At 57.0% G+C, this 922,746-nt stretch carries 657 protein-coding genes, 6 tRNA genes and 9 pseudogenes (2 of these 672 only partly in view); 342 read left to right on the top strand and 330 right to left on the bottom strand.

The window, feature by feature from the left end:
• Nucleotides 1-644, top strand: partial view of a DNA primase family protein gene (locus UH5x_RS19940; protein WP_482633448.1) — the final stretch only. It extends 760 nt beyond the left edge of the window; 644 of the gene's 1,404 nt are visible here — the last part of the coding sequence; its start codon lies off the left edge, out of view; the stop codon is at nt 642-644.
• 271 nt (nt 645-915) lie between these two features.
• Nucleotides 916-1,620: pseudogene (locus UH5x_RS19935) on the top strand (hypothetical protein); the annotation flags it as partial.
• Between the two features lie 751 nt (nt 1,621-2,371).
• On the opposite strand, the gene UH5x_RS19930 reads toward UH5x_RS19935, so the two are convergent.
• The 3 genes from UH5x_RS19930 to UH5x_RS19920 form a co-directional block, all read right to left on the bottom strand.
• A tRNA-Lys gene (locus UH5x_RS19930) sits at nt 2,372-2,444 on the bottom strand.
• A gap of 106 nt (nt 2,445-2,550) precedes the next feature.
• Nucleotides 2,551-2,623 (bottom strand) — tRNA-Cys (locus UH5x_RS19925).
• A gap of 256 nt (nt 2,624-2,879) precedes the next feature.
• Nucleotides 2,880-4,391 (bottom strand): SHD1 domain-containing protein, encoded by a 1,512-nt coding sequence (locus UH5x_RS19920; RefSeq protein WP_482633447.1) that lies wholly within the window; start codon nt 4,389-4,391, stop codon nt 2,880-2,882.
• A gap of 325 nt (nt 4,392-4,716) precedes the next feature.
• On the opposite strand from UH5x_RS19920, the gene UH5x_RS19915 reads away from it, so the two are divergent.
• Together UH5x_RS19915 and UH5x_RS19910 are read left to right on the top strand one after the other, a co-directional pair.
• Nucleotides 4,717-6,522, top strand: coding sequence for a sensor histidine kinase (locus tag UH5x_RS19915; RefSeq protein ID WP_482633446.1), 1,806 nt, complete (start codon nt 4,717-4,719; stop codon nt 6,520-6,522).
• A 448-nt stretch (nt 6,523-6,970) separates the two neighbouring features.
• Nucleotides 6,971-7,720 (top strand): hypothetical protein, encoded by a 750-nt coding sequence (locus UH5x_RS19910; protein WP_047812216.1) that lies wholly within the window; start codon nt 6,971-6,973, stop codon nt 7,718-7,720.
• Here the strand turns inward: UH5x_RS19910 and UH5x_RS19905 are convergent, their stop codons facing one another.
• The 5 genes from UH5x_RS19905 to scpB all read right to left on the bottom strand — a co-directional run bounded on the left by UH5x_RS19905 (nt 7,721) and on the right by scpB (nt 14,006).
• On the bottom strand, nt 7,721-8,080 hold the full coding sequence (locus UH5x_RS19905; protein WP_047812215.1) for a competence type IV pilus major pilin ComGC: 360 nt from the start codon (nt 8,078-8,080) through the stop codon (nt 7,721-7,723).
• The gene (locus UH5x_RS19900; protein WP_047812214.1) at nt 8,077-9,240 is read right to left on the bottom strand and encodes a type II secretion system F family protein; all 1,164 of its coding nucleotides are present in this window, start codon (nt 9,238-9,240) and stop codon (nt 8,077-8,079) included. The genes UH5x_RS19905 and UH5x_RS19900 overlap by 4 nt, the downstream gene beginning before the upstream one ends.
• A gap of 71 nt (nt 9,241-9,311) precedes the next feature.
• Nucleotides 9,312-11,075: a GspE/PulE family protein gene (locus tag UH5x_RS19895; protein ID WP_047812213.1), complete on the bottom strand. Its 1,764-nt coding sequence runs from the start codon at nt 11,073-11,075 to the stop codon at nt 9,312-9,314.
• Nucleotides 11,076-11,130: 55 nt separating this feature from the next.
• Nucleotides 11,131-11,526 carry a response regulator gene (locus UH5x_RS19890; RefSeq protein ID WP_047812212.1) on the bottom strand — a complete coding sequence of 132 codons (396 nt, stop codon included), beginning with the start codon at nt 11,524-11,526 and terminating at the stop codon, nt 11,131-11,133.
• A 1,004-nt stretch (nt 11,527-12,530) separates the two neighbouring features.
• A complete protein-coding gene (gene scpB / locus UH5x_RS19885; protein ID WP_482633445.1) occupies nt 12,531-14,006 on the bottom strand; it encodes an SMC-Scp complex subunit ScpB in 1,476 nt (491 codons plus the stop codon).
• A gap of 95 nt (nt 14,007-14,101) precedes the next feature.
• On the opposite strand from scpB, the gene UH5x_RS19880 reads away from it, so the two are divergent.
• From UH5x_RS19880 to UH5x_RS19870, 3 genes are all read left to right on the top strand, one after another.
• Nucleotides 14,102-14,878 (top strand): hypothetical protein, encoded by a 777-nt coding sequence (locus UH5x_RS19880; RefSeq protein ID WP_482633444.1) that lies wholly within the window; start codon nt 14,102-14,104, stop codon nt 14,876-14,878.
• Nucleotides 14,875-16,071: a cysteine desulfurase family protein gene (locus tag UH5x_RS19875; protein ID WP_482633443.1), complete on the top strand. Its 1,197-nt coding sequence runs from the start codon at nt 14,875-14,877 to the stop codon at nt 16,069-16,071. The genes UH5x_RS19880 and UH5x_RS19875 overlap by 4 nt, the downstream gene beginning before the upstream one ends.
• Before the next feature lie 67 nt (nt 16,072-16,138).
• Nucleotides 16,139-17,392 carry a chromosomal replication initiator protein DnaA gene (locus UH5x_RS19870; RefSeq protein ID WP_482633442.1) on the top strand — a complete coding sequence of 418 codons (1,254 nt, stop codon included), beginning with the start codon at nt 16,139-16,141 and terminating at the stop codon, nt 17,390-17,392.
• A gap of 76 nt (nt 17,393-17,468) precedes the next feature.
• Here the strand turns inward: UH5x_RS19870 and UH5x_RS19865 are convergent, their stop codons facing one another.
• Together UH5x_RS19865 and UH5x_RS19860 are read right to left on the bottom strand one after the other, a co-directional pair.
• Nucleotides 17,469-18,275: a DUF1444 domain-containing protein gene (locus UH5x_RS19865; protein ID WP_482633441.1), complete on the bottom strand. Its 807-nt coding sequence runs from the start codon at nt 18,273-18,275 to the stop codon at nt 17,469-17,471.
• Nucleotides 18,276-18,283: 8 nt separating this feature from the next.
• On the bottom strand, nt 18,284-19,381 hold the full coding sequence (locus UH5x_RS19860; protein WP_390173908.1) for a prenyltransferase/squalene oxidase repeat-containing protein: 1,098 nt from the start codon (nt 19,379-19,381) through the stop codon (nt 18,284-18,286).
• Nucleotides 19,382-20,254: 873 nt separating this feature from the next.
• On the opposite strand from UH5x_RS19860, the gene UH5x_RS19855 reads away from it, so the two are divergent.
• Nucleotides 20,255-20,494, top strand: coding sequence for a hypothetical protein (locus tag UH5x_RS19855; protein ID WP_047812685.1), 240 nt, complete (start codon nt 20,255-20,257; stop codon nt 20,492-20,494).
• Between the two features lie 12 nt (nt 20,495-20,506).
• The gene (locus tag UH5x_RS19850; protein ID WP_047812684.1) at nt 20,507-20,764 is read left to right on the top strand and encodes a hypothetical protein; all 258 of its coding nucleotides are present in this window, start codon (nt 20,507-20,509) and stop codon (nt 20,762-20,764) included.
• 292 nt (nt 20,765-21,056) lie between these two features.
• Here UH5x_RS19850 and UH5x_RS19845 read toward each other — a convergent pair whose 3' ends face one another.
• The 5 genes and pseudogenes from UH5x_RS19845 to UH5x_RS19825 all read right to left on the bottom strand — a co-directional run bounded on the left by UH5x_RS19845 (nt 21,057) and on the right by UH5x_RS19825 (nt 26,210).
• A complete protein-coding gene (locus tag UH5x_RS19845; protein ID WP_482633440.1) occupies nt 21,057-21,506 on the bottom strand; it encodes a hypothetical protein in 450 nt (149 codons plus the stop codon).
• Between the two features lie 220 nt (nt 21,507-21,726).
• The gene (locus UH5x_RS19840) at nt 21,727-23,172 is read right to left on the bottom strand and encodes an ABC transporter permease (RefSeq protein ID WP_482633439.1); all 1,446 of its coding nucleotides are present in this window, start codon (nt 23,170-23,172) and stop codon (nt 21,727-21,729) included.
• Nucleotides 23,173-23,174: 2 nt separating this feature from the next.
• Nucleotides 23,175-23,702, bottom strand: a complete 528-nt coding sequence (locus UH5x_RS19835; RefSeq protein WP_482636030.1) for an AAA family ATPase — start codon at nt 23,700-23,702, stop codon at nt 23,175-23,177.
• Nucleotides 23,691-24,032 (bottom strand): annotated as a pseudogene (locus UH5x_RS19830) (ATP-binding cassette domain-containing protein); the annotation flags it as partial. The pseudogene UH5x_RS19830 and the gene UH5x_RS19835, both read right to left, overlap by 12 nt.
• Before the next feature lie 261 nt (nt 24,033-24,293).
• Nucleotides 24,294-26,210, bottom strand: coding sequence for a prenyltransferase/squalene oxidase repeat-containing protein (locus tag UH5x_RS19825; protein ID WP_482633438.1), 1,917 nt, complete (start codon nt 26,208-26,210; stop codon nt 24,294-24,296).
• 229 nt (nt 26,211-26,439) lie between these two features.
• Here UH5x_RS19825 and UH5x_RS19820 point away from each other — a divergent pair.
• A tRNA-Met gene (locus UH5x_RS19820) sits at nt 26,440-26,513 on the top strand.
• 848 nt (nt 26,514-27,361) lie between these two features.
• On the opposite strand, the gene UH5x_RS19815 is transcribed toward UH5x_RS19820, so the two are convergent.
• The 3 genes from UH5x_RS19815 to UH5x_RS19805 form a co-directional block, all read right to left on the bottom strand.
• Complete coding sequence (locus UH5x_RS19815) at nt 27,362-27,526, bottom strand: hypothetical protein (RefSeq protein ID WP_482633437.1); 165 nt, start codon at nt 27,524-27,526, stop codon at nt 27,362-27,364.
• A gap of 143 nt (nt 27,527-27,669) precedes the next feature.
• Nucleotides 27,670-29,382: an FAD-dependent oxidoreductase gene (locus UH5x_RS19810; RefSeq protein WP_482633436.1), complete on the bottom strand. Its 1,713-nt coding sequence runs from the start codon at nt 29,380-29,382 to the stop codon at nt 27,670-27,672.
• Between the two features lie 340 nt (nt 29,383-29,722).
• Nucleotides 29,723-29,854, bottom strand: coding sequence for a hypothetical protein (locus UH5x_RS19805; protein ID WP_482633435.1), 132 nt, complete (start codon nt 29,852-29,854; stop codon nt 29,723-29,725).
• Between the two features lie 186 nt (nt 29,855-30,040).
• Between UH5x_RS19805 and UH5x_RS19800 the strand changes: the two genes are divergently transcribed.
• Complete coding sequence (locus tag UH5x_RS19800; protein ID WP_047812763.1) at nt 30,041-30,334, top strand: hypothetical protein; 294 nt, start codon at nt 30,041-30,043, stop codon at nt 30,332-30,334.
• A 120-nt stretch (nt 30,335-30,454) separates the two neighbouring features.
• Here the strand turns inward: UH5x_RS19800 and UH5x_RS19795 are convergent, their stop codons facing one another.
• Nucleotides 30,455-31,147, bottom strand: a complete 693-nt coding sequence (locus tag UH5x_RS19795) for an alpha/beta fold hydrolase (RefSeq protein WP_482636029.1) — start codon at nt 31,145-31,147, stop codon at nt 30,455-30,457.
• Nucleotides 31,148-31,679: 532 nt separating this feature from the next.
• Between UH5x_RS19795 and UH5x_RS19790 the strand changes: the two genes are divergently transcribed.
• The gene (locus UH5x_RS19790) at nt 31,680-33,287 is read left to right on the top strand and encodes a sulfatase family protein (protein ID WP_482633434.1); all 1,608 of its coding nucleotides are present in this window, start codon (nt 31,680-31,682) and stop codon (nt 33,285-33,287) included.
• Between the two features lie 1,403 nt (nt 33,288-34,690).
• Here the strand turns inward: UH5x_RS19790 and UH5x_RS19785 are convergent.
• A complete protein-coding gene (locus tag UH5x_RS19785) occupies nt 34,691-35,086 on the bottom strand; it encodes a TspO/MBR family protein (RefSeq protein WP_482633433.1) in 396 nt (131 codons plus the stop codon).
• Between the two features lie 406 nt (nt 35,087-35,492).
• Here UH5x_RS19785 and UH5x_RS19780 point away from each other — a divergent pair, with 406 nt between their 5' ends.
• On the top strand, nt 35,493-36,494 hold the full coding sequence (locus UH5x_RS19780) for a DUF3179 domain-containing protein (RefSeq protein WP_482633432.1): 1,002 nt from the start codon (nt 35,493-35,495) through the stop codon (nt 36,492-36,494).
• 183 nt (nt 36,495-36,677) lie between these two features.
• A complete protein-coding gene (locus tag UH5x_RS19775; protein ID WP_236695970.1) occupies nt 36,678-37,292 on the top strand; it encodes a carboxymuconolactone decarboxylase family protein in 615 nt (204 codons plus the stop codon).
• Nucleotides 37,293-37,309: 17 nt separating this feature from the next.
• Here UH5x_RS19775 and UH5x_RS19770 read toward each other — a convergent pair whose 3' ends face one another.
• From UH5x_RS19770 to UH5x_RS19745, 6 genes are all read right to left on the bottom strand, one after another.
• Nucleotides 37,310-37,615 carry a hypothetical protein gene (locus tag UH5x_RS19770; protein ID WP_150122471.1) on the bottom strand — a complete coding sequence of 102 codons (306 nt, stop codon included), beginning with the start codon at nt 37,613-37,615 and terminating at the stop codon, nt 37,310-37,312.
• Nucleotides 37,612-38,166 carry a TIGR04282 family arsenosugar biosynthesis glycosyltransferase gene (locus UH5x_RS19765; RefSeq protein WP_482636028.1) on the bottom strand — a complete coding sequence of 185 codons (555 nt, stop codon included), beginning with the start codon at nt 38,164-38,166 and terminating at the stop codon, nt 37,612-37,614. The genes UH5x_RS19770 and UH5x_RS19765 overlap by 4 nt, the downstream gene beginning before the upstream one ends.
• Before the next feature lie 127 nt (nt 38,167-38,293).
• Nucleotides 38,294-39,172, bottom strand: coding sequence for a phosphate ABC transporter ATP-binding protein (locus UH5x_RS19760; protein WP_482633431.1), 879 nt, complete (start codon nt 39,170-39,172; stop codon nt 38,294-38,296).
• Entirely contained in the window at nt 39,169-40,047 is an 879-nt protein-coding gene (gene pstA, locus UH5x_RS19755) for a phosphate ABC transporter permease PstA (protein WP_047812675.1), read from the bottom strand. Before pstA ends, UH5x_RS19760 begins: the two co-directional genes overlap by 4 nt.
• A complete protein-coding gene (pstC, locus tag UH5x_RS19750) occupies nt 40,040-40,906 on the bottom strand; it encodes a phosphate ABC transporter permease subunit PstC (protein WP_482633430.1) in 867 nt (288 codons plus the stop codon). The genes pstA and pstC overlap by 8 nt, the downstream gene beginning before the upstream one ends.
• Nucleotides 40,887-41,732: a phosphate ABC transporter substrate-binding protein gene (locus tag UH5x_RS19745; protein WP_482633429.1), complete on the bottom strand. Its 846-nt coding sequence runs from the start codon at nt 41,730-41,732 to the stop codon at nt 40,887-40,889. The genes pstC and UH5x_RS19745 overlap by 20 nt, the downstream gene beginning before the upstream one ends.
• Nucleotides 41,733-41,806: 74 nt before the next feature.
• Here UH5x_RS19745 and UH5x_RS19740 point away from each other — a divergent pair, with 74 nt between their 5' ends.
• Both UH5x_RS19740 and UH5x_RS19735 read left to right on the top strand, forming a co-directional pair.
• On the top strand, nt 41,807-41,986 hold the full coding sequence (locus UH5x_RS19740) for a hypothetical protein (protein ID WP_482633428.1): 180 nt from the start codon (nt 41,807-41,809) through the stop codon (nt 41,984-41,986).
• Between the two features lie 1,059 nt (nt 41,987-43,045).
• Complete coding sequence (locus tag UH5x_RS19735; protein ID WP_047812671.1) at nt 43,046-43,363, top strand: cupin domain-containing protein; 318 nt, start codon at nt 43,046-43,048, stop codon at nt 43,361-43,363.
• Nucleotides 43,364-43,615: 252 nt separating this feature from the next.
• Here the strand turns inward: UH5x_RS19735 and dsrP are convergent, their stop codons facing one another.
• From dsrP to UH5x_RS19720, 3 genes are all read right to left on the bottom strand, one after another.
• A complete protein-coding gene (gene dsrP, locus UH5x_RS19730; protein WP_047812670.1) occupies nt 43,616-44,854 on the bottom strand; it encodes a sulfate reduction electron transfer complex DsrMKJOP subunit DsrP in 1,239 nt (412 codons plus the stop codon).
• 146 nt (nt 44,855-45,000) lie between these two features.
• Nucleotides 45,001-45,954 carry a 4Fe-4S dicluster domain-containing protein gene (locus tag UH5x_RS19725; protein WP_482633427.1) on the bottom strand — a complete coding sequence of 318 codons (954 nt, stop codon included), beginning with the start codon at nt 45,952-45,954 and terminating at the stop codon, nt 45,001-45,003.
• The gene (locus UH5x_RS19720; RefSeq protein ID WP_047812668.1) at nt 45,941-46,660 is read right to left on the bottom strand and encodes a cytochrome c3 family protein; all 720 of its coding nucleotides are present in this window, start codon (nt 46,658-46,660) and stop codon (nt 45,941-45,943) included. Before UH5x_RS19720 ends, UH5x_RS19725 begins: the two co-directional genes overlap by 14 nt.
• A gap of 114 nt (nt 46,661-46,774) precedes the next feature.
• On the opposite strand from UH5x_RS19720, the gene UH5x_RS19715 reads away from it, so the two are divergent.
• The 7 genes from UH5x_RS19715 (at nt 46,775) to UH5x_RS19685 (ending at nt 53,444) form a co-directional block, all read left to right on the top strand.
• On the top strand, nt 46,775-47,038 hold the full coding sequence (locus UH5x_RS19715; protein WP_047812757.1) for a hypothetical protein: 264 nt from the start codon (nt 46,775-46,777) through the stop codon (nt 47,036-47,038).
• A gap of 2 nt (nt 47,039-47,040) precedes the next feature.
• Nucleotides 47,041-49,464, top strand: coding sequence for a molybdopterin-dependent oxidoreductase (locus tag UH5x_RS19710; RefSeq protein ID WP_482633426.1), 2,424 nt, complete (start codon nt 47,041-47,043; stop codon nt 49,462-49,464).
• On the top strand, nt 49,461-50,249 hold the full coding sequence (locus tag UH5x_RS19705; RefSeq protein WP_482633425.1) for a diheme cytochrome c precursor: 789 nt from the start codon (nt 49,461-49,463) through the stop codon (nt 50,247-50,249). The genes UH5x_RS19710 and UH5x_RS19705 overlap by 4 nt, the downstream gene beginning before the upstream one ends.
• A gap of 193 nt (nt 50,250-50,442) precedes the next feature.
• Complete coding sequence (locus UH5x_RS19700; RefSeq protein ID WP_482633424.1) at nt 50,443-51,072, top strand: 4Fe-4S dicluster domain-containing protein; 630 nt, start codon at nt 50,443-50,445, stop codon at nt 51,070-51,072.
• The gene (locus UH5x_RS19695) at nt 51,069-51,389 is read left to right on the top strand and encodes a hypothetical protein (protein ID WP_482633423.1); all 321 of its coding nucleotides are present in this window, start codon (nt 51,069-51,071) and stop codon (nt 51,387-51,389) included. Before UH5x_RS19700 ends, UH5x_RS19695 begins: the two co-directional genes overlap by 4 nt.
• A gap of 441 nt (nt 51,390-51,830) precedes the next feature.
• Complete coding sequence (locus tag UH5x_RS19690) at nt 51,831-52,982, top strand: cytochrome P450 (protein WP_482633422.1); 1,152 nt, start codon at nt 51,831-51,833, stop codon at nt 52,980-52,982.
• 6 nt (nt 52,983-52,988) lie between these two features.
• Nucleotides 52,989-53,444 carry a YbaN family protein gene (locus tag UH5x_RS19685; RefSeq protein ID WP_236695968.1) on the top strand — a complete coding sequence of 152 codons (456 nt, stop codon included), beginning with the start codon at nt 52,989-52,991 and terminating at the stop codon, nt 53,442-53,444.
• 109 nt (nt 53,445-53,553) lie between these two features.
• Here UH5x_RS19685 and UH5x_RS19680 read toward each other — a convergent pair whose 3' ends face one another.
• Nucleotides 53,554-54,822 (bottom strand): sialidase family protein, encoded by a 1,269-nt coding sequence (locus UH5x_RS19680; protein ID WP_482633421.1) that lies wholly within the window; start codon nt 54,820-54,822, stop codon nt 53,554-53,556.
• A gap of 477 nt (nt 54,823-55,299) precedes the next feature.
• On the opposite strand from UH5x_RS19680, the gene UH5x_RS19675 reads away from it, so the two are divergent.
• The 3 genes from UH5x_RS19675 (at nt 55,300) to UH5x_RS19665 (ending at nt 61,036) form a co-directional block, all read left to right on the top strand.
• Nucleotides 55,300-58,458: a PVC-type heme-binding CxxCH protein gene (locus UH5x_RS19675; RefSeq protein ID WP_482633420.1), complete on the top strand. Its 3,159-nt coding sequence runs from the start codon at nt 55,300-55,302 to the stop codon at nt 58,456-58,458.
• Nucleotides 58,459-58,533: 75 nt separating this feature from the next.
• On the top strand, nt 58,534-59,472 hold the full coding sequence (locus UH5x_RS19670; RefSeq protein WP_482633419.1) for a glycerophosphodiester phosphodiesterase: 939 nt from the start codon (nt 58,534-58,536) through the stop codon (nt 59,470-59,472).
• A 217-nt stretch (nt 59,473-59,689) separates the two neighbouring features.
• Nucleotides 59,690-61,036, top strand: coding sequence for an SGNH/GDSL hydrolase family protein (locus UH5x_RS19665; protein ID WP_482633418.1), 1,347 nt, complete (start codon nt 59,690-59,692; stop codon nt 61,034-61,036).
• Between the two features lie 616 nt (nt 61,037-61,652).
• On the opposite strand, the gene UH5x_RS19660 is transcribed toward UH5x_RS19665, so the two are convergent.
• From UH5x_RS19660 to UH5x_RS19645, 4 genes are all read right to left on the bottom strand, one after another.
• Nucleotides 61,653-62,189, bottom strand: coding sequence for an REP-associated tyrosine transposase (locus UH5x_RS19660; RefSeq protein WP_482633417.1), 537 nt, complete (start codon nt 62,187-62,189; stop codon nt 61,653-61,655).
• 870 nt (nt 62,190-63,059) lie between these two features.
• Nucleotides 63,060-64,340: a DUF1501 domain-containing protein gene (locus UH5x_RS19655; RefSeq protein WP_482633416.1), complete on the bottom strand. Its 1,281-nt coding sequence runs from the start codon at nt 64,338-64,340 to the stop codon at nt 63,060-63,062.
• 34 nt (nt 64,341-64,374) lie between these two features.
• Entirely contained in the window at nt 64,375-68,031 is a 3,657-nt protein-coding gene (locus UH5x_RS19650; protein ID WP_482633415.1) for a DUF1553 domain-containing protein, read from the bottom strand.
• Nucleotides 68,032-68,402: 371 nt separating this feature from the next.
• The gene (locus tag UH5x_RS19645; protein ID WP_482633414.1) at nt 68,403-70,025 is read right to left on the bottom strand and encodes a sialidase family protein; all 1,623 of its coding nucleotides are present in this window, start codon (nt 70,023-70,025) and stop codon (nt 68,403-68,405) included.
• 581 nt (nt 70,026-70,606) lie between these two features.
• Between UH5x_RS19645 and UH5x_RS19640 the strand changes: the two genes are divergently transcribed.
• The 5 genes from UH5x_RS19640 to UH5x_RS19620 all read left to right on the top strand — a co-directional run bounded on the left by UH5x_RS19640 (nt 70,607) and on the right by UH5x_RS19620 (nt 75,582).
• Nucleotides 70,607-70,855 (top strand): DUF3565 domain-containing protein, encoded by a 249-nt coding sequence (locus tag UH5x_RS19640; RefSeq protein WP_482633413.1) that lies wholly within the window; start codon nt 70,607-70,609, stop codon nt 70,853-70,855.
• Between the two features lie 175 nt (nt 70,856-71,030).
• Nucleotides 71,031-72,569 (top strand): cardiolipin synthase, encoded by a 1,539-nt coding sequence (gene cls, locus UH5x_RS19635; protein WP_482633412.1) that lies wholly within the window; start codon nt 71,031-71,033, stop codon nt 72,567-72,569.
• Nucleotides 72,566-73,093 (top strand): PGPGW domain-containing protein, encoded by a 528-nt coding sequence (locus UH5x_RS19630; RefSeq protein WP_482633411.1) that lies wholly within the window; start codon nt 72,566-72,568, stop codon nt 73,091-73,093. Before cls ends, UH5x_RS19630 begins: the two co-directional genes overlap by 4 nt.
• 22 nt (nt 73,094-73,115) lie before the next feature.
• Entirely contained in the window at nt 73,116-74,699 is a 1,584-nt protein-coding gene (locus UH5x_RS19625) for a tryptophan halogenase family protein (RefSeq protein WP_482633410.1), read from the top strand.
• Nucleotides 74,700-74,958: 259 nt separating this feature from the next.
• Nucleotides 74,959-75,582 carry a transposase gene (locus tag UH5x_RS19620; protein WP_482633409.1) on the top strand — a complete coding sequence of 208 codons (624 nt, stop codon included), beginning with the start codon at nt 74,959-74,961 and terminating at the stop codon, nt 75,580-75,582.
• A gap of 151 nt (nt 75,583-75,733) precedes the next feature.
• Here the strand turns inward: UH5x_RS19620 and UH5x_RS19615 are convergent, their stop codons facing one another.
• The gene (locus UH5x_RS19615; RefSeq protein WP_150122469.1) at nt 75,734-76,981 is read right to left on the bottom strand and encodes an Lpg1974 family pore-forming outer membrane protein; all 1,248 of its coding nucleotides are present in this window, start codon (nt 76,979-76,981) and stop codon (nt 75,734-75,736) included.
• Between the two features lie 253 nt (nt 76,982-77,234).
• Here UH5x_RS19615 and UH5x_RS19610 point away from each other — a divergent pair, with 253 nt between their 5' ends.
• The gene (locus tag UH5x_RS19610) at nt 77,235-104,684 is read left to right on the top strand and encodes a PKD domain-containing protein (protein WP_482633408.1); all 27,450 of its coding nucleotides are present in this window, start codon (nt 77,235-77,237) and stop codon (nt 104,682-104,684) included.
• A gap of 139 nt (nt 104,685-104,823) precedes the next feature.
• On the opposite strand, the gene UH5x_RS19605 is transcribed toward UH5x_RS19610, so the two are convergent.
• Complete coding sequence (locus UH5x_RS19605) at nt 104,824-105,138, bottom strand: TMEM14 family protein (protein WP_482633407.1); 315 nt, start codon at nt 105,136-105,138, stop codon at nt 104,824-104,826.
• A 445-nt stretch (nt 105,139-105,583) separates the two neighbouring features.
• Here UH5x_RS19605 and UH5x_RS19600 point away from each other — a divergent pair, with 445 nt between their 5' ends.
• Entirely contained in the window at nt 105,584-106,201 is a 618-nt protein-coding gene (locus tag UH5x_RS19600; protein ID WP_482633406.1) for a nitroreductase family protein, read from the top strand.
• Here UH5x_RS19600 and UH5x_RS19595 read toward each other — a convergent pair.
• Nucleotides 106,152-107,393 carry a multidrug effflux MFS transporter gene (locus tag UH5x_RS19595; RefSeq protein WP_482633405.1) on the bottom strand — a complete coding sequence of 414 codons (1,242 nt, stop codon included), beginning with the start codon at nt 107,391-107,393 and terminating at the stop codon, nt 106,152-106,154. The genes UH5x_RS19600 and UH5x_RS19595 overlap by 50 nt on opposite strands.
• Before the next feature lie 199 nt (nt 107,394-107,592).
• On the opposite strand from UH5x_RS19595, the gene UH5x_RS19590 reads away from it, so the two are divergent.
• Complete coding sequence (locus tag UH5x_RS19590) at nt 107,593-107,943, top strand: ArsR/SmtB family transcription factor (RefSeq protein ID WP_047812743.1); 351 nt, start codon at nt 107,593-107,595, stop codon at nt 107,941-107,943.
• 76 nt (nt 107,944-108,019) lie between these two features.
• Nucleotides 108,020-109,108 carry an ACR3 family arsenite efflux transporter gene (gene arsB / locus UH5x_RS19585; protein ID WP_482633404.1) on the top strand — a complete coding sequence of 363 codons (1,089 nt, stop codon included), beginning with the start codon at nt 108,020-108,022 and terminating at the stop codon, nt 109,106-109,108.
• Here the strand turns inward: arsB and UH5x_RS19580 are convergent.
• The 24 genes from UH5x_RS19580 to UH5x_RS19465 all read right to left on the bottom strand — a co-directional run bounded on the left by UH5x_RS19580 (nt 109,096) and on the right by UH5x_RS19465 (nt 132,681).
• Entirely contained in the window at nt 109,096-109,782 is a 687-nt protein-coding gene (locus UH5x_RS19580; RefSeq protein ID WP_047812651.1) for an aromatic aminobenezylarsenical efflux permease ArsG family transporter, read from the bottom strand. The genes arsB and UH5x_RS19580 overlap by 13 nt on opposite strands.
• Nucleotides 109,783-109,798: 16 nt before the next feature.
• Nucleotides 109,799-110,293 carry a nitrophenyl compound nitroreductase subunit ArsF family protein gene (locus tag UH5x_RS19575; protein ID WP_482633403.1) on the bottom strand — a complete coding sequence of 165 codons (495 nt, stop codon included), beginning with the start codon at nt 110,291-110,293 and terminating at the stop codon, nt 109,799-109,801.
• Complete coding sequence (locus UH5x_RS19570; RefSeq protein ID WP_047812649.1) at nt 110,293-110,550, bottom strand: thioredoxin family protein; 258 nt, start codon at nt 110,548-110,550, stop codon at nt 110,293-110,295. The genes UH5x_RS19575 and UH5x_RS19570 overlap by 1 nt, the downstream gene beginning before the upstream one ends.
• Before the next feature lie 11 nt (nt 110,551-110,561).
• Nucleotides 110,562-112,343 carry an arsenical pump-driving ATPase gene (gene arsA / locus UH5x_RS19565; RefSeq protein WP_482633402.1) on the bottom strand — a complete coding sequence of 594 codons (1,782 nt, stop codon included), beginning with the start codon at nt 112,341-112,343 and terminating at the stop codon, nt 110,562-110,564.
• A gap of 35 nt (nt 112,344-112,378) precedes the next feature.
• A complete protein-coding gene (gene arsD / locus UH5x_RS19560; protein WP_047812742.1) occupies nt 112,379-112,750 on the bottom strand; it encodes an arsenite efflux transporter metallochaperone ArsD in 372 nt (123 codons plus the stop codon).
• A gap of 325 nt (nt 112,751-113,075) precedes the next feature.
• The gene (locus tag UH5x_RS19555; protein ID WP_482633401.1) at nt 113,076-113,915 is read right to left on the bottom strand and encodes a c-type cytochrome; all 840 of its coding nucleotides are present in this window, start codon (nt 113,913-113,915) and stop codon (nt 113,076-113,078) included.
• 202 nt (nt 113,916-114,117) lie between these two features.
• On the bottom strand, nt 114,118-114,867 hold the full coding sequence (locus UH5x_RS19550) for a class I SAM-dependent methyltransferase (RefSeq protein WP_482633400.1): 750 nt from the start codon (nt 114,865-114,867) through the stop codon (nt 114,118-114,120).
• Nucleotides 114,864-115,610 carry an ABC transporter ATP-binding protein gene (locus tag UH5x_RS19545; protein WP_083434730.1) on the bottom strand — a complete coding sequence of 249 codons (747 nt, stop codon included), beginning with the start codon at nt 115,608-115,610 and terminating at the stop codon, nt 114,864-114,866. The genes UH5x_RS19550 and UH5x_RS19545 overlap by 4 nt, the downstream gene beginning before the upstream one ends.
• The gene (locus UH5x_RS19540) at nt 115,607-116,818 is read right to left on the bottom strand and encodes an ABC transporter permease (RefSeq protein WP_482633399.1); all 1,212 of its coding nucleotides are present in this window, start codon (nt 116,816-116,818) and stop codon (nt 115,607-115,609) included. The genes UH5x_RS19545 and UH5x_RS19540 overlap by 4 nt, the downstream gene beginning before the upstream one ends.
• Nucleotides 116,815-117,960 (bottom strand): efflux RND transporter periplasmic adaptor subunit, encoded by a 1,146-nt coding sequence (locus UH5x_RS19535; protein WP_047812645.1) that lies wholly within the window; start codon nt 117,958-117,960, stop codon nt 116,815-116,817. The genes UH5x_RS19540 and UH5x_RS19535 overlap by 4 nt, the downstream gene beginning before the upstream one ends.
• Nucleotides 117,957-118,199 carry a hypothetical protein gene (locus tag UH5x_RS19530; RefSeq protein WP_482633398.1) on the bottom strand — a complete coding sequence of 81 codons (243 nt, stop codon included), beginning with the start codon at nt 118,197-118,199 and terminating at the stop codon, nt 117,957-117,959. Before UH5x_RS19530 ends, UH5x_RS19535 begins: the two co-directional genes overlap by 4 nt.
• 5 nt (nt 118,200-118,204) lie before the next feature.
• A complete protein-coding gene (locus UH5x_RS19525; protein WP_482633397.1) occupies nt 118,205-121,552 on the bottom strand; it encodes an efflux RND transporter permease subunit in 3,348 nt (1,115 codons plus the stop codon).
• Nucleotides 121,545-122,675: an efflux RND transporter periplasmic adaptor subunit gene (locus UH5x_RS19520; protein WP_482633396.1), complete on the bottom strand. Its 1,131-nt coding sequence runs from the start codon at nt 122,673-122,675 to the stop codon at nt 121,545-121,547. Before UH5x_RS19520 ends, UH5x_RS19525 begins: the two co-directional genes overlap by 8 nt.
• The gene (locus UH5x_RS19515; RefSeq protein WP_047812641.1) at nt 122,675-123,835 is read right to left on the bottom strand and encodes an FAD-dependent oxidoreductase; all 1,161 of its coding nucleotides are present in this window, start codon (nt 123,833-123,835) and stop codon (nt 122,675-122,677) included. The genes UH5x_RS19520 and UH5x_RS19515 overlap by 1 nt, the downstream gene beginning before the upstream one ends.
• The gene (locus UH5x_RS19510) at nt 123,835-124,377 is read right to left on the bottom strand and encodes a rhodanese-like domain-containing protein (protein ID WP_236695964.1); all 543 of its coding nucleotides are present in this window, start codon (nt 124,375-124,377) and stop codon (nt 123,835-123,837) included. Before UH5x_RS19510 ends, UH5x_RS19515 begins: the two co-directional genes overlap by 1 nt.
• A gap of 35 nt (nt 124,378-124,412) precedes the next feature.
• A complete protein-coding gene (locus tag UH5x_RS19505) occupies nt 124,413-125,036 on the bottom strand; it encodes a c-type heme family protein (protein ID WP_482633395.1) in 624 nt (207 codons plus the stop codon).
• A 1-nt stretch (nt 125,037) separates the two neighbouring features.
• Nucleotides 125,038-126,183, bottom strand: a complete 1,146-nt coding sequence (locus UH5x_RS19500) for a DsrE family protein (RefSeq protein WP_482633394.1) — start codon at nt 126,181-126,183, stop codon at nt 125,038-125,040.
• Between the two features lie 76 nt (nt 126,184-126,259).
• A complete protein-coding gene (locus tag UH5x_RS19495) occupies nt 126,260-127,333 on the bottom strand; it encodes a cytochrome-c peroxidase (RefSeq protein ID WP_482633393.1) in 1,074 nt (357 codons plus the stop codon).
• A gap of 58 nt (nt 127,334-127,391) precedes the next feature.
• Entirely contained in the window at nt 127,392-128,576 is a 1,185-nt protein-coding gene (locus UH5x_RS19490) for an NAD(P)/FAD-dependent oxidoreductase (RefSeq protein WP_047812639.1), read from the bottom strand.
• Between the two features lies 1 nt (nt 128,577).
• Entirely contained in the window at nt 128,578-129,351 is a 774-nt protein-coding gene (locus tag UH5x_RS19485) for a helical membrane plugin domain-containing protein (protein WP_482633392.1), read from the bottom strand.
• Nucleotides 129,352-129,403: 52 nt separating this feature from the next.
• Nucleotides 129,404-130,828, bottom strand: a complete 1,425-nt coding sequence (locus UH5x_RS19480) for an MBL fold metallo-hydrolase (protein WP_482633391.1) — start codon at nt 130,826-130,828, stop codon at nt 129,404-129,406.
• A 31-nt stretch (nt 130,829-130,859) separates the two neighbouring features.
• On the bottom strand, nt 130,860-131,684 hold the full coding sequence (locus UH5x_RS19475; RefSeq protein WP_047812636.1) for a sulfite exporter TauE/SafE family protein: 825 nt from the start codon (nt 131,682-131,684) through the stop codon (nt 130,860-130,862).
• Nucleotides 131,672-132,217, bottom strand: coding sequence for a rhodanese-like domain-containing protein (locus tag UH5x_RS19470; protein ID WP_047812635.1), 546 nt, complete (start codon nt 132,215-132,217; stop codon nt 131,672-131,674). Before UH5x_RS19470 ends, UH5x_RS19475 begins: the two co-directional genes overlap by 13 nt.
• Before the next feature lie 110 nt (nt 132,218-132,327).
• A complete protein-coding gene (locus tag UH5x_RS19465) occupies nt 132,328-132,681 on the bottom strand; it encodes an ArsR/SmtB family transcription factor (RefSeq protein ID WP_047812634.1) in 354 nt (117 codons plus the stop codon).
• 345 nt (nt 132,682-133,026) lie between these two features.
• Between UH5x_RS19465 and UH5x_RS19460 the strand changes: the two genes are divergently transcribed.
• Nucleotides 133,027-134,562, top strand: a complete 1,536-nt coding sequence (locus UH5x_RS19460) for an efflux RND transporter periplasmic adaptor subunit (protein WP_047812633.1) — start codon at nt 133,027-133,029, stop codon at nt 134,560-134,562.
• A 97-nt stretch (nt 134,563-134,659) separates the two neighbouring features.
• Nucleotides 134,660-137,749 carry an efflux RND transporter permease subunit gene (locus UH5x_RS19455; RefSeq protein WP_482633390.1) on the top strand — a complete coding sequence of 1,030 codons (3,090 nt, stop codon included), beginning with the start codon at nt 134,660-134,662 and terminating at the stop codon, nt 137,747-137,749.
• 127 nt (nt 137,750-137,876) lie between these two features.
• Here the strand turns inward: UH5x_RS19455 and UH5x_RS19450 are convergent, their stop codons facing one another.
• The 3 genes from UH5x_RS19450 to UH5x_RS19440 form a co-directional block, all read right to left on the bottom strand.
• Nucleotides 137,877-139,298 carry a sigma-54-dependent transcriptional regulator gene (locus UH5x_RS19450; protein ID WP_482633389.1) on the bottom strand — a complete coding sequence of 474 codons (1,422 nt, stop codon included), beginning with the start codon at nt 139,296-139,298 and terminating at the stop codon, nt 137,877-137,879.
• Entirely contained in the window at nt 139,283-140,611 is a 1,329-nt protein-coding gene (locus tag UH5x_RS19445) for a sensor histidine kinase (protein WP_482633388.1), read from the bottom strand. Before UH5x_RS19445 ends, UH5x_RS19450 begins: the two co-directional genes overlap by 16 nt.
• A gap of 544 nt (nt 140,612-141,155) precedes the next feature.
• Nucleotides 141,156-142,691 (bottom strand): TolC family protein, encoded by a 1,536-nt coding sequence (locus UH5x_RS19440; RefSeq protein WP_482633387.1) that lies wholly within the window; start codon nt 142,689-142,691, stop codon nt 141,156-141,158.
• 416 nt (nt 142,692-143,107) lie between these two features.
• On the opposite strand from UH5x_RS19440, the gene UH5x_RS19435 reads away from it, so the two are divergent.
• The 3 genes from UH5x_RS19435 (at nt 143,108) to UH5x_RS19425 (ending at nt 145,863) form a co-directional block, all read left to right on the top strand.
• Nucleotides 143,108-144,382 (top strand): SGNH/GDSL hydrolase family protein, encoded by a 1,275-nt coding sequence (locus UH5x_RS19435; protein ID WP_047812629.1) that lies wholly within the window; start codon nt 143,108-143,110, stop codon nt 144,380-144,382.
• A gap of 169 nt (nt 144,383-144,551) precedes the next feature.
• Nucleotides 144,552-145,028, top strand: coding sequence for a PepSY domain-containing protein (locus UH5x_RS19430; RefSeq protein WP_482633386.1), 477 nt, complete (start codon nt 144,552-144,554; stop codon nt 145,026-145,028).
• Between the two features lie 280 nt (nt 145,029-145,308).
• Nucleotides 145,309-145,863, top strand: a complete 555-nt coding sequence (locus tag UH5x_RS19425; protein ID WP_482633385.1) for a sugar O-acetyltransferase — start codon at nt 145,309-145,311, stop codon at nt 145,861-145,863.
• 109 nt (nt 145,864-145,972) lie between these two features.
• Here UH5x_RS19425 and UH5x_RS19420 read toward each other — a convergent pair whose 3' ends face one another.
• Nucleotides 145,973-146,647, bottom strand: a complete 675-nt coding sequence (locus UH5x_RS19420) for a hypothetical protein (protein WP_047812628.1) — start codon at nt 146,645-146,647, stop codon at nt 145,973-145,975.
• Between the two features lie 382 nt (nt 146,648-147,029).
• Here UH5x_RS19420 and UH5x_RS19415 point away from each other — a divergent pair, with 382 nt between their 5' ends.
• Nucleotides 147,030-147,509, top strand: a complete 480-nt coding sequence (locus UH5x_RS19415; protein ID WP_047812627.1) for a hypothetical protein — start codon at nt 147,030-147,032, stop codon at nt 147,507-147,509.
• 152 nt (nt 147,510-147,661) lie between these two features.
• On the opposite strand, the gene arsS is transcribed toward UH5x_RS19415, so the two are convergent.
• Together arsS and UH5x_RS19405 are read right to left on the bottom strand one after the other, a co-directional pair.
• Nucleotides 147,662-148,729, bottom strand: coding sequence for an arsenosugar biosynthesis radical SAM (seleno)protein ArsS (gene arsS / locus UH5x_RS19410; protein ID WP_482633384.1), 1,068 nt, complete (start codon nt 148,727-148,729; stop codon nt 147,662-147,664).
• A 66-nt stretch (nt 148,730-148,795) separates the two neighbouring features.
• The gene (locus tag UH5x_RS19405) at nt 148,796-149,971 is read right to left on the bottom strand and encodes a methyltransferase domain-containing protein (RefSeq protein WP_482633383.1); all 1,176 of its coding nucleotides are present in this window, start codon (nt 149,969-149,971) and stop codon (nt 148,796-148,798) included.
• A gap of 406 nt (nt 149,972-150,377) precedes the next feature.
• Here UH5x_RS19405 and UH5x_RS19400 point away from each other — a divergent pair, with 406 nt between their 5' ends.
• From UH5x_RS19400 to UH5x_RS19385, 4 genes are all read left to right on the top strand, one after another.
• Nucleotides 150,378-151,229 carry a DUF547 domain-containing protein gene (locus UH5x_RS19400; RefSeq protein ID WP_482633382.1) on the top strand — a complete coding sequence of 284 codons (852 nt, stop codon included), beginning with the start codon at nt 150,378-150,380 and terminating at the stop codon, nt 151,227-151,229.
• A 173-nt stretch (nt 151,230-151,402) separates the two neighbouring features.
• Nucleotides 151,403-153,130 (top strand): LTA synthase family protein, encoded by a 1,728-nt coding sequence (locus tag UH5x_RS19395; protein WP_053061024.1) that lies wholly within the window; start codon nt 151,403-151,405, stop codon nt 153,128-153,130.
• A 243-nt stretch (nt 153,131-153,373) separates the two neighbouring features.
• Nucleotides 153,374-154,051, top strand: coding sequence for an anti-sigma factor family protein (locus UH5x_RS19390; protein WP_482633381.1), 678 nt, complete (start codon nt 153,374-153,376; stop codon nt 154,049-154,051).
• A 44-nt stretch (nt 154,052-154,095) separates the two neighbouring features.
• Nucleotides 154,096-154,881, top strand: coding sequence for a glycosyltransferase family 2 protein (locus tag UH5x_RS19385; protein ID WP_047812624.1), 786 nt, complete (start codon nt 154,096-154,098; stop codon nt 154,879-154,881).
• Between the two features lie 25 nt (nt 154,882-154,906).
• Here the strand turns inward: UH5x_RS19385 and UH5x_RS19380 are convergent, their stop codons facing one another.
• From UH5x_RS19380 to UH5x_RS19370, 3 genes are all read right to left on the bottom strand, one after another.
• Nucleotides 154,907-155,620, bottom strand: a complete 714-nt coding sequence (locus UH5x_RS19380) for a Crp/Fnr family transcriptional regulator (protein ID WP_482633380.1) — start codon at nt 155,618-155,620, stop codon at nt 154,907-154,909.
• A gap of 128 nt (nt 155,621-155,748) precedes the next feature.
• The gene (locus UH5x_RS19375; protein WP_047812622.1) at nt 155,749-156,006 is read right to left on the bottom strand and encodes an anti-sigma factor family protein; all 258 of its coding nucleotides are present in this window, start codon (nt 156,004-156,006) and stop codon (nt 155,749-155,751) included.
• A gap of 15 nt (nt 156,007-156,021) precedes the next feature.
• Nucleotides 156,022-156,621 (bottom strand): sigma-70 family RNA polymerase sigma factor, encoded by a 600-nt coding sequence (locus tag UH5x_RS19370; protein WP_482633379.1) that lies wholly within the window; start codon nt 156,619-156,621, stop codon nt 156,022-156,024.
• 250 nt (nt 156,622-156,871) lie between these two features.
• Between UH5x_RS19370 and UH5x_RS19365 the strand changes: the two genes are divergently transcribed.
• Nucleotides 156,872-158,035, top strand: a complete 1,164-nt coding sequence (locus UH5x_RS19365; RefSeq protein WP_482633378.1) for an AAA family ATPase — start codon at nt 156,872-156,874, stop codon at nt 158,033-158,035.
• A gap of 150 nt (nt 158,036-158,185) precedes the next feature.
• Here the strand turns inward: UH5x_RS19365 and UH5x_RS19360 are convergent, their stop codons facing one another.
• Nucleotides 158,186-160,783, bottom strand: a complete 2,598-nt coding sequence (locus tag UH5x_RS19360) for a serine/threonine-protein kinase (RefSeq protein ID WP_482633377.1) — start codon at nt 160,781-160,783, stop codon at nt 158,186-158,188.
• A complete protein-coding gene (locus UH5x_RS19355; protein WP_482633376.1) occupies nt 160,780-161,385 on the bottom strand; it encodes an RNA polymerase sigma factor in 606 nt (201 codons plus the stop codon). Before UH5x_RS19355 ends, UH5x_RS19360 begins: the two co-directional genes overlap by 4 nt.
• Before the next feature lie 85 nt (nt 161,386-161,470).
• Between UH5x_RS19355 and UH5x_RS19350 the strand changes: the two genes are divergently transcribed.
• The 10 genes from UH5x_RS19350 (at nt 161,471) to UH5x_RS19305 (ending at nt 179,237) form a co-directional block, all read left to right on the top strand.
• Nucleotides 161,471-161,764 carry a hypothetical protein gene (locus UH5x_RS19350; protein ID WP_150122467.1) on the top strand — a complete coding sequence of 98 codons (294 nt, stop codon included), beginning with the start codon at nt 161,471-161,473 and terminating at the stop codon, nt 161,762-161,764.
• Nucleotides 161,765-161,850: 86 nt separating this feature from the next.
• Complete coding sequence (locus UH5x_RS19345; RefSeq protein WP_482633375.1) at nt 161,851-163,074, top strand: S8 family peptidase; 1,224 nt, start codon at nt 161,851-161,853, stop codon at nt 163,072-163,074.
• Between the two features lie 33 nt (nt 163,075-163,107).
• A complete protein-coding gene (locus tag UH5x_RS19340; protein WP_482633374.1) occupies nt 163,108-165,306 on the top strand; it encodes a C1 family peptidase in 2,199 nt (732 codons plus the stop codon).
• 27 nt (nt 165,307-165,333) lie between these two features.
• The gene (locus UH5x_RS19335; protein ID WP_482633373.1) at nt 165,334-168,402 is read left to right on the top strand and encodes a hypothetical protein; all 3,069 of its coding nucleotides are present in this window, start codon (nt 165,334-165,336) and stop codon (nt 168,400-168,402) included.
• A 14-nt stretch (nt 168,403-168,416) separates the two neighbouring features.
• Entirely contained in the window at nt 168,417-170,636 is a 2,220-nt protein-coding gene (locus UH5x_RS19330; RefSeq protein WP_482633372.1) for a GMC family oxidoreductase, read from the top strand.
• A complete protein-coding gene (locus tag UH5x_RS19325; protein WP_482633371.1) occupies nt 170,633-171,532 on the top strand; it encodes a hypothetical protein in 900 nt (299 codons plus the stop codon). Before UH5x_RS19330 ends, UH5x_RS19325 begins: the two co-directional genes overlap by 4 nt.
• Nucleotides 171,529-173,241, top strand: a complete 1,713-nt coding sequence (locus tag UH5x_RS19320; protein ID WP_482633370.1) for a hypothetical protein — start codon at nt 171,529-171,531, stop codon at nt 173,239-173,241. Before UH5x_RS19325 ends, UH5x_RS19320 begins: the two co-directional genes overlap by 4 nt.
• Nucleotides 173,238-174,353, top strand: a complete 1,116-nt coding sequence (locus tag UH5x_RS19315) for a hypothetical protein (RefSeq protein ID WP_482633369.1) — start codon at nt 173,238-173,240, stop codon at nt 174,351-174,353. Before UH5x_RS19320 ends, UH5x_RS19315 begins: the two co-directional genes overlap by 4 nt.
• Nucleotides 174,354-174,435: 82 nt before the next feature.
• Nucleotides 174,436-178,881: a patatin-like phospholipase domain-containing protein gene (locus UH5x_RS19310; RefSeq protein WP_482633368.1), complete on the top strand. Its 4,446-nt coding sequence runs from the start codon at nt 174,436-174,438 to the stop codon at nt 178,879-178,881.
• Nucleotides 178,882-178,973: 92 nt separating this feature from the next.
• A complete protein-coding gene (locus UH5x_RS19305) occupies nt 178,974-179,237 on the top strand; it encodes a hypothetical protein (protein WP_150122466.1) in 264 nt (87 codons plus the stop codon).
• On the opposite strand, the gene UH5x_RS19300 is transcribed toward UH5x_RS19305, so the two are convergent.
• A complete protein-coding gene (locus UH5x_RS19300; RefSeq protein WP_047812725.1) occupies nt 179,198-179,677 on the bottom strand; it encodes a bacterioferritin in 480 nt (159 codons plus the stop codon). The genes UH5x_RS19305 and UH5x_RS19300 overlap by 40 nt on opposite strands.
• A 149-nt stretch (nt 179,678-179,826) precedes the next feature.
• Here UH5x_RS19300 and UH5x_RS19295 point away from each other — a divergent pair, with 149 nt between their 5' ends.
• The 4 genes from UH5x_RS19295 to UH5x_RS19280 all read left to right on the top strand — a co-directional run bounded on the left by UH5x_RS19295 (nt 179,827) and on the right by UH5x_RS19280 (nt 183,123).
• Nucleotides 179,827-180,198, top strand: coding sequence for a hypothetical protein (locus tag UH5x_RS19295; protein WP_047812610.1), 372 nt, complete (start codon nt 179,827-179,829; stop codon nt 180,196-180,198).
• Nucleotides 180,199-180,260: 62 nt separating this feature from the next.
• A complete protein-coding gene (locus tag UH5x_RS19290) occupies nt 180,261-182,042 on the top strand; it encodes a sensor histidine kinase (protein ID WP_482633367.1) in 1,782 nt (593 codons plus the stop codon).
• A 135-nt stretch (nt 182,043-182,177) separates the two neighbouring features.
• Complete coding sequence (locus UH5x_RS19285; protein WP_083434743.1) at nt 182,178-182,618, top strand: response regulator; 441 nt, start codon at nt 182,178-182,180, stop codon at nt 182,616-182,618.
• Between the two features lie 166 nt (nt 182,619-182,784).
• Nucleotides 182,785-183,123: a zinc ribbon domain-containing protein YjdM gene (locus UH5x_RS19280; protein WP_047812609.1), complete on the top strand. Its 339-nt coding sequence runs from the start codon at nt 182,785-182,787 to the stop codon at nt 183,121-183,123.
• Nucleotides 183,124-183,286: 163 nt separating this feature from the next.
• Here the strand turns inward: UH5x_RS19280 and UH5x_RS19275 are convergent, their stop codons facing one another.
• The gene (locus UH5x_RS19275) at nt 183,287-184,759 is read right to left on the bottom strand and encodes an ATP-binding protein (RefSeq protein WP_047812722.1); all 1,473 of its coding nucleotides are present in this window, start codon (nt 184,757-184,759) and stop codon (nt 183,287-183,289) included.
• Nucleotides 184,760-184,777: 18 nt separating this feature from the next.
• Between UH5x_RS19275 and UH5x_RS19270 the strand changes: the two genes are divergently transcribed.
• The 7 genes from UH5x_RS19270 to UH5x_RS19240 all read left to right on the top strand — a co-directional run bounded on the left by UH5x_RS19270 (nt 184,778) and on the right by UH5x_RS19240 (nt 194,361).
• Nucleotides 184,778-184,981, top strand: a complete 204-nt coding sequence (locus tag UH5x_RS19270; RefSeq protein ID WP_482633366.1) for a hypothetical protein — start codon at nt 184,778-184,780, stop codon at nt 184,979-184,981.
• Nucleotides 184,982-185,219: 238 nt separating this feature from the next.
• Complete coding sequence (locus tag UH5x_RS19265) at nt 185,220-186,677, top strand: sigma-54-dependent transcriptional regulator (RefSeq protein WP_482633365.1); 1,458 nt, start codon at nt 185,220-185,222, stop codon at nt 186,675-186,677.
• Entirely contained in the window at nt 186,674-187,585 is a 912-nt protein-coding gene (locus UH5x_RS19260) for a universal stress protein (protein ID WP_482633364.1), read from the top strand. Before UH5x_RS19265 ends, UH5x_RS19260 begins: the two co-directional genes overlap by 4 nt.
• A 791-nt stretch (nt 187,586-188,376) precedes the next feature.
• Nucleotides 188,377-189,075 (top strand): hypothetical protein, encoded by a 699-nt coding sequence (locus UH5x_RS19255; RefSeq protein WP_482633363.1) that lies wholly within the window; start codon nt 188,377-188,379, stop codon nt 189,073-189,075.
• A 1,322-nt stretch (nt 189,076-190,397) separates the two neighbouring features.
• Entirely contained in the window at nt 190,398-191,486 is a 1,089-nt protein-coding gene (locus UH5x_RS19250; protein WP_482633362.1) for a transposase, read from the top strand.
• Nucleotides 191,487-191,975: 489 nt separating this feature from the next.
• Nucleotides 191,976-192,428, top strand: coding sequence for a DUF6714 family protein (locus UH5x_RS19245; RefSeq protein ID WP_150122465.1), 453 nt, complete (start codon nt 191,976-191,978; stop codon nt 192,426-192,428).
• Between the two features lie 985 nt (nt 192,429-193,413).
• Entirely contained in the window at nt 193,414-194,361 is a 948-nt protein-coding gene (locus UH5x_RS19240) for a universal stress protein (RefSeq protein WP_047812597.1), read from the top strand.
• A 178-nt stretch (nt 194,362-194,539) separates the two neighbouring features.
• Here UH5x_RS19240 and UH5x_RS19235 read toward each other — a convergent pair whose 3' ends face one another.
• On the bottom strand, nt 194,540-195,499 hold the full coding sequence (locus tag UH5x_RS19235; protein WP_236695959.1) for a universal stress protein: 960 nt from the start codon (nt 195,497-195,499) through the stop codon (nt 194,540-194,542).
• Nucleotides 195,500-195,804: 305 nt separating this feature from the next.
• Between UH5x_RS19235 and UH5x_RS19230 the strand changes: the two genes are divergently transcribed.
• Nucleotides 195,805-196,266 carry a protein tyrosine phosphatase family protein gene (locus UH5x_RS19230; protein WP_482633361.1) on the top strand — a complete coding sequence of 154 codons (462 nt, stop codon included), beginning with the start codon at nt 195,805-195,807 and terminating at the stop codon, nt 196,264-196,266.
• A gap of 122 nt (nt 196,267-196,388) precedes the next feature.
• Nucleotides 196,389-196,895: pseudogene (locus UH5x_RS19225) on the top strand (MBL fold metallo-hydrolase); the annotation flags it as partial.
• 355 nt (nt 196,896-197,250) lie between these two features.
• On the opposite strand, the gene UH5x_RS19220 reads toward UH5x_RS19225, so the two are convergent.
• A complete protein-coding gene (locus UH5x_RS19220) occupies nt 197,251-198,384 on the bottom strand; it encodes an IS110 family RNA-guided transposase (RefSeq protein ID WP_482633045.1) in 1,134 nt (377 codons plus the stop codon).
• A gap of 97 nt (nt 198,385-198,481) precedes the next feature.
• Here UH5x_RS19220 and UH5x_RS19215 point away from each other — a divergent pair.
• Nucleotides 198,482-199,372 (top strand): annotated as a pseudogene (locus UH5x_RS19215) (rhodanese-like domain-containing protein); the annotation flags it as partial.
• A 54-nt stretch (nt 199,373-199,426) separates the two neighbouring features.
• On the opposite strand, the gene UH5x_RS19210 reads toward UH5x_RS19215, so the two are convergent.
• Both UH5x_RS19210 and UH5x_RS19205 read right to left on the bottom strand, forming a co-directional pair.
• The gene (locus UH5x_RS19210; RefSeq protein ID WP_047812595.1) at nt 199,427-199,819 is read right to left on the bottom strand and encodes a CoA-binding protein; all 393 of its coding nucleotides are present in this window, start codon (nt 199,817-199,819) and stop codon (nt 199,427-199,429) included.
• A 44-nt stretch (nt 199,820-199,863) separates the two neighbouring features.
• Nucleotides 199,864-200,679 (bottom strand): MerR family transcriptional regulator, encoded by an 816-nt coding sequence (locus UH5x_RS19205; protein WP_482633360.1) that lies wholly within the window; start codon nt 200,677-200,679, stop codon nt 199,864-199,866.
• Between the two features lie 146 nt (nt 200,680-200,825).
• On the opposite strand from UH5x_RS19205, the gene UH5x_RS19200 reads away from it, so the two are divergent.
• The 9 genes from UH5x_RS19200 to UH5x_RS19160 all read left to right on the top strand — a co-directional run bounded on the left by UH5x_RS19200 (nt 200,826) and on the right by UH5x_RS19160 (nt 213,193).
• On the top strand, nt 200,826-201,308 hold the full coding sequence (locus UH5x_RS19200) for a rhodanese-like domain-containing protein (protein ID WP_482633359.1): 483 nt from the start codon (nt 200,826-200,828) through the stop codon (nt 201,306-201,308).
• 164 nt (nt 201,309-201,472) lie between these two features.
• Nucleotides 201,473-202,009 carry a cytochrome c nitrite reductase small subunit gene (gene nrfH, locus UH5x_RS19195; protein ID WP_482633358.1) on the top strand — a complete coding sequence of 179 codons (537 nt, stop codon included), beginning with the start codon at nt 201,473-201,475 and terminating at the stop codon, nt 202,007-202,009.
• An 82-nt stretch (nt 202,010-202,091) separates the two neighbouring features.
• Entirely contained in the window at nt 202,092-203,654 is a 1,563-nt protein-coding gene (locus UH5x_RS19190; protein ID WP_482633357.1) for an ammonia-forming cytochrome c nitrite reductase subunit c552, read from the top strand.
• 116 nt (nt 203,655-203,770) lie between these two features.
• Entirely contained in the window at nt 203,771-205,597 is a 1,827-nt protein-coding gene (locus UH5x_RS19185; protein ID WP_102017498.1) for an NPCBM/NEW2 domain-containing protein, read from the top strand.
• A 214-nt stretch (nt 205,598-205,811) separates the two neighbouring features.
• Nucleotides 205,812-206,162 (top strand): arsenate reductase (glutaredoxin), encoded by a 351-nt coding sequence (arsC, locus tag UH5x_RS19180; protein ID WP_482633356.1) that lies wholly within the window; start codon nt 205,812-205,814, stop codon nt 206,160-206,162.
• Between the two features lie 130 nt (nt 206,163-206,292).
• A complete protein-coding gene (locus tag UH5x_RS19175; protein WP_482633355.1) occupies nt 206,293-207,336 on the top strand; it encodes a prenyltransferase/squalene oxidase repeat-containing protein in 1,044 nt (347 codons plus the stop codon).
• Nucleotides 207,337-207,412: 76 nt separating this feature from the next.
• Nucleotides 207,413-208,840: a TolC family protein gene (locus tag UH5x_RS19170; protein ID WP_047812589.1), complete on the top strand. Its 1,428-nt coding sequence runs from the start codon at nt 207,413-207,415 to the stop codon at nt 208,838-208,840.
• Nucleotides 208,833-210,089, top strand: coding sequence for an efflux RND transporter periplasmic adaptor subunit (locus UH5x_RS19165; RefSeq protein ID WP_047812588.1), 1,257 nt, complete (start codon nt 208,833-208,835; stop codon nt 210,087-210,089). Before UH5x_RS19170 ends, UH5x_RS19165 begins: the two co-directional genes overlap by 8 nt.
• Nucleotides 210,086-213,193: an efflux RND transporter permease subunit gene (locus tag UH5x_RS19160; protein ID WP_482633354.1), complete on the top strand. Its 3,108-nt coding sequence runs from the start codon at nt 210,086-210,088 to the stop codon at nt 213,191-213,193. The genes UH5x_RS19165 and UH5x_RS19160 overlap by 4 nt, the downstream gene beginning before the upstream one ends.
• Nucleotides 213,194-213,355: 162 nt before the next feature.
• On the opposite strand, the gene UH5x_RS19155 is transcribed toward UH5x_RS19160, so the two are convergent.
• The 9 genes from UH5x_RS19155 to UH5x_RS19115 form a co-directional block, all read right to left on the bottom strand.
• Nucleotides 213,356-214,513: an alkene reductase gene (locus UH5x_RS19155; RefSeq protein ID WP_482633353.1), complete on the bottom strand. Its 1,158-nt coding sequence runs from the start codon at nt 214,511-214,513 to the stop codon at nt 213,356-213,358.
• 185 nt (nt 214,514-214,698) lie between these two features.
• Nucleotides 214,699-215,343 (bottom strand): low molecular weight phosphatase family protein, encoded by a 645-nt coding sequence (locus UH5x_RS19150; RefSeq protein WP_482633352.1) that lies wholly within the window; start codon nt 215,341-215,343, stop codon nt 214,699-214,701.
• Nucleotides 215,344-215,513: 170 nt separating this feature from the next.
• Entirely contained in the window at nt 215,514-216,362 is an 849-nt protein-coding gene (locus UH5x_RS19145; protein WP_482633351.1) for a dienelactone hydrolase family protein, read from the bottom strand.
• Nucleotides 216,363-216,477: 115 nt separating this feature from the next.
• Nucleotides 216,478-217,914 carry a PQQ-binding-like beta-propeller repeat protein gene (locus UH5x_RS19140; RefSeq protein WP_482633350.1) on the bottom strand — a complete coding sequence of 479 codons (1,437 nt, stop codon included), beginning with the start codon at nt 217,912-217,914 and terminating at the stop codon, nt 216,478-216,480.
• Nucleotides 217,915-218,061: 147 nt separating this feature from the next.
• Nucleotides 218,062-219,510 carry a hypothetical protein gene (locus tag UH5x_RS19135; RefSeq protein ID WP_482633349.1) on the bottom strand — a complete coding sequence of 483 codons (1,449 nt, stop codon included), beginning with the start codon at nt 219,508-219,510 and terminating at the stop codon, nt 218,062-218,064.
• Nucleotides 219,497-222,166 carry a protein kinase domain-containing protein gene (locus UH5x_RS19130; RefSeq protein ID WP_482636027.1) on the bottom strand — a complete coding sequence of 890 codons (2,670 nt, stop codon included), beginning with the start codon at nt 222,164-222,166 and terminating at the stop codon, nt 219,497-219,499. Before UH5x_RS19130 ends, UH5x_RS19135 begins: the two co-directional genes overlap by 14 nt.
• The gene (locus UH5x_RS19125) at nt 222,166-222,843 is read right to left on the bottom strand and encodes a sigma-70 family RNA polymerase sigma factor (protein WP_047812582.1); all 678 of its coding nucleotides are present in this window, start codon (nt 222,841-222,843) and stop codon (nt 222,166-222,168) included. Before UH5x_RS19125 ends, UH5x_RS19130 begins: the two co-directional genes overlap by 1 nt.
• Before the next feature lie 113 nt (nt 222,844-222,956).
• Nucleotides 222,957-224,657: a matrixin family metalloprotease gene (locus tag UH5x_RS19120; protein ID WP_482636026.1), complete on the bottom strand. Its 1,701-nt coding sequence runs from the start codon at nt 224,655-224,657 to the stop codon at nt 222,957-222,959.
• Nucleotides 224,658-225,122: 465 nt separating this feature from the next.
• Nucleotides 225,123-227,264, bottom strand: a complete 2,142-nt coding sequence (locus UH5x_RS19115; protein ID WP_482636025.1) for a peroxidase family protein — start codon at nt 227,262-227,264, stop codon at nt 225,123-225,125.
• A gap of 532 nt (nt 227,265-227,796) precedes the next feature.
• On the opposite strand from UH5x_RS19115, the gene UH5x_RS19110 reads away from it, so the two are divergent.
• The gene (locus UH5x_RS19110; RefSeq protein ID WP_482633348.1) at nt 227,797-229,308 is read left to right on the top strand and encodes a sulfatase; all 1,512 of its coding nucleotides are present in this window, start codon (nt 227,797-227,799) and stop codon (nt 229,306-229,308) included.
• Between the two features lie 166 nt (nt 229,309-229,474).
• Nucleotides 229,475-230,938, top strand: coding sequence for an arylsulfatase (locus tag UH5x_RS19105; RefSeq protein ID WP_482633347.1), 1,464 nt, complete (start codon nt 229,475-229,477; stop codon nt 230,936-230,938).
• A gap of 223 nt (nt 230,939-231,161) precedes the next feature.
• Here the strand turns inward: UH5x_RS19105 and UH5x_RS19100 are convergent, their stop codons facing one another.
• Entirely contained in the window at nt 231,162-231,623 is a 462-nt protein-coding gene (locus UH5x_RS19100; protein ID WP_047812579.1) for a DUF1569 domain-containing protein, read from the bottom strand.
• 397 nt (nt 231,624-232,020) lie between these two features.
• Here UH5x_RS19100 and UH5x_RS19095 point away from each other — a divergent pair, with 397 nt between their 5' ends.
• Genes UH5x_RS19095 through UH5x_RS19085 form a run of 3 tightly spaced genes read left to right on the top strand, consistent with a single transcriptional unit; the run spans nt 232,021 to nt 234,975 of the window.
• The gene (locus tag UH5x_RS19095) at nt 232,021-233,220 is read left to right on the top strand and encodes a C40 family peptidase (RefSeq protein ID WP_482633346.1); all 1,200 of its coding nucleotides are present in this window, start codon (nt 232,021-232,023) and stop codon (nt 233,218-233,220) included.
• A complete protein-coding gene (locus UH5x_RS19090; protein WP_047812577.1) occupies nt 233,217-234,374 on the top strand; it encodes a dipeptide epimerase in 1,158 nt (385 codons plus the stop codon). Before UH5x_RS19095 ends, UH5x_RS19090 begins: the two co-directional genes overlap by 4 nt.
• Nucleotides 234,375-234,417: 43 nt before the next feature.
• Nucleotides 234,418-234,975, top strand: coding sequence for a hypothetical protein (locus UH5x_RS19085; protein ID WP_482633345.1), 558 nt, complete (start codon nt 234,418-234,420; stop codon nt 234,973-234,975).
• Between the two features lie 206 nt (nt 234,976-235,181).
• Here the strand turns inward: UH5x_RS19085 and UH5x_RS19080 are convergent, their stop codons facing one another.
• Entirely contained in the window at nt 235,182-236,750 is a 1,569-nt protein-coding gene (locus tag UH5x_RS19080) for an arylsulfatase (protein WP_482633344.1), read from the bottom strand.
• A 568-nt stretch (nt 236,751-237,318) separates the two neighbouring features.
• On the opposite strand from UH5x_RS19080, the gene UH5x_RS19075 reads away from it, so the two are divergent.
• Nucleotides 237,319-237,657 (top strand): tRNA-binding protein, encoded by a 339-nt coding sequence (locus UH5x_RS19075; protein WP_047812576.1) that lies wholly within the window; start codon nt 237,319-237,321, stop codon nt 237,655-237,657.
• A gap of 404 nt (nt 237,658-238,061) precedes the next feature.
• Here the strand turns inward: UH5x_RS19075 and UH5x_RS19070 are convergent, their stop codons facing one another.
• The 3 genes from UH5x_RS19070 to UH5x_RS19060 all read right to left on the bottom strand — a co-directional run bounded on the left by UH5x_RS19070 (nt 238,062) and on the right by UH5x_RS19060 (nt 240,497).
• Entirely contained in the window at nt 238,062-238,739 is a 678-nt protein-coding gene (locus tag UH5x_RS19070; RefSeq protein ID WP_482633343.1) for a DUF4142 domain-containing protein, read from the bottom strand.
• A 325-nt stretch (nt 238,740-239,064) separates the two neighbouring features.
• Nucleotides 239,065-239,415, bottom strand: a complete 351-nt coding sequence (locus tag UH5x_RS19065; RefSeq protein WP_047812575.1) for a hypothetical protein — start codon at nt 239,413-239,415, stop codon at nt 239,065-239,067.
• Nucleotides 239,415-240,497: a DUF1559 family PulG-like putative transporter gene (locus tag UH5x_RS19060; protein WP_482636024.1), complete on the bottom strand. Its 1,083-nt coding sequence runs from the start codon at nt 240,495-240,497 to the stop codon at nt 239,415-239,417. Before UH5x_RS19060 ends, UH5x_RS19065 begins: the two co-directional genes overlap by 1 nt.
• Before the next feature lie 318 nt (nt 240,498-240,815).
• Here UH5x_RS19060 and mntR point away from each other — a divergent pair, with 318 nt between their 5' ends.
• Nucleotides 240,816-241,229, top strand: a complete 414-nt coding sequence (mntR, locus tag UH5x_RS19055; protein WP_047812573.1) for a manganese-binding transcriptional regulator MntR — start codon at nt 240,816-240,818, stop codon at nt 241,227-241,229.
• Nucleotides 241,230-241,377: 148 nt separating this feature from the next.
• Here the strand turns inward: mntR and UH5x_RS19050 are convergent, their stop codons facing one another.
• On the bottom strand, nt 241,378-242,580 hold the full coding sequence (locus UH5x_RS19050) for a threonine/serine exporter family protein (RefSeq protein ID WP_047812713.1): 1,203 nt from the start codon (nt 242,578-242,580) through the stop codon (nt 241,378-241,380).
• Nucleotides 242,581-242,933: 353 nt separating this feature from the next.
• On the opposite strand from UH5x_RS19050, the gene UH5x_RS19045 reads away from it, so the two are divergent.
• From UH5x_RS19045 to UH5x_RS19035, 3 genes are read left to right on the top strand one after another with little or no spacing between them, the layout of a single operon-like run.
• Nucleotides 242,934-243,590, top strand: coding sequence for a thioredoxin domain-containing protein (locus UH5x_RS19045; RefSeq protein ID WP_482633342.1), 657 nt, complete (start codon nt 242,934-242,936; stop codon nt 243,588-243,590).
• An 18-nt stretch (nt 243,591-243,608) separates the two neighbouring features.
• Entirely contained in the window at nt 243,609-245,918 is a 2,310-nt protein-coding gene (locus UH5x_RS19040; RefSeq protein WP_482633341.1) for a PAS domain-containing sensor histidine kinase, read from the top strand.
• Nucleotides 245,919-245,966: 48 nt separating this feature from the next.
• Nucleotides 245,967-247,103: a response regulator gene (locus UH5x_RS19035; RefSeq protein ID WP_047812712.1), complete on the top strand. Its 1,137-nt coding sequence runs from the start codon at nt 245,967-245,969 to the stop codon at nt 247,101-247,103.
• A 116-nt stretch (nt 247,104-247,219) separates the two neighbouring features.
• On the opposite strand, the gene UH5x_RS19030 is transcribed toward UH5x_RS19035, so the two are convergent.
• Both UH5x_RS19030 and UH5x_RS19025 read right to left on the bottom strand, forming a co-directional pair.
• Nucleotides 247,220-249,067: a CRTAC1 family protein gene (locus UH5x_RS19030; protein ID WP_047812711.1), complete on the bottom strand. Its 1,848-nt coding sequence runs from the start codon at nt 249,065-249,067 to the stop codon at nt 247,220-247,222.
• Nucleotides 249,057-251,966: a multiheme c-type cytochrome gene (locus tag UH5x_RS19025; RefSeq protein ID WP_047812571.1), complete on the bottom strand. Its 2,910-nt coding sequence runs from the start codon at nt 251,964-251,966 to the stop codon at nt 249,057-249,059. The genes UH5x_RS19030 and UH5x_RS19025 overlap by 11 nt, the downstream gene beginning before the upstream one ends.
• A 24-nt stretch (nt 251,967-251,990) precedes the next feature.
• On the opposite strand from UH5x_RS19025, the gene UH5x_RS19020 reads away from it, so the two are divergent.
• Complete coding sequence (locus UH5x_RS19020; protein WP_482633340.1) at nt 251,991-252,266, top strand: hypothetical protein; 276 nt, start codon at nt 251,991-251,993, stop codon at nt 252,264-252,266.
• Here UH5x_RS19020 and UH5x_RS19015 read toward each other — a convergent pair.
• Nucleotides 252,257-252,751, bottom strand: a complete 495-nt coding sequence (locus UH5x_RS19015; protein ID WP_047812569.1) for a hypothetical protein — start codon at nt 252,749-252,751, stop codon at nt 252,257-252,259. The two genes, UH5x_RS19020 and UH5x_RS19015, sit on opposite strands and share 10 nt — an antisense overlap.
• Nucleotides 252,752-253,054: 303 nt before the next feature.
• Between UH5x_RS19015 and UH5x_RS19010 the strand changes: the two genes are divergently transcribed.
• The 12 genes from UH5x_RS19010 to ppk2 all read left to right on the top strand — a co-directional run bounded on the left by UH5x_RS19010 (nt 253,055) and on the right by ppk2 (nt 268,531).
• Nucleotides 253,055-253,480, top strand: coding sequence for an RrF2 family transcriptional regulator (locus tag UH5x_RS19010; protein WP_047812568.1), 426 nt, complete (start codon nt 253,055-253,057; stop codon nt 253,478-253,480).
• 189 nt (nt 253,481-253,669) lie between these two features.
• A complete protein-coding gene (locus UH5x_RS19005) occupies nt 253,670-254,143 on the top strand; it encodes a MarR family winged helix-turn-helix transcriptional regulator (RefSeq protein ID WP_047812567.1) in 474 nt (157 codons plus the stop codon).
• A 106-nt stretch (nt 254,144-254,249) separates the two neighbouring features.
• Nucleotides 254,250-255,650, top strand: a complete 1,401-nt coding sequence (locus UH5x_RS19000) for an efflux RND transporter periplasmic adaptor subunit (RefSeq protein WP_047812566.1) — start codon at nt 254,250-254,252, stop codon at nt 255,648-255,650.
• Nucleotides 255,647-258,805 carry an efflux RND transporter permease subunit gene (locus UH5x_RS18995; RefSeq protein WP_047812565.1) on the top strand — a complete coding sequence of 1,053 codons (3,159 nt, stop codon included), beginning with the start codon at nt 255,647-255,649 and terminating at the stop codon, nt 258,803-258,805. Before UH5x_RS19000 ends, UH5x_RS18995 begins: the two co-directional genes overlap by 4 nt.
• Before the next feature lie 213 nt (nt 258,806-259,018).
• Nucleotides 259,019-260,743, top strand: a complete 1,725-nt coding sequence (locus tag UH5x_RS18990; protein ID WP_047812564.1) for a potassium/proton antiporter — start codon at nt 259,019-259,021, stop codon at nt 260,741-260,743.
• Nucleotides 260,744-260,853: 110 nt separating this feature from the next.
• The gene (locus UH5x_RS18985; protein ID WP_482633339.1) at nt 260,854-261,192 is read left to right on the top strand and encodes a hypothetical protein; all 339 of its coding nucleotides are present in this window, start codon (nt 260,854-260,856) and stop codon (nt 261,190-261,192) included.
• Between the two features lie 234 nt (nt 261,193-261,426).
• A complete protein-coding gene (locus UH5x_RS18980) occupies nt 261,427-263,733 on the top strand; it encodes a SulP family inorganic anion transporter (RefSeq protein ID WP_047812709.1) in 2,307 nt (768 codons plus the stop codon).
• Between the two features lie 96 nt (nt 263,734-263,829).
• Complete coding sequence (locus tag UH5x_RS18975) at nt 263,830-264,456, top strand: DUF3124 domain-containing protein (protein ID WP_047812708.1); 627 nt, start codon at nt 263,830-263,832, stop codon at nt 264,454-264,456.
• 234 nt (nt 264,457-264,690) lie between these two features.
• Complete coding sequence (locus UH5x_RS18970; protein WP_482633338.1) at nt 264,691-265,710, top strand: nucleoside hydrolase; 1,020 nt, start codon at nt 264,691-264,693, stop codon at nt 265,708-265,710.
• 509 nt (nt 265,711-266,219) lie between these two features.
• Nucleotides 266,220-267,380: a Na/Pi symporter gene (locus UH5x_RS18965; protein ID WP_047812707.1), complete on the top strand. Its 1,161-nt coding sequence runs from the start codon at nt 266,220-266,222 to the stop codon at nt 267,378-267,380.
• A gap of 10 nt (nt 267,381-267,390) precedes the next feature.
• Nucleotides 267,391-267,612, top strand: a complete 222-nt coding sequence (locus UH5x_RS18960; protein ID WP_047812562.1) for a hypothetical protein — start codon at nt 267,391-267,393, stop codon at nt 267,610-267,612.
• A gap of 7 nt (nt 267,613-267,619) precedes the next feature.
• Nucleotides 267,620-268,531 carry a polyphosphate kinase 2 gene (gene ppk2, locus UH5x_RS18955; RefSeq protein WP_047812561.1) on the top strand — a complete coding sequence of 304 codons (912 nt, stop codon included), beginning with the start codon at nt 267,620-267,622 and terminating at the stop codon, nt 268,529-268,531.
• Nucleotides 268,532-268,687: 156 nt separating this feature from the next.
• On the opposite strand, the gene UH5x_RS18950 is transcribed toward ppk2, so the two are convergent.
• The 3 genes from UH5x_RS18950 to UH5x_RS18940 form a co-directional block, all read right to left on the bottom strand.
• Nucleotides 268,688-268,927, bottom strand: a complete 240-nt coding sequence (locus UH5x_RS18950) for a hypothetical protein (protein WP_482633337.1) — start codon at nt 268,925-268,927, stop codon at nt 268,688-268,690.
• On the bottom strand, nt 268,918-269,280 hold the full coding sequence (locus UH5x_RS18945) for a hypothetical protein (RefSeq protein ID WP_482633336.1): 363 nt from the start codon (nt 269,278-269,280) through the stop codon (nt 268,918-268,920). The genes UH5x_RS18950 and UH5x_RS18945 overlap by 10 nt, the downstream gene beginning before the upstream one ends.
• Before the next feature lie 494 nt (nt 269,281-269,774).
• Nucleotides 269,775-270,794, bottom strand: a complete 1,020-nt coding sequence (locus UH5x_RS18940) for a DUF1559 family PulG-like putative transporter (RefSeq protein ID WP_047812559.1) — start codon at nt 270,792-270,794, stop codon at nt 269,775-269,777.
• Between the two features lie 224 nt (nt 270,795-271,018).
• On the opposite strand from UH5x_RS18940, the gene UH5x_RS18935 reads away from it, so the two are divergent.
• Complete coding sequence (locus tag UH5x_RS18935) at nt 271,019-272,428, top strand: sensor histidine kinase (protein WP_236695950.1); 1,410 nt, start codon at nt 271,019-271,021, stop codon at nt 272,426-272,428.
• Between the two features lie 5 nt (nt 272,429-272,433).
• On the top strand, nt 272,434-273,846 hold the full coding sequence (locus UH5x_RS18930) for a sigma-54-dependent transcriptional regulator (protein WP_047812557.1): 1,413 nt from the start codon (nt 272,434-272,436) through the stop codon (nt 273,844-273,846).
• A 44-nt stretch (nt 273,847-273,890) separates the two neighbouring features.
• On the opposite strand, the gene UH5x_RS18925 is transcribed toward UH5x_RS18930, so the two are convergent.
• Nucleotides 273,891-276,803, bottom strand: coding sequence for an ABC transporter permease (locus tag UH5x_RS18925; RefSeq protein WP_482633335.1), 2,913 nt, complete (start codon nt 276,801-276,803; stop codon nt 273,891-273,893).
• A gap of 280 nt (nt 276,804-277,083) precedes the next feature.
• Between UH5x_RS18925 and UH5x_RS18920 the strand changes: the two genes are divergently transcribed.
• From UH5x_RS18920 to UH5x_RS18905, 4 genes are read left to right on the top strand one after another with little or no spacing between them, the layout of a single operon-like run.
• A complete protein-coding gene (locus UH5x_RS18920; protein ID WP_482633334.1) occupies nt 277,084-277,842 on the top strand; it encodes an ABC transporter ATP-binding protein in 759 nt (252 codons plus the stop codon).
• Nucleotides 277,839-280,634 carry an ABC transporter permease gene (locus UH5x_RS18915; protein ID WP_482633333.1) on the top strand — a complete coding sequence of 932 codons (2,796 nt, stop codon included), beginning with the start codon at nt 277,839-277,841 and terminating at the stop codon, nt 280,632-280,634. The genes UH5x_RS18920 and UH5x_RS18915 overlap by 4 nt, the downstream gene beginning before the upstream one ends.
• A gap of 18 nt (nt 280,635-280,652) precedes the next feature.
• On the top strand, nt 280,653-280,928 hold the full coding sequence (locus UH5x_RS18910; RefSeq protein ID WP_482633332.1) for a hypothetical protein: 276 nt from the start codon (nt 280,653-280,655) through the stop codon (nt 280,926-280,928).
• Nucleotides 280,915-281,703 carry an ABC transporter ATP-binding protein gene (locus tag UH5x_RS18905; protein ID WP_482633331.1) on the top strand — a complete coding sequence of 263 codons (789 nt, stop codon included), beginning with the start codon at nt 280,915-280,917 and terminating at the stop codon, nt 281,701-281,703. Before UH5x_RS18910 ends, UH5x_RS18905 begins: the two co-directional genes overlap by 14 nt.
• 67 nt (nt 281,704-281,770) lie before the next feature.
• Here the strand turns inward: UH5x_RS18905 and UH5x_RS18900 are convergent, their stop codons facing one another.
• On the bottom strand, nt 281,771-281,965 hold the full coding sequence (locus UH5x_RS18900) for a hypothetical protein (RefSeq protein WP_482633330.1): 195 nt from the start codon (nt 281,963-281,965) through the stop codon (nt 281,771-281,773).
• Between the two features lie 55 nt (nt 281,966-282,020).
• Between UH5x_RS18900 and UH5x_RS18895 the strand changes: the two genes are divergently transcribed.
• The 5 genes from UH5x_RS18895 to UH5x_RS18875 are packed head-to-tail and all read left to right on the top strand — an operon-like array spanning nt 282,021 to nt 285,889.
• Nucleotides 282,021-283,097 (top strand): DUF1559 family PulG-like putative transporter, encoded by a 1,077-nt coding sequence (locus UH5x_RS18895; protein ID WP_482636023.1) that lies wholly within the window; start codon nt 282,021-282,023, stop codon nt 283,095-283,097.
• Nucleotides 283,098-283,122: 25 nt separating this feature from the next.
• Entirely contained in the window at nt 283,123-283,779 is a 657-nt protein-coding gene (locus UH5x_RS18890) for a PepSY-associated TM helix domain-containing protein (protein ID WP_047812550.1), read from the top strand.
• A 36-nt stretch (nt 283,780-283,815) separates the two neighbouring features.
• A complete protein-coding gene (locus tag UH5x_RS18885) occupies nt 283,816-284,343 on the top strand; it encodes a DUF2271 domain-containing protein (protein ID WP_047812549.1) in 528 nt (175 codons plus the stop codon).
• A 26-nt stretch (nt 284,344-284,369) separates the two neighbouring features.
• Entirely contained in the window at nt 284,370-285,176 is an 807-nt protein-coding gene (locus tag UH5x_RS18880; protein ID WP_047812548.1) for a DUF4198 domain-containing protein, read from the top strand.
• The gene (locus tag UH5x_RS18875; protein ID WP_482633329.1) at nt 285,173-285,889 is read left to right on the top strand and encodes a flavodoxin domain-containing protein; all 717 of its coding nucleotides are present in this window, start codon (nt 285,173-285,175) and stop codon (nt 285,887-285,889) included. The genes UH5x_RS18880 and UH5x_RS18875 overlap by 4 nt, the downstream gene beginning before the upstream one ends.
• Before the next feature lie 2 nt (nt 285,890-285,891).
• Here UH5x_RS18875 and UH5x_RS18870 read toward each other — a convergent pair whose 3' ends face one another.
• Entirely contained in the window at nt 285,892-286,548 is a 657-nt protein-coding gene (locus UH5x_RS18870) for a hypothetical protein (RefSeq protein ID WP_047812704.1), read from the bottom strand.
• Nucleotides 286,549-286,657: 109 nt separating this feature from the next.
• On the bottom strand, nt 286,658-287,842 hold the full coding sequence (locus UH5x_RS18865) for a prenyltransferase/squalene oxidase repeat-containing protein (RefSeq protein ID WP_482633328.1): 1,185 nt from the start codon (nt 287,840-287,842) through the stop codon (nt 286,658-286,660).
• Nucleotides 287,843-288,052: 210 nt separating this feature from the next.
• Between UH5x_RS18865 and UH5x_RS18860 the strand changes: the two genes are divergently transcribed.
• The 3 genes from UH5x_RS18860 to UH5x_RS18850 all read left to right on the top strand — a co-directional run bounded on the left by UH5x_RS18860 (nt 288,053) and on the right by UH5x_RS18850 (nt 291,552).
• A complete protein-coding gene (locus UH5x_RS18860; RefSeq protein ID WP_482633327.1) occupies nt 288,053-289,993 on the top strand; it encodes a CotH kinase family protein in 1,941 nt (646 codons plus the stop codon).
• Nucleotides 289,994-290,090: 97 nt separating this feature from the next.
• Complete coding sequence (locus UH5x_RS18855) at nt 290,091-290,885, top strand: polyphosphate polymerase domain-containing protein (RefSeq protein ID WP_047812545.1); 795 nt, start codon at nt 290,091-290,093, stop codon at nt 290,883-290,885.
• Complete coding sequence (locus UH5x_RS18850) at nt 290,878-291,552, top strand: DUF4956 domain-containing protein (protein WP_047812544.1); 675 nt, start codon at nt 290,878-290,880, stop codon at nt 291,550-291,552. The genes UH5x_RS18855 and UH5x_RS18850 overlap by 8 nt, the downstream gene beginning before the upstream one ends.
• A gap of 18 nt (nt 291,553-291,570) precedes the next feature.
• Here UH5x_RS18850 and UH5x_RS18845 read toward each other — a convergent pair whose 3' ends face one another.
• The 7 genes from UH5x_RS18845 to UH5x_RS18815 form a co-directional block, all read right to left on the bottom strand.
• Nucleotides 291,571-293,349 carry a LamG-like jellyroll fold domain-containing protein gene (locus tag UH5x_RS18845; protein WP_482633326.1) on the bottom strand — a complete coding sequence of 593 codons (1,779 nt, stop codon included), beginning with the start codon at nt 293,347-293,349 and terminating at the stop codon, nt 291,571-291,573.
• A 260-nt stretch (nt 293,350-293,609) separates the two neighbouring features.
• Nucleotides 293,610-294,884, bottom strand: coding sequence for a glycosyltransferase (locus UH5x_RS18840; RefSeq protein WP_482633325.1), 1,275 nt, complete (start codon nt 294,882-294,884; stop codon nt 293,610-293,612).
• Between the two features lie 103 nt (nt 294,885-294,987).
• A complete protein-coding gene (locus tag UH5x_RS18835) occupies nt 294,988-297,333 on the bottom strand; it encodes a protein kinase domain-containing protein (RefSeq protein WP_482636022.1) in 2,346 nt (781 codons plus the stop codon).
• 31 nt (nt 297,334-297,364) lie between these two features.
• On the bottom strand, nt 297,365-297,988 hold the full coding sequence (locus UH5x_RS18830; protein ID WP_236695947.1) for a sigma-70 family RNA polymerase sigma factor: 624 nt from the start codon (nt 297,986-297,988) through the stop codon (nt 297,365-297,367).
• 242 nt (nt 297,989-298,230) lie between these two features.
• Nucleotides 298,231-298,704 carry a MarR family winged helix-turn-helix transcriptional regulator gene (locus UH5x_RS18825; protein ID WP_047812699.1) on the bottom strand — a complete coding sequence of 158 codons (474 nt, stop codon included), beginning with the start codon at nt 298,702-298,704 and terminating at the stop codon, nt 298,231-298,233.
• A 241-nt stretch (nt 298,705-298,945) separates the two neighbouring features.
• Entirely contained in the window at nt 298,946-299,422 is a 477-nt protein-coding gene (locus UH5x_RS18820; RefSeq protein ID WP_482633324.1) for a GNAT family N-acetyltransferase, read from the bottom strand.
• Between the two features lie 11 nt (nt 299,423-299,433).
• Complete coding sequence (locus UH5x_RS18815) at nt 299,434-300,264, bottom strand: PhzF family phenazine biosynthesis protein (RefSeq protein WP_482633323.1); 831 nt, start codon at nt 300,262-300,264, stop codon at nt 299,434-299,436.
• A gap of 112 nt (nt 300,265-300,376) precedes the next feature.
• Here UH5x_RS18815 and UH5x_RS18810 point away from each other — a divergent pair, with 112 nt between their 5' ends.
• Nucleotides 300,377-301,000: an HD domain-containing protein gene (locus tag UH5x_RS18810; RefSeq protein WP_482633322.1), complete on the top strand. Its 624-nt coding sequence runs from the start codon at nt 300,377-300,379 to the stop codon at nt 300,998-301,000.
• A gap of 12 nt (nt 301,001-301,012) precedes the next feature.
• Here UH5x_RS18810 and UH5x_RS18805 read toward each other — a convergent pair whose 3' ends face one another.
• Nucleotides 301,013-304,360 (bottom strand): efflux RND transporter permease subunit, encoded by a 3,348-nt coding sequence (locus UH5x_RS18805; protein WP_482633321.1) that lies wholly within the window; start codon nt 304,358-304,360, stop codon nt 301,013-301,015.
• Complete coding sequence (locus UH5x_RS18800) at nt 304,357-306,159, bottom strand: efflux RND transporter periplasmic adaptor subunit (RefSeq protein WP_482636021.1); 1,803 nt, start codon at nt 306,157-306,159, stop codon at nt 304,357-304,359. The genes UH5x_RS18805 and UH5x_RS18800 overlap by 4 nt, the downstream gene beginning before the upstream one ends.
• Nucleotides 306,160-306,430: 271 nt before the next feature.
• Between UH5x_RS18800 and UH5x_RS18795 the strand changes: the two genes are divergently transcribed.
• Nucleotides 306,431-306,889, top strand: coding sequence for a DUF1569 domain-containing protein (locus tag UH5x_RS18795; protein WP_482633320.1), 459 nt, complete (start codon nt 306,431-306,433; stop codon nt 306,887-306,889).
• 41 nt (nt 306,890-306,930) lie between these two features.
• On the opposite strand, the gene sugE is transcribed toward UH5x_RS18795, so the two are convergent.
• Both sugE and UH5x_RS18785 read right to left on the bottom strand, forming a co-directional pair.
• Nucleotides 306,931-307,299 carry a quaternary ammonium compound efflux SMR transporter SugE gene (gene sugE, locus UH5x_RS18790; protein WP_482633319.1) on the bottom strand — a complete coding sequence of 123 codons (369 nt, stop codon included), beginning with the start codon at nt 307,297-307,299 and terminating at the stop codon, nt 306,931-306,933.
• Between the two features lie 124 nt (nt 307,300-307,423).
• Nucleotides 307,424-308,122 (bottom strand): hypothetical protein, encoded by a 699-nt coding sequence (locus tag UH5x_RS18785; protein WP_047812538.1) that lies wholly within the window; start codon nt 308,120-308,122, stop codon nt 307,424-307,426.
• 309 nt (nt 308,123-308,431) lie between these two features.
• Here UH5x_RS18785 and UH5x_RS18780 point away from each other — a divergent pair, with 309 nt between their 5' ends.
• The 4 genes from UH5x_RS18780 (at nt 308,432) to UH5x_RS18765 (ending at nt 311,952) form a co-directional block, all read left to right on the top strand.
• Nucleotides 308,432-309,211 carry an SDR family NAD(P)-dependent oxidoreductase gene (locus UH5x_RS18780; protein WP_482633318.1) on the top strand — a complete coding sequence of 260 codons (780 nt, stop codon included), beginning with the start codon at nt 308,432-308,434 and terminating at the stop codon, nt 309,209-309,211.
• 78 nt (nt 309,212-309,289) lie between these two features.
• Nucleotides 309,290-310,663 (top strand): NAD-dependent succinate-semialdehyde dehydrogenase, encoded by a 1,374-nt coding sequence (locus UH5x_RS18775; protein WP_047812536.1) that lies wholly within the window; start codon nt 309,290-309,292, stop codon nt 310,661-310,663.
• 3 nt (nt 310,664-310,666) lie between these two features.
• Entirely contained in the window at nt 310,667-311,692 is a 1,026-nt protein-coding gene (locus tag UH5x_RS18770) for an NADP-dependent oxidoreductase (RefSeq protein ID WP_482633317.1), read from the top strand.
• Nucleotides 311,693-311,769: 77 nt separating this feature from the next.
• Nucleotides 311,770-311,952, top strand: coding sequence for a YqaE/Pmp3 family membrane protein (locus tag UH5x_RS18765; RefSeq protein WP_482633316.1), 183 nt, complete (start codon nt 311,770-311,772; stop codon nt 311,950-311,952).
• A gap of 21 nt (nt 311,953-311,973) precedes the next feature.
• Here UH5x_RS18765 and UH5x_RS18760 read toward each other — a convergent pair whose 3' ends face one another.
• From UH5x_RS18760 to UH5x_RS18720, 9 genes are all read right to left on the bottom strand, one after another.
• Entirely contained in the window at nt 311,974-312,690 is a 717-nt protein-coding gene (locus UH5x_RS18760) for a ZIP family metal transporter (RefSeq protein WP_047812533.1), read from the bottom strand.
• Complete coding sequence (locus tag UH5x_RS18755) at nt 312,683-313,051, bottom strand: DoxX family protein (RefSeq protein WP_482633315.1); 369 nt, start codon at nt 313,049-313,051, stop codon at nt 312,683-312,685. The genes UH5x_RS18760 and UH5x_RS18755 overlap by 8 nt, the downstream gene beginning before the upstream one ends.
• 161 nt (nt 313,052-313,212) lie before the next feature.
• Nucleotides 313,213-313,650 (bottom strand): hypothetical protein, encoded by a 438-nt coding sequence (locus tag UH5x_RS18750; protein ID WP_047812531.1) that lies wholly within the window; start codon nt 313,648-313,650, stop codon nt 313,213-313,215.
• A 46-nt stretch (nt 313,651-313,696) separates the two neighbouring features.
• Nucleotides 313,697-313,996 (bottom strand): Rho termination factor N-terminal domain-containing protein, encoded by a 300-nt coding sequence (locus UH5x_RS18745; protein WP_482633314.1) that lies wholly within the window; start codon nt 313,994-313,996, stop codon nt 313,697-313,699.
• Nucleotides 313,997-314,014: 18 nt separating this feature from the next.
• On the bottom strand, nt 314,015-314,368 hold the full coding sequence (locus UH5x_RS18740) for a hypothetical protein (RefSeq protein WP_047812529.1): 354 nt from the start codon (nt 314,366-314,368) through the stop codon (nt 314,015-314,017).
• A 97-nt stretch (nt 314,369-314,465) separates the two neighbouring features.
• Nucleotides 314,466-314,633: a DUF1328 domain-containing protein gene (locus UH5x_RS18735; RefSeq protein WP_007327517.1), complete on the bottom strand. Its 168-nt coding sequence runs from the start codon at nt 314,631-314,633 to the stop codon at nt 314,466-314,468.
• 260 nt (nt 314,634-314,893) lie between these two features.
• Entirely contained in the window at nt 314,894-315,595 is a 702-nt protein-coding gene (locus tag UH5x_RS18730) for a hypothetical protein (protein WP_482633313.1), read from the bottom strand.
• Between the two features lie 88 nt (nt 315,596-315,683).
• Nucleotides 315,684-316,061 (bottom strand): hypothetical protein, encoded by a 378-nt coding sequence (locus UH5x_RS18725; protein ID WP_482633312.1) that lies wholly within the window; start codon nt 316,059-316,061, stop codon nt 315,684-315,686.
• 204 nt (nt 316,062-316,265) lie between these two features.
• The gene (locus UH5x_RS18720; RefSeq protein WP_482633311.1) at nt 316,266-317,435 is read right to left on the bottom strand and encodes a hypothetical protein; all 1,170 of its coding nucleotides are present in this window, start codon (nt 317,433-317,435) and stop codon (nt 316,266-316,268) included.
• A gap of 426 nt (nt 317,436-317,861) precedes the next feature.
• On the opposite strand from UH5x_RS18720, the gene UH5x_RS18715 reads away from it, so the two are divergent.
• On the top strand, nt 317,862-319,250 hold the full coding sequence (locus UH5x_RS18715; protein WP_482633310.1) for a tetratricopeptide repeat protein: 1,389 nt from the start codon (nt 317,862-317,864) through the stop codon (nt 319,248-319,250).
• Between the two features lie 120 nt (nt 319,251-319,370).
• On the opposite strand, the gene UH5x_RS18710 is transcribed toward UH5x_RS18715, so the two are convergent.
• The 4 genes from UH5x_RS18710 to UH5x_RS18695 form a co-directional block, all read right to left on the bottom strand.
• Complete coding sequence (locus UH5x_RS18710) at nt 319,371-319,814, bottom strand: GNAT family N-acetyltransferase (protein ID WP_047812524.1); 444 nt, start codon at nt 319,812-319,814, stop codon at nt 319,371-319,373.
• Nucleotides 319,815-319,966: 152 nt separating this feature from the next.
• Nucleotides 319,967-320,302: a cupin domain-containing protein gene (locus UH5x_RS18705; protein WP_047812523.1), complete on the bottom strand. Its 336-nt coding sequence runs from the start codon at nt 320,300-320,302 to the stop codon at nt 319,967-319,969.
• A 146-nt stretch (nt 320,303-320,448) separates the two neighbouring features.
• Entirely contained in the window at nt 320,449-320,652 is a 204-nt protein-coding gene (locus UH5x_RS18700; protein ID WP_053061019.1) for a CsbD family protein, read from the bottom strand.
• 70 nt (nt 320,653-320,722) lie between these two features.
• Complete coding sequence (locus tag UH5x_RS18695) at nt 320,723-320,902, bottom strand: hypothetical protein (protein ID WP_047812521.1); 180 nt, start codon at nt 320,900-320,902, stop codon at nt 320,723-320,725.
• A 552-nt stretch (nt 320,903-321,454) separates the two neighbouring features.
• Here UH5x_RS18695 and UH5x_RS18690 point away from each other — a divergent pair.
• The 5 genes from UH5x_RS18690 (at nt 321,455) to UH5x_RS18670 (ending at nt 333,424) form a co-directional block, all read left to right on the top strand.
• Complete coding sequence (locus UH5x_RS18690) at nt 321,455-326,281, top strand: CheR family methyltransferase (RefSeq protein ID WP_482633309.1); 4,827 nt, start codon at nt 321,455-321,457, stop codon at nt 326,279-326,281.
• Nucleotides 326,278-329,022: a PAS domain S-box protein gene (locus UH5x_RS18685; RefSeq protein WP_482633308.1), complete on the top strand. Its 2,745-nt coding sequence runs from the start codon at nt 326,278-326,280 to the stop codon at nt 329,020-329,022. Before UH5x_RS18690 ends, UH5x_RS18685 begins: the two co-directional genes overlap by 4 nt.
• Nucleotides 329,023-329,158: 136 nt before the next feature.
• The gene (locus tag UH5x_RS18680; protein ID WP_482633307.1) at nt 329,159-330,016 is read left to right on the top strand and encodes a hypothetical protein; all 858 of its coding nucleotides are present in this window, start codon (nt 329,159-329,161) and stop codon (nt 330,014-330,016) included.
• Nucleotides 330,017-330,290: 274 nt separating this feature from the next.
• Nucleotides 330,291-331,742: a BamA/OMP85 family outer membrane protein gene (locus tag UH5x_RS18675; RefSeq protein ID WP_047812517.1), complete on the top strand. Its 1,452-nt coding sequence runs from the start codon at nt 330,291-330,293 to the stop codon at nt 331,740-331,742.
• Complete coding sequence (locus UH5x_RS18670) at nt 331,739-333,424, top strand: BamA/OMP85 family outer membrane protein (protein WP_482633306.1); 1,686 nt, start codon at nt 331,739-331,741, stop codon at nt 333,422-333,424. Before UH5x_RS18675 ends, UH5x_RS18670 begins: the two co-directional genes overlap by 4 nt.
• 68 nt (nt 333,425-333,492) lie before the next feature.
• Here the strand turns inward: UH5x_RS18670 and tsaB are convergent, their stop codons facing one another.
• On the bottom strand, nt 333,493-334,311 hold the full coding sequence (tsaB, locus tag UH5x_RS18665) for a tRNA (adenosine(37)-N6)-threonylcarbamoyltransferase complex dimerization subunit type 1 TsaB (RefSeq protein WP_482633305.1): 819 nt from the start codon (nt 334,309-334,311) through the stop codon (nt 333,493-333,495).
• Between the two features lie 108 nt (nt 334,312-334,419).
• Here tsaB and UH5x_RS18660 point away from each other — a divergent pair, with 108 nt between their 5' ends.
• Both UH5x_RS18660 and UH5x_RS18655 read left to right on the top strand, forming a co-directional pair.
• Nucleotides 334,420-335,178 carry a metallophosphoesterase family protein gene (locus tag UH5x_RS18660; protein ID WP_047812514.1) on the top strand — a complete coding sequence of 253 codons (759 nt, stop codon included), beginning with the start codon at nt 334,420-334,422 and terminating at the stop codon, nt 335,176-335,178.
• 4 nt (nt 335,179-335,182) lie between these two features.
• A complete protein-coding gene (locus tag UH5x_RS18655; protein WP_047812513.1) occupies nt 335,183-335,941 on the top strand; it encodes a metallophosphoesterase family protein in 759 nt (252 codons plus the stop codon).
• 96 nt (nt 335,942-336,037) lie between these two features.
• Here the strand turns inward: UH5x_RS18655 and UH5x_RS18650 are convergent, their stop codons facing one another.
• The gene (locus UH5x_RS18650) at nt 336,038-336,235 is read right to left on the bottom strand and encodes a hypothetical protein (RefSeq protein ID WP_231845896.1); all 198 of its coding nucleotides are present in this window, start codon (nt 336,233-336,235) and stop codon (nt 336,038-336,040) included.
• A 212-nt stretch (nt 336,236-336,447) separates the two neighbouring features.
• Nucleotides 336,448-337,539 carry a substrate-binding domain-containing protein gene (locus UH5x_RS18645; RefSeq protein WP_047812511.1) on the bottom strand — a complete coding sequence of 364 codons (1,092 nt, stop codon included), beginning with the start codon at nt 337,537-337,539 and terminating at the stop codon, nt 336,448-336,450.
• A gap of 274 nt (nt 337,540-337,813) precedes the next feature.
• Here UH5x_RS18645 and UH5x_RS18640 point away from each other — a divergent pair, with 274 nt between their 5' ends.
• The 5 genes from UH5x_RS18640 (at nt 337,814) to UH5x_RS18620 (ending at nt 342,585) form a co-directional block, all read left to right on the top strand.
• Nucleotides 337,814-338,320 (top strand): hypothetical protein, encoded by a 507-nt coding sequence (locus tag UH5x_RS18640; RefSeq protein ID WP_482633304.1) that lies wholly within the window; start codon nt 337,814-337,816, stop codon nt 338,318-338,320.
• 161 nt (nt 338,321-338,481) lie between these two features.
• Entirely contained in the window at nt 338,482-339,852 is a 1,371-nt protein-coding gene (gene thrC, locus UH5x_RS18635; protein WP_047812509.1) for a threonine synthase, read from the top strand.
• 259 nt (nt 339,853-340,111) lie between these two features.
• Nucleotides 340,112-341,941, top strand: coding sequence for a carbamoyltransferase family protein (locus UH5x_RS18630; RefSeq protein ID WP_482633303.1), 1,830 nt, complete (start codon nt 340,112-340,114; stop codon nt 341,939-341,941).
• Nucleotides 341,942-341,951: 10 nt separating this feature from the next.
• Nucleotides 341,952-342,359, top strand: coding sequence for an SxtJ family membrane protein (locus UH5x_RS18625; protein ID WP_482633302.1), 408 nt, complete (start codon nt 341,952-341,954; stop codon nt 342,357-342,359).
• Nucleotides 342,360-342,366: 7 nt separating this feature from the next.
• The gene (locus UH5x_RS18620; protein WP_047812506.1) at nt 342,367-342,585 is read left to right on the top strand and encodes a DUF5989 family protein; all 219 of its coding nucleotides are present in this window, start codon (nt 342,367-342,369) and stop codon (nt 342,583-342,585) included.
• Between the two features lie 69 nt (nt 342,586-342,654).
• Here UH5x_RS18620 and lysS read toward each other — a convergent pair whose 3' ends face one another.
• Nucleotides 342,655-344,226, bottom strand: coding sequence for a lysine--tRNA ligase (lysS, locus tag UH5x_RS18615; protein WP_482633301.1), 1,572 nt, complete (start codon nt 344,224-344,226; stop codon nt 342,655-342,657).
• 335 nt (nt 344,227-344,561) lie between these two features.
• On the opposite strand from lysS, the gene rimO reads away from it, so the two are divergent.
• The 4 genes from rimO to uvrA all read left to right on the top strand — a co-directional run bounded on the left by rimO (nt 344,562) and on the right by uvrA (nt 350,672).
• Nucleotides 344,562-345,992, top strand: a complete 1,431-nt coding sequence (gene rimO, locus UH5x_RS18610; RefSeq protein ID WP_482633300.1) for a 30S ribosomal protein S12 methylthiotransferase RimO — start codon at nt 344,562-344,564, stop codon at nt 345,990-345,992.
• Between the two features lie 137 nt (nt 345,993-346,129).
• Nucleotides 346,130-346,864, top strand: a complete 735-nt coding sequence (pgsA, locus tag UH5x_RS18605; RefSeq protein ID WP_047812504.1) for a CDP-diacylglycerol--glycerol-3-phosphate 3-phosphatidyltransferase — start codon at nt 346,130-346,132, stop codon at nt 346,862-346,864.
• Nucleotides 346,861-348,156 carry a CPBP family intramembrane glutamic endopeptidase gene (locus UH5x_RS18600; protein ID WP_482633299.1) on the top strand — a complete coding sequence of 432 codons (1,296 nt, stop codon included), beginning with the start codon at nt 346,861-346,863 and terminating at the stop codon, nt 348,154-348,156. Before pgsA ends, UH5x_RS18600 begins: the two co-directional genes overlap by 4 nt.
• On the top strand, nt 348,153-350,672 hold the full coding sequence (gene uvrA / locus UH5x_RS18595; protein WP_047812503.1) for an excinuclease ABC subunit UvrA: 2,520 nt from the start codon (nt 348,153-348,155) through the stop codon (nt 350,670-350,672). Before UH5x_RS18600 ends, uvrA begins: the two co-directional genes overlap by 4 nt.
• A 358-nt stretch (nt 350,673-351,030) precedes the next feature.
• On the opposite strand, the gene UH5x_RS18590 is transcribed toward uvrA, so the two are convergent.
• The 4 genes from UH5x_RS18590 to UH5x_RS18575 form a co-directional block, all read right to left on the bottom strand.
• Nucleotides 351,031-351,216: a hypothetical protein gene (locus tag UH5x_RS18590; RefSeq protein WP_482633298.1), complete on the bottom strand. Its 186-nt coding sequence runs from the start codon at nt 351,214-351,216 to the stop codon at nt 351,031-351,033.
• Nucleotides 351,217-351,322: 106 nt separating this feature from the next.
• Nucleotides 351,323-352,003: a hypothetical protein gene (locus UH5x_RS18585; RefSeq protein WP_482633297.1), complete on the bottom strand. Its 681-nt coding sequence runs from the start codon at nt 352,001-352,003 to the stop codon at nt 351,323-351,325.
• Between the two features lie 282 nt (nt 352,004-352,285).
• Complete coding sequence (locus tag UH5x_RS18580; protein ID WP_482633296.1) at nt 352,286-352,906, bottom strand: DUF4304 domain-containing protein; 621 nt, start codon at nt 352,904-352,906, stop codon at nt 352,286-352,288.
• Nucleotides 352,907-353,000: 94 nt separating this feature from the next.
• Nucleotides 353,001-354,122 carry an RHS repeat domain-containing protein gene (locus tag UH5x_RS18575; RefSeq protein WP_482633295.1) on the bottom strand — a complete coding sequence of 374 codons (1,122 nt, stop codon included), beginning with the start codon at nt 354,120-354,122 and terminating at the stop codon, nt 353,001-353,003.
• 616 nt (nt 354,123-354,738) lie between these two features.
• On the opposite strand from UH5x_RS18575, the gene UH5x_RS18570 reads away from it, so the two are divergent.
• The 7 genes from UH5x_RS18570 (at nt 354,739) to UH5x_RS18540 (ending at nt 361,893) form a co-directional block, all read left to right on the top strand.
• On the top strand, nt 354,739-355,746 hold the full coding sequence (locus UH5x_RS18570; protein ID WP_482633294.1) for an NAD-dependent epimerase/dehydratase family protein: 1,008 nt from the start codon (nt 354,739-354,741) through the stop codon (nt 355,744-355,746).
• A complete protein-coding gene (locus UH5x_RS18565) occupies nt 355,733-356,920 on the top strand; it encodes a dipeptide epimerase (RefSeq protein WP_482633293.1) in 1,188 nt (395 codons plus the stop codon). The genes UH5x_RS18570 and UH5x_RS18565 overlap by 14 nt, the downstream gene beginning before the upstream one ends.
• Before the next feature lie 5 nt (nt 356,921-356,925).
• The gene (locus UH5x_RS18560; protein WP_482633292.1) at nt 356,926-357,783 is read left to right on the top strand and encodes a lysophospholipase; all 858 of its coding nucleotides are present in this window, start codon (nt 356,926-356,928) and stop codon (nt 357,781-357,783) included.
• Nucleotides 357,784-357,849: 66 nt separating this feature from the next.
• Nucleotides 357,850-359,343 carry an Asp-tRNA(Asn)/Glu-tRNA(Gln) amidotransferase subunit GatB gene (gatB, locus tag UH5x_RS18555; protein WP_047812495.1) on the top strand — a complete coding sequence of 498 codons (1,494 nt, stop codon included), beginning with the start codon at nt 357,850-357,852 and terminating at the stop codon, nt 359,341-359,343.
• A 215-nt stretch (nt 359,344-359,558) separates the two neighbouring features.
• Entirely contained in the window at nt 359,559-360,083 is a 525-nt protein-coding gene (locus UH5x_RS18550; RefSeq protein WP_236695939.1) for a hypothetical protein, read from the top strand.
• Nucleotides 360,080-360,958 carry a hypothetical protein gene (locus tag UH5x_RS18545; RefSeq protein ID WP_047812494.1) on the top strand — a complete coding sequence of 293 codons (879 nt, stop codon included), beginning with the start codon at nt 360,080-360,082 and terminating at the stop codon, nt 360,956-360,958. Before UH5x_RS18550 ends, UH5x_RS18545 begins: the two co-directional genes overlap by 4 nt.
• Before the next feature lie 5 nt (nt 360,959-360,963).
• A complete protein-coding gene (locus UH5x_RS18540; RefSeq protein WP_482633291.1) occupies nt 360,964-361,893 on the top strand; it encodes an alpha/beta hydrolase in 930 nt (309 codons plus the stop codon).
• Here the strand turns inward: UH5x_RS18540 and UH5x_RS18535 are convergent.
• From UH5x_RS18535 to UH5x_RS18525, 3 genes are read right to left on the bottom strand one after another with little or no spacing between them, the layout of a single operon-like run.
• Nucleotides 361,876-362,604, bottom strand: coding sequence for a GNAT family N-acetyltransferase (locus tag UH5x_RS18535; protein ID WP_047812492.1), 729 nt, complete (start codon nt 362,602-362,604; stop codon nt 361,876-361,878). The two genes, UH5x_RS18540 and UH5x_RS18535, sit on opposite strands and share 18 nt — an antisense overlap.
• Nucleotides 362,605-362,613: 9 nt before the next feature.
• Nucleotides 362,614-363,951 carry a GNAT family N-acetyltransferase gene (locus UH5x_RS18530; protein ID WP_482633290.1) on the bottom strand — a complete coding sequence of 446 codons (1,338 nt, stop codon included), beginning with the start codon at nt 363,949-363,951 and terminating at the stop codon, nt 362,614-362,616.
• Nucleotides 363,952-363,959: 8 nt separating this feature from the next.
• Complete coding sequence (locus tag UH5x_RS18525) at nt 363,960-364,142, bottom strand: hypothetical protein (protein ID WP_047812490.1); 183 nt, start codon at nt 364,140-364,142, stop codon at nt 363,960-363,962.
• Here UH5x_RS18525 and UH5x_RS18520 point away from each other — a divergent pair.
• Nucleotides 364,141-365,451, top strand: coding sequence for an outer membrane protein assembly factor BamB family protein (locus UH5x_RS18520; RefSeq protein ID WP_482633289.1), 1,311 nt, complete (start codon nt 364,141-364,143; stop codon nt 365,449-365,451). The genes UH5x_RS18525 and UH5x_RS18520 overlap by 2 nt on opposite strands.
• Nucleotides 365,452-365,809: 358 nt before the next feature.
• Here the strand turns inward: UH5x_RS18520 and UH5x_RS18515 are convergent, their stop codons facing one another.
• Nucleotides 365,810-368,764, bottom strand: coding sequence for a hypothetical protein (locus UH5x_RS18515; protein ID WP_482633288.1), 2,955 nt, complete (start codon nt 368,762-368,764; stop codon nt 365,810-365,812).
• Nucleotides 368,765-368,890: 126 nt separating this feature from the next.
• Here UH5x_RS18515 and argH point away from each other — a divergent pair, with 126 nt between their 5' ends.
• Nucleotides 368,891-370,273 carry an argininosuccinate lyase gene (gene argH / locus UH5x_RS18510; RefSeq protein WP_047812688.1) on the top strand — a complete coding sequence of 461 codons (1,383 nt, stop codon included), beginning with the start codon at nt 368,891-368,893 and terminating at the stop codon, nt 370,271-370,273.
• 369 nt (nt 370,274-370,642) lie between these two features.
• Here the strand turns inward: argH and UH5x_RS18505 are convergent.
• From UH5x_RS18505 to UH5x_RS18495, 3 genes are all read right to left on the bottom strand, one after another.
• Nucleotides 370,643-370,716 (bottom strand) — tRNA-OTHER (locus UH5x_RS18505).
• A 157-nt stretch (nt 370,717-370,873) separates the two neighbouring features.
• The gene (clpP, locus tag UH5x_RS18500; protein WP_007339633.1) at nt 370,874-371,461 is read right to left on the bottom strand and encodes an ATP-dependent Clp endopeptidase proteolytic subunit ClpP; all 588 of its coding nucleotides are present in this window, start codon (nt 371,459-371,461) and stop codon (nt 370,874-370,876) included.
• A 58-nt stretch (nt 371,462-371,519) separates the two neighbouring features.
• Nucleotides 371,520-372,137, bottom strand: coding sequence for a ClpP family protease (locus UH5x_RS18495; protein WP_047812687.1), 618 nt, complete (start codon nt 372,135-372,137; stop codon nt 371,520-371,522).
• A gap of 314 nt (nt 372,138-372,451) precedes the next feature.
• Between UH5x_RS18495 and UH5x_RS18490 the strand changes: the two genes are divergently transcribed.
• Entirely contained in the window at nt 372,452-373,276 is an 825-nt protein-coding gene (locus UH5x_RS18490) for a GDSL-type esterase/lipase family protein (RefSeq protein WP_482633287.1), read from the top strand.
• Nucleotides 373,277-373,580: 304 nt separating this feature from the next.
• Here UH5x_RS18490 and UH5x_RS18485 read toward each other — a convergent pair whose 3' ends face one another.
• Entirely contained in the window at nt 373,581-374,579 is a 999-nt protein-coding gene (locus UH5x_RS18485; RefSeq protein ID WP_482633286.1) for an NHL repeat-containing protein, read from the bottom strand.
• A gap of 299 nt (nt 374,580-374,878) precedes the next feature.
• On the opposite strand from UH5x_RS18485, the gene UH5x_RS18480 reads away from it, so the two are divergent.
• From UH5x_RS18480 to UH5x_RS18450, 7 genes and pseudogenes are all read left to right on the top strand, one after another.
• Nucleotides 374,879-376,150, top strand: coding sequence for an arsenate reductase/protein-tyrosine-phosphatase family protein (locus UH5x_RS18480; protein ID WP_482633285.1), 1,272 nt, complete (start codon nt 374,879-374,881; stop codon nt 376,148-376,150).
• Nucleotides 376,151-376,153: 3 nt separating this feature from the next.
• Complete coding sequence (rpiB, locus tag UH5x_RS18475; RefSeq protein WP_047816669.1) at nt 376,154-376,627, top strand: ribose 5-phosphate isomerase B; 474 nt, start codon at nt 376,154-376,156, stop codon at nt 376,625-376,627.
• Between the two features lie 3 nt (nt 376,628-376,630).
• On the top strand, nt 376,631-377,761 hold the full coding sequence (locus UH5x_RS18470; protein WP_047816668.1) for a DNA polymerase III subunit: 1,131 nt from the start codon (nt 376,631-376,633) through the stop codon (nt 377,759-377,761).
• A 44-nt stretch (nt 377,762-377,805) separates the two neighbouring features.
• Nucleotides 377,806-377,853 (top strand): annotated as a pseudogene (locus tag UH5x_RS18465) (hypothetical protein); the annotation flags it as partial.
• Nucleotides 377,832-378,083: pseudogene (locus UH5x_RS18460) on the top strand (hypothetical protein); the annotation flags it as partial. The pseudogenes UH5x_RS18465 and UH5x_RS18460, both read left to right, overlap by 22 nt.
• 45 nt (nt 378,084-378,128) lie before the next feature.
• On the top strand, nt 378,129-379,757 hold the full coding sequence (locus tag UH5x_RS18455) for a DUF1598 domain-containing protein (RefSeq protein ID WP_482633284.1): 1,629 nt from the start codon (nt 378,129-378,131) through the stop codon (nt 379,755-379,757).
• A 1,298-nt stretch (nt 379,758-381,055) separates the two neighbouring features.
• A complete protein-coding gene (locus UH5x_RS18450; protein ID WP_482632748.1) occupies nt 381,056-382,585 on the top strand; it encodes a transposase in 1,530 nt (509 codons plus the stop codon).
• Between the two features lie 211 nt (nt 382,586-382,796).
• On the opposite strand, the gene UH5x_RS18445 is transcribed toward UH5x_RS18450, so the two are convergent.
• The 5 genes from UH5x_RS18445 to UH5x_RS18425 all read right to left on the bottom strand — a co-directional run bounded on the left by UH5x_RS18445 (nt 382,797) and on the right by UH5x_RS18425 (nt 391,882).
• A complete protein-coding gene (locus UH5x_RS18445; protein WP_047816666.1) occupies nt 382,797-383,957 on the bottom strand; it encodes an iron-containing alcohol dehydrogenase in 1,161 nt (386 codons plus the stop codon).
• Nucleotides 383,958-384,034: 77 nt separating this feature from the next.
• Nucleotides 384,035-386,386: a glutamine amidotransferase gene (locus UH5x_RS18440; protein ID WP_482633283.1), complete on the bottom strand. Its 2,352-nt coding sequence runs from the start codon at nt 386,384-386,386 to the stop codon at nt 384,035-384,037.
• Nucleotides 386,383-388,941: a BatA domain-containing protein gene (locus UH5x_RS18435; protein WP_482633282.1), complete on the bottom strand. Its 2,559-nt coding sequence runs from the start codon at nt 388,939-388,941 to the stop codon at nt 386,383-386,385. Before UH5x_RS18435 ends, UH5x_RS18440 begins: the two co-directional genes overlap by 4 nt.
• Nucleotides 388,938-389,744 (bottom strand): alpha/beta hydrolase, encoded by an 807-nt coding sequence (locus UH5x_RS18430; RefSeq protein WP_482633281.1) that lies wholly within the window; start codon nt 389,742-389,744, stop codon nt 388,938-388,940. The genes UH5x_RS18435 and UH5x_RS18430 overlap by 4 nt, the downstream gene beginning before the upstream one ends.
• 191 nt (nt 389,745-389,935) lie before the next feature.
• Nucleotides 389,936-391,882 (bottom strand): sigma-54-dependent Fis family transcriptional regulator, encoded by a 1,947-nt coding sequence (locus UH5x_RS18425; RefSeq protein ID WP_482633280.1) that lies wholly within the window; start codon nt 391,880-391,882, stop codon nt 389,936-389,938.
• Between the two features lie 209 nt (nt 391,883-392,091).
• Between UH5x_RS18425 and UH5x_RS18420 the strand changes: the two genes are divergently transcribed.
• From UH5x_RS18420 to UH5x_RS18405, 4 genes are all read left to right on the top strand, one after another.
• Nucleotides 392,092-392,916: an enoyl-ACP reductase FabI gene (locus tag UH5x_RS18420; RefSeq protein WP_047816766.1), complete on the top strand. Its 825-nt coding sequence runs from the start codon at nt 392,092-392,094 to the stop codon at nt 392,914-392,916.
• A 47-nt stretch (nt 392,917-392,963) separates the two neighbouring features.
• The gene (locus UH5x_RS18415; RefSeq protein WP_482633279.1) at nt 392,964-393,557 is read left to right on the top strand and encodes a thioredoxin family protein; all 594 of its coding nucleotides are present in this window, start codon (nt 392,964-392,966) and stop codon (nt 393,555-393,557) included.
• A gap of 41 nt (nt 393,558-393,598) precedes the next feature.
• Nucleotides 393,599-394,969 (top strand): glycerate kinase type-2 family protein, encoded by a 1,371-nt coding sequence (locus UH5x_RS18410; protein ID WP_482633278.1) that lies wholly within the window; start codon nt 393,599-393,601, stop codon nt 394,967-394,969.
• A gap of 331 nt (nt 394,970-395,300) precedes the next feature.
• Nucleotides 395,301-395,374: transfer RNA gene (locus tag UH5x_RS18405), tRNA-Arg, on the top strand.
• A gap of 487 nt (nt 395,375-395,861) precedes the next feature.
• On the opposite strand, the gene UH5x_RS18400 is transcribed toward UH5x_RS18405, so the two are convergent.
• The 9 genes from UH5x_RS18400 to UH5x_RS18360 all read right to left on the bottom strand — a co-directional run bounded on the left by UH5x_RS18400 (nt 395,862) and on the right by UH5x_RS18360 (nt 403,310).
• A complete protein-coding gene (locus tag UH5x_RS18400) occupies nt 395,862-396,206 on the bottom strand; it encodes a helix-turn-helix domain-containing transcriptional regulator (protein ID WP_047816661.1) in 345 nt (114 codons plus the stop codon).
• Nucleotide 396,207: 1 nt separating this feature from the next.
• Entirely contained in the window at nt 396,208-396,594 is a 387-nt protein-coding gene (locus tag UH5x_RS18395) for a type II toxin-antitoxin system RelE/ParE family toxin (protein ID WP_047816660.1), read from the bottom strand.
• Nucleotides 396,595-397,024: 430 nt separating this feature from the next.
• Nucleotides 397,025-397,633, bottom strand: a complete 609-nt coding sequence (locus UH5x_RS18390; protein ID WP_482633277.1) for a hypothetical protein — start codon at nt 397,631-397,633, stop codon at nt 397,025-397,027.
• Between the two features lie 59 nt (nt 397,634-397,692).
• Nucleotides 397,693-397,983 (bottom strand): hypothetical protein, encoded by a 291-nt coding sequence (locus tag UH5x_RS18385; RefSeq protein WP_482633276.1) that lies wholly within the window; start codon nt 397,981-397,983, stop codon nt 397,693-397,695.
• 229 nt (nt 397,984-398,212) lie between these two features.
• Nucleotides 398,213-398,413 (bottom strand): hypothetical protein, encoded by a 201-nt coding sequence (locus UH5x_RS18380; protein WP_482633275.1) that lies wholly within the window; start codon nt 398,411-398,413, stop codon nt 398,213-398,215.
• A complete protein-coding gene (locus UH5x_RS18375) occupies nt 398,410-398,991 on the bottom strand; it encodes a zinc-binding dehydrogenase (protein WP_482633274.1) in 582 nt (193 codons plus the stop codon). Before UH5x_RS18375 ends, UH5x_RS18380 begins: the two co-directional genes overlap by 4 nt.
• A gap of 181 nt (nt 398,992-399,172) precedes the next feature.
• A complete protein-coding gene (locus tag UH5x_RS18370; RefSeq protein WP_482636020.1) occupies nt 399,173-399,559 on the bottom strand; it encodes a hypothetical protein in 387 nt (128 codons plus the stop codon).
• 54 nt (nt 399,560-399,613) lie between these two features.
• Nucleotides 399,614-400,444, bottom strand: coding sequence for a manganese catalase family protein (locus UH5x_RS18365; RefSeq protein ID WP_482633273.1), 831 nt, complete (start codon nt 400,442-400,444; stop codon nt 399,614-399,616).
• Between the two features lie 145 nt (nt 400,445-400,589).
• The gene (locus tag UH5x_RS18360) at nt 400,590-403,310 is read right to left on the bottom strand and encodes a mechanosensitive ion channel domain-containing protein (protein ID WP_482633272.1); all 2,721 of its coding nucleotides are present in this window, start codon (nt 403,308-403,310) and stop codon (nt 400,590-400,592) included.
• 172 nt (nt 403,311-403,482) lie between these two features.
• On the opposite strand from UH5x_RS18360, the gene UH5x_RS18355 reads away from it, so the two are divergent.
• The 3 genes from UH5x_RS18355 to ligA all read left to right on the top strand — a co-directional run bounded on the left by UH5x_RS18355 (nt 403,483) and on the right by ligA (nt 407,338).
• Nucleotides 403,483-403,683, top strand: a complete 201-nt coding sequence (locus tag UH5x_RS18355; RefSeq protein ID WP_482633271.1) for a hypothetical protein — start codon at nt 403,483-403,485, stop codon at nt 403,681-403,683.
• Between the two features lie 537 nt (nt 403,684-404,220).
• A complete protein-coding gene (locus tag UH5x_RS18350) occupies nt 404,221-404,478 on the top strand; it encodes a hypothetical protein (protein WP_047816763.1) in 258 nt (85 codons plus the stop codon).
• 712 nt (nt 404,479-405,190) lie between these two features.
• Nucleotides 405,191-407,338: an NAD-dependent DNA ligase LigA gene (gene ligA, locus UH5x_RS18345; RefSeq protein WP_482633270.1), complete on the top strand. Its 2,148-nt coding sequence runs from the start codon at nt 405,191-405,193 to the stop codon at nt 407,336-407,338.
• Between the two features lie 142 nt (nt 407,339-407,480).
• On the opposite strand, the gene UH5x_RS18340 is transcribed toward ligA, so the two are convergent.
• The 7 genes from UH5x_RS18340 to UH5x_RS18310 all read right to left on the bottom strand — a co-directional run bounded on the left by UH5x_RS18340 (nt 407,481) and on the right by UH5x_RS18310 (nt 418,443).
• On the bottom strand, nt 407,481-409,373 hold the full coding sequence (locus UH5x_RS18340; protein WP_482633269.1) for a hypothetical protein: 1,893 nt from the start codon (nt 409,371-409,373) through the stop codon (nt 407,481-407,483).
• Nucleotides 409,355-411,736: an ABC transporter substrate-binding protein gene (locus UH5x_RS18335; protein ID WP_482633268.1), complete on the bottom strand. Its 2,382-nt coding sequence runs from the start codon at nt 411,734-411,736 to the stop codon at nt 409,355-409,357. Before UH5x_RS18335 ends, UH5x_RS18340 begins: the two co-directional genes overlap by 19 nt.
• Nucleotides 411,737-411,739: 3 nt before the next feature.
• A complete protein-coding gene (locus UH5x_RS18330; protein ID WP_482633267.1) occupies nt 411,740-415,120 on the bottom strand; it encodes an outer membrane protein assembly factor BamB family protein in 3,381 nt (1,126 codons plus the stop codon).
• A gap of 113 nt (nt 415,121-415,233) precedes the next feature.
• A complete protein-coding gene (locus UH5x_RS18325) occupies nt 415,234-415,971 on the bottom strand; it encodes an ExbD/TolR family protein (protein ID WP_482636019.1) in 738 nt (245 codons plus the stop codon).
• A 70-nt stretch (nt 415,972-416,041) separates the two neighbouring features.
• Nucleotides 416,042-416,527 (bottom strand): ExbD/TolR family protein, encoded by a 486-nt coding sequence (locus UH5x_RS18320; protein WP_047816653.1) that lies wholly within the window; start codon nt 416,525-416,527, stop codon nt 416,042-416,044.
• Nucleotides 416,527-417,231 carry a MotA/TolQ/ExbB proton channel family protein gene (locus UH5x_RS18315; protein WP_047816652.1) on the bottom strand — a complete coding sequence of 235 codons (705 nt, stop codon included), beginning with the start codon at nt 417,229-417,231 and terminating at the stop codon, nt 416,527-416,529. Before UH5x_RS18315 ends, UH5x_RS18320 begins: the two co-directional genes overlap by 1 nt.
• A 213-nt stretch (nt 417,232-417,444) precedes the next feature.
• On the bottom strand, nt 417,445-418,443 hold the full coding sequence (locus UH5x_RS18310) for a hypothetical protein (protein WP_047816651.1): 999 nt from the start codon (nt 418,441-418,443) through the stop codon (nt 417,445-417,447).
• Between the two features lie 171 nt (nt 418,444-418,614).
• Here UH5x_RS18310 and UH5x_RS18305 point away from each other — a divergent pair.
• A tRNA-Phe gene (locus UH5x_RS18305) sits at nt 418,615-418,687 on the top strand.
• A gap of 206 nt (nt 418,688-418,893) precedes the next feature.
• Here UH5x_RS18305 and UH5x_RS18300 read toward each other — a convergent pair.
• Nucleotides 418,894-420,585 (bottom strand): alanine/glycine:cation symporter family protein, encoded by a 1,692-nt coding sequence (locus UH5x_RS18300; RefSeq protein WP_482633266.1) that lies wholly within the window; start codon nt 420,583-420,585, stop codon nt 418,894-418,896.
• 153 nt (nt 420,586-420,738) lie between these two features.
• Here UH5x_RS18300 and UH5x_RS18295 point away from each other — a divergent pair, with 153 nt between their 5' ends.
• The gene (locus UH5x_RS18295) at nt 420,739-422,073 is read left to right on the top strand and encodes an alkaline phosphatase family protein (RefSeq protein ID WP_047816649.1); all 1,335 of its coding nucleotides are present in this window, start codon (nt 420,739-420,741) and stop codon (nt 422,071-422,073) included.
• 25 nt (nt 422,074-422,098) lie between these two features.
• Here UH5x_RS18295 and dusB read toward each other — a convergent pair whose 3' ends face one another.
• On the bottom strand, nt 422,099-423,193 hold the full coding sequence (dusB, locus tag UH5x_RS18290; RefSeq protein WP_047816648.1) for a tRNA dihydrouridine synthase DusB: 1,095 nt from the start codon (nt 423,191-423,193) through the stop codon (nt 422,099-422,101).
• Between the two features lie 77 nt (nt 423,194-423,270).
• Here dusB and UH5x_RS18285 point away from each other — a divergent pair, with 77 nt between their 5' ends.
• A complete protein-coding gene (locus UH5x_RS18285; protein WP_482633265.1) occupies nt 423,271-424,626 on the top strand; it encodes a glycosyltransferase family 4 protein in 1,356 nt (451 codons plus the stop codon).
• Here the strand turns inward: UH5x_RS18285 and UH5x_RS18280 are convergent.
• On the bottom strand, nt 424,620-426,326 hold the full coding sequence (locus UH5x_RS18280; RefSeq protein WP_047816646.1) for a hypothetical protein: 1,707 nt from the start codon (nt 426,324-426,326) through the stop codon (nt 424,620-424,622). The two genes, UH5x_RS18285 and UH5x_RS18280, sit on opposite strands and share 7 nt — an antisense overlap.
• Nucleotides 426,327-426,428: 102 nt before the next feature.
• Between UH5x_RS18280 and UH5x_RS18275 the strand changes: the two genes are divergently transcribed.
• The 5 genes from UH5x_RS18275 (at nt 426,429) to UH5x_RS18255 (ending at nt 437,552) form a co-directional block, all read left to right on the top strand.
• A complete protein-coding gene (locus UH5x_RS18275; RefSeq protein WP_236696603.1) occupies nt 426,429-427,322 on the top strand; it encodes an FkbM family methyltransferase in 894 nt (297 codons plus the stop codon).
• On the top strand, nt 427,319-428,695 hold the full coding sequence (locus UH5x_RS18270) for a lipopolysaccharide biosynthesis protein (protein WP_482633264.1): 1,377 nt from the start codon (nt 427,319-427,321) through the stop codon (nt 428,693-428,695). The genes UH5x_RS18275 and UH5x_RS18270 overlap by 4 nt, the downstream gene beginning before the upstream one ends.
• Nucleotides 428,688-429,641, top strand: coding sequence for a glycosyltransferase family 2 protein (locus UH5x_RS18265; protein ID WP_482633263.1), 954 nt, complete (start codon nt 428,688-428,690; stop codon nt 429,639-429,641). The genes UH5x_RS18270 and UH5x_RS18265 overlap by 8 nt, the downstream gene beginning before the upstream one ends.
• A 10-nt stretch (nt 429,642-429,651) precedes the next feature.
• The gene (locus tag UH5x_RS18260) at nt 429,652-431,535 is read left to right on the top strand and encodes a sulfatase-like hydrolase/transferase (protein ID WP_482633262.1); all 1,884 of its coding nucleotides are present in this window, start codon (nt 429,652-429,654) and stop codon (nt 431,533-431,535) included.
• A 203-nt stretch (nt 431,536-431,738) separates the two neighbouring features.
• Entirely contained in the window at nt 431,739-437,552 is a 5,814-nt protein-coding gene (locus UH5x_RS18255; protein WP_482636018.1) for a DUF11 domain-containing protein, read from the top strand.
• On the opposite strand, the gene UH5x_RS18250 is transcribed toward UH5x_RS18255, so the two are convergent.
• Complete coding sequence (locus tag UH5x_RS18250) at nt 437,523-438,071, bottom strand: hypothetical protein (protein WP_047816642.1); 549 nt, start codon at nt 438,069-438,071, stop codon at nt 437,523-437,525. The genes UH5x_RS18255 and UH5x_RS18250 overlap by 30 nt on opposite strands.
• Before the next feature lie 77 nt (nt 438,072-438,148).
• On the opposite strand from UH5x_RS18250, the gene UH5x_RS18245 reads away from it, so the two are divergent.
• Together UH5x_RS18245 and UH5x_RS18240 are read left to right on the top strand one after the other, a co-directional pair.
• Complete coding sequence (locus UH5x_RS18245) at nt 438,149-439,444, top strand: metallophosphoesterase family protein (protein ID WP_482633261.1); 1,296 nt, start codon at nt 438,149-438,151, stop codon at nt 439,442-439,444.
• Entirely contained in the window at nt 439,441-443,223 is a 3,783-nt protein-coding gene (locus UH5x_RS18240) for an AAA family ATPase (RefSeq protein ID WP_482633260.1), read from the top strand. Before UH5x_RS18245 ends, UH5x_RS18240 begins: the two co-directional genes overlap by 4 nt.
• Nucleotides 443,224-443,367: 144 nt before the next feature.
• On the opposite strand, the gene UH5x_RS18235 is transcribed toward UH5x_RS18240, so the two are convergent.
• The 5 genes from UH5x_RS18235 to trpB form a co-directional block, all read right to left on the bottom strand.
• Nucleotides 443,368-444,276: a helix-turn-helix domain-containing protein gene (locus UH5x_RS18235; RefSeq protein ID WP_047816640.1), complete on the bottom strand. Its 909-nt coding sequence runs from the start codon at nt 444,274-444,276 to the stop codon at nt 443,368-443,370.
• A 21-nt stretch (nt 444,277-444,297) separates the two neighbouring features.
• A complete protein-coding gene (gene coaD / locus UH5x_RS18230) occupies nt 444,298-444,837 on the bottom strand; it encodes a pantetheine-phosphate adenylyltransferase (protein ID WP_173442718.1) in 540 nt (179 codons plus the stop codon).
• Between the two features lie 6 nt (nt 444,838-444,843).
• Nucleotides 444,844-446,082 carry an aminotransferase class V-fold PLP-dependent enzyme gene (locus UH5x_RS18225; RefSeq protein ID WP_482633259.1) on the bottom strand — a complete coding sequence of 413 codons (1,239 nt, stop codon included), beginning with the start codon at nt 446,080-446,082 and terminating at the stop codon, nt 444,844-444,846.
• Nucleotides 446,082-447,101 (bottom strand): class I SAM-dependent methyltransferase, encoded by a 1,020-nt coding sequence (locus tag UH5x_RS18220; RefSeq protein WP_482633258.1) that lies wholly within the window; start codon nt 447,099-447,101, stop codon nt 446,082-446,084. Before UH5x_RS18220 ends, UH5x_RS18225 begins: the two co-directional genes overlap by 1 nt.
• Nucleotides 447,102-447,497: 396 nt before the next feature.
• The gene (gene trpB / locus UH5x_RS18215) at nt 447,498-448,721 is read right to left on the bottom strand and encodes a tryptophan synthase subunit beta (RefSeq protein ID WP_047816637.1); all 1,224 of its coding nucleotides are present in this window, start codon (nt 448,719-448,721) and stop codon (nt 447,498-447,500) included.
• A gap of 649 nt (nt 448,722-449,370) precedes the next feature.
• On the opposite strand from trpB, the gene flgK reads away from it, so the two are divergent.
• Both flgK and UH5x_RS18205 read left to right on the top strand, forming a co-directional pair.
• The gene (gene flgK / locus UH5x_RS18210) at nt 449,371-451,104 is read left to right on the top strand and encodes a flagellar hook-associated protein FlgK (protein ID WP_236696601.1); all 1,734 of its coding nucleotides are present in this window, start codon (nt 449,371-449,373) and stop codon (nt 451,102-451,104) included.
• Between the two features lies 1 nt (nt 451,105).
• Entirely contained in the window at nt 451,106-452,035 is a 930-nt protein-coding gene (locus UH5x_RS18205; protein WP_482633257.1) for a prenyltransferase/squalene oxidase repeat-containing protein, read from the top strand.
• A 235-nt stretch (nt 452,036-452,270) separates the two neighbouring features.
• On the opposite strand, the gene tsf is transcribed toward UH5x_RS18205, so the two are convergent.
• The 3 genes from tsf to UH5x_RS18190 are packed head-to-tail and all read right to left on the bottom strand — an operon-like array spanning nt 452,271 to nt 454,382.
• Entirely contained in the window at nt 452,271-453,251 is a 981-nt protein-coding gene (gene tsf / locus UH5x_RS18200) for a translation elongation factor Ts (protein ID WP_047816634.1), read from the bottom strand.
• A gap of 50 nt (nt 453,252-453,301) precedes the next feature.
• A complete protein-coding gene (gene rpsB / locus UH5x_RS18195) occupies nt 453,302-454,075 on the bottom strand; it encodes a 30S ribosomal protein S2 (protein WP_047816633.1) in 774 nt (257 codons plus the stop codon).
• A complete protein-coding gene (locus tag UH5x_RS18190) occupies nt 454,044-454,382 on the bottom strand; it encodes a hypothetical protein (RefSeq protein WP_150122684.1) in 339 nt (112 codons plus the stop codon). The genes rpsB and UH5x_RS18190 overlap by 32 nt, the downstream gene beginning before the upstream one ends.
• A gap of 223 nt (nt 454,383-454,605) precedes the next feature.
• On the opposite strand from UH5x_RS18190, the gene UH5x_RS18185 reads away from it, so the two are divergent.
• The 3 genes from UH5x_RS18185 to phnZ1 are packed head-to-tail and all read left to right on the top strand — an operon-like array spanning nt 454,606 to nt 457,291.
• Complete coding sequence (locus UH5x_RS18185) at nt 454,606-455,901, top strand: DUF5690 family protein (RefSeq protein ID WP_482633256.1); 1,296 nt, start codon at nt 454,606-454,608, stop codon at nt 455,899-455,901.
• Nucleotides 455,898-456,680 (top strand): methylphosphonate hydroxylase, encoded by a 783-nt coding sequence (gene phnY / locus UH5x_RS18180; protein ID WP_482633255.1) that lies wholly within the window; start codon nt 455,898-455,900, stop codon nt 456,678-456,680. The genes UH5x_RS18185 and phnY overlap by 4 nt, the downstream gene beginning before the upstream one ends.
• The gene (phnZ1, locus tag UH5x_RS18175) at nt 456,677-457,291 is read left to right on the top strand and encodes a hydroxymethylphosphonate dioxygenase (protein WP_482633254.1); all 615 of its coding nucleotides are present in this window, start codon (nt 456,677-456,679) and stop codon (nt 457,289-457,291) included. The genes phnY and phnZ1 overlap by 4 nt, the downstream gene beginning before the upstream one ends.
• 338 nt (nt 457,292-457,629) lie before the next feature.
• On the opposite strand, the gene groL is transcribed toward phnZ1, so the two are convergent.
• The 4 genes from groL to sucC all read right to left on the bottom strand — a co-directional run bounded on the left by groL (nt 457,630) and on the right by sucC (nt 462,530).
• Nucleotides 457,630-459,249, bottom strand: a complete 1,620-nt coding sequence (gene groL, locus UH5x_RS18170; protein WP_047816630.1) for a chaperonin GroEL — start codon at nt 459,247-459,249, stop codon at nt 457,630-457,632.
• Nucleotides 459,250-459,320: 71 nt separating this feature from the next.
• Nucleotides 459,321-459,638 (bottom strand): co-chaperone GroES, encoded by a 318-nt coding sequence (locus UH5x_RS18165; protein ID WP_047816629.1) that lies wholly within the window; start codon nt 459,636-459,638, stop codon nt 459,321-459,323.
• A 687-nt stretch (nt 459,639-460,325) separates the two neighbouring features.
• The gene (gene sucD, locus UH5x_RS18160) at nt 460,326-461,198 is read right to left on the bottom strand and encodes a succinate--CoA ligase subunit alpha (RefSeq protein ID WP_007327387.1); all 873 of its coding nucleotides are present in this window, start codon (nt 461,196-461,198) and stop codon (nt 460,326-460,328) included.
• A gap of 147 nt (nt 461,199-461,345) precedes the next feature.
• Nucleotides 461,346-462,530, bottom strand: a complete 1,185-nt coding sequence (gene sucC / locus UH5x_RS18155; protein WP_047816628.1) for an ADP-forming succinate--CoA ligase subunit beta — start codon at nt 462,528-462,530, stop codon at nt 461,346-461,348.
• A gap of 143 nt (nt 462,531-462,673) precedes the next feature.
• Here sucC and UH5x_RS18150 point away from each other — a divergent pair, with 143 nt between their 5' ends.
• From UH5x_RS18150 to UH5x_RS18140, 3 genes are all read left to right on the top strand, one after another.
• Nucleotides 462,674-464,365: a UxaA family hydrolase gene (locus UH5x_RS18150; protein WP_482633253.1), complete on the top strand. Its 1,692-nt coding sequence runs from the start codon at nt 462,674-462,676 to the stop codon at nt 464,363-464,365.
• 32 nt (nt 464,366-464,397) lie between these two features.
• Nucleotides 464,398-465,507 carry a glycosyltransferase gene (locus UH5x_RS18145; protein ID WP_482633252.1) on the top strand — a complete coding sequence of 370 codons (1,110 nt, stop codon included), beginning with the start codon at nt 464,398-464,400 and terminating at the stop codon, nt 465,505-465,507.
• 375 nt (nt 465,508-465,882) lie between these two features.
• Complete coding sequence (locus UH5x_RS18140) at nt 465,883-466,959, top strand: hypothetical protein (protein ID WP_482633251.1); 1,077 nt, start codon at nt 465,883-465,885, stop codon at nt 466,957-466,959.
• 71 nt (nt 466,960-467,030) lie between these two features.
• On the opposite strand, the gene UH5x_RS18135 is transcribed toward UH5x_RS18140, so the two are convergent.
• The 6 genes from UH5x_RS18135 to UH5x_RS18110 form a co-directional block, all read right to left on the bottom strand.
• Complete coding sequence (locus UH5x_RS18135; RefSeq protein WP_482633250.1) at nt 467,031-468,509, bottom strand: sulfatase; 1,479 nt, start codon at nt 468,507-468,509, stop codon at nt 467,031-467,033.
• 155 nt (nt 468,510-468,664) lie between these two features.
• Nucleotides 468,665-469,171, bottom strand: a complete 507-nt coding sequence (locus UH5x_RS18130; protein ID WP_482636017.1) for a CinA family protein — start codon at nt 469,169-469,171, stop codon at nt 468,665-468,667.
• 2 nt (nt 469,172-469,173) lie between these two features.
• A complete protein-coding gene (gene cmk / locus UH5x_RS18125) occupies nt 469,174-469,863 on the bottom strand; it encodes a (d)CMP kinase (protein ID WP_482633249.1) in 690 nt (229 codons plus the stop codon).
• Entirely contained in the window at nt 469,860-472,523 is a 2,664-nt protein-coding gene (locus UH5x_RS18120; RefSeq protein WP_482633248.1) for a transglutaminase TgpA family protein, read from the bottom strand. Before UH5x_RS18120 ends, cmk begins: the two co-directional genes overlap by 4 nt.
• Complete coding sequence (locus tag UH5x_RS18115; RefSeq protein WP_482633247.1) at nt 472,516-473,784, bottom strand: DUF58 domain-containing protein; 1,269 nt, start codon at nt 473,782-473,784, stop codon at nt 472,516-472,518. Before UH5x_RS18115 ends, UH5x_RS18120 begins: the two co-directional genes overlap by 8 nt.
• A gap of 5 nt (nt 473,785-473,789) precedes the next feature.
• Nucleotides 473,790-474,686: an AAA family ATPase gene (locus tag UH5x_RS18110; protein WP_047816752.1), complete on the bottom strand. Its 897-nt coding sequence runs from the start codon at nt 474,684-474,686 to the stop codon at nt 473,790-473,792.
• A gap of 333 nt (nt 474,687-475,019) precedes the next feature.
• On the opposite strand from UH5x_RS18110, the gene dprA reads away from it, so the two are divergent.
• From dprA to UH5x_RS18095, 3 genes are all read left to right on the top strand, one after another.
• Nucleotides 475,020-476,177, top strand: coding sequence for a DNA-processing protein DprA (gene dprA, locus UH5x_RS18105; protein WP_236696618.1), 1,158 nt, complete (start codon nt 475,020-475,022; stop codon nt 476,175-476,177).
• A gap of 287 nt (nt 476,178-476,464) precedes the next feature.
• A complete protein-coding gene (locus tag UH5x_RS18100; RefSeq protein WP_482633246.1) occupies nt 476,465-480,343 on the top strand; it encodes a S1 RNA-binding domain-containing protein in 3,879 nt (1,292 codons plus the stop codon).
• A complete protein-coding gene (locus tag UH5x_RS18095) occupies nt 480,340-480,837 on the top strand; it encodes a hypothetical protein (protein WP_047816620.1) in 498 nt (165 codons plus the stop codon). Before UH5x_RS18100 ends, UH5x_RS18095 begins: the two co-directional genes overlap by 4 nt.
• A gap of 31 nt (nt 480,838-480,868) precedes the next feature.
• Here UH5x_RS18095 and UH5x_RS18090 read toward each other — a convergent pair whose 3' ends face one another.
• Genes UH5x_RS18090 through lpxD form a run of 6 tightly spaced genes read right to left on the bottom strand, consistent with a single transcriptional unit; the run spans nt 480,869 to nt 486,581 of the window.
• Entirely contained in the window at nt 480,869-482,377 is a 1,509-nt protein-coding gene (locus tag UH5x_RS18090) for a methyltransferase RsmF C-terminal domain-like protein (protein WP_482633245.1), read from the bottom strand.
• Nucleotides 482,374-482,691, bottom strand: a complete 318-nt coding sequence (locus tag UH5x_RS18085; protein ID WP_482633244.1) for a hypothetical protein — start codon at nt 482,689-482,691, stop codon at nt 482,374-482,376. Before UH5x_RS18085 ends, UH5x_RS18090 begins: the two co-directional genes overlap by 4 nt.
• On the bottom strand, nt 482,684-483,391 hold the full coding sequence (locus tag UH5x_RS18080; RefSeq protein ID WP_482633243.1) for a septation protein SpoVG family protein: 708 nt from the start codon (nt 483,389-483,391) through the stop codon (nt 482,684-482,686). Before UH5x_RS18080 ends, UH5x_RS18085 begins: the two co-directional genes overlap by 8 nt.
• A gap of 9 nt (nt 483,392-483,400) precedes the next feature.
• Complete coding sequence (locus UH5x_RS18075) at nt 483,401-484,408, bottom strand: 4-(cytidine 5'-diphospho)-2-C-methyl-D-erythritol kinase (protein WP_482633242.1); 1,008 nt, start codon at nt 484,406-484,408, stop codon at nt 483,401-483,403.
• A 4-nt stretch (nt 484,409-484,412) separates the two neighbouring features.
• A complete protein-coding gene (locus UH5x_RS18070; RefSeq protein ID WP_482633241.1) occupies nt 484,413-485,387 on the bottom strand; it encodes an LpxI family protein in 975 nt (324 codons plus the stop codon).
• A 51-nt stretch (nt 485,388-485,438) separates the two neighbouring features.
• Nucleotides 485,439-486,581, bottom strand: coding sequence for a UDP-3-O-(3-hydroxymyristoyl)glucosamine N-acyltransferase (gene lpxD, locus UH5x_RS18065; protein WP_047816615.1), 1,143 nt, complete (start codon nt 486,579-486,581; stop codon nt 485,439-485,441).
• Nucleotides 486,582-486,788: 207 nt separating this feature from the next.
• On the opposite strand from lpxD, the gene UH5x_RS18060 reads away from it, so the two are divergent.
• Together UH5x_RS18060 and UH5x_RS18055 are read left to right on the top strand one after the other, a co-directional pair.
• Nucleotides 486,789-487,715: a tetratricopeptide repeat protein gene (locus UH5x_RS18060; protein ID WP_482633240.1), complete on the top strand. Its 927-nt coding sequence runs from the start codon at nt 486,789-486,791 to the stop codon at nt 487,713-487,715.
• A 181-nt stretch (nt 487,716-487,896) separates the two neighbouring features.
• Nucleotides 487,897-489,507, top strand: a complete 1,611-nt coding sequence (locus UH5x_RS18055) for a glycine--tRNA ligase (RefSeq protein ID WP_047816748.1) — start codon at nt 487,897-487,899, stop codon at nt 489,505-489,507.
• A 191-nt stretch (nt 489,508-489,698) separates the two neighbouring features.
• Here the strand turns inward: UH5x_RS18055 and UH5x_RS18050 are convergent, their stop codons facing one another.
• Nucleotides 489,699-490,535 (bottom strand): glycosyltransferase family 2 protein, encoded by an 837-nt coding sequence (locus UH5x_RS18050; protein WP_482633239.1) that lies wholly within the window; start codon nt 490,533-490,535, stop codon nt 489,699-489,701.
• 371 nt (nt 490,536-490,906) lie between these two features.
• Between UH5x_RS18050 and UH5x_RS18045 the strand changes: the two genes are divergently transcribed.
• Nucleotides 490,907-491,875, top strand: coding sequence for a glycosyltransferase family 2 protein (locus UH5x_RS18045; RefSeq protein WP_482633238.1), 969 nt, complete (start codon nt 490,907-490,909; stop codon nt 491,873-491,875).
• 36 nt (nt 491,876-491,911) lie between these two features.
• Here the strand turns inward: UH5x_RS18045 and UH5x_RS18040 are convergent, their stop codons facing one another.
• Genes UH5x_RS18040 through UH5x_RS18020 form a run of 5 tightly spaced genes read right to left on the bottom strand, consistent with a single transcriptional unit; the run spans nt 491,912 to nt 496,931 of the window.
• A complete protein-coding gene (locus UH5x_RS18040) occupies nt 491,912-492,829 on the bottom strand; it encodes a glycosyltransferase family 2 protein (protein ID WP_482633237.1) in 918 nt (305 codons plus the stop codon).
• Nucleotides 492,826-494,166 carry a capsular polysaccharide export protein, LipB/KpsS family gene (locus UH5x_RS18035; RefSeq protein ID WP_482633236.1) on the bottom strand — a complete coding sequence of 447 codons (1,341 nt, stop codon included), beginning with the start codon at nt 494,164-494,166 and terminating at the stop codon, nt 492,826-492,828. The genes UH5x_RS18040 and UH5x_RS18035 overlap by 4 nt, the downstream gene beginning before the upstream one ends.
• Complete coding sequence (locus tag UH5x_RS18030; protein ID WP_482633235.1) at nt 494,121-495,353, bottom strand: polysaccharide pyruvyl transferase family protein; 1,233 nt, start codon at nt 495,351-495,353, stop codon at nt 494,121-494,123. The genes UH5x_RS18035 and UH5x_RS18030 overlap by 46 nt, the downstream gene beginning before the upstream one ends.
• Before the next feature lie 2 nt (nt 495,354-495,355).
• Nucleotides 495,356-496,276, bottom strand: a complete 921-nt coding sequence (locus UH5x_RS18025) for a nitroreductase family protein (RefSeq protein WP_482633234.1) — start codon at nt 496,274-496,276, stop codon at nt 495,356-495,358.
• Between the two features lie 25 nt (nt 496,277-496,301).
• Complete coding sequence (locus UH5x_RS18020; RefSeq protein WP_482633233.1) at nt 496,302-496,931, bottom strand: TylF/MycF/NovP-related O-methyltransferase; 630 nt, start codon at nt 496,929-496,931, stop codon at nt 496,302-496,304.
• Nucleotides 496,932-497,370: 439 nt separating this feature from the next.
• On the opposite strand from UH5x_RS18020, the gene UH5x_RS18015 reads away from it, so the two are divergent.
• Nucleotides 497,371-498,288: an O-fucosyltransferase family protein gene (locus tag UH5x_RS18015; protein WP_482633232.1), complete on the top strand. Its 918-nt coding sequence runs from the start codon at nt 497,371-497,373 to the stop codon at nt 498,286-498,288.
• 79 nt (nt 498,289-498,367) lie between these two features.
• Here the strand turns inward: UH5x_RS18015 and UH5x_RS18010 are convergent, their stop codons facing one another.
• Nucleotides 498,368-499,426 carry a UDP-2,3-diacylglucosamine diphosphatase gene (locus UH5x_RS18010; RefSeq protein WP_482633231.1) on the bottom strand — a complete coding sequence of 353 codons (1,059 nt, stop codon included), beginning with the start codon at nt 499,424-499,426 and terminating at the stop codon, nt 498,368-498,370.
• Nucleotides 499,427-499,864: 438 nt separating this feature from the next.
• On the opposite strand from UH5x_RS18010, the gene UH5x_RS18005 reads away from it, so the two are divergent.
• The 5 genes from UH5x_RS18005 (at nt 499,865) to UH5x_RS17985 (ending at nt 506,055) form a co-directional block, all read left to right on the top strand.
• Nucleotides 499,865-500,725 (top strand): succinate dehydrogenase cytochrome b558 subunit, encoded by an 861-nt coding sequence (locus UH5x_RS18005; RefSeq protein ID WP_047816606.1) that lies wholly within the window; start codon nt 499,865-499,867, stop codon nt 500,723-500,725.
• 41 nt (nt 500,726-500,766) lie between these two features.
• Nucleotides 500,767-502,776, top strand: coding sequence for a succinate dehydrogenase flavoprotein subunit (gene sdhA, locus UH5x_RS18000; RefSeq protein WP_047816605.1), 2,010 nt, complete (start codon nt 500,767-500,769; stop codon nt 502,774-502,776).
• Nucleotides 502,777-502,849: 73 nt separating this feature from the next.
• Nucleotides 502,850-503,704, top strand: coding sequence for a succinate dehydrogenase iron-sulfur subunit (sdhB, locus tag UH5x_RS17995; protein WP_482633230.1), 855 nt, complete (start codon nt 502,850-502,852; stop codon nt 503,702-503,704).
• Nucleotides 503,705-504,100, top strand: coding sequence for a hypothetical protein (locus UH5x_RS17990; RefSeq protein ID WP_047816603.1), 396 nt, complete (start codon nt 503,705-503,707; stop codon nt 504,098-504,100).
• An 821-nt stretch (nt 504,101-504,921) separates the two neighbouring features.
• Complete coding sequence (locus UH5x_RS17985; RefSeq protein ID WP_482633045.1) at nt 504,922-506,055, top strand: IS110 family RNA-guided transposase; 1,134 nt, start codon at nt 504,922-504,924, stop codon at nt 506,053-506,055.
• An 859-nt stretch (nt 506,056-506,914) separates the two neighbouring features.
• Here the strand turns inward: UH5x_RS17985 and UH5x_RS17980 are convergent.
• The 7 genes from UH5x_RS17980 to UH5x_RS17950 form a co-directional block, all read right to left on the bottom strand.
• Nucleotides 506,915-508,480, bottom strand: a complete 1,566-nt coding sequence (locus UH5x_RS17980) for a proprotein convertase P-domain-containing protein (protein WP_047816601.1) — start codon at nt 508,478-508,480, stop codon at nt 506,915-506,917.
• The gene (locus UH5x_RS17975) at nt 508,477-511,137 is read right to left on the bottom strand and encodes a secretin N-terminal domain-containing protein (RefSeq protein WP_482633229.1); all 2,661 of its coding nucleotides are present in this window, start codon (nt 511,135-511,137) and stop codon (nt 508,477-508,479) included. Before UH5x_RS17975 ends, UH5x_RS17980 begins: the two co-directional genes overlap by 4 nt.
• A gap of 346 nt (nt 511,138-511,483) precedes the next feature.
• Complete coding sequence (locus UH5x_RS17970; RefSeq protein WP_047816746.1) at nt 511,484-511,939, bottom strand: hypothetical protein; 456 nt, start codon at nt 511,937-511,939, stop codon at nt 511,484-511,486.
• Nucleotides 511,940-512,074: 135 nt separating this feature from the next.
• Nucleotides 512,075-513,526: a GntP family permease gene (locus tag UH5x_RS17965; RefSeq protein ID WP_047816599.1), complete on the bottom strand. Its 1,452-nt coding sequence runs from the start codon at nt 513,524-513,526 to the stop codon at nt 512,075-512,077.
• A gap of 44 nt (nt 513,527-513,570) precedes the next feature.
• Nucleotides 513,571-514,317 (bottom strand): arginyltransferase, encoded by a 747-nt coding sequence (locus UH5x_RS17960; RefSeq protein WP_047816598.1) that lies wholly within the window; start codon nt 514,315-514,317, stop codon nt 513,571-513,573.
• A gap of 70 nt (nt 514,318-514,387) precedes the next feature.
• Entirely contained in the window at nt 514,388-515,587 is a 1,200-nt protein-coding gene (locus UH5x_RS17955; RefSeq protein ID WP_482633228.1) for a DUF1559 family PulG-like putative transporter, read from the bottom strand.
• A 16-nt stretch (nt 515,588-515,603) separates the two neighbouring features.
• The gene (locus tag UH5x_RS17950; protein ID WP_482633227.1) at nt 515,604-516,362 is read right to left on the bottom strand and encodes a DUF2306 domain-containing protein; all 759 of its coding nucleotides are present in this window, start codon (nt 516,360-516,362) and stop codon (nt 515,604-515,606) included.
• Between the two features lie 60 nt (nt 516,363-516,422).
• Here UH5x_RS17950 and UH5x_RS17945 point away from each other — a divergent pair, with 60 nt between their 5' ends.
• Complete coding sequence (locus tag UH5x_RS17945) at nt 516,423-516,641, top strand: hypothetical protein (RefSeq protein ID WP_236696599.1); 219 nt, start codon at nt 516,423-516,425, stop codon at nt 516,639-516,641.
• Nucleotides 516,642-516,809: 168 nt separating this feature from the next.
• On the opposite strand, the gene UH5x_RS17940 is transcribed toward UH5x_RS17945, so the two are convergent.
• Nucleotides 516,810-518,117: a hypothetical protein gene (locus UH5x_RS17940; RefSeq protein ID WP_482633226.1), complete on the bottom strand. Its 1,308-nt coding sequence runs from the start codon at nt 518,115-518,117 to the stop codon at nt 516,810-516,812.
• Between the two features lie 407 nt (nt 518,118-518,524).
• Between UH5x_RS17940 and UH5x_RS17935 the strand changes: the two genes are divergently transcribed.
• Nucleotides 518,525-519,733 carry a M24 family metallopeptidase gene (locus UH5x_RS17935; RefSeq protein ID WP_482636016.1) on the top strand — a complete coding sequence of 403 codons (1,209 nt, stop codon included), beginning with the start codon at nt 518,525-518,527 and terminating at the stop codon, nt 519,731-519,733.
• 214 nt (nt 519,734-519,947) lie between these two features.
• Nucleotides 519,948-521,522 (top strand): acyltransferase family protein, encoded by a 1,575-nt coding sequence (locus UH5x_RS17930; RefSeq protein WP_482633225.1) that lies wholly within the window; start codon nt 519,948-519,950, stop codon nt 521,520-521,522.
• Here the strand turns inward: UH5x_RS17930 and UH5x_RS17925 are convergent.
• The 5 genes from UH5x_RS17925 to UH5x_RS17905 form a co-directional block, all read right to left on the bottom strand.
• The gene (locus tag UH5x_RS17925; RefSeq protein ID WP_482633224.1) at nt 521,516-522,742 is read right to left on the bottom strand and encodes a pyrophosphate--fructose-6-phosphate 1-phosphotransferase; all 1,227 of its coding nucleotides are present in this window, start codon (nt 522,740-522,742) and stop codon (nt 521,516-521,518) included. The two genes, UH5x_RS17930 and UH5x_RS17925, sit on opposite strands and share 7 nt — an antisense overlap.
• A 229-nt stretch (nt 522,743-522,971) precedes the next feature.
• Nucleotides 522,972-526,484: a pyruvate carboxylase gene (locus UH5x_RS17920; protein ID WP_482633223.1), complete on the bottom strand. Its 3,513-nt coding sequence runs from the start codon at nt 526,482-526,484 to the stop codon at nt 522,972-522,974.
• Nucleotides 526,485-526,609: 125 nt separating this feature from the next.
• On the bottom strand, nt 526,610-529,282 hold the full coding sequence (locus UH5x_RS17915; RefSeq protein WP_047816591.1) for an MGH1-like glycoside hydrolase domain-containing protein: 2,673 nt from the start codon (nt 529,280-529,282) through the stop codon (nt 526,610-526,612).
• Nucleotides 529,279-530,430 (bottom strand): hypothetical protein, encoded by a 1,152-nt coding sequence (locus UH5x_RS17910; RefSeq protein ID WP_482633222.1) that lies wholly within the window; start codon nt 530,428-530,430, stop codon nt 529,279-529,281. The genes UH5x_RS17915 and UH5x_RS17910 overlap by 4 nt, the downstream gene beginning before the upstream one ends.
• 52 nt (nt 530,431-530,482) lie before the next feature.
• Nucleotides 530,483-532,138 carry a sulfatase gene (locus UH5x_RS17905; RefSeq protein ID WP_482633221.1) on the bottom strand — a complete coding sequence of 552 codons (1,656 nt, stop codon included), beginning with the start codon at nt 532,136-532,138 and terminating at the stop codon, nt 530,483-530,485.
• Between the two features lie 353 nt (nt 532,139-532,491).
• Between UH5x_RS17905 and UH5x_RS17900 the strand changes: the two genes are divergently transcribed.
• On the top strand, nt 532,492-533,244 hold the full coding sequence (locus tag UH5x_RS17900) for a hypothetical protein (RefSeq protein WP_482633220.1): 753 nt from the start codon (nt 532,492-532,494) through the stop codon (nt 533,242-533,244).
• A gap of 125 nt (nt 533,245-533,369) precedes the next feature.
• Here UH5x_RS17900 and UH5x_RS17895 read toward each other — a convergent pair whose 3' ends face one another.
• Complete coding sequence (locus UH5x_RS17895; RefSeq protein ID WP_482636015.1) at nt 533,370-534,740, bottom strand: Gfo/Idh/MocA family protein; 1,371 nt, start codon at nt 534,738-534,740, stop codon at nt 533,370-533,372.
• 303 nt (nt 534,741-535,043) lie between these two features.
• On the bottom strand, nt 535,044-536,237 hold the full coding sequence (locus UH5x_RS17890) for a phosphoglycerate kinase (RefSeq protein WP_047816589.1): 1,194 nt from the start codon (nt 536,235-536,237) through the stop codon (nt 535,044-535,046).
• Nucleotides 536,238-536,635: 398 nt separating this feature from the next.
• Here UH5x_RS17890 and UH5x_RS17885 point away from each other — a divergent pair, with 398 nt between their 5' ends.
• On the top strand, nt 536,636-537,649 hold the full coding sequence (locus UH5x_RS17885) for a hypothetical protein (protein ID WP_482633219.1): 1,014 nt from the start codon (nt 536,636-536,638) through the stop codon (nt 537,647-537,649).
• 388 nt (nt 537,650-538,037) lie between these two features.
• Here the strand turns inward: UH5x_RS17885 and UH5x_RS17880 are convergent, their stop codons facing one another.
• The gene (locus UH5x_RS17880) at nt 538,038-539,306 is read right to left on the bottom strand and encodes a nickel-dependent putative hexonate epimerase (protein ID WP_482633218.1); all 1,269 of its coding nucleotides are present in this window, start codon (nt 539,304-539,306) and stop codon (nt 538,038-538,040) included.
• A 129-nt stretch (nt 539,307-539,435) separates the two neighbouring features.
• On the opposite strand from UH5x_RS17880, the gene UH5x_RS17875 reads away from it, so the two are divergent.
• Together UH5x_RS17875 and UH5x_RS17870 are read left to right on the top strand one after the other, a co-directional pair.
• Nucleotides 539,436-540,365 (top strand): ATP-binding response regulator, encoded by a 930-nt coding sequence (locus UH5x_RS17875; protein WP_236696597.1) that lies wholly within the window; start codon nt 539,436-539,438, stop codon nt 540,363-540,365.
• Nucleotides 540,366-540,369: 4 nt separating this feature from the next.
• Nucleotides 540,370-542,901 (top strand): PAS domain-containing hybrid sensor histidine kinase/response regulator, encoded by a 2,532-nt coding sequence (locus tag UH5x_RS17870; protein WP_482633217.1) that lies wholly within the window; start codon nt 540,370-540,372, stop codon nt 542,899-542,901.
• A gap of 49 nt (nt 542,902-542,950) precedes the next feature.
• Here the strand turns inward: UH5x_RS17870 and UH5x_RS17865 are convergent, their stop codons facing one another.
• From UH5x_RS17865 to UH5x_RS17845, 5 genes are all read right to left on the bottom strand, one after another.
• The gene (locus UH5x_RS17865) at nt 542,951-545,869 is read right to left on the bottom strand and encodes a RecQ family ATP-dependent DNA helicase (RefSeq protein WP_482633216.1); all 2,919 of its coding nucleotides are present in this window, start codon (nt 545,867-545,869) and stop codon (nt 542,951-542,953) included.
• A 241-nt stretch (nt 545,870-546,110) separates the two neighbouring features.
• Nucleotides 546,111-546,512 (bottom strand): DUF3467 domain-containing protein, encoded by a 402-nt coding sequence (locus tag UH5x_RS17860; RefSeq protein ID WP_173442716.1) that lies wholly within the window; start codon nt 546,510-546,512, stop codon nt 546,111-546,113.
• 181 nt (nt 546,513-546,693) lie between these two features.
• The gene (locus tag UH5x_RS17855; RefSeq protein ID WP_315852661.1) at nt 546,694-548,931 is read right to left on the bottom strand and encodes a hemolysin D; all 2,238 of its coding nucleotides are present in this window, start codon (nt 548,929-548,931) and stop codon (nt 546,694-546,696) included.
• A 77-nt stretch (nt 548,932-549,008) separates the two neighbouring features.
• Nucleotides 549,009-549,920 (bottom strand): efflux RND transporter periplasmic adaptor subunit, encoded by a 912-nt coding sequence (locus UH5x_RS17850; RefSeq protein ID WP_236696595.1) that lies wholly within the window; start codon nt 549,918-549,920, stop codon nt 549,009-549,011.
• Between the two features lie 63 nt (nt 549,921-549,983).
• Nucleotides 549,984-552,035 carry an efflux RND transporter periplasmic adaptor subunit gene (locus tag UH5x_RS17845; protein ID WP_047816583.1) on the bottom strand — a complete coding sequence of 684 codons (2,052 nt, stop codon included), beginning with the start codon at nt 552,033-552,035 and terminating at the stop codon, nt 549,984-549,986.
• A gap of 361 nt (nt 552,036-552,396) precedes the next feature.
• On the opposite strand from UH5x_RS17845, the gene UH5x_RS17840 reads away from it, so the two are divergent.
• From UH5x_RS17840 to UH5x_RS17815, 6 genes are all read left to right on the top strand, one after another.
• On the top strand, nt 552,397-552,930 hold the full coding sequence (locus tag UH5x_RS17840) for a hypothetical protein (RefSeq protein WP_482633215.1): 534 nt from the start codon (nt 552,397-552,399) through the stop codon (nt 552,928-552,930).
• A 148-nt stretch (nt 552,931-553,078) separates the two neighbouring features.
• Nucleotides 553,079-553,513 (top strand): 50S ribosomal protein L13, encoded by a 435-nt coding sequence (gene rplM, locus UH5x_RS17835; RefSeq protein WP_047816736.1) that lies wholly within the window; start codon nt 553,079-553,081, stop codon nt 553,511-553,513.
• 42 nt (nt 553,514-553,555) lie between these two features.
• A complete protein-coding gene (rpsI, locus tag UH5x_RS17830; RefSeq protein ID WP_047816582.1) occupies nt 553,556-553,969 on the top strand; it encodes a 30S ribosomal protein S9 in 414 nt (137 codons plus the stop codon).
• Between the two features lie 12 nt (nt 553,970-553,981).
• On the top strand, nt 553,982-554,203 hold the full coding sequence (gene infA, locus UH5x_RS17825) for a translation initiation factor IF-1 (RefSeq protein ID WP_007328023.1): 222 nt from the start codon (nt 553,982-553,984) through the stop codon (nt 554,201-554,203).
• An 86-nt stretch (nt 554,204-554,289) separates the two neighbouring features.
• A complete protein-coding gene (locus UH5x_RS17820) occupies nt 554,290-554,388 on the top strand; it encodes a 50S ribosomal protein bL37 (protein WP_390173962.1) in 99 nt (32 codons plus the stop codon).
• A gap of 2 nt (nt 554,389-554,390) precedes the next feature.
• Nucleotides 554,391-554,927: a 3-hydroxyacyl-ACP dehydratase FabZ family protein gene (locus UH5x_RS17815; protein ID WP_047816581.1), complete on the top strand. Its 537-nt coding sequence runs from the start codon at nt 554,391-554,393 to the stop codon at nt 554,925-554,927.
• A 499-nt stretch (nt 554,928-555,426) separates the two neighbouring features.
• On the opposite strand, the gene UH5x_RS17810 is transcribed toward UH5x_RS17815, so the two are convergent.
• Together UH5x_RS17810 and UH5x_RS17805 are read right to left on the bottom strand one after the other, a co-directional pair.
• Nucleotides 555,427-556,716 carry a glucose-1-phosphate adenylyltransferase gene (locus UH5x_RS17810; RefSeq protein WP_482633214.1) on the bottom strand — a complete coding sequence of 430 codons (1,290 nt, stop codon included), beginning with the start codon at nt 556,714-556,716 and terminating at the stop codon, nt 555,427-555,429.
• 71 nt (nt 556,717-556,787) lie between these two features.
• Nucleotides 556,788-557,762, bottom strand: a complete 975-nt coding sequence (locus tag UH5x_RS17805) for a ferredoxin--NADP reductase (protein ID WP_047816579.1) — start codon at nt 557,760-557,762, stop codon at nt 556,788-556,790.
• Between the two features lie 174 nt (nt 557,763-557,936).
• Here UH5x_RS17805 and UH5x_RS17800 point away from each other — a divergent pair, with 174 nt between their 5' ends.
• From UH5x_RS17800 to UH5x_RS17790, 3 genes are all read left to right on the top strand, one after another.
• Nucleotides 557,937-559,391 carry a hypothetical protein gene (locus tag UH5x_RS17800; protein ID WP_482633213.1) on the top strand — a complete coding sequence of 485 codons (1,455 nt, stop codon included), beginning with the start codon at nt 557,937-557,939 and terminating at the stop codon, nt 559,389-559,391.
• 13 nt (nt 559,392-559,404) lie between these two features.
• On the top strand, nt 559,405-560,862 hold the full coding sequence (gene hemG, locus UH5x_RS17795) for a protoporphyrinogen oxidase (RefSeq protein ID WP_482633212.1): 1,458 nt from the start codon (nt 559,405-559,407) through the stop codon (nt 560,860-560,862).
• Between the two features lie 287 nt (nt 560,863-561,149).
• Nucleotides 561,150-561,584, top strand: coding sequence for an RNA recognition motif domain-containing protein (locus UH5x_RS17790; protein ID WP_482633211.1), 435 nt, complete (start codon nt 561,150-561,152; stop codon nt 561,582-561,584).
• 135 nt (nt 561,585-561,719) lie between these two features.
• Here UH5x_RS17790 and UH5x_RS17785 read toward each other — a convergent pair whose 3' ends face one another.
• From UH5x_RS17785 to UH5x_RS17770, 4 genes are read right to left on the bottom strand one after another with little or no spacing between them, the layout of a single operon-like run.
• A complete protein-coding gene (locus UH5x_RS17785; protein WP_482633210.1) occupies nt 561,720-563,009 on the bottom strand; it encodes a hypothetical protein in 1,290 nt (429 codons plus the stop codon).
• Nucleotides 563,010-563,068: 59 nt separating this feature from the next.
• On the bottom strand, nt 563,069-563,842 hold the full coding sequence (locus UH5x_RS17780) for an SDR family oxidoreductase (RefSeq protein WP_482633209.1): 774 nt from the start codon (nt 563,840-563,842) through the stop codon (nt 563,069-563,071).
• Nucleotides 563,843-563,858: 16 nt separating this feature from the next.
• Nucleotides 563,859-565,046, bottom strand: a complete 1,188-nt coding sequence (locus UH5x_RS17775; RefSeq protein WP_482633208.1) for an aromatic ring-hydroxylating oxygenase subunit alpha — start codon at nt 565,044-565,046, stop codon at nt 563,859-563,861.
• A 3-nt stretch (nt 565,047-565,049) separates the two neighbouring features.
• On the bottom strand, nt 565,050-573,857 hold the full coding sequence (locus tag UH5x_RS17770; RefSeq protein WP_482633207.1) for a beta-ketoacyl synthase N-terminal-like domain-containing protein: 8,808 nt from the start codon (nt 573,855-573,857) through the stop codon (nt 565,050-565,052).
• A 592-nt stretch (nt 573,858-574,449) separates the two neighbouring features.
• On the opposite strand from UH5x_RS17770, the gene UH5x_RS17765 reads away from it, so the two are divergent.
• The 4 genes from UH5x_RS17765 to UH5x_RS17750 all read left to right on the top strand — a co-directional run bounded on the left by UH5x_RS17765 (nt 574,450) and on the right by UH5x_RS17750 (nt 580,445).
• Nucleotides 574,450-576,117, top strand: coding sequence for a B12-binding domain-containing radical SAM protein (locus tag UH5x_RS17765; RefSeq protein WP_482633206.1), 1,668 nt, complete (start codon nt 574,450-574,452; stop codon nt 576,115-576,117).
• 319 nt (nt 576,118-576,436) lie between these two features.
• On the top strand, nt 576,437-578,014 hold the full coding sequence (gene wbaP / locus UH5x_RS17760) for an undecaprenyl-phosphate galactose phosphotransferase WbaP (protein ID WP_482633205.1): 1,578 nt from the start codon (nt 576,437-576,439) through the stop codon (nt 578,012-578,014).
• 196 nt (nt 578,015-578,210) lie between these two features.
• Nucleotides 578,211-579,599 carry a lipopolysaccharide biosynthesis protein gene (locus UH5x_RS17755; protein WP_482633204.1) on the top strand — a complete coding sequence of 463 codons (1,389 nt, stop codon included), beginning with the start codon at nt 578,211-578,213 and terminating at the stop codon, nt 579,597-579,599.
• 15 nt (nt 579,600-579,614) lie between these two features.
• Complete coding sequence (locus UH5x_RS17750; protein ID WP_482633203.1) at nt 579,615-580,445, top strand: sulfotransferase domain-containing protein; 831 nt, start codon at nt 579,615-579,617, stop codon at nt 580,443-580,445.
• 12 nt (nt 580,446-580,457) lie between these two features.
• Here the strand turns inward: UH5x_RS17750 and UH5x_RS17745 are convergent, their stop codons facing one another.
• Both UH5x_RS17745 and UH5x_RS17740 read right to left on the bottom strand, forming a co-directional pair.
• Nucleotides 580,458-581,447: a hypothetical protein gene (locus tag UH5x_RS17745; protein WP_482633202.1), complete on the bottom strand. Its 990-nt coding sequence runs from the start codon at nt 581,445-581,447 to the stop codon at nt 580,458-580,460.
• A gap of 113 nt (nt 581,448-581,560) precedes the next feature.
• Entirely contained in the window at nt 581,561-582,667 is a 1,107-nt protein-coding gene (locus UH5x_RS17740) for an acyltransferase family protein (RefSeq protein WP_482633201.1), read from the bottom strand.
• A 428-nt stretch (nt 582,668-583,095) separates the two neighbouring features.
• Between UH5x_RS17740 and UH5x_RS17735 the strand changes: the two genes are divergently transcribed.
• Both UH5x_RS17735 and UH5x_RS17730 read left to right on the top strand, forming a co-directional pair.
• Nucleotides 583,096-584,310, top strand: coding sequence for a polysaccharide pyruvyl transferase family protein (locus UH5x_RS17735; protein ID WP_482633200.1), 1,215 nt, complete (start codon nt 583,096-583,098; stop codon nt 584,308-584,310).
• A gap of 27 nt (nt 584,311-584,337) precedes the next feature.
• Entirely contained in the window at nt 584,338-585,444 is a 1,107-nt protein-coding gene (locus tag UH5x_RS17730) for a glycosyltransferase (protein WP_482633199.1), read from the top strand.
• A gap of 102 nt (nt 585,445-585,546) precedes the next feature.
• On the opposite strand, the gene UH5x_RS17725 is transcribed toward UH5x_RS17730, so the two are convergent.
• On the bottom strand, nt 585,547-585,768 hold the full coding sequence (locus tag UH5x_RS17725; protein ID WP_482633198.1) for a hypothetical protein: 222 nt from the start codon (nt 585,766-585,768) through the stop codon (nt 585,547-585,549).
• A gap of 373 nt (nt 585,769-586,141) precedes the next feature.
• Here UH5x_RS17725 and UH5x_RS17720 point away from each other — a divergent pair, with 373 nt between their 5' ends.
• Nucleotides 586,142-589,702: a dockerin type I domain-containing protein gene (locus tag UH5x_RS17720; RefSeq protein WP_482633197.1), complete on the top strand. Its 3,561-nt coding sequence runs from the start codon at nt 586,142-586,144 to the stop codon at nt 589,700-589,702.
• Between the two features lie 220 nt (nt 589,703-589,922).
• Nucleotides 589,923-593,450: a dockerin type I domain-containing protein gene (locus tag UH5x_RS17715; protein WP_482633196.1), complete on the top strand. Its 3,528-nt coding sequence runs from the start codon at nt 589,923-589,925 to the stop codon at nt 593,448-593,450.
• Between the two features lie 318 nt (nt 593,451-593,768).
• Here the strand turns inward: UH5x_RS17715 and UH5x_RS17710 are convergent, their stop codons facing one another.
• Entirely contained in the window at nt 593,769-593,996 is a 228-nt protein-coding gene (locus tag UH5x_RS17710; RefSeq protein ID WP_482633195.1) for a hypothetical protein, read from the bottom strand.
• A 121-nt stretch (nt 593,997-594,117) separates the two neighbouring features.
• Here UH5x_RS17710 and UH5x_RS17705 point away from each other — a divergent pair.
• From UH5x_RS17705 to UH5x_RS17695, 3 genes and pseudogenes are all read left to right on the top strand, one after another.
• Nucleotides 594,118-594,315 (top strand): annotated as a pseudogene (locus UH5x_RS17705) (transposase); the annotation flags it as partial.
• A gap of 64 nt (nt 594,316-594,379) precedes the next feature.
• Nucleotides 594,380-595,741, top strand: coding sequence for a transposase (locus UH5x_RS17700; RefSeq protein WP_482633194.1), 1,362 nt, complete (start codon nt 594,380-594,382; stop codon nt 595,739-595,741).
• A gap of 56 nt (nt 595,742-595,797) precedes the next feature.
• Nucleotides 595,798-596,187 (top strand): annotated as a pseudogene (locus tag UH5x_RS17695) (transposase); the annotation flags it as partial.
• A gap of 22 nt (nt 596,188-596,209) precedes the next feature.
• On the opposite strand, the gene UH5x_RS17690 reads toward UH5x_RS17695, so the two are convergent.
• The 4 genes from UH5x_RS17690 to UH5x_RS17675 form a co-directional block, all read right to left on the bottom strand.
• A complete protein-coding gene (locus UH5x_RS17690; protein ID WP_482633193.1) occupies nt 596,210-597,799 on the bottom strand; it encodes a hypothetical protein in 1,590 nt (529 codons plus the stop codon).
• Nucleotides 597,800-597,954: 155 nt separating this feature from the next.
• Nucleotides 597,955-611,088 (bottom strand): dockerin type I domain-containing protein, encoded by a 13,134-nt coding sequence (locus UH5x_RS17685; protein WP_482633192.1) that lies wholly within the window; start codon nt 611,086-611,088, stop codon nt 597,955-597,957.
• Nucleotides 611,089-611,427: 339 nt separating this feature from the next.
• Nucleotides 611,428-616,944: a PA14 domain-containing protein gene (locus UH5x_RS17680; RefSeq protein ID WP_482633191.1), complete on the bottom strand. Its 5,517-nt coding sequence runs from the start codon at nt 616,942-616,944 to the stop codon at nt 611,428-611,430.
• A 429-nt stretch (nt 616,945-617,373) separates the two neighbouring features.
• Entirely contained in the window at nt 617,374-618,786 is a 1,413-nt protein-coding gene (locus tag UH5x_RS17675) for an O-antigen ligase family protein (protein WP_482633190.1), read from the bottom strand.
• Nucleotides 618,787-619,216: 430 nt separating this feature from the next.
• Between UH5x_RS17675 and UH5x_RS17670 the strand changes: the two genes are divergently transcribed.
• Together UH5x_RS17670 and UH5x_RS17665 are read left to right on the top strand one after the other, a co-directional pair.
• Nucleotides 619,217-620,098, top strand: coding sequence for a hypothetical protein (locus UH5x_RS17670; RefSeq protein WP_482633189.1), 882 nt, complete (start codon nt 619,217-619,219; stop codon nt 620,096-620,098).
• Between the two features lie 64 nt (nt 620,099-620,162).
• Nucleotides 620,163-621,488 carry a polysaccharide biosynthesis/export family protein gene (locus UH5x_RS17665; protein ID WP_482633188.1) on the top strand — a complete coding sequence of 442 codons (1,326 nt, stop codon included), beginning with the start codon at nt 620,163-620,165 and terminating at the stop codon, nt 621,486-621,488.
• 583 nt (nt 621,489-622,071) lie between these two features.
• Here the strand turns inward: UH5x_RS17665 and UH5x_RS17660 are convergent.
• Together UH5x_RS17660 and UH5x_RS17655 are read right to left on the bottom strand one after the other, a co-directional pair.
• The gene (locus UH5x_RS17660) at nt 622,072-624,432 is read right to left on the bottom strand and encodes a polysaccharide biosynthesis tyrosine autokinase (RefSeq protein ID WP_482633187.1); all 2,361 of its coding nucleotides are present in this window, start codon (nt 624,430-624,432) and stop codon (nt 622,072-622,074) included.
• 220 nt (nt 624,433-624,652) lie between these two features.
• Nucleotides 624,653-625,951: a phenylacetate--CoA ligase gene (locus UH5x_RS17655; protein ID WP_482633186.1), complete on the bottom strand. Its 1,299-nt coding sequence runs from the start codon at nt 625,949-625,951 to the stop codon at nt 624,653-624,655.
• 264 nt (nt 625,952-626,215) lie between these two features.
• On the opposite strand from UH5x_RS17655, the gene UH5x_RS17650 reads away from it, so the two are divergent.
• The 4 genes from UH5x_RS17650 to UH5x_RS17635 all read left to right on the top strand — a co-directional run bounded on the left by UH5x_RS17650 (nt 626,216) and on the right by UH5x_RS17635 (nt 631,797).
• Complete coding sequence (locus tag UH5x_RS17650; protein ID WP_482633185.1) at nt 626,216-627,160, top strand: shikimate dehydrogenase; 945 nt, start codon at nt 626,216-626,218, stop codon at nt 627,158-627,160.
• A gap of 8 nt (nt 627,161-627,168) precedes the next feature.
• Nucleotides 627,169-627,933, top strand: coding sequence for a hypothetical protein (locus tag UH5x_RS17645; RefSeq protein ID WP_047816555.1), 765 nt, complete (start codon nt 627,169-627,171; stop codon nt 627,931-627,933).
• Between the two features lie 2 nt (nt 627,934-627,935).
• Entirely contained in the window at nt 627,936-628,742 is an 807-nt protein-coding gene (locus UH5x_RS17640; protein WP_482633184.1) for a single-stranded DNA-binding protein, read from the top strand.
• Nucleotides 628,743-628,884: 142 nt separating this feature from the next.
• Nucleotides 628,885-631,797 carry a leucine-rich repeat domain-containing protein gene (locus UH5x_RS17635; RefSeq protein ID WP_482633183.1) on the top strand — a complete coding sequence of 971 codons (2,913 nt, stop codon included), beginning with the start codon at nt 628,885-628,887 and terminating at the stop codon, nt 631,795-631,797.
• Nucleotides 631,798-631,886: 89 nt separating this feature from the next.
• Here the strand turns inward: UH5x_RS17635 and UH5x_RS17630 are convergent, their stop codons facing one another.
• The 3 genes from UH5x_RS17630 to UH5x_RS17620 all read right to left on the bottom strand — a co-directional run bounded on the left by UH5x_RS17630 (nt 631,887) and on the right by UH5x_RS17620 (nt 635,518).
• The gene (locus UH5x_RS17630; RefSeq protein ID WP_482633182.1) at nt 631,887-632,555 is read right to left on the bottom strand and encodes a hypothetical protein; all 669 of its coding nucleotides are present in this window, start codon (nt 632,553-632,555) and stop codon (nt 631,887-631,889) included.
• Nucleotides 632,536-634,611: a serine/threonine-protein kinase gene (locus UH5x_RS17625; protein ID WP_482633181.1), complete on the bottom strand. Its 2,076-nt coding sequence runs from the start codon at nt 634,609-634,611 to the stop codon at nt 632,536-632,538. The genes UH5x_RS17630 and UH5x_RS17625 overlap by 20 nt, the downstream gene beginning before the upstream one ends.
• A gap of 73 nt (nt 634,612-634,684) precedes the next feature.
• Nucleotides 634,685-635,518: a hypothetical protein gene (locus tag UH5x_RS17620; RefSeq protein ID WP_047816731.1), complete on the bottom strand. Its 834-nt coding sequence runs from the start codon at nt 635,516-635,518 to the stop codon at nt 634,685-634,687.
• Between the two features lie 332 nt (nt 635,519-635,850).
• On the opposite strand from UH5x_RS17620, the gene UH5x_RS17615 reads away from it, so the two are divergent.
• The 6 genes from UH5x_RS17615 (at nt 635,851) to UH5x_RS17590 (ending at nt 641,815) form a co-directional block, all read left to right on the top strand.
• Nucleotides 635,851-636,087 carry a hypothetical protein gene (locus UH5x_RS17615; RefSeq protein ID WP_047816730.1) on the top strand — a complete coding sequence of 79 codons (237 nt, stop codon included), beginning with the start codon at nt 635,851-635,853 and terminating at the stop codon, nt 636,085-636,087.
• Between the two features lie 306 nt (nt 636,088-636,393).
• The gene (locus tag UH5x_RS17610) at nt 636,394-637,296 is read left to right on the top strand and encodes a DUF1571 domain-containing protein (RefSeq protein WP_047816551.1); all 903 of its coding nucleotides are present in this window, start codon (nt 636,394-636,396) and stop codon (nt 637,294-637,296) included.
• 191 nt (nt 637,297-637,487) lie between these two features.
• Nucleotides 637,488-637,922 (top strand): thioredoxin family protein, encoded by a 435-nt coding sequence (locus UH5x_RS17605; protein ID WP_083435124.1) that lies wholly within the window; start codon nt 637,488-637,490, stop codon nt 637,920-637,922.
• Nucleotides 637,923-638,124: 202 nt separating this feature from the next.
• A complete protein-coding gene (locus tag UH5x_RS17600) occupies nt 638,125-638,793 on the top strand; it encodes a signal peptidase II (protein WP_047816549.1) in 669 nt (222 codons plus the stop codon).
• A complete protein-coding gene (locus tag UH5x_RS17595; RefSeq protein WP_482633180.1) occupies nt 638,790-641,117 on the top strand; it encodes an efflux RND transporter permease subunit in 2,328 nt (775 codons plus the stop codon). Before UH5x_RS17600 ends, UH5x_RS17595 begins: the two co-directional genes overlap by 4 nt.
• 32 nt (nt 641,118-641,149) lie before the next feature.
• On the top strand, nt 641,150-641,815 hold the full coding sequence (locus tag UH5x_RS17590; RefSeq protein ID WP_047816729.1) for an HAD family hydrolase: 666 nt from the start codon (nt 641,150-641,152) through the stop codon (nt 641,813-641,815).
• Nucleotides 641,816-641,848: 33 nt separating this feature from the next.
• Here UH5x_RS17590 and UH5x_RS17585 read toward each other — a convergent pair whose 3' ends face one another.
• From UH5x_RS17585 to UH5x_RS17575, 3 genes are all read right to left on the bottom strand, one after another.
• Nucleotides 641,849-645,088: a serine/threonine protein kinase gene (locus UH5x_RS17585; RefSeq protein ID WP_482633179.1), complete on the bottom strand. Its 3,240-nt coding sequence runs from the start codon at nt 645,086-645,088 to the stop codon at nt 641,849-641,851.
• A 99-nt stretch (nt 645,089-645,187) separates the two neighbouring features.
• Complete coding sequence (locus UH5x_RS17580; RefSeq protein WP_390173959.1) at nt 645,188-646,513, bottom strand: ATP-binding protein; 1,326 nt, start codon at nt 646,511-646,513, stop codon at nt 645,188-645,190.
• Between the two features lie 135 nt (nt 646,514-646,648).
• Complete coding sequence (locus tag UH5x_RS17575; RefSeq protein WP_482633178.1) at nt 646,649-647,449, bottom strand: 16S rRNA (uracil(1498)-N(3))-methyltransferase; 801 nt, start codon at nt 647,447-647,449, stop codon at nt 646,649-646,651.
• 203 nt (nt 647,450-647,652) lie between these two features.
• Between UH5x_RS17575 and UH5x_RS17570 the strand changes: the two genes are divergently transcribed.
• Nucleotides 647,653-648,468: a hypothetical protein gene (locus UH5x_RS17570; RefSeq protein WP_482633177.1), complete on the top strand. Its 816-nt coding sequence runs from the start codon at nt 647,653-647,655 to the stop codon at nt 648,466-648,468.
• Here the strand turns inward: UH5x_RS17570 and UH5x_RS17565 are convergent.
• Together UH5x_RS17565 and UH5x_RS17560 are read right to left on the bottom strand one after the other, a co-directional pair.
• Nucleotides 648,444-649,055: a hypothetical protein gene (locus UH5x_RS17565; RefSeq protein WP_482633176.1), complete on the bottom strand. Its 612-nt coding sequence runs from the start codon at nt 649,053-649,055 to the stop codon at nt 648,444-648,446. The two genes, UH5x_RS17570 and UH5x_RS17565, sit on opposite strands and share 25 nt — an antisense overlap.
• The gene (locus UH5x_RS17560) at nt 649,052-650,800 is read right to left on the bottom strand and encodes a hypothetical protein (RefSeq protein WP_482633175.1); all 1,749 of its coding nucleotides are present in this window, start codon (nt 650,798-650,800) and stop codon (nt 649,052-649,054) included. The genes UH5x_RS17565 and UH5x_RS17560 overlap by 4 nt, the downstream gene beginning before the upstream one ends.
• A gap of 220 nt (nt 650,801-651,020) precedes the next feature.
• Here UH5x_RS17560 and UH5x_RS17555 point away from each other — a divergent pair, with 220 nt between their 5' ends.
• The 3 genes from UH5x_RS17555 (at nt 651,021) to UH5x_RS17545 (ending at nt 653,139) form a co-directional block, all read left to right on the top strand.
• Nucleotides 651,021-651,512 carry a thiol-disulfide oxidoreductase DCC family protein gene (locus UH5x_RS17555; RefSeq protein ID WP_047816728.1) on the top strand — a complete coding sequence of 164 codons (492 nt, stop codon included), beginning with the start codon at nt 651,021-651,023 and terminating at the stop codon, nt 651,510-651,512.
• A 94-nt stretch (nt 651,513-651,606) separates the two neighbouring features.
• Nucleotides 651,607-652,164, top strand: coding sequence for a DinB family protein (locus UH5x_RS17550; RefSeq protein WP_047816541.1), 558 nt, complete (start codon nt 651,607-651,609; stop codon nt 652,162-652,164).
• 147 nt (nt 652,165-652,311) lie between these two features.
• Nucleotides 652,312-653,139 carry a class I SAM-dependent methyltransferase gene (locus UH5x_RS17545; protein ID WP_047816540.1) on the top strand — a complete coding sequence of 276 codons (828 nt, stop codon included), beginning with the start codon at nt 652,312-652,314 and terminating at the stop codon, nt 653,137-653,139.
• 102 nt (nt 653,140-653,241) lie between these two features.
• On the opposite strand, the gene UH5x_RS17540 is transcribed toward UH5x_RS17545, so the two are convergent.
• On the bottom strand, nt 653,242-653,787 hold the full coding sequence (locus tag UH5x_RS17540) for a membrane protein (RefSeq protein WP_047816539.1): 546 nt from the start codon (nt 653,785-653,787) through the stop codon (nt 653,242-653,244).
• A gap of 808 nt (nt 653,788-654,595) precedes the next feature.
• Between UH5x_RS17540 and UH5x_RS17535 the strand changes: the two genes are divergently transcribed.
• From UH5x_RS17535 to UH5x_RS17500, 8 genes are all read left to right on the top strand, one after another.
• The gene (locus tag UH5x_RS17535; RefSeq protein WP_047816538.1) at nt 654,596-656,155 is read left to right on the top strand and encodes a sigma-70 family RNA polymerase sigma factor; all 1,560 of its coding nucleotides are present in this window, start codon (nt 654,596-654,598) and stop codon (nt 656,153-656,155) included.
• Nucleotides 656,155-657,615, top strand: coding sequence for a tetratricopeptide repeat protein (locus UH5x_RS17530; protein WP_482633174.1), 1,461 nt, complete (start codon nt 656,155-656,157; stop codon nt 657,613-657,615). The genes UH5x_RS17535 and UH5x_RS17530 overlap by 1 nt, the downstream gene beginning before the upstream one ends.
• Nucleotides 657,612-658,346 (top strand): polyprenyl diphosphate synthase, encoded by a 735-nt coding sequence (uppS, locus tag UH5x_RS17525; RefSeq protein WP_047816536.1) that lies wholly within the window; start codon nt 657,612-657,614, stop codon nt 658,344-658,346. The genes UH5x_RS17530 and uppS overlap by 4 nt, the downstream gene beginning before the upstream one ends.
• Nucleotides 658,347-658,426: 80 nt before the next feature.
• Entirely contained in the window at nt 658,427-660,088 is a 1,662-nt protein-coding gene (locus UH5x_RS17520; RefSeq protein ID WP_482633173.1) for a serine/threonine protein kinase, read from the top strand.
• 13 nt (nt 660,089-660,101) lie between these two features.
• A complete protein-coding gene (locus UH5x_RS17515; RefSeq protein WP_482633172.1) occupies nt 660,102-660,476 on the top strand; it encodes a hypothetical protein in 375 nt (124 codons plus the stop codon).
• Nucleotides 660,477-660,479: 3 nt separating this feature from the next.
• Nucleotides 660,480-663,065, top strand: coding sequence for a hybrid sensor histidine kinase/response regulator (locus UH5x_RS17510; RefSeq protein WP_482633171.1), 2,586 nt, complete (start codon nt 660,480-660,482; stop codon nt 663,063-663,065).
• The gene (locus tag UH5x_RS17505; protein ID WP_482633170.1) at nt 663,062-664,315 is read left to right on the top strand and encodes a protein kinase domain-containing protein; all 1,254 of its coding nucleotides are present in this window, start codon (nt 663,062-663,064) and stop codon (nt 664,313-664,315) included. Before UH5x_RS17510 ends, UH5x_RS17505 begins: the two co-directional genes overlap by 4 nt.
• Before the next feature lie 6 nt (nt 664,316-664,321).
• Nucleotides 664,322-665,005 (top strand): class I SAM-dependent methyltransferase, encoded by a 684-nt coding sequence (locus UH5x_RS17500; protein WP_047816531.1) that lies wholly within the window; start codon nt 664,322-664,324, stop codon nt 665,003-665,005.
• On the opposite strand, the gene UH5x_RS17495 is transcribed toward UH5x_RS17500, so the two are convergent.
• From UH5x_RS17495 to UH5x_RS17475, 5 genes are all read right to left on the bottom strand, one after another.
• The gene (locus UH5x_RS17495; protein WP_482633169.1) at nt 664,987-665,370 is read right to left on the bottom strand and encodes a translation initiation factor; all 384 of its coding nucleotides are present in this window, start codon (nt 665,368-665,370) and stop codon (nt 664,987-664,989) included. The genes UH5x_RS17500 and UH5x_RS17495 overlap by 19 nt on opposite strands.
• A 27-nt stretch (nt 665,371-665,397) precedes the next feature.
• Nucleotides 665,398-667,092: a SulP family inorganic anion transporter gene (locus UH5x_RS17490; RefSeq protein ID WP_047816529.1), complete on the bottom strand. Its 1,695-nt coding sequence runs from the start codon at nt 667,090-667,092 to the stop codon at nt 665,398-665,400.
• A gap of 249 nt (nt 667,093-667,341) precedes the next feature.
• On the bottom strand, nt 667,342-668,709 hold the full coding sequence (locus tag UH5x_RS17485; RefSeq protein ID WP_047816528.1) for a sigma-54-dependent transcriptional regulator: 1,368 nt from the start codon (nt 668,707-668,709) through the stop codon (nt 667,342-667,344).
• Nucleotides 668,706-670,085 carry a two-component system sensor histidine kinase NtrB gene (locus UH5x_RS17480; RefSeq protein WP_047816527.1) on the bottom strand — a complete coding sequence of 460 codons (1,380 nt, stop codon included), beginning with the start codon at nt 670,083-670,085 and terminating at the stop codon, nt 668,706-668,708. The genes UH5x_RS17485 and UH5x_RS17480 overlap by 4 nt, the downstream gene beginning before the upstream one ends.
• Entirely contained in the window at nt 670,078-670,254 is a 177-nt protein-coding gene (locus UH5x_RS17475) for a hypothetical protein (protein WP_160311488.1), read from the bottom strand. Before UH5x_RS17475 ends, UH5x_RS17480 begins: the two co-directional genes overlap by 8 nt.
• Nucleotides 670,255-670,471: 217 nt before the next feature.
• Here UH5x_RS17475 and UH5x_RS17470 point away from each other — a divergent pair, with 217 nt between their 5' ends.
• The 4 genes from UH5x_RS17470 (at nt 670,472) to UH5x_RS17455 (ending at nt 678,065) form a co-directional block, all read left to right on the top strand.
• Nucleotides 670,472-673,729 carry a DUF2309 domain-containing protein gene (locus UH5x_RS17470; RefSeq protein ID WP_482633168.1) on the top strand — a complete coding sequence of 1,086 codons (3,258 nt, stop codon included), beginning with the start codon at nt 670,472-670,474 and terminating at the stop codon, nt 673,727-673,729.
• On the top strand, nt 673,726-675,135 hold the full coding sequence (locus UH5x_RS17465) for a proton-conducting transporter transmembrane domain-containing protein (protein ID WP_482633167.1): 1,410 nt from the start codon (nt 673,726-673,728) through the stop codon (nt 675,133-675,135). Before UH5x_RS17470 ends, UH5x_RS17465 begins: the two co-directional genes overlap by 4 nt.
• A gap of 11 nt (nt 675,136-675,146) precedes the next feature.
• Nucleotides 675,147-676,604 (top strand): proton-conducting transporter transmembrane domain-containing protein, encoded by a 1,458-nt coding sequence (locus UH5x_RS17460; RefSeq protein WP_047816525.1) that lies wholly within the window; start codon nt 675,147-675,149, stop codon nt 676,602-676,604.
• A 120-nt stretch (nt 676,605-676,724) separates the two neighbouring features.
• Nucleotides 676,725-678,065 (top strand): sugar porter family MFS transporter, encoded by a 1,341-nt coding sequence (locus UH5x_RS17455; RefSeq protein ID WP_482636014.1) that lies wholly within the window; start codon nt 676,725-676,727, stop codon nt 678,063-678,065.
• A 6-nt stretch (nt 678,066-678,071) separates the two neighbouring features.
• Here UH5x_RS17455 and UH5x_RS17450 read toward each other — a convergent pair whose 3' ends face one another.
• The 3 genes from UH5x_RS17450 to UH5x_RS17440 all read right to left on the bottom strand — a co-directional run bounded on the left by UH5x_RS17450 (nt 678,072) and on the right by UH5x_RS17440 (nt 680,485).
• Nucleotides 678,072-678,998, bottom strand: a complete 927-nt coding sequence (locus UH5x_RS17450; RefSeq protein ID WP_047816524.1) for a GGDEF domain-containing protein — start codon at nt 678,996-678,998, stop codon at nt 678,072-678,074.
• An 82-nt stretch (nt 678,999-679,080) separates the two neighbouring features.
• Nucleotides 679,081-680,130, bottom strand: a complete 1,050-nt coding sequence (locus UH5x_RS17445) for a threonine aldolase family protein (RefSeq protein ID WP_482633166.1) — start codon at nt 680,128-680,130, stop codon at nt 679,081-679,083.
• A gap of 40 nt (nt 680,131-680,170) precedes the next feature.
• The gene (locus UH5x_RS17440) at nt 680,171-680,485 is read right to left on the bottom strand and encodes a DUF2853 family protein (protein ID WP_482633165.1); all 315 of its coding nucleotides are present in this window, start codon (nt 680,483-680,485) and stop codon (nt 680,171-680,173) included.
• A 265-nt stretch (nt 680,486-680,750) separates the two neighbouring features.
• On the opposite strand from UH5x_RS17440, the gene UH5x_RS17435 reads away from it, so the two are divergent.
• Entirely contained in the window at nt 680,751-683,744 is a 2,994-nt protein-coding gene (locus UH5x_RS17435) for a DUF5060 domain-containing protein (RefSeq protein WP_482636013.1), read from the top strand.
• Between the two features lies 1 nt (nt 683,745).
• Here UH5x_RS17435 and UH5x_RS17430 read toward each other — a convergent pair whose 3' ends face one another.
• On the bottom strand, nt 683,746-685,041 hold the full coding sequence (locus UH5x_RS17430; RefSeq protein WP_482633164.1) for an ATP-grasp domain-containing protein: 1,296 nt from the start codon (nt 685,039-685,041) through the stop codon (nt 683,746-683,748).
• 116 nt (nt 685,042-685,157) lie between these two features.
• Here UH5x_RS17430 and fae point away from each other — a divergent pair, with 116 nt between their 5' ends.
• Complete coding sequence (fae, locus tag UH5x_RS17425; protein WP_047816521.1) at nt 685,158-685,655, top strand: formaldehyde-activating enzyme; 498 nt, start codon at nt 685,158-685,160, stop codon at nt 685,653-685,655.
• Between the two features lie 105 nt (nt 685,656-685,760).
• Nucleotides 685,761-686,645, top strand: coding sequence for an NADP-dependent methylenetetrahydromethanopterin/methylenetetrahydrofolate dehydrogenase (locus UH5x_RS17420; protein ID WP_482633163.1), 885 nt, complete (start codon nt 685,761-685,763; stop codon nt 686,643-686,645).
• 156 nt (nt 686,646-686,801) lie between these two features.
• On the opposite strand, the gene UH5x_RS17415 is transcribed toward UH5x_RS17420, so the two are convergent.
• Nucleotides 686,802-688,550 carry a hypothetical protein gene (locus tag UH5x_RS17415; RefSeq protein ID WP_482633162.1) on the bottom strand — a complete coding sequence of 583 codons (1,749 nt, stop codon included), beginning with the start codon at nt 688,548-688,550 and terminating at the stop codon, nt 686,802-686,804.
• Between the two features lie 601 nt (nt 688,551-689,151).
• Here UH5x_RS17415 and UH5x_RS17410 point away from each other — a divergent pair.
• The gene (locus tag UH5x_RS17410; RefSeq protein WP_482633161.1) at nt 689,152-690,063 is read left to right on the top strand and encodes a dihydrodipicolinate synthase family protein; all 912 of its coding nucleotides are present in this window, start codon (nt 689,152-689,154) and stop codon (nt 690,061-690,063) included.
• A gap of 117 nt (nt 690,064-690,180) precedes the next feature.
• Here the strand turns inward: UH5x_RS17410 and UH5x_RS17405 are convergent, their stop codons facing one another.
• The 3 genes from UH5x_RS17405 to pyk form a co-directional block, all read right to left on the bottom strand.
• Nucleotides 690,181-690,561, bottom strand: coding sequence for an Hsp20/alpha crystallin family protein (locus tag UH5x_RS17405; protein ID WP_482636012.1), 381 nt, complete (start codon nt 690,559-690,561; stop codon nt 690,181-690,183).
• 106 nt (nt 690,562-690,667) lie between these two features.
• Entirely contained in the window at nt 690,668-691,093 is a 426-nt protein-coding gene (locus tag UH5x_RS17400; RefSeq protein ID WP_047816721.1) for an Hsp20/alpha crystallin family protein, read from the bottom strand.
• Between the two features lie 220 nt (nt 691,094-691,313).
• Nucleotides 691,314-692,744, bottom strand: a complete 1,431-nt coding sequence (gene pyk, locus UH5x_RS17395; protein WP_482633160.1) for a pyruvate kinase — start codon at nt 692,742-692,744, stop codon at nt 691,314-691,316.
• Nucleotides 692,745-692,849: 105 nt separating this feature from the next.
• Between pyk and UH5x_RS17390 the strand changes: the two genes are divergently transcribed.
• From UH5x_RS17390 to UH5x_RS17350, 9 genes are all read left to right on the top strand, one after another.
• Nucleotides 692,850-693,593 carry a hypothetical protein gene (locus tag UH5x_RS17390; RefSeq protein WP_047816517.1) on the top strand — a complete coding sequence of 248 codons (744 nt, stop codon included), beginning with the start codon at nt 692,850-692,852 and terminating at the stop codon, nt 693,591-693,593.
• A 38-nt stretch (nt 693,594-693,631) separates the two neighbouring features.
• The gene (gene bioB, locus UH5x_RS17385; RefSeq protein WP_047816516.1) at nt 693,632-694,711 is read left to right on the top strand and encodes a biotin synthase BioB; all 1,080 of its coding nucleotides are present in this window, start codon (nt 693,632-693,634) and stop codon (nt 694,709-694,711) included.
• Between the two features lies 1 nt (nt 694,712).
• Nucleotides 694,713-695,537 carry an SDR family NAD(P)-dependent oxidoreductase gene (locus UH5x_RS17380; protein ID WP_482633159.1) on the top strand — a complete coding sequence of 275 codons (825 nt, stop codon included), beginning with the start codon at nt 694,713-694,715 and terminating at the stop codon, nt 695,535-695,537.
• A 120-nt stretch (nt 695,538-695,657) separates the two neighbouring features.
• A complete protein-coding gene (rnhA, locus tag UH5x_RS17375) occupies nt 695,658-696,134 on the top strand; it encodes a ribonuclease HI (RefSeq protein WP_047816514.1) in 477 nt (158 codons plus the stop codon).
• A 107-nt stretch (nt 696,135-696,241) separates the two neighbouring features.
• Complete coding sequence (locus tag UH5x_RS17370; protein WP_047816513.1) at nt 696,242-697,810, top strand: phytoene desaturase; 1,569 nt, start codon at nt 696,242-696,244, stop codon at nt 697,808-697,810.
• Between the two features lie 266 nt (nt 697,811-698,076).
• The gene (locus UH5x_RS17365) at nt 698,077-698,871 is read left to right on the top strand and encodes a phosphatidylinositol-specific phospholipase C/glycerophosphodiester phosphodiesterase family protein (RefSeq protein WP_482633158.1); all 795 of its coding nucleotides are present in this window, start codon (nt 698,077-698,079) and stop codon (nt 698,869-698,871) included.
• Nucleotides 698,872-699,118: 247 nt separating this feature from the next.
• Nucleotides 699,119-700,681, top strand: coding sequence for a Gfo/Idh/MocA family protein (locus UH5x_RS17360; RefSeq protein ID WP_047816511.1), 1,563 nt, complete (start codon nt 699,119-699,121; stop codon nt 700,679-700,681).
• A gap of 30 nt (nt 700,682-700,711) precedes the next feature.
• Complete coding sequence (mtnA, locus tag UH5x_RS17355; protein WP_482633157.1) at nt 700,712-701,782, top strand: S-methyl-5-thioribose-1-phosphate isomerase; 1,071 nt, start codon at nt 700,712-700,714, stop codon at nt 701,780-701,782.
• 382 nt (nt 701,783-702,164) lie between these two features.
• Nucleotides 702,165-702,410, top strand: a complete 246-nt coding sequence (locus tag UH5x_RS17350) for a carbon storage regulator (RefSeq protein ID WP_047816720.1) — start codon at nt 702,165-702,167, stop codon at nt 702,408-702,410.
• Between the two features lie 338 nt (nt 702,411-702,748).
• Here UH5x_RS17350 and surE (UH5x_RS17345) read toward each other — a convergent pair whose 3' ends face one another.
• The 4 genes and pseudogenes from surE (UH5x_RS17345) to UH5x_RS17330 form a co-directional block, all read right to left on the bottom strand.
• Nucleotides 702,749-703,603, bottom strand: coding sequence for a 5'/3'-nucleotidase SurE (gene surE, locus UH5x_RS17345; RefSeq protein ID WP_482633156.1), 855 nt, complete (start codon nt 703,601-703,603; stop codon nt 702,749-702,751).
• A 61-nt stretch (nt 703,604-703,664) separates the two neighbouring features.
• The gene (locus tag UH5x_RS17340) at nt 703,665-704,387 is read right to left on the bottom strand and encodes a hypothetical protein (protein ID WP_047816509.1); all 723 of its coding nucleotides are present in this window, start codon (nt 704,385-704,387) and stop codon (nt 703,665-703,667) included.
• A 290-nt stretch (nt 704,388-704,677) separates the two neighbouring features.
• Nucleotides 704,678-705,690, bottom strand: a pseudogene (locus UH5x_RS17335) (mechanosensitive ion channel family protein).
• Nucleotides 705,691-705,799: 109 nt separating this feature from the next.
• Complete coding sequence (locus UH5x_RS17330) at nt 705,800-706,918, bottom strand: GNAT family N-acetyltransferase (RefSeq protein WP_482633155.1); 1,119 nt, start codon at nt 706,916-706,918, stop codon at nt 705,800-705,802.
• A gap of 190 nt (nt 706,919-707,108) precedes the next feature.
• Between UH5x_RS17330 and UH5x_RS17325 the strand changes: the two genes are divergently transcribed.
• Nucleotides 707,109-708,623, top strand: coding sequence for a PDZ domain-containing protein (locus UH5x_RS17325; protein ID WP_482633154.1), 1,515 nt, complete (start codon nt 707,109-707,111; stop codon nt 708,621-708,623).
• A 234-nt stretch (nt 708,624-708,857) separates the two neighbouring features.
• Here the strand turns inward: UH5x_RS17325 and UH5x_RS17320 are convergent, their stop codons facing one another.
• The 3 genes from UH5x_RS17320 to UH5x_RS17310 form a co-directional block, all read right to left on the bottom strand.
• On the bottom strand, nt 708,858-709,787 hold the full coding sequence (locus tag UH5x_RS17320; RefSeq protein ID WP_482633153.1) for a triphosphoribosyl-dephospho-CoA synthase: 930 nt from the start codon (nt 709,785-709,787) through the stop codon (nt 708,858-708,860).
• Nucleotides 709,777-710,733, bottom strand: coding sequence for an alpha/beta fold hydrolase (locus tag UH5x_RS17315; RefSeq protein WP_482633152.1), 957 nt, complete (start codon nt 710,731-710,733; stop codon nt 709,777-709,779). The genes UH5x_RS17320 and UH5x_RS17315 overlap by 11 nt, the downstream gene beginning before the upstream one ends.
• Nucleotides 710,734-710,832: 99 nt before the next feature.
• A complete protein-coding gene (locus tag UH5x_RS17310; protein WP_236696579.1) occupies nt 710,833-712,464 on the bottom strand; it encodes a CehA/McbA family metallohydrolase domain-containing protein in 1,632 nt (543 codons plus the stop codon).
• A gap of 124 nt (nt 712,465-712,588) precedes the next feature.
• On the opposite strand from UH5x_RS17310, the gene UH5x_RS17305 reads away from it, so the two are divergent.
• Nucleotides 712,589-713,605 (top strand): DnaJ C-terminal domain-containing protein, encoded by a 1,017-nt coding sequence (locus tag UH5x_RS17305; RefSeq protein WP_047816504.1) that lies wholly within the window; start codon nt 712,589-712,591, stop codon nt 713,603-713,605.
• A gap of 10 nt (nt 713,606-713,615) precedes the next feature.
• On the opposite strand, the gene UH5x_RS17300 is transcribed toward UH5x_RS17305, so the two are convergent.
• The 4 genes from UH5x_RS17300 to UH5x_RS17285 all read right to left on the bottom strand — a co-directional run bounded on the left by UH5x_RS17300 (nt 713,616) and on the right by UH5x_RS17285 (nt 719,135).
• Nucleotides 713,616-715,055 carry a DUF1559 domain-containing protein gene (locus tag UH5x_RS17300; RefSeq protein ID WP_482633151.1) on the bottom strand — a complete coding sequence of 480 codons (1,440 nt, stop codon included), beginning with the start codon at nt 715,053-715,055 and terminating at the stop codon, nt 713,616-713,618.
• Between the two features lie 95 nt (nt 715,056-715,150).
• Nucleotides 715,151-716,875: a DUF1559 domain-containing protein gene (locus UH5x_RS17295; protein ID WP_482633150.1), complete on the bottom strand. Its 1,725-nt coding sequence runs from the start codon at nt 716,873-716,875 to the stop codon at nt 715,151-715,153.
• A gap of 26 nt (nt 716,876-716,901) precedes the next feature.
• Nucleotides 716,902-717,447 (bottom strand): cysteine hydrolase family protein, encoded by a 546-nt coding sequence (locus tag UH5x_RS17290; protein ID WP_482633149.1) that lies wholly within the window; start codon nt 717,445-717,447, stop codon nt 716,902-716,904.
• Nucleotides 717,448-717,563: 116 nt separating this feature from the next.
• Nucleotides 717,564-719,135, bottom strand: a complete 1,572-nt coding sequence (locus UH5x_RS17285) for a sulfatase family protein (protein WP_047816500.1) — start codon at nt 719,133-719,135, stop codon at nt 717,564-717,566.
• Nucleotides 719,136-719,510: 375 nt separating this feature from the next.
• Between UH5x_RS17285 and UH5x_RS17280 the strand changes: the two genes are divergently transcribed.
• Both UH5x_RS17280 and UH5x_RS17275 read left to right on the top strand, forming a co-directional pair.
• Complete coding sequence (locus UH5x_RS17280) at nt 719,511-721,103, top strand: FG-GAP repeat domain-containing protein (RefSeq protein ID WP_482633148.1); 1,593 nt, start codon at nt 719,511-719,513, stop codon at nt 721,101-721,103.
• A complete protein-coding gene (locus UH5x_RS17275) occupies nt 721,100-722,422 on the top strand; it encodes a tetratricopeptide repeat protein (RefSeq protein ID WP_482633147.1) in 1,323 nt (440 codons plus the stop codon). The genes UH5x_RS17280 and UH5x_RS17275 overlap by 4 nt, the downstream gene beginning before the upstream one ends.
• A 15-nt stretch (nt 722,423-722,437) precedes the next feature.
• Here UH5x_RS17275 and UH5x_RS17270 read toward each other — a convergent pair whose 3' ends face one another.
• On the bottom strand, nt 722,438-723,709 hold the full coding sequence (locus tag UH5x_RS17270) for a thymidine phosphorylase (protein WP_482633146.1): 1,272 nt from the start codon (nt 723,707-723,709) through the stop codon (nt 722,438-722,440).
• 261 nt (nt 723,710-723,970) lie between these two features.
• Between UH5x_RS17270 and UH5x_RS17265 the strand changes: the two genes are divergently transcribed.
• Nucleotides 723,971-725,173 carry a type IV pilus twitching motility protein PilT gene (locus UH5x_RS17265; RefSeq protein WP_047816496.1) on the top strand — a complete coding sequence of 401 codons (1,203 nt, stop codon included), beginning with the start codon at nt 723,971-723,973 and terminating at the stop codon, nt 725,171-725,173.
• A complete protein-coding gene (locus UH5x_RS17260; protein ID WP_047816495.1) occupies nt 725,174-726,514 on the top strand; it encodes an ATPase, T2SS/T4P/T4SS family in 1,341 nt (446 codons plus the stop codon). It abuts the gene before it with no gap.
• 1,150 nt (nt 726,515-727,664) lie between these two features.
• Here UH5x_RS17260 and UH5x_RS17255 read toward each other — a convergent pair.
• The 10 genes from UH5x_RS17255 to UH5x_RS17210 all read right to left on the bottom strand — a co-directional run bounded on the left by UH5x_RS17255 (nt 727,665) and on the right by UH5x_RS17210 (nt 736,092).
• Nucleotides 727,665-728,051, bottom strand: coding sequence for a F0F1 ATP synthase subunit delta/epsilon (locus UH5x_RS17255; RefSeq protein ID WP_047816493.1), 387 nt, complete (start codon nt 728,049-728,051; stop codon nt 727,665-727,667).
• 3 nt (nt 728,052-728,054) lie between these two features.
• Nucleotides 728,055-729,494, bottom strand: a complete 1,440-nt coding sequence (gene atpD, locus UH5x_RS17250; RefSeq protein ID WP_482633145.1) for a F0F1 ATP synthase subunit beta — start codon at nt 729,492-729,494, stop codon at nt 728,055-728,057.
• A gap of 149 nt (nt 729,495-729,643) precedes the next feature.
• Nucleotides 729,644-730,534 (bottom strand): ATP synthase F1 subunit gamma, encoded by an 891-nt coding sequence (atpG, locus tag UH5x_RS17245; RefSeq protein WP_482633144.1) that lies wholly within the window; start codon nt 730,532-730,534, stop codon nt 729,644-729,646.
• 21 nt (nt 730,535-730,555) lie between these two features.
• Nucleotides 730,556-732,079: a F0F1 ATP synthase subunit alpha gene (atpA, locus tag UH5x_RS17240; protein WP_047816490.1), complete on the bottom strand. Its 1,524-nt coding sequence runs from the start codon at nt 732,077-732,079 to the stop codon at nt 730,556-730,558.
• A gap of 73 nt (nt 732,080-732,152) precedes the next feature.
• Entirely contained in the window at nt 732,153-732,836 is a 684-nt protein-coding gene (atpH, locus tag UH5x_RS17235) for an ATP synthase F1 subunit delta (protein ID WP_047816489.1), read from the bottom strand.
• Nucleotides 732,837-732,846: 10 nt separating this feature from the next.
• Nucleotides 732,847-733,575, bottom strand: a complete 729-nt coding sequence (atpF, locus tag UH5x_RS17230) for a F0F1 ATP synthase subunit B (protein ID WP_047816488.1) — start codon at nt 733,573-733,575, stop codon at nt 732,847-732,849.
• A gap of 10 nt (nt 733,576-733,585) precedes the next feature.
• Nucleotides 733,586-733,843, bottom strand: a complete 258-nt coding sequence (gene atpE / locus UH5x_RS17225) for an ATP synthase F0 subunit C (protein ID WP_007327179.1) — start codon at nt 733,841-733,843, stop codon at nt 733,586-733,588.
• Nucleotides 733,844-734,099: 256 nt separating this feature from the next.
• A complete protein-coding gene (gene atpB / locus UH5x_RS17220; protein ID WP_047816487.1) occupies nt 734,100-735,149 on the bottom strand; it encodes a F0F1 ATP synthase subunit A in 1,050 nt (349 codons plus the stop codon).
• Nucleotides 735,150-735,175: 26 nt separating this feature from the next.
• On the bottom strand, nt 735,176-735,622 hold the full coding sequence (locus UH5x_RS17215) for a hypothetical protein (RefSeq protein WP_047816486.1): 447 nt from the start codon (nt 735,620-735,622) through the stop codon (nt 735,176-735,178).
• A 233-nt stretch (nt 735,623-735,855) separates the two neighbouring features.
• Nucleotides 735,856-736,092, bottom strand: a complete 237-nt coding sequence (locus UH5x_RS17210; protein WP_047816485.1) for an AtpZ/AtpI family protein — start codon at nt 736,090-736,092, stop codon at nt 735,856-735,858.
• Nucleotides 736,093-736,485: 393 nt separating this feature from the next.
• Between UH5x_RS17210 and UH5x_RS17205 the strand changes: the two genes are divergently transcribed.
• The 4 genes from UH5x_RS17205 to upp all read left to right on the top strand — a co-directional run bounded on the left by UH5x_RS17205 (nt 736,486) and on the right by upp (nt 741,330).
• Nucleotides 736,486-737,796 (top strand): DUF4912 domain-containing protein, encoded by a 1,311-nt coding sequence (locus UH5x_RS17205; RefSeq protein ID WP_047816716.1) that lies wholly within the window; start codon nt 736,486-736,488, stop codon nt 737,794-737,796.
• Nucleotides 737,797-737,799: 3 nt separating this feature from the next.
• Nucleotides 737,800-738,594, top strand: coding sequence for a ThuA domain-containing protein (locus tag UH5x_RS17200; protein ID WP_482633143.1), 795 nt, complete (start codon nt 737,800-737,802; stop codon nt 738,592-738,594).
• A 417-nt stretch (nt 738,595-739,011) separates the two neighbouring features.
• Nucleotides 739,012-740,388 carry a dihydroorotase gene (locus UH5x_RS17195; RefSeq protein WP_047816483.1) on the top strand — a complete coding sequence of 459 codons (1,377 nt, stop codon included), beginning with the start codon at nt 739,012-739,014 and terminating at the stop codon, nt 740,386-740,388.
• Between the two features lie 306 nt (nt 740,389-740,694).
• Nucleotides 740,695-741,330 (top strand): uracil phosphoribosyltransferase, encoded by a 636-nt coding sequence (gene upp / locus UH5x_RS17190; RefSeq protein WP_047816715.1) that lies wholly within the window; start codon nt 740,695-740,697, stop codon nt 741,328-741,330.
• Nucleotides 741,331-741,754: 424 nt separating this feature from the next.
• Here upp and UH5x_RS17185 read toward each other — a convergent pair whose 3' ends face one another.
• The 6 genes from UH5x_RS17185 to larC all read right to left on the bottom strand — a co-directional run bounded on the left by UH5x_RS17185 (nt 741,755) and on the right by larC (nt 750,388).
• On the bottom strand, nt 741,755-742,213 hold the full coding sequence (locus UH5x_RS17185; protein ID WP_482633142.1) for a transposase: 459 nt from the start codon (nt 742,211-742,213) through the stop codon (nt 741,755-741,757).
• 195 nt (nt 742,214-742,408) lie between these two features.
• Entirely contained in the window at nt 742,409-743,938 is a 1,530-nt protein-coding gene (locus UH5x_RS17180) for a transposase (protein ID WP_482632748.1), read from the bottom strand.
• A gap of 387 nt (nt 743,939-744,325) precedes the next feature.
• A complete protein-coding gene (locus tag UH5x_RS17175; RefSeq protein ID WP_482633141.1) occupies nt 744,326-745,873 on the bottom strand; it encodes a sugar ABC transporter ATP-binding protein in 1,548 nt (515 codons plus the stop codon).
• The gene (gene pepF / locus UH5x_RS17170) at nt 745,870-747,678 is read right to left on the bottom strand and encodes an oligoendopeptidase F (protein WP_482633140.1); all 1,809 of its coding nucleotides are present in this window, start codon (nt 747,676-747,678) and stop codon (nt 745,870-745,872) included. The genes UH5x_RS17175 and pepF overlap by 4 nt, the downstream gene beginning before the upstream one ends.
• A gap of 82 nt (nt 747,679-747,760) precedes the next feature.
• Nucleotides 747,761-749,047, bottom strand: a complete 1,287-nt coding sequence (locus UH5x_RS17165; protein ID WP_482633139.1) for a hypothetical protein — start codon at nt 749,045-749,047, stop codon at nt 747,761-747,763.
• A gap of 117 nt (nt 749,048-749,164) precedes the next feature.
• Entirely contained in the window at nt 749,165-750,388 is a 1,224-nt protein-coding gene (larC, locus tag UH5x_RS17160; RefSeq protein ID WP_482633138.1) for a nickel pincer cofactor biosynthesis protein LarC, read from the bottom strand.
• Nucleotides 750,389-750,542: 154 nt separating this feature from the next.
• Between larC and UH5x_RS17155 the strand changes: the two genes are divergently transcribed.
• Both UH5x_RS17155 and UH5x_RS17150 read left to right on the top strand, forming a co-directional pair.
• Nucleotides 750,543-751,616 carry an LOG family protein gene (locus tag UH5x_RS17155; RefSeq protein WP_482633137.1) on the top strand — a complete coding sequence of 358 codons (1,074 nt, stop codon included), beginning with the start codon at nt 750,543-750,545 and terminating at the stop codon, nt 751,614-751,616.
• A gap of 315 nt (nt 751,617-751,931) precedes the next feature.
• On the top strand, nt 751,932-753,401 hold the full coding sequence (locus tag UH5x_RS17150; RefSeq protein WP_482633136.1) for an aldehyde dehydrogenase family protein: 1,470 nt from the start codon (nt 751,932-751,934) through the stop codon (nt 753,399-753,401).
• Between the two features lie 29 nt (nt 753,402-753,430).
• On the opposite strand, the gene UH5x_RS17145 is transcribed toward UH5x_RS17150, so the two are convergent.
• Nucleotides 753,431-754,402 carry a cysteine synthase family protein gene (locus UH5x_RS17145; protein WP_482633135.1) on the bottom strand — a complete coding sequence of 324 codons (972 nt, stop codon included), beginning with the start codon at nt 754,400-754,402 and terminating at the stop codon, nt 753,431-753,433.
• A gap of 434 nt (nt 754,403-754,836) precedes the next feature.
• Between UH5x_RS17145 and UH5x_RS17140 the strand changes: the two genes are divergently transcribed.
• The 3 genes from UH5x_RS17140 to UH5x_RS17130 all read left to right on the top strand — a co-directional run bounded on the left by UH5x_RS17140 (nt 754,837) and on the right by UH5x_RS17130 (nt 761,941).
• The gene (locus UH5x_RS17140) at nt 754,837-757,983 is read left to right on the top strand and encodes a transglutaminase domain-containing protein (RefSeq protein ID WP_482633134.1); all 3,147 of its coding nucleotides are present in this window, start codon (nt 754,837-754,839) and stop codon (nt 757,981-757,983) included.
• Nucleotides 757,984-758,076: 93 nt separating this feature from the next.
• Nucleotides 758,077-758,631 (top strand): ECF-type sigma factor, encoded by a 555-nt coding sequence (locus UH5x_RS17135; protein WP_482633133.1) that lies wholly within the window; start codon nt 758,077-758,079, stop codon nt 758,629-758,631.
• 10 nt (nt 758,632-758,641) lie between these two features.
• A complete protein-coding gene (locus UH5x_RS17130; protein WP_482633132.1) occupies nt 758,642-761,941 on the top strand; it encodes a WD40 repeat domain-containing serine/threonine-protein kinase in 3,300 nt (1,099 codons plus the stop codon).
• Between the two features lie 39 nt (nt 761,942-761,980).
• On the opposite strand, the gene UH5x_RS17125 is transcribed toward UH5x_RS17130, so the two are convergent.
• The gene (locus UH5x_RS17125; protein WP_482633131.1) at nt 761,981-762,310 is read right to left on the bottom strand and encodes a dockerin type I domain-containing protein; all 330 of its coding nucleotides are present in this window, start codon (nt 762,308-762,310) and stop codon (nt 761,981-761,983) included.
• A 322-nt stretch (nt 762,311-762,632) separates the two neighbouring features.
• Between UH5x_RS17125 and UH5x_RS17120 the strand changes: the two genes are divergently transcribed.
• A complete protein-coding gene (locus UH5x_RS17120) occupies nt 762,633-772,127 on the top strand; it encodes a PKD domain-containing protein (protein WP_482633130.1) in 9,495 nt (3,164 codons plus the stop codon).
• A 154-nt stretch (nt 772,128-772,281) separates the two neighbouring features.
• Nucleotides 772,282-773,013 (top strand): PEP-CTERM sorting domain-containing protein, encoded by a 732-nt coding sequence (locus UH5x_RS17115; RefSeq protein ID WP_482633129.1) that lies wholly within the window; start codon nt 772,282-772,284, stop codon nt 773,011-773,013.
• A 145-nt stretch (nt 773,014-773,158) separates the two neighbouring features.
• Here UH5x_RS17115 and UH5x_RS17110 read toward each other — a convergent pair whose 3' ends face one another.
• The 3 genes from UH5x_RS17110 to UH5x_RS17100 form a co-directional block, all read right to left on the bottom strand.
• Nucleotides 773,159-774,064: an alpha/beta hydrolase gene (locus UH5x_RS17110; protein WP_482633128.1), complete on the bottom strand. Its 906-nt coding sequence runs from the start codon at nt 774,062-774,064 to the stop codon at nt 773,159-773,161.
• Nucleotides 774,065-774,197: 133 nt separating this feature from the next.
• Nucleotides 774,198-775,229: a hypothetical protein gene (locus tag UH5x_RS17105; protein WP_482633127.1), complete on the bottom strand. Its 1,032-nt coding sequence runs from the start codon at nt 775,227-775,229 to the stop codon at nt 774,198-774,200.
• Between the two features lie 209 nt (nt 775,230-775,438).
• On the bottom strand, nt 775,439-777,259 hold the full coding sequence (locus UH5x_RS17100; protein WP_047816469.1) for a SulP family inorganic anion transporter: 1,821 nt from the start codon (nt 777,257-777,259) through the stop codon (nt 775,439-775,441).
• Nucleotides 777,260-777,686: 427 nt separating this feature from the next.
• On the opposite strand from UH5x_RS17100, the gene UH5x_RS17095 reads away from it, so the two are divergent.
• The 5 genes from UH5x_RS17095 to UH5x_RS17075 all read left to right on the top strand — a co-directional run bounded on the left by UH5x_RS17095 (nt 777,687) and on the right by UH5x_RS17075 (nt 782,600).
• Complete coding sequence (locus UH5x_RS17095; protein WP_482633126.1) at nt 777,687-778,490, top strand: 3-keto-disaccharide hydrolase; 804 nt, start codon at nt 777,687-777,689, stop codon at nt 778,488-778,490.
• A gap of 307 nt (nt 778,491-778,797) precedes the next feature.
• Complete coding sequence (gene rplU, locus UH5x_RS17090) at nt 778,798-779,112, top strand: 50S ribosomal protein L21 (protein WP_047816713.1); 315 nt, start codon at nt 778,798-778,800, stop codon at nt 779,110-779,112.
• A 71-nt stretch (nt 779,113-779,183) separates the two neighbouring features.
• On the top strand, nt 779,184-780,230 hold the full coding sequence (locus UH5x_RS17085) for a serine/threonine-protein kinase (RefSeq protein ID WP_047816712.1): 1,047 nt from the start codon (nt 779,184-779,186) through the stop codon (nt 780,228-780,230).
• A 311-nt stretch (nt 780,231-780,541) separates the two neighbouring features.
• On the top strand, nt 780,542-781,207 hold the full coding sequence (gene bamJ / locus UH5x_RS17080) for a BamJ family beta-barrel-assembly machinery protein (protein WP_047816711.1): 666 nt from the start codon (nt 780,542-780,544) through the stop codon (nt 781,205-781,207).
• A gap of 109 nt (nt 781,208-781,316) precedes the next feature.
• On the top strand, nt 781,317-782,600 hold the full coding sequence (locus UH5x_RS17075) for a PQQ-dependent sugar dehydrogenase (protein WP_047816710.1): 1,284 nt from the start codon (nt 781,317-781,319) through the stop codon (nt 782,598-782,600).
• Nucleotides 782,601-782,945: 345 nt separating this feature from the next.
• Here UH5x_RS17075 and UH5x_RS17070 read toward each other — a convergent pair whose 3' ends face one another.
• Nucleotides 782,946-784,292, bottom strand: coding sequence for an outer membrane protein assembly factor BamB family protein (locus UH5x_RS17070; RefSeq protein ID WP_482633125.1), 1,347 nt, complete (start codon nt 784,290-784,292; stop codon nt 782,946-782,948).
• Nucleotides 784,293-784,660: 368 nt separating this feature from the next.
• Here UH5x_RS17070 and UH5x_RS17065 point away from each other — a divergent pair, with 368 nt between their 5' ends.
• From UH5x_RS17065 to UH5x_RS17045, 5 genes are all read left to right on the top strand, one after another.
• Nucleotides 784,661-785,317 (top strand): sigma-70 family RNA polymerase sigma factor, encoded by a 657-nt coding sequence (locus UH5x_RS17065; RefSeq protein ID WP_047816466.1) that lies wholly within the window; start codon nt 784,661-784,663, stop codon nt 785,315-785,317.
• Entirely contained in the window at nt 785,302-787,602 is a 2,301-nt protein-coding gene (locus tag UH5x_RS17060) for a TAXI family TRAP transporter solute-binding subunit (protein WP_482633124.1), read from the top strand. The genes UH5x_RS17065 and UH5x_RS17060 overlap by 16 nt, the downstream gene beginning before the upstream one ends.
• Before the next feature lie 176 nt (nt 787,603-787,778).
• On the top strand, nt 787,779-787,961 hold the full coding sequence (locus UH5x_RS17055; RefSeq protein ID WP_274406434.1) for a hypothetical protein: 183 nt from the start codon (nt 787,779-787,781) through the stop codon (nt 787,959-787,961).
• Between the two features lie 22 nt (nt 787,962-787,983).
• Complete coding sequence (locus tag UH5x_RS17050) at nt 787,984-789,867, top strand: tetratricopeptide repeat protein (protein ID WP_482633123.1); 1,884 nt, start codon at nt 787,984-787,986, stop codon at nt 789,865-789,867.
• Between the two features lie 424 nt (nt 789,868-790,291).
• Nucleotides 790,292-791,524, top strand: coding sequence for a DUF1559 family PulG-like putative transporter (locus UH5x_RS17045; RefSeq protein ID WP_482633122.1), 1,233 nt, complete (start codon nt 790,292-790,294; stop codon nt 791,522-791,524).
• A 71-nt stretch (nt 791,525-791,595) separates the two neighbouring features.
• On the opposite strand, the gene UH5x_RS17040 is transcribed toward UH5x_RS17045, so the two are convergent.
• The 9 genes from UH5x_RS17040 to dnaN form a co-directional block, all read right to left on the bottom strand.
• On the bottom strand, nt 791,596-793,110 hold the full coding sequence (locus UH5x_RS17040) for a multiheme c-type cytochrome (protein ID WP_482633121.1): 1,515 nt from the start codon (nt 793,108-793,110) through the stop codon (nt 791,596-791,598).
• Nucleotides 793,107-794,510: a sulfatase family protein gene (locus UH5x_RS17035; RefSeq protein WP_482633120.1), complete on the bottom strand. Its 1,404-nt coding sequence runs from the start codon at nt 794,508-794,510 to the stop codon at nt 793,107-793,109. Before UH5x_RS17035 ends, UH5x_RS17040 begins: the two co-directional genes overlap by 4 nt.
• Nucleotides 794,507-795,961 (bottom strand): sulfatase family protein, encoded by a 1,455-nt coding sequence (locus UH5x_RS17030; RefSeq protein WP_482633119.1) that lies wholly within the window; start codon nt 795,959-795,961, stop codon nt 794,507-794,509. Before UH5x_RS17030 ends, UH5x_RS17035 begins: the two co-directional genes overlap by 4 nt.
• Before the next feature lie 435 nt (nt 795,962-796,396).
• Complete coding sequence (locus tag UH5x_RS17025; protein ID WP_482633118.1) at nt 796,397-796,741, bottom strand: hypothetical protein; 345 nt, start codon at nt 796,739-796,741, stop codon at nt 796,397-796,399.
• Nucleotides 796,742-797,229: 488 nt separating this feature from the next.
• The gene (gene trpC / locus UH5x_RS17020; protein ID WP_482633117.1) at nt 797,230-798,009 is read right to left on the bottom strand and encodes an indole-3-glycerol phosphate synthase TrpC; all 780 of its coding nucleotides are present in this window, start codon (nt 798,007-798,009) and stop codon (nt 797,230-797,232) included.
• 18 nt (nt 798,010-798,027) lie between these two features.
• Nucleotides 798,028-799,548, bottom strand: coding sequence for a bifunctional phosphoribosylaminoimidazolecarboxamide formyltransferase/IMP cyclohydrolase (purH, locus tag UH5x_RS17015; RefSeq protein WP_236696615.1), 1,521 nt, complete (start codon nt 799,546-799,548; stop codon nt 798,028-798,030).
• A 164-nt stretch (nt 799,549-799,712) separates the two neighbouring features.
• Nucleotides 799,713-800,501: an imidazole glycerol phosphate synthase subunit HisF gene (hisF, locus tag UH5x_RS17010; protein ID WP_482633116.1), complete on the bottom strand. Its 789-nt coding sequence runs from the start codon at nt 800,499-800,501 to the stop codon at nt 799,713-799,715.
• Nucleotides 800,502-800,719: 218 nt separating this feature from the next.
• Complete coding sequence (locus tag UH5x_RS17005; RefSeq protein WP_236696574.1) at nt 800,720-801,136, bottom strand: DciA family protein; 417 nt, start codon at nt 801,134-801,136, stop codon at nt 800,720-800,722.
• A gap of 5 nt (nt 801,137-801,141) precedes the next feature.
• Nucleotides 801,142-802,260 carry a DNA polymerase III subunit beta gene (gene dnaN / locus UH5x_RS17000; RefSeq protein WP_047816459.1) on the bottom strand — a complete coding sequence of 373 codons (1,119 nt, stop codon included), beginning with the start codon at nt 802,258-802,260 and terminating at the stop codon, nt 801,142-801,144.
• A 504-nt stretch (nt 802,261-802,764) separates the two neighbouring features.
• On the opposite strand from dnaN, the gene cutA reads away from it, so the two are divergent.
• Nucleotides 802,765-803,145, top strand: a complete 381-nt coding sequence (gene cutA / locus UH5x_RS16995; RefSeq protein WP_482633115.1) for a divalent-cation tolerance protein CutA — start codon at nt 802,765-802,767, stop codon at nt 803,143-803,145.
• A 410-nt stretch (nt 803,146-803,555) separates the two neighbouring features.
• Here the strand turns inward: cutA and UH5x_RS16990 are convergent, their stop codons facing one another.
• The 4 genes from UH5x_RS16990 to UH5x_RS16975 form a co-directional block, all read right to left on the bottom strand.
• A complete protein-coding gene (locus UH5x_RS16990; RefSeq protein ID WP_047816457.1) occupies nt 803,556-805,247 on the bottom strand; it encodes a Kelch repeat-containing protein in 1,692 nt (563 codons plus the stop codon).
• A 117-nt stretch (nt 805,248-805,364) separates the two neighbouring features.
• Nucleotides 805,365-805,811, bottom strand: coding sequence for a transthyretin-like family protein (locus tag UH5x_RS16985; protein WP_047816456.1), 447 nt, complete (start codon nt 805,809-805,811; stop codon nt 805,365-805,367).
• The gene (locus UH5x_RS16980) at nt 805,808-806,677 is read right to left on the bottom strand and encodes a DUF1559 family PulG-like putative transporter (RefSeq protein ID WP_482633114.1); all 870 of its coding nucleotides are present in this window, start codon (nt 806,675-806,677) and stop codon (nt 805,808-805,810) included. Before UH5x_RS16980 ends, UH5x_RS16985 begins: the two co-directional genes overlap by 4 nt.
• Before the next feature lie 720 nt (nt 806,678-807,397).
• On the bottom strand, nt 807,398-808,294 hold the full coding sequence (locus UH5x_RS16975; RefSeq protein WP_482633113.1) for a fumarylacetoacetate hydrolase family protein: 897 nt from the start codon (nt 808,292-808,294) through the stop codon (nt 807,398-807,400).
• 260 nt (nt 808,295-808,554) lie between these two features.
• On the opposite strand from UH5x_RS16975, the gene UH5x_RS16970 reads away from it, so the two are divergent.
• Nucleotides 808,555-809,373 carry a sugar phosphate isomerase/epimerase family protein gene (locus tag UH5x_RS16970; protein WP_047816454.1) on the top strand — a complete coding sequence of 273 codons (819 nt, stop codon included), beginning with the start codon at nt 808,555-808,557 and terminating at the stop codon, nt 809,371-809,373.
• Nucleotides 809,374-809,560: 187 nt separating this feature from the next.
• Here UH5x_RS16970 and hemQ read toward each other — a convergent pair whose 3' ends face one another.
• Nucleotides 809,561-810,454 (bottom strand): hydrogen peroxide-dependent heme synthase, encoded by an 894-nt coding sequence (gene hemQ, locus UH5x_RS16965; RefSeq protein WP_482633112.1) that lies wholly within the window; start codon nt 810,452-810,454, stop codon nt 809,561-809,563.
• Between the two features lie 119 nt (nt 810,455-810,573).
• The gene (locus tag UH5x_RS16960) at nt 810,574-811,305 is read right to left on the bottom strand and encodes a hypothetical protein (RefSeq protein ID WP_482633111.1); all 732 of its coding nucleotides are present in this window, start codon (nt 811,303-811,305) and stop codon (nt 810,574-810,576) included.
• Nucleotides 811,306-811,631: 326 nt separating this feature from the next.
• On the opposite strand from UH5x_RS16960, the gene UH5x_RS16955 reads away from it, so the two are divergent.
• The 11 genes from UH5x_RS16955 to UH5x_RS16905 all read left to right on the top strand — a co-directional run bounded on the left by UH5x_RS16955 (nt 811,632) and on the right by UH5x_RS16905 (nt 834,366).
• Entirely contained in the window at nt 811,632-813,674 is a 2,043-nt protein-coding gene (locus UH5x_RS16955; protein WP_482633110.1) for an ABC transporter ATP-binding protein, read from the top strand.
• 218 nt (nt 813,675-813,892) lie between these two features.
• A complete protein-coding gene (locus UH5x_RS16950) occupies nt 813,893-815,959 on the top strand; it encodes a S46 family peptidase (protein WP_482633109.1) in 2,067 nt (688 codons plus the stop codon).
• 384 nt (nt 815,960-816,343) lie between these two features.
• Nucleotides 816,344-816,931 carry a sigma-70 family RNA polymerase sigma factor gene (locus UH5x_RS16945; RefSeq protein WP_047816703.1) on the top strand — a complete coding sequence of 196 codons (588 nt, stop codon included), beginning with the start codon at nt 816,344-816,346 and terminating at the stop codon, nt 816,929-816,931.
• Nucleotides 816,928-818,643 (top strand): FecR domain-containing protein, encoded by a 1,716-nt coding sequence (locus UH5x_RS16940; RefSeq protein ID WP_482633108.1) that lies wholly within the window; start codon nt 816,928-816,930, stop codon nt 818,641-818,643. The genes UH5x_RS16945 and UH5x_RS16940 overlap by 4 nt, the downstream gene beginning before the upstream one ends.
• 1 nt (nt 818,644) lies before the next feature.
• Complete coding sequence (locus UH5x_RS16935; RefSeq protein ID WP_482633107.1) at nt 818,645-821,845, top strand: DUF1553 domain-containing protein; 3,201 nt, start codon at nt 818,645-818,647, stop codon at nt 821,843-821,845.
• Nucleotides 821,835-823,271 carry a DUF1501 domain-containing protein gene (locus UH5x_RS16930; RefSeq protein WP_482633106.1) on the top strand — a complete coding sequence of 479 codons (1,437 nt, stop codon included), beginning with the start codon at nt 821,835-821,837 and terminating at the stop codon, nt 823,269-823,271. Before UH5x_RS16935 ends, UH5x_RS16930 begins: the two co-directional genes overlap by 11 nt.
• 146 nt (nt 823,272-823,417) lie before the next feature.
• A complete protein-coding gene (locus UH5x_RS16925) occupies nt 823,418-826,954 on the top strand; it encodes a DUF1553 domain-containing protein (RefSeq protein WP_482633105.1) in 3,537 nt (1,178 codons plus the stop codon).
• 186 nt (nt 826,955-827,140) lie between these two features.
• A complete protein-coding gene (locus tag UH5x_RS16920; RefSeq protein WP_482633104.1) occupies nt 827,141-828,430 on the top strand; it encodes a DUF1501 domain-containing protein in 1,290 nt (429 codons plus the stop codon).
• Between the two features lie 154 nt (nt 828,431-828,584).
• Nucleotides 828,585-829,535: a dihydrodipicolinate synthase family protein gene (locus UH5x_RS16915; protein ID WP_482633103.1), complete on the top strand. Its 951-nt coding sequence runs from the start codon at nt 828,585-828,587 to the stop codon at nt 829,533-829,535.
• Between the two features lie 416 nt (nt 829,536-829,951).
• Nucleotides 829,952-832,915, top strand: a complete 2,964-nt coding sequence (locus UH5x_RS16910; RefSeq protein WP_482633102.1) for a DUF1553 domain-containing protein — start codon at nt 829,952-829,954, stop codon at nt 832,913-832,915.
• Nucleotides 832,916-832,923: 8 nt separating this feature from the next.
• Nucleotides 832,924-834,366, top strand: a complete 1,443-nt coding sequence (locus UH5x_RS16905) for a DUF1501 domain-containing protein (protein WP_482633101.1) — start codon at nt 832,924-832,926, stop codon at nt 834,364-834,366.
• Nucleotides 834,367-834,375: 9 nt separating this feature from the next.
• Here UH5x_RS16905 and UH5x_RS16900 read toward each other — a convergent pair whose 3' ends face one another.
• Nucleotides 834,376-835,698, bottom strand: coding sequence for an anti-sigma factor family protein (locus UH5x_RS16900; protein WP_482633100.1), 1,323 nt, complete (start codon nt 835,696-835,698; stop codon nt 834,376-834,378).
• Nucleotides 835,699-835,934: 236 nt separating this feature from the next.
• Here UH5x_RS16900 and UH5x_RS16895 point away from each other — a divergent pair, with 236 nt between their 5' ends.
• The 3 genes from UH5x_RS16895 (at nt 835,935) to UH5x_RS16885 (ending at nt 839,802) form a co-directional block, all read left to right on the top strand.
• Nucleotides 835,935-836,756, top strand: coding sequence for a class I SAM-dependent methyltransferase (locus tag UH5x_RS16895; RefSeq protein ID WP_482633099.1), 822 nt, complete (start codon nt 835,935-835,937; stop codon nt 836,754-836,756).
• Nucleotides 836,757-836,879: 123 nt separating this feature from the next.
• Nucleotides 836,880-837,350 (top strand): PEGA domain-containing protein, encoded by a 471-nt coding sequence (locus UH5x_RS16890; protein WP_482633098.1) that lies wholly within the window; start codon nt 836,880-836,882, stop codon nt 837,348-837,350.
• Nucleotides 837,298-839,802 carry a hypothetical protein gene (locus UH5x_RS16885; protein ID WP_482633097.1) on the top strand — a complete coding sequence of 835 codons (2,505 nt, stop codon included), beginning with the start codon at nt 837,298-837,300 and terminating at the stop codon, nt 839,800-839,802. Before UH5x_RS16890 ends, UH5x_RS16885 begins: the two co-directional genes overlap by 53 nt.
• 760 nt (nt 839,803-840,562) lie before the next feature.
• Here the strand turns inward: UH5x_RS16885 and UH5x_RS16880 are convergent.
• Entirely contained in the window at nt 840,563-841,876 is a 1,314-nt protein-coding gene (locus UH5x_RS16880) for an HD-GYP domain-containing protein (protein ID WP_047814737.1), read from the bottom strand.
• Nucleotides 841,877-842,021: 145 nt separating this feature from the next.
• Here UH5x_RS16880 and lhgO point away from each other — a divergent pair, with 145 nt between their 5' ends.
• Nucleotides 842,022-843,299 carry an L-2-hydroxyglutarate oxidase gene (lhgO, locus tag UH5x_RS16875; protein ID WP_482633096.1) on the top strand — a complete coding sequence of 426 codons (1,278 nt, stop codon included), beginning with the start codon at nt 842,022-842,024 and terminating at the stop codon, nt 843,297-843,299.
• Between the two features lie 40 nt (nt 843,300-843,339).
• Here lhgO and UH5x_RS16870 read toward each other — a convergent pair whose 3' ends face one another.
• Nucleotides 843,340-844,446, bottom strand: coding sequence for a GTP-binding protein (locus tag UH5x_RS16870; protein ID WP_482633095.1), 1,107 nt, complete (start codon nt 844,444-844,446; stop codon nt 843,340-843,342).
• 142 nt (nt 844,447-844,588) lie between these two features.
• Nucleotides 844,589-844,921 carry an ArsR/SmtB family transcription factor gene (locus tag UH5x_RS16865; protein ID WP_047814772.1) on the bottom strand — a complete coding sequence of 111 codons (333 nt, stop codon included), beginning with the start codon at nt 844,919-844,921 and terminating at the stop codon, nt 844,589-844,591.
• 141 nt (nt 844,922-845,062) lie between these two features.
• On the opposite strand from UH5x_RS16865, the gene UH5x_RS16860 reads away from it, so the two are divergent.
• On the top strand, nt 845,063-846,454 hold the full coding sequence (locus UH5x_RS16860; protein WP_236696262.1) for an O-antigen ligase family protein: 1,392 nt from the start codon (nt 845,063-845,065) through the stop codon (nt 846,452-846,454).
• On the opposite strand, the gene UH5x_RS16855 is transcribed toward UH5x_RS16860, so the two are convergent.
• The 3 genes from UH5x_RS16855 to UH5x_RS16845 form a co-directional block, all read right to left on the bottom strand.
• A complete protein-coding gene (locus tag UH5x_RS16855) occupies nt 846,444-847,934 on the bottom strand; it encodes a DUF1501 domain-containing protein (protein ID WP_482633094.1) in 1,491 nt (496 codons plus the stop codon). The two genes, UH5x_RS16860 and UH5x_RS16855, sit on opposite strands and share 11 nt — an antisense overlap.
• A gap of 66 nt (nt 847,935-848,000) precedes the next feature.
• Nucleotides 848,001-851,660, bottom strand: a complete 3,660-nt coding sequence (locus UH5x_RS16850) for a PSD1 and planctomycete cytochrome C domain-containing protein (RefSeq protein WP_482633093.1) — start codon at nt 851,658-851,660, stop codon at nt 848,001-848,003.
• Nucleotides 851,657-852,235 (bottom strand): sigma-70 family RNA polymerase sigma factor, encoded by a 579-nt coding sequence (locus UH5x_RS16845; RefSeq protein WP_482633092.1) that lies wholly within the window; start codon nt 852,233-852,235, stop codon nt 851,657-851,659. The genes UH5x_RS16850 and UH5x_RS16845 overlap by 4 nt, the downstream gene beginning before the upstream one ends.
• 160 nt (nt 852,236-852,395) lie before the next feature.
• Here UH5x_RS16845 and UH5x_RS16840 point away from each other — a divergent pair, with 160 nt between their 5' ends.
• Entirely contained in the window at nt 852,396-853,952 is a 1,557-nt protein-coding gene (locus UH5x_RS16840; protein WP_482633091.1) for a sialate O-acetylesterase, read from the top strand.
• A gap of 27 nt (nt 853,953-853,979) precedes the next feature.
• Here the strand turns inward: UH5x_RS16840 and UH5x_RS16835 are convergent, their stop codons facing one another.
• The 3 genes from UH5x_RS16835 to UH5x_RS16825 all read right to left on the bottom strand — a co-directional run bounded on the left by UH5x_RS16835 (nt 853,980) and on the right by UH5x_RS16825 (nt 858,035).
• Nucleotides 853,980-855,449 (bottom strand): hypothetical protein, encoded by a 1,470-nt coding sequence (locus tag UH5x_RS16835; RefSeq protein WP_482633090.1) that lies wholly within the window; start codon nt 855,447-855,449, stop codon nt 853,980-853,982.
• A 97-nt stretch (nt 855,450-855,546) separates the two neighbouring features.
• Nucleotides 855,547-856,302: a bacillithiol biosynthesis deacetylase BshB1 gene (bshB1, locus tag UH5x_RS16830; RefSeq protein ID WP_047814730.1), complete on the bottom strand. Its 756-nt coding sequence runs from the start codon at nt 856,300-856,302 to the stop codon at nt 855,547-855,549.
• On the bottom strand, nt 856,299-858,035 hold the full coding sequence (locus UH5x_RS16825) for an outer membrane protein assembly factor BamB family protein (protein WP_482633089.1): 1,737 nt from the start codon (nt 858,033-858,035) through the stop codon (nt 856,299-856,301). The genes bshB1 and UH5x_RS16825 overlap by 4 nt, the downstream gene beginning before the upstream one ends.
• A gap of 26 nt (nt 858,036-858,061) precedes the next feature.
• Here UH5x_RS16825 and UH5x_RS16820 point away from each other — a divergent pair, with 26 nt between their 5' ends.
• The 9 genes from UH5x_RS16820 (at nt 858,062) to UH5x_RS16780 (ending at nt 875,735) form a co-directional block, all read left to right on the top strand.
• A complete protein-coding gene (locus UH5x_RS16820) occupies nt 858,062-858,973 on the top strand; it encodes a metallophosphoesterase (protein WP_482633088.1) in 912 nt (303 codons plus the stop codon).
• Nucleotides 858,974-859,220: 247 nt separating this feature from the next.
• Nucleotides 859,221-860,780, top strand: a complete 1,560-nt coding sequence (locus tag UH5x_RS16815) for a circularly permuted type 2 ATP-grasp protein (RefSeq protein WP_482633087.1) — start codon at nt 859,221-859,223, stop codon at nt 860,778-860,780.
• 120 nt (nt 860,781-860,900) lie between these two features.
• Nucleotides 860,901-861,851, top strand: a complete 951-nt coding sequence (locus UH5x_RS16810) for an alpha-E domain-containing protein (RefSeq protein WP_047814728.1) — start codon at nt 860,901-860,903, stop codon at nt 861,849-861,851.
• A complete protein-coding gene (locus UH5x_RS16805) occupies nt 861,848-865,195 on the top strand; it encodes a transglutaminase family protein (RefSeq protein WP_047814727.1) in 3,348 nt (1,115 codons plus the stop codon). Before UH5x_RS16810 ends, UH5x_RS16805 begins: the two co-directional genes overlap by 4 nt.
• Nucleotides 865,196-865,497: 302 nt before the next feature.
• Nucleotides 865,498-868,155 carry a circularly permuted type 2 ATP-grasp protein gene (locus UH5x_RS16800; protein ID WP_482636011.1) on the top strand — a complete coding sequence of 886 codons (2,658 nt, stop codon included), beginning with the start codon at nt 865,498-865,500 and terminating at the stop codon, nt 868,153-868,155.
• A gap of 5 nt (nt 868,156-868,160) precedes the next feature.
• Complete coding sequence (locus tag UH5x_RS16795) at nt 868,161-869,081, top strand: transglutaminase family protein (protein ID WP_482633086.1); 921 nt, start codon at nt 868,161-868,163, stop codon at nt 869,079-869,081.
• Between the two features lie 616 nt (nt 869,082-869,697).
• Entirely contained in the window at nt 869,698-871,071 is a 1,374-nt protein-coding gene (locus UH5x_RS16790; protein WP_482633085.1) for an IS4 family transposase, read from the top strand.
• Between the two features lie 807 nt (nt 871,072-871,878).
• Nucleotides 871,879-873,222 carry a DUF1552 domain-containing protein gene (locus UH5x_RS16785; protein WP_482633084.1) on the top strand — a complete coding sequence of 448 codons (1,344 nt, stop codon included), beginning with the start codon at nt 871,879-871,881 and terminating at the stop codon, nt 873,220-873,222.
• A complete protein-coding gene (locus tag UH5x_RS16780; RefSeq protein ID WP_482636010.1) occupies nt 873,222-875,735 on the top strand; it encodes a DUF1592 domain-containing protein in 2,514 nt (837 codons plus the stop codon). The genes UH5x_RS16785 and UH5x_RS16780 overlap by 1 nt, the downstream gene beginning before the upstream one ends.
• On the opposite strand, the gene UH5x_RS16775 is transcribed toward UH5x_RS16780, so the two are convergent.
• Both UH5x_RS16775 and UH5x_RS16770 read right to left on the bottom strand, forming a co-directional pair.
• On the bottom strand, nt 875,736-876,119 hold the full coding sequence (locus UH5x_RS16775) for a cold shock domain-containing protein (protein ID WP_047814718.1): 384 nt from the start codon (nt 876,117-876,119) through the stop codon (nt 875,736-875,738).
• A gap of 4 nt (nt 876,120-876,123) precedes the next feature.
• Nucleotides 876,124-876,849, bottom strand: coding sequence for a YqgE/AlgH family protein (locus tag UH5x_RS16770; protein WP_482633083.1), 726 nt, complete (start codon nt 876,847-876,849; stop codon nt 876,124-876,126).
• Nucleotides 876,850-876,999: 150 nt separating this feature from the next.
• Here UH5x_RS16770 and pdxH point away from each other — a divergent pair, with 150 nt between their 5' ends.
• The gene (gene pdxH, locus UH5x_RS16765) at nt 877,000-877,671 is read left to right on the top strand and encodes a pyridoxamine 5'-phosphate oxidase (protein WP_047814716.1); all 672 of its coding nucleotides are present in this window, start codon (nt 877,000-877,002) and stop codon (nt 877,669-877,671) included.
• Between the two features lie 59 nt (nt 877,672-877,730).
• On the opposite strand, the gene UH5x_RS16760 is transcribed toward pdxH, so the two are convergent.
• Genes UH5x_RS16760 through UH5x_RS16750 form a run of 3 tightly spaced genes read right to left on the bottom strand, consistent with a single transcriptional unit; the run spans nt 877,731 to nt 880,139 of the window.
• Nucleotides 877,731-877,964: a hypothetical protein gene (locus tag UH5x_RS16760; protein ID WP_482633082.1), complete on the bottom strand. Its 234-nt coding sequence runs from the start codon at nt 877,962-877,964 to the stop codon at nt 877,731-877,733.
• Nucleotides 877,961-879,040, bottom strand: coding sequence for a D-2-hydroxyacid dehydrogenase (locus UH5x_RS16755; protein WP_482633081.1), 1,080 nt, complete (start codon nt 879,038-879,040; stop codon nt 877,961-877,963). Before UH5x_RS16755 ends, UH5x_RS16760 begins: the two co-directional genes overlap by 4 nt.
• Nucleotides 879,024-880,139, bottom strand: a complete 1,116-nt coding sequence (locus UH5x_RS16750; RefSeq protein WP_482633080.1) for a glucose 1-dehydrogenase — start codon at nt 880,137-880,139, stop codon at nt 879,024-879,026. The genes UH5x_RS16755 and UH5x_RS16750 overlap by 17 nt, the downstream gene beginning before the upstream one ends.
• 181 nt (nt 880,140-880,320) lie before the next feature.
• On the opposite strand from UH5x_RS16750, the gene UH5x_RS16745 reads away from it, so the two are divergent.
• The 6 genes from UH5x_RS16745 to UH5x_RS16720 all read left to right on the top strand — a co-directional run bounded on the left by UH5x_RS16745 (nt 880,321) and on the right by UH5x_RS16720 (nt 887,837).
• Nucleotides 880,321-881,166 (top strand): helix-turn-helix transcriptional regulator, encoded by an 846-nt coding sequence (locus UH5x_RS16745; protein ID WP_047814712.1) that lies wholly within the window; start codon nt 880,321-880,323, stop codon nt 881,164-881,166.
• Between the two features lie 64 nt (nt 881,167-881,230).
• The gene (sufC, locus tag UH5x_RS16740; RefSeq protein ID WP_047814711.1) at nt 881,231-882,046 is read left to right on the top strand and encodes a Fe-S cluster assembly ATPase SufC; all 816 of its coding nucleotides are present in this window, start codon (nt 881,231-881,233) and stop codon (nt 882,044-882,046) included.
• A gap of 58 nt (nt 882,047-882,104) precedes the next feature.
• Nucleotides 882,105-883,511, top strand: a complete 1,407-nt coding sequence (gene sufB, locus UH5x_RS16735; protein WP_047814710.1) for a Fe-S cluster assembly protein SufB — start codon at nt 882,105-882,107, stop codon at nt 883,509-883,511.
• 243 nt (nt 883,512-883,754) lie between these two features.
• Entirely contained in the window at nt 883,755-885,065 is a 1,311-nt protein-coding gene (gene sufD / locus UH5x_RS16730; RefSeq protein ID WP_482633079.1) for a Fe-S cluster assembly protein SufD, read from the top strand.
• Between the two features lie 180 nt (nt 885,066-885,245).
• On the top strand, nt 885,246-886,148 hold the full coding sequence (locus UH5x_RS16725) for a hypothetical protein (RefSeq protein ID WP_482633078.1): 903 nt from the start codon (nt 885,246-885,248) through the stop codon (nt 886,146-886,148).
• A 708-nt stretch (nt 886,149-886,856) separates the two neighbouring features.
• Nucleotides 886,857-887,837: a type I phosphomannose isomerase catalytic subunit gene (locus UH5x_RS16720; RefSeq protein WP_482633077.1), complete on the top strand. Its 981-nt coding sequence runs from the start codon at nt 886,857-886,859 to the stop codon at nt 887,835-887,837.
• A 127-nt stretch (nt 887,838-887,964) separates the two neighbouring features.
• Here UH5x_RS16720 and UH5x_RS16715 read toward each other — a convergent pair whose 3' ends face one another.
• The 3 genes from UH5x_RS16715 to UH5x_RS16705 all read right to left on the bottom strand — a co-directional run bounded on the left by UH5x_RS16715 (nt 887,965) and on the right by UH5x_RS16705 (nt 892,857).
• Complete coding sequence (locus UH5x_RS16715; protein ID WP_047814704.1) at nt 887,965-889,146, bottom strand: Gfo/Idh/MocA family protein; 1,182 nt, start codon at nt 889,144-889,146, stop codon at nt 887,965-887,967.
• 289 nt (nt 889,147-889,435) lie between these two features.
• Nucleotides 889,436-891,343, bottom strand: coding sequence for a MutS family DNA mismatch repair protein (locus UH5x_RS16710; protein ID WP_482633076.1), 1,908 nt, complete (start codon nt 891,341-891,343; stop codon nt 889,436-889,438).
• Nucleotides 891,344-891,348: 5 nt separating this feature from the next.
• Nucleotides 891,349-892,857, bottom strand: a complete 1,509-nt coding sequence (locus tag UH5x_RS16705; RefSeq protein WP_047814702.1) for a hypothetical protein — start codon at nt 892,855-892,857, stop codon at nt 891,349-891,351.
• 309 nt (nt 892,858-893,166) lie between these two features.
• Here UH5x_RS16705 and UH5x_RS16700 point away from each other — a divergent pair, with 309 nt between their 5' ends.
• Nucleotides 893,167-894,579, top strand: coding sequence for a polysaccharide lyase (locus UH5x_RS16700; protein ID WP_482633075.1), 1,413 nt, complete (start codon nt 893,167-893,169; stop codon nt 894,577-894,579).
• A gap of 7 nt (nt 894,580-894,586) precedes the next feature.
• Here the strand turns inward: UH5x_RS16700 and UH5x_RS16695 are convergent, their stop codons facing one another.
• Nucleotides 894,587-895,957, bottom strand: a complete 1,371-nt coding sequence (locus UH5x_RS16695; protein ID WP_047814701.1) for a Gfo/Idh/MocA family protein — start codon at nt 895,955-895,957, stop codon at nt 894,587-894,589.
• A gap of 547 nt (nt 895,958-896,504) precedes the next feature.
• Here UH5x_RS16695 and UH5x_RS16690 point away from each other — a divergent pair.
• Together UH5x_RS16690 and UH5x_RS16685 are read left to right on the top strand one after the other, a co-directional pair.
• Nucleotides 896,505-897,779: a radical SAM/SPASM domain-containing protein gene (locus tag UH5x_RS16690; RefSeq protein ID WP_047814763.1), complete on the top strand. Its 1,275-nt coding sequence runs from the start codon at nt 896,505-896,507 to the stop codon at nt 897,777-897,779.
• A 3-nt stretch (nt 897,780-897,782) separates the two neighbouring features.
• Nucleotides 897,783-898,760, top strand: a complete 978-nt coding sequence (locus tag UH5x_RS16685) for a hypothetical protein (protein ID WP_047814699.1) — start codon at nt 897,783-897,785, stop codon at nt 898,758-898,760.
• A 222-nt stretch (nt 898,761-898,982) separates the two neighbouring features.
• On the opposite strand, the gene UH5x_RS16680 is transcribed toward UH5x_RS16685, so the two are convergent.
• The gene (locus UH5x_RS16680; protein ID WP_482633074.1) at nt 898,983-899,960 is read right to left on the bottom strand and encodes a TIGR03009 domain-containing protein; all 978 of its coding nucleotides are present in this window, start codon (nt 899,958-899,960) and stop codon (nt 898,983-898,985) included.
• A 338-nt stretch (nt 899,961-900,298) separates the two neighbouring features.
• Here UH5x_RS16680 and UH5x_RS16675 point away from each other — a divergent pair, with 338 nt between their 5' ends.
• The 6 genes from UH5x_RS16675 (at nt 900,299) to UH5x_RS16650 (ending at nt 909,792) form a co-directional block, all read left to right on the top strand.
• Complete coding sequence (locus tag UH5x_RS16675; RefSeq protein WP_482633073.1) at nt 900,299-902,803, top strand: PA14 domain-containing protein; 2,505 nt, start codon at nt 900,299-900,301, stop codon at nt 902,801-902,803.
• 7 nt (nt 902,804-902,810) lie between these two features.
• Nucleotides 902,811-904,163: a DUF1552 domain-containing protein gene (locus UH5x_RS16670; RefSeq protein WP_482636009.1), complete on the top strand. Its 1,353-nt coding sequence runs from the start codon at nt 902,811-902,813 to the stop codon at nt 904,161-904,163.
• Between the two features lie 170 nt (nt 904,164-904,333).
• A complete protein-coding gene (locus UH5x_RS16665; protein ID WP_482633072.1) occupies nt 904,334-905,962 on the top strand; it encodes a protein adenylyltransferase SelO in 1,629 nt (542 codons plus the stop codon).
• Nucleotides 905,963-906,137: 175 nt separating this feature from the next.
• On the top strand, nt 906,138-906,899 hold the full coding sequence (surE, locus tag UH5x_RS16660; protein ID WP_047814694.1) for a 5'/3'-nucleotidase SurE: 762 nt from the start codon (nt 906,138-906,140) through the stop codon (nt 906,897-906,899).
• A gap of 113 nt (nt 906,900-907,012) precedes the next feature.
• Nucleotides 907,013-909,175: a dockerin type I domain-containing protein gene (locus UH5x_RS16655; protein ID WP_482633071.1), complete on the top strand. Its 2,163-nt coding sequence runs from the start codon at nt 907,013-907,015 to the stop codon at nt 909,173-909,175.
• Nucleotides 909,176-909,300: 125 nt separating this feature from the next.
• Nucleotides 909,301-909,792: a DinB family protein gene (locus UH5x_RS16650; protein ID WP_482633070.1), complete on the top strand. Its 492-nt coding sequence runs from the start codon at nt 909,301-909,303 to the stop codon at nt 909,790-909,792.
• A gap of 421 nt (nt 909,793-910,213) precedes the next feature.
• Here the strand turns inward: UH5x_RS16650 and UH5x_RS16645 are convergent, their stop codons facing one another.
• Nucleotides 910,214-911,167 (bottom strand): ThuA domain-containing protein, encoded by a 954-nt coding sequence (locus tag UH5x_RS16645; RefSeq protein WP_047814692.1) that lies wholly within the window; start codon nt 911,165-911,167, stop codon nt 910,214-910,216.
• Between the two features lie 86 nt (nt 911,168-911,253).
• Nucleotides 911,254-912,552, bottom strand: a complete 1,299-nt coding sequence (locus tag UH5x_RS16640; protein ID WP_236696257.1) for a NupC/NupG family nucleoside CNT transporter — start codon at nt 912,550-912,552, stop codon at nt 911,254-911,256.
• Nucleotides 912,553-912,695: 143 nt separating this feature from the next.
• Here UH5x_RS16640 and UH5x_RS16635 point away from each other — a divergent pair, with 143 nt between their 5' ends.
• Nucleotides 912,696-914,198, top strand: coding sequence for a methyltransferase regulatory domain-containing protein (locus tag UH5x_RS16635; RefSeq protein WP_482633069.1), 1,503 nt, complete (start codon nt 912,696-912,698; stop codon nt 914,196-914,198).
• A gap of 59 nt (nt 914,199-914,257) precedes the next feature.
• Here the strand turns inward: UH5x_RS16635 and UH5x_RS16630 are convergent, their stop codons facing one another.
• Nucleotides 914,258-915,697 carry an MFS transporter gene (locus UH5x_RS16630; RefSeq protein WP_482633068.1) on the bottom strand — a complete coding sequence of 480 codons (1,440 nt, stop codon included), beginning with the start codon at nt 915,695-915,697 and terminating at the stop codon, nt 914,258-914,260.
• Nucleotides 915,698-915,873: 176 nt separating this feature from the next.
• Between UH5x_RS16630 and UH5x_RS16625 the strand changes: the two genes are divergently transcribed.
• From UH5x_RS16625 to rplI, 9 genes are all read left to right on the top strand, one after another.
• Entirely contained in the window at nt 915,874-916,836 is a 963-nt protein-coding gene (locus tag UH5x_RS16625) for a sugar phosphate isomerase/epimerase family protein (protein WP_047814689.1), read from the top strand.
• A gap of 179 nt (nt 916,837-917,015) precedes the next feature.
• Nucleotides 917,016-917,372 (top strand): hypothetical protein, encoded by a 357-nt coding sequence (locus UH5x_RS16620; RefSeq protein ID WP_047814688.1) that lies wholly within the window; start codon nt 917,016-917,018, stop codon nt 917,370-917,372.
• Between the two features lie 441 nt (nt 917,373-917,813).
• Nucleotides 917,814-919,097: an ATP-dependent Clp protease ATP-binding subunit ClpX gene (gene clpX, locus UH5x_RS16615; RefSeq protein ID WP_047814686.1), complete on the top strand. Its 1,284-nt coding sequence runs from the start codon at nt 917,814-917,816 to the stop codon at nt 919,095-919,097.
• A gap of 16 nt (nt 919,098-919,113) precedes the next feature.
• The gene (locus tag UH5x_RS16610) at nt 919,114-920,097 is read left to right on the top strand and encodes a pyruvate kinase (protein ID WP_482633067.1); all 984 of its coding nucleotides are present in this window, start codon (nt 919,114-919,116) and stop codon (nt 920,095-920,097) included.
• 198 nt (nt 920,098-920,295) lie between these two features.
• Nucleotides 920,296-920,913 carry a 50S ribosomal protein L25 gene (locus UH5x_RS16605; protein ID WP_047814684.1) on the top strand — a complete coding sequence of 206 codons (618 nt, stop codon included), beginning with the start codon at nt 920,296-920,298 and terminating at the stop codon, nt 920,911-920,913.
• Nucleotides 920,910-921,482 (top strand): aminoacyl-tRNA hydrolase, encoded by a 573-nt coding sequence (gene pth / locus UH5x_RS16600; protein ID WP_047814683.1) that lies wholly within the window; start codon nt 920,910-920,912, stop codon nt 921,480-921,482. Before UH5x_RS16605 ends, pth begins: the two co-directional genes overlap by 4 nt.
• A gap of 41 nt (nt 921,483-921,523) precedes the next feature.
• Nucleotides 921,524-921,946, top strand: coding sequence for a 30S ribosomal protein S6 (gene rpsF, locus UH5x_RS16595; protein ID WP_047814682.1), 423 nt, complete (start codon nt 921,524-921,526; stop codon nt 921,944-921,946).
• 34 nt (nt 921,947-921,980) lie between these two features.
• Nucleotides 921,981-922,487 carry a single-stranded DNA-binding protein gene (locus tag UH5x_RS16590; protein ID WP_047814681.1) on the top strand — a complete coding sequence of 169 codons (507 nt, stop codon included), beginning with the start codon at nt 921,981-921,983 and terminating at the stop codon, nt 922,485-922,487.
• A gap of 78 nt (nt 922,488-922,565) precedes the next feature.
• Nucleotides 922,566-922,746 carry the 5' portion of a 50S ribosomal protein L9 gene (gene rplI / locus UH5x_RS16585; protein ID WP_047814680.1) on the top strand. It continues 365 nt past the right edge of the window, so only the first 181 of its 546 coding nucleotides appear in the window; it begins with the start codon at nt 922,566-922,568; its stop codon lies beyond the right edge, outside the window.

Below are 922,746 nucleotides of genomic sequence, written 5' to 3'. Positions count from 1 at the left end.
CGAGTTTGTACCAAAAGAGAATTGTGGCGATTAGTGAACCGGAGCATGGCTGCCGAATGCGTGAAAGCCGAGTGAAAGAGCTGACCGGCGATACCTTTGTAACCGCTCGACGGATGCGAGAGGACTACTGGACGTTCTCTCGCACTCACACGTTCTGGCTCTCAACAAATCACCTGCCCAAGGTGAGTGGAACCGACGACGGAATCTGGCGGCGGTTGAAGATCATTCCATTCACGATCGACCTGAGGAGGAAAGTGAAGCCGATTGCAGATTACCACCGGCAGTTGATTGATAGCGAGGGGTCAGGGATTCTCAATTGGCTTTTGGAAGGATACGCGGACTACCGCAGACATGGTTTCATTGAGCCCCAAGCCGTTCGCAAGCTGGGACAATCATATCGTGTCGAGCAAGATCGCCTCGGTCAGTTTATAAGCGATTGCTGCGTTCTTGACGCTTCGCATTTGACACGAGGGAGTGAGATTCATGCGGCTTACGTGCGATGGGGAGGCGACCTGAGCGCGACGGCATTCGGCATGGAGTTGTCTCGACGCTACGAAAAGTCGACTCCAAGATCAGGGCCCTACCGCGACAATGTTGTCTACCAAGGTATCGGGCTGGCACAATCCCGCCCTAATCAAAACTGAGCCAATGGGGTGACCTGGGGTGAGTCGATCTATTAGCGCTATAGAAACGTCCGGTTCTAAGAGGTAAACAGACTAACCCACCCCAACTCACCCCAAACTGAAAACTCGAAGGAAGATGGATGAGCCGGAAGCATCACGCAAACGACTGCACACCGATCAGATTGGCACCGCGAAGCACCTTCAAAGTACGTCATGTCTCTTCTCGCCCACATCCAATTGGCAACGTTAATTGCGTGGATATTGGGACTAAGGTGGCTATGCAGTCGCGACGATGATGTGCAAGCGAGGTAGTGCCTGCTTGGGTACTTCCCTCGAAAGGTTGTGCCTGACACAAATCGCTTGCCGAGATACGAACAGATTGAACATTGCAATCGTGTGCGACGTCTTTGAGAACGCCGCCTACCCGTCAGGACGGTTGAAGCTGCCAGTGGCAGTCTTGATTTCGCAACATTCTAAAACCCAAGGAGATTTCCCCGTGGCATCGCTTCGCAAAGAGACGGATCGGAACCGGACTGGTTGGAGGCTGCAGTTTCGACAGAGCAGGAATCGGCGTTCATTGTGGCTTGGCTCGATGTCCAAGCGTGCTGCGGATGGAGTTTGCCGACATGTCGAGGAACTGGTGCGGGCTGCAGGTGCGAACGTGCAGCCTGATGCAGAGGCGACGAAGTGGGCCAACGGTGTTGATGAGCGGATCCATCGTAGCTTGGTGAAATGGGGGCTCGTTGAGGCGCGTCAGCAGGTTCTTGCCGATCATCGATTGTGTGATGGGTGGTTTCGGTTTTGGATTGACGACCAGACCCACTTGGACGCATCGACTCGCGTGAAGTACCACCAGGCCAGAAAGTGGTTCGTTAAGCGGTTTGATGTGGATCGTTCGCTAGCGTCGATCACACCTGCGGAGTTTGAGTCGTGGCTGCGATGGATGGCAAATCCAGATCGGCTTGCCCAAGCAACCAGCAACAAGCACGCAAAACGCGTTCGCACGATGTTTGCGAAAGCGATCAAGGCTCGGATTATCTCGGAAAATCCCTGCAGCGAGACACGCATCGGCAACGAAGTGAACGAGGAGCGTGACTACATCGTGAGCGCAGAGGAGACTGCGGCCGCGCTTGCTGCTTGTCCTACCTCTGCATGGCGAGCGATCTTTGCACTTGCGAGGTTTGGAGGCTTGCGAGCTTGCGAAGTGGCCGTCCTGACTTGGGGCGATGTTTTGTGGGACGTTCAGAGGTTGCGGATCGATTCGCCCAAAACTGGCTTGCGGACGGCACCGATCGCACCCGAGCTCATGCCAGTGCTACGTGAGGCTTTTGACGCAGCGGTCGATGGCGAGATCCTGGTGGCTGGCCAGCGGTACAGCGATCCGTCGGGGATTGGGACGATCTTAACCGGCATCCTGGAGCGTGGCGGGATCACGCCGTGGCCGAAGCCAATGCAGAATTTGCGGCTGACTCGCCGTAACGAGTTGGAGGCGTTTCATCCGCACCACGTGGTCAACGCCTGGATGGGGCACTCTGCCAGCACCGCACACAAACACTACCTGCGGGTCACGGATGCAGACTGGGCAGCGGGTTCCTCGACATCCAGCGTGACCGAGCCAGCAATCGGCGGTGTCACCGGCGGTGTCATCTCTGCCGATCTGGACCGATCAGGAGCAGGTGACGACACAAAAAAACCCCGCAAAACACGTGGTTCTGAGGGGTCTGGATGCTTCAAGAGTGGTGGTATCATGCCCCCGCTAGGGCTCGAACCTAGGACCCACGGATTAAGAGTCCGTTGCTCTACCAACTGAGCTACAAGGGCGTGGGCGAGTTAGCGAATGCTGAATCTCACCCATTTGGACGATGATCGTAGCTCTGATTCGGTCCCCTGAAAAGGGTCGCGTCTCAAAAGCCTCTGCCATCATCAGAGGCGACGGTGGGATTCGAACCCACGAATAAAGGATTTGCAATCCTTCGCCTTAGCCACTTGGCCACGTCGCCTTCACGTGCAAGGAGCCGGTCAAAGACTGACTGTTGCACAAGCTGAGCAAGTTAGGAAACCCGTGCTTTTTCGTCAAGCCCGGCCATCCTCGAAGACTCTTCGTTGCTCAAAGCGATTCAATCGCTGATACCGTACTTTTCGGCTGAGTCCGGCCGAAGCTTGAGCCACAAAACAAAAAACGCCCGACAGCTTTGAAACTGCCGGGCGTTTGAAGTCTTTTCGTTCGATCATGCTCGAACCTGCGAGGGTGCCAGCTCAGTCAACCGAGGCCATTGCGAACAGCAATTCGCTGACTTGGGCACGGATCGATTCCACGTACGATTTGTCCGCGTCACTGAGTCGTTCCAACGGGACGGTGCAGGTCCGGCCATTGGATTTCAGAATCTGAACTTCGCTTTCACGGACTTCAACCAAGCGGCCATCGGTTCCCCAATTGCCAGTGTTGTCGATCCAGGTGCGAGTCTTGGTGCTGTCCAGCACGTCGATGGTCTTGGCGACGCTCTTTTCCGTCACAACTTGTGTGACTTCCGAATCAGCCAATGACTGTTTGGTTTGGCCAAACAAATCGTCGATCACAGCGTCGGAGCTGTCTTCGGCGGGTGGGTCACCGAACAAATCGTCCAAGCCACCGCCATCAGCCGGTGCTTCTTCGGCCGGTGCGGCGTCGTCGAACAATCCGTCCAGTCCACCTTCTTGTGGCATCGCTTCTTGAGCAGGAGCTTCCGCTTCACCACCAAACAAGTCACCAAAACCATCGTCGGCAGGTTGCTCAGCAGGCATGTCGGCGGGTGCTTCCGCTTCGCCACCGAACAGGTCGCCAAAGGCGTCGTCGGCAGGAGCTTCCGCAGGGGCCTGGGGCATGACGGGTTCATCTGGAATCACAGGATCGGCTGGTGCAGCGTCACCGCCAAACAGGTCTTCGACCGATTCGGTTTCAGGTGCGGCGACATCGGGAGTGGCCGGCTCGGCGGGCATTTCAGTGTCGCCACCAAACAGATCGCCAAAGGCATCGTCGGCAGGAGCTTCTTCCACCGGTGCTTCCTCGGCTGGCATTTCCAAACCGGGTGCTTCTTCAGCGGGTGCGTCTTGTGGGAATGGGTTGTCGTCAGCAGGGAACAAGTCAGCGGCTGGTTCTTCCATGGCGGGCTCTTCCTCAACGGGTTCCTCCACCATTGGCTCTTCGGCGGGTGGATCAACCACCGGAGCTTCTTCCACAGGCTCTTCGACCGGCATGGGGGTTTCGGGTTCCACGTCGGCAGCTGGATCGGCTTGCGGTTCGACGATGGGCTCTTCTGCGACTGGTTCAGCGGGAACTGGCGGAGCAACGTCCGTCGACTCTTGAGCCGGCACGGCGGGAGCTTCGATGATCTCGCCTTCGACCATTTCGCCTTCCGCCATGGGAACGATCGTCGATTCACCGTAGAAAGGTTGTTCAACGATGACACCTTCGCTCATTGGTTCGACCAGGGAACCGCAGCAGTCACTTGAAACAACAGGTGCAGGAACCATTTCAACGGTGCCACAGCAGCTGGGGACCGATTCGCAAGCGATCGGTTCGGGATCGCAACAAACGGGTTCCGGTGCTGGGACACAGCAAACAGGCTCTGGAGCAGTGCAGCAGGTGTCGGTTGCGATTTCACAGCAATCAGCGTTTTTGCCGTGAATTCGCTTCAGCAGCCATCCAGCCGAAGCGGGACTCACGCTCAAAATGGCGATCATGCAGACCACCAACGTCCACTGCAGTGCGAGGCGAAGGGAACGTTTCATCGTATTCTCAGAGTCAGAAGGCGGGAAATTTGGAGGCGTATTGTGATCGTACGAGATCGTGAACTAGTCTCGCATCCTAGTTGTGGCCAGGGGGGCAAACAAGCATTTCCGCGGTGATTTACGGACCATTCTCCTTGCCGCCGGAGGTAAAACATTCCAAAAAAACCGGTTGAAACGACTGGTCGCGGGCACGAAACGCTCGATTCGTCTCGTCGTGGCCGGCGGTATTCGTCAAAATGAAGTTTTCCGGCCCTCCTTTTTCCCGGTCCAGTTGAATGATTTCCCACGACCTTCTTGCCGCCCCCGGGCCTTCCCGCGGAAGCTCATGCTGAGGTTCATCCAAAGCCTGTTTTCATCGATGAGCTTGGAACGCAAGTGCTTGCTGTTCTTCGGCTCAGCACTGGTCGTGTTGATGTGCGGAGCCTTTTGCATGGTGTTTCTGCTGGCCGATCGCTGGGTCAGCAGCACGACTCAGCAGCAAGCCCGAGACGCCGCAGCAACCGAGATGATGCTGATCCATGCCGCCGCGACCTACACAGAACACTTGCCTGAAAACAAACTCGACATCACCCGGCAGAAGATCGCCGACCTCCGCTCTCAATTGCTCAGCCAAGACATTGAGTTCGACATCCTGGGCCTCGATGACCCGCAACCGTTTGAGAACCTGCCCGCTCCGATCCAGCCAACCGACCCAATCGAACTTCGGCTGCTGCAAGAACTCGAACCCCAATTCCGAGCCCGCCTGGAACGATTGCTGTCTGGAGATCCGATCGACCTGAGCAAAGCGGTGGACTTGGCCGATGACGCGGCGATGAGCCGAATCGGTCCCGCCAACCGTCCCGTGTTCCAAGAGCTTGGTCCCACCAACGGGCGTTACGTTTATTACGAACCGGTCTTCATGACCTACGACTGTGTTCCCTGCCATGTTCCAAGCGGCGAAATCATCTCGCTGTCCAAAGACGAAGACCCGGCCAAGCTCGCCTCGCAATTGCCTTACCGAGTCAAACGGGTCAGCATGCCGGATGACAAAATCGTCAAGGACATGACTGGCATTCGCGCAATCGTGGTTTCGATCGCGATGTTCATCGTCGCCGTGACTCTGTTTGTGTTGCACGCGATTGTTCGCTACCTGGTTTTGCAACCGCTGCTTCACCTGCGTGACGTCAGCGACGCGATCACGCATGGTGACACCAACCAACGAGCCAACATCTCCACCGATGACGAGTTCCGTGAACTGGCAGATGCGTTCAACCGGATGCTGCGTCACCTGACCGAGACGCAGACTCAATTGCAAAGCGTCAACCGGGAACTCGACGCCCGCGTTGACCAGTTCGCACAGTTGAACTTGCAACTCTACGAAGCCAACCGGTTGAAGACTGACTTCTTGGCCAACATGAGCCACGAACTTCGCACCCCGCTGAACAGCATCATCGGTTTCTCAGAAGTCCTGCAGGGCATCGATTCGCTGTCCGAAAAGCAACGTCGCTACGCTTCGAACATTCAAAAGAGCGGACGCCTGTTGCTGGAAATGATCAACGACATCCTGGACCTCGCGAAAGTCGAAGCGGGCAAGATGGAAGTTCGCCGCAGCGAGTTCCAACTGTCTCGATTGGTTGGCGCGCAGTGCGACATGATCCAGTCCCTGTCGGAGGACAAGAACATCTCGTTGTCAGTCGAAGTCCCCGATGATTTACCCGTCGCCTACCAAGACCCGAACAAGCTTGGGCAAATCCTCAACAATCTGCTCAGCAACGCGATCAAATTCACTCCCGAAGGCGGCATGATCACCGTTCGCGTGGTCGATTTGCACGACGATCGCTTCCGGCTTTCCGTGACCGACACCGGCGTGGGTGTGGCGGAAGAGGACCAGCCCATCATTTTCCAGAAATTTCGCCAGAGCAAAAAGGTGCTCGACGGCGACGGCCTGACACGCGAATTTGCGGGCACGGGTTTGGGGCTGTCGATTGTCAAAGAACTCGCGGTGCTGCTGGGCGGCGAAATTGACTTTCAAAGCGAATTGGGCCGGGGGAGTACGTTCTGGGTGATCTTACCGTACCGGCTCAGCGACCATGCGATGGAAGAAAACGAAGTTCCGATCAGCAAATTGACCGCCGTTCCCCACCCGGCATGAGGACCAGAGTGCGTGAACTCCGATTCCGTTCGTCGCGTCTGTTTCTTTGGAAGTGTCCCGGTGGTTTGAGCCCCGTTTCGGGGTCTCGCGTGGCCTCGTCCATCAAGCATTCCTGCAAAGCGGGCCGCAAACCGTCTCCTCACTGCCTTCCCAGTGATAAAATACGAGAGACCAAACTGCCGCGAGAGCGGTTCCCGGAGCAAATTCGTTTTGAGTGGAAGTGTGTTTCCTAACCCGATGCGTGAGCGAGGGATTCCCCGGTCCCTCGCTCACGCGTCAGGTTAGGATTTCTTGTGGCGGCCCAGTTTGACAAACTGAGATGCCATGGAGCGGATTCGCTATGACTGGATTCGCTGTGACTGGCCGAGGTCATCGGCAACGGCTACAACGGGGAGTCCTCTTTCCAGACGTTCATCCGTCAACCAGCTTTTCATTGAGTGAAAACGATATGAGTGATTACGGCATCTTCGGCGACGAATATTACGTGAACATGAATCTGTCCACCGAAATGGAGTTGCCGCAAGGTCGTGAATCCGTTCTGCACTACTTTGAACAGGTCCAGCGTCGTTACCCCAAGATGGCAAATTTCTACGCGCGCGAAAAAGACGAATACGTGCTGGAAGAAGAAAAGGAAAAAGAAAGCGGCTCTTATCGCTGGGTCTCCGTCGAGCCCAAACGAGTCAACAGCGGAGTGGTCAGCCCGACCAGCTACGAAGACGCCTGTGACCAGCACCGAGCGGTTCTGGAATTGGTGCCGTATGAATTGTCCGTCAGCCCGTTGGACTGCGAAGCGTTGACAGTGATGCTGGGGTTCGACTTTGTCTGCAAAGGCAACCACAACGAAATCGTGACCGAAGCCATCGGCATCGCGCCCGGGTTGGAAAAGTTCACCCAACTGCCTTATGGAAAATTGCTATCCAATGAACCCGTGGTGCAGTTCGCACTCGATGAAGATTGCAAGACTCAGTGTCGAATCAGTTTCGAATCACGAACCGGTGCCTTCCAGATCCGAACCGGCGAGTTCACCGAGGAACAACTCAGCGTTTACATGATGGTCCGGCGATACGATTCCCTGGGTGCCAAGGAGAACTACGCGGACGAGTTCACGCGATTGTCTCAGCTGTGCCGAGACTTGGTCGACGAGTACTTGATCGACAGCGTGCTGCATCCGCTGCAAACTGCAATCTCGATTCGCTGATCACTTGCCGTGAGTCGGGCAGGTCACTTCACCTTGATCCAGCCCGTACGCGTTGCCCGATGCGGGACACGTGGGCAAGTTCACCCCGCTGTAGTCTTCATCAGCCAATTCGCGAAGGGTTCGGCCGGGCAATCGCCCGGTCTCGTGCTCGTACAACTCCACGTCACGCTGCAACGTGGACCGGTTGCCTTCGCAGGCGCGCGATTTCGCGGTCTCGCCGTGCGTTTGCACAAACGCGAGCCCCGTCATCGCAAACATGGTGGCGATGGTCAGTGCAACAATGATCTCCAACATGCTGAACGCGGATCGTCGCTGGTGACAACAACGCGATGCTTTGACGATTAGTGATTCACGGATCATTCGAGGACTTCAAACATGTGGAACATCGGCGTGTAGATCGACAGCACCATGCCGCCGATCATGACGGCCAACGAGATCGTGAGGATGGGTTCGAGCATCGCAACGGACGCATCGATGCGAGACTCCAAGCGTTCTCGCAAGTGATTGCAGGTGCCTTGCAACGAACGAGCGAACTCGCCCGATTGCTCGCCGACACCGATGAGTTGGCACAGCGTCGGTGGAAAGAATCGTTCGTACCGGCCGAGCTCCACGCTCAGCTTCTCGCCGCGGCGGACGCCATGATTGATGTCTTCGATCGCACTTCGGACACAGCGGTTCTTCACGCAGGTCGCGGCAACCTCGATCGCTTCGATGGGTTTGTAACCGCACTGGACCATGGCCGAGGTGGACTCAATGAACTGCAGCACGGCGGCATCGCGAAGCCAGGGCCCGACCACGGGCAGTCGCAAGAACGCGGCGTCCATCTTGGCCGCCACGCGTGGTTTGCTACGTCCCCAAACCCACAGCACCGCCACCACCAACGCCAATGGAAACGCGAACAAACCTTTGGTCAGCATGAACCGACTCAACCCCGTGACGAACTTCGTCACCGGCGGCAGATCAACTCCGCTGGCCGTGTAAACCGTTTCAAATTCAGGCACGACAACGACGCACATGAACACCATCAACCCGAGACCGGCGACGCTGATCAAAACCGGGTAACTGACTTTTTTGAAGATCCGTTTCCGCAGAGCGACTTTGCGTTCGACTTGTTCACATACTCTCAGCAGAGCGGTCTCGAGAGAGCCACTTCGCTCACCCAACCGGACTTGTTGCACCTGCATCTTGTTGAAGGTTCGCGGGTAGCGAGCCATGGCATCGCTGATCGATCCGCCCGCCATGATGGTGCTTCGCATTCGCAACAGCACGCCACTGTACTTGCGACTGGAATTGTCCATCGCCAGCGACCCGAGTGCCTTGGGCAATGTCAGCCCGTTCTGAAGCAACATCAACATCATCCGCATCAACTGCGCCAGTGGCACTGGCGGGATGCGAGTGGATTCACAGCCTTTGGGAACACCGCGTTTCGGTCCGCCCACCTCGATCGAGTTGAGCTTTCGCAAAAATCCCATCAGACCACCGGTGGTGGTCGCGTTGGTCGTGCTAGCAGGGAAGGACATGGGATGGCACCGAGGCAAAAAACAAAAGCGATGTTGGAAAGATCCAACCCATCAGGCTGGAATGAAATGAATCAGGCGATGGCACTCGGCACCGGTTGGTCCTGGGATCGGCGACCGCCCACAATCGGAGTCGAACTCGTGCTGCGTCGATCGCCGCTGGTTTTGAAATACACTTCTTCCAGCGAGGTCTTTCCGGCGACGGCCGCTTCCAAACCGGCTTGGCGAAGTGGCACCATGCCGGCCGCATGAGCCATGACTTCCAATTGCGAGTTTGGAACACCGGCTTCGATTGCCGCGGTGATCTCCGCGTTGAGTGGCATGATTTCAAAGATCGGCATCCGCCCGGCAAACCCGGTTCCCAAGCAACGCTTGCAACCGGCACCACGGACAAACGTCGTGTCTCGCGGAACGTATTGTTCGGGATCCAGTGCTTCGAGCAAATTCAGGTTCGCCGGTGCGTCGACCTTGCAGTTTTCACACACGCATCGCAACAGGCGTTGAGCGACGCTGCCGAGCAACGACCCCGCGATTTTGAAGTTATCGACGCCCAAGTCAGCGAGGCGTTGAACGGCACCCACGGCATCGTTGGTGTGCAAGGTGCTGATCACCAAGTGGCCCGTCAAAGCCGCCTGAACCGCTGTCGACGCGGTTTCGCAATCGCGAATTTCTCCCAACATGATCACGTCGGGGTCTTGCCGCATGATGTATTTCAAAGCGTTGGCGAATCCCATTCCGAATTCGTTGTCACTCTGGACCTGGTTGATCCCGGCCAGTCGATATTCGACCGGATCCTCGACAGTGACAATGTTTCGGTCGTCATCATTGAGATGCTGAAGCGCGGCGTACAACGTCGTGCTCTTGCCACTTCCCGTTGGCCCTGTCACCACAAACATCCCGTGAGGTTTGTCGATCACACGGCGGACCGCGTCGTAGTCCCGCTGAGGCATCCCGATGCCGGCCAAGTCAAAGGTCTGGCCGCCTTCGTCGAGCAATCGCAGCACCAACTTTTGACCATCGACGGTGGGGATGCCGCTGATTCGAAAGCCAACACGTTTCCCGTTTTCGTAAACGGTGAGGTGACCGTCCTGAGGACGACGACTTTCGGTCGTGTCCATGTCCCCCATGACCTTGATGCGGCTGATGACCGAATCTTCAATGTGATTGGGGATGGTCATCACCACCTGCAGCTCACCATCGACGCGATACCGAACACGCATCTCGGGTTTGTGTGGTTCCAAGTGAATGTCGCTGGCACCCGCGGAAACGGCACCGGACAAAATCGCTTGGACCAGTTTGACCACGGGCGCGTCTTCTTGACTGACCGCTGACATCGCCAATTCATCTTCTTCGGTGACCTCGCCCGATTCCGCCATTTCGGCGAACTTCATGTCAACGATGGTTTGACGAGCGAAGGCCCGATCGTCGTAGATGCGGTTGAGCAAATCGCGAACGTCTTCTTCCAACGAAACGACGGGGCGAATTTTATAGCCGGTCATCAACTCGGCTTCGGCAATGGTTTCGATGTCGTCGGGTGCGACCATCGCAAGCGTCAGCATTCGATCGCTGACATCGATCGCCACCGATGCTTGCGAACGCGCAAAATCCTCTGGCAACAAACGGGCGACTTGCGGATTCACGCTGGAGAAATCGATGTCGACAAACGGCACCGAGAACTGCTCAGACAGCGCCGCACCCAACTGCGCGTTGCTGATCAAGGATTGCCGAACCAACCAGTCGCCGATCATCACACCACGCGGTTTCCCCGCGAAGGCAGCGTCCATTTGTTCGTTGGTCAGAATGTTCAGTTCGACCAAAATGTCGCCAATGCGTTTCATCGTGCGAGTCCGTCGTGAAGACTGGGAAGTGGATGGGAAGAGACATGCATCGCGATCAAACCGTCTCGGCGTGGGAGGGCAGCAGACGCTGCACCTTTTCCTCGAGCACGGTCGGATCAAACGGACTGATCAAGTAGTCTTGAGCACCAGCCAGGTAGGCTCGTCGAACCATTTCTAGACTGGGATCGAGCGAGAAAACCAAGGCGGGGACTTGCTCGGCTTTGAACTCCAGACGCAGTTCGGTCAGCCATTCCAATCCATCGCCTTCGGGCAACTTGGTGTCCAGGATCAGCAGGTCGATTGGTTCATGGCGGAGGCGATCGAGCGCTTCGGCACCACTGTGCACCACTTCCAACCGGTACCCCAACAGTTCCAAACGGAACGTCGCGAGTTCAGCCAAGACCAGCTCGGGCTCGACCATCAACAGTTGGGCTTGGGTGGTTTCAAACATGAATTCAGCATCAATTGCGATACAAAGGAACAGCTACCGTTTCAAAGGTAGGTCACCAATTGATCCATGTTGAAAAAACACCTCATCAAGGTGTGCGTGTGCCGCGTCCGAGCAACATGCGATGGTCACGACGCAGGCAGGAATGACGGGGTTTCATCCTGTGAGCCGTTTGGGCGTTGGCCCCGGTTGTACGTGGGAACCGGGGCTAACGCCCAAACGGCTCACATACCCGAAGACACGTGCGCACCCGCTGAGAGAGTCAAAACCACTGCAATCGCTGCAACCGAAACGGAGGCCGAGTCCGGTTGAATTCCCGCCCTCAGGCCGCGACGGGAGAGAGCCCGTGCAGGGCAACCAAATGCGTCGGGTTGCCATCCTTTGACACAACGATCTATCGCACGATTTGGTTGGCCACAGAACATCGATTGAATTGCTGACGTTTTTTCCTTGTTCCCAGGCTCTGCCTGGGAACACACTGTCTTGGAGGCTCTGCCTCCCGATTCTGTCTCAGCAGGCGGAGCCTGCAGTGCATTGCGTTCCCAGGCAGAGCCTGGGAACGAGAACAGCCTCTTCAATCAAATCGATGTCCCGAGGCCAACGAGAGCGGACGGGCTCAGCCAACAGCAATGGCCTCCGCGAAGCAGGCCGGCAGGAGTCTTTCGGCATTTGAAATATCGTGGCAAGCGTGGTTGTTTCCACGTCCAACCGGGTCTAACGCCCAAACGGCTCACATGATGATGCCCGATCATTCCTGCCGACCTGCTTAGCAGCATCGTCCTGACAGGCAACACGGCCCAGGGCTGGCAACGTCTGAATCGGTGCCAGAGAGGGGACCGGACAGGGAGCCCCTGGGTGAACTGGGGCCGTGAAAGGCAACTCGCGACAGAGAGTGGGTCACTGGAACACGATGGTTCGCCACTCACTCGCGGCCAGACCGTCCCATTCGAGATCAAACGGTGACGGGTTGAATTGCCTGAGGGATGGGAAAGCTGGAAAGCAGACGATCAGTCTTCCCACTCTTCTTCCTCTTCGTCCAGGCTGTCTTCTTCGTCCTCATCATCCCAATCTTCGTCGGCTTCATCGTCGTCGACTTCTTCCCAGTCGTCGGTGCCGTCGAGGTCATCTTCTTCGTCGTCGTCATCATCGTCGTCGAGGTCACCCGAGTCATCATCCTCGTCCTCGTCGTCATCATCCTCTTCGTCGTCATCTTCCTCATCGTCATCATCATCGTCGTCGCTGTCGTCGTCTTCATCATCCCAGTCATCGTCGTCGAGGTCGTCGTCTTCCTCATCGTCGTCGAGATCAAATCCGTTTTCATACAGATCGTCTTCTTCGTCTTCGATCACGGCCGACGAATCATTCGACAACGCAGCCTCCGGATTGGACGCAGGCGCATCCAAAACGGCCACCGCGCCGGATGGGTCGGCATCGAGGGAAACGGTGAATTCGGTGGCGAGAGTTTCGATCGCGGCGACACTCACGTCAGACTCCTTGGTGGGGTGTAAATGCTCGGGTTCTGAAGGATTCGTATCCGACAGTTCAGAGTCCGAAGATTCACGGCGAGGATGGGATTCAGGTTGAGAGGGATCTCTCGATTTCAGTTCTTCAGCAGTCTCTTCGTCGGCAACGTTTTCAACCTCGCCGTCGGCAGATTGAGAAACATCATCGCAGGATGCGTGCCAGTCAATCGGCGGCAGCGACTTTATTGATGCCAATCCGCAGATTTTTAAAAAACGTTTGGTGGTCCCGTAAAGGTAGGGACGCCCGAGCTCTTCACTGCGACCGCTGATCCGGACCAAATCCAGTTGCATCAACTGTCGCAGAATTTCTCCGCACGCGACACCACGCACGGCTTCAACATCCGCCCGCGTGACGTCTTGGCGGTAGGCCACCACGGCGAGCGTTTCCATCATCGGCCAACTCAACCGGACCGCTGGAGCCAAAAACCCAAGTCGGCGCAGCCAAGGTGCCACGACCGCCCTTGTCATCATTCGCTGGCCGCCAGCAACCTGTTCAATCCGGACCCCGCGTCCCAAACGTTCGTAAAGTTCGTTGAGTTCCCCCACCAGCGTCCGAGCGGAGGTGGCGTCCTCCACGTCGGCCAAAGCGGCCAAACGACGGTAGTTCAGCGGCGATTTGGCGATCAGCAGCACAGCCTCAATCCGTGCTCGGGCGGCAAGACGATCTTCCGGGTCGCCCCCGGCCGCGTCCGAGCCACTGCTCTGAGCATCTTCTTTTTCTCCCGCAACCGCCGCTCCGGCAGACACTGCGGGGGAATCCGTTGCCAGCGACCCCGTCTCGACGAATCTCCCTGCAGCGTCCGCAGACACCACCAGGGAGCGTTTCTGGGCGAGTGCCGCGCGTTGTTCGGGCGTCAGTTGTCCTTGCGTGGGGCTGCTCCATGACGCCGCCACGGGGGCCTGCCGCATCGCGTTGGCCCAGGCTCGACGGCCGGCCCAAGGTGTGGCGTACCCATTCATCTTTGCTACGCTTGGAAAATAAGGGGCTTCGGGACAAACAATGACGAGTCGCGAACCTACCAAACCGTTTGTTTGACGTCTGCCGGGATATTTCAATGATGTCAGCGACCTCCGCCTCGCCGTCCTCTGGCTCCACCGCCGCCCAAACCGCCACGCCATCGCGAACTCGAAAACGGGTCGCGACCGGCTATCGATTCCTGCTGATCACCGTGTCGTCGCTGATCATCGGCGGCTTGCTGTTTGTCATGATTCGGACATTTGGTTACGTGGAAGGAACCGAGTTCGCCCCCAATCATTTTCAGACCCGTCGATTTTCGTTCTACGAAATCCCGCTGGTTCACTGGCAAATCACGCCCATCCGCCGTGTCAGCACCACGCCCGAGACCGCTCGCTACCTGACCCAATCGAAAATCCTGACGATGCCGAATCAAATCCCAGACCGCTGGGATCTGGTGGAAATCCGACACGGTCTCCAGGACGCCGAACCACATGATCCCGCGCTGCTGCTGGATCATCTTCGACTGATGGACGAGGGAATCTCGGTTTGGAAGCAATGGAGCAAGAAGAACCCGAAGCAGGCCCAACAGCTCTGGCCCACCATCGCCAAACTGGCCGATCGCGAACTCTATATTCTGATCCCGCGATTGATGGAATTGACGCGTGATGTCGAGGACGTGGCGACCCTGAAAGCCACCGTCGCGGATTACTTGGCCGAGGAATACGTCAGCCTGATACGCGACATGCGCGACGCCCAACGTGATGAACTGGCCGACGCTCTGTTGGCCGAGGCCCTCGAGGAATCGCCCGACAACATGGAACTGCAATCCCTGAAGAAAGACCGGCAAACGGTCGATCCAGCTGAAAACACATGATCTATCTCGACAACAACGCGACGACCGCCATCGATCCCGCGGTCGCTCGTGTTTTGGCAGAGGCTTTCTCACAAACGCCGGCCAACGCGTCCAGCCAACACCGGCTGGGCCAACAGACTCGTTCCCGCTTGGAAGCCGCCACGGATTTGATCGGCCGTTGCTTGGGAAGCGACCTGACGCGGGTGCATGCACCTCGTTTGCTGATCACCAGCGGTGGCACCGAATCGAACAACCTGGCCATTTCTGGCATCGGGGAACCCGACGGCGCGATCGTGCTCAGTCGGATTGAGCACCCCAGCGTCCTGGCGGCCGCGGCCGCCGAAGAATCATCCGGTCGCAAAGTGAACTGGGTCAACGTCGACGCGAATGGCGTGATCCTGTTGGAATCGCTGCGAGACACACTGGGGCGACTGACTCAGTCGGGCGATGCCCCGGAAGCGGTCTCGGTCGTTTCCATCATGTCCGCCAACAACGAAACCGGCGTCGTCCAACCGATCGAAGACGCGGCGAAGATCTGCCGTGAATTTGGGGCTCCTCTGCACGTTGATGCGACCCAGTCGGTGGGCAAAGTCCCGGTCGATCTGACGAAATGGGGCGTCTCGGCCGCCACGATCACCCCTCACAAATTGCATGGCCCCACGGGAGTCGGCTTTTTGTGGCTGGACGCCGGCGTGGAAATCCGGGCGGCCCTGCGTGGCGGAGAGCAACAACTGGGCGCGCGGCCTGGCACCGAGCCGGTCGCTCTGGTCATCGCTGCCGCCGAGGCCATCCGAATCGCCTGTGAGCAACAACCCACCGCCGCGGAGGCCATGGCGGCCCTGCGAGACCACCTGGAATCCGAACTGCTTCGCCGTCACCCCAACTGCGTCATTCATGGACGCCAGGCCCCACGCCTGCCATCCACCACCTGCCTGTCGCTGCCCGGGGCCGACCGCCAGAGCCTGCTGATGTCGTTGGACATGGCCGGGGTGGCGTGCAGCAGTGGATCGGCGTGCAGCAGCGGCAGCAGTCCCCCCAGCCACGTGCTGCAGGCGATGGGCGCTTCCAAGTCGTTGGTGGATTCCGCTCTCCGCTTTAGCCTTTCGCGGTTTTCCACCAAGGCCGAAATTGACCGAGCGATCGAGCTGATTTCGCGACAATTTTCGAAGGCAGAAGGTTTTCCAACTGTGGATAACTCGGTGGAAAATGGATAGCGGTGAGCGGTTGTTCCATTTAGAGTGGAACTGAGTCAGAGGTTCCGACCAGACGAATTGCGCCTGATTGGTTCCGTTTGACCATCCCCACGCCTGTTTTGCCCGTCGCGATTTTCCCGTCACGCGGCACGAACTTTCGTGCTTCACCCGTTCACAGCTGTTCGCCGTGGTCGCTTCGCCTCCCAACGTCAATTCCTTCGCGCTGGAACGCCCGTCGCTTCGTCGACGCCGTCGCGACAGTGAAATCGTCCGTCCGATCATCCCGCTGTTTTATTGCGGCGATGAAAATCGGTTGGCGGGCTACGTTTGTGAAAACCCGATCGAGACGCTGCTCGAAATCTCCCGCCCCATGCTGCTGGTCGGCCAACCCGGCACCGGCAAAACCGCACTGGCGCTGCACTTGTCCAAACGGATGAGCATCAGCAACGTTTGGGAAGCGATGGAGTTGGACAAAGACACCGCCCAAGGAGGACCGACTGGCGTGACCTCGCGAGTCCTTTCCAGCCGCGTTCTGTACCAACCCGCGATCGACTTCGCCCGCGAATTTGCCTCTTCGATCGATTCCAAGGACATGCCACGTTTTCGCGAAAAACTGGACACGGTTCCGATCCTGGTGCTGGATGATTTGCACCTGATCGCGGACAAGGCACCAGCGCAAGAAGAACTGGCCCAACGCTTGGAAGCTCGCGACGCGGAAGGCCGCCTGACGATCGTCACCTGCCGAAGGTTGCCATCGGAAGTTCGCGGGCTGCGGCCCGCCTTGGTCAGCCGCACGCTGCCCGGATTGACGGTGACGCTGCATCCACCCGCCGGCGACACGCGTCGGACCATCCTGCGGGAATTGATGCTGGCGCATCTGCCCGAGATCGAATCCGAGGCGTTGTCGCTGCTGGACGCGGGCTTGCCAGCGGAATCGACTGTGCGAGCGTTTGAATCCGCGATCAAGCAAATCGCACTGTGGTGCCGGATGCATGAGCAACCAATCTGCGCCGAAGCGGTCCAGTCGGCGATTGAAGCCGCCGGCGGCACCCAGTCCATTTCCATCAAAGCGATCACCACCGCCGTGGCCCGCCAGCTGGGTGTTAAATCGGCTGACATGCGAAGCGGTTCCCGACGCCAAAACATCGTCCGAGCCCGTTCGCTGGCAATGTGGCTGGCACGCCGGATGACCGAGGACAGCCTGACTCAGATCGGCGATGCCTTCGGCGGTCGGGATCACTCGACCGTTTTGCACGCGATTCGCAAGATCGACGGCTCGCTCGACGACGACGTCCTGCTCCGACGCTCGGCCGACCAGATCATGGAAAAGCTTTCCAACTGATCGCGTTGCAGGACTCTCCCGAGTTCAGAAATCGCCGCGAAACCGAATTCTGGCGAATCCGGTGACCAACAGTTTTTTATTTGCGAATCGGCCAGATGGATTCGGCGGTGATGCGAAACGTTTGCTCCGACAACGGGTGCGATTGCCGCTGGGAATCATCCGCCACGGTCTGTGCCAATTGTTGCTGCAGATCGGCTGGCAACTGAGCCGACCACGCGATCAAGAAATCCCGGTTGGGCACACCGACTATCGCAGCCGGTTCCAGCTCCAAATCGTCTGATTCCTCGCTTAATTCCTGGATCAAACGTTCGCGAATTTGTGGCAACAGAACCCTGGCGGCGTCGTAACCGTCGCCGGACTGGATCGCAATGAATTTAGGGGGTCCTTCGACAACGCCCATCGGGCAAGCCAGCGAATCCGCCAGCAAATTCTGTTTCGCGACTTCGATCAAATCAACAACCGACTGCCCCCAGCGTTCCGCGTCTTCGGGCCGAATGTAGGCGTACCCGTGAGGCGAATCGACGACCACGCTGCTGGTCACGTCACTGGCAAACGGAAAGGTGATCGCTTTGCGGAGTGCGTCGATGTCGCTGCGGCACAACTGGACTCGCAATCGGGGCTTGGCTTCTTCCCATGTTTCGGGCAACACCTTGTCGGCAGTCCGCACCATCTCCAACATTCGCGAGAAGGTGACACGGACGGTTTCCTCCAATTCCTCGTCGGTGAACCCGGCCTGCTGAGACTGGGCCAACAAGTTCGACAGTCCGAATTGCAGCTCTCCGCATGTCAAAACGCCAAACTCATCCCCCAACTGAAAACCTTCGGTGGGGAAGTGACGCTCCAAGATTCCGAGCACGCGTTGACTGAACGATTCCAAATCCATCGTCGGCCTCAGCGTTGATAGATCGGCAGGAATCCGCGATCGATTTGCATCATGATCAGATTGCAAGCCGTCACGTAGACCGGGTGAATCTGGCCTTCCCACGATCCATCCGGTTTTTGTTCGGCCGCGATTCGATCGTACAATCGATCACGGAACGGCAACCACAACTCATCGCCTTGCCGATAAACGACTTGGCTGTAGTACAGATACGTGTAGTGCCAGTGACCGAACGCGCGGGCCCCGTTGTTGATGTCATGCAGCGTTTCTTTGCTGTACTTCAACATCTCCGGCACATGTTCGCCGTCGTAATCGCCGGCGTTGTAGAGCGCCGCGAGAGCCGCCGCGGTGATCGCCGGCCGACTGCTGCCCGTTTGCCGGCTGCTGTAACTGATGCCACCATCCGGATTTTTGCAGCGATAGATGTATTCCTTGGCTTTGTCGATCACTTCGCCGCTGACGGGAATCCCAGCGTTGCGACAACCACGCAAACCTTGAACCTGGGTGATCGTCGTGCTGCCTTCGTCGAAGTCGTTGCCTTCTTTGGCCGAGACATATCCCCAACCACCGGCCTCCGTCTGGGCATTGCCGCTGAACTCGACCGCTTTGGCCAACACGTCCACCAACTCTTCGCGGCGATCCAGCAGCCCTTCTTCGCCCAGCACCTGGGACAGGAACAGCATTGAAAAACCGTGCCCGTAGGTGTAACGAGAATCGGTTTGCGGGTCGCCGATCAGACCATTGCTGCGTGACTTGCTGATCAAAAAATCCGAGGCCCGAGCGATTTGCCGAGCGTAGGGGCCCTGGGTCGTGGTGCTGCCGCTGCCGATCAGAGCGGTGCCCGACAGAGCCGCCATGGCGGTGGGGTAGACCGTCGTGTTCCATTGTCCGCGAGACGATTGCTTGCTGCTGAGCCACTCCAGGCCACGCTGGATGGCTTCCTCCCACTTGGCTCGGCCGGCGGCGTGAGCGGGGCGTGCCGAGGCCGCTCCGGCAGCGATCGCGGCCCCTCCGGCCAATCCAGCTCGCAAGAACCGGCGTCGATCAATCGTGTTGGACAACAAAGTCTCACCCCTGTGTTTCGTGTGCATGTTCCCATTGTGCCCCATCGTCGCCTGGGAGTCACGCCGAATCGAGTCAGCGGCAGGGCAAATCAGGTTTTGAATGGAGGTGTTTTTCACCACCCGAGCAAGGCAAAGAGAGCCCAGAAGTGGATCTCGAAATCTCACACTCACAAAGACGAGAGAGCCGTGCCGTTTCGCAAGACACTGACCTCACCCTCCTCTGGGGAGGGTCGAGCGAAGCGAGGGGAGGGCTCAGCATCGGATCCAGCGCGTCACCTTCCCGGCCCGAAGCGGCCCGCCCCTCCCAAGAGAGGATGCCGTTTCCAAGTGCTCTGTTCGTGACGTCTTGCGAACCCCGCCCACGCAGGAGGCCGTGCAGTTTTGAAGTACCGTGTTGCCAAGCGTTTATGATCACCCTCCCTTGGGACGTTCGAAAAATAAATGGTGGCGGGCGTCTGGGTATCGCCCCGGATGGGGCCGTCATGCTTCGCTCGGGGCGGAAGCCCCGAGAGACCGATGCCGGAAAACAAACGGTCGCCCCGGATGGGGCCGTTGTGGGAGTTGAGGGCGTCCCTCGCTCACGCGTCGGGTTGTGATGGGTGGTTGCTGCAGAAACCCGCCAAAACCCAGCACCAGAAAACTGCACGACCACGCAGCGGGAGGGGTCGAAAAACGAGCGTTCCGCGAGCTTTCCGGGGGAGGGCAACACGAGACTTAACAACCACACGGCGTCCTCGAGCGGCCGCTGCGCCACCTGGTTTGTTTGCCAGCGGAAATCCTCCCGAACCTTTTTCTGGAATCATGTCAAGGTTTTCCGGTAATTCCGCCGATAACGATTCTGTCACCGATTTCAGGCAGACGGGCTCTCGTTGCGTGAGCCGTTCGGTCCGAAAACTTTACGCGTTGGGGCGTACAACGATGGAAAACAAGATGAACACGCAGTGGATCACCCGCGGGACGATCGGCACATTGGCTCTCGCTGCCCTGTTGGCGACCAACACCGGATGCCAGGTTTCGCTCAATGGCCAAACCCTTCCGAGCCCGCACTATTTGCAGGATGATGTGCAGTACTTCCCGGCTGGTCCGGAGTTCAAACTGTCCCGCGAAGCGGCTGCCTTGCAAGCCGCTCGTGCGGAAGAAAAACGAAACCAACGCTAAGTAGGATCGTCCATGACTGCCAATCGTACGTCGCATCAAGAAAAAATCATCCGGAACTATTACCAGAACCGGGATGCGATCGGTCTGCAGAAAGCTCAAGAAGCTGTCACCGAGCTTTACTTGAGCGAGGGCAAGAAACGGGCAACGGTCTGGAAGCGTCTGTGCAGCCACCTAGAAAAGGTTGGTGTCCCCGAAGCCCGCATCGAAGAACTGCGGGAATCGGACGACCCTGCCGCCGTGGCAGCGCTCCTCGAAAAGATCGCCAAGTAGCAGCGTCAGGGCTGACCGGATGGATGGTGCGGCTTTGCTGCACCCGCCCGGGGTCATGCCGTTGATCGACGCCGCTTTTCAGCGTGTTTTTACATGATGCCCTCTCCCGTAACGAGGTTTTGGGGGGAAGTCGATTTGTGAATTGCAGCACTTGGTAATGGATGAGGCAACGAGTCCCTTGCATGCGGAAGGACTCGCTGCCTCGTCCACTACGATTCACGTCCTCGGCGAAGGACGCGTCAAACAACGTCGGCAATGAATCGACGGCATGAGGGAGCCGGACGCCAGCTTCTCACGCGGCGTAGGTTGAGCTGCCCAGCTGGGATTCGATCGCCACAAATCGCTCGCGCCAACGCAGCCGAGCGAACCAGCTCGGATGAGTCAGGTTGGGATCGTCTGCCAACACGCGGTGTGTTTTGCCGCGAGTCGTCCGCATGGTCAACGTGCCGTCCGAGTTGACCTCGTCGACCATCCAAAACTTCTCGACGACGTAGTTGTAGGTCTCGCCCTTCAAGTTGGGTTTCACGCTCGATGCACGCGGCCCCGGCACCTTGCTGCGTTTGCTTTTGCGATAGATCGCCCAATCACCCGGCTTCCATTCGCGATCGGTGCGCCGCTGACTCTCACCCGGCTTGAACGAAATCGCTCCAGGGTGAACGAAACCGTTCCGACCAACCGCCGCAAGCGAACCAAATCCGTCGCGTCGCAGTGATCGTAAGTGGGCAAGGATTCTTTCGGTCATGATGGGGTCCCATCGCAACAAGACATTCGGAAATGGAAGGCGGCCGCAACTCAAACCCGATCGCGGTCGTGAGAATCACCCAGAGAGCAGACGCTGTTTGCAACTGTGCCATGCAGAGACAACAGCAAACAACGCGCCAAGCGACCACCCGAAAGTGGTCCAAAGAAGACTCACGATAAGCAAGAACCCCGGTTTCCCTGCATGCAAAACCGAGAAGTTCTCAAGAAGTTTCCCAGCGAATTGCTAGCAAACGAGCTAGAACCAGCAACCCAAATGCGGTCGCCATCAGCACGGCGAGTTGCGGCTGCAGCGCACTGGGTGGCAACTCACGCCAAAAGACTTTGTCGTACCCATCGAGCGCCCAAGCGTTGAAGGTCCACAGGCCGGCTTCTCGCAAACCTTCGCTCATCACGTAACGCGGAACCATCGATCCACCCAGCGCGCTCATCGTCAGCACCGCGACCACTGACAGCCCATTGAGCTGCCCGCGTGTCTTGCACAGCGTTGCCAAAAACAAACCAAACGAGGCTGCCGCGGCGGAAGTGACCAGCGTCATCATCACAAACCCATCCAGGTTGCCGATCAAGTCCAACCCAAACACCAGCTGAGCCCACACGAACATCACCGTGACCTGCACGCATCCCAGCAACGTCAAGTAAAACCACTTGCCGAGCAGCAAATGGTCCATCGTCATTTGGGTCGATAGCAATCGTTCCAACGTTTGATTCTCTCGTTCCTCCAACAGCACGCCACCACCACTGGTCGCGCCAAACAACAAGAACATCACCGCAATGCCCGCCGCGTAAACGCTGATCACGGGGTTGGTTTTGTCCTCGCCCATCACGTTGACCACGGTCACTTCTGGCGGTGCCATCAACACCTCGGCAGCAGGGCGATCCGGTTCAGCCAAAGAACGGTCCCCAATCTCGTTGGTAGCGGAAGGGCGCGAGCCCTCCGGTATCACGCCACCGGGCGGCTTGCGCCTCTCCGCTAAGGAATCCGGTTGTCTCGGAAAAGTTCCTAAGCTGGAATCGTCGCCGGCACTTTCAATCGCAGCAGTTTGCACGAACTGTTCAAACCGGGCTTGTTTCACACCAACTGTTTCACCGGTTGCGTTTTCATCCGCTGTTGTTGCCGCGGCAGTCGCCGGGCTGGTTCGCTGCAACCCATCCGGTCCGAAGTTGCCTTGGGTTGGTCCCGCTTTGGCCATCAACATCGCTCGCATCACCAACGCCGAAACCACTTGGCTGGCAACTTGATCGGAGGCGTCATTGAGCAATTCCGCAGACAACTCCTCGCCACCTTCGTTCAGCACGATCGCGATCGTTGCGGAACCTCGCCGCACCAAGTCTTCTCCCGCAGCTCGATCCAGCGCCGGGTTTTCGCCGCTGTCCTGAACCAGCCGCAGCCCTTCGCTTTCACGAAGCGTCTGAATCACTTGATCGCACTGCATCGAAGCCAGCGACGTGGAACCTGTTTCCACCTCCGAATTCGCACCCGCCTCGCGAATCAAAGCCACCTTCACACGAGGCGTGCCTCCCACACCGCGAGAGAAAATCAACGCAAAGATACTGAAGAACGCGATCGGCACCACAAACGTCAGCAACCACTCGATGCGGTTGTGACGCAAACGACGCAAATGAATTTCAATGACTTTCCAGACCATGTTCAATCCCGCAGTGCATGGCCGGTCAGATGCAAAAACACGTGATGCAGCGTCGGTGACTGGACCTCCACATCTTGCACGCCGTATTCCGCTTGGCTGAGTGCGTCGATCAATCGTGGCAATCCCATCGCGACCTCCGCCATCTTGGTGCTCACCACGTTTTCACCTGGCCGAGCGGTCACGCTCAAACCAGCCAAGGCCAACGGTTCGTTCCCATGTCCACGCAGTGGTTGATCCAAGCGAATGGTCACCTCGCGATCACCCCCAATGGTCTGGCGAACCAATTCTTCAAACGTGCCCGTCGCGACAACTTGGCCATGATCGACAATCACGATTCGGTCGCACTGACTTTCGGCTTCGTCCAAGTGATGGGTCGTCAACAAAACCGATGTGCCTTCCGCGTTCAGTTCCGCCAACATCGCGAAGATCCGCTGGCGGCTTTGTGGGTCCACCCCCACGGTGGGCTCATCCAGCAACAGCACTTCGGGTTCGTGCAACACGCCACAGGCCAAGTTCACACGTCGCTTCATCCCGCCCGAAAATGTGCCGACCAAATCATGGGCTCGATCCGCCAGCCCGGTCCACTGCAATCCCCACTGAATTTTGTCTCGTAGCACCCGACCACGCAGCCCGTGAAACCGCCCGAACGCAGCCAAGTTCTCAGTCGTTGTCAGGTCTTCATACAAAGCGATTTCTTGCGGCACCAAACCCAATGAATCGCGAACAAACGCGGCATCGATCGGTTCGCCCAGCATCGTGATGCTGCCCGAGTCCGGTTTGGCTCGCCCCGAAAGACAGCGAATCATGGTGGTCTTGCCGGCTCCATTGGGGCCCAGGTAAGCCAAGCGTTCGCCTCGCCGAAGCTGGAACGTCACCCCACTGAGCGCGGCGTGCACCTTGCCCCCACGACGATACGATTTTTTCAATCGATCAACGGAAATGGCCGCGTGATCGACGGCATCCATGGATTCAGGCGGGGCGGGAGCGGACAAGATTCCTGTGTCCCTGCGTGGGAGAACGACCAGTCACGATGCCCGAAAACAGGATCGCCGATGCATCCTAGCCAATCCGAGCAACGGCCCGAAACGCCAAACCCAGGCTCACTTTCCCTGTCGCCAGACTCACTTTCCCTGCTGATCGTACAGCGGCAGGTGCCGGTAATAGACTTCCAAGCAGTAGATCGACAGACAGGTCACGTACAGACGTCCTGCCCGGCGGCCCCATTCATCGGCTTGAGGCGACCAACTGCCCGCCTCGGCACCTCGTTTGAGCTGCAACCGCGGCAATTCCGTCCGCATCACGCTGTTCCACTTTCGCCAAGGCTGTCCCCCGTAGTGGTGGATCGCCTGAGTCGCGTAGTACCAGTAATAAACGTTGGGATTGTTCGGATCCAACATCCCGTCCTCGACCAAGTCGCCGATTCCCAGCTCCAACGCCTCTTCGTCATGCGGCCAGCCCAGGTACTGCCGGCACAGCAACCCTTCCGCCGTCATCGCGTAACTCCCCGGTCGATTGGGTTGGTAGCTGTACCACGAGCCAGCATTTGACTGGACCGAATCCAAGTACGTGTTGGCCATCTGCAAGGTCGACGAGGGAACTTCCAATCCGGCAGCATGAGCGCTGGTCAGCGCCATCACATACCACCCTGTCACCGACAAATCAGAATCCAGCCGCGGCCGATAACGCCAACCACCGGCGGCCGACTGAGCGTTCACGCAGTAGTCCACCGCCGCCTGAGCTGGCCCGCGAAGGGCGGAATCTTCCGTCATCGCAAACAATTCGCAGAGGGCGATTGTCGCTTGAGCGTGCCCGTAAGCCTGTTGGTCATCGCCACGAACTTCGGTCGCCAAAAAACCGTCCCGGCGTTGGCCTTTGAGCAAAGTCCGGAGGCCCCGCTCGACGTTCTTGGAGTAGGGCCCCTGGAGATGCGTGTTGCCGTCGCCTTGGAATGCCAGCATTGCCATTGCGGTGGCGGCACAGCGGTTTTCAGAAAACGGAGCGGCATCGGAGTAAGGCCCCGCCATGCTCCACGATCCCGCGCGTTCTTGGTTTTTCACCAACCACTGCAATCCACGCTCAACCGCGGTCACGGTTTGGTCATTGCCGCCATAAGCTGCGATCAAGGCACTCTTCATCGCACCCGACCGACCGCTGAACATGGGTTTGACCAGTTCACTCGCGGACCCAATGCCGTTCTCGACCTGCACCATCTCAAGTGTTTCGGTGGGTATCTCCATCGTGTCCATCAACGACTGGATGTCCGTGTCGACCACCATCTCGCTGTCCAGATCGCTGGTTGAATCCAGCATCGAATCCGAGCTCTGGATATTCACGCTCTCCAGTTCAAAGTTCTCCGACTCGGTCGCTTCGCCGAACTCCAACACGATGCTGCCGATGCCTTCGCCAATTGGAGTGGTCAACAGAGCCAGGACCAGCAACACGACCAAGTGAAAGACCATGCTGACCAACCACGCTGGCACCGATCGCCTGACGGGTGCCAGTTCGTCTTCTTGTTCGGCCCCGGTCTCTTCGTTGCTCTCAGGTTGGACTTCCGTCCGCCAGCGTGATTTCGGGGTCGCCGGCGGCACTTCTGCGGGGACCGCTTTCGCGACCTCGGGCTGAGCCACCGGAGCGACCTTGGCAGCGTGAGCCGCTCGCTTCGTCTTTCTTGCAGTTGCTGGAGAGGAGCTCGCTGGAGACGGGCTGGGCAGCGAATCGTCTGCAGAGCCAGCACCATTGCTGACGTTGGGTTCCCGCGTCAAAGGAGGCTCGACACCGGGCGGTTTGACCGGAGGCAAGGTCGCCCGCGGAGGAGCGGGCGGGGGTTTGGGAACACCGTTCGGCTGCGTGCGATCGGGTTGCGAACTTGCGTTCGCTTGCGGGCTGGGCGTGGACGCAGAATCCGCTGGGGGTGGCGGAGCGACGGGGGGCGGCGGAACCGGCGGCCCGGAAACATTGGCTGGGCCAGCCGAGAACGTCCCCGAGGAATCCATGGCATCCGACGAATCGGAAGCGGTCGTGTTGGGGGGAAGGTTCATACTCGAAAAGACTTGGCGGAGCCGGCGCACAACGTACTACTCTAGGCCAACATAGCGAATGGCTGGCCAAAAAACGAAAATCTCACCAACAATCCGAACAGCCGCTTGACGAATCCGCCATCGTGACCGATAGTTCCTCCATCGTTGCCACGAGGCCAAGAAAATGATGTTTACGCGAAATTTCGCTGTAGAAATCGAACCTTGGCGTCCGATTCAACGTCTCACATACCGCGGGATGGAGCAGCCCGGTAGCTCGCGAGGCTCATAACCTCGAGGTCGTCGGTTCGAATCCGGCTCCCGCAACTTGAGTGGGACAGGCACCTTGCCTGTCATTCACCACCGAATCAAAAAAGCCGACGTTGGTCACTGACCGACGCCGGCTTTTTTCGTGGCCCACCACAGCCGAGCGGCGGCAGATCGCTCCGAACTCGTTTCAACGGTTGTCGCTCCGCGACTTGGGTGTGCATTGGGTCACGGCCGGACCTTGGGTTGAAACCCAAGGCTGCCCCAATGCCGTCGCTCCGCGACTGTTCGGTCAAGATGTTGGCAACCAACCGCGGAGCGGTGTCATTCGATCGCGTCGGGTTTCAACCCGACGTCTCGGATGCCCCCGCCCAATTCCAAGCCGCGGAGCGGCGACAGATGGGTCCCCAATGATTGATGGATGGTGGGTGGCGCCAAACGGATGATCATGGAGACTCGGGAGCAGGGGTTTTGGTTAACAAACATGAGCACACAGTGACATCGGCAAATCGCCCGCACGCTCGCGACCATCCGGAGTCACCAGACGTCCGAGACGCTCCCGGCAGCGCGCGACGTCAGCGAGAGCATTCAACCAGCAACCAATGTCGCACCGCCGCCGTTGCTCTCACGCAACTAAGCAGGTACGCAGGTGTCATCGGGTATGTGAGCCGCTGGCGTTAGCCACGGTTTTCACGCACAACCGGGGCGAACGCCCAAACGGCTCACATGGTTGTGCTTGATCACTCCTGCCGACCTGCTTAGTAAGCTTGCGAGAGCCGACCGTCGATCTCATCACTGCTAGTGTCCCGATCGAACAGCACCTGCCAATCGACTTTCGCCCCCCCCTGGGCCGGCCTTGAAGCGTTTCCCGGACACCAGAGAGAAAACCACGCCATTCTCAGGTGCATCTAGCTGAAAAAATCGGCACCGGACACCTTTTCGAAACCCGGATTTGAAAAGCAGTGGATAAACCGCATGCCTTGATCGGCGAGCGTGTCGATGGGAGGAGCCTGAAGAGACCGCCCGCAATAGGCCGACAGACACTCGATGCCGGGATCATCGCCGAGGATCATGACGACGTTCGGCGGCCGGCTCTCGCGTTCATTCGCGTGTGAGATGGCGCCGGATTGAAGCAGAGAAACGCATCAACAGAGAGTCAGCGTTTTGAGCATATTCAAGCACATGGGGAGGCCTTCATTATCGCGCTCGAATGAAATTAGTTCTGCAACTTCTGCCCACTGGCAAGCAGTCGTTCTCGCAGTTTGTTGTACGGGATGTCCTGCACTGCTACCGCACTATCAATCGCGATGGATGCGGCGGCACCTGCGCTTTGCCCGAGAATCATGAAGACCGGTTCCATGCGAATCGACCCATAGGCGGCGTGGGTGGATGATAGGGTCACGGGCACCAGCAAGTTCTCGCACTCCCGTTTGCTGGGCACGATTGAACGGTACGCGACGGGATAGGGCCTTGGGCACCACTTGCCGAACCCGCCCTCGTTGCGAACGGTCGTCTTGCCGTCGCGGACGACAACCACACGTTGGCAGAAATGGGAATCCATTGCGTACGAAGCAAGGCCGACCGAGTCTTCCGCGATGCGTTTTCCCTCGCAGTTGGCTTGGTCCATGATGTAGCCCGAGACCATTCGCCTGCCTTCGCGGACATAGAGTTCGTGGGGCCAATGGCCAGTGTTTTTGAACTCACTTGGGTCCAGGCCGAATGAGTTGACGCGTTGTTGTAGCGGTTTGGGGACGCGTGGGTCGTTGGCCAGGAAGTACATCAGGCCGACTTGGTAGTTGATGTGATCTTGAAAGATCTTTTCGCGTAGTTCGTACAACTCGGCCATCGGCATCGGCAATCCTCGGCGTGGCTCGGGTAGTTCATCGAAGGAGCCTGGGGTGTAGGTGCCATCGGGCCACTTATAGTTCCCGCCGACGTAGTCGCTGGAAAAGCTGCCGGCGTTGTTGGAGTCGCCGCGACGCATCTGCACTGGCCCGTCGGTCATTGGCGTGGTCGTGTAATTCAGTCTCCATTGGATGTCAGCATCGAAGTCAAGAAATCGGGCAAGCAGTGCATAACGATCGGGGTCGTAGCCTTTGGGTTTGGGAAATGGGATCTTGTTGTCGCTGTTCGTTAAGATCATGCGAAAATTGTACGCCTGGACCTTGTAGTCGCCTTGGCCAGGATCGCCGGCGGGCTTGATCGCGATCTCCCGCAGTAGGCCCGCGTTTGGATCACCGGGTTTGATGAACGGGCTGATGGGAAGATCGCAGAACTGGTACACGCCTTTCCATGACTCCGCCTGCCATTGTCCGGCGAGCGACTCGTTAAACGCCGACCTTGGCTCGCGGCCGACTTGGTAGGACACGCCTGCAGCCGCGTACAAGTCCCCTTCGTAGGTCGCATCGACAAACATCTTCGCGACGATTGTCTCGCCGGTCATCAGCGAGATCGATTGGATCCGTTTTTCGCGGAGCTCGGCGGATTCCAAGGGGCGGTCTAACAGAACCGTGACGCCGGCATCGTTGAGCATTTCAAGAAACTCAGTCTCGGCCTCATACGAGCTGAAGTTACTAATCTTTCCAAGTCGGTTATAGAACTCGCGAGCCAAGCCGCCAACAGATGTGTTCGTGCCGATGTCGGTCGCTGTCAGGCCGCCTGTGGTCAAACCGCCGACATGAGGACCGAACGAAATGAGTGCGACGTTCTTGTCCATCCGAGCCGCTTGGACTGCGGCTGTGATTCCACCCGGCGTGCTGCCGTAGACAACGACATCGAATGTGAGGTTTTGGGTTTCTTTGCGTTCAATCGGCGTGTAGTAGCACGGCAGTGATTCTGCGAAGACTGTATCTGGCTCCGTCGCTGGGCATGTTCCCACGAATGAGACTGCGGAGAACGAGACAAGGAGGAAACATAGTCGCTTGATCATGGCGGAGCTTTTAAGGTACTGGACTCTATTTTCGCTGCTATCTTGGTCCGCCAGTTGTAGCGAGTCAATCAGACCGCGGCTTTCGATGTGGAGCTGTGAACACCATCACGGGCGCATCAAAGACCGGCAAAAGTGCCCTCATTACGATTGTGGACTATTGTTTGGGGCGGGGGGCATTGTTGGGTTCGGGGAGGGGGTCTGAACGAAAAAAAGTGGCATAAGCTTCCAGCCTGTGATTGCGCGGAACACAGGCAGGAAGCCTATGCCACCTTTTCAACCGTCGAGAGCGTTCCGGATTTCAGCATGCAGTGCTGACCGGGTTGGGTATCGGTTCTTCAGTTCATCGGCACTCGTTCGCAAAACGCCACTGGTCGACCTCGGCTCGCGAAGACAGGGCTTGCATGAACTCAATCGCGTCGGAATCCAACGGTGACTCAATCGCGAGGAATTCGATCCACTGATACTCTGACATAGGATCTCAATTTCAATCACTCAAGGTTCGAATCGAACCGAGGAAGCATCTTCCTGATTCACATCGCAATAGAATGCACCTCGCCTCGGCAGATTGCAACCGATCCAAAACTTGGACGAGTCAACCGATGGTGGAAAACGAACAACTGGTGACCCTGGTCGTCATCCGCGAACGAATGGAGCAAACGTGGCAAAACCGAAACGTAAACTGACGGCAGCCGAAAAACGAGCCAAAAAAGAACGCCAAAAAAAGTACCAGTGGATCTTCATCAACGGCAAACAAGTGCGTATCAAACGTCCGCCGACCATTGACGGCCTTCCCGTCGACGAATTCATCCTCCGAAATGCCGACCCGATATGGCTGCACCAAAACGAAATGTGGGAATACATTCAGCCAGAACCGATTCCGTTTCCTGATGAAGACGAAGTGAACGCGGCATTCGATGCCGCTCACCAACAAGACGCGATTGAAGAAGAGTGAACAGAACCTGTTGCATCGGGCGTTTCCACTCCACGTCCCAAAATGCGTTGCAAAGGAACCGAGCCAAACGAGCAAGACCTGAATCGCAAACGCAAAAGAAGGACGCCCCACTCCTCTCGTTCACTTGGACAAATTCTTGTGGAGGATTTCGTTGATGTATGCGTTGACTTCATCGGGGTGTGTCAGTGAAAGGACGTGCCCGCCGCCGGCGACGATCTTGTCGGGATCCGTGTAGCGCAGTGGGAGTGTCCAGTCGCGGTCGCCGTGCAGATGGAAGACCGGGCAGGAAACGGCCGGTGTGCTGGACCAATCCAAGAGACGGGACAAAGACCATTTAAAAACGACTGGGTTGGAGTCGCGGAACTGACAGGCAAGCCCGTACGCGAAGGGTGCATGCCGCTTGATCGCTCGCGTCGCGATCGGCCGAGCGAGGAGCTGAAGAAAGCGAATCGGAATGAAGGGAACCAAGGACCGAAGCGGCCGAGCACAGCGGGCATACAGCGGCAGTTGTGACGGTGACTTGATGCTTCCGATCAAAATCACAGCTTGGGCGTCGACATGTTCGGCCAGATGCAAAGCGACGATGCCGCCAAATGATGCGCCACCCACAATGCACGGACCTTCCTCGAGTGTGTCCGCTATCCGTTTGGCGTACTCGTCGATCGACTCTTGGCGGTGAGGAGGCAACCAGGCGGGACAATGCAGTTGCGGAAACGCAATCTTCTGCGGCGTGAAGACGCGAGCGTCCGCGGCAAGCCCTGAGAGCAGAACGAGCGGCGTCGTCGTATCAACTGGAGTCGTGATCATTGCGATGAATCAACTTGAAATGTTGCCGACGAGTTCCTGTTGGATGATATCGGCAATGGTCTTCCAATTCCCGCCGGCAAGTCCGGCACCGATCATTGGATAGCCGAGCAACGGCTGGCTGCATAACATGTTTGCCGACAAAACCTTACCAAGTTGCAGATCGCGGATACGCCCAAAGGAGTGTTTCTTTACAATTTACAATGACGGTCCCGGGGAGACGGTCAACTGCAATACCGAGCGCCCCGAGATCGCTGAAAGACGAAAGCAAAGTTCAAGAACGTGGCGAATGGAACACGGTCGCAATTCGAAAATAGAAAGATTTAGATCATTCAATTTCGATGTGTCATGTTCTGGGTCTGGCGACGGCACTCCTCTCCGATGCCGACAATGCCACGTCGCGACTGAAATTTCATCACGACAAAAGGACGCTGCGTTCATGTCGGCGATACGATGACGAATCGCGTTCATCTTTTGCAACATTTTTCTGCAAACGCCCTGATATCAAACAAGTGAATCGATCCCAAAAGAAAGCAGCACGATGAACGCACATCAAAAGACAATTCTATTGACGTTGTTCTGTCTTTGCGGAATTTTCCAGGCAGATGCGTATGGCGAGCATCCTCTTCAATCAGCGACTTCGACGGAGCCTCGTACTCGTCGGGACCGGCCTAACATCGTCCTCATTTTTGCGGATGACCTCGGCTACGGTGATCTTGGTTGCTATGGAGCGACCAAGCTGAAGACACCGAATATCGATCAGCTCGCAGCAGAGGGACGACGCTTTACCGACGCGCACTCGGCGTCTGCGGTGTGCACGCCGTCTCGCTATGCTCTGCTGACGGGAGAGTATCCGCACCGGAGAAACCTGAGCAGGCCCGTTTTTCTAAAGAGCGGTTTGGTTGTCGATCCGAAAAAGCAGACCTTGGCGGATGTGATGAAAAACGCGGGCTATGCCACCGCCTGTGTTGGTAAATGGCATTTGGGCTTCGGTGAGAAAACTCCCGATTGGAACGGCGACCTAAAGCCCGGCCCGCTGGAACTGGGCTTTGATCATTACTACGGCGTGCCAACTGTGAATAGCCATCCGCCATTTGTTTATGTCGAAAACCACCGCGTCGTAGGCTTGCTGCCGGATGATCCGTTTGTTCATGGCAAGAAGGCGAAGACCAAAGAGATCCACGAAAAGATGCACATCGGCGACATCGGTGGCGCGGATGCGGCCCATGCTCTCTACGACGACTATCATGTCGGTACCCACCTCACGGAGAAAGCGGTCGATTGGATCAAGCAACAAAAGGAAGATCCCTTCTTCCTCTACCTGGCGACTACCAATATCCACCATCCCTTCACACCGGCACCCCGCTTCCAAGGAACCAGTGAGTGCGGCCTCTATGGCGACTTTGTTCACGAACTCGACTGGATCGTAGGCGAGATCACCAAGACGCTCGAAGCGCAAGGCGTGGCCGATGATACGCTGATCATTTTCACCAGCGACAACGGCGGCATGTTCAATGTAACCGGGCAGGGTGCTTGGGATGCGGGACACCATTTGAACGGTGAATTGCTCGGCTTTAAGTTTGGCGCTTGGGAAGGCGGACACCGCGTTCCGTTTATCGCCAAATGGCCAGGCAAGATCGAAGCGGGTTCGGTTTCGGATCAGTTGATTTGCAACGTCGATATGGTCGCGACAATTTCCGCACTGACTGGTGTCGAGATTCGCGACGGTCAAGCGGTCGACAGTGTGAATGTGCTGCCCGCACTGACTGGGAACCCGCAGAACCCCATTCGTGATCACTTGGTTCTGGCAGCGAGTCGACGCGGCTTCCTCGCGATTCGCAGGGGCAAGTGGATGTATATCAGCGGCCAGGGAAGCGGCGGTTTTGGCGGAACCAAACGAGGTCGACACGACTTTGCCGGCCCTGCCGCCATTGCCTATGCGGGATACACGAACAGCGATATTGCAAGTGGAAAGATCAAGCCGAATTCACCACCCGCACAGCTCTACGATTTGGAAAAAGACCTGAAACAGACTCAAAATTTGTATCACGAATTTCCGGAAGTCGTGCAGGGAATGGAGACGCTACTCGAGACCTATCAGCCATCGAGTGCCCCCACCCCGAAGAAAAAGAAGGCGAAGAAGCAATGAGCCTTTTGTTGAAATGCATCTGTCTGTTCTTTGGTGCGCGTTGTCCCAACGCGTCACCCAGTTGCGCCATGAAATGGCCCAATTCGTCGGCACCTTGAAGCGATCGTTCTTTCCACTGGTCTTCGGTCAGCTCAAACCTTCGCGACCCTTCATGCATTGGAGCAGCGGGAGCTTGCCGAGCGGGAAACGACACCCACCGAAGCCAGGCCCAAACCAGGCCAAATCCCACTCGAAGCAGCCACGCCTGAGAACGGCTTTTCAAATCTTTTCAAACGCAACTTCTTTGTGTGCGTGCTCGTCCCCAGGCTCCCGCCTGGGAACGCACTGTCTTGCAGGCTCTGCCTGCCGGGTTGCAAGTTCGTGAGGCAGGAGCCTCGGGCGCAGGGTGTGCCCAGGCTGAGCCGGGGCACAAGATCGCACGGATCGTTCCCAGGCTCCCGCCTGGGGACGCACTGCCTTGCAGGCTCTGCCTGCCGAGTTGCAGGTTCGTGAGGCGGGAGCCTCGGGAGCAGGGTGTCCCCAGGCTGAGCCGGGGCACAAGATCGCACGGCTCGTTCCCAGGCTCCCGCCTGGGGACGCACTATCTTGCAGGCTCTGCCTGTCGGGTTGCAGGTTCGTGAGGCAGGAGCCTCGGGAGCAGGGTGTGCCCAGGCAGAGCCTGGGCACAAGATCGCGCGGCTCGTCCCCAGGCTCCCGCCTGGGGACGCACTGCCTTGCAGGCTCTGCCTGCCGAGTTGCAGGTTCGTGAGGCGGGAGCCTCGGGAGCAGGGTGTGCCCAGGCTGAGCCGGGGCACAAGATCGCACGGCTCGTTCCCAGGCTCCCGCCTGGGGACGCACTGTCTTGCGGGCTCTGCCTGCCGGGTTGCAGGATCGTGAGGCGGGAGCCTCGGGGCAGGGTGTGCCCAGGCTGAGCCGGGGCACAAGATCGCACGGCTCGTTCCCAGGCTCCCGCCTGGGGACGCACTGCCTTGCGGGCTCTGCCTGCCGGGTTGCAGGTTCGTGAGGCAGGAGCCTCGGGAGCAGGGTGTGCCCAGGCTGAGCCTGGGTACAAGATCGCACGGCTCGTTCCCAGGCTCCCGCCTGGGGACGCACTGTCTTGCTGGCTCTGCCTGCCGGGTTGCAAGTTCGTGAGGCAGGAGCCTCGGGCGCAGGGTGTGCCCAGGCAGAGCCGGGGCACAAGATCGCACAGCTCGTCCCCAGGCTCCCGCCTGGGGACGCACTGTCTTGCAGGCTCTGCCTGCCGGGTTGCTGGATCGTGAGGCAGGAGCCTCGGGAGCAGGGTGTGCCCAGGCAGAGCCGGGGGACAAGACGGCGATGTCGCCGTCGTCAACTCCGATCATTCGGGGCAGCCCACTTTGAACGGTCGTCTCATCGCATCAAACGGGGCCTGACCCACGAAAGAGTCAGCCGTTGTTCCAGGTGATCGTGAATTGCAACACGGTCGCGATCGTCACCCAGATCAGGTACGGGATTTGAGCCACAGCGATCCAGCGATGGTGCGGCCAAATGGCTTTCATCGCCCAGACAATCGTGATCCACACGATCGCGATGTCGATCGCGGCGAGGGGCAGGTTCCGCAGACCGAACTGGATTGGTGTGAAGGCGATGTTCGCGATCAGATTGATGGCGAAGGGGATCGCGACGGGCCATGGGATTTGCTTGCGGGCGACACAGTAGAAAACGTATCCGAACGTGAGCAGGATGATCGGGTAAAGAATTTGCCAGATCGTGCCAATCGTCGAAGGCTCAGGCGTCCAAGCCGGTTTGTCGAGCGCGTCGTACCAGTCTCGCCAACTCATCTTTGGAAGCTCAAAATTGAAGGGGTGAAGTTTAAAGAGTGAGTGATGAAGTCGTAGCAGGTCAGCTACCCCACCCCAACCCTCGCCCGCTCGAAACGCGAGGAAGAAGGAGCAAGAAACAATTCGCTGCGAGGCTTTCGTTCACTGGGGAACGATCCAGAGCTACACTGATCAAGAGGCTCCCTCGATGAAGATTGCTACGAAGTGTTTTGCGGATCTTTTGCAAACTGTGAGTTGCCTCACTGCCCAATGAGCTCCTCGCTGCGATCGTGACATTGGACCGATGGGAAAAACGCATGGCCACCCCATCGGTCGCTGCCGGAAATCATTCTGACGTCGCCTCGACACGTCATCGCCAGGCAGCACACTCAGGTCTCTTGATTCATCGAAAAGGAGTTGATCCGAAATGGGTATTCAGTCCGGACTGATCCGCCGTTGTCTGCTTTTCACTTCGTTCGCGATGGCAGTGTCATGGTCGCTGCAACGTCATGCGGATCATTTCCCCAGCAATCCGCCAATCGCCCAACCGGTGCAACTTCCAGGTCAAGGAGGTGTCGGATTTGACTTGAGGCACGCCACCATCCCCGCCCAGGAGATTCGCTCGGGTGGTCCTCCCAAAGACGGCATCCCCTCTCTGTCGAATCCAAAGATGGTATCGGCGGCGGAAGCGACTTACTTGCGGGCCAGCGACCGGGTGATCGGCGTTGCGTCGGGGGGTGAATCGCGTGCCTACCCGCTTGCGATTTTGAACTATCACGAGATCATCAATGATCGCATCGGAGAACGACCGATCGCGGTGACCTACTGTCCCCTGTGTGACTCCGCCGTCGTCTTTGATCGCCAGACTCCGCTCGGAGAACTGGCGTTCGGCGTCTCCGGTTTGCTCTACAACAGCAACGTGTTGATGTACGATCGATCCAACACGGAAAGTCTTTGGTCGCAGGTGAAAGGCGAAGGTGTTTCAGGACCCGGTGCCGGAATGAAGTTGGGAGTGTTGCCAATGGAACTCACCACGTGGGCTGCATGGCAAGCTCGCAACCCAAACACAACCGTCCTCTCATCGGAAACGGGGCACCGGCGAAACTATCAAGGCAGTCCGTACGCCCGCTATTTCAAACAGCCCCAGCTGATGTTCCCAGCAAAACCAATCAGCAACGCCTTGCCCTTGAAGGAAAGCGTGTTGGGGGTTTGGGACGATGCCAACTCAATGGCGATTCCGATTTCCGCGTTGGGAGAGAAGTCGAAGCAAATCGAAATGTCACTGGGCAACAGAAAGTTCACCGTGGCCTTCGACGCTGACGATCAAACGATTCGAGTCATCAAGGCTGAGGCTGAACTTCAGTGGATGAATACGTTTTGGTTTGCATGGCATGCATTTCGTCCTGAAAGTGAGATTGCGAGTCGCTGACGTTGCCCTCCGGATTGCCCCGCAGTATGGTCCGTCACTTCACATCCCAGCGTTCGACGACACTCGCGGATTGGCGACCTTGATCATCACGCTCGATCGTTTTGTTGGAGTTCAGCATTCATGCCATCCCATCTATCTCCGCGGAAGAAATCCGAAGCCCGCGAATGTGAACTGATCTTTCGCATGGCACGACAGCAACTCGGCGTGGTTCCAAACTCGATGTTGACGATGGCTCGTCAACCAGCAGTGCTCGGCAGCTTCGCAATGCTGGTTGGAAACATCCTGGGCCCGCCAACCGACCGTCGCATACCGATTTGGACGGGCGTCCGGTTGTTCTGGAAGAACATCGTCTGGACGATCCGTCATCAGCAATCCAAATCCCGGGTCCCTGCGCCGCTGAAAAGTTTGGTTGCCCATGTGAGCAGCAATGCATCAGGATGTCGGTACTGCCAAGCGCACACGATCGGAGAGGCCTTTCACCTGGGCGTATCCGTCGAAAAGCTCGAAGCGGTTTGGGACTTCGAGAACAGCGACCTTTTCGACGCTGCGGAAGTCGCTGCGTTACGCTTCGCACTTGCTGCTGGCAGCACGCCCAACACTGTGTCCAGCGAACACTTCGCCGCCCTGAAACTGCACTACAGCGACGAACAGATCGTTGAATTGGGAGCAACGATTGCGTTATTTGGATTCCTGAATCGCTGGAACGACACGTTCGCGACAACTCTTGAACCAGAATCCGCGGCTTTCGCCCAGAAGCATCTTGGCGGTAGCGGGTGGGAAATTGGCAAGCACGGGTAGTGCAAGACTTGCGAGACTCAACGCCGCGACCGATACCAGCGCTGCAACGTGTCCGGTGGAATGCCCAAGCCGAAACCGGCGATGCAAAGTTGGTTGATGAGGGTGGTTTTTAGAATCCCCAGTCGCAGCCACCGGCAGGCGGAAGTTGTGACGGCGGCTTCGACCAGCGAAATGGTTCCCTGCTTCCGCAAACGGCGGCATAGCTCAACGTCTTCCATGAGCGGCCAATTCGGAAAACCACCGATTTCGAAAAACCGACGGGCGGACACAAACAATCCCTGATCCCCGTAGGGTCGTCCGAGGAAACGCGATCTGAAGTTCACGCCGCGCTCGATCCACCGCAACCCCCAACGGTCGTCGTCGATTCGCAACGAAAAAGCGTTTGCAAACCATGAACTTGGAATCGCAACTGAATTGCCTTCCGGGCGGTTTGTCGGAACACACTTTCGCCACCCCAGTCAATCTCTTGAAAGAGGCCAGGCTGGTTCGCGTTCAACCCAATCAGGTCGTAACCACCATCGATCGCCGGCCCCAACACCACATCGGCACGCGACAGTGCCCTCATCGCCTCGTCAAGAATAGTGGGGTCCATTTCGGGACAGTCCGATCCGATCACGACGACGCGTGTTGCACCTTCGTTGAAGGCCACGGCGAATGCATCGATCAATCGCTCCCCCAAACTTTCACCTTGCTGGGAACGATACTCCTTGTCCGTTCCAAATGCGTTTCGCATTCGTGTTGAATCACCACCGGCGAATCGCACTTCCAAATCACATGAATGGCCGCTTCGATACTCACTCGCGACGCCCAACGTCCGTTTCGTCAGTGACTGCTGCAGCCGTGCCGCACACTCAGCCCCTCGCGCCGGAATCATCCGGGTCTTGGTCACACCAGGTTCTGGATAGCGTGAGAACACGATCACCCGATGGGGCTTCGCCGCCGACTTGCTTGATTCAGGCGGATGGTCCAGAAGCTTTCCGATTGGATTCGCACTCTATGCGTTAACCCGCCTTGCCGTTGACGTAGGCGACCGTCAACGGTTGTCGTGGTTCATCGAAGATGCGAGCACCGGTCCCGTGCTCGATCAACGTGCCAGTCCCGTCGGTCGCCCAGAAGAATGCCGCGTAATCGGCGACCCGCCGGGCTTGCTGCAAGTTGTGGGTCACGATGACAACAGTGTACCGACCTCGAAAACGGAGCAGCAACTCTTCCACCACACCACTGGCCAGCGGGTCCAGGGCGCTGCACGGCTCATCCATCAAGAGAACTTCGGGACGCAAAGCAAGCGCCCGTGCGATGCAAAGCCGCTGCTGCTGGCCACCCGAAAGGGACAAGGCAGACGAGCCAAGCCGATCCTTCACTTCCGCCCACAGGCCGACGTCTTCGAGAACGGTCTCGATGATTTCTGCACGCTCGCTCCGGTTCCGAATCCCGTGTTCTTTCAGTGGCATTTCGATGTTTTTGCGTATCGAAAGCGGAAATGGATTTGGCTTTTGAAAGATCATTCCGACGCGACGGCGGAGCGAGATCACATCCTTGGTCGCGCGGACGTCGAGCGCACCGAGCGCAACCTTCCCCTCCACTCGGCATCCAGGAATCATGTCCGTCATCCGGTTCAAGCTACTCAAGAAGCTCGTTTTCCCGCATCCCGATGGCCCGATCAACGCGGTCACACACCCTCGGTGGATCGTCAACGAAATCCCGCTCAAGACGCGAGCGTTGCCGTAGTGAACCGCAAGCCCGTCGACTTCAATCAGCGGTTGAGGAAGACAGCAAGGTGGCCCGGTGTCGACGGGACCAAGTGTGAACCCGTTGCTTTCGGGGCAAGACGCTCGTTGGCAACCATCTTGGTTGCGTGCTGCTCTGTCTTTTGCGTTCATGTCACCACGATCCTTTTTCTCAGCCAACGATTGGCAGTCCAGCTAGCACTCGCGTTGATGACCAACAACATCGCAATGAGAACCAACGCGGAGCCATACGCATGCCGATCACCGCCAGCGACATTCATCGACAGATCAAAAATGTGAACAGACAAGGCACGCCCGGAATCAAACAACGAATCGGGTGAGCGGTCGACGTATCCGCTGGTAAAAATCAACGCCGCGGTCTCAGCCAACGCTCGGCCGATACCAAGCACCAATCCGACAACGACACCTGGCACAGCGGCTGGCAATAGCAGTTGGACAAGCGTGGCTGTTCGCGACAATCCCAACGCCGCAGCCCCCATCCGATATTCATTCGGAACGGAACGAAACCCTTCTTCCGTCGCTCGAATCAGGATCGGCAGCACCATGCATGATAGTGTGAGACCGCCCGATAAGATGGAAAACCCCAGCCCCAAGTGGATGCAAAAAAATGCGTTGCCGAATAGCCCGAACACAATGGAGGGCACCCCTGCGAGTACATCCAAGCTTCTTCTCACCAGCTTTCCAAACAGACTTTCCGCCTGCGTCAACTCACTTAGCAGGATCGCAGTCCCGACTCCCAGCGGCACGGACACGACCATCGCAACGGCCAGAATGAGCAGCGTTGAAACAACGATGGGAAAGATCCCTCCATCACGTCCCGCGTTGCGAGGAGCTTCCGTCAGAAACGCCCAGGAGATCGAGGGCAGGCCGGCAATCACGATGTCCGCTAAGATCCAGACAAAAACAACACTGACCATCGCGGCGATGGACCACACGACACAGGTCGCCAGGGAATCAAGCAGCCTGCTGACAGTTGGACGCGAAGGCGTGGTGGTTGTGCTATCCATGAATGCGTCCTTGACTGACCCATTCTGCGAAGCCAACCAACACCATGACCATTCCCATCAAGAGCAGTCCGCACACAAACAGTGCCGAACGATGGCCCTCCATCGCGTAAGCCATCTCCAACGCAATGTTTGCCGTGATCGTACGGACCGGCTGAAAGATGCTGGTCGGGTTTTGGACGACATTGCCAGCAACCATCAGCACCGCCATGGTCTCGCCGATCGCCCGGCCTGTCCCCAACAACACGGCCGTGAACAGACCCGATCGAGAGGCCGGCAACACGACGCTCAAAACGGTTCGCCCGCGAGACAACCCGAGTGCCGCGGAAGCTCGCAGGTATTCGCTTGGCAAATTGTCGAACGCAGCACCGGCGAGCAACGCGATGGTTGGAAGAATCATGATCGTCAAGACGATGATCGCCGAGAACAGACTGGTGCCTGGCGGATGCCAGCGTGCAATCAGTGGGACGAGCACGACCAGGCCCCACAGACCGTAGACCACCGAAGGAATCCCGGCGAGCAGTTCGATCATTTTGCCGTGCGTGTGCCTCAATCGGCTCGGGGCATAGAAGTGTGCGAACACCGCCGAGCCAATGCCAAGTGGTGCTGCCAGGAGAACGGCGCCCGCGGTTGCCAGCGACGTCGCCACCATCATCGGAACAAGATTGAATTGCCCGCCGGCCGCCCCAGCGGACGGGTGCCAGGATTGGTCAGAAACGAATCGACGAACACCAACATCGCGAATCGCGGGCAGTGATTCCCAAAGCAGAAACCCCACAATCACCACCGTGATCGCTCCGGTCAGCAACCCGCATCCGCGAAGGATCCAAACGAGCGTGACATCACTGCGAGAGCGGGACAAAGTACTGCTCCAGAATGATCTGATTGACGTCGCGTGAGCGAGCAAAGTCGATGAACTCCGCCACGATTCCGGTTGGCGTGCCTTGCACGACCAGATTCAATGGACGCGACAAAGGAAAGTCACCCGCTCGTACATTTTCGATGGATGCCGCTATCCCCGCCAGCGGGAGCAGTTTGATCTCGACGTCGTGCTTGGCATCGTATTCAGCAGTCCCAATCGAAACATAACCAATCGCGTGACGGTTACCGGCGACTGTCTTGATCCCCTGTTCGTTGTCGCCGATCACCGCATCGGCTTTGATTTGTTCGTTGTTCAGTTGGAAATGCCCAACGAATAGCTCCAGTGTGGATCGACCTTCAGCTTTGTTGACGACGGCGATGGGAGCGTCTGCCCCGCCAACTTCCTTCCAGTTGTTGATGCGATCTGTGTAGATGGCCACAAGCTGATCGTCGGTGAGTGAGGCCACGGGATTGTCCCGATGGATGATGACGCAGACACCATCTCGAGCGAGCGGGAACGCCGTCAGGTCCTGTTCTTCTGCTTTGAGGTCTCGCGAGACCATCCCGATGTCAGCGAGGCCACGCCGTGCATCGGCAACGCCTCGTGAAGAGCCGCCGCTTTGCACATCAACACGCACTCCAGGGTGCAGCGATTCAAATTTCTTGGCGATCTCACTCATCAACGGGGCAACAGTGCTCGAGCCTGTCAAAACGATTTGGTTCTCGTTTTGATCGGCATCGTTTGAAGAGCAACCGGGGAACACGCAGAACAGCAGTCCCAGGACCAACAGGGCGATTGCCCTGACAAGATGTGGGCGTGGTATCACGATGACTCCTTCGACACACTCTCCACCACGGTTCCCTGACATTCCAAACCGCATCCGTCGGTGCAGCCGAAGCAATGCCAACCGGTCTGGACCGAGCCGCACATGACACCCTCAACGGTGAGCGAATGGAAGACGTCAATCAGTTTCTGCATGCACACATCAAGTGGATCGGCCCGGAGCAGATCATCGAGGAACCGGCTGATTGGAAGGATGATGATCGTGTGCCGTTCCCAAGAGACAATCTCGTCACGTGACTTCAGCTCGTCGCGGGAAGCCGAACCTTGGCCGCTCGCAAGTGAAGACGGTAGGCCGACACGATCCTTACACGACATCCGAATTTTTCTTGGCCGACGTTTGCTGTGTCGAAGCGTCAGCCATGCCGACGGATCAAGAATCGTTTCCTGCGTCTTGCCCTTCCGGAATGGCTTATCGTGTGCCTGAACCGCCAGATGGCGCAGAGCGTGTCCCAGAACCGCCAGGGGCTGAGTAGCTTTGTGCAGGGGCGGAATACGACGACGCAGGCACTGAGTTCGTCGAGCCAGAGCCCTGGTACGCGGGCTGGGAATACGAAGGCGACGCCGAGTAGGCAGACGAGCCATACCCTGCCGCAGGAACGGTGCAACTCCCGTTCTGGCGGCATCCGGCAAGCCACAGGCTTCCAAACGCAGCCACGCCGACGACTGATGCACGGGTGAGTAGTTTACGAGACATGGAGAGGCATCCTTGCAAAAATGGAGCTTTGATTGGTCTGGAACGAGAATTCCTGTCTGGTTCCTCTTCGGCTCGGCACGTCCGTTTGCAGTGTGAGCCGACACACGGGGCCGGGAATCGTTTTACAAGAAGCGGAGCCTTTGGTCTGTGAAGTGACTCACAGTTGATGCTGCCCAGTCTTGTCCCCAGGCTCCCGCCTGGGAACACACTGCCTGGGAGGCTCCCGCCTCCTACTAAGCAATCCCAAAGCAGGCTCTGCCTGCCGAGTTGCAGGATCGTGAGGCAGGAGCCTCGGGGCAGGGTGTGCCCAGGCAGAGCCGGGGTACAAGATCGCACAGCTCGTCCCCAGGCTCCCGCCTGGGGACGCACTGGTACGAGTTGTTGAGCCGCTCGCCTGTTCAGGAAAGCGTTTGCGACTGCAATCACTTCCGCATCGCTTACACTTCCAATCATCACATGGCCTCTGTTGGCCATGTCGTGACACTTGAAGTTCAACCCGCCTCACGCCAAGCAACTCAAACAAGTCGAATCGACGTTGGTCGTCGGCACCGTCGCCTCGGCCAGTTGAATGACATTCCCCCTTTCAAAAGAAAGCAGACCAAATGAGTGAAACCATGACCGCCGGAAAGCTGATCGACCTGCACGACATCGGCACCGATGCCGAACCCAAACCGAAACTGTTGATCAAAACCGAGCCGATGAACGTGATGCGTTTGGTCCTGCCCGCCGGCAAAGCCATCCCCGAACACAAAGCCGCGAAGGACATCACTGTTCAGTGCGTTGCCGGGAAGGTCGACTTCACGGCGATGGGCGAAACGATGACGATGACACCAGGCAAGATGTTGTTCCTGCCGCCCGGCGAACTTCACAGTCTGACCGCGATCGAAGACTCGATCATGCTAGTCACGAAAGCCAACTGACGCGGCCCAGGAGTCCGATGCGACTCTCTACGACCGTGCGACAGCTCACCGTGGGCCGTCTGCCAGATCGCAATCCCCCCTGAGGGCCAGGACGACGAATCCTTCACGATCCGCGCTGGACCGGGACTGATATCGAAGTGCATCCCATGCCCTCGGCCCGAAAAGGCTGAGGGCAATCGCAATCGGCCCAGCAAGATGGGCGATGAGCAAGACTCTTCCACCGAATCAGCAGATGCAAATTGCCCAGCGGCTTCAATGCTCGGCGGGGCGTTTCAGCGTTGGCAGGGCAGTTTTGATCGCGATGGTGAACACCATCAACCCGAACGCCCAAATCCCGACGGTGACTTTCCATTCGAGTTGGCTGGGGACGTATTCAACGACCTCGTGCAGTGTGCTGGGGATGAAACCGGGGACGATCAACCCCATGCCTTTTTCGATCCACGCGCCGACAAATGCCATGCAGCAAGCGGCCACGAGCAGTGGCCGCCAACGGAATCCGAGCAACCCCGGCCACAGGAAGAGTAGCGCCGCGGTAATGTTCAATCCGATCGCGGTCCAGGTCCATGGGACAAGTGCGGTTTTGCCGTGCAAGCCGAAGAACAAATACTTCGCTGCGCTCACGTGCGAACCACCGGTGTAGAACTCAGTGAATAGCTCGGACGCGACCATCAGCAGGTTGATCAGAATGGTGACTCGAATGATTCTGGTCAGCGTGGCGATCGGATGATCGAGTCCGCCGATGCCGGTCAGTCTTTTGATCAGCACCATCGCAACGATGATGAACGCGGGGCCGGAGACGAACGCGGACGCCAGGAAACGCGGGGTAAGCAGCGCGGTGTTCCAAAACGGTCGCCCACCGAGACCGCAGTACAGGAACGCGGTGACGGTGTGAATTGAAATCGCCCACACGATCGACAGCATCACGAACGGGATGTACCACGTCGGATTGGGTTTGCGGCCGAGGAAACGCATGTAAAGCAAGTAGCCGCAGATGTGCAGATTCAAGACGAGATAGCCGTTCAGCACGATCACGTCCCAGGTCAACATGGAGATGGGCCAGTTGAATTTTCCAATCCCTGGCAACATGTGCCAAAACCGATCCGGCCGGCCGAGGTCAGCGACAACGAACAGCAAGCACATCACGATCGCAGCAATGGCAAGCAACTCGCCGATGATGACAACATCATGCATCTTGCGGTCATGATACAGGTACGCCGGGATGACCATCATCACACCGCCCGCAGCCAACCCGACCATGAACGTGAAGTTGGCGATGTACAGTCCCCACGAAACCTGATCGGTCATGTTGGTGCCGATCATGCCGCCGGCAACTTGATTGGCCCACGCGTTCGCGCCGACCAAAAACAGCATGGTCAACATCGTCATCCACGCATAAAACGCGAATGACCCTTCCGTTGCCAGCCACAACGAACGTCCGATGAATTTCGGATAGCTCGTGACATGCGATTCTTTGGCGGGGATGCTGCTCATAATGAATTGCTTCTCAAGAAAAATGACGCAGAGGCGGCCAGACGGAGAGCCGCAAAGAAAGGAGAAAGAAGGTCAAAAGCTCCGCGTTGAAACTTCCCTCCGCGTCTCCCCATCACACGCGACTTTGCGTCAACTTCTTTCCCAGCTCAATCGAAGTAGTAAAAGAATGCCGGCTTGGTACCGAGTTCTTCTTTGAGGATGTAAACACGTTTGTTTTCCAGAATCCAGCGGATATTGGAATCCTTGTCGAGAATATTGCCGAACACGCGAGCGCCCGTCGGGCAGGCTTCCAGGCACGCGGGCAACTTGCCGCGGCGGGTTCGGTGCAAGCAATACGTGCATTTTTCAACGACACCGACCGGACGAATCCGATTGCTCAAGTAGCTTTGGTCTGGGTTGACCTCTGCGGCCGGCACCTCCGGTTTCTTCCAATTGAAACGCCGCGCGTGGTAAGGGCAGGCCGCTTCGCAATAGCGGCAACCGATGCACCAGTTGTAATCGACCACAACGATGCCATCTTCTTCCTTCCACGTCGCCTTGACCGGGCAGACGTCGACACATGGTGGTTCGTCGCACTGCTGGCACTGCACGGGCAAGTAGAATTTGTCGTCCTTGGGAACCACACCGGTGTACGTCGTCGAGCCTTGTTCCATGTCCATCGTGCCCTTTGGCATTTCGATGACGCGGATGTACGACTGGTTGGTGTCGCGGTCGTGATTGTTTTCTTTGTGGCAGGCTTCGACACATTTGCCGTTGCCATTGCACACGCTGAGGTTGATCGCGTAGACGAATTTTGTGCCAGGGATTGGGCGATCATCCCCGATCGTCACGTCCGCGCCGTACTTCTCTTTGGTCTCGGCTTCCAGGCGAGCAATCACATCGGCCTTTTGCTCGGGCGACAGTTCGGTGTAGTGCGTCTGCATGAACTCCGCCGCCGACGTGTTCTTGGCGGCTTGTCGCAGCGGCGAAATCGCGGCCACGAACGCTCCCGCACCCAGCGTTGCAAAACCGGCCTTCACGGCGGCGCGGCGGCTGAAGTTCTCAACGATGGGCAGGCTGGGCTTGGACGAGGGCGTTGAGTCGGTTTCAGTGCTCGTCATGGGATTCCGCTCCTTCGTGGTCGTGACTGTGATCGAGAGGGGCGTTGAAGCGGTCTTTCGGCTTGAAGCCGACAATCATCTTGGGGTAGGCCGGTGCGTGCGGATCGTGGCAGTCGATGCAGTTGTTCTTCATCTGGGGTCCGCGAGTCAAATCCCAGTGCCCGTTCATACCACCGTGGGCACCATGAGCGAAGGACTCCGCTTGTTTGCTGTGGCACTGAGAGCACAGCGTCATCACCTCCTGATAAGCCACCAAAGTTCCGTCGGCCAACCGCAACGAATCCGAGTCATCGGGATTGTGGCAGGAATAGCAAGCGATGCTGCCGTGACTGAATGTCATGCCTTGATGAAATTCGTCGAGCGTAGCGGCCGTTTTGTTGTCCAAGTTCGGCTGGCGAACGCGGTGGCAAGTGGAACAGGCAACGCTGCCGGTTCGTCCTTGCGGGTCCGTGCCGGCGAGTTCGATCCGCGGCGGACCAGATGGTTTACGGATGACCGTAGGGTAAGCCTCTTGCTCGCCATCGGACTTCGCTGCAGGCTCACTCGCAGACTGGAAGCTCACGTCACCAGACTGTGCAACCGAAGCCACAGCGTCCGGGGTGGCGTGCGAATCCTCTCGCAATGCCGTTCGACTGGTCGCGACGAAGAACATCGCGCCGATCAAGCACACCACGCCAGCGAAGAGCAGATTGGCGATTCGCGACATGAATTTCCATCCCAAATGAGGTTTCACTGACGACGCCCATGGTATACCTTGACGTGCAGGTTCGCGAAACCTCACTTCCGATCCTTTCTGCCACGTTTTCAAAAAGCAATCTCAGTGCCAATCAGTGGTCTCGTCGTCACGTTCGCTTCTTCCGTGGAAGAACATATCAGTGCGATCGAATCCATCACAAACATTCCCGAAATTGACTTGGGGCAAGCCTGTGGCAGCAAGCTTGCAATTGTCGTGGACAGCGAAACTAAAACACGCGACCAAGAGATCTGGAATGCAGTCCGAGACTTGCCGGGAGTGATCGACTTGGCCGTCGCCATGGTCGCGTTCGACGAAGACACCGAAGAAGAACCATCCACAAGGAACTGAAGATGAACAACGACCGACGTGCCTTGCTCAAGACAGCCGCGATGGCTGCCGCCGGTTCCATGGTCGCGGGCGCGACGCTGCCAGTTCTTCAGGCTGACCAAGCCGTCGATGGATTGCCCACAGGCGAAGGCTTGGAGTGGAACAAGGCACCTTGTCGTTTCTGCGGCACTGGATGCCACGTTCAAGTTGGTGTCGAAGATGGGCGTGTCGTCGCGGTTGCTGGCGACAAGGCCGCCGATGTCAACAAGGGTTTGCTGTGCGTCAAAGGCTATCACGTTGGCAGCATCCTCTACGGCAAGGACCGACTGACTCGGCCGCTGCTTCGCAAAGACGGCAAGCTGACCGAAATCAGCTGGGACGAAGCGATTGAAACCATCGCCCAACGAATCTTTGACTCGCCGGATACGTTTGCGTTTTACGGGTCCGGCCAATGGACGATCCCCGAAGGCTACGCCGCTCAGAAGTTCATGAAGGGCGGACTGAGCAACAACCACATCGACCCCAACGCGCGGTTGTGCATGGCTTCGGCGGTGACCGGTTTCCTGGCAACGTACGGTGTTGATGAACCGGCAGGTTGCTACCAAGATCTCGACGAATGCGACGTGCTGATCACCTGGGGCAACAACCCCGCCGAAATGCACCCGGTGCTGTTCTCGCGAGTCACCGATCGTCGTTCGCGTGGTGAACAGGTCCGCATCATCGACATCGGAACGCGTCGGACTCGAACCACCGATGCAGCGAACGACTACTTGGAAATGAAACCGCACGGCGACGTTGCGATTTCGCTGGGCATCCTGCACCTGCTCATCGAGAACGACAACTACGACAAATCGTTTGTTGAGAAACACTGCAACTTCCGAGGCGATGAAGCGGACACCCCGACGCTGCAAGGTGAGCCAATTAGCGAAGAGGAATTTCGCAAACGGATCGCCAAGTACACGCCAGAGCATGTCGAAGAATTGTCGGGGGTTCCGGCGGACAAGATTCGCATGCTTGCCGACTTGTTTGGGCAACACGACATTCGAATCACGTCGCTCTGGTGCATGGGCATGAACCAGCACACGATGGGCACGGCCATCAATTCGTTGGTCCACGGCGTTCACCTGTTGTCGGGGCACTTCGGTCGCCCCGGCGATGCCCCCACCAGCCTCACCGGACAGCCATCGGCGTGCGGCACGGTCCGCGAAGTTGGCACGCTGGCTCACGCGTTGCCAGGTGGCCGGGTCGTCACCAAGCCTGAACATCGCGAGCAAAGCGAAGGCTTCTGGAACGTTCGCGAGGGAAGCATCAGCGAAGTGCCGGGCTATCACACGGTGAAGATGTTCGAGCAGTTCACCAAACCCACGGCGGAAGGCGGTGACATCACAACGATGTTCGTGCAGGTCACCAACCCGGGCCAAACACTGCCGAATTTGAACGCACTCTTCAACGACAAACAGGGTCTCGAAGACAAATTCTTGATCGTCAGCGATGTGTACCCGACCGCGACCACGGCACTCGCTGATCTGATCTTGCCAGCCGCAATGTGGGTCGAGAAAAACGGCATGTTTGGCAACAGTGAGCGGCGAACACAACAGTGGTTCAAAATGGTCGATCCGCCGGGCGAAGCCCGTGACGATTGCTGGATGACCATCGCGATCGCGCACAAGCTGTTCGAGATGGGCCATGAGGGAATGAAGGACAAAGACGGTGCATTCATCTTCGCGGTGAAAGACGACGCTGGCCAAGAGATTCCCGTTTGGGAATTCGATCGCTACTACGACACCAACGTCGACAAGCATCTGTTCGAGGAGTACCGCCAGTTCACGACGATGAAACACAAGAACCTCGCCCCGTATGAGGAATACGTGAAAGCTCGCGGGTTGCGTTGGCCAGTGGTCGAGCAAGAAGACGGTTCATGGCGAGAAACCAAGTTTCGTTTCTCGGGATTCGACGACCCGTTTGTAAAAGCCGGCGAGGAATTCGAGTTTTATCATTCCTCATCTAGCGATGGTCGCGCGCAGATTTGGTTCCACGAGTATCAGCCGCCGCCGGAAATGCCTGACGAAGAATATCCGATGTGGCTTTGCACCGGCCGAGTGCTGGAACATTGGCACACGGGCACGATGACACGGCGGGTCTCGCAACTCAGCCGCGCGATGCCAACCGCGTATGTGGAAATGCACTTGGAAGACGCCCAAGCAGCCAACATTCGCCAGGGCGAAATGGTCACCATTGAATCTCGTCGTGGCGTTTGCGATTTGCCGGTGTGGATCGATGGCCGTGGCCGACCACCACGTGGCACGATCTTTGTTCCGTTCTTTGACGAAACCAAACTGATCAACAACTGCACACTGGAAGCTTACGATCCGTTTTCGAAACAACCGGACTACAAGAAGTGTGCGGCTCGTGTTGTCAAGAAAACGACTGCCAAGGTGCCTTCATGAACCGGCTGACAACGATCTTTCTCTCGGTGGTGATGGCCGTCGCGGTGATGGGATACTTCGTTGGTCTGGGTGATGGCGTGCCAAAACCCGATGGCATGCACGAATCACCGTTGACTGATCGCGAGATTTCAAGAACGAGGACGGAGACAAAGTTGATTCCTGCGGTCAGTTACGCTGAGATCGCCAGCACACCAATGGGACCGACGAAACCCTGGCAGTCGATGCCGCAGGCATTGCCAGCGCCGGAGTACGATCTCTACACCCAGATCGAACCGAGTGAATCGGAGAAGGAAGCGTCCAGCGGACTGCGGGCATCACGCCGTGCGTTCAACGGTGCTCCACCGATCATTCCGCACCCCGTTGAAAACACCACCGATGCGGCTTGTTATGCATGTCATTCCAGTGGCGTGCAAATGGCGAATTTGAAGGCCAGCGTGATGTCGCACGAATTCCTCGGCAACTGTGTCCAGTGTCACGCATCGATGGCACCGGCACCGTTCCAAGAAGTCGATGCCAGTGTCTCAACGAGCTTTGTCGGCTTGCCGGCACCGAAAGCGGGCAAGCGTGCCTACCAAGGCGCACCGCCGACAATCCCGCATTCGCAGTGGATGCGAGAAAACTGCAACGCTTGCCATGGCGGCCCGCATGGATGGGCTGGCATGGAATCAACGCACCCGTGGCGAACGAACTGCACGCAGTGCCACGCCCCCTCAGCTTCGCTCGATCAAATGCCAGAAGCCAATGCCGTCCCGATGCTGCCGCCGCTTGATGTGGTCGCAAAGTGAATCAGGGAAAGAAATGACGCCAAGTCACGAGGACCGGGGAGACGTTGACAAGCCAACGCAGAGAAAAAGCTCCGCTCTGCGGCGGTTCCTCTTTGCAACTCTCCGCCTCCCGCTTGTTGCGTTTTCATTTCTCTTCCAGCCGACTGCCGTCTCCCAAAGCCGCCGTGCATTGCTGCAAGGTCGACTCTGGAAATTGAGACCACCATCGCGATTTCCGGCGCTCGTCACACGATTGCCCAAACCAGAGGTGGAAGAACGACCGCTTGCACAGCCACGCAGCATTGGCGGCATCCATATCGATCCCGTTCCGCCAACCAATCTGACTGGCCAGCCTCTCGCTCGCACGATCCCTGTTCATCGACCACCCGGTGCGATCGACGAGTTTCAGTTCCTGGCGGGCTGCACCCGGTGCGGCGACTGCATCACCGCGTGCCCGCACAACGCGATCGTTCAAGCCCCCGATCGCCTGGGCGCGGTCGCCGGCACACCGGTCATCGACGCCGACACATCCGCCTGCTTGATGTGCGAAGACTTTCCGTGCATCGCATCGTGTGAACCGGGTGTGTTGGTCGACACGATCCCGCCGATCATGGGAACCGCCCGGATCACCGAACACCTGTGCCTGGCCCACCACAGCACGACTTGCACCGTTTGCAGTGAACGATGTCCTGTCGACGACGCAATCGCCGTCACCGATGGCAAGCCCGTGATCAAGGAAGACACCTGCACCGGGTGTGGCGTTTGCCGCTACGTTTGTCCGGCACCTGAAAACGCCATCTTACTGATGCCCGCCTTCTCGCGTCCCGGATTACCCAACGCATGACGTCGAAAAAACTCACACTGGCAGACCTCGAAAACAATGAACCGCTGCCGGAAATCCTGGAAGCAGAATGGGCCCAGGATCAAGTCCTGCAGTTGTTCGCCGACCTCTCCGAAGGCGCCGACGTGCAGCACGTTCAAATGAAATCCACCGCGACCGATGCGACAGTCTCGCTGGCCGAGGCCGCATCCGCATTCGCTGCCGATGAAGCCCAGGCCATTCAGGTTCGTTACGTCTTTGAGAACGAAATGTGGTGCGACACGATCATGCCCGGCAACCCCACGACCAAGATCATCCGGAACCGGTTGCCAACCGGCTAGCGTTGCCCAACCACGGACGGAGGTGACTGCAGGCTCAACGGGCAATTGCAAGTTCGGCACCTGATTCGGCGCCGTTGCCCGATCCAAGATCGTGATCGCGACTGCTGATCGCGGTGCGCAGACAGCCGCGAGAGCGCGCTCGGCTTTTTTGAGAGCACGCTTCTTATCAGGCCAACCCAACTCGGAACCGCCACCACGCCCACTGCCTCAACCTACACCTTGCTATACACATTCCAAAGTGCATACACTGATGCATGTTCACTCGTTGCGTGGAAGTCCCCCAGACGATCGGTTTCCAGTGCTCTGGAAGCCGTGCCGCTAACGTTGATTGGTATTGATGCGATGTGTTTCCACATCGCTCGCGTTTGCAGGCCACGTTCACTACGTCAACAAAGTCGGCGCGCTCTACTGCGTCCGTCAATGAACAGGAGCAACAACGATATGAAGTCCGACTGGAATCCCGAATCCGATCAAGTCATCCGCGATCAAGTGGCTGCGTACGATGAGATGCGTGAACGTTGTCCGGTGGCTCACAGCGAGTCACGCGGTTGGTCCGTGTTTCGTCACGCCGACGTCATGCAAATTTTGAATGACCATCCAACGTTCAGCAACCAAGTGTCGCGGCATCAATCCGTGCCCAATGGAATGGACCCGCCGGAACACACTCCTTTCCGGCAAATCATTGAACCGTATTTTTCCCCTGAACGAGTGGGCGCGTTTGAGCCGGTCTGCCGGGAGATCGCGTCCGACTTGTTGAGCGAATTGTCAGTCGGCGGCAGCGACGTGGAGGTGATGAGCGATCTGGCATCCCACTTCGCCGTTCGCATTCAATGTGCCTTTCTAGGGTGGCCAAGCAGCCTGCACGAACCGCTCCTCCGCTGGGCCGAACAAAATCAATCCGCGACTCGCGCCCGCGATCGTGTTGCCTTGTCGACGCTGGCGAGTGAACTTGATGCGATTGTCGATGACCTGATTCAGCAGCGTTCCCAATGCGGTGCCAAGAAGGACGACGACGTGACCGCTTCTCTGATGCACGAAACTGTCCATGGACGACGACTGAGCAACGAAGAAATCAGCAGCATTCTACGGAACTGGACGGTTGGCGAACTCGGAACCATCTCCGCTTCGATCGGAATTTTGATTCATCACCTGGCAGACAATGCGGAGCACCAAAGCACGTTGCGTCGTGACCGTTGCGTGCTGCTGGCCGCGATGGACGAAATCCTGCGAGTTCACAATCCATTGCATAGCAATCGGCGGACCACCACATGTCCTACCCAACTCGGTGGACGTGATCTCGACGCGGGAGAGCGTGTGGATATCAACTGGATCGCCGCCAATCGCGATCCATCCGCGTTCGAAGATGCTGGGATGGTCAAGTTCGATCGCAGTCCGAAAAACAACCTGCTGTACGGAGCTGGCATTCACGTTTGCCCGGGCGCACCACTTGCTCGGATGGAGATGCGTGTGTTCATGGAATCCCTCTTGGATCAAACACTCGGTTTTCATCTCCAGCCCGAATCCCCTCCGTCGTTGGAATCGTATCCTGCCAGCGGATACGCGACGGTCCCCATCCACGTCCAATGGAAGTGACTTTGCTTGGCCATCGCTCCCGCCCAATCCGAACAGATCGGCAGAAAGTTTTCGATGGTTGAGACCGCCTCGATGATCGAACCAGCCCGTGGCATCAAACGCTGGTTGTACTGGTTCCTGGCCGGGCTGTTCTTTGCGCTCGCCATGGTTGGTGTCGTGTTACCGGGTATCCCGACCACGCCATTCCTCCTGCTGATGTGCTACTTCCTCATCCGTGTGTCGCCAAGCTGGCACGCCAAAGCAATGGCGTGGCCAATCGTCGGCGGCCCACTGCGTGATTGGCACAACCAAGGCGGTGTTCGACCAGGAGTGAAAGTGGTTGCCATCACCATGGTCACGGTGCTGGTCGGATCAACGTTGATCCTTAGCAGTCTCCATGTCGCCGCCAAACTGGTCACCCTATCCGCCGCGGCCTACGGCATCTTTGTGGTGCTTCGACTACCGACAGTGCCCTCAAACTGATGCCCGTCCGGGTCATTTGTCTGGCCGGACACGCCGATCGGCCGACTCGCTGGCCAACCCGACTCAGGTTCCCAGGTGTCACCTGACCCGCGTCCTTCAGCCAGGGGCGCTATTGAGATTCATTGGGAGTGACAGGAATCACATTGTCGACCTCGCTTGACTGGTACAACCAACGGATCGGAAAGCGAGTGATTTGCAACGAATTCAGACCGGGGTACTCGCAATGGGCAAGCAGCACATGATCGTCGATGAACTCGATCGCCGTGTAGCAATACCACCCCTGTGGATCGGTGCCGATATTTCGGATGTGCTTCCAGGTGACGCCTTCGTCTTCGGAGAGCGCCGCTGTGAAAGGGCGCCGGCCGACTGGCTTGACGATTGCCAACGGGTCATCGCCGTTGTTCCAGACCAAGAGCAAGTCACCGGTTGACGGAATTCGCTCAATGGAAGCCGGCGAGGCACTCGGCTGAGCGATATTCGATCGCTGGAGCGGCGACCACGTCTCGCCACCGTCTTTGGAATGTGAGACCAGCTGACAATCACTGCTGCGAACAAACATCATCAGCTCACCGTTTTTGAGCTCCACCACGCCAGGTTCCTGAGCCAGCAGCTCGGATTCCAATGTGCTGGTGCTCGCACGCCATGTCTTCCCCAGGTCGTCCGACAAATAGCAAACGATCTGCGCCGAGTTCCGCCACCCTGCCCAGCCCGGTAAATAGTGAACGGCCAGCGGCACCACCAGCCGCCCCGACTTCAACTGAATCACGCGATCATTGTTGAGCACGCGGTAACCCGGTTGGTCTTTGGGCACGACAAAGGTCGGCTCCGACCACGTCGCTCCTTCGTCAGTGCTGGTGCGCATCAAGACATAGTCCAGTTGGGAATACTTTGTCCCCGGCGGACCAACATACTTCTGGATATAAAACAGGACGATCCGGTTGTCTTGCAGACGCAGGAGAGAAACCGACATCAAGTTCGTTTCACCAGGCCTTCGCTCCAGAACTGGCACATCCTCTTCGCTCCAAGTCTTGCCACCGTCAGCGGAATACCGAGCCATGAGCTCGGCGGGTGCGTGGTCACTCGTGCCGATGAACTTAGTGTAAATCAACTGAAGCCGTCCATTCTTGAGTTGGATGAAATCGCCTTCGCTGTTCCGGTCATTGTCAGGTCGGGGCGAAATCCGCAGTGGCTTCTCGACCCCTGGGGCGACCCCTTGAGGTTCTTGAGACTGCACAACAGTGGACGACACAGCGACGCAAGCCGCCACAATCAAAACGGGGGCCAAAGAACGGCAGTTTCGGATTCGCATGGTGCTGATCGCCTTCTGGAAGACGGATGGGACAGTGAAACAATTTTCAAACACGTGGTCAGGTCTCATGGGGCTGAATCAGCCACCGAGCATCAGTTCTCAGTTCACGAGACCCGAACGTGAACACGTTTCGGTGAATCGACTTTTGCCGAACGACTTCTGCTGACACGTTGAACACAGATAGCTTTCGCGACGACTTCCACTTTGGAAAGGAGGCATTCTATTCGATTCGATTCGAAGGGACGAAAAAGCAGCAGGCATCGAGTGGTCCATCCGAGACGGTGGTGAGCCTTCAGCCAAGCCACGCGGACATTGAGAGATGTCCGGAGAAACACTTTCTGAACGGGATGGCCACGATCAATCACGGCGAAGTCCGGACTGGATTACAATTGGCACCCCTGACTTGGACGCAGACGGAGGCATCGCCCTTGTGGTCGCCGGCATGGACGGCATTCAAATTCTGTTTCACCAACGGAAGCCTCCCTCGTCTCGCGCGTCCTGATTCCCTCCCCTCCCTCCTTCCATTTCATTGCTCGGACGCTGTTCATGTTGCGATCCATTTGGCGATCTGCCTGCCTGTCTTTTTTCGTTGTCAGCTGCGGCAGTGCGTCCGCCCAAATCTCACCCACCGACTCTCTCAAGTCGTTGCATCCGGCCGCAGGCATGGAAGTATCTCTTTGGGCCAGCGAGCCAATGGTGAGAAACCCAACGGCAATGGAGATCGATTCACGCGGACGTGTTTGGATTGCGGAAGGACTCAACTATCGAATGAAACAGAAAGAGTTCGATTCGATGAGCCGAGTCGCAGACGCGGATCAGATCAAGATCCTCAGCGACACCAATGGCGACGGAAAAGCCGACCAAGTCAACGTGTTCGCTGACAACATTTTCCCGGTGCCGTTGGGACTGGCCGTGGAAGAGATTTGGAAAGATGGCGTTCAAACCGGAACGCGGGTCTACACGGGCAATTCACCCAACCTCTTGGTTCTGGAAGACACCGATGGGGACGACATCGCGGATCGCCGACACACTCTGCTGACTGGATTTCGTGGTGTCGATAGCGACCATGGACTGCATGGGATGACTTTCGGTCCCGATGGGAAACTGTATTTCACCGTTGGCGACGCCCGCTACGGAGCAGACAAACTGAAACCCGGCGAACCGACGCTGGATGTCATGGACCAATCCGGCCAACGGGTGACGTCCTCGAATGTTGGCACAACGCTACGCGTGAACCGCGACGGAACCCAACTGAAGATTCTGTCGTCAGGTCATCGCAACAACTACGAGGCAGCGGTGGATTCCTTCGGAAACGTGTTTGGCAGCGACAACGATGATGACGGCGATCGTGGTTGCCGGATGTACTGGGTACTGGAAGGCGGCGAGTACGGTTACCAGCATCCTGATTCGCCTCGGCACTGGGCGGAAGAATTGCCCGGCATCATTCCGAAGTTGGTTGGAACCGGAAACGGGTCACCGAGTGGGCTGGTGGTCTACGAGGGAAGCCTGTTGCCCGAACAGTATCATGGCGCGGTGCTGCAGATCGATGCGGGGACACATCAAGTCAATTCGCACCCACTCGTTCGCCATGGGGCCGGCTTCCGATCGGACTACGATGTGCTGCTGAAAGGCGATGACGACTGGTTCCGCCCCGTCGATGTCTCCGTCGCCACCGATGGATCGCTGTTCGTCTGCGATTGGTACGATGCCGGAGTCGGTGGCAACCGGTTTTCCGATCAGACGACCGGGCGGATCTATCGCGTCAGCGCAGAAAATACCAAGCCGAACACGTTGACATTCCACGGGGACAACGCGGCCGAAGCGTTGCGGTCACCCAACGCAGTGGCACGACTGGCCGCACGTGACCAATTGGTGAGACAAGGTGCGGGAGCCCGCGATGAATTGCTGGAGTTGCTCCAGGACACAAACCCAGTCATCCGCGCGCGAGCACTTCATGTCCTGCATGGACTGCCAACCACCGGCCAAGCCGACGTGGCGGAAGCTATCCACGATCCCGATCCGCGAATCCGCGAAACGTCACTCAGCCTGCTCAGTGAATCGGACCGAGACAATGAATCGAACCAGAACCTTGATCGAATCCTAGCCCTCGTTGACGATCCGGACGCCGGCGTGCGCCGCGCATTGTTGCTCGCCATTTCGAACCAGCCAACCGAAGACATCGGCGCCGCGTTGCAATCGTTGACCGCTGCATGGGACGGTCGCGACCGGTTTTATCTGGAGGCTCTGCGAGTCGCCTTGATCCATCGCGAGCCAGAATTCATCACGCGTCTGTTCAGCACCTTGGCTGAAACAGCGATCCAAGCGGGGTGGGATGAGCAACCGATCGCCGTGCCTCCGTTTTACCCGGTTGGTTCCAACGATGCGTTCCTTCGGCCTCAGGATGCATTGCCGCCCTCGAATTCGGCGTCACGCGTAATTGGCTTGGCGTGGGTGCTTCAGCGCAGCGAAGCGTTGCCTGCGATGGAGCAACTGCTATCGCACAACCAATCCCCTTCGGTCGAACAAGCTGCTTCGCTTGCCCTGGCTGGAATTGCAGACCCGGCTGCTGGTCGTGTGCTCGTCCAACGATTCTTTGCAGATGGAGTCACCGCCGAAGGCAAACTCGAAATCATCAGGCAACTCGGTCGCAAACTTGCCACCGATTGGCGTGAACTTGCCAAAGACGATTCGCTAAGGCAGGTGTTCATGAATGCCTTGGACTCGCCCGCATTCCAGATCACCGCGATCGCGTCGATCGCAAACGCATCGTTGGTCGGATTCGAAGCCCCACTGATGAAACTTGCAGGCGACGACACACAACAGGATGTTGTTCGCGTGGCAGCCCTGACGTCCCTCGGAAAAATGAAGCACCAGCCTGTTCGTGCGTTAGCAGCCAAGTTGATCGACGATGCGCAAGGCAGTCCGAGCGGTGGACGACTTGCCTTGGCCGCGCTCGAAACGATCCACTCGATGGCAGACGACACGGCACAACCCCCCCTGCTGCATGCCCTCCTTGATGAAAACATGCCACTGGATGCAAGACGTCGATCTTTGCAGCTGATCGCGACGAGCTTCCAAGGAGCCAACACGGTCTTGTCGCTGCAAAAGCAGACGAAGATTGCTGCCGACTTGGAGAGCGAACTGTCGTTCCTGCTGCACAATCATTCCGATCGTCGAATTCGTCTCGCAGCTGAGGAGCAACTTCCAGTGAAGGCAGGCAGCGACAGCGCGAAGATTCACAACGTGCAAGCGGTGCTGGCGATGCAAGGCAACGTCGAACGAGGCCGCGAGCTGTTTGCCAATCACAAAGACGCCGCCTGCGCGCGATGCCACCGGGTCACCGGGGAAGGCGCGTTGGTCGGCCCCGATCTGGCGTCCGTGGGGATGAAGTACGGTGACCGAGAACTGCTGTATCACATCCAATACCCAAGCGGAGCGATCAACTACAACTTTGTCGCGACCACCTTTCTGCTGGAAGACGGCCGCGTCCAAAACGGATTGGTACTCGATCGCCGAGACGGAAAAATCACGCTCGGCATCGCCACCGGCCAACAGATCACGATCGACGAAGCAGACATCGAAGAGGAACGCCCCCAATCCGTCTCGCTGATGCCCGAAGGCCTCGTCGCCAACTTCACTGAGCAACAACTTTCCGACTTGATCGAATACTTGCTGACGCTCCGCCAAGGCGACGCAGTCCAATAGGGAAGTGGCATCGGCTTCCAGCCTGTGAAGGAACCAGTCCAACCAACAGCCCCCTGCACAATTAGAAACAAAACGATGAGCAACACCCCGCCTTCCTATCGGCTCGCCTTCACTGGGATGCGTTCACGACGCCAAAACGATAGACAACAACGAGGTGCTGTCAGTTGCCTGGTGCTCTGCACCGTGTTTGCAATCGCCACGTGCGGCAGGGCCGAGGCCCAAACGCATGCAGAGGATTTGGCGGCAGCGGCCGGATCCGTCCAGCGAATTTCGGCGCATCGTGGATCGAGCCATGATCGTCCCGAAAACACCATCGCAGCGATCGAAAGAGCGATGGAAGCCGGAGCAACGGCGGTCGAACTTGACGTCCGCACCTCGCGCGATGGCAAGTTGGTGATCATGCACGATGCGAAGGTGGACCGGACAACCAACGGCAGCGGGCGTGTCAACGATCTGACCTGGAACGAACTGGCGGCACTGGACGCCGGAACTTGGTTCGGAACGGAGTACCATGCCGAACGGGTGCCTTCACTGGAACAAGCACTGCAGGTCTGCCGTGGACGGATCGATGTCCAATTGGACCTGAAGGAAGAAGGCGCGACGTATGCGGATCGAATTGCCGCAGCCGTGAAAGTCCATGGCGAACCCGCGCGGACGATCGCGGCCGTGCGAACCGTGGAACAATCGCAGCAACTCAAAGAACGCTTGCCGGAACTCCAGACGCTGATCTTCCTGCGTCAGAAAAAGCAGATGGAGGCGTTTTTATCCGCGAACATGAATTACTTGCGACCTCAGATTGCTTGGATCGAAAACGACCCAACGCTACTGACAAAGATTCGCGAGGCGGGAGCGAAGATCCATTTCGACGCGACGACAGGGACACCCGAGAAAGTTCTGCCGCTGCTAAAATATCGTCCGGAATCTTTGCTGTGCGATGATCCCGGGAAACTGGTCCAAACGCTTGCCGAACTGCAGGCAAAGAACCCATCGCGGAAGCCAAGGACTCAGGACTGAATGGCACTGGAGCGGCGTCAGTCCCATGCCTCGCCAGCACCGTTCGTCGGCGTGAACGATGCCGCTCCCCGTGCACGATCCGGCGTGATCGCAAGCCCTCCCTTGGCCAGTCCAACAACGGAGGCGACGCGGAGCGAGTCGAAAAAGGTCGAGAACTCAGAACCATTTGCCGCCAAGAAATCGCGGTCATCCCAGTGGAAGCATTGAAGGTCACCCCATGAAACCTACCCTGACACTCACCCTCCTTCTCCTCATGGTGCAAGCGATCGCGATCTGCTGCGTCACATCGGTTGCGGCTGAATCCCCCGTCGCGACGCCCGCAGAGGTGCGGCTGACGGGAGCATGGACCATCTCGGTGACCGTGCCGGGACCTCAATCGGTTGCGGCTGAATTGAAACTCGCTGGTCCCGAAATCGTCACGGTCACCCACGAGAAACACGATCGTTTACCCGACTTCGACGCCAAGACAACAGCGGGCTGGCGAAAGGGTGTTCGGCTCAAAGGAGTCATCGCAGCGGAATGCACGGTCGAAGGTTTGCTCGACCCCACCAGCGTTGTCGTCCGAGCCGGTCTGGAGCCCGCGGCCAAGACCTTTCAAAGAGGGATCGACTACGAGGCTGACCTTGTCTCCGGCACGGTCGGTCGGTTGCCGCAGGGAGCCATCGCCCCCGACCAACCGGTGTACATCGACTACCAACACACCAAACAACGCATCGATTCAGTCGTGCTCGACGGCCATCATCGGATCGTGCTGAAGAAAGGAACGCCACATGCTTCCATGCCCGAACCGCCGGCTTTGGATGCGGGCCAGATCCGGCTGGCGAACATCTACCTTCCCACCCGCCTTGATGCGTTGAGCAAGGACCACGTCTTCCCAATCTTGGAAACCGCCTACCCCGAAACAACAGCCAACGGTTCTTCCGTTGCGGATACATTGCTGCCTGAGTCTTTGAAAAAGCTCCAGTCCGGAGAGCCCCTGAAAATCCTCGCTTGGGGTGACAGCGTGTCGACCTTCAATCGCTACCAATCGATGTTTGTGGAGCGTCTGAAATCGCGTTATCCAAACGCCAAAATCGAATTGGTCACGGAGGCGTGGGGCGGACGGAATACCGGTAGCTACCTGAGCGAGCCACCGGGCAGCGAACACAACTACCAGGAGAAGGTGTTGAACCGGCAGGCCGATCTGATCGTGTCGGAGTTCGTCAACGATGCCGGTCTTTCAGAAGTGCAAGTGGAGGAGCGTTACGGAAAGATCCTCGCTGACTTCCGCGAGAGAGATGCCGAGTGGATCATTCTGACACCGCACTATGTTCGCCCCAGCTGGATGGGGTTTTCGAGCCAGCAAAACATCGATGACGATCCCCGCGCCTACGTCCAAGGCGTTCGTGCTTTTGCGCAACAGAACCAGATCGCGGTCGCTGAAGGATCCCTTCGCTACGGTCGGCTCTGGCGACAGGGAATCCCTTACATCACCCTGATGGAAAACAACATCAACCATCCCAACGTCAACGGCCACCGGATTTTCGCCGACAGTCTGATGGCACTCTTCCCAAAGCCCGAATGATGAGGGGAAGCCGTTCGAAATCAACTCGAACCACCAGCTTTCTCGCGTCTGTTTTCGGCGTCTTTTGATTCGTTCTCTGTGACCGGTTCAAGCGACCTGTTGCCCTCCTCATTCCTCTCGTTCCCAGGCTCCCGCCTGGGAACGCCATGCACCGCAGGCTCTGCCTGCCGGGTTGGAGAGACAGGAGGCAGGAGCCTCCAAGACAGGGTGTGCCCAGGCGGAGCCTGGGTACAAGGGTGCCTCTCGTTCCCTGGCTCCCGCCTGGGAACGCCATGCGCCGCAGGCTCTGCCTGCCGGGTTGGAGAGACAGGAGGCGGGAGCCTCCAAGACAGAGTGTGCCCAGGCAGAGCCTGGGTACAAGGGTGCTGCTCGTTCCCAGGCTCCCGCCTGGGAACGCCATGCGCCGCAGGCTCTGCCTGCCGGTTTGGGAGACAGGAGGCAGGAGCCTCCAAGGCAGGGTGTGCCCAGGCGGAGCCTGGGTACAAGGGTGCCGCTCGTTCCCAGGCTCCCGCCTGGGTACGCCATGCGCCGCAGGCTCTGCCTGCCGGTTTGGAGAGACAGGAGGCAGGAGCCTCCAAGACAGGGTGTGCCCAGGCGGAGCCTGGGTACAAGGGTGCTACATCCAGTCGGTGCAAACGTTGATGAGACAAGGCTGGCGAGCGTAAGCTCTAGCACTGGAGAAACGCCAGTGCAGCGGATCGTCGACGTATCCACGCCGCAGCGGATTGTGGTGCATGTATTCAATCTTTTGCCACATCACTTCGTCCGACTCCATCACTTGCGGATGACTTCCTTCTTGCCATAGCTGGTGCGTTTGGTCGACCTTGTGACGCAGTTTGAAATACTCCAGTTCTTGAAGCAACGTTTCATATCCCATCCGCTTCATCTTGTGGAAGATGCTCGTCGCCGTGAATGACTTGAACTCTCCGACGCGTTTGCCAATTTGCGGGCCCACCGCAATCCAGTGAAGATGGTTTTCCATGACAACGAATCCGAGGATTCGGATGTCACGCTCGCCTTGAAGAAAACGCCAACTATCGAAAATGACGTCGGTGAATGCCGGGTAAGAAAAGACAGGCAACCAAGCCACGATGGTGTCGGTCATGAAGTACGGCCGGTAGTCTTCTCCGAACTTGTATCGAGAGCGAGACATGATTGCTTTCCTGGGCGAGAGGATGGACACCTTCCGTCAGCCTAGCATTTCGTCACGACTCGTTCCCAGGCTCCCGCCTGGGAACGCCATGCACCGCAGGCTCTGCCTGCCGGGTTGGGGACAGGAGGCGGGAGCCTCCAAGACAGAGTGTGCCCAGGCGGAGCCTGGGTACAAGCGTGCTGCTCGTTCCCAGGCTCGCGCTTGGGAACGCCATTCGTCGCAGGCTCTGCCTGCCGGGTTGGGGGACAGGAGGCAGGAGCCTCCAAGACAGGGTGTGCCCAGGCGGAGCCTGGGTACAAGGGTGCCGCTCGTTTGCTCGTTCCCTGGCTCCCGCCTGGGAACGTCATGCACCGCAGGCCCTGCCTGCCGGGTTGGGAGACAGGAGGCGGGAGCCTCCAAGACAGAGTGTGCCCAGGCGGAGCCTGGGTACAAGGGTGCCGCTCGTTCCCTGGCTCGCGCTTGGGAACGCCATTCGTCGCAGGCTCTGCCTGACGGTTTGGGAGACAGGAGGCGGGAGCCTCCAAGACAGGGTGTGCCCAGGCGGAGCCTGGGTACAAGCGTGCTGCTCGTTCCCTGGCTCCCGCCTGGGAACGTCATGCACCGCAGGCCCTGCCTGCCGGGTTGGGAGACAGGAGGCGGGAGCCTCCAAGACAGGGTGTGCCCAGGCGGAGCCTGGGTACAAGGGTGCCGCTCGTTCCCTGGCTCCCGCCTGGGAACGCCATGCGCCACAGGCTCTGCTTGCCGGTTTGGGAGACAGGAGGCAGGAGCCTCCAAGGCAGGCTGTGCCCAGGCGGAGCCTGGGTACAAGGGTGCGAGGTTTGGCGAGGAGGAGGCATCATTGGACGCATGACACTGCCCCCTGCTCATTGCTCAGCCAAACAACGCCGCGACAGGTTTCCCTTGATCGGTAATCGGAATCGGACGAGACCCATCGAATAGTTCGAGCCCTGGATTGATGCCAAGGGCAGCGTGGATCGTGGCATGGAAGTCGGGAACGGAAACAGGTTTTTCGACGATCTTTTTACTCAGCTCATCCGTGACGCCGTAGGCCCCTTGATGGTTGAGGCCCCCGCCAGCGAGAACCAAACTGAAACACGTCCCTTGGTGCCCGCGCCCGCCACGACCATCATATTCCGCTGGCCGGCCAAACTCGGTCCCGATCGCAATCAGTGTTTTGTCCAGGATGCCCTGTTGTTCCAGGTCCGTGATGAGTGCTGACAACGCGATGTCGAGTTCCTTGATCAGCACATGTTGATTCTGCTGGCCTTCGTTGTGAGTGTCCCAACCAGTTCCATTGATGAAATTCAGATTGTGCGACACTTCGATGAATCGTACCCCAGCCTGCACGAGGCGTCGGGCCAACAAACATCGTTGCCCGAACTCCCCCCCATACGCATTCCGCAGATCGTCGCTCTCATCCTGCAAGCGGAAATGACGCATGAAGTCTGGCCCAGCCAAACGCAGTGCTTCGGTCTGAGCAGTGCGGTACTCCGAGAGCAGGGAGTCGCTCGGGACGCGGTCGGTCAGTGGCTGGAGCAATTGACGGCGTCGATCGACTCGAAGCGCAGTCACGTCCGCCGGCCGTGAGAAACCAGCGGGCCCGCTTTCGGTATCGACCAGATAAACGTAGCCAGCCTTTGGCCCCAGGAAACCGGGACCACGGGCGACGTTGGGATAACCGATCAGCATGTAAGCGGGAACGTCGGGGTTCGCTGCACCACGCACATGACTGACAATGGAACCGATCGACGGATAGGTCGTGCTTCCACTGATGGGGCGCCCCGTGTGGACAAAGTTCGTGCCGAAAGCGTGTTCGTCGACCAGGTGATGATTCACGGTGCGAATGGCGGTCATGCGATCGGCGAGCTTCGCCGAACGAGGCAGGTGTTCGCAAAACTGAACTCCCGGCACGACGGTGTCGATGGCCTCGTATTCCGAGCCAGCGAGTTTCGGCGAGGCTTGGGAGTTACCACGACGCTTTGGATCGAAGGTGTCGATCTGAGACATGCCTCCGCCCAGCCATATGAACACAACGTGCTCGGCTTTGCCCTTCGGAAGATTGACCGCTGGCGGTGATGCGAGCACCGAGGGATTGGCCAAAGCGGCTCCAGCAATTGCGCCGGATTGAGCAATGAAGTTGCGGCGTTTCATCGTGGTACTCCAGTGTTGGACTGTTTCCATGGATCTACGGTGTGTAAACCCATTCCGGCGAATTCAGGACGGCCCACAGCATGTCTTCCATGCGGAGACGCCAGTCCTCGTTCAAAGCGTTGGTGGGTGGATCGCCACGGCGGGCGTCAGCTTCCTTTTGCACCGCCAACGTATTGGCCGGCCCATCGACATGGTTCGACCAGCTCACGTAACGGATGCGTTCGCGTTTGCCGGGTGTCGGTTGGATGCGTTTCGATTCCGGAATCACGCGTGTGTCGTAGCCATCGGACAGAAAGCGAACGTACCGTTCCTTCTCTTCCGCGGATGGTTTCCGTGTCAGCAGTCGAAGGAAAATGCGATCGACCAGTTGCTCAACGGGCTGGTCCTTCAGCACGAGTGATGTGATTCCGTGGCGGTCGCTCAGCCGAGTCAGCCAAGTGCTCATGACGCCGTTGGCCAAAATCGCTGGCTGAAGGATGTTGGAATCCGTGTCGCGAAGACTCTGCGGATCCTGGCGAGCACCTCGCCAACCGAAGGTCTTCAACACGCTCGTGACGGCCGTGATCCGTGGCAGAGACAAACTGGGACGATCCCGTTCGTTCGAGCTCGAGGTGAGCATCCAGCAACGACTCGCTGGTCCGAGCGAGATCGTCGTGTTCACTGCTCGCACACTGTCAATGTCCAAACTGACTTCCTCCACATCAAACGGGGTTCCGGTGGCGTGGAAAACAGAGTCGACGATCTGCTCGGCCGTCAATCGACGCGGTGCTGGCGAAATGAACAGCGGACTGGTTTCGATCAGCGACAAGTCCGTCGCACGCTGGTACGCATGCGAGTTGAGAATCAATCGATTGATGGCTTGGAGGTCATACCCGGTCGCGACGAACTGGTGCCCGAGCCACCGCAGCAGTGCCGGGTGCGTGGGACGATTTTTTTCCCAGTCGGACACTCCAGCAACCAGGCCACGCCCCATCAGTCGCTGCCAAACACGGTTGACCATCACCTGAGCAAAGCGTTCGTTCTGAGGAGCCGTGATCAACGCGGCGAGTCGATCTCGCGAATTCCCGGGACGTTCAGCCAATGCATCCGCAACCGATTCATCGCAGTAGCGTTCGAACGGCCAAGCGGGCGCGACGACGGTTCCAGGTTGCAGGGTCACCTGGATCAGCGGTTGGCGGCCCGCCTGACTCAGCCGATCCATCGGCACACTGCTGGATTCGGGCAACGTGATCGGCTTTTGCTTGAGCGATGCCGCAAGCTGCATCAAATCTTCCTGCAAGGAAACATGCGATGGGGAATCGTGACAGCGAGCACATTTCATTTCGACTCCCAGAAATGCAGAGCTGACAATGATTCCTTTGGCAGCCATCGGCAGGTCGTTCTGCGTCGCCGTGGCGAAACCAGCAGGACCACCAAAACGCTCGCTCCCTTCCATGCGAATCAGTTCGGTCACGAACAGGTCGGCAGGTTTGTTATCCAACAGCGACTCGTGGAGCCACCAGCGGAACGGCCCGGTGTTGTTCAATGTCGGGTTGAGCATGTTCGGGTTCTCAGCAAGAACATCCAGCCAGTAGCCCATCCAGTTGTCTGCCCAGCGAGGATCGTCCAACAACCGGTCAATCACCTGACTGCGGCGTGTCTCGGGGGCGTCATTGCAGAATGCGATGATCTCCGATTCCGTCGGGGGCACACCGACGATGTCCAGGGTTACCCGACGAAGAAATTGCAAGTCATCGGCCAACGGCGTCAACTCAAAACGGTCAACGTCGAACTGCGGCCAGACAGCCCCCTCCTCAATCCAGCGTTGAAGCAGCGAGACTTCCTCGTCCGTCAACGGATCGCCCTTGGGCGGCATCACGACATCCTCGTCCTCCGTTGTGACCCGATCAATCAACGCGCTGCTGTCGATGTCGCCGGGAACAATGGCTGGACCGTCCGATTCGCCACCGATCAACACAGACGGATGATCGTCCAGACGCAGATCCCCCTGAGCCTTTTCACCTTGATGGCAAGCGTAACAACGTGATTCCAACAGCGGGCGAATCTGCCTGAAGTAATCGATGCTGGTCGCATCACTCCGAACGGATTCCTGTTGGACGTCTGATATCCGTGCGGCAATGAAATGATCGATCGCATTCCGAGCGGGGTATCCGCTGGGCAGCTCCGGCACAGCAACCTTGTCGATGCTCGACAGCCACTCGGCGGCGATGGCACGGCGGCGTTTCCAGTAATCCTGGTTGGCCGCACGACGTTCCGATCGAGCCACAGCATTCCTCTTGGCGAGCACTGAGCGACGTTCCTCTTCGTATGCTTGCCATCCATCATCCGTGTAATGCACTTCGCGATTCCCGCCCGAAAGCAGCCACCATGATTCGCTTTTTTCCGGTGAGATGGCAACCACCGTCTCACCGACATCAGGCCGGAACGTGCTGCGTCCAGTGACACCACCCACCATTGTTTCGAGGATGACAAAATGCTCGCCACCTTTCGTTTCAAATTCACACCATGCCTCCCGATTGCCGGGGGGAGCAAAGCGGAAGTCTGGCCCGAGATCAAGGTACTCGTCCTGAACCGAGAGTGGCTCATAGCCTCCGGGGTCGTGCGGACGAGGCGAAGTCTCTAACAATTTCTTTCCGTCGACGAACAGACGACAGGCACCACGGCCTCGCAACAGAAGCCGATGTTTCCCCGGTGGGAACCCCACGACTGCCGAGGCTCGCAAATGCGATGGGTTGGACCGATCACCCCGAACGCCCGTCGCGACGTACTTGTGCGGCAGTTCGAACAGCCCGAAGACCTCTTCCAGGTAAGTCTCGGTGACGACCGGCTCTTCGGGCCAATGATTGGATTTCGGGACGCCCTCCTCGCTGATCTGAATCAACACCTTGCCCGGCGGAACCATCTCCCGCGTCACGGGTGGTGGTGGTGGGACAAACTGATAGCGTTGGCTCATCTCATCGGGATCCAACTCACCGCGATAGATTGCGAGGTGATCCAACCAGCCTTGAAAGGAGGAGCCTTCTTCTCGGGTAAAGCCCGTGCCGATGACAAGATCATCCGCATCCTGCACCGGCGGAAGATCGGTCGCACCGCTCTCATCCCATGCTCCCGTGACCGCTTTGCCGTCGATCCAAGCCAACAGGCTGTCACTTTTCCCGAACGTGAACTGCAATGCCACGTGATGCCAGCCCGTGCCAGGCACCGTGGACTCGCTCCACCACCGATGCCACAATCGATCCTTTGTCTCGGGATGCTCACTCGTGAACAGGATTCCAAAACGGGCTCCGCCCTTCACTCCCTGAAATCGAACGGAGTAATTCTGATTCTTCTCCGCGAAGTCCTCCCCGTGCTTTGGGTGCCGTCCCTTGCCCAGAAGATAGGCGGTTTGTCCTGCGCGGATGCCCTTGAACTTCACCCAGGTTTCAAAGGCAAATGTGTCCCCTTTGCCAAAACGAACATTGGTGAAACCACCTCGCTCGTGATCCTTCACCAAAATGGCTCCTTCATGCCCCGCGAAGGGCATCGCCATGTTGCCACGGTCAAATCCGGGATACTTCGGTGGTCTTGGACCACTTTCGAGCGTTCCATGTTGGCCCAGCCAACTCCCCGGTTGCGACGCACCATCAAACTGCCATTGCAAAACCGTTTCACCGGCCGAGGAAGCACCACCGCTCAACAGCGCGACCAACATGATCATTCGAAGTGACCAATTCACGAATCGCCTGGCTGGATTGTGACGAGTTCCGAAACCGCACTCAGAAACTCCGATTCCTCCGACAGGCTCGTCAATGCAAAGTGCAGGGAAAGCAGGGCTGTGCACGCCCTCTGGATCGGTGCAAAACGTGAGACAGAAAGCATGATCCGACATGGCAGATTTTCCTTGCTGGGGCGGGAACCGTCGGACTCGTCAGGAACGAGCGTACGACGGCCAAAGGAAAGGCAAGAATGAGAGTATAACCCATCGCCACGGCCTTCTGACTTGGATGCGCCCCGTCGACCACTGCTCATCGATCGGGCACCAATCAAGTTCGCGATGGTGGAGGATCGGCATGATCCGTTCCCCTATCTCTTGGGACCGTTGGTGCTGGGGTGGATCTTTCCTGCCGTGGGTTCGGGCAACTCCGAAACCATGACCGCTGTGTCAGGCGCCTTTCCAGAGTAAAAGGAGACGTGGTGGGTGTCCCCAATCACGGTGGCGTTGGCGTTGCCCGAATCCCACGGAAGCGGACTGCCGGTGGCGACTGCCTCCGAAGCGGGCCAATGCAGCGGATGGTCGAAGACAACGTCCGGATCAACGACTCGACGCCGGAGGATGCCGCGGCCACGTTCGTAATAATAGTTACTCAACCAACCGTTTTCGGCGTCGAGGATGAGGCTGGGTGTGGAGGCGTAAATGTCGCTGATGTTGGTTTGCTGGCGCGTCCACGTGGCACCGTTGTCCGTCGAGACCATCTGGAATTGAGCTGGCCCGCTTTCCGTTCGCGCAACAGCAAGGATCCTGCCATCGCCGAGGTAAACAGCGGAGGGTTCGGTGGGCCAGTCTGCTTTCAACAACCCGGACTCGATGGCAGTCTGCGTCCAGGTGGCACCGTCATCGCTGCTGGTCATCACACCCCAGGAGTGAACCGCTTTGTCGCTGTAGTTCCCCGCGAACCACAAGGCCATCAACCCCACCTCGGGGACCGCGAAGACATCCGTGATCTGCATCGGTTGTGTGGCGAGTTCAGGAGTCGCCACAAGCGTGAAGGTCACGCCATCGGTGGTGCGGTAGAGGTCGTGATGTCGCTGCTTGCCGACGCGGCGCACCCACAGCAGCATCGCCCCCGTGGAATCCAGGCCTTTCCCGACCGTGACTTCACCGAAGCCAGGCGTGTTCGCGACGACCGTTTCCGCCGTCCACGTTTTTCCGCCATCGGTCGAAGTCCGTGCATACACGGCGCGAGCGTCCTCTCCGATCGAATGCGCTGACCCCCGGCTATAGGTGCAGACCAGTATGTCGCCTATGGCCTGAGTCATCGGCCACGAGTTGTAGCCACGCACATCCTGCACGACATGAGCTTTCGCGAGAGCGTTCAAGGGCGTCACCTTCACAACCGCCAAACCAGTGGGGCGGGTGAACGTGTCGCCGGGCAAGCCAGGTTCCCGCTGAATCCGCACCGTCAGGGGCGCGTTGGGAACCACTTCGTAGTAGGACTCCAGAACGATGGTGCGGGAATGAAGCGGACCGGCGGGAAGCGGTGTTCGCACTGGTTTGCCCAAGGCGTATCGCGATGTGAACGGCGCATCGTCCACCATTTGCGACAAGTGAACCCGATAAACATCCTCCACGTCCGGGTTGGTTCCCGCGTCGGTGGAGGTCACCACGATCTCGACCTTCACCGCGCGGCACTCGTCGGGAAGCCCGTTGACGATGCCGGCAATCGATTGCCCCACGGTGCCGCCGGACAAAGACCACACGGGAACGTGCGTCGATCCACTCGACATCAGAACGAGCGAAGGCTTCCCCGTTGCGATCGACAGATCATTCGCGGTCAGATAGATCGGAGACCATCGATGGGAGCCCCGTTCTTCGAGTGCGCCTGCGTTATGCTCCATCGCAGACGCAGTGATTTCCCCGGGCAGAATCGCCAGAACCACAACCAGAGGGACGAGCGATAGGCGCAGAGCAGGCGGCAACGATTTCATGGCGTTCAAAACAGGCGGGGAAGGAACCTTCGACACATCGGCGACCAAGCGTTTCCTTGGCAGGCCAACCTTAGTCGAGAGAACCGGCCGACTCAATCTTCGGACATCGGAGCGACTCGCGTCGCTGATCCAATGCAAAACCTCTGCCGTGGAGCAATCGATCGCGAGCGTCTTTTGTTTTCGGTTAGAATCGTGCCATGAACAATGATCCATCGCTCGTTTCGACCAGCAAATTCCGGAGCTTGGTTCTGCGGCACCAACCCGAGGTCATTGGCCTGAAGCTGGACGCAGAGGGCTGGCTCGCCATGCCAATGCACCTGTTCAAGAGAGCGGAAGAAAAGAACGCTCCCGCTATGACAAGGAGTCCAACCACCTTTCGCGGATGCGGGCATCCACCCCATCGCCTACGAAGAAACGGAACATTACCGAGTGACTCGTTCCTTCCTTGAAAACCCTCGCCGGATGCTGTCCCACCTACTGGGCGATGGCAGAGAGATCGCGGAATGATCGAGCACACGCTCTTTCAGTTGCCACGCAGACAAACTCCTGTTTTAAACCGCCACGCGAGGCAAACACGTATCATGAAGAACCCTGATGAGGAAACCATTCCACAAGCCATCACTGGTTTCCACACCGACGATGAAGGCCACTGGGTAGCTCAACTTGCCTGCGGCCACAACCAGCACGTCCGCCACTCGCCGCCCTTGGTCAGCCGTCATTGGGTGCTCACGCAGAGGGGCCGCGACGCAATGATCGGGTATGAACTGGGATGCAAAAAGTGCATCGACCAATCCCCTCCCGACGATCGCCTTGGCCAACCATCGCGATGATGCGACGCGGTTCATGGCGTTGTGCCAACCAACGGTGGCAACGCCTCCTCTGATTTTGGCTCCGTGTCTGAGAGACTCGGCGCTACCGTGGCTACGTTTCCCACCGCGTCCGATACAATCGCTCCGTCACGACGGAACCACACCCTGGCTTCAGCGACGTTCGCGATGGCGAGTCATGTGGACGTCACCAAAACAAGTTGCCATCGCCATGTTCCAACGCAGCAAACCAACCTCTGAATCCGCGGACGCTCCCGCCAAAACCCCCGAGCCGAGGTCCAAAAAGAGGCGGGCCTTTGCCGCATTTGTCATGTTCATGCATGTGCTCGGCGCGCTGACATCGATTCAAGCCGTGATGTCGACACGCACCTCGCAGGGCGCTGTGGCCTGGGCGGTCAGTCTCAATACCCTGCCATACGTCGCCGTCCCAGCGTACTGGGCACTCGGGCAGTCAAAATTTGATGGATACGATCTGCTGCGACGCAGCGAACAACTCGCAAGCAGCGAGGTCGTCAAACTCACTCGAACGGAACTCGAGGAAGACGATCTCTTGCTGGTACCTCAAACACCCTCCGAAGAAAGCCAGTCGCGTCTTCTCAACCGCCTGAGCCGACTTCCCATCACCACCGGCAACTCCGCCAAACTGTTGATCGATGGGCAAGCAACATTTGATGCCATCCTGGACAGCATCGACCAAGCCGAAGAGTACGTGCTCTTTCAGTTCTACATTTTGCGAGACGACAACCTGGGGCAAAGATGCAAAGCCGCTTTTCTCAAAAAGGCCGCCGAAGGTGTCCGAGTGTTCGTGCTCTACGATGAACTGGGCAGCAAAGATTTGTCGCCTGAGTACATTCAGGAACTCCGCAGCGGCGGCGTCGAAATCTCTCCCTTCAACACAACACAGGGGAAAGGCAACCGGTTCCGACTGAATTTCAGAAACCACCGCAAGATTGTGGTGGTGGACGGCAAGGTGGCTTTTGTAGGAGGGCACAACGTCGGTGATGAATACCTCGGCGATCACCCGGTGCTCACTCCCTGGCGTGACACCCACGTCGAACTTCGCGGTCCGGTCGTGCTCTGCATTCAAGCCCCCTTCGTGGAAGACTGGAACTGGGCCACAGGATCGCTTCCCCAACTTCAATGGAATCCCGTCCGCGAGGTAGGAGGTGAAGTCGTCGCCGCGTGTTTGCCGACTGGACCGGCGGACATGCTTGAAACAGGAACGCTGTTCTTCCTGCACGCAATCAATTCTGCCAAGGACCGTTTGTGGATCGTCAGTCCGTACTTCATTCCTGACGAGCAATTGATGTCTGCGTTGCAACTGGCGGCCCTTCGCGGAGTCGATGTCCGGATTCTGATTCCGCAAAACCCTGATCACCTGCATGTCTATTGGTCAGGAATCTCTTACCTGGAAGAAGCCAAAGAAGCAGGCATCCAGATCTACCGCTACCAGCCTGGTTTCTTGCACCAAAAAGTCTGGTTGATCGATGACTCTACTTCGCTGATTGGGACGGCGAATCTCGACAACCGATCGATGCGATTGAACTTCGAAATCACGATGCTGATGATCAACCAAGAATTCGCGAAGGAAGTCGAAGCCATGCTGGAAGCGGATTTTGCCAAAAGCGAACTTGCGTCGGCGGCCGAGTACACCGAAAGTTCACTTCCCTATCGGTTCCTGGTTCGTGTCTGCCGTCTGCTCGCCCCCATCCAATGAACTTTTTGAACGACCTCTACGACCAGCTCCTGGAACACAAAGGTGCCATGCAGTGGGCCGCGGTCATCTCTGCCGTGGTTTTCGTTGGCAGTCTTCTCAGCGTGCCTTTTCTGGTGGTCCGTATCCCGGCTGACTACTTCGCCAAACCACACCGGCCCCGAACCCTGTTTGCGGATCAGCATCCGCTGCTACGATGGTCAGGGCTGATCCTCAAGAACTTGATGGGCGCCTCGTTGCTGCTTGCCGGAATTGCCATGCTGATCCTTCCCGGCCAGGGGTTGCTGACCGCCGCGATCGGTGTCCTGCTGCTGGACTTTCCGGGAAAGCATCAATTGGAAGCCAAACTCATTCGCTTTCCACCGGTCGGCAAATCCATCCATTGGCTTCGCAGGAAAGCGAACGCGCCACCGTTGGTGATCGAACCCCACTCGCCACCCGCCAGCGACCACCAGGAAGAACCTGCCAGATGCATGCCCAGCGACGCCCCATCCGCAACCGGCGACACGAACGCCAGCGATCAATGAACGAAATTGAGGAAATGGCGTGATGGAAACGGACGACACCACGGTGCTGCATCACGACCAACAGCTTGGTGGCAATCCACCGGGCAGCGATCGACACATCGTCGTCGTCGGTGGCGGGACGGCGGGGTGGATGAGTGCAGCGACGTTGAAACGACGACTCGGATGCCGCGTCACGGTGATTGAATCGGCTCGTGTCCCACCGATCGGTGTGGGCGAAGCGACGATCCCAGCGATCGTGGATTGGATCGAGAACATGGGCATCGACGAGGATGAGTTCATCCGCCGGACCGGTGCGACTTACAAACTGGCGATTCGGTTCGACAACTGGGTCGACCCCCAACACCGTTACTGGCACCCGTTTGGGATTTGCGGCAGCCCCATCGATGGCGTGGACCTGATTCACACCTGGCAACGGGGAGTTCGCCAGGGCTGGATCCCCGTCGAATCCAAGTACACCGACTACAGCTTCCAACGCGAACTGTGCGAACGAGGACGTGGTCCGCGTGCGCCTGGTCAACCGAGTCTCGCGCACAACTACGCGTTTCATCTCGACGCGGGAAAGCTGGCTGCCTTCCTGCAAGAGATTGCTATCAACGAAGGGGTCCAGCACGTTGTCGCGGACGTGCGCGGCGCGGCCCACGATGAGCAAGGCAACATCCAATCCCTTTCGCTGGATGGGCAAACCGCCGTGGCAGGGGACCTGTTCATTGACTGCAGCGGATTCGCGAGTGTGCTGATTGAACGAGAGATGCAATCGAAGTGGACCGACTGGTCCGGGCAATTGATCTGTGATCGCGCCATCACGATGCGTCGGCCTCGCAATGAATTGGGCGATGATGAAGAGTCTTCCGCTGAACTGCCGCCGTTCACGATCAGCACCGGAATGAACTCCGGTTGGTCCTGGCAAATCCCTCTGCACGAGAACACGGGTTGCGGCTATGTGTTTTCGTCGGCTCACATCAGCGACGAAGACGCCCGAAGCGAACTGATCGACTTGGTCGGTGGCGACGCGGAAACAATGGAGACCCGAGTTGTCCCGATGCGAGTGGGGATGCGACCGATGTCGTGGGTCGGCAACTGCGTCTCGATCGGATTGTCCGCTGGTTTTGTCGAACCGCTGGAGTCCACCGGGATCTTCTTGGTCCAGCGCGCCCTGGATGAATTGGTGGATTGTTTGCCGACGGCGATCTTGCCAGGTGTCTTTGACAAACGCTCCTGCGACACCCAATCATTCAACACACGGATGACGGAGGTTTACGCTCAGGTGCGTGACTTTGTGCTGATGCACTATGTCGTTTCACAGCGCCGCGACACCGCGTTTTGGAAAGACGCTGCGACGGTCGCGTTGCCTGACTCTCTAGCGAGGTTGCTGGAGGAATACACTCGCACAGGCCGAGTCCTGATGCCACAGCGTGACCCCACGTTCCTGGACGTGAACCACCACTACATTCTCAGTCCAGCAGGCGTTCAACCAGGTTGTTTGCCAGGAGCACGCGACTCCCAACCAGGGACCGTCGATTTCCTGGAACACATTCGCTCGACGCACACTGAGATCGCCATGCGACTTCCTTCCCACGCGTTGCTCATCGATACGATCCATCCGTAGCGAAACTCGTCAAGAGTTTCGATGTTTTGGAGAGGGAGTGGACGAAACTCTTGACGAGTTTCGCTACGATCGCTTCACGACGCTGCGACGGTCGCGTTGCCAGGCTCGCGCGACTCCCAACCAGGGACAGCCCAATTCCTGGAACACATTCGCTCGACGCACACTGAGATCGCCATGCGACTTCCTTCCCACGCGTTGCTCATCGATACGATCCACCCGTAGCGAAACTCGTCAAGAGTTTCGATGATTTGGAGAGGGAGTGGACGAAACTCTTGACGAGTTTCGCTACGATAAAGGGATGACTGTCGAGCGTCCGCAACGGCTAAAACGATTGCCGGCTGAGTATTACCGGGGCGAAGCATGGGTGCATTGGGTGTGCACGATTGACGGTCGTCGCACCGGTTGGCTCGACGCTCGATTTCTCTACAAGATGAGAGAATTGCTGACCCACGCCGCCTTTCGCTATCAGATCGCTTGTCCGATCTATTGTTTGATGCCCGACCACATCCACCTTCTGTGGGCAGGGCTCGCCGATGACTCGGATCAGTTGCCCGCCATGAAAGCGTTTCGCTTGAATTCAAACGACTGCTTGAAACGAGTCGGGCATCAATTCCAATTGCAACCGTACGATCATGTTCTGAAGGACCATGAACTAGATCGCGGTGCGATTGAATCCACCATGGAATACATCGCCAGAAACCCCGAACGGAAAGGCTTGGTCAAGACAGATCATTTCCAGACCTACCCGTACACCGGATGCCTATTGCCTGGCGCACCACGCATTCGGCTGTTTGGTGAAGCGGGCTGGGACGAAGTTTGGCAAACGCTTTCTTTTTTGAAAAGAACGGCCTGCTTCCGTCGCCCTGATCCCAAATACTTGTAACGAAAGCTCGTCGACTCGTAGCGAAACTCGTCAAGAGTTTCGATGATTCGGAGAGGGAATGGACGAAACTCTTGACGAGTTTCGCTACGAAAATGAGATTCGCGACGGGAATGAGTTTCGCGACGATGTTTTGCGACGGATGCGTCGTGGATCAGTATTGCAACTGGATGCCGGTGGTCAGCCCGACGAAGCTGAGGTCGTCGTCCAGGACACTGTCACCAGTCACGTCACCGTCGCGGCCCTCCATCGTGGCCGGTGGATTGACACCGCCGACGCTGGAATGATGCTGGCCTTCAAAGGCAACAAAGGTCGTGAAGTGATCCGTGATTGTGTATTCAACGCCGACTTGCATTTCGAGACTGCCGGCAAAGGAATTCACGCCTTCGTCATACGATCGCAAATCGATTCCGTTGACGTGTTGTGTGTTGCCAAAGTTGGACTCTCGTCCCAAAAAGTCTTTCTTGCCATACAACATCGCCCCACGCAACGTTCCGAACATCGCCAAGCGATCCAGCGGCAATGTCTGCCGCAGACGCAGAGCCATTGTAGGACCAAGCCCTCGGAATTCGGTGATTGCGTTGACGGACCCTTCATCGGTCACGGCGGAGTACGTTTGGCTGAACTTGCCGTATCGCATCCCGATGAATGCGTCGACGGGTTGGATCAAGTTGCGGGAGACCTCCAGGTCGATCACATCCGCTCGAACGCGGCTGGTGAAGGTGCCTTCTTCAAAGAGCTGCACGCCCAAAGCGACGTCACCGTCTTCGACGAGGTAGGGCACATCGGCTCGCCATCCCGGCTGGATGATGCCGTTGTCTTCACTGGCAACAAAGGACTGGCCGTGATCGAACTGCCAGTATCGAAGTTGCCATCCGACACCGTTGCTTGGTGGTTCGTAACCAAGCGTGACACGGGGACTGTGCTTCATTTCCCATGGAAACATGACCGTTGCGAACTCTTCGTCGCCTGTTTGGACGATCAAGGCGGTTTGATTGCTCTGCACGGGCTGCACAATCACGCTTTCATAGCGTGCAAACAGCTTGCCCGGCCGAGCAGGCCCATTCTGCAATCGAGCGAGTTGCGATTCCTGTTGGGCCAGCCGGCGTTCCAGATTCATCAATTGAATCGACGAATCGGCACCATTGTGAATGGTCACCCCGCCATCAGCGGCAGCTGCTTCCGTCCACTGAGCGTAAGACGCCTGGTCGATCAGGTCATCGATCTCGTTCGCCGGCAGATCCGTCACGCTATCGAATGAACTGGAATACCCACTCGCCGGCGAATCGTTCTGCGGTGACTGAGCCGACGCTTTGCCAGAAAACGACCATCCAATGACCAGCAGATTGGCCCCAACGAGGCATCGGGAAGTGATGCCAACCCAATCAATTTTTTGAGTCATCAGTTTCAAGAGATCGTTCAGAGTTGATGCGGTCGGGTGAACCATTGTTCACAGCGAGGGTTGAGCGGCACCAAGAAGATCCTGGCTGCTTGAGGCTTATCCAAACAAGAACGCCCGCGTCAAGATCAACCAGACATCAAAATGGTGACAGTTTCCTGCGTGAAACTCATCTAGCGATGCGCCTTCAATTTGAGTATTTCCTGCTGCAATGAATTCGCCGTTTTCTTGGGATTTCGCTCAAGAAACGGCGGTCATGTTTCGTTCCATGGATGGAAACAGGCTGACGATGAACATCGATGACTTACTGCGTGGACTTCAACTTCGCCGCGCAAACTGTTCCAGCGTGGAACAAAGCGGTCCCAACAGTCGATCCAAAACGAAGAAGAACCGTCGGCGTCATCGACGTTCGGCTCGATTCGAATCGCTCGAATCACGGCAACTGATGGCGGGCGACTACGAAGTACGCGGGTCGGCTCTGTACGATTCGATTCAGGTCTCGCAAGACTCGGGAAACTTGATCGTTGACGGCAACCATGACTTGACGGTGTACCTCGACGGCTTGGAAGTCGTCCCTCCCGTGAGTCAAACGGACCAAACACGATGGGAGATCCCCACGTCGGCCAATTCGATCAAGATCGATGCGTACCTCGGCGAAGACACGATCCACGTCAGCGGCACGATTGACCTCAGTCCTGCGATTGATTTCACGATCATCGGCGAGCAGATCACAGTTGATGCCAACGCCCAGATCACCGCGGGCGACCTCTCGCTGCACAGCGTTGGCGCGGAGTCCGGATTGTCGGTGGCGAGCAACTTACCGATTGATCTCACAGACGTCTTTTTGTCGGACCGGTTTGTCAAAATCGAAGATGGCGTCGCATTGATCGGCAAGGACATCACGCTCGATGCGCAGCGCATCTCTTCGCTGGTCAGCCCGATGCGTCCGGTCGGCGTGGGCAAGAAGAACACCAGCGTGAGCATTGGTTCTGCCATCATCACGGCCAGTGGTGATGTCGAAATCACGGCCGAGGCTCGCGACAAGAACATCGACACCGTCGTTCCTGAGGTGATCTCCGGCTACACCCACAAAGCACTGCACTCTCTGTTCCCTTTGGCACCGCTGCCGATGCCGGTGTCCGTCATGGTTCGCGAAAGCGAGTCAACCGTGACGCTCGATTCAGCGACGATCACAGCGGATGGGACCGTCAAAATCACATCCGACGCCACCGCTGATGCGACCACGTACGCGTTGGCCAACATGCAGTTTGGCACCGGGGCCGTCTCTCGCGGATTGGGGACGGTTGCGGTCGGTGTCAGCATTTCCGACGCTTCTGCCCAAACGTTCTTGCAAGGCAGCACGTCCATTCAGGCCGCCGGCACCATCACGATCGGTTCCAACGCCGACAGCATTGCCGATGTGCAAGCCTCGGCCACCAACGACAACGGCATCGAGAAGTCCGAATCCGTTGAAGGGCCGCTGTTGGAAAGCCAAGAAAGCTTGGAAGAAGTGAAGACCAAGACCTCTGATTCCAAAGCAGCCGGTGCGGCCGCCGCTGTCAGCGTCTCGGATTCGGTCAGCAACACTCAAATTGACTCTGGCGTCGTCGTGACCTCCACGGCCGGCAGCATCAACGTCAACGCAACGGGCGTCGGAACCAACAACGCCGCCGCCAGCGTCGGAATCAATGTCGACGCGACCGTGGCACTCGGGTTCGCTGTCGCGGTGGACACCGCTGACATCCAGGCCACCGTTGCCGGAAAGCTCACGGCCGCCGGCACCTTCCAAGGTGTCAATTTAAACAACGATTCAGTGCCGACCCAAAGCACCACGATCCACGCCGAAGATCATGGTTTCGAAACCGGCGACCCACTGAACTATGAAGCGATCCCGATTGGTGACAACGAGGCTTTCCCGTTGCCTGGTTTGACCAGTGGCGAATCGTTGTTCGTGGTCAAAATCGACGACGATCATTTCCAAGTCGTCCGCCAGCGTTCCATTGACCTGTCAACGGACACGCTGTCCGCGTACGACGCCAGCGATCATCCGACCCACTCGATCTACACCACGGAAGTTTCGCTGTTCGATCCGGCCACCTCGGTCAATCTCACAGACAACACGATCACGTTGACAAAGGACCAAGTCAACGATTTCGAAGCGATCCAAAACGGGTATGTGCTGTCGTACCAATCTGGCAGCGACGACGACAACGAACCGCAGGCAATCGGTGGCCTGGAAGACCGGAAAAACTACCTGGTTGTGAACCGAGGTTTTGTGCCTGGATCGAACTCCACCCAAATTCAATTTCAACTCGCCGGTTTGACTTCCGAGAATGATTCCACGCCACTGGACCTGACTGACGTTGGCGTCGGAAACTCGCACGGTTTTGTGTACGCAGGAGTGGCACAAACATTTGTTCCCAACGCGAGTGGCGTGGTGGATTCGACGACGGATCAAATCACCATTCCCGATCACGGGCTGCAAACCGGTGATGAGATCACCTACCGAACCGACGCGGATCGATCCAGCACTCAGCTGACGACCCAGCACGCTCGCTTTCACTCGGTTGACGTGGCGACGAAGACGCTCGCCATGCCGGGTCATGTGTTGTTCACCGGTCAAGCGATCACGTATCACGCGGGCGTCGATGCTGTCAGCGGCGATTCAGGAAGCTCGTCGGCCGGTCTCATTGACGGCACCACCTACTACGTCATCTCTGATGACGCCGAGTCGATCCAGTTAGCCAACACCCGCACCGAAGCATTCGCGGGAACGGCCAGAACTCTGTTGGCCACGTTCCACGACAATCAAAATCAATCCTTCTCGTTTGAAACCAAAGCGACCGAATTTGACGGCACTCGGGCAACTCCGCTTGTCGACCCGGTGGCCAATCAATTCGTCATCCCTGGTCACGGACTGACGACTGGCACCCTGGTGAACTATGAGGCTGGGGACAACAGCACACCGGGTGAGATTGTCAACAATCAGAACTACTACGTCGTCGTCGATTCCATCGACGACGACCGGTTTGGATTGTCCGCGAGCCCCGATTCGCTGGTCCTGGTTGACCTCGATGATTCCGCAACGATTCAGTTTGGTGAACACGTCTTGGCGGTGATCAGCGGCGACTTGGACGTCACCGACAATGAGATCGCCATCCCGAGTCATGAGTTGTTCGACGGCGTGATCGTCCGTTATCGCCATGATGCCGGTGACGTGGCGATCGGCGGATTGACCGATGGAACGGACTACGAGGTTTTGGCGACCAGCGGCGATTCATTGCAATTGCGCCCCGTCACTCCCGATGGCGGCACTCCTGCGGACGTCATTGACCTTTCCGCCGCCGGCATCGGCGATGAACACCACTTGGACGTTTACACGGACAACGATTCTTCCAAACCGGTTGCGCGAACACTGACATTCGTGCCGACTCGCGTGCAACCGCCGGTCAATCGTTTGCAATTCGACCCGACCGCTGGTCCGGTCATCAACTCGGATTCAGTCGACCCGACAACCAATCCATTTGGCGAGACGATCCGATTGGACTCGCATGGATTTGAGACCGGTGAAGTGGTCACATACCTTGCGGACGGCGGCGTGATCGGCGGACTCAACGCAGGAACCCAGTACACCATTGACGCTGTGGATGCGGATCACATCCGCTTGACCACGATTGCAACCGAGTCCACACCGGCGGCGATCGTTGATTTGACCGGTCCTGGTCCAGCTGGATCGCGGCATGCATTGGAGGTGGCTGCCGATGTCATCCTCCTTGACCCGGCCATCGACGGATTGGTCGATGGCGGCGTTTACTATGCAACGGTCATCGACGACAACTCCATTCGTTTGTCGGCGTCCAAAGGCGACGCGATCAACGCCGCACCCATCACGCTGATCGCCATCCCGGTTGCGACCGCCGCAACGACCACCACGCACCGATTGGTGGACCCGCTCGCGACAGAAGGCGTCTCGGTGAAGGCGTCTTTGACGGCGGCGAACTCGTCGACCGTCGGCGCCGCAACCGGGGGCGCACCGTTCCTCACCAAACTCAAAAATGGCCGCAACGAAGTAGGGAACTTGGTCGGCGGGCTGGCGGGATCGTTCGACAGCACCAAGGAATGGGGCCAATCGCAGCAAGGACCGACGGCAACCGATCTGCAGCGAGGCGAAGGCAAAGGCAACGATCTGTTCACCGTCTCAGGTGGCGTCGCCATCAATGTCGTCACTCACGATGTGGCCGCGACCATTGCGGCGACTGCAGTGCTGTCATCATCCGTGGACGTCTCGATCGATTCGGAAATCGAAAACCGTCTCAAGACGCAAACCTCGGGGAAGATCGTGACCGATGGTGGTGACAGCAGTGAAGTCGGCGGCACAGAAAAGAAAGTGGCTGCCGGAGTGGGGATCAGCATTGGCGTGTACCACAACTCATCTCAAGCCGTCATCGAAAGCGGATCGGACATCCTTTCTGGGGCGCAGCTGGATGCCAGCGGCCAACTCACTGTTCGCAGCCAACTCGCGCTGCCATTGTTTGCCGAGCCCGAGAATTGGACCGGCATTCACGATGCGTTCGAGACCGACGGGTTTTCACTCGACCGTGTGGAAAACATCACCAAAACCGTTGGGACGTTGCTGAGCAATCCCTCCGGCGGAGCGACCACGGCAATCGGCGGAGAAAACACAGGCACAGACGGTGCCGCAAAGTACACCGTTGCGGGCACACTGGTCGTTGCGGAATATCACACCGAATCCTTGGCCACGATCGGGGACTTCACCCGAATCAACCAAAACGCTGCGTGGCAGGCTGCGACGCAGACAGTGACCGTCGACGCCAATACAGAAACACGATTGGTTCACACCGCCGTCGAAGCACCGACTTCGTTGTCGCCTGGTGCGATCATCAGCAACAACACCTCTGGCAAAGGTGGCATCGGTGGTTCCGTGATTGTCAACGTGCTCGACACTGTGACCCAAGCCACGATTCAGCGGGGTGCCATGGTCCGCACCGGTGACGATCAAAAATTGAAAGTCAGTGCCACGGAAGATCACTTCGGCCTCAACATCGCCTTGGCAGGCGGCAAGTCCGGCGGGTTTGGTGTCTCGGGCAGCGTCAACACATTCGATGGCACACACAAAACCATCGCTCACGTCCACGACGGTGTCACGATTGACAGTGGCGTGATCGACGTGACCGCAGATTCCAACCAAATCCAAACCGGAATGGCCGGTGGCGTGATGCGAGCCAAATCGTCGGGCGCGGGGATCAGCGTCAACGTTCAACAGAGCACTCGGGATACCCGAGCGATCATCGGCGATGGCGAGGGAATCGACAACGACACGTTGGTTGGTCAAGACGCAGCGATCACCGCGACCCGTGTCCAAGTCAGTGCCGATTCCACGGGCTGGCAAATCGGTCTTGGGCTGGCCGGCGCCTCCGCATCGAACACCAAGGCTGGAGAAACCGAGGAAGAGGTCGATGGCGGCGGTGCTTCCTCGGAAGACGCATCCCCCACATCCAGCCGCACCGGCATTGGGATCGCTGGCGTCGCGTCGTGGAACGAAGTCACCCGAACGACACGCGCCAACATCAATACATCGGGCACCATCGGATTGTCCGGTGGCGACCTGCTTGTTTCCGCCGATGACTCCGGTTCCACCATTGGACTGTCGGGTGCTGGCGCGCTCGTGATCGCTGACGACAACGCCGTGGGGCTGGTGGGTTCCTTCAGTCGCGCGATCATCGACACCACCACCGAAGCGATCGTTCAAAACGCGACGATTCACAACGCTCACGATGTCAACGTCACCACCAATCAATCTGGTGAGATTGTGTCGGTGGCTGCCTCCGCCGCCATCAGTGCGGCTCCACCGGCCGCCAAAGAAGGTGGTGGATTAGGAGTCGGTTTGGCGGGCAGTGCGAGCTGGAACACGATCACGGCGAACACCGCCGCGAAGATCGAAGCAGCGGACATCATCGCCACGCAAGACGTCCACGTCACCGCCACAGACACGTCGAAGGTGTCGTCCGACGCGGGCGGGGTGGCGCTCGCATTGGGAGCCACTCCCGGCGAAGGATCGGGCGTCGGCGTGGCAATCGGTGCCTCGATTGCGGCGACCAAAATCAGTGGCGGGCTGATCGCTCAGATCAATGACTCAACCGTCAATGCGGGCGGCGATGTCAACGTTCAGACCGAGGTGAGCGATCAAATCGACACGGTTTCCATTGCGGGTGGGATCGCCGTGGGGAATTCGGAAGGTGGCAACGGCATCGCTGTCTCAGCAAGCGGTTCCTACGCCTCGGCCGACATCACTCGATCCGTCACCGCCGCCATCGAGGGGAATTCCCACGTCACCGCGGGAACAGACATTGTCGTGCAGGCAGATGATTCCGCTAGCATTCACACGCTGGCCATTGGGGCTTCGTTGGGACTGGGCGCGAGCTCGGATGCAGCCGGAGTTGCGATCGACATTTCCGCCTCGATCTCCAACAACTTCATCGAAACCACGCTCGGCTCGACGATCGATTCTTCCACTCTCGCCGCCGGTGGCAACGTGATGGTTGGCACGCATGTTCAGGGCAAACTGCGACAAACGCTTGACCAAACCGGTGACTACGCCGTCAATGCCGCTCGACTGGACGATGCCGCGAATGCCGAGGTCGATGGCGCGAGCAACGAAGAGCAGGCCGATCAGGCCGGAGACAATGCAATCAAGCTGCGCTTGTACAAGCAGATCTACGGCGAAGTCATCGCTGCTGACTTCGTCCCTGAAATGGACATCACTCAACAGTTCAGCAAGCAAGCGGTCAATGCAAACAATCCCACCGAAGCGATCAGTGTCGGCACGGGCTGGATGGTCGTGGACCGAGTCTCAGGCGACTCCTTTTCAATCGAAGAGATCGATGGCGAACTGAAAGTCTTTGAACTTTCCCTCTCTTCCATCGCCACCGCCACAGCCGTCTCATTGGGTGGCGGTGTCGAATCCGGTGTGGCCGTCTCAGGCGGCGGTGCGTTCTCTCACAACACGGTGACGAGCACCTCGGCCGCGAAGATTTCCGATTCGACGGTCCATTCGGGAACCGATACCGCAGGCACCGGTGCCGGGGACGTCAACGTCAATGCCGCCAACCAAGGCAGTGTTCTGTCAACCATCGTCGCGGTCAGCGCCTCAGTTGCAGCCGGTGGTGAAACCGGAGCCGCGTTTGCGCTCGGTGTTTCCGTCGCCACAAACTCCATCGGATACGACAACGACGGTCTGAGCAATGCCTCCACGACCGCGATCATCGATGGCGCGACCATTTCCGCAAACGGCGACGTGAACGTGATTGCGACCAGCGATCAGCGGATCAGCACCGTGGTGATCGCCGTCGCGGTGGCAGCCGCGGCCAGCGATGCGAATGGGGGCGGAGTCGCCGGTGTGGGATCCTCTGTGACCAACCACATCGCGGCAGACACCATCGCGGAAATCAAGAACATCGACTCGGGTGCATGGACCTCTCACGATGTAACCGTGGACGCCAGTGACACGTCTCTGATTCGCGCCTTCGCCGGTGCCGCTGCCTTGTCGGCGGCCTTCAGTGGTGAAACCGGAGTGGCCGTGTCCGTCGGGGTTGGGATTGCGCTGAACACCATCGAATCCAACGTCGATGCGAACATCAACAACGCGGTTTTCGAACAGATCGTGTCCTACGACGAAATCGATTCGCGAACCCACGAAACGCTCGACACGTTCAACATTCGCGACTTCGCCGTCGACAACGTGACGGTCACCGCAACCAGCAGCGGGCAAATCAGCGTCATCGCCGCCAGCGCCTCCATCGCCGCGGCACTCAGCGGTGAAACAGGCGTCGCGGTCAGCGGAGCAGGAGCCGGTGCAACGAACACCATCAACGGGAGCACGCTCGCGATCGTGACCGGTTCACGATTGCACGCGGAAGGGAACGTCCAAGTCGACGCAGAATCGTCCGCCGACATCGACGCGGTGATTGATTCCACATCGCTTGCCCTCGGCATCGGCGGTTCCGACGCAGTCGCGATTTCCTTCGGCGTGACCGTGGCTCAAAATGTCATCGGCTACGAAGCCGACAACAGCGTCACTGCCGATTTCGTCACCGAGCACACAGAAGGAAATTGGGTTGGCGATCAAACTCAAATGACCAACGGACAATCGCTGAAATTGTCTTACGGTCCCGCCAAAGGAAACATCTACGAATACGTTGGCGATGATCCCATTGCGATCGACTATGACGAAGACTCGGAGGGCAGTTCGCCCGACTGGATCGGCAAACTGGACCTGCACAACGTGCAGAAATGGAAACGGGTCGACGTGTCGCTGTCACACACTCAAACGTCGGCTCTGGTGGAAGATTCCAACGTGGTGGCGAACGGTCAGCTGATCGTGGATGCCAAATCCGATTCCAAGATTCACGCCGTCACGCTCGCCAACGGAGGCGCAGCCAGCATTGCCGGTTCTGCCGCCGTCAGTCTGGCAGGCATGGGCCTCGGCGTTGTCAACAGGATCGGCATGGATGTGTCCGCCCAGGTCTCCGGCAACGGCCCAACTCCCGCCACGATTGCCTATCGTGGCCCAGAAGATCGCGTGATCAAGGACGCGGACGATGATTTGCTGAGCGGTTTCTCGGGGGACGCTGTGCCCTCCATCCATGTCGTGTCGGCATCGATCACGGCAGACGACAATTCCGAAATCTCCACCGTCGCAAATGCCTCTGTGATCACGGTCGCCTTCAGCGCGGAAGCCTCCGGTGCGTTCAGCATCGGTGTTTCGGCAGCGATCAATTTGTCCCACAACCGAGTCAACGCCTCGATTCAAAACGTCCAAGGCGGGATTCTGGCTACCGGGCACGACACCGCAACGGCGACCAGCCTGCAAGGACAAACGCTGACTCCCGAGCAAAGCCTTGCCGGGGACATCATCGTCGAAGCCACTGCGAACGCGAAGATTGAGTCTCAATCCATCGCAGTTGGAGTGAGCGCCGCGGTCAGTGAGGCTTCCCTTGCTTTGGTAGGCGCGGGCGCGTATTCGTTCAACGGAATTGGCAACACGGTCCATGCGACCGTCGACAACAGCCTCGTGTCAACACAAGGTTCCTCGGTGTTGAGTTCCAGTGGCGACGTGGTGTCGTCCGCCGACTTGAACGTTCACGCAACCAACACCAGCACCGTCGACGCACTCGTCGTCAGCACCTCGGTCGCTGCGAGTGGTGGGATCGTCAGTGGCAGCGGTGCGATTGGAGCGGCCATCGCAATCAATCAACTCGACTCGGTGCATGACAACGCCGTTCCAGGAAGCTACGCGTCCATCACGGGCAGTGCAATCGATGTGGATGGGACGGTGGACGTCACCGCGACAAGCTCCGAAACGTTGCAAACAGCCAGCGCCGCTGGCGCAATCGCGGTGGCGGTTTCCATCGGCGGTGCGGTCTCCGCCACCGGAGCCACCTCGACCACGAAGGTCCATTCGCAAACTCACGCCTTCATCGAAGACAGCACGATTCACGCTGGACGAGATGTCAACGTTCACGCCACGGGGAGTGTGGCCGTGACCAAGGCGACTGGAGTGGGCGCTTCCATCGCCGATGCAGTCGGGGCACTCGCGGTTGCCGTGACCACCGTCACCAACACGGTAGGCAACGAAGTCCAATCGTGGATCTCCGGCGACACGGGCGCGACCACTCGCTTTGGAATCGTGGCCGGAGGCGACGTCAATGTGACAGCCGACGCCAGCGACATGAAGATCGACAACGTCACCGGCGTTTCGACGGCCATCAGTGCAGGTGGGTTCTCCGCCAGCGGTGGTGGACTGAATTTGCACAACAGCATCAACAACGATGTGACAGCAAAAATCCTTGGCCAAGTCAAACTGGATGTGCTTGGCAACGTGTCGGTTCAGGCCGACGAAGACGCCACCCTCGACGCGACGGCGGTGAACGTCGACTTGGCTCTGTCCTTCGGTGCCGCACTGGGAGTTGCCCTGGTCACGAACGAAGCCTTGTCAACGATCGACGCATCGATCACGGACGCGATTATCAACGCATCCGGCGTGACCGTGAATGGCAGCGGCACCGTTGACATCAAGCGAACGGAAAGCGTCGGCGTCTCTGCGTCGCTCTACCTCGGCGTGGCCGGAAACAACAGCACGGCAAAAATCGCTCAGGCGGTCAACGCCGACATCAGCGGTGGAACGATCAGTGCCTCGGGGGACGTCGAAATTGTTGCGACCACCGACATCACGTCGCGAAGCACGACCGGTGGTGGTGCCGCAGGTGCCGTGGCCATCGGTGCCATGGTTTCGGAAACTCACTTGGGCAAAGGCGAAAACGTCGATGAGGTCACCGCTCGAATCGGCGACGGGACCACCATCCTGGCCGGTGGCGTTCGCATCGCCGCAACCAACGCAAACGACGCCCTCGGAGAAGCGATTGCCAGCGGGGTTGGCATTGCTTCAGGAGTCGGTGCCAACACGATTTTGACCAGCGATCAACAAACCATCGCCTCGATCGGCGATGACGTCACCATTCAATCGGGACCGATGAGCGTCACGTCGACGTCGCTGCAGAAGCTCGACGGGGAAGCGGACGCCTACACCTTTGCGCTCGCCGCGGGCAGCGGTGCAGGGTTGCATCTCACGCTCACTGGCGACGCCAATGTTTCCATCGGCGACCGAGCGAACATCACCGCTTCCAACTTGAGCGTCGCGGCCAAGAACACGGTCACCAAGCAGAACGATGGCACTAATTTACGTTCTGGTTCAGCGGCCCTCGGCAACTTGGTGGTCTTGACCAGTCAAACGGACATCGGCACCGACGCCGATGGCCTGGATGCAACCGTGACCGTCGGCGACGACTCGAGCGTGATCGTCGACGGAGAGGAGATCGGTGACTTGAAGATCGATGTGGGTGTCGACGTCACGGCTTACGACAGCATCCACCTTGAAGCCATCGCGGGTCTGGCGGTGTCCACCGCGCTGAGCAACCTCGATTCCAACACGGACGCAGCGATCACACTTGGCGACTCATCGATCATCAACCGTCGCGGTGATATCACGATGTCTTCCCAAGGCGAAATTTTGCTGCGGCCCAGTGCCAGCCTGTTGTCTGCCTCGGTCGCCAGTGCGGGCGGTGTCAACGCAAGTTCCGCCAGTGACATTCAGAACCGCATCGACGTCAACGGCACCCTGATCCGAGGTTCCGAAGTCCGCCTGCAAACAGGCCGTGACAGCTTCCAAGTCCCCAACCTGATCGACCACCTCGCCGACGTGGAGGTCACCACGATCTCGTTGCGACCGAGCATCACCATCGGCGACCCAAGTGTCACCATTGATTGGCACAACACCGTCGATGTTTCCAGCGGATCCAGAATCGAAGGCTATCGCGATGTGTTGTTGATCGCCGATCGGGCGCAGGCCATTCCGGTGACGGGCAAGGCAGAAGGCATGGTCATGAGCCTGTCTCTGGTTCCCTATGGATACACGGTCGCCAACGACACCACGATCAACGGCACCAGCGAAGTCGATGTGGATGCCGGAGCGACGATCACGGCCGGCTTGTACAACCAAGCCGTTTTGGCCATCGGCAACGTCGAGTGGGATAAAACCAACCACGACGCCGGGACGCGATTGGATTTTGCCACGGATCAGACGCCCGTTCTGTCCGACACCGATCGGGATTGGGCAAAAACACGTTTCAGTTTCGAAGAGGACCTCGCTGAGGACGTTCCTTTTAAGTTCGCCAAACTGACCATCGATGCGATCCCGATTCTCTTGAACTATGGAACGATTGTTCGAGCCGTTGCCGATGCCAATGGTGGCGGCGTGGATGGCCAGTACTACCGCTACAGCCCTTCGGATTCCGCCGGCAACCGATTGGATCAGGCAACCAACATCCCCGTCATACTCGAAACGGCCAACTACTCGGACAATTTGACTTGGTTGCCAGTTAGCGCCCAAGAACAATCGGATTGGACCAATGACCCCTCGCTGCTTGATGAGGTCGACATGCCGTCCTACGACAGCGACCACACCCAAGAACTTCGCGACGATTTCTCAGGCAAGTTCTACGTCATCAAGAACGCTGAACTGCCACTGCCAACGTTGTCGTATGAAAACCTCGGCAACCTGTTGGTGAAGCAACGCGACACCGTCCTGAGTTGGATGCGGTCCCACAGCAACAACGCCGAAGCCATCGCGAGATACCAAGTTCAACTCGACCAAATCAACGATGAACTCGACGCGATGGGTCTGCTGCTGCCAGCGGAAGATTTGGGAGCGGGCTTCACCCAACAACCAGTCCAACAATCCGTCGACGCGATCTTTGTGGAAATGCCCAGCATCGTCGCGGCTCCCGGATCGATTTTCATCGAAGCCAACACCAACACGCAAGCCGGTGTCCTGACCGCCCGGGACAGTGCCAGCATCACGATCGCCAACGCGACGCCGCTGATGTCGATCATCAACGACACCACCGTGATGGACAACCGACGCACGGCGGTCGTCGATGGCGAACTGAAACAGTTCACCCCGGGACATGTTTACGTCAATTGGGTGTTGCCCGAGGGTTTGCCCGACGGTCAGGGCACCGGCGAAATCTCGATCACATTCACACCGCCGGATGCGACTGCTGCGGAACTTGGCTTGCAAAACCTGCCCGCTGGCTTGCAAAAGGACCTGTACGTCAATGGCGACATTGTCAATCAAAACGGCACCGTCCGAATCAGCAATCCGTCCGGCAGCATCAACGTGGCGGGCGAAATCCGCTCCGCTGAAACGATCATTCAGGCGGGAAATCAATTCACGCTCAACACACCCTCGTTCCTGCACACCAACGTTGACCCACGGCAATACATTGACTTCGCACCGCTGCGGGCCGCGGTGTTCAACACCGACGGCCATCTAAAACGCGACCTTTTCGCGACCACGTCGAACGTCAACGCCGACGGACACAACCTTGCCACCTCGATCAGCGAAAGCCGATCCGCGATTGTTGCCCAAGGGGACATTTCCGTCACGGCTCGCTACTTGAATATCAACGGGCTGATTCAATCCGGCGTCGACACCATCACGCTGAACATTGATTCTGATTTCAATCCAGGTCGGACCACCGAAGCCTTGATCGATGCCAGCGGCAATCCATTGGCAGGACTGTCATTCACATCCGACACGAGCCCCACCTCGATCCCGGTGAACGGCTACTTTGACGCGGCTAACAACTCGATCGTCATTCGCGAACTCGAACCCCAGGGCGGCCACATCACCCTGGCAGGTCAAATCCTGTCGACCGGCGGCGGCAAGATTGTTGTCGCGGACGGCTACGCGTCTCTGGACGTCGACAACCAATCACCGTTTGACATCGTGTTCGACAGTATCAACTTGACCCGAGACCGTGTCGGCGAAATTGTTCTGATCGATTCCGAACTGCTGCGTCGAACGACTTACAAAACCACCTCGGCAGGGATGACGGAACTGCACGAGATTGGCACGCTCAACAGCACACCTGGCGGCGGACTGCCACCGCAAATCGAATACACGCCCGCCCCTGGTACGCCGACCCCGACGGCCGCCAGCCAACTCTATTACCCCGGTTCGTCGGACCAGTATTCCAGCGCGACCAGCGGCCAAGTTTATCTGTGGATCGAAGGCCAGGAGAAAACGAAAACCGTCGTCCGTGTGTACGAGAAGAAGTCCTTCAATCTGTTCGGCGACAACTCGTTCGCCGACCTACTGGAAAAGGACAGCGGCTACTCCTACCAGTCGATCGAATTCCGCGATGCCCAACCCATCCTGCAATCCGAAGTCGTCGTTCGCCCCGACGAAGCGGACTTCCCCGACTATATCGGTAGCAACCAGTACACGCTGACTTACGAACAAAAAGTCGATCGCAACGTCAGCGTTTCGCCGGAACAAACCATCATTCGGGTGATCGCGGACCACAACGCGGGCGGCACCGTCGGAGACTACTACCGGTTCGCGGGAAGCGTCACCGAATCGATCGACCTGTCAAAAGAAAACTACGCCGACACCAATCGCTGGACAAGTGTCGCCAAACCGGCCAGCGGCACCACGGACGTTTACGACAGCGACTACATCAACCAGTCCCACCACGTCGAACAATGGACCACGGGCGGCGGATGGCTGCGTTCAAAGACAGTTCACTCGCGTGTCACCGTCATCAGTGGTTTGACGGACTACTACACACACACCCTGATCGCGGATCGTCCGATTGAGATCACCTCGGTCGGTCAAGCGGGAAAACCAAGCCTCTCCATTGTCAGTGTTGGCGACGTGATTTTCTCGGGCGACGTCGAAGTCCCCGCAGGTTCGGGAGTCGTGATCACGAGCACCCAGGGCAACATTCAAACCACGGGCACCTCGGGTTTCTACGGGGAAACACCAATCCTGACCGCAACCGTTGGCAATGTCTTTGCCCACATTGAAACCGGTCATTCACCACTCACCACGACCGCCGGCGGCGACATCACGATCCATGGGATTGGACAAACTTCCGCTGCAGCGGACGCATCGTTGATGACGATCCGCAACGTCACCGCGGGCGATGACGTGTACCTGAACGTTGCCGGTGGGCTGGTCGCGGAGAACGAATCCTCCATCGTGACCGGTGACCATGTGCAGTTTCGCACCCGAGATGGTTCGGTTGGCGGCGATTCCACGTTGAGAGTTGACACAACGTCTGGCTTGTCGGCCTACGCGAGCGACGACATCAACGTCATCGAAATCTCCGGCGGATTGAATCTGGTGTCGCCGACCGCCTACACCGATTCGGTCGTTGCGATCCTCAGCACATCCGGCGACGTGACCGTGACCGCCGCCTCAGGCGATGTTGTCGATGGAATCATTGAATCGGATAGGGCGCCGACTCCCGAGCAAATTGCCGCGATTGACGCACGTCAAAAACTGTTCGGAGACGCCGCCACCGCTGCCGCTCACGAACAAATCCGTCAAACCGAAGCGAGCAAGACTCGGGATTATCACAATCACTGGCAGACTCGTATCGAAACACAATCGGTTGTCCCGACGATTGCCTCAACCATCCATGTCGCAGCGATCGATTCGGCAACTGGAACCATCACCACCGTCGCACCGCACGGACTGGCCTCCGGCAGTCTGATTCGATTCAACAACGACGGAGCAACTGGTACCGGGATTGTCAGCGGTTCCCTGTTGTACGTCGTCGTGACCGGAGCGAACACGCTTCAATTGGCACCGACTCGTTACGATGCGGCCATTGCCCCCGATCCAGGATCCGGCCTCTCCCACGAAGGCATCCGGTTGCCGATTGCCGCTGGCACCGATCCAACCGCCATCCAACTCGAACGATTGGCGTACGCTGTCACCGCCGAAGCGGGCGAACCATACGGAGCTGTTTACAACCCCGACACAATCGTGCGTTTGGACTCCGACACCCAAGCGTCGATCATCGCCGATCGAGTTTTCCAAGCCACGACGACCGATTCCATCATCACCGCATCGCTGGCGCACTTCCTGTACCCCGAAGCCGCCTCGACGATCTCACCTGCCGCGCCGACCAACAACGAAACACTCAATGTTTCCGCCACCGATGTCAGCTTGACCGCGTCGGGACGAATCGGTGCGTTGCTGCAACCACAAACCATTCATCTGGCGAACGGTTTGGAGTCCTTGTCCGATTCAGAAAGGACTGCCATCCAAGCAGCCCGAGTCGGTGATGTTGTCGGTGTCCACTATCGCATCTACCGCTACACCGGCGCCGCCAGCGTGGACATGCAACTGGCCCCCGATCAGCTCGCCTCGCTCGTCAGCGACGACGCGAATTGGTCGGTTGTCACTCCTGATTTCAACACGACGGACAACACCGATCCGATCGCCATTCAAACCCACCAAACGGTGTTGGTCGAATCGCCTGACGACGAGTACGGATGGTACGAATTCATCGCTGCGGACCAAGACGTCACCCTGTCCGGAGAAGATTTCTCCGACTCGTCGCGTTGGCAGCTCGTCACGATCGCTCACAACACAAGCGAATCGTTTGACGCCGCGACCGGGACCAGCGGTGCGGGTGCATCGGTCACCGTTTCAATGGGCGATTTGATCGAAGACCGAACCATCATCGAGCGTTTGCGACTGCACCGAACCGATGACATTGATGTCGAAGTGACTGGTTCTCTGATCGCCAGTGCACCTCAAGGTGTGGCCATCGGCGGCCACGGCGATTTGGGAGTCGATTCGATTTCGTCGGTCAGCGACGTGCGTGTTTCCACGACGGGATCCCTGATCGATCAGGGAACCGGGTCATTCGCGATCAATGCGGGTGGTCACTTGGACATCAACGCCAGCACGATGGGTGGTGTGGACCTTGATTCCGACTTCCGAATCGTGACCCCGGGTCGAACACGACTGGAAGCCACCGGCGCGATGCGAGTGCGGGCGACGTCGGGCGACTTGAACCTGATCTCCGGGATCGCTGGCGGTGCGATGCGCATCAGCACCGACGCTGGAAACCTGACCATCAGCGAATTGACTTCCGACGATTCAATCACGCTGGACGCAAACGAAAACTTGATCGGCGCACCGATCACATCGCCCACGATGGTCCACTTGGATGCCCCCACCGCATCCATTGCGACGGGGGGTGATTTAGCGTCCAACACGCAAGCCTTGCGATCCAAGATCACCGGCAATTTCGATGCGAACATCGGTGGCAACGCATACGTCAACAACCTCGTTGATCTGCATCTGAATGACGTCACGGTTGCCGGCACGCTGGCGAGACTTCATTCCGACATGGACGTGATGTTGGGACGAGTCAACGCCTCCGCAGCAGCAGTGACCATCACGGCGACCGGTGACATTCTCGACGGCCGCGAAACCGGCACCGGCGGACTTCCCGATGCGGACGCAAACGTGGTTGCCAACACCCTGAACTTGACCGCCTCTGGCGGGACAGCAGAAATCGGTTCGTCCGACAATCCGTTGGAAATCGACGTGGCCGGGCAAGTCGACGCGACCGCGGACGTGACCATTCGCTTGGCCGAAGTCAGCGGTGACCTGAACATTGGGCGCATCACAGCGGACATCGCCGACGTGCTCCTGTGGGCCGACGCCAACTTGATCGACGCGATGAACGACACGGCAACCAATGTCGCCGGCCGGAGCATCATCTTGAACGCCGGGTCGGGCATCGGTTCGGACGCGAATGACTTGGAAATCGACACCCACCACAATGCCGCGACCACAGAGGGACGGTTGTCGATGGAAGCAGGTGCTCCGGTGTTCGTCACGGAAACCACCGGTGGATTGATCGTCGATTCAATCGCCACCACCGCCGGCAACACTCGCCTGACCGTGCGTGATTCCTCCGCGACCGGTGAAAACCTGTTGCTCGATTCGGCTTCGTCGATCGATGTCGCAAGCGGTTCGATCACCTTCCAGGTGGGTGACGACGTGACCGTTTCCGAGGGCGCAAGTGTCTTCGCTTCGGAGGAAGTCGTTTTTGAAGCGGATCATGGCAATGCTGATCTCGGCACCGGATCCACAATCGAGATCCGTCAAAACATTGACGCTCCTGTCACACGACTGCACGGCGGCTCGGATCAAGATTTCGTGTGGCTGAAAAACTTGAACGCCGACCGCTATCTCGTCGACATGCGTGGCGGCACCGACGCGATCGACATTCGCTTGGACCAAATCGGCAACGAACGTGTCAGCGTCACCGATTCGGGCAACCCCGATGACGGCGACGACACGCTGACGATCCACACGACATTGGAAGATGACACCGTGCTGCTGCGGCGAAACTTCATGGCATTGCTGCAATTGGACGGCGACGACAATCCGACCGCCAACTTTGAGCGAGTCGACATGGATGAAACCATCAATGGTCGCTTGCGAATCAATGCCTACGCTGGCAATGACTCGTTCTTCATTGATGACAACTCCACCGCCACCACGATCGATGGCGGTGAAGGCGAAGACGTGTTCCAGGTTGGCCAGGTCTTCGGCAGTGACCCAAACGCGGCGGGGTCAGCCGTCAATGGGGTCTACCCCAGTGGTGTGATGGTCGGTGACGAAATCGCAACCACCGAGATCACGCTGGGCTATTTGTCGCATGGCATTTCCAAGCCGATGGTGATCTTCGGCGGTGCGGGGGAAGATGAGTTTTCTGTCTACAGCAACAAGGCGTCGCTGCGGATGGAAGGCGAATCCGGCGATGACACGTTCGTGATTCGGGCCTTCATCATCGAAGGTGAAACCGTCGTTGAAGGCGGCGACGGCGACGACCTTGTTCACTACAACATCAACGCGCCCGTCAGCATCAACGGTGGCGAAGGCACCGACCGCGTCGTGGCGATCGGTTCCGAAGGCGACGACAGTTTTGTGATCACGGCCGATGGCATCTATGGTGCCGGCCTGAACATCAACCTCGATGGCGTTGAAGAAGCGTTCGAGATCGATGGCCTGGAAGGCGATGACTCGTTCTTCGTGCTCGGAACTCGCGCCGGTGCGACCTACACCATTGTTGGCGGACTGGGAAGCGATTTCATTTCCATCGGTGGCGATGTCACCGACACGATCGTGTCAGGATCCGACAGCGGTGCCTCGTCGATCATCAACCACGGCGTCGAATCGGATGACACCGACTACGCACAGGCACACATCGGTGGCGTCGGCGTGACCATCACGGGCGACTACACCGGGCAAGAGACCGGCATCGTGTCGATCGTTCACTCCGGTGGCGAATCATCCGTGATCGAAAACGCCTACGACACCTCCGCCGACTTCGCGACCAACTCGATCAACAATGCAACCCGTTTGGCTTTTGACAGCTACACCATCGGAATGGCCGTCGACCGTGCCAACCACGCCGGTACGAAAGCCTACCTGACTGTCTCCGCAGCGGGTGCGAGCAAGACCAAGGGCACTGAAAGTGATCCCGCCAAGGGAATTGAAGTTTCGCTCGACGGAGTGACTTGGCAAACCGCACTCACGTTGGTGTTTGATTCCGGATCCGACGCGAATTGGAAAACACCGCGGACGATCTACACCCGCGCGATCGGCGACGATGTGGCCGAAGGTGAAACCCGAGCGATCATCAACCACACTCTGATCGCACGCACGACCTCGACCAACAACACGGTTCAACAGCGGGTCGCCAACCTCAACACGTTGCCGATCGAGAACCTGTTCGTCACCGTGTACGACGATGACCTCGGCGGACTGATCCTTCGCGAAACCGAGGGTGGGACGACTGTTCTGGAAGGCGACCTGGCATCCGGTGCGGGGATCAACGATTCGTACACCGTTCAATTGACCAGCCGCCCGGCAGCCGATGTCACGGTCTTGCTTCATCACGATGGGCAAATCAGCACCAACGCGGCCGCTGACACGTTGACGTTCACGCCAGATAACTGGAACGTCCCGCAAACCGTCCTCATCACCGCCGTCGACGACGTTGATCTCCGAGAACGGGTCACCTCCACGATCACGCATGAATTCAGCAGCAGTGACCCGACGTTCAACCCTGCCCATGTGATTGGCTCGGACACCGCTCCGACCATCGACGTGACGGTGATCGACAATGCGACGGCCGACGCCCTGATCGTGGAATCGGATGGACGAACCGTGGTCTCTCGCGATGGTTTGACAATCGACAGCTACACCGTGCGGTTGACCAAGGCTCCCACGGCTGACGTGGAGTTGCCGCTGATTCTGTACGGGCAAACCGAAGTCTCCGTCGACGGTGGATCGAATTGGTTCGGCGCGGATCAACCGCCTCACCTGTTGTTCACCTCCGTGAACTGGATGGAAGAGCAAACCGTGCTCGTTCGTGGTGACGAATCCTTCACACCCGCTGCAGAATCTCAGCCGACAAAGTCGTTCACAGCGAGTCCCCACACGACCTCTCTGATGGCCGGTTCGATCATCGTCAACGGTGGCACATCAGGCAACTCCCATGATCTCACGCTCGCCGCGATGTTGCCAACCGAAACCGCAACGGAAGCGACCGGAACGAATGACTTCACCAACGAAGCGGTGCAGACCGACACACTGGCCGTGTTCAACGACGGATCGGCAGCGGACGACGAATTGAATGTCACGCCAACTCAGTTGACCGGCATCGGCATGTCCACGGCCGGAATCACCTACCAGGGTCTGGAAGTGGTCGAAATCTTAATGGGCAGCGGCAACGACACCATCAATGTGACGGGCACGGCAGTCGGCGTGACAACGGTCATCCATGGCGGCGGAAACCGAGAGACTTCTGGCGTGATGGGCGGCGATACGTTCACCGTCTCAGGCGCGAGCCCCGACGGTGATGCGCCGTTGATTCTGCTGGGCGATACTTTCCAAGACGGCACACGTTATTCGAGCACGTCCGGCATCAGCAACGGCAACGCTTACTCGTTCGCCGATCACGGGAACGATGTGTTCGACATCAGTGCGGCCAACTTCGGGGTCGTGGCGTACGGTGGGCGTGGTGACGACCAAATCAACGGCGGCAATGGCAACGACCTCTTGCTTGGTGGCTCGGGGAATGACGTCATCGTCGGCGGTGCGGGCGATGACCGGATGATCGGTGACACGGGTCTGAACGCAAACTTGAAAACCCGTTTCGATCTCGCGGGTTTGATGTTTGACGGTGTCTACGATCCGATCCTTGCCTTCGCGGTTGCAAACGCGACCAGCGATTTTTCGACGAGCGATGACATGACGTTGGCGGGCGCCGACCGCATGACTGGCGGTCTCGGCAACGACCTGATCTTTGGTGACCATGCCGACATCACGATGGGAATCGTCCCAGCCCAACCCGGCGACGAGACGTTCCAGAACCAAGATGGGATCGTCCCAGAGCGACGGGGTCTGGCATTGCTTGGCCTGACCAACATGCAGTCGATGCAAACTCGTTCGCCCATGATTGGCGGCGACGATGAAATCGCGGGTGAATCAGGGAACGACCGAATCTTCGGTGGAGCCGGCGATGACCAGATCAATCAAACCGGTGGCAGTTTCGTGTTCGATCCGGAAACCGGTGACGACGTGATCGTCGGTGACGGTGGACGTCTCGTCTACACGCGGCCCGATGGTCTGCTGACCTCTCCCATGGCTCTGACCACGATCGAAACGGTGGACTCCGGAATCGGTGGGATCGACATGATCACTGCGGGCGACGGAAGCAACCTGATTCTCGGCGGTGCCGGCGGCGATCAATTGCACGCCGGGAACGATTCGCTGATCGACGTGGTGCTCGGAGACGAAGGCCGCGTGACCTACGATCCGAACACCGGAACGATACTCTCTGTCGAATCAACCGCTCCATCCATGGGTGGTGCCGATTCGATCACCGGAGGGCAGGGCATGAACGTGCTGGTCGGCGGCGCGGACGCCGATATGATTCATGGCAATGCGGGCAACGACTTGATCTTGGGTGATTCAGGAATGATCACTTTCGAATCGGGATTGTTGATCAACATTCAAACCACGTCGCCGGATCTCGGTGGCTCCGACACAATCCTGGCTGGCGAAGGCAACAACATCGTCTTCGGTGGCGCCGGGTCTGACCAAATCACGACCGGTGATGACGCCGACACCGTGCTGGGCGACCACGGTTCCGCCACCTTCGACGCAGGATTGCTGACGCACATCCAAACCAGCGATCCAACCCTCGGCGGTGATGACACCATCCTGGCCGGAGCCGGTGACAACCTGGTCTTCGGTGGTGCCGCGAGTGACAATCTCACGACCGGCGACGATGACGACACCGTGTTGGGCGACCACGGTTCCGCCACCTTCGACGCAGGATTGCTGGCGCACATCCAAACCAACGACCCGACCCTCGGCGGTGACGACACCATTCTGGCCGGAGCCGGTGACAACCTGATCTTCGGCGGGGAAGGCGGCGATTCCATCACGACCACCGGCGGAGCGGACATTCTGCTCGGCGATGGCGGTGAAGCCACCTTCGTTGCTGGGGCACTCACCAGCATTGAAACCACTTCCCCCGAATCCGGCGGAAACGACACAATTCTCGCCGGCGAAGGCAGCAACATCGTCTTCGGTGGTGCCGCGAGTGACAACATCACGACCGGCGATGACGACGACACCGTGCTGGGCGATCACGGTTCCGCCACCTTCGACGCAGGATTGCTGACGCACATCCAAACCAACGACCCGACCCTCGGCGGTGACGACACCATCTTGGCCGGAGCCGGTGACAATCTGGTCTTTGGTGGTGAGGGCGGCGACTCCATCACGACCACTGCCGGAGCGGACATTCTGCTCGGCGATGGCGGTGAAGCCACCTTCGTTGCTGGAGCACTCAACTCTCTGCAAACTAATTCACCTGAGTCCGGTGGAGACGACACGATCCTGGCTGGCGAAGGCGAGAACATCGTCTTCGGTGGTGCAGCGAATGACGACATCACGACCGGCGATGACGACGACACTGTGTTGGGCGATCACGGATCCGCCACCTTCGACCCAGGTCTGCTGACGCACATCCAAAACAGCGATCCAACGTTCGGCGGTGACGACACCATCTTGGCCGGAGCCGGTGACAATCTGGTCTTTGGTGGTGAGGGCGGTGACTCCATCACGACCACCGGCGGAGCAGACATTCTGCTCGGCGATGGCGGTGAAGCCACCTTCGTTGCTGGAGCACTTGCCACTCTGCAAACCACTTCCCCTGAATCCGGCGGAGACGACACGATTCTCGCCGGCGAAGGCAGCAACATCGTCTTCGGTGGTGCCGCGAGTGACAACATCACGACCGGCGATGACGGCGACACCGTGCTGGGCGATCACGGTTCCGCCACCTTCAACGCAGGATTGCTGACGCACATCCAAACCAACGATCCGACCCTGGGCGGTGACGACACCATTTTGGCCGGAGCCGGTGACAACCTGGTCTTCGGCGGGGAAGGCGGCGATTCCATCACGACCACCGGCGGAGCGGACATTCTGCTCGGCGATGGCGGCGAAGCCACCTTCGTTGCTGGGGCACTCACTAGCATTGAAACCACTTCACCTGAGTCCGGTGGAGACGACACCATTCTGGCTGGCGAAGGCGAGAACATCGTCTTCGGTGGTGCCGCGAGTGACAACATCACGACCGGTGATGACGCCGACACCGTGCTGGGCGACCACGGTTCCGCCACCTTCGACGCAGGATTGCTGACGCACATCCAAACCAGCGATCTGACCCTGGGCGGTGATGACACCATCCTGGCCGGAGCCGGTGACAACGTGGTCTTTGGCGGTGCGGAAGACGACGCCATCACAACGGGAAGTGGAGTCGATGTGGTGATCGGCGACGGCGGTCAAATGACGTTGACCGCAACGGGATCACGAAACCAAATTCGCACCATCGATCCCATGCAAGGTGGCGATGACACGATCGATGTCGGCGATGGCGACGACATCGCTTTGGGTGGAAATGGAAACGATGTGATCGAAGGCCGCGCCGGTCACGATCTCCTGCTGGGCGACAACGGGCAGATGGACTACGAACTGGACACGACCTCCCCGACGTATGCTCCTGGGACCATCGATTTCGTCACCACAACGGACTCGGGTGTCGGCGGCGCGGATACGATTCACGGTGGCATCGGTGACGACATGATTCTTGGCGGGACCGCCGGCGATCAACTGTTCGGAGAAGCCGGGATGGACCTGATCCACGGCGACAACGCAGCGTTGGATTTCCAAATCACAGCGTCAGGGATCGTGGATGTCGCGACAGTCCTCGCCCCGACCGTTGGCGGAAGCGACACAATTTCCGGTGGCGATGATGATGACACATTGATCGGTGGAACCGATGGCGACACGATCCATGGCGGTGGCGGCTTCGATGTCATCTTCGGCGATCACGCAACGTTCACACGTGCCGAGGCCCTCGGTGCTCAACTCACCAGCACATTCGTTGCGGCGACCGATGGCGGTGGCAACGACATCATTTCTGGTGGCGATGACGATGACATCGTCTACGGCGGACAAGGTTCGGACACGATCGATGGCGATGCCGGCGACGATGACTTGGTCGGCGGACACAATGTTGCGGGCGGTGCCGACGCAGACGACCTGATTCACGGTGGCGATGACAACGATGTGATCCTGGGTGACAACGCAAGGATCCAACGAACCTATGGCGGTGTCACACGCGACTCCCGCCAAACCTACCTTGCCCCAATGCAGTCGATCGTGATGCGGGACGTGTTCGCATTCGATCAAGACGACCTGATTGGTGGAAATGATGAACTGCATGGAGACGCGGGCTTGGACCATCTCCGTGGCCAACGCGGCAACGATGTCATGCGTGGCGGCGAAGGGGATGACGAATTGATCGGCGGCTTGGGTGCCGACACGATCTCAGGTGACGCTGGTGTTGACTTGATCCTCGGTGATGAAGGTCAAATCCTGCGAGGATTCAACGACGACAGTACCCCGCGACTGAACACCGACGGATCCTGGCATCGAGATCTGCTGACCGAGCAAATCGCCCACGTCACAGACATCATTCCGATGGACCCGTCCACCCTGCAAAACCCTCCTGCGGAACTGGCGGCCAAATTGCTTGCGGCTGACCGGATTCTGTTCGGAGCACTGCGAACCTTCGACGACGTGCTTCTGACCGACCCATTGTCCGGATTGTCTCGCAACGTCGCGATCTTGATGGACATCGAGGCCGATTCCAACGACACCATTTTCGGCGGCGACGGAGACGACTTGGTGATTGGTGGTCGCGGCGACGACACGATCGATGGCGGTGGTGACAACGACACACTCATCGGTGATTTCGGTGTCAACACCACCTCGATCATCGGCGATCTTTCTATGATGGCAGACTCGCTGCGGTTGATCGCCACAGAATCGGCGACGCTTGCGGGAGTCACCTTGTCTTTGCCCAGCGGCGGACATGTGATTGTCCCGGACATGGTCGCTGTTCCCGGCGACTGGCTCGCGGAAGCCCCACGTTGGGACCGGATTTCAGGAGTCAACCCGACGCTTTCGGAGATCGCCAATTCGGATGCGATCCCAACCACAGACGACGTGTTCATCAACGCGTCAATCTTGGTCACGCCGACGCTGGTCGATCGCTCGGCGGTCAACGACGGGGCGGACACCATCTTCGGCGGAGACGGCCAGGACGTGATCGCAGGCGATTCAATGATCGTGCAAAGCGAGTTGCAATCGGACGTATCGGCATTGCAAGCCTCGATTGACGAGACTCAAAACTCGATCACCGGGTTGATGGTCGGACTCAACGACATGCTGCTCGATCAAGCCGTCGTGGACTACGAGATCCGAAACCTTCCTATCCCCAGTCGCAACACCGACATCGGCGGCGACACGATCGATGGCGGCGACGGCGACGACACGATCGTCGGCGACCAAATGGTGATGGAGATGCCCGAGACTCGCGTCATCCCCGGCGACAGTGAACTGTCGGACGCGGCGGCGATCGCCGAGAACGCGGCCTCCATGATGGACTACCTGGAGGGACTGCGAACGGTCGCCTCCGACGCTGGCACCCTGATCGGCGTCGCCCACATCGGTGTGATCGACACGTTGCTGGCCGATGCCGCCAGCCAACGCCCCAGCCTACCGGCAATCACCGGTCGCAATGTTGACTACGTCGACACGCTCGAAATCACCATCGGTGAAGACGACCTTCGCGGCGGCGACGGCAACGACATGCTCGTTGGTGGTGACGCTCGAGTGGTGGCACCGATGATCACGGGAGACCTGTCCGATTTGCCCGACACGATCGTGACCCCGGGCCTCACGACCGCAGAGTTGGCCGACCTCGAAGTCCAGCTTCAAACTCAAACAACGGCGGCTGAGACTCGTTTGACGCAGCGTCGATCCACCCGTGCCGTCGACATCAACGAGATGCTTGACAATCGCACTCCGCTGAACCGGATCGCGTACGTCGCCGAAATGGATCGAAACATCGACCAGGACGAAATCAGCGGCGGCATCGGCGATGACATGGTGATCGGTGACGATGGCGTGCTGGTGATGCCATTGGTGCTGAACTCACCCGCGGATGCGATCGCAACGTTGGAACTCGAAAAGCACGTGGAGAAGCTGCTCGATCAGTTAGCAATCCTGGACAACGCCCAAGTCCCGACCAACGTGCAAACGACCGAAGGACGTCTCGCCCGAGCTGCCGAAACCAGTGAACGGCTCTCGCAAGGTTCACGTCATGGTCACGTCGATGCCCGCTGGGAAATCGGGAACGATGACATCGGCGGTGACGCCGGCAACGACATCGTCATGGGCGACCATGCCGCGATCCTTGCCCCGCGTTTGATCGATGCCCCGTCGACATCCGTCGATCTTCGCTTGGCCGTCTATGCGATCGAAGGAAGCGACGTCAACGAAGACTTCTTGATGCGATCGCCAGAGCTCTCCGGGATCAGCCTCGATTTCCACGAGGACACCATTCAAGGCGACGAAGGCGACGACATTCTATTGGGCGGCATCGGCGACGACCGCGTCAACGGAAACGACGGCGACGACGTGGTCCTTGGCGGCACCGGTCGCAACCTGGTCAACGGCGGCGCCGGAATCAACCAAGTCAGCGAGGAGGGTCGCAACTATCCCAGCCTCGATGACGGCGACGAACTCGGTCAGCGATTGTTCACCACCACCTCGCCACAGATGACGCAGTGGTTGCTCGACGCAGCCACCTCTGCTGCAACGACCGAAACCTGGACGCCCGGCGGACTTCCCCCCAGTGACGAAGGCGGGACGCCCGTCGATCCGCCTGCGACTCGCACGGTTGCGATCACCGCTGGCTCCGCTGGCGTCGTCGGTCAAACGCTACAGTTCAGCGCCAATGTCACCGACGCTCCCGACGGTGCCACCACCGAGTACACCTGGGAAGTCAAAGACTCCGACGGCCGCGGCGTTCATGCCGGCACGGGCCAGTCCTTCACGTTTGTCGCCGATCAACCTGGCACCTACACCGTCATCGTCGAAACTCGCGATGACGTCAACGGAAGCGGAATCGCATCGACCACGACCGTCGTCGAACAAAACCAATTGATCCCCGACCCCGACAACCCGGGACTGTTCATTCTGGTGATCGGCGGCAGTGGAGGAGACGACCAAGTCCGACTGGACACGGTGAGAGACAAACCGAACAGCATCGAAGTCGATCTGCGTCTGGGGAAACGGACACGCGTCATCACAACCTACGACAACCTCAGCCGAATCGAGGTCTATGGCGGAAACGGCGAAGACGACCTCTACGGCGACCGTCGCTCAACCATCCCGGTCCGGTTCTTCGGCGGAGACGGTGACGACAAACTGTCCGGTGGCGGCGGAGACGACTACCTCGATGGCGGCCGCGGCAACGACCGTTTGTATGATCGCACTGGCAACGACATTTTGATCGGCGGCCTGGGCGCTGACCAACTCGACGGCGGTGACGGCGATGACCTGATCATCATGGATTGGCTGACCACCGTTCCAGGCAAGACCGATGCGGACAGGTTGATCGCCGTTTGGACCGACACCTCCCAAACTGTCATCAACCGAGTGGCCACCTTGGAGGACGATCTGATCGCCGCACTCAGCACAGACGGATCGGAAGATCGATCGCTGAGTGAGCGCGGCATCGACGCCTACTTCGCCTCTGCCGAAGACGACCTCCGCCTCCGCGAAGGAGAGGACATTGTGCGAATCATCTGATTTGGGTTTTACAACTCCGGTGCCCGCCACTGAAGCGTTCAGACGACTGCGGAAAAGGGGACGCTGCGGAAAAGGGGACGGGGGTCTTTTGGGGATTCAACGCATCGAACACGGGCTCGTCAGCTGTCATTCTCCGCACCTACCGGAAGAAACTGAAAACCAAGGTGCCGAGGGTGATCAGTCCAAGGATGACCACCAACAGGTTGGGCATCACTTTGAACTTCTTCGCAAGCGAAGGCCCAAACTGACCGATCAACAGGAGCGATACAACGATCCCTAAGATTGCCCCGGCTGTGATGCCTCGGGCCATCAGGAACGCTGACAGCAGGAGGAGCCCCCCCGTGATGCTGCCTGCGATCAACGAAGCTTTGCTTTTCGCTTTGACATAGCCCATCACTCCTCCAAAGACGACAAAAGCTCCGAAGATGGCTGTCACGATTGCAGGAAAGTCCACACAAGTCTCTTTGAGTTCAAAGGGCGAAGTTCGGCAGCCAGGATTCAGTGGTTTGGAAACGGATCCAACCATGCAAGCCGCTTTTTGCCGAATTGTAGTGTGCGATCCCCAAGGCACCAGCCACACACATACCTGGCTGAGTGGCTTCGTTCGAACTCCCGCCGGATTTCGTTTCGGGAGAGGCTCTTGTGATGCCCCCCAACCGAACGCGGCCCCGAACGAATCCCGAAAACGGCCGCCCTCGGATGGTCCCAACAGCGACAGCTTGTCGCGGCTCCACGACGTTTCGCAGAACTCGGATTCAGACGATCCTTGCGATGGTCAACGAGCATGCAGGTTCGCCGACATCCCAAGCAGACCTTCCGCATCCGTGTGGGCGGAAGGACGCCTCCAAAAGCCATCTCTTGGTCTCCCACGACCGACAACTCGATCTCAAGAAGCCCCCATGCAAGTCAAAGACGCCATCTACCAACGCCGATCCACCAAGGCATTCGATCCAGCCCACAAACTCACCGATGCGGAAGAGAAGGAGCTGCTCGAAGCCACAATCCAGTCCCCAACCAGTTTCAACATCCAGCACTGGCGGTTCGTGATCCTGCGCGATCCAGAACTGCGGGCGAAGATTCGCAAGGAACACGGGAACGACCAGTCACAAATCACGGACGCATCGTTGCTGGTGCTGTTCACCGGGGACACCAAAGCCTGGGAAAAAGCCCCTTCTCGCTACTGGGTGAATGTCCCCACTGACATCTCCGAGATGATCGTCAACTGGATGGGTGAATTCCATCAAGGCCGCGAGTGGCTTCAGCGTGACGAAGCCCAACGCTCGATCGGCATGGCAATGCAAACGATGATGCTGGCGGCCCAAGGCATGGGGTATCAATCATGCCCGATGATCGGCTTTGATATCGAAGCGGTCGCCAAACTGATCCACCTTCCCGACGATCACGTGATGGGCCCCATGGTCGCGATCGGCAAAGGCACCAAAGAACCTTGGCCGAAACCAGGACAACTCAGCCTGGAAGAGCTGGTCGTAGAAAACGGCTTTCCACCCACCGCATGACCAACAAGGACAGAGCCCCCAGGACTGCAAAGCCACTGACCAGTGGCACGATGGTCTCGTTGTAACTGTGTCCAATCAGGATGCCGAGCGGCACCGAAATCAAAGTCGAAACAGCGCCCACCAGAGCCGCGCCTATCCCGGCGACGTGCCCGAGTGGTTCCATGGCCATCGAATTCAGATTGCCAAACAGAATCCCGATGGCAAAGAAAATCACCAGCAGGTAGCCCATCGTGGTCCACAACGGGGGACTGCCTGCCTGCAGAACCGCGAATCCCAGGAAGACAACCGAGGTGGCGGTCAGCAAACGCATCGCATGTCCGATCAAGACGCTCATCCCAAATCGCATCACCAAGTTGGCATTCAAGAGCGACGCCACTCCCGCAGACGAAGCCAACACAGCGAAGTAGATCGGAAACAGCGACCCGAGCCCGTATTGCTGCTGGAAAATCTGGGGTGCCGAACTCAGGAAACCCAGAAACGCTCCCGACACCAAACCGGCGACCACCGTGTAACCCAAGGCGATCGGATTCGTGCCGATCTCACGGGTGACGTGCAGGATCCGTCGGGTTGAAAAGGGCACTCGCTGAGCCGACAACAAGGTTTCTGGCTGTCGCCATGCAAACCAGCCAAACAGCATCAGGGCGAGAATGGCCAGCACCCCAAAGATCGCACGCCAATCCGCCACCAACAGAATTCCCTGACCCAAGGTGGGTGCGATCACAGGCACCAGGATGAAGATCGTCATCACAAACGACATCACGCGTGCCATCGACCGGCCGTGATACTGATCGCGAATCAACGCCAGCGACACGCTTCGCGGGCCAGCCACGCCGAGCCCCTGCACAAAACGTCCAACCAACACCAGCGTGAAGCTTCCAGCGAACATCGAAATCAGCGAACCCACGATGAAGAGCCCCAACCCCGCGCTGAGCGCCGGTTTCCGGCCCACGCTGTCCGAGAGAGGGCCAAAGAACAATTGCCCCAGCGCCATGCCCAAGAACAGCAGGGACACGATGAGCTGACTGTCGTTGGCGTGCGTGGCCCCCAATTCCTCCCCAATGACGGGCAGGGCTGGCAACATCGCATCGATCGCCAGGGCGACCAAGGCCATCATCAACGCCATCAAGGTGACAAACTCGCCCAGTGGCAGGGCTTGCTTCCGCTCCAATTCCATCTGCGTTCTCGATCTCATTCATGTTCTCGATTGAATTCAGCATGGCAATGTCCGTTCCATGAACCCAGCCCGACAGTCATTTCGCATTCCCTGTCCTGATTCCTTGCATCATCGGCTGCTTTGCGAGGCCCGCCCAGAGGGAAGACTCACCTTGACACCCATTTTGCAATCCGCAATGCTTGCACACTGACGCAAACATGCATGCAAATGGTTGATCATGAATCCACAAGAAGCCTCTCAGTGCTGCGGGCCGATCGATGACTCGCTCGACGCGGAACTGTTCAAAGCGCTTGGTGAACCGACGCGGTTGAAACTGCTTTCGTGTTTGGCCAAGTGCGGAAGGCCATGCTCGGTCACCGAACTCGCGGAATGCTGCGTGGTGGACTTGTCCGTGGTTTCACGCCACTTGAGTGCACTGGAAAAAGCCGGCGTCCTCACCGCCACCAAAGAAGGCCGCACGGTTTTCTATGCCGTGCGTTACAAGCACCTCACCGACTCCTTTCGCACCCTCGCGAAGGCATTTGAGGGATGCCGCCCCAAACGAAACACGAAAAAAGCTTCGCCTTGACGCGGACGCAAAAAAGTTAAACCGAACCAACGTGGGACGAATGCTCCCAGCTCATGAAATCGGAAGGACAAACGACATGACCAAGGCTGAAAAGACTGCGATCAGCTTCTTTGAAAAGAACCTGACCTACTGGGTCGCTCTGTGCATGGTGATCGGGGTGCTGATCGGGAAGTTTCTGCCGGCGATCCCCGAGTTCCTCGCCAAGTTTGAATACGCCAACGTTTCGATTCCGATCGCCTTCCTGATCTGGTTGATGATCTACCCGATGATGATGAAGGTCGACTTCGCCAGCATCAAGAATGTGGGCAAGAACCCGAAAGGTTTGTTTGTCACTTGGATCGTCAACTGGCTGATCAAGCCGTTCACGATGTTCGGGATTGCGGCATTTTTCTTCTACGTGGTGTTCAAGCCCTGGATCTCACCCGAACTGGCCAAAGACTATCTGGCCGGTGCCGTCCTGTTGGGTTCCGCGCCGTGCACGGCGATGGTTTTTGTCTGGAGTCACCTGACTCGCGGCAACGCAGCTTACACCGTCGTTCAAGTCGCAACGAATGACTTGATCATCTTGGTTGCCTTCACCCCCATCGTGGCATTCTTGCTGGGCATCGGTGGGATCACGATTCCCTGGATGACGCTGATCATCTCGGTGGTTCTGTTTGTCGTTGTCCCATTGGCGGGCGGAGTCCTGACTCGTCATTTGGTGATTCGATCCAAAGGCGAGGAGTACTTCCAAAACGCTTTCCTGCCGAAATTCAACAACATCACCATTGCGGGTTTGCTGCTGACATTGGTGCTGATCTTTTCATTCCAAGGGGAAGTGATCCTCAACAATCCACTGCACATCCTGCTGATCGCCGTTCCGCTGATCATTCAAACGGTGCTGATTTTCTTCCTGGCCTATGGGGTCTGCTACAAACTCCACTGCCGACACAGCATCGCGGCGCCTGCGGGCATGATTGGTGCCTCCAACTTCTTTGAGCTTTCGGTTGCCGTGGCGATCACGCTGTTCGGGGCATCCTCGCCCGTGGTGCTGGCCACGATCGTGGGTGTCCTGGTGGAGGTGCCGGTGATGTTGGCGCTCGTCGCCTATGCCAATCGAACGCGCAAGTCGTTTGCTGAATTCGAAATGCCCAGCGAAGGCGAGGCTGCTCCTCAACTCAAGTAAACTTGCTGGATCGTGATGTAGATCCCGACCGCCAAGATGCTGCCACCAGTGATCCGGCGGAGCCAGGTTTCTGCATGGGTCACCTTGGTGAAGAACGCGGAAAACGACTGCTTGCCAAACACCAACAGGATCGCAAACACCAGGACGGGCAGACCGGTGCCAACACCGTACAGAGCCGGCAGGAAAGCAGAGGAATCATTCTTCACCGCCAAGGGAATCAGGCTGCCAAAGAACAAGGCGGCTGACACGGGGCAAAAGCTGAGCGCAAACAGAATCCCCAGCAACGCCGATCCAACGAACCCAAGCTTTTCAAACTTCTCGCGAAGACGCTGGATCCCTTGGCCAGAACCCGTTGGCAACTCGATCAGCCCCAACAAGATCATTCCGACAAGAATCAGCAGTGGGCCCAGAAACAGGTTGAGATACTTCTGCAGTCCAACCGCCAACCCCGGTGCCGACAACAAACTTGCAACAACCAGCGTCCCCAGAACCGTGTAGGCCAACACACGCCCGAAGGTGTACAGCAAACTGGAGACAACGGTTTTCCAGGACTGACCCAAGTTGCGACTGACATACGACACCGCCGCGATGTTCGTCGCGAGCGGGCAGGGACTGATGGAAGTCAAAATCCCCAACCACAATGCGGAACCAGCCGCGATCCAATAGCCATTCATGGCTGACAAGCTCCCATCAAGACGTTTTGAATTCGGACCAGGCTTCGTTGATGAACGCCGTGAAATCGGCTTGATCGCTGGTGTGATTCCAAACCTCTTCGAGGTTCTTCCAACGGACCACTTCTCCGTCTTTCATCTCAACCAACACGACTGTCGAAGTGAAGACCTTGAACTGATCGACGAACGATGAGTTCTCGTCAGACGTGTAGTCCGCGATCTGCCATGCGAGCTCGCCTGCTTCGATCTCCGGGGTGAGTGCTTCCTGAGAAAAGCTCTCGATCTTGCGGCAGGTCGGGCAGCGATGCGGCGCGTGGAAGTAAACCGCGTTGAACGATGACTCAGCGAGCTTGGATTGCAGGCCCACTGGCGTTGCCGCCGCGGTCGTGGTTTGTGCTGAAACGGCCTCCGCCGATCCAGAAGCGGTTGACGGTCCAACCTTGCGAATGGCCATGGCAATGCTGACGGCGACAAACGCCAGCAGCAACAGGCTGACCAGGGACTTGGTCTTCATCACAGATTCTCTCTTTGGTTTGATTGGTCAATGAGTTGATGAATCTCGGTTGGACTGGGCACCGTCCCCACCGAGACGACTTTGCCATCGATGGCGAGGGCAGGTAGCGCCGAAGGATTGAACTCGAGCACTTCCATGATGTCGTCAACTTTCTCGACGGTATCGCCCGCTTGCCGCTCCTCCACGACAGCTTCTGCGTTTTTCAACAGGTAGCCGCACTTGGAACAGCCCGTGCCGAGCACTTGAATCTTCGCCATGGTGGAATCTCCTAAGACGCTGAGGTACTGAGGTCCGAATGAGTCAGGCGACTGAGCCCCTGCAGTCCCGTTGGCGGTTCGAGTTGCCAGGGAATGATGGCGACTCGATTGGCCTGAACCTCGCTGACTTCCCGCAGGTATTGCTGCTCATGCGATTGCCGTTGTTTCATCAACGGATCGGTCAGGGGCAGCGGCGACAGCACTTGATTGATCACCCACGCGTATGGTTCGATCTCGGCGCGTCGCAGGTCTCGCTGCAGCGAAGCCGCTTCATGCACCGGCGTCGACTCCGGCAGCGTCACGATCAACACGCGGGTGAAGTCTGGATCGCGGAGTCGTGGAAGCAAGTTTTCCACGGCTTCTGGCATCTCGCTGGTTTGCCGTGTGACTTCGCGGTGATAGGCCAACGCGGAATCCAGCAACAACACCGTGTGCCCTGTGGGAGCCGTGTCGAGCACGACAAATTGGTTGGCACCACTGGCAACGGCGTCGGCAAACGCACGGAAGACAGCAATCTCTTCCGTGCAAGGCGATCGCAGATCTTCTTCGAGAAGTGCTTTACCTTGCTCGTCCAGGTCTTTGCCCGCTTTACCCAAGACTTCCGCTGAGTACTTGGCGGTTTCGACTTCCGGATCAATGCGACTGACCGACAGATTTGGCAAGCGTTCGTCGTTCATTGCCGCTGCGAGGTGAGCCGCTGGGTCGGTCGTGGAAAGGTGGACGTCATACCCACGTTCCGCAATGGCAACCGCAACCGCCGCAGCAACGGTGGTCTTGCCAACACCACCTTTGCCCATCGCCAAGATCACCCCGTGGCCGGGAGCCACCAAATCATCGATCAACTCAGACAGCATCGGCAACTCATTCGTCGGATCAGCCCCTTCGCCGATTGCATCGGTCACCGCAGCGGAATCGATCGTCCCGAGCAATCGCAGGGAATCGATCCCGAGCATGCCATTAGGGCTGAGTGGCACAATCGTTTGCGGCAGAGCATTGAGTCCCTCCGGCATCGCGTCCAGAGCCGTGGCACCTCGCTGTTGCAGAGCGACTGCATACGGGTCGCTTGAGTCGATGGCTTGGAAGACACCATTGACCACAAGATGCTGATTTTTCACTCCGAGTTCCGCCAGCTCGGCGCTGGTTCGATCGGCTTCCCGCAGAGCACTCGGTTCGGCGCGCGCGACCAACACCAGCGTGGTCGCCGAAGAATCGCCGAGCGCCTTCACCGACTCTTGATACAGCTTCTGCTGAGCCTGCAATCCAGCCAGCGGGCCCAGGCAACTGGTCCCCGTCGTGTTCTGTTCCATGAAACCATCCCACGCCGAAGGCAACGTGAGCAACCGCAACGTGTGGCCCGTTGGCGCGGTGTCGAAGATGACATGCTCAAACTCAGCCGTGGCAGAAGGATCCCCAAGCAAGCGTGAGAACTCATCAAAGGCCGCGATCTCAAGTGTGCACGATCCTGAGAACTGTTCTTCCATGCTTTTCACGGCTGCCTCCGGCAACAGACCGCGATACGGCCCGACCATTCGCTCCCGATACTCGGCTGCCGACTTCTCAGGGTCCAGGTTCATCGCAAACAGCGTTGGAACTTCCGGAACCGCCGTCGGATGGTTGCCGAGCGTGACGCCCAACACTTCATCCAGATTGGAGGCCGGATCCGTGGAAACCAGCAAGACCTTCTTGCCAGCATCCGCAAGCTTGACTGCCGTCGCACACGCCACGGAAGTTTTCCCGACCCCACCTTTTCCGGTGAAGAACAAATTGCGGGTGGGATGATCTAAGAATTTCATGATTCAGTTCCTTTGGAGACCAGACTTCGTTCGCTCTAGCAACAGCCACTCGATCCGCAACAACCACCATCGGAGCTCGCGACCGGCAAGCCTTGTTTGGCTGCACCACCTTCGACCCAGGCCGCAAGATCTTCCCGTGAGGGATAACCGGCTTGGCTGACGACTTCCCCGTCGACAAGGACCACTGGCAAGCAATCCGTTCCGGCGGTGCTCAACAGTTGATGAATCACCTTGTTCTCAATGAAGGCTTGAGGCTGTTGAGCCAGATTGAAGCGGTCCACCTGATGGCCTTGCTGCTTGAGCCAATCGAGATCCGCAGCGAACTTTGGCAGCACGGGATCGACATCGGGACCACACACCCCTGTTGAGCAACACATTGGCTTGTCATAGACCTGAACGTTTTTCATCGTTTTCTCGTCAAAAATGAGTTGGACTGTCAAATCGGAATGGGACTCAAACGACTTGGCCCTCTTCCGCTCACTGCGGTGTGCTCCCTCGCACACCATCGCACATCGTCGAAATACGATCATTCACTTCGAAATGCTCGCCAGCGCCCCGACTTTCGACACTCAAACGCCCTTTAAATTGCTTATCGGCGATACACGATAAAGAAATGCAGTTTATCTGTCAATTCCGCTCCTCCTGCACTCATGCAAATGAGGCACCAAAACCGCTTGCACGACTGAAATCCAGCCCCTTCCCCAATCCCTCATCGAACCCGCTGCCAGCCCCTTACTTCGGTTCGAACTTGGGTCGACCGTGCGAGTTCATGTAGGCGGCCACATCAAACGCTTCTTGGTCGGACAAATCCGTGTCGTCCAGCGGCATCGCGACTTTCAACCAGGACGCCAACTTGGGCACGCCCGCCAATCCCGCCCCATCGTTGAACGACTCGTCGCCCCAAACCGGTGGCCCTTCGTCCGTCCCCAAACCATCGTCCGAATGACAATCGGCACAGCGATCCATGTAGATCGATTCACCTCGTTCGATGCTGGGCGGTTCAGGAGAACCGCTCAGCAGCGTCATGTGGTTTGGACCAAGCGGTTTCTCCGGGTTCATCTTCAAGGGCGTGCCCTGGGACAACCACGTGATGTAAGCGGCGATCGCGACTGGGATTTCAGAACCATTCGCTGGTCGTGTGCCGTTTTGGCTGCGGATGAAACAATTCAAAATTCGATCCTCCAGCGTGATCACACTTTGCTCACGCGGGGAATAGGCCGGGTACGCAGCAGCGACTCCGATGAACGAACCCGCCTTCTCATGCCGCCCCCCATCGAGATGACACGAGGTGCACTTGAGCGAGTTGCCAATGAACGGCTTCGTCAGCGGGTGTTCGTTGGTTTCGTTCACCAACGTCTCCCCTATCCGAACGATTTCGCCAAGTTTTCCGGGCGGGTACGCCTGCGCAGAGTAGACAGCCTGATTGGCAACCCATGGAACGGGCGTGGATGGCGTTGCCGGCACGGCATGGTCCCAAGGCTGCCAAACCAGCCAAGCCGAAGCGATCATGAGCGAAACGACCGCCAATGCCATGGCGTCACGCGACAAACGAAGGTAGGTGAGTTTGATCATGATTCCATGTCTCTGAAAATACAGCCCAATCAAATGAAGCTCAGAAGGGTGGTCGCAACGGGACTCTGGAGTTGCCCGCAAACACTCCGCTCGACACGCCCAGGCCATCCCCATGAAGATGGCCTTGATCCGTGCTGAGCCGCCATTCTTTCGGAAGCCGTCGCCAGCAGGATGTGCCGGCTGGCTGACTCCACGACAGCGACTACTTGGCTGGCTTTGAAAACCGCAACAGATAGTTTTCTTCGAAGGCATCGACTTTGACTTCGTCAGTGAATTCAAAGCCTGCTTCGACGACTTCGCTTTGGAAGACTTCTTTTCCAGCTCGCACATGTCCCATCAAGAATTCTCGCGACACACCAGGGATTCGCTCGAAGTCGATCAGGACCAATCGCCCGCCAGGCTTCAAAGCTCGATAGATCGACGCGAGTGACTGCTGCGGGCTTTCAAAGTGATGGTAAGTGTCACAAATGAACACCAAGTCAACCGATTCGGGCGGGAGTCGAATCGACACGTCCGTCCCCAAAACCGTGGTGAGGTTCTCGATGCCATCGGCGGTCGCTCTGGCGGCGATGTGCTGCAAGAAATTGGGTGAAATGTCGACGCTATAAACCCACCCGTCCCAGCCAGTCGTCTTGGCGAATAAACGGCTGTAGAACCCTGTGCCAGCTCCCACGTCGGCGATGCGTTCACCGGGCTTGATCCCACACGCCTTCAACACTTGTTTGCGAGCTCCATAAACCTCGCGGCTTTCGACCTCGAAACGATCCAGCCACTCATCGACGTTCAGTTCCGGGTCTTTGAACTTGTCGTTGATGCCATCCGGAATGACCGATGCAGCTCCCGCCGCGTCGGCTGGGGACACGTCAACGGCAAGCCCCTTGTCCTGTGCCGTCGCGGTCCATGCCGAGACGATCATGAGGCTAAAAAGAACAACAGGTAACATTCGTTTCATGAGGAAATTCCCGAGAGAGAGTGGTGTGATTTGGCAATGACGCCATCTTCCATTTCGTAAGTCGTATCAAACACGTCGAGCGAACGATGGTCGTGAGTGACAACAATCACCGCTGAACCTTGTTCGTGAGCGACCTTGGCAAACAACTCCATGACCTGCCGGCCACGATGACCATCCAGCGCCGCAGTGGGTTCATCCGCCAGGATAACACTGGGGCGATTGGCCAGCGAACGGGCCACGGCAACCCGTTGTTGTTGCCCCCCGGACAACATCGAGGGCAAATTGTCGGCTCGATCCGCGACCCCAAGATAGTCCATCAGCTCGAACGCTCGCTTCCGCGAAGCTCGCTTGGATTCTCCATTGAGCAGCATCGCGATCTGAACATTTTCAATGGCAGACAGAAACGGAATCAAATTGGATTTTTGAAAAACGTACCCGATGTGTTCCCTGCGAAAAGCACGCAAATTGACGCGGGACAATTCGCCTTCCAAAACAACCGTCCCACGAATCGCGATCGTGCCGGAAGTCGGAGGATTGATCAGCCCAATGGCAGTCAAAAACGTCGACTTGCCGCTGCCGCTGGGGCCGAGCAAGGCAACGACTTCGCCTGCCTGAACCGTCATCGAGGCCTCTCGCATCGCCACCACTTCGGTGTTCCCGCTACCGTATCGCTTGGTCAAAACGGAAGCCACGATGGCGGGCTGAACCGAGGCGGCAGGTTCACTGGAAGACAGTCCGTTCATACCAAAGCCTCGTTGGGTGAGACTTGCAGGGCCTTCCAAATCCCCATCAGGCTGGAACCAATCGAAATCCCGATCACCACCATGGCAAGTTGAACCAGATCCGCGTCGGCAAGAATCACGCGACGTGGGAAGTGGGGAAACAACTGGCTGCCCAGCGTGTAAGCGATGAGGTATCCCACCGCACCGAGCACCAGGGCTTGCTGCAAAATCAATCCCAGAATGACAACGTTGGATGCACCGATCAGTTTCAACAAGGCGATCGAGTGAATCTTGTCCAAGGTCAGGGTGTACAGAATCAATGCCATGATGATCGCTGCGATCGCGGTCAACAAAACCCGGAACATCCCAATCTGACGTCGCGCTTTTTCGACCGTCCCACGCAACAACAATTCCTTTTGGCCATCGCTGGTGAAGACCGAAACATCCCCCCAACCTTCAATGCTCGATGCCACCTCATCCACCCGGGCTTCGGGCGACAATTTCACCATCACCGCACTCACCTGCGACCGCGCGACGCCGGGCAGTTCTGCCGTCGGCCTCGATGCATTCTCCAGCAGTGCAGGCTGGCCAACCACTGCCTCAAAGGCTTCGCCGCGGGCACGCCTGGCCGCTCGCTCCAAGCGAACCGCTTCGCCAGGATTGTCAAACTGAATCGCCTGCGAGTCGGCGATCGAAAAGAAGGCCAGCCCGTCACCGCTGGCACTGATCATGCTCTCAGTGACGCCAACCACCGTGTAGTCATCTTTCCCCAATCGGATCTTCTCACCCACCCCCATGCCCAGCGAACGATCCGCGACCATTTCATAGTGAGCTTGACGAAGCGAACGCCCCCCAGCCAGCGGCAACCACTCACCGCGATCGTTTGGCCAATCCAACCCGAGCACGGCGATTCGCAACGGTTTCCCCAATCGCTCCCGCTGAATGGTGTGATACACAAACTCACGAGACGACTCGACACCGGGCACGGACGCCACGCGATGCACCAGCGTGGGAGGCACGCGAGAGAGTTCGGCAAACGGCCCGCGAGTATCGCGTTGAACCACCCAGATGTCTGCGTCGACACGGTCCACCAACAGCGTGGCATCCTCAATGATGCCACGGTAGATCCCGCCCATCCCCATCACGACCATCAACAACATGCCAATCCCAATGGACGTCAGAACGAAACGCCCCAAGTTGTGCTGGATGTCTTTGAAGGCCAAATTCATTGGACACCAACCCTCCGACCATCCGCCAGTGATCCGCTGGGGGAAACGGGCCTCACGATCACTTCTCCCGACTCCAGTCCCTCGATGATCCCGATCGTGTCGGCCGTGTCTGATCCAAGCGTGACCGTTCGCCAAGTCGCCGTGCCGTTGTCGTTGACAAAGACACCATCCCGTCCGTCTCGCCGGACCAAAAATGACTTCGGAACCAGCGGGACTTCTTGCGGTTCGGCAACGGTGAGGAACGCTTCGGCGCGCTGGCCGACGGCCCAGTTTCTGGGAAGCTCCAGAACACGCACATCGACAATGAACTCACGTGTTTCGCGATCTGCCTCGCGTCCCAATCGAGCGACCTCGGCAGGATACGACTGTGCAGGCTCGGACCGAAAGACCACGCGTCCCGCTTGACCTGGATCCAACTTCGACATCTCCGTTTCATCCACCCAAGCGCGAATCCAAAGTTCTTGTGTTGAAATCAACGTCAAGATGGAACTGCCGGGAACCACGACATCGCCTGGTTCTCGATTTCGCTTGACGATCATTCCGTCAAAGGGTGCCACGATGACCGTGTCACTGAGTCGTGCTTGTTGATACTGCAAACTTTTTTGTGCGGAAATCAGACCTTTCTGCCCCTCGTTGATCCCAGCCTCCGCCCGCGCCACGTCCGCCACAGCGACCCCCAACGCCTCCGCGGATTGATCCAAGTCGCCTTGACTGGTCGCATCCCGCTTGGCGAGTTGCTCAATGCGTTGGTAGTTTTTCTCTGCCTGCGTCAGCACCACGGCTGCCCGTTCTTTGTCGGCTTTCAATCGTTCAATCGCAGCCTTGGCCGCCTCCACGTTGGCCACCGCGATCGCGACTTGTTGCTCCAGATCACGATTGTCCAACCGAACCAATTCGTCCCCCGCCGAAACAAGGTCCCCTTGATCAACCAACAAAGCTTCGATGCGGCCTGAGATTTTGGGGCTGATCGTGGTCGACACACGTGCCTCCAGCGTCCCGGTCCCCATCACCTCCTCGACCATGGTGCCTCGTTGCACGGGATGCGAAAGCACTGCAACGGGTTTGAATCGAAACCAGTAAACCGCTCCAGCAATGCCAACGATGACCACAGCCAGCTTCAAAAAGGGAAGGAACCTCCTCATGCGTCTTGCCTCTCCTCCGTGACAAATTTGACGGAGGAAACACCGGCCAAGAGACGAATCGCGGCGTTCACGATGCACCGATCGTTGCGATCCAAAATGGGACACGAAAGCTTCACCGTCTTGTCTTCCACGCTTACGAAACGAGCTTGGTCAAACCCCAGTCGCTTCAATGATTGGTTGACCCGTTCGCGGAGTCGGGAATCCGCTTCGCCGCATGGTTGAGAGGGAGTGTTTTGCATGTTGTTCATTTCGCAATGGCCTTCGGTTGGTAGAGCAACCAGTAGGCTGCGGGAATGACGATCAGCGTGAAGCCGGTCGATGTGAGGATGCCGAAAATGATGGCCCACGCGAGCCCCGAAAACACGGGATCGAGCGTGATCACCCAGTTGGCCAACAGCGTGGTGCCTGCGGTCAACAAAATGGGCCGCGTGCGAACTGCGACGCTGCGAATGATCGATTCACGCAGGTCATGGCCTTCGGCTTCGGCCAAGTGAATGAAGTCAATCAAAACCACCGAGTTGCGAACCACGATGCCAGCCAACGCGATCATCCCAATCATCGCCGTGGCGGTGAAGAACACCGGATTGGGGTGCCCACCGATGGGTTGGTCCATGATCAAATTCAACAACCAAAAACCAGGCAGGATCCCAATCATGGACAGCGGAATCGCGGTCATGATCAGCAACGGCAACAAACGCGAACCGGTCTGAAACATCAGGATCACGAAGATCCCTAACAACGCGGCGGCAAAGGCCAGACCAAGATCACGGAAAACATCCAACGTGATGTCCCACTCACCTTCCCCCGACCAGACCACGCTGTAACCGCTTGGAACGGACCAGGGCACACCACCCCCCATCGACAGCCAAGAACGTTGTTCAAGCGGAATGGGCGTGATGGCGGGAGCGGGCGTGCCCGCGTTCGCCAGATCACTTGCTTGTCCCACATCAGCCCGCTGATCGACACGGTCGAACTCAATGTCCATGATCGCATCCGCGGGTGGTCGACCAGCCACTTCGGCGTAGACATACACGACCCGCCGCAGGTTCTTGTGATAGATCGTTTTGTCTTCCACCGTTTCGCGAAACTTGCCCAACGATCCCAACTGCACGATTTGGCCACCGCTGCCTCGCACATAAATCTCTTCCAAATCATCCAGCGCTGAGCGACGTTCCCGAGGAAGTCTCAACTCCACCCACAACGGTTCGACCTCGTCAGGCAAGTGCAACACCGTGGCCTTGCTCCCACTCAACACCGCTTCGACGGTGTCAGCGATCGTTTGCGTGGAGATCCCTGAGAGCGCCGCCTTGGGTTTGTCAGTCTCAAACACAAACCGCACTTGATCGTCTTCCGCGCTGACGTCCAAGTCCACCAAGCCGGGCTCCAATCCCAGACGCGTTTTGACTTGCCGAGCAAGCGAGATCTGATGTGCGTAGTTGCCTTCCGGTGGCCCGTAGACCTCCGCCACAATCGACGACAAAACAGGCGGCCCCGGTGGCACCTCAACCAACTTCACATTCGCGTCCATCGAATCGGCCAAGCGATCGATGTCGTCACGAATCCGCAGGATCAATTCATGAGACTGTTGAATCCGATGATCTTTGTCGACCAAGTTGACACGGATGTCGGCGACATGGTTGCCCTGCCGAAGGAAATAGTGCCGCACCAGCCCGTTGAAATCGATCGGCGAACTGAGTCCGACAAACACCTCGTAGTCACGGACTTCTGACAACCCGCCGAGGTAACTTCCCAGCCGGCGAGCCACTGCGTCGGTGCGTTCCAGGGTCGTGCCTTCGGGCATGTCGATGACAAGTTGAAATTCATTCTTGTTGTCATACGGCAGCATCTTCACGGGGACCTTGCGGAACACCGGCAGCATCATCGCGGCGACCAACATCACGCCGATGGCCAGCAACACGCCGGTGGCCATCCAACGCCCTTTCAAGATCGGTGACAGAACCCATCGCGAAAGTCGGTAAAGAGGTGTGGTGGTGACGTCGTATTCATTCACGTGATGCGAGTCATCCAGCTGTTTCAACGAGACCATGGCCAACCAGGGCGTGATCACAAACGCCACCAACGTGGAGATCGTCACCGTCAGAGGCACATTCAACGCCATCGGACCCATGTACGGTCCCATCATGCCCGTGATGAATGCCAGCGGCAAAAAACTTGCAATGATCGCCAACGTGGAGAGCAGCAATGCGGGACGCACCTCCTGAACCGCTCGCAGAACCGATTGACGAGGCGGCAAGATCTTCATCGCGTAATACCTGGCGATGTTCTCGACATCGGTGATCGGGTCATCCACCAACAAACCCAGTGCCAGGATCAACGCAAACATCGTGACCCGGTTGATCGAGTATCCCACCATCAAGTTGATGAACAGGGTCAAGCTGTAACACACCGGGATTGCCAAGGCGATCACCAGCGCCGGACGCCACCCCATCGTCAGCCCAATCAATCCAATGACGGTCAACACCGCCACCACGAGACCTTCGACCAGTTCGTTGACCTTGTCGTTCGCTGTTTCACCGTAGTCACGGGTGATGCGATACTTCACACCGGCGGGAAGATGGGAATCGGCCAGTGCTTCCATCTTGGCGTGCACTGCATCGGCAACATGCACCGCATTGCTGCCTTTGCGTTTGGCAACCGAAAGATTGACGGCCGGAAACACCGATGCATCCGCATCAGCATGCTCTTGGTCCGCAGGACCAAAACCAATCCAGCTGTAGCTTTCGGACTCGGCGGGTCCATCGATCACCGTCGCCACGTTCTTCAAGTGCACCGGCCGGTTTCCGTTGACACCGACCACCATCTCGCTCAGTTCGTCGACGCTGCGGAAAAACGTGCCCGTTTCCACATGAAAGGACTGGTTCTGTTGTTCGAACTGACCATTGCGGCGAGTCACGTTACTGACTCGCATGGCCGCGGCAACGTCCAGCGGCGAGACCTGATGCGCCGCCAAACGTTGCGCGTCCAATTGCACATTGATGCGTCGAGGCCTTCCCCCGATCACGTCCACTCGGTTGGTATTCGGAATCGACTGCAACTCATGCTGCAGTTCCTCGGCAATCCGTCGCAGTTCATGATCGCCATAGCGTTCCGGTTGCTCGGACCACAACGTCGCGATCACAATCGGCACGTCATCGACTTCGATCGGTTTGATAACCCAAGCATCGACCGATGGTGGAATCAAATCCGTGGAAGAATTGATTTTGTTGTAAAGCTTGACCAGGGAATCTTCCCGATCTTCGCCGACGAAGAACCGCACCGTGACGATGCACGATCCAGGGCTGGACATCGAATAGACATACTCCACCCCATCGATTTGATACAGCAGTTTTTCGATACGATCGGTGACTTGGCGTTCCACCTCCGCGGCGGAAAGCCCCGGTGCGGAAACCATCACATCGGCCATCGGCACAACGATTTGAGGTTCTTCCTCACGAGGAGTCAGAATCAACGAAGCCGCCCCCAGCATCAACGACACCACGATCAACATGATCGCGACATCGCCACGCAGGAACACCTCAACAATCCGAGTCAGCAGGGGCGAACCATCCGGTTGAACGACGGGATCACTCATGATCGGGTGCTCCTTCCGTCTTCACCGTTCCGGCCTCGGGATGCAGCACCACTCGCTCGCCAACATCCACGCCGCTGAGCACCTCTTTCCGCCCGGGCATTCCCAGGCTGCCACTTTGAATCAAGCGACGCTCCACGACCCCGTCGGGCAGCACCACATCGACAAACTCCAGTTGCCCGATCCGGACCACGGCATCCGTGTTCAAACAGAGATGCCGGCGGGTTCCCGATGGAATCAACAATCGACCGAACATCCCTTCGTACAGATCCTCCGATTTCGGCAGGCTGGCTTTCACCAAGAAAGATCGACTGGGTGCGTCCGCCTGAGGAACAATCTCATCCACCGTTGCTCGAAAGACACGATTGAGAGCATCCACTTTGACGTCCAGTTCGTCACCCGCACGCAACTTCACTGCCAAATGCTCCATCACGGGAGCCTCCAGTCGCAATGAGGTCTCGTCATAGAGCGTCAGGATCGGCTGGCCAGGCTGGGCGATGTCGCCAGGCTCGGCACTGCGATCAACAATTCGCCCGCTCTTGGCTGCGGTCACGGTCGCGTACGAAAGCATCACCTCCGCCTCACGAACCGCTTGCATTGCTCTCGCCTCCTCGGCAATGGTCACCTGCACATCGCGACTGGCGTTGTCAAAGTCCGATCGCGAAGCGGCGTTCTGCTGCTGCAATAGCTTCACTCGGTTGAAATGCTTCTCCGCTTGCTCCCGGTTCGCCGTGGCAGCTTCCAATCCCCGTTTAGCTTGTGCCAAACGACTTTGGTATTCCTTGTCATCCAAGCGAATCAGCGTTTGCCCTTTTTCGACCTGATCACCGGCCACGACCGTGATCTCATCGATCGTTGCCATCAACTTGGCCGACACGATCGTTCGACTAGACGCCTTCAGGGTTCCGATGGCTTCCTCGATCGTTTGCTTCTCGACTTCGTGAACCGTGTCGGTTGGCTGGTCCCCGAGCTTCGCATCAGCAGGAGCCTTCCACCCCGGTTCGACCTTTTCCTCCAGCATGCCAGACAGCCACGCGATCGTGCCTAACAGAACGACCATTGCGACGCCTGCCACAATCAGCTTGGAAAGGCCCGAGAACACCTTCTTGAATGCTTGCCCGCTCATCAGTTTGCCTCCTGGTTGGATGAATCGACGCAACGGTCAACTTGAAATTCAGAAACGAATCGCTTGTCGATCCATGTTTTAAGCTGCCAACACCAACGACGATGGGCCGTGATGCAGCCGTACTGCAGAAGTGCTTTGCCGTCACCGGTGTTCAGCAACTTCAAGAAGTCACTTTGGGGGTCAAATGCATCCATCGAACCGCCCGACAAGAATGCTTGAAGGTTGTGCGATAACACTGGACACTGCCTGACGGCATAAACCCCTGCTTTGGGCACCGGGGATTCCAGGATCGTTCCCGAGTCGCCAACAGCGAAAACGCGCGGGTCGGTCAGCGACTGAAGCGTTTTCGATGTCGCGATGAAACCTCGATCGTCAGTCTGCAACCCCAACTTCGACAGCACCGGTGGCGCCGCGGCACCGGTGGCCCAAATAACGACCTCACTCTCGTGCCGGTCGCCATTTTCGGTTTCCAAGAACGTGTCCCCAACGTGGGTGACTCGTTGCCCGGCAATCACCTGGATCCCCCGTGACGCCAGGATCTGCTCAATGCGGCGGACACTGCGTGGTGTCATGCCCTCGGCAACGGTCTCACTGCTGGTGAAGATCTCAATCGAAACCTGGCGACTCAGCTTTTGTCGCTCACAATGCTGCAACAGACACAAGGCGATTTCGACACTGGCAACCCCACCACCAACAATCGCGACTTTCGACGGCCGCTTCCTATCCGCTTGCGCCGTTGCGAGGTGTTGATTCAACCGCGGCAAAAATGTCTGCATCGGTTTGATCGGAACCAGCGATGCTGCCTCCGCATGCGTTTCCCACCCGGCGGGCATCGATCCAACGCCAATCGACAACGCGTCAAAGGCAACGGCTTCATGGTCGGCAAACAACACCTTCCCCGTTTTCAAATCGAGGCCGCTTGTTTCTGCCAAAATCAACCGGGCACCGGCCCGTTTGCACAAGGCTTTCAAATCAATTCGCATCTCCCCGTCGGTGAACTGGTCACCCAGAGTTCCCGGCAACATCCCTGAGTAGGTCGCGGTTGCGAACTTGCTGATGCACGTCAGTTCACAGCCTTCGATGGGATTGGTTTCCCATTGCTGAACGATGTGAGCGTTCGTGTGACCGACACCCAATAGAACGAGGTTCTTGGCCATCATCACTCCGTCACTTGCTCATACTTCGACGGAATCTTGTACCGATCGCTGTAAGTGTGCACACGATTGGTCGACTCACCTTCGAGTGTGACCAGCGGCAATCCCGCATCCACCCATTTCAGAATGCTGCCTTTGTAGTTCTTGACCTTCACGCCCTTTCCCACCAACTGCTTGGCATACGCACCACTGCGACCGCCCACCGTGCAGTAGGGAATCACCAGTCGGCCACGGTACTTGGCAGCATCTTTCTCATACATCGCTTTCGTGATCGCACCGGGAATCACAGACACCTGGGTTTCCTTCTCCGAACGCACATCCACCACCACGAATCCCGGATCGGAAACCTCCGAACCGTTTTGTTTCGCTTGGTCGTCTTGCTTCTTCTGGTTGGCCAGTAACTGCCGCACCGTCTGCGTGTCGATGGTTTCCACTTTGGGGCCACCAAAGAGTCCGCCGAACTGAGCGGAGACCGTCTGACATTGAATCGACGTCGACACCAACACAGCCACGAAACCGAAGAGCAGTCGAAAGGGTGCAATCATCATGTGGAACCTTGTTTGAACGAGAACGGAATGGATCATCAAATGGCAGGCGTTTCGACCCAAAACCAACCTCGCAATTCACCTTCGCGAAATCCGGTGGCTTGGTCGTTGGGATAGAGTTTGGTGAGTTGGTCGCTGATCACAGGAGCAATCTGTTCCGTGGGTCCATGACACATCAAACATTGCGATTGCAATTGAATCGGCAACAACGCCGCCGCGTGGCCGTTGGTCAGCGACACAAACTGAGGCGTGCTGACCTTCGCTTCGGTCATGGATTTCGCCCACGACGGGGGCAGGTTGTCCGTATTCCTCAGCCGGACCCCGGTTCGTCCAATTTTCACGCCGTGTTGGACACCGACTTCCGTCGCGATTTGGTTGGCTTCCTTTTGGCACACAGCGATGGCACCCGCCGGCCCTTGGGAGCCCATGGCTTCCATCAATCGACCTGACAGTTTCTGAAACAACGCGTCCTTGGCCTGCAGCATCGCTTGCTTCTGTTCCTCGGAAGGTGTTTCGCCTTCCACGATCGACACAGCGGAAGCGTCTTGTTCGGAGACATCCTCTGTCACCGGTGGCGCACTCTTTTGACACCCCAGGTTCACCAGCAGAAACGTTCCTGCGATCGCCAGGATCCCGGCTGATGCGGTCCATTGAATTCTCATCTCAATTCCCCAGTGGTAGATAGGCGTGGCCGTCGGCTTGCAAATTGACAACAGCGGTCAGGGCGGAAACGGCCGTCTCCACGAACACCACCACATCCTTGGGATCGCCTCCCAGGGAAGTCAGTGACTGGCCGCAGACGTACATTTCCACGTCCGCTTCATGCAGTTGCTTCAGCAGATTCAGATTTGGATTCTCCGATGTCCCGAACCGTTTTGCATAGGCCTCGGGATTCAGCACTGCGAGCGTCGCACCTCCGTGAAAGACAATCGCAATCTTCGCGTCCGCGGGCTTGGCACCGCCGCCAGCGTAGATGTTCAAGTACTTGGCAACGTTTTCGATTGCAGTGTTCAGTTTCGCGGGGTCACCACCACGAGTGACATCGACCAACAACTTCGTGCCGCTTCGAGGCTGCATCGCAGCATTCGGCAACTGCACCACCGACCCATGCCCCTCGATCACGGGATAGGTTGGCGTGAGCTTCTTGGCTGGAGCATCCGTTGGCACCGCGTGGTTCTTCATCGCTTCCGCAAAGCCATGCTCGACAAATCCCGACACCGTTTTCGCGTGAGCCTGGATCAACTTCGCAACATAGGGGTCGTCCGACGTTTCGGTCACTTTCACTCCCTTTTCAGTGTCCTCGTGGACCATTTTGATCTTGTCGGTGTGTCGGAAGATCTCAGCAAACAACGGGTCCCGCATGCGAATCGGATTCGTGTTTTCGATCCGGTACTCCATCCACTCCACGTGTTCTTTGATTTTGTCCGCGATCTCCGGCACATTGGACTCAGTCAATGTTTCGACACCATTGGGCAGTTCTTTGACTGTCCGAGTGATCTGTTCGTGGTTTTGCAACAATGACTGAAAGACTTCACGATCCGCATCGTGTCGATCATCGTGCCCGTGCTGACCCCCGGCTTGTTCATCGTGCCCAGAAGCCGGCCCGTTTTCGCTCGCTTGCCGACCAGCCCCCAAGCCGCGGCCCATCCCTCGGCCCATCCCGCGACCGCGCCCCATTCCTTGGCCTTGACCTTGGCCGCGGCCCATCCCAGGACCGTTTCCGTTGCCGGGACCGTTTTGTGACCACACGGGCCCCGCCAACATGGCCCCCAGGCAACCAACGACGAACAGATGGATGAAGCGTTTCATAGGAGCACCGGGGCGAAAGGATTGGTATTCGTCGAGAAATTCAATGACACAAAACGTTTGCGTCCTTCAAGTCATCTCAGTTTTGATGAGGTTCGTTGTCTGGCGTGGGAATTGGATCAATCACCGATTCGCCGGAGCGGGAAGGAAGTCTCGGCAGCGTGATTTCGGGGAACCGACCTTCCAAGGTGGACAGGAATGCGATCAGTTCAGAAACCTCTTCATCTGCCAGGTCTTCATCCAGTTGGGTGCTCGCCATCACTCGGCAAGCTTCCGCCAGCGAGGGCACCTTTCCATTGTGCATGTAAGGAGCCGTCAACGTGATGTTTCGCAGCACTGGTACTTTAAAGAGATGAGCGTCGCTTTCATCGCCCGTCACCTGTTGTCGTCCCAGGTCGCTCACAAGATCATAGCGATCCACGAGTGGCGAATCGGCATCGCGAGGAAAATCGACGAACTCGGCAACATCGTCGGGTCCCGTCCAGTTGTTCAGCGCCGGTCCCGAATGGCACTCCGTGCAACCAATGGACTCAAACAATTCCATGCCGCGGATCGCTTTGGCACTGATCGCGGACTGATCTCCTGCCAGAAAGCGATCGAAATCGGAATCCGGCGTGATCAACGTGCGTTCAAACGCGGCGATGGCATCCACCGCATTTTCGATCGTGATTGCTCCGGTCTGGCCAAAGATTCTTTCGAACTCGTCGGCATAGTCAGGAATGTTCTTGATCCGACGGATCACTTGATCGTGACCCGTCATCCCCATTTCAACATCCGCGACCATCGGCCCCATGGCTTGTTCAGCCAGCGTTGCGGCGCGACCGTCCCAGAACTGGGACGATTGAAACACAGAGTTCCATACGGTCGGAGCGTTTCGCGGTCCGGTCAATCCATCGACGCCCATGGAAGTGGGACGCCCATCGTCGCCCCCCTCCATCAAGTTGTGGCAACTGTTGCACGACACGGTTCCCGTCGCGGATAGCCGCGGATCGAAGAACAACTTCTTTCCCAACTCGATTTTCTCAGGTGTGTCACCCGCTTGGGCAGTGGTCGTGGGCAGGGGGACAAAGTCCTGGGCATCCACCCGCGAGTTGCAGAGCAACAACGAGACGAGGATGCAGTGCCATAGTTTGAATCTTTGAGAGACGTTCATTGTTTGAGGCCGCACGTCACACGAGCGGATCGTTGACAAGAGGAAAACGGGTTGGGATTTAGACGCGGCCACGCAACATGCCGTGCCAGTAGAGTGCCGGCAGCCCAAACTTCTTGAGCATGAACATGCTGAATCTTTCTTTGGCCTGGTCAAACGGAAACGTTTCGGCAGGTTGCCCGCTGTAGTCAAACTCAGCCAGCACCAACGAGTCGTACCCGGTCACCACGGGGCACGAGGTGTAGCCGTCATAGCTCGCCGGTGCTGGCTGATGTTTCATCGCTGCCAGCAGATTGGCAACCAAGACCGGTGCCTGCTTGCGAATCGCCGCACCGGTTTTGGACGTTGGCAGACTGGACGCATCGCCCAACGCATAAACATTCGCGAAACGAGTGTGCTGAAGCGTGTGCTTGTCGACATCAACCCATCCGCCTTCGCCGGCCAGTTCGCTGCTGGAGACAAAATCCGGTGCGCTCATCGGGGGCGTCACATGGATCATGTCGTACTTGATGACAATTTCCTCGTCGGTATCCATGTGCCGATAGATGGCCTCCTTGGAAGCGGAGCGGATCTCGACCAAGTTATGACGAAAACGTGGTTCGACGCCTTTCCGCTGGGCAACCTTCTCAAGCACCTCGCGGTAGCGATCGACCGCAAACAGACGCGGTCCCGCCAAGGTGAAGATGACTTCGATCTGATCACGAACACCGCTGCGGCGAAAATGATCTTCGGCCAAGTAACAGATCTTTTGCGGTGCGCCGCCACACTTGACCGCACCGGCGGGCTGCGTGAACAGAGCCACGCCTTGTTTCAGTTCGCGTACGAACTTCCAAGTGCTGGCAACCGTGTCGATGGAATAGTTGCTGCAAACTCCATCTTTGCCAACCGACTCTTTCAACCCTTTCACTTGATCCCAGTTGATTTGGATGCCCGGTGCAACAATCAGGTAATCGTAGGTAATCGTCCCGCTCTCACGCGTCGTCAAGCTGTTTGTGTTTGGATCGAACGAATCGACGCGGTCCTTGATCCACTGAACCCCGTACGGGATCAAATCCGCTTCCTCCCGGCCTGATTCTTCCGGCTCAAAAACCCCGCCACCCACCAAAGTCCAAAGCGGTTGATAGTAGTGTTTGTCAGACGGTTCAATGATGGCGATGTCGAGCGATGAATCGGCGTTCCGCAATCGAGCGGCGACGGTGATACCAGCGGTTCCCCCGCCGACGATAAGAACTTGATGATGTGCCATTTCAATGACCTCTGTTTTGAGTGTTGGAAGTGATCTCAGGGGAAGGCGTTTCCTTGGCTTGGCTTGTTTCATCCAAGACACCGCCGAAGCACTTGGCAAATTGCAAACCGAACGACAATGCTCGCTGGGTATTGGGATCGCGAATCGAGTTCAGCAATCCAAACAGCCCGACTCGCTTGGGAACGGGATGCTCGCAACTTCCGCGTCGACAACTCGACAGGGCAGAACCAGCCATGCCGACGGTTTCGACCGAATGTTCGTTCAGGACATCGGACTTGAGCAAGAAACCGATTCGATCGAGTTCCTCTTCGTTGATCCGACTCCCCAAGTACAGTGCGGCGTGCAATCCCTGCCGAACGCTCTGTTCCAAATCGATGCCTTCCGACTTCAAATCGCTGGCGTATTCATCGAACACGTCCATGGCGGTCGCAATCAAATTCGGCACTTCATCCAGAAGAGCACTCCCCTCTTCCAACTTCGGTAGGCGGGCAACCAGTCGCTCGATCGCCTGCATGTTGCTCGGTTCAGTCACCTGAACGACCAACTTCACTAGCTGAGTCGCTCGGTGTTCGATGTCGATGCCTTCCTGCGACGCCTTGCGGCTGATCGCGTCGAAGAAATCCACCGCGATGGCCAGCAAGTTTGGAAGATCGCCCGCGACCTGCAGAACTTGATCCAACGATTCCGCGTGGTCGAGCAAACGGTGCAAAACTTCAGCGGTCGCAGGATCGTTCAATCGATCGACCAGAGAGGGGTGTTGAAGAGTTGTGTTCATTGGATGAAGTGGGGTGTTTCGGGGAACGTTTTCGGAAACTGGGATGGCTCGCTTACCCGGTCACCATTTCCTCCGATTTCACGCTCGGAAGATCAGCCGATTTCCAAGCCATGTAGCCGCCCGTCAGGTTGACCACGTTTTTGATTCCGGCGGCCTGCAAGACACTGACGCCGATGGCCGACCGAGCACCACTGCGGCACTGCACCACAATCTTTTGGTCCCCAGAAAGGTCACTGAGGTTGTCGGGCAACCGCCCAAGGAAACGATGCTCTGCTTGCTCAATATGCCCCTCGTTCCACTCGTCGTTGGAGCGAACGTCAATCAGTTTCACCTCGCCAGCCTCAATGGCCGTCGACAAATCCGCGGGAGTCCCCGTGGCATAAACTTCACTGGCCATTCCAGCGGCACGCACCTCATTCGCGCCAAAGCCACCGACGATCTCCTCGACACCGATCTTGTGCAGAACTCGAGCGGCTTCTTCGAGTTGATCAGGTTTGCAAATCAAATGAGTTGGCTTGTCGTAGTCGACCAACCACCCAGCCCATGCCGCTAACATGCCGAGTGGGATGTTGATCGAACCGGGAACGTGCCCCCGAGCAAAGTCGGCGGAGGGTGTCAGGTCGACAACGGTTCCGTCCTTGATCGCCGACGACAACTTGGCCACATCCAGCATCGCATGATGATGCCCGGCGCCCAAAACCCTGGGCCCTTCCTTGTTGACTCGTTTCATGACCGCGAAGTACTTCGGGGCCTCCGGTTGATCCGCCAAGATGTACCGGACAAATTCTTCCTCCTCCGTGAACTGCAATGCTGGATTGAACCGTTTTTCATAACCAACAGTCGATGACGGGATCGCCCCCAGGCCCTTGCCGCAGGCACTTCCCGCACCGTGAGCGGGCCAGACTTGCAAGTAGTCGGGCATGGATTTGAAACGCTCTGCCGAACGGAACAAATCACGAGCCCCTGGTTCGGCGGTGCCCGCGATTCCGGCGGCTTCTTCCAGCAAATCCGGACGCCCGATGGAACCAACGAAGACAAAGTCACCGGTGAAGATGCCCATGGGTTCGTCTGCCCCACCGCCTTCATCCGTCAGCACAAACGAAATGCTCTCAGGCGTGTGTCCCGGCGTGTGCAAGACATCGAATTTGATCTTGCCAAGCATGAAGTGATCACCGTCATGAAGGAGTTGGTGATCGTATGGTTCAAGATACAGGTACTTCCAATCGGCTGGTCCCTCATCCGAGACATACAGCTTGGCACCCACGCGGTCGGCCAGTTCCCGTGCCCCGGAAACATAGTCCGCATGAATGTGCGTCTCCGCGACGGCGGTGATTTTCAGCCCTTCGCGATCCGCCATTTCGAGGTACTGGTCAATGTCGCGTCCCGGATCGACGACGAGAGCTTCCTGGGCTCTCTGACACCCAACCAAGTAGGAAGCGTGGGCCAGCTTTTGATCGTAAAAGTATTTGAGCAACATGATTCGATTCCCCTGTGAAAGTGAACGAGCTTTATAAAACCAGTGACTTAAAAATGACAAACGTGGCGACCAGGACGACGGCCACAGCAAACGTTTTTTGTAGTGTGGGCCCCTTCAATCGCTTGGCGACAATCCCGCCCAACCACATCCCTGCAAAACCTCCCACCAGGAATTGCAGCGTTGTTTCCAAAGACAATTCATTTCCGTTGGCCAGATGCGACGCCACGCCACTGACACTGACCAACACGATCACAAACAAAGACGTCGCAACCGCTTGATGAATGGCCATCCCACTGAACAACACCAGTGCGGGAACGATGACGAAGCCACCTCCGACGCCGAACATGCCTGACAACACACCCGTCATCAGCCCGACCAAAATCAGCAACCTTGCACACTTGGAAGTCAAACGCAGCTTCCCGTCTTCGTCCCGCTGACAGGCGCTGCGATCACGGCCCGGCAGCGTCTCCGTGTTGCAAACACCACTCGGCAACCTGGGGTTCTTGGTCTTGGCCCACATCCGCTGAGCGACGACCAACATCAACACCGCAAACATCACCAGCAGCACTTGCTCGGGGATCAGCGTCGAGAGATAGGACCCCAACGGTGCGCCGATCATGCCAGCCACCGCGAAGAGCAACCCCGTTCGCAATTCCACTTCCCCTCGCACCAACCGCGGCACCGCACCGAACAAAGCCGTCCCGCCCACGGAAGCCAGGGAAATCCCGACGGCCTCTCGCGGGGCAACTGCCAATCCGTAGACCAGCAAGGGCACTGCAAAGACTCCGCCGCCCCCACCGGTCAACCCCAGTGCAAAGCCAACGATGCAGCCGAAAAGAATGGCTAGACCGAACATGACCCCGATACTCCACAACGATTCCAGGGCATCTTGGAAAGCATCATGCCCATGCCGCATGTGTCAGTGATCCCAGCAAACATCAGCCCAGCACCGATGAAGGCAGAAATCCCAACGAAGTACGGATGCACGAAGTAGCCGAGCACCGCCCCCAGCAGCGCCAGAAACCCGGCCAAGATACGGACTTGACGGTCCAGCGAGATCGCCTTTTTGCCACGCACCGCTGGCAATCCAGCTTGCACCCAAGCCGTCGTCCCGCCTTCCACGTTCACGATGTTTTCGATGCCAGCGTCCAAGAACTTCTGGACCGCTTTGCTGGATCGATTGCCACTGCGGCAAATGACATAGATCGCTTTTTCCGAGTCGCTTCTGAGTGACTCAGACACCGCCTTGGGGTCGAGTGAATCGAGCGGCACGTTGACCGCGCCTTCGACATGGACCTCGCGGTATTCGGTCGGCATCCGAACGTCGATCAGCTCAATGGCGCCGTTGGCCTGTTTGTCGGCGAGTTGTTTCACATCAATGGTTTGCATCAGAAACTCCTTCTGCTCGTTGCGTTGAAATGCTTGAAAGTTCTTTAGTTCGTAATGTCTCTATTCGACGAGGTATCGTCGCAAAAAAACGGTCTGGGACCGTGAATGGTTCACTGATCGGTCTCATCAGAAGGCAGGAAACGTCCCTCAATGCAAGCCATCAATTGCTCCAGGTGAGGCTCGGCGACGCTGTAGTAAACCCGTCGCCCTTCGCGTTGGCTGGTTAAAAAGCCACAGCGTTGCAACAACCGGAGATGCTCCGATCCCACGTTGTCTTGAATGCCACAATCCGCGGCCAATTCACCCACTGTGTAGCGACCGTGCTGCAAAAGCTGCACGATCCGCAGTCGGACAGGGTGAGCCAACGTCCTCAAGCATTCCGCCGCGTCCGCAAAATCCCCGACTTGGCCGGGCGGCTTGCTCAGCGTTTCGGAAGTCTTCGGCTTGGTTGTTTTGATTGCCATGGTTTCTCCATCAGGTGTTCAATCATCATATCGTCACCTCACGATGTGTCAACACATGTTTTCTTCCGATTTTCGCTGGAAGCGTTCGGCAGCCTCGTCATCGATGCCGGTCCAAGATCGTCTCTTCGGCCGCCGTTCCTGGGCAACGGGGAGTGGACAGAATCTGTCCACCGACGTGGTGAATGTCTTTCCGTTGCCAAGGTGTCGTCTCACCCACTCACCTCCAAAAATGGCTGCAACACTGGAAAAACGGCTCTTTTCAAGCGTTGGCACGGACCGTGCTAACCACTCGTACGAATCAGGACGGACGCCCATCGCTCCCCACCAACTTCCAATTGCAAACCGATGACAGTCACCAACACTTCGACGTCCCCTTCCTCGGCCGGAGAACCCGCTGCGGATCTCACCGGTACCAAGACAGGCATGGTCGCGTCGGCACTGAAGGGCCTGCCAACCCTGTTGGTTCTGGTGGTGATGGGTGGCGGTTGGATGGTGATGCACCAAATCAACTCGGGTGGCAGCAGCACCGAAGCGATGGTGGAGACCGCCCAAGAACCCGTGTCCAGTGACACCCTGAACTTGCCCGAGGGCAAACTCAAGGTCGCAAAGATCAAGAGCATCCCTGCACAGCCTCAGAACATCCAACATGTTCACACCGTGCCGGGTCGACTGCGGTACGACCAAACCAAGCATGTCGATGTGAAGGCACCGATGGACGGCATCTTGGCCGAGCTGGTCGTGACCCCCGGAGATCACGTGAATGCCGGCGATCTGATCGCGGTGCTTCGCAGCCCCGAAATCGGTCAGGCACGTGCCGAAATCTTGAAGCGGAAGAAAGAGCGTGACATCGCCGAGCAGATCCTGCAGCGTGAACTGACGCTGGCAAAGAATCTGCAACAAGTCTCCAACATGCTCGATCAAGGCCAGTCCGTCGATGCGATCGAGACGGCGTTCTCCAATCGTGCCCTCGGGGTGTATCGCCAAGACATCTTGTCGGCCTATTCCAAAATGTTGCTGGCCGACGAACTGCTCGCCAAACTTCGCCCGTTGGTCGCCTCGGGTTCTGTTTCCGGTCGGACGGTTCGAGAACGAGAGGGTGAACGCCAGCTTGCCGAGACCGCATTCCGAACCGCTCGCGATCAAGCCTCGTTCGAGATCGAGCAATCCCAAATGAAAGCGGAGGCCAATGTGGCCGAAGCGAATCGACAACTCAACCTGGCTTGGCAATCGTTGGAAACGCTGCTGGGATACAAGGAAGACAAAAACACAGTCAACCTCAGCAACGAAGAAGCCCTTTCGCGATTGGAAGTCCGAGCGCCATTCGGCGGCAGCGTCGAGTCACAAGGCTTTGCCAACAACGAACGCGTGATGCGAGGTGATGCCCTGATTGTGCTTGCCAACACCGACTCACTTTCCGTTGAAGCCAGCATCCGAGAAAGCGATTGGTCGGTTGTGAATTTGCAACCTGGTGCGGAAGTGTCGGTCATGGTGCCCGCGCTGGATCAACGCGTCTTCCCTGCCAAGGTGAGGTACTTCGGACGCGAAGTCCAAGCCGACACCAATTCCGTCCCACTGATCGCACGCATTGAAAACAACGAAGGCTTGTTGCGTCCGGGCATGTTCGTTCGAGTCACCGTCCCAATTGGCGAACTGCGTCAAGCGCTGTCAATCAAACCGGAATCGCTTCTCCAACACGAGAACGAACAGTTCGTCTTCCTTGATCTGGGCAACGGATCTTTCCAACGAGTAAACGTTTCCACGGGACAAGCTTCCGATGATTGGGTGGAGGTCACAGCAGGATTGTCGCGAGGCCAGTCGGTGGTCACCAAAGGCGCCTTTCTGTTGAAGTCGGAGTTGCTACTCCAAGGGGAAGGCGAATAGCGATTTTGCTCGCCCGCTCCTTTCCCTCACTCCCCGTCCTCTCACTCCACGGCGCTAAAAGTCCATTCAGCGTCTCAGCAACTCGAACGACTTCATCATGCTCACGAAGATCATTGAACTCTCGCTCCTCAATCGTGGGCTCGTCATCATCCTGACGATGCTGATGGCGGTCGCGGGTTTGTACTCGGCTTTGCATCTGCCAATCGATGCCGTCCCCGACATGACCAACGTGCAAGTTCAAGTCGTGACCGACGCAGGTTCCTTGTCTCCCGTCGAAGTGGAACGCTACGTCACTTATCCGGTTGAAAACACGATGGGCGGGCTGCCCGACGTGGAAGAACTCCGCAGCGTTTCCAAATTCGGAATTTCCGTCGTCACGATCGTGTTCCAAGAAGGAACCGATATCTACCACGCTCGCCAACTCGTGACAGAACGACTCGGCGATGCCGCCGCCGACATTCCGCCCGGGTACGGCACACCAACGGTTGGTCCCCTGACGACGGCGCTCGGCGAAATCTTGCAGTTTGAAGTTCGCAGCGACCGCCACTCACCGATGGAACTGCGGACGATGTTGGAATGGGAGATTTCCCCCAAACTGCGTCAGGTTCCCGGTGTCACGGAGATCAACACACACGGGGGTTACTACAAAACATTCGAAGTCCAGCCTGATCCCGATCGAATGACCAGCTATGGGATCCCGATGGAGTTGCTCTTCCAACGATTGCAAGCCAACAACAACACCTCGGGCGGCGGCTACGTCATCCATCACGGCGAACAACGCTTCATTCGCGGTGTCTCGCTGCTGGAAAACGAAGCTGACATTGAAAGCGTGGTCATTCGTCGGGAACCGGACGGGAACCCCATTCTGCTCGGTGACATCGCGAAAGTCAGCATCGAGCCGATGACGCGGCAAGGTGCCGTGACTCGCGATGGACGTGGCGAAGTGGTGACGGGTTTGGTGATGATGTTGATTGGCGAAAACTCACGCGAAGTGGTGGAACTCGCTAAAGAACGCCTGCAAGAGATCGAAGTCACATTGCCCCAGGGAGTGCGTCTCGAGGTCACCTATGACCGTGCCGCTCTGATCGGCCGCACGCTCAAAACGGTGCTGACCAACCTGACCGAAGGCGGCATGTTGGTGATTGTCGTGCTGCTGTTGATGCTCGGCAACCTGAGAGCCGGGATCATCGTGGCGCTCGCGATCCCCTTGTCCATGCTGTTCGCCACCAACGTCATGGCCTACACCGGCGTCACGGCCAGTTTGATGAGCCTGGGTGCGATCGACTTTGGACTGATCGTCGACAGCAGCGTGATCATGGTCGAGAACTGCATCCGCAAACTCTCCCACGACAACGGCGATGCCAAACACGAAGACGTGATTCGCGACGCAGCCGTCGAAGTTCGCAAGCCGACGATGTTTGGCGAACTGATCATTGCCGTGGTGTTCCTGCCGATCCTGTTGCTGGAGGGCACCGAGGGCAAACTGTTTCGCCCGATGGCTCTGACAGTGCTGTTCGCACTGGGCGGTTCGATGATCCTGTCTCTGTCATTCATGCCCGCCATGGCCTCCATCTTTTTGCCCAAGAAGATGAAGGAAGAAGATGTCCTGTTGGTGCGAATCGTCAAATTCTTTTACGAACCGTTGGTCACACGAGCGATCAAGCATCCTTTTGTGACCGTTTCCATCGCATTGACCGTGTTCGCACTCAGTCTGCCAATGGGTCGACACTTGGGGGCAGAATTCATGCCTCGATTGGAAGAGGGCGACCTGCTGGTCGAAGCCTTGCGGTTGCCAAGTGCGACACTGGAAGGTTCGATCGAAATGTCGACCCAAATTGAGAACATCCTCAAAGAGTATCCCGAAGTGGAAACGGTGTTTTCCAAAACGGGACGCCCCGAGATCGCCAACGATGTGATGGGTGTTCACCAAACCGATGTTTGGGTCCTGTTGAAACCGGTGCACGATTGGCCGGAACAAAAGACACGCGACGAACTGATTGAACAGATGTCCGAAGAACTCAATGCGAACGTTCCCGGCGTCGCCTTCGGGTTCACTCAACCGATCGAAATGCGAGTCGACGAACTGGTCGCTGGCGTCAAAGCCGATGTGGCTGTCTTGCTCTACGGCGATGACATGGAAGTGCTGGGTGAGAAAGGCAAGGAAATCGAAGCGGTGTTGCGTTCCATTCCCGGTGCGGTGGATGTCAAAGCAGACTACCAAGCCAACCTTTCCACCCTGACGATCAAAACCAAACCTCAGGCCCTGGCCCAATACGGCATTGATGCCCAAACCGTGTTGGACGTCGTCTCATCACTGGGGGGACATCAAGTCGGTCAAGTCTTCGAAGGACGTGCGCGGTACCCGATCATGGTTCGTGTTCCGCAGCGGTGGCGAGAAAACCTCGCCTTGCTCGAGCAAGTTCCCGTTGCGGACTCCAACGGAAAATCGGTCCCTCTGAAGGAACTGACCGACATTCGATTGGAAGAAACCCCGCCCACCATTGAACACGAAGGCAACCGTCGACGAACGTTCATCTCGGCCAATGTTCGGGGACGCGATGTCGCCACCTTCGTCACCGAAGCCCAAACCGCCGTGGCGGAACAAGTTGAATTCGCTCCAGGATACGAAGTGCGGTGGGGCGGTGACTTTGAAAACCTTCAATCCGCCAGCAAACGACTGGCGATCATCACGCCGATCGTGCTGATGATCATCATGCTGTTGTTGCACACCAGCCTTGGTTCGATGCGATTGGCGCTGCTGATCTTCCTGGCGGTTCCCATGGCGGCTTCCGGCGGAATCATTGCGTTGTATCTTCGCGAAATGCCGTTCAGCATTTCCGCCGGCGTCGGGTTCATCGCCTTGTTTGGCGTCGCGGTGCTCAATGGTTTGGTGTGGGTGAGTGCGGCGGAGCATTCCCGCCAATCAGGGATGCCACTGCAAAACGTCAGTCACGACACCGCGCTGGTTCGACTGCGTCCAGTCTTGATGACGGCACTCGTGGCCAGCCTTGGGTTCTTGCCGATGGCCCTTTCGACCAGTGATGGTGCCGAGATGCAGCGTCCTCTGGCGACCGTTGTGATCGGTGGTCTGATCACCTCAACGCTCCTGACCTCGCTCGTGATCCCCACGATCTACCCTTGGTTTGCCCGAGGCCTCGATGACAACAAGGTGGGCAGCGATCCCTGACTTCATTGATCGACGAACCTGTTTGTGAATGCCTTCTCAACAAGGTTCGTGGGCGAAAGCCCCTGCCCGCCACCTTTCACACAGCCGACGCCCGCCATCCCCCGCCCCGCTCAGACGGCGGCGGAGCTCAGTTGGCAAAGTCCGCGGCTTCGATCCCCAGCGACTTCAGCTTGCTCCGCAGGGTCACGCGGCTGATCCCGAGCAGAGTCGCCGCTTTGAGCTGGTTGCCGGCCGTGTGCGTGAGCACTTGACGCAACAGTTGACGCTCGGCGATGGAAATGGCTTCGGCGTACAAGTTGTCGGTGCCAGCCTCGAGCCGCTCAACAACAAATTTCTCCGAGAGAAACTCGGGCCCCGAGGAATCCCCGGCGTGTCCGCGAACGTCCCCCAGGGGCGGCAAGAAATCGGGCAACAGAACATTGCCGCGAGCGGTCAGCAACGATTGCTTCATCACGCTTTCGAGTTCACGCACATTCCCAGGCCAGTGATAGGCCCTCAGCGCTTCCAGTGTCTCTGGCGCGATCGTGCGAATGTCTTTTCCGAATTCATTGCTGTAGCGGCGCAGAAAGTACTCCGCCAACACTCGCAGGTCATCCTCGCGTTCTCGCAGCGGTGGTAACTGAATCGTGACCACACTCAGTCGAAAGTACAGATCCGATCGAAACAGGCCTTCGGAAACCAACTGCTTCAGATCATGATTGGTGGCCGCAATGATCCGGACATCGACCTGGATGGGTGTGTTGCCGCCAACACGTTCAAACGTTTGATCCTGCAGCACTCGCAGCAGCTTGGCCTGAGTCATCGGCGACATATCGCCGACCTCATCCAAGAACAAGGTGCCCCCATCTGCCTGCTGAAGTTTCCCGATGCGTTGCCGGTGTGCGTCGGTGAACGCGCCTTTTTCATGCCCGAAGATCTCGCTTTCCAGCAATGCGTCTGGGATCGCCGCACAATTGATCGCTTGAAACGGTCCGGTGGACCGAGCGCTGTGATGGTAGATCGCTTGGGCAACAACCTCTTTGCCGGTCCCGCTTTCGCCCAGCAACAACACCGTCAAGTTCTGCGACGCCACCCGGCCGATGGCCTTGTAGACCTCCTTCATCGCGTTGCAGCGACCGACGATCGCATCGCCCGTCGACTCTTTGTCAGCGTCCGATTCGGCGAGCACTGGTTGAACGCGGACCATCCGGCTGAGTTTGAACGCTTTGTCGAGCAGCGTCCGAATCTCGTCCAGTTCGAGTGGTTTGAACAGGTAGTCGTACGCTCCCAACTTGGTCGCTTCGATGGCGGACTGAACCGTTCCGTGCCCCGTGATGAAGATGAACGGAACTCGCGCGTCCAGTTCACGCAGACGCTTGAAGAGTTCCAACCCACTGACATCGGGCAAGCTCAAATCGATCACAACGACATCAGGTTTGGCATCCGTAAACAATCGCTCGCCTTCGGCACCGTCTTTCGCGGTCAACACCGAAATGGTATCGCTCGAGAAAGCTCGCTCGAACGCTTTGCAGATCGAGGGTTCATCATCAATGACTAAGAGACTTTGCATGAGACCTTGTCAATCGATGAGTCATTCGATCGGTTGGTGGATTGATCGGCCAACGGCAGCGTCAGCCGAAACTCCGCGCCCCCCTGAGCTCGGTTCTTCCCTGTCAGGTTCCCGTGGTGCGAGCTTGCGATTCGGCGGCAGATCCCCAACCCGAGACCAACGCCGGTCGGTTTGCTGGTCGAGAACGGGGTGAACAATTTATCCAGCATGTCATCCCGGATCCCAGCTCCCGTGTCGACCACCGACACTTCGAGTTCCCCGTTGCTGGCAACGGCACGAATGGTCACTTCGCCTCCGTCGGGCAGGGCATCCAGTGCATTGAGGGAAAGATTGAGCAACAGCTGCTGGAGCTGTGATGCGTCGCCTTCGATATGAAGAGGAGTTTCATCGCATTCGACCGTGAGCTTCACACCCTGCTGCCCACAACGGCCTTCGACCAACTGTGTGGTTTTCTGGATCACATTTTGAATTGGAAAGACCGACTGTTCGCCTTGTTCTGGACGTGCGAAATCCAACAGGCCGTTGACGCTGCGCTCCATCCGACGGATTTCCTGCTCCACCAATTCGAGGTCGTCGGTCGGCAACCCTTCCTCAGCAAATTTGCTGCGATTGACCTGGATGAGCATCTTGATCGACGTCAACGGGTTGCGGATCTCATGGGCAACCCCGGTGGCCAATTGAGCCAGCGTGGTCATTTGCTGTGCTCGCAACGCTTCGGTTTCGCGGGCCATCATCAACCGTTCCGATTCAGCCAACTCCGCCGCTGTCAGGTCACGAATGATCGCGATGCGAAGCCGTTTGGATTCCGACGGGTATTCGCTCACCGACACTTCGACTGGGAACGTGCTGCCATCAGGTCGCTTGGCACTGAGTCGGAAGGAGGCGGGCAAGGACTCGAACGACTGGGGCAAATCCTCCAGGAACGCGCTCGTCATCGTGCCCACCACCAGATCCATTTCGGTCGAAAACAACTCCGTTGCCGCACGATTACACGACAGGATCACTCCGTCATGGTCGAACGTCAGAATGCCCTCGCTGGCGTTGGCGACAATCGTTTCGCTGCGACCGTGTTCTTGAACCGCAATTCGCCGCAGTGGACCAATGATGACCCACCACAGGACAGGCGCGCACACCAGCGTCAACAACACGGCGTCCAGGACCGCGGTGCCGGTCTCGCCTAAGAAGTCCGGCATCACATGCGGTAACGCCAACATCACGCCGACCTCGGCAATGAACACCAGCATCAACACAATGCCCAGAATCCTCGCCGGCGAACGCAGGATGGAGGACAAAGCGGAAACACGGTCGGACATACGCCAAAACTGATCGAAGCGAGGAAAGCGGGCAGTCGCGTTGGATGAGTGACTCAGACGGGGCGGATGTTCGCCACAAACATCCGCTGGGATTGTCACCCCGCGGTCCAATGCCTGCTCCAATCGACTCGACGACTGCCATTCTACCAATGATTTCGACACTCAACATCTCGCCGATAGCGGCCAGCCAATCAGGATGCCGGCCGAGGTTGTGACAGCGAGACCCACGCACTCTCGCTTCGATGCCACCCTTCAAGCAAGCGATGTGCCGCTCCATGATGCCAGCCGCCGTTCAGCAGTGGACGGGCCGGCATGGCCCACTCAAACGGGCATCTGGCGCGCCGGCGCTGCAAAGGATCACGCCGTTGCCTTGGCTGTGAACCGACGAGCGTTGGAAAGTTTCTGTCCATGGGCGTGAACAGCTTTTGTCTCCCAACACTCCACGTCGGCTGAGCGCGATTCAGCCGACGTTCATGACTTGCCCGCCCCGGGTGACTCGCTGCAGGAGTCCTCCGAACACCGCGAAAGCAGACTTTGGTTTTGCCTACTGCCCGCCGAAGGATGCACCGCGGATGCCATCCCCGTCGGTGTAGTCGGTTGGCGAATCCAGTCCGCCGGTCAGCAACAGACCGTCCATTTTGGAGGCGGCTTGGGCCAGGTTCCCGCGGGCCTGAATCAAACGAATCGAAGACTCGTAATAACTGCGTCGAACAATCAGAACCTGCAAGAACTCCAGCTCGCCAGCACGATAGGCTTCCTCGGACAGTTCCAGACTCTTCTTCGCTTGCGGAATGATTTCATCTTCGTACTTGCGAACCGATTTCATCGCCGAGCCAAATTCCTGTGCCGCACGGGCCAAACGCGAGCGGATGGATTGTTCAATGCGTTGGACTTCTTGAGTCGCTCGAACATAGTCAGCGTACGCCGCGGAAATGTTCCCGGAGTTCTTGTTCCAAACCGGAATCGGAGCCGACAACTGCAGGTTGAGCATCCCGTGTTCGGTCGCCTCGTCGTAGCCTGCTCCCAGTTGAGCGGTCACATTGGAGATCGGCTGCGCCTTTTGACGCCGCACGAGGGCTTGCTTCTCGCACACGATCGCTTGGGCGGCGGTGAGCTCTGGACTCTGCGCCAAGATTTCCTGGTAGGTGGTTTCCCAGTCCGGAGTCGTCAGTGGAGTGTCCAGTTCGGCCACCAATCTGGCGGGCGTCGACATTTGCAGCCCAGCGATGGCGGCCAAGTCTTTCCACGCACCCTGGTATGCCACCTCAGCTTGTTCCGCCGCCAACGTGACTTCGCTCAGCAGCGTTCGTGCTTGCAGCGTTTCAATCAACGTGCCTTCTTCCGCATTCTGACGGTCTTCGGCGACCTGCACACCACGAAATGCCACACCAGCAAACTGCCGCGTCGCGTCGACTTGTTGTTGGGCGGCGATCGCTTCGAAAAAACGAACGCGGACATCCGTCAACACACGGTACCGCTGCGTCTCACCCTCAGCCGCTTGGGCGCGTTGGGTGTGACCGAGCACTTCTCGGTTGAGCCCCAGTTTGTTGCCACGCACAAATTCCTGTTCGACATAGATGCCGTGTTGGTCGGTGCCCCGGTCAGCAATCTGCTGCCCAAAGTATCCCAGCGTCGGGTTGGGGCGAGTCCCAACCTGCGAACGCAAACCAGCCGCTTTGCTGGTGGTTGCGTGGGCCGATTGAATGGCAGGGTTGTTGCCCAAGGCCATCGCTTCGATGTCAGCGAGTGTGTAGACCGCCGCATCGGAGACCTCGCCCTCGTTGGACATGCCCTCGGCTTCCCATGGCTCAGCCCGCTCAATGACAAATGTCGGGAACGATGGCGGATCGCCAGTGTGCGAGTTCGCGTCACCTTCGCCGCTGGCATCAACCTGTTCGTCGTCGAAGTACGCGACCGTCTCGACCGAGCGTGGTGCGGCATCATCCGCCGACACAACCTGCGAAGGCAGAGGCTCGATGTTCGCCTGACGGACCACATGCTTGGACGGGACGTTCACTCCCGCACAACCAGAAATCGCCAGCAGGCATGAGAGCGTGATTGGAAAGGTGAGCTTGGTCATGGCATCCGTGCACAGCAAGAGAGTGATTGAGAACCAGCGAAACGCCCCCGCTTCCATGCTGGTTGGATTTTCGTTGTGTTTGTTGTGAATGCCTTGTTGGGATCAATCGGTTGAACCGCTGCGAACCTTTGCAACAGGACGATCGAAACGATTGAAACACCCCTGAGAGGCCCGGCGAACCCATGCAGCTGAAGCAGCTGTTCCAGCTAGAAAAACCCTTGCAGCTAGAAAATTTTGCCAAGAGCTGCGTGAACACGGCCTCCTAAGCCTGCCCTGGCTGCTTCCCCATGTGGTTCCGGTGCGTTCCACCCGGCCGAGATGAGCGATCACCAGCGAGCAGAATTTCGTTCCAGTAAGATGTGCAACCTGCCTTTGACGCCCTCCAGTCATTCCTCCCTCCTGCCCCCACCTTGTCGATGCCCCCAATCATTCGCCTCCTCGGTCTCCTGACGTTTCTCTCTGTCCCCGCGGTCCAGGCCCACGGGGACTTCCCTCTTCGCGAAGCAGTCGAATGTCATCCACGGGCTGGGCTGCCAAACTTCATCGCCAAAGTCGAGGCAGGCGAGACCGTTCGCGTGGCCTACCTCGGTGGCAGCATCACAGCCGCTCCCGGTTGGCGGATTCAATCGCGTGAGTGGCTCCAAGAACAATTCCCCAACGCCACCGTGAATGAGATCCATGCCGCGATTGGTGGAACGGGATCGGACCTGGGTGTGTTTCGTCTGCAGCGGGATGCGTTGCAACACGACCCGGATTTACTGTTCGTGGAGTTCGCCGTCAACGATGGCGGAGCTGCGCCGGAGCGAATCCACCGTTCCATGGAAGGCATCATCCGGCAAACCTGGGCTGCCAACCCTTCGACGGACATCTGTTTTGTTTACACGCTCACGCAGCCCATGCTGCCTGATTTGAAAGCTGGCAAGATGCCTCGCGCAGCCAGTGCCATGGAAGATTTGGCCGATCACTATTCGATCCCATCCATTCACTTCGGCGTCGAAGTCGCGCGTTTGGAATCAGCGGGCAAACTCATTTTCAAAGCTCCGAAGCCTGCCGACATGGCCACGGAACCGATGGTCTTCTCGACCGATGGCGTCCACCCCCATGTCGAAACGGGGCATCGTCTCTACACCGAGGCAATCGCCCGCTGTTGGCCACAGATCACCGCAGCAAGCCAAGACGCAAAGCCTCATGCGATCGAAAACCCACTTCGCGAAGACAACTGGGAACAAGCCAAAATGGTGGCGATCCAACCCCAGATGTTGACCGGGAACTGGACCAAGCTCCCCTCGGATCACTCCTTGGCCCAACGCTTTCAACGAAACATGCCCGAGCTCTATCAAGCCAACGAACCCGGTGCCCGTTTGGAATTTGTGTTTGAGGGAACCAACGCGGGAGTGTTCGACCTCCTTGGTCCGGACGGCGGCGAAGTCCGCGTCTTTCTCGATGGCAAGGAAGTCACCCGCAATCGAATCGATGGCTATTGCACCTACCACCGCATGGCAACCCTGAACGTTGGCTCAGAATTGGAACCAGGCCAGCACACGGTCAAAATCGAACTGACACCGAAGCAACTCGACAAACGCGAAATCCTCTTTGAACGCAACCGAGGCGATTTCGATGCCAAGCCCGACAAGTACCAGGACCACACCTGGTATGCCTCCTCGGTGATGTTGATCGGCGACTTGAAGTGAGCCGCGATCGGCAGCTCAACCAGCCTGCCAAGGAAGCTGAAGCAAACTTTAACTTCGCTTCAGCCACACTTCATTCAGCTTGCATACCATTTTCTTCCGTCGACTGGAGAACCGGAATCCCCTGTTCTCGCAGTCGCTGGAATTCACTTCCCATTCAAGGAGTCAGAAAATGAAATTGCTACTGCTGAGTTCTCTCGTCGCCACAATGCTCGTCCCGCTCGGCTTGACCACCACCAACGTTGTCAACGGACAATTCGCTGGCAGCACGCGGCTCTCGGTGATCGAAATTGTCCAGAATCTAGAAAAAGACGGATACGGTCCATTCACGGAACTCTCGAGGGATGACGGCAATTGGGAAGTCGAAACGCACAAGGGTAACGAGTCCGTTGAATTGATGGTCGATCCCTACAGCGGCAAAGTGCTCTCTGAACATCACGACGATCCCGACACACCGCCACCCGCGGGCGCGATGCCGCTGTCGAAGTTGCTCAAAACGGTAAAAAAGAACAGCAACACTCAACCGATCCACGAAATCTCGTTCGAACGCCGCTACTGGGAAATCGAAGCGTTCCGAAATGGGCAAAAGCGAGAATTGCATGTTGATCCGATCACAGCCAAAATCATCGCGGATCGCATCGATGACTGACACGGCCTCTTTCGAAAGAGGCCACACACCTTCTTTCCCGGGAGATATCGATTTCATTACCAACGTTTTCGACGCGTCCTTCTCAGAGGACGCGAACCGTAGTGGACGAGGCAACGAGTCCTTCCCCACGCAAGGGACTCGTTGCCTCGTCCACTACCCAATGCTGTCATTGCGACTTCCCGGAGGGAATGCAGAGGGTAGCCGGCGGTCGAGCGAAGCGAACACCGCCGGGAAGGGATCCATCCCACCAAAAAACTCCCTCGAAAACAGACATGCCCCGATGAAATCCGAGAGAGAAAAAATGCTCGCCGGCGAGCTGTATGACCCGAACGACCCTGAGTTGGCGGAAGCCCGCATGGTCGCTCGCGAACGTTGCCATCAGCTCAACCACAGCTCGCCTCGCGAAGAAGCACTTCGCCGCAGCATTCTGAAGAAACTGTTCGCCAGCGGTGGCGATTCCGTCTGGTTGGAACCTCCGTTTCACTGCGACTACGGGACGAACATCCATCTCGGCAAGCAGGTCTACTTCAATTTCGATTGCCTGATCCTGGATGTCTGCGAAGTGCGGATCGGAGACTTTGTCTTCATTGCTCCTGGCGTCCACATCTACACGGCAACGCATCCTCTCGAATCACACCTGCGACGAACCCAAGAGTATGGCAAACCAATCACCATCGGGAACGACGTTTGGATCGGCGGGAAAGCAATCTTATGTCCGGGCGTCACCATCGGCGACCGCAGCGTGATCGGTGCCGGCAGCGTGGTGACCCAAGACGTGCCGGTTGGATCCCTGGTCGCTGGCAATCCAGCCAAGGTGATCCGACCAATCACTTAGCACGATCTTCTCTCTGCGTTGAATCGCGACGATCGACATCCACGCCTCCATCCATCCACCGTTCACTTAAACGATGAATGGATCCACCACCGATCAACCAGTGCGTCACCTATTTGGTCACGTCGTACTTGGCTGGGTTCTGGTTGAACATCTGCTGTTGTTTCTCGCCTGGGAATTGATAACGCATCCCACGATAGAAACTCGTGAAAGCTGGATTCCCTGCCATGTCCTGATTCATTTCCACTTTGCAAACGGAACATTTCCCGTCCAACGCAAGGTCCGCGTTCTCGTACTTGGCCTTGTCGGCCTCAAACATCGCCTTCGCTTTTTCATTGGCGAACAAGTAGAGGCGATCATTGTGCATGCTGGAGAACTGCACGTTGCCAGGAACCCGTTTGTGCATTTCGACCAAGGCCACCACACAATCGCCTCCCAGCGCAGGGGTGAACTGAGCTGGGTTGCTCAAGAACATTTTCTTTTGTTCTTCGCTTGGAAAGAGGTAGGTCTTTCCATCATGTTTGACCGAGAACTGCGGATCACCCTTGACCCACTGTTTCATCTTGATCACGCAAACAGGGCAGTAGCCTTGCAAACCAACCGCATTTCCTGCGGCGTGATTCCCGGCGACTTTTGTCCCGCTTCCCGCGGCGCGAGGCGGAGCGGTTCGGGTTCCGGACTGAGCTGCCGCGGTCTGAGCTGCCATCGTGGCTGGCAGCAACGCCAACGCTGCGATCAGGATGCCTCGGATCTGAATTCCGTTGCCGAGCGAGTGACTTGTGTTCATGGCTTTCTTTTTTGACTTGTGAAAGGAAGGGGTTTCTTGCCTGCGTCGATGACGAAGAGCCCGTGGATTCCTTACACGGAAATCCTGTTTTTTTTCGCACTCCGTCCTTCAGGATAGAAAAAGGTAGAAAGCGAGCGTTCAGAGGGGGGGAAGTACGTCGAGTCGTCGGCACATGCTTCCAGGACGCGTGAAAGCCTGCTTCCCCATCTTCTCCGGTGCATCAACGACCCACCCGAAAGAGAGGTTCTTTCGCTGAGAAAAGATTCAAGAACTGTGACATCACTCACATCCTCGCGGCGGATGGCGAACCAGAATCCGCATCAGTTAAGTCACGGGACATGGAGCTGTGTCCCAGAGGAACCCTTGTCGATAAGGAACGAAGATGAAATTTGGATGGAAGTACTCGATGGTCGCTTTGGCGGCTCTGTTGGTTTGTGCCATGAGCAGTGATGTCAGTGCACAAAGCGGGTCCTGTGGAGCCGCCTGTGCCGCGGCACGGACGGTGTCGCCCCAGGTGATGTATTCCACACCTTCGACGACGAGAATGTACACGTCGACTCAAGCAACACCGATTGCGGTTGGATCAGGTTGTGCATCGGGCAACTGCGGTGGCAACGTTGTCACATCCCACTCCATTGCCCAGCCAACGATCCACTACTCGACGCCCGTTTCGACGCCCATCTCGGCGACAGTCAACTCGGTTCACACCAGTTACGCCCCGAGCTATCAGGCCACCCAGGGTGTGCCTGTCTCGTCCGTGCCCGCCACTTCATGGCAAGGTGCCCGATACCAGACCTACTCGGCACCAACTTGTTCCGGTGGCAACTGCTCTGCGAATCGAGTTTATCGCCAACGCCGCTAAGTGCCGCACGCTTGCAATGGCCCCCTAAAACGCGATCGTCAGAGGCGATCGTGTGTTGGGTTGAACAGTGTCCCCGACGGTTTCTGAACCAGCGGGGACCGAGGTGTCCAAGCCTGCTTTGCAAATCCCCAGGACGCTCTGAAGTGAGTCAATCAAGAAGCAAACTCCGACTGCGGTTTCAACACCGCCCCCTGACAACTTGAGCCGCAACCCGCTGTGCACCCAAAGCAATGGCGCCCGGTCATGATCGTCCGACTCGTGAGCCGTTCGGCATCGAAATCGTGAATGGTCCCGGGCATCCCCGGTTCCAGTTCAATGTTCAACATCTGATTGAAATCACAATCAAACAGTCGACCTTGCCAATCCACGGACACCATCGATCGGCACATCACCCCATCAAGCGTCAACGGATTGAATTGATCGATCAGCATCTGCAAATACTCATCGAGCTTGCCTTGCTTCAGCAGGTCATCCAAGAATCGACTGATGGGCAAATTTGTGATCGTGTGCAACTCTGAAAAAACAATGTCGTAGCGTGACTTCAGTTCACGTCGATACGTTGCTTCCAATTCCTCTTGCTGCGGTGGCAAGGCGAGCCCAATGGGGTTGTAAACCAATGACAGTTTCCGGCGTGATCCGGGGATGCCATACCCCAATGAGTTCAAACGACGCAAAGCATCGATGGATCGCCGGAACACACCGTCGCCACGCTGACTGTCACAGTTCTCTTCCAGGTAACAGGGCAAAGAAGCCACCACCTCCACATCATGCTCAGCCAGAAACTCTGGCAAATCTTTGAATCCGTTGGCCATCAAGATGGTCAAGTTGCAACGGTCAATCACACGTCGCCCGAGCTTGTGAGCTTGCTCAACGATCCAACGAAAATGGGGATTCATTTCAGGAGCGCCACCGGTGATATCCAGCGTTGGGATGTCATGGTTGGCCAGCACGTCGATGATTTGCTCCGCTGTTTCTCGCGACATGCTTTCGCGGCGGTCGGGCCCGGCGTCCACGTGGCAATGAGTGCAAGTTTGGTTGCACAATTTCCCAACATTGATTTGCAGCACGTCGATGCTGGTGGCGCGAAGCTTCCCCAATCCGCTGGCCTGCATTTTCTGGTTGAAGGTGGGCTGCCGAGGCGTCCCCTCTCCCTCCAGAATTTCTCGCTGCATCGCTGCATTGGCGAGCTCGCTCTTGCTGCGTAAAAGTGACAACTGCATGGTATTTTCCTTGGTGAACGAGTCTTTTTTCTTTGGGAATCAGCGGGAGACGGCCATCGGCACAAATCAACAACAAGGCTCTTCGCCGCCGCAGTTGGACGTCGCATCCGTGGTGGCGTGATATTCGAGACCTTTCGTTTCACGCGGGTGACGGCGTGCATTGCGCCGGCAGTCGAACGGCGTCGCATCTTCCAAGGGCACCGCTTCGCGAGGTTCGATCGCGTCAAACAGATTGGCATACGGCGGTTGCTGAAGCAGGTGATAGGTTTTGTCGCACACAGCCATCCGCTCACCGCGAAAGTAGGTGTGACCATCATCATCCTGCACCTTCTTGAAAGGCCCCCGATACGAAACCGCTTGCCCACGTTCCAAACAAGGACCTTGCTTTCCCTTGTAGGCCACGACCGTCACCGAACGGAACTCGATTCCCTCCACCGTTCGCCACGGTTCACGTTGTCGTTTGACGATCTCGATGCCATGAAAGCCAGCTTCTTCAAACGCTTTCAGAAATTCGTCTTCTCGAAACGCTCCGGTGATGCAACCCGACCAAAGCTCTGGGTCTTGCTGCAATCGTTCGGGCACGGATTCGTCGCTGACGATGTCGCTGATGGCGGCCCGCCCACCGTTCCGCAAAACACGAAAGATCTCGCGGAACAATCCTCGACGATCTTGTTGCCGGACGAGATTCAAAACACAGTTGGAGAGCACACAGTCAACCGATTCATCAGCGACCAGTGGTCGTTCGCGACGCAAGCGTTCTTCCGTGTGACGAAGAGCGAGATAGCCCGCCGGATCGCTGACCGGGTTGCCTGACAATTCCTCGGCCAACAGATCCAAATCCAGTGCCAAGTCCTGAATCAAACCATAACGAAAGTCCACGTTGGCATACCCGAGTTTCTCCGCCACAGTTGGTGCATGCTTTCGAGCAAGCCCCAGCATTTCGCGGTTGCAATCCACCCCGATGACTTGTCCCCTAGCGCCCACGGCTTGAGCCGCGATGTAGCACAACTTGCCACCCCCGCTGCCCAAATCCAACACCGTTTCTCCTGACCGAACATACGGTGTCGGATCACCGCAACCATAATCTCGTTCGATAATTTCCTCAGGGATCACCTTCAGCAAATCAGCCGAGTAGGTCACCGGGCAGCAGAGCGCTGGCTCGACAGCCTGAGCAGCAGCGGCGTACCGCTCATACACCGATGACTCGGTGCCCTGGGTTGCGTCCAACAATGTCGCTTTCATCGTGCCGACTTCCTTTCGGATGCGAGTTGCAGTTGCCACGCTCAACAAGAGCAGGCCATTCGCCGAGGAAGACGGTGACGCCCGAACTTCCTTACACGATCCAGAAAAAGATTTCCTACGGTCGCTCAGGTTCATCGCAACCCCAGCCCATCGAGGACCTCCCAACTCACCCCGTCTTCGGTGGGTGCATCGTCTGGCCTGACAACAAAAGCCCCATCGGTCTCGGCGACGACATGCCATCCAAAGCATCCCCGACCGTCCTGTTGGATCGAAGTGTGGTGACTCTCACAGACACACGGGGATTCCGATGCCATTGTGGGGCGGACATTGGATTCCAGTCGTCATTCCACGGGACATGGCGATCTTGGAATTCGCCTCAGCCCCCTCAATGAATGGAGTCCTTCCGATGAAAAAGTCAGTGCTGTTGTTCGCCTTCTTCACCATGGCGACGATCTTGTCCACCGAAAACAGCTTGGCTGGAGCCAAGGTGAACGTCGGACAAAACGTTCCGGCACGGCAGCAGATCTCGATGGACGACATCACTCCCAGCCAATGGGATGCCTTGCTGAAGAAATACGTCAATGAGAAGGGCGAGGTCAACTACGCGGCCTGGAAACAATCTGCGGAGGACATGCAAACCCTGGATGCGTTCCTCTCTCATTTGTCATCCGCCAACCCCAACGCGCAGGCGAGTGTTCCCGCCAAGTTGGCATTCTGGATCAATGCCTACAACGCGGTGACCGTCCGAGGCATTCTCCGAGAATACCCCACCACCAGCATCAAAAATCACACCGCAAAACTGTTTGGCTACAACATTTGGGATGACCTGCTGTTGACGGTTGGAGGCCAGTCGTTTTCGCTGAACCAAATGGAGCACGAGGTGCTACGCAAAATGGGTGAACCGCGGATCCACTTTGCAATCGTCTGTGCATCTCGCGGTTGCCCGCGACTGCTGAACGAAGCGTACACCGCCACTCGCCTGGAAGCACAATTGACTACCAACACCAAAGTCTTCTTCGCCAACCCCAACAACTTTCAGTACGATCCGGCACAGCAACTGTTTCGGTTGTCTTCCATCCTCGACTGGTTCGGCAGCGACTTTGGCAGCGATCAAGCGGCCCAACTGCGCAGGATCTCTCCCTACCTTCCGTCTCAACAGGCAGCCACCGCGGCGGCGGCAGGCGTCGGGACCGTCCGGTACTTGGACTATGACTGGGGACTGAACGACCAAGCCTCCTCATCCAACGCACGCCGTTGACCATTTGGCTCGGGTGAATCCACTGATGCGTGTGGGGTCCGCTCGGGACCACAACGATCCTAGGATGCATCACGCCTTCCCACCTCCACTTGGTTTCTCGCCGCCTCGCCAATCCGACGAGGCGGGGCACGGACCTGGCACCGTTTCTCAGCGCAAGAACTCAGAGCACAAAATTGACGGGCGAATCAACACAAACGGAGGAGGCAACATCCAAGCAGGACTTTCGCCTGTTGGTCATCCTCGCAGGGTGGTCGACTTGCCTTTACGGAATCATCGCGATCCTGAGCTGGCAATTCGACTTTGACAGCATCCCGACCGATCGCCCGATCGTGGCCGTGCTTTGCCTGTTCGCGGTTGGGTTTGCGTGCTACCTCGGAGCGATTCGGATTGCGTGGCGCCCCCAGTCGGATCCACGGACCCTCCAACTCATCATCGGCTCCGCGATCGTGTTCCGTGTCGTGATGCTGTTCTCACTGCCAATTCAAGAAGTCGACATCTATCGCTACCTGTGGGACGGTGCGGTCAGCACTGCCGGTGTCAGTCCTTTTCGCTACAGCCCTCAACAAGTCCGGCTTACCGAATCTTCGCCCCAAGAGGAGAACGCTCTCCGGCGACTGGCCGAGATGCGAGAGGAAGATCCAGCAATAGCAGAAATTTTGCACCGAGTGCATTTCTCTGAACTGCCGACGATCTACCCTCCCACCAGTCAAGCGGTGTTTGCCGCGGCCAATCTCACGACGCCTTCCTCCTCGTCGCTGCTGACGCGATTGTTTGTCATGAAGGCATGGTTCATCGGATTCGACCTGGCAACCTTGCTGGTCGTGATAGCACTCCTGCGTCAACTAGCACTCCCCACCGGGCTGTGTGTGATCTATGCCTGGTGCCCGTTGCTTTTGAAGGAGGTGGCCAACAGTGGGCATTTGGATGCCATCGCAGTGTTCCTGACAACACTGAGCGTGTACATGTTCGTCCGCTGCCTCGGCTGCCAAGCGGTCCCTGAATCCGGCCGAAGATTGATCGATCCAGGACGGTTGAGTTACGCCGTGCTCGCGGGCGTTGTGTTGGCATTCGCGGTCGGTGCGAAATTGTACCCCATCGTTCTGGCACCCCTGATCCTGCTTGCCTTGGTCCGTCGACGAGGCTGGCGTTTCACGCTCGTTCCCGCAGCCACCTTCATCATCACAACCCTGGCCTTGCTTTCGCCAATCGTCCCCTCCCAACCAGCGACTGCCGGTGAATCACAAGCTCACGATCCCAGTCTCGGCGTCGTGACGTTTCTTCGGCGATGGGAAATGAACGACTTCCTGTTTTTAATCGTCATCGAGAACCTGAAACCAACGGCACAACGAGGGCCACATGAAACCGCATGGTTCACTGTGATCCCCGAATCGGCTCGCGAATCGATGGTGGACTCAGTCAGCGCACAACTCAACCTGGCTCCTGCCGAAGTCCCGTTCCTCATTTCTCGTGCCATCACGGCGACGATTTTCATGATCATCGCCGTCACGTTGGCATGGCGATCGACGCCCCAAAATCCCAAGAGTTTCTGTGAGTCCGCGTTCCTGACCATCGCTTGGTTTTGGTTGCTCTGCCCGACGCTGAACCCCTGGTATTGGACATGGGCTCTGCCCCTGCTGCCGTTCACCCGAAGCCGTGTGTGGCTCGCGCTCAGCGGCCTTGTGTTCCTCTACTACCTGAGATTCTGGCTGGACGCTCACTTCCCAACGACCGCGGTGCTTCGTTCCCCTTACACCGGAGCAGCCTTCTTTGATTTCGTCGTCACCTGGATCGAGTTTGGTCCCTGGTTTGTGGCCTTGGCCATGGGGTTTCTGATTCGGTTCCATCTGAAATCGACACGTGCTTCCATCCTCCCTCGGCGAACGCGTTGTCAATCGCACTGAAGCGACGGTTTCGGTCGGCCAACCCCACGCCCGGAATGCAAATCCTCGCCACCCAGCGAACGATGAGCAGCAGCTCTCCTGGCCATTCAGAAGGTTCCCTCATGACGAACCGTGGTCAGCAAACCACTTCCACCGCAATGCGGTCAGCAAACCACACACAGTGGAGACTCATTGTCGATGCTACGCAGCCACGCATGAACCAAGTCCCTCGCTCCTGTGAGATTCTGCACAGACGCCTGTTCGATGCGCGGCGAGGATTGCAACAGCCGCTGGAAGAGTGATCGCTCTCAGGAAGGCTCCCTGCCACACCCCACACCATTGAGGAATGAGTTCATGGTCCGCCAAGACAGAGCCCGCCCAAACGCCGAGTCGTCTTCCCAATGGGGCGTATGCGCAACAGGTACGCTCAGCGATTTGCAAAATCAACTCGAAGCCGCACGATGGCGCAAGACCCGAGTTGGCATTGGCATTCCAATCGCCACCGTGCTGCTGCTCGCGATCAGCGTTGGGACCGCCCGTGAATCCGTCCGTTCATTCCGGTCAGAAAAACCAATTCAAGAGTTTCATTTCGAAGGGATTCGATGCAGCGAATTCCAGGCTTCCATGACTCAGTTCGCTGCCAAACAACTTCCACCCGCCCGACACAACCAGCTCAACGCTCATCTCCAACAGTGTTCCGCTTGCCAAGCCGAACTGAATGCAATGCAAGCGACCAGCACGCCCATCGCAAAAAAAACAGAATCGAAACAATCCAGCCATCCGTTCCCAAACTCACAGATCCCTGCTTGCTTCCAACTTAGATTGACACTCGCAGACCACAAAGGTCAGTGGTCCAAAGGTTGCACACGTTCCTCGGTTCATGCCATTCAGCATGAGTGTGACGGACCTCACAGAACTCAACTTGCCCGCCTGCGAGGATGAAGCGATCTGCAATCAAACACATCCCCATCGCCTAAGCTGAGAAGATGAACGAGCTCGACCGCTACCTGCGAGAATCGGTTTGGGTCGTCATCCCAGCACTCAATGAAGAAGAATCCATTGGACTGGTCTTGCGTGACTTGCCCTGCGTCGCCGGCGTGATCGTGGTCGACAACGGTTGCACGGACCAAACGGCCGTCATTGCTGAGCAAGCCGGTGCGTTGGTGGTGCGGGAACCGCAACGCGGGTACGGCGCGGCCTGCCTCCAGGGTCTGGCAAAACTGGACGCCATGGTCCGTGAAGGCAAAGCGAACCCCCAATCGGTTGCCTTCGTCGACGCGGACTACAGCGACCACTCCGATCGCTTGCCGGAATTGGTCCGTCCGATCGCAGACGCGGACGCGGACTTCGTTCTTGGATCCCGACTGCTGGGCGAACGCGAACGAGGCGCCATGCCTCCCCAGAGTGTTTTCGGAAACAAACTCGCCTGTTTTTTGATGCGAGTGCTGTTTGGCATTCGGCACACCGATCTTGGCCCCTTTCGCGTGATCGACTACCGCCGTCTCGGTGAACTCCAGATGCAAGACCAAAACTTTGGCTGGACAATCGAAATGCAAATCAAAGCCTCGAGGCTTGGGCTGCGTTCGCTTGAAATCCCAGTGCCATATCGCACTCGAGTTGGCACCAGCAAAATCAGCGGCACTTGGAGCGGCACCTTCAAAGCGGGATACAAAATCCTGTTCACAATCGCGAAACATGGCTTCCTGCAGCGTTCGAGCTTCCCACGGGTGTCGCTCCCGAAATCCGCGATGCCCTGCTCAACCGAACGTTGAGACAGCTCGCATTTCGTCCCCGCGCTCAGCACGCCCCCATGTGCGTTGGCGTTTTGCGGTGCACGGACTCTGCCAATCGATCAGCTTGAATCAACGTGATGCGTTGCCGTCCCAAGTCGACCATCCCCTCCGACTTCAATTGACCGAGCAAGATGGTGACGGTTTCGCGAGTGCTGCCCATCAAATTCGCGATTTCTTGGTGAGCGAGTTTGATGCGAAGGTGAATGCCCTCTGAATTGCGGATCCCAAATTGCTCCGCCAGATCCAGCAACAGATGAACCAAGCGATCTCGATTGGAAAGAAACAACAGGTTCTTCAAACGCCGTTCAACGCGATGCCGACGCAATCCGATCATCTTTGTCAAAGCAATCGAAACATCGTGATTGGCGACCATCAACTCTTGAATCGCGGTGGCAGGGATCATCACCACCGTCGACTTCTCCACCGCTTCGACGTATTCCTCCCGCTGCTCCGCTTCGAAAAGAACCAGCTCACCAAACAGCTCACCCGGCTCAACGAACGCCAGAATGGACTGCTTTCCATCGCTGGTCAGGTTGCAAACCTTGACCAGCCCACTGGCCAGCAAGAATACGCAGTCCGCGGCCTGGCTCGGCAGATAGACAGGACTCCGAGCGCAAAATGCTCGCGACCGACATCGCGATTCGAGTTGCTCCAATTGGCTTGGTTTCAGCTTTGTGAACAGCTCATTCGTTTTCAAATGCCAGATTTGCTGCGGCACGCTGGTCCCCTCTCCACCAAGTTGCTTCGGCCGACCAAGTCACACGCTATGACCTGATGCTCGCGAAGTTCCTCGATAGACGAGCCAACGTGCGTTTCCTTACAGAAAAAAAATTCCCCGCTGAGTGCCTAACCTCGCGATTTCATGGCGTCCACGATTCGTTGTTTCGCGGCGGCGGACAACTCCACCGTTTTGGACATCTCTTGATCAGGCGAAGGCTCGGGTTGCTCGGAAAGTCGCTCTCGAAGGACCATCTGGTCACGGCGAAAGGCGGAACAAAGCCGGCACATGCGCAGATGAATCCAAACCGAAATCCGCTGCCCAATGGGCAAGGGACGGTCGAGCGATTCCGACACGAGTTGGGAGACTTCTTTGCACGACAACATGACGGCCCAGTTCGGCTAAACCTTTTCTTGAAGCCAACGCACTTTGATGCAATTGGCGAGACGAAGACGTGCGCGATGCAGCAACACCCATAGATTCGACGCACTGATCTCCAATTCCTTACAAATTTCTTCCGTCTCCAGTCCTTCCAGCTCTCGCAGCTCGAAAACCCGGGACTGACGGTCAGGCAGTGAGTGAAGACACGTTTGAAAAACAGGCCAAAACTCCTGCCGATCAACCGCATCAAGTGGCTCCAGCAAGGTTTCCCGGACATTTGGGTTCCACTTCCCACTGCGATCAAAGAACGTGTCCCGTTGATCGATCGTGCCCGGTGTATCTGCCTGCCCCTCTGACTGAGCGGACCGGTTCCGTTGCCGGACGAAGTCAATGATCTTGCGTTTCAGGATCCCCATCAGCCAACCCTGCTGCGAACCAACACCAGAAAACTGGTCCTGATGCTCCAACCCAGCCAGGAATGTTTGCTGCACAACCTCCTCAGCAAATTCCGGATTGCGCAGCCGCGACAGAGCATAGCGAAACAGAGCGTCGCCATACTCGTTCACCCAAGCCGACGGATCGCGACTGAGGTTGGGATCGGGCAATTCAGATTGTTCCATTCGATTCCAAACACGAGAAAAACACTTCGGACGATCCTAGCAGAAACGTCCCATGCTTCTGTGAGCAATTTCACAACTAAGCCTGATCAGGTCAACGCCTTCCAGTCATCGCCTACGCACTTTGCGGGGCAATGGTCTGGCACGTCTTTGTGCGTCCCGTCGAAGAACGCGATCTTCAGATTCGGTTCGGGGCAGACTATCATCGCTACCAGAAACACGTCCGACTCTGGATCCCCACGGTGCCTTTCTCTTGATCCACCGCATTGCAATCGCCGGCTACCGTTCGATCCGCTCGCTGACCGTGCGACTGGGTGAGTTGACGGTGGTCACCGGGCCAAACGGAAGCGGCAAAACCAATCTGTATCGTTCGCTGCGTTTGATCGCTTCCGCAGCCAATGGCAACCTCAATCAATCATTGGCGGAAGAAGGTGGGTTTGAATCGGTCCTTTGGGCTGGCCCAGAGACGATCCCCAACGAAATGAAACGGGGTGAGGTTCCCGTTCAAGGAACTCTGCGAAGAAAACCCATCGCATTGAAACTCGCCTTATCCGCCGATCCGATGAGCTACTGCATCGACCTTGGGATCCCGGTTCCCTCCCAGTCCATGTTCGATGGTGACCCTGAGATCAAACGCGAATGCATCTGGACGGGGCCGATGCCGGACGCCAGATCGCTATGCGTTGATCGCAAAGGAGCGAACTTGCGATGCCGATCGGGGAAAGGCAAATGGCAAGACATCGACTTGCACTTGTCTCGTGGGACAAGTCTGATGACCGAGTACGCTGATCCTTTCGCGGCTCCCGAGATCATCGTGATGAAGGAGCAGTTGCGAGGATGGAGATTCTACGACACATTCCGATGTGACTCGCACGCGCCCGCTCGACTGCCATCGCCTCAAACGTTCACTCCGGTGATGGCCAACGATGGATCCAACTTGGCCGCGGCACTGCAAACGATCCGCGAGATCGGCGACAGCCACATTGTCGAACAAGCGATTGAAGAAGCCTTCCCTGGTTCGGAACTCTACGTGCAATCCGGCGAGAGTGGCATGCAAGTCGTGCTGACTCAACCTGGCATGCTGCGTGGTCTCACGGCGAGAGAATTGTCTGATGGGACGCTTCGGTATCTGCTGTTGCTGGCCGCATTGTTCTCACCGCGACCGCCGGAGTTGTTGGTGTTGAACGAACCCGAAACCAGCTTGCACCCGGACCTGATCGGACCGCTGGCAAACATGATCTGCCGTGCCGCCGAGCGAAGCCAAGTCATCGTTGTCAGTCACAATCAACATCTCGTCGAACGACTGGAACGGGATGACATCTGTGTGCCGGTGCGTCTGAACAAGGAGACGGGTGAAACCATTGTCGAAGGAGCCGACTTGCTGAGCCAGCACGGATGGAAGTGGCCGGCGCGGTAGGCGTTGCCTTTGTGGGTGGATGACGCGGCAGAACGCTTTGTTGATTCGGTGAGATCGGGTGCGAATTGACGGGCGTCGTGGAACAATTGGGGACAATTGTTCTACATTTTTGCGGGAACTCGTAGGTCCGACGCTCAACTGAACCCAACATCACTTCGGTTCAAAATCTGCCCGAAAATCATTCTCTCCTGAAAAGACCTCCGACACTCGCTCGAAAACACTCTTCGTGCCGGATCGAATGAGGACCAAACCAACCCCCAACTCAAAATCAAGATTCAGCGGGCTTTCAGACAGCCCCTCAGCGACTTGAATTTCCTGTTTCTTCCCCTTCATTGGTGGCCGCGTGGGTTCAACATCCTGATCAACAACCGTGATCGACAAATCATCCACCCAAAGGCGACCAGCCCCAGAGAGAATCGCACCAAACGTCAGCACCGATGCATCCTTGGGAACGTCCAAAACGATTTGCACTTCCTGCCAGTCATTGGTTCCCTCGATTCGGCGAGACTGCATGTTGTCGAACGCGACTGTCCCACGCTCGGCAGAATCGACTCGCAACCACAAGCCGGCAGCCTCCGTCTTGTCTGTCTTGATGAAACCGCTGAAACGGATCCGCTTTCCGGTGTACTCGGAAGCTTGAATCGCTTGGACGATCGTCCCGAAACTTGGCTGCCACGATTGACTGGTGCTTTCCAACGACGCACTGAACTCACCAGAGTGTTTGACTGACTGATCAACTAGCACTTGGTACCCAGCAGGACCGCCTCCCCAGTGCATTGGGAACCGATTCTCGAGTGGGTCGGTTGACTTAACATCGCCGTCATTCTCCGGTTGATTGTGCTCGTTGTCCCGATACAGCTCACTTCGATTTTCCTCAGTCATTTTCGCATCTCCGATTGTCCTCCTTTCGCCTGTTTCTAGATCCTTCAGGTGAAGATCCACCGTGTCCCCAGGAAAGTGATTCATTTCCCAAAGCAACTCGACCAAGTCCTCACTCAATCGCTTTTTCCATTTACGACCGTAAAGTGCTCGCGATTGCAGAACAAGGTTTGCGATGGTGAACTGATCCACACCTGACAGCTGATAGGTCTTGGACTCAAATTCAACCAAGACTTTTCCGTGGTCATATTCCATCCGAGTGAACGGAGAGATCTTGGGCGGTTCTTTGCCTTCCATTCGCCAGTCGCCCGCGCTGGGTCGATCGGAGGCTTCTGATGCAAGCAACGCGATCCTTGCCACCTGTGTCTCGCCACGTTGAATGACGACGGACTGGTCCAACACCTCGAACCCGTCCGCTTCACCGGCGATCTCGATCACGTACTCGCCCGCCTTCACTTCGACGGATGCACCGTCGCTGGTCACGGTCAATTCCTCAACAACCTCGCCTCCTTTGCGAATCACAATCGGCACGTTTGCGTCTGCGGAGCTTTCGATCCGGAGTGTTCCCTGGTCGGTCTGCAGGATGATGACGGTCGCGGTCCAAGCGAAGAAACCAAACATCCCGGCGGCAAGAACCCAAGGCAGCTTGCCATTGAAACGCCCGCCGATGCCGGAACGACTTGCCAGCGTCTTGGCTTGTGGTGCGGACTCAGGTGCTCTGGCGTTGGCCGGATCCAGCAAATGAGCTTGCCAAGCTATCAACAACTTAGCGACTTCCGAAGAACTTTGGTAGCGTAGGTCGGGATCTTTGCTCAGCAATCTCGCCACAATCGTATCAAGCCACTCGGGAACATCCGAGTTGATTTGTCGAAGCGATCTTGGTTGGTCGTTGCCAATCCGGTTGAGAACTCCCATCGTCGTTTCCGCTCGAAACGGGCTGCGACCAGACAACATGAAGTGGATCACACTGCCCAACGAAAACAGGTCGCTGCGATGATCGATCGAATCCCCGTGGGCTTGTTCGGGAGACATGTACTGCGGCGTTCCCGCGATCACGCCACTGCGAGTCATGCTGGCGTCGTCTACCGCTCGAGCCAAACCGAAGTCCGTGATTTGGACTCGCTCGACGCCATTTTCCAGCAACACGTTGGCGGGTTTGATATCGCGATGCACCAAACCTTGCTCGTGTGCAGCGGCCAAGCCATCGGCGATCTGCGACGCGATGCGGACCGTTTCGATCAACGACAACGGCCCGTCGCGATCGACTCGTTGTTGCAGGCTCGGGCCATCCACAACCGGCATGACCAAGTAGGGCAGGCCATCGTGTTCGTCGACCGTTTGAATTGGAACCACATGCGGATGAACCACCGCCGCGGCACTTTTGGCTTCCCGCGAAAACCGTTTGCGGGCGGCGGCGGACGTGGCCAGTTCAGGTGCGAGAACCTTCACTGCGCAGCGACGGCCGAGTGACGTGTCCGTCGCTTCCATCACGATTCCCATCCCGCCGCGGCCAAGAATTTGATGAACCTCGAACCGTGCAAAACGGCCGATGGATCCGGGCGCGTCGGAAGGCTGAAGGAACTGAATCCAACTCGAGCGATCCTTGGCTTCGGGCTCGAATTCAAAGTCGTCCGAGCGGTGTTCGCCGCCGTTCGCAATCGGCTCCCGAAGCAACTCGCCGACTTCCTCCCACGTCACGTCATCGGTGACCAAACGCTCCACGTGAGCCTGACATTGCTCGCAGACCTCGATGTGCTGGGTGACCTCTTGCGTGTCCGCGTCCAAGCGGTCGTGGAGATAATCGTTGAGCGTTTCCCGATCGTAGTGAAGCCCACCGTCGTGCTTCTCATCTCGAATGCGTGCGATCATGCTTCCGTCTCCCACTGACCAGAAATTGCTTGAGCTTCTTGTTGCAAACGAGCCAACACGCGGCACTTTGCCATTCGCACGGATCCCTCGGACTTCCCGAGCGATTCCGCGACACAGGAGATGGATTTGCCCTCGACGGCCGTCATCCAAAAGGATTGCCACGTCGCGGGTGCCACATGCGGTTGCACACGATCGGCGGCGAGTTGGAATTGCTGACGACGCAGTTCGTGGTCGAACAAGGTGGCTGTTTCGTTCTCTCGTTCGGGTTGCTGCATCAACCACTGTTGAACATGACTGTCACCCGATCCGACCGGTCCCTTGGAACGCGTCAGATGATTGACGACCAAGTTGCGAGTGATTTGGAACAACCAAGCACGAAACGAACCGCTACCACGCGACTCGAACTTGGTCAGCGACCGTCGCACCGCCGCGAAAACGTCTTGCGTCAAATCTTCCGCATCCGCGTGCTGCAACCCTTTCGCCAAGGCGACCCGAACCACCAGCGGCCGATAGATCGTGACAAACTCCGTCCAAACTTCTTCCGAAGTCGGCTCATTCAGCTTGCCAATCAGCGACGCTCGTGTTTCCGGACCTTGCGACATTCGTTTCTCCTACCAGCCAAACACAGCGTTTCGAGATTTGTCACATGCAAATCCCGAAAGTTGACTCATCGACCAGTGAATGTTCGTGCAGCACATCGAACATTGGACCATCAAATCACTCCTGATTGGCGAGTTTGGATCGTTGAACTCGACGCTTTGCAGGAAGCGTTCCGAAGCGTTTTCTCGGACGAATCGTCGTTCGGTTCTCTCAACCACGGTTGAAATCGATTGGAACCTGCTGCATTTCCATGTTGATAACCAAGGCGTGAACCAGCAGCTTTTGCTTGCACATCGAAAAACGAATTTCGATCAGAAAAAGTTTGACCATCTCGTATCCCAAGCGTACAGTGAGTGGGTAGCAGACCCCTCTGCGGGGTGAACATCCGTCCGCTTCGGTCTTTCGATTGGGACGCGTGTCACTTGTGCCTGGGCTGCCTTTCAATCACGCAAACGGGAACAGGCAAAATGAACGGTGATCAGGGGCAAGCAGCAAGTTTCAAGGACGCTTACGTGGTGCTGAAAAACATGGCACCTCGCGTGGGTGATCCCTTTTCGGTGCCGGCAACAATCTCGGAAGCCTCGTTGGAAGATCGAATCTCGATCGACACGGACGAGATGACGATGCCAGAAGTGGTCCAACGAAGTCAGGAGCGAAACGTCCAAGCGATCGCTCCCGTGATGCCGATGCGGTTGATTGAACCAGTGGCATCGGTCGCCGTGAATGGACTCGATCCCCAAACATCCGCCTCGTCCGGCGGTGCGACCTGGGGCATCGAAGCCGTGCGGGCAACGTCCAGTGCCTTCACTGGTGAAGGAATCACCGTCGCGGTATTGGACACTGGCATCGATGCAGGGCACCCGGCATTCGCCGCCACGTCCATCACTCAACGTGACTTCACCGGAGAGGGCGACGGTGACAACCACGGTCACGGAACCCACTGTGCGGGGACCGTCTGTGGCAATCTTGTCAGCACACGCATTGGCGTTGCCCCGGGCGTGAGTCGGTTACTGGTTGGCAAAGTGCTTGGGCAATCCGGCGGAGCCACCAACTGGATCGTCAATGGCATCCTGTGGGCGATGGAAGAGGGTGCCAATGTGATCTCGATGTCGCTTGGCACGGACTTCCAACGATATCGCGAGAACCTTGTCGCTCGCGGGATCCCAACCTTGGCAGCGACCAGCATTGCCTTGCAGGGATACCGAGCCAACGTTCGGCTGTACGACAGTCTCGCCAACACCATCCGTGCTCAGCAATCCTTCCGTCCGTCGGGATGCATCGTTGTGGCGGCGTCCGGGAATGAAAGTGCTCGCGACGGCAATCCCGCCTATGAGATCGCAGCCGCACCGCCATCCAACGCGGATGGCTTCCTTTCCGTGGCCGCGATTGGACGCAATGCCAATCACTCGGGATTTGAAATTGCCAGCTTTTCCAACACGGGAGCCAATGTCGCGGCTCCTGGCGTGGAAGTGGTTTCGGCTTGGCCTGGTGGTGGACTTCAGTCGCTCAATGGAACCAGCATGGCGACACCGCATGTCGCTGGTGTGGCGGCGTTGTGGGCTCAAAAAGCTCTTCAACAAACCGGTCGCATCCATGCCGGCGATCTGATGGGAAAACTGGTCGGCAATGCCTCGATTCCGACTGGACTGACAGCTGCCGACGTTGGGACCGGATTGGTTGTCGCCCCTTGAACTCTCCCTTGATCTGCACGAGGGCTTCACGCCATGCCTCGCAATGAAATCTCCCTGGACTCCACCGACTATGTGCTCGATGCGCGCCCCGATCGCATCGATCATCGCGACCGCCCCTATCAGCCACCGCTGATATCGCTGCCGAGTCGTTGGCCAACCGAGCGTGACATTGCGTTGGCGCTGCCCTATTTCTCCGCCCTGGTCGACGACCAGGGAACCGAGGGTGCCTGCACAGGGTTCGGGCTCGCCGCCGTCATCAACTTTGTCATCTGGCGAGACACGGTCTTGCGACTCCCACGCAGCGATCGCGGTCTGTTGGCAATCGACCTAGACCAGGCCATCTCGCCAGCGGTCAGCCCTTACCAGCTCTACCACCTGGCGCGCACCTACGATGAGTGGGAAGGCGAAGACTATGAAGGCAGCAGTTGCCGGGGGGCGGTCAAAGGTTACCACAAACATGGTGCGTGCTTGAAATCGTTGTGGCCGGAGAAGAAGCCACCCACGGGAGAGGCGAGGAGCCTCTGGCAAGCTGACGCAGCTTCGCGTCCCTTGGGGGCTTACTACCGCATCGACCGTCTGTCGATCAATGATCTGCAAGCCGCGATCTACGAAGTCGGTGCCGTCTACGCTTCGGCAAGAGTGCATGAGGGATGGAAGCTCTCTTCTTCCCCCGAAAAGTTACCGGTCATTCGTCGATCACCAATGGCCCCCCACATCGGCGCTCATTCCTTCGCAATCATCGGCTACGAATCACGCGGGTTCATTGTCCAAAACTCATGGGGTGGAGACTGGGGCTATTACGGTTTCGCAATCTTGCCCTACGACGACTGGGCGAACTCAGCCCTTGATGCTTGGGTCGCGGTCATGGGAGCGCCGACATCTGTGGCGGCCAACCACGTCGACGATGAAACCACCAACACCGGTGTCATGCAAGCGATGACGCTGCATAGTTATCGCAAGGACTCGCTGTCGCTCGCCACCACTCGAAACCCAGGTTGGTTCTGGGGGCGAAGTGATTCCGGCGAACGCACGGTCTCACCACTCAGCCGGGAAGAAGCCTTCGGTCTCACGGTTGTCCTTGAGAACGATGGTCGCCCACTGCGAAGACGGGTGGGTTTTGAATCGGTCGGAGAAGCCCTCGAGGAAATCGTCCACCAACTGCCCAAGCGTTGGTTTCAAAACTTCGGCGAAGAATTTGGGGACACGCTCAAGCTGATGGTCTTCTTTCATGGCGGCCTGAACAGCGAAACCGATTCTCTGCGGCGGATCGAGAAGATGGCACCTTACTTCCTTGCCAATGGAATTTACCCCCTGTTCATCACCTGGCGGACCAGCTTTCGGGATTCCATCACCGGCATCTTGGAAGACAGCCTGCAACGATTCTTTCGTCCGCCCACCCGAGCGGATTCGTTGGGCTGGCGAGAGGCAATTCGCGAACAGGTCAGTGAAGCCACAGACCGCGCGATCGAAGTCGCGTGCCAACAGTTGCTCGTCAAGCCGATCTGGACGCAAATGAAGCAGAATGCCCAAGCGGCGATCGCACGTGATCGAGGAATGTACTTGGTTGCACAGTCCATCGAGAAACTGTTCGGAGAACTGGGCGGAGGAGAACTTCATTTGATCGGGCATTCAGCCGGATCACTTCCGATTGGCCATTTGTTGCGGCGATTGCAAACACGATCCATGTCGGTTCAATCCTGCCGACTCTTCGCTCCCGCCTGCACAACTGATTTCGCAAACGACCATTTCGGCCGCGCCTTTGAACGAGAGGTGCTGTCACCGGATGACTTCTACTTGCACGTGTTGTCGGACAAACTCGAACGGGACGACAACATCTCTCGCTATGGAAAGTCCTTGCTCTATCTCGTCTCTCGTGCGCTCGAGATCAACCACAAGGAACCATTGCTGGGTTTGGAATACCTCCACCAAACGGATCCCGCCCAGGTGCCAAACGACTTTTGGCACATTCCGATGTCGCGCCGAGATGGCGATCGAGTCAACCCAGATGTCCAGCGTTGGCAAGAAAACTTCCTGCCATTGATTCCGACCAAGAACATCACCGTGCACACCGAAACCGATGTGGTGACTCGCGTGGGTTCACACGGGACATCAGACACCATCCGACAGACCCACGGTTCCTTCGACAACAACATCGGTCTGCTGACGAAATGCATTTCTCAGATCAGGGGCAAGGAAGCCAATCCGAAGGTGACTGACTTACACGATCAATAACCAAAGATCCCCTGGAAGGTGACGTACATGACACCAATTGCATGCAAGGGTCAACGTGATCGAATGATCGCGACGACTTGGGTTCTGATCGCCTTGGCAAGCCTCACGTTCTCCACCGGATGCTCTCGCGAGGCTCCTCCAGACGAACCGAAACTCGAAGGGTATCCCGCTAACCGTCAAGGCGCACTGGACCGTTTCCCGCTCGCCGAACGCGACTACTTCCACGGCATGGACAAGCAGGAAGATGCTGACGGGAATGTGGTCGACCTCGATCTGTCACCAGAGGAGATCAAAGGACGCAACGCTTGGTTGTTGTGGACCGGTGGCAACGAAGCCTTCTGGGACTGGTTGGCTCGCAACGGCTATGCCACGATTGATTTCCTCAAGGTCATCGACAGCCGTCATCGAAGCGATCGCTTCGCTCGCGCCGGCATGGTCAACGAACCTGGGATGCGTTCCTCCACCGACCGCGAAGCCAAACTTGCTCACGGAATCTACTACGACCGGCATCTTGATCAAGCCATTGGTTACGCTGGCCCGTTCAAGCAGGAAACCGCCTCTGCAAGAACCTCCGACTCACCTGCCTCAACCGACGATCCGAAGCACGGGACCAAGTCGGGCTATGACCCAGCCGATGGACCTGATCCACGAGTCTATGGCTATTCCAGTGGGGTCGTTGGTCTCAGGCTCTTTCCGAACCCCGAGTTCGACGGTGCTGCTCGGCGGCGATGGGATGCGGAACGCTACTACACGGACCTCGAATACGCCGCTCACCCCAAGACGATCCGGCCCTTTCGAGTGGGCATGTCCTGCGCGTTTTGTCACGTCGCGCCGCACCCGTTGAACCCACCCAGCGACTTCGAATCCCCCGCTTGGGAAAACCTCTCCAGCACGATTGGAAACCAGTTCTTGCGGGTGCGCGAGACGTTCGGCAACACACTCGAACCGGACAACTATTTCTACCATGTCTTGGACTCGCAGCTTCCCGGAACGATCGACACCTCCCTGATCGCAGCGGACAACATCAACAACGCCAACACGATGAATGCCATTTACGGGCTGTCATGGCGTGTCCGGCGAGCACTTCACAACCCGTCCGAAACCATCGGCCCCGAGTCGGAGCATTACGCCGGGGTTTGGGGCGAACCGGAGTACCCGCCGTCCATCTTTTCAAAGGAGTTTCGCGACGCCAGCCCGCAATTCGAAGGCAATCCAAGATCGGTTCCAAGGGTCTTGGTGGACGGAAGCGACAGCGTCGGTTCGTGGGTTGCGTTGGCTCGCGTTTATTTCAACATCGGTTCCTACCATCAAAACTGGATTCGACGCCACAACACGATTCTCGGCTTTCGAAAACAAGAACCGTTCAAACTGGCCGACGCGGAAGCCAACTCCGTGAACTGGCATGGCACGTTGCTGCGTGTCGACCCGATGACCGCCTTCTTTCTCAAAAGCAGCGATCCCACCCGACTCCGAGCTGCCAAGGATGCCGAAACCGATGGGAAGGAATTGGTACTCGGCACAGGCGTCCCGAGTGACCCTGCGTTGGAATCCGGACGACAAGTCTTCGCACGAACTTGCATTGCGTGCCACTCCAGCATTCAACCGGGGAATGACCCGAGCCTGGAAGCATTGATCGACCAAGCGATCGCGGAGGCCGGGAACGCACCACTCGTCAGCGAAAGAGAGGTTCTCTCGCTGACCATGAACGATCGCTGGAGACTCACTCGGGGCGATGGAAAACTCCCGGTCCAGTATCAACGCTGGGCAGAACGAGCGGTCGAACAACCTGAGTTCTGGAGAGAAAACTATCTCTCCGCTGACATCCGCCTTCCCGTCACGATGCTTCGCACCAACTCGGCTCGCGCGGTGGCCACCAACGCGATCCACGGCAACATCTGGGAAGACTTCGCATCCGAGACCTACAAAGGTCTCGAGACCGTCGGCTTGGTCGACTACCGCGATCCGTTTGCACAAGTCGACAAGTCTTACCTTGCGCCGTCCGGTGGCCCCGGGTACTACCGAGTCCCCACACTGATTGGGGCATGGGCCACAGCCCCCTTCTTTCACAACAATGGACTGGGCGATTTCAACAACGACCCCTCGGTTGCCGGGAGGGTCGCCGCCTTTGACGATGCGATCGAAAAACTACTTTGGCCGCATCGCAGAGCAGACCACGACCGCAATGCGCTGCGTTCCGATCAGTCGGTTGCCGCCGCGGACTATGCCAATGACCAAGGTTTGATTTGGCGGACGTCAGCGGATTCCTATCTGCACATCCGAAACTTTCAGATTCCAACGACACTGGCGGGTTTCACCGGTTGGCCACCAACTGTGCTGGCGTGGATCCCTTGGGTTCCGGCACTCTTTGCAATCGCCATCGGCGTGCTGCTGATTCTGAATGATTCCATCCGCGCCTTCTTGCATCGTCTCAAACGAAAAAAGCAGTGGCTACAACCGGCAATCTCCGCGGTGCAGTGGATCGTCGCTGCCGCCTTGGCGTTCGCCTCCATCGGCGTCCTTGTTGGACTTGTCAAGTTCTTCTGGACGATCCGTCGATGGGAGCAGATTCTTGAATGGCGGTTCTACTGGGTCGAAAGCCAAGTGGTTTTGTTCGCAATGCTCTTGGCGTTCGCGTCTTACTGGGTGATACACAGCAAGCTCCCGCTTCGAAATCTACAGCGTCGCCAAGCAAATTACGCAGGTGTCGCCAGCCTTCTGATCGGCGTGGTGTTCATCTTCGGCGTTGGAACGTTTCTCTCCGGACGCGGCGGAGAAATTCGCGTGGGCCCTTTCCCGGCGGGGATGCCTGTCAACTTGATCGCAAACACGGATCCGGACGCTCCCCTGAAGAAAAAGCTTGCCGCAGGCAAGAAGCTTCAGAGCTATTTGCGGGAAGCTCGGCGGCGTCGGGATGCCTCAGCAGAGCAGTACGACACGGATCTCTTGACGCTCTTTGAACAAGAGGTCGCCCCAGAACTGATCGCAATCAGCAAGTGCCCCGACTACGTGATGGACCGTGGACATGACTTTGTCTTTCTTCGAGACCTGACGGACCAGGACAAAAACGACCTGATTGAGCTCATCAAAACCTTTTAGCGGAGCAACCAAGAATGAGTTCGATCAACGACCTGTGGCAAGACCCCAACGCGACTCCCTTGGACTTCATCGTCGTCGGAGGAGGCGCCGGTGGCGGTCCACTGGCAGCGAGATTGGCCGAGCGTGGGTACCAGGTCCTCGTGTTGGAAATGGGACCGGTCAAACCACCAATGCCTCCCGATGCCACAGTGGAAAACACCGAGGTTCCGCTGTTGCATCCGGAAACAACCGAGGACCCGCGGCATTCGCTGCGGTACTTCGTCAAACACCATGACCATGATCCGGAACACAGCCTCGACCCCAAGGTTCACCTGGGTGAACAAGCGGACGAACGTGGCATCTATTACCCTCGTGCCCAGGGCATTGGCGGGTGCACGATCCACCACGCCATGATCACCATCTGTGGGCCACCGAAAGACTGGGACGAAATCGCAGAACTCACGGGGGACCCGTCGTGGCGAGGCGAATCCATGCGTGCCTATTTTGAACGCATCGAATGCTGCCACTACGATCAACCAAGATCCTGGTGGGGAAAATTCAAATCCGCACTCGGTTTCCACGGGGGCTGGCGAGACGGACGTCATGGCCACTCCGGTTGGTTGAACACAACCATGGCCAGCACGCGGTTCTTGAAAAAAGAGAAACAGTTCTTTCGATCCGTGCTGTCTGCAGCAGCTCAAAGCGCCGACTCGAGCACCGATCAAATCGCGGAATGGATCCGGCCAGTCCTCAAGGGACGTGCGTTTCCCGGCCTCGACCCCAACCACTGGAAAACAATACGGCACAGCCAAGAGGGTTTGACTCAAATCCCAACCGCGATCGGATTGGACGGTCGACGCAGCGGCGTGCGAGAACGTCTTCTGGATGCCGCCAAGGAGCACCCCGACCGCCTTCACTTGGTAGGTGATGCGATGGTGTCCCGGTTGCTCTTCGATCGCACGGGTGATACCCCGAGAGCCATCGGCGTCGAGGTTGTTCTGAAAGCCCATGCCTACCAAGCGGATCCCAACCACTCCGAGATTCCGACAGACTCTTTCAGCCAGCCCCAAGCCATCTACTGCAACCGGGAAGTGATTCTCTCCGGTGGGACGTTCAACTCCCCGCAACTCCTGATGCTTTCAGGGATCGGCCCCCAGGATCACCTTCAAACGAATCAGATCGAAGTGATCCATGATTTGCCCGGCGTCGGCTGTCATCTTCAGGACCGCTATGAGGTCCCCATCGTCGCGACTCTGACCGATCGCTTCCGCACCTTGGATGAACTCTCGCTGACCTCCTTGGGCGAAGCGGCCAAGAACGACTCGGTGCTTCAAGCATGGAAACGTGGGGACCAACCGATCGAGGATAACTTTTATGCGACCAACGGTGGCGTGATCGGGTTGTTCAAACGGTCGCAGAAAGAAGATCACACCCCTGATCTGTTCATGTTTGCAATCGCGGGACGATTCCCTGGGTACCAGGTTGGTTGGTCAAAGCCCTCGGCGCTCGCACCGGCAATCGGCTCGTCCCGTGTTCCAGAGAAGGCACCCACCGACGCCGCCTCCAAGCACAAACGCTCGCTGACCTGGGTGGTACTGAAAGCCAGAACGCATCATCAGGACGGTTACGTCCGACTCCGCGATGGGAATCCCAGCCGTCGCCCAGAAATCAATTTCCGCTCCTTCCCGGGTCTCCATGACGATGCTCTGGACGGCACTGACGCGGACCTCGAAGCGATCGTCGAGGGAGTGCAAACGATTCAGGAAATCTTGCTGCACGGAAAAAAGAGCGGTGCCATCGAGTCCTACGAACTTCCCGGCCTCAGCAGTTTTGATGGCGATATTCGACGATGGATCCGCCACACGGCCTGGGGACACCACGCTGCCGGCACTTGCAAAATGGGCAGTCAGGATGAAACCGATGCGGTGGTCGACTCACGCCTGAAAGTCCGAGGGATTCAAGGCCTGCGGATCGTTGACGCCAGCGTGTTCCCCAAAATCCCAGGCTACTTCATTGTCACGAATATCTACATGCTCTCGGAAAAGGCAGCGGACATTTTGACCGAAGATCATCCGCTTCCAGACAAACTCGCCACCGATCCCAACGCTCCGCTGCTGGAATCCTCCACGGCCCATGCGACGCGCCGTGCCTACCCAATTGAATTCGAACGGGAGGAGGCTGAACTGATCCGTCGCAGACGCCAAGTCGCAGGGCTTGATTCCTCCGTTCCTCCAAACGATGGAGCCCAATCATGACTCATGACCACGTCCCAAATGACCTGCCTTGGTTGAAGCAATTGCCGGGCGTGGAACCGACCGGCGACACGTCCGATTCAGCCGCCCCCTCGTCGCTTCCAAGCGACACGCTTGGCGTTGCACTTTCAGGGGGCGGTATCCGCAGCGCCTCCTTGTGCTTGGGGCTCGTTCAGTCCATGGCGAGTTGCGGATGGCTCCGACATGTGGACATCCTTTCAACCGTCTCGGGAGGTGGATATGCAGGGACCTTTCTAGGCCGCTACTTCGATCAGTGCCGACGCTTTGCCGACCACCAGGTTCCCGGCGCAGCCCAACGACGAGTGGCCGCCGGGTTGTCCAATTGCCAATCACCGCCAATCAGTTGGCTACGACGCTACGCAAACTACCTGGCGCCGACGGGCTTCGGTGAAGCGATGTTCAACTTCGCCGCGTTCTGGCGAAACTTTTTGTCCTTGCACGTTGTCTTGGGACTTTTCCTGCTGGCGCTGTTTGGGATCTTCAACGCGATTGGGTACTGGTTTCTCGGCACCGCCCATGACATTGGTCTGCAACACTTCACCGCCCTTGCCACCCCGATCACGGACGTCATTCTGCCGTGGAAGACTTCGCTTTGGTGGGTGAGTGCCGAACTGACATTCTGGCTAGCGACACTGCCACTGGCGCTAGCTTATTGGCTGGTTTCCCAAGACCACCATGAACGTTTTGTCGGAACGGTGTTCGTCGCGTCGATTTTAGTGGGGGTCTCGGCACTGGTTGGAATGAGCCAACCGCTGCCGTTGATCGTTGTGATTGCCGCGATCGCATGGTCCGTTTTCACGTGGTTCGACATTCGTCGAAAAGAAGGTCACGGAGATCCGAACAGTCGCTTTCGACTTGCAATTGCGCCAATCGATTGACCTATCGACTTGCTTTCTGGACGACGACGCTGGTCGTGATTTTGGTCCTGGCCTTGATTGACTCCTTGGGGTTTTGGCTGGCCCACACCACGCTCCAGTCAGAGCAACCATGGGGTGTGATTCAGCTGCAACTTTCCAGTGTCACGGTCGCGTTGCTAGCCCTGGCGCCCATCCTACGCTGGTTGGCAAGTTTCGTCGTCACGAACAATCCCGACAGTGGCGGTCTCCTGCGGTCATTCCTCCAAATCCCTTACCTCTCCTCCGTTTTGATGATCTTGGTCGGCGTGGTGATTCCGCTGTCGATCATTTCATTGATTTCACACATCAGCTTCGAAGTCGGGTATTCGCTTTGGCAGGGAATCGCGGTGGCAGCCGGGGCTGTCTTTCTCAGTTGGTTGCTTGGCCGGCAAACATCCCTGCCGTTTGTCAATCGAAGTGGTCCGCTCACGATTTACGCTGCCCGGCTGGCCCGAGTCTTTTTGGGTGCGGTGAATCCCGAACGACATCGTCACTCCGCCGGCGGCAGCGTCACCGACGTGATTTCGGGCGATGACGGCCCCTTCATTGAATACGCGCCGCACGAAGCGGGTGGCCCACTGCATCTGATCAACGTGTCCGTCAATGAAACCGTTGACGTTGCCAGCCAGCGAGGAATGCGAGATCGCCAAGCTGAGAACATGGCGGTTGGTCCAGCGGGCACCAATCTGTCCCGGCACTGGCATTCACTCTGGACAACCGAAAACGGCTGCCGAACCAGCGAACTGCGACCGATTGGCAACGCCAATGAAATTCATCCGATGCGGAGCAAGGTCACAGAGGCAGCCAAAACAGAATCGCTGAACGTCCGCCAATGGATGGCAATCTCTGGGGCCGCGGTCAGCCCCGGAATGGGACGTCTGACTTCCCCGGCCCAGTCCTTGTTGTTGACCTTGACCAACCTTCGACTGGGGTACTGGTGGGACAGCGGGATCTGGTCGGGACACCGCGTCTTGGTCCCGTTTCCTGCTGGGATCTTCGCCTGGATCAAGAACCTCTTCTTACGAATCTTCGCGACCCAAGCCTTGCTGCTCGGCGAACTTCGGGGACGATTCGCAGGCCCTTGGCGGCGACATTTCTACTTGTCCGATGGGGGACACTTCGAGAACACCGGTGCCTACGAACTCATTCGTCGCCGAGTTCCCCTGATGATCGTTTGCGATGCGGGAAGAGACCATCGGCAAAACGCCAGTGGGCTCGCCGAATTGACCCGAATTGCGAGGATCGATTTCGCGGCAGAGATCGAAGAAATCTCCTCCGATCCCGCCCAACTTCAATCGGAACTGATTCAGGCCTTGGGCTTGCCAATGGAAACGGCCAGCATGCTCGGGACGCTCGACGAATTGCTCTCCGTGGATGGAAATCCATCCGGAAAACATGCTGCCTTGCTGAAGGTTCGGTATGGATCGCCCTCCATCGACCAACGTTCCTCCAAACAAGCAACGGATCGCGAAGCTTGGAATGGGCGAAATTGTTCGTGGATGCTGTACATCAAGTCGACCGTCACAGGCGACGAGCCGACGGATGTCCGCAACTACCGTGGCCAGCATCCGGATTTCCCAAACGAATCGACAGCCGATCAATTCTTTGATGAGCCCCAGTGGGAAAGCTATCGCAAGCTGGGCGAACACATTGGTGACAAACTTTTCCATTCGATGGATGATCGATCATGAGCCAGCACTTCAACCGGTTCATGTTTCTCGCTTTGTTCTGGGTCCTGTTTCCCCAGACGGTAACTGCGAGCGATCACGCCGATCCCATTCGGCTCGCTCACACAGAGGCCGGCATCACGGGGTTGTTCGTATTCCCTGATGAGGCCAATGCCCATTTGGTGATTGTGCTGTGCACTCATCCCAGCCTGGAATCACCCCAGACTCTTCCTCTGGAACCGCTTCGATACATCCTGCATCTCGATCTGGATCCCGCTCTGACGTTCACAGAGCAAGACGCTCTCAACCGATATGGCGGGACCGTCCTGAGCCCGACCGAAATCGAGGCCGACCTCGAAATCCGATATCAACTCTCCGATGACATCGAACTGCAAAATCGCAGATTGGTTGGCCAGCACGCTTCCATTGAACTGCCATCTGCCGAGGTTGGCATTCACGACGACCCCTTCGTTTTCCATCGATTTCGATCCACCAACGTGGTGGCGATCGTCCAACAGATCCCCTTCGATCAACTCCCCGGTGATCCGAAGCATTTTCTCGTCTGGGCGACCACCGAACGATTCGGCAAACAAGTGGATCATGCTGGCAGGGCATTGCGAACGATGTTGCCCCGATTCAATTTCCTCAACACGCTGCACCCCAGCCAACATGTCGCGGCGATTCGTCAACAGCATGAGGCCCCCGGTGTGCTTCAAGATGTCTTGTCGACATTCGCGTCGCCGTTTTTCGCCATTCGACACTACGACTTCGCACCCGATGTCGTGATCTACAGCCGATCGCGACCGGCGGGCTATCCCAACGGTCGCCTGCTCACGGATGACGTGGCCAAACTCTGCTGTGAACAGGGCGACTGCCTGCTGTACGAGGTCTCGTTGGCGGATGCCCATGCCGACCATCTCCCCCGGCCAACAACCAACCCACAAGGATTCCAACCGGACTTCCCTTACTTGGCATCCGCCAATGACCAATCGATGCCACCGGAAGAACCACACCTGCGGACTCGAACCATCGTTCTGCTGGCCTCGATCGGTGCCAGCGTCGCTGTGCTGTTTGTGCTGCCATGGATCCTGCTTTGGAAAAGCCATCGCCGTGGATCAAAGCCACCCCTCCTCTGACAACCTGTTCTCTCCCCATCCATTCTCGCCGACTGATTTCCCGCGGACATGAAATGCTTCCGTTCTGGGTTAGGAGTTTCCAATGAATCGCTCAAACGCGCACAAAGATCCAACAGACGCCGTTGCGTCGTTCAACGAAGAAGTCGCCAAGCCGAAACAATGGCAATTAGAGGAATGGGAATGCATCGCAACTCGCCGGCAAAAGGCTTATGCGTCCTTCTCCAGCAGGCAAGAGGCATCCCTCAAAGAAGAACCGAAGAACCTCACCGGATTGGCTCTTTCGGGCGGTGGGATTCGTTCGGCATTGTTCAACGATGGATTTTTGCAAGCGTTGTCTCATCGTGGATTGCTGAGATACGTCGACTATCTCGCCAGTGTGTCAGGCGGTGGCTACATCGCTGGCCACCTGATGGCTCAAAGTGACAAGACCTCTGAGAAGTGTTTTCACGACGACCCTGATCGAGCTGCCCTCGGACGCGATCCCGTCACCGGTAAAATCGCGAACGATCGACTTCCCGGCATCGGCGGGTACCTGAGTCGTCCCCTGGAATTCATCCCCGCCTACCTCTGGTCATTCTTCTTTTCGCTCGCTTTCTACCTGGGGATTGTCGGCGTCATTTCGACGGTCGCCGCACTCTTTTGGAGATCATTCGACAACATTCAGTTCCGTGAAATCTACTCCAGTTCACTCGGGCTGAACCAGTTTGGTGATGAACTGACGATTGCTTTTCTCCCCACTCTCTTCGTGCTCCTGTTGTTGGTGACGAGCGAACTCATCCTGACGGTCTGCCGCTTCTCTTCAAAGCTCAATGGGCAACGATTGATCAAGATCCATCGTTGGTTTCGTGCCACCACGCTACTCGCCGCAGTATTCGCCGCTTTGACATCCATCGCGATTTTCCTTGGCAATGGAAAGTCGTTTGTCGAATCTGGCACCAACACACTCTATCTCAATCGATACGTCCAGTACTTTGCCATCACCGCTGGCGTGATCCAGGTGCTCGTCTTCTTGGGCAGAGACCGTCTGTTTCGGTCCGAACGAGGCGAAGCCAAAGGTTGGCAACGGCATGTCCAGTACGCCGTGACCACGCTCGTGATCATCACCATGGTGTTCTCCATGGTGCACTGGATGGGCCGAGAAAACATCAGCAACTACACCGAGTACCGTGACCCGCATCTTGTTGTCGGTGACGTCCAGGACTGGAAACGACTGCAGGCCATTGGTGCGACCTATCCGAACGAATCAAACATCAATCTGCAGACCTTCGATTCCGAAAAAGTTGTCCTGCCGACCGTTCAACGCGAAGTCGTTTTCAAGTCCGGTCAGATTGCTCCCAAAGGTCGTTGGCATCTCGCCGTTGCCAAGTCCCGACTCAATCTTTTCGGCTACGACAAGGTCAAAGAAGCCGACTTATCGGAGCCTTCACCGCCCGACGTCCAAAGTCTGTTGAAACTGAGCCAAGAAGACCGCGATGAAAACAAAGTCGTGATCTATCAGTCACCTTCCGAAACCTGGTTGCTTCCCAAACGTTTGCTCGCCGCCGCCTATGGCTATTGGCAATGTGTTTTGGTCGGTCCAAAAACCGCGGATCGAGAAGGGTCAGAACCCATCGAACCCCTCATAGAGAATGTGACGCTTCAACAGGCTCAAGACATGAGCGTCTATGAAACGGTCGATGACATCATTGCGGCGTACAGGCTTAAACGCGTCCGGCAAGAAAAGTACTTGATTGGCTTCAATCAATTTTTGGACCAGCCCGAATTCACTCAGTTCCTACTGAGCCGAATTAATCTTCGCCTAGCACCCCCAACCGAATCCGGCCCTGACAACAATGCAGCAGCGGAAAATCCGTCCCTCAACCTCAACCAGTTCCTGACTTCGAGCGCACTCCAACTCACAGACAGCCAAAGAAAAAGCCTGACAACACATTTCCACAGTTTGAACCTTGACGCTCCCGACGCACCATCCGAGGAAGGCTCTCCCAACGAAGCCTTCCTTGAGCCCGCCGTGGTCAATCGAATTTTGCTGGAAGGACTCTATCCAGCGGTGATTCAGCGCAAGAATGTTCCAAGCACCCTCGTTGTTCCTCCGCACGATCAACGCACACGTCAACGTTGGTTGATCGGATGGACGTTGCTTTTGTTCGTCGGTTTGATCGGCGGACTCGGCCCTCACCGCGTTGCCACGGTGTTCCATTTCTACCGTCGGCAATTGACAGCAAACTTTCTCGTCCCCACCAACAACCCCGATCTTCAGTACGGTGAAAACCCACTCAAATCAGTGCAGCCCTACGAAGACGGGCTGCCCTACCCACTGGTCCTGGCTGGTGCACTCAAGCCTTCGTCTCGCAACGGCAGCTACCGGGTTGCGGCACGCCCCTTCGTCTTCAGCCCCCTTTACTCGGGTTCCTTCGAAGACGGGGAGGAGCCTTTCGACAGTGAGCAACTGAGTTTTGGCCGCAATCCCAAAACCCCACCACTCACTCTCGCCGATGCAGTGACCCTCTCGGGCGCTGCCATCACCCCGCTGATGTCTCAAAACCGATGGTTGACCATCATTCTGGACTTTTTCAACACCGGGATTGGGCAACGGGTTTGCCGCACCGATCGAACGAAGGCGAACACCAAACCCTCCTCAGATCGCTGGCCTCTTCAGACACTGATCGCGTGCTTGCTGATTGGCTTGGTTTACTGGCAGCACATCGGATTTGGTTGGTCTCTCGCCTTGGTGTTCGCCACGACCGCCCTCTTCTGTCAGTGCTGGAGTTTCTTCATCGGATCACCGGGATGGATTCGAGCACTCACCTTTCTTCCTGAAACCTATCACGAAGTCCAATTCAACCAGAACCAATCGTTTTACATCGCAGATGGAGGGTACGTCGACTATCTCGGGGTGAGCGAACTGCTGAGACGGCGTTGCGAATTGATCGTCGTCAGCGATGCCGGAGCCAATGTTGGTGGAGATTCCCTGGGGACTCTGGCGCGGATGTGCCAACGTGCTGAGAGCGAGCAGGGCATCCGGTTCCTGGACCTGGATCACGAAGCACCCATCGACTTTGGCCGCCTCGAAATTGATGACCAAAGTCGCTTGGTCCATCAACCATTCATCTGCATGCGAGTTCGGTACCCTGAGCCGAATCGAGAAGAAGGGATGTTGGTCTATTGCCAAATGTCGATCACCGCATCGGACCCCATTGAGATCAAGAACATCCGCAACTTGTTCCCCTCGTTCCCCGACGAACCAACGGTGAACCAGTTCTACAACGACAAACAAGTCGCCGCCTATCGTGCACTGGGTTATCACATCGGCAAACGTTTTTGCAGCGAACTGTACCCGTGGTTCGATGAACGTTCCAAGCTTCCCCCACAGGGAGCAACTGCCAGAAAATCCAGCCCACCGAAACAGGCCACGTCGCATCGCAAAAAAGACAAAGCCTCCAAGTATGAGAGCTTTGTCAAGACTTTGAAGAACGGGTTCCCCGACACGCAATTGGGAACGCAACTTCCATCCCAGCAGCCACTCTTTCGCATCGTCGGCGAACGTCTGCTGACCGCTTATCGCTTGGCCTGTTACCAGGAGATCACTTACAACAAGGACGACATCTTCGGGGAAGCCGTTTGGACGGGTGGAGAAATTGCTTTTCCCTCGTTGCCGTGGGAAATCCAGCAGTTTTCTGCCGAACAAGAATTGGAATACGACCTATCGAATCACTGGTTGAAGCGTTACGAACTCAACCCGGATCTGCGAAGCGCCTACCGGGCCGCCGTCATCGAAGACATCAATTCTCTCGGTGTGGAAGCGGATTCCTACTGCGGGGCACTTTGGACAGCCCTTCGGGAGCGACAAGGAAAAGGAACCGCTCTCGAGGCTCACTTGGCAGCCCACCTGACATGCATCGCGGTTGCCTGCCAGGAAATCCACCGCGGAAGACCCAATGCAGCATTTCAAGTCGGTGGACGAGACAAGCTGATCGACCTGTGTGATCGCATCGCAAATCAAATCGCCAAAGTCGCCCCTGTCCAATTCCGACACACCAGCATTGACCAGATCTTCAAGGACCTGGATGGCACGATCGCGGAACTGATCGAAATGGAGCGGTCCATCTTTCAAGGCGGCGAACACGTCGCGACCATCTCCTTTGCTCAGTGCATGAGTTCCGCGTGGGGGCGAATGGCTCGAGAGTTTGAAATGCAGTCCAAGCAAGCCGAGACGATCAGCGATTTCACCTTTGCACAACGACTCTTTCAAACCGATGGCCTGCTCGGAATGTTCGAGCAACGTGGAAATGAAACCCCACAATCCATTGAGACCTTTGATCTGATCACGGCTGAAATCCGTCACCAACTTGACATCGGCATGAAGGAAATCCGCTTGAAGGCCATCCGCAATGGTCTGGCCAAATCGTGGTACACAGGATTCTTCAACGCCAAACAATTGGAATCGTTCAAGACATCGTGGGGCGATTCTTCGGATGACAAAGCGCCCGAGACAAGCACTGCCAAGTCTCCCTCCCAAACCAAGAAATAGCCGCGACGACGAAGGCTTTCCAGCGATCGCAGCGAACTTTGGCGGAGCGACATTTGTCGCTTCCGCTTCCTCAACTCGTGATTGGAGCAGCCATGACCTACGACGACGATGTCATCGTTCGCTACCACGACGAGATGACGTTCGTCAACGCGACCGTCGAGGGTGAACTTCCCACAGCAACGATCCAATCACTCGCAGCAGATCGACGGTCCAAGTTGGCTCGCGTCGAAAATTGGCAGGACAACGCCTCGGTCATCGACGAGAGCGTCGCAACATTGCCGGCGGCCGACTCCCTGATCGATGCATGCAACCAACTCTATTCGTCCGAGTTCGCTGGCATGTGCTTGGCGATGTAGGATGGTTCCCCCATTCGCTCCAGCAGATCCAGTTGCAATTCCAACCAACCGGCGTGACCTTCTTCGTCCACGGCGATTCGTTCGAACAATTGGCGAGTCCCGATGTCACGGTCTTCGCTCGCTTGAATCGACGCCGTGGTGTAGAACTCGATCGCTTCCTTTTCGTCGGCCAAGTCGGATTCAAACATCTCTTTCAATGACTTTGCCTGCACAGGCGTTTTCTGCATCGCCACGTTGGGGCTTCCGTTCAGAAACAAAATCCGGTTCAGGAAGTCTTCCGAGTGCCCCAACTCCTCTTGCAATTCTTCCCGCATCTTGGACGCCAACAGGCCCATTCCCCAATCGTCCAGCACACAAGCATGCAACTGGTATTGGTGGGTCGCGGTCAGTTCCATGCCCAACGCTTTTTGCAGGTTCTCGATCGTTTGTGTTTTACTCATCATTCTTCTCAAATTGTGTTACGAAAAAACAAAATCAAGCGTCGTCGGAGACTCGATCCCCACCCATGTAATATGACCAAACGAGCGTCTCATCAACCAACCCAAACGTCTCGGTCCACCGAGATTCGTTTTTCCAGCAAGATCCCCGTATGGAACCACCGACATCCAAGAACGAACTGCCCGATCATCACTGCCCGGTGTGCGGAAAAAAACAGCGCGTCTTCCTTCGCTACCCGTGGCACATTTGCAACGAATGCCTGAGCCTCGCAGAAGATGGCGATGGGCGTCGCTTGGCATTTGGAAACACAAGTGCTTCTGGAGGCCTCTGTTACAACTACCCCGAAGAACCAGAACTGGCTGCTCAAATTTGTTACTCGGTCATTTGCCTGATTCACCGACGGCCCGTGCTTGTCACGGAAGCTCGCTTTGGCGGCGTGGTGGCACAACCGTTGCCATCATCGCATGTCGTGACCAAGGACAAACACGGCTGCGTCGAATTGACACGCCGCACCATCCATTGAGAAAGGTGGAGGGAATGAGCATCGCGGGAACCCTTCGGGGCGCCGATCAATGAACGAACAAGATGCACGACCAACGCCATCACTTGCGTTTGCTTGCGGCACGCAACAAAATGCAGAAGTTTCGGTACAAACAACCCGCGGCAATCCATCCAATGCGTACATCCACGCTCGTTCTATGCATTGGCCTCTGCATTGCTACCGTGTCGATCATCAGCTTTTACATGATCTCGGTTGAACAACAGCGTCATGCCGTCAACGAGCTGGCGGCGAAAGTGACTGACACCACCGAACGTCTTGAACATGAGATCGGTTACGGAGGCCTCATCCACAACTTCAAGAACTACGTGCTGCGCCCAGATGAGCCAGAGCACTACGAGAAAGCCCTCCAAAACGCGAGGAATGCAAACCGGCTGATTCGCGAATTGGAACGGATTGATCAAGGCCCGATTCAAGGTGCTCCGCTTCCACAAACCACACGCATGATCGCGCAATACGCGGGGCAGTTGATCGTCGTCCGCACCATGGCGGACAACAATGCCACGGCCCGTGAAATCGATGCTGCTGTTCGTTTCAACGACACTTCGACTCTCAACGAGTTGGAGGCGACCATGCATTCCCTTCATCAATCCTGTCGCGTCGAAGCCGAACGACTTGAAAAGCACACGCAAACGCTGATGCTTCTCAACATCCTTCTCGGAATCGGCACCGCGATCACCTTGTCGGCGGTGAGTATCCGCCAACATTTGAAAGACCTGCAGAATCAGGTGGTCTACATTCAGCTGTTGGGTGAAAGTGGGGGCATTTGGAATTGGAATCGACAAACCGACGAGGTCCAGTACGGACCCAAATTCCGTCAAATGCTCGGTTACGAGGGCACTGACCGGCAATCCTTCGCTGAGAATTTCCATGCAATCCGCGACCGTCTTCATCCAGACGACCTCGCCTTGTTCTTAGAGAATCTCACCACGCAACTCGATTCCCGCGTTCCCTTCAGCATCGATGTGCGGATTCGTCATCGAGACGGGCATTGTCAGTGGTATCGCGTGCATGCTCACACGCTGTTTGACCGATCAGGAAGCCCAATCCGGACCGCGGGTACCATCTTCAATGTGGAAGACAGAAAAAAGTACGAGCAGGAACTGCAAGAGAGCAATCGCGAACTTCAGCGGTTTGCGTCTGCCGCGTCGCATGATTTGCAGGAACCCCTGCGGGCGATCACCGGATTCAGCCAACTGTTGCAACAGCGGCACGCCGCTTCGCTCGATGAAAAAGGCCAGGGCTACCTCAAGCACATCATCGCCGGTGTGGGTCGCATGAAAGCACTGATCGACGACATTTTGAGTCTGTCTCGAGTCGGGCAATCGGAACTGGAATTCGCGGAAATCGAACTCAAACCCTGCGTCGACACCGCCCTTCAAAACCTTTCTCAATTGATCCAAGACACCTCTCCCGAAATCTTGGTCGCGGAACTGGGAACCGTGCACGGCCACGCAGGTTTCTTGGCAGAACTGTTTCAAAACTTGATTGGCAATGCGATCAAATTCCGCAAACCAGGCGAAACAGCAAAGATCGCGATCGACTGCCAGACCGATCAATCGCAGCACCTGATCACAGTCACTGACCAAGGGATCGGGATTGCAGAAAAGCACCACGACCAGGTTTTTGAACTTTTCAAACGCCTTCACCGCCGAGAACAAATTCCGGGCACAGGCATTGGCTTGGCCCTGTGCAAACGAATCGTCGAACGCCACCACGGCACCATCTCGCTGGTCTCCGAAGAGGGCGTAGGAACTTCCTTCCGAATTTCTCTTCCCAACAACATCCAAGCAGGTGGGCAGGAATGATTGGGTTGAATCCCGTGAGCCGTTTGGGCGTTCGCCCCGGTTGTGCGTGGGAACCGTGGCGAACGCCAGTCGGCTCACCTACCCGATGACACCTGCGTACCTGCTAGCACTCCACTTCCAATGCAAAACCTCCACATGTTGAATCAAGGAAAGCCCATCGACATCCTCTTGGCCGAAGACAGCGAAACCGATGCGGAACTGACCATCGATGCTCTGCAGCAAGGCGAACTCCGCAGCAACATTCACCACGTTTGGGATGGAGAAGAAGTCCTCCAGTTCCTTCGAAAGGAAGGCAAATACAAAGAGGCAGTGCGCCCTGATCTCATTCTGCTGGATCTCAATATGCCCCGCATGGACGGGAGAGCCGCACTGAAAGAAATCCGTTCCGACGACAAACTCAAATCCATCCCGGTCGTGGTCCTGACAACATCCAGCCATGATTGTGACATCGACGAATCGTACGGCTTGGCCGCCAACAATTACATCGTCAAACCGGTCGATCTGGTTCAGTTCTTTGACGTCATTCAGAGCGTCCAGCACTTCTGGGCGAACGTGGTCAAACTGCCGTCGAAGTAGAACAGGCGGGGTTACTCAGTGTCGGAAGTGCAGGTCAACGGATGACGCATCGAAGAGGATTTGAATGGCCAAGGTCACCTAAAAAGGGGGCCCACTACGCGCCACCGCTCATTTTGCAACAATGGGTCTTCGCCGTTGTCCGATCCTACAAACCCAATTCACAAAGATGAGTGACCTGCCGAACTGCCCTGAATGCGAGGGCACTTTCACCTACGAAGACGGCATTTTGCTGGTCTGCCCAAGCTGCGGCCATGAATGGTCGCAAGCGGATGCCGAGGCCGCTGCGGAAGCAGACATCGTTCGCGATGCCAACGGGAACGCACTCGAAAACGGCGACACCGTGGTTGTGATCAAAGACTTGAAAGTCAAAGGCGCTGGTCAGACCGTCAAAGTGGGCACCAAGGTCAAAAACATTCGCCTGGTCGATGGCGATCACGACATCGACTGCAAAATCGATGGGATCGGTGCCATGGGACTGAAGTCGGAATTTGTCCGCAAGGCCTGAGCGCGCCGCTCGGCATCTGCACCGTTTGAAACTCGGTGGCAGCGTTCCCTCCTTCAGCGAACGTGGGCAAGTCGCCCGCGAAAACCAGTTTGGATCCAAGGTCAGCTCGCAGCGCCGATCACCGTGCCCCCAAAAACACGTTCGCTGGAACGGAAGTCACCGTTCACGTGAGCGTGACTTCCCGGATCGCCGATGGGGTCTCTGCCGTTTCTCGCGGCATGCAAATTTGAATCCTGGTTCCTGACGCCTGAGTGAGCGCGGTGACCGTGCCCCCGTGAGCTTCGATGATGCGTTGGCAGATCGGCATCCCCAATCCAGTCCCGGTGGGTTTCGTTGTGTAGAAAGGTTCGAACAGGTGCGTGGCCTGCTCTTGATTGAGGCCCGGACCATTGTCCGAGACACTCAGGCAAACTTGATCGCTGGTGCACTCACAATGAATTTCAACCCGGACGGGGTCTTCCGTCGCCTCCAATGCGTTGAGAAACAGATTGCGAAAAACCTGCTCCATCCGACAGACATCCACGACCGCGAGGTGCTCGCAATTCGACATCTCCTCCATCAACTCTGCGTCCCGGTGCTCTCGCTTGGATTCCAGATCGCGCCAAGCCCGACGCCAAACATCTCTCAGATCAACACTCTCCAACTCAGTCTGAATGGGTGCCGCATACGCTCGTACACTTTCCAGCAGTGTTGCGAGATCTGATGCGGCTCGTTGGATCGCGGTCACTTCTTCTTCCGAGTCTGCGTTGCCGTGGACATTCATGGCCAAGACTTCGGAGGCCGCTTTGATCCGCTGAATCGCATTGCGACTTTCGTGAGCCAAAGCCGCGACGGTTTCTCCAATCGCTGCCAAACGCTCCGCACGAACGACTCGCTGATTCGCTTCGCTCAAATCGGAAACATCGATGCCGATCGACAAAATGAACTGAGCCCTTCCATCGTCATCCTGCAGCTTGGAATTCGACCAACGAATTTCACGAGCCTCGCCGTTCTTGCAGTGAATTCGATTGGTGAACCCGCGAGACGCCCCCAGTCTCACAGTCGTTTCAAAGAGTTGTCCGACCCGCTGAATGTCCTCGGGAAAAACACATTTCTCCAACCAGTTCTCGCCAATCAATTCCTCCTGAGACCAGCCCGTCAATTCGGTCAAAAAACGGTTGAAGTGAATCACCTGACCATCAAAATCCAGCACCAAAATGACAGCTTCGGCGGTCGCCTGAAGCCGCTCCGCAAAGGCATGCTCCTTTTGAAATTGTTGCTCCAAAATTCGTCGGTCAAGAATCCGCCGGGCTGTTGCAATGAGGTCCTCCGGAATGATCGGTTTGATCACGTAGTCCGAAATCCCCTGCCGAAAAGCATCGATTGCTGCCTGCAGATCACTGTACCCGGTCACCACAATGACAGGTGTCTTCGCACTCGCCACCAACAACTCCTGCAAACGATCTTCAATCAGCCCGTCGGGCAGTCGTCGGTCCGTCAAGATCAATCCGAACCGCTGTTTACCAAGAGCCTCCAAGGCCTCGTGGACGGATCCCGTGGTGGTGACGTCAAATCCGCCAACGGACAACACGTCGGACAGCGACTCTGCTGAGTCTGCATCGTCTTCGATAACAAGAATGTGATTGAGAACACGCATGTGAATCCTGGACCACGAATGGCAACGGTTCGCCCAGGAGGCGAAGTGGCTGCTGTTCGCTGGTCGGAAGTGAAAAGCGGAAGTGACGAGTGGGAGACTGAAGCAAGCAGCGAGGGTTGCCTGCTTGGGCACGAGCGGCATTTGGCCAAGGCGAAAGGCAACGCCCAGCAAAACGCGAATGACCAAACGCGAACGATGTGCCATGGCGAAGCAGCGATCTGAGCGACCGGAAAAAGCCACGCCTGCAGTGATCGCATCGCCCCATTTTCCATCACCGTATTCGCTGGCGTCCCTCCCTGAACACGTCGCTCGTGCCATACCGCACACCAAGTGCCCCCAGCCGCACACTCGCAACCCCTGGAGGGCTGATTCACCGTGATTCTGACACTGGAACAAAGATCGCAGAAGGAGGTGGTCCAGCCCAGATTCCCGACCAAAACTTGATTGCCTGAACCACGCCATGAGCCAAACCATTCAATTGCTACTCGTCGATGACGAAGATGACTATCGGCGCAGTTGTGGCAAGTTCATGGAGCGGATGGGGCACAGGGTCCGATTGGCGGCGAGCGGTGCCGAAGCGATGGCCTTGCTCGACCGCGAAGATTTTGACGTGGCTGTGTTTGACATCGACATGCCGGGGATGAGCGGATTGGAATTGATGCAGCGCGTCCAAGAGGAAGCCTTGGATGTCGAAGTCCTTTTCTTGACGGGCAAAGGAACCATCGAAGCCTGTGTGCAAGCGATGCAGATGGGCGCCTGCGACTTTTTGACCAAGCCATGCTCACTGGCTGATTTGGAACATCGCGTGCAACTTGCCCGCCAAAGAGGGCAACTCCGAAAAGAGAACCAACAACTCAAAGCCATCGTGACGCGAAGTCGTCCATCCCCCAGGTTGATTGGCAAGTCTGCGGCGATGAAGGAACTCACACGGATGATTTCGAAAGTTGCACCGACTCGCAAACCGGTGCTGATCGAGGGAGAAAGTGGAACAGGCAAAGAAGTGGTGGCTCGCGCCGTCCAACAACAAAGCGATCTATCGGACCAACCTTTTGTGACCGTCAACTGCGCCGCCTTGCCACAGCAGCTGGTCGAAAGTGAACTGTTTGGTCATCAAAAGGGATCCTTTACCGGAGCAACCGCCGACAAACCGGGGCTGTTCGAAATCGCCGATGGCGGGACGCTGTTCATCGACGAGGTCGGCGAATTGCCGCCCGAATTGCAACCCAAATTGCTGCGGGTGCTGGAAGACGGGTCCCTCCGCCGGATCGGCTGCCACCGCGAACGCAAGGTGAAGGTTCGCTTGATCGCCGCGACCAATCGAGACCTGACCGAAGAAGTCAAAGACGGACATTTTCGAGAAGACCTCTTCTACCGAATCAATGTTTTGACGCTGAGATTGCCTCCGCTGCGGGAGCGTGAAGGTGACATCGATCAACTCCTCCAGCACTTCCTACCGCCGGAATGGTCCGTGGACCCAGAAGCTCACAAAACGCTGATTCAGTACCACTGGCCTGGAAACGTTCGCCAGCTGATCAATGTCATTGAACGTGCGACGATTTTGGGCAACGATCAAAGGATCACGATGGAGGACTTGCCGCGGGAACTCCTTCACCCAATCGCCCGATCGACTGCCGCACACACCTCACCCAACCGGATCGTTCGAGAAACGAACCAATCGGGCGCGACTGCCAACGAGGCTTTCGCCAATGGCTTGCCAACCAAAACGGCCCCCCATCTCGCGCTCGGCGACAGCAACCTCAAAGTGGACGACCTTGTCAAAGCGCACGTGCTCAAGGTTCTCGAACAACTCGGTGGAAACAAAGCGAAAGCGGCTCGGCACTTAGGAATCCATCGCCGTAAACTGTATCGTTTGCTCGAACGCTTCGAACAAAACTTGCCCTCGGAAGAAATCCTATGAGTGAACCCAAACAGGCCCCCTTGAAAACGCTGGTCGGAATGGATTCTTCGCCGCCGGCCCGCAACGCATTGGAAGCTTTGGCACTGTCGCGAGTTTCGAAAGCATGCGAGGTTTCGCTGGCCACCGTTCTCCCAGAACCCTCGCTGTACCAAGTCGATGAAGCCGACCTGTCTTGGATCCCCCAAGAAGTCATCGATTCTCAAATCAAAGCCGAGCAGGCGCACCTGAACAAACTGATTCAAGAATTTGGCTCCCACTTCGCCTCTTGCCAGTCACTGGTCACGCAAGGAAACGCCGGCCGCGGATTGCTGGAATTGGCGGAAAAGATTTCGGCGGACTGGATCGTGCTGGCGTCGGTTGGGCACTCCGCGATTGCAAGAATCATGCTGGGAAGCACTTCCGACTATGTGGCCAACCGCGCCCAATGCACGTGCCTGATTCATCGCCCCGTTGATCCGCCGCTGGACACAACCGAAGGCATGTTTTCGCGCGTGGTGGTCGCCATCAGCAATGCCGCCCCCGACTCCAGTTTGCCTGGCTGGATCGAGTCGCTGCAATTGCAGCCTGGATGCGAGGTTCACCTGTTGCACGTGATCGAAACGCACCCGGAATACGAACTTCATTTGCTGAAGAAGGTCTCTGCCTACATGGAAGAGGTTCGCTCGGCCGCGTGGAAGCTGATGGAATCCACACGACCTCATTTGGAATCCTTGGGCATGAAAGTTCAACCGATGCTGGTGGAGTCCGCTCACGTGGGGCAAACCATCGTCGACTACGCCGACTCACACCAATGCGATTTGATCATCGTCGGCGACCAAGACGAATCCCTGATCGAGCGTGTCATGCTGGGAAGCGTCAGTCGCTTCGTCCTCCGACACGCCTCTCAATCAGTCCTCGTTGCTCGCTAAGGAACGGTCGGAAAACAACGGTTCACTTGCGAGAAGCTCCTTGCCACGCCCGCGGCATCCTTCCTTTGTCATGCCGTTTTGATCCCGGAAGGGGTTCAAGAGAGTCGGCGTCGGGAATCGATTGCTCCACTTCCCAACCCAACGGCGCCGCGCCAGCCAGCCGACGTCCCCTCTCCCCCGAAACGCGTTTCGGGGGAGAGGGCAAGGGTGAGGGGGCTTCCCCTGCGGACGGCGCGTCCGGCCTAAGAATGAATTCACCCTCCTGGCAGGAGGTTCGAGCGAAGCGAGGCGAGGTCGAGCGCGAACACGGTGCTCATTGAAAAGGTGAAACTGCAAACGGCCAATTGACTCGCCACTTCCCAACCCAACGGCGCCGCGCCAGCCAGCCGATGTCCCCTCTCCCCCGAAACGCGTTTCGGGGGAGAGGGCAAGGGTGAGGGGGCTTCCCCTGCGGATGGCCCCACGCTGATCTTCGTTCCGATCCACACCACTGCCGAGTCCGTCCGACCAACCGCGAAGCCAGCCTGGCTCACTGGCTTGTTCTCCCCAAGCGAATCCGCTGAATTGGATTGCATCACCCCGGCGAATCCGACAAACTGGACGCATCCCAACGGGGGGAGCCCCCGCTGAGAACAAGTCTCCGCGGAGTCAAAGCACCCGACTTGTTCTCACCGAAGAACCTGCCAAAACACTCCTGAAACACCTATTCTCAGTCGATCCGACGGCTGAGAAACAAGTTGAACGATTGAAATCTACCCTACGACAAACGCAACACATGGCGAGAATGCAACATGGCTGACCCTTGGGAGCGACTCCAAACTGCTGCTGGCTTAGCACTCAACTGGGCGTGGGACGACTTAGCGCAGCGCGGCGAAGAAACCGCCCTGTTTGCACCAATGGCCAAATACCCGCAAGCGTCTGGGTGGTTAGCCCGTAGCATGGCAATGAGCGATGATTCCGTAACACGAAAACTAGGCGCGATGCTGGGCGGATGGCTGGTTGATGGCGATTTCAACCGTGATTTGCTGGCTACGATGTTGGATAGCGAACGCGAAGTTGCCGTAAAGAACATGCTCGATGCCAACTCGGTAGTCGAGGACATTATGTTTGCTGCAACTCGATGGGCAAACTCGTCTTCTGATGTCACGCAGATTGCTGGCCGATCTGTACTCGCTAGTATCGTGCGTGATGCGATTTCCGGTATCAAATGGAACACGGCACACTGGGCATTCGCAAATTTGTACGCTGCCACGACCGGTTCTGATCCTGCAATTGCTGAAGCAATTGCAGCAACCGAAGACCAACTTGACGGTCAACAGTTTCTTGCGAACGCCATAACGACTGTCCGATCGAATGAGTCGGGCGCTATCGCACGCCTTGTTACGCCACCAAACCCGGCCGTTGACCTGGCTCCTGACGATGATGGGCGACCACTCGCAATCGAACTATGGAATGCAACGGCTGATGCCGAGATTGCCGCAAACGCCTGACTGGACCCAAACCCACGAATAACCATGCCGTGAACCGGAGCGGCGAAGTCGGGCGGATTTGAAATGGAAAATCTTTCGTCGCCGCCCGGTTACGGCGGTCGTTCTGCTACACAATGAAATTGCATCGGTTCCGATTCTCGATCGCTTCACTGCTGATTTTGACCGCAGTTGCTGCGTTTTACCTTGCAGACAATCCGTATCAACCATTCCACCCTCGGGACATCACAACGCGATCGACAAGCGATGCAAATGGGATTGCAATGATTCACACCGGGATTAGGCGACACAAGCATGACTCAACATTGGACACCGTAGACTTTGTCGTGATTGAACGACTTTCTGTACGACAGGAACTGAAGTCCCTTGTCACTGTCACTTCGTCTAGCAGTGACTACGAATCTTCCGCGACTATCGAACTGGAGGATCGCGTTATCGAGCTTCCCGCGTCACAAAAATTGATTCAAATTTCGGATGGCGATTACACTACAATTGACGCCGATGTTGCCCCGAAGGTATTGGACGAGTTTTTGGCCACGTTTTCATCTCGATCCACGATTGATCGACTTGCGATGCTCGTCCAGCCAGATGAACGAGCAGAACCATGACATGCACGGGAGGACGGCTTGCGGCATTTTTTGCAATGGATAGCTCACTCTCCGTCCCCCGTGATGTCCGCCGTTCTGCTACTCAATTATGAATCTGCATCGCGGTTTGATCTGTCTCGTTGCAACGGCTTTTTTGGCTGTAGCAACATCGTGCAATAAACGCAGGACACCGACGACACTCAGTAACAACAAGTTCCGGACGGGGGCAGTGACGACTGGAAACAGTCTCGACGGCGATGGATATTTTGTAACGACTGTTCATCGACCAGACGAACCGCCATGGCTTCTCGTGGCAAAGCCGATGCCATATGGAAGGGAGGACGGGTTCACGACCGAATCCTCAACCGATTCGAGTGCTGTCACAATCGACGGACGCCAATACACGCCGGAGCCCGGTGTGTGTTTCGTTGCTCTTGATACTGGCACCAAATACACTTCACAACGATTAACTGTTCCCGGAAACGCAACACTCGAAAAACTGAAACAGGTATCGCTGGCAATCGAATTGCCTCAGTTCAAACAGCTAATCGCTCCACTTGAAAGAGCAGAACCATCCGATTCACCGAAGGACCGGGGCACCGCTGAGGGACAGGCACCGCTGAGGGACAGCACCGCTGAGGGACAGAGCACCTTTTCGCGGGTTGACTTTCGGGATGGACACACAAATAACGATTGGATGGAGTTTGACGCTGGTTTCTGCTTTGTGAGGTTGCGTCGATGGTTCGTCTTGCCCGCTGTGAAGTGTTTGATCCCGATGAGGTGGCGGTGGCCCATGTTTGGAACCGCACCTGTCGCCGCTGTTTCCTGTTGGGCGATGATTCCGTCTCCGGCAAGAACTTCGATCATCGAAAGGTTTGGATCGAAGACTTGCTGCACCAATTCGCGGCTGAGTTTGGGATCGACTTGCTGGGCTTCGCGATCCTCTCAAATCACTTTCACCTGATTCTTCGGACTCGTCCCGATGTCGTGGCGTCCTGGAGTGACGAGGAAGTGGCCGCTCGCTGGTGCCGAATCTGCCACCACAACCGCAAGCCCGACGGCAGCCCGGCTGAGCCGACCAAGCCACAAATTCGTGCCATTGCCGGCTGCCCAGTGAAGCTGGCCGAGATTCGCCAGCGGCTGTCCAGCCTGAGTTGGTGGATGCGGTTGCTGTGCCAGCGGGTCTCGATGCGGGCCAACGCCGAGGAAGACGAGAGCGGCCGGTTCTTTCAAGATCGCTACAAAGCGACACGGTTGGTGGATGAAGCCAGTTTGCTGGCGTGCTCAGCCTACGTGGATTTGAACTTGATTCGGGCAGCCATGGCTCAGACGCTCGAAACCAGCGATCACACGTCGGTGCAGCGTCGGATCGAAGCAGCTCAGCAGGACGTTGCCCAGGCGCAGGAGGCCACTCAAGCAGTGGAAGAAGGGCTGGAGCGGCAAACCAAACGTCCCGATGCGTTCCTGTCTCCGCTCACCATCGACGAAGCGTCCGATCCAATCGGCCCTGACCCGTCGCCGCTTCGTGATCGCTGTAGCGAAAAGGGGTTCCTGGCAATGTCGTTGGTGGATTACCTGGAACTGCTGGACTGGACGGCCCGTCAGTCGATCCCAGGCAAAGGGGGCATCACTCCGGCTTCCGTTGCGGCGGTGTTGAAGCGTTTGGGTCTGGACGGGACGGTTTGGTGTGAACTGGCGGGCAACTTTGGCCAGCTGTTCGGCAATGTTGCCGGGCGTCCCGAGAGCGTTGATTCGATACGCAGTCACCGGACGCAGCGACGGTATCACTTGCGACGTCGCGCACGCGAGTTGATGACGACCGCTTAGCCGCCCCTCACGCTCGACTTTTGCCGTTCGGCCACCGATTGGCCTGATGGTCTAGTGGCGCTGCAGCCGAAACGGATCAGAGCGAACTGGCTCAACAGCTAGCGACGCTCCGGAACCGCTCTCCATGCAGGCAACCACAAGCCAACTTGAAACACGGTCTCTTCGAGGCACCCCGGAAAAGTGCTCTGTCCCCAGTTGGCTCTGTCCCGTTGGCTCCCGTCCCGTTGGCTCCCGTCCCGTTGGCTCCCCAGTTGGCTCAACTGTCCCTGCCCCGGCCTTGCCGCGTCCCGGGCATTCCAAGAATCGTATCTGGTAGACTCTTTCTAGCGAACCAGACGTCCTGATTCGCGTCCCCGACCAACCCAGTGCGGCGACAAAGTTCAACGCACGATCTATCCATGCACCTCCTGTGCCTCCATCGATCGCAATTCGTTATCGTCAGGCAGACGGATGAATTCTTCGACTGACCTAATACGCCGCACCGAAGAGATGTTTGACCGCACCTCTCTTCTTGAAGGCGGGATATCTCTTCGTGAGGCCATCGTCATGGACAACTATGGCACCATGACCGAACGCAAGGAAGCGCGAACCCAGGACGAACTCACCGATTGGCGTCGTCTTGTCGGTACGGACCATCTGAAGCGTCACGTCGATGCTGGCGCACTGTGCTTTGTGGATGCATTGGGAATGCGGTTCTATTTGCCTCCGTGCTTTGTCACAATCTTGCCATTGGATAATCCTGACGACTGTCCCGAGATCTCTCGTGCCGTGCTTTTCCATCTGTCGGGAGCAGACGAGCAGTTTGCACTACTGAACCAACGGCAAACGGTGTTGATTCGCGACATCCTGCTACACTGGGAGCAGAAAACGGACCGGTGGCATCGACGAAGTGTTGCAGAGGCAATTCGGTCGGTCGCTCGAAGACTAAGCACACAATACTGATGAACCAGCGGATGCACGTGAGTCGCCGAGCTGAGTTTATTGAAGTGGTCAGTCGTTCGCGGCGACGACGTGATCCATATCGTTCGATCCAAAAACCAAGACTCAGGCAACGATCGCCAGGCACAGGCATGGACATCACTCTGGAGGATTTGACCCGAGATCCCCTCTCAAATTACGTCATCGAGCACTATCACGGACTGCTAACGGAGGTCGAGCAGAACGCTGTCTCTGCGCTGAACCTGAAATTCAAATCCGATCATAGTTCGAGTCCAGGTCTTCGACTTCAATTGATTGAACGCAGAGGATTGCTGGCGGATCCTGAGGCGGAAAGAATTTTTGACTTAGGTTTCGTCAGGGGCAGGCAGGAGGTGCGTGAAAATGCATTGAAGCGTGAGCTGGATCAAATCTTCCTGAACTACTGTAGGAATTGCCAACGACTATGCCGTACGCCGTTGGCCCGGATGTGCGTTCATTGCGGCCACTCCTGGCACGACACTACGGTCGAATAGCCGATGGATTGCTCGGAAGTCGGGCATCACGCGTTTTGACAGATCAAACTTTTTACGGCCCGACCCCGTGAATCCAAACGTGGAGCCTTTTTCACGTCTGACCAGCGGATAGATCACAATTCGTCATCCGACTGGCATCTTCCAATATTCAAGACGACGTCATCGATCGGCTCTTGGGAAAGACCTCCGAGGTGCAACTGACCTCGTTCACTCGCAATCGTTTCTGCATCCGATCACGATGGTTGAGGCAGCCGTCCGTGGCGGAGCACGAGCTCTCGAGGTTGTGTGCGTTTGGACAGCCCGGGGACACAGCGATCGCCTGGCAAGCGTGCCATCCTGTCACACATTTCGTTCCGTTTCCTTGATTTTCCCGATGGCCTGAAGGTTGCAACTCTGACCCGAACATTGCGAGCCGGATCGTCCTGAACCCTCGCGATGTCATACCAACTGGACACTCTCTTTCTGGGAACTGAACGATGCGAATTCTACTGGCTGTTGATTCTTCGACTTACGCACAGCGGGCTGTCGAATTTGCATCTCACCTGCCGTTTCGAAAACCCGTTGATTTCGATTTGGTTTCGGTCGTCGCTCCGCCCATGATGGTTGACACTGGATCGATGGCGATGCCCTTGGACTTCGGCGCGTTCTTGGACATTGAAACCGACCGCAACCGAGAAGCGATTTCAATTCTGGCAAAGGACTTGGAGTCCCAAGATCACGTCCATTCGGTGCACACCCACGTGCCAATTGGGCCCCCGACCTCTTCCTTGCTGGACGTCGCCGAACAGTCCAACGCCGACCTGATCGTGCTGGGTGCCATTGGTCACTCGGCCATCGAACGAGTCTTGCTGGGCAGTGTTTCGGATTACGTGGCAACTCACGCCGACACCAGTGCCCTGGTCGTGCGTTCCCCCAAAGAAGCCAGCGTGGAACCAGGATTGCAGAAAATCATGCTGGCGCTTTCGGGACACCCGGAAGACGAACGCATGCTGTTGTGGCTGAAAGAACTCAAAGTCCGTCCCAACGTTGAGATCCACCTGGTTCGCATCTTGGATCGGTTCACGTTTTATCGACAGGACCTGCGTCGGCACGCTTCGGAAATTTGGGAGTCGCAGTACGAACAAGCTCAAACTCAGATCTTGAATTTTGAAACCAAACTGCAGGCCCTGAGCCTTAACACGGAGACACACTTGGTCGAAGCCGACCACGTTGGCGAAGCCTTGGTTGAATATTCGCGGCGGCATGGTTGCGACTTGGCCGTGACGGGCGACAGCGACAGTGGGTTGCTCACCCGCGTGTTTTTGGGCAGCACCTCACGTTACGTGCTTCGCCATGCAGACTGCAGCGTGCTGATCGTTCGCGACAAAGAAGATCGCGTCCAAGCTCACCGTCAGATTGCTGAGCAATCCATGACCGGCACCTGAGCCCGTCACTCAGCGAGATCCAACCATCGCCTGTTCGGTGTGCCATGCCTGGCCGCTGAGCAGGCTCGTTCACCGAGCCTGCAAAGGCCCATTTTCAGTCCACAAAGTTCAAACAAAAAGTGCCCGTCGAGTGAACGACAGGCACTTTCGCAGGAACGCTTCATCCATCCTCCGCCATTCAGCTGAGTGCTGTTTTGGAACTGGATTCCACACGTTTGTGCTTCAGACCTTCGATCATTCGATTCCGAGTGATCCACACACTGCAGGGCACATGACGCAGCACGTACTGCGAAGTGCTTCCTAACAAGAATCGGCTGAACTGCGAACGAGGCGTTTCACCCAAGACAACCAGATTGATCCCGTGTGTTTCCACGAATCGAGTGATGGCTTCGCCGTAGTGAACGTCTTCCAGGAAGTGGGTGGTCACATGATCCGACACCTCTTCCAGCTGTTCTTTCGCGCCGGCCAATTCCTTTTTGTAGTGCTCAACGCAGTTCGAGTCGGCGTACACTTCATTCAGACAAGCCGCCACCAGAACCACGTTCAATTCGGTCTGACCTCGCCAAGGGCTTTCCATCAGCTCTTCGAGCGCAGCTTGGCAGGGACCGGTGCCCTCGTATCCCAAGCAAACCTTCAGCGGCTCCCCATTGGCAGGCAACCCTTCTGGACGAACCACCAACACACTGCAAGGTGCGTGGGTTGCCACAAAGTCGCTGATACTTCCCAGCAACATGCGGCTGATCTGGGAGTGCCCCGTCGCTCCCACCACCACCAAATCGGCTTTGATCTCCTTGGCCTTTTCAACAATTGACTCACCGACCACCCCTTCGAGCAGTTCCGTCTTCACCTGCACGTTGGCACCCTCAAACAGGAGCGCCACTCGCTCCAGGCTCTTCATGGCGTTCGCACGGTCCTGTTCGTAGGCCTTTTCAATCAACTCGTTGGTTGAATAGCTGGCGTGAACAAACCGCCGGTGCACCACCGAAACCACGGTCAGATCAACAGGATCAAAATGGGGAAGGCGAGCAACAAATTTCGCCGTTTCTTCCGATGGCTTCGACCCATCAATGGCTAGCAAAACATTGCGCATGACTTCGACTCCTAGAAATGAAATGCGATCCCAATTGACCAATGGCATCGCCCGATCGCTGGTAGCGGTGACCCAGCCACCAAAATCGCAATCTTGGTGCCAAAGCGTTCAAACTGGAATTTCGCGAAACAATCGCCCCGATGTGCGCTGATGGTCACACAAGTGAGACAGCAAAAAGCACAGTCTCTCCATCACGCTCTGGCCCCGTTTCCCGCGGCCAAAGCTCATTCACCACGCATCCGAGGGCCTTTTCACGGCCGGATCTGGAATGCCAGTTGCGTCGACTCCAGGCAGAATCCGCGGCTCGTTTTTCGAGCTTGCACCCCACCCAATCCCCGCACAAGGAATCAACCATGTCGAATCGAATGAAATTCAACGATCAACTCACCGTTGGAGCCCAACCCAGCGAAAACGAATTGAAGCAATTGCCGGAGGAGGGCTTTCAATCCGTCATCAACTTCCGCACCGCCGGAGAAGAGGAACAGCCTTTGGCCCCGGACGCGGAAGGTGAAGTCGTACGATCGGCCGGATTGAAGTACCTGCACGTCCCAGTCTCGATGGATGGAATGGACGAACAGAAGGTGGACCAATTCCGAGAGCAGTACCAGTCGCTTCCCAAGCCGGTCTTGGCCCACTGCAAAAGCGGCAAGCGGGCCGGGGCGATGATGATGATGCACACCGCGGTGGAGCAGGGTTTCTCGGGCGACCAAGCACTCGAGCAAGCGAAGGAAATGGGATTCGAGTGTGACAAGCCCGAACTGGAGCAGTTCGTGAAGCAATACGTCGACTCCCGAACCCAAGCAACCGCGAACTGACCCTCTCGGAACTCCAGCGGTGGTTCATTGCTGCTGCCGAGTCCAGCGACGTTCAGAGACGAACCTCGCTGGGCCGCCTCCTCCGACAACCTTTCCCTGACATTCAGGTGTGTCTGATGACCATGATCTTTGAGACGATTCAAACCGAGGGAATTGCACAACTGTCCTACCTGGTCGGTGACGACAGCACGGGAATCGCCGCGGTCATCGACCCTCAACCCAACGTGGAATCCTACATCCGTCTCAGCCGCCAGCACGGCGTCGCGATCACGCATATCTACGAGACTCACATTCACGCGGACTTCATGAGTGGATCGCGTGAGCTTCAGTCCAGACTCGGCAACGCGAAAATTTTCGCGAGCGGTGAAGGCAATGCCAGCTATGAATTCGATGTTCAGAAAGTTCATGACGGAGATTCGTTTGGCTTTGGATCCACCACGCTCACGGCTCGGCATACCCCGGGGCACACTCCAGAACACCTCTCCTATGAGCTGGCTGATTCGGATTCACCGAGTGATCCATGGGGCGTGCTCAGCGGTGACTCGTTGTTTGTCGGATCCGCCGGTCGCCCCGATTTGTTGGGATCCGAGGAAACCGACAAACTCACCCAGCAACTGTTCTCGACGCTGCTATGTAGGTTTTTTCGTCAAGGGTGAATTTTGGATCTCGCTGGGAGATTCCGATCTGCATCGCAAGCTGCTATTCGATCGTGACAGGATTGCCGTCAGATCAGTAAACGAGTTCGCTTCGCAAAGCGGGTGATTCAAGTGAGAGCCGGATCATTCTCCGCGACGGGTAGGACCCAGCGACGATTCGATCGCGACTCTCGAAGGACTCTTGGCCAATGCGGGAATCTCTTCAAAAGACTTCAAGCATCAACCCTGTGACGAAAATTCCTCTCCTAGCAGGTGACGGTTCGGTTGTTGGATGTGGTTCAACTTCAATTGCGGATTCAGTGGCATCGCACGGTGGTCGTTCTCTCTTCTAGGCAGCTTGCATCCTCGAAGCCTCTTGAAGATCAACTGGGCCGCTCCGCCCGAGTAGTTCGCTCGACACACCGCACTCCAAGGCACGATGCCACATCACCACCCCGAGCTTCCGCATCATCGCCACGAGTGCTTTCTTGGTTCGTTTGCTTTGGCCCTGTTTGATGCGATGGTAGTCCTTCGCCGCTGACTCACTCCGCGAGATCGATACCCAAGCCGCTTGACAGAGCAATTTGCGAAGTCTGGCAGGCCCCTGACGCGTGATTCGGCCTTTGCGATTGTCACTCTCTCCACTTTCATGACTCGAAGGAACCAGCCCCAAATACGCACCAACTTGCCGGCGATTGCTGAACCGCGTCAGGTCACCCATCTCGGTCAGGAACGTCATCGCCGTCAACAGCCCAACACCAGGGATCTCACGCAGCCTTTTGTGAGCAGCGGCGTAACGCGATTCGCCCGATAGTTTTCGCAACGCGCTGTCGAGCTTGGTCTGTTCCTGACGGAAGGCTTCGTAACGATCCGCTAGTCGCTCGAACGTCGCGGCGACGACCGAGTCCATCTGAGCGATCACGTCTTCTCGCAGCCAGCGAACGAATCGCTTGGTCCAGTGGGTTTGATACCACGACGGCTTGGTGATGCCGCGTCGCTTCAGCCCCGAGAGGATTTTCAGTTTGACGCGAGTCAGCTCGTCGCCGACGTCGATCCGAGCCCGGACGAGCTCCCGGTCATCACGAAGTCGCTGGGGTGGCGTCCAGACGACCGGCAGCGAATTACCGGCTAAAACGTGACCACGGACTTGTTCCAATAGCATTTGAGCGTCCTTGGCATCCGTCTTGAGCTTGGCGGACTTCGGGGTGGTGGGCAACAGTGATGGCGAAAGGACGTAGCATTCGATGCCCGCTTCGTGCAGTTCGTCGGAGAGCCCGAACCCGAGCCCGGAGGCTTCGTATGCAAAGACAATTCGCTGGCACCGCTCTTTGTCAGCGAGCCGTTTGATCCGCGCGATCATGTTTCGGCGTCCCGATGGATTGTTTTCGTGGGCAAGTTGCTGGGGCACTTGCGTGCCGACGGCGTAGCGAAGGAGCATGCTGCGGTCGTGAAGGTCGCAGCCAATCATGATAGACTTGGACATGGATTTGGTACCTCGTTGTGGATTGTTTCAAAAGCTATTAAACGTCCCAACGAGTGTGCCAAATCTTTTCCACTCTGACCTGCCCCCTCCATAGTTTCTCCGCGACTACTACCTGAGTCTCGCCGATCACGTCATCGTTTACCCGTGCCATGGTGCGGGCTCCGCGTGTGGAGCCAACATCGGTGAGCGGCCGATGACGACCATCGGCCAGGAACGCAAACACAATGCGTTCTTGCAGCATCAGGACTTCGATGAATTCGCAGAGTTTGTCAGCGAGGGCGCCCCTCCGGTTCCTCATCACTATCCGATCCTCAAAAAAATCAATGCGAAGGGGCCCCAATTGATTGGCAGTGCCCCCGTTGTTCCAGGCCTGCCTCCCAAACAATTTCAACAGGCGATCCAGTCCGGTGAAGCACAACTGGTCGACACACGTCAAATGCTTGCGTTCGGAGGAGGCCACATTGACGGTGCGATGAACTTAGGTGATCGACCTGAATTGTCGGTCTGGGCCGGCGACATGCTCGACTACGATTGGCCGATCTTGCTGGTTGTTGAGGATGACACTCGATTGGACTGGGTCTCTTGGCACTTCGCAATCGTTGGGTTGCGTCGTTTCGCAGGCTATCTCGTCGGCGGCATGAAGGCCTGGGACAATGCTGGCCTCCCACTTTCGATGACTCCCCAGCTCACCGTTCACGATCTGAAGAAACGTCCGAGCGAATTTCAGATCCTGGACGTTCGTTCGCCTTCTGAATTCCAATCCAACCGAATCCCAGGAGCGAAGCACCACTACGTCGCCGAGATGAGAGACGGTGTCAACGGCGAGTTGGATTTGAACCGCGATGATCCAGTCGCGGTCTACTGCGGCAGTGGGTATCGGGCGAGCATTGCCGCGAGTGTTTTGGAACGGAACGGATTTCAGCGTGTCCACAACGTTCCCGGCAGCATGAGTGCCTGGAAAAACGCGGGCTACTCGATCGAGAACTAGCCTGCAACGTCGACCGTCCATGCTGCCCCCCCCCAAACCCCTGCGACGCGCACGTCATTCGCGAGCGAGCAGCACCAAGATGCAACTGCCGTCGTCGATCACGGTGAGCCCGGCTTCGCGAGCCGCGTGGCTGGCTTCGTCGTCCTCCGCACCGGGCTGCATCCACAGGTGACGCACCCCCGCTTCGATCGCGTCAGCGACCACTTTGCGAGTCACCTCCGGCGGAGTGATGATCGAAACGGCCTCCGGCACCGTCGGCAAATCCTGGATCCGCGGGTACGCCTGATGCCCCTCGATTTCCTCCGTGATCGGATTGAGAGGGTACGCGATCCGCCCCGATCCAATCAGAGCTCGGAAGACCTTGTTTCCGTACTTGTGCTGGCGAGCGGAAGCTCCCGCAACAGCAAAGGTTGGTACGGAAAGAAACGCAGCGATGGCATCGTTCATGGTTGGTCTTCGGGTGATAGGTCAGTGAGCTGATCGGACATCCATCAAGCGCCGCTCGAGATCAGGAACACAATCTCGGTGAGGTACTTCTTCGGATTCCCTTTGAAAATCATGCCGGGCCCTTTGTGATAGATCTCTCGCGTGGGAACGTGATAGTCCAACGACTGCGTTTTCGCGTGCTTCATGATCTTTTCGTAGGACCGACCGATCTCCTCATACGGTCCTAGATGCATCAACGACAGGGCTCGTCCGCCAGGCAGTTCTCGGACGATGATCTCGTCGCTTGATTCACCTTTCTTCACCGGCATGCAAGCCTCGAAGTCGGCGTCATCTTCTTTGTATTCGGTGTCGTGGTGCAACAACATGGGTTTGCCATGGATGAAACGTCCCATTCGACGTCCAATTTTCGCGAATCCTTTGCCGCATTCGCGGTAGGCCCCCTGCATGCGAATGCTCGCGATCAAACACGGGTCGACGTTCTTCTCCTCGACGGCGTAGCTGGTCTGGTTCATCGTTCGGGTTGCCTCGGTTTCATGGACAATGATTTGATCGAGCAACCCTGCAATGTCGCGATCCTTCTTGATCCGCTCTTTGATTGCATTTCGCTGCAATCTCAAACGTTCGACCATGTCGGCATCGTCACTGTGGTTGCTCAGTATTTCACGAACGTCAGCGACAGAGAATTCCAGTTCACGAAGCTGCGCAATCACCCGTGCCGTGTCGACCTGCGTTTCCGAGTAGTAGCGGTACCCGCTTCCCACTTCGACGCGACATGGCGTTAAAACGCCTTGCTCGTGATAAAACCGGAGGGACTTGATCGTCAGTCCGGTCATCTTCGAAAATTCGCCTATGCTGAACATTCCCGCCATCCTACGGCCTCCTCCAAAGGGAGAGTCAAACGCCAAATCCAGAGATTCTCTGGTTTCTCCAGATCCTCGATCAACCGACAATGTATCCCCTTGCCCACTCCCGTTTGGTTGGCGATTCGCCTCGTTAGGAATCATGCATGATTTGGTTGTCCCAACAGTTTGTCCTCTGGCTCAACCGGATCGCGCCCATCCTCGGTTGGAATCGCGTGGAAGACATTTCAACAGAGGAGCTAGCGAGACGATTGGAACAGAACGATCCAACGATCGTGCTCGTCGACGTTCGATCGGAACCCGAGAGGAGTGTGTCTCATATTCCTGGCTCCATCTCCGACGACGAATTCCGGTCACGGGAGAAAGAGTTCGAAAATCGAACCGTGGTTGCCTCGTGCACCATCGGCGGCCGCAGCTGGATCTTCGCTCAGCGTTGTTTGCGACGCGGGATGAAGGCACGCAACTACCGCTCGGGGATCTTGGGATGGTGCGAATCCGGCGGCGAACTCGTCGCAGCCGATGGCACGCCGACGCAACGTGTTCACACACACAATCGGTTCCTCAGTGCACCGTCTGGTTATGAAAGTGCGACGAGTCAGCACACCCCAGCATCCAAAGCGAGCGAATGAGCACACCAGGTGAACATCGCTCGAGAGGCTTGGTTCAAGTTGCGCGTTTGCACGCAAATATTGACTCATGAGCTGTTTCCCGCTCCCGCGAAACTGCTACATTTCGGCTCACCAAGCGAGTCAGCATCCGCCCTGCTTGGATCACGCAAAAGGAATGGATCATCATGCGATCTGCCACCGGCGATCCATCGGAACCGACGCCAAGCACGAATGCGGGAAAGAAACGGTTCCCCAGAATCGCGATGCTCTTCTGCGTCGCCCTGGGACTGCTCGCCGGAATCGGCACGTTCACTTTCGGTTACGGCAAAGGCGCCAGTTACCTGAGCAACAATCCTGAAACCTGCGTCAATTGTCACGTGATGCAATCGCACTTTGATTCCTGGCAGCAGAGTTCTCACCACCATGTTGCCGTTTGCAATGACTGCCACCTGCCGCATGACAAAATCGGCAAATGGATCGTCAAAGGTGACAACGGATTTTTCCACTCGTTGGCATTCACCATGGGTGGCTACTCCGATCCGATTGAAATCAAACCACGCAACCGCCGAGTCACTCAGAGCACCTGTGTGGACTGCCACCGTGATTTTGTGCATGCGTTGCTGCCAGCGACCCCGCAGGGTGACATGCAGAACTGCGTCCACTGTCATGCCGACGTCGGCCATGCCGCCCACGGCAAAGTGGACTGGATGCATCCGCGTTGACACCGCTTTCGGTATCAACCTCGTTCTTTGACGTTCTTTCTATTCGACCTCTTCTTTCAATCTTCGTTCGCAAAGGTTTGTCATGTCCGATCAGCAACCACGCAGCTTCGGATGGCTGATTCTATTGACCGCACTGACCGCTTTCGCAACGTTTGGCGTTGTCGCGTTGCTGGTCAACATTTTCGAACGCAAACAGGAAGCCCGGGTGCCCTTCACCCGAGTGGTGGAGGTCACAGAAATCAGCACGGACCCAGAACCTTGGGGTCTGAACTTCCCGCAGCAATACGAGGACTACCTGAAAACCGTTGACGACGACTACACCGACTTCGGCGGCAACCACGCTCTCCCACCCAGCAAACTGGAAGAGTCCCCCTGGCTGAAACGATTGTTCGCCGGCTATGCCTTCAGCATCGATTATCGCGAAGCACGCGGTCACGCTCACATGCTGGCCGACCAAGAAGTCACCAAGCGAGTGACCGACGTTCAGCAATCCGGTGCTTGCTTGCATTGCCACGCGTCCATCGCCGCCACGTACCGACGCATTGGACTGGAAGAACAAGGCAAACCGACGGACGCGAAATCCCTGGCCGATGGTTTTCAACAGGAAGCGGTCTTGGCCGGTTTCCGTGCGGTCAGCACCAAGAAGTACGAAGAAGTGCACGCTGAAATTGACCAAACACCCGATGGATTTGACGCCAGCGGCGATCCTCACATCGGCGGTGCCCATCCTGTTTCTTGCGTGGACTGCCACGAACCTGAAACCATGGCGATACGAGTCACTCGCCCCGGATTCATCTTGGGCATCGACAAACTCGCCAAAAGCGACGCCGAGGTCCCACACCTGCCCAGCGTCCAGGCCTGGCGAGATGGCGGCAAGCAAGGCGTCTACGATCCGAACACCATGGCGACTCGCCAAGAGATGCGATCATTCGTCTGCGGCCAGTGCCACGTGGAGTACTACTGTGCGAACAAGATGACGTTGACCTACCCCTGGAGCAACGGCCTGAAGATGGAGAACCTCGAGGCGGAATGGGACGCCACCACGTTCCCTGATGGCGGCGAGTTCTACGACTACGTCCACAAAACGACCGGCACAAAAGTCTACAAAGCCCAACACCCGGAGTTCGAACTCTGGAGCCAAGGCATTCACGCCCGAGCCGGTGTCAGCTGCAGTGATTGCCACATGCCCTACGAAAAGGTCGGCGCCACCAAGGTCAGCAGCCACTGGGTTCGCAGCCCCATGATGAACATCAACAAGGCTTGCCAAACCTGCCACAAGGTTCCCGAGGCTGAGATCAAAGCTCGTGTCGATGTGATCCAAGACCGAACAAGAGCCCTCATCGACCGCGCGGCCAGTGCGATGACAGAAATGCTGGACGCGATCATCGAAATCCAAGAAGCCGGCGCGACCGAAGAACAACTCAAACCCATTCGCGATTTGCAACGCAAAGCGATGTGGCGTCTGGACTACATCGCCAGCGAAAACAGCAAGGGATTCCACGCCAGCCAAGAGTCCGCACGAATCCTGGGCGAATCGATCGACTACAGCCGGCAAGCGATTGCGAAAGCGTATCGGCTCGGTTTGCCAGCTTCCGAGTCCTCCGATCCAGAACCGGAAGATTCAGAAACCCCTGATGGCGATTGATGCTCTTGGCGAGGCTTTCGCCCCTTGATGAGCCTGCCCTGCGTGGTAGATCATGGTCTTTCTTGATGCCAGCCGACCATTGATCTCCCTCCGGAAGCAGAGCGTAATCCTCGCCCATGAAGCCCTCCACGCTGTTCGTTTTGATTGGGATCGTGGCTGCGATCACAGGGGACATCCATGAATGTGCAGGCCAGTCGCCTGCCATCGTTCGGATGCAGGCCTCGGCACCGTCAATCACCATGGCTCGCAAACGGATCGGTCAGGCGGTCAAAGCGGATCCAATTGATTCGCCCGGCCGCGTCGTCGTCGTGTACTTCACCCCTCGCGACCGTCCTCCCGCGGCCAATCACAGCTCTCGCATCCGCCGAATCGTGGAGGAAACCGCCGGGTTCTACGAGCGTGAACTGAAACGGCATGGCTTTGCCAATCGGTCGATGCATGTGCTGCGGAACCAACGTGGACAAGTCGACATCATTGATGTGGTGGGCGAAGAGACCGACTACGACAAACCCGATGGTCGACGAATTCGGGAGGAAGTGATCCCGGTGTTGCGCCAACGCGGGATCGATGCCGACGCCTCGGTGTTGCTGCTGTTTTGCAACTTGATGGATTACGATCCGGTCGCCAGCAAGATCTCACATCACAGCCCTTACTACGGCGGTGGAAATCACTTGTCGGGAACCGCCTGGCAATGCGATTCTGAGATTCTCGATCCTCGTCGTTTTCGTGACCCAACCCCGATCCGAGATGGTGAGTACGGACGCATCACCATCGGTCGCCACAACTCCATCTTCATTGGAGGCGTGATCCATGAACTGGGTCACGCTCTTTCGCTGCCGCATTGTCGCCAACGTCCCGATGAAGCCGAACGCGGGACGGCACTGATGGGAGCGGGCAATCGAACCTATGCCCAACAATTGCGTGGCGAAGGCAAGGGGACGTTTCTAACGCAAACTCATGCGCTGCGATTGGCTGCTCATCCAGTCTTCAACCGACAGGTCCCCCGGTCCATCCACGACCGCCCAGCGACTGACTTCAAACACTTGCTCGTTTCGGCTGGACCTCGACGTTCGGTTCAAGTCGCCGGACAGGTCAGCGGCACCCTCCCAGCCCATGCAGTGGTTGCTTACTTCGATCCCGATGGAGGCGGTGACTACGACGCCACCACCGCGTCCGCGGTTCCCGATCCGAACGGAAAATTCGCACTGCACAGCGGCCCCCTTCGTCCCAAAACGTCCGGCGAACTGCGGCTTGTGTCGTGCCACATCAACGGGACGACAAGCACACGTTCCCTTCGGTACAGCGTCAACGCCGATGGCAGCCCCGATCTGTCCGTCGCAAGACTGGAGCTGGAACTGAAACCAGTGATGGATGAGTTGCAAACCGGAACGGTCGACAACGCCAAGGCGAGACTCAGTGAGATCGCTAGCTCGGATCCTGACCTCATGGAAATTGGCCAACGTGTGCTGGATCGTTTTCAGACGCTTGAACCAGCGATTTCAATCGATGCAAATCAGGTTCCTTCGGACACAAACTCCGTTTGGCTCTCAACGATTCGCCCACAAACCGCCGAGGTGGGTTGGCTGCGGCCAACTTACAATTCCGTCCCAGACAAACAGCGTTTGCTGTCGCTGGGTGGCGACTACTTTGCGCATGGAATCTACGCCCATGCACCCGCGAAACATGCCTATCCGATCGAAAAGAAGTGGAAACGCTTTCGCGGTCGCTGTGGAATTCAAGGCAACCTGTTTGGGCAAGTCGACTTTGAGATCCTTGGTGATGGAAAATCACTTTGGAAAGCCACTCGCGTGACCGCGGGCGAAGGCAAGACGTTTGACCTGGATGTAAGCCAAATCCAAACTCTCACGCTGAAAGTGACCGATGGAGGCAACGGCACCGGTGGCGATTGGGGCGTCTGGATCGAACCGCTGCTCACTCGATGATTCCCGATCGCGATTGTGAATTCTGTATGTCTGACAGTTCCCACAAGAGCTTGTGATCTCAAAAGCAGTGGTTGCCGGTGGGACTTGTGGCCAGGCAGAAGAAAGCCAGTGCTCGCCAACCGGGATTGAACGATCTCAACTCAGCGTTTCTGATATTCCTCCAGCTCGTTTCGATTTCACTGGCATCGCTTTCCACTCCTCTCTCGTCCACCGCATGACCACGATCTACCACAACCCACGTTGCACCAAGTCTCGTCAAGCTCTGCAGCTACTCAAAGAACGCGGCATCGAACCGGAAGTCATCCAATACTTGGACACACCGCCGAGCAAGAAGAAACTCACCGAGATCGTGAAGCTGCTGGGCATCCCAGCGGAAGCCTTGGTTCGCAAAAAGGAACCCCTCTTCAAAGAATTGAACCTGGGTGAACAAACGCTGACCGACCAACAATGGATCGCGACCATGGTGGAGCATCCCAAATTGATCGAGCGTCCGATCGTGATCCACAACGGCCAAGCAGCGATCGGTCGTCCCACTGAAAACATTGTTGAGATTCTCGACGCCTGATCGGGGTCCGATTGCAAACGAGTTGTCCGGTCAATCTCCACCGTGATCCGATGAACTTCTTCAGCGTGCCTCACTCGGTCGCGATAGGATGGTTGGCCCCCGCGTCCATTCCCATCTGCGAGTCGCTCCGATGAATCCTCTTTTCCGCGTTGCTGCGTTGGGTGTGTTGCTTGGGGCTGGTGGTGCGATCCAGAACGGCCAGTCTGCATACTCGCAAGACACGCCCCCCTTTCCGGACACCACGCGAACGATCCAAAAGGGATTGCAGCATGTCGAACAGGCCGGTGAACGCTGGATCGAAAAACGTGGCTGTGTTTCCTGCCACCAAGTCCCCACGCTGATCTGGAGTCACCAAGCTGCCCGACAATCAGGCGTCCCCGTTCGTCTCAGCAACCTTGCCCATTGGGGACGATGGTCGACCGATGTGGTCAACTTCGTCAAACCGGCACAGAAAGCCGACGCGGATCACTCCGCGACCATGGCGTCCAACATCGACACGATGACGCAGCTCTTGTTGGCGATGCCCCGGGCATCTGCCCCCCCAGGCCAATCAGCCCTCGGTGAGAAAGACTGGCGAGCACGCTTTGCCCAAAAGTTACTCAAGGAACAATCGGAAGACGGATCGTGGCGAGCCTGCGGGCAACTCCCCGCCCAGCGGCGACCGACCGATGAGACCACCGCGACAACGACCGCTTGGACCGCTCTCGCCTTGATGCGTGAACCGGTCGAGTTTGATCCTGCCACGGCGGTTCATTTCATCGATTCCATCGAACAGCCGAAGTCAGCGGAGTACTTGGCCACTCGACTGTTGATCGCTCATCAGATGGAACCTCATTTGATCGATCAGCCCCCGACTCAAACCGCGACGCAGCGATGGCAAGCGAAATTGCTGAAGCACCAAAACGACGATGGTGGCTGGGGCTGGAAGTTAAACGAGGGCAGTGATGCTCTGGGCACCGGATACGCCCTGCATGCCCTGGCAATCTCGGGCGCGGACTCAAACGCTCTGGAGCACGCCGCCAAGTACCTGGTCACAACACAGGAAGCCAACGGACGCTGGAAAGTGCCGGGCACCAAGGCTTCCGCGAAGGGTGCGACCACCCCAACGGCAGACGACTGGGGAAGTGCATGGGCGGTGATCGCCTTGTCGACCGTCGTGAAACAGGACAAATGAGGCTGGAGGCCTGTAACAAGACCTGGATTGGCCTGGATTTCGGAGCACCGAATCCGGTAGTTCCACTTTCATGTCTATGGTTCGATTAGCGAGGTTCCTACCCGCCCGGTGGCTGATTGCGTTGCTGCTGGTCGGTGCGGGCTGCGCCAACCCAGACAACACCTGGACGTTTCAATCTCAAACGCCGCCTCCGTTTTCCGCAGAAGGTGAAGTGGTTCAACCAGACCGCTGGTGGACCAGTTTCAACGACCCGACACTCAACGCCGAAATCGAAGTCGCGTTGCAGGGCAACTTCACTCTCGCGGCGGCACTGCAACGATTGCATGCGGCACGGGCTGTGACACGACGCGAAGCCTCGGATCTGTGGCCCGACTTGAATGGCATTGCGGACTATGGCAGCACCATGGGTCCGGGCAGTGATCGCTCCAGTTTCATCTGGGGATTGGACGCGGGGTACCAAGTCGACTTGTGGGGCGAAATCGAATCTCGTGTCGACGCGGAACGCTTGCGGACGTCTGCCACGCGAGAAGACTACCAAGCAATCGCGCTGACACTGTCGGCTGAGATCGCTCGGACGTGGTTCTCGCTGATCGAAGGCCACGCTCAGATCGAATTGCTCAACGAACAACTCGACAACAACGAAATGGGACTGGCACTGCAGGAAGCTCGTTTCGCCTCGGGACTGATTCGCAGCCCCGATGTGCTGCGGCAACGCCAACTGGTCGAAGCCACGCTGGAACAAACGGTAGTGGAAAAGGTCCGGATCGAAGTCCTGGAACATCAACTCGCTGTCCTGCTCGGCGAAATGCCTCAAGCCGCGGAATACGACCCCGGGTCCGATCTGCCGGCCCTGCCACCACTACCGTCCACGGGCCTGCCGTCGGAATTGCTGAAACGCCGTCCGGATGTTCGACGCGATTACCTGGCTTTCCGTGCCGCCGATCGAGACCTCGCATCCGCGATCAGTGCCCAGTACCCGCGGATCAACCTCACCGGCTCTCTGCTGAATGTGTCGGAATCCCCCGAGACGGTGTTCCGCGATTGGTTTGTTTCGATTGGTGCACAAATGATCGCCCCTCTGTTCGACGGTGGGCAACGTCGAGCCGAAGTCGACCGAAATGCGGCGGTGAAACGCGAACTATTCAATATTTATGGGCAAACCATGCTGAACGCTTTCAGCGAGGTGGAAGACGCACTGGCCCAGGAACGGTACCAACTCGAACGCATTGAACACCTGGTAAATCAGGTCGAACTGGCTCGCCAATCATCCGAGCAATTGCGTGAGCAGTACTTGATCAGCGACGCGACTTACCTGGATGTGCTCAGTGCGATCACCGCCCAGCAAAGATTGCAGCGCGAACTGCTTTCCGCTCAACTAGACTTGGTGCTCATTCGCGTCTCGCTGTACTTGGCGTTGGCCGGCGATTTTGACACCCGTTCGCAAGACTTTGAATTATTGGAATCCACCGTGGAAATCATTCCGGAGACCGTTGTCGATGAATGATGCGTCGAAACAGCGACCTCAGTGGCGCTGGCTTCGCATCCTAGGAACCATCATCACCTGCTTGGCCATTTTGGGAGCGTCCGCCGCTGCGGTGTTCGTGATCAACCGAACCGAACCCACCGCCCAGCAGATCAATGCCACCCGAAAATCGGCGGCTTTGGTGGAAACCATCCCAGCGGAACGAGGCAATTATTCACCTCAAGTGGTGGTGCTTGGAACGGTCGAACCCGCCCAGGACATCACCGTCAGCCCGCGCGTCAGCGGACAAGTCATCGAACTTTCCCCGGAATTCATTCCCGGCGGCATGGTTCGTCAAGGCGAGCGCCTGCTGCGGATCGATCCAGCCGATTTCGAAAATGCAATCTCGATCAGCAACAGTGAATTGCTGCAGAAAGATGCCTTGTGGGAAATCGAACAGGCTCGCCAGCGGTTGGCCGTGAAAGAGCTGGAAATGCTCGAGGGCACCATTGACGACACCAACCGAGGCTTGGTGTTGCGTGAGCCACAAATCGCTTCCATCAAAGCGGAGATGGCCGCAGCCAAGGCCGCGATGGAACGCGCCCAATTGGATCTTGATCGGACGGAGGTCACCGCTCCCTTCGACGCTCATGTTCTTTCCCGTTCGGTCAACATCGGTTCACAAGTTGGTCCCGGGGACGAACTCGGCCGCCTGATTGGTCTGGACGAATACTGGATCATGGCCGCTGTTCCGGTGCGGACTCTGCGCTGGGTTCAATTCCCCGAGACAGCGGAGGATGACGTTTCGATCGAAGGTTCCAAAGTTATCCTTCGACACCCAGATGCCTGGGGTCCAGGCGTCGAGCGAGAAGGGCGGGTCGCCCGGCTGATTGGCACTCTCGATCAACAAACACGCCTGGCCCGCGTTCTGATCACCGTGCCGGATCCACTCGGTCGTGAATCCAAGGCGCCGCCATTGATTCTCGACACGTTGATCGAAACCCAAATCGAAGGCCGCGAAATCCAAGACGTCGTGCGATTGCCACGCGACTACGTTCGCAATCAAGACACCGTCTGGGTCATGAAAGACGAACAACTCGAGATTCGGGAAACGCAGGTTGTCTTTCGGGATGCAGAGTACGCCTACATTCGCGACGGGATCGAAGCGGGCGAAGACATCGTGATCACGACCCTGGCAACCGTGGCCAATGGAGTTGGACTGCGGAAGATCACGACCGAGGAAGCCGACCCGAACGTGGACTCTGACGAAACTGAGAGGGCAACCGAGTGACCTCGTTGTCGAAAATGGTTCCGGAGGGTGGCCCGATCGCCTGGATGGCTCGCAATGCGATTGCAGCCAACCTGCTGATGCTGCTGTTGCTCGGTGGTGGGATCTGGTCTGCCTTCGCGATCCAGAAGGAGGTCTTCCCGCAGTTCCAACTCGACATCGTCGAAGTGACCGTCGGCTACCCAGGGGCCGCTCCCGAGGAAGTCGAGCAGGGGATTCTGCGTCCAATCGAAGAAGCCGTTCGCGGCGTCGAAGGAATTCGTGAACTCACCAGCGAAGCTCGGGAGGGACGGGGGGAAGTCCTGATCGAATTGGTCGCCGGCGAGAACCGCATGAAGGTTCTGCAGGATGTCGACCAAGCGGTCAGTCGAATCCGCACCTTCCCGGATCAAATCGAACAACCCGAGGTCCGCCTGCAATCACGCCAACAAGAAGTGATGCAGGTGGCGATCTATGGCCCCATCGATATTTGGGCCCTTCGAAAGCTGGCCGAACAACTTCGCGATCAACTGCAATCCAAAGAACAAATCACGCAAGTCGAACTGCGCCGCGTTCCGGCGTATGTGACCCATGTCGAAATCCCGCGGCAACGCCTGCGTGAATACGGACTGACGCTGCCTGACGTGGCTCAGGTCATTCGCGAATCCAGCCAAGACGTGGCGGCGGGATCAGTGCAGACCACCGCGGGTGAAATCCTGCTCCGCGTCAAAGCTCGCAAGCAATGGGCGGAAGAGTTCGCTGGCATTGAAATCGTCTCCGGACGCGATGGCCCGATGGTGACTCTGGGCGACATTGCCACAATTCGCGACGGATTCGAAGACGTTGGATTCCACTCTCAGTTCAGCCAAACGCCGTCGGTTGAACTCGATATCTTTCGTGTCGGTTCGCAGTCTCCCATCGATGTGGCGGAAGCGGTCCACGAGACGATGGCAGAATTTGAATCCGCGCTTCCACCTGGTGTGAAGTGGCGAATCGACAGCAACAACGCCGAAGAGTTCCGTCGGCGATTGATGCTGGTCGCAGAGAACGCTGCGATGGCGGTTGTGATTGTGCTGGTGATTCTGTCGCTGTTCCTAGAATTCCGTTTGGCATTCTGGGTGATGACAGGCATGGCCATCTCATTCATCGGCGGCGTGCTGCTACTGCCGGCCGCCGGTGTCAGCATCAACATGATTTCGCTGTTCGGTTTCCTGGTCGTCTTGGGCATCGTCGTCGATGATGCCGTGGTGGTGGGAGAAAACGTTTACGAAAAACGACAGACACTCCAGGATCACGAGGCGGCCGCCGTTCAAGGCACCCAAGAGGTCTCCGGCCCGGTCACTTTCAGCATCCTGACGAACATCGTCGCATTTGTCCCGCTGCTATTCATCCCCGGCGAGACGGGCAAGTTCTGGGGCCCACTGCCGGTCGTCGTGATCATCGTGCTGTCGCTGTCGTTGGTTGAATCCCTGTTCATTCTTCCTGCTCACTTGGCCCACGCTCGCGACGCAGATCGCAAACGCAACGGAATTGGCGGCCGATTGCATCATGCCCAACAGCGATTCAGCCAAGCGTTCAACCGGTTGGTTGAATTCTTTTATCGTCCCATCCTGGTCGTCAGCCTTCGGCATCGATACGTCACCGCTTCGCTTGCCTTGGCATTGTTTGTGGTCATCGGTGGCTATGCGACCAGCGCACACATGGGGTTGATTCTGATGCCCGAGGTGTCGGCCGATGAAATCGAAGCCGGCGTGCGAATGCCGGTTGGCACGACTCAGGCCCAGGCCGCGAAAATCGCTGACACGGTGACCCAGGCCAGCATCCGAATGTTTGATGAACACAACCTGTATGAGGTCGCCGAAGGCATCAAAACCAATGTCCGCGGGCAAAGTTTCATCGACGTGGAAATCGTGTTGAAGCCACCAGACCAGCGTGACATGACCGCCAACCAAGTCATCGAACTGTGGCGAGAACACATCGGTGATTTGCCCGGTGTGAACCAAGTCACGTTCGAAGCGGAGAGTGGCCCAGGTGGTCACCGCCGTGACATCAGCATTGACCTCAGTCACAGCGACATCGAAGTGCTGGAAAAAGCGGCCACGGCGTTCGTCGATCGAGTCCAACTGTACGCCAACGCCAAGGATGTCAGCGACAACTACAACAAGGGCAAAACCCAATACGATTTCCACTTGCGCCCTGAGGCGCGTTCACTCGGTCTGACCGACGAAGAACTTGGCGAACAATTGCGAGGTGCCTTCTTCGGATCATTGGCACTGCGCCTGATCCGAGGGACCAACGAAACCGAAGTTCGCGTCAAACTTCCCGAAGAACAACGCGAGGACGTTCACAACCTTGAAGATCTGATCATCCGCACTCCAAGCGGCGCTGAAGTTCCCTTGCTCGATGTGGCTGATGTCGAAGAGACACTCGCCTTTCGATCCATCAATCGTCGCGATGGGCGACGCGCCATCAATGTCTCGATGGATGTCGAACCCAAGCGTGCTGCCACCCAAGTCATCGAAGCCCTGCGAGCCTCAGAACTCCCCCGGCTCCGTGAAGACTTCCCTGGCATCACGTGGAGCTTTGAAGGCAGCGACGCCGAAATGCGGCAAGCCACGGCGTCATTGTGGGGATCGTTCGGATTGGCTCTCGCCGTGATCTATTCGTTGCTGGCGATTGCTTTCCGAGGTTATGTGCAACCGCTCATCGTCTTGGTCGCGATCCCGTTTGGTGTGGTGGGGGCGATCATCGGTCACATCATGCTGGGATATGACTTGTCACTGGTCAGTTTGATGGGCGTGATCGCCCTGTCGGGTGTGGTGATCAATGACTCACTGATCATGATCGACTACGCCAATCGACACCGAAAAGGCCAGTCCGCCTTCGACGCGATCTCACAAGCCGGACTGCGTCGTTTCCGCCCAATCATGCTGACCACGTTGACGACCTTCGGCGGACTGATGCCGTTGATCTTCGAGGACTCCCTGCAGGCCCAGTACATCATTCCCATGGCAATCTCTCTGGGCTTCGGAATCCTCTTCGCCACCGGAATCATTCTCGTGCTGGTACCGTGCCTGTATTTGATCCTGGAAGACATCCAGGAGATGTTCGTGTCGGAAACGGAATGACCGCCGTGATGTCCAGCAGGTAGGCCGGATCAAGCCGCTTCGGCGCTGCTCCGGCAGATCAAGCTGGACTTTCGAGGAAAAGTCATTGCCAGAGCGCGCCACAAAGCCACCTTCATTCGGCGAATGCCAAATGCCGCCCGGGGTTCCACCCAAATTTCCGGCTCATTCCGCGTTGCAGGCTGTCGGTACTTTGACAGCGTCCTCAGGCGCGGCAGCTTCATAGGTAGGGAAGTCCGTGTAGCCATGCGCGTCGTGCGAATACCAAACCGACATGTCGGCTGTTTCAGCCAAAGGCCAACCGTTGGCGAAACGTTCGACGAGGTCCGGATTGCTGATGAACGGCCGGCCGAACGCAATCAGATCCGCTGCTCCGTCCACGATGGCCTCTTCCGCGGACTCTCGGGTGTAGCCCACGTTGCCCATCAACGTACCGCTGAAGACCTTTCGAAAATCAGCCATCGTCATCGCGGGACCAAGTTCATGGAAACCAAATCCGGTGCCATCCATCACGTGCAAATAGGCCAGCCCATACCCGTCGAGTTGACGAGCCACATAGGTGAACTGCTCGACGTACTCTGGCGATCCCATGTCGTTGAATGACCCATTGGGTGCCAAGCGAACACCCACTCGATCGCTGGGCCATACACTGGTGACGGCATCAACCACTTCGCCAAGCAACCGATATCGATTCTCAATGCTTCCGCCGTACTGGTCGTCGCGTTGATTGGATTTTGACTGCAAAAACTCGTCCAACAGGTACCCATTGGCAGAGTGGACTTCGACGCCATCGAACCCAGCTGACTTCGCACGTTCGGCCGCTTGGCGATAGTCCTCCACAATGCCCGGCAATTCGCTGGTTTCGAGAGCACGCGGGACCTCGTACGGTTTCTTCCCTGAGGGAGTGTGCACGCCGTCGCCTTCGATCGCGATCGCCGAGGGTGCCACCGGCAACTCACCGTCATGGAAATCACTGTGCGAAGCGCGTCCAGTGTGCCACAACTGCAAGAAGATTCGGCCACCCGCACGATGAACCGAATCGACCACGAGCTTCCATCGTTCCGCCATTTCATCGGTGTAGATGCCCGGTGACTGAGGCCATCCAATGCCTTGCTCCGAAACCACGGTGGCTTCGCTGATGATCAAACCAGCCGACGCTCGCTGGGTGTAGTACTCAGCCATCATCTCGTTGGCCATCCGTTCCACCCCGGCGCGAGCTCGCGTCAGGGGTGCCATCACGATGCGATTGGGTAGCGTCAGCCCGCCCATTTCAAGGGGCTGAAACAAGGCGGACTGGGATGCGTTGGAACTGGGGGTGTTCATCTTCTGCGAGCCGTTGGGGTTGGTTTCAATCGAGCGGTTCGGTCCATCTGAATGGGTCGCCACCTCTCGGGGCGTCGCACTGTAGATGTCCGGCTACGGTGATGCCCCGCAAACCACATGCCTCCACCGACGCCACGCCAGCATCCCAAAGAACGACCGACACCAAGATCGGACGGTGCAACGACTCAAACCAACGACATGGCGTAAAGCATTTCCCGGGCGATCTGCTGAGAGCGTCCGTCGTAAATTTCAGCTTCTTCCCGCGTGTCATCGGAGACCTTGGGATCCTCGTAGCGGATCGGCAACCTCAGGTCGCATCCCGGGACGTACGGGCAAGCCTGATCCGCGCTCGAACACGTCATCACCGCCGCAAATTGAGCCGTCGGATTGGGCGACTCGTTGTAAACCTTCGAAAAGCACAGCAACGGTTCGCTGTGGTCTGCATAGCGAACGGCGTAAGTCGGATTGCTCTCATCCTCGGTTTGGACGTCCACCTGAAACCCCGTCCGTTTCAAAGACTCCACCACACGAGGATTCATCGCCGTCGCTTCGGTGCCGCCAGAGAATGTTTGAACGTTCTCCAGCCCGAACAGATCAGCGGCCACCTTGGCCCAAATTTGGGTCAAATGACTGCGGCGTGAATTGTGGGTGCAAATGAAGGTCAATTGCACCCGTTCCGACTTCTGAACTTCGTCGCGAATGTACCCAGCCAATTGCTTCAGATCGCCCTTGCGATCCTCGGGGATCTGGTCCGTCTCAGTGCGACGTTGTTGAACAAAGGCATCCAAGGATGGGAACAAACCAATGGTGCGCAGCTCACTCATGGACACTCTCAAGGGCAGGCGAAAACCGGTACACATTCAAAGGACGGTCGCCACAACCAAATCGTGACAGATGGCAATCGTCCAACGACGATCAACGATATTGCGTCCCAATCCTGACGTCAACCAGACCGTCGCCTCCCAGTTATCAAGCCCAGCCATTGCCTGCGAATGCTGCCTCAGGCCAAGGCCTTCTCGAACAACGCGAGCATCCGGCTCCAAGCTTTCTCAGCTTGCTCTGGATTGTGAACTCGCGTGTCGGGAGGGCACCAACCGTGCCCCGCAGGGTAGACTTCGATCTCAGCTGCGAGATTGGCCTCTTCAAACGATTCCTTCAGCACGGTCTTGGCTTCCGGATCGCGTTGGTCATCGTTTTCTGCAACCGCGATCAGGAAGTCCGCCTTCATCTTCGGAATCAATCGATGCGGGCTGTCCTCGCCACCTGAAACCAATCCGCCACCATGGAACGTCGCTGCCGCACCGATGCGATCGGGAACCGCAGCGGCGGTTCGAAAGACGATTGGCCCACCCATGCAATAGCCCGTTGTGCCAATCGGTTTGCCCGTGTCGACCTGGGCTTGCTTGTCCAACCAAGCCACAAACGCTTGCGCATCGGTGGTGTGCGTTTCCGGGGTCAGAGAGCGAGCCAAAGGCCGCACCTCTGCGATCGACGTGTTGGCCCCATTGGCGGCCGTCGGAGCTTTTTGTTGGCGATAAAACGGATTGACCACCAACACGCTGTACCCCGATTCGGCCAAGCGTTTTCCCATTTGACGAAAGGCAGGACGCAAACCAAAGATGTCCGGCCAGATCAAAACAGCCGCATGCGATCCCGAGGAAGGAGCCACGAAGTAAGCGTCACACTTGCCGTCCGGCGTTTCGATCTCAACGTCGCGTCCGCTGACTTCCGCCGCGTCGGCGACTTTGGGAAGCATCATGGCAGCACCAATTCCAGCCGCGGCCAAGGTTCCGATATCACGACGTGAATACTTCTTCAGATCTTCTTCGAAATGATCCTGGTCACACATTCTGAACTCAACCTTTTGAGGGGGTACGTGGAAGGGGCTTGAGAAACAAATCCGGAGTGACACTATCGTTCGCCAGCCACATCCAGACGACTCACGAACTGTGACACGTCAACTGCTACTCGCCAATGCAGTACAAATGTGACTTGCCACGCAGAAAGATCTGGTCGCCGACGATCGCTGCCGACGCATCGATTTCGTCATCCAACTTGTTGGTGGCAATGGCTTCCAACTCATTGCCATGGCGCAATACCAGCGTGGTTCCATCACGACCGGTGAAGTACACGCGATCCGCCGCGGCAACGGGCGAGGCATAAACCGATGCGATGTCTGGCAGTCGAGTTTGGTCGATCACCAATTCTCCCGTCTTCGCCTGGCGAGAAACCAAAACACCGTTGTTGGCCTTCACGAAGTACAGCTGACCTTTGTAAAGCACCGGCGAAGGCACATAGGGAGCCGCATCTTCTTCGATCCAAGTGATCACGTCGCTGTCGGTGATGTCGCCCTTGGCACTCAGTGGAATCGAATAAATCGCGTAACCACGAAAGCCGGTCATCACGATGACGTTGTCTTCAAAACGAACAGGGGAGGGGATCGGGTTGCCAGCCTGCCCGCCACATTCCCAAATCAGTTCTCCGGTCGCCAAGTCATAGCTGCGAACTCGCTTGGAACCATTGGTGATGACCTGTGTGCGGCCTTCGTACTCGGTGATCAGTGGCGTCGACCAAGTCGTTTGTTCATCGCGACTTTGACGCCATTTTTCGTCTCCGGTCGCGGCGTCCAAGGCGACGATGAAGGATTCGCCTTCATGATCCCAGGGCACAACCAAGGTGCCGTTGTGGACGGCAGGCGAACTGCCTTCGCCAAATTGATTGCGAGTTTGCATCTGGCCCAAGTCGACACTCCACAACTGCTTGCCATCGAGGTCCAAACAGAAAACACCTCGCGACCCAAACGACATGTACAATTTTTCGCCATCCGTGATGGGCGAAGCCGATGCCAGCGTGTTGGTGTTGTGACCGGCTTCGTGAGGCACCTCTTGCGTCAACGATGTCCGCCAGATTTCTTTGCCGTCGGTGCGGTCGTAAGCAATCACCATGAAATCGTGATAGTTCGTCGGCTTCGCCTCACCACCTCGGCCGCCGCGACCTCGCCCGCCGCGTTCCGGTCCCCCGCGTCCACCTTCCGGACGTCCGCCTCCAGCGCGTCGGTTCCCGCGTGGCGGAGCGGCTTCCTGGGACGCCTTGGCGGGTGCTTCGCTGGAACCAGCACCTTCCGCCATCCGCTCGGTTTTCACGGCCGTGCTGACGTACACCCGATCACCGAGAACGATTGGCGTGCTGCTTCCGACGCCAGGAACGTCAATTTTCCAGAGAATGTTTTCCGACTCACTCCAAGTCGTCGGCGGATTGGATTCCAGAGCGGCGCCCGACGAATCAGGACCGCGCCACTGAGGCCAATCGCGGTTCACATCATTGCCCGTCGCGGACGAAATGGCGTTTGGAGTACAGCATGCCAACAGTGCCAAACCACAAAAAAAGGTCGAGTGTCGCAAAATTCCAGCTCCAAAATGCCGGTGGGGAATCGCAGGGAACGTCCAGAACGCGCCCAATCAAGCATTCAACCCAGAAAGTCTGCCTGGGTTCCGTGCTCCCCCAAGATACACGACGACCACCACTCCCGGTCGCCACGTCACCATTCCTTAACGGCTGGTCAGCAACATTTCATCTCGGCGACGACGAGCATTCAACGCCAGAGCCCCCGCGACGATCGCCGCTCCTGGATACGCCAACCCAGACAAACGAAGCGGCCGAGAATCGAGTGCAGGCTGAGCCAAGACGTCGGTTTCAAACGCGATTGCCGCCAAGACCGCATCCCGGACTTCGTCCACCGCGACTGGCCTGGACACCGTTTCGGACGACGCCATCAACCCCACGGTTCGATGGACTCCGACCGTTGCGTCCAACGCAATGTCCACCATTCCCGGCGACAGCGTCGGAACGACGGTTGGCAACGTGCCTTGGAATCGAATTCCATCGACCAACCCGGTCGGTGAACCAAACCAAGTTGCCAGAGCATCATCGACGGAGTGACCTTCGAGCAGCGACGATGCCCCGTCATCACGAGCACTTGCCGCCTCCACGTCGCCGGCATCCTTGTCCGATGCGGCCCGAGCCACCTCACGCAGATGCTCGAGTGTTTCTTCGTCCAATTCCCACGAATCATCTGCTTGAGACGAATCCAACGACACATCATCGCTGGACACTCGCGGCAACCAATCGATCGTGCCACCATCCATCTCGCCCGCAACACTGGATGAAGAGGAGTCGACGAGATCGATTCGCGAACCTCCTGTGGTCGAGTTCATCCGTTCATACGACGTCGTCGCGGCAGCGACCGCTGACGCGTCGACGACGCCATCCACGGTCGATTGATTTTGTTGCACTGGACCACCGTCTGCCGTGACAGCATCCGATGCGGCCGCCTGCACCCCATCGCTTCCACCGGCAACGCTTTGCTCGGAAGGTGCTGCATTGGAGTTCGCGCGAACCAACACGGTCCCTTGCCCCACCGATGACCGCCCGCTTCCTCCACTGAGCACACTGTCAACACTCACACTGTTGTCAGGTCGTGGCGAAGGGGTCACGAACTGAACCACCCACACAAGGCTGTTGGACTCGATCGGCTGATCGCTATCACTGCCCGGCGAACGATCAGCGGAGGTCAGGGAACTCGACTGCAACGAACCGCTCCGGTTCAAATCACTCCGTGATTGGTTGTTTCGCGATTCATTCCCAAGACTTTGCAGTCCTGAATTGCTTTGTCGAGCATCACGCTGGCCCAAACCGCCACGTTGATCCGACGATGACCCGGGATGAGAGTTGGACGAAAAGCCTTCGATCGGTCGGACGGAACCCGAACCTTGTCCACGTGCATCGAGTGCCTGAATCCCCGAACCGTCACGTGAGCTACCGGCCTGAATCGATGCAACCGTTCGTTGCAATGCCGGAATGGCTCGATCGATTTGCGAGCGATCGAGTTCCTGCGAGCCAACCCCTGCATCTGAATGAGCAAGAATCCCACCCGCCAACAAAGAACGTGATTCCAGTTGTTCAAGCAGTAAAATTCGTGAGTCTTCAGTTGGCTTCATGGGTCAATCCTTGTGGCTCTTCTTGACGCCGCGAATTTCCATTGGATGCCATCACTTTTTGATGATTGGCCTGATGCTTTCGCAGGTAGTCATTGTAACGCGCAACTTCGGGAGCAACCGAAACGGCGACGGATTGAAGCTTGATTGCTTGAGAATACGCTCGGGCGGCGGATTCCGTCTCCCCCAGTTGCTGCTGCAAGAAACCGTAGTTATTCCAAACCCCGCCGAGCATGCTCTGAGTCTCAGCATCCTCCGGGAATTGGACCGCCAGCGACTGGCCTGTTTCCAATGCCTTTTCAAACGCTTTGCGAGCCTCTTGCAGCGTCCCCCTCTTCGACTGAGTCAAACCCAGGTGATTGAAACTCAAGGCGAGATCCCGTCGATAATTGGGATGATTCGGCCAACGAACAACCACTTGGCTGCCAATCTCAATCGCTTGTTCAAACGTCTTGATTGCCTGGGTGTGGCGTCCCGTTGCTGACTGAGCGGCCCCCAGTGTGTTCAGTGTCACGATGGTCTGCCCAGCAACCTTCGCATCTCCGGGATCTGCCTGCAAAAACTTGAATTGCGATTCGAGTGCCTGGCCCGCATGCTGAATTGCTCTTTCAGGATCCGATTCGGTTAACAAGCCGGCCAAGTTGGACTGCACCGCCGCCAGCTTCTGTGGAACGAGATCAGCCTTCGATCCCGGCAAACGTTCAGCTTCCGAGACCGACTCATTCAACAAAGGCTGAAGTCGCTCGATCGCTCTGACAAAATGCTTTTCGGCCTCGGACGTCGCGCCCGTTCGCATCAACAACAAACCCATGTTGTTCAAAGTGGTCGCGAGCGACACCTCCGCCTCTCGTTGCGAAGGAAACGAATCGCCTCGATCAGTCAGCGTCTGCTGGGTCGTCATCGCTCGCACGAAGTAGCGAGCAGCGTCTTCGAGTTTTCCTGCCCGAACCAAGGCCTGTGCCAAGTTGTTCTGACAAGTCGACCAGTGCAACCGCACGGGATCATTGAGCCCAGCGTCCTCCGCCAACTCCGCGTAAATCGATTCACTGCGTTTGAGCTCTTTGATCGCCTGCTCGCTGTCGCCAAGCTCCGACTGCAACCCCCCCGCTTTCGCGAGTGTCATCGCAAAATCCTCTCGAAGCGTTGGATCGTCTTTGACTTCCGCGGCGAACCGTTCGTAGTAGTCCAACATTTCCAACAACAACAAACGGCGTACCGAGTCCGCTGCGGGAATATCAACCAGCAACTCGGCGATGCGCGTCCCCATCCGATCCAAGGCCCCTCGCGCCAGCAACTCGCCCCGAGTGGCCCGCAATGCATTTTCGTCCGACGCCTGCTTTGCAGTCGCCAACTTGGCATTGGCAATGGCGGAACCGACCAAACCCAGCGTCACAATCAAAGCGGCTGCCAACGCAACACGACGATGTTTGGAGGCCAGCCGAACCAACCGATCCGCGATGGACGGTGGTCGGGCGATCGTGGGTTCGCCTCGCAGCACCCGCTTCATGTCATCGGCAAACTCATTCGCAGTTTCATATCGATCTTCGCGATTCTTCGACATGGCTTTCGCGATGACCGTCCCCAAATCACGAGGCAAATCGGGCCGCAACAGATGCAAGGGGATCACCTCCTCATTGTCGATTCGCTTCAGAATCGTTGCCGCGTCGTCTCCTTCATGAGCGTACCGCAGCGTCAGACATTCGTACAACGTCGCAGCCAAGGAGTACTCATCGGCACGTCCATCAATCAAAGCCGACTGGCCACGTGCTTGTTCTGGGCTCATGTACCGCATGGTCCCGATCACGTCACCCGAACGAGTCAGCGACATCTCCGTCTGACAACGAGCCAATCCAAAATCGGTGACCCAAATTTTGCCAGCGCGATCCAACATCAAGTTGGACGGCTTCACGTCGCGATGCACCACACCGTTTTCGTGAGCGACATGCAACGCATCGGCGATGTCGATTCCCCACTGAACCACTTGCTTCCATGCGTCGCGTTTTCGCTCCGTCGACTCCGCACGAGATTCCCCAGAAGAAGCACCCGATCCATTGCCGAGTTCTTCAGCCCGTTTTTCTTCACGGCGTTCTCGCACCCATGCATCCAAAGCAATTCCGTCAATGAACTGCATCGCGTAGTAATGGACGCCTTGATGACTACCGACACTGTGAATCGGAACAATGTGCGGGTGCTGCAACAGACCAGCCGCATGAGCTTCGTTCTTGAACCTTGCGATCTGGTGAGAGTCCAACATGGAAGCCAGCGGCAGCAACTTGATCGCGACGCGTCGATCAAGCGACTGCTGGCTGGCCTCGTAGACAACTCCCATCCCACCGCGACCAATTTCTTGGTGCAAAAGGAAGTCGCCAAGTTGCTTGTTCGTGGGAAGAGGAACAGACGGCGCATCGAGCGTGGCCTGCATGCCCGCCGCGACACCGTAGAGCGCACGCAGTTTTTCAAGGTACGCGTGAAAGACCGATCCTAAGTCGGGATTTTGCTGGACAATTTCATCCGCATCCAAACTCTCGCCGTTTTCCAACGCAACCAAATACTCATCCAGCAACTTGGTCAGCCGTGATTGTTGCTCTTCGTTCAACCCGCGCAGCAGCGAAGGATCCGCCGAAAGTGAATCCGCCTCCGAATGCTGGAAAGCGACCATCAAAGCTGCCCCTCGGACGCCTTGAAACTTTCCAATGCACGCAGCCAAAGCATCCGAACAGCCCCGCACTTGCGATCCATCCGCTCCGCAATCTCATCAAACGAAAGCCCTTGCAGCACGCGCAGAACGATCACTTCGCGGTAATGCGGTTTGAGCTTGCTGAGCTGATTGGACAATTCCACGGCTCCTTCTCGAGCACGCATGGGTGCACTCGGCGAGGGTTCATTGCCTGCTAAAATCCCCGCCCAATTGCAGGCGGATTCCTCCAATCGATTGCTGACCGCTTCCAAAGAGACTTCGCGACGAATGTCTCGCTTCTGAACTTGAACGTGACGCTTGAAACTGCGATGCAACGTGTGAATCAAGATCGTTCGCAACCAACACAGCAACTCGCCTTGGCTGGTCCCACGAAAATCGCCGAAGTCTTGGTGCGCTTCCAACATCGCCTCTTGAACGATATCCGACGGATTGACGCGTTTGCGCAACCGGCGATCCAACTGGGTGCTGGCTAGAATCGTCAGGTAATTCGCGTACCACTGAAGCAATCGCCCGAGAGCATCCCGGTCACCAGCCCGCGCATGATCCAGCAACTCAATGAACCCGAGGTCATTGCCCCAGCCTTCTCGGTCACTGGATTCATTTTCGCGTGCCGTCCAAGAGGAGTCTGTGGCGACCATCGCATTGCCTTCTGAAGAGTAGTCTGACTTCGCATCATCGTTCGCAAGGAACTAGTTGCGGGGCAAACTGAAAACCGCCAGTCCGTTTTGCAATTTCTTTGAGAATCACTTATTCAGCGACGAAAACCGGAAAAACGGGTGCGAGGGGTAGACCTCCCCACCTCCCTGAATGCGGCGTCGACACGAGCGAACTGCGACAGCCCGGATTCGTCCTCTGCGATCGCGGGTTCCTCTCGAGAGGCTTCCCACTCAGCGAACGAAACACCCCCATCCGCGTCCCCGTCGGCCACGGACAGTTTCGCCCAGAGTCGATCGCGAACCTCGGTCTCGGTGATCAAGCCATCGCCATCGGCGTCTTTGGACAGAAATCTTTCTTCTCGAACAGTCAAGAATGTTGCGGCGAGCTCTTCCGTCGTGAGCAAACCATCCGCATCCGCATCGGTGTCCAACTCGGCCCACTTTTCCCACAGTCGCTCAGGAACCTCTGCTTCCGACAACAACTGGTCACCGTCCGTGTCCCATCGCTCCATCAACGCCTCCACGTCTCCGTCAACCAAACCGACTGGGAACGAACCGTGAGGTCCATGCTGAAATTCATGCGAACCATGATTGCAATCTTCCTCCTCCATGGATGTCGGCTCGTCGACCAAACCACCCTCATCAATGGTCGAATCATCTTCTTCATCCACGATGACTTCCGTGTCATCCGAGGTATCCGATTCCACGTCGCCCTCTGATTCTTCCGCTTCCCCCGCCTCTGTTTCGGAGACCAAACTTTCAACGTCGGCGTCGTTCATCGCATTGATGACCAACAAAGCGTCCAAGGAAGTCACCGTTCCGTCGCCGTTGACATCACACAACCCGTCGGTCGCCACCTCGCTGGATTCGCCATCGGAAGTTTGATTGAGCTGGTTGATCACCATCAAAGCATCCAACGCAGTGGTGCTGTTGTCCTCGTTGACGTCCGTCGGATTGACGTAGTTGTAAGAATTCAGCTCCACCTCCAAACGTCCACTGAACCGTTGCCGAAAACTGTTTCGGTACCAACGATTCCAAGCAAACCACCGGCTCCGATGCTCGTCGGCCTCCGTCTCCGTTTCGCCGTTGTCATTGCTTCCAGGATCCTCCGTCGTGGGATCCTCCGAGACCGGATCGTCGTCGGCATCCATCGTTTCGGTGTCAGCGGGCACTTCAAAATCGTCCGCCGTTTCCGATTCCTCTTCGGTCTCGTCCGCCGCGGTATCCGCCGCCGCATACAACTGCGTGATCGCAATCGCGTCATCCTCATCCAGTTGGGTGAACGATTGATTGGCGGAAACGAACGGTGCCAAAACACTTCCAGAGGCATCGGTGTGATCCAGCCCCAACGAGTGACCAATTTCGTGCACCGCCACCCAAACCAAATCAAACGCGGCGTTTCCAAGTGAATTGCCAACTTCCCAGTTTTCCGACAGATCAAATTGGATGTCACCTGCCAACCGAGCCGGGTTCACGTCGTCGGGAAAATACGCCTGGGCGAGCGTGCCGGCTCCTCCGTCCAAGTTCTCGAACGAGATATCAATCGAATCACTCAGTCCCAGTTGGTCGACTTCCGTGAACTCGATGTCCGCCACGCTGGCCCAAGCATCGAATGCCGTTTCGATCGCTGCGTCGGTTTCTTCCTGCGTCAGGGAACTCGGCGATCCCGAAATCGTGTAGGTCAGGGCGGCACTGCCCAGTCCCGGACCATCCCAGCCCAAACTGGCGGCAAGCACTCGGCGTGTTTCCAGAGACTGGATCGCGAGACGACGTGTTTGTTTCTTCCGCTGAATCATATCGGACAAGCACTGCAAATAGAAAAGGGACAGGGGAGGCACCTGCGATCGTTCCAATCGCCAGCCCAACCCATCACGAACCGGGCTCCGACCACGCGTTCATCTGATGGGCCACAAAGAAAGGGCACCATCCTGCCCGCCACGTCACATCCCCACGCCATTTTTATGGAAACACCCGTTTTCCGCGGCCAATCCCACCACTCCGACATGTCCCAAATCAGCGTGACTAAAGTCGCAGAGCGACGGCAAGTGGTGCGTCGCTTTGCTCACCCGTCGCCGCTCCGCGGCTCTTGAGGCATGGAGTTGCAACCAAGACCTCGGGTTGAAAACCCGAGGCTGACAGATCTCACCACTCCGCGGTTGGGGGTACGGGAACGTTCACGGCAACAGTCGCAGAGCGACGGCAGTTGGTTCGTGGGTTCGCCGCGTCTGTCGCCGCTCAGCGGCATTTCCAGTGCCGAACTCTCAGGCGAGGACGATAAAATCCAGACCGCGAATTCTTTCGGCACCGTGAGCGACGAGAACGTCGATCGCGTCGCTGGAATCCGACAAACGAACCTGGTAATCACCTGTCTCGTCCAACGCTCGAAAGCGATAATTCCCGTATCGATCTGACACCGTGGAATCAACGAGTTCGCCGCTCGCGCCAATCAACTCGATCGCCACTCCCGGCACACCTCGAATCTCGTCCTCACGCAAATCGCCCGGCATGGTGGTCGGCGGAATGGAGCTGGCCAAAATGACTCGCCCGCGAAGTTCCACTTGCATGAAGAAGACGTTTTCTTGCAGCCCCTCCACACTCGTGTTGCGTTCGATCAGGTCTGCCAAAGTGGAACGCTCAATCGACTCAATCTCTGAATCGGTCAACACGTTTTGATAGAAGAATCGATCGCCGTTGCGAGCCCGCTGGAATTGATCGGCAATGACCTTGCCTGTCAGCTCGCCAACCGAGGCATCGCGTTGGTGATCTTCGGCCATCAAGCCAACCCAAAGATCGATGTTGTCAACATTGCCGTACAGCGAAGCCAACTTTTGCTGCAGTTCCACATCGCTGGTGATTTGCCCAAACGATTCCACTCGACTCAAACCGTATGCTTCCCGGGTCGCGTTGTAATCGCTCAAGCCATGGTCGCGGCCACGCTGGATGTTCATGGCAATGAGATCCAACCCGCCCGCACCCGGAGGCCCGAACAAGAAGTTCCGCAACGAATCGACCACGACCAAATCCACTTCCTGAGCCTGCACGGACGCGTCGAACTTCAACAGGGAATCGATTCCGGTCTCTTCCAACATCGACGCGTGAAAGAACGCGTCTTTCAAATCCATCTCGTCTTGGCTCTCACGTCCGTCATTGGACATGAATCCCACTTGATCACGGAGCGTGCTGTGACCGAGCCGAAACGCGGCGGTCGAAAACTCATTCGCGATCCCAGGATTCACCGACGCATCGTAGCCCTGATAAGCCGCAATCGCGTGCTCGCCCAAAAGTGCCGGCAGGAACTCGTTGTAAGTGATCGATTGAATCAAGCTGGTCACGACCAACCGGGCTCGCTGGTAAATTTCTTCATCGGCTGCTTCGGGGGCCGTGGCGAAGATTTCGTCGGCCAAGCGATTGTGTTCCCGGACAAACAGCGTCTGGATCGCCGTCAAGCCGACATTTTCACTGGCCCGAACATCGCCGGCGATCACCATTCCGCTCTCGTCCAAAGGAAGCAGTCCGTCGTCGGAGATCGCCATTCGACCACCCACAAACGTCCTCAGACCTTCTGCGGTTGCCGCATCACTCCCGTAAACCATCGAGCCATCGATGAAGGCCGTGATTTGATTGAACTGTTGAGCTGGATTGTCGACCGATGTTCCCGTTCCTTCCGCAATCGGCGTTCGCCTCATCGGAATCACCGCTTCACCAGAACCCGTCGGATCGAACCAGAGATCTCCTTCTGGCACAGCGATGTCGATGGCCTCTCCGTGCTCGTCGCTTTCGCTCAACCCTAAATCATGATCGATGAATTGCCCCCACACGTAAACAAAAGCAGAGAGCCCACGATCATTGAGCACCTGACTGGTGTTCATTGCCGACAACACATTGCTGACTTCGCGTGCGCTGGGTCGGTCCGCTCCCGCCAGCTTTGAAATCCCATCGCTATAAGCAGCCGGCGCCATGCGTATCAAACGTTGCCCAACGCTGCCCCAAAAGTGATCGATAGGATTGTTTCCGGTACCATCGATCGAACGAACCTCAGACGGCGTCTCCGGAAGCGGCGGGTTCAGTTCCTCGTCGGCATCGGTATCAACTGAAAATCCATCGCCGCGTTCAATTCGATTGATCACCCGCAGCGCGTCCAAAGCACTGCGTCGATCATCACCGTTGACATCGGTGAACATGTTTTCATCACGCGAGATCTCGTTGGTCATCGCATTGATGATCAACAACGCGTCGATGGCTGAAACACGACCGTCATCGTTGACGTCTTCCGCGTCATAGACGTTGTGACGGTACCCACCGAAATCAGCTGCCATCAGCTGTCGAGCTTCCAACGGTTCGCTTCGCAATCGACGCCGCTTGCGGCCAGGATGCTTCATCGTGCGTTTCAACCGGAACAACATGAGATGTGCGACAACGTTGGCGATGACAATCGAGACAACGCTTCCATCGGCGAAACGAAAGCCGACAATGAAGGTTGCTGTGAGAAAACTCGAAGCGATGGTGGGAGGCGAAACGTCCCAATCGTAGTCCAAGCAAGACGTCCCCACCTATTTGAACGACAAGCCACCGCGTTCTCTCGACAAAATTTCTAATCGACATCAATTCCCCATCCATCTCGTCAATTGGTTGCTGAGAACTTCTTGACGCTGTAGCAACCTCCGATTGATCTTTGGAAAGAAGTTGCCCGAAGACCGAAACCAACTCCAAAGTTGCCATTCGCGAAGATCTGGTGCAAAATGGCTCCACGAATGGCGTCAACGACCTATCGATCTCCTGTGAAACTTTGGTTCACAACTGAGATACGATGTCGCTTTCGCCGCGATGACAACCAATCGAAAGACCCCCCAAACCATCGATCGACAATCCGATCGTCTGAACCGTTCAATCAAGCGTTTCGCCCCTCCCCCTCCCCACGCGAATCCCCTCATCCCAATGCCGTCAAAAATCCAAACGATCGTCACGTTGCTGACGCTCACCGCCTGTTCTTTGCTCGCACCCAATTCCATTGCCCAGGCGAAAGAACGGCCCAACGTATTGCTGATCTTGGTCGATGACCTGAAGCCTGCCCTGGGATGCTACGGCGACACGATCGCGAAAACACCACACATCGATTCGCTGGCAGGTCGCGGGATGCGATTCGATATGGCGTACTGCAACCAAGCCGTCTGCGCACCATCGCGTTTCACCTTGATGCTGGGTTCACACTCCACCTCAACTGGCCTGTACGGCCTGGGCAGCCAACTGCGTCAGATCATCCCCGAGGCGGTCACGATGCCACAGCACTTTGCCAAACACGGTGGCTACCGGACCGAGTCTCTGGGCAAGATCTTTCACATTGGACACGGCAACCATGGCGACCCAGAGTCGTTCTCGGTTCCCCACTTCAAAGAAAAAGTCATCGAGTACCTGGAACCGGACAGCACCGATGGTGGGCAACTGACCCGCGAAGAGGCCTACTTCACCAATCAGATGCTGGATCAAATCAAATCACTTCCTCGCGGAGCCGCGTATGAATCGCCCGAAGCAAAGGACGAAGACTACGCCGACGGTCGCGTCGCAGCGGAAACGATTCAACGGCTGCAAGCGGCAAAGCAACGCCGACAAACCGAAGGCACGCCATTCTTCATCGCCGCCGGCTTCGCTCGTCCCCACCTGCCATTCAGCGCCCCTCAGAAGTACTGGGATCTCTACGACCCAGCTTCGCTGCCGATGCCTGAACACGAAGCGTTGCCCGTCGATGCACCGCAGGTCGCCGGTAAACGCGGCGGCGAAATCTCCAACTACAAACCTGTCCCCACACAACCCAAAGCAGAATTCAGCGACGATCTCAAACGCAATTTGATTCACGGCTACTACGCGAGCGTCAGTTACGTCGACGCCCAAATCGGCAAAGTGGTCTCCGAACTCGATCGCTTGGAACTTTCCGAGAACACGATCGTGGTGCTTTGGGGCGATCATGGCTTTCATCTCGGTGACCTCGGCATTTGGACCAAACACACCAACTACGAACAAGCCAACCGGATTCCGATCTTGATCACCGCGCCGGGTGTCACTCAGCCGGGCACCTCCACCAAGCAATTGACCGAAAGCGTGGATCTCTTTCCAACGTTGAGCGAACTCGCGGGCCTGCCTGCACCAACGGGCCCCCAACCGATCGACGGAGTCAGCTTGGTCCCGGTCCTCCAGAACCCTTCCGCACGAGTTCGTGAACACGCCTACCACGTTTTCCCCAAACGCAAACTGGGCCGAGCGATTCGGACCGAACGCCATCGCTTGGTGCAGTGGAAAACGATCGGTGGAGACGACGTCCCCGCCCTCGAACTCTATGACTACCAAACCGATCCACTCGAGACCAAGAATCTGGCCGCGGATCTCCCTGAAGTGGTCAAGCAATTGTCGATCGTCTTGGAGAACTACCCGGCCCCCGCGGCAAGAGATCGCTGAATCGGAACCGCTGAATTCGGGCGGTCCCTGCCGCCAAAATCAGTGTGTTTTCAAAAGTCGTCGGCGCAGATCGCTCTCACTGGCTCTGCGTGGCCGACTAGAATGCGAGCGGCTGATCTTCAGGATCGCTGCCCTCAACATCCCCCACCTCGCCCGAGAAACCTTCATGCGACTGGCTTCTGTCCTTCGACCTTCCTTCGCTGTTCTAACGTCGCTCTTCCTGCTTGGTTTGGCGACATCGCCGTCCAGTTCCTCGGCGGACGCCAAACGGCCCAACATTGTTTTCATTCTGGCCGATGATCTCGGCTACGGTGACCTGGGTTGCTACGGCCAAGAACTGATCCAAACGCCTCGCCTGGATCAGATGGCAGCCGAAGGCATGCGGTTCACGGACTTCTATGCCGGCAACACCGTCTGTGCACCTTCACGCAGCGTCCTGATGACCGGAATGCACATGGGACACACCCACGTTCGCGGCAACGCGGGCGGATCGGACATGTCCAAGCAATCGCTCCGCGACGAGGACGTGACCGTGGCGGAAGTGCTCCAGTCCGCCGGCTACTCCACCGCCCTGTGCGGAAAATGGGGACTCGGCGATGAAGCCCTGGGTGGTCGCCAAGGCTTGCCACGCAAACAAGGTTTCGATCACTTCTACGGCTACTTGAACCAAGTCCACGCACACAACTACTACCCCGAGTTCCTCTGGCGAAATGAAGCCAAAGTCGCTTTGCGAAACGAGGTCCAGCGACGTGACCGATCCTACGGTGGATTCACCGGCGGACGGGCGACCAAACGAGTCGATTACTCCCACGACCTGATCGCGAATGAAGCGATGGGTTTCATTCGTGAAAAAGCACAAGAACCGTTCTTCCTGTACCTGTCGCTCACGATCCCGCATGCGAACAACGAAGCAACGGGGATGACCGGCAACGGACAAGAAGTCCCTGACCTCGGCATCTACGCCGACAAAGACTGGAGCGACCAAGACAAGGGCCAAGCCGCGATGATCACTCGCATGGACTCGGACGTTGGTCGCATCCTCGATCTGCTCCAAGAACTGCAAATCGACGAGCAGACCGTCGTCATGTTCTCCAGCGACAACGGCCCGCACAATGAAGGCGGCCACGATCCAAAGCGATTCGATCCAAGTGGCCCTCTCCGGGGTATGAAGCGAGCCCTGACCGAAGGCGGCATTCGTGTCCCGCTGATCGTTCGCTGGCCTGGCACCACTCCACCGGGAACGGTCTCCGATCACGTCGGCTACTTCGGTGACTTGATGGCGACCACTGCGGAGCTCGCGGGGACGGATTTCCCCGAAGACACGGATTCCATCAGCTTCGCACCAACCATCGTTGGCCAACCGGAAGCCCAACAACCACACGAGTACCTGTACTGGGAATTCTACGAACAGGGTGGCCGACAAGCGGTTCGACGCGGAAACTGGAAAGCGATTCGCCAACCCTGGATGACCGGCCCGACCCAGCTATTTGATTTGAAAGCGGACATCGGCGAATCAACCAATTTGGCGAGCGACCATCCCGAAATCGTCAAGCAATTGGAAACGTTGATGGACGAAGCTCACGTGCCGCACCCCAACTGGCAAGTCAGCGGGAAAGCTCCTAAACGCTAAGCAACTTCTCGCTTCTTAGCGGAGCGACGCGAACGGGCGATTGATCCAGTCGGTCTTCGATTTTTCATGTGAACCGCTTGAGCGTTAGCCTGGGCTGCGAAATCTTTGGTTTTGACACCGCTTTGGGCTGCGCAGGTTTTGTTCCTCAACTTCGCCCCAACGGGGCAGCCCTGTGCCAGCCCAGGGCAACGCCCTGGGTTGTACTTGAGCCATCGACGAAGCTTCACTTGGGTTCCAGAAACCCAAGGTGATGCGCCGCGTGAATCCACATGAACTGACGCCACTGCTCGGGCGTCAGGCCATCCAGAAACGGGTACTCTTCCATCGACCCTTCAAACGCACTCGCCCGCCGAATGGTGGCGATGCATTCCTCGATCACCTTTGAGTCGTCCGGACCATCCGGCGACTTGGGTTTCAATCGATCCAGCGTTGGGGCACTGGCCATTCTTCGCTGCCGCAGGATTCGGCCGAAAATCCATTTGAGCACCGTGGCACGAAGAACCTTTGGCAGACGAAAGCCAAACCCTTCCATGCCACCAGTCATGATGACGTTCAGGTGCTCACAAATCTGGGTGAGGTTCCAGTTCTTGCTCTGCGTGTAACCCTCCGCTTGCAATCGATTGATTTCAGCGATGACTTCGTCACCCGTTTGGAAGTCCAGAGAACGCTTGGAGATCTTTGACATCGTTTCGCCGAGAGAAGAGCAGGGAGGAAGGCAGACGAGAATGGCTCGCCTTCCAATCTATCCATGCGACGAACCTCGCCGGTGACCCGCGACGTCAAAATGGCTCCACGCGACACTGGGCCGCAGCGAAACACTGGGCCGCAGCGAAATTCACCAAACAACCATGACGGAACAGGATCCTCCCAACCTCGTGCATTTAGAACGCCCACTCCCCCATTACGGATCCTTTCGATGAACGCGGCCTCTCGTTTTGCCGACTGAAGAACCGCTCCCCGAAAAACAAACACCGCTTTGACGTACAATCGCCGTGTTCCATCTGCCTTGCCGTCCCAAGAAGTGGACCAAGACTTCGACGTGATGTGAATTGCTCTGCCACTCAGCTCGCGGAAGAACTTCGATGACCCTGCTCCTGCCGCTTTTGCTTGCTTGCACGTTCGCCGTCCCGACGACGCCCACTCATTCGGAACTGAATGAGCTCCTGGATTCCCTGCGTCAGACGCATGCACCTGATTCGCGAATCCAACTGTGGGAGGTCCAGGTTCAAAAAGCTGAAGGCCATTGGCAGGTCCAAGGGAACCTGTCCAGCCAAAAAACTCATGCCGCGGTGCAGCAAGCCCTTGAGACACAGTTTCCCTCGGTGGACAACCAATTGGTGCTGCTCCCAAAGGATGGAACCGGAACGCTGGTCAACGCCTTGGTGAACAATTCCGTGATCCACTTGCGACGCGACCCCAGCAGCAAAACCGAACTGGTCACGCAGGCCCTGCTGGGAACTCCGATTCGAGTTCTCAAGACAGAGCGAGGAAAGTGTCTGATCCAAGTTCCCGATGGATACCTTGGCTGGGTCAATTCAGCCGAAGTGCATCGCATCGCTCCGAAAGAGCTGAAGACCTACCGGGACGCAGAAAAGGTCATCTACACCGCTCAGTCCGGACTGGCCTACAGCACCCCAGATGTGACCTCGATGCCGATGACTGATCTGGTGGTCGGAAACATCGTGCGGAAAGTCTCGGAGCAATCGGGGTTCACCCAGATCCGCTATCCCGATGGACGCCTCGGTTGGGTGGACAGTCGCCATCTGCGTCCGGCTGATGCGATCTTCTTTCAAGCAACCTTGCAAGAAAACCTGGTCCAAACAGCTCTCAAATTCCATGGCATTCCCTACCTATGGGGAGGCATGTCAGCGAAGAACATCGACTGCAGCGGACTGATCTGCAACGTGTACTTCATGAACGGAATCCAATTGCCCAGAGATTCCAACATGCAGGCCAACATTGGCAGGGAAGTGACAACCGACTTTGTCTCGGACAACTTGGAACCGGGGGACCTTCTGTTCTTTGGCAGAAAAGCAACGCCCGAAACGGAAGAGCGTGTCACCCATGTTGCCATGTACATCGGCGAAGGGGAATTCATCCATTCAGCGGGCTACCGAGAACGGGTGAGCATCAACAGCATGGACAGCGCCCAACCCAACTTCATCGAAAGCTATCCCGCGATCTTCGTCCGAGCGGTCAGGATCATCGGCGAAGATCCCAAGGGCTTCCTTCCCATCCCCAAGAACGACTTTTACAACGAAATCATCAGGAGCACGGAATGAATCGAGGAAGAAGAGCCCTTCTCAAAGGCTTGGGAGCCAGTGCCCTGGCGACCGCATTGCCAACCACCGTTGGCACAGCACAGGAAGCCTCCACAGCCCCCAGCTCGGCGACCGATTTAATTCGAAACGGGAAAATGAAGCTGAGCTTCCGCCCCTATGAACTGCAGCTCAAACACACCTTCACCGTCGCCGGAAACTCACGCGACACCACCCCCGTCGTCCTGACTGAAATCCAATACGAAGGGCACACCGCTTACGGAGAAGCCTCCCTGCCGCCTTACCTGGGTGAGTCACAGAAATCGGTGATGCAGTTCCTAAGCAAGGTCAAACTGGATCAGTTCAACGATCCGTTTCTGCTCGACGAAATCCTCCCCTACGTGGACTCCATCGACGAAGACAACCGCGCCGCGAAAGCCTGCGTCGACATCGCGCTGCACGACCTGATTGGGAAACTGGTCGACCAACCACTTCACAAGCTGTGGGGCATCAATCCCGCGAACACGCCCGTCACCTCGTTCACGATTGGCATCGACACACCCGAGGTGGTGAAGATGAAGACGGAAGAGGCCGCTCGCTTCAAGGTCTTGAAAGTCAAACTGGGCGGAGGCAACGATCGCGAAATGATCGAGACCGTGCGGTCGGTGACCGATGTGCCGATCTATGTCGACGTGAACCAAGGCTGGACCGACAAGCACCAGGCACTGGACATGACGCACTGGTTGGCCGAACAGGGTGTGGAGTTTGTGGAGCAACCGCTTCCGAAAACGGCGGTCGACGACTTGGCTTGGCTGACCGCCAAAAGCCCCCTTCCCATCATCGCCGACGAAGCCTTTCAACGGCTCGGCGACGTAGCCGATTTCCAAGGCGTGTACTCCGGGATCAACATCAAACTCATGAAGAGCACTGGTTTGCGGGAGGCCCAAAAGATGATCACCGTGGCCCGAGCGTTGGACATGAAGGTGATGATGGGATGCATGACCGAAACCTCGTGCGCCGTCTCCGCCGCCGCGCAACTGTCGCCGCTGGTCGACTGGGCCGATCTGGATGGCAACCTTCTGATCAGCAACGATCTCTACGAAGGAGTCCAAGTCATCAATGGCAAGTTGACGTTGAACGACTTGCCTGGAATTGGCATCCGAAAGAGAACGGCATGACACTGGGCTGCATTGACACTGGGCTGCATTGACAATGGAACAGATGGTGACAATTGACAAACAAATCCTCAGGCAGAAGTTCTGGAGGTACCTTCCATTTCTAGTTGGTCTTGGAGTCGCCGTTTCATTTTGGGGATTCCCAAGTTGGATTCGGCAAATCGCTTACGCAGCCAACAAGGACCTCTACGTGAAGCGAGTACTCAGGATCTCGTCTGTTGAAGAGAAAATCAGACAAGGCCCGAAGGGAAGAATACGAGAAGCCATCGTGGTTGGAACCATTTTGGACAAGCCTGTGAAAGTACAAGCCAGCTCTCTCCTCTCTCCCCGCACCTCGATTTCACGAACTAGAAAACACTACGCGGATATCACAACGCAATCCGTTCTGGTTGCATCCGAGCCAGTTCTCGTCCCGGTCAACGACATCGACATCACCGTATTGGATTTTGAGACCTATCACTCGCTCAGTTGGCCAAGCGTTGTAATTTGCTTCCTTCAATGGAATGCGATCCTGCTGGGATCATTGATCATCTGGGCCCAAAGGCGAATCAGGTACCTTGTCTTTCTTTTCCGTTTCCGGTCAATGGCTGATGATCGATCTTGAATAGATGAGGGCCTTCCCTCGCTCAGAAAAACGAGTGGGTCAGTCCACTGACTGATGTAGCGGGAAAATCCGAAGGACTTGTTCTTCGGTTCTCGCGCGGTCCACCGACTGGCGATAGTGGTTATGACAAGACAAACCTACGCATGCCAGCGAAGTCGAAACTCTTGACGAGTTTCGCTACCTTCAATACAAGCTTGAATACACCACTATTCCTTCTTTTTAGTCGGCTTGGGGAGCACTTGGTGGCTTTTTGCCCATTGACGCCATTGCTTTTGCAGGTCGGAAACTTCGTCTTGGTTTTCGGCGGCGAGATCGACTTGCTCGGTTCGATCGGAACCTAGATCGAACAACTCCCATTCTCCTCGCGCACCTTGCCGAACCAACTTGCGGTTGCCGACTCGGACGGCGGCATTGCCTTCGTGCTCCCAGTACAAGGCTCGTTCCGCGAATTCGCCCATGCCCGTCAGCAATGGCTGAAGACTTTGCCCTTCGAGCGGGTGAATCTCGTTGCCCTTGAACTGAGTCGGGTACTCCGCCTTCGCCAAATCAACACACGTCGCCATCAAGTCAATGACATGGGTGGGCGTTTTGATCCAAGCCTTTTGGTCGGTTGAAGGCTGAATTTTGGCTGGCCAATGCGCGATCAACGGCGTCGCGATGCCGCCTTCGTGGTTGTAATGCTTGTACTTGCGAAAAGGCGTGTTGTTCATGTGAGCCCAACAACGGCCGATGAACACGTCCGAGTGCGGGTCTCCTGGGGCGTCGCCTTCGTATCGGCCGCTGACGCCAGCCTCCGCATTGCCGCCGTTGTCAGACAAGAACAGAATCAACGTGTTGTCGAGTTTTCCTCGGCTCTCCAACGCAGACACCAACTTCCCGATGTTCTTGTCGATCTCTTCAATCATTGCCGCATAGATCGCCATCATTTCGTCGTAGCGTTCTTTCTCTTCTTGCGACAACGATTCCCACGCAGGGAGTTGTTCTGGCCGAGGTTCCAATCCCCAGCTCTCGTCAATCAACCCGGTTTGAATCTGGCGAGTGTATCGCTCCTCTCGCAATTTGTCCCAACCACGCATGTACTTGCCGCGATACTTCGCGATGGTTGCTTCCGGTGCCATGCACGGGAAATGGGGAGCGACATGGGCGAGGTACCAAAAAAACGGCTTGTCTTCCGCGATCGCTTCATCGATGAACTCAATCCCTTGCTCTGTCCATAGGTCGGATCCGTACCACGGTGGATCGAATTGCGTGTCATCCCTGGCAACCTCTTGTCCATTGAGGAAGAGCTTGGTTCCTCCCTTGGATCCCGTTTGATTCGAAAAGTGCAAACCACCGGCGGGCAAGTTCAAACTTCGATCAAAGCCTCGCCCCCAGGGCGTCACTCCCTGCTTGAAACCGACATGCCATTTTCCCGTCATCGCGGTGAAGTAGCCGGCTTGCCCAAGCACTTCGCCAATCGTGACGCACTGATCATTCAGTCGACCACGATAACCCTCCACTTTCTGGTCCGTTGTCATCCAACCAATTCCGGTTTGATGAGAGTAAAGTCCAGTGAGCAAGGCGGCTCGCGTCGGACAACAACGACCGGTGTTGTAAAACTGAGAGAACTTGGCACCGTTTGCGGCCAATGCATCCAAGTGCGGCGTGGGGATCTCACTGCCATACGGACCGATGTCCGAAAAGCCCATGTCATCCACCATGATCACCACGATGTTTGGACGATCTTCCGCAACGGACCATCCAGGCAGACCCCATGTCACGATCGTGAAAGTCATCCACCACGCCGCCCTGAAATGCAATTGGCAGACCGACTGAATGGGTAATTTCGAAGCAGAGTTGACGCGGTTCATGGTTGGCCTGAAAACGTTGCGAAGTTGGACGCGGCAGGAATGACAGGCAAGCGATTCAATGAGAGACCTCCTATCAAACCACCCGCCTCAATGGGCACAATCCTAACGGGTGGGAATCAAGGAACCTTGAGATCCCACGTCATTCAGATAACTTATTTCACCAAGGCTCGATGATCACCGAACCAGAGCGGAGAGCATTGCCAGCAGGGCGTTCGCCTGGACTGCTCGATGTTTGGGTTGTTGCGCAAGTTTTCATCCCGGCAGGGATATCAGAGAGTAGCCGTCGGTAAGTGATAGCGTCACCGACGGACATGTCATCCGCGTCGCCCCTCTCCATCCCGCCGTGGCCTATGGCCACGGCGGGATGGAGAGGTTTTTTGGGGCTCGTTTTCCGGGGGTATGCTGCTACACAGCAACCCCCGGCTACCATCTGACATCCCTCCCGGGATGAAGAAAGGACGTCGTCCGACCACACCATTCCAACAAACACACCATGTCTCTCATCACTTGGCAAGAATTTGAAAACGTTGACGTGCGAGTTGGCACGATCACGCTGGTCGAGGACTTTCCAGAGGCTCGCAAGCCCGCATACAAGATCACGGTCGACTTCGGCGAGGACTTGGGGCTAAAGCGAACCAGTGCCCAGATCACGGTGCACTACACCAAAGAAGAACTGATCGGTCGCCAGATCCTCGGCGTGGTCAATTTCCCGCCCAAGCAGATCGGGCCGATCATGTCTGAGTTTCTGCTCACGGGTCTGTACCGCGATGATGGATCCGTGATTCTCGCGGTCCCAGACAAACCAATGCCAAACGGCGTCAAACTCGGCTGAGCGTTCAACCCTTCGCAGGTCAGCAGGAGCCACGACTCTCACATACAACCGGGGCTAAGCAACGCGTGAACAACAAGTGACGATATTAGCGGTGTGGCGCAAGTCGCCCGGTGAGGAACCGGAGGGCTTGCGCCCTTCCGCTACGTCACTTGTTGTTCACGTGGTCCTAACGCTGGCCTGCTGAATGCTTGGCGTTGACACGGAAGCCGCAACCCAGGGCGTTGCCCTGGGCTGGCGTAGGGCTGCCCCGTTGGGGCGAAGTCGAGGAACAAAACCTGGGCAGCCCAAAACGCTGTCAAGACCGAACATTTCGCAGCCCAGGCTAACGTCCAAACCAGCGCCGCGACCATGTCCCGGCGCTAGTGCAAATGCATCGTTCCAAAACAAGCTTGGCAGCCCAACAACTATGAGCGTTGTTTTTCGTCGTCCTCCAGTTTCTTTGCCAATTGCTTGGCTTTCTCAAGATGCTTTTCGATCTTCGAAATGGCCTCTTGAGCGATTGGTTGCAATTCCTGCGGACCGGTGCTTTCAATCGCCTTCAGTTCCGCCAACATCATTGTGTGAGCCACGCATTGCTGCCCGAGGAACGCCATCTGAAAGTCCTGACCTTCGTAGTTGGTCAGCATGTCCTTGGTCATCTTCATCGCGTTGTCACAGGCTTGGTCCGCGATTTGGCAAAGCTGGGCGGGCACCCGCTGGCCCTGTGAATTGCCTTGATGCTGGCTGCTGAATTGCTGCAGCTTTTGATTGAGTGCTTCGTGATCGCGGACGATTGTTTGAGTCAACTGTTTCAGTTCGTCGTGATCCGTTTTCTGCATCGCCATCTTCGCCAACTCGATCTCATTCTCGTTGGCCTTTTGCAACTTCTGCACAATCGCTTGCGTGACGGTGGGCTGCTCTTGGCGACTGTCGGTGGTCGTTCGCCGTGCTTCATAGCGGCCCGAGTCGGCTTGGTTCTGCGGGGTTTGAAGTTGACCATCCAGAATCGAACCCCCATTGGCTCCTTGCTGGGCGTTGGCAACGGGCAGTCCGGTCAACACGGTGAGTGCAGCGGCAGCAACAGTGAATCGCAATTTCATCATCTGGATCTCCATACAAGTTTCGGGGAATGTCCTGAGCACAAAGGGGACTCAGGCTGTCGAAGATGTCTGCATCTTGTGTTCCAGTGCGTGGTCTCTGTTCCACCGTTTCGCCCAAATTTCGCTCCTCCTTCATCGAGCCAATCAATTCACTTCGAATCAGCAACAAAACACACCCGTGATCCAACGTTCTCTCCTCGACGTGTCGACACCGTCGGTCGAAAACCAGCCACCCCGGAACACATCGCCCGACCGCTTGGCGACCACTTCACGAAGATGCCATCTCGCCTTGGCAAGCTCGTGCAAGGATCCCACAACCTGGCTTGCATCACCTTTGCACCTGATCCTCCATCATTTGCCGGCACTCTCGACTGGCTTGCCTCCAGTCGCCCGCGCTGGCCAACTCGATGACCCGCTGAAGCGACGAGTGGGATTGCTCGGAAAGCGTTCCATCACTTCGCCACTGAACGATTTGATCGGCGACCTTCTGAAGAGATGTCCCATCTTTCTGATTGCAAATTCGATAGAGCGCCACCGAGGCGTCGTACCCCTGGTCGTTCAGTTCGACTTTCTCGCGAGGATAGAAGAACAACAACAGTCCGAGAACAACGACCGCCGAACACGCCCACTTGATCCATGCAGTTCGCTTTTCACTGGGAACCGCTTTCGCACTCGCCATTAGAGTTTCTCCCAATCGATGACTTCGCTCTCGTTCATGCTGGACATTTCAGCCCAGAGAAACAGATCCACAAAATCACTGATGAAGCGAACCGATCCGTCCCCGAAAGCGACCATGCCTCCACCGGGATGCTCGGACACCATTTGCCCCACGTGGTACGTCGGGAAATTCACGGGGTGAATGATCGGATACCCCGTGATGTCCAGTTCGCCGCCGGAAGGCCCGGCATGGACCAACGTGAGTGTCGCCGCGGCATCGGGACCGTTTTCGGGTGATTCATAACGAGGGTGCGTGAACGCCCCCGGCACAACGCCCACCCAAGTCTTGTCGCTCAGCGAGGAAGTGTGCTCGCCAAAGAAGATCGTGTTGCTGGTCCCATCCAAGACGTCTCGGAATCGAGTTCTCGAGTTGCGATAGAACGGACCATCGGCGACACGCCCTGCGTCTCCATCAATCACGATCGTCTTCGTTTCCGAAGTGTAAATGTTGGTGAAGACAATTCCCGTCGCGGCAGACCCACACTCGCCCCAGCAACTCTCTTGCCCGTGACTGGCAACGTAGTGACTGCGGCCGAGCTGGATGCCCCGACCGCCAATTTGCAACGGATTGCCAGCGCCGTCCTGCACATCAAACGCCGCGTCACCCCCTGCGGCACTGGGACACAAAAAGGTGGGAACCCGCGATCCGATGGCGGCCTCATTTGCCAACGACCAGATCGGTTCGTCCATTCGCAACTGATCTGACAAAGCCGTGGCTTCTAAGAATGGCAGCAACCCCGTTCCCCATCCCCAACCGGGCCCCGCGTCCCAAGTCACCGGATCCATCGCGACCGACGTGGGAGCCACACCAGAACTGGTTGAAAACGAAACGTAACCGGCCGGGAATCGCTGATACGCGGAATGGTAGTTCTGGGCCGCCAAGCCAACCTGACGAAGGTTGTTGCTGCACGACATCCGCCGCGCTGCTTCCCGAGCGGCTTGAACTGCCGGCAGCAACAGCCCCACCAAAACACCAATGATGGCGATCACGACCAACAGTTCCACCAGCGTGAACCCCGACCTCCATCGCGGCGTCCGAAACATCCCCTGCTCGCGAGCGTCACGACGATTCACTGCATTCCATCTCAACGAAACCCGTCTCATCCAATCTCTCCTAAACACAAACTTAGCCAACACTAAGTTTTAAGCCAAAAAAAACGACAAAAACCCCGGCAGAGAGCACCGCCGTTTCCGGCCGGATGCTCTTTCAGCCTGACTTCCCTTGTTAGCTCGTGCTAACATTCTTAGCAGAGGCTATCAACGGGCGATTGCGAAAGCAAGTGGGTTTCTGCCCCAGATTCCGATGCTAGAATGCGGACGAACTCCCCCCCATTGCAGCTGCACGGTCTCAAGAGGCCCAATTTGCCTTCTCAATCGCATCACCGCACTCGATCCGATCACGCCAGCGAAGTGGCGGAGGACTATGTCGAAGCCATCGCGGAAGCCATTTCGGAAAACGGAATCTGCCGCGCCGTCGATTTGGTGCGTCACTTCGACGTCACGCACGCGACGGTGAACAACACGATCAGTCGTCTGCAACGCGATGGGTTGGTCATGACCGAACCCTATCAACCCATCACGCTGACCCCGCAGGGCAAGCGGATGGCAACCAAGGCTCGCAACCGGCATGAAGTCGTTCGATCGTTTCTACTGCGCCTCGGCGTCAGTGAAGCGACCGCGACGGTGGACAGCGAAGGAATGGAGCACCACGTCAGCGACGAAACGCTCCGGGCAATGAAACGAATCCTGAAAGAAGGGCTTCCGGAGGCGAACTAAGCAGGTCGGCAGGAGTCTTTCGGCATTTGGACTGTTTCGGTAAGCGTCGTTGCTCCCACGTACAACCGGGGCGAACGCCCAAACGGCTCACATGATGATGCCCGATCATTCCTGCCGACCTGCTTAGGCACGTGCTGCACCCCTGCTCTCAGTTCTCCGAACTCTGCTCTGCCGACTCGGGCGATGGCTTTTCCGAACGCGAAACCACAACGTCGGTGAGCAGCAACCCGGCCACGATCGAGACGGCGGTCAACATCATCGTCGCGGTCAGTCGAATGCCGCTGGGCAGGTCCTCTTGGACCATGATCTGCGAGAAACCCGAGAATCCCAGACTACCGGGAACCAAAAGCAGCAGCGCTGGTAGCAACATCACCGCCGTGGGGATCCCCAATCGATTGGATGCAAAGTGGCTGGTCACACTGGCCACAAAGGAGGCAATCCCAACCGAAGCAAAGGGCCCAAAGGTGGTTCCCGCCAAACGCAATGCGCCATAACCCACCAAGGTCGATGCGAGCAACCAAGGGATGTCGCGATAACGCGCCCGAAACGTCACAGCAACGCACAACCCGATCGGCACCAGAACCAGCGCCGACGCCAACAAATCGGGTGAATGCAAAGGCAACGAAGAAGGCACCGGCCGAAATGCTTTGACCAGACCGTAGCCCATCGAGACGCCAAACACGATCGTCAGCAGCGTGGTCATCGCACCGGCAAACCGAGCCGACCCCGAAGCCAAGTTCTGCGTTGCCAATTCATTGATGCTGATCGTCAGATGCAATCCAGGAACGAGCAGAATCAAAGCGGCCAAAGACGTGATCTCAAAGTTGCCCGCGCCGGTGAAGGCCTGAATGCCACAGGCAATCGAACTGGCCACAAACCCCGCGACCACGTTGATCAAGTGCGCCTGATGTCGCACGTGATTCATCCACACCACCACGCACCCGACGATCAACCCAATGACGCCCGCAGCAAGCACGACTGTCTCGTCGCCTCCCACCAGAACGCTGATACACGCAGCGACTCCGCCTTGCGAGGCAATCTGAACCGCTGGTCCGTACCCATCCTGCATTTCGTTGATGAGAGCCAATTGATCCCAAGCTTCCGTGACCTCCAACTGGTCTTCCTGAATCGCACGTTGCAACTCAAACAGTGCGGCGTACCGCCCCAGATTGGTGTCGCTTGGATAGACACGCAACAACCGAGTCTCGCTGCCACCGAAGGTCACAAACAGGGCCGTTGGCGTCGAAAAGAAGCTCGCCTCATGCCCCAACGAGGCTGCCACCTGCTCCATTTCCAAGTCCAACTCGTACGCCGGTGAACCGCAGGCGTGCAAGCTCCTCGCAAGTTCCATGATGAGCTCGACGGAAGAAACTCGTGACAACGCTTCAGGCCTGAAAGAGGTGATTGGCAACGGAGCACCCCAAACAGGAAGAGGGCTTTGCAAGCACGGCATTAAAACAGGCCATCGGCGGTCTGAATAGGATCGAGCTTGCGAACCAGTCTCCCCGGCCCCTCCAATCCCGCACCGGCCGCACATTCGATTCAACCGCCAAGGTCATTGCTCCCCCAGGCGAGGCAGCGTCTTTCTCATCCCCGAATTCTCATTCTCCAGGTCTGCATCACGATTCCGATGTAGCGTTTGACAGCCTTGAGGAATCAAGGCAACAACACTACTAATCCAACATTGCTCGCGGGGCACGTGACATGTTACATCGAAAAACCCACTCTGGTTCCGTCCAGAGCGTGGACCTGCAAGCGGTCCATCCAACGACCAGAAAGATCCCGCCGTTCCTGATTCGAGTCGCAGTTCTTTGGGGCTGCCTTCTGGCGGGTCTCTTCTTCGCGTTGATTGCTTACGGCAACACGGCGGGTCCCTCCGAACCGCCGCCTGCCACCGGACCCGTCGAACATCCGACCAGCGTCTCGCGATCAACCAACTCTTCCGACTGGGAATTGGTGATGGCCGTTCATCCGAAATGCCCCTGCACGGTGGCATCGGTCAATGAACTGCAACGCCTGCTCCGTCAGGTTGACAACCAACTGACCTGCCGATTCCTGGTCTACCATCCCGCCGACACCAACAGCGATTGGATGGACGGAAAAATCACCTCCCGTCTCTCGCGCATCCCTCACGCTTCCATTCAAGCGGATGAGGCAGGGAAGGCGGCGATGGAGTTGGGCATGAAGACGTCGGGCGCGGTGGTCGTTTTCGACCCTCATGGCAAACCCCGTTTTCATGGCGGGATCACCGCTTCTCGGAATCACGAAGGTGACAACCTTGGCGTGCGCTCCATTTCCATGTTGCTTCGAGGCCAAACACCGCCTCTCACTTCGACACCGGTTTTCGGTTGTCGGCTGTAGTCCTCGAGCCGGATAGTCATGTCAGAAAACGAACTCGAAACGGCACCTCTTCCAAAGAGTGCGCAGATCCTCTTTGCGGAGCATTTGCAATCACGGCAAATCAATGCGGACCGCGCATTGGCTGTGGTTCTCGCTCTGCAATGGGCGTTTGCAATAGGCTGCGCCGTTTGGATTTCGCCGTACACCTGGATTGGGTCCCAACAACTCGTCCACGTGCATGTCTGGAGTTCCATCGTTGGCGGCGGACTGCTCACCATCTTCCCGGTGTTTCTCGCCATCAATTTCCCTGGCCAGCGCATGACGCGGATGATCATGGCCGTCGCGCAAATGCAATTCTCTGCCTTGCTGATCCACTTGATGGGCGGCCGGATCGAGTCCCATTTCCATATCTTTGGCTCACTCGCCTTCCTGGCGTTTTACAAAGATCCCTGGGTGTTCCTGCCGGCAGTCTCCGTGATCAGCCTGGACCATCTGGTCCGCAGCCTGTTCTGGCCTGAGTCCGTGTTTGGCGTTCTCTCGCCATCGCCCCTTCGTGCTTTGGAACACGCCGGTTGGATTGTCTTTGAGACGATTTTCTTGATCCTGGGAGTTCGTCAAAACAGGCTTTCTCTCTGGGAACTGGCCAAACTTCAGTCCTCGCTCACTCAACAACGTGACTTGCTGGAAGAACGCGTTCGCAGTCGGACGTCGGAGATCGAGCAACAACGCCACATTCAGGACACCATTCTGCAGCGCATTCCCGCCGCCGTCTTCTGGCGTGACATCAACGGAACCTTCTTGGGTTGCAACGAAATATTCAGCGAGTTCGTTGGACTGAAGTCGCCCCAAGACATCGTTGGCAAACGAATGAATGACATCATTCCTTCGAACGACCAAGCGCACAACCGATTGTCCAGCTTCTGCGATTCACCGGATGAGAATGTGGAACTTGTCAACATCGAAGAGATCCTGCAGAACTTTGCCGGGGAATCCAGAACGGTTCTAGCGGGCGCCACCTCGCTTCACGACCATCAAAACAACTGCTTTGGAACATTAGGAAGTTTCCTCGACATCACCGACCTGAAACATGCCGAGTCGCGTGGCAAATCGCTTGCCAATTTGATTCAAGAATCGCCCAATGAGCTCTACATTTTCGATGCGGAGACATTGCGCCTGGTGGAAGCCAACCGCGGATTCCTGCGGAGCATCGGCCTGGAACGCGACCAACTGGGCAACTGCTCCCCGCAGGACTTCCTCCAAGGCATCTCAAACCATGAACTGCGTCAACGGATCACCGTGGCCATGGCAGACCCAAGCGAACGATGCGCGTTCAACTCGGCTCACGTGAGGAAGGACGGCACCGCATTTCCAGTACACGTGGACATTCACCGGTCGACGTTTGAAACTCGGCCCGTGTTCGTTGCTTTCGCGACAGACCTGAGTGACACGCAAGCCATGGAACGCCAATTGGCGCAAGCCCAGAAACTGGAATCCATGGGGCAACTCGCCGCTGGGATCGCTCACGAAATCAACACCCCCATGCAATGTGTCAGCGGGAACGTGGAATTCCTGACCATGAGCTATGAGCGTCTCTTCCAGTTCACCGACGGATTGTTCGAACTGCTCAAAAGCCCTTCGTTGAATGCGGTCGATGCTCAATCACAACTCGAATCGTTGACCAAGCAGCATCGCTACGACGTGTTGCGAGAACAGACGCCGGATGCCATCGAAGAAGCATCACAAGCGGTGATTCGTGTGATCGAGATTGTCCGAGCGATGAAAGCCATGTCGCATCCAGGCCGGCAAGAGATGAACGACACCGATGTGAACACTCTGATTCAGCAAGCGGCAATCATCAGCCGCAACCGATACAAATATGTTGCTGAATTGGAACTGGATTTGTCACACGACCTACCGCCAATCCCTGCCTTCGGGGCAGAACTCAGCCAAGTCTTCATCAACTTGATCGTCAACGCGGCGGACGCCATCGCAGAACGCAAGGCAAGTGAGCCTGACCTCGAAGGCAAGATCCGAGTCAACTCAGTGCAAAAAGACAACCAAGTTGAAATTCGCGTGAGCGACAACGGAACCGGAATGTCAGCGGATGTCCGTTCCAAAGTTTTCAACCAGTTCTTCACCACCAAAGAGGTCGGCAAGGGCACCGGGATGGGACTCTCGCTGACATACAACATTGTCTCCTCGAAACACAATGGCACGGTTCGTGTGGAATCCGAACCCAACGTCGGAAGCTCCTTCATCGTGACGCTCCCAATGGACGCCAGCCAGTCCATTGCAGACGACTCCGACAAAGAACGCCCGGACACTTGTCGTGTTCCGGTTCTGACTTGATCTCCCTGACAACCACCTAAACACTTGATTCAACCGGCGAACAACCCGATGAATGAACGAATCCTACTCGTCGACGACGACTACAGCTTGCTGAACACACTCAAGCGAAACCTGTCCTTTGACTTCGAGGTCACCACCTGCGAATCCGGTCAAGAGGCTTTGGCCTGCATCAAGAATTCCGAAACCTTCTCCGTTGTCATGGTCGACATGCGGATGCCAGGAATGGAAGGCATCGAAGTCATCCAAAAGGCGCGTGAGATCTCGCCCAACAGCGTGTACCTGATGCTCACAGGAAACCAGGACCTCACCACCGCGATGGACGCGGTCAACGACGGGCAGGTCTTTCGGTTCCTGAACAAACCTTGCCAAATGAGCGACATCAAAGCGGCCATCAATGCCGGAATCAAACAACACGACTTAATTACGAGCAAAGAAGAATTGCTCAAGAAGACTTTTTCAGGTGCGATCAGTGTCCTGGTGGAAATCATTGAATACGTTGACGATCCGTTGGTCGACACCGACGACATCCTGAAATCAGCGAAAGAGATGCTCACCGAATGCAACGCGGACACCGATTGGCGTGTGCCGTTGACCTCTCGCTTGATGGTCGCAGGCATTCCACTGCTGAACCTCGACCAACGAGAAACCTTGGCCAAAGCGTCCATCACGTCGGACGAACATCGCAAGATCGTGAAAGAAGTCTTCTCCATTTCCAGCCAATTGATCAAACAAATCCCACGACTGGAACCGATCTCTGATTTGCTGGATCGAATGGGAAGCACCGAGATCACGACCAAGCAGTGCACCAATGACGACGACAAAATTGCTCAATCGATCTTACTCAGCTACTACCAAAGCATGCTGAAACGTCGAGGCGAAACCGGCGATGTCGCCTTAACTGAAATTGAAGATCGATTCCCAGACCTCGATCAAAACTTCAGTGAACATGTTCGTCATGCTACCGATGCACAGCCTAAACCGACGATCGAAAGCATTTCAACATCTGAACTGTTGACAGGCATGATGGTCGCAGAAGACGTTCGAATGCCGAACGGCCTGCTGCTCATTGCATCCGGACGCAAGCTATCGCCGCCGATGGTCACACGTCTCCGCAATCTGATCGGCCTGGAAACAGTCGCGGTCGAAATCCCAGCCAAACGATCGCCCGAAATGGCGGGGACCTAGATCACGAGGATCCAATTCTCTCACGCCCGATTCTTTCGACGTCTGTCCCGTCGCAATTCAAGTGTGTTTGACCGCTTCACTGGACCAGCACCACGCTCAACATTGGCTTGCAACCTTCACCGAGTGATCTCGTGCACCTGGTCGACCTTCATCGGCCCCAACTCAATCTTCTCGCCATCTGGCCACCGCACCGTCACGTTCTGAACAGCCTCGTGCTGCCCCAGCCCAAACGTCAACGGCAACTCCACCTGAGTGAGATAGCTTCGCGTCGGCATCACCTGTTTGGCCAGCACCTCGTCGCCGACCGTGACTTCCACCCAAGCCCCAATCGCATCGCGATTGCACTTCACCCCGTCGCCCACCAATTTCAGTCGCAGCCAATGGTGACCGGTTGCTTGATCGTTGCGCAACAACCGTGGTGAACGCCCCACCGACGTGATCAGCAAGTCCAAGTCGCCATCCAAATCAATGTCGGCATACGATGCGCCGCGACCAACCATCGGCACAACAAAATCGTTGCCCAACTGCTCCGCACCGACAGGAAGAAACTCCGTCTCATACTCGGGTCCCGCGTTCCAAAACATCTGCGGTGGCTGCTCGTAGTGCTGGCTCGGCTGCACCCGATTGATGTCTTCTTCCAAGTGGCCGTTGGCACAAAACAGATCCAAGCGACCGTCCAGGTCATAGTCGACATAGGCCAAACCAAACGTCAGCAACAACCGCGTGCTGGGCCCGAGTCCGGTCGAGACCGCTTCGTCGTAGAACTGCATTCGCCCGGCTTTGGTCACATACAACGCCGTCATTTCATTGGAAAAGTTCCCGATCGCAACCGCCATGCTGGATCGCTCACGAAAGGATGTCACATCGATCCCCATCGCCCCGCGAGCGTTGCCGGTGGAATCAAATGCGATCCCACAAATCGCGCCCATCTCCGAAAATTTCCCGTCACCACTGTTTCGAAGCAAACAGTTTTGGACCGTGTCGTTGGCGACCACCACATCCATGTAGCCGTCCTGGTCGAAATCACAAAGTGCCAAACCCAGCGACTTCGACTGTGGCACGTCGGTGGAAACATTTCGAACCTGAATGCCAGCCGCTTCGGAAACGTCCGTGAACTTCCCGTCCCCTTCGTTGCGATACAGGTATGAGAACGTGCCTTCGAAATTTTGCGGTCGACCATAGGCCCGTCCGCCACCGACGAGTTGAAACCCCTGCGACTCATCGTATTCGCGACTCCAAACGACGTAGTTGCACACAAACAGATCCAGATCGCCGTCGTTGTCATAGTCAAACCAGCCCGAACTGGTGCTCCAGCGATCTTCCGCGCCGCTCACACCCGCGGACTCGGTGAGGTCTTCGAATTTCCCCTCACCAAGGTTCCGAAACAAGCGATTCTTCCCGACCGCCGAAATGAACACATCCACCAACCCGTCTTGATCGAAGTCGCCAACGGCACACCCCATGCCATACATCTCGACATCCAATCCGGATCCCTGCGTCACATCCACAAAGGTGCCACCCTCATTTCGATACAGTCCCGATGTGTTCCCCCGACCACTCGGTTCATCCCAGGGCCAATCCATGGAGTTGATCAACAACAGATCCTGATCCCCGTCGTTGTCAAAATCGAGGAACGCGCTCCCTCCCCCCATCGTTTCAGGCAGCAACTTGTCTCCGGTCGCGCCGTTGTTGTGCACAAACGAAATCCCCGCCTCTTCGGTGATGTCTTTGAACGGGGTTTTTGGAAGCACCACCTTGGGTTGTTCTCGAATGGCAACGCTCGCCAACTGAGATTCGCGCACCGGCGGCGCCGGCTTGGGACGCGTCAGAAGATAGGCGGCGATGCCGCCGACCAGCACGATTGCCACCAACGCGATCAACGACCCCCGCATCGCGCGACCGATATCGGCTTCATCACGCAATTCACTTTCATCCACTTCGTTTGACTGCGGATCACTCGACATCATCATCTCCTTCGGGGGCAGGGCTGGTGACCGCAGCGGAATGGTCCGTTGGGGTTTCGGGCGGTGGGGTTTCCGTTGGCAATTCCCGATGCAAGGAATACTTCACGACCGCTTCGGCCGCGTGGTTGGCAGCGGGATACTTTTCTCGGGCCAGACGAATCGCACGCCCTTGGGCGTTGTCATCCGGCTTGTAGATTTGGTGCAGTTTCCGATGTTTCTCTGCCGACTCTTGATCGCCGAGACGCTCATAGAGCAATTGCAAATTGTGATGAGCGGAAACGTTTTCAGGATCGATCTGCAGCGTCTTTTGATACTGCCTGACCGACTCTTCGAAATAGGCCTGACTCTCGTCAGTCCGACGTTGACGTTCGCGAGTGTTGCCCAGATCGAACAAAGTGCGACCCAGTTGGTTGATCACTTCAATATCCAAACTGAAATCAAAGCCGCGACGCTGCATGTCTTCCGTGCTGTCTTCCAGCACGCTTCGAAGGTTTTGTTCGGCCTCTTCCAAGCGCCCCTGTTGCGAGTTGATGACGCCTGACAACCACGCCCACGTCCAGCGTGGAAAACCTTCGGTCTCGCGATACCCATCGGCGCGCTGCAAGGCCTCGACCGCTTCATCCAGCCGACCTTCCGTGTTCAGGACGCGAGCCAAGTTCAGCGGGCCGTCGTATCGATCCAACGCCTCCACTTCACGGAAAGCGCCTTCGGCCTGACGAAGTTCCGCCTTGCCCTTCAGTAGCAAACCGATGCCGTAGTCGTTCCAACGCTGCCAGGTTGGAATGTCCCGCGGTGAATTTTCAACGGCATCGTCCAACCCTTCGACAGGGAACACCATCGTGTCGACCGCCATCGTCGTGATCGGCAACTCATTGGTGTAGTGCTGACCGGGAATGTGCCCGCGAATTTGAATCCCATGTTCTTCATTGACCCTGGCCACGAAGTCCATGTACTCCGTGTCGAACTTTCGATACAGCAACTTCAACTCCACCTGAATCGGTTCGCTCACATCGTCGGGCACATTCAGTTCGTAGTGAACTGTCTGCCCAGCCCCCGGTGGGATTTGGTGATTGTAAAGCGGCGTGAAGATATCTTCGGCATTTCGCCGATTGATTCGGTTGCCATCCTTGTCCAGCATGAACACGTTGATGAAGTGCGACCACGGATCGACTTCATTGTGTCTGTTTTCATTGACCCAACCGCTGTGACCGATCAATCGATCGCCGCTGGTGACTTTGACTTCCAACCAAATTTCGTTGCTGTCCACGGTCCCCTGCGAAAACAGGTGCCCCATTTTCATCGTCCGAACCACCGTTTCCAGCAGATACTTTTCACCCCGTTTCAGTGCGGGCACCTCTGGACGCAGGGGCGCGATCAATTCGCCATCGATCTCACCACCTTCCCGAACACCAAAGATGTCGACACGCATCACGTCCTGCAAATACTCTTGATGCGCCTCAATAACGTCCTCTCGATCACGCAGCCAGGCGATCCCGGTGTTCGCCGAGGGGAACATGTGATCGTGCACACTCAGCTCCTCGGCGCCGTCAAACTTTTTCGCGCCAAAGTCATTGGATGCCACCAAGGGCATGTGACACTTGTTGCAGTTGTCGACCGCCTTGGGCGGGTAGTAAAAACTCCTTGCACCGTGCCCGGACACGCCACTGAACAAATACGGGTCGTAGTGGTTTTGGCCACGCAAAAATTCTTTGTAACCGGTCAACGCTTCTGGCAAGTGCACCTTGTGGCACGTCGAACAGAACTCCGCCGTTTTGTGAAACGGTTTCAAGAACGTTTTCTTGTGAAACGAAGGTTTCGCCTTCACCAATTGATTGTTGATCCACTGCAGCGCCGCGTTGTCGCTGTTGGCAAACGGATAGTGCAGTGGTTCTTCAATCGTGTAGTCGGCGTTGCCTCGCACACTGTTCACGTTTGTGATCGCATGACAAACCGTGCACGTGATCCCCGCTTTGGCAGTTGAGTGATTGGTCATGTCAAAGTTGGGATCGTCAAATGCCCCCGAAAAGAAGGGCACGGGATCGTGGCAACCCGCACACCATCGTGAGGCCTGAACCGATCCGTCCCGCTCGAGCGACTTCGCTCGTGTTTCGCTGACGCTGGCAAAGTAGGGTGCATTGTTGAAAGAACTGAACCGGTGAACGCTGTCCTGCCAATCTTTGTGAATGTCGGCATGACACTTCAAACAGTATTCATCGTTCATCAATGCATCGGAGGGAATGAAGTTACCGCTCGACGTCCGCGCCAAGGAAGGTTCGAAGTACTGCGTGCCTGAGTCGGGTCCCACCGCATTCCACTGCCGAGGATCCTGCATCTGCAAGATCACCATGGCGGCGATGGACGCCACCGCGACCCCGCCAAAGCTCATTCCGATTCGCCACTTGATGCGCGGTCCGGCTAAGCGGTGCAGCCAATACAGCCAAATCGAAGCGAGCGGAAACGCGACGTGCAACCAGTACACGGTGTTGCGTGCCAACGGTTGTTTCAAATCAAACCCACCGATCCGAACCAACAAAATTCCCGTCGCGAGGATCCCCAAGCTGACCGCGAACAGAGCGTACCCAATCCGGACCGCCCGCCGGTTGCGACGATCCTTGGTGTTCCACATGTGGATGAACCCAAAGATGACGACCGGCAGAACCAACAGCAGTCCCATCACCAAGTGAGCCAGGAACATGTATTGATAAAAGTAGTCCTGGTACGTCTGATCCCGAAACCACTCGAGGAACGTGAACGTCGCCAGATATCCCGAGTTGGCCAACAGCAATGCGAACAGAACGAAGATGGCGTAGAGCAGTTTTTTGAGCCGCGGACCAACCGCGCGAACATACTTTTTTCGCGGCTTCGGCACGGCCGCACCGGGTTGTGCAACAGATGACATGAGTCGATTCCAAGAAACGGTCAGATGACAGACGAGGTGCGCACCCGCCACCGAGAACATCGGATGGGGTGCATCAATCGAATGAAAGCGGAGCACTTTCAATCGGGACCCTTCGTTCGCCAGCGCAAACGAATTGGCGCAGGCGATGACTTCGAGCAAGACCTCTTCCGCAACGTTGACACAACGCCAGAGGCGAACTGTGTGATTGGTGCTGCGCCCGCATGTGGATCATCGACCAAGACGATGAATGACAATCGAGACGTGCAGACCAGGGTGTGGAAACGACTTGCTCAAGCCTGAGACAATGTCATCTGCGGCGGGCGATCGATCCCGAGCGAGAATCCCGGTTGGACATCCATCGAGTCTTCCTGCGATCGGCAAAGAAACTCGCCCAAGCGAACGCTCTCCGCCCCCGCCTTCCAAACCGCATCGTGATGCGGACGTTCAGCAACAGGAATCATCGGCGCAGGAATCGGAAGCACTGGTAGTTGGCCACACAACGGGCCATCACACGGTTTGGCTGGCACCGATTGGCTGGGCAGCCCTCGACTGGGCAGTCTCTGACTGGGCAAACCTTGTTGGGCCATCTCAAGATGGCGATTCTGCTGCGTTCCCGATTCGCTGTTTCCACCTTCGCTGATTCGCATCGATGACGGCTGAGCAGCGACGATGGAAGTGCTGCCGGAGTGCTGCAACCAATCCCCGCAACTCGCCTCGACTGAACGTGGCGTCGAAACGCCCGCCAGTAAAACGGCGACTACGAATGGAAAGAGAACACGCGACATCGATTCTTCAGTCGGTCCAACGGAGAGTCTGCCACCTCAAGAAAAGCAACGCTCGACCAAGAGCAGAGGCTGGCACCCCTACGAGCCTAGGCGGACTCACCCCCCAAGTCAATCAAACAAGGGGAGCTACTTTCCCCGCAGCGGTCTCGGGGGCACCTCGCCCCCTCCGAAACCCGCGAGCAGGAGGAGCGATTGCCGTCTCGGCGTCGCTCCTCCCAAGCCCGTCCAAGCTTGCTTCTGAAGGACGCAAAATCCCGAAGTTTGCTACGATGATTGCACCTGCGAGACTTACTCTGGATTGACATGAAACTGACGACCCAAACTGACTACGCGTTGCGAACGCTGATGTACTTGGCCACGAGAGACACTCGGGCCAACGTCGCGGGGGTGGCCTCGCTTTTTAATATCTCAGTCAACCATGTCGCCAAAGTGGTCAACTTGCTCGCGCGAGAAGGCTACGTCCGAAGCATCCGCGGAGTCGGCGGTGGGATTGAACTGGCCGTTCGACCGGAAGACGTTACCGTGGGCCAGATCATCGAAACGATTGAAAACGACACGCATCTCCTGCCCTGTGTTGGATCCGACCACAGTTGCGTGATCCATTCGTTCTGCAAACTCAGTGGCGTGCTGGCCAACGCCGAACGCATCCAAATGGACTATCTGAACAGCGTCACACTCGCGGACGTCGTCCCCACGCGTGGCCAATTGGATCAACTCAAGACCGAATGAGCCGGGTTGGTTGAGCAAACCCAGACCCATCGGAACACGCGCCCCCTGCTGCGGACGTCCACCGCCCGCAAACCGGACCTTTCGCGAACTTCCGCCCCCCTCGATTTTCTCGGCGGAAAATACTCGACAAAAGATATTTCACTAATAACCTATTCAGCAGTGAAACGAAGTCCGTTTGAGGAAGTCGCGATGAGCCTGCAGCACGAACTGAATCGCCCTCAACCGTTTCGCTGCTTGGACCAAGAGGTTTTGCTGAATTTCCTCCGTATCGGTGACCAACTTGAGAACCGATTTTCGCGACTGTTCCGCGAGCATGGATTGACGCTCTCACGCTTCAACATCCTACGCAGTCTCGCATTGGCAGAACGCCCGCTGACCTGCGGCGAGATTGGCGAACAAATGATCCAGGTTGTGCCCGCGGTCACGTCGCTGGTGGACCACCTTTGCTCACAAAAGCTGGTTGAGCGGAACCGCTGCACAGAAGATCGCCGGGTGGTGCATGTGACGATCACCCCGAAAGGCAAACAACTGGTGGACGACACCATGCAGCCCTTGAAAGAGATGGAAGATCGAATGCTGAAGCAGCTCAGCAAGGCGGACAAAAGCCAGCTTTTGCAATTGCTCAATCAAACTCGCGAATCGATCTCACACGTTGACGACTGACTTCGGTCGAACCTCCCCCCCCATTCACCTTGGTCGCTCCGCCCCGCCTGCGTGGAGACGCCACGCCCCCCCGAATCACCCTCCCGTTTCTGGACCCCTCTGAATCATGACTCCTCCTCATCACAACCTCAACTTCCTTGGGAAGCTTGCTCTGGGAGCTGGCATCGGTGGGATGTTGCTCGCTGTCACTGGGTGTGGCAATGCCCCGAGCGGCCCTCCCGCAATGCCCAAGCCGACCGTGACCGTGGCCCAACCGATCTCGAAGAAGATCGTTGAATGGGACGCCTACACCGGCCGGATGGAAGCGGTTGATTTGGTGGAGGTCCGCGCACGAGTGGACGGATACTTGCAATCGGTCCACTTTGACGAGGGACAAATCGTTGAGAAAAACGATCTCCTGTTCATCGTCGACCCACGCCCCTACGAAGCAGAATTGGCGGCGGCACAAGCCAAACTTCAACAATCGGAATCGCTACTGAAACAAGCCAAGGCGATGACGGAAGTCGCCCGCGCGAACCTGTTGCAATCCGAAGCTCAGCTGAACCTCGCTGATGTTCGTTACAAACGAACGCAGCGTTTGGTGGAACGCAACGCCTCTTCCCAAGACGAACTCGATGACCGTGAAGCAGAGTTCCTCAAAGCCAAGGCAGACATCGAAGGCGTCCGCGCCAGCCTCAACTCAAGCGAAGCCGCGATCGCCACCGCGCAAGCGGAAATCGAAGTCGCCAAGGCTGGCGTTGACACGGCTGAACTGAATCTTCAATACACTCGTATCCGTGCGCCGATCACTGGACGCATCAGTCGCAAGTACGTGACCGAAGGCAACTTGATCGCGGGTGGAACGGCGACCTCTTCGTTGCTGACGACCATCGCTTCGGTGCAGCCGATCTACTGTGTGTTTGACGCCACCGAACAAGACGTGCTGAAGTATTCCCGCCTGGCCAAATCGGGTGAACGCGAAAGCTCGCGTGTGGCCAAGAACCCCGTGTACCTCGGTTTGATGGATGAAGAGGGTTTCCTGCACCAAGGACACATGGACTTCGTTGACAACCGGTTTGATGTCGACACAGCCAGCATGCGTGCCCGAAGCGTGTTTGCCAACGAAGATGAACTGTTGCTGCCCGGCATGTTCGCTCGCATTCGGATCCCCGGCAGTGCTCCGCACGATGCGGTGTTGATCCCTGATTCGGCGATTGGCACCGATCAATCGTCTCAGTACGTGTACGTGGTCGTCGATGGTGTGATTCAGCGACGAACAATCACGAGCGGCCCCATCATCGATGGTCTGCGAGTCATTCGAGAGGGCTTGGACGGCACCGAATTGCTGGTGATCCAGGGCCTGATGCAGTCGCGTCCCGATGCCGAGGTGAACACCATCGACGGGACGATCGAGGTCGTCGAAGACGGATTGCCTGACGAGTATCTCCCCGTTCCCAAAGAAGAATGGATTTCGCCCGCCCCCACCGCCGTCCCCATCGCGGATCGCAAGACGGAGGTGACACGATGAAGTTCCCACACTTCTTCATTGAACGCCCGATTTTTGCCTCGGTGCTGTCATTCCTGATCGTGCTGGTCGGTGGGATCGTGTATTTCACGCTCCCGGTGTCGCAGTATCCCAGCGTCGCGCCGCCGACCATTTTGGTTCGAGCCAGTTATCCTGGGGCAACCCCGGAAGTCATCGCTGACACCGTGGCGACGCCGATCGAACAAGAGATGAACGGCGTCGATGACATGCTGTACATGGAATCGTCGTCCAGCTCGGACGGAACCATGCAGTTGACGGTGACGTTCAAATTGGGCACGGACCTCGATGATGCCCAGGTGTTGGTGCAGAACCGAGTCGCGATTGCAGAGTCTCGTTTGCCTGATCAAGTCCGCCAAATCGGTGTGACGACGACCAAACAAATCCCAGACATGCTGATGGTGGTTCACCTGAACTCGCCCGACGGCAGTCGCGATCAGCTGTACATCAGCAACTACGCGTTTCTACGAGTTCGCGATGCATTGATGCGATTGAATGGAGTCGGCGAAATCCGAATCGCCGGCGGCAACGAATACGCCATGCGCATTTGGCTGGACATCGAAAAGATGACCCACGTCGATTTGACCGCGGGTGAAATCGTCAATGCCATCCAAGCCCAGAACATTCAAGTCGCGGCCGGTGTGATCGGCCAACCACCGACCGATGACACCGGTGATTTTCAGCTCAACGTCACCACGCAAGGACGCCTGATTCGCGAAGATGAGTTTGGCGACATCATTGTCAAACGAGGCGACGACGGACGCATCACGCGACTTCGCGATGTGGCCCGCATTGAACTGGGAGCTCAAGACTATTCGCGATTGAGCTATCTCGATGGCAAACCCGCCGTCGCAGTGCTGGTCTATCAGCGTCCCGGCACCAACGCGGTTGAAACCGCGGCGGAAGTCAAACGCATCATGAACGAAATGAGCGAGGAATTCCCTCAGGGGATCGGGTTCGAGGTCGCCTACAACCCGACCGACTATGTCGAGGATTCGATTTCCGAAGTGTTTGAAACGCTCTTCATCACAACGATTTTCGTCGTCTTGACCGTGTTTCTATTCTTGCATGGCTGGCGTCCAACCATCATCCCCGTGATCGCGATTCCGATTTCTTTGATCGGCACCTTCGCCGTGATGCAGTTCCTGGGGGTGACGCTGAATACCTTGTCCCTGTTTGGATTGGTCCTGGCGATTGGGATTGTGGTCGATGACGCGATTGTGGTGGTCGAGAATGTCGAGCGATTGATTGCCGAGGGCATGACCGCACGGCAGGCCACTCACAAGGCAATGGACGAGGTCGGGTCCGCCCTGATTGCCACGACATTGGTGTTGATCGCGGTGTTTGTGCCCACGGTGTTTGTGCCCGGGATCAGTGGCAAGTTCTACCAACAATTCGCGTTGACGATCTCGATCTCCACCGCGATTTCCACCTTCGTTTCGTTGACGCTCAGCCCAGCGTTGTGTGCGTTGTTGCTTCGTCCGAAAGACGCGCCGAAGAATCGAATGGGAAAAATGATTGACTTCCTGTTCGGCTGGTTCTTTCGGTTGTTCAATCGAACGTTTGATGCGACCAGCAACATCTACGCATCGATCGTTGGCAGTTTGATCAAGAGGACCGGTTTCGCACTGGTGCTGTACGCGGGCCTGTTGGTTCTCACCGGGTTCAGTTTCAGCCTGGTACCGACTGGTTTCATTCCGGACCAGGACCAGGGCTACGTGATCGTTGCGATCAACTTGCCCGACGGTGCGTCGCTGGCCCGAACCGACCGGGTGACTCGGCGAGTGGCGGAGATTGGAAAGCAGATCGACGGGGTGAAGCATGCCGTCGGAATCGCCGGTCTTTCCGGGGCCACGTTCTCGATCAAACCCAACGCGGCGGTGACATTCTTGCCGTTGGAAGACGCCAAGGAACGAGCCAAACGAGGGCGTGGGGTCAATGCAATCGTGGCGGACATGCGGCGTGAAGTGGCGGCCATCAACGAAGCTCAGATCTTGATCATTCCGCCACCCCCGATTCGTGGGATTGGGCGTGGGGGAGGTTTCAAGATGTATGTCCAAGACCGCAGCGGTGCGGGACTGGATTCACTCAACCAAGTCGCCCAGACAATGCTTGCCGAAGCCAACCAACAACCTGGCGTCACGCAAGTGTTCTCGAACCTGCGAATGGATGTCCCACAAGTCTACGCGGACGTGGACCGGACCAAAGCACAGATGCTGGATATCCCCGTCAACCGAGTCTTCGAAGCGTTGCAGGTCTACTTGGGATCGGTGTACATCAACGATTTCAACTTCCTCGGCCGTACCTACCGGGTCACCGCGCAAGCGGAACCCAAGTTTCGCGATGAGGCGGCCGACATTTCCCGGATTCGGACTCGTAGCGATCGAGGAGCCTCCGTGGCACTGGGCTCGGTCGTCAACATCACCAAGACCGCTGGCCCGGACCGATTGGTCCGATTCAACCTGTTTCCTGCTGCCGACCTCAACGGAACCACCGTTCCTGGTTTCAGCACCGGGCAATCTCTGGCGACGATGGAACAATTGGCCGATCTGAATCTGCCACCCGGTTTTGGCTATGAATGGACCGAGATCGCCTTCCAGGAGAAACAAGCAGGCAACACGATTGTGTTCTTGTTCCCCTTGGCGGTCTTGTTCGTGTTCTTGGCTCTCGCCGCACAATACGAAAGTTGGTTGCTGCCGCTGGCCATCATCTTGATTGTGCCGTTGTGTCTGCTGTTCGCCCTGACCGGCGTTTGGTTCCGTGGGATGGACAACAACGTTCTGACACAGATCGGTTTCATCGTGTTGATCGGTCTGGCGTGTAAGAACGCGATTTTGATCGTCGAATTCGCCAAAGCAGAAGAGGACGCTGGCAAGAACCGATTTGATGCTGCCATCGCGGCTTGCCGGTTGCGGTTGCGTCCGATTCTGATGACGGCATTTTCGTTCATCCTGGGTGTGGTGCCGTTGTTGGTTGCCACGGGTGCAGGATTCGAAATGCGACGCGTGCTGGGAACCGCTGTGTTCGCAGGCATGTTGGGAGTCACGATCTTTGGTTTGTTTTTGACGCCTGTGTTCTATGTTTTGCTGCGACGTTTCGCGAAACGCACCGAGCCAGAAACAACACCGGAAGGCACTTGATCCGTTGGCATGAAGGAGCCAGATTTCTTCTCCAAGTGTCTGGTTTGCATCGGAAGTGAAAAAGAATCCGGACAGCTCGCGTCGACACTGCTAAGTTCCTTGGCAGTGCTCCGCGGGCTTTCCGGGTTTTCGTTTGGTTCCCTAGACTGAACGTCCGGTAGGAACCCAACCGACGACTTCCGATCATCCTTCCTTCCTCTTTCTGATCCAATCATGTTCAGCATTGAAACTCTCATCCTGCTCGCCGGGAGTTTGCTGTTACTAGGAATCGCGTCGAACAAATTTTCGGCGAGAATGGGTGTCCCCGTGCTGGTGGTTTTCTTAGCCATCGGAATGCTGGCGGGATCCGAAGGCATCGGGGGAATCGAATTTGAGAACTACACGCTGGCCCATGGTTTTGCCACCGCCGCGCTGTGCTTGATTCTGTTCAATGGCGGGATTGGAACGCCCTACGCGGCCTTTCAATCGGCTTGGAAGCCCGCCTCTTTGTTGGCCACGGTGGGGGTGGTGGTGACGGCCGGGATCACCGGATTGGCTGCGTCTTGGATCCTGGGCCTGAGTTGGACGCAGGGGTTGCTGCTCGGCAGCATTGTGGGCTCGACCGACGCTTCGGTCGTGTTTTCGGTGCTTCGCGGAGGTGGCGTTCATATCCGCCCCAGGTTGGCGAACACCTTGGAAGTCGAAAGCGGCTCCAACGACCCCATGGCGATCTTCTTGACCGTCGGTTTGATTGAGGTCCTGACCGGACAGACGCCGCTTGGGTTTGGCCTGGTCACGTTGTTCCTGAATCAAGCCGTCGTCGGCACCGGCATGGGGCTCGCGGTGGGCTGGGTCGGTGCCTGGTTGCTGCAGAACATCCGATTGGAAGCGGCGGGTTTGTATCCCGTGATGGCCACTGCATTGGGCCTGTTCTCATTCGGCATGGCCTCCGAACTGGGTGGCAGCGGGTTCTTGGCCGTTTACCTCACCGGCGTTGTGATTGGCAATCGAAGGCCTGTTTTCCTTCGAGGCATCGTCTTGTTCCACGACGCATTGGCGTGGATGTGCCAGATCCTGATGTTCACGGCTCTTGGCATTTTGTCCTTTCCCAGTCGCCTGTGGAACGTCACCGTCCCGGCGATTTTGATCGCCTCGGTGTTGATTTTTGTGGCCCGGCCCATCGCCGTGTTTTTGTGCGGGATGCCATTTCGATTCTCGACTCGCGAGTTGACGTTTCTGTCTTGGGTCGGACTTAAAGGCGCGGTGCCCATCACCCTGGCCACGTTCCCAATGATGGCGGGACTTCCTGCCGCCTCGATCATCTTCGACACCGTTTTCTTCGTCGTTTTGGTTTCGGCACTTGTGCAGGGCTGGACCCTCCCCGCGGTCGCGCGCGTTTTGAAATTGGAAGTGCCCAAGCATCAAAAGACGCCGGTGACGCTTGAGATCAGCTCGCTTCAAAACGTGGACGGGGACATTGTCGACTACTTCATCGAACAGGATTCACGGGCATCGGGTTGCTTGATCAAAGACTTGGCGCTGCCCGATGGAGTGGTCATTGCGTTGATTGTTCGCGACGAGCAAACGGTGCTGCCACAAGGTCGATCGCAGTTGAAACCGGGGGATCACGTGGTTGTCGTGCTACGGCCAAGCATTCGTGCGATGGTCGACCGTGTTTTTGCCCCCACGCGTGCCCACACCACCGACCTCCCGCCGGAACTCGAATTTCCGCTGCGAGGCTCGATCAAAGTTCGTGAATTGGAGCAGTTTTACGAGCTAAAACTGGCCGACGACGGGGACCTCACCATGGATGAGTTGGTCCGACTGCATCTTAAAAAAGACAAAATGAAGATTGGCGCCGCGGTCCAAATTGACAAAATTGTGCTTCATTTACGAGAATTATCGTCCGATGGAAAGGTTCAGTACGTAGGAATGTCGATCCTTCCAGAACCGGAGTGAACGACCGATTCGTCCTTGTCGGCATCCGCCTTGCCACTAGAATAAAACCACCTCTTGAGAGAGCCTCCAAGCTCCTCTCTCATTCGATCTCAACCAATCCGAACTGCAGTTTGAATATTTCTCCACGTCACTTCGATCTGGGTCGCGGCAGCCGCATGATGTCATTCATCATGCTGTTTTTGCTTGCATTCCCGACGCTGGGGATCTCCACCACCGTTTCCCGCTCGCTGCTGGGGAACGGTCGACAAACCGAAACGGAAGAAATCGAAGAACGCGTCCCGTGCTCTCCGCACCGACGTGTCCAACAACTTCGGTCGCCTCAGGGCGGATTTGTCCTCCCTCGAGAGCTCCTGTCGGGCCGGAACCTGGTTCCGCAAACGCGCCCCCTTCTTTCAGCAATTGACGGTCATCGAATCGCCAACGGACTGCTCGCACCGATGCGGTGCTAGGCCACCGGTACGTCCAACCGTTTCGTCTTTGAACTCTTGCGAAGCACCCTCCACCGGAACGATTGTTCCCAGGACGGTTCACTTGGCATGCCTGATCACAAACTGTTTGTCCGTGGATGCGTTCCGCACTGACTGAAGTGATCCAACGCTGCGCAGGTGCAGCGCTCGAGTTCGACAGTTTTGATCCCGCTCTTTCACTTGCATCACGACGTTTCGTTTTGCGAAGGATTCTCCATGTCGACATCCGAAGTTCCCAAACCGACCAGTCTGTATTCCCCCAGTTCCATTGCCCAAGACCTCGTCGCGGGTTTGGTGGTCTTTCTGGTTGCCCTCCCACTCTGCCTGGGAATCGCCCTGGCCTCCGGTGCAGACCTCTTTTCCGGATTGCTGTCAGGCATTGTCGGGGGCCTGGTGGTCGCCGTCATCAGTGGATCGCACACCAGCGTCAGTGGTCCCGCGGCGGGATTGACCGCCATCGTTGCTGCCCAAATCACCTTGCTGGGATCCTTCGAAGCCTTTCTGTTGGCCGTGCTGATTGCCGGCCTCATCCAGATCGGTTTTGGGATCGCTCGAGGCGGTGCCCTCTCGGCGTTTTTCCCCTCCAGCGTCATCAAAGGACTGTTGGTCGCAATTGGTGTGATTCTGATTCTGAAGCAGATCCCTCACATCTTCGGCCACGACACCGACCCAGAAGGGGACATGTCGTTCATCCAACCTGACCAGGAAAACACGTTCTCTGAGCTGCTGACCATCTTCGCTGGTGAAATTCACGTCGGGGCAATGGTGATCGGGCTTTTGTCGATTGCCATTCTGTTGATCTGGGAACGTATCCCTGCCCTCAAGAAGTCCCTGGTTCCCGCCCCGTTGATCGTGGTTGCCGTGGGAGTCCTGATCAACTTGGGATTCACCAACATCGGCCCAGACTGGTTGGTCAGCGGATCACACTTGGTACAGATCCCGATCGCACAAAGCTTTTCTGAGTTTGTCGGTTTCCTCCGGATGCCCGACTTCAGCCGAACGTTTGACCCAGCAATTTACATCGCCGCTGTCACGATCGCGGTGGTCGCGTCCCTGGAGACATTGCTGAACTTGGAAGCGGTCGACAAGCTCGACAAAGCGAAACGCAACTCACCACCAAGCCGCGAATTGATCGCACAGGGGTGCGGCAACATGGTCTGCGGTTTGATTGGTGGGCTTCCCGTCACCTCGGTCGTCGTTCGTGGTTCGGTCAACGTTGGTGCTGGTTCCAAAACGAAAATGTCGGCGATCTTCCACGGAGCGCTGATCTTGATCAGCGTTGCTTTCTTGCCGACTTTGATGAACAAAATCCCGCTGTCCGCATTGGCCGCGATTCTGTTGGTGACGGGTTTCAAATTGGCCAGCCCCACCATTTTCAAGCAGATGTGGAAGGAAGGTCGTTATCAATTCATACCGTTCATCGTCACCGTCGTTGCGATTGTCATGACGGACTTGTTGGTCGGAATTCTGATCGGCTTGGGAATCAGCATTTTGTTCATTCTCAACAGCAACCTGCGTCGACCAATTCGGCGCATTGTGGAAACGCAAGTCGATGGCGATGTCACTCACATTGAGCTCTCCAACCAAGTCAGCTTTCTCAACCGCGCCGCCTTGGACCGAGTCCTCAACGAAACGAGTCCCGGCAGCAAACTTGTGATCGACGCCTCTCGCTCCGATTACATCGATCCCGATGTGTTGAGCCTGATTCGAGACTTCAAAGACAACGTGGCCCCGCCCCGAGACATTTCGGTCAACCTGGCTGGCTTCCGGCAGAAGTATCAACTCAGTGACGTCAAAGAATTCGCCGAATTCACATCGCGTGAACTGCAAGAAAAAGTCACCTCCGACCAAGTCATCAAGATCCTCCGAAACGGAAACCGTCGCTTTGCCGACGGCACGCGATTGAACCGCGACTTAGGACGGCAGGTCAATGCGACCGCGGCGGGACAAAGCCCACTGGCGGCCGTCCTGAGCTGCATCGATTCGCGGGTGCCAACGGAGTTGGTCTTCGACCTCGGTGTGGGGGACATTTTCAGTGTGCGAGTGGCCGGGAATATCGTTGGCACCAAATCACTGGGCAGCCTCGAATACGCCGTCGGCGTTGCCGGAGTGAAGCTGGTCGCTGTCCTGGGACACACGCGTTGTGGAGCAGTGACTTCTTCCGTCGAACTGATCGCCGCCAACCAAGGCGCCGAAGCAGCGACGGGTTGCCAGCATTTGCAGTCAATCGTCGATGAGATCGCACCCTGCGTCCCCAGTGACTCCGCCGAAGCGGTCGAAAATCTATCCGCGGAAGCGATGGAGCAATACGTCGACAAGGTTGCCGAAGCCAACGTCATTCACACCGTCGAGGAAATTCTGAAAAGAAGCCGCATCATTCGCGAAGCAGTGCAAGACGGACGTGTGAAGGTGATCGGTGCGTTGTATGATGTGAAGACCGGCCACACCAAGTTCCTCGGGGACGGCGGTTCAGAACTTGCATCCGAGTCAGCGTCGGGTCCTCCGGCAGAAGTGGCTGGGTAACGTTTCTCGCGAAGGTCGTCACGCGACCTGCTCGTGAGAAGAATCTGGGCGTGAACTCCACGTTCACGCCCATTCATCCCACCCATGCGCCAACTCATGCCGACTCCCTTCAGTGAAGAACGCGCCGAACAGATCTCGCGGCACCTCAAGCTGCTCACGTTTCTGTTCGTGATTGTTCCGATTGTGTTGCTGGTGATTTTCATCGAGTTTCGCTTTCGCTCGATCGAAGAGAACCTGCCTCTTCAATCCCCCAGCGTTCGCGACGAAGCCAGACGCGAACTGGACACGATGCCGTGGCACCCTGTCACGGGCCAGCGGCTCTATGTTCCCGCGTACTCGCACGTTTATCACCAAAAGGGTGATCCGTATCTGCTGACGGTCACGCTGAACGTTCGCAACACCGACGTTGACAATGAGATCGTGATCACGTCCGTCCGGTACTACGACACCAGCGGAAAAGAGATTCGATCGTTGCTGCAGAAACCATTGCAGCTCGCCCCACTCGCAGCCACCGAATTTGTCATCCAACGCGATGACAAAACGGGAGGCAGCGGCGCCAGCTTCCTGGTTGAATGGCAGGCGGGGACCGAGGTCAACCAACCGATTGTGGAGACCGTGATGGTCGACACGAGCAACACACAAGGCATCTCATTCACCGCCTCGGCCGTCGCAATCAGCGGGAACTTGCCGGCCACTCAAGGGGCGACAGAATCGGAGGAATGACCTCCTTTGCTAGACGAAAAGATGGAAGCTGCCTGCCGTCTCGATCGTCTGGGCTTCTTCACTGAGTGGTTGCTTCGCCTAAGATGATGTCTCCCTTCCCACCACTCAACGAAACCAGTGATTCGGACAAGCACCGCCTCCGTGCTCACGTCTAATTCCACCGCGTTTCGTCCCACCTCCCCATCCACCACCCGAGCAGGTTGCTCGTGATGGGCCCAAACGTCGAGATCATCCATGAAGCTTCGCTTGCACAGATTGCTGTCCTTCTGCCTCGTCATGCTGGCGATTTCCGCCTCCCTTTCCCCCGTCTCCGCAACAGAGCCATCGGCGAATCAGACCCCCGTCAAGCTAATCCTGGACACAGACATGTCGGGCGACTGCGACGACGCAGGAGCACTCGCGCTGTTGCATGCCTTGGCTGATCGCGGCGAGTGCGAACTCCTGGCTGTGGTCACCAATCGTCGCGATCTGACAAACGCTTCCGCCGCTGCCGTCGACGCGATCAACACGTACTACGGCCGAGGTGATATCCCGATCGGCACCGACAAAACGGGGCCGACGGCATTTCAACGTACCAGCCCCTACACAACGGCGCTGCGAGACGACTTCGACCACGACATGCTCCCTGATTCGGAGGCTGCTGACGCGCTCGACGTGTATCGACAGGCCTTGAGAACGGCAGCGGATCGCAGCGTCACAATTTGCAGTGTTGGAGCGTTTTCCAATCTCGCTGTATTGATTCGCGAGGAACCCGAACTGATTCGCACCAAAGTCAAAAGCTTGGTCGTGATGGGAGGTCATTTCCCGCAATCCAACCGGCGCGAAGCCAACATTGCCACTCATGTCGAAGCAGCCCGACTGGTGGCGGAGCATTGGCCGGGCGAAATCATCTGGCACGGTTTCGAAGTGGGCAAACAGCTGGTGACCGGTGCCAGACTCAAATCCACTCCCCAAACCAACCCTGTTCGCCGCGCGTATGAACTGCGTCCGATGCCTGGCAACAAGATGTCAATCGACGCCGGCAAACCGAGCTACGATCAAGCGGCCGCACTCTTTGCCGTTCGTGGTGCGGAACCCAAGGTCTGGCAAATCATCCCAAATGGGCGAGTTGAGATTGACGATCGCGGCATCACCTCTTGGACACAAGAATCACCGGGCGCTCAATCAGCAACTCACTCCTACGTCAAAATCGCAACCTCGCCCAAGCAACTGGCTCGCACCATCGAAGACCTGATGGTGGTCGCACCGAAGTGACCAACCGAGTTTCGCCAAACTCCAACTGCCGCGATCTGATTCTCCGGTCTTTGGCTCCCACCAACGCTCCGATTGCGGAGAACCGCGGGGGCATTTCGCGGACGTGAGCCCCGTGCGAAGGGCCACACGCCGCTGGCAAACGTCAAAAACTCTCGCTCCGACAACGCCTGGGTTTGCTGCATCGCCGGCGCATTTCACAGCGCAGAATCACGAACTTGCCCATGAATTTTCCGTGAACTTCCGCCTGAAGTTTGGTGACGGAAGAGCGTGCAGGCTCATGATTGGCCGGCAAAACAGGCTCATACGCAATCGTTCACGAATTGTGTCGATACGGACACACTTGCCAGGGACGCTTGATCGATTTGAATGGGCCTCTCATAACCTACTCAGCCCTCAACCAACCGCATTCGACAGAGCGGATCCCGAATCAAAAAGGGGCTTTCTCTTCCTTCGAGCGATCGCTCCGCACACCACACGGTTCCCCCATGAGTCTATCCAACGAGAGCGTGTTGGAACACGCTTTGGAAGAAGCGGTGTCAGAGGAAATGCCCACGACGGGCAGCCACTCACCAATCCTTCAATGGATCTCCGTCGCAGTCCTGGTCTATTTTTTGATCTGCGCGGTGGGATTGATCGGCACCGGTTTCAAGACCGCGACTGGAGATGAAGCGGAAGAGATGTTCGGGTTTGCGACCAACCCCTTTGCTGGCCTGGTCGTTGGAACGGTCGCCACCGCGTTGATCCAATCCTCTTCCACAGTGACCTCCATCATCGTGGGTTTGGTTGCGGGCGGGTTACCGGTCTCCGTTGCGGTGCCGATGGTCATGGGGGCCAACATAGGCACCTCCATCACCAACACGATCGTGTCGCTCGGCCACGTTCGCCAGAAAAAGGAGTTTGCCCGGGCCTTCGCTGCGGCGACCGTGCACGACTTCTTCAACCTGCTCTCCGTGGTGATCTTCTTGCCGCTGGAGATGATGTTTGGCCTGCTCGAGAAAATTGGCAGCCTGCTGGCAGGGTTCTTTGTGGTCGAAGATGCGTCGATGAAGGGAATGAACTTTGTCAAAGCCTCCACCGCTCCGGTCGTGAACAGTGCCAAACACTTGGTTGAAAATCTTTCCGACGGACTGGGAGGATTGACCCTCATCTTCGCGGGCATCGTGCTGATTTTTCTAACCATTCACTATGTCGGCAAACTGCTCAAGCAATTGATGGTTGGCCGAGCCAAGGACATCATGCACGCTGCCATTGGCAAAGGCCCACTTTCAGGGATCGCATCGGGAACCCTGGTCACCGTTTTGGTTCAATCTTCTTCGACGACCACCTCGTTGATGGTACCGCTGGCTGGCTCGGGTGCGTTTGGGTTGAAACAGATCTACCCGTTCACGCTAGGAGCCAACATCGGCACCTGCATCACCGCCCTGCTTGCCGCCACCGCGGTCGATGGCAACCAAGCGGCCGCGTTGCAAATCGCGTTCATTCACTTGACGTACAACGTCCTCGGAGTCGTGGTGATCTATGGCATCCCGTTCCTGCGATTCCTGCCGGTCCGTGCGGCTGAATGGTTGGGGGCAACCGCGTCCGAAAACAAGTTGATCGCGCTGGCGTACATCGTTGGAGTGTTCTTCCTCATTCCCGGACTTTGCCTGGGCATCTCCAGCATTCTTTGAAAGGAACCCTGTGACTGAATTCAAACACTACTCGACACAAACCGTTCGCAACCTGATTGAGGACACCGAATCGACACTGGATCAACTCAAAGCAGAAATGCAGCGTCGTGAAGAGGCCGAACAAGAAATCGAAATCGAGGGCCTCGAAAAACACATGAAGAGTGCCGAGTTCTCCCTGCGATCGATTCGCGAATTCTTGGCGTTCTTGGTTGAAGAATATCGCAAGGAATAACAGCTCAGTGACCGAACAAAATCTCCCCACGGATTACGACCGAATTCGCGACGACATCCTGGATTCGATCGACGAAGAAATCGAAGCCGAGATCGGCGATGCGTTGATGGAACGCGCCACCGAACCGCGGCCTGATGGCAACGAGCAAATCGGGCGTCACGAGTACTTTCGCAACTTGCTTCAATTGCAACTGGAACTGGTCAAACTGCAGGAATGGGTGGTCGCCAACCAAGTCAAAATTGCGGTGCTGTTCGAAGGCCGCGACGCGGCCGGAAAAGGCGGGGCGATCAAACGCATCACCCAGCGTTTGAATCCACGAGTGTGCCGCGTCGTTGCCTTGCCAGCTCCCAACGAACGTGAAAAGACGCAGTGGTACTTTCAGCGTTACACACCGCACCTTCCCGCCGGCGGTGAAATCGTGCTGTTCGATCGCAGTTGGTACAACCGTGCGGGAGTCGAACGCGTGATGGGTTTTTGCACCGACCAAGAGTACGAGCAATTCTTCCAAACCGTCCCCGAATTCGAACGAATGATCGTCGCTTCCGGAACGATCCTGCTGAAATATTGGTTCTCGATCACCGACGATGAGCAAGAATTCCGTTTCCAATGCCGGATCAATGATCCTTTGAAGCAATGGAAGCTCAGTCCGATGGACCTGGAATCTCGTCGTCGATGGGAACAGTACACCAAGGCCAAGGAAGTGATGCTGGAACGATCCCATATCTCCGAAGCGCCATGGTGGGTCGTCGAAGGCAACGACAAAAAGCGAGCCAGGTTGAACTGCATCCATCACCTGCTGTCCCAGATTCCCTACGGCGAAGTGGCCCAAGACTCGGTGGAACTACCGGATCGATTGCACAGCGACGAATACAAACGCAACGAGATCCCTCAAGAAGTCATCGTGCCGATGGTTTATTGATCTGGCATGGCTGCTGGAGAGTTGAACCATCCGCGACCGTCAGAATGGCCTCTTCGATCACGTTGCATCAAACGAAGCCAGCTCGAACCGACTTCTGGTGAAATCGATTCGAGCAGATCGGAGATGAACTCCACCCCATGTCAGGTGCAGTGACGCTTAGCCTTCCGGTCGATCAGCACGTTCTGGGCGGTCAGCACGCTCGGGTCGGTCTGGGCGTGCAGGACGCTCGGCACCATCGGAATGATCGCCTCGATGATGCTCACGCCCTTCGGGCGATTGCTCGGGACCACGACGCATGGCTTCCAATTGCTCTTCGCTCAAAATTCCCTTGAGCTCCGCGTCCACCTTGGCTTGCAATTTGGCGATCGCTTCGCGTTGTTCGTCATTCAGGCCCATGTGATCTTGTACGAACGACGGCAACACTTTGCCGATTTCAGGAGGTCCGCCCGGTCCACGATGACCTTGCGTATCGCCGTCGCGCGGTGGTCCTCCGGCACCTTGTCCCGGTCCGTGTCCATGCTCTCCCTCGCCGCGGGGTCCACGATCGCCTCCTCCACGCGGGCCGCGATCGCCCTCACCACGAGGTCCGCGATCGCCATCAGCATCCATGGGGCCTCGTCGAGCACCGTCTTCCCGGCCACGACCTTCACCACGCGGTCCACGTTCTCCTTCACCACGCGGGCCGCGGTCACCTTCGCCCCGAGGGCCACGGTCACCTTCACCGCGGGGGCCACGATCACCATCGCCACGTTGACGACGACTCATCATCGACTCCAGTTCCTCACGAGTCACAACGCCGTCTTCGTCTTTGTCCGCTCGTGTGAACAGAGGTTTCAACTGCGAATCACCGACTTCTTCAATGGTCAGTTTGCCGTCTTCGTCTTTGTCCAATCGCATCACGCGATCAATTGGAGAGCGTCTCGATCGCTCAGCACCGGGACGTCCCGCATCACGGCCCTCCCGCTCACCAGGAGGCTGGGCGACCGCGGTACACATGCCAGCACACGTCAAAACAACAAACGAAAATTGGGTCAATGCCTTCATCGCAGAGGCCTCCAGTGGTGTGGGGTTAAGTCGCAGGACTGCGATCAAACTCTCGATCACATGCTGCTAAAGAGTCAGTTGCGACTCCTCTCAACAACCGCCAAACAAAACTTTGATTTTGAGACGAAACGCCGCGACTGGCTGGTTTGGCTGCCCGTCATTCCCCGGAAGATTTGAGCTCGAGCGTTCCAAAGCAATCTCAATACTCGCCCTGGATGACCTCGCGGCCGGCTCGAGTTCCCAATGCGTGCCAGATCGAGAGCTCCACCGACTCGGTGACGGAAGTGACACTCCCGTCAACCTTGGCGACATTCACCAATCCGACGTGATGACTGCGAGACGTGATCATGGCGTAGGTCGGACTTCCGCTTTGACCGTCCTTGCCCTCTTGCCACGAACTGAAATCCATCTGTTCGTACACTTGCCCGCCGGTCTCAAATTTCACGTCGCTGTTGGGCGGCAACGTCACCGTGAATCCAGTGTGATGACAGCGACCGTCAGGCCATTCGGTGTGACCAGTGTCCTTGAACTGGGCCCCGCTGGCGACGATCCATTCAGCTTGCTCTTGGTTGATCGGAATCGCCGTGTCCGAGGGACCACCGTTGCGTTGATAGGGCGTCCAAGCTTTCACTTCGCCGGTGAGCAACGTGTGACTGCTACCATCCAAGCAATCTCGAAAACTGTAAAACTGGTTGGGAGCGAACATCCCGTCACCAGCTTTCTGAGTCGTGGGGTCGAATACAAACCATCGGCCAAAATTGAATCCGTAGGTGGTTGGATACAGGGTCGGCCGGCCATCGCTGAACGTGCGTTCTTGATCCGTTCCCGGATCACTCGGACAGGCGTAGGTTGGAATCTTCAGACCGTCGATGGAAACTTGGTTGTCCCAAGCCAACGAGAGATCGATGTTCTCATAAACATTGCCCTGTTCCAGAAACGGCAAAATCCGCCCATGGACTCCCCAAGATCCATTGTTGCCGGTCGAAGTCACGCTCAAATCGACCAAAGCCGATGGAGGAAACCGCTTGTAGGCACTCTGGTAGTTGTGGACGGACAACGCGATCTGCTTCAGATTGTTGCTGCACTGCATCCGACGAGCCGCTTCCCGAGCGGATTGCACGGCTGGTAGCAACAACCCAACCAACACCCCGATGATCGCAATGACCACCAACAATTCCACCAATGTAAAAGCGGAGCGAGCTGCGGAACGATTTATCATCGAGCGATTCCTTCGTGGAGAGAGCCTCATCCCAGAGGCCCCCGAATGGCGAATATGTGCGGGTCAAGCAGGTTCAGAACTGAGTTTGCAAATGCACTCGCTGTGCCAATCACAAAAAGAGCTAAAAGCTTCCCCATGATGATCCGAATGCCTCGTTTCAGCCAATGCCGCGGCGGGTCTTTCGCCACTGGCGGCGAATTTTCCATCTCGGACATCCAGATAGAATGAGTCCTGTGACATCTCCTCCTCTCCGTTCGCTGCGACTTCGCCTGCTCACGCCGATCATCGCCACCGCGCTGATGGCCGCGGTGTTGGTGGCGATCGCCTCCTATTGGCTGGGCACCCAGCGAGCGATGAAAGATCTGGAGCAACGGTTTTCGGCGATTCAGTCGACGTTGTCGGATTCCAACTTCCCGCTCAACTCGATCGTCCTGGAATCTCTCGCGGATCTGACCCGGACACAATTGATTGGATTGAGTGCCAGTGGTCTGGTCACGTCCTCCACGCTGCAACTGGACGAAACCGCCAAAACGTCTTTTCGCGAACACCTTCAAAACCAGCGACCTCTGCCGGCCTCGATCATTCCCAACGACGATGGAATCGGCTTTCGATTGTTCGCCTTTCAGACCGTTGGCAGCCAGCTCCGCCAAGACCGAGTTGCTGCGGTTGCGGTTCTGTTTGAAGACGAACAGTTCAACGCCAATCGTCGACAAGCCGCGATCCTTCCGCTGGCAACTGGATTGTCAACGATTGTGGCCCTCAGTTCGTTGACGTTTTGGCTGACGTCACGATTGGTCCGCCGCATCAGCAAGCTGCAACGACGCGTCGAAGCGGTGGCCAACGGCGACTTTGACTCGACGGTTTCGGACGATGTCCCTGACGAGATTGGGCGACTCGGTGGCGCCGTTGATTCGATGGCCCAGCAACTCAAACAACTCTGGAACCAGATCAACCGCCAGCAAAGCCAAAAGCTGCTGCACCAAATCGCCGGCGGGATGGCGCATCAATTGAGAAACAGCTTGACCGGCGCCCGGATGGCGGTCGAACTGCACGCTCAAGAATGCCAAGCCACCGATGACGAAGGCATCCGAGTCGCCATCCATCAAATTGAGTTGTCCGAAGATTACGTTCGTCGGCTGCTCCTGGTTGCCTCCGGACGCCAGGACAAAGATCGGCCGACCGATGTGACTACCTGCTTCGACGATGTCCGTACCAGCCTTTCTCCCATTGCGAAACATTTGCGAGTGAATATGCGGTGGGATCTGGACGATGACCTTGGGCAACGGCGAATCCAAGACGGCCCGACCTGGGTGGCGGCCGTGACCAACCTGATCCACAACGCGATTCAGGCGGGTGACGAAGTGGACGTCTCGCTGCAACAACTGGGCGAGAACATCCTTCGAGTCACCGTCTCTGACAATGGTGCCGGAGTTCCCGAGCAAGTGGCTGGCACTCTCTTCGAGCCCTTCGTGACTTCCAAACCCGAAGGCATGGGATTGGGGCTTCCCGTTGTTCAACGTTCCGCCGAGTACTTGGGTGGATCGGTGCGATGGCGACGCGAGAACGAACGAACCATTTTCGAGCTGGACACGCAATTGCTTCGAACGCGCGCCCAACCAGACGAACCACAGTGATTGAAATGACCACAGCACAAACCATCCTCGTTGTCGATGACGAACCGTCCATTTGCTGGGCGTTGGAAAAGATGCTCACCAGCGAAGGGCATGAGGTCATCACCGGATCCAGCGCCGAAGAAGGCCTGCGGCTGGCAAGCCAGAACAATATCTCGATGGTGATCTTGGACGTGCGTCTCCCCAAGGAAGACGGCATCACGGCGTTGCCCAAGTTCCTGGAAGCGACCAACAATGCTCCCGTCATCATCATCACCGCCTTTGGTGACTTAGAAACCGCCGTGGCAGCGGTCAAGAATGGAGCCACGGACTACCTGACCAAACCATTCAAACTGGAGGACGCCCTGCGGACCTGCCGCACCGCACTGCAAAAATCGTCGCGCCGGACGGCCCCGGCCGCGACTCAGCCGATGGACATCGATCCGTCGGTGCTGGTCGGCACGTCGCCCGCGATGCAGCAAGTCTTTCGGCAGATTGCCTTGGTTGCCGACAGCGATCTGTCCGTGCTGATCACGGGCGAAACCGGCACAGGAAAGGAACTCGTCGCGGCCGCGATTCACCGTCACAGTCGCCGCGCCGACGGGCCCTACATTCCCATTGCCCCGGTTGCACTCAATCCCGATCTGATCGAAAGCGAACTGTTTGGCCACGTCAAAGGAGCGTTTACGGGCGCCAGCGACGACCGTGCCGGATTGTTCGAACGCGCGGAAGGCGGCACCGTGTTGCTCGACGAAATCGGTGACCTGCCACTGGGCACGCAAGTCAAATTGCTGCGAGTGCTCGAACAAGGCGAGTACTGCCGCGTTGGAGACGTGAAACCACGAACCGCCAACGTTCGCATTCTTGCTGCCACGAACAGCGACCTGCACGAAGACGTCGCCACCAACGCTTTTCGCGAAGACCTGTTTCATCGCCTGACCGGCGTGCAAATTCATCTTCCGCCGCTGCGAGATCGCGTGGAAGACATTGGCCCGCTTTGCCGCCATTTCCTCTCCGCGATGAAGTACGCGGACATCGATTCCGCGGTGGACGAGGAGCTGCTGGAACAACTTCATTCACGCCCTTGGCACGGCAACATCCGTGAACTGAAGAATGCGGTGGGACACGCCGCTGTGGTCAGCCGAGGCCGCAAACTCACGATTGATGATTTCCCTGCCCCCAAACCCGGACGGGAAACACAAACGACATCCCCCGTTCTCGCCATGGAAAAATCCATTCGAGTCTGGTCCGAGAACGCGATCGAGGCCAACCCTGACTCGGTGACGCTCCACAGCGATTTCCTGGCGGCAACGGAACCCACTTTGCTTCGAACGGTGATGCAGCACACAGGAGGCAACCGGGCCAAGGCCGCGGAGATGCTGGGCATCCACCGCGGCACGCTTCGCGATCGGATGAAGGCCTACGGCATCGACGACCAGTGAATGAACTCATTGATGCGAAACAACGACAGGGCGAAGCAACCCGTTCATCCTTGGCCGCCACGTCCGGCTTGTAGCAACCCGAGCGGTTCGGCTCGACCGATTCGCACGACAGGCCACAAACCGGCTAGCAAACACAGACCGATCGTCATCGCAAATCCAATTGACAAGTGTGCCCACGGGATGATGAAGTTTGGCGGTCCGGCAAACCAACCGACGTACTGAGCCATCCCGACACCGCACCAGCCCGCAATCAATCCAAAGATCAGACTCAGCACACAGGCACCGGCCGCAATCAAGATCGTTTCGGCAAGGACCAACCGCACAAGCTGCCCGCGAGTCACACCGATCGACCGCATGACGCCAAACTCCCACGTCCTCGACCGCTCCGACGCGATGACCGTGTTGGCGATGGCCAGCGACATGATCGCGAGCGTGATCAACGGCAGATAGCTCATTCCCCAAATCATGTCGTCGGCTCGAATTTTGATTGCTTTGCGGACATTCTCCGAGGCGGTCATTCGAGCAAACGGACGGTACGCCTTCACGCTTCCCAAACCGCTTGCCACAAAGGTCTCTCCTGATTTTTGTTCGGCGATCGATTGCAAATCCGCTTCCATCGTCGACAAGTCCGCATCGTCTTCCAAGTCCATCCAAACGAATTCCGTTCGATGAAGATGAAAGTCTCGCTGCACGTCATCGCGACCTGCGAACACCACCGTGGCGGTCCGGACAAAGTGTCGCCTCACACCCGAGAACTTCGTCACCCAGTGCCAACCGGGCAGCGACACAACACCAGCGATGCGATACGTCACTCGCTCACCTTCGGCGGTCGGCGGCGTGAAGCTCAACTCGTTACCGACGCTGAGTCCCGTGCTCATCTGAAAGTCTTCGGAGATCAAACACGAACCGCCGGATTGCAACGCATCGATCGCAGAAACTCGATCGCCCTCCACGAACCCAAAGGTTAAGAACGGATTCTCATCGGAAAACGCCATCGCCGGATCGATCCCAAACAAGACCGCATTGTCGCGTTGCACCCGGGAAGGTTGGTCGGCATCGCCCCAGTCAAACCGGGCTTGTTCAACCGCCATCGGCATCACGCGATCAGAGCGGACCCCGGAAACCTTTCGAACATCATCGATGCCTTCATCATCCAATCCGACCGGATGGAAGGCGACCAACGCATCGGGAAGCCAACTTCCCGGGGTGAACGGTTTCAACATGGAATATCCCCAGATCTGTGTCGAAGCAAAAAGCCCTAGCCCGATCGACAAGGCCAACGTGGCTCCCACCGTCCGCCACAGATTGGTCGACAATTGGGTTTTCATCATCCGGTTGTCCAGCCCCAACGAACGAGTCACCCAAGGACCGATCGCGAATTCAGTCCCCACGACAACCGCGGGTGCCAAACCAATCATGCCCAGCAACAACGTGGGATACGTCAAGAAGCCATACGACCAAGCTCGCCATCCATCCGACATCGGAATCGCGAAAACCAGCAGCGGTGTCAGTGCGGAAAAAAACAATCCGATCAATCCCAAGACCACCCAAGACCGAATGCCGGGTGTCGAAAGCTTGGATGTCATCGCTTCCAGCGGTTCAATGCGGGTGGCTCGCCAAGCGGGAACAATCGCAGCGCCCAGTGCACCGACCAACACCGTCATTCCCGACAACACGATGCAGCCCCAGCCCAAGACCGCATCCGTCCCAAACCATCCCGGCACGTAGTGACTGCCAACGACCAACATCGCGTATCCCGCTAGCAATCCACCGACCCAACCGACCACCGCAAGCAAGACGCTTTCGACCGCGATGATCGTGGCGATTTGCCCCCGAGTGAGCGCGACCGCTCGCAACATCGCGAATTCGCGAGTGCGTTCACTGACACCCATGCTGAGTGTTGAAAAGATGATGAAGATCGCCGCCAGCGTCGCCATCCCGGTCGCAGCCCAAGCTTGGGATCGCTGGCCTGACACGGATCGAGTCGACTCCATCCCCGCTCGCACGGCTTCGAAGTCGATCAACTGCATCGCGGGACGTCCGCTGGTCAGACGCTCTTCCCAGGCTTCGCGAAACTGCTGGATGGTGACCGTGTCACGAATCGCAATTTGTAACACCTGAGGTTTCGAAACGTAGCCGTTGATCCTCTCCGCCAACGTCGGACGAACATAGACTGCGTTGGCGGCAATGCCTTCCGTAAAATTCTTGGGCATTCCAAGCACCGCTTGATTCGTATCGCTCCTTGAGTCGTTGGATTCCGGCTTGGCTTGTTTCGGCCTCTCGTTTCGCTTCCCAGACGGTGGTCCCCCACGCCCTCGCGACGACAACGAGGGTGCCTGCGGGGCTTGCTCGACGATCCCCACGACTTTCAACGAAACCTCATTGGCCAACGAAATCAGCTTCAGGTCATCGCCGACCGACAGGGTTTTCTCTTCCGCAACCAACTCGCCAATGACAATTTCGTTGGCCTCGCTGTCCTCACTCAGCCAGCGTCCTTGCAACAATTCGTAAGGTGGTTCGATCGCGGGAGTGCTGACCAAGGTTGGATCCAGAGGTGGCGCACCGTTCACCGGTGGACGGGCCCCCACCACGAAGTCGAGCGATGACTTCTCGTCCTCCACAAATTTGCCGACGGGAATGACCGTGACCCTCGATTGGCTGACCGGATTGACTTCCAGCACTCCCGCGTCGTGCTTCAACTCATCGACCAAGGCAGACTGAATTGGTGGGGCCTCGGATCCGGGTGGCCCGGGCTTGGGCATGATGAGCAGGTCGTAGCGACCCAGGTACTTTTCGCTGTTCTCGTCAAACTGAGACACAAGTGCGTCGTAACCGCTGACCACCCAAACCACGGCACAGGTCGAAGCAATGATCCCCAACATGGTGATGAATGCACGCCCCGGATTCAGTCGCATCTGTGCACCAACGAACTGGATCAATAAGCGAAGTGAATTCATGAACGCGGCAGCAACAAGGGGAATGGACCAAGGTGGAAGGTCCGGCAATTGCAATCACCGGACCAATGTCGGTCCTCTCGCGAAACAGGAGTTTCCGAAGGCATTCGCTTCTTGAGACTGATGAAAATTTCGCCAACGGCGACGCATTCTCCATCGCCGCCTTGAGTCCCAACGCCACGTCCGTTCGCCTGGTCAATTCGACGTCGTCGATCCATGCGCTCGGTCCCAATTCTGTCGACGCAGAACTTCGTCATTCACGCCTTGAGGAGTCATCCTTCCCGTGCCTTCCATCACCTCTGCCACGCCGCTGCAAATCGATCAAGTTTGCAAGACTTATTGCCAAGGCACTTCCACGGTGCACGCGTTGGAGGGGGTGAACCTGACCGTCCAACCAGGCGAATTCGTGGCGATCATGGGTGCGTCGGGATCGGGTAAAAGCACGCTGCTGCATGCGATGGCGGGCCTGATCCAAGTCGACTCGGGACAGGTGGTTGTGTCCGGGCAAGATCTCTCGCAGTTGGGCGACGTCGCGCTCACCAAGTTCCGGCAAAAGAACTTGGGGATCGTCTTCCAAGCCTACAACTTGATCCCGGCTTTGACCGCGGAGGAGAACGTTCGCCTCCCAGCAACCGACTCTGGCAACTTGGACGATCGCGTCGAACGCCTGCTCGACCGGCTTGGGATGAGCGAGCGACGTTCGCATCGCCCCATGGCTCTTTCCGGCGGCGAGCAACAACGCATCGCGATTGCGAGAGCCCTGATTTGCGACCCAGCCATCCTGCTGGCCGACGAGCCCACCGGCAGTTTGGATTCGGTCACCGGCACTCAGATTTGTCAGCTTCTTCGCGGCCTCGTCGATGAAGAACAACGCAGCGTCGTGGTCGTGACCCACGAACCCCACGTCGCGATGTGGGCGGACCGCGTGGTGGTCATGAAGGACGGCACCAACCTGGCCGAGTTTGAAACGTTGGGCACACGAGACCCGCAGATCATCGCGAATCGCTACCAAGAATCACTCGGTGCGGAGGCGGTGCATTGAAAGTCATTCGGCTCGCCTTGGCGTTTCTTCGCGAACGCACCACTCGCACAGCACTGACCACGGTCGCCATCGCCGCTGCCGTTTGCATGGTGATCTGGGTTTCCAGCAGCTACGAAGCGCTGCACAAAACGTACGACGAGTTCAGCAACCTGGCTCTGGGCCGCTACGAACTGGCCATCGCTCCCATCAGCGGAGATGAAAACGATTTCGTGACGCCCGATGTCTTGCAACCACTACGCGAAGACCCCGCCGTCACCGCAGTCGATCCAATGTGGGCGAAACGCATCGCCATTGAAAACTCAAACCTGCCGCCCGCGGTTCAATCGACCTCCCCGGGCCCCGGAGACGGTCCACGCGGATTGCTGCCCAGCCTGATGTTCATGGCCACGGACGCGGCAGAAGCTCCCTTCGATCTGTCGAAAGGAACTTGGATCGCTTCTGACACCACCTCGCCACAAGTCGTCTTGCGAGCTGACGTGGCGGAACGTCGTCAGTTGCATCTCGGCGACTGGCTGACAGTCGAACGACCTCGCCCCGGATCCGACGGGCAAGACATGCTGGCGTTCGAGATCGTCGGCCTGCTCGATGCACCTCCCACTCCCAAGTTGGGCGTGGGATCGATCCCCATGCTGACGCCAAGCTTTGGGGAAGCGTTCATCAACGTCGAATCGGCGGAAGACATTCTCGGCGAGCCGTTTCAAATCAGCTTGCTCGGTGTCTCCGTCCAAGACCAAGCCGACATCACGAAGTTTCGATTCGGATGGGCGACGCGGTTGAGCCGTTATGAAACGCCCCTTCAGTTTCAAGAAGCCTACGAAATCGAAGAAGCACTCGACCAAGCGTCCGAGGCCGAGCACGTCAAACTGCAATCCTACGCCGCCACCGGCGTGGCCATGTTGGTTGCGATGCTGGTGACGTTTTGCTCGCTCAGCATGGGCGTGACCGAACGAACCCGGCAATACGCCGTCCTGCGAGCGATCGCTTTCACCAAATGGCAAATCCTTTCCCTGATCGTGGTCGAAGGGTTGGTGCTCGGTGCGCTGGGATTGGTCGCTGGCATCGTTGTCGGGTGGGGACTGCTGCAAATCGTGGAAGGTTTGTTTGGCGATTTGCTGCACCATGGCATCATGCTCGGCGGCCGCAACCTGAATCTCGCGGTGCTCGCGTCCTTGGGCGGGGCCTTCCTCGCGTCGCTGCTGCCTGCCTATCGAAGCACTCGCGTCAAACCGCTGGATGCCGTCGCCCCCCTTCATCAAACACAGATCTCGCAGCGTCCCGGTTGGCTGCGATTGGTGGCGGGAATCATGTTGATTGCAATCAATCCCGTGCTGACGTTTGTCTTCCCGCCCAGCGAAAGCAGCGTGGGTTTGGCGATGGGAATCGGTTTTCTCTGTTCCAGCATTGGCTTCTTCGTGATCGCTCCCTCGATTGTGATTTGGGTCGATCGTCACGTCGGCCCGACCTTCGCCCGATGGTTTCGGATCGATCCCAAGCTGCTGGCCAGCCAGATCACCAGCCACCTGTGGCGAACCGTCGGCGCCGCCATTGCCATGGCGTTTGGTCTGGGGTTGTTTGTCGGGATCCAGGTTTGGGGATTCACCATGTTGGAATCCTTCATCCCAGGAAAATGGACGCCCGACGCCATCGTGATGTTGAATCCGGGAATTGCTCCGGAGGAAGCACGAAAACTTGCCAACCATCCCGATGTGGATCCCCAGCGTTGCCTGCCGATGGTGGTGGAACAGCCTCGGTTGGTCGAAGATCTCACCGGGAGCGCCGAACGCCCCTCCGTCATTCGCCAGGACAACGTGGTGATGATCGGACTGGATCCCGAACGAGCCCTGGTTGGAGAGCATCCGCTGCTGCAATTGGAATGGGTTGCGGGCAACCCTCGCGACGCCGTGCAGCAAATGCAGCAAGGCGGTGCCTGCATCGTCCCCGATCATTTCGTCGATGAAACAGGACTCCAACTGGGCGATTCCATCTCCGTTTCTCCACCGCGGAACGCCGACAACCAAGTCCAATACATGATCGTAGGCGTCGTCCAACTTCCCGGATGGCATTGGCAAACGAAACTGACGGGCCTGCGAACTCGAACGCACCGCGCCGCCGCTCTGGTCATCGCGGATTACGAATCCGTGGCGTCCGACTTCAACTTGCCAACCGCGTCACACGTGTGGTTCTCCTACGCGAGTGAGAATGCCGATGTTGACAGCATCCAAGCCTTCGCGAGCAACCTGGTCCGGCAATCCATCGTCGATGAATCGTTTGATTCGGAAGCACCGCCCAGAGCCCCCACCGATCTCGACCTCGCCAAAGTGGTTCCCGTGCAGGGTATCCGAGATCACTTGGACATCACGGCGCGGCGATGGATTTGGGTCATCAGTTACATCCCATTGGTTTCGCTGCTGATCTCTTGCCTGGGTGTGCTGAACGTGATGCTGGCGTCCGTTCGATCGCGACGATGGGAATTTGGCGTGTTGCGATCAATCGGCTTCACCAGTTCGGACCTCACCCGCGCGATCTTGGTCGAAGGGTTGCTGATTGCGTTCGTTGCCGGCGTGCTCAGTCTTGGTTTTGGCGTCTTGAGCGGATGGTGCGGCAGTGGGATGGCTCAGTCCATGAGCTTTTTTGGCGGACTGCATCCACCGCTCGTGATCCCGTGGCTGCCGATCATGGGTGGCTTTTTGTTGGTGCTGCTACTCGGGATTGGCATCGCCGCTTGGCCCGCCATCTCGATCGGTAAATCGCGACCGATGGATCTGCTCCAATCCGGAAACGACTTCAGTTGAGCCGCTTGTGGACGCCCCATGATCATCGTCAAGCTCGATGGAATTTCGGTCACTGGCGACGGCAATTTCGCCGATGGCGTCTGCAACGCCTCGCGTGCGATCCCGATTGGATTGAGCCCCCGAAACGCAAAGCATCCCGTCAATCGTTGGTTTCAACGTGATCCCTCCCGTCGTCAATCAATGATCGCAATGAGTGTGGCACGGCCCGTGCTTATCGAAGTGGTGTTTCTCGTTTCAGCACCTCTTGCCGCCGTCCCTGATGCCACCGATCACGCCACTGATGTCTTTTTCTGAAACGGTTCGTCGGACCACCGCAACGGTCCAGTCCATCTCCAAAACGTATCGCCAGGGAAGTCGCTCTGTTGATGCGCTGCGTGATGTCAGCCTCAATGTCGAAGCGGGATCCTTCGTCGCCGTCATGGGAGCCAGTGGGTCGGGAAAGAGCACCTTGCTGCACTTGATGAGCGGGCTGACTCGCCCCACAACGGGCTCCGTTCTGATTGAAGGGCAAAACATCGCTGAGCTGTCGGACTATGAACTCACCTGCTTTCGTCGGCGGCGGATCGGATTGGTGTTTCAAGCGTTCAACCTCGTGCCATCGCTCTCAGCCAGGGACAACATTCTGTTCCCGCTCTACGCTGCAGGAGAGAGCTTGGCCAACGATTCCGATCTGCAGGAAGTTGCGCTGCAATTGGGAATCGAAGACCGCCTGCACCATCGTCCCGATGCACTCAGTGGTGGCGAGCAGCAACGTGTCGCGATCGCACGTTCGCTGATCACCAACCCGGCCATCGTTTTCGCTGACGAACCCACCGGGAGCCTGGATTCTGTGACCGGTGATTCGATCTGCAAGCTGCTGCGAAACCTCTGCGATCAACAACAACGGACCATTGTGATGGTCACGCACGAGCCCAGCGTTGCGATCTGGGCGGACAGCGTCGTCGTCCTGAAAGACGGCCAGATCGTGAACCAATTCCTGACAAAAGAGTGCACAAACGCTCAGTCGCTCGCCGCCAGGTACCAGCAAATCGTCTCAAGCGATGCCCAGGAAGTGCCCCTATCGACCTGATTCGAATTGCCGCGGCATCGCTTTTTCCCACTGTGGAACGCGTGCATTGCTTTGAAAAGCTCAAAACTCACCCCCGCTTCCCGTTTTCCCCCTTGTAACCACCCGGATCAACCAGCACCATATTGCGACTGACTCGCAATAGCAGATTCGTCGACGCAGCCAGCAACGGGTTCATGCCCTCCAGCCAGCCACGTTCGTTTCGCTTCTTGATCCATCTCACCACCGTGGTGAGCTGTGATCCGCTGAAGTAGATCCGTCCCATGTGTGCCTTTTGGCAGGAGTTTCCAATGTCCCGTTCGCATTTCGTTCCTTCTTCGATGCCCCTTGAACCGATCTCTAGCGAGACGAATCAAGCTGGCTCCTCGCGTCCCGCCGCTCGCCACAAAGGTTTCACCCTGGTGGAGTTGTTGGTGGTCATCGCGATCATCGGCGTCCTGGTTGGTTTGCTGTTGCCCGCGGTTCAAGCCGCTCGCGAAGCCGCCCGCTCGATGCAGTGCAGCAACAACCTCAAGCAGCTTGGGCTGGGCCTTCACAACTACGCATCGACGTACAACGGCGCCTTCCCCAACAACGGCTACAGTTGGACCGGCGGATACCCGAGTGACTACTCACCGTTTGCCAAGATCTTGCCATTCCTTGAGCAAGCTCAACTGCAAGATCTGATTGATTTCAACATCTACATGGGTCACCCCGCTCTCGCAGATTTGCCCGCAGGCTTGCAAGAAGCGGCTGGCACTCGGGTCCCAACCTACGAGTGCCCCAGCGATATCAATGGGGAAGTGCATATGCTGACAATGCCATCGGGCGCCAGCATTCCGATTGCAGGCACCAGCTACGCGATGAACCAAGGCAGTGGACTGGACGGGGTCTATCACCCCAGCGTCGGCGAACCCGACGGGCTGTGTTGGACCGATGCGAAGGTCAAGTTCCGCGACATCTTGGACGGCACCAGTCACACCATCGTGTTTGCAGAAACTCTGATCGGTGGCGGGCTGAACTCGGACACACCGACTCCCACCATGGACCCACAATTTTCCCGCGCGGGGTCATCCGAAGTCACCACCGCAGTCGCCAATCTCGCGGACACAGGCGACATCGCGAACGTTCAGCCTTACATCACCAGTTGGAATGGCGACCGCAATCACTATTGGTTGCGAGGCACCGTTCCCAACGGCCCGATCATCAACGGCCGCTTGTCACCCAACAGCAACATCCCCGACTTGGTTCGCGGTTCGTCCAAGATCACCGCCGCTCGCAGCAACCACACGGGATTGGTCAAAGTCGCTTTGGCCGACGGCAGTGTGCAAACCGTGACCGACTCGATCGACTTGCAAGTCTGGCACGCCAGCTGGACCCGAATGGGACGCGAGGTCGAGACCATTTCGTCCCACTGATTCCTCGACCGCATTCAACACCTTGATGAGCACCCCTCCCGCCGAAACGTCTGCGACGCCCACCATCCGAAAGCCCGGATTCTCATCCGCCGCTTTGCGGATGGTCGTGTTGTGGCACTGGACCAGCTCGGCCGTTTGCTTGATCGGGATGTTGGGGTTTGCGATCACCGGCATCACGCTGAACCATGCTTCCCAAATCGAAACTGACCCGCAACGCGAATCGGTCATCGATGATTTGCCGCCAGAGCTTGTGACCTTGCTCGCGAATTCGACAGAGGAAGAGTCAGCCGCCTTGCCGCCTGAATTGGCCGAGTGGTTGACCAAGCAAACCGGCAAATCAATCGGAAGCCGAGAAGCGGATTGGTCGGAAGAGGAAGTCTACCTTTCGATGCCCGGTCCCGGTTCCGACGCGTGGCTGGCCATCGATCGTGAAATCGGTGAGTTCGAATTTGAATCAACCAAGCGAGGTTGGATTTCTTACTTCAACGATTTGCACAAAGGGCGCAACACCGGGGCAGCCTGGAAATGGTTTTTGGATCTTTTCGCAATTGCCACCTTGGTGTTCTGTCTCACGGGTTTGCTGTTGTTGGTGGAACACGCTCGACGTCGAAAAATGACTTGGCCACTGGTTGGCCTGGGATTGTTCCTTCCCTTCCTGCTTGCTGTTTTGTTGATTCACTGAACACTTTCCTTCCCTTTGAAACACGACCTTCTTTCCATGCTGAACCGAATTGCGTTGATGCTCGGCATCACATTGCTCGGCGTTTGCCAAGCAACCGCTGAAGACTGGCAAGCCACCGTCGAAATCCCACGGTTGAACGTTTCGGAATACCACCGGCCTTACGTCGCGATCTGGATCCAAGACGAAAACCGAAAGTGCGTCGCAAACTTGGCCGTTTGGTACCAACTGACCAAATCGGGCGAAGGCGAAGGCACCAAGTGGCTGCCGGACCTGCGTCAATGGTGGCGTCGCTCCGGACGTTCCTTGCAAATGCCCGTGGACGGCGTCTCGAGCGCGACACGCCCAGCCGGCAAGCACGAGCTGATGTTCAACGATGCCAACCAACGTTTTTCAAAGTTGCCCGCGGGCAAGTACAGCCTGATGGTCGAGGCTTCACGCGAAGTCGGCGGCCGCGAAGTGTTGGAACTGCCGTTTGAATGGCCTTCCAAGACGACTCAAAAGCTGAAGGCCGCCGGCAAAGAAGAACTCGGCGAAATCACGTTTGTCATTCCCCCCACCAAGTAACCCTTCCTCGCTACACGAGATCAATCATGAACCGCTTGCTTCTTTCGTTTGTCTTTTTGCTCGCTGCCGTTCCAAGCGCATCCTACGCGCACAAGGTGTGGTTGCTGCCATCCCAAACCGTTTTCTCGGGCCCCGAGCCCTGGCTGACCGTCGACGCGGCTGTCTCCAATGACTTGTTCTACTTCAACCACTTTCCATTGCGACTGGACAATCTGGTCATCACCGCTCCTGATGGAACCGAAGCGGAAGCCCAGAACCAATCCACCGGAAAGTACCGCAGCGTGTTCGATCTGCCCCTGACCCAACGTGGCACCTATCGCGTTGCAGTCGTCAACGATGGGGCCTTTGCAAGCTGGGAGGAAAACGGCGAACGACGTCGTTGGCGTGGAAGCGCTGATGCCATCGCAAGTGAAGTTCCCGCCGACGCAGACAACCTTCGCATCACTGAAAGCTTCGGACGGGTCGAAACGTTCGTCACCAATGGTGCACCGTCACAAGAAGCGTTGCAGCCAGTTGGAAAAGGCATCGAGCTGATCCCTGTCACGCATCCCAACGACTTGTATGCGGGCGAAACGGCAACCTTCCGTTTCTTGGTCAACGGCCAACCTCAGAAGGACATGGAAATCGTTGTGATCCAAGGCGGAACCCGATACCGCAATTCGCAAGAGGAACTCAATGTCACGACCAACGAAGAGGGCGAGTTTCAAATCACTTGGGCCGAACCGGGCATGCACTGGATCGAAACCAGTCATCAAGACGACGAGACCAAGATCGAAAATGCTTCCGGTCGCCGGATGAGCTACGCGGGCACATTCGAAGTCCTGCCTCAATGATCTCGAAGGTCAACACCATTTTCCTCGCGGCACTTGTCTTCGCCGCCTGGGGTTTGGCACATTGGACGGAAGGCACTTGGTGGATCGCACCACCGAGTGCCTCTCGTTGGTGGGCGGCGGCAGGTTCGCTTGCCGCCTATGGCTTGCTGTGCATTTGGTCGTTTCGAGGGAGCTCAGCCCTCAAGACCATGCCAGTGAAAGCAACGCCGATGACTTGCAGTCAGGTGCTCCCTGAAGTTCCGTCCAGGAGCTTCGACGACGATCCCGTGCTGGTGATCTACGCCAGTGAAACCGGGTTTGCTGAGGAACTTGCTCAACAGACCTTGGAATTGCTTCGTGGGGCGGGCAAGTTCGCTGAACTGCTGCCGCTTGATTCGATTTCGGTGGAACGCTTGCAAACGACTCGACAAGCATTCCTTTTGGCAAGCACCGCAGGGGAGGGTGAACCGCCCGCTCACGCCTGCGAGTTCGCCGAAGACGTGATGTCCACTCAGCATGACTTGTCCACTCTGAGCTACGCGGTGCTGGCACTCGGTGACAGCAGCTACGACGAATACTGCGCCTTTGGCCGGCAAATCGACGCCTGGTTGCAACAATGCGGCGCAAAGGCCACCGGCGATCGGATCGACGTCGATGATGCCGATCCCATGGCATTGTCAGACTGGCAAGCTCTCGTCGAAGAGTTTGCCGGCAATCCTCAACCGAGTCTGTGAGTTCAGCTTCGGTAGCGAACCAAGTACCAACCGTGACCAATCGAAGTCGCATCCTCCAATTCGTGCGGGTCGGACAATCCCCCCACAAATGAACTCGGCCGACTCTGTCGCGGGTGCCACTCCGCCCAATCACCCCCGTCGGTTCCAGTCAGCTGCAGCTTGATCGCACCGTTCTGAGACTCGATCGCGCTGACATAGACCGACCGTTTGGCCACGGGAGGTGCTTGCAACAGAACCAATGTGGTCGGGCGTCCAAAGGGATACGCCATGAACGGTCCGATCGCAGGCAGTTCACCATCGCGCTGCGGCCACTGCTCACGTAGAGGCGCCGCGATGCGTTCGAGTTCCTGAACACGCCAGGCAAATCTCGCCCGTTTGCCTTGCCAAGCGATCGTATCCAGGTGGATCGCGAGTGCACACCAAAACGCGGCCAACGTTGCCACCGCCAACAACTGCGCCAAGGATCGACGATGAATCATCGACGACGACCTCGCAAAGAATTGCACCATCCACCCCAGCAGGCTTCCCACGGCCAGGATCGCAATCAGAACGATCCCCACACAGCGAATTGGATTGGCTGACATCCATCCGCTCGAAAACCAATTGCCGTGGACCAAGGGCTCAAACGAAGGATCCACGGCTGCCCAAATCACAAGCATGCTGAATGCCGCGACCTGGATCCCCCACAGCCATTGTGATGGTTTTCCCACGGGGACCGTCTCTTTCGATTGCAATCGATTCGTCAGTAAGCTTTGCTTCAACGGAAAGTCACTGGCAGTGCCCCAACGCCATCAACGCAAAGCTGGTCGCAAGGTTCTTGTCGTTTTCGAACCACCGCTGGTTGTCATTGCTCCACGACCCATCTTCGTTTTGACGTTCCGCTAGCTCAGCGACTAAATCGGCCTTCCAGTCATGTTCTACGCCATCGGAATCGGCAACGGTTTTTAGTCCTGCTGCATCGAGTGCGGCCGCGAAGGTGTGGTAGTAGTAATACAGACCGGCGGTTCCCATGCCGGGATTCTTTTCGACGCTGTAGTGATCCTGGATCCACTGTTGAGCCGCTTTGACACGAGGATCCTCCTTGGTCAGACCGGCGAAAATCATGCTCTTGAGCCCCGTGTATCCCATCGAGCCATAACTGCGAAGTCCGCCGTTGGGGGTGAAGCGTTCTTCCGACGTGCTCGGGTCAATCTTGGTCGTCGGGATTTCGTAGTAGAACCCGCCGTCATCAACCTTGTTGGCAAACTGCGTGTCGTTGAACTCGCTGTCCAAGTTCTGGCATCGCGAAATGAACACCAACGCACTTTGAATCGCAGGGTCACTGGCCGGAGTTTCCACGGCACGCAAGGCTTCGATCATGTACGCGGTGTTCGACAAATCAGGTCGTCCAGCACCGCTGTAGCCGACGCCGCCGTACCAGGGGTCGGATGGGTCACGGGCTCCAGAGCCATATTGGATTCCGGTCACGAACCCTTTGGCTCGCTTCAGAATCTCGTTGTACTTGCCGGTCTTGTTGGCTTCGGCGAAGCACACCATCGCGACACAAGTCTCGTAGTTTTTCAGACGCCCGTTGCCATAGATGCCGCCGTCTGGTTTGACGTAGCCTTCGAGTGCCTTCAATCCCTCGGCAACCATCGGGTCATCGATCGACTGGCCGTTCCGCAGCGCCGATGTGATCGCCAACGCCGTCACGCCTGGACCAACTTTGTCCGAGAAAGTCCCTTGCTCGGACTGCCCCTCTTTGGCGAGGAAGGCGAGTCCCTTGTCGACGATCTGCTGGCGAAGCTGCTCTGTTTTGCTGATCGGTTGATTCCCCGCCGTCGACTCGGCGTTTTGGCCGTAAGCGGGCAAACTGATGATCGCTGCCGCACAGGTTGTGACAAAAACCCGGCGACCGAGGCGAAATTTCCGGCGAGCGGAAGTGTGACGTGCTGGATTGGAATCCCAAAGCATTTGTGTTTCTCAGTGATCGAAGGGGAGGAAACGCTCTCTGTCTTGCCGGATGCCTTTCCAAAGCAAGGGATGTGCCAGCCACTTCGTGGCCGCTCGTTTCTCATTGGAAACTTTTTCGCGTTTTATGCGGCGGATTCGAATCCGGAACACAACTGGTCTGGTGAAGGCTTTCTGCCCGTGGTCTCCAGTCTTGTTCGCCAGGTATCTCGAATGCTCCGTTTCCCGCTCGTTCGCCCCGCAGCCTTGCTGTTCTCTGGAGTCGCCTTGATCGGCGGCCTCGGTTGTTCGCCCAACATCCAAGCTCAACCGCCTGGAATGGGTCCTGGTGGCCCCGGCGGTCCAGACCAACCCGACCAAGAACTCGTCGAGAAATTTGACGCGGACGGCAACGCTTGGTTGAACGATTCCGAGCGCAAGGAAGCTCGCGAATTTCTCGCCGCCAACCCCGTTCAGCAAGGTTTCGGTGGCCCTGGTGGACCTCGCGGCCCGGGGGAAGGACGTGGTCCCGGGGAAAGTCGCGGCCTCGAAGGAGGGCGTGAACGAGGCGAAGGTGGCCGTGGCGGATTCGGTCCGCCACAAGGCTTTGGTCCGGGCCCCGGATTTGGGCCTCCATCCGACTTCGGCCCCCCCCCAGGCGACGAAGCCCGTCGCGGTCGTGGCCAACGTGGCGGTGGACCTCCCGGAATGAATCGTGATCGTCCCGAGCCCACGCCCGGACAAACCATCACCAAAGAATCCGTCACCCCCGTGGACGGCGATCTTTACGATCCTCAGATCGTTCGCACCGTGTTCTTGGACTTCGGCACAGATGACTGGGAAGAAGAGATGGAGACCTTCCACAGCACCGACGTCGAAGTCCCCGCCACGATTACGATCGATGGCAGATCTTATCCCGACTGCGGCATCAGCTTCCGAGGTGCCTCGTCGTATGGCATGGTCCCACGAGGCTACAAACGATCGCTCAACATCTCGGTCGACATGGCCAACGAAGACCAACGGATCGGAGGCTACAAAACCCTGAACCTGCTCAACGGCGCGAGCGACGATTCCATGATGAGCACCGTGCTGTACTCGCACATTGCCAACCAACACATTCCTGCTCCCCGTGCCAACTTCGTTCGCGTTGTCATCAACGGCGAAGACTGGGGCGTGTACACCAACGTCGAGCAATTCAACAAAGACTTTGTCAAGCGAAACTTTGGCAGTGCCAAAGGGGCACGCTGGAAAGTCAGCGGTTCGCCTCGCGGTGGCGGTGGACTGGAATACCGCGGCGAAGACCTGGAAAACTACCGCCATCCTTTCGAACAAAAGTCCGGCAATGACAAAGACCTTCAGCGTCTGGTCGATCTGTGCCGTGTGCTCGAACAAACCCCAGCCAATGAACTCCCCGCGGCCTTGGAACCCATGGTCAACGTCGACGGATTGCTCTGGTTCCTCGCTCTGGACAATGCCTTGATCAACTCGGACGGCTACTGGATCCGAGCGAGTGACTACAGCATCGTGCTGGACAAAGACGACGTGTTCCACTTCATCCCACACGACATGAACGAAGCCTTCCGTGCTGCGGGCGGACCTGGTGGCCCCGGCGGACCTGGAGGTCGTGGTGGCCCGGGCGGGCGAGGTGATCGTGGACGCGGTGGACCAGGTGGCTTTGGTGGCCCCGGTGAGTTTGGCGGTCCCCGAGGACTCGATGGGCCTCGTGATGCAGATGGACCTCGTGATGCGGATCGACCTCGTGGATTTGCTGGCCCAAACCAGAACGGTCCCCGCGATGCAAACCGTCCCGGTCCCGAAACAACCACGTCTCCGCTTGGTTTGGATCCGCTGATTGGCCTGGAAGATCCGACCAAACCGCTTCGCAGCAAAGTGCTCGCAGTCCCACAGTATCGCGATGCCTACCTCGCGAAAGTTCGCCAACTCGCGGAAAACTCTTTGGACTGGAAGACCATCGGCCCGTTCGTTCAGGCACAAGCAGAATTGATCGAACCGCTGTTGGAAGTCGACACGCGAAAACTGGGAACGTTGGAATCATTCCAAGCGATGACCAGTGCCACCGATGTCTCCGGCCAATCGGAAGCACCGAGCCGCGGCCATGGTGCGATGAACTTGAAAGCCTTCGCCGATGGGCGTCGCGAATTCCTGCTGAAGTAGCGTCAAGACGTCATTGCAATCGACGCCTCGCGGAAGCCCCTGTTGTGACCGCGAGGCGTTGCGACCCAAAAATCATTTTCCAGCATTCAATCCAGTCATGAACGACAAGCGAATCGAACTGAAATATCAACTGGATCCCAGTTTGGCATCGGAAGTCAAACAGTGGGCCCGTCAACATCTCGCCGCGGACCCTCACTGCGAAACGGGGGACAGCTACGACGTCAACACGCTGTACCTGGACACTCAACAGCTGGATCTGTTTCATCAGACCGGAGTGATCGGGCGACGGAAGTATCGGGTTCGACGTTATGGCCGCGAAGCTCAGCTTTGGTTGGAAAGCAAATCCAAGAAAAAGAGCGAGGTCCAAAAGACTCGATCCGCTGGCCCCGAACAGGAAGTGTTGCAGGCCTTGATTGGCCTGGATGACATCCCAGAGCAGAAGGACGACGATTCCACCTCCACGCCTTGGTTCGGCGATTGGTTCTGCGACCAAGCCACTGAGCGTCAACTTCGCCCAACCATTCAAGTCCACTATCGACGATTCGCTCGAATGGGCACTGAACAAGGTCAAAACATGCGTTTGACCATCGACAGCCAACTGCACGCCAGCCCAGCGTCTGAGTGGGAAGTGGCATCCGAAGACGCCTCGTCAGATCGTTCGCAACGGGTGAAAGCGACGCCGCTCGAAATTCTCGAGCTGAAGTTCCATCGAATCATGCCGCATCGTTTCAAGGAACTGCTGCGTGAATTCCCAATTCCGGTGACAGGATTTTCCAAGTACCGTGCCGCCATCCGCTGTTGGAACCTGGATCAGGCTGTTCCAGTGTTTGACACTCCGAACACCGCACCTGCTGACTTGCATTCCCGAAACGAGACCCTGACGCATGCCTGAATGGCTTCCTTCTGTCTCCACCCAAGTGGATGCCAACTTGCCAACGCTGGCAACACGACTTGCGTTGGCTTGGTTGTGCGGCTGGGTGGTGGCTTTGATCGCGCGGATCAAATCGCCCCACGACTCGCCGAATCAGCTCACGCTCACCCTGGTGCTGATGAGCGTGTTGATCGCCATGGCGACCCAAATCATCGGCGACAACATCGCGCGTGCATTCAGTTTGGTAGGCGCTCTTTCGATCGTTCGATTTCGGGCCGCGGTGTCCTCCACACGAGACGTGGCCTTCGTCTTGGCAGCGGTGGTCGTCGGCATGGCGATCGGAGCCGGACAATACTGGGTCTCGTTCTTGGGTTTGATCACACTCGCTTGGGCGACACAGTTCAACGGCGGAAGCTCCGCATCCCTGCCCAAAAAACTGCCGTTGACAGATGGCCCCCAGTGGCGATTGACACTCAAGGTGGGCCTGCATTCCGTCGGCAGTTGGGACGCCGAACTGAAACGTCTGACCAAGAGCTACCAGCTCCTTTCTGCAGAAACAGCTCGCCGTGGTGGGTCGCTGGAACTCGTCTATCGCTATCAACCGCAAGATGACACCGATGCCAGCCAACTGATCGCTGCTCTGAACGCGATCCCAACTGTCGAATCGGTCGCCACCAAACCAATCTGACCACCGACTGGCCAAACTTCACGGGACCTGAAGTGACTCCAGTGGCAACACAGCCATCTCGGCGCTGTTCTGGTTGGCACGGCGACCACCGTTGTTGGAGTACCCAACATACAGTTTGCCGTCATGTTCCAGCGCACATGGATACGACAAACTCAAACTCGGGGCTGATTCACCGGGCGCGCCCCCGTTCATCGATCGTCGAATGACAAACACCTTGGAAAACACATTTTCGCCAGGACGCGAAACGGCAATGGTCAATGGCGACCGCTTGCCACCGTTCTTAGCAGCGGTTGTGCAGACCAAGTACCTTTGGCCGTTGCTCAGGACACCGGCCGCGGGTTTGGACGTTGCCATCGGCAGGTTGCTGATCGCCGAGGATGACCAAGTCCGACCATAGTCGTCGCTCTTGGCGACCAAAGCCTTGGCGTCACCACCGTAGCGGGCGACGTTGAAAACGGTTGGGCCGTCCACCCACAAACTGGATTCACCCCACATTCGATGAACGGAGGGCTCCACAGGAATCTTCACCAAATCCCACTGGGTGAAGTCAGCCCCGCGACTGATCGCAACCGCCGCCGGGAACACATCGTCCCCCGAATAACGCCTGCCAAGGAATCCCGGCATGATCCAATTGCCATCGCCCATCCGAACGGGTTGGTTCATGGGCCAAAACCCCTGTTCAATGATCACACCCAGTGACTTCCACTTCCCCGTGGAATCGTCCAACAGATAGGCTCGCGTGTGAATGTTGTCCATCCGCCCATAGTAAGCCCCCTGGAATGCCCACAAGGTTCGCCCGTGTGAGAGGAACACCCCGTGACTGACAGCGAGGTTGTCCTCGTCCCCTGCATCGATGATTTGCAGCGGCCCCCATGTCTTTCCTTCATCCTCGCTCACTCGGTACTGCGCCTCCTCGGTCACCGTGTTTTCGTCCCCTTGGTTGTGACCGATCGAAGCAAACAACTTCCCTTGATGCCAAGCAAACGCGACCCCGTGCAAGAACGTGTATCCATCGCGGGGCTTGTCCCATTTTTTGATCACATGGAAGTCGACGTTGGCAACTTCCAGCAGATCATTGGCCGGGGCCAACGGTGAGTTCTCATCCCACAGTGGGAACGGTGGAGGAGGGGTCGGAATATCATGAACCAAACCGACCGGATGATAGGACGCGGCCACTTCTTTGGACGACAACGCTCGGGGCATTAGCTGAACCTCATCGATCGCGCCATACCAGGTTTGCCGGGCAATCCCGTCGTCGTTCACTCCCCCCAACGTCAGCGGCGCATCGGTGGGTTGAACGGGCCGATCCAGCTTCACCGATCCCGAAAGTTCACCGTTGACATACAACTCAACCTGGTCAGGTTTCATCACCAAGCAGAGTTGGTACCAATGGCCGAGTTCAGGCACAGGACCAGAAATGGTTCGCCATCCATTTTGATGAACATAGAGGCTGAATCGGTGATTGCGATCCAGCATCAGCGACCACTCGCGTTCATCCAACGAATAACGATTCTTGGCCGCGATGATCTGTTGGCCAGAATCCAAGCGGTAGGGGTTCACCCAAACAACGAGCGAATATTCCCCCGATTTCAAAACGTCGCCTGCGTCTTGTGGCTCCAGCACCGTTGTCCCGTTGAACAACCAACTCTCACCCTCGATCCCGGCACACAATTCCGCTTTGCCGTGCGTTGCGACAACGTTCGCTCGCGCCGAATCAGCCGACCAGCGCACTGGTTCACTCGCGACTGTCAGGACAGGAACCGAGACAAACAGACTCAACAAAAGGGTTCGGATCATCAAAAGGGGATGCAGCAACGAGAGACTGAAATGATCAACCGCGAAAGCTCCAAAATGGACCGCGACAACGAGCGCACAATCATAACCCGAAGCGTCAGCGAGGAAGGGAGTAACGTCCATTCCCTCGCTCACCAGCCTCTTGATTTTGTTGTAGGTTGGCCACTCTTGGCCGACACCCACAACTCTGACGGGCAAGAGTGCCCATCCAACACGCGTTGGAACGATCGAGAGATCCATGCCACGTAAACGCTGTGAGCTGATTAAACACTCAGTTCATCGATGAATCGCACGGCGTTCTGCACGCCCGATTCCGATCGAATTTGTTTGCCAAGTTGGTCCGCCCTGACTTCCATCTCACGATCCTCCATCGTTTGAGAGATGGCATTGGCAAGCCGCTCGGGTGTCAGCTTTCGTTGTGGGATCGGTTGGGGGCCGACACCGAGATCCTGAACCACACGCCCCCAAAACGGTTGATCACCAAAGAATGGACAGATGATCGTGCGACGTCCGGCGCGGAGTCCGGCTGCGGTGGTCCCGCAGCCTCCATGGTGAACCACCGCGGAGACTCGGGGGAACAACCAATCATGTGGAACTGCATCGATGGAAAGCATCGTCTCCGGCAAATCGAACTTGTTCAGGTCCATGCCTCCCCAGCCCGCTGCCAACAGCGCACGTTGACCAGACAACCGAACCGCTTCGATGACACGCTCCGCAGTCGCTCGCGGATCGCGTCCGAAGATGCTGCCGAAGCCAACGTAAATCGGTGGTGGTCCTTGTTGAAGAAACTTCACCAGGGTTGGATCAGGTATGAATTCGGTCGATGCATCCAGGAACCAATAACCCGTCACTGTCGCGTGATCCGGCCAATCGCAGGGCCTTGGAATCACGGAGGGGCTGTAAGCATGCAAAGCGGCGACCGGGCTGCCATCCGCGCGACGAAAGTACGCTGGACGCTTCGCCGCCATTCCTTGAGATCGCCGCCATTTTCCCACGAACCGAGCGCCACTGCGACGCGAGATGAATTCGATGAGGCGATAGGTCGCGCGGTTGTACCAACGCCCGAGCGGCAAGCGTGGGAATCCAAACGCTGGCGACTCGCCCGTGGGCACATAGAGCGGCAAATAAAACGCCAGGGCACAACGACAACCGAGACGTTCGGCAAAATCTTCTGCGCCGATCGCCTTTTTGTGGAACAGAATCAAATCCGGCTCAAAGGCCTCCGCCGCCGTCCACATTTCGTTGACTTGGCGGTGCATCATGTCGGTGAGTTTCGGCATCAGCCGAATGCCAGCCCGAACCATCTGAAACAGGTTGGTGGTGGTTTCCATGGCCGATCGTCCCTCATCGGATTCCATGAAATCGCGGAGGTCATTGTTCAGTGGAGCGTAGTCGATCCCGTGCGAGCGAATGAACCCTTCGAACACCTGACAGGTACAAATTTGCACCACATGCCCCGCCTCCTTCAGCCCACCGGCCAACGCGACGTACGGCTGCACATCCCCTCGCGTCCCCACCGTCAGCACCAAAATCCGCATTCAACCTCCCAAAAAGGTGTCAGGTACCTTTTAGTCACTCCCAAAAAGGTGTCAGGTACCTTTTAGTCAAACTGGGCAATCTTCGATCCACTCAGCCGGGAAATCATTGCCAAAACGGGTCGCCGATCAAGGCGTCCCATTTCTCACGCTGTTCTGGTGTCAGGATCTCAAGGATCTGCCCCACGGTGACCCGAGTCGCCTCAGACCGCCACATATCACGAGGCGGCCCGTTGAATTCTGGGGGGCCGCTGAACTCGGGAGGTCCACCAAAACCAAAGCTAGGCGGTCCATTCATCTCAGGCGGACCACCAAATTCATCAGGGCGACCACCAGGGGACCGTGGATCATCGACAGCCGGCCCAATATCGGGACCACCTCGCATTCCATCTGATCCACGAGGCCCTTGCCCGCGACGTCCGTCGTTGTGATCCCGAGGTCCGCGGCCGTCGTCGAATCGACCTCCTCGTGGAGGTCGCGTTTCTTGGATGATTTGATTGATCTTGGCACGCTGCTCTCTTGTGAGGTTGAGCGCCGCGACGACCTCAGCGGATTTGAACGTGAATGGCAACCGTCGCTGACGAGCGATTTGTCGCAACCGCTCAAGTTGACTCGTGGTCAATCTCCCAGTCAGGAAAGTATTGAACGCGTTGAGCAACAACGTCATATCCTCGTTGCTTTCGGAAAGATTCCCAGGGTTCTGGTTGGCCAAGGACTGACGTTGCGTTTGCAAAGACCGGATGGCCTCCGTGATTGCATCCGCTTTCTCACGATCGATGCCCAACTCTTTCTGAACCGAGGTTTCTGCCAACTGCATCAGCGGTCCAATTTTCTCAAGAAGCTGCAGCTCTTCCACCATCGCTTCCACGCGATCCGACGTCAGTGCCAAATCGCTTTTGAGCGCAGGATCATCGGCACGGAGTTCCAAGAAATCTCGGTAGAACGACAGAGAGGTTTCGAGGAAGCTCCGGCGAAGGTCTTGGAGGTCACCACGATAAGCCAACTCGCTTTCACTCAAGGTGCTGAAAGCATCCACGGCGGCGCGTGCCTGCTGAAAACTCTCTTCGGCCAACTGGCGTTCTTTTGTCACACGATCGAGGGCGTGTTTCGTGTTCCTTTGTTCTTCCCAGACCAACAGCGTCGTCACCAGCAGCGCAACCGATGCAATGAACAACATTCCGAAGGCCGCAGTGACCAGTCCGCTGTTGCGGCGACGCCATTTCGCCAATCGCTCAAGTGCCGTCGGTGGTTTGGCTTGGATGGGTTTGTCGTCCAACCAACACTGCAGATCATCCGCGAGATCCTTCATCGTTGCGTAGCGTTCGGACGGTTGCTTGGCAATCGCTTTGCGAACAATCGTGTCCAGCTCTGTGGGCAGATTTGGTGCGATTGAGATCGGAGACGGTGGTTCCACCTCGATCACGGCATTGAGCAAATCGCGAAAACCTTCGCCCTGAATGGCGGGCTGTAACGTCAACAATTCGTATAGCGTGACACCAAACGAATACACGTCGGTGCGATGGTCCAAAATCATTCGGTTGCCAGACGCTTGTTCGGGCGAGGCATACCGCAACGTCCCCATCGGATCGCCGGTCCGAGTCAGATTGTTCGTGTCGGACTCAATGTGTGCCAAACCAAAATCGGTGACCCAGACCTTGCCGGCACCATCAATCAACAAGTTCCCCGGTTTGATGTCTCGGTGGATCACACCGTACTGGTGAGCGTGTTCGATTGCGATCGCAGCGTCATAGGCCATCCGCACCGCCGATTCGTAGTACCGCCGCCGTCCCAGCGAAGTGCCCAGCGAAGTGCCCATCGAAGTCGTGTTGTTCAGTCGAGTTGGAGCAGTTCCTACTTCTTCTCGGAACGGCACGGTGTCATCCGTTTTGCCTTGCTCTGACTTCTGCCGCATCTCGTCGATCACGTCGGCCAGTGTGCGTCCCTCAATCATCTGCATCGCGTAGTAGTGCACACCACGATCGCTGCCGACGGCGTAGACGGGCACGATGTTGGTGTGGTGCAGAGCCGCTGCCGCATGAGCTTCGTTGCGGAACCGCTGCAAACGCACTTCGTCCAGACCGCTGGCGAACGGCAGCACTTTGAGAGCCACCTTGCGACCGAGCGAGAGCTGGATGGCCTCGTAGACCACGCCCATCCCTCCGCGGCCAAGTTCACCGACGATTTGAAAATCACCGATCGGTTTGGCAGTGAATTCGGCATCGGGCCCCACCGCGTTCACGGGCGACTCAGACGGTGCCCCGACGCCATGGAGCATGGCCAGCCCTTCGAGTGCCGGACGCAACTCGACTTCGATGGTGGCATGATCAGCCACGAATGCGTCGATCGAAGGAGCCTTCCCGCTATCAAGCAATTGCATGTAATCCTTGACCGCAGCGACCACGCCGTTGTCATTGGTTTCATCGAAAGTGGCCATATTTCCCTCTTCGTTCAGTTGGTCGTCTGCAGCTCGGCCTCTCACACACTCACGTCATGATCGTTCGCAATTTCGCAAGTCCACGTACCCAGAGTTTTTCAACACTGTCCACACTCTTTCCCATTGTCTTCGCGACGTCTGCGAAAGACATCCCTTCAACATGACGCAGAACGATGACCTCGCGGTAGTGTTCAGGCAGCGTCTCAATCGCCTCCGCCAGTTGCAGGAAAGCTTCGTTGCGAGCGAAGTGTTGACTTGGTGAGGTCACATCCGCGGCGATCTTTGATTGCAAGAACCCGGAAGCGTTCGCCAAACTGGCATTCAAATTCTGCTCCAATCGTGGATCGCGTTTCTTTGTCCCCAAGTACTTTCGCAAGTGCATCGCCAAAATGTTCTGCAGGATGCCTCGCAACCAACCCGCGAATTCCTCCGGCGTTTGGCCGCGAAAATCGGCCATGTTCTCATGCGCCGCAATACAAACCTCCTGCGCCAAATCCGACGGATCGGCTTTGCCTTGCAAATGATGGTGCAAACCGGATCGCGCCAAAAACTTGACGAACTTTCGGTAACTGTCCAGCAATTCCCCCAACGCGTTTTGGTCCCCCGATCGCGCATCGGCAATCAGCTTGGCAATCCGAGTCTGAGTTTCGTCGGGGTCACGTTGTTCAGTCATGTTGTTCTAAATCAGCGGCACGATTGAATGGACGCCATTTCGTGGCACACCCTGCCGCACCTTGGAACCAGTTGCAGTTGAACCAAAAAACCGCCGTTCAAACAAGAAACTTTATCAGAGGTTGGATCGATTGGGAGTTTCAAACCACCCTCAACGCAAAATGAACCGTGCCGAGCGTCTTGAGCGTGCCTGATCGATCCGTCACAGAAAATCCCAACCGGTCGGCACACATCGAAGCAAGACTACTCCGACACACTTCCACGGGCGATATGCAGAATTCGATTCAGCGTTTGAAGATCCTCCGCACTGACATGCCCCAACAATTCGCGATGCAAATTCTGGATCGGCTCATCCAATTGTCGGAGCAAGGCGAGGCCCTCCTCCGTCACACCAACCAAAAAGACTCGGCGGTCCTGGCTGGATTGCGTTTTGTGGACCAACTCTCGATGGAGCAATTGATCGACCACACGGGTGATTGCGGGTGCCACCTGGATCATCCGATCGGCGACTTCCAAGCAAGGCATTGGTTCGCCTTCGCCACGCATGATGCGCATCGCGTTGTACTGTGACGGCGTCAGCCCATACTTTCGCAGCAGGCGAGCCAAGCGATTTTCAAGCAGATCGCTGGTACGGAGAATCCCCAGCATGGCCTCTTGCTCGAGGGATTGGAACGGCCCCTTTTTCTTGAGCTCTTCACGTAAAGAGGACGGCGTCATCAATGAATCCTTGGGGCAATCGTCAACAACTGCGCGTACCTTCACGTCCAAGCAGTTGAAATTGTTCTGGTGCCCCCAAATGCTTCGCTCGCAAACGACCGAAGCAACTTCAACAACATGGTTCATGAATCGGCGACTTGCATCCAAAATGCCAAGGAATCCTCCCCTCCTCCGGCAGAAATCCCCTCCCAAACCAGGTGAGGTTCCAATGGTACCGACAGTGAGGAAACGGCAGTCCAATTCACGTCGCCTCGTTGAATTGGTCCCCCCGCCATTGCATGCGGAAGTTGACCAGGCAGACGCCGCGACAAATCACTTCCTGACGCTGGCGCACCTGAAACCCAACCGATTCAAAAAAAGGTTTCGCGGTGACGCTGGCTTCGGTAGAAACAGTTTCACAGTTCAAACGTCGAACATGCTCGCGAAGTCCGGTCCAAATCAACTTTGCGACACCTTGTCGTTGATGATCTGCCGAGACAAACAGTCGGTCCAGGTGCCCGTCGCGGGTCATGTCTGCGAATCCAATCAGCTTCGAATCCAACTCCACCACCAAGGCCACGCGATTTTGAAACCGATCGGTCCAAGCTTCCAGGTCCACCTCCTCCGGCGCCCACGCGTTCAGCTGTTCCTGGGAATAATCCCGACCATTCACTCGATGCACGGTGTCATGAAAAAGATGCCAGCATCCGACAGCATCCTCGTTTCGAAATGAACGCAACTTCAATTCAATCACCTTCCAGAAATCTCGATTTTCAAACGACCTTCCAAAACAGTCACTGCCTTGCCAGTCAAACGCACACGATCATCGACAACCTCACATCGAACCCTTCCACCGCGTCGAGACGCTTGGTAACCGACCAAGGTGTTGGTCCCCAAACGCGGCGCCCAATACGGGGCCAAGCAACAGTGTGCGGATCCTGTCACGGGATCTTCCTCAATGCCACAGCCAGGGGCAAAGAACCGAGAGACGAAATCAAAATCAGCGTCACTCTCTGCTGCCGTCACAATCACACCACGAGTCGGAATGGCGGTCAACAATGAAAAATCGGGCTGCAACCCCATCACCGCCTCACGCGATTCCGCCACCATCAACAGATCAAACGGTGTCCTCCAAACCTCAGCCTGTTCGATCCCCATGGCCGCCTTCAGTTGTGATTCCAGTTTCGAATCGTCCAGTGCCGACAAGGGTGCGTGAGGAAAATCCAGCGTGATCCCCGATGCACTTCGTGAACAAGCAAGTTCACCGCTTCGGGTTTGAAAACGAATCACAACGCGTTCTTCCACGCGATTATGTTCCCACAGCACGTGCGCTGCCGCGAGTGTTGCGTGGCCACACAGATCCACTTCGACATTGGGAGTGAACCATCGCAACTGGTATTCGGCCGGATCGGCCAACGGAACCAGGAACGCTGTTTCCGATAAATTCATCTCGCTGGCAAGGTGCTGCATCCACTCGTCGCTCGGATACTCCTGCACGAGGCAAATGGCAGCTGGGTTCCCACCAAAAGGCACGTCGGTGAACGCGTCCACCTGCCAAATCAAAGGGTCGTTGTTCGACATGGGATTCATTTTTTGAAGGAGAGAATGTCGGGACACTTTGCACGAGACATTTGGTACCACCCAGGTTCGCCGTCACCTACGATCAGGCTTCGTATCCGGTTACGATTCGGTGATGAACCACTCTGAAACCATCCCCCGGCGAGTTGCCGAGATTGTGAGCCAGCGAATGGCCGACCAACAGGCCGGGCACGGATTCGATCACGTCCGGCGTGTCCATCGAACAGCCTGTGACATTCAAAAGCAAATTGGAAGCGACCTTTTCACCATCGAACTGGCGGCGCTGTTGCATGATGTCGGTGACGCGAAATTCCATGATGGAGTTGAGCGCAGCGCCGAGTTCTCTCGCGAAATCCTGGGGGACCTCAACGTGGATCCCATGACGATCGAGCACGTCGCCCACATCGTCGACAACCTTTCGTTTCGAAAACACGAAACCGCGGAAGAACTTTCCCTGGAAGGCAAAATCGTGCAGGACGCCGATCGGCTCGACGCACTGGGCGCGATCGGAATCGTGCGAACGATCGAGTACGGAGCAACCGTCGGCCAACCGTTTCACATCGCTGGCAATGACCCCAGTGATCTGAGCGGACCAAAGACCGGTGCTGGTCACTTTTATCAAAAGCTCTTTCGACTGCGTGACCTGCTGCACACCGATCCAGCCCGTCAAATCGCGACGGACCGGGAACAGTTCATGAAAACCTTCTTGGCTCAATTCATGAGCGAGATGGCCGACTGACCACCTCTTTCATCAGGCACGTTTGATCGGAACCACTCGGAACGTTTCGACCAGGATGGCGTAGAAAGCGGGCACGATGAGCAAAGTCAACATGGTCGTCAGCAACAGTCCCACGATCATGCACCACGCCAATCCTTCCCACAGCGGTCCGCCGCTGAGAGCCAAGGGCAAGAGGCCACCAACCGTTGTCGCGGTGGTGAGGAAGATCGGCAACATGCGCTGCTTGCCCGCGTCGATCAAGCAATCACGAAACTCGTCTTTGGTCAGACCAACAATCGGTCCCTCCTCTTCTCCGGAGGAGGCTTTGGCTCGCGATCGTTCTGAGATCAAGATGTCGGCGAATTCGACAAAAATGATCGCGGTGTTCAGCACGATGCCAAACAAAGCCAGGATTCCCAACTGCGGCATGAATCCCAGCGACTTATCAGACAGATACAACCCCAGCCAGGCTCCCACCAACGCCAGGGGCAACGTGGAAAGGATGAGCAGCGGTTTGGACCAACCGTTGTACTGAAAGATCAGACACAAAACGATCAGCAGGAACGAAATGGCAAAGGACATCATCATCTGCCCACCGGCTTCCGCACTCTCTTCGTACGACCCACCCGGTTCGATCCAATATCCCGTGGGCAGTTCGTCCTGAATCTGCCGCATCTCTTCTGACTTCAACACCCGAGCGACCACGTCGTTGCCGGTGACGCCCGGTTCCATTTGCGAACTGACCTCGATCGTTCGATTCATTTTCCGACGTTCAATCTTGGCAATTTCGAACGCCGGTTTCAAAACCGCCAAGGAAGCCAGTGGCACCTTCCCACGATCCCCTTCCACATATGACTCTTGCAGTCCGCGAACCGATTCGCGTTCGCTGGCTTTCAACCGAAAGTAAACCGGCACCTCGTGGTCGCCTTCGCGAAACGTGGTCAGTTGCAAACCGGAATAGTAGGAATTCAGCGTCCGAGCAATCTGCGAATTGGTGACCCCCACCAACGACGCACGATCCTGTTCCACCGCCACCTGAATTTGATACCCATCCACTCCCCAGGAATCCGACACGTCCCATGTTTCGTGCTGTGCCGTGACGAGCTGTTTCAGCTTGTCGGAGGCTTCCCGCAACACGGCAGGGTTCGCGAAACCATTCCCAGAAATCCGAAAGACCAGCGGATCAGCCGGTGGTCCCAACGCCAATCGAACCGGCACGATGCGAGCCCCGACGATCGGATCGATCCCCAAAGCCTCGTCGCCACGCTCCGCGATTTCTCGCACGCGTTGGGCGAACTGTTTCGTCACCGACGCATCCGTCGTCCGCACCAAAATCTCCGCGAAGGACCGTGTTTTCGGCTCCGGATTCCATCCCAAGTGCCAACGCGACCCGCCACCACCAACCAAAGATCGATACACGCGAAGTGGAGGTTGGGCAAATCCGTTGGCCGCGAGGTTTTCGGTTCCCAGACGCTGAAGAATCGTTTCAACCTGCTGGGTGACTTGATCGGTTTGTTCAATCGTTGCCGTTTCGGGCAAGATCACTTTGACCGCAAACTGAGTCCCATCTGCATCCGGGAAAAATTCCGAACTCACTGGCAATGCTAAGATTCCAATCATCAGTCCGAGGGTGGCAAACGCCGTCACCCATTTGAACTTGACCGCCAAACCGCCCAGCCATCCATACAACCGAAAGGGCAGGTTCTCTTGCTTGTCGTTGGAAAGGCTTCGTGAGGAGCTTTCGGGGGTTTGATCCGAACGACGTTTTCTTCGCGGCATCCAATGGGCCAGTCGATTCCATGTCGCCACCACCGGCGAACCCGTTTGATCTCCCTGCGGAGCCCGAATGAACATTCCAGCCAAGATCACACACAGAGACATCGCCAACACCCAACTGAGCGCAAGCGTGGTCGAAACCGTGACCGGTAGACTGTAGACGTATTCTTTTCCGCCACCTTCCAGGCTCACCAACATCGGCACAAACGCGGCCATCGTGGTGAGTGTGCCGACCAACATCGGAATCGCCAAGGTGTTGGCACCATCAATCGCCGCAGGGAACGGATCCATGCCCGCCATTTGATTGGACCTGGCTTGGTCACACACCTGCACGGCATTGTCGACCAACAGCCCCAACGAAATGATCATCGCAGCGAGCGAAATCTGTTCGAGTTGAACGCCAAACAAGGAGATCAGACCGACAGCGACGACCACCACGATCGGAATGTTCGCCGCCATCACAAACGAGGTGCGGAAACCGACGACCAAGTAGACCACCACCACCACGATCAAAACGGCTTCGACGACATTGATGATCACGTCGCGAATCTTCTTCGCAACGCTTTCGCTTTGATCTGAAACGGCGGTCACGCCAATGTCCGGAGGCAACAATTGCTCCACCTCCGACATCTCCCACACGCGGTGCTTCGCCGCTTCGCAGACGTCGATGATGTTCGAACCAGATTTCATGGTGATCCCCAGCATCACAGCGGGTGTGCTGCCTTTTGAATCGCCCACTCGGCAGATGTAGTTCGCCGGATCTTCGTAGTCACGCGTGACCGTCAGACCAAGTTCCGCCAAAGAAACGCTGTTGTCGCCTTGGCCGGTTCGAACCGTGCTCGCAATTTGGGTGATTTCATCGACCGCATTGAACTCACCTTCAGTCTTGACCGAAAAGTGCCCGGAATCGGTGTCCAGTTCTCCACCGGCTTGAATGATGTTGCGATCATCCGCCAACGATTCCAGTTGGTTGGTGGTGAGTTCCAACTGGGCCCAATTGGCGAGGTCTGTCTCAATGAAGATCGCCTCGGATCGTTGCCCGAACATGTCGACTTTCGCAACGCCCGGCAACAACCGCAAAGCGTCCTGCACCTCTTCGGCGTGCTTTTCCAATTGACGCAGTGTGTAACGATCCCCAGGACGGATTTCGGACCGTCCTTTGGAAGGTGTCTGATGGATCCCCAACAACAACACGGAGGTGTCACCGAACTCATCGTTGACAATGGGACTGACGTGGGCAGCAGGCATGGGAACCAGATCCACGCGCGCCCGAACCTTGTCCCAGACATTCTGAATGTCCGCGGGCGGGATGTTGTCTTCCAATTCCACAAACACAGTGGACTGGCCCGTCAACGTGGTCGACCGAGTCAGCTTGACCTCCTCGATGCCGGTCAAGTTCTGTTCGATCTTATCGGTGACCAGTTCCTCCACTGTCTCAGCAGGCGCTCCCGGCCAGGAGGTTGAGACCACACAAACACGAATCGTGAATTCGGGATCTTCCCGTCGGGGGATCGTGACATAGGTGACTGCTCCCCATGCCATGGCCAAAACCGCCAGTGAAAAAACGATGGGACGGTATTTGACCGCCAAGGTTGGCAAGTTCATTCTGCGGATCCCTCCACCACCATCGGTGGCACCGGGCTACCAATCAAATGCCCCTCTTCCAGTTCATCCAGTCGTCGAGGCGCTCCCACTTTTCGCACTCGTTCGCCGTCGGTCAGAAAGTGAACCCCACGAACGACGACTTGCAATCCTTCGCGAAGCTCCGGCGATTGCACTTCGATCATCGAACCGGTGTCCAGATTTTCCCGAGCGACCACTTCAACGCCAACTTTGGAAGCCAGTCCATCCATGATCTCATAGAGAAACGTTTGACCTGACTCCTCGTCAATCGCATCGAACGGCACGAAGAAACCTTTGCCTTCGTTTTGGTCCGCCAAGTCAACTGTCACCAATTCACCTGGACGCAACATCCATTCGGCCCCTGGGTCCAAGACCACCGACTCGCCGTCCCAATTCCGGGGCGGGTTTCCGCCTTGCTTCGCCTCCGCAGGATCCATATTGGGATCGCCTGCTAATTTCCCGACATACAAAGACTCCAAATCGATGTCGATCGGTTCCCCGTTCTCGCCCAGCATTTGAACGCTTCGAAAAACCCAGTTCCCCAAGAAGGGAATCCTGAGTTTGTTCTCCTGCAAACGCTGCTGGCGGACTTTCAAGACCTCTGGCAAGCGTTCTCGCAGCTTGCTGTTGGCGACGAGATAGATGAAGGAACCTTCGTCGTCGCGATGAATGGACTCTTCTTCCACCAAGACCACTTCCTCCGAAGTCCCCATCATGCGATTGAGTCGCAGGGGCCAAAGGTCTTCCGAGCGAGCCACTTTGTCATCGGGGAGATCTCCCGGCAATCGGTCTCGCATTCGCTCATTCAACAACAACATCGTCATCGTGAAGGTTCGAGTACCGGGATCCGCACTCGCGTCCACGTTGTAGACCAACCCGTTGGTATGACGCTGGGTTCCATCGGCCAGGGCGTATGAAATGGGCAACTGACGGCGACTCCGCATCGATCGCGATTGTTTGGCCGACAGCTCCACCTCGACCTTGATCGGGTTGGTCATCTGCAATGTCAGCACGGGATCCCCCGCGTTGACCACACTGCCAGGAACAACATTCACCGCCGAAATTTGCCCCTGATACGAACCAAACAAGGTGGTGTGTTCTAAATCGCGTTGAGCGTCGCGCAGCGTTTGTTCAGCGCGTCGAATTTGCGACTCGGCCGACTTCAGTTCCGCACGGGTCTGCTTTTCCGTGGCCTGCAATCCACTCAACGAAGCCAAACGGGTTTGGACGAGGTTTCGAGCTTGGTCGTATTCGCTTTTGGAGGCCGCGTTTTGCTGTTTCAAATTATCAATGCGTGAGAACTCCATCTCGGCGAGTGCCAAGTTCGCTCGGGCCGATTCCATCTCCGCCGGCAACGACTCGTCCAGCCGTATTTCGATGCTTTCCTTGTTCAACCGAGCGACTTCCAAATCCGCCACCGCAGACTCGACGGCGATTTCGTAGCGTTCCGGATCGATCCGCGCAAGCGGCGTTCCCTGCTGAACCACTTCGCCGCCCACGTCGATGACTCGTCCGTCGATGTTTTCTCCTGGTTCCAAAACCCACAAGACTTTTCCACTGACCTCAAAACCGATGTCCTCGGTCTTCCAAGACTGCACGCTGCCCGTCGCGGTATAGGACGAAACCGGAACGGTTCGCGTCAGCGTCATCACTTCGACAGGTCGCGGCGCCTTTTCGAACTGGCGTTCTTCCTTTGGTGCGCACCCCACCGTCACGATCAACCAAACAAGGGATGCCAAACGGGCTGCATGCCCCGTTGGTTTGAAAGAAGAAGCTGTCATCAAGAAGGCAATCAGAGAAGAGCGAAATTGCAGCATGATCTTCCAATCGGAAGAGCCACGCCCAAAGCACGTCGCGGTTTGTACCAAGTCTATTCCAACAGCAAAGCTACAACCGGGGAGATCCAAGGCAACATCACAAAAGGATTCGATACACGACGTGACAATTCGCCACCTGTTCGAGGAATGAAGTGGCGCCCCGTTTGGGTACGATGAATCCAATCATGACCACGCGCAGCATGGCGTTTGTTTTCCAACGAGAGCCTTTGAATCCATGACGAACCTGAGAACCTTGCAGTTCAACGACTTGAATGACGCGGCCGAAGAGGCTCGATCGCTCCTGCAAGCTGGATACACCCCCTGTGGCAATTGGTCGCTGGGCCAAATTTGCCGACACTTAAGCCTGGTCCAGAACCCAAGTGTCGATGGCTACCCCGCCTGGATGTCTTTGTTTGCATTCATGCGTCCGGCCATGCGACGCTGGTTGCTGCCCAAACTTCGTCGTCCTGATTCTCCACGCGGAATCCGAACCGCGTCGATATTCGTCCCACCTGATGACGTCATTGACCAAGAAGAAGTCGATGCATTCGCTCACAGTGTCAAACGATTTCATTCACACCTGGGCGAGTACGCACCTCACCCGGCCTTCGGGCGGATGAGCCGGACTGAAATCGAAGAAATTCACTCGCTGCATGCTGCCCATCACCTCCGTTTTCTCCAGCGAGATGGCTGAGTTTTTGCTGCGAAGTTCTGGCCGCCACATCTGACTGAACTTCAACGAGGCGGGGTCGAATCGGCATTTGCCTGAGCAGGCGGGGCAGGGCTGTTCGACGAAGCCAGTTTCAAACCAACGATCCCCGACACGATGACAGCGATGCACGCCAACCGAATCGCGTCGCGGGATTCACCAAACAGAATCATTCCGGCGATGGCGGTTCCAACGGCACCGATCCCGGTCCAAATCGCATAGCCCGTCCCAAGTGGAATCTCCCGAAGTGCCAACGAAAGCGTGAAGAAACTCGCGATCATGATCACGATGGTGATCAACGTCGGAACGGGGCGTGAGAATCCTTCGGTGTACTTCAATCCAACGGCCCATCCAATCTCAAGCAAACCGGCCAGCAACAAGTAACCCCAAGCCATTGTTCTTCTTTCAAACAATCGAAAACCGCCTGCCGCGACATACGATTCCAAGCAATTGAAACTCGCGGCGAATCGCTCAGTATCTCTGCACGCAATGGGATCGCAAGACCGGTCCTTGTGTTCGTCAGACGTTCGTTGACTTCATCGCGAACGCGTCATCAAAGCGATCATCGAACTCAATGAATGCTGCGACCAACTCCGGGCGTTCCAGAACCTCTTCCAATTGCTTGGCACCGGCTTCCATGTTCTCGTCGGCGCGGAGATCCCCCGCGGGCTGCGCTTCGTTTTCACGGCCAGCAACCTTCGCCGCCAAATCCATCGCGGACTCCTTCCATCCGGTCGCTCCGGCCAAGGCATCCGACATGCCTGCACGAACGACCCGAAAATCCATTCGGGCAAAGGCCTCTTCGAATGCTTCGCGCATCGCCACGACTTGCTGAGGTCTCACTGGTCCGGCCGCAATCACTTCTTCTTTGAGAAGTCGGTCGAGAGTCCGCCCCAACAAAACCATTCGGATGATCTCCATCGGAACCCCTCGCACCGAAGTCAGAATCGCAACGATCTTTCGAACGGGGAACAACAACAGCTTCAACGGTGCCTTGGCGAGCATTCCCAGGCAACCGGCAACGCAGCCTGAGTCCTCCGCGTAAAAAGCACGCAGTTCTTTCAGGGAGTCGGTTCGATTGTGTGCTTCCAGCGTTCGAGTCACGACAAACCGACGGCATTGGCCGCGGATCACGTCATCCACAAAAGGAATCGGGACGAATCTCGCAGCGGAAGAGACCATGCCCGCGAGAATCCACTGATGCGTCAACCAATTCATAGTCACAGATGTTTGCCAGAAGAGTGGGGAGCCCCATCGGCTCCAAATTCAGTTTGCCCCGGTTGCAGTTGCCCGAGGGCTCGTTTCATTGCCCTTCCTATTCATTGCACTTCCTATGCCATTTGGAACGCCAACCTCAGACGCCGGAACAACCGGGACTTCCGAACGACCGAATTCTTGGCATGGCATGTGCGTCCGTGTTTGCTACCTCGGCACACTTGGGTTGGGCGTCGACGCCGCACGGCGTCGGTTTCCGCGACTGACGGGTGTCGAGTTTACCTCTCTCGTTTCCTCCATGGACATCGACCGATGACTCAACACAACACCGCTCTCATCACCGGAGCTTCATCGGGGATTGGACGAGAACTGGCGATCCAATTCGCCATGGGTGGGGACGACGTCGTCTTGGTCGCTCGCAGCGAAGACAAACTTCGTGAATTGGCGACCGAAATCGAATCTCAGTCCGGCCGACGTGCCACCGTGATCCCTTGCGATCTGTCTCGTCCTGAGGCCGTGGATCAACTGTGCCATGAACTGACACAACGATCGATCCCAATCGACACGCTGGTCAACAACGCCGGATTTGGTGCCCTCGGAAAATTCTCGGAACTTTCGGCCGATCGTCAGACCGACATGGTGATGGTCAACGTGGTGGCGTTGACTCGTCTCACCCGTCAACTGCTTCCGAACATGCTGCAGAAGAACCGAGGCGGCATTCTCAACGTCGGATCGATTGCGGCTTACCAAGCGGGTCCCAACATGGCGGTTTATTACGCGACCAAGGCGTACGTGCTGTCCTTCACCGAAGGGCTGCGTGAGGAGCTTTCAGGCACTTCCTTGCACGTCACCTGCCTCGAACCCGGCCCGACCGAATCCGGATTTGGTGCCGACTCAGGGATGGGCAACCTGGACATGTTTTCCTCGACCACCATGACCGCCGATGCGGTGGCGCGTGCTGGATACGAAGGCTACATGAAAAACGAAGACGTTGTCATTCCCGGCTGGAAGAACCGTCTGATGGTGACTTCCGCAGGTTTCTTGCCGCGTTTCGCCACTCGGAAATTGGTCGGCAAGATGCAAAGTGCCTGACCTGCTTCCCATCCCGTGAATTCCCTGTCTGGCGATCACACATCGCTGCGATTCCACTCACTCCTCAAGGACTTTTTCATGTCGATTACCAGCGTCAATCCAGCCACCAACGAAACCATTCGCGAGTTTGAACCGCTTCACAAGCAGGATGCGATGCAGGCCATCGAAACCGCTCACAAAACGTTTCAAAACTGGCGATGCACGGCATTCGAGGAACGGAAAAAGTGTCTCCTCCAATTTGCCAACCTGTTGCGAGCGGACTCCGACGAATACGCCCGCATGATCACGCTGGAGATGGGCAAACGGATCTCGGAATCGCAATACGAAATCGAATACTGCGCAAACATCGCTGAGTTCTACGCCAACGGGGCGGAGGAATTCTTGGCGGATCAGCCAATCGAACGCGTCGAAGCCAACGCGTACCTGCACTACGAACCGATCGGGGTGCTGATGGGCGTGATGCCTTGGAACTTCCCGTTCTACCAAGTCGTTCGTTTCGCGACGCCCAACATCATGGCGGGCAACACTGTCATGGTGAAACACGCCAGCAACGTGCCGCAGTGCGCTGCCGCGATCGAAGAGCTTTACAACGATTGCGGGCTGCCAAAGGGTGTGTACCAAAACCTGTTCATCCCATCGGACTTCGTCGAATCGATCATTTCCGACTCGCGCGTCCAAGGGGTTTCGCTGACGGGCAGTGAGCCTGCTGGACGAGCGGTCGCGGCTCAGGCAGGCAAGAACCTCAAACGCAGCGTTCTCGAACTGGGCGGCAACGATCCATTCATCGTGCTTGACGATGCGGACCTGGATCTGACGATCGAACAAGCCGTGAAGGGCCGCATGGTCAATGCGGGTCAATCCTGCGTGGCCTCCAAACGCTTCATCGTCGTGGAGGAAGTCGCGGACCAGTTCATGAAAGGCTTCAAGGCCAAGCTTCAGGAACTGAAACTTGGCGATCCAATGGATGAGGAAACCACACTCTCCCCTCTTTCGACCGAGGACGCCGCGGTCAAATTACAAGAGCAAGTCCAATCATCAATCGATGCGGGTGCCACGGTCATGCTGGGCGGCGATCGCCCCGACCGGGATGGAGCGTTCTTCAACCCCACCATCTTGACCGATGTCACACCAGACAACCCGACATTCGATCAGGAACTGTTCGGCCCCGTCGCGACGATTTATGTCGTCGCTGATGAAGCCGCTGCCATTCAACTGGCGAACCGATCTTCGTACGGGTTGGGCGGATCGGTCTACACAAAAGACATCCTGCGAGGACGTCGTGTGGCAGAACAAATTGAAACGGGAATGATGTTCTTGAATCAGCCCACTCGCTCGCAATCCGAACTGCCATTCGGCGGCATCAAGAACTCCGGCTACGGTCGCGAACTTTCGCACCTGGGCATCTTGGAGTTCGTCAACAAGAAACTGATCCACTTAGGAGACCAGGAGTAATTCATGAGCACTGCAACAAGCAAAGCGATTCAATCCAAACAAATCGAGCTGGTATCGCGTCCGGAAGGGATGCCGCAAAAATCAAACTTTGAACTGCGGACAACAGAGGTCGGGCCGATCCAGGACGGCGAGATCCTCGTGAAGAACCGGTGGATGTCGGTGGATCCCTACATGCGAGGCCGCATGAAGGACAGCGACAGCTACGTGCCACCGTTTCAAATCGACCAACCGCTGGAGGGCGGATGCATCGGTGAAGTCATTCAATCGCAGAATGCCGACTTCGAGGAGGGCGACATGGTCCTCGGCAACCTTGGTTGGCGAGAGTACTGGACGTCCAACGGAGGTGGAATCACGAAGATCGATCCCACCATCGCACCGGCTCAAGCCTTCCTGGGTGCCCTCGGCATGACAGGCATGACCGCTTGGGTCGGGCTGCACAAGATCGCGCAGCTCAAAAAAGGGAGCACCGTCTTTGTCTCGGCAGCCTCCGGAGCAGTTGGCTCCATTGTTTGTCAGTTGGCCAAAGCCATGGAGTGCCGCGTGATCGGAAGTGCTGGCAAGCAGGAAAAGATCCAGTGGCTCCAGGACAAGACCGGCATCGATGCGGTCATCCATTACAAAGAAGTCGACAACCTCAGCCAGGAACTTGCCAAGCATGCTCCTGACGGAATCGATGTTTACTTCGACAATGTGGGCAGCGACCACCTCGAAGCAGCCATCGACAACATGAACGACTTCGGTTGCTGCGTCGAATGCGGCATGATCGCGACCTACAACGCCACCGAAGCCCCAGCGGCACCACGCAACCTGTTCAATGTGATCGCCAAACGCTTGCGAATCCAAGGATTCATCGTCCGAGACCACATGGATGCCAAGGACGAATTTGTGTCCGACATGGCGAAGCTCATTCAACAGGACAAGGTTGTCTGGGAAGAGTCGATCACAGATGGCATTGAAAATGCACCCAATGCCTTCATCGGGCTGTTTGAAGGCGACAATCTTGGAAAGCAACTGGTCCGTCTCAGCTGACTCCCATGTTCGACGATGCGACGAATGGGAGACCACTTCGCAGAGAAATTTCGAGCCCTCCATTGAGGAATGTCCCCATGAACTTCATTCGACTCCTACTGGTCTTTCTTCTTCCACCGGTCGCGGTTTACATGCAGTTCGGTGTGGGGCACTATTTTTGGATCAGCTTGATCCTGACGCTGCTCGGATTTGTGCCAGGCCTGGTGTACTCGCTCTACATCATGGCCTCTCGGCCGCCGGGGCTTTCGCGTCTTTCCTAAGTGCTGACAAATCAGCCAGGATCATCCCTCCAGCAGCACGTTTCCGATGAGGCCGAGGAGAAATCCCAGGACAGCCCCGATCGCGGGCGCTCGCTGATTTTCAGTCTTCGCTTGCGGCGCCAGATCTTGAAACGTGAGATACAGAATACCGCTGGCTGCAAACAACATGATGAAGTCCACGAGGCGAGGAAAACTGGAAAGGTGTTCATAGCCGATCCAACCCGCAAGTGGCCCGAGAGGAACACAGGCCGCCAAGCAGGCGATGAGTTTCCAGCCTCTCAGCTCGGACGAGGAGTCCAACTCGCGATACGCGTTGAAGCCTTCCGGAAGATTCTGTAGCCCAATCAACACGGCGAGCAACATTCCCGCTCCTTCCCCCGTCGCGAAGGCCGCTCCGAGTGCGACCGCTTCCGGCACAAAGTCCGACAGCATCGCGACCAACTGAGCCATCGAACTCTTTGAACGATCTAGGAGCGTCTCCAAGCCCCAGAATACGAGACCCCCTAACGCGAATGCCAGAATGATCCAAGGCAGGGACAGCTCTTTGATTCCCTCCGGGACCAACACCAAGGCGACCGCCGAAACCAACACCCCACCACCAAATGCGATGACGCTGTGCCGAAGTTCGGTCTCCAACCACTCCGGTGAGATCTTTTCGACCATCGCGACCAAAGCACCGATTGGAATCGCCAATCCGGCCATTGTGGTCAGCAACAAAACCTGAGCCAATTCATTCAACTTCGCGATTCCTTTTCGAACAAGCGACCCACCAAACCAAAGCGATCAACACCGCTTGCAAGGGCAGTCGAGCGATCAAGCCCGTCTGTGAAAACGCATCATAGCGATCAGCGTGCATCGCCATGTGCACATTGGCTGGAAAGACCGCGATTAACAACGCAATCAAACCGAAACCGGCAATCGTGCGAAGCCGTCGAAAAAGCAAACCGGTCCCGCCGAGAACCTCAAAGAACCCTGACACGAAAACCAGCAATCGGGGGCTGGGCCAACCATCCGGGATCATCTGAACATAGAAAGCAGGCGAGACGAAGTGGTTGATTCCCGCCAAAATGAATAGAGCGGCGACCAGCCACAAGCACACCGATCTCCCAACGAAAAGCAACCGACGCAACGAGGAAAGGACCATTGACCTCACTCGCTTCGTCGGTTGATGAAAAGATTCTTGCTACCAGCGTGGAACTGCAGAGAGACGATCGAACGTCGCTGCAACACCCGCTCAGTCAGTGGGTGAACCAAACCGGGTCAGCCCCAAGTTCGCGTCTTGAAGTGTTCCCATCGAGTTGGTTCGCGATGCTGCCGAAACCACAATGCCGTGACCGTGACACCAACGAGTGCTCCTGCCACAAAGCTTGCCAAAACCGATTGCGTTGGTCGTTCGGCGATGCACTCATCGGCTCGCATGACAGCGAAGCGCGCCGACTCGCTAGCCTTGCGGACGGAGTCTTCCGCGGAGTGGCTGATTCGATCCGCAATCGATTCCTGAGGCGCGAACTCGCGGACGACCGACTCGATTTCATCTTGCGATGCATCCACCCGGCTCTTGACAAATTCAATCATCCACTCCGCCTCGTCTGGGCACTTGGACAACTCTTCTTCTTTGATATGTGGCCAGCGATTGCACACCGCTGAGCGAACGCGGGTCCAATCCGCTTCGTGAGCCACGCTCGTTTCCGTCGACATTTCAAACTCCTTCTGGGATGACGTTGAAATAGATCCCAGCGAGCGTTTAAGACCGTTCGCTGCGAATCGCCTGAATCAAATCCGACTTGTTCATCTTGCTTCGTCCCTCGATCGCGAGTTCGGAAGCTAGGTTATGCAACTCTTTGACCGTTCGATCTTCCAAGGAAGCGTTTGGATTGCCTGTCCCTTGAGTTGTTCGATTCGGTGTTCGTCCCTCGTTTCGACGTTGTTTATTCACAGTGCGAGCCGCGATTTCCTCTGCCTCTTTTTCCGTCTGACCACGGTCCAGTTCACTTTCTTTGATGTGCTCGTACTGGCGACCGTCTTTTTCCGTCCACTTGGCCATTGTCACACCTCCAACGCGTCAAGCGTCTGTCGCAGAACTGATGTTCGCGGGTTTCGCGGGCGAATCCTCCGAGGGGGAATTCGATTCCCAACGAGCGAGCGACTGCAACTTCGTACCAAGCTTGCTAGTCAGCGACGTCAACGCGCCACCGCGGTGCATGGCGCATTCGCTGCATCGCTCTTTCACCCGACGTTCGACTTCTTCCATGACAGTCCTTTCGGACTTCCATGAGTGACCACTCATGACCAGCGTCTTCAGCAGGCCATCTTGCCGTTCCACGAACTGCTCGCCATCGCCTTCGAGCGATTGGCAAACCAGCGTGGCGAGTTCATCCAACGCTCGTTCCATTTGCGGGTTCAATTCTTGATCCATGTCTCTGATCCTGATGGATGAAGTGACGATCCGTGTCGATCGACGCATCGGAAGACACGCAGATCGTTTAGGTGTCACGATGAGTTCGCATCCTCAATCAGACGGTTGGTCCACGGCGGCCCATGACCAAACCAAGAACAAACAGAACCAAGAAGACAACGAACAAAACCTTTGCAACCATCGCAGCGGTTCCGGCCAGTCCACCAAAACCCAATGCGGCAGCGATCAAAGCGATTACCAAAAACGTCAAAGCCCAACCCAACATAATATTCTCCTTAGATTTTTGATTGTGTTTCGCCAACACGAACACCGTGTTCTCAGCGAACGAAGGTGAGGTAAAGCGATTCCCGTGCCGAACAAGATCCCGTTGATCCACAATTCCCTGAAAGTCTCAAAAGTGCCCGTCTTTCACCGTCAAGTCGCGTTTCACCAGAAGCAATTGATTGGGAATCATGCAGGCAGCGTTGAAACCGACCAGAGTCCATCGCGAATGCTCTGCAATGAACCAGAGTCAACCGAAGTGAATCAATCCGAGCCACCACCGAGTTCTGGAAGGATGAATCTCTCACCGGCGTGCTCGGCCACGAACCGCTGCAAACTGGTCGCTTGCTCACTCACCGCCTCCACCGCAGATTGCTGCACTTCGCGATCCGCGCGTCCAGTGAAGGCTTTTGGAACTGTCACCCGGACATCCAACGCCACCGTCAACGTGACCTCCGTTTGAGTGCCTTTGGGTCGTGCATCGAGCGTGGTTCGATACGAATCCAAATTCGCGGCTGCAGCGATCGATTCCGTGACCACGTCCATGCCATCGGGGTGGACATTGGCTCGCTGACGCAACGTCAATTCATCCGCGGCGATGTGCGGGTCGTTCAAACTCACACGCAATTTTTTGACCGCCTGAACGTCGGTTTTTGAACGACCTCGAATGGCATTGAGCAGCGGTCGATCATCCTGGCTGGTGTCGACCTGGAGATCTTCCACGCGTTCATCGATCAACGTCATGCCGGACTGACCCACGATCGCAGCGGTCGCGTTCTTCCGAACCATGATTTGGCGAAATTTCTCGAAGTCACATTCCACCACAATCGTTTTTTCAGCGGAACCGCTCGCCAAATGCTCCACCGAACTGAGCGAGAGGAAAGCCAAGGTCCCTCCTGCGACGAGCAACAAGACAACCATGGCCGTCACGACCATGCGAACGGGAGTCCCAAGCAGATGATTCATACCATTCCTCGATTCACAAAAAAAAATGCCTGGCGGCCAAACGACCACCAAGCATTCATAGGGTTCAATCCACCGGGGTGGTGGGCAATCACTCCACTTCAATTTCTTCGAGACGATCGGCCTTCTGTTCACCAGCCTCTTCCAATGTATCGGCTTTTTGCTCGCCGAGGTTTTCCTTCTGATCGGCCTTGGTTTCGCCTCGGTCTTCAATCATGTCAGCTCGTTCTTCAGCGGCATCTTCCATTGCATCCGGAGCGTTTTCCGCTTGATTCCGGACGTTTTCAGCCTGCTGTTGAGACTGATCACGAATCGTTTCAGCCGTTGACTGTGACGAATCACGAATGTCTTCGGCCTGTTGCTGGGTGGCATCGCGAATCGCATCGGCCTCTTGATCCAAGGCGGATTCGTCGCATCCAACGGCAACCATCATGCAGACGGCCATCAAAAATGTGGTGATCGATTTCATAGCACTGTTCCAAATGGGAAAGGGTTCTCGCCCTTGGGTAGGGCGGTTTCAACGATTCCCGCCAGTCGCGGGTGTTCCGCCCTACACACAGGCAACTCGCGTACCAACGACAGCAAATCGGATCGGCACAATAAAAAAGGCGGGAGCTGAACTCCCGCCTTTCAAAGCGATCACGATCCAAACCGGCGGACCGGTCGGAAATCACTAGCGAATCGAACCGTTCAGACGAGCGTTACTCGCGGCGGACGCTTCCGCTTGACCGACACCGTTTGCAGTGGCTTGTCCTTGGGCTGAACCATTGACGTTCAGGCTGGCAGCTGATCCCACTTGGTTAGCCGCCTTTGCTTGGAACGATTGAATCTTGGTTTGTGTCGACGCCATCGATTCTTGTTGAGCCGATGCAAACGCGTTCAAACGAGCCTCCATCGCGTCAGCTTGCGCCAACAATTCGGCATTGGCCGAGACCAAGGCTTGGTCACGCATTTCAGCGATCTCAGCTTGGCGCTGACGTGCCGCCACGGCGATCATCGACGAGAAGTCAATGTTCGACGCCAACACACCGGCGACGCCGAAGTCCCCGGCCGCTTGGCCCGTCCCACGAACCGATTGGCCATTGGACGCACCGGCTTGTCCCTGAGTGACTTGGCTGAACGCGCCGCCGAAGGTCGATCCAGCAACCCCAGATGCATCGGGGGCTTCTGGTGAACCTGCTTCCGGTGCGGAGGCGTTTTCCGAAGGCATGCTGGCCGTGCTTGGCGAACTTGATGGGGCGTCGCTCGAAGCGAAAGCGCCGGTGGCTTGGGCGGTCGCATTCTGACGAACTGCCGCGGCAGTGTTCAAAACGGCCGACGTGCGGAGAGGGTTGAACTGACCAAAGACAGAATCGTACGCCTGAATTTCAGCAACGCTGATTTGGATCGGGCTGGCAGAGACTCGCGTCGAAGAAGCAAACCCAGCCGAGGTGCGTGACTGCGATCCGGCAACGTTCGCATTTGCATTGACGTTGATTTGGACATCGGAGTTGGCACCGACGTTGCTTCGCGACGCACGGTCGGCAGTCGCATTGGCTTGTGCCTGAGCACGTGCAGCCAAGCCAGCGGCGGTTTGGGCAGCAGCTTCGATTTGGTTTCCGACGCGAGCTTGAACACCATTGGCAACGTTCGCTTGAATGCGTTGTTGCACTTGGCTTTGGACGTTCGCTTGCACTTGGCTCTGAACGCGAGCCTGGACTCGTTGCTGAACTTGGGTTTGCACATTCTGCTGAACCTGCCCGCGAACACGTGACAGGGCTCCATCCAATCCTTGAGCTTGAACGGTTCCACCGGTGCACAGCATGCAAGCGATCGCCAAGGCATTCTTTGAGTGACGTTTCATCCGTGAGTTCAACTCCATCTGAATTTCCAAACGCCTGCAAGCCATCGCCCCTTTCACTCGAGCTTCGTGAATCGGGGTGGCAACTGAAAAGCGCCGACTGATACCAACTGGGAGCGAACGGACGTCCGCCCTCAGACCGATCGCAAAGTAGGCGATCCTGGACGCGAATTTCCAGGGTGATTCCGACGCTCACTATGCAGTCATCCGTTTGACAACGTTGCAAAACAACTCTCGCTCGGCAATTGAATGATTGACTGGAACCGCCGATTACGAAGTTTCGCTTGGACCAGTTGGTTGGGCCTGATCGCTTTCAGTTCTATCACCTTGGCAGACGAGTTCGCAGGCGTTTCCCCCCCAACCAGTTCGACGAGTCCCGATCTGGAGACCGCTTCTGGCCCCAGTCCTGCTCAACAGCGGATGCTGGTCATGCTCCAGCAAAAGGTCGCCGAGAATCCGGAGCACTCTGATTCGTGGCGAACGTTGGGGCGACTGCAACGAACTCTCGGTGACCCAGACGCTGCCATCGCGTCGAATCGGAAGGCACTGGATCTCGATCCGTTCAATGCCGCCGCTCATTTTGATTTGGGGCAACTACTCAACGACCAAACGCGTCCAGATGCGGCCCGTTTTCATCTGCAGGAGGTGCTGAAAATCGCTCCTTCGAGCAACTACGCCGACCAAGTCCGTGCACTGGGTATCGAGGCCCCAGCCCCCGCGATCGCACAACTCATCGCACCCACCACGAGCCCAGACTTCGCCGACCAACCATCGGCGAAGACCGGGATGACTTCCGAACCCTTCGAACTGGCGCACCCAAACGATCTTCCCGCGCCGCCCAATCTTGCGGGTGCGCCAACTCAAACAGTCGGCTACGAAATCCAAACCTTCGATGGTTCCGATGACCTCGAGAACCGCTTGCGACAACTCGAAAGCGAAGCGGTAAATCCGACCAGTCCGTTCCGAATTTTTTTGGAAACGGGACTGCTCTACAACACCAACGTCACGCTCACGCCGATCAGCCGTGAACTCGCACAAGACGAGCAAGCCAGCTTTCAGTGGTTCGCCAGTCCCGACCTGGACTGGAAACTGATCCGCCGCGAAAGCTCTCGTGCAGGGGTTTTGTTTCGCGGGTATTTCACCGCCAACGAAAGCCAATTTCAGGAATTCAACCTGGCTAGTTTCCAACCCGGTGCGTTTGCGGAAAGAGACTTTTTATTCGGCGGGAACGAAGTGATTGGGCGAATGGAGTACGTGTTCTCCAATGACTTCTTCGATGGGAATCAAGTGGGCGATCGGCATGCAGGAACAGCGTCGGTCACCGTGATCCGACCTGACTTGAACGCTTGGTATGGGTACACCACGGTCGCGCAATCCAACTTTGAAGACGACGGTGCCGTCCCAGCACAAACCTCACTTGACGGAACAACGCTGACGTTCGGTGCCAGCCACTTCAAACGAACGCGTTGGGAAGCCCTGCCAATGGTCGCCTTGGGAACCGACCTGGAATACGCCAACACCAAAGGCGACGATTATCGATATCTCTCCATCAACCTGCATGGTTCAACGGACTGGCAAATCAGCGACCGCTGGAAGTTCACGCCGACCTGGGGTGTGGGCTATCGCAACTACCCCGACTTCACCGACCCGATTGGTCGCGATGAAATTTTTTGGCGAGTCGATGGGAAGCTGAGCTATCAGCTCACTGAACAGCTTTCCGTCTCCGCCGTCGCCGGGCACGATCGATTTGCTTCGGACAACGACGACTTCGATACCGAGCGTTCGGAAGTGGGCGTGCTGGTCGGATTCAAACGCTGAGTGAACGCGCGGGATTCACGTTGGCATTTCAGTTCATCTCAGCAGGATGCCAGCCCACCAGACAATTCGTACCACTCCGCTCCGACGAACAGATTGACAAACGATTCCGAAGGGCATTGTTCAGCCTTCGTCGCTGGGCGGAATCATCCAGCAAGAATCATGAGGCTGCATTCCGACATGCGGGTAGTAGCTTTCCGCCGCAGGTGCCGACAGCAGAATCAGCCGAGTTCGCAGGCCAGCGACTTGATGAGTACGCCGAATCAATTCCCGACCGATGCCTTGGCCTTGGTGATCTGTATCGACGGCAAGATCCGACAGATAGGTGCAGTAGGCATGGTCGGTGATGGCTCGCGAAACACCAACGAGCTTGCCGGGTGCTTCCGAATGGGCCACCGCTGAATCTTCGACCCAATGAGCGGTCACCAGCACGTCCGCGTTCGACAACATCTCGCGAATCCTTGCCTCGTCGTCGACGGGACGGCGTTCCGCCAAGGTGGATCGTTTCAGCAGATCAATGAATTGCGTCGATTCCAACGAGAGACCGACGCTGTATCGGATGGCCATGCAAAAAGACTGGAGAGGTGAATTGCCCATCGACGGTCGAGAGGCGACCGACGCAGAGCGGGCGAGGGAACGATGCACACGAGACAAGATAGCAGGGTGCGCCTCCAGGTTCGCTCACCCCTCGCCACTGACATTCCCCAACGCCGGACGCATCACACCGGCTTGTCACGGTCTCCGAAACGAGCTGGTGGGCTGGTTGCTTCGATCGCGACGATGGGTTTGAGCACGCGATATCGATGAATCGCACCTGCCGGGACGAGCCAGGAATCGCCGACGCTCAATTGCGCCGTTCCCCCATCCAACTCCAACTCCAAGGCACCTTCCAACAGGTAACCGACGGCCTCGTAGTCACGGGTCGTTGGCTTGCTGAACACGCCCGGGCTTTCCTCCCACCGGCGAAGAGCGACGTGCTTTCCAGTCGCCAAATAAATCTGCCCCATCGCACCTTGCTCGGCGTCGGATCCAGTTGTGATTTGCGGAATGTCCATGGGTCACCGAATTGCTTTGTGGTTGGAACGGGGTGCTTTCCCAGCACGGAAAAGGGCCGCAATCGACCAAAGCCGACGCGACCCGCTTGAAACGACAAACGCGATTGGTGAATTCTTGCTCTCACCATCGAGCAGCCTGGTTGGACTCAACAATTGCAAGACGTCTCAAACTTCTTGACTTGCTTTTCGGCTTCGTCTTTCGCCAGTCCATAGCGTTCTTGGACGACGCCAACCAGCTCCTCGCGTTTTCCGTTGACACGATCAAGGTCGTCATCGGTCAAGTCCCCCCATTGCTGCTGAGCTTGACCTTTGACCTGTTTCCACTTGCCTTCGATTTGATCCCAATTCATTTCGTTTCTCCTGAAGAATTGATATTCTGAAACCCGCCCGGACGAGCGTCGCCCGGGGCTCTGCGGTGTCCTACTCTTCGACGTCCACACTCACACTGCCATCGTCGACGTCACGGTTCACTTCCACGCCACCGTTTGGAGTTTCAACGTCCAGCACGGTTTCTTTCCGATCGCATCCGGTCACGATGAAACCCGCCACCATGGCCGCGGTGAGCAAAAGAAAGTGAACGACATCACGTGGTTGTCTCATGGCTGGACCTTTTGGCATGCGAAGTTGGTTAAGATCGAGGCAACCTGCTAGGCAAAGCCGTGAAGGCGTCTCGAGAGCAATCACGCTGACGCGAATGCGATGCCAAAGCAGCCAAATCACATGACCGGCATCGGTTTGAGCGAATCCAACCAGTCGTCACGTGATGTCCGCTTGGGTTTTGAGCCATCCCTCGGCCGATCCAGTGGAAACCAAGCGAATTCTCGACCGGGGTGGAGATTGCACGATGACTGGTCGATTGATCGGAAACCAAACAACGCAGGCAACGGGGGGATCATCCGTCCCTGGCGACCGTCAACCATTGCAAAACGTTTCGCCAAAGCGTGGAACACGGCATTTGCACCCCACAATCGATTGACCCCAGCGGGCTCGTCGCGTCCAATCAGGACGAACCGGACGTTCGTCTAGCGAGGTTGTTGAAGAGGTTTCGATGACCTCTGAATCTCATCGAAACGAAGCCATGCCAACCACCCCCACCGACCCAAGACCGAACTACCTGCCGACGGTGGTCGCGGGTCGGGAGAGACATTTCTGTTGAGCGATCCACCACTGGAATCCAAACCACTGGTTGTCGGCGTGGGTGCTGGCGCCGGCGGGATGGAAGCATTGCGAGAATTCTTGACGTCATTGGGTGACTCACCTGATCTGGCGGTGGTGTTCGTCGCCGATGATCCATCGGAATTGCATTCACACCAGGCTGGTGAATTGGCGAGTGCGACGCCATTGCAAATCGTCGAACTGAAGTCTCGCAAACTTCTCAAACCGAACACGGTTTACCTCTGCCCCCCCAACAGCCTGCTCACCATCAGCAGTGGTTCCCGGTTGTTGCTGAAACAGACCACCGAAGAATCCTTTGCGACGCCAATCGACCATTTCTTTCATTCCATTGCGGAAACGCGAGGAGCGCGAGGCGTTGGAGTCGTTTTGTCTGGGACGGGCACGGATGGCACGCTGGGGTTGAAAACCATCAGTGACGCAGGGGGAATGACGTTTGCCCAAACTTCCGAATCTTCAAAATTTGATTCGATGCCGAGAAACGCGGCGATCACCGGTGTGGCCGATCATGTTCTCTCCCCAGCAAAGATCGCTGATCAACTCAAGGACTACGTTCGCTATCTGAAACAACACTCGGACGAACGGGTGAGCGGATCGCTGCTGGAACAGATCGAACAGGCAATCCCCGAAGTTGCGGATATTCTGTATCAGGAGACCAAGCACAATTTCAAACACTACAAGACGGGCACGCTGACCCGACGAATCTTGCGGCGGATGCAAGTCCTGCAGATCCCCGATGTCGCGGCTTACTTGAACCGAATGCGGGACGACCAGGAAGAATCGCAGAACCTGTTTCGCGAATTGCTGATTGGGATCACGGCATTTTTCCGCGATCCCGAATCGTTCGCGAAGTTGGCAGCCGAAGTGATCCCTCCGATCTTCGAAGGGCGCACTGCCAGCGACCCAGTTCGCATTTGGGTGCCGGGATGCGCGACGGGAGAGGAAGCCTACACCCTGGCGATCCTGTGCCATGAATACGTTGACCAATTGCAAACACAGCAAGGTGGCACCCTCTCCAAAGAATCCCTGCCGACGTTTCAAATCATCGCCAGCGACATCGACGAGCGTGCGTTGGCTATCGCGCGACAAGGAGTCTATCCGCTTGGGATCAGCGAGCACATTTCGGAAGACCGACTGAAACAGTTCTTCGTCCAGCGTGGCAAACGCTATCACGCGAAAAGGAATCTGCGTGAGTCGATTCTCTTCTCGCTGCACAACCTGATCAGCGACCCACCTTTCTCGCGTCAAGACTTGATCTCCTGTCGGAATTTGCTGATCTATTTGGGTCCGCACCTGCAGAAAAAACTGATCCCCCTTTTTCACTATGCTTTGCGTCCCAACGGGTACCTCTTCCTTGGTCCGAGTGAATCCATTTCCTCGCACGGCGAACTGTTTGATGGCGTGAACGCCAATCATCGAATCAACCGACGCAAAGGAACCGAAACGGTCACGGCGGCGGAAGACTCACGAGGTTTCCTCAGCGCAATCGAAGTTGCCCGACCGGCGGCAATCCTTCCAGGCGAAGAGGACACCCAAGAAATCCACCAGGTTCTGCAGCGGATCATCCTGGATGAGTTTGCCCCCAAGGCAGTGGTCGTTGACTTTGACGGGCAAGTCGTTTGCTCCTTGTCAGAGACCAACCCGTATCTGTCCAGTGACGGCGGGTTGCTGCAAAAGAACCTGATCAAGATCGCTCCTGCTAGTCTGCGAGTTGGACTCCGCAGCGCCTTCGCGGAGGCCAAGAGCAATCGTCGACGGGTTGTCCGCGATGATCTGTCGGTCGCCTGCGAGGGCGGCCAACAAAGGGTGAAGCTGACCATTCAACCCATGATGCAATTGGGGCACGAAACCGAGTTGTTCATGGTGGCCTTCCAGGATCGGAGCCCTCCCGCTTCGGACTTGGAAGGGTCAACCGACGGCTCAGATCCGCCGGAAACCTCGGAGAAAGACGCCCAACGATTGATCGAACAACTCCAGCGAGAGCTCGCGGCCACCCGGGAAGACCTCGATCGGTCGATGCAAGAAATGGAGGCTACCAATGAGGAGCTGAAGTCGTCCAACGACGAACTCCTGGTGATGAACCAAGGGCTGCAAACCGCCAACGAAAAACTGGAGGTCTCCAAAGAAGAAATCCGCAGCAGCAGTGAGGCGGTCGCCCGTGCCAATGCGGACTTGCAGAACCTGCTGCGAAGCACACGCATTGCAACCATCTTTTTGGATGACGATTTGTCGATCCGAAGCTTCACACCTGCGGCGACAGAGATCTATGGTCTGATCGCGACCGATGTGGGGCGTCCACTCACGCAAATCGTTCCCAATGTGAGCGTCATGCCACCGCTTCCCAGTTGGGAACAATTGATCCAAGAAGACGGCGTCGAGCACACCATTGTTGCTCAATCCGGCCAAGCATTCATCCGTCGTGTGCTGCCGTATCGCTCCCACACAGGCGATCACGATGGGATTGTGCTCACCTTCACCGATGTCACGCAGCTGCGAGAAAGCGAAGAGCTGTTCCAATCGTTGGTCCGTGCCTCGGCCCAGATCGTCTGGATCGCCGATGCCAAAGGTGTGGTCGAATCCGACTCAACGAGCTGGCGTGAATACACCGGACAAACCATGGAGGAATGGTCTGGTTTTGGATGGCTGGACGCGATCCATCCCGACGACCGGGAACTGACACAGAAGGTCTGGGTCGACGCGGTCGAAAAGGGACGCCCGCTGGTGATGGAATATCGTCTGCGAAACCGAAATGGCGATTACCGCTGGTTCCAAGTTCGGACCGCTCCTCAACACCGCCCCGATGGAACCGTGCATCGTTGGGTGGGGATGAACATCGACATCCACGATCAAAAACAAAGCCGGTTGGAATTGGTTCATCGTGAGGCTCACCTGCGCCGCGTGATCAACAACCAACTGGGATTGGTGGGGGTGATCGATCGCAACGGATTGCTGTTGGAAATCGATGACCGGTCGCTGGAACACGCGAAAGTCAACCGCACGGACGTGATTGGCAAACCGTTCCACGAGGCTCCGTGGTGGAGCTACGACCCGGATGTCGCTCAGCAGATTCGAGAGGCAATGAAGCGAGCCTTCCAGGGTGAACCGGTGCGCTACGACGTGTCCTTGTTCGCCCACGGTGATGATGGCGTGATGATCGACTTCATGGTTGCACCTGTATTCGATGACAATGGAAACATCGAGTACCTGATTCCATCGGGCGTCGACATTCGCGATCGTAAAAAAGCAGAACGGGCCATGAAAAACGCTTCCCGGCGGATGCAAATGGCACTTCGGGCGGGAGGCATGGCCGCGTGGGAATGGACGCCAACGAAAAGCTATTGGACAAAAGAGCTGTACGAACTGCTGGGTGTTTCAGCAGACCAACAAGCCAGTTCCGAACTTTTGTTTTCACTCGTTCACCCTGACGACACGGAGGGGTTGAAACAACATTGGCGAGGTGCGATCCAAGGCAAACACGACTACGAATTTGAGTTCCGCATCCAACGCCCCGATGGGGAGTTGCGTTGGATCACCGGAATGGGGGAGATCGTGCGTTCGAAATCCGGCCAGGTCACTCGGATGCACGGTGTCAATTGGGATTCCACCCAAGAGCACGTGCAAGCAGAAACGCTGCGAGAAAGCGAGCGACGCGCGAATGAAGCCAGTGCTTCCAAGAGCGCTTTCCTGGCGAACATGTCGCATGAAATTCGCACCCCGATGACCGCCATCCTTGGCTACGCCGATTTGCTGCACGATGTGGTGGAGGACAGCGAAGCTCGCCAGCATCTGCAAACGATTCGGCGAAATGGCGACTACTTGCTGGACATCATCAATGACATCTTGGACCTTTCCAAAATCGAAGCTGGCAAACTGGATGTCGAAAACGAACGCTTTGATCCAGGCCGGTTGATCGAAGATGTTCGCAGCATCATGGAAGTCCGAGCCAAAGAAGCCGGGCTCGAATTGACCGTCGAATACAATGAGCACATCCCCGCATCGATTCAATCCGATTCCAAACGCCTCAAACAAGTTCTGATCAATTTGGTTGGCAACGCGATCAAATTCACCCACGAGGGAAGCGTGCGATTGGTGGTGCGGATGGATTCCGATCCCGATCGCTTGTGCATCGACGTGATCGACACGGGGATCGGGATCGCAACAGAACAACAAAACCATTTGTTCCAGCCTTTCTCGCAAGGCGATTCCAGCGTCAGCCGGACGTTCGGTGGAACCGGGCTTGGATTGACGATCAGCCAGCGATTGGCAGAAATGCTGGGCGGCAACATCACGTTCGAAAGCGACATGGGAGTCGGCAGCACATTCACGCTGATTGTTTCCCCTGGCGAGTTGACCGGTGTCCCCATGGTGGACCACTCAGAACCCATTGCCTATCAAGACAATGTTCCTGAAGCCCCGGACGGGCATCCCATCGAACTGAATTGTTACGCGTTGGTGGTGGATGACCGCCGCGACATTCGTTTTTTGAGCCGGCGTATCCTGACCAAAGCAGGTGCCACAGTCGACGAATGCGAGGACGGCCTGCAAGCCGTCCATAAAATCGTCGAGTGCATGAACGAGGAACATTGCCCGGATGTCATCATTCTGGACATGCAAATGCCAACACTGGACGGGTACGCCACCGCGAAAAAGCTCCGAGAACTCGGCTACGAAGGGCCGATCATCGCCTTGACCGCAGACGCGATGCAGGGCGACATGAACCTGTGCCTGGAAGCAGGTTGCAACGACTACCTCAGTAAACCCATTGATGCTGCCAAACTGATTCAGCTGGTCAGCAAATTGACATGAGCGAACTCACCACCACCGAACAGCAACTGCGTCTGGCATTGTCGATGTCCTCGATGGGTGTCATCCACATGGACTACGACACCCAACTCGCCTCGGCTGATCAGCAAGCCGCACGACTGTTTGACTTGCCCCCGGGTGTGCAGGTCGACCGGGAAACAGTTCATTCGAAGTTCCACCCCGATGATGCGGTCGCGATCAACGAGCATCTCGCCGAGTCGATGGATCCCAATGGTGTGGGGGAATTCTCAATGGAACATCGCATCATCCATGACAACGGAGACGTGCGTTGGCTGAGCATTCGGAAAAAAGTCATCTTTGAGGAGCGAGACGGCCAACGAACTCCGGTTTCGTCACTTCTGGCGGCCGTCGACATCACTCACAAAAAGCAGGAAGAAGACTTCCTCAAACGATCCCAAGAGACGTTTGAGAACCTGGTGCAGAACAGTCCCTTTGGCATCTACGTCGTCGACACCGACTTGAAGATGCGTTACATCAGCAAGGGTGCACGGGAGCACTTCACTCAATTTGATCCCATCGAAGGGCACGATCTCGAAACGATCATGTTCACGATTTGGCGAAAGGAGTTTGCCACCGAGATCATGAGGCTCTTTCAACACACGCTGGAAACCGGTGAACCCTATCAAGCGCCGGCGTTCGTTGAAAATCGTCATGACACGGACCAAGCCGAATCCTATGAGTGGCAAATCGAGCGAACGACGCTGCCCGACGGATGCTTCGGAGTGGTTTGCTATTTCTACGACGCCACCGAACACGAGCAAGTCGCGGAATCGATCCGACGCCGCGAACAATATTTTCGCGAGATGACGGACGCGGCCCCGGCGATGCTGTGGGTCACCGGCGCCGACCATTCCTGCACATTTCTCTCTCGAGGCTGGCAAGACTACACCGGACAATCTCAATCCGACGGCTTGGGAATTGGCTGGCTCGACATGGTTCACCCCGATGACCGTGAGGACGCCCATCGGATCATCCTCTCCGCTTTCGAACGCCGTGACCCTTTCGAACATGACTTCCGACTACGGACCGTCAACGGCGACTACCGATGGGCCATCGATGCCGGGCGTCCCAAGTTCAATTCCCAAGGACAATTTGAAGGCTACATCGGAAGTGTGATCGATGTTCACGATCGCCAAGTGGCCGAAACATCGCTGCGGCAGCGGGCCGCCGACATCGAGGCCAGTGAAAGCCGCCTGCGTTTGGCCGCGGAAACGACCGGCTTTGGCACCTACGACATCACCACCACCGACTCGCAGAACATTTGGTCCGATGAATTGTTCCGGATCCTCGGCTTGCCCGCGGACGGGGCCGCGGACGAAAACCGCTATGCGTCGTTGGTGCATCCCGATGATCGGCAACGATTCCGGCAAACACTGCGTCATTCCATGTTGCCGGACGGCCCCGACCAGCACTCCATCGAGTTTCGAATCAATCGTCCTGATGGAGAGACTCGCTGGCTCATCGACACGGGATGCACCTTTCGCGAGGGCATCCAACGGAGTCGTCGTGTTGTTCGGCGAGTGGGCACGGTGCAAGACATCACCGACCGAAAAATCTTTGAGCAATCGCTGCAACGCGCCAAGCGATCGGCGGAGATGGCCAATCGATCTCGCGGCGAATTCCTCGCCAACATGTCGCATGAAATCCGAACGCCCATGTCAGCGATCCTCGGGCATGCCGACATTCTGAACGACCACCTGAAAGACCCCGACAATTTGTTGGTGGTGGAAACCATCCGTCGCAATGGAAATTTCCTGCTGGCAATCATCAACGACATCTTGGATTTGTCCAAGATTGATGCTGGCAAGATGGATCTGCAGAAGCAACCGGTCCGGCCCGACACGATCGTGGGTGACATTCGTTCGCTGATGGATGTTCGCGCCGCGGAAAAAGACCTGCCGCTGAAAGTCGAGTTCGCTGGCCCGATCCCAGAAACCATTCGCACCGACGCGGTCCGGTTGCGTCAAATCCTCTTGAACCTGGTCGGCAACGCGATCAAATTCACCAACGACGGTGAAGTGCGACTGAACATCCGCTACGACCAACGATCCAAACTGCTGAACTTTGATGTGATCGACACCGGGGTGGGCATTCCGTCGGAGAAACTGGATTCGCTGTTTGAACCGTTCACACAAGTCGACAGCACCTCCACGCGTTCGCATGGTGGCACCGGGTTGGGACTGACGATCTGTCGTCGATTGTCCCAAGCCTTGGGTGGGCAAATCGATGTCTCCAGTCAACCTGGCAAGGGCAGTCGATTCACACTGTGCCTGAAGGTCGACGCCAGCGGGAAATTGATCCAACCCAACCTGAACAGCCTGCCTGCGCAAGAGACACCAGCCCCCGAGGTCCGGTTGTCGGCCAATGTGCTGGTCGTCGATGATCGACGCGACATCCGATACTTGGCCCAGCACTTCATTGAGAAAGCGGGCAGCACGGTCTACACCGCCACCAACGGGCAGGAAGCCATTGAGTTCATCGAGTCGCCCGATTCACCACCGGTGGATTTGATCGTCATGGACATGCAGATGCCGATCATGGACGGCTACGAAGCCACCACGGAACTCCGGCGGCGCGATTGCAAACTGCCGATCATCGCCCTGACCGCCAATGCCATGAAAAGCGATCGCGAAGAGTGCTTGGCCGCGGGATGCACCGACTACACCACCAAGCCGCTCGATCAACAGAAGTTGATCCAAATGATCGCCCGCCTGACCACTTGATTTGCTCTTGCAGCGAATCACGGTGGGTCACCCCAGCCGACAATCTCCGAAAATTCGTCCTGAACCATCAAACTTGAACATGGACACCGGTCGATAAGCGGGAGGAACGTCCTGCTTGCATGGAGCGAAACCTCAAGTGCGAATCGACACTCGCCAATCCGGTGTGACGACCCAATCCGGTGTGACGACACTGGATGATCATCGCCGAACTGCCAACGAAAACGTGCAAAGCGTCTTCAGCGAAGTGCTGGAGAACTTCGGACGCGAGGGATACGCCAGCGCTGAACCGGTCTCCACTGAAACGCCGCTGGATTCTCAGATTCAGCAATCGTGGACCCAGTGGTATCGCGTCGAGCAACTCGGGCGTTATCGCGGCCAAGAGGACGCCGCGGCTCTGGGTGAGTCGTACGCTGGCGTGATGTCCCAGGCTTACGACGAAGGCGGCTACGCCTCGCCAAAAGACTTCCTGCGTGGATTGCCGGCCGACGAACTGGAAACGGTCCAAACCATCCATCGCTTGGCTGATCCGATCCAGGTCGATTCGCTAAGTGAGGAAGGGGCGCTCAACCTTTTGATCCCTCCCGCTGCCCAGGTGGACCTCAACCGCGATGGGATCACGCAATCAGGCAAAGCCAACGGGCTTCGGTTCCCTGATAGCACGACATCGCCCGAAGCGACGCAGGCGTGGGAGGAAGCGACTGCCGGCATGTCCTGGGGCGAACGTGCGGTTCACGAGTTGCGGATGAAGCTTCCCGTGCTGACTGCGAATTTCCTCGTCAACGGCGACGGCCAGATCACGGGGCAACGTGAACCAGGGGATCCGGACTGGGTCAATCCCATGGCGGACCCGGAATACTCCTTCGTCGAGGAGACCAAACGCTGGATCGACTACTTGGATGACTTCAAAAACCAGATCGATCCAGACCAGTACGCCAAGGATCGCAGCTTCTTTGAGACGTTTCAGCAAAAGTTGATTGAACACGGTGCTCCCTGACGCCATCGCGGTAGGAACCATTCAGCGGCAAGCCTTCCCTTGTGAAACGCGAGCAGGAAACTGACCTGTTTCACGACCGCTGCCACGACTGTGTTTGGGCGGAAATCGCGCCGAAACGGCTCCCATCGGCCAATCACTTGTTCCTCCGCAAAATCAACCATTTTGCAAACTTGATTGAAGTTCGAGGGGAGAGTCGTATTCGCCTTGTGGCACCCGCGGAAGCATTGGTAGAGACGGGAAGATCCTGTTTCTCGTGCCACGGATATGGCTGCTCATGCCGTTTCGATTCTACCGCTGCGATACTTCGAAGCACCGCTTTCTAGCGTGTTTTGTTTGCTGCTTGGCGATTGCCTTCTCATCCAACCATCTTCACGCCCAAATGGGTGGTGGCGGCATGGGTGGAGGCCAAGCTCAAGCACCCGCCGCCGCAACCAAACCCAAATTCAGTGATCACATTCACAACCGCGACGGCATGGCACTGCGTCGCGAAGCGGGCGACGCAGTCGTGGCCGAAGTTCGGCTGGTCGGCAACCAAGTCATCCGGACCACAGACATTCTGGCGGAAATTCAAACCCGCAAAGGTCGCTTTTACAGTGAAGATACCGTTCTTTCTGATGTTGGTCGACTGAACGACATGGGATCCTTCGATCACGTCACCTTCGAAGCCGAGGAACGCCTCACGGCAACTCCCGGTTCGAACGGCAGTGCACCCCAGAAAAGCGTTCTGGTCACGTTCTACGTTCGGGAACGAGCGATGGTTTCGCAGGTCATCTATCACGGCGACTACGGAATGAACGACCGCGAACTGTCGGGGCGTTCGGGAATCACCGCGGGTGACCCGCTCAGCGAATTCGCGATCGAAACCGGCAAGCGCCGTTTGATCGACTACTACCACGAAGAGGGCTTCAACCAAGCCGCGATCATTGCGTCCATCGGACTGCCCGGTGATCCCAACGCGGTCGTCTTTCGAATCAACGAAGGCCCGAAAGAACGCATCCGAGACATTCGCATCGAAGGGGCTTCCATCGTCAGCGAATCGCGGTTGAAAAAAATCATTCAAAGCCGTGGCCCCATGATGGGCATCATGAGCTACATCGGCAACGTCGCGGACATGAAAAAGATCGACGCCGATGTCGATGTGTTGGCGTCCTACTATCACAACCTTGGATTCCTGACCGCGACCGTCGGACGTCGGATCGAATACGACCGAACCGGCAAGTGGATGACAATCGTGTTCGTCGTCAACGAAGGCCCACGTTTCAGCATCGGCGACATTCAAATTGTCGGCAACGAATTCATCACCGAAGAATCACTGCGACGACGTCTGGAACTGAAAGCCAATGATGTATTCAGCGGCACCAAGATGCGAAAAGACATCGGTGAGATCGTCTACGGCTACGGCGAACTTGGATTCATCTACGCCGAGGTCAACCCCAAGACGATCATGCGAGATGAAAACGGCATCGTCGACTTGGTGTTCGAAATCACAGAAGGCGATCGCTGGAAGGTGAACAGCATCCGCGTCGAAATCGACGGGGAACCTCACCTGATGCGAGAAACCACGATGTTGAACCTGATCGAGATGCGAGAAGGTGATTACATCGATCGTCGCGACTTAGAAACCGGGCGTAACCGGATCGAACGCAGCCAACTGCTCGAAACCAATCCCACGATCGCCGCCCCGCCGGACATCATCGTGAAGCCATTGGAGGAATCGTTGAGATGAACTCCAAGACCCCACTGAATTCACTCCCGCTCAAGTCCCGCTTCAAGTCATGGATGCGTGCTGTGACCCAATCTTCTGAATCGGATCCTTCGGCCACGTCGAAGCATCGCGCAGCAACGCGTTGGCTCGATGACATCCACCGCGCGCTGTGGACTCGCGTCTCCGCGTCCGCGTTGCTGGCATTGTCGTCCAGCCTCGTGTCGTCGTCGCCTAGCTCCGCACAAACGGACTATCCAGCTCCGCCGCCACCGTCCGCCTACGGAGCACCACCTTCGTTGCAGGGCACAACAGCGGCGCCGACCAATTCGACCTACGGCCAATCGGTCTATGGCGGCCCGTCCGCCTACGGCGCACCCGGAACGACTGCTCCCGCGACAGTCACACCTGCCCCCACGGCAGCCAACCCCTACGCCGCGCCGACTTATGGCGGAAACGTTGCAGCTCCGCCGGCGGCCTATCCCAACGGCGCCTATCAGGGGCAAACTTACCAAGGCCAAACCTACCAAGGTGACGTTTACCAAGGCGGAACTCTACCCGGTCCTTTGCAGGGCAGCTTTCCATCGTCACCCAGCTTGGCACCTCCGGTTGTCAATCAACCCACCGTTCGGGAGGCCGACCTGATCATTCAAGGTTACCCCGCTCGCACGGGTCGCCTGATGTTCGGCGGTGCGGTCAACAGTGACGCCGGCGTCACCGGCCAGATCACCGTGGATGAACGCAACTTTGACATCAGTCGCTGGCCGACCTCCTTTGGCGACCTGTTCAGCGGAACCGCCTTCCGTGGTGCTGGCCAAACGTTTCGATTGGAAGCCGCTCCCGGGAGTGATTATCAACGGTACACCGCTCAGTTCGCGGACCCCAACCTGCTGGGTTACTTGCCCATTAGCATGTCGCTGAGTGGGTTCTTGTACGATCGCAACTTTGACGACTGGGACGAAAACCGCCTCGGCGGCCGAGCCAGCTTTGGTTATCGCGTGACCCCCGACCTTTCGATTTCGCTTGGCGTCGGCGGACAAAATGTCGAGATCACTGACCCACGAGTCAACACTGTGCCCGAACTGAATTCGGCCCTCGGCGACAACGCTCTGTTCAGTGGCATGGCATCACTGATCCACGACACTCGCAACAGCCCATTGCAACCCAGTCGCGGTCACTACTTTGAATTGAGTTTCGAACAAACCTTTGGCGACTACGAGTACTCCACCTTCGAAGCCGAATACCGCAAGTACTGGTTGCTTCGCGAACGAGCCGATGGCTCGGGGAAGCAAACCCTTTCTTACAGTGTCCAACTTGGCTTCAGCGGCGACGAAACACCGATCTTCGAAAACTACTTTGCCGGTGGTTACGCGACGATTCGCGGTTTCGATTTCCGGGGTGCCAGCCCCGTCATCAACGGCGTGGAAGTCGGGGGTCAGTTCCAATGGTTGAACTCGGTCGAATACATGTTCCCGCTGACCGCCGACGACGCTTTTCGCGGCGTTGCCTTTGTTGACTTTGGAACGGTCGAACAGGACATCGAGATTGACACCGATAACTTCCGTGTCGCTCCTGGCTTTGGTCTGCGTGTCGCGATCCCGATGCTCGGTCCCGCTCCGCTGGCGTTCGACTTTGCATTCCCAGTTGCGATGGCCGACACGGACGACGAGCGAATGTTCAGTTTCTACATGAGTGCGATCCGCTGATCAGGGCCTGACATCGCCGGTTCGGTTCGAAATCCGAACGGCGAGACCTCTGTGGTCTCGCCAGCGGACTACTTCGCCGATCCGGATTGGTTGGCGGCGACCTTTTCTTCGGCCGCGCTGGGCCGAAAGTATTTGGGCAACACGTCCATCGGATCGGTCGTCTGCCCCGCCAAATACTTTTGATTGGCCAGCCTCGCGACCGCGGACGCCAACGTTTGCTGCTGAACGACGGGCTTCAAATGGTCCGCCGGCAACCTGTTCTTCATCGCGTCTCCAGTGGCCCAAATGCCTGGAGCAGCTGATTCCACCGTTTCTAGCCAGTGGGCTCGATCCAGCAGCTCAACCGGTCCCTCGGAAACCCAGCCTGAGTCCTGTTCCCGAAACCATCCCACAAACGTTTGGCCGCGATAGGCATCCAGCCCGACCAACAATCGCTGCCCGGGTGCTGGCCACTCAGCCGGCGTGGAATCTTTTTCGGAGGAATTGGCTGGCAGCACGGCGGCCGCCAAAACAGACAGAGAATCCAACGTCACCACGGGAATTCCCCAGGCATACGCCAATGTTTTCGCGGTGGCTGCGGCAATGCGCAGGCCGGTGAACGATCCAGGGCCATCGGCAACCGCGATGTAGTCCGGTCGAGTTGCAGGGGCGCGAAAACCGCTGCCCGTCGAGACGGCCTCAGGACGTTTTTCGCCTGGATGGATCGCCTGCAACAACGTTTGCAGAGCCGGAGTCAACGATGCGGTGGCCCGCACATCGCTCGGCAATTCCAGCGTCTGGACGACCTTGCCCCCCTCAATCAAAGCCACCGATCCTTCGCGACCGATGACTTCCAGAGCCAATCCAATGACTGGTCGTGGGCTGCCAAATTCGGTCTGGGGGTCCATGATCGAGAACTCGAAGAGTGAATTGCGTGGGATTGTCGTGCAAAATTGGTCCAGACTACAATGACACTCGGCAGGTTAAGCATCCAGGTGAGGTGACCGAGGAATTTTGTGAAGCGAGCGTTGATCAGCGACATCCACGGGAACCTTGAAGCGCTGCAAGCGGTTCTGGAAGACATCGACAAGGTCGGGGTCCAAGAAGTCATATGCCTGGGCGATATCATTGGATATGGTCCCAACCCGTGTGAGTGCTTGGATCTGGTGATGCGGCGATGCAAACACACCATCCTGGGCAACCACGATCAGGCAGCACTGTTTGATCCTGACGGGTTCAACCCGATGGCTCTGCGGGCGATCTACTGGACCCGCGACGAATTGGACAGCGGCAAAGGCGGTCCCGCTCAGATGAACGCTCGCTGGGACTTCCTGGGTGAGTTGCCGCGATTCATCGATGACGGCGATTTCAAATTTGTCCACGGCTCGCCCCGCGACCCGACGAACGAATACGTCTTCCCCGAGTACATGTATGATGCTCGCAAGATGGAAATCTTGTTCGGGAAAATCGACAAGTACTGCTTCATGGGGCACACGCATTTGCCGGGTGTGTTCACCACCGAGTGCGAATTCGTCACGCCGGACGAGTGCGATCACACGTACGCTCTGGGCAACAACAAACTGATGATCAACGTCGGCAGCGTTGGCCAACCGCGAGACGAAAACAACCAATCGTGCTACGCCATCTTGGACACCGACGCCCAAACGTTGACCTACCGCCGAGTGGAATACGATTTCGAGAAGACGGCTCAAAAGATTTACGCACAACCCGATCTGGACGATGCCCTGGGCGATCGGCTGAAACGAGGACATTGATCGGGTGACACGCACAGCCATTCTTAGCGACATTCACGGAAACCTCTCCGCGCTCGAAGCCGTTCTGGCCGATGTCGAGGCTCAAAAGGTCGATCGCATCGTCTGTTTGGGCGACGTGGTCGGCTACGGCCCCGAACCCTGTGCGTGCCTGGACATCGTGATGGGGTTCGATTTCTGTGTCCTCGGGAACCACGACAGCAGTTCTCTGTTCGACCCCGAAGGATTCAACGTCGCGGCCGAGCAAGCGATTTTCTGGACCCGCAGCCAACTCGAAGCAACCGGTGACGATCCAGGCGCCAGCCGCAAACGGATCGAATACCTGTGTGCGTTGCCGCGAACCGTTCGCGAAGATCACTGGTTGTTTGTCCATGGTTCGCCACGTGGACCAACCAACGAATACGTCTTCCCGGAAGACGCCCAGAACACCAAGAAGATGGAAAAGCTATTTTCGCTGGTCCCGCGAGTTTGCTTCCAAGGCCACACGCATGTTCCGGGTGTGTTCACGATGGAACAACGCTTCGTCCGCCCGGCGGACACCGGCACGGGGTACTCACTGGCCGATCCCAATTCGAAACTGATGATCAACGTCGGCAGTGTGGGCCAACCACGTGATGGCGACCCTCGCAGTTGCTACGCGATTGTGGAACCGGATTTGGTGATGTTTCGCCGAGTCGAATACGACATCGAACGAACCGTCCAAGCCATCGAGAAAGAAGCCGAGCTGGACAATTTCCTGGGCTATCGGCTTCGCGAAGGTCGCTGAGAAAAAACGAGTGGCCGAGACAGGGTTCCCGCTTGGCTGGGTCGACGCTCGACCCACTTCCGATCCATTGCAGGAATGGATCCGTTCATCGACGCGTTAGACGCGGACGTCGATGTGACCGCTGGCGAGTTGCTTTTGCACGTCAACGACTTCGGAAATCATCTGCACAATCGCGTCGCCGGTCTGCCGCTGCACGTCCAGATTCTGTCCCAGCAGCGCCACATCAATCTGCGTCTGGGTCGCGTCTTGGCGGGCTTGCAGGACCTGCTGCACGGCGGGTGGAATGGCACTCATGATCAAACTCGCAAAAAGGTTTGCACGTCGCATCGAACCAGGCACACCCTCGCTCGACACGCAAACCTACGTCACCTTTCGGCCCCCCCACCGCAATCCTCCTGGCGGGGCCATGGAAACGCGACTGAACCTCCGAAGCCCTCACCATTGATTCCGATTTTACGGGTCGCACCGGCTCATCGCCTCACTTTCATGCGGCGATCTTCACCGACTCAATTGCCTTGCAAGATCGCTGGAATTGGTTTCCCCGCGAGTTCGTCCATGATGCCCTGGCTGCGTTCTTGAGCGTTGAGGACTTCCATCTTGCCAACGAACAGCATCACTTCGCCACCCTCGGGAATGGCCTCTTGAATCAATTTGCCGGCCGCCCGTCCAGCCAAGTAGTTGCTGGTGCCCAGGTAGAATTTCCGGCGTGAGGCTGGCGCATCGCTGTCTTGGCAAATCACCGTCGTGGCTTGGCACGCCTCGTTGATCATCGCCACTTGGTTCTCGGGATCGATCGGGCTGATTGCGATCCCATCCACGTTCGCGGCCACGTTGGATTCCAAGAATCGCTTTTGCTCTTCGATGGAACCGGAAGAAGGCATCTGCACATCGACCTCACAACCAAACTGCTCCGCCGCTCGTTTGCAGCCCGCATCGGCCAGCGTCCAAAACGGGTCCAATGAATTGGTGATGTAAGCGACACGAACCCCCGCCCCATCGATCTTCTCCTCACCGGACAAAATCGGGCCTTCACCGGATTTCATCGCGTCCACGTCCGCCGCGAACTCATTGACATTGTCGAGGGTGATCGACCGGTGAGGAATGATGATCATCCCTGACTCAGGCACATCGACTTGCCCGCCTTTCACCAGCGTCGTCAGCCACTGCACACTGCGATACCCAAACGCATAGGGTTGCTGCACCACCGTGCCAAAGACGGACTGATCGCGGATACCAGCCAAAGTGTCCGGGTGCTCATCGAAACCGACCACCGAAACTTTTCCGACCGCGTCGCTGCTCCGAAGCCCCGCCAAAATCATCGGCGTGTTTTGGCTCCAGAGCCCAACCAAGCACCCGACATTTGGATGCCGCAACAACGTCGTTTCGGCATTCTCTTTGGCTTTCGAATTGTCCTGATTGTCGGTCAGAATCCCCAGCACCGTGTAGTTGCCGCACTGACGCGGAAAACCGGAGGCATCCACCGAAGCCTGTCCCACCGTTTCAGGGCCGGATTGCGATTGTTCCGAGGAACTGGAACCAGATTTGCTGCATCCAAGTAGCAGAACCAAACCGAGACATCCCAACCAACAGCGAGCCATAACGACCATTCAAGCAAGAGAACCAGAAGAAGAAACGCCCTAGTTTAGCAAAGTCGTTCGGCTTCCATGGGACGACGCTGAGGCACAACGCAGGCCCGAAACTGGAATGAAACCCGCGCGAAATGAAGCCCTTTGAGCCAAAGGTTTGGCGGAGAAGGTGGCGCAATCAGACATTTTGATCCCAGGACTTCGAGTTTGCGAACGCATAAAATTCAATGGATCCCGCCGCAAACACTTCCCGACCTCTCCTCCCAACAAACCCTTCAGGTGCCACATGAACACGCCTCTCAAAACACTGAGTTCCACGAAACGTCACCTGCCCGCTTGGGCTTCGACAGGCTTGGTGGCGCTGGCTGTCGCCGGTCTGGGAGCGTTTTTCTTTGCCTCCGATGCGTCCGCCCAAGGTTACCGGTATGGAATCCAAAGCAACGGATTCAATCGTGGCGGCAGCGCCATCATCGGCCAGCGGGGCGGTTTGCCTCAAAACAACTACACCGCCCGCCGTGCTAGCATCAGCGGCACCAACTCCAATCGCGGGTCAGTGACAAATTATTACTACAACACCCCTCGTCGATCTGGCTACCGCGGTGGGTATGGTTACGGCGGGTACGGGTACGGTGGATATGGGTACGGATACCGCAGCTATGGGTATGGTTTCGTGCCTGGAACGGTCAGCGGAACTGGATTGCAAGTTGGCCCTGGAGGCGGGGTGCAGTTCGGAACTGGAACCTACTATGCCGTGCCACGCTACTACGGCGTGCCGACCTACGGGTTCCGCTGAGACGAGCAGCAGGAGCAAACGATCGTCGGGATGGAATGGTGGCGAAGCGACCCAAATTTGGCCGACAAACGAAGTTCACGCCTCTTTTGGTTCGCCCTTTGCCTGTGAGTGGGCTGCGATCATAATGTCGGCCCCGTTTCCCATCGCACCAGGATCCCCTCATGTCTCTTGCCGTTGAGTCCAAATCGGACGTGGACCACCAAACCACCTACTTTCGTTGCATTTCAGGCTGCAGCGCAAAGCACTCGATCTTTGATGTGATCTACACCTGCCCCACTTGCGGCAGTCTGCTGGAGGTCTATCACGAGCGGGAACCGCTGAAACAAAAAAATGCCTACCAGTGGCAACAACTCTTCGATTCTCGTGCCAGCACTTCGAAATGGCCATTCGGCAGCGGCGTCTGGGGCATGCGAGAGTGGGTTGTTCCGTCGTTGGCAAACGAGAACATCGTCAGCATGTTCGAGGGAAACACAAACCTGTTTTGGGCCGAGCGACTCGGAGCTCAACTCGGTGTCCCCGATCTTTGGATCAAACTCTGCGGCAACAGTCACACAGGCAGCTTCAAAGACCTGGGCATGACCGTGTTGGTCAGCGTCGTCAAACAAATGATGGCCCAAGGCAGCAGCGTCAAAGCCGTGGCCTGCGCCAGCACCGGTGACACGAGCGCGGCATTGGCCGCTTACGCCGCCTACGCGGGCATCCCCGCGGTGATCTTCTTGCCCGCTGGAAAAGTCAGCACCGCGCAGCTGATCCAACCCGTCGCCAATGGCGCCCACGTGCTGGCACTCGACACCGACTTCGACGGCTGCATGAAGATTGTCCAAGAGGTCACGCAGGACAATTCGATCTACCTCGCCAACTCGATGAACAGCCTTCGCATCGAAGGCCAAAAAACGGTCGGCATCGAATTGGTTCGCCAATTTGAATGGGAAGTTCCGGACTGGATCATCATCCCGGTTGGCAACCTCGGAAACATCAGTGCCCTCTACAAGGGTTTCAAGCTGATGCTGGACCTGGGGTTGATCAACCGCATGCCACGCTTGGTCGCCGCCCAAGCCGAACGCGCCAACCCGTTCTACACCGCTTACAAAAACGGCTTCGCGGAAAAAGTCAGCGTCACCGCTCAAGACACGCTGGCCAACGCGATTCGAATCGGCGATCCGGTCAGCTACGCCAAAGCGGTCAAAGCCGTCCAAGAAACCAATGGCATTGTCGAGCAAGCCACTGAAAACGAACTCGCCGAAGCGTCGGCGTCCGCCGACTTGACCGGGATGTTCACGTGCCCGCACACCGGTGTCGCCTTGGCTGTGCTGAAAAAATTGATCGATCGAGGTGAGATCTCCTCGAAAGACAAGACCGTTGTGATCAGCACCGCTCACGGGTTGAAGTTCACCGACTTCAAAGTCGGCTATCACGAGTCAACGCTCGAAGGCATCGACAGCAAACATGCCAACCCAGCAGTTCACCTGCCCGCGGACGCCAACGCTGTCAAAGACGAGATCGCTCGCCGCCTGGAACAACACAACGGCTGATCCATTCGCAAGGCGAGCTTGTCTTGAAGCAGGCCTGCACAAAAACGGTTTGTGCGAAGCAGTCAGGGCGGCGTTTTTGCCGCCTGGCGTGGGGCACGGTTCCGACGTGCAACTGGAGCGGACGCCCACACGGTGCATGTGTGTTGCCCGCTTATTTTGGTGTCGCTGCTTCGCAGCCAGGAAACATGACTCATCTGCCCCACAAGGGACACCAACAAGTGGTCAACTCACGGGCAAACGACCTGGCTAGACGGCTGCCATGACACTCATCCTTGGCGTCTCTGCTTACTACCACGATTCCGCCGTCGCACTGATCAACGATGGGGTGGTGGTCGCTGCTGCAAGCGAGGAACGCTTCACAAGGAAGAAGCATGACGCGGCATTTCCCAGCGAGGCACTGGCAGGCTGCCTGGAGTCAATCGGGGCCAGCGTCTCCGACATCGACTATGTCGGGTTCTACGAAAAGCCATTGCTGAAATTTGAAAGGTTGCTGGAAACCTACTTGGCGTATGCTCCACGCGGCTACGCGTCGTTCGCCCGAGCGATGCCACCCTGGCTGCATCTCAAACTGCACCTTCCTCGCGAGATTCGAAAGCATCTTGGCGGCAAAACCAAACGCCGGATTGTGTTTTGCGAACACCACGAATCGCACGCGGCGAGTGCTTTTTACCCCAGCCCATTTGACGAAGCAGCAATCCTCACGGTGGACGGTGTCGGCGAATGGACGACCACCAGCTGGGGAATCGGAACCCGAGAAAAGATCGAGCTGAAACAAGACATTCGATTCCCCCATTCGCTGGGCTTGCTGTATTCGGCGTTCACCTACTTCTGTGGCTTCCGAGTCAATTCAGGCGAATACAAATTGATGGGGCTCGCCCCCTATGGCGAACCGACGTTTGCGGACGTCATTCGCAAAGAATTGATTCGCGTCAACGACGACGGAAGCTATGAACTGAACATGAATTACTTCTCGTTCGCTCATACGCTTCGAATGACCGATAAAAAACTGGAACGTCTGCTGGGCGTCTCACGCCGAGCCCCAGAGTCCCTGGTCCGACAAGTCGACATGGACATCGCAGCAAGCATCCAAGTTGTCACGGAAGAAGTGATCCTAAAACTCGCATCCCATGTCCATCGTCAAACCGAGAGTGATTCACTTTGCCTGGCCGGCGGCGTTGCTCTCAACTGCGTTTCCAACGGACGACTGCTGCGGGAAGGACCGTTCGAAAACGTCTGGGTTCAACCGGCGGCCGGGGACGCCGGCGGCGCTCTGGGTGTCGCCTGGCTGATCTGGCACCAACTATTGGGGAACTCGCGAACAGCCAATCCTCAGGACGCCCAGCATGGTTCCTTGCTGGGGCCACCCATCGACGAATCCAGCGAAGTTGCTTCGTTGATTCGGTCAGGTGCCGTTGTTCAGACATTCAACCACGCGTCCGAACTCGACCAACGTGTCGCAGGGTTGCTGGCAGACGGCAAGGTGGTCGGCTGGGCCCAGGGACGCATGGAGTTCGGCCCGCGATCGCTTGGAAACCGCAGCATCTTGGGCGACCCTCGCAACACAGAGATGCAGTCGACGATGAACCTCAAGATCAAATACCGAGAGTCATTCCGACCATTCGCTCCTTCTGTTTTGGAAGAATGTGCCAGCGACTGCTTCGAGATCAAACAGGGTGCATCCAGCCCCTACATGCTGTTCACGTTTGACGTCTTGCCGTCTCTCCGAAAAGAACCAACCACTCCCGTCGAAGGCATCCAACGCGTGCGCCAAGTCAGAAGTGACTTGCCCGCCATCACCCACCTGGATCATTCGGCTCGAGTTCAGACCGTCAGCGAAAATCGTCAACCTCGATTTCATTCCTTGCTCAAGGAATTCCATGAGCAAACCGGCTGCCCAGCACTGATCAACACCAGCTTCAACGTGCGAGGGGAACCTATCGTGCGAACGGCGGCGGACGCCTACCGGTGCTTCATGGCGACCCAAATGGACGCCTTGGTGGTGGGCAATCACCTGATGCTCCGCGAGGAACAGCCTGAGAGTGCGTTCGCCTCCAGTCAAACTTACCTTTCCAACCTGGCTCCCGATTGATCCCAACACCATGCCGCTAATCGATCTCCAGGCGCCCCCATCGCCGTCCATGCGTCGCTGGTTCGGGCTATCGCTGGGCCTGCTCCTGATCATCGCTTCGTTTTTAATCAGCGACTTTGGACACTGGCTCAATTCCGCCTTGCTGGTGACGGGACTCGTCGTCGTCACTGTTTACTATGCTTGGCCAACATCCCAGCAACCAATCATTCGGGGCTGGCAACACGCGACCTATCCGATTGCCTTTTGTGTTGGCCATCTGCTGCTCGCATCGATTTACTTTCTCGTCCTGACGCCCATCGCTCTGATGTTGAGAACGACGGGCCACGACCCATTGAACCTCCAACAAGAAGGCCGCTCCAGCAACTGGAATGACCGCCAATCAACGCCCACGCCCGACCAGTACTTCAAGCAGTTCTAGCTTCCACATGCCCGATCCAAAGACACCCTCCGAGCCCACACCTCCCAACGATTTCGAGCGTGAATCGGAACAGCAGGACATTGGCCTGCTACGAGAGTTCGCGATGTTCCTGCGCGAAAACAAGAAGTGGTGGCTGATCCCACTGATCGGATCACTGCTGCTGGTGGGATTGCTCAGCATCATGGCCAGCAGCGGGGCGGCACCGTTCATTTACACACTGTTTTGATCCAGTGAGACACCTTGGATCCAGTGAGAAGCGGTCGCCCCGTTTTCAATCAGTGGGTCAATCAGCGAGTCACTCGGGACGAAGCACGGGGAACAGGATCACGTCCCGGATGGATTTCTGGTTCGTCAGAACCATCACCAAGCGATCGATGCCGATCCCCAGCCCACCAGCGGGCGGCATGCCATAACGCAACGCGCGGACGAAGTCGTGGTCCATCTTGGCCATCGAGTCTTCGTCGTCCTGACCTTCAAGCTGAGTCTTGAACAACTCTTCTTGCAGATCGGGATCGTTCAGCTCGGTGTAAGCGTTGGCCAATTCCATCCCACAAATGAACATCTCGAATCGCTCAGCGATTTCGGGGTTGTCTTTTTTGCGTTTCGTCAACGGGCAGATGCTGGCGGGGTAATCGGTCACGAAGATCGGACCTTGCAGCGAATCTTCGACCTTCTCTTCGAAGATCTCATTGCGGATCACGTCGGGATGCTTGCCATCGATGGTCAGCTTCAGACTCTTGGCGTATTCCTTGACCGCGTCTTCGTCGGCGGGATCGATGCCGGTGGCTTTTTGGAACAACTCCGCATAAGTCGCACGCTGGAACGGCGGCGTGAAGTCCAACATCGTGCCGTTGTATTCACGCTTGAATCCACCGCCGATCTTTTCGATCGCGTCGCAGATGATCTTCTCGGTCAGATCCATCATGGATTCGTAGTTGCCGTACGCCTGGTAGGTTTCCAGCATCGTGAACTCAGGGTTGTGCCGTGGCGACAATCCTTCGTTGCGATAGACGCGCCCCAGTTCGTAAACGCGTTCCATCCCACCGACCATCAATCGCTTGAGGTGCAACTCCAATGCGATCCGCATGGTCAACTGCATGTCCAAAGCGTTGTGATGCGTTTCGAACGGACGAGCAGCGGCACCACCGGGAACGGTGTGCAGCGTGGGTCCTTCGACTTCGCAGAACCCTTGATCATCCAGCGTCGAGCGAATGCTCTTGATGATTTTGGTTCGATCCAGGAACGTTTGCATCACGCCATCGTTAAACGCCAAGTCGGCATAACGCATGCGTTGACGGAGGTCTTGATTGGTCATCCCGGCGTGCTTTTCCGGCGGGACTTCCAACATTTTAGTCAGCAGAAACATTTCTTCCGCGAACACGGTCAGCTCGCCCGTGTTGGTGCGGCCCAGTCGACCTTGAACACCGATCAAATCGCCCAGGTCAAACAGCTTGGCCAACTCGAAGTTTTCATCACCGACCTGTTTCTTGCCGACAAAGATCTGAATGTCGCCCGTCCAGTCGCGGATGTTCATGAAGATCAACTTGCCCGTCGGCCGCGACAGTTGGATCCGCCCGGCAACACGAACAATCGGCCCAATTTCCTCTCCGGGGCCATTGTCGGCTTTCCATTGGCGGTAATCGACGTCATCGCTTTCGACGTCGGGCAGGGCGATCGCTTCGCCTTCCTTGGGCTGCCACAGGATCGTTGGAATGCGATCGCGGCACTCGCTGACCAACAAACGGTCGTCAAAACGCTGCCCCCAGGGATCGATGCCTTTGGCGGTGATTTCTTCCAGTTTGTGCCGACGAGCCGCGTGCGGGTCGGTCAAATCAAGGTCGTCGGCTTTGGAAGGCGTAGCGGTCACGGCAAATGCACTTGCGAAGGTGGAAAAAATCAATCGGGCTGACGATTGTGAATTTGCCGACTAATTCACGCAAGGGAGCCGTTTTTTGCGAGTGCGACGGTTTTCGTCGGCCCACTGAATTTCGCGAGCGCATCGGCACGCCACGGGCTCTGGAGGGAGGACGCCACTCGCCTTCATTCGGCCGGGCACCGCCGTCAGCGATTGGACGCGTTTGCAAATTGCGAAAACGGTGGTTTGTGTTCTAATGAAGTGCTTGCCGTGAACAGGCACGAACTATCCTCGATGCTGATTTCCCGGGCATTTTGCCACTCATCCCTCGTTTCTGAATTCGTTTGATGCAACTTCCCATCCTCCCGCAGAACAACGTGACGGTCGCTTCACCGGGGACAGACCCGCTGATCGATCCTGAAACGGGAAAACCGCGGGGGCGGTACGCGGTCGTTTCATTGGGCTGCCCCAAGAACCTCGTCGACACCGAACAAATGCTCGGTCGTCTCGACGCCGACGGGTACCGGATGGTCGATTCGGTCGACGGTGCCGACTTCGTTGTGGTCAACACCTGCGGGTTCATCGACTCGGCGCGTGACGAATCCATGGCCGCCATCGATGAGATGCTGGCGCTCAAACGGGATGGCAAACTTCGCAACGTCGTCGTCACGGGCTGCTTGGCGGAACGGCAACAAGACAAACTGCTGGAGGCTCGTCCCGACATCGACGCGTTGGTCGGCGTGTTCGGTCGCAACGACATCGTTTCGGTCGTTGACGAACTCTATTCGGGACTGCAAGAACAACGCACGATCTTCAAACCCGCCGCGGTCAATCCGCTCAGCGATGCGATGCGATCGGCCGTCACCCCGCGTCACTTTGCCTACCTGAAGATCAGCGAAGGCTGCGATCGGCTGTGCACGTTCTGCGCGATCCCCAAGATGCGTGGCAAACACTTCAGCAAACCAATTGAACAGATCATCGACGAAGCCAAACGATTGGGTGACAGCGGCGTTCGAGAGATTGTGGTCGTGGCGCAAGACACCACCTACTACGGCATGGACCGCTACGGCGAACCTCGCCTGAACCAGCTGCTGCAAGAACTCGACAAAATCGAATCGGTCGATTGGATTCGGCTGATGTACTTTTACCCGATGTACATCGACGACGCGTTGATCGACACGTTGGCATCGGCCAAGCGAATTGTGCCGTACATCGACATGCCACTTCAGCATGCCAGCGACAAGATGCTGAAACGCATGGCCCGCAAAACCACGCGTGCACTGCAGACCGACATCGTTCAAAAACTTCGCTCGCGAATTGATTCGTTGGTGATGCGAACCACGATGATCACGGGATTCCCCGGTGAAACCGAAGAAGACTTCGTCGAGCTGATGGATTTCGTCAAGGAATCTCGATTTGAAAACCTGGGCGTGTTCACTTACAGCATCGAAGAAGACACACCGGCCGCAAGATTGCCCAATCGAGTGGATCCCGCCGTGGCCGCGCGACGTCGTGATGACTTGATGGAACTCCAACAACAGATCGCGTTTGATTGGAATGATTCTCGCGTCGGTGGAATCGAAGAGGTTTTGATCGATGCCGAGATGCCCGAACAGGAAGGTGTCTTCATTGGCCGCACACGGAGCGAGGCACCCGATGTTGATGGGCTGATTTACGTTTCGCAAGTCGACCCGGATTCGCCCGTGGAAGTCGGTCAAATTCGCCCCTGCGAAATCGTTGCGTCGCAAGGCTACGACTTGGTGGCCGCAGCGACTTAACAATCAGAGAGAGGTGTGAGCTTCCTGTTGTGCACAGCACCCGCAGGGCCGTCCTGGCAAAAGGTATCTGACACTTCTCGTCCTGACCGTTCCCTCCCCACAACTGCTCGTTTGTTTCCCCTGATTTTGGTCGCCTCATGGCTGGTCCCTCGATCTACAACGTCCCCAATGCTCTGACGACAGCACGCTTTGTGTTGGCGATCGCGGTGATGGCGTTGATCCCATCGGGCAAGTACATGGCGGCCATGATCGTCTTTCTGATCGCGGCGTCGACCGACTGGATGGACGGGTATTGGGCTCGCAAATACGGGCAAGTCACCAAGCTCGGAAGGATTTTTGATCCGTTCGTCGACAAGATCATCATCTGCGGTTCCTTCATTGCGTTGGTCGAAGTCCCCCACAGCCCAGTCGCGTCCTGGATGGCCACGATCGTGATTGCTCGCGAACTACTGGTCACCAGTTTGCGAGGCATCATCGAAGGTGCTGGAGGCGATTTTTCAGCCAGCTGGCTCGGCAAATGGAAAATGGTGCTGCAATGTGCCGCCGTTGTTGCCGTGCTGCTAACGTACATCGTCACCCCGTTGCCGATGTGGCTGGGCTGGACGACGTGGGTTTTACTCTGGGGAGCCATTGGACTGACGGTTTACTCCGGTGTGGACTACACCCTGATCGCAGCCCGTGTGATGCAGTCCGAAGCGGGCCTCGAAGTCCCTGCCGATCCCACGGTCACCCCCGCCACCTCCGATTCTTCGCAAGCCATGCCCTCCGAAAACAACCCCGACGCCAACCAAGGCCCGTCGAGCACGAACCCGGCGTCGTCAGGTGATGACGCTGACCTTCGCTCCGTTTCCAACGAACTCCCAACCCAATGAGTTTCGGATTGGCTTCGGCGTCATGGTGGGCGTTTTCATTCCTGGCGCAAGGCGAAGTGACCGTGCCAACGGACTCGGCCGAATCACCTGCCTTGAGCGAGGTCGCAGTCGACGCGGCGGAAGTGGTCGAGCTTGGCCCGACCGAGATTGCACTGTCAATCTTGTCGATTCTGATTCTGTTGGCTTTCGCGACCTCGCTGTCGCGTTGGATTCGGATGCTTTATCGCGGGCATCGACCATTTGGTGAAAAAGCCTTTGTCCCGGTCCGTGCCAGGCACCTCCCGTTTTGGTCGGTGATCTACTTCGTGGTTTTCATCGGGGCGTTGATCTTCAGCACCTCCTTGCTGCAAGGTGCGTTTCAGTTTGCCGGCTGGATCGAACGACCAACCGCCACTGACACCGCTGTCCTACTGGATTCGTCTTCGGAACCCTTGGTCGCAACGGATCCGTCGGAACCGACGACGGATCAAGCCAACGAAGTGGCGGCAACAGAAACAGTTCCCGTCGAAGAAACCGAGGCGGCCCCCACTCCGGGACTCTCCGTCCCGCAACTGACATTGAGTTCGCTGGGGATGTTGTCGGCGACCTTGATCACGCTGGCGATGTTGTGCTTGAACCACCGCGAAGCAATTTCGCGAATTGGCCTGATTCCACAACGTGGCGACATCAGTCTCGGTTTTCGATCCGCGTTGATGATCCTGCCGCCGACGATGTTGATCATGACCTTGGTCTCAATCATGCAGGATTATTCGCACCCGGTCTTGGACGCTCTTCAACCGGACGAAGCGGACACCGGCCCGAACTATGGCGTCTTTGCTCTGTTGTTCATCACTACCGCTCTGGTGACACCCGTGGTCGAGGAGTTCTGGATCCGTGGCTTGCTGCAAGGTGGGCTGCAACGCTTGGCCGATTGGCGACTCGCGATCGTTCGAAAATCCCTGGATCCGGCTGTCGCTTCAATCGAAACGCCCGGAGACGAATTTGCGTTTGGCGTCACGGATGCGGAGGAATCCACCGATGAAACGGCATCCCTGGCCTCCAGCGCCGTTTCACTGAAGGTGGACTCCAACGACTGGACGCCCACCGCGATCTGGCCCGTCTTCGCCGCCAGCTTGGTGTTCGCATTGCTGCACTGGGGACAAGGCCTCGCGCCAATTCCACTGTTCTTTTTGTCCCTCGGGCTGGGCTATCTGTATCGGCAAACCGGTTCGCTGATTCCGCCGATCATTGTCCACTTCGTGCTCAATGGACTGACCATGGTGATGACTTTGATCGAGATGTCGCGGGCATGATTTCGCCGTCCACGGACAACTTGATTCGCATTCGAGGTGCCCGGGTTCATAACCTTCGCAACCTCGACGTCGACATCCCTCGCGACGCGATCACGGTCATCTCGGGAGTCTCCGGCAGCGGCAAGAGCTCGCTCGCGTTTGACACCCTGTTTGCCGAAGGCCAGCGGCAATACATCGACAGCTTGTCGACTTACGCCCGGCAATACCTCGACGCCATCCCACGTCCCGACGTGGACTGGATCGACGGGTTGGCACCGACCCTGTCGATCGATCAAAAGAGCGGTTCGCACTCGGCTCGCAGCACCGTCGCCACGATCACCGAGATCTACGACTACCTGCGTCTGCTGTACGCGCGCGTTGGCGTGCCTCACTGCGTCGCCTGCGGCAGCACGATCAGCACCCAAACACCCGATCGCATCGTCGCGACCTTGGCGGCTCTGCCCGATCGCACCAAGCTGACTTTGATGAGCCCCATGGTTCGCGGCCGCAAAGGGGCTCACGCGGACGTGCTGGAACAAATCGCCGGGCACGGATTGGTGCGTGCTCGCGTCGATGGCGAGATGTATCTGCTCGAGGATGTGCCGCCGTTGGCGGTTCGTAAAAACCACACGATCGAAGCCATCGTCGACCGGCTGATCATCAAAGACGGAGTGGACGCTCGTTTGGATGAGTCCACTCGGTTGGCACTGCGGCTTGCGGGTGGCATGTGTTCGGCATTGATCGATCGCGGGGACGGCGAACCGGAAACCAAACTGTTCAGCACTTCGATGACTTGTTTGGAGTGTGGCGAAAGTTTTGAAGAACTGGAACCGCGAACATTCAGCTTCAACAGCCCCTACGGTGCCTGCCCGACTTGCCAAGGTCTCGGCAAAGTTGCCGTCCGCGGTGACAAATCGCACATGGTGACCTGTTCGACTTGCGAAGGTGGGCGATTGAAAGCGGAATCGCTCGCCGTCACGATTCACGATGTCTCCATTGATGCCCTGTGCCGGATGCCGTTGCCGGACGCCCAGTCGTGGATGGAAAACGTTGCCAAACCACTCGATGCATTGCAACAAAAAGTCGCCGCTCCGATCCAATCCGAAGTCGTTCGTCGTATCGATTTTTTGCGGCGTGTCGGTGTCGATTACCTGACGCTGGACCGTTCAGCGGAAACGCTCAGTGGCGGCGAAATGCAGCGCGTCCGCTTGGCCACCAGCATCGGCAGCGGTCTGGTCGGCGTCTGCTACGTCCTAGACGAACCTTCGATCGGACTGCACCCGGCTGATCACCACCGGTTACTCGCCGCGATCAAGGAATTGCAGACCGCCGGCAACACGATCGTGATTGTGGAGCACGACGAGGACACCATCCAAGCCGCGGACCATGTCATCGACATTGGGCCCGGCGCAGGACGCCACGGCGGCCGGTTGGTCAGCCAAGGCACGGCGGCAGAAGTCGCCGACGACGAATCCAGCCCAACGGGAGCCTACCTGTCCGGACGCTCGAAGATTGGACTGGACCGGCCAAGACGCACGCCTCGCAAATCACATCAGCTGACGCTCAGCGGTGCGACGCTGAACAACTTGCAAAACGTCACCGCAAAAATCCCGCTGGGATGCTTGGTAGGCGTCAGCGGCGTTTCCGGCAGCGGCAAAAGCTCGCTGATTGTTGACACGCTCTACCCAGCTCTGGCTGCCAAGCTGGAATTGGTCGCCGACCAACCTGGCCCACACAAACGGCTGACCGGCGCTCAGCACATCGACAAACTGGTTCCCATCGACCAAACACCGATCGGCCGAACGACGCGAAGTTGCCCGGCCACTTACGCTGGCGTCATGGATCCCATCCGCCAAGTCTACGCGAGCACGCGAGAAGCCAAGACGCTCGGGTTCGCCGCGAATCGATTCAGCTTCAACAGTCCGGCCGGTCGCTGCGACGTCTGCAAAGGCAACGGCTTTGAACGCATCGAGATGAACTTCCTCAGCGACTTGCTCATCGAGTGTTCACGCTGCGGCGGCAAACGTTTCAACCGCCAAACACTGCAAGTCCGGTTCAAGGGCGCGACGATCGCCGACGTGCTCGGCATGACGATCGACGCGGCCCAAGAGTTCTTTGAAAACGTGCCCAAAGTCCATCACTTGCTAGCATCGCTCGTCGATGTTGGACTGGGCTATGTGACGCTGGGGCAATCCAGCACCACGCTCAGCGGTGGCGAAGCCCAACGGATCAAATTGGCCACCGAGCTCGCGCGACCGGCAACCGGCAAAACGTTTTACGTGCTCGACGAACCCACGACTGGTTTGCACTTTGCTGATGTGCAGCGTCTGCTCGTCGTGCTCGATCGCTTGGTCGAAGCCGGCAACACGGTGCTGGTCATCGAACACCAATCCGATCTGCTGGCCGCCTGCGACTGGCTACTCGACCTCGGCCCCGGCGGCGGCTCCCAAGGCGGCCACCTGATCGCCGAAGGCCCGCCGGAAACCATCGCCGCCTGCCCCAAATCCGCCACCGGAAAATTCCTGCGGCTGCGGTGATTATCGAGGTTTCCAACCCGAGACAAGCAAGCCAGCCCCTTCCAGGGCGAATTCGTGGATGACTCCGGAGGAGTCCGCGTCAATAGCTCGGGGCGGGAGCCCCGAGGCTGTTGATGAACCAAATGAAATCGCCCCGGATGGGGCCGGCGTGGATCCGATGAGGGGCCGAGAACACTCAGACGGACAGGCGAGGGTGCCCAAGCTATGATCGTCACGCATGGTTCGTTGCCCTGCTCGTCGGTTCATCGACCTCGCTCATGCTCGGCAGCAAGGCGATTTCAACGAGAAACATCCGGCGATTCGAAAACGCTAGAACGACACGGCGGCTTCCTCTGACTGAACGTGTTCGCAAATCGATTCAATATCTCCCGCAAGAACTGCATCCCAGGCGATGCTGATCCGCCAACCAAGCAGCAACATCCCTGGGCGACGCTCGAACACCTTGATACCCGACTTCTTCATCGCAGTCGAGCAAGGCGTGGAGGGTGCCGTCCACCATCCATTCACCTTCGTTGTGAGGCATCGTTGCACCTGACCGAATCATGCGGCAGCGTCCTGTCGCTGCTGGACTCAGAAGTCGACGTCAGGGCGACGGACCGATGCTCTGGTGCAGCACCTTGGTCAATTTACCCCCGTCCCCTTTGATCCGCCTATTTCGCAGGTCCAGGTTTGGCGTTGCTCTCAAGATACGTTTGCCGACGCAACAAAGGTGAGTCCTCATCTTCAACCGCCAGCACTTGAGATCCAACAAGAGAGAGGCCGTTCTTTTCGATTCGATACTCAAACACGTTCTTCCTTACAATCCAGTTAGCAATAGCTTCGATGTGTACGCTCTTCGCGGAGCGGCGAATGCTGACAATGCTGGCTGATGATGGGCAGATAAGTTGCCAATGCACAATCCCTTCCTCTGTAACAAAAGCTGCAATTGTCTGAATGGCATAATCTGCTGCATCGGGGTAGGCTAGCTCGCTGAAAACAAAGATAACTTCGTCATTGGTTCGCCCCGGAAACGCCGATACCATGCGCATGGCCTGGAACCTTCCAAGAGTGTTTTCCTTAAGCTTTTCCGAATCAGACCCTGTGTTGCTCATGACAAGTTGAAAGAAATCCCTCTCCAACGGTGTGTAGCGTTTGCTGTCAATTAGTTGCGACAGGCTTCGCTCTGATTGAGGAGGTTCTGCAGCCGGAAGTCGTGTGCAGAAAAGAACAATTGCGATGCCTGCAAGGATTGAAAATGCAGGCGAATCTTGTGTCTGTCTCGCGTTCGATACCATCGAAATTTCCTTGCTTTGTAAAAACAGATGTTTGCCGCTTCGGATCTTCTGAAGCAATCTAACGTTTATGTATCCTGGCCTTTATGATCCGCATTTCAAGCTCTTGCCCTTCAACGGCAATCAAGGGGTGGAGCGCACCGTCCACCATCCATTCACCTTCGCTGGGCAGCATCGTTGCACCCGACCGAATCATGCGGCAGCGCCCTGTCGCTGCTGGACTCAGAAGTCGACGTCAGGGCGACGGACCTCTGCTCCAGTGCAGAACCTTGGTCAATCTACCTCCGTCCCCTTTGATCCGCCCTCTGAACCGCAATCGTAAAAGCTCAGATTCAGAGATACTCAATGCTCTAGCAACGACTCCAAGTAATCATCTACCTGCTCAATCCGCCATTTGCCCGCAGGAACGTCCTTGATCTTAGAAAGCAAATGGCGGGCATCGTCACGTTGACCGATCTTGACCAAGCAAAAGTACTGTAGCATCGCAGTTGCTCTTTCTTTTAGAGCCGGCACTGCATTCACGACCTGCTGCATCGCAGCCACGTCTGCTCGCGCAATCGCCTCGCATGTTCCCCACTGACGCATCCACGGTTCGACATCCGTAACGACAGCTTCTTTGATCCCCTCAACAACTGCAAAATCGTCTGGTGGCACGATCACCTTACGAAACGAATCGGCGACTTGCGAGCCAACGACCTGCTCAATTCTCTGCCTGATGATACACTCGTGCTCCAATGGTTTTTCTGGGATCTCGAGCCTGCCGGATAGCAATTTGGGAAAACCAACCGGGTGGGCGCATACATTAACGAAGAAATAGCTTCCGTGAGCACCTGACTGGAAATCAATAAGCTGAAACATTTCATCCTTGACTCTCCAAAATCTGCTCTTCGTTTTTGTGTAGCCCAGCGAGTGGAACGCGTCTTCCAGGGACGTCAGCATGTTGGCTAACTCAAAGGTTTTCAATTTTTTGGTCCGATGTAGGTTGGGCTGTCGGGTTGAAATCGAGGATTAGCTGGATCGTAAAGATCGACCTGCGGTTCGTAACCATGTTCTTCCATCAACGCGGCTCTCCTTTGAGCGGCACGGCGGCAGGTGGCGTGTCCGGTTTGATGATTCTCACTCTGTTAGGGTTCTCAATCCCTACCCCATCCTTGCGGACACCCCTTCCACTCGGCAGTTCAATCCGCTGTTCTGGCATCCACTCCCCAAGGCCCTCGGTCTCCAACTGCCGGTGTGCCTCCTGTCCAATCTCAGTACTTCTCCGAACTCTTGGATTGCTGGCGCCTCTTGGGGAGGGGGCGATCGGTGGCTTAGTCACTGGTGGCCTGAGTGGAACAATTAGCAGCCGAGAACTAGGCACCGCACCCATCAAGAAATCACTGGGTTCTAAGTGTGCCTTGTAAGTCTCACCGATCGGGCGCCCTCTTATCCAGTCCATCGCATCACAAACCATTCGCTCCATATTGACAAACGGATCGAATGTGACTTCCTTCATTGCCTCTAGCACTTCGTCTTCGTCCACCAGTCCGCTTGGATCGACTCTGGTCGTTGCTTTGTTCCCAACGTATCTGTAAAGATTGGTGTCTCTCGCATCGAATCCAATCGGATCCTGGCTCATCCACCGACCATTGTTGGTATCGAAATAGCGAGCCCGGTGGTAGTTCAATCCGCTGGCTTCGTCGCGTTCGCGGCCGGTGAAGCCATAAAGGAAGTCGATGTCGGTGTCTGTTTCGCTGACTACGTTTCCGTAGGCGTCGTAGACAAGATGGTTCTCAACCGTGCCATCAGAATCGACCACGTCGCGGACGCTGCCTAATTGATCAGAGAGTGCCCAGAGCGTGTCACCGGTGGAATCGTCTTCGATCGCAAAAACTTGGTCGACTGCGGGACCGTGAAGCATTCGTCGGGTGATCGACCCTGATTCATCGCTAATTGCTAGAATATCGGTTCCACTGTAGATGTAGCGAGTGATCTGCTCTGGAAGCGGCCCCGCTCCGTCGAGATCCACGCTCATGCTCACTCGCCGGTCAAGCACGTCGTATGTGTGCTCGACAAGCTGAGTCACGGTACCCGAGTTGTCTTTGTTGGTGACGGAAACCAATCGATTGCGATGGTCCCAGGTGTAAGTCACCGTTTTGTCGTCATCGGGATCCGAACTGACTCGTGTCTTGACAGTCAAGTTTCCTTCATCGTTGTTCTCCATCTTCGTGATCAAGTGAGGTAAGCCGCCCCATCGAGTCAAAATAGCAGATCGGTTATTGCAATGGACGCAGCTGGCGTCACTGTGGCGGATGCGTACCGAGCAATGGAGTTCACTCGACTCGCAATTTACATTCCGTTGGAACGATTTCTTGGCGGGCTAGCCTTCGTCAGCGTCCGTAACCCTCTTGTTGAAAGCGTTTTGCAGAGATGCGATTTAGTGATTGATCCCTCGTGTTTCAGCGGGTTTCGCTCCCGTCACCGATTCATCGCTTACCCAGCTGCTTCATTCCCCCGCTCGACTGCTTAAAATGAAGGCATTCGCAGAATGCACCCTGGAGTGAACATCCGAGTTGTCCAACACGACCGTTCAGAGAGTAGGAAGAATCTTGTTTGGCGCGAAATGCCCTCGCAATTTCTGGTCGTCTGTGCATCCGTTTTCGATTGAGATCAAGGCTTCGATGAGGCAGGGTGGGTTCCCACGACGTGCGCCATGATTAGGCTTGCGTTTTCGTTGACCTTGGACACTGATAAAACCATCCAGTTCCGAAGATTTCCCCACCATCGCTTCCGCAAACAACCATCCTTTTGCAACCATGCCCCATCCCGAAAGCATTCTGGTGACCGGAGCGACCGGCATGATCGGTGCGCCGGTGGTGAGACGTGTGGCGGCTGCGGGGCACCACGTGCGGGCGGTTGTGCGATCGGGATCGGATCGTTCGGTTCTGGATGGCTGCGATGTGGAGTGGGTCGAATCGGATTTGACCGATCCCAACGCCGCGTACCAGAACGCGATTCGCGAGAGTGACGTGATCGTTCACACCGCGGCTCATGTGGGCGATTGGGGACCAGTGTCGACCTACCGAGCGATCAACTTGGATGCAGTCGAGGACCTGCTGCGTTTTGCCTCAGGCTCGGATCGATTGCGTCGGCTCGTTCACCTCAGTGCACTCGGTGTCTACCAAGCCAAGCACCACCTCGGAACCGATGAAACCACGCCCGTCGACCTTCGCGGTTTCGATGGCTACACCCACACGAAAGCACTCGCGGAAGGACTCGTGAATGCCGCTCATGAAAAAGACGGCATGCCAACCGTGATCGCTCGCCCCGGATTCACGTATGGCGAAGGCGATCGACGGATTTTGCCAAGGCTGATGCAGCGATTCCGAAACGGTTCGATCCGGATGATCGGCGACGGCCAGCGAGTGCTCAACAACACCAACATCGACAACCTCATCGACGGATTGTTCCTGTGCATCGACCACGACGCGGCCGTGGGCGAGACCTTCAACTTGCGAGACGAGCGTTTGGTCACGCGAGCGGAATTCCTCGGCGCGGTGGCAGACTTCCTTGAGCTTCCACCTCCCAAACGTGTTCCGCTATGGTTCGCCAAAGTCGCTCGCCCGGTTCTTGAAACCTACGGCCGAATTCGCGGCGCGGACGAGCCACCTTTGCTGACCGGAGCGACGATGAAGTTCATGACGCTGAATTTGGACTTCAGCATCGAGAAAGCCAAACGCTTGCTCGGCTATCAACCGCGAATCGATTTTCGTGAAGGAATCCAAGACGCACTGAAGTGGGCGGCAGAAAATGCAAGTCACTGAACTCACCGCGTTCCTGGTTCCGCTGCCGCTCAAACGCGAAATCAAACACGCTTCGTTCACGCGGACCGAAAGCATCAACCTGCTGATCCGATGCAAGTTGACTGATGGGACCATCGGCTGGGGCGAAGGCGTCCCGCGTCCCTATGTGACCGGGGAAACACCCGAAGGATGCCTGCAACAACTGTCGCAATCCAATCTGCAACCAGCACTGATGCGACCGGCATCCAGTTGGCCGGATGTGATTTCGATCTGCGATGGATTGGAATTCCACAACGAAGCCGATGATCCGCGAGGCTGCGGTTCGAACTCGCTTCGATGTGCGGTAGAATTGAGTTTGCTTGATGCGTTTGGCAAGCACTTCGGGCAACCTGTCAGCGCGGTGGTGCCACATGTTGTTGAAGCATCAAAAATTCATCTGAAACAACCTCACGTTCGCTACTCCACCACGATCACATCCTCGGGTACCAAAAGCGAGCGAATCTCCGCTCTTAAAATGCGTGCCTATGGGTTCGCTCAATGCAAAATCAAAGTTGGTGTGGACGGGCAAGACGACCCGTCACGTGTCGCTCGCATTCGACGCTGGATTGGCCGAAACGTGGACCTGCGGTTGGATGCCAACGAAGCTTGGCGTCCCGAGGAAGTCATCGAGAAGATGCGTCCGCTTCGCGAGTTCGGTGTGACTTGCATCGAGCAACCGGTGGCTCACGATGAGGTCGATGCCCTTGCGTCGCTTCGCGAATCGATTGGCGTTCCGATCATGCTGGACGAATCATTGACCAGCCGCATGGATGCCAAGCAGGCCATCGAGCGGGGCACTTGCGACCTGTTCAACCTTCGGCTTTCCAAGTGCGGTGGCTTCTTGAGTTGCCTTCGATTGGCCGCGCTCGCCCGAGCATCGGGGCTTGGTTGTCAACTCGGGTGTCATCCCGGCGAGTCCGGTGTCCTCTCGGCAGCCGGCCGACACTGGGCCAGCTCCGTTCGCGACATTCGATACCTCGAAGGTTCGTACGATCGACACTTGCTGACCGCTTTGCCAACGCAGGAGGACATCACGTTCCGATACGGCGGCTGGGCACCGGCACTCGATTCACCAGGCCTGGGAGTCACCATTCGCGAAGATTGGTTGCGGCAGAACGCGAAAGCGGAACGCACGTTTGTGGTCGAAGCTCAATGAATGGCATGCAGCAATTGCCACAGTGCGAGATCGAGATGTTCGACGGTGCCGGTCGGCTGCGATTGATGTCGCGGCGATGGCGTGTCACTCGTCCGCGCGGTCGCGTGGTGTTTTTGCACGGTATCGTCAGCCACTCGGGATGGTATTTGGCCAGTTGCGATGCCCTGGCTCAAAATGGATTTGAAGTCCACTTCCTGGACCGACGCGGCTCGGGAGGCAACCCGTCTCGGCGTGGCGATGTCGATGACTGGCGGCATTGGATCGACGACGTGGTTTGCTTTCTGAAAACTCAACCGCGTGATGTGCCGTTGATCCTGGGCGGGATCAGTTGGGGCGGCAAACTGGCATCGGTGCTGGCGGCTGAGCATCCTGAGCTGATCGATGGGTTGGCACTGGTTTGCCCTGGAATCTACGCGGCGCAGTTCCCTTCGCCGGCCAAGTATCGATTGCTCAGCGGACTTTCGCGGTTGGGCCTGGGCGGATTGCGGGTTCCGATTCCGCTGAAGGATCCCGCGTTGTTCACCGGAGTCGCTCGCTGGCAATCGTTCATCCAAAAGGATTCGCTGACGCTCCGGAAAGTCAGCGTTCGATTCGCGTTGGAAGACCGAAAGCTGACCCAGCACGCTCGGGAAGTCGTCCCGACAATTCGCACGCCGACCTGGTTGGTGCTGGCGGGACAGGACCGGATCGTCGACAACGCGAAAACACGTGAAATGTACAGTCAGATGGCGGCGAGCGACAAAGAATGCACGTGTTACGACCAGGCCGCCCACACGTTTGAGTTCGAACCCGACCCGCGGCCCTATTTTCGTGATCTGACGAATTGGGTGACTCGGGTCGCTCGCAAAACGGCTGGGGATTGAGCCCATGGGAAGGATGCGGGATATTGCCGGTGCATCTCCGTTTTTCCTGACTCACCGGCTCACCGCATGACTGCCTCCGCGATCTTGGCCTGCCAAAAACATCCCGTCACGACCATCATCGGGCTGGAAGTCCACGTCCAACTGAAGACTCAAACCAAGCTGTTTTGTGGATGCACCACCGAATTTGGTGCCCCCCCCAACACTCAGGTTTGCCCGGTTTGCTTGGGGATGCCCGGAGCGCTGCCGGTGATGAATCGCGAGGCGATCGCGTTGTCCGTCAAAACCGGATTGGCGTTGAATTGCGACATTCCCCCGCTGACCAAGTGGGATCGGAAACAATACTTCTACCCCGATTTGCCGAAGGGCTATCAAATCAGCCAGTTTGATTTGCCGATCTGTGCCGATGGGTACCTGGCAATCAGCACGGACGATGGCGAGACCGAACGCCGAATCAGGCTCGTACGGGCACACTTGGAAGAGGACGCTGGCAAGAGCATGCACGATGAAGCGTCAGGCATCAGCGATACGAAGATCGACCTCAACCGATGCGGCACACCTCTGTTGGAAATCGTCAGCCAACCGGACCTCCGGTCTGCCGATGAGGCCAGAGCTTACCTGAGCGAACTGAAGTTGCTGCTGACTCACCTGAAGGTTTCCGATTGCGAAATGCAAGAAGGCAGCCTGCGAGTCGACGCCAACGTGAACTTGCACATCGACGTCGAAGGCAAAAAAATCGCGACGCCGATCGTTGAAATCAAGAACCTCAACAGCTTCCGAAACGTCCAGCGATCGATTGACTACGAAGTGCAACGTCAACTCGTCGCGTGGGAAGAAAACCGCCAAACGATCGATGACTCTCCCAAGACCACTCGTGGTTGGGATGACTCCGCCGAGCAAACGTTTGCTCAACGAGAGAAGGAAGAGTCGGCGGACTACCGATACTTCCCCGATCCCGATTTGCTGCCCGTTCGCCTGCCTCGCGAATACGTGGATTCCATCGCGGAATCGTTGGGCGAATTGCCCGCCGTGACTCGCGAGCGATTGCAGACGCAGCACCGCATCAAACCTTACGACGCCGAGGTGATCGTCAACCAAGGTCCCGACGTGATCGAATACTTCGAGACCGCCGTGGGAGCCAGCGGCGACGGACGTCGCACAGCATCGTGGATGATGCAGGACGTCATGCGAACGATGAAGGAACGAAACCTCGACATCGATGCCTTCCCTGTTCCGGCCGAGCGACTCGGTGAACTGATCCGGATGATTGTCGACGGGAAGCTGGACAACAATCGTGCTCGCGATGTGTTTGAGCACTTGCTCACGCATGACGAAACGATCGATCAAGCCACCAAGTCGCTGGGCATCGAAGCGGTCGACGACGACGCACTGGAATCCCTGTGCAAGGAACTGTTGGCGGCCAACCCACAAGTCGTCACGGACGTGCAGGCCGGCAAGCAACAAGCGGTCGGAGCCTTGATCGGACAAGCCAAAAAGAAGAATCCCAACGCATCCCCGCAGGCCGTCCGCCAATTGCTGATCGACCTGATCGCGAAGATGTAGTCACCCGACTGCCAGTGGCCAACGACGGCGTTCCGGCACAACCCGCACAATCGTTTCGGTCTGGATCCGGCGGTGACTGGAACGGTGACGTGATGTCGCAGAACCGCCTCCTCCAATGCCGATGATTGGGTGTGGGGTACGTTTGAATATCCCCACTCGGCGTGATGTCGTTGACCGACCGCGCCCGTCGAATTTCTTCCATCGGCCATGGCCCCATGAATGCTTCTGCGAAACCTTCGACGCTTCGATCGAAGCCGGATTGGGGATATCGCATTCTGATCACGGTCGCTGCGGTCGTTGCCGCTTGGTTGCTGCTGATGCCCGTGTGCCCGCCAATCATTCACTCAACGATGCAGCGGTTCCACTTGCGAACGCCTTCGTTCGCTTGGTGGGCGATCCAGACGCCGATTCCGGCGATGTACAACTTCAAGAACACCACCGAAATTCGTGACTTGCCGCCGGAAGGTGAACTGGCCGGGTTGGTCGATCCGCTTTGGTTGTCACCCTTGGACGAGAACGCGACCGGACTGGGCGTCTTGGCAACACGAACCATCAACCACTACCCGGCACGTGAATTCACCTTCGCCAACGGGCGAGTCCGCTACCTGCAGGACGGCGAACCGCGTTGGTTGGTGATGGAATCGCATTACCGTGGCGAATCGCTGCAATCAACGTACGAGCTGTCATGCGATGACGCTGGGATGTGGCGAATGATGCTGGCCGAGGATTCAGCGCAATGAATCTCGTCGCCAAATTCAGGAGGCAGCTTTCAACGCTTCTCAAGAAACTGTCCTGGACGCCACTGACGCCGCTCCATCTAACATGGGTCGGCATGATGCTGGGTCTGTTTTGGAAGTGGACGTTTTACTTGTTGGCCGATCGAATCTATGAAGCCATCCCGATCCAACACGATTTCTTCCCGACTTGGTTGCAATCGGCGACGGTGTTGCGAGTTGCCTTCTTAACAGCTGCCATCTCCGTTGTTGCCGCATGGATCACAGAACAACGCTGGCCGCGATGCTTCGCCGCTGGCGTGACGTGGATCTCAGCGACGGTGATGATCTGGCATCAGGGCAGCTACAACGACATGACCTTCGTCACGTTTTGGTGGTGCAGCCTGTGGGCGTTTTGGTACACCACGCGGTTGGAACTTGACTCGCCAGAGGAACTCGGACGCAAAGCAAGCTTCCTCAGTCGCGTGATCGTTTCGGTGGTGTTGCTGGGAGGAGCCTCCGGGAAATGGACGGCGGAATACTGGTCCGGCGATGTGTTGTGGGAAATCTATTTTCTCGACCGAGACTTTTGGGTCTTCAACTTCTTGCGCGGCAACTTTGACACCGAAACGCTTCGCTCCATCGCGACGTTTTACAGTCGCAAAGTGGTCTTGATTGAAACCGTCGCGGGCCTGGGTGTTTGGTTGCTTCCCGCTCGCTGGGCGGCAATCATTGGAGCGATCGTGTTCACTTCCATTGCCTTGTTCTCGAATTTCATGCTGTTTTCCGTGTTGAGCCCGCTGATCGGGTTGTCGCTGGCCGGATGGTTGCCTCGAGCAGGCACCCAAGCTGAAACGCCTTCCGCATTGGAAACCCAAACGACCCCAGGCGTGAGTGGATGAAACGCATGCGTCCAATTCAAAACTGGTCCCGGTGCATTCGGTTTGGACTGCTCAACCGCTTTGTCCTCCGCCCAACCACGGACCCGATCGACCACCGCCCTCAAATTCGATGTCGCGTCTCACTGTCGGATCACTCGAAATCCGATTCCAACGGTCGTGCACCTGACGCTTGGATTGAATCCTTCGTGCATCGCGTCGGAAACACTTCGGCAAACAGCGTCCAAGACAACAGCCGCCTGGAAGATTGGCGAGAGATCCCGCCACCCGAGGATCTCGTGCTGAAGTTCCCCGGAACGGGCGGACGAGCGGAGCGGTCAACACCGTTTCCAATGCAACCCAAGCAACCGATTTCGAAGTCCGCCGAAGTGTGGACCTGGAATCCACCTGGCTATGGTGGCAGCCCTGGCAAAGCAACGCTCCAGAATTTTTCAAACGCAGCAGCGGAGTGGTCCCTCAGAGTCCTCTCGGCACGTGCCCAGCAATCCTCCAGTGGCAACGAGACACGCATTTGGCTGTGCGGCAACAGCCTCGGGTGCTTGCCCGCGATGCATGTTGCGTCATTGCTTCAGGAGGCATGGCCTTCCGCGGTTCTTTGGGTGCGAAATCCACCTGATTTGCGTCGCGTGATTCTGAACATTTCGGCTCGCTGGCGTGCAACCACCGCGATGCAGCATGTCTCCGCAGTGTTGCCCCAAAACGTCGATGCAGTCGACTTGGCAGGCCGCTGCAAGATTCCCGCCGTGTTCCTGATGTCCGAAAAAGACTCGCTGGTGTTGCCTGAATACCAAAAGGCAATCCATGCCGCTTACGCTGGTCCCAAACTGGTGGTGGAACTGTCTGGCCTGAGCCACGACGATGTATTGGAAGAGGAACACCGCCCGGCGATCAACAATGCGCTCGACTGGGTGATTCGCAGGTCACAACGACCAGCGTAGCCCCGGCGCATCCGAGGCAATGTGTGGCCTTTGACGGCTGGCTTCTAACTGCACAGTTTCCTTCATCCGACGTTCCAAGTCAGGAACCACGCTGGCTTGCATGCGTCCACGACCAACGCGATAGAGCCGTCCGACCCGCTGGAAACCGCACTTGTGAAACGTGCTCTGCGAGGCAACATTCGTCCAATCGGTTGTGGCGAACCAATCCTGCAGATTCAACCCCAAGGCGTCTTCGTGGATCAATGAACGAAGCAGATTCGCCATCAGCCCGCGACCACGGTGTTCTGGATCGGTCCAGGCATTGAATAGAAAGCCACAATGCGGTGGCATGTTGAGCGAAGATCCCAGATGAGCACTCCGACTGAAGTTTTCAGAGGCGGGAATGTAGCCCGTCGCAGCCCAAATGAATGAGATGACTCGCTCGTCGTTCCGAATCCCAAACAACCATTGATCACCCGGTCCATGGTCGCTCGACGCAGCGGTGCGAGCGATCCCCGTTCCGACAACAGGACTGATCCGGTCGTCGCGACGCAGGGGCTCCAGTTCTTCGAACTCAATCACATGGGCAACCAACTCATCGGATGCTGGACGAATCGGAGGAGGCTCCGCAGCGTCCACCGGTTGGACCGGCGATGCATGCAACAAACACGTGACATCCATCACATGCAGTCGCCGTATCGCTCGATAAAGAGTTGCTAGAGTCGCGGACATGATGAACTCTCAATTGCTCGGTTCGGGTTCATGCGAAAACGCACCCGGACGTTGATAGTCTTGAATGGAGTAGATCATGGCCGACTCCAACCGCTCTTCCTTTTCCTCGACAATGGTTTGATGTGCCACCGAAAGAATTGCCGGCACAACCGCGAGCGATTCTGTCACGCTCTTTTGATCAGGAAGGAAAGCTCGATGCTCTTCAGCAAAGGCTTCCTCGAGAGTGAGCGGTTGTTCTTGAGGCAGATCCTTCATGCGTCGCCACTGGACTTTGAGCAACTGGGTTGCACGATCTTGGGCCATTCGCACTTGCCCGCGAGCATGCTTGGCAAACACCGAGATCTCCAACAGGGGAGTCGGGTGGGAGTGCAGACGACCCTTGTAAGTTTCGTCACCGCGCATGTAGTCGATGCCCGCGCGACCATGACGGTGAGCCTCACGGAACATGTGCGAGTTCAACAGGATGCCCGGTTTGAGATCTGGGTACGCGTGATTGACACCGGTGCTGTAGCAGTACTGACGTCCATCGTCACCGATGTAGTGCAACTCGGTCGCGACGACCTCGTCTTGGTAGACCAACTGAGGCAACAGCAACCGGCCACGATCGCTCATTCTCAACGTGGCATCGGTCACAAAACGAACCATGCGCTCATCGGCGTAAGTCCCTGGTTCCCCGACCGCTTGCCAACGCTTTTGATGCATCTCGATCAGCTTCGACACCCCTTGGCGAGCTTCTGCGGGGGATCCCGCATCTCGCACAAAAAGTTCTCCGTCGCTTTCATCCAACTTGCGAAGCAGTCCGCGAACTCGGTTGCGATACTTGCGTGAACGCGTCGCCAACAGATCTTCCCAGGTCGCTTCGCAACGATTGAACCAGAGGTGCATCCGAGTGCGAATGCTGGTCGGAACTTCTTCGGCCGCCAGACGTCGCAAGAAGATTTCCATCGCCGGGTCACCCGCGATGGTTCCGTCGAAATCGATTTGGTCCCATCCCTGTTTTCGATCCGAGGAACACTCGATCAGATAGCTTGCGAAAGCGTTGGCAATCTCTTCGCGATCCTCGGGGCGTGCCAGAATCGAAACGTGATCGGTGCAGACATTGCCGGCGGCGAGGGTCTGCAACCGACGCAGGTCACCCTCGGTTCGCTCCAGAGGCAGCATCCCACGGCAAACGCCCGATTCATCTCGGGCGACCATGAAAAAGGCTCGTTCGGCATTGCCAAACTGCTGCCACCAGGATTGCAACCATACGGTCTGCCGAAACGGAATCCCGCCTGCCAGGCGGTCCCAGGCAGTCATGTCGGACAACAGTTCTTCGGGCGAATCGGTGATTTCAATGTGGATCATGCGGAACTTTAGACCACCCCCCGATTGCCCATTGCAACAAACGAATTGATTTGACCTACAATCAGTGCGTCTTCACGCAGAGACACACCCCAACCCGCACAATCATCGCAACCCGCCGCGATGCCATCCTTCATCCCACCAAAACCCATGCCCATCTCCGCATCGCACGCCGCCCCTCGTTGGACCGTCATGATCCGTCGCACACTTTTGGGCGGATGCATCGCGGCCAGCACCGCTTGCGGCTCCGTCTTGCCCGCGAACGATTCCACTTCGACAGGCCTCGCACCTTCCTCGTGGACTCAATTCCACGGGCCCAGCTCCTACGGCGACGCCGGTGCCGGCACGTTGCCAACCAAGTGGAGCGATGACGATTACGCTTGGAAGGTGCAACTCAATGCACGGCATGTGGGTTCGCCTGTCGTGGCAGGCAACCAAGTCTTCCTGCTCGACACCGCGGTCAATCCGTCCGATCAATCGATGACGATGGACTTGGTCAGCATCGATGTGTCGACAGGCAAAGTCCTCTGGCGTCGTTCACACGCCTTTGAAGAAGCTCATCGTCACAGCCGAAACACGGCCGCCTCCAGCACACCCGTCGTGCACGAAGGGCATGTCTACTTCGTCTACGGAGATGCCAACCACGCTGAGTTGTTGGCGTACAACGTGAATGGTGAAGCCGTCTGGTCACGCGACCTAGGGACTTGGTCGGGAGTGCATGGTTTTGGTGCAAGCCCCGTGGTGATCGATTCCCAACTGCTGTTGTTCAACGATCAACAGTCCAGCCGATTGGAAGCGTGGCAAACACCAGGCAAGAGTTCCATGTTGGCGTTCGATCCCAAGACTGGCAAAACGATTTGGGAAACCCCCGTGACCTCCACGCGGCCTTCGTACGGTGTGCCAACCACGGATGGACAACAACTGATCGGTGCCAGCACTGGCGATGGTATCTTTGGCCTCAATCCAGAAACCGGCAAGATGCTGTGGTCGCTCAAAGTGTTCAACAAACGAGTTTGCAGTTCACCGTTGGTGGTGGGTGACTTGGCCATCGGCACCTGCGGAAGCGGTGGTGGTGGGAATTACCTGTCCGCCGTGCGGATCCCCAAGAGCGCGTCGGAACAACCCGAGGAAGCCTTTCGGATCACGACCGCGGCACCGTACGTGCCAACACCCGCAGTCAAAGGCAACCTGATGTTCCTGGTGTCGGACTCAGGCATCGCCACCTGCATTGACTGGACACAAGACGGCAAAAAGGTTTGGTCGAAACGATTGGGCGGCAACTTTGGTGCCTCCCCCATCATCGTCGGAGATCAACTGCTGGCCATTTCGCTGGACGGGACCGCGCACGTGTTGTCCGCTAGCGATTCAGCAACTCAAGCTGGCAAATTCGATCTTGGCGGCCCGGTCGGCGCGACCCCCGCATTCACCGGAGGTCACTTGTTCCTTCGCATCAACGACCAACTCTGCTGCCTCAAAACGAAGGAAGCAGGTGGGCAGGAATGATTGGGTTGAATCCCGTGAGCCGTTTGGGCGTTCGCCTGGACTGCGAAATATTCGGTGTTGCGGAGCGTATTCGTTTGCGAAAGTTTTCATCCCGGTAGGGATGTCAGATGGTAGCCGTCGGTAAGCGATAGCGCCACCGACGGACATGCAACCCGCGTCGCCACTCTCCCTCCCGGGATGGAAAAAGCCGGAAGCCGGAAGAAAAGTTGCATCCGCTATCAGAGCTCCAACACCAACTTTCAGCAGTCCAGCGTTAGCCGCGGTGATGTGCGGGAACCGTGGCGAACGCCAAACGGCTCACATCCCCGATGACACCTGCGTACCTGCTTAGAAAAAGTCGTTCCGAGTTTCGAATCACTCATTGAGCTCGGGCGATCTCGATCGTTGCATCGGCAATCAAGCGGTTAGCGTACTGCGTCAAACGCGCCTCCGCCCCTCGGAACCAACCCAGCAAAGGCGTTTGGTAGTCGACCGGAGCATAGGGCGACGGACCCGTTGCATCCGACGGCCAAGCCGTGCTGACAAAGCGTCGACGGGCCGGGTCGAACTGGTACTCGCCACCGAGTGGGCATTGAGGCCGACCGCCCAACACCAACTCGGCTTGGTCGATCACTTCGTCCACTGGCACGCTGAGTTGGGCCACCAACGAATTCAGGAACTCGGCTCCCGCCAGACTGGCCGTGGCGGCGCGTTCGTACAATTGTTGGTTCACCCAACCTTCCAGTTTGGTGCCTTTCAGATTGTCGATCCGGCCTCGCACCTGAGCAGGGTCTTCGACTTCGTTCGCGGCCAGATGTGACAGAGATGCGTTCAACACCTCCGGTTGGAATGACAACACACTGAAGCCGCCTCCCGTGTAGCGATACACACCTCCAATCAATCGGTTCATGCCTGGACCAACCGGTTGCCCGCGTCCCAGGCCCAAGGGCAATCGGTCCAGCGCACCAGGTTGAGGCCATGCGCCCAAGTACCCGGGCAACACCTTCAGCGCTCGATACTTGCTGATCAAACCACCGATCGACTCTGGTTCGGGCGGGAACGAATCCTTGATCGCCGCAAACAAATGCGTTGGTGGCCCGAGCGTTTCGGAAGCCACGTGAGCCTGCAGCGCCACCACATCGTCTGGAGCGAAGTCGATCGCGACTTGGGTTGGTGGCCCAAGCTGTCTCGCCCAACTGCCGTAGTTTTCGGGTTGCCAAGGAGCGATCTCAGCGTGAATCGTCAGCCTTTCACGGCGTTCTCCACCGGCAGCGCCCGACGGATCCACCGGGAATTCCTCCCGTTGGACGCCGATCACGATCGGATCCAAGGAACTGAATTGATCGCTGTAGGCGGCCGCGATCTGGCCGTACCAACGCGATTCGCTAGCGGTTACCAAATCAACCGGATTGTCGGCGATTGGCAAGAAGGTTCCGCGAGCCCCTCGGCGAGTGTCCACCAAACGATTGCCAAACGAAACCACACCGGTCCCATCCGCTCGCTCACCGAAGTTCTCAGGCAAAAATCCCATGTCGATCAACGTGTCGATCTCTTCCATGGGAGGTTCCCCCGGAATGGCATTCGAGCGAGCCGCCATGCGAGCCAAACGCACCAGCGCAATGTCGGCTTCCGCCTGCATTCGCCGACGCAGTTCGATCAAGTACGACGGTTCCAACAACCCTTGCAGCATCTCAGCCGAGAAGTAAGCAAAGATGGTGTCGTTGCGTTCCAACGGCATGTAGCTGCGTGCCAATTGAAAGTCCGCCGTGGCGGCCAAGGACTCTCCTGTCTGGGCAACTTCCAGAAAACGATCGGCGATCGTTTTGCTGTTCGTGACCAAGATGCAAGAGCCCGCCTCGACCAAGAACGATCGCACTCGGTTGTCACTGCTCCGAAGCAATGTGGCAGAACCATGCTGCAAATCGACTTTCTTCAGTGTCAACGCATCGTTGCTGTCCGCCAACTTCGTTCGGTCGCTGTTCAAACTGCTGCGAAGCAAGAACACATTCTTGGCGTGGAATAACACGCCGATCGACGCGCCGTCGTCCAAGTACAAATCGCGACCGATCAAGGCTTGATCTTCGATCACGCTGGGGCCGAGCAAGCGGCTCATCGCGTTGGTTTGCACGCCCAACTGACGTTCCAAACGTTCAGCAGATTCATTGCTGATCCCACGCAGGGTGATCATGCGAGAGATATCGCCGCCGTATTCCAAGGTCAGGTCGCGAAACCAAAGGTAGTTTTCAAACGAGCCGTATCGCAAGTAAAAACATTCCGGCGGAACATGCTCGGCCAACACCTCCATCGCAGGTGTTTCCACCGGAGCGGTCGCCATCGGCGATTGCCACGCTGGAGAGGCGGGCAAGGGCAACGCTGCGACTTGAGCCGGTGCAGGGTCGTTCAAAGTTTGTTGCAACGCCCCACCCGCCGCAGCCGTCGCGAAAACTTCGTTGGCGACTCCTGCCGCGCCACCAATCCACTCGAGCGTGTGAAGCAACGGGTCTTGGGTTTCGGTTTCGTCGCCCCGTCCGAACCACGCTGGCAACGGCAGATTCAAACGCCCCGACAACATCGCGACCAGGTAGGTTGGGACCCACGGCGGTGTGTCGGTGGCATCCATTTGTCGTTTCGCGGCGGCCGTGGTTTCTTCCCACCACGCCGTCTGCAGGGTTCGAGCGAGCGTGGGATCGGTCACCGGTCGAACGTCGACCATCGTCAGGGTTCCCAGGTGATCTCGCACAGGAACCGAGAACGGCTGGTCGCCGGTGAACAAAAACATCACCCGCCGACCGACCGTTTGGTCTTTCGGGTCATCATTGGACGCCAATTCGCGAATCAGGTTGCCGACTCGATTGAGCAAACGCCCGCGGCCGATCTGCGGCACAGGTTGCTCCGATGGCGGACGCCCCATGGTGACCCGCACGTCGTTGCTGACGGGATAAAAGATCCTGGTCGACGCTGGAGCAGGTTCTTCATCGATCGTCAGCGGTCCTGGTCCCGGACCCACGATCGGATTCTGCAGCGGCATCTCGATCACAGCGACCCCGTAGGGCTGGCCAGCGACAGCTTGGGCACGAACGTTGACGCTGTTCGCCGCCGCTCCAAACGGAAACCCACCCGGCCTCGGAACGGGCTGTCCCGGCGAGGCAAACGGGGTCTGCGGGATCGGGGCGGGCTGCAGAGGTGTGGCGGGCAACTGAGCGTTGGCGATTCGAACGTCGCCCGCGATCAACAGGCCCAACATCCCCCCCACGGACGCCAGCACGATCGCGAGAAATGGCTTCTCGGGAAACAAAGTGCGAATGGGGCTGGATTGTTCAGACGGGGAAGGCATGATCAGAGTCTCGTGGAAGATTGGCAGCGTGGTTTTCACCAGCCGTGTCTTGCGACATTCTATTCGGGCCTGAATTTGGGCACGCGAATCCAGAACATTCGAAACCTCTCACCCAGAAAGTCAACCGTGGCCAGCCCGTCTCGAAGTGGTGTCTTCCAAGCCGAAACCGATGCCCGACTGGAAGCATACGCCGAAAGCATCAGTTTTGACTCGCGGTTGTACGAGCACGACATTCGCGGGTCGATCGCCCACGCGAACATGCTTCGCGAAGTCGGGCTGCTCACAGAAGAGGAATTCAAGCTTATCCGGGACACTTTGGAAACCATTCGAGGCGAACTCGACCGCGGCGAATTGCCGATGCGATTCGAACTCGAAGACATCCACATGCATGTCGAGCAAGCCCTGATCGATCGGATCGGTGACACCGGCCGAAAACTGCACACCGCTCGCAGCCGAAACGACCAAGTCAGCACGGACACCCGAATGTGGATCCGGCAATCCCTCGATGAAATCGATGCGTTGCTGGTCGATCTGCAAGCGGCGTTTCTATCGCGTTGTGAGAATGACTTTGACGTCATCCTGCCCGCCTACACGCACCTGCAACGCGCCCAACCGGTGCTGGCGCCGCACTACTGGCTCGCCTACATCGAAAAACTGGAACGGGACCGACAACGCCTCGCGGATTGCCGAAAACGGGTCAACCAATGCTCGCTGGGGATCGCCGCGGTCGCTGGCACGACGCTTCCCATCGATCGCCATCACACCGCCTCAGCACTCGACTTCGAAGGCATCACCGCAAACAGCCTCGACACCAGCAGCGACCGTGACTTTGTGGTGGAGTCCACCTTCGTGCTCTCACTGATCGCGTCCCACCTGAGCGGCTGGGCGGAAGAGTGGATCCTGTGGAGCACGGTGGAGTTTGACTTCATCCAAATCCCACAAGCCTTCTGCACCGGCAGCAGCATCATGCCACAAAAGGTGAACCCGGACACCTTGGAATTGACCCGCGGAAAATCGGCTCGCGTGATGGGCGCGCTGCAAACCCTGATGCTGCTGATCAAGAATCTGCCGTTGGCTTACAACCGTGATTTGCAAGAAGACAAGCCACCGTTGTTCGATGCCTTCGACACAACCCGAGCGATGTTGGAACTGGCCGCACCGATCGTTCGCGGAGCCGAACTCAAACGCGATTCCATCGCAGCACGCATCGAGAAGGGCTACCTCGATGCGACGACCTTGATGGAGTGGATGATCGCTCGCGGGATGCCCCAACGCACTGCTCACCACTTGGTCGGTGCGATCGTCTCGGAAGCGATGCAGCAGGACGTGAGGCTGTCGGAATTGCCTCTGGCAACCTACCAAAAGCTCAGCGATCAAATCGATGAATCGATTTACGAGGTGCTCGGCACGACCAACGCGATCGCCGCTTTCCGCAGCGAAGGCTCCACCGCACCGGCCCGAGTTCGTGAGCAGATCCAGCTCTGGACATCACGCCTGGAAAACGCGTGACCAACGCGGTCGCAACCCGTACCCCATCGACGCCGCTCGCTGGGAGGTCAACGTAGGCCAGGCCCCACCAGCCTGACGAATCGGTGCGAAGTGGTCACAGACCGTAGCCGGATTTGCCAGAATTCGGACGCTCACCAACTCAACCATCTGAATTCTGGCGAGCCCAGCTACCACTCACTTCGCAACCCGAACGCGTGAGCGAGGGACCACCAGGGCATTGAAAAAGTGAAATTGACAATTGTAAATTTCAAATTGCTGTGACGCTGGAAGCAGGTTGCCTGAATCCGCGATTTTGCATTTTGCAATTGTCAACTTGCCCTTTGCAATCAGCACCACGCAGGCGTTGCAAGAACGCCTCCAGAGCGAGAGTACCCCCTGCCCGATTCGAACGAGCGTTTCGGCCGGATAAAGGCCGACGTCCTGGGCCACTAGACGAAGGGGGCGAGGCAAAACCCGCTGAGACAAAATCTCAACGCGTAGTGGACAAGGCAACGAGTCCCGGTGCTGGCTCGTTGCGCGGCCGGACTCGTTGCCTCGTCCACTACGGTTTGTTTGCGAGATGGCCGGCGAAAACCGGCCCTCTCACTGAATCAAAATCGATCAGTCGTCGATGCTTTTGACAACCTTGTCGATCAAACCATAACTGCAAGCTTCATCGGCTGACATGAAGCGGTCACGGTCGGTGTCCTCTTCGATCTTTTCGAGCGAGTGACCGGTGTGTTCGATCATGATCTCGTTCATGCGTTGCTTGATTCGGCGCAACTCAGCGACGTGGATTTCCACTTCACGCGCGGTGCCTTGCATGCCAGCGAGTGGCTGGTGAATCATGATCCGAGCGTTCGGCAATGCGAATCGCTTGCCCTTGGCACCGGCGGTCAACAGGACCGCGCCCATCGAGGCGGCTTGGCCAATGCAGTACGTCGCGACGTCACACGAAACGAATTGCATCGTGTCATAGATCGCCATTCCCGCCGTGATGCTGCCACCAGGCGAGTTGATGTACATGTGGATGTCCTTCTTGGGATCGTCCGCTTGCAAAAACAGCATTTGAGCGACGAGCGCGTTGCTGATTTGGTCGTCGACTTGTTGCCCCAGAAAAATGATCCGGTCCTTCAGCAACCGGCTGTAAATGTCGTACGTGCGTTCTTCGCGGCCGTTGCTTTCGACCACGTAAGGGATGACGGGCATGATGATGTCCTAGTTGTTTTGGTTCGTTGAGAAGAGGAGGTCCGAAGTCTGAGAGGAATCAGTCTTCGTCGTTTTCGCTCACGGGAGTTCCCAGCAAGATGTCGTCAACGAGCCCGTACTCTTTGGCTTGTTGGGCGTCCAAGAAGAAATCGCGATCGGTGTCCTTGGCAATTTGCTCGACCGATTTGCCACAGTGGCCGGAAATGATTTCGTTCAATTTGTCGCGGTAACGGAACATTTCAGCGGCTTGAATTTCGATGTCGCTGACTTGACCCGAAACGCCACCGAGTGGTTGGTGCATCATCACGCGGCTGTTGGGCAAGCAGAATCGTTTTCCCTTGGCACCACCGACCAGCAACACGGCTGCTCCGCTGCAGGCTTCGCCGACGCAATACGTGGCGACGGGGCACGACAGCATTTGCATCGTGTCGTAAATCGCCAAAGTCGCGGTCACACTGCCGCCGGGCGAATTGATGTACAGGTGGATGTCTTTGCGACGATTTTCGCTCTGAAGGTACAACAACTTCATCACGATTTCGTTGGCGTTGGCGTAGTGAATCTCGCCTTGCATGAAAACGATTCGGTTTTCAAGCAACAAATCGCCCAGCGTCATCTGACGCTGACGCTGGTAACTCTGATAGGAAGCCGCATTTGCGAGACGATGATCCGAAGCCATGGCGTGTTGCGCGTTTAGGTTCTGATCATGCAGGGACGGAAACGGGGAACCAAACGGATCGGACATTCGTGGTAGCCTTTGGCGTGGAATACAGGGTTGCCGTCATGAACAAAAGGCCCAATCGGGGCAAGAAGGTTCAGTGTTCGCGATTGAACACCAGGTGACAAGACGGGTTGACCCACGAAGGTGTTCTCCGAAGCCGTTGCGATGCATGCTAAACTACGCATTTTAACTTTCGGGCCCTTTCGACTCCCTCCGCGGTGCCCTTTCGGCGGCACCGCTCCCGCCCCATTCCCCTCACCCCCGATCCCACCATGCGTTTGCGAACCACCGCTCCCCATCCGCCTCATTTGACTCGTTCCACACTCCTTCCTTTGACCGCTTGGATTCTGGGCGGACTGACGTGCGTCGCGATCCTTCCCGCCGCGACAGCCCAAGACGCGTCTGCCCCCAATTCGGCCGCTCCAGACGCCTCCGAAGCCGATCCCGACCTCCTAGCGCCCTACCGCGAAGCGGCCACCAAGCGATGGGACAAGGAAATCCAGAAATATGAGACTCTGGATGCAGAAACCACCGATCCAGCTGACGGGATCCTGTTGATTGGCAGCAGCAGCATCCGTCGCTGGGACTCTGCGGCAGAAGATCTGGCCCCGTTTCGAGTCATCCCACGTGGTTATGGCGGAGCGAAGTTCTCCGATTTGGCAGTGTTCGCCGAGCGACTGATCACGCCGCATGATTTTCGCGCTGTGGTGGTTTTCGTCGCCAATGACATCTCGGGGCGTGATAACGATGCCGACCCCGCCGAGGTCGAGAAATTGGTTCGCCACGTCGTCGCGGTCGCTCGCGAGCACCGTCCCGATGCCCCCGTGCTGCTGGTCGAAATCACTCCGACCCGTTCACGCTACGACGCGTGGCCCCAAATCCGCGAACTCAACGCCAGATTGCGAGAGATTTGCTTCACCGAACCCAATGTGCACTTCGTTTCCACAGCGGAAACGTTCATGACGCACGACAACCAACCGCGAGAAAACCTGTTCGTGGGCGATCAATTGCACCTCAACGAAGAGGGCTATGTCATCTGGGGCGACCTCATTCGCAATCGCCTGATCGAGGTCCTGCGCGAACAGACCCACGATTGAATCGTCCCGTCCCTGACCGGCCGGTTGATTCACTCGAGTTCACAACCCGACGCGTGAGCGAGGGACGCCCCCAACTCCCACGACGGCCCCATCCGGGGCGATACCCAGACGCCCGCCACCATTTATTTTTCGAACGTCCCAAGGGAGGGTGATAATAAACGCTTGGCAACACGGTACTTAAAAACTGCACGACTTCGAAGTTGGGAGGGGTCGGAGAACGAGCGTTCAGCGAGATTTTCGGGGGAGCGGCATCACGCGCCGCTGCCCGTGCTCTCGCGTACGCCTGAACGGCGTCGCTCGAAATCTACCCCCGCAACGTGAATCGCTGCACGCGGTGGTTGTTGCTATCCAACACGTGCACGCGACGCTTGGAATCAACGACCAATCCCCAGGGCTGATAAAGTTGTCCCGGATCGTGACCGGGTGCGCCCCACGATGAGATCGGCTCGCCTTCGGGGGTCATCCGCTGGATCCGTTGATTGCCGTATTCGCAAACCAAAACGGTCCCATCCGAGTCCACGGCGATGCCGTAGGGATAGTAAAACTGGCCGGGTTGTTTGCCCTCGTGCCCCCAAGCCCCGATCCACTCTGGCTGGGTGGTGGAGATGTCGTAACGCTGAACTCGATGATTGCAGGAGTCGGCGATCCACAGCGTGCTGCCATCGACGACCAAGCTTTGCGGCCGCACAAAATGTTGGACTTCGCGTCCTGTCCCACCCCATTGAGCCATGAATGTGCCATCGGGATCAAATCGCTGAATCCGATCCGAGGCACCGTATTCGCCGATGTAGCGGCAGCCGTCGCCATCGACCGCGATGTCCGTCACAAACGCGAATTCACCCGGGCCGTCTCCCGATGTGCCGCCGATCAAATCGTCGGGCAAAAACTCGCCGTCCGGAGTGAACGCCAACATGCGGTAGTAATGCGTGTCGGCGACCAACAAGCGTTCTCGAGCGCCGTCAAAGACCATCCCAGTGGGACGGCCGTTGGCGGTTTCAGGTGTCTTCCAAGTTCGCAAATGTTGACCATCGGCGTCAAAAACTTGGATCCGGCCGGTCGTGTCGACGATGTAAAGCTGGTCGTCTGGGTCGATCGCCATCGCTCGTGGCTTCAAGAACCGCCCATCAGACATCCCACGCCGGCCCCAAACCAACTCGGGTGTCCCGCCCATGGCAGAGGCCACACAGCCGTTCAGTCCCGTCAGCCCCAGCAGACCGCTTGCTCCCGCCAGCATTCGCTGACATGCCTGTCGACGATCGATCCGTTTGGATTCAGCGGGATCGTTTCGTGATGGAGGGTGCATGCGGGCTTCCTGGGGGAGCGTGACACCTGCCATCTTGCATGCAGGCTGCCATCGATGAGCTCGAATCGCTAGCATAGGGAGTCTCGCTAGCGTTTGGTTCTGAATTGATTTTGACTCCTCCTCATCCCGCTGGTCACCCTGCACGGGGCCAATCGACAACTGTTCCCGTGCGTCGAACGTCGCTTGCCCTGGGCAGTGGACACCACGGGAAGCGAGCGTCGTGCCACTCACCGTTTTCGAGACCAACCTAGTTTAGCGGCCATCCCGGTCGGATGGATCGTCCACGTTTCACAGAGCCCATGATATACGACCTGCAAACGACCGATGACCCGCGTGACATAGTTCATCGCAGCGTGCAAGCGCTGGTCGAAGGCCAGGTCATTGGGGTCCCCAGCGAAACCGTCTATGGGCTGGTCGCCAGTTCGCTGTGTCCTGCCGCCGTCCGCCGATTGGCGCAGTGGACCGCGACCTGCCGAGGTTGGCACACCCACTCAGATGCCTCCGGTGCGGACCCGACTGACTTTGTGGCGCCCACGGCCGACGCCGGTTCGATTGCGCTGTGCGTCCGCAGCAGCGAGGCGGCCGGTGACTTCCTGATGCCAATGACGATGCTAGCTCGACGAATGTCGGAACGCTGCTTTCCCGGGCCGCTGACGCTGATTGCGGACTGTGATGATTCGGTTTCAGCGATGAGCTGCTTGCCTGAAACGGTCGCGGAAACCCTGCGAGCGGGCGCCGGACAAAGGTCGTCCTCCACGGGTGGGCCAGTCGCATTCCGAGTCTCCGAGCATCGCTTGCTCAGCCACATTCATCGTTATCTGTCCGCCCCCTTGGTGTGGGGAGAAATCGGTTTGCCGGACGCTTCACCGCCCACCACCGCGGAAAAACTGCAGGCGGCACTGACCGCAGGAACGGGCGAATCCTTGCCACTGCTGCTCGATGACGGCATCAGTCGCTATGGTGATGAAGGAACGGTGGTCCGCGTGTCGGGCAATCACTGGCACGTCCAGCGAACAGGAGTGATCCAACAAGCTGCCATGAATCAATTTGTCAAACCAGTCATCGCACTCGTGTGCACCGGTAACACCTGCCGCAGCCCCATGGCGGAAACACTGCTCCGGGAAGCCTTGCGGCGCAAATTCGGCCGGGAAGATGTCGCGCGCGTCGTCTCCGCTGGCGTCGCAGCAGGGCACGGCAGCGGGGCTGCCCCTCAAGCCGTCGAGGTCATGGGTCGGCGTGGTTTGGACCTGACCGGTCACGCCAGCCAACCGCTCGAAGAATCGTTGATGTCGATGGCGGACTTGGTTCTGACCATGACCCGTCGCCACCGAGATGCGATCGTGGCGGCCTGGCCCGACCGTGCCGAACGAGTGTCCACGCTTCGGCGAGACGGGGGCGATGTCAGCGATCCCGTCGGAATGTCCGTCGAGGTGTATGAACAATGTGCAGATCAGATCGTAAGCGAACTGGAAGGCTGGCTCAGTGACCTGCCTCCCGATTTTTTCCCGTCCGATGGCCCCGACGGAGGCCCAGATGACGAACCAAGGCAGCCGCATGCAGGTTCGGAGTAAGGAATGACACTCAAAGTAGGCCTGGCCAGCGACCATCGCGGCGTGCATATCAAGGCACGTCTCCTGCAAACGCTTCTTCGCGAAGGGTTTGAGGTCTGCGACGAGGGCACCGATTCCACCGACCCCGTCGACTACCCCGACTTCGCCATCCGCGTTGCCGAGCAGATTCGTGACGGCAAACTGGATCGCGGGATCCTGATCTGCGGCACCGGAATTGGCATGGCAATCGTCGCGAATAAATTTCACGGCGTTCGTGCCGCTTCGTGCTACGACGAAGTCATCGTGGAAATGTCGCGGCGACACAACGACGTCAACGTGCTGTGCTTGCCCGGTGACTTGATCGGGGAACGCCCCATCGACGAATTGGTCCTGATGTGGCTTCGCACCGACTTCGAATGTGGACGCCACTCCCAACGCGTCGACAAGATCACTGCGATCGATGGCAGTGCCTCGCCCGACAACAATCCTGGCGTCTGATTCGTGTCCGCGAAGAAAGCCTCTGGCTCCTCCCCCAAAGCCGCGAAAACCACGCGCGCGATCGCACTCGACGCGCCGCCTCTGAACTCGTGGAATGAACTGATTGGGCACGACAGCTTGGTCGCGGGCTTGAGCACTGCGATCCGACTGGGACGCTTGGGCGGAAGCCTGTTGTTTGTCGGCCCCAGCGGTGTCGGCAAAACTTCCGCGTCGATTTTGCTGGCCCAAACACTGCTCTGTGAACGCAGCACGGCACGTGACATGGCGCCTTGTTGCGAATGCCCCTCCTGCATTCAAGTCCGAGCGGGCACGCATCCGGATTTCATCCAAGTCCGCAAACCAGACGACAAAACGCTGATCCCGTTGGAACTCTTGATCGGCCCCGTCGACGCGCGTTTGCAAGAAGGATTTTGCCACGACGTGCACCTGAGACCGATGCAGGCTCAACGCAAAGTCGCGATTCTGCACGACGCGGACTTCCTCAACGAAGAAGGCGCCAACTGCCTGCTGAAGACGCTGGAAGAACCGCCGGCCAACGCGTTGATCATCTTGATCGGAAGCAGCGAACAACGCCAGCTTCCAACCATTCGTTCGCGATGCCAAATCCTTCGCTTCCAAACACCCGTCGGTGAGGCCGGCCGAAACCTGCTGCGAAAACAACTCGATCACTATCAATCGCAACACGAAGACGAACCCCTGCCTCCCATTTCCGACGATGCCCTGGACGCCGCGATTGAACTCTCGGCCGGCGACATGCACGTCGCCGCACGACTGGCCCGCGGGGGCGGCGAACAAATTCGCGAAGCCCTTTGGAATCAACTCGCCGCTCCCGTGCCCGACCCAACGGCCATTGCTCGCTTGATCAATGGGCACCTCGATTCGATCAGCAAAGACGTGCCCAAACGACGAGCGGCACTTCGCGATGTGTTTTCAATCGCCGTCCAACACTACCGCCGGCAACTGCGATCCGATGCCAACGCGGGGGAATACGACCCTGCCACCCACCGGCGACTTGACCGCACGTTGCGAACGTTTCGAGAAATCGACCGCAGCGCCAACCTCGGCACGCTGGTCGACTGCTACGCCGCGGACTTGACCCTGGCCACCACCGGAGACCGAGGCGCCATCGGCTAGGCAGCCCTTCGTCGTAGGCCAGGTTATCACCTGGCACCCAACCAATGCTTTGGAACAAAGCGAGTCGTCCAACCACTCCGGCAAGACTCCCAGACGTCCGACCAGCCCCGCCAGGCAGGGACGGACCTACACCCGCCGCGCTACAGCTTGCCGATTCAATCGTCAACGAGGTTCTAGCGCATGCAGGATTGGCACTCTTGCCCGTCCAAGCCGCGTTCGCATCGGCCCCCCCGCTGAACGCGTCACGACTTCGATGCGAGTCAGCCACCGAGACCGCAAAGCTCACCAACTTTTGCTGTCCTGCGGGCATGCCAACCGTTAGGCTAGAAGCACCGCCTTCTCTTCGCCGTCTTCTCGGGGTGTCACGATGTCCGCTTGGAAAAAGCTTCTCGCCAGCGTGTTGCTGCTCGCCTGGATTGCCTTCATTGGATCCCCCAGCTCACTGGCCCAAGACAACAGTGGACCGCTCGTCCCCGGAGGCTTCGGCCCCGATGTCGCTCTTCCCTCAGGTGCCAATCCAGACCCAGGCGCAGCCGGTGGTCAATCTCTGGCTGATTTCAGCCAATTGATGCAACTGATTCAAACCACGGTCGAACCCGAATCCTGGGAAGCACTTGGCGGCGTCGGAACGATGGCGCCGTACCCCGCTGGCATCGTGGTCACTCCCGATGGACTGCTTCGCGAAGTCGAAAACAACGCCAAACCGGATCCCCAATCCGCCCAATGGAAGAAGCACGCAACCGCATTGATGTTGGACGCGGCAAACTTTCGCGACGATGTCTCAACGCTGGTTCCGGAACACTGGACATCGCCCGCCAAGATCCGATGTGTGTCCGTACGAAGATGGATGCAAGCACTGGCTGCCGAGAACCTGAATTCATCCTCTGCTTCGGAGCGGAACTCGAACAACGATGCACTGGGACATGCCGGTGGATTGTCCAAGATTTCGCTGGTCCTGCTGACCGATGACGACATTGTCTTGGCCGGCACCGTCGGCGGATTCGAGCAAGTCGACGGTTGGCAAGTCGATCGACGCTCGGGGCTTCCACCCATGAACCTGACTTCGCTCGCCGTTGGATTGTCGGCAGCGCTTCACCAACAACCGTTTGGTTGCACGATCGATCCCACACCAGCCGGCCTGAAGAAAGCGACCGCTCTCGGTCGGTCCATCGTTTCCGGCGACGTCCCCATGGGACTGGCCGCGGAGTCGTTGGCCGAAGCCCTGGGACGGCAAGACATCCACGTCTTCGGAACCTCCGCGGATCATGAAATCGCTTGGCTGCTGATCGAAGCCGACCGCCACATGAAACGTTTGGCACTCGGCGAGGAAGACATGCCCGACGGAGTCCGCAACTACTTGCAAACGATTCAAGCCACCGCGGGCAACTCACCGCCGGCCGACCTGTTGCTTCGATTGTGGTTCACCGGGCAAGCCTTGGAAGTCCAACATGAGCGAGCCGATTCCGCCCACCTGTGGCAGTTGTCGGGCACGCCATTGCGACTCAGTGGCGAGAATGAATTGGCGTTGCTGACCGGCCGACGCGGCAACGTGGTCTTGGATCCATCCACGGAAGCCTTTGTGGATCACTTCAACCAACAGTGGTCAACGATCCGAACTCGTTACCCGCTCTACGGCGCTCTCGAGTCGGTCTACCAAGCCACCGCCTTGGGACAACTCTGGGCACAAAGCAGCCAGCGAAATTCGACAACGGTGTCGCCTCAAAACGACCACGCGACCTTGCAACGAGCGCTGCTGCATTTCGCCTCCCGACGATCCTCCCAACTGGCAACGCCAACGCAAGTGGACTCGATCGCAGTCCTGCATCGATATCGGCACCGCAACAAAATGCATCAACTGATTTTGGCCAGCGGCGGCGTCAGCGTCGAACCTTCGGACTTGCTGCCGACTCAAATGCTGCCCCGACCAAGTTTGGCCAACTACGGTGAACTCGTCGACGCACGCCCCAGCGATCGCTGGTGGTGGAACGCGGAGTGATTGACCGAACCAGTGCCCAACCAGTCGTGTCCCAATTTCCATCGGCTCACGCCGATGGCTACAGCCTGCCACCACTTCGTGGCTAAACACGCGCACCAGTCCCAACGGGACGACAGGTTGTCGCCACGGGTGCGAACCCGTGGATCCGAAAACAACACACAAGAAAACAAAAGCCCTGAAGGGGCGACAGGTGGTTGGAAACGGCATGCGACCTGCCGTCCCTTCAGGACTGGATGATTCTGTCGCCGCCCGATTTCCATCGGCTCACGCCGATGGCTACATCCTGTCACCACTTCGTGGCTGAAACGCCCACACCAGTCCCAACGGGACGACAGGTGGTTGGAAACGGCATGCGACCTGCCGTCCCTTCAGGACTGGATGATTCTGTCGCCGCCCGATTTCCATCGGCTGGCGCCGATGGCTACATCCTGTCACCACTTCGTGGCTAAGACTCCCACACCAGTTTCCATCGGCTGACGCCGATGGCTACAGCCTGCCGCCACTTCGTGGCTGAAACGCCCGCACCAGTCCCAACGGGACGACAGGTTGTCGCCACGGGTGTGAACCCGTGGACAGTGAAACAACGCACCAGAAAACAAAAGCCCTGAAGGGGCGACAGGTGTTGGAAACGGCATGCGACCTGCCGTCCCTTCAGGACTGGATGATTCCGTCGCGGCCCAATTTCCATCGGCTCACGCCGATGGCTACAGCCTGTCGCCACTTCGTGGCTAAGACTCCCACACCAGTTTCCATCGGCTGGCGCCGGTGGCTACATCCTGCCGCCACTTCGTGGCTGAAACACCCGCACCAGTCCCAACGGGACGGCAGGTTGTCGCCACGGGTGTGAACCCGTGGACCGGAAAACAACACACCAGAAACAAAAGCCCTGAAGGGGCGACAGGTGGTTGGAAACGGCATGCGACCTGCCGTCCCTTCAGGACTGGATGATTCCATCGCGGTCCGATTTCCATCGGCTGACGCCGATGGCTACATCCTGTCACCACTTCGTGGCTAAGACTCCCACACCAGTTTCCATCGGCTGGCGCCGGTGGCTCCATCATGCCGCCACTTCGTGGCTGAAACGCCCGCATCAGTCCCAACGGGACGGCAGGTTGTCGCCACGGGTGTGAACCCGTGGACCGGAAAACAACACACCAGAAACAAAAGCCCTGAAGGGCAACGCCGTGAACGATTTTGAGGCCGCGATTTGTGGTGTTTTGCTGAACTGCCCTTGAAGTGTAAAAGCCGGATCCCCCTACCAACCAACTGAAACACTTCAGTCAGAAAGGAATCCGGCTGTGTCAAAGAAACTCGATTCTCACGAATCAAGCAAGGCCAAAGAACATGCTCGACAAAGGAAATCCAACCGAGCTAAGCGCAAGGTCAAGATCGAATCTCAGCGAGAGCGTTATCGGAAAGCCCAGACGCGCAACGCCAAAGAGTTCCGCAGTGCGATCGATTGGGTGCTGGGTGACGAGCAGGCAGTGCCGACGCAGGCCCACGGCAACACTGGCTGGAAGACAATGACTCTGATGATCCAAGCCTTGCTGTGGATCTTCTCTGACAAGGACAAGCTCAAGGATGCTTTTGATTCAGGCACCCGGCAATGCAAAAAGGTCCACGGGAGGATCGCATTTTCAAGTTACTCTGGACTGATCAAGGCGCTGGTTCGATGGACTCCCTGGTTGTCCGAGGTTTTGCTTACTCGGATTCACAAGCAAATCGAGGCAACCGCCGGCAAGCTTTGGAGGACGACTGGTTGGGTCGTCATGGCTGTCGATGGTTCTCGAAACACAACGCCGCGAACACTGAGTAACGAAAAAGCGTTTTGCGCTCCCAATCATGGTCACGGGACAACGGCTCGGTATCGAAAAAAGAAGACCAAAGGAATGCGCCGTCAGGCCATCGAGAAGAATCCACCGGCACCGCCAGTACCCCAGATTTGGATCACAAAGATTTGGCACGTTGCCACGCAACTGACTTGGTGCTGGAAACTTGGGCCTAGCAATGCGTCCGAACGAGCACACGTGCAAGAGATGCTAGAAAACGGCGAATTCCCGGGGAAAACGTTGTTTACCGGTGACGCGGGATTCGTTGGCTACGAATTTTGGAAGAGCATCATCGATGGGGGACACCACTTTCTCGTTCGCGTCGGCGCGAACGTCAACTTGCTGCATAGCCTCGGCTACGATGTCGAGCCTGGCGAAGACAACCTTGTTTACTGCTGGCCCAAGGACAAACGCCGTGAGGGCATGCGTCCCCTGAAGCTTCGCATGATTCAGATCCAACTCGGCCGCAAAGAGGCAGTTCTCTTAACGAGCGTTTTGGATGAGAAGAAGCTCACGGACGAGCAAGCACTGGTAATTTACAAGAGCCGCTGGGGAATCGAATTGGAATTTCGCAACCTAAAGCAAACGTATGGACGACGACAACTTCGCTGCCGCCAGAGCGTCCGGGCGTTGGTGGAGTTGCATTGGTCGATCCTCAGTATTCTGATCGTCAAGCTGTATGCCTTGAAAGTACACCTCGCGAAGAAACGTCGCCGGGGTGATCCGGTCGCGATGCCTGGTCGAATCAGCTTCGCAGGGGTGGTGCGTTCTTTCCAACGCATTCTTGAGAACCTCAACGAGACCGATCTCGAGGAACCGAGCTTATCGGAGATGCTGAGGGATGCGCTGATCGATGATTACGAACGCAAGTCGAGCAAGGAGGCGAGGTATAAACCGAACAAGAAAGACAAGCCTCGTTGCGGTCTCCCCAACGTCACTCGCGCCACGAAAGAAGATCGCGATCGACTTCAAAAACTGGGGTTTTGTACCGTCGCCTAAATCGTTCACGGCGTTGCCTGAAGGGGCGACAGGTGGTTGCAAACGACATGCGACCTGCCGTCCCTTCAGGACTGGATGATTCTGTCGCCGCCCGATTTCCATCGGCTGGCGCCGATGGCTACATCCTGTCACCACTTCGTGGCTAAGACTCCCACACCAGTCCCAACGGGACGAAATTCGCCGACACTTCGTGGCTGTTTTTAAGAGATCACTAAACCACTTCGCGATACAGCGCTCGCGTGGAGTCTTCGTCGAGCTCGATTGGGTTGAAGGTCCCGGTCCATTGCTTCAAGGCATCTTCGACAAACAAACCGATGTCCGATGTTGGGATCGAAAGATCATCCAGCGTTGTCGCGAGGTCCGCTGCCCGCATCCACTCCTCAATCAGCTCCGCCAATCGCGTCGGCGCTTCGGAAACCTCGCTACAAGGTTCCAGCTCTCTCAGCAACTCGGCGTACCAATCCGCGTGAACGGTTCCGTTGAACCGAACCACCGCGGGCAACATCAGACCAACCGCCTGCCCGTGCACGACATCATGCCGGGCAGTCAAAGGATTGGCCGTGGCGTGCGCCGCGCCCAACATCGATGTTTCGATCGCCATGCCAGCCAGGCACGCCCCCAACTGCATCGCCGAGCGAGCTTCCAAGTCATCAGGAACTTGCAACACGCGAACAAAGGACCGGGCCAACAATCCAAAGGCACGTCGACTGTATGTTGTCGACATCACGTTTCGTTTTTTGCTGACATAGGTTTCGACCGCATGCGAAATCGCATCGATGCCGGTCAGCGCCGTCACCCCGCGTGGCTGCGTCAACGTGAACGTTGGATCCAACAACGCGATCCGGCACGCGGCCTTGGGATCGCCGCAAGCCATCTTCACGTGCGTTTCCGCATCGCTGATCAGCGCAAAGCTCTGGGCTTCGCTGCCGGTTCCCGCCGTGGTGGGAATCGCAATCATCGGCAACATCTCCGCCGTCGCTTTTCCGACCCCGTGGTAGTCGTGGATGCGACCACCGCAGCTGTAAACGAAGTTGATGCCTTTGGAGCAGTCCATGCTGCTACCGCCCCCCAGCCCAATCAGCAGGTCAGGCTGGAAATCCGCGGCCACGCTCACGCCCGCATCGACCATCTCAGACGTCGGATTTTCGGCGAAGTCATGAAAGGACTGCACCTCCCAGTCGCTCTCGCGGAGCAAACCGGTGATGCGATCGAAATGCCCCGCGGCAACGATTCCCGGATCGCAAACGACCAAGACTCGAGGACGCCCTGAACTCAGCACCCCGCCGAGCGAACGAGCCAGCCCATTGATCTGATTCGAAACGTTCGGCCCAAACACGATTCGCGTTCGTGGATGAAGATCAAACGGTTGCATGCGGGTGTCCTAAAAAAGGGCGGCAATCGAGGTGGGAGATCAGGCAGGAAGGACCATCAGTTGAACGCATCCGTCGCTCATGCCAAACCCCATTGACGGCGCAGGAACCACTCGACTGACAAAGCCCCGGCAAACAATAGGAAAATGAGCCAACCGCTCAGCGGTCCGTCACCCAATCGAAACTTTTCGATCACCGTTCGGGTGGACTCCGTCCGGCGTGACTGGATCAATTCGACCAAATCGTCCATCTGGTCCGGATCAAACACCTGCCCGCCTGCCCCCGATGTGGCCGAAGCCATCTGGCGAAGCAATGCATGATCCGTCGCCGACGCCGTCAGTTCTCGCGTGTCGTCGAGCACTTGAAATGCAACCTCAGCCGGCTCGATCGTCTCCCCGGATTCGGATGAAGCACCTTGCCCGCCCGCAGCCACACGCAAGCGGTGAAACCCGGCCGGCATCGGTGGCAACTGCCCCGTCAAGGAAACCGAAGACTCACCCGTCGAGGTGGTGCTCGACATCGGCACGACGATTGTGTCCCCCGAAGCCAGATTCACCTCCGCTTGCAGCGATGCACCATTGGGCAGCGACGAAAGATCGCCTTGCATCGTTGCGGTGAACGAAGGCGCCTCCGTTACCACAAACCGCCGCGGTGACAACTCCAACTGAATCGCTTGCTGGGAAGAATCCTCTCGGGCCAGCGACCAAAGGATCAACTGACGCCAGAACCGCCGATGAAAATCACCCAGCCCTGCACGTCGCCACGTCCAAGTGGAATCAAACGCCAGCGCGGCGACTCGGCCGCGACCATATTCACCGACGACCATCATCGGTTCGTCACTGGCGGTTTGCAACAAAACTTGAACCCCCGGAGCCACTCGAACCCCAGGCCATCGATTGGCTCCCGGCATCGGTGGCAGACTTGACCAACTGATCGGGCTGCCCTGGTGGCTCGCTTGGATCGATGTGATCGGATGCGGATCGGCAGGTTGCAAACTCACCGATTGCCGCGTGGGGTCCGCACCACTCGTCAATCGATCCGATGCACTCAGCGGCCCCGGCGTTTGTCGTTGCCGATCATCCAATTGCACCGGCAGAACGCTTGCGAGCGGTGTCGTCGCGTAACCGCCTCGTGAATACGTGTGCTCGCCACCGAGCATGATCAACGCGGTGCCTTCCCCAACCGAGTCCGCTAATTCTTGCAGTTGCTCATTGCCGAGTGCCGCGGAATGCAGGTCGCCAAGGATCACCACGTCGTAACGACCACGGCTGAAATCATCCGCTAGATCGATCGGCCAGGCACCGACGGTGTCGCGTGGGATCCATCGATACGTCAGTTCCAAATCGAGGAATCGACCCAGTGCCCAGCGAAGATCTTTTTGCTCCAGTCGCGGTGTCCCTTCAACGTACAACACACGCCCGCCACCTTCGCGAACGTCGACGAACGCAACCTGTGAATTGTTGTCCGTGATCGTCTCGCCCGATCGAGTCTCGACGCTGGCCACCAATCGATATTGGCCTGGCTTGGGAGCCAGCACGGGCACTTCGATCGCAATGGTTTGCTCCATCGAATCGGGCGTGACCGTGCGAGTCGCGGCAATCGCGGTTTGACCCGCCGAATCGATCCACTGCAGTGAAACTTTGGCGGGCGACTGCACGATGCCACGCGTGCGAACATCAAACGACACACTGGATTCATTGCCAGTGAACATGCGAAACGTCTCGGGCAAAGATTCAATGGCCAAATCAATCTGACGCGACGCCTCCGCGGGAGGCCCCAACGGGATCGTCCAAATGGGGACGCCCATCGCTCCGACCAAGCGGGCTTCTCGACGTGGATCTGGTTGCGACGATTCGTCGCCTTCCGTTCGATGGGTGACTTGCGTCCCATCGCTCAAGACAGCGACTCCCGTCAGCGGGCTGTTTCGTCCTCGGTTCATGGCCATCAACAACGGCGATGACAAATCGGTCTCTTTGCCGGAATGCTCGACCGTGCCAACACGGCTTGCCAACGTCTCCAGTTCGCTTGTTCCACTCTCACCGATCACGTTGGCTGAAGTATCAAACCCCATCACAACAACTTGCAATGCTTGATCGGAATCCGACAGACCTCCCGCCAGTCGTTCCAGCGCCCGACGTTGCTGGTCCCAGCGGCTCTCCGATCCATCGGATGGCAAACTCATGCTGGCCGACGTATCGATGGCGATGGCCAGTGTCGCTGCTGCGGGACGATTGTCTGATCGAACGAGTGCCGGTCGAAGCAACACCAACGCCAGGGCGACGGATGCCAAGCCACGCAGCAACAACAGACTCTGCCTGCGACGCCCGCTCACTCCCGGAGGCAGGATCGTGAACAGCATCGCCACGATCAAACCCACCAACAGCAACGCAATTGGCAGCGAATCATAAATCGGGTCCAGGCTCCAACTCACGTGGCCGCTCCCGATGTGCGGTAAAAGCGATTGCTCAGCAACTGCTCGGCGAGAAACACGATCACGGCCAGCAACATCATCGGTCCGTGCAACGACACCGGAGGCGAACCTCCCACTCGACCTTGGATTGACAATCGATCCCCAGAATCCGATGGCATCCACTGTTCGACCCCGAATCGCAGGTCCATCTCCGACGCGGTGACTCGTTCGTCTTGCGACCAAACGGGATCCAAGTTCGTTGAGTAACCGCCCCAGTAATCGGGACCTCGCAAGAACGTGATTCCGACTTCGTTGGTTTCAGGGAACACGCCGCCACGTTCGACCACATCCACTTCGCTGACGGCGGGTTCACCGCCAAACGCACTTTCCACTGCCAGCGGTGAGTACAACCGAACCGTTGGTTCCGTCATTGCAACCGTGGTGCTCTCCGCCGGACTGGAAGCACGCTGAATCCGATTCGCAGCATCCGTTTCAGGGACCACGGCGGTTGCCCCCACCAAGACCGTCGTCGCTTGGTCGGATACTCCGGTCGCCCACTGCATCAGTCCACGCCAGATCACAAACGCAGGCCAAGCGTCAGCGGCCGTGAACATCTGGTTCCACGATCGCGTCTTCTTCGACAACGCCGGCAAGGGCGTGGTGAGCACCGCGACGCGACCTGATTTCACACTTGATTCATCCGACTCAATCGTGCGAGCCAGGATGGCAGGGTGCTGAGTCCCGGCGTAGCGGACCACCGTCTGCCAACCGGCATCCACATTGGGTTCGGTTTGCCAGTAGCGATTGACAGGGAAGGAACTCCACGGCGGCTGATCATCGAGCAAGGTCAGCGGTCGCAAGATCGGGTGCGAAGGCAGACGCTCTTCCCAAAACTCCCCTGGCGCCGGCACTCGCCACGAGCGCACCAAAGGCGGCAACAACCGATCCACCTCGTCCGTTTGATTGTTCGGCCGCGCAACACCCAAGACCTCCGTTGACGGCCCCATCATTATGACCACGCCTCCACCGCGACGAGCCAACTCCATCAACTGGTCGACGGTGTTCTTGGTCAGCCCATTGCCCGAAACGACCGATTGCGATGCCGCGTCGATTTGGATCGGCGGGTCGATCATCGCCACCGCATCAATCAGCTGCCAATCAACCGCCGACAAATCCGAGTAGGCCACCCCGGCAACACGAAATCCTGCCCCGTCATCATCCGGTGCTTTGGGTGCTGTCAAAGCGAGTCCAAGCTCGTTGCGTTCATCCGCGTTCTCACCCACCAACAGCACTCGCGGCGGAACGGGAATGTTGAGTGTCAAAAAGCGTCGATCATCCCACTCAAACGCATCGTCTCCCACCAGCTCAACCACCGCGTGATGAGTCCCCAAGTCCAAGGGTGGCAACGTCAGAACCAACTCCACATTGGCTCCCGCAACAACCGTTGCCGAAGCTCGGTCCACCCCGCGCAGTCTCGGCAGCACCAACTCACCGTCACGAATCACAGGCAACGATGGATCGCGTTCATACAAACTCAACTGCACCGTCACATTGAGTGATTGGCCTTCGCTCGCTGAGGATTCCATCCCAACAGAGACCGAAATGGGGATCGAGACCCCCGGTGCCGGAGCCGCATCGATCAACTTCGGTGGCGACAAAAAGCGATTGATCAAAGCCCCTTCCGAAGCACCTGCACTGCCATCATCACTGGCAGCGACTTGCAACATTGAGATTGCAACGTCTTCCAATTGCATCGCGGGTGTTTGCGCAGAGGGCTTCCACGACGCCGCGTTCCAGTCCGACACCACCACCAATTGCTTGCCCGGCAAATCGCTGGACCGCAACAACTCGACCGCCGCGTCCATGCGTTCTTGCACCGGCAGTGGATTGGCCAGCGGTTTCATTTGCGACAAACGCAACCTCGCCGAGGCGGCATCCAGCGCAAACCCGATCGGTGTCGCGGAGCGGTCCAACACCGCCAAACGACTTCCCTCTGGCAAACGTTCGATCACTGTCGCCGCTTCGCGAATCGCTTGGTCCAGCCGACTGGAATTCGTTCCATCCGAACTGGCAACCGATCGCATCGCCGAGGGCCCATTGTCGATCAACAACGCCATCGCGACGGGTTGCTCATTGCCTTCGGACAGCTCACCCGATGTCGCCCACGTTCGTGTGCCCAGAAACAACGATGCAAGCAATGCGACCAAGCCGGCCACCGCCACGCCAATGGCCAACGACCGCCCCATTCCACGAGCAACCGCAAGGCTGGCCAAAACTAAAAAACCGACTCCGGTCAGCCCCATCAGACCGACCGTCCACCACGTCGATGACAATGCCGAATCGATGTGCGGCCGAGCCAATGCAACCGCCAACGCGATGACTGCCAACACACGAAGCGCCAGCAACCACCACCGACGGATTCGCAACCGACTTCGCTGGGAACTCAGCTTGGGTCGCAAAAACCGAACCCCAGGAAACACAACGCGCTGCGGTTCACGACGAGCCAGCAGGTGCAATGCAATCGGCACCACCGCCGCCAGTGTCCCCAGAATCAACGTTGCGTTAAAAAACGTCACTTGCGATCCGTCAATTCAAGAATCCATTCGGCCAACGCGTCCAGTGTACCCGCCTCGATGGTGTGCGGTCCCTGGAACGCTCGGAAGTCCCACTCCTCGGCTTCCTCATGCAACGTGTCCGCCAACGTCGCGGCACTGGAAAACGGCAAGATTTGATCCAGCGTTCCGTGCGACTGCAGCACTCGCGTCGCTTTCAAACGGCCGCCTCCGGACTTCGACGCTGCCTCGCGCCACTTCGGCCCACACACCAATGTACCGGAGAATTGCACCAAAACATTCGGGGGAGGGATGTCGCCGGTCAACGCCGCGTTCATGCTCACCATCGCGCCCTGGGAAAATCCGCCCAAGACATACGGCCGAGACGACTTCGCCGTGCCTGGCTGCTCGTTGGATCCGGCCGGCGGATCCGCGGGCATGCTGCTCAAAACCGCCTGAATCGTCGACACCAATTGGTCGCTGGCAGACTCGATCCCCGGAGGCGTTTGATCGTGCAGTTGGTCAAACTGGGAAGTCTGCAAAAGCTGCTGAAGCGATGCCATGTTCAGTGGCCACCACGCTCGACCGCCCGGCATGCCCTGGTCCGCCAAGTCACCGGGTGCGACGGGATACACAAACCGAACCGCTTTGGCGGCATCACCCAGCTTGCTGACCAGGTAGTCCGTCAACCCGACCAAGTCATCGCCAGGGGCTCCGTAACCATGACAGAGAATGACAGGCAACCAAGGCTCATCCGAGCCGTCGACCACGGTGCACGCGAGCTCACCGAATTCAGACGCGTGAAAAGATTGTTTGGGAGTGTTCATGCCTCCCAAGATAGTGCGTGGGCGGTGGTTGAGTCAGCCCAGACCCGATCGAGCCATTGCCCCAATTGTTCCCCCGAGTCCTCGCGGAATGACTGTCTCGAATCACTCCTCGATCAACTCGCAACCAAGAACAATTGGGACAATGGCTCGACGCCGCCCCCCTCTCCGTCATCGGGCTTGTTTGATCCAACTCATGAGCCGGACGTCGGCATCCCGAGCTGACGCATCTTGCGATACAAGTTGGATCGATGCAGCCCCAATTTGCCGGCCGCTTCGGTCATGTTGCCGCCGCACGACGCAATCAAACGCTCGATGTGCTGAACCTGAAACACCCGCGTGGCCGAGTTCAAATTGCCGTCCACATCACCCATCATCGGTGCGACCGTCGCTGGACGAGATGCCGAGGGGGACATCATCAAATCATCCGCTCGAACCACATCGGTCGTGGTCAGATAACAAATTCGCTCGACCGTATTGCGCAGTTCCCGCACATTGCCTGGCCAATCATGCGACAGCATCGCATCACGAGCACAGGGAGCAAACGTCGGCACCGCTCGGCCAATTTGCCGGCAAAAATCAACCAAGAAATGCTCGGCCAACTCCATCACATCTTCGCCCCGCCGCGACAACGGTGGCAATGTCAGCGAGACAACATTCAACCGGAAGAACAAATCTTCGCGGAAGCGTTTCGTGGTGATCAGCTCTTGCAGCGGTTGGTTGGTCGCCGCGATCACGCGAACATCCACCGGAATCGGACGCGACCCACCGACGCGGACCACGACCTTCTCTTCCAGAACCCGCAGCAACTTGGCTTGCCCGCCAGCGCTCATGTCGCCGACTTCATCCAGGAACAACGTGCCTCCGTTGGCCAGTTCAAACTTGCCCACACGAGTGTCCGAGGCGTCGGTGAACGCCCCTTTCTCGTGCCCAAACAGTTCGCTTTCCAGCAACGTTTCGACCAAAGCCGCGCAGTTGACGGCGACGAACGGCCCGTTGCGACGCTCGCTCTGATAGTGAATGTTTTGGGCCAGCACTTCTTTGCCCGTTCCGTTGCTGCCCAGCACCAGAACGCTGAGATCGGTGGGCGCCACCTTGGTGGCGTTCCGGCGGATCTCTTGAATGGAATGGTGGTTGCCAATCAGCGGCTTGGACAGGGCAGCTTGCTCGACCAACCGGTCACGCGTTTCCGTCAGATTCGTTCGCGTTCGATAGGAATCAATCGCAATCGAAGCGTGCATCGCCAATTCGGTCAACGTCCGAACGTCCGCTGCATCAAAGCTCTCGTTGCGGTGATCTCCGGGGCGAGCGTTGATGCCCTCAAACACGCCAATGACTTGGTTGCGCGCGTTGACCATCGGGACGGCCAGCAACGACCGTGTCGTGAAATTCTGGGCCTGATCGATTCGTCGGTTGACGCGGCCTTCGTCGGTCCCACCGGCGGACCACCATCGGGGGTTGCCGCTGTGCAAGGCTTCGCCAACGATCCCCGCGTTGTCTTCGACTTCCAAAACACCGCCTTCGATTCCAATCGCCGGTCGCCCGATCAGCTTCTTGGTGCGTTTGTCCCACAGAAAGATCGTGGCTCGTTCGCAGTTCAGCACTTCGCAAGCGCAGTCGGCCATGGAAGCCAACAATTTCTCGTCGCTGTCCAGCTGCTGCCACACAGCCGCGTGCTGCAACATTTTTGAGGTTTGCCACAGCCGGCGAGCGTCATTTTGATGATTGCGTTGCAACCACAAAAAACGGCCCAAAGCAGTGGCCAACATTGCCAGGGTGCTGGCATCCGCCGGGCGGCCGTCCACCGACAACACAATCGCATCGCTGCCGACGCCGGGCAAAATCTCTTGGCTCGACGGATCTGCGGATCCGCCCGATTCAGCCGCGGCCGAATCGGTCGTGTCACAGCCCGGAGCAACCTGAACTCCCACCGCCGCGAAGCCCTCGGCCGTGACGGTTTGATCGTCGGCCACCGCTTGGCTGGCCAAAGATTCCGCCTCGCTCCAGCGGTCACCCGTCCAATACGTGGGCTGCCAGCGATCTTGGATTTGGCTGACGATCCCGCCTCGCAAAGTCGCCCGATTCCCAACCAGCCCCAGCAGAACGGGCATGAACGATGACATCGCACGGGTGTGCGTCATCGAGCCCTCCGAAGTGACCGGGGAAGCGAGTGGGGGCGAAGCCGTGTGCGACCGTTCCATGGTTGAAGGTGCTTTGACAATAGTGGGGGATGAGTAACCAATCACGCGTCGGTGTCCCAGTTACGAACGTCGGCTTGTCGGTCTTGGAAACCGCCGCGATGATGTTCACCGTCGGACAAACAAATAGAACTAAGCCGAAAAGGTTGAAGATGCAATTTGAAGGAAAAAAAGGGCTGATCATCGGGGTCGCCAATGACCATTCGATCGCGTGGGCGATCGCTCAAGAAATCCTGAAACAGGGCGGCAAATGCGGTTTCACGCACCTTCCCGACCGAGCTGACGACGAAAAACGACGCAATCGACGCCGTGTCTCCAAATTGACGGATCTGGAAGACAATGCCGAATTCCTCCTACCCATGGACGCGAATAACGACGACGACATCCGCACCGTTTTTGAGCACACCGAGAAAACCTTCGGAAAAATTGACTTCCTGCTGCACTCGATCGCCTTCGCGGACCGCGACGATTTGGGCCGCGAAACGATGCACACCTCGCGTGCCGGCTTCAAATTGGCCATGGAAGCCAGCGTTTTTTCACTGCTGGCCGTCACCGCCGCTGCGGAGCCCATCATGAATCCGGGCGGTTCCGTGCTGACCATGACCTACTACGGCGGCGAAAAGTGCGTCCCCGGCTACAACGTCATGGGCGTCTGCAAAGCCGCTCTGGACGCCTCCATGCGTTACCTGGCCTTTGACATGGGTGCCCGCGGCGTCCGCGTCAACGCCCTCTCCGCCGGCCCCATCCGCACCCTGGCCGGACGTGCCGCTGGCGTCGAAGAAATGCTGACCATGTACGAACACATGGCACCGATGGGCCGCAACGTGACTCACGAAGAAGTCGGAAAATCCGGTGCGTTCCTGCTGAGCGATGCCAGCTCCGGAATCAGCGGCGAAATCCTGCACGTGGACGGTGGTTACAACGCCATGGGCAGCCCCGGACGCTTGCTCGACGAAATCAAAAAGCATTCGAACTAGCTCCTAGCTAACTGCTAACTTCAACTCCTCCTCCCCAAGGACTTCCCATGGTTCGCACCGCTTCGACGATGATGCCACTGGGCACTGCCGCCCCTGACTTTTCGCTGCCCGAAACCGATGGCGGAACGGTCTCGCTTGCCGACTTCAAGGACCACAAGGCCTTGCTGGTCATCTTCCTTTGCAATCACTGCCCGTACGTCAAACACGTCGCCGAGCAACTCAAGTTGCTGACCGATGAGTACATGCAGCATGGCGTCGGCGTCGTCGGCATCAACAGCAATGACATTGCGAAGTACGCCGACGATGACTTCGATGCCATGAAGGCCGAAAAGGAATCTCGTGGCTACGGATTTCCATATGCCTTGGACGAAGACCAATCGGTCGCCATCGCCTACGGAGCCGCCTGCACACCCGACTTCTTCTTGTTCGATGCCGATCACAAACTGACCTACCGCGGCCAGCTCGACGCCAGCCGCCCCAAGTCCGACCTGCCGGTCACCGGCGCGGACCTGCGTGCGGCACTCGACGAAACCATCGCAGGCCGTTCGCCCAAGGCGGAACAACGTCCCTCGATCGGTTGCAACATCAAGTGGAAAGAAGGCAACGAGCCGACTTACTTCGACCCCAACGGCACCGCGTGAACCCGATGACTCCCGGAACGCTCTTGAAGGACGCCCGAGCCATGTTCTCACATGGCGTCGAAGCGGTTCTGGGAGACCGTCTGATCATCGATGCGGTCTCCTTCGATGAGACCGCCATGCTGATCGCTGAGCACTCGATTCGCAAAGACTCCTTCGATCGCGTGGTGGTTGTCGGTGCCGGCAAAGCCTCCGCGGCGATGGCCGCGGGTTTGTCGGAAGTCATCCAGAACAACCTGACCACCGACAGCGGCGAAGACTTTCCCGTCATCGGGCATGTCAACGTGCCCGAAGGATGCCACCGCGACCTGCCCGGCATCACGATCCAGGAAGCTCGCCCGGCGGGCGTCAACGAGCCCACGATCGCCGCCATCGAAGGCACCGATCGGATCCTGCAATTGGTCGCAGACGCCGGTCCTCGTGACCTCGTGATCGGGTTGATCTCCGGCGGTGGCAGCGCGCTGCTATGTCGACCATCCCCTGGCATCTCGCTGGACGACAAACTGACGGTCACGCGTTGGCTCAGCTCGCACGGCGCCGACATCGTGGCCCTCAACACCGTCCGCAAACACCTCAGCGAAGTCAAAGGCGGTGGACTCCTGCGAGCCAACCAAGCCGGTCAGTTTCTTACCCTGATCCTCTCGGATGTCCTCGGCGACCCGCTCGATCTGATCGCGTCTGGCCCGACCGTGCCCGACACCTCCACGGCAATCGATGCCCTGGCCGTCTTGGACCATTTTGATCCTGATCACCAACTCCCCAGTCTCGTTCGTGAACATCTGAAACGAGCCGCCGACCACCCTGCGTCCGCCATCGCGGCTGCCGACCATTCCACGTTCGTGCTTGGCAACAACGCCGTCGCGGTCGACGCAGCCGGAATCGAAGCGGAATCGCTGGGCTACAACCACGTGATGCATTGCCATCGCCAATCCGAAGGCGAGGCGGAAACCGTGGGCAGGCACCTCGCTGACCTAACACTGACGATGCTGCAAGCCGACCCGGCCGTGCACCGACAAGACGCCTTCCTGAGCGGCGGCGAACCCACCGTCTCCCTTGCAGACGCGTCCATCCGAGGCATCGGAGGCCGCAACGGGCAACTGGTCCTGGCCGCCTACGCTCGCCTTTTGGAACTGAACCTGTCCGACGACCAATGGTCTCGGCTAGCAATCCTGTCGGGCGGCACCGACGGCGAAGACGGCCCCAGCGACGCCGCGGGCGGAATGATTGACGGCAGCATCCATCGTCGAATTGTCGAGCTTGGTCTCGACGTCCACGACGCCTTGCGACGCAACGACTCGCACAGCTTTCTGCGGCAAGTCGGCGGCTTGCTCCTCACCGGGCCCACCGGCACCAACGTCTGCGACCTCCGCATCGCCCTGGTGGACCATCCCCAGCACCGCCGCCACACGAACTGACTCCATCGCCTGCGTCCGCAACACACCCGGCCGCGTTTCCCTTCGGGACCCAAACGCCCGAGTGAAAGACTACTTTTCGAGCGAAGCATACAAGTGCCTTCGAGCATGTGAGCCGTTTGGGCATTGGCCCCGGTTCCCACGCAGTCCCGTCAGGGATTTCAGACGGTCGCCATCGGTCGCGTAGCGCACCGACGGATCAGAGGCAGACACCAGCAATCGAGCACGACCGTTTCTCAACCATGCTCCTTGAAATCAACGGCACCAGTCATCTGTTCCAAGCTGCCCGGATCGGTCACAATCAACCCTCAGGATGAGTCCAACTCATCCCCACGCACCCGTGGCACAATTGGATAGCGCGTCGGCCTCCGAAGCCGAAGGTTGTGGGTTCGAACCCCGCCGGGTGTACTTGGCTAAAAACCCCGTGATTCGTTGGTAAAACGATTACCTGCCGCCGTTGGCAGCGGCCTCGGGGCTTCCGCCCCGAGCTATCAACGCGGGCTCCCCCGGAGCCATTCTCAAAACTTCGCCCCGGACGGGGCCGACTTCACTAGCTCGGGGTGGAAGCCCCGAGAACGTTGGCGGACATCACCAGGCCGCCCCGGACGGGGCCGTCGTCGATGATGCGGCGAGAAATCCCCACGTCCAGAGAAGGCCAATTTGAACGCAAGCTTGTAGAACGCGCACCGCTGCGCCACATCCAGAATACGCCCACTGCAATCGACTACCACATCGAGGGGCTATCAAACGGCTGTGGCAAATTCCCTTCACCTGCGGGCTGGGTGGAACCGGACGACGACCAATCAGCTCCAACGTCATCCATCTCGGGGTGCGGTGAACGCGACGAATGGCTTCGGCGTCCTTCAAAGTCTCGAGTCCCATCGAAGCCAATCGTTCAAGCATTTTCAAGTTCTCGCGGTTTGTCCACGGAGACCACATCGAGTGACACGCCCTCGTGTTTTTGCAGGTAAGCAAGGATGGCAGATAGGTTTTCAGATCGTGGGTTGCCATCCTTGCTCAGCATTCGCATGAGACTTTGTGGTTTGAATTCACCAAGCCCCTTGGCCAAGCCTTCAAAACCGATCGTTGCGTTGACGTAGTCGCGAAGCGTCAACCGCCCAAGTGCCGCCTCACCGTTTATGAAAGCAGCAACGGCCGACCGAAGCATCGACACGCGAAACTCCGGATCGTTGTCCGCCTTCTCTTTGATTGTGTTGATGAACTCTCTCGTGAGTGCCATGTCATTTCTCTTTCCCCCTCGGCGTCCGTCCCGAAGGCTTGTGGGTTGTTTTCTTTGCTCGTGTCTCCGCCCGTTTTCGGGCCTTGTAATTGGCCCAGTTCGTTTTTGCATCCTCAATGTCGCGTTGCTGACGCTTCTTCGTGCCGCCCGCAAGCAGGATGATCCATTCATCACCGTCCCGGCCAAAGTAGATTCGGTACCCCGGACCAAACGTGATGCGGCGTTCGGAAACACCTTCGCCAACTGGCTTCACGTCCCCCAAATTTCCAAGCTCCATCCGCAAAACAACTTCACGGATGCGGTCGGCGGCTTGGCCATCCAAAGCGACAAACCATTCACCGAATGGAGACCGGCCATCTTCGTTTTCGAACTCTCTTACTGAGGGCATATCGCCTCCCTGCTCTTGAAAGATTGCTCCCGATGGCCATGACTCATTCCTTTTGCCCATCGGATGGGATAGGCACGCTCCAAAGATAACACATGCGTTATCTTTTGTCAATCGATTGGACCTTCGCCCCGGACGGGGCCGACTTCACTAGCTCGGGGTGGAAGCCCCGAGAACGTTGGCGGACATCACCAGGCCGCCCCGGACGGGGCCGTCGTCGATGATGCGGCGAGAAACCAATGAATCACTACGCACCAAGGACTCGCTGCCTCATCCACTGCATGAAAACCAAGTTGACATCGACAACGAAGCAGGTCGGCAGGAATGATCGGTCACAACGATGTGAGCCGTTTGGGCGTTAGCCCCGGTTGCACGCGGGAGTAACAACGCTACCCAACACAGTTCAAGTGCCGAAAGACTCCTGCCAACGTGCTCAGCGCTGCAGCAACATGGAAAGTTCCGCAAGCGACGTCCACCAAGTCCGCATCGAGTCATACACATCCCAATCCACATGACGATTGGTTGACCGTTCGCGGGCCAATCGAAGCACCACCATATTCTGAAATCGCTTCCAAGGAATCAGTGACACGGAAACGCCACGCCGCACACCAATCGGTCCGGTCTGAACCTCGATGCCAGCGGCAATTCGCGAACCGATGTAGCGACGACCAATGGACTCGTTCGCCGCAACAACCGTGAGCCGTTCGCCCGACAAGCTTCCGTTTTCAAAGATGAATCGATCCCACACCGGAGCACGCTCCAACGACCATTGATCTCCGCCAGCAGGAGTCAGCGTGACAGAGGATTCCGCATCGTCCACGTCAGAAGAGATCGCTATGAGCCCTCGTCGTTTCATTCGATCAAGGGTCACGTGAAGTTGTGAGTCGGTGAGTCCGTGCGAATAACCAACATTCATGTGCAGCGAATACACCTCGCTGGCAAGGCACCGAGTCATCACGGTGTGCTGCCAAAGGAAATCGCAAAGCAGCAACTCGGCATTCGAGAGGCTCGAGTATCCAGTCCGCCGCGGAGGAGCATCCATTCACTCAGTAGGGAAATTGAACAATACGGGTGTGTCTGAGACGCGTTATGGTAATACGTTCAAACCCATGCGTTCCCAAGAACCTGCTGAATTGCCTGCTCAAGTTTTTCTTCCTCCGCTTTTTGATTGAGGAACCAGTCGGTTGACCAAATCCGGTGGATTTCCCATCCTCGCGACCGGATGATCTCTTCTCGAAGTCGATCGCGGTCGCGAGCGCTGCGAGCAGAGTGATACGTCGCACCGTCGCATTCGATCCCCAGCAAGAAGGATCGGTCACCATCACGCCTACGAACACCGATGTCGACAAAGAAGCCAGCCACGCCGACTTGAGGAACCGCCTCCAGTCCCATCTGCTCGATCTTCCGACCCTCCCACCTCAGTGAACATGCTGCATCGAAGCGAGCGAAAAGACGCATCTCTTTGGCCACACGAACATGCTCACCACAGATCAGCAAAGCAACGCGTCTGTCTTCCTTGCGAAAACACAGCGTTCATGCACCCCCACATCGGTCGACACGTGAGAGCTTCCTCGCTGATTGCCGGGAACGCCAAGTTCCGGCCAGAGAAACTCGTCCATCGCTATGGCTTCAAAACGACCTTGATGCAGCCGTCTTCTTTGTCGCGGAACTTTTTGTACGCTTCCGGGGCGTTGTCCAAGGGTTCGACGTGAGTGATCACGAACGATGGATCGATCTCACCGTGGGTGATTTTTTCCATCAACGGTGTGAGGTAACGCTGCATGTGAGTCTGGCCCAAACGAATCTGCAACGCTTTGTTCATAGCGGTTCCCACTGCAGGCTCACGCTGCTGAAGTAAACACCGGGCACAGACACTCGACCGCCTTTGCGGCAACACTTGAAGACCTCGTTCAGCACGTGCGGTCGATCCGATCCGAGATGCAGCGCTGTCTTGGCATCGTCCAGCGCGGACTGCAAGTTGCCCGCGGCGTGATTCTCCGCCCCGACCGCATCGATGCAGCAATCCGGCCCGCGGCCCTTCGTCCACTCCTGCAAAGTCTCGTACACATCCGATCTTTCGTAGTCGATGACTTCCGCCTTGGAAACCGATCGCGCCATCTCCAATCGCTCGGGCACGTTGTCGATCGCGATGACTCGTTTGGCACCAAGCATCCAAGCACTTTGGATGGCGAATTGTCCAACAGGACCACAGCCCCAAACCGCGACCGTGTCGGTGGATTGGATGTCGCAGTTTTCCGCCGCCATGTAACCGGTCGGAAAGATGTCCGACAAGAACACGACTTGTTCGTCCGGCAGTCCATCGGGCACTTTGATCGGTCCGACGTCCGCAGAAGGCACTCGCAAGTACTCCGCTTGCCCTCCCGCGTATCCACCGAGCATGTGCGTGTCGCCAAACAAACCGGCGGGCGAATGCCCAGCATCTTCTCAGCCTGTTCCGCATTGCGATTCGAATCAGCCCACATCGACAATGCCGCATCGCGAAACGCTTCAAAAAAAACCCGCCACGACTGAGTCCAATCGTGGCGGGCGGGCGAATTGACAATGCGATGGCGTGCTCGAATCAAGCGGACACGCCCACATGCAAAAGGCTGAGGTTCACGTCACTTTGAGGCTGACCCAAAAAGTGAATCGTGATCTCGGCGCCGGGCTGGCCATCACGCACGACTGGTGCCGCGTACACCGAAGTGATCGCCGGGTTCTTTGCATTTTGCGAGGTCAGCGTGCAGAACACATGCCCAGAACGAACGCGAGTTGGCACGAATTCTCGCAACTGATTCTTCGTTTCCGCGTCCGGCGTTTCCCGCGGCGAAAGCGTCAATTCCGAGCAAAACACGTCGGTCACTGAAGCACTTCCGTCGGACGCTTGGGCCGGGCGGTTCGCGAGAATGCCAGCCAAACCGCCGACGCCTCCGGTGAGCAATGTGCCAACCGCTTCACGCCGTTTCATACTACTTTTCATGACGTCTCCTTCGAATCAATCGACCAGGGTGGAAGCTAGCGCTCATTTCTCCATTTGACCTTTCTGAGCCGCCGACTTCGGCGAAGCGGCACCTAACTGTGGCTTGTCACCCAGCGGTCGCATTCTGACCACGGAGTTGGAGCCTTTTCCGTCAAACGATTTGCCCTGGGTCCATTCGCCGCGTGGCGTTTCAAAGTCATCGCCAATGCCAAAGGACTGGAACGCGTAGGCGTAGTCACTGTTCTCGTTCTCTTGTGGGAACGAGTTCGGGATCGGATGGTTCTCCGGACCGCCGAGCTCTTCCCAAGCCGCGAGCCATTGGTTTTGGTGCATGGTGTCGCGAGCGATCATGTAGCTCAACATGTCTTTCATGCCAGGATCGTCCGTCATTTCCCACAACTGAACCGCGAGCATGCGTCCGGTGGATTCCGCGGTCGCGTTGGCCAGCATGTCGGCGGCAACGTTTCCGCTGGCATACACATGGCTGCAATTGAACGGCACACCTTCGCTGTCGACCGGCATCGCGGCCATGCAGGTGCCGATCGCATGTTGGATGTTCATGCCTCCCATTGCCGCCATTACGACTGGGTCTTTCGCCGCCTCTTCTTGTTCCAGCGGTGCGTCTTCCAGGTTCAATGCAACAGCGGTTGCCAACATTTCAATGTGGGCCATCTCTTCGGTGCCCGTCTCCAGCAACATATCGCGATACTTTGCCGGACCACGTGCGCCCCAAGCCTGAAACAGATATTGCAAGCAAACGCGAACTTCGCCCTGAATACCGCCGATTGCTTGCTGAAGTGCCTTGGCAAAGATCGGGCTTGGTTTTTCAACGCGAACCGGATACTGAAGCTTGCCACCATCGTGATAGAACATCGATGACCTTTCGATTTGGAAGTGGGAAGAAAAGTTTCTCCAATAGCGCATCGACCGAAGCAAGTCATGCGCCATCTCACTTCATTACCGATCACATCATGGATGTTTCGGACTGAGTCAATCCCGCCAGGCTCCTGTCATCGATTCACGCCCGACGCTTTCGTTTGCGGATCGCGTCGGAGATTCGGGGCTGGCCAAAATCGTCGTCGAAGAAATCTTCCGAATCGTCTTGCTTGGTCAATACATCTCTCATCTCCGGTTGAGATGGTTGGTTTTGAGACAGCAAATTTCGTTCGAGCAAATGACGACGAACGAGCTTCAGCAATTGATCACGGTAGCGATCGGCGTTTTGCCCTTGTTCGATCCAAGCACGCACTTCAATTCGTTGAGACCGTTGGCCGACGCACACCAAAGTGGCTTGAGGAGCCGGTGTCAGCAGCACATCGGGCTGCTCGATCATCAATTCCTGCAAGGTCCGACACAGGTCCGCGGGCCGCTCGTCTCGCGTGACCGCGACTTCCATGGGGATCACACACAAGCGTCCGGCCCCCATCCAGTTGACCACGTCGTCACTGACAAAGTTCTTGTTCGGGATGATCACTTCGCGACCGTCATCGTCCGACAACACGGTCGTTCTCAGACGCTGTGCCGCGACGCGTCCGGTGAAGTTCCCAACCGTGATCAAATCACCCAATCGAGCAGGTTTTTCAAACAACACGATGAATCCGCCAAACAGGTTTCGGACCATGTCTTGCAAACCGAAGCCCAAGCCAATCATCAGACCAACGGCCAGCCACTGGATCGTGTGCCAACGGACTCCGATCCATTTGCAGGCGATGAAGCACCCAACACTGAACAGCAGGAACCGCCCCAACACCAACGTGAAGTGTTCCATGCCCTCATCAAACGACACTCGCTGCAGCACCAAGGCATCAAACAAGGCTGGCAGCAACTTGGCCAATTGAAATGCGACGAACAACGTGCCCGCGGCCAGCAACAAATGCACGGCGGTGACGGGCGTCGTTTCCACCACCGATTGCATGACGGTTTGCCCCATCGCGTTGACGCTGGCTTGTTGCACGGTGTCGTCCACCGTCCACAGCTCCGGGTTTCCCATTCGGACGTTTGGGAACACGTCGATCCAAAGCCAACCAAAACACACCACCGCGCTCAACACCAACGCACACTGACATAGGAATGCGAGGTGATGTTTGAGTTCCAAGAAATGTTCGCCCAGAGCCCCGGCAACACGGCCAGCCTCAGGCTCGTCGTACTCGTCCTGTTCTTGTTTGGTCGAACGCGTGCCCGTCAGCAAGTCCCAGGCTTCGGCGGACACATACTTCACACCCGCCCAAAGAATCGCCGTCGACATCAACGTCACCGCCGTGAAGATGATCCGCTGAATGATCTCATGCGTGGTGACGCTGTACCCGAGCGTGGACAAAGCAATCAAAAACAACGGCAATCCAATGCCGGCCAAGTACATCAAGAACCGACCGCGATGAATCACACTGCCGCAGAACTTCTCAATCAACGGTTCCAGGAATCCACCAACGGGACGAAGCGTCAAATGCATCGTCCACGCCGCCAACAACATCGTCAGGATGAATCCCACGCGAGCAACCGAACCACGCCACATCCCGTGATCCACTTCACTCATCAACGTGATCGTGTAAGCAGCGATGACCAATCCCATGCCGATGATCGTCAGGTACTTCATCGCACGTGGTCGACGAGGCATTTCAATGTCGACGTGTTGATCCAAGTATCCATCCGCCCGCAACCACTGCCGCGGGACCTCGATCAACCAAGCCACCAAACTGGCAGCACAAAAGGCATCGGAGGCATGCAAGGTTGCTTCGGAAACCACGCCCGTGCCCAACCAACGCCCGACCCAAAACAGGATCGCAGGAATTCCTGAAGCGACCAGGACCGTCAGCACACCCGCAAACAATTTCCGTTTGTGCGGCGAGGCCTTTCGCATTCGTTTCCGACTTCCAATCGCAATCAGTGCGGACTTGGCAACCCAACGCAGCACCAGAATCAACACGACGCCGACCAACAGACCGATCGCACCGACCGGGTTGGTCGAAATCTTTCGTTCAAAGGTCGGTCCAAAATCTCCGCTGCGGTTGGAATCGAACAAAGCCGCCATCCCAGCCTTCAAATTCTGGGCGTCGCTCAGCCCGAGTGGCTCATCGCTGCGGATCCACATGACGTGCCGGTCGATCAGCATTCGATAATCGTCCGCCAATGCCTGCGATGCAGTGGCAATCGAATCCAATTCGCTGATCTTTTGCTGGTGATCCTGATATCCGATTTGCAACGAGCGGATCCAGGCACTGCGTTGTCGCAGCAGCTCTTCGACTTGCAATCGCAACGGGTCGCCATAACGAGTGGCGTCGTAACCGGCCGCCGCAAGAACTTCTGTGGCTTGCTTTTCAGGTTCCGTCCCATCCAATCGGATCAGGTCCAATTCCAATTGCTGCTGGCGTGACTTTCCCAGAGCCTCGCTCGCCAAAGCAGTTTGACTGTTTTCGATTTGCCATTGTTCGAGCTGATCTTTCTTGTGACGCAGCAACAAACCAATGGTTGGCGTCAGACCGTGTTGCGTCAACTTCTGATTGACATCCTCGTAGTCAGTCCGTGTGGCCTCGAATTGTTCGCTCGCTGCGTACACTCGACTGGCGAGTTGGTTGTAGTCCGCTGCGAGAACAATCCATTGCTGAACCAGTTCCGCATTCTTCTCAGCAATGTCAGCTGCGATGGGATCCGAGGTTTGGGCGGCCGAGCGAAACCGGTTTTCCGACTGCTGGGCCGCGCGCACGTGCATCTCTGCGTACGGCGATTGTCGCCAATCTTCCACCTCAGTTCGTTGACGAGGCAGCAACGGATAACTCGCCGTGGTTGCTTCGGTCGAATCGACTGCGTTCCAATCGGAACCGTTGCTCGACTTGCCATTGCCTGCCAACGAGGATGTCTGAGTCGTCCCAGAAAAAGGGCGTTGAACGGGGCGTCGATTCGGTGACGAATTCGTCGTGGCCGAATTCGTGGACGACGAGGGTCGTGATCGAGAGCCAGAGGTGGAACGGGATGACGTGTTGGATGTGAACGCTGGCGGCGACAAACGACCTCGCGAAGAGGTTTCCGTGTGGCCGGGCCAGCTTTCAACGGGTTCCGATGGAGTCGACCAAGATGAACTCGACGACGCCACTGGCAACGACGTTTCAACGGGGTAGGTCGTGACAGACGAAGTGGTGAACGGCGGCGGTTGCGGGGTCGTCCAGACGATCTCCTGTGCGGACGCCACACCCATGCCGAGCCAAACCAGGAAACAGCACCCCATCCACAACAGCGTCGCGGTGCTGCCGTGCTGCGAACGATCGACATTCACCGCCTGCAGCACTGCGTGACGCGGCTCGAATCGCGATTGCGAAACAGAACGAAACGACTTCGATCTCAATGGGTGGTTCATCGGGACCACAGCATGCAAACAGAATGGCGGCGAAACCGCCAGGAAGAATTGGCCGCCGGCGGAGAACGGACACCGAATGAATACGGAAAATCGGGGTTCATCGCCACATCGATCCAGTTTCACACCCGACGAATCAACAAAACAGCGAGCGTGCCAGATTGAGACGCGGATCAACCACGGACGACCACGGCCTGGCAGTGGTCCACTTGTGTTCAGAAACGTTTCCGATAGGGTTGGAATTGAAGGGCGGGTCATCAAAATTGTCGGGATTCGCCCAGTCCAATTTCTCAGGATGAATTTGATGTTCACGAAGCTCACTCAATCGTTGCTTGCCCTTTCTTTGGTCGCTGTTTTGGCTGGATGCGAAAAGGGCTCGGACTCCGCCGCTGGAATCGCTGATCAAGCCAAAGCAGGTGTTGATTCCGCCGCTGTTACCGCCAAAGACGCGAGCGCAGACATGGTCCCAGAAGCTGCCAAAGAAACCGTTGACGGTGCGATCGACCAAGGTGGCGACAAGGCCAAAGAAACGATCGACGCAGCCGCTGGCACTGCTGAGTGATCAAATGGAGTCCGATTGATTCACGATCCATCACGGAGCCCGACTGGCCGGCGAGTTCAAATTCCCGGAAGTTGGCTCCGTTTTTTTGTGCGCGTGCCTCTCCGCCTCTGCATCGAAATTGGCTCGCGTTCGCGTTGAACGTTTCGATGAGTCTGTGCCAGCACGGAAACAGTTGCGGACAACTGTTCGACTCAGGTTCCGCCCAATCCTGCCTGCCTGTTCATTTCGTATTCAGAGCTCGGGCCGTTTTCTGATGCCGCGTCCCGGCGGATTTCCACTCTCCCTTGTCCCTTGTTCCCAGGCTCTGCCTGGGAACACACTGTCTTGGAGGCTCCGCCTCCCGATTCTGTCTCAGCAGGCGGAGCCTGCAGTGCATTGCGTTCCCAGGCAGAGCCTGAGAACGAGCAGATTTTTTTGTAGGTTGGCCACTCTTGGCCGACATCCACCACTCTGACGGACAAGAGTGCCCATCCTACATGCGTTCAAACGTCGTTGATGACTCAAATCGACAAGCCGGTTGGAGACGGGAGGAGTCGAAAAGCGAGATTTCCGAGGGAGGGCAATTCACGCCGTCTCCCGTGCCCGGCCCTCACCCTCGCGTACGCCTGAACGGCGTCGCCCGACCTCTTCCATCAAGGGGCCTAGAAACAGCGGGTGGCAAACGGACAATGAATGGCCCGCTCGGTCCGCCGAGAACATTGGTGACTCTCTCATGCCCCAGGATCGTTTCGTGGCCTCCGATTCCATTGCCAGCCGCGTTCAACAACTCGTCGACGAAATCAATCACCACAATCGTCTGTACTACGACGACGCGGCTCCTGAGATCACCGACCTGCAATACGATCAATTGCTGGCCGAGCTCACCCAACTCGAGAACGAACACCCCGAACTTCGCCAGCCGAATTCACCGACCCAGTTGGTCGGTGGCGCGGTGGTCGATCAACTGGTCCAGGTTCCTCACCGAGTCCCAATGTTGTCGATCGACAACACGTACAGCCGCGAAGAATTGGCGGCGGCGATGGAGCGAATTGAAAAGTCGCTCGAAGGCGAATCCGTTGCCTGGACAATGGAATACAAAATCGACGGCGTCGCGGGTTCGATTCGTTACGAAAACGGGGAACTGGCACTGGCTCTCACACGAGGCAACGGGCAAGTCGGCGACGACATCACTCACAACATTCGTACGATTCGCGAATTGCCTCGGTCCATCGCCGATGCCGCTCGCGCCCATCCTGAAATTGCCGGTGGAAACGTCCCTGAGGTTCTCGAAGTTCGCGGCGAACTCTACATGACCGACGCCGACTTGGCCGACCTCAATGTCCGCCAAACCGAAGCCGGTCACGAACCGTTCAAGAACACACGCAACGTCACGGCGGGCACGATCCGCTTGCTCGACCCCAAGATCGCAGCTTCGCGAAACATCCGGTTCTTTTGTCACGGCAGCGGCGAACTGGTCGGCGTTCAAGCCGCTAATCACATGACGTTCCTCAAGCATGTCGAGGCACTGGGCATTCCCATCGCACCGGATGTTGTTCGCTTTGAGAACAAAGAGGACGCCCTCCAAGCGATTGCGAAACTGGAACTGGAAATGCCCGACCTGCCATTTGAGATCGATGGCATCGTGTTCAAAGTCAACTCGTTCGAGCAACGCGAAAAACTGGGCGTTCGCAGCAAGAGTCCGCGCTGGGTGATCGCTTACAAGTTCGAACGCTACGAAGCCATCACCACACTTGAAGCAATCGATGTGCAAGTCGGCAAGACCGGCACGATCACGCCGGTCGCGTACCTGACGCCCGTCGACATTGCCGACACCACCGTCTCGCGAGCCTCGCTTCACAACGCCGACGAGATCGAACGGTTGGACGTTCGTGTCGGCGACACGGTGGTCGTTGAGAAAGCCGGCAAGATCATCCCCAAGGTCGTGCGGGTCGAAAAACATGCTCGCACCAAACCGCTTCCCAAATTTGAATTCCCAACTCATTGCCCAAGGTGCGACGAACCACTGACACGTGACGAGGGCGGCGTTTACATCCGCTGCACCAACCCGGCATGCCCCGCTCAACTTCGCCAACGACTGGTTTACTTCGGCAGTCGAGCGGGCATGGACATTGATGGTTTGGGCGAAGAGGTGGTCGATCTGTTGCTGCAAAAGGAACTGGTCGAAAACTACGCTGACCTGTACCGATTGAAAGTCGATGAACTTGCGGAGTTGACTTGGCCACGACTGCGAAAGGGCAAGGGCGACGAGATGATCGAAGTTCAATTCGGTCGCAAAAATGCCGAGAGCCTTGTCGCGGGGATCAACGAAAGCCGCACGCGTGGGTTGGCCCGTGTGCTGTCATCGATCAGCATCCGCCACATCGGACCTCGCGTCGCCAAATTGATTGCGGCAAAGTACTGGAACCTGGATCTGCTGCGTTCGGCGAAAGCAGAGGACCTCGCTGCGATTCATGAAATCGGTGACCGAATCGCCGAAAGCCTCCTTAAATTCATCCACAGCGAATCGGGTTCGCAAACGCTGGCGGAATTGGACGCAGTGGGCGTCACGATGTCGGGCCCCGAGCCAGTTGAATCACCAGACGACACGGAAGACCGGCCATTGGCAGGCAAGAACATCGTTGCGACAGGGACGCTGCAGCACTACACCCGCGACGGAATCAAAGCTCGGATCGAAGAACTGGGCGGACGGGCAGCGAGCAGCGTGAGCAAGAAAACCGACTTTGTGATCGCCGGTGAAAAAGCGGGCAGCAAACTCACCAAAGCGGAATCGCTGGGCGTCGAAGTCCTCAGCGAAGAGGAGTTCCGTTCGCGATACGAAACCGACGATCACGAAAAACGTACGTCAGCCTTTCCAGGCTGAAGAGTAGAACAGTTGTCCCCTACTGTTCCGTCGAGCATTTCTCGAACGTCAAGCCACGTCGCCCCCCATCCCATTGGTAACCATTCGCGTCTCGCTGCTCGAAGACAGAAACCCGTCACGCAAACATTTGGGGACAAATGTTCTACTCTGCTGCAGCTTCCTCGTCCGACTTCGGCGGCAGCTTGCCGCCATTTTCCTTGGACTCGATCACAGCCTCTTCCAAGTCACGCACCAGCTTCGGGCTGATGTGCTTGGTCAGCAACTCACGGGTCACGCTGAACATCTCGTCGACCTTGCGTTGCTGATTGGCATTCTTGCCAATCGCTTTGATAAATTCGGTCTGACGCTTGCCCATGTCATTGGCGAGCCGTTCATTGGTCGGTTGGTTCCGCAACACCTCCAACAACTCTTCGGCCGATTCGAGGTCTCCTCGTTCCAGCCGCATCATGATCCGAGCCTTGAACAATTCACGAATCGCCAGCAAGTCGATGATCGAGTTCTGAACGCCACGGATGTAGGATTCCGCCTGCAACCGCATGTCGTCGCCGGCAAGATCCGCGACAGCATTTGCATGGTGCCCGGGGACCATCGGCAATCGAGCCAACACCGCTCCACCATTCTTGACATACAGCAAACGCAGTGGCTGGTCCTTGGCAAACTCGACATCCAAGCGACCGTTCCAATCGGTGCGTCCGATGAACGTCATGCTTTTGCCTTCCAGTTCCTTTTCGTAGATCTCGTATCCAATCAGCGGCTGATTGGGGTCACCCTTGGCATGCAAACGCAACAGGGTCTGGTCCTTCCGCGGCCGAATCCGCAGTCCCATCCGGTGCGTCCTGGCATTCTTGCGACCTTGCAAACCGCCCGCACGCCCTGCATGGAAATCCATCTTGACGCGTCTGCCATCCAACTCTTTTGCCAGCAAGTAGGCCCAGTCGAGCGGCCCAATCGAAATCGGATTGCCGTTGCGATCGTCCTTGCGAACCATCGGCACCAACACGTCGCCCACCTGGACGAGGGCAGGCGATTCCTTGTCGGTCACCAAGCCGGATGCTCGCACCAATCCCACCGCGTTGCTCTTCCCCGCATCATCAATCCGAGCGACGGGAGCAAACACATCTCGCAATGTCGAGCCAACCACTTCGGGCAACAGATTGAAACTCGACACGGTGGCGCTGGATGTGTCACCGAAGTACCGCATCAGTGTGTCGAATTCCACGCTTTCAACCTTCATGGGCGTGGTCGCCGTTCGAATTCGAACGATGAAGATCTTGTCATAGGCTTGGGCGGCATCAATGACTTGGCCAGTGATCGGCGGCACGATGATCTTGGCTTCGGGCTCCGTCAGCGTTTCCGCCATCCCGCGAGAGACCAAGATGGCCTCCGTGGTCTCGGTCGCCCATGCTTCTTTCAGCGCGACCGCATCGCCCTCCACCGGATGCAGGATTTGCAACCAAGCATTCTTGGGGGAACCTGGATCGCCAACCAATCGCGAACGCACCTCTTCCATGCGTCCTGGCGTGGTCAGAATGCTGGAGGCGTAACGTCCCACATCGCCTGCGAAACGAATTCGAACCGCGTCATTGTGAGATTTTTTGAGCGCGATCACCGGGTCGGTGGCAGCCAACGTGTCGAAGTCGACTTCGGACAGGACGCGCATTGCCATCGAGGCAACGGACGTGGGTGCGTCGGCAATCGTCGTTCGCCACACCGCATGAAAATCGCGATCCAGCACCTTCTGCAAATCGTCTCGTAACGTGTCGGCAGACACACGCGGCGAATCGGAGGCCACCCAAATCAAGGTTCGGTAAGGGGCAAAGTCGAACGGGGGTGGCTCCTCAGGCTCGGCCTCCGCCTCGGGATCAGCCTCTGCATTGGCATCCGCGACGACAGTGGTTTCGGCACCCGATTCCTGAGCCGGCGCAGACGCGAGCGATCCGAACGTCACGAACAAGACGATCAGTCCAATCGCACACCGTGGCAGAAAACGGAAATTGGAAAACAAGGTTGCGATACTCATTGACTCAACCGCCATTTCTCAGCGTTTTGATACAGCGACACGATGTCGGAACCCACACCCAGCAGTTCTCGGCTGTAGGCATACGAATCAACCAATTGCCACAACGGCAACACGGGCAATTCGTGGTGAGCGATCGCGTGCAAATCCAACAAACGATCTCGAGCGTCGCGCCAGTTCTTTGACTCCTCCAATCGACGCAGCCCCAAACCAACCAATTGATCGGTGCTGCCGGCCATGCCTTCGGGGCCCAACACTCGTCGAGCGTCAATGATCGGTTCCCAAACGGCCGCGGAAACATAGGCGATGTCAGCGGTGCCAGGATCCGGGAACGCGCGACCGACCGGCAGTTCGACAAGCTCGATTTCAAGCCCCAACAACTGCCACTGGCTGCGAATGGCCTCGCAAGCGATCCGGGAAAGGTTCTCCGGCGGAAACGCCAATCGAATCGGCTTCAGCTCCGGTGGTTTTTCCTTCTTGCGTGATGCCTCGGATTCCATTTGTTTGGTCGTCATCGTCATCAGCAACTTCGCCAAACGAGGCTCATAGTTGCGAGGTGCGATGGATTGGTCGTAGGCGTAACCGAGCGGGTCATTGTCTTCGAGCCCGGCAGGGAAAGGACCGGAGAGCACGCGGCAACCAGGCACTTCCAAGCTTTCCAACAACTCGCCGTTGAGGATGTCTTCGCGGTTCGTGCCGTACACCAACGCACGTCGGAATGTCTTGTCGGCGAGGTACTCGTGGTCGCTGCAGGGAACCAGCATGTGCACGCTGGGCAAGGGATAATTGACCACTCGCACCTTCCGATTGCTGGACAACCGCACCGCATCGGCGGGGAACAGTTGGTCCAACACGTCGACTTCGCCTTGCAGCAGTTTACTGACCCCTTCGGCGGCGGATTCGGTTCGAATCTCGACAATTTCTCGAGGCTGCAATTCGGTGCGGGGCTCGCCTTTGAGAACGTACCGCACCACGTCGCCTTCGACGACATCTCGGCGATAGTCCCCCGTCGGCGATCCAGGCTCGCCACCGAACCAGGACCCATCGACAGTGACCTGAATCAGCGCCGACGGAAGCACATTGGGACGACGCAAAATGCAGTCAATCCGCTTGGGACCGTCCAGCCCGATGGCCTGAACCGCGGCCGCCCAAGGCGAGAAGTAAGTCGGTGATTCTGATTGGACGCGTTCCGCCAAAACATCCGCGAGGTAAAAGCCATCGACCTTGTTGAGCGGTTCCGGCAAACGCTCGGGTTCAATGAACATCGAAAACCGCTGACGGTCAGGGCTCTGCTCGGTGTCGCCGAAAATGAACTCGTACTCGCCACCCTCGGGACCGGCCCCCTGCATCTCAAACAGGACACGGTACAGCAACCGCCCAGCACGACGCGCGGCCCAGTTGTCCAAGCGAGTCGGGTCCAGCACGGTGGCCGTTTGGAGCACACCGACATTCACCAGCGGGTAGATCTGGTCGACTTTGCGAACCAGTTCCGTGCCGCCTTCGATGTCCGGTTTCAGAAAAATGCTTTCTCGCGAAAATTTGCGAGCGTCGCGGTAGTTCTTCGCTTCCAATGCCGCCAAGGCGAGGTCCCGTTTGTCTTCCGCCATCGACAGGAATTGAGCGTTCCATTTCTTGATCGACGACAGATTCTGGCCCCGGTACTCCTTTTCCAATCGAGCGAGCAGTTGCTGGCCCAACTCCAACTTGCCATCGCTGACGAGTTGTTCCATCAGTTGATCCGTCAACGCGCCGATCGCGGTCAGCACCGTTTGTGTTTTGTATTCGGGAGCGTAGCGACGCAGCTCCTCCAGCATGGCCAGTGACGCACCGAACTCTCGATTCTTAGCGCGTCGCCCCGCATCTCGCCACAGGAACTCAGTCCGCAATTGACGCATGCCAGGCCGAGCCGGGTAGTCACGAATCAGCACGGACAGGAACGGATAAGCACCGACGAAATCACCCGCCTTGATCCGTTCCGCCGTCTCTCGTTCGAGCCGTGTTTCCCAAAAGTCGATGTTCTGGATGTCCGTCCATTTGGCAACAAACTCCTGCTGCTCCACACCGACAATGCTGAACTTCAACGACCCACTGGGGGAAGCTGGCATCTCTCGCCTCGGCAACTCCAGCAACCGAGTTTTCACCCAACCGCCACCGGCCTTTTCCGTGAAGAAGATCAGGTCATGAGGCTCTTCTTGCAACAGCTCCAAACCGGGAGCTTCCGGCCGGCCGGATTCGGCGTAGTTGAGCAACTGAGCTTGCGCACTGGTTGCACCCAAAACACAGAGCATCAGGAACAGAATGCTATTCCGAACCATGCGGTGAAGGCGGCGAGGTCGTCGAAAATGCAACACGTTGGAATTCATCAAGGACTGGAAGTGCATGGATCAGGCGTCACCGGGAATGTTCGTGATGTAAACGACACCTTCGGTGCCCGGGACCAGCAGCTTATCGCCCACCGGCAAAGGACCGGCCGACAAAGGCTGGCCAAGTTTCGTTGTCCCAACCACGTTGCCCGAAGCGGGATCGATCGAGGTCAACCAACCGTCTTTCCCCGTCAAAACCCAGCGTCCACCAATCGAGACGACCCGGTCAACCAACTGACCGGCTTCAGGCATTTGCGTTTGAAAGAGAGGTTCGCCCGAGGCACTGAAGCCTCGCAACACTTGGTCATCCGTGATCACCAATGCGATCTCGCCAGTGGATTCGGATTGGGCCGCAACGGGTCCCCAAACAACACGTCCATCCAAGACCTTCTTGAAGGTTTGCTCGAGACCGGTCTGGTCATGCCCCACCAAGAAGTCCGAGGCTGGACCACTGACACTGCCAAGCAGACTCGACTCCACACCCGCCACGGTTCCTAAGAAAGGCGACTCCAAATCAACGCTCGACAACTCTCGAATTTGGTCGCCGACTCGCAACCGGTACAGTTTTTTACGACTGTCTGCGATCAAGACTTGGTCCGGGTCCGCAGCACTGTTGATGGGGTTGGTCCACTCGACGGTCGCCGTGGGGTCGCTGGCCGGTTGGAACGGTGCCCCTTTGACACGCCCCGTTTGCCAATCCATCAACACCGCGCGTCCGGTATCGAGCGGCAAGAACAAACCACCACCGCTGAACGTTGCCACGCCGGTTGGCTTGGGCCCCGTCAATTGGAATGTGACCTTGCGAAGCTTCTCACTTCGACGAGTCGGGTCGTAGATCAACGCTTCGCCCTTCTGGGCTTGGTTCAACAGGATGCGGCGAACGTCGTCCACCGCGATTGGGTTTTGGAAACTCATGGAGATCCCCTTGGCACCGGGGTTCTCAATCGGGCCCTGCGTCGAGCCCGTCGCCAGTGATTCCGAGGTCAACTCGAACAAGGCTCCTTGGCTGGTCACGGCATGGAAACCGCTTTCCGGTGCAGGCGTGATCATCGCGATCGGGGTCCCCACATCGGTTTGCCACAGCATGTTCCCCGTCTTGGGTTCGGCCGCCGTCACGCGAATCGCAGAGGTGCCTTTCAAGACGCGAGCGTGGACGAGCACATCTTCGAGCGACAATGGTTGGCCGATGAAGGTGTCACCTTCACTTTTCCCCCAACTGAAAACCACTCGCCCCGTGTTGATCTGCAACTCGTAGCGACCAATTCGTGTGCCCGTGATCCACATTTGACTGCGTCCGACCGCCATCCGAGTCAGCGTGGGTTTGTCATACGCGGCGACCTGCTGAGCGATCAACGAGACCTGATCTTTTTCCGAGGTTGGCTCGATGTCATACACCGCCACTTGGCCGCGATCGGTCAACACGATCAGACGACGATTCTGAACAATCGGTGGAACCACCACGTTGCCATCCAACCGGAATGGACTCTGAGCAATCTTGATGTTCTCCCCGTTTTCATCGACTTTCAAAACGTGAACTTGAGCGTAATCGCTGCCCGTGTTTTCGATCACAAACACGTGGCCGAGCAAGGACACGGGAGCGACCGCGATCGTTCCTTCATCGTGTTCGAGATACAAACTCTCGATGCATTTGCCATCGCGTGCGTTGAGCACGTACAGGTTGCTGTGACTGCCGGGAATGTAAATCCGATTCAGAGTGTCATCGAGTCCGGCGGGCGTCGACAATTCCTGGGACAGATCCGTTGACCATTTGACGTCGCCAGAATCCGAATCCATCGCGGCCAGCGTCCCGGACTTCATCGTCACCAAAATGGAATCGCGTCCGGCAACGGGTTCGACAAACGGTTCGCCGATTTTCGCACGCCACTCCACTTCACCGTCTTCTCCACGGCAGCGACGAATTTCATCGTTGGCCATGTCCGACAACAAAACCGCCGTGCCATCGTCCAATCGCAACGGCGTGTAGTCTTCGCCTTGTCCGGTGTAATCACGCCACAACAAGCGACCGTCGTCGACTGCGAACGCCAACACCGATCCACCCGCACGAAGAAAGAAGACCTCGTCTTCAATGCCGGGAATCGAATTGCCTTGGCGCGTGGTCAACACGATGGACCGCAGCGCGGCATCTCCGGCAGGCTCCGCGCTGATCTCAGGTGTCTTCGCCGATGGCTTGACCAATGTTTGCTGGATCTCGCTGGCCTCCTCGACCAACGTCACCAAGCGTGAGTCCTTGGCCAGTTCAGGGAAATCACGCAGCAACGAATCACGTTGGTCGTAGGCTTCCTTGGTCTTCTTTTCCGCGAGTGCGGCTTGCATCGCCGCTTCCGTCTCGTCCAGGCGAACGTTGCGATCGATTTCTCGTTTGACGCGGTTGCGAGCCTCTGAGAGTTGCAACAACCGACCCGACAAAGTCGTCTTCATCGATGACAACATGTAGTTCGGGTTGTCAATCAACGTTTGTTGCTCATCAAGCCGCTCAAGCAAGCGTCGTTTTTCTTCGGTTTCCTTGGCCGCCTCCGCTTCTCTGGCGATGTTCTCGGCAACATCGACCAGGAAACCTGCCAGGTTGCCACGTTCATCGTTCATTGCCTCCTCGTTGATAACGGTTGGCAACTTCTCCTTCGCCATTTCCAACCCAGCCACCGGATCGGTCATCTGCTCCGCACGAAACAACTCGCACATCGTGATTCGCGTTCGAGCCAGCGAAGAGTATTGGCTGCTTTCGCCAAATTGATCGAGGTAAGCGATGTAAGCGTCTTGAGCCGGCTGATAGCTTTGGCTGTCGTATTGTTTGTTGGCGAGCGCGATGAACTCGTCCGCGTTGCCCTTCGAAAGCACGAACCAAAGCACACCGCCGGCAATGATCAAGAATCCAATGATTCCCAAGTAGCCGTAGATTTTAAATGAGTCCCAAGTCGACTTGGTCTCAGGTTTCTTGATCCGAGAGGAGGACGGGCGACCGCGTGATGGTGCGTCCCCCATCGAATCCGCTTCGGCGACCACTTCGACGGGTTCCGCGACAACGGCTTCGACTTCAATGGGATTGTCACCGAACGGGTCGTCGTCTTCGATGATGGCTTCGGGAACATCGTCGTCATCGATCAGTTGTGCTGTCAGATCCTCCTCGCCATCGACCACTTCCGCAGCTTCGGAATCGTATGACTCACTGCGCAGTTCGCCAATCAGCTTGGTCGCTTGGAATCGTGTCAGCTGGCCATTGTCGACCAACAGCTTGGCCACCGCTTCGGGCGTCACGCGTGAGCCTCCTTGCGACATTTGTTCCCGCAACGCCTCGATGATCTCTTGGTCCAAGAGACCCCGCCGTTCCAGTTGGTCAATCAGTTCGTTTGCAAGCATGTTGTTGATTGTGAAACCGCCGACCATCGAGCCGGTGGGTTCTGTTGGTGGAGAGAAAAGACAAGAGTCAAAGAATCACAAACGCCGACGTGGGGAATTCGCCAACGTGCTGGTGGTGGGGACGAGCGTCAAGAAAAGCGTCAATCAAAACCGTCGACTTCGGTGACCTGCAGGGCGGCGAAGCCAGCGATGGTGCCAGCGTCCATGCCATCGACCAGAAACTGGAGCTTGGCGTTTTCGTGAATCTTGATGTTCAACTGCATGCCATCCCGATTGTCGCCCACCGCCTCTTTCAGGGCGCTGATCAGATTCTGCTTCCCGGGTGTTTCTTTTTCCCACTCGGGAGCGAGAACCAGGAAGCCGCCGTTCTCGTCGATTTCCAGCTCGACCGGATCCTTCTCGTCCGTTTCTTCTGGGTCGTTGTTCGTACTGGGAAGTTCGGATTGCTGGCGAGGCATTTGAATCGATTTCTGCAACGAGAAACTCGCCGTGACCATGAAGAAGATCAGCAGCAAGAACGTCACATCGACCATCGGTGTCATGTCGAGTTCACCGTCGTCACGTTTTTTACGCGGTGGCAGGGCATCGTCATCGTCGTCCAGGTTGAACGCGGCGGGCTCCACGCCCTCTGAGACGGCCGCGAGCTCGTCTCGCATCGCGGCATGAGCGGGACTGCCGAACCCCGCCTCTTCGGCTTCCGCACCCACCGTGGCTTCGACGACGGGCTCCGCTTCGAAGGCATCCATCGCAATCGGTTCCGCTTCCACGAGCTCCACCTCAACCGGTTCGGCTTCCGCCACAACGGGAGCTACCGGGATCGTGATTGGTGAATCGCAACCAGGGCATCGAATTTTTCGTCCGCCCAAGCGTTCGTTCACAAGACGTGACTCACCGCAGGAAGGGCACTCAAATTGGATTGACATCTTTGTCACTCAAAACGGATGCGGGTTACTGTTCTTTAACGGCGATGTAGGTGAATTCCAAATCTTGAAACGCATCCCCGACGATTTTCTGAACCCGGGTGACCTCGGACACCTTCACCTCGGCGTCCCCGAGCAACATCACTTGGTTCTTGTTCGTTCCGATGGACTTTTCCAATTCGCCAGTCAGGTATTCAACGATCTCGCTGGTTGCGGTCTCTTCGTCTTTGCTGAATTCGCTGCCGTCGTAGCGACGCAAAATCGCGGGAGAATCACCGCCGGCGGGCTCAATGAAAATGACCGCTGAATCCTTGGCCGAAATGGCCAAGCCGTTGGTGGCTTCCGGAATCTTTCCCGTTTGCGTCGGATCCATCTTGGAAGCGACCACAAAGAAGATCAGCAACAGGAACGTGATGTCGATCATCGGTGTGATGTCCATCTCCTCCTCAGGTCGCTTCTTCCGAGGCAGCGCTGGTTCGTCATCCTCATCGTCGTCAATGAATCCCTGACTCATCATCGCACCCCAGCAGTGACTTCGGCGCTAGCGGAGGCACCGTTTTTGGCAGCGGCACCTTGTGACTTGGCCAGCCCAACTTTGAACGCTTCGAAGAACCGCTGCAGACCGGATCCGAGCAAATCTTCCATCTTCGCAATTCGAATCATCACGGTGGCCACCAACAACATCAGTGGAATCGCGATCGCCAAACCACTGGCGGTCGTCACCAACGCGACTTGAATGTCGCCGGCGAGCGCCGATGGTTCGACCTGCTCGGCGGTGGCCAGCGTTTTAAACGCTCCCATCATTCCGAACACCGTCCCGAACAACCCGATCATGGGAGCACTTTTGATGACGGTGCTGACCCAGCTGAGTCGGTACTCGAGGTCACTCATCACGTCGCGTTGAAAGCGGTCCATCATGATTTGCTTGGCGCGTTTGAACCCTTCTTCGCGATTGACGACGGCCATGTCGATCATTTGTGGGATCGCTCGAACGTCTCCGTCACAGTATTCGTGAACACCTTCGTAGTCGCCCGCTCGCAACATTTGCTCAACGTCGTCCATGAACGCGTCCTGTTGTTCTTCCGTCTTGAATCGTTTCTGACCGACCCGGGTCCACACGATCACGATCTGATACAGCCCCCAAAGTGCAACGGCAGCCAGCGCCAGGTACGTTGAGTTGGAGATGATTTCGTACAGCGAAGTTTCAGCGAGCAACAACGTTTTGTCCTATGTACTTTCAGAGTGATGCGATTGTTTGGTTGGGATTCGGTTGGGCGTCTCGCTGACGAGACAAGTCTGGTTCAGTGTCAGTCCGCGTTGATTCCCGCGATGGGAATCTCACGATCCGGTGTGAGCGGAGAATGGGAACGAGGAGTGGAGACAACAAAGGCTGCCGCGTTCCATTGTGGTTACCCGATTCGAAATTTCACGTCATTTGCCTTTGCGATAGCGTTGTTCGACCACCTCAAATTGGTACCCGCTTCCGCTGGCAGTGCTTTGAAAGACCGTTTTGGCAATGGAAACGACGCTGGGATGCCCTTTTTCCCTGGCGTATTCCAGTTCGATATGAGCCAATTCGTTCTCGAGTTGTTCCGGGATGAATTTCAGCATCTGACGGCCGTTGACGTTGATTCCGGCCTGAGTCAGCAACGTCCGATCGAATTGCATCAGCGGGCTGGGCGTCGTCCACATGAAATACAGCCGCTTTTCAGCCTCACTGTCGTCGACGTGCCGCGACTTCGGCTTGCCAGCCAAGTCGCTCGCGTAATCGACCCCTTGGACTGATCCACCGATGGAACCGAGCTCGATTTTGTAGTAATCCAATTGGCTGGCGTAGGGCTTCAGCCCTTTGGCCGAAAAATTCAATTGCCAACGCTCGAATCGAGGGATGATGTCTTCGCCTTCCCCCTCGGGGCCTGGTGGACGGCTGTCCCCTTTGCCCGTTCCCGCGGTGCTGGCTGTGGCACTGGTGTTCATCGTGTCCAAGGCACCAGCGACGCTGCTGACCGCGTCAGTCACCGCTTCGATGGTGTCCTGCAGAGTGGGCTCCATCAGCTCCTCGACTTCTTCCGCCCCTGGCGGCTCAAAGTCACGCTCGAAACCTTCGGCATTGTCGGCACGACCGGCCGCATTTTCTTCAATGGGCGGGAAAGACTTCACTCTCTCTGGCATTCGCATCGTCAGCCAGACGATGAACAACATCACGACAAAAGCCCCGATGAACAAAATCAGGGACATGAACAGCGAGGTCACCACGTCGAATTTGCTGGTCCGCAAACGCTCCCGTTCTTCCAAACGCTGCTTCTGGATCTCCGACATGCCCCCTGAACTGACAGACCCCGCCCCCTGCGACGCACCGTCGTTGCTCGTGGAAGTCGTTTTTTCGTCGATCTGCGGTTCGTCGATCACATTTTGATCGGAAGAAGCCATATTCAGTCCTTGAGCAAGGAACGACCAAATCGTTGGCCAGGAAAAGTGTTTTGAAGAGGCCGATTGACGACGACACCCATCATAGCGTACTTTCCTACCTTGTCGCCGAGGAACTTGTTCTTTGGCGCAAGCAAACGGTAACATTTGTGAGGCAATTTGCCTCCAAATCACGGTTAGATAGCTCAGTTGGTAGAGCACGGCCCTGAAAAGGCCGGTGTCGGCGGTTCGAGCCCGCCTCTAACCACTTTCGCCTTTCACGACTGCACCACGCAGACGATGAAAGAGCTTCTCAATCGCGGCGATCCGCCGCTTGGAATCAAACCTCGGTTTGAATCAATTCCAGCCTTCCCCCGCGGAACGAATACCGGGGTGAATCGGCAATCACCGGATTCCCCACCAGCCGCCGAGATGCCCCGGCGGCCTGTTTCACTTGGCACGCAGGCCAACCGGCTACTTTCTGCCGATGGCTTCCAGGTACTTGCTCAGTTCGTCGCGAACCTTCGGGAACAGCAGGAACAGCCCAATCATGTTGGGAAAGACCATCGCAAAGATCATCGCGTCCGAGAAATCGATGACAGATCCCAGCGAAACCGCCGCTCCGATCACCACCACCACGCAGAACAGCAATTTGTAGGACAAGTCCGCTGCCAAGCTGCGTCCAAACAGATACTTCCACGACTGCAGACCGTAGTAAGACCAGGAAATCATGGTCGAAAACGCGAACAGAATGATCGCGATCGTCAGCAAGTAGCGAAAACCGGGCAACACGCTGTCAAACGCGGCCGAGGTCAAATCCACCCCACCCAAACGAGCACCGTCGATCAGCACCATGCTGGACTCGACCTGCCCCCACTCGAACGAATTGTCTGCGTTGAACAAAACGATCACGATCGCGGTCATCGTGCAAATCACGACCGTGTCAATGAACGGCTCCAGCAACGCCACAATGCCCTCGGAGGCGGGAAAACGCGTCTTCACGGCGGAGTGAGCGATGGCAGCCGAACCGGCCCCGGCTTCGTTCGAAAATGCCGCCCGACGGAACCCTTGGACCATCACGCCCAGCAAACCGCCAAAGCCAGCCTCCAGCGAAAACGCACCGGAAATGACTTGCCCGATCGCCCAGGGCACGTCCTGAATGTGCATCAAGATGATCCCGAGTGCCGCGATCACGTACATCAACGCCATCAATGGCACGACCTTCTCGGTGACCTTCGCGATTCGCTTGATGCCGCCGATGATCACAATCGCGACCAAGACTGCCATCACCAAACCGATGATCGTTCCGGAGGACCCAGTGTCGGGCAAATTCAGCAAGGATTTGATCTGCTGAGCCGCTTGGTTGGACTGAAACGCGTTGCCTCCGCCAAACGATCCACCCACACAGAAAATGGCGAACAACACGCCCATCACTTTTCCGAGTGGTGCCAGCCCGAGTTCAGCGAGCCCCTTTTTCAGGTAATACATGGGTCCGCCATGGACCACACCATTGGCATCCACGTCGCGGTATTTCACGCCCAAGGTGCATTCAACAAACTTGGTCGACATGCCCAGCAAACCGCAGACGACCATCCAGAAAGTCGCCCCGGGACCTCCGGTGGCAACCGCGACGGCCACACCCGCGATGTTCCCCAGGCCAACCGTTCCCGAAACCGCGGTCGCCAGAGCCTGGAAGTGCGAAACCTCGCCTTCACCCTCGTCACGGATGGTGTCGACCAAGTCACCATCCACCTCCATGACCTCAACCCCCGTGGGGATCGTCTGGCCTTGTTTTTCAATCTCGTCAAACTTCCCGCTGACCACCTCGATCGCCAACGGAAACAACCGCAGGTTGATGAACCCAAACACGATCGTGAAGAACAACGCTCCGCCGACCAGCAAGATCAAAACCCATGGCAGGGGACCCACGCCCGGCAATTCCACACTGTAAAAAACAATGCTGCCCCAGGTGTCGGCGATCGGCTTGAACCATTCATCGACCTGCTGGTCCAGCCCCAACGCCGGTTCAGCGACCGACTCCTCCACCACCTCCTCCGAGGTCACTTCTTCTTGCGCGAATGCAGCCGCTCCCCCCACCCCGAACAGGGCAACAATTAAAGTGGCGATTCTTAGCAAGCTGAAACGAGCGAGCTTTGACAACAACATGAAGACTCCTGTACGAAGGACTGATTCGAACCAAACTGATGGGGAGATGGGCCATAGGATAGTGAATCCTTCGCAAACGCGTCGGGGGTTTGTCACCAGCGATGTGCCAAGAAACGCTCGAAAGCGGATGAACTCGCAAAAAAGTAGCCTTACGTGACAAAACTCTGCATTCTGAACGTCGTTGGATTGACCCCCAAACTGCTTCGCCACGCGCCCAACCTGGCCGCGATGGGAAATCACCGGCCCTGGACCAGCCCGGTTCCGGCCGTGACCTGCACCAGCCAAGCCACCATGCTGACCGGGCTTGCCCCGCGAGATCACGGCGTCGTTGGCAACGGCTGGCTGTACCGCGACACCCAAGAAATCCGCTTCTGGCAGCAAGCCCGGACGTTGATTGAAGGCGACGTTTTTTATGATCGCTACGAAACGGCCAAGATGTTTTGGTGGTTCAACCAATCCACCACCGCCCAGTACGGGGCCACGCCCAAACCTCACTATGGATGCGACGGCAGCAAGGTCTTTGACATCCTGGATTGGTCTGGCTGCAATCTCACGGAGAAACTTGGCCCCTTCCCGTTCTTCGGTTTCTGGGGCCCCGCCGCCGGCATCGCCTCAAGCGAATGGATTGCCCAAGCCACCGCACTCGTGATGCGAGAGAAGCAACCGCAACTGACGCTGTGCTACCTGCCTCACCTGGATTACGACTTCCAGCGGTTGCCCCACCATGATCCAGCCCGAGTTGCCGAGGTCGATGCGGCCGCGGCAAAGGTCATCGAGGCCGCCGGCGAAATCGGCGCCCAAGTGGTTGTCGTCAGTGAATACGGACTCGTTCCCGTCGACACCCCCGTCGGCATCAACCAAATCCTGCGTCGCAACGATTGGCTGAAAGTCCGCCGCGGCCCCTTCGGCGAAATCATGTTGCCTGGCGAAAGCGATGCCTTCGCCGTCGCTGATCACCAGTTGGCCCACGTCTACGTCCGCCGCCCCGAACTCATCCCCACCGTTCGCAGCACCCTGGAACAAACCCCCGGCATCGCCGCGGTCGTCTCCCCCGGCGACCTGCAACTGGATCATCCACGAAGCGGTGAACTGATCGCGTTGGCCGAACCGAACGCTTGGTTCACCTACTACTACTGGCTCGACAACGCGAACGCACCGGACTTTGCCAGAACCGTCGACATTCATCGCAAACCGGGCTACGACCCGTGCGAACTGTTCCTGACCAGCAAACTTCGCGCGGCAGCACGGTTGGCTCAAAAGAAAGCAGGGCTCCGCTACAAAATGGATGTGATCCCGCTCGATCCAACGCTGGTGCGTGGCAGCCACGGCGTCCTCCCCGCCGACCACAACGATGGCCCCCTGATCATCGGCCCCAGCGAGCTGCCGGAAACCATGCAGGGCTTTCCTCGCTACGTTGAGCAGCTCCTAGCTCCTCGTAGCGGAAGTCGTCAAGACTTTCGGCTTTCCCGCAACGAACGAAACTCTTGACGAGTTTCGCTACCCTAAAATCGAGTTAGCAAGCGTCGCTGGAAACACTCTCGGCGTCCTGCGACTCCCGCTTGGGGTCGTGCAGCGGGAAATACTCCTCGACCACCGAATGAAATTCTTCGGCCGAAGAAACCTTGGCGACATGAGTCCGGAAGTAACGGGCCCCGTGTTTGCCTTGGGCATAACAACACGCGTATTTGCGCATCAGCACGGTTCCCTTCTCTTCGCCAAAGCGATCGACCACCAATTGGTAGTGCTTGAGCATCACGTCGCGCTGCTCCGGCAGAGTCGGCTCGGGCGGAATCGGTTCGCCCCGCAGCGCCGCCGCCGCTTGCGAAAACAACCACGGCCGGCCCAGGCACGCGCGGGCGATCATGACCGCATCGACGTCGTACAACTCAAACGCCGCCACCACCTTTTCAGCGCTGTCCAAATCGCCGTTCCCGATCAACGGGATGTTGCGGAGATGCGATTTGATTTCGCTGATTCGTTCCCAGTCCGCATTGCCACGGAACATGTCCGCCGCCGTCCGCCCATGAACGGTGAGCGCCGCCGCCCCCGCTTCTTCGACCACCCGTGCGATCTCGTTGCAGTTGATATTTTCGCGACTGCACCCCAAACGGATTTTCGCCGTCACGGGCGTCGGCGCACACACCTCCACCAATCGCGAAATGATCGCATGCATCCGACTCGGTTCCCGCAGCAGGTAGCTTCCGCTGTGAGCTTTTTCAGTCACCTGCCGAACCGGGCAACCGAAGTTGATGTCGACGACGCTGACACGGTACTCCTCTGCCAACCGGCGACCGACCTTGGCCATGGTCTCGGGATCGTTGTCCCAAATCTGAACTGCCAGCGGCCGGGGTTCGTCGGCCACCCCCCACAATCGATCCGGATGTTCGGCTTCGTTTTCATCCAACCAAACGAACCCTCGAGCGTTGACCATTTCCGTGGCCAGCAGCCCGGCACCGCCGAATTGACGTACAATGTGGCGAAACGCAGCGTTGGTGAACCCAGCCATGGGCGCCTGCAGAATCGGTGGGTCGATGACCAAGTCACCAATCCGTAGCGGCGGCACGGTTCGCGTGGGGGCGGAAACGGGCGTGGCGTCTTTTTCAATCATTCGACGGTCGATTTTCGCGGCGGTTTGTTTTCACCTCAGTTTATCGTCGCCTTGCATCATTGGCGAATCGCCCGTTCATGAATCCAAAGCCTTTTCGCGTCGGCCTGGTCGCTTGGCACGCCCTGCCAGCCATTGTCCCCCCCGCAGCGGCTCACCGAAACGTGGCGGAAACAAGCGATGGCCGGATCGCGACGCAATCCGCCCCCACACGCTTTGGTGAGACATTCGGCGGACTCGAAACCGCGATGTGGACACTGGCACGGCACCTCGCCCACCAAGCAGACATCGAGCCAATCTGCTTTCTAGAAACTGACCGCCCGAGAAATGGTTCCATTGCTTGGCCCACGGAAGTCCAAGGGGTCAAGCTCGACATCAGCGTCAATCGTTTTCGAGCGATTCGCCACGCGGTGGGAGATTGCATCGACACAGAATCCAAACGCATCCAGCGTTTCTCCCCTCACTTGCTCTGGCAATTGCCGCTTCTGGCCGTGACGCGTCCTTTTCGATCCCGCGATCCCATCGACAGCCAACCGGACCCCCGCTTGGTCGGCAAATCAATCGATGCCTGGATCTCATTTGGAGTCAGCTCTTCCAGTTCGCGAGTGGTGGCAACCGCAACCCTGGAACAAACGCCGAGCTTCGTTTGCGTCCGCTCCAACGCAGGCTTGGAAGACGGGCTGGCAACTGACACGGAATACCGCAATGAATGCGGCGAATCCTCTTCCGCACGTCGATTTGCCTTGCTGCAATCAGACCATGTGGTCTGCCAAAGCCAATGGCAAGTGGATCGGTTGAAGCAACTGTTCGATCGAGACGGGTTGCTCTCTCGCAATCCAATCCATCGCGAAGATTGGCAACCGCCGTTTCCGATGCCGGCGCCGGAACCGTTCACCCAACCGTTCGACGTTCTTTGGATCGGCCGCTACGACGACTTCCACAAACGCCCCTTGCTGATGCTAGAAGCTGCCAAAAAGCTTCCGCATCTGTCGTTCAAGATGATCGCCAATCCGTTCGACCCCGACATCGAATCTCGCGTCCGCCAAGAAGCTCCCGAGAACGTCGAGCTGATTGACCGGGTTCCGTTTGCCCAGATGCCGGCCGTGTTCGCGGCGGCCAAGTTGTTTGTGTCGACCGGAAGTCGAGAACACGAGGGATTCCCAAACGTCCTGCTGCAAGCGGCCGCCTCCCACACTCCCATCGTGTCGCTTTCCGACCACGACGATTTCCTCGTTCGATCAGGCGCTGGAGCGGCCTGCGGCGAGTCCATGGAAACGTTCACGCAAAGCATCGAAGAGCCATTTCGACGCGATGCGACTGATTGGTCACGCGTGGATGAATACCTGGATCGTTTCCACGACGCTGGCGGTCGAGCCGCCGAATTCGCGAATTGGATCCGTCGTTCGATTTCCTCCCCGACGGATTGCTCTCACTGAGCCACGAAAACGTGTTTGGGATTCACCGTCAGGTACCATTCCATCCAGGCTCGCTCCGCTTTGCGAAGCTCAACCTCGGTCGGTTTGTCGGGCATTTCAAAGCCCTCAAATTTACGGCTGATGAATCGCAATCCATCTCTCGCATAACGACGCACCGAAAGATCGGGATCGCTGAGTGCATAGATGAGCGCCGGGACCACCCGCATGTCATCGCTCTTGCCTAGCAAACGAGCTGCGACGCGGCGGGCTTGGTAGGACTGACTGCCTCGAACCAGCCGTTCCAATCGATCCAGTTGAGCACGCAAATCTTTGGGATCCGTCGCTAACTGCATGTCCTCAGGCAAGGACTTTCCCTCCAGTGCTTCGTTGCCGTCATCTTCGAGTGCCGACAACAAATCCAACACCGACGCACCGACAGGCTCCCCTTTGATCTGCGAACCTTCCCGCCGAATCTTCGTCGTGTCCTTTGGAAGTGATCGCCCACCTCCCAATGTCCCCGAACTGGCTTTCACGATGGCCCGTTTGGTGCTTCGGATCAGAAACAAAACCGAGAACGCGGTGCTGACGGAACTGGTCGTGTAGGAACCGCCAGGCCAACTTGGTCCTTTGCGAACTTCCTTCAGGTACTCGACGCCGCTGTTGTACCAAGCAGGACTGGGATTGATTTCCGACTCAAATGCCATCTCTCGAAAGCTTTCGTATCGCTCCAGCGTGTACAGCTGATAGTAGGGCCAGATGCTTCGCTTCACGCCCGGGTCAGCTGAATTTTTGCCCAGATAACCTTCACAAGCTTGAATCGCTGCCACGACAGGTTCTTTCGGCATCTTGGGCCGTTCCACCTTTTTCAGGCTCTGCCCTTCTTTGAATTCTTTCACGGCTTTGGGCAATCCGACCAGTGCGGAAGCTTCCCCGCCCAAACTCTCACCCCACATCCGGAGGATGTCGGTCCCGATCAGCAGAGCGCTTCCTCCGGCCACAGCCATCGAGGGAGTGACACCACCTTGCTTGACCCGATTGTTCCCTCCCGGGTCAATTCCCTGGTAGGGCCATCCACCACCTGGGTCTTGGACGCGAAGCAGCCAACCAACCGTTCGGCCGACGCCTTTGTAATCGATCTGGATTCCCGCTCGATCCAGGGTCCAAAGCGCCAGCATGGCATACTGTGTTTGGGAAACGTCCCCCGTTTTCTCGCCCACGTAACCGTAGGCACCGTTGCGGTATTGAGCGTTTCGGAAGTAGCGATCGATCTGTTTGAGTTCCGACTTGTATTTTTCTGCGTCCACTTCAGCGAGCAACAGCGTCGCCGCAGCAACGGCATACACCGTTTTGCTGCTGTGCCCGCCGGGGTCAGGAGCCCCAAGCTTCGAAACCAAGGTCCGCGACGAAGAAATACCTTGCTGAACCACCGGATCGGTCGGGTCGTGATTGACCTTCATCGCCGCATACCCCGTCAACGCATGTTCGCCGAATCCACCCGTGAAAGCGGTCGTCAACGCGTAAAACGTCTTCTGGCGTGCGTTCGTTCGCAGGGATTGGACACCGCCATCGACCAGGGCCTGGATTTCAGGATCCTCGGGCGTGTACCCATGCGCAGCGCCACAGAATGAGAGCAAACCACCTAGCGATACCAAGCATGCGACACACAACGTGGCAATAGAACCGGTCTCTCGTTTTCGCATTTGGTCTTCGGTGGGTACCATGAGGTTCCTTCGGACAGAAAAGTCTCTTCGACAAGGCCAAAACGCGACTCGTTTTGACGGCCGCACTATCCTAGCACGACAGCGGATCGATTGAAAAGAAAAGTGCCCCCTCGACCAGGCAAGGAATCAAGCGGATTCGCACGCCTTCTACCAGGCAAAATCTGGCGTTTGCTGGGTCGATGCTTGGTTCCCAACACCCTGCATCACCACCTCCAGTGGCGGGCCGACCGCCTGGGCCAGAAACTCTCGCTCGGGGAGAAAATCCGATTGCGATTTCGGCTTTTGATCGAGCCCCAGCCTCTGACATGGCTCACCTGGCATGAGCTGACTCACCCGGTGGCGATTCGCATCGGAACGTCGGACGAATACGTCTTTGAGCAGATTTTCTTTGATCTGGAGTACAAAATCGACGTTCCCACGCCGAACACGCTCCTCGATGCGGGTGCCAACATCGGCCTGGCGTCCGTCTGGTTCGCGAACCAATTCCCCAAAGCAAACATCGTTGCGATCGAACCCGACCCTTCCAACTTTCGCGTGTTGGAACAAAACGCAGCGGCCTATCCACAAATCCATTGTCTGCAGGTTGGTTTGTGGCATCGAAATGCGATGCTGGAACGAATCTCCGAGGACGCGCAGCCATGGGCATACCGGTATCAAGAAACCGCCCCAGTCGCTGAGACAGATTCATCCGCGATCGAATCGGTTGGGTTGGACGAGGTCGTGAACCAGTACTTCGACGGGAAAATCGACCTTCTCAAAATGGACATCGAAGGCGCAGAAAAAGAGGTCTTGGCCGTCGGCGGGCAGTGGGCTGATCGAGTGCAGACTGCCATGATCGAGTGCCATGATCGCTGGGTCCCCGGTTGCGAAAAGGCAATGGCCGAACGCTTCCCACCCGACGAATTTGACGCCCGACAAAATGGCGAGAACACCGTGTTCGTTCGCCAAGTGAAATCCCATCCCCCCGCAGACTCAGGGAACCAAACGTTCTCATGAGTTCGAGTGAACCGCCACCACGACGATCCTGGCCTCGTCGCACATTGAACCGTTTGGAAGTCGACCGCGCCACGTTCTACGCCGTCGCGACTCGTTACTGGCAGTTTCTTTCCGGCCCGATCACCCTTTGGCTGGTGGTCAAATACTTCTCGCCGGAGATGCAGGGGTTCTACGTGACCTTCTGGTCCGTGATCGGACTGCAGATGTTCTTTGAACTGGCGTTCCCACAAACGATCGTCACGATGACGAGTCACCTCTGGAGCAAGCTTGATCTCGATGAAGATCGACGGTTGATTGGCGACGAGGATTCGATCTCGCGATTGACGCATCTGATGCGCATCTCGACCGCCATGCAGGTTGGACTCGCCGTCTCCTTTGGATTGCTGGCAGGTCTCTTTGGGCTGTGGTTCTTTGCCGACGACGTGGCAGCGGACCAATTGGTTTGGCGTGCACCCTGGTTGACGTTGGTTGGCCTGTCTTCCTGCGCCTTCGCGCTGATCCCGTTTCTCGCGGTGCTGGAAGGATGCGACCAAGTCCGCGAGATTCACAAGCTCAACCTGGTACGAGGCATCGCGGGCAGCATCGCCGTTTGGATCGCCATTCCGCTGGGGGCAGCTCTTTGGATCCCGGCGTTGGCAACCGCCGTTCGTTTGATTTGTGAACTCGGCTGGTTGCTTGGCAGGTACCCAAGATTCTTTGCGACGTTTGCCCGCCGCCCCACAGGTGCATCCATCGCTTGGCGAAAAGAAATCTGGCCCTTTCAGTCCAAACTCATGCTGAAAGGTCTTTTCAATTACTTCAATGCCGATGTCATGCTACCGGTGTTGTTCCGATACCAAGATTCAGTGGTGGCGGGTCAATTCGGATTGACCTGGAACATCCTGCAGTCGCTGCGTGGTGCGTGCTCCTCGTGGGTCCGGACTCGCACACCTCGGTTTGGTGTCTTGATCGCCGAGCAGAACTACCAAGAACTGGACCGGATCTACTTCCGAGTGGGCAAAGTCGCCGCGACTCTGATGGCGTTGCTTGGCGTCTGCTTTTTGAGCGGCGTGATCGGGCTGGATCTGATTGACTTTCGATATGCGCATCGTTTCTTGCCGGCCTTGCCGACCGCATTGTTGATCATCGGACTGTGGGCTGCATTGATCATCGAATTCCAATGGATTTACCTGCACGCTCATGGAAAATCACCGTACCTTGCGATCAGCTTGGCTGGCTGCATCACGAGCGGTTTGGTGATTTGGGGGATGGGAATTCAGTTTGGAGCCGTCGGCGTCAGTGCGGCCTTCCTACTGATGCACGCGATCGTTTACCTGCCGCTTTCCACCCTGGGTTGGATCCATCTGCGCCGAGATTGGCATCGCAATGAATGAATCCAACTCACCTTCGCCACCCAAAATTTCAGTTCTGCTACCGGTCTTCAATGCGAAGAAGACTGTGGGCGAAACGATTGGCAGCATTTTGGGGCAGACCGAAGCCAACTTTGAGTTCCTCATCCTCGATGATGGATCGACCGACGGATCTTGCGACGTTGCACTTCAAGCCGCCCAGAACGACAGTCGGGTGCAACTGATCCGGCAGAGCAATGCGGGCATGGCGGTCTCACTGAACCGCTTGATCGACCAATCACGTGGACAATACTTGGCCCGAATTGACGCTGACGATGTTGCCGAACCCACTCGATTCGCAACGCAGGTCGCTTACCTCGACGCTCATCCCGATTGCGTGTTGGTTGGTTCCGCCGTTTTAAACATCGACGGCGAAGGTGATCCCTATGGTGTGACCATCCTGCCCGCCGATCACGACGCGATTGAGGCAAGGTTGCTTTCGGGTGCCGGTGGCGTCATGCATCCGTCCACCATGCTTCGTCGTGAGGCAGTCATCCAGACCGGCGGCTTCGCTTTGAATTACCCCGTCGCGGAAGACCAAGATCTCTGGCTACGCCTCGCTCGAATCGGCCGCCTTGCGAACCTGCCTGAACCGCTCACCCGTTACCGAGTTCACCCTCAAAACATGTCGTTTGTTCGGCAAACCGACGGAGCGGATGCACTGGACCGGCTGCTCGCGAAAGCTCATGCAGATCGTGGGTTGCCGTACACCCCGTCCACCAATCAAGCGTCCGCGGAGACAGTGTGCTCAGCCTGGGACCGGCAACGCACCTGGGCCTGGACGGCGGTTCAAGAAGGCTACCTGTTGACCGCCCGCAAACACGCTCGACGTCTGACACGTCAAAGGCCCCTGGACACGCGCGCGTGGAAACTTTTGGCTGCCTCTCACTTCCCTCGATTGTTCGCATTGCTTCGATCTAAATCGAGCTAACCCCTTGCGAATGTCTCCCCAACCAACACCTCCAGACGACGCTCGCTTGCTTTGGCAACAACTGCTGTGGGCGACCTTCATTGGGTGCGCCGTGCTGGCGACAACAAGTGGGCATCGATTTGTTGTTCCGAGCGAGACAGACGCCTCCATGTCGGGGCTTTTCATCGCGGCATGGCGAGTCTTTCAAGCTTTTGCTCCGGTCGCATTTCTGCTGTATCTCGGTCGTTGGAAGTTGTCGTGGCATCGATGGATCTTGGCCTCGATGACATTGTGGTGGGTGTGGGTCTTGGCTGACCTGTTGGTCTTTCATTGGATTGGAATCCGTTTGATTTCCACCGATGCATGGAATCTGTTTTCCACGCGAGTGTCAAGTCTGGTGCCTTATGTCACCCTTGGAATGCTGCTTCGATTGACATTCTCGATTGCCGGATTGTTTGCGATTGGATGGACCTGCCACTGGTCGGTGCATTCCTTGGCTCGAACCTTCACGACCCGAAATTGGCAACTGAGCATTCGTGGAGCAACTTATGCGTGGACGCTTTGTGTCCTGATGACGGCGATCCCAGGATTGGTCACTTGGTCGTCGACTCAAAACAACATGACAAGCGCCCCCTCACGCCATGCCTTGGGTGTCACCGGTTGGTTCGATGACCCTGGTGCTGATGCGCGGACGAACGAACAACAGGTCATCCCAGTTCCTTTGTTCACAGCAGCGGATGTCACGCGACGCACCCGCCTGTTTCGCTTCAATGTGGTGCAAGAAACCCGACCGCTGCCGCCCGACATCCTGCTCGTCGTGGTCGAATCGCTCCGACCCGAACTGGTTCATCCGTCGGTCATGCCCAACATTCATTCGCGAGCCACGCAGGGACTGTGGATGCACCGCCATCATTCCGGTGGCAACGCCAGTTCTCTGGGGCTGTTTTCTTTGGTCAACGGCCTGGATGCGATCTGGTTCTATCTCGCGGACGTTCGTTTCTCTCCCGCAATGAATCGTTTGTTTGAGCAAGCGGGTTACGAACTGGGATTCTTCGGAGGCGCCGAAGACTGGAACGCCTTTCAAATGGATGCGTTCCTCCATTCGGATGTCTACGACACCTTCAAGGTTGAACCGCGGGACGGTTTGGCCTCGGAACAACGTGCCATTGAGTCAGCTCAGATGTTTCTGTCTGACACTGAAATGCCAGAGGGCGAACGACACTCGCCTCGTCTCGCGGTGCTGTACCTCTACGCCACACACGCACCGTTCCTGGTTGACTCCCAACACGTGCGAGACCTCCCTTCGGCGGGCACGGACTATCCCTTGCCGTTTGGCCCCGATTCGCGAACAGCGGTTTGGAATCGCTATCGAAACTCAGCCAGAACGCTGGATGCCATGATTGCCCCGTTGTTGCAAGATCCAAACCGACTCGTTGCGATCGTGGGCGACCACGGCGAATCCTTTCTCGATGACGGAACCATCGGCCACGGAACTCGTCTCTCATCCGCACAAGTCCGAACTCCCGCCATCGTTTTCGGGCCGGACGTCGTCCAGCGAGAAATTCGCTTCAACACCAGTCACGCGGATCTGTTGCCCACACTGATCTCCCTCGCCGGAATTCGGGTCAGCGATCCCGATTCCTTCGATGGTGTTGATCTGTCAGCGGAATCTCCTCGTCCCCGAATCCTCGCCATCGCGGACTACTTGAGACCGCAAGCATTGCTGATTGACTCAACGATGATCGATTCCGAGATTTTCGGGTTGCAGTGCGAACTGGCCCTGCGGCCGCCTGAGGTTCAAATTCTGGGGCCGAAGGATGCGCGAGGACATTCACTCGCCTCGCCGAGTCGCTTGCCATCGTCACGCGTCCTCCATGACTATCTCCAGCAGGCGTTTGGCGAGTCCAGGCAATAGACGACCGTTGTGTGACCCACAAACGATCGGGCCGCTGCGTCACACACATCTCAAACTGGCATATCTTCCCCGCTTCACCCAGGCCGCTTATCTTCTCCATTCGTCGTGTGATGTCACACACAGCTTGCAGGCCCCCCAGAAAAGCAGTGACGATGAGATTCCCCAGTCGCAAACCACGGACAGATTCCCGTTCCACCATTGGAATGCACCGAGGCCGGCGTCGATTGTTGTTGGAATCCCTTGAAAATCGGCGGTTGTTGGCGGTGGCGTCTGACTTGGTGACGATCCAAGGGCAGGTCACGGACAGCTTCCTTGGGGGCAACTTTGAAGACGTCGCCTTGGATCTGTTCCGCGATGATGGCGATGGGGTGTTCGAACCCGACACAGACGACGTCGAAGTCAACATGGCCATGGCAGATCCCAGTGGGAACTACCAATTCACGGGCGTGACCGCGGGTTCCTACTTTGTCTTCCAGCCCGCTCAGACCGTCAACGGTCGCTCGCTGCAGCAGCAAACTTCGCCGTTGATCACGGTGACCACCACGCAAGTGGCCGGGCAATCTTTCCAAACCATCGACTCCTTCCAAACCACTCAAAGCGTGGAAGACACGGTCACTGATGGGACTCCGGTCACGTCCACGCAAGCCGCGGCCGAAGCCATCGGCGGCTCACGCGATTTGTTGGTCGACAAAACCCAAGGTGGCACGGGCGACATTGGCACAGTGGCCATTGGCGTCAACCAAGCCGTCTCCCCGAACTTGCTCAGCTTCGATGCCAACGGGTTCGCCGACGGAAGCCGCTTGGTCATCTGGGACGGGGCCGGGGACGACGCTGCAACCGTCGACGACGACGGCTTGGGTGCCATCGATTTGACCAACGGTGGTTCCGCAACCGGACTGCGATTTGTCATCGGCTCGGTGACCAGTGGCACGGCGCTGATCCGACTTTACAGCGACGATGGCATCGCGGGCAGTCGAACCCTGGTCAGCCAAGCCACGCTGACCATTCCCGCCCTGCCAACGCAGCCCACTTCGGTGGAGTACATCCCGTTCACCGACTTCCAAACCATCAGCGGAAGTGGCGCCGACCTGACCCAAATCGGTGCGATCGAACTCGAAGTCAGTGGCGGCCCCGACTACGACGCGATCGCCGACCTGCTCGGCACCGTCGGCCCCACCATCATCGTCCAGAACATCGACAACGCTGGCGAAGCGGACTTGGAATTGACCAAGACCCTGATCACCACGGAACCCACGTTGAACGAGAACGTCGTGTTCGATGTGGTGGTCACCAACAACGGCCCCGATCCCGCAACGGGCATCGTTGTGACGGACCGCATCCCCGCGGGAATCATCAACACCACCGGAACAACCTCCACAGGAACCTTCACGCCCGGCACGGGACTTTGGACCATCCCAAGTCTCGCCGTCGGCGCGACGGCCACGCTGCGACTGACCGGGCAACTGGACAGCCTGGATCCGCAAACCAACGTGGCGGAAATCACAGCGGCCGAACAACTCGACGCGGACAGTCCCCGCGACAACAACGTGCTGGCTGACGACGATCAAGACGCCGCGACCGTGACCGCGACGCGGGTTGATTTGCAGTTGTCCAAAGCGGTTTCCGATAGCCAACCCAACGTCGGCGACGAGATCACGTTCACGCTGACGTTGCAAAACTCATCGCTCGACACGGCCACCGACGCGACGCTCAGCACCGCCACAGGGATTGTGGTGGAAGACCGCTTGCCCGCTGGATTGACGCTGGTTGGCAACACGCCCAGCGCCGGCACTTCGTTCAACACGTCAACGAACCGTTGGTCGATCTCATCGCTCGACGTCGGCGGACTGGCAACATTGGAACTGGTCGCTCGCGTTGACCAAGCCGGTGACTTCACCAACGTGGCGGAAGTCCTGGCGGTCACCCAAACGGATCGCGACAGCACTCCGGGCAATGACTTGATCGATGAAGATGACCAGGATGAAGTCCTCCTCCAAACTCCGGTCGCCGACCTTTCGCTGACGAAGACCGTCTCCAACGAAACACCCACGGTCGGCGAGAACGTGACCTTCACAATCACGGTCGACAACGAGGGTCCCAACGACGCAACGGGGGTTCAAGTTCAAGATCGCCTGCCAGCCGGATTGACTTACGTCAGCGATGTGACCTCGTCTGGAACTTACGATTCAGACACGGGACTTTGGACGGTCGGCGATGTGACCGCTCCCAACCCAGGCAACCCAATCCCGGCCATGCCAACCCTGCAGATCATCGCACGTGTCGACAGTCTCGGGATCAAGACCAACTCGGCCACCATCACGGCGTCAGACCAGAGCGACCCTGACAGCACTCCTGGTGCAGGTGCTTCCACCGAGGACGACACCGACTCGGCGACACTGACCCCCAATGCGATCGACTTGCAATTGACCAAGACGGTCACACCGGCCCGCCCAGAGCCCGGCGACACAATCACCTACACGATCACGTTGTCCAACGCCGAAACCAGCGTTGCGATTCCGATCACAACAGCGACCAACATCCAAGTCACCGACCTGCTTCCAAGCGGACTGATTTTCCAGGACGCCCAAGTCACCGACGGCACTCATGTCGACGCCACGGGAACATGGACGGTCGATTCGCTGGCGGCCGGAGCAAGCGAGACGTTGACCCTGACCGCGATTTTAGATCCCGGTCGCAGCGATCTGTTCGCATCCATCACCAACACCGCCGAGATCACGCAGGCGGCCCAGTTCGATCCTGACAGCACGCCTGACAACCAAGACGCGACCGAAGACGATCAAGCGTCCAGCGCCGTCACTCCCGCACAAGCCGATTTGTCACTCACCAAATCCGTCGACAACACCAACGCTGACGTTGGCGAAAACGTGACCTTCACGATCACAGCTCGCCACGCCAGCGGAGATCCGTCGGGCCAGTTCATCGTCCTGGACTCGCTGCCTGCCGGGCTGCAATACGTCGAATCCACCGCCTCCATCGGCACCTACGACGAGAACACCGGTCGCTGGACGGTCCCCGAGCTGGACGCTGACTCCGGAACCGCCGCCCCGTCGTTTGCCACCCTCGAAATCGTCGCCACAACGCTTTCCCGGGGCACACTGACGAACACTGCCGAAATCATCCAAGCCACGCTTCCGGACCCCGACAGCACGCCAGGCAACGGATTGATCGACGAAGACGACCAAGCCGCAGTGAGTCTACAAGCCGAACAAATCGATTTAGAACTGTTCAAAACCGTCGACAATCTCACACCACGCTTGGGCGAAGCCATTCAGTACGAAATCGTCATTCGCAACGAGGGCTTGGACACCGCCACCGGAGTCATCGTCGAAGAGAACTTGCCGATCGGCCTGACGTTCATCGATGCCACACCGACAACGGGCAGCTTCAACTCATCCAACGGTCGTTGGACAGTCGGCGAATTGGCCCCCTCCGGAACGGCGACGCTGATCGTCAACGCTCGCGTCAACAACAATGTCACGTCGGACTCACCGACGATCACCAACCGCACCGAAGTCATTGCGGCGGGGCAGATCGATTCGGACAGCACGCCGGACAACAACGAACCGGCCGAAGACGACCAAGCCAGCGTGACCGCTCGCGTCGAGTTCATTGATCTGTCGTTGGAAAAGACCGTCGACAACCCGTCCCCCAACGTCGGCGACCGCGTTGCCTTCACGATCACGTTGACCAATGATGGCGAGACCGCCACCACGCGAGACACAGCAACCAACATCGTGGTCCGCGACTTGCTTCCCGCGGGAATGACTTACGAATCCAATTCTCTCAGCGACGGCACCTACGATTCCGACACGGGCGAGTGGACCATCGACTCCTTGGCCGATGACGCGACTGCGACGTTGACCCTGTTTGCAATCGTCGACCAAGTTGGAACACAAACCAACACCGCTGAGGTCGCTTCCGTCGATCAAGACGACATCGATTCCACGCCCGACAACAACGTCGCGGCGGAAGACGACCAAGCCAGTGCGAGCATCACCACGCCGGTCATCGATCTCTCGCTCACACAGACCGCTTCCCCCGAACGTCCCGCCATCAACGGCGAAGTCACCTTCACGCTGACGCTTCGCAACGATGGTCCCGACGATGCCACCGGAATCGTCGTTCGCGACTCGCTTCCCGATGGATACACCTTCACATCCTCGTCGCCCGCCGGTGCATTCAATGCAGCGACCGGACTTTGGACGATTGGTGATTTGGCATCCGGCGAAGAAACCACGCTGGAGCTGACTGGCACCATCGGCGACGTGGAAACACTCGAAAACCGAGCCGAAGTGATCGCTGCCGAGCAAGCCGACCAAGACAGCGTTCCTGACAGTGGATTGGATGACGGCGAAGACGACACCGCCACCGCCATGGTGACCCTTGCGAGCGCCGACCTTTCGCTGACCAAGACCGTCGACAATGCCTCGCCCAACTTTGGCGACGCGGTCACCTTCACGATCACCGTTCGCAACAGCGGCCCCGACCCAGCGACCGGAATTCGCGTCCGTGACTTCTTGCCCGCCGGAATGGACCTCACCGACCAAACCACTTCCGACGGCACCTACTCGCCGGTCACCGAGATTTGGATGATCGATGAGCTCACATCTGGTCAAACCGCCACGCTGACACTGACCGCAAACGTCGACTCCGAATCGTTGCAAACCAACGTGGCGGAGATCATGGCCAGCGACCAACGCGACCCAGACAGCACGCCGGGCAATGGCGACGTCGATCCAGCCGAGGACGACCGAGCCTCGGTGGACGTCCAAGCCCAGCTGATCGATCTGGCGCTCAGCAAGACGGTGGACGGCACCCGTTTCGACTTGGACGACCCGGTCGAATTTGAATTGACCGTTTCGAACACGGGACCAACGACAGCCACCAATGTCGAAGTCGCCGACTCATTGCCCGCCGGGCTGATCTTTGTCTCTTCGTCGACCGCCAACGGAGGCTACAACCCTCAGTCGGGCACTTGGTCGATCCCGAGCATCCCCAGCAACGAATCGGTCACGCTGACGCTGAACGCATCGGTCAATCGAGACGCGATCACGGACGACCTCCTTCGTGACGGCATCACCAACTTTGCCGAAGTCGCCTCGGCCGACCAACCTGATCGCAACAGCGTGTTTGGAAACGGCGACGTCAACGAAGACGATGCCGACTCCGCGATCCTGATGATCGCACGTGCGGACTTGTCGTTGACCAAGTCCGTCGACATCTCGGATCCCAATCGCGGCGACACAGTCCAGTACTTGGTGACCATCACCAACGCCAACAACGACCCTGCGACCAACGTCGTGATCCGGGACATTTTGCCCGGTTCGCTGAACTTCCAAGACGCGACGCCAACCCAAGGCACCTTCAACGCTGGAACAGGTCTTTGGACCTTGACTCGCTTGGAACCCAATCAATCCGCGACGTTGCAAATCAACGCCATCGTTGAGCAGTCTGGATCGGTGACCAACGTGGCCGAAATCATCCAGTCGGATCAAATCGACCCGGACAGCATTCCAGGCAACGCGAGTGCCGACGAAGATGACCTGGCTTCGGTCCAGATCACACCTCAAGTGGTCGACGTCAGCGTCACCGCGACGGTGGACAACTTGGAACCCGAAGTCGATGACATCATCACGATCACCTTGACCGCCGCCAATGCCGACGGTGTTTCGGATGCCACCGGCGTCGTCATCGAATCCTTGTTGCCCGATGGGTTGACGTTGGTACCACCGGTCTCACCGCAGCAAGGCACCTATGATCCCGCGACGGGCCTGTGGAACATCGGCCCCTTGGCGTCCGGTGCAAGCGTCCAGTTGGTCCTGACCGCACGCGTCGACAATCGCGGGTTGAAAACATTGAACGCCGAGGTCACGCAAACCGACCAGTTCGACGTCGACAGTGTGCCTGGCAATGGCGATCCAGACGAGGACGACCAAGTCGCTCTTGAGATCCGAGCCCCACGTGTCCTATCCAAGCGGCTGTTTTTGTCTCGCTGAGACGATCCCACATCCGCTGCATGACGAGCACCCGCCGCCGCAGCCACCGGCGTCGGCGGTGCCGCACCCCGGTCCGCAACCGGTTTGCATCAAATCACTCAGCTCGATGCTCTTGACTTCGGCTTCGTAGCGGCGAACGATCGCATCGGTCAGCTCGCGGCCAAGTGCATCCGGTTCCCCCAAGAAGTGCATCACCAGCGTCCCGCCGTCGAACAATTGATCGACGTCCAACAAAACCGCTGACGATTCGCTTTCCGCCAAAATCGCTTGGCATTCGCGAACCGCGCGAACCTTGTGCCGCTGCAAACGCTCGATCAGAAGATCATCGTTGTGTGTGGTCGGCCGGAGGATTTCCAGGGTGGTGGGTGTGCCGTCATCGTCGCAAACCGACAATGCTTCGGCCAATTCCACCCCGCGGGGTGTTCGCACCAACACTCGCCGGCCACGTTCGATCCGTCGCTGGGCACGAGCCAGGTAGATTTCTCCCGCGAAGCCGATTCGAACATGGTGCGTTATCATGTCGATCAGTCTAGCCGTCCGACACGACGTCGTCGTCCCCAACTCGCTCTTCACCCACCCCGCCCGCAGGAAGCCTCTTGAGTCACCGCCGCATTCTTCACGCCGCCGACATTCATCTGGACAGCCCCCTGCAGAAGCTTGACGCCTACGAAGACGCTCCCGTCGACGAAATTCGCGAGGCATCCCGGCGAGCACTCGAGAACATGACCCAGTTGGCGATCGACGAACAAGTCGACTTGGTCGTCATCGCAGGCGACCTCTACGACGGCGATTGGCCCGACCAAAACACCGGTCTGTTTTTTGTCAAACAAGCCAGCCGGTTGGTTCAAGAAGGCATCCAAGTTGCGGTCATTCGAGGCAATCACGACGCCGCCAACAAAATGACGTCGAACCTGCCGCTGCCAAAGAACCCTGACGGCTCCGATATTCTGCTCAGCGAAAAGAAAGTCGACCAACGTGTGCTCGAAGACCTCGGCATCGTGATCCACGGCCGATCCTATGCCAAACGAGCCGAAACCGGCGACATGGCCGCCGAATACCCCGCACCGATCGGCGGCATGTTCAACCTCGGCATCTTGCACACCGGACTGTCAGGCCTGGACGGTCACGATCCGTATGCCCCCTGTTCCCCGCAGCAACTCGCCGACAAGGGCTACGACTACTGGGCCCTCGGCCACATTCACTTGCGCGGCGAGCACCAAATCGAAGGCACCGCCCCGGTGGTCTTCAGTGGCAACATTCAAGGCCGACACATTCGCGAATCGGGACCGAAAGGTTGCCTCCTCGTCGACCTGGACGCTCGCAATCAAACTGAGCGTCGGTTCATGCCGCTCGATGTCGTCCGATTTGAAACCTTTGACGCCAATGCAAGTCAATGGTCGCACACCGATGAATTGATGGACGCCTATGAAGCCTGGATGAACGACCAACTGGAACAGGCCGAGAATCGGTTGCTGGTCACCCGAGTCATCTTGTCCGGCCAATCATCGCTGCATCACCAATGGATGCGTGAACAATCCAATTTGGAAGCGTCGCTGCGAGCCACTTCGGTCACCCATGGCCACGGACAAGTCTGGTTGGAACGGTTGAAGATCAAAACCTCGGCCGAGGTCGATCACTCGCCCGCGGAACAACACGATACGAATCAGGAGGGCCCGCTGCACAGCATTCTCTCCGTCGTCGAAGAATTGAAATCCGGCGGAGGCGACTCGGATTGGATGGCCAGCGAGATCACCCCATTACTGAAAAAACTGCCGACCGAATTCAGTGGCGACCAAGCCCCCATTCGCTTGGACAACCCTGAAGAATGTCACGAATGGATCGAAGCAGCAACCACGGAATTGCTCGCACGACTGCAAGGAGGCAAACGATGATCATTGAACGCTTGGACCTGATCGCCTTTGGGCACATCACCAACCGCAGCCTCGACCTTTCGGCAGGCCCGAACCGATTCCATTTGGTGGTCGGTCCCAACGAATCCGGTAAATCGACCAGCCTGCGTGCCATCTCGTCTTGGTTGTTTGGCATGGCCACCCGCGCCGACGATGCCTTCCTGCATCCCGCCGCGAAACTACGCGTCGGTGGGCGACTGACCACGCTGTCCAGCGATGGATCCGCCCCCGAGAGGGTCCTCGAGTGCATCCGGCGTCGTGGTCGCAAAAACACCTTGCGAGGTGCCGACGACCAAGCCGAGATCGCCGAGTCCGAATTGGCTCAAATGCTAGGCGGCGTCGATGAAGCCACCTTCCGTTCACGCTTTGGTTTGTCGCACGAAGAATTGCTGCTCGGCGGTGAACAAATTCTGCGAGGCGAAGGCGAACTCGGCGAAATCTTGTTCTCAGCGGGTGCCGGCATCGGACGTCTGCGAGAGATCTATGAACAACTCGACTCCGAAGCCAGCGAACGCTTCAAACGCACCGGCAAAACACCCACGATCAACCACAGCCTGCAACAACTCGACGAAATGCGTCGCCGACTGCGTGAGGCACAAGTCCCACCGGCCGAATTCGCGGACCTGCAAAAACAACTGGCCGAAAAAGAAGCCCAGATTCAAAGCTGGCAAGAAGAGTCCCAATCGCTCGTCCAACAAATGGGCCGCTTGCAATCGACCGAACAAGCCCTGCCATTGATCCCACGCTGGAAAGCGGCGACGCAAGAATTGGCCAGCGTGCAAGACGCCCCCATGCTGTCCGATGATTTCTCTGACCGCCGACGGGAATGGGAACAAGAGCAGAAATCGACCACCCGCTTGCTACAAAATCTACAACAAAACCATGCTGAACTCACTCAGCAACGGAAGCAACTCGGACACGACGAATCCATCGGGCTCTTCGAGAGTGAAATCCTGGCCCTGTACCGAGACCTCCCCAGCCGAGAAAAAGCCGAGGGAGAAAAAGAAACCTTGCAACAAGCGTTGGCAAGCCTTGAACAAGAGATGCGATCGCAACTCCATGACCTCGCCTTCGGGGAAGCCCCGCTTCCAGCGGTGCACGCAACAACCGATGACAATCAGGATGCGCTGACTCAACAAGTTGACTCACTGCAAATCAGTGAATCGCAACGATCCAAGATTCAACGTTTGGCTGGCGAATACGAGAAGTTGGTCCAACAATGCGACGATGCCTCGGACCAACTCGACAAAGCCAAGCGTGAACTCACGATGGCCGAAGACGTGTTGGCAGAATCCAACGTGCCAACGCAGTTTCAACTGCTCGACCGCACGCTCGAAGAAATGGGCGCCCCGGAGCGTTGGATTGAATCCGCGAGGCGAGAACAAACGCAAGTCGACAAACTCGCTCGCGAATGCCAAACGATCCATCGCCGATTGAAGTTGGAGACGTCCAGCGATGACGCCGCAATTCAGTCCGCCGTCGAACTGTCACCGCCGACCCAGTCGCAATTGACCGAACAAACGCAAGCTCTCGACCGGGCTGGCAAAGAAGTCATGCTGGGCCAGCAACGAGCCAAGGAACTGCAACAATCACTTGCCAACGCGGAAGAAAAACTGGCGTCCCTCAAGGCTGACGCGGGAGATCTGCCAACGCCCGAAGATCTTCGCGACGCCCGCCAGCATCGCGACGAGATCCTCGCCGTCATGAAGCAAAACGCGGACTCGTTTTCCCCCGATCAATGGTCAGCGAACCTCGCCGCAGCCGAACTGGCGATCCATCGGGCTGATTCCATCTCGGATATTTTCCAGTCGCAACACGAATCGATCTACCGACGGCAAGCCGCCCAGAACAACTTGGATCAACTGCGGCGTCAGTCGACCGAGCACGACCTCGCGATCGCTGACGCTCAAGCTTCTCTGACGCAGGCTCAAGAAAACTGGCAATCCATTTGGCATGCCGCGGGCATCCCAGCCAGCGATCCCGATGCGATGCGAACCTGGATGTCCGATCATCAAAAACTAATCGAGCAATTCGCGGAACTGCAAACCGCAATCGGCGAACGGGACCAGTCTCACGCACAACTGCGACAAGCCATTGCGAGGCTGCAACAAGCGCTGGAAATTCCAGAATCCGACACCTCGTCCGAGGATTCACTGGAACCAACCTGCACCACGCTTTCGCGTCTGCATGACTTGGCGTTGACCCAACGCGCCGAGCAGGCTCAACAACTCAAACTTCGCGAACAACGCGAGCACAAACGCAACGAATGCCGGACCGAAATCCCCGGACTGGAATCCAACCTGCAGCGCCGGCAGAGTGCCTTGGACGCCTGGAACAAACAATGGGATGAACTCACCGCGTCCCTTCAACTGAGTTCCAAACCCGCCCCGCAAGACGCCTTGTCGATGATGGACTCGATCACGCAGTTGATCGGTCAAAAGAAACAACGGGACGACATCTCACTTCGAATCGCAGCGATCCGCCAAGAATCCGAGACCTTTGTTCGGCGCGCCATACGCTTGCGAGATTCCTTGGCGGCGCAGGACGTTGACTCCACCTCCCCGACTGATTCCGCAGGCGACGCAGTCGGTTTGACCGAACTCGCCGAGACCATCAATTTGGCACACGAACGCCTGCAACGCGAACAACGCGCCCGCAGCGCTCGGGACGAAGTTCAACAACAACTCCACCAACGCGAACAGGAACTCGCGGACGCAAACGAGCAACTGGAACGACTCACGATCACGCAGCAACAACTCTGCGACGAAGCCCATTGCACTGCTCCTGAAGAACTGGGCGAAGTGGAAGCACGCAGCCGTCGCCGCGTGATCGCGGAATCCAAAGTCGCTGACCTGCAAGCCCAACTGGATCACTGGGCGAGCGGGCAGGATCGCGAATCGTTCGTCGAATCCTTGCGGGACCAGCAGCCCGCCATGATCGCGGAGGAACTCAAACAATTGACCGAGAAGAAACGTGAGCTGGACGAAAGACTCTCGGTGTCGCAAAAAGAACTCTGGAGTCTGACTGAAAAGCTGAAGGCCATCGATGGAAGCGGTGAGGCGTCCAAGCTCTCCCAACAAATGCAGTTCTCACTCGGCAAACTGCAACGGGAATCAGAAGAGTACATCCGCCTGCGTTTGGCCGCGGCGATCTTGCAGCGAGCCATGGAACACTACCGCAACCAAAACCAAGAACCCGTGCTGCGTGAGGCAGAATCCTTTTTCGCGACGCTCACCTGCGACGAGTATCAGGCCTTGCGAGTCGATTACGGCGACAGCGACAAACCATCGCTGTTCGGCGTTCGAGATGGGATCGATGTGCCGGCCAATCGCATGAGCACCGGCACCGCGGACGCGCTGTATCTGGCGCTGCGTTTGGCGTCGTTGAAACATCAATTGGCCCACGCCAATGCGATCCCACTGATCATTGACGATTGCTTGATCCAGCTCGACGACCGCCGGGCTGCGGCGGCACTCAAGGTCTTCTCAGAACTCTCCACCACCACCCAAGTCATCTTGTTCACCCACCACGATCACTTGGTCGACTTGGCGTCCGAGACGCTTCCCGTTGATGGGTACCACGTGCATCGTCTGGGCGAAACCAGCCCGCATGCGTCCACTCCACCCGTCAAACAATCCGAGTCCGCCCCCAAACCAAAGAAGAAACCGACTCGCAAAAAGACGGCCCCCCAACCACCCCCCAAGAAGTCCGACGAAAGCCTTTCGCCGCCTGACACGCTCTTCGACGTCTTCTCGCAATGAGCAATCTCGGGGCTCCCACCCCGAGCTATCAATGTAGGCACCTCCGGAGCCGTCCATGCAAATTCGCCCCGGACGGGGCCGTCATCGCTAGCTCAGGGTGAAGTCATCCCAACGAAAAACGGAGAACGGCCTCAGGCTCGATTGTCAGACGTTGGAATGGGTCTGCTGCCGATAGGCGGCCGGTGACTGGCCGACCATCGACGTGAATCGTCGATAGAACGTCGAGAGATCAGCAAAGCCAGATTCAAAGGCGACCGATGCGATCGGCAGATCGGTTTCCTGCAATAGTTTTTTGGCGTGTTCAATTCCCAGTTCACGCACTCGCCTCAACCAAGTCGTGCCCGTCAGTTCACGAAACAACTGGGTGAAGGTACGACGAGACAAATTGAGTTGATTCGCGGCGGCATCAAGCGTGGTGGCTTCTAAAAACGATGTCTGCAACTCATCAATGTATTGCTGGACGATTCCGACGTCGGTTGCCTGCTCGACACCGATTGGTTCCAGCATCGACTCGATGTTGCCGGCTTTTCGATGGCAATCGTAATCCGTGACGCCACGAAGCAATCTCCAGGCGTCGATCATCATGTCGATGCCGCACGACGACGACGCCAAGTTTTGCGTGTAAACCATTCGTCGCAATTTCGACGCAACAAAATGCGTTTGTCGGTTGCCACCCGACAACTTGCCCGAAGCAATTCTCGCCGCGGTGACGGGCTCCGCCTTCAACACATTCTCGCAGATGCACCCGGCATACAAGCTGGACGGGGTGCCTTCGCCGTCACAGATTCGATTCCGCAGATGGGGCGCGATGACGAACACGTCACCAGCAGAGAATGCAATGGGACGGTCATCGAGATGAAACGTTCCCGCACCACTCAGGAAGTAAACGAGTTTGACAAACGGGTGCTCACGCCACTGCATCGAAAAATCAGGTGCATGATGACTCTCAAGAACCAACACCCCCCATGGCGGCAACTGTTCCGGCATCGCTGTGCGGACCTGACGGGCGCGGGTGGGCGACGTTGAAGTTGGCGGAACAGATTCCCCGGACATCAGGCAGATTCCCGGCGAGTATCAGAACGCTTGCGCGGAAAGCTTGGCACGCAAGGACGCGATGACCGGACGCGGCACAAATTTCGCCAGGTGCCCATCGTCCTCGCTCAGCATTGCGATCTGTTTCAGCAACGAAGAACTGACGTGCGCAAATCGCTCGTCGGCCATCAAGAACACGGTTTCAATTTCCGCGTCGAGTTGGCGGTTGGCCATCATCATGGTGAACTCGCCGGCGATATCGGTCAGTGGACGAATCCCCCGCACCATCACGCTGGCACCCAGCGAACGCACAAAATCGACCGCCAAACCATCAAAGGTTTGAACACGCACGTTCGGCAAATGATTCGAGATGGCTTGCACCAATTCGATGCGTTCTTCCGGATTGAACAACGCTTTTTTGTCTGCGTTGATGCCGATCCCGACCACCAATGTGTCGAACAACTTGGAGGCGCGTTCGATGATGTGCAAGTGACCGAGCGTGACAGGATCGAACGACCCAGTGTACACAGCGATGGAATGCGACAGTTCGCCAGCGTCGGCGTTGGAGGAGTTCAGAGACAAGGCAGATCAGCTCCGCGCTGGATTGGAAGAAGAAACAGCGGGGGACGAAGTGACCAAATCGGCCAATCGTTGCAAATCCGCGTCGTCATTATAGACATGAACGCTGGCCCGAATGCCGCCGCCGCGGCAACTGATCACCACCCCCGATTCGAGAGCCCGCGTGCGGAAATCATCTGGTGATTCCCCAGGCACTTCAAATGTCGTGATCGCACTGGCGTGAGGCGTCTCATCCCAAGGCCCAAACAACAATTTCGCACCGGCTTGCGTCAGCAAACCGCGGAGACGCTGAGCGCGTTCCAACACGCGATTTCCGATCGCATCGGCCCCGAATCGTTGCGACACCGCGGTGAACATTTCCAAACTGGCCGCGAACGCGATCATTCCAGATTGGTTCAGCGAGCCACCTTCAAAACGGGATGCGTCCTCCCGCAACTCAAATGTGGATCCCGAAAACAGGTGCGCGTTCTCAACGCTCTTCCAGCCCACGGTGGGACAACGCAGCGAATTCAAATGACGCTTGCGAATCACCGCCACCCCGGCCCCTTCCGGACCGAGCAGCCACTTGTGCCCGTCAGCGGCGACGAAGTCGACATCGCAGGTTCGCATGTCGAGCGGGTACATCCCCAGACCTTGGATCGCATCGAGGAACACCAGCACGCCTCGTTCGTGGGCCTCTTTCACCAAGTGATCCAGGTCCACGCGAAAACCGCTGGCGTAGCCGACCCAACTGACTGAGATCAAACGAGTGCGTTCATCAACTTGAGCCATCAAGTCCTCGACCTCGACGCGTCCATCACGACGCGGAACGATTCGAATCTCGACACCGCGAGCTTGCTGGTTCAGCCACGGATACAGGTTGCTTGGAAATTCGCCTTCCGGAACAACCATGTTGTCACCGGCTTTCCAATCCAGACCTTCGGCGACCAAGTTGATTCCGGTGGTGGTGTTGGGAACCAACGTGACCTCTTCCGACTCGCAGTGAATCAAATCCACCGTCAGGTCACGCAATCGATTGACGGCATTGGACCAATCCATCCAGTGCACATCGCCATGCGATGCCGCGACTTCGGCGAAGGAACGAAGTGCCTCGGCGGCCGGTTGGCTGATCGGTGCCACGGCTGCGTGGTCGAAGTAAGCCCAATGGTTGGTCACCGGCATGCGATCCCGCCACCACAGCCATGGGTCGTCTCCCATGTCCGATCCGATCGGCACATTCGCGTCTCGCGACGAAGGCTTGGAAACCATCACGGTTTGATCCCAGTCATCAGCCCCAGTCCGACGCGACTGGCTGCGATGAAGGTGAACTGAATCGATTCCAATCCGGCAACCTTCATCCGTTCCTGAGCCTCTTTCAATTCGGGCACCGCACCGCCTTCGGTCTCGATTCCGATCCGCAGGGCTTCAATTGACTCCGCCAAACTCGGGCGGTTCGGGCCTTCGAATGAATCAATCACAATCACCCGCCCACCCGACTTCACCGCGGACGTCGCGCGTTGCAACATCAAACGAATCTGATCGGGCGAATAGCTGTTCAGTCGCTGAGCGATCAACACATGGTCGAACTGCCCCTCGGGAAGCTCTGTGGTCAAAGCGTCGCCTTGAATGGATTCAAAGCGATCACCCAACTCGATCGAATTGGCCGTTGCGAGCGCCGCTTCCAAGGCACCGGGATGGTCCACCAACGTGACTCGCAACTGTGGGTCACGGTGAGCTGCCGCACAGCTCCATACCGCCGACCCGCATCCGAGATCGAGCAACGTTTGTGGAGCCGAGTCGCCGGAACTCAAAACCGTTCCTGCGCCTTCGTCCTCTTCTCCTGGAGTCGGTCCAAAGTCCAAGATTTCTGCCGCCTGCATCGCCGCAGGTGTGTGCACCCACTGAGTCGCGGCAATGGAATCAAAGCGACTCTGAGGGACGGCGGCATCGGCAGACGATTGAGGCTCGGATTTCAATCCGGCCGGGGCGCCCTGCCAAATCGCGTCGCCCAGGTCCGCATCGTATTGGCACAACAAACGAGCGACCGATGAAATCGCATAATCCTCGGCGTACTTCTCGATGATCCCCACCGATGTCAGGGGTCGCAGCAACAGCAACAACCGTGACTCCGGCAAACCGGTGCGTTCGGCCAGCACCTCGAGCGTTTTCTGACCTTCCAGCAAGGCGTCGAACAATCCGAGTTCACGGCCGGTTCGCAACACGTGCGAAGTGGCGTTGATGGTCATCAATTCCTGGTAGTGATCCAGGGTACGGTCTTGGGCAGACATGCAATCAGAGAAAGAAGAGTCAAACGGATGGGTGGGTTGGGCAACGCCTCGTGAAGGCTGCACAGCCAAGAAATGATCAGGTCAGCTTCGAACAACGAATCTCGTCAACGGATTGTCCAGTCAGTCAGCCGATTCAGAGCTGAGCCGAGGGGCGTGAGCCAGGAATTCAACGCCTGGCAGCCTGTTGATTTAGTCAGCCGGAACGCGATCACGTCCGGTTCGTCTCCGGCAACCGTGGGCTCGCGCCCGTGGGCTGATCGTTCGATCTGCGAAACGTTTTCAATCAACAGTCTGCTAGACCTCCCCTTGCTTCGCTCACCCCGACAAGGAATGTGAAATCCCAGAGCAGGTGGCATCGGACTCATGCCGTGCGGCTCATGAAACGGCAAACGTGGTTCACCACTCTTCTCCGCGCAGACGAGCGATTTCCATCGAGTCCTTGTCGCCTCGTCCGGACAAGCAGATCACCAAGTGTTCTTGGTCCGACATTTCGGCCGCGACCTCCATGGCTTTGGCCACCGCATGAGAGGTTTCAAGGGCTGCCAAGATGCCTTCGCTGGATGCCAAGCGTTCAAACGCGATCAGCGCTTCCTCGTCACGGCAACCGATGTAGTCGACGCGTTTCGTGTCCTTCCAATAACTGTGTTCAGGACCGACCCCGGGGTAGTCCAACCCGGCGCTCATCGAATGCACGTCACACGTTTGACCATCATCGTCTTGCATCACGTAGCTGTAACTGCCGTGCAGAACGCCGGGGCACCCATAAGACAGTGGCGACGCGTGATCACCGGGTGTTGCCGATCGGCCACCAGCTTCCACACCGACCATTCGCACCCCTTCGTCTTCGACAAACGGATAGAACATGCCCGCCGCGTTGCTGCCACCACCGACGCATGCGACGACGCAATCCGGCAACCGACCAAACGTGTCCCGGCACTGCTCACGCGTTTCGCGGCCGATCACCGATTGAAAATCACGAACCATCATTGGGAATGGATGCGGGCCGATCACGCTGCCGATGATGTAGTGCGTGTTCTCGACCGAAGCCATCCAGTCTCGCATCGCTTCGTTGACCGCGTCCCGCAGCGTTCGCGAACCGGACTCGACGGGCGAGATTTTGGCCCCCAATAACTTCATGCTGAACACATTGGGTTTTTGCCGCCGAATGTCTTCCGCGCCCATGTAAACGGTGCAGGGCAGTCCGAAGTGGGCGCAAGCGGTCGCCGACGCCACGCCATGCTGACCAGCGCCGGTTTCGGCGATCACTCGAGTCTTGCCCATCCGCAGCGTCAGCAGGGCTTGCCCGATCGTGTTGTTGATTTTGTGAGCGCCGGTGTGATTGAGGTCTTCGCGTTTCAACCAAATCTGGGCCCCACCAACGGCCGAAGACAACCGCTTGGCGTGGTACAGCGGGCTGGGACGCCCGACAAAGGTCTTCAGCAAACCGTCCAATTCACGCTGAAACTCGGGATCCCGCTTGGCCTTTTCGTACTCTTCGGAAAGCTCATCGAGTGCCCGCGTGAGTGTCTCGGGAACGAAACGGCCACCAAAATCGCCGAATCGCCCGCGAGAATCGGGGACTTGGGCGGAGGCATGTTGCTGCGACGGGACGGTACTCATGAGGTAGTTTCAGCGGGAAAAACGAAAAGGGTTCGAAGACTTCCGTAACCGAATTGTCACTGGAGAACAAAACTTGGTCAACGTGAAGCCCGACATGTCCGCCATGATGTTTTGCACGTCCGATGCCAAGATTGGCGTTCCATTGGTCTCTGGCGTCGACTTCCGGGTCGCAGCCCAGGCGAGAAAGAACCCCGGCATCCCAAATTTTTCAGCAGCAAAGCCATCCCCCCGCTGAGAGATCGTGCCGTTTTACTTCACCCTCCCTTGGAGGTCGTGCAGTTTTCTGGTGCTGCGTTTTGGCGGGTTTTCACGTGGCGCACCTCTCCTGAAACGAAGTTTTGGGGGAGGTCGAGCGACGCCGTTCAGGCGTACGCGAGGGAGGGGGCAGAGCAGGGGAAGCGGCGCGTGTTGCCCTCCCCCGGAAATCTCGCTGAACGCTCGCTTCCCGACCCCTCCCGCTGCACGGGCGGGGTTCTTAAGGCATTGCAAGCACAGCATTTAAAAACTGCACGACCTCCTGAGAATGGTGGATCCTCAACCAGTGAGGCGGGTCGCCAGACAAGGTGACCGCCCAGGTCAATGACTTTGCTTCCTGCTGAACCGATTGGGTCAAGTTTGACGGGCTCGTGAGCCGATTCAACGAAGACACGTGTGCGCGCACGAACGCTCGGCTTCACACTTTCGCGAGACGACCATGGGGCTGTTCGGCACCATCCAACAATCCAAGGGGGCGCTTGACGCGGCCCAGATTGGACTGCAGGTCGTTGGCAATAACATCGCCAACGCCAATACCGAAGGGTATATCCGCCAACGTCTGGAACAGACGCCTGCGGTGGCCTACCGTCAGGGCAACTTGATCCAGGGCCACGGTGTTCGCGCCACCGGTGTCGTGCAGGTGATCGACCAGCAATTGGCCGAGCGGATGTTCAACGCGAAAACCGCGGCGGCCGGTGCCGATTCGCTCAGCTCCGCCTACGGCCAACTGGAGTCCCTGATCACGGACCTCGATGGCGGTGGACTGAATGAACAATTCAGTCTCTTCAACAATGCGATGCACGACCTGTCGACGCAGCCCAACGATGCGGCCACCCGAGAATTTGTGATCATCCAAGGCCAAACTCTGGCCAGCAACGTCCAACAACTCCGCACCAACGCGGGTGAACTGCAAGACGGCTGGAATGCAGAACTCGATGACGCAGCGACGCAAATCAATCGCCTGACTGAACGAATCGCTCAGCTGAACGTCGAAATTGCAACCATCGAAGGTGGCGGCACACTCGGCAGCGACGCGACCGGACTGCGTGACCAACGCTACCGCGACCTGGAAGAATTGGCCAGCTACGTCAACATCAACTTCCAAGAGCAAGCGTCGGGAAACGTCAGCGTCTTCGTGGGCGGGGACTACTTGATTGCCGATGGCAATCGCCGCGAAGTCTACTCTGCCTACAGTGAAGAGGCGGGCGGGCAGGAAGTCCGAATCATCGACACCGACGCTCCTTTGAAAGCCACCGGAGGCAAGCTTGGCGCGGCGATGGAAGCTCGCAGCGGTGTCTTTGGCGAATATGTTGAGAGCCTGGATCAAATGGCCGCGGCACTCATCCAGGGCGTGAACAAGGTTCACTCTCAAGGCCAAGGCCGGACCGGATTCACCTCGTTGGTTTCCAGCAACACCAGCCAACCCGGTGTGCCACTGGGCGAAGCGGAATTGCCCTTCGAACCGAGCAACGGCAGCTTTGATTTCAACATCGTGGACTCCGACGGAGAACTGGTCAGCACCACGCGGATCGACGTTCGCAACTTGGGGACCGTCAACGACTCGACCATCTCATCCATTGTCTCTGACATCAACGCCGTCGAAGGTGTGACAGCGTCGCTTTCCGGCGATGGTCGCATTCGAATCGACAGCGACTCGGCCACGGCCCAGTTCACCTTTGGGCAAGACACCAGTGGTTTTGTGGCGGCGGCCGGAATGAACACCTTCTTCACGGGATCGTCTGCGGTGGACATCGAGGTCAACTCGGTGCTGGCCGACAACATCGATTTGCTGGCGATTTCCGACGGCGGCATCAATGCTGATACCAACACGCTGTACAACATGCTCGACCTGGTGGATCAACCGCTGGACGAACTGGGCAACCGCTCAATCCGCGGAATCCACGAACAAACCATCGCGGCACTGGGACGCGAAATCAGCGTGCAGAACAGTGCGACCGAAGGACTCAACGATTTGTATTCGACGCTGAAAAGCCAACACCTGGCGATCACCGGTGTGAACATCGACGAAGAGTCGATTAAGATGATTTCCTACCAACGCGCCTTCCAAGCTTCGTCGCGCGTGATTTCAACCGCAGCGGAAATGCTGGACATCTTGTTGGCAATTTGATTTGAGTGGTTACCTGCAAGAACTGACGTTGCGATTGTCCGTCGGTGCAAGTCGGCTGAGCCCCGAATTCCGATCTCGCCACGCAGACTGGCTGAGATTGCGACAACGCGACGACGGTGGATTTGCGGGCCGCGAAGGCGAAAGCGATCCCTACTACTCCTCCTTTGCGTTGCGAACGCTTTGGCTCCTCGGCGAACTCGACCCCCCCACCGCCGAAGCAGCAGGCATTTTCCTACGCCGGCGGATGAGACAACGGGATTCCATCGTGGACCTGATGTCCCTGATCTTTGGTGCGGCGATTCTCGAAATGGCCTCCGGCGTCGTGGTGATCTCGGACGAAGACCACCAATGGCGAGACAACGTCGCGGCGTTGCTGGCAGACCTCCGCACCGACGACGGCGGATTCGCGAAAACGCCGGAGGGCCGCGCCGGCAGCACCTACCAAACGTTCCTCTCCGTGCTGTGCTACGAACTGATGGATGTCCCCGTCCCCGACGTCGATGGCCTCCTCCGATTCCTGGCAAGCCAACAGCAACCAGATGGCGGCTACCGCGAGATCCGCGTTGCCAAACGAGCGGGCGTGAACCCGACCGCGGCTGCGATTGGATCGCTGAAGACACTCGGGCGACTGGACCCTGCTCAGCAGGCCGACACGATTGAGTTTCTGCTGGAGATGCAGAGTGACGAAGGTGGCTTGACGGCCAACACGCGGATTCCGTTCGCCGATTTGCTCAGCTCCTGCACCGGTCTGATCACGCTGGTCGACCTCGGTGCCGGTTCCAGAATCGATGCGCCGCGATTGCAGCGATACGCTGATTCCATGCAGCGAGAGGGCGGCTTCGTTGGGTTTGAACTCGACCAAACCCCAGACGTCGAATACACGTTCTATGGCGTCGCCACACTGTCGTTGCTGCAGACACTGGATCTGTAGACGAGTCCGAATGCTTGGCAAATCCGGCGACTGGTCTGTCACAGCTAAAAGATAGGGTTGATCGTAGTGGACGAGGCCACGAGTCCTTGGATTTGACGCCAATTCAGGACTCGTGGCCTCGTCCACTACCCTAAAAACAAGTCCTGACAGACCACTACGCTTGGATCACAAAAAACGCCTTGCTCATGAAAGCCATGAGCAAGGCGTTTTGAATTTCAGATTCGCGGGTCAACAATCAGTTGACGGAGACTCGCTTGAAGACCACCACTTCGGCTTCCGGGTGGAATTCTTTGATCGCAGCTTCGACGGTCTTGCTGTCGTCCAGTGCGTAGAACTGGCTCAACAAGCAACGCTCTTGGTCGAGCAGCGTGTTGTCGGCGATGAAACGCTCGAGCTTACCAGGAACAATCTTGTCCCAGATCTTCTCAGGCTTGCCTTCGGCCTTCAGTTCTTCCTTGATCGCATCTTCGGTCGCAGCCAAGACTTCAGGAGTCAGTTGGCGACGGCTTGCAAACTGAGGAACGTTCTTCATCGGCTTGCCGAGGTTTTCTCGTTCGTTCAGTTCATTCTCAGCGTTGATCTGAGCCTGAAGTGCTTCGGTTTCCTTGGCAACGAATTCTTCATCGAATTCGTTGGGGTGAAGGATCGAAGGTTTCATGGCAGCGATGTGCATCGAGACGCCGCGGAAGAACAGGGGCGCGTCTTCTTTGCCACCGTCTTTGTACGACACCAGGACACCGATCTTGGCACCCGCGTGGATGTACGACGCCAGGTTTTCACCTTCGACGACTTCCAAATTGGAGACTTCGATCTTCTCGCCGACCTTGCCGGTTTCGTTGACCAAACGCTCTTTGACCGTCGTGCCGTCGATTTCGAGTGCGTTGACTTCGTCAATCGTGGTGCAATTGGCGTCGAAAGCCATCTTGGCGATGGTGTTGGTCAGCTCGATGAACGCTTCGTTTTTGGCAACGAAGTCGGTTTCGCAACTGAGTGCCAACAACAAGCCTTTTTTGCCTTCAACCACGGCAGCCACAACGCCTTCGGAAGCTTCGCGATCCGCTCGCTTGGCCGCGACCTTCTGGCCTTTTTTGCGGAGGTAGTCCATCGCGCCATCCAAGTCGCCACCGGATTCTTCCAATGCCTTCTTGCAATCCATCATCCCGGCGCCGGTGGACTTGCGAAGTTCGCTCACCGCCTTGGCGGAAATCGTCGTCATGTTTCTGTTTCCTAATCGTTGATTGAATTCAGTGAATGTGGTGGTCGAGATCAGCCTTCGCTGGGAGCGGCGGCGACTTCTTCTGCGGGCGCGGCAGCGGCTTCCGGAGCAGCCTGGGTGTTGGGTGCCGCTTCGGTTTGGGTTTGTCCCTTGCCAGCGATCACAGCGTCCGCCAGTTCTCGCATGATCATTTCAACGCTGCGAATCCCGTCATCGTTGCCTGGAATCGGCAAATCGATTTGGCTTGGGTCGCTGTCGGTATCGATCAGAGCAACGGTCGTGATGCCCAAACGTTTGGCTTCGCGAACCGCGTTGCGTTCTTTGCCTGGGTCGACGATGAACATGACTTCTGGCAACCGGTTCATCGATCGCAAACCGTTCAAGTTGCGATACATCTTGCGATATTCGCGGTTCAACGACGACTGCATCTTCTTGCTGTATTCGTTGATGCCGTCACCCTTCCGAAGGGCTTCCAGCTCTTCCAAACGGCCCAGTCGGCTGCGAATGGTGCGGAAGTTGGTCAGGGTGCCACCGAGCCAACGCTCGCTGACAAAAGGCATCCCGCAACGCAGCGACTGCTCTTCAACGGCTTCCCCAGCTTGACGCTTGGTGCCGACGAACAGAATCAAGCTGCCGCCAGCGGCGACTTGCGAAAGATACTTCTTCGCTCGCAGCAAACCACGCAGGGTTTCGCGAATGTCGAGAATGTGGATTTGGTTTTTCTTACCGAAGATGTAAGGAGCCATCTTCGGGTTCCAGAGACTGGTGCGGTGACCAAAGTGGACACCAGCTTCAATCATCTCTTTGACAATTTCGTTTGCCATCAGAATCTTTGCCGCGCATTGTTCGCGGCATCTCCAGGATTTGGTTCAGTGCGGGTTCGGAGAACTGGCTTTCCATCAACAGGAAAACAGCAGCCCCAGAGCGGTGAAAACGACGCAAAAACGCGTGATTTCGGTGCCCTTCGCCCCAAAATGCAATGAACTGGGTAAAGGATACGCCCTGCCAAAACACTGGCGGGGCGGGAAAGGAAGGCAAAAAGTACGTCTCAGAGCGAAAATTTGCAACCCCGACGGACTTCTTCCAATCGGGTCTTCCCAAGGAATTCACGGGATTCCATGAATCTTTCATCGGCACGAACCGATCCGAAATCGACTTGGAGTCCAGCAAATGGGATCGGTGATTCCTTCTTGCGAGCTTCATGCAGCATTCACCTTTCACACAAGTTGGAAAGCTACGATCCCCGCCTTGCGGTGACACATCCCTCATCATCGCACACGCTTCCAGCCAAACGGACCTGTTCATGCGAATCGCTGCCATTGCCAATCGCTTGGACCGAAGCCACCCAATCGCGTTGACGCTCTGGGCGATGCTGGCGGCTTTCGTCACGTACTTCTGCATGTACGCCTTCCGCAAGCCGTTCACGGTGGTCAAGTACGAGGGCCTGCTGATTGGCGGCCTTGATTTCAAGGTGGTGCTGCTATTTGCCCAGGTGGGCGGCTACGCACTTTCCAAGCTGATCGGCATCAAGGTGATTTCCGAGCTATCGCCTCGCCGAAGGGCGGTGATGATCCTGTCGCTCATTGCCGTGTCCCATCTGGCGCTGCTGCTGTATGCCGTGGTGCCTTTTTCGCTGAAACCTATTTGCCTGTTTTTCAACGGCTTGCCGCTGGGGATGGTGTTCGGTTGTGTCTTTGCTTATCTCGAGGGACGCCGTGTGACGGAGGCATTGGCCGCAGGACTCTGTGCGAGCTTCATCATGGCCTCTGGATCGGTGAAGTCCGTGGGAGCAATGCTCATGGAATACCAACAAGTCAGCCCTTTCTGGATGCCCTTCGTGACCGGGGCGTTGTTCTGGGTGCCACTGCTTCTAGGTGTCTGGATGCTAGAACAATTGCCTCCCCCAGGCGAACTTGACATCTCCGCCCGTTCTCCTCGAACCCCATTCAACGGGGAGGAACGTGGACGCTTCTTTTCACGCTACGCATTGGGGATCTGCGCATTGGTCTTGGTCATGGTTTTGCTCACTGTGTTCCGAAGCATCCGTGACGACTACGCAACCGAAATCTGGTCGGGATTCGGCGTTGAACGACCGGAGATATTCGCTATTTCGGAAACCTGGGTGGCGGTCGTCGCCGTCCTGTTGAGCGCAATCACCGTTTTGATTCCGGGCAACTACCGAGCGCTCCAGGTCAGCATGGGGATCATCGCGGTTTCATTTGCCAGCGCCTTTGGCACCACACTGTTTTGGTGGAGCACCCCTGAGTGGACGGAAGCAACCGCGTTTCTCTACATGGTTCAGATTGGAATCTGCCTCTACGTTCCCTACGTCCTATTTCATACGACGGTCTATGAGCGGGCAGTCGCGCTGCTGAAAGAAAAAGCCAACGCGGGGTACTTGCTCTACCTAGGCGACTGCGCGGGCTACTTCTGCACCATCTTCATGATGATCCTTTTTCATCTGATCAGCCCCGAATCGGTCGACTTCAAAGGCCTGCTGTTCAGGCTCGCCGTGGTCATTTCACCTGCCTCCATCGCCCTGGCGGCGGTTGTGGCTCTCTACTTTCGAAAACAAGGAAGTTCCTTCCCGATGGAAACCATTGAACACCCTCTTGCCGAAACCGCAGTGCCGACAGGAGTCACGCCATGAGCATCTCTCCGTCAGTGGATCACCTCGAAACATGGGAACAAAAAGGTTACGTCCAATTCCCTGGCTTTCTTTCTGAAACCGAAACCAACGACCTGAAAGAATGGGTGGAGCAAATTAGCTCATGGCCGCCCGATCCGGAAAAGTGGATGCATCACTTTGAGCAAATCGGTCCCATCGCAAGGCCGGCTCGAACGGAGTACATCATCGATTTTCATGACGGACTGCGACGACTGCTGACCACCGGCAAAGTCCCAGAAACAGCCGGCAGCCTGCTCGGGCAGCCTGTTGTCCTGTACAAAGAAAAAATCAACTACAAGTATCCCGGTGGTGGCGGATACGCCGCACACCAGGATGCTCCCGCCTATGAATTCGTGAAGCTGCACATCACGTGCTCCATCGCAATTGATGACGCGACACCAGAAAACGGCTGCCTTTACTTCGCTCCAGAGTTGCACCGCGAAGGTTTGATTCACCTGAACGACCAGGGCTGCATTGAAGAGAGCAAAGCAAAATCACTGAACTGGGAACCGATCCCGATGAAAGCTGGAGACGCATTGTTCTTCAGCTCTTATGCCCCCCATTACAGTCTTTTCAATCAAACGGATCAGTCCCGGCGGACGCTCTACCTCACCTACAACGCGCTTGCAGAAGGCGATCTTCGCGCATCGTATTACGCCGACAAACGACAAGCCTTCGCGGAGGCGGCGAAGGCTGGCGATCAGAGAATGCGAGTTAGTAAAATCGGTCACTTCAACGGCAAACCCCCGGAACAATCATGAATCAGAAAGTCGACACCTCGCTGGCGGAGTGCCTCGAGAACGCAAAGACAGCGGCAGACAAAGTCAGCTTGCTGTTCCAATACATGGACCAGCATGGCCAGAGCTTCTACGACGAGTCCGTGACCCAACTTCAGCACGGGCTGCAGGCGGCGTTCCTGGCACGAACCAACGGAGCCACTGACGAACAAGTGACCGCAGCGCTGCTGCACGACATCGGTCACTTCCTAATGGACGAGCACGATGCCCAGGGGGATTTCTTGCAAGAAGATTGGTGCCACGAGACCGTTGGGGCAGACTTGCTCGAGCCTTTCTTTCCAACTGTGATCATCGAATCCATTCGTCAGCATGTGCCTGCGAAACGATACCTCTGCGCAGTCGACCCCCGCTATCACGACGGGCTGTCACAGGCGTCGAAACGAAGCCTGGACCTGCAAGGCGGGAAGTTCACGCCCGAAGACGTCGCCGAGTTCGAGAAGAATCCGCACCACGAAACGGTTGTGCTCGTCCGCCGCTGGGACGACGGCGCCAAAATCAAAGACCTCGAAGTCCCCGGCCTGGAAGCCTACCAAGAAACGGTCGAAAGCTGCGTGCTTCAAGGCAACGGCAAATAGCAGAATCGAAACCCGCTGGGAGTGGAGCCGCATCCGCCTGCTTCACTCCGCTTGCTGCTTGGATCGATTCAACAAACTGATCGCAATCAACGGACTCACCAGCGAACGTGAATAACACGAGGAGCGTGGGAGTCACCAGAAACGCACAGACGACTGAAGAACACGGCAAACAATCGCCGAACGGTCCTCCGCACAGAACCCGTCCCACCCAAGCCGGCGGCACTCAGCAATGGGAATTTCCGTTTGCGCTGCCCCAATAAAAAACCCTCCGCTGAGAACAGCGAAGGGTTGGATGTTTGGAACACAGAGGGCGGAACGGAACGTTCGCCCCGCTGGGATCAATACATGTCGTGGTCGCCACCGTGACCGGCTTTGCCACTCTTTTCTGGCTTCTCAGCAACCAACGCGTCGCTGGTAAGCAACAAGGTTGCGACGCTAGCTGCGTTGCCCAGTGCGGTGCGAGTCACCTTGGTTGGGTCAATGACGCCGGACTTGACCAAGTCTTCGTAAACGTCGGTCAACGCGTTGTAGCCTTCGTTGCCCTTCATTGCCAAAACTTTTTCGCAGACGATGCCGCCATCTTGGCCAGCGTTTTCGCTGATCATGGTCAACGGAGCACGGCAGGCACGCAGAACGATGTTGTAACCAACCAATTGGTCATCGCTCAGGGTCTCAGCCGCTTTGACTTTGCCGCTGGCACGAAGCAAGGCCACACCACCGCCGGGCAGGATGCCTTCTTCGACCGCTGCGCGAGTCGCGTGCAACGCATCTTCGACGCGAGCCTTCTTTTCTTTCATTTCGCTTTCGGTTGCCGCACCGACGTTCACCTTGGCAACACCGCCGGCCAACTTGGCCAAACGCTCTTCCAATTTTTCGCGATCGTAGTCGCTGGTGCTGAGCTCGATTTCGCGACGAATTTGGTCGATGCGAGCCTTGATGTCAGTGCTCTTGCCGCCACCTTCGATGACCGTCGTGTTGTCTTTGTCGACGATGATCTTCTTGGCACGACCGAGTTGTGGCAGGTCGACGCTTTCCAGCTTGACGCCCAACGCTTCGAAGATCGCTTGACCACCGGTCAAAATCGCGATGTCTTCCATCATGGCTTTGCGACGATCGCCGTAGCCAGGTGCCTTCACTGCACACACGGTGAACGTGCCACGCAGACGGTTGATGACCAACGTTGCGAGTGCTTCGCCATCGACGTCTTCGGCGATGATCAACAAAGGCTTGCCTTGTTGAACGACTTTTTCGAGCAACGGCACCATGTCTTTGATGTTGCTGATCTTCTTTTCGAAGACCAAGACATAGGCGTCTTCGAGAACGACTTCCATGCTGGTCGAGTCGGTCACGAAGTAAGGCGACAAGTAGCCGCGATCGAACTGCATGCCTTCGACCCACTCTTGTTCGGTCTGCAGGCTCTTGCCTTCGTCGACGGTGATCACGCCGTCTTTGCCGACCTTGCTCATCGCGTCGGCGAGCAACGTTCCGATTTCACGGTCGTTGTTGCTGGCGATGGTCGCGACGTTGGCCATGGCTTCTTGGTCTTTGACCTTGACCGCCATGCTGTGAAGTTGCTCGGTGATGTCGGCAACCGCGGTTTCAATTCCGCTCTTCATTTGGATCGGGTTGACGCCAGCGACGACGGCTTTGAGGCCTTCGTTGAAGATCGCTTCGGCCATCACGGTTGCGGTGGTCGTTCCGTCACCGGCAACGTCACTGGTCTTGCTCGCGACTTCGCGAACCATTGCAGCACCCATATTTTCATAGGGGTCTTCCAGTTCGATTTCCTTGGCAACGGTCACGCCGTCTTTGGTCACGGTGGGACTGCCGAAGCTCTTTTGCAAAATCACGTTGCGACCCTTGGGGCCCAAAGTGACTTTCACGGTGCGAGCGAGTTTGGACACGCCGCGGCGAATGGCTTCGCGTGCTTCTTGGTCAAACGCAATGATTTTTGGCATGGTGGTCTATTAAATTTAAAGGTGTGCAGAGATGGGTTTCAGAACAACGCGATGGAAACCATCGCCGATGATCACTCGATCACGGCCAGGACGTCGTCTTCTCGCATAAGCAGGTATTCGGCGTCGTCGACTTCGACGGTTTCGCCGGCGTAGCTGCTGAACAGCACGCGATCGCCAGCGACGAGTTGGAAGTCAGCTCGGCTGCCGTCGTCCAGCAATTTGCCGGTGCCCAAGGCCACAACGGTCCCTCGAGCAGGCTTTTCCATGGCCGAATCGGGCAACACGATGCCGCCGGCGGTCGTGGTTTCGCTTTCCTCACGCTGAACAACGATGCGTTCGCCGAGGGGTTGCAAACGAATTTTGGTTGCACTCTTGGTGGCTGCTGCCATGTCCGTGACACCTTTCGTGGTCTGGAGTCGAGATGTGGGGGAAATGTGTGGTGGGGCTAACCGGTTCCGGCTGGCTGATCGGAGCGATTTCAAACGCGTCCGACTTCACGGCCAACCAAAATGGCAGCTTTGTTCGTTGAAGCCGCCCAATAAGCAATCGCTGTGCCGCAGACAGAAAGACTGGCCGCAAGCCCCTGCGAGACAATGACTTGCGCCAAATCCGAGGATCGTGACCGGAATTCAGCAGCTCATCCGTGACAGCCCGCCAGCGTGGCACACGCGGCAAAACTGCCACCAACACGCCCTCTCCACCCCGCCCGCAGCAGCAAAGAATGGGCACGGATGTGGAACTGTCACTGTCCGGTGGTTTTCGCTTTGCTCGACCACCGGCTACCGTCTGTGACCACTTCGTGGCCTCACTCGCGAACGCAAGCCCCTGTGAAACCCGAGCAAAATGCGACCACCTTGATTGGACCGCTTTCCACCGATTCGTCAGGCCAGGTGAGACCTGGCCGACGGCTTGCAAAACCCCGCCCGTGCAGCGGGAGGGGTCGGAAAGCGAGCGTTCAGCGAGCTTGCCGGGGGAGGGCAGTCCGCGCGGCCTCCCATGCTCGGCCCCTTCCTCGCGGACGCCTGAATGGCGTCGCACGACCTCTTCGTCTTGGGAGAGGATCCTCGTTGCCGGAACTACTTCGACATTGCCTTGACGACGGCTTCGCCCATTTCAGCGGGCGAAGGAGCGACGACGATGCCGGCGTCTTCCAACGCGGCGACCTTTTCTTCTGCCGTTCCTTTGCCGCCACTGATGATCGCACCGGCGTGGCCCATGCGTTTTCCGGGAGGTGCGGTGCGACCCGCGATGAAGGCGGCGACCGGCTTGGTCACGTGCTCTTTGACGAACGCGGCGGCTTCTTCTTCAGCGCTGCCACCGATTTCACCGATCATCAAGATCGCTTCGGTTTGGTCGTCTTCTTGGTACATCTTGAACAGGTCGATGTAGTTCGTTCCGACGATCGGGTCGCCACCCAGACCAACGCAGGTGCTTTGGCCGAGTTTCAGCGAACTGGTTTGCCAAACGGCTTCGTAGGTCAGCGTTCCACTGCGGCTCATCACGCCAACTTTGCCGGGATTGTGGATGTAACCGGGCATGATGCCGATTTTGCATTCACCGGGGGTGATCAAACCGGGGCAGTTGGGGCCGATCAGCGTCGATCCGCTGGCTTTGACCTTTTCGTAGACTCGGACCATGTCGATGACAGGCACGCCTTCGGTGATGGCGGCGATGACACGAATGCCAGCGTCAACGGCTTCCAAGATGGCGTCCGCGGTGAACGGCGGCGGGACGAAAATCATCGTCGCGTCGGCGCCGGTCTTTTGAACCGCTTCTTCCACGGTATCGAAAACAGGAATGCCTTCGACGTCTTGGCCACCTTTGCCGGGCGTGACACCGCCAACCATTTGCGTGCCGTAGTCGCGGCACCCGAGAGAGTGAAATTTCCCGGCGTTGCCAGTGATCCCCTGGCAAATGACCTTGGTGTTTTTGTCGACCAGAATACTCATGTTGATAGCTTTTCGCGTTTGGCTGGTGGCGTCGCACCAACAGCCGAGGGTGATGTTTTGGAAGGAAGAGATCAGGCGATGCCTGAATCTTGTTTACAAATCAAGCGACCGACTGGAAGCCGATCGCGAGTCGCTCGACGCGAAGCGTCACGCAGTCGCTGCGACGATCTTTTTCGCCGCGTCGGTCAAATCCATCGCGTTGATGATGTCGACATCGCTTTCTGCCAGCATTTTGCGGCCTTCCTCGACTTCGGTTCCTTCCAATCGCACCACCAAAGGCACGTTGAACCCGACTTCTTTGCTGGCCGTGATCAACGCGTCCGCGATCGTCGTGCAACGAGCGATCCCGCCGAAGATGTTGACCAACACACCCTTGCAGTTGGGGTCCGACAACAGGATCCGGAACGCTTCGGTGACCTGAGCCGCGTTGGCTCCCCCACCGACGTCCAAGAAGTTGGCCGGTTCGCCACCGTGGTACTTGATGATGTCCATGGTCGACATCGCCAGGCCGGCTCCGTTGACCAAGCAAGCGATGTTGCCATCGAGCTTGACGTAGCTGAGCCCAGCCTTCTTGGCTCGCATTTCGGACTCTTCCTCTTCACTGAGGTCCCGCAGCTCTTCCAAGTCTTTGTGACGGAACATCGCGTTCTCGTCGAAGATGATCTTGGCGTCCAAAGCCACCATCTCGCCTGATCCGGTGATCACCAAGGGGTTGATCTCAGCCATTTCGCAGTCGAAATCGACAAAGAAACGGCACATCGCGGTCATGAATTTGTAAGCACTCTTGGCCGCAGCACCTTCGATGCCGAGCTTTTTGCAAAGCTTGCGGACCTGGAAACCGTCCAGCCCGATCGCGGGATCGAAGTGTTCTTTGAAAATCAGTTCGGGTGTTTTTTCCGCGACGGTTTCGATCTCCACACCACCTTCGGTGCTGACCATCAGTACGGGCTTGCTGCTGCCGCGGTCGACCACGATGCCCAAGTACAATTCGCGAGCGATGTCGCATCCGGCTTCGACGAAGACCTTGGAAACCGTTTGGCCTTCGGGCCCGGTTTGAATGGTGACCAATTTGTTGCCCAACAATCCCTCGGCTGCCGCTTTGGCTTCTTCGGCCGATTTGACCAGGACGACGCCCTTTTGGTCCGGGTTGTCGATGACATTGCCTTTGCCACGCCCGCCCGCGTGAATCTGAGCTTTGACGACCGCGATTTTGCCACCCAGTTTGTCGTATGCGGCAGCCGCTTCGTCAGGCGTTGTCACCATGTGCCCTTCCAAAACCGGCACGCCGGCGGTTCGGAAAAGCTGTTTGCCTTGATACTCGTGAATTTTCATCGGGGGTTCAGCCCAGTTGGCAAGCGAAAGGAATGCGAAGGTACGTCTCCTCGCCATGATGGCGAGCGAGTCCGGGGTCTGTCAGACTGCCGGAAGTGAAAATGGTAGCAGCTCGGAAAATTCCAACCACCACCGCTCAATAGATGACTGGCACCGACCACCCATCCGCCTCGACACCGAATCCCAATGCCAACGCGGAGGGCTCCGGGGTCGCTGATCCATCCGAAAACAGCCCGGACGGTGCTGCCCCCAACGGAACCGACCATGGCGTCGTTCAACTGCACGATGGCGACAACGTTTGGATGGCCGCGCGGGCCTTGGTGGCAGGCGAAACAATCGGCAACCTCCGTATCGCAGGGTCCGCCGTTCCCGCCGGACACAAAGTCGCCGCCCAAACGATTCCCGCCGGCGAATTGGTGATCAAATTTGGCCAGCCGATCGGCAAAGCTTCCTGCGACATCGGCGTCGGTGAACATGTGCACTCGCACAATTTGGTCGACGCCCATCAAGTCGACTCGGATTGGCGGTCGCTGGTCGGAACCGCTTTCTCAAAATCCGCTCCCGCGAAAAAGCCAACCGTTCCCGCCGAAAAAACTTGGCAAGGGTTCGTGCGGCCGGACGGCCAAGTCGGCACGCGAAATTACGTTCAGATTCTGGCTCGCGTGAATTGCAGTGCGACGGTTTGCCACCATGTCGCGGCTCGGTTTCCTCCCGAACGCTTGGCGGAATTCCCTAACGTGGATGGAATCGCGATCGGAACGCACACGACCGGCTGCGCGCTTCGCTACGCCGGCCAAAAACAACAAATGCTCGGCCGAGTCCTCAAGGGCTACGCGGGGCACGCGAATGTCGGATCCTGCCTGACGATCGGACTGGGCTGCGAACAAACGACGCCCGAGTACCTGAGCGAACATCACCAATTGGTCGCGATTTCCGACCCCCGGTCGCTGCCGGTCACCTCGCCCGAATCGGAATCGGTCTCGACGACGATGCTGACCATGCAAGCCGAAGGCGGCACGCGAGCGACGATCGATCGTGCGGAAAAGCATCTCGAAACGATGCTCGAGATCGCCAACCAAAATTCGCGAACCACGGTCCCGGCTCGCCACCTTCGACTCGCTCTGGAGTGCGGCGGCAGCGATGGCCATTCGGGATGGACTGCGAATCCGTTGGTCGGTGCACTCGCCGATCGCATGGTCGCTCACGGGGGCGCGGCGGTGCTCAGCGAGACCACGGAACTGATCGGCGCCGAACACTTGCTGGTCGCCCGTTCGCGTGACGAAACGGTGGCCCAGCGTTTGATGGACAAAGTCGATTGGTGGAAGCAGCACGTCGCGATGTACGGCGGCGAGATCGACAACAACCCATCGATCGGCAACAAAGCCGGTGGGCTGACCACGATCACCGAAAAATCACTCGGGGCAGTCAGCAAGTCCGGAACGGGGATCCTCGATGGTGTCCTGGACTACGCGGACACAGTGCCCAAGCAAGGTTTGTACGTGATGGACTCGCCGGGCTTTGATCCGTCCAGCGTCACGGGCAAGGTCGCCGGCGGTTGCAACTTGGTGCTGTTCACCACCGGCCGCGGAAGCTGCTTCGGCGGCAAACCGGTTCCCGTGATCAAGATCGCCAGCCACTCCACTTTATTCCACGCCATGCGAGACGACATGGACTGGAACGCCGGCCAGTTGCTCGAGGGTGTCTCGATGGACGAACTCGCGGATCAACTGTTCGAAGAACTGCTGCAGTTTGCCAGCGGAACACAATCCGCCAGCGAACGCCTTGGGTTGGGCGACCATGAATTTGTGCCGTGGACAGTCGGGCCGGTGCTGTGAATTGTGAGTGGCTCTGATTTGCGATTGGCACCATGAACATTGACCTGATCATCACCGAAATGAACTTTGGCGGGGCCGAACGAGCGCTCACACAGCTCGCCATCGGTCTTCGCGATCGAGGCGATGACGTGCGGCTGTTCAGCTTCGGCAAATTGCCCACCGCGGACTCTCTGCCCAAAGGCAACGACCGACTCGTGCAACAGTTGCACGACGAAGGCATCGAGGTCACCAGCGGCGGAGTCCAAACGTCTCGCGGTTTTCTGCCAGCGACGATTCAGTTGCGACGTTGGCTGGCACGTCGACCTGGTTCATTGGTCCAAACGTTTCTCTGGCACGCCAACGTGCTCGGCATGCTCAACGTCTCGTCCCGACAACCACGAGTCGCCGGCATCCGTGTCGCCGAACCGAACCCATTGCGACTGGCGGTGGAACGACAAACGCTTCGCAAAGTGGACCACGTGGTCTGCGTCAGCCGAGCGGTCGAGACCTTTGCGCAGCAACAACTGAACCTCTTACCGGATCGCACATCGGTGATCCCAAACGCGGTCGACGTCGATGCGTTTGCTTCCGCCGATCCAATTGACTGGACCGACCTGGGTTGGCCCGCCGACAGTCCCGTGGTTCTGTTCGTCGGGCGACTGCACACGCAAAAGGGTTTGGAGCATCTGCAGCGCACCGTTGAGCGGTTCGCTCCGGCAGGCAGCCATCGCAAGTTGGTGCTAATCGGCAACGGCCCACTACAAAACGAACTGGCCAACTGGGCCAAACTAGTCTCCGGTGACCGCGTTCGCGTGCTGACATGGCAGAGCAACATCGCCAGCTGGATCGCCGCCAGCCGTGTGGTGGTTTTGCCGAGCCGTTACGAAGGCATGCCCAACGTGATTCTGGAAGCCATGGCAGCAGGCAAACCCGTTGTCAGCAGCCGCGTCGAAGGCAGCCAAGAGTTGATCGGTCACGATCCCAACCAAGGCTTCGAGCTGAACGATGACACGGCGCTGGTTCATTCGCTGGAACGTTTCTTGGCCGACGAAGATCTGGCAACGCAAACCGGACAAGCCAACCAGTCTCGCGTCCGTTCCCAATTCACCATCGACGCCATGGTCGACGCCTACCGCGAACTGTACGCCAAGTTGGTGGCATAGGCTTCTAAGCAGGTCGGCAGGAATGATCGGGTAGAACCATGTGAGCCGTTTGGGCGTTAGCCCCGGTTGGACGTGGAAGCAACCACGCTTGCCAAGACATTTCAAATGCCGAAAGACTCCTGCCGACCTGCTTAGCCTGTGGAGTCGGAATCACAGGCTGGAAGCCTATGCCACTTTGCATCCCACAATCCTGTTGTTTTTCTTGACTCCGGGACTTCACCCCACGAGACTGATTCACAGGGGATTTACACCTCAAAGGCAGGACGGAGCAGTTCATACAACATGCCCCAGGTTCAAAAGACGCAGCGACTTGGTCCTTGCCTCGCGGAACTGAACACTGACTTGCAACGGCCGCTGCTGCGGCGAAGGTGAACAATGATGAAAGCTTCGTTTCGACGACTGCGGACTGGGGTAAACATTGCGGCCATCGCCATGGCAGTTCTCTCCGGTCACAGCACTTTTTCAGACGAGCCTCCGCAACCCACTGGCATACTTGGTTCGGACGAGCGGCCATCGGACATAGGCTTGGCTCAAAAACACGCGGTTCACTTTCTGGAGTCTTGGGACGATTTCCCCGCGGACTTCGCCTGCTGGATGGACTCGCAAATAGCTCAGATTGTAGAACGCAGTGAGGATCCGCAAGACATACACATGTCGGAAATCATCGCGTTGGGACCTGGTGACAATAACAAAGCTTCATGGACCTATCATGGTTTCGGTGAAGTGCCTGTTCAGAAAGGCCTTTCAACCACTCGCCCGCTGTGGGACCACAGACTACGTGTTAATCAAAAACCCGCCATCCTGTTTGTGCGCCAAGCCACACTATCAACCCCACTAGGGGTTTCCAAATACATCATCGGTGAAGAGCCAGATCCTCCTCGAACGCACAGGGCTTGGTTCCATCCTTTCGTGCTACCTTTCGCTCGACATTCGAATTTGCTATCCGGCCGATGTACGAAAGAATGGTTCACAAGTATCTTCCTCAACAAAGATCTCATTGAGAATGTGGAGTGGTCCGATGACCGAGAAACGCTAACGGCCTCGTATGTTTACGGCGGTGTGCGAATACCAATCATTTGCAAGGTAACCTTTTCAAAAAAGAATGATTGGCTACCCACTTTGGTAGATTACCGCCTCAAGAAAAATGGAGCTCTGGTTGCCACCATTGGAACGTCTTACGAAAAACGGAATGGCCGATGGCTACCAAAGGTGGTCGAGCAAATGAGTGTGTCAGGGAGCGGGAAGACTCGCATTAACTCGCACACCGAGTTGGACTGGCGGATTGCTGACGAATCTCCAGACGGTGCCCCAGACAGCGATGACGACTGGCGGTTGCACTTCTGCAAAATCTTTGAGAAAGACTGTTTGGACCCACGAATGGAAAGGCAACAAATGTTTAACTTCCTCAAACAGGTCGGCGGCGCAGACACCAAAGAAGCAAACAGGCAATAGTCGAGTGTGGCATAGGCTCCCAGCCTGGGGAGTCGGAATCACAGGCTGGAAGCCTATGCCACTTTGTCTGCTCAGAACTGCTGACGGTTGGCCAAGCGTTCTTTCAAACGTTGTTGCAACTGCTGAACCAGTTCAGGGTTTTCGTCGGCGACGTTTTTGGTTTCGCCGGGGTCCGTTTCATGATCGTACAGCTCATGAAAACCCTTTGGATGCGAGACCAAACGATGCGTGGACGTGCGAATCGTCGTGGCCTTCGCATACGAAACCGCTTCGCCTTCCGGTGATGCCGGGTCTTTCAACACGGGCACCAACGACTCGCCATCGACCTTTGGCGGCGACGGCAAATTTGCAAGCTCGCACAGCGTTGGAAACACATCGATCGTCTCCACGATCGCGTCCGTTTGGCTGGCGCTTTTCATCGACGGATCGTGAATGATCAGCGGCGAGTGCAGCGATTCCTCGAACAAAGCGTGCTTGCCCCAAATCGCATGTTCGCCCAAGTGCCAACCGTGATCTCCCCAAACGACCACGACGGTGGACTCTCGCAGGCCCAGTTCATCGAGTTGCTTCAACACCTCGCCCACGTTCGCATCCGCGTAGGACACACAAGCGGCGTAGTGCCGCCGGACGGCCTCCGCGAATTCGGCGTCTTGGTTCGGATCCTTGCCCCAGCGGTTGTATCGCATGAACTCACCGGATCGATGCCAAGTCGTTTGACCAGATGGCTTGGTGGGATGCTCGATCCTCGGCAACACGGTCTGCCGGTAGGGTTCCATGTGCTCGGCGGGAGCCCCAAAGGGCAGGTGCGGTCGAATGAACCCGACCGCCAAAAAGAACGGCTTGTCGGCGGCGTCCTTGGCCAGCGTGGCAAGCTCATCCAGCGACGTTTCCAGGATCAAATCATCAGGGTACTTCGCCTCACCGCCTTCCGATTGGAACACATCCATTTGGCTGGCGTCTTTTCGAATCTCGCCATCGGCCAAGCCGTGCATGGCTCCGCGAGGATGCTGCCAAGGCCCGGTTGGCATCCGGTGCCGGTCCCAAGCACCTGGCATTTCAATCTCGTCCTCTTTGTTCCAGTCCGCTCCGCCACGACCGCCGGGATGATGCGAGACCTTCCCCACGGAAACGCTGGTGTACCCGTGATCGCGGAACCAGCGTGGCATCGACGGGGTGACGGAACTCGGATCCTTCGCCAGCTGTTTGGCTCGTTGAAACAAAGCATGGTTTCCCGAAGGACCGTAACAACCCGTCAGCATCGCAAACCGAGAGGCACCGCAGGTCGGAGCCTGCACAAAGTGATGATTGAACTGAATGCCTTTGGCGGCCAGCGAATCGATGTTGGGGGACGAGATGTAGTCCGCTCCATAACACCCCAACTCAGGTCGCAAGTCGTCGACGCAGATCAACAACACGTTCTTGGGCGTCTCAGCGAAACCACTGACGGCGAAAGCCAACCAACAGACAGTCGCGGCCGCGCTTCGCAGGCTCCAAGCCGAATGGAATCCGGCTCGTTCAAAACAGCGTGACAAAATGGGAAAGGATCGCATCGCGAGAATCCTTCGTAGGTGAGAGGCAGGGAAGGGGCACCCACCATACTTCATCGCCACCGCCAATGGTCGATCCCGCAACCATCAAATCCTGATCACGAAGGACCTTCTTCGACCTCGCCAGGGAAGACACCCTGCGTTTCGGGCCGGCATTTCTACAAACTCCGATGAATCGCGACCAGCAATTCGGCGGTGGCTTCGGTTTGTCGGTCCAAGCGAGCGAAGCTGCGAAGCACGATTCGTCGCGGTTCCAGTTCGCCCCCACGCCGCAGCACAGCAATGAAGACGACGCCGTCCACTTCGGGCGGCGCGTCGGGGCCGAGGTGTCCCGTGATGGCCGCGGACATGGTTGCATCAGGGGTGCGTTGAAGGACCGAGGTCGCCATCGCGTTGGTGATCGCCTGGCTCTCGGCAGTGTGCTGTTTCAGGTCGGCTTCCGAGATTCCCAGCCACGCTTGTTTGGTGGTTTCTCGGTACGTCACCGCGCTACCGCAGAACACGTTGGACGCACCCGGAACGCCTCCAATCGCGGCGGCAGCAGCGCCACAGGTGCAGCTTTCGGCCAGGATCAAACGTTGCTGCGACTGATTCAGTTGAGAGACCAGTTTCGCTGCGATCGAGGACGGGGAGCTTGCTTCGTCGCTTGGGTCGCTCTCAGACATGATCATGCGATTGGATCGTCCGATGTGGAATTGGTCGCCGAGGCATCCAAGCATTTGCGAACCAACCGCAGGACTTCTTGGCGGACTTCGTCGGGAGTCATCCCATCGGTTTGCAGAACGATCGCGTCGGCAGCGGCTCGCAACCTTCCGACGGGTCGCATTCGATCCTCGAGATCGCGTTGATTCTGCGCGGTCAGAATTTCTTCCACCGACATCACCTGGCCGCTTTGGGCGAGTTGCTGCTGCCGTCGACGAGCGCGTTCTTCCGGGGATGCAGTCAAGAAGATCTTGCAATGGGCATCGGGAAAGACTTCGGTGCCTTGGTCACGACCTTCCGTCACGATGTCACGCCCGGTGGCGATGCGACGCTGCTGCGCTGTGATGCGCTCGCGAATCCTTGGCGGGTCCGCCAAGTGCCGAATATGACGAGTGACCTGCGGCGAACGGATTTCTTCGGAGATGTCTTGGTCGTCGAGATAGATGCAGTCGTCCTGCCAAACCAAACAGACGGCATCGGCGAAATCGACCAACGCGTCCACGTCGTCCCACGCGATCTGACGCTGCATGGCGCCCCAAGTCACGGCGCGATACATCGCTCCGGTATCGAGGAATTCGAACCCAAGTTCGTTGGCGACGCGTCGTGCGATGCTGCTCTTGCCTGCTCCGGCTGGACCGTCGATGGTGATGATCATGGGGTGGAACGCTTTGCAATTTGGCGAAGGGTACTCAGTGCGTCTTCCACGTCAGGGCGTGACAACAGCGACGACTCCGGTTGGGGTGCAGGGGCAGCCGATCTGGAATTCACGGCGGAGACTTTGGGGTCAACACGGGAAACTTGGCCGGAGGCTTCTGGATCTCCGGCCGGCATCTGCCCATACCGTAATGCGTAGAACGCGTCGGTCAATCGACGCATAGGAGCATGAAGCTGGGACGACTGCTGACCCGAGTCCGAATGAGCTTCGGATTGGGGACTGCGGGTGGGATCCAGGCCCGGCGACACGTCAGTGGCTTCCAATTGCCGGGTCAGTTCTTCCGGGGTTTGGCCCGGGCGTCGTTCGATACCAAGACTTGAAAGCAGGTCGAGTGCTTCAGCGTAGAAAGGGATCGAGGGGCGTGGGGCCTTGATTTGCCGATGCTTGCCAAGTTTGCTCTGCAACCATCGTGGGAAGCGGATTTTCAGCCCAACCATGGCCAGGATGGTGAGCACGATCGCGGCGACGGCACCTTGCCAAGAAAACAGTTTGCCACCGCCAATGCCTTCGACATCGCCCGAGTTGATTCGCATGGCGAGTTCCTTTGTGCGATCGATCCATGATCGATAGGAAGCGGTCATCGGTGCCAAGCCTGGTGTCGACATCAGGGCCGCCTCTTGTCGCTTGGAATCCATTTCGATGACATAGTCGTCCCACAGATCCCGTGCTAAATCGAGCATTTGGTTGCTACTCGCTTCGGCTCCTGCCACGCCTCCGCCGCCTGGGGTGGGGTCCAAACGCAACCAGTAAAAATCGGACTCCGGTTGCCCGTAAACCGATGTCCCCATGGGGATGTCGGCGCGAGCGATCAAGGCCTCCACCCAGACATGAGCGTGGCTTTGGCGAACGATGAAGTACTGCCCCAGTTCGCTGAATTCATCGGTGTGATAACCAACGACCACGCGAGCGGGGATGTTTTGGCTGCGCAGCATCATCACCAACGCCGAAGCAAAGAATTGGCAGTGGCCACGTCGGTCGGTCGACAAAAATTGCTCGATTGGATCGACGCCGACCATCGCCGATGGGTTGGGCTGCAACGAATAGCGGAAGTCACTGCTCAGCGACAAATGCTTTTGAAACGCGTCCGCAATTCCCGCGGGGGTGCGTTTGTTCGGTGGCATGTCTTCAACGATCTTGTTCGCCAGCGATTCTGCGGTGGGGATCAGGACTTGCGGGTACTCAAGCAATTGGTCCAAGTAATTCAGATCATTCGCGGTCAGATCGGCGGGGGAAGGGGAATTTTCCAGGGACCGATCGAGCACTGGGGTCTTGTACGCCAACCAGCGGCTTTGAACGCCACTTCGAAACGCGTGGGTTCCGAAGTGATACTTGACCGGCGGGTACCAAGGCAGACCCAACGCACCGGTGGCGACAGACCCTCCCGAAGCATTGCGACGCGCGACCGTCCACTTGCCACTGAGTTCCATCAGGTCGTCACTGCCGGGAGACCAGTGATAGGGAGCGATGGCAAACAGCGATTCGGTGGACATCGATTCGCAAGCAATGCGAACATTGACACGATCATAAAAATTGGAGTCGCTGATTCGTTTCGGAACGAATTCTGGGGGCAGTGGTGGAGGTGGCGACTTGGACACCGACGTCGCTCGCCAGCTCGTTGCTTCATCGGCCAAGTACTGTTCCAGCACAGCGCCGCGTAAGTACAGGTCGCTGACAACGGGATAGGGCTTTTTCGTTTCGCGGTCGATCAGGTCAACGCGCAATGCTCGTTGAGAGTTTTGTTGCATTTGGCTGATGTCGCTCAGGTGCAACGTGTCGCTGAACCCAACCATCGCGACACCTTGCGAGCTTCCTCGGTTGGCGTCCACGCGACGCGGAAGACCAAAGAAGAACATGGCGGCAAACAGCAGCACCGCTGGAAACAAAATCACTCCGACCATCCAGGGCAAACTCACACCCGCGCGAGCAAAGGAATCCACCGCGGCGGAGTTGTTCCAGGTGATATTGAAGGCGTCTGTTTCTGCGTCTGCCTCCAACCCTCGAGCCAGCGAACTCGCTTGCTGATCCGGTGACTGAGCCTGCTCGACCAAGTTGTCAGCGGCGAGCAAGGCGATCGCCATGCCGCTGCAGATCGTCAACGGAACGAAGAAAATCGCGTAGGCAAACGCGTCATTGAAGACCGCTGCCACGACGCAGTTCAGCAACGCGAAAACCATCAATTGCTCGAACAGTCGCGAGGTCTTTTCCTGGAGCATCAAAATGGACTGCGCGATGATCAGCAGTTCCGCGACGGTTTCCATCTTGTTGCCGACTTGTATGCCTTGCATGAAGCCCGAGACACAATAGATCGCGGCAATAGCCATGGCGGCATAAGCGACCACCGCGGGCAACGCGAACAGCTTCATCCAGTCAACAAACAGGAACCCAATCACGCTGAAGAACACCACGATGATCGGCAATGATTCTGTTTGCCCGCTGCTGCCAATGACCAACCCACTGAGCATCGTGACCAAGGCGAAGGCCAATTTGGTTCGCAGCCGAAGTGGTGAATCAGGCGTGGTCTCGGTGATCGCCTGCAGTTCACGCAGATTGAGCGCGTCGGCGCCGCTCATGTCATCGTCGGTGATCGAAGCATCACTCATGAAGAGCCTCGGCAGGTGATTGGGAAGACGATCCTCCGGCGATCCAACTTGCAGCGTCACGACTGGACAAATTGACCCAGTTCAACCGCCCTCGTTGCTGCCATTGCCGCAAAAGGGATGACTGACTGTCATTGGCTGCGAGAACTTCCGACAGCGGTCTGGGACTGAGCACGACCAGATCGGGCAAATGCTTGACCGCCTTGGCCACTTGCCCCAACGATGCGTCTAAATCAGGCGTGTTGGTGGTCTGCAATCGAGCGAGGATTTGCAGCATCCGCCGGAGGGCTTCGCGAGAAAAACCGCCGCCACAGGTTTCATTGTGTTGGCCGGCAACACTCAGCATGATTTGACTGCCGGAGCCACCGAAGAGCTGAACCACCAGCGAAGCGGCCAGACTGATTGCGGTCTCCACACTCTGATGTGGGGCGTCGGATTCGGCAGCCGAGACGGGGCAATAGGCATCCACCAAAAAGCAAAGATCCAAGCGTCGTTGCTGCTCAAATTGACGGACCACAAGATCACCGATTCTCGCGGTGGTTCGCCAGTGAATGTGCCTGCGACTGTCCCCCCGGCGATATTCGCGAAGCCCAAAGAAGACTTCATCGGCATGCCCCTGCCGGTGAGCCGAGGAGGAGACGTTGCCGAGCTTGGTGGGCAGAAGCTGCCGCCAGGATCGAGTCAGGGGCAGCAGTCGCGGGTAGACATCGACGAACTCTTCTTCGTCAGTCGACTCACGCCAAGCGGTTGACAAAGCAAACGGCGCGGTCGTTGAGACTCGCCATCGCCCCAGCTGATAGCGCCCGCGATGCTCGAAAGTGACATCCAGGTAAGCGCTGGTTGCTTGTGAAGGCAGCAGCAGGCCCACACCCGTGTGGAGCGAGCGAGCGGTGGTGGTTGGTGGCAAAGAGTTGCTGCTTGAGTCGGTCGAGTTCGTGTCGGCACCCGTTCGCATGATTTGATCACTGAGACAGATCAACCACAGCGGCATCAATCGATGGCGGTTGCTGACTTGGTACCGGATCCGTGCGGGTTTGCCAGCGAACACTTCCCGCGGGACTCGTCGATCGACTCGAACTGATTCGATGGTGGATCGGCTGACTCGCCATTGCGCAAGCAGCACGGCCAGCGTCATCGCCGCGACAACGATCAGCAAGTTCAATCCGTTGAGCGACCCACCCAGAAGCCCAAACATGCCGATCAGCATGAATTGCCAACCGAGCCGCGTCAGACGATTGCGGGTGTTGCGTCGCTGCAGGACCATCGTGTTTAAACCGGCACAGGGATGGGTTCGATCAAATCCGCCAATTGCTGCTCGACCACCGATCGGTTGCCGCCTTGGAAGATGCCTTCGGCCAACACGCGGTGAGCGAGAGACGGAACTGCCATTTGTTTGATGTCGTCCGGCGTGACATAGTCGCGACCACGCCGGATCGCCATGGCTTGGCAACCGCGATGAAAACTGATCAGCCCTCGGGTGCTGACACCCACTTGGAATGCATCGTGATGACGTGTTGCCTCGACAATGTCCAGCAAATAGTCCACCAGCGATTCATCCATGCGGACTTGTCCGACATAGGCTTGTGCTTCGCTGACTTCCGCGGCGCCCACGATGGATTGAAGTTCATCAACGGGCTCACCTGATTGGTGAGTCGTCAGAATGTCACGTTCCACGTTGCGAGAAGGGTAACCAATCGAGGTCCGCAGCAAGAAACGGTCAAGCTGACTTTCCGGCAACGCGTAAGTGCCTTCGTATTCAAATGGGTTTTGGGTTGCGACCACCATGAACGGTTTCGGCAATTCGTGAGTCACGCCATCGACGGTGACCTGTCCCTCGCTCATCGCTTCTAGCAAAGCCGATTGGGTGCGTGGCGGGGCGCGGTTGATTTCATCGGCCAAAACGATGTTGGCAAAAATGGGGCCCGGTGCAAATTCAAATTGGCTGGTGTCGGTGCGGTAGATCATGCTGCCCGTGATGTCGCTGGGCAGCAAGTCAGGCGTGAACTGAAGCCGAGTGAACTTGGCATCCAGGCTGCGTGCGAGCGCTTTGGCCGTCAACGTTTTCCCGACACCGGGAACATCTTCCAGCAAAACATGTTCACCGGCCAACAACGCGACAACTAACAAATCGACGAGTTCGTCTTTGCCCAAGACGACCTTTGCCAAGTGATCGCAGAGGTTCTGGCATAAGTCAGACGCGGCCCGAAATGACATTTGGTCGACCGTGATTGGTGAGCGAAGGAAGAAGGAGCGAAGCAGCCGTTTGAGAAGAACTGCTATGCTAGTGGCTCCGCGATCGCTTTTCTATCGGCCTGATCTTCTGGGGCGGTGCGTCCCCGTGTTGAGATTCCCCGTGTTGAAATCCCCCATACGAAAATTGAGTGGGATGAATTTCGCGGCAGAGGATCCCGTGCGAACCAATTCAATGGAGACCATCCGATGAACGACGGTCGATCGATTCCTGAACATCAACCAGGCGACGACGAGGGTGTCGTGCCGATGGACTCGGACACTCATGCATCTGGCGATGGCAACACTCAAAAGGAAGACACCACTCGTGAATTGGTGCAGTTGTGCTTGCTTCCGGGATTGGGGCCAAGGACGTTGACGTCCTTGTTGGATGCGTTTGGCTCGGCTCGTTCCATCCTGAATGCAGACAGAAATTCGTTGGCGTCGGTTCATGGTGTGGGGCCCAAGATGGCTCACGTGATCGACACAGCGGATGATCACGTCGATATCGAGGACGTGTTCGCTTGGTGTGCGGCCAAGGATGTCAACATTCTGCGTCGGGGGCAGGCGTCGTATCCGGCTGCCCTGGAAGAACTCGACGACGCTCCGCCGTTGATTTTTAGCCGCGGCTCGATTTTGCCGCGGGACACGGTCTCGGTTGCGATCGTCGGGACGCGGCACGCAACGGCTTACGGGTTGCAGCAAACGCGTCGCATCGCGATGGACCTGGCGCGGGCTGGGGTGACGATCGTCAGCGGGCTGGCGCGGGGCATCGACACGGCGGCTCACCGGGCGGCACTGGAGGCGGAGGGCCGAACGATTGCGGTGCTCGGCGGTGGGCTCGGAAAAATTTATCCTGCCGAAAATGCACCGCTGGCGGACGAAATTTCTCAGCGTGGAGCGGTGATCAGCGAGTACGCCCCGATGGCCCAGCCGCGCGGTGGAATGTTCCCGCAACGCAATCGAATCATCGCTGCGTTGGGGCAAGCGACGTTGGTCATCGAGGCTCCCATGCGAAGCGGATCCCTGATCACCGCTCGCTTGGCATCGGAGCTGGGCCGGTCGGTCGGATCCCTGCCTGGGCAGGTCAACAGCCGGGCTTCGCAGGGGTGTCATCACCTGATTCGAGATGGTGCAACGCTGGTTCAGCACGCTGACGACGTGCTGGAGCTGCTCGGACCACTGAGCGGGAATGTCTCTCGAGCCACAGCGGCCGATGGGGGGGAGGCAGTCCGAGATGGGCGTGAGATGACGCTCAACGAGGTCGAGCGGCAGGTCCTGTTCGCGGTGGGCACCTCGGGCACGGCGATCGACGAGGTGACGCTCCGCAGTGGGCTACCCGCGTCTCGGGTCAATGCGATCGTGAGCATTCTGGAGATGAAACGGTTTGTTCGCCGCTTGAGCGGCCAGTATGTGTCGCGGATCTGAGAAGGTTGACAGTTCGGCCCTACAGCGCTATTCTCCCGCCTTGGTTCCAAGCCTCCGTTCGTGGCTGTTCACCGAAGGTCCTCGCGACGCTGACTTGGTGGTGGTGTTTCGACCCGCCTCGATGTGGCTTCATCTGCGATGGTGAATGACGCTTACGACTCAATCTCAACCGTTTCTTTCGATTCGATCGCCGCATTGTCTTGACCGATGGCTCATCACTCGTAAGAGAGATTTGCCACGCGCGCATTCGAATCGTCCCACGATGCTAGCAAAGCGACCGACATCCGATGACTGTTGATCTGGACGCAATCGCCCAACGCGGGCGATGCGAGGTCTCGAGTTTACGCCTGGCCCTGCCACTGATTGAGCAAGGTTACACGCCTCCTTTCCTTTCGCGGTATCGCCGTGACGAGCTCGGTGACATCGACGAGGCCAGTCTTTGGAACCTCGCCCATGCCGTGCGAACCCAGAAAGTGCTGGACGAGTACCGAGCGGATCTGCAAGCCGCTTGGCAGCAGACCCCCTTGGTCGATCCAGCGATCGGCCGAGCGGTCGGAAATGCTCAGTCAAAAAGACTGCTCGATCGCCTGAGTCGCCGCGTCAAACTAGAATCCAGCGAATCGGCGGGGCTTGCGCAGCGTTTGGCGGTTCGTGCTCTGAACCCGCAAAAAGGCGACGGCGAAGACCTGAAGAGCCTGGCGGAATCCTTGGCCGCCGAGCCGGTCGCGACAGCAGCCACGGCGGAAGAAGAAGCCCCCGCGACGCCGGACAGCACCCCAGCGGATGTCGACGGTGTGTTGGCAAAATTGGATGCGACCATCGCCAAGCGATTGATCGGCGATCCACGCATCATGGGCGCCGCGGTTCGCTGGCTTTCACGCAACGCGAAAATTCGCGTGATGGAAGTTCACGATCCTCACATTCAATCCGAAGCCGATTCATCGGATTCGCAGCCCAAGAATCAGAAATCAGACGCCGCTGCGGAAGCACAGCCAGAAGCCGCTGCCGCGGAACCGACTGCAGAAGCCCCGGCTGAGACCGCTGAAACTGCTCCTGAGGCCGAAACACCAGCCGCCGAAGCAACTGCCCCCGAGGCCGCGGCCTCCGAGGACGCAGCACCCGACGCGAGCAGCACAGTCGAAGCCAGCGCAGCCGAAGCCAGCAGCGAAGAAGCTCCGACGGCGGAAACCGCAGAGGCACCTGCTAGCGAGCAACCCGCTGCGGATTCGGACTCCACCGAAACCGAAGCGACTGCCACCACAGAACCTGTTGCTGCGGATGCATCCACTGCGGATGCATCCACTGCGGATGCCACCGCTGCAGAACAGACCGAACCCGCTGGCCCTGAAGCGTCCGCTGATTCGGAAACGCCCGCCGGAACGGACAAACCCGCTGAGTCGGTGACCAAGACGGCTCCTGCAGCCAAGGCAGCGCCCGCGAAAGCGAAGCCCAAGAAGTCCAAGAAAATCTCCCCGCGGCAGCGTCGCCGTCGCTGGTTGGTCAGCACGCTCAAGCCGTTGGCCGGCAAAAGCATGCCTGCCAACAAGCTGAGCTCTTTCCAATTGGTCATGCTGGGCCGGGCTCTGCGAAGCCAGGTCGCTCAGTGTGCATTTGATTACGACGCCGCAAAACTGGTTGCGGAACTGCAAAAGACCGCCGCTGGCTTCAACCGCCCCTTGGCGGATCGCTTGTCCGGGTTGGTGCTCGAAAACGAAGCGATCATTCGCGACGCTGCAGAAGCCGCGTGGTGGGATGAACTGCAAGAGCAGGCTTCTTCACGATTGGTCGCCATCGCCGCTGACAACTTGCACTCGCAAATCAATCGCGGGGGCGTCGAAGCCAAAGTGGTGATGTCGATCGATGCCGTTGGGCCTCGTACCGCTGCCACCTCGATCGTTTCTTCGGACGGTCGATTGCTGCACAGCGAGGACATCCCGTGTCAGCTGTCCGCCGCGATGCGAACACTGGCCGTGACCAAGATGGGCGAGCTGATCCATGCTCATCACGTCGATTTGATCGTGATCAGCAACGGTCCTGCCCGCCGGGCTTGCATGATCGCGGTTGGCGAACTGATCAAGCAATCGGCTGACAAATCGGTGCGTTGGACGCTCGCTGATCGCAGTGGTGCAGACGCCTACGCGGGTGGCCCTGCAGGCGATCAAGAGATGAAATCGACGCCGCGTCGCTTCCGTGCAGCGGCTTGGATCGCATTCTCGGCCATGCAACCCGCTCAGGCACTTGTCAAAGTTGACCCGTTGAAACTGCGACTTGGTTCGTTCCAACGTGAATTGTCGGACGACGCCGTCCTGTCGGCGCTGGAAGACGTGATGGTCAGCGGCGCAGCCCGTGGCGGCGTCGACGTCAACTCGACCGCAACGACTTGGATGCAGCGTCTGCCAGGCATCACGTCGGAAATCTCCCAAGCCATTGATGAGCGTCGCCGAGAGAAGCTGATTGCTTCCCGCGAAGAGCTGGCGACCGCGATTGAGTGGCCTTCCGTTGTCAACTCTCGCCAAGCAATGCCATTCCTGCGAGTCTTCGCCAGCGAAGAAACGCTTGATGGCACATTGATTCATCCCGATGACTACCCGCTCGCGAAAAAACTCGCGACGGCCCTGAACATCGAACTGCCTCCAGATCGGCCGCCAGCCTACGAGTTGCCCGATTACAGCGAACCCGTTGTGGTCACCAGCGCCGAAGCCCCGGTGGAAACGGCCAGCGAACCAACGGCCAGCGAAGAGACTGCTGCCGGTGAAGAAGTCGCCGCCAAGGAAGAATCGGCTGCCTCCGAAAACGCTGAGCCAGATGCTGCGGCCAGTGAAACCACCGCGGAGCTGTCAGCCGAATCCGCGACGGAATCTTCCGATGCACCCGCTGCCCAGACGCCTGCAGCCGACGACACGGCCAGCGAAGAGCCTGCCGCGGAAGCCAGTGCAGAGGAAGCCAGTGCCGAGGAAGCCGAAACGCCTGCTTCAGAAGAATCGCCCGCACCGGAAGCTGCCGCTGATTCAAGTGATTCAGAAGCTGCCCCGAGCGATGGCGAGACCACAGAAGGTGCCACCGAAACCAAATCGGAGGCACCCGCCGCGCCGGAACCCGTGCGTCGCCCAATGCCCGAACGGGCCGCCGTCGACAAACTGATCAAAGAATGGCAAATCGGAAAGCGTCGTTCGCACCAACTGGTTCGCTGGTTGTGCGATCCCTTTGGTGAAGGTGCCTCCGAAGGTGAGTCACCTGCCGTGATGACGGCGATGCCATCGCTCGCCGAGCTCAAACCAGGTGACCAAGTCATCGGTGTGGTCGTCGGCGTGATGCCATTTGGTGTGTTCATTGAATTGTCACCGGACTGCAGCGGGTTGATTCATGTGAGCCGCATCTCCGACAGTTTCGTCGAGGATTTGCACGAAGCTGTTCAGGTTGGTGACGTCATCACCGCTTGGGTGACCGGAACCGATGCCAAGCGTCGCCGGGTTGCTTTGAGTGCGATCTCGCCGGAACGCGAAGCGGCTTTGGAAGCCCGTCGCCAGAACGATCGCGGTGGACGCGGTCGCGGACCTGGTGCACGTGGTCAAGGCGGCCAAGGTGGTCGTGGACAACGCGGTGCCCAAGGCGCTCAGACGGGTGGCCAAGCGAGCGGACAGGGCGGCGGACAAGGTCAGCGATCTGAGTCGGCACCACGCGGTCGAGGCGGGCAGTCCGGCGGATCAGGCCAAGGTGGTCACCGTGGCGGGCAAGCTCGTGGTGGCCAAGGCCAAGGCCGTGGTGCTCAGGGCGGACGCGGTGGCAAGCCAGGCGGTCGTCCCGGTGGACGCGACGCAGGCAGAGGCGGACGCGGTCGCGGACCGAAGAAACCGGAAGTCTACGAAGTCATCGGCAAAGACCCTGAAAAGCCACAGATCAGCGATGCGATGGCCAAAGGCGATGAGCCCATGCGATCCTTCGGCGATCTGATGCAAATGTTCAGCAAGGAAAAAGGTCAAACGACTCCTCCTGCGGACAAGAAACCGGCTGCCAAACCGCCTGCTGCGGAGAAACCAGTCGCTGAGAAGCCAGCGGAAGTGAAACCAGCTGAAACACCTCAGACGGATCCGCCGGCCGCTCCGAAAGCAGAGGCACCTGCAACGGAAGCCCCCGCCTCACCATCCGCTCCTGAGAACGACGAATGAGCGACGATTTTCAGTCTCGATTGGAATCGGCCATCGCTCGCGGACGCCGTCGTGCGGAGCATGAAGCTTCGCAGGAACGGAAGAAGGAGATGTCAGAGGAGGACCTGAAGCGGCTTCACACGTCGTATCGCTTGTCTCTGTCAGAACAAATTGAAGCGGCTGTGCGCCGCGTCGCAGATCACTTTCCCGGGTTTCGCTACGAATCGGTCTTCGGCGAAGAGGGGTGGGGAGCGGCGTGTTACCGCGACGATTTGCGACTCGATGCTGGACGTCGCACGAACCTGTACAGCCGCTTGGAACTGGTCATTCGGCCCTACAGCGACTTGCGAGTGCTGGACCTGAAAGGCAAAGGCACGGTGATGAACCGTGAACTCTTCAATCGCACGCACTACGCCAAAGTTGCGGACGCGGAACCGGAAGAGTTCAGCCAATTGATCGACGCGTGGGCGATCGAGTACGCCGAGATGTACTCCGCGAAAAGCTCAACGTCCTGAGCGTCGCCCACCATCGCCGCAGCCGACTGCCTCAGCCGTTTGTGGGTGACACCTGCATACGAGCGTGCGTTGGCAGATGATTCTTGCCGATGCGCCCGTCGGCTTTGACCCAACCCAGTGGGCGACCGAGATGCTGCACAATCTGCCATCCACGGCGGTCCGTCGGAATCGTGCCTCCCGACAAGTAGGTCGCCGCTTGGGCGTCATCCAAGTCGATTCGTCCCGCCCCCTTTGCGAACTCGTCGTCGACGTGTCGCAGAGCACAAGCGTGAGACGGTTTCCAGGTTTGACCGGTTCGGTACGCCACTTCGGGGCCAATGGTCCAGGCTTGTTTGACCCACTCGGGTGCACCCTTGCAGAACGCTTCGGCGATCCAGTCTCGTTGTCGCAACAGCCCTGAATCCTTGTCGGTGCTGTTTTCCGGAAAAGCTCCCAAGACCGATTGAAGCACTTCATCGCAAGCGGGATCGAGCGGTTGCTCGGATTGGAGAACGCCTCGGCGAAGCAGCCAGGGATCCTCGACGAACTCGACCGAGTCTTCGGAGGCGTCAACATCGCCCGGTTTCTTCACGCGCGCTGCGAAGGCGCCGGCGCAACCGTCGCGATGCGGCCACACTCGGTAGCCGCATTCCGTGAGCGAGCTTTGGTAGTCACACAAGGCAGCGACTGGTGACGGCTGCATTCCCAGTTCACGGGTCATCCAGTCCACTTGGTGTTCGTTCTCGGCCACCGCGAAGGTGCACGTGCTGTAGACGATGGTGCCTCCCGGACGCAGCAGCAGATGCGCCGCTGCCAGGATTCTTTGCTGACGCGCCGCGTTGGTAGCGACCATCGACTCGTTCACGGCACCCTTGGATTGCCGGCCACGTGACAGCAAGGCTTGGCCACTGCAAGGTGCATCGATCAAAATGGTGTCGAAGACGCCCGGCAGTTTTTCCGCGAGGGCGTCCGGGTCTTCGCAGCTGATCGCGTAACGATCCGATCCGGTTCGTGAGAGGTTGTACGCCAGCGGTGCGATCCGCGAACGAATCGGTTCGTTGGCGAGCAGGAAACCATCGTCTCCGATTGCTTCCAACAATCCGGTTGCCTTTCCTCCGGGGGCGGCACAGAGATCGCAAACCAGCTGCCCAGCAAGTGAGCCCGTGTGAGCTTCCGCGGCCGCGAGTGCGAGCAGTGACCCCGCGTCCTGCAGATAGAATTCCCCCGCGGCAAAGTCGATGGAACGGGAGGCGTGAAAGCCATCCGGGATCGCGACAGCGAGTGAATACCAAGGCACGTCGGTTCGTGAATCGGAGCCGCTGCTGCTTGGTTGCAGGCGAAATGTTGGAGCGCGGTCTCGACGAACCCGCATCACATTCGCATGACGTTGGCTCATCGCCGCTGCCAGGTGCTCCAGTTCAGCGTCTGGTAATTCAATCGGGTCGATCGCGGAGGAGACTTGTTCCGCCGTCAGCGCCACGGGCTTGCGATTGGCGGAAAGTTTGGAGGATGCCTGCGATTTGCGGCTGGCTTTCTTCGAGCCTTTTCGAGATCGACTCACGTTCTTGTGATCTTGTTCCAGACGGACATCACGAACGACAGCGTGATTGCGATCATGAGTGGCGAGGTGAAAGTGAACATGATGAACATGACTTGCGAGAGGCTGCCGGATTCGTCCTCGGGCGGTTGAGCACCAACCCAAATCGCGACGTCCGTTTGAACGCTGGGAACTCGCGAGGCATAGAACAAACCCGCCAGGAACAACGCACTGATCAGGACCAAAAGCAACGACACCGCGATGCTGACCTGTGGGCGAGGCGAATGAGATGCAGCCGTTCTTGGTTCGGGTTGGGAGACGAAATCAGCTTCAGCCATCGAAAATGCCAGACCCAAAATTGTCGAACGGTTCCGAACTCGCTTGCGAGGAGCGATCTGGTTGGGCCCCTCCAGCATCGCGGTTGGGAGAGTTTGTGATGGTCGAACCGCGAGACCCACCGCCGCGACGATGCAGGTGAGGTTGTGGGATGCGTTGCTCGTCGCCCTGTTCGCCCCGAACGATCAAGGTTTCAGAATCATCCTCCGCCACGGGTTTGGTGACCGGTTCGGTGTTGGAGTCTGATTTGGATTCGTCTGTCGAGGAACTCGTGTAGTCCGCTTCGTCGTAGTCGCCAGCATCGAAATCGTCTTCATAACGACTCCGGTACCCAGGCTGTTGCGATCGATCCAGTTCTGCTTCGAATTCTTCGATCACTGCCCGCTGAATCATTTCGCGGCATTCGCTGTTGATCGGGTGTGCGACGTCCGCATACAGCTTTTGAGGCGAATTGGCGTTGTGGCCGCTCAGTTTGGCGCCGCAGTGATTGCAGTAGGCTGCGCGCAGGTGATTCTTGGAACTGCAGCGCCCACAGTGCCCCGTCAGCTTGCGACTGGGCATCGCAACGAAGGGGCCGCTCGTTCCGTCGATGATTTTCAGATCACGAACGACAAACGACTGATCAATGGTGATCGAGCAAAACGCCCGCAGACGGTCCTCCGAACCTTCCATCAGCTTGATGCGAATCTCGGTAATTTCCACGACGTCCCCTTATGCGATGTGGATCTCCGACGGCACCACACAACTCATAACCGGTCGGATCAATGCGCCGCCTGGAAAAGTCGAACGCAGCGTTTTCGCAGCGAGTGCTGCTTGTTGCGACGAGTCAGCCAAAGCGAAGCAAGCCGAACCGCTGCCCGTCATGTGGCAATGTGTCAGTCCAGCCTTCGACAGACATTCTAGGGCGGGATCGATGCGCGATGAAAGCCCGCGTGCGGGCGCTTCCAAGGTGTTATGCAATGAAAACGTGGTTTCGGCGGACATTCCTTGCAATGCGAGCACCAAATCATCGCTGGAATGGGGTGAATCAGGGACGGTGCACCGAGAATAAACCTTTGCAGTTGATACACTTGCCGCTGGGTAAAGGACGACTGCGTGCAGCGGATTGGCTAATGGGAAGAACTCCAGTTTCTCACCGCGACCCGTTGCACGGGCACATTGGATGCCTTCAGTTGACTTTGGAGCCCCGAGCAAACTGGCCCCCCCTAAGAAAAAGGGAACATCGCTGCCGATTTCGGCGGCCAGGGGCAAAAGCAGCTCTCGCTTGGAACTGGCTGGCATTTCCGGATGGGTTTCGCAGGCTGCTTCCCATCCCAATTGCAGCGCCGAGGCGGCATCGCTGCTGGCTCCTCCCATTCCCGCACCACTGGGAATGTTTTTGTTCAGCTGGACTTCCCAGCCGCCCTCCAGACCAAGGGTTTCGCTCAGGCGATTCAGAGCGCGGACGACCAAGTTTTTGCCATCCGTTGGAATGAACAAGAGTTCGTCGTCTTCACTGACCTGCAACTCATTGGCGACGGCTGCGCGGTTTGGAATCCAATCAACCGACAGCCGGACGCCAGGTTGAGTGGTGCGGCGAAGGCGAAGTTCGTCTCGCCAATCGATCGCGATCATCACGGTATCCAGTTCATGGAAACCGTCTTCGCGACGCGCCAACAGTTCCAGAAAAAGGTTGAGCTTGGCGGGCGGCGACGTGTGATACCAGCGAGATTCAGTCACGTGTTCAGGCTGCTTTTCGAGAAGATGGCAGTTGGTTTCCCACCGTATCAGCTGACTTCATCGCCACCAAAGCAATCCCCAGACGGTCCGCCAGTGCGATGGTTGTTTCGCTGTCCAGCAGAATGGTTTTGTCGGCTTCGATCGCGATCGCTGCTCCGCCCGCTTCGTGGACGCGTTGGATGGTTTGAGGTCCAACGGTCGGCACGTCGAACCGCATGTCTTGTTCTGGTTTGCTGACTTTGACCAGTGTCCAACCACCACGGCGGCACAACTCGCCGGTGCGTGCGATGCAGGCGTCCGTGCCTTCGATTGCTTCGACGGCGATGATGGTCCCATCCTTGATCGTGATGGCTTGGCCGATATCCAGCCCGCCCATGGTCTTGGCAATTTGCCAGCCAGCGGCAATGTCAGACTGAATTGCCGGCGAGGGTTTTCGCCGTGTCAGCCGCCCCGTTTTCGCGAGCAGTTCGGGAGCCAAGTCCGTGGCGGAGCAAATTTTCATGGTGTGATTCTCATAAGTGTCGATGACCGCGCCGAGCAGTCGGTCATCGCGTGCGTCTCGGCGTGCACCGAACAAACAAGGCCAGAAGGTTTTGATGCACGTCCAGTCCGGTGTGTGTCGAATCCAAACCGAACCACTGTAAAGCAGGTCCGACTTGAACAGTTTGCCTGCCATTGTCACGTGGCTGACTTCGTTGCGTTTGAAGTATCGAAGATGACCACCAAAACGCCCGACGCCTGACCACATCACGCTGTCGCAGAGGTCATTGAGTTCTTCGCTGGCGTGTCCCGTGATGGCAACACAGTGAACCGGATGCCCCAGGGCTTTCAGTTTTTCCGCCACGCAAATCGGAAAACGCCCCCAGCCCGCAATCAAACCAACGGGTGCTCCCTCGGGCACATTGCGATCGACGGGGCCACAAAGATCCGTGCCGCCGGCATCGTGAACCGCGGTTGGGTCGGGGGAAACATTTCTCATAACGGGCGCAAGGCTCATGGCAGTCGCAAGGTTGCGGGAACCGAAAATCGCTCAGGCAGCTTTTCGATGGCCAGCGTCTGTTGGCTGATTTTCAGCAGCGGCGGACAACCGGTTGAGCTGCTGTGTCAAGCGTTTGAGATCGCGACGCATTTCTGGCAGCTTGCGTTGGACGGCCATGATCTGCATCTGATCGCGTTGGGGGGTGGCGGGTGAACCCAAGTAAACTTGGTTGGGCGCCAGGTCATCCATCACACCGGCTTGAGCACCCACGATCACGCCATCTGCCAACGCGATGTGATCTTTCAATCCGACTTGTCCGGCCAAGACAACGTAGTCGCCCGTCGTGCAGCTTCCTGCGATTCCGACTTGGCTGCACAATAAATTGTGACGACCGATTTGGCAGTTGTGAGCGATCATGACTTGATTGTCGATCTTGGTGCCCTCACCGATTCGAGTGGCGCCATAGGTGCCGCGATCGATGGTCGAACTGGCTCCCACTTCCACATCACTTTCGATCACGACATACCCGAGCTGCGCGGTGGGCACATGGCGTCCATCGACCATCTTGTATCCAAAGCCATGTGCGCCCACGACGGTGCCAGCATGCAAGGTGACACGTTCGCCGAGTTGGCTGTAGGCGTAGAGCGTCACGTTGGGATGCAGAGTGCAATGGGCACCGACCTGGCATCCTGCTGCGATGGTGACACCCGGTGCAATGTAGCAACCGGGACCAATTTCTACGTCGGCACCGATGACCGCCGAAGGATGCACGTCGCTGCTCGAGTCAATCTTGGCAGTCGGGTCAATTCCGCTGACCGGCATCGAGTTGCCAAGGGCAGGACGAAAGTGGCTGACCACTTGGGTGAAGGCTGCGTGAGGATCGTCCACCAAAATTTGCAGCCGAATGGGAGACGCGGCCACGTATTCGGGGGCAATGACCGCGAAAGCGTCGCTGTTCGACAGTTGTCCGACGTGGTTGGCTTGATCAATCAGCGTGATTTCTTGGGAGCCCGCTTCGACTGGAGGAGCCGCACCTGTGCAAATCATGGCGGAGGTTTCATCGCTGGGGGATTTCCCCCGCGCGGCATCCTGCGACGAATCGGAATCGTTTTGGGTGCAATCGCTGAAGTCGAGCAATTGACCGCCGACCAAGTCGGCGATTTCTTGCAGAGACAGTCCATTGGAAGACGCCATTTGAAAAATCCTTTTTCGGTGACGTGTGTCGAGGTGCGGGTCCGGATCGGTGGGTGGCTTCCTTGTAGCGGCAACCTACAAATTGACGCAACGTGAATCGTCGGTCTTGCGACGGTTCGTCAGAAAGGACTAGTACAGGGCTGCATGACGCGCGGTGGTGTTCAACCTGCGCGTTTTCCGAATGGCTCCAGCACCCAGTCGCTAACGATGCCCAGTCCTGCTCTTCGCAACGATTTCTCTCCCTCGCCCGCCTCCCCGGTTTCGGTTGGCACGCAGTCGCATGCCCATGATGCGTCGACAGCGAACCCGAATGGTCTGCGGGTTTTCAACCCGGACGAGAGCCACTCGGCAGACACGGATGTTCAGCCCGTTCGCCAAAGTCGCTGGACAATTTGGGGGTGTTTGACCGCCTCGCTGATCGTCGGCACCCTGTTTGCCTCCCTGACAGGATGCCAATGGGCAGCTGGAAGTCAGAACACACAGGGAGCGGCTCTGTACAACCAAGGCCAATACACGGCGGCGATGGAGCAATTCCAAAAGGCAATCGCGTCGGACCCGACGGACGCGGATGGCTACTACAACTTGGCGGCCACCTCACACCGACTCGGGAATCAGCGACAAGACCCCAATTTGATCCGTCAAAGTGAGGCACTCTACAACCAATGCTTGGATCACGATCCCAATCACATCGACTGTCATCGCGGATTGGCCGTTTTACTGGTCGACTCCGGACGTCCTGACCGAGCTTTCACGCTGCTCAAAAACTGGGCCGCTCAAAACCCGGCGTTGGCCGAACCACGCATCGAATTGGCTCGCCTTTACGAAGAGCACGGCGAACCTCAGACGGCACTGAAGTACTTGGAAGATGCGGTGCAACAAGACGCCAACAACGCTCGAGCATGGCTGGCACTGGCACGTTTGCGAGAAGCCAGCAACGACCCGGTTCAAGCATTGCAGAACTACCAGCGTGCTCTCGCGCTGGGAGGAGGCGTTTTGGGCCCCAATGGGGCGATGGTCAGCGAACGCGTGGCTGCCCTGAGTCGTCAAATCAACTCGACTCGCGACGCCGCGTCCTTCAATGCGGGCGGCACCCAAATGGCCGCTCCCGCCGGATTTGGCTCGTCTCGCTATTGAATGCCACTTTGGATCCCCCTCGAAATCAAGCGATTTTGGCTTCCAAACGCCCTCAGCTGATGTGAGATTCCCTGTCCTTTGCGTCAGGACCAGTGGGATAGGCTAGCGAACGATTTTGAGGACAATGTAGGGTCGGATTTCCCTTCACTCCTCGATTGCCTGCCCGATTCTCATGAAATCAATGGACGCCCTGGTGTCGTTGTGCAAACGACGCGGTTTTCTTTTCCAATCCAGCGAAATTTACGGCGGTGTCCAAGGCTTCTGGGACTACGGGCCGCTGGGAGTGGAGCTGAAACGCAACCTCAAGGATGCGTGGTGGCACGACATGATCTCGGGCCACAACGAATTGGTGACGCCCGCTGGTGCTCCCTCGACCTTCGAAATGGTCGGCCTGGATTGCACGATCATCATGCACCCACAGGTTTGGAAGTGCAGTGGTCACTACGATCTGTTCCACGATCACATGGTGGATTGTCGCGAATCGAAGAAACGCTATCGCTTTGACCAAGTGCGTGGCCGGTTCGTGGAATACCAAGACAAGAAAATTTTCGTTTCAACGCTCGCCGAAATCGAGCAAGAAGAAGACGAGGTGCGTCGTCGTGGGATGAAATTCTTCAAACTTCGCGCCAAGAACGCGGACGAACTGACCATCGAAAAAGAATCGCTGACGCTGGACAAGCTCGATTCGACGGACAATGTCCTGGCTCCCGATGCGAAGACACTCGGAACGCTGACCGAGCCTCGTGAATTCAACCTGATGTTCAAAACCACCTTGGGTGCGTTGGGCGGCGAAGAGGACACGACCTTCCTACGTCCAGAGACCGCGCAAGGGATCTTCGTCAACTTCAAAAACGTCGTCGACAGCTCACGCGTCCGCATTCCCTTTGGAATTGGCCAAACGGGCAAGAGCTTCCGCAACGAAATCACACCGCGAAACTTCACGTTCCGCTCGCGTGAATTCGAACAAATGGAAATCGAGTTTTTCTGCCATCCTGATCAATCGCAGGAGTGGTATCGCTACTGGCGAGATCGCCGAATGGCTTGGTACACCAAACTCGGTTTGTCTGACGAATCGCTGATCATGCGGGAACACCACACCGAAGAACTGGCTCACTACAGCGTGGGCACAGCCGACATCGAATACGCCTTCCCGTTCTTGCCCGAAGGCGAATACGGCGAACTCGAAGGAATCGCTCACCGGGGCGATTTTGACCTCCGCAGTCACATGGAAGGCAAGCTCGATCCGTCGACCAATCCCATGACCGTGGAACTGAACGAACACGGAAAACCCAAGTATCGCGGCAGCGGCAAAGACCTCTCCTACCGCGACGACATCACGAACGAAAAATTCGTCCCGCATGTGATCGAACCGTCCGCAGGGGCAGACCGGGCAGCGCTCGCGTTCCTGTGCGAAGCCTACACCGAAGACGAAGCACCGGACGAAAACGGCAAGATGCAAACCCGAACGGTCATGAAATTGGACCCGCGACTGGCTCCGATCAAGGCCGCTGTGTTCCCGCTCGTCAAGAAAGATGGGATGCCAGAAGTCGCCCAAGAAATCTACGGCGCCCTCAAGGAACACTACAACGTGTTCTATGACGCCAAGGGAGCGGTTGGTCGACGATATCGTCGTCAGGACGAGGCCGGAACGCCGTACTGCATCACCGTCGATGGTGATTCACTGAAGGACAAAACCGTCACGATTCGCGACCGAGACTCACTGGAACAAACCCGCGTCAAGATCGACGACGTTGTCTCCGAGATCCAGTCGCGAATGAAAGCCTCCATCTGATTCGGTGGGGCGAGTCATTGCGAAAGCGAACGCCGTCAAAGCACCGACTTTGATGGCGTAACCCCATTCGTGAACTCATAACCAAACAGTCCGCAACCGCGGCAATTCCATGGTCCTCGAAGACCGTGCCATTGCCCAGCGGAGGGCGTCTGCGGTGATCAACGGAGAGCTTTGATACCACTCCCAGACGCTCACGCGGCCCGCTGGATGCCGAAATTCGTCTTGACCGACTTGGAGCGGATGGTCGCCTGGCGGATCGAAAGGTTACGCTGCAGGTCTTCTTCGTTCAGGTAGCCACGAGGGTGATCCACATGCAGGCAAATTGCCTTGTAGCGGATTTGTTTCCCTCGAACCCCGAGATTGTTCAACCTCAGTCCAATTTCGCGATCGAGCCCGCCATAACGCATTCGCTCGTCGTAGCCATTGACGGCTATCACGTCTGACTTCCATCCCGAGACATTGCAACCATTCCAGGTCGGTTTGGTCGTGGTCAGTCGGTTCAACAGAGAGGTGAGTGCTCGGCTGTTCACCAGCCGCAAACATTTGCTTGAAAAACGCAGCCCGTTTTTGCGCAGCCATTTCAGCTGAAACGCTTCCCCGGATTCGATTCCGTCGTCGGTGATCCGACCTTTGAAACACGAGGGCAAATTGTTGTAGGTCCCCGACAGGAACCGATTGGGCTCCGATTCCCTCAAATGGACTTCCAGGAAGTCTGCGCGAGGGATGCAATCACCATCGGTGAAGAGCAAGTAGTCGCTGGAGGCCTTTCGAATTGCAAGATTGAGGATCTTGCATTTGCGAAATCCATCGTCTTCGTGCCACACATGCTTGACCACGACAGAGCAGGTTCTGCCAAATCGTTCAATGACTTCCGCTGTCCGTTCATCGGATCCGTCGTCGGCCACCAGGATCTCAAAATCCTTGACCGTTTGCTGGCGGTAGCCCACGAGAACCTGCCAAAGCTCTTCCGGAGCATTGTAGGTGGTGATGATGACGCTGATTTTCGGCATATCTTCGGCGGTGAGCATGTCTCGTCCGATTCGGCGTTTTGTCGTGAGCCTCGCTATCTGACTAACAAAACCGCCCGCTTCGTAGCAAGGTCGCTCATTGAATCACTCAATACCCAAAGCAAGGTAATTTCAATCTTCGGTTGCAGATATCAGATTGGTTTGCTAATTACGAGGTTACCGCAATCAAAACCAATGGTTTGAAGCGGATACGATCACATAGCTGTTTCACCTGCTTCCAATTCTCCAAGGATGGGAAATCGACGCACGCCTCTTTTATCGGGTGCGAGAGGATTTGGATCACAGCGAGGTGAGATCAGTGGAAAGTGGAATGGCGGCAGGGCGTCGTTGACGCGCTGGGAAATACTTGACACATACAGGCTGGCTGAGCAATGCAGTACCTCGAGGGCATGGGGGAGCAGGTTAGCGGCTATCGCTTTCGACGCGAACATCTTGCCGTTGGGGATCGCAAGCCGGGGATCTCCGCGTTCATGCGCATCCGTAATGGAGAGGATTTTTTGGAGGCGACGATCCGCAGCCACATTGAACATTTTGACGAGATTGTTGCGGTTCACAATCAATGCACTGATGGGACCGTTGAGATCCTCAATCGTTTGCAACAAGAATTTGGAAGTGATCGCCTACGAGTGATTCACTATGTCGATCGCGTGCATCCGCCCGGCAGTCGCGGTCATGTCGAGACACCCGGTGACTCACCAAATAGTCTGGTCAACTACTACAATTTTTCTCTAGCTGCGACACGATATTGCGTCGCGACGAAACTCGATGACGACCACTTGGCAATCCGAGGGGCGGTCCAAAACATTGTTACTCAAGTCAGAAACCAAAAGTTCGGCCTTCGGAAAATGCTGTGTTTTTCAGGACTAAATCTTGCCTTGAGTGATGACGGTGTGCTGTCCGTGCCAGAGGACGACCCCATTTCCGGGAACGGCGATATCGGGTTCTTCCCAGTGCAGGAAGAGACCTACTTCACTCATGATCGACGATTCGAACGGTTTCATCGCGGAAAGCTCAAGCGAGAATTCGCAGGCTTTCTTTACTGGCACCTGAAGTACTTGAAGCCGGATTCTGGTTTTGGAAACTACGAACTCGCAAACAACCCAGATAGTCGCTATGCCAAACGTCTTCGCTCCATTCAAAATGGCCGAAAGTTGCTGACCAACTTTGGTCAAGTGTGCCGGCAGGTGAGCCCAACGAGGTCGCGTCGCCTGCTTTCATACGTTTTCGAAAAGAGCAATCTTCAAGTGACTCGAAATGAATCGTTGCGAGAAGCATTTTCGCATCAGACGATTCAAGAGATTGTGACCCGTTCATCAAGATGGGAATTGTTAAGTGCTTGATTCCCTTCAGCGAAAGATCGTTGGTAAAAGATCGGCTCAACGAGTTGTCAGCAACGCACCGGCCTGAACGCCTTCACGCCATCCTTTGAGTCTTTCGAGCTTGCAACGCATGGTCAGTTGTCTCTCGCGATTTTGAAACGGAATCGCAAGAAGTGCTTGAATCAAAAACGCACGAAGGCAATTGCCAATGGATTTCAGCTGCCGTAGTTTTCGGCGCTGTTTGACTGCAATGTACCCCACTGCCCGACCGTTCTGTCTCGATCTCTGAATCAACCAGTCAGGTCCACATTTGCTTTCAGGGACGTAGTGCTCGGCAACCGCGTCTTCCACGTATTCTGGTTGGATTCCAGCGGCCACAAGCCGACGCTGGATGTCGACCTCGTCCCCCAAGCTGCACAAACGGGAACCGGGCCCAATGATCTCATCAAACAATCCGATTTCTCGAATGTCCCTGCAAAAGGCCGCCCAATTGAATCCCATGAAGTAGTTGATCTTTGGACGCTCGGCTGATTTTTGAAATTTCATACCAGTCGCCGACACCGGAAGGTGCCGACTCAGCCAATCACTTGGCGGAAGCTCGTACTTGGCTGTGGTTGGACCACCGAAAAAGAATCCCGTGGGGAATTTGCGAGCGGCTTCGGCGTACTGAGAGACCCAGTCTTTGGAGCAGATGATATCGTCGTCAGCGAAAAGAATCAGACAATCGTCTGGCATCGGGTCCATGGCTAGGTTCAAGGCGCGGCACTTCCCTGGCGTCGACGTGTAAAGGTATCGAATGGGAAGGGCGTCCGAATACGACATCACCAACGAACCGGAGTGTTGCATCTTTCCGTTTTCAGCGACGACTAGTTCCGTGATCAACTCGGTGCCGCGGCAATTCTGGATGCTTTCGAGGGTCTGGTTCAGCCCGTGTGATTGCCCGGATGTAACGATGACAATACGAAGGTCGATCATGTCGTCGGCTCTGCTTTTGCAAATCGAATGATGTTCCGAAGTGACTTGAACGTTTTGGGCCGACAGTACTTTTGGAAATGAATGTAGGTGAAGTTCTTAGCCCTGTCGGTGCGCTCGCTGTCTTGCTTTTCCGAAACAGCCTGGCTGATCGCAGAATCAAGGGTCGATTCGTCAGAGGCTTCCAAAGTGAAGCCAAGGCCGGAGTAGAATGCCGGGCCACCCACGATTGTCGGGATACCTCGAAACGAGGATTCTAATCCGGCCTGCGATGTCAGTGTGATGGCGGCGGTCGCATTGTGGATCAGTTCATAGGTGTCAAAGCGATTGTCGTGGTCGACAACGACACCAGGCGAATTCAGCAAATCCCGCGTGGTGGATTGCTCCTGCAGTTTTCGAAAGGTCAGGTGATCATACGGTCGATTGCAGACGGGGTCGTTTCCATTGCTTTCTTTCGGATGCAATTTGATGACCACGTCCATGTTGCGTTTTCGTCCCTGTTCAATGACAGCAGCAATGAACGTCTCCGGCGATTGCCAGTTTCCAAGTCCGAATAGAACCGCCGAGTCTGTGTACACCTGGCCCAGAAAGAGTAGGTACGGACGCCCTGATGTACGGCAAGATGTGATGGGGGACTCATGTTCCGATCGCTTGAGGCTTCGTGTGTTCGCAATCAGTTGGTCGATGTAGTTGGATACAACCGCTGGATCGCAATGCTCATGCAATCGCCAGTAGTAGTTCTTCGAAAGGTTGAAATTCGTCGTGATGCCAGACAGCGAATCCCAGAGAAAACGATCTCGAAAGGCTGTGTTCTCAACGGCAAGCAACGGAATGCTTCGCTCAATTGAAACCTGACGAATGAGCCCGCTTTCAAATCGATACCCTTGAGCGACAAGGCCAACGCTCGGCGAATACAGCGAGAATAGTTTTCGGGTTTGCTCGAGACCCAGTGCGACGCGTGACAATTGGTTTGTGAGTGCATCGTCGATGGCTTGCGATCCGACGGGGAGATCGGACAGTTGGCACTGTGCCTCCACGCAACACAAGTAACGCTCGAAATCGAGCAAGCTGGAGAGTGGACGTTCGCGAGTGGAAGTGTTGCGATTCGAGGCATCCAGGTGGTTGGTGATTCGGGGCAAGCGTACCGGAATCAAGCCTGAACATGCCAGTTTTTGCTTCCACCCAGCGATGCCAACACCTTTGACTTCATTGGTGGTTGCGATACACGGCATCAATCGTTTAGGAATCGCAAGAAGTCGCCTGGGAAACGAGGCGGCTTTTTTGCCGTTGGCGGTCATGACTTGTTGTGTGCCGCCAACGAAAACTTTTCGTCCAGCCATTTGCTGAAACGTCGCATTGATACCGATGGTCTTTCAAATCGATCGCTCAGGTCCAGTTGCTGTCCTACTCGCTCAGCGACCCGTTCTAGCAAGAGATCGAGATCCCAAGTTTGGTGTTCGGTAAGGATGTAGCGTTCTTGCCCGACCATGCGTGCGAAGCCGTCTTGCTTGATGTAAGAATAATGGTTGCCCGCCATTCCAACAAAAGGCGTGTTCGATGTTCCTGCAAACACGATGAAGTGATACCGGCCACCGATGGCGAGTTGGCAGGAGGCGATCATCTTCTTGAGTTTCTTGTCGTGCCATTCCCTTGTGTCAGGGACGATGACACGTGATTTCAAATCATTGTCGATGGAATCACGAATCATCCAGAGTGACGTTAGATCTGAAGGGGAATGCGACGCGAGAACCACGTTGACGCCGTATTGCCGCATGACGGCTTCGCAAACCTTTGCCATGTAGGCACGTTTTTCGGGCGTGTCTGATGTGTAATCAGTCACATTGACGGCGAAGCAGTTTCCGTTCTGCAGGAAGGCTTCGACATCGCTGGGAAGCTGAACCTCTTCGTGCGGGAGCGTGTAGGCATCATCAAATGTCTCAATCAGCTCTTTCGGTTTCGCGTTGATCAGATCCATGTAGCGACGCGAGTAGTGAGCGTCTCGGACCGTCAAGCAGTCCACCGCCTCAACGACATACTTCGCCATTCGGTCATGCTCGGGGTACAGCGCGAGAGGACCAATGGTTTGTCCGCTCAGGAAGATTGGCGTGCCGCGTTGACTGAATGCTCTCACCATGTTGTACATTCGACGGACGCTTGCTCCCTTTCTTTCGCGGGTGTTGATCGTGCCGCCACCGGTGACCAATAAAGCATCGCATGACTCGACGACGGTCCGGATCTTTTTGATCTGTTTGCGGCGTTTGATCAGCTTCCCGGCGATGCGAGGGTCGAGCAAGCCTCGTTCTGCGCACGCGAGTTCCAGGTGAGCGGATGGGAAGCAGTTCTCAATCGGGTGAGAGTGATATCGAGACATGTAGTCTCGATCCCAGCCAAACAAAAACACCTGCTTCCGTTCCAAGCCGACTACATTCAACACGTAATCGAGGTCTTCGGTGAGCATGGCTTCGTCACCAATGTCTTTGGCGCCAAAGCTGCCGGTGATGGCCAATCGAAAGTTGTGTTTCAACATAATTAGGCAGCTTTGCTTTCTTTGTCTCGCTTGTAGTTGATCTTCAGGCAACGTCGCTCCACTTTCTCGATGCTTTTGTCAACGCGTCTCAGGACCACTTTCAAGGATTTCGCGATGAAGGCGAGTAGATGTAGCCATCCCCAGTTGAATGCCGAAATGTGAGAGGATTCAGGAACCGCACGCTTTTCAATGAGATAGTGAGAGTTTGGCTCTCGCTCCGTCGAGCTCCAAACGGTCGCTCCGTGTTTTTTCTCCCCAACGGGAAAACCTTGTTCGTCAACACTCGTTGGGTGTCCCAAACAGACGATTCCTTGGACCTTGCAGGTGTTAGGAATGTCGTAGCTTGGGAGAACCTCTCGCCAGTGCTTTCCAGATAATAAGCGGGTGTTGCTCATCGGTTCGGACGCGGAGACCCAGCAGTTTGCGATTCCTTCCGCCGTTGCCATCAGGCAGATGTTTTGAATCGATGCCGCAGCGTTTTGAATCTCGAGCGATTCCCAAATGTGATATTCACCTCGCCCTCGAAAATCGTTTGCTGCAGCGTCGGCGAACACGATGATCAAGGCGGATGAATTGCCGATAATCCCCGCTGGGTTTCGGTCTTTCGCGGCAACACGATATGGCCACACCCATCTTTGCCGACCGATCTCTTGGATTTCTTCTTGGTCTTGGATAACGATAAAGCGTTGGTTTTGCCAATTCGACCCGCTGGGCGCATAGACGCCTGCGGTGATCAGGCGGTCGAGGCAATCGTTTGCGATTGGTGTGTCAGCAAAGCGTCGAGTCGACCGGCGTTTGCGAATCACTTGGCCGACAACTTCAGCGCGTTCGGGGAGGATACCGGAGTCAGCGGCACCGCCAGGTTTGGATGCAGCCCGGTTTATATTCTTGCTGGGAAGCGATTTTTCGATTGAGACACTCACGATCTACCCTCCTTGCGGTGCGATCTTATTTTTGGTTCATGATGAAACTGTTTCGCCAAACACCTTCTCGTTGGTATTCCGTCGCTGTGAAACCATCGAGGCGTTCGATCCATTCATAGAATGCCCGCTGTTCACCACGGCGAGGGTTCCCGCGAAACGCAAACCAATCGTCAAAGATGACTACCGTGCCATCCTGCAAAAGTGGAGTGACAAAATCGAGTGCCGGAACCGCTGACTCGTAGAGGTCTCCGTCAACCCAGACAACGCTAGCGGCAGTGATTTTGTGCTGTTCTCTCGTTTCGGGATTGCATGTTTGGTCGAACCAACCTGGGACGGTCACAACACGATCGAGGTCGACCCCTTTGCGTTCAATGCGATTCAAAAAGTGATTTTCTTCAAACCGGTACTGACCCGGTTGAAAGTCTTTCGTGTCTTTGTCGACGCCGCTGAGTTCAGGGAGTCCTTCAAAGGAATCAAATGCAAAGAACCGCATTTTATTAAGAATGGCGGTTCTCTCATTGGCTTGTGCGGACGTTGAATTGTCGCCGCCCGCATCTGCGATTCGACTTTTGAATGCTTCGTTGAGTGCTTGGAACGACGCGATGAAGGAGTTGCCCTGATACACCCCGAACTCGATGTAATCGCCTTCAATCATTTCGCATGCGACGAACCTTGCGACATTCTGAATCAGACTGGGCGGTCGTTTCGCGCGGCGACGTTTTCTGGAAAGGCTCTTTAGAAACTGCATGATCATTACTAGCGTTCTAGGTGCGTTAATCTGGGCGATATAACAGGACCAGGCTGCGGAGGTCAATGTCAGTTCAGTGAATATCGTTTGCACCATTTCTGCAGTGGATCTCTCCGCGAGAATTCCGAGTAGCATTCAAAAATGCCGTTGCTGTAGGCTTGAACAGCTTGAGAATTGCGGCACCGCCCTGTTCCGATCGCTGCACGGTGCTTGGCCAACAGCGCCGTCGGCACATTGCGGAGCTATCGAGAGCGGCGTTATGAATCTATTGAATTCACTGGAAATTTCACGGCTCGGATTTGTTGATGACAGAAGCTGACGGCGATCGGCAGTGCGGAGCGGTCGCGTGATCGTTGCGACTCGTTCTTATGGGCAGTTGGGAAACCGGTTGCGTCTCTACGCTCACTTGATGGCTGCGGCGATGGAGTATGACGTGACGTTGTACTTCCCTCACTTGCGGGAGTATGCACGCTACTTTCCCAGCGTTCGTCACGACCTCTGGTGTCGTTACCCGCAGCGGGCTGGTTTCGCGGCCAACGAATCGGATATCACATCGCCTGAGTCAAAGATTGAAGCGTTCCAACGCTGGATGATTTGCAAACAGGTGTACCTGACCGGGCGAACGCTGAGTCACCTGAGATGCACCCGGTTCCCGGCCTATGTGATTCGCGTGGTCGACGGTGAGTCCTGCGATTTGTATTCCGACGAGATTCGCAAGCAGGCGCAGTCGAAGCGTCCTTTGCTGCTGGCGGGGTGGAACTTTCGCAGCGATGAATTGGTGGAGAAGCATTCCGCGGCCGTCCGGGAGCATTTTCGCGTGCTGCCTGTTCATGAGCAAAACGTGCAAGCGACCCTCGAACCGTTGCGCCGTCCTGGCGCGAAGGTTGTCGGCGTGCACCTTCGCCATGGCGATTACAAAACCTGGAAGGGCGGAATGCACTTCTACTCAACCGAGCAGTACGTTCAGATCATGAAACGGATTGCCAAAGAAAACGCTGGTTTTGAAACGGCGTTTTTGGTCTGTGGCAACGCGGACCTGAAGCAAGCTGACTTCGAGGGGCTGCCGGTTCACTTTTCCACGGGGCACCTGATTGAAGATATGTACAGTCTTGCTGAAACCGACATGATCGTTGGGCCGCCAAGCACGTTCTCTGGATGGGCTTCATTCATGGGCAACGTCCCGCTCTTGCGAATGCTGCGGGTGGACGGTCGCGAAGAGTTCTTCGATCACCAAGTGCTGCAATCGACCATCGCGAGTTGGTGAGGTTGCCCTGACTCCACTCCGCTTTTTGGAAAAGCTCCGATCTGTTTTTCTGCAAATGAAAGCAGGGTTGGATCCCGACTCAGCCCATGCCGGTGAAGAGGTGCCGTTTGATGGCGGCGGCTTTGGGGGTGAGCTGGTCGGTGGCTTGCGATGGGGTGTCGGTGGAAGCCGGTGGGATCCGATCGGGATGGTCGAAGTCGATCAGCTCGAGTTCGCCATTTCCGTACTCAACCATGGCGGTCGCGTTTTCGACCCAATCACCCAGGTTGAAATACAGCGGTCGCTTCGCGTCGGGGTGGTCCGACGAAGGACTCAGTCGTCGCACCGTCGGGATGTGGATGTGACCGCAAACGATCGCATCACAATCGTTGGCACACGCGTGTTGCCGGACCTTGGATTGGAATCCGCTGACCCACTGCACCATTCGTTTGGTGGTCTGCTTCAAGTAGCGACTGATTCGACGGGGCTTCATCCGCAACCACTTCAGCACTCGGTTGATCGCTCGGTCGGCTGTCAGCAGCAGCGTGTAAAGGAAGGTGCCAATCAGTGAAAGCCAATGGGCTTGGCGTTCGACTTTGTCAAATTGGTCGCCGTGCAGCACCACCACTCGCCGCCCATCGACCGTTTCGTGGACAAATTGCTCGCTCACCGTCACGTCATCGGATTGGGCGATCGCAGGCCAATCCGCATGTCGCAAGTAGTCGTCGTGGTTTCCCGGCGTGTAGTGAATCGCCGTTCCCTCCGCGGCCAATTCAGCCAATCGATTCAGCAAGCGGTCGTAGATTGGCGGCCAATACGGCTGCATGTGCAGCACGCGAGCGTCGATGAAGTCCCCGACCAAGTACAAATGTTCAGGTTCGTGACTATTCAGGAAGTCGAGCAGGCGATCGACTTGGGCGTGTCGCAAACCGAGGTGGACATCGCTGATGAAGATCGACCGAACCGTTCGCAACGGTGGGCGATCTCCCACCGATTTCGCGGGCGCAATCGCCACGCTGGATCGAGACGAGGGGCCTGGTCGCGTGCCGCGAGGCGACAGGACGGCCGACGATTGGTTGGGCAGAAAAGTGATCAACAGGGTGGTCCATCGGGCCAAACGAAGGTCGCCAAACGAAGGTCGCCAAACGAAGGTCAACATGTTCGTCGTCAGGATAACCACTGCTGTCAAAAGTCGAGTGCCAATGATTCGAAAGAAGAAATCAATTCATGAAATAATCATTTGCAGCTTGGATCGCTGAAACGGTTCCCGAGGTTTGCGGCAGCCCAGGGCACATTCTGAGCAGGGTTCGGTGGAAAAACACGTGATTGGCGGGCGTATCGGGACTCCTTCTTCATGAGTGACGGGGTGTGCGCATTCTCAACACAAACTGGTCCGGCAGGGGGACACTTTCGCGACAGATGGTCGCATCCGCCGAGAAGGTATGCCACGGCTCTCTAGGCTGAACTGTCCCAAAGGCGTAAACTTCGGGGGTTGAACCGATTCAACCGATGGGGAAACGCTTTTGTGCGTTGCCTGAGACGTTGGATGGCGGTTCTCAGATTGGCCAGTTTCCACCTCAAGAAGACCTGGACCCACGTGTCTGAACTCACTCGTTCGCAATCGTTTTTCCTGCGTCACGAATTTGCCATTCGAAGACTGCATTCGCTGACCGGGATTGTGCCGCTGGGCGTTTACATGGTCATTCACTTGACCACCAACGCCAGCCTGCTCAACGGAACCGCAACGTTCCAAAGAGCGGTTTTCTTGATCCATAGCCTGGGGGAATTGCTCCCCGTGGTGGAATGGGGCGGGATTTTCGCGCCGTTGTTGTTCCACGCGATTTTGGGCGTTTGGATCATCCGAACGGGCAAATCGAACCTGGGCAACTATCAATTCACAGGCAATCGACGCTATGTCTGGCAACGCTGGACGGGTTTGATCGCCCTGATCTTCTTGATGACTCACGTGTTGCACCTGCACGGCTGGTTCCACGCCGGTTTTTGGCTGGCCATCATGGAGCCGCTCGGGTTTGCCAGCTTTGACCCTTACAACGCCGCTTCGTCGCTGGGCAGTGCGATGCAGGGCTACGTTTGGCCTGCGTTCTACCTGGCAGGTGTCTTGGCCACCGTTTATCACCTGGCCAATGGCATTTGGACCGCAGGAATCACCTGGGGTTTGTGGGTTTCGCCACAGGCCCAAGCACGTGCGACCAAGGTTTGCACCGCATTTGGCGTGATTTTGGCAGTGGTTGGAACGTCGGCCTGGTGGGCCGCGGTTCGCATGGACACCGACGACATCGCTCAGGCGAGAGCGGAAGAAGCCATCATGTACGAAGCCGCCAAGGAAACCGGATTGGCTTACGACATGCCCGAAAAACGAACTCCCGTTGAAGTCGAAGTCGAAGAATCCGATGTCGTTGAAGCATCCGGTTCCAGCGACGACGCGGTCACTGAATAAGTTTGCAACCACCCATTTTGATTCTTTGAAGGAAACGTTCCATGGCACAATCCAACTCGCCCACCCGCGTGGTTGTCGTTGGGGGTGGTTTGGCCGGTTTGGCGTCGACGATGAAGTTGACCGAACTGGGCGCCCAAGTCGACTTGATCAGTTTGACACCCGTCAAACGTTCGCACAGCGTGTGCGCTCAGGGCGGCATCAACAGCTGCAATGATGCGACGCGGCAGCTCGGCGATGACGAGTGGAAGCACCTCGACGACACGGTTTACGGGGGTGACTTCTTGAATCACCAGCCGCCTGTCAAAGAGATGGCTTTTTGGGCTCCCAAGGTCATCGAGTTGATGGACCGATTGGGTGTGCCATTCAACCGTACCGGGGAAGGTTTCATCGACCGTCGGCGGTTTGGTGGCACCCTGTACAAACGAACTGCCTTTGCAGGTGCGACCACCGGGCAGCAGTTGCTGTATGCCTTGGACGAACAAGTCCGTCGCCAAGAGGTCGAAGGCAACGTCAACAAACATGAATTCTGGGACTTCCTCGGTCCGATCCAAGACGAAACCGGTCGTTGCCGCGGTGTGGTTGCGCAAGACATGGTGTCGATGGAGATCCGAGCGTTCCCGGCCGATGCGGTGGTGGTTGCCACAGGCGGATGTGGCCTGATCTACGGCCGCAGCACGATGAGCGTGTTCTGCACCGGCAGTGCAGCCAGTCGCTGTTTCCAGAACGGTGCCAAGTACGCCAACGCGGAATTCATCCAGGTTCACCCCACTGCGATTCCGGGTGCCGACAAATTGCGACTGATGAGCGAATCGGCTCGCGGCGAAGGCGGACGTGTGTGGGTGCCGCGCACCCCACAGGACCCACGCGGCCCACGCGACATTCCAGAAGCGGATCGCTATTACTTCTTGGAAGAGCGTTATCCTGAGTACGGCAACTTGGTTCCACGCGACATTGCCACGCGTGAGATCTTTGACATCTGCGTCAACGAAGGGCTCAGTGTCGAAGACGATCGGATGTGCGTGTACCTTGATTTGACACACATCCCGCGTCACGAGTTGGACCGAAAGCTCGGCGGGATCCTCGAAATCTACGAGAAATTCCAGGGCGTTGACCCACGCGACGAGCCCATGAAGATCTTCCCTGCAGTTCACTACAGCATGGGCGGTTTGTGGGCCGACTACGTCAAAAGCGACGAGGGCGGATTGGAAGCGGGAGCACCTCGCAACCACATGACCAGCATCGATGGTTTGTACGCGATTGGCGAGTGCGATTACCACTATCACGGTGCCAACCGTTTGGGTGCGAACTCGCTGTTGTCGTGCATCTTCACCGGGTTGTTCACCGGTTCGTCGATCATGAACTACTCGGCATCGCAAGAGTCGGGTGCGACCGACGTGCCTCAATCGCTGCTCGATTCCGCGGTGAAAGCTCAGCAAGATCGCCACGACCATCTGCTCAACGGCAACGTGGGCAGCGAGGAAAACCCGTACCTGATTCACCAAGAATTGGGCGACTTGATGACTCGGGTCGCAACCGTGGTTCGTCGCAACGACCAACTCGAAGAAGCCATTCAAAAGGTCGATGAACTGCACGAACGAGCGATGAAAGTTTCGCTCGCCGACACTGGCTCATGGACCAACCAAAACGTGATTTTTGCGAAATCGCTGCAGGACATGTTCCCGCTGGCGAAGGCGCTTTTGAAAGGTGCCTTGCAGCGTGACGAATGTCGCGGGGCTCACTACAAACCGGACTTCAAGAAGCCTTCCTTGACCTCGGACGATCCTGTTGAACGACGTCGTCAAGCGGAAGCTTGGTGCGATGCGTTCGAGGCCAACAATGAAAAGTATCTCAAGAGCACGGTTGCGACCTGGAACACCAGCACCAACCAGGCTGATCTTGCCTACGAAGATGTCGACACGTCGTTGATTCCACCCCGCCCGCGTTTGTACGGATTGGTTGGTGCCGAGGAGATCGAACAAGTCTGGAACGAACGAGCTGCTGAAAAGGCGGCTCAATCGAAATCAGGGCCTGGGTTGGTGGGAACCAACTGAGTTCTTCGACGTTTCCAACCGACTGCTTTGTTCACCGCACCGCCTCTCAACCACCTTTTGAATTCTTCCACCGATGATTGCTCTCGACCCTTCGACTAAGAAACGACCCGAGTTCATCAACGTTCGCGTGCGTCGTCAGGATGCTCCCGGAAAAGCTCCGTACTGGGAACTTCACAAGATCAAGTACGAGCCCGAAATGAACGTGATCAGCGTTCTGCAACGGATCGCGGCTCAGTCCACCAACCGCGACGGAAAGAAAGTCACTCCCGTCGCCTGGGATTGTGGTTGCCTGGAAGAGGTTTGCGGGTCGTGCACGATGGTGATCAATGGCCGCGTTCGCCAAAGCTGCAGTGCCTTGGTGGATCGTTTGTTGGCGGACAACCCCGACGAGATCGTTTTGGAACCAATGAGCAAGTTCCCAGTTGTTCGTGACCTGATCGTCGACCGGGCTCGGTTGTTCCAAGGTCTGGAACGAGTCAAAGCTTGGGTGCCTGTCGACAGCTATTTCAACATGGGTCCGGGCGAGCGAATTCTGCGGGACGACCAAGAACGCAACTACCCGCTCAGCCAATGCATGAGCTGTGGCTGCTGCGTGGAAGCTTGTCCTCAATACAACAAGATTGAACTGACCCAGAAGTCAGGCGAGTCGGACGAGGAGTTCGAAGCTCGCGAAAAAGCGGCGTATTCGGAAGCGTTTGTTGGGCCGCACGCGATTTCGCAAGCGATGCTGTTCAACAACCATCCCACCGGAAAAGTTTTGGCTGGCGAGCGACTGGATGCGTTGGAAGGCCCCGGTGGCCTGGCATCGTGTGGGAACGCTCAAAACTGCGTGGCGGTTTGCCCCAAGGAAATTCCGCTGACCACGTCCATCGCACGCGCCGGGCGAGCGACGACGCTGCACGCGATCAAGACGTGGTTTGAAAAGTAATTGCGTCCGTTGCGGTTTCGTTGGTTGCGATATCTCTGGGCCGCTCCCAACACTCTGATCGGGATCACGATCGGGCTGTTGCTGGGGGGCCGTATTGAGTGGGTCGCAGGCGTTGCTGAAATCCACGGGCGGTGGATCGCGAAAGGCTTGCGATCGATGCCGGTTCCAGCCGCGGCAATGACGCTCGGCCACGTCGTGCTGGGTTGCACGCTTGCGGATCTGGAACGGACTCGGCGGCACGAGCGAGTTCACGTGCGACAGTACGAACGCTGGGGCCCGTTCTTTCTGGCCGCCTATCTCACCGCTTCGTTGGCATTGAAGCTGATGGGCCGCGACGCTTATCGCGGCAACCCATTCGAAATCGAAGCCTACGCCGTGGACGACCCGTCTGCGTGATCGAAGCAAAGGTGCGATCTAGCTTCTAGCTTCTAGCTTCTAGCTTCTAGCTTCTAGCTTCTAGCTACTAGCTACTGGCTACTGGCTACTGGCTACTGGCTACTGGCTACTGGCTACTCAGGGCTCAGGGCAACATACCTTGCGGTCTGCCTCCTTTCTGGAGGTCGTGCCGTTTCGAAGGGCTGTGCATCACACTTGCGAACGCCGCCCGTTGGCAACGGGAGGGGTCGGAAAGCGAGATTTCCGGAGGAGCGGCATTGCGCGCCGCGATTCCATGTTCCCGCCCCCTCCCTCACCGACGCCTGAACGGCGTCGCTCGACCTAGTTGTCGCTTCCCCGAAACTTCGGTGCTTGTCGCAGAAACTCAACCAAGTGCGACACCATAAAACGGCACAACCTCCAGCCGCGGAGCGACGAAAGCCTTGGGTTTCAACCCAAGGTCACCCACGTCGCAACACACCTCCCAAGTCGCGGAGCGACGAAAGCTGGGAACACCCTCCGAACACCTGTCGCCACTCCGTGGCTTTCCTGTCCCGGGGGCGTCACTCCCACCTCGGGTTGAAACCCGAGGCTATCAACTATCACCGCTCCGCGGTTGAACCGACAGACACAGCACACCCAACCCGACACACCCAACCCGACACACCGAAAAACCACCGCGTGAAATCCCCAACGCCCGTGTAGCAATTGAACTTTCGGCGCGCCCGCCACAACAGTCGCGGAGAAACTATGGAGGGGGCAGGTCAGAGTGGAAAAGATTTGGCACACTCGTTGGGACGTTTAATAGCTTTTGAAACAATCCACAACGAGGTACCAAATCCATGTCCAAGTCTATCATGATTGGCTGCGACCTTCACGACCGCAGCATGCTCCTTCGCTACGCCGTCGGCACGCAAGTGCCCCAGCAACTTGCCCACGAAAACAATCCATCGGGACGCCGAAACATGATCGCGCGGATCAAACGGCTCGCTGACAAAGAGCGGTGCCAGCGGATTGTCTTTGCATACGAAGCCTCCGGGCTCGGGTTCGGACTCTCCGACGAACTGCACGAAGCGGGCATCGAATGCTACGTCCTTTCGCCATCACTGTTGCCCACCACCCCGAAGTCCGCCAAGCTCAAGACGGATGCCAAGGACGCTCAAATGCTATTGGAACAAGTCCGTGGTCACGTTTTAGCCGGTAATTCGCTGCCGGTCGTCTGGACACCACCCCAGCGACTTCGTGATGACCGGGAGCTCGTCCGGGCTCGGATCGACGTCGGCGACGAGCTGACTCGCGTCAAACTGAAAATCCTCTCGGGGCTGAAACGACGCGGCATCACCAAGCCGTCGTGGTATCAAACCCACTGGACCAAGCGATTCGTTCGCTGGCTGCGAGAAGACGTGATCGCTCAGATGGACTCGGTCGTCGCCGCGACGTTCGAGCGACTAGCGGATCGTTACGAAGCCTTCCGTCAGGAACAGACCAAGCTCGACAGCGCGTTGCGAAAACTATCGGGCGAATCGCGTTACGCCGCTGCTCACAAAAGGCTGCGTGAGATCCCTGGTGTTGGGCTGTTGACGGCGATGACGTTCCTGACCGAGATGGGTGACCTGACGCGGTTCAGCAATCGCCGGCAAGTTGGTGCGTATTTGGGGCTGGTTCCCTCGAGTCATGAAAGTGGAGAGAGTGACAATCGCAAAGGCCGAATCACGCGTCAGGGGCCTGCCAGACTTCGCAAATTGCTCTGTCAAGCGGCTTGGGTATCGATCTCGCGGAGTGAGTCAGCGGCGAAGGACTACCATCGGATCAAACAGGGCCAAAGCAAACGAACCAAGAAAGCACTCGTGGCGATGATGCGGAAGCTCGGGGTGGTGATGTGGCATCGTGCCTTGGAGTGCGGTGTGTCGAGCGAACTACTCGGGCGGAGCGGCCCAGTTGATCTTCAAGAGGCTTCGAGGATGCAAGCTGCCTAGAAGAGAGAACGACCACCGTGCGATGCCACTGAATCCGCAATTGAAGTTGAACCACATCCAACAACCGAACCGTCACCTGCTAGGAGAGGAATTTTCGTCACAGGGTTGATGCTTGAAGTCTTTTGAAGAGATTCCCGCATTGGCCAAGAGTCCTTCGAGAGTCGCGATCGAATCGTCGCTGGGTCCTACCCGTCGCGGAGAATGATCCGGCTCTCACTTGAATCACCCGCTTTGCGAAGCGAACTCGTTTACTGATCTGACGGCAATCCTGTCACGATCGAATAGCAGCTTGCGATGCAGATCGGAATCTCCCAGCGAGATCCAAAATTCACCCTTGACGAAAAAACCTACATAGCAGCGACGAAAGCTGGGAACACCCTCCGAACACCTGTCGCCACTCCGTGGCTTTCCTGACCCGGGGGCGTCACTCCCACCTCGGGTTGAAACCCGAGGCTATCAACTATCACCGCTCCGCGGTTGAACCGACACACACAGCACGCCCAACCAGCCCCACCCAAACGCCACCGCGTAAAATACCCAACGCCCGTGTAGCAATTGAACTTTCGGCGCGCCCGCCACACCAGTCGCGGAGCGACGAAAGCCGAAAGCCTTGGGTTTCAACCCAAGGTCTCAAACGTCTCAACACACCCACCAAGTCGCGGAGCGACGACAGCTGGGAACACGCCCCGAACACCTGTCGCCACTCCGTGGCTTTCCTGTCCCCTCACTCGCGTAGGCCTGAACGGCGTCGCTCCCCTGAAACTTCGTTTTGGGAGAGGTGCATCATGTGAAAACACGCTGAAAAGCGGCGTTGATCAACTGCGCGACCTCTGGGAGGGTGCAGCAAGTGCCATTCGACTCAGGGCTTCGACGTGTCCGGTGTGATGTCGAGGCTCCAGTTGTGTAGCAGGCCAAACCGTTCACTTCGTGTTCCCACGATGACCAATTGCCAAACTCCTTGAACGCTTTTTCCGTTGAATGAGCTGAGACTGGGTTGGTTCTTCAGCCGGCCTTCGGGAATGAACGTGCCTTCGAACGGTGGGCGAGCTTTGGTAATCGGGATCTGCGCGTCGTCATCGAATCGCGTCCGATCGAAGTGATCGTCGTGCCCGCCAACGCTGGTGAACAGTTCGATCTTGGTTTCGTCGGGGCCGACCAGATAGGCGTCGAGCGATTCATCTTGTGTGTGCGTGATCGACAATTGCAGATTGATGTCTGCAATCACGTAGTCTTCTTCGATGAAGATCTCGGAGATGACCGTTTTACGAGGCGGCAAGGCGGAAGCGATATCACTGCGATAGTTGCCGCCCATCAACGAGGTCGATCCCGCCAGCTCGCTCTTGGTGAGCAAACCATCGGCGTTCTGGTCGTACGACTCAAACTCGGCCAACAATTCAGAGGTCCATTCCTCGGCAAACTCGGGCATTGAGATCTGTTGGTCACCGTCCGCGTCGCGTTCAAAGAACCACGGTGGCAAACCTTCCGCGTCCTGGTCTTCTCTTTCCTGGAGTTGGAGCAGATGGACATTGAGTTCGTCGCGAGAAATTTCGCCATCGCGATCCAGGTCGATGCGGCCAAATGGGATCCCCATCGCAACGGTTTCGCTGGCTTCCAGACGCCCGTTTCGGTTTTGGTCGAATCGTTCCATCACGGTGGAAGCGAGGTAATACCGACGGTCCCGACGCCACGAGCGTGAGTCGTCAACCCGTCGAGAAGGCTCGACTGCGCGAACCTCGCTGCCAACTCGCCGGCGTTTCCGAATCAGTTCACTGGACGCGTCGGAAAGCAAGCGTCGGCGAGCGTAACGCTGTGCCAATTCGATGGTGCTGAGCCGGTTGTCTTTGTCGTAATCTTCGTCGAAGGGATCGCGAAATTTCCAGTCGGCTCGCTCGACTTCACGACGGTCGAGGAAGCCATCGCGATTCCGATCGCTGCGTGCGAGCGTGCGTTCGGCTTGGCGGTAGTCATCAGCGGTGTATTGAAACTTCATCTCTCCCAGGCCGAACTCGGGAACCATGGGTTCGTTGTCGAGAGGGCCAAAGGGACGCACGGTGATGTCGGTTTCGGGGTCGACCTCTTGGCCTGAGACGCCGTTTTGCAAGGCGTGATAAATCCTCACGGCTTCTTGCCAGCGCTCGATCGAGTTGTCTCGGTTCAGGTCCATTCGGCGTGCTTCGGCAACTCGTTCCAAATAAGGACGAGAAAGGGCTGTGATTTCTTCGGGTTCGATGTCGCCATCTTGATCACGATCAAGACGCTCCAACGACTCACGAAGTCCCGACTGGGCGTGAGCGACGGTGCCGCCGGAGATCACGGCACCGGACATCAGTGCCAGCGAGGCGGGCAAAGCGAATTGAAGAGCAGTGCGTCGCACGCTTGGAAGGAACTGCGAGAACAGGATGGCACTCCAGGGAGGTCGCATCATCGGCCTCCTCGGTCTCGCGAACGATCGCGGGAAGAGGTCGTTGGGCGGCTGGAGGTTGTCGAAGCGCCGAGCACTTGTTGAAGCACTGCGCCCATCACTTCATCGCTGCTGGGGATGATGACTTCGACCGCTTGTTCGCCACGCGAATCAATCGTTTGGACAAGCGTTTCCACCTCAGCAAACAATTGCGGAGGTGCGGTCACAATCAAGGAGTTGCTGGCTTCGTGAACAGCCACGGTCATCTTGGGTTCTAAATCCCGTGCCGCCTGGGAAGCTGATTTCTTTGGCGGGGCCTTCGAGTTGCCACGGTTGTCGCCATTGCGAGCTGCGTCGCGTGCGTCCGCATCGTTTCCGCCACCAGCAGCCGCGTTGGCTTTGCCGGCCCCTTCGACCATGCGGCTGGCGTAGGCTTCTTGAATGGCTTCCGCGACATCCGCGGCGCGAGTGTGTTTGAGCTCGATGACACTCGAGGTTCCGTAGGTTTGCACGGTCGTGATGCTGCGGTCTTTGTCGATGATCTTGAGGTAGTTCTCGATCAGGTCGATGTCGTCCGAGGATCCCTGCGCGATCAGCCGATTCAAACGCGAATCGGATACGATCGTGATCGAACCGAACAACAAGGTCATTGTCCCGTCGCGAGTGGTCAGGAAGCTTCCCAGATAACCGCCCGAAGAAACGGAGGTCATGGTTCCGTTGATCAGTGTTCCGGCTTCACCTTCTTTGGCTGCTTCACCGCCCTCGAGCAGTTCCGCCAGCATTCGAAGCGCGTCATCCGGCCGAATGTGCTTCAGATAGAACGCGATCGGTGGTGACGATGCTGGCTGCAGGGATGTGCCCAGTGAACGCAGGTGCTGCTCGAACTCGTCCAAGGCATCGGTGTCTTCGGATTGCAGGACCAATCCCCGCGCCGTGATTTGGCAAGTGATTGGCTCCGATCGCGATCGCGTGACGGTCGTTAGCAACCGAGCGTCGGCGGGCTCGTCTGTCAGGTTTCGCTTGCTGGTCAGTTCGAGAGCTTTCTGGCTGGGTGGGGGATCCGAGCTCTCGGTGGCACCTGCATCGTCGTCATGGGGGACGCGTTCGAGCACATTGGGTGAATCGGACTCGTGCCCAGGATAGAGAATCACCGGGTTCGCGGACTGCCAAAATTTGGCGCCGGTTTCCAGCAAACGTTGTGCGTTTTTGCCTTTGAAGGGGAGCACGCGCACTTGGTTGGTATCGCTCGAGACGCTGCCCGCTTCGAGACCTTCGACGATGGCTTTGATTTGGTCGATGCGATGTCGTTTACCGCGAACAAACAGGCGTCGATTGCCGGGATCCGCATCGATTCGCGGCATGTCTGGATCGATTTCGTCTGGATCGGCGTACTCGTCCGGCAGGTCCAGCATCTGATCGATCAAGCTGATCGCGTACGTGGGATCGACCGAGTTCAGTTGAATGACTTCGAATTCATCCTCTGCGGTTTGAAGTTCCTCGACCGTTTGGCTGATTTCCTGTTGGGTTTCCGCTGACGCCAAAGCGACAATCGTGCCTGCATCGTCATCCATCGAAAGGCGAACTGTCTTGCCCGACAGCAACGTTTGCAAAACGTTGTAGACCGTGCGAACGTTGCCACCGGGAACCAGGTACGAGCGAAGCTGCATGGGTTCGTTGGAGGTGGCGTTTGACGCATCGGGTTGATCAACCGCTTTGACCAGACCTTCCAGCAATTTGACTTTGTCTTCGATGCCAGTGACGAAGATGCTGTTGCCGCCCAGGTCGGCCGACAAGCTGACATCGATCCCGATCATTTCATCCGTGGCCAACCCCAGGTGCGGGCGAGCGACGGTCAAAACATCTTCGGCAGTGACGTGTTGCAACTGGAACGATTGAACGATCGTGCCGTTATCCATCTGGTCCATCTTGAACGCAGACAGAACACGCTGAACGCTTCTCAGTTTCGCAACGGAGTCGGTGACGATCAGTTGGTTCGTTTTGTTGAGAACCGTGGGATTGGTCATCAAGTTCAAGGCGGACAACTCTTGCACCGCGTCTTCGCCGTCAATCTCACCCAAGGAGAAAATGCATTTGACGACGTCGTGCGGCTTTTTTTCGACGAGTTGTTCAGCTTCGATGAACTCGGCCAGCGTTTCCAGCTGTTGCACACCACGCGGATCGGTCAGGTCGATGACCGAAAGCAAGCGACCGCTGCGTACCAACGTGAACCCTTCGGAGATCAAGAACAGGTTGACTCGGTCGATCGCTTCTTGGACCGTGAATTCGCTGTTGTCGGTGTAGGTGAAACTGCCCGGCGGCAATTCGCCGATGTGCAATGCCAAGTCCGCTTCGTCGGCCAACCACTGAACGACTTCGCGCCAAGGCACACCGTTGAAGGAGAATCGAATCGTGGCCGCAGTTTGCGAAGCCACCGGTGTCGCGGGAGCCTCGACGGCTGTTGCTGGCGTTGGCACGATCACATCGTCTGCCAAGCATCGGCCGGAAAAATCGGGTGCGGCAACGCCACTGCCGATCCACATCCCACCCAAGGCGGCCCAAGCGATCGCAGCACGTACACGCTGCTTGCGTTTGCTCAGGACTCGACCGTCAGAGGCGGTTTGCGATGAGAAGCATCCATCCAAAGCGACCTTTCGCTTTGGGAAGTTCAATGCATTGTTCATGAGACTGGAAGCTCGGTGGCGATGAAACCAACGGCTTTGATTCGGTGGGAGGCGGGGAGCGGTCGGATGATTTGTCAGCGAAGACGACCGCAGGGGGGAATCCTAGGGTAGTGAATTGTCAACAGAAGTCAATGTTTTCCAGGGGTTTCGGACTTCCGAAGACCGCGGGAAAAAGCTGCCTGTGTCATTCTCACGGCGAGGCTTTGCGACACATTGAGGGTTCTCCCAACCCCCCCCCGGCACGGAATTCAAAAACGCTTCCCCGAAGAGGTCTTGCGGCTTTTCAAGGCCATTGCACGCGGCAAGCCGCTGGCTGAATTGGACCTGCACGCCTTGGGCGGCGGTCTCAGACGGATTGAATTTGCCGAATCAGGTCGAGAATGGCCTGTGCCTGCTCAATTCCCCCGGCCTGTTTGACGAATTCAGCTCCCACCTGCAGTGTTTCCATGCTGACAGCCCCCGGTTTTGGTGCTGGCGCGGCCGGGGTGCTCGCCGGGGTTGCGACTTCAGGCTTAGCGACGGCTGGCCGGCGTTTCGCGGGGGCAGCCTTCTTGGCTGCTTTGCGTTTTTCTTGCGAGCGTACGTTCCCAACGTCTTGGTATTTGATGCCGTGCTCTTCGAGCGCCGCAACGATTTCCGTGTTTCGAGCCTCGGGATGAGCCTGGATGTAGCGGCGAATTCGCTCGCTCTTGCTCATCGCTGGCTCGTCCGACTTCGACGAGGCTTGGAAGCCGTTGGCGGAACTGGAGGCGGAGTTGTCCGCGGTCGGTTCGTTGATCAAATCGGGTTGCGTCGTATCCATGCAGGTTCGTTCTTGTCGATTTTGGGGCAAATCAAAACACCCCATTTAAATCACTGGGGCCAGAATTTGAAACCGTTCATCGGTACATGTGTGACATCCGGAGCCATTTCTACCGTCGCTTCTGGATCCGATCCATCACACGGCGGGGAAGATCGCCGCGGCAATCACCGTGACCAACAACGCTGAAACTCCCAACGCCGCGCTCATTGGCGAGATCGTTCGCAGGGCTTCTTTCTCTGTCATGCCAGTCATTTCCGAGATAATCCAGAACGCACTGTCGGTCATCCAGGAAATCGGTTTGCTTCCCGCTCCGATCGCCATCGCCAGGTAAACCGGGTGAAAAGGAAGCTCGCCACTGGTTGCCAGCGATTGCAAGATGCTGGCCGAAGTGATCATGGCAATGGTCGCGGAACCTTGGATCGTTCGAATCGCGGTCGTGACCAGGAACGCCAACGGCAACAACCAAAGCCCCGGGAATCCTTGGGCGATCGAACCGACCACTTCGGCGATCCCGGCGTGATAAAGCATTTTGCCCATCGCCCCGCCCGCTGCGGTGATCAAGATGATCGATCCTGCTGAGGCGATGGCGGCGGACACCACTTTTCGTCGTTGGTCGTTGGGGACCCACCGGATCAACCCGAACGCAACGAGGCACCCCAGTCCCAACGCAAGATTTTTATCGCCCAAGCGAATGATCCAGCCCAACAGTTCTGATTCGGCGACGGCTTCGCTTCCGTAGATCGATTTGATCGTCGATCCCAGAGCAATCAAGACCACCGGCAAGGCAATCGGAAACAGTGCCAGCCACAGTGGCGGTTTGGGCGGGATGTCGGCCGAATCCTCATCGGCTGACGCCAGACGTTGAGTTTCCGGCCGAATCTCTTCACCGTCTTCGTCGCGAAGTGGCAAGTCGACAAAGTGGTTGATCACTCTCGCGGCGGCCAGTGCGATCACGCTGGTCACGCTCCCAATCCCCAGTCCGGCGATCAACATCGCACCAACTTCGACTTCCAAGAACGCGGCGACCTGCAGCGGTCCCGGCGTCGGTGGGATCAACGAATGCGTGATCGATCCGCCTGCCAAGATAGCCAGGATGAACAGCACGTAATTCTTGCCTGTTTTGCGTCGGAGGGACCGGGCCAGCGGCAGCATCAAGTAGAAAACGGTGTCGAAAAACACCGGGATTCCCAGCACAAAAGACGCGGCAGCCATCGCCTCAGGAGCTCGTTTTTCCCCGGTCCAGCGAAGCATGGTGTCAACGATCCGCGCCGCGGCACCGGATTGCATCAGCAATCCACCGATGACGCTGGCCAATGCTATCACGATCCCGATGGAAGCTGCCGTCGCACCAAACGCATCCGCGACTCGCTCGGATGCACTCTGCCCGACAAAGTCGGCGGCCTCCGATTCTGTGAATTTACCTTCGGCCAATCTCGCCGATGCAAAGGACGACAACTGAGCCGGCGTGGTCAGCATGGCCACCATGATTGCCGTCGACAGCAGCGCCAGAAACGGGTGCAAGCGAAACGCGAGGATCGAAACCAGCACCATCGTCACGGCGAGCGCGACCAACCACCAAATCGTCAAGACTTCTTCTCACAGCGTGGGGAATGGATGTGTGACGCCAGAGTCTACTCCAAGCAGACACGCCATTGCCCGTCGATCAAACGTTCCTGCGGTACGAATCGTGATTTGTAATTCAGGTGTGGGTTTTCGGCGACGTACAAACCCAAGTACACCCAAGTGCGACCGTTGTCTTTGGCCCACTGAATTTGTTGCAGCACCGCGAAGGTTCCCAGGCTGAACTTGGATGCGATCGGATCAAAATGGGTGTACACCGCGCTGACGCTTTCTTGGCCGATGTCCATGATCGAAACGCCGACCAGTTGGTCTTGGTAACGGATCTCAAGCTCAAGCGTTGGCCAACAGGTTGCGATCAAAAAGGTCTCGTAGTCCGACGCACTGATGTCGTCATCGTGTGCCAAGCCGCGAACGTTGCGATGATCGTTGTAAAGTCGAACACGATCCGCATCGACTTGTGGGACTTGCCAACGCCAGGTCAGTTCCCGCTCCGCTTTTTTGAGAACACGACGCAGCGATTTGGTCAGTTTGAAATCCTCGGCTCGCAATCGAATGGGCTGGCAGGCACAGCAGTTCGGGCAATTCGTGTGATAGACAAATTGGCTGCTGCGACGAAAACCAGCCGCCAGCAGCATGTCCGTGTCTTCGCTCTGACGCGGAGGCATTGGGAAGTACAACGGCATGCGAGCTGGTTCGCCATCGATGTACGGGCAGTCGCTGGCAGCATCCTGGACCAGCATCATTCGATGACGCAGGGGAGCAGCACTTTCAGGAAAACTATCGTTCGCGGGAATCATGTCACCCAGCGTATCGGATCGTGGCGGCGATGGATCGGACTACCATTTTATTCCCAAGTTCCGGTCGGAATCAAAGGCCGCTGGTCACCAAGTCCTCGCTCCGGGCAGTCCCGAGTGCGCCCCACACACCATACGGGCTCTCCGGATGAGTGAACGAGGTTGGCGATGAAGAGTCCGCTTGATTGGAAGAGTTGCCAGCAGCTTCATCGACCGGTTCGGAGGTGGTGCTGGCGTTGGATTCAGCCGCTTCCGTCAACCGAACCACCGCGGCGGTCGAATCACCATGATCAATCGATTCGATGATGAACTTGACCGCGCCATCCGCCATCAGCACGTTTGCTCCACCCGCATGAAAACTGCCCGCCGAATGGAGGCCTGGGCTGGTCAATTGTTTTCCAACGGAACAACTTGGTGAATTCGGTGGCAGGATCGTGTTGACGGCCGCAATCGCCGCAACCCCATCGGCCCACCGACCGCCCCGCCCGACGCTGGCGAGTTGAACGGATGATTCGTAGAAGTCAGGTCGGTCGACATCCAACGTTTCTCGGCAAGTGCTGGGCGATTCAAAGATTGCCCCGGTTTGTTGAATCGCGGTTTGACCGATGACGAAATTCCCCCCTGGGTCGTTGCCGATTTCACACATGGCAATGGTGTTGGAGAGGCCATCGGTGATTGTGCGAAAGTGGGGAACATGGGTCCCGGCGAAGATGCCGCGCACCGATCGTGTTGACGAGTGTTCGGCATTCAGCAGGTCGACTTGATCGCCCACGCAAAAGGCATAACTCGTCAATCCAAATGGCTCGGGCGTGGCCGGCGAAGCGGGACACTGCAAGGTTGAAATCTGTGTCGTCCAAGGTTCGTACTGTTCGACCCAGGGTGCCGGCCCCATTGGCGGGTAGAACATTCCGTTGAACTCAGCGGGGTTGGAGATTGTTTCCCACAAGCTGGAGGCTTCAAAGAACGGCAGCAACGCCACCAATCCGCTGAGACGCCGTGAGTTCCCGTCCCGTTCGGATGGGCCTCGAAGCGTGCCTCCCTGGGCAGGAGGAAGCTGCTTGTAGGCGGAGTGGTAGTTGTGCAGCGCGAGTCCAAGTTGTTTGAAGTTGTTGCTGCAACTCATTCTTCTGGCGGCTTCACTGGATGTGCGTACCGCTGGCATCAGCAATCCGATCAGGACAGCGATGATGCCGATGACCACCAGGAGTTCCAGCAGCGTGAATGCATGACGCTGAATCTTGACCGCAGCCGATGTCGACGAACGATCATGCATTCTGTCGATTGGGTCGCTACACCGAGATGGGGATGGAAGCCGTCGCCGGCGTTGTCCTGGTTGTGTTCCGTGACATTGAAGCAGCGTCATGACATTTTCTCCCAACCTCGAAAAGAAACCACGGGACCAACCAACTGGCCCAAGCGAGAAGACGGTGTGCAAAATCAGTTTCTGTTCCCGTGAGAATCGTGAACCCGACGACGACTCGAAGCATCAACGGCGAGCACAGCAGCAGAAAACAGCGTGTTGCCCAAAGACGGTGCTGACGGATCCTCCCGCTCATTGCACTGCGGATCGCGAGCGCCATCGTGATCGCCGTTGCCAGTGACAGCAGTGTGAAGGCGACTTCCGCACTCGGGCCAGCCATGGCGTGCTGGGCCATCACCAAACCGCTAGGAAACAAAAACAACAGGACCACAACGGCTTGAACCCGCCCGATGACACGGTGCCATCTTGGAGTCGGTTTCCGCTTCGATCCACTGAAGAACAACGCGGCACCTTGAACCAATGCGATCGGTCCCGCGACAATGTGAATGTAGAACGCGATGGGATACCAACCGTGGAAGTGACTTCGGTGAGCCGACAGGAAAACCGAGTCCTTCAGGTTGGCAGGGAAATAGTCCTGGTACGGGAGCAGGAGCTGGACCAAGACACTCACGCCGAGCACGAGCGTCATCGCGGTTGCCACTCGCACCAGCCGGTTCAGTCGTGACGCATCACGGTTGAAAACGGTTCCGCGAGGAGAAGCTTTGAAAAGGGAATGCTCGGAAGCCATCGATTATCCTCCTGCTGGAGTCTAACCGTTTTGAAATCAGCACACCAAATGGATTGCAACATGAATGAATCGAGAGCTCCCAAATTGAACCATCCATCAGCAGAGGGTTCATCGCAGTCCGATGCGCCGCACCAGTGGAATCAGTGCTCCCCCGCGGATGCGACGCTGGGTGTTTGCCCCGTTTGTTTGGGGCGAACCCTGATCGAAATTCGCGGCAAGTTGCAGTGCGAGCGATGTCACACGATTTGCGAAACATGCTGCGAAGGCGGCCGCACTTGAGGTATTGGTAAGCTGCCACGCATCCTATGGATGCCGTGCATCGTGGTCTGTTCCAACTCAATTTCAGGGTAGCGGAACTCGTCAAGAGTTTCGTTGGTGGCGGGGAAACCGAAAGTCTTGACGACTTCCGCTACGGCCGTAACCCTCATTCCTAGGCGTATTGGACCACTAATGAGGCTGGCGAACGAAACGCCAGTTCGGAACTTCCGCGACACGCTGGGTGGGAGTGCTGTCGGCCGCCGCCGCTGCGGTTGCTTCTCCGGACGGTTGCCGGATGAAGTTCCGCGAGGAGTGTACCGATGCGGGAGACGGTGATTGATGGCTCAACGAGTCGGTTGCCGAGCCCGTTGGCCAAGACGCTGGTCCAGCCGCATCAGAGGGCAGGAGCAAGTCGTCTTCCTCAGGGTAAGGCGGCAGCAGTTCTTCGAGCGAGGTGTCGAGCAGGTCGCTGGGACTTGCCGGCGAGTCCTCCTGCTTTTCATTTTCGCTGGCCGAAGGCGGGGGTAGAAGCTGCGGCTTTTCTTTCAGCAATTCCTCCACCTTCCGCTCGTCGAGCGAACGTCGCTGCTCGCTACCGACAGGCGGGCCACCGAACGTTTGCGAAGGTTCGATTTCCTCTGGCTCAATCAAGTACTTTTTGTACTTCTTTTCCAACCGTTGGTGTTCTTGGTATTCACGAAAACGCTGGATCTCTTCTGCAGTCAATTGCTGCTTTGGGAGTGGCTCGTTTGCGACCGGGATGTCGCTGGTCAGGGCTGATTTTTCGAGCGTTGGTTCCGACGATGATGTTGTCGAGGGATCCTCGTTTGCCAGGACAGAGAACCCATGGTGCGTGAACTGATCGATGTGTTTCGAGTGCAGCTGAAACCGAGGCGAGTTGGTCTCGGGATAGTGACTTCCGATTGTTTCGTGATCGAGGATCGGGTCAACAGGCTGGGCACCCACTTCGGCCGCAGCGGCTTCGAAGCTGACTTTTCGAGCGTACTCGTCAAAGCGGTCGTAGAATGTCGGACGATCGGCGGTGGGCAGCATGGTTGGACGCAATCTGCTGAAGCCATCGCGAAGTTCGCTTGATTGCAGCGAGTTGGCTTGACACGTTCCCTGGCAACTTGGTGACTGGCACGTCTTGCACCCCATCACTTTGTCACCCAGGTTGCCGGTGCGTGCCGGGTACGAACGCGGCGGCAGATTGGCCATCGGTCGCATGCCGCTGCTGTGGCAGGCGTGGTACCCGTCACCCCAGCTGGCTCCGCAAAAGCGTCCGACCCGCTCGACCATCTCCGGGAACCCAGCTGAGCTGGTGCCGGTCAAACCTGGGCCAGCTGACAACACGGTGCACCCAATCGCGACGGCGAGTATCCGACGACGTCGAAGCATTCGATCCACGCGAAGGACCGCGGCTGCGATCGTGCGGGTGGATGTTGCTTCGTGGGCGTCGGAGGCGGACGCATCAGTGGGTTTTAAAAACCATGTCATGAAACAGACTCAAGCGATGGCGGCGGGGCGAGACGCTTGGTCGCCGAAGCGATGCCATGCGATCGCGTCAGAGCGACGTCTCTCCCAGCGATCGGCACGAACCACCGGATCGCTTCATCTGCCAGAACAGTCGCAAGCGAATTTCGCAAACGCTCTGTGGGTCAGCACGGTTAGTGAATCTACAAGGATTCTGCCAGGAAACGCGAGCGTTGCTGGCGGAGGCTGATTGGCGAGATTGACCAGCTGGCTCGCCGTTTCCAGGAAAAAACAAGGCAATTGAGGCGACTTCCGTTCCGCCAATCCCGCCTTGTGTCGGTGATTGAGTGGTTGCCAACTCGCTCAACTGGCGGTCTCTCGGCAGCTTCGGCTCGGTCGGTTAATTTGGGTGCATGATTCACTCTAAATTGATGGTCGCCATGAGCGACTCCGCTGACGGTTCTGTATCCAACGACGCTCGTTCAAGTCTCGGCTCCGAGGGAGCCCAGGTGATGGCGGGCCTGGCCGATCGAAACGCAAATTTGTTTCGACGTTTGGGAATCGCGCTCGGTGATCCTGCTGCGTGGGTGCGCCTGCCCGACGGAAAAAACATCGGCATCGTGCGTGACTTGGAAATGGACCGAACTCGCGCCGCGGGACAATTGGATTCCGTTCAATGTCCGGCTGATTTCCCGCCCGTCTCGGGATCCGCCAGTGGCGATCGCGAAACCGCGTCCGCTCAATCCGTCGCCCGATTCCTTCAGCTTCAATCGATCGATCAGGTCGTCGTCGACCGAGCGTTCCCGCTGATCTACGCCTGGCACTTGGCCGACGCTGGGATCTCAATCGCCTACGACGATGACTTGGGCGTGATCGATCGCCGCGTCAAAACGGAACAAGAGATCGAATGGCTTCGGAAAGCTCAGTCGGTCACGGAGTCGGTGATGCGGCAGATGTGTGAAATGATCGCCACCGCGGAGGTCGGTTCAGAAGGTCGATTGATGGTCGGTGGCGAACCGTTGACCAGCGAACGAGTTCGCACGATGGCGGCGGAAGCGTTCATGAAACGTGATTACACGATGAGCCACGGTGCGATCGTTGCGACGTTGCCGGAATCAGCGGATTGCCACCACCGAGGCGACGGCGATTTGTACACCGGGCATCCGGTCATCGTCGATCTGTTTCCACGCGATGAGTCAACTCGCTACAACGGCGACTGCACGCGAACCGTGGTCCATGGAACGCCCAGCGAGACCGTTCAGAAAATGCACACGGCGGTGGTCGCATCCAAGGACGCCGCCGAGGCAGTCTTGTTCCCCGGAAGAACGGGCGAAGAAGTCCAGTTGGCCGTTGAGAAGGTCTTGGTCAGTCACGGGTACCCGATCTCACGAGGGGAGCAGACGGACGGGCCCTCGATTCAACACGGCACCGGCCACGGGATCGGTCTGGAAGTTCACGAGCCGATCCTGCTGGATCATGGCGGAGGTGAAATGCTCGCCGGTGAAGTTTTCACGGTCGAACCGGGGCTCTATGGACGTCAACATGGTGGTGTTCGCATCGAAGACATGTTGGTCGTGACGGCGGACGGTCCTGTCAACTTGAACCAGTTGCCGATGGGGCTGGATTGGAATCCAAGCTGACGCAGGTAAGCAGGAGTCTTTCGGCCGTCGCGAAAGTCGTCAAGACTTTCGGCGATTGAGGGTGCAAATCAAAACTCTTGACGAGTTTTGCGACCCGAATAATTCGTTGTGACGCAGCACTCTTGCTTGGTTTTCGGGTCGCGGGATTCAGATCGGTACAGTTCGTTACCGAAGCAACGGTGCGTGCGTCCCCGACATCGAGGAAACTGAAGCCATGAGTGATTCAATGACTTCTGTTTCGTCTCGCCGGCACGACCTGGACGCGTTGCGAGGGATCGCCATGTTGCTGGGGATTTTCTTGCACGCAGCAATCGCCTACTCGCCCGATGCCGGGCGAGGGTGGCCGATCCAAGACTCGCAAAGCAGCGATTTGGTTTCGATGTTCATTGCGCTGGTGCATGGTTTTCGAATGCCGTTGTTTTTCTTGCTCAGCGGCTTCTTCACGATGATGCTGTTTCGGCGCCGCGGGGTTTCGAAGCTGATCGAAAATCGCATCCTGCGAATTGCGATTCCGTTTGTGATTGGAATGTGCACGATCATTCCCGCCATGTGGATCGTTGCTGGCTACATCCAGGCCCACCCTGCGGGCATTATCACCGCCGTCGACCCAACCGATCTATTGACTCCCGTCGTTCAAGATGACTTGGCGGGAGTGGAAAAAGCGTTGTTGGCAGGCGCCGATGTCAATCAACGATCCGAGCAAGGTGACTCACCCTTCTTGGTGGCCGCGTTCCTGGGACGCGATGACATTGCCAAGGTGTTGTTGGATTACGACGCGGACCCAGAACTGGGAAACCACAAGGGAGAGCGGCCGATCGACGTGATGCGGGCACCCTGGGGAACGACCGAGTTCGTGGCCGGGTTGTTGCAAATCGAAGTCGATCAGGAGGACGTGGAATCCGGCCGGCAGAAAATCGCGACGATGATGGGCGTCACCTTGTCGGAACCGGTCGCCGGTGGCGGCATGGACGCCGTGGACTGGGGCGGATTGATGTTTCTGTTGTTCGAATTTCCGGTGACCGGTCACCTGTGGTTTTTATCGTTCCTGTGCTTCCTGGTGACGGGGTTTGTACTCGTCCTGACGTTGACCCCGCGGGCATGGCGTTCACGATGGGATCTGGCGTCCATCGTTCGTTCGCCGCGCTGTTTGTTGTGGTTGATCCCGCTGACGATGTTGCCACATTGGTTCATGCGGCACGAAGGCTTCGGGCCGGCGACATCGGTCGGTCTGCTACCGATGCCATCGGTGCTGGCGTACTACGCATTGTTCTTTGGCTTTGGCGCGATTTACTTCGACGCCAATGACCGCGACGGGGATCTCGGTCGCGGATGGAAGATGAGTCTGCCGCTGTCGTTCACCATCCTGTTTGCGATCGGATGGACGCTGCGTGGGCAAACGGAGGGCGGAGGGTTGGTCGCTTCCGTCTTCGTTCAATCCGCGTATGCCTGGATCGTGTCCTTCGGCATGATGGGAATGTTTCGAACCCTATTCGCTCATCCCAGTCGCACACTGCGGTACCTTTCGGATTCGAGTTACTGGTTGTACCTCGCTCACCTGCCGCTGGTGATGTTCCTGCAGTTTTGGGTGCGAGACTGGGAGGTCCCGCTATTGGTGAAGTTCACGATTGTCAGTGGGGTCTCAAGCGTGGTGCTGTTGCTGAGCTACCAGATCTTTGTTCGCCACACTCCAATCGGATGGTTGCTCAACGGGAAGCGAAAGCCATCCGTGCCAGGCGCGAACGACGCGCTCGGCACGGAGGTTGTTGCCGCTCAGTTGGTCCGTCAGTGAGACGTTTCCAGGACTTCGCCCTTGGGTTGTCCCATTTGTGAGAGCAGGTCACCAAACCAGTCCACGTTGATGTCGAATGGTTTGCCACCGGCGATCCGTTCAAACTCAATTGCCCGAAGTTCGTTGCTTTGGTCTTCGTCTTCTCCGATCACACCACCGATGCCTTGCATGGCACACTCGACCGCCTTCTTGGCACAGCGACCGATCAAGGCAATGTCTTCGGCGTTGGCAGCGGCGGCGCGACTGAAGTAGCCGCTCTTTTGCACGAGTGTCTTCTCAGCACCCAGCATGTCGGCGAATTGCTTGCCGAACCATTTGCCGGGGTTCACGGCGTCCAGTTTGTAGTGACCGAATGCATCTTTGGGAACGCTTTCGCCTCGCGATTCCATTTCCTTGACGATGGTGTCCACACCGGCACCTTCCGAGATGAAAATGTTGACGCAATCGTTTTCATCCATGATCGCGCGCAAACGCTTGGCTTCTTCTTCGAGATCAAAACTCATCTCAGGAACGAAGACACCGTGCACATCGCGACGTTGTTGACTGAGTCCCATTTCGGGCAAGAAGTTCAGCTTCTGCAATCGCTCGCGATATTTCGCAGCGGTGGCGGCGGTCAGCCAACCACAGTTGCGTCCCATGACTTCGTGAATGATCAGCATGCGTGGGTTGGCGCTGTGTTCACCCACCACGTTTTCGAAGAACTTGGCACCTTCTTCAGCCGCCGTCCAAGCACCGAGACTTTGCTTGATCGGAATGACGTCGTTGTCGATCGTTTTGGGCAAACCAACCACGGTCAGTTGGTATTCGTGTTTGGCCAAGTAGGCCGCCAAGTCAGCGGCGGTCGTGTTGGTGTCGTCACCACCGATGGTGTGCAACACGTCGACTTCATCGGATTGCAATCGCTCGGCGGCCACCCGCAATGGGTCTTGGCCTTCGCTGACCAAACCGCGTTTCACGCAATCGGCGACGTTGGTCAGCTTGACCCGACTGTTGCCGATGGGGCTGCCACCGTGCTGGTGCAAGATCGCCGCATTCTTTCGCGAATGATCATCGACGACGAAGCTGTCGCCGAGCAGCAGACCTTTGTAACCGGATCGATAGCAGAGGATTTCAATTTCAGGAGCCTGCTCCGTGTAGGCTTCAATCAGGGCTCCGATGGCCGACGACAGACACGGGGCCAAGCCGCCGGCGGTGAGGATTCCGACACGTTTGATCGACATGAGGTTGGTTTCCGAAAGCTCAAAGGGCGCGAACGCGTGAATTTTCTAAAAGCCTATCGAATCATCGGAATTTCGTCGCCCCGTCAGGAGCGGCATTCTCGGGCGGTCAATTGCTGGTGGGGTTCGAAGTTGCGTTTTGGCCATCAGCTGAATTCGTGCAGATCCAACGCCCGAGCTCCGATTTTACAATTGTCAATTTAACTTTTTCAATTGACCGCACGCTCCTCCCTCACTCCACCACCGCCAGCAAATCTCCCGCTTCGACTTGGGTTCCTGGAGGTGTATGGATTTTGGTGACGACGCCGTCAGCGGGCGCGTTGATGGTGGTTTCCATTTTCATGGCTTCCAGCACCAACAACTTTTGCCCCGCCTTCACCTTTTCACCTTCGGCCGCAGCCACCGTGATGACCATCCCAGGCATCGACGCAGCGACATGGGTGGCGTCGGATGGATCGGCTTTCACCGCGGCTTTGATGTCCACGTCCAACGATCGATCGATGACCGAGACTTCTCGGGGTTGCCCGTTGAGTTCGAAGAACACCGTGCGTGTGCCATCGGGATAGGGTTGGCCCACGGCTAGATATTTGACGATCAAACGTTTGCCGGGTTCGATGTCGACGGCGATCTCATCACCCGGTTCTTGCCCATAGAAAAAATTGGGGGTCGGAAGGGTTTCCACGTCTCCGTAGGTGTTGCGATGCTGCGAGTACTCTTCGAATACTTTGGGATACAGCAGGTACGTCACTGCATCACGGTCACTGGGCGCTTCGTGGGTCAGTTCGGCCGCTTGAGCCTTGGCCGCCTCTAAGTCGGCTGGTGGCATGGATGCACCTGGGCGTTCCAGCACGGGGGCTTGGTCACCGAGAATCTTCTGCATGACTTTTTCGGGGAAGCCGCCTGGTGGTTGTCCCATCCGGCCACCAATCAGATCCAGCACACTGGCGGGAAACGCGAGTGCCTTGTTCGTCGTCAGGACCTCTTCCGCCGACATTTCATTGGCGACCAAGAACAACGCCATGTCACCGACGGCTTTGCTGGTGGGAGTCACCTTGACGATGTCGCCGAACAATCGGTTCACGTCCGCGTAAGCGCGGCAGACGCCAGCCCACTGATCCGCCAATCCCAAAGCACGGGCTTGTTGAAACAGGTTGGTGTATTGGCCACCGGGCATCTCGTGGTCGTACAGGTCACCGGTCGCGGGCAGCACATCACTTTCAAACGGCTTGTAGAATTCACGAGCGGCTTGCCAGTAGGTTGCCAGCTGAGTCAACGACTCACCATCCAGCGAAGATTCACGGTCGGTGAAACGAAGGGCTTCGACCAGCGTGTTCAAGTTCACTTGGCTGGTTCCGCCCGACAAGGGCGCCAGTGCCGCGTCGGCGATCTGCAACCCTTCGCCGGCAGCGGCCATCAACGTGGACGCTTGAATTCCACCGGTGTCGTGAGTGTGCAAGTGAATAGGCAGGTCGACTTCGTCACGCAAGGCTCGCAGCAGCTTCACCGCCGCGGCTGGTTTGAGCAGCCCTGCCATGTCTTTGATCGCAATCATGTGAGCGCCGCCCGCCTGCAGCTTCTTCGCCAGATCGACGTAGTACTTCAGGTCGTACTTGGTCCGCCGCGGGTCTTGCAAGTCACCGGTGTAGCAGATCGATGCTTCGCAGATACCGCCTTCCTCGATCACGGCGTCCATCGCCACCCTCATGTTCTCTTCCCAGTTCAGCGCATCGAACACGCGGAACACGTCCATGCCTGCCTGCACGGCTTCGCGAACAAACAGTCGCACGACGTTGTCGGGGTAGTTGGTGTAGCCAACCGCGTTGCTGGCCCGCAGCAGCATCTGCGTCAGAATGTTGGGAACGGCTGCGCGGAGGTCAGCCAGCCGTTGCCAAGGTGATTCCTTGAGAAAACGCATCGACGTGTCAAAGGTGGCTCCTCCCCACATTTCCAGCGAGAACAATTGTGGGGCCAGGTGAGCGTAGGCCGGCGCGATGCGAAGCATGTCATCGGTACGAACTCGAGTGGCCAGCAACGATTGATGCGCGTCACGCATGGTCGTGTCGGTCAGCAGCAGCCCTTTTTGTTCGCGAATCCAACGCATCAATCCATCGACGCCTTCCTCGCGAAAAATGTCGGCGGTTCCGCGAGGTGGCGTGGAGGTGGGCGGGATCTCGGGAACCGGGGCTGGTTCGCGGCGAACAGCGGGTGGACGCCCTGTGACGAGCGGGTTCCCGTTGACAATCGTTTCGCCCAGGAACGTCAGCAGCTTGGTGGCTCGGTCACGCCGGCGTGGCAAGCGGAACAGTTCCGGTGTCGTGTCGATCAAACGCGTCGTGGCTTCGCCGGCCAAGAACGTGGGATGATTGACGAGCCGCGTCAGGAACGGAATGTTCGTTTTCACGCCACGAATTCGAAATTCGTGCAGGCATCGATCCATCCGCCGGGCAGCGGCGGCCAGGGTAGGGGCTCGCGCGGTGACCTTCACCAACATGGAATCGTAAAAAGGATTGACGACCGCGCCACTGAACGCCGTGCCCGCATCGAGACGAACGCCCAGACCAGCTGCACTGCGGTAGTGACTGATTCGGCCGTAGTCGGGACGGAATTCGGCGGCGGGATCTTCGGTCGTGATCCGGCACTGCATCGCGAATCCCATGGTTCGGATGCCATCCTGGGATGGCAGGCCGACCTCTTCACTTTCCAGCGGATATCCCTGGGCGACCAGGATTTGGTTGCGAACGATGTCGATGCCTGTGACCTCTTCGGTCACCGTGTGCTCGACTTGGATTCGCGGGTTGACCTCGATGAAGTAGAACTCGTTTTGGTCGACATCGAGCAAGAACTCGACCGTTCCCGCGTTCTCGTAGCCACCGCTTGCTTTGCCGACCGCGCGTCCGATTCGCAATGCCGCGTCGCAGATGGCGTCACGCATTTCGGCAGGAAGATTCGGTGCGGGGGCGAGTTCGACGACCTTCTGATGCCGGCGTTGGACGCTGCAATCGCGTTCATACAAGTGAACCAAGTTGCCGTGGCGGTCACCGAGCAATTGCACTTCCAAGTGCCGGGCTCGTTGGACAAAGCGTTCCAGGAAGACTTCGTCACTTCCAAATGCCGTTTTCGCTTCGCGCTGGGCGGCTTCGAGGGAACTTCCCAATTCGCTGGGGTCCATCACCACACGCATGCCCCGACCGCCACCACCTTTGGCGGCTTTCAACATGATCGGATAGCCCAGATTCTCAGCCGCTTCGATCGCTTCGTCGACCGAGGTGACGGCTTGAGCGGTTCCGCCCAACACGGGCACGCCAGCGATTTCGGCCAAGCGACGGGCGCTGGTTTTATCGCCCAGATCTCGCAAGCTTTGCTCGCTGGGACCGATGAACAAAATGCCTGCGTCCGTGAGCGCCTTGGCGAACTCAGGGTTCTCAGACAGGAAACCATATCCCGGGTGCACCGCATCGATGTGGTGCTTCAAGCACAAGCCAACGATGGCGTCGATGTTGAGGTAAGAACGAATGGGCTCGCCGGGCGTCCCGATTTGGTAGGCCTCGTCGGCTTTGAATCGGTGCAGGGCGTAGCGGTCTTCGTGGGAATAAATCGCGACAGTGCGAATGCCCAGTTCGTGAGCCGAGCGAAACACCCGGGTGGCAATTTCGCTGCGATTGGCAGCCAGGATTTTTCGAATCGGGCGAATGGGGGCGGAGTCAGTGGCAGCAGTCGATTCAGCGACGGTCATCAGGGCGTCCAATGCGGGGAAGTCATAGTCGAATCGTTAATCTACACGTTTCGAAACGCCCGTTCAGCAACCGAGATCGACTTGTTCGGCCACAAAAGCATTTGAATCTCTGAGACCGGTTTCTTCTGCGTCGTCGCTCACTCGACTCCTTCGGTGATGCGGCCGTGCAGATGCTCGATGCAGGTTGCAATCAACGCAGTCCAGCCGGTCTGGTGACTTGCGCCCAAGCCTTCGCCCGTGTCGCCATGGAAGTACTCGTAAAACAAGACTTGGTCCTGCCACAACGATTCGTCGCTCTTCATCCCGCTGCCACGCAGACAGGGCCGAGAGCCGCCTTCTGCGGGCGTGGAAAAAATATTCGACATCCGGCGATTCAGTTCATCCGCCACTTCGCGAAGGTTCATCTTCACACCCGATCCCGTCGGGCATTCGACTTGGATGTCATCGCCGTAGAACTCGTGGTACCGCTGCAGGGCTTCGATCAACAGGTAGCTGGTCGGGAACCAGATCGGCCCTCGCCAGTTGCTGTTGCCACCAAACATCCAGCTGTCTGATTCGCCTGGCACGTAGGCAACGGTGTGTTCTTTCCCACGGACCGTGACGCGAAACGGTTCGCTTTCATGTTTCTTGGAAAGAGAACGAATCCCAAAGTCGGAAAGGAACTCCGCTTCATCGAGCAGGATCTCCAGGACGCGTTCCAAGCGTTCTTGAGTCGGAATGGAAATCAGCATTCGGTGGTGGCGTTTGGTCGTCTGGCAAAACGTGATGTGTTGCACCAAGTCATGGCGATTGTTCAGGAACCATTCCAAGCGGTTGCGGAATCCGGGCAAGTCCGCCAGCAAGTCCTCGTCGAGAATCTCCACCGCGATCAGAGGCAACAAACCGACCAACGATTTGACTCGCATCGGATGAGTCTCGCCGTCGATCTGAAGCTGGTCGTAGTAAAAACCGTCGTCTTCGTCCCACAGCCCGCCGCTCTCGCCACCATTCATGGCATCCACGATGCGGATGAAGTGATCCAGGAACTTGGACGCCATGTCGGAATACGAACGATCATGGCGAGCCAACTCGAGCGCCATCGACATCATTGTGCCGCAGTAAAACGCCATCCACGCGGTTCCGTCGGCCTGTTCCAGTTCGGCTCCCTCGGGCAGCCCTTTGCTGCGATCGAACACGCCGATGTTGTCCAGTCCCAGGAACCCTCCCGCGAAAACGTTGTCGCCGTTGCTGTCGACCTGGTTCACCCACCAAGTGAAATTCACCAGCAAACGCTGGAACGCTTGCGAGAGAAATTTGTAGTCGCGTTTGCCGGTCTCGGCTTCCATTTGGAAGACTCGCAAACACGCCCAGGCATGCACCGGCGGGTTGACGTCATCAAAGTAGAACTCGTAAGCCGGCAATTGCCCGTTGGGATGCATGTACCATTCCCGCAGCAGCACCATCAACTGCTTCTTTGCAAACGCCGGGTCAATGCGAGCCGCCGGGATCATGTGGAATGCCAGATCCCACGCTGCGAACCAAGGGTATTCCCATTTGTCGGGCATCGACAAAACATCGCGAGCGTACAGGTGACGCCAATCTTTGTTGCGACCGCTGTGACGCGCCACCGGAGGCGTCATCACGTCGCGATCGCCGTCCAGCCAGTCGGCGACGATGTAGTGATAAAACTGCTTCGTCCACATCAATCCCGCGTAGGCTTGCCGCGAAACCAAGCGTTGCTCGTCGGTTGCCTTGGGCGGAATGATCGCTTGATAAAACTCGTTGGCTTCTTCACGTCGTTGCGTCAGGACGTTGTCAAAGTCGTCGCCGAGGTCCGGATGAAACTCGCCGACCTTTTCCTTCACGCTCAAGCGAACTTTGACGTGCCGCGTTTCGCCCGCCGCCAAATTCCAGCGATAGAGCGCAGCGACTTTGGTGCCGTGTCGCTTGGGATTCACCGCGTCGGTTTGTTCGTCGATGACGTACCGATGGAAGGCGTCTTTGGTGTACGGCGAGAAGTTCTCGGTGCCGAACAAGTGTTCGGAATTGGTTTCGTTTTCCGTGAACAGCAACTCGCTGTCCGGTTGATTCTCAAACGCACAAACAAACGGTTCCAGCGTGTCGTGTCGCGTTTGAACGATGTGAGAATCGATCGCCTGAATGGTCGGCTTTGCCGTGCAGCCTTCGTGCAAGCAACCCCAAACCCAGGTGTTGCGGAACCACAGCGTTGGCAGCAGCGTGATCTCGTGAGCGTCAGGACCTTGATTGGTGATCGCAATGTCAATCAGCAAATCGTTGTCCGACGCTTTCGCGTACGTCGCCGTCACATCGAAGAAACGATTTTCATCCAGCAAGCCTGTGTCGATCAGTTCGTACTCGCGATCCTTCAGCCCACGATTGGCGTTGATGCTGACCAATTCACGATACGGGTATCGCTGTTGTGGGTAGCGATACATCGCCTTGGCGTAGGAATGCGTCGGCGTCGAGTCCAGGTAGTAATAAAGTTCCTTGACGTCCTCGCCGTGGTTGCCTTCCGGGCCCGTGAGACCGAACAGGCGTTCTTTCAGAATCGTGTCGTTGCCATTCCACAATGCGATCGAAAAGCACAGCCGACATTGGCGGTCCGTGAACCCGAGCAACCCGTCTTCGCCCCAACGGTAGGCGCGACTGCGAGCGTGTTCGTGAGGAAAATCACTCCACGACTCACCACCCTCCGAGTAATCCTCTCGAACCGTCCCCCACTGGCGCTCGGAAAGGTACGGCCCCCAACGTTTCCAGTTGTTCTCGCGGCGTTCGTCTTCGTCGAGTCGTTGCTGTTCGGCCGTCGTCATGAAGATGCTCGTTGTCTGCGTCGCCAAAGAAACCCATCCAGAACGTAGTGCGTGATCTGGGGAACCGCCAAGGCGGGGGCCAGCCAAACGGAGGCTTCCGCCAGGGTTTCGCCGGCGGAATCGGCAAAGCCACCCGGCATCCAAGCAAACAACCAACCGCGTTCATGCCAGATACCAAAGTCCCACAGCAACTCTTCTGCGTAGGCAAGCATCCAAACCACGCCCAGGAACATAGCGACTCGACCGGCGTTGGTTTGCCATCGCGAGGTCGGGCCAGACGGATGAGCAGACACATTTCCGGCTTCCGACCCAGAGGTGTTCTCGGAGGTCTCGGCGATGCGGCACCAACGATACCAGTAGATCAGCACCATGTAGGGCACGCCGTGGATGATCACGTTGGTCACCGTGAACGCGTAGTCGGAATTGAAGGTGATGATGCCGATGTACCAACACACCGCCGTCGTCAGGACCACGATGTCCTTGCCGGGATTCCAGGCTCCGTGGCGGAAACCTCGGTGCAAACTGCGAGCGGCGTAGGCCAGCATGCTGGCCCAATAGATCGGCAACGCAATCGTCGCCAGAACGGCCGGCAACCGAATGAAGTCACCCTCGGCAAACCACCAAAAGTGCCTCGGCAGATGGGCGTGCCAGTGGATCAGCGGGTACAGCGTGGCCAGGTAGATCGCAGAAGCATCGATCCACCACCCCACGCTTTCAGCGTCGTGCTCACGGGAACGATACAGCGCGACCCAACCGTATTGTTGCCGAATGAAATGAAAGACCGCGAGGTACGCCAGTAGGCTCCAAAACAGCGTCACGCTTTCACTGTAGATCGCACCCCCGATCGCAAACGCCAACACTGGGGTCAATCCATACAACCAAGGTCGTCGGCGAAGTTCGGCCCCGTCGAAGTAAACACGGAATCCAGTGGAATAAACATGAGCGACATCGATCAGCAAGATCGTCGCAACCCAGGTCCAACCGGGCGTTTCGCCGTGAAGGAATCCGAACGCCGCACCGATGGGCAGCATCGCCAAGGCAACCAAAGCGCTGCCGCCAAACGTCGCCAAGTCCACCGCGGGCGAGAACAACCACGGCAAATGATCGAGGCTGTGTCGCGAATTGGATGCGGAGTCGCAGGTCGTCATTCGCGGTCACAGCGTGGCATGGTTGGATCCAGAGAGAGCAGAACTCGGGCGTTCAATCGACCGTGCTTCCCCACCAGTCCTTGTTCGGTTGCCAGTTGGGTTCCAGCATCGCCGCTTCGCGTTTTTCCAATCGGTCTTTGCTGGGGCCGTGGGCGCGAGCCCAACGCTGCTTGGCCTTTTCAGCATCGAAGCGGGCGTCCGGTTGAGGGAATTTTGCGTTGACCGATTCAAGGTATGCCAGCAATTCCTTTCGCATCGACGCGACTCGTTCTGGTTGCTCCGCGGCGAGGTCGTTTTGTTCGCCGATGTCGGTGGGCAAATGATACAGCTCGTCGTGTGAATCCAAGTGGTAGTGAATCAGCTTGTAATCACCGGTTCGGATCACCGACGATGGGTCACCACCTTGGTTGCCGTAGTGCGGGTAGTGCCAGATCAGCGATCGTTGCTCCAGCGATTGGTCTTCGCCGTCGGTCAACACGGTTTCAAGTGACCGGCCGTCGATGTGTTGCTGAGGACGCAGAGGCAAATCGCAAACGTCCAGGATGGTGGGATACAGATCCGATCCAATCACCGGCACGTCACAGGTCGATTCAGCAGCGATGCTTGCGGGCATTGAAACGTAGTATGGCTCACGCAGGCCGCCTTCCCATTGTCGGCCCTTGCCGCCGCGGTGGGGCAAGTTGCTGGTCGAGTAGGCGTCGCCCGAGGAGACACCGCCGTTGTCGCCGGTGAAGATGACCAGGGTGTTGTTGGCTTTGCCGGACGCTTCGATCGCCGCCATCACGTCGCCGACCGCGTCATCGAGTGTTTCCATCATCCCGGCGTACACCGGGTTGTCTTGAATCTGACGAACGGGCAGCGTGCGATCGATCATGAATCGGTTGCCATCCGCCGGCGGTGCAGGTGCTGATTCCCGGTACTTTTGCCACAGTTCTTGCGTGGTTTGGATAGGACCGTGGACGGCATAGAAAGACAGCATCGCAAAGTACGGCTGGTCTTCCTGGCCCTCAATGAACGAAGCCGTTTCTTCTCCCAACCGACGCGTCAGCGATTCGCCATCGGGACCGCTTTCCATCACCGGGTTGTTGTAGGGTGCGAAGAAGCCGCCTGGAGGGCTGCCGCGATGGTGACCACCGATGTTGATATTGAAACCGTGATCGGTCGGCATGGAATCGTCGCCGCCCAGGTGCCACTTCCCGGCAAAGAACGTTTGATAACCAGCTTCGCGAAGGGCTTCCGGCAAGGTCACATCTGCAGCAGGTAGCTCATGAACGTACTCAGCCGGCAGCAGCTCATCACCGCGATTGAATTTCTCACCGGATGCGGCACCGATCCAGTCGGTGATTCCGTGACGGGCCGTGAACTGGCCCAGCTGAATGCTGGCTCGCGAAGGACTGCAGACGCGACAATTCGCGTAGCCCGCCGTGAACCGCATCCCACGTTTCGCAAGTGCGTCGATGTGCGGTGTTTGGTGAAATTTGCTGCCTTCGATTCCAATGTCATGCAGGCCAAGGTCATCGACCAAAATCAGCACCACGTTGGGCCGAGCTTCCTCGGCGTTGGTTTTCGCCCCGGAAAGGAAAGCGAGCGTGACGACCAGTGTCCAAAGCAGGATCGACAATCGGGCGCTGAAGAGGCGGATCGCAGCGGTTTCCAGACGATCAGATCGTCGCGAAAAAGGGTTGGAGCGGGAGGTGAAATGTCGCATAAAGGGAGCTCTCGGAGGCAGGGACATCGGGGTGGCCACCAATGTAGCTCCGAGGATCGATGAGGTGCAAATTGCGAGGCCGGCAAACCGAGCGCCATCAAAACCGCACCACCTTGCGAGATCCGGCTGACGACACCGAAATCACTCCGATGACACACACGCCCTTCTGAACGGTGATGTTCTGCGGGAACCTATTTCCGTAAGTCGTCTGCAATCAACCACTTGCGACCCGAACTTGACATACGACCCAAGCGTTTGGCATCCGACTCGCATGAGGGAGTGTTATCTCGATGAGGATGTCGGGGAATGGATCACGGACGGCTTCTCCCACTGGATCACTCGGACTCCCACACATGACACGCTCACTTTGGACTTTCGTCTCGGGCACCTGCTTCGCCGCCTTGATTGCCGTGTTGGCCGGACCACAGACCGCCCAAGCGGGACACGATTCGCCGCTTTACATTGCTGCGGATCATTACCGCGATGCGGTCAGCCACTTCGAGGACGAGGCTCGGCGAGTTCGAACCATCGATCGCACGGTGCTGCGTTTGATCGATGACTTCGAAGACCAAACAAGCGATGTTCGTTCGGCCGCTCGTCATCCAGATCGTTCGGATCGATTGGCACGGGAGTTCAATGACGTCCAGTTTCTGCAGGCCCGAACCGAGCAAGCTGTTTTTGGATCCGGATGTCCCATCATCGCTCAAGCGTTGACGCCTTGCTGGGGGGATGTGTTGGGTTCATTCGCAGCACTTCAGCAGCAAATGGCCTACGTCCAGCCCTACGTTTCCGGTCGCCCGGCGCTGAACTGCGATGTTCATCACGGGAGCGGCTATTTGACACCGGCCTATCCACCGACTCCTTCGGTGGTCTTCCCCGGTCGAACGCCGCTGCCACTTCCTCGCACCGTTCCCCACGTGCAACAGAAACCGATCAGCTATCCCCATCGAGGTTCACGTGACAACTCACGCGATTTCAATCGCGGTCCCTCGCATCGCGACGCACCTCGTCCCGGCAACTACCGAGCCTCCATTCCTTCGCGGAAATCGGTGCCCAAAGGTGCCGAAATTGGCTTGGTGTTGTTGAACGGTTTTCTGAATCGATAGAGGCATTTGGTTGATCTTTTTCGCCACGTCGTTTGATGCTCCACGAGCCCCCAGGATTCTTGTTGAATCCGGGGACTTGGTGCATATAGCATTGATCAAAGGCTGGAAGCCTTTACCACTTTCGGTCAGACCAGCTTGGTCTTGCCGGGGATCGCGAAGGCTGGCTCGGGAAGGGACGCGTTCATGTCCAGGTTCTCGGGGAACAGATCCAACTTCGATTCGTTCACAGCGAAGTCCCACGTCACTTGCTTGCCTGTGTAGGCAGCCATCCGCCCCAGCACCGCGGTCAATGAACTGTCCGCCGTCTCTTTGAACTCGACAATTGGTTTTCCGGCACGAACACTATCGACCAAGTCCTTGTGCTCTTGCTTGTAGGCCGCACCAATGTCGCCTTCCATCGACCACACTTCGTTTCCGTCGTGGTCGCGAATTTCAGCACCGCGGTTCAATCCGTAGATCGTGCAGATGCCTTTGCTGCCGTAGATGACATTGGAGTTGTCGCCTTGAGCATTGGGAATCTGGCGGCACTTGAACGAAACGGTTCGATTGCCGGGATACAGGTAGTCGATGCTCATGCTGTCCCACATCTCACTGCCTTCGGGACGAGTGAAACGACCACCACTGCCGTAAGCCAACTCAGGCGGTCCGCCCATGATCCAGTTGATCGCATCAATGTTGTGAACGGCTTGCTCAGCAATCTGGTCACCGGACAACCAAATGAAATGCATCCAGTTGTAGATTTGGTACTGGGTGTCGCTCATGCCTTCCTTGCGAATCTTGTTCCAAATCCCGTTGCTGCAATAGCGCGAGGTCGCCGAGATGATGTCCCCAATCGCACCATCGTGCAGTCGTTTGACCGCTTCGACGTAGTTCGTTTGCCGACGATACTGGGTACCGGTCACGATCGATGTTTTGTTGGCGATGGCTTTGTCATTCGCTTCGACGCAAACGCGATAGCCGGCCGGATCGACGCAGGTCGGTTTCTCGGCGAAAACATGCTTTCCCGCGTCAACTGCATCCAGGACATACTGAGGCCGAAATCCCGGCGGTGTTGCGAACAGCACCACGTCAATTTCGGGATCATCGAGGATCCGCTTGTAGGCATCGATGCCGCCGTGCATCTTGGCGGTCTCGACGGCGACCTTGTCCCCATGCCGTTTCGCGAGCGACTCGCAGATCTTGCCAAGCTTGTCGCCTTCCAAGTCCGCGATCGCGGCGAGTGAGACATTGTCGTTGATGGTGAGCGAATCGTTGATCGCTCCCGTTCCGCGGCCGCCGGCTCCCACCAACGCCAATCGAATGTGGGAGTTGGGTGAACTGCTGACGGATTCGGCAGGTTCCGCCCCGCGAATCGGACGGGCCGCTGCCGTGGCGGCGACTCCGGCGGTCAGAGCGGCACCCGTGCCGAGGAAGCGGCGACGGGTTGGTGTTTTGCTTTCAGGGGCAATGCCTGTGGCAGCGGGCGAAGCAATGTTCGAACGGGTGTTTTGGGGCATCATTGGCGGGCTCCTGGTGGAGAATGCACGGGAGGGAAGAACACGAAGTTCTGCCTAGTTTAATGCAATCCCACCGCCGCCGCCGCAAATGGGCCAAAACCGGATGACTCGCGTCATCCGGGCTCTTTCTCGTTGCCAGGCTCTGCCTGGCAACGCCATGCACTTCAGGCTCCGCCTGCTGAGACACAAGCGGGAGGCGGAGCCTCCAAGACAGTGTGTTCCCAGGCAGAGCCTGGGAACAAGGGATCTTGAAACCTCCAACGGGCCCATTTCATAGGGACCGTCCTGAAAACTCTTCTCTGCTCAGGCTTCGTCGAGCAAATCGACGGCTGCGAAGGCTTGGCCTTCCAACATTGCCAAGCTGGCTCCACCGCCGGTGCTGACGTGGCTGACGTCGTCGGCGAATCCGAGTTGGTCCACGGCAGCGGCACTGTCACCACCACCGATGATGCTGACCGCGTCGCCATCCGCAATCGCTTGAGCAACCGCTTTGGTGCCGGCGTCCATCGGTGGTTTTTCGAACACGCCCATTGGGCCGTTCCAAACGATGGTCTTGGCCGACTTGATCACATCGGCGTACAGCTTGGCGGTTTCAGGACCGATGTCCAAACCTTCCATGTCGTCTGGAATCTCACCTGCAGCAACCACCTTCTTGTTGCAGCCAGCGATGTTCCCGAAGTCATCCCCGCAGTGCGTGTCGACGGGCAGGTGCAGCTTGTCGCCGCCTTTGGCGATCAACTCTTTCGCCAATTCGACCTTGTCCTCTTCGACCAACGAATTGCCGACTTTGCCGCCACTGGCCAACGAGAACGTGTAGGCCATCGCGCCGCCGATCAAGACCGCGTCGCAGATGCCCAACAGGTTGTTGATCACGTTGATTTTGTCGCTGACTTTCGCACCACCCAGGATGGCAACAAAAGGACGCTCTGGATTGCTGATCGCATCGGTGAGGTACTGAATTTCTTTGGCGACCAAGTGACCGACCACGCGAGGCTTGCCGGCCATCGCTTCGGGGACAGCGACCATCGATGCGTCTTTGCGGTGACAGGTTCCGAACGCATCGTTGCAGTAAGCGTCGGCCATGGCAGCCAACTTGCCTGCGAACTCCGCATCGCCTTTCTTTTCGCCTGGATTGAAACGCAAATTTTCCAGCACCAAGACCTCGCCAGCAGCCAATGCTTTTGCTTTGGCCGTTGCGTCTTCGCCAACGGTGTCAGTCGCGAAGTGCACGGTGCTGCCGAGCAACTCGCCCAAGCGTTTCGCGGCCGGGGCAAGCGAATACTTTTCGTCGCCTTCGCCACCGGTCGGGCGCCCCAAGTGGCTCATCAAAATCACCTTGCCACCACGATCAATCACGCTCTTGATGCTGGGCAGCGCCATGCGGATGCGACGGTCATCGGTGATTGCCAGCGATTCGTCCAACGGCACGTTGAAGTCGACTCGCATGAGGACGGTTTTGTCTTGAACGTCGATTTGGTCAATGGTTTTCTTGGCCATCTGCCGGGAAACTCCGAGGGGGTGTTGAGTGGGGTCGATTTCAGCGACCAAGTATCGGGCAGCAACCCAATTTCGCGAAGGGGACCGATGAAAACCCCTGTTTTTCGCGACCAGGCCCCGATCCCCCCACCCAGAACATCCCACCGAGGCTTCTTTTTCTCACGTCGTGCCACCGTCACAACCGAAACAATGAGTGCGGTGACGAAACGCTTGCGGGTCGTCAACAGCACCGGTCCGCCGTGAGTTTTGGTGGAACTGACACACGTCGACCGGGGGTCATTTTGGACGGTCGCTCACACGAGCGATCTTTTTCGCGACAGGAAAATCCATCGGGTTTTTCTTGATCGCAGCCGATTCCAGCGGGGGTGGTGCGAGTGAGAACTGGCACCGGGATTGCAATGCGCCATGACCAAACGGTCACATCATCGCGAGACACCCTGGTCCGAGACAGCCTGGCGGCCAGCGCCACGGGTTGTTCTCCCATCGGAGCCCGCGTGCGAACCGATGCCCGGGTGACTTCGCCGGACCGAGTTGCGGCCAGACAAATGGCTGGTCGCAATCGTTGCAAGCACATCATGGGCGCGATGTTGCTGACGCTGGTCTGCGGCGCCGTGTCAGCGCAATCCCCCGTGGATTCGTCGCCGCGTCGATTCTCGCTGCTGCCGACATCCGGTCCACCTCGCGTGGGATCCACGGCGCATCGACAGGACATTCTCGATGCGTTGCCGATGGATCGCCTGACGGTCGAAGCCAAGCAGCGCATTCTGGGAATCGCCGAAAAGCCAACTCTGTTTCGACGTCTGCCATCGCAAATCATTCCCTGCGACCGGGACATGTTCCTGTTCTTGACTCGCAATCCCGACGTCCTGGTGGGGCTGTGGGATTTGATGGGAATCACCCAAGTCCAATCCACTCGGACCGGCCCTTATCAACTGGACGCCAGCGACGGCGTGGGCACGCTTTGCCGAGTCGATCTGGTCTACGGCGATGCCAACAAACACATCTTTGTGGTCGATGGTTCTTACGATGGCAAAATGACGCCAACCGAAATTCGCGGCAAAGGTGTGTTCGTGCTGGAGTCCACGTACACCGTTGGCGAAGACGGACGCACACGAGTCTCAGGAACCCTGGATTGCTTCGTGCAACTCGATAGCCTGGGCATCGATTTGATCGCTCGAACGATGAGCCCCATCATCGGGCGTTCCGCCGACAGCAACTTTGAGCAGACGGCGCAGTTCATCGCCCAGGTCAGCGAAGCGAGTGAACGCAACCCATCGGCGATGCTGGACATCGCCGCTCGTTTGCCACAAGTCACCCAGCCGGTCCGGGACGATTTCTCGAAGACCATCCTGGACGTTGCGCGTCGTGGGCAGCAGGTTGCCGCCCGTAAACGTGAGCAATCGACCGAGTGAGTTGGCCCCCGGAAAGTTCTCTACCAACTGTCGTCGCTCCGCGACCAAGCAGGTTGGCAGGAATGATCGGGTGCAACGATGTGAGCCGTTTGGGCATTCGCCTCGGTTGCACGTGGGAGCAACGACGCTACCCAAAACATTCCAAATGATGAACGACTCCTGCCGAACTGCTTAGGGCGATTTTTTTGGCACGGTTGCCCCTTGGGTTGAAACCCCCAAGGCTGTTCGAATGCCGTCGCTCCGCGACTTGGAGGCATGGGATGCAAACCCAGCCTCGGGTCGAATCCCAAGGCTTCGCATCGCGTGACACCATCTCTTCACCCTGGTTGGGAACATGGCGGGCACCTTCTCGTCCTTCTGCAACAACCACCTCTGCGCGGCGAGTGCGTCAGTTCAGCGGGGCTTCCCACAATCCCAACGCGGGATTCTGCACGAAGTAAAACTCGGATCCATCGACGTCCGTGTGGAAACCATCCTGCAACGAGTGAACGTCGTAGCGTTTCATCAACGCCTCCAGGTCACCCGGAGTGAACCCGACCGAGGCGATCTCTTCATCGCTCAGTTTTCCAGCCGCGTAAACGACTTCGAATCGGTTCTCCGGTGAGCCATGAACCAGGTGAGCCGCTGCGGAGGGATCGCCGGCCAAATCTTCGTTTTCGGCCACCAACTGCATCACCTCGGCTTTGGTGCGATAGCCGTACTTGCGAATCAGCTGGTCGATGCGAGGGTCTTCGCCGAACTCTTCCACGGCGGGACCAATGACCGTCAACCGACCCCCCGTCGCGATCGCTTTGCGTGTCCGATAGATCGCCTTGTTGCCCAACCAAGTGCTTTTGAATTCGTCTGGGTCCAAGTAGGCGACGACATGCTTGGGTGCCTTCGGCAGATGCGTGATGTTGACCTTGCGAGCCAACTCGGCTGCCCGGAAGAACGTCTCGTGATCGTCGCCGATGTACAGACCTCGCGTGTGCTTGGTCCCGTCCTTCATTTGCTGGATCACGGTCAACGCGTACAGCAGCGGCATGTCATCGCAGAAATGGTCCGAGGCGTAGTTCAAAATCTTTCGCAGAGGCGTGTCGGCGATTCCCAGCGTCTCATCAATCCCAACCATCGCGCTGAGGTAGTGACTTTCGTTGATGCCTGCAACGCCGCCGGTGCCAACGAACACGTTCTTGTTGTAGTTCGCCATCCCAATGACTTCATGGGGAACGACTTGCCCCAACGAAAAGATCAAATCGTGACCTCCATCTCGCAACATGCGATTGACTTGCGCGGGCCAGCTTTGGGTGTAAACGCCACCAGTGACTTCGCTGACGTATTCCGCTGGCACTTGGCCTAGCTCCACCACGTCCTCTCGCCAACGGTGCGGGCGGAACAACTCGTGAGGCACGCCGGGGAACATGTGATCCAATTGGTGCGGCTTCATCGGCGTGTGTGTGCCGAGGGCGGGCATGATGTCCTTGACCCGGTCGCCCAACAATTCATGACACAGCACCGTCAGTTCCCCCGCCCGGCTGAACAATCGCGTTGCGTCGGGAGGCAACAACAGCACGCGTTCGGGCCGCTTGATTGCTTCCAACGTCTGCTTCAGAGCGTCACGAAGATCCTCTGTCGTCAGCGAAGTGGTTTCCGATCCGGAAGAATAGTAGAGGGTCATTCAGCTCGCTCCAGCGACAATTTTGAAGGGGATAGCACACGGTCTCCACCATTGGCCGTAAGATTAGGGGTGGTTCGCTCACCTGAACCACGCCTGTCCTGCTTGCTCAATATGAAAGAGGTAGATGCGATGGCCAAGATCTTACTCGTCGAGGACAGTGCAACCCAGGCGGTCGAAATGACGATGCTGCTTCAGGCAGCCAACCACGAAGTCGTTCACGTGGCCAATGGACAACTCGGGCTCACGCATCTCAAGACTCAAGCTCCCGACTTGGTCATCACCGACTTGGAAATGCCCGAAATCAATGGACTTCAGCTGGTCGAGAACATGCGAGCCAACTTCTCGCACATCCCCAGCATTTTGGTCACCAGCCACGGCAGCGAAGAACTGGCGGCCGAAGCCCTGCGTCGCGGGGCCGCCGGTTACGTCCCGAAAACCCGGATGTCCGATTTACTCAACGACACCATCGTCGATGTGCTGGGGGTCATCCGCAGCGACGCGTCCTACGCGAAACTGATTTCAACGTTGAAAAAGAACGTCTTCGTGTTTGACCTGCCATCCGATCCCGAATTGATCTCGCCGTTGGTGGGCTTGCTGATGCAGGTCAGCGCGGGGATGGAACTGCTACCCAGCATCGAAATGGTGCGACTGGGCGTCGCCGTGGAACACGCTTTGACCAACGCCATGCTGCATGGCAACTTGGAAGTTCCTCGTGACCAACAACCATCCCATGGTCAAGTTGCTCGCGAAGGCCTGATCAACGACGCGATGAAAAGACGGTTGTCGCAGGAACCCTACAAAAGTCGGCTGACTCACGTGGAAGCCACCGCATCCGAACACGCCATTCGCATCGTCATCTCCGACCAAGGCCCTGGGTTCGACACCTCCCACGTGCCGCAAGCCGGTGAACTCGATGCCAGTTCCCTCGCGGCCAGCGCCGACGGGGTGGGACAAGGCGACAAACAGGGCCTGCTGTTGATCGCCAGCTTCGTGGACCAAATGTGGTTCAACGACACGGGCAATCAAATCACACTCGTTAAACGATGCGGTGCAGAGTGAACTGATGAGTAGTGTCTCCGAGTTTCAAACGTCCTCGACCTACCGCGCTCTCGCCAACGCATTGCCGCTGAACTTGTTGATCAAGGCAGCCGACGGGCGACGCGTCTTTGCCAATGACTCCTACCTGAAATGGCGGGGCGTCACCTGGCAAGAACTGGCGGGCAAACACGACGAAGATTTGTTCCCACCGGAACTCGCTCGCCAATACCGTGAAGATGACCACAAGGTGATGCAAACGGGTGAGTCGTTGCACAGCGTCGAGTCCGCCAAATTGGCCGACGACTCGATCGGATGGATCGAACGCGTCAAAACCGCCGTTCACGACCACGACGGCAACCTGCTGGGCGTCCAGGTTCTCTTTTGGGATGTGACCGCCAAGGTCGAAAAAGAAAAGGCGACCCAGTTCGAACAGTCGCTGCTGACAACGCTGCTGGCCAACATCCCCGATTCCATCTACTTCAAAGACATTGACAGTCGCTTCATCCGTGTCAGTCACGCGATGGCAATGAAATTCGGACGAGCCAGCGTGGATGAGGTTCATGGCCGAACCGACGCCGATATTTTCACGCCGGAACACGCCGAGGGCGCCCGCCTGGATGAACTGCGTGTGATCGAAACAGGTGAAGCACTCGTTGACCGGGTCGAACGCGAAACCTGGCCAGATCGAGAAGACACGTGGTGCATGACCACCAAGATGCCGCTGCGGAATGACACGGGCGAAATTATCGGGACGTTTGGAATTTCTCGCGACATCACCGACCTCAAACGCTCTGAAGCGGCACTGCACGAAGCCGTCCGAATGGCCGACGCGGCCAACCGATCCAAGAGCGAATTCCTGGCCAACATGAGCCATGAGATCCGCACGCCAATGAATGCGTTGATCGGCATGACGGACTTGCTCTCACAAACCGACCTCGATCCCGATCAACAGGACTATGTCCAGATCATTCAGGAATCCTCCGACGGATTGCTCCGGCTGATCAATGACATCCTCGATTTCTCAAAAATCGAAGCCCGGCGACTCGAACTGGAATCGGTTCCGTTTTCACTCAGCAAGACCGTTGAATCGACGCTTCGGTCGTTTTCACTCAGCGCCTCTCAGAAAGGATTGGAATTGCAGTGCGAACTCTCGCCCAAAATCCCTGATCAGTTGATCGGGGATCCAGGACGAGTCCGCCAGGTGCTCACCAATCTGGTCGGCAACGCAATCAAGTTCACCGATCACGGCGGCGTTCGCGTGCAAATCGAAGTCCTCCGCCAAGCCCCTGCTGCGGGTGGTGATCCCAAAACGTCTGCCAATGGCACCGAGTCGCCCGGTCGCCAAGACACGGTCGAACTGCGCTGGAGTGTTTGCGACACCGGCATTGGAATCCCGCCCGCTCAGCAGGATGCGGTTCTCAATCCATTCACCCAAGCTGACGCGTCCACGACTCGTCGCTTCGGCGGAACCGGCTTGGGACTGAGCATCAGTCGCCAGCTCGTGGAGTTGATGGGCGGCCAACTGCAATTGCAAAGTGAAGTCGGCGTTGGCACGACGTTCTCATTCGATCTCAGAATGCCCGTTTGCCCGGCCTCGATGCGGAGCGAAGTGGACGACGAAGAAGAAGATTTGGGCGGCCCCGCCCGCCAACAACTCGCGCCGCTGCATGTCCTTGTCGCGGAAGACGGAGTCACCAACCAACACGTGATCGCCGGGTTGCTGCGTTCGCTCGGCCACAAGTGTTCGATCGCCAGCGACGGGCGGGAAACGTTGTCGAAGTGGCGATCCGAACAATACGACATCGTCTTGATGGACATGCACATGCCCGTCATGGACGGACTCGAAGCCACACGTGCAATCCGCCAAGAGGAATGGGGCACCGACCGACACACGCCCATCATTGCACTCACCGCGGCGGCAATGAGCGAAGACGCCGCTGCCTGCCGCGAAGCAGGCATGGACAGCTACCTCACCAAACCGATCCACAGCCGAAAACTGCGGGACGCCTTGGCGGCCTTTCAGAAAGAACTGCCTCCGGCGACAGATCTGTCACAGGAAGAAACGCTGGTGCAATCGTTCTCGCCCAAACTGCTGCTGGCGAGCGAACAAGATTCGACCACGATCAATGCCGCTCACGCCGCGTTTCCCTCCGCAGGATCCACCTCCAATGCGATCACACTGTCACCCGAAAACATTGGGTGCCTGGACCTCGATTCGGCACGCTCCCGCATCCCCGGCGGAACGGCCGGCGTGTTGAGACTGGCGTTCGTCTTTCGAACCGAGTGCGCTCAGTTGGTGGACAAGCTTTCCCAAGAGATCCCCGCCGGACTCAACGATGAAACTCGCCGGAACGCTCATACGCTGAAGGGAGCCTGCGGTTTGCTCGGCGCAAAACAATTGCAAGCAGCCGCCGAACGAATCGAGGAAGCCGGCCGAGAAAATCGAGTGCAAGAGACCCCGGAACTGCTCGCCAATTTGCAACGCGAATCGGAACGCGTGCTCAGCGCCATCGACGAACTGCTCAGCCAATCGGACAAAGCTGATCCACCCAAATGAGACTCAATCGGATCCACTGAGCGGCGTCAGCAAGTCAAACCGCCACCCCCTACAGATTCCGCAGTCGCTTGGCGTTCGCCGGTGTGTCCGCCCAAGCAGGATCAATTTTCTGCCCGGCTCGAGCGGCGGCAACCAAATGCTCGACCAACGCCTTGGTGTCCTCGCCGCGAATTTCTGCGACTTGCTGCAACGTGTATCCATCGCGGCACAATCGCCAGGTCCAGTATTCATGCCGCCACGCCGATGGATCAGCCGCTGTCTCATCCAGACGCTCTGAATCCGGACTGGGCTCGGGTTCGATCGCGACAACCTCGACCGGCTCGCTCGGTGGCGAAGCAACGGGTTCCGGCGGGCAGTCGACCTCGTGCTCCGCCAACGTGTTCGCAATCAACTCGAGCAAATCGCTGCCGTATGCCTCGATGAACTCGCTGGATATCCCCTGCACGCCTTCCAGCTGAGTCGCGTTGGCAGGCTTGGTCTGGATCAATCGTTTGATCGTCGATTCGGAAAGGATCCGGTGTGGCGCCACATTCAACGCCGCTGATCGCTTGCGTCGAAAACGTTTGATCCGATCCGAAAGATCTTGATCAAGCAAGTCCTGTGCGTCATTCGAGCTCAAAGGTTCCGCGGCCACGACGCTGACGTCGGCTTGAGGAGTCTCTTCCGAGGGCGGTGTCTGCGTCACTGAAGAAGCAGGCTGAGTTGCAACGGATGGCTCGATATCGCCGGGTTCTTCCTCGGCAACGTCACCAGATTCAATCTTACTAGCCACCTTGGCCAACTTCTTCGCGAGCGGGAATTTCAACTGCAACGACGGTGGCAACGGAACCTGACCGTTCATCACTTGGCGTCCCAGGTCGGTCATGTGAACGGTTGGCCGACGCTCATTCAGTTCTTTCTGATCCAGCAACCCCACCGTCAACAAAGAGTCCATCGCGTCGGTCAACTCGCCTTGCTTCAGCCCCGTCAGCATGCCGTAGGTGCTCAGCCGACTCAGTCGCAACTGCGTGACCTTTTTGTTCTTTGATCCAGCCAGCATCTGAGCAATCAGATTCTTTCCCAATCGCCCGTGCGTTCGTGTGACTCCACTGAGGATCACGCGAATCGCGGTCGTCAGGGCGACCATGTCGATCCCAGACTGCTCGCTCAACGCGCCGATCGAGCCACTTTCCCCCAGTGCCTTCGCGGTCGAAACATTTGCGGCCGCCAAGGCGGAAGGATCCACCTTGGGCATGCATTCACCCGCCGGGTCACAGTGGTCACATTTCCCGCAATTCTCCGCGTTGGGATCCCCAAAGTATTTCAGAATGACGTGCTGGCGACAGGACGTCGAACGCGCGAACTGGATCACAGAATCCAGTTTTTCATATTCAGCTTGCTTGCGTCGGGCCAGCTCTTCAAAGTCGATTTTCAGCTGATGAAAAGGGACGTCCCGCCGCATGATGTGAACGGCACGACCGCGAAACGGCGGGATGTAGTCGAACGTCTTCAGCTTGGTCAATTCTCGCAACGTGCGGGTCAATTGGACCCGTTCCACACCCGCTCGAGTTGCCAGATAACTCAACCGAACGAACACATCTTCCCCGCGACGAGGCCCCACGATCTTCTCGATCGCGGTCATGACCTGACGCTTCAGCTTGGCTTCGCGAGGCAAGAAATCCAGCAGCGTTGGCACATCGCTATCGATTCGCAGCACCGCTTGATTGGAACTGGCGTCCAACCGCCGAAGAGCACCGGCTTTGGACAACAACGTTTCGGAAGTGCCAATCGCTTCACTGCCGTCACGAACAGCAATTGCCTCCCGCACCTGATCCAGCGTCAACTCAATCGGGTCTTCTTCTCGAGAAAGCAGGTACTCGTAAACCTTCTTCACCGTTTCTCGGGATGGGTAGCGGTTCTCGATGAAGAACTCTTGGATCTGACGATCCGCGTAAGCAAACAACAACAGGCATTGGCTCATCGCCCCATCCCGTCCGGCACGGCCCGCTTCTTGATAGTAGGCCTCCAGCGAACCCGGTATGTTGTAGTGCACCACAAACCGGATGTCCGATTTATCAATGCCCATCCCAAACGCATTGGTCGCCACAATCGCGGACAAGTCGCCTTTCATGAACGCCTCTTGCACGCTGCGGCGTTCTTCCGGATGCATGCCGGCGTGATAGACACCGACTTTGCGTCCGGTTTTCTCAGGCAACCACTCAGCGATCTCTTCGCAACGCTTGCGAGTCGCGCCATAGATGATGCCCGCTCCCGATTGCTTCGAAAGGTAATCACGCAGTGCGTTTTGTTTGGCGACATCGTTGTTGCAGGGCGTGACCGTGAACCGCAGATTCGTTCGCGCGAAACCGGTCACGAACACGCGAGGTTGCTTCAGGTTCAACAACTCGCAGATGTCATCGCGAACCGTCGGTGTTGCGGTCGCGGTCAATCCGATCGTCTGGACGCCGCCCAAGTAGCGATCACGAAATCGCCCCAGACGTGAGTAATCCGGTCGAAAGTCATGGCCCCACTCGCTCACACAGTGGGCTTCATCGACCGCCAACAGACTCACGTTGGCTTTGGGAACCACATCCAGAAATCGACCATTCCGCAAACGCTCGGGAGCCACATAGATCAGGTCCAACTTCCCGGCGGCCATTTCGTCCATGACCGACTCTTGTTGCCCGGGTGATTGCGTGCTGTTGAGCAATCTCGCCTGGATGCCCCGCCGCTGGAGCGTGTCGACCTGGTCCTTCATCAAAGCGATCAGCGGCGACACAACGATCGTGGTCCCCTCTCGGGCCAACGATGGTAACTGATAACACAGGCTTTTTCCGCCACCAGTTGGCATCACGCACAGACAATCCGCGCCCGCAGCCAGAGCATCGACCACGTCCCGTTGGCCGGCTCGAAACTGGCTCAACCCAAATCGTGGCAACAACGATTCGGGGTCGATGGGCAAATTGGAATTGGATGCGAGAGACGACATCCGATCTTTCGTTCGGTGGGTGAATGGCGGCTGGACAGAACTGCGTCCCGGCGACGCAGTGCCATCTTCCGCGATTCAGCCCCCTTTTGCCACCTCGAACCGCTTCCGCGTCAGGGAAGCGATCGGTTTTGACAGCGGCGATCAGATCGCGGTCCAACGCCCGCTGGATCAGCGCACAAAAAAACCACCCCGCTGATAAACAAGCGGGATGGCTTTTGGAATCTCAATTCTCGCGGGTCGATTACGACTTCGCGGGAGCTTGCTGCTGTTGCAGGCCTGGACGAACGCGTTTGTTGATGTCCGTTTCCAGAACGCCAAAAACCGATTCGTGACGAGCGACCGACATTTGCAAAGCGGCGAGCAAACGTTTCGCGGTGAAGAAGTTCACGATGATGCGTTGCTTGACTTGAATGGGGTCCTTTGGCACACCGATTGGCTGTGGGTTCAGGCCGAAATCGATGATCAATTCTTCAGGCGAACCAGTCACGCGGCAGAAGTTCGCGTAGGTTGCGATGGCATTGTCATCGTTGACCTGAACTTGAACAGGAGCCTGAGCTTGAGTTTGTGCCTTCTCAGCGGGAGCGGCTTTTTCTGCGGCGGGGGCTTCAGCCGTCTTGGTTTCGTCTGCCATTAAAATCTCCAAAAAATCAAAAGGGAAACAGGTAAGTTGAGATTCGCGTGTTTTGAGGCCAATGTAGTGATCCCCCCCTGCGTCGCAACGCGAAAGCGACGGTGAAGGATCAAGAATCCAAATTTTTGAATCGCTTGCAAAAACCAAACGTTAAACCACGTCAAATGGAAAGGATGGTGGAAGCCTAGCTCACTCAGAAGTCAAAGTTGAAAGTTTTAATGATCACTCGCCATAAACGTGATCCAAGCGACATCGGGTCCACGTGAACCTTGGCCGCACCGCGGAAACCAGGCCGCAATGGCCAATCAATCCCATCGATCGGCACCCGAGCTTGGTACGAAACACTGCGAGGTTTGATCTGTCCGGTTTGAGGATCGATTTCGGTCTGCAAACTGCCGCCCGTTTGACTGGACATGGATGCGGAGGCCGCTTCGAGGGGCTTCTTCGAGATTTCCTCGATCGATCCGTGGAACGTTTCCAGTCGCCGTGAATCAAGCTTCAGATCCACCTCCTGCGATTCGCGAACCAGTTGCCGATCACCTTGGTCGATGATCAACACCGCTTCGAATGCTTCGGGCGATCCAATCTCGCAGATCAAATCGTCGGCTGTCAGCAAGGCACCTCGATTGCGTTCTTGAAGGGGTGTCCCACTCCAACTTGGTAGACGCCCATCACCGGGATCTTGTTCCTTCTTTTCTGGGGGAGGAAGCACAAAACCATCTCGCTTGGCTCGTACGTTCAGCCGGTCCAACTCCTCCTGTGTCTTGGCCAACAAGCCTTCGATCGATTCCAGCATCTCGACTTGAGTTTCGATCTGGATTTTGGCTGATGTGTCATCGAGCCGTCGCGATTTCAAGTTCGCCAGTTGCACTTGAGCGAGCTTGCGTTCGCCTTGCAAATCAGCGAAGCGAATTTCGAGCTCGGGGTTTTTCAACAGTGCGATCGTGTCGCCGGTGCTGACCAACGTCCCCACCGGAACAGTCTGCTCCACACGCCCCACGACGCCGGCATAAACCATCCCCGCACGACTGGGGCGAATTTCAAACGCCGCGTCAATGTGGTGCGGCAATGGGATGTAGCACACCGCGGCGACGACCACGCCCAACACGGCGAGCGATGTTAACAACGGTCCGCGTTTCACTTTTGACAATCTCCCAGGTGTGCGGATGAATTTCCACGTTTGAATGACGGGTTGAGCGACCAAACCGGAGAACCCGATCACAGCGAGGATCCGCCCGAGTGCCTGCAGGCCATAGGGTTCGAGAACCTGCATCACGAACCATACGATCGAAAACACAACCACCCAGCGATAAATCACGCTGGCGATCGTGAACAACCCAAACATGAATTGATTGCGAGTGGGCAAGAATGGATCGTCCTGCAACTCCAATCCCAAACACGTCTTTTGGAACCAACGCTTCAGCACTTCCGTGCTCTTTTGACGAAGGTTGGGAATTTCCAAGTAGTCCATCATGATGTAGTAACCGTCAAACCGCAGCAGCGGGTTGCCGTTGACCAAGATCGTGCTGACGACGTTCAAGAACATCATGTTCAAACACAAGTCGTTGATCGTGGTTCCCTGTTCACTGAAGAACCACACAAACGCCGCAATCGACGCCAAGATCATCTCGACGTAAATCCCGCCGGCACCGATCCAGATCCGCTTCCACTTGTTCGGCAACATCCATGAATCGGACACGTTGCAGTACAGGCAGGGCGTGAAGACCAACAGCATGAAGCCGATTTCGTGACACTCACCGCCGAATTTCTTGCAACTCAGCCCGTGGCCAAATTCGTGAATGACTTTCACGATCGCCATCGTTGCGGCCAAGATGATCCAACGATCCGCAGCGAAGAACTGATGGAACGTGGGCAACTTCGCGTAGACCGTCTGGTACTGCGTCGCGAGCAACAAGGATGCCGCCAACAACAACCCAGCAAAGAAGATCAACGCTGGAACGGTGAAGATCCATCCGAAGATGGGCAACATCCGATTGAGGATTTTCTCGGGGTCAATCCCGCGAAAACGAACGGCGAAGACGTTGGACATCTTCCCCATCAATTCCTTGTTCTTTTTCTTTCGCCCACGCTCGCGAAGCGACTTTCCTTGACCGGGTGAATTGCTGATCACCAAACCGCTGCGGTGCAGCATGCCGATGAACTGTTGCAAGTCGCCAAAGGTGATCTTCTGCGGCGCAAACCGCTGTTCGAAACCGTCTTTGATATGCTGCAGACTGACGTGACCATCCAGCATGTTCAGGATGAAATACTCTTCGTCATGAAAACGAAAGTACTGCAATCCCACCGGCTCTTTGACCACCCAATACCCTTGCCCTTGGTAGTGGTGGCGGCTGGCGGTCAAGTCAGGACGTCGGCGCACCGTCAGTGCACGTGACGAACTGCTTACCAGTGATTCAGCCAGAGTGGTCATGGGGCCAGGTGTCGAATGAAAAGGTCAGGAAGAAGCGAGTAACAGGGAAAAGAGCGATCGAACGATCGTTTGGGAGATCACTGAAAGATGATTTCAGCTTCCATCCCGGGCTTGATCATCCAGTTGCCGTTGCTGTCCTTTTGGTTGTCGACGTCGACCCAAATGCGATAGCGTTTTTGACCGTCGACTTCACTGCTCACAAATCCAAGGGGAGCTTTCACTTCAAAATTCTGGTCGGGGTCCGCTGTGTTGAACACGCGAACCAACACGGGAACTCCCGCGCGAACAACTCCATTGGATGCCAGCGCGTCGATGTCGCCACCGACTCGAACTCGGTCCAACTGAACCAGCGTCGCGATTGGCGAACCGGGCTGAACCCATTCACCAAGCTGTGCGATTCGCATTTCGATGTAGCCATCAAACAACGCGGTGATCCGCCGGCGGTCCAGTTCAAACTCCGCGATTTCGCGTTCGCTGCGTTTCGCGATGTACTGTGCCTCGGCGATCTTCTTTTGCATTTCCGCCAAGTCGATCCGAAGTAACGCGCGGATGGCTTCGAGGACCTTCTTCTTCATTTCGTAGTAAGGCGTGGCCCCCTTCTCGTAGAGCTCACGGAACGACTCGGCTTCGGCGCGGGCCAACTCTTCGTTGTTGCGAGCGTCCTTCAAGTTGACTTCGTTGGCGGCGTTGAGCTGAGCTTCTTTCTCTTCCGCTTTCTTGAACTCGAGAGCCAAACGTGCCGACGTGTCATCGACCAAAGCCAGCAGATCGTCCTTGGCGACATTCATACCTTCTTCGATGGGCAAATCAACCAACTTGCCCTCGACTTCAGCGGGAATGTCGACCTTGCGGATGTATCGAACTTGGCAATACTCCGCGATCAATGGGGTCTCGCCCCTCAGACTGGTTTGCGCCGTGGCTGGCTCAGCGCTGATTGCGGCAACGCAAACGCTGGCCAGTGCAGCAACGATCAATCGCCAGGATTTCATCAATGGGAACTCGTGGTGGAGGGACAAGGAGAGAAGATTCGAAGGAGAAGAGAAGGAGGGGAATCAGAAAGCGAACTTGTAAGCCCACTCAAAGACTTCGTGCAGCAACACAAACCCACTGGCTCGTTTGCCGCATTTGACGTCGGCGGTCAGCTTGGTCCCGGGACTCGGAGACACCTTGCTCAGTTCAGTGAGGTCTGGCAGCACTCGCATTTTGATGACCGAGCCATGTTCTTCATTGGATTCCGCTCGCAGCGAAATATTCCCGATGGGCAACTTGGCGGGCAACGGTTCGTCCGGGTTGGACGCCAGGATGTAGTCGACGTCCAATGACTGGATGTTGTTGTCTTGGATGTATTGATCCAAGTGACCTTCGCGTTTCTCAGGCATCTCGATTTCGAGATACATCGGCTTGGAAAGGTCAGCGATTTCCATCAGCACCTGCCCCGTTTGAATGGGGCGGTTGAGCAGCATCTTTTCGACTTCCCAAGAAACCACGATGCCATCGATCGGCGAACGAATGATCAAATCCTCCGCACGCTGTTCCTTCAATTTCAATTTGGCACGCTGCGCTTCCAGCTTGGTTTGAACCTCCACCTCTTCCAGTTCGATTGCACGCCGCTCGGTGGCCTTCAACTGAGATCGATTGCGAGACTGAGTCCGAATGCGCTGCAGTTCCGCCATCGTGGTTCGGATTTGACCGCGAAGGTCTTCCAGTTCAATGCCGATGTCGGGGTTGATCATCTTCACCAAGGGATCGCCCGCAGCGACGATCGAGTTGTGATCGACCAGCACTTCCCGAACTTCGCCGTCGATGCCCGCGAAGACTTCGCGGCGAGCTTCGGCTTTGAGTGTGCCGTCGGCCTCGAGGTCGAACTCCATCGGAATGAAGATCAGCCCGCAAATCAGAGCCGCGATTGCGCCGATCACGCCGAGTGTCTTGGGCAGTGTCCGTGCTCGTAGAACCCAAGTGGCTCGGCCGAGTGTTCGCCACACGGGCATCAAGAACAGGTTCGAGTGAGCTTGCGAGTTGGCGATTGCGCGGGTGCCGTGCTCATAAACCAAGTCACAACGCTGGCGGAAGACTTCCGGAGGAAGATCCGTTTCAATCTGTTCGACAATCAATGCCCCAATGACTTCGCCACGGTGAGCGTCATCGCGATCCACTTCGCCGGCAGCACCCATCTCGGCTTCATGGCCGAGTTTGCGCTGCGGTTCGCGAAGCGGAAGGACAGCCAAGTTCCGGCCGTAAGAAAGATCGACGTAGTCTTCGAGAGCTTCTTCGATTTGCGGTGGCAAATCTTCGGTGGACCCGTCGTGCCACAAAGGTTCCCCAGCCGCGACAACTCGTGTTGCCAGCAGATTCAATGCTGCAACGATGTTGGAGCGGTTCTCGATTGTGTCTTGGCCGCTGATGGCTTCGACCTTGCACTTGCCGCCCTTTTTGATCGCCACGCTGACTCGGTCGCAACCGATCAAACGCCGGCCTTCGTTGGCGACGATCGCAGCCGTTTCCTTCAAGTCCAATGATTCGTGAGCGGCACGTGCAAACGAGTCGGCTTGCTGCCAAAGCGTTTGACGATCACCGAGCGTCCGCAGCTTTTGACTGCGAAGCCATTCCGCAGCCAACTCGCACATCTGCTGCAGGAATCGCAAGTAGCCGCGTTGTGTGTCCGGAGCGGTGTCGGGGCGTTGGAAGATTTCGATCAAGCCATCTTTTTGGCCGTCGTGCTGCAAGGCACCGAGCACCAGCAAGTAGCGAGTCGGGTTGCCTTCGGCATCGCCGTCGGTGGTGCCACTGTAGGGCGGCACCAACAATGATTGCCCCGACGCAGCGGCGCGGCGGATCAAGCGATTGTGGCGATCGGCGTCTTCGGTGCCCTCGGTCAAAATCGACGGCTCAGCGTTGATCTGGTACTGCAACCGAAGTTGCTGATCTTCGTCGAGCAACCACACCGCACCACCGGCCGCAGCCAGCGCAGTGATGACCTTGGAAAGCAACTCCGGATAAAACTCCGAAGCGGTGGCACCACTCTTGGTAAGAGCTGCGATTTCGTTGACCAAACCGCGGATCTGCGCTTTGGTTTCTTCGACCGTTTGTTGGTTGACCGACATAGGCCTGTCTGACTGCTCGGGCGAGAAGGGGGCGGAAACGTCCAGTGGGCCGACACTACTTAAAAATCCGCTTGGATCGCCACTGGAAGTCGCTTCAAAAGCGGAGTTTGCATTCTTCGCTGGCTAACTGCGCCGCTCAAAAGGAAAACGCCGGTTGACCCGGTCCTTCCCCCCAACGCGACTCGTCGGACAACTCCGAAAACACAGAGAAAATCGATTGCAGCGATTCCCGCTGGACAACTTATACATTTTGTATAACCTCTTGTCCAGAGCCGCATCGGAAAAGTCGCCCAACCCATTTGGCTGTCTTCCGAGTGCGTCCACGATTCCAGCCAACGACCTCGCCGTTTGGACGCCCGTTTTGGATGCCCCCCCTGACCGCACCGCACCCACCGATCGCCAAACGCCCGAGAACCCCGAATCCACTCCAGGCCCCCAAATCTCACCAACCGCTGAATCGCTTCGGTGCCAAGAACTGGCCGAACCCGGTCAGATGCTGAAGTCACTGCAGTGGGAACTGAACCGAATCCAACGCACCGTTCGGCAAACGCTCCAGTCCAAACTGCAGGGACTGGTCGGCCAATCGCTTTCGTCGCTCAACGAAAACCGAGAACTTGCCAGTTCCATCCAAAAGATGTTGGACACACATAGCCTTCGGATTCGATGCCCTCAATGCGGACATGCGTCAATCTTGCGTGTCTCGCCGCGAAAGGGGATGCCAGGCGGAGCGTTTGTGCTCGACCACACCATTGATGGCAAACGCACTTTCCATGGTGGATCGTCTTCCGTCCCGCCAATTCAACTGACGGCAAAACCCGAGCGAAAAGCGACGGCCGCCGCCAAGACTCGAGCTCAACCCGCCGCGGCGGGGACGCCTGAGACCAAGGTTGGCTAGCACGGCTATCCCATTTCGCCCAAAAACCCTACAAACGTTTCCCAAATAGCCCTTGCCGAATTCGGGTTCCGTCGAGTAGGTTCTGCGATTCAAATTTTCGGTGTCCTTTTGTCAGAAGTTGTGAGCAGTGGCTGTTCAACGAACCTACATGGCCAAACCCGGCCAAATCGAAAAGCAATGGCATGTTGTGGATGCCAGCGACGAAGTTCTCGGTCGACTCGCCAGCGATATCGCTGTCGTGCTGATGGGAAAGCATCGTCCTGAGTACACCCCACACGTCGATTGCGGTGATTTCGTGATCGTCACCAACGCCGAAAAGATCGGCATGACGGGCAACAAGATGCGTGACCGCCACTACACTTGGTACACTGGCTACCCAGGCTTGCGTCTGGAAAGCTACCAAGATCGTCGCGACCGCAAGCCTGAAGATTTGCTGTACCACGCCGTCCGTCGGATGCTGCCCAAGAACAAACTTGCTCGCCAAATGCTGAGCAAATTGAAAATCTACGCTGGCCCTGAGCACCCCCACACCGCTCAGCAACCCGTCGAATTGGCTCGCACCGGCAAAAAAGCCAGCGCCTAGTTCCCACATGCCCTCACCGACCGCATCACGCGGGTCTGATCCATGATTGCAGTAAAAAAAGACAAGATCAACGGCGACGCACTGGGAACAGGACGTCGAAAAAGCAGTGTTGCCCGAGTACGCGTTCGTCCAGGCAGCGGAAAAATCACTATCAATGGTAAGTCGATCGAAGATTACTTCGTCAACGACCAACATCGCTACGCGATCACTGAACCCCTCGAAGCCGCTGGCTTGACCGAAACGGTCGACTTGCTGATTCGAGTTTCGGGAGGCGGCATGACCGGCCAAGCCGGCGCTGTCCGCATGGGCCTGGCCCGTGCTCTGTGCAGCCACGACGAGGCATTGCACGACCCGATGCGTGAAGGCAGCTTCCTGACGCGTGATTCACGCATGAAGGAACGTAAGAAACCAGGCCTTCGTGGTGCTCGCCGTGGCGTTCAGTTTAGCAAACGCTAAGAAGGTTCAATTTTGGGTAAGAAAGAAGAAGCTTTTGAAGTCGAGGGCACCGTTACACAAGCCCTCGCCAACACTCGCTTTCGTGTGCAATTGGAAACCGGCAACGAGGTCATGGCCCACGTTGCTGGTCGAATGCGGAAGCACTTCATCCGGATCGTTCCAGGCGACAAGGTTCGCGTGGAGCTTTCGCCATACGATTTGACCAAGGGTCGCATCGTTTACCGCGAACGCTGATCTATGGTCCCGTTGGCTGACGGTTTCAATCGCCGATTTGCTTGCCATTTTCACACGTCTCTCCTCTAAAAATAGCGACCGATACAGTGGCCAAGCCCCACCGGAAAACTAAGAAAGCCAACCACGGCAAACGCCCTGCGAATGCGAAGGCACGCAAGGCAAAGCGGAAAAAAATCAAGACTTGATCGTGGCACGTAGCGAATACATCCTTGATCCGGCCCTGCTGGACGTTGACAAACCGATCGCCGACATTGAAGCGATTCGTGAGTTCAACCCGCAGCGGCACGAGATGGAACAACTGACCGCAATCCTTTACGAGGATCTCGATCAGCATGCCTGCGCGGCTTACAAAGCGATCACAGAGAATGAGTTCTGGGTTCGTGGTCATATGCCTGGCATGCCGCTGATGCCCGGCGTTGTGATGCTGGAAGCCGTCGCTCAACTGTCCAGCTACTACACCCAAAAACATGACCTCCTCGGCGCAGCCATGGTCGGTTTCGGGGGCGTGGATGAAGTGCGTTTTCGCGGGGTCGTGACCCCCGGTGACAACCTGATCGTGATGGTGAAGCTTGAAAAAGCCCGTCGCGGCCGGATGATCGTCGCCCGTTTCCAAGGCGTCGTTGGCACCGACCTGGTTCTGGAAGGCTGCTTGCGGGGGATCCCGATCCCAATTGAAGCCGTCACGCGGCAACTTGGCGTCTCCAAAGAATCCGCCGGCTCTTAAGCCGCCTCGGGGCTCCCTCCCTGAGTCGAGGTCGTTCAGTTTTCTGGTGCTGCGTTTTGACGGGTTCCGGATTTGAGAACCTCTCCCGAAACAAAGTTTTTGGGAAGGTCGAGCGACGCCGTTCAGGCGTATGCGAGGGAAGGGGCCGGGCATGGGAAGCGGCGCATATGGCCCTCCACCGGAAAGCTCGCTTTCCGACTCCTCCCAATTTCGTCGGGCGTGCCGTATTAAAGTCTTGTGTTGCCAGGCGTTTGTCATCACCCTCCCCCTGGGAGGGTCGAGCGAAACGAGGGCTGAGCATTGGATCCATTGCCTTCAGCTGGCACCAACAAGCTCGGCGGCGAACCGCCGAGCCACCAACCACTGCAATGACTAAGCAGGTCGGCGGCAGTCTGTTGGCATTTGGACTGTTATGGCAAACGCAACTGTCCCCACGTACAACCGGGGCTAACGCCCAAACGGCTCACATGGGTTTGCCTGATCATTCCTGCCGACGTGCTTAGCAGTTGAACCCGTTTGGAATCTGGCCGTCCTTGATCACAATGCTGATTCCCTCGCGAATTTGCAGGTCATCATCCTCTCCCTGGTGATCGATTTTGGCTTCGTTCAGGATCCGAACGTTCTCGCCGACGCGACAGTTCTTGTCGAGAATGGCACCCTGAATCACGCTGCCAGCACCAACACCGACAGGCAATTTGCCACCGCGGTCGGCATCTTGCATTTCGATGAAGTCGGCTCCCATCACAACGCTGTCTTTGATCGTCACGTTGTCACCGATCACGGTTCGCAGACCGATCACGCTGTTTTCGATCGTGACGTTGTCGCCAATGAGACAACCATCCGCGATCAAACTGCCAGTGATCTTTGCGTCGCCCATGATGGTTGGCGGCAAGAATCGTGGCCGGCTGTAGATCGGTGCATGACGATTGCGAATGTCAAACGGGGGATTCTTGCCGGCCAACGAGAGGTTGGCTTCGTAGAACGAACGAATCGTTCCGATGTCTTCCCAGTACCCGTCAAACAGGTGCAACTGAACCTTGTGGGTGTTGATCGCTTCCGGGAAGACTTCCTTTCCGAAGTCGCTGTGCAGGCTGTTTTCGAGCATGTCGACCATCAGGTCTTTGTCGAAGATGTACAGCCCCATGCTGGCCAGCAAATCCCGACCTTGGCTCTCAATCCCGCGAGCATCAATCCAGCTCGGTTCCATGCGGACCTTGGCGATTTCTTCCTCTGTTTGGGGTTTTTCGACAAATCCCGTCACGCGACCGGTGTCGTCCACCTGCATGATTCCCAATGCCGAGGCGTCTTTCCGTGTCACCGGAATACCAGCGATCGTCGCGGCCGCTCCCGACTCGATGTGAGTCCGCATCATGTCACGGAAGTCCATTCGGTACAGTTGATCGCCCGACAGGATCAGCACGTGTTTGATCCAACTTTCACGCAGGTGCACCAGGTTCTTGCGAACTGCGTCGGCGGTGCCTTGGTACCAATCGGTGCCGGAGTTGACCGTCTGTTGAGCGGCGAGCAACTCGACGAAGCCACCGCTGAAGTGGTCGAAGGTGTACGTCTGACGAAGGTGACGGTGAAGACTCTCTGACAAGAACTGAGTCAACACATACGCGCGATTCAGCCCGCTGTTGATGCAGTTGCTGATCGGAATGTCAATCAACCGGTACTTGGCGGCCAACGGCACCGCGGGTTTGGCGCGGATCTTTGTGAGCGGGAACAATCGTGTTCCGCGGCCACCGCCAAGAATCAACGCGATTGTATTGTTCAATTCCATGATCACTCTCGTGGGATGACGTGCTAGTTAGTGTGAATGGTCGGTAAACGGGAACGTTTGCTTCGGAACGAGCTAGCTTACCAATACTTTTCGAATCGAATGGTGCCGGGACCAGGTGTTTCTGTGGCATCATGAAAACCGGCGGCTCTCAGCAAAGGCAGCATTCCGGGCTGATCGGGAATCTCACCGCCGGGCGGCACATAGCCGATCATGTCTGGGTTGCCACACAAGAACACGTGCGTGTTGGTGGGAGCGAGCGGATCACCGACAAGCTCGGCCAACTTGCCAGAGGTGAACATCGTTTGCAGATACTGTTTTCCGACGTAGTCCGGTCGGTCGGGTTCTAAATTCTTGGGTTCGCGAGTCGTCAGCGGCAGGTAGCAATAGTTCGGGAATCGACGCATCAACTCGTCGTGCTCGCTTTGGTAGGCGATATCGGAGCAGTAGCGGACGCTGGTTGCGATGACGATTTTCCCGAGATGCCCGCGTGACAACAACGTGGTCGCCATCGCATTGTGAGGTGCCTCCCCCGTGCCGGTTCCGAGCATCAAGACGTTCTCGTTCAGGGGAATGTCCCCCAACAGATATCGTCCCGTGATTTTCCGTTCGACACAAATTCGGTCGCCTTCTCCCTTGCCAAATAGTCGCGGCGTGAGTGCCGGCGGCTTGCTCGCAGAGGTCGCTCCGTGGCGGACCAATGTGATGTAGAACTCCAGGTAGTCGATCTGATCGACCGGCGCCAGTTCTCCCGCCTTTGGCGAGTCGGCATCATGCAGCATCGGACATGAAATCGAATACGCTCGGCGCACCAGTTTCCGCGACTTTTTAACAGGGACGTCTTCGGCCTGAGTGCCTCGCAGTCGAGGTTCCCAGTTCCCCAGCCCGATGGCGACATACTGCCCGGGTTCAAATGGCATCACCGGCTCGTCGCACTGGATCCGATACCGAGCCAGATCCTCGGTCAGGTCCATCCGTTTGACGATCGTCGCGTTGTAATGCTGCTCGCGAAGCCGCTGCCTCTCTTCCTCGTCCGGGTAGCCCTGTTCATCCATTTCGTTTTCAACTCCCAGATGCCTTTTTCACGTCGGCGACCCCGCCCGCCTGAGTTACTATAGTGGATGGGGTCGGGCGGCGTGGCAGTGTTCACATCGCAACCACCACGACTGAGTTCGTCCGTCTCGACTTCGCGACTTCACCGCCTCACCTTATCATTCGGACCTTCGATCATGTTTGATCGCCAAGTCTTCTTTCGGCAACTTCCGCATCGACTCTCGATCCGATCAATCACAATTGGCCTCTCGGTCACCTTTGGCATCACGCTGGGGACGCCGTCGAGTTTGCCTGCGGAAAACTGGACCAGCCTCACAGGCAATCGCACCATCCAAGCCCAGATGGTGGGGCTGTGGAACGACAACGTCATCCTGCTGATGTCCAGCGGACAACGAGTCAGCGTCCCGATGAAATCGCTGATCGCCGAAAGTCGGATTCAGGCGGAAGAGATCGCGACTCGATTGAAGGAACAACGCCAATCGCTGAGCGAAGAACTTCGCCAAGTCGCTGACGCGGAATCCGCCGCCGCTCCGGATCCACTGCCCACGCCACCAGCGCCGCCCGCGTACCAACCGCTGGCTCCCAATCTGCCCATCGACGAAGCGATCGAACAGATCCAATCCCAAATTCGCGAAGGACATTTGGCCGTTGTCGTTGACGCGCTGCCCCCCTCGTTCCGCAGCGAGCTCGATCAACTGGTTGATCTGGCAATGCAAAAGATCGATGCCAACGAATGGAACCAAGGCAACGAGCGTCTGTACCGTTTGGTCGACCTGATCGTGACTCGCCAAAATTGGATTCAATCGCATCCCCGATTGGCCTCGGGCGATCCCAATTCTCCCAGCGCCTTCAATGAAGCGTTTGACGAATTGATCCTGCCGATTGCCAATGCGCTTCGTTCGGGCTTGGCAGACGATGCGATGACACCTGACAACATCCGGCAAAAGGGATTCACCAATTGGGTCCGGGATCGAAGCGAATCAGTGGCTCCTTACTTCCGCCAACTGACTCAGGCCTTTGCCTCTTCGGACCCTCAGTGGGAAGTCGCCAGTTTCCAAGAGGACACCGCGACAATCCAGCGTGCCGGTTCAGGCAGCCAACAACCCGGCCAACGGCGTCCCAACCGCGGCCCAACGCATGAAATGGTTCGAGTGGAGGGCTACTGGATTCCCAAAGCCTTGGCGGATCACTTCCCGAAGTGGGTGGAAGAACAAACGCAGAAGCTCGAAGCGATGGCTGACGGAGGAACCAGCATGGCCGAATTGGCTCAAAACTCCGGCAGCATGAATCCGATGGCGTCGAGCACCATTCAGCAATCCACTCAAATGTTCGAGACGTTCTTGCAGCCGCTCGAATCCGCGGCCGACGCCACCGCCTTCCACGAAGCTTCTGAACAAATGATCGCAACCGTCCAGCCCATGATCAGCATGTTCAGCGCCATGGCGAACATGGGCGGTGGTCGAAACCAGAACGGGATGTCAGGCTACGGCAACTCTGGTTACGGCAGCGGCGAACCTGGGTACGACGACATGAACATGGGCATGGACCCCAGCTACGGCGAACCCATGATGGAAGACGGAAGCATGGACCAAAGCGGTCCGAGCTACGGCATGGAACCGATGAATCAATGAGCCCAATGAATCGATGAAAATTGCGATCATCGGTGGCGGACTGTCAGGATTGTCCACCGCCGCTCACCTGCGTTTGCTAGCTCAAAAGCAGAACAAGCCTCTTCCCCAAATCACACTCTTTGAAGCCGCTGAGCGACTCGGAGGCGTGATTCACACCGAGACGCTGACCGACGACCAGGGCCGCACCTTTGTGATCGATCATGGGGCGGACATGTTTGCGACCGCACCGCCGGCAGCGATTGATCTTTGCGAACAACTCGGCGTTGCGGATCAGCTCCTGCGTCCCAATCCGCTCGGTCGCGGTGCCATGATCGCTCGAGGCAATCAGTTGATTCCGATCCCGGAAGGCTTTGTGTTGATGCGTCCGACCAAACTTGGGTCGATGCTGACGACATCGCTGCTGAGCCTCTCAGGCAAATTTCGCTTGCTGCGAGAACGTTTGATTCCTCGCCGCGATGACAGCGTGACCGACGAGAGCGTGGGATCGTTTGTCCGTCGTCGACTCGGCGAAGAATGCCTCGACAACATCGTTGCGCCCTTGGTCGCCGGCATCTACACCGCCGATGTCGATCGCCTCAGCATGGCGGCAACGATGAAACCGATCTGGGACATGGAGACCAACGACGGTTCGCTTGCCAAGGCAACGTTGCGACGGATCCGAACCGGGGAGGACTCCACCGAGCAAGCCAGCAGTGGCGCTCGCTACGAGAAGTTTCGAGCGTTTCCCAATGGCATGAAGCAATGGATCGACACGCTCGCCGATTTCGCTGGGCGTGAGAACATTCGCTTGAACACGGCCGTTCGCTCGATCGTCCCGCTTGCGGATCGTCGCTATCGACTGGAGATCGAATCCGTCGACAACAGCCCATCACCCCAAGAGTTTGATCAAGTGGTTGTTTCAACGCCCGCGCACATCGCGGCGAACCTACTGCAACCACTCAGCGATGAAGCCGCGTCCACGCTTCGCTCAATTCCGTTTGCTTCCACGGCGATTGTGGTCATGGCAGTTCGGCGTGATTGCATCCAACGGTTCCCAACCACGTTTGGGTTTGTGGTCCCTCCCAAAGAGAACCGCCGCGTCCTGGCAGGCAGTTTCGCGAGCACCAAATTTCCCCAGCGAGCTCCCGATGACTACGTGATTGTGCGGGCGTTTGTCGGCGGCATGCTGCAACCCGAAATCCTGGAACACAGTGACGACGAGATCACCGAGATCGTTCGAGCCGAACTGGGTGACCTGATCGGACTGGACCAAACTCAGCCACTCAAGGACATCGCTGCGGTGGTGCAAGTGGTGCGTTGGAACAATGCGATGCCACAGTACGAGGTCGGCCACTTGGACAAAGCCCAGCAGATTCGAACCGCAATCGAATCCCTCCCAGGCTTGCACCTGAACACAAATGCACTAGGCGGCGTTGGGATCGCCCCGGTCATCGCAGCATCCAAACGGACTGCGGAACGTATCTTGAAGTGAGGTCAAGACTTCGGGTTTGCGGCGGAATCCGAGGGATGCGAAAGGGTTGCGATCCGTCCAAAACCCCAGTGGAAACCGTTTTGAGAGCTCTCGAACTGTTTCGTGAATTCCGAGGGAGGGGCAAAAAGATGGGATTGACTGGGGTATCGGGATGGTTCACGCTGCGCAGTCAGTTGAGCACCACATTTGGGTTGGTTGGTTTGTTTTGGAAGCGTTTTCCAGTGAAACGAGCCCGAATGCGAGAGGCATCTTGCCTCGTTGGTGACGGTTTGCAGGGTATCAGATAAGTGACGAACATTTATGTCGGGAACCTCTCGTTCAAGGCCACCGAAGAAGAACTCCGTGGCGCGTTCGAACAGTATGGCGAAGTGTCAGCTGTGAACATCATCATGGATCGAGAGACAGGACGTAGTCGCGGATTTGCCTTCGTCGAAATGGCGGATGCCGAAGGCGCCAAGGACGCGATCGAAAACCTGAACGGTCATGAAATTGATGGCCGTGGTGTGACGGTCAATGAAGCTCGACCTCGCGAGCCACGCAGTGGTGGCGGCGGCGGCGGTGGTGGAGGCTACGGTGGTGGCGGCGGTCGCAGCGGCGGCGGTGGTTACGGCGGTGGCGGTGGCAACCGCGGCGGTGGCGGTGGCTACGGCGGCGGTGGCGGTGGTGGTGGTGGATACGGCGGCGGCGGTGGTGGCGGCTACGGTGGCCGCGGCGATCGCTGAGCCCGAAACCTACGACGAATCATATGCATGAGCGGAAGCCAGTCTGATATCAGATTGGCTTCCGTTTTTTTGCGCCACTCCGCTTTCGCGCGTGCGCCATCGCCCGCTGATTCGAACTGTCACCTCCGAAGTCGCTCAGTCATCCAAGCCGGTCATCAACGGACGCATGGATGGCATCGAGATTTCGTCATCCCGCGACACCTCTTCCCGCATCGCCCGCAAACGTTCGTACTTCCGGCGAGCCGCTTCGGCCACTTCCGCGTCTTCGTACTTCGGCGAAGTGTCGATGGGCGACTGCATCGAGAGCTTCCCAAACTCATCCAAGATCTCCGTCAGACTCATCGCTGTGCGTTCACTCGTGCCTCGCGAAAGCCGAGTGATCATTTCCATCGACAGGATGCCGGCCGATCGGAAGTGAATCTTGGTGACCACGGGTTCCGCAGGGTACATCCCCATCAAAATCATCTTGTCGAAACGAACCTCCGATGAGATCGTCGGGAGCGGCGAATTGACCGCCTCGTTTCCCAAGTCCAACCGATGCAAACTGGCTCGCTCATCGCTGGTGATATAGACCTCAATCTTGAAGTCATCCGCGGTGGATTCCGGAGGCAAATGCAAGAGCATCAATTCCAACGCCTGACGACCGCCATCGGCGACTCCAGACACCGTGTCATCGCTCTTCTCGAATGCGAACATCAATGCCAACGTCCGCCCCAGCAACACGCCAGAATCCTCCGGCATGCCAACAATCCCCAACGTCCGAAATCGACTGACCGCCACATTGATCATCGGCTCCGGCTCGATGGTGTAACCGGGACGTTCAATTTCGAAGAATGCTGCCGCGCAATCGGTGCCAAAGTAAACGCGTTTTTGCTCGTCGTAAAACATCTGCGGCTGGACCGACAAACGATGATCCTCGAAGTACTGGTCCACCTGCTGACGAGTGACGGCGGGCAATTTCTGACGGCCTTGCGACGCCATCTCCAAACCAATCGTGATCGCAGACAATCGCCCCAACTCACCGTGCTGGCCGGTGCGAGCCATCGACAGCGGCGCTGAGACGGATGCCCCCGGAGCAACGATCCGACAAGCGTTGGCTTTCGCCATTGTGTAGGCACGCGTCCATTCACGTTCCGAGTCCGGCAATGATTTCAACACCGTGATCTCATCGCGGCGCGGCGCAGATCCAATTTTGCCAACACGAAGGGTCAGTTCGCCGCGTGCATCGTCAGCAGCGTCTTCTGACTTCGAAGAGAAGGACGGCTGCGCAAAACTACCGAGGTTCAGCTCAGGCACGTTCGGGTCACGCTCCTTGCTCGCAGTAGGCTGCTCAGACGTGGACTTCACCACCTGCCACGCAACCATTCCTGCCAACAGGATCACGAGAGCGATCGTCGCTCGTCGAAGAATCAATGGGTCAATCATCGGACTCCCAATCGCCTAAAAACATCTGTCATGAAAACTTGTTTGGGTCCACCTTCGCATCACACGCGAATGCTGACGCCACCGTCGATCACGAGCGTTTGCCCTTGAATCAAATCACTTCCTTCGCCGCACAGAAATGCCACCACGGACGACACGTCTTGTTCGCACAAGCGGCGTTTGCCGACCATCATTCGCTCGCTCGCTGCTTCGATCAGCCCCTCGGAACCCGGCATGCTGGCGATGGCATCTGTGGCAATGATGCCCGGCAACACGCAATTGAAGTTGATCCCACGGTCTCCAAACTCCAGTGCGAGGTGACGCACCAAAGCTTCGAGTGCCGCCTTCGATGCACCGATGGCTCCGTAGTGAGGCACGGCCCAATTGGAACCGTGACTGCTGACTGCGACCAACTTCCCGTGCGAATCCCCGACCGCCAAATGCTTCCATGCCGCCTGAGCCAACCACACCACAGGGGCCGAATTGCTGCGAAGCACCGCTTCGAAGTTGACGGGCGTCAGGTCATTCAAATCGCGAAAACCGCCGGCCGCAGCATTGCTGACCACGATGTCCAATCCGCCCCATTTCTGCGAGACGCTCTCCACCATCGCTTCCACGTCTTCTTTCGATGAGACGTCGGCTCGCACCAACATCACCGTTCCGCCTGAGTCAGCAATTTCCGTCGCGACTTGGACCGCTTGTTCCTCGGACTTTAAAAAGTTGATCGCAACGCAAGCACCTCGAGCGGCCAGCTCCAACGCAATCGCACGGCCAATGCCACGACTGGCGCCGGTAACGAGCGCTCGCTTGCCAACTAAATCCGCCAATGGTTTCATACTTGATCCTGATCCCTCATTCATGATGATCTTCCAACGAATCTTTGTTTGACTTCATGCTCTCAGCCTTCATCGATGCGTTCCAGTGCACATGAAAGGCATGCAGCCTCTCTTCACAGCGTCCAAAGATCCGACTTGCCTTCTCGTTCATCCCGGCCGCGCCGGCTGAATCCATTCCGGCCTGAACCCGTGGAAAGATCGCTGCATCTTCGGCCAACACCTTTCGAGCCATCGATGCGGCGCTGCGTCCCAATCCGTTCGCAACCATCTTCCCGACAACGCCCGAGCGTTTGGGGCGACGCGTGAATCCGAACACCGTCATTTTGCTGGTTGATATTCCGATGGGAGTGATCTGATAGACCAAACTCATCGTGTCTGTGAACGAAGCCATGATATTTGGGAACACATGCACATGCTGATAATGAGGCCCGAATTCTCCGACCATCCAACGCATCACACGTTCCTCCATCCGAGCTAAAAAGGAATCGTCTCGGGCATCCGTGCGGAATCGAGTTCCCCACGCCATCAACTCATGCGTGCTCTCGCTTTCACCTGGATCGCTGCCAAACGTTTGCGAGTGAACCTCACTGAGATGATAGCTCTCGAGCGAACCTTCAATCGGAATTTTCCAATCACAGGGATACTCCAGTTCCTCTTGCAGAACTTGCCTCCACGACGTCGCATCCGTGTTCGCTGCAAAGTCGCTCACCCAATCATCGTCGCCGAGCGTAACGAGATCCGATTCATCAGCTCCCTGACTGGCTCCACCAGACAGATTCACGAAGACCAACTGGCCAACCACTCGCACCGGAAAACTCCCCAACCGATAGAGCTCCCGATCGAAGTGCGGAAAATTCTTGGCGGCAGGAATCTTGCGAGTGCGTCCATCACCGCCGTACTGCCAACCGTGGTAAGGGCACTTCAACTCTTTCGCGTGGCCGCCGCCTTCCGTCACCAATTGGCACTGCCGATGCGCACACACGTTTCGCACAGCCACCAATTCGCCGTCGTGATTGCGAACGATCAGCGGCACGCCCAATCGGTCCAGCGCTTGGTAGTCGCCGGGCTTCGATAGCTCGGTCGTGGTTGTGACCAATTGCCACCCTGCCTGACGCAGCGCAATCCGCTCGCGATCATGAATCGATGGATCGGTGTACCAGTTCGACGGCAACAATGCCGGCTGCGAAGTCGTGGCGTGATACATGGCTTAGCGAAGCCAACCGATTCGATAGCCACCGATTCGCAAGATCAGTTCCTGATTCTGACCCACCAAAACCGCCGACATCATGCCGCCGTCGGAACCGCCAGAAGAACCCGTCGTGGTCTCACCTTCCCACTGCACGTGAACTTTCAATGGCTCGCCGGGATCAGGCAAGCGACCGATTTCGATGGAATCAAAGGAGATTGGCAAACTCGGCCGATCAGCAACCCGGTAAGCGAGCATGCCCGCCGCGTACAAGACCGCATCCATCGTGGCTGGCGACAAAACCCATCCCAACAACGGACGAGCCTCGCCTGCCAAGTGAGCGGGACTGGGCGCGACGATGGTCCCGACCGCACGAGGTCGTTTCGCGGGATCTCCACCTGACAAACCGGCGTCGGCATTCCCGAATCCGATCGACCGCAAACACTGAAGCGATGGACCGTGATAGATCGGCGCCTGCTCGCTGGCGAATTCCACCGCAGACTCGAGCATCTCGTCGTTGCCAGGCGACACAACAGGAACACTGTCGTCACCCAACTCGATCGTCGCTGCAAAATGCGGGCGTTGAGCTTGGACCAATCGACCATCTCGGCGACGCAAATCGCTGACCAATGACCAACGGCTCGGCACCGACGGATCTCGCAACAACTCCACCGCGATCGCGTCGTCTGTCATGAACTTGAGCGGCATGGTGGCCGAAACCTCACGGCAACGCATGACCTTGTGATCGGTGCCCCAGCGAGCCGATTCGGCCAGCAGTTCGATCGCCATCACGAACGGCAACGTGGGACGTCCGTTGACCAAGTGGTGCTTCAAAAACAGATCGCGTTCGGGGTCCAATGTCACCGCAAAGGAATCTTGCGCTGTCGCTGGCATGCGTTCCGTCGGATCGATCATGGGCGAGGGACCGGGCAACGTGTTCCCCGCTCGCGACGATTCGGCGGGGAAGAATTTGCGAACATAACGGCGGTCCGTGATCAGCACCTCGGCCTCCTCCCCACCGTGCTCGACTTCGTTCAAAAAGTGCTGCAGCCCCTCTTCGGCCGGCATGAATTCCATGCCAATCATATCGAGTGCCAACTTGGCTTCAGGCTTGGTCGCCATCCCAACGTCGCCCCAAGCGTGCCAGTGAAAGGTCACGCATCGCGTCTCGGGACGCTGCTGTCGCAATCGACCGATCAACTTGGCAAGCATCTCGTTGGCAGCGGAATAGTCCGTGTGTCCATTGGCACCGAAACGTCCGCTGATCGAACCGTAGCCAAGGAACCATTCCAATGGATCGTTCTGCGTCGCCGATGCCAACGCGATCGTGCCATCGATTTTGGCGGAAAAACACTGCGCCACTTTATCGGGTCGCTTGCGATCAAACCGCGCATCTTGGCCGGAACCGGCACCCTGAATCACACCCCGGATAGGACCGTCCATGCTGCGGATTTTGGCAACAACCTCCGCCACCGCTTCGAAGTCCGAAACATTGACGCTGTGATAGGTGGCCTCAATCGAACGTTCGCGACACTCCTCGAGCGTGAGGTCAATCTCAATGGCCTTTTCGAATTGCCGCCAAGTCTTGACGGGGTTGCCGCCTTCTCGCTGAATGCGCGCCATCTCGGATCGGCGCAAGTCCGCTCGATCTCGCTGAGCATGTTCCCGCACGGACGGGTCGATGTGTGGCACCGGGGCCATCCCCAGTAAATGCAGTTTCAACCCGTGACGTTCGGCCAATGCCATCGCCGTCATCGCCGTGATCCCACGACCTCCGCCGGCAACGATCCAAGTGCCGCCGGGGGTGACCTGAGGCATCTGCGATGAAACATCGAGCGGAGAGTAGCGAGCTTCCGTTGCCAATCGTTTCTCACCGGCGACCGCGACTTCCTCGTCGTAGGACGGAACGGCTAACTCACGAAACACGCCCTCGGCCAACTCATCCGGGCTCGCAGCCTCGATCTGATCAATGATCAACATCGGCGTGTCGCGGTAACCACGCATCCAGGCCTCGATCAACATCGCTTTGGTCAAACCAGCCAATCCGCCGGACTCGGCTGAACGACCATGAATCAGCTTGGAAGACTGAGCCAATTCCGACATCGCGTCGAAACCAAACCCTCCTCCCATCTTCAAGGTGGAGACCAACGACGCCTGAGCCATCCGGTCTTCATCGATCGTTCGCTGCATCCAACGCTGACAAACGCGATAGGGAATCGCGAGCGCATCGGATTGACGCCGCTTCCAACTCGCCGCGTCCAACGTTGTCCAACAAGCCGCATCGTCGTGCGGCGTGGTCAGAAAAAGGTGCGGCGTGGCATCAACAGACCAGACGCGATCCAGTTCGGCATCGAGTTCAGTCAAAGTCAGCTGAGCTGCGATGCGATGAACCGGGACACCTGCCATTTGACACCGATTCGCGATTGCATCGGCGACCGAATTGTTGCCAAGAATCAGCGCGGCCCCGTTCAGTGGACGCATCGCTGGCATCCCGTCGCGTCGCGGTGCCGATTTCGTTCGCATCACGAAACGATGGGTCCCCGAGGCGGGTGCCTGAGACGTCACTTCGGATGAGTCAGAACTGAGATTCAGCGAGGCGTTTTTTTTTTCGTCCGCAGGCTGACCAATCTGCTCCATCACAAACGCGTGGATCGAAGACAACGTCGGAAAATCCGACAGCTTCAAGTTCGACTCGCGAAGCGATTGCAACTCGTACTGCTGTTCCAGCTCGCCCAGCAACTGAGCTCGCTTGATGCTGTCGATCCCAAGCTCGCCTTCCAAATCCGCGTCCATGTCGATGATGTCTTCGTCGTAACCGGTTTGATCCACGACCAAGTCGATCATCAACCGTTGCAACGATTCGGCGGTGGTGTTGAAGTCCTCCGTGGGATTGGATTCGGGCTGGTCGTTGTGCCCGAGTGCATCGATTGGAGCGGAGACCAACTCGGTGTCTTCGAGCCCTGCTGGATCACCGACCAGTTGCAGGATGTCGTCGAGCGAAGAGAACTGAGCCAACCGCATGGACTGCGTGTCGACTTCCAAGTTGCCCCACTGAACGATTTCACCGATCAGCTGAGCCTTCTTGATGCTGTCGACACCCAGCTCGGCTTCCAAGTCCGCGTCGAACTCGATCACCTCTGAGTCGTACCCCGTCAAATCGACCACGAGGTCAAACAAGAACGATCGAGCGGACTGCAGACGTTCTCGCGTGCCGGTGTCGGCAACAGGATTCGCCGCGGTGGTGACCGTTGCCATCGGCTGCATTGGACTGGAAACCACATCGCCATTTTGCATTCCGTTGCGATGATCACTTCCGTTCTTACCGACCGAATGAACGGTCACGGATTCCGCGACGGCAGAGGATGCCTTGACGCCCGAGTCCTGCGCAGATGCCGAACGGGGCTCTTCCTGCGAGACTTCCTGCTGACGTCGACTCCGCCGGGTGACATCGACGACTTCGAATGCTGGCCGCGACGCCGTCAGCGTGCTCGGCTGATGGACATGAGTTTGTGACGACACCACGGAGGCGCTTGCTTTGGAAACCGATTCACTCGATGCACGGGTGGATTGACCAAGTGACTCGTACGCCAACTCGATCAATTGTCGCTGACGATTTGGATCGCGACCGCGGTCATCCGCCGACATGCAGAGCACGTGCGGAGCAACCGTTGCGGTGGCCAATCGAGTCAGCACGTTGTTGGGGCCGACTTCAACCAGTAACTCGCAACCATCGTGAACCAAACGCTCCGTCGCACCGCTGAAGCACACCGGACGCGTCAACTGCGTGACCAAATTGTCAACGATCTCAGATGGCTCGGCCAAATACCGATTCGACACCGCCGACAAAAACGCGAATCGTGGCGGACGCGCGTTCTGGCCCGTGAATCGAGCTCGCAGCATTTCTTGAGCTGGCATCATCTCGGGAGTGTGAAATGCAGCCGGCACAGGAATCACCACCGACGCCATGCCAGCAGACGCCAATTGCTTTTTCGCGGCCGTCATCTGCTCGGGGTCACCAGCGATCACGGTTTGCTGCGGTGAGTTGTGGTGCGAAATGGTGTAGCGAATTTCGGAACCCTGCAAAGCAGCGTCGACCGCCGAAGGCGCTCCACGAACCGACAACAATTCACCTCGTTCACGTGTCGTCATCACCACGCTATCGCTTCGCGACTTGGCAAACTCGATGGCTTGCCGAGTGGTCACAACGCCAGCGCACCAAGCGGCGGTGCATTCGCCAAAGCTGTGCCCCAGCACCACATCGGGACGCAATCCGCGACGCAGCAACGAATCCGCAAACATCGAACCAACTGCCAACACCCACGCCTGAGTCCACCACACATCACGACCGAGTTGCGAGTCTGGATCGTCCAGACGATCCGAGACCACAGGCAAACCAAGCGATTTCAGCTGTTGATCGAAACCGTCCAAGAACGCCCGGCTGGCAGATGAATCATTGGTGTCCAACCAAGTCGGAACAGCCGAGTACTGCGAACCTTGCCCCGGGAACAACCAACCAACACGTGGACTGGCACACTCACTGGAGCGAGCGTTTGGTAGCCAAACCCAACCATCCTTTTTTGCCAAAACCCCGGAGACTTGCTGACGAATAGGCCCTGCAATTGCCGCTGACGCCGCTGCTGACAACTCGCTGTCGTCTTTGCCCAACAAGACCGCTCGACAGGCTGTCACAGAGGAGGAAGTGAACGCCGGCACGCAGCTTTCGCTCGCCGACTTTCCTGAGGCAACCTCGCTCAGAGCAACTCGCAACCCTTCCAAGGTCGCACACTGCAGACGAACAACGAGCGTTCCCGACGACCCAAGCCCCGACTCCTTCACCAAGGCGTCGGCAAGCGATCGCGTCGACACGGAAGAAGTCGGCTGCGGCGTGGATACGAGTGAGGTCGAAATCAAAGGAGTCTCGCCGGTAGGCAAAGTGGACGGCTCATAGTTCATTTGGGGGGAGACACTATAATTAACCCGATATCCATCGTCGGCAACTTCTCCGATCGGAATTGAAACGCTCGCAGACGACTCGCTGCTGAACTTGGGCGTCAAAGTCGCCGCTATTGCACGAATGATACCCTGACCGCCGCCCAAGTGACCGATTTGGCCGACCAGCTTTTGTGAAGAAATAAATCCTGGCATCTGGGAACGACGAGCCGATTCGGCTCGCGCCGCCACCACATCACTCGAAAAAGCCTCGGTCGGCTTGGACAACACGCCCAAAATGGTTCGCCCCTGTGCCTTGGCATCGGACAAACGCTGAAGCGTCAAAACCGCCACGCCCTCGCCAGGAATGATCTGGGATCCATCGTCGGGCAAATCTTCCGGGCGGCCCGATGGCAACAGTTGCTCTTTGCGTGCGAGTTGCTCGAAGGCGACCAAGTCCATCCCCCGTTGAGTCACACCGCACAACGCCAAATCAACCGCACCGGCATGCAACTGCTCCATCGCAGTGATCAACGCCAACCCGCCGGAGGCTTCGTCCGCATCGACCGCGAACGCCCCGCCCATCAAGTCAAATGTTCTCGCAATTCGCGATGCGAGCGTGCTGGCCGTGAACCCGCCGGTTTCATCCAGCAAAGCACCGTACTTTTCAAGCGTCAACGTTCGCAGCTCATCAGCAACGACATTTGTTTTTGAATCATCCCACCCCATCGATGCCAGGCTACGGCGGAGGTGCTGAGTGATCTCAGGCAACCGCAATCCAATTTGCAACTCGTTGCTGAACTGGCCGCCAAAAATCGTTCCAACGACCACGCCGACTCGCTCGCGATCAACGGACCATTGCCCGCCGTCGAACTCATCCATCGCCTGTCGAACCGCCTCGATCAGCATCAACTGAGCCGGGTTGGCATTGGCCACCATTTTCGGCGGGATTCGATACGACTGAGCATCGAACTTGAAATCTCGAACGTATCCGCCGCGGCAATGTGGCGTCGTGTAACTCGATCGATCCGAACCTGGGTTCACACCAAGCCAAGCTCCGCTGCGAGTGCCGACCCATCGGCCTTCCGGCGGATCGCTGATTGCCGATCGACCGCTCTGCAACAACTCTCGAAATGCTTGAAGATTGGCAGCACCTGGCAACACCACACCACGACCCACAATCGCGATCGGCTCCTCTTCTTGATTTGTTTGAGAAGTTGAATGGCGGACCGAAGGCTTCTCTTCGATCACCGCATGAGCATTCAATCCGCCGATACCAAACGCGTTGACCGCCGCCACACGACCATCCGAGGAGGTGCGTTGTTGCCACGGTTCCACGCGGTCAACAATCCGAACCGGTGCGTCAGTCCAATCGTGACGTTCGGTTGGCAAAGCGAAATGGATCGATGGTGGAATCTGTCCGCGACGCATCGCCAACAAACACTTCACCACACCGACCAAACCGGCCGCTTCCAACAAGTGTCCCAGGTTGCTTTTGACGCTGCCGATCGGCAACACACCCTGCTGACTTTGGTTGGCTCGCAACAGCGAAGTCAAACTTTCCAGTTCAGTGGCGTCGCCCACTTGCGTGCTGGTGGCGTGGCACTCCAAGTAATCAATGTTGAGCGGATCCGAATCAACGGCGCGTCGCATCGCCGTTTGTTGACCTTCGCTTCGCGGCGCCCACAGACCTTTGCCTTTGCCATCCGACGCGACACCCACACCTCGCAACGTCGCCAGAACGGGCAGCCCGTTGGTTTCCGCAACGCTTCGTCGAGCCACGACCACCGCCACATAACCTTCGCTGCTGATCAACCCGCTGGCACGATTGTCGAACGGGAACGATCCCGTTTCGCTGCACGCACCTGACTGCGAGAACAACGCCAAGTTGTCGACGTTGTTGAACGTTGCGCCACCGACGACCGCCAAATCCAACCGGTTCGCTTCGATGGCGGACGCCGCATGCTGCAGCGCCAACAGAGACGACGAACACGCCGCATCGATCACCTCGCGACGGCCTTCGAATCCCATCAATCGCGCGGCCAAAGAAGCCGCCGAATAGGCGTTGAAAGCCGGTGAATGCCCCGGTTCATACCGCGGCCGATCCTGACGAATGGCGGATGAAATCGATGCTTTGACCTGTTTTCTCGAATCAGAATCGACGGATTGCAGCGAAGGAACTTGGTCAACCAACTCCATCGTCGTGTCTGCCATCGTCGCCATGGCAAGCGGACCGCCCAACTCAGTTCCACCACTGTGCCCAACAAAAACGCCAGCCCGAACGGGATCAACTGCGAGCGAACGATCGGATGTGCGATGCAGTGCCGAGGCGGACGACAAACTGCATGTCCCCGAAGCTGCCTTGAGCGCCGCCACCGCGACCTGAGCAAACTGCCGATGCGTCAGATCAAATACCCCGAGCGACCCAATCGCCTGCTCAACCGCAGCATCCAATGGTTCAGGTGAAACACAGCCACCAAGTTGCGTGTACGTCTTTCCTGGAACGCCTTTTTGATTCTCGAAGTACAACTCGCGGTTCAAGCGATCTTCCGGCATCGGCGCGATCACCGAACGACCTTCAAACAGCATCTCTTCGAACGCTTGTGCGCTATCAACGCCGCCCGGCAAACGAACCTCAAAACCACAAATCACGCAGTCATCAGGATCGCCACCTTGCTGGACTGTTGCTGGTTTCGCCTTGGGTTGCCCCGTCGCGGAAGCCGGTTTCGCCACCTTGGGTGCTTTCGATGGAACGGCCGACCAGTTCCCGATCATCTGCAGCAGTTCCTCACTGCCGATCTCAGGCGTGTCGTCCAAGTGCGTTGTTGCAATCACGTCATCGATGTTTGCACGATCAAAGATGGGATCGTCTCGAAAGTATGGCAAAAACGTTTTTACAAACGGACCAGCCATTTGATCCAACTCTTGCCGTTCGCTGCCTGCCCCAATCGATGCGCTGCTGAGTTGCCGCGGTCGTTTCAGCCGATCTGGTTTTCGAGTCTGCAACCACTTCGTCGTCGCAGAATGAAATGCTGCGTCCAAGGACTCAATGGCCGTGCCCTCGCGTGTGGTCAGATGATACGTCCGGCCATGCAATCGAGGCGTGCTCATCACCTTGCAAATGGCTCGTGCGATCCAGTCCACGTCCACAATGTTCTTGCGTTCGCTTCCTGAAAACCCCAGGTCGCGAAACCACTGCCCATCTTCGGGCAAACCAAATCGCGACGCCAACATTTGGTACATCGAGAATGCACCGTAGATCGTTCGATCACCTGATACCGGCGACAACCCCGTTCGATCGATCACGATCGAGGGCCGATAAACCGTGAGACTCGACTCGCCGAATGATTCGCGAACGATCCCTTCCGCAATCAGCTTGCTGCGTTCGTAATCGTTGGCAAACGATTGGCCGACCGTTCCTTCGCTTTCCTTCACGCGTCCCGATCGCTTGCCGCAAACGTACGCGGTGGAGACATGGTGGAACTGCGAGATTCCAACCTTCTGGCAAAACGCCACGACGTTCCGGGTACCGTCGACGTTGGTTCGGTAGGGCTCGTTGTCGCCCTGCGGGTCAGCCGGCAGGAAGCTCAGGCTCGCTGCACTGTGCAAGATTCGATCGCAGTTGGCCCGCACCCACTCAATCGACTCCTCCTTCAAACCCAAATTGTCTCGGTTCAAATCGCCTTCCAAAATCTTTGGACGTGGCAGAGACACTTGCCAAGCATTCTCGAATCGACCGAGGATTTGCTCCATCCGTTGCTCGGCGGTGAGCTTGCCCTTCGCTCGTACCAAGACCGCGCATTCCGTCCGGCCCCGCAATAACTCAGCCACCACATAAGAACCGAGCATTCCGCTGGCTCCCGTGATCAAGGGCATTCGTCGATAGGCTGAGTCGGACATGCTGAAAGCAGGGCGGTGTTAGCACGCCCTCAAATGGCTGAAGAACAAATGTTTCGTAGTGCCCAAGTCTATTCACCGAATCCCCGGTGCAAATGTCGTGACACAAAAAGATGGCGTTGCCTCATGACCCAAAACCAAAAATCCGAATCAATCTGATCACGCGGGCTGAGTGGATTGTGGCGATCGTTGCTGCCGTGACTCCTGACACCGGCGACCTCTTCCCAACGCGTCATCGAGAATCCAAGCCCGCCAAACTCGTCCGTGCCCGACATCCTGCCGCCCTCAAAACATCGGCTCTTCGGTTCACCGCAGTGCCAATTCACGTCAGCCGCACCAATCTGTCCACTTCGCTAAATCACGAAATTCACGTTGAAAACAGGTTTCTGGTTTGGCTGCCCCACCCAAAGAGACTAGTTTGATTGAGACCCATGGAAGCATGTTCACTCGAATATCCAAGATTGATTCGGCTTTGCTCTGCTCCTGATTTCCTCTCTCAGCTAGACCTGCGATCATGCATTCGACGCCCAATCCGTCCCGGTTGCCGGCATCACCCAGATTGCCCGAGAGCCCCGATTCGCCCGTTCGTTGCCTGATGATTCAGCCCTGCTTCGAACAAACGAACTATTGGAATTTCGTTGAAAGCGCCAAAGCCATTGGCGCGAAAGCCACCGCCCCGCCACTGGGCCTGATGACCGTCGCGGCCTTGTTGCCCCAGCAATGGGAGTTTCGGATCGCGGACCAAAACGTCGCGCCAGTGGAGGAATCCGATTGGGAATGGGCCGACGTGATTTGCACCGGCGGCATGCTGCCCCAGCAACCTGGCATCCTGCACTGGGTGGAACGCGCCAACGCGGAGGGAAAGTTCGTCGTCGTCGGTGGACCGGACCCAACCAGCCAACCACAGATCTACCAAGACGCGGATGCGGTCGTCGTTGGCGAAGGTGAGCTGACCATTCCGATGTGGCTGGATGCCTGGCGAGATGGCAATCCCAAAGGTCAATTTGAATCACCGCACAAACCCGATGTGACCACGACGCCGACGCCGCGTTTCGACTTGGTGGACTTCGATGACTACCTGCACGTCGGGGTGCAATCCTCCCGAGGCTGCCCGTACAACTGCGAATTCTGCGACATCATCGAGCTGTTCGGCCGGCGTCCTCGCGTCAAAAATCCCGATCAGTTCCTCGCCGAACTACAACGACTCTATGACTTGGGCTACCGAGGCTGGGTCGACTTCACGGACGACAACTTCATTGGCAATCGCAAACTCATCAAACCGTTGTTGGTTGCACTGAAGCAATGGAACGAAGAGCACAATTACCCGTTTGTGTTCTCCACCGAAGCCAGCATCAACCTCGCCGACGACAAAGAATTGCTGGAACTGATGCGAGACGTCCAGTTCCGCTATGTCTTCCTGGGAATCGAGTCCCCTGATGAAGAAACGTTGATTCACACACAAAAACGAATCAACACGGTGCATCCGATCATCGATCGAGTGCGAACGATCTACGACCACGGGATCTCCGTCGCGGCCGGGTTGATCATCGGATTTGACACCGACAAACCGGGCACCGATGTCCCCATGATCCGCTTCATCCAAGAAAGCGGCATCACACTATCGATGGTTGGATTGTTGTCAGCGCTCCCCAACACACAGCTCACCCGGCGGCTATCCAAAGAACGCCGTTTGATTGATTCCGAACACAATTGGATTCAAGACACGGGCGCAAAGTACGAGCTCCGAAGTGTGGAGTCCAAGGATCAAACGATCAGCGGAATGAACTTCGTCACCACACGAGATCGAGTGGAGATCTACCAAGAGCTTCGCAACATCATTGAAAACGTCTACTCGCCGCGAGCCTTCATGGACCGGGTGATCGACACAGCGGCGCGAATCAAAATCGTCAACAAACACGTGCCCAACGCGTGGGAATTCCGCCGTATGTTCAAGGGGTTCCGGACCATCGCCTGGCGAATGCTTCGCGACAAACGCACGCGGTCGCTCTACATCCGCAACTTCGTTCGTGCAGCGATGATGGGACCGACCAAGTTTGAATACGCCCACACCGTCATGGGCAGCTTCCTGCATTTCGACCTGCAGACCCAGAAGATGCTGGAGGCCCTCGACGTCTCCATCGACTTCGCCAAGCACCACGCCAAATACCCACGAAGCGTCGCCGACATGCCAGCCATGGCCACCCAAAGCCAAGTCGTCTCGCTACCACTCGCACAATCCGAGGGCTGCACCCCTCCTAACTAACTCGTAGCCAGCCAATTCACCCGTAGCCGGATTCGCCAGAATTCGGTTCTGACCACACTGAAATCACATTCGCGACACCCCTGTCGTCAACTTAAGTGTCCGGCGGTTCATTCCCGCTCCAACGAACGATCCGTATCGATTGCGGAACCCTGGCCACCCTTAGAAAGGCTTGATGGCACAGCGACTCAAATCTGTTTGAAAGCGTGATGAACATCCCTTTTTTTCTGGTCATCGCAATTAGAATGCCCTCGCCCACGCAGCCCCCAGGCCGAGCGGGCCAACTCTTCTCATCTTGACCGTCCAACTTAGTTAGCGATTGATGACGCACTTAGACACGAATCCGCTGCCGGTCGGTGTCGTTTGCACAGACACGATCGAACAACTGGACCCATTTGTCCCCAGCGCCGCAGTCACCGACCATCGCCGCACCCAACGAAACACCTCCAGCCCCAATCGTCGCCGCGCAACTCGGAATCAAGCAACCGGATCGATGCAGGTCTTCCTGACCTGTGTTCCGCTGGTTCTGGGCGACTTGACCGCACTCCTTGCCTCGGGTGCCATCGCTGCAATTCCGCTGATCTTGGCCAACTGGCTCAACCTTCATTCAGGCCTAGGACTCCAGGCTGTGTGCCTATCCGTCTGCTATTTGGTCACCGGATCCATCTTGGGTTTGTACCCAGGCACTGGCATCAGTCCCGTTCTGGAACTTCGTCAAACAGTTCTTGCCGCGGCAGCATCCTTTGCCTTTGTGATGCTTGCCAACATGACCCTGGCAACTCTCAGCACCGGCGAATTCCTGCTCTGCATGCTCGGCATGGCGGTGTCCGCCTTCTTGGTACCGATCGTACGCCTGATCACTCGAAAGCTTTGCTCGAAAACCAGTTGGTGGGGCGAAAACACAATCATCGTTGGCTCCGGCCCTCAAGGGCGTGCCCTGTTCCGATTCTACAATCGTGTCCCGCAACGCGGCCTTCGACCGATTGGAGTGGTGGACTTTCCTCGACAATCCGTGGACGGGCAGTCGGAAGAACTCAACGGCATTCCGTACCTCGGATCGGTGCAGCGACTGGACCGCCTACGCCGCAAACTCCAAATTCGCTGGGCGATTGTCGCCCCGGGTGGATGCGAACAAATCGACATGAACGAAGTCATGTCGCACGCCGGAAACGTTCCCAACCTGCTCGTGCTGCCCTCCCAAGTGTTGCTGCCGAGCCTGTGGACCAACACGCGTGAATGCGCCGGTGTCATGGGAGTCCATCTTCGCGATCACCTTCGAAGTCCCATCAGCCGTTTCGTCAAACGGACCGTGGACCTGCTCGTTTCCGGGACCGCTCTGATCACTCTTTCCCCACTGTTCATTCTGGCGATGCTTTTCATCAAATGGAAAAGCCCCGGCCCGGTCTTCTACGGTCACAAACGAATCGGCATTGGCGGCGAAACGTTCAAGGCCTGGAAGTTCCGCACGATGGTGACCAATGCAGACGAGGTCCTCGAACAATACCTCGAACAAGACCCAGAAATGCGTCGACAATGGGTCGAGGATCAGAAACTCAAGAACGACCCACGAATCATCCCTGGCATCGGCCATTTTCTCCGCAAGTCCAGCCTCGATGAAATCCCGCAATTGTGGAACACCTTCAAAGGTGAGATGAGCCTCGTGGGCCCACGCCCGATCGTCTCGGATGAAATCGGTCGCTACCGAGAGATGTACCCGCTGTACCTGCGAGTCCGCCCAGGCATCACAGGCCTCTGGCAAGTCTCCGGCCGCAACGACACCAGCTACGAACAACGCATCCGTCTGGACAGCTACTACGTCTGCAACTGGTCCCCCTGGCTCGACACCTACATCATCTTCCGAACGTTCCGAACAATGCTCTTCCGAGAAGGAGCGTACTGATTCACAGCAGTGCCACACGAAATGCCTAAGACAAAAGAGAGTTTCGGCCAAAACGGAAAATTGCCACCAACCATCATTTCATATTGTGATCGTCCCGGTACCATATTCCAATCGTTCGTGCGTACCACACAACCTTACCTACTCCGGTCGGATTCAATTTTTTGCGAGAGACCCGATAGCGAATCCTGAATTAACGTTGAGTAAATTATCATCTAAAGAGGAGTCATCGTTTCGAAGCCACGGGACATGGGCGATGGCGGGCCGACTTCTCAATATCGTCGTGGTTGCACTGAGTGGATTTATATTTGCTCGCGTGATGCCAACCAAAGCAGATTTTGGGACTTTCACTTTTGTCCAATCACTCGTAACGCTCTTTGGAATTGCTGCTGGAGCGGGCTTGGGAACGATAGCAGTTCGTTGGGTAGCAGAAGCGAAGAACCGAAACCAGTCAGCAGCACAACCATTTCAAAAAATTGGCAAATCGCTGATTGTTGTCGCATTTGCCGTCGGATTGGCGTCGTCAGCAGGTTTGTGGGCATGGGCCTACTTTGGAGATCGCACGTCCAAAATCCCTGCTAGCCCGATTCTGGTGGTGATTGGAATTGCAATCATGTCGCGCGGCACCCACCAGTTTCTTGCAGGAACCGCAAGGGCAGATTCCCGCCTAAAAGTTGCCAACTTACTTGACGGAGCAAACGGTGGCCCCATCTCAAACGGCTTGCTGCTCGCTGGAATCGTCATCGTAGCTTTGTTCGCCGAAGCCACTTGGCAGTCGGCTACCACCCAACTTGCTGTCGCAAACGTCGCGGCCGCATTTGTCGGAATATGGTGCTTGCGAGATCTAGTCACTCAGACGACAAGCCAACCCAACAAAGCTCCCGTGGCAACCCCACCTGCTCTCGCGGTTGGCCTACCGGTGGCAGCCACCTCCCTGATTGTCTTTTTCGTCGAACAACTAGACTTGCTTTATGGAGGCTGGAGTCTTTCCGATAACGACCTTGCTGAATACTCGGCGGCAAAACGAATTAGCCTGGTCCTTCGAATGCCGTTCGCCATTGTGAACATGGCAGTTTCAGGCGTAATCTCGCAACTCTATATTGATAATAGAATCGATCGATTGCGTAAGATCCTGACGGGTACAACCACAGCGGCGTTTGCGATCTCGCTTCTCGCTGCAGTTCCTCTCTTGGTAGCTCCTCACAGATTAATCACGATTGGCTTTGGCGCTGAATACGAATCGGCGGCCAGCACGATGATGATACTCCTCATCGGGCAGCTGATTACTGTCCTTGGCGGAAGCTGTCAGCAACTTCTGCTATTCACTAAACATGAGAAACCTGCACTCGCAATCAATCTTGGAGCCGCTATTTCATTTGGCCTCTTCTTGGTTGTCATCCCGAAGCACAGCCCAGAAGGTGTCGCGGCTTGCTTCGTCATCACAACAGTCATTCGATCGGGCGCAATGTGGTATGCAAGCCGGAAGTTGCTCGGCGTAAACACCGCGCCGAGCCGCCAAGGCCTTCGATGGGTCGGAGAGCAGATTAGAAAATCCCTTCCGCCCTGGAATAGAAACCAGAACAATTAACAACTGATTCATTCAATGCCAAAAACTACCCTTCCAAACTTCTTGTACATAGGCCCACCCAAGTCTGGGTCATCATGGCTCTACGAAATACTGTCCCAACATCCTGATGTCTTCGTCCCGACGCTGAAAGACCTCTACTTCTTTGACCGCCACTACGACCGTGGACTCAAATGGTACAGCAAACAATTTAGAGGCGGCAGCAACTCTCCAGCAATCGGAGAGATCTCTCATGACTATCTCTACTGCGATCAGGCATGCGACCGTATCAGCGGGGATCTCCCGGGCGTAAAGCTGCTAACAATTCTTCGCAACCCAACTGACCGCGCCATCTCACACTACAAGTATTCAAAACGCTTTGGCAACGTAACAGGATATTTCTCGGATGCCGTGAAGCAAAACCCCTCAATACTAGACCGAGGTCTTTATGGAAAGTACCTCCAAAATTTCCTCAACACTTTTCCTCCCAATCAAGTCGGCATTTTCTTTTTTGACAAATTGCTATCTGACCCGAACAGGCTTGCGAAAGACATTTTCCAGTTCCTGGAAGTCTCCCCAGTTCCCGGCATTGATGCAAACCGAAAAGTGAACGCTCACGCGGTTTCACGATCACTGCATTTGTCACGCCTTGCGAAACGAGGCGCGCATCTAACTCGCAGGCTTGGCTGGACAAAAGTACTGGGTCACGCCAAACGCTCGAAGACAATCAACCGAATGTTGTTTAGCACAACCAATAGTAAAAGAGACGAAACTGAAGATTTCGACGATGCCAAAGCGACCTGCAACGCGTTCTACCGGGAAGACTTAGAACACCTCCGTTCGCTTATTCCGAGCGTGCCACCTTGGTAGCGACGCCAACGATCACCTCAACACCTCATATACATAGACTGATGCTAGCATGTGAAGCAACGAAAGCACCAATAATGAAAGCAAGATCCTCGCATTGAATCGAGGAAAAAGCATCAGCACAACGAAATAGTAGTAACGAGCATTCTGGAAAGCATGTGTCACCGACGTGAAGACCATAAAGACGATCACCGACGCCATTATCGTTCGCCAGAAGACATTTTGTTCGTCACTGTCGAACCTGCGCACCGACAGCCAACTCAGCCCCAACACAACTGCCGTGAACGGCAACGCAAACCAATAGTCAAGGGGAGGGTTAATCCCAAGATGCAGGGACGAAAGAAAGACTCCTGCCGATTCAAAAACAGAGTACTCCGGATTCACAACGTCACGCGTGTGCGAATACGCGGCAACCGGGGGGGCAAAATTCGCCAACACGGCGAAGTTCCGATCCAACAACACGCTTGCAATGATGCCGGCGATAGTCAGCAAGACCGCTTTTGCGGATGATACCCTGACAAGAACGAAGGCCGTGATACGAAAAGCTATGATTATCACTCCATTCTTCTCCCCGGTCGCTAAAGAAAACAGGAGAATCACCGAAGAAACCAAAAGCTCGCGTCGCCAGGTCGAGGCCAAGTCGATGAAAGCCATCGGGAACAAGATAAACTCCTGCTTGATCTTTGTTGCCAAGAAGGCTGAATAAGGCCAGAGCAAATAAAGTGTCGCATGCCGCACCGGCAACACGCCGGTGACAAACAATGCCCCCATCATCAACAAAGTCAGCAGTATCTGGACAAATCGAACTTCGAAAAGGTCAGCGACCGTCAACTTGGCGGGAACCCGGAAGAACTCAATGATATGATTGTATTGATCAATCCCACGTTGAGTGTCGATGTACCCCTGTTCGTCGGCATTGAAGAAATACGAGAACGCGGCGCAATTGATTGCAAAGACGATGCTAGCAAGGACGAGTCCTCCAAACTCAATTTTACGATTCTGCATTCTGGTCTGCCGATAGAATATAAAAGGAAACGGGCATCCAAGGCACATCGCCCAGTGAAAAGGAGTGGAGCAATCTAGACGCCGCAAGGGCACCTTTATTGCGGTGCAGAAGACTAGGCCCTTTCACTCTCGGGGTCCTGTTCTGATGTGGCATCAGGCTTCACCGAATTGTTCAGCCAGCGAAGAAAACTCTTGCCCAGCGAAATCGATGGCGTTTCAATGAATTGAAAAACCAACCATGAAAACAGCAGTGTCGAACCGAGCGCTCCGGCGATGGCGACGCCGCTCGATTCACTGTGCTCTCGAAACCATTCCAAAACTGGACTGTGGAAGACATAGAACCCATACGAAACCTGGCCGAGAACCAACAAAGGACGGTAGCAGAGAAATTTGCCGCGAAACAAAACGCCCAAAAAGAATAATGTTCCCAAGGCATATGAGCAGATGTATCGCATTGGGTTTTCGTCGAATCGCGTTGCGAACGAATACCCGAACAAACAGGCACCCCCTACATACAAGGTAAACCAAGCGAAATAAACACCAAGCAGTTTCCGAGGAATGGGGGACTGAAAGTGCTTGCGAAGAATGGCTCCGAGAACCATAATATGCAGCGCCAAAAACATAGCCAAAGGCAGTTTCAGTTGTGTCGCATACCGAGCGAGCGAGACGGCGACAGCTGTCATTCCCATAACATGAAACGATGTGCCCAGATGCTTCGTCAGATAGTCGACATTCCACAATGAAACGGCAACAATGGTGAAGTAGAATCCCATTTCAATCGTCAGCGTCCAGTAGACGCTGATTAGATTTTTGAATCCCATGAATTCTTGGAGCATGGTCACGTTGGCTAAGACCTGCGGTGCTGCAAACGACTCGCTTGACAACAATAACACCAAGCCGATTGACAGCCAGTAAACCGGGTACAATCGAAAAAAACGTTTGATCACAAAGTCTTTAACATTTGGATTTTTCGCAAAGCCAGGCAAGACGAGAAAGCCGGAGACAAAGAAGAACAGAACGACGCCAGCCTTCCCAATGTCGACCTGTCGCTCGAACGATTCGATGGCCGGAAGGTTCAAATGCGAGATAAAAACCATCAATGCTGCGACACCGCGGGCACCTTCGATGTTGTCAAATCGCTGAGGGGCGGTGCTTTTTGCGTCGGTCATAACTGGCTGGTGATGCGAAAGTGAATTAAAACGGGTGATTCTGACCCACACATCGCGACGTCGTGGAGAAATAGAGAATCAAAAGTTCCAATAAAAATCATAAGTGAACGGACTGGGGCGGATCATGGAATCTAAATTAACGACGCTTTCTGATCCCTCAACGCCGAACGAATCCAAACGTTACACCGCGACATACCTTCGAGCTGAAGGAGAGTTTCCGCTGCTTAGAGTTCCAAATCTGCCTGCACGTGGCTGAAGTCTTGATAAATCGCGTCCAATCGCCAGGCCCCTGGTGGAAGCATTGTAGCCGGTGCTATTTCGAAAGATAGGCTCTCTTCGGCGTCGATGCTTCAGCGCTCCAGAACTCGTTACGAAAAGAAGGAGGAGAGCCTTCAAGAACACGGCTCACTGAACTAGGCTTTTAAAATCAGTGCGTCATGGAGCGACCTGCCTGCGTTCGCCACCCAAACATTTTCGCCATGCAATCTCAACACATCACTGTCTGCGGCGTCCGTTACAGCCCGAATCTTGGCGACGGAGTGATATCAGACTGTTTGGGATGGATGATCCCGGAGGTCTCTCCCGGCGCAGTCGTAGCGAATGTCGACCTGGCAGGACGTACCTCGTTCGGCGAAGAAACCATCTCAGGTCGCCGGGCCAAATTGAGACTGTTGCTCGCATTGCCAAAACCGATCCAAAACCTGGTTGTTCGACAGCTGCTAGCACGAAGAATCAAGCGTAATTTACTTCCACGATGGCGAGACACCCTCCTTCAGAGCGACGCCTGCCTGATCGGTGGTGGTCAACTGCTGTCCGATTCGGATCTGAACTTCCCGTTGAAGATTGACGGTTTCATGCGAGCCGTTGCTGAGCAGCATTTACCAGTCGCATTCTACGCTTGCGGTGTCACGCACCGTGGAAGAGAGGGTGCCGGATTGTTGTCACGTTCGCTATCGTCGCCAAACGTGAAAGCGATCTACTTGCGAGATCAAACGTCAATCTCCACGGCGCAACACTTCGGTATTCATGGAGCCAGGCTCGCCTATGATCCAGCGATCCACGTCGCGCAAGCATACGGGTGCGAACCCCCCATCCCTGAAGGTGCAGCGGACTGTTTTGATGTCGGTGTTAACTTCACCGATCCTGTCAACATGACCTATTCGTCCGGACGGGAGATTCCCTATCTCGATCGTCTTCCACAAATCATGACAACGGTCGTGCAGGAACTTGCAGCACGAGGACTTCGCGTGGCCTTGTTCACCAACGGAGCCGTGGAGGATGAACAGTTCCTAGACCAAGTGGATGCCCGGTCGCACCTGACTCAAATTTCAGGTGTCAGTCGTTTGCCACGTGCGATCGAACCCTCCGACTTGGTTCATTTGATTCACCGCATGCGGTCGGTGATCGCACACCGCTTGCATACAAACATCATTGCATTCGGCTTACAGATTCCGTCCGTCGGGCTGGAGTGGAGCCAGAAGGTCCCCCATTTTTTCGAACTCACTGACCGCTGCGAATTTCTCGTCACCCTCGAAGAAATGTCGGCGGAGGCGATCTTGCAGCGATTTGATTTCATGACTGGGCGTCCTGTCGATGTCGCAAAACTCGCGGCAATGAAATCAAGCAGCCTCGCTACACTTCGGCAGGCGTTGGAACATCTGGGCGTGCATACAATCGGCCAACCAGTCGTCTGACCAATCAATCCCTTTCAAGAGTAGATTATGGCAAATATTGGACTCGTGCACGAATGGCTTACGACCTACGCGGGTAGCGAACGAGTGGTTGAACAAATTGCGAAGGCGTTGCCGATTGCACGCCTCTACGTGATGGTTGACTTTTTGAAAGAAGCACGCCCGGAAGTCTTCCAGCAGATCCCTGTGACGACATCGGTTATTCAGAAAATGCCGTTCGCAAAAAGCAAATATCGAAGCTATTTGCCATTGATGCCACTTGCGGTCGAGCAACATGATGTAACCGAGCATGACCTAGTCATCGCGTCCCAGCACTGCGTATCACATGGCGTCATCACTCGCCCCGACCAGCCGATGATTTCGTATGTGCATTCCCCGATGCGTTACGCTTGGGACCTGCAACACGAATACCTGCGGAACAAGGGAATCGACAAGGGGATGCGATCAGTAATCGCCCGCACGATTCTGCATTACACAAGGCTCTGGGATCGCGCTTCGGCTGACCGTGTTGACCACTTCGTGTGTAATTCAAAATTCATCGCGGCTCGAATCGCAAAGTACTACCGTCGCGAATCCACGGTGATCCACCCGCCGGTTGCAACCGAGGATTTTCGATTGAACGAACAGAAAGAAGACTTCTTTCTGACGGCGGGACGCATGGTCCCATACAAAAGATTCGACTTGGTCGTCAGTGCGTTCGCAAAAATGCCAAACAAGAAGCTGATTGTGATTGGTGACGGCCCGGAGATGAGAACAGTCAAAACGCATGCCGCGCCGAACATCATATTTGAAGGGCATCAGCCGTTTTCAGTGCTCTGTGAGCGAATGGGACAAGCGAAAGGCTTTGTATTTGCAGCGTGTGAAGACTTCGGAATTATGCCGGTCGAAGCTCAGGCTTGTGGCACTCCTGTGATCGCCTATGGGCGAGGTGGTTCAGTCGAAACGGTTGAAGATGGACTCACTGGAATTTTGTTTCCCGAACAAACCGAGCAAGCCATCATAGACGCCGTTCAGCTATTTGAGTCAAAATCATTCGCTCCAGATATTTGCCGAGAACACTCACTTAAGTTCTCAGAAGCTCGCTTTCGAAAACAATTTACTGATTTTGTTGATCGAGTGCTGGAGATGCGGCGTTAGACGGTTGGTGCCCAGGGAGTCAGAATTCGCAACCTCATGCGAGGGAGCCACAAGTGTTCCATCTCCCTATGTGGGTAAAACGGGCAAAGCTCCGCTGGTTTATCAATCGGCATCCAGGTCACCGTTGCCGGCTTGCTGAGCGCACTCCAGATGATCGGTCAGGTCAGCGACCGCCTCGAGATCGCGACTCGCTTTGCCTTTGACGCACGAGCAACTCAGTTCGCCGACCAACCCCTCGAGTTCCATACGCGTTGCCGCGATAACCGACTGACATTCCAGCGGCGCGTCCAGACCGCCTGACAGGGAGCCCTCCTCCAGAATCAATTCGCGATGCCCCGCATCAGTTGGGTCCGCTCGGTCAACTCCGACAGCTTGCCACCTTCACATCGCGGCACTCACGAATGCTCTTGGGATGCGAAGCTCGCCAAACATCCGGAAGCAACGCTTCGAAGTCCTCTGCGGGTTGCCAGTGAAAGGGAGATCCCGCGCCCTTCGACACACTGCAGCGGCCCTCCCCTGATGGCTGCCTTTAACAATGCCCGGGGTATATCCGTACAGAGAACGAAAGACGCAAAATTGTCTTTTTTTTCCCAACTGTCCCCTTTACCACCAAAGGGCCACGTACACACCCCTACAATGGATATTATTGACGAGTGCCGAACGTCCCCGATTCTGTCAAGCGTTACCGAGCAATACCATGTCTGCCTCCCCTCCCGGCTCACGTCATATCACTGCTTCCCGTCGCCGCCCGCTGCGAGTCGAAAAGCTCGAATGTCGAGACCTTCTTGCCGCGGGACTTGATCATTGGATGAGTGACCAATTCAGTTCAGAACTGGATTGGTCCGCCCAGACAGACCCTGTCTCTCAAGTAATCGGAGTCGACCTATTCTCGCTCTATCGAGAAACAGTGAGCCCTGGGGACAACTTAGATCTAAAATACTTGGTAGGAAAGACTGGCTTGGATCTGAATCGAGACGCTTCAGGTAATGTGATGGTCGACGTCATTGCGAGTGACGATTCTGTACCCCTGCGAGAGGAATTGGCCGAACTTGGGTTTGCAGAGGTAGGTTCTTTCGGAAAAATGGTTAGCGGATGGATCAGTCCTGGTGCATTAGGTGAATTGTCGTCACTTTCATCTGTCAATTTTGCACGACCATCGTATTCACCGATTAGCAATGTAGGTTCGGTTGAAAATCAAGCTGACCCATCAATGCGCAGTAATTTAGCCAAAGCCAACTTTGGCGTGGACGGCTCGGGAATCAAAATCGGAGTGCTTTCCGATAGTTACAACTCGCTCAATGGTGCCGCGTCTGGCGTTTCCACTGGTGACCTTCCAGGCTCAGGGAATCCCAATGGTTTCACGACGCCTGTTCAAGTGTTGGCTGATATCAACAACGGTACTGATGAAGGCCGTGCGATGCTGGAATTGATACACGATGTAGCGCCAGGTTCTGAACTTGCGTTTCACACCGCAAACCCAAGCCCAGCTGCCTTCGCACAAGGGATCATTGATCTAGCCAACGCCGGTTCGGATGTGATTGTTGATGACATAACCTATCCGGCTAGTCCGTTTTTCCAAGACGGTATTATCGCGCAAGCTGTCGAACAAGTCACAGCACAGGGCACTCCATTTTTCTCCTCGGCTGGCAACCAGGGACGTCAATCATACGAAAGCGACTTCCGTACAAACGGTGCTCAAATTCAGTTCGGTCCCAATACCTACATTTTGCATGACTTTGATCCGGGTCCTGGCCTCGACAACACTCAATTAGTTGCTCTCCCCCCCTTCAGCTCGACGGTGCTATCGTTTCAATGGGACCAACCATTTGCCTCCGCTGGCGGTGCCGGGTCACAGAGCGACCTTGATATTTTCGCATTCACTTTTACCACCAACATCCTAGCCGCTTCAAGCACGACCAATAATATTGGTGGGGATGCAGTGGAACTCATCTCGCTCAGCAACAACTCCAGTCAACCGCTGTTTCTGAATTTGGTGCTCGCTCAAAATATCAATGTTGGCGGACCGATTGCAACGCGAGTGAAGCATGTTGATGTTAAGTCGGGGAACATTTTGGATATTGGGGAATACGACACACAAAGTTCGACCATCTTTGCTCATCACAACGCGGCGAACGGAGCTGGGATCGGAGCAGCAGACTATCGCAATACTCCCGCGTTCGGTGTCAGTCCTGCACAGCGTCAACCGTCAACATCTGCTGGTGGCGTACCAATCCTGTTTGATACCGCCGGCAATCGACTGCCAACTCCAGTCATTCGCCAACAGCCCAGAGTCGTTGCCCCGGACACGACAAATACGACATTCTTTGCGATGGGGTTCGATCCCGATAACGACGGCTTTCCAAATTTCCCAGGCACCTCGGCTGCTGCTCCACACGTTGCAGCTGTGGCCGCACTAATGCTAGAGGCCGCCGGTGGTCCGGGCAGTTTGTCGCCCCAGGCGATCTATTCAACCCTGGAACAAACTTCTCTTGATATGTTCACACCCGGATTTGACTTCGACACTGGCCATGGATTCATTGATGCGCAAGCTGCTGTTTCAGCAGTAAGCCCCCCACCCCACCCCGGCGGTGGATCCTTCGAGGACGGCACGTTCTTTGTGGCATCAACGAGCAATGGCGATCGCGAGCTCTATATCACCGACGGGACAACCGGAGGAACCAATCTTGTTCGCGATCTCGCTGGCAACTCCGATCCAAAAGAACTGACAGTTCTCGGCAATCAACTTTTGTTTACCGCATTGACCGCAAGCGGAGATCGAGAGCTTCATTCGTCCAAAGGCACCTTTGGGACGACCGGTTTAGTACGTGATTTAAGCGGAGGGTTTGAGAGCAAACCGATCGATCTGACCCGGGCTGGCAATACAGTTTATTTCACTGCCAAGCTGAACAGTGGCCAGCGCGAATTATTTAAAACGCAGGGAACATTCCAGTCAACGAAATTGGTCCGCGATCTATCGGGCTCCATCAGTTCCAGTCCAGATGACTTGACCGCAGTCGGATCAAAATTGTTTTTCACAGCATTAACAAACTCAGGTGAACGAGAGCTGTATGTGACCCAGGGCGCGTTTTCAACGACGAAATTAGTGCGTGACATTTCAAACAGCGTTAGCGCCAATCCGGAAAACCTCGTTGCGGTTGGCAACAAGCTGTACTTCACGGCGACCTTACCGACGGGTGAAAAAGAACTGTTCGTTTCTGACGGAACGGCTGCTGGCACGAAAGTGATGCGGAACTTCAACGGGTCCGGAACAGCCGACCCACAAGACCTAACACGGGCTGGCAGTTTGCTGTTCTTCACTGCACGGCTTTCTGATGGACAGCGAGAATTGTTCGTCAGCGATGGGACCTTTGCAGGAACAAAACTGGTGCGTGATCTCGCTGGTTCGCTGAACAGCATCCCACAAAACTTGACGGCAGTGCGAAGCAAGCTGTATTTCACGGCCCGAACGAGCTCGACTCAGCGAGAACTGCATATCACCAACGGTACCTTCAGTGGCACGCGCGTCGTTCGAGATCTGTCCGGAAGCACGAGCTCAGCCCCTGAGTCCTTGACTGCTATTGGAACCAAACTGGTGTTCAGCGCCAAACGTGCCAACGGTCAACGAGAGCTGTTTCAAACCAATGGAAGCTTCTCCGGTACCGGTCTGGTTCGCGACCTTTCCGGAAGCAACAGTTCGTCACCGTCTCAGTTTGTTGCAGTCAATGATAACGAAATCCTTTTCACTGCGGTGCAGTCCAATGGCCAACGAGAACTCTACCGCAGCGATCTGACATTCCCAGGTACCGAATTGGTGAAAGACATCAGCGGGGCTCTTTCGTCGGTACCAAAGCTGCTCACCGTGCTCAGCTCCAGTTCAAATGATACGACAGCTTCTTTCATCGATGAAACTCCCGTCGATGATCTCGCTCAAACCTCCCTCGCGACAACATCAAATTTCCTGGACGTCAACCAAGATGGAGTTACATCGGCTCGTGACGCCTTGGTGATTATCAACTATCTAAACGCAAACGCTGCCGCAAATCGCGCGTTTGATGAAAGTTTCGCGAGGATAGATGTTAACGGTGACGGGACTGTCTCTGCCCTCGACGCACTCATGGTGATCAATCGACTCGCCGCTGGCTCTGTCGTCACTTCTCAAACGTTCCTGAGTGATCAGAACCGAATCGACGAGGCCTTTCGCGACGATGAGTACCTTGATGAGTTGTCCGCCAGTTCCCTGACGGTCGAACTTTTGTAATTGGCTCACGCCCTGGTCAGATCGCGCCGGTGTTCCCGAGTTCCTGGCCCGGAGATCAGTGCCGCTTAAAACGCCCCATAAGGAAGAGTGCCCCAGTTTCGATCGCTACCGCAGCTTAGACGAACCAAGATCGATCCAAGAGACCAGTTCCCAATTCGGGCCCCCTCATATGAAGTAAGTTCTGAGATGGGCTGCCAAATTTGCAACAAGGAGAAGTGCGATGTCGAAGTTGAACCGAAGAACAAACCATAAAGTGACAAAACGACCATCCAATCGTCGCCGGCTTCGATGCGAGGCACTGGAGCAACGGCGTCTACTTGCTGCTGATGTCGAGCATGGTCCGGCTGGCGTTGACGTGGAAATGGGGAAGTTTACTCACGAAGAAATCGCAGCTCTTGAAAGCGTGCCCTTCGATTCTTCCCACAGCTCCAAGTCGATTGTCCCTGTCCAAGATGGAATTCACCAAAGCAATACGTTGACATTCGTGCTGGATTTCAAATCGTCGGCGCAGCCAGACACGACGGACATTTTTGGCAATGTCGTCAGTGTCTTTGATGTCGGTAGTTATGGATTCAGCAATTCCGAGTTTGCATTTCTAAGCAACGAGATCCTGGAAGCTGTTAAAGAAGACTATTATTACGAACTCGTCGAAACGGTGGCAGGACCGGTTGGCAGTGACCTCGCTGTCAATTTTGTGATTGGCGACATCGGTGTCGCTCCGTCTGGGATCTCAGAGTACTACTATGTGCAAATAGGCACAGGGGAAAGCGGTCCGCATTCGGGCGGAACGTTAGGGGTGGCTGGTGGTAGCGTGGTCCGCAATTCATCTGGTTCAGGACCGAACTTTAGCATTGCCGTCGGAGATGTTGTCAGCTCGGTCTTCACCGATGCGATCAACGGATTGGGTGGTTTGACGCCTTCAAATGCGTTGACAAATGGTTACGTTGGTCGCACCGTCAACGCGATTGCGGGTACCCTGTCGCATGAGATTGGGCACGCCGTTTCCTTATCGCACATTGACAAATCGGGATCAGTTCAACCGACGCAGGGAATTTCGCCAATCATGGGAACTGGTGCAATCGACTTGCCAAACATTGATCGCATTTCAAATCGCGAGTTTTCTCTTTCGGGCTTTGATGGGCAAAATAGCAATGCTGCGCGTCTGCACATCCAGCAACTTGAGGATGCGATTGGTCTACATCCGGTTCCCGCTGGTTCGATCAGCGGTCAGGTCTATAACGATACCAATGAAGATGGAATCCACAATGGCGTGGAGCCAGGACTTTCCGGTGTGATTGTGTATGCAGACTACGACAACGACGGAACTTTGGATTCGGGTGAACCAACAGCGACAACTTCTTCCAGTGGTTCTTATACGCTTTCTGGAATCACGAGGGACCGCGCCGTTGTGCGTCAAACTTATTCCGATGACGCTCGGCAAACCGGTGCTGAATCCACCTCACTCGTGTTTACTGAATTTTCGGAACAGACACCCGACTTCATTGAACTGCAGAATGTTTCAGGAACCGCGTTCGATACCAGCGGATGGTTCATTGCATCGAACAGTGGATTTGACGGTATTCTGGATATCAACACTGCCCATCCTAATGTCTTTAACCTACCAGCATCACTTGACGCCAACGAAATCCTGACAGTGACGGACGCTTCAAGTGACCCACACTACTGGGGCGCAAACCTGAACTTCGTAACGGCAACGGGTGGATGGCTGTTGCTGATTGACGACACTGGCCAGGTACGAGACTCTCTGTTTGCGGGCTGGACGGAACCGGATATCGCGTCACTGAATGTCACTGTCGGTGGTGTCAACGTCACCGGCGCAGATACGAATTGGGTTGGTGATGGCATTCCCTTGAATGGTGATGATGCCTGGTCCTACCAGCGTGTCGGATTTTCAGACACCAACACGCAAGAAGACTTTGTATTACAAGCCATTTCCGAAGACGTGCAGAACGTGCGTTTGAATTCTAATTTTGGATTTCAATCCGCAGGACGATTAGTGACTGAGATCAGCGGAAACGCAATCGTCAACGAAGACTTTGGGGCGACCACGGAACAAGACCGTCAGGATTCCTTTTTTACTGCGATCAACGACACCGGCGACCGCGAATTGCACTTCACCAATGGAACCTCCGGTGGCACCTTTTTGGTGCGAGACCTTTCCGGCGGCACGTCGGCAGACCCCAAGCAGTTGACGTGGTCCGGTAGTGAACTGTACTTCACCGCACAAACCAATGGCGGTCAGCGCGAACTATACAAGAGCGACGGAACCTTTAAGGGAACCGGTTTAGTACGTGATCTTTCAGGAACATACAGTAGCGACCCCAAAGATTTGACGATGGTGGGTGAAACTCTCTTCTTCACGGCACAACAATCGTCCGGCGAACGAGAACTGTATCGCAGCAATGGGACCTTCTCGACAACCGAATTGGTCCGCGACCTCTCGGGAAACAACAATGCCCAATTGCGTAACCTTACCGCAGTAGGTGACAAGCTGTTCTTCACCGCGTTGACGAACAGTGGGCAACGCGAGCTGTATGTGAGTGATGGAACGTTTACGGGAACGTATAACGTACGTGATTTGGCGGGATCAGTTAGCTCAGCCCCAGACGACTTAATTTCATTCGGTGGAAAGCTGTACTTCAGTGCGCTGCAATCGAACGGCCAACGCGAACTTTTTGTTAGCGATGGGACCTTCAGTGGAACCCAGTTAGTTACAAACCTAAATGGTACCAACAGCGCAGATCCGCAGGACTTGACGGCGGTCGGTGCCGGTCTCTACTTCACCGCAACCGTCGGCAACTCTGATCGCGAACTATATTTTACGGATGGCACGTCTGGCGGAACCTTTCTGGTCCACGATCTACCGGCAAATGGAAATCCGACAAATTTGACGGCCGTCAGAAGCAAGCTGTACTACGTCGCGAGAGCTTCCGGTGGCCAGCGAGAACTTTACCTGGCGAGCCAAAACGGGACCAGTTGGCGGTTGGTCCGAGATCTTTCAGGGAGCATCGGGTCCACACCGCAGCAACTGACAGCCTTGGACAGCAAACTTCTGTTTACCGCCCTCCAAGCCAACGGACAGCGAGAACTGTTCATCACCAATGGGACGTTTACAGGAACTAGTTTGGTACGGGATCTTTCTGGCAGTGCAAGCAGTGCGCCATCGGAGATTACTAACGTAGACAACTATGTGATGTTCTCTGCAGGACTTTCAAACGGTCAGCGGGAACTGTACTCCAGCAATGGAACGTTTGGCGGAACATTTCAGGTCGCAAACTTAAGTGGCTCGATTTCATCGGTCCCCCAGGACATCACGCACGCCCCGAAAACTGCCCCTCAATCTGATTCAGCTCCTAGCGAGGTCCCTGGTCTAGCGGCGGAGCAAATCACCACTGATTTGGTCGCAACCGGTTCGACAAAGTCTTCGATCGGTGCGTCAGACGTCAACGGCGACGGCCAGTTCACTGCCCGTGATGTATTGTTCATCATAAACTGGATATCAAGCCGAGAAACTCTAGCAAAATCGCTCCTTCACCAAACTCTTCCCGAAGGCGATATCAACGGCGACGGGGTGGTCACCGCAGTCGACGCATTGGTGCTAATCAATCGGCTTGCAGCCGCAGAAGTGCTCCACGAGCTGGTGCCACCTCGTCAACTGCAGAGTGACATCGACGGATCGCCATTGGATTCCTCACTGCGTGACGAAGAAAATTGGCTCCTGCTTTAGGATTTTCCCCGATGCAAATTCCTACGTCCTATTCGCTCACAGGAAACCGGGACGTGCCACCCAGACGCGTGCGTGTTGTGACGCCAACATTCCCAAACGTGATTGGCTCAAGCCAGTCACGAAGTCGATCGCCTGCGGGCGTGTTCTTGAAGTCTTGAATGACAACTCCACTTGTCCGATACGCCTCAATCAGATTCCGATCAATTGCAAATGTCGTAGACAATCGATCTGCGATCAGTTTCTCAAACTTGCCGCTACCGTGAACTGACGAGGCCATGAATATCAGCACTTCACCAAGCTCTGACGAAAGCGTGTCGGTCAGCTTTCCAGGCGTGGCAATTGCAACGGTTGTCCAGTCAGGATTGCACCAATTAATTGAGACGCGATTGAATCAATCTGTTGCTCGCCCTTGTTCTCCAGCCGGCTGAAAATATCATTCAATTCTAAACGAATGTTCTCTGCGAGATCTCTCAACGCATCGTCAGCCGCTTTTCCGCCATCGGTAAAGGCCTCAGCAGAATTTCGGCAACGGTTTCCAAACCCCATCTCTTCGACAAATCGAAGTGATGAGAAGTAAAGGGGGCTTGTTTACACTCGTATCCGATGGAGCGACGACAACCAAGCGATCTGGATCAGCATCAAATCACACGCACAAAGTCGCCCCAGTTGCACCGACATGTGGCGTCAGTATATGAACGTGATCGCCGAGAAGGCCGCCGACGTGGTGCACACCTTGGACCGATACCACGTGACGAAGAAGTTCGGCGATGCGCTCAACAAGGTCCGGATTGAGGAGGCCCGGCAGTTGAAAGCGGATGGCTATAAAGAGGTGCTAAAAGGGTCGCCATGGTGCCATCTAAAACGCCTAGCAGCGTGTTGATTTTCGCCCAATTTCGGTAACATCACCGAATCTTACTCGGAGGGCCTCGATGGGACTTGGAAAACGCAAACGCGAACATCAGCAATCGTTATGGGTGGCGGCTGACAAACTGTGCAATGCTCCCCGGAATGCATTCTACGATCGACTCAACCAGTTGCTTGACGAGGTCAAATTCGACGAACAGCTGGAAGAGGCAGTCGAGCCATACTACGAGAAGTCCGGTCGCAAGGGCATCGCTCCTGGCACCTACTTCCGCATGATCTTTATTGGATACTTTGTAGACATTTCGTCTCAGCGAGGGATCGCGTGGCGATGTGCCGACAGCAGGTCGCTTGCGAAGTTTCTCGGGTTTGGCCCCGATGAGGCGACGCCCGAACACAGCACGTTATCGTTGACACGGGAACGGCTGCCAATGGAGGTCCACCGCTTCGCCTTTGAGCTGATTCTCAAAGCGACTGCGGAGAACGGACTGCTGAAAGGTAAGACGCTTGGCATTGACGCAACTGACTTGGAAGCCAACGCATCACTCAAGAGCATCGTTCGCAAAGACAACGGCGATGACTGGCAAGCCTATCTTCGCAAGCTGTATTTCGAAGAGACCGGAAAGGACAATCCAAGCGACGAAGAACTTCGCCGGTTCGATAAAGGGCGTAAGTCGAAGAAGAAGGTGAGCAACGATGAATGGGAGAGTGCAACCGACCCAGATTCCCGCATTGGGAAGATGAAAGACGGACGTTTTCACTTGAAGTACAAAGCTGAAAACGCAGTCGATTTGGAAACGCAAGTGATCGTTTCTGCGGAGGTCTACTACGGAAATCGGGGCGACACTCACACGATCGAAGACACCGTGAATTCGGCCAAGACTCACCTCAGAGAGACTTGCCCAGAAAAGGAGGTTCAGGAAGTTGTCGCCGACAAGGGGTACCACTCTGAACACGTACTCGATGTCCTACAGAACGAAAGCGACCTACGCACGTACATTCCAGAACCTGACCGCAAGTACCAACGAACGTGGACTGATAAGTCCCCTCAACGAGAGGCAGCATACCGCCGGAACCGTCGCAGGACCAAAGGGAATCGCGGTCGTCGACTTCAGCGAGATCGCAGTGAACGAGTGGAACGAACATTCGCCCATCTATACGACACTGGCGGTAGTCGCCGGACATGGCTTCGGAGGCTTGAGAAGGTCCAAAAGCGATACATGAGCGCCGCCATGGCATACAACCTCGGGCAGATCATGCGCAAACTGGTCGGCGCGGGGAAGCCAAGGTACGCAGCAGTGCTCGCCGAGCGAGCTTTATCGCGATTATGCGCAGTCTGGGAGGTTCTGACACGCCCAGGAAGCCTCTTGGCCGATTCGCCGCGCCAGCAAAATCAAAATCTGGCGATCCACGCTTCGCTCAGCGCGTGACCGCGGCTGCTCGATGGGAGCGGCAGATCAAAGCGAAAATCAACAGGCTGCTAGAGAATCTGACGGACAAGCAAACGGTCAAGCTTGATGATCTCCTGCAATACAACCTGAAGAGCATCAAAGCTTATCTGATACGAGAAGACTTTCAACGGTTCTGGAGCTACCAAAGTCCGGCCTGGGCAGGCAGTTTTCTCGAGCGATGCGCTCGAAAATCGAACCGATGAAGGACATGGCACGCACACTACGCAGGCACCAAACGCGACTGTTGGACTGGTTTCTCGCTCGTGGCGAGATCTCCAACGGCAGCGTGGAGGGCATGAACACCAAAGCCAAATTGGCGTTGAGAAAGGCCTACGGTTTCAAGTCGTATAAAACGATCGAAATCGCCCTGGATCACCAGTTAGGGAAGCTACCCAAGCCAAATCAAAACCCACCGATTCTGCTGAGGAGGCGAACTTTTTCGTTTTCTCAGGCAACCAGCACCTCGGAAATATATCTCGTAATTTCTTCCGCAAGCGTTAGCGATCCTTCTTCGGTAAAGTGAATGTCACCAGGGATTTGAAGACTGCTCTCATGATTCATCACAAACGAATAAAGGTCGTGGGTTTGAATCCCGTTCTCAGCCATCACTTCCTCGGCGATCGAATTATAAATCAATTCATCACCCTTCAGGTTGATCCTCGATCCTTCCGGTATTGGTGTAATGTTTCGCCAGATCACTGTTGCGCCAGTCGCCAAAAGCTTCTTTGCGATGATGTCCAAATTGGTGCGGTATTCCTCCGTAGTCACCTGATTGGTGCCTACGCCTGCGGGAGAGATGTTCCCTTCGTCATCGACATAAAATAGATCGTGCAATCCAAAGTTAAAATGTATCACATCCCATGACTTCTCCGCTCCGCCAACAGTCAACCATTCATCGATATATTCGATCCCACGAGTCGTTGGTCCGGAATTTGCCGAGACTCGCTGCACATTTGCGAGTCCACTTAAACCTTCTCGTGTCGGCAGCGTGTAGGCCATTGAAATCGAGTCTCCAATGAGAAGCACCCGAGGAAGCGACGGGTCCTCTTCGACGACGACTTCTTCGCGAATTCGAGCCGCGATTTCACCAACAAGTGAGTTGTGCCCACTACCGCCGAATACTGTATCGAAACCTTTGCCGCCATCGACGACATCATTCCCTTGGTGCCCGTGCATTTCGTCGTCACCATCGCCACCATACATTGTGTCATGGCCTTCGCCTCCATAAATTCGGTCGTCACCACTTCCTCCATCGATCCGATCATTTCCCTCAGCACCGCTAAGACGATCTATTCCATCATGCCCATACATGACGTCATTCCCGTCTTCGCCGAATAGCCAATCGTTCCCAGTATTTCCACCAAGGCGATCGTCACCGGTACCACCATATAGAAAGTCTCTCCCCGAGCCTCCCTTGAGGATGTCGTTTCCCGAATCACCGTACAAGTAATCGTCACCGTTGCCGCCCAACAATTGGTCAGCCCCCGAGTGGCCGTGAAGCTTGTCGTTTCCGTCACCACCTTCGAGCCGATCAAATCCCGTGTGGCCATAGAGAATGTCGTCACCGGCAAGCCCGAAAAGAAGGTCGTTACCAGCATTGCCGCCAAGTTGATCGTTTCCATCATCGCCGAATACGGAATCATCGCCATCACCACCCTTCAAAACGTCACTGTCGTCACCACCGTGTAAGAGATCGTTCCCAGCTCCGCCAAGAATTTGGTCATTCCCTTGATCGCCAAACAATTCATCGTCAGCGACGCCTCCTTCGATCCGATCGTTCCCAAGCCCCCCACTAGCCCAAAATGGCACCCCACTCCGGTTGACCAAAATGTCATCGCCCGCATTCCCATTGATCACGATCCGAGAAACCAATCCATCCAAATCCTGCACAGTTAGAGTGTGTTCCAAATGCTGAAGTTCAACAGTGAATACAGTTGGTGAAACCTGGGACACTTCAATATGGTCGTTATCACCGCTTCCCAAAATGACGATGTCGTTTCCTACAATCTCTGCCGTAATCCCGGCAAACGCAGCCAAAGGAAACCGAAATTCGAGGCGTTGAAAACAACCAAACCTCGTTCGTGAAGAGGGTTGCTTCCGCAGTGGCAGCGTTTGACCAAAAGTGCATCGAGCTAGTAGACATTGTCTTAGATAGTCAGCAATCGATCGCATAGAAAACTCAAAACTCATAATCAGATTCTCACCAATTCCTCTTGGTCAACACGCAAGGAGTCAGGGATTTCTTCGTCAGGCACCGCTTGCCCGAAAAATTCATCGACTGCAGTAGGCCACGATGTCGCCTGCCCGACCGGCACTGACGCGAGCTTCCTTGGGCCGGACATTGTAGTCGCAGCGGGAACCAGGGCGTTATAGTCGATCGATGATTCCCCTTCATCGGCGGTGGAGGCTGAGCTATTTCCGGTGGGAAAGACTGCACCGCGACTCTCACCCGAATCACCATTACGGTTGAGCAGGTTGATGATCATCAGGGCATCCAAGGCGGTCACGAGTCCATCATCGTTGACATCCATCGGTGCAGGTGGCACGTTCTCACCGACGATTGACTCGCCCTCGAGCGGTTGGCGATTGAGTTCGTTGACAACACTGAGAGCATCCCGAGCACTAACTTGCCCGTCCCGGTTGACGTCGAATCCATAGTAAGAGACAGCGGGGGACGCAAGCAAACTGCTACCTTGGGTGATCTCAAAAAACGTCCCTTCAATCGTGAATTCCCCATCATTTGGTTTGCCGTTCCAGCGATCAGCAAAAAATGTCAGGTCACCCGATTCGAACCCCTGATCGATGCCTTGAACCTGGCCGCTCACCCCCTGCAAGCTCGCGATCGTGTCCCCATCAAAGTCGACCGATGCTAACAAACGGTCGTCCAACTCAGGAGTGATCGCTACCCAGTTGGTATTGGAGTTGTATTCCCACTGGCTGCCGGTATACCGAACAGCGATCATTTGGTCGCTGTTCAATGAACTAGGTGGGGATGACGCAAATCGAGTGTGGACACTCTCGCGACTATGAAGCAGATAACCGGTCCCCGTCGCATCATCCTGAACACCAATGCCAGAGTTGATCGATCCTAGGCCAACACCCTCGGTCGGCGGTGGAACCGACAATATCTCGAAGTAGGTTCCTTCAATCGTGAATTCCCCATCATTTGGTTTGCCGTTCCAGCGATCAGCAAAAAATGTCAGGTCACCCGATTCGAACCCCTGATCGATGCCTTGAACCTGGCCGCTCACCCCCTGCAAGCTCGCGATCGTGTCCCCATCAAAGTCGACCGATGCTAACAAACGGTCGTCCAACTCAGGAGTGATCGCTACCCAGTTGGTATTGGAGTTGTATTCCCACTGGCTGCCGGTATACCGAACAGCGATCATTTGGTCGCTGTTCAATGAACTAGGTGGGGATGACGCAAATCGAGTGTGGACACTCTCGCGACTATGAAGCAGATAACCGGTCCCCGTCGCATCATCCTGAACACCAATGCCAGAGTTGATCGATCCTAGGCCAACACCCTCGGTCGGCGGTGGAACCGACAATATCTCGAAGTAGGTTCCTTCAATCGTGAATTCCCCATCATTTGGTTTGCCGTTCCAGCGATCAGCAAAAAATGTCAGGTCACCCGATTCGAACCCCTGATCGATGCCTTGAACCTGGCCGCTCACCCCCTGCAAGCTCGCGATCGTGTCCCCATCAAAGTCGACCGATGCTAACAAACGGTCGTCCAACTCAGGAGTGATCGCTACCCAGTTGGTATTGGAGTTGTATTCCCACTGGCTGCCGGTATACCGAACAGCGATCATTTGGTCGCTGTTCAATGAACTAGGTGGGGATGACGCAAATCGAGTGTGGACACTCTCGCGACTATGAAGCAGATAACCGGTCCCCGTCGCATCATCCTGAACACCAATGCCAGAGTTGATCGATCCTAGGCCAACACCCTCGGTCGGCGGTGGAACCGACAATATCTCGAAGTAGGTTCCTTCAATCGTGAATTCCCCATCATTTGGTTTGCCGTTCCAGCGATCAGCAAAAAATGTCAGGTCACCCGATTCGAACCCCTGATCGATGCCTTGAACCTGGCCGCTCACCCCCTGCAAGCTCGCGATCGTGTCCCCATCAAAGTCGACCGATGCTAACAAACGGTCGTCCAACTCAGGAGTGAACGCTACCCAGTTGGTATTGGAGTTGTATTCCCACTGGCTGCCGGTATACCGAACAGCGATCATTTGGTCGCTGTTCAATGAACTAGGTGGGGATGACGCAAATCGAGTGTGGACACTCTCGCGACTATGAAGCAGATAACCGGTCCCCGTCGCATCATCCTGAACACCAATGCCAGAGTTGATCGATCCTAGGCCAACACCCTCGGTCGGCGGTGGAACCGACAATATCTCGAAGTAGGTTCCTTCAATCGTGAATTCCCCATCATTTGGTTTGCCGTTCCAGCGATCAGCAAAAAATGTCAGGTCACCCGATTCGAACCCCTGATCGATGCCTTGAACCTGGCCGCTCACCCCCTGCAAGCTCGCGATCGTGTCCCCATCAAAGTCGACCGATGCTAACAAACGGTCGTCCAACTCAGGAGTGAACGCTACCCAGTTGGTATTGGAGTTGTATTCCCACTGGCTGCCGGTATACCGAACAGCGATCATTTGGTCGCTGTTCAATGAACTAGGTGGGGATGACGCAAATCGAGTGTGGACACTCTCGCGACTATGAAGCAGATAACCGGTCCCCGTCGCATCATCCTGAACACCAATGCCAGAGTTGATCGATCCTAGGCCAACACCCTCGGTCGGCGGTGGAACCGACAATATCTCGAAGTAGGTTCCTTCAATCGTGAATTCCCCATCATTTGGTTTGCCGTTCCAGCGATCAGCAAAAAATGTCAGGTCACCCGATTCGAACCCCTGATCGATGCCTTGAACCTGGCCGCTCACCCCCTGCAAGCTCGCGATCGTGTCCCCATCAAAGTCGACCGATGCTAACAAACGGTCGTCCAACTCAGGAGTGAACGCTACCCAGTTGGTATTGGAGTTGTATTCCCACTGGCTGCCGGTATACCGAACAGCGATCATTTGGTCGCTGTTCAATGAACTAGGTGGGGATGACGCAAATCGAGTGTGGACACTCTCGCGACTATGAAGCAGATAACCGGTCCCCGTCGCATCATCCTGAACACCAATGCCAGAGTTGATCGCCCCGAGAGCAAGGCCCTCAGTACTTGTGTCCGAAGTAACGTTCACCACAAAAGTCCTACTGGCGACACCAAAATCGCCATCATCGAGGGTGACTGAGACCGTGAAGGTTCCTTCCGTAGCATAAGTGTGCGATAGGTCGATTGTCCGCGCTGCGGGATCGATGACCAATGGCTCATTGGCCGCTGAATCACCGAAGTTGACCGTTCCAGTCCACACGTCAACACCGGGATCCGTGAAATCGATGGTACGGGTAAACGTCGCTCCCTGAGCCACTGTTTCGTCGATCCCTGCCTCGAAAGTTGGGGCGACATTGGTGACGACAAGGTTAAACGTAGTGTCGACCGTTACCGTCCCATCGTCGGCGGTGATCGTGATCAGTTGTGACTGCGAGGGACCATCGGTTGTTAGATAGCTCCAAGTCCAAGTGCCATCACCGTTGTTGACAACTGCCCCTAACGACTCGGTCAGCGCGACAGTGTCGCTGAGATCGACATCACCGAAGGTGCCCGTCATCGTCGCGGTGCTGCCTTCCGCGACCACAACGTTTGCCTGATTTGCGTTGATGCCCGGCGCGTTGTTGGCGCCCATGATGTTGACCGCAACCGACGCGGTGCTAGTCGCACCAGCAACATCGGCGATGGTGTAGCTAAAAGTGGAAGAGACGTCTGTTTCGCCACCCGCGAGTGAGTCGAACAGTCCCTTTGGATCGAAGGAAACATTGCCTCCTGCGTCCAATGAAACGATGGCACCGTTGGCAAGTGTGATCGTGCCCGGAAATGCGGCGATGATTGTGTTGACACCATCGCTGATCCCAGTGATTGAGAAGGAGTCGCCAGCATCGGGGTCTGAGTCGTTTGATAAAATCTCGGCGGTAATGTCAGTCGACCCATCGTCCTCTGCAAGTGTGACTTCACCAGCGACATCGTCCACTGCAGTCGGGGCGACGTTGCCTGCTTCGGTCAGCGTCACGTCACCCGCTGCGCCCACCGGGTTGTAGCGGATTCGAAAAACCGTGTTGCCAACGGTAAATGTGTGGCCATCGCTGAGTGTCACACCGGCGTATTGGAACGCTCCATCAACAACCGAACCAGTGCCAGTGCTATCGATAATGGTGAAGACTTCCCGACTTCCCACGGTTGGCACTGTGCCCAAAGTGATGATCAGTTCTGCATTGCCGAGCGCCGTCGTGCGACCATCGCCCGCAACACTCAGTTGATCGTGGTCGCCTGGGTCATTCACGTTCACTTCGAAACTTGCTGTCGCATCGAACGTGATGGAGCTGTCAATACTGAACGAGCCGGTGCCGGCTAGCGCCGGTGCCAGGTCCCCATTGAGGATCAGTGTGCCACCTGACAACGCGGTTCCGACAAAGCTTTGCGAAATGTCGCCCGCGGTGATGATTTCCAACGTGTCGGAATTGGCCAGACGAACAAGACCGGTGAAGACCGCATCGCCAGCGTCCACGGCACCCACGGTAACCTTGTTCAACGCGGTGACCAGATCAAGTTCGGAATCGGTCAGCACGAACTGCCCGGTGCCGCCGCTGGAACCGAAATCGATAGCGTGTCCATTGGTCGGCATTAAACTGACTGAGCCTGCGCCGACAAAGATAGCGTCTTGCAGATCTACATCCGCCGCCGTGATTTGGAAGTTGCCGCCTGACGTCGAAACGGAGCCGCCGACCGAGCCATCGTTAAAGTCGTAGAGCCGCACTTGGCCCGCGTTGCTGTCACTGCCACGGGCCCCGACTGTAACTCGGCTCCCGTCGGCGCTTAGCGAGACCGAAAAGCCGCTTTCATCGCCGGCGGCTTCGCCGTCAATGTCAGGGCCGAGCTGCACCCATTCGGTGCCATTGAACTCGTAGAGCCGCATGTGCCCCGCATCGTTACCGGAACCATCGTTGCCGATCGCGCCAACACTTACCCGACTGCCATCGGCACTCAGCGAGACCGAATAGCCGCTTTGATCGCTCTCTGCTTCGCCATCGATATCGGCACCTCGCTGCGTCCAATCGATACCGTCGAACTCATAGAGCCGCACATGGCCCGCCGAATCGCCGCTGCCATCATTTAGAAACGCCCCAATCGCTACTCGGCTACCGTCGGCGTCCAAGGAGACCGATTGACCGCTGTAATCGAACGCGGCTTCGCCATCGATGTCCGTACCGAGCTGCACCCAGGCGGAACCATCGAATTCGTAGAGCCGCACATGGCCTGCAACGTTTCCGTTGCCGCTGTTGCTAGAAGCCCCAATCGCGAGGCGACCGCCGTCAGCACTTAAAGAGACAGCTCGACCGCTCCCGTCATATTCTCCCTCGCCGTCGATGTCTGCGCCGAGCTGTACCCAGGCGGTGCCACTGAACTCGTAGAGCCGGACATGGCCCGAGTTGATACCACTGCTGTCGTTGCCGGTCGCCCCAATCGCCACCCGGTTACCATCGGCGCTGAGTGAGACCGAATAACCGCTCTGATCGCCCGCAGCTTCACCGTCGATGTCTGCACCGAGTTGCACCCATGCAGTACCGTTGTACTCGTAGAGCCGCACGTGCCCCGCGTCGCTGCCATTGCCATCGTTGCCGCTGGCCCCGACAGCCACTCGGCTGCCGTCGGCGCTCAGCGAGACCGAACGGCCACTTGTATCGTTGGCGGACTCACCGTTGATGTTCGCGCCTAGCTGCACCCAGGCGGTGCCGTTGAACTCGTAGATCCGCACCTGGCCCGCCCAGTAGCCACTGTCGCTGTTGGCGGGTGCCCCGACTGCCATCCGACTGCCATCGGCGCTCAACGAGACCGAAAAGCCGCTCTGACCGAACGCGGCCGCGCCGTCAATATCCACGCCGACCTGTGCCCAACCACTTACAACCGACTCAGCCAGGGTCAGACTTCCGTCGCCATCGTTGTCACTGTCTGCATTAATCGTCAACGCTCCACCGCCGGTAATGACCGCGTCGTTGATTGTCACTCCACCTGTTGCCGTCAATATCACGTCACTCCCACCGGTGCTGATGGCCGCGTTGACGTTGACGCTATCGGCAGTGAGCATTAAGCCTCGATTACCCAGTACGATCACACCGTCGACGCTGATCGTATCGTCACCGGTCCCACCATCAACGATAACATCTGCAGCGTAATTGGCCGCCAAACCGTTGAGGTTGATCGAGTCGTCACCAATGTTGCCGGCATTGATCGTCAGCGAACCGGTCGGATTGTTGAAGGCAACGATTTCCCCCGCGGTTGAATCCACCACCGTCTGTCCGCCACCCGCATCGGTGACCGCAATCGTCTCGGACGTGTCGCTGTAGTTCAGCGTGACGTTTGTTGCATTGATCGTCGAAGTGATGGGTTCCAAACCGGTGTAGTTGATCGTCGCGTTGCCCGTGAGACTGAACGTTCCGCTGGACGCATCAATAAACCCGAACGTCGCATCGGCAAAGCTACCTCCACTCAGCGCGAGCGCATCGCTACCCACACCACCGTCGAAGTGAATCTGACGATCGAAATTGCTAGTCGAGAAGTCAACGGTCAGCAAATCTTCACCGCCAAGGGTATTAACGAGGATGTCGCCGGCGAATGCGGCCAGCGGGATCGTGACCGTGTGGGTGCCGCCACCGCTTGCCCCAGCGATGTCAGTTGATAACAGGTTATTTGGATCGTGGATCGAGACATTGGTTCTACTGGACGAGATCACGATCGCATCGTCCGTGTCACCGCCCGCCGCGTCTTCGATCAGCAAATCGTTCCCACTCAAACCAATGGTCGTCGTCGCAAATTGGAAGTTCGCGAGCGACTCCAGTTCACCTTGAGTCAAAAACGCAGCAGCCTGGCCGCCGAAACCGGTTGAGGTCACAAGGGCCGAGGCAGACACTACAGCCTCCGCTTGCGTGTCACCCAAGATGGTAAACGAAGCAAGTCGAACCGTTTCCCCGGCCGGAACCGTCACGTCGTAAGTCCAGTAAATGTTGTCATCAATCACTTCGACGGCGGTGGGTTTCAAACCACCGGGACCACGGACGTAATGAATGATGGCTGGTGAACCAGTGCCGTCCGCGTCGTCCGTGCCAACCCATTGATCGTTGAAATCGACGATGGTGTCGCCGCTGGAAGTTGCGAAAACTTCGGTGGCTCCGTCCGATCCGAGATTGCCCACGACTCGCACCGTCATTGCAATGTCTGCCCCAGTCGGATTCTCCAAAACCTCAACCGTACGAGCAAAGTCTTGACTGCCCGCTGATGGGACAGTGACTTCGCGCCGAATAACCAAGCCCTCAAAACTTTGAAATCCGGTTTGCACAGTTTGATTGCCGTCGGCAAGGACGGCAGCTACCGTTGGCTCGAAGTCGGGCGCGATGAACGGTTCAGGCGAGGACCGAACCCATACTGGATTCCCTGGAGGCGATTCGTCGATCTGGCCATCACAATTATTGTCAATCCCGTCGACCAATTCCGAGGCATCCGGGTGAATCGAATCTTGGGTGTCGTCGCAATCCGCGTCATTTGCAACGAAGTCTTGAGGTCGGAATGCAGCTGCTACAGACGATGAACTGTCACCATATCCGTCACGGTCGGCATCTTCGTACCAAATGTACAGTGGGTCGTCGTCAATCCATTGGAGCCTGTTCAAACCATCAAATGCGTTGCTTGGACCCTGTACCAGTTGCCCCGCACCGAAGCCGTCGGATTCGATGTCAAAGCCGAAGCCACTGGGTGACGTGAGCGTGTGGGGCAGTGCTCCGACGACAAAGTCGACTGTGAAATCACCTCCAGCAACTCCATCCCCATCGCCGTCAATCGGATCGCCACCGAGGTCGGTCAGCGAATCGTTGACGGTCAACCTGTAAACGCCTTGACTAAGGGCTGCAAAATCGAGTGCCAGGTAGTTGCCTGAAACAAACGAGTCCACGTCGATGATTTCATCGTCTGCGGTTCCCAGTAGCCCGTCGAGACCTACGCCGCGAATTTCTGCAAAGTCCGTCGCAGTGTCAGCTAGTTTGGAGGTGAATTGCAAATCAAAGTAGGCAGTGCCTTCGTCAACGATTCCTGAGTCGAGGCTCGGGTAGATATCGATCACCGATGCCGGGGACAAATCGACGCCCACCCTCACGAAGTTGGCACCCGTGTTAAGCACCGGAGCGTCGAAATCAGACTCTCGGCCATCGACCGAAACTTCCAGGACCAGTGCCGAAGATTTCAGGACGTCGAAATCCAAAGGACTTTCGGACCCTAGAGCGTGTGCAAACGAGCCGTAGACTCCATCCGTCACGTCCAAGGTCACTGTTTCACTGTAGACCGTGAGGCCTTCGAGATAGTCGTAAAGCACAAACTCAAAGGTGTGAATTCCAGTGATCGGTTGCCCGGTGATTGAGTCTGTCAACAACCCGGCGACCGTCAACGTGTCGGATCCATAGTCTGTTGCCTCAACAATGTCAAAACTGCGAGCTGCATAGAGAGTGTTGACGCGGTAGTTGTCCGTGTCCGCCGACACTCCACTACCGTCAACTTTCAATCGCGTCGGCAGCGCCTCGCCGTCGAGGGTCAAGTCCACCCACACATCTGGGTTGTCGCTCAAAATGCTGAGGTCCAGGGGTGCGGTTTGCCCCAGCGTGATACCGAACGATCCACCAATCGAATCGGTCAAGTCCAGTGATCCCGACTCCGCGAAAAGAGCTGTTCCGCCAGTCTCGCTTGTGTACAAAGTCGCTTGGTAGCCGACAGAACCGGCGATCGCCATGTCGTTCAATCCACGCAAATTTCCTAACACGCGTAGCGCCCATGTCGACTCCTCAATGTTCTGAGTCCCGACGGCCAGGAACGCATTCCGTAGTGTCGTGGTTCCTGCCGTGGTCGTGATGACACCACCATTTAATTCGAATCGGTCAGCAGCAGGAGTTCCGTCAATGTCGATTTCCAGGAATAGATTGTTCAACCAAGTCGCATCGAGATCCATCGCATCGATCCCAAGCGTGAAGGCCAGATCCTCTTGATAGAAACCGCCAGGTATCCCCGTCAGGTCAATGCCGTAGGATCCGCCGGAGACCAGTGCTGTCCCGCCGTTGGCAACGTCAAACAAACGGTACTCAATGTCATGAAGACCGGTCAGCGGTTGATCGCTGGAATCCCGCAATTGCATGAATACGGGTAGCGATGAAATGACATCATCCACGACGGGGATCGTCAGCACCACATCATTGCCGTCACCCCCTTGATAACTGATTTGAAACTCGTGACCACCGACTTCGATGATTGCCGCTTCAGACAGCCCGATAAACATGCCTGAAATGGCATCCGAATCGTCGTTGTCGATGATTACAAACGAGTCACCGCTGTCAGGAACGTAGCCATTGCTCAGATCAATCAGCTGCAAGTCCAACGTACCATCAAGGGTAACGCTGCCAGTGACAACGGTTTGGTCGTACTCGGCACCTGCCGTCAGACCACCCAGCTCAACCGTATGTGCGTTGCTGCTACCTAATGTGAAATCGCCGTTGATCTCGGTTTGCGTTGGCGAGTGCCCGAAACTGGTTCCACCATTGAACGTCACCGGGCCTGCGTAGTCTCCGATACCGTCGACTAAAACCTCGAACGTCATCCCGGTTGTTGAGATCACATGTCCATCATTATGAAAACTACCCGCTGGACTGCTGATCGTTCCACGCCCCGTCAGGTTTTTTCCTTCTTCCAACAACGCACCGTTGGACAAAGTGAGCATCCCGTCGGTTGTCGTATCACCCAATATGGTCAAGGACCCCAAAACAGCTTCGTTGGCGTCGCCGATCGTGACGGAGTGCTGACCGACGTTCAAACGTCCATCGCTGAAGAAACCATCGGTCGCGTTGGTGTCTCCCAATGAGAGTGGCCCTGTCGCAGTGATTGTCGATCCTGCGTCGGCAGCGATCGGCGTGGACACGTTGCCTGAACCAAGCAGGACTCCGGCACCGCCTAGGTGGACACCCGCCGTCGCTTGGATCACACCACCGTCGATCAACGTGGCATTGCCAAGTCCGACGAAGGTCGCCGAGCCGACATCCAGTGTCGCGTCTCCGATATCGACGGTGCCAGTAATTGAGAACGCCAAAAAGTCGTCGAATTGAACTTGCTCCATCAATGTATAGACAATCGAGTTACCCGCGTCGCCATTGACCACCACCGAACCACCGGAAAGTTGATTGGTCCGCGGCGTCAGCGTGGCGACTGAGGTTCCCTCCCCAATCACCGTGATCACGTCTCCCGCCTGCCCACCGCCGTCGAGTTCGATCGCCAACGGCAGTGATCCGCTGGACAGATCGACGACCGACATGTCATCACCCTGGCCTAGCTGTAACTGCACCCCTTGCAGCAATGACAACGGCACAGTCAAAGACTCACGAGCTTCGTTGATGTAGGTTTGATCGATCGATGTCAAAAACGCTTGATTAGCGGAAGTGAACACCAAGTCTTCGCCGACACGCCCAATCATCACATCCATGTCGACCGTATCAACACTCAGGTCTTCGATCCGCAATAGGTTTCCATCAATGGCAGCATTGATACCGCCCGTGATCTCGAAACCATCAACTGTTGATCCAACGAAGATGCGACTGAACCCGTTCGAATAGTCTCCGAAAGTCACTAAGAAGGTTTGCCCGTCGTCGCTGGGGATGACCTGGATTGATTCGCCGGAGTTACCGCCGTAGATACTGTTGAGTGGGGTCACCGCTCCCGTCGCATCCGAAGCGTCGCTTACAAACCTAACGGATCCGAGATTCTCAACTCCAAGGTTATTGGCACCCTCATCGGTCACGATATAGTTTCCGTCTGCAAGTTCGGTTACCTGGAACTTTGCAACGGTTTGAACATACCCGTCGTAGTCGATCCCGTCATTGTCCAAGTAGCCCTCAGCCGCGTTATTGCCAATGATACTGTTGGATGCGTCAATCGCCCCAACAACTCCCGTGGATCCACTGGCGAATGTCACCGCTCCGACGTTAATTGCATCACCATTGTCCCAGTTGTTAGAAACGACGGCATAATCGCCACCTGAGAAGACAGTGACTTGTTCACCAATTTTGTCGTTGGCGGTCGCTCCTACCAGACTGTTGGTTTCGTCGACGAATCCTAGGACGGGCGTAGATGCGCTGATGTACGTGACCGCACCTGCATCGACCATGCTACCGATGTCAACAACGGGGCTCTGGAACACATAGCGACCGGGACCTAGCTCACTGAATTGGCTACCGACGCGGTCTCCTGATGTGCCGCCGACCAAGCTGTTTGTTGCGTCGAGAGTACCGACGACAGGATTCGCCGGGGAAATACGCGTGATCGCTCCTGCGTTCTGATTCCAGCTAGATGATCGAACAAGATAGTCTCCATCGTCGAGCAATGAAATTCCACCGATCCCGACATAATCACCGGCTTGAGAGCCAACGAGACTATTGGCGGGCGAGACAACTCCCACGGTACCGGACGCTCCATCACCATGTGTGACCGCCCCCGCGTCTGAAAGTCCAGCATGATTCCATGAATACGATCTGACGACGTAGTCACCACCAGGCAGCGGCAGGACCGATTGCCCGACTTGATCAGACGCCGATGACCCGATCAGACTATTTGACGAATTGACCAATCCTGTCACCGGATTAGAGCCATCGATCCAAGTGGCGGCACCAACGTTGTCGAATCCGGCAGACTGGAAATTTGGACTACCGATGACAGCGTTTCCGTTATCAAGAGCAACCGCTTGCGAACCAACGTAGTCATAGCTGTTCTCTCCAACGAGACTATTGGTGATCGAGATTTCGCCCGTCAGCCCCACATCACCGTTTCCCCAAGTCACGGCTCCGACGCGATTGTTAGAGCCGTTGCTCCAATTAGGTGTCAACGCCAAATAATCGCCACCGACTAAGGCGATCGCCTTGCCAACTTGGTGGCTCGAGTACGAGCCTACGAAGCTGTTGGTGGAACTTACCGTCCCGATGATTCCGGTCGTGCCACTACCCCAAGTCAGTGAGCCAGAATCTTGATAACCAGCTATTGGGTCATCGTAGCTTGTGTTTCCGATTAGATAGTTGCCGTTATCCAATAGCGTTATCGGGGTAGAATAATATCTCCCAAAATAATCGTTGGCACTTGAGCCTACCAAGCTGTTGGTTTCACTGACAATTCCAGCGAAAGTATCGCCTGGAAGGAAAGTGACCGCCCCCGCGTTCGTCAGGCTGCCGTTGTCCCAGTCTTGGCTTAGCACCAAATAGTTACCATTCTCAAGCGACACAACCTGATTACCAATGCGGTCGTTGTCCTGCGAGCCGAGCAAACTATTGCTTGCGTCCACGGCACCGATTGCGGGTGCAGTCGGATTGATCAGTGTGACGGCACCCACATTCTGCGCACTCGCAGAATCAACCTCACGCGAAAGCACGAAAAATTCGCCACTGGCCATCGAAAGGAAACTTGATCCGACCCGATCACTTGTCCGGCTACCGATCAAACTATTGGACGCATCAATGACACCGGTGATCCCGCCGTTACCACTTCCAAACGTTACCGCACCCGCGTCTGTCACGGTCGGACTGTCCCAATTGGACGCCAGCGAGACGTAGTCACCTGTCTCAGTGACTTGGACGTTTGCTCCTACGTTGTCCGCCAAAGTGGAGCCGATCAAACTGTTACTAGCTGAGACGGCACCTGAAACGCCAGTGTATCCGTTGCCGAATGTAATTGCGCCGACGTCTATTTGAATGCCATTGTCCCAGTATCGGCTGCTGACGATGAAGTTTCCATCACCAACTTCGTTGACACCCGATGCACCTATGTTGTCTCCCGCAGATGATCCAGTCAGCGTGCTAATCAAATCACCAGTTTGCCCGTTGAATAGGTAAACCGCTCCCGCATCAATTCCCCCCACGTCATCTTGGGGTGCCGTGACGACTACGTTTCCGGTTGAGAGCGGCAGAATCTCTCGACCGAATTGATTGTCGACACTCGGATTTGGATCGACAAACTCTGGGAAATTCGCCGCTAACAAACGCCTGTCTTCCAGTAGTTCAGCCCGGAGCCGATTGCGGCGGCATCGAAGTTTGGTCGTTTTCGTCCCAGATTTTTTTCCAGCTTGACGAGTCGTTTTTCTACGTAACATTCGAAAAAGCATGGTTTCTTCAGTATGAGTGGTTGTGGTCGCGCGACTTGATCAATTGAATATCGGGGATGTGCCCCCTGTCGCTGGTTCACGGTGGCACGGAATCCTCCGGAGACAATCAGCGACGATTCCTGTTGCTGCTTCAGCTAACACCGAAAGCCAAGTGTACCACCACACCCCCCTCTAGAGGCGCCGGCATACCCCTTTTTCCCGGGGTTCTTCCAGGAATTGAGTGGAAATCGCCAGCGATCGAGGTTTTCAAGGCGTTGCTGTGATTTCTGTCAACGCGAGCTTGGCAGATCCATCGAAATCACGATTTTCAAGGCTTGGAAACGTGGTTCATTCGAAAGTTAACAAAACGTCGAAGAACGTTCCATCGATCGTGAACTCGCCATCATTCGGCAAACCTCTCCAGCGATCCGCGAAGAACGCCAGATCTCCCGATTCGAATCCTTGATCGATCCCTTCCACCTGGCCGCTAGTGTGTTGCAAACTGGCAATCGTGTCGGAATCAAAGTCCACGCCCGCTAGCAGACGATCGTCCAATTCAGGTGTGAATGCAAACCACCCCAAATTCGAGTTGTATTCCCACTGGAGGCCCGTATGCCGAACGGCGATCAAATGCTCGCTGTTCTTCCCGTTCGGCGGAGAAGACGCAAATCGGACGAACACATTCTCTCGGCTGTGCATAACGTAGCCCGTGCCCACTGCGTTGTCCTGCACGCCAATCCCAAAATGGATCGGGCCTAGGTCAACTCGCTCGGTCGGGTGTGGAACCGTCAAGATTTCAAAAAATGTTCCTTCGATCGTAAACTCGCCATCATTGGGCAGCCCCCTCCAACGATCTGCGAAGAACGCCAGATCTCCCGATTCGAATCCTTGATCGATCCCTTCCACCTGGCCGCTAGTGTGTTGCAAACTGGCAATCGTGTCGGAATCAAAGTCCACACCCGCCAGCAGGCGATCGTCCGACGCGGGTGTGAACGTAAACCAACCCAAATTGGAGTTGTATTCCCAATGAGTGCCTGTGTATCGAACAGCGATCAAATGCTCGCCGTTGTTTCCGTTCGGCGGAGAAGACGCAAACCGTGTGAACACATTCTCTCGGCTGTGCATGATGTAGCCGGTCCCCGACGTATTGTCCTGGACACCAATCCCAAAATGGAGCGGGCCAAGATCGACTCGCTCAGTCATGGTATTCGAGTCAACATTTACGATAAAAGTCTCGGTGGTCGCTCCAAGGTCGCCGTCGTCGAGCATAACGAAAATCGTGAAGTTACCTTCGTTGACATAGGTGTGGGTTAGCTCGAACGTCCGCGTGATTGGATCGATTGTCAACGGTTCATCGGTGGACGAATCACCAAAGTTGACGGTGCCAGTCCATGTATCATTGCCCGGGTCCGCGAAATGGAAACTGCGGCTAAAGACGGTCCCCAATGTCAATGTCTCATCTGGGCCTGCCTCGAACGTCGGTACAACATTCGCAACCACAAGCTCAAATGTCGTCTCAGTTACCAGTACTCCATCGTTTGCAGTGATCTTTACCGTTTGAGATTCGGTTGGACCGTTGGTCGCTTGGTAGGACCATGACCACGTTCCGTCGGGTTGGCCAGTGACCGCTCCTATCGACGCGGACAGAGTGATAGCGTCTCGAAGATCAACGTCCCAGAAATCACCTGTTTGATTTGCTAGTGACCCTTCCATCACCGTGGTCTCATCGCTGTCGATAGAGAGCCCAGGTGGATCATTGACACCCGCCACGTGAATGGAAACTGTTGCAGTCGAGAACGCACCTAGAGTGTCCATGATTTGATACTCGAAAGTTACATCAGTGCTTTCACCTACCTTTAGCCAGTCCAATGATCCTTCAGGATCGAAATGGACAATGCCACTGCCTAGATCCGTCACTCGCCCAAATTCAGCGGGGTTTGGCAGACTCTCCGCAATGAGAGATGTCGACGAGATCTCCAGATTCCCATCGTCGTCAAAGTCGCCCCCATTGCCGTTGTCGGCTAGCAAATCGATGGTGAGAGGCGAGTCCTGCGTTGTGGTGACCGTGTCGTCCATTGCGATCGGCATATAATTAATTGTGACCGTGTGGATCCCATGATCGCTGTCCGCACTGATGATCTCAGCCGTCTCCGAAAACGAATCACCGGCGACGTGGACTAAGTACTGGCTTGCGTTGCCATTCAATGTGAGAGGGATCCCAGTCGTCGATGCGGACAGGGACTCTGCGGTTTGGTCCAACAACCACTGACCATTGGGCTTTGGGGTCCAGTCTTGGTTGAAGAAGGCAGCTTCCTCTTCCGAGCGCCAGTGGTCGCCTTCCCAGACGCCCCAGGGCGTGAAGAGGCTGGCGGCTTCATTGCTGGCCAGGAGCTGATAGAAGTCTCGCGTGAAGTCGGCTTGAGTTTGCTCGTCGATGAACAAGGCGTCCACGTCGAACTCGGTGATTTGGAAGTCGCGGCCCAAGCTTTCGTAACGGTCGAACTCAGCCAGGATACGGTCGATGGCAGGCAGGCGTTCTGACACAAAATGGCCTTGAAAGCCAATCGTGTCGTAGTCGGCGCGGCCGCTGGCGGACTGGGCGTCAAGAAACGTTAACAGGCTGAAGAAATCGTCACTCCGACCATTGTCCGGGTTGGAAAGAATGTCAAACTCGTTGATGATCAGTTCCGTGTCGGGATGAATTACCGACCGGGCGGCGTCCATGACATCGAGCATGAACTCATCGCCCACGATGTCCCAAATGTCGTCGCTGAAGATCGGATGGTTGATGACATCCCACCAGGTTACCAACGGCTCGTCGCTGCCGTCTCGTGTGCCCGCAAACGCGGACGCGGGACCGGTTGAGATGTGCGTGAGCACTTCGTTCTCGAGCCAAGCCTTGGCGGCGACAGAGCCCTCTGCGGTTTCTACCTGCTCGTAGTTTGTGAGCAAATCAGCGGGGGCAGGAAAGCGATCCAGCTCACCCCAGACAAGAGCATGCCCATGGTAGGAGGCATCGCGATCCACGACCCACTGCAAGAAATCAGTCGGTAGCTGCGAGTCCTCTTCCCACGGTCCCCACTGAGCTTCGCCACCATCGGTCAACGTGTCAAAGTACGTTTCGATGATCGCCCGATAGCGAGCCGAGTCGGCGGTCATGGAAATGGGATCCGCTGACAGCACTACATGAGAGGGCGAGACTGCCATCCCCATAGGAAGAGACAATGCCTGCGGCGTGATCGTGACAACAGCCCCTTCAACAGGATTGCCGGCGGCGTCCTGGATGAGGATTTGGACCGGATGCGATCGTTGCGTTTGTTCGTCGACCTTGGCCTGGGATCGCCAAGCGGCGTCCGCGTCGCGTCCCTCGTAACTGAAGATCGTTCGCGGGAGGCTGTTCATCTCCGTCGAGCCCGGCATTTTAAGCAAGCTGAAGCCTGCCAATTCAACAGATTGCTGCTGGTACCCCAAGCGGATGTCGAGACCACGGGTAGCGGTTGCGTTGTTGTTGAAGTCGGCGACGACTGGCCACAGCAACGGAGTCCATTCATCCTCGACTTCCCAGGTTTGCTCATTGCCGTGGTAGCTGTTGTGTTCCTGAAGACGCATCCCCACGGTCACCGGAGAACCATCGAGGTTGGCACTGCGGGCCCAAAGGCTGACGAACAACTTGTCACCGTCGACGACCGCAGTTGATGGCAGCGTATGCGAGAAGGCGACGTCCCAAGGGTTTGCGAAGGAGTTGACATCGACGTGGATCGCGTTGTTGCCCGGCGCTGCGTCCACGAATGGAAGGCTGGGATCGGTCTCCTCGAATTCGACCACCGCGTTCGGCGAGTTCACGTCGTAGTAAGAAAAGGCGGACAACAGGATGGGATCGACGGGAAGCAGTTCCGTTCCGCCTAGGGCCTCTCCACCAATGGTTCCGATCACCTGCCGAGTGAATTCGCTGCCAAGTTGGTAGGCAGGATCTGCGACCAATCGAATCACCACGGTTTCGGTCGGTTCAGGCACACCGTCCTTGGTGGCGACCAGTTCGATTTCCGCGGATCGCTGTCCCGCTGGGATGATGACGGTTCCAGTCTGGGCCGGGTAATCCGCACCGTTTGTCGCGGTGCCTCCGAGTGTGTATGCCACCGAAAGATCTCGGCCCAGGTCATCGTTTCGCATCACACGAAAACGCATCGTCGGGTCGGTGGAGAAGACTTCATTGGTCTGGGATGCCTCGGCATGCAGACTGACTTGGGGAACAATCAGACGCAGGAACTCGTTGCCGATCAATTGCGGTCCATTGGCTGGTTCGTCCGGACGTGTCCAGGCGACGGAAAGGTGATTGCTTGCACCAGGATCGTCATGAGCTTGCAACGTCTCGATGTAATAGTCTTGACCGGCGACCAAGTGGATCGAGACGGAGGCGCCAGCGCTGGCGTCAGTGAAACCTTCCTGTGATGTGGCTGTCACAACCGACGTGATCAATCGGGAGGTGTCGGAGGTGACTCCTTGGGACAACCACAGTTCGGCCTCGTCGCTGGCGGCGAGATGAAAAGTGTATTGCCCGCTGACAGGCGGCGAAACGATCCCGCGTATTCGAACGGCTCGCTCATCGGGAAGTCCCGAGTAACTGAAGCTGCTCAGATCTGAAGCAGTGGTGGGCGTGTTGGCAATGAACGCGGCGTGAGATCGAAGGTCGGCAATGGAAGTGAGCGGTGGGGCAGGGGAGTCGGTTTCAAAGGTTTCAGCCAACACACCGCCACGAAGCTGTGCCGCAGGAAGTTGCGGCGTGAGCTGGTTGCTGGCCAACGCGGTTTTGAATGACGATCCGGTTTCACTGCCGACACGAATTTTCGAAACGCCCGCTCCGGCGATGTAGGCAACTTTGATCGCAACGCTTTGCCCGGCGGTCAGAGGGACCGTCGCGGATTGTTCCCCGTTGCTAGCCGTGAAGAGCAGTTGATCGTCGAGGTAAAAGTTGGCGGTGTCGTTCTCCCCGACCTCGGCAAAGAAAGTGTGGTCGGCGGACTGCGTTGGATTGAAATTGCCCTGCCAACGAATCGAGAAGGGTGCCGAACCGATATTCAAATTCGGATCAGGAGAACCGACTCCAAAGTCGAAGTCGACGGTGGGATCCGTTCGCACGCTGACCGAAGGCCCGGCAAAAGTCGTGTTGTCGTAGATCTCAGCGGTGAGTCCCTCATTCGCTCGGTCGACGATGGACGGCGAATTTGCAACGACCTCGATCGGAGCGGTTTGCAGGACGATCGCCGGGCCGACGTGAGGCACGGCTCGCACCTCAACGAAGGTGGTGGCTGGATCGATGAAATAGGCGTGCAGTCGTGTCAGCGGTTGTGAGAGGTCGCTCTCGATCTTCGTCACCCGCCCGTCGCCCCAATCGATCTCAAGGTGATCGATGGTCGTAAGATCGAGGTCGCTGATGGACTGAATCGTCAGTTCCGCAATGTTGCGTGACCGGACTTGGGCCGGCAACGAAATCGTGGCGGTTGGCGCCGGCTCGCTCTGCAAAGATTGAGAGACGGGGCCAAGATCTTCTTCGTTGACAAAGTTAATGACCCAGAGCGCATCGATGGCCGAGACCCTGCCATCTTGGTTGACATCGTGCCGAGACTCGATTGCGACCTTCTCGGCGCCAGACCCGGCGTGATCCGCTTGTAGAACATTGATGACCTGCAACGCGTCCAGTGCCGTGACCGTGCCATCGCGATTGACATCAAAATGACTGAACGTGTCGCCGCCGGGAGACGCGGTGAGCAGTCGACGATCCTCGAGCGATTCGAAGATTGCCTTGCGAAGCCGACGTGAGGAGGAAGTTCGCTTCAGGCGATGGGATCGTCGGTGAGAAAACAGCATTTCGAGGGCATCGGGAACAGAGAGCTCGTGGTCGTCGGATGACGATCGCCACAATAACCCGATCGAGGGGACCGCTCAAGTTGTTCTGGTTTTATCGAGACAGCGCCAATGAAGTGTAATAGGAGTGGGTATTTCACAACCCGACGCGTCACGGCTCGTTGATTGAGTCGTCAACGACGTTTCAACGCATGTTGGATGGGCACTCTTGCCCGTCAGAGTGGTGGATGTCGGCCAAGAGTGGCCAACCTACAACAAAATCGACAAGCCGGTCAGCGAGGGAATCGACGCAACTCCACCCCTCGCTGACGCTTCGGGTTATGGTTTTTGTAGCTGGATTCAACAGAGTTCAGGGATCACAGCGAAAACCGAATTCTGGCGAATCCGGCTACCTGGAGAGATCAGGTTGCAGGGGCGCGTTGACCCAAACGATCACTCGACGAAATCAGGTCGCTTCAATTGCGAAGAAAGTCCGGCGACCAATCCAAAACCAAAGAGCACCCAGAAGGCATAATCGTACGACCAAAAGACGGTGGCGATCTCGAATAGGTACGCGATGGTGAGCGTTGCGACGGCGATGAAGTACCGTTGATCGAGTGGGAAGAAGTAGGTGCTGGCTCGACGGGAGAGTTGGAATGCGGTTGACGACGCCATGAAAAACAAGCCTGTGAACAAGGCCAATCCAACCCAGCCAAAACGCAACCCATTGTTCAAGAATGCGTTGTCTACGATCCCGAGACGTTTTCGCACCTGCGGATCAGTCGGCAATCCAGGCAGGTTCTCAGGTGGGAATCCTGTGCTGTCGATTGTCCCATAACCCAACGGGCCTCCTTGAATCAAAATCGGGACGTAGACCTGCAAGTTGACCAAACGGTTGCGAGTTCCCGTGTAGACAACAGATTCTTCTTGTTCGTCGACCACCAATACCGCTGCCCTCTTTCGGTCATTGGAATCCGTTTCGAGGAGGCGGACAAATCCGTCCCAATCACTGGCAATCCAAGCCGTAGAAACGACCAAAAGTGCAAGCACTGCCCATGCGGCGGGGCGATAAAGCCAGGCAACCGCGAGGCAAGTCGCTAAGACCAGTGTGACGACAGGACCACGCGAGATTGAAGAAGCCACGCCCAGAAGAAGTAAGACGAGAAGGACGGGACCGAGCCATTGATTCCACTTCCCAAGTTTTGGAAACCAATCGATTCCCCTCTGAGTCAGCAACACTGCAAAGGGGACCAGCGTGAGCAGCACGTTGCTCAGGAAGATTGCGTGGCGGGTGGGTCCGCAAGCTCGATAAGCGATCCCGTAACGCAATTGGCCACTGAACGTAACGAGGTCGTCTCGTGACACGAAGACCGTTTCCCAAAGGTTGATGCCGGTCCAGGCTTCTGCCAGGCAGAGCACTGAGACAAGTGCGCCCACGATCGCAAACACAGGTGCTAGCTTTGGCAGAGAATCGCGATGCAGGAATGCGTAGCGTCCCGCCGCGTAAGGCAGCATCCATTGCCCATAGGCTTGTGCTGCAAACGCGAGTGTCTGGCCATCGTGATAGACATCGACCATAACGTGCCAGATCGTGATCGCTCCGATCAAGTAATCGAGCGGCCCCAACAAACGAAAGATCTCGTGCCACGAGTGCGTGCAATAGACCACGAGAAGCACGATCGCAGTCGCCATGGTGACGTTGATCCGAGTGTCCAGCACGACGATTTCAAACCACGTCCCGGCAAGCAGCGAGGCAGCCATCCCAGCCCCTAATGCGGAATGCTTGCCGTGCTTCCAACCGAACCATCCTGCGAAACCGAGTGACACCGCCAGCATGATCCAGAAAGAGATTTCGGGGGTGAGCATGTGCAGGGGAAGGTCGAAAGGAGGAGATAAGCCAAGTCGATGAGCGGAACGTTCCGTTGAGTTTAGTCAACCACACAACCATGTGTCGTTGTGGAACCCGGGAGGCGTTGCGACGCACATCCGGCAATGAATCGTTTGCGAGGTTCACCCATCTGCCGGAGCGGCACGGAAGCAGCTTGATCCGGCCTACGAGAGAAAGACGGGACGACGATTCAAGCTGGCTTCAGGACTGAACCTCAAACGACTCTGCCAAGCAGGCAAACTTTGCCGACTGTCGGGCTCAATCCGATTTTAAAGCTCGCACGATGGGGGGATTGGTATTCGACCGTCTTTTCTCGACTTCTCCGCTCGCAATTCGCTTGACTTTCCGAAAACACCGGTAGCGATCCCCATCTACGGGCCTCGAACGAGCCACGGTGCAAGTATGAAAATGAAACGAAAACTTTTAGCGACCATGCTGCTGCTGGTCCCGTTCGGCGGTTGTGCATCGCTGGACGACTGCTGCTACGAACACACTCAATCGGCTCGGGCGATGGTCCAGTACGTCAAGTGTGGAAACCCCGATTCGTCCTGCTACCCGCACGACTACAAACTGGGCTGGATCGACGGCTTCTACGAAGTCTCCACGGGCGGAAGCACTTGCCCACCGGCCGTCGCCCCGGCTCGCTACTGGAAGCCTGGCCAGATCCTCAAGGATTGTGACAACAAACGTCACGCCTACTACAGCGGATGGCAGGACGGTGCGGCTCGTGCTGAGCAGTTCCCCGATACACACACCATTCGTATTTTCGAAACTTGCGAATGCCCGTTCCCGCGTTGCGAAGAACCCTGTGCCGATGGCACCTGTGTTCCTTGTGGCATGCCAACGATGGGGATGCCGGTTTCAGACGAGATGATTGAAATGGCCCCGGTTCCCATGCCGACTGCCGAAACGACGGACATCGAGAAATCCTTCAGCGATTTGCAAGCAGCCGCTGCAAAGAAGAATGCGGCAACCAACTTGGAAGTCGGCGTGCTTCCAAACATCGCCGAAGATGGCAACAAACCGTCTTCGACCGAAGTATCGGCCGGTTCCGTGACTCGCCCATCAGCTCCTGCGAGCGAGCCAGAACTCGTTGCGAGAAAGAACGTTCGATCGATCGAGGCCAAACCTGCTTCGGCTCGAACAACGATCGTCCGCATGGCGGAGCCGATTGCCCAAAGTTTGAAGGCAACCACGGAACTGAACGACGCCAGCGGCAACGCCATCGCCTTGCCCGCCGGCTTCTTTGAAATGATCGAAACCGAACCGGTTGTCAAACTCGCCGAATAGTCGAGTTCCCGTTTTTGCAACACTCATCACACATACATTCCTTGCATTGCGAAGGGACTCAGCAATGACTCGCTCAAAAGAATCGATTCTGAAAAGCGTGGCACAGACCGCATGCGGATTGCTTGCACTGGCTGCGATCAGCACCACTGGCTGTCACCAACACTTGGTTTCATCAGCCGCTCACGCGGTTCCCGCACACCGGCTCGATCCGGAACTGTTTGCTTGCTCACGTGAAGATCTGGGCCCATTGCCTTATGCAACGCTTGGGCAACCGAAACCAGCCGCCCACCGGATTGCAGCTGGCGACACGCTCAGCGTCTATGTCTTCGGGGTGTTCCCACCCAACGAAGACGAGACCCCCGTTCAACAACGGACCCAGGCTGTCAACCAGCGTTACTACCCACCACGCGGCAGTGTCGTTGCACCAACCACTGGCCTTCCCATTCAGGTTGACGCCGACGGCAGCATCACGCTTCCGATCATCGGCCGGCTGGATGTCAATGGCCTGACGATGAACGAAGCAATCGAGCGAGTCACCAATCGTTTGATTGAAGAAGAAGTCGTCCAAGAAGGCAAGGAACGGGTCACGGTGGATCTGCTGATCCCACGTGTGAAACGCGTCGTGGTGCTTCGCGAAGACACGCCAAGCACTGCGGTCGCCTTGGTTTCGCCTCAAGCGGTTGATGAAATCCATCGTGGCTCCGGCGAAGTGATTGACTTGCCGATCTATGAAAACGACGTGTTGCACGCCCTGGCCTCGACGGGCGGATTGCCCGGCACAGACGCGGCTCGTGAACTGTACGTGATCCGTGCCAGTGCAGGACTCAACAACAGCTTCATCAGCGGTGGACAGCTGCAGAGCATCGTCTCCGGTGGCGAAGGTGGGCAGTGCAATGCGGGTGTCATTCGCATCCCGCTCGCTGGATGCCCTTGCGACAGCCTTCCGTTCACGCAAGAAGATGTGATCTTGGAAGAGGGTGACGTGGTCTTCATCCCACGTCGCAACGAATACTTCATCTCGGGAGGGTTGCTTCCTGGCGGACGAGTGCCATTGCCTCGTGACCAAGACGTCGATGTGATCGAAGCGATTGCTCTGGCCAGCGGATCGGCGGGTGGTCCTCTTGGACGTGACGGAAGTGTCCTGGCAAATGGAACCCCTGGCTATCTTCGCGAACCCAGCCGAGTTTTGATTCTTCGCACTCTGCCCGATGGTCGTCAAATGACCATCCGTTGCGACCTCGATCGTGCGATGAAAGACTCGAAAGAACGCATTCGAATCCTTCCCGATGACGTTGTGATGTTGCAACAAAAACCAGGCGGAGCGTTCTTCAACGGATTCCTGAACTACTTCAGTGGCGATTCGATCTTGGTTGCCTTCACCAGAGAATAGAATTCGGCTGACCAGCAAAACCAAAGGCCGCGAACAACATGTTTGTTCGCGGCCTTTTTCGTTGGTTCACATAAATTGCTCGATGTTAGGTTCGAAGCAGTAGGCAGGAACGATTGGGTTGAATTCGGTGCGCCGCTTGGGCGTTGCCCTGGACCGCGAAATGTTTGCTATTGACGTTCCGATAGCGAATGCAATTTTTCTTCCGGCTTCTGTCTTTCGTCATCCCGGTAGGGATTTCAGATGGTAGCCGGGGGTTGCTGCGTAGCAGCGTACCCCCGGAAAACGAGCTCCCATCAAACTCTCCCTCCCGCCGTGGCCATTGGCCACGGCGGGAGGGAGAGTGGCGGCGTGGGGGGCGTATCCATCGGTGGCGCGATCGCTTACCGATGGCTACCATCTGACGTCCCTACCGGGATGAAAACTTGCGCAAACGAATACGCTCCACAACACCAAACATTTCGCGGTCCAGCGTTGCCCCCGGTTGTGCGTGGAAACCGTGGCTAACGCCAAACGGCTCACATACCCGATGACAACTGCGTACCTACTTGGCATCCACCCACGGATGCAATTGGGGACAACCGTTCTACTTTGATTTTGGCTGGCCGTTGGCAGAAATGGTGGCGGCTTTCGGTGCAGCCTGACGGGTTGCTGACGATGTCGGTCGGGTGTAGTCACTCTTGTAGTAACCGTAGTAGCCGCCATCGGAGTCAAACTTCTTCCCGGCACCAAAGGCGTTGAGCATGCAACCGAGCATCTCCCCACCAGAACTGTCGATCCGGCGGAGCGTGTTGACCACTTCATCGCGGCGAACATTGGCGACTTTGACCACCAGAATGCCACCGTCCAAACGGGGCATCACCACCACTGGATCCGAGACAGCCAGGACAGGCGGCAAGTCAACCAGAACGAGGTCGTAGTCTTCTTTCACGACTGCCAGAACTTCGTCGAGTCGTTGCGACTGCAACAATTCCGCTGGTGTGTGACTGGACGAACCGGAGGTCATCACAAACACGTTGTCAGCTTCGGTTGCTTTGATCGCCTCGGAGATCTCAAGACGGTCTTCAAGGACATCGCACAGACCATCTTCTTTGCCGAGGCTGAAGTAGCGATGAGCACTGGGACGGCGAAGGTCGGCATCGATGACCAACACCTTCAATCCAACCTGAGAAAACGAGACCGCAAAATTGGAAACCACGGTCGACTTCCCATCACCCTGCATGGGGCTGGTGAAACCAATCGTGCGTACGCTTCCGCTTCGAATATCGGGCAGCAAAACAGTGCGTCCCAACCGGAAAGCTTCGGCGTCAGGCGAAAGCTCGGTGGCAATCAGGCCCTTGATGCCTTGGTTGATCGAGTTCAGCTTGCCAACTCGACCGAGACTCGGCAATCCAATGGCATCATCCAGTTCAGCAGCCGATCGGAATCGTCCATCACGAACGTCATTGGCAACCGCCAGGAACAATCCCGAAAACAGTCCCAACATCAATCCACCCAAGCCGCACAAGGGCAGCTTTGGCCAAGACTTTTCACCCGTTCGCGGAACAGCCAGGAACTCATACAGATACCCTGTCAATCCACTGGCGGTATCCAACGCTCGCAGTTGTTGAACAACGCCTTCAAACAACGCCTCTTGTCGGCCGATCTTCTTTTGCAAGATCATGTCCGTGAGTTCGTACTCAATCAGTTCTTTGGCTTTTGTCTCTGCGTCAGCCGCCAGATACGTCAGTTCCTTGCGACGTTCGGAAAGTGCCGCCAGGTCATGCTGAAGAAAACCGACATAGGCTTTCAACAATCCCTCAGGTGTGAGGGGACTATCACCAAACATCTCCGCGGGACTGGTGAGATCCTTTTGGTCCTGCAAGAACTCTTTGACCAGCGTGATCTCACTTTCGAGCTCCTGCACCTTGGGATGGCCGGGACCAAACACCGAAGTCAAGCGTTGCTTCTCACTATTGAGTTTCAAAAGGTGAGTGATCTGCGTTCGAGCTTCTTCCATTTTGGCTGGCATTGCTGCTTTGAATTCAGCGGTGTTGGCTGAGTTCATTTGCAGGCCGGCAAAGACCCCGAGACGCTCCAAACTGTCGCTGTCGATCAATGCCAACTTGTCGAGTTGATCGATCGGGTCGGTCGACTCATCCATTTCCTGCAAGGTCTGGTCGACACGCGTCAAACGTGTTTTGACCGTTGATTCTTGGATGTCGAGGTCGAGCAGCTCGTCTTGCAATCGGCGGTAGCGATCTTGATAGATATTGCTGCTGCCTTCTCCCTGAAAGAACAGCGGCGCTTCTTGGCGAGCTTTCAAGTGCTCTTGTTCAGCAGCGATCAAATCGGTTTCGACCTCCGTCTTGGCCTTGTTCACCATCTCGTTGGCGCGGCCCATCACCTGTTCAACTTGATCGATGATGAATTGCTCATAGCGTTTCATCACAGCGGTCAAAATCAACTTGGCGTCATCCGGATCCGTGTGAGTGAATGTGATGTTCAGACTGCGAGCCGTTTTCGCTGAACCATCGCCACCCTTGACGATAGAAAGCTGATCAATGACATAGTCGATCCCATCCGTTTCCTCATCCAAATGAGTTTCAATCGACGGCAAATCCAACAACTCATTTTGCTCGAGAGCCTCACCCACAATCATGCGGCTTTGAATCAATTCCATGTGGTTTGCGAGGATGTCCTCGTCCACCATGTCAGTGCCGGTGCTGTTGCCACCCAAACCAGCGCTCTTCTGGTTGATCAAAACCTTGGCGTTGGACTCGTACCAGACCTGCGCGTTCAGAGCATACGCCACACCGGCAGCCAGTCCCGCGATCGACAGAAAGGCGATCAACCAGCGTTGCCGACTCAAAATCTGCAGGACATCCAGCGTTTCTTCCCCGTCAGATGACGCACTGGAGGGGCCGCGGGCGGGAAGTCGGTTGGTCGGTTTGGCAGACTCAGCCATAGATACTTTCTCGAGATCGATCGATTGTGGACCGCAGGGCATGAAGGAATCCCCCTACCGTGACAAACCGATGTTCACTTGCGCCTCCGATATCGTCAAGCGAAAAAGCAGTTTTGCCCTCTTTTCCGGTGCGATGCGTGGTCATTATGACCTCATTCGCTCTCGGGTAGTCGTGCAATCCGGACGATCCGCTCAAATGGCTGGGTGTGGCTACCGGCGTTCATCGACGGTCCACAAAGCGTTTCGATTTCCCCTCGGAGCGTGGTAGCGATCCAGCCGGAACCGAAGTGATCTCGACTCGCAAAGCCAGACGATCGCGGAACGCATCTGTCAATTCCCTCATTTGTCCCAAACTGCCAGGCTGAGACTCATTCGAGTCCGGAGATTCAATTTCAATGGAAAGTTGGTCCAAATGATCCTGCCGGGTCGCGATCATTCGAAATTCGGCTTCGGGCACCACCTGGCGAACAATCGCTTCGATGCTGGCGGGAAAAACGTTGACGCCACGAATGACCAACATGTCATCCGCTCGTCCGATCACGCCACCATCCAACTTGACAAACTGACAAGGCAAACCGTGCTCCCAAACTGGACGCACAATGTCACCGGTTCGATAACGTATCGCTGGTCCGCCATGGCGTCCCAAGTTCGTCATCACCAATTCAGATGCCTCGCCTGATTCTGCTACGCGCCCGGGTTGACCATCTTCGTCGAGCACAAAGAACTCAGCGATGAACTCGGACTCGATGACATGCAGGCCGCGGTCTTCAGCGCTCGGAAATCCCCAGGCTCCGAGCTCGCTCGCTCCCGCATGATCGATCACTCGGGCTCCCCAGGGTTCCTCAATCGCACGCCGAATCTCCGGGACGCTTCCGCCAGGTTCCCCCGCGACAATCAAGCGTGAAACGCTGCTGCCTTTCAGATCGATTCCGTGTTCGTTCGCAACCGAAACCAAATGCAACGCGTAGGTGGGCGTGCAACACACGACGGTGCACTCGCGATCCAGCATCATCTGCAAACGGGCCGAAGAAGACAAACCGCCGCCGGGAACCACCAAGCAACCTCGTTCGACCAGCGCATCGTTGGCAGACCAAAAGCCAATGAAGGGGCCAAACGAAAACGCCATCATGACGGTGTCGGCTGGGCGGACGTCGCCGGCATCCAAAACGTACTGCCAACATTCCAGCCACCAACGCCAATCCTCGGGAGTGTCGTAAATGGGCATCGGCCAACCGCGAGAACCGCTGGTCTGGTGGGCTCGTGAATACGCCTGTCGCGGCTGAGTGAAAAGTTTGGACGGTTCTTCCCGAGAGTTGCCGAGCAAATCTGACTTGGTCAGAAACGGCAACGACTGGAACGTTTCCCAATCACTCAAATCAGGAGCAATCTGAAGAGCCTCGCGATAAAGCGGATGCTCAGATTCTTTCAGGCGTTGCCAAACGACTTGCAGCCGATCCCATTGATGCCGTCGGAGGCTGGCACGGTCCAGCGAACAGAATTCAGATCGAGAAGGTTGCATGAAGATGTTCGTCGGGTCACGGCAGCGTTCCGGCTGCAAACGGGGGGAGAAAACAACACATTCAAAACCGCAGCCAAGTGCCCAGCATAGCAAGGTCGTGCATCAAGATAGATGACGGTAGACTGGACGCTGAGAGAAGCGACCGGGATCGCATCCTCGACCAAACGCGAGACGGGCAACACCGGTTGATGACGTTTTGACTCCAATCTCCGCTGCCTCGCGTCGCACCCCTCCAAAATCATTCAACGCCTTCCCTGTCACGGCATGCCTCCATCCATGGACGAAAAGATCGAGCCCGTGCTTGCGGTGATCGGGCATCCGGTGGCAGGCAATCCGACGCAGTTCGCACTCGAAAGTGCGTTTGAGCAAGCCAACGTGGATTGCCGCGTCCTGTCGTTTGACCTGAGCCCACAGCAACTGCCCGTTGCTGTGAACGGCATGCACGCAATGAGTTTCCGAGGCGTCTGGATCGACTCCAGTTGTCGCGGCCAGATGTCGGAGGACTCCAACACCGCAAGCAATCTGGGCATCACAGGGATGGCCCCATTGTTGCCTGCCGAAGCACTGCGAAGCACGCCCGAATCCAAACCGGGACAGGCTCCCCCATCGCATTGGCAAGCGATCTCGGTCCGAGAACAAACCTGGACGCAATTGATTCGAGACCAGCTGGAATTCGGTGGTTTTTCGGTTCAGCAAGTGCTCGTGATCAGTTCCGACACCGCCGCTCGCAAACAGCTCGCGCAAAGACTGGTGACAGAGAATCAACTCGCCGCGAAGGCGTCGATGCAAACCGGGTCATCCGAAAAAGCAATCGCTGCCAAAGACACGGATCCGGATTGTCCGCCAGCCAATGATTCGCCCGCAGAGACCACACTCGATCGCGTCGTGATGGTCAGCTCTCCCGAGGAAATCACGACGACCTCGCTGGCAAATGTTTGGTTGGCCGTGGATGGCCCCGCATCGGAAATCATCGATGCATTCCGCAGCTCGACGACGCCGCCAGGCACAGTGTTGGTCGATCTCAACGAAAACTGGGACGCCAACGACATCAGCGAATGGGAACGCTGCAAAATGGACGCGGGCAGCAACTGCATCACTCGCTGGGACATCCACGCCGCCTGCTTGGCGAAGGTGGTCCCCCTTTGGCTGGGCACCGAAGTTCGCGTCGATGTGCTTCGCGAAGCCATGGAAGAGTACCTTTCCGTTTGAAGGTTCCGATGGAAAAACAATCGTCCTCTCGCTTGACCCTGCAAGACACGCAAATCGTGGAAACGATCGCAAAATTGCAACGTCGGATCAGCGAACGATTCCCCGACTCGGGACTGCAGCATTTGTGCGGCGAATTGCTCGAGGTTGGTCGCAGTGCCTCGCAGCGATCTCAAGAAATCGGTCGCCCGATTCGACGCATTCGCTTCGCCAGTTACCTGTTGCTCGCCGGATTGATCGGATCCTTGGTCGTTCTGATCTTCTCCATCGCACAACCGGCAACGACGGAGTTGTCCAGCGATGACATGAAGCTTCCCAACCTGATCGCGATGGCGGATTCGTCCAGCCAAGTGATGCTGCTACTCAGTGCCGGCATCTACTTTCTGATCTCGCTGGAAACACGATTGAAACGCCGCCGTGCTTTGACTGCCATTCACGAATTGAGATCGATGTGTCACATCATCGACATGCATCAACTCACCAAAGACCCCGAGCGAGTGCTATCCAATTTCCGCGGCACGGACAACTCACCGCGACAAAAGATGACGCCTCTGGAGCTGAACCGGTACCTCGACTACTGCAGCGAGATGCTGTCGCTGACAGGGAAGATCGCGGCGCTCTACGTCAAGAACTTTGACGACACCGCTTCCGTCGCAGCGGTCAGTGAAGTCGAACAACTCTCGTCCGGTTTGTCACGAAAAATCTGGCAGAAGATCATGATCCTCAACCAGTCGATTGGAATCGCGACTCCGACACGCAACCCCAACCCACAGTGACCATGTCGCCAACCAAATCCCCGAGCCCGAAAACGATTCAAAAGCGACTGCTCGACGCTGCGAGAGAACTTTCCGAACAAGTCGACAAGCTCGAATTCGCAGAACCGGTCACGCACGTCTACAACCCGCTGCGATATGCCTGGGGACTTCATGAACAATACGTGCGCCAAATCGGCGCCAACGCTCACGTGCTGTTCCTGGGCATGAACCCGGGACCGTGGGGCATGGCTCAAACCGGAGTGCCGTTTGGTGAGATCAATGCAGTCGTGCAGTGGATGGGATTGGAAGGCGAGGTCGAACGGCCTGCAAACGAGCACCCCAAACGCCCCGTCGAAGGCTTGAATTGCGCTCGAAGCGAAGTCAGTGGGCGCAGGTTGTGGGGACTGGTTTCAGAGAAATACCCTGACCCGGCTGATTTCTTTCAGCAGCACTTCGTCGCGAACTATTGCCCGCTCGTGTTCATGGAAGCGGGTGGAAAGAATCGAACCCCCGACAAATTGCCCGCCGCCGAACGAGACTCCTTGCAAGCCATCTGCGACGCACACTTGGCAAAAGTCATCACGGCAGCCCCATGGACCGATTTGGTCGGGGTCGGTGCGTTCGCTGAAAACTGTCTCAAGCGAGTCGTGAAATCCATTGAAGGATCCAGCGAACCTCGCACGCCGAAAGCATCGGTTCGGCAAAAAAGTGCCAGCCAACCGCCTTTCCACATCCATCGAATCCTGCATCCCAGTCCCGCCTCCCCCGCGGCAAACAAAGATTGGGCTGGAAAAGTGACCAGCCAACTGACCGACGCCAAAATCTGGTGATCCAGCTGCCCCTGGGGTTTGACCGAGGGTGCAAATTGAACATGTCTCGTCCGCCAATTGGGTCTGCTAGACTGACGCTGTTCGACCATCGGGGGCGGAAATCCCCCCCTCGAAGGAAAATGCACTCGCATGGGGCAACGAATTGGTGGATTCCGTTTCGCAGTATCGCCGTCGCACCCGGCTGACCGCTTACGCTGTCAGTTCCTTGATCGGAATCCTCGTGGTGCTGCTCAATGTTCCCTGGCGGTACACGCAAATCAGCGAGAGCTGGATGGGCGAACCGTTCACGCTGGTGCAACGGGTGCCGGTCTTGGACCCAGACCAAATCGTTCGGGCCGGTTGGCCTTGGCGATACCAAGTGTTGATCGACGAGGGATCCCAAGGCACCTCGGCAAAGTCAAAGCCCAGCAACGCTCTGGCCGCAATTGCGAATCACACCCCACAGTATTGGTCCGGCCGAGCTTTGCTGGGCGACATCCTCTTTGCTTCGGCGCTGATCTATTTCGCGTTTCGACTGTGGTGTTGGCGAGGTGAGCGCATCGCAATTTCTGAAGCTCCCGAACGGACGCGACGGAGATTTGACATCGCCGTTGCCTCGGGATGCTTTCTGCTGCCAGCCAGCCTGGTTTTCAGCAGCAACTGGATTGCCAAGCACCACTTGGCGAAGATTCAATCACTGGAATGCCGTGGTGGTTATCAATTCACTTTTGAAGCCCCTCTATTTCTCGAGAAGAGAATTCCGATCCAACTGCACGCGTCCTTTTTGCGACTGCGTACGGTGGAGCTTTATTCGCCCTCTGAAAAGGCTCTGCAAACGCTGCTTGGCACACCGACACTGCGATCGGTTTTGGTCTTCGATGGGCATTTGCATGAACATTCGCTCGATCCACTTGGTGATGCCATCGAGCTGACCAGTTTGTCGCTCAACCGTTCGCCTGTTTCGGAGAAGGTTTGCGAGGACATCCGAGACTGCAAGCGTCTGATGTACCTCGGAATCGAACAATGCAATCTGGATTCCCAGATGGCAGCGTTGATCAACCAGATGGACAAGCTTCAGCACGTCGATTTGCGCCGCAACCCTTTGAGTCTCAATGCCATCTCCAAACCAAAGTGGGCGTCCACCTGTCGCTCACTGATCCTCAGCCGTCCGAAACCGGGCCAACAGGGACACCTGAATCTGTCCCAGTGGCCGAACCTCGAACGCCTGTCCATTCGCGATTCGATCCGAATCTACAATGATGCGACGCTCCAATTGTCGCTCACGGACATGCCTTCCCTGGAAACGATTGAGCTGGATCGCTCGCAAAAACATTCCTTGCACGCACAGAACCTGCCGCGATTCCGACAAATCGTTGAACCAATTGATCTGATGCTGCTGTATGGTCGTGAGGACCAATTGAATGGCCTGACTCGGTTTGAATCCGTCCACCTGGTGAATGTCCCCAACTTCCGCCGGCTGGAATGTCATGCCGCGGACTTGAAAGAGCTTCGGCTGGAGGATGTCGGTCGCCTGAAAGAGATCTACTTGGGCGTGTACCGGTATGACTCACAGGGCCAGATCACGGCCGAAGATTCGATCGTTGCGGGCGACGATGCGTGGCTGCAACAAATTGCTCAGACGCCCTCCTTGAGCAAAGTTGATTTGGCGGGTGTTCAGTTTCCGCCGGAATCTTACGAACGGCTCGCCTCGCTTTCTTATTTGAAGCACCTCCACCTCCAAAAAGCCAACCTCAAGCACTCTGATTTGGACTGGGTTTTTGGCCTGAACCAACTGCAATCCCTTGCCATCCGCGATTGCCGAATCTCGGCAGAATGGCTTGAGAAATGCCTTGTGCAGCTGCCCAAACTCCGAAGTCTCCACGCCGATCTTTCGGACCTGGATCAGCTGACCATCGCCGAGAATCGAAGCCTGACTTCGTTGGATCATTTCGAGGTTTCCAAGCTGAATCGCCTTGAGCTTCGAAGCCTTCCGCGACTTCGAGGATCGATTCAAATCCGTGGCGAGATCGAGGATTTGCAGTTGGTCGACCTGCCGCTTCTCGATGAACTTTTGATCGAAAGCCCTTGGCCTCGACAGGCGAAGCTGGAAGGGCTCACCAAACTGCGCTACTTCGGCGGTGGCGGTCCCGAGCTTGACGACAGCGTGATCGACCAAATGCTGAAATTCAAACACCTTGATCACTTGATGTTGGCCTACCCCAACATCTCAAAGGAACGACTTCAGGCGTTGGGACAGTACCGGTATCTGACTGGCTTGGAGCTCCCTGGATGTCGTGTGGACGATGACGTGGCGTCACATTGGTCAAAGCTGCTTCGGTTGCGAGTTGCGAATTTTGACGACACGCAGGTGTCTTCGCGCACCTTGCATTGGCTGCGTGCGATTCCGTCGCTTCGCAGGCTCTCCATCGCTCGCGTGCCCTTGGACGAAGATGCAAAACGCATTGTCAGCTCGCTGTACCAGCTGTCTTCCTTGAATCTGAGCGGTGTTGATTTCCCAGCTGAAGATCTCAGACGTCTGCTCACGGACGGCAACCTTGAGGCTCTCGACTTAGCTGGTTGCTCCCTCAGTGAGGCACATCTTCAAGTCCTTGCCGACTCCGAAACTCTCCGCCGCGTGGTCTTGAAGGACTGTTTCTTAGAACCAAAACAGATCGCAAATCTGCTTCAAATTAACCCGCAACTGACCTTGGATTTGGGTGTGCACGACCAGTCCTTCTTCGTCAATTTTGCACCTCCCTATCGCACTCGATTGATCGGCTGTCGCGTTCGTCGGCCATCCTTTGTGCTACCGAGCAGACGTCCAATCCCGTTCCCAGGATCGATAAACAGCATGATACTGGAAGACTCGTCCTTCCCAGATGACAGCAGCGATCTTTCCATGCTGGAAAGCCAAGACAACACGGTGCAGCTCGTGTCGGGCAGTCAGGCCTCGGAGGATCCCCCGGAGCCACACCAACACATTGTCGTGGACTTGGCTGAGTTTCGGATGCAGTCCGAACGTGCCTTCTCAACGGAGTTGTTTCGGTCGGTCAACGAATTGGCGGCCAACGAGTGAGCGACTGACGGTCACCCAATCCAATCCTTGCGTGCCAACTGCAAACGCACTGATCAAGCGACAACACGAATGACTCACGTCATTCCGAATCAAACGATCGAAGTGGTTTTCTGCTGACGAGAAGCCAACCCACCTAGCACGATCGATCCTCCGACCAGCAACGTGAAACCACCCAGGATCACGATTCCGGTTGCGGTCAAACGTTCCCGCAGCTGCCGATCGGCAATGGCCATTTCAACGACCTTTTTGTCGTCTGGCTCAATCCGAATCAGGATCGCTTTCTCGTACTTCGTCTCATCGCCCACTTGGACACTGCCTTCGTAGCGGCGCACCACCAATTCGTCGCGAATCCAATCAACGTCCAGCGGAATCATCTCGGGCGCGGTCGCCCAATCGTGTTGGGACATCAACGCGTCAACGTAACTTTGGACGGCCCCGCGAGCGTAAACGACGAGCAACTCGTCGGCTTCTTCCACGGAATCACTCGGTCCCGACGTCACCACCACGCTGTATTCGTCTCCATCATTCTTGGACGGCTCATCAATCCATCCGGGGCGGTCAGAGGGATAGATCAAATGCGACAGCGGCGCGACGCTGAGTTCAGCCGCGTCATTCTTGTCCTGCTCCAGCTCGACTTTGATTTCATCGTCGGCAAAGCAGTGACAGGTGGTCGAGGGGTTCCAACCTGGCAGACCGCTCAGGAAGAACATGGCTGCCGCAATCGGCAACCATCGGTATTCAGACGGTTGAGATTGCATCGGCTTTCACCCAAGGAGCTGACAATTGAGTCATCACGATCACGCCGCCGGCAATCAACATGCCCGCGGGTTGAGGGACGGGAACGATTTGGTGCACAACCCATTCACCCACCACCGCGACGGTGACCGCCCACAGGCTCAACCGAACGCGACGCAGGGGGTCGACAGGTTTCCACATTCGAAGCAAAGCAAACAGCAACGCGAAGTGCCCCATCATGGCGGCCGCTTTGGGGACGCCTGATTCCAAGTAGAACGAAACGGGAAGCACGGTCGCATCAATGTCTCGTCCCAAACCTTCATCCATCGGGACCATCAAAAAATGACCGAGCACGAACGCGAGCAAACCCAAACAGGCTCCCCAAGACGAGGACACCAGGCGGCGGACCAAGCCTTCTCCGTCGCTGCCTTCCCAGAACTTTCCGATCCCTAGCAATCCGAATGCTCCCAGCCAAATCACCAGGGCCATCCACACATAAGGTGCCAAAGCCATTGGTGTGAACGGGGTGCTGCGCATCCCGATCACGGAACTGAGCAACAACAGGACACCCGCCACAATCATGGAGGTCATTCCCGACGTGGCCCATTCGGCCGACCGTGACAACCGAGTTCGGTCCGACAAGCTGGTTCTCAACAGCGATCGAACTTGAGCTTTTGTCATGGTCGGTTTGACCGCTGGGCGAACATTCGCAACGGCGTGAGCATGGGGGCCGCCCTGCCGCAGGCCTTGCGAATCCGTTGACGTTGGCGAATAGGACGTGGGATCCGACAGCTGCAACACGACATGACGAATCACGTAATAAGGAACATAGAAAAATCCCACCATCGACAGCACCGGTAGCAACCAATGCGTGTTGATCAACAAAATCGCGACCGCAGAAACAGCCAAGACCAATTTGATGCCGGGGGACGTTTCCAACGCTCGCCACCACGCTCGTGCATCTGAAAAACTGTTGCGAACAGCTCGAGCGATCGGTTCTTCCCCTGCCGATGAATTCAGAACCATCGACGCACCGCCAGCGTGTGGCGACGCCAATCCGGCGGCAATCACAGGATCGGCGTGTCGACGTTTCTTCGACTGGAAACGGGAGGAATCGCTGTCGAATGGCTTCGATTCCGAAGTCACCACCTCCGCCAAAACTGGCGTTTGGTCCGAAGGCATCGAAGCCAACGAAAGCATCTCCGCGACGTCACGTGGACGTTTGCTGGGATCCTTTTGCAAGCATCGATGAATCACATTTCGATACGGGTTGGGGACCCGGGACAAGTCCGGTGAGTCGGTCAAATGTTTGACGATGATCTCTTGCGGGGTCTCACCATCAAACGGCAGTTCGCCCGTCAGCATCTCGAACAAGATCACACCGAGTGCATACAAATCGATCTCGCGTCCATACTGTCCCCGACCAATCTCGGGGGCCATGTAATGGAACGTTCCAATGCTCTCGGTGTGCCCACTGCGATGGGACGCGGAAATGAACTTGCTGAGCCCGTAGTCTCCGACTTTGACAATGCCATTGTCGTCAAACAGGTTGCCAGGTTTGATATCACGGTGAACCAAACCGGCCGAGTGCAAATGAGCCACCCCGGCGGACGCACCGGCAAACCAGTGCCGGACTTGCGATTCAAACAAACCGCTGGGCAGCACGTTGCGAGAATCCGATTCGGCGGACTTCGCTGCCTCATCCATCACCTCTCGCAGGTTGGGCCCCGCGACGTATTCCATCACGACCCAAGCTTGGTCATCGGCGTCGCGACACACATCGTGAAGCGAGACCAAATTCAGATGCTTGAGGTTCAAGCAGTGCGAAACACCTCGCAGCTCCACCTCGAGGTTTCTTTGAATTCGTTTGAGCGCGACTTCCTTGCCCGCTTGGCTGACCGCGAAATACACCTCACCAAATCCCCCCACGCCGATGCCACGACGAATCGTGTATCGGTCCAAGACCAGATCGTTGGGGGAATGGGTGAATTTCATCGGGCGAGATGTTGCCAAAGGATTCGAGTAGTCTGCGGGAAGTTCCATTGTATCGGCCAAAGCACTCATCGCATGCCTTTTCATCTAGACGAGAACGTTCCGTCAGGTTCACTCGGACGGTCACACGGGGAGCCCGATGCTCCCCGTGCCAGACGGATCACAGCGATGAATCGCTGTTTTCTTCATCCAACTGAATCGAAACGTAGGCCTGATTGTCGCCACCATCCAGCTTTTGCATGTAGGAGGTGACATCATCGAGCAGGTTTTCGTCCGAGGGCTCATCCAAGTTGATCTCGCCGAAATACTCGACATCGACCTTCATCGTTTCCTCTTCGACGTCGATTCGCGTGGCAATGTCGTCCAGCAAGCGTCGCGTGTCCGACAATGCACTGTCGTCCAGATGCAGTTGCGTGCTGGTTTGCGCCACACGCAGGGCACCCAAGCGAGCCTGCAGGTTCTCCACTTCGACTTCCAACTGGCGTTTGGCGTCCAGCATGGCGTCCATTCGCTCGGAAGCAGCGGCCAGCGAAGCTTCGCGAGCGGAGAGCATCTGCCGGATCTTTTCCGAGGTTTGCTGGCGAGTTTGGAATCGTTTGAAGCGATTGCCCAAATCTGATTTCACTTGGGCCGACGTGTAAGTGACTCCCCCGTAAGAATAAATCGAGCTTTCGTCACGCAAATCGTTCGTCAGCCGTTCGATGTCCGTTTTCGCTTTCGCCAGCTTCTCGTCCGTCGTGGACAACTCACGTTGCAATCGAACCACTTCGGTTTTTTCCTGAGCGATTCGGCGAGCATTTTGTTGAATCTCGGGTTTCAAATCCACGATCAATTGGCGGGCGCGATTGAGCTCCCATTCCAATGGAACCGCGTCGCTGGCGGAATTGGTCAGGTAAGACCACCCGCAACGAGCGTAGCTGCCAACTGGCGTGGCAATGGACAAACCGGACAACAAAGTGGCAGCGGTTCCTGCCAGCACTAGTTTTTTGAGCATCGTTGTTCTCCTGAGAAAACATTTCGTGGGATTTCGGGGCGGAGTCAGTGCCGCATCATCGTGTTCTTCGTTCCAGGCAGTCGCGTCTTGGCAAACGGGCGCAAAAAAACCGAAAATCCCACTTTCCGGGTGAATTTCGGCGACCTGCAACGGGTCCGATCCGTAGAAAGGCTGTGCCTCAAACTCCTGTTTTCTCTTCCTTTCACGTAATTCCCACGTGTTTCAATCGCGTTCAACGTAGGTTTTCGATAAACCACATTGATTCTTCGGCCACGATTTTGCCGAACCTAGACCTGGGTGAAGCCATCTGGAATGGTCCTGGGGAAACAACCATGTCAACTTCATCGCCAACACCGAATCCGTCTGAATGGGTGCCGTCTGATACCGGCTCACCACGGCATAAAATCCAGTGCCTCGACTGGGGACGAATCACCGCCCTGTTCGACGCTGAATCGGTCCACACCGCCTTGGGCGATTGGATTGACACGGATCTTTCAGAAATGGAAACACGATTGTCTGCGTTTCAAACGAAAAGCTCCGTCCTGCGTGGTTTAAAAGAATCGCGTTGAGTCATCTGGGCGATTTCACCGCAATCGCCACCGCCATGAACTTTTCGTGACGTCTTTTCACGATTGGATTGGTCCTCACGCTGACATTTTGCTATTGTCGGCCCCGTTCCAGCTTGGTTTTCCGCTGCCTGGATCGCAAATTCCTCCGGATGGTTACTCGGATTGTTCGGGTTGTAGTTGAGTCGACCACAGAATTGGCTGATGCACGCTCAGTCGGTCGATCTTGCTTGACGCAGACACATGGACCGCCTTCCCGTGGCGTTTCTCCCACTCAATGCCTGACCCACACCCAGCAAGGAAGCTGAGATGAATACCCCTCGTCGTCAATTCTTGGGACTCGCCGGCGGATTGCTGGCTGGTGGACTCTCTCAATCGAACCTCTTCGGACAAGATCCTCAGTGGACCAAACCCGTCCACCGGGTCGCCAACGCCGCCTTGTCCGCACAGAAGGCTTCACCGGCCACCCCCGTCAGTTCCGCGAAAGCCGCTTTGGTTCGTGGCTTGGAAATGGCTCGTCAATCGCTGACACGTTCCAAAACGGAAGTCAATGACTACACGGCCGTTCTGGTCAAACGGGAACGCATCGGTGACACCATCGGCGAACACGAATTCATGACCATCAAGGTTCGCAATCGCAAAGAGGCGAACGGTCGTTTAGTGCAACCATTCAGCGTTTATTTGGCATTTGCGAAACCTACCTCGGTGAAAGGTCGCGAAGTCATTTACGTCGAGAATCAAAACAACGGCAACATTGTCGCTCACGAAGGTGGCTTCAAAGGCCGCTTTTTGCCAACCGTCTCGATTCCGCCAACCGGGATGCTTGCCATGCGTGGCCAGCGATATCCGATGACCGAGATCGGTGTCGAGAACATGATTTTGAAATTGATCGAACGAGGCGAGAAGGCTCTTCAATTCGAAGATGTACACGCAGAGTTGCGCAATGGGGCTCGCTTTCAAAATCGTCAGTGCACTTTGCTGCGTTTGACTCAGCCGACCCGTCGCCCGGACGCGGAATTCCATACCGCCGAGGTATTCATGGACGATGAGCTGAACATGCCCATTCGCTACATTGCCCACGATTGGCCGAAGGCCGGCGGTGAACGTGGCGAGGTGATTGAGGAGTACAACTACCTCAACTTGAAGGTCAACGTCGGGCTGACGGACGCCGATTTTGATCCGTACAACGAAGCCTACAACTTCCACTCGTAAAAGCATCTCTGCTGAAAAGCGGACAGAATGCAAACGGAATCCGATGCGGGGAAATCTCGGAAACAGTCATTGCTCTTATGGGAGTACAATCGGTTGTTTCCTTTTCCCTGCCTTGCCTTTCCCTCGGCCGTCCAATTTGGCGGCCGCCTTCCTTTCGGCCACCCCGGCCATGCTGTTCGCGGAGTCTGATCATGCCGTCCATTTCTCGCCCCGCATCACTCGCCGTGACTTCGATCACAGCGGCATTCATCGGCCTGGTCTCGCTGTTTTTCATCGGCTGCAATGGACCGAGCAACTCGGTCCCACCAGCGAATATTCCTGCGGATGCGATCCAGCAAGTCGTCGGCTCAGCGGACAACGAAAGCCTGGTCTTGGTCAAGTTTGGTGCCCCCTGGTGTGGTCCATGTCGACAGGTCGACAAAGAAATCGCTTCCCTCGCATCGACTCTGCCAAAGGACGTTCACGTCGTCACCGTTGATGTGGACGAGCGTCCAGAAGTCGCTGCGAAATTTGGTATTCAGGGCATCCCCCGAATGTTCTTGGTCCGAAATGGCGAAGTTCTGGCTGACGAAGTTGGGTATCGCTCGGAGTCGGAACTGCGGAATTGGGTCGCAAGCTACCAGTGACCTCGGCCTGAGCCCGTCTGCGTTTTTGCAACCGCAGGCCCTGGGACCTCAGTTCAAATTTGGGACCCACATTCTGGAACGTTTGCCGGATCTTCTCGAATAGTCATCTGGGAATTTCTGCCGCAGCAATCTACGGTGCTGGCTGATTGAAGCACCACGAACAGGCGACCGAGCCTGGCGTTCCTCCATTTGGCCCGCCCGAATGAATTCAGCCAAAGAGAATCTTTCCGGATACGAATCCGATTCGTCGAACACCGCTGCCCAAACAGCGGCCTTCCCCGCCAGCCGCTACGCACTGTTCTTCGGGCTGGCCGTCGCCGGAGGGGCACTGGACCTGTGGAGCAAAGAAGTCATCTTCCGCTGGCGCGGCCTGCCCGGAACCCAAGATGTTCACTGGATCATCGAAGGCTACTTTGGAATCGAAACCGCTGTGAACATTGGCGCGGTCTTCGGCTTGGGAGCCGGCCAGGGATTGATGTTCGCAGCCATCTCAGTGATCGCCGCCGTGGCGATCGTCGCCTGGCTGTTCTTCTTCCAGGCAGCCCGTTCGAGTTGGTTGACATTCGCTTTGGGATGCATCACCGGGGGGATCATCGGCAACCTTTACGACCGCCTAGGATTCTGGTGGGAACCCGGACTGCCCGATCAGTGGCAAAGCGGCGTTCGCGATTGGATTCTCTGGCAAGCGTCGGAGCAATGGAAATGGCCCAACTTCAACATTGCGGATTCCCTGTTGGTCACCGGAGCAATCATGTTGTTGATTCAATCTTTTTTCTTCCCACCTTCGCCGCACAACGAACCTGCTGGCACCGCCTCTCCCGACGATGACATTGCGGCCCCTAGCGAAGGTGCGAAGCCGGCTGCCTCGTGAGAACTTCGTTGATCGCTGCCCCGCGTCACGGACTCGCCCGATTCTTGTGGGTGGGGCGTTGGTGGCTGTTCTGCATGGGGTGCCTGTCGGCGATCCCGCTGGCGATTTACCAGACCGACCTGGGCATGGATCGCTCTCTGGCCGCGATGTTCTCGCCGTCCGATCCCACTCTGAACCAGTACCAACATCTGCAACAAACTTTCGGCGGCAATTTGGTCGTCATGCTGGTCTACGATGACACGGAGCTGATGACACCGGAGGGGGTCGCACGCAACCAAAAATGGACCCAGTCGGCCGAATCGATCGAGGGCGTACGGGGGGTTCTTTCCGTCGCGAAATTGGTCCAGGCATTTGCTTACATCCGCCCTCAGTTCTCACTCCTGGGCGGATCCATCCCATCGAATCCGGAGGCCACTCCAGCACCGTCGAAGATGCTCGCGGAAGACGACCCCGTCGCGAATTCATTTCGAGAACTTTTCGCGGGATACACGCACGGCCGAGATGAGCAGACCGCTGCCATCGTCGCGATGCTTCAACCGGGCCACACCGAGTCAGCCATCAAGGACTTGCAGCGGCTGGCCGACCAAATCCCTTCCCAGCGGGCTCCGGTTCTAGTCGGCGAACCGGTGTTGCTCGATGATGCCTTTGACATGATTCAAGCGGATGGCAACCGACTGGCACTGGGGACAATCGGTTTGCTCAGCCTGGTCATGCTACTGACCCTGCGAGACTACCGAGTCGTTTTGTTGGCCGCGATGGCGATCGCCTGGGCGACGGTCTGCACCCGAGCCTCGATCGTTGCTTTGGGGATGGAAATGTCATTGGTTTCGACCATCTTGATCGCAATCATTGCGGTCATTGTGGTGGCCGCGGTGATGCACCTTGGTGTCCGGTCTCGCGACAGCGGGGGCGAGAACGTGTCATCCAATTCAAGCGAATCGACCGTTCGAGTCATTGCCTTCTTGGCCATTCCGATCCTGTGGACGTGTCTCACCGACGCGGCTGGTTTCGCATCGCTGCTGAAATCGGACGTTCGGCCGGTGCAGCAGTTTGGCGCGATGACCGCCGTGGCCGCCGTAGCCATTGTCGCCGCCTTGATCTGGTTCACCCCTGCTTTGATGAGCCTGCCTTCTGGGAAGCGCGAGCAGTCACATGAGACGCCTCTGGATGATCGACGCTCGCCATCAAAACGATTCCTCGTTCACCTGGTCTCGACCAGCCTGCGTCATCGAAAGCTTTTGTCGATGGCCTCTGTCATCGCCTTGATCTTGTGCACCATCATGGTGACGCGACTCAAAACCGAAACCAGTTTTTTGAGCAACTTTCGTGACAGCAGTCGCATCGTTCAGGCGTACGAGAGGGTGGAACAACAACTGGGTGGGGCGGGCGTGTGGGACGTCGTCCTGCCAGCTCCCGACACCATCACCCCCGAGTACGCAAATCGTGTTCGGGAATTCGAAACTGAGCTGCGTGAATTGGAAGTGGTCGATTCAGTCACGGGGCAAACTCATGGCCTGACCAAAGTCTTGTCGCTCGCGGATGCCGATGAGGTTGCGGCAATGAGTCCGTTGTTGTCGCTCGTCACGCCGGAGGTCCGGCTAGCTGGAATGCGAACCGCCATCCCAACCTTCGCGGACGCGTTGCTGACGTTTGATCCGCCCCAGGAAGGCAGCCAACGTCAATTGCGGATCATGCTGCGCAGCGAAGAAGGTCTGCCCGGTGAAGTCAAACGCAAACTGATAGAGCGGGTCTCCCAGGCGGCTCAGGGCTTTGACGAGCGTTCACTCGTGACGGGCTACTCGGTGTTGATGTCGCAACTGGTCAGCAGCCTGCTGCGTGATCAGTGGAACGCACTGGCGATCGCCTTGACGTTGGTGGGGTTGCTGATCGGAATCGCGACAGGAAGCGTGCGATATGCAATCGTTGCGTTGTTGACCAACACGCTGCCGGTCATGTTCGTCCTGGCTCTGATGGGATTGGTGGGAGGTGGCTTGGATTTGGGATCCGCCATGATTGGTGCGGTCTCCATCGGGTTGTCGATCGATGGTTCCATTCACTTTCTGGCCGGCTACCAACGCGGCCGAGTGGCGGGGCTGGATCCCTCGACCGCAGCCACGGAGGCGGCGACGGATGTGGCGACTCCAATCTTGCTGGCGACATTGGCATTGGTGGTTGGCTTCGGGATTTTGATGACCAGCCCTTTCATTCCCACCGCGACCTTTGGCATGTTGATTGCCGCCACCTTGGCCGCTTCTGCTGCGACCAATCTCATGCTGTTGCCCGCCGTTATCGTTGCCGTCGACCGGCGGACAACCTCCCCTTGATTCCAATCTCACCCTGAAACTCAAGAATGAACATGCACCTTCTCGGCGTCGCCTTGGACATGGACGGGCTGTTGTTCGACACCGAACGAATTTACTTCCAAGTGGGGCAAGTGTTGTTGCAACGTCGTGGGCACACGTTCACATTGGAATTGCAACAAAAGATGATGGGTCGGATCGGGTTGTCAGCGATCGGCCAAATGATTGAGCACCATCGGCTGGATGACGATCCAGTGTCATTGCTAGCTGAATCCGACGTTGTTTACGGTGAGCTATTGCTTGGTGAACTTCGACCGATGCCAGGTCTGGAAGAATGGATCGGGCGTTTGAAAAACAGCGGTTTGCCCTTTGGTTTGGCGACCAGCAGTCGACGCAAGTTTGTGGACCAAATTTTGCCCACCACGCAGTGGGCCAACGACCTGGCATTCGTCTTGACGGGTGACGACGTCACGCACGGCAAACCCAATCCAGAGATGTACTTGAAAGCCGCTGATCGACTTGGTGTGTCGCCATCTCAAATGCTGGTTTTGGAAGACAGTGGCAACGGTGCCAAGGCGGCAGTCTCAGCCGGCGCGGTCACGGTGGCCGTTCCGAACGAGCACACTCAATTGCATGCGTTCGAGGATGTCCACCTGGTCGCCGACTCACTGGCAGACCGAAGATTGTGGGAACTGCTGCCTTCGAAAAGCGACGTTTCGTAAACGCCAATCAAGAAGGGAGTGTCTCGAAGCGACTCAGTCCTTCCAGTCCACGTCCGTTCGAGCGTGCAAGCGTTTGCTGACCTGCGTGTTGCCTCCGGAAACCAAATCCAACTGTTCCAAGACATTGTCAATCGGAATCTGCTGCGCTTCGTGAACCAGAATTGGCGTGACGCCAGGAATCACCACCGTCGTCAAAGATCCCGTGTGAGCAGCTGACACCTTGGGTTCCAACCGTTCTCGCTCCGATTCGCTTCCGACCAACAGCAACAAACGCTGGCGGCCGCCACAGTGCAACAACGGCGGAGAGGCAACTTGCAAAGCGGACTCAATCGTTGTCTGCTCGGTCCACAAGGAATTGCCCCCCGGCTTGCGTTCAAACGTCTGCGTTTCACAAATGCCTGTTTTGACGAGTTGCGCCGTGTTGGTGTCTCGTGAGACGGGAATGGTTTGCGTGTTGGTCATTTCTGATTCATGAGTCAACGCCGCTGCCGCTGAAGTCGATGTGTCGGTGAGATTTTCGGAAGAATGTCGATGCGAGTCGATCACATTTTCGATCACCGGCAAACACTTGGCAACCAAATCGGCCGCCATCGCTTGCTCGTCCCATTCGACCTTGGAGTCCCGCAACGGGCCAAGCAACCAAGTGGACGCGGTCTGCGAATGCAAATCCTCCAGCACAGGATTGAAACGCATTTGGATTTCTTGCGGCATCTCTTCCCAAGGGTTTTCTGTGTCCCGATTGTCACCGGGAACACAACGGATCGCTTGTGCAATTCGAATCGCCATCTTGGTCAGCGTTTCATGCAAGGTCTTCACACGCTCTGTGAATGCCTTCAGTTGCTCCGCAGCTAGTTCCGATGCGATCACATCCAGTTCCATCATCGCCAACTTCTCGACCGACTCGATCTCCATTTCCAGATTTTGCTGGGAGGCTCCCTTTTTGCGTTCTTCGTCTTGTTGACGTCGCAGATCCAAACGGAATTGTCCCAACTCTTGCACCGCGTCGTTGCACCACTTCATCAGCCCTTCGGTGGCTTGCACACTGGAGGTGACATCAATTCGCCCATCGTGCATCCGCACCGAAATTTCGCGGCGCAGCATCACCATTTGAGTTGCAGCCCGACGATCCAGTCGATGCAGAACGTCGCATTCACTCAGCGTCTCTTTCAACAACCGTGTGATCTTGGTTCCTTCCAACAATTCCGGCACAGGAATGCGTGAAATCAGTTCGGAAAGGTGGCGGGTGATCGCATCGCTGTCTTGACCAAAAGGCGACTTCGCTTCGTCCAGGTAAGAAGCGACATCCAGGCCACATCGTTTGCGTAGACGCTCGGCGGTCAGCCCGGCGATCTGCCGTGATTCATTCGGATTCCCCAACCAACGAAGCAACAAATGCCTTGCCGTGGTGGGAGCCAACAGGTTTTCTTCCAAAGCCCGAACGCATTTCAGACGCGACACACCAACCGAACGCAACATTGGCTTGGCGAGCATCCCCGCGTCGGCTTGGTCACTGCGGCGAGCTTCCGCCAGCAAGTCCCCAGCGCCGGTGGCATCCACCCACAGGTAATCCACGATGGTTGCCGCTGCGGAACAAGAATCAGGCAGAGCATGATCTCCATCCACCACCACATACGCGTTGCGAAGCGGGTTTCGTGATGCCGGCACACCTTGCCACTGAATCCCCGAATCGCCGGGATAACTGTTCTCCGGCAACATGTAGTGCCCGATTTCAGACACCGCTGCATGCGAATCATGCAACGTCAGCGGTTGATGCGGATTGCCCTGCAACGACACCGTCGAAAGCAACGGCAAAACCGAAGCACTTTCCAGCCCCGCTTCATCCAACAACGTTCGAATTCGTGGCGCCAGATCCATCACCATGCCGCTGGCGGTTCCTCCCGAAAGAGAACCCACGATGTAAACGGAAGGCACGCGGTCACCACAGACGGCCGCCAAGTGATCAATTGATTCGCGAAGTCCCGTGTCAATGCTTTTCGCATGGTCAACCATCGCCAAACGCCCCAGAGGACGCATGCCTTCGGTCGCGCCGCTGCGCGGCACGTTGTAGATCCAACGTCGGGACAACGAACGAAAATGATCGGTTCGACCTTCTCGGTATTGCTGAGCAGACTTCAGCGGTGTGTGCAGAATGGTTGCGGGAGGGATGCGATCGGATGCCTCCGCCAGACGGGCGGCATGAATGGCGTTCATGTCGGTGTCAATCAACACCGAATGCAAATCCAGCGGGCATGCACTGTGCAGCGTCGCGACGCGACTCCGCAGTTCGTGCAGGCATTCGGCCCCGGCACCGCCGACGGCGACCACCAAGGCGTGACCGGTGACACGTCCATGAAAGATTGCACACCTGGATTGCAAACTTGGCAGATCTTCCACCGCTTCTTGCCGGGTGAGAACGCTAGCCTTGGTCGTTGTCTGAACCACCGTCCCTTCGCGTCCACGCGGGGTGCGGAGAGCCTCGACAAAATCCTTGCAAGATTCAAAACGCCGTTCAGGATCTTTTTCAAGGGCGCGAGCCACGGCCACACGGTCCGCCGCTGGCAACGAGTCCAGCACAGGCGCAGCATGAATGTGTTGGGTCGCCAACTGAGCGATCGTGCGCCCAGCAAACGGCCGCGTTCCCGTCAGCAACTCTTGGTACATCACCGCCAAGGAGTACTGGTCGCTGTTGATGCTGGGCCGGCCATCAAACAATTCGGGCGGCGCGTAGATTGGTGTCAGACCGCCGATCACCGAATGATCGATCTCGCGTAAATCTTTCAGCAACCCAAAGTCGCCCACTTTCACGTGCCCACCAACAAGCAACAAGTTGCCTGGCTTCACGTCGAGGTGCTGCAATTGGTAGCTGCCATGCAGATAGTCCAGTGCATCCGCCGCGTCATGCAAGTACGAAAGCAATGCCGCGCGAGGGATCCCACACGACCCACGGTCTTGGTGTCGTTTGAGAACATCTTCGAGTGATCCGTCGGCCAACTCCGTCACGATGACCAACCGGTCATTCACAATGCCGAACCGCTCGAGCGTTAACAAGAACGGGTGGTGGACCCCCTTGATCCGTTCCAACGACTTCAATTCGCGGGAACCACGCTTGGCATCTTTGGCACCAAAGACAAATTTAACCGCCTTCTTGAGCCCGCCTGGCGCATTGGCGCACCACACCTCACCAAAGCCGCCTTCGCCAATCTTCTTTTCCAGCCTGTAACCGGAGATGGGCTCGTAACCTGGTGCGATCGTGTGGGTTGTTTTGACGGTCATCGGGCGACACTGAACAACAGTGAAAAGACTTGGAAGAGAATGATTTGAGTTGTCGGCGAAGCGGATCACCACCTCGTTTTTCAATCCGTCGGGAAAGAATCAAAGAGCACTGAAGTAACTACGGCAGGCTTGATCCAGGTACTCAGGTCGCAACGTCAAAGGCAATCGACGATACCTGCAAAAATTGGCAACCTGTGTCAGCAAATCTCGTGGATGGCAGCGACGTGGCGGGCGATCGTTTTGTTGGTAGTAAGCCAAGAGATGATTGGCCGCTTCCGGGGTTTCTGGAAACCCCATCTGAGAAGCAACGGTTTTCATCAGCGAACGAAACTCTTCTGGGGATGGATCGTTCACAAAAATTTTGTACGGCACACGACGAAGGAATGCTTCGTCGACCAGATCATCTGGATTCAGGTTGGTTGAAAACAAGATGAGCTGCTCGAACGGAATTTGAATTTTCTTGCCGGTCGGCAACGTCAAGTAATCGCAACGATTCTCCAACGGCACGATCCAGCGATTGAGCAATTCTTCCGGCGCGATGCGCTGACGCCCGAAGTCATCAATCAACAAGCAACCACAGTTGCTCTTCATTTGAAGCGGAGCTTCGCAAATGTTGGAGCGGTGATCGTGGCGGACTTCCAGGTTCTCCATCACCAACTCGCCTCCCACCACAACGCTGGGCCGTTGAATCCGCACCCACCGCTTGTCCCATTCTTGCGACTTCAACAATTGACCGTCGCCTTCTGGCACGGGTGCCTCTTTGTGATAGGCATCGTCCTTGACTTTGATCAGATTCCCATCGTCCAAAATTGCATGCGGGATCCAGATTTCTTGTCCCAAGCACTGCGTCAAACTGCGGGCGATGGTCGTTTTCCCATTGCCGGGAGGACCAAAAAGGAACATCCCGGTGTTGCTGTTGATGGCGGGGCCAATCTGATCGAGCAGTTCGTCTTGATAAGAGATCTTCGAAAGCGAAGCTTGCAAATCATCTCGCTCAATCGGATCCACACCGGCCGCTTGAGCTTCCACACTGAGTGTGTAGTCCGCCAAAGGCACGGGAGCAGGCCCGATGTAACTGCATTGCTGCAGGTGAGTCTGCGCTCGCTTCTGTCCCAACTCGGTCAATGAATAGTAGTAGTCGTTGAACGCAGCCGGTCGCACGTGCGCCACAAACTTTCGGGTTCGCAGTGCATCCACAATTGGCTCCACCAACCGGAACGGCAATCCCATCATCGTCGCCACGTTGCGGCCGCTGATGGTGCCAATCTGATGGATGGATTTGATCGTCAACGCTTCGATGAAGCTGACCGACAACCCGAGTTCATTGAGCGAACGGGGTTCGGCCGGCCAAAACGTATCGTCCGTCAACAAACCGCCAAGCGCGGCGGATTCGAAATTGTGAGTGTCGGTGAGCAGAGCATTCATGCGTGGAGCAAGCAATTGGAGTTGTTCGCAGTGGTACCAAACGACCCTCCCCATTGGGATGGATCCGTCGGCCATGCAAACCTAGCTTGCAATTTGAAACCGAACCGATGTCGGCCTCGATGGTGTACAGAACTCTCAATCGACCACCAGACGCGCCGCCACAACCGATGCAGCCGTCTCAATCCGCAATATTCGGCTTCCCAAGCCAACCGATTCGACACCCAACTCGTTGCACCGTTGCTGTTCCGCCTCGGACACCCCTCCCTCGGGACCAATCAACGCCAAGGTCCTCGGTCGTCCATCGAAATTGGATTGGTCGGCCTCGGAAGCTTTCAACGCTTGCCATGAATCCTCCATTGCGATCAGCGGCGGAGAATTTGGCATCGCAACCAAGACACGCTGCCAAGAGACCACGGGAGACTGCCCGGTGGGCTCCGTTTCACGGCCCGCTTGGGCCCCCGAGATTCTTTTCGCCAACGATTCAAATTCAATGGGCGACTCAATCTCCATCAAGGCGTTGCGTCCAGATTGCTTGCACGCCTCGATCACGATCCGCCGAAGTTTGCTGAGCAAATTGTCGGCTGGAGGTCGCTGTGTCCGCTCAAACACCACCGGGAACACGCGGGCGACCCCCAGTTCCGTCAGACGTTCCACCATCTCTTTGGCGCGATCTGGTTTTGGAAAACCAATCGCCAAGTCCACCGCGACAAGGGGTTCCCGATTCACTGTCTCAATCGCATCGCATCGGACCACGCACTCCCGCTTACTGACCGAGACAACTTCTGCACCGGACTGATGACCGGTTCCATCGAACAACTCGATTCGGTCACCAGGTTGAACCCGCATGACCCTCGCCGCATGAGACGCTTCTTCATCAGGCAATTGCACCACGGGTGCCTGGGTTCGCAAATCGGGTACGTAGTAGCGTCGAGTCATGGGTGTCGGTTCAAACCAAAATCGAAAAGTGACAAGAGACTGAAAAGGTGCAATCGTGCCGGTTGCAGCGATCGATGCAAGGTAACCGAAACAGAAAGTGCTCGGCGAGCGGGGCAGTCGATCTGACTGAATAGCAAACCCCGGTGGCACACGAATCCGAAGAGCGATGCGTGCATCAACACGCTGCGACGGCAGCTTGGCTCATGCAACCTCCCACCGGGACAGCCGATTCTTCCCCCGAGAGACCGCCGTCGATGCCGATCCCGTTGCTCAGCCAGGCCGATCAAAGCCACTGGGGATTGTTCCGTCAACCATTCGCGAATTCCCCCGGGATGTCGTTCCCGTCAGAACCTGGGGAGTTCCTGTTTGCGACCCCGGAACACTCGCAAGCTCGCATCTGGTTGGAAACCGTTCTGCGAAACCATGTCGGAATCGCGAATTTGCATGCCCGTCCGGGTGCGGGGGCGACCACTTGGGCGCGGCAGTGGATGGCGACTCACGGTTTGGATGACTTGCCGTTGGATGTCATGGGCACGGATGCCGCGGACTTCGATCGCGACCTTTGCCAGCGATGGTGGTCAGTCGCTCGAGCGAACCAATCCCACGGCATTCACACGTTGTGCATCGTGGATGGATCACCTCCCTCATCGACCCTCCAGTGGTACCAGCAATCTCTGAAACTGGATCCAAGACAAAGCCCCATGACGTTGCTGGTGATGGGGCAGGCAAAATCCTCCGGCGTCAGTCACTCAATGGATGTCTCAACCCAGTCGCTCGCCGGTTGTGTTTTGGCTGCCCTCACTCATGCGGGTCAGTTCCAATCCCGGCTCTCAGAATCGGCAGCTCAACTGATCGCCGAATGGGCCGCAGGAAACTACCGACAACTCGCGTTTTGGACGCACTTGGTTTTGGCCTGGGGAGCACACTGCCAATGCCAGCGAATCGGCAGCCGAGACCTTCGCCAGTTCAATCAACAACGGCAACGCTGGACCGCTCAACGAGCGACGGAAGCTGCCTGATCTGAAAACGTCCATCGCCATCGAGGTTGCTTCGAGAGATTCGAAGCATCGGTCAGGCTTCCCGATCGTTCCGCCATGAACGTTTGCTTATCGGAGAGAACAAACGTGCCCCGATTGATGATTCGAGCATTCGACGGATCGAGTTGTTCAAAGTCGGGATCCAAGGGCGTCAAGCAATGGTCGTCGCTCCACGCGGCACCAAGTTCGCCCAGGTCATCAACCGTGCCATCTTGGTTGTCATCCCAACCATCCCAGCCCGGTTTGCCATCGGGCCCCGAAACGATCCACACCGCTGCGTCAGGATCAAACCGCTGAACCGACTCCAACTGCCACTTGGATGAACCAGCAACAGGACGAGGCGAGGCGGTAGCGTCCGCGAAATAAGCCAGCACCTGAACGTCGTTCCAATCGGTTGAGCGGGGCAGGTTCCTATTCTGCGTCCACGCGTCGTTCACCTGATTCAGCAATTCAGCACGCGTCGTATCGGCCACCGACGTTCGATCGGCCACTCCAGCGGACAACCACAAGCCTCGCCAAATGCATCCGGCGAGGACCAAGGCAAGCGTCCAAACGTTCCCGCGGCTCATGAACCCTCTCGCAACCGGTCAAAGTATTCACGGGTCTGTTCGCGTTCGTCGCGTGGCAACACCTGATCCTCCAGCGGATCACTCTCTTCGCTGAGATTCGATTCAATCGCGGATTGAATGTCTTCGCGAGTCACGCCTTTGCGGTTGGGGCCGTCGGCGAAACCAGCGATGATCGCTCGGCCGCGTTTGACCTTGCCGCGAACCTGGGTGTCATAGGTGTTGATATCAGTTTCTTCTTCAGGCCGGTCACCTTCGCCCTTGCCGCGTCCCATTCCCATCCCTGGTTGGTCGCCTTCGCCGAATCCATCGCCTTGGCAAGCCTGGCAGCCATCCCCATTGCACTGCTTGCAGTTCATTTGGTTCTTGGACTGCGACAGATCCCCCAGCGCCGACTCGAGGTCTTCCAACTCCGACATCGCTTGCTGCATTTCGCCCAGCTGCCCAGACATTTCTTCCATCGCCTGAGCCGCCGCAGCATCGTCGCCCTGTTGCATTGCGTCGGCGGCTTGCTGCATCGCATCCGCCATCTGTTGCATTTGCTGCATCTGAGAATCGGCCGATTCCGCTTCGTTGAGTTTCTGTTGCAACTTCGCCGCGTCTTCGTTGCGGCCTTCGCGTTTGGCTTGCTGAATTTTTTCTTGCAGCTGCTGTTTCTTTTGCTCGTGATCTTTCGCGGCCTGCTTCATCTGCTCGGCCATCTTTTTGATCTGATCGTTCAGTTTTTCTTTTTGCTGCTCCGTCAGCTTGCCGTCTTTCACTTGATTGGCCAGCTTCTTGATTTCTTCGGCGGCTTTTCCGAAGTCACCCTTTTGAATTTGAGACAACACCTTTTCAGCGGGACCACCTTCGAGCCCTTTCATCTGAGCAAGCGTTTTGCGGATTTCTTCCGGTGACCCGAGTCGATCTTTGCGAGCTTGGATCTGTTCTTTGATGTCGTTGAGTTCCAACAACGCATCTTTGCGGTTGAGTGTCTTGCTGTCGGTGATCTTGTCGAGCTGTGATTCCATTTTCTCAAACAGCTCACGGGCTTCGAGCAAACCTTTCGCATCCGCTTCGCGTTTTTGTTGAGCCAGACGCTTCTTCAATTCCGCGGCAGCAACTTTGACTTGTCGAACTTCGCTCGCGTTGACCGCATTGTTCAGCTCGGAAGTGGATTCAGTCGCTGGCTGGATGGCGAAGACCATGACGGCCAAAATAGGAAGGATCGCAAGCGGCAACCAAGAGACACGCTGAGGCGACAGAGAAAACTTCTGCGCCACGTCGAGTTTGCTTGCTCGCCGGGCGGCGTCCTGACGCAACGCGTTTCCGGCGGCGGAGTTGGCATCGGTCGCGGCGCTCGATGAGAGCACGCTGCTCAAGCGTTCTTTCAGTCCGTATCGCGAATCGACTTCGGCTGCCACGCGCATGACCGAGGGGGCGGAGACCCACATCACGATGGCGGAAACCAAGATGGAGATCACGGTGACGGCGGCGGTCCAGCCCATCGCCCATGTCTGAACCGTCACCTCGGACGCATCCAAACCCAATCGATCCAACGGCAACGGCGTGATTGCCATGGCGGCAACAGCGATCGTCGCCACGATCAAGCCAACGAACCACGTCACCGCGAAGGTGCGGCCGAATTGGCCGAACATCATTCGTCGGCGAGCCGCGCGGACCTTCGATTCGACCAGGGTCTTGGCTTCGTCGGGTGACCACTGGGTCAACTCGTCGTGCGGATCCTGCGATGGGACAACGCTGGTCATGGAAAGCTCCGTGGGTGGCCCGCAGTTGTGAACTCGGGACGGGTGCGGTCTTGTTCTTATCATTATAGCGCGGCGGACGCTTTTCCCGCATGCGGAATCTGATTCTCGCGGGCGGAATCTGGTCCTCCCTCGAAAACGGCTCGCCAGATCGGAATCCTGATTCGACTCTCGTCCCAAAATCCTGGGGCCAGAGGTTCCCCCATGACGTACACTTCTGATGATGTCAGCACCCTCCACGACCACCGACGCGAAAATGGCCTCCCAGCCCCCAGTCGACGCTTCGCACGCCCCGGACCGATCCAGCGATTTGCCGGATCCGGACCAGTGCCCCGCGTGCGATGTGGTGATCTACGACGGCCAATGCAACTTTTGCAAAGCGGGGGTGCGAAGCCTTCGGAGGCTGGATTGGGGCGGCAATCGACTGGCTTTTTTGTCGCTGCATGACGAACGGGTCCAACAGCGCTACCCCGATCTGACTCAAGAACAGCTGATGGATCAGATGTACGTGATCGATCAACACGATCAGCGTCACGGCGGTGCTGACGCCGTTCGTTATCTTTCGCGGCGACTGCCGATGCTCTGGTTGGCCGCTCCGGTGCTGCATCTGCCGGGCACCGCCAAGCTATGGCGACGGCTGTATCACGAGTTGGCCAAACGCCGGTATCGATTGGCGGGCAAGTCCTGTGACACCGGCAGTTGCTCAATTCACTGACACGGATCCGCTCAGGCGGGCGATAAAGTCCGAGGCCGCTCACCACTAGGGAACTCTGGGTGACAGACCCGCACGGCCGGGCTAAAGTTCTTCGATGAGCCAGACACCCCCTTCTTCCGTTCCCAAACCGTTGCCGGAATTGTCCGACGCGATTCGGATGTTCGAGGCCGCACGCGGCCAAATCGAGTTCTCACGACAGTACCTCCTGGAACTCCTGCAAGCGACGCCGATGGATCGCTGGTTCGAGATCCCGCCGGGCGGCGTGTCCCATGTCGCTTGGCAAGTCGGCCACTTGGCCGTCAGCCAATACGGGTTGCTGATGTTTCGAATGCGGGGTCGCCACCCCGATGACTTGGAACTGATCCCGGGTCGCTTTCGCAAAACCTTTGCTCGGGGCAGCAAACCATCTGCGACGACCGACGGACAACCGTCCGCGCAAGAGTTGCTGGACAAACTGAATCGGGTGTACGAATTGGCGATGGCGGAGTTGGACTCACTGGATCCCACCGAGTTGCTGGTTGAGATCGACATGCCCTACGCGGTGTATCCCTGCAAACTGGGGGCGGTCCTCTTCTGCCCAATTCACGAAGGCTTGCACGCCGGCCAGATCGGAATGCTGCGACGCGGGCTGGGTTTGGAATCTGTTCGGTAAGCAGGTTGGCAGGAATGATCGAGCACAATCATGTGAGCCGTTTGGGCGTTAGCCCCGGTTGTACGTGGGAGCAACAATGCTTACCGAAACAGCCCAAATGCCGAGAGACTCCTGCCGACCTGGTTAGAAATGAAAGAAACTGAATCCATGGAAGTGCTCGAAGAATCCATCTACGACCATCCCAAGTACTACGACTTGGTCTTTGGAGCCGACATTGCCGCTGAGACGCAGTTCATCTTGGAATGCGCCGACACGTTCCTGACTCGCAAACCCAAGCTGTTCTTCGAGCCCGCCTGCGGAACGGGGCGGCTGATGGCTTCGCTCTGTCGCAAAGGCCATGCGACCTGCGGATTGGATCTGAACGAAAAAGCCGTCCAGTTCTGCAACCAACGATTGGAACGCGGCGGGTTCAAACCCACCGCGATCGTCGCTGACATGTGCGACTTTTCACCGGCCGACTTTCGGGCTGCGTTGGGGAAGGCGAAAACGTCCAAGGAACAAGGGCCCGCCTGCGTCGCATTCAACACCATCAACAGTTTCCGACACGTCAACACCGAAGCCGCCGCTCGTGGGCACCTTCAAAGCATGGCGTCCATGGTTCGCAGTGGCGGGATCTACTTACTCGGCGTTCACCTGACCCCGACCACCGTCCCCCCCAGCGAAACAGAATCCTGGTCGGCTCGTCGTGGCAACTTGGCGATCAACACCCACATGTGGACGATCGACCGAAACAAGAAGAAGCGGATGGAGCGTTTTGGAATTCGCTTTGACGTTCACACGCCGAGCCGGAGTTTTCGGATCAACGATGAGCTTCACTTGCGGAGTTACACGCCCGCACAAATGAACCGACTGATCGCAGCGGACGGTCAATGGGAATGCTTGGCGACCTATGACTTCGCCTATGACCTGGACGAACCCATCGCGGTCGACGCGTCGAGCGAAGACGTGGTTTACGTCTTGCAGAACAAAGGTTGAGTCCGAAAATTCGCGATCACATCGGTCCCCAACCAAGTGTCCCTTCGCGGGAACTGGGGGAATGAAATCGGCGCGAATTTTTTTTCTGGATTCTGAAAGGTCTCAAGCACCGCTTGCCCGACCCGATCGACCGACAAAAACGGCTCCGATGACGGCCAACAAACCGGCTCCCGAAAACAGTCCCGCGTTCCGCAGCCAAGCCCATTTGTCGAGCTCCATGACCCGGTACTGGTACATCGCGGGCAGGTCGACTCCATTGCGATTGATTTCTTCCCATTCGCGAATCATTTGGGCCGAACTGACCTCTTGGTAAGCCTGGCGGAACTCGTCGATGTGCCCTTCAGTGGTCATCGGGATACGAATTGTTGCCCAATTCACGGCACAAAACGCTGCGGCAAGAAACAACCCCGCCGCTAGCAAACCCAGTGCCGTGAACAGCACTGTCGGCCGGTTGGCACGGCCCTCTGCTGCTCGAGCGTTGGACTTTTCAACCGTTTCGTCGCCCTCAGCGGTGGGAAGTTGACGCAATTCACCAAGCTTGGGAACGGCGATTTCCTGACCGCAATGCGGGCATGCGATTCGGTCACCCGCTCGAGCGGGACTGACGGCGGCAGGAACTTCACAATGCGGGCAGGGAAGCAAATACATGGCTGAAATCGCGGGTCAAAAGAACAACGCCCGGGTGGACCGAGCCATTCTGGGAACTAGAATCACGGTGTGCTGAGGGTAACACACGACCAATCGCTCCCGTCAGGACGTCACTCTCGTCGAACGGCCATTGGACGGCAAGCAGGACCAGAATTTCATCTGATTTTCTTCTGCTTGTCTGACCAGTCGATCTCGAGAATCACGTTTGCCTGACCGGACATCCTCTGGATGAGTCGCGATACAACCACAACGAGCTATCGTTCGTCTTCGCTTCCGAATGGGATTCGGTTCGCGCAACAAACGGTCCACCGTCCCTTTTCAGCCTCCAGGATGGAATACCGGGTCAATCGGAAAATTTTTCCAATTGGCAGTTGTTCGGAGGTTCGCAGGTTAACGGGTGGTAGAGTCACTGTGTGTCGGAATTTTCTTCAATGGATGTCGTCGGTCGATCAGTTGATCTGCACCCGCGTCCCTCGCCCTGGCCAGATTCCCAACACATGGACTGTTTCGAATTCGTTATTGATTGATTGTTCTTCTCGAATCCCAAGTGCTTCTCGAACTTCTCCTGACCGACTTCACCAGTGACCCCATGCCAGGCGGCAGATTACGTCTCGACCTCACATTCGGCGTAATTACACTCCGACGACGCGCTGCTCACACGAGTGTCGCCGCCCCCACGACACGGATGTCCCAAAACGAACCAAATTGCCCCGAACGCTGATTCGCCACAGCGTTCTTTGTGACGACCCACCAAACCAACCGCGGTCGTCGACCATAGAAAAGACAGCCACCTAAAGGAGTATCTACTTTGTTTGATCCGATGATGGATGATTTCGACGACGTTTCGGCACAAAGCACCGACGTGGTCACAGGAGGATTCCGCAAGTTACCAGTCGAAGACAGCGAAGACGACAACGCGGTCAGTGTTGCCGATGCGCCCGAAGGCGAAGTCCAATTGGACAGCCCGGACGAACTGATTGCGCTCGACGAATCGGAAACTTGGTCGGACGACCCTGTTCGCATGTACCTGACGCAAATGGGTGAAATCCCTTTGCTGACGCGCCGTCAAGAAATCGAGCTGGCCAAACGCATCGAAGAAACTCGCCGCCGCTTCCGCACGAAGTTGCTCGAGAACCACTACGTGTTGGTCGAAGCCTACAAGACGCTGAAGAAGGTCTATCGCGGCCAGTTGCCATTCGACCGAACCGTTCAGGTCAGTGTGACCGACCGTTTGGAAAAAGAGCAGATCATTGGTCGTTTGCCTCACAACCTGAAAACCCTTCAAACGTTGCTCAACCGCAACCGTCACGACTGGAAAGTCGCGATGAGCAAGAGTGCGCCCGCTCGCCGTCGTGCCGAAGCTTGGCGTGCCCTGGCTCGCCGCCGCCGCCGTGCCGTTCGGTTGGTCGAAGAACTCGGTCTGCGTACCCAACGCATCGAAACGCGAATCGCCTTGCTGGAGAAATTCTCCCGGCGACTCGACGAAATTGATGAGTTGGTGCGTCAGCAAAAACGAACCAAACACGGCCGTGAAGTCCGTGAGCAATTGCTGCACGAGCGTCGTCAGATCCTGACCGCCTGCCAGGAAACGCCCACCTCGCTTCGCAACCGCGTCAAAATGTTGGGAACCGTTTACAGCGATTACCAACAAGCCAAGCGGGAACTGAGCGAAGGCAACCTGCGGTTGGTCGTCTCGATCGCGAAAAAGTATCGCAACCGGGGCCTGTCGTTCTTGGACCTGATCCAAGAGGGCAACGCCGGTTTGATGCGAGCAGTGGACAAATTCGAATACCGTCGTGGATTCAAGTTCTGCACCTACGCCACCTGGTGGATTCGCCAAGCGATCACCCGGGCCGTTGCCGACCAAAGCCGCACGATTCGAATCCCGGTTCACATGGTCGAAACCATGAGCCGTGTTCGCAACGTGGCTCGCCAGTTGTTGCAAGAACTCGGTCGTGAACCCTCGATCGAAGAAACCGCGCGTCGTGCCGATGTGACAATCGAAGAAGCTCGTCGTGTTTTGACGATGAGCCGTTTCCCAATCTCGTTGGACCGTCCCGTTGGCAACAGCGAAGACAGCCAGTTCGGCGACCTGCTGCCCGATGGCACCGCAGAGAGCCCCCAGATTGGTGCGACACAAGAAATGCTTCGTCAACGAATCACCGGCGTGCTGAAGAGCCTGTCCTACCGTGAACGCGAAATCATCAAACTGCGTTACGGCTTGGGCGACGGTTACAGCTACACGCTGGAAGAAGTCGGGCACATCTTCAAGGTGACCCGCGAACGGATTCGTCAAATCGAAGCCAAAGCGGTTCGCAAGCTTCAACAGCCCAGCCGCAGCCAAGACCTCGTTGGCTTCCTGGACTGATGCCAACCTTGGCCGAGATCTTGCAGCAAAGCTGGCAAGTTCATCAATCGGGTAACGTGGACGCCGCGATGCAAATGTATCGCGGCGTTTTGCGTCAAGTGCCCCAATCTGCCGATGCCTGGGTCTACCTGGGCATCGCTCAGTTTGACAAACGAGACTTCACCGGTGCGGTGGACTCGTACCAAAAAGCGATCGACCTGCGTTCCAATTTTCCGATCGCGTGGAACAACCTCGGCAACGCCTTCCGAATGCTCGGTGAGGTCGACCGGGCCGAGGAAAGCTTTGCCAACGCACTGCAGCAGCAACCCGGCTATCTTTCCGCGATCAAGAATCGTGGCACGCTGTGGATCTGGAACGGCGAAATTGAACGTGGCCTGAAATGGTACGAAGAAGGCCTCGCCATCCAGCCCGACAACGCGGAACTGCATCGCAACCTGGGTGTGATCTCATTGCTGCAGGGTGATTACGACCGAGGTTGGAACGAATACCGTTGGCGTTGGCGAATGCCCGGTGTTGGCCGCCCCGCGATCGCAGATCACTTGCGGTCCGCTGGCGGACATGTGCCCGTGTGGTCCGGCCAACCGCTCGATGGCAAAACCGTTTTGATTTATCCCGAACAAGGGCTCGGCGACGCGATTCATTTTCTGCGGGTCGCTGGAGCACTCGCTCAGGATGGCGCCCGGGTCATGGTCGTCTGCCCACCGAAACTGATTCCGCTGTTCTCGTCCGCCGTCGGCAGCACCGGACTTGGAATCGAATGCCTGATTCCAGACGTCGATGCCCAATCCGCCTTGACGAGCCTGCCGGCCGGGGCAACGATCGATTTCCAAGGGTCATTCCTCGAAGTGCTGGATGGTCTGTACCAACGCGATGGCAAGCTGCACGACGGCGCCGATTTGTTTGAGAGAACAGAGTCAGGGCAGTACGTGGGCTACTTGGATGTCCCTGCATCCACTGTCCACTACTGGGGAAATTTCCTTCAGCCGTTGAGACAATCCGGCAAGAAATTGATCGGGCTCAATTGGCAGGGCAACCCAGAACACCACGCTGATGTCTATCGCAGCATTCCGTTGGAAACGTTCCGGCCGTTGATCGAGACGCCAGGCCTGAAATCCATCAGCTTGCAATTTGGCCACGGATCGGAGCAACTTGACCAAAGCGATTTGGGAGATTTGGTTCACCGCTTGCCTGACAAACTGGACCAATCCGGTGGACAATTCGTGGACACCGCCGCGGTGCTTCGCAATTTGGATGCCTTGGTCACCACCGACACGGCCATTGCCCACTTGGCGGGATCGCTTGGTGTACGCACGATATTGCTGCTGGGCAAAGTTCCCGATTGGCGTTGGCTCCGATCGGGGGAGACGACTCGTTGGTACCCCAGTGTTGAAATCGTTCGCCAGACCGAACTTGGGGATTGGAAACCGTGTGTCGAAGCGGTCCTATCCAAACTTGCATGACTTCTGTTCCACTTCTCAGCATGAATCTTCCACGTCACGTCGCGATCATCATGGACGGCAACGGCCGCTGGGCGCAGGCACGCGGTTTACCTCGCATTGAAGGGCACCGGCGCGGCGTGACGACGGTGCGTACCGTCACCGAAATGGCCAGTGAACTCAAGCTTGACGCGTTGACGTTGTATTGCCTGTCGAGCGAAAACTGGAAACGCCCGCAGGCTGAACTCGATTTTCTGATGCACCTGCTTCAGCAATATCTCGTCGAGGAACGGCGAACCATTCGCGATCAGAACATGCGTTTGCGATTCATCGGACGACGCGATCGTCTCAGCGAGGAAGTCCTCAAAGAAATCGCGAAGACACAGGCGATAAGCGAGAACAACACCGGCACCGAACTGGTGTTGGCGGTCGACTACGGCGGTCGCGACGAGCTGACACGCATGGCTCGGAAAGTTGCTCAGCAGGTCCAAAACGGCGAGCGGTCCATCGATGAGATCACAGAATCGTTGGTGGATGAAACACTCGACACAGCGGGACTGCCGGATGTCGATTTGATGATCCGGACTGGCGGGGACATTCGCATCAGCAACTATTTGCTGTGGCAAATCAGCTACGCCGAACTGCACTTCACACCGAAATGCTGGCCGGAATTCGAGCGAGACGACTTCCAGGCAGCTTTGGATGAATTTGCCGGCCGACAACGTCGCTTTGGCGGGTTAAACGTGGGGGCCTGATCGACTTCGCGACCCAATCTCCTGCATCGTGGGTATGATAGAGAAGGTGCTGATTTCATTCCGTTTTCTTTCGTTGCCCCATGCCTCGCAGTCGTCTCGGTCCGCTCGCCATTGAATCCCCGCTGGGTCCGGACCCGTCGGCGAGGGACGCGCGTGTGTGGCGTGCCGTGCATATCAAAATGCGGAAGGCAGTCGCTGTCCGCGTGTTCCAAATGCCCTTTGGCGGAACCTTGGAATCCCGGCAAGCCTTCGCGGAAGAATGGGATCGCCTGAAACGGCTCGATCATCCCGCGATCGTCAAATGCTACGGCGGTGGTTTTGAAGAATCGGAAGCCTACCTGGCTCACGAATTGGTCGAAGGACCAACTCTGGCGGAAGAGCTCCAGCGCCGAGGACGATTGCCATGGGAATCGGTTTTGGAATTGGCAGAACCTCTGATCGATGCGTTGATGTATCTGCACGACCGCGACATCGTGCATGGAAGGATCACACCCGACAAGGTCATCATTGCTGGATTGAGTCCGGTGCTGATCGATGTCCGTGATGTTGACGGAACGCCTCCGTTCCGAAACGGCCCCTACCACATTTCACGACCGCCTTCGATCGACCAGATGATGCGGTCGGCCCCCGAAGCCCCCACTCAGAACGATCCGGTGACGGCTCGCACCGATCTCTATCTGTTTGGTGCGTTGCTGTACGAAGCGCTCACGGGCGCTCCGCCAATCACCGGTTCCACGGTTCAAGAAGTCACCAGCAACCTGAAGTATCAATCACCGACGTCGGTGGCGTCCACGGTGATGGAATGTCCGGTGTGGATGGATCGTTTGGTGATGCAGTTGCTCCACAAAGATCCTGGTCAGCGTCCCGTGTCCGCCGCGGCGGTCAAGTTGCAGCTGGCCGAGGTTCGCAGACGTGCGATGTCTCGCAGTGGTGTCGCCGAACATGCCTCCAGTGGATTCAGTCCGTTGTCGGTCACGGACGATGCGGATCGCCAAGAAGCCCGTAAACTGCTGGGCAGGAAAGAGATCACCGCGGACATCGATGCCATCCCGAATGCAACTCCGTGGCATGATCAAGCCTTGGTGCTGCTACCAGTCTTGGCCCTGTTGGTGGGGATGCTGGTCTGGATCGCTTGGCCGTTGAATGAATCCAAGATGCGAAACGAAGCGGAGGAATTGCTGGCCGAAGACACTCGATCCTCGATGTCTCAAGCTCGCATCAGCTACCTCGAACCGATGCTGGCTCAGTTCCCGGATGGCGAACATGCCGAATGGGCCTCCGAGCAAATTGATCGCGTTCGAATGGTCGAAGCTGAACATGCCCTGACTGTCAAAATGAATCGAAACCTACCGCTCCAGAATGAAGCGGAGCGTCTCGTTGCCGAGGCCATGCGGTATCAAACCTTTGGCGACAATGCGACCGCGGTCGACAAGTATCAGTCGATGATCACGGTGCTCGGTGACGAAGAACAGTACAAGCCTCTGGTCAACCTTGCTCGCAGTCGGATCGCTCGCATCTCGCAGTCCGACACCGACCAAACCGAAGCCGCGCGGATCATCACGGACCGTCTGAAAGAAGCCGATCGAATGTTCGTGGAAGGACGGACCATAGCGGCCCGAAAAATTTGGTACAGCATTGAAGAACTGTATGGTTCCAATGCGGCGGTCGAACCACTTGTCGCCACGGCGCAAAGTCGACTGGCAGAAACGTCTGCCGGTGCCGCCGTCGACCAACTTCCTTAGCGAGATCGTCTGGATGACTTCCGCCAAAGCGAACCTGGGAATCCCAGCTGCCAAGCAAGGTGTTGAGCCAACCGCTCAGGATCCCCACCGCGTCTCAGGCGATGCCCACCGTTCGATCGTGATTCAACCGGGCACGGTTGCTCCGGCTTACTGGAGCGAATCTCGCGCCGACGATGCGGCGGAGTGGTCCAACCGCCCTGTGGCGACACTGGCGGTGCTGTTCTTTGTGACGGGAGCCTTTGGGATCCCGCTCTTGTGGCGCAACCCAAACTTCGCAACTTGGCAGCGATTCCTTTGGTCAATCGTGGTGCTCGTTTACACGATCGCACTCTTCGTCGGAGTTGGCATGCTGGTGCTTCACACGCTCGCCCCCGCTGGAGGCAACTGACCGATGTGGCAAGCGTGGTACGAATTTCGAATCGACTACGTTCTGTTCAGCGTCGTGTTCTTGGCCGGCCATGCCTTCATTCTTTCGCGCGTTCGCCGCGCCATGCCTCCCGCCTCATCCACGCATCCGGATTCAGCGACTTCCCCCGCAGCCATCGGGTCGAGTCGCCGGCCGAGGTTGTCATTCTGGATTCTCTTGCTGTTGCTGACCGGCGGGTTCCTCGCAGTCGAAACCGCCGACCGTCTTCAGCGATCTCGATTGCGTCAACAAGTCTTTGGCATCGCCCCCACTTACGCCGCCGAATTGCAACAGCTCGGCCACGCGGGAATCAACAAGGAAACATCGCCGGACGATCCTGTTTATCTGCGCATGATCAACGCCCAAAAGCGTTGGCTGTCGGTCAATCCACAAGTCACCGACATCTACACCATGCGGCATCTCAGTGAATCGGAACTGGCCACTCACTTGCTGACGGAACAAGACCGTCCCACCGGGCAGCCCTTCCAAATCATCGTCGACTCTGAAACGGACTACAACGGCGATGGGAAGATCGAAGGCGTCCGGGAAGGACAGACGGAAATTGGTGAGATCTTTTACGACAGCAGCGTTGAGCAGATCGAAAGGGCCTTCCGTGGCGACACAACCTTTGCCGATCAACCCAGCCACGATCGCTGGGGAGAATGGGTTTCCGCTTACGCACCTCTGTTTGATTCGAAGGGCAAGGTCGAAGCCCTGGTCGGAGTCGACTTCCCTGCCAAACACTACATCCACTCGGTCATCCTAACGCGTCTCGGCGTGATTGGAATGATCGCCGCGCTCATCACTTTGTTCCTGGGCGCGGTCACCAGCATTGGGATGCTCAAAGCCGGCATTGCCGCCCAACAACGCAGCCACGCGTTGCTACAAGACCAACGTGACCTGGCAACGCAAGCTGCCTCGCAAGCGAGACAAGCTGCCGTCACGAAGAATCAATTCTTGGCCAACATGAGCCATGAAATCCGCACCCCCATGCATGGCATCTTGGGCACCACCGAGCTGATGACCCGCTGTTCACTCAACGAGGAACAACGCCACTACATGCACATGATCCAAACGTCGGCAAAAGGACTGCTGACAGTGCTGAACGACATCCTTGACTTTTCAAAGATTGATTCCGGCCTGATGACTTTGGAATCGGTGCCGTTTGAATTGAAAGATCTCCTCAGTCAAACCATGCACGCGGTGGCGAATCTCAAGAACGAGAATGTTCAACTCCAATTCCAACCACCTGTTGGCGTCCCCGAAATCATCGTCGGTGACCCCACCCGACTCCGTCAGGTCTTGATCAATTTGGTCGGCAACGCTTTGAAGTTCACCGAACAAGGACGAGTCACGGTCTTCATCGAAAAGGAGTCCCAGGACGCGACGACCTTGGACACTTCGGAGGACCAAAGTTCACGCATCGTGTTCACCATCACCGACACCGGCATCGGGATGACGGAACAACAGCGAGCCAACATCTTTGAAGCGTTCACCCAAGGCGACTCGTCCACCACGCGGCGCTTCGGCGGAACCGGATTGGGATTGTCGATCAGTTCCCAACTGGTTGAATTGATGGGTGGCCAGCTTCAAGTCAGCAGCGTTCTGGACGAAGGCAGCAGCTTTCGTTTTGATATCCCGTTGCGGACGCCCATTGGCACGACACAGCACGAGATTGAGAAACTCCACCCGCCCAGTGCACCAACGAACTCGTTCGGGCACTGCGCCCAAACACGCGAGTTGTTGCTGGTCGAGGACGGTGCCATCAACCGTACCGTTGCGGAAACGATGCTGCGTGCTCGTGGTCACCGAGTGACTTCGGTATCCAACGCGAAAGATGCGTTGAAACATCTGCGGTCGCAAGCGTTTGATCTGGTGCTGATGGACGTGCAGATGCCAGAAATTGATGGCCTGACAGCCACCCAAATCATTCGAAACGACCTGCCATCGCCGGCCCGCGATATTCCGGTCATTGCACTGACCGCCCACGCCATGCGAGAGGATCGCCAACGCTGCTTGGACGCAGGAATGAATGAATGCCTGACCAAACCCTACCCGCCGGAACTGTTGTTTGACACGATCGAATCATTCACAATCTCTCGCCAAGATGACCAAGACGATCTGCTTTTGCCCCCCACCACAAGCAGGACAACTTCCTCGCCAAGCTCCCCTGTGGATCGAGCTTCCCCCCTGAATCACGAGGTGATTCTTCAGAATGTCGGTGGAGATCTTCAGGTGCTCACCATATTGGCCCAAACGATTTCCGATGAATTGCCATCCCAAATCGAACAGCTGCAACGGGCAATCCACGCAGGTGCCTGGACTCAAGTTGCTCGGGCAGCACACACTCTGAAAGGAACCGCGGCAGCCTTCGGAGCGACTCAGGCGCAAGAAATCGCGGACAGCATGGAAACCTTTTGTTTGGGGGAGACGTCTGAAGAAGAGAGGTCACATTTTCTCGAGAATCGCATGAATGCACTCGTCAGTGCGTTCGAATTGGCCCAAACTGAACTGAAGAAATTTTTGCGTTCTTCGTCCGGATCCGACCACCCCGGAAACGAAACACCATGAAATTGTTGATCGCAGACGACAATCCGGTTTGGCGTAATTTGATTTCGGCAGCCGTCGAAACCTGGGGCTACCGAATTGAACTGGCTGCCGATGGCAACGAAGCGTATCGGCTCTTGCGATCTGAAGACCCGCCCCGCTTGGCGTTGCTGGACTGGTTGATGCCCGGCATGGAAGGGGTCGAGATCTGTCGCCGGATCAAACAGGATCCAGAGCACCCTTTCACCTACATCATTCTGTTGACCAGTCGCGACCGTGACGAGGACATGATTCAGGGTTTGGATGCGGGAGCGGACGATTACTTGACCAAACCGATCGTGGCGCCACTTCTCAAGAGCCGGTTGGCAGCCGCTCGCCGAATCATCGAAGCGGTGCCACCGATGAAATGGACCAAGCCACAAATCGAGGGCTTCGACGTTGAACATTTGATCGGCCGTGGCGCGTTTGCGACCGTTTGGAAAGGCATGCATCGTGCTTCAGGCAAGCCCGCCGCCATCAAAATCATTCGCGCGGACCTTGCAACGGACTTGGTCTTCGAACGCTTCGCTCGCGAAATTCAGGTGATGCGAAAGATGAATCACCCTGGCATCGCCACCATCTACGCCAGCCACCTCGAACGTGACTTGGCGTACTACGCGATGGAATTGATCGACGGCGAATCACTGGCGAATTACATCACCTCGGAATCACCGCGAGCGACGCGGATCATCGAGATGATGGCAACGGTTTGCGATGCGTTGCAACACGCCCACGATCACGGTGTGATCCATCGTGATGTCAAACCGTCCAACATCATGGTGGGCCCTGACGGGCAACCCAAGTTGGTCGACTTTGGGTTGAGCAAGTCCATGTTCCGCATGAAGCTCCCAGCTTCCAACAGCAGCACTCACGACGGGGCTGTCCTTGGAACGCCGCTCTACATGTCACCAGAACAAGCCCGCGGCGACGCCAACAGTGTGGATCATCGATCGGACCTTTACGCGGTCGCGACGATCCTTTATCTGTTCCTGCTTCGCGAGCATCCACACGGTGCGTTGTCGCTCAGTCGAGAGGAAACGATCGACGCCATTGCGAACACGGATCCGCGACCCGCGACAGAAATCAATCCAAAATTCAACCCAAAACTCGAATCCATCCTGTCTCGATGCCTGTCCGACGATCCCGACGAACGACCGCAATCCGCGGGACAGTTGGCCCGAGAACTTCGCGGGTTCCTGGACGATCGCGCCGCTTCGCGAATCCCAACTTCTTGATCCGTCATGCCTCGACTTGATGACCGCCTGAAATTGGTGGCGTCCCTGATTCGAGGAACCAACCATGCCGACATCGGTTCGGACCACGGTCACCTGCTGGCCGCTTTGCTGGCAACCGGCAGAATCCAGCGTGGCATCGCGGTCGAAAACAAACCGCAACCGCACCGGAATTCAACGGCCACCTTGCAGGGTCTGAACGCGGAAGTCCGGCTGGGAGATGGGTTGAATGTCATCCAAGAAAACGAACTCGATTCGCTCAGCATTTGTGGCATGGGCGGGCAATCGATCGTTCGCATTCTTGCCAACCATTCCAACCGGTTGCCTGACCAGATGATCCTGCAACCCAACAAAGCCATCGGATCGGTCCGGCAATGGGCACTGAACAACGGCTACTGGCTGGTCGACGAACAGTGCACCGCAGGCACCCGTCGTTTTGAAGTGCTGCTGCTGAGGCGATCTGGAATGGCTCTCGATCCGGTTTACCGCCGTCTAGCGAGCGTTCGCTTGGAGGAATCCCTAGGCGTGATGTTCGGCCCTTGGTTTCTGCTGCGAAGGGACGAAGACCTGCAGCAACGTTTGGCGGAAGAGCAACGTTATCTTCACGCCAAACAGAAATTGACGGCACCCAGTCGCCAGCGAATGGAAGCGATCGACCGACTGCTGTCCCACGATCACTTTCTAAGTCGGTAGCCGATCTCGCCGAGCTTTTGCCGAACCCGATCCACGTGATTGCCTTGCAACTCGATCAGTTCGTCGGCCTTCTTCACCGTTCCACCTGCACCACAAGCGGATTGCAACTTGCCGAGCAATTCGGGCAAGTCATTGGCTCGCGACGTGAGACCTTCGACCAAGGTCACCGTGCGGCCACCTTTGCGTCGATCCAGTCGAACGCGAGCGGTTTGCTTCTCCGGCGGCAACCGGTCCGCTTCCCGCTGTTTTTCAGCCTCCACGTCAGCTTTTTGCTGCGGCGTGCACTGGCACTCGGATTCCTTCTGACCGCACAAATCGCAGGTCGGTGGAATATCAAACGGGGTTCCCGCGAAAAGACGCGTCATGACGTCGGAGGGGGCAAAAGGGTCGAATCAATGACTCACGAGCGGTCGCTTTCGGGCGGCCATCGGATGTCGTGAGAACGGTTGGTGATGATCCATCCCCACGACGTTCAATTCAATCCCTTCGCGAGCAAATTCGCCTTCGAGTTCATGCAATTTTTCCATCACGCTGTGGTCGATCAGGTGAACATCGCTGAAATCAACAGTGCAGTTCTTGCCTTGTTTCAGGCTCTTTTCAACCACTCGACGCCGAAAACTGATCCAGTTGCTGAACACGGCCGACTCGGTTGCATGAACGCTGACTTCGGTTTCGGATGTTTCATCGAACTCCAGCGTCGGCACAAACAGCGATCGAAGAGGAACACCATTGAACAGGTGAATTGCGAATTTGGTGCCGATCCCGATGCCGATCCCGATCAACAAATCGGTGGCGAGAACAGCCACCAAGGTTGTTGCGAAGATGATCAATTGCTCACGTCCCACACGGTACACACTTCGGAATTCACTGGGCGATGCCAAACGAAATCCGGTGAAAACCAGCATCGCAGCCAACGCGGCCCGAGGGATGTTGTGGATCAATCCAGGCAACAGGGCAACGAATCCGAGCAAAAAGACACCGTGCCACATATTCGCGAATCGCGTCTTGGCTTGATTGTCGAGATTGGCTTTGCTCCGAACGATCTCTGAGATCATGGGCAAACCGCCGATCAAGGAGACTGCCATGTTGCCGACGCCGACCGCCCACAAGTCTCGGTCCAAGTTGGTTTTTCGTTTGTAGGGATCCAACATGTCGACGGCTTTGGCGCTGAGCAACGATTCCAAAGAACCAATCAATGCAAACATCAACACCCACCCCAATGCCGTGGGCAGTGTTTCACTGTTGAGAAACACACTGAAGTCAGGAAACGTGATCGCACCAAACAAATTGAAGGGCACGGTTACCAAGTCGCTCTCACCAACCGCGAATTCTTTTCCCATCAATGTGTACGTGTGGTCGCTGGTCAAATTCATCGCCATTCCCAACGGGATCGCGACCAACAAAACCACCAAGGGGCCGGGGACTTTGTCGATGAAACTGATACTGGTCCGACTCTTTAGAAACGCCAGACCAAACAAGATCACCAAGGACACGCCACCGATCAGCGCGATCTCGGGGTTCGCGTTCATCAAGAGGTGCGGCAACTCACGTAAAATTTCCAGCGGTTCGCCTGTCGCGGACTGCCCCACGACGATGGGCAATTGCTTGACCATGATGATGACGCCGATCGCCGCCAACATGCCGTGCACCGCCGCGGTGGGGAAGAAGTCGCCGAGGATCCCCGCTCGCAACAACCCAAAGACGATCTGGACCAAACCGGCCACCACGCCAACGGCAAGCGCCATTTTGTAGGCTTGCATGTCCGCCACTTGGTCCACCCCTGCGGTGTAGCCGAAGCTATTCACGGCTCCGAGCACGATCACGATCATCCCGGCCGCGGGGCCTTTGATCGTCAGTTCGCTGTTGCTCAGAAACGTCGTCAGGACCGAGCCGACGATCGCGGTGAACACGCCAGCGATGGCGGGGAAACCGGACGCCAGTGAGATCCCCAAGCACAACGGCAAGGCGATCAAGAACACCAAACCGCCAGCGATCAGGTCGTCTTTGAAATAGCGTTTGAAACCGTTGAGATCGCCTCGTGGCGGCTCGTCGGTGGGGGTGACGGAGGGGTCCGAGGGAGCGTTCATATTGAGATCGGCATCGCAAACTGAGTGAAAACCATTGCCGCCGGAGCGGTCGGCTCACTCAAGAGCATGCATCGTACCAAGGCGGTTCCAGAGCCCGGGCACTCAGCTCCAAGCCGCAATCTTCCCCCGTAAATCACGGCGTCAAACCCAGCGAAGTTTTCCTGCGAAAATCCGTGACAGGATTCGCCAACAGGCTCTCATCGAGGGAACGTGCAAGCGTTTGCGTGAAGACTGCAAAGAATTGCAGGGTCAGTGCAAACCGTAGCGGCCCATCTTGTAGTGCAGCGTTCGGACGCTCACGCCGAGCCGTTTTGCCGTGTTTTCACGATGGAAATCACACTCGGCTAGAACCGCCGAGATCATCTCACGTTCACAGTTTTCGACCGCTTCGCTCAAGGAGGCGGGCAGCACCTTGGTACCACTGCCCAGCGTCGCGGGCTGCAAATCCGCTGGCAGCTCATGAGAATCGATCACATCGCCCGTGTGCGTCACCACCAAACGCTCGACCAGATTGCGAAGCTGTCGAACGTTCCCCGGCCACTGAGCCCCCACCAACACCCGCATCGCGTCCGGAGCGATTTGCTTCATCGGACGGCCGTGTCGCGAGCAAAAGTGTTGAAGGAAGTGTTCAATCAGCAGCGGAATATCATCGCGGCGTTGACGCAGCGATGGCACCTCGATTGGAATCACATTCAACCGGTAATAGAGGTCTTCGCGAAACGAGCCGTCTTGGATCATTTCCGGCACGGACTTGTTGGTGGCCGAAACCACTCGCACGTCGGTTTCCAAAACGGTTTCACCACCCACGCGTGTGAATCGCCGCGATTCCAACACACGCAGCAAATCCACTTGGCTCTTTGCGGACATTTCGGTGACCTCGTCCAGAAACAACGTGCCGCCGCCTGCCTGTTCGAAGCACCCCGGCTTTTGTCGTGAGGCGCCACTGAACGATCCTTTCTCGTGACCGAACAACTCACTCTCGAGCAATGTTTCCGGCATCGCGCCCAAGTTGACCGCCACGAACGGACCACCACTGCGGTCGCTCAGGTCATGCAACGCACGAGCGACAAGTTCTTTTCCCGAACCACTTTCTCCTTGGATCATCACGGTCGCTTCGGTGGCGGCGACTTGACGGATTTGGTGAAAGACATCCTGCATCGCGGCGCACTGCCCAATGATATTGGACAGTTCCCCCGCATCGGCCAACCGGGTTCGCAGCGTTTGATTTTCCTGACGCAGTTCTCGGTGTTCCCGCGCTTTGCGGACCTGCTGCCGAACCAAGTTCAAATCCAATGGCTTGGAAATGAAATCAAACGCCCCGGCGCGCATCGCATCCACGGCGGTTTCAACGGTGCCGTGCGCGGTGATCACAATCACCGACACTTCCGGGTCGATGTGCCGCATTCGCCCAAGCAATTCGATGCCGTCCATGCCTCCGCCCAATCGAACGTCGGCGATCACCAACTGGAAGTGCCCCGATTCGAACTTGGCCAAACCACTTTCGGCGTCCACGGCGGTTTCGATTCGGTCCGCTTCCTGGACCAAACCTTTTTCCAACCCCGAACGAATGTTGGGTTCATCATCGACGATCAAAACCGAGAATTCGCTGCGGTTCATGCTGATTGACTCAGTGGAAGGAGGACCGTGAACTCGGTGCCTTGAACGGAACGGTGTGTGTCGGATGCGTCGTTCTCAAGCACCCGAAAATCAATGCTGCCATCGTGTTGCCGGACAATCTTGTCACACAAAGCCAACCCCATGCCAGTGCCGTTGTTGCGGGTTGTGAAATACGGATCAAAGACGCGCGATCGAATTTCCTCGGGAATCCCGTTGCCTTCATCACGAACATCGATCCGAACAAATTCATCTTGGCGACTGAGGCGGAACGTGAGTTTTCCGCCGTCGGCCATCGCAGCCATCCCGTTCAATGCCAAGTTCAACAGGACTTGTTCCAAACCGACCGAGTCACCCTGGATCAAACCCACCATTTCAGCCGGGAGCTGAACGTCCAGCTTCACCGATTGCTGCTCGGCTTGTGGACGCAGCAACCGCACCAATCGTTCGATCAAAATCGCCACGTCCACTGACGTGAGACCGATTTGGTTGGTCGACGCGTAATTCCGGAACCCGTCCAGGACATCGTTGATGCGATGAACCTCGGTGTGCAAGACATCCAACAATTCGTCGACTTCCGCGTCTTGTGTTGTCGCGTCCAACCGCTCACACAGCAGTTGAATGTGCAGGGACAGGGCACTCAGCGGGTTCTTGATTTCATGCTGCAATCCTGCGGCAAGCGACCCCAATCCCATGTAGCGTTCCATCCGGCGGAGGCGTTCTTCAATCAATTCCTTTTCCGACACATCCCGCACATGCAGCACGGTGCCAATTTCTTCTCCACGTCGGTTTCGAAGCAAGGTGCATCCCGCTCGCAACGTTTGACGGTGACCTTGGTTGTCGACGGTGTAATCACGATCGCGAATGGGATGATGATACGTCGCGACCTCGTCACGAATTTCGGCGAGCAACGCGTGACGTTTTCCGAGTGATTCCAACGTCCTTCCCAGATGCTCTTGGTCGCAGTTGACCAGTTGCAATCCGCTGGGATTGATGCTGGTCATCCGGCCATTGCGATCCGTGGTGATGACCCCGGCATCCATGCTGGCCAGCACGTCGGTGGAGTAGACTTTGACATCTTGCAGCGTTCGTTCGCTGCTGAGGTAGCCGCGAACAACCCAGGCCAAAGCGATCGCGGTTCCGATGATATTCAGCCCCAGCAACACGACCAATCCGCCCTGCAAACTGAGTTCGCCCGACAATTCGCGAGCGGCTTCGAGGTCGCTCTTGGGCAGGTGTTCGGTCAACTCCGCGAAAATTTCCTGCTCGTGTTGCACGTGGTACAACATCGCCGCTGTGACCGCGAACGCCGTCAAGCTCAACAGTGCAAGCCCCGCGGCGAAACGCCGGACACTGGGTCCATCGTGGTTGTCAAACATCGAGATCGGGTGGTTGGAAGGACAGTTTCATTCGCGGGCGTCGATGCAAGGTTTTGCAGTGCAGGTGTGCAAACAACTGCACACCTGCCGATGACATCCCATTGTCGCTGAAATCGAACACGGGGCCAAAAACCGCGTCATTCCCGCCCTGCAAGCTCACCAGTTGCATTCGTTTTCACCCAAACCTGGCCTTGGCACAACACGTGCTTCGCCAAGCAACCTCTGTTTTCTCGCACACGCCCCCAGAACGCCCAAAAAGGTGTCAGGTACCTTTTTGCGAATCCTGGCCCTTTGGGTCACTTCGGCAAAATTGATTTTGACTTATCTTCTTTGTCATTCGCGTTCGGATTCCGTGTGCCACGCCAGACTGGCCAGATGAAGCTCGCATGACCCAACCCACCCCCTCCACATCGATTGCATCCGGCGTGACCTCCGACAACCGCGATCAAACGGCACTTTCCTCCGCAGACTTTGACGACACATCACTGCCCAGTGGTCAGATCGCCTCTCCGGCGAAAACGGACCCTCCGCCCTTCGATGTGGTCCATGCGATTCAGCATGCCAGGCACTTTCTACCGGCTCAGGGGCCCATTTCGGTTTTCGTTCACCACAACACCTTGCATGCTTTCGACGACATGCCGTTTGAAGAAGCTGTGCTCGAAGGCGGACGTCGATTTGGATGCGAACCCTATCTCAGTGAGGAGCGTTACCACGAAGAACTTGCCCGAGGTCGGATCTGCCGAGAAGACCTTCGCGAAGTCTTGATGGCTGACTTGCAAGAAGACGCAGACAAACTCGTGGCGACATTTGGAACTCGCTACACGTTGCGTTTGTCAATGTTGCAAACAGAGCTTCAGCCCATGCCGGAATCAGGACTGAGCTGGGTGTTGGCTGAAACAAAATTGTTGGATCGATTCCGGAACGAGGTTCCTGCTCCGTACCGTGAAAAAACAATCACTCAAACTCGCAGCTGGGTGATGCGGCAACTCGAACCGCTCGCGAACACGGAAGCAACCGCCGCGAGTTCACCAACTCGGCCATCGCCTCTTCCCTCTTCCCTGCGTGATCGATTGCAGGCGGCGGGCGAATCCAAAATCCATCGCTGGAACGACGAGCAATGGGAATCTTTCGTTCTGCACGCTCTCTGGGAAGCTTGTCGGCAGGGGATGGAGCAAGCGGAGGTGCCGCCACCTGCGGAAACACACGTTGATTCGCTGAACCATTTGATGCTCGGCGAATTGGGAGTCGACCTGAACACGAAGATCGATGATGTCCTGATTCGTTTTTGCGGCAGCTTTCTCGACCAGGGCTTTGCCGATTGGGCACTGCCAGAACGAGAAGACGGCTTTGCCAAAGCCTTTGCCAATTTGTTCTTGGGCAGGTGGGCGATTCGTGCGGGCTGGATGGTGGGCATCGACGCGGCGCTACGTGAAGTCCAGCACACCGATTGGGATGCGATCCAAAGCATCGAACGGTCACTCAACAAACTTGGAATTCCGAACAACGAATGCGAGAGTTTTCTCTCGGAGTGTCTGCTCACGCTGAGAGGCTGGTCAGGCATGATTTGGCAGATGGAAACGAACAGCCCATTCTTGCCGAACCCGGTCCCGGAAGGTTCTCTCAACCAGTACTTGGCCGTTCGTCTGATCTTGCTCACGCACGCGGTGGAGCACTTTGGCAATGCAAAATTCAGCGTTGGAACCGCCAGTGAGATCATTGGGCTCGCCTTAAAATCAGCGAGTTCCCGGTCCACTCCGTCCAAGCGTTCACGCACCCACACCGTCTTTCAATTGGCACAATTGGGCGGATGGACCCCCGAACAATTGCTGAACATGTCAGCCGCACAGTGGCGGTGCTTGATCACTGAGATCGAATCGTTTCCGTCTTTGGATCGTCGTCGTTTGTTGCACGCAGCGTACGAGCGTCACTATGCCAAACAAGCTCTCGATGCGATCGCGATTCACTCGCGCCGTCGACGTGAGCTGAAGCAACCGCCCCCGCCTCCGGCTTACGCAGCCATCTTTTGCATTGACGATCGAGAGGAGTCGTTCCGGCGTCACTTGGAAGAGGTCGATCCAGAATGTCGGACCGCATCAGCGGCTGGTTTCTTCGCGGTTGCGATGTACTACCAAGGAGCCGACCACGCTGATTTCCGGCCATTGTGCCCGGGGATCATTTCCCCTCAACATTATGTTCGCGAAGAACCTTTGTTCTCGTCGATGGCGGCGGGTGAACGAAGAGCACTCCGCAGACGACGGTTGGGATGGTTCGCACATCAGATCCACCAGAACTCACGGACTTTGCTTGGCGGTTGGGTCACCGGTCTGTTCGGCGCTGTGGCGACGGTCCCCATGGTCGCCCGAATCCTGGCACCACGATTGACTTCACAAATCCGAGAGTCGATGGGGAATTTCGTGCGGCCCCCGAAAACGGAATTGCATTTGGAACGTTTGGCAGCGGAACCGGGTTCCGCTCCAGAATCGATGGGTTACAGCCTCGACGAGATGTCCCAGATCGTTGTCCGCATTCTAGAAGACATCGGGATGGTCCGTGACTTCCCACCGATCATCGTGTTCTTTGGTCATGGCAGCGGCAGCCTGAACAACCCCCACGAATCCGCTTACAACTGCGGGGCTTGCAGCGGTGGCCGCGGTGGGCCCAACGCACGTGCTTTCGCGGTGATGGCCAATGACCCCAGGGTCCGTCGACGCGTGGCCGAACAGGGCATTGAGTTGCCCGAGGAGGTGCGTTTTGTCGGGGCCTATCACAACACGTGCAGTGATGACGTGGACTACTACGACTTGGATTCTTTGCCCCGATCGCATCGAGCCCTGTTTCGACGAATTGAATCGAAGGTCAATGAAACCCGAACGCGAAACGCACATGAACGCGCTCGTCGGTTCGAGTCTGCCCCCTTGGATCTGACACCGCAAGAGGCTCTCGAACACGTGGAAGAACGGGCGGAAGATCTGTCGCAGGCACGCCCCGAATACAACCACGCAACCAACGCGTTGGTAACGGTTGGTCGGCGTGATTGGTCGCGAGGGTTGTTCCTGGATCGACGCGCGTTCGTAACCGAATACGATCCTGCGGTGGACGATGAAGACTGCAGCGTGCTCACCCGTATTTTGCAAGCGGCCATACCGGTTTGTAGCGGCATCAGTTTGGAGTACTACTTTTCGACCGTCGACGTGGAAGGCTACGGGTGCGGTTCCAAACTACCGCACAATGTCGCGTCCATGGTCGGCGTCATGACGGGCGCGGCCAGCGATTTGCGTCCCGGACTTTCGCAGCAAATGATTGAGATCCACGAACCGATGCGGATTCTCTTTGTCATCGAGACCACCCCTGAAAAACTATCGCAACTCGTTGCCAAAAACGAGGGCATTCGCCGTTTGGTGGAGGGCAACTGGGTCCAGGTCGCGGTCATCGATCCGGTCACCTCCATCATCCAACGTTATGTCGATGGACATTACGAACCGCATGTGGTTTCCGGGTCCGAAATCCCGATCGTCGAATCCTCGATGCATTGGTACCGGGGTCAGCGAGACCACCTGGGCTTTGCGACCATTCAAGAAACTGAGATTAAACAACCGATGACTTCATCCGAATCGAACGCAAGTCCAGCGGGAGTTCTGGCATGAGCACTCTGGATATCTTCTTTCACTCGCTGGGGACCGCCGTGGTTGCCAGCCCCGTGTTGCTCCTGGCTGTGCTGGGTTTGTCGCTGCTGTTCAGTCGTCCGCTCAGTGAAACCACTACCGTCCGGCTGATGCAGACATCAGTGCTGCTGTCGCTGCTGCCAGCCATCGCGATTTTGATCACCATGTTGGCGACCGGCATTCGCAACGTCCCGATTGAATTTGGAAACTGGGTCACGATTCCTGAGCAAGCGTTTCACTTCCATCTGAAGTTCACCTTCGATCGATTGAGCATTCCGTTCTTAATGCTGTCATGCGTTTTGTGCGGCGTTGTTGGTGAATTCACGAGGCGATACCTGCACCGCGAGCAAGGCTTTGCCCGGTTCTTTTTGTTCTATGCCATCTTTTATTGTGGAATGGTGCTGTCTTCCTTGGCAGGCACGATTGAAACACTGTTCGTTGGTTGGGAGATGGTCGGTCTGTCGTCAGCGTTGTTGATCGCCTACTTCCATGAACGCGAAAATCCGGTTCGCAACGGGCAACGCGTCTGGACGATCTACCGACTCTCGGACGCCGCCTTGTTGATCGCCGCGATCACCATGCATCACATGGTGGGGGAAGGTGACTTTGGCGGGTTGATGAGTTCAGGGATCTGGCCCGAAGGCACCGCAGCGGTGACGCCTTCTCAGGCGTTGCTGGTCGGCACATTGTTGTTGATTGGTGCGGCAGGGAAATCGGCGTTGTTTCCGTTCAGCGGATGGTTGCCGCGAGCAATGGAAGGCCCCACTCCTTCGAGCGCCATTTTCTATGGTGCATTGTCAGTGCACTTGGGTGCCTATTTGTTGCTTCGACTCAGCCCACTGATTGAAGCCTCGCTCGCATTGCAAATGATGGTGTTGTCACTGGGAGCAATCTCTGCGATCGGTGGCGCGTTGATGTCTCGGGTTCAGAACGACGTGAAGACATCGCTGGCGTACGCCTCGCTCACCCAGGTCGGAATCATCGTGGTCGAAATTGGGCTGGGACTCCGTTATCTGGCGTTGATTCACATCATGGGCCACGCGACGTTGCGAACGATGCAGTTGCTTCGTGCTCCAACACTGCTTCGTGACTACAACGACCTCGAAAACAAGATCGGCTCGCGTTTGACGCAACCGTCTTGGTCGGGCGTGCGTTGGCTGCCCCAATCCGCTCAACGTTGGTGCTACCGATTTGGTTTCGACCGCGGCTTCATGGACATCGCCCTGGACCGCTGGGTCGCGGGTCCGTTTGTGAAGTGTTTCCGCGCCTGCAACGAGTGCGAACAAAAAATCACTCGTTGGCTTTCACGGGAACCGGACGCAAACACGGACGAGACTTCGCCGGACTTGGCCAACGACACATCACAAGACATCTCCACCGCCGCTTAGGAATTCGACCGTTGTCTGAACTGCATTTTCCGTGGATCGAGTGTTCGATCCTTGTTCCGCTTCTCGGCGTGTTGTGGCTGCAATGGCGTGGCAATGGCGAACGCGCCTTGCGTGACACCGTCGTGGTGTGCGTTGTGACGTTGTTGCTGACGATCGGCGAATTGGTGGACTTCACCATGATCGGCGCCTTCGAAGCCCATGATCATTGGGCGTTTCTGCGCTGGATTTTTCCGCCGGATGTCTTTGTCATCGACGAGCTGAGTGCCTTTCAATTGCCATTGGCGGCTTTGATCTTCATGGTCATCGTGCTGTCAACGCTCCGCACGAAGGCGCCCCGGTTCTCACTCGAACTGGCATTGATATCCGAATCGTTGGTCTTGGCCACGTTCAGCTGTCGAGCGTCTTGGGCTTTGATCATTCTGCTCGTCGCTTCGACGATCCCTCCTTTCTTGGAATTGCGCCGTCGCAAACGCTGCACCCGGATTTATTGTTTGCACATGGGACTGTTCGCCGGATTGCTGGTCGTTGGTTACGGATGGTTGACAATGGTCGATCCCAGTTCATCTGCGGTTCTGATCCCGGGTGCGTTTTTGACAGCCGCCGGACTGCTTCGAAGCGGTATTTTCCCGCTGCACTTGTGGATGACAGATCTATTTGAAAAAGCCACCTTCGGCACCGCGATCTTGCACACGACTCCATTGGTGGGTGCCTACGCGGTGATGCGTCTGGTGCTGCCGATCGCTCCGTCATGGGCGCTGCAAAGCATCGCGGTGTTGTCCTTGTTCACCGCGGTGTATGCCGGTGCGATGGCATTGGTGCAATCAGATGCTCGCCGAATGTTTTGCTTTTTGCTGCTGTCTCAGTCCTCCTTGATTTTGGTGGGCTTGGAACTGGTCACCCCAATCGGTCTGACCGGCGCGCTGTGTTTGTGGCTGTCGGTGGCGATGTCGCTGACGGGGTTTGGAATCACACTGCGATGCATCGAAGCTCGCATCTCACGAATCTCACTCGATGAATTCCATGGCCTGTACCCGCAGATGCCCATGCTGGCCGGTTTCTTCTTGCTGACAGGACTGGCGTCGATTGGGTTTCCAGCGACGGTGGGATTTGTCGGGATGGAATTGCTGATCGAAGGTGCGGTGGAGGTTTATCCACTGGTCGGAACCATGGTGGTGATCGCGACTGCATTTTGTGGTGTCGCGGTTTTACTGGCTTACTTTCGCGTCTTCACCGGCTGCGAGAACCGAACCGTGATTTCAATGCGAGCCCGGCCTGCTGAGCGATTCGCCATTTTGCTGCTGACGTTGTTGCTGCTGGGAGGCGGACTGTACCCACAACCCGGGATCGCGTCTCGCTACCACGCCGCGAAAGAGTTGACTCGTTTACGGAGCAACGCATCGTTTGAGGATGCTCCTGCGGAACCGGCGGCGCATGGGCACGCGTTGGCCGCAGCACACATTTCGGAATGAAGTCTTGCTAGACTTGGAACGAAACGCATGCTGGCGGTCTGCTGCCGTCTGCTCATGAAGCGGCGGCAGATCCCATGACGAAGATGCGTCCCTCCTCGTTCCGACAGCAGGCAATTGAAATTGAACCAGCGCGTTTTCTTGTGGAGTTTGACTTCGTCCTTGGCGGGATTCCTGTTTGGTTTTGACACCGTTGTCATTTCTGGAGCAGAGAAAGCCATTCAGAGTTTGTGGGCGTTGGGAGACTTTCAGCACGGACTCGCATTGAGCGCTGCCCTGTGGGGAACCGTTGTGGGGTCGTTGGTAGGCGGCTGGCCCACCGACAAGTTCGGGCGCAAGAACACCTTGTTGTGGATTGGGATCCTGTACTTGGTGTCGGCCATCTGGTCGGGCCTCGCGACCGGCATGAACTCTTTCATGCTCGCTCGATTCATCGGCGGGTTAGGAGTTGGCATCTCAACGGTCGCTGCGCCGCTCTACATCTCCGAGATCTCACCGCCGGAACAACGTGGCACCCTGACTGGGATGTTCCAATTCAACATTGTCTTTGGAATCCTCGTCGCGTTTGCGTCCAACTACTTGATCGGGTCCTGGGTCACCGAGAACGCGTGGCGATGGATGTTGGCGGTGGAATCCCTGCCGGCATTGATCTTCACAGCCATGTGTTTCCAACTGCCCGCCAGCCCCCGATGGCTGATCGCGATTCGGAAAGATCGGTCCGCGGGCGTGACCGTCCTGAAACAGTTGCGTCCCGAGGCGTCCGAAGCCGACATCCAGCAGACGGTCGACGAGATTGTCGCGTCCGTCCGAGCGGAGTCTGACACAACGCCCGCCGAGCCCTTTTGGAGTCGGCGATTGTTCACACCGATTTCGATCGCGTTCCTGGTTGCGTTCTTCAATCAGCTTTCCGGGATCAACGCGATTCTGTACTTCTCGCCACGCATTTTTGAATTGGCGGGGATGGGTGAACAGACCGCTTTGCTGAAGTCCATTGGGATTGGTGTGACCAACCTGATCTTCACATTCGTCGGGCTGTACTTGATCGACCGACTGGGCCGGCGCACGTTGTTGCTGATCGGATCGGTGGGCTACGTCCTGTCGCTGGGCACCTGCGCTTACGCGTTTCAATCCGAAACGTTTGCCATCGTTCCCGCGTGTATTTTTGCGTTCATCGCGGCGCACGCCATGGGACAAGGGGCCGTCATTTGGGTGCTGATTTCAGAAGTCTTTCCCAACGAACACCGTGCTGCGGGACAGTCGCTGGGCAGCTTCACTCATTGGATCTTTGCCGCGATTTTGACATTGGTATTCCCGTCTGTCGTCGATCATTTCCAACCGTCGATGATCTTTGGGTTCTTTTGCTTCATGATGATTCTGCAAGGACTCTGGGTCTTCACGATGCTGCCGGAAACCAAAGGCATTTCATTGGAGCAAATGGAAGCGAAACTCGGCATTCGCAACTGAACAAGCTCAGGCAATCTGCCCGTTGATCGCCGGTCGAATCGCAGTCTCAATTCGGCATTGATTGCGACCGGCTTTCTTCGCGGTGTACAGCGCAGAGTCGGCGCGTTGGAAGGCAGATCGGTTGTCGTCCGATGCCAACACACAGGTGGCGCCGATGCTCACGGTCACTTTGATCTCTTCTGTGAGAGATTCCAATTCCTCGATCGCGCGTCGGTGTTTTTGCTGAAGAGATCCCAGCTCATCGATCGTGGTGTCCGAGAAGATCACCGCGAATTCTTCGCCACCAATCCGGGCCACCAAGTCCTTCGGTCGGCAGGTGTCACGAAGGCTTCGTGCGACTTGGCGAATCACGCGGTCGCCCAAATCGTGCCCACCTGAATCGTTGACCGATTTGAAATGATCGATGTCAACAATGCCCACGCAAAATGGAACACCATCATGCGAGAGAATTTCTGAACGGCGTTTGAATTCGATGTCACAGCAGCGGCGATTCGCGATCCCAGTCATGGAGTCACGAAGGGAAGCTTCCTGAAGTTCGAGCATCTGCCGTTGCCGCAGAATTGCGTGGACCGTCAGACGGGTCAGCAAGTGATCCTTCAAGTCGTGCTTGGACAGGAAATCTTGAGCCCCTGCTTCGATCGCGGCAAATCCTGTTTCGATTCTGTCGTCACCGGTTTGCACCACGATTGGGATCGAAGTGGTGCGTTCGCGAATGGCTCGAATCGATTGCAAACCATTGCTGTCCGGCAACCCCAAGTCCAACAGGACGATGTCGAAATCACTTTGACCGAGCTTTTCAAACGCTTCCCCCAACGAAGAGGCGCGTTCAATTTGGGCATCGATCACGGTGGCGCGTTCGAACACACGCGTGATGAACATCGCATCCAAATCGTTGTCTTCGACCAATAATAAACGAAGGGATTCGATGGGCATGAGCTTGGATCAGTCCGCGAGATGAGTGCCAACATTTGAGAGTACGATCAAACCTACGACACGATCTGGACTCAGCAGCTGACTACCCCAACAAACCCAGGAATTGATCGATTTCGGCGGGATCCGTGCAGAAGGAAGTCACGAATCGATACATACCATGCCCCTCGGGAGGGTCTGTGGTGGAGTCGTTGGGGGTTGGCCAGGCGTAGAAGCGGGCCCCTGCCGATTGCAGACGTTCGGCGTGTTCTTTCTCGATCACCACGAACACCTCGTTGGTTTCGTTCTGCCAAGCCAGTTCTGCCTGGGACGATTTTTCAATCCCTGTGGCCAATCGAGCGGCCATGGCGTTGGCATGCCGGGCCAATCCCAGCCAGAGGTCATCGTCCAAGTAAGCATGAAACTGAGCGGCGATGAATCGCGTTTTCGAGAACAGCTGGGCGGCTCGCTTGCGGATGAACGGCATCTGCTTGGCGAGCTCAGGGCGAAAGAAGATGATCGCCTCGGCGCACCAACACCCATTTTTTGTCCCACCAAACGACAACACGTCCACGCCAGCCTTCCAAGTCATCTCGGCCGGAGTCAGGTCCAGATGAACAAGTGCGTTCGCGAATCTTGCCCCATCCATGTGCAGCGGAAGTTTGTGTTCGTGAACAATCCCGCTGATCTCTTTCAGTTGATCAACGTTGTAGACCGTGCCCACTTCCGTCGCTTGCGTGATGCTGACCGCCATCGGTTGTCCATGATGGACAAAATTAGGGTCAAACCGTCGCAATTGCTTCTGCAAGGCTAGCGGGCAGATCCTTCCATGATCACCAGACACGGGTGCCAAGCGAGCCCCCGAGGTGAAGAATTCAGGTGCCCCACATTCATCTTCAATCAAATGAGCATCGCGGTGGCAGAGCACAAACCCACCCGGTCGGTTCACGGCGGACAGCGCCAGCGAATTCGCGGCGGTACCGGTCCCGACAAAGAACACTTCCAAGTCCGTTTCGAACAACTCATTGAATCGTTGTTCGAGGCGGCGATCCAGATCGCTTGTCCCGTAGGCGGGGGACATACCCTTCGCATGGCGACTCAAGGATTCCGCAATCGGATCGGCGGCGCCGGCCCAATTGTCACTCGCAAAAAACATGAACCGACACCTCACCAAAATTCAACGTGTTAATGAATCATCATCCCGCCACTCGGTGCATGGTATCGCTTTCCTGTGCCAACAAATAGTAGAACGTGACGCGACATTTCGCTTTGTCACCCTTCATGATCTCGCACACCTTTTTGATGGCCGCGTCGGCTTGTTCGGACGTCAGGTCCAAGTTCACTGAACAGTAACCGCTCTTGATACCGGCGAGTTCTTCCGGGTCGGTTGCCGCAACGGTTGACGAGTCACGGTTTGCCAAGGCCAACCGCAGGTGGTTGACCAAGGATTCCACCGCGTCTTCGATGGGATTGGGGACATACTTCTTCACGTTCGCCAGGTATTTTTCCATGACTGTGTCTCTGGTTGGGAGCAAAAAAGGGGCGTAATTGACCACCCGTTTGTAGTGGACAGTGACCGACGAAACAACCTTGAAAGCCATCGCTGTCAATTCCGCAACCACTGAACTAGATTGTCCGCTCCCATCACCCCCCTTGAGGAGTTCCACCATCATGCAAGTGTGTAGATTACGCAAGATTCTTGTGCTGCAATCGGTCGTTGCAATGGCAATGACGTTTGCCTGTTGTGTCACCGCCTTGGCCCAAAAACCGAACACAGTGTTCGAGGAAGCCAAAGGATTTGTGAAAGTCGAGGCGGAAGATTTCGCGTCGCAAACGAACACCGACAAACGCGCCTTCTATTTGACAACCGCAGAGTCGACTCCCTCGATCCAACCTGACGGAGACCCATCGCACGCGGAGAGCGCCAGCGGCGGCGCTTACCTCGAAATTTTGCCTGACACACGGCGCACCCACGCGGACAAATTGATCCACGGCACCAACTTTTCACCGCAGCCCGGCAAAATGGCTGTATTGACCTACCGTGTGAACGTGCAGACTCCTGGTCGTTACTACGTGTGGGTACGAGCGTACTCGACCGGTGGTGAAGACAACGGGTTGCATGTTGGCCTCGATGGGACTTGGCCCGAATCGGGACAACGTCTGCAATGGTGTCAAGGCAAACATTCGTGGTACTGGGACAGCAAACAGCGAACCGAGGCACAACACTGCGGCGAACCAGGCAAGATCTTCCTGGACATTCATGAGCCCGGCGAACACAAGATCCACTTCTCGATGCGAGAAGACGGGTTCGAGTTTGACCAATGGTTGATGACCACCGATCCAAATTTCAAACGGCCCCCAGCGGGACCTTCCGCGAAGCCCCAACAAGCTTCCGAAAAAGTAACCCTTGCATTGCCCGCCAAAGAATTCGAATTCAAGAACGATGGCTACTACTTGGACCAAGGCAAATGGTTGGCGATCAACCCTGATCGCAACAAAAAGGCTGCTGCACAGAAGGTGTTTCCGTTTCCTAGCGGCCGCTATGACATCACGTTGAAGGCCGTGGGAGAAAACGATGGCCAATCGACCTACACGCTGTCTGCTGACAAAGAGTCCATCGGTTCGTTCACTTGCCCATTGGCTGACCAGACTTACGCCGAAGGCGAACAGTTCCACAAAACCTTTGCGAACGTCCAGGTCACCGAGGGTGCTGAATTAGAAGTCACTTCTCAGATCGCATCGGCAGACGGCCAAGAGTTCAGCCGAGCACGCTGGAGCGAATTGACGTTCACTCCCGCGAATGCTGCGACCGCCAAGGTCGCAGCCAAATTCGCGAAAGAGAATAATCAGTCCGTCGCGAAAGCGTCTGCCAAGTCCGATTCGAAAGATCGCACCGGCAGTCCCACCAAACCGGTCAGCGATCAACCGCTCCAAATGCCTCGCGAAAAGGATGGCGACGGCACGGTCAAAGTCAGTGGCGAAAAACGCATGTGGCACAAGATCACGCTGACACTCGATGGTCCGTATGCTCACGAGAAAGACAACGCTCCGAACCCATTCTTGGACTATCGATTGGATGTCGAGTTTCAACACGAGAGCGGCAAACAGCACTTGGTCCCGGGATACTTCGCCGCCAATGGCGATGCCGCGAATTCGTCTGCAGAATCAGGCACTCAGTGGCGTGCTCACTTTGCTCCGGATGAAACGGGAACCTGGACCTACACCGTTCGATTCGTCAAAGGCAAGAACGCTTCGATTGATCGAGACGCCTCCTCAGCAGCATTGGCACCCTTCGACGGAAAGACGGGGAAGTTCACCGTCGCCAAGACCAACAAGTCCGGTCGTGACTTGCGTGCTCACGGACGCTTGCAATACGTCAACAAACCTCACCTGCAATTCGCGGGCAGTGAAACGTACTTCCTCAAAGCCGGCGCCGACGCGCCTGAAACCTTGCTGGGCTACGCTGAGTTCGACGGGACCGTTGCTGGCAAACCGGGCAGGGTGCCTTTGAAGAAGTACGCACCACACATTGGCGATTGGCGACGTGGCGACCCAACCTGGAAAGACGGCCAAGGCAAGGGTTTGATCGGTGCGGTCAACTACCTTTCATCGAAAGGCTGCAATGCGTTTTCATTCTTGACCTACAACGCGGGCGGAGACGGCGACAACGTATGGCCTTTCATCCAGCGTGACGACAAACTGCATTATGACTGCAGCAAACTGGACCAGTGGGGCATCGTCTTTGACCACGGAACCCAAAACGGCATGTACCTGCATTTCAAGTTGCAGGAAACCGAGAACGATGACCATCGCCAAGGTCAAAAGTCCAACGGCTACAAACCGGAATCGCTCGATGGTGGCAAACTCGGCACGCAGCGAAAGTTGTACTTGCGAGAAATCATCGCTCGCTTCAGTCACAACCTGGCATTGAACTGGAACCTTTCCGAAGAGACCACGCAAACCGCCGACGAACATCTCGCGATGCTGAACTACATCGAAGAAATGGACCCTTACGGGCACCATCGCGTCTTGCACACTTACCCCGGTCAGCAAGACCTCAAGTACGATGCTTTGATTGGTGACAAGTCCAACCTGACTGGCGTGTCACTGCAAAACAGCCACATCAAGGACACTCACTCACAAACCGTGAAGTGGTGTGAAAAATCACGCGAGGCTGGCAGACCTTGGGTGGTTGCCTTTGATGAATCGGGATCGGCCGCCCACGGCCAGTGTCCCGACCTTGGTTACCGCGGTTACGACGGCCACGACAAAACCGGAAAGATGACCTACACCCAACATGAAGTCCGCAAGCAAACCTTGTGGGGCAACTTCATGGGTGGTGGTGGCGGAGTCGAATACTACTTCGGCTATCAATACGACGAGAACGACCTTGCGTGCGAAGATTGGCGAAGTCGCGATCAGAGCTGGGACGCGTGCCGGATCGCGATTGAGTTCTTCCAAAACAACTCGATCCCGTTTTGGGACATGACCAACGCCGACGAACTGATTGGCAACGACAAGCACGACAATTCGAAGTATTGCTTGGCGAAGACTGGTGAGGTGTACGTGGTGTATTTGCCAAACGGAGGCACAACGTCCATCGACCTGAGTGATGCCGATGGCGAGTTCCAAGTGCAGTGGTACAACGCCCGCAGCGGGGGCGATCTGCAATCGGGTTCCGTCAAAACCGTTTCGGGCGGCGGTTCGGTCAACATCGGCAATCCTCCCGCCGACGCCGATCAAGATTGGGCCGTGTTGCTACGGAAGTAGTTCACCTTGCACCCTGAACGATCCGAATGGCCCGGCGCAACTGCGCCGCGGCCATTCTTTTTGCGCGGTCATCCTTCCTGAGCAACACCGTCAGGATCGGTTCGCCTGCCTTCACAAAAGCGTTGGACGACGAGGGCAGGTCCGCCAGTTCCACGGCGATCGAATCTGCGCGCAACCGCTTTTGAATTTTCTCGACGTCGACCAAGACATCTCGATTGGCAAACACGATTCGCTTGACCCACTGAGCGGATGCGTTCCGACCGTGCAACCATTCGGAACTCGATCGGCAACCCAGCAGATCCGTCTGATCGCGTCCATCAATGGCGTCCAGATGCATTCGCATCAGGGAGTGATCCGGAAACAACCATCCGGCCTCGGTGGCCCAACGCTCGATGATCTCGCACGATGCACTGGGACGAGGGTTCAGTTCCAGCAACCACCATCGACCTGCCGAGTCACGAATGAAGTCGAGATTGAAAAGTCCGCGAAGGGAAAACTCCCGTGCGACTCGTTCACTCAGAACTTGCAGCGACCGCCAAGGCACGTTGCCGGGATCAGCGCCACCCCCCTCGAAGATCGGGCCTCGCGAACCCGAGTAGACAAACGGCCGGTCACCGGACCGGTGATGGAGCCCGCGAGACAGCCCCAGCACCCGTGTCTGATTGGTTTCCGCAATGGCCACCAGCCCGTACGAGCGACCGTGAACCCGTTGTTGCAACCATCCGTCGCCCGATGTCGCGATCGACAGGTCCTCTGGCAGCACCCGACGAATTCCCAAACCGCCGGTCGCGCCGATTTGCTTCCACAGCCAGTCGATGGATCGGCCAGTTGCTCCGTCCACCCAATCCGCCAGAGGTGCGTCCTCGCCGCCTGCTCCCGCCAAACAGCCCCGCCCGGCAGAACACTGGTAGGTGACAGGAATCGTCACCGGGAACTCATCGACGCCGGATTCGATGGCCAGTTTGCAAACAAGGGAACGCAGGCGGTTCCAGCCCTCCCACGGATTCGCCGCCCCGGCGACCTGCAGCCCACCCACGTGGACCACTCTCGCGGCGTGCAAATTCGCGACCGAATCGATCTGTTCGGACAGATTTCGCGAGAGTTCCTGGCCCGACTGAAATGCATGGAATCGGTCGCAAACCATTCGGGTGTCGGAATCGCCGAACCAATCCAGGCCAATGAGCCGTGAATTAGGCTGCCCACGACGCAGCGATTGGGCGGCCCATCGAACCGACGCCCCCACCAACAGAATTGCGGGGCGGTTCTCACCGTCGCAGGGGTTTGTTACCGTTTTCAACCTGCCCGACCCACCCATCGCCATTGGTGTGTTCATCCTGCGTGTGGGGTAAGGACCATGTGTTCCCACCGGTAAATCTTTGGGCGTTTGTTTCCCCTCTCCAAAGGCATCTTGTCATGCAATTCCACATTGGTGAATCCCTCGTCGGTGACGGCAACGAAATTTCTCACATCGATCTGATGATCGGTAGCAAAGACGGACCCGTCGGCGCAGCGTTTGCCAACGCATTGGCCAATCAAAGCGAAGGTCACACAAACCTGTTGGCCGTGCTCGAGCCCAACGTGGCTGTGAAGCCATCGACCGTGATGGTGACCAAAGTCACGATCAAAGGCATGAAGCAAGCCGTGCAAATGTTCGGACCTGCTCAAGCCGCCGTCGCTCAAGCGGTTGCCGACGCTGTCAGCGAAGGCATCATTCCAAAGGATCAGTGCGAAGATCTGGTTTGCGTTTGTGGTGTGTTCATTCACCCCGCCGCCGAAGACGACGAAAAGATCTACAAGTACAACTACGAAGCCACCAAGGACGCCCTCAAGTCGGCCATGCAAGGCAAACCGACTGTGGACGACATGCTGGCAAAGAAGGACACCGCTGCTCACCCCTTCAAGGGCTTCTGAGCCAACACTTGGTCCAAAGCAAAATGACGAACAAGCTTCGGGCGTGAGCCCGAAGCTTTTCTTTTGTCTTCTACGAACCCATCTTTCTGCACACTGGTGACGACGATGCCCAAGAACATCCTCTTTCAACTGGACGTGGATCCTCACCCCAGTTCGTTCGATGCGGTTGTCGCCGTGGACGCGGGCGTTGACCACTTGTTCCAGTATGGCAGTGTGCAAGCGGACTCGGTCGAATCACTGGTACACGGCGCCATGTTCACTCGTGGTGGTGACGACCTCAAACACTCCGCTCTGTTCATCGGCGGGAATGATGTGGTTCAAGCCGAAGCAATCTTTCGCCGTGTTCAAAAAGCTTTCTTTGGCCCCGTTCGCGTTTCGGTGATGCTGGACGCTTCCGGATGCAACACCACCGCTGCCGCTGCGGTGGCCTCCGCCTCCAAGCACGTGACACTGGATGGCTGCACCGCCGTGGTCCTGGGCGGCACCGGTCCCGTTGGCAGGCGTGTTGCTCAAATGCTGGCGAGGCAAAACGCCAACGTGCTGCTGACCAGCCGTTCGCTCAACCGCGCCGAGACCGCCTGCCAAGAGATCGGCGTCCACGTCCGTTCCGGCAACCTGGAAGCCGCCGCACCCGAGAAGGAAGACGACTTGAAAGCCTTGCTGGAACGCGCCGATGTGATCATCGCCAGTGGAGCGGCCGGCGTGGAACTGGCGTCCAGAGAACTGATCCTCGGCCTGGCCAAGTTGCGGGTTGCAATCGACCTCAATGCGGTCCCACCCGCCGGCCTGGGCGGCGTCGAAGCGTTCGAGAAGTCCAAACCGCTGCACGAAAGCCAGGCGGACGGCCCAGTCGCTTACGGTCCCATCGGCGTGGGTGGACTGAAGATGCGAACACACAAAGCCGCGATCGCCAAGCTCTTCACGTCGAATTCATTGGTGCTGGACGCCGATGAAATTTATGACCTGACGATGGAACAGATGAATCGCTGAGCGCTGGATGCCACCATCGGTGATCGCCACCGTGGCGGCTTTCGAAAGAGCCACTCTCGACCGAGACACCTGAAGAAACGCGAAAAGGCGAGTCCCGAAAGACTCGCCTTTTTGATGCGTCAACTGGTTTGGAAGGACCCTGTTTTGCCTGTGAACTTACAACTCACGAGCGAAGGTTGGGTTCCAGCGAACGCGGTGCGAAATGTTGCGGACACTGGCGGGTTGGCCCTCAATTCCGCGACGTTTCCAACTGGCCTCTTTGTCATCCAATTGAGGCTGTTCGACTTCGTCTGAATCCTGTGGATCAAACATGTGGTCGTAGTTGTCGGGCAGGTCGCTGTTGGAATCCGGTTCCGGGGCATCAAATTCGACTTTGCCCATCGTGGAACTGGGCTCGGACTCATCCAACTGATAAGGAGCATCGAGTTGCGTTTCTTCCGAATCCAAAATGGGTCGTGAACTGGCCACTGAACCGGGCTCGGTGATGACCGAGGGACCGAGGTAACTCGAAGTGCTGGGGTAACTCGACGAATAGGGTGCCGATTCGACGATCGGACGGAACGATGAGTAACCATTTGTAATCGCGGGACTGAACGGATCGACGTACGACAACGGCACACGTTCGACGACGGTCCGCGGGACCATTTGCTGGACTTGATACTTTTGGTATCGCGGAACCGAAACCGGCCGACGAACGACTTGCACGACTTCTTCTTGCTCGTAGTACTTCACCGTGATCGGTTCGCGACGAGTCTTGTAGACCACGCGACTGGTTTGCACGGGAACCTTGCGAACCACTTCTTCAGCGACCCAACGTTTGCTTTGCACTGGCACTTTCCGAGTGGACGTTTCCGTCACAGGACGCTGCACAATGTAGGGCACTTTTCGCACAGTCGTCTGAGGAACCATCTTCGTCGTTTGCACGGGCACGTTTTGCGTGACCATTTCGGTTTGCATTCGCTGCACGGTCACCGGCACGTTCTGCGTCACCATTTCGGATTGCATCCGGGTCACTTGGATCGGACGCTGGACTTGCTGCACTTCCGGCATGTATTGCGTTTGAGCAATTTGTTGATTGATGTAGTTCGGACGATAGACCATTTGAGTCTGGACCTGCGGCGGTGTGACCACGGGCACTGCGGTCGCCGCACCACGCGGATACGCCAACAACCCGAGCGGACCAGGCTTGTAGTAGGCCCGTGGGTTCCAGCCCAAACCGTACTGCAATTGGCTCGGCGTGACGGTCGTTTGTGGCACGTAACCACCCGCGTCGACCGTTTGCTGCTGAACTGTTGTGACAGGTCGGTACGAGGTGACCTGTTGGGTTTGCATCTGGGTTTCAGTGACCGGTCGCTGAACCATGTACTGCTGCTGAACCATCTGCGTTTCGGTGACCGGGCGTTGCACCTGGTACTGCTGTTGGTACATCTGCGTTTCGGTCACGGGACGGTAAGTCGTGACACGTTCTTCGCGTTCCGCGGTCTCGTTGACGTACCGGGTTTGCGTGACCGTTTCTTCGCGGTACGAAGTTTCCGTGACCGGTTTGTAGATCGTGTAGCGTTCTTCGCGAAACGCGGTTTCGGTGACGGTTTCTGGGACCGTGACTTCGCGTTCTTCGACCCGGGTCTTCAAGACCGGCCGATAGCTTTTGACCTCTTCTTCGACGTACTGGGTTTCATAGGTCAGACGCATGCGTTCGACCACTTCGGGCTGCATGATCGTCTGAGATTGCAAGCGATATTGCGGTGTGAAGCAGCACGCGTCCTGAGCCGATGCGGTCCCAGCGGCCAACAGACAACTCAGCGCCGAGAGTTTGGCAAATTTCGATGACAGGACAGAGTGATTCATACGTTCATTCAAACAGAGGTCTTTGAGGCGAAGGCCGATACGAGTCGAAACGGTCATGGTGGCATGTCTCAAAAAGGAAAACCCAGGCGTGGCACCCAGGTCTCGATGGATCGAGACGACAGGTGCACAAACCGTGAGTCACAGCCGGATTGTTGCAATGGCGAACCCAAAGGAAAGGGCAAGCCGTTGGCGCGGCAGGCATCCTTGGGCCCAAAACAGCCGCACAAATAAGAGTAGGCAAGACTTGAGCCATTTGCAGAAAAAACCCGCGAAAAACGACACTTTTGCGACCTCCCTGGAGTCGCAAACTCACTATTTTGCCGAGACCGTCCCGCCAAACACACAGGCGTTGCATTTTCGCAACATCGCACAACCCGCCCAAACCTCCCCTTCGTTCGGGGCGTCATTTTCGATCGGCCCAGACCGCGAACATCGAAACACCAGCCAAGACATGGGGCGGAGACCTCCCGCCCCATTCGTCGTCTCCAGCCGCTGCTCCCGTCGCTTCGGCGTGACGAAGGAGTTACTTTGTGGGCCAAGATTTGAGTGTTCTTCCCCGCCCGTTGCCGGACTGCCCTGTCACCGGCGCATCGTCGCCCGCGCGTTGTCTCCCAACGGGCCCCCACCGACCAAGTTTCCCGTCCTCTGAGTTCCCACCATGAAAACCGGACCGTTCAATCCCAACCTGTTGTCTGAATCTGTCTTTGCCGTGCCACCGTTGGCTCGTGATGCGGACTATCAAATCGATGCGGACGAAAACGAAAAGATCATCCGATTCCTCGAAGCGGGCGGCGTTCGCTCGTTGCTGTACGGTGGCAACGCGGTGCTCTACCACACCAGCCTGGCTGACTTCGACGATTTGCTGGGGATGATTTCCGACTCCGCAGGACCAGACACCACCGTCGTGCCATCGTTTGGCCCGTCTTTTGGAATTGCCTCGGACCAGATCAACATCCTGCAAGAATTTGATTTCGGGACCGCGATGCTGTTGCCTTCTCGCGACATTGTCGATTCGGCAGGCATCGCAACGGGCATCCGAAAGTTGTCCGAACAGTACGGCAAGCCCATTGTCGTTTATCTGAAGCACGACCGATGGTTGTCACCTGACGACCTGAAGTCACTCGACGATGACGGCGTCATCTCATGGATCAAGTACGCGGTTGTTCGCGAGAATCCCGCGGAAGACGACTACCTGCGTGAAGTCCTCGACGTCTTCCCCGCCGAACGAATCGTCAGCGGCATTGGCGAACAGCCCGCAATCATTCACTTGTGTGACTTCGGCATCACCGGGTTCACCAGCGGCTGCGTGTGCGTCGCGCCTCGCAAGAGCATGGACATGCTGGGATCGATCCAAGGCGGCGACATGGAAATGGCGGAATCCATCCGCCAGTACTTCCTCCCGCTGGAAAACCTTCGCGATGGCATTCACCCGATTCGGGTTTTGCACGAAGCGGTCGCACTCGCCGGCGTTGCGAACACGGGCCCGATCCAGCCCATGCTGAGCAACGTTTGCGACGAAACCAAATCGAAGATTCAAGAAGCACTGCGGACGATGAAGGTCATCCACTGAGCTGGCTTGCGTCGCTTTGACAGCAGCCTCAAACGAAGGCTCCTCCACGAAAGACCGTGCGGTCATCCCGCACGGTCTTTTTCATGGACACACCCTTCGTTCCTTCGGTCACAGGCTTCAGCCTGCCTGCACCTGGATGCGTCGGGGCTTGGCTTCTTCGGATTTCGGCAGATGCAGGGTCAGCACACCGTTTTTCATCTCCGCCGTGATCCCAGCTGCATCAATTTTTTCACCGATCGTGAAGCTTCGCTGAAAGTCGCCGACTTCGTACTCCGACTGCAGGTAGGAATCCGGTGCTGCATGGCGCGTGACTGAACCGCGAATGGTCAACAACCGGTTCTCAAACTGGACGTCCAGGTCCGCTGGATCGACACCGGGCAAATCGCCCAACAGCGTCAACTCCTGCTCGCCTTCCCAGATATCAAATCGCGGCGTGAACGTCGTGCCGCGACGGGGGTTCTGGGTGCGTTCTTTGGAACGGGTGTTGGGACCAGCCATGGTGGTCGTCTTGTTTTCTGACCCATTGGAATGGGTCGTCATGGCAGTGCTCATGAGTTTCTCCAATCAATCAAAAAGGGGGGTGGGTCGAGGACGAGCCAACCGATCAGCTCGACTGAACCTCGATTCGGCGTGGTTTGGCAGTTTCACTTTTTGGGAGCGTGATCCTGAGGATGCCGCATTGAAAGTCCGCCGAGACTTGCTCGGCGTCGATGTCGGCGGGCAACTCCATCATTCGATGAAAGCTACCGAACCCACGCTCTTGGCGGTGCCACGTTCCACCTTCCATCTCCGGCGCAGATCGCTCGCCTTTGAGCGTGAGCTGGTTCGCATCGACGTCGATTTCAAGCTGCTCGGTTTCGAATCCAGGCAATTCCGCTTCGACATACACCGTGCCGTCGTCTTCCCAGACATTCAGAGCTGGGAAGGTGATTGCGGACGTGCCCGATGGAACACCGCGAGTGAACAGTCGGTCCATCTCACGCGAAAGGCGGTTCAATTCGTTCCAAGGTTCCCAACGTGTCGCTAACATTTTTGATCCTCCGTTCACACAAGTGTGCAAGCAAAGTTTGTTGAAAGAATCTTGCTCAACGCGGGATGTCAAACTGACAGACGGCGTCGAGCTGGAGCTTCAAAAATGCAACGGGCGTGCCAAATCCCCGCCAAACGAACTCGCATTTCGGAAACCGGCAACGAACCAAACCGTGAACCGGAGCCGTGAATGGAATCATCCACCACGGTTCGCAGACTGGCTACTCAACCTGGCGGAGTTGCAGTGTGTCGATGATCTTTTCGTCGGCCAGAGCGTTGGTGATGACCCCCAACCAAACGCCTGGTTTGCACCAACCACTTTCCTTCAGGACATCCAACGCGTTGGTGATCGTTTGATCGTGATCCTCCGAAAACTCCATGAAGAACGGCTCCACACCCCAAGGCAGCATCAGATGATGAAACGTGTGTTCAACGTCGGTGAAGGCAAAGATTGGCACGCCACGAGGCCGGAGCGCACCGAGCACATAGGCCAAAAAACCGCTGCGGGTGAAGACAACGACTCCCGAGTCGCCCATTTCCTGCGCCAACGTGCATGCCGATCGCAGCATCATTGACTTTGGCTCACGGAGCACGATCTTCGAGTTCAATTGACGGCTGACGGTTGGCTCGATACTGGCAACGATGTTTTGCAGCACACCGACGGATTCCAGCGGGTATTTGCCCGTGGTGGTTTCCCCGGACAGCATCACTGCATCGGCTTGTTCGCGAATCGCGTTGGAAACGTCAGACACTTCCGCGCGGGTTGGAACCGGGGAATGAATCATCGACTCGAGCAAGTGCGTGGCGATGATGACCGGTTTGCCATCTTCTTGGCAGGCACGAATCAGCTCGGTTTGAACGAGCGGCAGGCGGTGGTAATCGATTTCGACGCCGAGGTCCCCGCGGGCGACCATGATGGCATCGGATTGCCGGATGATCGCCTTCATGTTGCGAACGCCAGCTTGGTCCTCGATCTTCGAAATGATGCGGGCGGGCGAATGGTGCTGGACCAAGAACTCTCGCAGTGAGTCGACGTCCGCCGCTTGGCGAACAAACGACAGTGCAACGAAGTCGATGCCCGCTTGGATCCCCGCGACCAAGTCCGTTCGGTCCTTGTCCGTGATCGCAGGCAAGTTGACTTGGACACCGGGCAGGTTGATGTGCCGGCGAGAGTCCAATTCACCGGTTGTGATCACGCGGCAGCGGACCGTCGTGGCGTCCTTGCTGACCACGTGCCAGTGCAGCAATCCGCTGTCGACCAAGATGGTGCTGTCCAAATCAATCGCCTTGGGCAGACCGGGATAGTTCACGCTAACCCGCGGCGTTCCATCGGACTCCACCGCCGATTGGTCGGGACAGTCTTCGGTGAACAGCACCAGCTCATCACCGGTCTTCAGATCGATCGGTGCAGCGACCGCACCGGTTCGAATCTCAGGGCCTTTCACGTCCATCATCACCGCAACATGACGGTCAATCTGCTTGGAGACCGCTCGAATTCGGGCGACGATTTCGCCGACCCATTCGGGAGTTCCGTGAGCCATGTTGAGCCGCATGACATCGACACCCGCTTCGATCAACGCCGCCAATTTTTCGGGGGACTCGGTTGCTGGTCCGATCGTGGCAATGATTTTGGTGTGACGGTAGTCCTGCACGGTTGCGTCTCAGTGAGCGGAAAAAGAAGGGACGAGGCGGCGAAGTGTCGCGGGCAACGGCCTGACAAACAAGCTACCGAGCCGACAACGGACCGCATCCCACCGATGGCGGCTCAGTTGGTTGCATTTGCCTCCATTCCGTTCACCAGCCACAATGGCGAGCAGTTCCCCAGCGTCCGTCAATTTGGATTTGGCACGATGTCCCCTCTTGAAATGCAACCCACGTTCTCTATGGACTTTCCGGTCCCATCCGACGCGATGGTGGCGGGGGTCCGCACGGCCATTGCCACCCTGGGCCCCACCACGCGAGCTGTCGCGGCGGGCAAGTGCCTGGAAATCGCTCCGCCACGGAACGAAACTCGGTTTTGGTCCCCGCACCTGTCGATCCAGTTCAGCGATGTGCGTCCCGAGTCGTCTGGGAACGCGGAATTGCCCCACCTCAGCGACCATTCGGTGCCAGCAGGGGCCTCGCCGGACAATGCCTCGGACGTGAACTGTCAGCTGTTTGGCCGGTTCTCGCCGAGACCTGAAATCTGGACGTTCTGCATGTTTCTCTATTTTGCCATGGCATTGATCCTGTGTGGCGGATTGCTGATCGCATACGTGCAGTGGAGCCTCGGTGCCTCGATGACGGGGCTGTGGATGGTGCCAATTTCTCTGTTGGTGATCGTCGGCCTGCACGCAGCGAGCTTGATCGGACAAGGTCTGAGCCGCCATCAGATGATCGAGTTGCGGCAGCAGTTGGACCAGATTTTGGCGTTGGCGGCCCCAGAAACTCCCACTGCGGAACGCCCCGCCTTGTCGACGGCAGACCAAACGCCGACGATGCGGGTCGAAATCACGTCCTGATCTTCCTCCATCTCCTTCCCCGCTGACCCCCTGGTTCCATGAGCGTTGCTGACTCCAGTGCTGCCGATTCTGTTGCTGCCCCGGACACTGCCGACACGTCATCGTCCGCCGGTGCGTTTTCGCCTCCGGGATACTACGACGCGTTGGCTCAACAGGTCCTCGACGGCACGCCGATCACGCGTGAGCAAGCGCTCGGAATGCTGGAAGCGTCTGACCTGGATGTGCCCGCGATCATCTCGGCCGGCTATCGAATTCGCCATCAGCACTTTGGCAACACGGTTCAGCTGTACTTCTTGATGAATGCCAAGAGCGGATTGTGCCCTGAGGATTGCCACTACTGCAGCCAATCCAAGGTCTCCGACGCGCCCGTCCCCAAGTACAACATTCTCAAACGCGACGCGTTGATGGATGCCGCCAAAGTTGCGGCAGAGCGAGGTGCCAAGACGTACTGCTTGGTGATCTCCGCTCGCGGGCCAAATGAACGCGAAATGAAAGCGGTCGAAGCGATCGTTCCCGAGATCAAACAGAAATACGACTTGGACATCTGCGCCTGCTTGGGCTTGCTGGATGAATCCCAAGCGGCACGGCTGAAGGCCTGTGGTGTCGACCGAGTCAACCACAACCTGAACAGCAGCGAATCGCATTACGAAAAGATCTGCACGACACACACCTACGAAGACCGCGTTCAAACGCTGCGTCACGTTCGCGATGCGGGCATGGAAATGTGCAGCGGTGGCATCATTGGCATGGGCGAATCCAAGTCCGACATCGTGTCGATGGCGTTCGATCTCAACGAACTCGGGGTGCAATCGATTCCCGTCAACATTCTCAATGCGATCGACGGCACGCCGCTGGAAGGCACCGAGGCTCTGACGCCTCAAGACGCGCTGAAAGCCCTGGCGATGTTCCGGTTCGTGAACCCGGATCGTGAACTACGAATCGCCGGCGGTCGTGAACTGCACCTGCGTCAGCTGCAACCCATGGGACTGTACGTTGCCAACAGCGTGTTTGTGGGCGATTACCTGACAACGCAAGGTCAAGCACCTCAAGCAGATTACGACATGATTCGCGACCTCGGTTTCGATGTCACCGGTTCGTGCGAAGAGATGAGCGTCTGAGGTGGAAACCACCACTCGTCGTTCACGATTGCAAGGCGTTTTCGAAACGGATGATCCGGTTGCCATCGTCACGGGCAGTGGTTCACCGCGAGTCGGACGTGTCATCGCGGAAGAGCTGTCGCGGCGTGGATGCCATGTGGCCCTGCACGCCAACACCAGCGTTGACGAAGCGGAGCAAGCCGCCTCGCAGTGGCAACGACAATTCGGCCGAGAAGCGATTGTGACGCAAGGTTCACTCGAAGAAGACGCGACCTGCGATGCGATCATCGATCAAACGCACCAGCACTTTGGCCGGCTCGACATCCTGGTCAACAGCGCTGCGATCTGGACCCCCACACGATTGGAAAACATCACCGGGGACGAGATCCGGCGGTACTTCCAAATCAACTCCGTCGCCTCGCTGTTGTGCGCTCGCGCCGCCGGTCGTCACATGGTCACGCAGTCCCGTGGTGGCTGCATCATCAACCTGGGTGACTGGGCCACGGTGCGACCTTACGCGGAACACGCCGCGTACTTTCCCAGCAAAGGGGCGATCGAAGTCATGACTCGGTCGTTGGCGGTGGAACTCGGAGCCAACAACGCAAACATTCGAGTCAACTGCGTGCAGCCAGGCCCCGTGCTGCTGTCCGAAGATGTCACCGCAGAGACCGTGAAAGAATTGGCCGACAGCACGCTGGCTCGGCGAGTCGGCACGCCAGAGGAAGTCGCTCACGCGGTTGGCTTCTTGTGCGAAAACACATTTGTCACCGGAGTCTGCTTGCCGGTCGATGGCGGCCGCAGCGTCTTCGCCCCCGACGGACTTCAAATTGGCCGCAACACCGGCTGAACCCAGCCGAAGTTGGAGCGTTGTGACTTCGCCCCAGAGACTCGAAAACGAGCGGTTCGAAAACCCAGCGATTTGAACCCTGCAACACGGACGCACCCCCATCCAACGGACTGAACCGACATGACTGAACCAAAACCTGCCGCCAACTTGAAACCCGTGGAGCTGTACACCGATGGTGCCTGCAGCGGGAACCCTGGACCGGGTGGTTGGGCATTTGTGTTGCGATGCCCACGGACGCTGAAAGAGATCCAGCGTTCAGGCGGCCAACCGCACACAACCAACAACCAAATGGAATTGATGGCTGTGATCCGTGGACTGGAGGCTCTGAAACAACCCTGCGCTGTCGCTCTGTACTCCGACAGCAAATACGTGGGGCAGGGGATGTCGAGCTGGATGGCTGGCTGGAAGAGCCGCGGTTGGAAACGCAAAGAGGGTTCCAAACTGGTTCCGGTCAAGAACGTCGAACTGTGGCAAGAACTCGATCAGCAGATGCAAGACCACGTGGTGACCTACCATCATGTCAAAGGTCACGCCGGGCACACCGAAAACGAACTGTGCGATCAATTAGCGGTCGCGGCGTACCAGCAGTATCTCTAACACTGGCCGCACGCGTAAGATAAGCCAGTTGCTCGCGGCAAACGTTAGAAGTCAAAACCGCGGGCTGGCTCTCGGTTGGTGTTCTTGGTCTGGTCAGTAAGGTTGTCATGTCGCAAAGGAAAGTCGTTGTCGTTGGAGCCGGCCCCGGTGGGTTGGCGTCGGCGATGCAGCTCGCCGCAGGCGGTTGCGACGTGACCCTCTTGGAACGCCGTGGGCAAGTCGGCGGCCGGACGTCGGCCATCGAAATGGATGGTTTCCGTTTTGACTGCGGCCCCACGTTCTTCCTGTACCCACGCGTGCTCGACGAGATTTTTCACTCGACCGGGCACGACTTGATGGAGGAGGTCCCGATGGAGCGATTGGACCCTCAATATCGACTGACATTCGGTGGGGGCGGCCAACTCGATTGCACTCCCGACATGGATGAGATGGATCGTCAGATCGCTCAATTTTCACCGCAGGACGTTGGGCAACTGAAGCGGTACATGGACGACAACCGGATCAAGCTCGAAAAGTTTCGTCCGATCTTGGAGTCGCCATTCAATTCCGCGATGGACGTGATGAAGCCGTCCTTGTTGGGCGCGGCCAAGCACCTGCATCCGTTCCGAACCCTGGGCAAAGAACTCGAACGCTACTTCAGCGACCCACGACTCGTGATCGCGTTCGCATTCCAGTCCAAGTACCTCGGGATGTCACCGTTCAATTGCCCGAGCCTGTTCAGCATCCTGTCGTTTCTTGAATACGAATACGGCGTCTTCCATCCCATTGGTGGCTGCAGCCGCGTGAGCGAAAGGATGGCGGAACTCGCCGAACAAATGGGTGTGAAAATCCGACTCGATGAACCCGTCGAGTCGATCGAAATGGAAGGTCGTCGAGTTCGTGCGCTGCACACCCACCACGATCGCTACGACGCCGATGCGTTTGTCGTCAACGCCGACTTCGCGGACTGGATGACCAAGACCGTTCCCAACGCTTCCCGCAAACGTTGGTCGAACGAACAGATCGCCAAGAAGAAATTTTCCTGCAGCACTTACATGTTGTACCTGGGCATTGAAGGTCTGTACGAAGACCTACCGCACCACAGCATCCACATCAGCAAAGACTATAACCGCAACCTTCGCGAAATTGAAACGGATCATGTGCTCAGCCAAGATCCCTCGGTGTATGTCCAAAACGCGGGCGTGACCGATCCAACCTTGGCGCCCGCCGGACACAGTTCGTTGTACGTGTTGGTCCCAGTCACACATGACACCGAGAATGTTGACTGGTCCAAAGAAGCCTCCGGTTTTCGCGAGCTGACGCTGGACAAGTTGGGCGAGCTCGGCCTGACCGATTTGCGCGACCGGATTCGGGTGGAGCATCAAATCACGCCCGACGATTGGCAGAGTGACTACGCGATTTACAAAGGGGCCACGTTCAACTTGGCTCATAACTTGGGCCAAATGCTTCACAAGCGACCTCACAATCGTTTTGAAGAACTCGACGGCGTTTACTTGGTCGGCGGCGGCACGCATCCGGGCAGCGGTCTGCCTGTGATCTATGAATCCAGCCGGATCAGTTCCCGACTGTTGCTGCAAGATCTGGGGATGGACACGGGCTTCATGGACGAAGCCGCGCGTGGGGTCCCACCTCGTCCTGAGTCGGCCTCTCCTATCGCTCAACCCGCCACGGTTTGAGCGTTCCGCCGCAGGAGTGGCATCCGTTTCCAGACCGTGTGATTCACCCACAGACTGGAAGCCCACGCACGCTCCTTCGCGAAAAACGGAAATGCCAACAGGACCCGACAAAGCAGATAGAATCGTGGCTCTGAATTCGCATCCCCACCCCATGCGTCCACCACGAGCCCCACGTGAACATCTCAACACCAATTCGACGCGAAGCGAGCCTCTTCGCGGTCACTGCATTTTGTATCGCCGCCTGCTTCGCTAGCCTTTGGACTGGCATGACAACGATCTCCTCGGCTCAGGAACCTGGTTCCGCAGCAGCTCACCCCCAGGCTCATGCTCACAACGACTACCTGCACGAGCGTCCGCTGCTGGACGCCCTCGACAACGGATTCCGCAGCGTCGAAGCAGATATCTTTTTGGTCGAAGGGGACCTCTGGGTCGCGCACTCCACCTCGGAACTTTCCGCCGAACGGACCTTGAAAGCGTTGTACCTCGATCCACTGCGGCAACGCATGCGATCGAGCGCCCAGGCGGATGGCTCTTCGGACTCTTTTAAAAGCGTCGAAGGCGATGGCCTGCCCGTCACGTTGCTGATCGACCTGAAGTCCGAGGGGGAGTCCACCTATCGGGCGCTCAACCAGCTGCTTTCGACCTACGACGACGTGTTCACGCATGTCGATTCCGAAGGAGTGCATCGCCGCGGCGTCACCGCCATCATCAGTGGCAACCGCCCGATCGAATTGGTCCGGACGGAATTGCCCCGGTTTGTTGGCGTGGACGGCCGACTTGGTGATTTGGAAGGTGATTACTCAGCCGACCTGATGCCGTTGATCAGCGACCACTGGGGCCGCAATTTCAAGTGGCGTGGGAAGGGTGAGCTGCCCGAGGCCGATCGTCAAAAGCTGAGCCTGATTTTGGAACGAGCTCACCAGCAAAATCGCCGCGTCCGCTTCTGGGCAACGCCCGATCATCCAGCTGCTTGGACAGTCCTCCACAACGCGGGAGTCGACCTGATCAACACGGATGACCTCCAGGGCCTCAACAAATTTCTGCAATCACAATCCAAGTGACCCAGATTGGAAGCCCGTTCCGCTTGAAGTCCAGCACCTCCCTTGCCGACACCCCAATTCCACCCACTTGAGGAAATCTGGGTTCCACCGTCGAACCGGCCTGATCGGCGAGATTCCTTGGCCGACGAGTAAAATTGCGTGTCTTGGGACTTTGGAGGCGTAAGGTGGATGAATACGCCGCACGAAGCATGCATAATGTGTATGTCTCCCCATCGTCCCACCTTCCTCTTCCTTCCATAGGCCCGCCATGAAACCTGCCCCAGCTTCCTCCGCCCGTGCCTCGCGAATCAGTCGTCGTCAGTTCACCGCGACCGGAATCGCGGTCGGGGCGGCCGTCGGTGTTCACACCAGCCGGTCCGCTTCCGCCCAAGCCACCTCACCCAGCGAAAAACTCGGCGTGGCGATCTGCGGCGTCAACAGTCGCGGCGGAGAACACATTCGCGGATTCGACAAAGACCCTCGCACCGAAATTCGAGTGTTGGTCGACATCGATGAAAAAGTCGGCAACAGCCGTGCTGACAAAGTCGCCGATTTGCAGGGACTTCGCCCCAAAGTCGTCAAGAACTTTCGCGAAGCCTTGGACATGGACGACGTTCAGATCCTGACCAGCGCCACGCCCAACCACTGGCACGCGTTGATGGGTGTCGAAGCGATGCAGGCAGGCAAAGACGTCTACATCGAAAAACCGATCAGCCACAACATTCACGAAGGACGGGCGCTCGTCGCCGCCGCTGCCAAGTACGGCCGCATGTTCCAAACTGGAACCCAGTGCCGCAGCAGCTCCGGCTGTCGCGAAGGCATGCAGTTCTTGGCTGATGGCGGAATTGGCGAAGTCAAACTCGCTCGCGGCCTGTGCTACAAACGGCGCAAGTCGATCGGTCCTTTGGGCGACTATGAAATCCCCGCAGGCGTCGACTTCAATCTTTGGAGCGGACCGGCGTCCTACACCGATCCCAAGCTGACGCGTCAACGTTTCCACTATGACTGGCACTGGCAGCGTCACTACGGCAACGGCGACTCCGGAAACCAAGGCCCTCACCAAACCGATGTGGCTCGCTGGGGACTGGGACTGGAACGCCATCCCAACGCCGTGCTGAGTTATGCCGGTCGACTGGGCTACCAAGCCGAACGCAAAGACCCCGATTACGTCGATGCAGGCGACACCGCCAACACGCAAGTTTCGATCTACGATTACGGCGACAAAACCATCGTGTTTGAAACACGTGGGTTGAGCGTCGACGAATCGGCTGATCAAGAAATCAACGAGTTGTTCGGTTACAGCAAAGGCAACAAGATCGGCGTCATCTTCTACGGGGAAGACGGTTACCTCGTGCAGGGTCCCAGCTACAACCGCTGCGCCGTGTTCGACAAACAACGCAAATTGGTGCGTGAGTTCAAAGCGACATCGAACGTGGGAGACGACCACTTTGCGAACTTCCTCGATGCGGTACAGTCTCGCGATGCCTCGACGCTGCATGCGGATGCACGCTGCGGTCACCTGTCCGCCGCGATCGCTCACCTGGGCAACATTTCGTACTACGTTGGTCAAGAAAACCGGGTCGATCCCAAAACGATCTCCGAGTCACTCGCGAAAATTTCGTCGTTGGATGACGATCAAGCCACACTCGACCGAACGCTGCAGCACCTCCGGGACAACAACGTCGATCCGGAAAAAGAGCAGTTGTCGCTCGGCCCCGTGCTGAAGTTTGATCCTGAGGCGGAAACCTTTGTCGACAACGACAAAGCCAAAGCGATGGAAACTCGCGAGTACCGCGATGGGTTCGTCGTTCCCAGTGCGGCTGACGTTTGATTTTCCAAACCTCGCGCAACGGTCCCTGATGTGAACGAAGCTGAAACGATTCGATATCACGCCGCCCACAACGGGCGGCCCGCAGAACTGGATCTGCTGGATCAAACCAAGTTGCCTGGAACGCTGACGCGTTTGGTCTGCACCACGGTTGACCAAACGCACGATGCGATTCAACGATTGGTCGTTCGCGGTGCGCCGGCCATCGGCATCGCTGCGGCCTACGGGGTCACACTGACCCCGGTCAGTGTGAATGCCGACGCGAGCCTGCCAGAAGCGCAGACTCGGTATCGACAAACGATCGATCACCTGGCGACCAGTCGCCCCACGGCGGTCAATTTGTTCTGGGCCCTGGATCGCATGCGGGCCATTGTCGATGGGTTTTCCGGTCAGGTCGCCGAACTCCGCGAGCGATTGGTCGCGGAGGCGGTTCGCATTCACGATGATGACCGGCAAATGTGCCGGTCCATCGGTCGACACGGCGCGACGCTGTTGGCCGATTGCCAACGCGTTATGACACACTGCAACGCAGGGGCGCTGGCCACCTCGATGTGGGGAACGGCTCTGGCACCGATCTACCACCTGCAAGAATCGGGTCACACACTGCAAGTTTTTGCCGATGAAACGCGACCATTGCTGCAGGGAGCCCGACTGACGGCCTGGGAACTGCATCAAGCCGGGATTCCCGTGACGGTTTGCACCGATTCGATGTCAGGCAGCCTGATGCGGCAGGGGCTGGTCGATGCCGTCATCGTGGGCGCCGACCGAATCGCGGCCAACGGGGACGTCGCGAACAAAATCGGCACCTACCCTCTGGCGGTGCTGGCCAAGCACCACAACCTCCCGTTCTACGTCGCGGCACCGACGAACACCTTCGACCCGGAACTGGAATCAGGCGATTTGATTCCGATCGAGCAACGCGACGGCGACGAGGTCTCGTACCCCTGCGGAACCGACTCACCGCGACAAACTCCCGAGGGTGTTGCGGTGGTGAATCCGGCGTTTGACGTCACGCCGGCTGATTTGGTGACGGCATTGGTCACTGAAAAAGGCGTGATTCCAGGCCCCAACACCGAAAAAGTCCTGGCTCATCTGCGTGCGTGACCAAACGTGTCACGCCCCAAGCTGATACTACTTGTGTGGACGAGAGACTCAGTTGTCTCAGGGTGAGACGGCCTCTCGTTTTGAAATGAGTTTGGTGAGACATCCATCACCTGGTGGATGATCGATCCGAATCAGATCGGTTCTCAAATCGATTTGAGATGCAATTTTTGAGCGCGAGCGAAATTATTGCGAAGATTCGGTGGTTTGGGCGAACTTTATGGCGCAGGTATTGCTCATTAAAGTTTCCACAGGAAGCGAGTTGCTTCCTGTTGCAAACGGGTTCGGCATCGGCCCTCTCACAACAGAGAGGTTGATCTTGAACGACCAACACTTGAAACGATTTTCAAAACGCAAAAGTATCCCTCCGGGAAAGGATTCAGAAATGTTGGTACTCAGTCGAAAAGAAGGCGAAAAGCTGGTCATCGGTGACAACATCGTGATCACGGTCAATCGCATCGCTGGCAATCGCGTCGCCATTGGGATCGAAGCTCCACGAGAAGTTTCGATCGTCCGTGGTGAGTTGGACAAAAAGGAGAGCGTTGCTCCTGTTCAGCAGCACAAAGCGGGTGCTCCGAACTCTGCGGTTCTGGAACATGACATCGCTGTCGCGGGTCAAGCCGAACGTTGAATGCCGCTTTCTCACACTGGATCCCAGTCCGCTCTCGCACCCTGCCTGCATGTTCTTCGGAACACGTCTGAGGATGAGTGAACGACAGACGACGATGGATCAACTCCATCCATGAGTCCCGCAACTGTGCTTTAAGGGACCAGTGTGAACCTGCGGTTGGTGCGAAATCGCTCACCGTGTGAATCCGGCCTTCGGATCCTCCGAAGAAATTTGGCAAAAAATTCAGTCTCGAAGGCGCCCCCCATTCGAGAACCTCCACGGCCTTGCGCTCAACCAGCCCGCCGCTTTGGTGAACTTGGAACCCCGCCAATCATGCTGCTCCAATGCGGCGTTGGCCATCAAGCGGGATAAGGACTGATCCGGCTGATCGTCAGATGGCCCGAAAAACAGCGTTCCACATCGGTTCCCGACGTCCTGGGGCGTCCATGAAAGTCCGATTGGATCCGAATCGGTTGCTGACTCGCAAACCCGACTGATCCACTCGCAATTTGAGACGTGCCGTCGCTCTCGGTGTGCCCCGTCCGCGTTCCGGCTCGCTTCATCGGTTGCCGCTCCACCTCGCAGTCGAAAACGGGTGGCATCTCTGTCGCGGGATCGATTGCTGGCAAGTTGACATTCCACAGCTGCCCTGGCTGATGCTCGTCGTCCTCCCTCGTCAACCTCGAAGCGTCACGCCCAGGGGCCGGAGGGTATCCGACCAACGGGATGTCGTTGAAAAACGAATCCAACACCGGCCGCAGCCAACGCCCCGTGTGATCCCATGTCTTGGGCACATCCGGTCGGCGATAGTGCGACACCGCCATGCTGTGAACGCCGTGCAGCGCCGCTTCTCGAGCCGCGGCAAACGTTCCGCTGACCAACAGATCGACCCCCAGGTTCGCCCCCGCATTGATTCCTGAAAAAACCACCGAAGCGTGGGGACACAGCACCGTCATCGCGGAGCGAACGCAATCCACGGGCGTCCCGTCCACCGCGAACCATCCGGTTTGTGTCTCGGTGACGGTGAGGTCGCGGGTTGTGGTGACGCTGTGACCGCATTCACTGCGACCTCGATCCGGCGCGACCACCGTGATCTCATACCGGTCCGCGTTCCCGGTCGCACGAATCCACTGCGTGATCGTGCGGTGCATCGCGAGCAAACCGGGAGCATCAATCCCGTCATCATTGGTCAAGAGAATCGCGTTGCGTTTCATCAATTGGGTCGGTGAGTTCGTCTGACGGGATTCTTGAAACGGGATCGGGGAGCCGTCTTCTTCAGCGTGGTTTGCGGCGGATCAACGCCTGCGTTGCTGACACCAACGAGGGCATCTCGCTGGGCCGCGGATCAGGAGGGATTTGCACAAAGTAATTCGCGTCGATTCCCATCACTTCCCGACGGGTGGCGGATCGCCGAGGGTCTTCGTCCAAAAACAGCGAAGCCATTTCAAAATCGCGATCCCACAAAATCTGATCCGCGAGCGATTCGATCAGATCATCCCACGCGAAGCTGTCCAGCGAATGCAGATCGGGAATTCGAAAATCAGTCGGCAACACCTCGTCCACTTGAATGACGTCGTCAGCCGGTCGGTCCATTCCCAACAAATCATCGCGGACGAGGCATTCGATGGCTGCGTCGCGAATCAACTGTCGCCAATGAACATTGTTGACGTCCAACGACAGATCCAATTCCATTTCCACGTGGTGATGCAGTTCCGCAAACAGAGCTGCCACGGTGGCTTCGGCAATCGCACTGAGAGTCATGCCCTCAGGGGTGGGCTCGAGCAAGTGATGGGCGACATCATGCAGGAGCGCGATTTGTTGTTCACTGTGAAGATTGTCGAACAGTTCCACCCCGGTGTCGCAGGACCAATCGGCATCGGGTTGCCACTCTTCATCAAACTGCAACAACAAATCTTCGAGCAGCGATTCAATCAATCGCTGCATCAATTCCGCTTCGGCACCGTCGAGCGTGCGATCGCCTTGGCTAGTGTGCCACATGGTCGTACCGATGGATGGTTTGATGGAACGGCATCTACGAAAAAAGGCCACCGATCTGACTCGGTGGCCTCAGCATACTTCACAGCGTCACCGCCGGGCTAGCCGACAGCGGTTTCGTTCGCGGATTCGCCGTTTCCCGAACTTCCCATCACCGTAGCGAAAGTCGTCAAGACTTTCGGGATTTCGTCACGCAAATCAAGACTCGGGACGAGTTTCGCTACCCAAACCATTCGCTGGCACAGACCACGGGGCTGGTGTCCTCATTTGCTTGATTCACAGGCGGTTGCCCCTCAGCCAACCATGCGATCTGCGCCACGACGGGTTGGTCGCGTGCGTCCAGCCTTTTCAGCGTTTGCGGCGGCCTCTGCAAATTGATGCACGTGCACATCCATTTGAGGGAAGGGGATACCGATCTCGGCGGCATCCAGTTGCATTTTGATTTCGCCGGTCAACGCTTCTGTCATCGGCCAAAAATTGGAACCGGCGACCCACATGCGGACCTTCCAATTCACGGCACTGTCACCCAGTCCAGCCAGCACGACAGCGCTGCCTCGGTTTTCGCCTTGAATCACATTGGCGGCCAATTGATCCACTGCTTTTTGAAGTGCCGCTCGGGTGGTTTGCAAGTCGGCGGAGTAGTCCACACCGACGGGCACTTCGACGCGGCGATGTTGGTGATGACTGATGTTTTCAATCGTGCCGCCTGCGATTGCGCTGTTGGGAACAATGATGCGTCGGTTGTCAGGGGTGTCCAACGTCGTTGTGAACAAATCGATCTCATCGACTTTGCCTGTCACGCCAGCTGCGTTGACAACGTCACCGACTTTGAATGGACGGAAGACCAGCATCAGCACGCCCGAGGCGAAATTGCTGAGCGTTCCTTGGAATGCCAAACCAATCGCGAAGCCAGCCGCTGCAAGCATCGCTGCCAAGCCACCCAGCGGGGCGCCCAACTTGGTCAACACAGCACCGACGACGGCAAACATCACCGAATAGAACACCATCTTGCCGACAAACTTGCCGAGCGTCTCGTCCACACGTCGGCACACAGGACGACTGATCACGCGCATCAAATACTTGGCAACCAAATACCCGATGAAGACAACAAACAAACCCAGGCCAGCTGAAAGAAGCGCAGGCACAGATGTGTGGTGGCGTAGTCCGTCAGGCCATTGAAATTGCCTTCGGTCATCTGACTGACCAAGTCCGACGTGGCGTCGGCAAAACTTGGTGGCGGAACTTCGGCGGCTCCCAAGTTCATTTCGGAAGCAAGGTTGGTTGGTGAGAGAGAGTTTTCAGACATATCGAATCACGAGAGCGCATGGAGCGGAAAAGGGAGGCACGTTCTGCAGAACGTCGATACCTCATTCCGGCGAGGGGATTCAAGATCGATGCACAAGTGTTTCGTATTCTCAGGCGGTAGTATTTCTCGCCCAAACTGATTCTCGCAACACGGTTTGCATCGGCAAACGCATGTAGGCGTCTCGGGCGGGACGATTTGATCGATCCACGGCAAGGATCATTCGGGCGGCAGATTCTTCACGACAGCACTGCAGCGCCAACGAAAGGATGTCACGTGAGAAACCGCGGCCTCGCGCCTCTGGGACCACGCCCATGTAGACCACTTCCAAAACCGATGCGGGGTCGCCGCCGTGGCGTGCCATCAACAAGCAACCCAGGGGTTCGCCGCCTGGACGTTCGGACAACATGAACCACAAATCCGGCGCGTACGTGGGGACCTCTTGGTAGCCGTCCATGATCTGCGCCGCGGTCCGAAATTGTTCCAGCGCGGGACAATCTATCGACCCGAGGTAAGTCCGCTGGACCAAATCCCGCATTTGGTTCATCTGCTCGGCATCATTCACGTCGACCGAAAGAGCGTCCAACTGCAGCGGGGCGTCCAAGGACTCCAACGAAGACTCCAACGAAAATGAATCGCTGAGGTCGAGCGCGAGATATTCCAGGTCGCCAACATTTGTGAACCCCATCCAATGCGGCCACGAACCCTGGAAATCAAGGGATTTGGCACCCGGGCCGCCCGAGTCTGGCCCGTCCGATGTCGCTTCTTCGAGTGGCCAGGCCGTCGCCCACTGCAGGAACTGAATGCCCCGTTGCTGGCAAATCTGACCAAGTGTCCGGCCGAGCCCAACCGCCAACTGTGAATTTTCGGTTGCTCGATGATCGGGCCGGGATGCTTGCTCCGTCGGCAAGACGATCGGGCCGGCGTGCAGAACCGTCGCCATGTCGCTATCCGCCGCTCCCAGCACGATCGCAATCGCGTCAGAAGCCTCGCTGACCAGCAATATCAGCTGGTCGGTGACCTGCCGCGAGATCGCCGAACGAATTTGGTCCGCGACCATCACCGCTCGACCTGGCGGGATTCGTTCCAGCGCCGCGGGCAGCAGCGTGGGCAACTCCGCCAGAGCAAACGGGCGAAACCGCAGAGCCTGGTCCTCCGCATCACCGAGGCGGGCCGCCTGGGTTCCACTGGACCGTTCATCGAACCCGAATTGGTTGGCGTTCCCCATCATTCTCTCTATGATCGATTGACCGCGTCCTTCTGAACCCGCTCCCACACGTCGGGAAGCGATGTTTCGAAGGAACCTTCCGTCATCCGAAAAGGGGTCTGACCCTCTCCGGCGAGGCCGCAAACTACACCAAAACAGCACACCTCCAAAGGGTCAGACCCCTTTTCGGATCGCTTCTAAAGTGGAGAGACAAATGCTTCGATCAGGTCGACGCTCGAACTGGATTCGCTGGGCCGTCTGCCTGTCGATGATTTCGTGCCTGCATGCGATCGACGCTTCGGATGCGTCGGCCCAACGTCTGCTGGAACGCTTGCGGAACCGCATTCAATCGCCTCCGCCATCTCCGCTTTCCCAGCCACCGTACCAAAACCCCGCGGCCTCCAACCGCGCCAGTTCGGCACGCCCCCGAACCCTGGCAACGCCGATCCCGAGGAACAACGCGTCAGCCGACCGCCGCACCTCGGCAACCCTGCGGAGTGCGTCCACGGTCGATGGCCAATCCGCCACCACAGGACGCGCGGGTGAAATTGCATCCGATGACGTTCAGTTCGGCATGCGAGTCTCGCCTGCGGTCGTCGGCGGCTACCAAGGCCTGCGTGTCGATGGCTTCTCGTCGCAATCACGAGCCGATGAGGCTGGTGTCCGCCCTGGCGACTTGATCGTCGCGATCGGAAACTCGCGAACACGAACGCTCGATGAAGCGGTTTCCGCCCTCGACGACATTCGATCCACGCCCGGCCAAGCGCCTGCCGTCGCCATGCAATTGTTCCGAGGCGGGCGTTTGTATCGCGGAAATGTTCCAGCGATCAGCAGCGCTCGTGTCGCTGCCAAGCCACCGATCACACTCCCCCCTTCCAGCCAAAGCGTCCTGGACAACACCAATCGCAATCAGCCACGGGCCAACGAGTTGCCCGCGCCGCAACTTCCCCCACCAGCCTCCGAACGCTTGTCACCGCCAACGAACAACACCACTCCTAGGCTCGCCCGTTCACGAGGTTCCCTCGGAATCGAAGTTCGTGACGCGACACCGCAACGAGGCGTCTCGGTCGTGTCAGTCCCCGAGAACACCGCGGGCAAAGTCGCGGGACTCGCCGTGGGAGATCGAATTGTCTCGGCCTCAGGTCGGCTCATTCGTGGCACCGACGACTTGCTGCGAGAAATTTCGATCCTCCAACCAGGTGATCAAATCGAATTCGGTTTGATTCGGGGCGACGCCATGCTTCAAAAGCAAATTGAAATGGGTGGTCCCGGTGGCGCGCCCACACGGTCCGCGATCGCGAACTCCGAAAGGGATGCCGCGAATGCCAACGAAGAAACCCCCGAGGCCAGCGGCACTGAATCCGGCGGTTTCCTTGGCGGGATGGGATCGGTGTTTGGCAAGATGCTCGGTGGCAACGGATCGAATTCGCAAGCACCCGCTGGCGAGGAGTTGCCTGCACCGAGTGCCGAACCCAAGGCGTCGTTCACACTCCCGGCTCCCACCGAAACCCTGCCATCGCCCAAGCCCACCGCGCCGCCAACCGTTGAGATTGATCCGCTCGCGTTGCCGGCCGATGGGGCCGTATCCGGCTCCGAAAGTCTTCCGCCCGCGAAGCCGACTTCCGTGGCTGAACCGGACACCTTGCCCGCCGAAGCCAAGTCACCCACGGTGAAAGAGTTGCAGCGAGAAATTGAACGTTTGAGGCAACAACTGCAAGCCAAGGAATGAGGCCGTGCAGTTTTTAAGTGCTGTGCCAGTAGCGCCTTGAGAACCCCGCCCGCGCAGCGGGAGGGGTCGGAAAGCGAGATTTCCGGGAGAGGGCAATCCGCGCCGCTTCCCATGCTCGGCCCCCTCCCTCGCGTACGCCTGAACGGCGTCGCTCGACCTCCCCCCAAACTTCGTTTCAGGAGAGGTGCATCATCGGAAACCCGCTCAAACGCAGCCTCGATAAACGGCACGACTTCAGGACAGGTGAGAGCGCATTCGCAAACACACGTAAACCGCAGCGGCGATGAAGTCGGCCGTCGTGCCTGGGTTCAGCCGGTGACCGTCGCTCCGCAAGTGATGGTCGAACGCAACGATTGATTCAAAGTCACCCTCGCTTGCAAAAGCGTCCAGGCAACGCTGAGCTCGATCTCGAATTTGCCGCTCGACTTCGCGACCGTTCTTGCGAGCGATCAACGAGTCACCCCGATCAGCCAACAGTTGCAAATGAGCCAGCGCGATCCCTGACAGAAGGTCGCCGGTGTCGCCCGTGGACGCTTCCACGATCGGCACAACCTCGGCAAAAAAACTCTCAAAACCGTTTGCGTATTCGGCCGCGATCAAGTCCCGGTCCTTTGCTTCTCGCATCCCGGCCATCACGTCAAACGATTTGGACGCGGCGTGAACATCCAACGCCGGGTCCTCCGGTTGATAGTCCCCGTCCATTCCCCCGGCGGCGGCCATCGCGATCGCTTCTCCCATCCGCTGGCTTTGATCGCTCGACAGCGTCGACAGCACATTGGCCGTGGCCTCACGCCACGCGTCCAACGTCCACGAGATGTCCGAGGTTCGATACCGTTCTTCTGCCACAACGATCGGGGACAACAACAACGCGATGCCCAGATTGACGTTGGTGTTTGTCCTGGATCGCGTTTGCTGGATCACCGCGTGAACGCGGTCACCCAACCCCAACAGTGTCGGACCCAAATCCAACGTTGTGGCGGTCAATTCGCTCGCCGCGATTTCAGCGGACACAACAAAGTCGGCAAAACAAAGATCATCAAACTTGGCGACAGGATGAACGTTGCCTGCTTTGGGTGCAGTCGCCTCCAGCACACACGCGTATTGAATCGCATCCGCAGGACTGCGAACGGTTTTCGCAATCCATTGCCACGGATCACGCCGCACCGATGCGTTCCTTGACACGACTCAGCAAGGAGTCGATGGCTTGCAAAGTTTCTTCGGGTGAATCTTCGATCACATAGTGACCGGTTTTATCCAGTTCGGTGACTTCCGCGTCCGGCCAAACCGCTTCGAAACGTCGCAAGCATTCCGGTCGGAAGCACCAATCCTTCATGCCCCAAATCAGCGAGATCGGCAGCGACGCCAAGTCAGGCAAATCGGATTCCAACTGACGAAGCGTTTTCATCGTGGGATGCGAATCATTGAGCGGGATGTCGCGCACAAACCGATCGATCGCGACTCGGTTTTTCCAACTGTCATAAGGAGCCAACAACCCGGCCACGACATCCGGTTTCATCTTCGTCCGCGACATCGCCATCGTGATCGCGGCGCGAGCAAACAAATTCAATCCGCGAACGGCAGGGGTCCCCAACAGTGGCATCCGGCAAGCCGCGATGCGCTGTGGCATGTACGGGGGTGGGAACGCGGCGGTGTTCAGCAACCCGATCCCCGCCAACCGTTCGCGACGAGCATGCATGGCCGACAATCCAATCGCGCCACCCCAATCGTGAGCGATCAAGATCACGTTCTTCAGATCCAACTCATCGACCAACCGAATCAAGTTGTCGCGATGCGCCGCCATCGTGTAGGGGAAATCTTCTGCCGAAGGTTTGTCGCTGCGACCGCAGCCGATGTGGTCGACCGCGATCACGCGTTGCTGCTTGCCATATCGCTCAATGATCCGGCGATAGTAAAAACTCCACGTCGGATTGCCGTGCACGCAAACAAACGTCGGCAGGTCGCTTTGTTTCTCGGCTCCAGAATCCGGTTTTTCGACTTCGGAACCCGCGAATTTGGCTTCGGCCGCCGTGTCGATATAGCGCAGGGTGTGACCGTCGATGGAGAATTCCGACGACGGGTGGGGAAACAGATCGCTAGCAAGATTCGTCATAACGAGCAGTTTCGACGATCCGCGGCAGTTTGACGAGAGGCGGCAATTCAAATCTCGCTCGCGACCAATCCCCCAATCCAAACCCCATCCGCAAATGGTTCAGGACCCTGCCAGCGCGGCCCGCTCCGCCCAAAACTTGCGAGCCGCTCGAACGTAGGGCACAAACGCATTCAGTTGGTCGGGTGGCAACTTCGCCAATCGCTGCTCGGTTTCGCCCAACCATTCTTTGAAAAAAGCCACGCTGCGTGCCGTGATTCGCGGCTGCCCGCCGACTTCGAAATACCACGGCGACGAAATCACCGCCCGGTAATGGTCCTCGTGCAACGTCACCACTCGGACTGTCGCCCAGCCGGATTCTTTGATTTTCAGCGGCGGAATCCGGCCACCAGCCTTGGCGAATTCGTCCAACTTCGCGCTGTAGTGCAACCGGCCGTTGTGGATGACCTCCAAGTATTCGACCGGGTCACGGACATTCAGAATCACCTCCGCGGTCAGCTCCACCGATTCGCCTTCGCCGACTTCCGCTGGGTTGATCTCGAACACATGCCCGGGCAAACGCCCGTCCAAGTTGGTCCGCATCAAGGGTCCGTTGGTCGCGAAACTGCAACCTTCCCAGGCCGCGTCCCACCAATCTTCCTTTGTGCCCACCGGGACTGCTTCTTCCCGCGAATCAAACGAGGAAGCCTGCGAACGCCCGGCCACGTACAAACGGTTGTATCCCACGGGTGAATTGCCTGGGTCGTCGCCGGATCCCGCCATCGGTGCCAGGCGAAAACCGGACTCCAACAATTGCCAGTGGATCTGTTCGGCGTCACGTCCGAGCTGAGTCGCATCGTTTCGATTGGCAGGTTGAAGCATGCGTCCCTCCGGCACGCGCGTCACCGATTCATTCAGTTGCAACCAATCCCCCAGGACAAACACACCGTCGATTTTCTCGCTGGCCAACCAGATCGGCAGCAACCACGCGAATGGATTTTCAACCGCAACACGCGTGGAAGAATCCGCTGGCAAACCTGCCAGCCAACCTAGCGAAGCCAGTTCCTCCGAAGCGAATTCTCCCGATGCAGTCGGTTGCCAATCGGAGTCCGCCAAATCCCGGTAGAACGCCAACCCTGCCAGGCAATCGACGTTCGCATCGATCCACAGAGGTTCCGTCGGCCAACCCTCAGGCGTGAGAATCGAATCGCCCTCTCCAAACAATTTGCCCGCCTTGCGACGTGGGATCGGTTTTTCTGTCCCCCGTCCAGCAACGTCGGGATCTCGAATCACAGTCGCCAGATGCAGATCCTCCGCTGTCATCCGCATCGGCAAACTTTCGGGGGAGCGAGGCAGCAGGCAATCGCCGCTGGTCCAACCTTCCGGTCGCATCCGAACCATGCGTGGCAGAGCGAGCTGATGTTCGTCCTCGCTGCCGCGTTGGACATCGAAGGTGCCCCGCAAAACCCGCGACTCGGGCCCTCGTGTCAGCTTGAACTCGTACGCGCCATCCTGCAGCGACAGGTCCGCGAATTCGTCGAGCACAAACCCAGGCCCGGACGACAGCGATCGTCGTGGAGCCACCGCAACGGTCTTTGGCCGGGATGTCCGCCGCGTGGTGACGGGCAGTTGGCGCGTCAATTCCATTCTCGCGATGGTCGGTTCGCCCGTCGATTCCTCCACCACCCGCAGCGTCAAATCGCCATCGGCCCAAATCGGAGCATTTGTGACGAAACCGCACGAAAACAGTGCCAAAAGGGGACAAACCAACTTCCAAACCTTCCCCCATCGGTCTGTGGTTCGGTGTTTGCTATGGTGAATCCTCAAACGACTGTTCCTGTCAAAATGACACCATTGCCTTCCAAATCATTGACACACTGTGGCTGAAGATCTGTATCAAACGCTGGGAGTTTCTCGCGACGCCGAGAAGGCTGAACTGACCAAAGCCTATCGCAAATTGGCCCGGAAGTACCATCCGGACATGAATCTCGATAACCCCGACGCGCAAGAAAAATTCAAGCGTGTTCAGGAAGCTTACGAAGTTCTCGGCGACGAGGAAAAGCGTGCGGCGTACGACCGCTACGGTTCCGACTTCGAAAAAATTCGCGGTGGATGGAATCCGAATGCCGGTGGTGGCGGCGGCGGAGGAGCAGACCCATCCTTCGACGGATTGGATCTGGAACAGATTTTTGGCGCGGCTGGCCGTGGCGGCGGCGGTGGTGGAAGAGGGGGAGCCGGATTCGAAAACGGATTCAACGACTTCTTTGAACAAATTCTCGGTGGTGGGGCGCATGCGGGTGGAGCTCGCGGAGGCCAAGGGTCACCGTTCGGTGGCGGCCAGCGATCCGCGCCCCCGCAACGAGGCCAAAACATTCGGCACGAGTTGTCCGTCACGTTCCGCACCGCGGTGCTGGGCGACAAAGTCGAGTTCTACCTCGCTCGTGGAGGCAAACAAGAAAAACTGTCGGTGACGATTCCGCCCGGAGTCAGTTCAGGCAGCAAGATCCGTTTGCGAGAGCAAGGGCAACCCGGATCCGGTGGCGCAGGCGACCTGATCCTGATCATTCAAGTCGACAACCACCCGTTTTACAAACGCAACGGCAACAACTTGGAACTCAAGCTGCCGATCACACTGGCCGAAGCCGCCTTGGGTGCCAAGGTCGACGTGCCGACTCCCGCAGGGACGATCGCACTCTCGATTCCCGCTGGCAGTTCCAGTGGCAAACGTTTGCGGCTCAAGGGGCAAGGCGTTCGCAACCCCAAGGGCACAGACGGAGACTTGATGGTCGAACTGCAAATTCAATTGCCGGAATCGATCGACGACGACTCCAAGAAACTGATCGAGCAATTCGACGCGGCCAATCCAATGCAGCCACGTGAATCGTTGAAGTTCTGATTGCCTTCGATCACTCCGGCTTGGCCGCAGCTTTCACTTCCAACCCCATCTCATACATCGTCACCGCCATCACAATGCTGCTGTCTGACAACGTGTTCAGAGGCACGCGGTGCAGGATGCCTCGACTGTCCTCCAGTTCAACCGTTTCACGATCGATGATCCGGTTGACCCTTGCCTTCAAGCGATGTTTGCCATCGCGATCGGTCCACGTCGCCCATCGGCGTTCAGGATCGTTCCCTTGGGCTTGACCGTTTCGATTGCCAACGGGCCCCGTTTCAACAGGCTTCAAATCTGGATTCGGGTTCGGCAACACTTCTTTGGAAGCTCGCGTTCCCAACGCGCCCCACACCCCATACGGACTCGGCGACCCCGGACGCGCGTAGTCTTCACCGACGGAAACTCCCGGCTGCGAAGGATCACCGCAATCGATACTGTCGCCAATGAATACAACCCGTCCGTCCAGCATCAACGCGTGAACGCCGCCAGGATGCCGACTCGATGCGGAGGCAATTGGATCCTCCATTCCCAAATCTGACAAACAGGTCGGTGAATTGGGTGGCAACACGGTTTGGAAACCGCTGATCGCCAGCGTCCCATCCGCCCATCGAGATCCCCGGCGAACGTCCCACCAATCCGCATGGTCACCATCGCGTGTCTTCAAACACAGCGATGGATTCAAACTCAAACCCTTGATGCCCTGGGCGATGTGAGATTCTTTCGCGTCATTGATTCCGGGCGAAATCGTTTCGGACATCCCGATCGTATTGGACAACCCGTCCAACATGTCTCGAAATCGCATTCGCTGGTTTCCACAAAATGCACCCCGCATCCCAGCCCGCACCCGATTCACTGCCTCCACATCATTGATGTCAATCATCTCGCCCATCAAATAGGTTCCATCGCCGTAGCACATCACGTAGTTGCACAAGGTCGTTGAGTCGATTGCCCCCGGTGGAAGATCGGGCATGGCTAAAGTCGTGACCACGATCGGTTCTTGTTTCGGCGTTTCCGGTTGCGTTTCCATGTCATCAGGACAACGCAAAGTCGAAAACGCAGACGCCCAAGGATCGTATTCCGCCGCATCAAACCAAGGCGCTGGTCCCATTGGCGGGAACCGTTTTCCGGTTTTGGGGGACACATACGGATTGGCGATTTTCTCCCACAATGCCTGCTGTTCCAGGAAGGGAGTGAAACCCACGATCGGACCGAGTCGACCTTGATTGCAAGTGTCGTCTTCCCCGCCAACCGTTCCCCCCAATCCCGGCGGCAATTGATTGAAGGCCGCGTGATAGTTATGCATCGCCAATCCCAACGCCTTCAGGTTGCTGGCGCACAGGGCATTACGAGCCGCGGCACGCTGACGCAAAATCGCGGGCAACAGCAAACTGAATCCGACTGACGCCATCACACCGACGATGACCAGGTCGATGAACGAAAGCTTTGACTTCATCGGAGAACTCCAAAGGAATAGGCGACTGCATCCGTGCGCGAATGGCAGGGTACTCAAAGAGACACCATGGTTTCGGCTCACTGGTTCGAGGGCACCTACCGAGCACCAAAAGGATCGTTGGCAGGCATCACCGCACGCATGAACTGAATCGGCTGGGGAACACCGCGTTGACTCACGTGGACGTCGAGGATCAGCTTCCAGCGGCCATCCAAAAACTCCATGGCAAATTTACGAACCGGTCCATTCCCCCTCGCCAAAGCATCTTGCATCTGACTGAGAGCGACCGGGTTCATTGTGACGAGCACTTCCAGCATTTGGTCATAGCGAGTGATCAGCTCGCCACGTCTTGCTTTCACGATCGCTTGGATCGTCGCGGGATCGTTCGGTTGCTCTGCATCCTGAAGAACAACCCACTCGCGGACAAAGGTTTCGAACTGCTTGTCTTCCAACAAATCGAGCTGCTTCGACAAATGCTCGACCATCAGCTTTGCTTTTTCTCGCATGCGTTGCCGGTGAGTGGTCACCGCTCGGTAGGCATCCTGGCTGCTGAATTTAGACAGTCCCAACCGACGAATGTCGCCTTGCTCCGACAAGAGAACCAAGATTCCCTTGTCAGACAGATCAACCTGCCGGGCTTTGATTTTTCCGGTGCCTTTGGCTGCATGCCAAGTCTCCAGTTCGAATTTGGCAAATTCAGCCAATTCTGCTTTTGAAAAGGAGTGCACCGGGTCGGACAGGACGCTCCGATCGAAAACTTCTTGCGAGGCACGTGTCCCCATCGCTCCCCAAACTCCAAACGGACTGGGACTGCCAGGGGGAAGCGTTTTCCCGCCGTCCAAGTGCCCTTCGGCAACCGTCGGAGACTCCTGATCACCCGCATCAATCGAGTTGCTCGCGAATCGAACGGCTCCATCTGCCATCAACACATGGGCGCCTTCACCGTGCAGGCTGGACGCTGACATCACGCCTTCGAGTTCGCCCTTCTTGGACGTTGCGGAGGGTGAATTTGGCGGCAAGATCGTTTGCACTCCCATCGACAACAGCGATCCATCGGCCCAACACGCACCTCGTCCGTCCGGCCAGAACTTGGTTGAATCGTCCTCATGAGCTTCGATGCAAACCGCCGGTCGTTCGATCAATCCGGAAACGTTCTTGGCAACCCGGACGCCGCCAATCCGAGCTTCGCTCATCAACAACGTGTTGGACAAACCGTCCAATACATCGCGAAAACGAAACACCATTTGATAGCCGAACATTCCTCTTAGAGCACCCGGCGTTCGGTCATAGGGCGGCATGTCTTCGAGTGGTGACGCCCCCACGTTCATGACCGCGTCGCCATAGTTGATCGTGTAACTCGCCGCCGTCGGAAAGTCTTTCGCCGTTGGATCGGCGGGACAGACCATCCCCTCGGGCCGCTGACGCCAAGGTGTGTATTTGTCTGGATCAAACCAAGGAGCCGGTCCCATCGCCGGGAAGCTTTCCCCGTTCACTCGCAATGGGTTGGCAATCTTTTCCCACAGTGCTTGCTGTTCCATGAAGGGCGTCAAACCCACCAGCGGACTCAGCCGATTCGCGTTGCCCAAAAGTGGCTGTTCCAGACTTCCGGACGAGGTCCCGCCGCATCCCATCGGCATCATCCGGTACGCAGAATGGTAGTTGTGCAATGCCAACCCCAACTGCTTGAGATTCATCTCGCACGTTGTCCGCCTCGCGCTTTGTCGCATCCGAGGGACGACGCCGGCCAACAACACCAAACCCACCATCGACGCGATGCCGATCGCGGTCACGTCCACTATTTTCGCGGAGTGCGTTGTTCTCATGACTTCATCTCAAAAGGGGAGGAGACCTACAAACGTCCCGACCATTCACTTCGATCGATCACGTCGCTAATGAACATCTGCTGAGCCACCAAGATCGACTCATGAAGTTGTTCCGCGGTCACGGAACCAGCTTTGTTGGACACATCCAACGTTCCCGTCGCGTCACTTAGAAATTCAACCTGGTACCCACGATGAAAGGCTTGTCGGGCGGTCGTGTCGCAACAAACCTGTGTCATGTAACCCGCGATACTGACCGTGTCGATCTCGTTGGATTTTAAAAAATCCTCGAGGTCCGTGTTGGTAAACGACCCCGGCAAAGCCTTGTCGATCAACGCGTCTCGGTGCCGCGATTCCACCTCGGGATGCAGCTGCCACATCTCGCTGCCTTTGCAAAACACAGGCGACTCTGGATCGGGTTGGTGGTGCCGGATCACCGCCGTGGGAACCTTGGCGTCACGGGCCTGATCCATGACTTCCAGGATTGATTCCAAGTGCCCAACGGGATGTCGAATTGGAAATGCACCATCGAAGTATTCACGCTGGACATCGATGACCAACAAAGCTCGCTTCATTCGTTTGCCTTTACGAAAGCTAAAAAGGGGGAGGGTGGAAACACCCTTGGAAAGATCATGGCACTTTGGCCGCTTGAATGCAAATTGTCGTGTTGATCACACCGACCGGACCGTTGTCATGGACGAATTTGCAAATTCAGCAAATCGTCCCGCAGTTTCCCCTCGGTCAGTTGAGGGTCTTTCATGAGGTCGCCGTACCGCAACATGGACTGCGCCAGCCTCGCGGCGATCGCTTGGTTTTCCGGTTTGCCGATGTGATTGGTGATTTCGTGCGGGTCCTCCTTCAAATCAAACAACCAGGGCCGATCGCCTGCCGACACAATCAGCTTGTAGCGATCCGTCACCGCAGCGACCCAAGCCGCCTTGCTCGAGGCGGCTCGCAAAAACGTGACACTGTTGCCTTGGGGCTCCTCATCACCCGACTCCTGCTTTCGAAACCATTCCGAAAGGTTGCGTCCCTGAGTTCCATCCGGGACTTCTTTCTCCAGCAATGACAGCAGGGTGGGTGCGAAATCAACGGTGCCCATCGCTTGATCGATTCGCAACCCCGCCGGAACGAAGCCCGGCGCGGCGAGGATCATGGGAACCTTTGCACTGCCTTCGTAAGGATTGCCTTTGTTCAATCGGCCGTGTTCGTAACAGAGGTCCCCGTGATCCGAAGTGAAGACCACCACGGTTCGCTCGGTCAAACTCAGCTCTTCCAACAGAGCCAATAACTTCCCAACGTTGTCGTCGATGCAACGAACCATTCCGAAATACTGTGTCATCAAGCGGGCGTTGAACCGTTGTTCTGCGTTCCGATTTGTCGTCGGCAACCACCCCGGTTGTTCCCCCTCCAGTTGGAATGTCATCGGCGGACGGACGGCCATGTCTTCATACATTGTGTCGTACGGTTCCCGGACCGTGTTGGGGCCGTGAGGATCCGGCAATGACAAGTGATAACAAAAGGGTTCCGCCGCATTTTCACGAATGAAGTCAGCCGCTCGATCACACAACCAATCGGTGCTGAAGGTCTTCTCGTCCGCACCCGCTAGGTCGTAGCTCGGTTGACCGTTCTTGTTGGTCGCTGCCACGATCGGTTGGCCGTCTTGGAAATCAAACTTCTTCCAGTGCCCTCGATTGAACATGAACCGATTGTCAGTGAAACCGAACTGACGTTCAGGTCCCCACTGCGGTTTCCCGGGCCCATCCAAATGCCACTTGCCCGCGTAACCGGTCGCGTAACCCTCACGCCGAAGAACTTCGGCAAACGTCACCATGTCGCCGCGAAGGGGCCGGTCATTTTGATAGGCGCCGGTGTTCTGCGGGTACCGTCCTGTGAAGAACGCGGCTCGCGAAGGCGTGCACACGGGGGATGTCGCGTAAAAGGATGTGCAGATGGCGCCGCGGGCCGCGATGGAATCGATGTGGGGTGTTTCCACGACAGCACCGTTCCCCCAAATCTCCGCTTCCTCGATCGGCAACGTTTCTCGGTAGCACCCCAAGGTTCGAAAGTTGTGCTCATCAGTTTGAATGATCAACACATTCATCGGTTGGCCACCGTTGGAAACCGACGACGCGGCCCCCAACAACAAACAACCCGTCACCGCCATCGCCAACCCCATCCGAATTCGCGAGCGAAAGGCGAGGCCACCGCGACGACTCGCAGCAACAAGCGTGGTTCCAAGGCCGACAAAGTTGGGTGACATGGCGTTTCTCAAAGGGAACGAAGGAGAGGCCCACTTTAGCCGATTCGAGATCACCGCGGTTTCCGTGCACAACCGGACGTTCGTCATGCGAAACCCAATGCGGATCGAAATCCGTGGCTCTCAGTTCCCCTGAGCAGACTGTTGATATAGTCAGCCGGAACGCGATGGCATCCGGTTCGTTTCTGGTAACCGTGAGCTATCGCCCATCGGCTGATCGCTCAATCTTCCAACCGGATTCAATCAACTGCCTGCCAGGCCACGTTAAGATGAGCGGTCTGCTTTGTTGCCATTTGAATCAGCCGTTTCACGGACCTCGCTCAATCCATGCCACCCGTTCCTCATCCTTTCTGTCGTTTGCTGCCAACCCATCTCCTCGTGGCGTTGTCCTCCGCCGCGGTTTTCGGATTGGCGGGTTGCGACACCGGTGACAGTGTTGAGCCACAGCTCGTCGATCGCCTGATCGCCACCCCCACCCATGCTCGGCCAACCGATCCGGAATCGATCCGGGCATTTTGCGGTGACTGCCACGCGTCGCCCGACCCTGGGATCTTTGAATGGGATCGCTGGGAAGAAGAAGTCGACCAAGGGTTTCGACTGTACCGAGAATCCTTGCGTGACGATTTGGTGCCGACGGATCGTGACGCCACCTTGGCGTACTACCGTGATTCATCGCCGCAAAAATGGGACATGCCGCTTCCAAAGCGAACGCTGGACAACCGCTTCGAACGACACGTCATCGAGTGGCCGGGGAAGCCAGCCATCAGCGCCGTTTCTAGCCTCTTGAGGTTGCCAGACCAGGATCAAAACCCGGTGCTGGCACTCACCGACATGTGGACCGGCACCGTCGCGAAATTCGTGGCGAAGCAACCAAGCATCGAGCGAATCAAAGTGGAACAGCTCGCTTCCGTCGCTCATGCATCCCACGTGGCGGAATCCGATTTGGACGGCAATGGGCAACGAGATTTCCTGGTGGCCGACCTGGGAACTCACAACCCACAAACCGAACACGAAGGCAACGTGTGGTGGTTGAGACCGGTCCAAGCTGACGCCGGCAACTCCCATTCGGGCATCATGTCCGAACTGAACTACGAACGAATCCCGTTGCGACTGGCCATGTCGCGTGTCGCCGATGTGCGGCCGATCGACTACGACGACGATGGGGACCAAGACATCTTGGTCGGCGACTTTGGCTTGCACTTCGAAGGCGGCCTGCACCTCGGTTTGAACCAAGGCATCGATGCCCAAACAGGCATTCCGCAGTTTGAGTGGCGAACTCTGGACGAACGACCGGGCATCATCACGATTGAAGTCTTGGACTTCGATCAGGATGGCAAGCAAGACTTCCTCACGCTCCTGACACAGCACTACGAAGCGATCCAGTTTCACCGCAACAAAGGCGACGGAACCTACGAAACCATCGTGCTGCATCAAGCACCCAACCCGGCCTACGGTTCGAGCAGCATGGAAATCGTCGACTTCGATCAAGACGGTGACTGGGATGTTTTGGCAACCAACGGCGACACGTTTGATGATTCGTTGGCGAAACCCTACCACGGCATTTGGTGGCTCGAAAACAAAGGTTCCTTCCCGCTGACACGCCACGAGGTGGCAACCATGCCAGGTTGCTACCACGCCGCGACCGGCGACTTCGACCACGACGGTGACCTGGACATCGCAGCCACGTCGTGGCTGGGCAACCAAGAGATCGCACGCTACCCCGCGGACTCGTTTGATGGATTGGTGTGGTTCGAAAACAGGGGCCAGGCTTCGAAGGATTCAAACTTCACGTTCCAACGCCACACCCTCGAAATGAATCGCTGCCAAGCTGCAACGTTGGAAGTCATCGACTGGAATGGCGATGGTCACGATGATCTGTTGGTGCCCCAATCGGTGATGGCGTTTGATGTGACTCAGCCTCTCGTCGTCTGGATCAACCGCGGCGATGCAACGAAGGAGCCCAACGAATGAGCTCCTCCAAACACAATCGCCGCCGACCAACGACTCCGCCATCCGCTGCATCGGTTGCGCCTTCTTCATCGACACGGTCTCGCAAACCAATCCTTTTCACGATCGCCGCCTGCGTGACGGGTTTGCTGATCGCGTTGATGTTGCCTTCTCGATTGCACTGGCATCGCTACGAAACCCATCTTCGCAACACCAACTATGCCGCCGCGACCAGGTCGCTCGAGTCCGCTGAACGTTGGTGGGCATCGACCGCCAGCGTCACCTTGGCAAACGCGAACATTCTGGCACAGCAAGGATACGACGACCGAGCGATGGCGGCGATCGTTGCCGCCGAGAACATCGGCGCGGACCCAGCGGTCGCCGCCGCGATGAAGTCCCGACTGAAATGGCAGAGCGGGAATCTGGATTCGCGAGCCCAACGATATGACGCCCCTGACCTCACACCGGATGACTTCGCTGCCATCGCAATGGGATACATCGTACGTGGAAACGAGGCCGATGCCGCGAAGGTCACGCGGGCTTGGCAACAACGGGATCCCCAGGATGCCTCAGCAGATGTGATCGCGTCGCTGATCGCCCAGAACCGCGAAGACGTCGAACAAGCCGACAAACGTCTCCGAGACGCGATCCGAAAGAATCCCGAACACGTGACCGCCCGTTTCGAGTTGGCTCAGCACCAGTACGCTCAGCGAAACTTTGACGCCGCCTTGGCTGGTTTTGAATCGGTGATCGCAACGCTTTCACCGCACGTCCCTGCCGGCGATCGCGTTTCGATCAATGGAGAACAACTGCATGCGTCCCAATTCATTCGCGCGTTGATCTTGCAAGAACAAGGACGCATCGAGGAGGCCGAAGACCAATTCAAAGGTTTGCTCGAAAACTTTGAAGACGATTTCGCGATTCGTTACTCGCTGGCCAACATGCATGCCTTGCACGGACAGGGCGATCAAATCTTGGAGACACTGAAACCGATTCTGGGTCGATTCCCCGATGACATCTCGCTGAACTACTTGATGGCCACCGGCGAAACGCTTCGCGGAAACGTGTCTCAGGCCAACGACTGGATCAACAAGTACTTGAAGGCCCGCCGTCAACTGAACCAGCTCTTGGAAGCCGAACGAAAGCGAGGCAATCGCCCACCCGATCCCGAGTTTTACATGCAGTTGGCGGAAACCTACCTGCGTTTCAAATGGGATGACGCGAAACCTTGGTTGGACTTGGCCGCCTCCTTGCAACCCCGATCGCCTCGCGTACGACGTGGTTACCAGCAGTTCTACGAAAACTCCGGCAACTTCGAACAAGCCGCCCGATACAGCAACTGACAATCGCCATCGCATTCAATCATTGCGGCTGAGCGGAAGAATCAACGGCCGAGCAGGGACGTTTGTTTCCGACAACTGAACCGGCGTGATGGGCGGGCAGGGCTTCGGACCTTCATGCACCGTCCACAAGGGCTGGCCGGCTTCGACACGATCGCCGATGCGAACGTGCAGGTCGATTCCCACGGAAGGGTCCACTGAGTCGGTCGTTTGACGTCGGCCTCCTCCCATCGCAATGATCGCGTCACCGATCGCGGGACAGTCGATTGATTCGACCCAACCGGATCGTTCGGCCACGTGTTCGCTTCGCCGCCCCAGCGGCAGATGCCCGGAAAGCTTGCCGCCTTGTTCATGCACCATTTGTTCAAACCGCTGCATCGCGTCGCCCGAATCCAGCTTGCTGGCGAGCAATTTCTCAGCCGCTCGCAAATCGCTGGCCTGCTTCGTTGCCACTAACAGTTCCGCTGACAATCGTAACGTCAACGCTCGCACCTCTTTCGGTCCACCACCACCGAGCACATCGAGCGACTCGTTGACCTCGATCGCGTTTCCGATGGCTCGTCCGAGCGGTTGATCCATGTCGGACAAAAGGGGAAGGGTGGGCAGCCCAGATTCCGCACCCACCTCCTGCAAGGATTCCGCCAGCTCCGACGCCTGCTCGATCGTCGGCATGAACCCTGCCGACCCGACTTTCACATCCATCACCAACGCATCCAAGCTTGCGGCCAGCTTTTTGCTGAGGATGCTGGCCGTGATCAGCCCCACGGATTCGACCGTCCCAGTCACATCGCGCAGCCCATACAACCGACGGTCCGCCGGGGCGATGGACTCGGTCGCTCCCACGATGAAGCATCCCACGTCTTTCAGGACTCGGCTGGATTGGTCGATCGTCAGTTGAGTCTCGTAACCCTCGATGGCTTCCAATTTGTCGAGCGTCCCGCCGGTTCGCCCCAGTCCGCGACCACTGATCATCGGCACATCCACGTCGCAACACGCCAGCAGCGGAGCCAGGATCAGCGAAACCTTGTCGCCCAGTCCTCCGGTGCTGTGTTTATCGACGCGGGGACGATCGTTCACGCGAGGCAAGCGTTCACCACTGTCGACCATGCAGCGGGTCAACTCCGCCGTTTCACGTCGGGTCAATCCGCGAAAGTAGATTGCCATCGCCAGGGCTGACATCTGGTAATCGGTGACTTGGCCGTCGCAGTAGCCCTCGATCAAAAAACGCCACTGGTCAGCGTCCAGCACCCCTCCATCCCGCTTGATCCGGATTAAATTGGCGGTCAGCATCGAAGGCTTGCCTTGAGAAAGACGAGGGAAGAGGAAGCGTGTCAGAAGACGCAAGCACGGGACGCAGGGGAGATCCACCGGGGCCCAGTGGAAAACCACCCAGGGACATCCTACAAACATCTGGCTTGTCTTTCGACAATTGGCCTCGATCGACTAAGCTAGGGCCTGAGCTCCACCTGAAGATTCTTTTCCTCCTTCCTCCGATTCACGGGAGATTTCGCCGATCGGGCGGACATTCCCCGGTCACGCGAGAACAAACGTATGGCACACGGCGCAGCGAAATCCGTTCCCGCAGGCCCCCCCCGCGATATGTCACCCGATGCGGTTGCAGCGCGGCTGAAAAGCAGTTTGCTCCAGGAAAAGAAGGAACTGGAAGTCGACAAAATCTTCCGGGCCCTGGTCAAACTCGAAGGTTCCGACCTCCACTTGAAAGTCGGCCAGCCTCCCTTGGTCCGAGTCGGTGGTGAACTCAAACCGCTCAATCGGGGACCCATCGAAGCCGAAGAAATGGTGCGATTGCTGCTCCCGATGATGGATGAGCGCAACCTGGTCATCTTCGAAGAAGAAGGCGGGGCTGACTTTTCGTACCAAATCGACGTCGACGGGGTCCGCTGGCGGTTCCGGATCAACATGCTGAAATCGCTGGGCAACATCGGCCTGGTCGCCCGTCGGATCAGCAACTTCATCCCCGATTTTCGCGGTCTGTTCCTTCCTGATTCCATCGAAAACCTGTGCCACTATGACCAGGGCATGGTCCTGCTCGCTGGGGTCACCGGTTCGGGAAAAAGCACGACGATCGGTTCGATGCTGAACTACATCAACAGCATCTACCGCAAACACATTCTGACGCTCGAAGACCCGATCGAATTCATTTTCACGGAAGACAAATCGCTGATCAACCAACGAGAAGTCGGCCAAGACGTGGTCAACTTTTCAGTTGGAATGAAGCACGCTGTGCGGGAAGACCCCGACATCATTCTGGTGGGTGAGCTTCGCGACGAAGAAACGTTCATGACCGCGATTCACGCCGCCGAAACCGGTCACTTGGTCTTCGGAACGATCCACGCCGCGAGTGCGTCGACCTGCATCGGCCGGATCCTGGACTTGTTCCCCGAAGAAATGCACAACGCAATCCGCAGCGCCATCGCCTTCAACATGAAAGGCATCGTCGCTCAGAAACTGCTCCGGAGCATCAAGCCCGGCGTCTCACGTGTGCCCACCTGTGAAGTGATGACGTTCTCGCCGATGATTCGCAAACTGGTCCTCGAAGGCCAAGACAGCAAACTACCCGATGCCATTCGCATCGGTGCCGAAGACGGCATGCAAGACTTCACCATGAGTTTGAAAAAATTGATCGACGACGAATTGATTGATCGGCCGACCGCGTTCGCAGTCGCACCGAACAAGGACGCGCTGAAGATGGCGCTCAAGGGAATCGACGTGAAAGCACCAGGAATCCTGTAAGTGGCCAAGCAATCCAACGACGAAGTCCAACTCTGGCAAACCGTCGCTCCCGTTGAATTTGTTCCTCGGGTCAAAGACAACAACGAACTGCAAGCGTTGCTGATCAGCACCCGCCAAGGCGCCGGCAATGCCATCGCTGGTGGCCAAATTGCGCACGCGATCGCCTCTCGAGCCACGCACATGTTGCTGGACTTTTCGAAGTCGGCCTGTGCGATTCGCTATCAGATCGACGGGGCCTGGGAACAACTCCCGCCGCTGGATCGCGAAAGCGGCGACGCGATGCTGTACGCCCTGAAACAGCTGTGCTTGATGAACCCAGCCGATCGTCGCGGCAGCCAAAAGGGCGGCATGCAGGTCAAACTGGTCAAGGACAAGTACCAATTCAATGTCCAATCGCAAGGCGTGCCCACCGGCGAACGCGTGATCTGCCGTCTCGAAGCAGAGGAAATGCCATTCAGTAAATTGGCCGACCTCGGGATGCGGGACAAAATGATCGAACAGTTCAAAGAGAAATTGAACGGTTCGGGCAACATCGTCTTGATCACAGCCAAGAAGAGCGAAGGGGTCTCGACCTTCTGGAACGTCGCCATCAGTGCCGCCGACCGCTTGGTCCGCGACTTCCAATCGTTCGAACCCGCGGAATCACCCGACCCTGAGATCATCAATATCTCACCCAACTTGTTCGGAGGCGACACCGGGAAAACCGAACTGGAGATGGTCAAACGGATGGTTCTTCGCGAACCCGATGTGCTGTTGTTCCCCAACCCTCCACAACCTGAATCGCTGCAAATCGCCCTCGAACAAGTCGCCGAGGCGGATCGACAAGTCATCCACCGGATGGCAGCCGAGGGCGCCATGCAAGCCTTGCTGACGTTCGTGGGACGCTACCCAGACTGCCGCAAATTGATTGCCGAAAACATCGGCTGCGTGATTCACCAGAGACTGGTTCGTCGCTTGTGCGACAACTGCAAAGTCGGTTTTGAACCGCCACCCAAGTTGCTCGCTCAACTTGGGATCCCAGCGGGTCGAGTGCCGTTGCTCTACAAACCATTCATCCCGCCACCGATCGAACAGCAAGTCGACGAGAGCGGCCGGCCCGCACCGATCACCCCGTGCCCCGTCTGCAATTCAAGAGGCTACCACGGTCGCATCGGGCTGTACGAAATGCTGACGCCAGGACCACAGCTCAAAGCCGCTTTGGGCAAGACACAGGACGCCGGGCAGTTGACCGCGATCGCCAAATCCGAAGGCTTCCGCCCCGTCCAATCCGAAGCCGTCCTCACCGTCGCCCGCGGGCTGACCAGCCTGGACGAACTCAAACGAGCCTTCGCCAAACGCTAGTCCGCCATTCCGGACACGTCGCCCCACATTGGCACAAGCAGCTCCACCCTTCGTAGGCCGGATCGCAGCGGAGCGACGGACTCTGCATGGCGGCACTCACCTTGGTTCCACTCAACAAGGCCCGAAGGGTCGACCGACCCATTGCCGGGGCCGTCAGGCCCCGGACCGGTGAACCGCCCAACCAGGCAGAGCTTAGGCACAAGGTGGTCCTCGCTTGTACCCAGGCTCCTGCCTGGGAACGCCATGCACCGCAGGCTATGCCTGCTAGCCTGCCGCGTACAGGAGGCAGGAGCCTCCAAGACGATGTGTTCCCAGGTAGAGCCTGGGAACAAGGTGATACTCGCTCGTACCCAGGCTCCTGCCTGGGAACGCAATGCACCGCAGGCTCCGCCTGCTAGCCCGCCGCGTACAGGAGGCAGGAGCCTCCAAGACGATGTGTTCCCAGGCAGAGCCTGGGCACAAGGTGCACGCATAAAGGGGACGGAGGTAGTTTAACCATATTTCTGCACCGGAGTTCTGCGAAAGCATTCTCGCTATCGGATTGGCGGAGCCCGTGTCAATCACCATCGTTCGGCTCAACAAGGAACGATGGGAGTGGCGTTTTACTAGAAAACGGGTGTGGTTGATCGGTTTCGAAAACCATCGCACGGGGACGTGAAACGGGGGATCGCCTGGCGACGGAGCGGCAAACAACTGCCGTCGCTCCGCGACTGGTTGTGCGTGTTGGGGTGGGAGCCAACAACCGCGGAGCGGTGACAGTTGTCAGCCTCGGGTTTCAACCCGAGGTCTCGGTTGCAAACCACCGCCCACCAAGTGGAACCGAATCGTGCCAACCACGATCTCGGGAGGCTGGTCGAGTTGGGCATCAACGATCTCGGGGCTTCCTTCCCCTAGCTATCAATCCGGATTCCTCCGGAGTCGTTCACGAGTTCGCCCCGGACAGAGCCGTCACCACAACGATTCAGAAGTAGCGGACCGAATTCTTGGCGAATCCGGCTACGGGGGTGGAACCGGACAGTGCCAACCACGATCCCGGGAGGCTGGTCAAGTTGGGCATCAACGATTCAGAAGGCCAACTCGGCGCAAACAAAAACACGTCAGCCAAAGCTGCCGTGTCAATGTTGTTTCTGATTCGAAGCGTTTGCGAAGCCTAGCGGCTGGCTCGCAGTTGCCCGCGAGCTCGACGCACAGCGGCGTCTTTGATTTGAGCTTGCTCGGGAGTGGTGCTGGGCATGTCCAGTGCTTCCGCCAATGTCTTGGTGGCTTCGTCGTTGTCGAGCAAATCGACTGGGATCGCTCGGCTAGTCAAAACGTTCACGACATCATCTTCGACTTGGGCGAAACCGCCGTCGACGAAATAACGTTCGGGTCCGCTGACCGTTTGCAAACGCAACACACCGTAGCCGAGACGGCCAATCATCGGTGCACGACCACCTTGCACACCCAGTTCGCCATCGAACATGGGCAGGGCTACAAAGTCAGCTTCCCGATCCAATTCCGTTCGTTCGGGGGTGACGACGACACATCGAATGGACATCGGTTACTTGGACTCCATCTTTTTGGCTTGCTCTTCGGCTTGCTCGATCGCACCGACATACATGAACGCTTGCTCGGGCAAGTGATCGTACTTGCCATCACAGATTCCTTCGAAGCTGCGAATCGTGTCTTCGAGCGAGGTGATCTCACCGGGTTTGCCGATGAAGACTTCCGCCACGAGGAAGGGTTGCGACAGGAATCGTTCGATGCGACGTGCGCGGTGAACGATGGTCTTGTCCTCTTCGCTGAGTTCGTCAACACCGAGAATCGCGATGATGTCTTGCAGTTCGCGGTAACGTTGCAAGATCGTTTGAACGCGGCGGGCGATCGTGTAGTGACGGTCGCCGACGTACTGAGGGTCCAAAATTCGCGAGTTCGAAGCCAACGGGTCGATGGCGGGATAAATCCCTTTTTCCGAAATCGAACGCTCAAGATAAATGAACGCGTCGAGCTGACCGAACGCCGTGGCCGGTGCGGGGTCAGTCGGGTCATCGGCAGGCACGTAAACGGCTTGCACCGATGTGATAGCACCTTGCTTGGTCGAGGTGATTCGTTCTTGCAGAGCACCCATTTCGGTTGCCAGCGTGGGCTGGTAACCCACAGCCGATGGCATCCGTCCCAGAAGTGCGGACACTTCCGAACCCGCTTGCGAGAAGCGGAAGATGTTGTCGACGAACAACAGCGTGTCGGCACCGGTTGTGTCGCGGAAGTATTCCGCCATCGTCAGTGCGGACAGGGCAACACGAAGACGCGAACCTGGTGGCTCGTTCATCTGACCGAACACCATGCAGGTTTGCTCGATCACGTTGCGACCGGTCGAACCGATCTCAGTTTCTTGCATTTCCAACCAGAGGTCGGTGCCTTCGCGAGTTCGCTCACCCACACCAGCGAAGACCGAATAACCACCGTGGCTGGATGCGATTCGAGCGATCAATTCGGTCAGAATCACGGTCTTGCCCAGACCGGCACCACCGAACAAACCAGCCTTGCCACCACGAACGAAGGGGGTCAAAAGGTCGACGACCTTGATGCCCGTTTCGAACAATTCCGTGTTCGTCGACAGTTCGTTGAGAGGCGGTGCTTGACGGTGAATCGGCCAGTAATCGTCCGCTTGCACGTCACCCCGTTTGTCGATCGGTTTGCCGAGCACGTTGAAGACGCGGCCCAGCGTTGCTTTTCCGACAGGAACCGAAACCGGGCTGCCGGTATCGATCACGTCCATGCCTCGCATCATGCCTTCGGTCGAACCCAAAGCAATCGCCCGAACACGACCACCACCGAGGTGCTGTTGCACTTCGCCGGTCAAGTCAATGATGACCCCTTTGTGCTCGCTTTGGATTGTCAAAGCGTTGTAGATCTTTGGCAGTTGACCTTCAGGAAACTCGGCATCAAAGGTCGAGCCGATGACTTGAGTGACGCGGCCGGTGGCGGTTGCAGTGGACATGGGGGAGAAGCTCCTAGCGGTTAGCTACTAGCAGTTAGCTTAAAGATTGAATGGGGTGGTGTGTTTTCGTGGTCGGTTGGTCAGTTCAAAATCGGTGTCTCAAAAAGCTAGTGGCAAGTCGCTCGAAGCTCTTGATCGGCCCGCAGGCATCAGCCTTCCAGGGCCTCGACACCGCCGATGATTTCCATGATTTCGCCGGTGATCTGACTCTGACGGGCACGGTTGTAGGTCATCGACAACTGCTTGATCATGTCACCGGCACTCTCGGTCGCTCCCTTCATCGCGATCATTCGAGCGACTTGCTCGCTGACGGCGGAATCCAGGAAGCACTTGAACAACTTGACTTTGAAACTGGTCGGAACGACTTCTTCCAAGATGCTTTCGGCCGAGGGAAGGAATTCGTATTCCGCATTGCTTTCGTCGGGGCCACCCGAGGCAGACTCCGATTCATCGCCCAGCGAACCAAGCGGCAACAACGTTTCGATCACCGTTTGTTGTTTCGAAGTGCTGATGAACTTGGTGTAAACGACATCCAACCGATCGATTTTACCGGTGATGTACTCGGCCAAGTAACCTTCCGCAATCTTCTCAACATCGTCGTAAGCAGGCTGATCTTCAAACTGCAGGAACTGCTGATCCGTTTCGATCCCGCGGAACTTCAATCCGTTGACACCGCGTTTGCCACTGGCATCGATGATGACGTTCGGAATCGACTCACGAAGCGTTTTGATACGTGGCATCGCGGTCCGCAAAACGGACGCGTTGTAACCACCGCACAAACCGCGGTTACTGGCCAGAACCAGAACCCGCGTGGTGTTGATCTTTTCGCGTTGTTCCAACAGCGGGTGCTGCACGTCCAACCCGGCATCCGCGAGGCGCGAGACGATTTTGGTGATCTGCTCGGTGTAAGCCGTGGCCGCTGCTGCGCGGTCCATTGCTTTTTTGTACCGAGCCGTTGCGATCAGCTCCATCGTCCGCGTGATCTTGCGGATGTTGCGAATCGACTTGCGTCGTTTATCAAGGGCACGTGCGTTGGCCATGAATCAATCCGCCTTTCGGGTTCAGGCTGCAGGGGTGGCGGGTTTGTAGACAGTCTTGAACTCTTTGATCGCCGCAACAATGCGTTCGACAATCTCATCGCTCAAGGCCGGCGTCGCAGTCAGATCGCTGATCAGCGAAGAGTGCTTGTCATGAACGTACTGCAGGAATTCCTTCTCGAACCGCTGCACTTCTTTGACAGCCACGTCATCGAGGTGACCGTTCGTGCCGGCGTAAATGCTGATCACTTGCTCAGCAACCGAAAGCGGTTGGTACTGTGGCTGCTTGAGCAACTCGACCATGCGGTAACCACGATCCAGCTCAGCTTGGGTCGCGGGATCCAAGTCCGTCCCCAGTTGGGCAAACGCTTCCAAAGCACGGAAGGCGGCCAGTTGCAGACGCAAACCGCCGGAAACCTTTTTCATGGCCTTGGTTTGAGCCGCACCACCCACGCGGGAAACACTGATCCCGGGGTTCATGGCGGGGCGAACGCCCGAGAAGAACAAGTCGGGCTGAACGTAGATCTGACCGTCGGTGATCGAAATCACGTTGGTTGGGATGTAAGCCGAGACTTCCCCTTCCAGTGTTTCGATGATTGGAAGGCTGGTGATCGATCCGCCACCGAGCTCATCAGACAACTTCGACGAACGCTCCAGCAAACGACTGTGACAGTAGAAAACGTCCCCGGGGTAAGCTTCGCGGCCTGGTGGGCGACGCATCAGCAAGGACATCTGGCGATACGCCGTGGCTTGCTTGGACAAGTCATCGTAGACGACCAAAGCGTGCCCGCCATTGAACATGAAGTGTTCAGCCATCGCGGTGCCGGCATAGGGAGCGATGTACTGCAACGGAGCAGGAGCACTCGCACCAGCGGCGATGACGGTGGTGTATTCCATCGCACCGTGACGTTCGAGGACGTCGACGACCGAAGCAACGGCGGAGTCCTTTTGTCCGATAGCGATGTAGAAACACTTCACGCCCTGACCCTTTTGGTTCAGGATCGCGTCGATCGCGATGGCGGTCTTGCCGGTCTTGCGGTCACCAATGATCAGTTCGCGTTGACCGCGTCCGATCGGGGTCATCGAGTCGATGGCCTTGATCCCGGTTTGCAGAGGCTCGGTGACCGGTTTGCGTTCGGCAACACCCGTTGCGATGATTTCCACCGGGCGTGTGATGTCGGTTTGAACAGGTCCCTTGCCATCCAACGGGTTCCCGAGTGGATCGAGCACACGGCCGATGACCGCGTCGCCAGCAGGAACGGACAACAGCGTGCCCAGGGCTTTGACTTCTTGACCTTCTTCAATCGTCAGGTACTCACCGAGAATGATGACCCCGACGCTGTTTTCTTCCAAGTTGAAAGCCAGTCCGATCGAGCCGTTGGCAAACTCGACCATTTCGCCAGCCATGACGCCGGACAGGCCGTACACGCGAGCGATCCCGTCACCAACTTCCAAGACCGTTCCGACTTCTCGGACGTCAACTTTGTTATCGAATTGTTCGATCTCGGCCTGCAAGACAGAGGCGATCTCGTCGCTATTGAATTTCACTGGACCGTACCGTGTTTTCCGATGGTGGTTTGTGCGTAAATGGTTTGAGGAGGGCGTTCAACAAACGTGATGATCACGATGTTGAACTGAATCGATCCGAATGTTCCAGCAACTGGCGGGCGAAACCAGCTGCGGCGGACTTGCCAAGTTTGTCCAATCGGCTGGCCACCGACGAATCGAAGACCGTGTCACCGACTCGGATCACCATGCCACCAACCAAGCCCGTGTCGACGGACTCTCGGAGGCGAACGGTTTTGCCAAATCGGGTTGAAAGCTGTTGGGTGACTTCCCCACGAAGCTGTTCCGTCAATGGAACCGCCGTGCGTACTTCTGCGACCAGTCGACCAGCCGCTTCGTCGAACAAATCGACCGCCGCATCTCGAACCGCGACCAAGTAACCGAGCCGACCACGTTTGGCCATCACCTTCATCAACTTGATCAAGAGGGGATGACTGTTTCCACCAAACAAACGGTCCACCACCCGGCACTTCTCAGCAGCGTCGATTTGAGGCGATTCAAACGCCAGTTGCAGCTTGGGGCTGTGCAACAAGGCTTCATCACAAATCGCATTCAAGTCGCTGACGACCGCATCGGTGGATCCATCCGCTTGAGTCGCAGCGAGCAACGCCCGTGCGTAGGTCTTGCCGAGTTGTTCGGCGCCGACGTCAAGGACGGTGGAATGCGAGGCGGTTTCGGACACGTTGGGGGTCTCGTCGGTTGAGCGTCGTAGGAATTTCAGGGAAGGAAGTTTGACCACGTCAACGGCGTTAGTTTTGGCTGGGCAGCCGTTCCATCGATTGACGAATCAAATCCGCATGGTCATCAGCCGACAATTCGCGACCGACAACGCTGCGAGCAACTTGCATGGCCAACTTGGACGTTTGTCCGGCCATTTCAGCCATCGCAACTTTCTTCGCGTTCTCGATGTCCGACAAAGCACGCTCGCGTTGAGCAGCCGCTTCCACTTTGGCAGCATCGACAATTTTCTGTCCGTTGGCTTCGGCGTCGCGACGAGCATCTGCCAACATGCTTTGAACTTGGCCGGTGGCCTCATCCAATTTCAGCTGGTAATCGCTCAGCATCTGCTTCGCTTCGGCACTGGCCTTTTCAGCCGATTCCAAATCTTCGCGAATCTTTTCTTCGCGAGCCTGCAAACCGCCCAAGACGGCTGGCCAAACGAATTTGGACAGAATCGCCAAGACACACAGGAAGATGATCAGGTTCCAAATGGCCGACCCGACGTCAAACGACAACAACGGAGTCGTCGCATGGTCTTCGTCGCCGTGACCATGTTCGTCTCCGGCGGCTTCATCGTGCCCATGGTCATCACTTTCGTGATCATGGTCATGATCGCCACCTTCGTTGTTCGCCGCGTCCGCATGAGCGTCCACCACGGTCACTTCATCTTGTGCTGCCAAGGATCCTGCAGGTGAAACCACCAACAGCGCCAACGAGGCCAGCAAAGTGAGCGAGCTAATTGCAAGCAAGCGTTTCATCAATTTCGACCTAGCCGCGGCACAACAGAATGAACACCAACGCGATGACGGTTGCACCTTCGATCAGTGCCGCCGCGATGATCATCGCTGTTTGAATTCGTCCACCAGCTTCAGGCTGACGCGACATTGCGTCGACAGCACTGCCACCAATGCGACCAATGCCCAAAGCGGCACCGATAATGATCAATCCGATTCCGATCCCCAGACCCATGCGGCCGAAGTCGTAGGAAGCGATTTCTTGGGCCAACATCATTGCCAGTTCTAACATCTTCAGATTGCTCCGTAAAAATTTTGAGCGAGTGAAAGGGGAAAGGTGTTTTTTGAGTGCCGAAGAATAGTCCAACCAAGTCGAACCGTCATGCCACCCTGCTGCAGTTTCGTCAGAAAGGAGTGGAAAAAGCTTCCGCTCCCAATCGCCTGACGGCGTGAATCAAACAGTTTGCCGACCTGGGGCTATTTCCTCTGCTCCAAGCCTCGAAAGCGAGCGACAAAATGCCACATCGCTTTTCAGTCCACCAAACCGATCAAACACCCGCTGGATGACTTGCACCCACAGCAGGACTGATACGGCTGGGATCAAAAATCTTGTCAGGGTCCATCTGGTTGGCGTCGGTCATCGCGTTTGGGTCATGGTCCAATTCCTCATCATGCTCGTGAGTCGCCATCGCAGCGATGAACAGCACGGTCAGGAACGTGAAGATGAAAGCCTGCAAGCAGCAAACAAACAACTCCAACAACGTCAGCGATGTCGCAACCAAAACCACCGGCACGCTGACCGCATAAGCCATCCCGTCACTCGCAGCACCCGCCGCGAAGATCAGACCGACGAAAGCGGCGAGCACCAAGTGACCCGCCATCATCGTGCCGAACAACCGCATGGCAAGCACGAAGCACTTGACCAGCAAACTGAGCCACTCGAGCACGTACAGCATCAAAGCGATGGGCAACATCATGATGCCGCCATCCCAGCCAATCGGGTTGAAGTGGTTGAAAAAGTCTTTGGCACTGGTTTCGCGAATCCCGATGAAAATGATCGCGAACAAGGACGTCAACGCCAACACGCTGGTCAACGACAAGTTCCCGGTGGCACTGCCGCCCCAATGCGAAAACGCCTGGTTTCCTGTGATCAACTGCAACATGTAGCCAAACGGGATCACACCCAAAATGTTGGCAAACAGGATGAAGAAGAACACCGTCCAAATGTAGTGAATGTATTTGTCGGTCAGCCCGTGCAAGTTCGGGTAAGCGACCTCGTCGCGAATGAACGCGCAGATCGTCTCAAACAATTGCGACAGCCGACCGCGTGTTTGATAGCGGCCCAAACCTTCGCCATGGAAGATGCTGATTTTTCGCGAGCACAACACGCCCGTGATGATCAGCAGCAAGCCCACCATGGCGGACATCATCAAGTGATTGGTGATGAAAAATTCGTAGAAGCCATCCCGAACACCCAACGCGGGCACGTCGGTGCCGTCGCCACCAAATGGGATCTTGAGCAACGGCGAATCATGCAACGCGTGCGGAATCGCGTGATCGGTCGGGTCGTGACCAGCTGCGGCTAAAAATGGCAACATGACAGTTGGATTGGGTCGGGATGATTTCAGGCAACGTCACGGCAAGCGAACCGTGCGATCACAACGACTTCGACCGACAGCAAACTGACGTGCCAAAACAGCACCCAGGCGGCGGACCAAGTCTCGGGAGCGTCCAAGTAATAACTACTGGCCAAAAACAAAGCAACGGTCCCTACGATCCGAATCAGCATCCCAGCCAAAAAGCCTTGCGCCGCCAACCACCGATCGGCACTGATTTGAACCGACATCAACCGCGGAAAGACCGATGCCAGCGAAATCGCCCAACTGGCGATTGCCAGCTTCCGCCACACCGCCCAGGGACTGACCAGCGACACAATGCCCCAGGTCAAATCACCAAAAAATTGGCTCTCCGCCCATTTTCCCAACGCAATCAGCACGTACATCAACAACCACGCCAGCGTGATCGCCATCACCGTGATCAGAATGACTCCGTACTGAGTTCGTCGCTTCAAAGGTCATTGCCTGCGAAGAGGTCGTGCGGCTTTTAAATACTTTGCTCGTAACATCTTGCGAACCCCTCCCGTTGGCAACGGGAGGGGTCGAAAAACGAGCGTTCAGCAAGATTTTCGGGGGAAGGCAGGACGCGTTTCCCATGCCAGTTTCCGTCCCTGACGCACGCCTGAACGGCGTCGCTCGACTTCCAAGAGAGAGAAGGAGTGTCCGGAACGCGTTCCGAACGCAGGTTTCACGACGGGAGCTGATTCACCATCAGAATCAGCCGGTAAAACCCCAAGCAGAACCCGACCAGAACCCCGGCGATTGCAATGAACGGGGTCTCGTACCCCATCCACGGATCCAGCCAGTAATACCCGATCGCCCCCAAAATGAGCGGGAACGAGGCAAGCTCAAACCCGGCCGAGGCCAACCGCAGCATCGGCTGCGTGTTCGATGGGTCCTCTTTTCGCTGCTTTGGATCATTCATACACACCCCTCTCATGAGCCATTCGCTCGATTGTCGCGTTCGGCAGGTTATAATGTCGCGAAGTTGATCGCACACGCCATGCAAGCGGTCGATCGCTCAAACGATTGCAAAGATTGGACGATCAGAGGGTTTTTGTCATCCGAGGATCAGGCTTTTCGCTTCTCAATCCGGCTTTTCAACAATCGGACACTAGAACAATGAGCATCCCCTTGCCATAATAGTTGGGCAGCGGATTCCCCCGTTAAGGTGCGTTCACTAACCGATTTTGCCTCCTTCCACAGCGGTACGGGTGGATGCACTACGGCATCCATCTGTTGCCTCAAATCAACCATTCACGCCTCGTTGCCCTTGAGTTGGGAAGATCGGCCAGGCGTTCATCTCGAGGAGCCCGCCTTGATTAGTACTGTTGATCTACCGTCCCAAACCCGTCGTGAATTGGCTGAAATCGCCAAGAATTACGGGATCACAGGCTTGCACTCGATGCGGAAGGACGATTTGATCAGCGAGATCAAAAAGGCCCAGCAGCGTCTCCGCCGGAAAGCCTCCAGCGACGCCAAAAAGAGCCGGGCGGGAGCTGGCGCTGGTTCCGCGAAAGCGAAAAGCACGTCCAAAACCAGCGAAACGAGAGTTTCAGCCACTGCCAAGAAACCTCGGTCCACCGCGGCGAGCAAGACCTCTGCGAAATCACCGGCTCGCAAAGCGACCACCAGCAAACCCAAAACGACCGTGCGATCGCGTCCCGACGCACCCATGACTGACCTGACCGAACCCAAAATCTCGGCGAAAACCGAACGCATCCGGGCCGAAATGCGTCGCCGTCGCGAATTGGTTCAGAAGCACAAGGACCTCTCCACCGGAACCCTGGTTGCCGGCTCGGCTGTCACCGATGGTGCCCAACGTCATCGTGCAGCAGCTCCTCACAAAGATCGCATCGTGCTGGTCGTTCGCGACGCTTTTTGGCTGCAGGCCAGCTGGGAAATCACCCAAACCAGCGTCCAACGTGCTCAGTCAGCGATGGCGGAAAAATGGCACACCGCCGTCCCAACCCTGCGTTTGTTGGCCGTTGGCGACGTGACCAGCAACAGCGCTGAAACGGTCGCTCGCGACATCACCGTGCACGGCGGCGTCAGCAATTGGTACGTCGACGTCCAAGACCCACCGTCGCGATTCCGCGTCGCCATCGGGTACTTGGCCAGCAACGGCGAATTCCACTGCCTGTGCCGCAGCAACGTGGTCGAAACCCCGGTCCCCGGCGATTGCCAACGCCTCGATGAGCACTGGCAAGACATCGCCGAAGACTACGAGCGAATCTACGCTCTCAGCGGCGGCTACGAATCTCGCAGCAACGATCTGCGAGAAGTCTTCGAAGATCGTCTGCAACGAAAAATGCCTCATCGCAACGATTCTGGATCGACCACCGGTGACCCCTCGTTGCTGCGTCAAACCAAGCTGCGACTGGACGTCGAAGCCGAACTGATCGTGTTCGGGAAAGCCGACCCCACGGCATCGGTGATGGTGGGGGGGCATCCTGTCAAACTTCAAAACGATGGTGCTTTCACCGTCCGCATGGAATTCCCCGACAAACGCCAGGTGCTTCCCGTGACCGCTGAAACACGCGATGGTTTACGCCAACGCACCACCGTGATCGCGATCGAGCGAAACACCAAGGTCATGGACACCGTCGAACTTCAAGAGAACAACTGAGCTATGACGTCTCACTCCACCCTGTCGCGGCGTTTCGCCGCGACTTTTTTGTTGGCATCCGCCGTCCTCGTTTCCGGGTTTGCCTCGGCCGACGAAGCCCCCGATGCCAAAGCGGACAACGATTCGCTGAATGTCCTGATCATCACCAGCGGTTGCTGCCACGATTACGACTTCCAAGCCAAAGCGATCCAGTTGGCGGCCACCAAGGCCGGTGTCGAAGCCAAATGGACCGTCGTCAACGATGGCGGCAAAGGCACCCAAGCCGAAATCGACTTCTACGGCGATGAAAACTGGGCCAAACCATTCGACGTCGTCATTCACAATGAATGCTTCGCTGCCACGACCAACCCCAACTACATCCGCCAAATCACGAAAGCCCACCACGCCGGTGTGCCAGCCGTGGTCATTCACTGCGCCATGCACACCTACCGTGACGCGGAAATCGACGATTGGCGTGAGTTCCTGGGCGTGACCAGCCGCCGCCATGATCACCAAAGCCATTACCCAGTCGAAGTGGTTGCGAAAGACCACCCGGTCATGCGTGAGTACCCCGCCGCTCACGTGTCCGCCATGGACGAGCTGTACATCATCGAAAAGGTTTGGCCCAACACGACCGTTTTGGCAACCTCCAAGAGCGAACGCGATGGCAAGTCCCATCCCGTCATTTGGACCAACCAATACGGCGACGCTCGCGTCTACGGAACCACCTACGGGCACTCCACCGAAACGTTCCAAGACAATGTGTTCCTGGCCAACCTGGTCCGCGGCATGCTCTGGGCCGCTGGTCGAGTCGAGTAGCCTGAGGCCCGGCCGCGAAGAGGTCGTGCAGTTTTTAAATGCTGTGCCAGTAGCGTCTTGAGAACCCCGCCCGCCCAGCGGGAGGGGTCGGAAAGCGAGCGTCCAGCGAGATTTTCGGGGGAGGGCAACACGCGCCGCTTCCCTTGCACGGCCCTCACCCTCGCGTACGCCTGAACGGCGTCGCTCTCCCCAAACTTCGTTTCGGGAGAGGTTGCTGAGCGAAGCGAAAACCAACACCAGAGATTCGCTCCCGACTGCTTCGCATTCGAATCGGTGGCTAAATCACATGCGTCGCTGAAATGGCGGCGAACCGTGATTCATGACGCGTTGGGTCACGATGAGCCCACGCATCGGTGCTAGACTGACAACCAAACATTGACACTCGTCCGGTTTGGTCTTTTCAGCTTGGTCTCCTTGATGGCTCGCACTCTGATTCGAAACGCGCAGGCGGTTTTGCCTGGCGATGGCATCCACAGTTCTTCCGGCACCGTCGACCTTCGCCACGTCTTGATCGAAGACGGCAAAATTCTCGACGTGGATGCTTCTTCCACCGCTTCCTGCGATCATCTGATCGAAGCGGATGATCTGTTCCTGATGCCGGGCGTGATCGACGATCAAGTCCACTTTCGCGAACCAGGTCTGACGCACAAAGAAGACTTGGCGACGGCGTCTCATGCGTGTGCCGCCGGTGGCGTGACCACGTTCTTGGAAATGCCCAACACGAAACCACCTGCGGTCACCGTCGAAGGTGTCCAAGCCAAAGAAGCACTGGCAGCCGAAAAGTCGCTGGTCAACTACGGCTTCTACATCGGCGCGACACCGGACAACGTGGCCGAGTTGAATGCCGCTCAAAACGTTCCCGGCATCAAGATCTTCATCGGTAGCAGCACCGGCAACCTGTTGGTCGACGAACAAGCCGCCTTGGAACGCATCTTCGCCGAGACGACTCTGCCGATCTGCGCCCACTGCGAAGACGAAACGACCGTGCGAGCCAACGCGGAACGACTGGCCGGGACCACCGACATTCACGATCACTCCCGCATCCGCGATGAAGCCGCTGCGGTGATCTCAACCGCACGAGCCACCGAGTTGGCCCGTCGGCATCAACATCGTTTTCATGTCTTGCATGTGTCCACCGGCGCGGAACTCGTGTCGCTCGCGGATCCATCGCCATACCTGACCGCGGAAGTCTGCCCACACCACTTGTTCTTCAACGTGGATGATTACGACCGCTTGGGTTCACGGATTCAAATGAACCCCTCGATCAAAACCGCGGCGGACAACGCCAAGCTTTGGCAAGCACTGCAAGACGATGTCATCCAAGTCATCGCGACCGACCACGCACCTCACACGCTGGAAGAAAAAGCCCAACCCTACCCGCAGTCACCATCGGGTTTGCCAGCGGTCGAGAACTCGCTGGCGTTGATGCTGAATCAATGCAACGCTGGCAAGGTCACGATGCCACAGATTGCTCACTGGATGAGCGATGCCCCCGCACGGGTCTGGGACATCACCGGCAAGGGCCGCATTGCCAACGGCTACGACGCTGACTTGGTGTTGGTCCGCATGAATTCCGAGCGCACGATTCGCGACGAAGACCAACACACGAAGAACCGCTGGAGCCCCTGGAACGGCGAGACTCTTCGCGGATGGCCGGTCACGACGATCGTGAACGGTTCCATCGTGTGGTCCATCGACGGCGGTTTTCGCGAAAAGATCCGCGGCCAAAAACCAACCTTCGATCACGCCCGCGGCGGCTTCTGGAACACAGCCGATGGCATCGGCCCGACCTAAGTCACTCGTTCCAAGGCTCCCGCCTTGGAACGCACTGCCCCAGAAGCTCTCTACTAGGTCACTCGTTCCAAGGCTCCTGCCTTGGAACGCACTGCCCCGGAGGCTCCCGCCTCCCGTCGCATTGGAAAACATGACTCCATAGTCAGTGCCCGACACCGTCCACTCGCACTTGCCCCTCACCGCAAGCGTCGCATTGATTTCGACCTCAAAGACCAACACGTCCTTGACGTCGATGACATCGATCAGAAACGTAAACGGTTTGGCAACCACTCTTTCAACGCTCACCCGTCGGGACCAGCCCAAGCCATGTCGCACGTTCACGTTTTGCAGCACCCTTTGGTTTCGCACCACCTTTGTCAATTGCGAGACAAACGGACGCGACCGTCTGAGTTCCGCGCGGCGGTTTCGCGGTTGGCAATGTTGATCGGAGTTCGCGCGACGGATGACTTGCCGACACAACCCGTCACCATTCCAACTCCGGTTGCCGACGCGCCGTGTCACGAGTTGGCGACCGACATTGGGATTGTGCCTGTGCTGCGAGCCGGACTGGGGATGGTCGATCCGTTGTTGGATTTGATCCCCGACGCCTCGGTGTGGCACCTCGGTTTGTATCGCAACGAGCAAACTGCCGAACCGGTTGGCTACTACGACAAACTGCCGAAGAAGGGTGCACCGAACGTTGCCTTGGTGCTCGATCCGATGCTGGCCACCGGCGGCTCGATCGACATGGTCGTTCGCCGTTTGATGCGGTGGGGCGTCGAAGACATTCGCGTGCTCAGCATCATCGCGTCGCAACCCGGACTCGACCGCGTCGCAAACGATTTCCCCCACGTCAAACTGTTCGTCGCTGCGGTCGATCCCAGCTTGAACGAACAAGCCTTCATCGTCCCCGGCCTCGGCGACGCCGGCGACCGCATCTTCGACACACCGCAAAACGACTGACAGTGGTTACGTGAGTTTTCGAGCAGCGAATTCACGATTCAATGCACCGTAACGGATTCGCTCCAGGCCCGATTCGCCACAGGCCCAATGGGCCGAGCCCATTCTAGCCCAGGGCAACGCCCTGGGTTTCTGGGGCCGAACAGAACAGATGCGGTCGCCCCAACGAAACGAGGCGGCGCTCGTCAGACAGCGATGGATAGGGCCGCCCCTTTGGGACTATGGCGTGGTTTTGCCGCCGGTTTCCCAGGGCGTTGCCCTGGGCTGAAATAGCGGTGCCCCGTTGGGGCGGACGGAGACACAATGCAGCTTCGCTGCACATTCCCCAGGCCCAACGGGCCGAGCCTAATCTAGCCCAGGGCAACGCCCTGGGTTGGTGAAGCCAAACAATCCCCGTAGCCCCAACGGGGGCGGCCCTAGCCTGACATCAGTCCCAAACATAACGTTCGTCGATCTCGAGTTCATGCCGTTTGCAGAAGTCTCGGAATTCGTCCTGAAAGGAAAGTTGGCGGTGATGCTCTTCTTGGTTGCCAATGTATTGGACGACTTTCGGGACATTGGATTGACTCACGGAAAAGGCTCCGTATCCAGTTTGCCAAGCGAACTCGGTCGCTCCTTCCGTTTGGCGTTTGATCCATTTGCTGGTTTCCGTTTTCATATGTTGAACCACGTCCTTGATCGCGAAACTCCGGCTGAGCGTGAGTAACGCGTGAACGTGATCTTCCACTCCACCAATTTTGATTGCTGGTGATTGGACGTTGTCACGTAGAACCGTCGCCATGTACGCGTAAAGTTCCGATCGCAAGGTCGCATCCTTCAGCCAAGGAATTCGTCCCTTGGTGGAAAAGACGATGTGCAGATAAACGCGGGCCAAAGACTGCGGCATGGTTCAACCTTGCGAATGGCACAATATCCGAGAGAAACGACGTCCCCGTCACGGAGACGCCACAGGCCCAATGGGCCGACCCTATTCTAGCCCAGGGCGAAGCCCTGGGTTTTCAGAACGGCGCGAATGTCGGTAGCCCCAAAGGGGCGGCGCTAACCAGATAGAGCCGCCCCGTTGGGCAACGCCGTGAACGATTTAGGCGACGGTACAAAACCCCAGTTTTTGAAGTCGATCGCGATCTTCTTTCGTGGCGCGAGTGACGTTGGGGAGACCGCAACGAGGCTTGTCTTTCTTGTTCGGTTTATACCTCGCCTCCTTGCTCGACTTGCGTTCGTAATCATCGATCAGCGCATCCCTCAGCATCTCCGATAAGCTCGGTTCCTCGAGATCGGTCTCGTTGAGGTTCTCAAGAATGCGTTGGAAAGAACGCACCACCCCTGCGAAGCTGATTCGACCAGGCATCGCGACCGGATCACCCCGGCGACGTTTCTTCGCGAGGTGTACTTTCAAGGCATACAGCTTGACGATCAGAATACTGAGGATCGACCAATGCAACTCCACCAACGCCCGGACGCTCTGGCGGCAGCGAAGTTGTCGTCGTCCATACGTTTGCTTTAGGTTGCGAAATTCCAATTCGATTCCCCAGCGGCTCTTGTAAATTACCAGTGCTTGCTCGTCCGTGAGCTTCTTCTCATCCAAAACGCTCGTTAAGAGAACTGCCTCTTTGCGGCCGAGTTGGATCTGAATCATGCGAAGCTTCAGGGGACGCATGCCCTCACGGCGTTTGTCCTTGGGCCAGCAGTAAACAAGGTTGTCTTCGCCAGGCTCGACATCGTAGCCGAGGCTATGCAGCAAGTTGACGTTCGCGCCGACGCGAACGAGAAAGTGGTGTCCCCCATCGATGATGCTCTTCCAAAATTCGTAGCCAACGAATCCCGCGTCACCGGTAAACAACGTTTTCCCCGGGAATTCGCCGTTTTCTAGCATCTCTTGCACGTGTGCTCGTTCGGACGCATTGCTAGGCCCAAGTTTCCAGCACCAAGTCAGTTGCGTGGCAACGTGCCAAATCTTTGTGATCCAAATCTGGGGTACTGGCGGTGCCGGTGGATTCTTCTCGATGGCCTGACGGCGCATTCCTTTGGTCTTCTTTTTTCGATACCGAGCCGTTGTCCCGTGACCATGATTGGGAGCGCAAAACGCTTTTTCGTTACTCAGTGTTCGCGGCGTTGTGTTTCGAGAACCATCGACAGCCATGACGACCCAACCAGTCGTCCTCCAAAGCTTGCCGGCGGTTGCCTCGATTTGCTTGTGAATCCGAGTAAGCAAAACCTCGGACAACCAGGGAGTCCATCGAACCAGCGCCTTGATCAGTCCAGAGTAACTTGAAAATGCGATCCTCCCGTGGACCTTTTTGCATTGCCGGGTGCCTGAATCAAAAGCATCCTTGAGCTTGTCCTTGTCAGAGAAGATCCACAGCAAGGCTTGGATCATCAGAGTCATTGTCTTCCAGCCAGTGTTGCCGTGGGCCTGCGTCGGCACTGCCTGCTCGTCACCCAGCACCCAATCGATCGCACTGCGGAACTCTTTGGCGTTGCGCGTCTGGGCTTTCCGATAACGCTCTCGCTGAGATTCGATCTTGACCTTGCGCTTAGCTCGGTTGGATTTCCTTTGTCGAGCATGTTCTTTGGCCTTGCTTGATTCGTGAGAATCGAGTTTCTTTGACACAGCCGGATTCCTTTCTGACTGAAGTGTTTCAGTTGGTTGGTAGGGGGATCCGGCTTTTACACTTCAAGGGCAGTTCAGCAAAACACCACAAATCGCGGCCTCAAAATCGTTCACGGCGTTGCCCGTTGGGGCTACCGACGTGTTCGTTCCGATGAATTCCCAGGGCTTCGCCCTGGGCTGAAATAGCAGTGCCCCGTTGGGGCGAAAGAAGAGTGTGCACAATCATTCCCATGTCACCGCAACGGATTCGCCCAGGCCCAACGGGCCAGCCCTATTCTAGCCCAGGGCAACGCCCTGGGTTTTCAGAACGGCGTGAATCTCGGTAGCCCCAAAGGGGCGGCGCTAATCAGATAGAGTCGTCCCGTTGGGGCGGAGGCGTCCCATGACTCACTCGGTTGTGGCCGCAGCGCCGAGCGCTTCGGTCAGCAGACTGTGTTCGGTCCATTCGCTTGCTGGGCGGATGCCGGTCAGGCGGCCTTGGTGAATCACGCCGATTGAATCGCAGACGCCGAGCAACTCGGGCAAGTAACTGCTGATCAACAAGATCGCTTTGCCTTGCGCCGCCAACTCACCAATGGTTTGATAGATCGTGCGTTTGCTGCCGATGTCGATGCCGCGTGTGGGCTCATCGAGCAACAGGATCTCGCAATCGTGATGCAGCAAACGAGCCAAGGCGATTTTCTGTTGGTTCCCGCCTGACAACTCGCCGATTGCCTGATCGGGATCACTCGCCCGAACCGCCAATTCTTTCATCCAGTGCTCGGTCGCCTTCTTCATTTCCGATCGGCGAAGGAACGGGCCTCGTCGGTAAGGCTCCGTACGAGTCAGCGTCAAGTTCTCGGTCAGACTGCGTTCCAAGAACAACCCTTCGTTCTTGCGATCCTCGGACACCAAACCCATCGCGTCTCGGATCCAACTCTTCTGCGGATCCCGTCGCGCATTTTCGCGGCCCATCACAACGACTTTGCCGGACGCCAATCGATCGAGTCCAAACAGAGCACGAACGGTTTCGGTCCGTCCCGCGCCGATCAACCCGGCGAGCCCCAAGATCTCGCCGCGATGCAGCGTCAACGAAACATCCGTTGGCAATCGTGACCCACGAACCTGTTCGAGCTGCAACACGGGTTCGCCGCGAACATGATCGAGGTCGGGATAGAGCTCGGAGATCTCTCGACCGACCATCATCCGCACGATGGAATCCATCGGCATCCAGTCCGAATCGGTTTCCCTCAAGCTGCCTGAGCCGGCTGTCACGCCATCGCGGAGCACGGTGAAGCGATCCCCGATCCGCTGACACTCTTCGAGGAAATGGCTGATGTACAGCACGCTGACGCCTTCGGACTTCAGTCGCTCGATCACCGCGAACAGGTTCTCGGTGTCGACCTGGGTCAGGCTGCTGGTGGGTTCGTCCAAGATCAATAGTTTCAGCTTGCGGCCGGCCACAACCGCGCGAGCGATCTCGACCATTTGCTGCTGAGCGATCGACAATTCGCGAACGGCTTGTGCCGGATCAATGTCGTCGCAGTGCAACCGCTTCAAAGCTTCCTTGGCGATGGCATTTTGCCGGCCACGATCCAGCCAACCACCGCCCCGTCCGCCCCAACGAGACGGTTCGTCGCCCAGGGTGATGTTGTCCGCGACCGACAAATCGGGAGCCAAGTTCAGCTCCTGATAAATCATCGCGATGCCCGCGGCCTGGGAGGCTCGCGGGTTGCTCAGATCGACTTCTTCCCCATCGATTTGAATCCGACCGGCGTCCGGGCAATGGGCACCAGACAAAACCTTCATCAACGTGCTCTTGCCAGCACCGTTTTCGCCGATGATCGCGTGCACTTCCCCCGGACCAACGACCAAGTCCACGCCATCAAGCGCCTTGGTCGATCCAAAGTGTTTGCGAATTCCGGTCAGTTCCAGACGATGGGTGGCGTCGATCACAGCAGTTCGTCGAGTTGCTTGGAAAGACTGGCGAAGTGATCCAAGGTCGTCTTCACGGCTTCGGGCTGGGTCATGTCGACACCGGCGCCACGAAGCAGATCCAAGGGGTCTTGGCTGCAACCACCACGCAAGAAGTTCAGGTAATCGTTCAGTTCCGATTCGCCACCGCCAAGCACGCGGCGACTGAGAGCCACGGCAGCACTGAGTCCGGTGGCGTACTTGTAAACGTAGAACGCACGGTAGAAGTGAGGGATGCGGAAACATTCCAGTTCCAACGCATCATCGACGATGAAATCGGGACCGAAGTATGCGTCGAGCAATTCGCGATACACCGCGCGGAATGACGCAACCGTCAACGGCTCGCCGGCTTCCGCCATTTCGTGCGTCTTCTTTTCGAACTCCGCGAACATCGTTTGCCGGACCACGGTGGCGCGGATGCTGTCGAGTTCATTGTTGATCAAATAGGCTCGCTCGGCATCGTCTTGAGCATTCTCAAGCAAGTGGTGCGTCAGCAATTGTTCGTTGAACGTGCTGGCCACTTCCGCCACAAAGATCGTGTAGTCGTAGTACTGATAAGGTTGGTTCTTCGACGAGTACCAACTGTGCATTGAGTGGCCGGCTTCGTGCGTCAGCGTGAACACATCGTTGAGCACTTCCTCTTTGAAGTTCATCAAGATGAACGGGTCGCCGTCGAATGATCCGCAACTGAACGCGCCGCTCTGTTTGCCTCGGTTGGGATAACGATCGGCCCATCGTCCACGCATGCCCGCTTCCAACGTCGACACATATTCGTCGCCGAGCGGTTGCAGTGATTTCAAAACCACATCGACCGCTTGGTCCCACGTGTGATGCTTTTTGATCCCGGACAGAATCGGCACGTAGGTGTCATAGTGATGCATGTCGGGCAAGTTCATCTTGCGACGACGCACGTCCAAGTACTCATGGACGGCTGGCAACGAATCTCGCACCGCTTGGATCAAGTTGTCGTAGACCGACACCGGCATGTTGTCGGGGAACAACGACGCTTCCAAACTGCTCTCGTAGTTGCGAGCCCGAGCGTAGTACACGTCTCGGTGGACACTGCCGGCCAAGGTTGCTGCGAGCGTGTTCTCGTGTTCCGAGAAGACTTGGTAATACTGATCAAATGCCTTCTTGCGAACGTCGCGGTCGGTGCTGTGCAAAAACTGGATGAACGTTGCGTGCGACAACTCCATCCGTTGTCCGTCTTCGTTTTCCAGCTCACCGAACCGCAGGTCAGCGTCGTTGAGTTGTCGAAATGCATTGCCCGCCGCACCAGCCATCTCGCCTTGCATCGCCAGCAAACGTTCTTCGCGATCGGTCAACGTGTGCGGGCGATAGCGAACAATTCGCTCGAGCAACAACTTGTAGGGTTCCAGAACCGGATCGTTCAAAAACGATTCCATCTTTTCCGGTTCGATGCTCAGCAATTCGGGACGGACAAAACTGCTGGCCTGCGACGCTTTCACGGCCAAGTTTTGAAACCGCGACTTGCGAGCCTGGTGATCGCTGTCAGATTGATTCTCGGTCGTTCGCAAAAACGCGTAAGTGCCACATCGTTCCGCCATCCGGTCGAACTCGCCATCGAAATCCAAGAATTCACGGATGACTTGGGCCGATTCGCCCAAGCGTCCACGAAAGCTTTCGAAGGTGTCGGTTTTCGAGGTCAACGTGTCGAAATCGGCCTGCCAACCCTCCTGGGATTCGTACAGACTGGACAGGTCCCAGCAATCGCTGGCGGCGACTTCGTCGCGAGTAGGCAATTTCGTGGCGGCGGGTGCGTTCATCCGTGGAGCATCGTTGGTGAGAGGAGTGAAGATGAGTTCAAGCCGGATAGTTTAACATCCGACTCAAACCGCCATCACCGCCTCACGGGGCAAGTCCCAGATCCTGTCCATTCGCCTGATTCGCGGTGCTTTGGAACGGATTTGGCCCCACAGAATGAATCCGCCATCCCTCGCTGGACGCGAGTTGCCCTGGTTCAGTCCGCCCAGGTTCTGTCCGCCCGGGCTCGATCTCGACAGGCTCGAACTTCAAAGCTTGGCCGGAATACGGGTCCCGCGTTGCCTCGGCCGGCAAACCCAACCGATCGAGGTTCACTTCCGACGCCGTCAGCCCCTTGTCTCGGATCGCGTTGAGAATCCGCAAGCACCGACATCGAATGTGATCTCGTTCGAACGATGCACGACAGGAGTCCATCGCCGTCATCGCTGCTTGCGTCATCACTTCCGTCGGTGGACCACGATTGGCCGACCAATCACAGGGAGGCGTTTTGCCTCGGTCGATTTGACTCTGCATCGCGGCCAAGTAATCCGGCATCTGGTTCGAAAACACTCGCAACACCGCGGGCATGGATTGAATCGAAGCGATCCCGTAAACCCGTTCGGTTTTGAGAGTGTGCAAGAACGCGTCGCTCGATTCGCGTTCCGTCAACACTTTTTCGATGGCAGCGTGCGTGCCGGGATCCAGCGGCGAGACCTGCATGATCGCATTGAGTTGATCGATCGCGGACTGCCGGATCGCAACGTTGGTTTGATAAACAACGACTGTCGGACCCGTCTCTTGCAAACCTGTCAAACGCATCAAATCGACGCACAGCATCGCGGACTCATCGACCTTGCCCTTGGTCGCCAAAAACCGAGAACCACAGAGCATCAACCGGCCAACCATTCGCAATCGGCCGACTTCTTTCAACAAGACTTGCATGTATTGATCAGGCGGCATCACACCGGACGGCGTCAGCGGTGAGGGCCACGCATAACGCTGGCAATGCGACGCGTCTCGCAGAGCCGGCAAGACCAGTGGATGTTGTTGAAAAGCATCCTCCAACAACGCCACGTTTTGGGCCGACAATGGTTGGCGAAGATCAGCGGCAGCATCTGAATTCAAATACGGATGGAGAGCCTTGGCGAGTTCTTCCGCCGACTCGATGACCTGCAGTATCTCCCGTCGCGCATCCACTTTGTCCGCCATTGGCCAAACGGACACGGGAGTCGGATCCCCCAGCTCTGAGAGCGAAACCGGGTCACCGTTCGATGCAATGGCCTGCAACTGAGCCTGGACCCGGTACTGACGGAGCCCAATCGGGAGCCCCACCACCAACAGGCCGATGCACAGCAAACCCAAGCAGCCGAGTGAAGTTGTTTTTGCGTTCATGCTCCCCCAGGCCAGATCACCCGCTAGCAGGGGCGCGAAAAAATTCTGGCTTCTCTCTTTGTAGCGGCACGGCGCGAGCCGTCCGGTGCCCGGCGGTAGAACTTGCCACGTTGAGTCTCAAGCGGGACCGGACGGCTCGCGCCCTTCCGCTATCAATCCGGCAAACGCTGCCTGGGCTTCCGCACGGATTTGGTCGGCTGGTTTTCCGGTCGCGGCACACAGCCGTTTGACCTCGTCGTTTTCCAATGAGAACCGCAGCGTTCCATCAGGCAATCGCACCGTCTTGCCGGTCGCGGGTCCGTCCGGCGTTTGCACGGTCTGACTTTCGCGAGCCAGCTTGGAACGATTCATCTCCGTTCGACGAATTCCAATCGTGCTGGTTTGGGTGAAGAGCAACGTTTGCAACGCACCGATTCGGCCGGCGTCGCACAGCACCGAGACGGTTGTCGCCAAACGTCCCTTTTTCATCACGATGGGAGTCTGCCAAACATCGAGCGCTCCCGCGTTCATCAACAGCTCGCTGACATTGGCCAACTGCTCCGCCGTCGCATCGTCGATGTTGCTTTCCAGCAAGGTGACTCGATCGGTTTCGATTTGACCTTGGGAAGAGCTCGCTTCGGCAAGCTCACCCAGCGTCACCCGCAACACATTGGCTTGGCCTTCCAAATCACGTGTTCCCGATCCATAGCCCACTCGCAACGGAGTCATCGCCGGAGGCGGACCAAACGATCGAGCCAGCGTCTTGATGATTGCGGCCCCGGTGGGCGTGGTCAGTTCCGATTCGATGTCGCAAGCCATCAACGGCACACCCGTCAGGATTTCCGCGGTGGCAGGCGCCGGCACAGCAACGCGGCCATGATCAATCGTGATCGCACCGGTCCCGGTGGGAATGGTCGATGACGTCGCGTGTTGAATGTCCAACGCATCGATCGCGATCGCCACGCCGACGATGTCCGCGATGGAATCGATCGCGCCAACCTCGTGGAAGTGAACTTTCCGAAGCGAGCAACCATGGACCTTGGCTTCCGCTTCGCCCACGCACAGAAAGATTTTTTTCGCGAGAGCCTTGGCGGATTCGTTGATCTCGCTGGCCTCGTCGATCATCGCATCGATGTGGTGCAGATGCCGATGAGCCTTTTCCGGCGGGTGATCGATGTGAATTTGCACGGCTCGAAAACCGCACTTTTTCACTTCCTCGGTCCGCAGCTTCAAATCCGGCAGATTCAGCGATTGCAGCCCCTGCTGGATCTGGTCCACGGACACGCCCAAATCGATCAGGGCGCCCAAGGTCATGTCGCCGCTGATTCCCGATAAACAGTCAAAGTGCAGTGTTTTTGTCATGCCGATAATGGAGCAAAACGAGCTGGAATTACCAAGCCGACCATTCATCAAAACCTCACCTGGGGCCTCCACAAATCGCGTTCCGGTGAACCCCTGATTCGTGGTAACTTGTCTGCCTACCGCAACTTGCTTGTCATCTCCTCCGGAACTTTTCATGACCGACGAAAACGAAAATTTGCCAGCCGAAGCCATTGGCGAAGATGAATTGCAACGGCCGCAACCGATCGATGATCCGATCTCCGACAACCAGTCGCAGGACTTGTACCAAGTCATGCGGCACACGATCGAGCGATTGGAAAAGGACAACACGGCTCGCGGTGATGTGAAGATCCTTTCCCGAACGATCCGGGAACTGCGGTACGCATTCAAAGTCTTTCGGCCGTATCGTCGGCGACGCAAAGTCACCATCTTCGGATCGGCCAGAACGGCTCCGGATCGTCCGGATTACCAATCCGCGGTCGACCTGGGCCGGCGGATGGCGGCTCACGGTTGGATGATCATCACCGGTGCCGGCGGCGGCATCATGGAAGCCGGTCACAAAGGCGCCGGACGCGATGCATCGATGGGCCTGAACATCATGCTGCCGTTCGAACAAGGCGCCAACGAATACATCGAGAACGATCCCAAGTTGGTCACGCTGAAGTACTTCTTCACTCGCAAGTTGATGTTCTTGAAAGAGTGCAGTGGCATCGTCTGCTTGCCCGGCGGATTCGGAACGCTGGATGAAGGCCTCGAAGTCCTGACGCTGCTTCAGACTGGCAAGCAAACCATGATGCCGTTGATTTTCCTCGATCATCCCGGCGGCAGTTACTGGAAGGACTTGGGTAAATTCATTGACAAGCAACTGATGTGCAACGGCATGATCAGTCCCGAGGACGTGGCCCTCTACAAAATCACCAACTCGGTCGATGAAGCCGTCGAAGAGCTACTGACGTTCTATGACGTGTATCACTCCCAACGTTACGTCGGTGATAAGTTGGTGCTGCGGATGAAGCGAGCGTTGTCGGAAGAAACCTTGGAATTGATCCGCACCGAATTCGCGGACATTTTGAAGAGCGGCACGTTCGAACAAACCGGACCGCTGCCCGTCGAATCCAGCGAACCCGAACTGGCTGATTTCCCCCGCTTGATCTTCCACTTCAACCGGCGTGGCCTTGGTCGATTGCGAATGTTGATCAACCAAATCAACGGCCATCCTCTGACCACCACCCCCGATCCCGAGTGCTGAACAGAGACTTAACGCTTTGAGGCCCGACGGGCCGGCACAGCCCTTGCCGGTGCCGTCAGGCACCGGAAACAGTTCCAGCTACTTCATCAGTCCCGGAGGGGCGACAGAGGACAGATCCGACAACCGAAAAATTCAGACTGTTGATATCAGATCAGCCGGAACGCGATCGCGTTCGGTTCGTCTTCAGAAACCGTGGGCTATCGCCCATCGGCTGATCGCTCAATCTTCGCGATCGCATTGGTTGGCATCCTCGCCTGCGAAGCCTTAAGCTGAAGGCTTGATTCCCATCCCCATCGCAGCTGACGAGGATCTCTGATGTCGACAACACTTCCAGAAATCGCACCCCCCAAAGTCCGTCACACCCAGTTGTTCATCGACGGCCAGTGGCGGGATTCAGCCAGCGGAAAAACCTTCGCCACCATCAACCCCGCGACCGAAGAAGAGATCGTTCAAGTCGCCGAAGGTGACAAGGAAGACATCGACGCCGCAGTGGCCGCGGCACGCAGAGCCTTCGACTCGGGACCTTGGCGGACGATGGACGCTCGCGATCGCGGACGGCTGATGATGAAGCTAGCCGATGCGATCGAGAACGAGATCGATGAGCTGGCTCAACTCGAAACACTCGACAACGGGAAACCCCTTCGCGAATCGCGGCACGCGGATTTGCCCCTGGTGATCGATGCGTTGCGCTACTACGCCGGCTACGCAGACAAGATCCAAGGCGAAACGGTTCCCATTCGTGGCAACTACCTCTGCTACACCCGGAAAGAACCAGTCGGTGTGGTCGGTCAGATCATCCCTTGGAACTTCCCCATGCTGATGGTCGCTTGGAAGTGGGGCCCGGCTCTCGCCACCGGTTGCACGATCGTGATGAAGCCCGCTGAACAGACACCGCTGACCTGCCTGCGAATGGCCCAGATTGCCAAAGACGTCGGCTTCCCCGATGGCGTCATCAATGTCGTGCCGGGCTTTGGCCCGACCGCCGGTGGAGCCCTGGTCGACCATCCTGGCGTAGACAAAATCGCCTTCACGGGAGAACACCGGACGGCTCAGTTGATCATGAAGAACTCCGCCCAATCGTTGAAACGACTGACGTTTGAACTCGGCGGCAAAAGTCCCAATGTGATCTTCAGCGACGCAGACTTGGACGCTGCTGTGCAAGGCAGCTTCGTGGGTCTGTATCTGAACCAAGGCCAATGTTGCTGTGCCGGCAGTCGCGTGTTCGTGGAAGAATCGATTCACGAAGCCTTCGTCGAAAAACTAACCGATTTGACAAACAAACGCGTCGTCGGCAACCCGTTCGAACACACCACCGAACAAGGTCCTCAAATCGATCAAGCTCAATTCGACAAGATCATGAGCTACATCGACAAAGGCAACCAGCAAGGCGCGTCCTGCGTCAGTGGTGGCAAGCGTTCTGGTGATCGTGGTTACTTCATTGAGCCGACCGTGTTCACCGACGTTCAAGACGACATGGCGATCGCTCGCGATGAGATCTTCGGTCCTGTGATGAGCGTGCTGTCATTCAAAGACAGCGACGACATTCTGAAACGAGCCAACGACACGATGTTTGGATTAGCGGCTGCCGTGTGGACACAAGACATCAAGAAAGCCCACCACTTCGCCGCCAACGTTCGCGCGGGAACCGTGTGGGTCAACTGCTACGACGTCTTCGACGCCGCCGCTCCGTTTGGCGGATTCAAGATGAGTGGTCAAGGTCGTGAGCTAGGAACCGAAGGCCTGAAGGCTTACCTGGAAAGCAAAACCGTCACGGTCGCTCTTTGATTGTCACTCGATTCAGTAATCGGTCCTGGTCAGCAACATGTCTGGGCAGGATCGCATTCCAACTCTTCCACTGAGTCGCTGAACAACGGCGTCGAGAAGTAGCGTTCCATGCGGTCGGGAAAGACCGTGACAATCGTTGAATCGGGCGGGAGATCGCGTGCGGCTTCCAGGGCCGCGGCGAAGTTCAACCCTGAACTTGGCCCGACGGGAAATCCACGCCGGATCAGTTGGCGACAACACGCCAAAGCCACGCTGTCTTTCACATCGACTTGTCTGAGTCCGGGCAGATGGGCATCGCGGAAGATTGCCGAAGCACTTTCCACCACACCCGGTATCTTCTTGCTGAAACTGGAACACTCCAACTCGTACAGGCCATCGGAGCAGACCGGCCGAGCCAGCACCGGCCGAGTGTTGCATCCGAAATCGCAGAACCCCTGGTACAGCCCGACCAAGGTGCCACCCGTTCCGACCCCACTGACGACCGCATCCACCGAACGAGAAGGAACTTGAGCAATGATTTCCGCGGCGGTTTGATAGCGATGTGCCGCCGGGTTGTCTGGGTTCTCAAACTGCTTGCTTGCGAACGCTTCTCCTCGACCGGCGATCTCATCTGCCAATGCCATCGCTCCGCCCACGCCTTCCTCCGCCGGTGTCAGGATCACTTCGGCTCCAAACGCTCGAATCATCTTGATCCGTTCGGAACTCACCCCGCGCGGCATGACCGCAGTGAATCGCAAACCAAACTGGGCGCACATCAATGCAAGCGAAATGCTGGTCGACCCGCTCGATGCTTCGACCACCGCATCACCACGGCCCAGCAACCCGCTTCGGATTGCCTTTCCCAAGATGAAACGAGCGATCCGATCTTTGGTGGAGCCACTCGGGTTGTGATATTCCAGCTTGCACCAAATGACTGGCCCATCATCGGACAGTTTCACCGGCGCAATCGGAGTTGAGATCGCTTCGGTTGCATAGCTGTACGAAGCCGGATGATTCGTCATAGTTCCATCGCGGGTTGCGAGTTCCTGGCGGTGACACCATTTGTCAAACCAACAATTGACATTCCAAGTTTGGCGAATGCCACTGTTTTCTGCAGCAACATAAAAAACGGACGACCGACCACCCTTAACACGCCGTCTTGGGTGATGATCCAAACAACAAAAGATGACTCCTGGTTTGTCAAAGTTAAAAGTCAGGGTTGACCGTCGTGGACGAGGCGAGGAGTCCTTGGTTTTGACGCCAGTTCAGGACTCGTCGCCTCGTCCACTACCCTAAAAAAGTCCATTCGGCGAGGACCGTTCATCAGTGGTTGCGTGTGCTTTGGCCAGTCATACTGTTGACTTGACCGGGTGTTTGAATCGGGAGCAACGACCGCTGCTGCAATCAGATGCCTGTTCCATGCCACTGCCTGACACTTGAACGCTGAGTCCATCTCATGAGACGACCGTTGATTGCCTTGATCCTTCCGACGCTCCTCCTCGGCCTTTCTGGACTCGCATCGGCGGAGTTCGACACCGAGCGATTGGCTCTGGCGGGAGACAACCGTGCGGAACTGGAACGGGCCCTGGCAGATGCACCAGCGGATCAACGGGAAGGGATCGAGTTCCTGATCGCGAATATGCCCGAGAGTGATCTGCAAACGCTTTCGGCGGACTACCTGTTGGAAAACACTCGACTGGCCTATCAAGCTTGGACCGATGCACCGTGGGCAAAGGAGATTCCCAAAGACATCTTCCTCAACAATGTTCTGCCCTACGCAAGCATCAATGAGCGACGCGACGAGTGGCGAGCCGATTTTCGAAAGCGCTGCCTGCCGATGATGGAAGGAGCGAGCTCACCGAGCGAAGCGGCCGCGTTGATCAATCAAAAACTGTTCCAAAACGTCGGCGTGAAGTATTCCACCCGGCGAGTGAAAGCGGATCAGAGCCCGCTGGAATCAATGGAAACCGGGTTGGCGTCGTGCACGGGTTTGTCGGTGCTGCTGATTGATGCTTGTCGATCTGTTGGGATCCCCGCTCGGTTCGTGGGCACGCCCCTGTGGTTCAATCAATCAGGAAATCACTCGTGGGTGGAAGTCTGGGACGATGGCTGGCATTTCACGGGTGCCGCGGAGCCAACCGGAAACGAACTGGATCGTGGTTGGTTCGTCGCCAATGCAACCAAAGCAGACCGTTCGTCAAAAGCTCACGCGATCTATGCAACCAGTCTCAAACAGACCCCGCTCTCGTTCCCATGCGTTTGGAATCGAAAGCTACGAAGCATTCCCGCTGTGAACGTGACCGACCGCTACGTTGCTCTTCAAAAGTCATTGCCGCCCGGCATGACTGAGTCGTTGTTCGTGGTGCATGGTGCGGATGGGAACCGAGCCAGTTGCCGATTGCGAGTCCTGGATGGCGACGAAGTTGTCTTTGAAGGTCAAACCAACGACGAAGGATTCGATGCCAACGATCATCTTCGCGTGGAACTGAAACAACAACACAAGTACTCGGTCTTGATTGGCGAAGGCGATCAAGTCATTCGTGACACCATCATCACCGATGCGGATGAGGAGTTGCATGAGCACCACCTCGTCTCCGTCGATGCGGTTTCCGAATCACAGGCGAATGAATCCGTCGCCGCGATCAAAGCTCTCCGCGATTACCTCCAGTCCCAACCGGCAGCGGACCTCAAGACGATTCGCGATCAATCGTTCAGCGACGTCTCGCTAACCGCCGACGATGTTGTCCGAGCCAGAAAGATTCTTGCAGAGCATCACAAGCAAACTCTGCTCAAAACGCGTTCCGAGGAAATGAAGGCTCGGGTGTTGGTTCACGGCGAACATGAGATGCCGTTTGACTATCGCGTTTTTGGTGAAGCCCCCAAAGCAGGCCGCAGTCTCTACATCTCCATGCACGGAGGTGGTGGTGCCCCGAAAGCGATCAACGATCGTCAGTGGGAAAACCAGAAACGTTTGTATCAACCCGAAGAAGGTGTCTACGTGGCTCCGCGAGCTCCGACCGACACATGGAATCTATGGCATCAAAAGCACATCGATCCGATGTTCGTGCGTTTGATCGAAAACATGGTCGCGTTTGAAAACGTCAATCCAAATCGCGTCTACGTGATGGGTTATTCCGCCGGCGGTGACGGCGTGTATCAACTGGCACCTCGTCTGTCCGACCGCTGGGCGGCCGCCGCGATGATGGCCGGACATCCCAACGAAACGTCGGCCCTGGGACTTCGCAACGTTCCCTTCGCGTTGCAAATGGGAGGCAAAGACGCGGCCTACAAACGCAACCAAATCGCTGCCGATTGGCAAACGAAGCTGGCCAAACTGCAGGAAGCTGATCCCGAGGGATACGAACACTTCGTGAAGATCTATCCGAACAAGGGGCACTGGATGGATCGCGAAGATGCGGTCGCGCTTCCTTGGATGGCCAAGCACACTCGAAACGTGACCCCGTCCAAGATCGTGTGGGTCCAGGACGATGTGACTCACTCGCATTTCTATTGGTTGGGCGTGGAAGAGTCGTCGGTCAAAGCCGGTGCGACCATCATCGCAGCCGTCGACGGTCAAACGATTGACTTGATCTCCTCAGACGTGAACAAGATCAACGTCTTCTTGGATGACCGATTCATCGACTTGGACCAACCGATCCAGATCACCAGCAGTGGTCAAATGCTGTTCGAGGGCCAAGTCACGCGAACTCTGAAAACACTCGTGACAACCCTCGACGAGCGATCCGATTCCGAGCTCGCATTTTCGACTTTCGTCGAAGTGGAGATGCCCAAGCCGTTCCCTCAATCGTTGGTCCCTGCCAAGGATTTGCCGCGATACACCGCGGCGAAGATTGATACTGAGCTGACGATCGATGGTCGCTTGGACGAAGAGGCTTGGCAGCAAGCCCGCAAGACCACCTCCTTTGTCGACTTGGTCAGCGGACAACCCACTCGCTACGACACCCGCTCATCCATCCTGTGGGATGACGAGTTTCTTTACATCGGATTTTGGTTGGAAGAACCCAATGTCGACGCGGAGTACAAAGACCGTGACGATCCGATTTACTACGACAACGACGTCGAAGTCTTCATCGCTGGAAAGGACGCCTACTACGAGTTCGAGATCAATTCCTATGGAACCGTCTACGAAGGTTTCTTTGTATGGCAGGAAGCGTACGAGAAAGGTGGTTATGCATCCGACCCACAACTCGCCAAAGACGCTCCGAATCAACAGGAGTTCGATGGCGTTGGGTTCACCGACCATCCACGCGGTAAACGCATCGCGTTTCTAGGCTACGACTTTCCCAATTTCAAATCCGCCGTTCACACCAACGGGACCTTGAACGACGATTCCGACGTCGATCAAGGCTGGACGGTCGAGTTGGCGTTTCCTTGGAAGGAGATGAACTGGCTTGCCAAGGGCGACAACCGATCACTGCCACCCAAGGTCGGCGATGAGTGGCGAATCGATCTCTTCCGGTTCAACAAAACCAAGGCCCCCGAACCCGCCACCGACTCCGGAGGCTGGGCCCTCGGCAAACACGGAGTCTGGGACTCCCACATCCCAGAAATCTTCCCGATCATCACCTTCGCAGAAGAGTGATTGAATTGAACTCGACAAAGACCGTCGGGACGCCCTTTCCGGACTCAGAGGATTCTTCTCGCCAAACGGGTGGTTCGGGTATACACTGGCAGCATGGGTGATGTCACTGAATTGTTGCGTCAGGTGCGGTCGGGCGATGCGGGAGCGTCGGAGGGGCTGTTGCGCGCTGTCTACCAGGAATTGCGTTCGATCGCGGAAAGTCAATTCGCAGTGGAGTATCGAGAGCGCACTCTTCAGCCCACGGCATTGGTCAACGAAGCGTATCTGCGTCTGGCGTCGAGCGGGCGACTGCAGAAATTTGATAACCGTGGACATTTTTATGCAGCCGCAGCCGAAGCAATGCGGCGAATTCTGATTGACGCTGCGCGCGCTCGCGGAAGTCAAAAGCGAGGTGGCCACTGCCGACGCCTCGCACTGGGCGAAGTAGCGGATGACCTCACGCCTGCAACGGATCTTTTGCTGGATCTCGACGATGGGCTGGAGCGATTGTTTGAAGTCGATCCCGATTCTGCCAAGTTGGTTGAACTTCGTGTATTTGCCGGGTTATCGATCACCGAGGCAGGCGAATTGATGAAAATGTCGCGCAGTGCTGCGTATCGGAATTGGGAATTTGCTCGCACTTGGTTCGCAGTTCGCTGGGACGGCTAGGGTGCAGCGCATGTCGGATTCATCAAAACAAGAATCCATCAAAGCTGTGTTCTTACAAGCAATCGAATTCGACGATTTGAAAGAGCGTCAGCGTTTCATCGCCCAGGCCTGCCAATCAAACGAAGCGATGCGACAGGAGATGGAGCAATTGATGACAGCTCACAACCAGCAGGACCCCAATGTGCTGGATGACATCGTCGATCGTTTGGGGGTTCACGAAACTCATTGGACGTCGACCCGCTCGGGAATTTGGCCGGAAACGTTCAAAGCCAATCAGTTGCATCGCATCGATCGCTATTCGATTTGCGAACTGATCGGTGAAGGTGGAATGGGCTGTGTTTTTGCAGCGCAGCAAGAACAACCAGTTCGCCGCAAGGTTGCCCTGAAAATCATTCGAGCAGGAATCGCTACGAAGGAAACGTTGGCCCGATTCTCCGCCGAGCGTCAAGCACTTGCGATGATGGACCATCCCTCCATCGCCAAAATTCTTGATGGTGGAGCGACAGAAAGTGGGCAACCTTACTTGGTGATGGAATTGGTTCAGGGGACACCCATCACCGAGTATGCCAATCGTTCTCAGTTCTCAACCGAGGAACGTTTGCGTCTCTTCCAAAAGGTTTGCCATGCTGTCCAACACGCTCATCGAAAAGGGGTGATTCACCGCGACTTGAAACCCTCGAACATTTTGGTTGCGGAAATCGATGGGGAAGCAATTCCGAAAGTGATCGACTTTGGATTGGCCAAAGCACTCGCCCAACCGCTCACAGACCTAACGATTCACACTGGTTTCGCGCAGTTGATGGGAACACCGATGTACATGAGCCCCGAGCAAGCGGAGCTGGGGACGATCGACTTCGACACTCGCAGCGATGTCTATTCCCTCGGAGTGTTGTTGTACGAACTGATGGTTGGTGCGCCACCGTTTGACCGTGAGACCTTCAAAACGGCAAGCTTTGACGAGGTCCGCCGAATCATTCGCGAGGTCCAGCCTCCTCGACCAAGCGCCGCCTGCAGCACCATCTCGGCCGAAAAAAGCATCCACGTCAAGAATCACCAAGGCGGCGATCTTCGGACGCCGCAACCGATCATCCGGGGAGAACTGGATTGGCTAATCATGAAGGCGATGGAAAAAGACCGTCGCCGGCGATACGGATCCGCGTCCGAACTCGCCGATGACATCCAGCGATACCTCAACGGTGAGGCAGTTTTGGCATGCCCTCCTTCTCAAATTTATCAGCTTCGCAAAACAATCCAGCGTCACCGTTTTGCGATCGCGGTGACCGCCGTGGTGCTTCTTTCCTTGATCATCACCAGCGCCGTTTCGACTTGGAAAATGCTCGAGGTTCGCCAAGCCAAATTGTTCAGCGAGGTGCGGGAACGGCAGACAAACGAACTGCTTGAGTGCAACCAGTTGCAACGAGCCGTGTCAGCGTATCAGGCTGGCGATCTGGTGCAGTTGTCGCAGCTCGCCACGGTCGTCAACCACCCCCACGCGTTGCCATCCGATCGCGGAGCGATTGAACATTCAGGGTTGTTTGAATTTTTTCAAGTGGCAGCCGATCCGGTACCACACCAACGTTTCAAAATGGCTTCTCCGATTCATGACATTGCGACTTCATCGAAACTGAAAACTGCCTTGTGTGTGTGCGAAGATGGCGGCGTTGTCATGCTCTCATTGGATGGCTCGACGACGGTGGGGCGTCCCTTGGGAAGTCACGACGAACCGGCTCATGCCATTGCGTTCTCACCGGACGGTTTGATGGCAGTCAGTGGATCGACATCGGGGTTGATCAAGTACTGGGATGTGGAAAAAGCGATCTGCGTTCATCAAGTGCGGCCAGTGGGAAACGGAATCGAATCGCTTGCTTGGTCGCCTGACGGTCGATCCGTTGCCGCGGGCTTTCGTTACGCCGGCGTCTGGGTGGGTGATGCAGAGGGAAATGAAAAGTTTCGCATCATCAATGATCATCGACACGAGACCCTTTTGTTCACGCCTGACAGTCGCGAATTGTTGGTTCCGACACGGAATGGAATTCATGTCTGGGACGTCGCCGCTGCAAAGCACAATCGAACAATCGATACCAACCCCTTCACGAATGTCCGTGCAATGTGTTGGGCAGGACCGAATCAACAGTGGCTGATTGCTGGCGAACGATACTTCGATTCGTTGGCTGTCTTTGACCGAGCGACCGGAGCGAGGCGGGGCACCTTCAACGTCAGTGCATCCTACGCTAAATCGTTGGCAGCATCTTCCGACGGAATGTGGCTGACTGCTGGGTATGGTGACGGAAGGGTCCAAATCATCCGGTTGAGCGGAACCGATGCTTCGGATGTCGGCGGCGAAGTGCGCACGCAGTGGAATGCATACCGTCAGGATGACGAACGATTGGCTGTGCGTTGGCTGGAAAACAAGCCAAACCGATTCATCACCGCCGGCAATGATGGAACGGTGCATTTGTGGGAGCTCGATGGTGTCGTCCCACAACGTGAACTCACGTCTCCAGTCGCGGTCGAGGCGGCATATTTCCTAGACAACGAGCCCGAGCCCGCCTTGTTTCTCCGAGGCCAAGAACCGATCGGATTGCCGATCGAAAAAATGTCCCACCAAGCCGCTGCGGGATTGGTCGCACTGCGAAGCGGCAATCAGATTGCCATTGTGTCGCTACGGACTCGCCAAACGCTGACCACAATCGATTTGCCTCCCCAACGGGATGAGCACCTGAGTTTCTCCCCCGATGGCAGTCGGCTGGTCGCTGTCGGCGGTGGGTTCGCTTTGGTTTGGGAATCGGCCGATCGCTGGGCCAGCCACGAATTGATTGCGACCTTCGCCGCAATTCACAATGGAAATGCTGTTTTCGCCAACCACAACCAGACGTTGATTTGCGGGGCTGTCGACGAAAAATCGCTGCAGGAGCTGAATATCGAATCGGGCAAAGTTGGTCGTCGGTACGCGATTTCACATCCCAGAGTGGTCGCGATCAGTCACGACCAACGTCGGATGGCGGTTGGAAACGACCAACGTTTGACAGTTCGGGATCGGGCAACCGGCCAAGTTTTCTTGGACATCCGCGAGATGTCGAGAGTCTGGTCGCTGAGTTTTCTCGCCGACGACCGCGTCCTGATCTCAGGCCACAACGATGGCCGGATGATGGCGTGGCACGTCCCGACCGGCCAGCCACTGGGCACCTTGTATCACCCGCGTCCCGGACTCAGACGCCCACAAAACCTCCAATTGTCAGCAGACGGACGCCGCATACTCCTGGTCTACCCCAGCGAACACGGCTACGTCCCCGTCCTGCTGGGCCGTTAACAAGTATTCTATCAATTCGCCGGTGTCCATCTCGGCAGATCAGAATAGTCGCATGGACGAATCATCGATCGCTGATTCGTGCGACCAGACATCTCCTTGTCTCCATCCTTCTTGCCACCAGTCCGTTGACGCAAAAACAAAATCCGATGCGTCAAATTCACTGTGACTCGGTTTTCGGAGGCCTGTTTCGATGGGTTCTGAAACCGCGTCTGCGTCTTTCAGATTGAGGTAGTTGATCACTCGGAGTGCATCCAAGGCGGTTGCTTTTCCATCACGATTGACATCGTAGAAATTCCTAGGAGACGGATCAACAAGTATCGGCTCTCGCAAAACCCCAGTTACAGGATCGGAGTGAACGCGATCATTCAATTCGTTGATGATCCGCAATGCGTCCAACGATTGAACGTTCTCCGATCCCGTGACAATCGTCTCGCATCACGTTCGTTTTCTGACGCCTCTCGGGAGACGATCCCGCTGAACGGGCGAGCGTGTCCTGACGAAAAGAAATTTCCGGGAAAAGACGGGACAGATCGAAGTGGCTTTTCGCATGAAGCTTTGGCCTTCGTTTTGTCCCCCAATCCACTCGGCTTTCTCGATGACATACCCAAGCAGTCGCCGATTCAATCCATTCCTTGGCCCCCGCCAACCTAGCCGATCTGCTCCACGTCGCCGCAAATTGCTCGCTGAAAGATTGGAAAAACGCCATTTGTTGGCTGGGGATATTTTGCTTTCGAGTGGCTTTGTCTACGAGAAATTGCCATTGGATTCTCCGGTTGGTGATTTAGCTGCAGTCAATCCCGACGGTACCGCTCCGTACACATTCGAGCTGGTTGCTGGCGAAGGCGGGGAGGACAACGCCAGTTTCCGCGTCGACTCGGAACAACTGGTCACAGCCGCCACGTTGGACGACGAAGTGCAGTCTGTTTATTCCGTTCGTGTGCGTGCCACCGACAGTTTGGGAGAGGTCACCGAAAAAGCGTTTCAGATTGATGTCCTGGACACGGATGGCGAATACCACGATGTCATCGGCACCTCCGCCAATGAAATCTTCACGGCGCAGTACGTCGGTAGCGGGACCAACGAATGGTTGGTCAGGCGTGGCAGCTCAACTGTTTTCAATGGCGAACTTGCAACCCCGACGACCAAGCTACGAATTTTGGCGACCAGCGGTACCGACACGTTGTCAATCATCGGCAGCAGTGGCGACGACACATTTGTGGTCAGCGATCAAGCAACCGAAGTCAATGGCTTCACCGTGATCAGCCAGAGCGTCGAAGCAAAACAAGTTTCAGCCAGCGGTGGCAATGACACCTTGATCGGTCCCGACACAAACAACCTGTGGACAATCGATGATCGCAACGACGGCACACTCAACACCACGACCAGCTTCTACGATGTCGAATCGCTGGTGGGTGGATCCGCAGACGATACGTTCCAGTTCACCGGAGGTAGTTCGTCCTACATCAACGGAACGCTGGATACCGGCGAGGGCTGGGACACATTGGACTACTCACAGTTCTTCGCGAGCCACAGCGTGTATGTCAGTTGGGCACAGAACCGAGCCACCGGCGTCGGAACAAGCTCGTACACTGGAACTGCGGGCGCTGCCACCAACTTTGAGGCCGTCGTGGGTTCGGGGGCCAACGGCTACCAGAGAGTGGAAGGACCAGACTCGGCCAACCAGTGGACGATCACCGGAGAGAACACCGGTAACATCAACAGCGGCCAGTACAGCTTCACCAACATTGCTCGCCTCGAGGGTGGACCACAAGAGGATGTCTTTCGCGTTGAAAGCGATGCTTCCATCACCGGTTCTGTCAGCGGCTCCATCAACGACGATCGCATCGAACTGGAAGATCGCGGCGTGCCGCTCGATGTCAACGTCTCCAATCGCAATGTTGCAGGGGTGCTCGGCAGCTTCTATGCAGGAGAATTGCTCATCGAAGGAGAACATGACAACCGCTTGGTTGGTAGCACCAGCAGTTTGACACTGAATCTTAACGCCGACGGAACCGTCGCTGCCAACAACGTCCATTACAGTGCAGGATTCGATGAGTTCGTGGGAGGAAGTGGTACCGCATCACTCTACGCTCCCGATTTGTCAACCGATTGGCACATCACCGGAGACGACACCGGTTATGTCCTCGTCGAAGGCCAACGCTTTGACTTCACGGCCGTCGAACGTCTGTATGGCAGCGACACGGCGGACTCCTTCACCGTGGATGTCGGTGGGAACTGGAGTGGTCAACTGTATGGACGAGGTGGAGATGACACCTTCGCTGTGCTTGGCGAATCGACTGGAGCAATTCGCGGCGAGGGTGGCAACGACACGCTGATCGGTCCGAACGTGAACAGCGTCTGGACCATCGACGATCGCAACGATGGCACGCTCAATACAACGACCAGCTTCTACGATGTCGAATCGCTGGTGGGTGGGTCAGCAGACGATACGTTCCAGTTTGCCGGGAGCAGTTCGAACTACATCAACGGAACACTGGATACAGGAGATGGCTGGGACACGCTCGACTACTCACAGTTCTTCGCGAGCCACAGCGTGTATGTCAGTTGGGCACAGAACCGAGCCACCGGTGTCGGGACTAGTTCATACACTGGAATTGCGGGCGCAGCGACTGGCTTTGAGGCCGTTATCGGATCAGGTGCTGAAAGCTACCAGAGAGTGGAAGGACCAGACTCGGTCAACCAGTGGACGATCACCGGAGAGAACACCGGCAACATCAACAGCGGCCAGTACAGCTTCACCAACATTGCTCGCCTCGAGGGTGGACCACAAGAGGATGTCTTTCGCGTTGAAAGCGATGCTTCCATCACCGGCTCTGTCAGCGGCTCCATCAACGACGATCGCATCGAACTGGAAGATCGCGGCGTGCCGCTCGATGTCAACGTCTCCAATCGCAATGTTGCAGGAGTGCTCGGCAGCTTCTATGCAGGAGAATTGCTCATCGAAGGAGAACATGACAACCGCTTGCTCGGTGGCACCAGCACCGTAACTTTGACGCTGAACAGCGATGGGACCGTCAACGCTGGTAACGTTCATTACAGCGCAGGATTCGATGAGTTCGTGGGAGGAAGTGGCACCGAGTCACTCTACGCTTCAGAGCTAGCAACCGACTGGCACATCACCGGAGATGACACCGGTTACGTCCTCGTCGATGGCCAACGCTTCGACTTCACGGCCGTCGAACGTCTGTATGGCAGCGACACGGCGGACTCCTTCACCGTGGATGTCGGTGGGAACTGGAGTGGTCAACTGTATGGACGAGATGGAGATGACACCTTCACGGTGCTTGGCCAATCGACAGGAGCAGTCCGTGGCGAAAGCGGCAGCGACACGCTGATTGGTCCGAACGTGAACAGCGTCTGGACCATCGACGATCGCAACGATGGCACGCTCAATACGACGACCAGCTTCTACGACGTTGAATCGCTGGTGGGTGGGTCAGCAGACGATACGTTCCAGTTTGCCGGGAGCAGTTCGAACTACATTTACGGAACACTGGATACAGGAGATGGCTGGGACACGCTCGACTACTCGCAGTATCAAGCCAACACAAGCGTCCTGGTCAGTTGGAGTACGAACCAAGCCAATGGTGTTGGAACCAGCAGTGGACGCGCCGGGGCAACCACCAACTTCGAATCCGTTCTCGGCTCGGGATCCACGTACCAACGAATCGAAGGACCTGACTCGGTCAATCAGTGGACAATCACCGGTGAGAACACTGGCAACATCAACAGCGGCCAATTCAGCTTCACGAACATCGCACGTTTGGACGACGGACCGCAGGAAGATGTCTTTCACATCGAAAGCGACGGGTCACTCACAGGATATCTGTACGGCAGCAACGATGATCGCATCGAACTGGCCGACCGCGGCGTGCCGTTGGATGTCAACGTCTCCAATCGCAAAGTTGCAGGAGTGCTCAACGGCTTCTATGCCGGTGAAATGCTCATCGAAGGTGAGCAAGACAACCGCTTGGTTGGTGGCACTGGCACCGTAACCTTGAACCTGCAATCCGATGGGACCGTCGCTGCCAACAACGTCCATTACAGTGCAGGATTCGATGAGTTCGTGGGAGGAAGTGGTACCGCGTCACTCTACGCTCCCGATTTGTCAACCGATTGGTACATCACCGGAGACGACTCCGGTCACGTTCTTTTCGAAGGCCAACGCTTTGACTTCACGGCCGTCGAACGTCTGTATGGCAGCGACACGGCGGACTCCTTCACCGTGGATCTCGGTGGGAACTGGAGTGGTCAACTGTATGGACGAGATGGAGATGACACCTTCACGGTGCTTGGAGAATCGACAGGAGCAGTCCGTGGCGAAAGCGGCAACGACACGCTGATCGGTCCGAACGTGAACAGCGTCTGGACCATCAACGATCGCAACGATGGCACGCTCAATACGACAACCAGCTTCTACGATGTCGAATCGCTGGTCGGTGGATCGGCAGACGATACGTTCCAGTTTGCTGGCAGTAGTTCAAACTACATTTACGGAACACTGGATACAGGAGATGGCTGGGACACGCTCGACTACTCGCAGTATCAAGCCAACACAAGCGTCCTGGTCAGTTGGAGTACGAACCAAGCCAATGGTGTTGGAACCAGCAGTGGACGCGCCGGGGCAACCACCAACTTCGAATCCGTTCTCGGCTCGGGATCCACGTACCAACGAATCGAAGGGCCTGATTCGATCAACCAGTGGACGATCACCGGAGAGAACACCGGCAACATCAACAACGGTCAGTACGGATTCTCAAACATCGCAAATCTCCATGGTGGCCCTCAAGAGGATGTGTTCATTGTCGAGAGCGACGGTTCCTACGATGGCTCTTTTATCGGCAACGGTGGCGTTGACCGCTTGGAACTAGCCGCACGTAGTGGACCGCTGGAAGTCAGTGTCAACGGCCGCAGTGTTCCTGGAGTGCTCGGCTCCTACTCTGTGGAAAATGTCGTTGCCCTGGAACCTGCCGACAATCAACTGCTGGGAAGCGAAGCGAATACCAATTGGCAAGTCACAGCCGATGGTGACATCCGAGTCAGCTCCGTGACTTACACCGGCTTCGATTCCATTCTCGGCGGTAGCGGCGATGATACGCTGCTGGTGGATTACACCGGCGAAAACCTGGAAGCCGCCCTGCAAATTGCCTTCGACGGTGGTCCGGGAGGAAACGATGGCATCGGGTTCACGGGCGGAAACTTCCACACCGTGTCCTACGATCCGGCTCAGGGAACACTTCAGCTCAATGATGTGACATTCGAATTGACCACCGGCAACCTGGTCAACCTGACGAATTCGACCATCACCAATTTGCTTGTTGAGATCGATCAAACCAATCTCGTCGCCAACGAAATCACGACCACTTTCACTGCCGTTGATACCACCGACACGCTCATCTCCTTCAGCGAATCGCTGGGTGGACTTTTGGTTCGCAACCTGACCGGACGGCTGTCCGTGTTGGGCGATGCAGCCGATAGCGACACCATCACTCTCGCCGGGATCGGCAGCTCCTTTGCCGCGAATGTCCTCATCGACGGACGTGGGGGAACCGATCAGGTCGCCTTCGACGAGACATTCATTCTGAAAAACAATGATGACCTGGAAGTCCTCGCGGAGCAGATCACCACCGTTGCCGACGTCGTCATGCAGACTCAAGGAACGGGACGAGTCACGTTGAATGTCGACGATCTGGATGTTGATCTGACATCAACGATTCAATCCGCCAACTCGGTGGTGCTGGCTCCGTTGTCAGCCGACAGGGACATCGGAATAGCAACGGATAACACAGGTGAACTGAGCCTTCCCGTTGGATTACTCCATCGAATCTTGACCCCATCGCTGGTCATTGGCAATGAGGAAATCAACGGCGACATCACCCTGAGTGGCGATGTGACACTGGCGACAAATGCTGATCTGCAATTCATAACAGCAGGTGACATTTTCCTGACAGGCACGATCGACACCGCTGGGGGCAAGCTTTGGTTGAATCCAGGTGCGGCTCCTCACGCGGTGCACGTTGGTTTGACATCCAACGAAGTGATTGCCAGCGAGTTGTCCTTCGCCCCCAGTAGCGACATTCGATTCACGATTGATGGCACCACACCAAATACCGAATATTCCCAGCTCAGCCTCCTCGGTAGCCTGGATCTGACCGGAGTCAATCTGGTCATCGATGGGGAGTATCCGGTCAGCCTGGCGGAGTCATTCGTCTTGGTGGTCAACCATGGGACGGAAGCTGTGTCGGGAACCTTCAGCGGTTTGCCGGAAGGAAACTTCCTTGACAACTTCCACGGATCTTCTCTGAGTGCACAAATATCGTACTTGGGGTTGGATGCGGCGACTGGCAATGACGTTGTGTTGACGGTGACCCCACCACCCAATGTTCCGCCCATTGCCGACGCGGGCGGTCCATACGAGGTTGATGAGGGTGGGGAGGTGCAATTGGACGCATCAGGCTCCAGCGACCCGGACGCGCCGGATGAGTCGCTGGTCTTTCAATGGGACTTGGATGGCGATGGGGTTTTCGGAGAGACAGGATCTGAAGCGGAACGAGGCAATGAAATCGGTAGCAATCCAGTCTTTGATGCAAGTCTGATCGATGGCCCAGCGAGCGTGACAGTCCTGGCTCGCGTGACCGATGGTTCCGACGACTCGGATTCTGCCAGTGCAGTCATCAACGTTCGCAACGTGGCACCAACGATCACCCTTGATCCCATTGTCACGGTCGAACGAGGTGCCGCCTGGACGCTCGACGGATCTCTCGTTGACCCGGGGTCGGATAGTTGGACAGCGACCGTCAACTACGCGGACGGTACCGGTGATCAAACGCTGACTCTCAACGGCAAGAATTTTGAACTCGGCCATGTTTACAGTGCCGCCGGTGACTACTTTGCTGTCGTCACGATCGACGATGGCGACGGTGGAGTGACCCGCAAGAACTTGACCGTCAATGTGAAGCTGCCGCCGTCACCGGACCTGAAATTGATCTCATCGGACGTCCTGTTTGATCCAATCCATCCGGACGTTGGCGAATCATTCGACTTTGTCGTGGACGTGACCAACGCGGGGACGCTTGCCGCAAGCGACGTCCCAGTCAGCGTCCAGGTATACGACGCCGTGACGGAGTCGTTCTTAGAAATCGGTCGTGGAGTGATCTCTTCGATCGATGCGGATCCCGAAGGAGATGCGAAATCAGAAGCACAGGTTCGCTTGACCTGGGACGGCAACAACGGTCAGCCTGCGTTGCCGACCGAGGACGCTTACCTGTTGGTCCGTGTGGTGGTTGATCCTGACTCGACGATTGAGGAACTGGACGAGTCAAACAATGAGGCGATCCAGGTCCTGCAAATCGGCAGCCCCGATTTCGGCACCGCCGAACTGGTCGCGGACGTGCCTGACCGCACGTTCTACCGAGACCAATTTGTGGCGGTCGGTGGTCAGGCGTTTTACGATTTCAGCACGATCCCGGGCAGCAATGACTTCCCCGTCCAGAACGCAAGCGTGACCGCTCGGTTGTTCGACTCGTCCGGCAACGTGTTGGCAGCATCAGGAGCCCGGACGGCACCCAACGGCAATTTCCTGCACACCATGCGAAGCCCCAAAGAAGATGGTGACTACACGCTACGATTTGAAATCAGCGATGGGACATTTAGCAGGGTGTTTGAGGCGACACTCACCGTCGACGGTGAATCTCCTGACCCCTCGCCGCCACGACCGAGTGGGCCAGGAGGCCCCGGCTATGTCTTTTCGTCATCGATCCAATTCGTCGATGATGCAGAGGTTCCGATTCCAGCGCTACCACCCGGAACTCCTCAAATCGGTGTGCCAATCACCGTTCTCGGTAGCTTTGATTACGAGCTCAATGATCCGCTCGTTGGTGTTCCTGTGACGTTCAATGACCTCTTCCCTGTCGCGGGGGAGATACGAACGTTTGAGATCGGACGTGATTCCGTCTCATTCCCCGAAGGTGGATTGGCTGACCCCGCGCTTGTCGGGATGCAATGGACGCCAACGGCCGAAGGCCTTCACATTATTCAGGTGATTGCCAAACCCGATTTTATATTCAAGGCTCACACGCACACGACGCGGACAATCCTGGTCGGCGACCTGGACACGACGTCGCTGATCGTCGAACACGGGATCGTGGTCTTGCCCGACTCGGCGTCCGCGTTGGCGCCGATGGCATCCGCGTCACGCGGCTTCGCAGCCGCTAACACGATCTCCGCCCCACTGGTGCAAGCCACCGACGACGCACCTGAACCGGGTGACACCCTGTCGTTCACCCTGAGCTACGAGAACACGGGCACGACCACCATCACCGGCGGGATACTGATTGATGACTTCGATGAAACTTTGATGGGGTCACCCACCAACATCAGTCATGGCGGCATCGCCGATGGCAACATCCTTCGCTGGGAACTGGGTGACCTCGCGCCCGGAGCTTCCGGCACGGTGACTTACGAAGTCACGATCAATTCCGGCGCGGATTTTCCCCCCGGAGCAGCGTTTGTTCTCAACACGGCAGTCCTGAACGCCGACCAAGCCGTTGCGGCGAGCACGAGTGAGTTGGTCGTCAGCAACAACGCGCCGGTGATCAGCAGTCTCAACGTCGACTCGATCGTTGATGCCAATGGTGCCGTCACACTGACTGGTACGTTCAGCGATGCGAGCGCAGTGGATACGCACACGATCGACGTCACCTGGGGCGACGGCCAAACTGACTCGTTCACGTTTGCCGCTGGCGAACGTTCGTTCTCGATTTCGCATGCGTACGGAGTGACCCATTTGCCGTCGATCGAGAGCTACACGGTCAGCGTGAGTATCACCGACGACACGAACCAAAGTGTCAACGCCAGTGTCAGCACTCAGGTGCCCCCGGCACCGGCCGTTGATGAGACGAGCCCATCGAGTTCCGTACTCAACGCGACATTCACCAGTTCCGGCGAGTATGACATCGAGATCGGCTTTGTAGATTCGCTGGGTCCGACGGAGGCACCGATTTCAGGCGTGTCTTGGGTGGATATTTTCTACCGCGTGAATCCTTCGAGTTCGGGATCCGCTCCCCAGTTGTTTGGTCGGGTCGCTTTGGATCCGGCTTCCACGGGCGGCACCGCAACGCTATCAGCCGCACTGGATGCGTTGCCGGGAGATGTGATTCAGCTTTGGAGCGTTGCTGCTGACGGGGCGGGGAATGTGGAGAACGAGGTCACGCCACGAACCGATTACTCGTTCGTCACCGCCGACACGGTGGGGCCGGACACTCAGGTGGATTCGGCCGTGTTCGATGAGACGGCGTTCATCAACTTGGCGATTTCTGGGGCTGATGTTGGTGGTGGGAATGTGGATTCGATCGACGTTTATGTCGAGACCGACCCAGGGACTAAAAACAGTGTGATCTCTCTGGTTGGAACAATCCCAGGCGGTGCTAACGCTGTCAGCGGAGCCATCCAGTATGCGGTTCCTCAGGACGGGGCGACGCATTCCTATCGATTCTTCAGCATTGGTGTCGACCACCTTGGGAACCGTGAAGGAGGCAGTGGATCACTGGATGGCGATCCGGGAGGGGAGGGGGATCAACTGGTGACCGATGTCATGCTAGCAGCACCAACCTCCGGTCAAATCATTGGCTTTGATGTCAACGGAGGGTTGGAGAACCGATCTTCGGTTCATTCGGCGGACCTGCTGTTCAACGACTCCGGTTTTATCGACGAACTTCTGGAATCTCTCGAAGACGACAACCCAGACAATGACCGCATCCGGTTGGAGCGGTTGGACCTTGCTGGCAATTCGCTCGGCGGAGAATTTCTGACGGTCACCGCTGTCCGCGATGGCTTGAAGCTCCGCCTGGATTTCGGTGACGCTGGACTCCTGCAAAACGGTGTGTACGCCCTTCGCATCGACATGGACGACGACTTGAGCAACGGATTCGAGGAGGACCGTCGATTCCATCGCCTGCAAGGCGACATCAACGGGGATGGCGTCGTGAACACAGCGGACATGCGGAAAGCGCAACTGGCCTATCGGAACCCAGCGTTGCACGGCGACGCGGATGTTGACGGGGATGGCGATGTCGACCGAATCGATCTTCGTTTCTTCTCCACCATCCTACGGCAAAGAGATGCCGACAAAGCCCTGCAAATGCTACGTGCGGACTTAGATGACTAAGGCCGTTTTCTAAATAGGATCAGGCTCGATCCACCCCTCACCGGATTGTCGGTTGACTGGTGAACGATCACGGATCGGCCGGGTCAACCCAAAGTGCTTTCGCCCGAATTCCTATCAAGACTCAAGCAACATGATTCCTCCAACGGTGAACAGAATGAACCTTTCCAGACCCCTGGCTCTTTCCGCCATTATAATGGTGATAGCGGCATCGACGACGTCGGATGCACATGCCGATTTAGTGATCACGATCGGGGACGCAGAAGTTGCCGCCGGTGGCAGCGGGTACTTGGATGTGCTGATTTCCAGTACAGACAGCGATCCGTTCCAATACTATTCCCTGAGTTTCGTCGTCAGTGGAGCCAGTCAGAGTGCGTCCCCAATTGAGTTCGTTGAATCAATATTCCCGGCACCTCAGTTAACGACAACCAGCCCCGAAGAATACATTTTCTTAGGGGACAGCGCGGAAGTTGATTCCCCAATCGGATTTGAATTCATAGACAATCAGGAAGGTCTGACCCTCGGCCCCCGCGACCTAGTTAACGTGTTCGATGCAACTTCCTCGGGCAGCGATCGAAATCTCCATCGACTGAATGGCGACTTCCTTCTGGCTCGCTTAAACTTTGTTGCCCCTTCCAATGCGACGATTGGCAATCCTTATACTGTCTCTGTATTCGAAGATACTTTAGGAGTCGAGGGACTATTCTTAAATTCTGAGACTGAGGAGGTCGACTTTTCATCGATTGAAGGCACGATCACCATCACTGCCGCAGCCGTGCCTGAACCATCGAGCATGGCTCTGCTGGCGATGGGTTCGGCAGCGTTCCTTTCCGGAAAGCTTCGTCGCCGAAAAAAGCTCGCTGTATCCAGCAATCGAACTTGCCGCTAGCGCTGCGACGCGGTTTGGTATTAGGTTTTTGGGCGTAGCGGAAGTCGTCAAGACTTTCGGCATCTCAGGTTGCACATCGAAACTCTTGACGAGTTCCACTACGCGAAAACTTCGTTGTGATGCGACACCGGTCCCAACGAATCCTCTACTTCAGCCAGTCATTCAATTGCAGCCAAGCTTTGAGTTGGTTGGGCCATTGGTCGACGGGACGGTCGCCGCGGAACATTCCGAAGCCGTGGCCGCCGGTGGGGAAGAGGTGCATTTCGGCTGGCACGCCGTGTTCGATGCAGGCGGCGTAATAACGCAGGCTGTTTGCGACGGGAACTCCTTTGTCGTCACCAGCATGAACCAAGAACGTGGGGCAAGTCGATGAGCTGACTTGTTCGTCTCGCGACATCTGATGCACCAACTCTTCACTGGGAGATTCACCCAACAGGTTCTTCTTGGATCCGCCGTGCGTGATTTCCTTGTCCAAGGAGATGACTGGGTAAATCAACGCGGCAAAGTTGACGCCGGTTTGCGGGTCCGTCGCGATGGTCGATGCCAAGTGACCGCCTGCGGAGAAACCCATGATGCCGACTTGGTCCGTTTTCAATTTCCACTCGTCAGCATGGTCTCGCATCAGCTTGACGGCTTGGCGAGCATCGCCCATTGGGATCGGATGCTTGTGCGCACCACCGCCACATCGGTACTTCAAAACACCTGCCGTCACGCCTTGTTCGGCGAACCATTCCGCCACCACGTGGCCTTCTTTGTCGATTGCCAACCCGCCGTAACCACCACCGGGGCAGATCACGATCGACGTTCCAGAATGCTTGGCCGGGTCAGCGTGGTAGACCGTCAAGGTCGGACGCGAGATGTCCGTGACCCAGGCATTTCGATCGCCTCGATCGTTCAAGACTTCGGTGTCATCGGCTTCGGTGGATCCGAGTTCTTCATCGGTCCAAAGCGGAAGCGTTTCGGATTCCGCCGATTCGGCGAGTGAGCAGAGAGGCATCCAAGCGGCAGTGAGAACGACGAGCGTGAGAGGAAACTTCCAGGAGGTGTTCATGGGCAGGGCATTCGCGAACAAGGTGGGATGATTCGTTGGGAGAAACGAAATCATAACTCGTCGCGCCGCGAAAAGTGCGGGTGGGCCCGTCTGCCCCGTGAGACAAAATTCGCGTGGGGGCTCCTCCGCTGTGTCAGCGCGTCGTCGACGCGGGCGATTCGTTGCTGCGCACTTGGCTGACCTGGGGCGGGTTCAGTTGCGATTCGTCCCACATCGGTTGTGGTTCGGGAACAGACCACTCGGGCTGTGACAATCCAGGCTGGGAGATGCCAGGGACGGCTTGCTGCGGTACCGGTTGGCTGCGGAACATTTGGTGGTAGTCAGCCAAATGCTGATCCACGTCCCGCGACAGCATGCGTCCGTTGGCATGACCTGCGATCACGCACCCGTAGTACAACGCGGTTCCGCCACCGGGAATGAACCAGCTGGCCGTGCCCGCCACATAGGTTCCGTAGGCGGGGTACAGAATGCGATTGGCTTCGATGATCCCGGCTCGGTCGTGACGATCGTAGAGATGCGCCATCACGTCTCGCGAAGCGATCGTTTCGTGCCACGTGGGGAAGAACATGTACGCCAGGCCATAAGTGCCTTGATAGCGACGACGCGTGAAGTCCTTGGCGTGAGCCAGTTCATGCAGCGCGATCGCGGGAACATCACTGTACAGATGCACCGTCTGCGTGAACGGGTTGAAATGGTCACCACCAAAGAAGCGACCCGGCAGAATCGTTTCGCCACCAACCGACAACAAACCCAAGGTGTAACGGTAAGGCCACGCGACGGTTTTGTTTTGCTGCAGTCGGTGAAAGTCTTTCAAAGGTGCGTATTGGTTGACTCGCACCTTCACGTGAGGCAGGTTGTTTTCATCCAAGTAGCTGGCGACCGTTTCGATGGTCGGACCGGTGATTTGGTGATTGTCGACCCGATGATCCCACAGCAAGATTTTGTCGGGGATGCCCCAGATCCATCCCGCCGTGTCGAGCACCTTGTGGGGCTCGCCGAACTCCACCTGGCTGGTGGAATCGTTGAGCAGCTCAGGGGCGATGTATTGCGGGCGTGTCGGAATGTGGGCGGGCGTCAACACGTGACAGCCGGTGGAACTGAGCAGTCCCAACGTTGCCACCACGAGAGCCAAGAGTTGGCAACGAATCGCTGCGTGCACCTTCATTCCGCCAATCCCTTCACCGAATTCGGATGTCGACTGAGACTCACGAAGTGATTTTCGCGAGCGAGTCTGTTCCTGTACCGAAGCGAACCAGCACCTGGCTCGGCTCCGCAGGATTTCTATCGGAAGGGAACCGGGTCCAGGACAAATGGAACTGGACCGGTCATGCGAAATTCACGGCCTTTGACGGCAGTGGTTTCACGCTGGCCGTTTCACGCCAAGCGGTCGGTTGCCACGTGATAGTGCGGGTCTTCGGAAACATTGACTTCGACCAAGTCACCGGCTTGATTCAACAACGAACGACATTCTTCGCTGAGGTGAGTCAGGTGCAAACGTTTGCCAGCGGCTTGATACTTCTCCGCCAGCCCATTGATGGCTTCCAAGCCCGATTGGTCGTAGACGCGGCTGTAGTAGAAATCGATCACCACGTCGTCGGGGTCTTCGGCAACGTTGAACATTTCTTTGAACGACGACACGGAAGCGAAGAACACGGGGCCGTGCAGCTGATAGATCTTGCTACCGAACTCGTTGATTTTGACATCCACGCCGATGTGCGTGGCGTGTTGCCAAGCGAAGACCAAGGCCGAGACGATCACACCCAAGATCACAGCGGATGCCAAATCGTGCATGAACACGGTGTAACCAGCCACCAAGATCATCACAAACATGTCACTGCGAGGCATGCGGCGAAGCATCTTCAGCGACGCCCATTCGAACGTTCCAATCACCACCATGAACATGACGCCGACCAAAGCCGCCATCGGAATTTGTTCAATCCAAGGTGCCAAGAACAACACGAACAACAACAGGCAGATCGCGGCGGTGATCCCCGAGAGTCGACCACGACCGCCCGAGTTCACGTTGATCAGTGACTGGCCGATCATGGCACAACCGCCCATGCCGCCGAACAACCCACACACCATGTTGGCGGTGCCTTGTCCGATGCATTCGCGGTTGCCTTGTCCGCGAGTTTCCGTGATTTCGTCGATCAAGGACAACGTCATCAGAGACTCGATCAGTCCCACGCCGCAAAGCACAATTGCGAATGGGAAGATGATTTTCAGTGTGGCCCAGTTGAAAGGAACCATGTCGAATTCCATCCAGAACGGCATTGGCAAACCGCCACTGATGCCGGAATCCGAGTCGGAAGATGCTTCGGCAGCCGGATCCGCCGGTGGCATTTCGATGTCTGGCGTGTCGGTTGCTGCCGCAAAGGAATCTTTGATCGAAGGGCCGTCTTGAGCGACAACCGCACTGATCAAAGTGTTGGAACCATCGGCTGCCGTGAGCGGATTGAATTGTTGAGCGTGCAGGGCTGCTTCGGCTTCCTCGGCCGCCATCGCTTCCTTGGCTGCTTTGGTTTCCGCCGCGATGGTGTTGGTTCGTAGCATGTCGCCGACGGTGGCAAGCAAATTGTCGCCGGTCTCGGTCCGTTGCGATTCGTTCACCGCGACTGCGATCAACGTGATGCTCAGAATCGCTGCCAAGGAGGCAGGAATCGCGGTCGTGACTTTGGGCAACAACCAGATGATTGCCATCGTCAAACCAACCAACGCCAGCATGGCGAACAAAGGCAACCCATTCAGGTAGACCAAGGTTCCCGATTCAGAAAGCGTTTTGAAACTGCCCAACTGAGCCATCCCGATGACGATCGCCAATCCATTGACGAACCCCAGCATCACGGGGTGAGGCACCATGCGGATCAGTTTTCCTAACCGCAGCAAGCCAATGATGATTTGCAACACACCGCACAGGATCACGGTTGGGAACAGGTATTCGACGCCGTGATCGGCCACCAGAGCGACAACGACCACCGCCATGGCTCCGGTCGCACCGGAAATCATGCCCGGTCGGCCACCGACGACGGCGGTGATCAACCCGATGAAGAAGGCTGAGTACAAACCGATCAAAGGCGACACACCCGCGACGAACGCAAACGCGATCGCTTCGGGAACCAGCGCGAGAGCGACGGTCAGGCCAGAGAGCAGGTCGTTTTTAAAGGAACTGGTTTGTTGACGGAAAAAGTTCAGCATTTTGGTTTCCGAAGCAGCGACTCATCGGTTCAGTCGCAGGTTCTGCTAAGTCGTTACGGATGGAGCTTCCTTAAACGTAGGCCACCGTGAGACAAAAGCTCGACCGAATGAACATTCGGGCCATCAGCAGAAACCCAATCGACTTGCCAGTGAGGCAGCGAGGGCGGGTATTCAAACCCAAGAAGCGACGCGGGTCAGTCCATTGCATTCCCACGCGAAAGCCGGACTATAATCCTGTCCTACCTTGGGTCAACGCGAATTCGCCTGGCTCGACCGACCACGCACCGGCGTCTCCAACCCACCTCGCCGGTCATCCGAAGGAATGGGCGCAGATTAATGCGTCTCATGCCCTCTTTAAGTTCGTCCGAGGTGATTGTTCGCCCCGATGCCCGCCCCTTCCGCCCCTCCAAATCCACAGAGTTCGATCATGCGGCTCGTTTCAGAATTTTTCGGTTCGCTTTCGTTTCTTCAACGAAACGCCCTGCCATCCAGGTGGATGACGTTGGCCATCGCTGGTTGCTGCGTGCTCGGTGATCCATCCGCGTCGGTGCTGCACGCGGATGAACCTAACGAAACGGGCTCGAACGTTTCGGTCCAAGTCTTTGACACCGACGCTCCCGGTTGGCGGCAATTGGACGGCGACGACTTTGTGCGAGTCAACGGCGACGATCAGACACTGGTCTGGGAAGGCACCGAAGCGCTCGGCAGCGGCCAGCCCATCGGCATCACTCGAACCAAATTCGAAGTCAAAAACTTTGAGTTGGTCATTCAGTGGAAGCATCTCAAACCGGCCGGCAACTCTGGCGTGTTCGCTTGGGTGCCCATGTCGGCTTTGGAAGGCCTGCCGCCCAACCGTTTGCCCAACACTGGCATCGAGGTCCAGATGTTGGACCTCGACTACGGCCGCAAGTACACCGAATCGACCGGAAAACCACCCACTTGGTTCACCAGCCACGGCGACATTTTCGCGGTTGGAAAATCGTCGATGCAGCCGTTTCCTCCGCTGTCGCCCGACGGTCACCGAAGTTTTCCCTCGGCAGAGACCACCCATCCGCACGGAGAGTGGAATCAATATTACGTCCGCGGGATCAACGGCGAGATCCGTCTGTGGGTCAATGGCGTGGAGGTTTCCGGCGGCCGAAGTTGCTCGCCCGATGAAGGCTACTTGTGTCTCGAATCCGAAGGCAGCCCGATTCGATTCCGCGAAATTTGGCTGCGTGAGCTCCCCTGAGCACCGATTTAGGAACCATTCGGGATCAAAAAGGTAGCGGAAGGGCGCGAGCCCTCCGGTGACACACCGGGCGGCTCGCGCCGCTCCGCTATAACCGAACTTGATTCCGAACGGTTCCTGAACACCAACAATTGTGAGACCGGGCGATATTTCGCTCAACCAAGAGGTTTCCGAGCGACGATCAACTGGATTCGGACGCATTCGAAAAATCAGCCCTGGTAAATCCACGGGCCAGACACTATCCTTCGCGATTCGAAAATACGACCTTCGGGTCAATTCCCAATTCTCCACGAACCTTTTTCCCGCCATGTATGCCATCTTTGTCGACGGTGGACGCCAATACCGAGTCGAACCAGGAATGGAACTCGACGTCGATTACCGTGACATCGCTGCAGGAGAAAACCTGAAATTTGAAACCGTTTTGGCCGTTGGCGCTGAAGACGGTCTAAAATTGGGTGCTCCGACTCTGGACGGTGTTTCCATCAGTGCGTCGGTATTGGGCATGTCCCAAGACAAAAAGATCTACATTCAAAAGTTCCGTCGTCGCAAACACAGCAAAAAGCGAACGGGACACCGCCAAAAAAACACCCGCATCCGAATTGAAGAAATCGCGGGCGTATGACGCTTTCCTGATCGGCTGGTTCGATGCCCCATCTTCGCCTGAATGATTTTGAACTGGGCGCGGTTCTTGGAGTGGGCACGGTCGGCACGGTTTACGACGGGAAAGTTCGCGACGACATCGAAGTCCATCCTGCCGCTGATGAAATTCGCGGCCAGGATTTGGCCATCAAAAAGCTGCACCCGGCCGTCTCCCAAGACGAGCTGATCCAAGCCCGTTTCCGTCGCGAAATGTTGATTTTGGAGCGTTTGCAGCATCCCAACATCATTGGGTACTTCGGTGGCGGTTCCGAAGACGGACAACTGTTCTATGTGATGGAACGCGTTGACGGCGGAACCATCAAAGACTTGCTGGAAACCAACGGAGCGTTGGCCTGGCCGGTGGTCGTCGATGTGGCTCGGCAAGTTTGCTCGGCACTTCAATGCGCCCACAACCACGGTGTGATTCACCGTGATCTCAAACCGGGCAATCTGTTTCTCACACGAGATGCACTCGTGAAATTGGGTGACTTTGGGATCGCTCGTGACCAGCATTCGTCGGACCTGACGTCGCAGGGTTTGACGGTCGGCACCCACGCTTACATGGCACCCGAACAGATCACTGGGGATGAAGCCATCAGCGGAAAGGCAGATTTGTATGCCCTCGGCTGCGTGCTGTTTGAAATGCTTGCCAATCGCAAAGTGTTTGCCGGCGAAAACTTTGCCCAACTGTTTGAACAGCATTTGCGGACGAAAGCCCCCACCATCGCTTCGCTGGTGCCAGATGTTCCTGCGGAACTGAGTCAAGTCATTGCCGAATGCTTGGAAAAGCAGCCCGATGATCGACCCTTCAACGCTCGATCCGTTCAAGGGGTGATGATTGAGATCGGTGAGAAATACGATCTGTCAGCTCATCCCCAACAATCCCCGCCCACCGCGGGTGATTCCCACGCTGAGAACCATCCTGCTGACGTCAGTGCCGACAGCGTGACCGAAAAAGGACGGCGGTTGTTGGAAGAGCAAATCCATTTCCGCTTGGGCGGAACGAATCGCGAGCCAGTCAGTTTGGCCAAGATCAGTGTCATCGTGGTGGCGCTCATTGTCCTCGTTGTGTTGGCGGTTTTTCTGTCGGGTGGTTCGTAACGATCCAACGGCGTTGGATTCAGCGAGCTTGGGTGAAAGAAAGTACCGTTCCACCGCAACCGAACCATGGCGAGCTGTATCCAACCTGAAACGGTGTTAAAAAACGCCAATTCTGAACCGTGGATTGCCCCCACTTCACCCGGGCGTGAAGTATTCTGCCACGACTGGTATCTTGAATGCAGGCAGCACGAAGTCTCGAAGGTTGTCGGCAATTGTCTGCCCACAACGCGTCTGCTTGCCTCCCTCTTAGGACTTTACCGATGCCCCGTCTCTCCCGCCTGCTTCCCACCCTCTGCTTGGCCACGTTCATCATGACCTCCCCCGGCAACGCTCAAGATGATTCAGCGGCCAAGGTCGATGACCAACTTGGCTACTTCCTCGGATTCACTGTTGGCAGTTCTTTCGTTCAACAAGGTTTCCAATCCACTGACTTCACCGTCGAAGGAATGAACCAAGGTTTGCAGGACGCGTTGTCGCAAAAAGACCCCGCTCTGAGCGACGAACAGCTGCAAGAAATCCAAGGCAAAATTCAGGCCATGATGCAAAAGCGTCAGGCTGAAAAGATGGCCGAGCTGCAAAAACAAGGCGTGCTGAACCAAGAGAAGAGCGCGTTGTGGCTCAAGCAAAACGCCAAGGTCGAAGGCATCAAAGAACTCGAGGGTGGACTGCAATATAAAGTGGTCAAAGAAGGCGAAGGCGCCTCCCCATCGGCCGAAGACACGGTCGCGGTTCACTACACGGGCAAATTGACCAATGGCGAAGTCTTTGACAGCTCGGTCGAGCGTGGCCAGCCTGCCAAGTTCCCCGTCGGTCGCGTGATCCAGGGGTGGCAACTGGCGCTTCAAAAGATGAAGGTCGGATCGAAGTGGATGCTCTTCATTCCACCAGAATTGGCCTACGGCGAAAACGGTTCGCCACCCAAGATTGGACCCAACGAAGTGTTGGTCTTCGAAGTCGAGTTGCTCGAAATTTTGTAGGTCGCCACGGCGGTCCCAATCCAATCGAATGTTCCTGGACGCTCGTCATTTGACGAGCGTCTTTTTTGCTACCTCCACTCATTTCGTTCGTTCTCGCGAAGGTTCCCCCATGAAGAAATCTTGGATTCAACAGCTGCTGCTCAGTGGAGCTGCGACGGCTTGCTTGGCCGCGCCACCCGCGAACGCTGAATCACCGGACGCGGTTGCCAAGCAACCCACCCAGGCTTCGCCCACGATCAACTTGGCCGAGCCTCCCGCATCGCTCGACGTCTCACCGATGCCCGTCGAAGTCGTGGAAGCCTACCCGAACCTTCGCATCAGTCGGCCGGTGATCATCACTGGTGCGGGTGATGGAAGCGGACGATTGTTCGTCGCCAGCCAAACCGGCGAAGTCTACTTCTTTGACGAAAGCGACAGCGAAGTCTCTGAGCCAGAACTGTTCGCCGACTTCAGCGATCTGGTCACGTACAAAGACCGCGAAAATGAAGAAGGCTTTTTGGGAATGGCGTTCCATCCCCAATTCAAAGACAACGGCCTGTTCTATGCCTACTACACCACGTCGGACAAACCGCACGTTTCGGTTCTGACCGAGTTCAGCACCGTCCAAGGCAGCGACAACCAAAAGGGTGATCCCTCGTCCGCTCGCGAATTGCTGCGGATTGAACAACCATTTTGGAATCACAACGGTGGCACCGTTGCGTTTGGCCCCGATGGTTTCTTGTACATCGCGTTGGGCGATGGCGGGAAAGCCAACGACCCACTGCAATCGGCCCAAGACCCAAGTCAGTTGCTCGGTTCGGTCATGCGAATCGACGTCGACCAACGCGAGGGCGACAAGCCGTACGGCATTCCCAAGGACAATCCTTACGTCGGTCAAACTGATGCCCGGCCTGAGATCTATGCGATCGGTATCCGCAACATTTGGCGGATGGCGTTCGATCCCAAGACCGACTTCCTGTGGGCCGCGGACGTCGGGCAGAACGAGTGGGAAGAAATCAACCTGATCCGCCGCGGTGGGAACTACGGATGGAGCCTGCGAGAAGCCAATCACAAGTTCACGCTCAATGGCAACGGTTCTGACGCTCGTCCCGATTTGATCGATCCGCTGATCGAGTATCCCCACACCGATGATTGGGGAAAATCAGTCACGGGTGGAGCCGTCTATCGCGGGACTCAAACACCGATGCTCGATGGTTATTACCTTTACGGCGACTATGTCACCGGAAAGATTTGGGCGTTGAAGTACGACGCAGAGACATCAACGGTCACCGAAAATCGCCCCATCGCGGCAACCGGATTGCCCGTCTTCACCTTCGGTCAAACGGACTCAGGCGAAGTCCTGGTGAGCACCATGATGGCCGGCGGACGAATCTACAAATTCGTCGCCAAGTGAGTCGCGTCACCTCGTGGTTCGTCACAGCTAAAAGTGAGGGTTGATCGTAGTGGACGAGGCGACGAGTCCTTGGATTTGACGCCAGTTCAGGACTCGTCGCCTCGTCCACTACCCTAAGAACAAGTCCTGACAGACCACGAGTGAGACATTGAGGCTCGCGGCGTTCGCTTCCTCCTCCGAACTTGGCATCCGATCAATGGATGTGTCCGGAGGAGGAACATGGAATGAGACTTAGCCACGCGTGAACAACAAGTGACGATGTTAGCGGTGTGGCGCAAGCCGCCCGGTGAGGGACCGGAGGGCTCGCGCCCATCCGCTACTTTTTAAAATCCCGAAAATGATTCCTCAGCGAGCGATGTCAAACGCGAAAATCAGGTTTTGATCGCGAATGAACAACGTCTGATCCGCCACCACGGGGTGGGCCCAAATCGCACCGCTTCCACGAGGCAAATCTGTTTCGCGAGGGATGGTCAACTTGCCCAGTGGTGACCAACGTTCGGGATTGGGTTCCAACAGAATCACCGTGCCATCTTTGTCGTTGTAGCAATACAAACGACCATCGGCGAAACAGATCGAACCGCTCGTGTTGGGACGCAGTTTCTCTTGCCAAAGCGTGTCACCGCTTTCGATGTCCTGTGCCATCCAAACGCCACCACTGGCTTTGGTGAGTCCGTAGATCGTGCCGTCCACCGCCACCACGCCGCCGTGGTGATTCATCATCGACTTTCCGTCGAGATGATAGATCTGTTCGGCGTTGATTCCACCATCGGCAGAAGTCAACTTCAACAACACGTTGCCGGCGCCGTAGTCGCTGGTGTGATAGATGTGGTCACCGAGAATCAGTGGCGTCGGAATGGTGGCGACTTTGTTTCCTGACAAAGGGTTCTCAAACAGCTTTGCACCGGACTCACAATCAAACGCAACCACACCAATGCTGCTGGCGGTGACGTAGTAATTGGTTCCGCCCAGGGAACCCTTCATGGCGGACACGTAGTGTGAGGGCGCGTCGACGCCCTTGGATTGCCACAGCAATTTCCCGGTGCGACGATCCAAAGCAATCATGAAATTGCTGCCGCCCGGTGTGACGACGACGCGATCGCCATCGATCAACACCGACTCGCTGTATCCCCACTTGGGAATCCCACCGCCGTAGTCGGCGACCAAGTCGACGGACCAAAGCTTGCGTCCGTCTTGGCGTCGCAGGGCCGAGACGACACCCACGTCGGACAACACGAAGACCTGATCGCCATCGATGGTCGGGGTGCTGCGTGGTCCGCCACCCCAACCCGTGTTGTAGTCGTCGCCGCTGCCGGCACGCGACACGGGAACTTGCCAGATCGATTGCCCGGTTTTGGAGTCGACGCAAATCGCATAGCAGTTCTGCTCATCCGAGCCCATCGAGAACAGTTTGCCGTCCACAATCGCGGTGCTGCTGTACCCACGTCCGGCGGTGGAAAATGTCCACTTCAGTTTGGGGCCGTCCTCGGGCCAGGTGGCAAGCAAATTTTGGTCGGCTGCCTTGCCGTCTCGGGCAGGACCTCGCCATTGTGGCCAATCGGTGTCACCGGCCAGCAGGTTGGTTCCCAGCACCGTGGTGCCGAGGATCAACGAAGTGGCTGCAATTCGTTTTACCTTTGCCAAGATCGGCCGAGCAGTTTCGAATGAGGGCAGGATACGAAGTCGACGAAGCATGGTGGCTCGTTCCGGAATGGTGTGAAGGCGGGGAAGGTCGGAACTTTTGGTCGAGTTCCGCCTAGGCACTTTAGCAAACCACCCCACGCGATCCAAGCAAGCGGAACGCCCGTCAAGGAACCTCCGGACACCCAGGACAGCATTCGTTCCGGTCAGGGGCTTCGTTTTGCAAACCAAGGTCTGGGAAGAACTTAAGAAGTTGGTCGAAATTCGTAGCGGACGCTAGAATCAGCCCCATTTTGGATCTGAAAACGACATGATTGACCGTGCCGCTGCGATCTTTCACCGATCCCAGTTCAGGCGGGCAATCAACCAGCCGGTGAAACTGGACTAAACTGACAGACACCGTTCCTGCCGAGAGATTTCTGTTGAACCCACCGCGATCTGATTCGACGTCTTCGGACACCACCACCGCTTTGGTGATCGCCTCCAAAAGAGGCGACAACGAAGCGTTGGGGCAATTGATGTTGCGCTACCGGGGATACCTGTTGATGCTGGCTCATCGCTATCTCAGCGATCAACTTCGTCGGCGAATTGATCCCGCCGATTTGGTGCAGGTCACGTTCTTGGAAGCGAAACGCGACCTGCATGCGTTTCGAGGCGAATCCTCGGGCGAGTTCGCGGGCTGGTTGCGAGGCATGCTGAAAAACAATGTTGCTTCTGCGGTCGCTCACCACGTGATGACCCAGAAGCGTTCGACAAAGAAAGAAGTGCACGCTGGAGGAGCAGGTGGCGATGGCAGCCAGCCCGACAACTGGATTGCGCAAATGCCTGGAGCCAAGACCAGCCCGAGCGGTGTGGCGGTTCGGCAAGAAGCGGTCAGTGCGATGATGGAAGCACTGCATGAGCTGCCCGAAACGCAGGCCGAAGCCATCCGACTGCGCTACATGGAAGGACTGTCGTTGAAAGAGATCGTCGATCGAATGGACAAAAGCGAGACCGCGGTCGCCGGTCTGCTCAAACGAGGTTTGAAGAAGCTTCGGACGATTTTGGACACCGACAGCAGTCCTTGGTGGAAGACCTGATGGCTGAAACCAACGACGACGGTTTGGACGAGATCTTCGCGTTGTACCTGTCCGCTTGCGACACGGGTGAACTGACTTCACGAGATGACTTTCTGAAACAGCATCCTGAACACGCCGATCAACTTCGCGAGTTGATGGACGCAGCCGATTTGATCGGGACCTTCTCCATGGCTGGATCGGCTCCTGGGGAGACGTCCCACCCGTGGACCGAACCAATCACGTTGCCGCCTGATGTGGATGCCCACGAGGTGGATTTGCGTCTGGCATCGACGGCCAGCCAGATTGATGTTCGAACCGACCTCGCCGACACAATTGGAATTGGCACCGCGTTGTCGGATGATGGTCTGGGGGAACATTCCAACGTGGATCCCAATTTGACGCTGCCAATGGCCAATCGCTCCCAAGGTGATTCGGGTCCGTCGCTTCCATTCGATCTGGGCGACTACCAACTGCTCAAAGTTTTGGGCGTCGGTGGGATGGGAGTGGTTTATCTGGCCAAGCAACGTGACTTGGACCGGTTGGTGGCCGTGAAGATGATCCGCAGTGGCATCTTGGCTGGCCAAGACGAAGTCAAACGTTTTTACATTGAAGCCAAAGCCGCTGCGAAACTCAAACACCCCAACATCGTCGCGGTTCACCAGTTCGGGCGGCGTGCCGGTCACCACTTCTTCTCGATGCAGTATGTCGAAGGGGAAGACCTTCAAAAGGTATTGGCCAAAGGTCCGCTGCCATCCCGCCGAGCGGCCGAAATCGTTCGCGACGTGGCGCAAGCGATTCATCACGCCCACAGCCGAGGAGTGCTGCACCGAGACCTCAAGCCTGGCAATGTGCTGATCGATCCGTCGGGCCAAGTCCATGTGACCGACTTTGGTCTGGCCAAACACACCGACGCGGACAGCAGCGTGACCGGCAGTGGTGCCGCGGTGGGAACTCCTCACTACATGGCTCCTGAGCAAGCCCTCGGACACAGCGACCGCGTCACCCATCACAGCGACATCTATTCCCTCGGTGCGATTCTCTTTGCGGCGATCACCTCACGCCCACCGATCGTTGGCGACACTGTGATGCAAACGTTGTTGAAGGTCGCCCATCAACCCCCGCCAACCCTGCGATCGGTTTGTCCGCAAGCGGAATCGGATCTGGAGGTGATCGTTGCGAAGTGTTTGGAGAAACAACCCAAGGATCGCTACAAAACGGCCAAAAACTTGGCCGATGATCTGAATCGTTTCTTGTGCGGCCAGACCATCCATGCTCGCTCGAGAAGTCGTGCTCGCAAAGTCATCGACTGGTTTGGACAAGTCCCGGTTGTCGCCGCGGTCACAGGGCGTCAGACATCCGGCACACCCATTGGACAGCGCCGATTCCAAAATGGAATTTTGTCCGCTTCGCTGGTTCTTCCGGTGCTGTTGTTTGCCGCGTTGGTGTGGCAACAACGAATCAACAACGCGATGCCCACGCGAATTCGAATCGCAGGCGGTCTTCCCGGCGGCTTGTACAATCGCGTCTCCGAAGAGTTGTCCCAGGGCCTGCAGTCACGCACCTCCGTGCCTTGCGAAGTCATTCAGACCAATGGCACGTGGGACAATCGCGAGCGTTTGTTGGCTGGCGAATTTGAGTTGGCCCCGATCCAAGCCACCGCGGTCAATGGAGAAACGCTTCGCGTGGTGGCGCCTTTGTTCTACGAAGCCGTCCACATTCTCATTCGCGATGACAGTGAGATTGATTCCGTCGAAGACCTCTCGGGACAACGAATCGCCGTGGGTCCACACGGCAGCGGTTCACGTCGAGCGGCTGAGATGGTGCTCGAGTCACTCTCCTTGTCTGAGTCCGTTTCGCCTCGCGTTGAGATGCCTTGGGAGACGCTGCAAGAAACCAACCCCGAGGTTTCCGCCGAAGCCGCGATCATTTGCATCGGCGTCGGCAGCGACCTCGTCACGCGAATGCTGACAGAGCATCGATGGCATTTGTTGCCGCTTTCCAATGGGGTCGCGATCGCACTGCAGCATCCAACGCTGCACGCGATGACGATCACCGTCGATGCGTACTCCGGATCCAGCATCCCCGCGTCGGGTATTCACACGGTCGGAACCACCGCGTTTCTGGTTTGTCGCGACACAGCCCCGGATCCTTTGATCGAAAGCACTCTGCATTCGCTTTACGAGGAACCATCGATCATCGGATTGATCCCGGCTCGCCAAGCCGCCGAGTGGCAAGGCCTCGCTTTCCACCGGATCTCCCGTCGCTACTACGACGAATTGGAAGCAACCTTGACGGGAACAAATTGATCACTGATCACGACGGTCAAAACCAAAGCAGATTGGCAGTCTCAGTCGGTCAATATGCCTTTTGAAACCAAGCGTCGGTGACTTTCAAGTCGTGTGTTACACTCGAAGGCGTCTTCATTGTGACGAGGTGTTTCGTCACGTTGCTTTGCGTAATTTTGATTCAAAGGTCAAATACGATGAAATCTGTACTGGATCGCTCCTTGGTGGGCATGTTCTTGGTTCTGGCCCCATTGGCACCTTGCTTCTTGACCGGATGTTCGTCCAGCGAACCCGCCGTCGTCGAAGAAGCTGTGATGAGCGATACAGACATGGAAGCTTATGAAGCTGAAATGGACGCCACTGACCCAATCGAAAAATAGTCCTTCCCAGTGGAGGAATCGCATGTCAAAACGGTCCGCTCGAACAACCAAACGAAACGAACGGTCCAGGAGCGGATCGGTTGACTTGCCCCTCAAGGATTCACCCGAGTCCTCGCCGCAATCGCAGGCATGGACCTCTTCTTCCAGCGACGCGGTGTGGTGGATCCTGGTAGCGGCAGCCTGTGCTGTCGGACTCGTTCTCCGACTTTGGCACTTCGCGGCGGCGTCACAACTTCCGACATCCGGTGAATTGCTGGGAGATGCTCTCGGTTACTACCAGTGGTCGCAGGAGGTCGCATCGGGTGATTGGTTTGGCCAAGAAACGTTCTATCAGGCGCCTCTTTACCCTTACTTTTTAGCGGTCGTCAGCGTTTTGTTTGGCCCTTCGGTCACCATGATGCAAATGGTGCAGTGTTTGCTGGACGTCGCCAGTGTGGCGTTGCTTGCCATGGCGACTCGAAATTGGTTTGGCCGCCGCGCCGGCTGGCTGGCTGCTTTCGGTTACGCGATGTATCCGCCGGCCATCTACTACTGCTTGTTGATTCAGAAAGCTGGGCTGGCCACTTTTTTGCTGGCGTTGTTTTTGATGCTTGCATCACGTTTGCATCCGCACCGAAGTCGTTCGTTTCAGCTGGCTCACAGCGTTGGCCTGGGATTCGTTCTGGGTTTGCTGGTTCTGACGCGTGAAAATGCTCTGCTTTGGATCCCTCTGATTCCAGTCTGGTTGTTCATTGCGATGCGAAGACCGCCTGAACTGGACAACGAAATCACGGAAGGGCGCCCACTCGCTGCAACCGACCAGCCGACTTCGCCACGCTGGCCTCTGACATTGGCTTACTTCTTCGGACTGGCAGTGGTGTTGTTTCCCGTCGCGGCACGCAACGCCTCGCTGGGTGGTGAATGGTCGCCCACCACCTTTCAATCGGGTCCGAACTTTTACATTGGGAACTCGGCCGAGGCGAACGGGATTTACGTGGCTTTGGTGCCTGGGCATGAAACCCCCGAATACGAGCGTTCGGACGCCCAGAAATTGGCCGAAGAAGCGACAGGTCGCGAGTTGACGCCACGGGAGGTCTCCAAGTTTTGGTTCGGTCGAGCGTGGTCAGACATACGTCACTCGCCCACGCGGTGGATCCGGTTGATGGCGTTGAAGACCGCGATGGTTGTCAATCAATACGAAGTCCCTGACGTCGAAAGCTATTCCCTGCATCGTGCTGTCTCCACTCCACTGCGTTGGCTGGGCGCCGTCTGGCACTTTGGGATTTTGTTTCCCCTGGCGATCTTCGGTTTTGCCACCACCGCGTGGAAACCTCGCAGCATCGGTCTCCTGCTGGTGCTCGCGTTGTCGATGATCGCCGCGGTCGCAATGTTTTTCATTCTCGGCCGATATCGATTTCCCTTGGTGCCGCTGTTGTTGCCCGTTGCAGCAATTGGTGTCTGGAATCTCGGATGGATGGTGTGCCACCGAGAGTTTCAACGATGGGCAGTGATCGCGGTTGCATTGCTGGCAATCGTGCTCGCAAATTTCCCACTGCATCAGGAACAGAGCTTGAATGCAAATGCCTTGGCCAATGCGGGAGCCGCGGCGGGACAAGCTGGAAAGTTTGAGATCAGCATCGAGTGGCTGAACAAAGCGATCGACTTGGACGCTGATTCGCCGGTGCCTCATTACAACTTGGCGGGCGCCTATTTGATGACCAACCAAATGGAAGCTGCGATCGAGCAATTGCTGATTGCTAAGAAGCTCGACCCCGATCTGGTGGAAGTGGATCGCACCCTCGCCAGCCTCTTCGAGCAGCGGGGTGAACTTGACCGGGCATCGCACCACTACCGCGAAGCGGTGCGAGTGGACCCGTTGGATCAGTCTTCCCTCGAAGCGATTCGCCGTCTGACAGCCCAGAAATAGCCCCTAAGAGGGGGTGTTATCTGAGCTGTTTTGGTTGTTTATTTTCACTTTGGGCCATTCATTCCTGGGTGAATACAAGACAATATTTCTTTGCATTCCAAGAGAATGTGCCGGTAGATCTTCCTCTTCCAGTGTTGGATCATCGGCTTTCCGCGTGTTTGAACGCGTTTTCGGCTGATCTGTTTTCCGGCAACTTACCGTAGGGTCAAAGATCACCACCCTCTCTAGGGTGTATTCTTAACCCTTGTTTCATTTTACCGACAGATCTAACGTCGCAGAGCAGATTTGTCCGACACCAGCTTCATGCATCTCCTGGTGACGGTCCACCAACAGAGTCTCACACCAAATGGTGCGAGCTCGATTGGATCCTTTTTCTTGCTTTTCTGAGATGCGATTTTTTGTTTTCTTTCAGGGGAACTTGTTTATGTCCAAAGCTTCTGACCGAAGCCCACAGGGTGTCCGCAGCGGATTCACGCTGGTGGAATTGCTGGTGGTGATCGCCATCATCGGTGTGCTCGTTGGTTTGTTGCTTCCTGCGGTCCAAGCCGCACGGGAAGCCGCTCGCCGCATGTCTTGCAGCAACAACTTCAAGCAAATTGGGTTGTCGATGCACAACTACCATGCTGCTTACAACAAAATGCCCATGACGATGATGGGCACCACGCGTTCGGTGAACAATGCAACCAACGACAGCAATCGTTGGTACTTGAGTTACGCCGTGGGAATCTTGCCGTTCATGGAACAACAAGGTTTGTGGGAAGCCATCGCAAATCCTAGCACCGAGACCGTCAACGGCGGTACACCGGCAGGCACTGGCGGTGTCTGGCCCGCCAACGGCCCCTGCCCATGGCAATTCAACTACAAACCCTGGGCAACTGAAATCCCCGCCTATCGATGCCCCAGTGACCCTGCCAAGGGAGCTCCTGGTGGTGGACGCATCAACTATGCAGCGTGCTTCGGCGATTCGTCGAACACCGTGAACAACGGTGGACGCAACGAAGGTGGTTTTGTGAACAACCAGAACAATCCAACTCACGCTGATTTCAACGCTTCGTTCAACTGGTTGGTGGAACGCTCGCGTGCTGCCAACCGTGGTCTGTTCTGGGCCCGCGAACAAATGGCTTTCCGCGATGTTCTGGATGGTTTGTCCAACACCATCGCCATGGGCGAAATTGTCAGTGACAGCGGATCTCGTGAGTTGAAAGAAGTGGTCGTTCGCACCAGTCTGTCATTTGGTGGTGGTTCAGCTGCCTCACCCTCGGACTGCGAGGACCCGGCCTACATCGATCCCGCCCGTCCTCAATTTGCACTGCAAGGCGTGACGGTCCAGTCTCGTGCCAATCGCTGGGCCGATGGTCGGATGAACTACAGTGGTTTCCAAACCATCTTGCCACCCAACAGCATCACCTGTTCACGCAGCAACGACAACTCGGAAGGGTTCTTCTCCGCAGGAAGTCGTCACCAAGGTGGTTGCCACGTCCTGATGGGCGATGGTGCCGTCAAGTTCATCACTGACAGCATCAACGCTGGCAATCAAGACATGGGTCCAATCCAAACTCGTGGACCTTGGCTGCCAGGCGGAAGTGCCAGCCCTTACGGCTTGTGGGGATCACTCGGTACCCGTGCTACCAAAGAAGTCATCGACGAAGAATTCTAAGATCGCACTCCGCGGATCATCCGCTGAACGATCCATCCTTCGTTGTCCCAATCCAATCGATCGCGTTGCCATCACGGCGACGCGGTCGATTTTTCATTGCGCTGTTGCAGGAACTCTTCCGTTGCGAGCTCATCCACTCGGATGAAGTGATCTTTCAGCACCGGGAAGATATCACCTTGGACCGATTGCAAACGCAGGTCTCCGGTCGGCCGCGATGGCATGTGACAAGCGACACAATCATCTGACAGCTTGATTCCTGCGGGCGGATCGAAGTGACAGCTTTGTTCGGCATGACACGACAAGCACCGATCCGAGTAATAGCGAGCCGGCTCCGACACCACTTCGTGTGGATTGTGACAGTCTGCACACGTCATTTCGGATTGCAGGAAACACTCGCTCATTTTCAGCCGGGCAAGTTGGTTGCTGGTATGGACGCTGTTGGCCTCATCGATGCCCGGAGGTGGATCGACGTAGTGCGGCGAAAGCTCGTCACCCGGTCGAAACTCAAACGGATCCCCTCGCAAGTCCGATGAACCAGCGTGGCATTGCCCGCAAACATCGAGTTGACGCTCTCGGTCAAGCTCGGCGGGGCGAACGATCTGGTGAGGCTGGGACGCTTCGGGGTTTGCCTGGTGATAATCGACGTGTTCCCCCGCAGGCCCGTGGCAACGCTCACAAGTGACGCCCCAAATCAAGGTGTGAGGGTTGAATCGGTTCCCACCACCGTCAGGACGCCAATCTGAGTCGTTCAGTGCATCCACGGCTCGATCATCGCCAATCGGTTCGAAGTACGTTGCGTGGCAATCCAGACACCTTGTCGGGATCGGTCGGGCGTAAGCTGCGTCCCCGTCCACAAACCCGGGGCTGTTGATCCAGCGATCGGTCTCGGACAAATGAGTGACATTGTGCTGATACAATCGATCAAGATTCCAATACGCGAACGACCGAGCCATTTTGCCGGACCCAAAGCTCACCTGCATCGGAACATCGATGTACCAGTCGTAGAACCGAACCCGCTGGTAGTACAGGTCTTCCAGAAGGAGCATTTCGATGAAGAGGTGCTCGTCGCTGGTGGTCATTCGGTTTTCGGGCGAGGAGTATTGCCCTGGCATCTTGATCGCTGCCACCGGTTCGCTCGTGTGAGCGTGAGCGGTCTGCAGGAAGGAATCGTAGATGTCGCGATGACAAGATTGACAGGCGTCTGGACCGAGATAGCCAAGTTCATTGCCTCGGTCGGTTTCATTCGGTTCAGGTTCGAGATTCTCTGGCATCTTGCCCGGTGGAAAAGGGATCTCGATCCCGCCACCATCTTGGCGTTTACCGATGAACCAATAGTCTCCGTCACCGACATACGAAACCAACAAATCATCCGGTGGCGGAGTCCCTTCGCCACTGAGCGTCTGCTGATTCCATTGCTGAACGGCTGCGTTTTGTTTCTGACTCAGTTCCGAGGTTTGAGTCTCGACCTTTTGACGTTGCAAACTCTCATAGCTGTCCGCGAATTCGTCTTCGGGGAGGAGCTTGTACGAAACCAAGCCGACCAAACCGAGGGCTGAAAGAAGAGCGAGTTTGCGACCGCTGATCATCTCGATGCTCGCTTCTTCGTACGCTTGGGTTGGCTGCGTCTCATATGGTTCAGTGCGTCCAGTTCGGTTGCTTGGCCTTGGTCACCGCAATGCTGCATCCATCGATCGAGTTCCTGCCGCATTGACCGCATGATGTCTTGCTGTGCTGGGTCGTTGGCCAGGTTGTTCATTTCCAGAGGATCCACTGTCAGATCGTAGAATTCGATTTCGGGACGTTGCGTGTATCGCTGGACCAGTTCGATTGCTTGGCTGTTTCCTGCATCAGCCTCACGTACCCAACTGACAAATTCTTTGGAATTCGTGCAGGCATTTTGAAACGTCACTTCGGGAGTGAAGTTCCAAATGTACTTGTAGCGATCCGATCGGACGCTTCGAATGCCGTAGTGATCTGAACCATTGTTGATGCCGCGAGTCGTCATCTCGCCAAACACCAGCTCTTTGTGAGTTGGTTTGCCAGCCAATACCGGCAGCAAACTCTTGCCGTCCAATTTGGTAGCGGCGTCCGAACTGAGATCACCACCGGCCACCTCGATCCAGGTCGGAAGAAAGTCGATGTACTCGATCATGGCATCGTTCGTCGATCCGGCTTCGACATGCCCTGGCCAACGAACGATGCAACCTGATTGCAGACCGCTGTCATAACAAGTCCATTTCGCGAAGGGCATGGAGTTGCCTTGTTCGCTGACCACGATCAACAGGGTGTTGTCTGCCACTTTGTATTGGTCGAGCAAGTCGATTGCCTCTCCCACCTGAGAATCAAAGTAGGTGATCTCGGCCAAGTAGCGTGACATTCCCTCGCGAGTTTCGGGCGTGTCCAGGATGTACGGCGGCAGCTCGAGGGTTGCCGGGTCGTACCGTGAGGCGTCGCCTTTGTTCCAAGGCGTGTGTGGTTCGTTGGAACACAGAAACAAGCAGAACGGTTGCTCGGTTTCTGAGCAGCCTTTGACGAATTCTTCCACCGCCTCAAAGTTGGGATTGGAGTTGCCCGGCAAGTGTTCCCAGTCAAACACCGATGGCGGAGCAATGTGTTTTTTTCCGCTCTGTGCGACCTGGTAACCCAATGGTTTCAGGAACTGAACCACGCTTGCCGTCCCATCCGGAACAAACGTGTGGTTCGGATAAGCACCGGATTTCACGGGATACTGACCGCAGTAAATGCTGTGCCGGGTGGGCGAGCACATCGCGACGGATTGGAAACAACGCGTCAACCGCATGCCTTCTTCTGCCAAGGCATCGATCCGGGGCGTGTGGGCTTGGCCGCCGTAGCAACCGATGTCACGAAAGGTGCAATCGTCTGCAATCACAAAAACCAAATTGGGTTGTTCATTCGCGAGGGACGTTTTTTGGGTGCAGATCAGGGCGATGACGAAGGCGGCTGCCGCGAGTAGAAATCGATTCATGAGTCCGCCTTCTTTCGCCACACAGGACGGGCATTGGCTGTGATTTCTTCGTTCAGTTCTTCCATTCGAGCGTGCATTCGCTGCAAGCGTTCTGGCTGTTGTTCAGCCAGGTTGTTTTTCTCGCCGATGTCTTCGGAAAGATGAAAGAGCAAGATTTCTGGTTCCGGAGCAGGCCCCTTCGCGTTCTTTCCTCGACGAGCAACCTTTCGCAGATACTTCCAGTCACCGATGCGAATGCCCTCGAGAACTCCGTGCGACGAATAAAAAACGAATTCGTCCCGAGGGGATTCTTCCGACGTGAAGGTGGGTGTCAAATCCATCCCATCGATCTTTCGATCGTTCTCAAGTGGCACGCCGGTCACCGAAGCGATGGTGGGCAGCAGGTCCATGTTGGTGGCGAAGGCGTTGCTGGACGTTCCCGCGGGAATCCGTCCTGGTGACCACATGATGCAGGGCACTCGTTGGCCGCCTTCAAATGTGGTTCCCTTGCCGGCTCGCAGGGGACCGGCACTCCCGCCGTGGTTCTTGAATTGCAACCAAGGGCCGTTGTCGCTGGTGTAAACGATCAAAGTCTTTTCTGACAAACCAAGGTCTCGAACCGTTTGAACCAGACGTCCCACTTCCGTGTCGATGTGCTCGATCACACACTTGTAAGCGTTCTGTGGATCGGGATCGTAGACATCCTCCGGCACATACAAAGGAATGTGCGGCATCGAGTGAGGCAGGTACAAAAAGAACGGCTTGTCTTGGTTTGCTTCCACAAACTCAATGGCCCGATCCGTGTACCGACGGGTGATAGTCCGTTGATCGGCGGGCAGTTCAATGATTTCTTCGCCTTCTACCAACGGTGTGTTGAACAACGTGACCGCCGAGGATTGGTCCCTCCAACGATCATCCGACGACATTTTGCCGAGTCGCTTGTTGTCGGGGTGATTCATGTCATTGGAATACGGAATCCCATAGTAAGAATCAAACCCGTTGGATGTCGGCAGGGTTTCCTTGTGGTGACCAAGGTGCCATTTGCCCACACAAGCCGTCGTGTAACCCGCCGTCTTCAGATGGTCAGCGATGGTGACTTCCTCGGGATGCAGCCCATAGTTGCTTTGCGGAAACAGGACGTGCTGATGCAATCCAACCCGCTTGGGATAACACCCCGTCAGCAACGCTGCTCGCGAAGGCGAACACACCGAGCAAGCGGAATAGAAGCTGGTGTAGCGACGTCCTTCCTGTGCCAAGCGATCGATATGAGGCGTCTTGATGTTGGGCGAACCAAAGCATCCCAAATCGTTGTAACCCTGGTCATCTGTGAAGATCACGATGACGTTGGGTTGCTCGGACGTGTTGGTCGACTCGGCCGCAAAGCTCGAGCCACTGAGCAGTGTGAGAAACGCCAGAAGACCGAGGATGACAGCTCGGAAGCGAGGGATTGGGAAAGCACATCTGGAGGACATGACTCGCCTTGCGAAGGAGGGAGGGGCAAAGGTTCCAGCCAGAGCGAAAGAACCGGTGGGTTGCTCCCCATCATAACCACTGCTGCCCGACGACGAACCATCGGCGTTTTGAAGGTCGTAGGCCAGGTTGGAATTGGCAGGGTCCCCTGCCGGTCCACAATGAACTCGCGATCGGTTGCGGAACGCCTCGCTTTGTTCCAAAGCATCGGCTGGGACGCCTGGTCAGGACCTGGCCTACAGATGCGCGACCTCCAAGGCCCCGCCGGATTCACGGTGTTGCCCGTTGGGGCTTGGTAGACCATTTCGAACTTGCATCCGGGCCTTCACAGGCCCAGCAAAGGCTGTGTCGCCACTCCCGATGCTAAACGCTGAACCCCCAAAGAAAAGTCGCCGAATTTCATCGCACCCAAAGGAATTGCATGAGCGTGATCCGCCTTACGGTCGCCACACAAATTTGCCGTCAACATCAACATAGCCATAGCCATGCTCGCACTTTCGATCGCTGGCCAAACCATGAACAAACGGATTCCAGTAGATCCCCGGAACAGATTTCCCGATCTCGCCCGAGCGACTGAGGATCCTATTCCGAAATCCCATGATGTCGCTTTTGCCAATCAATTCCGCTTGTTGCAAAATCAAATGATCTTCGACAAAGAGTGCCGAGATACTCGGGCCGCGGAGATTAGGCTCGAACAACCAAGTTCCATCTGGCTTCAGGAACCCATAAAGTTGCGTGCCGTCATCCGTCACAGGCCCCCACAGATCTCTGAACCAGAGCATCGCCTGTCGAATCGATGGTCGAAAAATGATTTCGACCGGTCGGTATGGGATAGAAGGTCTCTGCTCCCTGCGGAACCAAAGGCAGTTCCAACACGAGCCGAGTGCATTTTGGATTTGTCGACTGACCTCCACAGGACGGCAACGCTAGCGCCAATGAGATGCACGAGACAATCAACAGGAGAACCCGGATGAACCGTGGCGGCTTAAGCAGGTCGGCAGGAGTGATCAAGCACAACCATGTGAGCCGTTTGGGCGTTAGCCCCGGTTGTGCGTGAAAACCGTGGCTAACGCCAGCGGCTCACATACCCGATGACACCTGCTTAGCTTCAAGTCGAGGCTTATCCGTTGATTTCATCGGGCTGGATCTATTTGAGAGTGGAGCAGATCTGCCGGAGCTGCGCCGAAGCGGCTTGATCCGGCCTACGTGAGAAATCCCTCTTCGATCAAATCGGTTTCCAAAGAGAGGGTGATGAAACGGCACGACCTCCTCAGCGGGCAAGCAACGCTTTGGTGGCGATCGTGATGTCGGGCTGGCGCATCAGCGATTCGCCGACCAAGATGGCTTTGATGCCACCTGCTTTCAGCATCGCAACATCATCCGCGGTTCGGATGCCGCTCTCGCCGACCACCAATCGATCCGACGGAATGCCGGCGGCCATGCGGACGCAGTGCTGCAGATCGGTTTCGAAAGTTCGCAGGTCTCGGTTGTTGATTCCGACCAACCGGGTCTTGGTTGCCAGAACCGGCGCCAGGTTCTCTGGTTCGTAGAGTTCGATCAGCGTTTGCAGGCCCAGCTCAGAGGCTTGCTCATCCATCTCGATCAATTGCTGAGGCGAGAGACATTCGGCGATCAACAACACCGCATCGGCACCGGCGACGCGGGCCTGCAACAATTGGTAGGGATCGACGATGAAGTCCTTGCGAAGGATTGGCAAATCAACCGCCGAGCGAACGGCCCGAAGAAAGTCCAGCGACCCCTGAAAGAACGGTTCGTCGGTGAGCACGCTGATGCAAGCGGCTCCTCCGTCTTCGTATGACTTGGCGATCGTCGGTGGGTCAAAGTCTTCTCGGATCAGTCCGGCTGATGGACTGGCTCGTTTGACTTCGGCGATCAAGCGAACTTGCTCGGTCGCCGCGAGCGAGCCATGAAAGTCTCGGCATGCGGGAAGATCCTTCGCCGCCGCGACGAGTTCCGCAGACGGCACGGAAGCTTGATCACGCGCGATGACTTGGCGGGTTTTTACCAGGATGTCGTCGAGAATCGTCATCGCAATGCTCTCGGTCGATCAGTGTTTGAAGTGACGACGACCGGTGAAGACCATCGCGATTTCGTGTTCGTCGCAAGCCGCAATCACTTCGTCATCACGACGTGAACCGCCGGGTTGAATGATTGCCAGCACGCCGGCTTTGGCGGCCGCTTCGATCGAATCGGGGAAGGGGAAGAACGCGTCGGACGCCAAAATCGATCCCTCGGACCGCTCACCGGCTTTTTTGATCGAGATTTCGACACTGTCGACGCGGCTCATTTGGCCGGCTCCCACACCGATCAGCGATGTGTCTTTGGCCAACACAATTGCGTTGCTCTTCACGTGACGAACCATTTCCCAACCAAACGAGATGTCGTCCCACAAGTCATCGTCGACAGGCGTTTCGGTGACGGTGTTCCACTGCAAAGGCGAGCTGACCATCCGGTCGGCGTCTTGCACCAGCATGCCGCCGCTGATGAATCGGCGTGCGACTTTACGAGCGGGTTCGTCCAAACGGCCGACTTGCATCAACCGAACGTTGTCTTTCCAACGTGGTTTGGTCGTCAGCAATCCAACGGCGCCGGCCTCGTAGTCGGGGGCCACGATGGCTTCGATGAACAAACCGGGCTGGCAGAGGAATTCTGCGGTGGCTTCGTCGAGCGTTCGGTTCATCCCAATGACGGAACCAAAGGCGGACAACGGGTCACCGGCCATGGCTTTGTCGACCGCGTCGGACAAAGTGTCGCCGGTCGCAGCACCACAGGGGTTGTTGTGTTTGATGACCGAGACGGCGGGGTCAGCAAAACCGCGAGCGATGTCGAGTGCGGCATCCAGATCGAGCAGGTTGTTGTACGACAACTCCTTGCCACTGATCTGGCGAGCCGAGACCAAGTTCGCGGATCGCTCCGATGAATCGGAATACAACGCGGCGCGTTGGTGTGGGTTCTCGCCGTATCGCAATTGAGTTTTGCGTCGCAGCGACACGTGCATGGTGGCAGGAAATTCGCCTCCGACGGCATCACCTTGCATGTAATCGGCAATGGCTCGATCGTAGCCAGCAGTGTGATCAAAGGCTTCGGCGGCGAGTTGGGTGCGAAGCTCATCGGTCGTTCCGCCCGAGTTTTCCAACTGGTCAAGGATCTCGCTGTACTGCTCGGGGCTGGTCGCGATCGCGACATCGCCGTGGTTCTTTGCGGCAGCACGGACCAGGCTGGGGCCGCCAATGTCGATCTGTTCGATGCACTCTTCGCGGGTCGCTCCAGTTCGGCTGACCGTGGCGGCGAAGGGATACAGGTTCACGACGACCAAATCGAAGGGCTCGATGTCATGGTCGGCGATGGTGTCCATGTGCTCGTCGAGATCGCGGCGAGCCAGGATGCCCGCGAAAATCCGTGGGTGCAGCGTTTTGACACGGCCGTTGAGCATTTCCGGAAATCCGGTGTACTCGGCCACGTCTTCGACCTCGATACCGGATTGCTCCAAATGGGCCCGAGTCCCACCAGTGCTGTAAATCGTGACTCCAGCGGCGGACAATCCGGCGGCAAAATCTGCCAGCCCCATCTTGTCGCTGACACTGATCAATGCGTTTCGGACGGGGACCACATCAGACACGGTAAACGACTCGGTTCAAGAAAACGGTTGGAAGCTCGAAAGCTGCTTCCGCCAACGGAAACCGCCATGTTCCTTCCCACCGCCAAGACGGTCAAGGCACCGTTGACGATCCGTCATGTGGCAAAAGGTTCCGCGGGCATCCGAACGGGGATCCCAGCCTCAGCCATGTGCTGCTTGGTTTGCCCGATTGGGTGGGTCCCGAAGTGGAAAATGCTGGCCGCCAGAACCGCGTCGGCTTTGCCATCCCGAATGGCTTCGACGAGGTGATCTGGGTGTCCAGCACCGCCACTGGCGACGACAGGAATCCGAACCGCTTCACTGACCGCCCGGGTGATCGGAATGTCATAGCCATCGCAGGTCCCGTCTGCATCCATGCTGGTCAGCACGATCTCGCCGGCTCCCAGCTCCTCGACTCGTTTGGCCCACTCGACCGCTTGCAGTCCGGTCGGTTTGCGGCCGCCATTGATGTGCACCTCCCAAAACTCCTCGCCGTCTCTCTGGACTCGTTTGGGATCGATGTTGACCACGATGCATTGTCGCCCAAAACGATCGGCGGCTTGCCGGATAAAATCGGGGTTGGTCACAGCCGCCGAATTGATCGAAACCTTGTCGCAACCGGCCGACAACAACGCTCGCACGTCTTCGACCGTTCGCACACCGCCGCCAACCGTCAGTGGCATGAAGACCTGTTCCGCCGTGCGACGAACGACATCCAACAGGATCGCTCGTTCTTCGTGGCTGGCCGTGATGTCCAAGAACACCAGTTCATCGGCGCCTTCGGCTTCGTACCGCCGAGCCACTTCGACGGGATCGCCCGCGTCGCGCAGGTTCACGAAGTTGGTGCCTTTGACGACGCGTCCGCCATGGACATCGAGGCAGGGAATGACGCGAGCGGAAAGCATGGGGAATCCAGTGGAAATGGCGGACGAGCGAGTGGCTTGTCAAAGCCTCATTTGAGGGTAGCGAAACTCGTCAAGAGTTTTGACTTGCATGACGATATCCCGAAAGTCTTGACGACTTCCGCTACGGTGATGCTCCTCAACTTTGGTGCTGACGAGGTGCTTACTAACGTACCCAATCGGATTTCAAAAACGCAAGGATGCCAGTCCGACCGATCGAACTACTCCGCCTGGACCTTGAAACGCAGGTCCTGAATCTTGGCTTGCGGGTGTTCCTTGGCCAACTTTTTCAGAATGCGGCGTTTTTGAAAGGTCAGCTCCTGCATCACGACGCTGTCGACCGCGTAGATCATCAGCACGCCGCGTTGCAATTTGCCAACTCGAAACGAAGAAGCGATCGAGGCATCAACGGCCGACTTGATCGTTCCCGTTAAAGCCGACTCGGCCCCCACGGAAGCGTAGCCTCGTCGGCTCATCAATTGTGAAACCAAGCTGCCGATTTTTCGCGGCCCGCTGGGTTTCTCTTCGACCAGTTTAGGAGGTCGTCGTTTCGACGAACTCGCACCGCGACCTGGTTCCTCGCGACGTCGTTCACCCCGACCGGATTCACCGCCGGATGACTGGGGCGGCTGTCCCATGGCGATCACCGATCACGAGCCATCGGCATGATGACGTAAGCGTATCCGTCGTCGGTCTGCATCAGGGCGGGGGACTTCGCCGATTCAATTTCCATCACCACGGTCGACTCGTTGTCCATCACCTTGCAGAAATCGGCCAGGTAGCGATGGTCCATCGTCAGCGTGATCGGCTCGCCGTCGTAAGCGATCGGCAGCTCGATTTGTGATTCACCCAGGTCAGCGGTCTTGGCTTCCAACTTCAGCGTGCCGTCGGCGAAGGTGAAGTCGACCCCGCGGCTGTCCAGGTCCGTCACAATCGCGGCTTGGCGGAGGGCAGCGAACAACGGCCCGACGACCACATCGATCTGAATCGCGTTTTCTCGCTGGGGCAAAACCTGGCGCCAGTTCGGATAGCGACCTTCGACCAAGCGGCTGCTGATGACCGCTCGAGGGGTCCGAATCAGCAGGTCGTTTCCGCGCGAGGCGACCTCAACGAAATCGTCCTTGTCGCTGAGGGCTCGTTCGATCAAACCGATCGCTCGCGTCGGCACGATGGTGGTCATGCCGCTGGTCGCGTGCCCGCCGACCGATTCTCCGGTGCCTTCCATCCGGGCCAATCGCCGGCCATCGGTCCCCACCGCGATAACGGAATTTTCTTCCATCTCCAGCAGCACGCCGCCGAGGGCGTAGCGGCTGCTTTCCGAGTCGGTCGCGAACACGGTCCGGCGGAGCATTTCGCGAAACGTGCGGGTGCTGATTTGGTGGTACTTCGACTCGTCGAATTCGTGGACGCTGGGGAATTCATCGGGGTTGTTTCCGGGCAAGCGAAACTTGCTTCGGCTGCCCGAAATTTTGATTCCGGCTTCATCGGTTTCGATGGTGATCGTTTCGTCGTTGCTCTCTCTCAGAATCGGTCCGGTGCGGGCCACTGGCAGCAGAGCGGTGCCCTCGGTTTCCACCTCGATTCCCTCGGTCACATCCAACCGAATTCCGACCTCCTGATCGGTCGCCATCAGCGTGATCTTGTCGCCGGCGGCGGTGACTTTGACGTTCTGCAAAATCTCCTTCGGCGAACGGCTCGGAGCAATCGATGCAGCGAGGACGAAAGCGTTGGCGAGGATGTCTCGTTGGCAGGTGATCTTCATCGGAGCGATTGAAAAAAGAGACAGGGCAGGAACGCCGACAACTGCCGGCCGAGCCCCGCATGCTTCGCGGCAAACACGTTGCTCAGGGCGGTCCAAGTTGTAACGCGATCGCTTCGGATTGGCATCCCCTGAAAGCTTCGCTGGCGAGCCCGAGACGGACACGGACGGAAACCGGGTCTGAGCTGGGGCGGTTCTTCCTTGGATGTTTGCTATCAAATAGTACTAATTGATTTACCGTCGTCGTCGTAATGCGTGGACAGGGAATGTCTGAAAACGCCGTTTGAAACTCGATTGAGACGGCAAAACACGTTCAAAACGACCTTTTTACAGCTGTGGATAACCTGTCGTTTGAATGTCTCAAAACTGTCTGAAGTTGGACCGACTTCGAACACACCTAGACAGCGGCTTGCCGAAGGTGGTCAGAAGTCAGACATTTTTAGACAGACTTCAGACAGTGAAATGACAGGTTATCCACAGGCGTTTCGGGGGTGAAAACGAGGGTCCATGAGCACCAAAAAAGAATCTGAAAACGATCTAAAAAAGTTCGTTTCGAAGACGCCGGAAGACCCTCGTCTGACCGTTTTGTGGTCGACGGTCCAGTCCATGGAGCAGGCGGAGGCGATCGCCAAGGGGTTGCTGCAGGAGCGTTTGGCAGCCTGCGTGCAGATCGATTCCCCGATCATCAGCCACTACGTTTGGGAGGGTCGGTCGTGTTCAGAAAAAGAGTTCCGCGTGGTCATCAAAACCGCTCATCAACGAACCGATCAGGTGATCAAATGGCTGGTCCAGAACCATCCCTACGATGAGCCTCAGATCATCGCGCTGCCAGTCGAGAACGCGTCGCTGGGATACGCTCGATGGGTCGCCGAATCGACGTCGGAGTAGTCGGCCTCTGGCTCCATCCACAGGCTGAAGGCGCCAGAGCAGGGGGGCATGTTCCGCCGGAACCGACGGGCGATGGCGGCGCAAAAAAAGCCCTCCCGAGCACTGAGGTAGTGCAGTTTTTTGATGCCGCTTTTCGGCAGATTTACACACGGCTTACCTCTCCCGAAACGAAGTTTGGGGAGTGGTCGAGCGACGCCGTTCGGGCGTACGCGAGGGAGGGGGCCGAGCATGGGATGCGGCGCGGATTGCCCTCCCCCGGAAATCTCGCTGAACGCTCGCTTTCCGACCCCTCCCGCTGCACGGGCGGGGTTCTCAAGACGCTGCTGACACAGCACTCGAAAACTGCACGACCTCTCTTGGTGGAGGGCCGGGAGGTCGGCGGCGAGAGAACCGGACGGTGGTCGCTCAGGTCACTTCGAATCGTCGATCTGGATGGCGTCGACGGAGGTGAATTTGCCGACTTCCATGTTGGCTCCGCCCAGCATCACCAAGCGGTCATCGGCGACCGGAAGCATGCGGTGAAAGAACCGGGCCGGTTCGACCTTGGCGACCGTTTCCCAGGTCTCCCCCTCGGCAGCCAAGCGGTGGACAAAACCATCCAGGGTGGTGACGTACAACCGATCGCCGGCGGCGAAAGCAGAGGACCCAAAACCGGCCATGCCGGATCCTGGAAGGGCGGGGCCGAGCGACCAGGTTTTGGCTGACGGGTCGTAGACATCGACTCGGGTGGTCGGGCCACCTTCGGACCGCATGCCACCGACCACGAACAGTTTGCCATCCTGAGCGGCGACGCTGATGGCTCGTCGTTGGAAGGGGGGCGTCGCGACGGATTGCCATCCCGCATCGGGGTGGGCCAGATCCAGCGACCAAGCGGTTGAGTGCCAGGTGCTGTCTTCGCTTTCGCCGTTCAGACTCCATCCGCCGAAGACGTAAACGGTGTCCCCGAGAACCGCCGCGTCCAGCGAAGATCGGCCTTCGGGCAGGGCGGGAAGGTCGCTCCAGGATTTTGTCTGGGGGTCAAAACTGGCCACGGCGGATTGAGATCGCAGGTCGTGTTCTTCGCCGGTGTCGTTGACCGCCGTGAAGCCACCGATGCGAATCAATCGGTCGCCATGAGCGACCAAGGCCAACCCTTGCAAACGAGGGCCGGTGGCAACCGTTTCCCACTTCGCGTTCTCGTCGGTGGTGTCCAAAGCCCAGAGGCGATTGGATTGTTCGGCGGTCGAATACGAGTGAGCGCTGCCGGTGTGCCCGCCGTAGGCGTAGAGGGTTCCGTTCAGGAACGCGGCCCCGAAACTGGTCAGTTCCTCGGGCAGATCGGCAAGCCCCGAAGGGTGGATCGATACGTTGCTGCCGGCGATCACCTGGGGTGATTCGGTTTGCTTTTTGGCCGCAGCCGCGTCCGACGAGATTCGAAACGACGCGGTCAAGTAGTCGGCTGTGCTGGAGTATTCCTCGCCGCCGAGTTCCCCTGGGGCGTTCTTGTCGGTGATGCCGGCCATGACCGAGTTGAGCCCCGGTTCAATGATCTCGGAAGAGAACGACACGCGGCCGTTGCTGTTGGTGGTTTCGGTTCCGGCTTCGTGGCCGTCTTCGCAGAACAGTTTGACTTCTGTTTCGGGCAAGGGTTGGCCATCACGCAGCAATTGAACTTGGATGTCGCCATTCTTTGCGGATGTGATCACCGTTTGCAAAGCGGCTCCCGGACGTGGTTCGCTGGGCCAAGCCTTCGCGTCATTCTGTGGCAGGTGCTCGACGTGATAGGTCAGCTTCATGCCGTGGTACAGACCGTAGGTGACCGATCCGGCGATCTCGTCCCCAGTGGGAATCGGTTGCGGGCTTTGGATGCCGACCAAGTCATCCGTTTCAACCGGTTTCATCTCGATCGTTTTGTCAGCAATCGATGCGTTGGTGCTGTGCAATTCGATCTGCTGGACCGCTTCGGGCATCGGGTAAGTGCGGTCGTCGGTCGATTCGCCGAACCACATGACCGCATGTCCCTTGGCATCGGAAGCAAGCCAAGGGAAGTGAGCCGAGGCGGAAGTGGTCCCGCTCAGGATCAGGGCCAGGGTGAGCAGTTGTCGTTTCTTTGAGATTTTCATGATGATTGACTGTTACAGAGGGATTGGGTTTGTCTGGGAAAGAGTCGCTCGCTGGGGCGACGCGACAGTTGACGCGAATGACGTGGCCGAAATTGGCACGCGTCATTGTTCACGTTCTCAACGCTTGGTCAGTTCAAACGTCAACGGTTGGACGTTGGCGGCGTCGATGGTTGCCCGAAGTTGACCGGTGCTCTGATAGCGGGCCGGAATCGATCGAGCGTTCAATGGATCTCGCTCACCGTTCTGGATGGCCGCCACTGCTTCGTTCATTTCAGGTTCCATGGGCGTGATCATCACGTGATGCTCCCCCGGTGAGGGACCATTGGTCGAATCGAAGGCAAAATGTCCTTCTGAAATCATGGTAACGCTGTCGTGAAGCCCCGGTTCACTTTTGATGGCGACAAACCGGATCATCGCGCGGGGCAAGGGTTTGCCACCGAGAGTGACATGCCCCGAGACTTCGACACGTTCCGGCTCCGTCGAATCGGAACAACCCAGCGGCAACACCGAGATCAGAGCAACAGCGATCAGACGCATGCAAGAGAGTTGGGACGAGCGAGTCATGGGGCATCCTCGACCACTTCGTGACCATTGCGAGTGGCCAAGGCATTCAGCAGGTCGCGGTCGAGGAACTCCGTCGTGAACCGCACACTGCCGTCGCCAAACAGGAAGTAGACGCCGCCTTCGTGCATGCTTTGGAACCCGCCGTTGTTCGCCGCGTTGTGAACGTTGAGTTCCTTTTGGCTGGTCCCGAGCGAAACCTTGGGGTAGCCAAGCACCCAACGAGCGGTTCCCCACTTCACCGTTCCAGCGACGCTGGCCGGACTGGTCCACAAGTAGTCCGCCATGTCATAGGTCGTTTCGCCATAGGCGATGGTGTTGCTGCTGCCGTCGATCAAGTCTCGGAAGCCAGCCGCTGGGTTGTTGTATCCGTAGGCGGTCCAATTCAAACCAAACATCCCATCGGCTTTGGGCATGTAAGCGGCGGTGCCTTCGCACGCGAGGTAGCTGGAAGGACCACCGGTCTCGTTCAGATCAGTGTCGGGAACACTTCGAGGCAAAACCATCGATGGGCACAGGTAAGTCGCGATGGTTTGTGCTGCGACTTCTTGGTTGATGGGATCGGAGTACGAACGGCTGAAATCAAATTGTTGGTACGTGTTGGCCTCTTCCAAAAACGGCAGGGCAGCCGTCAAAGGGCCCAAGAAATTGCTCAGCCGTGAACCTTCAGGAAACTTCTGGAAGGTGCCGTGGTAGTTGTGAAGGGCCAACCCAATCTGTTTGAGATTGTTGCTGCAACTCATCCGACGAGCAGCGGCTCGAGCGGATTGCACGGCGGGCAACAACAACCCCACCAACACACCGATGATGGCGATCACCACCAACAGTTCGACCAGTGTGAAGGCTCGTCGGTTGCGACGAAGGAGCACGGTTCGGTTCGAGGTCGCCAGCGGTGTATTGGAAGCAGCGACGGAAGTCGAAACGAAAGCAGGGCGCAGAAGCGCACAGAAATGGGCATGGTTATCTCCAGCCGAGAAGTCACGGAACGGGAAACGTCCCCGGACGGGGGACGGATCGAGCGTGGCTGGCTAGAGAGCGAGAAGCTCGTCGCTTGCTGCGTCGTCGATGCTGATATTGCGAATCAGTTGCAACAATTATGCTTGTTCTGACGGTGGTTGCAACCGCATTGGGAGAGAAAAATGGTTCGAACCCGCCAGTAGAAGGGTTTTTGGCTGTTTTTGCAGTCCTTTTGGGTGGTTTTGGCCGGTGTGGACCGGCACGGTGCTGCATTCATGCACGACCCCTCTCGGGAAATGTCGATTTCATGAGTGACTCAGCCGAGTGTGCTGAGCCGCCGTAGGCCGAATGAAGGAGGCTTCGCGACGCACATCCGGCAGCGACATGCTTGGAAAGGTCCGCCGTTCTGTTGGATCAAGATTCCTTGTTCCCCGGCTCTGCCTGGGAACAGACTGTCTTGGAGGCTCCGCCTCCCGATTCTGTCTCAGCAGGCGGAGCCTGCAGTGCATTGCGTTCCCAGGCAGAGCCTGGGAACGAGAAAAGTGGTTCAACTCATAAGTCTCGTCTTAACCAGCATTTATCATCGACCTCCCCGGAGGGAGGGTGATGGAAATTCCCGCGTTCCTTCGACGTCAAGCTTCGGCTTGGCAGGTGTTTTCCAAGCGGCCGATGCCATCGATTTCCACCACGCAGCGATCACCCGGTGCCAAGTAGCGAGGTGGTGTTCGAGCGTCACCGACTCCCGATGGGGTGCCCGTGAAAATCAGGTCGCCGGGTTTCAGGGTCATGAACTTCGACAAGTGAGCGATCAGCGCTGGAATGTCGAAGATCAGCTGATCCGTTTTGCTCTCTTGCAGGGTTTCGCCGTTGATATGCAAGCGAATCGGGAGATTCCCTGGATCTGGAATTTCATCGGCGGTGACCACGGCAGGACCCAGAGGTGCGAACGTGTCGAAAGATTTGCCCACCAACCATTGGCCGCCGGGACGCCCCTTTTGCCAATCTCGCGACGACACATCGTGGCCAACCGCATATCCGAAGACTGCCTTCATCGCCTCGCTGGCATCCACGTGGCGGGCGGTTTTGCCAATGACCACCACCAATTCGGCTTCGTAGTCGACTTTGTCGCTGATCTTAGGCAGCACAATGTCTTGGCCGTGCCCGACCAACGCAGAATTGAATTTGCTGAACACGACCGGCAGGGAGGGTTTTTCGGCTCCTGTTTCAATTGCGTGATCGAGGTAGTTCAAGCCAATGCACAGAATCTTTTCCGGGCAGGGCACCGGGGGCAACAGTTGTTCCGGGGCGTCGGTCCACTGAGATTCATCGGGGGTGGGCAGCTGATCGAAGTCCGCTTGGCCGAGCGAAAAGAGTGTGTTGCCTTGGAGCCATTTTTGTTCGACTTCCGCACCCAGTAAATCGCCAACGGGACAAACTTTGGGACGAGGAGCCAATTGGGTTTCGGGTTCTTTTCGAATCGCCAAACGAGTGGCACCGGAAGAATCAACGTAACGACAAAAAGCAACCATGAGGAAACCAATCGAAGTGGCAAGGAGGTGGGGAAATCAGACGCGTGAAGTCAAAATCAACGATTCATTGGAAAGTCGATTTGCTAGCAAATCCGTTCATTTGCAAGCAATACCATAGCGGTCCACTCAAATGAGAGGGGAAGCCTGCAGAGACCAAAACGAATCTTTACACTGCGACCACGCGTCGGCATACTCCGATGCCCACGCCCGCTTTGGAACCCAAGCCGGGCGAGTTCGATCCTCCTCTTTTCCCACCGTCTATGAACACCTTGGCGATCAACCAATTGTCGACTCTTCGATGGGAATTCGAGCAAGACGCTCAAGCGTATTCCGACCGAGGTTTCGAAGGCATTGGCTTGTTTCGACCCAAGCTCGATGACCTGGGAATCGATCGAGCGGTGGAGCTATTGGCGGAAACGAACTTGCAAGTCACCTCGCTGAGTTGGGTCGGTGGGTTCACCGGCAGCGACGGCCGCGGATTCGATGATGCAGTTCGCGACGCGATGGGCGCGGTCCGCGACGCAGCGGAACTGCGAGCCGAAACGTTGATTGTGTTGGCGGGTGGTCGAAACAACCACATTCGCAAACACGCCCGGCGAACGCTCTGTGACGCGTTGTCTCACCTGGCCATCATCGCCGAGGAATTCGGCGTGAAGCTTTCGCTGGAACCCATCCACGCCGGTTGCGGTGTGGAATGGTCGTTCGTCAACGACTTGGAATCGACCCTCGAGATTCTCGATATCGTCGACAGTTCCAATCTGGGAATTGTGTTGGACACCTATCACGTCGGGATGGACGACCGGGTGCTGGACATGTTGCCTCACGTCGTTCCGTTCATGCATTTGATGCAATTGGGCGACGGTCGCCACAGTCCACTCGGCGAGATGAATCGTTGCTTGCTAGGCGAAGGCTGCGTGCCGATTCAGTCACTGGTTCATCGAGTCTTGGAACTGGGATACTCCGGACCGATCGAAGTGGAGTTGATTGGCGAAGACGTCGAACCGCTCAGCTATGAATCCGTGCTCGATCACACACGCTCGTATCTGGACCAAAACATTGGTCCTGTGAAATCGACTTAGCATCGCGTGACAAACAACCGACGTGGTGGACGAGGCGACGAGTCCCAAGCGGCGGGACTCTTCGCCTCGTCCACTACAAAACTCGGCACTTATTTCCTCACGCGATGCTTAGCAACGCTCGACCAATACGACAGTCATTGTGCGTGCGTTGCTAAGTGCACGATCGGTCATTGATGCTCGTCCGGTTTTACAGCAAACGGCAGTGATTCAGAATCGCTTCCGCATCCGCTTTGTAGCCGACGTAGAAGGGGCCGAACTCGGCGTACTTGGCGCTCGCTTGGTCGAATCGCATCTTGTAGACGATGTCTTTGAGGTACTGAGGGTTGCGACCCCACAAGGTCACCATCCATTCCCAGTCATCCAGTCCCACGCCGACTGAAATCAGTTGGCTGACCTTGCCCGCGAAAGCCATTCCGCTTTGGGCGTGTTCGGCCATCATTTGGTTGCGAGCACTGAACGGTTCCATGAACCAGTTGGCACCCGGGACTCGGCTCTTGTTCATCGGATAGAAACACGCCGATGGCCAATCCGGAATCTCAGGTTGCAAGCGATTGCGATTCATCATCGGCAAACGTCGCTCGTAAGCAGCCACTTTCGCGGCCAGCTCAGGTGAGTCCGGTGCGTTGCCTTCTTTGATCAATCGCCGCCGATACTCTTCGATCGAAGGAACGTATTCGCTCACTTCGCTGACCGAGACGAACGACCACGCGGGTTCAATCAACCGACCAATTCCCGGTGCCATGATCGATTGATGAATGCCATCGACCTTGGCTGGATCGGGATCCATCACCATGACGCCGAAGTCACAATCGTGACCGCTGATCCAGTACGTCGCCAAACGTTCTGGGACCGCATCGCCGGTGGGGTTCAGCGCCGCCAGGAACTGCTCGCGATGATTGGGTGCGATCGCACCGTCAAACATTTCGCGACGGAAACGATAGAAGTAGTGACCGCAGTGCCAACCTTCTTCTGGAATCACGCTGGGCTCGGGCAGGGGAGCATGTCCGGGTCGGCCAACTCCTGGAGGAGGACCGCCAGCGGAGGAAGCGGGCGGGCGCGACGGCGAAGAATCAGATGTCATGGTGGTCGATCGAGTGGGTGTTTTTTGGGGGACGTCGGCACGATGCGAAGGGTCCTGGATCAGAACCGGTCCTCGTCGAGCCACCCATTGTAGATCTCGGTCGTTGATTTTGCAGCGCGTTATCGCAGCGACCACTGCAAAGATCGATCGTTGTAGCCGTGTTGTCGGGACCAGTGCCGTTTGCCTTCTGCACCGAAATAACCGTACGAATAAGGTGTTTTCCAGCGTGGTTGAACCGTCGCAGCGGGAATTGCCGGGCGAGCCTGCGGGTTTTTGACCCAGTGTTCGCCCAGCCCCAAGCGGCCGGGGCCTTTGGCTCCCGGGTCATTTTCAACGCCGGGGGGATGGGTCAATGGAGCGACGGCCGCGGTCGCTTTTTGATGGGCATGCTGCCAATGGGGGTTCAGCGGTCCCGAGTTTTGCTGGTGGGAGACTCCCCCGGCAGGTTGACCGAGAGCCGCGTTCGGGTGGTGGTTCCCAGCCGAACTGGGATGCCGAACATTTCGCTGACCGGGGGCCTGAATGATCACATGAGGAACCTGTGCCGGTGCTCCGATTTCGAGCGATCCCGCCCAGTAATCCTCCATGCCAGCGGAGGGGATCCCGGGTTCGTTGGAGGGAACTCCATTCACGTAAGTGCTGGATGAAACAATGGTTTCACCGCTTTGAAGTGGCAATTGAACCGGCGGAGGCAGCTGGGCCCACGCCGAAGACGCCGTCATCACCACCAATCCAAGGAACATCAGCACTGCCCGTCCGAACGGTAAGAGCACCACGTTTCGGCCAGGCGTCAATGGATTCGTGGCAGGAAGATTCCTGCTGAAAACTCGGCGAATCGGGGTGTTCAACATGGGATGGCGATCGAGGGAGGAACCGAGGGGCGAGAACAGGTCGTTCCGCGTGCGTTCAGAATGCGAGAGGTCAGCATCCCCCTTTGCGAAAACACGTGGATTCAAGGGATTCCGCTACCAAAGTCGAACTCTCGGTCACAAGATGCGAATCACCCTGGCGAGAAAAACAAGCGACTTGGTACAAGCGATTTTTGGTGGCCATGTGCTCATCGTTGCTGATGCTCTTCATTGGCAGTGCGGATGGTCGCCAGTGCCCTCCGTTGCCATGTGGCCTTGGTAGTCATGTGCACAGCCGAACCCATTTCCCGCTCGCTTGATTTACTTCCATGAAGAGTTTTCGCCGAGTTCTGCAGTTGTCGCTGCGACGTCGCATGTCCTTGTTGGGGATTTTGTTGTCGTCGTTGGTGATTGCAGCTTTGTGGGGCGCGAATATCGGCACGCTGTACCCGATGGTGGAAGTCGTTTTCAAAGGCGACGATTTACCCTCGTACGTTGAGGAACGGCTGGCCAGTTCGCGAGTCCAAGCGGAGCAGCAACGCGAGCAAATAGCGCAGTTGGAGACCGAGCTGGGCGAGCTGAAACAACAGGAAAAAAAAGCGACCGATGCCGCCGCGAAGGCTTCGTTGCAACAACAAATCAACACCACCACCTTCGAAATTTCTTCGGCCGAGTTGTCACAAACCGCGTCTGCAAAAACTGCGGATTGGTTGTTGTGGGTTCAGCCTTGGGTTGACCAAGCCGCTCCTCGAGGAGCGTTCCCGACCCTGGTTTTCATCGTCGCGATGTTGGTTGGCGGAACGGCAATCAAATTGGTTGCGTTGACAATCAACCTGATGCTCGTTCAGTACGTCGCTGAAGGCACGGTGATGGAACTGCGAGAAAAGTACTTCCGCAAATCCTTGCACCTGGACCTCGATCACTTTGGACAAAACGGCTCCGCCAACCTGACCAGTCGTTTGACCAACGACGTCGCTCACATTGCCGTGGGGGTCAGCACGTTGCTGGGACGGCTGATCCGTGAACCGCTGAAGATGGCGGTTTGTTTGTTTGGAGCCGCCACGGTTTGTTGGCGTTTGTTGTTGTTGGTGATGATTGTTTCGCCGTTGATGGCGTTTGTGATGCAACACCTCAGCCGCGCAATTCGCCGCGCCAGCCGCCGAGCGATGGAAGAGATGAGCAGCCTTTACGGGATGCTCAACGATGCCTTTGGTGGCATTCACGTCGTCAAATCATTCAACACACAAGCCTACGAACGAGCTCGCTTTCGTACCCGGGTGCAGGCCTATTTCCGCCGCTCGATGAAGGTGGCGTTGTACAACACACTCGCTCGCAGCAGCAGCGAATTGCTCGGTTTGACGATGGTCGGACTGGCGATTTTGGCTGGCGGGTACCTGGTCATCAACCAACAAACCCACTTGCTGGGCATTCGCATGAGCGTGCAACCGCTGGATGTCGGTCAGGTGCTGTTGTTCTTTGCGATGTTGATCGGTGCTTCGGATCCAGCCCGCAAATTGTCGGATGTTTGGACGTCGCTGCAGCGTGGCATCGCCGCGTCGAATCGCGTTTATGAGATCATCGACGAACCCATTCGTGTCACCGAGCCCGCCAGCCCGGTTCACTTGGATCGACCGCACAACACGATCCAGTTCAAAGGCGTCCACTTCCAATATCCCTCGGGACCGATGGTCTTGCGTGGCATCAACCTGACGATCCCACATGGCGAAACGATCGCCCTGATTGGACCCAACGGTTGCGGGAAGAGCACATTGATCAACTTGCTCTGTCGTTTTGACGATCCGCACGAAGGCGAAGTCTGTTTCGACGATGTTGCGATCAACCGCTTGGCGACACGCGATTTGCGTCGACGCATCGCACTGGTCAATCAACGAACCGTGTTGTTTGACGACACGATCGAGAACAACATTCGCTATGGCAGTCCCAGCGCGGACGCTCACGATGTGGTTCGCGCCGCTAAATTGGCCTTCGCCGATGACTTCATTCGCCGGAAAACACCCGATGGCTATCAAACCTTGCTCGGATCTGGCGGCGTGCGACTGTCCGGCGGCCAAATGCAACGAATCGCACTGGCTCGAGCCTTCCTGCGGGATCCGGACATTTTGATTCTGGACGAAGCGACCAGCCAAATTGATATCGAGAGCGAACAGCTCATTCACCGTGCCCTGGAAACGTTCCTGGAAAACCGCACGGGAATCATGATCACTCACCGGGCCAGCACGCTCGCGATGGCTGACCGTGTTGCGGTGTTGGACATGGGCCAAGTCGCCGATGTCGGAACGCATCATCAATTGCTTGCTAGCAATTCGTTCTATCGCAGCCTCTGCCACAGCGACCTGACCGACGCGGCGTGATGCTGCGTCAAAGCGACAAATGATGGTTTTGGCCGTAGCGAAAGTCGTCAAGACTTTCGCAATTCAGGGTGCAAATCGAAACTCTTGACGAGTTCCGCTACCTGGAAACTGAGTTCTGACGCAGCACTCGATCGGCATCGACCGGTTGCATGCGACCGTCGCAACGGCTGAACTAGAGACTCAGGATTCTGTCCCCTCGTGTTTTTGGTTTCTCCATCATGTTTGCACACGTGCGCCGTTGGTTCTTGTCGGGAAGTTGCATGGTTTTCGCGTTGGCTGGAATGTCCAGCGATTCGCATGCTGATGAAGGCATGTATTTGTTCAACGATGTTCCTCGCGAATTGCTGCGAGATCAGCATCAGTTCGAGCCCTCCGAAGAATGGCTGAAACATTTGCAGCTGTCGTCGGTGCGATTCAACTCAGGCGGTTCTGGATCGTTTGTGTCCTCCAATGGTTTGGTGCTGACCAACCATCATGTCGCCAGTGACACGCTGGCGAAGCTGAGTTCCAAAGAGCGAAACCTGATTGACGATGGGTTCCTTGCAAAGAGTTTCGCCGAGGAACTCAAGGCGCCAGACTTGGAACTCAATCAACTGATCTCGATCGAAGACGTGACCGAGCGAGTCAACGAGCAGATCACCGAGTCTGCGGATGCCGAAGAGGCCGCCAAACAACGGCGGGCTGTGATCGCGACAATCGAGAAAGAATCGCTCGATGAAACCGGTTTGCGAAGCGACGTGGTGACATTGTTTGGCGGAGCAAAGTATCACCTTTATCGCTACAAGAAATACACGGACGTGCGATTGGTGTGGGCTCCTGAAACCGCCGCGGCATTCTTCGGCGGCGATGCAGATAACTTCGAGTACCCGCGTTACAACCTCGACGCGACGCTGATGCGAGTCTACGAGGATGGGGAACCAGCCAAGCTGGAACACTTCCTGCAGTGGAACGAACAACCTGCCCAAGATGGCGACCTCGTTTTCGTCAGTGGGCATCCCGGGCGCACACAGCGAATCTTCACCGTCGAGGCGCTGGAGTACCTGCGTGACGAACGCCTGCCGCACGTGTTGGATTTACTGCGTCGCAAAGAGGTCCTGCTTCAACAGTACCGATTGGAAAGCAAAGAAGCGGCCCGTCGCGGACGCGATGAATTGTTCGGGATCCAAAACGCTCGCAAGGCTTATTCTGGCATGTTGGCGGGACTGCAAGACCCACAAACGTTTGTATCGAAACGAGGCCGCCAGGATCGCCTGCTGACGGAACTGGCAAAGTCGCCTGAGAACGCCGGGCTGGCCGAAGCTTGGAATGAAATCGCGGAAGTGCAGACGGAGAAGGCTGAGTTGCTCGATCGTTCGGTGTCGCTTCGCAGTGAGCTTTTCCAACTCGCGCTTCAAATTCTGATTCTGTCAGAAGAAGACCGCAAGCCCAACGAAGAACGACTGCCGGGTTACACCGATTCGGGGCGGGAATCTTTGATGGCTCAGATCCTTTCGCCCGCACCGATCTACGATGATTTGGAAATGGTGAAATTGGCCGATGAAATCGCTTTGTTGCTGGAAAGCCGCGGCATGAACGATGCGGTTGTGCGAGAAGTCTTGGCGGGTCGTTCGCCCAAACAGATCGCCAGCGAACTGGTGACCGGGACGAAGATCAAAGACGTGGAGACGCGAAAAGCCTTGATTGACGGTGGGTTGGATGCGGTCCTGGCTTCGGAGGATCCGATGATTCGTTTGGCCCGGGTGATCGCACCCGAGTATCGCCGAATCAATGAGATCAGTGAGCAGCTCGGCGAACGCGAAAAGCAAGCTTATGCGGAGATCACCCAAGCGACGACCGCGATTGAGGGAACGGGTGGTTATCCCGATGCGACGTTCACGTTGCGTTTGGCGTTCGGGGTTGTGTCTGGGTACGAAGAACGGGGTGAGACAGTCCATCCCACGACGAACTTTGCAGGTGCATTCACGCATGCGAAGGAGCACGAGGGGCAAGAAGATTTTGACCTTCCCGAATCCTGGATGTCTTCCAAGGAGAACATTGATTTGGATACCCAGCTCAACTTTGTTTGCACCGCCGACATCATCGGTGGCAACAGTGGCTCACCCGTGGTGGATCGCAACGGGGCGCTGGTGGGACTGATTTTTGATGGCAACATCCAAAGTCTGACCAGTGACTATCTTTACACCGATGTACAAAGTCGCGCGGTGAGTGTGTCGGGCGTGGCCATTCCGGAAGCCCTGCGTTCGATCTACCAAGCCAATGACTTGGCCGATCAACTCGGCAACTGAGGCAACTTGGTAAGCAAGTAGGGCCGTCGTGCAGTTTTGAAGTGCCGTGCCAGTAACACGTTAAGAACCCCGCCCGACGAAGTTGGGAGGGGTCGGAAAGCGAGCGTTGAGCGAGATTACCGGGGGAGGGCCATCCTCGCCGCCTCCCATGCCCGGCCCTCACCCTCGCGTACGCCTGAACGGCGTCGCTCGACCTAGTATATCGCTCTCCCCAAACTGTGTTTCAGGAGAGGTTGTTGTTGCATCGAGACCGCCAAAACGCTGCCGAGTGAATTCTGTGGTGTGGGAGCACAGAAAACTCAGCGAGAGCTGGCATTTTTATGAAAACATGTTGATTGCAGGTAACCTGGTCCAATCTGCTGCCATGTTCTTCATGAGATGACCATGAACTCTTTCCCCGACGATCGGCGAGTGACAGATGCTTTGCGACGTGTTTTACGTGGCGAGACAGCTGAATTCGAGGTCGTTCTGCGCCGGTATGAGCGGTCCTTGCGGGCTTGGCTCGCGGCGCACGTGCCGATGGGAATCGACGTGGATGAAATCGCCCAACGCAGCTTTGTGGCGGCGTTTTCTCGCTTGGAAGAGTTCGAATTGGGGACTGATTTTGGGGCCTGGTTGTTCACCATTGCCCGCTACCAGCTGATGACAGAGAAGACGCGATTGCGACGAATCGCGGATTATCACGCTCGCTATGGACCGGAGTTGTTGCAGCGAGAACTGGATCGCCGTTGCCAACAGTCCCCCGAGATTTGGTCGACAAAAATCGAACATTTAGAGCGGTGCGTGGAAACGTTGGGTGAACACCTTGGTCGCTTTTTAAAGTGGCGCTACGACGAAGAAATCCCGCTTCAGGAAATGGCCGATCGCAGCGGACGGTCCGTGCCCGCGGTGAAGAAACAACTCTGGAAGATCCGGGGAAAGTTGCAAGAGTGCATGGATGCAAGGCTCGCGAGCGAAGGAGGTTCGTCGTGAACGACCAGGAACGTTTTGCTGACAGGTGGACCGACTACCTCGAAGGTGAGTTGGACGAACGTGGACTGGAAGAGCTGCACGAATTGCTCGCCAGTGACGAACGGTTTGTGCAGCGTGCCGCCGATTTGTTGCAAACACATCGATTGCTTGGCTTGGTGGTGGCGGACTCGCTGCCGCAACGGGATGCGTTTGTCCGTGAGACGCTCGCGCAGTTGCCGGATAGTCAGGATGAGTTTGTCGCTCAGGTGATGTCGCAGGTGGGTGCTCATCCAAGCAACGTGGAACCGGCCGACAAGACATCACCAAGGAGCCGTCCGGTTGCCTCTCACTTTGCTGTGGTGGTGGCGGCGTTGATCCTTGTTGTTGGCTCGTTGTTTGTCTTCCGGCCGCAGGGGCAGACTCCCGTGACAGGGAATGGGATGTATCCGCCTGTCACCACGGTGGGCGTGCGTCACGCTCGGTTGGCCAGCAGTTCGCATGCGAAGTTCTTTGGTGAGCTTTCTCCGCCAGTCAATGCGGTGCTCCCGACGTATCGAGAATACGTTCTGATGAGCGGTCTCATTGAAATTGTGTTTCCGACCGGTGCCTCGGCCATTTTGGAAGGACCAGCGGTCTTTCATATTTCATCCGACGAGAGCTTGGATCTGAGTGTTGGTCGCTGTTCGGTCCATGTGCCCCAAGGAGCAGAAGGTTTTCACGTCAACACGCCAGTCACCCGGGTGGTGGATCGAGGGACTCGATTTTCGGTGAACGTCGGCGAAATGAGTGAGACGGAAGTGCAAGTGATCGAAGGCGCAGCCGATATCTACGAGGTTGAGGGAGGTGTCGAGTCTTCCGATTCAGGTTCACACGATGCCAGCGAATTGCTGGAACGATTGGCGGGCGGAGAAGCAAAGAAATACGTGTCCGCAGGTCTGGTTGCGACGGAGCACGTGCCATTTCAGACGACTTCCTACCGTAGCCAATTGCCCGACCGTGTCGTTTCTTATGAGACAACCCTTGCGGTGGACGGAGGAGCCGAACACCTGACCAGCGTGACCGTCCAACGGGGTGGCAAAGTGAATCGGTTGCCGGTGGACTCACTGATTCCTGCTCGACTGACTTGGTTCCAAGCGACCGAGCCACGGCCGTTTTTGTGTGGTGATGCAACGTACCCAGCGTCCCGATTGGAAGCATTGCTGGACGAAAGCCTCGTCACGGGAGTGATCAATCCCGATGGGAGTGTCGATCCACTGACAACCGATCCCGTTCTCGAAGGTGACTCCGGGACGCCCGGGATGGCGATTCGTTTCGACCAACCGGTCGTGAATGGTCCCGGAGCCGATGTGTTGGTTTTCGATCTGCAGACGTTCGGCAATCCGCTTGATGGCGACGCATTTCACGTTAGCCCGCTGAAGTTTCGCGAAGGGCTCAAGTCCTACACGATTCGAAAGTATGACCTGACGATGGAATCGCCCGAAGCAAAAGTGTTGACAGATTTCCATGTGCACTTTTTTGCGGAACCTGCGAAGTCACTTGCGGAACTCGATTCGCTTAAGATGACACCGCAACAACAAAGCAATAAGTTTCGTGGTCTGGCCGTTGGGATTGATCTCTCTGACTTGGGATACGCAAGCGGTGAGACAATCGAAGGACTCTTTATTCAGGACGCGCTCGACGACAATCACTTTGTCGATCCTGTCTTCATCGCTGGCCTGCCAGAGGAAGAATGAAATGCAATATTCCGGACAACGTCCTCTTCGATCGACTGGCAACTTGATGCGTCTGCTCTCTGGGTTGGAATGGCCAACCGTTGTTGTCGCAGCGTTGTTGCTGGCGTGTGAACTTCCCGTCGCTGCCGGGGAACCTTCGGTCGCAACGCGGGATCAGTTCGAACAACACGTTCGACCGATGCTGCTGTCCAGTTGCATCAAATGTCATGACGACAACAAACAGGAGGGTGGCCTGAGCCTGACCACCCTGGAAGGTCTGTTGCGCGGAGGCGACACAGGGCCTGCAATCGTTCCCGGGAATCCTGATGAAAGCTTGCTGCTTGAGGCACTGCGTTACGAATCGTTCGAAATGCCTCCTAGCGGTCCGCTCGAAGATTCCATGGTGGAGGGCATTGCCGCCTGGGTGGCCGCTGGCGCTGACTGGCCGAACGGTTTGCAACTGAAAAAAATATCGAAGATCGACGAGCACGATCGTGACTGGTGGTGCTTTCAACCCGTGGGTGATCCGTCCGTTCCCGAAGTGGACGACAAGGGTTGGTGTCGCAACGAAATTGACCACTTTGTCTTTCAACGTTTAGCTGAAGACAACGTCCACCCTGCTTCAGAAGCCGAACGCACAAAGCTTGCCCGACGTGTTCACTTTTCGCTCACTGGATTGCCTCCTGACGATGAAACGGCATGGTTGCTAGAGAGTGAGGAGGGTTGGTACGAAACACTTGTCGAGCAGTTGTTGGACGGTTCTGCCTATGGCGAGAATCAGGCGAGGTACTGGTTGGACCTCGTTCGCTACGCCGATTCGGATGGTTACAACGCGGATCACTCTCGCCCAGAGGCCCACCATTACCGCGATTACGTGGTGCGTTCGTTCAACGAAGACAAACCGTATGATCGGTTTGTGATGGAGCAACTTGCCGGGGATGAAGTTGATCCAGGGAACAAGGATGCCCTGATCGGCACGATGTTCCTGCGACACTGGATTTACGAATACAACCAACGCGATGTCGAGGGGCAGTGGGCACAAATCCTCAACGACGTCACCGAAACGACCGCGGATGTGTTCCTTGCACAAGGTCTCAAGTGCGCTCGCTGCCACGATCACAAGTTTGATCCTTTGTTGCAGCGAGACTACTACGCTCTTCGATCGTTTTTTACACCACTGCTTCCTCGGGAAGATCAGCCAATTGGTGATGTTGAAACTCGCGCCAAGCACTTTGAACAACAAAAGGTTTGGGAAGAAGCGACCGCGGGCATTCGCCAACGTCTGTACGAAATCGAAAGGCTCGTGCTCCTCAAAAAAGCGGGAGGGCAGGGGTTCAAGATGTTCACCAAAGAACTGCAATCTCTCGCAGCCAGTCGACGTCACGAAATCACTCCTTACGAGTACCAGATTGTGTCGTTGATGATGCGGCAATTGGTGTTGAAGCCAGAGGAGCTTCCCAAGTCGTTGGAGGAGGAACAGGAAGCCGAGCGTCAAGCGTTACTGAACCAGTTGGCGGAATTCGATCACCTGAAACCAGAGCCGCTGCCAACGATGAAGTTCGTCGCCAGCGATGTCGGACCAGTGGCACCACCGACATTCATTCCTGATTCGAACGATGACACTCCCATTGAGCCAGCGTTCCCGCTCGTTCTGGAAGACGAACAACCCGAGATTCAACCTCCTCATGAAGCACTGCAATCAACCGGCCGACGAACTGCCTTGGCGAATTGGATTGCTTGCGAAGACAATCCTGTGACAGCCCGGGTGATGGTCAATCGCGTTTGGCAACAACACTTCGGGCGCGGGTTGGTGGAAAACGCCAGCGACTTTGGGCATCTCGGAACGCCTCCCTCGCACCCGGAACTGCTGGATTGGTTGGCCCGTCGCTTCATGGAGGACGGTTGGAGCTTGAAAAAGCTGCATCGACTGATTCTGACGTCAGCGACCTACCGTCAATCTTCCGAGCGGCCGATGGACGATCAACTGGCGACGCTTGACCCGCAGAACATCCTTCTTTGGCGGCAAAATCCTCGGCGACTGTTCGGGGAGGAAATTCATGATTGTCTGATGACGGCGAGTGGTGAAATGGGGCCAGGGAAACGAGCGATCTACAAGAATGTCAAACGCAACGCGTTGGACCCACTGTTGGCCGTGTTTGATTTTCCGGATCGCGTTGAGAGTCGCGGCAAACGGCATCGAACGACCACGTCGCCCCAATCCTTGCTGATGATGAACAACCCGTGGATGCACGATCGTTCCAAGAACTTGCTGAAGAACGCTGGTTCGATGAGCCTTGATTCGCTGGTGGAGGAAGCCTACCAGCGTCTCTACTTCCGAAAACCGAGTCCGGAAGAACTGGAATTGGCCTCCGCGTTCGTGGAGTCTTACGAAGCAAGTGTGAAGATCCCTGAACCACCGAGTTTGCTTGCATCGATGCCGAGCGGTGAATCCGCGATTCAGCTCAATCCGAAGAAACCAGTGTCCATTCAAGTGCCGCCGATTGAGGAGTTGATCGATCCGGACACCACGGGTGACTTGACCCTCGAAGCCACGGTGATGTTGAACTCGCTGTACCCCGACGCTTCCGTTCGAACGATCATCACAGGCTGGTCAGGCAACAACTCCCAACGCGGTTGGTCGCTCGGAGTGACCTCGACCAAGAGTGGGTATCAACCTCGCAATTTGATTCTGCAGTTGGTCGGTTCACGCACCGACAAGGACAGCAAACCAGAATACGAAGTCATCGCATCCAATCTCCGACTGGAACTGAATCGACCGTACTCCATCGCAGTGTCAATTGATCTGGACGATCCTTCCAAGGAAGGCATCACGTTTTATCTGAAGGACCTGTCGAAACCAGATGCCGAACCAGAAGTTGCTCATGTTGCTCACAAAGCTCGCTGGAAGGTGCAAGCCAATCTCGCGATTGAAATTGGTGGTCGTTCGACCCATCACCGGTGGGACGGGTTGATTCAAAAGGTTCGTTTGCATCAGGGAGCACTCAGCCAGGACGACTTGTTCGGCGAACCGCGGAGTTCGTCGCAGTTGCTGTTTGATATTGGGTTCACGGACGTCGAAAATCTGGGGCAAGATCAATCAGGGCAACAGCATCATGCCTTGGTGACCGATCGAGAAATGACCTCGACTTCTCCTGCGATGCAAGCACGCATTGCACTGATGCACGCACTCCTTTGCTCCAACGAGGTGATTTATGTCGATTGATCAAGCGAGCCGTGAACTTGTTTCTCGTCGAGAAATGCTGTTGCAGGGAGGAGGGGGTTTTGGGGCTTTGGCTTTGGCTGGTTTGTTGCAAAACGACGAGGCAAAGGCTGCCACCCCGACTGCGGAATCACCGCTGGCTTCCAAGTTGACTCATCATCCCGGAAAAGCGAAGAGCGTGATCTTCCTGTTCATGGATGGTGGTCCAAGCCATCTGGACACCTTTGATCCCAAACCCGATCTCGACAAGTTGGCCGGGAAGCCGATCCCAGAAAGCTTTGGCCGTGTGATCACCGCGATGGGTGAATTTGACTCTCCCATCATGCCGACGCAGCGCAAGTGGAAACAGCATGGGGAAGGTGGGCTGTGGATCTCCGATTGGCTGCCTCATACCGCGAAGATGGCCGACGAATTGGCTGTGATTCGCTCGTGTTGGACCAATGGGATCAACCACTCCGGCGGCATCTGTCAGATGAACACGGGGACTCAGTTCGCCGGTCGACCATCGCTGGGCAGCTGGGTGACGTATGGTCTTGGCACGGAAAACGAAAACCTGCCGGCCTTTGTCGTGATGCAGGAAGGCAAAGGTCGTGTGATCAATGGCGCTCGAAACTGGGGAGCCGGATTCATGCCGGCTGTCTATCAAGGAACCACGATGCAGCGAGAAGGGCCTGCCTTCTCGAATCTGGTTCCACCACAGCATGTCATGCCGGCTCAGCAGCGAAAGGAACTCGATTTTCTTTCGCAACTGAATCGACGGCACGCCGAATCGCGGCAGGACAACACGGATCTCGACGCCCGCATCCGCAGTTTTGAACTCGCATTCAAAATGCAGGCGCATGCTCCCGAGGCCGTGGATCTGTCTCAAGAGACGGCCGAGACCCAAAAAATGTACGGCATGGATGATAAGAAAACAGAAGCGTATGGACGCAATCTGTTGATGGCACGTCGTTTAGTTGAACGAGGCGTTCGATTTGTGCAGTGCTACCACGGCGCGGGTAGTAAATGGGATGCCCACTCGGATATGGAAGGGAACCACACCAGGATGTGTGGAGGCATGGATTTGCCGGTCGCAGGATTGCTGCGAGATCTCAAGCAACGAGGATTGCTGGAACAGACGTTGGTCGTTTGGGGAGGCGAGTTCGGTCGAACTCCGATGAGCGAAAAAGGTGACGGTCGTGACCACAACCCAACTGGATTCACCATGTGGATGGCCGGTGGTGGAGTCAGCGGTGGGCGAGCCTACGGAACGACGGACGCCTTGGGGCTGCATGCGGTCGAAGATCGCCTGCATGTTCACGACATTCATTCCACCATCCTGCATCTGATGGGCGTGGACCATAAGAAGCTGGTTTACATGCACAAGGGACGCCCCGAACGGATCGATCAAAACGAAGGCCGGGCGTACACGGAGATCGCATCCACATGAAATTCGCCACGCCAGTATTTTTTGTCCTGTTCGCTTTGATCGTGGCGAGCCCATCGCACGCCCAGACGGACCTTGGAACGAGTGCGTTCACACGCTGGGATTTCGGGAGCGAGGCGACAGCTCGGCTGACGCTGCACGGAAACATCATGCGTGATCAGGCCGGCCCTCGCCCTCCTGAATTCCCTGAGATGGCAGCCAACAACACCGCCGTCAAACTCGATGCCGGAGCGTATCTGTCGGTTTCGGATCCCGGGCCCAAAAGCGATTTCGACTTCCAGAACGGGGACGCAATCACACTGGAAGCCTGGGTCAACCCAAGCAACATTCGCGACGGTCAGCCACAATACATCATGGGAAAAGGCCGCACAGGTTCGCCAAAATTTGCTCGCGACAACCAGAACTGGGCGTTTCGAATCATGGGCAAGGAGGGCGAGGCGCGTGTCAATTTTCTGTTTGCGACCAAGCTGACCGGCACGGGCCAGCACTGGCATCGCTGGACATCCAAGGCAGGTTTTCCGGTTTCCACGGGATGGCACCATATCGCCGTCACCTATGAATTTGGAAAACCAGAAACGATCCGCGGTTGGGTCAATGGGCAGCCGACCGATGGCGCCTGGGACATGGGCGGAGCGACCAAAGAAACGCCTGTGGTGGATGATGACGAAGTGCGCATCGGCGAACGCTTCTCGGGAATGTTGGACGCGGTCGCGATCCACCGCACCGTTCTGGACGACAAGACATTGGCCGCCCGTTTCAACCGCGTGGGAAAAGAACGCGTTGTGAGACTGGCCCCTGAAGTGATGCCCGACGTCGGAGAGATCCCTGAAGGTCAGGTTTTGTTTCAGATCAGTGAAAACATGCCCGCGGGGAATCGTTGGTTGTATGAAAGCGAATCGTGGCCAAGCGAGACGACACGCTGGTGGGGCGATTCGTTTTTGCTATCTCGAATTCCGGTTCGATACGATGACTGGGGGATTCGCTCGAGTTGGAACGCACCCATGTTGCTTCGCATCGCCGGCGACGTCGAACTTCCCACCGGTAAACACCGCTTCCTGATGCGTGATCGTTCGCTTGGTCGATTGTGGATTGACGGCCAAGTGGTCGCTCGCACCAAAACCGTTCGCAGTCGCAGTGGGAATTTGGAACCAATCGTGCCGGTCCCGGATCCGTTGGTCTCCAATGCTCGACTGCTGCCGTTCCCGCAACAGGAAGCGTTCACGGAATTTGAAATCAAGTCGGATTCTTCGGACGACACAAAACGTGTGCGGGTCGTCTTGGAACTGCTGGTTGGTGGCAACGGTGATCGAACGGAATCGGGTGAGGTTTGCGTGGCGATGCAGCCATCCAGTGAAGGACCGCTGTACGTGTTGAAGCCAGATGCTTCCTCCCCTCTGGAGTTCACCGATGCTGTGGTGGAACCGGAACTCCGTCAGTTCGAAGCCACGCTGGTCGCTTTTGAAGATGCCACGCGGCGCGAAGCTGCCCAATCACAAGAAGCGTTTTGGGAAGAACGACACCAAGTCGCTAAGAAGGCTGTCCAAGAAAAACTGTCTCAACGAGAGAGTGCCGAAGGGCATCCCGTCGATCAATTCGTCGCTGACAAAATCGCTCGTGCACTCGACCAAGCAGCACAGAACGATGAGGCGACGACCGAGCACTTTCATCGCGATGTTCTGCCAATCCTTTCTGAGCAGTGTTTCCGTTGTCATGGCGAAAAGGCACAGGGCGGTTTGCGTTTGAGTTCTCGCGAGCATGCACTCTCGATGGGCGATTCGGAAATGGCCGCGGTTGTTCCGGGCGACCCAGACGCCAGTGAGATGATGGTGCGGATCCACTCCGGCGACATGCCGCCAACCGAAACAGGTTTGTCTGACGAGGAGATTGCGACGTTGGAGAAATGGATCGAAGGCGGAGCTATTTGGCCCCATCCTCCGATCCCTTCCGAAGCAATCGCTGACGCTCCCGTGAGTGACGACGCTGCGTTCTTGCGACGTGTTTATCTCGACACGGTCGGAACCGTTCCGACCGAAGCGGAGGCTCGCGAATTTTTGGATTGCGATGATCCTGGGAAGCGAGCGGATTTGATCGATCAACTCTTGCACGACCAGCGTTACGCTGACAACTGGGTGAGTTTGTGGCTGGATTTGCTGGCCGAGAATCCCACGCTTTTGAACCAGTCACTCAACTCAACCGGACCGTTTCGTTGGTTCTTGTATGAGTCACTGCGAGACGGCAAACCGCTGGATCAAATGGTGACCGAGTTGATCTTGATGCGAGGGAGTCCGGGTGACGGAGGCAGCGCAGGCTTTGGGTTGGCGGGCGAGAACGATTCGCCGATGGCTGCGAAAGGTCACATTGTCGCGTCCGCTTTTCTCGGCATCGAACTGCAATGTGCTCGCTGTCATGACTCACCGTATCACAGCACCTTGCAGGAAGACTTGTATTCGTTGGCCGCGATGCTGAGTCGCAAACAGCTCACACCGCCGAAAACGAGCCGTGTGCCTGATGCATTCTTTGAAGGCATTGGCCGTGAGTCATTGATTCAGGTGACTTTGAAACCAGGTCAACAGGTTCAACCGAAATGGCCCTTCGCCTCGTTCACCGGGGTGGAAGATGGTCCGCATATCGACGCTCTCGTTCGCAACCCGAAAGACTCACGCGAACGTTTGGCGGCGTTGGTGACTTCTCCGCAGAATCACCGTTTTCCTCAGGTGGTCGTCAACCATCTTTGGAATCGCGTGATGGGGGCTGGGATCGTTCAACCGGTCAATGATTGGGAAGGCAAAACGCCCAGCCATCCGGAACTGCTGGCTTGGTTGGCAAATGAATTGGTTGCCAACAACTATGATGTGCGGCATGTCTTGCAGTTGATCATGACGTCCGAGACCTATCAGCGGGAAGCCATTGGTCAGAACCAACTGGCCTCGGCGGAACGACGATTCTTCAACGCTCCTGACCCAAGACGATTGACGGCGGAACAGGTCGTTGACTCATTGTTCACAGCAACCGGCAGTGAAATGGATACCGGAGAGTTGACATTCACTCATGATGGAGCGGAACCCATGTCGCGGCGATTGTCACTTGGCTTCCCCGATCGAGCCTGGATGTTTGCTGGCTTGAATAACGAACGTGACCGACCCAGTCTCGCGTTGCCACGTGCTCAGCCCATCGCCGATGTTCTGGAGGCGTTTGGGTGGACCGGGACAAGACAACAACCGATTGTCGATCGTGAATCCGAACCCAACCTGCTGCAACCTGGCATCCTGGCCAACGGCACGTTGTCGATGACTCTGACACGAGCGGCTCATCAGAGTGAGCTGGCGCGTTTGGCAATGGAAGCGAAATCGCCCGAAACATTATTGGATTCGTTGTTCCTTCGATTCTTCGCTCGCTATCCAGACGCACAAGAGAAGTTGGATCTCTTGCCGGTATTAGCGTCTGGATTCAAGGAACGCGAAATGCCAGCTGACCAAGTGCAGCCACCGCCGGTGGATCGCCCGTTGCCAGTCTCCACCTGGACGAATCACTTGGTTCCCGAAGCGAACGAAATCCAAAACGAATGGCAACGCCGAATCATTCGTGGCCCCGCCCCGGCGCCACAACTCCGGCCAGAGTGGCGGGAGGTCTATGAAGATGTCGTTTGGAGTCTGGTCAACGATCGTCAGTTTGTCTGGATCCCCTGACGACAGAACGCAACCCGCAGCGGCCTGTTGATTGAGTGACCCGGCGCGTGAGCGAGGAATTCGATGGGGTCCCTCGCTCACGCGTCGGGTTATGATTTTCATGTCAACACTCAATCGACAGAACGTAACGTGTCGGGTCACTCAAGTAGAAAACCACTCCCCACCAATCCTTCCCCAGGATGAACCATGAGCAATTCCACGCGACGCCAGTTTCTTGCCAGCAGTGCCGCGGCGGCCGGTGCCGTCAGCCTGGCTCCGATCGCAACCGCGAATGGGGTGGGAGAACGATTGCAAGGGAAAGCCGAGCATGTCATCTCGATCTGGCTCGGGGGCGGAATGGGGCAGATTGATACGTTTGATCCCAAGGCCAAGGGAGATCCAAAAGCGAAGAAAGCCGGAGGTTACTACGATGTGATCGACACGGCTGTTGAAGGGGTTCAGGTTTGTGAGCATCTTTCACAAACGGCCAAGGTGATGGACCGCGTCACAGCGGTTCGGACCGTGAATCACGATGTCATCGATGAACACGCCGCCGCAACAAATCGGATGCACACCGGTCGCGCGATCAGCGGCACAGTCACCTATCCTTCGCTGGGATCTTTGGTTGCGCATGAGCGGGGCCCCGTCAACGAAGACGCACCTCCCTACGTGCTGATCGGCTATCCCAACGTGACTCGTGGTCCTGGTTTTCTGGGCTCGAAACATGGCTACCTGTACCTCACCGAAACCGGACGTGCCCCCGCAGGCTTGTCACGTCCGGATGGCATTTCCAATGACCGTCAAACACGCCGCGAGCAGTTCCTTGCCACGCTGAAAAACAGTCGAGGGCAGAGCAAAATCTCGAAGTTCTTGGACTATGAGTCGGCGATTGAACAGAGCATGAAGTTGAGTGGTCCAGACTTCACACGCGTCTTTCAGTTGGATGGCGAGCCGGATGACCTGCGGAACCGCTACGGGGGTGAGTTCGGTCAACGCTGTTTGTTGAGTCGTCGGCTGGTTGAGAGTGGTGTGCGGTTCATCGAAGTCAGCCACAACCTGAATTTTTTGAATGGAGCGGGTTGGGATGTCCACAACAGTGGAATCGTCAATCAACACAAGCTGATCCAGGAGCTGGACACCGCTGTTTCGACTCTGATCATGGACCTCGAAGCAAAGAAGCTGCTCGATAAAACGTTGATTGTGATCACGTCTGAATTCGGTCGTCCACCGGAGTTTGACAGTGGTGGAGGTCGCGGTCACCAAGGTTCCGCATTCAGTTGTGTGCTGGCGGGCGGTGGATTGGCACACTGTGGTGCTTATGGTGAAACGGACGAACTTTCGAAGAAGATCGTCTCCAACCCAGTCGGGGTTCCTGACTTCTTCGCCACGATTTGTGCTGCACTTGGAATCGATTACAGCAAGAATCTTTACGCCGGTGATCGGCCGGTTCCGTTGACCGATCAGGGCCAACCCATCCGCGAATTGTTCGCGTCCTGATAGGGCACCGCAAACGTTGTGACGATCTGCCACGACGAACCCGGATGAACCGAGATGTTGGATGAGCCGGTGGCACGCGATCTGGAACCCTGTCTCGCAGGTGACTCCAGATTCAGCCGAGACAAAACAGCAGGCCCCCCAAAGAGCAACTTCGATGCAATTCGATCCCACAGGCGTCATTCCCGCTTGTTTGATGCCGTTCGGTTCCGATCTGGAAATGGACGAACCTGCCTATCGCCGTCACCTCCGTGATCTCGCCGGCGTCGAGGGCATCACCGCCATCACGGTCAATGGACACGCTGCCGAGGTGCACGCTCTGAGCTTCGAAGAGCAGCAACGCGGCATTGAGATTGCCCATGATGAACTGGCGGGAAAGCTGCCGTTGGTCGCCGGCATTCACACCGGCAACACCCGTGAAGCGGCTGCACTGGCCACGATGGCCTCCGCCGCCGGAGCGGCAGCACTGCTGGTGTTTCCCTCCGAGGTGCTGACCATGGGCGGCCAGCAGAAACCGGAGTGTGCCCGAGCCCACCTGAATGCGATCGCCGAGTCGACCGAGCTTCCCTTGATCCTGTTTCAGTATCCAATCTCGGGAGGGCTTGGCTATCCGCTGGACGACCTGCTCAAGCTCTGCGCCGAGTTCCCTTCGATCCGAGCGATCAAGGATTGGTGCAACGATCCTGTCCTGCACGAGCGTCATATTCGCGAATTGCACGCCTTGGACTGCCCAGTGAAGGTGCTTTCAACGCACAGCATGTGGTTGCTCAGTTCCTTGGTGCTGGGTTGTGACGGATTGCTGTCCGGCGCCGGCAGTGTCATTGCCAATCTGCAAGTCGCCCTGTTCCAAGCTGTGCAGAGGAACGACCTGCAAGCAGCCCGATCCATCAACGATCGGATTTATCCAACGGTCCGTGCCTTTTACTCCGATCCACTGCTCGACATGCACAACCGCATGAAGGAGGCGCTCGTGTTGCTGGGCCGACTCGATGCCGCCCATGTGCGACCGCCGCTGATGAAACTGCAGCCATCCGAAACGGAGCAGATCGGCTCGCTCCTGTCCGAGGCCGGGATCACCCCTTCCACGATCTACCAAGACGAAATGTAGCAGACTGTTGATTGAATAAGTTTCAAAGATTGAACGATCAGCCGTCGGACGCTAGCCCACGGTTACCAGAGACGAACTGGACGCTATCGCGTTCCGGCTGACTAAACCGGTACGCAGATGTCATCGGGTATGTGAGCCGCCTGGCGTTAGCCACGGTTCCCGCACTCAACCGGGGTGAACGCCAAACGGCTCACAGGATTCGACCCAATCATTCCTGCGTACCTGCTCAAATCAACAGGCTGCAAGTCGTTGTCCAGCAAAACAGACCAGCCGGGAACACTGGGTTCTGAAACAGACCCAGCCGGGAACTGGGTTCTGAAACAGACCCAGCCTAGAACACTGGGTTCTGACAGAAGAGCAGCCTTCCCTTTCCCCAAACGAAAGCCGAAAGATTGTTGTTGCCAGAAACAAACCGAATGGCGAGTTGGTGGATGCTGCTCTTGATCTGGGTCGCAAGCGGCCTCTCAATTGGAAGGGTCGAGGCCGAGGAAGCTGACGATCAGTTTGAACTGCAAATCGCTCCGCTGCTGGCACGGCGGTGCCTGTCTTGTCACGCGGGCGAGACGGCCAAAGGAGGGTTTTCGGTGCAAGAGTCCGCGGCCTTTTTTGCCGACGGATTTGTCGAACCAGGTGATTCCGCAGCGAGTCATTTGCTGGATTTGATCTCGCCGGAAGGGGGCAAGGCAGAGATGCCCAAGGATGCGGATCCATTGACCGCAGCGGAGATCGACGCGATTGCGAAATGGATCGACCAGGGTGCGACTTGGCCGGATGGTTTCATGGTGAAAGAAGCCTTGGTCGACAACTTCGATTGGTGGTCGTTTCAGCCGAACTCACGGCCTTCGATTCCCCAGTTGGACGATCCTTGGGCAAGATTTCCGATCGACCAATTTGTACTCCGGACTCTGAAGAACAAGGGGCTCACGTATTCTCCGCCCGCCGACCGCCGGACGCTGATTCGTCGTCTCACTTACGATCTGATCGGATTGCCTCCCACGCCAGTGGAGGTCGAACATTACGTGAGCGACCCCGATTCCGACGAGAAGGCTTACGAGAAACTGGTGGACCGGTTGCTGGAATCGGAACACTACGGGGAGCGATGGGCGCGGCATTGGTTGGACGTCGCCAAATACGCCGATTCCAATGGTTATGACAAAGACAAACTGCGTCCCAATGCATGGCCTTATCGCGACTATGTGATTCGATCTTTCAATGAAGACAAACCGTACGCGAGATTTGTTCAGGAGCAGATCGCGGGAGATGTGCTGTTTCCTGGAACCGCTGATGGCACGCTGGGATTGGGTTTCATTGCCGCGGGTCCGTGGGACTTCATCGGTCATGTGGAGGTGCCGGAATCCAAGCTGGATGGCAAAGTGGCCCGCAACCTTGATCGTGACGACATGGTCTCGGGGGCATTCAATACGTTTTGCAGCATGACGGTCCAGTGCGCGCGGTGCCACAACCACAAATTTGATCCGATCACGCAGCAGCAATACTACGGCATGCAAGCGGTCTTCGCCGCCGTCGATCGCGCCGATCGAACGTTTGATGCTGATCCGAATGTCGCTCAACGACGCCAGCAGTTGCGAGATCAGGTGTCGAAGGCCAAGGCTCAGCAAAAGAGTGTGGAAGACGAGCTTGCAGCGGCAGGGGGCACCGAGTTGGCTGAGCTGACGACACAGATCAACACGCTGAACAAAAACTTGAAGCCGATCAAGGTGGTGGAACATGGTTACCACAGTGAGATCGCTGCCACGGAGGATTCAGAAAAATGGGTTGAGGTGAAACTGAAGTCGGAAGTGTTGGCATCGCGAATCGTGCTGCATGCCTGCGACGACGACTTCAACAAGATCGGCGCAGGGTTCGGATTCCCCAAGCGGTTCAAGATTGAGTTGTTCGATGACGCTGGCAACCGGAGCATCCTTCATGAAGTTCGCGAGGATGACTTTCCCAATCCGGGATTGATGCCGGTCGAGTTTGCGCTCGAGAACCAGCCTGTTCGTCGGGTTCGTGTCACCGCGACTCGGCTCGCCGAACGCAAATCCGATTTCCACTTCGCACTCGCGGAGCTGCGAGTCGTGTCCGGTGGCCGGAACGTCGCGATCGGCGCAACGGTCGATTCACTTGATTCGATCGAAGCCCCCATTCGTTGGCGTCGTCAGAATTTGACGGACGACAAATGGCCGCGTATCGGAGACCCGGAGGCAACCCGCCGGATCGCTGAAGCAACCCGGAAGCGGGATGCTATCCTTGCCGCGGTGACCACTCCCGAGCTTGTCGCGCGACGCAGCGATGCGAAGCGGAAGACCGCGGAGGCTGAGTCTCTGTTGTCCTCCCTGCCACCGCAGCAAACGGTGTATGCGGCCGCGACCGATTTTTCGAGCCAGGGAAATTTCAAGCCAACCGGAGGCAAGCCAAGAGAGGTGTTTGTGCTTCATCGCGGGGAGGTTTCGCTTCCCGGTGACCCTGCGGTGCCCGGCGTGATTCCGTTGTCCAGCGATTCTCAGTGGCAATTCGATGCGAACCTCAATGAAGCCGAGCGTCGAGCGAAGTTGGCCACCTGGTTGACTGATCGAGAACATCCCTTGGTTTGGCGTTCGATCGTGAATCGCATTTGGCAGTACCACTTTGGTCAGGGAATCGTCGCCACACCCAATGACTTTGGTCGCATGGGTGCTGAACCGACCCATCCCGAATTGCTCGATTGGTTGGCGGTCGAGTTTCGTGACGGGGGTCAATCGATGAAGACCCTGCACCGGATGATCGTGACCAGCAACACGTATCAACAGACGTCGGCAGACAACCCCGCGAATTCCGCGATCGACGGCAGCAACCAATTTTTGTGGCGGGCCAACCGACGCCGGCTTTCGGCCGAAGAGCTGCGTGATTCCATCCTTTCGGTGAGTGGGACGCTGGACACAACGATGGGTGGACCAGGTTTCTATCTGTTTGCTTTGTCGAAGACCGAGCATTCACCACACTTTGAATATCACAAGTTTGACCCGAGCGACGAACGATCCCATCGCCGCAGCATCTATCGGTTCATCGCTCGGTCGCAACCCAATCCCTTTCTGACGACACTCGATTGTGCCGACTCATCGCAGAGTACCCCGCGTCGCAATGAAACGCTGACCTCGTTGCAGGCGCTTTCATTGATGAACAACAAGTTCAATTTGGTGATGGCCGAAGCGTTTGCAAAACGACTGGAATTGGAGAGCGACAATCTTCCCGGTCAAGTGGAGCGGGCGATGCGATTGCTTTGCCAACGAGTTTCGACACCGGCCGAACGCGATGAATTGGTGGCCTACGCCGATGACCATGGTTTGCAGAATCTGTGCCGGATCTTATTCAACCTGACTGAATTCGTGTTTGTGGATTGAACGTACCCATGCAAAGTCGACGAGAATTCCTCCGTCAGGCAGGCACCAACTTTGGTGCGTTGGCAATGGCGGCCATGCTACAAAGCGAAGCTCAATCGGCCAGCGGACGCGCTGTCGAAGTGCTGCATCATCCGCCCAGAGCAAAGCGCGTGGTGCAGTTGTTCATGGCCGGTGGAGCCAGCCAAATCGACCTGTGGGATCACAAACCGTTGCTGGAAAAGCTTCATGGCCAGCAATCGGACTTCGGTGAACCGGTCGAAGCGTTCCAAAATGGCTTGGGGCCGTGGATGAAATCGCCTTTCAAGTTTGCGCCGTATGGAAGTTCAGGCAAGCAACTGAGTGAGGTGGTGGCACCCTTGGGCGATTGTGTGGACGACATGGCCTTTGTCCACAACATGGTGGGCAAAACAGGCGTTCATTCGCAGGCCACTTACCTGCAAGCAACGGGTTTCCAACGTCCCGGATTCCCCGGCATGGGAGCATGGGTCAGCTATGGGCTGGGTTCGATCAACGAGAACCTGCCGACTTTTGTTGTGTTGCCCGATCACCGTGGCTTTGCCAGCAACGGACCCAAGAACTGGGGTTCCGCGTTCCTGCCCGCCAGTGCGCAGGGGACAACTATCTTTCCGCAACGAGCCAATCCTATTGAGGACCTGACGGCCCGCGCCGATTTTGTGACCGCTGCAGGGGACCGTGATGGCCTGGCGGTGCTCGAACGAATGAACCGTCGCCATCTGGAGCAACATCCTGGCGACTCACGGTTGGAGGCTCGGATTCGATCTTACGAATTGGCGGCGGCAATGCAGTTGAGTGCACCCGAAGCGTTGGACATCTCGGGCGAAAGTGCGGAGACGATGAAGATGTACGGATTGGATCGGATGGGGGCCACGTATCCCGACAAGATCAATCCCGCCGAGGAGGCCGAGTATTTTGGACGCAAGTGTTTGATCGCCCGTCGATTGCTCGAACGCGGGGTTCGTTTCGTACAGATTTGGTCTGGAAACGACAATGGTTTCCCACGACGCAACTGGGATTCGCACGAGGATATCGAGCGCGATCACCGACCACTGGCAAGTGGAATGGCAGTCGGAACCGCAGCGTTGCTGAAAGACCTGAAACGAACCGGGATGCTGGAAGACACGATTGTGCTTTGGACCACGGAGTTTGGCCGAATGCCCAGCACCCAAGGGAGCAAGGGACGGGACCACAACCCGTACGTGTTCACCAATTGGATGTGTGGGGGTGGCATTCGCGGCGGCGTCACCCACGGCGAATCAGACGAGTGGGGATACAAGCCGTTGGACCGTTTGAACCCCACGCAAGTCTACGACATTCATGCCACGATCCTGCACCAATTGGGGATCGACCACAAACAGCTGACGTTCCGCCACGATGGAATTGATCGCCGTCTCACTGATGTCCATGGAAATGTCATCAACGAGTTGGTGTGAGGTCGCTGATCAGCGAACGATGACCAGGACTTCGGTGATGAAGTCGTTGCCGGTGCTGGCAGCTTCCGGGGAGCCCAAAGCAAAATCAATTCGTTTGGTGAACGATTCAGCTTGGACAGGCATGAAGTCACGATTGCTGAGGGCCACGCCAAGTCGTTGCAACGAACGTCTGTCGTCTGTGTTCAGGTCATAAGCGACCGCGTTCGAAGGCACCACGTCTTCTTCTTGTTGCCATGCGATCCCGGAGACGGCATTGCCCATCGCCATCGACATGCCAACTGACTCAATCGAGTCTTCATCCGCAAGCAATTCAAGGAACAGACGGTCCAACTGTTTCGCGGGACCTCGCAGCAACAGAATTTGATACCGGGTGTTGTCCTCCAGCGCGACCGATTCACGGGTCGCTTCGACCAAACGCTCGTTGACCAGTTGTTTGCTCGACGCGGCCAAACCGGCCGTCGTCATGGCTTGTCGAACCGGGTCATTGTCCAGTGCGAATGGGTTGCGAGCACCGGGATCACGGGCTTCTGGTTTCAGCTGGACGTCATAGATCAACACCGCGCCGGACAGCGATTGAATCTCGTTGCTGTTTCCAACTGCGACGGTTGCCGACAGATCCATGGGGGCCGCGTTGAGTTGCTCGGTCGCTGACGCGATGGAACTCAGTTCGGGTTGAGATGGTCCACCGGGTTGATTGGAACCATCCATCCCAGCAGCGGTTTGATCGATCGAGGGAACCGCTGCGGGGGAGGACCCTTCGCGATTGACGCTTGGTAGATCGCTTGATGCGATCGTTTCGATGTTGGGTGCACCCTGGGAATCCAATCCCGACATCGGATCGAGGTCCGAGTTGGCCGGATCCGCTTGAGCGATCGCGGTGGATGGGTCGATCAGCGGGTTGTTCGGACTCGGATCATTCCCGCGGTTCTGCAAGGTCACGACAAACAGTCCTGCCGCGGCCAGTCCAGCGATGGCTGCCACCCAGGTTCTGCGGCCGTGGCGACTCGATGGACGAGCCACCGTTTCGACCGGTGCTGAGACCGGCAGTTTTCGCAGGGGATGATCGGACGACAAATGATCGTCGATTGCACGCTGCTGGGCTGCGGCGACGACGCGAGACGCGAAATCGGCAGGCAAGCGCGAGGTGGTGCTTGTATTTTGGTGCAGCGATCGCAACATTTGACGATCGAATTCCGCATCGGCCAGTTGCTGGACCAAGTCAGCGTCCGTGCGCAACTGCTCGGTGAGCCATTGCGATTGATCCTCGCTCAAACGACCATCCAAATGGTCGCTGATCAGTTGATCGATCTGTTCAGGTGTGAAAGACATCATGCTGTTCTTTTGCAGCGAAAGCGAGGTTTGAAACGTTTTCGAACCAACGCGACGCGTCCATGCGTAGGGTTACAGTGTCGACAAGCCTTCCGCCAGTGCGGTGATTCGGGCTGTCAAGGTGTCAGATGACGGATGAACTCAGAAAGTTCCCAAATTAACCGCAAATCAATCCGTCTGGGGTATCCGCCATCGACCGTGAGACCATTTTAGGGGCCAATCGAAAGGCTTATCAGCGGATGACGGCGGCTGGATCTCCCCTGTGCCAAATCGTTTCGGACGAGGAATTAGCGGCTCCGCTGCAAACCGTTGACGCTGCCGGGTGGCTGGGCGGCAATATTTCTGGGCAAAAAGTTTTGTGCCTCGCGGCAGGCGGGGGCCGGCAGAGTTGTCTCTACGCCGCTGCGGGCGCTCGTGTGACGGTCGTGGATCTGTCGCCAGCGATGTTGGAACAGGACCGAGTTGCCGCTCGCCAGCGGGGGCACCAGGTCGAACTGATCGAGGGTTCCATGGACGATTTGTCAATGTTGCCGGCGGGGCATTTCGACATCGTGATTCACCCGGTCAGCACGTGTTATGTGCCTTCGATCACGGCGGTGTACGCACAGGTTGCCAGGGTGATTCGTGGCGGAGGCGTTTACATCAGTCAGCATAAATCGCCGTTCAGCCTGCAAACATCGACCCAGCCACGAACAGCGGTCGATGGTTCCCCCCGATACACGGTGGAACATGCGTACTACCGCAATGGATCCTCGACCCAGGCCGTCCCCAACGCTCCTGTTCCGCCGCCCCCGATCAATCCGGTTGCCGCTCGGCTGAGGGAACCTGGTGCGGTGGAATTCCTGCATCGTTGGGAAGAACTGATTGGCGGGATGTGTCGATCTGGATTCGTGATTGAGGATCTGTCCGAACCAATGCATGCCAAACGGGATGCTGAACCAAGCAGCTTTGCTGAGCGAGCTCGCTTTGTTCCGCCCTATGTCCGAATCAAGGCCCGACGGCGAAGCGAGCAGGTGGCGGAGTCCTCCGCCGTTCCCACGCTGTGGATTCCAGAAAACTGATCTAGCCGAGCCGCCGCGGCAATTGATAGTTCCAAAGCTCCCGTGCTCTGTCGCCCATTTTTCTTCGTCATCTTATTTTGCTGTGCAGAATTGGCTGGCGAATGACAGCATGTGGCAAATTCGTTGACTTTGGAAACCATTGAGTTGCACGCTTTGGCCAACCGCATCCAGCCGTTCTGTTCGCATGCGAAAATGCTGACAATGATCACACTGTTGTTCATTGTCTGCACGGGTTGTGTGCGTCGCCGAATGACCGTGCGGACCAGCCCACCGGGAGCAACGGTTTCAGTTGACAACCAATTGATTGGAACGTCTCCAGCGGCCACCAGTTTTGAATACTATGGCACGCGGGAGGTTCGTATCGAACGCGAGGGTTTCCGAACGGAAACCGTTCTGCGGAAGATCAAACCGCCGTGGTATCAATTGCCAGGTCTGGACTTTGTGAGCGAAACCCTTTGGCCTGGTGAAATTCGTGATGAGCGGATCATCGACATCGAATTGGTGCCTCAAGTGATCGAACCCTCTGAGGATGTTCTGAACCGTGCCGAAGCCCTCCGCAATCAATCGCGAAGCGGAGTCCTGCCACAGGGCTGAGTCGACCGGTTTTCAGTGGTTAGCCCTCATTGGACCACTGTGCATCTTGATCTTGATGGTCTCCGTTTGGTCGGGCCGCGATCGCTTGGCATTTCGTGACGTCAGTCATTTCTACACGCCGCTGTATCAATACGTGGGTGAGCGATGTGCCGAACGTCCGCTGTCGTATTTCTGGACCGCGATGTGGAACCCGCTCGACCAAACGGGAATGCCGTTGGCCGGAGAAACAACGACGGCGGTCTACTATCCGATTCGACACCTGGTGTATTCGCTTCCGCTTCCGGGAAACGAGTCTCGTGTTGCCCAGGGGGCGGTCAATGAGTTGCCCGAAGATGCGTCGCTCGCGTTGGCCGTGTATGTGACGCTGCACTTGGTCTTGGCATCGCTGGCGGCTTTCTGGGCCGCCCGCCGTCTGGGCTGTGAACCAGCGTCTTCCGTTGTTGCCTCGCTGATTTATCCGTTGTCAGGCAGCGTCTTGTTTCTCGCGACCAATCCGCCGTTTTTGGTCGGTGCGGCGTGGTTGCCGCTGGCGCTCGTGCCGTTGTTGGACCCGAGTCGTCGCGCTTGGAAATTGCCAACGGTGGCGCTGGCGATGATGGTGTTGGGGGGCGACCCACAAACGGCACTGCACGTGGGCATGCTCGTTGGTTTGTGGTTGTTGCTGCAGTTGGCATGGGCTGCTTGGAAACAAGAGGCTTGGCACGAATGGCTGGGAGGTCTGATCCGATTGCTGGGTGTCGCCGCCGGATCCGCCGTGTTGGCAGCTCCTCAGATGGCTGCTTCTCTGAGTTGGGCACGCCACAGTGGACGGGTCTGGTCACCGCAGGAGGCTTCGCAGTCGTTGGCCTTTTCAGTCGCACCATGGCGGTGGTTGGAGTTGGCGATGCCATCGGTGTTTGGTTCGCCCTGGCCAGTGAACCATCGTTGGGATCGGCCGTTGTTCCTGGGCGGAGAAGTCAGTCCGATCGACGCCTTGTGGACGCCCAGTTTGTATGTCGGTTTGTCCACGTTGATTCTGGTGGCGATCGGTTTGCGGCGAAGCGACCGAAAGCATTTTCGCGGGTGGGGTGTGTGGGGCTTTGTGTTGTTCACATCGAGTTTGGCCGCGATGGGTTGGTACGGGCCCTGGCATGCACCGTATCAATGGTTGATCGATTGGATGCCCGGATACGAGGCGTTTCGTTACCCGGCGAAATGGTTGCCGTTGGGAGCCCTTGCTTTGGCCATCCTGGCCGCAAAAGGGAGCCAGGTCCTTTTCCAGCAGGGGACCGAGTTCGAATCTCGCATGCAACGAATGTTCCAGCGCCGCGCCGCATCGATCGCGGCCGTGGGAATGATCGGAGGTTTGTTGAGCAGCCTGTGCGTTTGGTATGCGATGGATTCGATGGAAGCCGCGCCGGCAGATCATGTTTGGGGACCGTTTCAAGTCGACGAAGCATGGTTGAGTTGGTTGAGGTCCCTTGTTCATGTGTTGGCGGTGGCAACGATAGCGAATTTGGTTTTGGTCGCCGTGCTCTTTCGATCACGGACCCAGGTCATGAGATGGGGATGGGTGACCTTGGTCGCTTGTGATTTGTTGATTGCCCATTGGAACTTGGTTCCCACGATCAACCGCAACGCGGAACGCGTCGCTTGGCAGGAACTCAGCCACACCGCATCGGAGGCCGAGGACACAACACGCTGGATCCGTACGGCGGGCGGTGGCGAATACCCAGCGGAATGGACGACCACGCCGGATCGGCAGCGTTTACTCGCAATGGAAGTTCACGACCGTCGACGGTGGTACGGTCGCTGGCACTTGGTGCAGGACGAAGCCGTTTACAACAGCATCGTTTCGATCCGTCCTTGGGCGATCGATCAGTTTTGGACCGCGACTCGCCAACATCCCACGCCGATGGATTGGCAACGGACGGCGGCTTGGTTGGGAGTGGGCGGTTCTCGATCACCAAATGGCCAGACACATGTTTGGTCGACACAAATGATACGAATGCATCGTCGCGACCAAGTGATGCTGGATCGACAATCTCCATGGTCGAAACGGGTTGAGATGGCATCCCAACGCGGGGACCAAGCCGATGCGATTGTTGTTCGCGCCGCAGCCTTGTCAGCGCCTCGAACCGGTGAGACCTTTGTGTCGCGGCGTGTTTACCAAGACGGTGGATGGCGGGCCGAACTGCATTCTCAGAACTCGTCGCTCAATCCGTTCCCGGTCTCGGTGTTTTCCGCCGATGGCATTGGACAAGGCGTTTGGTGTCCGCCCGGTGAGTGGACGATTCGTTGGATCTATCAACCACCGTGGCACAGGGGTTCGGTGATCGTTTGGGTTCTGGGTTGGCTGGTGATGGGAATGGTTTGGGTTGGGTCGATCAGTCGTGGACGCGACTGGTCACCGTTCGGAGCAGGCCAATACTGGTCAGGCCAGGCCGGTACGCAGGTGTCTTCGGGTATGTGAGCCGTTTGGCGTTAGCCTGGGCTGTTCAATCTTTGGTGTTGACACAGCGTCTTCGTGGACAGTTTCTTGCCTGTTACCTCTCCCCCGACGAAGTTGGGGGAGAGGTCGGAGCGAGCGTTCAGCGAGATCCGGGTGAGGGGGCACGCGATGTGTGAAACGAGGCCAAAAAGGCGGTTTGCTGTGAATCGCCCCCTCACCCGAACAGGACCTCCATCGGCCTGTTCGACCTCTCCCCCAGCAAAGCTGAGGGAGAGGTGACTTGTCGATGCGAGACAGAAACTTGCGCACACCAGAAGCGCTGCAACCCCAAAGATTGAACAGCCCACCGTTAGCCACGGTTCCCGCGCACAACCGGGGCTGAAGCTGGACTGCTGAACGTTTGGGCTTGGAGAGTATTGTCGCTTGCGCAAGTTTTCATCCCGGTAGGGATGCAAGATGGTAGCCGTCGGTAAGCGATAGCGCCACCGATGGACATGCAAACCCCACGCCGCCACTCTCCATCCCGCCGTGGCCATTGGCCACGGCGGGATGGAGAGTATTTTGGGGAGGCTCGCTTTCCGGGGGTGTGCTGCTACGCAGCGACCCCCGGCTACCATCTGAAATCCCTACCGGGATGAAGAAAGGCAGAAGCCGGAAGAAAACTTGCATCCGCTGTTGGAGTGTCAATCCCAATGATTTAGCAGTCCAGGCTGAAGCCCAACCGGCTCACATGGTTGTGCCCATCATTCCTGCCAACCTGCTTCATACATTCCCGGGCAGATCACGCTTCTTCAAAGAACAATTCGTCAGCCGGGTTCCAGCGAATCTTTTGCATCGCTTCGATCGACAACCGACCTTGATTGCGTTGCGGGTCGCAGTGGGGCTGAACCACCTCGTGTGGATTTTCCACGAGGTCAAACAGTTCACCATCGGAAAGTTGTAAGACAGGACAGGCGTAGCCTTCGATGGGTCGACGAATCACGTCCGCCCACTTTCCGTTGGCCAATTCGACACGACTGCCCAAGGGGAACAACGATTTGGTCCGCAACAGGGCATGAATGACCTGGGCGTCGAACAGACCGTACCGAGCCTGATGCAAAATGAATCCCAACGCATCGTGCGGGACCAGAGCTTTGCGGTACGCGGTTCCGAGGACCAACCGAAGGTAAGTGTCGCAGACGTTGAGAATTCGCGCGTAGATGTGAATTCGTTTGCCTTCTAAACCAAACGGGTAACCCGAGCCGTCGTATTGTTCGTGGACCTGTTCGATCGCCAGCAATACCGCGTGGGGAATGTCTGACACTTCGCGAAGACTGTTGGCGGAGACCACCGGGTGTTTGCGGTATTCCCATGTTTCTTGTTGCGAAAAGGGACCCCTTCCCGGAACGCTGAACTCGGGGTTCATCGAGTACAAACCAATGTCATGCAACAGACCGGCCATGCCGATTTCTAAAACCGAGGGACCATCCAGGTCGAGTTCGGTTCCAATGGCCATGGCCAAGACACCCAGCTTCACGCTGCGATCGGTCAATGACATTTCTGTGTTGCAGGCAACCACCTCGCCGACGGTTTGATCATGGTCGTCCACCATGGCAGACGCGAACGCGCCGGAGAGATCGGACAACGCTTCGACCGTTTGCATCTTTCGCTCGGAAAGAGCCAATCGAATTTCTTCAAATTTGCTGCGTGCCTGTTGGACGTGGCCTTGCAACGTCCGGCGACGGGTCTGATTGATGGGTTCGTGGTGGCGATCGACCAATGCATCTTTCAGGGGCACACCTTTGATCCACTTGGCGGGATCTTGTCCAGGATTGTGCCCCGTGTCTCGACCGATTTTCGGCTTCGGTTTGACCGCTGCACCCTTGGACCGACCGCTCAACGTGTCGGCTTCGTCCGCATTGACCGTCAAATCTTTGATGCCGCGTTCCCGCAGACCATCGATCACTTCGGTTGTGATTCGTGTACCCGCACCAAGCAGCAAGCGACCGATCTCGTCATCGATTGGCGAACGACAAATCTCGCCGACCTGAAGATCGTCCACCGATACAAGAATTGTGTTCTTGCTCAAATTGATGTTGGGGGATGCGGTACTCATTTTTGCCCAGTTCGTTGGTTGCTCCTGCGTGGAGTACGATCGAGTGAGTCCTTTTTCAATGCATGCCCGTGCGTGGTGGCTTCACTCGATAAGGAAACTCTAGGTTTCAAACTGAACCAAGGAGCGAAACGGTCAGAGATTTTTTATGAAACAAACATCCAATCAGAACTGTGACTTAGCCGTCATTGGAGGCGGAATCGTTGGGCTTGCCACTGCGATGACCTGGTTGGAGACCCATCCGGGGCAGGGGGTCACGGTGCTGGAAACCGAGTCTCAGGTCGGTCGCCACCAGAGCGGACACAATTCCGGCGTGATCCATTCAGGCATCTACTATCGGCCCGGGAGTGAGAAAGCGTTGTTGTGTCGGGAAGGCAAAACCAAACTCGAAGCGTTTTGCGAAAAGCAAGGGATTCGTTGGGAAAAATGCGGGAAAGTCGTTGTGGCAACGAATCCCACCGAGTTGGACTCGTTGGAAACAATCATTCAACGAGCGACGCTCAACGGAGTGGATTTTCGACGGATCTCAACGACCGAACTGCGGCATCTCGAACCTGCCGTGGCGGGAGTCGACGCGATTGCCGTGCCCGAGACCGGCATCGTGGACTACCGAACGGTATGCAACGCTTATCAACATTGCATCGAAGAATTGGGAGGTAACGTTCGGTTGGGTTCTCAGGTGCGACGGATCACAGCGGAGGGAGGCGGGGTTCGCCTGATCAGTGTGGAAAGAGAAAACCCAAACCAAGAGCTCGTCGTCCACGCTCGTTCCGCGATCGTCTGCGCTGGCCTTCACAGCGACACGCTCCTTTCAGAAGCAGACCCTTCGTCGCAATCGACTGGAGACCCTGTTGCCGCTGCAACCGACGAGGTTCGAATCATCCCCTTTCGTGGTGAATACTACGAATTGCGGCCCGAACGAAGAGGGTTGTGCCGGAACCTGATTTACCCGGTTCCAGATCCTGCGTTTCCCTTTCTGGGCGTGCATTTCACACGGATGGTGGATGGAAATGTCGAATGCGGTCCCAATGCCGTCTTGGCTCTGGCTCGCGAAGGCTACCGTTGGCGTGACATCGATGTTCGATACCTGCAACGGACATTGGGATACAGCGGCTTTCGCCAGTTGATTCAGAAGCATTGGCGGAAGGGACTCGGCGAAATGAATCGCTCGCTCCGAAAATCCGCTTTCGTGACCGCGCTCCAAAAACTCATTCCTGAACTGCGAGCCTCGGACTTGGTGCCAGCCCGCGCCGGTGTGCGGGCCCAAGCCGTGCGAGCGAACGGTGAGTTGGTCGATGACTTTTTGTTTCGATCGACGCCCAACGTCACCCATGTCTTGAACGCTCCCAGTCCTGCAGCGACCGCTTCCTTGGCCATCGCACGCCGAGTGATCGAACAGCATCAAGACCAGCACCCCAACGCATGATTCGCGAGTTCGATTTTCGCGACTGGTTTAAACGGCGGTGTCAGCGACTGCGGTGAGTCGGTTCAGGGCGGCCAGGCCGGAAGCTGTCCAGTTGAATCGTCTCCGTTTGGGCGTTCAATCGAGAGGCCACCGACTGAACGACTTCCTGCACTTCTTTTGTCAACGCTTCGGGTGCCAGTCGCACGCGCGCGTTGATGATCGCTTTCGCATTGGTTGCGTTCACTCCCGAGGCGATCGACAACACGGTTTGGGAATCACTGTCGATCAAGTTGGCAACACTGACTGGTTCGTCGTCGGCTCGGTTGCTGCTGCAGAGCACTTTCAAGTGGCCGGGTTCCGCGCCCAAGGTCAAAAGACGTTGTCGCAAATCCTCAATCAGACCCACGCTGAGGTCATCCAGTGCAAACGAGTCTTCGCTTTGAAAGTTGACCGTCGCGTTGAGCCAACCGAGCTCTGCTTCGCCGTCAGCGTAGACGTCGTAATCCACTTCCATCATCGTTTCACGAGGCGCCGCTTTGCCTTGGAAGGCGTCGTACAGAACATCCAGGTTCTCGCCGGTCTTGGCGGACAGTGGGATGACTTTGCGCCCCGGGTACTGCTCGTTCAGTTTTTCTTTGAGCGCCTGCACGTCTTCCTCGGACAATTCATCAATGCGATTGAGCAAGATGATTTCGGACTCTTCGAGTTGCTTGCGGAAGATATATTCGGCTTTCTCAGAAAATCCACCTCCCACGCCAGACAAGATCTTCTTGCCGTGATTGGGTTTCAGAACCACGGCATACGGACGATGCACGAACTTTTCACCGAGACGTTCCATCATCGGTGCCGCGATGGTCGCGATCAGGTCAGTGCAGCTTCCGACTGGCTCGGCGAGAATGACGTCGGGGCGTTGTCGACTTTCAAACTCTTCCATCGCGTCGGTCAAACCATCGAAGTTGCAGCAGAAGCAAGACCCTGCGACTTCGTTGACTTCCAACCCTTGGCTCTTCAGCAATTGTGTGTCGACCAAACCGGCGGCTTGATCGTTGGTCACGATGCAAACATGTTTGCCTTCAGATTGCAGACGCTTTGCCAATCTTGCGATGAGCGTGGTTTTGCCAGCTCCCAGGAAACCGCCGATCATGATGAATTCGATGGGCTGGGGCATCAGTGAGTCTCATTGCTTGATGGTGGGAACTGACCGGGCGCACCAATCGATGGCGAACTCGTGAATCAAACATTCTGACGAACGTTAGAACGTCAGTCAATCATCCGCCAGCCGGTGCTGGGAAGGTGGGCCGTTGCTCGATTCACGAGGGGTTCATTGGACCCATGTCGAGTTGGCAGCATCCGAGGTTCAGCGCGGATTGCTTTGCCTTTCCTCGACCGGCGAGCAGACCGTCCTTCAGTGAGTAATAGATGAACTTGCCTTCCCGCTGCGTCTGCACCAAATCGGCGTGAAAGAGGACTCGTAAATGGTGCGAGACGGTACCAATTTCTTGTTCAACCAAGATCGACAGGTCGGAAACGCTCAGCGGGCCGGTCTGCAGTGCTCGCACGATTTGCAGTCGCAAAGGGTCGCCGAGTGCCTTCAGATAGACCGCACACTGCGATTCATTCGGTTCGGAGGATGGGGTGGTCATGGCTGGATTGTAGGGAAAAAAGTCACGCGTGATCACTGCGCCCCACGAGATTGCCGAGACGTGAGTTCCTGAGAACGACAGCCTGCGCGGTGGCGATCGTCCGATCATGGCAATCGCGGACCGGTGAACTAGAGTACGTTCATGTCCCTTCTGGCAGGAACGTCGTCCTTGGAAGCATCCCTCGACCAAGACTTCGACGAACACGTGGAACAGCCAACGCCATCACCGGATTCACAACGCGGTGTTTTGGAAGGACTGTTTGCGCTGGTGTGTCCGCTGCTGTTGATCCTTGCCGTGGCACTCAATCCGCTGGATCAATCCGACTCGACTCCAGCTGGATCGGCGGGCGCTGGTTTGACGATGGAGGTGGCGATGAAGCTGCTCTTGTCCGGGGCGGTTGGTTTGGTCGCTGTGTTGGGCTGGATGTTGTGCCCGCCGGTGCGTCAGCGTCTCGCGAAATTTCCAGGTTGGATTCTGGTGGCTCTGGGCGGCATCTTTTTGGTGACCAGTGCCGCAGCCTTTGGCCCCGCTGCCACGGTGTCACGCGCTGCCGCGATGATCAGCTGTCTTTACATCGTGTTCATCGCTGTGACGTTGCAGTTTTTATCTCTGCGTCAGTCGCTTCAATGCGTGCTGGTTGGATTGGTGCTGCATCTGATCGTCGCGTGGTGTCTGTACCTTGGTGGCGGTGAGACGGCGGTCTACCAAGAAGAACTCGGCCAGTCTCTGATCATCGAACGCATGGGCAGCACGGCGCATCCCAACTCACTCGGTCGCATCGGCGCGTTGGCGATCTTGGTTTGTCTGGGACTTTGGCGAACGAGAAACCGTCCGCTCACACCCGTCATGATCGCGATGACGGGATTCGTTTTCGCGATCTCCGTCGCGACGATGTTTGAATCGATGAGTCGCACGGCGGCCGTTTCGTGTGCGGCAGCTGTCTTGGCCGTGATGATCGATCGGCTGGCCAACCGTCGTGGGTTGGCACTCGGTCTATGCGGCGTGATGGGGATCTGTTTGGCGATGCTGGCAATTGGTTTGTTGTCGGAAGGTTCCGACGTGGGCAGCCGAGTGGTCGCCGTTGGCACCAAGACCGGCGACGTCGACGAACTCACGTCGGCAACGGGACGAACCGAGATTTGGACGGAAGCAATTCGCTACATTGCACAACGACCACTGACCGGATGGGGACTGAATAGCGCGCCGTTGTTGCTGGAGGACTTTTCGCATCACACGCACAACTTGTTGCTGCACGCGATTTTTTCGGCCGGCATTTTTTCGGGCATCTGTGTCGCGGTGCTGGTCGGGTGGACGGTGTACCACGCGTTCATGGTGGTCGATCCCTTGTTTCGCGGGATCGCAGCTTACATTTGTGTTTCAGGGTTGTTCGAAGACACCGCGTTTGAAACCTTCCCCTTTGCTTCGACGTTGTTGTGGTTGTTGGTGCTGCTTGCGGCGTCTGTTGAGGTGCCCCAATCAGAACAGCTCGAACAGGCAACTCCGGAGCATTTGGCTGGCGATCTCAGGCAATGAGATCTCGAATGACGTGGGCTTCTTCGACGCCGGTGAGTCGTTGGCTGAGGCCTCGGAATTTGAATGTGAACCGTTCGTGGTCGATTCCCAACAAGTTCAACACGGTCGCATTGAGATCGCGGATGTGGACCGGGTTCTCGACGATGTTGTACGAAAACTCATCCGTCGTGCCGTAGTCGAAACCAGCTTTCACGCCGCCGCCGGCCATCCAAGTCGTGAAGCAGCGACCGTGATGGTCGCGGCCTGAACTGGGGTTCTCGAGTTGGCCCTGGCTGTAGACCGTGCGGCCAAACTCGCCGCCCCAAATTACCAGGGTGTCGTCGAGCATTCCCAAACGTTTGAGGTCCTGGACCAACGCCGCGGAGGCTTGATCGACATCCTTGCATTGCCGCGGCAATTGGTTGCGAATCGAGATGTGTTGATCCCAACCGCGATGGAACAGTTGAATGAAACGCACCCCACGTTCCGCCATGCGTCGTGCGAGCAAGCAGTTCGCGGCGTAAGAACCTGGACGTCTGGCGTCTTCCCCATACAGTTCGAACGTGGATTCAGGTTCGTCCGAAACGTCGGTCAGCTCGGGCACCGACGTCTGCATGCGGTAGGCCATTTCATAGGCCTCCATGCGTGCCAGCGTTTCGGGATCTCCCGTGGTTTCGGAGTGCAGTTGGTTGATTCGTCCGAGCGTGTTCAAGAGTTCCCGACGTGAGTCTCGCGAGACGCCGTCGGGGTTCTTGAGATACAGCACCGGGTTCGCACCCGGTCGAAGCATCACACCTTGATGGCTGGAGGGTAGGTACCCACTGCCCCACAATCTCGAAAACAGGGGTTGGCCGGGGTTCTTTCCGCTGCCCTGGCTGAGCAACACCATGTACGCAGGGAAGTCTTCGTTTTCCGATCCCAGCCCATAACTCAGCCACGCTCCCATTGACGCGTGCCCCATTTGCTGTGAACCCGTGTTGATGTAGGTCACGGCGGGGTCATGGTTGATCGCTTCGGTCCACATGGAACGAACAATCGAGATGTCATCGGTGATGTCTTGCAGATGAGGCAGCAAATTGCCCACCCACGTCCCACGCTCGCCGCATCGTTTGCCACCCCACAAAGGTTTGACGACTGGGAAACGGCTCTGTCGGGATGTCATTCCGGTCAGTCGTTGGCCACCTCGAATGGAATCCGGCAAATCAGTGCCGTGCAGTTGTTCCAGTTCCTCTTTGTGATCGAATAAATCAATGTGGCTTGGGCCGCCAGACTGGAACAGGTAGATGACCCGTTTGGCTTTGGGCGCAAAGTGAGGCAACCCGGAGGTGAGATTCGATTGAATCTGGCCGCCAGAAGAGGCCGCCTGAGGATTGGCTTCGGACGCCAACAGATTTCCGAGTGCCATCGCACCGAGACCCGCCGCGGAGCCGCCGAACAGCGACCGGCGAGTCATCATTTGCGATTGTCGCAATCCGAGTTCGTGAATCAAAGATTGGTTCATGGGAAGATGCGTTTCGAAGTGGTGTGTGTTGGATCGATGAATGGGAAAAATTCCTGAACGACTTGGTCAAAGTCGAGTCAGTGTTTCGCTGAGGTTCAGCAGCAACGTCGCGACTTGCATCCATGCCGCATGCTCGGCGGGTTCCAGTGTTTCCGAACGAGGTGACTCGCCGACTGAGACAGCCGCCAAAGCATCCTCGGGTGATTGAGCGAAGCGTTCGCGTTCGGTTTCCAACAGTGACAGCACGGCTTCGCGTTCTTCCTCGTGGGGCATTCGACCGACGACCATGGTGAAAGCCTGATCCATTCGTTCCGCGTCCGTGATCGTAGGCTCACTCCGTCCCGGCTCCTCTGTCCCCGACTCGACCAACCAACGAGCGGCCAACACACGAGCGGCTTCGGCGAACTGGGGGTCGTTCAGCGTCACCAAGGCTTGGATGGGAGTGTTCGTTACCCCGCGGTCCATCGTGCACAGTTCACGGCTGGGTGCATCGAACGCAGCCATCGCCGGATGCGGGCTGGTTCTTTTGACAAACGTGTAAAGGCTGCGTCGATACAGCTTCTCACCGTGGTCTTGCACGAAGACTTGTTTGGTCGCGGGTGTGCTACCAAAGTGGCTGACTTCTTTCCAAAGGGCCGGTGGTTGGTACGGTTGCAAACTTGGACCGCCAACCCGAGGCACCAACAAATCGCTGACTGCGAGAGCTTGATCGCGAATGAATTCAGCCGGCAAACGGAACCGGGGCCCGCGTGCGAGCAAACGATTCTTGGGATCCAATTCGATCTGTTCCGGTGTGGCGGAGGACTGCTGGCGATAGGTCGCGCTGCTGACAATTTCACGCATCAATTGTTGTTGATTCCAATCGTTCTCGACAAAACTTGTCGCGAGATAATCTAGCAGTTCAGGGTGACTGGGGTATTCGCCTTGCGATCCAAAGTCCGCCGAAGTGGCGACCAATCCCGTTCCAAAGAACAGGGACCAAATGCGATTCACCGCCACGCGTGATGTCAAAGGATGCTTGGGGTTGGTCAACCAACGTGCCAAGTCCAACCGGTCGGCCTTCTTGAGAGAGAGTTCCGGCAACACCTTGGGCGTGGTAGGGAAAACCCGGTCCGTGGGCGAGTCATATTGGCCGCGGTCCAGCACAAACGTCTCGCGAGGTTTCTCGGCGGTGTCCATCACCATGGTCGAGAACGTGCCGGTCAACACCTCGCGGCGCTCCTCGAGGTTGCTGATTCGAATTCGCAGTGGCTGGAGTGGGTCGCTGAATTCGCGAAACGTCTCCAGCACACGTTGCCGGGTAGGTTCATCCCAATCGCTCGGCGAGGTTTGAATCACTTGGGCGAGCGAAGCGTCCCAGCGACTGTCGGTGTCGTTGCCTGTGAAAGGTTGAATCTGCCACTCGAACGGCGTTGAGTTTCGCTGACCAAACACCACCAACACGCTGAGAAAAGGAGTCGCCTTGGGATCGACCGGCTGATCGAATGTCAGGGTCAGATGTTGTTCGGAGTGACCTTCGGTGGGTTGCCACCATCGTTCGTTGCTCTCTTCGCGAATCGATCCCGTGGCATGCCCTTCGGCTTGACTGCTGGCAGTGATTTTTTGAAACGCCAATTGCCGGTGGTAATCCACTTGGTCGGCCGGTTGTTCGGTGGCGGAGACCAGAACCGTCGCGACTTTGGGAACCGCATCTGGGAAGGGGGTCAGCGCCATCAGCGGATCACTGTTGGTTTGGGCGTTAGCGTTTTTGTCTTGCTCGGAGGCTGGCTTCGCCGGGCCGGGCTGGGGAAGGAACGAAATGCGAATTCCCGTGATCGGCGATCCATCCGCGATTTCTCCGGTCGACAACCGCAGTGAATGGCTCATGCCATTCAGGCCACCACTGGGTTGTCCCAGTTTGACAGTGCCATCGGCGTCAAATTCAATGGCCCCGCGATGATTGGGAGAGGACACATCGAGCAGTTCCATGGGCACCAACGCAAACTGGTCACCTCGTGATGCTTCTGCCTGACGTTGCGATGCCAACCACGACTCCAAGCCTTCGGTGGACTGGTTGAGTTGCTCGCGAAGCTGTTTCAATTCCGCTTCCAACGATGGAAGTTCATCGGTCCGCAGCACCGTTTTCGCGGTGATGCTGGGAGCCGCGTTGCGGCCTCCGTCACCGTCCAACCCCCGGTCTTGCAGTTCGTTGAAAAACGCAAAGAACTGATAGTATTCGTGCTGCGAGATCGGATCGTACTTGTGGTCATGGCACTGAGCACATCCCATCGTCAAACCGAGGAACACCTCACTGGTTGTTTTCACTCGATCGGCGACATAGTTCGTGAGGTTTTCCTCCGGGATCGTGCCACCTTCGTGCGTGATCATGTGGTTGCGGTTGAATCCCGTTGCGATCCGTTGCGACTCGGTCGGATCGGGAAGCAAATCGCCCGCAAGCTGTTCGGTCAAAAACTGATCGAAAGGCATGTTGTCGTTGTAAGCCTGAATCACCCAGTCTCGCCACAACCACATGTGGCGACCGCCGTCGATCGAATAGCCATTGGTGTCGGCGTAGCGAGCTTGATCGAGCCAAGGCAGGGCCATTCGCTCGCCGTGATGCGGTGAACTCAGCAACCGCGTGATCGTTTCTTGGTAAGCGGTTTCGCCGTGCCGTTGATAGTCGCGGACGAATGCGTTGACCTCATCGGGGGTGGGCGGCAAACCGGTCAAGTCAAAGCTCAGTCGACGGATCAACGCTCTTGCTTTGGCCTCTGGCGAGGGTGCCAGACCGGATTCGGCCAATCGTGCCGCCACAAAGAAATCAATTTCATTGCGAGCCCAGCTTTGCGTGGATTCTTCCTCGGTGAAATCAACGGTTGGAACCTCAGGCATGGTTGGCGGAAGGAAAGCCCAGTGGCCCTCGTAGGCGGCGCCTTCTTCGATCCAACGTTGGAGCAACGTTGTTTGCTCCTGCGTCAAAGCCAAGTGAGACTCGGGTGGCGGCATCAGCATGTCGGGATCGTCGCTGATGATGCGTTTCCAGGCCTCGCTTTGGTCGAGGTTGCCGGGCACGATCGGTTGGTAACCGCCCAGATCCGCCGTGGCGCCTTCCAACGTGTCGAGTCGCAAGTCAGCTCGGCGACCCTGTTCGTCTGGACCGTGGCAGTGAAAGCAGGTTTCCGAGAGGATCGGGCGAATGTCACGATTGAACTGCAGTTTGCGATCGGTCGCGGATTCCAGCTCGGGAATCGAGACGGCGGTCAGAGCGGGGTGGTTCATCGAACCGGACGAGTTGATGACCTTCCACGGATTGGGGGGACGTCGATTGGCGGAGTGTTTCGCGTCGACAGGGTTGGTGGTCCGTGTTGTCGTGCGATCCACCTCGGGTGATGAGGTCACGGTTTCGTTGACCATCGCCACGGGGGAATGATTGGATGCCGTCCATGTCTGCAACCAAATCATGTTGCCAACGACCAACGCGGACGCGGCGGCGCACCAGGTGAGAAAGGGTCGCATGCTCGAGTGTTGAGACGTGATCGGCGAAGCTGCGAATGGCTTGTTCAATGCGGGCGTGCCGGCCGCTGTCTGCGAAACCAATGCCTCGTCCAGTTCACACAGATCGAGGTAATGGTCCAGGGCCTTGCTGTCGGACATCAAAATCTCTCGCAGTTCGTTGGCTTCTTCCGCCGTCAGTTTGTTCGCTGAGTGAGCGGCCAGCAGTTGATCGATTCGTTCCCGGGAACTCATGGGGTTTCCGCCGTTGGTTGAGAAAGGGGATGATCGGAGAGAAACTCGGCGTCTGTGGAATCGCCTGTTTGTTGGACGCAGCGAACCAAGCGTTGACGAGCTCGATGAAGGGCTTGCCCGATCGCATTGGCTTTGCGACCGGTCATTTCAGCTAATTCATTCAATGTCTGGCCGTCCAAGTAAAACCGCTGGACCAATTCGCGTTGGTGATCTGGGAGTTGATCCAAGCAGTGGCTCAGCCGTTGCCAATTGTTGCGTTGGCGATTCTGTTCGACCCGTTCGCGATGACGTCGTTCAATGACGTCGTGCAATTGATCGTCGACGAGTACCACGGAGGAGGACGTGGCAAGTTTGCGGGCCTGATTGCGATGATGGTTGCAGGCGATCTGACTCAGCCAGGCGACGAAGTTCGTTCCTTCTTCAAACGCATATTGTTTTTCCATTGCCGTGACATTCGCTGATTGTAGCGCGTCCTGCGCAGCGTGGATCGATCCGGTCAGCCTGATCAAATGACCAAGCACAGGACGTTGGGCCTGCTGAAGCAGGTCTTCAAATGCCTTGCACGAACGAGTCAAACCATTGGGTCTCCACCAAGTAATGTTGAGAGCACGTTTCGTTTTACTCGGAATGTTCGAAGATTTGTGAAAATCGTCGCGATCCCAACCGGGGCGGTCCAGCGATTATGCTGCTGCTGACAATCCCACCTCCCATCCCTCCCATGGAGAAATCTCCACCATGAAAACACCCCTTCCCAACCGGTTTTTACTCGCCGGAATCGCGATCGCGAGTTGTCTGACGAGCCTGATGGGCTCGACCGCACAGGCGGAATTGATGATGCCAGCGATCTTTGGCGACTCGATGGTCGTGCAGCGAAACGAACCCGTTCATATCTGGGGCTGGACCAAACCCGGCCAAGAAGTCAGCGTTCAACTGGGCGATCGTGCCGCCAAAGGCAAAGCCAACGACGAAGGACGATTTGATGTCTCGGTCCCAGCCCTTCCTGCTGGTGGACCCTATGATTTGACTGTGAAAGCCGACGAGACCAAGACCTTCACCGATGTGCTGGTCGGCGAAGTCTGGATCTGCTCAGGGCAATCCAACATGGCTTGGGCCGTGCAAAGTGCCAACGATGGCGATCTGGAATCCCTGACGGCCAACTACCCGCAAATTCGTTTGATCTCCGTGCCAACCGTGGGCACGCAAGAACCTCAGCGAGATTTCAAAGGCAGCTGGACCGCTGCGACACCGGAAACCGTCAAAGGCTTTTCCGCGGTCGGTTACTTCTTTGGCCGCCAACTGCACGAAACCTTGGACGTGCCAGTCGGATTGATCGACAACGCTTGGGGTGGTTCCGCGGCTGAGGCTTGGGTTCCTCGCGATGTGCTGGAAGCCGAAGACAAGTACGAGTCCTTGCTTGCAGGCTGGGACAAGCGAATGAAAAACTACGACTACGACGCGCTGTTGAAATCGTGGAAAGAGAAAAATGACAAGTGGGTTGCAGACGGCCGCCAAGGCAACGCACCTCGACGACCACGCGATGACTCTGCCGGCAATCAACGTCCTGCCAACATCTACAACGGCGTCTTGTTGCCAACGATCGGCTACACGATTCGAGGTGCCATCTGGTACCAAGGCGAATCAAATGCCGGACGAGCCTACGAGTACCGGGACCTCTTCCCGTTGATGATTCAAACCTGGCGTGACCAATGGGGCCAAGGCGACTTCCCGTTCTACTGGGTGCAATTGGCTGACTTCCGCTCGGAAGTCGAAGAGCCGACCGACAGCAGTTGGGCCGAACTTCGCGAAGCACAAACGATGACGATGTCGCGATTGCCAAACACGGGCGAAGCGGTGATTTTGAACTTGGGCGAATCGGCTGACATTCACCCCAAGAACAAACAAGACGTGGCCAAGCGATTGGCTCGATGGGCACTGGTCAAAGACTACGGCTATGACATTCCTTACCGCAGCCCAACCTATCGTGAAGTGAAGTTTGACGGCAACAAAGCGATCGTCAAGTTTGATCACGTCGGCGGTGGATTGGACACATTCGATGTTCGCGAATTGATCGGTTTCACCATCGCGGGTGAAGATCAAAAGTTTGTTCACGCCCAGGCCAAGATCGTTGGCAAAGACACGATCGAAGTGTCAGCCGACTCGGTCGAAACCCCGGTTTCTGTTCGCTACGCGTGGGCCGACAACCCAGTCTGCAACGTGCAAAGTCTGGAAGGTCTGCCAGTGACGCCGTTCCGAACCGATGATTGGCCAGGCATCACGCAGCCGAAGAAGTGATCCAATCAGACAACCCTGGGCACTGATTCACGTCACCCGTCCGAGCAGCTCGCTCGGGCGGGTTTTTTCGTGGGAAGAACTTGAAATGTCTTCTCGCTGTTGCAACCAACGACGCCAGTTGTTCGTGTAGGCTTCCAAGAATTGGTCGGTGGTGGCTGCGTCCCAGGCTTCGCGGTTCCAGGAGGCGGAGATGCAGATTTGGCCCCAGTTGATGCAAATTCCTAACGAGACATTCGTACCCTCCCGAGCTGGGGGCGATCCGAGCGCGTTGCGAAGAGTTGCGTCACCGATCTGGAGCTGCCCATCGACCTCTGGAAAGAACTTTCTCATCCCGCGTGAAAGATCGCCGGTGTAGGTGACGACACTGGTCGTCATCTGTCGGCTGTGATCGATGACCCAACGCATGAACCGAGGATGCTGGATGGCAGCACTCAGGCCGTCCAGGAAATCCATGTGCACGCGGGAATCTTTGATCGCCAGGATTTCATCGGCGACACCTTGAACCAACCCATTCGCATCATCGCATTGGTCCTTGCGGCGACCCAAGAACGCAAAACTGAGCCGATTGGTGGCAGGCAAATCCAGGTCCTTTCGCGATCGCAAATCCACTGGCATCATCACTCGGTAGCGGACCGCTTTTCCATCGCCATGCGTCTGTTCCCATTGCTCAAAGGTTTGGAACAGCATCGCGATGGCGAGGTCGTTGACACGGATCGATGCGTCGCTGCAAGCTTTTTCAATGGTGGTGGATTCGTCCTTGCTGAACAGGATGTGTCGCAAGGGTTCGCCCGAGGAAGCCTCGTTTGAGACACCGTCCCGTTCCTTGACGGCGATGGGGGGCTTGGAGAGAACGGCGGGGCGTTGGAAGTGAAAGTAATAGGCATTCCGAATTCGATCCCAGGTCGTCAACGGACGTTTGGGTGGCTTGGAAAGCAGTTCGGTAAAATCGTACCTGTCACGAAGACGCTCTGCATTGGGTGCGGATCGCGATGATTTCCGAGACGTTTTCCCGCAGTCAGGGTCACCCGTTGCACGCGCATAGCGAGTGAACGTGCCCAATATCACCTGTCGAACTCCGACGCCGTCACTGCACGCATGATGCACCTGAACATACAAACGGCTGCCTGCTTCTTCGGGGACATACCAGAATCGACAACCTGGTTCCTGAAACAGATCGAAGGGTTGGGGCCTGGGATTGTCGGCCGGCCCGGTGGTCAATGGCAGGTCATCGTTGGTCAGCACTCGCGGTGTGAGATCAGGATCGAAGTTCCAGAACAACCGCGCACCTTCGCGAACCAATTTGCAGGACAACAGTGGGTGATCCTGGGCCGTCTCCTCCAGTGCGGTCTGAAGGACTGGCAGTTGCAAAGGCGTTGAAAATTGCATCTCGATGTAGCTGACGATGGGACACGATTGCCGTTCGTCCAAGACGAAGAACGTTTCCAGTGGCGTCAGCGGCAATGGAAACAGCGGCTTGGCGGCGTCCTGAGCGGGCATGTCGAAAACCGATGCATCGAAGAAGAGGGAGCAAAACGCTCGAGGAAATAGGCTACTTCGGCCCCGGCCAAATGCAATTTGTGAGTTGGGTTTCTGCTCAGAGCAAATCTCGCAAACTGGCCATTGCAAGCGGTTCTTTTGTTGCAAACGGTTCTCCATATTGCCGATCGATCAGGCGGCCCCAGTGAGCGGCATCGTCCCGGAAGCGATCGGTCAGGCTGGGCGGTCCCGGGTCTCGACCGATGATGAATTGGCTCTCGTAGGCACGAATGGATTCCAGTTTGCGGTCCCATTGTTCGGAAATGTCCACGATCCAGCTGGGTTGCACCGCCAAACGAAGATGAATGCAGAAGTAGTAGTAGAGGCGTTCAGGATGGTGTCGCGGACCGGGCATCGGCGTTTTGCTCAGCTTCGCATGAAAGCGAGCGGCTTCAACCAACTGAGTCGCGGCGACGTGGTCGGGGTGTGCGTCATGGAAGTAGGGTGCAAACAACCATCGTGGTCGCAAACATCGAATGAAGGAGGCGATGTGTTCGCGAGCGGGCAGGGTGGCTTCGACCGCGCGGTTGGTTAACCCAGCGTTGCCCCGCCAAGTCAGCTTCATGATTTCCGACGCTCGAGCGGTTTCGCGGCTGCGAATTTCGAGGCTGCCGTGCGGGGTGGGTTCGCCGCTGGTCAGGTCCAACACGCCGACACGCATGCCTTCATCGATCATTCGCATGATCGTCCCGCCCATGCCCAGTTCTGCATCATCGGGGTGAGGAGCAACCACGAGAAAATCGAGTGGTTCGATTTTCTCGAAATCGGGGTAGGGGTCTGAATTTGGGAACACGGAGGAAGAAAGGGATGTCATTGAGGCAGCTCCAGTGCGATGGCTTGGTGTGCGTTTCGAACCAGGATCAGGTTGCCGACCACGGTGGGAATGTTCCAGGTCTTGTGTTGCAGGGCGGGGATGCGAAGCAACTCGCGATAATCATCAGGCTCAGCGGCGACCAACACGACTTCGCCCTCTTCAGCTTGCACAACCAGAACGTCCTCGACCAAGATCGCTTGTCCTTGTCCAAAGCGATCGCGACGGGATTGTTCCCACAGTCGTTTGCCGGATTCGATTTCAACCGCTTGCAAGGCACCGTTGCTCAAGGCATAGGCGATGCCGTCTTGGACCAACGCATGGTTGAATTTGGTTTTTAGGATACGCGATGAATGCCAGATTTCATTCACCACGAAGTCGGACGTTTCGGAAGAGGCTGTGTCCGATGCGGATGGGGTGTCGGTTCGCGTGACTTCGATCAGCGAACTGCCACCGCCGTAGCCTTTGCCGATCAGGAACCGATCCTCGCCTGCAGGAATCGCGGCGGCACAGTTCGCACCGGAGTTCGATTTGCCTTCCCAGGGGAACGACCAAAGCACTTCGCCTGAGGCAATGTCGTGCGCCGTGATGTCCGCTTCGTTGACCGCGACGATCTGACGTTGGCCGCCAAGGGTCATGACCATCGGAGATGCGTAGCTGATTTGTTGTTCGCCGGCTCGCCAGCGTGTTTCCCCCGTGGCCGCATCCAGGGCAATCAGCGACCGTCCGGCATCTGATTCTGAATCGGGGCCGCCAAGTGGAAGCACGCAGAGATTGTCGACCATCAGTGGCGATCCTGACCGGCCCCAAGAGATGGCTGCTTCCGAATCTTCTTGGTTCCAACTCGTGATTTCCAACAAGTCACGTTGCCAGAGGATTTTGCCGTCGGAGAGGTTCAAGCACCAAACGGTTCCTGTGGCACCTTGGGCGTAGACTTTTCCCGGAGAAAATTCGGTGGCAGGGGTGATGGTGGGGGTGGATCGCGGGCCGCCTCCACCGAGCGCTTGAAAGTGATTCGCTTCGTGTTCAACCAACCACAGCAATTGGCCATCCGAAAGACGATAGGCCGTGACACATTCCATCTCACCGCGTTGTTCGAGTGTCACCGCGATGCCATCAGCGACCGCAAACGAGGACCAGCCTTCGCCGATACCAATGTCCCATCGGCGGGTCACTTGATCGGCGGAAGTGGAAATGGCGAAGGCACGCTCCTCCAGAACACCCGTTCGGTTGTTGCCCAAAAACTCTCGCCACGATCCTTGCGATTCAGACGGAACGGATGCCACCAACGCGTCAGTGGGATTGGCATCGGCCAAGGGTGTCGTTTTGAGGGCGGGAGTGTCCGAGTTTTTGAATCGCCAAGAGAAGCGGGGGACCATTTCACCCGAAAAGCTTTCGAATCGAAGGAGAGTGACCGCCGAGAGGATCAGGGCTAGGCAACCGGCCGGCACCCACCATGCTTTCCCCGCCGCCAAACTGGCACGTTGCAACTGGTACAAAACGACCAACAAAGTGATCCCACCGGCTGCCAAACTTTGCAGCAACGCTTTTTGATAATCGGTTTCGGGGGCTCGCGATTGAATCAGTCCAATCACAATCGCCCCCGCGATCAGAGCCACCAAGGCTTTCGAACTGTGGCGGATCACCCTGCCCGCGTCGGTGGGCACGGCATTCGCGGTCTCGTACCCTGGAGAGGCCGATTCGTCAGTCGTTGGATCGGGGGGAGGAACGGTCATGGTTGACCAACCCATGCGAGAGAGAAATGTTGAAACGTAGAAAAAAACAGTTGTCAGAGCACGGTAACACGTCGCCCAGGTTGGCGGAATTAGTTCCCGATCCCGATCTCGCGGATCCCGTTCAGCTGGCCTTCATCTCCGATTTACACCTGTTCAGCTCGCGTTGCCACATCGAACGCCACGAGGCCACGATTCGGCGGGCCATCGAGGCCTCCAACGTCTGTGTTTGGGGAGGCGACCTGTTCGACTTCTGCTGGAGTCGGCTCGGCGATGGGGATGTTTCGCGAAATGCTGCGATTGAATGGTTGGAAGCCTGGCGAGCCGAATTTCCGGACAAGGTTTTCATTTACCTCAATGGGAATCACGACGCGCAAGCCTCGTTTCGCCAATCACTTCGGGAATGGGCGCTGCCGTATCAGCAAGAGAGCGATCCCCCATCGGTCTCCGATCCCGGCGGTTTGGGATCGAATTCGACGGAGGCCGCGGCGCGTGTTCGATTGCGATTGCAGCCCGGTGCCGTCCATGTGGACTGGGACGCGGTTCGATTGGCGGATTTGTTGATGGTTCATGGGGACGTGATTGAGGGAGGCGGCCATGCCGCCGGCTTGGCCCATTACCGAAACCGTTGGGCACACGAATCGGACAAGTCACCTGCCAATTTGAAGAATGGTTTTTACGATGCGGCGGTGTCCGCGCGATTGCATTTGGCGGCCGCGGGCGTTGCTCATCGACGCCGCTCGACGTGCCTGCGTTTGCTGCATTGGGCGCGGCAGCAGCCGACTTGGTTGCACCATGACGTGCAGCGAGTGGTCTTTGGACACACCCATCGATGTCTCCGCGGTGTCCATGTCGCTGGGATCGACTTCTACAACGGTGGCGCAGCGGTCAAACATGTGAAATTTGAGCCCGTGGTTTTGTCGGTTTCAGGCGGTGTTTGAGTGTCGAAAGACGGGTTTATGGCATTCACTGCACTGCTAATGCACCGCGGAGGAAAACTTGCCTTCTTTGACAAAGGCCGCCGGCAATTGGTGTCATTGGCGTCCCCCATTGCGATACACTGCAGCGTATCAGTCAGAGGCGGGCTGACCGTGAACCCCAACCATTTCGACGGTGGTTGAGAGGGATGTGTGTCGTCGTGTTTACTCTGTTAACCGGTTTCGTGAACGCGGACTGGTAGATCGCTCCATGCAAAATCAGCCGCAACAAACTCAGTCGCAGATGGCTCAGGCTCAGGCCGGTCAATCTCAAAACGGGCCAGTGCAATCGCAGTCGGGACAGGTGCCGTATCTAGACGGTTACCAGACCGAGTCGTTCTTCGACGAAGTCGTCGATGAAAACGCTTGTGCTCGGCCTGATTCGGTCGCATTGGTGGAATTGATCAACCGCTTGCCGCCAGGCGAACTGAACCGTCGTCAGTTGGCGATTGAGCGTTCGCTGTATCAGATGGGCATCACGTTCACGGTTTACAGCGATTCCGCTGGCACCGAAAAGATCATGCCGTTCGACATTGTTCCACGCATCATTGCACCGGATGTTTGGAGGCACATCGACAGCGGATTAAAACAGCGTATTCGCGCGTTGAATCGTTTCTTGTCGGACATCTACAACGAGCGGAAAATCATCGAAGACGGGATCATTCCCGCATCGATCGTCGATTCCTGCCCGGCCTATTTGCCTGAGTGCAAGGGCTTGCGTCCGCCGCACGATGTTTGGTGCCACATTACCGGGACCGACTTGGTCCGTGACGACGACGGCAACGTGTTTGTCCTGGAAGACAACCTGCGGTGTCCTTCAGGCGTTTCGTACGTGTTGCAAAACCGTTCGGTGATGAAACGAAACTTCCCACAAGCTTTCGCGGCGTCGATGGTTCGGCCGGTCAGTGATTACCCGGCGCGGCTGTACCAGATGCTTCGCCGAATGGCGCCAAGCAATGTTGCCGATCCAAACGTCGTTGTGTTGACACCAGGCGTCTACAACAGCGCTTACTACGAGCATTCCTATCTGGCTCATCAAATGGGAGTCGAGTTGGTCGAAGGACGCGATTTGTTGGTCGAGGATGATCGCGTTTACATGCGAACAACCGATGGTCTGCAAGCCGTGGACGTGATCTATCGACGCGTCGACGACACTTTCTTGGACCCCGAAGTGTTCAATCCGAAGTCGATGCTGGGCGTCCCTGGGTTGATGTCGGCTTATCGGGCCGGCAATGTGGCTCTGGCCAACGCACCTGGAACCGGCGTGGCCGATGATAAGGTCGTCTACGCTTATGTGCCGGAGATGATTCGGTATTACTTGGGCGAAGAACCGATCCTGTCGAACGTGCCGACCTATTTGTGTGACCGTGACGAGGATCGCGCGTACGTGCTGGATCACTTGGACGAGTTGGTGGTCAAAGCCGCTGGTGAATCGGGCGGCTACGGCATCTTGATTGGACCGCACGCCACGCCAGAAGAACGCCAAGAATTCGCTGCGAAAATCCTCGAGAATCCACGCAATTACATCGCTCAACCAACGCTGAGCCTGTCTCGGGTTCCGACCATGGTGGACGATCATTTGGAAGGACGCCACGTCGATTTGCGGCCTTACATTCTTTGTGATGGTCCCGATGACGTGTGGGTTCTGCCTGGCGGCTTGACACGTGTGGCGCTCAAGAAGGGCTGTCTCGTTGTGAACTCATCCCAAGGTGGCGGCAGCAAAGACACTTGGGTGGTGGCCCAAGCTGGTGAAACGGTCGCTCGGCCGTAACGCATATTGGTGGCCGGGTTCCATCCGCACGATGGCTCCGCCGCCTTCGTCTGTATTCTCTGTCGTCGCTTCCGTCGCAATCCCACCGTCGCTTTTACTTTTCTTCGCTGACCCACTGATATGCTTTCACGCGTTGCTGAATCCGTCTACTGGATGAGTCGCCAAGTCGAACGTGCAGAAAACATCGCACGTTTCTTGGAGGTCACTCTGAACTTGATTTTGGATCAACCCGAGAACTTGGTTGATCCTTGGAGCCCGTTGGTGCAAGTCACGGGGGACGAAGAGTGGTTCGAGGCGAAGTACGGCAAACCAGACAGTCGCAATGTGGTTCAGTTCCTCGCCTTTGACGACGAGTATCCGAACAGCATGGTTTCTTGCCTGGGTGCCGCGCGAGAAAATGCGAGGGGCGTTCGCGAAACGTTGTCGTCCGAGGCATTTGAACAGCTCAATCAGTTTTATCTTTTCGTCGGCGAAGCCTCGCCCGCCGCGGCGACCGACCCGACCAGTCAGTTCTTTGATGCGGTTCGGAAGCAGACACTGCTGTGGAGTGGCGTGTTTGCCAGCACCATGGACCAGGACATTGGTTGGCACTTTGCAAATTTAGGACGAATGCTCGAACGCGCCGACAAGACTTCTCGCATCTTGGACGTGAAGTACTTCAACCTGCTACCCAACCTGGCGGACGTCGGCACCGCCGTGGACGATTTGCAGTGGTCAGCGTTGTTGCAGGCGATCAGCGGAATCGAAGCGTACCGTCGCGATCATCATCAGATTGAGATTGAGAAGGTGGTTGATTTTTTCCTGTTCAATCGCAGTTTTCCAAGATCGATCCACCACTGCATCGCCTCCGCGAACTGGTCCCTCGGGGAAATTGAAGAAGAGTCCTCCAGCAACATCCCCCGAACAGCCGGCCCCATCCTCGACGCTCTGCAACACCGCTTGGCTCACACTCAGGTCGAAGAGGCTCTGGCGGGCGGCATGCATCAATTCATTGATTCCGTGCAAACCGAGGTGAATCGCATCGGTGAGGCTCTTGGTCAAGACTATTTTCAAATCTCGGTAAATTCATGACGATCCGCGTCGCGCTCCATCACAAGACTTCGTACCACTACGAACGGCCGATCATGGTCGGACCTCAGCAGGTTCGATTGCGTCCGGCCTATCACGGTCGGACCCCGATCGTGTCGTACAATTTGGCGATCTCGCCCGAGGACCACTTTTGCAATTGGCAGCAGGATCCGTTCGCGAACCCTGTTGCGCGGTTGGTGTTCGAAAAGCCGACGGATCATTTGACGGTTTGTGTGGACTTGGTCGCCGACATGACGGTCATCAATCCGTTTGAGTTCTTCGTGGACGATTCGGCCCAAGGATGGCCGTTCGAATACGACGCGCAAGCCAAGCGGCAATTGGCCAGTTATCTCGCACCCGTCGAGATGACTCCCAAGTTCGCGAAGTGGTTGGAGACGCTTCCTAAGAAGTCCGAGCGAATCATTGACTTCCTGGTGGATGTCAATCGAGCCGCCCAAGAAAAAATCGACTACAAAATCCGAATGGAACCGGGCGTTCAATCGCCCGAGGAAACCTTGACGTTGTGCAGCGGATCCTGCCGCGATTCGGCATGGTTGTTGGTCAATGCATTTCGTCACATGGGCATGGCATCGCGGTTTGTGTCGGGTTACCTGATTCAGCTGACCGCCGATCAAGAATCGTTGGATGGTCCCAATGGTCCCACCGAAGATTTCTGTGATTTGCACGCTTGGACCGAGGTCTATCTGCCGGGCGCTGGATGGGTCGGATTGGATCCAACCAGTGGTTTGATGGCCGGCGAAGGTCACATCCCGTTGGCATGCACCCCCTCGTTCACAGATGCTGCACCGATTATCGGCGGGCATGAACCGTGTGAGGTGGAGTTCGAACACGAGATGACCGTCACTCGGGTCCATGAAGACCCACGTGTGACAAAACCGTATGCAGACTCCACTTGGAAGGAGATCCTGCAGGCCGGTCGAGAGATTGATGAACAACTGGAAGCCGCCGATGTGCGACTGACAATGGGCGGCGAACCCACGTTTGTCTCGATCGACAACATGGATGATCCGCAGTGGAACACCGACGCGGTCGGTGAAGAGAAGCGTGTGCTCAGCAACGTCTTGCTGACTCGACTTCGTGAACGCTGGGCACCGGGCAGTTTGCTGCACTACGGGCAAGGCAAATGGTATCCCGGTGAGTCATTGCCACGTTGGGCGTTGACCTGTTTGTGGCGTCGCGATGGGCAATCGATCTGGCACGACGATCAATGGATCGGTGATGAAGGGAAGGACTACGGGCACACTCATCAGGACGCGGAACGCTTTGTCAAATCGCTCGCTCGAGAGCTGAATGTCAATGCACGGATGGCATTCCCGGTCCACGAGGATGTCTTTCACTACTTGTGGAAAGAAAATCGGCTGCCGATCGATGTGGATCCTTCGGATCCGAAACTGGAGGACCCCAACGAACGTGCCATGATGATGCGGACGTTCAACGCGGGTCTAGGATCACCGGTTGGATTTGTTTTGCCTGTTCGACGAGCTTGGTGGCAAGCTCGTCCGGGTTGGATCAGTGGCCGATGGCCCGTTCGCAGCGAGCAGGTGTATTTGATCCCTGGTGATTCGCCCATTGGTTTGCGATTGCCACTGGATCGATTGCCAGTTTCCTCGGCATCGGAAGCCCCGTTCTACACCACACCCATGGATCCCACTGCTCCCCATGGGCCTTTGCCAACCTCGAGCATGCCGCGGGGCAACGAACAGGATCCACGCGGCCAACACCGTGAAGATTCTCGAGAAGAAGGTCGGACACGGATTCATCCTCAGGTCTTGGATGAAGAAGACGATGACAATTTGCCGACCAGCGAAGACGTGGTGCAAACGGCGCTTTGTGTGGAATGCAGGTATGGGCGTTTGTATGTTTTCATGCCCCCGACGCAGCGGATCGAAGACTACTTGGATTTGATCAGGGCGATCGAGCAAACCTGTGTGTCGACGCAATTGCCCGTCATCATCGAGGGCTATTTGCCGCCATCCGATGATCGAATTGAATTGTTCAAAGTCACTCCGGATCCCGGCGTGATCGAAGTCAACACGCAACCCACGGCCTCATGGGACGCTTTGGTTGAATTGACCGAATCGCTGTATCACGAAGCCCGCAAGTCGCGGTTGGGAACGGAGAAGTTCGACCTGGATGGTTATCACACCGGGACGGGTGGCGGGAATCACATTGTCTTGGGTGGACGCTCCACCAACGAAAGCCCGTTCTTGCGTCGACCGGATTTGTTGGCCAGTTTCATTCGTTTTTGGAACAACCACCCCTCGCTGTCCTACATGTTCAGCAGCCGGTTCATTGGCCCGACCAGCCAAGCACCTCGGATGGACGAGGCGAGACAAGACGCGTCCTACGAAATGGACATTGCACTGAGTCAGTTGCCGCCAACGGAGACAGATGTTCCGCCGTGGTTGGTTGATCGACTGTTCCGCGACTTGATGGTCGATTTGACAGGCAACACACACCGCGCTGAAATCTGCGTCGACAAACTGTATTCGCCCGATAGTTCGACTGGACGTTTGGGGCTGCTTGAGCTGCGTGGTTTTGAAATGCCACCGCACGAACAAATGAGTCTGGCTCAGCTGTTGTTGATCCGGTCCTGTGTCGCTGCGTTTTGGCAGCAACCCTACGACCGTCCGATTCAACACTGGGGAACGCGTCTTCACGATCAGTTCTTGCTGCCGCACTTTGCGTGGCAGGACATCACGCAATTGATCGGAGAACTCAATGCCAAGGGATCTCCGATGTCAGCGGATTGGTTCGCGGTGCATCACGAGTTCCGATTCCCGTTGATTGGCGAGATGGTCCTGGACGGAATGCGAGTGGAGCTCCGCAGCGCCATCGAACCGTGGTACGTGATGGGTGAAGAACCTGGCTCGAGTGGGACGACTCGATTTGTTGATTCGTCGCTGGAACGATTGCAGGTGTTGGTGGAAGGTTTGGAACCAGATCGCCATGCGTTGATTGTGGCGGGACGTGAAGTTCCGCTGCATGCCACCGGAGTCGCTGGGCAATACGTCGCTGGCATCCGCTATCGAGCGTGGCAGCCGCCTCGCTGTTTGCATCCCACGATCGGTGTTCACACGCCGTTGCGATTTGATTTGGTGAATCGTTCGGCGTGTCGTTCCATCGGGGGTTGCACCTATCACACGGTGCACCCAGGCGGACTCAGTCATGAACGGTTCCCGGTCAATCCGAAGGAAGCAGAATCACGACGCGCGTCGCGGTTCCGTCCCTTCACGCTGACTGGTGGCGAAATCGTGATGCCTGGGTTGCCAGCGCGAACTGGGTTCGAGCCGTTCCCGGTCACGATGGATTTGCGACGCAGTTAGGATGTCCTCGCGAAACCAGCCCGGGGAGGGGGCCCGGGCATGGGAAACGGCGTGTGATGGCCTCCCCCGGAAATCTCGCTTAACGCTCGTTTTCCGACCCCTCCCGTTTCACGGGTGGGGGTCTGCAAGTCACTGCTGGAGCGGCACTTCAAAACGCCACGACCTCGGAGGGAGAGGTGGGCGGAAAAGGTGAAGTGCATTTGCTGATCTGGTCATTCGTCGAATCCATGGGCTCGGTTACAATGGTTTCAGTGCTCAACCGCGACGAAGAAGTTTGACCCCGTTGGAACATCCTCGGGTCGATCCTGTTGCCAACCCCGATCGAATCACAGGTGAACGTGCCGACTCCCACCGCGACAGCTCCGTCCAATGATTTGCCATCGGGATCCCCACTTGGGCTGTCGTTGGCAAATTACGCTTCGATCGCGGAACGCTTTGACGAGTGCCGTCTGCCTGATGGTGCTTTGCGGCCGTGTTGGAAGAGCATTGCCGATGAAGTCTTGGCACTTGGCTCGTCAGGACTGAATGATCGTGAATCGCAAATTGAACAGCTGATTCGCGAAAACGGTTCGACGTTTCAAATTGACACCGGTGAAGGCACCCAGACCCGTCCTTGGCAATTGGCGACGGTGCCGATGGCCATCGCTGATCAAGATTGGAATCGGTTGGTCGTTGGATTGACGCAACGGACCCGAGTTCTGGAAGCCATTTTGGCGGACTTGCTCGGACCTCAGCGTCTGATTCGCGAGCGAGTTTTGCCACCGGAGTTGTTGTGGGACAACCCTCGGTTCCTGCGTGTTTATCACAACTTGCCCGTTTCGGCGGGGCATCGATTGCATTTGGTTGGTTTCGATGTGGCTCGTGCCAGTGATGGTGGATGGTGGGTCACCGGCGATCGCACTCGGGCCCCCAGTGGATTGGGGTATCTGCTTGAGAATCGCATTGTTCACGGACGTGTGTTCCCGCATTTGAGTCGCGCCGCGAATGTGCGTCGGTTGGCATCGTTTTTTGGATCGATGCGGCGTCATTTTCGGTCGCTGGCTCCACACCAAGACGGCAACCCACGAGTCGCCTTGCTGACGCCGGGCCATGGCAGCTATCGCGATTTCGAAGATGCCTACCTCGCTCGCTACTTGGGGTACACGTTGGTCCAAGGTCGTGACTTGGCGGTTCGTGGCGAACGTCTGCACTTGAAGACGTTGGGTGGCTTGCTTCCCATCGAAGTCCTATGGCGCCATGTCTCGGATCGGAAATGTGATCCGTTGGAATTGGATCCGCATTCCACCGAAGGGGTGACAGGATTGTTGCGATGCAAACGCGGTGGGCAATTGGCGGTCGTCAACTCGATCGGAAGCGTGATCGCGGAGATGCCTGCCTTGATTCCGTTTTTGCCAGCGGCTGCGAAGTTGTTGTTGGGGGAAACGCTTCAGCTTCCTAGCGTCGCAACGTACTGGTGCGGGGCAGAAAAGGAACGTCGCTATGTGCTGGAGCATCTGGATGAATTGGTCATCCGGGATGCGTTTGCGGTCAGCGACACTCGGCCGGTGATGCCGATCCGTTGCAGTGCGGAAGAGAAGGAAGCCTTGGTTCGTCGCATCAAGGCACAACCCAATCGATTCGTCGGGCAACATCGTTTTTCACACAGCATCACTCCGGTGTGGCAACGAGAACGTTTCGAGCCCTGGCATGTGTCGCTCCGCACGTTTGTTCTCCAGACGAAGACCAACATCGAAGTCTTGCCGGGTGCGTTGGCACGCGTCAGTCCGAAAGAAGATTTGCTTAGCAACTCACCGACGCAGGGTCAGTTGACACAAGATTGCTGGATTGTCAGCGACAAACCGGTGGACCATGAAACGACGTTGTTGTCCCACGACGAAAGCACCATTGTGCTGCGACGCAGCGGGGCGGAATTGCCCAGTCGTGTGGCCGAGCATTTATTTTGGTTGGGACGTTACGTCGAACGTTGTGAATCGATTGCCCGTTTGCTTCGAACAACCTTGGCGCGTTTGGTTGGCGAAGATGAACTGAGCGACCTGCCTGAGATGTCGAGGTTGGTCGCGGCGTTGGCCGCGGTTGGTCAGCTCGAACCGGACTACGTGATCGAAGGTCTCGACGGCGCCATGCCGCAACTGGACAGTGTGCTGCCTTCCAGTGTCTTTGACACGGCCAATCCGAGAGCCCTGCAGATTTCGGTGGCCAGTGCTCTGCACAACGCGACCGCTGTGCGCGACCGAATTTCACTGGACGCCTATCGCATCTTCCAAAGCATGCACTCGGATATCTCCGGTACGAAACGATCGGTGGCACCCAACGTGTCGCGTGCCATGGAGCGACTCAATCGTTTGATCACTCACTTGATGGCCTTCAGTGGTTTGACCGCGGAAAGCCTGACCCGAACACATGGTTGGCGGTTCGTTTTGCTCGGACGACGCTTGGAACGGGCGGACCAAACGGCGGAGTTGTTGCTGGCAACGATGACGCGTCCGATCGCCGATGAAGTCGGGCTCTGTGAGAGCATTCTGGATGCAACCGACAGTTTGATGACCTATCGTTCGCGGTACTTGTCATTGGTCCGTCCCGCGCCGGCAATCGATTTGATGGTCACGGATGAAACCAACCCGCGATCACTGCGTTTTCAGCTCAATGACATTCAGCAACTGCTGAGTGATCTGCCGACTGAACCAGGGCGTGTGGCGCTGGGGGCAGATGAGCGTTTGGCCCGTGAACTTCAGCACCCGTTGCTGATCGCGGACGTTGCGACGCTGACCGAGGTCAACTCAGCCGGAACCCGGGTGGAACTGGAGCGATTGCTGGAATTGGTGCAATCGAAAATCCCACAGCTGGCCAACGCAATCGCAGGACGTTACCTCATTCACACCGCTCCCGAGCAGACTCTGACCGGAGATCGCGAACAAACGCTGGATGATTCGCTGATGCCCTCTGAAACATCTCCAAGGTGAATCCAATGCCACGGTCGGTCACTTACGACATTGTCCATGAAACGAAGTACAAATACAGCGAACCGGTTGCGGTTTGTCTGAATCAACTTCGTATGCGCCCGCAGACTCGGCCACCGTCGGTGGTCTGCAACCAGTGTTCGGTCACGATCGAACCGATGCCGGCCAAAATTGACATGCATCCGGACTACTTTGGCAATGTCGTTGATTCGTTTGCCATTGAATCGCCCCATGAATCGCTGGTGGTCAAGGTCAACAGCCAAGTGCAGGTCACTGCGATCAACCCCTTCGAATCGCAGAACATTCCAACCGTTGCCCAACTGACCAACGCGGTTCGCACGGGACTAACACAGTCGGATCTCCTCGCCAAGGAGTATGTCTTCGCTTCACTACGTGTTCCCTTGGCGGAACACTTCGCCGAGTACGCGAAAGCGGTCATGAATGAGGACGCGTCCGTGTTGGATGCCGTGTTGAATTTGACCAAGCACATCCATCAGGATTTTCGATACGATTCGACCGCGACAGACGTTGCCACCACAACCGAAGCGGCGTTTGAGTTGAAGGCGGGAGTTTGCCAGGACTTCTCGCACGTTCAGATTGCTTGTCTGCGAAGTTTGGGTTTGCCCGCTCGGTACGTCAGCGGGTACTTGCGGACGCTGCCGCCTCCAGGGAAACCGCGATTGATCGGCAACGATGAATCGCATGCTTGGATCAGTGTTTACGCAGGGGAAACGTTGGGGTGGATTGATTTTGATCCAACCAATGCGTGCCAGATCGGCGTCGATCACATCCCGGTGTGCGTGGGACGCGACTACGACGACATCAGTCCGATGCGAGGCATCGTGCTCGGCGGCGGTGAAACCACGCTCTCAGTCAAAGTGGATGTGGCGCCGGTCGAACTGCCGGCCGTGATCATCCCGCCTGCCTGAGGCTGGGATTGGTTCGTTGCCGTATGGGCCGATGGCAAGGCTTGGTGGGTTACCACATGGAGGCTCGAACGATGATGCTTGGCACCAGCTCCGACGATCCAGTCGCAAGAACGCTCACGAAGCGCTCCGGTGCACCAAGAGGGTTAATCTACCTCCGTCCCCTTTGAACGCTCCACTCGCACCCCACCGCTCCGAGTCGCGGGGCGCCGGCATTTGAACAGCCTTGGGTTTCAACCCAAGGTCCATTCGTTTCAAATCACGGGCCCCAGTCGCGGAGCGACGACAGTTGGCAGAAAGTGCGTCCCCACCTGTCGCCGCTCCGCGGCTTGGAACCGGTACGGGTTCACCTGGGGCCTCGGGTTGAAACCCGAGGCTGTCGAATGTCACCGCTCCGCGGTTCAGATGGGGAAAGTTTGTTGGGTGGCACCCAACGGACGCACTGGACAGGGGGCCAGCTTCACCGGGCTTCCCCACTTTCGCCCCGGATGGGGCGATCGTCCGTAGCTCGGGGCGGAAGCCGAATGGCACTTACTTTAGATTGAGTCTTCAGCTGCGATAATCTTGGCACAGTTTTTGCGCATTCAGGCTTCCTTTCTCAAAAAGGAGCCATTTTGGCATGAACGATTCCGAGCGAAGCATGGAAGCCGACCAGCAGTTTGACCGCTCCTTCGAACTGCTGCATCAGCTTGTCAACTTCGAAGATGCGAACGAGCTTTTTGCCCAGCGAGCTCACACTGTCTACACCGCCTGCGTTGTCCTTTGGATGCTCGTCTACCAGCGTCTCAAGCCCGATGCCTCACTCGAAAACGCGGTGAAACACCTGATCGAAACTAGGCCGAGCTATCTTCCCGAGAACAAACGACTCGACGAAAACACGATCTCGACCGCATCGGGTGCCTACAGCCGAGCGCGATCTCGACTGCCTCTAGAAGTCGTTCGTTGGTTTGCCGAGGAAGTCAGCTCCGGCATCATTTCGGCCACCGAGCCTACATTCAACCAACAACGCGTGTTCCTGATTGACGGAACCACGATGGCTCTTGCACCGGAAAAAGAACTCCAACAAGCGTTTCCACCGGCAAGCAACCAACTCGGCGAAGGTATCTGGCCATGCGCGTTGTTAACCGTCTTTCATGAACTTGCCAGCGGCGCTGCAATGCTTCCGCAAGTCGGACCGATGTACGGGCCCGAGGCAGTCTCCGAGACGCAACTTGCTCGCCAAGGTTTTGAGCAGCTTCCCGAGCACTCGATCATTATGTCCGATGCGGGCTTTGGGATCTTTGGAGTCGCGTATGAAGCCATCAATGCAGGGCACGACATTTTGCTGCGAATGAAGAAGGCTAACTTTCATTCGCTGCAGAAGAATGCCGAGCTGATTGAGCAATCCGAACATCACAAAAGTTACCGACACACGTGGATACCCACGAAGAAGAATCGCCAGACCCAACCGGAGTTGCCCGCGGATTGCCAGTGCGATGTTTTTCTGCACGAGGTCAAGGTTACCGACTCGCTGACGCTTTATCTGGTCAGCACGCTGGCCGACGAAGCTTTCACGTTGGCCGCATTATTTGAGCGTCGCTACGATGTAGAAATTGACATTTGCAACTTCAAGGTGGTGATGGATGCCGAGAATATCCGTGCCAAGAGTGTCGACACATTCATGAAAGAACTCTACACGTCAGTCGTGGCTTACAACCTGACCAGTCAGCTTCGTATCGAAGCGGCCGCCATGGAGGAAGTTCCGCCGCGTCGAATGAGTTTCAAGCGAACGTGGACCACCTTTCAGACTTTTTTGTTGCGACACATGCACACCGAGCCTAGCCAGTGGCGCGAGGCCTACCGAACCGCCCTGGCGATCGCCCGCAAAGACAAGTTGCCAATTCGAGGCAAACGCAGATACCGACGCGAGGCGTACCGCAAACGGCCCAAAGACGCGCAATTCGAAAAGCGAAAGAAACCACCGTCAAAACTGAAAGACTCGGATCTAAAGTAAGTGCCATTCGGCGGAAGCCCCGAGACTGATGGCGGAACCCAGGAGGTCGCCCCGGACGGGGCCGTCGTGGGCACACTCCCGTTCTTCGCTCCCTTGTTACCGCTGGGAAGGTGGCTGTCACTTGACGGCACTGCGAGTGCTCGGATGGGTTGCTGTGTCGCCCCGTTGGGCTTCGGCTGTTTGGGCGGTTCATCGTTCCGAGGCCTGACGGCCCCGGCAATGGCTCTGTCGGCCCTTCGGGCCTTGTTGAGGTGAGCGATGGTGCTTGGCGCCGGCTCCTCCGATCCGGTAGCGAGAATGCGATCGAAGTTCTCTAGTGCAGAAAGATGGTTAAACTACCGCCGTCCCCTTTGAGCACCGGGCTTGGATTTCGTGCTCGTGCTCGTAATCGACAGCCACATGATATCCCGCTGGCGGTTCCGAAACACGATCAAACTTCATCGCCATTCTCGTCAACATCGGCACAAATCGTCGGCAGTTGGTTGGACAGCGAGAAGGTAGAGTTGGAGTCGTTCGTAGTCGAAAGTTGGTTCGATCATTGTTGCCCCCGCGATTCGATTGCGAGCACGAGCACCGTTTCACTGAGCACGAGCACGATTGTGAATCTTCATTGCCACAACTTGCTTCTCAGCAGTTGGACCGACTGAGAATGGGTGTTTGAGCGGGTTCGTCGGTGAGAACAAGTCGAGTGTTTGGGCTCCGTCGAGACTTGTTCTCAGTGAACGAGCCACACGTTTTTTCATTGCCTTGCGTCATCGCTGGTAGACTGGCGATTGGTTTTGAGGTTGGTCTCCCTTGGAAAGAGCGATGAGTTCGTTTTCTCGACGAAATGTTTTGCGTGCCGCGGGTGTCTCGGTGGGCTTGCCGGCGTTTGCATCGTTGCCCGTTGCAAGGACCTCTGCGCAAGGGGTCCAAGGGGAATCCACAGGGGCCCGTTCGACGAAAGCCAAGCGACGGATGGTCTGCATCGGCAACATGCTGGGGTTCTATCCCGACGCATTTTGGCCCCAGCAACCGGCTGAGAAGGCGTCCTCATCCAGCAAGCGATTGAGCAACGGTTTGATCGAACACCGGCAAATGCGGTTTGGTGAATCCAGCCAGTCGCTCGCCGAAATCGAAGATCAGTTGACCGTGATCTCGGGGTTGGACCACGGTCTCAAAGGCGGCCACTTCGCGATCCACGCGTTCTTGTCAGGCGTTCGCCAGATCGATGCGCACACGATGCCGTTGGCCAACATCACGGTCGATCAATTTGCGGCCCAATCCATCTCAGGTCAAACACGATTCCCGACGCTGACGATTGGTAGCGAAACAGGGATTCACGGTGGATGTCAGCTTTCATGGACTCGAAGTGGAACGCGAGTGCCGCCGATCCCCGGCCCACAACAATTGTTCGAAACGCTGTTTGTGGGGACCGACCCAAAGAAAAAGCAAGCTGCCGCCGAACGCATTGGACTTCAAAATTCGATTCTGGACTTGGTTCACGGAAGTGCCAAGGAGATTGAGAAGCAACTCGACCGGCAGGATCAGCAGAAGCTCGACGAATACCTGACCTCAGTTCGCGACGTGGAGCAACGACTCGCTCTGCGAAGGAACTGGTTCGATGTTCCCAAACCAGAGGCTCCGTTTGATGCACCGCGAAATCGCAACTTGGTGGAAGATTTGCCACTGCTGTACGACCTGATCGTGTTGGCTTTGCAAACCGATTCCACACGCATCGCGACGCTTGAAATTGGTGGTGATTTCAATCCCAATGACTTGGGGATCAAAGGTGGCTACCACGCTTTGTCGCATCATGGTCAACGCCAAGAGAACATCGACAAACTGATTGCAATCGAACGCTATCAAGTCGAGCAATTCACTCGCTTCATCGATAAACTTGCCAACACCAATGATGAACATGGGCCGTTGCTCGATCAAACGTCGGTTCTGTTTGGAAGCGGGATGGGCAATGCCAACTCTCACACCAACAGCAATTTGCCGCTCGTCGTTGCGGGCGGTGGTGCAAAGCAGGGGCGGTGGCTCGCGTTCGATGAACAGGCGAATGATCGTCCACCGCTGACCAATCTGTACGTCTCCCTGTTGCAAGATTTCGGTGTCGAAACGGATTCGTTCGGGACCAGCACGGGGACGCTCCGAGGTTGGGCGTGATGTTGCTGCCGCACCGGTTTCGATGGTTGATTGTTGGCGTTCTGTTTCCTGCGTGGTGTGGGGTGCAGGCGGAGGAACCCCAGCAGATGGATCCGGTTGATTTCCTGGAAAGCTACTGCATTGATTGCCACACTTCGGACGACCCGGCCGGGGAACGAGACCTGGAATCGTTGAACCTTGGCGAATCAGGTTTCGACACTCAGTTGTTGTTGCAGGAAGCGATCGATGAGCTGACGCTTCGTTCGATGCCGCCTGAGGATGGGGACCAACCCTCGGAAGAAGATCGCTTGGCAGCGGTCGATGCGCTGACGCAGCGTTTGACTCAGATGAGGCAAGAGGCGACCAGCACCAACGGCCGCACGGTCTTGCGAAGGCTCACTCGACGGGAATACCGCGAGACGATGTCGGATCTTTTGAACATCGATATGACCATGTTTGATCCGACCTTGGAGTTCCCAGCGGACAATTTGTCCCAGCACTTTGACAACGTGGGTGACACGTTGGTGATGTCGGGGCATCTGTTGGAGCGGTACCTCGATGCGGCGGACCGGTGCGTCACCAAAGCGATGGGACCCAGCGAGCGTCCCGCGATGAGCGAATGGTCGTTTCGCGGGAAGTTCCCGCAGCAAGCGGAGTTGCGGACCGCACATCGTCGCGCTTTCAACGATCGCTTCTTGTGCCTTTACGATCATCCGTTCAACGACAAAACCGAGGGTGCTTACGGCCACATCGAGTCATTTTCCAAGGGCGTTCCGGTCGATGGCACCTATGAGATTTTAGTGCGTGTCAAAGCGATGCATCGCGACACGCCGTACAGTGAACAATCGGTCAAGATTGATTTGGAGGAACCATTTCGCCTGGGCATCCGACCGGGCGACACGCGAATTGGTGACCTGCCTCACCGCCAGCCGATTCAGCCCTTGCTAGCCGAATCGATGGTGCCCGACGATGAGTTTGAGTGGATCCGATTCGAAGTCCCGCTCGATCGCGGGTTTGTGCCACGCTTCACCTTTGAAAATGGCATGCATGATGTGCGTGGGTCCTACGCTCGGATCTACCGGATGCATCGAGATTTGTTGCCAGAGAAGATTCGCAAAACAGCCGGTATCTTTCTGCAGCGCATCGCGCTGATCAGCGAGGGAAAGATCCCGCACCTGCGCATCGAAGAGGTGAAAGTTCGCGGACCGATCGACCACGCTTGGCCGACGGCGAGTCAGCAGGCGTTGTTCGGTCTCGAGGCGTCCGCGGAAGAACCTTGGGGCGAAGCGAACGTACGCGATCGGATTCAAGTCTTCGCAACGCGAGCCTATCGACGTCCGGTCACCGGAACCGAGGTCGCGGAATTGGTGGCGTTCTATGATTCACGCCAGGCATTGGGGCTTTCGTCGCGGTTGGCTTACGCGGACACCGTCAAAGCGATCTTGTGCAGCGCTGCGTTCTTGTACTTTCAAACCCCGGACGCCGAGAGCGGGCAATTGTCTGAGCATGCGTTGGCCGAACGGTTGGCGTACTTCCTGACGTCGAGCATGCCCGATGCAACGCTTCGTCGATTGGCGGACGAGGGCAAACTGCACGATCCAGAAACGCTCCGTCAACAAACGCGACGGCTGTTGGCCTCCGAGGAATCCGATGTGTTTGTCGCCGACTTCCTGGACAACTGGTTGGATCTTCGCTCGCTTGGATCCATGCCGCCTGATCCACGTGAGTTCGCGTTCTTCTACGCGGGTGATCTGCAAGTTGACATGAAACGTGAGACGCAGATGTTCTTCCGTGACTTGATCGACCGAGACGATTCGTTGACCGAATTGCTCGCCGCGTCACACTCGTTTCTCAACCGTGATCTGGCAAAACTCTACGGAGTCGTTGATGCGTTTCCGATCGAACAGGCGACCGAATTCCGTCGTTTTGATTTCGAGAAGTCGTCTGGTCAGGGACCATTGGGGCGAGGTGGTTTGTTGGGCCAAGCCAGCATTCTGACGGTCTCGGCCAATGGGATTGAAACCTCGCCCGTGACGCGCGGAGTTTGGTTGCTGGAGAACATTCTCGGGACGCCGACTCCACCACCGCCGGATGACGTGCCGACGATCGAGCCCGACACGCGAGGAGCCAAGACGATCCGTGATCAACTGTTGAAGCATCGCGAGAATGCGACGTGCTTTCAGTGTCACCGCAAGATCGACCCGCTTGGATTTGCGATGGAGGGCTTCGACGCGATTGGACAGTCACGGAAGGTTTACAGCACCAAGCCTCGGCGACCGATCGACACCTCGGGTGAACTGCCCGGAGGAGCCAAGTTTGAGGGGGTCGAAGGTTTGAAGCAGCAACTGATCAAGCGGCAAGACTTCATCGCCCGGACGGTGACGGAACGCTTGCTGATGCACGCCTTGGGAAGGCGGATCGAACCATCGGACCGAGCCGCGGTCGACGCGATGTTGAAGCCGCTCGAAGACGAGGGCTATCCAGCCGCTCAGCTGATCGAATCCATCGTGACCAGCGAGTTGTTTCGTCGCTGATCAGGACTGGTTGTCACGCCAAGTGGGGCGTCGCCGTCGAGCCTTGGGGTGGTGAAACACCAGATCGAACGTCGCGTCGCGGGCGGACAGTTTTTTGCCGTCCGGACGATCCGTTGGTCGGAAGACCTTGGCTCGCAGGCGTTTGGTGTCGTCGAATTGGTCATCGTCCAGTTCGAATTCGACGTAGGAGTCGACGTCGAAGGTTTCGCCGTTGGAGGCTTCCCACGCTTTGAAGTGAAAGAAGACATCTTCACGGAAGTCGTCGGAATCGATGAAGCCATATTCGCCCTCAGGCTTGATGACTTTGATTCGTCCCAAGCGGCGTTTCTGGATGCGAAACGGCTTTTCAGTGTCGTCGGAGTGGTCTGTTCGAGGTCGGTTCATAAGATCAGTTTAACTCGGCCGATCCAGGAACGTCAGTCGTATCCAGCCAACGAGCGACTGAATTTGCCGTGGCACGACGGATCATGCGGGGCCACATTGTCGCGTCGTCCGCATTCAGCACGTCCGAAGTGGCGGGAATTCGGTGCCAAATGCCTTCCTCAATCTCGTTTTCGAGTTGTTCTGCGGTCCATCCCAGGTGCCCCACGATCAAGCGGTAGGGAAGTTGATCGGACTTCATCAACGCCTCCAAGTTCTCTCGTTGCGCGGCAACGAAGATCCCCTCACCCGTTTCGGCTTCTGCCAATTCACGGGTGGAGTGCACCGCGACGATGGGCCCAGAGAGCGGGCCGCCAAAGTGCAGCGGCGATCCGTTGGAGAGCTTTCCCGCGATGAGTTGCTGGGTCAGTTGGTCCTTTTGGTCGCCTGTGATCATCACCGTGGACGCCTCTGAAACGGCGTTTTCGGGTGAATCGGACGGCTGACTGGCGGCCTCATCCAGGTCGAGACTCTCGTCGTCCTCTTCCGATTTCCACCGCGGAATTTTCGGTGTTTCACTGGCTTTGGCTTGGACCGCGATGGCACCCGCCATCGCTTGCATGGGGCGGTTGAGCATCAACCCGATGGCGTGTTCCACATCTTCATGGACCAACAGGCAAACCGCTTGGTTGAGCGCGGTGCCATCGACCAATGTCGAGCTGACCAGCAAATCACCCGTTTGCACGTTTTGCATTTGAATTCCGATTGGACAGGGAAGAGGGTGGTTGCCAAAAAGACAGTCACCCGTGAAGACTGCTAAGCAAATAGGCAAGCGGCGCGCCAAACGCGATTTCTTCGCCGCCTGAGTTCTCTAAAAGCCCCTGATTTCCGGTCTCAAACAGTTATGAGCGATTTCATCCCACCCGCGATGGACCAGATGCGAAAAAACTATTCCTTGGGGGGGCTGCATGAAAAAGACGCCAAACGTGACCCCTTGGTTCAGTTTCATTGCTGGTTCGAAGAGGCTTTGGAGGATGTGCCGAGCTGGTTCGAACCCAACGCGATGACTTTGTCGACGAGTGATTCAGGCGGCGAAATCACCAGCCGGATCGTTCTTTTGAAGGGCGTGGAGGAGAAAAAGTTCCTCTTCTACACCAATTACGACTCGACCAAGGGCTCCCAAATGCGAGCCAACCCGCGAGTTTCGCTGTGCCTGTTCTGGCCCCACTGCCAGCGTCAGGTCCGAATTCAAGGTTTGGTGGACAAGGTTTCGCGAGACATGTCGGAGAAGTACTTTCATTCCCGTCCTCGTGACAGCCAGCTCGGCGCTCACGTGAGTCAGCAGTCCGCGACCATCGAATCTCGCGAAGCACTGGAAGCCTCATTGGCGGAACTGAAGGCTCGCTATCCGGAGGGCAGCAAGATCCCGTTGCCTGAGAACTGGGGCGGCTACGCGGTGACCCCGATGTCCTTTGAGTTCTGGCAAGGACGGCCGAGTCGGCTGCATGATCGCTTGGTCTACCAACGTGAACGTGCGGACTCAAGCGAATGGACGATCAAGCGTCTCTCTCCCTGACAACAACCGAATTCTGCCGAATCCGGCTACTGGGAAGTCGAATGGCTGCTCCCGTCTGATCACTGCTGACTCGACTGGGCCTGCTGGATTTGCAGAGTGGATGTCGCGTCTTCCGGCTGATCACTTGGATCCCGTTCACGGATCGTGATCGAAAGATTGATCGATCGGTAAGTGCGATTGAACTCTTCCACAAACGATTCGCGATGCGTCTGGGGCATCAGCAAGGGACCCTCAGCGTGGTCGCCTTGAAACAGGATCGCATCGCCGGGAAGAGTCTCTCGTCCACTGCTCATGATTGCGATCGAACCCAGGCTGCGTGCGAGTCATGGGGATGAGGGAAGCCGAGGTTTTTATCGACTCGGTTGATGATCGTTTCGCCGTGAAAGTAGCGTCGCAGATTGACGCAAGCCAGTTCGTTGGAGTCATCCACTCGGCGAGCGGATTGTGCACCGACGTGTGGTGTGATCAACACGTTGGGGTGGTCCCACAACGGGCTGTTTTCAGGCAACGGTTCGGTGTAGGTCACATCGACACCCGCACCCGCCAAGTGGCCGCTTTTCAGCGCGTCCACCAAGGCTTCTTCGTCGAGCACTTGACCGCGAGCGACGTTGATCAGGTAGCCGCCTGGTTTCATCGCGGCAATCTGTTCGGCGCCGATCCACTTGCGAGTCGATGAGTTCAGCGGCAGCGTCAGGATCACAATGTCGCTGGCCGCGAACAGATCGTTGACGCGCTCGGCTGGCCACAGCGTTTCCACTTCGGGCGGGCAATCCTCGGGGTAGTAATCTGTCGCGATCAGGCGAACGTCCCAGGGTGCAAGTTTGGCCGCGATGGCCCGCCCGTTGCCGCCCAATCCAACGATGCCGACGGTTTTGCCACGCAGGTCATCGGTGGGAAGTCGAATGAATTCGCGTTTCGGACGGGCTCGTTCAAACAGTCCAATGCGACGTAAAACGCCGAACAACAACGCAAACGTTTGCTCCGCGACTTGAGGTGCAAACAGACCCGAGGCACTGCTGACCATGATGTTCGGATTCGCGATCACGCCGGGCACGAGGCAGTGATCCAGTCCAGCGGCGCTGGATTGAATCCACCCCAGTCGGCCCGCTGCCAAGACGCGATCCCAATCGACCGGGACCTTGGCATGCCCGATAAAGATGTCCGCGGTGGGAAGCAATTCGTCGATGCGTTCCTGGCCTGCGTCCACGACTTCGACGTCGTGGTTCAGTGGGCAGTTCGGGTCCGCCTTCAATTCCGCGAGCGTTGCTTCGAGTTGCTCGATGTGTCGCGGGAGGGCGGGGTAGCACAAGACGACTCGGCGAACCGAGTCAATCTCATTGGCCGGCAATCGTTCACGCGGATGCGACATTGACGAACACCTTCAAGGCATCTTTGTCTTCGACCAACAAACGCATCATCTCTTGGAAGTTGTCCAGGCCGTCGACCGGGTTGGTCAGGATCTTTTCCAGCACACCCGGGAACATCATGTCGCCGAGTGCCAAGTCACGGATGCCCATTTCGAAGTGGCCGCGGTTGGCGTTGACGCTGCCCAGCAGAAGCTTGTTGCCGAGCACCCATTCGATGTTGATCTTGTCCGAGGGAACTTCGGTCTTGCGTTCGCCGCCGGTGATGCCTGTCCAAACCACAACGCCGTTGTGACCGATGTGTTCCATCGCTTCAAACGCCAGCGGGCTGAAGCCAGTTGCATCGACGATCAAATCGGGGCGACCGGTCTTGGCGACCAACTCCGACATGGACGTTTGCGCGGTGCTGACGTAGGTCGATTCCATTCCTTCGACAATTTCAGCTTTCAGGTTGGGAGCCTCACCGCGGGCGAGCGTGAAGACTTCCAGTCCGCGAAGCTTCAGCACCAACGTCGTCAGCAAGCCGATTTGTCCGGCGCCCAAAACGTAGGCGACCTTCGGGTTCCAGACTTTCATTCGGCGTTGAGCTTCGTACGCTTGGTGAACCGCTTTGGCGGCGCAGCTCATCGGTTCTTGCAACACGTGCAGGTGTTGCAGACCCTGCGGCACGCGGACGATGTACTCCTCTTCGTCGACGAAGTACTCGGTCAAGAAACCATGACGCAGGTTGATCCCACGTTCGTAGTAGGTTTCTTCGCTGGTCATGTCGTTGGTGCCGATCAAGTCATAGATCGAATTCCCAGGACGGCGAACCGTGGCGGTCACGAAGTCGCCCGGTTTGACTCGTTTGACGTTCTCGCCAACGGCTTCGACGACGCCAAAGCACTCGTGGCCGATGACCAAGTAGTCGTCGCCTTCGGGAGCGCTGCCGTACAACGCGTCATTGATTTCTCGGTCCGTCGCGTCGACGCCAACCTTCAAGACTTTGACCAGCACACCCAGGCCGTCGGCGACTTGGTCGACCGATGGGCGAGCGATCTCTTGCATGTGAACACTGTTGGGAGTTCCTGGCCTGACCGCGACGGCTTTCATCAAAAATACCACTCATCTGGGGGTGTCGAAGAAAAATCGGAGGTCGGTTCCGACCCCATATCGGGTTTCGAAGACGAAATTGTCCACAAACCGCCCAGATCGTAACGAGACGGCGAATTTCCTGTGAGGGGGTTCTCGATCTATTTTTGACAACAACGGTTGTCAAAAATCAAAGGATTGGAATACTGGGTGTATGGCAACGTCTTCTTCCACTTCTGATTCGACTTCCGACCCGTCGGGCGAGCGTCCTGTTTCGGTGGTGACATCGCGGGCGCAAACGGCGGTCAATGCGGCAGCGGTTCGGAGCGTGGATCGGGAGTTGTTGCTGTGTCTTCGCAGTGGTGAACCGAAGGCGATTGGTGATTTGACGAAGCAATTGGGCGTGACCGCGACGGCGGTTCGACAACGTGTCGAACGGTTGCTCGAGGTTGGGTTGATCGCCCGAGAGAAAGTCGTCGCTGGTCGTGGTCGGCCGACGTACCACTACGTGTTGACGCCCGCTGGTTACCGCCGGGCGGGTGCAGATGCGACCGAATTGGCTGAGGCCATGTGGGCGGAGATCGTTGCAATTTCCGATGAGGACACTCGCGAAAAATTGATTTCTGCGATCGCTTCTCGATTGGGGCGTCAATTTGCCGCGGCATTGCAGGGCGATGTCGATGGTGTGGCGGTTCATGACGAAAACAAAGCGGCGTGTTCCTGTCAGCAAATCGGCGGGGGCGAAGATTCGTTCCAGGAACGAATGCAGCGATTGACGTCGATGCTGCAAACGAAGGAGATTTCGGCCTCCCTGATCGAGGTGACGTCTCAACCCGACGGTGTCCTCCCTGTTTTGGACATCGAGGCATGTCCGTATCCGAGTTTGACCGCTGCGGCGGGCGACCGGTCGATGTGCCGACTCGAAGAACAAATGTTGTCTGAAGCTTTGGGCGAAGACGTTCATCTGAGCAGCTGCCGGATGGATGGCGACTCGTGTTGCCAGTTCTCGACCAAATCTGACAGCGACACCAATCCAACCTCCAATTCCGAATCGGGTTGAGAGCACGTATCTCACCGATCTCGCTATACGACCAACTGTTTTTCTCTTGAAGGCTTCTCTTGCCATGAATCACATCCTGAAAATCGAAAACCTGCACGTTTCCGTCGGCGACAAACCGATTCTGCGTGGCGTGAACCTGACGATCAATCACGGCGAGACACACGCCTTGATGGGCCCCAACGGCAGCGGCAAAAGCACGCTGGGTTTGGCGATCATGGGTCACCCCGGTTACACGGTGACCGACGGCAGCATCACGTTGGACGGCGAAGATGTCTTGGCGATGGCACCTGACGAGCGTGCTCGGGCTGGCATCTTCATGGCGTTCCAGCGTCCGATGGCGATTCCCGGCGTGAAGATGGCCGACTTCCTTCGTCACGCGACGACCAACGTTCGCAACCCAGACCGCAAGGAAGGCGAAGAGCTGATTCCGATGCGAGAGTTCCGCAAGGAACTGAAGGAAAAAATGGCTCACCTGCGAATGGATGTCGAGTTCGCCCGCCGCTATGTCAACGATGGTTTTTCTGGCGGCGAAATGAAACGAGCTGAGATCCTTCAACTCGCCATGCTGCAACCCAAGTTCGCTGTCCTCGACGAAACCGACTCTGGCTTGGATGCCGACGCGGTGCGTTTGGCCAGCGAATCGATCGCGGACATTGGTCGCGAAAAGATGGGACTGTTGATCATCACGCACCACGACAAGTTGTTGGTGCACAACCCACCGGAGTACACGCACGTGATGCTCGGTGGCCGCCTGGTTGAAACTGGCGGCAAAGAATTGGCCGTGGAATTGCACGAGCATGGTTATGACCGCATCCGCAAGTCGTACCCCGAAGCCGAAGCCGTCAACCAAGAAATGTTGGCCGAAGAAACCGCGGTCTGATTGCCCGCGACGATTCCTACCAAGACAGATTCCACACCACGCCCACTGAGCTTTTACCATGGCGACCGACGTCACTGAAAACGACCAAATCGGCGAAATCAATAAGTACAACTTCCGCACCGAAACCACCGGTGTCTTCAAGGCCCAAAAGGGCCTGAACGCGGATGTTGTCAATCAAATTTCGGACATCAAGAACGAACCAGACTGGATGCGGGAATTCCGCTTGAAGTCTCTGGCCGAGTTTGAATCGCGCCCGATGCCCAAATGGGGTGGGGCACTCGATTTGGATTTCCAAGACATCTACTACTATCTCAAACCGACCGGCCAGTCCGAGAAGTCTTGGGACGATGTTCCTCAAGAGATCAAAGACACGTTTGACAAGCTGGGTATCCCGGAAGCCGAGAAGAAATTCTTGGCCGGTGTGAAGGCTCAGTTCGAAAGCGAAGTGGTCTATGGTTCGCTGCAAGAAGACCTGGCCAAGCAAGGCGTGTTGTTCACCGACACCGACGCTGCGGTTCGCGAACACCCCGAGTTGTTGCGAGAGTACTTCGGCAAGATCATTCCGCCGACGGACAACAAATTCGCTGCCCTGAACAGCGCGGTTTGGTCCGGTGGATCGTTCATCTATGTGCCGCCCGGCGTGCACATTGAATTCCCCTTGCAAGCGTACTTCCGTATCAATGCGGAAAGCATGGGCCAGTTCGAACGAACGCTGATCATCGTCGACGAAGGCGCCAGCATTCACTACGTCGAGGGCTGCACCGCTCCGATGTACACCACCGAATCGTTGCACAGCGCGGTCGTGGAAGTGATTGTCAAAAAGGACGCTCGTTGTCGCTACACGACGATCCAAAACTGGGCCAACAACATCTACAACCTCGTGACCAAACGCGCTTATGCGTACCAGGACGCGACGATGGAGTGGGTCGACGGGAACCTCGGCAGCAAGCTGACGATGAAGTACCCCGCCGTTCACATGATGGAACCCGGTGCTCGTGGTGAGATCCTTTCGATCGCCTTCTCATCGGCCGGTCAACACCAAGATGCAGGTGCCAAGTTGGTGCATGCGGCTCCGAACACGACGGGCCAAATCATCAGCAAATCGATCAGCAAGAACGGCGGGCGCAGCAGCTACCGCGGTTTGGTTCGCGTCGAACCCGGGGCTCACAACAGCAAGAACAGCGTTGTCTGTGACGCGTTGATCCTGGATCCCGAAAGCCGCAGCGACACGTACCCGTACATCGAAGTTGCGGAGCAAGATGTCCAAATCGGTCACGAAGCCAGCGTTTCGCGAATTGGCGAAGAGCAAATGTTCTATCTGCTCAGCCGTGGTCTGACCGAATCGGAAGCCAGCACCATGATCGTCAACGGCTTCATTGAGCCGCTCGTGAAAGAGCTGCCGATGGAATACGCCGTTGAGATGAACCGATTGATTCAACTGCAAATGGAAGGCAGTGTCGGCTGATTCATCGCCGACCCGCCAACACTCGCCGCTCGCGACTTTACTTGGTCGCACTTGAAAACGGCGCATTGATAGCGGAAGGGCGCGAGCCCTCCGGTGACGCACCGGGCGGCTTGCGCCGCTCCGCTAAGACGATTTGTTGTACACCACACAACCTGTTGCTCGGCGGTGCCCTATCAAGAGCGTTTTCACCGAGCGACATTCCGTTTTTCAGCTACCGCAAAACACTCTTTTCATTTTTTCTTCATGACCACCACCTCGACCCTCACTTTCGATGCCGCAGGCTTCGAAGCCTTTCTCGCATCGCGGAAAGATGAACCGCAATGGTTGACCGACCTGCGACGGGAATCCTTCTCGCATGCCGATGCGATGGATTGGCCCGCTCGTCGTAGCGAAGAATGGATCCGCACGGACATTCGAACGTTCCAAATCAAAAAGTTCGCTCCGCCCGTCGAAGCGACCGCAGGCGATGTCCCCTCGGTTCACCAGCTTCGCGATGGGGTGGAACCCGGCGGAGTTTTGGAAACCTACGACAGCCAAGTGATTTCCGAATCGCTCGACGAAGAACTCGCCGCCAAAGGTGTGATCTTCGGCAGCTTGGAACGTCTGTGTCGTGAACAACCGGACAAGGTTCGCCCTTTCCTCTACACGGTCGTGGATCCTGACTACGACAAGTTCGCTGCACTGCACGCTGCGTTCTGGTCCGGTGGTCAGTTCCTGTATGTGCCTCGCGGCGTTGTGATCGAAAAACCGATTTACCTCGGTTCGACGTTGAGCGACGGCGGAACAGACACGGCTCACACATTGATCGTGTTGGAAGACGGGGCCGAAGCGACGGTTCTGCACGAGTGCAACAGCGTCAATTCAGAAGCCGCCGGTTTGCACATGGGTGCGGTCGAGTTGATTCAGAAACCTGGTTCGCATCTGCGATACGTCAACGTCCAAGAATGGGGCCACAAGACGTATCACTTCGCGCACCAACAAGCCACGATCGATCGCGATTCGCAGCTCCAGTGGACCATCGCCGCGATGGGTTCCGGGTTGTCCAAGGTCAACCAATCGGTCGACATGGTGGGCGCGGGAGCCAATTGCCAAGTCAACGGCGTGATGTTCACTGAAGGCCGCCAGCACTTGGCTTATCACACCCAGCAGTACCACCGGGCGCCGAACTGCCACAGCGACTTCTTGTACAAGTCCGCTCAGCAGGACAAGAGCCGCACGGTGTGGCGTGGGATGATCAAGGTCGACAAGATCGCTCAGAAGACCGACGGTTACCAACGCAACGACAACTTGGTTCTGTCGCATCATTCGCGAGCCGATTCGATTCCTGGACTGGAGATCGAAGCCGATGACGTGCGTTGCACCCACGGCAGCACAACGGCCAAGGTCGATGAAGAGCAAATCTTCTACGCTCGTTGCCGCGGCTTCACTCAGAAGGAAGCCACTCGCATGATCGTCAGTGGGTTCTTCCAGCAGATCTTCGACCGGATCACGATCGAAAGCGTTCGCGACGCATTGGCTGCCGCGATCGCACGCCAAGTCCGCGAATACGAGTGATCTCGTATTCAGAGTCAACTCGATTTGCAATTGAGACCGACGCGGTCTTTGACAGCTTAATTTCAGGTTCATCACCGTAGCGAAAGTCGTCAAGACTTTCGGGATTTCGTCAAGCAAGTCGAAGGCTCTTGACGAATTCCGCTACCCGAACAATGAGCTGTCCCAGACCACGAGGACCGCATGGCACCAACCCAACGTATCACGCGATTGCAGTGGCTGGCCTGGGCGGTGATTGCGATTGGGACGATTGTCCAAGCGGTTGTCCCGAATCAAGTCCCGCAAACCGTTTCTCTCTGTTTCATGACGACCGGTTTCACCTGGTTCATCACCTGGGCCAGTATTCAAAGTGTTCTTTGTTCTGGTCGGATTTGGACGAGCTTTTTAAAGGCCTGGTCTTTGTCCCACGGAGTTCTCTTGGTCCTGACCGCAGGGCACTTGTTGAATCTGTGGTTTCAGGGACGCACGACACGCTTGTCGAGCTGGGTGGATCACTGGACGGTGATTTCTGGGGTCTCGTTTGGGACGACCATCTCGCTTCTAGCAACCATGTTTTTGGTTGGCGGATGGAAGCTGTTTCGTATCCGCTTGCGCGATCGCGTGAGCGGTGACCCAATCACACCGGCGAAGGTTTCGTTGATCGATCTGATGTTGTTGACTGCCGCCGTTGCGATCCACGTCACGGTTTATCGATTGCAACACAAATGGATTTTCGAACCAAATACCGGTTTCTTGGGACCTGGTTTCGCGTTCTTCGTGGTTTTGACAGTGTGCCTGAGCGTGGGGTTCATGGGTTGGTGGGTGGTTCTACTGCCATCTTGGGTCTCGATGGCTCGTCATTGGAGCGTTCTCCGCCGTCGCATTGTCTGGACGGCGTTTTATCTCGCATGGTTGGTGTTGGCAGCGATTGCTTGGATTGGGAACTGGACGGAACCTGATTTCTGGATCACTTTTTTGGTGGCAGCGGGCTGGATCGTATGCAATCTTTTGTTGGTGCATTGGTTGGTCGTCAAACATCCAACTTTCATTGGGCTCGAGTGGTATCGCTTGCCGAAGACAGTGAGCCACAAAACATCGTCTCAGTGAACGCGGCGACTATCACGCAATTTGTTCTGCCTATTGCCCAATCCCTGGCTCGTTGCAGAACTGGTTTGGAACTGGGACAATAGGAGCATGGACCAACAACCACTTCAACAAGCCATTCGACAGGACAAAGTCGAGCGAGCGAGGCAGATGTCTCTTGACGATCGTCTTGCTGCCGGTGCTCGATTGCATTCCGAGCAACTTGCGCGGATGCGCGACCTGCTTCGTGGATTGCACCCGGAATGGAGCATGTGCGAGATTGATGTTGAGATAGCACGACGGCGTGGCGTCCTGCGTGATCGGGACTCTAAACGCTTCTATCGCCAAAACACTTCCCAAAACTCTGCTGTCGCGGATGCGTCGTGACAGTATCAGACGGCAATGAAGCAGTCGCGAAGGTCGTCACCGCGTTGAACGAGTCCAACATCTCGTACATGCTTGTCGGATCATATTCGAGCAACGTGTACGGTGTCCCGCGTGCCACTGGAGATGCTGATCCTCTGATGTTTTGCAACGCATCCGAGATGAGCTGCAGTGATGATTTTGAGTTTTTCTGCGATCGGCAGTGATGATCGCATGTCGCAGATCGGATCGCCTCAACCGATGATAAAGAACTGAAAATCACACGCGAGCGGTAAGCTCGGTGTAGGCGTTAAGACTTGAGCCATTGTCACGCTCGAAACTCACTTCACTGGAAATCCGGACACTTCTATGACATCCACACCGCTGCGATTTCGTCCTCTGCTGAAGCAAACCATTTGGGGCGGACGCCGATTGGGCGAGATGCTTCACAAGCCGATCGGTGACGCGGACGACTACGCCGAGAGCTGGGAGATCGTCGATCACGGGGAGGACCAAAGCGTCGTCACCGATGGCGAACTGGCCGGTCAATCCTTGGGGGAACTGTTTGCCAACCGTCGCCCGTGGTTGATGGGCAAGGACTGGGTGGAAGCCAACCCCGATGCAAAGACCTTTCCGTTGCTTCTGAAGTTCCTGGACTGCAACCGTGTGTTGTCGGTGCAGGTTCACCCGGACGATGCCTACGGTGCCACGATGCAGCCGCCGGATCTGGGCAAGACCGAGGCTTGGGTGATCCTGCACAGCGAACCTGACAGCGTGATCTATTCAGGATTGAAAGCAGGCGTCGATCGCGAATCCTTGCGAGAGATGATGTTGGCCGGTGAGACCGATCGTGCGCTGCACGCGTATCATCCTGAGGCGGGTGACTGCGTCTTCATTCCCGCGGGAACCGTGCACGCTTTGGGCGGCGGGTTGGTCGTCGCGGAGATTCAACAATCCAGCAACACGACATTTCGGTTGTTTGATTGGAACCGTGTGGATGCTTCGGGCAAATCCAGACCGCTGCACATCGAATCGTCATTGGAGGTTTCCGACTACGAACGTGGGCCCGTCGACCCGATTCGCAAACCGATTCAGAGTGGATCCGAAACGTTGGTCGAGTGCGACAAGTTCGTTCTGCGACGGGTGCACGACACCGATCAAACGATCGGCGGTGATGACCGTTGTCACTTGGTCACGGTGATCTCGGGGGAGGCGGTTCTGTCCGGCGAAAACACCACCACCAAACTGGCCACCGGCGAGAGCGTGTTGCTGCCGGCCGCGTGCGGCCCAGTGCAATTGCAATCCGGCGACGCGACCGTGCTGTGGATGTCACCACCGACCAGCGTTTGACTTAGAAACTGCCCCGAAAGAGCCTTCTTTTTTAGCGGAGCGGCGCAAGCCGCCCGGTGCCACGATACCGGAGGGCTCGCGCCCTTCCGCTACGAAAGCAACCGGGAGGTGATTCCGGAATAGCTTTTCAAAACCGCGAAAGCGGGTTGTCGCGGTGCTTCAATGGCAGCTGTACCACGGCGCCGTTTTGACGGTGCGATTCGAGAGCAGCACAAACCATCTCGACGGTCGTTCGTCCCTGACTCGCATTGCAGAGCGGTTCGCGATCTTCCCGAATCGCGGCAACTAAATCGCGAGCGGGGAAGCCATGGTGTTCGACCATTTGCCGCAGATCCTCTCGTGGTTCGGGTTGGCCGATTCCCGCGGCGGTGATTGGGATCCAGGCACCTGGTTCGGTGGGTGTTCGAAAGGGATTGCCGGGCAGCAGATACGCCAGCGGACTCTTGTCGATGTGAATCGCAATCGTGCCCTTGCTTCCAATCAATCGCAAGCCAAAGCCAGCGTTTTCAGTGCCATCGCTGGCAATGGAATCAAACGTCGCGACGATGCCGTTGTTCATCTGATAGCGAGCATGCACGGCGTTGCCAGCCATCAGACCCAAGCCCTCGCGACCTTCCCGGACGTCAGATGGTTCGACCAAGCGGCCGTCTTGCATCAGGGATGCGGAGCATGAGACCGGGTCGCCGGCCAAGAAATGCGTCAGGTTCAAAACATGGGTTCCCAACACCCACAGGTCTTCGACACCACCGCGATGATCGCTTTTGCCTCGACCGCGAATTTCGAGAAGACGACCGATTTCACCGGCCTCGATCAACTCACGAACAATTGGCAACGTCGGATGGTATCGGTTCCGATGAGCAATCGCGATCTTTGCATTGTGTTGCTGGCAGGCCGCGATCAGTGAGTCAGCTTCTGCGGGGGTGGGGACAAATGGCTTCTCGAGGTAAACACCACGGGCACCGGACTGGATCGCCGCCAGCGCCATGTCGTGATGTTGGTCGGCATGGCGGGGGCAAACAGCCACGATGTCGGGACGAATCTCATCGAGCATTTCGCGATAGTCCGCGAAGCCACGCTCAACGTTCAATCGTTTTTGGGCTTTCTTCAGCCCGTCCGGATTGGCATCCGCGATGGCAACCAATTGGGTTTCCGGCAAGCGTTGCCAGATGCTGTCGAGTCCATGGCCAAAGTCGCCGCGGCCCGTGTGGCCGATCGCGACCGCTTTCAGTGTGTCTGAGTTCGCTTGGGCGAGAGCGGGTGTTGCGAGGCTGGCCGCTGCGGTGGCGGCGAGAAAGTGTCGTCGTTGCATGATCGATCACTCGGAAGGTGGGGAGTGTTGAGGGAGCCTGGTGGGGGCTCGATCATAACTCGAAATCAAGCGTGCTGTTCGATGGGAGGGCATTGCACACCGCTTCTCATGCCCGGCCCTCACCCTCGCGTACGCCTGAACGGCGTCGCTCGACCTCTCCCCAAACTTCGTTTCGGGAGAGGTTGTTGTTGTAGAAGGAAGAGACGTCACCCATCGGTTTGGCCAACGGCCATGATCAATCTGACACGAAGAGTTGAAAAAGGCCGTTGGCCAACGAGTGGTCGTCAGGTCACTTCTCGCCCAAGCCGACGATCTCGAGCAGTCGCAGGGCGTTGGTGGTGGGGGACACGCCATCGCGCATCTTGTAATCGAACGTCATCCGTTCATCACCGCTGGCGTCCGGCGTGATCGTTTCGCGGAAGTGAACGGTGTGGGCGAGCTTCATCAGTTCGGGATCATCGGCGAGTTCCAAGTCGTGCGTCGTGATGGCTCCGATCGCACCCGCGTCGACCAAGAACCGCAACACGCGAGCGACTGCGATCTGACGTTCGCGGCTGTTGGTTCCCTGCAAGATCTCATCGAGCAAGAAGAACTGAATTCGCTTCGTCGAGTTGCTAGCGCGTTGCTCAGCCAGCTTGCGAGCGTGCGTGACCACAGCAGACAGGCGATTCAGTTCCGCCATGTAGTAAGAGACGCCTTGGCTGAGGTCATCGCTGACTCGGATGCTGGTTCCCATTTCCAGGGGCGGCAAACTCATGTGTCGACAACAGACTGGTCCGCCGGCCATGGCGAGGGCCACGTTCAGGCCGGCGCTCCGCAGCATCGTGCTCTTGCCGGACATGTTGCTGCCGGTGACGAGCAACAAGGTTCCGGTCGGGCCAATCGTGACGTCGTTGGTGACGCGGGCCTCTTCGGGCAACAGCGGGTGTCCCAGTCCTTGCAGCGTGATGGTGGATTCACCTTCGAGCCATTCCGGGGAAGACCAGTCCGGAGAATCGTGTTGCAGTGCAGCGATCGACATCAAGGCTTCGAGTTCGCCGAGCGCATCAAACCACTCGGGGATCTGACTGGCGTAACGCGACTTCCAACCTTCCAATCGACGCAACACGCGCACGTCCCACAACCAGAACGCTTGCAGTGGCAGATACAGCAGGAACGTGGACGCGGCTTGCTTCAGGCCGCCCATGCGAGCGATCTGGGCCAACTCACGCATGCCCTGAGAAGCCGATTGGGAATGCTCGTCGTCACTGAGCAACGTCCGGCGAATGTGAGCGGTCGGTCCGGCGGGATCCGGGGGTGATTCCGGCAACCAACTCGCCGCGTCGAACAGTTCGGCGTAGTCGTTGACGCTGCGCCGGGATGCCATCGCGATTTGAAAGATTGCCGCGACAGGGCCCAGCAAGAACGAGCCGATGGCGAGGTTCAGCACCGCGATCCCGATCAGCCCGTACATCCCCATTCGGACCCAATCGCCTTGGTCCGTGATCGCACCCAAGATCATGCCAACAAAGATTGCGATGGCAACAACCGCAGTGAAGTTGCCCCAGGGGATCAACCATCGATGCGGTGGCAACCAATTGGGTTCCTTCGCCCACTCGACGAACGACACCGGGTCACCGGTGCTGCCGCCGATGTCGCGGGCGAGCACATAAAACCGCAATCGGTTTTCAGGTTGGTCTGCCAGATGTTTGACCGAGGCGTGTCGATCTTTCGCCAGCGGCGGGTCGACGGGACTGCACAACCAATTGGCCAGCGTGCGAACGCCCGGCGTGGTGGCGGCCATGGAGGTCAACTGGAACAGCGACGCGTCACCGACCAAGTCCAGGTCACCCGCCAGGGCTTGTTGCTCGGGCGTGAGTTGGATCTCCGATGCACGGATGCCGACACTGTCTCGGGCCAGTGAGTTCCAATCGCGATTTTGACGAGCTTGTAATCGATGCAAGGTTCGCGAGTGGTTGCGAAGCATTTCCATTCGTTCACGAACGGTTTCGTTGCGAACGACGGTCACGAGAAATGCGATCAAAGAGCCAGCGGCCACACCGATCCAGATCACGTGTTGGGTCGCAAGTGAAAAACCAATGCCCAAAACCAAACCGACGAAGAACACCATTCGCCAAATGGCAAACCGTGAGTCGGAAGCTTCAAGGTCCTTCAAATCGTGATCGATGGTCTCGATCTGGGAAGCGTAATCGGACATCCGTATCAGGCTGCATCCAAAGCGGTGGAGGACCGGCGTGAAGGACGGGAACGTCCATCAATGACTTTCGTCGCCACGCGGTCTTGAAGGTTGGGTCGAAAAATGGTCAGCAACAGCAGCGGCAAGAACCAAGCCATGTAAAGTCCACCGCCGTAGCCGTGCCAGAACTGAGCCGCGACCATCAGGGCGGCGGAGCAACTGATCAAAATGCCGAGGTTCTTTTGTCCGGGCCAAACCGCGAAAAAGAAGCTCAAGATCACGTAGCCGACGATCACTGGCAAACGCCAAATCGGGTTCCAACCGAGTTCCCAAATCCCGGTCAGTTCATTGGGGCCTTTGTTGGGATTGAGCACCCCAAACATCCGCTGGACATGTGTCAGGAAGGGTTCTCCACCGGCGAATGCAAGCAACGCCATCAGCACCGTCAACGCGACCAACACGGCGCCCGCGAATCGCCCGACACCACGTTGCCAATAGAAACTGCACCACAGTGGCAACAGGAACAGCGGGTAGTACAACAACCCTGCCGCGGCACCAATGAACAGTCCCGCGATCAGAGGTTTGCGATACATCAGCACCGCCCAGAGAATCAGGGCTGCGGGGACCACGTGATCGACTCGGCCGGTCATCTGAGCGGTGTAGGGCATCAGCAGATACAGCGTCGCACACCCGGCACCGGCGCGGAGGTTCCCGAAGTGTCGGTTTCCGATCAATAAGATTCCGATCAAAACAGCGGACTGGGCCAAGATGGCAATGATCTTGGCGACCATGGTTCGGCGTTGTTCGGCGGCGGTTAACTCGGCCATCGTGGGCGGCTCCGCACCGGCGATCGCTTCGCTGATCGGCCGCGTGGGAATGGCTGGCAACATATTGATCAGCGCGTACCCGGGCCCCAATTTGGGACCTTGTTCCTGTTGGATCTCGGGGGTGCTGGCAACGACATTGGCCATCATGAAGATGAACAGCGAGATTCCCAGAAAGTTCAATCCGCCGGTCGTGAGATTGGGATCCAGGAGCGGTCGTCGCACCATCAAGGGATCCAGCAACATTCGCACCAGCACCAGGAACTGGATGCAAAACAACGTGATGAAACCGGTCCGCTGCAATTGCGCAGCCCGCTGGTAGGCATCGGATCCCTGCAGCGTTGTCAATTCTTCCGAGGTCAGTTCACGCAGTGCCGGCGGCGATTCGGGTTCGGCCGGTGCTTGGGGGACGGCTTCGTTGTCCGGTGACAATTCGGTGGGCGCAGCGTCCTCGCCTTCCGCTTCCACCGGAATGGAGCTGGCGGCGGCACTGATTTCTGCCGAAGCCAATCGAGCCAGGCGTGTTTGCCGGCGGTAGCCTTCGTTGACCATCAACAATCCAGGAGCCAGCAAGATCAACAGCACGATGTCGAGGTTGCGGATGCTCCAGAACCGACGGAAGACGAAGAACAGTCCAATCGTCAAAAACGACGACAAGTACACCCACGTCGTCGGGTCAGGGCGTCGGTAATAGAGGAGGAATTCGCTCATGGTCGTAGGATAAACGTCTGAACCAACGGCGGATATAGCGGGCGGTGCAGTTCCGCCCAGAACACGGGCTCCGGTGGCTTGCATTTGCCTCGCAAAACGGACGTTTGGCTGACAAAGCGGGGCCAGGCAGCCTCCGGTAGAATGGGCACTCTCTCACCCCACCTGCCTGAGCTCTCGTTCAAGGACTCCCCCATGCGATGCGTCTGTCGTCAATCGTTGGTTTGTGTCGTGGTTGCCCTGGGCTGGTTGGGCTTGGGAAATCTTGGGACGCGGAGCTGTGTGGCCGAGGAAACTCCTTCGCATGAAAGGGTGGCAGCCTCACTCGCCCGAGCGACCAAGTACATGTCGACCACCGTTGCCGATCATGGTGGGTACGCGTGGGTCAGCAGCGTGGATGGAAAACTGAGTCACGGGGAAGGTCCCTGCGACCAAGACCGTGTCTGGGTCCAACCACCTGGCACACCGGCGGTTGGAGATGCCTTCCTGCGGTCGTTTGTTCAAACCGGAGACTCGGTGCATCTGCTCGCTGCCTTCGAGGTCGCCAATGCACTGTTCGACGGTCAACTGGCTTCGGGCGGATGGGGGTACTCCATCGATTACAGTGCCGAGCAACGCGCCCAGATTCCTTATCGAACCGGTGTCCGGGCCGATGCTGGAAAGATGGCTCACACGCCAGAACCAGGCGGGTGGGAGATCTGGCGAGCCAGAAAATGGAAGCACAACCGAACCGTGCTCGATGACGACACGACCTCAGCGGCGCTGTCGTTCCTGTTGCATCTTCAGGAAACCATGCGGGAAACCAACCAGTCCGCCTCGCCTACTTTGGCTCGGGCGATCGATGTTGCCTTGGATTCCACTCGTTTGTCGCAGTATCCCATTGGTGCTTGGAGTCATCACTACGACCGCCTGCCAAGCCAGTCGCCAAGCGTTTCGCACTACCCGATCTTGCAGGCGAGTTATCCCGACGATTGGTCGCGAACGTGGACCAAAGATTACGAGGGATGTTACATGCTCAACGACAACATCACGCAGAACATGATTCGCACGATGTTGTTGGCCTGGCGAGTCACCGGTGACGATCACTTTCGAGACAACGCGATCCGGGGCGGCGAGTTCTTGCTGCGTGCGCAGATGCCTGAACCGCAACCCGCGTGGGCTCAGCAATATGACCGACAGATGCACCCGGTTTGGGACCGCAAGTTTGAACCGCCAGCGATTGCCGGGGCTGAATCACAGACTGCGATCGAAGTCTTGATGGATTTGTATGAAGCCACCCAGGACGCCAGGTTCTTGAAACCGATCGAACCTGCCATCGCGTACTTGAAAACCTGTTTGCGACCCGATGGCAAATTGCCACGGTATTCCGAGTTGAAGACCAACCTGCCGTTGTATTTCAATTCGGACTACGAGCTGACCAACGATGATTCCGAGATGCCGGATCACTACGCGTTTGTTGGGGCTTCTCGCTTGGATTCGTTGGAGCGTCGCTGCCAAAGAATCCGTGAGGGCAAACCCAAAAAAGCCGCCTCGATTCCCGCGATTCGAATCGCCGAAATCTTGGCGGCTCAGGATGTCGATGGAGGTTGGCGGGAACCGGGTTTCGTGCGCGATCCCGAAGGCCGCAAAGTGACGCCGAAAGAAGGCGTCATTCATTCGGCCACGTTCGTGAAGAACGTTCGGGTACTATGCGACTACCTGGATTCCATCGCGGCCAACCCTTGACAGGCTGTTAGCCCATTTCGATTTCGTAACCTTCGCGGTACGGGCGAGCCAGCATGGAGTTGGCTTGTTCGTCGCCCACGATTTGCTCGGTCGCGTTGTCCCATTTCAGTTCGCGGTCCAAGCGAGCCGAGATGCCGGCCAGGTGACAGACGTTGAGCATTTCCATGTGCGTGTGCACGTCGGAGATGGGCTCGAGTCCTTCGCGATGGCAGTGCAAGAAGTTGAACCAATGGGCACGACGTTCGTTGTGCTCGATCGGCAGGCCTTTGTAGACCTTGGAGATGGCGTCTTCGGGCAGCGGGTTGTCGGCCAAGTCTTCGACCGGTTTGCCGGACAAGTTGCCACGACTGACAAAGATGCGACCCTTTTCGCCTTCGATCAACACGCCGTTGCGAGTGTCATTGCGAATGATCATTTCGGTGCCGCCAGGGTAGGCGACCTTGAATTGAAACGCAGTCGCGGTGTTGTAGCGATCGATTTGAGCCGGCTTGCCGTCTTTGTATTCGACGGGGTGCTCGGAGGTTCCACCGATCGACACGGGGCCTTCGGTTTGACCGTTCAGCTTCAACGCCCAGTTGCAGATGTCGACGTGGTGAGCGCCCCAGTCGGTCAGTTTGCCGCCGGAGTATTCGTACCACCAACGGAATTCGTAGTGACCGTTGGATTGCTTGCCGTTTTCTGAGCGACGGTAGTCGACCTTGGGTGCTGGGCCAAGCCAGAGATCCCAATCCAACGCTTCGGGTGGCGCCGCGACTGGCAACGCTCCGCTGGTGGGAGCTCCACCGATGGCGGCTTGCACGCGATGAATTTTGCCGAGGCGTCCTTCGTTCACGATCGCCATGGCTTTTGTGAACTTATCGAACGTGCTGCGCTGTTGCGTGCCGACTTGAACGATTCGCCCCGTCTCTTTCTGCACCTTGCGAATCAATTTGCCTTCGTCGATCGTCAACGTCAGCGGTTTTTCGCAGTAGACGTCTTTGCCGGCGTAGAGGGCTTCGATCAAGGGTTTGGTGTGCCAGTGATCTGGGGTCGCGATGTGAACGACTTTGATGTCATCCCGTTCCAGCACCTTTCGGTAATCCGAGTGCATGGCGGCTTTGCCACCACTGAATTGGTCGTTGGCTTGTTGAGCGCGGCTGGAATCAGCGTCCGCGATGGCGACCAAGTTCAGCCATTGTTTGGCGGAGTTCAGGTTGCCACGCCCCATGCCGCCGGCACCGATGAGGCCGATGTTGATCTTGTCGTCGGCGATTTCGTCGGCCAACGAACGAGGTGACCAGGCGAAGTAGGGCGTCATGGCCACGGCGCCGGCGGCCGCTTTCAAAACCGTTCGACGATTGGTGGGAGCGGTTTCAGGTTTGGGTCGATGCTGGTTCAAGGGGGGAGCCTCAAAGGAGGAAAGGGGGCTGGCAAGAGAGGCGAGATGGTCGCCGCTGGCGGTCGATGAGGCGGATCGTTGCCTCGGCAGACGCCGCTTCTTCGTGAAATCGATTCTTGCAGTATACTCGAATGAGTCGACCAAAATCGAGTCAACGTGAATTCCTGCACCGGCAATGGACGCCGCAAAAAGGGCTCATTTTCCCACTCAGGACCCACTGGAGGACTGGTTTCGCGTCGGCGGCGTGAGCCAGGATTGCTTCGCCATTAAGATGAGACGGCACCGACACACCTAGTGGTCTGTCACAGCTAAAAGTTAGGGGTGATCGTAGTGGACGAGGCCACGAGTCCTTGGTGTTTACGCCAGTTCAGGACTCGTGGCCTCGTCCACTACGCTAAAAACAAGTTCTGACAGACCACTAGCTGAAATCGCCGAGTTGCGAGTGGGACTCGCGCAAAACGCCTGGACTTTTGACAACGAATTTGGTCGCCTGAAAGGCACCGAAGATTCAACGCCCCAATTGATTGAGATACCGATGTACCTCCGAATGGCCAAACGATTCGCGATAGAAACCGACAAACGGTTGCTCGCCAAAGCCGTCTGGGCACTTGGCGTGAAAGGGTTGAGAAGTGTTCACAAGCACAAACAACGACTCAAACGCGGCGAGTTCTTCCCGCCGTTTTTGTATTTGTCGGTGATCAACAGTTGCAATTTGCGTTGCCAGGGCTGCTGGGTCGATGTCGGGGCGAAGCAGCACAAGATTGAATTGGATGCTGCCAATCGAACGATCGAACAAGCCAAGGCGATGGGCAACAGCTTCTTCGGCATCTTGGGTGGAGAGCCCTTCATGCACAAAGAACTTCTGGATTTGTTTGAAGCTCATCCGGATGTCTATTTCCAGGTCTTCACCAATGGTCACTTCATCACCGACGAAGTCGCGGCGCGTCTTCGTAAGTGTGGCAACGTCACGCCGCTGATCAGCGTCGAAGGATCGGAGATCATCAGCGACACTCGGCGGGGCCGCGATGGGGTTTTGAATCAAACCATCGCCGGCATTGAAGCCGCTGTTCGGAACAAGTTGTTGGTCGGTGTTTGCACCAGCGTTTGTAAATCCAACATCGACGATCTGGTCCGCGACAAATGGGTCGATCGATTGATCGAGATGGGAGTGATGTACACCTGGTTCCACATCTACCGACCGGTCGGTCCCGAACCCAATCCGCAGCTGGCACTGTCCAGCGAAGAGCAACGTCGTGTGCGTCAGTTCGTTGTCGACACGCGAGCGACCAAACCGATCATCGTCATCGATGCTTACCACGACGACGCGGGCAACGCGTTGTGTCCGGCGGTCACTGGGTTCACGCATCACGTGGGACCTTGGGGCGACATCGAACCGTGTCCCGTGATCCAGCTCGCAACCGAATCGATTCACGACAGCAAACCGCTGAAAGAAACGTTCAACGAGTCGGGCTTCCTGCGTGACTTCCGCGAATTGACGGCCCAGAACACTCGCGGGTGTGTGATCATGGAACGCCCTGATCTGTTGCTTGAATTGGCTGACAAGCACGGGGCCCGTGACACGACGGCTCGCGGCAAGGTGATGGAGGAACTTCGCAACGTCGAACCACGACGCAGTCAGTATCAACCGGGTGATGAGATTCCTGAACGAAGCTTCGTTTATCGTTGGGCAAAGAAGTACGCGTTCAACGACTTTGGAACGTACGGCAAACATTACCAAGAGAGCCAGTATCGCGATCCGGATCAACAGCCGCCGAAGTCATCGGCGGGACAGCCCGATTCTCAATTGCCGGTGCTCAACTGATCGATGATTGTTCCGGAGCATTGGGCGGAAGCGAGTGATCGCATTGAGGGGGCAAAAACCAAGCGGTTGGTGAAGCGGTTCGGTTGGTCGGATGTCAGCGTGGAAGAGGCACAGCAGCACGCGAATCAGCGAGTTGCGGATGCCATCGCCGAAATCAAACGCGGCGAGATGTTGCCGTTCACCGAGCCCAAGGTGGCCTACAACGGTGCCGACGGATTGCCGATTCGCGAGGAGATCATCGATCGCCGCGGTGACGCCGTCCTGACTCGCAACGCTTACGGCGCGTTGTGTTTGAACACGCCCGATGTTTTGTTTGCCGATGTGGATGTGCCAGAATCGAGCGGCTGCATGACCTACGTGGTCGCGTACGTCGTCAGCGTGGTGGCGCTGTCCGTCGTGGCTTTTCAATTGGACATCACCAACCCCATTTTTTTGGTGCTGTTCTTGTCGATGTTGTCGGCAGCGATCTTTGGCAGCCTGATCGAAACGGTTCGCCGCCGGATCAGCGGCACGCCTCACACGATGGCACGCAAACGCATCGCCGCCTTTGCGAAATCGCATCCCCAGTGGAAGTTACGCCTCTACGAAACACCCATGGGTTTTCGGGTGTTGGTCACCCACGCCACGTTTGATCCACGAGGGGCGGAAGCACTGGACTTCTTTGATCGGATCAAAGCCGATCCGGTTTATGTGCGGATGTGCTTCAACCAAAATTGCTTCCGCGCTCGAGTGTCGCCGAAGCCATGGCGAGTTGGGATGAGCGAACACCTGAAGCCGCGTCCGGGCGTGTGGCCGATCGAGCCGGGAAGATTGCCGGAGCGGCAGGCTTGGGTGAAGCAATACGACCAAGCGCGGAGGCAACACGCGGCGTGTCGCTACGTGGATTCGTTTGGCAACGGACGTCCGTGCCGAGAAGCCAACGAGGTCCAGCGATGGCACGATGAGCTGTCAGCGGCCAATCAAGATTGGCCGATCGCTTAGCAACAATTCGTAGCCGGATTCGCCAGAATTCGGTGAGCACGGCGGTCGCGAAGGAACGCCGTGTGTCACCGGAGGGCTCGCGCCCTTCCGCTACGTCACTTGTTGTTCACGCGTTCCTTAGTAGCGAAAGTCGTCAAGACTTTCGGGATTTCGTCAAGCAAATCGAAACTCTTGACGAGTTTCGCTACCTGAACTGAACGATGCAAACGAACTTGCTCGGCTCTACTGACGGCGAGCTTCGTTTTCGCCTTCGGCCATTTGAGGTGGCCCGTTGTAGTTGTCCCGGAAGACTTTCCAGTCCGACGGTGGTTCTTGATCAATGAAGTTCTGCAAGAACATTCCGAAGCTGGCTTTGATCGAGTTGCGTTTGACGTTGGTGAACTCGTAGTGGTCCCACTTCGGTTGCGTCTTTTGGTTGAAGTTGGGAGCGTACATGATCAAGGCTTGTGGCAAAAACGTTTTCGCATCCAAAGCGATCTGAACGACTTTGTATTGAGCGCGATCGGCTTGGTGTTTCGGGTACGCCGCGATCAGGATCAATTCCGGTTTCGGTGACTGCATCGGTTGGACCCAGTACCGTTGCTTGATTTGTTTGGCGTCCGCGTTGAACACAAACGGCAGTGGGCTTTCGATGATGTGTTGCCCCTGCATGTGAGGCGGCAACTGTTGGATCTTGCACTGCTTGGTGGCATGATCGAACTCTTTCAGTTCGGTGCCGGTGCAAACCCAGTGTTCGCCGTGCAGACCTTGTTTGGCCGAGTACTTGGGCTTCCCGTTCTCGTCTTTGCCGTCGTAGCTGACGACCGCTTTGACTTGGAACAATCCTTTGTCTGGGTTGGCGTATTTGATGACGCCTTCCGCTTTGTTCGCGTAAATGCCAGCGGGTGCGGCAAACAGATCAAAGTGCCAACGTTTGAAGTCACACTCAAGTGTCTTGGTGCCTTTGCTTTGTTGTTCCCAAGCGGCCAGGATTTGATCGAGGCGTTGTTGTTCCGCGGCGCTGAGCGGTGGGAAAGGAGCCGCGTTGGGCTGTCCTTGTGCCGCGTTTTGCGGTGGCTGAGCGGGTGCGGCAGCTCGGCCTTGTCCCATCGCTGGGGGGGGCGCTGTGACCACGAAGCCAGCAACGCCCATCAAAACTGCGAGGAACGCTGCACGTGTGGAGAACGGACGGCAAAACACCGAGAAATTCAAACGCATCATCCTTGACGCTCGTATCAAATAGGGAGGCGGACCATCGGGTCAATCGGATGGCCCGTCCAATTGGACGGGGACCGACTGGATCTGGGGAATCCGATTCGCCGAGCCTATCTGAATGAACCATGTGGTTGAAAGGCCGAAAAACAGTGTTTTCAGCATCAGCGAGAAGCGGAAACGTGCTGTTTCGAGACGAATTGGGGGGCGACACCCGCAAAATGCAGCTTTTCGGGGTGTTTCGTCCGCCTAAGTCGCCTAAAATGCAAAGTCCTGCCTTGGTGAATCCAACGTCAGTTTTCTGACACCCACCCCGGGTTCCCGTCCTTTCCCTACCCACTGAAATCATGCGACGCATTCCAAAATTGGTACGCGCCTCCGACTTCTCCTGCTCTGGCTTCTCTTGCACTGGCACCTTGGCTGGACTGGGGAGAAGACGTTGGATGGGTGTGGCTGCCTCGTTCGCAATCGTTGCTTTCATGGCGTTGCCGATTTCGGCCGCTGAGAGCACCTCGTTCGATTCAGCGATCGCGGACAATCCGATTTTGTCTGCGGGGCAAAAGATCTATGCCGAACAGTGTTTGCAGTGTCACGGCGAACAAGGCGTCGGGACAGAGGATTACTACCCGGACCCGTTGATGGGCGATGGTTCGATCGGTGAGTTGACCGCAATCATTGTCGACACGATGCCGGAAGAAGATCCCGACCTTTGTGTTGGCGATGACGCTGCCGCCGTGGCGGCTTACATCCATCATGCGTTCTACAGCGAAGCAGCCCAGATTCGAAATCGTCCGCCACGTCAATCGTTGCAGCGTTTGACCGGGACTCAGTTCCGTCAAAGCCTGTCGGATTTGTACGCCCAATTCGCGGGTTTGCAAGAAACGACTTGGAAAAGACACCAGTCGGAACGCGGGCTGTCGGTCGCGATTTACGCGGGCAAGGGTTGGAAGAAAGAAGACCGAAAGATTGAACGCACGGACCCGGTCGTCGATTTCGAATTTGGCAAGGAAGGCCCTGGCGATGGTGTGGCATGGGACGAGTTTCATGCTCACTGGGATGGTGGATTGCGTGTCGAGCAAACCGGTCGCTATGAGATCGTTGTCCGCAGCAAGACTTCCTTCACGATGGACTTTGGTCACGATTCCAAACAATTGATTGACAACCATGTTCAGTCGGAAGGTCGCGATGAGTTTCGTCGCCCGCTGATGTTGACGGGTGGTCGCATCTATCCATTGAAGATCGATTTCAATCAACGCAAACGAAAAGGCGAGACACCACCAGCCAGCATTTCGTTGTCTTGGGTCCCGCCCGGCGGGGTGGAGACGATCATTCCGGCCTCCGCGCTTGTGCCGGGTTGGAATCCGCCTGCGTTTCAGATGTCGACCACGATGCCGCCCGATGACAGCAGCTATGGGTTTGAGCGAGGGATCTCGGTCGATGCGGCGTGGGATTCCGCCGTCACCGAGGGTGCGATCGAGTTCGCAGGTGCGATGCGAGACCCGTTGTGGACCGACTATCTCCAGAAACACCGCAAGGACAAAGGCTCCCGGCAAGAAAAACTAAAAAGCTTCCTGATGAACTTCGTCACCGTTGCTCACCGCGGAAATGCGGAAGAGGTCCAGCCCGAACGCATCGTGGTGCCTGCCATCGAAGCGTTCGAAGACGAAACCGACATCATCAAGTCCGTTGTGTTGATGACACTGAAGTCACCTCGCTTCCTGTACCCGAGCCTCGATGCGGATCGAACGGTTTCGCAACAAGTGGCCAATCGATTGGCACTGGTTTTGCACGACTCGCTCCCGGCAGACGGTTGGTTGCAGGTCCGAATCGACAAGGATCACTTGCAGGACGAAGGTGCGATTCGGCAGGCAGCGGAGCGGATGCTCGATGACGCTCGGACTCGCGTGAAGCTGAAGCAAATGCTCTATCACTGGATGGAGCTGGGTCCCGAAGACGATCTTCGCAAGGATGACGAGAAGTACCCCGGTTTCAGCGAAGAGTTGATCGCGGATCTGCGGACCTCGTTGGATCGCTTCTTGGATGAAACGGTGTGGAGTGAAACCAGTGATTTCCGTCAGTTGTTGGCGGCCGATTGGGCTTTCACGAACCCGCGTTTGACGGACTTTTACGGGGACGCCTGGAAACCAGCTGAGTCAAACGAAGAAAACGTGGATCAGAAAGACGGATCTGACAAATGGACCCGATCTGTTCGCGATCCGAACATTCATGTGGGTGTGTTGACGCATCCGTTGGTGATGGCTCGTCTGTCCTACCACGCGGCGACGTCGCCAATTCACCGGGGCGTGTTTTTGATTCGGCATGTGATGGGACGAACCCTGCGACCACCCAATGAAGCGTTCTCGCCACTCAGCCCTGATTTGCATCCTGATTTGACGACCCGTGAACGCGTGGCGTTGCAAACGAGTCCTGAGAGTTGCCAGATTTGCCATTCACGAATCAACCCGCTCGGGTTTGCTCTTGAGCAATTCGATGCGGTGGGCAGGTTTCGCGAAAAGGATATGAACAAAAACGTCAATGCGGCGGGCAGTTACCTGACTCGCGATGACAAACGAATCGAATTCGAAGGGGCTCGTGGATTGGCCGAAGTGGCCGTCGCGAATCCGGACACACATCGAGCCTTTGTGACTCGGATGTTCCAGTACTTCGTCAAGCAACCGGTGGCGTCGTACGGTGCCGATCGCTTGGATCAATTGACCGAGTCCTTTCGGCAATCGGACTACAACGTTCGAAAGCTGTTGGTCGAAATTGCCGTGATCGCGGCGAGTGATGCGTTGCCCGATTCAGGGCAGAAGAAGAAACAACCCAAGAACAACCAAACGGCGGGAGCTTGAAATGAATATGGAACCCACTGCACCACGCAAACCATCGAAACGTCTTTCGCGTCGTCGGTTCTTGCAACGCACTGGCATCAGTGCCGCGGCGTTGAACTTCACGATGAACTTGCCCAGCTTGGCTTTGGCGGCTGACGCGACGCCACGTCAACGGTTGATCATCGTCTTCAGCCCCAACGGCGTGATCCCAGATCACTTCTGGCCGAAGGGTGACGAAGAGAAGTTGGAATTCAAACGCATTCTGAAGCCTCTGGAACCGTTCGCGGATCAAACGCTGACGATCAAGGGTTTGTGCAACCAAATCCAAGGCGACGGTGACGGTCACATGCGCGGGATGGGATGTTTGTTGACCGGGATCGAGTTGTTCCCCGGTGACATCCAAGGCGGCAGCGACACGCCCGCGGGTTGGTCGATGGGGATCAGCATCGATCAATTCCTCAAGAACCAACTGCAAGCCGATCCATCGACGCGAACTCGTTTTGGTTCGTTGGAATTCGGTGTGATGGTTCCCGATCGCGCTGACACTTGGACTCGCATGTCTTACGCGGGAGCCAACCAGCCGGTCGCTCCGATCGACGACCCGTACAAGATGTTCGACAAGTTGTACGGGCAAGCCAAGAACCGTGAGTTGCTGGCAAGTGTTTTGGATGATTTGACCGACGATTTCAAGAAGATTGAATCGATGGTCAGCATGGAAGATCGGCACCTGTTGCAGCAGCACGTGGAATTGGTTCGCAAGGTCGAGAAGGACCTGAAGATCGAATTGGAAGCGAGCACCAAAACGGTGGGGCATGCGGTTCCAGAGTTGACGCCCAACGTCGAAGTCCAGAACGACAACATGCCCGAGATCACTCGAATGCAAATGGAGTTGTTGGTCAGCTCGATGGCGGCCGACTTCGCTCGCGTCGCAACGTTCCAAATCACCAACAGTGTCGGCCAGCCGCGGATGCGTTGGTTGGACATTGATGAAGGGCACCACGGGTTGTCACACGAGCCCGATTCGAACGAGGACGCGTACGAGAAACTGATTCGGATCAACACGTGGTACTGCGAGCAAATCGCTCACTTGGCCAAACGTTTGCAGGACACGCCCGAGCCCGGTGGCAGTGGATCGATGCTGGACAACACCACGATCATCTGGACCAACGAGCTTGGCAAAGGCAACTCGCACACCCGGAACGACATTCCGTTTGTGTGTGTTGGCGGCGGTTTGGGACTGCGAACGGGACACGCCAAGGATTACGGCAAGGTGTCCCACAACCGATTCCTGATGACGATTGCCGAGCAAATGGGCTTCGCCCAGAAGAGCTTCGGGAACCCCGACTTCTGCGGGGACGGATCGCTGACCGGACTCGTGTAAGCACGTCTGAGTAAGTTTTTCTGCATCACTCCCTCAGCCGGATCTCGCTCGTTGTCTGTGACAGCGAGTTGTTCGGGTAGCGAAACTCGTCAAGAGTTTCGACTTGCTCGACGAGACCCCGAAAGTCTTGACGACTTTCGCTACGGCGAGAACTTCCATGAGTTGTTCGCGTGACATTTGATCTGACGTTTGACAATCGATTCACGCGAGATTTGCCCGCGGATTCAGAGCCGCGAAATTTCACTCGCCAAGTCCATCAGGCGGGGTTTTCGCGTCTGAAGCCGACGCCGGTTTCGGCTCCGAAGTGGGTGGCGGGTTCAAAAGAGGTCGCGGACCTGATCGGCTTGGATCCCAAGTGGTTGGGATCGGCCGAGCTGACTGAAGTGTTGGCGGGCAACGCGCTCGCCGAGGGCATGGATCCCTTTGCGATGTGCTACGGCGGGCACCAGTTCGGAAACTGGGCCGGACAACTGGGCGACGGCCGCGCGATCAATCTCGGCGAGGTTGTCACCGCAGACGAGAAGCACTGGACGCTGCAACTCAAAGGGGCCGGGCTGACGCCGTATTCTCGGACCGCGGACGGTTTGGCGGTCTTGCGATCGAGTGTTCGCGAATTTCTTTGCAGCGAAGCGATGCATCACTTGGGAGTGCCAACCACTCGGGCGCTGAGTTTGGTGCTGACGGGCGAGAAGGTGCTTCGTGACATGTTCTACGACGGGCATCCGGAACATGAACTGGGCGCGGTTGTGTGCCGAGTCGCACCCTCGTTCATTCGGTTTGGCAACTTCGAAATATTCGCCTCGCGGGAAGACACCGAGACACTGCGAGTGTTGGTGGAACACACGATTCGTTCGGAGTTCCCTCACTTGCTGTCCAAGTCCGAGCCAGATGCCGAGATTGGCCCCGACGTGATCGCGGCGATGTTCGAGGAAGTTTGCCGGACGACTGCTGAGATGGTGGTGCACTGGATGCGAGTCGGCTTTGTCCACGGTGTCATGAACACCGACAACATGTCGATTCTTGGGCTGACGATTGACTACGGCCCGTACGGTTGGCTGGAGGACTACGATCCTGATTGGACGCCGAACACCACCGACGCGCAAGGGCGAAGGTATCGGTACGCGCATCAGCCTCAGATCGCCCAGTGGAACTTGGTCGCTCTGGCCAACGCCTTGGTCCCGTTGGTCAAGGAAGCGGAACCGCTGCAGCGTGGGATCGCCGTTTATGTCGAAGAGTTCCAGCGAAGTTGGCACTCAATGATGGCCGGCAAGTTGGGGCTGTCGAAGTACGAGAGTGAGACCGATGACGAGTTGGTGGACTCGTTGCTGACGTTGTTGCAATTGGCCGAAACGGACATGACCATTTTCTATCGTCGGTTAGCGGACATTGAATTGGGAACGCCCGAGGCACCAAGGGCACTGGAGCTTGCTGCCGTGCTCCGTCATCTTTCGGAGGCTCACTACGTTGCCGACGAGATCACCGATGAGTATCAACAGGCGATGATGGATTGGATTCGATCCTATCAAAAGCGAGTCTTGTCGGACGGCGGTTTTCCGGCGGACGACTCGCAGCGGCGGCAACGCATGAACGCGGTGAACCCGAAGTACGTTTTGCGAAACTACTTGGCTCAGTTGGCGATTGATGCCTGTGACAAGGGCGATGATTCGTTGGTGACGGAGTTGTTGGAAGTGCTCCGCCGTCCGTACGACGATCAACCGGGGAAAGAACGCTTCGCCGAGAAGCGACCCGAGTGGGCGCGACACCGTCCGGGTTGTTCGATGCTGTCGTGCAGTTCATAACCTAGTGCTCTGTGACAGCGAATTGATCGGGTAGCGAAACTCGTCAAGAGTTTCGACTTGCTTGGCGTCATCCCGAAAGTCTTGACGACTTTCGCTACGGTGATGCCTTCCTCTTTTTGCTGCCCCGAGTCTCTGGATTGGTTCGAGCCACGCACATCGATGGACAATACTTCTCATGCGAATTCTGTTAACGAATGATGATGGCGTTCATGCCCCAGGTTTGGCGGCGCTTCGCCAACAACTGCGTCACTTGGGCGAAGTCATCACGGTGGCTCCGGCAACCGAACAAAGCGGTGTCGGCCATTCAATCACTTATCTGACACCGTTGGTTCCAAAATCCATTCACCGCGATGGCGTCCATTGGGCGTGGGCGGTGGAAGGTTCACCAGCCGATTGTGTGAAGCTTTCGCTTGCCGAATTGTTTGCTGAAGAGCCCATCGATTTGGTGGTCAGCGGCATCAACAACGGGTTGAACGCGGGCATCAACGTTTTGTACTCCGGCACCGTTGCGGCTGCGATTGAAGGTGCGTTCTTTGGCGTGACCAGTGTCGCCGTGTCGCTGGAGAACTCCGACGACAACGACTTCGACGCCGCGGCGGTGATTGCTCGCAATGTTATCGGCGAAATCGTTCGGCACAAAGAATCTCAAGGCGGGCTGTTCAATTTGAATGTGCCCACGGCGGCGACGGAATCGGCCAGCGAAGTGAAGGTGGTGCCGATGGGATTGGCTCAATATGGACGTCGTTACGAAAAACGTCAGGATCCCGGTGGACGCGACTATTATTGGGCATTGTGGACGCAGCCCAACAAACCGCCTGCGGAAATGACCGACGTGACCCAGCTTCGCGAGGGGTATGTGACGCTGACCCCCCTGTGTTTCAACTTGACGCGGGAGGATCTGCTAGGCGAGATGAAGGACTGGGATCTGCGTCCGTGATTCCACTCAATTCGTTTTGCGCGTCTCGCTTCGAGTTTGCCGGCTCGTAGAATGCTCCTGCGTGGCGGACCAAGACAGGACCGACACGCTGCTTTTCTAATCGAGCTGGATGCATGCAGAACTCTTCCCGACGCCTTCGCGTTGAAAACCTGGAACATCGACGCCTGTTGGCCGCCGATTCCATGATCGGTCCGCAGCACCCCGATGCTTGGGGCGAAGTATCGGTGGAGCTCGATCCGATAGCAGGGGAGGGAGATTCCACCCGAGAGATTTCAGGCCGCGAAGCGGAAGGCGAAAGTGTCCTCCAAGTCCGACTGGATTTCTCGTTGGACAGCAGCAACTTTTTCACGACTCGGTACCCGCAAGCCAAAGCGGTGATGCAGGAAGTTGTGAACCAAGTGGTCGATCGATTCAACGACACGTTGGCCGCGGTCAATCCACCGAGTCGATCTCAGATTCAGTGGCAACCGGCGGTTCTCGATCCGCGGACGGGGGCACTGACCTCTTTGCCGCAATCGTTTCGAGCGGCGGCCAATGAAATTGTCGTCTACGTTCGCGGGAACAACCTGACCGGGCTGACTCGCGGCTTGGGCGGCTACAACTCCTTTGGGGTTGGTTACAACTGTCCCGACCAAGCCTGCGTCAATCAGGCCAACGCGTTCATCAGCAACCTGACCACTCGAGGCGAGACCGGTGCGGCGGCAACGACGCCCAGTGACTTCGCACCGGTGGTGGGTGCGATCACGATCGACACGCGGAGCGAAGTGGATTGGAATTTCGGAGCCGTTGATACTGGCGAATCCGGTCAATCGGACTTCCGTGCGGTGGTGGCGCATGAGTTCGCTCACGTGTTGGGTTTTGGAACGGCACCTTCTTTCAATCGCTATGTTTCCGGCGGCCAATTTGCGGGCCCCAAGGCGAATGCGATTTACCCGGGTTCCGCGAATATTCCAATGAATGGCAGCAGCCACTTGGCCAGTTCCGTTCGCGACGTGGTGCCGACGACGATGACCAATCATTTCGACGGCATGCTGAGTGATCTCGACTACGCGATCTTGGATGACATCGGTTGGGAACTCACACCTGACACCAGGCCAACCGTTCAGGTCACAACAACGGAGCAAACCGTTCCGGAATCGGCAGGCACGGTGGCGATCGTTGCGACGCTGTCCGCCGCACCATCCCAGAGCATTTCGGTGCCGGTGGTGATCTCGGGAACGGCATTGGCGAGTTCGGACTACACGGCCAGTCCGGCGGCGTTCAACTTTGCAGCGGGCCAACGCACTGCGACGATGACCGTGAACGTGGTCGACAACACCACCAACGAAGGCGTGGAAGCGTTGACGATTCGGTTGGCTGATTCGAGTGTCGCCAAACTGGGCGCCGACATTGAAGCGTTGATCACAATCCTCGACGACGATGGATCACCGGTCGCCCAAACACAATTGAACTCGGCTGATTTCAGTAGCACGCCGATCTCGGTGCCTGGAAACAACCAACCGGTTGCCTACCTGTTTCGCGCGTCCGCGAACACGACGCTGCGAGTGACCAAGGTTGGATCGACGGCATCATCGGAAGCGTTCTTTGTGCTCGATGAAAACTTGCAGCCAATTGGGGAGTACAGCGGCAGCGGCGATTTGTCGGTGACGCTGTCTGCCAATCAGAATTACGTGTTGCGCTTCGAATCGCGGTCGGCCGCGGAGCAGTATCAAATCGCTTCGACCGCTGGCTTTCCGAGCATCAGCAACGACAGCCCCACCAATCTTTTGCAACCAGCGGATGTGACGGGCGATGGCGAAGTCTCGGCATTGGACGCGTTGCGGGTGATCAATGCTTTGAATGCGGCCGGGGTATCCGAAATCAACGTCGGTGACGAAGTGTTGGAGCAGGGGAATTACTACGACGTCACCGGTGACGGGAAGGTGACGTCACTCGACGCACTTCGAGTCATCAACTCCCTGTCGAGTTCGTCCACCGCGAATGCGGAGTCTGATTTGGCGATTTCATCAGAGGTCGCGTTCGCAGCAGGGGACGCGAGCTCAGGCGAAGCGAATGCCAGTCAGGCTGACTCGCAGACTACTGGTGGCTTGGAACTGAATGGATTTGTGCCGGCCGTGGTGTCCGTTCGGTTGTCTGATCACGATCACTCGCATGACGACGAGACGGTGCACGATGACATGCATCATGAAGAGTACATGGGAACTTCATCAAGCATTCTCGCACCCGCTTCGGTGGATTCGTTCTTCGTTGAGTTCGGGGCGAGTTGCTTGGCTTGAGCCGCGGTATCGAGACACGCTTGATGCGTTAGACTCACCTCGCAGGCTCGCTGGATCTTCCTCGGATTGAATTCAGCTTCGTCCAGTTCGGAGAGCCCACTCCCTTTCATGTGCAGGAGATTGCGGTGCAGGTCAAAGATGCGATTCGGTCGACGATGAACTTGAGCGACATGGTCTTTCGTGGTTACCTTGGCGACCTGGAGGACGCCGATCTGATGCGTCGGCCGGGGCCGGGGTGCAATCACTTGGCTTGGCAAGTCGGGCACTTGGTCGTGGCGGAAGTCAACATGCTCGGCGGCATGTTCCCGGACTACACAACCGAACTGCCGGAAGGCTTTGAAGAAGTCCACGGGAAAGACAACGCGAGCTGCGAAGACGCGTCTCAGTTCAACACGCTCGCTGAGTACTTGGAGCTGATGACCAAGGTTCGAGCCAACACCTTGGCGGCTCTCGAAGCGATGGACGAGTCCAAGCTCGATGACCCGGCACCGGAACAGATGCGAGCGTTTTGCCCGACCGTGGGTGACATGATGATCCTGATCGGGATGCACCCGATGATGCACGCCGGTCAGATCGTTCCCGTTCGTCGCGAAAGCGGCAAACCGGTTTTGTTCTGAGTGGCCGCTGGGATGTTCTGACGTAACAGCAGGAAGTCATCCAGGCACGAAGAAAGCCGGAATAGCTTGAGGGCTGCTCCGGCAAAACAACAAGCCTCCCCGCTCCCCGTGAAGCGGTCGTGCCATTTTTTAGTGCCGTGTCAGGAACGCCTTAAGAACCCTGCCCGACGAAGTTGGGAGGGGTCGGAAAGCGAGCGTTCAGCGATATTTCCGGGGGAGGGGAGTGCGCACCGCTCCCCATGCCCGGCCCTCACCCTCGCGTACGCCTGAACGGCGTCGCTCTCCTCAAACTTCGTTTCAGGAGAGATTCTCAAATGCAGAAGCCCGCCAAAACGCAGCACTCGAAAACTGCACGACTTCGAAGCGGGGCGAGCGCCCAAGCGGCGAGGAGATGAAACCCAATCATTCCTGGGCTGCCTGCTTACTTCTTTTTGCGAGGTTTCTTGGGATCCAAGTTCTGATCCAACTGTTCTTCGTTCACGGTGGATTGGATGCCGTCCTCGGGAATTTGCCCTTTGGCGGTCCAGACCAACGCGTTGAGCACGACCTTGCGATAGTCGTCGATGCCCCAGTTGTCATGGAAGTGACCGCCGGTGAATCCAAATCCTCGACCACCATCGGAACGTTCGACCACCCACATCATGGCCTCTGCGCGACCGCCTGATGCTTGGATGTGAGCGTAGGGACCTTGGGGGTAAACGTAGGGGCCATCGCGAACATCGTCGGATGGTTTGGCCAACAAGATCGGCTGGAATTGCAGGCCATCGATTTCCTTCGCCTCGTTGCCAGCCATCCCGGACAAGAATCGCATGTTGAAGTACCACTCGTCGTTGGCTTGGAACGGTTGAACGCCGTTGGTGACAGGGTGATCGGGGAAGACCGCGAAGGTGGGTTCCCAGATTGGGTTGCATGAGAACTGATTTTCGTAGTGACCGCCGATCCAGCGAGTCATTTCCTGGCCGGCTTGATCGGTCACGACTTCCACGCCGTAGTGCATGAAACCGAGTCCCACGCCGTTTTTGACCCACTCGTCGATCATCTTGAGTCGACGGCCTTCTTCTTGGACGATTTCATGGCGTCCGCCACCGTCCATGTAAAAGACAACGGCATCGGCGTTTTCAAAGATGGTTTCGTCTTGGGGCCATCCATTCAGGACCACTTCCACGTCCAGGTCCTCGACGTCTTTCAGGGAATCAGCTAGCAGTTGCACACCCGCATTGAATTCGTGCATTCGAGGTGGGTGGGAGGGTTTGCCGGCGACCAAGACGAGTTTTTGAGTTTCTGCCAGGCTGGTCGGGGGAGCGATCGCAGCGGCGCTGAACAGCAGGATCAGGGCAGGGACGAGATGCAAACGACGGACGTTCAAGGTGTTCACTCGGCGTGCGGGAGGGGCGAAAGGTAGGAACCCTCAGTATAACTCACCGTCCGTTTCAGCGTCGTCCGGTCTGAACCGTCGATTGTTCAGAGCATCATGCCGGCGATGGCACCGGTCATGCAGCAGGCCAGCAGCCCACCGAACATCGCTCGGAGACCCAGGGAAGCCAGGTCCGATTTTCGTTCCGGGACCAATCCGCCGATCCCACCGACTTGGATTCCAATCGCTGCGAAATTGCTGAAACCGGCCAACGCGTAGGTCAGCACGGTGGCGGTCCGCTCGCTGATGGGCGGTTCGTCGGACTGAACCAGTTGCCCCAGTTGTTGATAGGCGATGAATTCGTTGGCGACAGTCTTCAGTCCAATCAGTTCCCCGGCCGCTCGGCATTCCGATGCCGGGATCCCCAGCAACCAGGCTAGCGGCCAACAGGCGTAGCCCAGGATCACGCCCAACGTGATTTGGGGAGCATTGTTCGAGTCGATCCAGCCGAAGGTCGTGCAGATGCCGCCGAGCAGCAAATCGATCAAGGCAATCAGTGCCAGGAACGCGATCAGCATTGCGCCCACGTTGAGTGCCAGCTTCAAACCATCGCTGGCACCTTCGACCGCGGCTGCGATCGCGTTGACGTGAGTCCGTTCGATTTTCAGTGTCATCGTGTCGTCAGCGAGGTTTCGGTTGCGAGCCGATCGCTTGGCATCCAGTTCATTGGGCGTGTCCGGCACCATGACTTTCGCGATCAAGAGCGCTGCGGGAGCACTGATGATCGATGCGGTCAGAAGGTGGCTGATGTCCACACCCATTTTTGCGTAGGCGCCCAGCAAGCCTCCCGTCACAGTTGCGAATCCGCCGGTCATCATCGCACACAGTTCGCTGCGACTCATCTTTGCTAGGTACGGGCGGACGACCAAGGGAGCCTCGGTATGACCGACGAAAACGTTTGCCGCGGCAGCCAACGTTTCCGGGCCGCTCGTTTTCAAAGAGAACTTCATCACCCAGGCCATCGTCCAAACGATTCGTTGCATCACACCCAGGTGATACAGAACGCTCATCAGAGACGAAAAGAAAATCACGGTCGGCAACACTCCAAACGCAAAGGTTGCCAGCAAGGAATCGCCCAGTGGATTGTCGGGGCCGGTGGCAAACAGAAAACCGGAACCAGCATCGACGGTGCGCATCAGTGTTTGGAAGCCATCGCCGACGTGTTTGAATGTTTTGCGGCCCAGGTGGGTTTGCAACACCAACACGGCCAGCGTGAATTGCAGCAGCAGGCCGCCGATCACAATCCGCCAGGGAAAACGCCGACGATCGGTGCTGATCGACCACGCCAGTGTCACGAACACCACGATGCCCAGACCGCACACCAATCTTGGAAGGATCTCGTTCAACTGTGGCCCCTGAATCAGAAAGCGTGGTCTGCGATCAACGTCGCCCGTGATAAACTTCGCCGCCGATCATATCATCAAGAAAGCTGGTCCAAGGGGCGAAAGATTCAGAGACCGCCCTGTCACTCTCTCCGATTGCAACGTTGATGACCAACTACGACGAAGTCCCGTATCCCGATTTCATTCACCCGGCCACGCATCCGGGCAACATGGCCGCGATTGCTCGACTGCATGGAGTGAATGCACCACCGCCGGAATCGTGTCGCGTCTTGGAACTTGCCTGTGGGCCCGGCGGCAACTTGATTTCGCTGGCGACGTTGCTTCCCAGCAGTCACTTTGAAGGAGTCGACTTCGCCGCTGGCCACGTGAAGACCGGCAACGCGATGATCGGCAAACTTGGGCTCACCAACATCCAGTTGCATCACGCCAAGATCGAGGACTGGGTGACGCATCCGGAGAGCGAGCAGGACCGATTTGATTACATCATCGCTCATGGGGTTTATTCCTGGGTGCCGGAAGAGGTCCGGCAATCGATCCTGGCGATTTGTCAGATGCGATTGTCGGCCAATGGAATCGCTCTGATCAGTTACAACACGTACCCGGGTTGGCACCAACGCCAGATGGCTCGTGACATGATGCGTTATCACGCCGATGGGATCGAGGACCCGCACAAACGACTGAGGCATGGCAAAGCCCTGTTGAGCTCCGTCGCGCAGAATGTCCCACAAGGGTCGGCGTACCGCGTGGCTTTGGAGGAGGAACTCAAAGCACTCGACCAAGCCAACGAAGCGTACATCTCTCATGAGCAATTCGAAGACACCAACCGGCCGTGCTACTTCCATGAGTTTGCGGCGGAAGCGGGGGCCCAATGCTTGCAGGTCATCGCCGAAGCGGATTGGGGGGACTCCACCTACGAACAGGTCCGTCCCGATGTGGCCTCGGCACTGGCTTCGCTGCCGAAGATTCGCCGCGGGCAAACGCTGGACTTCTTTCGACGACGCACGTTTCGGCAAACGTTGGTGTGTCATGAATCCGTTGCGGTCAGTGAGCAGCTGCAATCGGCCGACATGGCGTCGATGCACTTTGTGACCTCATCGAGTCTGCAGGGTGATCAGATCACCGGTTCGAATGGGCTGAGCGGGACGGTGGAAGATCCCACGACACGGCAAGCGATGGAGTGTTTGGTCGCTGAGTATCCCGCTTCGATGAGTTACCAGGAATTGTGCGAGGTGGTAGAGACCGAAGAGCCCCGTTCGTTGGCCACCTTGCAGATGGACCTGTTCAACCTCGTTTGCGTGGGATTGGTGTCCGTCAGTGCATCCCCCACGGAAGTTTGCCGAGAAGTGTCGTCGCACCCACGAGCCTTGCCTCTGGCTCGAGAGCAAGTTTTGCTAGGAGATACAGTCACGAATCTTCGTCACCAACCCATTCGGTTGGACGACACGACGGCGCACTTGATTCGTTGCTGCGATGGAGAAACGGATCACGCGGGTTTGGTTGAGAGGATGGTCGCTTACTCGATGGCCAATGGCGGTCTCGTCGAAGGAGACCAAGTCGTCACTGGGGAAGAGAGCTTGCGGGTTTTGGTGACTGCCAAGATGACGTCCAATCTGCAGCGACTCGCCGCGATGGCGTTGCTGGTCGGGTGAAACTTGTGAACGTCCCTGCTCCGCGGTGAACGTGACCAACCGTGATACTGACTTTCAACTCAGTTGGCGGGCGTGGTCGGTGCAGCGGCCGTCGGTGAAACGGTTCGTTCGAGCGAGGGGCGATAGAAGATTGCCACGGGCAGGAACAGCACCGCCATCGCGCCGAACACGGTGCTTCGCGGCAGATCAGCGGAGGTCAAAACCGTGTTGAGGATTTGGTACAGCACGCCTGACATCACGATCGCGAAAAAGTTGGCTTGGTTCATGACCGCGATCATGCGGCCTTTGAGTTCCTCGGGCGGACGGGCTTGCAGGAACACCTGAATTGGAATCGCGAAGAACGCGGCGGAGGCCCCCAGCAGCATCAGGACTGGGATCGACCCGCCAAAGCCCAGCAAGTGTCGACCGCCGGGCAGTGAAATCGCGAGCACGGCGCAGAAGGCAACGACGCCCCACATGCCGATTTGAATGACGACTTTGTCAGATAACTTTCGGCTCAAGGCACCCGCGGCGGCACCGCCAAAGGCGATTCCGACGCTGATCAATGACACCATCAAGCTGGTTTTCGTGTCAGAAATCTCAAGCTGGGTTTTGCCGAGGGAATTGACGGCTTGGATCGTCAGCCCCGCGATCAACCAAAACACGCACGACGCCAACAGAGCGAGCAACAAGGGTGTGTCGGTTTTCAACAGCGTTCGCATCGGTCGCGGGACGGCCAAGTACTCGGCCTTGAGTTTCAGGGTCGGATCGGCGGCCGGCAGGCGGATGATCAAGAGGCTGGTGATGGTTCCCACGATGGCGATGCCGACACACACGAGCGAACCGATCCATAAACCGGAAGCGGCTTCCATCTGTGGGACTCCCGCCGGAACGATCGAATCCTTCAGTGGTCCAGCGACAGCGGTGCCGATGATGATCGCGATGAACGTGGTCATCAGGACCAAGCCGTTGCCGCGGTTGAGTTGGTTGCCTGACAACATCTCTGGCATGATGCCGTATTTGCCGGGCCCAAAGAACGTGCTTTGCAGTCCCATCAAGAACAGCACGATCCAAAGTCCCGCGAATCCGATCATGGGCGTGGCCAGGAACGCGAGCAGACCGAGTCCCATGATTGCGATCTCGGCGACCTTGCTGGTCACGATGATCGTGCGTTTGCTGTAGCGATCCGCCAAGTACCCGGCCAAGCCGCCAAAGACAACAAAAGGCAGCCCGAACACCACCGTGGCGATCCCTTGCAAGTCACCTCCGCCAGCGGGTTTGGTCGCCGGAGCATCGGTCAGCTCACCTGCGACTTCGATGGCGGCGGATCCCTCGTTGACGCTGCCATCGGCAACGGTCGCCACGACCGCCGTGGGAATGGCCAGGAGCAGCAACAACTGTTTGAAGAGGTTGTCGTTGAAGGCACCGAAGAACTGGGTTGCGATGAAACCGAGGAACGAGGGGTGACTGAGCGAATCAATCGGCCCATCTTTTGGGAACGCGGTGGGAGAATCTGACATGGAGATTCAGCTACAGTGGAAAGCGAGTGGAGCAGAGACGGGGCGACCGAGCGGAGTGGTTCCTGAGAGAAAGGGGGCCACTTGCTCATTCTTCGAGTTTTGTTCGTTCACTTCCAGATGAATCCGATTGGCAGCCACCGAAAGCGAGAGATGATTGCAGACGCAAGGTTACCATCATGTCGATGACACCGGGCTACCACGCGGGTGGGTTGCTGTTGCACGATCCGATCTCGGTGATCGAGTCGTTGGCGTCGATGGGATACCGCTGCGTTGCCGTTCGGCCGCGGCGAGGGATTTTGGCCTGGGAACAGGGGCTGGCCGGCGGTCTGTTTTCTTCGATTGCAGCGAGCGGAGCGGAGCAGGATTCCTGGGGTCGTTTTCTTGACGAGGCACGTTTGCATCGTTGTCAGGTGGTGATCGACACGGAATCCTCGTTTGTGCTGGACCGCGAAAAGGCGGCGCTGCCGTCGTTGGCGGATCCGGACGAGTCTTTGGTCCAGGCAACCGTCGGTTGGTGCGAGCACTGGATTCGGATGGCTGAGCGGCGTCCGGGAACGGTGTTGACCTTGGGGGCGGGAGTTTGGCCGCGGGACGAGTTTTCGTCCGGGTTGAGCGAGTTGGATCTGGAGCGATTGGCCGATCGGCTCGAGTCACTGGCACGGTATGCGGGGCGTCGGGGCGTCTCGATAGCACTCCGACCGGCGATGGGGCACGCGATTTCAAGCGTCGCGGAATTTGAGCGGATCTGCCAGTGGTTGCCCGCGAGCTTGGACTTGGGGCTGGCGGCGGACTTAGGAGAAATGGTTTCGGCGGGGGAGATGCCGTTGGGGCCACGGCTGCAGCGGAACGCCGAGCGGTTGAAGCTCGTGTATCTCTGCGATCACCGTTGGCCGGGGCAACCGCCTCGCGAATTGCCGCCCGGGACCGTCGGTCGCGACGACACCCCGATCGGAACGGGGGAACTGACACTTCGCCGGGTCACCGAAACCCTGGGGAAAATGGACTTCGGCGGACCCGTGGTGGTTCGGGTCGAGGGACACTGCGAACAAGGATTGCGGATTCCGCGTCTAGGAATGCAGCATCTGTTGCAGTGTCGGTGGTGGCGTCAGGCGTGCGAGAGCGTGCCAACGGTGGATTGAGCTCGCCTTGGCGGAGTGAACCACTGGCCGCTGTGAAAAGAAGTTGTGAAACTTGAAAGCCCTGGTTTTTGTGACAATTGCAAGTGGACCGGCCCACCAGGACACTCCTATGATCAAAGAGCACCGGCAAGGACTCCTCTGCGAGTTCGAGGCGGTGTCGAACTTCCAAGTCAGCTCCTATGAACGAAGTCTCGGTTGTGACAGATGTGATAGCAAAACCGGCCGTGCAGGCTGGCATTGCTCTAGTGGTTCTAGCCATCTTGATTGCACTCGCATTTTGGGTGTTGGCAAGGTTGCGCGACTACAACACTGACGACCAGCTAGACACCCCAGAAGTGTTCGTAAACCTGGAAGAAATGCGACGCAAAGGTGACATCAACGAGGAGGAATTCCGAACTATACAAGCAGCAACGCGGTCAACTTCCGCTTCGACGACTGATCCTCCGGTTCCCACAGCCTCCCAGGCCGATTCCGGTCTCGGTTCTTTTCCTTCGCCTCGTTCCGACGAGGAGGGCGAGAATGAATCGAGAACCTGAACGATCAAGGCACCGGAGAAAAGGTGAGTTGTCGAAAACTACCGATCTTGTTGTCACCCAAGAAAGCCGTCGATGATTCGCCCTCCCAATTCATGGGCATACCAATCATTGGCAACCGATGAAACCCATTACCAAACCACGAGTGGCTCGAGCTTCGAGGACAAGGATGTTCCTTCGGCGCGGGTTGTTGATTCGGATGCAAATCCGGGTCGCAATGTGTTGAAAAGCATTCGAGTCGTGGCCGATCCGTTCGATGTGTCGAGTTCTTTTGCGAGAACGCGCCTTCAATGTTCGGTGGATGCGAGGAATTGCGTACAATAAAGCGTGAGCACCGACTTCGGTGTTGATGCTCGATTGCCCGCGAAAACCTCATTGATCGTCATCCGCCGACGCCGAGGGACGAGCCCGCAATGTTGGACTCATAAAAGTAAGGAGTCGTGTATGCCCACCAAGGAAACTTCGAACTCTCGCCGCGGCAGCGCAGCGACGAAGAAGAATGCGTTTTGCAGCTTCTGTCGTAAGAGTTACCGTGACGTCGGTCCCCTCGTCGAAGGCCCCGGCGACGTCTACATCTGTGCCGAGTGCATTGACCTGTGTCAATCCATTCTGGACCAGGAGCAACGTCGACGTGGCCCGTCCAAGTCACTGTTCAGCGATATCCCGTCACCACGGTCGATCGTCGAGCACCTGGACAACTATGTCATCGGTCAAGGCTCAGCCAAACGTGTTTTGGCGGTGGCGGTTCACAACCACTACAAACGACTCAGCAGTGGTGCCGACGGCAGCAATGGAGAGGTCGAGATCGAGAAGAGCAACATCCTGTTGGCCGGGCCAACCGGGAGCGGGAAAACGTTGCTGGCTCGCTCACTCGCTCGCATGTTGAACGTGCCGTTCGCAATCGGTGACGCGACCACGCTGACCGAAGCGGGTTACGTTGGCGAAGACGTCGAGAACTTGTTGCTGAAATTGCTGCACGCAGCCGACTTCGACGTCGAAGCCGCTCAGCGTGGGATTCTGTACATCGACGAAGTCGACAAGATCGGAAGCACGAACGGCAATGTCTCGATCACTCGTGACGTTTCCGGCGAAGGCGTTCAGCAAAGCTTGCTGAAAATGCTGGAAGGAACCGTTGCCAACGTTCCACCTCAGGGCGGACGCAAGCATCCCGAGCAGCAGTACATTCAGCTGGACACCAGCAACATTCTGTTCATCTGTGGCGGAACGTTCGTTGGAATCGAAGAGATCATTCGCCGTCGTCTGGGACATCGCACGCTCGGATTCGGCGAAGGTGCCAACCTTCGCAATGAACAAACCCCGGGTGAATTGGTCGCTCAAGTTCAAACCGAAGACATTTTGAAGTTCGGTTTGATCCCTGAGCTCGTCGGACGGATGCCGGTCATCAGCTACCTGCAGCCACTTGACTTGGAAGGGTTGATTCAAGTCCTGACCGAACCGAAGAACTCGTTGGTCAAGCAGTACCAAGCGTTGTTTGCGATGGAAAATTGCGAGCTTGAGTTCACCGAAGAAGCCTTGCATGCGATTGCTGAAAAAGCTGTCGACAAGGGCGTCGGGGCTCGTGGTTTGCGAGGCATCATGGAAGATGTGATGCTGGACATCATGTACGACCTACCAGAACAAGAAGACGGCAAGGTCTACACGATTGACGAAGCGATCGTGACCGGGAAGCAAGACTTGTTCAAAATGCCAACGACTAAGAGTGCTTGAGCACTTTGAATCGCCGATGAAACGAATCCATTCGATGGAATCTGACTCGCATCGCCAAACCCGCCTGTTCCAGGTTGGTTTGGCGATTGCCGTTTGGTCTGGTTGGATCTCCGCAACCTTGCTGCTGTCGTCGGCATCGGGGCCGAATTCGGTCTTCGCCCAGCAACCAATCGCCAAAGCCACCTGGGGAGTCGATTCCGGAGTCGTTCGATTGCCGCCAGGGTTGGTGGCCCAGTCGATGCCGCGAGATCGATTCAACCAATTGTTGTTTTTGGGGACACCCAAGTTGACCCATGGCGATGTCGGCGACGTCACCGACCTGGTGCGTCAGAACAGCAGTCTGTTTGGGTTGGCGATCATGGCGACGGTGGTTCAAGAGGACGGTGAGTACCAGCTTCGCGAAGTGGGTCTGGGGCATTCGTACTTGATTGGCAAGCGACCAACGATTGTCAATTCAGAGAAAGCGGAATCGCTGGGCGCGGACCTGGGGATGATCGCCAGTCGCGTGTTGGCCAAGAACGAAGCGATGATGGATCCGCCGATCGTCGTGATCCAGACCACTTCGTTGATTGTCTTCGATGTCACCGCCGTGATGTCCATCAACGCTCAGCATGTCGATCGCCGGATGCGGCATTTGATTTGGACGCACCCCCAGACGGGTCGGACGGCGATGGCGGTCTGGCTGCTCAACGAAGAGCTCACGCCACCGGGGGCAAAGCAGTGGGCGATCGAATCGGCGATGCCGATTCATCTCATTCCAGCTGATACGGTGGAGGATCGTGCGATTCATGTCGATGGAAACGAAATCTCCTGGACCATCCCCAGTGATCGAGCCTTTGCGCTGCAGCAATTGCCGGGAAAAACGTCGATTCCTTGGACTCCCGCGTTGCGAGAACACCTGGGAAATCGAGGGTTGGACGAAGCTTCATTGGGCCGGATGTTGGATGCGATCAACGATGCCATTGCCAGTGCAACTGGATCGAGGACGCAAAACAGGTAGTTTTGGCCTTGCAGACAGGCAGGAAATCGGCATACTGCCGTGCTTCGAAAAATTGCTCCGCCAGGAATCCCGCGCCCCGTGTTCGGAATCACACTTTCCAAAGTGCCGGTTTTGGTTCAACGATGATGGCAGCGAACAAGATTTCACCGCGGTTTTCCCCTTCCATCTCCACTTTTATTGCCCAGGTCGGTCCCCGTTATGACGGACGTCATTCAAGTCACCAAACGTGAATCCACCGGCACGGCCGCCACTCGCCGTTTGCGTCGCGACGGTCATGTTCCCGCAGTCTTGTACGGTCACGGCGAAGCCAACGAGCACTTGGCGGTCCCTTCGGCGCAAGTCAAAGGTTTGCTGCGTCACCACAGCAAGACGGTTCAACTGGCTGGCGATGTCGATGAGACCGCCTTGGTCAGCGACATGCAGTGGGATCCCTTGGGAATCGAAGTGCTGCACATGGACCTGATTCGGGTCAACCTGAAGGAAAAGGTAGAGTTGGGCGTGCCGATCGTGCATCACGGCGAAGCCGTTGGTGTTCGCGAAGGCGGCATGTTGCTCGAAAACGTTTTCGAAGTTGAAATTCGTTGCTCGGCAGGTTCGATTCCTGACCACCTGGTTCTAGAAATCGCCGAATTGGGTGTCGGCCAGCACAAACTGGCTAGCGACCTGACCTTGCCTGAGGGTGTGGAATTGATCACCGACGGCGACGTCGTGATCGCTCACATCGAAGCCCAACGCGATGAAGAAATCGCCGAAGCAGGCGACTCCTTGGCGGAACCTGAGGTGATCAGCAAAGGCTCTGGCGACGCAGACGAGTGAAGTTAGTCGTCGGCTTGGGGAACCCTGGTCGTAAGTACGATCAGACTCGCCACAACATTGGATTCATGGTCGCTGACGCATTGGTGCGTCGGTTTGTCGGTTCTCCCCCGACGACCAAATTTGAGGGAGAAATCAGCGAGTGTCGCATCGAAAACGAAAAGGTTTTGGTGCTTTGCCCGCATACCTACATGAACGCCAGTGGGCAAAGTGTCCGCAAGGCAATTGATTATTACAAACTTTCCCCGGAAGACATCCTCGTCATTTGTGATGACTTGAACCTCGAAACCGGTCGCGTTCGATTGCGACGATCGGGTTCCGCAGGTGGTCAAAAAGGCCTGGTCGACATCATTCGTCACCTCGGCAGCGATCAATGGGCGAGACTAAAGATCGGAATTGGACGTCCGCCAGCAAAATGGCAGGTGTCGGATTATGTTTTGGGCAAGTTTGACAAAACTGAATTAGAAGAAATGGAACATGCCATCGTGCATTCCTGCGACGCCACCGCTTGTTGGGTGGCCAAGGGGGTGACGGAAGCCATGAACCGTTACAATGCCGCCAGCGGCGCTTAGTCACTTTTTTTCCCGTTCCCGCACCTCCCGCGATCTGTCCCGTGGCAAAAGTCAACACTTACGAAACGCTTTTCATCCTCGATAGCAACCACTACGCACGCGACCCCGGTGGCGTCGCGAAGCAGCTCGAAGAGCTGATCGCCGAGAACGGTGGTGAAGTGCAAGTCAGTCGGATGTGGATGGAGCAAAAGCTTGCTTATCCAATCGACAAGCACCAAAAAGGCACCTACTACCTGATCTATTTCAGCATGGAAGGTCCCAACTTGACCAAGTTGGCTCGCGGTTTTGCCTTGGCAGAGCCCGTCATTCGGGAGCTGACCATCCGGTTGGACCCACGTTTGGTCGAGCCCATCCTGGCCAACGCTCGCGGTGAACAGTTCACCGGACCCGCTGGTGCGGAAGGTGCCGACGAAGAGTCAACCGAAAACTCCGGCGAAGCGGTTGCTGAAACCGCTGATGCTTGATCACGACTGATTTGAATTCCGGGAGGACTCAACCATGGCAAGTTTTAACCGCGTGATGTTGATGGGGAATTTAACCCGTGACATTGAACTGCGTTATTTGCCGAGTGGGATGGCCGTCGCGGAGTTTTCGATCGCAGTCAACGAAAAACGCAAAGCGTCCGATGGACAGTGGGTCGAAGATGTTTCGTTCTTCGAAATCACGCTTTTTGGACGCACCGCAGAAGTTGCCAGTGAGTACCTTTCCAAAGGTTCACCGATCTTTGTCGAAGGCCGTCTGAAACAGGACACGTGGGAAAAAGACGGTCAGAAGCGTTCCAAGGTCAAAGTGATCGGCGAACGCATGCAGATGATCGGCGGCCGAGGTGAATCCGGTGGCGGTGGTGGTGGAGGCGGACGACCCGCAGCCTCACGACCCAGCTCGGAAGCGTCTCGAGTCGACTCGCAACCTTCCAATTACGTCAATTCCAATACTCCTTCCTCGCATGATTCACAACCGACCGGAGACGGCCCAGGTTACGACGAGCCAGATATCCCGTTCTAGCTTCCAAACTGCCGCCTGACGTTCACGTCACCTCCGTTCATCCCGAATCAGAACCCTTTTTTCTTCGACCCCTGAACCATGTCAAAATCAGCGACTCGGCGTGCGAATAGCCACTTCAAACGTCTTCCAAAAGGACAGAACGGCGGCATTGAACTGCTGTTGATCCACAACGTGGAGCACCTCGGACGCCAAGGTGACTTGGTCGAAGTCAAATCCGGCTACGCGTTGAACTACTTGTTGCCACAAGGCTTGGCAACGA

The sequence above is a fragment of the Rhodopirellula sp. UH5 genome (assembly GCF_056839225.1).
The sequence above is the reverse complement of the archived record's forward strand: the minus strand, read 5'-3'. Positions and strand labels throughout refer to the sequence as shown.

Coding starts and splice junctions, on each gene's coding strand:
- UH5x_RS19920 (WP_482633447.1), bottom strand. CDS start 4,391: ATGAAACGTTCCCTTCGCCTCGCACTGCAGTGGACGTTGGTGGTCTGC.
- UH5x_RS19915 (WP_482633446.1), top strand. CDS start 4,717: ATGCTGAGGTTCATCCAAAGCCTGTTTTCATCGATGAGCTTGGAACGC.
- UH5x_RS19910 (WP_047812216.1), top strand. CDS start 6,971: ATGAGTGATTACGGCATCTTCGGCGACGAATATTACGTGAACATGAAT.
- UH5x_RS19905 (WP_047812215.1), bottom strand. CDS start 8,080: ATGATCCGTGAATCACTAATCGTCAAAGCATCGCGTTGTTGTCACCAG.
- UH5x_RS19900 (WP_047812214.1), bottom strand. CDS start 9,240: ATGTCCTTCCCTGCTAGCACGACCAACGCGACCACCACCGGTGGTCTG.
- UH5x_RS19895 (WP_047812213.1), bottom strand. CDS start 11,075: ATGAAACGCATTGGCGACATTTTGGTCGAACTGAACATTCTGACCAAC.
- UH5x_RS19890 (WP_047812212.1), bottom strand. CDS start 11,526: ATGTTTGAAACCACCCAAGCCCAACTGTTGATGGTCGAGCCCGAGCTG.
- scpB (WP_482633445.1), bottom strand. CDS start 14,006: ATGAATGGGTACGCCACACCTTGGGCCGGCCGTCGAGCCTGGGCCAAC.
- UH5x_RS19880 (WP_482633444.1), top strand. CDS start 14,102: ATGATGTCAGCGACCTCCGCCTCGCCGTCCTCTGGCTCCACCGCCGCC.
- UH5x_RS19875 (WP_482633443.1), top strand. CDS start 14,875: ATGATCTATCTCGACAACAACGCGACGACCGCCATCGATCCCGCGGTC.
- UH5x_RS19865 (WP_482633441.1), bottom strand. CDS start 18,275: ATGGATTTGGAATCGTTCAGTCAACGCGTGCTCGGAATCTTGGAGCGT.
- UH5x_RS19860 (WP_390173908.1), bottom strand. CDS start 19,381: ATGGGGCACAATGGGAACATGCACACGAAACACAGGGGTGAGACTTTG.
- UH5x_RS19855 (WP_047812685.1), top strand. CDS start 20,255: ATGGAAAACAAGATGAACACGCAGTGGATCACCCGCGGGACGATCGGC.
- UH5x_RS19850 (WP_047812684.1), top strand. CDS start 20,507: ATGACTGCCAATCGTACGTCGCATCAAGAAAAAATCATCCGGAACTAT.
- UH5x_RS19845 (WP_482633440.1), bottom strand. CDS start 21,506: ATGACCGAAAGAATCCTTGCCCACTTACGATCACTGCGACGCGACGGA.
- UH5x_RS19840 (WP_482633439.1), bottom strand. CDS start 23,172: ATGGTCTGGAAAGTCATTGAAATTCATTTGCGTCGTTTGCGTCACAAC.
- UH5x_RS19835 (WP_482636030.1), bottom strand. CDS start 23,702: ATGAAGCGACGTGTGAACTTGGCCTGTGGCGTGTTGCACGAACCCGAA.
- UH5x_RS19825 (WP_482633438.1), bottom strand. CDS start 26,210: ATGAACCTTCCCCCCAACACGACCGCTTCCGATTCGTCGGATGCCATG.
- UH5x_RS19815 (WP_482633437.1), bottom strand. CDS start 27,526: ATGATCCTCGGCGATGATCCCGGCATCGAGTGTCTGTCGGCCTATTGC.
- UH5x_RS19810 (WP_482633436.1), bottom strand. CDS start 29,382: ATGATCAAGCGACTATGTTTCCTCCTTGTCTCGTTCTCCGCAGTCTCA.
- UH5x_RS19805 (WP_482633435.1), bottom strand. CDS start 29,854: ATGTCAGAGTATCAGTGGATCGAATTCCTCGCGATTGAGTCACCGTTG.
- UH5x_RS19790 (WP_482633434.1), top strand. CDS start 31,680: ATGAACGCACATCAAAAGACAATTCTATTGACGTTGTTCTGTCTTTGC.
- UH5x_RS19785 (WP_482633433.1), bottom strand. CDS start 35,086: ATGAGTTGGCGAGACTGGTACGACGCGCTCGACAAACCGGCTTGGACG.
- UH5x_RS19780 (WP_482633432.1), top strand. CDS start 35,493: ATGGGTATTCAGTCCGGACTGATCCGCCGTTGTCTGCTTTTCACTTCG.
- UH5x_RS19775 (WP_236695970.1), top strand. CDS start 36,678: ATGGCACGACAGCAACTCGGCGTGGTTCCAAACTCGATGTTGACGATG.
- UH5x_RS19765 (WP_482636028.1), bottom strand. CDS start 38,166: ATGATTCCGGCGCGAGGGGCTGAGTGTGCGGCACGGCTGCAGCAGTCA.
- UH5x_RS19760 (WP_482633431.1), bottom strand. CDS start 39,172: ATGAACGCAAAAGACAGAGCAGCACGCAACCAAGATGGTTGCCAACGA.
- pstA (WP_047812675.1), bottom strand. CDS start 40,047: ATGGATAGCACAACCACCACGCCTTCGCGTCCAACTGTCAGCAGGCTG.
- UH5x_RS19740 (WP_482633428.1), top strand. CDS start 41,807: ATGCCAACCGGTCTGGACCGAGCCGCACATGACACCCTCAACGGTGAG.
- UH5x_RS19735 (WP_047812671.1), top strand. CDS start 43,046: ATGAGTGAAACCATGACCGCCGGAAAGCTGATCGACCTGCACGACATC.
- dsrP (WP_047812670.1), bottom strand. CDS start 44,854: ATGAGCAGCATCCCCGCCAAAGAATCGCATGTCACGAGCTATCCGAAA.
- UH5x_RS19725 (WP_482633427.1), bottom strand. CDS start 45,954: ATGACGAGCACTGAAACCGACTCAACGCCCTCGTCCAAGCCCAGCCTG.
- UH5x_RS19720 (WP_047812668.1), bottom strand. CDS start 46,660: ATGTCGCGAATCGCCAATCTGCTCTTCGCTGGCGTGGTGTGCTTGATC.
- UH5x_RS19710 (WP_482633426.1), top strand. CDS start 47,041: ATGAACAACGACCGACGTGCCTTGCTCAAGACAGCCGCGATGGCTGCC.
- UH5x_RS19705 (WP_482633425.1), top strand. CDS start 49,461: ATGAACCGGCTGACAACGATCTTTCTCTCGGTGGTGATGGCCGTCGCG.
- UH5x_RS19695 (WP_482633423.1), top strand. CDS start 51,069: ATGACGTCGAAAAAACTCACACTGGCAGACCTCGAAAACAATGAACCG.
- UH5x_RS19690 (WP_482633422.1), top strand. CDS start 51,831: ATGAAGTCCGACTGGAATCCCGAATCCGATCAAGTCATCCGCGATCAA.
- UH5x_RS19680 (WP_482633421.1), bottom strand. CDS start 54,822: ATGAGACCTGACCACGTGTTTGAAAATTGTTTCACTGTCCCATCCGTC.
- UH5x_RS19675 (WP_482633420.1), top strand. CDS start 55,300: ATGTTGCGATCCATTTGGCGATCTGCCTGCCTGTCTTTTTTCGTTGTC.
- UH5x_RS19670 (WP_482633419.1), top strand. CDS start 58,534: ATGAGCAACACCCCGCCTTCCTATCGGCTCGCCTTCACTGGGATGCGT.
- UH5x_RS19665 (WP_482633418.1), top strand. CDS start 59,690: ATGAAACCTACCCTGACACTCACCCTCCTTCTCCTCATGGTGCAAGCG.
- UH5x_RS19660 (WP_482633417.1), bottom strand. CDS start 62,189: ATGTCTCGCTCTCGATACAAGTTCGGAGAAGACTACCGGCCGTACTTC.
- UH5x_RS19655 (WP_482633416.1), bottom strand. CDS start 64,340: ATGAAACGCCGCAACTTCATTGCTCAATCCGGCGCAATTGCTGGAGCC.
- UH5x_RS19650 (WP_482633415.1), bottom strand. CDS start 68,031: ATGTTGGTCGCGCTGTTGAGCGGTGGTGCTTCCTCGGCCGGTGAAACG.
- UH5x_RS19645 (WP_482633414.1), bottom strand. CDS start 70,025: ATGAAATCGTTGCCGCCTGCTCTGCGCCTATCGCTCGTCCCTCTGGTT.
- UH5x_RS19640 (WP_482633413.1), top strand. CDS start 70,607: ATGAAGAACCCTGATGAGGAAACCATTCCACAAGCCATCACTGGTTTC.
- cls (WP_482633412.1), top strand. CDS start 71,031: ATGTGGACGTCACCAAAACAAGTTGCCATCGCCATGTTCCAACGCAGC.
- UH5x_RS19630 (WP_482633411.1), top strand. CDS start 72,566: ATGAACTTTTTGAACGACCTCTACGACCAGCTCCTGGAACACAAAGGT.
- UH5x_RS19625 (WP_482633410.1), top strand. CDS start 73,116: ATGGAAACGGACGACACCACGGTGCTGCATCACGACCAACAGCTTGGT.
- UH5x_RS19615 (WP_150122469.1), bottom strand. CDS start 76,981: ATGACTCAAAAAATTGATTGGGTTGGCATCACTTCCCGATGCCTCGTT.
- UH5x_RS19610 (WP_482633408.1), top strand. CDS start 77,235: ATGTTTCGTTCCATGGATGGAAACAGGCTGACGATGAACATCGATGAC.
- UH5x_RS19600 (WP_482633406.1), top strand. CDS start 105,584: ATGCAAGTCAAAGACGCCATCTACCAACGCCGATCCACCAAGGCATTC.
- UH5x_RS19595 (WP_482633405.1), bottom strand. CDS start 107,393: ATGAGATCGAGAACGCAGATGGAATTGGAGCGGAAGCAAGCCCTGCCA.
- UH5x_RS19590 (WP_047812743.1), top strand. CDS start 107,593: ATGAATCCACAAGAAGCCTCTCAGTGCTGCGGGCCGATCGATGACTCG.
- arsB (WP_482633404.1), top strand. CDS start 108,020: ATGACCAAGGCTGAAAAGACTGCGATCAGCTTCTTTGAAAAGAACCTG.
- UH5x_RS19580 (WP_047812651.1), bottom strand. CDS start 109,782: ATGAATGGCTATTGGATCGCGGCTGGTTCCGCATTGTGGTTGGGGATT.
- UH5x_RS19575 (WP_482633403.1), bottom strand. CDS start 110,293: ATGAAGACCAAGTCCCTGGTCAGCCTGTTGCTGCTGGCGTTTGTCGCC.
- UH5x_RS19570 (WP_047812649.1), bottom strand. CDS start 110,550: ATGGCGAAGATTCAAGTGCTCGGCACGGGCTGTTCCAAGTGCGGCTAC.
- arsA (WP_482633402.1), bottom strand. CDS start 112,343: ATGAAATTCTTAGATCATCCCACCCGCAATTTGTTCTTCACCGGAAAA.
- arsD (WP_047812742.1), bottom strand. CDS start 112,750: ATGAAAAACGTTCAGGTCTATGACAAGCCAATGTGTTGCTCAACAGGG.
- UH5x_RS19555 (WP_482633401.1), bottom strand. CDS start 113,915: ATGATCAAACTCACCTACCTTCGTTTGTCGCGTGACGCCATGGCATTG.
- UH5x_RS19550 (WP_482633400.1), bottom strand. CDS start 114,867: ATGAAACGAATGTTACCTGTTGTTCTTTTTAGCCTCATGATCGTCTCG.
- UH5x_RS19545 (WP_083434730.1), bottom strand. CDS start 115,610: ATGAACGGACTGTCTTCCAGTGAACCTGCCGCCTCGGTTCAGCCCGCC.
- UH5x_RS19540 (WP_482633399.1), bottom strand. CDS start 116,818: ATGAATTTGGCCTTCAAAGACATCCAGCACAACTTGGGGCGTTTCGTT.
- UH5x_RS19535 (WP_047812645.1), bottom strand. CDS start 117,960: ATGAGGAGGTTCCTTCCCTTTTTGAAGCTGGCTGTGGTCATCGTTGGC.
- UH5x_RS19530 (WP_482633398.1), bottom strand. CDS start 118,199: ATGCAAAACACTCCCTCTCAACCATGCGGCGAAGCGGATTCCCGACTC.
- UH5x_RS19525 (WP_482633397.1), bottom strand. CDS start 121,552: ATGAGTGATCCCGTCGTTCAACCGGATGGTTCGCCCCTGCTGACTCGG.
- UH5x_RS19520 (WP_482633396.1), bottom strand. CDS start 122,675: ATGAGCGGGCAAGCATTCAAGAAGGTGTTCTCGGGCCTTTCCAAGCTG.
- UH5x_RS19515 (WP_047812641.1), bottom strand. CDS start 123,835: ATGATGGCCAAGAACCTCGTTCTATTGGGTGTCGGTCACACGAACGCT.
- UH5x_RS19510 (WP_236695964.1), bottom strand. CDS start 124,377: ATGATGATTGCACCCTTTCGACTGCTCTTCGGTTTCGTGGCTGTGTTG.
- UH5x_RS19505 (WP_482633395.1), bottom strand. CDS start 125,036: ATGAGAATTCAATGGACCGCATCAGCCGGGATCCTGGCGATCGCAGGA.
- UH5x_RS19500 (WP_482633394.1), bottom strand. CDS start 126,183: ATGAAACGCTTCATCCATCTGTTCGTCGTTGGTTGCCTGGGGGCCATG.
- UH5x_RS19495 (WP_482633393.1), bottom strand. CDS start 127,333: ATGAACGTCTCTCAAAGATTCAAACTATGGCACTGCATCCTCGTCTCG.
- UH5x_RS19490 (WP_047812639.1), bottom strand. CDS start 128,576: ATGGCACATCATCAAGTTCTTATCGTCGGCGGGGGAACCGCTGGTATC.
- UH5x_RS19485 (WP_482633392.1), bottom strand. CDS start 129,351: ATGAACACAACTCTTCAACACCCCTCTCTGGTCGATCGATTGAACGAT.
- UH5x_RS19480 (WP_482633391.1), bottom strand. CDS start 130,828: ATGTTGCTCAAATACTTTTACGATCAAAAGCTGGCCCACGCTTCCTAC.
- UH5x_RS19475 (WP_047812636.1), bottom strand. CDS start 131,684: ATGTTCGGTCTAGCCATTCTTTTCGGCTGCATCGTTGGCTTTGCACTG.
- UH5x_RS19470 (WP_047812635.1), bottom strand. CDS start 132,217: ATGCAAACCATTGATGTGAAACAACTCGCCGACAAACAGGCCAACGGC.
- UH5x_RS19465 (WP_047812634.1), bottom strand. CDS start 132,681: ATGGCAATCAAAACAACCAAGCCGAAGACTTCCGAAACGCTGAGCAAG.
- UH5x_RS19460 (WP_047812633.1), top strand. CDS start 133,027: ATGACAGTCACCAACACTTCGACGTCCCCTTCCTCGGCCGGAGAACCC.
- UH5x_RS19455 (WP_482633390.1), top strand. CDS start 134,660: ATGCTCACGAAGATCATTGAACTCTCGCTCCTCAATCGTGGGCTCGTC.
- UH5x_RS19450 (WP_482633389.1), bottom strand. CDS start 139,298: ATGCAAAGTCTCTTAGTCATTGATGATGAACCCTCGATCTGCAAAGCG.
- UH5x_RS19445 (WP_482633388.1), bottom strand. CDS start 140,611: ATGTCCGACCGTGTTTCCGCTTTGTCCTCCATCCTGCGTTCGCCGGCG.
- UH5x_RS19440 (WP_482633387.1), bottom strand. CDS start 142,691: ATGACCAAGCTCACCTTTCCAATCACGCTCTCATGCCTGCTGGCGATT.
- UH5x_RS19435 (WP_047812629.1), top strand. CDS start 143,108: ATGCCCCCAATCATTCGCCTCCTCGGTCTCCTGACGTTTCTCTCTGTC.
- UH5x_RS19430 (WP_482633386.1), top strand. CDS start 144,552: ATGAAATTGCTACTGCTGAGTTCTCTCGTCGCCACAATGCTCGTCCCG.
- UH5x_RS19425 (WP_482633385.1), top strand. CDS start 145,309: ATGAAATCCGAGAGAGAAAAAATGCTCGCCGGCGAGCTGTATGACCCG.
- UH5x_RS19420 (WP_047812628.1), bottom strand. CDS start 146,647: ATGAACACAAGTCACTCGCTCGGCAACGGAATTCAGATCCGAGGCATC.
- UH5x_RS19415 (WP_047812627.1), top strand. CDS start 147,030: ATGAAATTTGGATGGAAGTACTCGATGGTCGCTTTGGCGGCTCTGTTG.
- arsS (WP_482633384.1), bottom strand. CDS start 148,729: ATGCAGTTGTCACTTTTACGCAGCAAGAGCGAGCTCGCCAATGCAGCG.
- UH5x_RS19405 (WP_482633383.1), bottom strand. CDS start 149,971: ATGAAAGCGACATTGTTGGACGCAACCCAGGGCACCGAGTCATCGGTG.
- UH5x_RS19400 (WP_482633382.1), top strand. CDS start 150,378: ATGAAAAAGTCAGTGCTGTTGTTCGCCTTCTTCACCATGGCGACGATC.
- UH5x_RS19390 (WP_482633381.1), top strand. CDS start 153,374: ATGCGCGGCGAGGATTGCAACAGCCGCTGGAAGAGTGATCGCTCTCAG.
- UH5x_RS19385 (WP_047812624.1), top strand. CDS start 154,096: ATGAACGAGCTCGACCGCTACCTGCGAGAATCGGTTTGGGTCGTCATC.
- UH5x_RS19375 (WP_047812622.1), bottom strand. CDS start 156,006: ATGTTGTCGTGCAAAGAAGTCTCCCAACTCGTGTCGGAATCGCTCGAC.
- UH5x_RS19370 (WP_482633379.1), bottom strand. CDS start 156,621: ATGGAACAATCTGAATTGCCCGATCCCAACCTCAGTCGCGATCCGTCG.
- UH5x_RS19360 (WP_482633377.1), bottom strand. CDS start 160,783: ATGATCGCACGCATTCGAGATGAGAAGCACGACGGTGGGCTTCACTAC.
- UH5x_RS19355 (WP_482633376.1), bottom strand. CDS start 161,385: ATGTCGCAAGGTCCGGAAACACGAGCGTCGCTGATTGGCAAGCTGAAT.
- UH5x_RS19345 (WP_482633375.1), top strand. CDS start 161,851: ATGAACGGTGATCAGGGGCAAGCAGCAAGTTTCAAGGACGCTTACGTG.
- UH5x_RS19340 (WP_482633374.1), top strand. CDS start 163,108: ATGCCTCGCAATGAAATCTCCCTGGACTCCACCGACTATGTGCTCGAT.
- UH5x_RS19335 (WP_482633373.1), top strand. CDS start 165,334: ATGACACCAATTGCATGCAAGGGTCAACGTGATCGAATGATCGCGACG.
- UH5x_RS19330 (WP_482633372.1), top strand. CDS start 168,417: ATGAGTTCGATCAACGACCTGTGGCAAGACCCCAACGCGACTCCCTTG.
- UH5x_RS19325 (WP_482633371.1), top strand. CDS start 170,633: ATGACTCATGACCACGTCCCAAATGACCTGCCTTGGTTGAAGCAATTG.
- UH5x_RS19315 (WP_482633369.1), top strand. CDS start 173,238: ATGAGCCAGCACTTCAACCGGTTCATGTTTCTCGCTTTGTTCTGGGTC.
- UH5x_RS19310 (WP_482633368.1), top strand. CDS start 174,436: ATGAATCGCTCAAACGCGCACAAAGATCCAACAGACGCCGTTGCGTCG.
- UH5x_RS19305 (WP_150122466.1), top strand. CDS start 178,974: ATGACCTACGACGACGATGTCATCGTTCGCTACCACGACGAGATGACG.
- UH5x_RS19300 (WP_047812725.1), bottom strand. CDS start 179,677: ATGAGTAAAACACAAACGATCGAGAACCTGCAAAAAGCGTTGGGCATG.
- UH5x_RS19295 (WP_047812610.1), top strand. CDS start 179,827: ATGGAACCACCGACATCCAAGAACGAACTGCCCGATCATCACTGCCCG.
- UH5x_RS19290 (WP_482633367.1), top strand. CDS start 180,261: ATGCACGACCAACGCCATCACTTGCGTTTGCTTGCGGCACGCAACAAA.
- UH5x_RS19285 (WP_083434743.1), top strand. CDS start 182,178: ATGTTGAATCAAGGAAAGCCCATCGACATCCTCTTGGCCGAAGACAGC.
- UH5x_RS19280 (WP_047812609.1), top strand. CDS start 182,785: ATGAGTGACCTGCCGAACTGCCCTGAATGCGAGGGCACTTTCACCTAC.
- UH5x_RS19275 (WP_047812722.1), bottom strand. CDS start 184,759: ATGCGTGTTCTCAATCACATTCTTGTTATCGAAGACGATGCAGACTCA.
- UH5x_RS19270 (WP_482633366.1), top strand. CDS start 184,778: ATGGCAACGGTTCGCCCAGGAGGCGAAGTGGCTGCTGTTCGCTGGTCG.
- UH5x_RS19265 (WP_482633365.1), top strand. CDS start 185,220: ATGAGCCAAACCATTCAATTGCTACTCGTCGATGACGAAGATGACTAT.
- UH5x_RS19260 (WP_482633364.1), top strand. CDS start 186,674: ATGAGTGAACCCAAACAGGCCCCCTTGAAAACGCTGGTCGGAATGGAT.
- UH5x_RS19255 (WP_482633363.1), top strand. CDS start 188,377: ATGGCTGACCCTTGGGAGCGACTCCAAACTGCTGCTGGCTTAGCACTC.
- UH5x_RS19250 (WP_482633362.1), top strand. CDS start 190,398: ATGGTTCGTCTTGCCCGCTGTGAAGTGTTTGATCCCGATGAGGTGGCG.
- UH5x_RS19245 (WP_150122465.1), top strand. CDS start 191,976: ATGTTTGACCGCACCTCTCTTCTTGAAGGCGGGATATCTCTTCGTGAG.
- UH5x_RS19240 (WP_047812597.1), top strand. CDS start 193,414: ATGCGAATTCTACTGGCTGTTGATTCTTCGACTTACGCACAGCGGGCT.
- UH5x_RS19235 (WP_236695959.1), bottom strand. CDS start 195,499: ATGCCATTGGTCAATTGGGATCGCATTTCATTTCTAGGAGTCGAAGTC.
- UH5x_RS19230 (WP_482633361.1), top strand. CDS start 195,805: ATGTCGAATCGAATGAAATTCAACGATCAACTCACCGTTGGAGCCCAA.
- UH5x_RS19220 (WP_482633045.1), bottom strand. CDS start 198,384: ATGTCCAAGTCTATCATGATTGGCTGCGACCTTCACGACCGCAGCATG.
- UH5x_RS19210 (WP_047812595.1), bottom strand. CDS start 199,819: ATGAACGATGCCATCGCTGCGTTTCTTTCCGTACCAACCTTTGCTGTT.
- UH5x_RS19205 (WP_482633360.1), bottom strand. CDS start 200,679: ATGTTCAGCATAGGCGAATTTTCGAAGATGACCGGACTGACGATCAAG.
- UH5x_RS19200 (WP_482633359.1), top strand. CDS start 200,826: ATGATTTGGTTGTCCCAACAGTTTGTCCTCTGGCTCAACCGGATCGCG.
- nrfH (WP_482633358.1), top strand. CDS start 201,473: ATGCGATCTGCCACCGGCGATCCATCGGAACCGACGCCAAGCACGAAT.
- UH5x_RS19190 (WP_482633357.1), top strand. CDS start 202,092: ATGTCCGATCAGCAACCACGCAGCTTCGGATGGCTGATTCTATTGACC.
- UH5x_RS19185 (WP_102017498.1), top strand. CDS start 203,771: ATGAAGCCCTCCACGCTGTTCGTTTTGATTGGGATCGTGGCTGCGATC.
- arsC (WP_482633356.1), top strand. CDS start 205,812: ATGACCACGATCTACCACAACCCACGTTGCACCAAGTCTCGTCAAGCT.
- UH5x_RS19175 (WP_482633355.1), top strand. CDS start 206,293: ATGAATCCTCTTTTCCGCGTTGCTGCGTTGGGTGTGTTGCTTGGGGCT.
- UH5x_RS19170 (WP_047812589.1), top strand. CDS start 207,413: ATGGTTCGATTAGCGAGGTTCCTACCCGCCCGGTGGCTGATTGCGTTG.
- UH5x_RS19165 (WP_047812588.1), top strand. CDS start 208,833: ATGAATGATGCGTCGAAACAGCGACCTCAGTGGCGCTGGCTTCGCATC.
- UH5x_RS19155 (WP_482633353.1), bottom strand. CDS start 214,513: ATGAACACCCCCAGTTCCAACGCATCCCAGTCCGCCTTGTTTCAGCCC.
- UH5x_RS19145 (WP_482633351.1), bottom strand. CDS start 216,362: ATGTGTGACCAGGATCATTTCGAAGAAGATCTGAAGAAGTATTCACGT.
- UH5x_RS19135 (WP_482633349.1), bottom strand. CDS start 219,510: ATGAAGCCAACTGAAGACTCACGAATTTTACTGCTTGAACAACTGGAA.
- UH5x_RS19130 (WP_482636027.1), bottom strand. CDS start 222,166: ATGGTCGCTTTCCAGCATTCGGAGGCGGATTCACTTTCGGCGGATCCT.
- UH5x_RS19125 (WP_047812582.1), bottom strand. CDS start 222,843: ATGGTCGCCACAGACTCCTCTTGGACGGCACGCGAAAATGAATCCAGT.
- UH5x_RS19120 (WP_482636026.1), bottom strand. CDS start 224,657: ATGATTCAGCGGAAGAAACAAACACGTCGTCTCGCGATCCAGTCTCTG.
- UH5x_RS19115 (WP_482636025.1), bottom strand. CDS start 227,264: ATGTTGTTCCGGTTGAAACGCACGATGAAGCATCCTGGCCGCAAGCGG.
- UH5x_RS19110 (WP_482633348.1), top strand. CDS start 227,797: ATGCCGTCAAAAATCCAAACGATCGTCACGTTGCTGACGCTCACCGCC.
- UH5x_RS19105 (WP_482633347.1), top strand. CDS start 229,475: ATGCGACTGGCTTCTGTCCTTCGACCTTCCTTCGCTGTTCTAACGTCG.
- UH5x_RS19100 (WP_047812579.1), bottom strand. CDS start 231,623: ATGTCAAAGATCTCCAAGCGTTCTCTGGACTTCCAAACGGGTGACGAA.
- UH5x_RS19095 (WP_482633346.1), top strand. CDS start 232,021: ATGACCCTGCTCCTGCCGCTTTTGCTTGCTTGCACGTTCGCCGTCCCG.
- UH5x_RS19090 (WP_047812577.1), top strand. CDS start 233,217: ATGAATCGAGGAAGAAGAGCCCTTCTCAAAGGCTTGGGAGCCAGTGCC.
- UH5x_RS19085 (WP_482633345.1), top strand. CDS start 234,418: ATGGTGACAATTGACAAACAAATCCTCAGGCAGAAGTTCTGGAGGTAC.
- UH5x_RS19080 (WP_482633344.1), bottom strand. CDS start 236,750: ATGACTTTCACGATCGTGACATGGGGTCTGCCTGGATGGTCCGTTGCG.
- UH5x_RS19075 (WP_047812576.1), top strand. CDS start 237,319: ATGTCTCTCATCACTTGGCAAGAATTTGAAAACGTTGACGTGCGAGTT.
- UH5x_RS19070 (WP_482633343.1), bottom strand. CDS start 238,739: ATGATGAAATTGCGATTCACTGTTGCTGCCGCTGCACTCACCGTGTTG.
- UH5x_RS19065 (WP_047812575.1), bottom strand. CDS start 239,415: ATGGCGAGTGCGAAAGCGGTTCCCAGTGAAAAGCGAACTGCATGGATC.
- UH5x_RS19060 (WP_482636024.1), bottom strand. CDS start 240,497: ATGTTTCGGACGCCGCGATGGAGGTCGGGGTTCACGCTGGTGGAACTG.
- UH5x_RS19050 (WP_047812713.1), bottom strand. CDS start 242,580: ATGGAACTTGCGAGGAGCTTGCACGCCTGCGGTTCACCGGCGTACGAG.
- UH5x_RS19045 (WP_482633342.1), top strand. CDS start 242,934: ATGTTACATCGAAAAACCCACTCTGGTTCCGTCCAGAGCGTGGACCTG.
- UH5x_RS19040 (WP_482633341.1), top strand. CDS start 243,609: ATGTCAGAAAACGAACTCGAAACGGCACCTCTTCCAAAGAGTGCGCAG.
- UH5x_RS19035 (WP_047812712.1), top strand. CDS start 245,967: ATGAATGAACGAATCCTACTCGTCGACGACGACTACAGCTTGCTGAAC.
- UH5x_RS19030 (WP_047812711.1), bottom strand. CDS start 249,067: ATGTCGAGTGATCCGCAGTCAAACGAAGTGGATGAAAGTGAATTGCGT.
- UH5x_RS19025 (WP_047812571.1), bottom strand. CDS start 251,966: ATGTCATCTGTTGCACAACCCGGTGCGGCCGTGCCGAAGCCGCGAAAA.
- UH5x_RS19020 (WP_482633340.1), top strand. CDS start 251,991: ATGACAGACGAGGTGCGCACCCGCCACCGAGAACATCGGATGGGGTGC.
- UH5x_RS19015 (WP_047812569.1), bottom strand. CDS start 252,751: ATGTCGCGTGTTCTCTTTCCATTCGTAGTCGCCGTTTTACTGGCGGGC.
- UH5x_RS19010 (WP_047812568.1), top strand. CDS start 253,055: ATGAAACTGACGACCCAAACTGACTACGCGTTGCGAACGCTGATGTAC.
- UH5x_RS19005 (WP_047812567.1), top strand. CDS start 253,670: ATGAGCCTGCAGCACGAACTGAATCGCCCTCAACCGTTTCGCTGCTTG.
- UH5x_RS19000 (WP_047812566.1), top strand. CDS start 254,250: ATGACTCCTCCTCATCACAACCTCAACTTCCTTGGGAAGCTTGCTCTG.
- UH5x_RS18995 (WP_047812565.1), top strand. CDS start 255,647: ATGAAGTTCCCACACTTCTTCATTGAACGCCCGATTTTTGCCTCGGTG.
- UH5x_RS18990 (WP_047812564.1), top strand. CDS start 259,019: ATGTTCAGCATTGAAACTCTCATCCTGCTCGCCGGGAGTTTGCTGTTA.
- UH5x_RS18980 (WP_047812709.1), top strand. CDS start 261,427: ATGTCGACATCCGAAGTTCCCAAACCGACCAGTCTGTATTCCCCCAGT.
- UH5x_RS18975 (WP_047812708.1), top strand. CDS start 263,830: ATGCCGACTCCCTTCAGTGAAGAACGCGCCGAACAGATCTCGCGGCAC.
- UH5x_RS18970 (WP_482633338.1), top strand. CDS start 264,691: ATGAAGCTTCGCTTGCACAGATTGCTGTCCTTCTGCCTCGTCATGCTG.
- UH5x_RS18950 (WP_482633337.1), bottom strand. CDS start 268,927: ATGGGCCTGAATGACGAACAACGCGAAGCGATCGCCAAATTGCAAGCC.
- UH5x_RS18940 (WP_047812559.1), bottom strand. CDS start 270,794: ATGATAAATCGTTCCGCAGCTCGCTCCGCTTTTACATTGGTGGAATTG.
- UH5x_RS18935 (WP_236695950.1), top strand. CDS start 271,019: ATGAGTCCTGTGACATCTCCTCCTCTCCGTTCGCTGCGACTTCGCCTG.
- UH5x_RS18930 (WP_047812557.1), top strand. CDS start 272,434: ATGACCACAGCACAAACCATCCTCGTTGTCGATGACGAACCGTCCATT.
- UH5x_RS18925 (WP_482633335.1), bottom strand. CDS start 276,803: ATGAATTCACTTCGCTTATTGATCCAGTTCGTTGGTGCACAGATGCGA.
- UH5x_RS18910 (WP_482633332.1), top strand. CDS start 280,653: ATGATCATCGTCAAGCTCGATGGAATTTCGGTCACTGGCGACGGCAAT.
- UH5x_RS18905 (WP_482633331.1), top strand. CDS start 280,915: ATGTCTTTTTCTGAAACGGTTCGTCGGACCACCGCAACGGTCCAGTCC.
- UH5x_RS18900 (WP_482633330.1), bottom strand. CDS start 281,965: ATGGGACGGATCTACTTCAGCGGATCACAGCTCACCACGGTGGTGAGA.
- UH5x_RS18895 (WP_482636023.1), top strand. CDS start 282,021: ATGCCCCTTGAACCGATCTCTAGCGAGACGAATCAAGCTGGCTCCTCG.
- UH5x_RS18890 (WP_047812550.1), top strand. CDS start 283,123: ATGAGCACCCCTCCCGCCGAAACGTCTGCGACGCCCACCATCCGAAAG.
- UH5x_RS18885 (WP_047812549.1), top strand. CDS start 283,816: ATGCTGAACCGAATTGCGTTGATGCTCGGCATCACATTGCTCGGCGTT.
- UH5x_RS18880 (WP_047812548.1), top strand. CDS start 284,370: ATGAACCGCTTGCTTCTTTCGTTTGTCTTTTTGCTCGCTGCCGTTCCA.
- UH5x_RS18875 (WP_482633329.1), top strand. CDS start 285,173: ATGATCTCGAAGGTCAACACCATTTTCCTCGCGGCACTTGTCTTCGCC.
- UH5x_RS18870 (WP_047812704.1), bottom strand. CDS start 286,548: ATGCTTGTGATTTGGGCAGCCGTGGATCCTTCGTTTGAGCCCTTGGTC.
- UH5x_RS18865 (WP_482633328.1), bottom strand. CDS start 287,842: ATGCTTTGGGATTCCAATCCAGCACGTCACACTTCCGCTCGCCGGAAA.
- UH5x_RS18860 (WP_482633327.1), top strand. CDS start 288,053: ATGCTCCGTTTCCCGCTCGTTCGCCCCGCAGCCTTGCTGTTCTCTGGA.
- UH5x_RS18855 (WP_047812545.1), top strand. CDS start 290,091: ATGAACGACAAGCGAATCGAACTGAAATATCAACTGGATCCCAGTTTG.
- UH5x_RS18850 (WP_047812544.1), top strand. CDS start 290,878: ATGCCTGAATGGCTTCCTTCTGTCTCCACCCAAGTGGATGCCAACTTG.
- UH5x_RS18845 (WP_482633326.1), bottom strand. CDS start 293,349: ATGATCCGAACCCTTTTGTTGAGTCTGTTTGTCTCGGTTCCTGTCCTG.
- UH5x_RS18840 (WP_482633325.1), bottom strand. CDS start 294,884: ATGCGGATTTTGGTGCTGACGGTGGGGACGCGAGGGGATGTGCAGCCG.
- UH5x_RS18830 (WP_236695947.1), bottom strand. CDS start 297,988: ATGACTGAACAACGTGACCCCGACGAAACTCAGACTCGGATTGCCAAG.
- UH5x_RS18825 (WP_047812699.1), bottom strand. CDS start 298,704: ATGACGCCGTCCTCTTTACGTGAAGAGCTCAAGAAAAAGGGGCCGTTC.
- UH5x_RS18815 (WP_482633323.1), bottom strand. CDS start 300,264: ATGTCGAACAACGACCCTTTGATTTGGCAGGTGGACGCGTTCACCGAC.
- UH5x_RS18810 (WP_482633322.1), top strand. CDS start 300,377: ATGAACCACTCTGAAACCATCCCCCGGCGAGTTGCCGAGATTGTGAGC.
- UH5x_RS18805 (WP_482633321.1), bottom strand. CDS start 304,360: ATGAACTTGCCAACCTTGGCGGTCAAATACCGTCCCATCGTTTTTTCA.
- UH5x_RS18800 (WP_482636021.1), bottom strand. CDS start 306,159: ATGACAGCTTCTTCTTTCAAACCAACGGGGCATGCAGCCCGTTTGGCA.
- UH5x_RS18795 (WP_482633320.1), top strand. CDS start 306,431: ATGACGAACCTGAGAACCTTGCAGTTCAACGACTTGAATGACGCGGCC.
- sugE (WP_482633319.1), bottom strand. CDS start 307,299: ATGGCTTGGGGTTACTTGTTGCTGGCCGGTTTGCTTGAGATTGGATGG.
- UH5x_RS18785 (WP_047812538.1), bottom strand. CDS start 308,122: ATGAATTGGTTGACGCATCAGTGGATTCTCGCGGGCATGGTCTCTTCC.
- UH5x_RS18780 (WP_482633318.1), top strand. CDS start 308,432: ATGACTCAACACAACACCGCTCTCATCACCGGAGCTTCATCGGGGATT.
- UH5x_RS18775 (WP_047812536.1), top strand. CDS start 309,290: ATGTCGATTACCAGCGTCAATCCAGCCACCAACGAAACCATTCGCGAG.
- UH5x_RS18770 (WP_482633317.1), top strand. CDS start 310,667: ATGAGCACTGCAACAAGCAAAGCGATTCAATCCAAACAAATCGAGCTG.
- UH5x_RS18765 (WP_482633316.1), top strand. CDS start 311,770: ATGAACTTCATTCGACTCCTACTGGTCTTTCTTCTTCCACCGGTCGCG.
- UH5x_RS18750 (WP_047812531.1), bottom strand. CDS start 313,650: ATGTCGACGGAAACGAGCGTGGCTCACGAAGCGGATTGGACCCGCGTT.
- UH5x_RS18745 (WP_482633314.1), bottom strand. CDS start 313,996: ATGGCCAAGTGGACGGAAAAAGACGGTCGCCAGTACGAGCACATCAAA.
- UH5x_RS18740 (WP_047812529.1), bottom strand. CDS start 314,368: ATGGATCAAGAATTGAACCCGCAAATGGAACGAGCGTTGGATGAACTC.
- UH5x_RS18735 (WP_007327517.1), bottom strand. CDS start 314,633: ATGTTGGGTTGGGCTTTGACGTTTTTGGTAATCGCTTTGATCGCTGCC.
- UH5x_RS18730 (WP_482633313.1), bottom strand. CDS start 315,595: ATGAATCATCTGCTTGGGACTCCCGTTCGCATGGTCGTGACGGCCATG.
- UH5x_RS18725 (WP_482633312.1), bottom strand. CDS start 316,061: ATGAAATCGATCACCACATTTTTGATGGCCGTCTGCATGATGGTTGCC.
- UH5x_RS18720 (WP_482633311.1), bottom strand. CDS start 317,435: ATGAAACGTCACTCAAAGAATGCCTTGGCGATCGCTTGCATGCTGTGC.
- UH5x_RS18715 (WP_482633310.1), top strand. CDS start 317,862: ATGCTCCAGCAAAAGGTCGCCGAGAATCCGGAGCACTCTGATTCGTGG.
- UH5x_RS18710 (WP_047812524.1), bottom strand. CDS start 319,814: ATGGCCATCCGATACAGCGTCGGTCTCTCGTTGGAATCGACGCAATTC.
- UH5x_RS18705 (WP_047812523.1), bottom strand. CDS start 320,302: ATGGACATTCCGCAAATCACAACTGGATCCGACGCCGAGCAAGGTGCG.
- UH5x_RS18700 (WP_053061019.1), bottom strand. CDS start 320,652: ATGAATTGGGATCAAATCGAAGGCAAGTGGAAACAGGTCAAAGGTCAA.
- UH5x_RS18695 (WP_047812521.1), bottom strand. CDS start 320,902: ATGAGACAACCACGTGATGTCGTTCACTTTCTTTTGCTCACCGCGGCC.
- UH5x_RS18685 (WP_482633308.1), top strand. CDS start 326,278: ATGAGCGAACTCACCACCACCGAACAGCAACTGCGTCTGGCATTGTCG.
- UH5x_RS18675 (WP_047812517.1), top strand. CDS start 330,291: ATGCCGTTTCGATTCTACCGCTGCGATACTTCGAAGCACCGCTTTCTA.
- UH5x_RS18670 (WP_482633306.1), top strand. CDS start 331,739: ATGAACTCCAAGACCCCACTGAATTCACTCCCGCTCAAGTCCCGCTTC.
- tsaB (WP_482633305.1), bottom strand. CDS start 334,311: ATGGACCCCCAGACCGAATTTGGCAGCCCACGACCAGTCATTGGATTG.
- UH5x_RS18650 (WP_231845896.1), bottom strand. CDS start 336,235: ATGAGTGCCATTCCACCCGCCGTGCAGCAGGTCCTGCAAGCCCGCCAA.
- UH5x_RS18645 (WP_047812511.1), bottom strand. CDS start 337,539: ATGGCTCGCTGTTGGTTGGGATGTCTCGGTTTGGTTCTGCTACTTGGA.
- UH5x_RS18640 (WP_482633304.1), top strand. CDS start 337,814: ATGAACACGCCTCTCAAAACACTGAGTTCCACGAAACGTCACCTGCCC.
- thrC (WP_047812509.1), top strand. CDS start 338,482: ATGTCTCTTGCCGTTGAGTCCAAATCGGACGTGGACCACCAAACCACC.
- UH5x_RS18630 (WP_482633303.1), top strand. CDS start 340,112: ATGACACTCATCCTTGGCGTCTCTGCTTACTACCACGATTCCGCCGTC.
- UH5x_RS18625 (WP_482633302.1), top strand. CDS start 341,952: ATGCCGCTAATCGATCTCCAGGCGCCCCCATCGCCGTCCATGCGTCGC.
- UH5x_RS18620 (WP_047812506.1), top strand. CDS start 342,367: ATGCCCGATCCAAAGACACCCTCCGAGCCCACACCTCCCAACGATTTC.
- rimO (WP_482633300.1), top strand. CDS start 344,562: ATGCAACTTCCCATCCTCCCGCAGAACAACGTGACGGTCGCTTCACCG.
- pgsA (WP_047812504.1), top strand. CDS start 346,130: ATGGCTGGTCCCTCGATCTACAACGTCCCCAATGCTCTGACGACAGCA.
- UH5x_RS18600 (WP_482633299.1), top strand. CDS start 346,861: ATGAGTTTCGGATTGGCTTCGGCGTCATGGTGGGCGTTTTCATTCCTG.
- uvrA (WP_047812503.1), top strand. CDS start 348,153: ATGATTTCGCCGTCCACGGACAACTTGATTCGCATTCGAGGTGCCCGG.
- UH5x_RS18590 (WP_482633298.1), bottom strand. CDS start 351,216: ATGATTCGGTCAGGTGCAACGATGCCTCACAACGAAGGTGAATGGATG.
- UH5x_RS18570 (WP_482633294.1), top strand. CDS start 354,739: ATGCCCCATCCCGAAAGCATTCTGGTGACCGGAGCGACCGGCATGATC.
- UH5x_RS18565 (WP_482633293.1), top strand. CDS start 355,733: ATGCAAGTCACTGAACTCACCGCGTTCCTGGTTCCGCTGCCGCTCAAA.
- UH5x_RS18560 (WP_482633292.1), top strand. CDS start 356,926: ATGCAGCAATTGCCACAGTGCGAGATCGAGATGTTCGACGGTGCCGGT.
- gatB (WP_047812495.1), top strand. CDS start 357,850: ATGACTGCCTCCGCGATCTTGGCCTGCCAAAAACATCCCGTCACGACC.
- UH5x_RS18550 (WP_236695939.1), top strand. CDS start 359,559: ATGAATGCTTCTGCGAAACCTTCGACGCTTCGATCGAAGCCGGATTGG.
- UH5x_RS18545 (WP_047812494.1), top strand. CDS start 360,080: ATGAATCTCGTCGCCAAATTCAGGAGGCAGCTTTCAACGCTTCTCAAG.
- UH5x_RS18540 (WP_482633291.1), top strand. CDS start 360,964: ATGCGTCCAATTCAAAACTGGTCCCGGTGCATTCGGTTTGGACTGCTC.
- UH5x_RS18535 (WP_047812492.1), bottom strand. CDS start 362,604: ATGTCCGCGACTCTAGCAACTCTTTATCGAGCGATACGGCGACTGCAT.
- UH5x_RS18530 (WP_482633290.1), bottom strand. CDS start 363,951: ATGATCCACATTGAAATCACCGATTCGCCCGAAGAACTGTTGTCCGAC.
- UH5x_RS18520 (WP_482633289.1), top strand. CDS start 364,141: ATGATCCGTCGCACACTTTTGGGCGGATGCATCGCGGCCAGCACCGCT.
- UH5x_RS18525 (WP_047812490.1), bottom strand. CDS start 364,142: ATGACGGTCCAACGAGGGGCGGCGTGCGATGCGGAGATGGGCATGGGT.
- UH5x_RS18515 (WP_482633288.1), bottom strand. CDS start 368,764: ATGCCTTCCCCGTCTGAACAATCCAGCCCCATTCGCACTTTGTTTCCC.
- clpP (WP_007339633.1), bottom strand. CDS start 371,461: ATGCCCGTCATCCCTTACGTGGTCGAAAGCAACGGCCGCGAAGAACGC.
- UH5x_RS18495 (WP_047812687.1), bottom strand. CDS start 372,137: ATGGCTTCGGATCATCGTCTCGCAAATGCGGCTTCCTATCAGAGTTAC.
- UH5x_RS18490 (WP_482633287.1), top strand. CDS start 372,452: ATGCGTTTGCGAACCACCGCTCCCCATCCGCCTCATTTGACTCGTTCC.
- UH5x_RS18485 (WP_482633286.1), bottom strand. CDS start 374,579: ATGCACCCTCCATCACGAAACGATCCCGCTGAATCCAAACGGATCGAT.
- UH5x_RS18480 (WP_482633285.1), top strand. CDS start 374,879: ATGATATACGACCTGCAAACGACCGATGACCCGCGTGACATAGTTCAT.
- rpiB (WP_047816669.1), top strand. CDS start 376,154: ATGACACTCAAAGTAGGCCTGGCCAGCGACCATCGCGGCGTGCATATC.
- UH5x_RS18455 (WP_482633284.1), top strand. CDS start 378,129: ATGTCCGCTTGGAAAAAGCTTCTCGCCAGCGTGTTGCTGCTCGCCTGG.
- UH5x_RS18445 (WP_047816666.1), bottom strand. CDS start 383,957: ATGCAACCGTTTGATCTTCATCCACGAACGCGAATCGTGTTTGGGCCG.
- UH5x_RS18430 (WP_482633281.1), bottom strand. CDS start 389,744: ATGAACACTCCCAAACAATCTTTTCACGCGTCTGAATTCGGTGAGCTC.
- UH5x_RS18425 (WP_482633280.1), bottom strand. CDS start 391,882: ATGACGCACACCCGTGCGATGTCATCGTTCATGCCCGTTCTGCTGGGG.
- UH5x_RS18420 (WP_047816766.1), top strand. CDS start 392,092: ATGCAATTTGAAGGAAAAAAAGGGCTGATCATCGGGGTCGCCAATGAC.
- UH5x_RS18415 (WP_482633279.1), top strand. CDS start 392,964: ATGGTTCGCACCGCTTCGACGATGATGCCACTGGGCACTGCCGCCCCT.
- UH5x_RS18410 (WP_482633278.1), top strand. CDS start 393,599: ATGTTCTCACATGGCGTCGAAGCGGTTCTGGGAGACCGTCTGATCATC.
- UH5x_RS18400 (WP_047816661.1), bottom strand. CDS start 396,206: ATGGCACTCACGAGAGAGTTCATCAACACAATCAAAGAGAAGGCGGAC.
- UH5x_RS18395 (WP_047816660.1), bottom strand. CDS start 396,594: ATGCCCTCAGTAAGAGAGTTCGAAAACGAAGATGGCCGGTCTCCATTC.
- UH5x_RS18390 (WP_482633277.1), bottom strand. CDS start 397,633: ATGGATGCTCCTCCGCGGCGGACTGGATACTCGAGCCTCTCGAATGCC.
- UH5x_RS18385 (WP_482633276.1), bottom strand. CDS start 397,983: ATGGGACTGGAGGCGGTTCCTCAAGTCGGCGTGGCTGGCTTCTTTGTC.
- UH5x_RS18380 (WP_482633275.1), bottom strand. CDS start 398,413: ATGAACAAAGCGTTGCAGATTCGTTTGGGCCAGACTCACATGCAGCGT.
- UH5x_RS18375 (WP_482633274.1), bottom strand. CDS start 398,991: ATGCTCGGTGGATACGCGGGAGGGCAAGCGGAGTACTTGCGAGTGCCT.
- UH5x_RS18370 (WP_482636020.1), bottom strand. CDS start 399,559: ATGAAACGGCGTGAAGCGGTTGGCACATTGCTCACCGGAGGCGTCGGC.
- UH5x_RS18365 (WP_482633273.1), bottom strand. CDS start 400,444: ATGTTCTATCACGATGGTGGCAAGCTTCAGTATCCGGTTCGCGTTGAA.
- UH5x_RS18350 (WP_047816763.1), top strand. CDS start 404,221: ATGTTCACGAAGCTCACTCAATCGTTGCTTGCCCTTTCTTTGGTCGCT.
- ligA (WP_482633270.1), top strand. CDS start 405,191: ATGCCCCAGGATCGTTTCGTGGCCTCCGATTCCATTGCCAGCCGCGTT.
- UH5x_RS18340 (WP_482633269.1), bottom strand. CDS start 409,373: ATGGCGGTTGAGTCAATGAGTATCGCAACCTTGTTTTCCAATTTCCGT.
- UH5x_RS18335 (WP_482633268.1), bottom strand. CDS start 411,736: ATGCACTTCCAGTCCTTGATGAATTCCAACGTGTTGCATTTTCGACGA.
- UH5x_RS18330 (WP_482633267.1), bottom strand. CDS start 415,120: ATGGTCGGCGGTTTCACAATCAACAACATGCTTGCAAACGAACTGATT.
- UH5x_RS18320 (WP_047816653.1), bottom strand. CDS start 416,527: ATGAGTCAGGGATTCATTGACGACGATGAGGATGACGAACCAGCGCTG.
- UH5x_RS18310 (WP_047816651.1), bottom strand. CDS start 418,443: ATGGCTTCTTCCGATCAAAATGTGATCGACGAACCGCAGATCGACGAA.
- UH5x_RS18300 (WP_482633266.1), bottom strand. CDS start 420,585: ATGTTGTTGTCAAAGCTCGCTCGTTTCAGCTTGCTAAGAATCGCCACT.
- dusB (WP_047816648.1), bottom strand. CDS start 423,193: ATGATTGAAAAAGACGCCACGCCCGTTTCCGCCCCCACGCGAACCGTG.
- UH5x_RS18285 (WP_482633265.1), top strand. CDS start 423,271: ATGAATCCAAAGCCTTTTCGCGTCGGCCTGGTCGCTTGGCACGCCCTG.
- UH5x_RS18280 (WP_047816646.1), bottom strand. CDS start 426,326: ATGGTACCCACCGAAGACCAAATGCGAAAACGAGAGACCGGTTCTATT.
- UH5x_RS18270 (WP_482633264.1), top strand. CDS start 427,319: ATGAGTTCGAGTGAACCGCCACCACGACGATCCTGGCCTCGTCGCACA.
- UH5x_RS18265 (WP_482633263.1), top strand. CDS start 428,688: ATGAATGAATCCAACTCACCTTCGCCACCCAAAATTTCAGTTCTGCTA.
- UH5x_RS18260 (WP_482633262.1), top strand. CDS start 429,652: ATGTCTCCCCAACCAACACCTCCAGACGACGCTCGCTTGCTTTGGCAA.
- UH5x_RS18255 (WP_482636018.1), top strand. CDS start 431,739: ATGCACCGAGGCCGGCGTCGATTGTTGTTGGAATCCCTTGAAAATCGG.
- UH5x_RS18250 (WP_047816642.1), bottom strand. CDS start 438,071: ATGATAACGCACCATGTTCGAATCGGCTTCGCGGGAGAAATCTACCTG.
- UH5x_RS18240 (WP_482633260.1), top strand. CDS start 439,441: ATGATCATTGAACGCTTGGACCTGATCGCCTTTGGGCACATCACCAAC.
- UH5x_RS18235 (WP_047816640.1), bottom strand. CDS start 444,276: ATGTCCGGGGAATCTGTTCCGCCAACTTCAACGTCGCCCACCCGCGCC.
- UH5x_RS18225 (WP_482633259.1), bottom strand. CDS start 446,082: ATGGTTTCCAAGCCTTCGTCGCGAGACGCGAATGTGCCGATCGGATCG.
- UH5x_RS18220 (WP_482633258.1), bottom strand. CDS start 447,101: ATGTCTGCCCAAGACCGTACCCTGGATCACTACCAGGAATTGATGACC.
- trpB (WP_047816637.1), bottom strand. CDS start 448,721: ATGAGTACCGTCCCGTCGCAGCAACATGCCTCCGCCCAAGTCCCCGAT.
- tsf (WP_047816634.1), bottom strand. CDS start 453,251: ATGACGACGATTTCCGCCAAGGCGGTGAGCGAACTTCGCAAGTCCACC.
- rpsB (WP_047816633.1), bottom strand. CDS start 454,075: ATGGCAAACGAAATTGTCAAAGAGATGATTGAAGCTGGTGTCCACTTT.
- UH5x_RS18190 (WP_150122684.1), bottom strand. CDS start 454,382: ATGAAAGATTCATGGAATCCCGTGAATTCCTTGGGAAGACCCGATTGG.
- phnY (WP_482633255.1), top strand. CDS start 455,898: ATGAGCATCTCTCCGTCAGTGGATCACCTCGAAACATGGGAACAAAAA.
- phnZ1 (WP_482633254.1), top strand. CDS start 456,677: ATGAATCAGAAAGTCGACACCTCGCTGGCGGAGTGCCTCGAGAACGCA.
- groL (WP_047816630.1), bottom strand. CDS start 459,249: ATGCCAAAAATCATTGCGTTTGACCAAGAAGCACGCGAAGCCATTCGC.
- UH5x_RS18165 (WP_047816629.1), bottom strand. CDS start 459,638: ATGGCAGCAGCCACCAAGAGTGCAACCAAAATTCGTTTGCAACCCCTC.
- sucD (WP_007327387.1), bottom strand. CDS start 461,198: ATGAGTATTCTGGTCGACAAAAACACCAAGGTCATTTGCCAGGGGATC.
- sucC (WP_047816628.1), bottom strand. CDS start 462,530: ATGAAAATTCACGAGTATCAAGGCAAACAGCTTTTCCGAACCGCCGGC.
- UH5x_RS18150 (WP_482633253.1), top strand. CDS start 462,674: ATGACTGGCACCGACCACCCATCCGCCTCGACACCGAATCCCAATGCC.
- UH5x_RS18145 (WP_482633252.1), top strand. CDS start 464,398: ATGAACATTGACCTGATCATCACCGAAATGAACTTTGGCGGGGCCGAA.
- UH5x_RS18140 (WP_482633251.1), top strand. CDS start 465,883: ATGATGAAAGCTTCGTTTCGACGACTGCGGACTGGGGTAAACATTGCG.
- UH5x_RS18135 (WP_482633250.1), bottom strand. CDS start 468,509: ATGCGATCCTTTCCCATTTTGTCACGCTGTTTTGAACGAGCCGGATTC.
- UH5x_RS18130 (WP_482636017.1), bottom strand. CDS start 469,171: ATGTCTGAGAGCGACCCAAGCGACGAAGCAAGCTCCCCGTCCTCGATC.
- cmk (WP_482633249.1), bottom strand. CDS start 469,863: ATGATCATCACCATCGACGGTCCAGCCGGAGCAGGCAAGAGCAGCATC.
- UH5x_RS18120 (WP_482633248.1), bottom strand. CDS start 472,523: ATGAGTGATGCTTCGATCACCGACGATGACATGAGCGGCGCCGACGCG.
- UH5x_RS18115 (WP_482633247.1), bottom strand. CDS start 473,784: ATGGTCCTGCAGCGACGCAACACCCGCAATCGTCTGACGCGGCTCGGT.
- dprA (WP_236696618.1), top strand. CDS start 475,020: ATGGACTCGGACACTCATGCATCTGGCGATGGCAACACTCAAAAGGAA.
- UH5x_RS18100 (WP_482633246.1), top strand. CDS start 476,465: ATGACTGTTGATCTGGACGCAATCGCCCAACGCGGGCGATGCGAGGTC.
- UH5x_RS18095 (WP_047816620.1), top strand. CDS start 480,340: ATGAGCGACGATTTTCAGTCTCGATTGGAATCGGCCATCGCTCGCGGA.
- UH5x_RS18085 (WP_482633244.1), bottom strand. CDS start 482,691: ATGGCTGAAGCTGATTTCGTCTCCCAACCCGAACCAAGAACGGCTGCA.
- UH5x_RS18070 (WP_482633241.1), bottom strand. CDS start 485,387: ATGAGAAATGTTTCCCCCGACCCAACCGCGGTTCACGATGCCGGCGGC.
- lpxD (WP_047816615.1), bottom strand. CDS start 486,581: ATGGCGTCTTCCAATGGACTGTCTCTGCAAGAAATCGCCGACTTGGTC.
- UH5x_RS18060 (WP_482633240.1), top strand. CDS start 486,789: ATGCCCAGTCCTGCTCTTCGCAACGATTTCTCTCCCTCGCCCGCCTCC.
- UH5x_RS18055 (WP_047816748.1), top strand. CDS start 487,897: ATGGACGCCCTGGTGTCGTTGTGCAAACGACGCGGTTTTCTTTTCCAA.
- UH5x_RS18050 (WP_482633239.1), bottom strand. CDS start 490,535: ATGCTCACCGCCGAAGATATGCCGAAAATCAGCGTCATCATCACCACC.
- UH5x_RS18045 (WP_482633238.1), top strand. CDS start 490,907: ATGCAGTACCTCGAGGGCATGGGGGAGCAGGTTAGCGGCTATCGCTTT.
- UH5x_RS18040 (WP_482633237.1), bottom strand. CDS start 492,829: ATGATCGACCTTCGTATTGTCATCGTTACATCCGGGCAATCACACGGG.
- UH5x_RS18035 (WP_482633236.1), bottom strand. CDS start 494,166: ATGGCTGGACGAAAAGTTTTCGTTGGCGGCACACAACAAGTCATGACC.
- UH5x_RS18030 (WP_482633235.1), bottom strand. CDS start 495,353: ATGTTGAAACACAACTTTCGATTGGCCATCACCGGCAGCTTTGGCGCC.
- UH5x_RS18020 (WP_482633233.1), bottom strand. CDS start 496,931: ATGATTGAAGGCGATTACATCGAGTTCGGGGTGTATCAGGGCAACTCC.
- UH5x_RS18010 (WP_482633231.1), bottom strand. CDS start 499,426: ATGTTGACCTTCGTTTGGCGACCTTCGTTTGGCGACCTTCGTTTGGCC.
- sdhA (WP_047816605.1), top strand. CDS start 500,767: ATGGCACAATCCAACTCGCCCACCCGCGTGGTTGTCGTTGGGGGTGGT.
- sdhB (WP_482633230.1), top strand. CDS start 502,850: ATGATTGCTCTCGACCCTTCGACTAAGAAACGACCCGAGTTCATCAAC.
- UH5x_RS17985 (WP_482633045.1), top strand. CDS start 504,922: ATGTCCAAGTCTATCATGATTGGCTGCGACCTTCACGACCGCAGCATG.
- UH5x_RS17980 (WP_047816601.1), bottom strand. CDS start 508,480: ATGATGCGACCTCCCTGGAGTGCCATCCTGTTCTCGCAGTTCCTTCCA.
- UH5x_RS17975 (WP_482633229.1), bottom strand. CDS start 511,137: ATGAACAATGCATTGAACTTCCCAAAGCGAAAGGTCGCTTTGGATGGA.
- UH5x_RS17970 (WP_047816746.1), bottom strand. CDS start 511,939: ATGGATACGACGCAACCCGATTTGATCAACGAACCGACCGCGGACAAC.
- UH5x_RS17960 (WP_047816598.1), bottom strand. CDS start 514,317: ATGATTCCCGCGAACGATAGTTTTCCTGAAAGTGCTGCTCCCCTGCGT.
- UH5x_RS17955 (WP_482633228.1), bottom strand. CDS start 515,587: ATGCATGATCGTTCGTCGACATCGGCTGCGGTCAAGATTCAGCGTCAT.
- UH5x_RS17950 (WP_482633227.1), bottom strand. CDS start 516,362: ATGGCTTCCGAGCATTCCCTTTTCAAAGCTTCTCCTCGCGGAACCGTT.
- UH5x_RS17945 (WP_236696599.1), top strand. CDS start 516,423: ATGAATGAATCGAGAGCTCCCAAATTGAACCATCCATCAGCAGAGGGT.
- UH5x_RS17940 (WP_482633226.1), bottom strand. CDS start 518,117: ATGACATGGTTTTTAAAACCCACTGATGCGTCCGCCTCCGACGCCCAC.
- UH5x_RS17935 (WP_482636016.1), top strand. CDS start 518,525: ATGGTCGCCATGAGCGACTCCGCTGACGGTTCTGTATCCAACGACGCT.
- UH5x_RS17930 (WP_482633225.1), top strand. CDS start 519,948: ATGAGTGATTCAATGACTTCTGTTTCGTCTCGCCGGCACGACCTGGAC.
- UH5x_RS17925 (WP_482633224.1), bottom strand. CDS start 522,742: ATGTCGATCAAACGTGTCGGAATCCTCACCGCCGGCGGCTTGGCCCCG.
- UH5x_RS17915 (WP_047816591.1), bottom strand. CDS start 529,282: ATGACGACGGCCGAACAGCAACGACTCGACGAAGACGAACGCCGCGAG.
- UH5x_RS17910 (WP_482633222.1), bottom strand. CDS start 530,430: ATGACGACCTGCGACTCCGCATCCAATTCGCGACACAGCCTCGATCAT.
- UH5x_RS17905 (WP_482633221.1), bottom strand. CDS start 532,138: ATGCGACATTTCACCTCCCGCTCCAACCCTTTTTCGCGACGATCTGAT.
- UH5x_RS17900 (WP_482633220.1), top strand. CDS start 532,492: ATGACACGCTCACTTTGGACTTTCGTCTCGGGCACCTGCTTCGCCGCC.
- UH5x_RS17895 (WP_482636015.1), bottom strand. CDS start 534,740: ATGCCCCAAAACACCCGTTCGAACATTGCTTCGCCCGCTGCCACAGGC.
- UH5x_RS17890 (WP_047816589.1), bottom strand. CDS start 536,237: ATGGCCAAGAAAACCATTGACCAAATCGACGTTCAAGACAAAACCGTC.
- UH5x_RS17885 (WP_482633219.1), top strand. CDS start 536,636: ATGCGCCATGACCAAACGGTCACATCATCGCGAGACACCCTGGTCCGA.
- UH5x_RS17880 (WP_482633218.1), bottom strand. CDS start 539,306: ATGACCCTCTACTATTCTTCCGGATCGGAAACCACTTCGCTGACGACA.
- UH5x_RS17875 (WP_236696597.1), top strand. CDS start 539,436: ATGGCCAAGATCTTACTCGTCGAGGACAGTGCAACCCAGGCGGTCGAA.
- UH5x_RS17870 (WP_482633217.1), top strand. CDS start 540,370: ATGAGTAGTGTCTCCGAGTTTCAAACGTCCTCGACCTACCGCGCTCTC.
- UH5x_RS17865 (WP_482633216.1), bottom strand. CDS start 545,869: ATGTCGTCTCTCGCATCCAATTCCAATTTGCCCATCGACCCCGAATCG.
- UH5x_RS17855 (WP_315852661.1), bottom strand. CDS start 548,931: ATGACCACTCTGGCTGAATCACTGGTAAGCAGTTCGTCACGTGCACTG.
- UH5x_RS17850 (WP_236696595.1), bottom strand. CDS start 549,920: ATGAAATCCTGGCGATTGATCGTTGCTGCACTGGCCAGCGTTTGCGTT.
- UH5x_RS17845 (WP_047816583.1), bottom strand. CDS start 552,035: ATGTCGGTCAACCAACAAACGGTCGAAGAAACCAAAGCGCAGATCCGC.
- rplM (WP_047816736.1), top strand. CDS start 553,079: ATGGCCAAACCCGGCCAAATCGAAAAGCAATGGCATGTTGTGGATGCC.
- rpsI (WP_047816582.1), top strand. CDS start 553,556: ATGATTGCAGTAAAAAAAGACAAGATCAACGGCGACGCACTGGGAACA.
- UH5x_RS17805 (WP_047816579.1), bottom strand. CDS start 557,762: ATGGATGAACAGGGCTACCCGGACGAGGAAGAGAGGCAGCGGCTTCGC.
- UH5x_RS17800 (WP_482633213.1), top strand. CDS start 557,937: ATGTTTGATCGCCAAGTCTTCTTTCGGCAACTTCCGCATCGACTCTCG.
- hemG (WP_482633212.1), top strand. CDS start 559,405: ATGAAAATTGCGATCATCGGTGGCGGACTGTCAGGATTGTCCACCGCC.
- UH5x_RS17785 (WP_482633210.1), bottom strand. CDS start 563,009: ATGATTGACCCATTGATTCTTCGACGAGCGACGATCGCTCTCGTGATC.
- UH5x_RS17780 (WP_482633209.1), bottom strand. CDS start 563,842: ATGAAACCATTGGCGGATTTAGTTGGCAAGCGAGCGCTCGTTACCGGC.
- UH5x_RS17775 (WP_482633208.1), bottom strand. CDS start 565,046: ATGTATCACGCCACGACTTCGCAGCCGGCATTGTTGCCGTCGAACTGG.
- UH5x_RS17770 (WP_482633207.1), bottom strand. CDS start 573,857: ATGTCCGACTCAGCCTATCGACGAATGCCCTTGATCACGGGAGCCAGC.
- UH5x_RS17765 (WP_482633206.1), top strand. CDS start 574,450: ATGATTCAGCCCTGCTTCGAACAAACGAACTATTGGAATTTCGTTGAA.
- wbaP (WP_482633205.1), top strand. CDS start 576,437: ATGACGCACTTAGACACGAATCCGCTGCCGGTCGGTGTCGTTTGCACA.
- UH5x_RS17750 (WP_482633203.1), top strand. CDS start 579,615: ATGCCAAAAACTACCCTTCCAAACTTCTTGTACATAGGCCCACCCAAG.
- UH5x_RS17745 (WP_482633202.1), bottom strand. CDS start 581,447: ATGCAGAATCGTAAAATTGAGTTTGGAGGACTCGTCCTTGCTAGCATC.
- UH5x_RS17735 (WP_482633200.1), top strand. CDS start 583,096: ATGCAATCTCAACACATCACTGTCTGCGGCGTCCGTTACAGCCCGAAT.
- UH5x_RS17730 (WP_482633199.1), top strand. CDS start 584,338: ATGGCAAATATTGGACTCGTGCACGAATGGCTTACGACCTACGCGGGT.
- UH5x_RS17720 (WP_482633197.1), top strand. CDS start 586,142: ATGTCTGCCTCCCCTCCCGGCTCACGTCATATCACTGCTTCCCGTCGC.
- UH5x_RS17715 (WP_482633196.1), top strand. CDS start 589,923: ATGTCGAAGTTGAACCGAAGAACAAACCATAAAGTGACAAAACGACCA.
- UH5x_RS17710 (WP_482633195.1), bottom strand. CDS start 593,996: ATGGGGTTTGGAAACCGTTGCCGAAATTCTGCTGAGGCCTTTACCGAT.
- UH5x_RS17700 (WP_482633194.1), top strand. CDS start 594,380: ATGGGACTTGGAAAACGCAAACGCGAACATCAGCAATCGTTATGGGTG.
- UH5x_RS17685 (WP_482633192.1), bottom strand. CDS start 611,088: ATGTTACGTAGAAAAACGACTCGTCAAGCTGGAAAAAAATCTGGGACG.
- UH5x_RS17680 (WP_482633191.1), bottom strand. CDS start 616,944: ATGCTGTTTTCTCACCGACGATCCCATCGCCTGAAGCGAACTTCCTCC.
- UH5x_RS17675 (WP_482633190.1), bottom strand. CDS start 618,786: ATGCTCACCCCCGAAATCTCTTTCTGGATCATGCTGGCGGTGTCACTC.
- UH5x_RS17670 (WP_482633189.1), top strand. CDS start 619,217: ATGAAACGAAAACTTTTAGCGACCATGCTGCTGCTGGTCCCGTTCGGC.
- UH5x_RS17665 (WP_482633188.1), top strand. CDS start 620,163: ATGACTCGCTCAAAAGAATCGATTCTGAAAAGCGTGGCACAGACCGCA.
- UH5x_RS17660 (WP_482633187.1), bottom strand. CDS start 624,432: ATGGCTGAGTCTGCCAAACCGACCAACCGACTTCCCGCCCGCGGCCCC.
- UH5x_RS17655 (WP_482633186.1), bottom strand. CDS start 625,951: ATGCAACCTTCTCGATCTGAATTCTGTTCGCTGGACCGTGCCAGCCTC.
- UH5x_RS17650 (WP_482633185.1), top strand. CDS start 626,216: ATGCCTCCATCCATGGACGAAAAGATCGAGCCCGTGCTTGCGGTGATC.
- UH5x_RS17645 (WP_047816555.1), top strand. CDS start 627,169: ATGGAAAAACAATCGTCCTCTCGCTTGACCCTGCAAGACACGCAAATC.
- UH5x_RS17640 (WP_482633184.1), top strand. CDS start 627,936: ATGTCGCCAACCAAATCCCCGAGCCCGAAAACGATTCAAAAGCGACTG.
- UH5x_RS17630 (WP_482633182.1), bottom strand. CDS start 632,555: ATGCAATCTCAACCGTCTGAATACCGATGGTTGCCGATTGCGGCAGCC.
- UH5x_RS17625 (WP_482633181.1), bottom strand. CDS start 634,611: ATGAAAAGGCATGCGATGAGTGCTTTGGCCGATACAATGGAACTTCCC.
- UH5x_RS17620 (WP_047816731.1), bottom strand. CDS start 635,518: ATGCTCAAAAAACTAGTGCTGGCAGGAACCGCTGCCACTTTGTTGTCC.
- UH5x_RS17615 (WP_047816730.1), top strand. CDS start 635,851: ATGTCAACTTCATCGCCAACACCGAATCCGTCTGAATGGGTGCCGTCT.
- UH5x_RS17610 (WP_047816551.1), top strand. CDS start 636,394: ATGAATACCCCTCGTCGTCAATTCTTGGGACTCGCCGGCGGATTGCTG.
- UH5x_RS17605 (WP_083435124.1), top strand. CDS start 637,488: ATGCCGTCCATTTCTCGCCCCGCATCACTCGCCGTGACTTCGATCACA.
- UH5x_RS17600 (WP_047816549.1), top strand. CDS start 638,125: ATGAATTCAGCCAAAGAGAATCTTTCCGGATACGAATCCGATTCGTCG.
- UH5x_RS17590 (WP_047816729.1), top strand. CDS start 641,150: ATGCACCTTCTCGGCGTCGCCTTGGACATGGACGGGCTGTTGTTCGAC.
- UH5x_RS17585 (WP_482633179.1), bottom strand. CDS start 645,088: ATGACCGTCAAAACAACCCACACGATCGCACCAGGTTACGAGCCCATC.
- UH5x_RS17580 (WP_390173959.1), bottom strand. CDS start 646,513: ATGAATGCTCTGCTCACCGACACTCACAATTTCGAATCCGCCGCGCTT.
- UH5x_RS17575 (WP_482633178.1), bottom strand. CDS start 647,449: ATGACTCGACGCTACTACGTACCCGATTTGCGAACCCAGGCACCCGTG.
- UH5x_RS17570 (WP_482633177.1), top strand. CDS start 647,653: ATGCAACCTCCCACCGGGACAGCCGATTCTTCCCCCGAGAGACCGCCG.
- UH5x_RS17565 (WP_482633176.1), bottom strand. CDS start 649,055: ATGAGCCGCGGGAACGTTTGGACGCTTGCCTTGGTCCTCGCCGGATGC.
- UH5x_RS17560 (WP_482633175.1), bottom strand. CDS start 650,800: ATGACCAGCGTTGTCCCATCGCAGGATCCGCACGACGAGTTGACCCAG.
- UH5x_RS17555 (WP_047816728.1), top strand. CDS start 651,021: ATGTCAGCACCCTCCACGACCACCGACGCGAAAATGGCCTCCCAGCCC.
- UH5x_RS17550 (WP_047816541.1), top strand. CDS start 651,607: ATGAGCCAGACACCCCCTTCTTCCGTTCCCAAACCGTTGCCGGAATTG.
- UH5x_RS17545 (WP_047816540.1), top strand. CDS start 652,312: ATGGAAGTGCTCGAAGAATCCATCTACGACCATCCCAAGTACTACGAC.
- UH5x_RS17540 (WP_047816539.1), bottom strand. CDS start 653,787: ATGTATTTGCTTCCCTGCCCGCATTGTGAAGTTCCTGCCGCCGTCAGT.
- UH5x_RS17530 (WP_482633174.1), top strand. CDS start 656,155: ATGCCAACCTTGGCCGAGATCTTGCAGCAAAGCTGGCAAGTTCATCAA.
- uppS (WP_047816536.1), top strand. CDS start 657,612: ATGACTTCTGTTCCACTTCTCAGCATGAATCTTCCACGTCACGTCGCG.
- UH5x_RS17520 (WP_482633173.1), top strand. CDS start 658,427: ATGCCTCGCAGTCGTCTCGGTCCGCTCGCCATTGAATCCCCGCTGGGT.
- UH5x_RS17515 (WP_482633172.1), top strand. CDS start 660,102: ATGACTTCCGCCAAAGCGAACCTGGGAATCCCAGCTGCCAAGCAAGGT.
- UH5x_RS17510 (WP_482633171.1), top strand. CDS start 660,480: ATGTGGCAAGCGTGGTACGAATTTCGAATCGACTACGTTCTGTTCAGC.
- UH5x_RS17505 (WP_482633170.1), top strand. CDS start 663,062: ATGAAATTGTTGATCGCAGACGACAATCCGGTTTGGCGTAATTTGATT.
- UH5x_RS17500 (WP_047816531.1), top strand. CDS start 664,322: ATGCCTCGACTTGATGACCGCCTGAAATTGGTGGCGTCCCTGATTCGA.
- UH5x_RS17495 (WP_482633169.1), bottom strand. CDS start 665,370: ATGACGCGTCTTTTCGCGGGAACCCCGTTTGATATTCCACCGACCTGC.
- UH5x_RS17490 (WP_047816529.1), bottom strand. CDS start 667,092: ATGAACGCTCCCTCGGACCCCTCCGTCACCCCCACCGACGAGCCGCCA.
- UH5x_RS17485 (WP_047816528.1), bottom strand. CDS start 668,709: ATGAACCGCAGCGAATTCTCGGTTTTGATCGTCGATGATGAACCCAAC.
- UH5x_RS17480 (WP_047816527.1), bottom strand. CDS start 670,085: ATGTTTGACAACCACGATGGACCCAGTGTCCGGCGTTTCGCCGCGGGG.
- UH5x_RS17475 (WP_160311488.1), bottom strand. CDS start 670,254: ATGCAACTGGTGAGCTTGCAGGGCGGGAATGACGCGGTTTTTGGCCCC.
- UH5x_RS17470 (WP_482633168.1), top strand. CDS start 670,472: ATGACCCAACCCACCCCCTCCACATCGATTGCATCCGGCGTGACCTCC.
- UH5x_RS17465 (WP_482633167.1), top strand. CDS start 673,726: ATGAGCACTCTGGATATCTTCTTTCACTCGCTGGGGACCGCCGTGGTT.
- UH5x_RS17450 (WP_047816524.1), bottom strand. CDS start 678,998: ATGCCCATCGAATCCCTTCGTTTATTATTGGTCGAAGACAACGATTTG.
- UH5x_RS17445 (WP_482633166.1), bottom strand. CDS start 680,130: ATGTTTTTTGCGAGTGACAATTGGGCCGGCGCCGCCGATCCGATTGCG.
- UH5x_RS17440 (WP_482633165.1), bottom strand. CDS start 680,485: ATGGAAAAATACCTGGCGAACGTGAAGAAGTATGTCCCCAATCCCATC.
- fae (WP_047816521.1), top strand. CDS start 685,158: ATGCAATTCCACATTGGTGAATCCCTCGTCGGTGACGGCAACGAAATT.
- UH5x_RS17420 (WP_482633163.1), top strand. CDS start 685,761: ATGCCCAAGAACATCCTCTTTCAACTGGACGTGGATCCTCACCCCAGT.
- UH5x_RS17415 (WP_482633162.1), bottom strand. CDS start 688,550: ATGACCGTTTCGACTCGTATCGGCCTTCGCCTCAAAGACCTCTGTTTG.
- UH5x_RS17410 (WP_482633161.1), top strand. CDS start 689,152: ATGAAAACCGGACCGTTCAATCCCAACCTGTTGTCTGAATCTGTCTTT.
- UH5x_RS17405 (WP_482636012.1), bottom strand. CDS start 690,561: ATGGCTGGTCCCAACACCCGTTCCAAAGAACGCACCCAGAACCCCCGT.
- UH5x_RS17400 (WP_047816721.1), bottom strand. CDS start 691,093: ATGTTAGCGACACGTTGGGAACCTTGGAACGAATTGAACCGCCTTTCG.
- UH5x_RS17390 (WP_047816517.1), top strand. CDS start 692,850: ATGGCGGCTCAGTTGGTTGCATTTGCCTCCATTCCGTTCACCAGCCAC.
- bioB (WP_047816516.1), top strand. CDS start 693,632: ATGAGCGTTGCTGACTCCAGTGCTGCCGATTCTGTTGCTGCCCCGGAC.
- rnhA (WP_047816514.1), top strand. CDS start 695,658: ATGACTGAACCAAAACCTGCCGCCAACTTGAAACCCGTGGAGCTGTAC.
- UH5x_RS17370 (WP_047816513.1), top strand. CDS start 696,242: ATGTCGCAAAGGAAAGTCGTTGTCGTTGGAGCCGGCCCCGGTGGGTTG.
- UH5x_RS17365 (WP_482633158.1), top strand. CDS start 698,077: ATGACAACGATCTCCTCGGCTCAGGAACCTGGTTCCGCAGCAGCTCAC.
- UH5x_RS17360 (WP_047816511.1), top strand. CDS start 699,119: ATGAAACCTGCCCCAGCTTCCTCCGCCCGTGCCTCGCGAATCAGTCGT.
- UH5x_RS17350 (WP_047816720.1), top strand. CDS start 702,165: ATGTTGGTACTCAGTCGAAAAGAAGGCGAAAAGCTGGTCATCGGTGAC.
- surE (WP_482633156.1), bottom strand. CDS start 703,603: ATGAAACGCAACGCGATTCTCTTGACCAATGATGACGGGATTGATGCT.
- UH5x_RS17340 (WP_047816509.1), bottom strand. CDS start 704,387: ATGTGGCACACTAGCCAAGGCGATCGCACGCTCGACGGTGCCGAAGCG.
- UH5x_RS17330 (WP_482633155.1), bottom strand. CDS start 706,918: ATGATGGGGAACGCCAACCAATTCGGGTTCGATGAACGGTCCAGTGGA.
- UH5x_RS17325 (WP_482633154.1), top strand. CDS start 707,109: ATGCTTCGATCAGGTCGACGCTCGAACTGGATTCGCTGGGCCGTCTGC.
- UH5x_RS17315 (WP_482633152.1), bottom strand. CDS start 710,733: ATGACGAATCTTGCTAGCGATCTGTTTCCCCACCCGTCGTCGGAATTC.
- UH5x_RS17300 (WP_482633151.1), bottom strand. CDS start 715,055: ATGAAGTCAAAGCTTTCGTTCATCGACCTGGTCATCGTCGGTGTGATG.
- UH5x_RS17295 (WP_482633150.1), bottom strand. CDS start 716,875: ATGAGAACAACGCACTCCGCGAAAATAGTGGACGTGACCGCGATCGGC.
- UH5x_RS17290 (WP_482633149.1), bottom strand. CDS start 717,447: ATGAAGCGAGCTTTGTTGGTCATCGATGTCCAGCGTGAATACTTCGAT.
- UH5x_RS17285 (WP_047816500.1), bottom strand. CDS start 719,135: ATGTCACCCAACTTTGTCGGCCTTGGAACCACGCTTGTTGCTGCGAGT.
- UH5x_RS17275 (WP_482633147.1), top strand. CDS start 721,100: ATGAGCTCCTCCAAACACAATCGCCGCCGACCAACGACTCCGCCATCC.
- UH5x_RS17270 (WP_482633146.1), bottom strand. CDS start 723,709: ATGCTGACCGCCAATTTAATCCGGATCAAGCGGGATGGAGGGGTGCTG.
- UH5x_RS17265 (WP_047816496.1), top strand. CDS start 723,971: ATGGCACACGGCGCAGCGAAATCCGTTCCCGCAGGCCCCCCCCGCGAT.
- UH5x_RS17255 (WP_047816493.1), bottom strand. CDS start 728,051: ATGTCCATTCGATGTGTCGTCGTCACCCCCGAACGAACGGAATTGGAT.
- atpD (WP_482633145.1), bottom strand. CDS start 729,494: ATGTCCACTGCAACCGCCACCGGCCGCGTCACTCAAGTCATCGGCTCG.
- atpG (WP_482633144.1), bottom strand. CDS start 730,534: ATGGCCAACGCACGTGCCCTTGATAAACGACGCAAGTCGATTCGCAAC.
- atpF (WP_047816488.1), bottom strand. CDS start 733,575: ATGAAACGCTTGCTTGCAATTAGCTCGCTCACTTTGCTGGCCTCGTTG.
- atpE (WP_007327179.1), bottom strand. CDS start 733,843: ATGTTAGAACTGGCAATGATGTTGGCCCAAGAAATCGCTTCCTACGAC.
- atpB (WP_047816487.1), bottom strand. CDS start 735,149: ATGTTGCCATTTTTAGCCGCAGCTGGTCACGACCCGACCGATCACGCG.
- UH5x_RS17210 (WP_047816485.1), bottom strand. CDS start 736,092: ATGAATGATCCAAAGCAGCGAAAAGAGGACCCATCGAACACGCAGCCG.
- UH5x_RS17200 (WP_482633143.1), top strand. CDS start 737,800: ATGACGTCTCACTCCACCCTGTCGCGGCGTTTCGCCGCGACTTTTTTG.
- UH5x_RS17195 (WP_047816483.1), top strand. CDS start 739,012: ATGGCTCGCACTCTGATTCGAAACGCGCAGGCGGTTTTGCCTGGCGAT.
- upp (WP_047816715.1), top strand. CDS start 740,695: ATGTCGCACGTTCACGTTTTGCAGCACCCTTTGGTTTCGCACCACCTT.
- UH5x_RS17185 (WP_482633142.1), bottom strand. CDS start 742,213: ATGCCGCAGTCTTTGGCCCGCGTTTATCTGCACATCGTCTTTTCCACC.
- pepF (WP_482633140.1), bottom strand. CDS start 747,678: ATGAACGCACCCGCCGCCACGAAATTGCCTACTCGCGACGAAGTCGCC.
- UH5x_RS17165 (WP_482633139.1), bottom strand. CDS start 749,047: ATGAACGCAAAAACAACTTCACTCGGCTGCTTGGGTTTGCTGTGCATC.
- larC (WP_482633138.1), bottom strand. CDS start 750,388: ATGACAAAAACACTGCACTTTGACTGTTTATCGGGAATCAGCGGCGAC.
- UH5x_RS17155 (WP_482633137.1), top strand. CDS start 750,543: ATGACCGACGAAAACGAAAATTTGCCAGCCGAAGCCATTGGCGAAGAT.
- UH5x_RS17150 (WP_482633136.1), top strand. CDS start 751,932: ATGTCGACAACACTTCCAGAAATCGCACCCCCCAAAGTCCGTCACACC.
- UH5x_RS17145 (WP_482633135.1), bottom strand. CDS start 754,402: ATGACGAATCATCCGGCTTCGTACAGCTATGCAACCGAAGCGATCTCA.
- UH5x_RS17140 (WP_482633134.1), top strand. CDS start 754,837: ATGAGACGACCGTTGATTGCCTTGATCCTTCCGACGCTCCTCCTCGGC.
- UH5x_RS17135 (WP_482633133.1), top strand. CDS start 758,077: ATGGGTGATGTCACTGAATTGTTGCGTCAGGTGCGGTCGGGCGATGCG.
- UH5x_RS17130 (WP_482633132.1), top strand. CDS start 758,642: ATGTCGGATTCATCAAAACAAGAATCCATCAAAGCTGTGTTCTTACAA.
- UH5x_RS17115 (WP_482633129.1), top strand. CDS start 772,282: ATGAACCTTTCCAGACCCCTGGCTCTTTCCGCCATTATAATGGTGATA.
- UH5x_RS17110 (WP_482633128.1), bottom strand. CDS start 774,064: ATGAACACCTCCTGGAAGTTTCCTCTCACGCTCGTCGTTCTCACTGCC.
- UH5x_RS17105 (WP_482633127.1), bottom strand. CDS start 775,229: ATGAAGGTGCACGCAGCGATTCGTTGCCAACTCTTGGCTCTCGTGGTG.
- UH5x_RS17100 (WP_047816469.1), bottom strand. CDS start 777,259: ATGCTGAACTTTTTCCGTCAACAAACCAGTTCCTTTAAAAACGACCTG.
- UH5x_RS17095 (WP_482633126.1), top strand. CDS start 777,687: ATGCGGCTCGTTTCAGAATTTTTCGGTTCGCTTTCGTTTCTTCAACGA.
- rplU (WP_047816713.1), top strand. CDS start 778,798: ATGTATGCCATCTTTGTCGACGGTGGACGCCAATACCGAGTCGAACCA.
- bamJ (WP_047816711.1), top strand. CDS start 780,542: ATGACCTCCCCCGGCAACGCTCAAGATGATTCAGCGGCCAAGGTCGAT.
- UH5x_RS17075 (WP_047816710.1), top strand. CDS start 781,317: ATGAAGAAATCTTGGATTCAACAGCTGCTGCTCAGTGGAGCTGCGACG.
- UH5x_RS17070 (WP_482633125.1), bottom strand. CDS start 784,292: ATGCTTCGTCGACTTCGTATCCTGCCCTCATTCGAAACTGCTCGGCCG.
- UH5x_RS17055 (WP_274406434.1), top strand. CDS start 787,779: ATGAAATCTGTACTGGATCGCTCCTTGGTGGGCATGTTCTTGGTTCTG.
- UH5x_RS17050 (WP_482633123.1), top strand. CDS start 787,984: ATGTCAAAACGGTCCGCTCGAACAACCAAACGAAACGAACGGTCCAGG.
- UH5x_RS17045 (WP_482633122.1), top strand. CDS start 790,292: ATGTCCAAAGCTTCTGACCGAAGCCCACAGGGTGTCCGCAGCGGATTC.
- UH5x_RS17040 (WP_482633121.1), bottom strand. CDS start 793,110: ATGATCAGCGGTCGCAAACTCGCTCTTCTTTCAGCCCTCGGTTTGGTC.
- UH5x_RS17035 (WP_482633120.1), bottom strand. CDS start 794,510: ATGAATCGATTTCTACTCGCGGCAGCCGCCTTCGTCATCGCCCTGATC.
- UH5x_RS17030 (WP_482633119.1), bottom strand. CDS start 795,961: ATGTCCTCCAGATGTGCTTTCCCAATCCCTCGCTTCCGAGCTGTCATC.
- UH5x_RS17025 (WP_482633118.1), bottom strand. CDS start 796,741: ATGCTCTGGTTCAGAGATCTGTGGGGGCCTGTGACGGATGACGGCACG.
- trpC (WP_482633117.1), bottom strand. CDS start 798,009: ATGACGATTCTCGACGACATCCTGGTAAAAACCCGCCAAGTCATCGCG.
- purH (WP_236696615.1), bottom strand. CDS start 799,548: ATGGGGCTGGCAGATTTTGCCGCCGGATTGTCCGCCGCTGGAGTCACG.
- hisF (WP_482633116.1), bottom strand. CDS start 800,501: ATGCTTTCCGCTCGCGTCATTCCCTGCCTCGATGTCCATGGCGGACGC.
- UH5x_RS17005 (WP_236696574.1), bottom strand. CDS start 801,136: ATGGGACAGCCGCCCCAGTCATCCGGCGGTGAATCCGGTCGGGGTGAA.
- dnaN (WP_047816459.1), bottom strand. CDS start 802,260: ATGAAGATCACCTGCCAACGAGACATCCTCGCCAACGCTTTCGTCCTC.
- cutA (WP_482633115.1), top strand. CDS start 802,765: ATGAGCACCAAAAAAGAATCTGAAAACGATCTAAAAAAGTTCGTTTCG.
- UH5x_RS16990 (WP_047816457.1), bottom strand. CDS start 805,247: ATGAAAATCTCAAAGAAACGACAACTGCTCACCCTGGCCCTGATCCTG.
- UH5x_RS16985 (WP_047816456.1), bottom strand. CDS start 805,811: ATGACTCGCTCGTCCCAACTCTCTTGCATGCGTCTGATCGCTGTTGCT.
- UH5x_RS16975 (WP_482633113.1), bottom strand. CDS start 808,294: ATGGTTGCTTTTTGTCGTTACGTTGATTCTTCCGGTGCCACTCGTTTG.
- UH5x_RS16970 (WP_047816454.1), top strand. CDS start 808,555: ATGAACACCTTGGCGATCAACCAATTGTCGACTCTTCGATGGGAATTC.
- hemQ (WP_482633112.1), bottom strand. CDS start 810,454: ATGACATCTGATTCTTCGCCGTCGCGCCCGCCCGCTTCCTCCGCTGGC.
- UH5x_RS16960 (WP_482633111.1), bottom strand. CDS start 811,305: ATGTTGAACACCCCGATTCGCCGAGTTTTCAGCAGGAATCTTCCTGCC.
- UH5x_RS16955 (WP_482633110.1), top strand. CDS start 811,632: ATGAAGAGTTTTCGCCGAGTTCTGCAGTTGTCGCTGCGACGTCGCATG.
- UH5x_RS16950 (WP_482633109.1), top strand. CDS start 813,893: ATGTTTGCACACGTGCGCCGTTGGTTCTTGTCGGGAAGTTGCATGGTT.
- UH5x_RS16945 (WP_047816703.1), top strand. CDS start 816,344: ATGAACTCTTTCCCCGACGATCGGCGAGTGACAGATGCTTTGCGACGT.
- UH5x_RS16935 (WP_482633107.1), top strand. CDS start 818,645: ATGCAATATTCCGGACAACGTCCTCTTCGATCGACTGGCAACTTGATG.
- UH5x_RS16930 (WP_482633106.1), top strand. CDS start 821,835: ATGTCGATTGATCAAGCGAGCCGTGAACTTGTTTCTCGTCGAGAAATG.
- UH5x_RS16925 (WP_482633105.1), top strand. CDS start 823,418: ATGCGTGATCAGGCCGGCCCTCGCCCTCCTGAATTCCCTGAGATGGCA.
- UH5x_RS16920 (WP_482633104.1), top strand. CDS start 827,141: ATGAGCAATTCCACGCGACGCCAGTTTCTTGCCAGCAGTGCCGCGGCG.
- UH5x_RS16915 (WP_482633103.1), top strand. CDS start 828,585: ATGCAATTCGATCCCACAGGCGTCATTCCCGCTTGTTTGATGCCGTTC.
- UH5x_RS16910 (WP_482633102.1), top strand. CDS start 829,952: ATGGCGAGTTGGTGGATGCTGCTCTTGATCTGGGTCGCAAGCGGCCTC.
- UH5x_RS16905 (WP_482633101.1), top strand. CDS start 832,924: ATGCAAAGTCGACGAGAATTCCTCCGTCAGGCAGGCACCAACTTTGGT.
- UH5x_RS16900 (WP_482633100.1), bottom strand. CDS start 835,698: ATGATGTCTTTCACACCTGAACAGATCGATCAACTGATCAGCGACCAT.
- UH5x_RS16895 (WP_482633099.1), top strand. CDS start 835,935: ATGACGGCGGCTGGATCTCCCCTGTGCCAAATCGTTTCGGACGAGGAA.
- UH5x_RS16880 (WP_047814737.1), bottom strand. CDS start 841,876: ATGAGTACCGCATCCCCCAACATCAATTTGAGCAAGAACACAATTCTT.
- lhgO (WP_482633096.1), top strand. CDS start 842,022: ATGAAACAAACATCCAATCAGAACTGTGACTTAGCCGTCATTGGAGGC.
- UH5x_RS16870 (WP_482633095.1), bottom strand. CDS start 844,446: ATGCCCCAGCCCATCGAATTCATCATGATCGGCGGTTTCCTGGGAGCT.
- UH5x_RS16865 (WP_047814772.1), bottom strand. CDS start 844,921: ATGACCACCCCATCCTCCGAACCGAATGAATCGCAGTGTGCGGTCTAT.
- UH5x_RS16860 (WP_236696262.1), top strand. CDS start 845,063: ATGTCCCTTCTGGCAGGAACGTCGTCCTTGGAAGCATCCCTCGACCAA.
- UH5x_RS16855 (WP_482633094.1), bottom strand. CDS start 847,934: ATGAACCAATCTTTGATTCACGAACTCGGATTGCGACAATCGCAAATG.
- UH5x_RS16850 (WP_482633093.1), bottom strand. CDS start 851,660: ATGAGTTCCCGGGAACGAATCGATCAACTGCTGGCCGCTCACTCAGCG.
- UH5x_RS16840 (WP_482633091.1), top strand. CDS start 852,396: ATGAAAACACCCCTTCCCAACCGGTTTTTACTCGCCGGAATCGCGATC.
- UH5x_RS16835 (WP_482633090.1), bottom strand. CDS start 855,449: ATGCCCGCTCAGGACGCCGCCAAGCCGCTGTTTCCATTGCCGCTGACG.
- bshB1 (WP_047814730.1), bottom strand. CDS start 856,302: ATGACATCCCTTTCTTCCTCCGTGTTCCCAAATTCAGACCCCTACCCC.
- UH5x_RS16825 (WP_482633089.1), bottom strand. CDS start 858,035: ATGACCGTTCCTCCCCCCGATCCAACGACTGACGAATCGGCCTCTCCA.
- UH5x_RS16820 (WP_482633088.1), top strand. CDS start 858,062: ATGTTGAAACGTAGAAAAAAACAGTTGTCAGAGCACGGTAACACGTCG.
- UH5x_RS16815 (WP_482633087.1), top strand. CDS start 859,221: ATGCAAAATCAGCCGCAACAAACTCAGTCGCAGATGGCTCAGGCTCAG.
- UH5x_RS16810 (WP_047814728.1), top strand. CDS start 860,901: ATGCTTTCACGCGTTGCTGAATCCGTCTACTGGATGAGTCGCCAAGTC.
- UH5x_RS16805 (WP_047814727.1), top strand. CDS start 861,848: ATGACGATCCGCGTCGCGCTCCATCACAAGACTTCGTACCACTACGAA.
- UH5x_RS16795 (WP_482633086.1), top strand. CDS start 868,161: ATGCCACGGTCGGTCACTTACGACATTGTCCATGAAACGAAGTACAAA.
- UH5x_RS16790 (WP_482633085.1), top strand. CDS start 869,698: ATGAACGATTCCGAGCGAAGCATGGAAGCCGACCAGCAGTTTGACCGC.
- UH5x_RS16785 (WP_482633084.1), top strand. CDS start 871,879: ATGAGTTCGTTTTCTCGACGAAATGTTTTGCGTGCCGCGGGTGTCTCG.
- UH5x_RS16780 (WP_482636010.1), top strand. CDS start 873,222: ATGTTGCTGCCGCACCGGTTTCGATGGTTGATTGTTGGCGTTCTGTTT.
- UH5x_RS16775 (WP_047814718.1), bottom strand. CDS start 876,119: ATGAACCGACCTCGAACAGACCACTCCGACGACACTGAAAAGCCGTTT.
- UH5x_RS16770 (WP_482633083.1), bottom strand. CDS start 876,849: ATGCAAAACGTGCAAACGGGTGATTTGCTGGTCAGCTCGACATTGGTC.
- pdxH (WP_047814716.1), top strand. CDS start 877,000: ATGAGCGATTTCATCCCACCCGCGATGGACCAGATGCGAAAAAACTAT.
- UH5x_RS16760 (WP_482633082.1), bottom strand. CDS start 877,964: ATGAGCAGTGGACGAGAGACTCTTCCCGGCGATGCGATCCTGTTTCAA.
- UH5x_RS16755 (WP_482633081.1), bottom strand. CDS start 879,040: ATGTCGCATCCGCGTGAACGATTGCCGGCCAATGAGATTGACTCGGTT.
- UH5x_RS16745 (WP_047814712.1), top strand. CDS start 880,321: ATGGCAACGTCTTCTTCCACTTCTGATTCGACTTCCGACCCGTCGGGC.
- sufC (WP_047814711.1), top strand. CDS start 881,231: ATGAATCACATCCTGAAAATCGAAAACCTGCACGTTTCCGTCGGCGAC.
- sufB (WP_047814710.1), top strand. CDS start 882,105: ATGGCGACCGACGTCACTGAAAACGACCAAATCGGCGAAATCAATAAG.
- sufD (WP_482633079.1), top strand. CDS start 883,755: ATGACCACCACCTCGACCCTCACTTTCGATGCCGCAGGCTTCGAAGCC.
- UH5x_RS16725 (WP_482633078.1), top strand. CDS start 885,246: ATGGCACCAACCCAACGTATCACGCGATTGCAGTGGCTGGCCTGGGCG.
- UH5x_RS16720 (WP_482633077.1), top strand. CDS start 886,857: ATGACATCCACACCGCTGCGATTTCGTCCTCTGCTGAAGCAAACCATT.
- UH5x_RS16715 (WP_047814704.1), bottom strand. CDS start 889,146: ATGCAACGACGACACTTTCTCGCCGCCACCGCAGCGGCCAGCCTCGCA.
- UH5x_RS16710 (WP_482633076.1), bottom strand. CDS start 891,343: ATGTCCGATTACGCTTCCCAGATCGAGACCATCGATCACGATTTGAAG.
- UH5x_RS16705 (WP_047814702.1), bottom strand. CDS start 892,857: ATGAGCGAATTCCTCCTCTATTACCGACGCCCTGACCCGACGACGTGG.
- UH5x_RS16690 (WP_047814763.1), top strand. CDS start 896,505: ATGGCCAAACGATTCGCGATAGAAACCGACAAACGGTTGCTCGCCAAA.
- UH5x_RS16685 (WP_047814699.1), top strand. CDS start 897,783: ATGATTGTTCCGGAGCATTGGGCGGAAGCGAGTGATCGCATTGAGGGG.
- UH5x_RS16680 (WP_482633074.1), bottom strand. CDS start 899,960: ATGATGCGTTTGAATTTCTCGGTGTTTTGCCGTCCGTTCTCCACACGT.
- UH5x_RS16675 (WP_482633073.1), top strand. CDS start 900,299: ATGCGACGCATTCCAAAATTGGTACGCGCCTCCGACTTCTCCTGCTCT.
- UH5x_RS16670 (WP_482636009.1), top strand. CDS start 902,811: ATGGAACCCACTGCACCACGCAAACCATCGAAACGTCTTTCGCGTCGT.
- surE (WP_047814694.1), top strand. CDS start 906,138: ATGCGAATTCTGTTAACGAATGATGATGGCGTTCATGCCCCAGGTTTG.
- UH5x_RS16655 (WP_482633071.1), top strand. CDS start 907,013: ATGCAGAACTCTTCCCGACGCCTTCGCGTTGAAAACCTGGAACATCGA.
- UH5x_RS16635 (WP_482633069.1), top strand. CDS start 912,696: ATGACCAACTACGACGAAGTCCCGTATCCCGATTTCATTCACCCGGCC.
- UH5x_RS16630 (WP_482633068.1), bottom strand. CDS start 915,697: ATGTCAGATTCTCCCACCGCGTTCCCAAAAGATGGGCCGATTGATTCG.
- UH5x_RS16625 (WP_047814689.1), top strand. CDS start 915,874: ATGTCGATGACACCGGGCTACCACGCGGGTGGGTTGCTGTTGCACGAT.
- UH5x_RS16620 (WP_047814688.1), top strand. CDS start 917,016: ATGAACGAAGTCTCGGTTGTGACAGATGTGATAGCAAAACCGGCCGTG.
- clpX (WP_047814686.1), top strand. CDS start 917,814: ATGCCCACCAAGGAAACTTCGAACTCTCGCCGCGGCAGCGCAGCGACG.
- UH5x_RS16610 (WP_482633067.1), top strand. CDS start 919,114: ATGAAACGAATCCATTCGATGGAATCTGACTCGCATCGCCAAACCCGC.
- UH5x_RS16605 (WP_047814684.1), top strand. CDS start 920,296: ATGACGGACGTCATTCAAGTCACCAAACGTGAATCCACCGGCACGGCC.
- UH5x_RS16590 (WP_047814681.1), top strand. CDS start 921,981: ATGGCAAGTTTTAACCGCGTGATGTTGATGGGGAATTTAACCCGTGAC.